Source organism: Pseudomonas sp. S3_E10 (genome assembly GCF_054667615.1).
This window is the reverse complement of record NZ_CP162743.1, coordinates 5,028,056-5,950,801: the sequence shown is the minus strand read 5'-3', so window position 1 is coordinate 5,950,801 and position 922,746 is coordinate 5,028,056. Positions and strand designations below refer to the sequence as shown.

Sequence of the window (922,746 nt, the reverse complement as noted above, 5' to 3'; positions counted from 1 at the left end):
AGCCACGCCAGGAATGCTGGCGAGACTCATGACACCAGACCTGATATGAGGCGTCCCCATGACCTATATATCTGCGGTACCGCCAGCTTCATCAGTGTTACCGACTTCAGAAAACAAGAAGCGGGCAACGACCCATAGTGCAGATTTCCAATCCCAATTGCAGGCTCAGTCCAGATCACCTGTGCAGGAGCCGGATACAACCCGCGCTCATCTGTTATCGGAATCGACCACAAACCTGTCATGCCGGCCGGAGATGCGAGCGCTGCTTCAATTGTTGCCATGGCGAAGGAACGCCGACGGTTCTTTCAGCAGACCGGGCCGATCAGTGCCAGGTACGCGAGCCAGTGGCTTGGATATTGCGGACTTCAACTTCCCTGATCGAAACATTCTGGATAGCAGTGAGATTATCAAACACACCTGCGGAAATGAGGAGGGTAGACGGCCCTACTCAAAGTCCTTTGATGAGCGAATCGTGTGTACTTTCAATGGCGAGGAAAGCGAATTCTCTTCTGATGTGATCTGCAAAGAGGGATTGAATGCGTTCGCTACCGCAGTGGCTCTTTCCCCGATAACCCTCACCTGGTTACCGATTGAGATTGTTAGAGCACCGCTACGGTCGCCTGGCGTACGGATTTTTCGCCGTCGCAAGTCCTCTTCAGTCGAGAGCCACCTTCTCGACAAGTCAATTTCAGAGTAAGGGCGTTAAACGGGCGGATCTCGATAGCTCTTTCGCCGCGGGGCTAGTATTTCTATCGAGAAAGCAGCTACGCCAATGCGCGTCTTTATTTATTAGTGGTCTGTCGTTCGCTTACTGGCCGGGGTTTCTAGAGTGGCGAATGCGGTTTTATGAGGCTGAGTCCCAGTGACCCGATTGGACGCCGTTCTGGCACGTGAGTTAGCTTTCGTATCCGTTTATATTTTGGGCTCCACAACCATGACTGATCGTCAGATCATTGTTCCAGATGGCATGAGATTGCTCTGCGAGCATGCTGGTTATGCACCAGCTGTAAAGGTAGGAAAGACTCTTTACTGCGCTGGTCAGGTAGGCCGGACGCCGGAATTATCAGTTATCGAAGACCCAGAGCAGCAGTTTTTGGCAGCTTGGGACAATCTCCGGCTCGTCTTGGAAGCCGGCGGGTGCGAATTTGAAGATGTCGTCGAAATGACAACTTATCACGTCGATATGCACCGCCACATGCCAATTTTTAGACGCGTGAAGGATAAAGTCTTTCCTCGGAGTACTTGTGCATGGACATGCATAGGTGTCGGTGAACTGGCTCGCCCCGGCCTTCTCGTGGAGATCAAATGCATCGCCGTAGAGCGATAGCTTTTCTGATAGGCCCCTGAATATACAAATCCTGGATGGGTGTTTATCTATGCGGCAGCAGATGTGACACTTCACTCGCCCGTTGTGTCGGCAGGCACGCCATCCGCACGTTCCCACGCCTACTGGCGACGGGCAAGACAGGATTGTTTGAAACTCAGTGTGATGACACGAAGGGCGACGGGGTTGTCGGTGCCGGCAACGTATAAGCCTGCTTCATCCGCGCCACCTCCGCTATTGGCGTGCGTCCGAAGAGGCGCTTGAAATCGCGGCTAAATTGCGAAGCACTTTCATAACCCACCAGAAATGCCGACTTGGCCGCTGTCAGGTCGTTACGCAGCATCAGTAATCGCGCTTGATGCAACCGCGTCGACTTGAGGTACTGCATAGGCGAGGAATCGGTCACCTTGCGAAAATGCAGATGAAAGTTAGGCACGCTCATCTGCGCTTCCTGGGCGAGGATTTCTACATCCAGATGCTCGTGGTAACAGCGGTGGATTTTGTGAATGGCGCGCGTCACCTTGCCGAACTGACCCTGCTGGGCGATAGCCGCGCGTAGGGTACCGCCTTGTTCGCCAGTGAGAATGCGGTAGTAGAGTTCGCGCAACATCGCTGGTCCGAGGATTTGCGCGTCGGTGCAGTCGCCCATGACTTCCAGAAAACGCAGGGTCGACTGGCGCAGCGGTTCGTCCATGGGCGAGGCGTACATACCCATAGGCTGAGCCACGCGGATGTTCCATACCTCATCTACCTGCTGAATCAGCTCGCCGGCCAGATTGAAATCCAGACGTATGTACACCGCCAGCATTGGCTCCGCCTCGCTAGCGTCGGTCTCCATTGTAAAAGGCACTGGCACTGACACCACCAGATAATGCTGGGCGTCATAGATGTAAATTTCATCACCCAGATAGCCGCGTTTCTGCCCCTGACAGAGGATGACGATGCCCGGCTCATATAGAACCGGGGTGCGCTTCAGCGGCCGGTTGGAACGCAGAAAACGCACATCATCCAGCGGACTCAGGTTGTAACCCTCCAGCGGTGCAAGCTGGCCCATCAACTGCACCATACGCGCAGTGCTCGGGTCCTTGGATTTCGGCATCGATTGTACGTTCTCCACTTTTATGCTCAGCCGTCCGTGGAACAGCTCAGCGCTTCCCATTGCTCAATACTCTCCGCCGTCCGCTGCAGCTTGTCACGCACCAGAGCCAGGGCGTCGCTGCCCAGCAGCAGTTGAGCCGGCGGATTAGGGCTGGTGATAATAGTCATCATGGCGCGTGCGGCTTTCTGCGGGTCGCCCAGTTGAAGGCCGCTTTTTTCCTCACGGGCTTTTCGCACCGGGTCGAAAGTCGCATCGTAGTCACTGATACTGCGCGGCGTACGCTGCATCGAACGACCTGCCCAGTCCGTTCGGAAAGACCCCGGCGCCACGGCCGTTACAAAAATATTGAAGGGCGCAAGCTCTTTGTTCAACGTATCAGAGATGCCCTCCAGGGCAAATTTGCTGCCGCAGTAGTAAGCAATACCTGGCATGGTGATATAGCCACCCATGGACGTGATATTGAGGATACGTCCCGCCCGCCGCTGGCGAAAAAAGGGCACAAACGCCTTGGTCATCGCCACCGCGCCGAATACATTGACGTCGAACTGACGGCGCATTTCCTCCAGCGACGACTCCTCGAAAACCCCTTCGTGGCCATAACCCGCGTTGTTAACCAGCACGTCCACCGGGCCATACTGACCCTCAATAGCGGCGACGACGGCGTCGATGGCATTAAAGTGGGTAACGTCCAGCACCACGCCATGGGCTCTCTCAGGCAAGAGCGCCTGGAACGTTGCCAGAGAGGATTCGCTGCGAACAGTGCCGATCACTCGATGGCCCTGAGCGAGAGCTTCCTTAGCCAGGGCCTGGCCAAAGCCGCTACTAACGCCCGTGATAAAAATGGTTTTTTCTGCACGCATGGGGCGCACTCCTGAATATATAAGGTCAGGCTATGCTAGGGCGGAGAGTGGCTGGGAACTATGCCTGATTCGATTTTAGTATTGCCTGATTCTATCGGAGTGCTCGGTGAGCAACCTGAAATCTGCTGGCAAAAAACGAGGCCAAAGGAAGAAAAACGACGGGCTTATTTACCTGCTCTAATGTCTGCTTCGTGTCGCAAGTTGTTTTTCGGTAACGCTGATGTGCATGCGGTCTGGCCGAAGGTGTCGCACCTGCGCTCCAAGGTTTTCGCATTGGCAGTAAAGGCTGCGCGCGCAGTTAATCGCCGAACAGATCGAACATCAGGTGCCTGAACCATTTATTGACGGGGCGCGGTTGTATTTGCTGGGCCAGAATAAATTGATGGCGACTTCGGTGAGGCAACGGGACTGGCGGGCTTGCAAATGAATGGATCTCCATGCCCATGAAAAGCCAGAAATGCTCAGCTAAACAGCCTGCCAGACGAAGCCTAAAGGCTCTCAGGGGCGCCGAAGAACATTTTGACTAGGCTCTAGGACGATATTTTCAGGCAGAAAAATATCAAATATGCCCCCAATTTTGCCCCCAGTTGCATGCGATGCACTCGCAATTGCGAGTGCACGCCCTGGCGGTGATGCTACGTGGGGCTTGATGGCTTTCGGTGGCGCAGCCCTTTTGAAATTGGCTGGTTCGCTCGCCTTACACATGCTCACTGGCTGCGAGTCTGCCGGTATCTACTGATGCATCTCCGTCACGGACATGGTGAACACCAACTTGGATCTGCCAGCGTTGGAATAGGAATGAGGTACATCGGTTTTCGCCACTGCCGAACTCCCCGCAGGGATGACCAACTCTGTTTCCCCTACCACGCATTTCAGCGTGCCTTTCTCCACATGAAACAGTTCAAGCGTGCCCTGAGGATGCCCCTGTGAAGCGAAAGATTCGCCTGGATGCATTTCCCAACGCCACAGCTCGATCATATTAGGGCCGGACGTTCCCGCCAGGAGGCGCGCCGTTCCTCCCAGGTCACCGGTCCAGAGCGTGGGGATGTCTTGGCTGTCGATGATATGGGCGGATGGGGCTTCGGTCACATTGACGATGTCTGCAACAGACAGTCCAAGCGCGGCGGCGATTTTGCAAAGGATGCCGATACTGGGGTTCGCCGTACATTTCTCTATTTCGACAACCATTCCTTTGCTCACGCCAGCACGGCGGGAAAGTTCATCCAGCGTGATCTTCTGTGTTTTGCGTGCCTGTTTAAGTGTGCGCGCAACGGCCAGGCTGACGGCATGAGCATCAGCGCCAGGGGTAGTCGACAGGCTGGTATTGGTGGTCATTGATGAAGGTCATGAGAAAAATGTGCTGGGATTCTCGGCCTTTATAAGTAGCTCCGTCAATCGGCTCAGCCGTTATATTAGATGATAATGGTCATTATATTGACTTTATTGGTCGTCGCTGACTAGCATGAAATGACATTTAGGTTCCTGGAGGTTTTTGATGCTGTCCGTACTGCCGTTAATCGATCAAGCCGTTGCCGAGCTGGCGCCGGAGTTCAGGGCCCTGAGTATCGTGGTGGAAGCTGCACCACTGGCTCATCCTGAGGTGGCCCAGGCTGCGCTGGACCGTGCTTGCAAGGCTGTGCAGGAAGGTGGGCCAAGCTGGGGAGAAGGCCATCTGGCTGCATGGGCTGAGACCTTTCGAAAGTTTGGGGCCAAGCCGCAGCGCACACCTTGTTCAGCTGAAGCGCTGCGTAAACGAGTTTTACGTGACGGCAGCTTGCCTAGCCTGGATCCCATCGTCGATCTCTACAACGCAATCAGCATTGAGTACGCCATCCCGGTTGGCGGGGAAAACATTGAAGCCTATGTGGGCTCCCCACGGCTCGTAGTCGCTGATGGCACTGAGGCTTTTGACACGATGAAAGAGGGGGCTGCTGCCTTCGAGTATCCGGATGCCGGCGAGGTTGTCTGGCGCGATGACAAAGGCGTGACCTGCCGTCGCTGGAATTGGCGGCAAGGTGTCAGGACCCGTCTCGGTGCTGACGCGAGGAGCATGTGGTTCATTCTGGAGAGTCTGCCGGCGATGCCGCTTGAAGCCCTGACGGAAGCGGGGGACAAACTCATCGAAGGGTTGCAGCAAATGATGCCAGGCGTCCAGATCGAAAGCTCACTGATTGGTCCTGGGGCCAAATAGTCCATAGACCACTGCAAGGAGTGATGACGATGTTTACCGGTCTTAGTGCATTTCCTCTGACCCCTATGGATGAGCAGGGTGTGGACGAAAATGCTTTTACTTGTCTTGTGCAGCAATTGGTGGCAGCTAAAGTAGATTCCATCGGGGCTCTAGGATCCACCGGAAGCTATGCGTATCTTTCTCGAGCCGAACGTTCTCGAGTTGCTCAGTTGGCAGTAGAGGCCGCGGAGGACGTGCCTGTGATGGTGAGCATCGGCGCGCTGCGTACACGCGACGTTTTGCTGCTGGCTGAGGATGCGCAAGCCGTGGGGGTCAAAGCCTTGCTGCTGCCACCCGTGTCATATCAAAAACTGACTCAGGACGATGTGTTCTCGATGTACGAAATGGTTTCGGCCAACGTCTCAATCCCGCTATGTGTCTATGACAATCCTGGTACCACTCATTTCGAATTTACCGATGAGTTACACGGGCGTATTGCAGAGCTACCCAATGTCAGCTCAATCAAAATCCCTGGCGTCCCCGAGGCGCCACATCTGGCCAGGGAGCGTGTGGAGCGCCTGCGGAAATTGATTCCGAGTCACGTGACTATTGGAATAAGCGGCGATGCGTTTGCCGCTGTTGGAATGAATGCCGGCTGCGATGCCTGGTATTCGGTCATGGGCGGTTTGTTCCCCAATACAGCGCTCGCCATCACACGAGCAGCATTGTCAGGTGACGCCTTTGAGGCTATGCGCCTCTCCGAATCCTTGAAGCCGCTTTGGGCATTGTTCAGCCAATTTGGCGGTAGCTTTCGCGTGATAGCCACTGCAGCGGAGCTACGCGGCATTACTCACTCTCCGAGCGTGCCTTTGCCGCTTAGAACCATCGAAGGGGAAGGACGCAAGCAAATTGCAGCGGTGATAGACGCGCTCGAATTGAGCTGAGCACTGCGGTGAACACTCTGCCTCATCATGGTTGAGGAGGCAGAAATCCAACTGCCTACAGTTTCAAAAACGTTGTGAAATGATCTTGGTGTCCCTCCAGGATTTCCCTGGGTAGGATCGTGCTAACACTTCCTCGATGCTGCAGGCCATGAGAAAGCACATGAGCAAGGATTTGTTCTTTGGTCATGTTGCCGGGTTTGCCATCCTTGAAAATAAATTCCACCGGTTCAGACAGCTCCTTTGCAGTGACTGATTTCGTGTAATCGACAAACCATTGATTTGCCGCTGTGAAAGCCTCTTCCAACTGACGAATGTCTTGCCGCTGCTCAGTGACGACGTCGTCAAATTCCTCCGGTTTTCCCTGCAGTCTGGCGATGAATAGTTGGTCCACAATATTGATGTGCCTGAGCCAATAACAGGCCTTCTCCATTTCCACAGGAAACGACTGCGAAATGGGCGCTTTCAAGCACCTGAATAACACATCCTCAGACCATGCCTTGTACTGATAAAGCGAGTGCAGCAGATTCTTGGCACACATGGTGTTCTCCCATTTCTAAGCATTGTCGGCCCTCGCACATCCCATGGGCTTGGACAAAAGGGGGGTTCGTGTAACGGGAACGGAATACCGTTAGCGAGATATAATAGTCGATATATTGACTTTTATGGTCATTGGTATGAAGCTGGATCAAAGGCGATTAACGCTACCGCATTGAATTCCGCAGAAGCCCCAGCTTGCAGGCGGCCGGCTCGGAAATGGCTTGAGGGTGTCTTGGATCATGAAATACGTCAGCACACGGACCCCTGGTAGAACGTACGAATTCAGCGAGGTGCTGATGGGGGCGTACGCGCCTGACGGTGGTTTGTACGTGCCGCACAAGGTTCCCCGCTTCAAAAAGGAGGAGCTCTCAAAGCTCGAATGGTTGCCCTTCCATGAATTGGCTCGCTACGTAATCGAGCCCTTTCTGGGGGGATGGATCGAGCAGGATCTGTTGTCTCGGATGCTTGACGAGATTTTTGATTGTTTTAAAAGCAACGCAGTGACACCGCTGTACCAGACCGCAAGTAACGAGTGGATACTCGAATTGTTTCATGGGCCGTCAGGCGTCTACCAAGACGTTGGCCTTCAGTTGATGTCTCGCTTTATCGATCATGATTTACTCAGGTCTGGTAAGAAGGCGCTGATTATAGGTTGTACAGGTGGAGATACTGGCGCCGCAGCAATAAAAGCATTTTCGGGAATGAAGGGCGTTACGTTGTTGGTATTGCATCCTTCCATGGGGTTAACGGCGGAGGATCGCATACGCTTACTGAGTACGCACGAAGATAATGTTGTGAATGTTGCGGTCGACGGAGACTATTCTGATTGTCATCGTTTGTGTGAGCAGTTCCTGAAACAAAGTAATAATGCACGGCAGCATCTTATTTCGTTCAACTCAGTGCATTGGGTTCGCGTACTTGCGCACCTCTCCTTCTATTTCTATTCTGCTCTTCAGCTCGGTGCGCCTAAAAGAGAGATTGCTTTCAGTGTCCCGACTGGAAATTTTGGCGCCCTGTACGCTGGTTATATTGCCAAGCAAATGGGACTGCCGATTCGACAGCTTATCGTTGCCACGAATACTAACGCCGGACTGCATAACTTTCTCCAATCAAATCTGTACAGTCGAAATGAAATTCGTGCTACCAAAATTCCCACGATGAATGTTTCATTAGCCTCTAATTTTGAGCGCCTACAGTGGAGCATTTTAAATCGATGCGGAGAAAAAGTAGCTCGTAATATGCAGTTGCTAGAAGGCGAGGGAACTATTCAGTTAGCGCAGGATGAATGGTTGGAGGCACGCCAACTGTTTGACTCACTGGCTGTGGACGATGCAGACGCATTCAGTTGTATTCATGAGGTCTTTGCAGAGAGTGGATATCTGGTCAGTCCCAATACCGCCATCGGCTTGCGCGCTGCACGTGTAAGCAGACGCAGCTTGATGATCCCCATGATTTGCCTGGCAACCACACATCCGTCGAAAGTTGGCACTGCAACCCAAAAGTCAGAGATTGTTGGCCACCTAAATACAATTGGTGTTCCTGTAGTTGCTGAACAAGACTGTACTTCAATTCCCAACGACGTCAGGTCGCTGATCTCACTGGTCAGGGCATTATCAAAAGACACGGAGTCTCACTCGTTATAAGTCCGGAGCCAGAGATGAAACGTGTTTTAGATAAAGTTGATGAAAAGATTTTGGAGGAGCTAACTCGCAATGCACGGTTGGCCCACAACGATATTGCCCTAAAAGTCAATTTGTCCAGGAACGCAGTCAGGCTGCGGATTGAGCGATTGGAGCGCGATGGGTATGTCCGAGGCTACACAATTATTAAAGGTATGCCTTCAGCTGATGCAGGACCCATTAATGCATTAATCTTCGTTTATCGTAAGGATCGTATGCGAGATTCAGAAGTTGTTCGTTCCGTTGGTGCAATGCCTGAAGTTATTTCCTGCAATGTGATGAGTGGCGACCTCGATATTGTACTGACGGTTCAGGCGATGAATGCAGATCGTATCCACAGGGTATGGAGTGAGATCTCGACGCTGCCGGGAGTCCTGAATACCGTAACGTCTTTTGTTCTGTCGAGCACAAAATAGCAAGTTGCGCTGTTGTACGAGCATTTTGCTCGCAACAACGTTCTGTTTGCCATATTCGTAAAGTTAAGTTGGCGGCTTACTATCTCAGCACCACAACATAACAATGAGAACCCTGTCGTGACTGAATACAAAATTGCGTTGCTTGGATTTGGTGGCGTTAACCGCGCGCTGACCCAGCTTATTGCCGATAAGAATTCGCGTTGGGCCGATGAATTAGGTTTTACCTTGAAGATTGTCGGTGTCAGTGACCTTTACCTCGGTTCGATCATTAACAAAGACGGCCTGGACGCTCGTGAATTGGCAGCAGTGCCTGCTGCTAAAGGCAGTTTCAGGACCCTGGCCGGCGGGACTGCTGAGCCGGCAAACGAAACCGTTATCCGCTTCTCTGGCGCCGATATTGTCGCTGAGGCAACGTTCACCAATCCTGTGGATGGTGAACCGGCTACGACCTTCTGCCGCTGGGCTCTGGAAAAGGGCGTCAGTGTCGTGACCACCAACAAAGGGCCCGTGGCGCTGCATGCACAAAGCTTGAAGACGCTGGCCGATAGCACCGGCGCCTGCTTTGAATTTGAAGGTTCTGTCATGAGTGGGACCCCGGTTATCCGTTTGGCCAAGGAGTCACTGGCAGGCTCGGAAATCACCGGCTTCAAGGGGATTCTCAACGGTACTTCAAACTTTGTCCTCTCCAGCATGGAGACGGGGTTGGACTTCTCCAGTGCTGTCGCAAAAGCGCAGGAACTGGGGTATGCCGAAGCTGACCCAACAGCGGATGTAGAAGGGCACGATGTGCGCTTGAAGGTTGTCATCCTCGCCAATGAACTGCTAGGCGCAAAACTCAAACCAAGCGACGTCCTGTGCAAAGGGATTTCTGAAATCACGGCCAAGGATATTGCCGAGGCGACGAAAGCAAATGCCCGCTGGAAGCTGATTGGCAGCGCAGAGAAACGGAGCGATGGTTCGATTTCAGCATCAGTGAGTCCGAAGCTCTTGCCGGCGAGCGACGCGCTCTCAGCCGTGAGCGGAGCCACCAACGCAATTACCTTCAACACGGCCATTCTCGGTCCCGTCACTGTAGTGGGTGCGGGGGCAGGTCGTTTTGAAACCGCATTTGCCTTGCTCGCCGACATCGTAAGCATCCACAACCACAAAACCACGTCAGGTAAGTAATCATGAATAGCTTGAGTCTCTCGCTCGCTGCTGATTATAAGGCCATTACGGTGCTCAGCCCGTTTGACGGCAGCAAAGTGGGTGAAGTGGCAGACATACCCGCATCATCCGCTACCACGATAGTTGACACCGCCATTTTAGGTGCCTTGATTGCCAAGGATCTGCCGCGCCATGAGCGTGCGCGTATCTTGGAAAAGGCCGCAAGCTCAGTCGAGCGTGACAAGGACTCCTTTGCCAAACTGATCGTCGCGGAGTCAGGAAAAACGCTGAAGCAGGCGCGAAAGGAGGTGTTGCGATGCGTCAATACCTTGAAGTTGTCTGCCGAAGAAGCCAAGCGCAATGCCGGTGAAGTCATTCCTTTTGACGCCTATGTCGGGTCTGAATCCCGTCAGGGCTGGTTCACCCGTGAACCGTTGGGCGTCATCGTTGCCATCACCCCTTACAACGACCCGCTTAACCTGGTCGCGCATAAATTGGGGCCTGCCATTGCAGGAGGAAATGCAGTTGTTCTAAAGCCGTCTGAGCTCACACCGCTATCAGCGATCAAGCTGGTGGAGTGCTTGATCGACGCGGGTCTGCCTCCGGTTGTTGCCACCGTCGCAACAGGCGGCGCCGCCCTGGGCAAGGCTCTTGTGGCCCACCGTGCGGTGCGCATGGTGTCTTTCACTGGCGGCTTTGTCACGGGTGAGCAGATCGCTCGTACAGCTGGCCTCAAGAAGCTAGCGATGGACCTTGGCGGTAATGCGCCGGTCATCGTGATGGCTGATTGTGATTTGGATGAAACCGTTGATTCATGCGTGTCGGGGGCTTTCTGGGCGGCCGGACAAAACTGCATCGGTACCCAACGGATCCTCATCGAGGCCTCACTCTATGAAACCTTCAAAACGCGCTTTGTTGAACAGACCTCTAAGTTGATCGTCGGTAACCCTGCAGATGAGCAGACGGACGTAGGGCCGATGATTACCGAGGCGTCAGCCAAGCGTACCGAGGAAGTGGTCAATGACGCCATTGCCAAAGGCGCCACGTTGTTGTTTGGCAACACATGTAACGGCTCGCTCTATTCACCTACCGTGCTGGAAGGCGTCGACCGCCAATGCAAGTTGTGGTGCGAAGAAGTGTTCAGCCCGGTGGTCATCCTCCAGAGCGTCGCCTCCCTGGATGAAGCGTTAGCGCTGGCTAACGAGCCTGAATACAGCCTGCATGCTGGGATCTTCACCAGCAATCTAAAGGTTGCAATGACCGCCGCTAAACGACTGGAGGCGGGCGGGGTGATGATCAACGACTCTTCCGACTACCGCTTTGATGCAATGCCTTTCGGCGGTTTCAAGTACGGGAGCATGGGCCGCGAGGGCGTACGTTTTGCTTACGAAGATATGACGCAGCCCAAGGTCATTTGCATCAACGGTGTGAGTGGAAGCTAAACAATTCGCTCAACTCAAGAATGAATTACACAACAATAACGAGGAATCGACATGCGCCCCGATAAGCACAACCTTTCGACATTATCTGCAGCGACACTTGCTGTTCATGGCGGCAATGTCGCGGATGTCACCAGTGGCGCCGTCCGTACGCCATTGGTTATGGCGAACTCCTATCTCTTGCCGGAAGACCCCGCGACCATGGACTGGTCGAGCCCGGACGGGCTCGTGTACACACGCAATCAAGGCCACAACCAGGTTTGCCTTGAGAAAAAACTCGCAGCCCTTGAGGGTTGTGAAGACGCGGTGGTATTCGCGACCGGTGTTGCTGCCTTGCACTCGGTATTTTTTTCATTCTTGAAAAGTGGTGATCACGTCATCGTCAGTGACATCACCTACCAGGCAGTCTGGCGGCTTTTCGCCGAACTACTGCCTGAACGTTACGGCATTGAGGCAACCTTCGTAGACGTAGGTGACCTGGAATCGGTACGTAACGCCATTCGCCCCAATACCAAGCTGATCCACACTGAAACGATCGCCAACCCCACCACGAAAGTTGCAGACATTGCGGCATTGGCTGAGATTGCACACGCTCATGGCGCGCTGATCTCTGTGGATGCCACATTCACGCCGCCTCCATTTTTTCGTGCAAGTCAACACGGTGTCGACTTCGTCATTCACTCATTGACCAAGTACATCAATGGCCATGGTGATGCCATGGGCGGGGTAGTGATCGGCTCCAACCAGTTGATCAACAAGATCAAGAATGATGCCTTGGTTGACCTCGGCGCGACCATTTCGCCGTTCAACGCGTGGATGATCATGCGCGGCTCGGTCACGTTGCCTCTGCGCTTGAAGCAATTATTGAACTCGGCCGAAAAGTTGGCTCAGTTTCTGGATAGCGATGATCGGATTGCCTACGTCTACTACCCCGGTTTGCCCTCCCACCCGCAGCATGAGTTGGCGCGCCGGCAATTTGCGGGCAAGGGCTATGGTGCTGTGATGGCGTTTGCCGTAGAGGGTGATCCTGATACCCAGAATCGCTTTGTCTCGAACCTGCGCATCATCACGTCGGCCGTTTCATTAGGGCATGACGAATCACTGATCGTGCACGTAGGTGCAGAGGGTCGAGGCGGCTTTGACAAGTACCCCGAAGAGTTCCGCCAGTACGGTCATTTGCGGTTTTCTGTAGGGCTGGAAGACCCAGAAGACTTGATCAAGGATATTGCGTTCGCGCTGGACGCAACATTCAAGTGATTTGAATACGGGCGCTATGTAACCAGGGTTTGGTCAACCCGTCTTTACCCCCGTCCTCGCGGGGGTCTTTTTTAATAACGTTGACGTGTTAATTGCGCCTGGCGCAAACAGTCTTGGTGTTTTTTATTGATTGGGAGTTGCTCATGGCTTGGGTGAGTTTGATAGTTGCGGGGATATTTGAAGTTGTGTGGGCTTTTTCGATGAAGCAATCTGAAGGGTTTACGCGATTAGTGCCCACGGTCATTACATTTGTAACCGTGATTGCCAGTTTTGCGCTGTTGTCCTTCTCGATGAAGAGCTTGCCGCTGGGTACGGCATACACCATCTGGACGGGGATCGGCGCTGTGGGAGCTTTTGCTGCAGGTATTTTCTTCATGGGTGAACCCGCCACGCTGTTGCGTATCGTGGCCGCCGTATTGATTGTCAGTGGACTGTTAATGATGAAATTGGTGTCTGCTTGAAAGGCGAGCATTTTGCTCGTGATAACGTTCAATTTGCCATATTCGTAAAGTCGCCGTACTCAGGTAACGTTCAAGTCCAGACGCAGGTCTCGCTAAATAATAACGAGCGTCATGGTTAATGCTGTCGGATGTTTACTGCCCTTAATCCAACTACAATATCTAGGGATGTAATTATGATTTCGCTAAAGAAGCTATGTTTAGTAATGGGCTTGGCGTTGTGCACAAGTGCAGTGTCTGCCAAAGAATACTCCACCTTGCGTTTCGGCGTAGATGCCAATTACGCGCCGTTTGAGTCCAAGGCCGCCGATGGCAGCCTCAAGGGATTTGATATTGACTTGGGCAACGCGATTTGCGCCAAGCTTTCAGTCAAATGCATCTGGGTGGAAAGCGATTTTGATGGCCTGATTCCAGGCCTCAGGGCCGGCAAGTTCGACGGTATCCTGTCATCCATGACCGTGACGGCCACTCGTGAAAAAGCCATTGATTTTTCAAGCGAGCTTTTCTCCGGATTCACGTCCTATGTGTTCAAGAAGGGGTCGGACCTGAGCACGGATGTGGCATCACTCAAAGGCAAAACGGTTGGCTATTTTCAAGGCAGTATCCAGGAAGCTTACGCCAAGGCCGTGCTGGACAAAGCCGGGATAAAAATCCAGTCCTATCAGAACCAGGATCAGGTGTATTACGACCTGGTAGCGGGGCGGCTGGATGCATCCCTTCAGGATGCGCTTCAAGCCCAACTGGGTTTTATCAACTCCCCCCAGGGCGCTGACTACGAAATGAGCCCGTCGGTCGAGAGCCCTTATCTTCCCTCCAAAACAGCCATCGGCATCGCCAAGGGCAATACAGAGCTCAAGGCCTTGCTGGATAAAGCGATCCAGGCTCTTCACGACGATGGCACCTATGATTCGATCCAGAAGCAGCATTTTGGCGATCTGAATCTTTACAGCGGCAAATAACCACCCGGCGCTCGTCCGCTGGATGGGCGTTTTCGCTATAGGTTGTTGATCATGTTTGAACCATTATTAGGCGCATTGGGGCTCTCTGCATTCAGCTTGCAAGGCTTCGGCCCGCTGCTGCTCGAAGGCACCTGGATGACCGTCAAGCTGTCCCTGTGCTCTCTTTTGCTTAGCGTATTGCTCGGGTTGATGGGCGCCAGCGCTAAACTGTCCAGTCTCAAGCTGCTGCGTATGCCCGCGCAGCTCTACACCACACTGATTCGTGGGGTGCCGGATCTGGTGCTGATGCTGTTGATTTTCTACAGTCTGCAAACCTGGCTGACGGTCATCACAGTGGCATTGGGCTGGCAGTACATCGAAATCAATCCCTTCGTCGCAGGAATCATCACCCTTGGTTTTATCTACGGCGCCTATTTCACCGAAACTTTCCGCGGCGCCATGCTGGCCGTACCCCGTGGACAGGTCGAAGCCGCTACTGCCTATGGGTTAAGTCGCGCCCAGCGTTTTCGCTTTGTGGTATTCCCGCAAATGATGCGGTTTGCCCTCCCGGGGCTGGGTAATAACTGGATGGTAATTCTTAAAGCCACCGCATTGGTGTCGATCATCGGCCTGGCTGATTTGGTAAAGGCTGCCCAGGACGCAGGAAAAAGTACCTATCAATTGTTCTTTTTCCTGGTACTGGCTGCACTGACCTATCTGATCATCACCAGCATCTCCAACTTCGTCCTGCGCTGTCTGGAAAAACACTACGCCGCGGGTTTACGGGAGGCAGTGCGATGATCGAACTACTGCAGGAGTACTGGAGGTCATTCGTCTACAGCGATGGCCAGCAAATCACTGGTCTGGCCATGACACTATGGTTGCTCAGCGCATCGCTTTTCATCGGCTTTATCGTATCTATTCCATTGTCCATCGCACGCGTGTCCCCCAGGTTTTACGTGCGCTGGCCAGTGCAGTTTTATACCTACCTGTTCAGGGGGACACCGCTCTACATCCAACTGCTGATCTGCTACACCGGAATCTACAGCCTCGCCGCAATACGCGCTCAGCCTGTGTTGGACGCATTCTTTCGCGATGCAATGAACTGCACCATTCTTGCCTTCGCTCTGAACACGTGCGCTTACACCACCGAGATATTTGCCGGGGCCATTCGCAACATCGCTCATGGCGAAGTCGAGGCGGCAAAAGCGTATGGCCTCTCGGGATGGAAACTCTATGCGTTTGTGATCATGCCGTCAGCCTTGCGTCGCTCGCTGCCGTATTACAGCAACGAAGTGATCTTGATGCTGCACTCAACCACGGTGGCATTCACCGCCACGGTGCCGGACATTCTCAAAGTTGCCCGTGACGCGAACTCAGCGACCTTTTTAACCTTTCAATCGTTTGGGATTGCGGCACTGATTTACCTGGCGGTCACCTTTGCGTTGGTCGGAGTGTTCCGAATTGCCGAACGTCATTGGCTGGCCTTTTTAGGGCCGACTCACTGAGCCCTGTATCTGACAGGGCCGCTCCCAACCCGCTTAGAGGATGATTGCGAACATGTACAAATTGACGGTTGACGGACTACACAAGAGTTACGGTACCCATGAAGTACTCAAGGGTGTTTCCCTGCAGGCCAAAACGGGCGATGTCATTAGCCTGATCGGCGCGAGCGGTTCGGGAAAGAGTACGTTCCTGCGCTGTATCAATTTTCTCGAAACACCCAACGACGGTGCCATGAGTTTGGATGGCAAACCAATTTGCATGGTTAAAAATCATGCTGGATTACGTGTGGCGGATGACCGCGAGCTGCAACGACTGCGTACCCGCTTGGCCATGGTCTTCCAGCATTTCAACCTGTGGGGACACATGACCGTGTTGGAAAACATCACCATTGCCCCGCGTCGGGTGCTAGGCATCAGCAAAAAAGACGCAGAAGACCGTGCGCGGCGATACTTGGATAAAGTCGGCTTGCCTGCCCGTGTTGCCGATCAGTTCCCTGCATTTCTTTCCGGTGGTCAACAGCAGCGGGTAGCGATCGCCCGCGCCCTCGCCATGGAGCCCGAAGTCATGCTGTTCGACGAACCCACCTCGGCGCTTGACCCTGAGGTGGTGGGCGAGGTGCTCAAAGTCATCCAGGGGCTTGCTGAAGAGGGGCGCACCATGATCATGGTGACCCATGAAATGGGGTTTGCACGCAAAGTGTCGAACCAACTGCTGTTCCTTCATCAAGGACTGGTTGAAGAGCAGGGCGGACCTGAAATTCTGGATAACCCCAGAAGCGAGCGCCTGCAGCAGTTTCTGTCCAACGGGCTTAAGTGAAATGCTTTGGCTATGACCAGCGGAACAAAGAACCACGCGGCCCATGAGGGTTTGGGACGCATCGACGCGGCCATCGTCGACGTATTGCGCCGCAATGGGCGCATCACCTATAAAAAACTCGCCTCACTGGTGCACTTGAGCGAGAGCCCTTGTCAGCAACGCGTTCGCAAGCTGGAGAGGCTGGGCGTCATCCGCGGTTACGGGGCATTTATTGACGAGCGCAAGCTATTACCCGGTTTATCACTGGTGGTTCTAGTGACACTGGATGAGGGCAGGAGATGCAGCACGCAAAAGGTATTTGAGGCGCTTGTCAGTGCTTGCCCGCAAGTCATTGAGTGTCACTTGGTGAGTGGTGCGCTTGATTACTGCCTCCGAATACGCTGCCGGGATATGGAGCATTTCCGATCAATCACTGAATCATGGCTGGAGAGCACTGAACTGCACCTCGAGAAACTAGTGGCCTATCCACAGCTGGCCGTCATCAAGCCTTCATCGACGCACCTTGGTATCGAATAACAATTACAACACTTCACGCCTAGAGATAAACCATGATGATTGCGAACCTGAAGTTCAGTCATAAGGTATTGCTTGCAGCATCATTCGTTGTTGTCGCAGCGTTTTCGCTTTTTACGCTTTACAACGACTCGATTCAGCGCAAAACCATTCGCTCGAACCTTGAAAACCACCTAGAGGAAATGAGCAAGATCACGGCTGCAAGCGTTCAGTTCTGGCTCTCTGGGCGGGTACTTCTAATAGATCATGTTGCCCAGGAGGTTGCCAATGATCCCGCGTCGCAAAACATCACGCGGCTGCTGGAGCAGAGGTCGTTGCTATCGACGTTTACCTTCACTTATCTAGGCAGTCGTAACGGTAGTTTCGTCATCCGGCCAAAGGACGATCTACCTGCTGATTACGATCCTCGCACCCGGCCTTGGTATACCGACGCAATGGCTGCAGGAGGGACAACGCTGACTGAGCCTTACCTCGATGTGACGACAGGGCAACTGATGATGACCATTGCAACGCCGGTCAGTCAGGACGGCCAGCCGCTTGGAGTGGTAGGCGGGGATCTTACACTGGAGACGCTGGCGACCATTGTCAGCTCGCTCGACCTAGGTGGAATTGGCTATGCCTTTCTGGTCAACGCAGATGGCAGGGTGTTGGTTCATCCAGAAAAAGAACGGGTGATGAAGCAATTGAGCGATATTTACCCCCTGAACACGCCATCACTTAGCTCCCATATCAGCGAGACGGAGCAGGACGGAAAACCTCAAATTTTGATGTTCTCGCCGATCAAGGGACTGCCTTCGGTGAACTGGTATATCGGTTTGTCCATCGACAAAAGCAAAGCTTATGCGGCACTTGATGACTTTCGCACTTCCGCCATTTTGTCGATGGTTATTGCCGTTGCGACCACGCTGCTTTTGCTGGGCTTGCTTATTCGCGTACTGATGCGGCCCCTGAGGTTGATAGGTACAACCATGCGGGATATCGCCCAGGGAGAGGGCGACCTTACCCGCCGCTTGAGTGCGCATTCGAAAGATGAGTTCGGAGAACTGGCCGCAGACTTCAACCTTTTCGTGGAACGTATTCAGCACTCAATACGTGAAGTGTCTTCTGCTACCGAGCATGTCAATGAAGTGGCCAGGCGTGTAACGCAGACCTCTAGTGCGTCAATGTCGAACTCGGACGACCAGGCCAATCGCACCAACAGTATTGCGGCCGCGATTAACGAACTCGGCGCGGCGGCCCAGGAAATCGCGCGTAACGCAGGTGACGCTTCCCTTCAGGCGTCGGATGCCCGGTGCCAGGCTGAAGATGGCCGCGAGGTGGTGACCCAAACGATAAATGCCATGGGCGCGCTCTCTGGGAAAATCCGCACGTCATGCAGCAACATAGAGGCGCTGAATGGTAAGACCGAAAATATCGGTCGAATTCTTGAAGTCATCAAGGGCATTTCCGAACAGACCAACCTGCTGGCACTCAATGCCGCGATCGAGGCCGCGCGGGCGGGTGAAGCCGGGCGTGGGTTTGCTGTTGTAGCTGACGAAGTTCGCAGCCTGGCTTACCGCACGCAGACGTCAGCCCAAGAGATCCATACAATGATTGCAGAGCTTCAGATGGGCGCACGTGAGGCGGTACTCACCATGAACGAAAGCGAGCGCTACAGTAAGGACGGCGTGATTATCGCCAACCAGGCCGGTGAGCGGCTGGGCAGCGTCAGTCAGCGCATCGGCGAGATTGACGGAATCAACCAGTCGGTGGCGACAGCAACTGAAGAGCAAACTTCGGTCATCGGTTCACTGAACATCGACATCACCGAGATCAAAAACCTCAACCAGGAAGGGGTGGAAAACCTGCAGGCCACACTGCTTGCTTGTGACGATCTTGAACGACAAGCCACACGACTCAAGCAGCTGGTGGATGGCTTTCGAACTTAGGCCATCCCTACAAGAGCAGGCATTGAATCACGCGCGCGAGAACAGCAGCTTAAAACCTGCTGCGCCAAAGACCAACGCAAGGGTGCCTTCAATCCATCGGCGCGCCCTGCGATAACCCCGAATCATCGGTGCCGTGGAGAAAACGATCGCATAACCGCAGAAAATAGAAATGCTCAACACGGCACAGCCAGCCAGGATGATCATAACTGTTACAGGTGTCGCTTGTGGTCCCAGGCCGAGCGTCATCGTGGCGATCCAACCCAGTAATGCCTTTGGGTTGGTCAGGTGCATAAGCAAGCCCCGCCGGTAGAGGCCAAAACCCGAGATAGGCGGTGCTGCGCCCAGCGCTTTCTCAATTTTCTCGTCAGGTGTCAGGGCAGAACGTCCCGCTTTCAGGGCTAGGAACAGCAAGTATGCTCCGCCGACGATCTTGAGCACGAAGAGTGCCTCTGCGAACTGAAGCAGAATGGCCGAGACGCCTGTGGCGGCCATCGATCCCCAAAAAAAAGAACCACTGATCACTCCGGCTGCAAGCATCAGCGCAGGTTTTCTGCCTTGGTGCATGGCAACGCCCATGATCCGCATATTGCTGGGCCCCGGGCTTGCCGCTCCAACAATGTAGGCGGTAAAAACGAGTAGAAGGTGGTGGAAATCAAATGACATCAGTCGACCCTCGAGCTGCTTGTAATAGCTCGCAGCTTAAGTGTTCATAAGCTATTCGTCATTGGGTTCTTTAGCTGAATTTTCTGGCTTATTTGATTCTCATCTCGTGGGACTGGATCGCGCTCAATGGGATGTTTTCCATCGCCAACTTCCTGTAGTCCTACGCCGAGTTTGCCCCTGCCAATCCCGTCATCAGCGTGTGATTTTTCGAGATTTGGGCTGCTAGACCTTAGACTGGGGGCATCCTTTTCGAACCATCCAAAGCATGCCCTCAGATATGCCCCCAATGTAGCAATGCACTGGAGGTGGATGGATCTCCATGGTCCTTGAAAAGGCAGAAGTGATCGGATAAACAGCCCGCCATCCGGCCCCTAGAGACTCTCAGGGTCGCCAAAAAACATTTTGACTTGGCTCTAGGGCGGTAGTTACAGCCTGAAAAAAACGAATTATGCCCCCAGTTACGCCCCCATTCACACCGGGCGTACGAGCGATCGCGAACGGCGATTGCCGACACGGACCTGGGTGGCCGTGGCTGGTATTCAGTGCGCCTCCATATACTGGATGAGCAACCCGAATGGGGCAAATCCGTGGTCGCTCGGAAGAGGATTATGGGTTGTGAGTTGATATCCCTAAGCGGACTTTTCGGGTCTGTCTCTCTTCATCTATCCAGAAATTGGCTCGCGAGATGCTCATGCTCTGCGCGATGTGCAATGCGCGGTTGCCAGGGGGATCGATCCGCGTGTCCATCGACTCCAGTCGCCTAGACACGGAATCAGCATTGAGACGGGGCCGCTGATCTCGGATAGTTCGGAGGCGCTTTTACAGGCTGCTGTGGAGAGCGCAGGGATCATTCTGACGCCTGATTGGCTGGCCGGTGCGGCGGTGCGTGGTGGCACGCTTGTACAAATATTGAGGCAATGGGAAGGAGCGGCAACGGGTGGTATCTATGCCGTGATGCCCCCGGGGCGGTGGGTTCCGACGAAGACAAGGGTGTTTGTCGATAAAATTACCCATGCGATTCAGGGGGGCTGGGAGCAGTAAAAAGAGATTGCCGATTAACAAAATAAAATTGTGCTTTTGAAAAATTTATATTGATTTTTTTTAAGTTGGTTCGGCTTTAGCATAAATCCACCTTCAAAAAGCCGTCGGGCAGCGACCACGGTGTCCGGCACCACAAACCAATAAAAAATTGTTATCGGAGTCCTGATGAGTCTTTCTCCTTTCCACCTCGCAATCCCTGTGTATGACCTGGCCGCCACACGTCACTTCTACGGTGAGGTATTCGGTCTTTCCGAAGGTCGCTCCAGCGACCAATGGGTAGACTTCGATTTCTACGGCCATCAACTGGTCATCCATGAGCACCCTAAGACTGCTTCGCAGGAAAGCGTGCACAGCAACCCGGTAGACGGCCACGACGTGCCGGTTCCGCACTTCGGCATCATCCTGGAGTGGGCACAATGGGAAGCCCTGGCCGAGCGCTTGAAAGCGCGCGCAACCAAGTTTGTGATCGAACCCTACATTCGCTTTAAAGGCCAGGTCGGCGAGCAAGCCACCATGTTCCTGTTCGACCCGTGCGGCAACGCGCTGGAGTTCAAGGCGTTCAAGGATATGAGCCAGCTCTTCTCTAAATAATAAAAACCTGGCGCACGCCAAAGAGTGCGTCAGGAAAATATAAATGAGCTGGAAGCTCATGAATCTAGCTACTGCCGTCACGCAGTCCTTTCATTCCAACAAAAAGGCTAGACATGAAACGTATCCCCTTAGTTTGGCAAATCGTTGCCGGGCTGTTGCTTGGCGTGCTCGTGGGTTGGTATTTCAATACCCACCCGGAAAATCAAGTTTGGGTCAGTACCGAAATCCTTAAACCGCTCGGTGATATCTTCATCAAGATGATGAAAATGGTCGTCGTGCCGATTGTTTTCTGCTGCATGATCCTCGGCATTGCTGGGGGCGGTGATAACAAATCGTTCGGTCGTATGGGCGCAAAGTCGTTGATCTACTTCTTTGCAATCACCAGTCTCGCCATCGTGCTTGGCTTGTGCTTCGCCAACATGTTCGAGCCGGGTAAAGGCACCGAAATCGCGGGCATCGCGCACAACGCAGCAGCCGTGCATATGGAGCCGTCGAAAGGCGCGCTGATCATCCTGCAGAACATCGTGCCCGATAACGTGATTGTCGCGATGTCGGAAGGGAAGTTGCTGTCGGTGCTGTTCTTTGCGGTGCTGCTGGGCATGGCGTTGAACACGTTGCCCAAAGCCAAAAGTGCGCCGGTTGTAGCGGTTGTGCAGGGCTTCTCCGACGCCATGTTCAAGGTGGTGTCGTTTGTCATGGCCTACGCACCGATCGGTGTATTCGGCATGATCGGCGCCACTGTAGCGACCTTCGGATTTGCCTCGTTGCTGCCGTTGCTCAAGTTGATCGGTGTGGTGTACCTGGCGCTGATTACCTTCGCCCTGGTGATGCTCGGCGGTATCTGCTACCTGATCGGCGAAAACGTCTTCAAGTTGATCAAGTACTTCCGCGATGAGCTGATCCTGGCCTTCTCCAGTGCAGCTTCTGCGGCTGTCATGCCGCAGTTGATGACCAAGCTGGAAGCCTACGGCGTGCCTCGGCGAATCGTCAGCTTCGTGGTGCCGGTGGGTTATGCGTTCAACCTGGACGGTGCTTCGATCTTCCTGGGTGTGGCGACGATCTTCATTGCCCAACTCTATGGCATCGATCTTTCGTTGACTCAGCAAATTCTGCTGGTGGTCACGATGGTGCTGACGTCAAAGGGCGCTGCGGGTGTACCTGGGTTCGCCATCATCATTCTGTCGGCTACTTTGGCGTCTGCCGGGCTGCCGCTGGAAGGGGTCGCGTTGATTGCCGGGATCTTCCGGATCATCGACAGCGGCACTACCACCTTGAACGTGCTGGGTAATGCAATCGCACCCCTGGTTATCGCCAAGTGGGAGAAAGCCCCCCTGGAGCGAAAAAGCTCAGTAGGGGTCGAGCAGAACGCTTAATCAGCAACACACAAGAGCCTTCCACGTTAACCGCGTCGAGGGCTCTTTTTTTGGCTGACAAACCAATAAGAAGTTGTTGCGTGTTGATTCTTTTCAGGCGCCCGTGTGCTCGGTTCAGATAAATAATCGTGCCCTGTTAGTTGCCACTGTGCTGCCATTATTTATAAAAAAAACAGGTGGTCTATGTGCAAGAAATCAGTGTTCTATCGGACGCGTCGCTGCGTCGCACTATGGATGGTGTTGCTATTTATGGGAACTTATCAACTGGCGGTCGCCAGCCCACGCACGGCGTTGACGCACTCTGCGGTGGCCGTACCTGACCAATTTGCTGCGGACACCGCCAACGCAATCTTTGCCAAAGGCGGGAATGCCGTGGATGCGGCTGTCGCCGTTGCCTTTTCCCTGGCCGTGACCTACCCCGAAGCCGGGAACATCGGCGGAGGCGGTTTCATGACCGTCTACTTCAAGGGCAAACCCTACTTTCTCGATTACCGCGAGCGTGCGCCGCTGAAAGCGACGCGAGACATGTTCGTCGACAGCTCGGGTAAAAAAGTGATTGCTGCCGACCAACCGCAAGGCAGTGTGATCGGCCACCGGTCGGTGGGTGTGCCGGGGACGGTCGCCGGTCTGTGGGAAGCGCACAAACGTTTTGGCAAGCTCAAATGGACGCAGCTGATCGAACCGGCCATTCACTATGCGCGCCATGGTTTCGTCGTCGATGAAGCACTGGCCAGTATCGCTACGAGCGAAAACGAAAAACGCTTCGCCGGTAAAACCAACTTCGCTGAACATTTCGGCAAGCTGCAGGCCGGTACCACCTTTAAGCAGCCCGAACTTGAGGCGGTACTCCGACGCATCGCCGCGCAAGGTCCTAAAGGATTCTACGCCGGTAAAACCGCTGCGTTGATCGTGACCGATATGAGTGCCAATGGCGGGCTGATCAGCACGCAGGACCTGGCCGACTACAAAGCCGTGTGGCGAGATCCCATACAAGCCAACTGGAATGGCTTCCAGATTGTCACCGCTCCACCGCCCAGCTCCGGCGGGGTCGCGCTGGTGCAACTGTTGAAGATGAAAGAGATGCGCCGCGAGGATTTCCAGGGCGTGCCGCTCAATTCCGCGCGCTATATGCACCTGGTGGCGGAGATCGAGAAGCGGGTGTTTGCCGATCGGGCGCAGTACCTGGGCGATCCGGATTTTTACACGGTGCCGGTGCATGAGTTGATCGACGAGCACTACCTGGCGGGCCGGGCGTCGCAGATCAATTTGTCGGTCCCTTCGGACACCAATAAGGTCGTCGCCGGCCTGAATATTGAATCGCCGGAAAAACCCCAGACCACGCACTTCTCAATCGTCGATAAATGGGGCAATGCCGTTTCCAACACCTACACGCTCAATGGCTTTTTCGGCTCCGGTGTGGTCGCAGAAAAAACCGGTATTTTGCTAAATGATGAGATGGATGACTTTTCGGCACTGGCGGGGGTGCCCAATCAGATGGGCGTCGTGGGCACTGATACCAATGCTATCGAACCCGGAAAGCGGCCATTGTCTTCGATGACTCCGACGATTTTCCTGAAGGACGGCAAGGTCGCCCTGGTCATTGGTACACCGGGTGGCTCGCGGATTTTCACGTCGATCTTTCAGGTTGTCAGTAACGTGTATGACTTCCACCTAGGGCTAAAAGACGCGGTGGGTACGATGCGCTTTCACCACCAGTTGCTGCCTGCCAACACGATCTTCTGGGAGCCCTACGCGCCGATTTCCGGGCAACTGGCGGCGGACCTTGACGTCGCTGGCTACTACCTGGCTAACCAGGGCTTCAACGGTGATATTCAGGCAATCCGCGTTGAGCACGGCGTGCCTGAACCCGTATCTGATCCCAGGGGGAGGGGCGTCACGTCCATCGCCAAGTAGCGGGTCAATCCGCTCGTCTGGCTTACGAGCATTTGGCCAGAAGCACTCGGTAAGGGGGTGGTCATCCAGGTGGATCGAGATCCACCAGAGCCCACGCCCCAGTGCTAGTTCTTTATCCTGCGCTGAGGCGTTCGCCTGCCTGACAAGAATCTAAAGTTAGGCGAGCGACTCAAATGAATTTGCATCAATCTCAGCGCGCCTGAATGCCAGGATTGCATGCTCATGCACCGCTCCCCACTCCCGCATCGCGCTGATCAGTGGGGCAAGCGTGTTGCCTAATGCTGTTAGGGAATACTCGACCTTGGGCGGGACCTCTCGATAGATTTCGCGATGGATAACCTTATCTGTCTCCAGCTCTCTGAGTTGTAGTGTGAGCATTCTCTGGGTCACATCTGGCATCAGCCGACGCAATTCGTTGAACCGCTTCGTTCCTGACATCAGATGGAACAGTATGAGCGATTTCCATTTGCCGCCGATGACATCCACCGTAAAGGCGACAGGACAGGCAAACGCTTCAACTTCACTCTGTGGGGTGCATTTCTTCAAAGGGATCTCCTAGGTATAAAAAATGTACCTACAGCACAAAAATGTGCGTACTTACGCGAATCGGATGCGCACGTTAACATTATTCCATATCGATCACTATGGAATTAGTTAGATGAGTTTGCTGCTGTCTCCTCATGAAATCAAAGGCCTTAAACTGAAAAACCGCGTCGTTATGTCGCCGATGTGCATGCACATGGCTGCCGATGACGGCTTTGTCACTGAGTGGCACCGAGTGCATTACGGTGCTCGCGCCTTGGGGCAGGCGGGGCTGATTTTCCCGGAAACGCTGGCAGTCCACGCCGACGGTCGTATCGGGGCCGGTGACCTCGGTATCTGGAGTGACGCACACATCGTCGGCTTGAAAGCGCTGACCGAACTGCTTCACAGCTTTGGTGCCAAAGCCGGTGCTCAGATCGGCCATGCGGGGCGCAACGCTGACCTGCCCAATCTCATTCACATCGCGCCATCGGCTATCCCGTTCACGGAAACCAGCCCTGTGCCTCGCGCACTCGCGGCTGACGAAATTCCGGGTTTGGTGAAACTCTATGGCGATGCCGCACGACGTGCCAGTGACGCGGGCTTTGATGTGCTTGAGATTCATGCCGCGCATGGCTATTTGCTGAATGAGTTCCTCTCCCCACTCGCCAATACCCGCGACGACGAATATGGCGGTGATGCCAAGCGTCGCTATCGCTTCCTGCGCGAAGTGCTGGAGGAAGTCAAAACCCATTGGGGCGATCGTCCTCTGTTTGTCCGTATCTCCAGCTCTGATTACGCCGAAGGCGGGAATACCCCCGAGTCGTTCCTTGAATACGGTCGCTGGATGAAAGAGCAGGGCGTCGATCTGATCGACTGCAGCTCCGGCGGGATCAAGATGATCAAGGTTCAGACCTATCCTGGTTACCAAGTCCCGGCCGCTGAGTTGCTGCGCAAAGAATTGCATATTGCGACGGGTGCGGTGGGTGTCATCCAGAGTGGGCGTCAGGCCGAAGACATCCTGCAAAACGGCCGAGCTGACTTGGTGTTTGTCGGCCGGCAAATGCTGCGTGATCCGTTCTGGGTGCGCACTGCAGCAGATGATTTGAAAGAAATCATTGAGATTCCTGCTGCCTACACGCGTTACGGCTCTGTATGGCTTGATACCCAAGCCTGAACTTGTCCACGTCGAACGCGCGCCGCTGCGGCGCGCTAATCCTCAATCCTATGAAGCAGGAGTTAACCATGAGCAAACCTACTTACGTACACGAATACCACGCCATCACCGAGGTGCTGAACCAGTACATCGAGGGCTGCAAGCAAGCAAAAAGCAGCCTCATGAAGCCTGCTTTCAATGAGCAAGCGACCATGTTTAGCGTCGATGGCGACGGTAAGCTGGCCGGTGGCGCAATTCCAATCCTGTTCAAGGGGATTGATGAGGGTTTTCGCCCCTCTCCAGATGCACCGGCAGCTATCGTCCGCATTGAGATTGTCGGTACGGCGGCTAGCGCGCGCATCGACGCCAACGACACGTCAGGCATTTCTTTCACCGACTTTTTCCATCTGCTGAAAGTCGATGGCAAGTGGACGGTCGTCAGCAAGATCTTTCACACCCACGTCGCGCCTTGAACCTCTGTCGTCCTTGAGTCTGCTGTAGCTGATTGCTTCCCGGCACTCAGCCATACAAATGGAACCGTCATGAAAACCCTTACCTCCGCTCTCGCTTTTACGGTCGTTACTCTTGCGCCGGGTAGTGCCTCCGCCACCACATACCCGGGAGTTGAGCACAACACGGCGAAACTCTTGCAATCGCTTGAAGGTGTGCCGACGCTCGATTCCATGAAGCCGGTCGATGCCCGTGCCGCGCTGGCGGGCGCCCAGGCTGCCCCTCAAGTGGCCTTGCCGGCAGCTGATGTCAGTGAGAAGACGATCCGCGTCAACGGCAGCGATCTGAAGTTGACCATCGTGCGCCCGGTCGGTAGCCAACAGAAGACGCTGCCCGCGTTCATGTATTTCCATGGCGGCGGCTGGGTGTTGGGCGACTTCCCGACCCACGAACGACTGGTGCGTGACCTGGTGGTAGGCTCGGGTGCGGTGGCGGTCTTCGTCAACTACAGCCTCTCGCCAGAGGCGGCATATGGCGTCGCCACCGAGCAAGCCTATGCCGCGACAAAATGGGTCGCCGAACATGGCGAAGATATCAAGGTAGACGGCACTCGCCTCGCCGTAGCCGGCAATAGTGCTGGCGGGAACATTGCCGCCGTAGTTGCCCTGATGGCGAACGAGAAGGGTGGACCTGCACTGCGCTCGCAAGTGTTGCTGTGCCCAGTGACAGATTCCAATTTTGACACGCCGTCGTACAAGGAGTTTGCCAACGGCTATTTCCTGACGAAGGACATGATGGCGTGGTTTTGGGACTATTACGCACCCGACGCCGAGACACGCAAACAGATTTACGCTTCTCCACTGCAGGCCACGCCCGAACAGTTGAAGGGCTTACCGCCGACGCTGATCCAGACAGCCGAATTCGATGTCCTGCGCGATGAAGCTGAAGCTTACGGCCGCAAGCTCGACGCTGCGGGTGTGCCTGTGAAGACGGTTCGCTACAACGGCATGATTCACGATTTCGGTCTGTCGAATGGCTTCAGCCATCTGCCGACGCCGCGCAGCGCGATTGCGCAGGCTTCTCAGGAACTCAAGATCAACCTGAGCAAGTAATTTCAAAAACAAAGAACCCGTAGGTCACGGTGAAACTGCGGGCTTCGTCATTGAAAACACCTCGTCATCTCATTGCGAAGCTGCTTGCGCACAGTCGAATTCCGGAGTTTCTGCTGCGTTTGTGCGGTTGAGCATGTTTCAATAATTGCACTCATTATGAAGAGCGACTAAATGAAAGTTATATCTATTAAGCAGTTGTTTATTTGGGTCTTGATTTCGACCTTTGGCGCGATGGCTCAAGCGGAAAACGCACCAGGTGGCCCACAAGTTCTCAGCAGTAAAACAGTCAGCAAAGCTACGTATGTAGAAGACTATCAAGCTATTACAGAGGTGCTTAACAAGTATATTGAGGGTTGCAAGCAGGCCAAGAGCAGTATTATGAAACCCGCTTTCAATGAACATGCGACGATGTACAGCGTCGGTGCCGATGGCAAGTTGGACGGCGGCGCGATTCCAATCCTGTTCGAGGGAATTGACAAGAATTTCCGTCCATCTCCCGACGCGCAGGCCGCGATTACTCGTATTGAAATCGTCGGTAATGCCGCGAGTGCTCGTATCGACGCCAACGGCATGTCAGGCCTCTCTTTCACCGACTTCTTCCAGTTGCTGAAAGTAGAAGGCAAGTGGACGGTCGTTAGCAAAATTTTCCAAACCCATGAAGCGCCTTAACTAGTTAGGGCAGCGCTGAAAATTGAGTTCGAAATCGAAGATGAGTTTCACGAAGTACTCGTCAGCACTTATCTAATGCTTCTTCACTGCATGCTCGGTAATCAGTTGAGCCAGTAGTTTTACTGGCTCAGTTAGACTGCGACGTGCACGGTGCACCAAACCAATATCGCGATGGAATGTACGTTGTTTCAGGTCGATTGCACGTACCTCGGCAGGCCATTCTTCACGGGTGGCCGTTTCTGGCACCAAGGCGACTCCAACGCCGTTTGCAACCAGTTTGACGATTGCATCCAGTTCATCGAGCTCGCAGACTTCGTGCAATGAAAAATGGGTTTGTCGCAGAAACCTATCCACTTGGCGTCCGCCGAAGGATGATCGGTCATAGCGTATAAAGGGTTGGCTCGATACCAATTCAGCCCAATCGTCTCCCGGCATATCGGCGGGGACGATCAGCCGGTAAGGTTCTCGCGCCAAGGTTGTCCAGCGCAGATCACTGTGAAGCGAGAAGGGCGGGCGGATTATCGCGGCCATATCGATTTCGCCTGAATCGACTTGGTTCACCAACTCCATCGACAAGCCGGGGAGCACTCGCGTCCTGCATTGCGCAGATCGTTGATGAAATTCAGCCAGGGCGTCTGGCAAGAAGGAGCGCTGAACCGAGGCAATCGCTCCAATGGTGACCAAAACGTTTGCAGGAAGACCCACCGATGTCGAGCCCAGATCTTTAAATTGGCGTACCAGTTCCTGACCCTGCGCCAAAACCTGGTGACCCATTCGATTTAGCTGAGCCGAGCGTCCCTTACGGTCGAATAGCTGTACCCCTAGCTCCGCCTCAAGGCGTTGCATCTGGGCGCTGACGGCGGCTTGGGTGAGGCCGATTTTGCTGCCGGCAGCCGCAAATGTGCCTTCTCTCGCCACAGCGATAAGTGTTTTCAGTTCTTTGATCATGCTCAAATAATAATTATGTTTTGCTTCGAAATATATTTATATTTTTGTCGCTGAAGCGCTACGTAAAATTGCTTCCGATACAGGTGAACAAACGTCAGGCGCTCTAACGGGCGCCTGACGCTAGATCATTTTTTTGCTAGCATGCGCGGCATTATGAAGAAACCCGCCCATGACATGCGCCAGCACATCATCGATGTCGCCAGGTCGCTGATGACCCAGAAAGGTTACACCGCCGTCGGCCTTACCGAGCTGCTCGCGGCAGCGGGTGTACCTAAAGGGTCGTTCTATCACTACTTTCGATCAAAGGACGAGTTCGGCCAAGCGCTGCTCGAAGAGTACTTTGACGAGTACCTCACGCGTGTCGATGTGCAGTTGGCCAGTGAGGGCTCCGGCGCCGAACGTCTGCTGAGCTATCTACGCTATTGGGCCGAGACACAGGCGTTTGATCACACCGATCAAAAATGCCTGGTGGTCAAATTGGGGGCGGAAGTGTGTGACCTGTCCGAAAACATGCGCGGTGTGCTTGAGAAGGGTACTGCCCTGATTATTGAGCGGATGGTTCGTTGTGTTGAGCAGGGTAAAGCGGATGGCTCCATAAGTGCGTCGATTGACTCAGCAATATTGGCTGAAGCGCTCTACCAGATGTGGCTGGGCGCCTCGTTGTTGGTCAAGGTCAACAGAACACGCGAGCCTTTTGATGCTGCGCTTGATATGAGCCGACGCTTGTTGGCTTAGTTTCGATCGGCAGGCTTGGTCATGCTGCTCGATGGCACCACATGAATGCCAGGCTCCTGACTGATCGCGGCTTCAAGCAATGCCCGCGCAATCAGCGCCGGGGGATTGAGACGCCAGCGTTCAGGTAACAGCGGCGATGCAAGTTTGAGCATCCGGATCAGTGCACGCTCGGCATGGCGCACCTCCTCACGCTTGCCTCCGATGACACCCGGCCGCACGTACGTCAGCGATTCAAACCCCACCCTCGCCAGATCCTGTTCCAGGCGGCCTTTGACCTGGTTATAGAAAAACGAAGATCCCGCATCTGCGCCGATAGCCGAATTGAGCACGTAGGTCGGCGTTCCATGCGCGCGTGCGAGCCTGGCCACTGCCAATGGATAGGTGTGGTCGACTCGCTCGAAGGCTGCTCTGGAGCCAGCTGTTTTAAGCGTGGTACCCAGCGTGCAGATCACAGCATCTGCTTGCCAGCGATCAGCCTGTTCGTCCAAGTGATCAAAATCGATGGGCGTGGCGATGAGTTTAGGGTGCGCCGCCAAAGTCTTGCGTGTTGGCGCGTAGACCTTGCCGACGCGCGGATCCGACAGGGCCAGATCCAGTACATGGCTGCCAACCAGCCCGCTTGCGCCGACCAGTAGCAGCTTGAATGTTGTGGGTTCGTTCATGCTTGAGTGCTATCCGGCACAAAACTCTGGATAGCCTCGTTGACCGGTGTGCTGCCTTGGGTCAGTTCGATAATGACGCGACTGACGCCGGGCTGTTCGATGATCTGCAACAAGGCTGCGGCGACATCGTCGCGCGGCACGTCGCCATAGGGGATAGCCAGGCCAGCGTGGACCTTGCCACTGCCGGGTGAGTCCAGCAAGGTGCCGGGGCGCAGAATGACCCAATCTAGATCGCTTGCGGCCAAGTGCACATCGGCGCGCTTTTTCACGGACATGTAGTTTTCGAACGTCTCGGAAACTGATTTTCCACGCGATGCCTCTGGAAACGCCGACACAAGAATAAAGCGCTGAATGCCCGCCAACTCAGCCGCGGCTACGGACAGCTCAAGGCCGTGACCGTCGATGGCATCCGTCATCTGCTCGCCGCCTTTGCCGCCGGCACCCGCCGCGAATACCACGGTATCACTGCCCGCCATCAGCTTGGCCAGAGCCTCTGTGTCGAGGTCAAGCAAGTTACCCGCCACGGGATGGCGCCGAGTGCTTCGAGTCCCTCGGCCTGTTCCGCATGACGGTATAACGAATGTGGTTCATGGCCTCGGTCTGCCAGTTGTCGAGCAAGGCTTCGGGCCACTTTACCCGAACCACCGACGATAAAAACTGAGTGCATAGTTCCTCCAGATCAGGCGATGTTTCAAAAATGTCCCCCTCAAGCGAACCTGCAAACGCGCTCGGCGAATGCACGCTGAGGGTTATTCTATATTGGTCACTACAGAAACTGTCAAGCGCCTGGGAGATTTGGCCCCGGGCACGTGCCTTGTCTTCAATCGGCGCAAGAGGCCAAAAAAATCAGCCCGGAATAAACAAATAAAATTGATTTTTTGCATCCATATATATTGTTTTAATTGTCTGCTGGAGGCCGCTAGCATTGATGCACTATCAACAAAAGCTCAAAGAGTGGCCCCATGCAATTGCTCGGAAATTTGCTGAAAGCGGTTAAACCCTCGCCAACGCTGGTAATCACGCGCAAGGCGGCAGAGTTACGCCGCAATGGGGCCGATATCATCAGCCTGTCAACCGGCGAGCCGGACTTTCCAACCCCCGATCACATCAATGCGGCTGCCAAGGCGGCGATTGATGCAGGCCAGACCCGCTACACCGATGTAGACGGCACTCCAGAACTCAAAGCGGCGATCGTTCGAAAATTTCAGCGTGAAAACGGCATCACCTACGCGACAGACGAAATCAGCGTCGGCACCGGCGGTAAGCAAGTGCTGATCAATGCGCTGCAGGCCACCCTTAACCTCGGGGATGAAGTCATCATTCCTGCGCCTTACTGGGTGTCCTATCCGGACATGGTGCGCCTGGCGGGGGGCACGCCCGTGGAAATCCGCTGCGCGGCCCATCAGCATTTCAAGATCACCGCCGAGCAACTCCAGCAAGCCATCACGCCGCGTACCAAGTGGCTGATTTTGAATTCGCCAAGCAACCCGACGGGTGCGGGTTATAGCGCGGCAGAGCTTGATCGGTTGGGCGCCGTATTGTTGGAGCATCCGCAGGTCTACGTGCTGACGGATGATATGTACGAGCACCTGAGTTACGACGGTTGGGTGTTTTCCACGCTGGCTTCGCAGGTGCCGGCGTTACATGGTCGCGTGCTGACCGTGAATGGCGTTTCAAAGGCGTATTCAATGACGGGCTGGCGCATTGGTTATGCGGGCGGTCCTAAACCGTTGATCGCCGCCATGGCCACCATTCAATCGCAGACCACGAGCAACCCCTGCGCAATATCCCAGGCGGCTGCCGTGGCAGCGCTGGACGGGCCTATCGATTTTCTGGCTGAGCGCAATGAAGTGTTTCGTCAGCGCAGGGATCTTTGCCTGGACGCTTTTAACACCACTCCCGGCCTGGTATGTCGCCGTCCGGAGGGCGCTTTTTATCTCTTCCCTTCATGCTCGGGGCTGTACGGGCGCAAAACGCCTGCAGGAGCGGTGCTGACTAATGACGTGGATGTCTGCCAGTACCTGCTCGAAGCCGCACAGGTGGCGGTGGTACCGGGGAGTGCGTTTGGGTTGGAGGGTTATTTCCGCATCTCCTTTGCGACCTCCACGGTGCTGCTGGAGCAGGCATGCGCGCGCATCAAGGCTGCGTGTGAACAGCTTGCTTGAATGCAGCGCGTGGTTTGGCGGAGTTGGTTCCAGTCAAGCTGACAGGGAAGGGCTCAGCATCGCTACGGCTGTTGCGCCGATGCCTTGCAGATCTTCCCTGCTGGCAGCGTCATGTGCCTGCAGGGACATGCCTTCGAGCAATGTATTCAAGGCAGCGGCGAGCAGGCGAGTGTTGGTTTCCGGTTTGAGCTGACCTTGTTCCACTGCGCGATCCAAGCGCTGCTGTAAGTAGTCACGGCCTTCCTGGCGCAAGGCCTTTAGGGTCGCGGTGACTTCACCGGCATCGTCGGAGACATTGACTGCCGCGAGGACGACCATACAGCCGCAGGGCGCCTCGGGTTCGGTCAAGATCGACGCGGAGGTGTGGAAGAACTCGCTGATGGCAAGCACGATGTCGGGCTCGGTGTCCATGCGCTCCCACGTGGCATCCCAGAACGTCGCTTCGTAGTAGGCAACCGCTTCGAGAAACAACTTGGCTTTGTTGCCGAACGCCGCATACAGGCTGGGAGGGCTGACGCCCATGGCTGAACACAATTCCGCCACAGAGGCCGGCTCGTAGCCACGCCTCCAAAACACTGCCAGCGCCTGCAGCAGAGCCTGGTCTCGATCAAACGCGCGCGGGCGTCCTTTTGCGCGTGGAACAGAGATTGGGGTGGAGTTGGTCATTGAGTGCAGCACCTTGGGGGCGTATCGCCAGACGAGCATGCCTGGAAGAAAGTTCTGCCCAATGATACACAAAATGAAATTTTCGGTTGCGTAGCGTAATTCTGAGCTTTCAGTTCGGCCGTGACGGGTGCCCAAGGGCCGGTACGTTGTATCGCTCAAGCACGTGGCCAATACCGCTCAATAGCGGTATCACATGCTTCGCAATATCATCGGCGACTGCGGTGGGCACCATCTCTGCGTTTCGGCGAAAAAACAGTGGGTCCTGAAAAACCAGCCTGAGTTTGGACAGGCTGTTGCTGACCGCAGGTTGCCCAATGTTCAACCGCTCGGACGCCCTGGTGACACTTTTTTCCTGATACAGCGCAGCGAAGATCACCAGGCAATTGAGGTTGAATTGCGCAAGGCACTCGGTGTTGAACGTTGACGTGGGGGGAAGGGTGTTCATGAGCTTGACCCTGTCATTTGTCTTCGTTCGCCGTTGGTCGTAGAACATGAGGCTATTCTAAAATTTACTAGACGACCGGTCTAGTTTTAATTAGGATGGCTGCATTATGAAAAAGCATCATTCTGAAACACGCCAACACATCCTGGATGTCGCCAGGACGTTGATGACTCACAAAGGCTACACCAGCGTAGGGTTAGCTGAGGTGGTAGCGGCTGCGAGCGTGCCTAAAGGTTCGTTCTACCACTACTTCAAATCCAAGGAAGAATTTGGTCAGGCATTGCTTGAGCAGTATTTTTCCGACTACCTCGCAACAGTCGACACGCTGTTGATGGGTTCTGCACCCGCCGCGCAAAGGCTGCTGAGTTACTTCCAGTATTGGGCGCAAACCCAGTGCTCTGATTTGCCTACCGACAAGTGCCTGGTGGTCAAGTTGGGCGCCGAGGTCTGTGACCTCTCGGAGGGCATGCGCCTGGTGCTCGACCGAGGCACGCAGGCTATCCACGCAAAGCTTGAGCGCTGTATTGAGCAGGGGCTTGTCGATGGCTCGATCACGTCCACAGCGCCAAGCGCGACGCTTGCGCAATCGCTCTATCAGGTTTGGCTCGGCGCTTCGTTGATGATGAAGATCGGCAAGCGCGACGACGCCTTTGAAACATCCCTGACTCTGGCAAAGCGACTTTTGTCGTAGTTATTTTTTACCAACTTACTAGACGACCGGTCTATTTAATTGAGGTCTTTCATGACAGACAACGCCACTCGTACCGACTTATTCACCCCCATCAACCTGGGCGCGATGAAACTCGCCAACCGTATTTTGATGGCGCCTGTAACCCGTAGCCGCTATGCCGAAGATGGCATCCCCAACGAGCTGCACGCTGAGTATTACGCTCAACGCGCCACCGCGGGCTTGATCGTCGCCGAGGCCACCAATATTTCCGCGCAAGGCCGCGGTTACGCGGCCACCCCCGGCATCTGGAGCGAGGAGCAGGTTGCGGGCTGGAAGAAAGTCACGGACGCCGTGCATGCCGCCGGCGGGAAGATCGTCAGCCAGCTGTGGCATGTGGGGCGGTTCTCCAGTGTCGAGTTGCAACCTGACGGTGCCTCACCAGTCGCACCTTCCGCGATCAAGGCTGAAGGCGACACCTATACCACCAACGGCTTCGTTCCGGTGTCGATGCCACGGGCGCTTGAAACCGATGAGATCCCGGGGATCATCGAGCAGTACAAGCGTGCTGCCGAGAATGCCAAGCGTGCCGGTTTTGATGGTGTAGAGGTTCACTCAGCTAACAGCTACCTGCTGGACCAGTTCCTGCGGGACTCGACCAACCATCGCACCGACCAGTACGGCGGCTCCATCGAGAACCGTGCGCGTCTGACCCTGGAAGTGACCGAAGCAATCGTCAAAATCTGGGGCAACGACCGTGTTGGCATTCGTTTGTCGCCGGTGACGCCTGATGCCGGCAACACGCCGCCCGACAGCAATGTCATGGCGATGTATGGCTACCTGATCCAGCAACTCAATGCATTCGATCTGGCTTACCTGCACTTCGTTGAAGGCGCTACCGCCACCTCGCGTGAAGTACCGGAAGGCGTGGACATGGACGCATTGAGCGCGCAGTTCAACGGGCCCTTCATCGGCAACAACAACTACGACCTGGACATGGCTATTGAGCGCCGCGCCCAAGGCAAGATCGACGCGGTAGCGTTTGGCCGCCTGTTTATCTCGAACCCGGACCTGGTCGAGCGCTTGCGTCGTGGGGCCGAACTGACCATCGCACCGCGCGAGTCGTATTACGGCGGCGGCGCCAAAGGCTACACCGACTGGCCTGTCGGCAACTACTGATCCGCTTATATCCGCGATAACCCCAAAAACTGCCCGCACAGACGGGCAGTCACCAACGAGAGGAACGCCCATGAACTATCTGCAGAATAAAACCGCGATCATCACTGGCGCATCGTCCGGCCTGGGTGCTGCATCGGCACGTGCCTTGTCCGAGAAAGGCGTTCGAATTGTCGCAGCAGCCCTGGACCAGCAAGGCCTGGACGCCATCGTCAGCGAACTGAAAGGCAAGGGCGGTGAAGCGGTAGGTCGCGTCAGCGACGTTACCAACCCTGAGGATATGAAAGCGCTCGCGCAATTCGCCCAGGACTCTTTCGGTTCGGTGGATATCCTGATCAACAACGCAGGCTTGATGCTGTTTTCCAACTGGGTCGACCTGGCCACCGATGATTGGGAAAAGATGATCAACGTGAACATCAAAGGCTACCTGCATGGTATCGCGGCGGTGTTGCCGTTCATGCTGAAACAGAAGTCGGGCCAGATCCTGAATATGGATTCGGTCGCCGGTCACCAGGTCGGACCTGCTGCAGGTATCTACAGCGCCACTAAGTTCTTCGTGCAGGCCATGACTGAGTCGATGCGCAAAGAGCTGGGCGTGCAGCACGGCATCCGTGTCAACACGGTCAGCCCGGGTGTGATCAACACCGGTTGGGCCGATAAAGTCACCGACCCGGCAGGCCGTAAAGCGGCTCAAGAGCTGAATAAAATCGCTATCTCGCCGGACGACATTGGTCGCGCAGTGCTGTATGCACTGAATCAGCCTGAAAACGTCACCGTCAACGACCTGATAATTTCGCCGACCCGCCAGGATTGGTAAGTCATAAGCGTTGAAATCACCCAGCCCAGGCACCGGCGCAACGCCGTGTGCCTGGGCGCTACAGGATCCGTCCTGTGCTCCCGAGTAAAAGCACTGAGACCCTTCAATGAAATTCGTATTTTGATTGTCGACGGTGGCGCTGGCGAAGAGCCTGCGTGACGCTGGAAGGATGGTTGGCGCGGGCGTTCTATGCATCGCTGTACCGCATACCGCAAGTCGCGCGCTATGGCCTGGTACCCTATGCATTACTGATGTCGGGTAACCATCTGGGGCCAGGCACCGAGCCTCGGTTGAGACTGCATTAGATCACTGATGGAGTTAGCGCTTCTCCGATCGCATAAAAGTGGCCGCCTGCGATGTAGTGCAGGCTACGAAAATCCGGGTGCGCACGCTCAAAGAGCCAATGACCGTCGCTGAATACCCGTGTGTCGGCCCAGGCAGCGACGACTTCACCGATAAACAGGTCGTAGGTCAACTGGTTGTGCGGTTCGGGCAATAGTTTGCACGCAAGCCAGGCCGAGCAGCCGGCCACGAATGGCACGTCATGGCCGCTGGTACTGAATAGCTCCACGCCGCTATGAGCCAGCTTCTGTGGATCTTCCTGCAGGCTGACGCTGCCGACATCGCGGGTCAATTGCAGCTGTGCCACGGTGGGAACCTGAATCACAAAGAGGCCGCTACGCTCTACCAGTTCGCGGGTTTTGGCGATCTTGTCCAGCACCACAGTGACTTTGGGTGGTGAGAAATCCAATGCACAGGCCCATGCCGCGGCCATCACATTTCGAGTCTCCTCGTGTTGAGCAGATACCAGCACGGTGGGGCCGTGATTGATCAGCCGGTAGGCCTTTTCAAGCGGCACTTCGGCAATGTGGTCGTGCATCGTAACTCCAGAAAAAATTAAACCCCGCATCCATTGCTGGAGCGGGGTAGGGCACATTCACGCGGTGGCGGTTTGGTTCAGGTAAACCTGGAGGCTTTCATGCCCGCCGACAATGAGCGACTCGATGGTCGAGGTCCATTGCCCCTGGGGATCAGGCTCGCGCGTGTCGAAGGTCGAAGACCACAGAATCACGGTTTTCTGCTCGCCGGTCAGCGGGATCAGTCGCACGGTCAACACGTAGTTGTCGACGGGCAGTGGCGCTTCAACGAAGCGGTAGGAGAACTGCAGATTCACCGCGTCTACCGACAATAACTGCTCGCGCAGAATGGCGCCGTCCTGCAACGTCAGCCTACGGATGCAACCGACCAGACCGTCCGGCTGACCGTCTTCGATGACGCTCTGCGGGATCGCCGGGTGCCACTGGCTGATTTTCCCGAAGCGCTTGAGTACATCCCAAACGCGCTCGGCGCCGCCATCTACGACGGCACTGTATTCAACTTTTGCCATGATTCATCACCTTAAGAAACAGCATTACGTTCAGGCTGCTCGGGTCAGCCTTCAAACTGGTGATAAACCTTAGCGATCACCTTCCAGGTGCCGTCGATTTTGATCAGTGTCAGGTAATCGTTGTAGTCGGCACCGATCGCGTCCTTTTCCATGTCCACCCGTACCACGGCGGTGGTTGGGGTGATCGCCAGCACGTCCAGGCGAGTGCTGATATCCGGGGCCGTGCCATTAGTGCGGACGAAGTCGAACAGGTTGCTGATCGGGCCGCCCAACAGTTTGCCGTTGGTGAAGCCGTACATCACCGCTTCCTTGTGGAAGGCCTGCTCCAGCACCTCCGGGCTGCCGGCACGCAGGCCGTCTGCGTATTGCTGGGCCACGGCGACAACGGCGTTGTAGTCCTGGGTGGGTACAGCTTTGATGTTTTTGCTCATGGTCAAACCCCTTTGCATGGTTTTGGCGCCAACAGGGCGCGGTTCAAACGGCTGGGTTAAGGAGCAACGTGGGTGTGGTAGATCTTGCTGATGACAGTCCACTTTCCGTCAACCTTCAGCAAGTTGAAGAAATCGGTGAAGCAGAAGCCGGAGATGTCGTTGGTATCGATACGTGCGCTGGCAGCGGTGCCTACGATATCGACGTTGACGATGGCGCCTTTGGCTTCCGGTGAGGGACGGAAGGCGCTGTCGATGATGTCGAACAGACCCTGGATCGGGCCTCCGGTCAGCTTGCCTTCGCCATCTACACCAAAGATGGTGGCCTGCTCGCTGAAGGCAGGTTTCATGAGGCTGCTTTTGGCTTGCTTGCCACCTTCGTTGTAGTGGTTCAGCACCGTGACGATGGCGTTGTAGTCTTCGACGTAAGTTGGGTTGCTCATGGTGTAACTCCTAGTTTGAAGAGGGTTGAAGAAGGGCTTGGTTGATCGCTTTGCGTGCATATCTGGCGACGGTCAGTAAGGCTATCAATGCAACGACCAGACCCGTCCAAGTCATCATTTGAGTCGATCGATTGGTCGTTACCTCGCCACTGATTATCTGTGCGACATCAGCCGCCAGAGAGCCCAAGTACGCATACAGAAATGTTCCAGGAAACAGGCCGATCCAAGTCGCCAGGAGGAAATCTCGACGGGCGATTCGGCTGGCTCCGAGTCCATAGCTCAGCGGAGCGAACGGCACGATGGACGCTAGGCGTAAGAGAAAAACAATTCGAAAACCTCCTGACTCGATTGCGTGGTCGACCGCCGCTGATGTGGGGCTGTTCGCCAGGCGTCGTTTGACCCAAGGGCGCAGAAGCGATCTGCCCAAGGCAAATGCGACCGCTGCAGACAGCAAGCCAGCGGGCGAGATGAGCAGCGTTCCCCCCATCGGGCCGTACAAAAAACCGGCGAGCGCCGTAAGCATCGAGGCGGGTACGAAGGCGACAGTGCCCACCACAAATATCGCGGCATACAGCGCAATCCCGACGACTGCGAGCGAGCGAATAATCTCGGTCCACTGGGCGACGCTGTGTACGGCCAGGTCTATCACGTTGCCTACCCGATTCATTCAGTTTGTGGGAATGCTTCCCGTCCAGCGCATCACTGAAAGCCACTTAATTAGCGATCGCTACATATTGCGTGCAATTTATAGTGATCACTACAGTTAGTGTCAAGACATTTGCTTTCGGTGTTGGTGGGGGCGAAGTGGGCGTTCGACGGTGCTTTGCAACCAATTCCTGATGCCCTGCGGGAGAACACCATGACGCCAAGGTTTTACGCACAGGACACCTGTTTCTACAGCTCCATGGGCACCTACAGTTTTGAGGACAGGTGCGAGATGACTAAGGCGGTGGGTTATGACGCCACCTATCTTTCAATCTGCGATGGACGCAACTGGGCAGCTGTCCAGCAATTGAACAGCGTCAAGGAGCGTCACGACATTGAGGTAGCGGGCATCTATGTGGTGCTCAACCTGCGCCTTGGCGCAGAGGCGGAGCAGAACGCGGGCATTTATCAGATGCTGAAAGTGGCACCTCCACGCTCCACCGTCGAATTGGTGATTAAAACCGCGGGGGATTTCGCGCGTTCGGACCCAGGTGGGCGATGAGCCTGTGGTGCGTTTGTTGGCCGAAGCCTTGTCTATCGCACAGCAGAGCAATATAGGCATCCTGATCTACTCGCATTTGCTGCACTGGAGCGAAAAGCACGACGACGCCCTGCGCATTTCTGAGCGACTCAATCACCCCAACCTGGGCCGCTGATTCACGCCAGTGTCAATATGATCACCTTCGGCCACGCGGAGTTTGCCCAGCTAATCCTGGAGGTGTTTGCCCTTTTGCAAGACCGGGCTTTGCTGCGCGGCCTCAGCCGCAAGAAACTCATCGTGAACGCGCGCAGCGCCGGGATAATCATCTCACTGGAGCCGGTCTACGCCATGGCCTACGCGTGGTGGTGGCTCCATGGAGCGCCGTCATATCGGATGTTGACAGGAGCGGTGTTGACAGGAGCGGTGTTGATTGTGCTGTCGATTGTGTTGTCGGCACAGAGTGCGGGGGAATCGCGTAGGACCAATAGCGGAGCGGCTACTTTACTCACCTATGGTGATCTCGCCACGTCTTGTGATAATCAGGGTAGGGCAGATCACAGGTGCTTCCTGTTTTTCAAAAAACTCTCAGGATTCCCACAGATATGTTGAAAGCCTCAGGCCGGTCTATCGATTTGCAGAGACTCCGATCGGAACTGCCCTTATCAATAGCCTGTTTGGCCTTAGGCTGGGGGCATCCTTTTCGAAGCATCCAATGCATGCCCTCAAATGTGCCCCCAATGTAGCAATCCACTGGAAGTGAATGGAGCTCCATGGTTGGTGGAAAGGCAGAAATGATCAGCCGAACAGCCTGCCAGCCGACGCCTAAAGACTCTCAGGATCGCCAAAAAACATCTGAATCCGCGACCTCAACCACCGCTCCCCCGGATCATTGTCCTGCGAGCCGCGCCACGCCATGTGCAGTTCAAAGCTGCGCACCGGCAATGGCGGGTCTTCGGCGCGCAAGCCGCCTGCCGAGGTCAGTGCTTCAGCGGCGTAGTCCGGCACGGTGGCCAGGATGTCCGTGCCTGCGAGCAGCGTGCCCAACCCATTGAACTGCGGTACGGCCAGTACCACGTGGCGTTTGCGATCGAGTTTTTCCAGCTCTTCGTCGATAAAGCCGCTCAAGTCACCGGCAAACGACACCAGGGCATGAGGGCGGGCACAGAAGTCGTCCAGGCTCAAGGAGCCGGGCACGCTGTCGGCGCGCAGCAGTTTGGGCAGGCTGCGGCGCAGTACTTTGCGCTTGGCGTTGGCCGGCAGGTCGGCGGTGTAGCTGACGCCGATGGAGATTTCGCCGGAGGCCAGCAGGCCCGGCATCAGGATGTAGTTGACGCGGCGCACCACCAGCACAATGCCGGGGGCTTCCGCGCGCAGGCGTTTGAGCAGTTGAGGCAGCAGGGCGAATTCAACGTCATCGGACAGGCCAATGCGAAACACCGCAGTGCTGGTAGCAGGGTCGAACTCGGCGGCGCGGCTGACGGCGGTGGAGATCGAGTCCAGGGCCGGGGAGAGCAGGGCGAAGATCTCTACGGCGCGGGCCGACGGTTCCATGCTGCGGCCGGTGCGCACAAACAGCGGGTCATCGAACAACCCGCGCAGGCGTGACAGCGCCGCGCTGATGGCCGGCTGACCGAGGAAGAGTTTCTCGGCGGCGCGGGTCACGCTGCGCTCGTGCATCAAGGTTTCGAATACGATCAAGAGGTTAAGGTCGACACGACGCAGGTCGTTACGGTTCATCTTGTGTCCTGGAAGAGTCAGCGAACTTGACGAGAGCGGTCATATAGGAACAATGCCCGGCGTGAATCTTACGGGGAAAGGCTGGTACTCTGCACCGGCTAATTGAGTTTTCCTACAGGTCAATGGAGTTTTCCCACGACGCCTGAGGTCTATTCCTCACATGCGGAATCAATGACAGACATGTCGACTATTAACGGCGACCGGTGGCCTTACCTGGAAAGCCCAGATAGAGTTCATGGCATTAGAGGTTACTTTGGCGAGGTTTGCGATGTCCCGCACGATTCGTTTTCACAAGTTTGGTCCGGCCGAGGTGCTCAAGTGCGAAGAGCATGCAGCCGCACAGCCCGCGCCGGGCGAAGTGCAGGTGCGTGTCGAAGCGATTGGCATCAGCTGGTATGACATTTTGTGGCGCCAGAACCTGGCGTCTTCCCATGCACGTCTTCCTTCTGGCTTGGGCCATGAAATGGCCGGGGTCGTGGTAGCCCTGGGTGACGGCGTGGATGATCTGGCCGTGGGCGATAAAGTGGCCAGTTTTCCGGCCGAGAGCCCCAACGATTACCCGGTGTATGGCGAACAGATCGTCCTGCCCCGTTCGGCCCTGACCCGCTACCCGGACGTCTTGAGTCCGATTCAAGCGAGTGTGCATTACACACCGCTGTTGATTGCCTACTTTGCTTATATGGACTTGGCCCGGGTCAAACCGGGGCAATTTGCGCTGGTCACCGACGCCAGTCATTGCGCCGGTCCTTCGTTCGTACAACTGGGCAAAGCCCTGGGTGTGCGGGTGATCGCGGCGACCAAAAACAGTGACGAGCGTGAATACCTGCTGTCTCTCGGTGCGGAGAAGGTCATCGTCACCGAAGAACAGGACCTGCTGATGCAAATCAACAAGTTCACCGACAACCGCGGCGTTGATGTGGTGTTCGATGGCTTGGGTGGCCCGCAGATGTCGCTGCTCGGCGATGTGCTGGCTCCGCGCGGCAGCCTGGTGCTGTATGGCCTGCAGGGCGGTAACCAGACACCCTTCCCGGCGTGCGCGGCGTTCCAGAAGAATATTCAGTTCTTTGTGCACTGCATCGGTAATTTCACCGGAAAACCGGAACTGGGCATCATCCAGGACCAGGTTGCACTGCAACGTGCGTTGCGTGATATCAACCAGTTGACCGCTGACCGTGTGCTTGTGCCGCTGAAAACTACCGTGTTTCCGTTCAGCCAATTCGTCGAAGCGCACCGCTATATGGACGAATGCCCGTGCCGCGAGCGTGTGGCATTGCAGGTTGAAGCTGTTTGAGCTGTAGGAGTATTCGCAAATGAATGCTCCAGTCTCTCAACGAATGGGGCAAATGCGCCATTTGTCAGGGCTTAACCTGCGGGCGCCATAAGGTACCGTTCGGCGCATTAGCCCCCTGAATCCTGCTCTTGGTCCCTGACGCCGCGCTGAATCACAGCGCGGCGTTGTTGTGTGTGCGCTTTTTATGCAGCCACGCCTGTTCATCTGCACTGGTTTTTGGCCAAGTTCTGTATCTATTAATCATTATTCCAGCACTGATAATTACGCCTTCACTTTCATCTCAAGGATTGAGCAATGATTGATTCAATGACGCGGTCACCGCTAGTTATTCGAACTCTAGGCAGGGCTTCTGCGTGCGCAGCGCATAGGTGTTTCTATAAAAAGTCGCTAGCCCCTATATCGAAAAGTTGTTTTTAATGCTTTGTCGGAAGCTTCTTTAAAACGCTGGCTAAAACACTGTAGGAAACTGTAGGAATGGTCTTAAGGGTATTGGGAGTATTAAATTATTTCATAAATATCAGCAGCTTGTGTGCGTGTGCTGGCTACTGGATGCTGGCCAAAGCCCCAGGGATTTGGCAACAGGCTGCTAGTGTTTATTTATCGACGCACGAGGCAATGCGCGATTTTCCCACACGCAAAATAAGTCGAGCACGCACTGTCCAGCAGTTGCTTGAAACTGATCTTTCAACTCAGGTAGTAGAACTATGAGCACTATTCACGAGCAGGCGATGAACCATGTTTACCAACAAGTTCTGCAGCGTTTGATTGGGCACTTCAGTCGCTCCGGGCGAACGGCACTCCAGTTATTGGTACAGCGCATCGTTGTGGCGGCAGGGGGCATGGAGCAGGTGGGGGATTTCAAAATACTGTTGGCCCATGGCGGGGGTGAAGTCAGCAGCTACACCCTGGCGCTGTTGCGCGCCGCCCAGTTGACCATTGCCGGGCGTGCGCCCCGTACCTTTCACCTGCGGGTCGCAACGCTGCGTCATACGGGCATCACGGAAAGCCAATTGGACACCCTCAATCGGGGCTATGGCCGTTTGTTCCTCCACGACGACCCGCGCGTGGAGTTGTTAATGGTGGAAAACCACGAGGTACAACCCTTCAATCACCTGCGCCCGGCCTCACCAGTGGCCCGAGACATCAGCCGGCGCGCCAGGTTGTTGATCGGGCACCTGAGTTCCGGCGACTGCCGCGCCATGCTGTGCAACGACACATACCTGGCCCTTGGAGACTTCTATCAGCGTGTCACCACCTGCAATGGCGGCGTTCATGCGCTGGTCAGCGGTGACTCCCCGCGCAAGCAAGGCCAGTTTCTCGCCTGGCTCAAGAAAGCCGCCGTGGGCGCCGGTATGCCGATAGCCAAAGGCCGCGCGCTATCGCTCAACGCATTGTTCGCCCGAATGGAGGAGTGGAGCAGCGGTTATTACCGTGATGCATTCGGCGACCACTATGTCGCCCATGACGATCCCAGCAAGGCCAGCCACCGCCACCTCGCCTACATCGGTGTGGCAGACCTGCTGGAGGACGTCGACCTGGGCTCATCGTCCTTGTTGACTGAGTTCATGGCCTACACCCCCGACCCGCTGGGTTTTCACTTCACGCACCCGGCTTATTCCAACCCGCTGTTGATGGCCCATTTGCGCGGGCTGCAGGCTGAGTGCCTGCGGGATCTGGACTACGCCGAGGGCGTCGAAGATTTTATCCAGCAGGCAACGCCGTACATGCTTGGCCTGCATATGCCCCAAGAACTGCTCGCCCAGGCCGGCACGGCTGAAGGGCGCTTGCTCTCAAGCACTTTTGCCGAGTCATTCTTCGGCCTGGATGAAACCCAACTGATCTGCCTGTTGTTTTCGCCGTTCATTCATCATGGTGAGCGCCTGGAAAGCTATTTGCGCCAGTGCCATCCGGGCATGCTGGTGGCGCTGCCGGAACTGCACAAGGTGCTTCAGGGCAAGCCGTCTGCCGATATGCTGCAACAGTGGGTCACGGACACCAGCGGCGTGCCCTTGCCGTTGTTGCAGCACCTGTATCGCAAACGTCCCCTTGTCGACGTCCATGGCGCACGGCGTGCCCCTGCAACCCACGGCGCCGTCCTGGCCGTGCATTCGTCCGGGCAATGACCCTGCGCGGCGAGCGTCAGGCGGACTTCGCGTATCAGGCGGTCTACCGCTACATGATTACCCTGATCAACGAGGTCAGTACTGATACCCGCGTAAAGCTGCCGTCATTGCGGCAGTTGGCCGGGCGCCTGAACGTGTCGATCTCGACGATCCAGTACGCCTATGCGTTGCTGGAAAAAGAAGGCCGTGTGTATTCGGTGGCCAAGTCCGGTTATTACGCCTGGCCCATGTCTGCCAACCCCTCGGCGTGGGCGGGTGGGGATTTGCTCGACCGCCTCTACGCGGCAGCCCGACGCCCCGGCATGGCCGTGCTCAGTGGCGATGAGCCCGCGTTGCTGGCCTCACTGGACACAGCCCTGCTGCGCCTGGAACGCGAACTGGTGCGCCAGTACCCGAAAAACTTGCAGCCCTGGTCCCAGCCGTACGGGGTCTGGGAATTACGGGCCGCATTGGCCGCACGTTACACCTCGTCGCCCACCCACTGCTGGCACGCCGACAATGTGTACATCGGTGCCGACCTGCGCGGCGTGCTGGACATCCTGATTGAAGTGCTGGGCCTGCGGGGCAGCACGGTCATCGTGGAGTCACCTTGTGACTGGCTCATCCTGCGCCTGTTCCAGGACGCAGGGGTGCGCATCCTTGAGTTGCCCTGGACACCCGAGGGTAGCCTGGACCGCCCGACCCTGGAGCGGCTGCTGCGCGACGAAGCGGTGCACCTGGTGATGTTCTCTTCCACGGTCAGCTTGCCTTCGGGGGTGACGATGTCGCTCTACGAGCGGCTGGAAGTGGCGCGGCTGCTGAGCCAACACGATTGCTGGCTGCTGGAAAACGACACCTTCGGCCGGCTGAGTTTCGATACGTCCCACACGGCGTTGCGCGATCTGGTGAACCCTGACCGGGTGATCGTGTTCTCTTCATTCGAAAAACTGCTCGGCTCGGAAGCCCCCTATGGTTTTTTGCTGGCGCGGCGCCTGGGCGTTGAGTTGCAGCGTCAATTCCTGTTGCGCTCATTTCGCTTGTCGTCGATTCGCCAACGTGCCATCGCCCGCTTACATCAAAGCGGGCGTTTCGATCAGCACCTGCGCACGCTGCGCCAACAGCTCGGCGAACAAGCGGTGCGGATGAGCCTGCGCCTGGAGCAACAGTTGGGAGGGCAGGTGAGTTTTCGAATGCCGGCGGCTGGGGCGGCGTTCTGGCTGGCCTCCACGCGTGCCGTGGATATGCGCCAGGTATTCCAGCGTTTGCTGGTACAGCAAGTGGTGGTTGCACCCGGTGAGCTGTTCAGCGTCAGCGGCTTGCATCACCAGAACCTGCGCGTGAGCCACACCTTCCATGGGCACCCTAATCTGGACATTGCCCTGGCGGCATTGAGCGACGCCTTGCGCCAGGCGCAGACTGGGTGAAATTTCTATTTGTGTTGTAGGATCGATACCGTCGCGCAGTAGTCCAACTCTCAGTAAACTGCCATTTTTCCACATCCTTCTTTCCGAGGTTTATGCATGACAATCAGTCCTTTTGCGGGCAAACCGGCGCCGGCCCAGTTGCTGGTGGATATCCCGCGACTGGTCACGGCCTACTACACCGGCCAGCCTGATGCAGCGATCTCCACCCAGCGCGTGGCCTTCGGTACGTCCGGGCACCGTGGCAGCTCGTTCGAGCTGAGCTTCAACGAATGGCACGTGCTGGCCATCAGCCAGGCGATCTGCCTGTATCGCGAAGCCCAAGGCATCAACGGGCCGCTGTTTGTCGGCCTGGACACCCACGCACTGTCAACGCCGGCCGGCGCCAGCGCCCTGGAAGTCCTGGCAGCCAACGGTGTGCATGTGATGCTCGCCGAAGGTGATGAATACACGCCGACCCCGGCAATTTCCCACGCCATTATTTGCTACAACCGTGGCCGTACCAGCGGCCTGGCCGACGGCATTGTCATCACGCCGTCCCACAACCCGCCGCAAAGTGGCGGCTACAAGTACAACCCGCCCAACGGCGGCCCGGCCGATACCCATGTGACCAAGTGGATCGAGGCCAAGGCCAACGAGCTGCTCGCCAACAAGCTGGCCGGGGTGAAGCGCATCTCCCATGCCCAGGCGCTCAAGGCCGACACAACCCACCGTCACGACTACCTCAATACCTACGTGGCGGACCTGGTCAACGTGATCGATATGGACGCGATCCGCAGCGCCGATCTGCGCCTGGGCGTCGACCCATTGGGCGGAGCAGGGGTGCGCTACTGGTCGGCGATTGCCGAGCATTACCGCCTGAACCTGGAGGTGGTGAATACCGAAGTCGATGCCACCTTCCGCTTTATGAGCGTTGACTGGGACGGTCAGATCCGCATGGACCCGTCCTCCAGCTATGCCATGCAGGGGTTGATCGGCCTCAAGGAGCGCTTCGACGTCGCCTTCGCCTGCGATCCGGACCACGACCGCCACGGCATTGTCACCCCGTCCGGCGGCCTGTTGGCGCCGAACAATTACTTGGCGGTGTCCATCGACTACCTGTTCCAGAACCGTCCTGACTGGCGCGCCGATGCGGCCGTGGGCAAGACCGTGGTCAGCAGCGGCCTGATCGATCGGGTGGCGGCCCGCATCGGCCGCCGTCTGTATGAAGTGCCGGTGGGCTTCAAGTGGTTTGCCGACGGCTTGTTCGAAGGTTCGTTGGGTTTCGGTGGGGAAGAAAGCGCCGGCGCGTCGTTCCTGCGTAAAGACGGCAGCGTGTGGAGCACCGACAAGGACGGCTTGATCCCGGCGCTGCTGGCGGCGGAAATGACCTCGCGCAAAGGCCAGGACCCAAGCCAGATCTACCGTGGCCTGACCGACGCCCTGGGCGAACCGTTCGCCATTCGTGTGGACGCCAAGGCCACGCCCGCGCAGAAAGCCTTGCTGGGTAAACTGTCGCCGGAGCAGGTGACCTCCACCGAACTCGCCGGGGAAGGCATCCAGCAGATCCTCAGCCACGCGCCGGGCAATAACCAGGCGATTGGCGGTTTGAAGGTGATGACCGAAAACGGCTGGTTTGCCGCACGGCCATCGGGCACCGAGGATATCTACAAGATCTACGCCGAAAGCTTTATTGGCGAAGATCACCTCAAGCAATTGGTGCAAGAGGCGCAAGTGCTGGTAGATGGCGCAATCAGCTCCAACTGACACAGTTGTAAAAAATGTGGGAGGGGCTTGCTCCCGATAGCGGTGCGACAGTTATTCAATCAGCTGACTGACACACCGCTATCGGGAGCAGGTCGCACCGTCCCTCCCACCTTTCGATCAGGCCAGATCGACCAATACGATCTCGCTGTCCTCAAGCGCCGTCACCCGCAACACCTGCTCATCCTCGACCGCCACGCCGTCTCGCGCCTGCGCACGCACGCCATTGACGTCAATCACACCCGTGGCCGGTACCAGATAGGCACGGCGGCCGCTGTCGAGTCGGTACTCAGCACTTTCGCCCGCCTTCAAATTGGCCGCCACCAGGCGCGCATCAGCACGAATGCGCAGGCTTTCGCTGTCACCGACCTTGCCGCTGGCCAGGGTCACAAAGCCCTCGCGCTCACCTTTGGGAAACGGCTTGGCTCCCCATGACGGCGGCAGCCCGGCTTCGTTGGGAATAATCCAGATCTGGAAAATCTTGGTCGGCGTGGCTTCCAGGTTGTATTCACTGTGGGCGATCCCGGTACCCGCGCTCATCACCTGCACATCACCGGCTTCGGTACGGCCTTTATTGCCCAGGTTGTCGGCGTGGCTGATCGCGCCTTCGCGCACATAGGTGATGATCTCCATGTCACGGTGCGGGTGCTGTGGAAAGCCGGTGCCTGGCGCGATGATGTCGTCGTTCCACACACGCAGGTTGCCCCAGTGCATGCGCTTGGGGTCGTGGTATTCGGCGAACGAGAAGTGATGATGAGCGTCAAGCCAGCCATGATGGGCGCCGCCCAGGGATTTGAAAGGTCGAAGTTCGAGCATGATTGCCTCCTGTTGATGACGGCATCATCCGTCAGCCCAACATCGATAAAAAGCGTAAAAAATGCCTGATTCCTATCAGCTAAATTGATTGGTTTGCGCTGCTTTGACTTTCAGTTCATCGCCTAACTGCATGACGCCACAGCAATTGGCTGGAACTGCGCGGCGTTTCCGGCGACCATGGCGCACCTGTCAAACCCAGCTCATCGCAGGAGTCCGCGTGCCGCAACACAAGCCTGATCTGCCCCCTGAACTGCGCCCACTGGCACAAATGCCGCTGTTGAAACGCCTCGCCGCCCGTTTGTTTGGCCACGGCCTGACCCGCTTGCGCGCACAGCACCGGTTTTCGTGGTTGCACGGGCAAGCCGATGGGTTTCGCAGTGGTCACGAAGCCGGCGTGGAGTATGGCTATCGCGAAGGCAAGGCCGATGGCATCGAAGAGGGCCGACAAGTCCTGTTGATTCGTGATTTCCGCCCGGATGAGCACCGAGCCCCCGGCATCGACGACAGCCTGTTCGACGATTGGCGGTTGCCCCTGACCGCCGACCTGAAAAAACGTCTCAAGGCCGACGTGGCGCGGTTGCTGCCGGCCCATGCCCAGCCCAGCGCGGCGCAATGGAAGATGATTTTCAGCGATACGCCTTCGACATCCGTCATTGCCGGGGCCGGGGCCGGTAAATCAACCTCGCTGGTACTGCGCATTTTGCTGCTCACCCATTATCTGGGCTTCGAGCTGAGCTCAATGACGGTGGTGACCTTTACCCGCGAGTCACGCAAGGACTTCATCCACAAGCTCATGCAAATGATGAGCTTGTGGGGCCAACCGCTTGATATGAAAGATGCCCAGGCGGTGGTGCGTACCTTTCACTCGCGCATCCTGCCGATGGTGCGCAGCCTGCCGGGCTTTGAGCGCCTGCAAGCGTTCGAAAACCTCAGTTCCGGCTTCGAAGACGCCGACAGCAACCCCTTCGACCTGCGCATCAATGACGCCCAGCGTCAGCAGATGAACGCCTGTTATCACCGGTTGCAGGGCGAGCACCCGCGTTTCCGCGAGCTGATCGCACCGCTGGCTCGTCAGGGCCTGCAGCTCAAGGAGCTGGAGCGTGACCATCCGGATGTACAGAAACGTGCGGCGGTCACCGAACTGGCGGCCAAGCGCGATGAAGAGCTGTGCGATGTGATCGAGGACCTGTGGTTCCGCGCCGGCGCCTGGCCGATCAAGGGGATTGAGCCCAACCGTCAGACCGTGGAGGTCAATGGCGCACAGTTTCACTGCCACGGCTATATCCCCGAATTGGATGCCTGGGTGGTGCTGGGCTTTGATCCACGGGAAAACCCTCAGCTCAGCCGACCGAATGCCAAGCTGTCGGTACGCGCGGAATGGGCGGTAAAGCGCACCCTGTTTCAAGCTTTCTGTCGTAAGCCGCTGATTTGGTTCGAGAGTTATGAATCATCCGGCCGTCTTGCGAGCGGCCTGGCGGGAGATGCCAGCGCCGGGCCGGGCTTTGATTACAAGGTCAAAGGTGAGTTGGCCAGCGCACCGTTGCTCGACAGCTTTGTCATGGCGGCCGGCTTCATTGAGAACCTCGGCCTGGACGTGCCCACCGCCGTGGGCCGGATGAGCTTTGCCAAAGACGATCCGGACCGCTTCTTCTTCGAGGCCCTGAGCATTTTCTGGAAGGCCCTGGAAGATCACTTGCTCGACCAATCGCCGCCGATCATGACGTATAACCGCATGTTCTCGTTATTTGGCGAAAACACCCCGGAAAACCTCAAGTTGCTCAGCGATCCGTTGCTGCGCCCCTTGTCGCACCTGATGATCGACGAGTTCCAGGACGTGTCGCCGCAGATCGTCTCGTGGCTGCGGGCCAGCTTGCGCGAAATCCGTAGCCGGGGCCCGGCGATGCACGTGGGGCGTGGCGCACAGCATTCTTCGCTGCTGTGCGTCGGGGATGACTGGCAGTCGATCTATGGCTGGCGCGGCAGTTCGCCGAAATACTTCATGCAATTCAACACAGAATTCCCCGCACCGAGTACCACCCGCGTAATGCTCGGCGAGAACTACCGCAGCCATCAGCATATCATTGATGCAGCCGAGCATATTGTGCGGGCCGCCCCGGCGATTCCCGGCAAGAAGGCCAAGGCCAGCGGCACGCCCAAGGCGCTGGAGCCGGTCAAAGTGTTTGCGCGTGATGACGCAGCGCTGGGCCGTCGATTGCTGGAGCACTACCAAAAGGGTGATTCGATATTAATGCTGTATCGAAAAAGCAGCGATAAGCTGTTGATTCAAGAGCATATTCAGTCGGTAGTTAATGTGGATTCCAGCTTGCCGTCTCAAGCGCGCAGGCTCAAGCAATTGACCTACCACAGCGCCAAGGGGCTGCAGGCCGATGCGGTCTTTCTGCTTGGGGATTGCCAGCACGTGACCCGTTCGCCCTACAAGAATCAGGTGTATCGCATGGCGGGTCTGGGCAAGGACGGCGACAGCGAGCCGTATGACACGGCGCAACAGGACGAGGTGCTGCGCCTGGCCTACGTCGGCATTACCCGGGCCGTCAGCCAGTGCTACTGGTATGTGGAAAAGCCCGAAGGCCAGGCTGTGAATGTGCCCAGGGCTTCGGAACGGGTCGATGGAAAAAAGGCATTTTTCGATGACCAGCGCGGCTGAAAGCCGCACCGGCTCTACTGTGGGAGCAACTGTCCGGATGAGGTGTGGGCGTTCCCGCCTTCACCTCACGCCCGCAACGACAACGGCGGTACAAAGGACGCCAGCTCGTCTTCCACCGCTTCAATGATGCGCTCCACATCGGCGGCATTCATCACCGTGGCACAGGGGATGCCGGCGATGGCAATCAGGGTTTCGCCGCTGGCGCGGTCGAACAGGCGGGCGACCATACTGCCGGGCGCGTCCATGCTGCCCTCGAAGCCCATCGGATGGAAATGCCAGCGCATCAACTGGCAGGCGTTGGGGAACGTCACTTTGTTCATGTTGCCCACCTTGTTCATTGAGCGCTTCCTTTAGCTCGCGGCAGGGAGCCATGACCGTCAGTGGTCGTGGCGTCGGAGCTTTAAAAATAGCATTCGTTCGCAAACGCGAGTCGAGTTTTTTTGCCCCGTTCGGCGGTTGTTTTGCATAAGGTTGATGCAGGTCAAGCCCTGCTCAGGATTGGGCACAGTGCCATTACTCTGCGGTCGCAATTGGCCGTTGTCGGCACTGTGGAATTTCGGCAAGCTCCACGGTTTACCCAGCGCAGAACCGCCCATGCCCGACATCGCCGCCGCCGATGATTGCCAGCACACCCACGCCACGCGTGAGCTGGTGTTGCGCCACCATCTGTGTTGGCGCCACCGCGACTTGGACGGGGTAATGTCCTACTACCACCCGGACATCCAGTACCACGACTTTTTCCAGAACCGTGTCATTGGTTACGCCGACCTGCGTGAGTACCTGCACGCCAGCATGCCCCGTGAGGCCGATGAGGCCATTGAGCACACCGATCGCATCCGTGCCGAGGGCGACACCGCCTTCATCCAGTACCGCATCACGTTGCGGGGCGGCCAGGGGCTGGTGTCGTTTCGTACCAGCGAAGCCATTACCGTGCGCGACGGGTTGATCTGGCGGGTCAATGAATACGCGTCACTGGTGCATGAGCAGCCCACCCAGGCCTTGCGCCCCACGGTCAGCCGCCTGGGCCTGTCGCCCCAGCAATTGGGGCACATGGCCAAGGACCTGCAGCAGTACTTCGAGCGCAGGCAACCCTACCTGGACCCCGAATTGGATTTGCAGCGCGTCGCCAAGGAGTGTGGCTACAGCCGAAACCAGATTTCCTATCTGCTCAACCAAGTGCTGGGGCAAAGCTTTTACCGCTACGTCAACCAGGCCCGGCTCCAGCACTTGCTGGCAGCGCTGGATGACGCCACACCGCCGATAAAGGTCGACGACCTGGCCTTCGCCGCCGGTTTCAATTCGTTGTCGGCGTTCTACAGCGCCTTCCGCCAGCACACCGGGCAGTCGCCCAAAGCCTACGTCAAGCAAATTTCCCTGCGTGCACGCGCGCAAGACAGCGAATAACCCCGCGCTCTAGGATCCCCTCTATCGAAATGAGGTAGGGGAGCCTGGCATGCCGCAATGGCGCAACATCAGTTTATGGATGGATCAACTGGACGACCCGCTGGTGGCTCGGCCGTGCCTTGAGCATGACTTGGACGTCAACGTGGCCATTATCGGCGCCGGTTACACCGGGCTATGGACCGCCTACTACCTCAAGCGCCAGGCGCCTGAGTTGACCATCGCGATTATCGAGGCGCAAACCGCCGGTTTTGGTGCCTCGGGGCGCAACGGTGGCTGGCTGATGGGTAACCTGCTCGGCGAAGATCGGCTGCTGGCCGGCTTGCACGCCGAAGCGCGCCGCGCCTCGTTCGATCTGCTGCACGGCATCCCCGACGAAGTGGCGCAGGTACTGGCCCGCGAAGGCATCGACTGCGACTACCGCAAGGGGGGCGCCCTGTACTGTGCCGCGCGCTACCCCGAGCAAGAAGCCAGCCTGCGCGCCTATCTGCACAAGCTCTATTGCCAGGGCCTCACCGACGCCGACTACCGCTGGCTGAGCCCGCAGCAGTTGGCCGAACAGCTCCGCATCGCCAGGCCCTATGGCGGTATCTATGCACCCCATGTCGCCACGATTCAGCCGGCCAAGCTGGTGCGCGGCCTGGCGCGGGTGGTGGAACGCATGGGCGTGAAGATTTATGAAAACAGTCCGGTAACCCAGTGGCAGTCCGGCGGCCTGCGCACGGCGAAGGCCAGTGCGCGCGCGGTGTGGGTGGTACCGGCCGTCGAGGGCTATGCCAACACGTTGCCGCCCTTGGGCCGCTACCAATTGCCGGTGCAAAGCCTGATCGTCGCCACCGAGCCGTTGCCGGCCAGCACCTGGGACGAGATTGGCCTGAGCCACGGCCAGGCCTTCGGCGAAAGCAGCCGCCAGGTCACTTATGGCCAGCGCACGGCGGACAACCGCCTGGTATTCGGCGCCCGTGGCGGCTATCAGTTCGCCGGACAGTTGCGCCACAACTTCGATCTGACCGACAGCGAAGTCGAGCTGCGTCGCTACCTGTTCAGTGAGCTGTTCCCACAGTTGAAAAACGCACGGATCAGCCATTCGTGGGGCGGCAATCTCGGCATGTCGCGCCAATTCCGGCCGCACATGCTCTGTGATCAACAGTCCGGCATCGCACTGGCTGGCGGGTATGGCGGGGAGGGCGTCGGCGCTGCCAACCTCGGCGGTCGCACCCTGGCGGACTTGATCCTCGGGCGCGATACAGCGCTGACCAAACAGCCCTGGGTCATTCGCGAACGTGGTCTCGACGCGCTCAAGGCCTGGGAACCCGAGCCCTGCCGCTGGCTGGGCTACAACGCGATCATTCGCAGTTTTGTCCATGAAGACCAGGTGCTGGCCAACCCCAACTCCGCCCCGTGGCGTCGCAAATGGGCGACCGGCGTGGCCGGGTTCATGGAAGGTTTCATGCACTGAGCCGTTTCACTCACACGAGAACACCCATGAGCATATACAAGCCGGCGATGCACTGATGTTGCCGGCCAACAGCACGGGCGTGTGGGATATCCAGGAAACCGTGCGCAAGACCTACGTATTGATTCTGTAACGCTTTGATCCTTGATCGCCTGCCATAAAAACAGCCCTAAAACCGCCAGGAAATCGAACCATGAAAGCCATTGCCCTGTTGCCCTTGATGTTGCTGGCCTCTGTCAGCCAGGCCGCCGAGACGGTGAAAATCTATAACTGGTCCAGCTACATCGCCCCGGATACCACGAAGAACTTCCAGAAACAGACCGGGATCGGTTTCAGCTACGACGTGTATGACAGCAACGAAACCCTCGACGGCAAGCTGATGACCGGTAACTCCGGCTATGACGTGGTGTTTCCTTCCAACCACTTCATGGCCCGGCAGATTCAGGGTGGCGCGCTGAAAAAGCTCGACAAGAGCCAGTTGCCCAACTGGAAAAACCTCAACCCGGTGCTGCTCAAGGCCTTGGAGAACAATGACCCGGGCAATGCCCACGGTTTCCCGTACCTGTGGGGCAGTACCGGCATCGGTTACAACATCGACAAGGTCAAGGCGGTGCTTGGGGACGATGCCCCCGTGAATTCCTGGGACCTGATTTTCAAGCCCGAATACATGCAAAAGCTCAGCAAGTGTGGCGTGGCCATCCTCGATAACGGCCCGGAATTGTTGCCCATCGCCCTCAATTACCTGGGCCTTGAGCACCACAGCAAGAACCCCGAGGACTACAAAAAGGCCGAAGCCCTGCTGATGAAAGTGCGGCCGTATGTGGCGTACTTCCACTCCTCGAAATACACCGGTGACCTGGCCAATGGCGATATCTGCGTGGCTGTCGGCTTCTCCGGCGACGTGCTGCAGGCCCAGAGCCGCGCCACCGAAGCCAACAATGGCGTGAAGATCGGTTATCAGATCCCCAAGGAAGGCGCCGCGATCTGGTTCGACATGGTGGCCATGCCCGCCGACGCGCCGGATGCAAAGGCCGGCTACGCCTTTATGGATTACCTGCTGGAGCCCCAGGTCATGGCGGAGATCACCAACGCCGTGCACTACGCCAACGGCAATAGCGCGGCGGACAGCCTGGTCAACCCTGAAATCAAAGGCGACACCAAGGTCTACCCCAGCGCGGACATGATGGGTAAGTTGTTTGCCCTGCAAGCCATGCCGCTGAATATCGACCGGATTCGCACGCGAGTCTGGAACACCATTCGCATGGGGCGCTGAAAAACCATCTGTCTTGATGGGTTTGATCGTTCCCCCGCCTGGCGGGGGAACGATCTCAGGGGTTTTCCAAGTCATGCCCCAGCGACTGGATAAACAACGAAAACAACTCCGGTTGTGACGATATGTCCAGCTTCGCGTACAGGTGCCTACGGTGCACTTTTACCGTGTCCGGCGAGATATTCAGGCGCTCGGCCATGGCTTTGGAAGAAAACCCGCGCAGTACCAGCCGGGCGATTTCCAGTTCGCGCTCCGACAGCACACCGCTGCCGAACTGGCTCAATGCATCCCTGATCTGGCTGTCCATGGCCGGCACCCGTTGAGTGCTCTGTTGCCAATGCTGTTGCATCAGCGGCAGCACCCAGGCCGCAAGCGTAGTCAGCAAGCCTGCCTCTTCGCCGCTGAAGCGCCGCTGCATGCCCAGCGACAGTGACAGCGTGCCGGTACCCGGCAGTTGCAGGATGAACTGCACCTCGTCTTCCAGCACGTTGTCGTGAAAGTAGTTGAGGAAGTACTCACTCTGGCGAAAATGATCCGGCGCCACTTCTTCCAAGCGATACACGCCGCTGGCATTGCCTTCACGGCACGCCTGGTAGAAGGGGTCGAGCAGGTACAGGCCATTGAGGTACACCAGCATCGAAGCGGGTTTGCTGGTGGGCTGGGCGTCGTACTCTTCCAGGGCCCGGGGTGGGCCATCCAGGGGGTAGAAGATCGCCAGGGCGTTATCGAAGGGCACGCACTGGTGCAGCAACAACACCAACGGTTTCCAGAAACGCTCGGTGCCGATATGCGAGACGGTGCGGCCCAGGCCGGCGTGCATGCCGACTTCGCGAAACAGGCTCATATGACAGGCTCCCGCCACCCAAAGATCGGCCCAGGGTTCGGCTTTTGCCGCAGGCCGTCAAGGGGAGTACGCCAATAGGGGAATTGGCTGACATAAACGCAGCGTTTAATTTCACCATTATTCAGCGGGAAACATATCCCGCCAACACATCATTTTTCGTTTCTGCCTCACACCAAGAACAACGACAGAGGATAACGATATGAGCACTTCCCCCACGCTTGACGGCGTGCTGAAACCCACCCTGAGCGTCTTCGATGTGGTGACCATCACGGTTTCCGCCGTGACACCCGCCAGTTCGGTCTTCGTGATCGCACCGTTCGCCATCCAGCAGGCCGGCAGCGGGGTGTTCCTGGCGTTTGTGATGGCCGGTTTGCTCGCACTGATGTTCGCCTTTTGCTACGCCGAACTGGGCCGCGCCCATAACAGCGCCGGTGGTGAGTATGTGTATGCCAAGCGCGTGTTCGGCGGCATGGCCGGCTATGCGACCTTCCTCACCGTGCTGGTGATGCTGCTGTTTATCCCGCCGGTATTGGCCACTGGCGCCGCGACCTACCTCAACAACGCCTTGGGCACCCGCTTTGATTCACAAACCGTCGCCCTGGTGATCGTGGCATGCAGCTACGCCTTGGGCGTTCTCAATATCAAGCTCAATGCGTGGATCACCGGCACGTGCCTGCTGCTGGAAGTGGCGGCGTTGCTGGTCATCGTGTTTATCGGCTTCGGCAACCCGGTGCAGCCCGCGAGTGTGTTGTTCCAGCCGCAGATCGTCGAGAACGGCGTACTGCACCTGGCGCCCTGGGCCCTGGTAATCGGTGCGGTGGGCATCGGCCTGTTTTCCTACAACGGTTACGGCACCGCAGTGTTGCTGGCCGAAGACATGAAATGCGCCGGCAAAGGCGTACACAAGGCGGTGCTGTGGTCCCTGGGGCTGGTGGTGATCATCGAACTGGTACCGATCACCGCGCTGTTGATCGGCGCGCCCTCCCTGAGCGCGATGATCAGCAGCCCCGACCCTATCGGCTACCTGCTCACCAGCCACGGCAATGAAACCCTGTCGCGGCTGGTCAGCGCGGGGATCTTCCTGTCGGTGTTCAACGCCATCGTCGCCATCGTCATCCAGATCGGCCGCGTGGTGTTCAGCAGCGGGCGCGATGCGCTCTGGACACCCAGCATCAACACCCTGTTCACGCGGATCCACCCGCGCTGGGATTCGCCCTGGCTGGCTACGCTGTTCCTGGCGATCCCCTCGGCGCTGCTCAGTTTCAGCTCGAATTTGGCCGACCTCACGTCGTTCAGCGTGTTGCTGATCATATTGGTGTACCTGGTGGTGGCGCTGAGCGCACTGATGAGCCGTGCGCTGCTGCGCGACCGCGAGCATCCCTATCGCATGCCGCTGTGGCCGTTGCCCGCGTTGCTGGCGGTACTGGGCGCGGGGTACCTGTTGATCACGTTGGTCATGGCGGCCTCGGTGCGCGACATCATGGTCATCCTCGGCTTGCTGGCCGTGTCGGTGATTTTCTATTGCATCAGCGGCCGGTCGAGTCCGGTCTTCCAGAAACTGTAAGGAGTGGGTATGCGCGCACGTCAATTGGGCATCACGTTGGGGCTGGGTACGCCCGGTGAGTTGAATGCAATCACCGATGTGCCGGGCGTCCGGGTCGGCCACAGCACACTCAAGACGCGTATCAACGGCAAACACGTGCGCACCGGCGTCAGCGTGGTCCAGCCGCGCGCCGGCGAGGCGCGGCAACAACCGTGTTTCGCCGGTTACCACGTGCTCAACGGTAATGGCGATGCCACCGGCCTTGAATGGATCCGCGAAGCCGGGCTGTTGACCACGCCGCTGGCCATCACCAACACCCACAGCCTGGGCATTGTGCGCGACACCCTGATCGCCCTGGAGCGCGAACGCCTGGCGGACCCGGCGGTGTACTGGTGCATGCCGGTGGTGATGGAGACTTACGACGGCCTGCTCAACGATATCTGGGGTCAACACGTCAAGCCTGAGCACGTGCGCCAGGCGCTGCACAACGCCGAGACCGGCCCCGTGCAGGAAGGCGCGGTGGGTGGCGGTACCGGGATGATCTGCCATGAGTTCAAGGGCGGTATTGGCACCGCGTCGCGACGTTTACCGGCGGAGCAGGGCGGTTGGACCGTTGGCGTGCTGGTGCAGGCCAACCATGGCAAGCGCCAGGAGCTGCGGGTCGACGGCTACCCGGTGGGGCGCCAACTGATGGGCATTGCCTCGCCCTTCGCCGAACGCGGCACGCCGGGCATGGGCTCGATCGTGGTGGTCATTGCCACTGACGCGCCCCTGTTGCCGCACCAGTGCCAGCGCCTGGCACAACGCGCATCCATTGGCATCGCCCGCACCGGCGGCGGTACCGAGGACTCCAGCGGCGACCTGTTCCTGGCCTTCGCCACCGGCAACAGGGACCTGCCGCCGGCGGATTACGCGCGTGCAGGCCTGCCGTTCAGCAGCACGTTGCAGATGCTCAACAACGACCATATTTCGCCGCTGTTCAGCGCGGCGGCCGAGGCGGTGGAGGAGGCGATCATCAACGCCATTCTGGCCGGGGAGGACATGACCACCGATGACGGCGTACGGGTGCCGGGCCTCACGGGCGACACGCTGTTGCAGGCATTAAAAAACAGCGGTTGGAGTGTGCCCCGGTAATGACGAACAACCTGATCGTTAGTTGAAGGAGTGGCTGTTTAATATTGCCAATGCCACCGTGGCAATAGAGTGGATCCCATTATTCGTGACGTCGCTGAAGTTACGCGGCGTTAGCGATATTTAATATTTAAATACGAGCCCGGTGTTTTTTGTTGGACAAAATCCGAGTGCCCCAATAAATACGGCACCCGACTTCCCTAAGTTGTCGGATGGCGCGTTTTTAACCTTGGAAATAGAGGTGGACGAAAGATTTCAAGTTGTGTCAGTTTCGTGACGCCTTCAAAAGAGGCGAGTGATAGGACGATCTCGCCAGCGGGGTTCCTATCGATCAAAGACTGATGCACTTGCACACAAGGAAGTACGTTTATGTCAAAAGTAAAAGACAAGGCTATCGTGTCGGCGGCGCAAGCCAGCACCGCTTACGCGCAAATCGATAGCTTCAGCCATCTGTATGACCGTGGCGGCAACCTCACGATCAATGGCAAACCCTCCTACACCGTCGACCAGGCAGCCACCCAGCTGCTGCGCGACGGTGCCGCGTACCGGGACTTCGACGGCAACGGCAAGATCGACCTGACCTACACGTTCCTCACCTCGGCCTCCTCGAGCACCCTGAACAAACACGGCATTTCGGGCTTCAGCCAGTTCAGCGCGCAGCAGAAGGCCCAGGCCGTGCTGGCCATGCAATCCTGGGCAGACGTGGCCAACGTCGCGTTCACCGAGAAAGCCAGCGGCGGTGACGGCCACATGACCTTCGGCAACTACAGCAGTGGCCAGGACGGCGCGGCGGCCTTCGCCTACCTGCCCGGCACCGGCGCGGGCTACGACGGCACCTCGTGGTACCTGACCAACAACAGCTACACGCCGAACAAAACCCCGGACCTGAACAACTATGGCCGGCAGACGCTCACCCACGAAATCGGCCACACCCTGGGCCTGGCTCACCCCGGCGACTACAACGCCGGCGAAGGCGCGCCCACCTACAACGACGCGACCTATGGACAGGACACGCGCGGCTACAGCCTGATGAGTTACTGGAGCGAGAGCAACACTAACCAGAACTTCAGCAAAGGCGGGGTCGAGGCCTATGCCTCGGGGCCGTTGATCGACGATATCGCGGCGATCCAGAAGCTCTACGGCGCCAACTACAACACCCGTGCCGGTGACACCACCTACGGTTTCAACTCCAATACCGGGCGTGATTTTCTCAGCGCCAGCTCCAACGCCGACAAGCTGGTGTTCTCGGTGTGGGACGGTGGCGGCAATGACACCCTGGACTTCTCCGGGTTCACCCAGAACCAGAAGATCAACCTCAATGAAACCGCGTTCTCCGACGTCGGCGGCCTGGTGGGCAACGTGTCCATCGCCAAGGGCGTCACCGTGGAGAACGCCTTCGGCGGCGCGGGCAACGACCTGATCATCGGCAACAACGCGGCCAACGTGATCAAAGGCGGGGCCGGCAATGACCTGATTTATGGCGGGGGTGGTGCCGACCAATTGTGGGGCGGCGCGGGCAGCGACACCTTTGTGTTCGGCGCCAGTTCCGATTCCAAGCCAGGGGCTGCAGACAAGCTCTTCGACTTCACCTCGGGCTCGGACAAGATCGACCTCAGCGGCATCACCAAAGGCGCCGGCCTGAGCTTCGTCAATGCGTTTACCGGGCATGCCGGCGACGCGGTCCTGACCTATGCGGCAGGCAGCAACCTGGGTACCTTGGCGGTGGACTTCTCCGGGCACGGCGTGGCGGACTTCCTCGTCACCACCGTCGGCCAGGCGGCAGTCAGCGACATCGTCGCGTGATACAAGGGCGCGGCGCTTGCGCGTCGCGCCTTCACGAGGGAGCGTGCGGATGCAGCGTTTTTTCAATTGGATCGCCTGCGGGTTGCAGGTGATGTTCGTGTCGGCAGGAGCCCACGCAATGGCGAGCAGTCTTGTTTTACCCACCACGGCCCAGTTGGCCGGGCATTGGCAGTTGCACCAGCAGGGCCAGGTGTGCGCCCTGGACCTGCTCGAACAGGCGAATGCGCTGGGCGGTGACGTCGCCTGCGCCGAACAGTGGCTGGGAGAAAAACCCCTGACCTGGTCACCTACGCCGGACGGCATCTGGCTGTTCAACGCCGTGGGCAGCGGCATCGCACACTTGAATCGCCAGAAGGGCGGTAGTTATCAGGCGCGTAATAAAACCGGCGACGTTATTGAACTAAAACGAATGCCTTAGTTATCGCTATACGCGTATTACTCGATTTTATTAGTTGCTCGGCCTGTATCTGGGGCTCGGGCAGCTTATGCGTGCAATCCGGTTCAAGGAAGATCAACACCTATGGCCAAGCCCCCTGTTGCTGCTCCTTTATTCAAGGCGCTGGGTGAATATAAAAGCATCTTGATCAGTATTGGCTGCTTCACCGCCTTGATTAACCTATTGATGCTGGTGCCGTCGATTTACATGCTGCAAGTGTATGACCGCGTGCTGTCCTCCCAGAACGAAACCACCCTGGTGATGTTGACGCTGATGGTCGTGGGCTTTTTTGCATTTATTGGCACACTTGAAGTGATCCGCAGTTTTATCGTGATCCGCATCGGCAGCCAGTTAGAGCGGCGTTTCAACCTGCACGTGTACAAGGCCGCGTTCGAACGCAACCTGCAACGCGGCCAGGGGCATGCCGGGCAATCCTTGGGCGACCTGACCCATATCCGTCAATTCATCACCGGGCCGGCGCTGTTCGCGTTCTTCGATGCCCCGTGGTTTCCCCTCTACCTGTTGGTGATTTTCCTGTTCAACGTATGGCTCGGCGTACTGGCCACCGCCGGTGCGCTGCTGCTGATCGGCCTGGCCTGCCTGAACGAATACCTGACCAAAAAGCCTTTGGGCGAGGCCAGTGGTTTTTCCCAGCAATCCACCCAGCTGGCCACCAGCCACTTGCACAACGCCGAGACCATCCAGGCCATGGGCATGCTCGGCGCGCTGCGCCAGCGCTGGTTTGCCGTGCATGCGCAGTTCCTGGGGTTGCAGAACCGTGCCAGTGACACCGGTTCTGTGATCAGCTCGCTGAGCAAGTCCCTGCGCCTGTGCCTGCAATCGCTGGTGCTGGGCCTGGGTGCGCTGTTGGTGATCCGTGGCGACATGACCGCCGGGATGATGATCGCCGGTTCGATCCTGATGGGCCGGGTACTCAGCCCCATCGACCAGTTGATCGCGGTGTGGAAGCAATGGAGCTCGGCCAAGCTGGCCTACCAGCGGCTGGACGAACTGCTGCGCGAATTCCCGCCGCACGTGGAGCACATGGCGTTGCCGGCGCCGAACGGGCAGATAAGTGTCGAACACGTCAGCGCGGGCCCACCGGGGCATCGTTTGGCCAGCTTGCATCAGGTCAGCTTCAACCTCGGCGCCGGCGAAGTGCTCGGTGTCTTGGGCGCTTCCGGTTCCGGCAAATCCACCCTGGCCCGCGTGCTGGTGGGTGTGTGGCCAACGCTGGCGGGCACCGTGCGCCTGGACCGCGCGGACATCCATCGCTGGAACCGCGACGACCTCGGCCCGCATATCGGCTATCTGCCCCAGGACATTGAGTTGTTCAGCGGCAGCATCGCCGACAATATTGCGCGTTTTCGCGAGGCTGACCCTGAGTGTGTGGTGAAGGCGGCACAACAAGCCGGCGTGCATGAACTGATCCTGCGCTTGCCCCAGGGTTACGACACGGTGCTGGGCGACAACGGCGGCGGCCTGTCCGGCGGCCAGAAGCAGCGCGTGGCCCTGGCGCGCGCGCTGTACGGCGGGCCGCGCTTGATTGTGCTGGATGAGCCCAACTCCAACCTCGACACCGTCGGCGAGGCCGCGCTGGCCAGCGCCATCGTACAGATGAAGGCCCAGGGCAGCAGCGTGGTGCTGGTGACCCATCGCTCCTCGGCGCTGGCCCAGGCCGACAAATTGCTGGTGCTCAACGAAGGGCGCCTACAGGCGTTCGGGCCGAGCCAGGAGGTGCTGCGTGCCTTGTCCGGCCAGCAGGAAGCGCCAAAAGACAAGCCCGGCGTCAGTTTCAGTCGTCAGTACTCAGCCGCAAGGAAGCCCGGCGCATGAACAGCCTCACTGTTGAACCCCCTTTCAAAGAACGCGATGCCGGTTTTTTTGCCCGGATGGGCTGGCTGCTGACCGTGGTCGGCGCTGGCGGGTTTTTCCTCTGGGCCAGCCTCGCGCCGCTCGATCAAGGCATCCCGGTGCAGGGCACGGTGGTGGTGTCGGGCAAGCGCAAGGCCGTGCAAACCCTCAGCCCCGGCGTGGTCAGCCGTATTCTGGTGCGCGAGGGCGAATGGGTGAAGCAAGGCCAGCCGCTGTTTCGCCTCGACCAGACCCAGAGCCAGGCCGATGTGCACTCGCTGCAAGCCCAATACCGCATGGGCTGGGCGAGCGTGGCGCGTTGGCAGAGCGAACGGGACAACAGCGCCGGCATCCGCTTTCCCGCCGAACTGAGCAGTAACCCCGACCCCGCATTGGCGTTGGTGCTGGAAGGCCAGCGCCAACTGTTCAGCAGCCGCCGTGAAGCCTTCGCCCGTGAACAGGCGGGTATTCGCGCCAATATCGACGGCGCCACCGCGCAACTCAATGGCATGCGCCGTGCCCGCAGCGACCTGACCGCCCAGGCGCAATCGCTGCGTGACCAACTGAGTAATCTGCAACCATTGGCCGACAACGGCTACATCCCGCGTAACCGCTTGATGGAATACCAGCGCCAGTTGTCCCAAGTGCAACAGGACCTGGCGCAGAACACCGGTGAAAGCGGTCGGGTGGAGCAGGGCATCCTCGAATCGCGCCTCAAGTTGCAGCAGCACAGCGAGGAGTACCAGAAGGAGGTACGCAGCCAATTGGCCGACGCGCAACTGCGCAGCCTGACCCTGGAGCAGCAACTCACCTCGGCCGGGTTCGACTTGCAGCACAGCCAAATCAATGCGCCCGCCGATGGGGTTGCGGTCAACCTCGGCGTGCACACCGAAGGCGCCGTGGTGCGGGCCGGCGAAACCCTGCTGGAAATCGTGCCCCAGGGCACGCGCCTGGAAGTGGAGGGGCACTTACCGGTGCATCTGGTGGACAAGGTCGGTACACACTTGCCGGTCGACATTCTCTTCACGGCCTTCAACCAGAGCCGTACCCCGAGGGTGCCGGGGGAGGTCAGCCTGGTTTCCGCCGACCAGATGCTCGATGAAAAAACCGGCGCGCCCTATTACGTGTTGCGCACCACCGTCAGCGAGGCCGCACTGGAGAAACTTCAGGGCCTGGTGATCAAGCCCGGCATGCCGGCCGAGATGTTCGTGCGCACCGGCGAACGCTCGCTGCTCAATTACCTGTTCAAGCCGCTGCTCGACCGCGCCGGCTCCGCGTTGACCGAGGAATGAACATGAAACCGGTGTTTATCGCCTTGTTGTTGACCTGCACCAGCGCCCAGGCCGCCATGGGCCCGTTCGATGTGTACGAGCAAGCCTTGCGCAACGACCCAGTGTTCCTCGGCGCCATCAAGGAGCGCGACGCGGGCCTGGAGAACCGCACCATCGGCCGCGCCGGCCTGCTGCCCAAGCTGTCTTATAACTACAACAAGGGCCGCAACAACTCCGAGGCGCATTTGCCGGACGGGCGCGGCGGCAGCTACCGCGACGACCGTAACTACAACAGCTACGGCTCCACCTTCAGCTTGCAACAGCCATTGTTCGACTACGAAGCCTACGCCAACTATCGCAAGGGCGTGGCCCAGGCGCTGTTCGCCGACGAGAGTTTTCGCGACAAGAGCCAGGCGTTGCTGGTGCGGGTACTGACCTATTACACCCAGGCGCTGTTTGCCCAGGACCAGATCGACATCGCCCGCGCCAAGAAGAAAGCCTTCGAGCAGCAGTTCCAGCAGAACCAGCACCTGTTCCAGCAGGGCGAGGGCACCCGCACCGATATCCTCGAAGCCGAGTCGCGCTATGAGCTGGCCACCGCCGAAGAGATCCAGGCGCTGGATGAACAGGACGCCTCGTTACGAGAATTGGGCGCGCTGATCGGCGTGCAGAGCGTCAACATCCACGACCTGGCGCCGCTCAACCAAGGCTTTGCAGCGTTTACGTTAACCCCGGCCAACTACGACAGTTGGCATGCCCTGGCGATCGGCAATAACCCCACGCTGGCGTCCCAGCGCCAGGCCCTGGAAGTGGCGCGCTATGAAGTGGAACGCAACCGCGCCGGGCACCTGCCCAAGGTCACGGCGTATGCCAGCTCGCGCCAGCAGGAATCCGACAGCGGCAACACCTACAACCAGCGCTACGACACCAACACGATAGGCGTCGAAGTGAGCCTGCCGCTGTATGCCGGTGGCGGCATCTCGGCGTCCACCCGCCAGGCCAGTCGCGCCATGGAGCAGGCCGAGTACGAGTTGGAGGGCAAGACCCGCGAAACCCTGATCGAACTGCGTCGCCAGTTCAGCGCCTGCTTGTCCGGCGTGAGCAAACTGCGCGCCTATCAAAAGGCCCTGGCGTCTGCCGAAGCGCTGGTGGTGTCGACCCGGCAAAGCATCCTCGGCGGCGAGCGGGTCAACCTCGATGCGCTCAATGCCGAACAACAGCTGTACAGCACCCGACGCGACCTGGCCCAGGCGCGTTACGACTACCTCATGGCCTGGACCAAATTGCATTACTACGCCGGCAACCTGCGCGACACCGACTTGGCCAAGGTGGATGAAGCCTTCGGGCCGGCACCGCGTTAAGGGGCGTTCTCGACAATTGCAACAACAAAAGAGGCAATACCATGGGTGTGTTTGACTATAAGAGCCTCGGAGCCGAGGGTTCCAAAGCGTTGTTCGCCGATGCCATGGCGATCACGCTGTACACCTACCACAACCTGGATAACGGCTTTGCCGTGGGCTACCAGCACAACGGGCTGGGCTTGGGCTTGCCGGCCACATTGGTCGGTGCGTTGCTGGGCAGCAGTGATTCCCAGGGCGTGATCCCCGGCGTGCCGTGGAACCCGGACTCGGAAAAGCCGCGCTGCAGGCGGTGCAACAAGCCGGTTGGACGCCGATCAGCGCCGGCACGCTGGGGTATACCGGTAAAACCGACGCCCGGGGCACCTTTTTTGGCGAAAAGGCCGGCTACACCACGGCCCAGGCCGAAGTGCTGGGCAAGTACGATGACGCCGGTAAATTGCTCGAAATCGGCATCGGCTTTCGCGGCACCTCCGGTCCCAGGGAAAGCCTGATCAGCGATTCCATCGGCGACCTGGTCAGTGACGTGCTGGCCGCGTTGGGCCCCAGGGATTACGCAAAAAACTACGCGGGCGAGGCCTTTGGCGGTTTGCTCAAGAACGTTGCCGATTACGCCACCGCCCATGGCCTGGGCGGTCACGACGTGGTGGTCAGCGGCCACAGCCTGGGCGGCCTGGCGGTCAACAGCATGGCCGACCTGAGCGCGGGCAGATGGGCCGGGTTCTACCAGGACGCCAACTATGTGGCCTATGCCTCGCCGACCCAGAGCGCCGGTGACAAGGTGCTCAATGTCGGCTACGAAAACGACCCGGTATTCCGTGCGCTGGACGGCTCATCCTTCAGCGGGTCATCGCTGGGCGTGCATGACCAGCCCCATGCGTCGACCACCGACAACATCGTCAGCTTCAACGACCATTACGCCTCGACACTGTGGAACGCGCTGCCGTTTTCCATCATCAACCTGCCGACCTGGATCTCGCACTTGCCCACCGGGTATGGCGACGGCATGACGCGCATCCTGGACTCCGGGTTCTATGCGCAGATGAGCCGCGATTCGACGATTATCGTCGCCAACCTGTCCGCCCCGGCGCGCGCTACCACCTGGGTGCAAGACCTCAACCGCAACGCGCAGCCGCACACGGGCGACACGTTCATCATCGGCAGCGCCGGCAATGACCTGATCCAGGGCGGTAAAGGCGCGGACTTTATCGAAGGCGGCAAAGGCAATGACACGATCCGCGACAGCAGCGGGCATAACACCTTCCTGTTCAGCGGGCCGTTTGGCCACGACCGGATCATCGGTTACCAACCAACAGACAAACTGGTGTTTACGCAGGTAGAGGGCAGTGCGGACTATCGTGATCACGCCAAGACAGTGGGTGGGGACACGGTGATCAGTTTTGGCGGGGATTCGGTGACATTGGTGGGCGTGAGCGGGTTGTCGGGGGAGGGGATCGTGATCATCTGAAACTGCCTGTTGTGGTGAGGGCGCTGCTTGCTCACCCCAACAGCCCCACTCCCACATTTGATCAGTGTGGCTTGAAGGAAATCAGTTTTCCTTGCGCACCGTAGCCACGTCATCGGCCTTGACGCGTACACGCTTGCCGGCGATATCGGTGAATTCGTAGAAACCGTCGGCGGTCTTGGCGTTTGGCGTGTCTTTGGTCAAATACTGCGTGCCGTTTTGCAGGGTTACGACGGTTTGCGTCGCGCAACCGGCCAATACCAGAAAAGTGAGTGCAACCAGCGGCAGCCCCAAATTCTTCATGTTCATTATCCTTACCTTCAACTCGGAAAAGTCCCGCGCCAAGGGCTGCGGGCCGTAAATGTTACGCCATCGACCCCCCATCTGATCACTTTTATACAAAAAGTTGCGTACGCCATTTATCTATTACCGATTGCAACACAGCATCGGCGGCGGCACTCTGTATGCATAACCAGTATTTGATCAGCGCGCACCATGGCCAATCCGCTCGACGACCCACTCTATTACCTGCATAACTTCCGCCAGGTCCTGCATTGGCTGGGGCAACGCTATGCCGATCTGCTTGATCCTGACGAAGAGCATTTCATTCAGCAATTTGACAGGTTGCCGCAGGCCTCCCAGGCGCTGTTGGTGCGCATGGTGATGCGCAAAGGCGTGCATTTTCGCGCGGGCAAGCTCAACTACGGGGAGGTGGGTTGCACCCACGCCGCCGCAGTGCCGTTGTTGGCACTGGGTTGGGTGGATGACCAGCACCCGCTGGGCTTTGCCGAACTGTTCGCGCTGCTGCAAAAGGCTGAAATCCTGAGTGCCTTCGCCCCCTGGATCGATCAGCCCAAGGGCAAGAAGGCCGACTGGCTGGAGGGGTTGGCGGCGCAGTTCAGCCAAACCCGCAGCTTTGCCCAGTGGTGCCCCGAGTTGGCCGATTCGTTGTACAGCCTCACCGTGATGGACCTGTGCGACCGGTTGCGCCTGATGTTCTTTGGCAACCTGCACCAGGACTGGTCCGAATTCGTACTGGCGGACCTGGGCATTTACACCTATGAAAAAGTCGAGTTCTGCGCCGAGTCCCGTGGGCTGCGCACGCGTGCCGACGTACAGGGTTTTCTGTTTTTGCACCACTGCCAGCAAGCCTTTGAAAACGCTGAAGCCTTGGACGAGGTGCTGCACCGGGTCGCGACCCTGAGCACCGACAACCCCTGGCTGGAAAAACGGCGCGCCAAGCTGTTGTTCCAGATCGGGCAGTTCTGTGAACGCAGTGCGCAATTGGCCCTGGCCGAGCAGATCTACCGGGCCTGCGCGTATCCCGATGCGCGTTCACGGTTGATCCGTGTGCTGGAGCGCCAGCAGGACTACGTGCAGGCCATGGCCCTGGCAACCCTTGCGCAACAGGCGCCGCAAAGTGCCGCCGAGCAGCAACACCTGCAGCGCGTCATGCCGCGTCTTCGGCGCAAATTGGGTGGGCCGGTCGCGCCCAGGTCCAAGCCTCGCGAGGTCACGCGCCTGGACCTCGAACTGGCGCTGCCGGACCCGCTGATGTCGGTGGAATACTGCGTGCAGGCTCACCTCAGCGAACCCGATGCACCGGTGCATTACGTAGAAAACGGCCTGATCAACTCGTTGTTCGGCCTGCTGTGTTGGGACGCGATCTTCGCTCCGTTGCCGGGCTCGTTTTTTCACCCGTTCCAGCGCGGGCCGGCGGACCTGCACAGCGAAGACTTCCATCAACGCCGTGCGCCGCTGTTCGACGCGTGTTTCGAACGACTGCAGGACGAGCGCTACAAAACCGTGATTCGCCAGCGCTACGTGGACAAATGGGGGCTTCAGTCGCCCTTCGTGTTCTGGAACCTGCTCAGTGAAACGCTGCTGGAACAGGCATTGGCATGCTTGTCCGCCGCGCACCTGCGCCACTGGTTCGAACGCCTGCTGCTGGACATTCGCGCCAACCGCAGCGGCATGCCGGACCTGATCCAGTTCTGGCCGGCGCAAAAAACCTACCGCATGATCGAAGTCAAAGGCCCCGGCGACCGCCTGCAAGACAATCAATTGCGCTGGCTGGAATTCTGTGGCGACCACCAGATGCCGGTCACGGTCTGCTACGTGCGCTGGGCGGAGCACGTCGCTTGAGCTACAGCGTGGCCGTGCGGGCGCTGTGTGAGTTCACCGCCAAGGTCGGCGACCTGGACCTGCGCTTTACCCCATCGCCCAGCGCCCAGGAGGGTATCGTCGGGCACCGCACCGTGGCTTCGCGACGCAGCGCGCACTACCAGAATGAGGTCGCCCTCGAAGGCACCTACCAGCAACTCACCGTGCGGGGCCGGGCCGACGGCTACGACCCGAACGCCAACCGCCTGGAAGAGGTGAAAACCTATCGCGGCGACCTTGACGCCCAGCCCGCTAACCACCGGCAACTGCATTGGGCTCAGGTCAAAGTGTATGGCTGGCTGATGTGCCAGAAGCTCGGGTTGACGCAGATCGAGTTGGCGCTGGTGTACTTCGATATTGTCGGCGAGGGCGAAACCCTGCTCAGTCAACGCTTCCAGTCCGCCGAACTACAAGCGTTCTTCAACACCCAATGCGCGCTGTTCCTTGGCTGGGCCAGGCGCGAAATGGCCCACCGTGAAGCGCGCAACCGCGCGGCCCAGGCCTTGAGTTTCCCGCATGCCGGGTTTCGCCCCGGCCAACGCGCGTTGGCCGAGTCGGTGTACAAGGCCGTCAGCACCGGCCGCTGCCTGATGGCCCAGGCGCCCACTGGCATCGGCAAGACCCTTGGCACGCTATTCCCGCTGCTCAAGGCGCTGGCGCCGCAGCAACTGGACAAGGTGTTCTTTCTGACCGCCAAGACTCCCGGCCGAAAATTGGCCCTTGATGCCGCGCAAGTACTGCATGCCGCCAGCCCCGACCTGGCCTTGCGCGTGCTGGAGCTGGTGGCGCGGGACAAGGCCTGCGAACACTTGGATAAAGCCTGTCACGGCGATTCCTGCCCGTTGGCCCAGGGTTTCTACGACCGTCTGCCCGCCGCCCGTATCGCCGCTTCCAACGTACGCCTGTTGGACCAGCGCAACCTGCGCGACGTCGCCCTGGCCCACAACGTGTGCCCCTATTATCTGAGCCAGGAAATGGCGCGCTGGGCCGACCTGGTCGTTGCCGACTACAACTACTATTTCGACTTCGGCGCCATGCTCTTCGGCCTGGCCCAGCTCAACGGATGGCGTGCTGCGGTGCTGGTCGACGAAGCCCATAACCTGGTGGACCGCGCGCGCGCGATGTACAGCGCGAGTCTTGATCAATACCGCCTCAAGACCCTTCGCGACACGGCGCCCGAACCGCTGAAAAAAACCTTGCAGCGCCTGAACCGTGAATGGAACGCCCTGCACAAGGAACAAGTCGCGCCGTATCAGGCCTATGCCGCCAAACCGGAAAAACTCTTGCAGGCCCTGAGCCTGTGCGCCAGCGCCATGGGCGACTACTTCAACGACCATCCCGACTCCCTCAGCGGCGAGCTGCAAGCCTTTTACTTCGAAGCCCTGCAGTTCTCCAAGGTCGCCGAGCTGTTCAACGAACACTTCATTTTCGATATCAGTAAGCGTCAGCTCAACGCCAAGCGCAGCAGTTCTACCCTGTGCCTGCGCAACGTGGTGCCCGCCGAGTTCATCCGCCCACGGCTGACGGCCGCCCGCAGCAGCGTGCTGTTTTCCGCCACGCTGAGCCCCCGGCACTATTACGCCGACCTGCTCGGCCTGCCCAAGGACACGGTGTGGATCGACGTGGAGTCGCCGTTCAAGGCCGAGCAATTGCGCGTGCGCATCGTTGATCGAGTGTCTACGCGGTTCGTGCATCGCCAGGCATCCCTGCAGCCGATCGTCGAGCTGATTGCCCGACAATTCGCACAGCGGCCGGGCAATTACCTGGCGTTTTTCTCAAGTTTTGATTACCTGCAACAAGTGGCGCAGTTGCTGGCCGAACAACACCCGCAAATCACCTTGTGGCAGCAATCGCGCGGCATGACCGAAGCCGAGCGCCAGGCGTTTCTCGATCAGTTCACCGAGCACAGCCAGGGCATCGGTTTTGCCGTGCTCGGCGGCGCGTTCGGCGAGGGTATCGACTTGCCTGGCGCACGCTTGATCGGTGCGTTTGTCGCGACGTTGGGCTTGCCGCAACTGAACCCGGTCAACGAGCAGATGAAGGCGCGCATGGGCGCGATCTTCGGTGCGGGTTATGACTACACCTATTTGTATCCCGGTATTCAGAAAGTGGTGCAGGCGGCGGGCAGGGTGATTCGTAGCGAGCAGGACGAGGGCGTGGTGATATTGATCGATGACCGGTTTGGCGAGGCGCGGGTGCGGCAACTGTTTCCGAAGTGGTGGTCAATCGATAGCTGATGGGGACGGCACTCCCCATGTGGGAGGGAGCAAGCCCCCTCCCACAGTTTTATCGGTGGTGTGGCTAGACCACTTCCAGATAGGAGCTTTGTATCGCCCGCGCCAACTCGCGCACGGTGTCGATAAAGTCGGTCAAGCGAGTGTGCAGCCCATCTTCCAGGATCTCATCGATGCCGGTGTACCTCAGCCGTGCCTCAAACTCCGCCGCCAGGCGCTGCGCCGTGCGCCCGTAGCTGCCGGGCAGGTCGGCGAGGATATGGCTCAATTCCTCGACACAGGCATGCAACGAACGCGGCACATCACTGCGCAACAACAACAGTTCCGACACCGACCGCGCATTCAGCGCATTCGGGTACAGCTCGGTATAGGCCTCGAATGACGACAACGCCCGGAGCAGGGCGCTCCACTGGTAGTAGCCGCGTGCCGAGAGGTCGCTGACCTCTTCCGACTCCTCGCCGAACATCTCGTAGCGCGCATCCAGCAGGCGCAAGGTGTTGTCCGCGCGCTCGACAAAGGTGCCCAGGCGAATGAACCGGTAGGCGTCATTGCGCATGATGGTGCCCGAGGTCGCGCCGCGAAACAGGTGCGAGCGCTGTTTGACCCAGTCACAGAAGTGGCTGATGCCATGCCGAGCCAGGCCGCCGGCGGCGATGCTGCGCATTTCCAGCCAGGTGGCGTTGAGGTTTTCCCACATGTCGGCGGTGATCCGCCCGCGCACCGCGTGGGCATTGCCGCGCGCGGCGCGCAGGCAGTTGTAGATGCTGGCGGGGTTTTCTTCGTCGAGGGCGAAAAAGTGCAACATGCGCTCGGCGTCCAGCGTTTGGTGGCGTTCGAGGTAGCTGTCCAGGGTGCCGCTGCTGAGCAACGACATGGCCAGTTCGTCCAGGCCATCGGTGTGCCCGGCCTGGGGCATCAACGACAGCGAATAACTGACTTCCAGCATGCGCGCCAGGTTCTCGGCGCGTTCCAGGTAACGGGACATCCAGTACAGATCTGCGGCGGTTCTACTCAACATGGTTCAATCCTCCACCACCCAGGTGTCCTTGGTTCCACCGCCTTGCGACGAGTTGACGATCAACGAGCCTTCACGCAGGGCCACCCGTGTGAGGCCACCGGGCACCAGGCGGGTTTCCTTGCCCGACAGTACAAAGGGGCGCAAGTCGATGTGCCGGGGAGCGATGCCGTTTTCGACAAAGGTGGGGCAGGTGGACAGGCTCAGGGTCGGCTGGGCGATGTAGGCATGCGGGCGCGCCTTGATGCGTTGGCGGAAGTCCTCGATCTCGGCGGCGCTGGCGGCAGGGCCCACGAGCATGCCGTAGCCGCCGGAGCCCTGGGTTTCCTTGACCACCAGTTCGGGCAGGTGGGTCAGCACGTGGGACAGTTCATCCGGCTTGCGACACTGGAACGTCGGTACGTTCTGCAGCACCGGCTCTTCGTCCAGGTAGAAACGGATCATTTCCGGCACATAGGGGTAGATCGACTTGTCATCCGCCACGCCGGTGCCGATGGCATTGGCCAGCACCACGTTGCCCGCGCAGTACGCCGCGACCAGGCCCGGCACGCCGAGCATCGACTCGGGGTTGAACGCCTGCGGGTCGAGGAAGGCATCGTCGATACGGCGGTAGATCACGTCCACGGCCTTGGGGCCATCGGTGGTGCGCATGAATACCTTGAGGTCGTGTACGAACAGATCCGCGCCCTCCACCAGTTCAACGCCCATCTCGCGGGCCAGGAACGCGTGTTCGAAGAACGCGCTGTTGAAGCGGCCCGGGGTCAGTACCACCACGTTGGGGTTGTCCAGGCGGCTGGAGCTTTTCAGGGTCTTGAGCAGCAGGTTGGGGTAGTGGTCCACCGGCGCGATGCGCTGCCTGGCGAACACTTCGGGAAACAGGCGCATCATCATCTTGCGGTCTTCGAGCATGTAGCTCACGCCGCTGGGGGTGCGCAGGTTGTCTTCCAGTACGTAGTAGGTGCCGTCGCCGTCGCGCACCAGGTCGACGCCGGAGATATGCGAATAGATGCCGCGATGCAGGTCCAGGCCGACCATCGCCTTCTGGTAACCCTCGTTGCCCAGCACCTGATCGGCGGGAATGATCCCGGCCTTGATGATGCGTTGGTCGTGATAGATATCGGCAAGAAACATGTTCAGCGCGTTGACCCGCTGGATACAGCCGCGTTCGATCACGCGCCATTCACTGGCGGGGATACTGCGGGGGATGATGTCGAAGGGGATCAGGCGCTCGGTGTCCTGCTCGTCGCCGTACAGGGTGAAGGTGATTCCCGCGCGGTGGAACAGCAAATCGGCTTCGCGGCGACGCTGGGCCAGCAGTTCCGGCGGCGTATTGGCCAGCCAGCGGGAGAAGTCTTGATAGTGCGCACGGCATACGCCGTTTGCGTCATTCATTTCATCAAAGAAAGATCGAGCCATTCCAGTACCTTGTCAGTGCCCAGCATTGCAGGGGAGGCACTGCCGCTTAAAAAAACGCATGTTTTTATGAGCCCGTGGCGCAGGGTGCCAACAGGCCTGGTCCTTACTTTCTTATGGGGTCGGCTCTGGGTCGGGGGGTAACGAATGTTCCTGTATTGGGGCAGATGAATGGTTTAAGCAATGCGTGTGCCTAAACCGCAGCGGCGTGTCGATTACCCGGTGATCAGCAGGCTTTGTAGGGATAACCGGGCTATGGGGTAGCAGGTGGACGCCCACTACAGGGGCTGTTGCTTGTCCCCACAATAAAGCAAGGCGCGCCCCGCTTTGGTGCGCAACAAACTTGAACTTCGCCCACCCGTGATTCTTCTAACGGGTTTCGCAACAGTGTGGAGCATCGTCGTGCCCAGAATCATCGCCCCCGACACCCCCGAAGCGGCCCTGACCGACCACAATGAACACAACGCGAAGATGTTCGGTTCACCCAAGGATCGCCTGGACTTTTATCGCCGCGAGATCCAGTACGAAACCTCGATCCTCGCCAACCGCACCGACGCCTACCTGACGGCGCAGTCGTTCCTGGTGATCGCTTTTGTCTCGGGCATGGGTAACCTGAACCCCGAGTGGGGCAAATTATTCACGCTGGTGGTACCGGTATTTCTGGTGGCGCTGGGCATTCTCAGTTCCCTCAACGCCTGGCCCGGCATTCGCGCGGCCTACGAAATCATCGATCACTGGCACTACAAGCAAAGTGAACTGCTGCGCAGCGAGCCGGTGATGGGCTTGGCCTATGACGAGTCGCCGTTGTTCTCGGAAGTGGAGTCATCCCACAAGGGTTATCGCAAGTCGCTGCTGTTCTCGATGCGCGCCCCTTGGTTGTTCATGGTGTTCTGGCTGTTGCTGGGGATGTACGCGTTCTATATCCAGATCGATAATCCGATCCGATGAGCAATCCCATGGAACTTCACGCCCCGCCGCAGCGCCTTAACGTTATCCGGCACAGGCAGAGGTGAAGCATGAGCACAGACAACGACCCACAGATGAGCAACCGTAACGACCCGGCCATCGACGTCGGGCAGCCGACGCCCGGCACCGCCGCCGATGCACCGAAAGACCCCAGGCCCGCCAGTGACCCTGCGGCCAGGGACAACGACTACAGCCCTGACTTCAAGCCCGAGCGCGAGCCCAAGCCTGAAACCGATGCCGATATCGATACCCAGGGCGGCTAGAGGAACCGGTCATGGCAAAAGAACTGGACGAAGAACCCAACGACCCAGGCAACGAAGACCCCGGCTCGCTGATGGACGATGCGCAAGTGCCGCTCCTGGATCCGGATGAAGCGGGCGAGCCGGGCAATACCGACGCAGCCATAGGTTGATCGGCTTCGGCGGCGTCTAACGCGTTGCGCTCAGGCGGGTTGCACCGTTTGCCGCTCCCGCAGGGGCGCTTGCGCCTGCAACCACTCGCGCGGGCTGGTGCCGATTTTGCGGCGGAACGCCCGGGCCAGCGCGGACGGGCTTTCGTAACCCACCTCATCGGCGATCAACGCCATGGGCCGGCCGTCGCGCAGACGCTTCTGCGCCAGGCTCACGCGCCAGCTCAGTACATAATCGGCCGGGGTTTGCCCGACGACCTTGTGAAAATGCGCGGCAAAACTGGCCCGCGACATATTTGACTCCACAGCCATTTCATTCACGGTCCACGGCCGTTGCGGATGGTTGTGCACCAGGGTCATGGCCCGTGCCAGGCGCAGGTCGGCCAGGCCCGACATCATGCCGGTGGTCATGCTGTGGTAGGCCATCATATGGCGCAGAAACTGGATGACCATCAGCTCGAACAGCCGGTTCATCACCGCCTCGCGGCCGCAGTGTTCGGCGAAGGCCTCACTGAACAGCCAGTCCAGCGTGCCGGCGATCATGGGGATCTGCGCCAGCGGCATGACGATGGAATCGGTGAGCGCCACCGCCAGCGGGTTGTCCAGGCCACCGTCAAAGCGCAGCGAGGCCGCCACTACCAGGGCGTTATCCGCCTTGCCGGCCACCAGTCGATGGGGCAGGGGGCGCGGCACTACGATCAGGCTGGGTTCGCAGATGCGCAGCGTGCCCTCTGGCATCTCCAGGCCGGCCTGGCCCTCCTTGAGCAAATAGACGCGCCCTCGTTGCTGTAAGTCGTGGGTGTCGAGGGCGCCGTGCAGCGGCCCGCTGTGAAAGGTATCGGCACCAATGCCAAAGTGCACCAGCAGCGTGGATAAACGATCCATGGTTCACCAGAGGGTAGATAAACGATTTGTTAGACGATATGTCGCATATCCTCGACTATTAGACTCCATTTGTAAAATGCGCTTCGGCATTATGGCTCCACGTTCAACGCCTTGAACGGCCACTCTAAACGGAGCAACCACCATGAAAGCCCTGAAGATCTCCCGCCTCGCTGCCCTCTTGATGACGGGCGCGCTCGCCCTCGGTACAGCCACCGCGACCTTCGCCGCGCCACAAAAAACCACGGTAGTGCTGGTACATGGCGCCTTCGCCGACGCCTCCAGCTGGAACGGTGTGATCGCCGGCCTCAAGGCCCAGGGCTACCCGGTGATCGCCGTGGCCAACCCGCTGCGCAGCGTCAAGACCGACTCGGACTACGTCGCTGATATCGTCGAACACACCCCGGGCCCGGTGATTTTGGTGGGGCACTCTTACGGCGGTGCGGTGATCTCCAACGCGGTGCATGGCAACGACAAAGTCAAGGCGCTGGTGTATGTCGCCGCGTTTGCCCCGGAACAAGGTGAAACGGCGTTTGAACTGTCCGGTCGTTACCCCGGCGGCACACTGGGCCCGACCCTGGATAAACCGGTAGTGTCCAAGGACGGTGTGACTGACCTGTACATCCAGCAGGACAAGTTCAACAGCCAGTTCGCCGCCGATGTGGCCGTGAAAGACGCGCAACTGATGGCCGCCGGGCAGCGCCCGATCACAGAAGCCGCGTTGAAGGAACCGTCGGGAGCACCGGCCTGGAAAACCGTGCCGTCCTATTTCATCTACGGTTCGGCGGACAAGAACATTCCCGAAGCCGCGCTCAAATTCATGGCCGACCGTGCGGGTTCCAAGCAAACCGTAGACATCAAAGGGGCGTCCCACGTGGTGATGGTCTCCAACCCGGCGCGGGTGGTGGCGATCATCAACGATGCGGCCAAAGCCAACGCTCAATAACCCGGCCAGCCCAACGGGAGCAAGCTTGCTCCCGTTGGGCTGCGCAGCAACGTGAGTGCCTCACTGCTGGCGCAACAGCCGCTCCAGGCTCTCCACCGGCAGCGGCCGGCTGAAAAGATACCCTTGAATCTGGTCACACCCGGCTTCCTTCAGGAACGCCATCTGGTCTTGGGTTTCCACGCCTTCGGCAACCACGCGCAGTTTCAGGTTGTGGGCCAGTTCGATAATCGTGCGGGTAATGGCCGCGTCCTGCGGGTTGGTGGTGACTTCGCGGATAAACGCGATATCGATCTTCAGGGTGTCGATGGGAAAGCGGCGCAGGTACGCCAGGCTTGAATAGCCGGTGCCAAAGTCGTCGATGGCGATCTTCACACCCTTGGCACGCAGGCGTTGCAGGCTGGCGATGGTGTGCTGGGTATTGTCCATCAGCGAACCTTCGGTCAGTTCCACCTCCAGCCAATGGGCCTGAACGCCGGTCTGCTCGAGAATAAGCCCGATATCGGCAATCAGGTCACCCTCGATCAATTGATGGCCGGAGACGTTCACCGCGACTTCAACCGCGCCAATATCCTCACGTTGCCAGGTGGCGATCTGTCGGCAGACCGTCTCGATCACCCAGCGTCCCACGGGCACGATCAGGCCCAGGCTTTCCAGCACCGGCACAAACACTGCGGGCGATACCGCGCCATAACCCGGGCGGTCCCAGCGCAACAAGGCTTCCAGGGCGCAGATGCGTCCGCTGGCCACATCAACCTTGGGCTGGTAGTGCAGGGTGAATTCATCCCGTTCAACGGCATCGCGCAAGGCCGCTTCCAAGTCCTGGCGGGCCAGGTCATGCACGTTCATGCGGGTGCTGTCCTCGCTGTGGCGTTGCAGTTGCTGTTCCAGCATCGCGCTGTGCTGTTTCAACTGGTCGCCATGGGCTTTGAGCCGCAGCAGGTTCCGTACGCGCAGCCACAGTTCGATGTGTTCCACCGGCTTGCTGATGAATTCCTCGGCCCCGGTGTGCAGGCCGCTGACCCGTGCGCCGGGTTCGTTCAGGGCCGAGAGCATGATGATCGGGATGTTCGCCGTGGCCGGGTTGGCCTTGAGCCGGCTGGCCACCTCAAAGCCGTCCATGCCCGGCATCATGACGTCCAGCAGGATCAGATCGGGGGGCTGCTGTGCCACCGATGCCAAGGCTTCTTCCCCGCAACTTGCACTGCGTGTCTGGTAGCCCTCGTGTTGCAGCAGGGTTTCCAACAGTTTGCGAACCTGGGGTTCGTCATCAGCGATCAACAGTGTTGCGGGTGAGCTGGCCATGAAGAGGACTCATACAGGAGGTGTGAGGGTTGGGTTCAGCAGGGTATCGATCACCTGGTACAGCTCCTTGTAGCGCAGGGGTTTGATCACATACGCATCACAACCGGCGAGCCGGGTCTTTTCGCGGTCTTCCTTCATCGCCATGGCAGTAAGGGCGATCACCGGGATGTGTGCGGTGCTCAGGTCTTGCTTGAGTAAGCGGGTCGCGGCCAGGCCGTCCATGCCCGGCAGCTGGATGTCCATGAGGATCAAGGCCGGTTTCTGCTCACGGGCCATGGCCAGCCCGGTTTCGGCATCGGCGGCCCACAGCACGCTATGCCCGGCGTTGATCAGCAGCAGGCGCGCCAGGCGCATATTGGCTTCGTTGTCCTCGACGATCAGGATTGTGGCCATGCTGCCTCCGTAGCTTTGGCGCGGTGCAGCGGCAGCCACACCACAAAACGGGCACCCAGGCCCTCACGGCTGGCCACGGCGACACTGCCGCCGTGCAGGTCGGTAAGTTGCTTGACCATCGCCAGGCCCAGGCCGGTGCCTTCGAATTGGCGTGCCAGGCTGCTGTCGATCTGGCTGAACGCCTTGAACAGCTTGCCCATGTCAGCGGCGGCAATACCGATGCCGGTGTCGCTTACGCTCAATTCGAGAAAGCGTTGGTGCACGCTGGGCTGCAGGGCAAAGCCGTGCACGGGCCAATCGCCCGGCACCTGCCCGACTTGATCACGACTGACCTCGCGCACCACCAGGTTCACAAAGCCTGCGTGCGCGCTGAACTTCACCGCGTTGGCCAGCAGGTTGTAGACGATCTGTTTGGTCTTGCGCTGATCAAGCATCAGAGTGCCCAGGTCGCCCTGGCTGTCGAGCTTCAACTGGATACGCTGCTGGGCGGCCTTTTCCCGCACGATCAGCAGGCTGTTGGCAAGCAAACCGGTCAGTTCCACCGGTTCAAGCTCCAGGTCCATCATCCCGGCCTCGACTTTGGACAGGTCGAGAATGTCGTTGATCAGCGACAGCAGGTGCTGGCCGCTGGTGAAGATGTCGCCGATATATTCACGCTGGGTATCGCTCATATCGCCCACCAGCCCGTCCTTTAACGCCTCGGAAAAACCGATCACCGCGTTTAACGGCGTGCGCAGTTCATGGGACATGGTGGCGAGGAATTCGGACTTCATGCGGCTGGCGTGTTCCAGCTCCAGGTTTTTTTCTTCCAGCGCGCGCTCAAAACGTTTGCGCTGGGCCTCTTCCTGTTTGCGCGCGGTGTTGTCGGTGCCGATCAGCAGGTAGCCAATGATCGTGTCGCTGCGGTTGCGCAATGCGGTCACCGAGACCATGGCCGACAGGCGACTGCCGTCCTTACGGATGTAGGTCAGCTCGTAGATGTCCTCGATGCCGCGCGAGGCTTTGAATACCAGGGCTTCAAAGCCTGGCGTGATGGGCGTGTCGAGTTCCAGGCTGAGGGCGGCGGCGCGGGTGATCAGCTCGGCGGGGTCGGAGATATCGGCAGGGGTGATGCGGTTGACCACGTCGGCGGCGGCGTAACCAAGCATGCGTTCGGCGCCGACATTGAAGATCTGAATCACGCCTTTTTCGTCGGTGGCGATGCTGGAAAAGTACGCACTGTTAAAGATGGCGTCTTGCAGCGCACCGGTCTTGAGCAGGGTTTTCTGCCGTTTGAACTCGACGATTTTTTCCGCGCGTGACTGCGGCGGTAAGGGCGGGGGAGTGTCCATCGCTTGTGCGTTCCATGGGGTTCAGGCCCGCCGTCGTCGTCAGGCGAGGGCGCAGAGCATGCTCACACAAAGTCGCTCGAAGGCGACGGGGAGGACATGAAGTGCCCTGACAATAGCAGATACCACGCACGGCGCGGTGTCGCTGCACTCAATTGGATGGGCAGAAATTCAATAGGGCGGCAGAGCGCCGCCCTTGACAGGTGCGTCAGGTACTCAATCGATAACTTCGGGGGAGACCATCCAGACGCTGCACGGCATCTTGTACAGCAGCGATTCGGCGGTGCTGCCCAGCAGGCGATCGAGGCCGTGATGGCCGACGCGGCCCATGACGATAACGTCGACATTGTAAGCATCGGCATAGCTGGACAGCACACGGGCCGGGCTGCCGAGGATCATGTAACGCTGTTCGGGCGGGATGCCGTTGCGCGCCGCGAGGTCGTCGAAAGTCTTGCCTTGCTCGTCGAACAGCAGCTTGGCGGCCTGTGAAGAGAAAAACCCCGCACCACTGCCAAAGCCATACTCCTGGGCGCTCAGGTCGGACAAGTCGTGGGCATACACCACTTCTACCTCGGCATCGCACGCGATGGCCAGTTTTGTCGCTTCATGCAGGATACGGTCGTTCAACCCCTCGTAGCGGCCGTCGCGATGAAACGGGTCGACCGCCGCGACGATTTTGCGCGGCAACGCATGTTTGACCTGACGCACAAAATGCAGCGGCACCGGGCATTCGCGCAACAGGTGCACGTCCAGCGGCGTAAATACCAGGCGCGACAGCCACGATTCCTGCTCCAGGGCCTTGATCACCAGGTCCATGGGTTCTTCCTTGAGGCGCAGCAGCAACTCCTTGAGCGGGTGTTCGACCCACGCGACTTCGGTGGTGACCGTCAGCCCGAGCTTGCGCAACGGCCTGGCCTGGTCCTCCAGCCATTGGTGGTGGCGCTCCACGTACCCCAGGCGCATCTGCTCCAATGCCTGCTCGTTCACCAGGCCCGCGGTTGCCAGGCCATCGAGGTAGTCGAAGGCCAGGATATGCAGCGCGGCGCCTTCGGCTTTCGCCAGGGCGGCGGCTCTTTCCAGGGCGGGGCTGTGTTCCATCAACGGTGAAACCAATAAAAGGAAACGTGCTTGAGCAGACATGCTGATCTCCCGTGGCAACGAAGGGGTTTGGGCCGTGACGCCTCTGGTTGATCATCGCCCCAGGCGCCTTGCCTGAATTGACCTGCATCAAGGGGCGCGCAGGGGGGAGCGGCCGGGCGACGGTCGGTCGAGCGGTGCGGCGCGTCGTTGACCATGATCAACACGTATCGTGCCGTTGCGGTGCAGTCTGGTAACCCACCGCACACTTGCGTGTAATAGGGGCACAGCATGACGCAAACCCTGGGCATTGCCGGCGCCGCCGCGGCGCTGGGCATCGGCATGCTGGTGGGGCTGGAGCGTGAGCGCCATAAAGGCGAGGGCGAACACCGCGCGTTTGCCGGTTTGCGTACCTATTCCATCACCGGTTTGCTGGGCTATGTCACCCAACAAGTCGGCGGTGCGCTGTTGCTTGGGCTGATCGCGCTGTGCCTGGCCGTGCTGGTGAGTACGGCTTACTGGAAGCGTCAGGACAAAGACCCAGGCATCACCAGTGAAGTCGCCTTGTTGACTGTCCTGGTGCTGGGCGCTCTGTGTGCCGCGTCGCCTGCGCTGGCGACGGCGATTGGCGTGGTGATGGCCGGTTTGCTGGTCTACCGCCAGAAACTGCACGATTTCGCCCGCAGCCAATTGACCGATGCAGAAATGCGCGACGGCCTGTTGCTGCTGGTTGTGGCGTTGGTGGTGCTGCCATTGGCACCGGATCGATTTATCGGCCCTTACGAGGCGGTGAACCCGCGCACCATCTGCACGTTGACGGTGATGTTGATGGCAGTAGGCGCGGTGGGGCACGTGGCGGAACGCATTCTGGGCCCCCGTTACGGGTATGCCATCGGGGCCATCGCTTCGGGGTTTGCGTCCAGTACCGTGACCATCGCCGCCATGGGGCATAGGGCGCTCAAAGAGCCGGACCACCTGCGAACCCTGGCGGCAGCCGCCATTCTGTCGAACCTGGCAACGATGACCCAGGCCGCTTTGATTCTGGGCGCCGTGGAGCCTGCATTACTGCGCCAATTGGCCTGGCCGCTGCTGGCGGGCCTGGCTGCCACCGCACTGTATGCGCTGGGTGTGATGCTGCGAGCGCGCACCGCGCCCACCGGCCAGCCGGTTCAGGTTGGCGGCGCGTTCGACCTCAAGTTGGCCTTGATCATGGTGTTGACACTGACGGGCATTGGCGTTGTGTCGTCAGTGATGCTCTATCACTTCGGCCAAATGGGGGTCATTGTCAGCGCCACCCTGGCTGGCTTCGCCGATGCCCATGCCTCGACCGCCTCGATTGCAGCACTGGCCAGCAGCGGCCAGTTGACGCTGGTTGCCGCGTCCACCCCCGTGTTGCTGGCCATCAGTTGCAACGCGTTGAGCAAATGTTTGGTGGCCTGGGTCACCGGCGGCCGGCGTTTTGCGGCCTACGTGATTCCTGGGCAGTTGCTGCTGACCGGGGCGATGTGGCTGGGAACCGTGGCCGCGTGACGGCTGCGCCTACGGCGCATCACCGGGGATCTCCAGGATGGCTCTGCAGCCTCCGGATGCCTGATTTTCCAGGTGTATCCGGCCCCCCAGACGTTGGGCGATGGTTTGCACGATGGTCAGGCCCAGGCCGGCGCCCTGGGCATTGCCGCGGCTGTAGAACCGTTCGAACAGCCGGTCGCGCTCGTTCTCGTCAATGCCGGGCCCCTGGTCGTCCACGGTCAGCGCGAAGCGGTTGGCGTGTTTGCGCAAGCCCACCGTGATTACGCCGTGCTCCGGTGAAAAGTTGGCCGCGTTGGTCACAAGGTTAGTCAGGGCGATATTGATCGCCACCGCATCGGTACTCGCGGCATAGGCGGCGGCGTCCACGTCGAACACCAGTTCAAGGCCTTTGCTCAGCAGCCAGGGTGTCAGTTGAATCAGCGTTTCGCGCACTGCCGCCGCCAGGTCGATGGCCTGCACAGGCAGATGCTCGTCGCTGGGCTCCAGGCGCGCCATGGTCAGCAACTGATTAACCAGGCGACTGGTGCGGTCGACGCCGCTGATCAAAAAGGCCAGGGATTCACGCCGTTCGGTCTCGGTACCGGCTTCCAGCAGGTTTTGCGCATGCACCCGCAGCACCGCCAGGGGCGTGCGCATTTCATGGGCGGCGTCGGCGATAAAGCGCCGTTCACGGCCGACCATGTCCTGGATTTGCGCCAGCATGCGGTTCAACGCCGCCTGCATCGGCTCCAGCTCCGTGGGCAGGGGTGTGAGTTGCATCGGCTCCAGGGAGCCGGAATGGCGGGCGCGCAGGGTGGCGGCCATATCGGCCAGAGGCTTGAGGCCCCAGCCGATGGCCAGCCACACCAATGCGGCCAGGATCAGGCTGCCCAACACGTTGGGCCACAGGGTATGGCGCACGATGCGGCCCACCAGGTCCGAGCGCACGTCGTCACGTTCACCCACCCAGATACGCAGGCCATTGTCCTTGTCCTTGAGCACGAAACCGCGCCATTGGCGACCGCTGACATCCTCGACGTTGCCGAACCCGGCAGTCTCGGGAGGCGCCGCAAGCGCTGGCGCGCTGCTGGTAAACACCAGGCGCTCGCCCTGGGGGTTCCATACCTGGAAGGCGATTTTGCTTTCGTAAGGATGCCCGTCCAGCTTAGGCACGGCGTTGCCCAAGGCCTTGTTAAACGCGCGATACAGCTCGGCCTGGTCTTTGCCGCCCAGCGGCATGCTCATCACGCCCTGCAACAGCCGCGCGTTCTGCGCCAATTGCGCGTCGTAGACTTCGGCGATTTCGTGGTTGCTGTCGTGCAGGTTGAGCCAACTGATCACCAGCAGGCCGGTCAGCATCAGGCCGATGATCAGGGTCAGGGTGCGCCGCCGGATCGAGGTCATCCACGCTCCTCCACCAGGTAGCCCACCCCGCGCACGGTGCGGATCAACTCGCTGGAAAATTTCTTGCGCAGGTGGTGAATATGCACCTCCAGGGTGTTGCTTTCCGCCTCTTCGTTCCAGCCGTAAAGCAACTGCATCAACTGATCGCGGGTCATCACGCGGCCGGGCGGGGAGAGCAGTTCGTGCAGCAACTGGTATTCCTTAGGGGTCAGCACCACCGGTTGGTTGTGGTAGGTGACCTGTTGCGTGCTGGGGTCCAGGCAGATGCCGGCGTGTTCGATCAGCACCCGCGCGCGCCCGGCACTGCGCCGCAGCAGCGCGCGCAGGCGGGCTTTGAGTTCCGACAGGTCGAAGGGTTTGATCAGGTAATCGTCGGCGCCGGCATCCAGCCCGGCGATGCGGTCTTCGGTGGCGTCCCGTGCAGTGAGGATCAACACCGGCACAACGGCGCCGCTGTCGCGCAGGCGGCGCAATACCTCCAGTCCGTCCATGCGTGGCAGGCCCAGGTCGAGCACCACCACATCGAAGGTTTCGCTGAGCAAGGCGTGCAAGGCACTGCCGCCGTCCTGCAGCCAGTCGACGGTGTAGCCCTCACGCACCAGCGCCTGCTGGATGCCTTCCCCCAGCGCCACATCATCCTCGATCAGTAATAGGCGCACATGGACTCCTGTCAGTTGAGTTTTTGATTGACCTGGGCCAACAGGTCGGTGATCTCTTTGCGGCGCCCGGCATCGGCAGTTTCGCGCCCCGGCCGTGGTGCGGCGAGCAGGGCCTTTTGCAGGGCGTCACGCGCTTCGGCGTAGCGCTTTTGCCGGTACAGGTGATCGCCCCAGAAGTACAGACTATCAATGCCCGTCGGGTTGAGTTGCAAGGCCTGTTTGAGCAACGCATCGGCCTTGTCCGCATCGCCAAAGCCGATGGGCCAGCCGGGCACGCGGTCGTACAGCGCCGCCAGGCTGGTATACGCCGAACCCTGCAGGGCCTTGGGATCCAGGGCCAGCGCTGTTTCGAGGTCGGCCTTGGCCGCCTTGACCTTGCTCAATGCCCCAAGCCCGCCCTGGGCGCCGGCCCAACTGCTGGTGACGATACCGGACCAGATCCACGCTTCGGCGGCCTGGGGGCGCTGCGTGGTAAGCGCCGTGGTCTGGCTGGCGAGCTGTTCGAAGGCTTTGGAACGTTGTTCCTCAGGCAGGTTGTATTGGATGTGTGCCCAACGGGTCTGGATTTCGGTAAGGCGTTGCTGGTCGGCGGCGTCCATTGCCCAGGTCAGAGGGCTCAACAGGGTGAACAGCAGGGCGGCAAAAAGTCGTTTCATGGGATGGGGTCCTTATCGATAGGTGTGTGACTCAAGCGCCGAATCAGTGGCAGTTGTTTGCTCAAACTACGGTCCACCAGGTTTGGCAGCAGGCTGTTGAGGCGCACAAAGAAGCGCTCCGGCCAGCCCAGGTAGAGGTCGCGACGATCCTTGAGGATGGCCTGGATCACCGCCGAGGCGACGGTGTGCGGGTCGTCGACGTTGGACTTGAGCGCGTCGTTCAATGCCTGCGCCGCCGGGCTGTTCATGCGCGTACGCGTCGCCCGTGGCGCTACGTACAACACGCCCACGCGGGTGTCGGCCAGCTCGCGGCGCAGGGCTTCGGAAAACCCGCGCAGTGCAAACTTGGTGGCACAGTAGGTGGCGTAGCCGGGGTAACCGATGGAGCCGTAGGTGGAGCCCACATTGACCACCATGGCGCTCGGCGCGAGCTTGAGTTGCGGCAGCAACAGCTTGGTCAGGCAGATCGGCGCGGTGATGTTCAACGCCAGCATGCCGCTGATTTCGCTGTCGTCCAGTTGCTCAAGCATCGCGAAGTGGTTGATCCCGGCGGTGTTGATCAGCAGGTTGACGCCACCGATGGCATCGGCCGCCGCCAGCACCTTGCGCCGGTCGGCGAGGAAGGTCAGGTCGGCACTCACCCAGCACAGCTGCTGCGGATACTGCGCGAGCAACACCTCCAAAGGGGCGCGATGACGTGCCACCGCCAGCACCTGGGCGCCACTGGCACACAGCACGGCGGCAATCGCCAGGCCGATCCCGCCACTGGCGCCGGTCAGCACCACGCGCGCGTCAGACAGGCGCATGTTGCGTCTCCGTGATGCGCGGCAGGGTGCGGAACATGTCGGTGTAGAGCGCATAGACCACCCTTGACGCGTGGATCACGGCGGCCTGGTCGGCCGGGTCATCCAGTCGGTTCATCAAGCCGCGGTAGGTCTGCATATGGCCAATGTCCAGCGAACCGTGGGAGCTAAGGTAGCTGAACGCCGTTTCCGGCAGATGCAGGCGCTCGCGAATGCTCCCGGCCGCATGGGTGGCGAGGGCGATGCTGGTGCCTTCCAGCACATTGACCATGCCGAACAGACCGACCGGATTGTCACGGGAGATCAGGTCATACAGGTAGCTGACCATCAGCTCGATGGGCAAACCGGGGCGGCCCTCACGCACCGCGTGGGCGTCGCCACCGCAGGCGGCAATGTCATTGAGCACCCACTGCTCGTGGCCGTACTCCTCCTCAATGTATTCGCAGACCGCCTTGCGCAGCCACTCCAGGCGCGACGGCAGGCGAGCGCCGCAGGCCATCATCAGGGGCACGGTATGGCGAACGTGGTAATAGGCCTGGGCCAGGAAGGCGCGGTAGCTTTCCAGGCTGACCTTGCCCTCCAGCGCATCGCGGATGATGGGCAGGCTGAACAGGGCCTGGCGTTCGTGCTGGGTGGCATCTTGGAGCGTATCGAAAAAGTTCACGATGACATTTCCTCGTTCAAGGCAGGGGCAAGCAGGGTTTGGTAGCGGGCGACTATGGCGTCGCGCCGTGGGCGGCCATTGGCGGTGAGCAAGCCGTTGGCGGCGCTGAACGGTTGATCCAGACGCGTCCACCGGTGCACGTGCGCGTAGTCGGGCAGGCCGCTGTTGGCCGCGTCCACGGCCGCCTGCAGCTGTGCCTCGGTGCAATCGGCGCGCAGTGGCCAAAGCAGGGCGTGGTTGTGCGGCTGGGCCTCGCCGTAGACAAAGGCCTGCGCAATCACGCCGCTCTGGGTCAGTTCGGCTTCGATCCAGTCCGGGTTGACGTTGCGCCCGTAACTGGTGACGAATTGATGCTTTTTGCGGCCCTTGAGGTAAAGAAACCCATCGGCATCAAAGGCGCCGAGGTCGCCGCTGGGCCACCACTCTCCGGGCGCTTCGGCCTGACCCAGGTAGCCGAGCAGGGTTGAGCCCTTGATCAGCACTTCACCGTCCTCGGCCAGGCGGATCTCAACGTGGGGCAAGGGTTTGCCGACGCTGCCCGGGCGCTGCGCCTCGGGACGATTGAGGCTCACCACCGAAGCGCATTCCGACAGCCCGTAGCCTTCGTAGACCGGCAAGCCGAGTTGTCCGGCGCGGTGCAGCAACGCCTTGGACACCCGCGCGCCGCCAACCGCAGCAAAGCGCAGGCCGTGGGGGCTGAACGCCTTCTGTTCGGCGGCAATCACCAGCATCAGCAGCAATTGCGGGACCAGAATCAGGCTGTGGGGCTGGCGCAGCGCCAGGCAACCGAGCAACTGTGCAGCGTCCACCGCACTGGCGCCCTGGATGCCCAGGCTTTTTTGACTCGGCACACTCAAGGTGGCACCGGCATACAGCGCGGCGTAGCACCCCAGGTTTTCCAGGAGGATGGCGATGGGCAGCAGCGCCAGGTGATGGCGTGGATCACTGGCATGACTGGCCTGGTGCAACTCACGCGCGACCCGCAGCACGCTGTCGGCGCTCAGGCACACCCCTTTGGGCGTGCCGGTGGTGCCGGAGGTAAAGGTCAGCTTGGCGGTGCCAGACGGCATTGACGGCCGACCTTCAAACGCGCGGCACCAGAACTCGCCGGTTTTGCGATACCCGCCAGCGTGTAACTCAGCGTCCAAATGAGGCTCGGCGATCACCCGCTCGGCGTGGCTTTGTTCCAGGCAATGGTCACGCTGGGCAGGGCTGAAGAACGGTGGCAAGGTCAGGCAGGTCAGGCCTTCAAACAAAATCGCCAAGTCCCACAAGATGGCGTCGACGCCGTTGTCCAGGGCCAGGGCCACCACCTTGACCCCCTCATCGCGAAGGCGTTCCTGGCGGTAGGTAACTTCGGCAAACAGCGCGGTGTAATTGATTTTCAGCGTGTCGCCCCACAGGGCGACAGCGCCGTCGTTGCGTTCGGCATAGCCACGCAGTACAGCATGGAAACGACGGGTTTCAGGCGACATGGCTAGTGTCCTCTAGAAGCGTGGGCAACCCCAGGCGTGAAAACAGGCCCACGTTGCGCAAATGAACGAAGCCGGCGCGGATATTGCCGACGTGCACCCAGGGCTGGCTCTCGTAATAACTGCCCCAGTGATGGCGCTCGTCGCCCAGGCGCTGCGGGTCGGCGGCGCACAGGGTGACGGGCTTCAAACCCAGACGGTGGAAGCTATTGACCAGACCGACGTTGCCGGTGAACGCCACCCACTCCAGGCCCGCCATGGCCAGCAGCCAGGTAATGGCGATGATGCTCAGGCGCGCGCTGCCGGTATCGCTGGCCGCCAGATTGCCCACTTCGGCAATGGCGCTGCGCTCCACCGCGCGTTCGGCGGCAGCGCTGATCAGTGGCTCGATCGAATGATCCAGGTAGCGCTCCAAAAACAGCGGTTCGGCCCCCGCCAGGCGGACCCCGGCGACGGCGCACAGCTCGCCGCCGACCTGGCTGACGCCGAACAATTGCGGCATGAAGTGCCGGATATCGGCGCCGTGGGCCAGGCGAAAACGTTGCTGGATAAACGCCTCGAAGGCCGCACGTTCACGGTCATGGGGCAGGGCGCGGGCAAGTTGCAGGGTGGTGCTGTCGGGCTGGCCGAACAGCAGCGGCAAGGGGATGTTCCAATCGATCCGGGGCATGGGTGGTGTGCCTCCCAAGTGAAGTTGGGAGGAGTATCAGCGGCGTTTCTTAACGAAGTCTGAAGGTGGGAAAAGTCAGCGGTATTGTCGATCTTCAGACTGCCTTAAGACTGTGCAGGCAGGTTGGCGCCGACTTTCCCAGGCCGGACACGGCCTCTACTTCCGCACAAGGTTGCCCTTTCATGAGCGAACATCTGCTGACCCAGCGCTACACACGTCTGTCGATGACCCTGCACTGGCTGATGCTGGCGCTGTTTGTCGGCGTCTACGCCTGTATCGAACTCAAGGGCCTGTTGCCTCGAGGGCACGCGCTCAAGGGGCTGTTGCTGGGCGGCCATGCGCTGTTTGGTCTCGGCATCTTCGCGCTGGTATGGCTGCGTCTGCTGGGCCGCCTCGCGCCGCGCCCGGCCATTTTGCCGCGCCCACCGGCCTGGCAGACCGTCGTGGCGCACCTGATGCACCTGGCGCTGTACGCACTGATGATCGGCACGCCGTTGCTGGCATGGCTGATGCTCAACGCCGCGGGCAAGCCGGTGCCGTATTTCGAATGGGCGCTGCCGTCGCTGGTGGCTGTAGACCCGGACCACGCCAAGCAACTCAAGCACTGGCATGAGTGGCTGGGCAGTACCGGCTACTGGCTGATTGGCCTGCACGCGGCCGCTGGGTTGTTCCACCATTACTGGGTGCGGGATAACACCCTGACGCGAATGCTGCCAAAACGTTAGAAATGCGAAAGTTACGCTTATAGCGCTGGGTGAAACGTTTCTTCTAGCGACAAACGGGCGACGCAAGCGCTTGCGTAAGCAAATGTATCTGAATTAGAGTCGGTGGCAATCGGCTCTGATTCAAAGGGAGCCGACCTACAAAAATAATAAATCCAGGAGCTCACCCATGAGCCTTGAACCCTTGCTCGAGATGCAGGGCATCAGCAAAACCTTCAATGGGTTGCGCGTGCTTAAAAGCGTCGGCCTGAAGGTCTACCCCGGCGAAATCCACGCCTTGATGGGGGAGAACGGCGCCGGCAAATCGACGCTGATGAAAATCCTCTCCGGGGCCTACCAGGCCGATCCCGGCGGCGAAATCCGCATCGGTGGCCAAGCCATCGCCACCTATAACCCCGCCACCGCCAAAGCCCTCGGCATCGCCGTGATCTATCAGGAATTGAGCCTGTGCCCGAACCTGAGCGTGGCCGAGAATATCTACCTGGGCCGTGAACTGCGGCGCGGCTGGACCATCGACCGCAAGGGCATGCAGGACGGTTGCAAGGAGGTGCTGCAACGCTTGGGCGCGGAATTCACCGCGGCGACCAAAGTCAGCAGCCTGTCGATTGCCGAGCGTCAGTTGGTGGAAATCGCCCGCGCCCTGCATGCCCACGCCAGGATCCTGGTGATGGACGAACCCACCACACCGCTGTCGTCCCGCGAGACCGACCGGCTGTTTGCGCTGATCAAACAACTGCGCGGCCAGGGCCTGGCGATTATCTATATCAGCCACCGCATGGCCGAGATCTATGAGTTGTCCGACCGGGTTTCGGTGCTGCGTGACGGCCAGTACATCGGCGAGTTGACCCGCGACGCGTTGTCGGCCGAGGTGCTGGTGAAAATGATGGTGGGCCGCGACCTGTCCGGTTTCTATAAAAAGGAACACGCCGCCTACAACCCCGGCAACGTAGTGATGCGTGTGCGGGACATGGCCGACGGCAAGCGCGTGCGCAACTGCAGCTTTGATTTGCACGGCGGTGAAGTGCTGGGCATCGCCGGCCTGGTGGGGGCAGGGCGCACGGAGTTGGCGCGGCTGATCTTCGCCGCCGACCCGCGTACCAGCGGCACCCTGGAAGTGGTGGGCAAGACCGTCACCCAACTGCGCACCCCGGCCGATGCGATCCGCGCCGGCGTGGTGTACCTCACCGAAGACCGCAAAGCCCAGGGCCTGTTTTTGGACATGAGCGTGGCCGACAACATCAACGTCTGCGCCTGTGTGCCGGATGCGCGTGCCGGCGGCGTGCTCGACCTTGGCCACGCGGCGCAACGCGCGAATGAGGCGATCAAATCGCTGTCGATCCGCGTGGCGTCGGGCAAGGTCAATGTGGGCGCGTTGTCCGGCGGCAACCAGCAGAAGGTGTTGCTGGCGCGGCTGCTGGAGGTCAAGCCGCATGTGCTGATCCTCGACGAACCCACGCGGGGCGTGGACATCGGCTCCAAGTCCGAGATCTACCGCATCATCAATCAACTGGCCCAGGCCGGTGTCGGCATTGTGGTGATCTCCAGCGAGCTGCCGGAGATCATCGGCACCTGCGACCGGGTGCTGATCATGCGCGAAGGCCAATTGGTGGCCGAAGTGGGCGGGGCCTCGGGCCACGCTATTTCCCAGGAACGTATTATTGACCTCGCCACCGGTGGCGATCAGGTGGTTGCCAATGGCTGATTCGATGATTGCAACAAAACAAACAATAGGCAGGGCAGAGCGCGCACGTGAACTGATGCGCACCGTGGGCATGTTGCCGGTGCTGGTGTTGTTGCTGGTGGGCTTTGCCCTGGCCAGCGAAAACTTCCTGACCATGCAGAACCTGTCGATCATCACCCAGCAGGCCTCGGTCAACGTGGTGTTGGCGGCGGGCATGACCTTTGTGATTCTCACGGCGGGCATCGACCTGTCGGTGGGGGCGATTCTGGCGGCGTCGGCGGTCGTGGCGTTGCAGGCCTCTATGTCGCCGCAATTCGGTATGTTCGGGATCGCCGCCGGGATTGGTTTTGGCCTGTTGCTGGGCTTGGTCAACGGCGGGTTGATCGCCTTTATGCGGCTGCCGCCGTTTATCGTCACCCTCGGCGCCCTTACCGCCATGCGTGGCTTGGCGCGCCTGTTGGCCGACGACAAGACCGTGTTCAACCCTGACCTGCCGTTCGCCTTTATCGGCAACGACTCGATTCTGGGGGTGCCGTGGCTGGTGGTGATCGCCGTGGCGGTGGTGGCGCTGTCGTGGTTCATCCTGCGGCGCACGGTGATGGGCGTGCAGATCTATTCGGTGGGCGGCAACCCGGAAGCGGCGCGGCTGTCGGGCATCAAGGTGTGGAAGGTGCTGTTGTTCGTCTACGCCATGTCCGGTGCATTGGCCGGGCTCGGCGCGGTGATGAGCGCCTCGCGCCTGTTCGCCGCCAATGGCCTGCAATTGGGACAATCCTATGAGCTGGATGCGATTGCCGCGGTGATCCTCGGCGGCACCAGCTTTACCGGCGGCGTCGGCACCATCGGCGGCACGCTGATCGGCGCGCTGATTATCGCGGTGCTCACCAATGGCCTGGTGCTGCTGGGGGTGTCGGATATCTGGCAATACATCATCAAGGGCATCGTGATCATTGGCGCGGTGGCGCTGGATCGTTATCGCCAGTCTGGTGCGCGTACCTGATTTCACTCATACAACAATCACAAGAGAGACCCGCATGAACTTCAAACGCATATTTCCCGTTGTTGCTTTGGCTGCCCTGATGTCCCAAGCCGTCGAAGCGCGTGAACTCAAGGCCCTTGGCATCAGCATGGGCTCGCTCGGCAACCCGTATTTCGTGACGCTGGCCGACGGTGCAACCGCTCGCGCCAAAGAGCTGAATCCCAACGTCAAGGTCACTTCAGTGTCCGCCGACTATGACTTGAGCAAGCAGTTTTCGCAGATCGACAACTTCATCTCGTCCAAGGTCGACCTGATCCTGATCAATGCCGTCGACCCGTCCGCGATGGCCTCGGCGATCAAGAAAGCGCGGGACGCCGGTATCGTGGTGGTGGCCGTGGATGTGGACGCCAAGGGGGTGAACGCCACGGTGCAGACCGACAACGTGGAAGCCGGCAAGCTGGCCTGCCAGTTCCTGGTGGACAAACTCTCGGGCAAAGGCAATGTGATTATCCAGAATGGCCCGCAGGTGACCGCCGTGACCGACCGTGTCAAAGGCTGTAAAGCCGCGCTGGCCGGGGCGCCGGAGATCAAGGTGCTGTCCGACGACCAGGACGGCAAGGGCTCGCGTGAAGGCGGCTTGAACGTGATGCAGGGTTACCTCACGCGCTTCCCGAAAATCGACGGCCTGTTCGCGATCAACGACCCGCAGGCCATCGGCAGCGACCTGGCGGCCAAGCAGCTCAAGCGCAGCGGCATCATCATTACCTCAGTAGACGGTGCGCCGGATATCGAGAACGCCCTGAAGACCGATACGCAGATCCAGGCCTCCGCCAGCCAGGACCCGTGGGCCATGGCCCAGACCGCAGTGAGCGTGGGCAACGACCTGCTCAACGACAAAGCCCCAGCCGAAGCGGTGACCCTGCTGACGCCAAAACTGATCACCCGCGACAACGTCGGCACGTACAGCGGCTGGTCGAGCAAGCATTGATCCCGCTGCGTTGACAGAGAGGAGCAGCGCCATGGTCACCATGGACGACGTGGCAAGCCGGGCAGGGGTGTCGACGTCGACCGTGTCCCATGTGCTGAACGGCACCCGCAAAGTCAGCCCGGCTACGGTGCTGGCGGTGCAGCAGGCGATCCAGGCGTTGGGGTACATTCCCAATACCCTGGCGCGCTCGCTGGCCCGTTCCAGCACCAACACCATCGGCGTGGCGATCTCGGCGCTGTCCAACCACTACTTCAGCGAAACCGTGCACGCGATTGAAACCGAGTGCGCCAAACACGGTTACATGATGCTGTTTGTCGACACCCATGACGACCCGGAGCAAGAGCTGAGGGTGGTCACGGCGCTGCATCATCGGCGGGTCGACGGCATTGTGCTGGCGCCGTCGAACGGCTCATTGGCCTTGGAATATCTGCGGGCCAACGAGATTCCGGCGGTGTTGGTGGATCGGATGATGAGCGAGCAGTTCGATCAGGTCGGGGTGGAGAATATCCAGCCCACCCAGGCCCTGATTGAGCACCTGATTGCTCACGGGCATCGACGTATCGGGTTTATCGCCGGGCGCGGCGGGTTCAGCACCACCGATGAGCGGGTGGCCGGTTATCGTGCGGCGTTGCAGGCGCAGGGGCTGGCGTTCGACGCGCAGTTGCTGGTCAACGGCGGCTCCAATACCGAGCCGGCACGCCAGGCCACGGTGCAACTGTTGGGGCTGGCATCGCCACCCACCGCGATCATGGCCGGTAATAACCTGATGACACTCGGCGCGATGCATGCCCTGCGAGACGCGCACATTGAGGTGCCGGGGCAGATGGCCCTGGTGGGGTTTGATGATTTTGAATGGGCCGATTTCTTCGTGCCGCGCCTCAGCCTGATCGCACAGCCGGTCAAGGCGCTGGGGGCGCGCGCCGTCGACCTGTTGCTGCACCGCATGGCATCGCCCGACGCCCCGCCGCAAAGCGTGCGCCTGGCACCGACCCTGCAATTACGTAACTCCTGTGGCTGTTCGAAATTGGAATAACACGTCTATGAACTGTCCTGTTTCCCTTGGCATTGACCTGGGTACCTCCGAACTCAAAGCCATCCTCATGGGCCTGGATGGAACCGTGCTGGCGCACACCGGCGTGCGCTTGAGCGTGTCGCGGCGCCATAGCGGCTGGTCCGAGCAGGCACCGGAGGACTGGTGGCAGGCCTGTCTGCAGGCGCTGGAGCAATTGCGCGGCCATGAAGCGTTTGCCCGCGTGGCGTGTATCGGCCTGTCCGGGCAAATGCACGGTGCGGTGTTATTGGGCGCTGACGACCGCGTGCTGTACCCGGCGATTCTGTGGGACGACTCGCGCGCCGTCGCCGAGGCCGAACAGTTGGGGCCTGAATTGGCCGAAGTGACCGGCAGCCTGCCCATGGCCGGGCTCACCGCGCCCAAGCTGCTGTGGCTGCAACGCCATGAGCCGGAGGTGTTCAACGCCCTCGACTGCGTGCTCTCGCCCAAGGATTACCTGCGCTTGCGGCTGTGTGGCGAACGCATCAGCGAGATGTCGGACGCCGCCGGCACGCTGTGGCTGGATGTGGCGCGGCGCGACTGGTTCACGCCCATGGTGCGCGCTACCGGCCTTGAACCCGCGCAGTTGCCCAGGTTGGTGGAGGGCGGTGCGGCGAGTGCCGAGGTTACCCTGAACGGGTTGGGTTTACCCGCCAAAGTGGTGATTGCCGGCGGTGGCGGTGACAACCCGGTGGCCGCCGTGGGCATCGGTGCAATCAATGCCGGTGATGGTTTCATTACCCTGGGCACCAGCGCGGCGATTGTGGCGATTACCGACCACGCCGCCGGCAACCCGGCGAGTGCGGTGCACAGCTTCTGCCATGCGTTGCCCGACCGCTGGTACACCATGGGGGCCATGCTCGCCGGTGCCAGTTGCCTGCGTTGGGTCACACGGCTCACGGGCACGGCCGATGAACAGGCGCTGCTGGAGCAGGTGCAGGCGCAGTTGCCGATCGGCCAACCCGTGTCGCTGGGCACACCGCTGTTCTTGCCCTACCTGGCCGGGGAGCGCACGCCGCATAACGATCCCCTGTTGCGGGGCGGCTTTATGAACCTGGGGCATGACTGCACCCCGGCGATGCTCGGGTATGCGGTGATGGAAGGCGTGGGTTTCGGCCTGCTGGATGCACTGCGCGCGGTGCAATCGGCCGGTGCCGACGTGACAGCCTGCGCCCTGGTAGGCGGCGGTGCCCGCAGCGGGTACTGGGCGCAGTTGTTGGCCAATATCCTCCAGCGAGACATTTTTACCTTGCACGGCAGCGAATTGAGCGCGTGCATCGGCGCGGCGAAGCTGGGGTTTATGGCGATTGGGCAAGGCGCGGAGTTGCTGGCGGCGGGCATGCCGGTCAAGGCGCGGTATAAGCCAGACCTGACGCAGCAGCCGGTGTTGGCGGCGCGCTATCGCAAGTTCCAGGGGTTGCTGAGCGCCGCAAAGAGCCTTCACGACTAACCACCGGTGGTAGCCTCAATGCCGCTCAGCTAAACGCAAGCCCCCTCCCACAGAAGCCGGTTTGTTCCCGTTCAGTCGCTGGCCAGCGGCGGCAATCGCCGTTTTACCGGGGTTTTCTTGACGATGGCGGTGTTGGTTTCGGCGTAGGCATTGAGCCGGTCGAGCAGGCTGTCGAGGTGGTCCATGGTGCGCACATGCAAACGCGCGATGAAGCAGTCGTCGCCCGTCACCTTGTCGCATTCAGTGAACTCGGGAATCGCCTGGATCTGGCGTTCCACTTCCTGCAATTTTCCCGGCAGGGGGCGGATGCGCACGATGGCTTGCAGCAGGTAGCCGAAGTGACTGGGGTCGATATCGACGGTGTAGTGGGTCAACACGCCGCGTTCTTCCAGGCGGCGCAGGCGCTCGCCCACGCTGGGCGAAGACAGCCCGGTGATCCCCGCAAGCGCCTTGAGGGACAAACGTGAGTCGTCCATCAAGGCGGCGATCAGTTGTTGGTCGATGGTGTCGATCATGGGATTGGCCTAATAAGAAAAGGTGATTTAAACGTTTTGCCTTTTTTAGTCGCTGGAGCCGCTGCCGAACAGATTGCCATAATTGAGCCTCACTTGAGGAGCATCAATCATGGATTCATCCATCCGTCGCGGTTCGTGGGAAATGGTCGCCGCCATGCTGATTTCCGGCACCATTGGCTGGTGTGTGCTGGTGTCGGGCGTGTCGGTGATCGAGGTGGTTTTCTGGCGCTGCGTGATCGGTGGGCTGACGCTGCTGATCGTGTGCGCGTTGCTGGGCTACCTGCGCCTGGATTTGCTCAGTTGGGCCAAGCTTGGGTTGGCGATGCTCAGTGGCGTGGCCATTGTCGGCAACTGGTTGCTGTTGTTTGAATCGTACTCGCGCGCGTCCATCGCCATCAGCACGGCGGTGTATAACGTGCAGCCGTTCATATTGGTGATGCTGGCGGCGCTGTTGCTGGGTGAAAAAATCACCGTGCAGAAGCTGGCGTGGCTGAGTGTGGCGTTTCTCGGGATGCTGGCGATTGTCACCGCCCATGGCGAGCAGCAGAGCGGGGGCGGGGATTACCTGACGGGGATTGCGCTGGCCTTGGGGGCGGCGTTTCTGTATGCGCTGGCGGCGCTGATCATCAAGCGCTTGAAGGAAGTACCGCCGCACTTGATGGCGCTGATCCAGGTGGTCACCGGCGCGTTGCTGCTGGCGCCGCTGGTGCCGTGGAACAGCCTGCCGGCGGCGGGCAATGCCTGGGCGGCATTGGTCACGCTGGGGGTGGTGCATACCGGTTTGATGTATGTGTTGCTGTACGGCGCGATCCAGAAACTGCCGACGGCCATCACCGGCGCGCTGTCGTTCATCTACCCGATTGCCGCGATCCTGGTGGACTGGGTTGCCTTCGGCCATCGCCTGGGCTGGCTGCAATGGCTGGGGGTGGCGGCGATTCTGCTGGCGGCGGCGGGGTTGCAGCGGGGCTGGTGGTGGCCCCGCTCGAACGTCAGTGCGTACCCTGGAAGATGATGTTTTGCGGGTTGAAGTGCTCCACGGCGCTGCCCGGCTGCGGCAACCCAAGGATATGCCCCTTGATCTTGCCCACCACGTGCATCTCGCACGGTTTGCAATCGAACTTCAGCGTCAGTACCTCGTCGCCGTGGATCAACTGCATCGGTGCCACCTTGGTCTTCACCCCGGTCACACCCTTGGCCTGTTTAGGGCACAGGTTGAACGAGAAACGCAGGCAGTGCTTGGTGATCATCACCGGCACTTCGCCGGTTTCTTCATGGGCTTCGAACGCCGCGTCGATCAGCTTGACGCCGTGACGATAGTAGAAGTCGCGGGCCTTCTGGTTGTAGACGTTGGCCAGGAACGACAGATGCGCTTCCGGGTACACCGGCGGCGGCGTGGTCTCGGCCTTGCGCCCGCCACGCGGATGCGCTTTGACGCGGGCGGCGGTCAACGCTTCGATCACTTCGCGACGCAGCGCCTTGAGCTGCGAGTTGGGAATGAAGAACGCCTGTGGCGCATCCAGCTCGGTGCGGGTGGCGTGGTACTCGGTGGTGCCGAGCTGGCCAAGCAGATCACGCAGGGTATCCAGCGCCTGTTCAGGCTTGTTGGCCACGCCGAACGGGCCGGGCAGGGCGACGCTGGCACTGATGCCTTCTTCGCTGGTCGCCGTGATTTCCAGCTGGTCTTCACGCAGGCGCGCTACCCACGCCAGGCCGATGCGGCGCTCGGCGGAGGTCTTGAGCAGCGCCTGTTGCCAGTTGTGATCCAGGTTGCGGTTGAGCGGGTGATGCGGGCGCAGTTGGTGCAGGCCTGCGGGCATTTCGTTCGGCTCGACGCGGTAGCGGTAGCGCTTCTGGCCGTCTTCTTCGAATTCACCTTTGGCTTGTGCAATGTTGGCGCGAAAACCCACGACTTCACGCTTGACCAGCACGTTCAAGCCATCGCCGTTGGACAGCGGCTCATGGGTGACCACTTGCAGGTCGCGCTTGCCGGCTTTTTCCACGGTACCCACCGGCAGGCCGGTAAAGGTCGGGGTGTCGAACGCGCCGATGTCGATCTTGCGGTCGGTGACGAAGTAGTCGGTGCTGCCCCGGTGGAAGGTTTTTTCCGGATCGGGCAGGAAGAAATGCGCGGTACGGCCGCTGGACGCACGGGCCAGGTCCGGGCGGTCTTCGAGGACGTCGTCGAGGCGCTGGCGGTAATAGGCGGTGATGTTTTTCACATAGCCCATGTCCTTGTAGCGGCCTTCGATCTTGAACGAACGCACGCCGGCTTCGACCAAGGCGCGGATGTTGGCGCTCTGGTTGTTGTCCTTCATCGACAGCAAGTGTTTTTCAAAGGCCACGACGCGGCCCTGGTCGTCTTTCAAGGTGTATGGCAGGCGGCAGGCCTGGGAGCAGTCGCCACGGTTGGCGCTGCGGCCGTTTTGCGCGTGGGAGATGTTGCACTGCCCGGAGAACGCCACGCACAGGGCGCCGTGGATAAAGAATTCGATGGCGGCATCGGTCTCGTCGGCGATGGCGCGGATCTCTTGCAGGTTCAGCTCACGGGCCAACACCAGCTGGGAGAAGCCGGCCTGATCGAGGAACTTGGCCCGGCCCAGGGTACGAATGTCGGTCTGGGTGCTGGCGTGTAGCTCGATGGGCGGAATATCCAACTCCATGACACCGAGGTCTTGCACGATCAACGCGTCGACACCGGCGTCGTAGAGCTGATGGATCAGCTTGCGCGCGGCTTCCAGTTCGTTGTCATGCAGGATGGTGTTGATGGTGGTGAATACGCGCGCATGGTAACGACGCGCGAATTCGACCAGTTGGGCGATGTCGCTCACCTCGTTACAGGCGTTATGGCGCGCGCCGAAGCTCGGGCCGCCAATGTAGATGGCATCGGCGCCATGCAGGATGGCCTCGCGGGCGATGGCGACATCGCGGGCAGGGCTGAGCAGTTCCAGGTGATGCTTGGGCAAGGACATAGTTTTTAGTCAGGCTTGTCACGGTTGAGGCGCGCATTGTAGCTGTGAAATGCCTGACCGGCATCCACTCAGGCCTTGGCCGCCATCGCGGTGACTTCCACCCGCATGCCTTCCACCGCCAGCGCCGCCACGCCAACCGCCGCACGCACGGGCCAGGGCTTGGCGAAGAAGCGTTTGTAGACTTCATTGAAGGCGGCGCGATCAGCCATGTCGGTCAGATAAATGGTCAGGTGCATGACCCGGTCCATGGTGCTGCCGGCCTTTTCCAAGGCAACTTTGAGCGCTTGCAGGGTGCATTCGCTTTGCAGGGTGATATCGCCCAGCTCCAGGCTGCCGTCGGCGCGGGTCGGGATCTGGGTGGAGACCAGGATGCCGTTGAAGCCGATCACGTCGCTGGAAATGGAGTCGGCATCAGGATCGGGGGTGTAGGACAGGTCGTGGTTGGCCATGGGCGCCTCTCATTGGCAGGAACGGAAAGGCGCCATGGTCCCCGAAAATAACCGCAGGGGCAAACCGCGGCTTATGCCCAGCAGCGGCTGGCGTCGCTTGCGCAGCCGCAGAAATCGCCTTGAACACCCACTTCAATCACGGTTATTTGACGCCAGAAAATAAACCGTAAAATCCCGTAAAGTCCCGTATTCCGACGCCGATAGCCCTATAAGAAATAGGTTCTTTGCGCGGCTGAGGGTACGTCATGTTCAACACAACACTCAAAACAGAACTGGCGGCCAGGACGGCCGAAGTCACCGAATACAAAGGACTGATATCGGCACTCGGACGCTCCATGGCCGTGGTCGAATTTGACCTCAATGGCAAGGTGCTGAGCGCCAACGACAACTTCCTGAAAACACTGGGCTACAGCCGCGACCAGTTGGCCGGCAAGTCCCACCGTGACTTCTGTTTGCCGGCGCTGACCAGCAGCCCGGCCTACGGTCAGTTCTGGAGTGAGCTGAAGGCCGGCAAGTTTGTGTCGGGTACGTTCAAGCGCGTCGATTCCCATGGCCGCACGGTGTGGCTGGAAGCCAGCTACAACCCGGTGCTGGATGAACGAGGCCAGGTGTTGAAGGTGGTCAAGTACGCCCTCGACGTCACCGCCAAAGTCGAGCAGGAAGCCGCAACCCGCAGCAAGTTGACCGCGCTTGACCGCGCCATGGCGGTAATTGAATTCGACTTGAACGGCCAAGTGTTGGATGCCAATGACAACTTCCTGAACGTGATGGGCTATTCGCTGGCCGAGCTCAAAGGCAAACATCACCGCATGTTTTGCGAGCCGGCGCTGATCAACAGCAGTGAGTATTCGGACTTCTGGCGCCGCTTGAACAACGGCGAATTTTTCACCGGGCAATTCAAGCGCATCGGTAAACATGCGCGCGTGGTGTGGCTGGAAGCCAGTTACAACCCGGTCTATGACGGCGACGGCAAGCTGCTCAAAGTGGTCAAGTTCGCCAGCGACATCACCGAACGCGTGGAAAAATTCGAGGAAGACTCACGCGGCGCCTCGCGGGCCTACCATATTTCATCCGAAACCGAGCGTTTCGCCGAGCACGGTACCCAGGTGATCCATGAAACCGCCACGGAAATGCGCCGCATTGCCGAGAATATCGGCGCCTCGGCGCGTCTGGTTGGCCAGTTGGGTGATCGCTCCGAACAGATCACGGCCATCGTCAACACCATTCGTGGCATCGCCGACCAGACCAACCTGTTGGCGCTCAACGCGGCCATCGAGGCGGCGCGGGCGGGTGACCAGGGGCGTGGTTTTGCGGTGGTCGCCGATGAAGTGCGGCAACTGGCCGGGCGCACCAGCCGTTCTACCGCGGAAATTGCCGAGATGATCGGCATGATCCTCTCGGAAACCCGCGACGCGGTCGCCAGCATGAGCGCCACCCAGGAGGGCGCGCAGCGCGGTGTCAACCTTGCGGATCAGGCGGGATCGGTGATCCTGCAGATCCGCACCAGCACCAGCGACGCGGTGCAGGCGGTGAGCATGTTCGCGTCGAAGCTCGATGAGTCCGAGGTTATTCCCAAGACGGCGGTCGGTTGGGTTGGCTAAGCCGGCAAGCCAAGCGGCTTGAGGAAGAGGGGCAGAGTGATTCTGCCCTCGCTTCACGCAGGGTTTACTCTTTTACATCCATGAACTCTTCGGCCCAGGCCACATAGCTTTCCGGCAAGGTGTAGGTGTGGGTCAGCTCGGTAGCGCTCAGGTTCGAAGTGCTATGGGTCAACTGACGCTGGGCACGCAGGCTGTCATAGGTGGCCTTGATCGCCGCGAAGTAAGCGCCATGGCCCGCGACCACCACGCGTACGCCCAGGTCTGCCAGGCGCTGGGCGTCATGGAGTTTGGGGTTGCCATAGGTCACCAGCATCAGCGGCACGGTGAGCTTTTCTGCGATCTTCTCCAGATGCTCGAAATCGCTGACACCCACCATGCAAATCCCATCGGCGCCAGCTTGCTGATACGCCAAGGTGCGCTCGATCACCGCCTCGGTCGGCAGCACGCCTGCGTGAGTACGGGCAATGATCGACAGCTCTGAATCGACGCGGGCTTCCAAGGCCGCCCGGACTTTGCCGATGCCTTCCTCAACCGAAATCAAGTCGGTGGATTTGCGCCCGAATTGCGCCGGCAGCAAGGTGTCTTCAATCGTCAGCGCGGCCACACCGGCACGTTCCAGCTCTTCGACGGTGCGCATCACGTTGAGGGCGTTGCCGTAGCCGTGGTCGGCGTCGGCGATAAAGGGCAGTTGCGCCACACGACCGATTCGGGTGGCCTGCTCAACGAACTCACTCAGTGTGATCAGCGCAAAATCGGGCGCCGCCAATACCTGCAACGAGGCAACAGAGCCACCCAGGATGCCCACCTCGAAACCCAGGTCGGCGGCGATACGCGCGGACATCGGGTCGAATACGGAGGCGGTTTCAACGCACGCAGGCGTTGCAAGCAGTTCACGGAAGTTGCGGCGCAACGCTGAGTGAGATTTTTTGGACATGTTCTTTCCTGGCTCTGGTCATCGTCGAGTGACGATCAATGTCTATTCGTGGTGGCGCGAGATTACCACGCAGGCGAACCGGGGATTATGACGTTTGAGCATGAGGCATGCGGCTGGCACATGGAACCGACGGGGCTAAAAATACGCTTATGACATTATTATAGAATTACGTTATGCATTATCAGTATTTTACATGCCCGACGCCCGGCCCCATCGTATGAGGCTGACTACCCCTTTGAACAGTGCCGAGACCGTACGCGCGGATCGACTTGAACTGCCTGACAAGGCATCTGGAGACGAGCGTGCGTTACCTGACAAAACTCGCGGCCGGGTTGGCCGGCCTGCTGCTGTGCCTGAGCGCGACCGCGCAAACACTGGTGGTGGGCGATCAAAGCTACAACGCCCAGGCCGTGATGGAAGCCGCAGGCGTACTGGACGATCTGCCTTATACCCTTGAATGGAAGCAATTCACCGCAGGCTCGCCGGTGGCCGAGGCACTCAACGTCGGCAGCCTCGACATCGGCTTGCTGGGGGATGCGCCGGTGCTGTTTTTGGGGGCTTTAGGTGCACCGATCAAGGTGATCGCCGTCAGCCGGCAAAACCTCGACGGCGTGGCCATCCTGGTAAAAAAGGACTCGTCGATCCACAGCCTCGCGGACCTTGCAGGCAAGCGTGCGGCGATCTGGAAAGGCTCCTGGAGCCAGCAGTTGTTGCTGACCGCGCTGGATAAGGCGGGCGTGCGCCCAGACGCGTTGGAACTGCGCTATCTCAGCGCGCTGGATGCCTCCCATGCATTGGAAGGTGGGTCGGTGGACGTGATCGCGACGTGGGAGCCTTACGTCACCCAACAGGAACGCCAAGGCGCGCGGGTTCTCGCGACGGCTGAAGGGCTGATTCCCGCCCAGAGTTTCATTGCGGCCAACGCCAAGGCCATCGACACCAAACGTGCGCCCATCAGCGATTTTCTTCAGCGCCTGAAGAAAGCGCGCGACTGGGCTCGCCAGCATCCCGCCAACACAGACGCTTATGCCGATGCCTGGGCCAAACGCACCCGGGCGGATGCCGACATTGCACGTGTCTGGTTTGCCCGGGCACGCACAACGGTCGAGCCGCTGACAGCCCAGTCTCCTGTAGAGGCACAAAAAACCGTGGACTTTTTTGCCGGCCAAGGGCTGGTCAAGCCTTATGCGGCGGCCAGTTTATTCGACGATTCATTCGCCGCGTCCTTGCAACCCGTCGTCGCCAAGACCCAGCCCTGAACACCGAGGAATGCCCCCACATGATGAAAAGACAACTGAAACTCGGGGCCTTGACGATGGGCTGCGGCGGGCCAGGCCGCCACAATCTGTGGCTTGACCCTCAACTGCCGGCCGATGCCAGCGTTAACGTTGACTGGTATATCGACATCGCGCGCCAGGCCGAAGCGGCATTGTTCGACCTGGTGTTTATTGTCGACAGCCAGTTCATCACGCCGGGATCGCCGTCGCACTACCTGAACCGGCTCGAACCGCTGACACTGTTGTCCGCGCTGGCGGTCAGCACCCGCCATATAGGCTTGGTCGGTACGCTGACCACCTCGTATAACTCGCCGTATAACGTCGCGCGGCGTCTGGCCTCTCTGGATCTGATCAGCAAGGGCCGCGCCGGCTGGAACGTGGTGACCAGCGGAGATGCGGGCACGGCGGGCAATTACAGCCGCGACGAGCATTATGATTACGACACGCGCTACGGCCGTGCCGCCGAACACGTTCAGGTGGTGCAAGGGTTATGGAACTCTTATGAGGACGATGCGTTCGTGCGCGACCGTGCCACGGGGCAGTTTTTCGACCCGAGCAAGCTGCATAGCCTGAACCACCGGGGCGAGCACTTTTCGGTGGTGGGCCCGCTGAATATCCAGCGCTCACCCCAAGGCCAGCCGGTGATATTCCAGGCCGGTGATTCAGCGCAAGGTCGCGACCTGGGCGCCGCCACGGCCGATGTGATCTTCACCCACGCCGCCAGCATCGAGCAGGGCCAGGCTTTCTACCGGGAGGTAAAGGGCAGGGCAGTGCAGCTTGGTCGCGACCCGGAACAACTGCTGGTTATGCCGGGCGCGGAAATCTACGTCGGCGACACGGACGAGCATGCGCGGGAAATCGAGCAGCATTACCATCAGGCCGATCACAGCTTTGAACTGGCGCTGAAGGAGTTCGGGCGTAATTTCGGCTGGCATGACTTCAGCCAGTACGACCTCGACGCAGCGTTTCCCCAGCAGAGCCTGGAGGCCGCCCGCAGCAGCTTTTTTACCGCCGCCAAGCGCATTGCAGACCAGGCTCGCGAGAAAGGCTTCACGTTGCGCCAGGCGGTTGAATTCGGTCGACAACTGCGTCCGGGCGCCTTCGTGGGGTCGGCGGACACGGTCGCGCAGAAAATGGCGGATTGGTTCGAGGCGCGGGCGGTGGATGGCTTCAATGTTTACATTGGGCACCCGGAACAATTCAATCGCTTTACTGAACAGGTCATACCGTTGTTACAAGCGCGTGGCGTGTATCGCACGGCGTATGAAGGAACGACGTTGCGCGAGAGCTTGGGGCTGGACATTCCCAGGTTCAAGCGCAACGGGTTGCCGAATTGAGCCGGTTACCCCAGCCACTTTTTTTGCCGCCTGACGGGAGCGCTAATGGGCAAAAGCACATCGGTTGGCCGAAAGCGCGCGATGCCACAGGCGGCGGCGATGCGCTGGCGTTGCAGGCCATGGGCAAGCGCTTGCTTGAAACCGCTTTCGCTTTGAGGCAACCCCACTATGTAGCCGACGCCTGCCTGGAATTCGCCTCCATGGGCCTGCCACCAGCGGCTGATTGACTGCGGGTCGGGCCAGGGCAGGTTCTCATCGGGGTCCATGACGACATTGGGGTCCTCGGCGTTGTCGTTCGGCCCCGCGTCGAAATCCGGCAGTTGCTGCAGCTCCAGATTGAGCAGCGCCAGGTCCGCGCCGGTCATCAGGCTGAAGGCTTCGCCGGCGACACGGGCATACAGCGGGTCGCTCATCTGCTGTATCAGCCACGGCACGCCGACGGGATCGCCCAGCAGCCCAATGGCCTGGATGCCGATGCGGCGCTGGGCAGGGTTCTGTAGCAACTGGTGTATCCAGGCGACGCTGTGCTCCCGATGTTGCCAGGCCAACAGGACGCAGAGCGCACGGTACTGGAACGCACCCGGTTGCTCGGCGAAGGGGCGCAGTGGCTCCAGGGCGTATTCATCGCCCAGCTGTGCGGTGGCCCAATTGACCCAGAAGCGCGTTGCTGCATCTTGATGTAGACGGTGCGAACGAAGGGTCGGCATCAGGTCATGCCGGCGCAGTTCGCCGGCGGTACGGGCCGCGCGTGCCAGCACGCCGGGGTCGGCTTGCGAAAGCTCCGCGAGCAGCGCTGCGCCGGGATCGCGACGATGCATACCACAGGCAGCAAGGCCGAGGCGACGGAACAGGGGCTTTGGGGAGGCGAGCATGCGGTCGATCCAGGGCGCGACCCATTCCCAGTCGAGCCACCCCAGGGCCATCAGATAACCACGCTCGGTTTCCACCGCGTTTCTCACGTGTTCGCTGAGCTGCGACAACCCATCGGTGTGGTGTGTCTCGAAGGCCAGGACCACGCCGGCAAACAGCTCGCCAACCGTGTGGGGGCCGAGTTGGGCCAGCACGGTTTCCAGGCCTGCGGGGCCGGCGATACGCAGGCCATCGAGATGAGCGTCGATACGGTCTTCCAGTTTGCCGAGGTCGTCCAGGTCGTAATGTGGCGCGCGTAACGCGTAATCACGCAGGACAGCGAGGAAGCTGGCTTCTTCGGCATGCAGGTCAAGGACGACGGGCAGTGTGTTCATCAGTCCCGGGCCCCGATGCAACAAGGGCAGGGCAGGCGCGTCGGGTTAGTCAATTTGCAGGCACCGTGTCCAGTTTGAACCGTCGAACTGCATGACATCCTTGGGCCCGATGGACCACATGATGCCGTCGGCCGCGCTCAGGTGATAACAGGTTCGCGGCACGTCGTCGCCGAAGTCGACGGGCTTGAGTTTGTCGCCTTCGAGCCGGTAGACGAAATGGGTGGACGACACATAAACCTGCCCATCGAACACTTCCATGCCCCAGAGGTCTTCGTCGGTGCTGTCATGTTCGATCATTTCCCATTGTTCATTGCACCCCCGAAGCAAGGTGCCGAGTTGGCCGCAGGCGTAGACGTAGCCATCCGGCGCGCAGCGGACCTTGTAGAGCGCAAGGTTGGTGGGGCTGTTCTGCTGGGTGAAGAGGTCGCCGTCGTACCGCCAGATTTCGCCTTCCCAGCCGACGGTATAGATTTCCTGCTCGCTGAAACCATCGATGGATTCGAAGCTGGTGTCGGTGATCGGGGTGTCACCGACCTGGGCGCTCTGGTCGATGCAACGCCATTGGTCTTCGCCCTCGCGAACATAGGCTTGTCGGCAGGCGCCTACGGCGTAGGCTCGGCCTTTGGCGATGCCACGGATTTCACGCAGGGGGCCGCGTTTTTTGGGGTCTGTGCCGCAGCTGGCGATGGAGGATTCTTCCTTTATCGAGCCGCCACCACTGGCCCGCACTGATCCATCGGTGCCAAGGACCAAGTAACGTTCGGCAGGTTTATGGCAGACCGTTCCGGAGCAGGCAAGCCATGGTACTGTGCCGGCGCCCCAGGTTCCTCGATCAAGACCAAACAGTATCGAACCTGTATAGCCCTCACTGATCGAGATGTCGTTTGTGGTAATCAAATAGCTCAGGTCTGAGTAGCGAACAACACCAGTGCCAATACTAAGTCCACGGAATCGCGGGTCTCGAGGGTCCATCTTAGTCTCCTGATAGGGGTAAATTAGCGGCTAGGCTCGCTAGGGTACATTTCGGCCTGAGCCTTATTGCGCTCGTCTTGATTGCTGGTCATGGACGCACAGGCATTGATCGGTTTTTCCTCGCCTGGGTCCTTTGCTTTGTCGTGATAGGTGTTCAACTGAGCTTCCAGGCATTCCTGACTACAGTTGGAGTCCGGAAAGGTTTTCTTCGCCGCCCTGGCCCCCGTCTGCGTAGCCTTGGACCTTGGCCATTCACCGTTTGCATCAGCTTCATGCAAGGCCACCACCCCACGTCGGGTATGCATCTGGCCGTGGGTGGCGGTGGTCTGATTGGGCCCCTCCGCGCACATCACCGGGGCTCTGTCGGTCTGGTATTTGCTCCAGCCGGCTTTGGTCGGGTGCTTGCTTCTGGGTTGGCCGGGAAAGGCCGGCCCGTCGGTGAAGGATGCCGAATCGATTAGGTGGTCACCGGTTTGTCCGGGGCAGCATCGGTTGGGTTTGAACGGCGCGAGAAAGCAGCGCATCGCCTTTTGGCAAGGGTCGCTGTTGATGGTTTTGGCCAGGGACGCATACTCGCCCTGGACGTCGGCGTGCGTGCCCAGATAGGCCGCGTTGTCTTTAAACCCGTCGCCCGCCGCGTCTTTAGCGGCTTTGCGGGCTTTGGTCGCGGCCTGTAGCGGGCTGATGTCCGGGCAGATCATTTTCTGCTCAAGGTCCCCGCAAGCGTCTTTTGCCCGGCCTCGTTCGCCCTCGCATTGGGCCAGATCCTTGGCCAGTGCCATTCGGTCCGTATAGGTCCAGGGCATGGTATTGCCCGGTTGGGAGGCATGGTTGTGGGTGGTCAGGTCCATGTGCCGAACAACGTTTTTCCCTTCGTACTTCACGTCCATCGACCAGGAGGTGAAATACACCTTGCCCTTGATCTTGTTGGTGACGATGCCCTTTTTAGGGGCGTTTCCAGCCTCATCCCCATAGCTGGTTTTGAAATAGCTCTGGTCCTTGAGCATGATTTCCTTACCCGTGATCTTTACCGTCCGACTGCCCTTGGTCGTGTCCTTGGCCATGCCGGTGTTGGGGTAGGGGATGGGCACGCCCAGCGGGGTAGGCGGGGCCACGGGTGGGGTGAAGCACACGTCCGGAAAACACGCGATCGACTTGCCGTCGGCCGACTTGCAGGAGACTTCCATGTTGTTGGCAAATACTTGGTTGGCCATCAGGCAGCCCTCACGGTCTGGTAGCTGAGCAGCGCGACGGCGCGTTGGCCGGCGTCGTTGCCCAGGTGGCAAAAAATATTCGGCCCTTCGCCATAACCCTTGCGGCTGGCGGCCAGCGCCACGGCGAGCATCGCCGGGCCAATGGCGGCGCCGACTTCACCGATGCAGTCGGCCGGATGCCAGAGATGGAAGAACTCCTTGCGTACCCGCAGGCTGCGGCTCAGGGCCAGGGAAGCTTCCTTGAAGTAATACTGTTCGCCAGAGATGTCCGTCAGGCGGTAATCCATCTGTTCCAACCCGCAACCGGCTTCGCCCAGGGCTGCACGCACGGCCTGGGTCAGGCCTTCGGCGCGTAGCGGGATGTCTTCGGATTCCACCGTGGCCTGTTCCGTGCCGAACCCCAGCCCGATGCAGGCCAATTGCGGCGTGTCACTCGCGACGGGGGCGGCCAGCACCACGGCGGCAGCCCCTTCGCCGGGGATAAAACCGTTGGAATTCTGGCTGGTGAGCAAGCGCTCGCGTTGCTCGAAGGCAGCCAGCGTTGGCCCGTTGAGGAAGGAGTCGACGCCGGCAATCAGCACGTGGCGATGGCCACCGCCATAAATGAGGGTGCGTGCATCAAGCAGCGCCACGGCGGCGCTGACCCGGCCATGGGCGAGGATGCTGGAGGCGGGGTGAAAGTGCAGGCCCAGTTCGGCTTCAATGGCCTGCAGCAATCCTTTATCGAGACCTTCTAGACGGCCGGGGCGCTCGAGCTCTGCCAGCCCCAGCAGCAGCGGGGTTTTTTCCGGTTCGACGTTGGGCGTGCTGTGCAGGGCCTCGGCAATGGCGCGCGCGGCCATCTTGACCAGCTTGGTGCGGCCGCGCCAGGGCTGTTCCAACGGCACGCTGGCGGCAATCAGCCATTCGCCGCCCCGATCGATAAAGCGGGTTTCCTGGAAGTTGTCGATGGCGCAGCGGATCGCCGCGCAACTGGCCGGTGCGCTGAGGCCGACAGCGCTGACCATGCCGGAGCCGATAATGCTCAAAGCACGCATCAGTGCGTTTGCTCCCGGGTGCGTTTGGCGTTTACCAGGGGGCGCAGCGATGGGTAGTAGTCTTTACCCAATGCCCGGGCGCGCCACCAGCCGATGGACAGCGTGCCGACCAGCACCTGGGCAATCTCGAACATGTTGCGCCGCAGCGGACGGGAGGTACGCCAGGTCAACTGCACCTGGCGGGCGTCTGTGTCGATCAGCAGGGTGTCGATCACCGCTGACACCGTTTCATGGCCGCCTTTTTTCAGGAAAAAGGTCACCGGCACTTCCATCTCAGGGATGCGAAAACCTGCGCGCTCCTGGGCAGTGAGGTTCAGCAGTAGTACCTCCTCGCCTGCGCGCAGGTAATCAACCTGCTGATCGTCGGGTGCGGCCTGATAGTAGCGGGTGTCGAAGTCCGCCGGCAGAAACGGAAAACAGTCGGCTTTCCAGGCCTCGTCGTAGGTACCGGCGAAGCGGGCGCGTTGCGGCCAGCTACGAGCGATGGGGCCGAGGGCCACGGGGCGAAAGTTGCCAAAAGGGTTTTCGATCGGTTTGCCCAGCTCTTCGGTGTTGGGCATTGGCCTGCCGACGATGTAGGCGTTATCAAGGCCGCGCGGGTACCAGCCGCAACCGCTTGGGTTGTCCAGGTAACCGTCACGCATATCGGGGGCATTCACCATAGGATGGGAGCCACCGTAGGCCTGGGCATAGGAGATGTTCTGTTCGGTAAAAGGCTGCGGCGAGCCGGGAGAGAGGCCCAACAGCCCCAGTTGCCATTGCCTCGGGCCAACGACGGAAAAAGCCTTGCTCATCCGACCCACGCGAATACCCGCGGTCAACTGCGTCACGGGCCGCCCGCCGGGCGCGTAGGCCTTGCCGCACACCAGCACATCGCAGAAGGGCTTGACCGGCGCAAAGTCCATTTCCTGCAGCGGGGCGCTCAGGCCTGGTTCGCCGAGAAAGGTGTCGGCCATCAGCAGCGGTTGCTGGCTGTCGGCGAGCGTCAAGGCGCGACCGTCCAGCGGTAGATCAAACGTGCCTTTGGCCACCACGACCAGGGATTCGCGACCATCACGGTCCATACCCAGGGTATAGGCCGCCGTCAGTCTGCTGGCATTGAGCAATTCCATGGGCCGATTACCTGTCTAGTTGATTTGCACCGAGCCGCCCTTGATGCGGTTGACTCCGCTGGAACGGCTGGACAGGTAGGCGCCCTGGATGATCACTTTGCCGGCGCGGGTCAGGGTGATGCTGGCTTTGCCGCAACGCAGCACAATCTCGCGTTCTGCGCTCAATTCCAGGCACTGCTCATCCAGTCGCACACTGGCGACGGGAGCGACGGCGGCCTGGGCGTCAAGCAGAAGGCCGATCAGCAGTGGGCGGATCGGGTCGCCGTCCTCGAACATCAGCGCCACCGGGCTGCCGATATCCGCCGGGCTTAGCCGCGCGGTGCAGCGAGCGACGAGGCCGCTGCTGTCCGGGCAACCGGGGTAGGTGACCGTGGGCGCGCCGGCATGGGGCAGGGCGAGCAGGCTGCCGATGATGACCCCATCGATACGGGCCTGGGTGGGGAGCGGGTACTGAACCGTCATATATATACCTCCATGTCCTAGTTCTGCAGGATCTTCTGCCCTTTGATCACCACGTTCTTGTTGGCCTTGATGTTGATGGCGCCGGAACCGTCGATGATGATGTTCTTGCCGCGAATCGTGATGGAGCCGTCCTTCTTCATGGTGAGGCTGGATGCGCCCGTGGTCAGGGTAATGGAGTCGCCGGCGGTGAGGGCAAAGTGCTTGCCGACGTCCAGGCTGTCGTTCTGCCCGATGCTGGTGGTTCGGTTGCGATCGACGTCACGGGATTCGTCCTGGCCGATCTGGGTACGCTGGTTACCGTTGATCTCGATCCCTTCGTTGCCCTTGACCGTTTCGTTACGGTTGCCCGTGATGTCGATGGTCTCGTTGCCGCCTACGTCTTCGGTACGGTTGCTGACGATGGTGATTTTTTCGTTGGCGCCGACCTTTTCCGTGCGGTTTGCACCGATAGTGATGGTCTCGTTGCTGCCCACGTGCTCGGTGCGATTGACACCGATGGTAATTTTTTCGTTATTGCCCACGTCCTCGGTACGGTCTACGCCGATGGTGATGGTCTCGTTGTTGTCCACCGTTTCTGTGCGGTCGTGTTTGACGTGAACGGTTTCGTCGTTGTCGATGGTCTTGCTGCGGTCATGGCCGACCCAGTGGGTCTCGTCGTTCTCGACCTCGATGTCCTGGTTTTTTTCGGCGTGGATAAACAGCTGCTCCGCGCCTTTTTTGTCTTCCATGCGGATTTCATTGAAATTGGCGGGTGAGCCGTCTTTGCTTGAACGGCTTTTCACTCCGCTCTGGGTGGCATTGGCCGGCAACTTGTAGGGGACTGTCTGTTCGGCGTTGTAGACACGACCGGTGATGATCGGCCGATCCGGATCGCCTTCGAGGAAGCTGACGATTACTTCCTGACCGATCCGCGGGATCTGCATGGCGCCCCAGTTCTTGCCGGCCCAGGCCTGGGACACGCGAATCCAGCAGGAGCTGTTTTCGTTGGATTGGTCGTGGCGGTCCCAGTGGAAGTGCACTTTGACCCGGCCATACTGGTCGGTCCAGATATCCTCGCCACTGGGGCCGACCACCACGGCGGTCTGCGGCCCGCGGACGATGGTCATGGGGGTCAGGGGGAGGGGACGGAACGCCTGGCTGGCGTCCATGCAGTCCAGCTCGCTGACGAACTGCTCGGACAATTCCGACTGCCCGCTTTCGTAGAGTTCCTGGCGGATCTGGTAGCGTGCGACTACCACCAGGTATTCGCGGTTCTGGTCCTCACGGCTGTATCCAGTCAGCCTGAACACATGGCCGGAGCCCAGACCACGGGGGCAACCACGCAACTGCACGCGCTCGAACTGGCTTTGAATGGCTTCGATGCGGGTACGCGCATAGTGCTCGCCATCGTTACTCTGGACGTATTCACCGGGATAGTCGTAAAGCGGGTAGTCGCCGTTGCTGTGGTCGCGCGGCACACTGGAGCGCACATCGAGGCTGGCGCGGGGGCGCTGGAAGTCATAGTCGTTCAGCGCCAGCGAACCGGATTGCACCTCCCGCGCCAGTTGCCAATCGTAGAAATGATCGCGCTCGCGCATTTGCCGATCAGGTGGAAAGAAGGGCACCGACGCATAGCCTGCCGCAGTGGAATGAGCGCCGTAGGCGTCGGCCAATACCAATACGTGGCGCGCCTTTTCATGGCGAAAGTAGTAATAGATGCCTTCCTGTTCCATCAACCGGCTGACGAAGTCGAAGCTGGTTTCGCGGTACTGCACGCAATATTCCCACTCGTGATAGCTGCCGCTCAGGCTGTCTTCGAAGTCGGAGAAACCGAGGTCGCGGAACACCTGTTTGATGATGTCCGGCACGGTCTTGTTCTGGAAAATGCGGCAATCGGAGGTGCGCGTGAGCAGCCAGAACCAAGGCCTCAGGCTGACGCGATAGCCCGCGAACTGACCATGGCCGGTCAGTTGCCGGCAACTGCTGATAATGCCGTGAAAGTAGCGACGGCCACCCTCGAACAGTTCCAGGGACAGACCCATCGGTTTACCCAGCAACTGATCGAACTTGATCGCTTGATCTTCGGAAGTGAGGTCCAATTCGTAGTGAAACAAACGCCCCAGCTCTTCACTGCCGGCCATGCTCTGCAACAACAGGACATCGCCGCCGAGGGGGCTGTCAACCTGCACCCAACGGGTGTTTTGTGTTATTGCCATAAATTGCCTTCCAAGTTGGCGTAGCCCGTAGAGTGTTAGCGTATCTGGCCGCAGAATCAATGCCCGGTTACGATTCAACGTCAAAGGCGGGACGAGGGGAAAGCAAATGCGCCTCAAGGTTCAGCAAGACCGAGGTGATTGAGGTGGGCTTGGTGACAAGTCAGACACATGATTTAACAAGTGGGCGATGTCAGATGTTCATAAGTCTACAAAAGGGCTGTCAGAGCTAGCTAAGCGGTCGATGAGTAGAAAGATGTGTTCATCGATGTGTGTTCATGATTGTTGAGCGGACACTGTGAGCGAGCTGTTTCCGAGTGTTCGCTCCTGCATTCTGATCTCCCGTTGTTTGGCGTTGGGAGGACAGTAAGCGAACGCAAGAGAGGGGATTAGACGGGTAAATCGGAAAGAGTTTATGCGAGGAAACCGATCAATTCCCGGCACTGGTAGATGACTTGGCCGGACGCATACGCTGCTATGAAACGTCAATCCACTGGACGCCTGTAGCCAACCTGGACAAGCTCGGTGTTTGCTTGCGGCGATTGTCTGCAGTGGGCTACCCGTTGGCAACGGGCATCAAGACGCTAGTTCAAGTCGAGACCTTCCTCGAGTATGGACTTTTGCACGGCTTCACGGCTCTTCACACGCTCGTACCAAGCTTGCAGGTGATGAAGACTGTCAAGATGAAGTGGCGTATCCTCGTAGGACTTAAGCCAGGACGCCTTAGCCCATCCAGTCACCGCAAACAGGTAGGTGTCAGCGACCGTGAATTTTTCACCCATAAGAAATTGTTTGTCTGAGAGATGCTGATTGATCCAAGCGTAGCGTTTCTCGAGCTTCGGTCTTGCGATCTCAATGTAGTCTCCTGCCGGAGCAGCATAAAAGAGCGGAATAAAGCCCTTATGGATTTCCGTTGAGAGGAAGGCGAGCATTTCCTGAAGCTTGTATCTTTCAAACGTTCCGTTGGCTGGAGCTAGGCCTATTTCGGGGTGCTGGTCCGCAAGATATTGAATGATTACAACTCCCTCCAAGAGCATTTCACCATTATCAAGCTCAAGCGCTAGAATGTAGCCGTGCGGGTTGACCTTGTAAAAGTTCTTCCCCTGTTCTGTTACATGATCTTTGAGGTCGACCTTGATGAATTCGACATTGAGGCCAAGTTCGTTTGCAACGATGTGTGGCGAAAGGGAGCAGGCGCCAGGCTTGTAGTAGAGCTTCATTCTGTGATCTCCATGGAATTAATTGTCGTGCTTTAAAATGTGAAGTCTATGTTAGTGCGCTTTGTAAGCGACTCGCTCGCTACGTTTTGCACCGTTTGCATGGATGAGCTACCCATGTGCCACGTTCCCCACAGCCAGAGACAGCGAATCACCAAGAATGCGCCATAAAGCGGTAAGGCGCCGCCGGTAGGTACCTTCACTGCAGTAAATCAACTCGACATGAAGGCTGTCGATAACCGCGATATAAGCATCCTGAAACATCGAAATCTCGTTCGCCGACAGTGCTGGATACCTGTTCTCAAGGCTTACGCCGAAGCGTTCACGAAGACGGTCCAGATAGGCTTCAAAGCCACTTGTAACCGATGCCTTTAACTCCGAAGGCGGAAAGAATGCCGTGCGCAGCAGGAAACGCAGAGCAGCGGAAGACTCGTAGCGGTTTGAAAGATTGTCCGTGTACAGCTTGCCGGGCAAGTCATCATTCGCCGGGACCCTTGCAAACATCTCTTCGATATAGTGCCTCTCCGTCGCCAGCGCCAGATTCAGCACGGCGTTGAACAAATCATCCTTGCTCTTGAAGTGCGCGTATAACGAGGGCTTGCGCATACCTGCCACGACAGCGATTTCATTGAGCGACGAGGCGTCGTATCCCCGCTCAGCGAAATGCACCAGAGCGATATCACAGATTCTGCTTGCCGAAGGGCTCAGCACTTTCATCGGGATGACCTTTTATTCAGTGATTTAACGCGGTGATGTGCTCGGCCCTGCCTTCGCGCACACTGACCCAGGTCAGCGCACCCACCATAACAGCGCAGACTATCAGGAATGCGCACCAGGCAATGGCGCCATGGCTGCTCGCCCAACCGGTCAACGGTGTGGCGAAGGCCGAGATGCCAAGCTGAAACGCGCCGAGCAATGCAGCCGTTGAACCCAGGGCAGTGGTTTGCGAAGACATCACCAGCGTCATCAGTGAGGTTTCTGCAATCCCCAAGCCAAGCAGTGCTATCGCGACACCTGCAGCCAGCCAGTACAAACTAGAACCAGATACTGCTGCGCCGTAGGCCATGACAGAGCCTGCAAAGATGCAAAAAGCTCCAGCCGTTGCCATGCGGGCCAAACCGTACTTGCCCACCAGTCTGGTAGCCACGACGGCCCCTATGAGAATCGCGATGCCGGTTGCGCCAAACAGCGTACCGAACTGGGCAGCAGGCAGTCCGTATTCCTTCTGATAAACAAATGTAGCGCCGCCCACATAGGCAAAGAGAAAGAAGAACACGGCTGACAGCGCTAAAGCTGGCCTTAGAAAACGACCGTCTTTTGCGAGGCGCGCATACGTGCGTATCGCAAGGCTCATATTCAATGGCTCGCGCTTTTGCATTGGTAGTGTTTCAGGCAAAACAGCCATCGAATTCACCGCCACCAGCGCACCGAGAACAGCCAGTACCAGCATGACGGCCCGCCATCCGAAATGCGCCTCAATGTAACCACCCAACCCCGGGGCGATGATGGGAGCAACACCTTGAATGGTCAGCAGCAGGCCAAAAAGTTTTGCTGCCTGAACGCCCTGAGTGACGTCACGCACCATGCTCATGATGACCACCAACGTCAAAGCACTGCCTATCCCTTGGGCAAATCGTGCCACGAGTAGCCACTCAAGGGTTGGTGCCGCTCCTGCAGCCAGCGCACTCAAACTGAACAGCAACAAGCCTGCTATCAGTGGACGTCGACGGCCCAAGGCGTCGACTACCGGCCCGAACAGCAATTGTCCAAGCCCCATTGCCAATAAAAAGACCGTGAGCGTCAGCTGAATGCTGGCAACACTGGTCGAATAATCAACCGCCATTTCGGGCAGGCTTGGCAAATACATATCGACGGCTGAGGGCCCCAGTGCGGCGATGGCCCCCAAGGCAATGGCAAACTTCAGTGAAGGATTGCCGAAATGACTCTTTTCCATAACAAACTCATGATTGGCTTCCTACCGGAAGGTAGGAAAGTGGCGTGAAGTTAACGAGAACCGAGAGGCAAGGTCAAGCCGTTATTTTCTTAGTGGCCAGGCAGCACCTGCCAGCGCTCCGCGCAATGCATGCGCACGAAAGTGTTTTAGGCTTCAGTTCAAAGTGTTTTTTCAAGAAGCGGCTGAAATGAGCGGAATTTGTGAAACATCATTTTTAAGCGATCGAGGTAAGCGACTCAGTGCGCAGCAACGGGTTGGCTAAATCGATCACGCTGCGTTCGAGCCTGGCCCGCTGGATGTATCGACAGACGCCGTCACCTTCCGCACCAGCGATGGGGCGGAGAGGGTGGCCATCTCGTTGTAGTCGGGGCAATTTGGAGGCAACACAGAGGACCACCTGGCGCCGTTATCCAGCGCCACGGTTGGCCCACACGCCAACGGGACACTTAGCGCCAATGGCCGTAACTTTGTGGGCGGATCAGGGTTCAAATTGAACTCTATGGGAGCCAGACTTGCCTGCGAACTAGGCGCCTTGGTGTATCAGGCAGACCTATTCATCGCACGCGCGGGCAAGCCCCGCTCCAACAGATGGCCTCCGATACCTCTTACAAGCGAAACCTCGACACCATGCTGTTCAGGTCAACCGCCAGGCGGGTCAACTCGCCGCTGGCGGCGCTGGTCTGGGCGGCGCCGTTGGAAGATTGCGTCGACAGGTCCCGGATGTTGACCAAGTTGCGGTCCACTTCACGGGCGACTGCAGCCTGTTCTTCCGCAGCGGCGGCGATGACCAGGTTACGCTCGTTGATCTCGATCACTGCGGTGTTGATGGTTTCCAGCGCCAGGCCTGCGCCTTTCGCGATGCTCAGGGTAGATTCAGCACGGTCAGTGCTGTTACGCATTGAACTGACCGCTTTTTGGGTGCCGCCTTGAATGCTGCCAACCATACGTTCAATTTCGCTTGTGGACTGTTGGGTGCGATGGGCCAAAGCGCGTACTTCATCGGCGACAACCGCAAAACCGCGACCGGCTTCACCGGCCCGGGCGGCTTCGATAGCTGCGTTCAGCGCCAGCAGGTTGGTCTGATCCGCCAAGCCACGAATCACGTCCAGAACCTTGCCGATGTCGCGGGACTCTTCCGCAAGATTACCAATCAGATCGGCGGTGCTTTGCACATCCCCGCTCATGCGTTCGATAGCGTTGACGGTCTCGTGAACTAGATCCCGGCCATCGCCTGCTGACGCCGTCGCGTTTTTTGACGCCTCTGAAGTGCTCACTGCGTTACGCGCCACTTCTTCGACGGCGCTGGTCATTTCGTTGACTGCAGTGGCGGCTTGTTCTATTTCGTTGTCCTGCTGCGCAAGGCCGCGGGCGCTTTCATCGGTAACTGCGTTCAGCTCCTCGGCAGCGGAAGCCAGTTGTGTTGCGGATCCGGAAATACGCATCAAGGTATCGCGCAGTTTCTCCTGCATTTTTTGCATGGCGAGCAGCAACCGGCCCGCTTCGTCAGTGCCATCAACCTTTATCGGTCGGGTCAGATTACCTTCGGCTATGGTTTCAGCCGCTTCAAGTGCCAACGCTATAGGTTGGGTGATGCTCTTGGTCAGCAGCCAGGCAAACAGCATGGTCAGCAGCGAGGCAATAATGAGGAGGCCGACAACCCAGTTGAACGCAGAGCTGTACTGGTCAGCAGCGGATTGATTGATGATAGCCAGCTGGGCGTTATTGAAGTCAGTAAGCTTACCCAAAGCCACGTTTATCTGCTCAGCGTTAGCCGCAGACTCGGCGTTCAGCACGCGCGTTAGCTCCTGCAGATCGCCAGCCCGACTGAGGGTAACAAGGCGCGTTTCAATCTTGCGATATTCACCCATCAGCCGCATATAGTCGTTGTAGTCGGATTGCTCTACAGGGGATGAAATCAGTTTGGCGTATGCTGCCTGCGACTGGTTAAGTTGTTGGTTTTGTTCCCCAAGTAATTCGATGGTCCTGTTCTGAATATTCGGTTCGCGATCAGTTAACAGCCGATGCGATAAAACCCGCATGCGGACGCCCGTCACCGTGAGAGCATTCAGGGTCTGAAAGCTAGGGACGCCATTTATCGCGATGTCGTCGCCAGCTGCTCGGATCTTGCTCATCTGAGACAGGGCGAAGAGGCCGAGAATCAGCATGAGCGCGCCTATCAGGGAGAACCCCAGAAATGCGCGCGGAGCAATGTTCATTGTTCTTATTGTCATGGTTTTCCCAAAGCGTGGAATGTGCTCCCCGCAAGCAGCGGCGGATGGCCCAGCGCATAAGTTTTTATCGGTCGCCTGATGGCACACTTGAGCGAAAACAGCTGTGTGCCGCATAGTAAAACTGCTATTGCCCACTCACCAACTTGCAGACATCGACTGATGTTGGCCCGATGCAGCCCGATGGCGACAATCTTCAACCGAAACGACCTGGACGCGACGTTCGTTCAGTTGGTAGAGACGCGCTAACAAGGTTGCATATTTCTCTTGCAGAATCAGCTCTAGAGGCTGCGGCAGCGTGCCAGAAGATGCTGTGCATAATGGTGCTCAAGGATAGGGCATGTTCGGTTCGATGCCGGCGAACACCGCGCCAGCGCCGTCATAAGTCGCTTCGCCGAGGAAAGCGTGCTGTGTCACTACCATGGAGTCGCGTACGATCCATTGCAGACGATTGTCATTGAAGATGGCTGCAGTCCCCGCCAGTCGATAAGCCTTCATGACCACGTCCGCTCCGGTATGAGCGGCATGGGTGGCGCTGAGGCGTAATAAGTTAGTCTGCTGCAGGGTCACCGCATTACCGGCGATGAGCGAAGCCCATACAGCTTCGGCGGATTCGTAGAAAAACGCCTGGGCGCTTCGCAGCATCGCCTCTGCCTTACCCAGTTCGCTGCGGTAATAAGCTCGATCACCCAAGCGCGGGGCACCGGTGACAGTCTTGGTGCTGCCCGACATTGCGATCACCAAGTCCAGTGCTGCGCGTGCCAGCCCAAGGTTAACGGCGGCGTGAACTTGCGCCTGGTAGGAAACGGACGGGTAATGATAGAGGGGCTCGTCAATTGTGGAGGCACTGCCCCGCACGAAAGTCCACTCGCGTTGGATGTTCTTTTGGTGCAATTTGAGGTCATGGCTCCCCGTCCCTTGCATCCCGACAACATTCCAGTTGTCGACGATCTGCACTTCGCTTGCCGGGAACACAGCGGTCAGCGGTTTGCCTGCCGTCGGTCCTCCACCGTTGGCCGATGTGCCACCGATGCCTACACCAATCCAGTTGGCGCCTTTGCACCCACTAGCAAACCGCCAGTGCCCGCTGACTTCCCAGCCATTTTCAGTCTCTTTGGCGGGTTGTAGAGGGTAAAGGCCGCCAGCATAGACCTGGTCCGGCCCGTTGGCATAAATCAACGCTTGGGTTGCCGGGGGGAGTGCCGCCAGGTAGATGTTGGCTGAGCCGAACGCGGTCACCCAACCGACCGAACCGTCGGCTTCGGAAACCCGCTCTACGATGCGTAGGAACTCGGCTGGAGGCAGCGCATCGCCACCGAAACATTTGGGAGTACTGGCGCGGAAGATACCCACTGCTTTCATTTTTTCGATCATGTCTAAAGGGACATGGGAGCGTTGGTTAAACTCGCTGCGACGCTCGGCAATCTCCGCAATCACATCATCCAGGGAAATCGCCTTGATGCTGATTGGAGCGCCTTTACGTGTGTCACGATCATCGAAATTGTTTTTGCTGTTCATGTTTATTGTTCTCTGGCTAGGGTGATTGCATACACGTTCAGAATGCGTGGGCTGATAAGAAAAAATCAAATTCGGAATATGAATAAGCTAAATAATCCGTGCGAATTAACTGTCGTGCCATGCGCCTCTAAAGGGGAGGGCGTTTAAGGGCGATGGCTATTCCTGCTGTCAATAGTGCGTATGAGTAAAGCGAATTTGACCGAATGAACAATCCCTCTCAACATGGATTCACCAAGTCAATAATTAAAAGGTGAAGGTTATGGTTAGCGATCAATCAAAACAACATTTTCGGCAAGCGCTGTCATTATTGTCTGCGGCGGTGAATATCATTACTACCGATGGCCCCCATGGTCGCTTCGGATTAACTGCGAGTGCGGTCTGTTCGGTCACTGATACGCCCCCAACATTATTGGTTTGCATCAACCGTAACAGTTCAATTCATGAAGCGTTGCTGGGCAACAGGGCGTTGTGCGTAAATATACTGACCGGTGATCTGGAGGGTGTTGCGCGACAGTTTGCTGGTATGACCGACCTGCCGCCTGCTGAACGTTTTGCCGGCCAGGATTGGCGGACAGGCTCCTCGGGCCTACCGGTGTTGAACGACGCCCTAGCAAGCCTCGAAGGAAACATAGTAGATATCAAGGAAGTCGGATCGCATTCGGTATTATTTGTACAAATTAACCAAATTCAGGTCCGTGAAGAGGGGGAGAGTCTGATTTACTTTGGGAGAAACTTTCACCGTCTGGGGCGGGCTGCAGCCGTCAACGTACAGACCTCGGCATCCTGAATAATTGCAGTTCCCCATTCGTGGGTTACGGGGTTTATAAAGAATGATCGCACGCCTCATTTGATATGAACTCCAGTATGGCTGCCGGAGGCAAACAGACTAATGATTAACCCGCGCAGCCAGGTTATCCCGGCATCCGATAGGAAACGGCTATGGCAATAAAGTCCCACCGAGATGGCTGGCAATTCGATGGGCAGACTCAGCAGCCGATAGCGCTGGTCGTGGTTTAGCTGCATGGCAATGGCACGCGGCAGAATCAATGCCAGATCAGTGTTGGCAACGATTTTCGGGGCAATCGTGAAGTTAGGCACTTTCAGAGCGATTTCGCGCGCAATGCCAGCCTTTCCGAATGCTGCATCGGCGGTTACGCCATGGCCGGTAATATTGCTCGAAACGTCAACATAGCGCAGGGCGAGTATGTCCTCAACGCTCAATTCATCTTCCTGAAAAGGATGGCCGTCGCGCAACAGACAAATGAATTCGTCGTCTAGCAAGTTTTCGTGGATGCACTCTTCACCAAGTTCTACCAGATAGCCTATCGCGATATCTACATCACCTTTGCGCAATGCCATAGCCAGTTGCTCTATAGGCATTTGACGCACATCCAGGCGTACTTTCGGCGCCTCCCGCGCTAGCACTTCCATCACCGTCGGTAGCACATAAAGTTGCGACATATCCGACATGGAGATGCGAAAAGTACGATCCGCTGTTTTCGGTTCAAAGTTCGAAAACATCATTAATGCGCTTTGAATAATAATCAGCGCATGTTCAATGGGTCCGTGCAGGCGAATAGCTGCGTCAGTCGGCTCCATCGACGTTGCTGTTCGTACGAACAGCGGATCGTCAAACACATCGCGTAGTCGACGCAGTGCGTGACTGACGGCGGGCTGGCTGAGGTGTAGGCGTTCGGCCGCGATTGTCAGGCTGCGGTGTTCCCAAATAGCCACAAAAGTCCTGAGAAGATTCAGATCGATCGTGGCCATGTTGATGTGCGTCATTTATTTACCACGAGCCTTACGCGTGATGCTGGAAAAGACGCCGTCGCGGTATATCCAAGCATGTATCAGCGCTGCGCAAAGATGTCCTAACACAAGCAGAAACAGAACCCAGGCGAATAACCCATGTGCTGCCCGAAACCAAGCGTAAAGCGCGGAGCTGACAGGAGCAATGGGTGGAAGGTTCCAGCCCGCGAACATGGTGACAGGCCAATTTCCGGCAGAGAGCGTCGCCCAACCGAGCAGTGGCAGGCAGAGCATCAGCATGTAGAGCAATAGATGCGAAACATGCGCCGCCATTGCCTGCCAGTACGGTACGTTGGCAGGCAATGGCGGCGTGGCGCTTAAAAGCCGATTGCCTAGCCGCAGGATAGCCAAAAGAAGAATGGCGATTCCCAGAGGCCTATGAAGATCAATGAGCCAGGGACGCAGGCTCAGAGAAGACATCATGCCTACACCTATAAATAGCATAGCCAGGATAAGGACAGCCATGAGCCAATGGAGAAGCCGTGCCGCGAAGTTGAAACTTTGCACACCGGTGTGCTTCTGCTGGGTATGCATTATTTGATTTCCTTTTTGCCAACCGCGTCAGTGGCTTTACCAAAACCGATTTCTCGTAATCGGGCGTTATAGGACTGGGAGTAAATACCCGCACGGGCTGCAAGCACCGGATCGTCTGAAAGCGCTATTCCTGAAGGTACAAGCGTCGGGTCAAAGTTAATGTCACGACATGCCCCATGAGTTTGCTCTACCACCTGGTTGACCTCTAACGTCCCAGCGATTACCTCCTTGCGGTTGCTCGGCCATGGTTGAGAAGGGTCGTTCACCGGATCTCCCGCCTCGGCCAGTTGGAATACCAGATCCCAGTACAAGGGTGCTACACCCACACGCTGAGTTATTTCATCAAACAGGAAGTCATGACTGGCTTGCGCATGAGCCTCTTTGCTCAACATCTCTACCGCCGCATGAGGGCGCATGGACCAGCGCACAGGTTGACGTTTTCCATCCGATGCAATGAGTACGAAGGCGTTGATGGAATTATATTCGGTTCCTGCAAAACTGGCCGGCCAAGTCGCGTTCGCCTCTCGCTCTACAGACTTGCGAGCCTCTGGATATTTTTGAAAAAACGCGGCCACCTTGTCCGGGGCTGGTTGTCCAGTGGCAGCCACCGGTTCAAAGGCCTCGATCTGCGCCAGGAAACCCTCGGCATCCCGAGTCGCGAAGTAGGGTTCGTTGTTGAGCTTCATTCGCCACTGTGACTTGTCGTCGCCTACCAGCATGAGTGCCATGCTGACGGTCGCCGTCGAATTGTCCGCCGCATGCGGGTCCACGGTGCCGATTGAAAAACGCCCGACGGCGGGGATGTTGGCCGGTAGAAAAATACGTGAGGTCGACAGAGGGACGGCCTCGCCGCTCGCATGAAAAGTCCCACTGAAACACATACCCTTACCGTGGGCCCGTCGATAGCCTGGTGGAAAATTATCCAGGGAGTCACCCAGAAACTCTTTTGTGGTAACGCCGGTGCCTAAGAATCCTCCTGCCCAGGCAAAAGCCAGCACAAGAGCAGTCGCGATACTGAATATGCCCAACAACGGCACTCGATATTTCCATAAACCCTGAAGGTTATTCTTAAGCATAAAATTCTCAGCTGCACGTTGTCAGGCAGCGCTGGATTGAAACTGCCGAATGGCTAGCGCCAACACTAACCGGCGCAAAGCAGTAGTCATGTGTAAGACAGGGGGATTTGAACCGCCGATACGGCAAGAAAAAATCCCGGTGGGCTCAATGGGTTTGCTTGAGCGGCAACGCATGACAATCCCTGCGCCATAGCCTGTGCGTCATTACATTGCTGAGGACGGCCAAGGCAAATGACGCCGGCGATGCACCGCTTTTGACGTTAAATGTCCAGCACCAATCGTGGAGATTTTGATCGTGAACAGCATACCAATATCGTATCGTTCGCCGCTTTTTCATCAGCAGTGAGATACACATCGCGATGGTCTGGTTCACCCTCTAAAACATCACAGAGGCATGTGCCACAAACACCCTGCTCGCAGGAAATTTCGATATCAATACCTACTTCAGCCAGTGCTTGATAAATGGTCTGCCCGGTCATGACATTGACGGTTTTACCGCTGCGCGCCGCCACAACCTCAAAACCAGACCCATTGGTATCAATGTCGGCCTGAAAGTATTCGCGGTGAATGTGTGCATCAGGGTAGCCGAGTTCGAGAGCATTATTGATAACCCACTTCATAAAACCTCCCGGTCCACATGTATAGATGTGAGCCGTGTCCTGGCTGCCTCCTAATACGCGTTTGAGGTCCAGTTGGCTTTCAGGTTCATCGTCGAAGTGCAGCTGGACAGCTTGGGAAAATCCGGAGAGCTCCAACTCTTCAAGAAACGCACTTCGGCTACGTGAGCGTGCGCAATAATGCATCTCAAACGCCTTACCCCTGGCTTCAAGCGCATAGGCCATGGCCAGCATCGGTGTGATGCCAATACCCCCTCCGAGCAGGATTGAACGTTCGGCATTCAAGTCCAGCGGGAAATGGTTACGAGGCAGGCTTATGTTTACCTTTACGCCTTCAAGTAATTCCTGATGGACTGCAATGGACCCACCCCTGGATTGAGGATCTCTCAATACCCCAAGGCGATAAATGCCTGCGTCAGCGGGATCGCCGCACAACGAATATTGGCGGATCACATTTGAGGGTAGGTGCACATCAATATGGGCACCGGCCTCAAAGGTCGGTAAATTGCCGCGGTCTGCCCGCGCCAGCTCGATGACGACCACATCATCACCTTGCAGCACTCGTTTAAGCACGACTACGTTTAGGAGTTCATTCATCGGGTAATACCTGTACGCACGCGGGAAGACAATTCATATTGATGGTTTAAAAAAGCTCGCCAATCTTCATTCAGACTGATCAAAAACACGCATAACACCGGCCTTGAGTGACGTGTGGGCGAGTAAGCCTTCTTCACCCAATTCATGACCTGCGCCTGAATCCTTCATGCCGCCGAAGGGGAGACTGAGATCCAGCACATTGTGGTTATTGATCCAGATAGTGCCTGCCTTCACGCCGCCGAAGAAGCTCGTGATCCGATCAACGTTTTTGGTCCAGATACTGGCCCCCAAACCAAATGAGGTCGCATTGGCGCGCTGGATAACCTCACGGTCGTCCTTGAAGGAAAAGGCTGTTAGCACCGGCCCAAAAATTTCCTTTTGGGATGTGATGCTGTTGTTTGTAAGGTCGGTCAAAATGGTAGGCTGAATATAAGCGCCAGGGCTGTTGATCGTTTCGCCCCCACACAGTAATTCTGCACCGGACTCAAGGCCCTGGTGGATCATGCTCATCACCTTGTCGCGGTGGGCGTGATGAACGAGTGGACCCATCTGCGAACTTAAATCCAGACCCGGGCCAATTTTGATGGTCCGTGCGATTTCAGCGACTCCCGCAGTGACTTCGGCGTAGTGGCGTTTGTGGACGTACAGCCGAGAACCTGCGCAGCAGTTTTGACCATGATTGCCGAAAATAGCCCAGGCAGCGCCGGGAATAGCGATGTTCAGATCGGCATCCTCGGCGATGACGACCGGTGACTTACCGCCGAGTTCAAGCGTGTATTTTTTCATCAGGGGCGCTGCTATTGCGGCGATTCGTTTCCCTGTCTCAGTCGAGCCTGTAAAACTTATCTTGTCCACGCCAGGGTGCTCGACAAGCGCCGCACCCACTTCATGACCTAGGCCGGTAATGACATTGACAACTCCAGGTGGAATACCAGCTTCATTACACAGCTCCGCCAGGCGCAAAGTAGTGAACGGGGTTTGCTCAGCGGGCTTGAGAACAACAGTGCACCCCGTTGCAAGAACAGGTGCCAATTTCCAGACCGCTTGGCAAAGCGGCACGTTCCACGGGGTAATTGCTGCTACTACACCCAGTGGCGATCGTTTTGTGAAACCAAAAAATTTTTGATCCGGCAGGTAAGGAACGGACAAATCCAGGGTTTTTCCAGAGATTTTGGTGGACCACCCGGCCATATAACGCAGCGTATAAACCGACAGGTCGGCATCGAATGCGCGAGTGTTTCGAATAAGGCGGCCACTGCTGAGCGTCTCTAGTTCAGAAAGCTCCTGAGCATTTTCCGCAATCAAATCAGCGAGCCGGAGCATCAAAGCTTCACGTTGACAGGGTCTCATTCTGGACCAGGCACTGTCTTCAAATGCCTTGCGTGCAGCGGCCACTGCCAGGTCGACGTCAAATTGGTCTGCCTGTGCGATTTGACCTAATTCAAGACCGTTACTAGGATCGGCGATAGAAAAGTATTTTTCTGAATGCGGGTCCCTGAACTCACCATTAATGAAGATTTGAGTACGTCTGCCGATCCTGGATTTAGCCCCGGCGGTGAGGTGTTCGTAGTTATTTGCCAATGTCATGATCGAATGCCCATTGTTATTGTTTCAGGGGCCGCTATCGTACTAGCGGAATATAATGGAAATTAATATCCCGCACCGTCAAGAGTTGGACAATGACAGCAGAGGTACCTATTGTTGCCCTTGCTGCAACAAAGGCGAATCATCCAGGTGGTGCGTCCAATGTCTCACCTGGGGGTAGGGCGGATTGGTTTTCGCTGATCGTGCCCTAGGTCCTGGACCACGACTGCACCAAGCTGAGACGATGACGATATCGGTTAAAAAGTAGTGCATCTAACCGGCCAGGTATATCTGGCGTGTATGGAATGCAAACAAGTGTAGGCTTTAAGGCGAATTAAGAGTGCTGTATAATATGTTGGATTTTTTAGGTAAAAAGGAAATTCTCAATGAGGGTTGCTAAAAACAATCAAAAGACTGAAGAGAGGCGTACGGCTATTTTGGTCGAGGCAAGGATGGTATTTCTCGACTCAGGAAATGCTGGATTCAGCATGAGAAGCGTGGCTAAAAAAGTCGATATGTCGCTGAGTCATCTTCAATATTTTTTTCCGACCAAAGATCAACTGTTTTTGGAGATAGTCAGGTATACCGTAAATGACTATCTGAGAAATTATAAACTCATAATGATGGAGCCCTATAATAGTCCCGAACAACAGATGCGTGCTGTGTTGGATTATTTGTTTAGCGATCTCATGCGACTGGATGTTACAGCTATCTTCGTCGAGCTCTGGGGGATCGCACTCCGGGATTTAGAGGCTCGCCTTTTTCAGCGTAAATTGTACAGAGTCAATAGGCGAAAATTTTCTACAATCCTTGCCAGGGTTTACCCTGATGCATCGCGTGAGACCATCAAACGGGTCGCAACCCAAGTGCTATTACATATCGATGGCATTATGGTGCTTTACATGGTGGATTGGCCGGATGCAGAGAATTATGAACGAATAGTTCAAGACGCTAAATCAATCATATGGAGAATCATGGAAAATATCGCTCAAAAAAAAGAGGCTAGTCAACTGCCGTAGCTATGGCATTTTTCCGAACCAAGAAAATCTTATTGGGATTTCTGCTATTGCAATCACGAATGCGCCGAATCTGTGCGTTTATCGCCATTGCCAAGTAATGCACCAAATCACGCGAAAGAGGGGACAGCTTCCTAGATTGGCGCGAAATAATTTGTACTTGTGTTACATTCAATGCGTGATAATCGATAGGAATAGCTTTTAATGTGCCGTTGCATAACTCATCAATGACGGGAAAGTCACTGAGTATTGTCGAGGCTATGCCATTGCGCGAGAGGTCCAACATTATCTTCAGTGAGTTTGAAGTAATGTAAGGCTGGAAGTGAGCGCTGCTTTCACTTTGCAACTGATCAATAATTCCTCTAATCCGGTACTCAGGCGGGGGTAGAACAATATCTTCGTCAGCCAGGTCTTGAAGACTGAGTATCGATCTGCCCGCCAGCGGATGGTCGGGGTGGACAATAGCTCTCATGGGTTGATCGAAAGAATGGAGCCTATTGATGTTGGTGGTCTTGGTAGGGGAAAACACCAATCCTATGTCTGCTTCGTCTTCAGCGACCATTCGCTCAACTTCGTGAGAGGGCGCAATCAACAGCTCAGTGTGCGATTGTCGGTTAGCTTTGAAAAATTGATAAAGCTCACCTATTGCCTGAGTACTAAGTAGTCCTTCGCCCACCGCAATGCTGGTTCTATTTAAATATCCTTCTTTGAGTTGGCCGAGTTTTTTCAAAAGTTGATTGTGATGACCCATACGCTCAACATAATAATCAACTGCAGCCTGACCAGCGGCGGTCAGGCAGATCCTGTGTGTACCTTCTTGTATGAGCTGAATACCTAGATCGGACTCCAGTTTCGCAATCTGGCGACTGATGGAGGAGACGGCGAGCTCCAGCTCTTCGGCCGCCGCGCGCATGGTTCCCAGTCTGGAGCTCAAATACAGATACTTGAAGCGTTGATCTTGAAGCTCAGTTTGGGAATTCATCATGGGTGCCTCGCACGGTTCGCATCATCAAGTTTTTATTATGCTGACGAATCTATGCTAGTGAATGCCGGGAAGCAATACTGCGGGCTAGTTTTTTTGGTCAGTGACCTACAATATTTTTATAGCTTTTTGATCTAAGAGGGCGTTTCTGTCTGCGCCGAAATTTGCGGTTCCAGGTTCCAGGTTCCAGGTTCCAGGTTGCACGTTTAACGTTCTATGGAGCTCTTGATTGCTGAGGTACCCCTGATTTCCTGGCTTGATCAGCTGTGCTGGCGCTTGAGGTGATACGGTGCGGGATTAACTATGGGTGTGTCGCCAGTGACGAGATCAGCGACCAGTTGTCCGGCTGCTGGAGAGGTGCCAAAACCATGCCCTGAGAATCCGGAAGCAAGCGTCAAGCCCGGGATTTTATCCACGGGGGATATCACTGGGAGGCCGTCCGGCGTTACATCGATCATGCCAGCCCATTCGAGCTCTATGGTGGCTTTTTTAAAAGCGGGCCAAGCTTCAGTGAGATTGCGTAATGCAGCCCGATTCAGTCCGTGATTGACCTTTGGGTCTATTGTCCGTCTCTGCTCGAAAGCAGAGGTACCTTGGTCAGAATTGCGTCGCGACAGGGCCAGTTCTGTCATGAACTCTCGTCCCAGGGAAAGATTCATGTTTTTCCATTGGGAACGCAGTGTGGAAAAGTAGTGATGCCCGATCAGCAAGCTGTCAGGTACGATCGGCACCATGAAAGCTCCCCGGTTCGTGATGATGTATCCGCCGTCCTGGTGTTTGCGAAAAGAGATATCTGGAGTGCCTACTGCGACTTCAGTCATGCCCTCTATCGTCAGAGGAGCCGTTCGAAGGACTGAGGCGACTACCGGTAACGTCAAGAGGGGAACACCGCAGGTAGCCAGGAAGCGTCTCGACCACATGCCGCCGGAAAGGATTACGTTATCGCAACGCACTTCCCCCCGCTCGGTTACAACACCGCTTACTCTGCCTGCCGACATGGATAGCGTTCGCACCGCGCAGTTCTCCACGATGATAACGCCTTTAGCGATAGCCGCCCGTGCGATGGCACTGCTGGCAAGAGTAGGTTCTGCACGGCCATCAGAGGCTGTATAAATTCCGCCTGCCCAATCGACGGTGCACCCTGGAGAAAGATCAGCGATTTCTCTCGCCGTGACCAGGCGTGAGTCGAGCGAGGCATCAGCGACTGAGTTCAACCATTCTTGATGTGAAGCCATTTCCCCGGCTGAGCTGGCGGTATACAAAATACCGGTCTGTCTGTAGCCAACATCGGCATTGAGCCGTTGTGCCATGGTGCCCCATAGTTTTTCTGCGGCGATTGAAAGAGGGAGGTCCAGTTTGGCCCGCCCCATTTTCCTGATCCACCCCAGATTTCGCGAGGATTGTTCGCCAGCAATTCGGCCCTTTTCAAGTACTGTGACGGGGATGCCACGTTCTGCCAGCGACAATGCCGCAGTGAGTCCGATAATGCCCCCTCCGATCACCACCACTGTCGTGGCGGCAGGAAGAACGACAGAAGTCTGAACGGGAGAGATAGAGGGGGCCAAGTTTCTTGTCCTTGATACTGTATACGTTATCGAAAGTGCACTGAATCGCTACGCCCTGAGGCTGCTAAGTGTCACGTATTGTTATGAGTAATCGTGATTTCTTTGACATTGGCCTTTGAGACACCGCGATAGGCGGTGACTTCAATTTCAACTTTGTATATCTCAGATCCCAGAGGAGGGCTGGTCAGCGTCAGGGTTGGATTAATACCGCGCATTTTTTCTGCGTAGGTGGCCATTACGATATCTATGTCCTTCGCAAACGGTATGAACACGCGCGCGGCAACGATATCGCCAAGCGAAGCGTCAACGGCCGAAAGGGCATGTTCTATATTGGCCAAGACTTGAAGGGTCTGCTCAGCCGGGTCTTCGGGCATTTCCTTTGTGGCGGGATTGCGGCCGGCGGTATTGGATACGAAAATCAGATCGCCGACGGCGATGAGGCGCGAATAGCTACCCAGCTCCTCAAACTTGGATCCGGTTTTAACTTTAATAACGTCGATAACTTCTTTCATGTGGAGTGTCCGATATTCAATGAAAACTCAGAAGGCGCGGTGGCCGTGCGGGATCAACTTAGCGTTGGGGTTTCCCAGAGATTAAGTTTGACGCCTATGCCTTTTTCGCAGGCGTTGCGATAAATCACGGTGCCCCACGCAACGTCTTCTACCGGCATACCGCCGACCGACATGATGATGATCTCATCGTCGTTTTTGCGGCCAAGTGCTTCACCGACAACAATCTTGCCCAGATCCTCGAGCTGGTCAGGTGACATTTTTCCTTCGTCTATCAGATCCAGGAATTGGATGCCCACTACTGGCACGATGTTGTGCACTGGCTTGGGATTTTCTTCATGCCATGCCTGGTAGAGAGAAGGATTGTCCAGAACCTTGCGGATGTCGGGTGACTGCATGCCTTCATCGATACTCGTCAAGGCGGGCATGGACAGAAACGTACCAGGGCTTACCCATTCACGCTTCACCACAGGATAGGCAGAGGCATCACCAATTGCTCCGGAATTGCAGAATGTGACGATGTCACAGTCGCGTACCACAGCTTCGTTGGTGTCAACCACATGAATGTTGACAATCTGCGGAAAAGTCTCACGAACCCACGATGTAAACGCATCGATATTTTTTTGGCCGCGTCCCTTGACTTTAACTGTGTCAATCTCAGGACATTCGGCAACGAATGCCGAAAGTGAGGTCTTCGCCATCACACCTGGACCCAGGATGCCAACCACCTTCGAATTCTTTTTGGCCAGATGGCGGGCGCCTACGCCAGGCACGGCGCCTGTTCGATAAGCAGAAAGAAGATTCGCTGACATGATTGCCAGAGGAGCGCCCGTATCGGCATCGTTGAGTACGAACAGAAGGATGGAGCGGGGGAGGCCCTTCTCTCTATTCGCGATGTTGGATCCGTACCATTTCATCCCGGCTGTTCGAAATTGACCGCCAAGGTACGCAGGCATCGCCATGAAGCGTCGATCGGGGGTAGGTTTGGGCATGTCCGGAAAAGGTGAGTCTTCGGGAAATACCACCACAGATCCGTGGGAATTGTTATTGGGACCTGCCATCCGGTAGTCGCCGTGGTACATCAGGGAAAACATTTCTTCCATCGTGTCAACGCAGGCTGCCATATTGGTGACGCCCGCCTGAATCATGTCCGGTTCGGAGAGGTAAATGAAATCAATATTTGGTAAGTTGTGCATAGTCGTTGATGCTCATTTTGAAATACTGCTCTTGCCGCTGATACGAACCTTTCTCAGCGGGGACGTGATCTGACCGGTTGGGCTCTAACCTTCAACGCCGTTGTCATTCTGAATCGAACGGTCCAAATCGCAGGGCCTTCGAATAATCGGGTGAGCCATGACGGTTATGCGCTTTTTTCGGCGCTTAACTGCTCCAAATCCGCCTTGGAGCATTCGGCATGAGTTCTGGCGCTCAAGCTAAACTAGGTAACAGACCACGCTTATCCTACAGTTCGTTTTTTTGAACTCGATGACATTCGAGGCGACACTTGTTGTGGTAATGACAACGCTTGCGCTAGCAGGGTATAGCGGCTATTCCGGTCAAGCACCGATCAACATCATTGCCTAAAAAGCAACATGATCCCTGGTTGCTGTGATTGTGGCCCGATTTCTATGTCAGTAATTTCCTTGTCTTGTTTTTGCAGATTCGACAGGAGCCTTTTCATGATTTCCCCCATTTCTGACATTTCCCTGCTGGAAGAGCGTATTCGGGTACTTGAGGCCGAATCTGCGGTTCGCCATTTACTGAATCGGTATATGTATTTGTGCGACGTTCCCGGGCCTGAAACACGTGAAAGCGAGCTGGGCCAATTGTTCTGCCAGGACGCAGTTTGGCAGGGGGTCGGATCTCGGTATGCCCTTAAGTTTGGTCGTGTACGCGGACGCAAAGCGATAGTGGAGATGCTCATGAGTTACCTGCCACCGGCTCCGCACTTTCTGTCAAATATGCACTTTCTTTCCGGTGAGCAGATATCTGTCGATGGTTTTCAAGCCAAAGGCCGATGGGTAATGCAGCAACTCAGTCGCTACGAGTCTGGCCAATCAGGATCAATTGTCGCCGCCCTCAGCGTGGAATTTCTCTGGGAGGCAGACGCCTGGCGCATCTCCTCTTTTTCAACTGAACGCGTTGATGCCTTTCGTCTCGAGAATGTCCAGGGGGCGTCACTGTGATCCCGCTGGTCATTGAAGGTTGCATCGGGGGGCCAGGTCGGACGGTCGCCATCAAGGATTCTTTGGATGTGGCAGGTTGGCCAACACGGTGTGGGAGTCGTGCTTTCGAACACGCCCCGCCAGCCCAAAACCATGCAACTGTTGTGAAGGCGCTTCTCGACGATGGTTGGCAAATCATTGGCAAGACTGTGCTGCATGAGCTGGCTTTCGGTGTGACCGGTATCAACGAGTGGGCTGGAACGCCAATTAATCCACAGGCACCGGATCGGATACCTGGTGGCTCTTCCAGTGGCTCAGCGGTCATCGTTGCTCAGGGAAATGTGGATGTGGCATTGGGTACTGATACAGGAGGTTCTGTGCGCATGCCGGCTGCCTGCTGTGGGGTCTTGGGTCTCAAGCCATCGTTCGGTCGTTTGAGTCGTCACGGTGTGTATCCGGCTTCCAGTTCTCTTGATGTTGTAGGACCCATGGCTCGTGATCTCGAGACGCTCGTGGCTGCGATGACTTCAATGGACTCAACTTTCTCGGCGCATAAGCCTCTCGGGAAATTCCGGGTAGGTTTAGTCAATGTCTCTTGCGATCCTGCGATTGAGCAAGCCATACGGGACGAGATGAATCGTCGCGGCTGGGCCTGGGAAGTCGTCACGCTGCCGCTTCTTGATCGGGCATTCGAAGCTGCATTGACCGTCATTAATGCTGAAACGTGGGCTGCCTATGGTCATTACACCGGCCAGGCTTTACTGGGTGCCGATATTGAGGCGAGGTTACTGCGTGCGGCCAACACTGATGCCGTAGCCGTACAAGCTGCGCATGCGGTGCGCATGGCATTCAGCGAACAAGTAGACCATTTGCTGGAACGCTTCGATACACTCGTCCTTCCGAGTTTGCCTCGTCTGCCACCGCTATTGGTTGATGTATGCAAGGGTGAATCGGTGATCGATCTGACGCGCTTCCTCAGGCCGTTCAACTTGAGCGGGCACCCGGCATTGAGTGTGCCAATTCCCTATCCGGGTTCCTCCATTAAAACCAGCCTGCAACTCATCGGAGCAAAGGGTGACGACGCACGTCTATGTGCCATTGCTGGCGCGTTCCTTTGAATAAATCAGCGTTCGTCATCGAGCGCAGCAAGCACGCGGGTCAGACGGAGCAATTAAAAAGTGACTCAGTTCCTTCTCGGGCGACGAAGGACCTGATCAGGGATGTCACCCATAAGGTTGCAGCGTTGCAATCTGTACAACGAATGTCGCTTACGGTGTCATCGTTTTCGCGACGAAGTACTGCAAGGATACCGGAAGGCCGTACACCCATATGAGCCCGGCTACATGTGATGCGCAATCTACATCGCGTCGAAGATTAGAAGGATACGCTTGAATCAGATTCAATCCGATTGCCAAGGCCAGGAATATACACTTCACATCGATGCCTCGTTGAATAGAGGTCATGAATCGAAGACAAGTGATTGGTTTGAGTTCCTGAGTAATCGTCCTTTGGCGCGGTAAGAGTTTGATGAACTTGGCAACGAGTGAAGAGCGATGTAAAGAATAGCCAGGCTGCGGTTTTCAGGGGCAGCGGGCAGGTTTCGCTTGCGCTTGAGGAGCGCTCGCGTTGGTCCGCAAGGATGCTGCTGCATCGATTTATTTCCGTTATTCATAAAATAATTAGAGTGGAGAATTGGGATGACAGAGCTATCCGAGCCCCTATCTGCAGATGTGCCTGCAGGCGGCCAGCAATTAGAAGGTAATCTAAGTGCTTATAAAATCGCGTTATTGGTGATTGCAGCCGCAGGACCGTTAGGGGCAGTTCTCACCGCGGCCCCCATCGCTTTTGAGCACGGTAATGGCGCTGGCCTTGCCGGAGCATTCCTGCTGGCGGGAATTCTGATGATTTTTTTCTCGATAGGCTATGGCGAATTAATCCGGGCAATCCCGGGGGCCGGCGCATTTTACAAGTACCTCACGGTGATCTTTGGGCGGGGCGTAGGAGCGGGGGCGGCATGGGTTGCCTTAGCCTCTTATCTGGCGATTACCACGGCGATTGCAGTGGCGTCCGGGTATTACACGAATATGACCATGCAAGGATTTGGTATTGATATCGGCTGGGCAGCATGGACCGTGTTATACGTGGGGGCGATCTGTTACCTGGGGCGGGCGAATATTGATTTTGCCGCAAAGATCCTGGTGCCTTTGGTGCTCGCAGAGTTCTTTGTGCTTTTTCTACTGGGTATTTCCATATTCTTGGATAAAGGTCTTAGCGCCTTCCCGGTTCAAGCGATATCGGTAGACGCAATAATGTTGCCGGGGCTGGGGGTTGGGCTCATGGTGGCGCTGGCATCATTCCTCGGTGTCGAGTCCGCCGCGCTTTATGCGATGGAAGCCAGGAAGCCAGCAAAAACCATTCCGCATGCCACTCGTTTGGCGGTCGTTTTGGTAGGCGTCGCCTACCTGATCATTATCTGGCTGATCATCGGTGAGGTTGGATTTGACTCCATCAAGGACGAGGCAGCAATAGCGAAGGGCGGGTTGGTCATTAATTTGTTCACGACTCGTTTGGGTAGCACGATGGCGACAATTGTTTCCCTCATGCTGTGCACCAGCAACTTTTGCTGTTTGTTGTCACTGCATAATGCTGCGACGCGGTATGTTCAAGTCTTGGCCAAAGACAGGCACTTACCGAATGTTCTTTCACATATTCATGAAACGAAAAAATCTCCAGCCAATGCAAGTCTGCTTGTGACAGTGCTTGTTGCACTGACCATTATCGTCTCGTCCTCACTGGGCTATGATGCCTTTGTATTTTTGTTTCCCGTAACGGTGGCATTGTCGACGCTTGGATTGATAGGACTTCAGACATTTGTCACGTTGGGGGTCGTCGTTCACTTCAAAAAAGCCAACGATAAACGGTATTTTAAAACGTTAGTCAGCCCACTCCTCGCACTGGCTGGGCTTAGTACTGCCGTTTATCTCATCTACGATAATTACGGCATGCTAACGGGCAGTGAGTCAGCCTGGGTCAATGGCACTCCATTACTTCTGGTTGTCTTGTTTCTCTACGGGATAATCAAGGCGCGCTTCAGGAAAGCTGACTCGTCCGGGATCAAATGATATAGGCCATGCCTACACCGCCGTTAAGCCTGATCCAGGCGGGCTGACGCTTGTTGTCTTTAAAACAATAAACCTCTCGCGGTCGGCGGTTGATGAGCTGTGGGTGCGGGCTTAAGGTTATTTCAAAATAACTCTCGTCACATTGCGATAGAAAGGTAATTAATTGTGAGCGATTTAATTAACGTTGTCGGGCTTGATATGGAGCCCGCAAGCTTGATCAAGCACGACCGTGTGCACACGTCGTTGTACACCGACGCCAAGCTGTTTGACTTGGAACTGGAAAAGATTTTCTACAGTACCTGGGTCTGGGTCGCGCACGTCAGCGAGATCCCGGAGGTGGGCAGCTACAAAAGCACCTACATCGGCAAGCAGCCGGTGATCGTGGTGCGCGACCGCAAGAAACAGGTCCATGTGCACCTCAACCGCTGCCGCCATCGCGGCGCTACGGTATGCGAACACAAGAAGGGCAAGACCAACAGCTTTGTCTGCCCATATCACGGCTGGAGTTACGCGCTGGATGGTTCACTGCGTGGCGTGCCGAGCCCTGAAAGCTACGGTGATTGCCTGGATAAGGGCGAGTTGCCTCTGGTCAGCCTGCGTGTTGAAGAATATGCGGGCATGCTGTTTGCCACTCTCAAGGATGACATCGAACCACTGGTCGACTTCCTCGGGCCTGCCAAGAAATGGATCGACCTGTTCATGAAACAGGGCGCCGGTTACCCGATCAAGGTCCCAGGCGAGCACCGTTTTCGCTTTCCGGGCAACTGGAAAATCCAGCTGGAAAATACCACAGACGCTTACCACTTCCCGCTGGTGCACAAGTCATTCCTGGCATCGGTTGATGAGCAAACCCTCAAACTGTTCGACTTCGTTGAAGGGCCGGGTTACGTCGAAGACCTTGGTAACGGGCACAGCGTAATGGTGATGATCCCCGACCTGGTGGATCTTGAAGCCGATCTCGACAAACCGATTCCGGAGCGCTTCGAGGAGCTTGCTGCGCAATTGCGCGAAGACGGTATCGAAGAGCAGCAAGTGCGCCGTATTGTTCGTGCTGTCGGTGGCTCGGGTTTCAATCTTAACCTGTTCCCCAACGTTGCCTGTTCCATGGCGTTTTTCCGCGCGCTGCAACCGATATCGGTGACAGAGACAGAAATTCATCACTCGGTAATCACCATGGACGGCGGCCCTGCTATAGCCAACCGCTACCGCCTGCGTTTGCATGAGCACTTCCAGGGGCCGATGGGCTTTGGTACTCCGGACGATTCCGAAGCATGGGAGCGTGTGCAGAAAGGCGCCAGTGCTGGCGAAGACCTGTGGATCATGTTGAACCGTGGCCTGCCGGGTGAGAAACCGACCGAAGACGGGCTGGTCAGCGACGTAAGCGCCGAGACCGGCATGCGCGCTGCTTACCAGCAGTGGAAAAAGATGATGACGGTAGAGACTAAGTAAATGAACCTGCGATTACTGAATCAAGTCACCGCTTTTATATGGGCTGAAGGCGACATGCTCGACCATGGCGAATTCGACAGCTGGTTGAGCCTGTGGAACGAAAAGGGTACTTACATTATCCCGATCAATCCCAAGGAAGAAGACTTCGAAAACACCCTCAACTACGCCTATGACGATCATCACATGCGTCAGTTACGAATCCAGCGTCTGACCGGAGGTGAGTCGATTTCCACCAGCCCGCAGCCGCGTACCGTGCGTACCCTGTCACGTTTTCGTGTGCTGTTCGAAAGCGATGAAAAAGTGACAGTCCGTTGCGCGCAAAACTTGCGCGAATTCCGTAAGGACTCGCTCAAACATTACAGCGCGGACCTCGTCTACGAGCTTGATCGCGTCAGTGACACTTTCAAGATTCAGCGTAAGTTGATTCGTTTGATCAACGCTGACGACGCGCTCGCTGGGATAGGTTATATACTTTAAGTTAAAAGTTCGGGTGCCGGAGACGAGTAGTGCCCGCACTGTGTCTGCCGACTATAACAGTGGTGCCTTCTGACACTCGCCAAGCGTTTTGATCGGAAGGCTTCTTGTAGGGACTGAACAGTTAAGGGTTCAAGGCATTGTGTTGGGTAGTGGTTGAGAGCGTGAGTGCTCACGCATAACAAGCAATCCTTTCTCTATTATCGAGCTGACGGTCGCAAAGTCTGCTGGGGGTGTCGGTTATAGATTTAAATATCAGTCTCTGCAGAGAAACGTATTTTATGTTGAGTCAGCACAGTTAAGATTTTAGCGCTTCTTATACTTGGCAAACTCCCTACAAAAACCACGTCAGACTCAGGCGATTGCTGTACAGATAATAATTTTCATATCAGCCCTAGCAGAGATTTATTCAAGCAAGCTATCGCAAGGAGGTGAAACTTAGAAAAACGTAACAGATGCTTAAAAAATAGACTGTGCAACTATTAATCAGTAGTTCGCATTGACTACCCCAACGACTGCAGAATCCTGGCGGCATTTAAATGCAGGTGAGGAATAGCCCATTTAATGTATCGCTCAACCCAATAAAAAAAATGGAAATGCAACCATGCGTCTATATTCCCTGCTTCAATTTTTTACGCTCGCTGCACTATTCAATACAACAAATCCCGCGGGCGCTTACGAGCTTTTTTCCCGAGATGACACCCATCTCAATGCTAACCTGGATGCGGTTTTTGGCGTTTTCCACAGTCGTGAAAGTTATCCAGCCTCTGGCCGGTTAACACAGGGGTCGTCCTCATGGAGAGAGGGCTACATCAAGTATGGCGTGAGCGGCGATCAGGGATTGCGAGGCGCAGGGACGGCCTATGGTGCCTTCTCACTCGTCAGTTCGGCCACCTGGGGGGACGGCGACGCTGCAGGCTACACAGATGGATCTGAACGCACCACCAAGATTGAAGATGCTTATCTGGGATGGCGTTCGGGCAACCTGTTTGAAGCTCTTGGCAAAGACGGCATCGACTTTTCATTCGGTCGACAGAATATTGCAGTGGGCGACGGCTTCCTTATTCAGGGCGACGCCTTCAGTGCGGGTCGCGGCCTCGGCGACGGACAGTACAATCGTGGAGGTGCTTTCTACGTGGCTGCCCGTAAAGCATTCGATAAGACAGCCGTGTTACGCATTGGCGGTAAAGAGGGCTGGCGTGGCGATCTGATGTGGCTTAAATCCGATAACCCCTCTCAGGCCAATACCGAGATGTACGTCGGTACGCTGGAACACGTGGCTGCAGCCGGTACGGTTGGCCTGACGTACGTCAACACCACTAAAATTGCTGAACAGTACGCATCGCCCCTGCAGCTTGAGCGTGACGGCATGAAGACCTACAGCGTGCGCGCAGTGGGTAATGCGGGCGTGGAAAACCTGTTTTTGTCGGGTGAATACGCCAGGCAAAACAAACCGAATGCGGCGAATGAGGACGCTTGGTATCTGGAAGCAGGGTGGACCTTTGCTGATGCTATGTGGAAGCCGAGCGCCAGCTATCGCTACAGCCGCTTTTCAGAGGGTTACGACACCTTGTTTTATGGAACGGGTCGTGGCTACGGCACATGGTTCCAGGGTGAAGTGGCAAGTAACTATGCTGGCCCCTTCAATAATAATGCTCGTATCCAGAACGTCACGTTCAAGGTCTCTCCTTTGGAAAGCCTGACCCTTGGAGCCATGTACTTCAATTACGACACTATCGATCGTAACATGCGTAACACCGATGGGCATGAATTCGACTTGTATGCCGAATGGCGCGCTAATCAGCACTTGACCGTTTTGCCGTTGTTAGGCATCTACCAGCCAGACAAGAGCACAGAGCAGGGGGGGACGCAGTTGGGTAACAACGATACAAATGTGTACACCCAGTTGGTGTTTGCTACCACATTTTGATCTCTTGCGGGTGACTAAACTCACCCGTTTTCGACCCTGACCCTTTAGGTTCTGTACGAAATCCTTTGAAACCGCGGTCACCGCACCTGAACACTGATATTCGGTAAAGTTCGCGCCCATCGAAGGCATGAGGCCACGATGGTGAAACGGTACGAAATTCCCGATGCAGCCTGGGAGCTAGTTGCTGACCTCTTTGAACAACCCCGGCGCAATGGTCGGCCGAGAGCCGATGATCGTTTGATGCTCAATGGCGTGCTCTGGGTGCTTTGCTCAGGCGCCGCATGGCGCGACATGCCCGAGCGCTTCGGGCCCTGGTCAACGGTCTATCAACGGTTTCGGGATTGGCGTAACCAAGGAACGTTCGACCTGATGCTCAGGCGGCTGCACATTAAGCTGAACGAGCAAGGGTTGATCGACCCGGAAACATGGATGATCGATTCCACAGCTATACGCGCAACCCGAGCTTCATCAGGCGCCGGGAAAAAAGGGGGCCTGATGAACCTTCAGACCATGCGCTAGGCCGCAGTCGCGGAGGCCTGACGACCAAGATTCATATGCTTTGCGACGCCAACGGCATACCGCTGCGTTTTCTACTTTCGGGCGGACAAGCGAGTGATATCTCGTATGCCCAGCCATTGCTCGATGAAGCCTATATCCCCAGTTTGCGCGGTCGTCCTCGCAAACGATGTCGCTGGCTTTTGGCCGACAAAGGCTACGATGCTGAGGCTCTGCGTCGCTACTGTGACCGTTACCGGATGCAGCCGGTAATCCCTCTGCGATCCATGAAACGCAAACCCAAGCCCGGTTTGCCTCGTTTGTTTGATCGGCCAAAATACCGGCAGCGCAACATCATCGAGCGCATGTTCGGCTGGCTGAAAGAAAACCGCCGCATCGTCACACGCTTCGACAAGCTCGCGAAAAGTTATGCAGCGATGGTCTCGTTAGCTTGTGCTATGCGGTGTTTGCGACATTACTTTTCGTACAGTGCCTAGACAAGGTATGTGCCCATAAACGCGATAGCCCATGGGTTTGATCGCCGGGTTCGGCTTGGAAAAATTTCTGGGCATCTTTGGCGCCATAGCTTGACCAGAGAAAAGCATGAAATAAGTAACCAACTGGGAATATGAGACTTCAGCAAAAACGGGTTTTTACAGAACCCGACCGCCTGAGGTTGTCGTAATAGGCCGTAAAGCTGATGGTCATGAGTAAAACGCAGTCAGTGATCGGAACCAGTCAATCGCTTTAAGTCATTCAGCCGGGTGGAGGCTGGAATAGTTTCACTTCGCTCCTTGGTGGAGGTGCCCTCATTCTTGAGGGCACTATTTTTTAGACAGTCGCCCTTGATGACTTGGCATTCAAGCATTAATTCAGGCTTGCGAGCCTCTAGCGCTGGTGTTTGATTGCCGCGGTCCGCCGAGGCCAAGGTCCTCCTCGCTGAACCAAACTTTGACATCAGTCGTCACGAGCAATCTGTGCAGCCCTTTGGCAGGCCCCTGACGTCGCCCACGCATGTCACAGGAAGACGTCACGAATATCTGGGTGCGCGCTGCTCGCGTTTCAACGGTTTCGCGGATTAGCGCCAGCCCAGGCCGAGGAAAAACTTAACGTCGTGTCCGGGATTAGTTGACCACTACAGAGGGACACAGAGACCCTGGCGCCGATCTGGAAGATTTGGTCTCGTTTCTCGATCCCAAGGAAGCCTATGTCGCCTTCAGTCGCATGCTGATCCATAAGCACATGAGCAAGTACATCGCAGACCTCAATCTACCCGTTTGAGAGGCTTGCTGGGCACCAAGTCAAAAAGGTGCCGCTCGGAGTTGTGAAGTTGCGTCCGTCGCATCTCGGATGAGCCTGTCGCGCAGAGGACAGACTCTGCGCAGGCGGCTACATTGAAGCGATTTACCGCGTCGTCACAGTCACCTGGGCGGCGTCAGCCCTGAGGCCTTCGATAGTGCCTCACTTTGAGGCTGGAAAATGTCTACAGGGGCCGGGGCAGTCCAAAAATCGCGTCACCGCCTACAGGCATTGGCTGTGGTGGTCATGCAATAGAATGGATATAGCCCGGCCTACTCGCGCAGACTGGACGGCGTGAAGGTTGCCAACACATGGCTTACCTCGCCCTAGACTGTGCGCAGAACGGGGTGAATGAGCACGAGTTCGAACAATCTTGCGCCTCAGTATATAAGATGTGAAATCCAGCCCGGGAGTGGAGCCTAGACACATGGAGAAGTACACGTTTATTGATCGGTATTTTCACAGCCAGCGCGAACTGTTGGACATCAGGCATTCTGAAGAGCGGGACATCAACACGCTGTTTACCTACCTGAATAACCTCCACTCTACGGCTGATAAGCTGCTTGAGCTATTCAACTGCAGCATCAAAACCACTCCAGAATTCAAAATGCTCAGGATTGTCAGAAACTATTTTCACCATGTCGGCGACGTCGACGAAGTTCGTCTCCATGTCAAGGTCGAGGAAAATGTTCTCGTTAGCCATTCGCAACACCTTCTAATACCACTAGAAGTGCTCGCAAAAAGCGTGAAATCATTTATCGATAACACGATACCTGACGAAAAAAACAAAAATTACAAAGCCAAGTTGCGATTCGTGCAGAGGGAAATGAGTTATATCGCTGAGATCTTCGACTACGCCGCAAATCTCATGAAAGACCTCGAAATGTTCTGCCAAAAGCCTAGCCTAAGACTTGACGGAAGGGTCTACGAACTCGGATTCGATATGTACAAATTCGTTTTCAACATTACGAATACTATTGCAGACAAATGCCGAGAAATCCCAGAGCTTCGCGAAAAGAAGGTAATCCAGGAGCTCGACTGGTCTTATCGCTCTGAAAACAACATTGGCAAACACGACGTTTTTTGCAGCCCGTCCAACGTACCCATCACCACCACCGAAGGCTTCGTATACGCCAAGGACATTGATCTGGTTCGTTAACTTGCTTGCTGTGAACCGCCTGCTTTCATAGCCCGAGGAAGCAAACAGACAAGGAGCAGCACATTGTCAGCTGAAAACCAACCAACAGAACCTGAAAACCAAAACAACCAAAACGACTCAATCAAGCCTAAAAAGGCCTTCGTGCTCACCGATGAGATGAGCTGGCGGATAGCGGAATCGGAAAAAGAGCACCGTCGTTACAAGCGTCGGGAGAAGCGGTTTGAGTTCAGCTGGATTTCCTGGTTTTGCGATGAATTCCCGAATGAAGAGGTCTACAGGCCCGCCCTGGCTGAGCGACGCAACACGCGCCAGGAAATGGCGTATCACCGGTTTCGGCAAATGACGAGTTGGTCGTTTTGGTCGCGGATGAAGTCAGGCGCCGGTATCAAGCTCGCAGCGGTGGGGGGCTTGGTCGCCGCATTCATTCAGGCAGCTCCGCCATTGAAGGGCGCAGAAGCCGCGGTCGGGCCTTTGAGCTGGTTGCTGGTGGGCGGGGGCTTTTACTTGTTAGCGGTTATCTGGTTCGAGTGGAAATGCCCGGTTCTGCTAAAGCGCACGCTTGCTGGGAAGGAGGAGTACCTTGGCATTGAGGGACGGCGCTGGCTGCTCGCGCTTGTTGAGGATGAGCTACGACGCTGGTGGAGCGTTAAACCTTATGACCTGGATGTGGGCGGGATTGAACCAGAGTCCTATAAAGACCAGCTTGCGCTTGACATCACTCGGCATGGTGAAATCCCAGCCTACGGCGGCTTTGGTGAATTCGCATCCGCACGGATCGAGTATGCACTTGATGAGTACGCCAGACTGACATCGACAGCGATCTGGCGAGAAGAATTCAAACCGAACGAATTCCAAAAATTCATGCCGGGACATCGAATGTGCCCACGTAATACGCCTCTGCGTAACCTCCACTTGAGCGTCATGAATGAGAGCGAGGCGGAAATGGCTAAGGTAGGCAAGGAGGGCGACTTGGTAGTGCGCTGGTTCGACAACTCACTGGATTTTCAATCGCGGTTATCAACCCCTCGAAATTTGGTAGTATCGGCGTATGCAGAAGGTTTCATCTACCTGTTCCGCACCGATGCTTCAGCGCTGACATTCACTCGTATTGTGGCCCAGTGGCAAAACACTATGCGCCCCTTATGTCGGCTCACTCTTATTGGCCTGTTCTTGGCCAGTGGTGGTTGCTTCGTGTGGTTTGTCTTCCTGCAGCTGAAGATTCTCCTGCCGAACCTGCTTTGAGTTGCTGACTGGCGAAGTCTCGGAGGCAGGAAGCGAGCCGCCGCATTAAACTCCCAAGCAAGAACCTAATTCAGGCTTGAGGGGAGGTTGGAGTGGAAGGTTTGGCAGGCTCCGTCTCACCAGCCCGAGTCTGTCCACTCCGAGTTTTATCAATGCCCCACACCGCCTTCGCGACCTCCTCAATTTTTGCCACAAACTTGTCGACGTTGAAGCCAGCTATAAAGGCCAGTGCGAAAAATCCAATTTCGCTTGCTCCGGCGTTCGCGGTCGACTCCAGTACCAGCAAGCCTGCCTTCAAGAAGAGGTAGCTCACCGCTCCGGCGATTGTGCTGGTGATGGGGCGGATGAAATACCAGACGTGCCAGTCCGGATCCCAGCGCTTGTGGACGCACTTGTTGAGGTAGATCGCACGGAAGCAGTACAGGGCTCCGCCAACGTAGGCGATTGCGCCGCACATCAACGGCACTCTCAGAGGCCTATAGGGCTCAGAAAGCCAACCCAGAGCCATCGCACCGATGGAGTAGGTCGCGAAGACCAGAAGTGCCAGCAGATAGATGATGATGACGATCGTCAGATCTGTCTTTGGCTTGGCTGGAGTGGTTTCACTCATCTGCTGCTGACTCCTTGTGAGCATTCTCAATCCGAAGCATCACAATTTGCTGATGCTCACTGACCGGGTCGCCTGGCTTCACGTTCAGGTTCAGCCGGCGGTTTAGGTAATACAACTGTGGCTTGCGAGCCCTAAGTCGAGCTTCGCCATTCACCATCTGGTAATCGTGCTCGATCGCCGTTTGCTTTTGTGGTGGGTAGCTCGGATTCGGGCCGATCACCACATCGATGAAGGTCTCCCATTCAACGTCCTCTGGCACCTCTGAAGGAGGGGCGAACGAAGCCTTCAGGGCATTGATGCGACCCAAAACGAAATCCTTGAATATCCCTGACTTGAAGCAGAAGGCGCGGGTGTGCCAACGAAAGCCGTCATGGGCGAACGATGTGGGGAAGATCGTCCGAACAGCTGGCTCGTCGAAATTGGTCATTGACCGATAGTCGACATCCACTGCCTCGCCTGCCTGGAGCGCCCTGATCAGCTTGATCAGGATCTGTTGATCAACCTGCCTCATGGGGGACGGTAGGCTCGCCACTGGGGGCGCCCAACCGATGAAACTATCTGTTGGGGCGATATTGCCAATGCCACGCTGCTGTAGCTCATTTAGATAGTGCGCTGGATCCGGGTTGGTCAGGACGGGTTTGAAGTCAGGGCCTGCCACGTACGCTTTCAGCGTTCGGTCGTAGGCCATGTTGTCAGGGGCGAGTTCCTGATAGGTCGCGAAATCCAATGACGCTTGAGGAACAGAAATCCCAAAAAAAATGGTCAGGTCTGAGCGATTGAGTTTTCGCTCCCACAGCAGCCGAAAATCGATAAATTCAAGGCGGCGTTCCTGGCCCCAGCGTCCGGTACGAGTAGCGGTAGCAGTCATCTGAAATCAGCCTGGTCGGTAATGGGTATAAAAAATATTCGCATAGTATCTAGACGGGTTGAGTTTCTATACGTATCTTACCGTATCTGTAGCGTTTCTCAAAGATGGCCCAGTGCCCGGGGAGGGATATATGGCTGCCAAGGTGACGTTTTTCCAAGTGGGTACCGGTGACATGACGTTGATTCGGTTGGCCGATACGTTGGTCACCACCATTCTGATTGACTCGCGGATCCGCCAGGCCGCGGACAACCCGGACGATGACACTCCTGACGTGGGCAGGGCATTGCGAGAGCGGCTGCAGTGGGATGCCAAAGACCGCCCATTCGTCAACGCCTTCCTCCTGAGTCATCCCGACCAAGACCATTGTGCTGGCCTGAGAAATCACTTCTGGCTTGGCGATCCTGCGGACTACCCTGACGACGGCAAGGATCGTTGGGAGAGGCGGATTTTGATCCGTGAAATGTGGTCGTCGCCTCTGGTATTCCGCCGGAGTTCGAAGAACCACATCCTCTGTGACGACGCGAAAGCTTTCGATAAAGAAGCGCGGCGGCGAGTGACCTACTGGCGCAATTATCGCATTGCAGGTGATGGGAACCGAATTCGCATCATGGGCGAAGACAACCAGGGGAAGACTGACGACCTTGGCCCAATCTTGGTTAAAGCCGGCCAGACTTTCAGCCAGATCGCGGGTGAAAACCTTCCGCAGTTTTTCACCTCGCACCTGCTTGCACCGGCACCGCATGAAGATGATGCGGATCTTGAAGAAGACCTGACGAAAAACGAATCGAGCGTGATCATGAATATTCAGATCTCGCCGTCGGCTTACTCGCAAACCAAAACCAAATTCCTTGTTGGCGGTGACGCTGAGGTATTGATCTGGGAGCGGATGTGGAGTCATTACGAGTCCACGCCCGAGGTGCTTGAATATGATCTGCTCCTGGCTCCGCACCACTGTTCCTGGCACACGCTTTCTTGGGACAGCTGGTCGGGCAAGGGCGAGAACGCCAAGGTAAGGTGGGATGCCCGCCACGCCCTGAGCCAGGCGCGCAATGGCGCAACGATCGTTTCCAGCAGTGTTGAGATTCTCGACGATTATTGCGATCCGCCCTGCATCCGGGCGAAGCGTGAGTATCAGGACATCCTGGACGAAGTTGATGGTTGGTTCTCTTGCACTGGGGATCTCGGTGATAAGGCTTGCATGGACTTCGAGGTTCGGTCGGATGGTAAGGTCAAACTGCTGGCCGTTGCTGCAGCGCTTGCTGGAGCGGTACCGAGTTCCGTAGCGGCGTCGATTCCGCCACGCGCTGGCAAGTTCAAATGATCGATTACTACGAGCTCGGTGAGGTTTTGGACGGTGCAGAGGAGGATCACCTCTATCCCCAGACCCAGGCACTCCTCAAAGCTTTACGGGCTTGTCCCTACACCGACGTTCGAGAAATCAGGAAGGACAAACCAGGGACGATAATCAGCGAATACATTGTCATCGATGCCGGCGACGGTACAGTGGATTCGGGCAATCTCGGAGGAGTCAGGCGACGCGAGCGATTGGCGGTCGGTGTAAACCCCGACTTCCGCGTGCCTGTAGTGGTTTACACACTGCGCAAAGACTTCCCTGTGCTGTCGCACCAGCATCCACCTTCCCCTGGCGGGGCTAGGGTGCTTTGTCTGTACGACAGCAATTGGTCGACGGTCGAGCGAACCTGGACGCCGGAGCGTTTCATCGCTCGAATGTTCTGGTGGCTGCGAGAGTCTGCACTGTTGAAACTGCACCGAAGTGATCAGCCGGTTGAGCAGCTTTTTTACATGAGCCCTTACCAGCTTATCCTGCCTTCTAACTATACCGATTACGCAAAATCGGGTAGCAACACGTTGACCATTTGCAAAGTGGATGTCGGTGACTCGATCATCTTGAGGGCCGATCCCACTCGGCCAGGCGACCAATCGAAGCTGGTCAGGATGGTCTCAATGGTGGTCAATCCTGTGGGATCGCCAACGTTGGCTCGCTATCCAGAGACCTTGGGTGATCTGCATGATCAACTCGTAAGCTGGGGCAGCGACCTCTATCAGTCGCTTCATGCGACCGTTTACGACGCCATTGAAGGCGGTGTTTCTGCTGCTCCCGCCCAAGGCCAAGGTGTCCTCATTACTGTCTGGATTCCGCGCGTACGCGACGGCGAGGCTGAACGCTTTGACGTAGCTGGGTACATGCTGGATGTCTCTCTGTTTGACCTCGCAACGGCCCTGGATATGTTGGGGCCACCCGATTCGAAAGGGTTGAGTCACCGTAGCGTAGTCCTCGGTGGAGTTGGCGGTATTGCCTGGCGATTGATCCCGCTCATGTCGGTAGAAGTTCGAAGGGCTCTCACAGCCAAAGCCGCTCGTGATCTATCGGGCACCCCTGAGGAAAACAGTGACATCCAAGGCGTCCTGGCCGGAGTGGGAGCCTTAGGTAGCGTATTGGCTGATCTATGGACTCGCCAAGGCTGGGGGCGGTGGACGTTCATAGACCCTGATCGGGTGTTGCCTCACAATTTATGCCGCCATATAGCGTTCGATTTATACGTTGGCCGGCCAAAGGTCAACGTCGTGAGGGATCTGGCTTTAGAGATCTTTCCGAATTGGGATCCACCCAAGGCAATTGCCAAAAGCATACTTGAGGATACCGAGGAGATCGCCTTGTCGTTGAGCGTTGCGCAAATCGTGGTGGATGTGACGACCACGTTGGAGGCACCACGTGAGCTCGCCCGTAGACCGGAAGTTCCCCGCACCGTGAGCTTGTTCGTTACACCTTCAGGTCTCTCAAGCGTGATGATTCTCGAAGATCAGGACAGGCTTCAGCGCATCGATGGTCTGGAGGGGCAGTACTACCGAGCGATACTGGAAAACGAGTGGGGTCATGAGCACTTGGCCCAGCCTCTGGGGGATCGCTGGGTGGGTGGTGGCTGTCGTGACATTTCTGTAAGGATGTCGGGTGAATCTATTCATGGTCATGCCGGAATTCTTTCCAGGCAGCTTCGGCAGTCGGTCGCCAAGTCACAGGCAAGGATTTGTGTCTGGGAATCAGATGACCGATCCGGATCGGTTACCGCGCATGAGATCGACACCGCGCAAGTGCATACTGCGCAATCATCTGGCTGGACGGTGAAGTACGACGAGTCACTGGTTCAGAAATTGTACACCGCTCGACAGAAGGCCCTTCCGAACGAAACGGGTGGCGCAATCCTCGGCGTCACGGATCTCAAAACGAAGACGATTGTCATTGTTGACGTTTTGCCGGCACCGCCGGATAGCGAGGCCAGTCCGAGCCATTTCATCAGAGGGCAAGAGGGCCAGGCAGAAGCGCTGGAGGTAGTACACAAGCGTACTGCTGGCATGGTGGATTATGTGGGCGAATGGCATTCGCATCCCGACGGGTGTCCGGCTCGCCCGAGTGAGCTCGACGAGAATTTGCTGAGTACCCTGCATAGGCAGATGAGCGTTGAAGGATTGCCAGCGCTGATGGTGATCGCAGCCAAAGGTGCTGTAGGGATCTTTGTGTATTGATTCACCAAGCACCCAGGACCACTGTTCATCAGTAGCCATGAGATGAACCTTTTGGCTAATAGAGGAGGCAGTGGGATGATGCCTCCCGCCGTTCACGTCGCGCGCGAGGCCCTGCGCCAGGCAGCAGCTGAAGTGGAAAAGCTCGCAGAATGGATGAGTACCATCAAATTTTAGGAGCTGGATGTTCTGATCCTGCTCGTCAAACTGGAGGCTACAGAGACCGGTTTCGGGGAGTTCGAGCTCGACGCATTGCGCCCAGTCTTCAGCAAGCCCTGCCGCGACTGAGAAGACTTGCTCTTATCCCATGAGCATCAGCTATGTAGCTCACGGGGTAGAAATCGTATTTTTCTCTATCGGGCGAACTCTGGTGGCGGAATGCGTTGACGGCGTGATCCAGCAGGTTTTCTCATCACCTCTTTCAAGCGCTCAGCAGGACCTTCTAACTCGGACGGCGACGCAAGGCTGACAGCAAGCATTAACGCATCACGGCGTTTCTGTTTACCTTCCAAGATTTCAGAGAGACTATTTTCCGGCTGATCTGGGTGCTTCATCGCAGCTGACCTCGATCTATGGATCAAATTGGATGCTAGCACAAGCTGTATAACCCCTAGCCTTCCGTTGATCCCTTTTGCTCGTGGAACATAATCCGTCAGATGTTCACTTCATCTCGCTTGGCAGTTCCGTTAGAACTCGGGAAAACAGTTCGTCTAACGAAGTCTTATTGTCCTGAAGCAGATAACAGCCTACGAGTATGGTCAGCGGATGAACGTCCATTACAGTTGCCAGCTCGTCGACCTTCTCGATCGTAGGGCTCTTCAGACCGCGCTCTAGGGTGCTGAGATAGGTACGACTACTGACGTCGGAGAAATCTTCCTGGGAAAGCTTCCTCTCCGATCTCAGCTTTTTCAGGGCCGCACCAAATGCCTGTTTCAGTTCCATATTGCCGACCTCGCAAAAGGAACGATGAAGCCTTCTCGAGCTCTATAGGGCTACAATCTATAGTGTTCACTTTTGGGATGGCGTTATGTTCATCACTCACAAACCAACAGAGATTTTCCTCGGCGCGTACCTGGGTGAGGGCATCATCCAGTACTGGCAGTACGTTGAGCAGACCACTCATTGCCCCTGGTTTTACGTCAAAGTAGGTAGACAGCAAGGCACTGAAACGTTGAATAGCATGGTTTTGATTCCCAGCATTTCAGCATTTCAGCAGTTACTGAATGAACATGGAGCAGACATCTGGCTGTTGGATGTTCAGTTGGTTTCCCCGGCTTATCTGAACGGAAGTGAAGGGTGGAAGATGGAGAGGCTGTTAGAGGTGCGCGAGACGGTGGATGACCTCAGTGAGGAGGCGGTCTATGTGTATAGCTTGGAGGGAGGGCATATCTACACTGAAGTCTTGGGATCCTGCAGATCCAATTTGCAAAGTCCTCATATAATTTTTTCGGCCACACCGGCAACTCGGTGAGCGTGAGCGCAACACGTTTGAACGATTAACGGCAGCTTCTATGCGCTAGCGGTTAGGAAATCTTGCCTGTCCGCGGCGTCAGTCATCGGCGTTGGCAACCTTTCTGCCACTTACCGACGTCGCAATGGAGTCAATATGTTTTCGACATCCAATCCTTTTAGCAGACAATTCTGTACAATTGCCGACAATGCTTCATAAAGCTGATCTCGCTGCTTTATCAAGCTAGCATTCTCTGCCTGCAGATTAGCAATACGTTCCTCGAGGCTTCTTCGGCGGCGGGCCCCGTCTGGATCTTTTCCACTCTCCTTGAGCTGTGCGATACGGGCAGACTCGATTCGTCTCCCACGGTCACCTACTAAGGTCGCTCGGCTCGTCAGGCCTAATCGACGCTGCACTTCGGGGCGTGAAATAGGCGCGAGCTCCAATCCTAAGCTAATCATTTGTGCGAGGAGGGCGTCGATCGCCTCGTCCAAGGTGCCGCCCCTCAAGATCTGTCGTTGCGCCATGGTCGCCTCTAATCATCCGAAACCGAACTGTGCCGCTTATCCGTGTCCGCAACGGTCATTGGATGCCCATTGGGAAACACGCGTTGCACACCTACATTGGTATCGCGCGCGAGCACGGATTTTAGATTGTTGAGCTTGCCTTCCTGGTCCGCCAGCCATACATCGCTGCCTGCCTCTCCAGCGCCGGCATCGCGCATGATGGTGATTGCCATCGTCAGATTCTCGGCTTGTTTCTCAAGGTTGGCCCGCTCCGATGGAGTGCCCATCAGATGGAGATGCGAGCAGCCATTCCAGCACTGAAGATGCTTAGGGCAGGGCGCTTGGGAGAAATCGTGAACGCAGCCCCCGAAGGGTGTCACATGCAGCGCGGTGGCGTGTACGGTGAGGAATGCTTCTGCAGTGGTCGAGCCTTTATCTGCCAGCAACGTATGGTAACTGTCGGTCAAAGCGCCCTGAATGCGTTTATCTCTGATGCCTGTATGTAGAAAGTCGATGCGTTCGTTATGGCTATTGAACGCCAAAAATTCGTGATGCGCAGCAGTGTTTTCCTCAATGCTCGTATGCTGGTAGTAGACATTTTGGTCAAGGCGTTTTCGCCCTAAGGCCAATGCTTGCTGAACATCACTCATGCCGGTCAGATGGTAGATAGTGTTTCGCCAATGTCGAGGTTGGTGACTGGTTAACCGAATCGGATTTCCATCGGGCTCAACGAATGACCGGCGGGAGAAGATTGATGGATATGCTGGGTCAGCACCAAGCGCCCGATTGATATCCTCCAAAGTAACTCGGCGCGGAACTGCGCGAAAAACATTCGCCTCACGGCCGCCGCAGCGAAATTGGCCGTCGAAGGCAATGGCCAATGTTTCGCTAGTCCTAAGTATCACTTTTTGCCCAAGGCTTTCAGCTTCTGCTAGTGCCACATGATTCCTGAGTTTTGGCACAATGAGTGATTCAATCTCTCCGGCGGAATAACAGCAATATTCTTCATCACCTTCATCCGACCAACCCACGGGATGCACTCCGTTGCGATTCAAGTAAAGTCCCAGGTTTCTGAAGTTGAGAAAGCCTAACCACTTCATCACTTCATTTTCTGGCAAAATTGTATTTGGCAAGTGCTCCCAAATACGACCTGGATTTTTTTCTTGCCACAGCGCTATCTGGCGTTGGTCGATAGTTAAGGCTTTTAAGCGTTCAACAGCGCGCCTCGCCAATGGAATGTCAGTTTCAGCGAGCCAATGAACACGGGATTGAAATTGCTTTTCCGCAAAGTACCTAATTCCGCATTCGACCAGAGGTTTACCGTTGGCATCTACAACGGCTTCTCCTGTGCTCCCTTTGATCGGCCTCTCGACCCAACAATCATAAGGGATGACTGCTACTTCGTTACCTCGTTGTCCAGTCGCAATCAATAAATCAATCACACGCAGCAAAATTTCTTCGCCGTCGCTGAGCGGGTTATTCGAACATAGGGCATATGCTTCCATCGCCTCACGAGAGGGCAATCTAAGATCTGATTTACGCTGTTTTACCGTACGATCAGGATCGTGCAATGAGATGTACTCGTTGCGGCTACTTTCTGGTTTTACATCATGTACAAAGTGGATTGCGGTCTCGGTTAATTGCAGTTTATCGATCGTATCCGCTATCACCTGAAGATGAGAGATCGCGTCGTAAAGGTTCTTGTAGCCACTTTCGCGAAGAAATCCTACGACGCGGTCAAAATCCCCCCGCGTCAACTGTGTAGGGTCGGATACGCGTCGTTCAAACAACGGATTATAAAGCCGGCGTATTGCAATATTGTAGGCCGCGACCATCGAAAACTTCAGGCTCCGGGTGCGTTGCAGATATACGATTAATGCCTTGCAAAAATCCTGGAAATCCAAGGGGAGGGCATCTTTAGGAGGAACAGAATAGCCATTCTTTTCAAGCGATTGTCGGTGAGTTTCAAAGGTTATGGACTGTTGCTTCACGCGTTGAGGCAACCAGCGCTCGACCGACCATAGCGTTGACCCCCACGACGTTGTAATTGGCAATGAATGAAAAAACGCTTGTTCCTGGTTAATGAAGCTTTTGAGACTCTGCCTTGCCTTAAAGGGCGTCATCTGCCGCATCCTCCGTGTGCTGCCGGCAGCGCTCGATCGTAGCGCTTACCGCCAGGATGGTCATCTGATGCTGGGCGAGGGGCCGGTTGTGAGTGAGGTCACCGACTTGTTCTGCCATATCAATGAACCGTTGCGCTTCCCGTTGCAACGCCTCTTTCACCTGCTCATGGCGACCGTCAGCAAAGGGGTGAAATTTCTTGCAGGTGTAGCAGGCGAAGACGGGATTGTAGGGGCAGTGCGTGTGAACCGGCAGTGCACAGGCACCAATGTCTCCTATGTACTGCGTATCGACGACGCCGCGTATGGCCCTTTCCGGCACAGTATCGCGGCGTTGGACGATTTCGCCAGTTAATAAGCTGCGCATGATGCGTTGATAGGCCGGGCTCTTTCCCAGTGCTTTCGCTTTGATCCGGGCAATATTGGGGGTTGCCGTTACGTAGGCACGCGCAGCAACAGTGCTATTGTGGCCGAGCAATTCGGCAATCATGTCTGCTGGCGTTCCTTGGTCCGCCAGGCCTTGGCCGAGGTGATGACGCAGCAGCATGGTTACCTGGTTTGGTTTATCTATTCCTGCTTCACGGAGCTCCTGTTTAAGGCCCGCAATTATTTCGGACACCGAGAGGCGCCTTCCTTTGAGGTTTACAAATAATGGTTTACAGCCCCTGCCAAAGCGTTGTTGAACTATAGAAATATGCTCTGAAATTTTTTCACCCAGTCTCGTGGTTAGTTTACGAGGTCGTCGTTCAGGTCTGCGTTGACTGACCTTTTTGGCCATGGGTAGCCAGAGGGTGTAGTACTTCTCATAATCAGCGCTTTCAATGAACTCAAAATCTTCAATGTCGAGCGAGTGGAGTTGGATCGAGCGAGGGCCCAGCTCGAAACATAAGTTAAGCATTATGTTTAGCTGGAATTCATTCCAGCTTTGCACTTGAATATCCCGCTCAATTCGCTTAAGTAATCGAACCTCTTCATCAAGGTCTAATCCGGACTGAGACAAAAATATACGCTCATAAGGATCAAGTCGACTGGTCTTGATTTCTTTAAGAGCTAGATATGTTGCATTGTCAAAGCCCAGTATTCCTCGATTGAGGGCCCAGCGATAAAACGTTCTGAAGAAAATAGTGCTCTCACGAAATTTCGTCCAAGTACTTATGGTCGTAACCACCTCTTGTCGCGTCCAAGGAAATTTGGCTGAAATGTCGCTCTCAGCTAATCGCTCGAACACTCCGGACGCTTTGAATGCAGTTACTGGAGCATACTTTTCCAAGGCATAGGCTACGAACGCTTTGGCGATCTGTATGAGATGGGGATTCAGATGTAGGGCGTCCCAGTCAATTTTCATAGCTTTTCCGCCGTCGTACCATACCCAGACATTCAATCGGGTATCGACGTAGCGGGGCTGGTCATCAGTGCGAGTTCGAATAGCAACCTGAGCCGGCCCCTCGAACACATAGTCCGGAAAAGAGGAGGGGGGTAACGCGTGTTCTTGATCGGCTGATTTGGTCATGGCGAACCTCCCTAACTGTCAAGCCGGCTCCAGGCTGCCGAGGCACGCTGGGCATTGTGGAGATTGGCCGACTCGGCTAGATAACGACTTGCATAACGGCGAGGCATCGTCGACGTATCAGACCAGCCGCAGACTCGTCGGAGTTCGTCCGTGGCCCGCTCGAGGTCATGCCCACGCCTCTCGACCAGGTAAGCCAAAAAGCGGTCGGCAAAGGTGTGGCGAAAGTCATGGGCGGAAAGTGTAGGCAACAACCCCGGATGAGCCAGTTCAATGGTCAGAAACAGCCGATCAATGACGTTTGACAACGCGCGGATCGACAGCGGACGGCCTCGATCCGAGATGAACAAATAGCGGTACAGCAATTTCATTGGTTTGCCGTTACGCAGGGGGCGTCGCTCTCCTTGGATATAATGCTCGTAAACCTCATACAACTGCGCGGAAATACCTACTGTCCGTCCGTGTGTTTTCAGCGCTGGCTCTTCAGTTCGTGGGTCGCCGGGATCATGTTCGCGATCATTGATACTGACATAGGCATGCTGAGATCCCTGATTGATATCCGTGGTGTAGAGCTTCAGAAGCTCTCCGCGACGGATACCCGTCTCCAGCAGTAATTCAATCATTAGCCAATTGCGCAACTGCAGTCGCTCCAGAAACGGATTCTCCGCAGCGCCCGGGCGAATCAGTGTGCGAATGATCTGGAGTTGTGCATCTGTCAGGCTGCGGTAACGAGCGTGGTCGGGACGAACATTGATGATATGGCTCTCAAAGCGTCGTTCAATGACGTCGGCGACATCTGCCAATACCACCTCGATGTTAGCCTGGGTGGTTGAGTTTTGACGAGCACGCGGGATGTATCGGGTGACACACCAGGACAGGTAGTGCTTTAACAGCCGCAGGTACTGGTCACGGGTGCGCGGATCGATCTGAAGAAAAGGTACGGTTTCGGCTCTGCCGATTCGGGCAACCAGGTTGACGGCTTGACGGCCGCTTTGGAGCCAGATGGCGTAACCGTCGAGTAAAGCCAGAATCGACTCAAAGTGGCAGGCCAAGATGGCGTCATCAATATTGATGTCACGGCTTTTGGCATAAGTGTAGAAAGCCTGGATCGCGCGCAGGTGCGCCGCAGCCGTGTTGTAAGCGCGGTGCCTGAGTTTGAGTTGGACGTAGATGAACGGAATGAGTATGGGCAACGGAGCTGCATGACCAGCTTGCACGAGCAGCGGCACACGCTGACCTGAAGAGAAACGGCACTGAATCAGCTTCATCGGCAGCCACCTCATACAAGGACTCGCCATGAACACGGAGGACATGGCCCGTTGAGAGATTGGACGTCAGAAGCGGGTTTGTCGAATCAGTACCTTATGAGCCTCATGAACATTTTTAACATGGCATATGTTTTAACATAATATACATTATGCGTAATACCATGTTACGCAATCAGCGGCAGTGCCCACCAGATTTCAACGCACCAAACCCCTGTCAACGCCAACCCTGGGCAAAGCCACCAGCCACGAACATTTCGCTGCTGGTTTTGACCCGGCGGCAACTGCGTGATCCTGTCTTCAAGGTCTGTGTGTTTCTGGTCGGTGCCGGCACCAACCTCTGTGTCGAGATCGGCCAGATGAACATCCGTCGATCAGCATACCGGCACCTTTCCAATCCAGCGCCCAACGCTTGGCCAATGACGCAGCACGGCCCTTGTGGCGCTATACGTATTGAGATTGATCCGATGGGCTGGAATTCGCCAAGGCCCGCACCGGCAAACAGCCGTGTGTTCGGCGGCATAACCGATAAAGTGCGGATCCAACCCCTTGAGCAGCCGGAACGCGATGATGCGCATCGATCTTGAAGAAATTCCCCAAAGGCCGACGGGCTATCCCTCGTGAGCGCCGAAAGGCCATGCGTATGGAGAGACGGCCTGGCGCATCAGCACTGTCCTCGCCCATGCTTGATACCTAAACATGAATCTAACTCAACTAAATGAGTATTTAGTTGAGTTATATTAATACAGGGCTGTGCTTGCCAGCAAAATCGCCGTCAGTAACCGCTCGCCGCGGTCATGGCGCCGCCCACGATTGCGATCCCTGAGCTGCTGCCCAGGCGTGTCGCCCCAGCTTCAATCATCTTCACTGCCGTCGGATAATCGCGTACGCCGCCGGAGGCCTTCACTCCAACCCCAGTGCCTACGGTTTTGCGCATCAGGGCCACGTCTTCGACCGTAGCGCCGCTGCGGCTGAAGCCGGTGGATGTCTTGACGAAGGCCACGCCCAGTTCCCGGCAGATTTCACACGCCTGGACCTTCTGCCTGTCGTCAAGCAGGCAGGTTTCCAGAATGACCTTCAACGGTACGGCGCCACAGGCCTGTTGGACCAAGGCGATGTCATCGCGCACGGCGTCCAGCAAGCCGTCTTTCAACCATCCGATGTTGAGCACCATATCGATCTCCCCTGCCCCGGCGGCAATGGCGCGTTGGGCTTCGAAGGCCTTGGTGTCACTCAGGCCGGCGCCCAGTGGAAAGCCCACCACGGCGCAAATCACCACGGTTTTGTCGGCCAGGCAGGTCGCGGCATAAGGCACTTGCCCCGAGTTCAGACACACCGAATAAAAACCGTGTGCCTGGGCTTCTTCGCATAAGGTGCGGATATGTTCCCGGGAAGCGTCCGGCGCCAGCAAGGTGTGATCGATATATTTGGCCAATGCGGTGGGTGGAAGACTGTTCATTTAACGGGTCCTTGCCTGTATGTTGCCAATGATGATGCGGCGCTTGTCACAATACTCACGCCAGTGCGTTACAATACTAACAATTAATGTTACTTAATTAACACTAACAATCAAGCCCTGGAATACCCGTGGACAGTAGAAAAGCCGAGCGACTGAAGCTTATCCAACAAGCCCTTAAGGACCAGAACGCCATTCACCTGAGGGAAATGGCCGCCCTGCTGGACGTTTCCGAGATGACCCTGCGCCGTGATCTCAGCCATTTCAGCGATCACCTGCGGTTGTTGGGTGGCTACATCACCCGCGTCGGTAATGACGTCGGCGATTACCGGGTGGCCGAACAAGACACGCGCCACGTAGAAGAAAAGCGCCGTATCGGCAAACTCGCCGCGCAGTTGATCCAGGCCGGTGACACGGTATTTTTCGACTGCGGTACGACCTCGCCTTTTGTGGTCGATTTCATCCCTGATGCACTGGAGTTCACCGCGGTGTGCAGTTCGTTGAACGTGCTGCTCAAGCTGCAGAACAAGCCCAATTGCCACATTGTGTTGTGCGGCGGCACCTTTCACCGCAAGAACCAGGTCTTTGAAAGCAGCGCCGAAAGCAGCATCCTCGACAGCGTGCGCCTGACCTGGGCTTTCGTGACCGCCGCCGGCGTCAGCCAGGCGTTCGGCGTAACGTGCTTTAACTTCAATGAAGTCGAGGTCAAGCAAAAGGTCATGCGCCAGGCCCAGCAACGCGTGTTGCTCGCCGATTTCAGCAAGTTCGACACGGTGCGCACCGCTCACTTCGCCACCCTTGAAGACTTTCAATACGTGGTCAGCGACAAGAAAATCCCCCGAACGTATCAGGACGCTATTCGGGCCGGCGGTGCGCAATTGCTGGTTTAACCCAACAATCGTTGGCGCTCCTGCGCATTCAAATAACCGGTGGTGACACTGAACGATGCGCAGGCCCCGGCGGCCAGCTGACGCACGTGACCTTTGGTTTTCTCGGCGTTATAACCCTCGGGCTCGCAGGTGGACGGCAGCACGAACGCTGCCACTTGTTGATCCGGTGTGTGCAGGATCCAGCGTGCGGCGTGCTCGAATTGCCCGGGACGGTAGCGGGTGTAGAACGCCGTACCGTCGGGATGGTCCAGCAGAAAGTGTGCCTGGCCCAGGGTGTCCGTACCCACGCCGTCGAAGAAGAACACGATCTCGGGATCGTACAGCGATGGCTGTTCGAGGCAGCCCAGTTGAGTGGGACACTCAGCCAATTGCGCCATATAGGCACTCCAGGCCGGCGTCGGCTTGACGTGGTCCGGCACACTGGTGCGCAGGCGCTGGCGCTGCACGCCCAATGGCTCGACGAAACGCGCGCCGTCCACATAGGCATAGTTCATATGGGCCATGTACATCAGGTCCATGGGCTTGCCGGCCAGGTTTGTCACCTGCATGTCGATATCGAACACGGCCGAATCGGCGTGCAGTGTCACGCTGGGGCACGCCCGGTAGCGATCGCCGAAGCCCTTGGCGTACTCATACGAACCGCCCAGGCGCACAAAGCCCTCGCCCACCTCCAGCCAGGCCGAGTCGAGGGGCGCGCAGGGCATTTCGCCGTGCAAGGCATGGGTGTCATCGGCGGCCGGGCAACCGTTGCGCAACAGGCCACTGTGAAACATGAAGCAGCCGTAGGTGTCGATAATCGTCGGGCTGGGCCGGGGCTGCTCGAACAGGTTGCTCATGGTCAGGTCGCAACCGTCGAACACGGCCGACCAGATCATCTGCCCCTGGTAAGGCAATACCACCAATCGCCCACGACTGTTCTCCAGGCTCAGGGCCAACACGCCGGACGGATAGACCCAGGCACTGACCTTGAAGGCCGGCGATTGCAGGAGGATTTTCTCCTGCTCGCCGAACACCGTTGGGTACAACGGGATACGTGTATTCATGAGGCCACCGCTCCGGTCGCACCCACCGGCAAAGTGCCGGGTTGACGCATGCACTTGAGCGCATACATCACGATCACGATAAAGCACAGCAACGGCACGCTATAGGCCAGCTGCATGTTGCCGCCGCTGGCGTCGGACAACAGCCCCTGGAAGATCGGGATCACCCCGCCGCCGACGATGCTCATCACCAGCAGTGAACCGCCGACGCCGGTGTCTTCGCCCAGGCCATCAATGGTCAGGCCGTAGATGGTTGGCCAGCAAGGCCCCAGGAAAATACTCACGCCGACCGCCGCGTACACCGCCGAAATGTTCGGCACCAGAATGGTATAGGCCAGCAGCACGATGCACAGCACGCCGTAGATCGCCAGCACCTTGGCCGGATGCAGACGGCGCATCAACAGGTTGGCGATCAACTTGCCGACAAAGTAGGCGGCAAAGGTGGTCAACAGGAACCATGAAGCGCTGCGCTCATTCATACCGCCCATTTGCATGGCCAGGCGAATGGTGAAACTCCATACGCCCACCTGCGCGCCCACATACAGAAACTGCGCCAAGACGCCAAAGGTGAAGCGCGGGTTGCGCCACAGCCGGCCCAGGCTTTGACGCAAGCTGCCAGGCTTGCTGCCGGCGGGCGTGTTGCCTTTGCACGCAGGGAACCGGGTCATGGCGACCAGGATAAATATCAGCACCAGCACCGCAATCATCCACTGGTAAGGCAACAGCGTGGACTGGATCATTTGCAACTGCTGCACCGCCGCCTCGGAGGCGCTCATCTGCGTCAGTTGCTCTGTGGTGGCGTCGGTGTCCTTGAACATCACGAAGCTGCCCACGTACACCCCGGCCATGGCGCCGAACGGGTGAAAGGTCTGCGAAATATTCAATCGCCGCGTCCCGGTTTCCCGAGGGCCCATCAGCGTCGAGTAGGTGTTGCAGGCCGTCTCCAGAAACGACAGGCCGGCGGCAATCACAAACAGCGCCAGCAGGAACATGCCGTATTTGGCGGTGGAGGCTGCCGGAAAAAACAGCAGGCAGCCGAACATATACAACAGCAGGCCGATCAGGATGGTGCTTTTGTAGCTGAAACGACGAACCACCATCGCCGCCGGAATCGCCACGAAAAAGTAGCCCAGGTAAAACGCCGACTGCACAAAGGCGGTCTGGAAATCGCTGAGCAAAAACGCTTTTTTGAAGTGGGCGATCAGCACATCGTTCATGCTCGCCGCCGCGGCCCACAGCGCAAAAATGCTGCACAGCAGGATAAAGGCGAACCAAGGTGTGCGGTTCAGGTAGAAACCATCGGGTGTCTGTTGCAGCGCAGGTTTGTTCATTATTGTTCTCCGGGCTGGGTTGAGAGTGTTACGGCTGTTGCTGAAAGCGCTTGAACGTTTCGCGGTCGGGGTAGGACGTCTGTGTACCCAGGCCCATGACCGAGCAGGCGGAATAGGCCACCGCCTGTTCCATGGCCTGACGAATATGGCCGTCGCGGTTCCAGTGGTGAATGAAGCAACCGATAAACGCATCCCCGGCGCCAGTGGTGTCACGGGCCTCGACCCGCACCCCCGGTACCTGGAACTCGCCCTCCTCCCCCACGTACAACGCGCCGTGTTCGCCGAGGGTGACGATCACGTGGCGAATGCCACCGGCCAACAGGCTGCGGGCGGCGGCATGCGCCGATTCCGGCGAGTCGACCACGTGCCCGCTGAGCAATGCCAGTTCCGACTCGTTGGGGATCAGGAAGTCCAGGTGCGCCAAGTGTTCAGCGCTGAGCCCGGACAGGGCCGGCGCGGGGTTGAGCAGGACGGGAATGGCGTGCCGGTGCGCGAATTCGATGGCGTAGTACACGGTTTCCACCGCGATCTCCAACTGCAGCACGATCAGCCCGCACTGCCGCAGGTCCTCGGCCGCCGCCTCGATATCCGCCGGCGACAAATGCGCATTGGCACCCTTGACGATCAAAATGCTGTTATGGGAGTCGGCCCGCACAAAAATCGGCGCCACCCCGCTGGAAACGCCCGGCACTCGCTGTACATAACGAGTGTCGATACCAAAGCGCTGGAAATTGGCCACCGTGTTGTCGGCAAACATGTCGTCGCCGACCTTGCTCAGCATCAGCACATCGGCCCCAAGCTTGGCTGCCGCCACCGCCTGGTTGGCCCCTTTGCCGCCGCACCCGAGGGCAAAACCCGGCGCTTCCAGGGTTTCGCCCCGGGCCGGCATGCGGTCGATGTAGGTAATCAAGTCCACCATGTTGCTGCCGATGACTGCGATCTTGCTCATTGCGATTCCACCTTGTTACGGCACGACCAGGCAGGTCGTGTCGCTCTTGTTTTGTTATTTAAATAACATTAGGTGTGAATATTCAATCTTTATTTTGCACGAGCAAAAAAAACCGGCCCACAGGGGCCGGCTGAAAATGTGCCTTCGTTACAAGCTGAACCGATCTACCGACTGGGACAATTTGCCGGCCAGGCCGGCCAGCTCATCGGTGGTCGAAGCCGTTTCACCGATAACGCGGCTGTTGTTCTCCGACATGCCGGCGATCATTTCCACCTGATGGGAGATTTCGTTGCTGGCCAGGCTCTGTTCCCCAATGGTGCGTGAAATATCGTTGACCAGCTCGGTGGTATTCAGGGTGGCCTGCAGAATCTCGCGAATCGCCCGCTCGACCTCAGCGGTCACGGCCATGCCTTTGTCGACCTGGGAAACCCCCTCCTCCATGCTAGTTACCGCCTCGCGGGTGTTTTGCTGGATACGCGCGACCATGCTCGCGATTTCCTGGGTCGAGGCACTGGTGCGTCCCGCCAGGCTGCGCACTTCGTCGGCCACCACGGCAAACCCACGGCCCTGTTCGCCCGCGCGCGCGGCTTCAATCGCAGCGTTCAGGGCCAGCAGGTTGGTCTGGTCAGCGATGCCTTTAATCACTTGGATAATGCTGTAGATCGCCTCGGACTCTTTATCCAGCGTGCGGATGACCTGGGCCGATTGCTGGGCCGAACGGGCGATGCCGTCCATGTCCTTGACCACCTGGTGAATCACGCGCCCGCCATCCTTGGCCAGGGCTTCAGCCTGGTTGGCCATATCCAGGGCGCGCCCGGCATGCCGGGTGATTTCTTCAATACTGGCGGTCATTTCACTCGCCGCCGCCGCCATGGTGCTGGCGGCGCTGCTTTGTTGCTGGCTGCTGCCGGCCACTTCATGGCAGCCCTGGCTCAATCGCTCGCTCATGCCGTTGACACCCTGGGCGTTGCTGCGCACCACCTCGATCATGCCGCGCAGGTCGCGCTGCATGGTGGCGAGGCTGCGAATCAACGAGCTGGCCTCGTCCTTGCGACGCGGTTCGACAATCGGCTCGCTCAAATTACCCCGAGCGATGCTGGCGGCAATGCGGCTGGCGGTTTGCAGCGGGCCCATGATGCTGAGGATGACCCAACGGCCCTGGGCCAGCAGCAGCAACAGGCTGGCAATCAATACCGCGCCGAGGGTGAAATTGGCGTTGCTCAGGGATTGGTGCGTGCCCTCGCTGGTTTTCAGGGTATGGCTTTCGATCAGTTCGCTCAGGGCGGCCATCTGATCTTCCAACTGGCTGAAGGCGGTATTGAAGGCGTCCAGCTCCCCGCGCGCGGCCTCGGGGTTAACCAGGGCCAGCGCGACGATGCGTTCGCCGGCGCTGATGTAGGTATCCAGGCTGGGTTTGATTTTCTCCAGGCTGGTCTTGATCGTGTCTACCACCGGCAGCTTGAGATTCTCCCCCAGTACCTGGCGAAAATTGTCGGCATGCTCCTTCAGCGAGCTATTGACCTCCTCCTTGGTGCTGGTGCTCTTCCCCAAGCCCACCAACATGGCCGACAACACATCGGCGCGCAGGGCGTCATGCATCATGTCGGCTTCCATGTGGTTACGCAGCACGGTCATGCCGACCTCGTTGTCCTGCACGGCGTTGCCCATCCGGGTATTGCCCAAGTAGCCGGTCAGGCTCATGACCAGGGCCGTCAGCAACCCGGTCGCAATCAACAACATCAAGCGTAATTTGATCGTCATGCTGGTATCCCCGTACTTGGACTGCCGGCTGGCAACCCAACCGCTCGTGCATTGCTACTGGTGTTATCGGCACCAGTTGCCTGTTAGTGAAGCCTAAGTTTGCGGATTTGCGCGTTTCCCTTAAGCTGACCGGCCTCTGCACTGCCCGGAACCGCCTCATGTCACGAAGTATCGCCCACCTGGCCCTGCTGCTGGGGTTGATCACCGCCGTCGGCCCGTTCGCTATCGACAGCTACCTGCCCGCCTTGCCCACCCTGGGCGCGAGCCTGAATGCCTCGCCGGCGGCGGTGCAAATGAGCCTGACGGTGTTCTTCATGATCATCGGCGTGTGCCAACTGTTTTACGGGCCGATCAGCGATGTATTCGGGCGCAAGCCACCGATTTATGCCGGGCTGGTGATCTTTGCCGTGGGCAGTGTCGGCTGCGCCCTGGCCCCGAGCATTGAAGTGCTGATCGGTTTTCGCGCGGTGCAGGCATTCGGCGCCTGTGCCGGTATGGTCGTGCCCAGGGCCATAGTGCGTGACCTGTACACCGGCCATGAAGCCGCGCGGCTGATGGCCTTGCTGATGCTGGTGATGAGTGTTTCGCCGATCCTCGCACCACTGGCCGGCAGCGTGGTGATCGCCCTGTGGAGCTGGCGCGAAGTGTTTGCGGTGTTGGCGGTGGTAGCCGTGGCATGCCTGGTGATGACGATCCTGCAACTGCCCGAAACGCACCCGGCCGAACGCCGCTTGGGTAAGACCCTGGGCAACGCGTTCAGCAGCTATGGGGCACTGCTGCGCGATCCGGTGTTTATCGGGCTGTCGGTCGTCTGCGGGTTTGGCCTGGCGACGTTCTTTGTGTTCATCGGCAGCGCGCCCTTCGTGTACATCGAGCATTTCGGCCTCACGCCGACGCAATTCAGCCTGTGTTTCGCACTCAATGCCGCATCATTTTTTGCCATGAGCCAACTGACGGCACGCTTGAGCGCGCGTTTTGGCCTGGCGCCGGTGATTCGCTGGTCGGTGACGGCGGTGGCGGTGGTCATGGTCCTGTTGGCGATGACCACGCTTTGGATCGATAGCCTGGCGTTGATGATGACCCTGCTGTTTACGGGCTTCGGGTTCCTGGGCCTGCTGTTGCCGGCCGCCGGTGTGTTATCCCTTGAAGAGCATGGCGCAGTGGCCGGCTCCGCCTCGGCCCTGCTGGGCGCCATCCAGATGATTACCGCTGCGCTGTGCATGACCCTGGTGGGCGTGTTCGCCAACCACACGCCTGCGCCCATGTTGATCGGCATTGCGTTGTGCGCTGTCGCCGCGATGCTCACGGTGATGTGGACCCTGCGCCGTTTGCCGGCGCATTTGGCAAGCGCACCGCCCTCGCCCTGACCTCGTCACAGATCAAACCGGTCCACTGCCCGCCGCCGCTCATTGTCGTCACGTACGTCATAGCTGGCGGTGGTCTGGATATTGCTGTGATGCGCCAGTTTTTGCGCAATCGACAGGTCATGCTCCTCGATCACGCGCGTAATGAACGAGCGGCGAAAGTCATGGGGCATGATCTTCACCCCCACCTGCGCTCCGCGTTGGCGGGCAATGTAATAGATCGCGTGCTTGGTGATGCGCTCACGGGTGATATGACTGCCCCGGCGGATACGATTAAACAGGAAGTGATCGTCCTGCTCGCCCTCCTTGAGCTGCTCGCGCCGAAACGCCAGCCACGCCTGCAACTTGGCAAACGCCCAGTCCGGCGCGTATTTGACCAACTCTTTATTGCCCTTGCCGATCACCCGCAAGCTGCGCTCGTCGAAGTTGATCTGCGCCAGGTCGAGGTTGACCGACTCGGACTTGCGCATACCCGAGCCGTACAAAATCCCAATCACCGCCGCGTCGCGCAGGCCCTGCGGGCGTGGGTCGGCGGCGCAGGCTTGCATCATTTCGCGAATCAGCGTGCGCCGCAGGTTGCGGCCCTGGCCCAGGCGAGTGCCGGGCGCGGCCTTGACCGTGCGCATCTTCAACAGGTGTTCCTGGCTGATCAGGCTCATGCGCCAGGCTTCATTCATCACGCCGCGTACGGCGTTCACGTACAGCGACGAGGTGTTGGGCGCGTAACCGTCCTCACGCAGGGCTGCCACCAGCGCGATGACATGTTCGGGTTGCAACAAGTGCCAGTCGATGTCTTCAAGGTTGATGTCCTCGAAGCCCAGGCGGTCGGCGGCATCTTGCAACACGTAACGCATGGTCAGTTGGCTGGAGGGTGCCAGACGGGTCAGGTAGAGGGTCAGAGGGTTGCGAATGGACTCAGTCAAAATAGATCAGCCTTTGGATTAAATACCTTGAACAAACCTTTGTTTAACCTAGGTATTTATGGAATTGGCGAGGGCCGAGTCTAGCGCAGGAGCCGCCCTCGTACCAAATCACGGGGCCGTATCGTCTTCTTCGGTGGGTTGCGACGGCTGGGCCTGGGCCTGGCTCCATTCAGCGTCTTGCTTTTGCATCAGGGCGAACCAGTGCTGGCGCATGAACGCCAGGTACGCCTCGGGCGCCTTGGCAAAATCCTTCTCATCGCCATAGCAACCCGGCAACGGCAACTCAGTGCCCTGCTCCTTGTATTGGCTGACCAAGGCCTGCTGCCCGGCCACGCTGCAATCCGTGGGCAGCGGCATGCCGCGCAGCGCGCCGGCCTCTTCGTCCCACCAGGCGGCGCCATAGCGGTCGACGCCACGCAGGCGATACTTCTGCGACTTGCCCACGTGCATGATCAATTTGAACTCATTGGGGCTGACATCGCTGGTGCAGGTGCGCGAATAGCCCACGGTGGCCTGGGTGATGCCGTCGCCGGTGAGGTCGGTGACCTTGGTTGCGCCCCGATCAAAGCGCAGCGCTGCGTCGAACTCGCAACGCTGCACGTCGTCATAGAGCATCCACACGCGTTTGGGGCGGCTGCCGTCGATCAGGTACTGGGCGGCGTACACGAACGCCGACTGGGTGCCATCGTCTTCGCGTTCGCTGACTTGCTCGGCGAGCACCAGCAGGTTCTTGCCCTGGCGGTCGTCCCAGGTATAGGCCGCGACCTGCTTGCCACGCACTTCCACACCGTCCGGCACCTGGTCGATGCTGGTCAGCGCCACGCCGTCATCGGCCCGCACGCTGGTGACACACGCCACGCCCACCAACAACCCCATCAACACTGGCCGCAACCGGCCGCGTAAAAGCTGCACGCTATTCATCCCATTACCCTGGCAAGAGAGCGCTTACTTTACCGGCACTTGGGCGCCATTGCAGAGAAGATTCTTGAATAAAGTTCAGCGGCCAAGCCTGCTCGCCCAGCCTGAACCAAACCGCTCAAAAAGCGTTCTGATTCGCCCACCCACAAACGGCGGCAACGCCTTGGTTCACTAGCTGAACCCTAGCTGTCTGCCTGTCAAATAAACGAGTTTTTCATCTGCCTTTCATATCGGTTCCACATTTTTACGCTTAATCTTTGTTGCAGCACTTCATGGCAATCCGCGTTTTAGTGACTAACCTATTGATTCTGCTTCGCCTTTAATGCCGCCTTGTTTATCTGCGGGCTGCCTGCTCAGCCAATGAATGCTGCTGTTTTCAACGCGCCAAGTTGCTCTAACCCCGAGGTCCTGAATCTTTGAAACCCTACCCTATTCATTGTGTGTCGATCGTTATTCCGGTCTACAACGAACAAGACAGCCTGCCTGAACTGCTGCGTCGCACCACAGCCGCCTGCAAGCAGTTGGCCTACGAATACGAAATTATCCTGGTGGATGACGGTAGCCGCGACAACTCCGCGCAGATGCTCGAAGACGCCGCCTGCGAGGATGGCAGTAATGTGGTTGCGGTGATCCTCAACCGCAACTACGGCCAGCACGCGGCGATCATGGCCGGTTTTGAACAGTGCCGGGGCGACGTGGTGATCACCCTCGACGCCGACCTGCAGAACCCGCCGGAAGAAATCCCGCGCTTGGTGGAACAAGCTGCCCTGGGTTACGACGTGGTTGCCACCGTGCGCAACAACCGCCAGGACTCGGCCTTTCGCCGCTGGCCGTCGCGCCTGATCAACCTGGCCGTGCAACGCTCCACCGGCGTGGCCATGAGCGACTACGGCTGCATGCTGCGCGCATACCGCCGCACCATCGTCGACGCGATGCTCGCCTGCCGCGAGCGCAGCACCTTCATCCCGATCCTCGCCAACGGCTTTGCCCGCCACACCACTGAAATCCTGGTGCACCACGCCGAGCGTGAACACGGCGAGTCCAAATACAGCGCCATGCGCCTGATCAGCCTGATGTTCGACCTGCTCACCTGCATGACCACCACGCCGCTGCGCCTGCTGTCCATCGTCGGCTTCAGCCTGGCGGCCGTGGGCGTTCTGTTTGCATTTGCGCTGATCGTGCTGCGCCTGGCCTTTGGTGCCCAATGGGCGGGCGATGGCATGTTCGTGCTGTTCGCGGTGCTGTTCGTCTTTACGGGTGGCCAGTTCATCGGCATGGGCCTTTTGGGCGAATACCTGGGCCGCATGTACAGCGATGTCCGCGCCCGCCCACGCTTCTTTATTGAAAAGGTGCTGCGCAACACCCCGGCGGCACCGGCTCCAGTCGTCGTGGTTGACGGCCTGGCGACTTCCCATACCTCTACTTCTCCTTCCGATCAGGTTTCGTCATGAATTCAAACGCTGTTGTCTTCGCTTACCACGATATTGGCTGTGCAGGCATTGAAGCCCTGCTGGCGGCCGGCTACGACATTGCTGCCGTATTCACCCATGCCGATGACCCCAAGGAAAACACCTTCTACGGTTCCGTCGCCCAGCTCTGCGCGCGCAACGGCATCCCCGTGCATGCCCCGGAAGACGCCAACCACCCGCTGTGGATCGAGCGCATCGCCAAGCTGAACCCGGATTACATCTTCTCGTTCTACTACCGCAACCTGCTGAGCGAGCCGCTGCTGGCCACCGCCCGCCAAGGTGCGTTCAACCTGCACGGCTCGTTGCTGCCCAAATACCGTGGCCGCGCGCCGGCCAACTGGGTGTTGGTCAATGGCGAAACCGAAACCGGCGTGACCTTGCACCGCATGGTCAAGCGTGCCGATGCCGGCGCGATCCTTGCCCAGCACAAAGTCAGCATCGAACGCAGCGATACCGGCCTGACCCTGCACGCCAAGCTGCGTGATGCCGCCACCAGCCTGCTGCGTGATGCCTTGCCGCAACTGGCCCAGGGCAAGTTGAGCGAGACCGCCCAGGACGAAAGCCTGGCAACGTACTTCGGCCGCCGCACCGCCGCCGACGGCAAGCTGGACTGGAAAAAACCGGCTGAAGAACTGTTCAACCTGGTTCGTGCCGTGACCCAACCGTATCCGGGGGCCTTCTGCGCCGTTGGTGAGCACAAACTGATCGTGTGGCAGGCCGAGGTGGTCAAGGGCAACGAAGGCTTGGCGCCGGGCCGGGTGATCAGCGTCAACCCGCTGCGAATTGCCTGCGGTGAAGACTCCCTGGTGGTCAAGTTCGGCCAGCGCAACGATAACGGCCTGTACCTGGCCGGCCCTTCGCTTGCCAATGAGCTGGGCCTGGTCGACGGCTCCGTACTGCGCGGTGCCGAATCCGGGCGCAAGCCACGCCGCACCCGCGTACTGATCCTGGGCGTGAACGGCTTTATCGGTAACCACCTGTCCGAGCGCTTGCTGCGTGACGACCGTTACGAAGTCTACGGCCTGGATATCGGCTCCGACGCCATCGAGCGCCTGCGCAGCCATCCCAATTTCCATTACGTGGAAGGCGACATCAGCATCCACACCGAGTGGATCGAGTACCACATCAAGAAGTGCGACGTGGTGCTGCCGCTGGTGGCCATCGCCACGCCGATCGAATACACCCGCAACCCGCTGCGCGTATTCGAACTGGACTTCGAAGAAAACCTCAAGCTGGTGCGTTACTGCGTCAAATACAACAAGCGCGTGATCTTCCCGTCGACGTCTGAAGTGTATGGCATGTGCCAGGACCAGTATTTCGACGAAGACACCTCCAACCTGGTGGTCGGCCCGGTCAATAAACAACGCTGGATCTACTCGGTCTCCAAGCAACTGCTGGACCGCGTGATCTGGGCCTACGGCGCCAAGGGCCTGAATTTCACGCTGTTCCGTCCGTTCAACTGGATGGGCCCGCGCCTGGACCGCCTGGATTCCGCCCGTATCGGCAGCTCCCGTGCGATCACCCAACTGATCCTCAACCTGGTGGAAGGTACGCCGATTCGCCTGTTCGACGGTGGCGAGCAGAAACGCTGCTTTACCGACATCGCCGACGGTATCGAAGCCCTGGCGCGCATCATCGATAACGACAACGATGCCTGCAACGGCCAGATCATCAACATCGGCAACCCGGAAAACGAAGCCAGTATCCGCCAGTTGGGCGAAGAACTGCTGCGCCAGTTCGAAGCGCACCCGCTGCGCGGCAATTTCCCGCCGTTCGCCGGGTTCCGCGATGTGGAGAGCAAGGCGTTCTACGGCACCGGTTACCAGGACGTGGCGCACCGCAAGCCAAGCATCGAAAACGCCAAGCGCCTGCTGAACTGGGAGCCGACCGTGGCGATGAGCGAAACCATCGGCAACACGCTGGACTTCTTCCTGCGCGAAGCCATGCTCGAAATCGCGGATAAGCACTGATGAAGGCAGGCTTGCGCATCGACGTCGACACCTACCGAGGCACCCGTGAAGGTGTGCCACGGCTGCTCGACACCCTCGATGAAGCGGGGGTGAAAGCGACGTTCTTCTTCAGTGTCGGGCCGGACAACATGGGGCGCCACTTGTGGCGCCTGATCCGCCCGCAGTTCCTGTGGAAGATGCTGCGCTCCAACGCCGCCGGCCTGTACGGCTGGGACATCCTGCTGGCCGGCACCGCCTGGCCGGGCAAGCCGATTGGCCGCGATCTGGGGCATTTGATGCGCCAGGCCAAGGCCGCCGGGCACGAAGTCGGCCTGCACGCCTGGGACCACCACGGCTGGCAGGCCAACACCGGGCGTTGGAGCGATGCGCAATTGCTCGAGCAGATCCGCCGTGGCGTCGACACCTTGAGCGACATCCTCGGCGAACGCGTCGACTGTTCAGCGGCCGCCGGTTGGCGTGCCGATGAGCGCGTGGTGCAAGCCAAGCAAGGTTTCAACTTTCGCTACAACAGTGATTGCCGGGGCACCAGCCTGTTTCGACCGACCCTGGCCGACGGCAGCGCGGGCACCCCACAAATTCCGGTGGACCTGCCGACCTTCGACGAAGTCGTCGGGCCGGTGGTGGCCGCCAAGGATTTCAACCGCTTCATTCTTGACCGGTTCACCGAGTCGAAGCTCAACGTCTACACGATCCACGCAGAAGTAGAAGGGATTCTGATGGCCCACGATTTTCGCCAGTTGCTCGCCCAGGCCGGGCAGCGCGGCATCCACTTCCAACCGCTGGGCGACCTGCTGCCGGCGGACCTCTCCACCCTGCCCCGGCAACAGCTGGTACGCGGCGCCTTGAGCGGCCGCGAGGGCTGGCTCGGCGTGCAACAGGCATGATCCGACGTTGGGCGCTGCCCCTGCTCCTGCTGGCGTTCGGCGCATTCTATTTGCTGCCGCTGGCCACCCATGGCTTGTGGATTCCGGATGAAACCCGCTACGCGCAGATCAGCCAGGAAATGCTGCTGACCGGCAAGTGGGCGTCGCCGCACTTCATGGGCATTCGCTACTTCGAAAAACCGGCGGGCGGCTATTGGATGATCGCGCTGGGCCAGGCGATCTTCGGCCAGAACCTGTTTGGCGTGCGTTTCGCCTCGGCATTGAGTACCGGCTTGAGCATCCTGCTGGTGGCGCTGGTGTCGCGTCGGCTATGGAACGACCCGCAGAAAACCCTGATCAGTACCGTGCTGTACATGAGTTTTGTCAGCGTCGCGGCGCTGGGCGGGTATGCCAACCTTGATCCGCAGTTCACCTTCTGGGTCAACCTGACCGGCGTGGCCTTGTGGTTCTGTTTTGACAGCACCCGCCGCAATGGCCGTTTGGGCGCCTGGGCATTGCTCGGTTTTGCCTGTGGCATGGGCTTTATGACCAAGGGCTTCCTGGCGTGGCTACTGCCGGTGCTGATCGCCCTGCCCTATGCCATCTGGCAAAAACGCTTTCGCGAACTCCTGGCGTATGGCGTGGTGGCCGTGGTGGTGGCAATCGTCGTCAGCCTGCCGTGGGCATTGGCGGTGCATCTGCAGGAACCGGACTACTGGAACTTCTTCTTCTGGCACGAACACATCCAGCGCTTTGCCGGTGACGATGCCCAGCATGCCGAGCCGTTCTGGTACTACCTGCCGCTGCTGGTCGCGTTTTGCCTGCCGTGGGTGGCGCTGCTGCCATCAACGCTCAAGCAGGCGTGGCTGGACAAACGCAGCGCCGGCAGCGGTTTTGTGTTGCTGTGGCTGCTGATGCCGCTGGCGTTCTTCAGCCTGGCCAAGGGCAAGTTGCCTTCCTACATCATGCCGTGCCTGCTGCCCCTGGCCTTGCTGATGGGCAATACCCTGGCCGCCAAACTGGCCGCCGGCCGTGGCCGCGTATTGCGCATCAATGGCTGGCTCAACCTGGTGATCGGCGTCGTGGGGTTGCTGGCGCTGACCTGGTTTCAACTGAAAAAACCGGTGTATGAGCACGGCCAGGAAACCCTCAGCCTGGTGCTGGTGTTCGCCTTCCTGTTCGCCTGGATCATCGTCAACCTGCTGCAGGCTGCACGGCCTTTGCATCTGTGGGCCGCGCCGGTACTCGGCAGTTGGCTGATGGTTGCGCTGCTGCCGGCCGCGCTGCCGCACTCGGTGGTCTACAACAAGACCCCGGATCAATTCATCATCGACCACCTGCAGGAACTGCAACCGGCCAGCGCGTTGCTCAGCAATGACCTCGGCGCGGCGTCGGCCCTGTCCTGGCGCCTGCAACGCCCGGACGTGACCCTCTACAACACGATTGGCGAAGTGAAATACGGCCTCGCCTACCCGGATGCCGGCCATCACCAGGTCGACACAAGCCATGTCCGGCAATGGATGAGCGACGCGCGCAAAAAAGGGGCTGTCGGCGTGGTGATGCGGGTCAAGGGCGACGATGAGGTCGCCGAACTGAACCTGCTGCCTCAGGACGGCAAACGTTATGAGCAAGGCAATATTGTGATTCTGATCTTCGCGCAGGTTGCACCGTGACGACCTTGCTGCTGTTGCTCGCCGCATGCCTGCTGACCTGCATGGGCCAGGTGGCGCAAAAATTCGCCGTGGAAGGTTGGCGCACCCAGCCCGACGGCTGGGCGCTGAAACTGCGCTCGCCGTGGCTGTGGGCCGCGTTGATCTGCCTGGGCCTGGGCTTGCTGGTGTGGCTGCTGGTGCTACAGCGCCTGGAAGTGGGCATCGCCTACCCCATGCTCAGCCTAAATTTTGTATTGGTCACGCTGGTGGCACGGTTTGTCTTCCATGAACCCATCGACCGCCGCCACTGGCTGGGCGTGTTGCTGGTGATTGCCGGTGTCGTGCTGCTGGGGCGCCAGGTATGAGCCGGGTTCAAGGCTTTGCCCTGGCGCTGGGTAGCGTCGGCCTGGTGAGCGTTGCCCAACTGGGCATGCGCTGGAGCATGACGCGTCTACCGCTGCCCCACGAATGGCTGACGGCCCGGATCGACCTCGACGCCCTTGGCGTGGTGATGCTGGCGATCTGCGCCTACGCCCTGTCGATGCTCTGCTGGCTCGGCGCGCTCAAGCACCTGCCGTTGGGGCGTGCCTACTCGCTGCTGAGCATCAGCTATGCGCTGGTGTACCTGCTGGCCGCCAGCCTGCCGGTGTTCAACGAACATTTTTCGCTTTCCAAAACCCTGGGGGTGGCGCTTGTCATCCTCGGTGTGCTGATCATCAACTCTCGTCGTGCTAGTGCCACAAGTCCCAGGAATGCCCCATGAAAATCAGTGTATTTGGTAGTGGTTACGTCGGCCTGGTGCAGGCCACCGTATTGGCCGAAGTCGGTCACGATGTCATCTGCATGGACGTCGATCAGAACAAGGTCAAGCTGTTGCAGCAAGGCCATGTGAGCATCTTCGAGCCGGGGTTGGCCGCCATGGTCAAGGAGAACCTGGAAAGCGGGCGCCTGCGCTTTACCTTTGATGAAAAACTCGCGGTCGAACACGGCGAAGTGCTGTTCATCGCGGTGGGCACGCCTTCGGATGAAGACGGCTCGGCCGACTTGAAATACGTACTGTCGGTGGGCGACGCGGTGGCTCGCCACCGTATGGAACCGGTGATCCTGGTAGAAAAATCCACCGTGCCCGTGGGCACCGGCGACACCCTGCGTGCGTATATCGAAAAAGCCCTGCACGTGGCCGGTCGGCACTTGGACTTCGATATCGTCTCCAACCCGGAATTCCTCAAGGAAGGCTCGGCGGTGGCCGACTGCCGGCGTCCGGACCGCATCATCATCGGCTGCGAGCGCGAAGAAGTGCGCGACGTGATGCGCGATCTGTACGCACCGTTCAACCGCAACCATGACCGCATCATCTTCATGGACCTGCGCAGCGCCGAGCTGACCAAGTACGCCGCCAACTGCATGCTGGCCACCAAGATCAGCTTTATCAACCAGATCGCCGAGCTGGCCGAGCACCTGGGCGCCGACATCGAAGCCGTGCGCCTGGGCATCGGCGCCGACTCGCGCATCGGCTACCACTTTATCTACCCCGGTTGCGGCTACGGCGGCTCGTGTTTCCCCAAGGACATGCGCGCCTTGATCCACAGCGCCAAGCAGGCCAACTGCTCCAGCGATCTGTTGGAAGCCGTGGAAGCCATCAACCAACGCCAGAAGAGCAAGTTGTTCGAGCGCGTCAACGCGTTCTTCAAAGGTAACCTGCGTGGCAAGACCTTTGCCCTGTGGGGCCTGGCGTTCAAACCGAACACCGACGACATGCGCGACGCCCCCAGCCGTGTGCTGATGGAAGCGCTGTGGGCCGCCGGTGCCGATGTGCGTGCATTCGACCCGGAAGCCATGCAGGAAACCCAGCGTATCTACGGCGACAAAGCGCGCCTGATGCTGATGGGCACGCCGGAATCGACCTTGAACGGTGCCGATGCATTGATCGTCTGCACCGAATGGCAACAGTTCAAGGCCCCGGACTTCGACCTGATCCACCAGCGCCTGAAAACCCCGGTGATCTTCGATGGCCGCAACCTGTACGACGGCGAGCGCCTGTCGCGCAAGGGCTTCCAGTATTTCCCGATCGGCCGTGGCGACTCGTGCCAATTGCCGATTCCGCAGCAACAGTGGGTGCCGCAGGTCGTGGAAGCCTGATACGTGAACAACGTCCAAACGCCCCTGCTCACTGCAACGATCCGCCGCCAATCCCTCGGGTTGGGATTGCTGGCGTTGTTGCTGTTTATCGCAGGCAGCTGGCACCAGGCGATTATCGGCTTCGACTCACGCTTCGTGCTCTTTGCCCAAGAAATGCTGCGCCATGGCCCGGGATTTTTCCCGACCACCTACGGCCAGCCGTACGCCGATTACCTGGCCACTTCAACGCTGCTGACCTGGCTGCTGTCGCTGCCCCTGGGCCAGGTCACCAGCCTTACGGCCTGGTTGCCGACGGCCATTGCCTCGGCGCTGATCGTGGTCCTGGTGTATCGCCTTACGGCGCCCTACTCCCGGCGCTGGGGGCTGCTGAGCATCGCGCTGATGCTGTTGAGCAGTACCTTTATCAGCGAAACCCGCGCCGTGTCCCTGGACCAAATGCTCGCGGCCATTACCTTGACGGTGTTCTACCTGGGTTACGCCCATGATCACTTCGGCGCGGGTAAGCGGCTGCATTGGCTGTACCTGCTATTGATCCTGGGGTTTGCGGTTCGCGGGCCGATTGGCCTTGTCGTGCCGACCGGCGTGCTGTGCAGCTATTACCTGATCAACCGGCAGTGGCGCCAGTTGTTCAGTTTTGGTCTGTTGGCCCTGGCGTTGCTAGTCGCTTGCGTCGGCCTGTTGTTGCTGATGGCCAAGCTCAGCGGTGGCGAAAGCTTCATGCAAGACGTGATTCGCATGCAGTTCCTGGGGCGCATGGATGGCAGCGAAGGTTCAAGCAGCGCGCTGTATTACTTCACCAGTTCAATGGGCAACTACGCGCTGGCCTATCCATTGGCGCTGCTGGTGTTGCTGGCCGTGGCGCTGGGTGGACGGCACTCGCCGCAGCCCGCAGAGAAACTGCTGTTGTACTGCGCGGCCGCCGGTGTGCTGGTGATGCTGGGCCTGTCGATTCCCCAGGCGAAAAAGGCGCGGTATGTGCTGGCGATGTTGCCGATGGCGGCGATCATTGCCGCGTACCCGTTCCAAGTGGCGCAGGGCCGCATGTTTGCCTGGCTGCGCGGGCTGATGCTGACCCTCTGGGCCCTGTTGCCGGCCTTGCTGATCAGCGCGCTGCTGTTTGCGCGGTCACGCTACCCCGAACAGTTGAGCCATCTGACGTGGGTGTTTGGCCTGCTTGGCCTGTTGCAGGCCCTTTCACTGCTGGCGTTGTTCAAGCCGCGCTTGCGGCCAGTGGGCCCGGCATTCGCGGCGGTGCTGGCGGTGTGGGCCACCTATATTCTGGTGGTCGAGCCGCTGGAGCGCGTGCTCTACGACACCCGCACGTTTACCCTGCGCGTGCATGAACAAGTGATGCAGCAGCGGGCGCCGGTGGTATTGCATGGCCTGGGCAAAGACGCCAAGGCCATCAAATACATGGTCAACCTCGACTGCGACCAGGTGCCGTTGTTCACCCAGCAGGCTTCCGACCTCACGCCCCTGCAAGGCCCCGCTTGGCTGGTGATGAGCCAGGCGGATTTCGAGGCGCTGAAAGACCCGCGTTTTGCCTCGATCAAACCGACCCTGATGGGGGAATTCGATAAAAACCCCTATGTGCTGCTGCACTTGGCCAAAAGCTCGCAACCTTGAACCTGGGGCGCAGAAGACTCCTACATAGCTATGCGTAACGGCCGATGTCATTTCACTGTTCGGCGCGCGGATCCCAACTGTAAACTCCATGGCCACGTGCGGTAAGCCTTTACCGCCACGGGCCATGGATAACAACAAGGACGCTATAGGCCGCCGCCCAACGGGGCCTACTTCGTGAGAGGACGACGCCGTGCCGAATGATGTTTCGCTGGATCCCCCGGTTTCCCTGGCCCGCGATGAGGTCCATATCGGCTATCTGCCGATTGCGCCGCTGGATCGGCTGATGACGTTGCGCAACGCCCTGGTCGCGCTCAAAGGGCCGCTCGCCGGCGAGCCGGGGATGCAGGAAACGCTACGGCGCCATGTATTCCGCGAAGAGACCGATACCGACCTCGTTTGAGCTCACTATTTTTGTATTTAACCTGCATTAATATGCATTGGCGCAGCCTTACCAGCCACGGCACACTGCGCAGGTTCCTCCCCCAAATGCAGGAACTTTCAAGAGGCTTTTCCGGGCAACCAGACAAGCCTTTTTTTTGCCCGTCGTTTATGGATCCTTTTCAATGCGTGCTCGCTGGTTCCCCGCTGCTATCAACACCCGTCCCACCGAATGGAGCCGTGCCGCGATCGGCATGGCCCTGGGCACTTTGTTCAGTGTCTGGCTCTGCGCCCAGGTTTTCGGCATGCCGGTGGCTCTGCACCTGCTGGGCCCGCTGGGCGCCTCTGCGGTATTGCTGTTTGCCGTGTCATCCGGTGCGCTGGCGCAACCCTGGTCGATCATCGGCAGTTACCTGTGCGCAGGCGTCGTGGCGCTGCTGGTGGCACGCGTGCTCGGGCGCACATTGGGCGGTGCCTGCCTGGCGGCCGGCATGGCCGTGATACTGATGTGTTGGCTGCGGTGCCTGCACCCGCCAGCCGGTGGCCTGGCCATGACCCTGGTACTGGCCGACCCGGCCTCCGCCGCCCTCGGCTGGCATGAATTGGGCGCAGTGTTGCTGGGGGCTGGCGCCCTGCTCGCCTGTGCCTTGGCCTATAACAACGCCACGCGCACTCGCTACCCCAAGGGGGCCGTTGAGCCCGCGACGCCGATGTTGAGTCACCACGAGGCCGCTCGGGACCCGGCGGTGACCGCCGCCGACCTGAAGCTGGCATTGGCCGAAATGGAGCAGTTCTACGACGTGGCGCCCACGGAACTCGAGCAACTGATTCACGCCGCCGAGACGCACGCGCGCCGACGCAGCATCGGCGAAGTCCTGGCAAGCCGCGTGCCCTGACGCCGCGCTGCGTCCTGCATAAATGCAAAAACGACCTGCATGATTCCGGGTTGTACGGGGCAAATTTGCACTGGTACGATCACGAGAAGGTTCGCTCGCGAACATCTTGATAAAGAACAATAAAAGCAGGGAGTTATAGATGACTGCTCAGGTTCCATCCGAAGCAAGCCGTGCCGAGTTACCCCAGGAAGAGGTACTGGCCGACGTTCGTAACCATATCGGTCACCTCACCCTCAATCGCCCGGCCGGCTTGAACGCCATTACCCTGAACATGGTCCGCCGCCTCACCCAACAACTGCAGGCCTGGGCCGATGACCCCAGCGTCTATGCCGTGGTCCTGCGCGGGGCTGGCGAAAAGGCCTTCTGCGCCGGCGGCGACATCCGCTCCCTCTACGACAGTTTCAAAAACGGCGACACCTTGCACGAAGACTTCTTCGTCGAGGAATACGCCCTCGACCTGGCCATCCATCATTACCGCAAACCGGTCCTGGCCCTGATGGACGGGTTTGTGCTGGGCGGAGGCATGGGCCTGGTGCAAGGCGCGGATTTGCGCGTGGTGACCGAACGCAGCCGCCTGGCCATGCCGGAAGTGGCCATCGGTTACTTTCCCGATGTGGGCGGTAGTTACTTTCTGCCGCGCATTCCGGGTGAACTGGGGATTTACCTTGGCGTCACCGGCGTGCAAATACGCGCCGCCGACGCGTTGTATTGCGGCCTCGCGGACTGGTACCTGGACAGCGCCAGGCTGGCTGAGCTGGACCAGAAGCTCAATGAGCTGAAATGGCAGCACGACGCTGCGCTAAAAGACCTGCAAGGCCTGTTGGCCAAGCTGGCCGTGCAACAACTGCCCGATGCGCCGCTGGCTGCGCTGCGCCCGGCGATCGACCACTTTTTCGCCCAGCCGGACATCCCGAGCATCGTCGAGCAATTGCAGGCCGTGACCGTCGCCGACAGCCATGAGTGGGCGCTCAGCACCGCCCACCTGATGCAGACCCGCTCGCCGCTGGCGATGGCCGTGACCCTGCAAATGCTGCGCCGTGGCCGGCGCCTGCCGTTGGAGCAGTGTTTTGCCCTGGAGCTGCACCTGGACCGCCAATGGTTCGAGCGCGGCGACCTGATCGAAGGCGTGCGCGCCCTGATCATCGACAAGGACAAGACCCCTCGCTGGAACCCGCCCACCCTGCACGGGTTGGCTGTCGCCCATGTAGAAAGCTTCTTCCAACACTTCGAGCAGGTTGCGAGATAAGTCATGCAAGATATTGAATACACAGAAGAACAAGTAATGATTCGCGACATGGCGCGCGACTTCGCCCGTGGTGAAATCGCCCCTCACGCCCAAGCCTGGGAAAAAGCCGGCTGGATCGACGACGCCCTGGTGGCGAAGATGGGCGAGCTCGGCCTGCTAGGCATGGTGGTGCCTGAAGAATGGGGCGGCACCTACGTCGATTACGTGGCCTACGCCCTGGCGGTGGAGGAAATTTCCGCCGGTGATGGCGCCACTGGCGCACTGATGAGTATCCATAATTCAGTGGGTTGCGGGCCAATCCTCAACTACGGCACAGCTGAGCAGAAGCAAACCTGGCTGGCCGAGCTTGCCAGCGGCCAGGCGATCGGCTGCTTTTGCCTCACCGAACCCCAGGCCGGGTCCGAAGCGCATAACCTGCGCACCCGTGCAGAACTGCGCGATGGCCAGTGGGTGATCAATGGTGCCAAGCAATTTGTCAGCAACGGCAAACGCGCCAAGCTGGCCATTGTGTTTGCCGTGACCGACCCGCAATTGGGCAAGAAAGGTATTTCGGCGTTCCTCGTCCCCACCCAGACCCCAGGGTTTGTGGTGGACCGCACCGAACACAAGATGGGCATTCGCGCCTCCGACACCTGCGCCGTCACCCTCAACCAGTGCACCGTGCCCGAGGCCAACCTGCTGGGCGAACGCGGCAAGGGCCTGGCGATTGCGCTGTCCAACCTTGAAGGTGGCCGCATCGGCATTGCCGCCCAAGCCCTGGGGATCGCCCGCGCCGCATTTGAAGCGGCGCTGGCCTATGCCCGCGACCGTGTGCAGTTCGACAAAGCGATCATTGAACATCAGAGCGTGGCCAACCTGCTGGCCGACATGCAAACCCGCCTGAACGCGGCACGTTTGTTGATCCTGCACGCCGCGCGCCTGCGCAGTGCCGGCAAGCCATGCCTGTCGGAAGCGTCCCAGGCCAAGCTGTTCGCCTCGGAGATGGCTGAGAAGGTCTGCTCCCAAGCCATGCAGATTCATGGCGGGTATGGCTACCTGGAGGACTACCCGGTGGAGCGCTACTACCGGGATGCGCGGATCACGCAGATTTACGAAGGGACCAGCGAGATTCAACGCCTGGTGATTGCCAGAGAGCTGAAGAACTACCAGCTCTGAGTGAGACACCACAAAAACCTAGGTGGGAGGGAGCAACCCCGTCCCACCTAGGGTCAGCGGCGTTCTTGGGAGCGTGTTACTTGTCCTTGAACTCCGGCGCCCGTTTGGCCACGAATGCCGCCATGCCTTCCTTCTGATCCAGCGTCGCAAACGCCGCATGGAACACCCGGCGCTCAAACCGCACGCCTTCGGACAGGCTCACTTCAAACGCACGGTTCACACTTTCCTTGACCATCATGCTGATCGGCACCGATTTGCCGGCAATCAGCGTGGCGACCTTCAGCGCCTCGTCCAACAGGTCATCGGCCGGCACGATACGCGCGACAATCCCACAGCGTTCGGCCTCCACGGCGTCGATAAAGCGCCCGGTCAGGCACATTTCCATGGCCTTGGCCTTGCCCACCGCACGGGTCAGGCGCTGAGTGCCACCCATGCCCGGCAGCACGCCGAGGTTGATCTCCGGCTGACCGAACTTGGCGCCATCACCGGCCAGGATAAAGTCGCACATCAGCGCCAGCTCACAGCCGCCGCCCAGGGCAAAACCATTCACGGCGGCAATGATCGGCTTGCGGCGGTTGGCCACGCGGTCGCTGTCACTGAACAGATCGTCCAGGTAGATCTGCGGGTAGGTCAGCTCGGCCATTTCCTTGATATCGGCGCCGGCGGCGAAGGCTTTTTTCGAGCCGGTCAGTACGATACAACCGATTTGCGGGTCGGCTTCCAGGCCGTCCAGCGCCTGGTTCAGCTCGCTGACCAATTGCGCGTTGAGCGCATTGAGGGCTTGGGGGCGATTGAGGGTAATCAGCCCGACACGGCCCTGGACGTCGAGCAAAATCGTTTCGTAACTCATGTATCGGCTCCTTAAAGATTGCGTGAGATGACCATGCGTTGAATATCGCTGGTGCCTTCGTAAATCTGGCAGACCCGCACATCGCGGTAGATCCGCTCCAGGGGGAAGTCGCTCAGGTAACCGTAACCGCCCAGGGTTTGCAAGGCGGCCGAACAGACTTTTTCGGCCATTTCAGAGGCAAACAGCTTGGCCATCGATGCTTCCACCAGGGCCGGCTTGCCGCTGTCACGCAGGGCCGCGGCGTAGTGCACCATTTGCCGGGCCACGGCGATTTGCGTCGCCATGTCGGCCAGGCGAAACGCCACGGCCTGGTGTTCGACCAGCGCCTTGCCGAAGCTCTCGCGTTCACGGGCGTAATCACGCGCCGCCTCAAACGCGGCGCGGGCCATGCCCACGGCCTGCGAGGCGATGCCGACGCGACCGCCTTCAAGGTTGGCCAGGGCGATTTTGTAGCCTTCGCCCTCCTCACCCAAGCGGTTGGCCACCGGCACTTTCACGTCCTCAAACAGGATCTGGCAGGTGTCCGACGCATGCTGGCCAAGTTTGTCTTCAACCCGCGCCACGCTGTAGCCCGGCGAATCGGTGGGCACGATAAACGCGCTGATGCCACGCTTGCCAGCAGCCGGGTCGGTGACCGCGAACACAATCACAACGCCCGCGTTTTGCCCGGAGGTAATGAACTGCTTGCAGCCGTTGAGCACATAGTGGTCGCCGTTGAGGCGCGCACGGGTCTTCAGGCTGCTGGCGTCGGAGCCGGCCTGGGGTTCGGTCAGCGCGAAAGCACCGAGCATGGCGCCGCTGGCCAGGGGCGTAAGAAATTGCGCTTTCTGTTGCTCGTTGCCGAACGTCAGGATCGGCACGCACCCTACCGAGTTGTGCACGCTCATGATGGTCGAGCAGGCGCCGTCACCGGCGGCGATTTCTTCCAGGGCCATGGCGTAGGCCAGGTAACCGGTGTCGCAACCGCCCCACTGTTCCGGCACCAGCATGCCGAAAAAGCCCAGTTCGGCCATCTCGCCGATGGCTTCCCTGGGAAAGCGGTGTTCACGGTCCCAGTCGGCGGCGAAGGGTTTCAGGCGCTCCTGGGCAAACTGCCGGGCCGCGTCGCTGATTTGCAGTTGTTCGTCATTGGGCAGCATGGTGCAGAGTCCTTAATACAGGCATTCGACGGCCATGGCCGTGGCTTCGCCACCGCCGATGCAGATGGCGGCAACACCTCGTGTGAGGCCTTTCTGGCGCAGGGCCGAGAGCAGGGTCACGAGGATGCGCGCACCGGAGGCCCCGATCGGATGCCCCAGCGCGCAGGCGCCACCGTGGACATTGACCTTGGCGTGGGGGATATCCAGTTTGCTCATGGTCACCAGGCTGACCACGGCGAAAGCTTCGTTGATCTCGAACAGGTCGACCTCGGCCAAGTCCCAGCCGGTCTTACTCATCAGCGTGCGGATCGCCCCCACTGGCGCCACCGGAAACAGCCCCGGCTCGTCGGCGAACGCCGCATGGCCGCGGATCACCGCCAATGGTTTGAGCCCACGCTTGAACGCTTCGGACTCACGCATCAGCAGCAACGCGGCCGCACCGTCGGAAATCGAGCTGGAATTGGCCGCCGTCACCGTGCCGCCTTCGCGGAAAGCCGGTTTCAGGCTGCTGATCTTGTCCAACTTGGCCTTGGGGGGCTGTTCGTCGTGGAGGATGGTTTTCTGCTCCTTGCCCACGGTGACCTGTACCGGGACGATCTCGGCGGCGAAGTTGCCATGGGTGATCGCATCCTGGGCACGGGTCAGGGAGGCGATGGCAAATGCGTCCTGGGCCTCGCGGCTGAAACCGTTATGCAGGGCGCAGTCTTCGGCGAAGGTGCCCATCAGGCGGCCTTTGTCGTAGGCGTCTTCCAGGCCGTCGAGGAACATATGGTCCAGCACGCGGCCATGGCCCATGCGGTAACCGCTGCGGGCGCGGTCCAGCAGATACGGCGCGTTGGACATGCTCTCCATGCCGCCGGCAATCACTACCTCGACGCTGCCGGCCAGCAGCGAATCATGGGCCAGGATCGCCGCCTCCATGCCCGAGCCGCACATTTTGTTGAGGGTGGTGCAACGGGTCGACTTGTCCAGGCCCGCGCCCAACGCCGCTTGGCGTGCGGGCGCCTGACCCAGGCCGGCGGGCAATACGCAGCCGAACAGCACTTCATCCACGGCATCCGGGGCGATACCGGCGCGCTCGACCGCCGCACGAATCGCGGCAGAACCCAACTGCGGCGCGGTCAGGCCTTTGAGGTCGCCCTGAAAGCCGCCCATGGGCGTGCGCACTGCACTGACAATAACAATGGGATCACTCATGAGTACCGCTCCTTACTTGGCCGCCATGCGCAAGGCGCCGTCGAGACGGATCACCTCGCCATTGAGCATGCTGTTTTCAATAATGTGCCGCACCAGCGCGGCGTATTCAGCCGGTTTGCCCAGGCGTGGCGGGAATGGCACGCCGGCGGCCAGGGAGTCGCGCACTTGCTCGGTCATGCCGGCCATCATCGGCGTTTCGAAGATGCCGGGCGCAATGGTCATCACCCGAATACCCACGCGCGCGAGTTCCCGGGCCGCCGGCAATGTGAGGCTGGCAATCGCACCTTTGGACGCGGCGTACGCCGCCTGCCCGATCTGGCCGTCGAACGCCGCCACGGAGGCGGTGTTGATGATCACCCCGCGTTCGCCATCGGCATTCGCCTCGGTTTCGGCGATAGCCGCCGCCGCCAGGCGCAGCAGGTTGAAGCTGCCGATCAGGTTGACGTTGATCACCTGGGCAAAACTCGCCAGCCCATGGGGGCCGTTCTTGCCGAGGATTTTTTCGCCGCGCACCACACCCGCGCAGTTGACCAGCCCGTGCAGGCCACCAAAGGCCGCAACAGCGGCCTGCACGGCGGCTTCGCAAGCGGTCTCCTGGCTGATATCGGCTACCGCGCTGCGGGCGTTATCGCCCAACTGCCTGGCCTTGGCCGCCACTGCGTCGGCGTTCAGGTCCACCAGCATTACCTTGGCACCGGCGGCTACCAGAATTTCAGCGGTGGCTGCGCCGAGGCCCGAAGCGCCGCCGCTGACCAGAAAAACCTTGTTTTCAATCTGCATCATTGTTTCCTTGAACGATGGACCGGGTAACGAGCGTATGGGCCGAATAGTCGCTTCAGCGCCGTTGAGCAGCAATGGTCAAAGCCTTCAACATGGCTGACTGCTTTGGCCAATGCTCCTGGAGCATAGACCCCGCCGGCTCAACGTCCTGGGGGCACCGGTCCTTGATCCAGTGGCGTACGTACTCCGTTGATGCGGGTTTGACACCTGCCTTGGTCTGACAGAAGCTGACGACTTTTCCCTCGCTGTTCGAGCTTTTGGACGCCTGCATGTCAAAGTCACGCCGTTACGCCATCGTTGGCCTGTGCGCCCTATTCTTTATCGTGCTGATCACCTGGTATTTGTCCCGTTCCACCCCGGTGGCGGTGGCGCCTGCCATTGCCCATGGTTACTCCAAGGCCCTGAAACAGGCCCGTAACGGCGAGCCGGGGGCCGCCCGTGTGCTGTATCAGCAATTGGGGCGGCCGGACCTGTCTGAAGAGCGTCGTGCCGCATTGCACGCCGAGTTGCCCAACTACCCCAGCCCCCAAGCCTTGAAGCTGGCGGACAAAGACCTGGCCAGCGACTCGCCACGGGTGCGCGAAGCGGCGATCCACAGCATTGTGGGCCTGGTGCCCAGCGGGCAGCGCACGCTGTTGCTCGGCCCGCTGCTCGATGACCCGGAGCAAAGCGTGCGCTTTGCTGCCGCCAATGCCCTGCTCGGCTTGTCGCCGGACACCCTGGGCCTGTATTTCGGGCCGTTGCAGCAAGTGCTGGATGAATTCGTGAAATACCTCAAGGCCCAGCCCGAAACCGCCGATGGCTGGATTCAACTGGCGCGCCTTTACATCCACAGCGCGCTGCTGCCCGATGCACAAAATGCCCTGGAGCAAGCGATGCGCCTGGAGCCGGACAACCTCCAGGCCGTGGTGGCGCAAATCGAGTTGCTGGATAAACAAGGCAAGACCGAAGAGTCGCGGCAACTATTAGCGCGCCAATTGGCGGCACACCCCGAGTCGGCGTACCTGCAACACGCCCTGGGTATGTGGCTGCTGCACCATGGCGAGCGGCCTTATGCGTTGCTCGGCCTGTCCAAGGCGGTGGAACTGGAGCCGGACCATCAGGATTACCGCTACGACCTGGCCACCACCCTGCACGACCAACAGGAACTGGAAGCCGCGCAGCGCCAGCTGGAGGAGATCGTGCAGCGCCACCCCGCCAACCGCAAGGCGCGGGTGTTGCTGGTCAACTACTGGAAAGAGAGCGGCCAATTGCAGAATGTGCAGGTGTTACTGGCTCAACTGGAACAGCAGAACCCCGATGATCCGGCGCTGCAACAAGGCCTGTAGACCCGCCAAAACGGGTTGTACAGCGGCCTCTTACAGCGACAAATTGCAGCAATTGTGGAACGGCTGCAAAGTGCCATGGTCAAGTGAACATGGCATGTCGTGACGGGCATGCCCCTCTACTTGTACCTGAATCGAGGGCACTTCTTGTCTACATCCAAAGCGCTGTTCAGTGAAAAGGCGGCCACCGGCATCGAAGGTCTTGATGACATTCTTTCCGGGGGGCTCTCACGTAGCCACCTGTTCCTGCTCGAAGGCGAACCTGGCACTGGCAAGACCACCGTGGCGCTGCATTTCCTCCAGGCCGGAGCGAAAAACGGCGAGCGATCTTTGTATATCACCCTCTCGGAGACTGAGCGCGAGCTGCGCCAGGGCGCCAAATCCCACGGGTGGGACCTGGATGACAACATCCACATTTTTGAACTGACCCCACCCGAAAGCCTGCTCAACGCCGAGCACCAGCAAAGCCTGCTGTATTCCTCGGACCTTGAACTGGGCGAAGCCACCCGGCAGATCTTCGAAGTGGTGGAGCGGGTCAAGCCGGCCCGCGTGGTGATCGACAGCCTTTCGGAAATCCGCCTGTTGGCGCAAAGCTCATTGCGCTATCGCCGGCAGATCCTGGCGATCAAACATTACTTCGTGCGTTACGACGCCACCGTACTGCTGCTGGATGACCTGACCACCGAATCCCTGGATAAAACCGTACACAGCGTGGCCCACGGGGTGATTCGCCTGGAAGAACTGACGCCCAGCTACGGTGCCGAGCGCCGTCGCGTGCGGATCGTGAAGTACCGCGGCCAGAAATACCGTGGCGGCTTTCATGATTTCACGATCATGCAAGACGGCATCCACGTGTTCCCGCGCCTGGTGGCGGCGGAACACCGTGGTGGCTACGTGCGGCAGACCCTGAGCAGCGGCATTCTGGAAATGGATGCGCTGATGGGCGGTGGCGTCGAGACCGGCTCCAGCAGCCTGATCCTGGGCCCGGCCGGTACCGGTAAATCGCTGATTTCGATGATCTTCGCCGCTGCCGCCGTGGCACGCGGGGAAAAAGCCGCGCTGTTCATCTTTGATGAAGAGCTGGGGTTGTTGTTCGAGCGCATGAAAAACATGGGCATCGACCTCGCCGCCCTGCAGGCCACCGGCAACCTTTTGATTGAACAAGTGGACGCCGCCGAGCTGTCTCCCGGCGAGTTCTCCCACCGGGTGCGCCGTTGCGTCGACGAGCGCGGGATCAAGACCGTGGTGATCGACAGCATCAACGGCTACCAGGCGGCAATGCCGGAAGAGAACGCGTTGATCCTGCATATGCACGAGTTGCTGCTGTACCTCAACCGTCGCGGCGCGGCCACCTTCATGACTGTCGCCCAGCACGGGCTGGTCGGCGACATGCAGACACCGGTCGACATCACTTATTTGGCCGACACCGTGATTCTGCTGCGTTACTTCGAGGCACTGGGCAAAGTGCGTCGCGCCATTTCGATCATCAAGAAACGCACCGGCTCCCACGAATCGACGATTCGCGAATACCGCATCAGCAGCCGAGGCTTGACCGTCGGCGAGCCCTTGGACAACTTCCAGGGCGTACTGCGCGGCATCCCCACCTACATGGGGGCCGGCTCCCCTCTGCTCAAGGAAGAGGGATAGTGCCGACTCTACCCGGTGTGTCCGAACGCGCAATCATCCTGGCGCCATTGGGTCGCGACAGCGCACTGGCCCTGCAAATGCTCAACGAGGCGGGTTACAGCGGCATCGTCGCCACGCACCTGCCAATGTTGTGCGAGGCCCTGGAACAGGGCGCCGGCCTGCTGATCATCGCCGCCGAAGCCTTGCGTGGCGTCGATCTGGAGCCGCTGCTGGAGTACCTGCATCAACAGCCGCCATGGTCGGACATGCCCATCGTGCTGATGACCCATCACGGTGGCGGCGAGCAGAACGGCTCGTCGCACCTCAGCGGCCTGCTGGGCAACGTGACATTCCTGGAGCGGCCCTTCCATCCCGTCACGCTGATCAGCCTGGTCAGCACGGCGCTGCGCGGTCGGCGCCGCCAATATGAAGCCCGCGACCGCCTGATCGACCTGGGCGAGAGCGAACTGCGCCTGCAACGCACCCTGGAAACCCTTGAGCAGCAAGTCGAGGAACGCACCGCGCAATTGCGCAACAACGAGGAAGCCCTGCGTCAATCGCAGAAAATGGAGGCCGTGGGCCAACTCACCGGCGGCATTGCCCACGACTTCAACAATATGCTCACCGGGATTATCGGCAGCCTGGAGCTGCTGCGAAGGCGCGTGGCACGCGGCAAACTCGACGACCTCGATAGCCTGATCGACCTGGGCGTCACGTCCGCCAACCGTGCCGCCGGCCTGACTCACCGCCTGCTGGCGTTTTCCCGCCGCCAATCGCTGGATTCCAAGCCGGTCAATATCAACCAGTTGGTCAGTTCCATGGGCGAACTGCTGCAACGCAGCATCAATGAAAGCATCCATCTGGAGATGCGCTTCACCGAGCAATTGTGGACCGCTGAAGCCGACCCCAACCAACTGGAAAGCGCCCTGCTCAACCTGGTGCTCAATGCCCGCGATGCCATGCCCAATGGTGGCAACCTGCGGGTGGAGACCACCAATCGCCACCTGGACAACGTCTTTACCGCCGCCTACGGCACCCTCACCCCGGGTGACTACGTCGAGCTGAGCATCAGCGACAACGGCTGCGGTATACCCGAAAGCGTTATCGGCCGGGTGTTCGACCCCTTCTTTACCACCAAACCCATCGGCCAGGGCACTGGCCTGGGGTTGTCAATGATCTACGGGTTCGCCCGCCAGTCCCACGGCCACGTCACCATTCACAGCGAGGTGGGCAAAGGCACCACTGTCAGCCTGTTCCTGCCGCGTTTTATCGGCGAAATGCACGCTGTCCCGTTGGTCGACCCGGCGTTGCTGCCTTTTGCCAATGCCGGGGAAACCGTGCTGCTCGTCGAGGACGACCCGGCGGTGCGCGTACTGGTCTGCGCCGTGCTCAAGGAGTTGGGTTACGGCTATGTGGTTGCCGGAGATGCCGACACGGCGCTGCCGATCATTGAATCCGAGCAGCGTATCGACTTGCTGATCAGCGACGTCGGTTTGCCCGGCATGAACGGCCGGCAGATGGCGGAAATCGGCCGCCAGCTGCGGCCGGAACTCAAGGTGCTGTTCATCACCGGGTACGCCGAACATGCGGCGGTGCGTGGAGGTTTTCTCGACCCTGGGATGCAGTTGATCACCAAGCCGTTCACCTTCGACCTGTTAACGGCGAAGGTGAGGGAAATGATTAAGACATAAGGCAAGCGAGGCAATATCGCGCAACGAATCGTTCCTGCAAGGAAGGAATCGCTTCAGGGGGCCAGGGTACACAGTTGCCATCGCAGCGTCGTATATGCCGCTGGGGTGAAACTGAATCCACCTAGGAACCCATCCAGCCATGATCGCTTCGCGCCTCGTTCATCCAACGCTTCAGATTCCCTCGAATACACCGGCCGACAGCGCCGCGCGCCGTCCACGCGCGGTGACGCCCCAAGAGGCTCCCCGGCATGTGCCTGAAACCGCCGCGCAGAGTGCGCGCGACATAGCCGACAGTGAGCTGGCATTGCGTGTGGCGCAAACACAGCGCCTTGCGGCCAGGACCGGCGAGCTTCGTTATATAGAGAACATCCCTCCCGCCTCCTCGTTCGGCCAATGGTGGTCACACCTGAACAATTTGATGGCGAGCCCGCACTTTGTTGTGTGGGCAAGCCGCAACGGCATTGATCGTTCGAAACCTATCGAGATCAGCCCCGCGAGCAATTACATCGTTGCCGTCGTCGACGGTAAGCCAAAGACGTTTTCGGGCTTCGCGCAAGGCTATTTGTGGACGTCGATGATGGCGCCGATCATGCAGGCCGCAAGCGCTCTCACTTCCAGTTCCGCCTATATTTACTCCCCGGTCAACAGAACCACCGCCGACTACCGCGAAGTCGCCGATTTTTATGGTGAGGCCATCACCGGGCAAACCCGTGAGGCGCTGGGCATTCGCGCCGCAGAGCTTGAGCAGTCAAAAGCCTTCGGTCCGGCACGATTGGCGCCTGAGCGATCCGAACAGGTACTGCGCGACGAACAGGCCAAACTGGCGGAGCTACACAACCAAAGGACGGCGGCCTTTAAGTTGATTCCTATCATCATTGAGGCGCAAAAGCTCGCTGACGCCCCGGCAACTCCAAGGCGGCGGCCAGCCTCCGAGCGGTTGCCGTCGTTCATTCGCGATGAATTAGCCCGCACGACGTTCAGGCTGCATGGCGACTCGCTCAACAAAGGCTTGGATGACGCCCTTACGGTCAGCCTCGAAAAATACCTCAGCGATAAAGGCTGGAAGCTGCCCGACAGCATCGACGAGTTGATAAATGTGGGCGAGGCACTGGATACCCCGCCACTTGCAGGGGCGTCTCACGGTAACTTCGGCGGCGCATTGGCCTGGCCGATTCCGCTGAGTGATGCTGACAGGTCCAGCATGAGGCGTAGCCTCAGGCAAAACACGCTGGGCATCAGTGGTTTGCAGAATTACCAATCGAGCCAAGGTTTGCTGGGCTATCTGACGCGCAACGAAATTTATTCAACCTCCGAGCTGAGTAACCCGACGCAGTTCATTCAAACCCTTCTGGCGACGCCCAAGGCCCAGGCGCTGGGCGTGGCGCTGCAGCAGAGATATGAGGGGGTATCGACGCCCGATAGCATCAACGACTGGACCCTGGGCGCCCTCGGCGCGACCCTGGACGAAGAATCCGAAGCGGGCAACACGTCGAGCCCCGTCAGAACCGGCGTCGCCGGTTTTGACCTGGCCAACTATGCGCATTGGGGCCGGCACCCTTCAGCCGTAGTCGCCGGGCTGACCAGTCACCTGGTTGCCAAGGGACGTGCCAGTGTGGAGATGGCGCCGATTGCGGCCCACTTGTTGTTGTCACGCCGCGCACCGGCGTTTTTGGTCCAGAACATCCCCGACAACGTGACATGCGGTTCCCACAGTTGGGTCAGCTTCAGTGTCGCCGTGGCACGCCTTGAGCATCAGGCGCCGGGCGCAACCGCGCACATGAGCTATGCCGACGTCATGAAGCGGGCCGACCTGGCCCCCGTCACGGAGCAGGAGCAAGAGGTGGAACAGCAGGCCCAGTGGGCTGCGCTTAAAGATTGGGGGGTAGCCAATGGGGTTCTGCAACTGAACACCTCGGATGACTACAGCGCCGACCAGATGAGTCGCGTCACTCGGGCGTTCAATGACCAGATTGCACAGCTGAGCGAAGCCTCAAGCGCCCTCTCCACCCCCATGCCTGAACGCAAGAAAATGGCGCTTGATGAGCTCAAGCGGGTTTACGGCGACCGGATACCATTCGAGAAAAAATGCATCACATCCGTCCCGGAACAACGTGATTTTCCGGGGCCTTATTCGGTGCTGGATCTTTACCTGCACGGCACTATCAGCACGCCTCCAGCCTCCCATTGGTCAGCAGGTAATCAATTCGACTTCCGGACTATCTCCGGTAAGGCTGACCAACTGGCTGACATCAATGCACGCTTCGCAAGCGAGCTTCCCCAGTACTGTTCCTCCGCTGAAAAGGCGATTGGCACGCAAGTCAAGCACCTTATTGCGACCCTTGCGCTCGAAGACAGAAAAAAGATCGAGTGCGCACAGATCACTACGCTCCAAGAGTTCCGCGTCTCCCACACGGGTTTCAGTCAAACGCTGAACGAAACGAAAGTACCCGGTGCATTACTGATTAAAGCGGTGCTCGGCGGTGACACTACCGTGTATGAAATAAATCTGAACGACAATACGATTCGCCAACGTGCTGAGCTAAAGGATTATCCGCTGGGGCCGCAACTGTACAGCGATGGTCACACCCATAAGAGCCCGATGCTCAAGGCAATCACACCTTCCGGCACTTATTCGGCAAGCGTTACCGATGCAAAACGCCAGAGCGGCACGCCCAACAGCTTTGCAAGCGAGAGAACCCGGTACATTGCCGACACCCTGGTAAAACATATCGGCATCCGTGAACTGGCGGATGAGGCCAAGGGCGTGACGACGTTCGACACCGAGGTTCCGTTCTACCAAAAAGCCCGCGAATTTCTGCTCAACCTGATCCCCTTACGGTCCGCTATTCAGAATTTTCGGGCAGGTAACGTGCGTGACGGCGTGATTGATCTGGTATTCGATGCCTTCGGCTTTGCCCTGGCGTTGGGCGCGGCGGCTAAAGGCGCCAAAGCGCTGCATGCCGGTGCGTCCGCTGCAAGTAAAGTCGCTCACGGTACAAAGATTATCGGGCGCGCGGCGCTGGGCACGCTTAACCCGCTGGACGGTGTCACCGATATCGGGCGCGGCCTGATTGCCGGCGGTAAAAAAGTGTGGTCATCCAGCGCTGGTGAACTGCGGCAATTACGCGGGCTGGCTCATACGTCAAACGGCTATGACCTGATATCGGCAAGCAAACGCTACGATTCATCTTCCTTTGGCACCTACCGAATCAACCATCAAATTGTCGAGGCGCCGGCGGTTATGCGGCACGGCAAGTGGTACGCCTACAACCCCGCCAATGGACAACCCTACGGGACGCCCTTACAGGATTTCCTGCCCTCGGCCCATATTGATACGCAGGGGCTGGGCAATTGGGCAACGGCAGCCACGGCGCGCAAGCCGCTGGATGAGCGTGTTGTCGGCGACTGGAAAAAAACTGTCGCGACTCACCGAAATGGGCCGGATAAGGAAGCCTTCGAGCAGGGTTATCGGTATGGCGATCTGCAAACGATCAGCGGAGCACGCAATAACATGACGATTGCGCAGGTTATGACCCTGGCCGGCAACAAGGACCTCACGACGGAGCAAGTCGGGATGTTGGTGCGAAAATATGATGACATCGCCTACGAGCCCGGGCGAAGTGGCTCCGCCCGGTTTATCGATCGCATCGAACCGAGATTCGGTGAGGTAACGGCCATGCCGCAGGTTATTTACCTCACTCAGACCGCACAACTGGCCGAAGGGCAATGTGCAGCGCTCGCACGCGCCATGGCCAGCGCGATGGCGGAGGGAAAGCAAGACGTACTGATCAAGAACATGTACACCGCCGCAGCCTTTCCCAGGGACCCGGCGTCCAGGGATTTCATCGACAAATTAAACAGGCTTCAAACTCAGGTGGGGTCCCAGGCTGCGTTCCACGCAGGGCAGCCCATTCGGCAGGTCGCCTATCAAGACATGATCAAGGAACTGGCGCAGGCGCACGCCTCGAAATCAGTCATGATTGATTCGCCAGGCCATGCAATGGCGGCAGGCGTAAAAATAAACGGCGCCGACAAGACTTACTACTTTTACGACCCCAACCATGGCCTTGCCACGTTTCCAAGCGCCGAAGCCATGCGAGGCGGGCTTGATAAGGTGTTCAACGACAAGAAGCTGGCCAAGGGCTATAAAACCCACGGTACTGAGCGCAATAAACTCGAATTCAAGGTCTTTGATCATGATGATGCGTGGCAACAAAAAAACAGCGTATTCACGCCAGACCTCAAAGCCCTCTACGACACGCCCATCACACCTTCCCAAGGGCCACGCAGCCTCTCGAACGCTGAATTGAAGCACCATTGGGAGACGTTGCACGCGCATCCGGACAATCAGGGCCTGATCTGCTACGAAGCGTCGATACGCATAGGGCAAGCTGAAAAGACCCTCTCGCCCAGCGTATTGGAGACGGTGAAAGCGGCCACCAACCGCACAGGCGGTTCCAATTACTCCGCAGGCTATCTTGAGTTGATGGGCATCAAGCCGGACAGCCTGAAAACCACCTTCAATCCGGCGCAGATCACGGAGTCAGGGCTCTTGAACTTCAGGCACGCGTATGAGGGCGGGGAATTTGCCCACACCGTCTACATTCAGAAGACCCATCACAACGAGCTGTTCCTGTTCAACACCAACAGCCCGGACTTGGACCTGGCCATGATCAGCAGTGGGAATACCGGGCAGATCAGCGGTGGAGTGACCGTCTACAAGCTCGGCAACGGCGAAGGTCTTCAGCGCTTTTTGAACGGCTTTAATGGAAAAGTCGGATGGGAATTTGCCTACACACCCGCCAGCACGCTCAATGCCAATGCGCGCGCGTTACAGCCTTGAATCTCTGAGCCAAACGGCGCCTGGATGCTCAGGCGCCGCCAGTCTCAGGCAAGCAACCGCTGGATATGTTCTTGCAGCGTATCCAGGTCAAACGGCTTGGCCAGGATCGGCGCGTTGCGCGTGATCGGACTGTTACAGTCGAGAATTTCCTGCGGGTAACCGCTGATGAAGATGACCTTCAGTTCCGGCCGCACTTTAAGCGCCGGCTCGGCGATCTGCACGCCGGAGATACCGCCCGGCAGGCGGTAATCCGTCACCATCAGGTCCAGGTGCGGCTTGGTCGCCAGAATCTCAAAGGCTTCCTTACCGTTTACCGCCTTCAAGACCCGATACCCCAGGCCCGCCAGGTATTCACCCAGCACAAACATAATGGATTCGTCGTCTTCGACGATCAGTACGACATCTTGCGCATCTTCACTCATGGGAAGCCTTTGTCCGGTCAGTTGCTGCACGTACGACCATGGGGTCACGCAGAGGTTGCGTCAAGGTGACGATTGATTTCATGCCGACGAATCCAGGGGCAGGCACACCCGAAACAGGGCGCCCTCGCCTATCCGGCTCTCGACCTCGATGGTGCCGCCATGGGCCGCAACGATCTGCTCGGAGATAAACAGCCCCAGGCCCAGCCCCGCCGACACCTGGCTGGCGGATACGCGCTCGAACTGCTGGAAGATACGCTTCTGGTTTTCTTCGCTGATGCCGATGCCACGGTCGCGCACTTCCACCCGCGCTTCACCGTGTTCGGTGTACACCCGCACATCCACCGGGCTCTTGGCCCCATAGCGCAGCGCATTCGTGAGCAGGTTGGTGATTACTTGCTCGATACGGAACTCATCCCAGTTACCTTCGACCGGCCCTTGCGTCTGCAACTGCATCGACGAATCTGCGGCGGCCACTTGCGGCGCGAAATTTTCTACCAGGTTGCTGACCAGTTGCGCCAGGTCGAAGCGCGCCGGGCGGATCGACAGCTTGCCGGTGCGAATGCGCGACACGTCAAGCATGTCTTCGATCAGGCGGATCAGGCTTTTGATCTGGCGCTCATCGCGGTCGACCATGGCGTGCATCTTGTCCAGGGTGAATGCCGCCGCGTTATCCCGGGCCAGGTGCATCTTGCGCAATTGGGTTTCAAGGATCAGCCCGTTCAATGGCGTACGCACCTCATGGGCGACGATCGACATAAAGTCGTCGCGCATGCGCACGGCCTGTTCCAACTCGGCCTGGGTGGCCTGCAGGCGCGTGAGCAGCAACTCCTGCTCACGACGGCTGCGCTCCAGGGCTTCGACCTGTTGCTTCATGGCCTTGCTCTGGCGGTACAGGTCGACGAACACGTTGACCTTGCTCTTCACCGCATGGATATCCAGCGGCTTGTGCAAAAAGTCCACCGCGCCGCTTTCATAGCCTTTGAACGCGTAATTGAGTTCACGCCCGGCGGCGCTGACGAAGACGATCGGGATGTTCTTGGTCTTTTCGGTGCCGCGCATCAGTTCGGCCAGCTCAAAACCGTTCATGCCGGGCATCTGCACGTCGAGAATCGCCATGGCGAATTCGTGTTCCAGCAACAGGGACAAGGCCTCGTCGGCGCTCAATGCCTTGAACACCTGGCGGTCCTCGCGCTTGATCAGCGCTTCGAGGGCCAGCAGATTTTCCGGCAGATCGTCGACGATCAGCAGTTTGGCCTGGACAGTACTTAGCATGGTGAGGGTTCCAGGGAAGCCAGCAACGCGGCAATGCGGCTCAAGGTCAGAATATGGTCGGGGGTGTGCAGGGCCAGGGCGGCCTGGGGCATCACGGCAATCCGCGCTTCATTTGGGTCTTGCACGATGGTGGTGCCGCCCGCTTGCTTGACATGGGCCAGCCCGCGCGCGCCGTCCTGGTTGGCACCGGTCAGCAAAATTCCCAACAGGCCTTTGCCATAGGCATCGCCTGCCGAGGTAAACAGATAGTCGATGGCCGGCCGGGAATGATGCACGCGGTCTTCCTGGCTCAGCGACAGGCTACGGTCCTGCTCCACCGATAGGTGGTACCCAGGCCCGGCAAAATACAACCGGCCCGCTTCGATCAGCTCTTTGTCGCGAGCTTCCTGCACCGGGATGCGCAGGCGCCGCGCAAAGACTTCCGCCAGTTGGCTGCGGCGTTCATCGGGCAGGTGCAGCACGGCAATGATCGGCAGGCCGAAGCCGTCGGGCAGCTCGGCAAAAATGCTCAGCAACGCCTCGACGCCGCCGGCGGACGCGCCGACGACGATGGCTTCAATCCCGCGAATCGGGCTGGCTACAGCATCGTTCATGATTTTCGGTAGATCCGTTCCTGCTTGACCAAGGGTTCGAATTGCTTGCCGTAGGCAGAGAAATCCAGGGTTTCCTTGCTGCCCAACACCAGGAAACCACGATGGCACAGCGACTCATGGAACAACCCGAATGCGCGATCTTGCAATTTTTTATTGAAGTAAATCAATACATTGCGGCACGAAATTAATTGAGTTTCTGAAAACACGCTGTCGGTCGCCAGGCTGTGGTCGGCGAACGTCACGTTTTCGCGCAGCGTCTTGTCGAAGATCGCGTAATCGTAAGCCGCTGTGTAGTAGTCGGCAAATGAACGTTGCCCGCCCGCTTGCTGATAGTTGGCGGTGTAGGCCCGCACATTCTCCAGGGAGAAGATGCCCTGCTTGGCTTTGTCCAGGGACGCCGGGTTGATGTCGGTGGCGTAGATGATCGTGCGCTCCAGCAGCCCTTCTTCACGCAGCAGGATGGCCATCGAATAGACCTCCTCGCCCGTGCTGCAGCCGGCGATCCAGATCTTGATCGAGGGGTAGGTCTTGAGCAGCGGCACCACTTCCTGGCGGATCGCCAGGAAGTGCGAAGGGTCGCGAAACATCTCGCTCACTGGAATCGTCAAAAACTGCAGCAACTGCATGAACGCCGCCGGGTCGTGTAGCACCCGTTCCTGCAATGCCGAGATGGTCGCGCAGTCGAACTGGCGCAAGGCATGGGCCACGCGGCGCTTGACCGACGCCCCGGAATAGTCGCGAAAGTCATAGCTGTACTTGAGGTAAATCGCCTCAATCAGCAGACGCAGCTCGATGTCGCTGCTTTTTTCCAAAAACAGTGCTCCACTTAAATACGTTCCATCTTCGGTAGCCATACGCGAATGAGTGAGAACAAACGGTCCAGATCAATCGGCTTGGCCAGGTAATCGTTGGAACCGGCCGCCAGGCAACGCTCCTGATCGTCCTTCATCGCCTTGGCCGTGACCGCAATAATCGGCAGTTTTTTCCAACGCGGGTCCTGGCGGATCAAGGCGGTAGCCTCGTAACCGTCCATTTCCGGCATCATCACGTCCATCAACACCAAGTCGATGTCTTCGACTTCATTGAGCTTGTCGATGGCTTCGCGGCCATTACGGCCGATCACGACCACGGCGCCTTTGTGCTCCAGGGCGCTGGTCAGGGCGAAGATATTGCGCACATCGTCGTCCACCAGCAGGATCTTGCGCCCTTCAAAGACTTTGTCGCGGCTGCGGGCGGTCTTGAGCATCTTCTGGCGTTCATGGGACAGCTGGGATTCGACTTTGTGCAGAAAGAGTGTGACCTCATCCAGCAGGCGCTCCGGCGAGCGTGCGCCCTTGATGATGATCGAGCGCGAATATTTGCGCAGCTCGGCCTCTTCGTCGCGGGTCAGGTTGCGCCCGGTGTAGACGATGACCGGCGGGAATGAGCAGATGTCCTCGGTGGCCATGCGCTTGAGCAGCTCATTGCCGAGCATGTCCGGCAGTTTGAGGTCGATGATCATGCAGTCGTAAACGTTGCCGCGCAGCAGGTCGAGGGCTTCCTGGGCAAAGCCGACGGCGGTGATCTCGATATCATCGTCGCCGATCAGGCGGGCAATGCTGTCACGTTGCAGGTCATCGTCTTCAACCAGCAGCACGCGCTTGACCTTCTGGGTCAGCTTGGCTTCCAGGCGCGCGAACACGTCCTTGAGTTCTTCGCGGGTGGTGGGTTTCACCGCATAACCGATGGCGCCCATGTGCATGGCGGCTTCGACGCGGTCCTCCACGGAAATCACGTGCACCGGGATATGACGGGTCTCGGCGTGTTCCTTCAGACGTTGCAGCACGGTCAAGCCGGAATGGTCCGGCAGGCGCATGTCCAGCAGGATCGCGTCGGGGATGTATTCCTCGGCCAGGCTGTAGCCCTCGTCCGCACCGTGCGCCACCAGGCAGTGGTAGCCCAGCTCATGGGCCAGGTCGAACAGGATGCGCGCAAAGTTGGGTTCGTCTTCCACCACCAGGATGCAGCGGCTGGTGAACGGGGCCTTGTCGCGGTCGTCGGCAAAGCGTGGGATCAGGTCCGCATCGGCCACCGGTAATGGCGACACCTTGACCGGGGCCGGTGCAGGCGCCACCACGACCTGGCGCGGCTGCTCGATTGGCGGCGCGTCGGCCTCGCGTTCTACGTACTGCTCCGGCAATACCAGGGTAAACACGCTGCCCTTGCCGGGTTCGCTGGTCACGCTGATGTAACCGCCGAGCAAGGTGGCCAGGTCGCGGGAAATCGACAAGCCCAGGCCGGTGCCGCCATAGCGGCGGTTGGTGGTGCCGTCGGCCTGGCGGAAGGCTTCGAAGATGCTCTCCTGCTGGTCCGGCGCAATGCCGATGCCCGAATCGCGCACGGTAAAGGCAATGCCCTGCCCCGGCGCGCGCGACACCGACAGGCTGACCTCGCCCTGTTCGGTGAACTTGATCGCGTTGGACAGCAGGTTCTTGAGGATCTGCTCCAGACGCTGGCGATCGGTGAACAGCATGCCGGGCGCATCAGCCTGCACGTCAACCTCAAAGCCCAGTTTGCGATCCGCCGCCAGAGGTTCGAACATCCCGCGCAAGCCCTCGATCAGCCGCGTCACGCTGGAGTTTTCCGGGCGCACTTCGAGCTTGCCGGCCTCCACCTTGGAAATATCCAGGATGTCGTTGATCAGGTTGAGCAGGTCATTGCCGGCCGAATAGATCGACTCGGCGAACTTGACCTGTTCGGCGCTGAGGTTCTCCTGGGGGTTCTCGGCGAGCAACTTGGCCAGGATCAGCGAGCTGTTGAGCGGCGTGCGCAGCTCGTGGGACATGTTGGCGAGGAACTCGGACTTGTACTTGCTCGAGCGCTGCAGTTCTTCGGCACGGTCTTGCAATTCGAGCTGGGCCTGGTTGAGTTCACCGTTCTTGCGGTCCATGGCGTCGCGCTGCTCGGCCAGGGTCTGGGTCTGCTCGGCCAATTGCTCGTTGGTTTGCTCAAGCTCGGCCTGCTGGGTTTCCAGGTGGGCCTGGGACTCCTTGAGGATGCGCGACTGCTCCTCCAGCTCTTCGTTGGCGGTCTTGAGTTCTTCCTGCTGCACTTGCAACTCTTCGTTGAGCTGCTGGGTCTCGGCCAGCACTTCCTGCAGGCGCTGACGATAGCGTGCGGCTTCAATGGAGGTGCCGATATTGCCGGCGATCAGCTCCAGCAGTTCAACATCACGCTCATCCAGCGGCCGCAGGAAACCCAGCTCGATCACGCCATTGACCCGATCGTCATCGCTGGTGGGCACCACCAGCACGCTGCGGGTCGCGCCTTCGCCCAGGCCCGAGCTGACCTTGAAATAATCCACCGGCACGTCGTCCAGGCGAATCAGGCGATCCAACTGCGCGGCTTGCCCGACAATGCCTTCGTCGCTGTAGATCGACTGTTCGAGCTGTTCCTGCTCGCGGGAGAAACCATAGGTGGCCACCCGCTTGAGGCCGCCGTGTTCTTCGCGCACATACAGCGCCGCGACCGCCGACCCCATGTACTGAGCGAAGAACTGCAGGATATTGCGCCCAAGCATGTTCAGGCTGAGCTGGCCCAGCACCTGCTCGGCCAGTTCGGTCTGGCCGTTGCGCAGCCAGGCCTGGCGTTCCAGGCGCCGTGCGATCTTCTGTTGTGAAGCGATGTTTGCGCTGTAACTCTCGGATAATTCGAGCAAGTTCCGTCGGCCGGCATACGCCAGAAAACCACTCAAGCCGAGCACGAATACCAGATACAAGGTCACGCTGATCACGGTGGTACGGGTGACTTCGGTATTGCGGGCGATACGAAACTGCTGCTCCATCGCCACGGCATCGTCGTATTCCTTGCGGATCTCATCGGTCAGGCGCTTGCCGCGCCCCGCCTTCACGGCGCCGCGAAAGTCGCCGCTCTGGCGCTGCATATCAATCATCGACTGGGCGTATTTGTTCCACTCCAGCTGCAAGGCTTCCAGGCGCTTGAGGCGATCAACCTGCTGCGGGTTGTCCGCCACCAGCTCCTGCAGGTTGCGCAGGTCGGCGAGGATCCGCGGCTTGGCCACTTCGTACGGGTCGAGAAAATGTTCGTCGCCGGTAATCAAGTACCCGCGCATGCCGGTTTCCAGGTCGACCGTCAGCTTTGAGGTTTCATTGAGATTGTTGATCACCCGGTCGGTGTGCTCCACCCACTGGACCACCGACAGCAAATACGTGATCAGCACCACGAAAAACACCGCGCTGAGCACGCCCACGCCCAGGGGCAAGGCCACGTTTCGGCTCAGGAGGGTACGAAAGCTCTTTTCATCGACGGTCGACGCGGGAGTCATGGGCATGCCTTGGCCAGGTGCGGAAAAACCGGGAGTTTGCCCCAGATTGGGGTTGGAGGGCTACGTTTGTGATGCTTTTCGCGGAGCATGCCTACACATATCAGACACGCATGCGGGCTGTGGCATCGGGACTTGCACACGAATTCTGACAACCGTAACGGAATGTACGCAGGACGACTGCACACACACAGGGAGTGGCCGAGGGTTCAGGGAAGCACTTTTCGGCGCGGTACCTTCCCAAATTACGACAGGTAAATGTAATGACTTCGATCACTAGCCTCCCGGCCCCCGCCATCGTCAATCTTCCCCGTGCGGAAACGCCCCACGCCTCCGCGAGCGCAATTGAACCCGCCATCGCTCCAGGGCCAGCGGCTCCGGCCGGCGTTTCCGGACTTCAAGCCGCATTAGCCAACCAACGCAACTGGGAGGTGTTGGCGGCCAAATTGAGCGCCGTGCATCAGGACCTCACCGCACGCGTCCCTGCCGACAACTCACTGACGAGCGCCGAGGTGACGAGCCGACTGGCCCCCGAGAGCCAAGTCAGCCTTGAGTCGTTCTTACTGCAAAATGGCTTGAAGGTACCGACCTCATTGGACGCGCTGGGTGAGCTGGTCAAAACCCTGAACCAGAAGGCCGCGTTGCACCCGCTGGGCAATCTGGGGGGTGGGCTTTCCTGGCCGGTGCCCATGACAACAGAGGGCCGGCAGAGCATCGCCGACTTCCTGCAGTCCAATAACACTTCATTGGCAGGCTTACCATTGGCGGATGCGAGTAAAGGCGCATTGGCTTATTTGCTGAGCGGCAGCCCAACAACCGCGGCCGACCTTCAGGCGCCACGTACAGCGCTTCAACAATTGCTGGACACGCCCAAGGCCCAGGCGCTGGGCCAAGCCCTGCAGACGCACTTGAAGGGCGCTTCATCAGGTACCAGCATTTATGACTATCTATTAACGGCCATTCAGGTGGGGCTTGATCCGGAGTCGCTCACTGGCCCGGTCCGTAATGCTGTGGCTGGTTTTCAGTTGGACGCACAGGCGCAATGGGGGCAACACGCTTCTGTCATTGTGGACCGGCTGAGTCAACACTTGATCGACAGTGGCCGGGCGACCACTCAAACCGCCAAATTCGCCGCTCATCTCCTGCTTTCACGCACCGCACCGCAGTATCTGGTCAAAGACCTTCCCGCCAGCGTGACGTATGGCAGCATTGCCTGGTCTCAACTAACGATTGAAGTGGCCAAGCTGGAGGCGCAGGCACCGGGCAGCGTACAAAACATGTCCTATGCCCAGGTATTGCTCGCAGCTGAAGGCATGGCGCTCGCTGATGATCGGGTTCAGCGTGAAGTCTTGAGGGATTGGGCCGTCGTCAACGGTGTGTTGGAGAGCGCCGAACAAGTGCCGGGCGATGCGCAAATCGAACGCATCAGAATCCACTACAACAGTAAGTTAGAGGCGCTGACCCACGTCTCCACCCAGCTCCAGACGCCCTTTCCCAGCCGCAAGGCAATTGCCCTGTACTGCCTGAAGCAGGAATTCCCCGACCACGACCCCCAGATATTTGAGCAAAAGGTGCTGCAAAAGCGCTTTGGGAACACGCGTCGGGGCGATCCGACCTTGCGTTCGATGCTCGACATCGCGATGGAGGGTGACAAACTCCAGTCCGGCTTCCGTTGGGAAAGCAGTCGCAGTCTCGTGCCGATGACGGCATTCAATGCGTACTGCAGGTCTGAGCGTTTCCACGTCGTTGATGTGTTTAATACCCAGTACAAAGAAGCGCTGGAATCTCAAAGCGAAGGCCATGCGGGGATGGTCAAATACCTGCTTTCCAAGCTACCGCTGGAGGATCGAAAAAACCTTGAGTTTGGCAAGATAGAGTTCCTGCACACCAATGATTACAAGGTAGCGATGGATATACTTTCGCCGCTCACCTTGGAAAAACGCGGGCATACACTGCACGTAAAAACCACGCGAAACGGCGAAGTCAATATTTATGAGATTGACACCCATAAGGCGAGCATCGAAAAACAGAACTACCTAAGCAATAAGTTCAGCGAGCCCTACAGCCGCGAAAAGTTGGATACGCGCACGGCGAACATTATTTCCCGAACCGAGCTCTTTGATCCCTACAACGGCGAGCGTGCCAATCAAACCGGAGGATGGGTAGGTGCTGATCACACCGCAGAGTGGACCGGTGCTGATTACACGCCGTATAGCTACGGTGGCTCTCGAACAAAGTTGATTGCTGACGCCTTCGTCAAATCCCTGGATCTCGGCAATGAAGACTTATTGAATTACGCCAAGGGCGTCACCTCTTACGATAAGGCTCGACAGGTGAATGCGGCAATAGGTGAGTTTTTTCTGAACCTCATCCCTTTTCGATCCGCCATCGTCAACTTCAAAAACGGCCAGGTAGGCGACGGCTTGTTTGATCTGGGGGTGGACATCATCGGCTTGGTAACGTTGGGCGCAGGCAAGGCGGCTCAGGCCTCAAAAGCTCTGGCCAAGGGCGCTCAAAGTATCAGCGCCGCAGGCAAGGCGGCCAAAGTTGCCAAATTCATTGGCGTTACCGCGCTTGAGGCGCTCAACCCGGTCGGCGGGGCGGGCGATGCATTGATGGGCGCGACAAAGCTGGCGGGCAAAGGGCTTGCCAAAACCGGCGAATGGCTTAACAAGTTCAAGGGCGCGAGCGGTAGTTATGACTTGTTGAAAGCGGCCAGTAAAACGTATGACGTCGCCGCGCTGGGCACCTTCAAAATAGCCGAGCAGACCGTCGGCGGCAGCGCTGTATTCAGGGAGGGAAAATGGTATGGCTATGACGCCATCAACCATCGCCCGTATGGCCCGGCGCTCAAAGACTTTACGCCGAAAGTGGCTGCGCTCGAAGGCGAAATAAAAGCGTTTGCCGACAGCTGGTTTGGCAAGATGATCGCTTCGGTATTGGCGCCACCTGCGAATAACCCTAACTATCGCCGTGACTTCATGGCCGCTGTGGCCAACGCCAAAACCGAGGACAAGGCAGCCTACATACTGGGCCAGAACAACGTTAAACCAGACGCTATCTATGGCTATTCCACAGCACTGAGTATTGAGGATTTGAAACGTCTTGCCGTTGCCGAACGCCGTACGCCAGCAGAGCTTGGTAGCCTGGTAAAACGCATAGATGAACTTGAAGCGCTGCCCGAGCGTTTTAAATCCGCACGTGAAGCTGCGCAAATCGTCGACGCAGACATGTTTAAGAAAGGCTACGACTCGGGGAACCCAGAACGCATCCGCGAGTTTTCAGACACACTGACTAACTACCAGCTCGCAGAACTTGCCATTGCCCCCGGGCGTACATCAGAAGAGTTTGGACAGCTGGTCAAGTATTTGGAAAATCGACGAATCAAAGTCAGCCAGGAGAACTTCAAGGAATTCGCCGCTGAAATCACTGCCGCCGGTGGCAAGGCAACGCCGATTCCCCAAGGGTATTACCTCAGTCAAGTCTCCCCGCTCTCGGGCGGCGAGTGCGCGGCGCTTTCCAATGTCATGGCCGCCGCCGTGAAGCATCGCAAGCAGGATACGTTTATCAAGAACCTGTATGTCGCGATGGTGCCTACGCTTAGCCCCGGCGACATTGCCCAATTGCGCAAAACCGACCCCGTCAACGCCGGAATCCAAGAGCTCAAGGCATCGAAAGTTGCCAAGTTCAACGACCAGATAAGTCAGCTGCAGGAAATACTGGGCGGTCAATTCCATCATGGTATGCAGGCGAGGCAGGTTCCTTACACGCAGATCATTTCAGAGCTGGCCGGTGCCCGCACTTCAAAAACCCTTTTAATCAATGGCCCCGATCACGGCTTCACCGCCGGCGTGGTTATTTCCAATGGCAAGAAGGAATGGTTTTATTTCGACCCTAACTATGGGAAGGCGACCTTTTCCACGGAGGCGCAAATGAGCGCCGCGCTGGAAAGCACATTAAAATCCGGCAGGACTAAATACCTGTTGGCACATTTCGGCCAGAACCCCCAGGTGCCTGAGTACAAGATTTCGGTATTCGAGGAACCCGCGTTGAATAGCGTGACCGCCACCGTGCCAGGTAGCGTGCAGGACTTGTTTTTGACTGATCTGTAAGCCATGCCCCAGGCCCAAAAGTGCAGGTGCGACGGTCGATTTGCCAGGCGACCGTCAACCTGACGCTTTTGCGCCTGCATGCGGGCAAGTCCTTTCCCGGCGGGCATTTCACCTCGTCACAAGACATCAAGGCCTATTGCCTGCACAATAGCCTTCTTTTGTCGGGAACTTGCCGGGGCGCAGACAACTCAGTAGAGGATGGTCTTCGGACTGAGCAAGCCCCCGCCCTCCCATCTTCAGGACGCCTCTTTATGCCCTCCACCTCCACCATCCTTGTCGTCGAAGACGACGACATCGTGCGCATGTTGATCGTCGATGTATTGGAGGAGTTGGCGTTCCGTGTGCTGGAAGCCGCCGACGCTGGACGTGCGTTGGAACACGTGCAAAACCATGACCAGAACATCCACCTGATGATGACGGACGTCGGCCTGCCGGACATGGACGGCAAGCAGTTGGCCCACAAGGTGCGTGAATTGCACCCCGCCCTGCCGATCCTGTTTGCCAGCGGCTATGCCGAAAACATCGATGTGCCCGCAGGCATGCACGTGATAGGCAAACCGTTTTCCATCGACCAGTTGCGCGACAAGGTCAGGTCTATCCTCGGCACTGAATGATGTCGGCTTGCCAGTGCCGCCTTCCGGGGCGGCATTTTTGTGTCCGGCCCGCACAGATTTACGTGACCTGCGGCGAATAAAAACGGAAACTCAGCGCGCTCGTGCGCCATTCAACACATTTCTTCAAAAGCACTCACGAAGGATGCAACAACATGATTGCAAAACCCACGCGCCTGCTGCTGGCGAGCCTCTCTTTATTGCTGAGCGGCGGTGCCTTGGCCGACTTCACGGCAACCCCGAGCGAAGCGCGGGCCATTGCAAAGGAAGCCTACCTTTACGGCTTCCCCGTGGTGCAGATGTACAAGACGCTCTACGCCCAGGCTGTCGACAAGGGCGGCGTTGAATTCAAGGCGCCGTTCAACCGTATCGGTACCACCGCACCGGTGACCAGCCCCAAAGACACCGCCTTGACGACCCCGAATGCCGACATGGCGTATTCCTTCGTGTGGATGGACCTGCGCAGCGAGCCTTTGGTGCTGACGCTGCCGAAAATCGAGGACGACCGTTACTACGCCGTGCAACTGGTTGACCTGTACACGCAAAACATCGCCTACCTGGGCACGCGCAGCACCGGCAACAACGGTGGTCATTACATGATCGCCGGTCCCGACTGGAAGGGGCAGCAACCCGTGGACGTGGACCGCGTGGTCTACAGCGAAAGCAACGTCGCCTATGCGCTGTATCGCACCCAGTTGTTTGATGACAAAGACCTGAACAAGGTCAAGCAGATCCAGAATGGCTACAAGGTGCAGTCACTGAGCAGCTACGTGAAGCAGGCCGCACCGGCCAAGGCGCCGAAACTCGCCTGGCCCAAGCCCATGGCGACCATGACCGAAGGCCCACAGCTGTTTCGTTACCTGAACTTCATGTTGGCCTTCGCCGCCCCCCAGGACAGTGAAAAAGAGCTGCTGGCGCGTTTTGCCAAGATCGGTGTGGCGCCTGGCGCGCCGTTCAAGGCCAACCAATTGACCGCTGAACAGCGCAAGGCGCTGGAGGACGGCATTTCCGATGCTCGCGCCGAATTCGCGGCCTTCAAAAAAGACAAGATCGACACTCATCAGGTCGCCCGCAGCGACCTGTACGGCAGCCGTGACCGTCTGCAAAACAATTACCTGTACCGCTACGCCGGTGCCGACCTGGGGATTTTCGGCAACTCCGCCGACGAAGCCGTGTCATTCACCTACCGTGACGACAGCGAAGGCAAACCGGCCAACGGCGCGCGTCATAGCTATACCGTGCATTTCAGCAAGGACCAACTGCCGCCGGCCGATGCGTTCTGGTCACTGACCCTGTACGACGCCAAGACCCACCAACTGGTGCCGAACCATAAAAAGCGTTACCTGATCAACTCGCGCATGCTGCCGGGCCTGAAGCTGGACGCCGACGGTGGCCTGACCCTGGCATTGCAGCATCACGAGCCACCCAAGGCGGAACAGGCCAACTGGCTGCCCGCCCCGCCGGCGCCGTTCTATGCGGTACTGCGCGTGTACCTGCCCAAGCCCGAAGCCAGCAATGGCCAGTGGAAATTGCCACCGTTGACGCCACTCAAATAACCGCACGCCGGGCCGTTGTCAGGGAGCTGCATCGCAAATGAATTGCTGGAACATCCTCGGCCTGGCGCCGGATGCCGATAGCCGCACGATCAAGCGCCACTACGCGGCCTTGTTGAAAAAGACGCGTCCGGACGACGACCCACAGGGCTTCCAGCGCCTGCGCGAAGCCTATGAAGCCGCGTTGGCCTGGCGTGAGAACGAGCAGGAGCCCGAGGCCGAGGTGCTTGTCGAAGCCCTCGGCGAAACCCTTGCCCAGCGCTATGAAGCGGCAATGGCCGATGGCACGGCGTTGTTCCTTGAGATCCATCTGTTGCAGCGCTGCATCGAAGGCGAGCTGAATGCCGAGGACACGCGGTGGGCCTTCGAAACCTTCAACTGGCTGACTGCCTGGCAACGGCTCGAATTGCCCAGCGCATTGATCGACACCCTGGAGCGACAGCAGCGCGACCAATTGCAGCGCCCGCTGTATGAGGCGCTTGGGCAGCACGACGACGCCGCGTTCCTGGCGGCCTACGCCGCACGTCATGAGCATGCCTGGGTGAACAATCATCCCCATGCCGAGTGGTTCAATGAATGGTTGGCCAGGCTGCTTGCCCATCATCATTACTGGTCAAGCACGCTGTTCAACGCCGTGTGTGCCGGGCAGCGCTGGCACGGTGGCGCAGATCATGCCTGCCCGGCCGACGAGTGGGCGCTCTTGTTGAAACGCCAGCAAGGGCCGGCCTTTCTCGCACGCCAACGCGCATTGGCCGCCGAACCGCCCTACAGCCCGGAACAGCGCGCCGCGCGTTTACTGCTCGCGCCGATGAGCCTGGGCCAGCGCCGCGCCTTCGCGCAACGCCTGGACGAGCACGACTGGAAGGCCTGCCAGCAGCTCAGCGCCGATCTTTACGCCGACCACATCAGCGTTGCCGAAGCGATGCCCGGCGGCACCGTGTATTTCTGGCAAGGCTGGGATTCGGCCCTGGACACCTGGCCGTGGATCGTCGCGCTGGTGCTCAGTTGCCTGGTGGGCATGCTGGTACAGGTTGAAAGCCTGGCCGGGAAGATCATCCCGACCCTGGGCCAGGGCATTGTGTGGGCGATAGGCGCCGTGGTCTGCGCGGGCGTAGCCTGGCAGGGCTGGCGACCATGGGCTCACCACTATCGCGTGCTGGATGAACGGCTCAGCCAGCGATTGCCGTGCTGGATCAGCGCCAGCCACTTGCCGTTGCTGCCGATACGCGATCTGCTGCCGGGGCTCGTTGTGGCGGGAGCACTGGGGTATGTGTTCAACCCGCTGGCCAGCTTGACCCTGGTCGTGGTGCTGGCACTGGTCGGCTTGATCAGGCGCCCCTTCACCAACCACCACACCCCCTGGTCCGCCCGCCACCCGCGCTGGGCCGTGCTGGGCGGCGCGTTGGGTCTCGTCGGCGCAGTTGTGCTGTACGCCGGTTTGAAGGTGCTCGATAACAGCCATCTGATCACCCGTAACCAGGGCCTGCAACAGTGGACCGAGCGCCTGTGCAGCCGCATGCCGCGCAGCGCGACCGAATGCCAGGCACCCGCCACGCACACGCAGTGGTACGGCCAGGAGGCCAAGCGATGAATCCGAAATGGCTGGTGCCCATAAGCCTGGTGTTGGGCCTGGGGCTGCTCGGTGTCGCCGGCGCGACCAAACCCTTGCAATACGCGCAATTGTGGCTGGACCAGCGTGACAGCCCGTCCACGGCAACAGCCAGTGCGCTGGCCCCCCTCATTGACTGCGTGAACCGTATTGATCGGGACACCCGTTTGGCGTACTACCGCCTGCATGCCGCGTCGCCACAAGCGCCCGAGCACGACAACTTCGGCGACAGAAACGAGCCCGAACCGCGGATTATCCAAGCATCGGTGTGCTCGTCCTTGTACACCCTGAAACTGGAGCGCCAGCAACCCGGCAGCCCATTGATCGGCCTGGCCAGTGTGTACGCCTACCGGCTGCAGAAACTCACCTCGCTGACGGACAAAATCACGGCAATGCCGCCGCCCGATGGCGTGCCTCAAGGTGTTCAGCAAATGGTCGCTGAGGCCATGAACAAACCACTGCTCGCCCAACTGGTCGACGTCGGCGAAGACTACCTGGCGGTCTCAACCGGCCTGCGCAACCAACTGGAACGTGAAGACCTGAGCGTACGCCCCGCGCAGTTGGCGCGTATCGAAGCCCGTATGGGCCGCGACCTTCACTGGCACGTACTCAATTACATGATCGCCGCGCGCCATGCCGTTGACCGGATTGAACGTGACATGCGCGATGCCAGCCTGACACCGCAGACCGTCGCCGACCTGGCCGCGGCCGTGCAGGCGGCGGCGGATAACGGCAACGCGTACAAACGCCTGCACCCCGGCAACCCTCGGGATGAAGAGGCCAGTAACCTCTGGTATACGATCAGCCCGGCGGCAGAGGCATACCTTGCGGCGTTGACCACCCTTCGCCAAGACTGGCTCGCACACGCCGCGCCACCGCAACTGAGTGAGGACTACTACCTCGTCACGCGTCGCTACGACGCCCTCCTGAGCTACTACAACCGCCTTGCGCGCAATGCGTTCTAGTGTTTTTTGAGCTTCACATAGGACTGATGCAGATCTGACGCCCAACCATCGATCACCTCTTTCACGTCATCGGCCTTCATCACCTGCGAGTCATTTGACAGCGGCTTGCCGGTGCCTTTGCGCACCACCTGGGCGAGGACCTTGCCGTTGGCGCCATCCAGAAACTGCGCCTCGGTGCCCAAGGTGGTCTCCTGGTCGCGAATACCCGCGCCGGTACTCACCGCTGCCGCCACCAACGCTACCGGGATGAATTCATAGGGCTTGAGGCCTTCGGTCTTACTGCTGACGGCAGTGATTGCGGCACGGACCACAATCACGCCAGGGCCCGGGCCGTTCGCCAAGGGCAATGACTTGGCCAGCTCACGCTTGAGCGCCTGGTTGAAATAGCTGTTGATGCCGCTGAGGGTGCTCTGCGGGATTTTTGCGCTGGCCTGTGGCGTGGGATAGAACTGAGTGGGCTCGATGTACACCGCCGTGTAGCGGCTCAAGTCCAGCGTGGGATCGACCCAGCGCATCACTTCAGCGCCCGAGGGTGACGTGGCTTTCTTCAGTTGGCTGTAGTTGGAGAGGAACCCTGAATACTCGTCCGGTTGCGTGACCTTGCTGGCGCAGCCCGCCATGCCGATCGAGGCGACGCACAGCGCGCTGATCATTAGCCTTAGCTTCATCATTGAACTCCCTGGCGATCATCATCGTAAGAATGAGCTGTAGGTATAGCCAATCCTGGGGAATACACCTCATTGACGGCGCCTGGCATGCGCGCTCAGACCAAACTGCACCGCTCATTTGCGCGGTAACTGCGTATGACTATTGCCCTGCCAGTGAGTAAGGTGAAACCACATCCATTGTCAGGAACATCACATGCGCACCATCGGCCTTATCGGCGGCATGAGCTGGGAGTCCAGCGCCGAGTATTACCGCATCATCAACCAGTGCGTGCGCGACCAACTCGGCCCGCTGCGCTCGGCACAAGTGTTGATGTACAGCGTGGACTTCGGCCCGGTGGAGCAAGCCCAGCATGCCGGACGCTGGGACGACAACGCGCTGATCCTCGAAGATGCCGCCCGCCGCTTGCAGGCGGGTGGCGCCGAATGCGTGGTGCTGTGTACCAACACCATGCACAAGCTGGCGCCGCGAATCGAAGCGGCAGTGTCGATTCCGTTCCTGCATATCGCCGATGCCGCCGCGTTGGCCGCCGTGGAAGCCGGGACGTTGACGGTTGGTTTGCTCGGCACGGCCTTCACCATGGAGCAGGACTTTCTTACGTCCCGACTGACCGGCCACGGCCTGACCGTGCTGTTACCGGACGCGGATGAACGCAAGGAGGTGCATCGCGTTATCTATGAGGAGCTGTGCGTCGGCGTGATCAGCGACACTTCACGCCGGACTTACCAACGGGTCATCCAGTCCCTGGCCGCGCGCGGCGCTCAGGCGGTGATCCTCGGTTGCACGGAAATCGGCCTGTTGATCAAGCCCGAACACAGCGAGTTGCCGCTGCTGGACACCACCGCGCTGCATGCGCAGGCGGCGGTGGCGTTTGCCTTGCAGGACTAAGCGCGCGTGCGCAGGCGCGCCATGCTGACGGTGTCGACAAACACCCCATCACGCAGGGCGCTGTCACGCAGCACACCTTCTACCTCGAAGCCGAATTTACGGTACAGGCGTTGCGCCGCTTCGTTGTCGACGTACACCGTCAGCTCCACACGATGCAGGTTCATCCAGTTGTCGGCCACGTCCAGCGCGGCCGTCAACAGGCGCGAGCCCACGCCTTTGCCTTGCCAGGCCGTGGCCACGCCCATGCCGAACGAACCGACATGGGCCTGGCGCACGCGCAGGTACTGTTGCAGGCCGAGTTGGCCAATGACCTCGCCGCCATGCACGGCCACCAGTTGCAGGCGCCGCTCATCGTCCATCACCAGTTTTTTGCGCCACGCCTCCACCGATTGGAAAGGCATCTGCAGCACCTGACGGCACACGGCAGGTTCGTTATAGAGCGCCGCAACGCCTTCAAGATGGGCCTCGGTAAAGCGCTGGATGACGATATGAGGTTCAGGCGTGTGCATGGTGCTTCATCCTTTGAATAACACATGGCCGGCCAGTGTAGAGGCCCTCCCCGCTTGATGGCTAGGGCGCAGGTGCGGTCGACCACAAAGACGGCCAATCCCCGTAGGCCACCCCGGTGCAACGCGGCATCATTTTGAATTCGCTGAGCTGGAAGCCCTTGCCGTCAAACACCCACACCCCCCCGCCGCCACAATCGCCGATCCCGCGTTGTTTGTAGAAGTAGCTCAAGGTGCCCGTGGCCGGGTCATAGCCGACCGAGCCTTGCAGCGCCGCGTCCTCCAGTGGCAAAGACTCAAGCTGCAGGGTTGTTTCGGCATATGGCGCCTGGCGCTGGCGGCTGACCACGTCGTACTCGCAGTTGTAGGCCGCGCAGTCATAACGCACCACGGTCATTGCTTGCTGCGCCGTCAGCGCACCGGCGCTGGCCTCCGGTTCGCCGCCCGTGCCGTTGACCTCAGGCGTGATGGGGCGCAGCGCAGCCGCTACCAGGCCGGCCTGCTCCTGTGCGGTCAACGCGGGTGCCCCCGGGAATTTGCGCAATACCGGGGTCGGCAAACGCGCCGGCACGGCACTGGCCGCGCCTTTACCCGGCCGGGCCAGCGCGGTGAGGTTATCCACCCGCCCCTGCACCGCATCTATCAACAGCAGCGAAGCGCTCAGCCCGCTCAACGACACATGGGCGTCCTTGTCATCCGGTAGCTCCAGACGCTTGCCATCGCGCAAGGCCTGCAACCAACGGCGGGCCGCGGCCTCCTCGATCACACCGTAGGACCGCACCTCGGGATCGCCGCCCTGATCGTCCAGTTCGACGTGCAAATCCCGAGTCAACTCCAGGCCCAGCGGCTGACCGTCCAATCGCAAGGTGGCCAGGTCCAGCGCTTCGCCACGATGGTCGAAGCGCAAGCGCAGGTAGCCCTCGGCCCCGGCCTGATGCCAGATGTGCAACGTCAACGAGCTGTAGTCCTCTTCGTCGACCCCACTGGGCGCGCTGAGGGCATGGCAATTGCGCAGGTTGTCGCAACCGATCACCCACTCCTTGATTTCCCGCAGCAGCGGTACGGTTTCGGGTTTGGCTTGAGCAAGGGTGGCAGTGCCGCTCAGCAGCAGGGCCAGAAGTACGGGGCGCAGCATGGGACTCTCCGTGTCGAAAAGGCGCGGATTGTCCCATGTTCTGACGGGTGCGTCAGCGCTTGGCAGCCACCCGCCACACCCGCGCAATATCCGCCGCCCGCTCACTCAACAAACGCGGTGCTTCAGCGCACGCCTGTTCCAGGCTGGTGGGCCCTGAAGGCAACGCGAATGCGGCGTCGACGCCATGGGCGTACATCTGCTCGTAACCATCGCCCAGGGTGCCGGCGATGACGATCACCGGCACGCCGTGTTGCCGGGCGATGTGCGCCACACCGAAGGGCGTTTTGCCGCGCAGGGTCTGGGCGTCGAAACGGCCTTCGCCGGTAATCACAAGGTCGGCGCCGCGCACGGCTTGATCAAGGCCGACCAACTCAGCCACGACCTCCACACCCGCACGGAACTGCGCCCCCAGGAAGGCTTTGGCGGCGAAGCCCAGGCCACCCGCCGCGCCGCTGCCGGGTTCGTCGCGTACATCCCTGGGCAACACGCGGGCACAATGGTCGGCGAAATGGCCGAGCGCAGCATCAAGTTGCCTGACGTGCTCGGGGGTGGCACCTTTCTGCGGGCCGAAAATCGCCGAGGCACCCTGGGGGCCGCACAGTGGGTTATTTACGTCGGCGGCGATTTCAAAGCGCACCTCGGCCAAGCGTGGGTCGAGGTGTTCAAGACTCATACGGGCCAGGCGCGATAAGGCCAGGCCGCCAGGTGCCAGCGCTTGCTCCTGGGCGTCGAACACTTGCAGACCCAGCGCTTGCATCGCTCCGGCACCGCCATCGTTGGTGGCACTGCCGCCAATCGCCAGGATGATGCGCTGGGCACCGGCATCCAGGGCCGCGCGGATCAGTTCTCCGGTGCCGAAGGTGCTGGTGATGCACGCATCGCGCTGGCCGGGCGGCACCCGTTGCAGACCGCTGGCTTCGGCCATTTCGATGATCGCCGTGCGGCTGTCGGCCAACCAGCCCCAACGCGCGTCGACCGCCGCGCCCAGCGGCCCGCGCACCGTTTGGTGGCGCAGTTCGCCGTTGCAGGCGGCGAGCACCGAATCCACCGTGCCTTCACCGCCGTCCGCCATCGGGCATTGGATCAACTGTGCGTCCGGCCAGACCTGGGCCAGCCCATGGGCGATAGCCTGGGCGACGCCTTCAGCACTCAGGCTGTCCTTGAACGAGTCGGGGGCGATGATGATTTTCATGGGCTTTCTCCGGTTTTTATAACGCCCATGCTGCCAGCTGGCACCGGGATTGACGCCGGTCAGATGCACAAGTGCGGGTGAGCTTTGTTGTTCATTCCGACAAAGACTGGGGCAGCAACTGCACGCCGAGGTACAAGGCAAGCATGCCGTCCAGGGTCAACGGGTCGACGCCGCTGAGTTCCGCGATGCGCTCCATGCGATAACGCAGGCTATTGCGGTGAATGCCCAGCGCATCGGCGCAGGCCTGGCTCTGGCCGTCGTGCTCGCACCAGCTGCGCAGCGTGGCCAGCAGTTGGCCGTTGCTGTCCTTGGCCAGCACGTTGCGCAGAGGGTTGAGCAGTTCGTCGAGGGCATCATCGTTGCGATGGCGCCAGAGCATCACCGGCAGGCGATAACGGCTGAGCGTCAGCAGCCGCGAGTGCGGCAGCACATCGCGACCGTACGCCAGCAGGTCACCGACGCGTCGGTAGCAACGCCGCAGGCCGGGCAAACCATTGGCTTGCCCGCCCACGGCCACCCGCAGGATCGTCCAACCTTGAGCGTCGAGCTTCTCCAGCAGGCGCAGGTTGTCCACCTGAACGGCCGCCGGCCGGCACCACAACAGCGAAAACTGCGCTGAGCTGACGCACCAACTGTCCGGGTAACGCGAGGTCAGCCAGGTGCTCAAGGCTTCCGCCGATTGGCCAGGGCCCAGCTCGAACAGGTAAGGCGTGCGCGCCAGTTGCGGTTTGAGCCCCAGTTGCTGGGCTTCATCGACCAGGCGCGGTGAGTCGCCGGTGTCGGCCAGCAGCAATGCCAGCAGGTCATCGCAACGCTGGCGCCGCCAGTGCTGCTCGGCTTGCTGGTGACGATGGCTGACCAGCATTTCGGCGGTCATGCGCACCAGTTCGGCATACGTGCGCAGCAACTCCGGCTCGCCGGTGATGCCCAGCACGCCGATCAGGCGCTGATCGTGCATCAGCGGCAGGTTGATACCCGGCTGCACGCCCTTGAGGTGCTTGGCGGTCTGGCCGTCGATTTCCACCACGCGCCCATTGGCCAGCACCAGTTGCGCCCCCTCATGGCGGGTGTTGATGCGCTCGGCTTCACCGCTGCCCAGGATCAGCCCCTGGCTGTCCATGACGTTGACGTTGTAGGGCAAAATCGCCATGGTCCGATCGACGATATCCTGCGCCAGGTCATGATCCAGCTCGAACACGGGGGCCATCTCCTCGAAAAAGTCCTGCACGGCAGGGTTGTTCATCGGCACAGCGCAAAGCCGGCTTGTCTGTGCGCGAGCACAAAGACAGCACCCCGCCGCGTGGCCGAGACTCGTTGGGCGATCAACGTTACCCGCGCATCGCGCAAAATCATAATAAATAGAGAGAACGCCATGTCACAGAGCGCCGCTGCCCCACTGACCACCGATGACGATAAAAACGCCATCTATAAGCGCATTACCCTGCGCCTGATCCCGTTCATTTTCATCTGCTATCTGTTCAACTACCTCGACCGGGTCAACGTTGGCTTTGCCAAGTTGCAGATGCTCGATGCACTGAAGTTCAGCGAAACCGTGTACGGCCTGGGAGCCGGGATCTTCTTTATCGGCTACGTGCTGTGCGGCGTGCCGAGCAACCTGGCGCTGACCCGGTTCGGTCCACGTCGCTGGATTGCCTTGATGATGATCGTGTGGGGCACCCTGTCCACCTGCCTGTTGTTCGTGACCACGCCGACGCATTTCTACACCCTGCGCCTGTTTACCGGTGCCGCCGAAGCCGGGTTCTTCCCCGGTGTGGTGCTGTACCTTGCGCAGTGGTTCCCGACGTTCCGTCGTGGGCGGATCATGGCCCTGTTCATGTCGGCGATCCCGGTGTCGGGGTTGCTCGGCAGCCCGTTTTCCGGCTGGATTCTCAACCACTTCGCCGCCGGCCAAGGTGGCTTGGCCGGCTGGCAGTGGATGTTTCTGCTGCAAGGCATCCCGACCGTGATCCTCGGCGCCCTCGCCTACTTCCTGCTCAGTGACAGCTTCGCCAACGCCAAGTGGCTCACGCCGCACGAGCGCGCGGTGCTGGAAACCGACCAGGCCACCGACCAGGCAAACAAACCCAAGGCCACCACCGACTCGCTGGGGCAAGTATTCAAGAACCCGGCCATCTGGGCCTTCGGGCTGATCTACTTCTGCATCCAGAGCGGTGTGTACGCGATCAACTTCTGGTTGCCGTCGATCATCAAGAACCTGGGGTTCAGCGATAACCTGGTGATTGGCTGGCTCAGTGCGGTCCCTTACCTGCTGGCGGCGGTATTCATGTTGCTGGTGGGGCGTTCCGCCGACTTGCGCAAAGAGCGTCGCTGGCACTTGGTGGTGCCGATGTTGATGGGCGCCATTGGCTTGGTGATCGCGGTGAATTTCGCCACTACGCCGGCGCTCGCCATCCTCGGGCTGACTATCGCCACCATGGGCGCCCTCACCGGCCTGCCGATGTTCTGGCCGGTGCCTACCGCTATGCTCAGCGCGGGCGCGGCGGCCGGTGGGTTGGCGCTGATCAACTCCATGGGCCAGATGGCCGGCTTCCTCAGCCCGTATATCGTCGGTTTCGTGAAGGATGCCACCGGGTCCACGGATATGGCGCTTTACCTGCTGGCCGCAGTGATTGTGGCCGGCAGTGTGTTGGCATTGCGGATGACGCGCAGCCTCAACGCCTGATGCGGTCAGTGCGGGAGGGCTTTGCGCCCTCCCACCTTGGAGGCGGTGTTACAGCAAGCCACCGCCGTCAATGTCGATTACGGCGCCGGTCATGTAACCGTTTTCCATGGCCAGCACATAGCCCGCCGCCACTTCTTCCGCCTGGCCTACCCGGCCAACCGGCAATGCGTTACCGGCCTTGGCAAACATCGCCAGGCGCGATTCCTCGGCCAACCCCGCGTACGCCGGCGTATCAATGACCCCCGGGCTGATCACATTGACCCGACGCGGTGCGAGTTCCTTGGCCAACTGTTTGCCCAGTGCCTCGGTCGCGGCATTGATGCCGACCTTTATAAACTGGCCCGGCACTAATTTACGCCCCAGTTGCCCGGAGGTCAGGCTGATGCTGCCGCGCTCATCCAGAAAGGGCAGCGCCCGTTGAATAGCGCGCAATCCGCCCCAGAGTTTCACATTGAAATTGTCCTGGGCCTGCTCCAAGTCTGTCTCGCTCAAGGGGTTGGCGCGTACCGAAGGGCCAGACGTATACACCAGATGATCAAAATGCCCCACGCGTTCGAACAACCGTTGCAGGGATGCCGGGTCGGTGACGTCCACCGGTTCGCTGCGTACGCCATCGTCGGTAGTGGACGACAAGCGCCGCCCGGCCAGTATCACGTGTGCGCCACGCACCATGGCCGCCTCGGCCACCGCCGCGCCAATACCGCTGCTGCCGCCGATCACAATCACGGTTTTGCCGTTGAGGGGGGATGTCATGGGAAAGGTCCTTGGGGTCGAAAGTGAGCGTTCATCTTCCCAGCTTGGCAATCGCCGAAAAATCCCGGTAAAACGACAGGATCTTTAAAGGATTTTTATAAATGAGCTCGATCCTCGACCTTGAAGTCTTTGTGCGCACGGCCGACACCGGCAGCCTGTCCGCCGCCGCCCGCGGCCTGGGTTTGACCCCAGCGGCGGCCAGCATTGCGCTCAAACGCCTGGAGACCCGCCTGGGCATTCGCCTGCTCGCGCGTTCCACCCGCAGCATGCGCCTGACCGAAGAAGGCAAGCGCTACCTCGACAGCGTGCGCGAGGCCCTGGCGGCGCTGGCCGAAGGCGAGCAGGCGCTCAAGCAGCAGAGCCAAGGGCTGACCGGCCTGCTGCAATTGGCTGCACCGTCGGATTTCGGGCGCAACGTAGTGCTTGGCTGGCTGGACGAGTTCAAGCTGGAACACCCGAATATCCGCCTGCAACTGCTGCTTAACGACAGCAATGCCGACCTGTTCCGCGACACCGTCGACATCGCCCTGCGCTTCGGCGTGCCGAGGGACTCGAGCCTGGTGGCGCTGCCGGTGGTGCCGGGCCACCGGCGCATAGCCTGCGCCAGCCCCGATTACCTCGCGCGCCATGGCACACCCACCACGCCGGAGCAGTTGGCGCAGCACAATACGCTGCGCTACATGCGCCAGGGCCGGGCCAGCAGCACCTGGTTCTTTCGCCAGGGCGACGACCTGCAGGAAGTTGAAGTGACCGGCGACTACTTGAGCGATGACGGTGAAATCGTGCGGCGCTGGGCCTTGGCCGGCCACGGTATTGCGTATAAGGCCAACCTGGATATCGCCCGGGACCTCAAGGCCGGCCGCCTGGTGCAACTGCTGCCGGACTGGCAAGGCGAACCCACACCATTCAACCTGATGTGCCCGCACCGCCTGCAAGTGTCGGAGCGGGTAAAAGTGCTGCACCGATTTCTACAAGTGCGCTGCCAGGCGTTGCTGCGCACGTGAAGAAATGCGCACGGGGCTTGTTCCAGAGCCTTTGAGTCTGGTATTGCATGACGCTCACGTTTCCCAGACTTGAGGAGCTTTGCATGATTTACCGCACATTGGGCCAGTCCGGGTTGAAGGTCAGCGCCCTGACCCTGGGCACCATGATGTTTGGCGAACAGACCAACACCGAGGACTCGCTGCGCATCATCGACAAGGCCTGGGACCAAGGCATCAATTTTATCGACACGGCCGACGTATACACCGGCGGCCGCTCCGAAGAACTGGTCGGCGAAGCCATTGCCCGCCAGCGCCAGGATTGGGTGGTGGCGTCCAAAGTCGGCTTCGGCCCGCCCGACGGCTTACCCAACCGCAGCGGTTTGAGCCGCAAGCGCATTTTCAATGCCATTGAAGCCAGCCTGACCCGGCTCGACACCGACTACCTGGACATCTATTACCTGCATCGCGAAGACCACGCCACGCCGCTGGAGGTCACTGTATCGGCCATCGGCGACCTGATTCGCCAGGGCAAGATCCGCTATTGGGGCCTGTCCAACTATCGCGGCTGGCGCATCGCCGAGGTCATCCGCGTGGCCGAGCGCCTGGGCGTGGATAAACCGGTGATCAGCCAGCCGCTGTACAACATCGTCAATCGCCAGGCCGAGGTGGAACAGATCACCGCTGCGGCGGCGTATGGCCTGGGGGTGGTGCCCTATAGCCCGCTGGCCCGGGGCGTGCTCAGCGGCAAATATGCGCCGGATGTGACCCCGCAAGCGGGCAGCCGCGCCGCGCGCCAGGACAAACGCATCCTTGAAACCGAATGGCGTGTGGAGTCGTTGCGCATTGCCCAGCAGATTCAGGAGTACGCCCAAGCGCGCGGCGTGGGGGTTGTGGAATTCGCGATCGCCTGGGTACTGAACAACGCGGCGGTGAGTTCGGCGATCGTCGGGCCGCGCACCGAGGCGCAGTGGGACGCCTACACGGGGGCGCTGGGCGTGAAGATTACGGCGCAGGATGAAGCGTTTATCGATTCGTTGGTCACGCCGGGGCATTCGTCCACGCCGGGGTTCAATGATGTGAGCCACTTTGTCTCGGGCCGGGCGGCGTACGCCTAGCCAGCCTCTCGGGCGTACTGGAAATATGTGGGGGTCGACAGCCCCCACATTCGATCTGGGTAAACCGACCTTTTTTGGTCATTTTCCGTCTCCCGCCCCAAAACAGCGCACCCTTTGCCGCTGAAAGCACCATAATCCGCTCTCGATTCTCCCTGTTTATTTCCAATCGGCTTTCGCGAGGGCAGCGTGTCTAAAGGTGTTGTGTTATCGGTATCGGCCTCGGTGTTGTTTGCCGTCATGTATTACTTCACGTCGCTTCTCACGCCGTTGAGCGGCCTGGAGATTTTCGGCTGGCGCATGTTGCTGACCGTGCCGTGCATGACGGTGTTCATGATCGTCAGCGGCGAATGGCGGCGGGTGCGCGAGTTGCTCTACGTACTGGTGGCCAAGCCTCGATGGATTGCCGGGGTAGTGCTGTCTTCGGCGCTGCTTGGCGTGCAGTTGTGGCTGTTCATGTGGGCGCCGCTGAACGGGCGCAGCCTGGATGTGTCGGTGGGTTACTTCCTGCTGCCGCTGACCATGGTGTTGACCGGGCGTCTGGTATGGGGCGAACAGCTGTCCTACCTGCAAAAAATCGCTGTGTTTTGCGCTGCCCTCGGGGTGCTTAACGAGCTGTACCAGGCCGGCGGTTTTTCCTGGGCGACGCTGGTGGTGATCATCGGCTACCCGCTGTATTTCATCCTGCGCAAATACCTCAAGACCGATCACCTTGGCGGGCTGTGGCTGGATATGGCGTTGATGCTGCCGGTGGCCTGGTGGTTTGTGCAAAGCGGCGAACAAGGCTTTGCGGTGATGGATGCGCACCCCAAGCTGTATGCGTTGATCCCCTTGCTGGGCCTGATCAGTGCCTCGGCCTTGGTCAGCTATATCATCGCCAGCCGTTTGTTGGCGTTCAGCCTGTTCGGGCTGCTCAGTTACGTCGAACCGGTGTTGCTGCTGGTAGTGGCCCTGTTGCTGGGTGAAGGGGTCAAGCCGGGGCAATGGCTGACCTATATTTCGATCTGGGTCGCCGTGATGGTACTGGTGTTCGAAGGGTTCAAGCACTTGGTGCGCCAGCAGCGGGCCTGATGCCCTGGCAATAGAAAGCCCGGCCGAGGTTGCCCTCGGCCGGGCTTTTTGCACTTACTCGGCGGTCAAGACGCCGCGACGTACCTGGTCCCGCTCGATGGACTCGAACAACGCTTTGAAGTTGCCTTCGCCAAACCCATCATCGCCCTTGCGCTGGATGAACTCGAAAAACACCGGGCCCATCAAGGTTTCCGAGAAGATTTGCAGCAACAGACGCTTATCACCTTCGATGGACGAGCCATCCAGCAGGATGCCACGCGCCTGCAATTGATCCACCGGCTCGCCATGGTTCGGCAGGCGGCCTTCGAGCATTTCATAGTAGGTGTCCGGCGGCGCGGTCATGAAGCGCATGCCGATCTTCTTCAGCGCGTCCCAGGTCTTGATCAGGTCGTCGGTGAGGAATGCCACGTGCTGGATGCCTTCACCGTTGAACTGCATCAGGAACTCTTCGATCTGCCCGGCGCCCTTGGACGACTCTTCGTTCAGCGGGATACGGATTCTGCCGTCCGGCGCGCTCATGGCCTTGGACGTCAGGCCGGTGTACTCGCCCTTGATATCGAAGTAACGCGCTTCACGGAAGTTGAACAGTTTCTCGTAGAAGTTGGCCCAATAAGCCATGCGCCCGCGATAGACGTTGTGGGTCAGGTGGTCGATGACCTTCAGGCCGGCGCCTTGCGGGTTGCGGTCCACGCCGTCGAGGAACACGAAGTCGATGTCATAGATCGAGCTGCCTTCGCCAAAACGGTCGATCAGGTACAACGGCGCGCCGCCGATGCCTTTGATCGCCGGCAGGTTCAGCTCCATCGGGCCGGTTTCGATGTGGATCGGCTGGGCGCCCAGTTCCAGGGCACGGTTATAGGCGTGCTGCGAGTCCTTGACGCGGAACGCCATGCCGCACACCGATGGGCCATGCTCAGCGGCAAAGTACGAAGCGATGCTGTTGGGCTCGTTGTTGAGGATCAGGTTGATCTCGCCCTGGCGGTACAGGTGCACGTTTTTGGAACGGTGGGTCGCGACTTTGCTGAAGCCCATGATCTCGAAGATCGGCTCCAAGGTGCCCGGGGTTGGCGATGCGAACTCGATGAATTCAAAGCCCATCAGGCCCATTGGGTTTTCGTATTGGTCGGCCATTTCGGCGCCTCATTCTTGTGATTAACGGATGTCAATTGCCAGCAAGGATGAGGCGAACAGGTGGCGCGCAGGACAGGCCTCGCACGCTGCGGGCGAGGAAGTCACCAAAGATGAGGGGGGAACCGTGTCGCTTCATGGTGTCATCAGTCTCTGACGGCCGAGGCTTGCGTGAGCGCAAGTCCATATTCTTGTATGCGTAAATCGATTCTACACAGCGTAACAGGGTTTGTCCGTACTCTTATCAAATCCCCATTACCCGCGCCCGTGCAAGGGGTTTGTTGCACAGGTAGATGCCCAGCAGAATGACTGCCCCGCCCAGCAACATGGGGACGGTCAATTGCTCGCCCAGCAGCAACGCGCCGCAGATGACGGCGGTCAGCGGGTTGAGTGCGATAAATACGCCGGAGCGTGTCGCGCCGATACGCCGGAGACCGTCGTAGTAGCCGATATAGGCCAGCGCCGAACCCAATACGCCCAGATACACCAGACTCAGCAGTTGTGGCAGGTCGATACGGGCAACCGCTTCAAGCGTGATACCGCCGCTCAGTGCGGTTGTGGCGGTCAGCATCAACGTGCCCAGCAGCACTGACCAGGTGACGGTCTGCAACGGGCCCAGGGTGGCGTTCAACCCGCGGGAAAACAACGAATAAACGCCCCAAGCCAACACACAGCCGAAGATCAGCAGATCCCCGAGCCAACTCTGGGGGGCGACCTGCATCAGTTGCGGGTTGCGGCTGACAATCACCGTGGCGGCACCGCCCAGGCACAGCGCGATGCCCATGACTTTACTGCGCCCCGAGCGCTCTTTGAACAGCAGCCAGGAGGCCAGCCCAATCACGGCCGGGTTCAACGCCACGATCAACGACGCCCGCGACGCATTGATGTAGTGCAACCCATAGAAGAAGCACAGGTTGTAGAAAAAAATCCCAAAGAACCCCAGCACCGCCAACAGCGCCAATTGCTGAAGGCTTGGACGAACCAGGGGAATGCGGGCCACGCCCATGAACAGTAACAAGGCCAGGCTCGCCAGGAGAAAACGCAGGCTGGCGGCCAATAGCGGGTCGACCTGATTCGCCAGGTATCGCCCGGCGACAAAGGTGCCGCCCCAAATCATGGTGACGGCGGCGAGTTTGCAGTAAGTGAGGCGATCAGAGGTGGCGCGCATGAAGTGGGCTCGAAGAACAGGAGAATGGGCGTATTCTTCAGCTAATAAGCCATCATCGTAAAATGAGCATTTACTCATGACCCTCACGCAACTGGAAATATTCTCCCTGGTGGCCGAGCTGCAAGGTTTCACCAGCGCGGCGCACCGGCTGGGCATCAGCCAATCGGCGGTGTCCCACGCCATCAAGGCGCTGGAGCAGGAACTGGGCGTGGCGCTGTTTCGGCGCCATCAAACCCTGGTAGAAACCAGCGATATCGGCCAGCAATTACTCGGTCGCGCCCGTGCCATGCTCGGCCTCGCCAACACGCTGCAGCAGGAAGCCGCCGATGCCCGGGGCATGAAGCGCGGGACCTTGCGCATTGGATCGTTTGGGCCGACCTCTTCCACCTATTTGCTGCCGAGGATTCTCAGTCGATTCCGCCAGGCGCATCCCGGTATCGAAGTACACGTGGACGAAGGGCCGGACCGACAAGTCATCCACTGGCTGGACGAGCGCAGAGTCGATATCGGCTTCGTCGTGCTCGAACAGGAGCGCTTGGATACCTACCCATTGTTCGAAGACCAGATGGTCGCGCTGCTGCCCACCGATCATCCGTTGGCCGACCGTGAGCAGGTAACGCTCAAGGACTTGTGCGGCGCCCCCTTTGCGCTGACGGAGGCAGGCTCGTCGGAACTGGTGACGCGGCTGTTCAGTGACGCTCGCTTAGTGCCCAATGTGCGTTACCGCTGCTCCCAATTACTGAGCACCTTGGAGACAGTGAGCCGGGGCGATGCCGTGAGCCTGGTGGCGCAGGCGTCCTTGCCCGCCACGCCAGACCCGCGTTATGTACAGCGGCCATTGTTGCCCGCCGTGCCGCGCAAGGTCGGCCTGGCCGTGCTGGACCGGCGCCAGTCTTCCCCGGCGACCCTGGCGTTTATCCGTATCGCCCAGAGCCTGGCGCTATGACCCCACCGCCCTGGACTGCGAGCTTATTGGCGGCGAGCCATCTATCATCAGCGCATCCCGATTGCTGCTACAGGCCGTTCTGCCCATGCCCCTGACCGCCAACGGCCCGCGAAACCGCGCCACTCGCACCTTCATGACCATGCTGGGTGGCTTGCTGCCGATTGCGCTGGGCATCGTCATTTTGCATTGGCAAGCCGAACGCTCGCTGCAACAGAGTACCGTCCGCACCGCCCAGGAAGCCGTGCGCCAGTTTGACCTGATGCTTGATAACACCGCCCTCGCCGCCCAGGCCTTGCTGCCCCTGGCGGGCCAACCCTGCGATGACGCGGCCCAACTGGCGCTGCGCGAGCAGGTCACGCGGCGACCGTTTGTGCGTGCAACCACGTTGTCCTGGCAAAAGAACATCTATTGCAGCTCACTGTTCGGCGGCGACCATGAGTCCAGCGTCAACCCGGCTGACTATGTCGACGGCGCGTTATGGTTGATGACGGGCAACCCGGTTACGCCGGATACCGCGCTCCTGGTGCATCGACTGGTTGACGGCGACAAAGCCGCCTTTGCCTCTATCGACGGCTACCACCTGACCAACGCCCTGCGCTTGATCAGCCGTTACGCGGACCTGACCCTGCAGGTGGGCCCGCACTGGCTCGGTGCCGACGGCAAGGTGCATGACGTGCCGGTGCCTGGCTTTGCCGTGGCTCATCAACACCTGGCGTCCGCGCGCTATCCGTACAGTGTCGACGCCGGCATGCCCGCCGGTGAAGTGTGGCGCTATATGCGCGAGCGTTACCCGGCGTCGTTCAGCCTAGTGGTGTTTTTTGGCGTTCTGGCCGGTGTGCTTGTGCGTGGGCTGCAAAAGCGCTCTTCGACGCCCACCCATGAATTGCAACGAGCGCTGGAAGCGAATGAGTTCGTCCCTTACTTTCAGCCGGTGGTGCGCGGCGACACGCGCGAATGGGCGGGTTGTGAAGTGTTGATGCGCTGGCGCCACCCCAAGGAAGGTTTGGTGCGCCCAGACCTGTTTATTCCTTTGGCCGAACATTGCGGCCTGATCGTGCCGATGACCCGCGCCCTGCTGCGTCAGACCGCTGCGCAACTGGCGCCCTATGCGGCGCGTATCAGCCCGGGCTTCCATATTGGGGTGAATATCACCGCACGCCATTGCCTTGACCTGGAGTTGGTGGATGACTGTCGCGAATTTCTGGCCGCTTTCCCGGCAGGCCAGGTGACGCTGGTGCTGGAGTTGACCGAGCGCGAGCTGATCGAACCCACCGCTATCACGCGACAGCTGTTCGATGCCCTGCATCAACTGGGCGTGATGATCGCCCTCGATGACTTTGGCACCGGGCACTCCAGCCTGGCTTACTTGCGTAATTTCAATGTGGATTATTTGAAGATAGACCAGAGTTTTGTCGCCATGATCGGCGCAGATGTACTATCAAGTCATATCCTCGACAGCATCATAGAGTTGTCCAGCAAGCTCGACCTGGGCATCGTTGCAGAGGGCGTCGAAACAGCCGAGCAGTGTGAATACCTGGCGGCGCACGGTGTGGATTTCCTGCAGGGTTACCTGTTTGGCAGACCGTTACCCGGTGATGAATTCATTCAAACCTTGATCAGTCATTGAATAGCCATACACTCAGCGCGTTGAAATATTCTTAGTTGAGACAAAAGACGTGATTTACTCGTAGCGGATTAACTACTACAATTTTTCCTGCCTGTGCAGAGCTCGCAGGACGACGTATTTTTTGAGTCGTTTAAAGCGCTTGGCTTATAGCTTTGTCTGCAGTTGATATCAGCCAACTACACTATTGGAGTACAGATTTTGTCCAGACTCGCCGAATTTCGCGCAGCAGAAAAAGCCCTTCAAGAGCAGCTTGCCCAGCTGGAATCCCTGAAGAACGACGCAGGCTTGAAGAAAGAGATCGAATTCGAAGAAAAGCTTCAGGCATTGATGAAAACCTACGGCAAAGGCCTGCGTGACATCATCCTGATCCTTGATCCAAACCCGGGCAAGTCCAGTGCCGCCGCGGCTCCCAAACAGCGTCGCGCGCGCGTGGTCAAGGTCTACCAGAACCCGCACACTGGCGAGCTGATCGAAACCAAGGGTGGCAACCACCGTGGCCTCAAGGCCTGGAAAGAACAATACGGCGCCGAGACGGTAGATTCCTGGCTTCGCGGTTGATCGCATTGCTCTAATAAAAAAGCCCCGCTTAAGCGGGGCTTTTTTTATTCACGCGTTCGAACCTGAACTTAAATAACATTTCATTTTGTTCCATGGCAATCGGCCGAACGTGCTTAAAGTTTGAGACTGTCGCGCACTGAACTGACTTCATCCTTGCTCGCCTCGTATGCTTGCGCTTGGCCAGCGTATGAAAAAACATACGCCTTATCGGTATCAACCGCCGCCACCAATGTTTGTGACAATACGTGCCGGCCGTTCTCGGTAATCACGCAAGTAGTTTCCAGCGCTTCAAGACGGCTCAATGTTGCAGCGTGCATTTTGGTGCACACGCTTTGGTAGCCACCTTGGGCAAACCCTTTCTGGATGGACTTACGCATTTCCAGCAAAACGCCCTGAAGATTAACTTTATGCCCACTTTCGACCGGCGTGCCCGTTAACTCCATGACCATCAACGTGTTGCCGTTTTCATCATTCTTGATCGCACGCTGCCGGGAGACCGGTTGCGGTTTTGCCGGTACCTCGCCATCGGCAATCACTTCTTCGGCTTGCCAGCCGCTGGGCCAATGAATTTCCGGATCGGCCGCCAACACAACAGAACTGGCCAACAGCAAACACCCAGCGCTCAATAGCCGTTTACGAACGTCGAACATGCGAAAAACACCCTAGAACCAAGCACCAAAGTGTGAGCCCCTGCGCCCATCGGTCGCAAGGCCTGCGTCAGCTTTTTCATTTGGCGCGGCAGGCGAGCCTTGCGTATCATGGCTGCGCTGCACAGATGCCAGCCGCAAGCCAAGGGAACGCTCCTCTCACCAGGAGCTGCGTTTGCCCCATTTTTTTCTGGAGGGCCCATGAGCCTGCACGAACTGAACACCTTCCCGGGCGTCACCGCCCAACCTGACACCGCCACGTCGAACTTCGTGTTCAACCACACCATGCTGCGGGTCAAGGACATCACCAAGTCGCTGGATTTCTATACCCGCGTCCTGGGTTTCTCCCTGGTTGAAAAGCGCGATTTCCCGGAAGCCGAATTCAGCCTGTACTTCCTGGCCCTGGTGGACAAATCCCAGATCCCTGCCGACGCCGCCGCGCGCACCCAGTGGATGAAGTCGATCCCGGGCATCCTTGAACTGACCCACAACCACGGCACCGAAAACGATGCCGACTTCGCTTATCACAACGGCAATACCGACCCGCGTGGCTTTGGCCATATCTGCATCTCGGTGCCGGATATCGTTGCAGCGTGCGAACGCTTTGAAGCGCTGGGGTGTGATTTCCAGAAACGCCTGAGCGATGGCCGCATGAAAAGCCTGGCATTCATCAAGGACCCCGATGCGTATTGGGTCGAGATCATTCAACCCGCGCCGCTGTAACGAAAAAACCCCATGATCACTCATGGGGTTTTTCATTTTCAGGCCCTGCGTTACGCCGGCGCAGACGTACGGATCAGGTGATCAAACGCACTCAGCGACGCCTTGGCGCCCTCGCCTACCGCAATCACGATCTGCTTGTACGGCACCGTCGTCACGTCACCGGCGGCAAACACGCCAGGCAGTGACGTTTCGCCACGGGCATCCACAATGATCTCGCCGCGCGGGGTCAGCTCAACCGTGCCCTTGAGCCAATCGGTGTTGGGCAGCAAACCGATCTGCACGAAGATACCTTCCAGGTCGATGGTCTTGAACTCGCCACTGTCGCGATCCTTATACGCCAGGCCGGTAACTTTCTGGCCATCGCCTTTGACTTCGCTGGTCAGCGCGCTGGTGATCACATCAACGTTCGGCAGGCTGTGCAGCTTGCGTTGCAACACCGCGTCGGCGCGCAGCTTGTTGTCGAACTCGAGCAGGGTCACGTGACTCACGATGCCGGCCAGGTCGATGGCCGCTTCAACGCCGGAGTTACCGCCGCCAATCACCGCCACGCGCTTGCCTTTGAACAACGGCCCGTCGCAGTGCGGGCAGAAGCAAACGCCTTTGGCCTTGTATTGCTGCTCACCCGGCACCCCCATTTCACGCCAGCGGGCGCCGGTGGCCAGGATCACCGTCTTGGACTTGAGGGTCGCGCCGCTTTCGAAACGAATTTCATGCAGGTCACCCGCGTTTTTCGCCGGGATCAAGGCACTGGCGCGCTGCAGGTTCATGATGTCCACGTCGTATTGACGCACATGGGCTTCCAACGCGCTGGCCAGCTTCGGCCCTTCGGTTTCCTGTACCGAGATAAAGTTCTCGATGGACATGGTGTCCAGCACCTGGCCGCCAAAACGCTCGGCGGCAACACCGGTGCGAATACCTTTACGCGCCGCATAAATGGCTGCCGAAGAACCGGCAGGCCCACCGCCGACAACGAGGACGTCAAAGGCATCTTTGGCACTGATTTTCTCGGCGGCCTTCTCAATGCCGCTGGTATCGAGCTTGGCGAGGATCTCTTCCAGGCCCATGCGGCCCTGGCCAAAGTTCACACCGTTGAGGTACACGCTGGGCACCGCCATGATCTGGCGTTCATCGACTTCAGCCTGGAACAGCGCGCCGTCGATGGCAACGTGGCGGATGTTCGGGTTGAGCACCGCCATCAGGTTCAGCGCCTGGACCACGTCCGGGCAGTTCTGGCAGGAGAGCGAGAAATAAGTCTCGAAGCTGAACTCGCCTTTGAGGGCGCGGATCTGTTCGATCACTTCGACACTGGCCTTCGACGGGTGGCCACCGACTTGCAGCAGGGCCAGCACCAGCGAAGTGAATTCATGGCCCATGGGGATGCCGGCGAAACGCAGGCTGATATCGGCACCCGGGCGGTTGATGGAGAACGAGGGCTTGCGCGCATCATTGCCATCGGTTTTCAGGGTAATCAGCGTGGTGAGGCTGACGACGTCCTGTAAAAGAGCGAGCATTTCCTGGGATTTCGCGCCGTCATCAAGGGAGGCGACGATCTCGATCGGCTGGGTGACCCGTTCCAGGTATGACTTCAACTGAGCTTTAAGATTGGCGTCCAACATACGGGCGATTTCCTGTTAATTCGGTTTATTGCAGACAAAAAAACGCCCGAGCGAATCTCGCCCGGGCGTTCAGAGGGCGGATGCAGCTTACTTAAGTGCGGAATACCGCCCTTGAGACTTCACAGACTTAGATCTTGCCGACCAGGTCCAGGGACGGAGCCAGAGTGGCCTCGCCTTCTTTCCACTTGGCTGGGCAGACTTCGCCTGGGTGGGCAGCAACGTACTGGGCGGCTTTGATTTTGCGCAGCAGCTCAGAAGCGTCACGACCGACACCACCGTCGTTCAATTCAACGATCTTGATCTGACCTTCTGGGTTGATCACGAACGTGCCGCGGTCTGCCAGGCCAGCTTCTTCGATCAGTACGTCGAAGTTGCGGGAGATGGTCAGGGTTGGGTCGCCGATCATGGTGTACTGGATCTTGCCGATGGCTGGCGAAGTGTTATGCCAGGCAGCGTGGGCAAAGTGGGTGTCGGTGGACACGCTGTAGATCTCGACGCCCAGTTTCTGGAATTCGGCGTAGTTGTCAGCCAGGTCTTCCAGCTCGGTTGGGCAAACGAAGGTGAAGTCGGCCGGGTAGAAGAACACTACGGACCATTTGCCTTTCAGGTCAGCGTCGGTCACATCTACGAAGCTGCCGTTTTTGAATGCGGTGGCTTTGAACGGTTTTACTTGGCTGTTGATGATAGGCATCGTTGACTCTCCGTCAGGGGTTAAGAAGTTGATGAAGTGAATCCTACCCACTCTCTTGACTGATGGCTCATTGGCAAACCTGATGCTGACGATTGGTTTTCGCTATCAGACGACTGTATTAATAGAAGAAAACTCAAAGCAGCGGCTGGGTCGCCAACGTCATACCGAGAAAAGGTGTGGATTCAACATAGCGCATGGCGGATTTCATGTCGCTCCAGCCGACGTAACTCATCAACGACTTCAAATCCCAGCCGCTGCGATGCGCCCATGTGGCGAAGCCCCGGCGCAAGGAATGGCTGGTGTATTGCTCGGCGGCGATGCCCGCACGCTCAAGCGCCTGGCGCAATAACGGGATCAGGCTGTTGGGGTGCAGGCCCTCCTCCCCCAGGTTGCCCCAGCGATCAATGCCCCGAAACACCGGGCCACGCACCAACCCCGACGCGCTGAGCCACTCGGTATAGGCTTGCACCGGGCACAAGCGCAGCAGCGCCGGGGTGTGATACGTCTTGCCGAGGTTGTCGCGGTCGCTTTTGCTGCGCGGCAGGTACAGGCTGATACCGGCGCCGGGCGTGGCCTGAACGTGTTCGATACTCAGTCGGCACAACTCATCGCTGCGAAAGCCGCGCCAAAAGCCCAGCAGAATTAACGCGTTATCACGCTTGGCGCGCAGCAGCCGAGGTTGATCCTGAGCCTCGCCCGCTTCGCGCGCTTCGCTATCAAGGGACGCCACCACCTGCTCCAGATGCTTGAGCTGCAACGGCTCGGCTTGTTTCTCCTGAGCTGGGTGCACGGCCCGAATCCCTTTGAGCACCTTGCGCACCACCGGTGTTTTTGTCGGGTCGGCAAAACCCTGGCTGGTGTGCCATTGCGCCAACGCCGAAAGCCGCAGCTTCAAGGTGTTGACCGCCAACACGCCTGCATGGGCCACCAGGTAGCGCGCCACACTGTCACTGGTGGCCGGCAGGAAACCACCCCAACTCACCTCGAAGTGCTCGATGGCAGCGCGATAGCTACGCCGGGTGTTATCGCGGGTGGCGGCATTGAGGTAACGATCCAGATCGCTCATGGGAGGCCTATTCGTACTATTTGGGGGCTGCATAGCGCCCTAACGGTTTTTGACACGGGATAATACGCCAATATCCCATCTGTGAATCGGCCGAATTTGAACGAGCTTTGGATAGTGTTATAGTATGTAACTACATACTACATATTACAGTACCAAATCGACGGAGACCCCATGGCACGCGGCGGAATAAACAAAGCAGTGGTTCAAGCGGCACGCCTGGCGATCCTCGCTCGCGGCGAAAACCCCAGCATTGATGCTGTACGCATCGAGATGGGCAATACCGGCTCGAAAACAACGATCCACCGCTACTTGAAAGAGCTGGACGACAGCGAAACCCGCCTGACCATCGCTCAAGCCCCGATTGACGATGAGCTGGCTGAGTTGGTCGCGCGTCTGTCCCAGCGCCTGAAAGAGAAGGCCCAAGAGCCGATTGACCTAGCTCTGTCGCAGTTCGAACAACAAAAAACCGCCCTGCTCGCCCAGCTGAAATCGCTTGAAGAGACCCACGGCCAGCTGCAGCAACAATTCGATATCCAGGGTGCGGCGCTTGCGGAAGAAAGTGCCGCTCTGCAAACCGCCAGAACCAGCCTGCAGATCGAACAAACCCGTAACGCCGGGCTAAGCCAGGCGTGCAGCGATTACGAATTGCGCATTAATGACAAGGACGAACAGATCCGTTCGCTGGAAGACAAGCACCTGCACGCCCGCGAAGCGCTTGAACACTATCGCAACGCAATCAAGGAACAGCGCGAGCAGGAGCAGCGGCGCCACGAAGGCCAGTTGCAGCAGATACAGGCAGAACTGCGCCAAGCCCAGCAAAGCGCAATGGTGCGCCAGGATGAGATCACCCAGTTGCATCGCGACAACGAGCGACTGCTGATCGAGCACCGGGTAACCACCAAGGAGTTGGCGACGCTGCAAGAGCAAGTGCGCAAGGACCAGGCCCAGCAACTTAAGCTGAGCGAACAGGTAAGCAAGATCGACGGCGAACGCACCCTGCTGCAGGAGCGCCTGCGGGTTGCAACCATGCAAAGCGAGTCACGCCAGCACGCGCTGAGTGAGCTTCAGCAGGCCAACAAAGGGCTGGAGCTAGACCTTATCAAGGCCCAGGCCAGTATCGAGGCATTGCGCCTGGCGGCCGTCGTTGCAACGGCGCCAGAGGCAACACCTGAAACCTGATCAGTGCGCCACAGGTGTGCGCATGGTGACAAACTCTTCCGCCGCCGTGGGGTGCACGCCGATGGTGTCATCGAAATGCTGCTTGGTCGCGCCCGCCTTGAGCGCGATCGCCAGGCCCTGGACGATCTCACCGGCATCCGGGCCGACCATATGGCAGCCCAGCACTTTGTCGGTGTCGGCATCGACCACCAGTTTCATCAAGGTCTTTTCCTGGCAGTCCGTGAGGGTCAGTTTCATCGGCCGGAAACGGCTCTCGAAGATCTGCACCTTGTGGCCCTTCTCTTTCGCCTCTTCTTCAGTCAGGCCCACCGTACCAATATTGGGCAGGCTGAACACCGCCGTGGGGATCATCGTGTAATCCACCGGGCGATACTGCTCTGGCTTGAACAAACGACGCGCCACAGCCATGCCTTCAGCCAGGGCAACCGGCGTTAACTGCACGCGACCGATCACATCGCCGATAGCCAGGATGGACGACTCGGCGGTCTGGTACAGGTCGTCCACTTCGACGAAGCCACGCTTGTCGAGTTTCACGCCCGTGCTCTCCAGCCCAAGGTTGTCCAGCATCGGGCGACGGCCAGTGGCATAGAACACACAATCGGCCTCCAGCACGCGACCGTCTTTGAGCGTGGCCTTGAGGCTGCCATCCGTTTGCTTGTCGATGCGCTCGATGTCGGCATTGAATTGCAGGTCCAGGCCACGCTTGGTCAGCTCTTCTTTTAGATGGGTGCGCACCGAACCGTCGAAGCCACGCAGGAACAGGTCGCCGCGATACAGCAATGAAGTCTGGGCGCCCAACCCGTGGAAAATACCGGCAAACTCGACAGCGATGTAACCACCACCAACTACCAACACGCGCTTAGGCAGCGTTTTGAGGAAAAATGCCTCATTGGAGCCGATGGCATGTTCACGCCCTGGAATCTCCGGAATCTGCGGCCAGCCGCCGGTGGCGATCAGAATATGCTTGGCGGTAAAGCGTTCGCCATTGACCTCAACTTGATGCGCATCAACAAGCCGTGCATGCCCTTCATGCAGCGTCACGCCACTGTTAACCAGCAGGTTGCGGTAGATCCCATTCAGGCGATTGATTTCGCGATCCTTGTTGGCAATCAGCGTAGCCCAGTCAAAATTCGCCTCGCCCAGCGACCAACCGAAGCCGCTGGCTTGCTCGAAATCTTCGGCAAAATGCGCGCCGTACACCAACAGCTTTTTCGGCACGCAGCCGACGTTGACGCAAGTACCGCCCAGGTAGCGGCTTTCGGCCACAGCCACCTTGGCACCAAAGCCGGCGGCAAAGCGCGCCGCGCGAACACCGCCGGAACCGGCGCCAATTACATACAAGTCAAAATCGTAGGCCATTTCACTCTCCTCGGCAGGCCGTCAGCATACCGACTTACATGGGGCTGAAAAACGAAAAAGCCACCCGAAGGTGGCTTTCTCTTACAAACGCATGGGCAAGCGTGAATCAATAAGCCTTGCCAGTCTTGTAGAAGTGCTCGTAGCAGAAGTTGGTGGCTTCGATGTAGCCTTCAGCGCCGCCGCAGTCGAAACGCTGGCCCTTGAACTTGTAGGCAATCACGCAGCCGTCTTTGGCTTGCTTCAACAGGGCGTCGGTGATCTGGATCTCGCCGCCTTTGCCTGGCTCGGTTTCTTCGATCAGCTTGAAAATGTCCGGAGTCAGGATGTAACGACCAATGATCGCCAGGTTTGACGGAGCATCTTCGGGCGCAGGTTTTTCAACCATGTCACGCACGCGGATCAGGCCATCACCAATGTCGTCACCGGCGATAACGCCGTATTTGTTGGTTTCGGTCGGGTTCACTTCCATGACCGCAACGATGGTGCAGCGGTATTTCTGATACAGCTTGACCATCTGGGTCAGTACGCCATCACCTTCCAGGTTAACGCACAGGTCATCCGCCAAGACCACAGCGAACGGTTCGTCACCGATCAGCGGTCGGCCGGTAAGAATCGCATGGCCAAGGCCTTTCATCTGGGTCTGACGGGTGTAGGAGAACGAGCACTCGTCGAGCAGCTTACGGATGCCGACCAGGTATTTTTCCTTGTCGGTGCCCTTGATCTGGTTTTCCAGCTCGTAGCTGATGTCGAAGTGGTCTTCCAGCGCGCGCTTACCACGGCCGGTGACGATGGAAATTTCGTTCAGACCGGCATCCAGAGCTTCTTCCACGCCGTACTGAATCAGTGGCTTGTTCACCACCGGCAGCATTTCTTTGGGCATGGCCTTGGTCGCTGGCAAGAAGCGAGTGCCGTAACCGGCTGCTGGGAACAAGCATTTCTTGATCATATGGGTCCTTACAAAGGGCTGTGCGTACGAAATTCGGCGCAGTCTAATCAGGCCGCAGCCACCTTACAATGGCAGCTGCTGGCGTTGCGATGTCATCATAGAGAAAAAATGTCAGCGTAAGTTCCACTTATCTTACAAAGACCTTCCTACCGCCTTGGCAAAAATTGCCGGTCACGCATCATTTCCATGGTAAGCCGTCTTTTTAGCACGCTTTTTCAGCCGGAACACTGACTTGGAATAACTTACGCGGCTTCGTGAGATTTGGCGCTATCATTAGGCCCTTGAATCAGACCAGACGAGATTGTTAATAGATGTCAGAACCAAAAGGCGTGAACGGCTACCTGATCACCAAGCGAGCGGACGGCTGGCACCTGATCAACTTTCACGGAGACAGCGTCGCTGGCGTTTTCGAGACAGAAAGCATGGCGATAGCGGTAGCCGAAGTGTTCGTGGATGAAGCCGGCCACGCGTCGAGCAAGCGACCGAAGGGCAAATAAGTCTTCAGCCCCCGCGCAACAAGCCCCGTTTGACGGGGCTTTTTTTGTATCACTCTGTACCTTGATGGCAGTTCGCTATAACCTGCCGAAAACGCCCCACGATAGTGTCAGCGCCTTCCCACACCCTCGACGACGAACACCTATGAACAAACTCCTGGCACTGACAGCGGTTCTGGCACTCGCCGGCTGCACCACCACTTCCGATGTTTACCTGAAAAACGGCGAGCAAGGCCTGACCATCGATTGCTCCGGCGAAGCCAATTCCTGGGCCAGTTGCTACGAAAAAGCCGATGCCTCTTGCGCCGGCACCGGCTATCGCATTGTCGGCACCGAGGGCACGCCATCGCTTAAAGAAAGCGACAAGACCCTGGGCCAGGATGTGGGCAACTACAAAAGTCGCAGTGTGGTGGTGGTCTGCAAGTAACCCTCGCCTACAAGTGAATCTCGGCAAATTTGATACCCAGCTCCCGAAGTAGCTCGGTCAGCTCGTCAAGGCTGGCAAAAGACTCGACTTCGTCTTGCTCGTCCACCAGGAAAAAGCTGCGCCCGCCACTTTTCTTGAAGAACACGATCCACTCACCGAGGTGGGCAGGGTTCTGGATGACATGGGTAGCCGAGATTTCACCCTCGGCATGGCGGGCTTTGACGTGTTCACGCTTCATATCTGGTTTTTCCACGACGGCATCAGCCGGAAATGCACTCTTCCCCGGCTTTTTTCACATCGCCCGGGCGGATCGGCACGTTGGACATGCTCTCGTAAAGCTTGATACTGCTGCCACTGGAGCGCTCGTCAATCTCGAAAATGGCCGAAGGGTCGGCCGAAAATTTCTGCGGCACGATCACGCGCACACCTTCTTTGTGCGGTTCGATCTGCGGCGGACGGCGGGTAGCCGATAATTTCTGTATCACACACGCGGCGTATTCCTGGGGCTTCTTCCCGGAAATGACGGCCAACGTCGGCGGGGTCTGCTTGATATCTGCAACCGAAGCACACCCACCTATCGCCAAGGCCAGCACCAACACACTCCACTTCATACAAAACCTCCAATAAAGACCCTACGACAGCGGGGATGGTAATTTTCTCCCGCACACGTAGGATTTATCCCTGATAACTCGGTAAATAACTGTTTTAAATTGTCGACGTCATTGCAGACGGGCCGATAATAAACGCGCTGGGGCTGATAAACTCCATCTTAACCTACGTATCGTTCTGATTTTTCAGAAAAAGCCCTTCTGGAGACACCCTCATGAAATTCATCCACCAGCGCGAGCACCTCAACGAGGGAGATATCGTCGTCATCGAATGCTCGCAAACCTGCAATATCCGCCTGATGAGCGATGCGAACTTTCGCAGCTTCAAGAATGGCGGTCGCCACACTTACCACGGCGGTGCGTTCGACAAGTTTCCCGCCAAGATCACCGCGCCCAGCACCGGGTTCTGGAATATCACTCTGGACGTGGTCACGCGTCGGGCGATCAGCGTCACCCGCAAGCCTGCGTTGTCCCACAAGATTCGTATCGTTCGTCGTACCAGCACCAAGCTGAGCTGATCCGAACGCGCCATAGGAAATAGCCGTGACTGCCACTACCAAATATGTAATCAAGTACAAACTCAACGGCGAACGCCGTTTTGAGTTCGCCCAACTGACGAGCAATAGCCTGGAAGAAGCCAAGCAAGCCTTGGCGAAAATCCACGATGCCAGCGATGAAATCACTGACATCACCGTGAGTAAGGCGTTGTAAGGCATGCCCGGCCCCACTGCCGATCTGTTCCCCGACGACGCCCTGCAACAACCCGCCGGGCGCGAGCAAATCGGCGAACAGTCCTACGTGCTACGGGCTTACGCCCTGCCCTGGGTTGAGCGGCTTCTACCTGAGCTACGCCGCGTGCTGGCTCAATCCCCGTTTCGGCAAATGGTCACTCCGGGCGGCTTTACCATGTCGGCTGCGTTGAGTAGCTGTGGAGAACTGGGCTGGACCACCGATACCAGAGGCTACCGCTACAGCCCGCTGGACCCGCGCAGCCAGCAACCCTGGCCGGCCCTGCCCGACGCATTGCGCGAACTGGCGGTGCTGGCGGCAGCCGACGCCGGCTTCAACGATTTCGCCCCGGATGCCTGCTTGATCAACCGCTATGTCCCCGGCGCGAAAATGTCCCTGCACCAGGACAAGAACGAACGAGACTACAGCGCGCCAGTCGTGTCGGTGTCCCTCGGGCTGCCGGCAGTTTTTCTGTTTGGCGGCCATGCGCGTAGTGACAAGCCGCAAAAGATTTCGTTGTTTCATGGCGATGTGGTGGTGTGGGGCGGGGTTGATCGCCTGCGTTTTCATGGCGTAATGCCCATCAAGGAGGGCGTGCACCCCCGCATGGGACGGCAACGCATCAACCTCACCTTGCGCACCGCCGGCTGATTTGAGCGCAAGCTTCGGAGTGCCAGGTTTTTACGAGGCGGCTAATCTGCCCAGGACCTGTAACGAGTGCCTGCCATGACTACCGAACAAGATCCACGCTGGGCTGCGATCCTCACCCGCGACCCCAAGGCCGATACGCTGTTCGTCTACGGTGTGAAAACCACCGGCGTGTACTGTCGCCCCAGCAGTGCTTCGCGTTTGCCGCGCCCGGAAAATATCGAGTTTTTCGACACTCCCGCCCAAGCCGAAGCGGCAGGCTATCGGCCCAGTAAGCGTGCCGTCGGCGACCAGACCCAGCGGGCAGCGCAGCATGCGCAACGGGTGGCCATGGCCTGCCGCCATATCGAGCAGGCCGACACCCCGCTCAGCCTTGATGCCCTGGCCAAGTTGGCGGGCCTGAGCCCGTTTCACTTCCACCGTGTATTCAAGGCCGTCACGGGGCTGACGCCCAAGGCTTACGCCAGCGCACACCGCTCACGCAAAGTGCGCGCCGGGCTCAAGGGCCAACATACGGTGACCGATGCGCTGTATGACGCAGGCTTCAATTCCAACAGTCGTTTTTATGCCTCGGCCGATCAGTTGCTGGGCATGAAACCCAGCGATTACAGGGCCGGCGGCGCCCACAACGAGATTCTGTTCGCGGTGGGCCAATGTTCGCTGGGGGCGATCCTGGTGGCACAGAGCGCCCGCGGCGTGTGTGCGATCCTGCTGGGAGATGACCCCGAGCAACTGGTGCGCGAACTGCAGGACCAATTCCCCAAGGCCGACCTGGTGGGCGCCGACCGCCGCTTCGAACAGTTGATCGCGCAGGTGGTGGGTTTTATCGAAGCGCCCGCCCTGGGCCTGGACCTGCCGCTGGATGTGCGCGGCACCGCGTTTCAGGAGCGGGTATGGCAAGCCTTGCGCGAAATTCCGCTGGGCAGCACGGCCAGCTATGCGCAAATCGCCGAAAAGATCGGCGCACCCACGTCGTTTCGTGCGGTGGCCCAGGCCTGCGGAGCCAACCGCCTGGCAGTGGCAATCCCGTGTCATCGCGTGGTGCGCAGCAACGGTGATGTGTCGGGCTACCGCTGGGGGGTGGAACGCAAGCGCCAATTGCTGGAGCGCGAACGCGGCGATTGAACCGCACGAAAAACCTGCGTCGTCCAGTGAATAAAACAGACTGGCCGCGCAGCGATGGCCCTGCTAAAACAGCGAAGAAACCGACTAACGCTGGAGACGCATAACATGGGCACCTGGCCAGACACGCGCATTCTCGACCTGCTGGGTATCGAGGTCCCTATCATCCAGGCCCCCATGGCCGTTGGCACCACCCCCGCCATGGTAATCGCCGCCAACCGTGCTGGCGCGCTGGGTTCCATGCCGGCTGCCGCGCTGAGTATTGAACAACTGCGTGACGCGCTGACCACCATCCGCCAGGCCAGCGATCGACCGATCAACGTCAATTTTTTCTGCCATCAACCGCCTTCCGTTGACGACGCGCGGGACCAACGCTGGAAAGCGCTGCTGGAACCGTACTACCGCGAATTGGGCGCCGATTTTGATGCGCCAACGCCGGTGTCCAACCGCGCGCCGTTCAACGATGCCGCCTGCCAGGTCGTCGAAGAGTTTCGCCCTGAGGTCGTCAGCTTTCACTTTGGCCTGCCGGAAAAATCCCTGCTGGAGCGGGTAAAAGCCACGGGCGCCAAGGTGCTGTCCTCTGCCACCACTGTGGAAGAGGCGGTCTGGCTGCAAGCCCATGGCTGCGACGCAATCATCGCCATGGGCATCGAAGCGGGCGGGCATCGCGGCTTGTTTCTCAGCGACGATCTCAATACGCAGATCGGCTTGTTCGCCCTGCTACCCCAGGTTGTGGACGCCGTGAGCGTACCGGTGATCGCCGCCGGCGGTATCGGCGATGCACGCGGGATCGTCGCGGCGTTCGCCCTGGGTGCTTCGGCCGTGCAGATCGGCACTGCATACCTGTTCACCCCCGAAGCGAATGTAACCGCCGCCCATCACCATGCGTTGCGCCACGCCCAGGCCAGCGAAACTGCACTCACCAACCTGTTCACTGGCCGCCCGGCGCGGGGCATCGTCAACCGGCTGATGCGTGAATTGGGTGCGATCAATCCGGCGGCGCCGGCATTTCCCAAGGCCGGCGGAGCGTTGATGCCGCTCAAGGCCAAGGATGAAGCGGGTTTCAGCAACCTCTGGTCGGGCCAGGCACTGCGCCTGGGCAAGGACCTGGCCACCTATGAGCTGACCCGCGAGTTGGCCGAACAAGCCCTGGCCAAACTCACGTAACCCAGCCACCTGCGGCAACATTGCGCTGTACCGGCAAAGACCAACCGCTATATATTCGCGTACATAGCGGTTAGCCCTTCTACCCACCTGCCGTACATCCCAAGGAGCTGCTCCATGATGATTCACGCCTCACGCCTGGCCGTGCTGGTCGCCGCGTTCGCGGCCGGCTCGGCCAGCGCCGATGAAGTCCAGGTGGCCGTGGCCGCCAACTTCACCGCGCCGATCCAGGCGATTGCCGCCGACTTCCAGAAGGACACCGGCCACACGCTGGTCGCGGCCTATGGTGCTACCGGGCAGTTTTACACGCAGATCAAAAACGGCGCGCCGTTCGAGGTGTTCCTGAGCGCCGACGACGCCACCCCGAAAAAACTCGAAGACGAAGGCGCCACCGTCAAGGGCTCGCGCTTTACTTATGCCGTGGGCACGTTGGCGCTGTGGTCGGCTAAAGAAGGCTATGTAGACGCCAACGGTGAGGTCTTGAAGAAAAATGACTTCAAGCACCTGTCCATCGCCAACCCGAAAGCCGCGCCGTACGGCCTGGCCGCGACCCAAGTTGTGGCCAAAGAAGGCCTGACCGAGCAGGTCAAGGCCAAGCTGGTTGAAGGCCAGAACATCACCCAGGCCTATCAGTTCGTGTCTACCGGTAACGCCGAGTTGGGGTTCGTGGCCTTGTCGCAGATCTACAAAGACGGCAAAGTCAGCCGCGGCTCTGCATGGATCGTCCCCGCCTCCATGCACGACCCGATCAAACAGGACGCGGTGATCCTCAACAAAGGCAAAGACAGCGCCGCTGCCAAAGCGCTGGTTGAATACCTCAAAGGTCCCAAAGCCGCGGCGGTTATCAAATCCTACGGTTACGAGTTATAAATGCCGCTATCGAGTGCCGATTTTTCCGCCATCTGGTTGACCATCAAACTGGCTTCGCTGACCACAGTGATCCTCTTGGTCATCGGCACTCCGATTGCCCTGTGGCTGTCGCGCACCCGCTCGTGGTGGCGTGGCCCCATCGGCGCGATCGTCGCCCTGCCACTGGTGCTGCCACCTACGGTGATTGGCTTTTATCTGCTGCTGACCATGGGCCCAAACGGTTACGTCGGCCAGTTCACTCAGTGGCTGGGGCTGGGCACCCTCACCTTCAGCTTCACCGGTTTGGTGATCGGCTCAGTGATCTATTCGATGCCGTTTGTGGTGCAGCCGTTGCAAAACGCCTTCAGCGCCATCGGCACTCGCCCGTTGGAAGTGGCCGCGACCTTGCGCGCCAATCCCTGGGACACCTTCTTTACCGTCATTTTGCCACTGGCACGCCCAGGGTTTATCACCGCGGCCATCCTCGGGTTCGCCCATACGGTCGGTGAGTTCGGCGTGGTATTGATGATCGGCGGCAATATTCCGGACAGGACCCGCGTGGTCTCGGTGCAGATCTACGACCATGTCGAAGCCATGGAATATGCCCAGGCTCATTGGCTTGCCGGGGCCATGCTGGTGTTTGCGTTTCTTGTGTTGCTGGCGCTGTACTCCAGCCGTAAAACCAGGATGGGCTGGAACTGATGTCGACGATTGACGTACGCCTGCAACTCAAATACCCCGACTTCGCCCTAGAGGTCGACCTGCATCTGCCGGGGCGCGGCGTGACGGCGTTGTACGGGCACTCCGGCTCCGGCAAAACCACCTGCCTGCGCTGCATCGCCGGGCTTGCGCGTGCGCACGACGGTTTTATCCAGGTCAACGATGAGGTCTGGCAGGACAGCCGCACCGGGTTATTCGTGGCCCCGCATAAACGCGCCCTGGGCTACGTGTTCCAGGAAGCCAGCCTGTTCCCGCATCTGTCGGTGCGCGCCAACCTGGAATTCGGCCTCAAGCGCATCCCCCGCCAGCAGCGCCGCGTGGACATGGCCCAAGCCACCGAGCTCTTGGGCATCGGCCATCTGCTGGAGCGCAACCCCTTGTTCCTCTCCGGCGGTGAACGCCAGCGCGTCGGTATCGCCCGGGCTTTGCTCACCAGCCCAACACTGCTGCTGATGGATGAACCGCTGGCCGCCCTCGACAGCCAGCGCAAGGGCGAGATCCTGCCATATCTGGAGCGCCTGCACGATGAACTGGATATTCCCGTGCTGTACGTCAGCCACGCCCAGGATGAAGTGGCGCGCCTGGCCGATCACATCGTGCTGCTCAGCGCCGGCAAGGCCCTGGCCAGCGGCCCCATCGGCGAGACCCTGGCGCGGCTCGACCTGCCGCTGGCACGGGGCGACGACGCCGGTGTGATGATCAACGGCACCGTCAGCGCCTATGACGCGCATTATCAACTGCTGACGCTGCAACTGCCTGGCAGCGCCCTGCCAATGCGCATCGCTCATGCGCCACTGGCCGTCGGCAAAGCGTTGCGGGTCAAGGTGCAGGCGCGGGACGTGAGCCTGAGCCTGCAGGCCGAAGAACACAGCAGCATCCTCAACCGCCTGCCGGTGACGGTGACCGACGAAATAGCCGCGGACAACAGCGCCCATGTGCTGGTACGCCTGGAGGCTGCCGGCACGCCATTGCTGGCACGTATCACGCGCTTCTCCCGCGATCAGTTGCAACTGCACCCGGGCCAGGCGTTGTGGGCGCAAATCAAGGCGGTCGCCGTGCTCGCATAACTATTTGGCACGACCGCACAGGGCTGCGGTCAATCAGACATACCGGCCTGATGTGTTGCCAAGGAACCCGCCCATGCCCGACTCTGCGTTGCCCGCCGATCTACCCCGCGATTTGCATTACGTTGACGACACCCAGCCCGGTATCCGCCGCAAGAAAGTACGCGGCAAGTTCCAGTATTTCGATGCCAAGGGTGAGCGCATCAACGACGCTGACCAAATCAAGCGTCTCAACGCCCTGGCCGTGCCCCCCGCCTACACCGATGTGTGGATCTGCGCCGACCCGCGCGGCCATCTGCAAGCCACCGGCCGCGACGCGCGTGGGCGTAAGCAATACCGCTATCACCCGCGCTGGCGTGAAGTGCGCGACAGCGATAAGTACTCGCGCCTGCAGGCGTTCGGCAAGGCGCTGCCCCCATTGCGCAAGCGGTTGCAAGCGCAACTGGCGGAACCCGGCTTTACCCGCGAGAAAGTCCTGGCCACGGTGGTGATGCTGCTGGACGCCACGTTGATCCGCGTCGGCAACACCCAGTACGCGCGCGACAACAAGTCCTACGGGTTGACCACCCTGCGCAACCGCCATGTGGGTATCAAGGGCAGCGAAATCAAGTTCCAGTTCCGTGGCAAGAGTGGCGTGGAGCATCAGGTCAGCGTCAGGGATCGGCGCCTGGCCACGGTGGTCCGGCGCTGCATGGAATTGCCGGGGCAGAACCTGTTCCAGTACCTGGATGAAGAGGGAGAGCGTCACACCGTCAGTTCCCACGATGTAAACGCCTACCTGCACAGCCTGACCGGCGCCGACTTCACCGCCAAGGATTACCGCACCTGGGCCGGTACCGCCATGGCGCTGGCGGTACTGCGCGAACTGCAATGGCAGCCCGAATCCGAAGCCAAGCGGCACGTGGTGGCGATGGTTAAGGACGTCGCCAGGCAACTGGGCAATACACCGGCGGTGTGCCGCAAGTGTTATATCCACCCCGCCGTGCTAGAGCATTTCAGCCTGGGCGAGCTGTCGAAACTGCCCAAGCCGCGCAAGCGCAAGGGGCTCAAGGCCGAGGAAGTCGCGCTGGCCATGTTCCTTGAGCAGCTCGCCAAGGGACGTTAGGCGGTGCAACTTAAAGCTGTCTGAGATCATTGCGCACGTCAGCAAAGCGTCCTACCGTAGTGGCCGGATAATCTCACTTGAGGAGCACGGCCCATGCTGCCTTCGTCCCACAAGCCGTTCGCCAATGCCGCGCTTGCTCATCAACAGCGCTGGCGCGGTCGGGTCGGCTTGATGCTGGTGGCCAGCCTCTCGGTGCTGGCCGGCATGACCGACGCCATTGGCTTTATGGCCAGCGGTGACTTCGTGTCGTTCATGAGCGGTAACACCACGCGCCTGGCGGTGGCGATCAGCGCCGGTGATCTCGGTTTGACAGGACGCCTGCTGCTGCTGGTTGCCACCTTCGTTGTCGGCAATGCGTTGGGGGTGGTGGTCAGCCGCTTCGGGCGGCGGCATGCACTGCCATTGCTGCTGTGCATCGCCACATTGCTGTGCGCGGGCGCGCTGTGGCCGTTCGAGGATGCCTTGCCCGCTTTGCTGGCGGCAATCACGGCGATGGGTATGCTCAACGCGGCGGTGGAAGAGGTGAATGGTTTACCGGTGGGGCTGACCTACGTCACGGGGGCACTGTCGCGCTTTGGTCGTGGCCTGGGCCGCTGGATGCTGGGGGAGCGCCGCAACGGGTGGCGGGTGCAACTGATCCCGTGGGGCGGCATGTTTGTGGGCGCGGTGATCGGTGCGCTGTTGGAGCAGCAGATGGGCCTGAAGGCGTTGCTGGTCAGTGGCGTGTTGGCCGGGGCACTGGGGGTCTTGACACTGAAGATCCCTCGGCGTTGGCATTTGGGGTTTATGCCGCGCTAGAAGAAGGATGCTCGCCCGACGTGCTGGCCTCGACGTCCGTGTACTGGTAAAGAGCCATTACCTCGGGCGAGCGGTGTGAATAATAAGCGAATGTCCGGCGGCTGTCGTGCCGGGCATTTCCGAATATGCCTAAGGCACGGGATTACAGGCAGGTCGCCAATGCGGCCAAACGACGCTTGGCGGGCATGCCGTCGGCAGCGGCGTAATACTTGACGGACGATCCGCTACCGGCGCTTTGCACGTCCACGAAGTAATCGCCGCCCGTGGTGTACACGGTAAAACCGCCCGCCCCGCTCGGCTCCTTGAAACCACCGGCGTCCACGCCAAACACGCTTTCATCCTGCCAGCCAAACTGAACGCACTCGGCAACCACCAGGGTGGTTTTATCCGACGCCAGGGTTTTGTAGGGCGTGCCCGCGCGCGCGTCTTTCATCTTCGAACCCGCGCAACCGGCCAGTGCTGCCAGTACCAATGCGCCCATGACCACCTTTCGCATGCCATCGCTTCCTTGAAAAAACGCGACTGTACCATTGCAATGGCGTTGACTGCCGCCTGCATGAACTTTGTTTCACTGTGAAGGAAGAACTCACTACCTATAGTGGCCAGGCTCATTTTTAGAAGTCTTCCTTCTGCCCGCCCTCCCGCGGGCTTTTTTACGCCTGCGCGTCAGACCCACCAGCGAAACAGATAAAACAACGCCATGCTCAGCAGCACGGTAATCAACACACTGCGCGTCCAGTACATCAGGCCTATCGCGCAGATACCCGCCAGTAAATACGGATTGGCCGGGCTCAGGTTGAGCTGGTGATCGGGCAAAAAAATGATCGGTCCGCAGATCGCCGTGAGCATGCCCGGTACCGCAAACCCCAGAAACTCGCGCGCGCCGCGGTTGAGGCGCACCGGCAGGCGCGGCTCGATAAACAGGTAACGATTAAAAAACACCACCAGGCCCATGGCCACGATCATCAGATAAATCATGGCTGCCCGACTCCCAGTCGCTTGCAGGCAAACCCTGCGCTCATGCCCAGCACGCCGGACACCACCACCGCCGACTCCCAATGCAGATAACTCAGCCACACCGAACACAGCAGGGCCACGGCCACGCAGACCACCGTCGGCACATCGCGCACCACGGGCGTGATCAAGGCAATAAAGGTCGCGGCAATCGAGAACTCCAGGCCCAACTGGTCAAGCCCCGGAATGCTTTTACCCAGCACGATGCCGGCGAGGGTGAACAGGTTCCAGATGATATAGAACGTCAGGCCCACGCCCAATGCATACCAGCGGTTGAAGGTCTGGCGGTCAAAATGACTGACCAGCGCGAAGAATTCATCGGTGAGCAAAAAGCCCAGGCTCATGCGCCACCGGGTCTTGAGCGGCGAAAGAACCGGACGCAGGTGCATGCCGTAGAGCAAATGCTGGGAGGTCAGCAACAAGGTGGTGAGCACGATGGAAATCAGGCTGGCGCCGCTCTTGACCATGCCGATGGCTACCAACTGCGCCGCACCGGCAAACACGATGGCGGACAAGCCTTGGGCCTGCAGCGGGGTAAATTGCGCATCGATGGCCATGGAACCGGCGAGCAACCCCCAGGGCGCGCAGGCCAGGGACAGGGGGATAGCGGCGATGGCGCCGCGAGCGAAGCCGTAATGAGGTATGGCAGCAGGCATGGAAAACGACTCATCAACGAACAGTCGACGAGCATGCCAGCGCAAATAAAAGATGTCTTGAACGATCTTGCTCAGGCGAGTTTTACCGACACCTGCTCCACCGAATCACGCGCCTCACGCAGTTCATAGGCGTCCTGGTTGAGCCGGTGAATGGTATTGAGCAGGCGTTGACGCAACACTTCATCGGCGAGTTTCTCCACGGCGCGCATCAGGTCGAACGCCGCGGTTTCGTTATTTTCCGCGACGGAATCCAGGGTTTTGCGCAGGTTGCGAGTGGCTCGGGTCACGCGGGTCTTCCTTCATCAGCAATGGGCAGGCACTTTAGGACATTCATGTTTCAGTTTAATTTCAATCACTTGTGGTTGATTCGACGACCTTTGATCCACGTCAACGCAAAACAGGATTTGACCTACATATACGCAATTCCATATATTCGCCCCCCTCTATACCGACGTTGAACATGTCCGACTTCTTTTCCCCGCCCGCCCTGTTCAAATGCCTGGCGGACGCCACTCGCGCCCGGATCACCCTGCTGATTCTGCGTGAAGGCGAACTTTGCGTGTGCGAGTTGATCCATGCTCTGGACGACAGCCAGCCAAAAATCTCCCGCCACCTGGCGCAACTGCGCAAAGGCGGGTTATTGCTGGACCGTCGCCAAGGGCAATGGATCTACTACCGCATCAATCCGGCACTGCCTGACTGGGTCACCCAACTGCTGGACACCACCCTGCAAGCCAACCAGCCATGGTTGCATAACGACGCCCAGCGTCTGGATGCAATGGGCGACAGACCACAACGGGCCAGCACCTGCTGCTGAGCCATCGGAGCGTTTATTCATGCTTGTCGCGATCGCGATTTTTATCGTCACCATCATTCTGGTCATCTGGCAGCCCAAGGGCCTGGGTGTTGGCTGGAGCGCCACACTGGGCGCGATCCTGGCCTTGGCCTGCGGCGTGATCAGCCTGGCGGATATCCCGGTGGTATGGCACATCATCTGGAACGCCACCGGTACGTTTGTCGCGCTGATCATCATCAGCCTGCTGCTCGATGAGGCCGGTTTTTTTGCCTGGGCCGCCCTGCATGTGGCGCGTTGGGGCCGTGGGCGCGGTCGCCGTTTGTTTGCCTATATGGTTTTGCTCGGCGCGCTGGTGTCGGCGCTGTTCGCCAATGACGGGGCGGCGCTGATCCTCACGCCCATCGTGATGTCGATGTTGCTGGCCCTGCGCTTTTCCCCGGCGGCAACGTTGGCGTTCGTGATGGGCGCGGGCTTTATCGCCGACACGGCGAGCCTGCCGCTGGTGGTGTCGAACCTGGTGAATATTGTCTCGGCGGATTACTTCAAGATCGGCTTCAACGAATACGCGTCCGTGATGGTGCCGGTCAACTTCGTGAGTGTGGCCGCCACCCTGGCCGTGCTGCTGGGGTACTTTCGCCGCGACGTCCCCCACACCTACGACCCCGCCGACCTCGCCGATCCCGCCAGTGCGATCCACGACCGCGCCACCTTCCTGGCCGGCTGGTGGGTGCTGGGCATTCTGTTGATAGGCTGCTTTGCCCTGGAACCACTGGGCATTCCCATCAGCGCGATTTCCGCCGTGTGCGCCGTCCTGCTGCTGGTGATCGCCGCCAAGGGCCACAAAATATCCACGCGCAAGGTCTTGAAGGACGCACCGTGGCAGATCGTGATCTTTTCCCTGGGCATGTACCTGGTGGTCTACGGATTGCGCAATGCCGGCCTCACCACCTATCTCGCGACCTGGCTGGATACCTTCGCCACTTATGGCGTGTGGGGCGCGGCCATGGGCACCGGCGTGCTGACGGCCTTGCTGTCTTCGGCCATGAATAACCTGCCGACCGTGTTGATCGGCGCGCTGTCCATCGAGTCCAGCCACGCCGTGGGCGTGGTCAAGGACGCCATGATCTACGCCAACGTGATCGGCAGCGACCTGGGCCCCAAAATCACCCCGATCGGCAGTCTCGCCACGTTGCTGTGGCTGCATATCCTGGCGCGTAAAGGCATTACCATCACCTGGGGTTACTACTTCAAGGTCGGGATAGTGCTGACCGTGCCGGTGTTGCTGATCACCCTCGCCGCCCTCGCCTTGCGCCTGAGTATCTAAGATGAAAGTCCTGTTCATGTGTACCGCCAACAGCTGCCGCAGTATTTTGTCCGAGGCCCTGTTCAATCACCTCGCGCCGGAGGGTTTCCAGGCCTTCAGCTGCGGCAGCTTCCCCAAGGGCCAGGTACTGCCGCGCAGCCTGAGCGCGCTGCAAGCTGTGGGTATCAGCACCGAGGGGTTGTACAGCAAAGGCAATGACGCTTTTAAAGACAACCCGCCTGACATTCTGATCACCGTGTGCGACAGAGCTGCCGGTGAAGCTTGCCCGGTGTATTTCGGGCCTGCGGTAAAGGCGCATTGGGGGTTGGAGGACCCGTCTGACGTCAAGGGCGATGACGCCATTGTGGAAGCCGCGTTCGAGGCGACACTCAATACCATCGAAACCCGCTGCCGAGCGCTTTTCGACCTGCCTCTGTCCAGCCTGACCCCGGCGCAACTGAAGATTGAACTTGAGCGTATCGCCGCGTTGTAACAACGTTGCCAGGCTCAAACAACGGTCGATTTGAGCGCCCTTGCTGACGTATGCTCTGCCACTTTCTCGAAAGGAAGCGGGCATGCTGACGATCTTTTTTTACGCGCTGGTATTCGGTTTTGTGTTTTGCCTTTCGCCCGGCGCGGTGCTGGCGGAGACCCTGCGACGTGGCTTATTGCAGGGCTTCACGCCTGCCCTGTTGGTGCAGATCGGCTCGCTGGTGGGCGACGCAGTGTGGGCGGTGATCGGCCTGACCGGCATCGCCCTGCTCATCCAGCATGACGCCGTGCGCGTGCCGCTGACGGTGATCTGCGCGCTGTACCTGGCTTGGCTTGGTATACGCAGCTTGATTGACGCCTGGCACCTGCCAAAAATGGACGACGCAGCGGCCACTTCCGGGAAAAACGCACTGGCGGTGGGCGCCGCGATTTCCCTGGCCAACCCGAAGAACATTGTTTACTGGGGCGCGTTGGGGAGCGCCTTGTCCGGCATCGTGGGCGCCACGCCCAGCCATGGTCAGACGTTGATGTTTTTTGCAGGTTTTATGCTGGCCTCGGTGTTGTCATGCTTTTTGATCGCTACCCTGGTCAACCTCTTGCGCAAAAATGCTTCGCCACTGTGGCAGCGCGTCAGTTATGCCGCCTGCGGCGTGGTGCTGATCTATCTGGCGATTCTGGCCGCTCAGGGCATTTAAACCACATGAACCGTATCGAACAGATCGTGCTGATGGCAGCGTACAACCGGTGGATGAACCGCAAGGTCTATGCCGCCGCCGCCCAGCTTTCAGAGGCGCAATTACGCATGGACCGCGAGGCCTTTTTCGGCTCGATCCTCGGCACGCTCAACCATCTGGCGCTGGGCGACACGGTGTGGCTCAAGCGCTTCGCCCAACACCCGACAGGCTTTTCGGCACTGGCCCCGCTGGAAGCCATCGCCATGCCCCGCGACCTCAAGCACTTGGCCTTCGCGGACCTGGAGCAACTGGCGACCCGTCGCGGTTGGCTCGACCAACTGATCATCGACTGGGTCGAGACCTTGCGTGAGCCCGACCTCGACCAGCGCCTGCATTACCGCAACATGCGTGGCGTCGCGAGCGATAAGCCGTTTTCGAGCCTGCTGCTGCACTTCTTCAATCACCAGACCCACCACCGCGGCCAGGTCACAACGCTTTTGACCCAGGCGGGCGTGGATGTCGGCGACACTGATTTGCTGGCACTGATCGACTGAACTCAGCCCTTACCGAACGCGGCATAGGCTTGCATCAAGCGCGGGAAGTCGTGGGGTTCGGGCAGTTTCGCGAAACTTTCGACCGCTGGAGTATTTGCCCAGGGCAGCTTTTCGCAGGTCCAGGTTTCCATGAACGGCCTGTACGCCCTGAAATTATCCAGCAGGCTCGCGCGCACATTGACGAACTCGTCGATGCCATGGGGCCGGGTAAACAGCCAACTCATGCAGCGAGGGCAAAAGTAGTGACGGTCGACGCCGTGCAGGCCACCAATGACCGGGCAGCCCTGGGTCACCGTGAAAGCACCGGCGGCATACAACGCACTGAGGGAAAACGCGCTGGAGGTCATCTTCTGGCAACCGGTGCAATGGCAGGCCATGGTGATCACCGGGGGCTCGCTCAGGCTAAAGCGCACCTCGTTACAGCGGCAGCTGCCTACTTGAAGCAGGGTTTCGGCGCTCATCATCGTGTCCTTTTTGTGATGGAAAGCGTGGCAGGGTAGCGCCCGCGGCTGGGGTTGAACAGGCCAGCAAACGATACCGAACCCTGCATCAGCGCCGGGGCAGTACGCCATACGCAAAAGCCCCGGCGGAACCGGGGCTTTCACGTGTCCTCACGCATCATTGGCTACCGGCCTGCCGCGCGCCTTGTACGCCGGCAGCGTGGCGGCGTACGCCAGTGCCTGTTCACGGGAATTGAAGGACGCCAACCGGTCGCTATGCGTACACACTCGCCAGGGGCCGTAATTGACCTGCACGATATGGTATCCATTCAGATGCAGCTTCTTCAGCATTGGAACGCTCATAGTCACCTCGCTTTCCTGAGATTTCCACGGGTTGCACGGCCTACCTTACACCCGCATCCGCCAGGAAGGCTGACCACATGTCGCGGGCTTCAAAGGCTCTTCTGTCATTTATAGACAGTACCCCCCGACTCGACCCCAGTACCGAATCGCCCCTCAAAACCGCGTAGCTCACTGATCTTCCGAGCTTTTTCATCCATTCCCGCGCACAAGAAAGCTAGCGTGCGACCTTGCACATACGCGCCTGGATCTATATATTCCCAACCCTGCTTAACCGCGCTACCGCCCGAATGGCGAAACTGGTAGACGCATGGGACTTAAAATCCCCCGCTCGTAAGGGCGTCCCGGTTCGATTCCGGGTTCGGGCACCATCTCCAGTTCCACTGACGGCCAGTAAAGTCCGTGGAACCCTTTAAAACCCGCCTCTTGGCGGGTTTTTTCGTTTATGGCATGCCGTCGGTTTCTATCGAGTTCCGGGCTTTTTAAGTATAGATTTAGAGATATCAGTCGGTTCGATATCGGGTTGTATACTTATGTCGCGCACTACTACTCCACTCTCAGATGCTGAGTGCCGCACAGCCAAGCCTAAAAGCCGTCCCTATGGGCTCTTCGATGGAGAGGGGCTTTTTCTGCTAGTCCAACCCACGGGTCGAAAGGGATGGCGCTTTCGCTATAGCAAACCCAACGGCAAACAAGGTCTAACGTCGTTTGGCAATTACCCCGTTGTCGGCCTTGCTGATGCCCGTGCCAAGCGTCTGGAGGCTAAGCGATTGCTGATGCAAGGTATCGACCCTGTCGAAAATAAGCGTAACGTTAAAATCGAAGCTGAAATAAGAGGTCGAACCTTTGAAGATGTTGCTCTGAACTGGCACAAGGACATGTCTATAAGGTGGACCCCGGGTCATGCCAAAAACGTATTGCGACGTCTCCAAACCTATGTATTCCCATGCATTGGCGCGCGATCTATCCTCGACCTGGATACCCACGATCTACTGCAACCTCTGGAAGCAATCAAGAAAAAGGGATCGATCGATGTTGCGTTGAGGGTAAAAAACTACCTGATGAACATCATGCGCGAAGCCAAACGCGCTCGGCTGATCAGTGTAAATCCTGCCTACGATCTTGAAGGTTCAATCAAACCTCAGCGCACGGCACACCGGCCGGCCCTCCCCTTATCGCGCCTGCCGGAACTGCAGGAACGTATCGCCAACTACAAAGGCCGCTTACTGACACGATTAACCGTGATGCTCTCACTGCATCTGTTCGTTCGCTCCAGCGAACTGCGTTTCGCCCGTTGGTGCGAGTTCGACCTGGAGCGTGCCGTTTGGGAAATACCTGATACACGCGCAGCTCTAGAAGGCGTCGCCTTTTCTACGCGGGGTACAAAAATGGATGGCGACGTCCATCTAGTACCCTTATCACCCCAAGCGATTGCACTCCTCAAACAAATCCAAGCCCTGACAGGCGGGTTCGAACTGGTTTTCGCGGGCGATGCCAATCCGCGCAAGCCGCTGTCAGAAAACACTGTCAATAAAGCGCTGCGAACGATGGGCTACGACACCCGGTCAGACATTTGCGGGCACGGGTTTCGTACTATGGCTTGCAGTGCCCTGGTGGAGTCAGGGCTTTGGTCAGAAACCGCGATTGAACGGCAAATGAGCCATAGAGAACGCAACAGCATTCGCGCGGCGTATATTCACAAAGCTGAGTTTATTGAGCAGCGCAGACTGCTCATGCAATGGTGGAGCAACTATTTAGAGGCAAACCGAGTGGAGCACGTTACTCCACATGAATACGCCAATGGCCGAGAGTGAAGGCAGCGTGACTCGAAGCGCGCGAGTTACTAATTCGACGGCTCGCGGCCCGACACGAGGCATCGAACCTTATACGCCAAGTTTATTTACATACTATAGATTCAAATCGAATCTCACAAAAAAAAGCGCATATTCAACCATCAAAACAGGACGTGCGCTGCTATACAGGCAAGCGCCATACCGAGATAAGACAGCTTAACTTAATTCAGTACAGACGACGGTAAACCACCGCCCACATCAGGCATCACCCCGAATCCAAAATAAAAAGGGACCTGATCATGTACGTCGAAGGCAGCTGTGAGCTTTCTTACAAGCCGTTCTACCACCCGATTGAAGCGGCAATCAGGTGGTGCGGCTTACTGGAATATGAAGCAGAAATTCTGCACGCCTTTGCCCTGGCACCTCACACATTAAGTACTGCCTTCCCGCAGTGGCCATGTCTCTATCTGAATCTGGAAAAACTGCACGATGCGGTCGCAAACGGAGAACTGCGCTTCGGTTCGCTGGGCGTCCCGGTAGAACCGGGTATTCATGTCCCACCGGAGCTACTCACTGTGCGCTACATCGACCTGAAAGAGTGGATGACGCAACACTTCCCCGATCAAAAGCCTGCTTTTCTATTCGATCAAATCGAACGCGCTGTTCACCCCGCCATCAGCACTGATTCATTCCAAGTTTTGCAGGCTGACCGGGATGCACTACGGGTACAACTCAACGCCCTGGAAACAATCCAGCAAACCGAGCGTGAGGCTCACGCAGAAGTCGTGACGCAACGAGATCGACTGCTGCGAGCCATCGGCGATGGCTCGACATTAAACGAGCGCAGTTTACGGGGACACGAGTGTGTGCTCGGTGCAGTCTTGCAGGTGGTCTTGGGGCGCTCACCCGCCGGCAAGCCCTACTCGGTGTTCAACAGCCAGGAAGCCTTGGTGAGTGCAATTGTCGCCCATAGCGGCAGCGTTACAGGTATCAGCAAGCACAGCCTCGATCTGAAATTCGCCGCCGCAAAACGCCGCTTGAAGGACGCTTGAGTCAATTGCATCGAAGATTGGATAATTTTTACTGCAATGACACCCGGACCACCCTGCCCTTCACTGCTCCTACCTGGCCCTGACCCTCGGCTAAAAAGGAGTACACACCATGCTTAACGAACCCACCACCACCGACCGCCGCATCCTGCGCCGCGACGAAGTCGAGCGCATCACCGGTTTCAAGCGCTCGCATCTCTATAACCTGATGAAGGAAGGCCGCTTCCCCGCAGCCAAACGCATCGGTTTACGCGCAGTCGGTTGGGACTCCCATGAAATCAACTGCTGGATCAGCGAGCGCCTCGCTGAGCACCGGTGACCGCCATGCACGTATTGGTGATTGGCTGTACCAAGGGCGGCGTGGGCAAAACCACTGTCGTTGCCAACCTCGGTGGGATCGCGGCCGATGCAGGGCTGCGGGTGGTGATGTTGGATCTGGATATCCAACCGACGCTTTCAAGCTACTTCAAGCTGGAGTGGCGAGCGCCCTGCGGCATCTATGAATTGCTGGCATTCAACGAGTCTCGACTTGATGAATTGATTTGCCACACCCGTATCCGGCACCTGGACTTGGTGCTGTCCAACGATGACCAAAACCAACTCAATACCTTGTTGCTGCATGCCCCAGACGGTCGCTTGCGCCTGCGCAATCTGCTCTCGGTGTTCATCCCCCACTACGACCTGATGCTGATAGACACCCAGGGTGCTCGCAATGTAATGCTGGAGATGGCCATCCTCGCGGCTGATGAAGTGCTGTCGCCGGTGACACCGGAAATCCTTGCTGCGCGTGAACTACAGCGCGGCACATTGAAGTTGTTGAGGGACCTTGCGCCCTATCAATACCTGGGTGTTCCGAACCCGCCGCTGCATATCTTGATCAATCGGGTCCACCCGGTCTCGGCCAACGCTCGGCTGATTCAGCAATCCCTACGGGAAATCTTCAACAAGCAACCGGACATTCAGGTCCTCAACACCGTTGTGCCGGCCCTTGAAGCTTACCCACGTGCGGCTATGCAGTGGCAGGCGGTGCATCGCGTGGAGACTTGGCGTCCGGCGGGAAGATTGGCGCCTGCGGCCCTGGAAACCATGCGCTCACTTGCCTGCGAACTCTTCCCACAGTGGCAGCACCGATTCGAGAACGTCTGCGGAAAAAAGCTCGAGCGCAACGGCCATGCCGACCGTTGAGGAGATTCAGGCCATGGTTGAGCAATTACAGGTGCCTGGTTTTGCGCGTAGCGATGCGTCGCAGGCGGCGATGAGCGACCCGATTGCGGATACGCCGATGATCGTGACACTGGATCAACTGCGCCCATATTCGCTGGACCCGAGGGTCACACGAAACCCGCGCTACGAGCTGCTTAAAGCCTCTATTCAGGAGCGTGGGCTGGATACGCCGCCATCGATTACACGACGCCCCGGTGACACCTTTTTTATGATCCGTTCTGGCGGCAATACACGCCTGGCCATTCTGGGGGAGCTATGGGAAGAGACTCAGAATGAGCGCTTTTTTCGAATTCCCTGCCTGTTCAGACCCTGGCCAACCCGAGGCGAAATAATCGCGCTGACTGGGCATCTGGCCGAGAGTGAATTGCACAGTCGTTTGACCTTTATTGAACGCGCATTGGGCGTTGAAAAGTCCCGGGAGTTATACGAGCAAGAGCTGGATCGGAGCTTGTCCCAGTCCGAACTGGCAAGGCTTCTGTGTGCCGATGGCTATCCGATTCAGCAGTCGCATATCAGCCGTATGCAGGATGCCGTGCACTTTCTGTTACCGGCGATTCCCAAGGTGCTGTACGGCGGGCTCGGCCGCCATCAGGTGGAGCGGCTGGCCACTATGCGCCGAGCCGCCGAGCGTACCTGGGAGCAATACACTCAGGCGCAGAGCTTTTCGACGTTATTTCAAGATGTGCTAGCCGCCTTTGACAATGAGCCGGGGCAATTCCTGCTTTCACGTGTCCAGGATGAGCTAGTCGGGCAGATGGCCGAGCAGTTGGCGGTGGACTATGACGCGCTCAATCTGGATATCTCTATCGCGGGGAATCGTCAGTCGGCGTTGGCGCTTGAGCCACAGGCACCAGAGCCATTGCCTGTAGCGACATCGCCTACCAGTGCTACAACCACGCCGCCCCCAATCACCGAGCCACGGAAAGAAGCACCGCCGCCAGTCCTCACTGAGCGCCTTGCCGCGATCCAGACGCTGGTTGAAGCAGAAAACACAACTGACGCGGAAGAACCCTCACTGCCCATTCACACCGATAGCCTCTACCCTATCAACGATATTTGGCGCATAGAGCCCAGTCTTGACACACCGCATCGTCTGCGGATTCATATCGCCCAATTTGCCCGTGAGATCGCCAACGCAGCGGGCTATGAAAATAGCCTGCAAACGGTTGAGGGCGGTTACGGTTTTCTGTGCAGCGATGACACACCGTCGACCTGTTCCAATGACACGCTCGCCTTGTTGAACGCCATCATCACACCGAGCTGTCCGGTCGAACCCCATGAGTTACTGGCGCAAGCGGGCCTGGACGATGATAGCCTGATCAAGCTATTCCGCATGATCCGCTTGGCACGCCGCCTGCACCAACTCGTCGCAGATGATGACTCTGGGAGGACACCGTGCTGATCCCCCACCCACTCAACCAGGCCGTAATCGTTCAAGCCCTGCACGACCTGCGCAACGGCCAACTGCGCCGCTGTAAAGCCATGGGCTTCAGCGACAGCGACTTGGCAGCCCTCAAACAACCCGCCCTGGTCAGCCTGTTGCTAAACTCCCAGGCGCCCTGGTGCACCGTCACGGTCAACCATGCCGTGATTGAACGCATCCTGCGCCAGGCCGACAACACCGCCCAGGAAGTCGCCGCCGTCGACCGTATGCTGCGCCTCGGCGCCAGCACCGAGATGGTCTGCGACTTTTACGGCCTCACCCATCAGGAAATTGCCCTACGCCGCGATATCCTTGGTCTGCCCAAACGCAAAGGCCGCCACCCAGTGCTGACCGAAACCGAGGAAATCGAGCTGTGGCATCAGTGGAAACCCCAAGTCGATGCCCGAGCCATTGCGCTCAATGATGAGCTGGGTCTACTTGACTTGGCGCTCGACCTGGCTGAACGCCTTGGCCATCCTGCCTCGGTCATTTGGGCCGCCGGCCGCAGCTGGATCGAACAACAGTTGGTGTAAAACATGTGCCCTCGTGAACCACAGAGCCCAGGTACCTCAGCGGGCGATGGGTTTCTATTCAGCGGTAACCGCCATGAAACCGTGCCCCGCGCGCTGTTCCTGGATATCCGCCTCACGCCCTTGGAACGTAATGCCTGGCAGATCATTCGCCTGCAGTTGCTCGATAACACCACCACCGTTTTCCCCTCTTACGAACAGTTGCGCCCGTTCCTCGCGTCCATGCCCTGTGGCGCCAAGGCCTCCCACGAAACCATCGCCAAAGCCCTGACCATGCTGCGACTGTCACGCTGGTTGAGCCTGGTGCAACGACGTCGCGACGCCGAGACGGGTCGCTTGCAGGGCAACCTCTACGTCCTGCACGACGAGCCGCTAACACCATTTGAAACTCTGCAACTGGACCCGGAATATCTGGAATTGGTGAGCCATGCGCTGGACCATCTCAGCAAGGCCGTGCAATGCGTGGCGATTCAGGTGTTAAAGGAAATCAGCGATGACCCATTGCTCCAAGGCAAGCTATTGCCGACCCGCGTGCAGTTGCTGATGCAACGGTTGGATCGCCAATCCGAAGTGGGGCAAGCCGCCCTTATTCGGAATCAGCTATCCCCTGCTTCGGAATCCGAAGTAGGCGGCAAACCCACGACCCACCACTCTCTTCGAATTCCGAAGCAGGACAGTACTGTAAGTACAAAAGCAAAGAAAAAACTACGTACTGAAACGGTGCCCCTCCGCTGGCCCAACAGCTTCACTGCCCTCAAACCCGCGCAACAATCCGCTGCGCGCCTGGCGCTGGGCCAAGTGGATAGCACGTTGCAGCAAGCCGTACTGGATGAGTGGAGCGCGCGTTGTCGCCAGCAGCACGTGCATAACCCCGCCGGCTACCTGTTTGGGATCGTTCAAAAAGCACTCAAGGGTGAGTTCACGCCCTGGGCCGCACCCGCTGGGCCGATGCAGTCCTCTGTGCCTGACGCGCAGGAGCCCAATCCCCGCGACCCCGAGATAGCTGAGGCCCATATGGCCGAATTGCGCGCCTTGTTGCACTTACGCAACCACTGACTTGAGATCAATTATCCCCGGGGGATAGCACCAGCAAGCGCCACTGTGTTCCACCCTTTAAACCGGTTACTTTGCTACGCCCATTGATCACTGACAGCCTTCTGCGCTCTTCCCAAGCTGCCCGCTCCTATTCAACGCGAGCGACGGCAACCATGGACAACGACCAGCCCCCCGTACTCGGCGCACTGCGCAGCAGCATGGAGTTGACCCTGCACACCCATCGCGCCTCCAGCATCTGGCGAGGTAGAGCGCCCACCGAAGGCCGTGCGGGAATCATCGGTCTGAACGGCTTCATCGCCATCATGAACAAAATGAAACGGGGCGCCGAACTGGACGACCCGTATTCAGATGCCTGGATGCTGCGCATCGAAGACAAACTGCAAGACACCCATGCCCGGCTGCACGCCCTCAGAGAACAAGTCGAGCAGACCCTTACCGACATACCGCCAGAACTTCACCTGGGCGAAAACTGCAACCTGCACCCGATCAACTTGCCACTGCTGATCAACGCGCAACTCGGTTTCAAGGCCGTCTATCTGCTGGCCGACTACGACAACCTGGCCCGCAGCCTTATCCTCGCCTACCACACCGCCTTGATCGACCGAAGCACCCTCGCACGCGCACTCAACGAAGGCACCCACGCTCTGCGCAGCCTGTTTGGCCTGGCCCAGCAATACCGCTACTCCGGGTGCCGCCGCAGCGACTTGGCCGCCGACAATGCCATCGCCCGCGCTGCACGGGAGAGGTTTGGCGAACTGCCACCAGACGTCCTCGACGGCAACCGCCGCTCGAGGTTCGCACCCCCTATCGTCCGCCCTACTGAATCCACTGATCAGGAGCACCACTCATGATCCCGGTTTACTTCAAAGCACTGGAACCGGTGGACTACCACCCCCTGGCACAGACCGCCTACCTAAAAGGCCTTTTACAGCCTTTTAAAGGTAAGGGGAGCCTGGAGATCTGGGCCACCGACTGCGCACAACTGCGGGATGAATTGATCGCACTCGCTTCCCGAAAAATCCTGATGCAAGCGGCCGCCTATCCCTTCAACCGCTTGCCCATTCAACTGGCCCAACAGGTCACCAGCGCCGGTACGACCTTTCTGCGCTGGCGCAACCTGGACCGCAGCGCAATGGGCGTCGCCCTCTGGGAACAGTTGATCAACAGCGAAGCCACCCCCGGAGTTCTGATCGACGACCTTTACGCGCTGGAACTGCAACGCATCGTCCTCAACATGCAGATCAGTCTCAGCCACACCCTGTCCCGCCAAGCGCTCGACTGCGCGCAGAAAATGGCACGGGCCGAAGCGGCGTACCTGCATCGTACCAATCGACCCATTGAATCGGAGGAGTAACCCATGAGCACGCATTTTTTTGGTGAAGGCAATATTGGTTCTGCGCCGGAGTATCGGGAGTTTTCCCACGGAAATGATGAGCCGCGACGATTGCTGCGTCTGAATATCTATTTTGATAACCCGGTTCCCGTCAAGGATGGTTATGAAGACCGTGGCGGCTTTTGGGCACCGGTGGAGATCTGGCATCGCGATGCTGAGCATTGGGGAGCGATTTACCAGAAGGGGATGCGGGTGTTGGTAGAGGGCCGCACGGTGCGGGATGCCTGGGAGGATCAGGATGAGAATGAGCGGGTGACGTTTAAGATTGAGGCTCGGCGGGTGGGGATATTGCCGTATCGGGTGGAGGCGGTCGTCTTGGGGGGCAAAACTGCGAAGCAAGAAGATGCTGAAGGCAGTGAGTAAACCCATCTCCTATTGCAGGAAGTTGAGTTCACTAAACCCCGAAATATTCACTTTCCGGGGCGCGAGCTTGAAAGCTTAACCTTCGGCTCGACTCCTCTCAAAGGTCCAGACGTTCAGAGGGTTTGGTCAATTCGGTAATACACGCAGTGTACTCGTTGTGGATTCTGATGAGGTCAGTGTAGGGAATTGGTCTGGGTTCAGCCTTCGCTAGGTTTACAAGTATCCCCACCGAATACTTTTGTGCGTCTGTTTTATCAGCCAATGAGCTTGACCTGAGAGCCGCGGAAGCCTTGATTTGGTCAATCAGCTCTTTGGATGGCAATGAGGTGCCTGCGATTTTTTTCGTTGCGGCTTCAATATCAAACGCGAGTGTGTTCAGAGTTGCAGCTACGTAATTTTGAATGACTCTGAGGTTTGTATTTGTTAGTCGGTGTGCATTGCGTACTAGCTTGAGTGCTTGTTTTTTATTTTCAGCGTCTTGCTTAGCATTTTTAGTGAGGATGAAAACGTCAGAAATCAAGCTGGGAGTTCCGAGTTCAACGATCATTTTCTGCGCTTCAATGTTATAGCTCAACGCTTCCAGGGTTGCCGCAAACTCGTCTGCTTGCCGCTCTAGCTGAGTAACGTCAGCCAATTCGCTTTTGTAATTATTAACTATTATTAACAGATCACTTAGTGAGTCACCCATGCACTGAGCAGAAATGGCAGCCTTGCCGTAGGTAGCCATTTGGACCTTAGGATTTACATACAGTTTGCTGCCTAGAGACAGGCCGGCGAGCGCTCCAAATGCCTTAATAAAATCAGAGTGCGTGCTAGTTAAAGCGCCAAAACCTGCACCTGCGATCAAGCCCAAAGTTGTCTGATCCGATATTGCTCCGAAGTTTTTGGCTGAGTCGATATAACCGGCGTACTCACAGCCTCGGGTATATGCTTTTCGGGCTGCACCATCAATAAGGCTAGCTTGGCTCATTCCGGCCGAAATTTCCGGCCCCGTAACTGCGCAGGGTTCTTCGTCGTCCGTTTCATAAGGCGAAGGCGGGCGATAATCGGTTTGTGAATTCGGAAGAGTGAGAGGCGGGGTTGTACATCCCAGCATCGCTAGTAACAGTATTGGCATTACTGCTTTGTACATGAGCCTCTCCTTAACGTCCATGAGCACATGGCACGATGCCATCCATCGTTAAAGTAGTCTGTATCTCGCTACTTTCAAGGCAAAAACTGAATATCAGAAAAAGATAGTTACTGCTCAAATGCAGATGTGAGGTGGTGAAATCCGGACCAGCCAAAAAACCCCTTTCAAAACGACAGCAACTCCGGACCAGCCCACTCTCCCCCCCGTGTCCGCTGACGCCCCTCAGCAACATGCCCAGGTAGCCCCGGTCTTCAAGGCTACGACGCCGTCCCCAAGGCGCTGACCTCGCCAGTTCGCTCGCCGCATCCCCAGCGCGAACGCTCATCACCTTGTGATGATGGATGCACTCTCTTCCACCCGGATCCCACGATCCATAACCCCAACGGGACTCACCTCCCTTAGGGGCTCGGTGTGCCTCGTTTTTTGCTCATCTTCTGGAGGCATGAAATGACCACTGAAACCACTCAACCCAGCTACTTCGATTTGCATATCTCTGGCCTTGGTTACTTGAACCGTATTCGAGAAATCACTCCGAAAAAAGGCCAACCCTTTCTCGCCTGTGACATTGCGGCGTTGACTGGGCCTAGCACTGATGTGGAGTACCGCCGTTTCGATGTGCGGGTCTCGGGCGCTGAGGCTCAGGAGTTGATTCGCCGTTGCGCGGCAGCCGTGTCGGCTGAACGCAAAGTGCTGATCGGTTTTCGCCTGGGCGATTTATGGGCGGATGTTTTTACCTATGCCAAGGGCAAGTATGCCGGGAAGCACGGCGTGAGCCTGAAGGCCCGGTTGTTGTTTGTGAGCTGGATCAAGATCGATGGCGTCGAGGTTTACAAGGCCGAGCCGAAGATTCGGGACGATGTCGTTGATGAGTCCTTGGACAGCCGCGCAAACGCGTCTCCTCCTGATGCCGGCGAGGCATCGTTCTGATGATCCATGTCCTAGCCAGCAGGGTCTTGAATGGCCCTTGGGAGTTCTATCATGTCGTTGATCAATCTGTTGCAGGATGATCCAAACTTCTCATTTGGCATCGTAGGGATGACTGCCGGTGTCCAAGCGTTAGTGCAAAACGATGAACTGGACCCACTGGAGTACCTGATGCGTCACCTTCAAGGTGACTGGGGTGACCTCAGTGACGAGGATCAGCAGGCCAATGCTGACGCCTTGGTGCATGGCAATCGCGTGCTGTCCTCGTACAAGGTCTCGGAAGATCAGTGGTTGTGGATCATTACCGAAGCCGATCGCAGCATCACGACACTTCTGTTGCCAGAAGAATACTGATGCAGGTAACTCTCAGCAGACGGCCTCTTCGGAGGCCGTTTTGCTGTTTGCGTAAAGAGGTCAGCAACGGCAGCGGTTTATGAGCGGCTCAATCGGCCTGTGATCGGCATGCTGGGCGCAACTTCTAAGACGGGGCTTTCACCATGACGCGATCCTCTTCCCTGGCCGCCGTGCTGCTGAGTTGCGCCGTGATCAGTGGATGCACAACCCCTACGCCGGAACGTGTAGATGTGCCAGTGACCGTAGTGGCGCAAGCGCAGCCTGCGACTCCGGTGATTCGCTCCGGCCGCTACACCTTGGTAGAAATCCGGCCTGAGCAGGCTCAACAGGTCTTGCTGGAGCAGGTCGTCGATATCACGCTGCCGTCTGGCTGGGACCTGACGGTCGGCGATGCCGTGCGCTACGTGCTGCGCTTTTCCGGCTATCAACTGGGCGAGCATTGCCCTAAGTCGTCGGTGCTGTATGAATTGCCGTTGCCGGCCGCGCATTTTCGACTTCGCCCAATGTCGCTGCAGGATGCGTTAAAGACATTGGCTGGACCGACATGGAGATTGCAGCCTGACCACACTCAACGCCGTATCTGCTTTACGCCCGCTACAGAGCAGGAGCCGACGCCATGACCCAATTAATGGAGCGTCGGCAACTGCTTGGCGCCGCGGGTATCGTTTGGAGCCTGGTGGTCAGCGCTGCACTGATCTCCCAGTATGTTGCCCAAAACCAATCGGCATCACAGTTCGACGTCCAGGCACTTCAAGAACGTTTGGCTCAGTTGGAAACCCCGGTCACCCTACCCCCGGCAGCCAGCCCTGCGGACCTGAGAGCGCTGCAACAAACACTCGAGGCGCGAGTCGCCGTCATCGCTAAAACCGTTGAGCAGCGCGCGCCCTGGCAAGCGCTGCGTGATCTGGAGCAACAAGTGCAGCGTCTTGAATCACTGCCGCCTGCCCCAGTTGCCGCAGTCGTTGAAGCCAAACCTCAATCCGCACCCAAACCGTTACCACGTAAGCCAATCCCGCCACCGTTTCAAATCATCGGTGTGGAGTTGCGCGGTGGAGAACGTTTTCTCGCAGTGACGCCGCGCAACGCCAAGACGCTTGAGCAAACCCAGTTACTCCGCGTCGGTGAGACCCGGCAAGGCTGGATACTTGAAACGCTGGAAGCGTCCAGCGCGGTATTCCGGGTGGATCGTACGGTCCGCCGCCTGCCGTTGCCTTAGGAGGTATGCATGTCGCGCCCTCTGCTCACACTCCTGCTGATCGCAGTGGCAGCCAATGCGGACGCACAAGATCTGCGCACAGCCGATAGTCCCATCAAGCTGTCTTCCATTACGCTGCTAAACGAAGCGCAACTCGCACAAGCCTGGCTGCTCACCCCAGGGGAATGGGAGCGCTATCGTCAGCTGATGCAGGGCCCACTTGGCATCTACTCGCCCAACCTTGATCCGCTGAGTGCTTTGGGTATCGAGGCTCGCTCAGTGGAAGAACGTCAACGCTATGCCCGCTTGCAGGTGGACGCAGAAGCAGCGCGCGTGGAGAAACTGCTGACGTATCAACGCGCCTATGACGAGGCCTGGGCGCAAGCGTTTCCAGGACAGCTGCGAGTGGACCTACCTAGCACGCATCTGCCATCAACGGAGCGCCTGGCGGTATTTGTCAGGGCCGATTGCTCACAGTGCGCGCAGAAAATCCAGCAATTGCAAGCGGCGAACAGCGGGTTTGACCTATATCTGGTGGACAGCCAGCAGGACGATAGCCGCCTACGCCAATGGGCGTTGCGCACGGGCGTTGATCCCAACAAAGTGCGTGACCAACACATCACGCTCAACCACGACAACGGGCGATGGCAGTCGCTGGGCATCTCCGGCGATTTACCTGCCGTGGTTCGTCGGATGGACGGCCGATGGGTGCGTCAGTGAAGACGGCTATAGGTTTGCTGACAAGCATATGGATGTTATCTGCCACGGCGCAGACGCCGCCATCGGCCTATCAGCTCGCTGCACGCTCGGCGGCTGTTCCGGCGGTGGTGCTCTACGCCATGGCCCAGCAGGAAAGCGGTATTCGCTTACGTGGCCAGACCATTCCCTGGCCCTGGACACTCAATATTGCCGGGGGGCCGTATTACTACCCGAACCGCGCCCAGGCCTGCAGCGCCTTAAAAGCCGCTCTCCAGAAAAACCTGACAACCCGCATTGATGTAGGCCTGGCTCAACTCAACCTGGGTTATCAAAAACGCCATTATCGCCGACCCTGCGAGCTGCTCGATCCCTACCGCAATCTGGCCATCGCGGCCGCCATCCTGCGAGATAACCACCGCCCCGGAGAAAACTGGCTAACCGCCGCCGGCCGCTACCACCGCCCTGCCGGCGGCGAGCTCGCTACACGTTACCGCAACCGTATCAGTCTGCATTTGGCCAAGCTGATCGGTGAAGGGAAAACCCCACCATGATTAGATCAACAGCCTTACTGTTATTCGCTCTTTGCAATATCACTTGGGCGTCTGACCTCGAACCGTTCAGCGAAGCCGATATGCTGCCGGTTCGCTCAGCCCTGCTCAGCCCAGGCGACGTCAGCTCCCGCAGCCTGGATGCGCCAGGCTTGCCGCCGCTGTTTCTGATTGGCGATGACCCGCGCTCGCGCACTTGGCTGCAACAACGCTACGCAACCTTGCGTGATCTCAACGCCATAGGCCTGGTGGTGAATGTCGACTCACCCACGGCCCTCGAGCAATTACGCCAAGCCGCGCCCGACCTCACGCTGTCGCCGGTCGCCGCCGATGACCTGGCCCAACGCCTCAATCTTCAGCACTACCCGGTATTGATTACCGCAGACGCCGTCGAGCAGTAAGGTGCGCCAGGTACATCCGGTTGAAGTGCTGCTGCGCCCGGCCGTAGAGCTGTACAGCGTGGCCGCCTGCACGGCTGCAGCCACACTGAGTCTCACCGCTCCATGGTCATTGGCCTTAACGCCCGAATTGGGGGCAGGTGCGGCGCTGGCCTTTGCCGCGCTGGGTGCTGTGCGTCTCAGGCAGGCCCAGGTGGTGCTGAGGTATCGCCGACAATTACGTCGGCTGCCGCGCTATGTGATGACCACCCGAGAAATCCCAGTCAGTCACCAGCGGCTGTTCCTCGGTCGTGGCTTTCGTTGGGACCAACGCCACACCCACCGGTTGCAGCAAACCTACCGTCCCGAGTTTCGCCGGTACGTTGAACCGCCCATGCTGTATCAACTTACGCGGCGGTTGGAAGCACGCCTGGAGTTTGCCCGCTTTCCGCTCAATCAGCTGCCACGTCTGACCGGCTGGGACAGCCCCTTCAATCCCATCCGTCCGCTGCCGCCGGTGGGCGGTCTGCCACGCCTGCATGGGGTGGAATTGCATGAAGTCGACGTCACCCTGCCCTTGGCCGAGCGCGTCGGCCATACCCTGGTACTCGGCACTACGCGCGTGGGCAAAACCCGCCTGGCTGAGCTGTTGATCACCCAGGACATTCGTCGCGGCGAGGTCTGCATCGTGTTTGACCCCAAGGGCGATGCCGAACTGCTCAAGCGCATGTACGTGGAGGCCAGCCGTGCGGGACGTGAGTTCTACGTATTCCATCTGGGGCATCCCGAAATCTCGGCGCGCTATAACGCCATCGGCCGTTTTGGGCGGATCACTGAGGTTGCTTCACGTATCGCCGGGCAACTGTCGGGCGAAGGCAATTCAGCGGCGTTTCGCGAGTTTGCCTGGCGTTTCGTCAATATCATCGCCCGCGCCTTGGTTGCGTTGGGGCAACGTCCGGACTATCAATTGATTCAACGGCATGTGATCAATATCGACGCATTGTTTATCGAGTACGCCGCGCAGTTCTTTGACAAACACGACCCCAATGCCTGGGACGCCATCGTGCAGTTGGAAGCCAGGCTAAATGAGCGCAATACGCCGCGCCATATGCTGGGGCGGGAACGGCGCGTGGTGGCCATCGAGCAATACCTGTCCCAGGCACGGCTGTACGACCCGGTGATGGACGGCTTGCGTTCAGCGGTGCGCTACGACCGCACTTACTTCGACAAAATCGTAGCCTCATTGCTGCCGCTGCTGGAGAAGCTCACCACTGGCAATATCGCGCAGTTATTGGCACCTGACTACACGGACCTTAAAGACCCACGACCGATCTTTGATTGGCTGCAGATCATCCGCAAACGCGCGGTGGTGTATGTGGGCCTGGATGCGTTGTCTGACGCGGAGGTGGCGGCCGCGGTGGGCAACTCAATGTTCTCTGACCTGGTCTCGGTGGCCGGCCATCTCTATAAATTCGGCGTGGACGATGGCCTGCCCGGCGCTTCGGCCAACAACAAGATCCCCGTCAATGTGCATGCCGATGAGTTCAGCGAACTGATGGGCGATGAGTTTATTCCCATGGTCAACAAGGGTGGCGGCGCGGGCATTCAGGTCACGGCCTACACCCAGACCCTGAGTGATATCGAGGCGCGCCTGGGCAATCGCGCCAAAGCCGGTCAGGTGATCGGCAATTTCAATAACCTGGTGATGCTGCGGGTGCGCGGGATGGCCACCGCAGAGTTGCTGACCAAGCAGCTTCCCAAAGTGGAGGTCTACAGCGCGCAGGTCATGAGCGGCACCACCGACAGCTCCGATCCCCATAGCCAGACGGCGTTTACCTCCAATACCCATGATCGCATTACCGCCACCAGCGTGCCGTTGATTGAGCCTACCCATGTGGTGGCGCTGCCCAAAGGTCAGGCGTTTGCGGTGTTGGAGGGAGGCCAGTTGTGGAAAGTCCGCATGCCGTTGCCGATCCCGGATCGCGATGAGCAGATGCCGGAAAATTTACAGGTATTGGCGGGCTATATGCGTGAACGTTACGCCCCTGCGACGGAGTGGTGGGTGCCGCAAGCAGGGCTCACACCGGATGCACCAGACTTATGAACGAGCCAAATGCCAGGGCCCAGCGCCAGCCCGCGCCTCCGAAAAGCCTGATCTGGCGCCTGATCACGCTGCCGTTCCATATTTTCGGCGTGCTACTGGGTTCATTGCTTTTAAGCCTGTTGATCGAGTGCATGGGCATGACGCTGTTCTGGCCACAGCAAGGCTGGCGCCATGCCCAGGATATGCTGACGTTTGAAGTGGACCAGCTTTCTACGAACTTCAGCCACAGCGTGCTGATGTCAGAACCAGGACAAACCAGTGCGCGCTGGGCGGCATTCGGATACCAACGCCTGCTGGTCGATACCGGGTTGGCGGAACAGGAGCACTCCGCTCAGGCGCAGCCTCGGCGTTATCAATCGGATATGCGCAACTACCTGGACCGACTTTCCGCACAACTCAAACACTATCTGATCGCTTTGATCTACACGGTACTGGTGTTTGGCGTACGCCTGATCGTGCTGTGCCTGTGCCTGCCATTCTGCGTGGTCGCGGTGCTGGTGGGCGTGATCGATGGTCTGGTTCGCCGGGATCTGCGGCGGTTTGGTGCAGGCCGAGAGTCGGGGTTTATCTATCACCGTGCCAAGTCCTGCCTGATACCGCTGACGGCCCTGCCGTGGACGGTTTACCTGGCCTCCCCCGTGAGCATCAGCCCCTTGTTGCTGATCGTCCCCACAACGGCGCTGCTGGCAATCATGACCAGCATCACCGTGGCCAATTTCAAGAAGCACCTGTAACGGCACCAATCCGGAGTGATGTATTTCCCATTCGACACAGTTGATAGCTCCCTCGCCGCGCACAATCTGCCAACACATTGGTTGGAACACTAGGATGGCCACGCTCTGTTTTCGACGCGTACTGCAACGCTAAGCCTTAGGCTGGGCACTGCTCGCCCCGTTAACCGCGCTCGCGGCGGATGACTCCACCCAACTCGCGCTGGTACTGCGCCAGCTGGATGCCATTGAGCGCACGGCCCAACGCAGCAGCGTGCAAACGCACACCTCAGCGTTGCGTTACCACTTCGACTACCAGCGCCTGCACCAGGATATTCAGCGGGTTCGTGTGGGCATCCAGCACTTCCTGAGCCCGCAGCGCGCGCAACCACGTGACTCGGTGGCGTTGATCGGTGATTACCGCGACCCGCAGGAGCCCGCCCCATGAGCGCCGCACAACTTACCGCCTTCCAGGCCGGCGCTGGATTTTCGCCCTCCGAGTTGTCCTGGTTACTGCTTGCCGGGCTATTTGCCCTGGTGTTGCTGTGGGGTGTCTGGGCGCTGAACACTGCGTACACCGGCTGGGCTGAGCAGCGTCTCAGCCAACGCCAGTTCTTCGGCGTAGCAGTGCGGGTGTTCGTGCTGTACCTGTTTCTGACGTTTTTCCTGCTCGCGTGAGCAAAGGATGGAGGCCATGGGTTACACAAATCGCCCCCTCTGGATAGCTATTGCCACACTGCCCCCGCTGACCGTACGGGCCGGCTTGCCCACCATGGAAGAGCCTTCACGCGGCCAGGGCAGCGGGATTATCGAAACCATGCAGAACTATGGCTACGACATCATCGCGCTGGTCGCGCTGTTAGTGGTGGCGTCGATGTTTGTGGGCGTGTGCTACCACGCCTATACGCGCTACTCGGAAATCCATTCCGGGCGAGCAACTTGGGGCCAGTTCGGCTTGTCGGTGGCGGTTGGTGCGATGTTGCTGGTGATTGGTATCTGGTTACTGACCACCGCTACCGGCATCTTGTGAGGCACGATCATGAATCCGCATAGCGTCAAGTCCAGCGATGGCACAGTTGTATTCCTGCCCCATCGTTTAAACCGGCAACCGGTCGTAGTGCGCGGTTTGACCGCTGATGAACTGTGGCTGTGCACCACGTTATGCGCAGCGCTTGGACTAGTCGCCGGTGTGCCGCTAGCCTGGCTTACCCGTAGCCTGGCGATGGTCCCGACGATCATGGTACTGGTCATCGCGCTGGGCATCGCTGTCGGCGGCGGCGTGTTACGCCGTCAAAAGCGCGGGCGACCTGAAACCTGGTTGTACCGCCAATTGCAGTGGCAATGCGCACGGCGCTGGCCAACCTTTTACAGGCTACTGGGCGATGACCCGCTGATCATCCGTAGCGGTCACTGGAGCGTGCGTCGAGGTGGCCGATGAGTCAGTTCAAAAACGAAGTGATTCAGTTACAGGCACATATCAAAACCCTGCGCTCGGGCTGCACGGCCTTGGTGGTGATCGCGCTGATGTTAGGCGTGGGCTGGTGGCAGGCACCACGCAATCTGACCCTGCATATCCCGCCGGACCTGCGCGCCGGCAGTTCGCGGCCATGGTGGCAAGTGCCGCCCGAATCAGTGTACGCCTTCACCTTCTACATCTTTCAGCAACTGAACCGCTGGCCCACCGACGGCGAGGTGGATTACTCGCGCAATCTGCAGGCCTTGGCCGCCTACCTCACGCCAGGCTGTCGGGCGTTTCTGCAGCAGGACTATGAGTCTAGACGCAGCTCCGGTGAATTACGCCAACGCGAGCGTGGGCTGTATGAGATCCCTGGCCGTGGTTATGGCGACGACCCGCTGCTGCGGGTGAAAACCGTCTCCAACCAGGACTGGATCGTGACCCTGGATCTAAGCGTTGACGAGTATTACGGCACCGAACAAGTCAAACGTGCGTTGGTGCGTTACCCCATCAAGGTGTTGCGCTTGGATATCGACGCGGAACGCAATCCGTTCGGCTTGGCATTGGACTGCTACGACGGCACACCGCAACGGCTCAGTCCTGCAACGGGAGACGTGCCATGACATACCGATGGGTGGCTTATTTGCTGTTGATCGCGATGCCCACCAGCTTTGCCGTGGAAATCATGCGTTGGGAGCGGCTGCCGTTAACTGTGCCCTTACAGGTGGGCGCTGAACGCATCGTGTTTGTAGACCGCAATGTACACGTGGGCGTGCCGACGTCACTCAACACTCGCCTGCGCGTGCAAAGCGCGGCGGGTGCCGTGTACTTGCTCGCCACCGCCCCCATCGAAACCACTCGCCTGCAGTTGCAGGACGCCGCCAACGGTGAACTGATCCTGCTGGATATCTTCACCGACGACGCCAGTGACCAAGTGCTGGAGCCGATCCGGATTGTTGAAAACAGCACCTCGGCGCCTGAATCGCCTGAGCGCGACTCGCCTGCCACCACGCCGATCCCTGTCGTCCTGACCCGCTACGCCGCGCAAAGCCTGTACGCGCCCCTGCGCACCGTTGAAGCACTGCCCGGCGTACGGCAGATCACCCTGCAGTCGGACCTGCCGCTGGAGACGCTGTTGCCCACATTGCCGTTACGGGCAAAAGCGCTGGCCAGTTGGCGCCTGGATGCCTATCACGTCACGGCCATTCGCCTGACCAACAGCTCCGATCAATGGCTCACGCTGGACCCGCGCCAGTTGCAAGGCAACCTGGTCAGCGCCACGTTCCAGCATGCCGACCTAGGCCCTCGCGGAGCATCGTCGGACACCACCACGGCGTACCTGATCACCCGTGGCCATGGGTTGAAGCAAGCACTTTCACCTGCACTCAGTGCGATTGATGCCGCGCTGAACCTTCAGGAGGGCCAGGGTGAAAAGTAATGGTTTGCTCAAGTGGCTGGTGATCTTGCTGCTCGGACTGGTGGTGGTTGCTGCCATAAAACTGCGTGGCACCAACGACACGCGGATCGACGAGTCGCAACGTAGCGCCGCATTGACGGCCGAAGAAATCAAGGCGCTGGGCATTGAGGGCGATACACCTCGGGACACCGTGGCCACCTTGGTCGGCCAGGTCAAACAACTGCGCCAGGAACTGAAGGTTTCGCTGACCGACAGCCTGTCCCAGAAAAGCGAAAACGATCGCCTGCGACAACGGGAAACCGCTATCGAACAGCGTATCGAAGGCCTGTTGGAGACCGAGCGCAAGCGTGAGGAACAAGTCCGCAACAGTGAACGCCAACAGACTCAGGGCCTGCTTAAGGATCTGCAAGAACAGTTGCAGGCGTTGGGCCCAAAAGATCCTGGGTTGGAGTTACCGATTGGTTTGGGGTTACAAGCGGGTGATGCGCCGCCGCTCGGCAAAGACTCGCTGCGCTGGATTGAACCGGACGATGCGCGCCTGCCCAGCACTCCACGCGGCAAGGACAAAACACCCACGTTCCCAACCCGTTTTGGCCCTGCGCAGCAACCCTTGAAGCAACTCGCTGAATCCGCCACCAACCGCCGTGCCACAACCGTCACTAGCGCCAAACCGGTCTACAGCGTGCCGGCCAACGCAACCTTGATGGGTTCAATCGCCATGACCGCTCTGATTGGCCGTGTGCCCATCGACGGAACAGTGAATGATCCCTACCCCTTCAAAGTACTGATCGGCCCCGACAACCTGACCGCCAATGGCATTGACCTGCCAGACGTCGCAGGCGCGGTGGTCAGCGGGACCGCCTCGGGCGACTGGACCTTGTCCTGCGTACGCGGACAGGTGCGCTCCATCACCTTTGTGTTCCAGGACGGCACCATTCGCACGGTGCCCGCGCGCCAGGCCAATGCGCAGAACGAACGAGCCTCCCAGGACGGCCTGGGCTGGATCAGCGATCCCTATGGGATCCCCTGCGTCGGCGGTGAGCGGCGCAGCAACGCCCAGCAATACTTGGGTTCTCAAGCCCTGATTACCGCCGCGGGTGCGGGAGCAGCTTCGCTGATCAAGAACAATGGCAGCGCCACCTACATGAGCCCGGGCAATGGCTCACTTGGCACGGTGGGCATCACCGGCAATGAAGCCATGGGCCGGGTATTGGCCAATGGCGTGCAGGAGATGTCGCAGTGGGTCAACAAGCTGTATGGGCAGGCGTTTGCGGCGGTGTATGTGGCACCGGGCGCCAAGGTCGCGGTGCATATTCAACAGGCCTTGGATATCGATTACGACGTCCAAGGCCGTAAGGTCGACCATACACGGGGAGGTGCTGATGATACGCAGACGTTGGATTAAGGTGCTGGGAGTCGCCGGGCTGGGCGTAGGGTTGGGCGGCTGTTCCACCAGTAGCGAAGAACTGCTCACCCACAACGGCAGCAGCATGCTTGAGGTGTGGAACCAGCAAGCCAATCAATCAGCCAGGCAGTTGAGTGAAGCACGCAGGGCATTGCGTCGGCCACTGATTCCGAGCGAGGCTTCAAGCACGTCCTATACCCGTACAGCCCAAACCGAAATCTACCAACAGTTCAAACGCCTGCCCAATCCTGATCTGGTGATGTTTGTCTTTCCTCACCTGGCCGGCAATGACCCGGTACCCGTGCCAGGGTACAGCACGGTATTTCCGTTTTATCAGCGCGTGCAATACGCCTTGCCCGGCGAGCGTGTGGAGGATTACTGATGAGCCGATGGCGAAGCAGCAGAGCCACCAGGCCTGCAACCCTGGCGGATGAACAGGCTCTGTATGACGTCGCGCCCTCTTTCGTTGAGCTGTTGCCCTGGGTTGAATACCTGGCCGAAACCCGTTGCCTGTTGCTGGACGACGGCCGCTCCGTCGCCGCTTTTTTCGAGCTAACGCCATTGGGCACCGAAGGCCGCGAAACCGAGTGGCTCTTACAAGCACGTGACGCCCTGGAAAACGCCCTGCAAGACAGCTTGGATGAGCTGGATGATCACCCGTGGGTGGTGCAGTTCTACGCCCAGGATGAAACCCATTGGCAGAGTTATCTCGACACGCTGACGGCCTACGTGCGTCCACGCGCCCGCGACTCGGTCTTCACGCGGTTCTACCTGAAGTCCTTCGAACATCATCTGAATGCCATCACCAAACCGGGCGGGCTGTTTGAGGACACAACCCTCACCCACCTGCCCTGGCGCGGGCACACCCGCCGGGTGCGGATGGTGGTGTATCGATACCTGCCCGTTGCCTATGAACCGTCTGCCGAAATCGCGCTGAATGCTGTGTGCGAGCGCCTGAGTGCAGGCCTTGCCAATGCCGCTGTGAAATCCCGGCGCTTGGAGGCGGAGCAGATTCATAGCTGGTTGCTGCGCTGGTTTAATCCCAATACCACCCTTGATCAAAAACAGCTCTATCCGTTGGCCAACCCTCCAGAAGCACCTGCGGCCAACGACCTTCCCCTCGCCAGCGGTACCGACTTCGCCCAACGGCTGTTCCTCAACCCACCGCGCTCAAACGTCAAACACGGTGTCTGGTATTTCGATGAGACACCCCACCGCGTCATCCTGGTAGACCGCCTGCGCAGCCCACCCACCATCGGCCACCTGACTGGCGAACGCCGTAAGGGGGATGCCATCAACAGCCTGTTTGAGCAACTGCCCGAAGACACCGTGCTGTGCCTGACCCTGGTTGCCACGCCCCAAGACACGCTGGAAGCGCACCTGGACCATCTGAGCAAAAAATCCGTCGGCGACACCCTGGCCTCAGAACAAACCCGTCAAGATGTGCAGCAGGCGCGCTCGATGATCGGCAGTGCCCACAAACTCTACCGCGGCTCAACGGCCTTCTACCTGCGCGGCAAGGACCTGGCAGAACTGGACGCCCGTGGCGTGCAACTGACCAACGCCCTGCTCAACGCCGGCGTGCAACCGGTGCGCGAAGCCGATGAAGTGGCGCCACTGAACAGCTACCTGCGCCACCTGCCCTGCGTCTTCGATCCCGCCAAAGACAAACGCCAGTGGTACACCCAACTGATGTTCGCCCAACACGCCGCTCACCTTGCCCCTGTCTGGGGCCGCAGCCAAGGCACGGGCCACCCCGGCATCACCTTCTTCAACCGTGGCGGCGGCACCCTGACCTTCGACCCACTGAATCGCCTTGACCGGCAGATGAACGCCCACCTGTTTTTATTCGGCCCCACCGGCTCGGGTAAGTCCGCCACTCTCAACAACATCCTCAACCAAATCACCGCTATCTACCGGCCCCGCCTGTTTATCGTAGAAGCCGGCAATTCCTTTGGCCTGTTTGGCGAGTTTGCCAAGCGCCTGGACCTCAGCGTGCACCGCGTCACCCTGGCTCCCGATGCAGGCGTCAGTCTGGCGCCCTTCGCCGATGCCCGGCGATTGGTAGAAACGCCCCATCAGGTCTACACCCTGGACGCCGACCGACTCGATGACCTTGGCAACGACGAACAGCGCGACATCCTCGGCGAACTGGAAATCACCGCCCGCCTGATGATCACCGGCGGCGAAGACAAAGAAGAAGCCCGCCTCACCCGCGCCGATCGCAGCCTGATCCGCCAAAGCATTCTCCAAGCGGCCCAAACCTGTGTGGCGGCCGACTGCACAGTGCTCACCGAAGATATCTGCAACGCCCTGCGCGAGCGCAGCAAAGACCCCGCACTTCCCGACATGCGCCGCCACCGCCTACAAGAAATGGCCGAAGCCATGGCCCTGTTCTGCCATGGCCTGGACGGCGAACTGTTCAACCGCCCCGGCACACCCTGGCCCGAAGCCGACATCACCATCGTCGACCTAGCCACCCTCGCCCGCGAAGGCTACAACGCCCAACTGTCCATCGCGTACCTGTCACTGCTCAACACCGTCAACAACCTCGCCGAACGCGACCAATACCTCGGCCGTCCCATCATCAACGTCACCGATGAAGGCCACATCATCACCAAAAACCCGCTGCTGGCGCCTTATGTGGTCAAGATCATCAAAATGTGGCGCAAACTCGGCGCCTGGTACTGGCTGGCCACACAAAACCTGGACGACCTACCCAAAGCCGCAGAGCCAATGCTGAACATGATTGAGTGGTGGATCTGCCTGAGCATGCCGCCGGACGAAGTGGAAAAGGTGGCGCGCTTTCGAGAACTGAACCCAGCGCAGAAAGCGTTGATGCTGTCAGCGCGTAAGGAGGCTGGGAAATATTGCGAAGGGGTGATTTTGTCGAAATCGATGGAGGTGCTGTTTCGGGCCGTACCGCCGAGCTTGCATCTGGCGTTGGCGATGACGGAGCCGGAAGAAAAGGCAGCTCGGTTTGAGTTGATGCGGAAGCTTAGAATTGGGGAGCTGGAGGCGGCGATGCATATAGCGCAAGAGATGAATCGCTCTCGCGGGATTGAGCCTTTAATCGAGGACCTACTTACATAATTTGCACTGTAATTTTTTGTTACCCACATAAACGGAAAACACTGGCTGGCTTAACAAAGACGTCGGGACTTGGACAGAGGCGCGAATCTAACACGCCCGACACCATTAACAGTTGCTTAAGTGTCGACTTTACTTTGCTAAATCAGGTGCTTAGGAGGCCAGCTATTAATAAATTTCTACATGCGCTCGCCTTATCGAAAAATGCTCTTATCTGCAGTGCAAGAGTCCCCTTCGAGCTGCCTCACTTACAAACAAGCTAAACAATCCGGAGACCACAGATTTCGGATTGAATACCAATATCTTCTTTTCCTAGCCCGAAGATCTACAGCGTACCGTACTGCCAGGCGACCCGGGTTCACAAGGCCGCCGCGCAGCCCTGCTGCGTCAACCCACTCGTTCGCCACGTGTCCAACCTGCGAACAGCCATCGCCATAGCGAAGGCGGACGCCAACCTTCCTCCCTTGGGGTTCCCACCCTCACGGGCTGGGAGCCTCCTTTTTTATCCAAGGAGCTTCCCATGTCCACAACCCAACTCATGGACGTCATGCCGGCCGTGACATCTCTCGCGTACACCGAAGATGAAGCGTTTTTGATTCAACAAGCCCTCGATATTCTGGAGCGCCATGTTTTGCAACCTAGCTCGCCCATAGAGTGCCCCGATGAGGTTCGTCATTTTCTGCGTTTGAAAATGGGCCGCGAGGATCATGAAGTGTTTGCAGTGCTGTTTCTTGATACCCATCACCGGCTGCTCGCGTTCGAGGTACTGTTCCATGGCACGATCAACGCCTTGCATGTGCACCCCAGACGCATTTTGCAGCGCGCGCTGGAACACAATTGTGCGGCGGTCATTCTGGTTCACAACCATCCTTCAGGGGTGACGACGCCCAGTTGGGAAGATCAACAACTGACGACCAACATGAAACGCCTGTTGGCTGAGCTGGATGTTCAGCTGTTGGATCAGTTTATTGTGGGGCAGCGTGATATCTATTCGTTTGCTGAGCATGGCCTGCTTTGAACCGCTTTCCTTATCTCATTCAAGCCTGAGGCGGCGCAGCAAGAAAACTCTTCTGCGCCGCACCTCCCTTTTGACATTGTTGGCTAACCGGGCGTCGGTCATCCCGGTTTTCCAGATGTTTGCTTCCCAGGCGTTTGCTCAACTGAAGCTTCCATTTTTCAGGTGCAAACGATGCAAGCCTTAAGCCATAAATCTGACCCTCGTCGTTCTCTTGTAGCCGTTCTGCTCAGTGTCTGCTCATTCAATGCCTTGGCTCTCAACAGCGCGACCATTGCAACCTCTGCGGTCTCACCTGACTGCCTGGCCTATCGCATCGTCGGCGTGTGTTACTGGCTGCGTTGCACTACCTTTGGTTGCTCAGTGCGAACCTCCCCCAAAGTTCGCCACTACGTACCCGACGCGGTGGTGTCCAGCTACAGCAACACGGGGCAAAACCCTTGGTTGGAACTGCGGCCGCTTAGCGTGCCGACCCCAAGCGCGCAAGGCGGCGGAGATGGCACAAATGCCACCAGCCAGGAAAACAACCTGAGCATATTTAAAAACGCCGATGTGATTGGCCACCCTGCCGGAGCATTGTTCAACGACTTTGTCGGCCAGTCCGGCTATGCGTGTGCCGGTGCTGGCAAACCGCTGATGCCCTACCTGCTCAGTACCTTGGACACGATCGCCTGGCGCTACAACATCCCCGAAGCCGTCTTTCCCGAAGCGTTGATTCCTGGACTGCGGGAAGTGGGTAGCCGACTTGGCTTCAACCTGTGGGGTTCGATCTATCCGCGCGGGGGCTTTTTGCATCAAGTGGATGACCGCAAAGCAGCGGCCGTAGTAGCGCAACGGGCAGGCGATATCGTCACGCGTCCAGGGCAGCTACATGTGTATCAACCGCTGCTGGCTGCGCCGCGTGCAGGTTATTGGCCGGCCGGGGCGCTGCTGGAGGGTGACAGCAGCACTGGCAAGTGGCAGGCGCTAGCGCCAAATCTGTCTGCCAGTTGTGCCGTGTTTCCTAACACCCAGCCCAATATCCAGGCCAAGGACGGCGGCTACGTCTGGACGTTATGGCGGCCTTACAGTTGCTGCAAGCGCCAGGGGCAGACCTTTCTCGGCAGCACCGATTTTGCGCGAGACGCGCTATGAAGACCTATCAATCCTTTACCAGGTTCAGTGCCCTGCTCTTTTGCATCAATTGTGCGTTGGCGAACACCGACACACTCGTCAACTACAGCGGCAGCGTGATTGGTGACGACGTGCTCTACAGCATCGGCGGTGGCAGCGCGGTGTCGATGGGCGGCGCGGCGAATATGAAGAGCATCGCCGTCGGGGCCGGCTGGAACAGCAACCTGATTTGCGGCGATATGAGCTTGGAAACGACCCTGCAAAACCAACTGAACGGCATCACCAAGGGTTTTCAGTCGATCATGAGCAATGTGATTCAGAACGCCACCAGCGCGGTCGCCTCCCTTCCAGCGTTGATTATCCAACGGGCAGATCCGGGGCTGTACAACCTGCTTACCAACGGCATTCTCCAGGCACGCCTGGATTTTGATCGTTCAAAGTCCACCTGCCGGGCGCTGGCCAATCGCATGGCGGATATGGCTGGCGGGCAGTTGGGGTGGGGGCAGATCGCCGAGGGCATGGCGCTGACCCAATCGGTCGCCAGCAAAGATGCAGTGGCCGCCGTGGATCAAGCCGAGCAGGACCGGGGCAATCGCGGCGTGCCTTGGGTCGGTGGGCAGGCCGCCGGGGGCGTCAGTCAGGCGCCGATCCTGGTGATCGCCGATGTGACCCGCGCGGGTTATAACCTGGTGAATGGGCGCGACGTGGATGATCGCTCTTCGATTCCCATCAGCACCTGCGCCGATCAACTGAGCTGCCAGACCTGGCTGTCACCGCAAGCTGCCACTGAATGGGCCACTCGTGTACTGGGCGAGCGCGAGCAACGCACTTGCGACAGTTGCACCAAAACCCAAACTACACCGGGGGTCGGCCTGACGCCGTTGATCCAGGAGGAATACGAGACAAAGTTGCAGGCGCTGCAAGCGCTGATCACTGGCAGTCAGCCCACCACCTTTGTCAATTTGCAGGCCGCCGGCAGCCAATCACTGCCCATTACCCGCGGCGTGATCGAGGCGTTGCGGGATGAGCCCGATCAGGATCTGTTGGCGCGTCGTCTGGCTTCCGACGTTGCCCTGTCCAGCGTTCTGGAGAAGGCGCTGTTGCTGCAGCGCACGCTTTTGACTGGGCGCAAAGAGCCCAACGTCGCCGCCAACCAGCTGGCCCAGGAAGCCATCCTCGCTGAAAGCGACACGTTGACCCAGGAGATCAACAACCTCAAAACCGAGCTGGAATTGCGTCGCACGTTGGCGAGCAATGCGCCGATGGTGCTGATACAGCGTCACAGTTCACGCGGTGAAGGGTCTCGGGGTATTTATCAGGGTGACCCGCTGCGTAATCGCCTGGATGAGATCCAGAAACCACCCGTGATAAGGGGTCAGCCATGAAGTGGATTCAGCCGTTCGCGCTGTGGACGCTGATGCTCCTGGGCGGCGCCTTTTTAGTCAACGTGCTTGGCGTTGGATTTGCCGGAAATATTGATGCCTGGCGCCAATGGCTCGACCAGTCCGCCGGCTACTTTCGTTGGTGGCGGATGGGTCTGTATGCCGTACTGGGCTACGGCGCTTATTACCTGTATCGCAGCAGTCATCAGCAACAGCACTTGCGTCGCACAGGGATTGCGGCAGTGTTGGTGCTGAGCCTGCTGGAGCTCCACAGCCTCAACCTGCTGCGCTGAGGTCCGGGACCATGACGCTCTATACCGATGACTACCTTGAGTACTACCTGACTCTGGTAGCATGGATCGTCAATAACGGGATCTGGGAACTGCTGATCACCAGCGGCGTTATCGCCTTGCCGTTCTTTGCCATCGTGCTGCAGGAATGGCTGCGGGCCCGCACTGAGGGTGCGGATGAGGGCAATAAAGGCGCGCTGTCGACCTTGCGCGTGGAGAACCGCGTGTGGGTGGCCATCGTGGTGGTGATGTTTGCCGGCATCCCGTTTATACCGGTGGATTTGAGCACGTTAGCGTATGACAACAGCCGCTCCAGCCAATGCCAGATCAAGGTCGCCACGCCGCAGGAAACCCGCTGGTCGTATGCCTTCACCGTGCTGAATGACCAGAGCGCATATGTGCCGGTGTGGTGGTTCTTTATGCATGCGCTGTCCAAAGCCATCACCGGTGCTGCCGTGGCGGCGATCCCGTGCGGCACCGACCTGCGGCAGATGCGTATAGAGATCGATGCCACGCGTATCGATGATCCGGTGTTGGCGCAGGAAGTCGCGGACTTTAGCCATGACTGCTACGGGCCAGCGCGGGCGAAGTTGTTTATGAACCGTCCGGATTTGAGTGAAGCGCAGATGGACGATATCAATTGGATTGGCTCGAATTTCTTCCTGGGAAGCAGCGGCTACTACGACAGCTATCGCGCCAAAACGCCACGCAGTGCCTGGCCGTATGACGCTAATCGAGATGCCGGGTTAGCCCAGGTGCCCAGTGGCGGCGGATATCCGACCTGTCGGCAATGGTGGTCGGACAATGAGGATGGGCTGCGCCCGCGTTTGTTAGCCCAGGTGGACCCGGAGTTATCGCTTAGCCTTGGCCGCTGGGCCGGCTTTATCAGCAAGGCACAAGTCGATGATGCGCTGATTCGCGCGATCGCAGCCCCTCGGCAGCAGACGCTGAACCAGGGCCAGGTGTACACCGATTACGGCGGGCAGGTGGATATGAAGGTCTCCAATATTGCCGCACGCGGGGCCGCGGATCTGGGGCTGACGGTGGGCTCGCTGGGCTTTTTTCCGGCCATGGATGTGGTGCGTCAGGCGCTGCCGATGGTGTTGTCGTTCTTGAAGATGGCGCTGACTATCTGCATCCCGCTGGTGCTGGTGATTGGCACGTTTGAGCTGAAGGCACTGGTGACCATCAGCTGTGTGCAGTTTGCACTTTTTTTTGTGGATTTCTGGTTTCAGTTGGCGCGGTGGATCGATAGCACGATTCTGGAGGCGTTGTATGGGTGGAGTTCGCCGCAGAGTAATTTCAATCCGTTGATGGGGTTGAACAATTCGTTTGGGGATATGTTGCTTAACTTTGTGATGGCGATGATGTTCATCATCCTTCCGGCCTTTTGGATGGCTGCGCTGACGTGGACTGGGTTGCGCGTCGGCAACGTTGCTCAGATGCTGAATACCGGTGTCGATGATGCCAAGGCCGCAGGTAGTAAAGGGGGCACGTCTGGAATGAAGATAATCCATTAACTACTAATCATCGGGGGAGCCTGGGTCGATACGAATTCCACCCCGATACAGGCCGTAGCCACTGAGACCGTTCTTCCATTCCGGCCGAACTTCGTAAGAATCAAAGCCTGCTTTCAGTACCCACCTCACAGCCAGGGTAACGGCAAAACAGATCACAGCTATCCAGAACGTCATATACAAAAATATGCCTAACACGCTCAGCGTCATGACCCAGCCGCAGGCCTTGATGAGCCATCTCGGCAGCCCCTTCTCGCCCAGAAGCTGCAATACCCGACGTTCGAACAATAGATAGTCTCGGCATAACCGTCCAAGCCATGTCCCCAGCCGCATTGACGCCGAATTTTGACGATATTGTCCCATCACCATTGCTCCAAACTGCCCGCCTCTAAAAGGTAAGCAGCCCAAATGGAAAAGACCAAGGGAAGGGTCATCAAGAGGAAAGGTCCTACCCAAAAAAGGGAAAAGGCTCTCCAGTTAATCCAGCCGCGGAGTCGAAATCATGCTCACCTTGTTCCGACGCACGAAGAAGCCCCCTCCTGCAGATACTGGAACCTGTGCTCCCTCTCACGCCAAGGACCTGACCCTCCCGCAATCGGCCCAAACTCTGCTCGCCATTCCTCGCCGGCAACACCTGCTGGACCAGATCTGGCAACGCACATCGCTCTCGCGCAACCAATTCAAAATGCTGTACCTGTCACCCATTGAGCGCTACGCCGCCCTGGTCCAGTTGCTCCCCGCCTCCGAGAGCCATCACCACGCCTACCCCGGCGGCATGCTGGACCATGGCCTGGAAGTCGTCGCCTGCGCCCTTAAACTGCGCCAATCCCTTCTCCTTCCCTGCGGCGCCGCACCCGAAACCCAAGCCGCTCAATCAGATGCCTGGACAGCCGCAGTGGCCTACGCCGCCTTGCTGCACGACCTCGGAAAAATCGCCGTCGACATGCATGTCGAATACGCCGATGGCCACCTCTGGCACCCGTGGCACGGTCCCCTGGCTAAACCTTATCGCCTACGGTATCGCCAGGGCCGTCAATATCGCTTGCATGGCCCTGCCTCCGCCCTGCTCTATCACCAAGTGCTTGATCCTGCTCTGTTCGATTGGCTCAGCGGCTTCCCGGAACTCTGGAGTACCTTGCTGTACCTGCTGGCCGGCCACCACGAGTACGCCGGCGAACTCGGCGAGCTGGTGATCCGCGCCGATCAAGCTTCCGTGGCCCAGGCCCTAGGCGGTGATCCGAGCAAAGCCCTCAACGCCCCAAAACACGCCTTGCAGCGCAAACTGCTGGACGGCCTGCGCTACCTGATCGGCGAAGAACTTAAGCTCAACCAACCCCAGGCCTCCGACGGCTGGCTCACCGAAGACGCCCTCTGGCTGGTGAGCAAAACCGTGTGCGATAAACTGCGGGCGCACTTGCTGGCACAGGGTTTCGACGGCATACCGCAAAGCAACATCGCGGTGTTCAATGTCCTACAGGAACACGGCATCGCCCAGCCTAATCCTGAGGGCAAAGCTATCTGGGCAGCGACCGTCACAGGTGGTAACGGATGGTCTCATCGATTCACTTTTCTCAAGTTGCCGCCTGCACTGATCTGGGAGGTAGGCGCACGGCCAACGGTGTTTGTCGGGACTGTCAGCGTTGATCCCTCCATACCCATGACACCAGATGACCTAATCCCACCAACTGAGCCGGACGTTGAGCCTTACGACGATGCGACACCGCCGCGTAAGGACGAGCCCGAAGAAGATATAACCTCGCCCGGCCAGCACTTTATGGACTGGCTGGCCCAAGGCATTCGCAACCAGACCCTACGCATCAATGACGCGAAAGCCTTGGTTCACACCGTCAACAATACCCTGTTTCTAGTCACTCCAGGGCTGTTCCAACGCTATGCCCAGGCACACCCGCACCTCGCTCGCCGGGCTAAGCAGGACAAGGTCCCTGACTGGGAATGGGTACAAAAGCACTTTGAACAGTTGAGGCAACACCGCAAACAACCCAACGACCTGAATATCTGGACCTGCACCGTGCAAGGCCCGCGCAAAACCAGCCAACTGCACGGCTACCTGCTGATTGAACCGGAGGCGTTATTGGGCGAACTGGCACTGAACAACCCCTACCTGCACCTCATAACAGACTCGCCCGAGTAGGAATTTACACACAGCACTTACGGAATAATCCGTCGACATGCAGTGTCGCCTTCTGAATTGACCGAGTGCTCTATCACATTACATTTGCGGATGTATCTGGCTGACCTGTTCAGCCACTTGCCAGCAGCCAGGATCTTCAGGCTGCGTGCGGTTCGCCGCAGAGATCCAGCCCATGATCGCCGTGCTTCCAGTAACGCGATCAGTCGACTCCGGTCGATGGAAGCCGTTTATCTCCCCACCCCCTACGGGCCTTCCCGTATGGGGTCGGCCTTTGATACTTTGGAGGTCATATGAAACTCGAAATTGCTCTTTACCAGGCGTTGACGTCAATCAACGTCCCCGAGCAAAAGATCAATGCGGTAATCGAAGCGATGGAGTCCGACTTGAATACGTATCTCGCTACCAAAGTTGATATCGCAAACCTGCACAATCAGTTGCAGTCGGAAATCTCGCGACTCGAAATCAAGCTGACGATGCGGATGGGTGTGATGCTGTCAGCCGCCGTAGGTATTCTGATGGCGTTCATGAAACTGATGCAGTAACTCATCACAGCGTTTCTTCTCTGCGGGGAGCCATCCACGATGGATGGTTTCCTCGCGCTCTACCCTCTACAGTCAGTCAGCCTAATCACAATATCTACCGCCTAACATCCCTCGGCCGCACTAAGCGCAACCGCCAATGCCTCTTATCCGTCCTCTCGACGATGCAGACTCAGGAGCGTGCCCTATGACTATCGGATCCACCTACGACTACCCCTGCCTTCGCCAAGGGACTAGAGACTAGGGCAGTAGATCGTAGGTCAGGAAGGCCACCGACCGTCAATGTCGTCGAAGGTTACCTGTCTATCGAGTCAGCCCATACCCTCTGTCAGGAATCGCCACTCGCGATCGCTCGTGAACCTGATGCTACTGGGGGCGAAATTGGGGGCATATTTGAAATTTCCTACCTGAAAATATTGTTCTAGAGCTCAGTGAAATGTTTTTGGGGGATGGCCCGTAACGAGGTTCATGTTGCGCTGTAATTGTTTCCCCATCAGCGGAAGGCGTAGCGCTACGTTTGCTTGCAGCGGCCGAAGCGGCGTGCAAAACGCCCTAGCTGTTTGTGTAGACTAATGCGTGGAACATCGCTTCACAGGCACACATTACAAAGGCGGGGCTTGTATCAAGCGGGCAGATCGCGAACATTGATGAACACGATCCTGAATGGGGGTATGTGAAATTCGTACGATAATCACTACCTGCCCCGAACAGAGGTTGTTGGTTTGACCAGTCCTAAAACGTGCTTATCGCTGCCGTGTCCCCGGCGTTCTGCCGACCGAATATCAAATCAGAATCCTCTGCAACACGTCGAAAAGGCGAGTGACGACAAAATCTAAATTGCTGTATATATATACAGTTTCACTCATAATGACCGCTGACGGTGTATTCGATCCGGATTAAAGGAAGCACCACTACGCTGCAGTACAAATGGCTGTATGACGGCGGTCATACGCCTCGGGTTATTTCGACCCGCACTCAAGCACGAACCTTACTTAAGGATGAGTATTATGAACGACGATTTGAAGCAGTCAGGCTCTACCACTACCTCGCAGAGCACCACCTCCCTGGAGCAGGTCAAAACTGGACGGGTCTTGGATTTCACTTGGGCACCTAACGCCAATACTACGACCACCATCGTCTCGGCAGACTTTCTCGACTACCGGGTCGATACCTCCCAAGGCAACACTACGGGAGACTGCCACTCAATAGCACGGTTAACCTATGCCCAGGGCAAAGGTGGCGGCCAGATCAGCGCGTTGTTTCTTGAAGAGATGCGTGCAGGTGTACGCGACAACACCCAGATCGGGCTGATGGTCGGACGCAAATGGGTTCTAGACCCTAGCGCAGAGGTCTCCGGTAGCATCGGCACCTATGTTGTTGAGCAATTCGATGACATGCGAACCAGTGTCAATTATGTCGGCGCCTTCGCCCGTGTCTTTGCCGACCCTAGGATGGTCAGCTACCACGCCGGTGGCCACGTGCACACGAATGTTTCGATCACTGGCAGCAGAGCCCTGACCATGGCGGATTCAGGTAAGTCGATTCTGGTTATCAGCAACACTGACGTCACACTTACGTTAAGTGACGATGTGACTGAAGGATTCAAGGCCACTCTCATTCAAGCGGCCGCCGGCAAGATCAACATCTCAGCATCGAGCAGCCACACGATCTACAGCAACGCTGGGAACCGTACACGCACGCTTAACCCGCTGGATGAGCTGGAAATCAGTACATTCCCGGGCGGCCCGCTATTCCTTGCCTTCCGGGTCAGACCTACCGCCTGACGATCTGCAGCGCGCTGGCTAAGGATCCACTTAAGGCCAGCGCCACATTGATGTTCACCACCGCACCCCGCCCATGAAATGCTCATGACTTTGCCGCACACGCTTCAACGCTTGAGCATGCAACTGTGAAATCCGCCCTTTCGAAAGGCCCATCAACTCACTGATCTCCGTGAAGCTCAAATGTTGATAGTAATGAGCGACGATCACCCGCTGCTCGTTGGGCGGCAGCTGTTTCACACACTCATTAAGGTGGTCATGATTTTGCTCCACTTCATACACATTCAAAGGGTTACTGGCCTCAGGCTCATGATCAATGATGCCTGACTCCAAGAACAGTCCAAACGCTAATCCTATCGCTACGTTGGCAACGTGCTCCAGATCGCTCGCGCCTTCGTCCTCGCTGCCAGACAGGCTCACAAGACGGTCCTGGTACATTTTTCGGCTATCGCGTACGTAACACGCCAAGCCTTTGAGTACGTTGCCTTTCACATAGGGTTCGGCATAGGCCTGAAAACGGGTGTTCAACGCCGGATTAAATCGGTCGATGGCTTGCAGCAAGCCGATAGACGCCAGATTCACGTAGTCGTGCCATTCGGCGAGTGGGTGGGGATAACGCACGTAAAGCAAGCGCGTAATCATGCGCAACCACTGCCCGTAAAAGAAAAACAGATGGCTGTGGGCATCGCTGGATTTTTCGCTCAGCCAAGCCTGCCAGAGCGAAAGCTCATCGGTTTTGTCAGCGTCTTTTTCCGGTTCCATGGAATGGGTCGACTCTGGCTAGCCCAAACCACGCATCAATGTCTGGGCGATCAATCCCCAACCATCGATGAGCAGGAACAACATGATTTTCAACGGCAGTGAAATGGTGATGGGCGGCACCATGATCATCCCCAGGGACATCAAGATTGAGGCCACCACCAGGTCAATGATCAAAAATGGAAGGAAAATCATGAAGCCAATCTGGAAGGCAACCTTCAACTCGCTCAGCATGAAGGCTGGCACCAATTTGACTGGAGAGAGGCCGTCCGGGCTTAAGGGTAGCGGCGCCTTGGCAAGCTCGTAGATCAGCCGCAGATCAGACTCATGAGTTTGACGAACCATAAAGTCGCGAATCGGCACCCATCCTTGCTGGGCGGCCCCCTCTAAACCGACCTTGCTGGCAAGAAACGGGCGGACACCAATGTCGTAGGTTTTTTCCAGGGTAGGCGCCATGGCAAACAAGGTCAGAAACATCGACAGCACGATCAACACGATATTCGGTGGCGTTTGCTGCAAGCCAAGCGCCTGGCGCGTCAGTGAAAGCACCACAATATTTCGGGTGAAGGTGGTGAGGGCGATCATCATAAAGGGCACAAACGACAGTGCTGTCAGCAGCACCACAATGCTGACGGGCGACTGGATCTGATTGATGTGCAGGCTGCCCCACTCAGAGAAGTCGTCGGCGGCCAATGCCGTCAGAGGCAGTAACCCCAGGAGCAAAAGCGCAAGGCCTCGGATCATCACGATTGAAGATCCGGAGCGGGCGCAGAGGCAGATTGGCTGAGCACAGTCACCGTCGCACCGTTGGATGATTCCGTGACCAATACATGCACCCCATCCGCGCGCACCAGATAGACTTTGGTTTTAGTCGATAGCCTGAGCGCTCGAGTACAGTTCAACTCCGTAGTCGGAATACTTGCACTACCAGTTGCCTGACGCTTGGCGTACCAACGCATGACCAAGTACACAATGGCCAGCAATAAAGCCGTGACCAATAGCACCTTGATCATGAGTACAAACGACACCGGGTCGTCCTGGCGAAGCGGCAAGCCCAAGGGCTGGGAAGTAATGTCCGTGGTCACAATATTTCCGTCAACTGAATGCCAAAGTTGTCGTCGACGGCAACCAGGTTGCCACGCGCCACGGCCTTGCCATCCAGGCACAGCGACGCGGGTTCGTGGACTTGCTGCAAGAGCTTGACGATGTCCCCGCTCTTGAGCGCAAACAGTTCGTCGACACTCATCGACGCGTTGCCTAGCTCAACCACCAGTTCCACGACCACATGTTTGATCAGGTTCATGTCCCGCTTGATCAGCGCCGGCATGCTTTCATTGGCGACGTTTTTTGCCTCTTCCAACTCGATTGAATCGACTGTAGCTGTCACGCTAAAACTCCTTTGGCGATTGACCGGAAATCAGTTGTACGGCGAGATTGTCCTGCTGCCGGGCGAGGTATCCCGACGCGACTACACTCGTGCCGACCCGCAATTTCAGGGTTTGGGAAAGCAGTGCCTGAGCGCGCAAGGTGTCCCCCGGGTGCAGGTCGTTCATCTCGCCAATGGACAGGCTGGCGAGTGGCAATTGCAGCGACAGCTTGACCTTGGCCTTGCCCAGGGCATTTTCACGCGGGAACAGCGGCGGCTTGACCTCGTGTGGTCCCAGCGCGTTGTTCAACAACGCAGCGTCCAGCACGACATAGACCCGAAAAGACTCAACGCTGACGCGCAGTAGAATGTCGGTACTCATCGGTTTGCCGAGTGCTCTTGGCGTTGCCGCCAGCAATTCTGCCGCTGGCGCCTGGCCGATTGACGCCAAGACACCATTGACCAGTGCTCGCTGGGCGCCCTGAAGCAAATACTCCGCGGTTTCGTCTGCAGGCAACTCCTGGGCGAATGCGCCAAACACCAGTGCCGTCCAGTCCCCCGCCACATACACCGCAGCACCTGCACTATCGGCCTTGAGCCACGTCAGAGGGTACGCGCGCTCCTGGTCAGCGGCATCAACACGCTCCAGGCACTCAATCTGCCAAGGTTTTCCCATCTGGCTGAAGCACCATTGCTCACGCCAAGCTTCCACCGCCGGTGGCAGTTTTTCTGTGGCTGCGCTCCAGCGGCTCTTGCCAATAAACCCCAACGCTCTCATCAATTACCCACCCCGAGTGCCGTTGTAGAGTTGCTCCAGCATTTCGTTGGAGACCGTCATAACCCGGGAGCTGGCCTGATAACCGCGCTGGATGATGAGGATGTCGCCGAACTCCTGCGCCAGGTCGACATTGGACAACTCAAGGTAACCGCCTTGGATACGACCGAACTGAGCCTCACCTGCCCTGCCAAATTCGGCACTCAGGGTGGAGGGCGTCCTGTACTGCGAATTCGCGCCAGCAATCAGCGCTGTCTCGTCAGCAAAGTCGGCCAGGGCCAACTGGCTCCCGGTGCGTTTTTCGCCGTTGGCATAGGTAAATTGCAGAACGCCTTTCTCATCGAAGGCGTAACTGCTCAACCCCGCAATCGCACTGCCGTCGACCACACGAGCGCCCAAGGTGTGGCTCGGACCACTGGCCACCTGTGAGGCCAGGTTGAAACTGCCTGGCGTACCGAAATCCAACTGAATGCTCTGTGCGGCGCCGTTGGCAGTCAGGGTGAAGTTCAGCGTATTGGAGCCTGCCACGGGACTGCCGTCAGGACCAAAGGCAATGGTGCCGCTTTGCAGCAATGCGCCGCTGGCATCTGAAACACTGACTTTCCAGCTGTTGGGCGGTGTGGTTTGCTGCTCAAACTTGACACTCAACGTGTGGCTGGCGCCCGTCGCGTCAAACACCTGGATCGAGTTGATTTGGTGGGTGGAATCCGTAGGGCCGCTACGCGCCAAAGCACCTATCATCTCGATGCGGGTGGTGGCCTTGGGTGGCAACGTCCGCTGGCCCTTGATATTGATGTCGCGCAAGTTGCCCGCAGAGTCGATACCTGCCACTTTCAATTGGGTCACGGTGTCCACCAGATACCCGTCCTGGTCCACCTGGAACTGCCCGGCCCGTGTGTAAGACAGCTCACCGCGTGCATCGCGCAGCACGAAGTAACCTGAACCGTTGACGGCAACGTTGGTGTTGTTGCCGGTCTGACGGTTTTCGCCGGGTTTGATCCGCACCTCGGTACCGGCGATGCCGGCGCCAAAGCTTTGTCCATTCTGGCCGTTGACGCTGCGGTAAAACGTGTCGCTACCGCGGTACCCAGGGGTGTTCATATTGGAAACGTTATTGGAAACGTTGTCCAAGCCCTTGGAAAAGGAAAACAGGCCACTCATTCCGTTATAGAAAGCTTGCAGCATCACGCCCCCTGTCTGACCAGTTTGATTTGCGAGAGACGCACGTCCGTAAGCACGGAGCCGTCGGCTTTTTTGATAGAGAGCACTGGTCCAGTCGAGGAAAACGCAATGGCTGATACCGAACCGATCACGCTACCTCCCGTTGTCATATTGATCTCCACCTGACGCCCCAGGAGCCCGAGAGACTGCGACGTCGCGCTCATCGACACCAAGTTATTGGTGTTTTCATTAGTGACGCGGGTCTGCTCAAGGTTGGCGAACTGCGCCATCTGGGCCAAAAACTCACGGTTATTGATGGGTTCCAGGGGGTCCTGGAACGTCAACTCGGTGAGGAACAACTTGATAAAGTCCTCCTGCCCCAAGCGGCTTTGCGCCAGCTCCGAGGTGGTGGTACTCAGTTCGTTGCCTATCGCTTCAATGGCCATGGGAGTCGCCTGTTGAATGACGTGAGAGAGACGGGGCCTGCCACGCTGGCTGGCCATTGATCCAGATGCTTTCAGGGCGTACAGCCTGATGTATCAGGTCTTGCACCAGGGCCCGCTGTTCTTCCGGTGCCAGGTGGTAGTCGCGAATGATCACTTCGATGCCTTTACCCCGTGGCAAAACCTGTACATGACGTTCTGGCCACTTTCTTACCAAGTAGGCCAGGGCCGGACTTGCGCCAGGCAATTCATGGCCGGCATCCGCCAAGTCATCGCCGGCAAGGTGAATGGCTTTCTGCTCAAAGGCGCTGTTGTATTCAATTGAGGGTAATGGCCTTTGAAGCGGGAGGCCGTCCCAGGCTTGATAGAACGCACGTTCGTTATCAGCCGCAGCAACTCCGCGTTCAACGTGTGTCGTCTGCTCAAATAATTGCGGCACATACGAAAGGTGTTTTCCGGCGCGAAGCCCGAGGCTATAGAGTTCCAACACGCCCCTCTCGGGAGTTTTCAAACTCGACTGAAGCAGGCGCTGAATATTGAGCAAACCAGCCTCCTGGGCCAGATGATCATCGGTTGGCGGCAACAATTGATCCGCCTTTGCCAGCAACGGCTCAACCCCCGCTCTCTGCGCAAATGTCGGCCCTTGGCGCTTGTTGTTACTTAGCGCTGGCGCCTGCGCGTCCGGCGGCGTAACCCATAGAGACACCCCGACGTTAAGCCCCATGACTCGCCCCTCGCGCCTGCTGCGCGTCAAAGATATCGATGGATTCCTGATCCCTCAGGTAGCACTGCAGGTCATGCAATACCGTATTGAAGGCCTTTTGCGTCACCTGCACCTCGAGCGTGCGGCGCCCCAACAGCGTCCTGCATGCGCTTTCCTCGTCCTGTACCTCGCCCAAGGCCTGTACCCGAGACTTCAACGCAGCAAAACTCTGCGATTGGGCCAGTAGACGCTGCTCGTACTGCGCCGGGTCCAACGCCACGCCTACGCGACCTTGCTGCTCAAACGACGATTGGAGTTGCGCATACCGCTCGTGCTCTTCCTCCAGCAGGCGTTCGGCGGTGCGCACACCGCGTAAACAGGCAGCGTGACTCAATGCAGCTTTTTCCCGTTGCAATGCTCGCAAGCGGGTCGCGGCCGCCAGCTGCCTGAGCTTGCGCTGTTCATCCTGCATGGACGGCTCCTGCGGTCAGTTGTTGCGACAAGCGCCGCACGGTCTTCCAGGCGTCAGCCGTCAGTACATGTTCGTTCGAGCGCTGTTTGAGCAGTTCATCGAACTGTGGCTTAAGCGTGATCATGCTATCCAGCAATGGGCTGGTGCCCTTCTCATAGGCTCCCAACTCAATCAGGTCCGCGCTGCTCTGGTAAGCACCCATCCCAGCACGAAGATGATCGACCTGGGCTTTTTGCTCGTCGCTGCGCAACGCATTGGCAAGGCGGCTGACACTGTGCAGCACATCGATCGCAGGCCAATGACCCCGCGCGGCGATGGTCCGGCTCAGGACGATGTGCCCGTCGAGAATGGCGCGCATATGATCCGCTACCGGCTCATTCATATCGTCACCTTCCACCAGGACGGTATAAACGCCGGTGATCGAGCCTTGATCATTGAGGCCGCCGGCACGCTCCATTAGCGGTGGCAGGAGCGCAAACACCGAAGGGGTGTAGCCCCGGCTGCCCATTGGCTCCCCGGTAGACAAACCAATTTCACGCTGCGCCAGGGCAAAACGGGTGATCGAATCCATGATCAATAGCACATGCTGACCCTGGGCACGAAACCACTCAGCGATGGTGGTCGCCGTGTAGGCCGCCTGGCGCCGCAGCACCGCAGGTTGCTCAGCAGCAGCGGCGATGACTACGGCCCTTTTCAAGCCCTCGGGGCCCAGGCTTTCACGAATGAAATCGCCGACTTCCCGGCCGCGCTCACCAATCAGGGCGATGACAATCACATCAGCGTCCGCGTACTGACTCATCATCCCCAGCAGTGTGCTTTTGCCCACGCCGCTGCCCGCAAAAATCCCCACACGCTGCCCACGCCCCAACGGCATAAATACGTCAACGGCCTTCACCCCGGTGACCAACACCTGGCTGATAGGTGAGCGATGCAACGGATTGATGGGGGCAACAAAACGCGGCATCAGTATTAGACCCGTTGGCGCAGGTTTATCGTCCAAAGGCTGGCAAGTGGCGTCCAGCACACGGCCCAACAGCCCCTTCCCCACTGGCACCCGATAAGCCTCGCCACGGGCAATCACCTCACTGGCCAGGCACAGCCCGTCTACCGGACCATAAGGCATGAGCAATACGCACTCACGGCGTAAACCGACCACTTCGGCGACGAGCGCGTCGCCCCCAGCCGCCGGAACAATGTCCACTAATTCGCCCAACTTCACATCCAGCCCGGTCGCCTGCAGTATCAGGCCCTGGATTGAAATCAAACGTCCCAGACGCCGACACAGCTTCGCCCGTGCCAGCTCTGCTATCCGCTGATCTTCATACACCTGCCACATTGGCATCCCCCCTTTTATCGGGAGCTAATAGCGCGTTAAGGGCCGCAAGCTGTGTGTCCAAACCAGCGTCCAGTTGGCCAATGCCGTGGTCGATCAGGCAACTGCCCGGTATCGCTGCCGCGTCCGGCTGAAACAACGCCAGTAACGGATCGTCCTGCATGCAGGCCTGTAGCGTGGCGAAATCCAAAGCGGCGATGCGGATGCGCAGCGGTGCCTGCAATTGATACTCTTCAATCGCCTGCCGGGCCATATCGGCCACCAACGATCGACCGGGAGCATGCTGCCCCAGCAACCGCACGACCACTGCCAACGCCAACCGGCCAACCGCCGGTGTCATCGAGGCAATCATCTGCGAGCCTTGTTTCTCCAACTGGCTGGCCAGCTCGACCAGTTGCAATCGTTGAGACTCCAACGCTTCGCGCAACGCCGCTTCTTTCTTCTGCCAGGCCTGCTGCTGTTGAGCCAGCTCCGTGGCTGCCTGTTTGGCAAATTCAGTGCGAGCCTGACCCAGGCCTGCGGCATGGGATTGCTGGTGCAAATCGGCCAGTTCCTGCGCAAACGTCGCGCGCAGGACCTCCAGTGCAGGGGACGGAGTGACAACAGGATCGACGCTACCCGGCGATCCCATAACCGGCAGGCGCCGCCCACCGGCCCCCTGCCCTGGCTGACGCAGCACGGTTTGCTGACCCGGCACCTTAGCGCTCATCCTGGCCTCCTGAGCGCGCCAGATACTCTCGCAGGCTGCTGACCAGTGCGGGCGGCATTGTGTGCTTTGCGAAAGCCGTGTCCCAACGTCTTATCGACGCACTGTTGGCCAGTGTGCTCAACGCTTCACGCCGTTGTACGGGCGTTTCCAACTGCAAGACCAAGCCGGCCCAGAATGGGTGGCCGGCCTTGAGCAACCGTTCGTGGATAACATGGCTATGAGCACTTGCCTGGACCTGAGGCTGTGCCGCCAGTTCATTCATCAACCCAGCCATCACCGACGGTTCGCTGGCCAGCCCCAATTCGTTGATTTCGCTCAACAACGCGTCTATTTTTCGGCGTTCATCAACGGCTAAATTGGCCAGGATCCATTGACGATCATCAGCGTGCAGGCAGGCTAGGCGGATTGCAGCCTTGCGCAGTGGCGAAAATTCCATGGTTCAGCGGCCCTCCACCAGCCAGCGACGCAAGTCGCCCAGCAGTTGTTCACGCTCCATGGAAGACAGGCGGGGCAGGCTATTGGCGATGCGGGACTCACGCTTGCGGGTTGCCGTCCATAGCATCAACAGAATGATCGACAGTGCAGCAGCCAGTGCTGCAATCCCCCAACGCATCCATGGCACCGCAACGCCTGGTGGTGCCTGCGGATCGCCAGAGGACACCACCGGCGAGGTGGCGACATTGGTGGCGGCGGGCTTCGCGGCAGTCGTGGCGGGCATGGGCGGGATATACGCGATCACCAGACGGTCGCCCCGTGCGGGATCAAGTCCCAAGGCCGCTTCCAGCAAGCCCTGGATTTCCTTGAGTTGAGCATTCGCTGACGGCGTGCTGAGTACGATGCCTACTGTGATCCGCTCGATCTTCCCCGTGGCATGTTCAGTTTCGGCGCGCTCTTTACCCACCTCGTAGTCCACTTCACGGTTATTTTGCGAGCGTTTTGAATTGCTTTCGCCTGTCGAGTTATCGGTGGACGCCGTGGTTTTTTCTCGGCGAATGGAGCGTTTGTCGGCAAGGGGTTGTTCGCTGATGGATTTGACCCGGTCAAAATTCATCTGCACCCGCACGGAGATGTCGGCGCCATTGCTACCCAATGGGCGCAATAGCAACTGCTCGGCCTTTTGCTTCAGGGCCTGTTCAACCTGGGCTGTCAATTGCTGATGCTCGGGCGCCCCTGCTGCCCCGTCTGAACTGCTCAAAACCAGGCCGTCTTCATTCAGCACGGCGACGCGTTCCAGGGACATGCCCTCCACAGCAGAGGCCACTACTTGTTGAATGCCGCGTACGCGCTGAGGATTCAAGGCGCCTTGCAACCGTGGTCGGACAATCACCGAGGCCTTGGGCGGCTCTTCGGCTTGCTGGTAAAGGCTGGTTTTCTTGAACGTCAGGTGAACTCGGGCGTATTCAACTTCGGACATGCTCATGATTGAGCGCGCCAATTCACCTTCCATCGCCCGTTGATAGTTAATCTTCTGGCTGAACTCCGACATGCCGTAGTCGGCCTTGTCGAACAGCTCGAAGCCCGTGCTGCTACGGCTCGGTATTCCCGCTTGCGCAAGGTACATGCGGGCAGTGGCTGCCTCTTCTGCTGCAACCTCGATCACACCTTCCTTGGTGTTGATGCGATACGGCACCTGACGCTGGCTGAGAATTGCCAGGATTTCGGCTTGTGAGGCTTCGCTGGCGTCCTTGTACAGCGCCACATAGCTGGGCCGAAATACCCACCAGATGGATAACGCCAACAGCGCGATGATCAGCACCACGCCACCGAGGAATACGCTGGAACGACCGGTAAAAAGCTTCGACACGGGTTTATCTTCCATGGGTTAAATCTGCAACCGCGCCAATTCCTGGTAGGCATCTACCAGACGATTACGTACCTCGACCGCCAATTGAAGCGACAGTTTTGCCTGCTCCATCGCCATGACCAAGTCATGGGGCGCAACGTTTTCACCCACGGCATACGACGACAGCAAGGCAGTTGCCTGGTCGGTCTGCTCGTTCAGTTGTACGGCGCCCGATTTCAACTGGCCAAGAAAGTCAGCACCACTGACGTTATGCGTCTCAAAGGCCATCTCGTTTGCCGACGACAGCGCTGAGGTCAGTCCGATGGGGGTAATTGCTGCGCTCATGTCATTTCCCGATTTCTAAGGCTTTGAGCGTCATGGCTCGCAAGCTGTTGTAGGAGCGGATATTCGCCTCGTAAGCGCGGGTCGCCGAGACCAGGGTGGCCATCTCTCGGGCGGCTTCGATGTTGGGGTAGTGCACCATGCCGTTATGGTCGGCCATGGGGTGGCCGGGGTCCTGTACGACACGGGTTTCGTTACCCTGATAGGCTTGAACCCGAGGAGCATGCAACCCCACCTGACTGGCAAAACTGCCGGGCGGCGCTACCCGCAACAAGGGTGAATCCTGCCCCGGGCTGAGTGCCACATTGGCAATCGCCAGGTTGTAGCTGGCGACTTCAACCCGAGTGCGTTCATAGGCCATGCTGCCGCGAATCACTTCGCTGATATTGTCCAACGGCATGCTCAGCGCCCTCCCTTGATCGCCAATTGCATCAGGCCGAACTGGCGAGAAACGCCATCGGCCAACGCTTGATAGCGACCGCTCGCAGCCGACAACTCGGCTACCTCGGCGTCAGGAGAGAGCGGCGTGATCGACGTGTAGTGCTGCAGGTAAGGCGCCAATTCGCTGTCCTGCATCGCTCGCAGCGACTGCGCGAATAATTGGGCGTCACCCTGGGCGCCCCGCAAGGCCGTCAGTGGCTCATGGCTGTTGAGCCGCATGACCTGGCCACCGGGAACGCTGGCCATGGCGATATTGTGCGCCGCGACCTTGGCCCGCAGATGCTCCAAGCTCATGGCGAAACGTACGGTCTCTACCGCTAGACTCATATCCGCAGACATCACCGCTCCTTATTGAACAATCAGTTCGGCGTGCAAGGCGCCGGCTTGTTTGATGGCTTGCAATACTGTGATCACTTCACGGGTACTCAGACGCACCTTATTGAGCGCCTGCACCAGATCGCCAACCGTAGCGCCCTCTGCCAGCTTGACCGGGCCATGCTGCTCCTCGGTCACATTCAGCTCGGTGTCCGGCACAACGACCGTGCCCACACTTGGCCCGGTACGACCAATCCAGGACGGCTGGGACACCTGGTACTTGGTGCTGATCACCACACTGAGTGAGCCCTGGGAAATGCTCACCTCACCCAAGCGCACATGCGCACCCGCCACGACCGTTCCCGTGCGCTCGTTGACCACCACGCGGGCGGCATAGTCAGGCGCCACGGATACGTTCTCGATGCGGGAAATCAATCGGGGCAAACCAGCCGCACTGCTCAGCGGAACTTCAACCTTCGCCGCATGTACGACTCGCACGCCGGGCAATCCCAGCTCACGTGTCAATGCGTCGGCAATACGCTGCGCAGTGGTGTAGTCAGGCTCGTTGAGTACCAGTACCAGATTGCGCGCAGCGGCATCATTTTCGGTAAAGGCCGAGCGTTCAACGCTGGCACCTCGTGGAATGCGGCCTACCGTGGGGTGGTTTTTCTGCACCGAGTTCTGGTTGGCTTCAAAGACATACCCCCCCACCGACATGGGGCCCTGAGCCAGGGCGTAGAGTTTTTCATCGGGCCCATACAACGGCGTCATCAGCAAGGTGCCACCCAACAAGCTACGCGCATCGCCCAGGGAGGAAACCTCGACATCCACCTTGTCACCCGTCTCACTGAATGAACGCAGGTTGCCGGTGACCATCACCGCCGCCGTGTTGCGCGCATTGAGATCCGAGTCCGCCACGTTCACATTGAAATTTTTCAGGGTATTGACCAGCGACTGGCGCGTGGCACGGTTGCGGTCGGTATCCCCCGTACCGGCCAAGCCCACCACCAGGCCGTAGCCGATAATTGCGTAATCACGCACGCCCTGGATGCGTGTCAGTTCCTTGATCCGTACATCGGCCCACCCCGCCGGCAGCCAAAGGCTGAGCAACAGGCCCAATAACCCCATCGTCAGCTGTTTCATAGGATTCGCAGCCACTTGAGGGTTCGGAAAACGATGCTTTGCTTCTGCGCATCGGTGATCACCCCATCGCCGACAATGTCAATTTGTGCATCGGCCAGGCGGTAGGACAACACGGTGTTGTTGTAGGCAATATCATCGGGGCGCACCAAACCGCTGATACGCACTTGCTGCTTCTCATCATTGACGGTCACCAATTGCTCACCGCTGACCCGCAGCAAGCCTTCGGGCAGTTGGTCAATGATTCGCACCGACACATTGGTGCGGATCTGCCCGCTACGATTGGTCTGGCCTTTGCCGCTAGAGTCGCCTTGCAGGCCGAGGCGACCTTGATGGTTGTTGTTGTCCCATCCCAGGCGCGCAGATATATCGGTACTGCTATCGGCCCCTGTCCCGGCGGCGCTTTGCGCCGAGGTCGATTCCACCACCAGAATCGTCAGAGTGTCCCCAACGTGGTAGCCACGGCGGTCGCCAGTGAGAGAGCGATAGCCATCGGGATTGATCAGGCTTTGCGCGCTGGCGCAAATCGGTAGCAGCATAACCAGCCAAAACGCCTTAGCGTTGAACATGGACTTCCCCTTTGCCGGCCACCACTGCCAACAGGCTCGCCTGCGCACCGTTGACTAACACGGGGATAGGCTCACCCAGCACGCCGGGGCGCATCGCCTTGCCCTCGGTGCGCAGCATCAGGCCTGGGCCATAGACCACGACAGTGACGGTTGCATCACGTAGCACCAGCGGTTCGGCTTTCAAGTGCCGATTGAGAATCGGCATGCCGGCGTTGACCATTTGCCCCAACCACGCCCCCTCCAGGTTACTGGCCAAATCGTCGGGGGATACTTGCGCGGCAACCACGTCCAGCCGCTCACGGCGTGGCTGGGTATCGCTCAGCGCCTGATCCGTGCGCCCATTGCGGCCATAAACCCAGGCCTGACCCCACGCCTGGACCTTGAACCAAATTGTCACTTGGCTGGCATGCGTCTGCCCGCATACCGTGCCTTTAAGTTCAACCGCAACGCGGCTGCGCAGGTGCGTCGACAACAACCGCACCCGGGGCGATGCCATAACCGGCAAGTCACCGATGGGCGTCAGTTGGATATCCAGTTGCTCGTTGGAGAATGCCGGGCGCACGCGCTCAGTGATGTACTGTGCCATCTGGCTGGGCGTTTGCCCTATTGCACACTCCAACGCGTTTGCCTGGGCACCCCAAAGGCAACCAACGACGATAGCGACGCACGTAATCTTCATACTCATCAGCGACGCAGGTTATTGATGGTTTCAAGTATCTGATCGCCGGCTTGAAGCAAGCGCGCGTTCATTTGGTAGGCACGTTGCGCCAGTACCAGGCTGCTCATCTCATCAATCAGGTTGACGTTGGACATCTCGACATACCCCTGCAACAGCACACCCTGACCATCCCGGCCGGGTTCGGCGTAGATCGCTTCACCGCTGACTTGAGAGGGTCGGTACAGGCCATCGCTGAGCTTTTTCAGCCCCTCGGCACTGGCAAACTTCGCCAACTGCACTTGGCCGACGGTGATCACCTCACCCGTCTCGACAACCGTCGCCTGCACCGAACCGTCCTGTTTGATCACCAGGTTGCGCGCATCAGGCGGCACTCGAAGGTCCGCTGTCAGGACCTGGCCGGTGTTCATCGCCAACTGTCCGTCGGTGTTCAAATGAAAGCGACCGGCACGGCTATAGGCCAATTCACCCGTTGGCAATTCGACTTCAAAAAAACCATCGCCCTGGATGGCCAGATCCAACTCGTTACCGGTCTGGCGCACTGCGCCCGGACTGAACACCTGAGTGGGCTCCGACGCCTGGATGCCTGCACCGGACAGCAGGTTTTCAGTCATGCCGCCGCCGTCATCCCGCGTGCCGACGTCACGCACCATGTCATGGAAATTGACCTGGCTACGCTTGTAACCAATCGTCTGCATGTTGGCCACGTTATTGGAAATACTGTCGATCCAGGCCTGGTTCGCGGATAAGCCGGAACTGGCAATACTCAATGCATCAATCACACCCGCACTCCCTGGTCAGTCCTTGCCCAATTGATTGATCCCGCTGTTAAGCAAACCGTCGTAGGCCGACAAGGCGCGCTGCAGGGTTTCGACGTGTCGCGATACTTCCATCATTTTCACCATGTCGGTGCCCATGGCAGCGTTGGAGCGTTCTAAAAGGCCTTGATGCACCACGTACTGCGTGGCTGGCGTCCAGGCTACGTCTGCCGAGTAGAGCCCTGCGCCCCGGGAGACTAAATCGCTGGCATGTTCGATACGCACCAGATTGAGTTGCCCCACCGGCGTATCGTCCACGCTCACTTCACCTTGGCTGCTCACCTTCAGCACACCGCCAGCCACCTGAATAGGCCCACCCTGACCGAGCACCGGATGCCCTGCGTTACTCACCAGGAAACCCTGATTGTCGACTTTAAAACGGCCATCACGGGTCAATGCCGCACCGTTGGGGGTATTCACGGCAAACCAGGCGTCACCAGACAACGCCAGATCAGTCACCCGCCCCGTGTATTGCAGAGCACCGCCATCGGTATTGATTGAGGTCTGGGTTTCCAGCCCATCGAGCCCGGCTGTGACGCCCGAGGCGGGTGCGCCCAAAGCCTGAACGCTGAATGCACGCCCGGCCTTGTAGCCGGTGGTGTTGGCATTGGCGACGTTCTGCGATACCTCCTTCAAGGTATCGATATCCCGCTGGATCACCCCGGCCAGTTGCATGATCATGTCGCTCATGCCGACTCCAGGCTGGGGAACCCAGGCAAATCAATCATTCCGGCGGATGTCACGCGAGCATGCTGGCCGACTTCGTTGACCGACAGCACAGCCATATGCGGCACCGCCCGCGACATGAATGCGCGCAATACCCGCCTTAGTGGCGCGGCACACAACAATACTGGCTGCTTGTTATCACCCAGCTGACGCTCGGCTTCACGAGCCACCGTGGTGACGAACCTTTCCAATTCCTGAACCGGCAGCAATGCGCTTTGCTGGCCCTCACGCGGTCGGGATGCGGCAAGCATGTAGCCTTCCAGTTGAGGGGCGATGGTCAGCACGTTGAGGTCACCGTTTTTATCTACCAGACGCTCATACAGCGCAGCACCCAGTCGTTCACGTACACGCTCGGCCAGGTCCTCCGCACTTTTGTTCGTACGCCCGGCATCCACCAATACTTCAAGGATGGTTTCCAGGTTGCGCACCGGAACTTGTTCACGCAGGAGCAATTGCAAGACGCGCTGAATATCGGAATAACTGAGGACTTGTGGGATCAGCTCATCCACCAGGCTACCCAGCGCGGCACGCTTGCTTTCCACCAGGCGCTCGGTCTCCGCGCGGGTGAGAAAATCAGGAGCGTAGCGGCGGGCAAGTTCGGAGAGGTGGGTCAACAGCACTGTGTCCGGCTCAACCAGCGTATAGCCGCTCATTCGCGCCTGGTTGCGTAACGCTTGGTCTATCCAAAGGGCCTTGAGGCCATACGTAGGCTCCTTGGTTTCGCGCCCTTCCAGCGTCGCAGCCGCACCACCTGGGTTGATGGCCAGTAACTTGTCGAACTCCAACTCGCCGTTGGCCACCACCGCGCCCTGGACGCAGACCTGATAGGTGCCTGGCGGCAGTTTCTTCTCTGCGTGCACACTCAGTTGCGGCAGGGCAAAACCGTAATCCCGGGCGAACTGTTTGCGAAGGTTGTCGATACGCAAGCTGAGGGTACTGGTGGCCGCCAAAACCTGTGCCGCAAGGTCATTGCTCAGGCGCAGTTCAAAGGCATCGCTGCTCATCAGCGCGTAGATATCATCCGAGGCTGTATCGGCCTGCGTCTGCGTCTCCTCTGACGCCGACTCGCCCTTGGCCTTGCGCTGCAACTGGCGGAATGAATAGCCAGCCGCCACGGCAAATGCCAGAAACAGCATCAGCAACGGCACCAACGGCAGGCCCGGCATCATCGCCAGCAACAACGTGACGATCGCCACCACCACCAGTGTCTTGGGGTAGGCCGAGACCTGTCGACCCAGTTCCGGCCCCAGGCGTGCGTCGGTAGCGGCACGGGTAATGATGATGCCGGCGGCCACCGCAATGATCAGCGACGGAATCTGCGTGACAATACCGTCACCGACCGTCAACAGAGTGTAGTGGTGCAGTGCATCGCCCCAGCTCTGTCCCTTTTGCAAAATGCCCACCGACAGGCCGCCGATGATGTTGATCGCAATGATGACAATCCCGGCGATAGCATCGCCTTTGACAAATTTGGATGCGCCATCCATTGCGCCGTAGAAATTCGACTCGCGCTCCAACTGGCTGCGGCGCCGCTTGGCCTCATCCTGGTCGATGATGCCCATGTTCAGGTCGGCATCGATGCTCATCTGTTTGCCTGGCAGCGAGTCGAGAGTAAAGCGCGCGGCCACCTCCGCGACCCGTTGTGCGCCACTGGTGACCACTACGTATTGCACCACCACCAGAATCAGGAACACCACGAAGCCGATCACGTAATTGCCACCGACCACGTGGGTGCCGATCGCGGCAATGACCTGGCCGGCATCACCGTCCGCGAGAATCAGCCGCGTCGCAGAGATGTTCAGCGCTAGGCGAAACAAGGTGGTCATCAGTAGCAGCGAAGGAAATGTCGAGAAGCTCAAGGGCTTGTCGATGTCGAAGGTCACCAGCAACACCAACAATGCGACAGCGAAGTTGGTCAGCAGCAACAGGTCGAGCAACCAGGTAGGAATCGGTGTGAACAGCACCAGCAAAATGCCGATGACGGCGACTGCTAACAGCAGGTCGCTGCTTTCCGACAGTGCGCGTGTCCAGAATGGTTTCATGGGCTCAGCACCTTATTGCCCGGCAGAGCAATCACCCAGCGATAGACGCGTGCCACGTCGGTCTGGGTGATATCCGGAATCGCTGAATCGACCCGCGCCAGTGCATGCAGGGTGCGCGCCAGCGGCGGACGGCGCAGGATCGGCACCTGGTGCTTGCGTGCCATCTGGCAGATACGCAAGGCATGAAAGCCACGCCCGATAGCCAGGACCCTGGGCGCAAGCATCGTTGCCGGACGGTATTGCAGGGCCACGGCGTAGTGAGTTGGGTTGGTGATGATGACATCGGCATCTTTGACCTGCCCCAGCGCGGAGGCTTTTTTCAGCAGGTCCTGCTGGATGCCTTTACGCTTGGAGCGAACCTCGGGATCGCCTTCGCGGCGCTTGTGTTCATCCTTGGTCTCGCGCTTGCTCATGCGCATTTGCCGGCCAAACTCACGGCGCGAGTACCACACATCAAACAGCGCGGCGGCGGCCATGATCGACAACACGGTAAAGCCCAATTGCATCAGTAATTGCTTGCCGGCCAGGGGCAGTTCCATCGGAGAGACCGTCGCCATGCCCAACAGACGCGGCAAAAGACTTTGGAACAGGTAATACAGCACCAGCGCAAACAGCCCGCCCTTGACCAGGACCTTGAGCAGCTCGACAAACATACGCCGCGAGAAAATGCGCTTGAGCCCCTGGATGGGGTTAAGCCGCTTGAAGTCGGGCTTGATCAAAAAGGCCGAAAACACCGGCCCGCTGAACAACAGATTGGTCAATACGGCCACCAATACCAAGGCACCGATCAGTGGCAGAAAGGCATACACCACCTGCTTCACGCTGTAGGCGCCCTGCTCGCCCAGATAGCCAAAGCTGGCCCCGAGCTGTCCTGCATTGGCTAACCACCAATGGGTGTGGGCAGCGATCACACTGGCAAGCGGCGCGGCGATGGCCGAGAACACCATCAGGAACGTAAGGATCATGGCGAACGACAACAGGTCCGGGCTACGCGGCACCTGGCCTTTCTTACGAGCCTCTTCGAGTTTGTAGGGGGTAGCCTCTTCACTCTTGTCCTGTTGATCGGTCATGGTGCACCTGCCGGGGACAGTGCGAAGCGCAACGCGTTTTCGATCAGCAGCGGCACGCGCTGAACAATGATCGGCAAGGTGAGGATCAGGATAAAAATGCCGACGCCAAGTTTGATCGGCAGCGACAGGAAATACACATTCGCCTGTGGCATCGACCGAGAGAGCAGCGCAAAGGCAGTGTCGATCAACCACATTCCAAGGATAACGGGCACAACGATCATGAACGCCAACAGAAATTGCTGGGTCAGAATGCCCATGACCGGCCCGGAGAAATTCATCAGGGAAACGCTGCCGGGAGGCACCGCGACCAGTAGCAGACTGAAGACGCGCAGCAAGTCGTGATGCAGGTTCAACGTCACGAACAGGATGCCCAGGGTCCACACCAGCACTTCGGCGACCAGGCCGGTCATATTGGAAGTGCCCGGGTCGAACACCCCGGCGGCATTCAGGCCGATCTGGGTGTCGATGAGCTTACCTGCCATGTCCAGGCCGGCATGGGCGGCGTGAAACCCGAAGGCCATCAACGCCCCCAGCATCAACTCGCCGAGTACCGACGATAGGCTCAATGCAGGCATGCCAGTCACATTCAAAGAACTGGCCAGGACGGCCGATAAGACCAGCGCCAGCAACACCCGAACGGTCATGGGCAATCGCGAGAAAAATACAATAGGGGCGACAACGAGAAGTGGCGCCAGCCTCATGGAGATGAGGAGCAGATTGGCCAGGTAGGGCGTCAACACGGCTAGAAGCCAGCAGCCTGAGTGAGTGCACTCAGCGCAAACTGCTTGAGGATCGTCAGCATCCAACCACCCAAAACCAACAGCATCACGACGGTGATGATCAGTTTAGGGATGAACGTGAGGGTCATTTCCTGGATCTGCGTGGCCACCTGAAGAATACTGACCAACAGGCCGACGATCAGGATAGCCAATAGCAAAGGGGCGGCAACCAGGGCTGCAGTTAGCAGCGCTTCCTTGAGCGCGTACAGCATGAAATCCTGTGTCATCCATGTCCCCAGGTAGTGCGTTTTGATCCGGAGACATCACATGCCATCCAGAGTTCCATGGCTAGTAGCCATTATTTTGGTGGCTGATCATAGCCATTCCTGAAGTCGCGAAACAAGAGGGGACGGAGGAAAAATAAAAAGAGTTTTTTAACGTTTCTTTTGAATAGAGCGGCACGCAAAACACCATCCAAAAGCGGTATGCCTTGGCACCATGCTATCTCCAATCGACAGAGAAAATGCTTGGCTTTGTAGCTATGACAGACGCTCATGCCATCTACCCAAGGCCTGAAGAACGCACCATAGCTATCGTCAATAGTCAAAAGCGTTGTTCTACGTCACAATTTGGCCCGTGCTTTTAGGAAACTCAGATAGTGTGAACTCTCATTCGCAAAAATCTCTTGCCCCGCCCCCATATAAGCCCGCATCAGCTCGTCTGCCGCACTGTCCTCTTGTCCCTCATCGAGATAAACCTGCCCAAGCCGCAAGTGCAAAAATGGGTTACCGATGCCACCAGGACAAGTCATTGCATACTGCAATGCATCACGCGCAGAAGATTTGTAACCAGATAGAAAACACGCATCTGCTATTGCGGCCAGAATCCAGGTAGAGGCTTCCCAACTATTTTTAGGTTCGGGAACTGATCGCCAGGCGCGGTTGTACTCGGCTATTGCCTCCCCATGGTTTCCTTGCTCAGCCAGCATGTCACCGGAACGGCAATATTCTTTTATTTTTTCATGCAGAACGACATCAAGCTCAGCACTCATATTCACATCCATTTAAGCCACATGAAGCCGCTCGAAAAACGCCAAACAACCAAGGCCAAACCCCACTACCATCGCCAAAGATGAACGCTGGATCCGGAGTAATCGAGATATTTCAGAATAGCCCCCAGTCTATAATCAACAACGAGCCCATTATCCAACCCACCGCCTTCCGATTCATAACCATTGACATAAAACGCGTCCACTGCCCGCTGGCGATAAAGATCGTCCGCCGTGTCAACCTCACCCACACCTTCATACTTCAAAATATTAAAGTAGAGTTGGTAGGTTTTTGCAGCGAGAGCAGATCTTTTCACTTTTGACAACCTGATTAATTCACCAGCAACGGCATCACTGAAAGAGCTAATCGACTCCCCCGCCAAAATCGCCGCCAAGATACAGTCCAACTTCCGATCTGGAGGTTCAATCGACTTACAATCTTTTTCTACTTCTATTTCCCTATCAATAAGAAATGCAAGAATCTGTAACTTTTCGATAGGAAACGCATTTTTTAAGTTAGCTTCAGGATCTAGCTCAAGCAGAGCCTTCACACTTTCCAAGCCTCGCTCCACACCCTGCTCAATGAATGATCGAGGATTTTCTCCACTCCGCCATGTAATCAACACCTGCATTAGCTGGCTCAAAAAAATCTGACGACTGTTAAGCGAAAGCAAATGATAATTTTCATGGTTTTTGGCGTATAAAAATCCCTCTTCAAAAGTACTGACTTGTTTTGCGTAAAATCGAATGCTTTCTACAGACGACATGTTCAATTCCTACCAATACTCACAACCTCTTCAGATCTAAAATTGAAGCCCACCACGCCATCTTTAGATACGTAACCAGCCAAATACTTGTCAAGCACCCCGTCAGCCCGCTTCAACAAATGGCAATCATCAAACTCACCATTCTTGATGTGGTACACCTTATGATCACAGCGTGCCTCATCGAGAAACAAGGCATCTCCACTCTCAGTAAGCAGCCAGCAATTTAATCGTTTCGATCCTACTAATTCTTCCAAAGCTCTCATGTCCGCCTTCTTACCCCCCACATGAACCCTGTATTGCTCAAGCGTCAAGCGTGATGCGTAATCAAAGGGTGCATTTAACCACCCAGTAGGTTGTACCGACGAATCAGTTACAACAAACGAGTCAAAAAGTCGATAGAGCTCGCGCCATTTTAAAGGGAGCATGGCATGTTCAAGATCATACTGCTGACCTGACGTGGCCTCATTCACAAATGTCAAATTAAAAAACAGGTTTTTTTCATGCCCCTGACACACCAAAGAAGGCAACCACAAACGAACTCCTTTTTTGAAAGCTGCAACGGGAGGCAGCCATTGGTCATCAATTGCACTCGCAGTTAAGGGAAAGGCCGCAGAAAAATCTTTGAACATGACGCTGGCAGGAGCCCCAAGTGCGGCTTTAATCTCTGGCTTTATGCGATCGACGACTGATGAGTCTAATTCTTCAGCAACCGAACAAATAAAATCATATTTTTTTATATCCAGCATTATTTTCCACCTAGTCTATTGGACAACTGATAGGCACGAATTTGATCCTGAATCAGATCTCTCATTTCTAGCTGAGTCGCTTTAAGACTCTCAATATATGCATCATTAAAATTAATCTTCCCGTACGTTTTCCAGTCAGTCAAAGCCCCTTTTGACGCATTAAATCCTTTGGGCAACGGCTGCAAATTACCAAGCCCCATTGTGTCTTGAACAATAGCAGTCATTTGTGATTTGTTAAGAGTATCGAAACCCGGCATGCGGACAATTTTACTGACCGGGAAGATATGGTCTACCTCCATCGCAGATCCCAAAGGAGCGTGGGTTATCCGGTTGGTGAAGGGATCTAGATACCCCATGCCCTGGAAACGCTCACTCATTGCCCGACTTACAGTGGTGATCCGTGTGAAATTAACACCGGGAACGACTATCCCGCCATAGAATGTGCCGCCACGCGGGCTGAAAACGATCTGAGAGTTCTTGACAAAATTGAGCCCCGATTTTCCAGCCATCGCAGCAGCTTTCCCGCCCCCGGCAGTGGCAATAAATCCGGCGGCGAATGTCAGCGTATCCTCAGCTATTTGCTGCGCACTGTGGCTTGAGTAATAACCACTGGCGGCATCAGAAACAGCCTCAACAGCATCACCAGGATTATTCCATACATAACTGACGCCACTTTCAAGCGCGGCATACGTCTGAGACCGTACGTTACTTTCTGTGGCCAGCCCCACCAACCCTGTAACGCCTTCCGCAATGTCCCAACCTGCCGCATTGAGTGCCCTGCCCACAGAGCCAAGAACCGCTCCAGATGTACCCTCGGCTGTATTCACAATGTCTGAATAATAAGCACGATCATATTGGCGCCCGTCGCTTGCCCAACTGCGCATCCGCTCGTAAAGCGAGAGTTCAGAATTAACACTTGCTGCTGAGCTTTCGATTGGCACACCTACCAAGAAACTTTCTTCAGCGGGAGCACTTATCGATATCGCACCACTATCGTAGAAATAACCAGTTCGTCCATCATCAGTTGAGCCGATCGCTTCGATTTCTACTGGGGGTAGATATCCCGATTGCAGCAAATTGCGGATCTGCGCAGGAGTGTAACCTTGAGCGGTCATACGCCGCGCAGCATCAGCTTTCACGTCTTCAGCCTGGGCATACCCGCCCTGAGAGGCATCAGAGCCCTTGATACTACGCACGGTATAGTCGGCCAACGTATTCCCAAAAGCATCGGCTGCCACCTGCCCGAAATCAGGTCGAGCCCCCCCAAACCACTTGTCTTTCAAAACCGCAGAAGCATAAGCACTGATCTGCCCGCGCACCGTTGAACTCACTAACCCAGGGCCATTCCCACCTACATACCCGGCAATAGTGGCCCCTACTGCAGATGCCGCAACATTGCGCCAACTGAACGAGTTATCCAGCCCCACCACCCGGCTGGCGATCTGGCTGTTGGCATAGTTGAATGTCCCCAGTGCCGCGTAGCCGGTGCCGTAAGTACCTCCGCTTTTCATGGCTTCTGCAGCAGTGCCCGCCCATGAGCCCAGCGCTCCGGTCTGTGCCAAAGTGCCAAACCCTGAGGTGAGACCGGCCGTCAGACCACCGACAGCCACTTGTTTCCAGGAAAAACTATCCACGACCCCCATTGCCCGGCCGGCCAACTGCGATGCTGCACCGCCTACAGCGCCAGCTAGCATCGCTACACCGAAGGTGCCCCATCCCGCCCCGGCGATGGTGCCTGTCATCACGGCAGCCCCCGTCGCAACCAGACCACCTGTGGTTGCAGTGGCTCCCACTGCAAGCGGCGCAGCGGCACCAGCAGTTAGAACGGTAGCCACCACAGCAACTACCACCATGACAACACTGGCGAGACCGCTGCTTTTCTTTTTCTTTGGTTTGGGTGGCGGTGGTAAAGTCGGACTAGGGGTGGTATTACCGACTACATCATCGGCGCTATACACCTTAAAAGTAGTTGAATTATTGCGAGTACCACTTACGACATTTGGTATTCTAATGCTTTCGCCAACCAACAATGTTTTACTGGGATTAAGGCTATTCGCATCTGCTATTAAATACCACATCCCCGAATCGCCCCAGACTGCTTGGGCTATACGTTCAAGTGTGTCCCCCTGATTAACGATGTACATCGATGGATTGAGCCCAGGGTATTCAGAAGAGATAGGCGCAAAAGTATCGCTTAACTCCGCAACGCTTGCAGTGCCGACATTAGCAAGCGCCTTACCCTCATAGTAGTAATAGTTTTGCGCAATCCCGTTACTTTCATACCCGGCTTCATACCTTGCGATTAATTTTCCGTCGCGATCGGATGAAAAGGCACGATAGCCAACACCATTAAAAATAGAATCCAGGCTTCCTCTTGCAGTGTAATTAAACGAACTAGTCCCGGGACTACCCCCCAAGCTCCAAGTCGCTACAGTCTCTCGCTCCTTGTAGGAGTCCATTAGGTAGTAAGTTTTACTATAACCTCCCGTATAGCTAACACCCGTGCCATTGCTATTATAAACCACATATCGATAGGATTTTTGGTTTCCTACCGCATCAACCATACCGCTCTCACCATAATAAGTAGCTTGAGAAACCTTTTGCGCACCACCTGCCATCTTATAACTTAGCTGAGAAACTATTTTGCCATCTCCCCGATAACTATAGTTACTTACAGTCGTGATCAGCCCACCACTATATCCAAGCTGACCTATGCGATTGCCGCGCCCATCATAACTATTCGAAAAATCAAGGGATACTGAGCTAACCGATACTATTTCTTGTAAACCATTAGCACCCAAAGCACGATTAATGTTCTGGCCTCCCGAACTTGAAACTTGTCCAGTATCATTGTAAGAGTAGTTATTGCGGACATAAACGTCGTTCGCCCCCACGGTGTTCCGCCACTGCTCTGAAGACGCGCGACGACCGGCCATATCGTAACTGATGGAATACCCTTTTGTTTTATCTCCAACCTTGCCCGAAACAATCAAACCGGCAGATACGTAACCATCACCAACTAGAATTCTATCTTCAAGATCAAATTTGTTCCAGTTTTCGATAACTGTCCGCGCCCCAGCTTGATTTGTTGCATCCATCAGAGTACGACGACGATTCCCATACTCATCAAAATCGTATTTAAGTGAGTCTATTCGTGCACTGTATGCCAAAGACTTCAAGACGCCGTATGTAGTGGTTCCCGCCGGAGCCTTTGTTTCTTTCAGTCTGGCCCGCTCGTCAATCTGATATCGTGTCTCCATACTGGAAAAAATATCTTCTGCCAGCACGATTGTAGTTCTGTATCTATGCGAATCAACCGAGCGAACCTTGTCACCCGTCAAATTATAATAATAAGTAGACGTCTGCGAGTCGATTTCACCTGGCCCCCATTCTGACGCTGCATCCTCTACCGACTTCAATGCACCATTCGAATAATAAACATAATTAACCAAAGATGTTATATCTACATCTTGAAACACCCCTGGACTAATCTCTATCCTCCAAGGCATTATACTTTTTAGAACCTGGCCAAATGCATTGTACGAATAGGTATAATTATTTCCGCCCAAATCTTTACGACTTGCTAACCGCCCATAATCAGCCTCATTATAACCCCATACACTTGTATTAGCTAAGCCATCAACTTCCCTAATTTTTTTATTACCCTCACTAAACTCATATGAGTTTTCAACGCGAGACTCATTGCGCGTTCTAACAATATTCCCCCGCTCATCAAACAACGTATACCGCACATTCCCCGCCACCCCAGTCATAACCCCCGACCCACTGGCGCTGGCCAACGTCTCCTCTACCGCACTACTCCCACTGATCTCCCCAACCAACCGACCCGCCTGGTCGTACTGATTGGTCGACAACGTCACCGCAACGCCATTGCGTACGATCCCGTGCGTCAACTGCCGATCCATCGCGTCGTAGCTGTCAACCAATACGGTCCCGAGCGCATCCTGGGTGGCAACCCGATTGCCGTGGCTATCTATCAGGTAATTGCGCGAATACCCCAAAGCACCGATATCACGCAGCAACTCACCCACCTGGTTGTAGACATGCTGTCGCGTACGCAAGGCGGTGCTGGTAGGCATGCCTACATAAGGCCCCACCAGATCCACCTCCTGGATCAACTGCCCCAGCACGTCATAACGCTTTTCATGGATCAGGCTGGCACGGTAGCTGGTGCCGTTTTCCCGCAGGATGTCGGTGACCGGCAAGGTTTCGGTGAGTTGCTTGTTGTTGTGATCGTAGGTGTAGGTGGTGATGTAGCCGCGAGCATCGGTGCGGGTCAGCAGGTTGCCCCAGCGGTCGTAGCTCTGGCGAATGATCGGCGTGGCCAGGGTCAGGTTGATGTTGTTCAGCGTGTCGGCGTTGATGTTGGCTTCAAACGCGGGCAGATGCTGCTCAAGGGCTCGGCCGAGAACGTCGTAGCGGGTGTAGGTAATACGATCATCTGCGGCGGTGTTGGCGTCGCCGATCTGGTTACTGCGACTGGCCTTCGCATTGAGGTCGTAATCGACGCGGGTAATGCCTTGAGCGTTTTGCTGCTGGGTAACCCGCCCGGCCTGGTCATAGACATAACCAGCTTGCAGGTAGCCATTCAACAACTGGCTGGTCACTTCGCCGAAACGGTTGTACACCGCTGAGTTGATGGTGGTTTTCTGGGTGTTGTCGGCGGCCGTGTACCAGTCGGTGGTGGACAGCTGTTGGCCCATCACATCGTAGGTGTAGCCACGACGGATGGTCTGGGTGCGAGTGAGCGCAGCGCCGCCCACCGTCCAGCCACTCAGGGTCACGTTGATCTGGCGACTTTCTTCCAAGCGCCGACCGGCCGCGTCGACCTTGTAGGACTGCGCCGAACCACTGGCGTCGATGCTTTGAACTTCGTAACCCGCTGCATCAAAACGGGATCGGGTGACACGGGTTACGCCGGCCTGTTGATTGCCTGCCGAATCGACCCCGGCACTTTCGGTTTCGCTCAACACCTGGCCGAAGGCATTGAGTGCGTAGGTGGTAGTGGGTGATGCAAAGACAAAACCGGCCGCAAAAGGATCGACTGCGCCTTTTTTCGCCGTGGCTCGGGCCGGCTCGACAAGCCGCACTGTCTGCCCCAGGGCATTGTATTCGGTTGAGGTGACATTACCGGCAGCGTCCACCACTGCCCGCACATTGCCCACGCCGTCGTAAAACATCTGGCTGACCAGATGGTTGCCGACTACCGCCACCGCAGAGACCGTACCTGACTGACCATTGATAGTCTGTTGCCAGTAACGCACGCCTTCCTGGGTCACTTGGCTCAAGCGCCCCATGGCGTCGTATTCGAAACGTGTGCTGCGATCGTTGACGCTGGCCACCGGCAGGCTCGGCGGAGTGCTGTCGTCCCAGCCGCTCAGGCCGTTGGCGTACTCGACCTGGCGACTGACCTTGCCCAGCACGTTGTACTCCATGCGGGTGTAGTTGCCCTGCCCATCGACGCTGCCGATGCGTTGCCCGGCCAGGTCGTAGTAGTACACATTGCTGGCGCCGCTCTGCACGGTCACGCCGCTGGCGTTTCGCGCGATCAGGGTTTCACGCACCAATTGGCCTAAGGCGTTGTAACTGTAAACCGTAGTCGGCGAGGCGGTGATCAAGGTCGACGTGGCAACGTTGCCAGTGAAGGTGTAGACACTGACGGCGTCCTGTTGCACTGCGGTCTTGCGTCCCAAGGCGTCGTAGGTGGTGATCAGTGTTCGGTCTTGTGAGGCATTGGGTATCAGCGTTGAGCTGTTCAGGTCGCTGGCCGTGTAATAACCAGCTGTCGGCGCGGGTGCCGTCAAGGCATTGGCATACCGCTTGGTGGTCAGGCGGTTGCCTTGGGCATCATAGGTGTAGGCCGTCACTCCTTTAAGGGGATCAATGTCATGGGTCAGTCGGCCGAGGGTGTCGTAGACCTTGTAGCTGTCGACGAAGTCAGTCCCCGGCGCGCCAGTGTTGTTGACTCGGACACGATTGCGCAGCGCATTCCCGAGTCCATCGTAGGTGACGTCCGTGGTCACCTGCAGCGTATTGGCCGTTCCGTCCGAGGCCTGCTGATAAGCACCGGTGACCTTGTTGTACCAGCCCGGCGCGGTGATCTGCACTTGATGGCCGACAGCGTCGTAGGAGTACGCGGTGGTCCTTGCCTGGCTCAGGTCATCGCCAGCCGGATCAGCTGCCAATGCGCTGCGCAAGCGTCCCGCCGTTCGGCTGGTGACGTTACTCAACGCATCGTAGGTAATGCGGGTGACTTGCAGTACCGAGCGAGTACTGACCACCCCATTGATATCAATGCTCGACACGGCAACCGCAGGGGTGATTTCTTCTACCAGCCGGTTCACGTTGTCGTAGCGGTAGTTCCACACCGAACCGTTTTTGTTGGTTAAGGTGGTCCGATTGCCCACGGCATCGTACGTGTAGGATTCGGTCTTGCCGGCGGCGTCGGTGACACTGCTGAGCTGCCCGGCGGCGTCGTATACCGAGCGCGTGGTGTACGTCAGCGCGCCCAGGTTAGTCAGCGCGGCAGTCACGCCCTCAAAGGTGCGCGGTGTGCCCGCCGGCATTGCCTTGTCGTAAAGGCGGCTTTCAGTGATACGTCCCTGTTGGTCATACAGCGTTTCTGTAACCTGGTTCAGTGCATCGATGGTCACCCGCACTCGACCCATCTGATCGTAGAGATAGGTGGTGACCTGGTCCTTGGCGCTGGCGCCTGCCGCAACGCTGGCCGGCGCGTTGCCCAAGGCGGCCAGCGCGCTGGCACTCAGGGCGGTGGCGAAACGAGTAGTGCTGGCCAGGCGACCATCCGGATCATAGGTACTGCGGGTGACACCGCCGAGAGCATCCACTGTGTCAGTCACGCGCCCGGCATTGTCATAGACGTACCAGGTACTGTTGCCACCTGGATCCAGCTTGCGAGTCACCTGGTCATTGGCGTTGTAGAAATATTGCGTCGTGAGGTTGTACCCGTTGGGATCAAGTCGTTCGGCGGTGCGACGGCCCAGGTTATCGAATACATACAGAACGATCTGCTGATTCGGATTGGCGGTGGTGCCGCGTGCCACCTGGACCTGTCGACCAAAGCCGTCATAGGTGTAGGTGGTCGTCAGCTTGAGGCCGTTCGGGTCTTGCACCACCGTCAGCAATTGACCCTTGCGGTCGTAGGCATAGTCAGTGATGCGTTGACCCGCCTCGGTCATGCGTACTTTGCGCCCCTGCCCATCAAACGCATATTGGGTCACAACCCCGGCAGCGTCGGTACGACTGATCATGCGATTCGCAGCATCGTAGCCATAGGACGTCACCCGGCCCAATGCATCAGTCACGTTCAGCAAGTGTCCGGCGACATCGTAAGTATTCGTGGTGGTACGAGCGAGACCATCGGTACTGGCGATCTGTTGGCCGTTTTTGTCATAGCTGAAGGCCTGGGTGCGGCCTTTGCTGTCGGTGATTGTCAGCGTTTCACCGTGACGATTACGCACGGTAGTCATGGCCAGGCCATCCGGCGTGGTCACCACCAACGTGCGCGTGCTGTCGTTGTAGCTATAGGTCGTGAACAGCCCACGCGCGTCCATCTGGCGCAAGACACGGCCAAAGGCGTCGTATTCACGGCCCTGGGTCTGGCTGAGGGGATTGCTTTCAACGATCACGCGACCATTGTCCAGGTAGCTGGTGCTGTTGATCTGCCCTCGCCCATCGATCCTGTTGATCACCCGTCCGAAGGCGTCATAGGAGACTCCGGAGGTGCGCGATAAACCGCCGACGTCCTCTGCCTTGCCAATCAGTTCACCACGCCGGTTATAAGCCAGGCTTTCGCGAATCGTGGTGCCACTGGGGCCGGTACGCAGGCTGCCAACCTGCTCGCCAAACAGGTTGTAGGCATAGCCAACGGTATTGCCCAGCGCATCGGAACTGCCGGCCAGCGTGCCGGAGGTGGTGTAGGCGTAGAAGCTGCGGTTATCGGTGTTGGCATCACGAATCGCCTGAACCAGTGCATTGACCTGCACCGTCAACAAACCGCCCGACAACGTGGCGGTGTTGGCCGTACTGAGTCGGTTTGTCAGGGGCGCGCGCTCGCTGGCATCACCGAAGGCGGTATAGCGGGTTTCACTGACTTCACCCAGGGCGTTAATTACATGGGTCAAACGTCCTGCCGCATCGTAGTAGGACAGTGTCCGGTTGCCCAATGCATCGCTGGCGCTGGCGACGCGGCCGGCGGCGTCGTAACGATAGGTCAGACCATATTGCGCATAAACGGCGGCCACTTGGGCGTCGGTCATGCCGACCGTAATGCGACCCGACGCCTCGCCCAGCAGTTTGCCGATGGTTTGTCCGAAGGCGTCATAACGGGTGAGTACACTGCGAGCCTCGGGTGTACCTTGAGCCCGGGTTTCGCGCACCAAGCGTCCTGCCGCGTCATATTCATAGGCGGTCACCGTACCGTCGGTAGCCGTACGCTGGGCCACTCGCCCCTGGCCGTCAAAAGCAGTGGTACTGGTTTGCCGCGCACTGCCGGACACCGCGGCCTTGAGCGTGGCGAACCCGGTATTGCTGTTGACCGCGGCGGTATAGGCTGCTGCGTATCGGACGGTTTGCTGGGTGTTGGTGGCTTCGTCGAACACAGTCTCAGTGACAAACTGCTGCTCATCGAGGCTGCCGACCTGCCTGCCGGCCGCATCATAGAAATACCAGGTCGACAGGCTGCCACCTTCACTTGGCCTCAGTTGATCAAGTGTGCCTGATTCGCGGTTGGCGGCGGCGGTCACTGCGGCATAACGAAGGGTCTGGACCAGTCGGCCAGTGGCGTCATAACGGTTTTCCCGCAGGTAGCCTTCAGCATCCAACTGCCCGGTCTGATGTCCACTGGCATCGTAGAAAAACCGCGTGATGCGGTCCCCACCCTGCTGCCGCACCAACTGCCCAAGGCCGTCGTAGCTGAGGGTCGTCACCAACCCCGCGGGTGTGGTGGTGGTACTCAGGCGTCCCGCAGAATCGTAGGTGAAAGAAGTGACGCGATCATCAGCGCTGGTTGGGGGCCGAATCTGCGACACCAGGGTGAACGTCACCGTCGTACCGTCGTAGCCGCCGGAAGTGTCGATCAAAGTCGCATAGCGCTTTTCCTGGTTCCGCTGCCCGACTTTGTTGTAGGCAAACTCAGTAACGGCCCCCAGGCCATTGATCTGAGCGCTAACCCGCCCGGCTTCGTCGTACAGCACATAGGAGCGCACGCCCGTGGCGTCCTGGACCATGGTTTGCCGGCCAGCCGCGTCATACACATACAGCGTCGAGCGCGGTGTGGTGTTGGCGGCGGTTTCGCTTTGGGTAATCAACCGGCCCAAGGTGTCGTAGGACTGGCTGATGGTCAGCCCTGCGCTGTTGGTCGTAGTGACTGTACGACTGAGGCCGTTATAGACCGTAGTTCGGGTACCGGATGCATCGGTCTGACTGAGTACTCGGCCCATGCCGTCATACACAATGGAGGTGAGCACAGCCTTCGCGTTTCTATCCGCCCCACGCACAGCCAGCGTTTGCAACAACTGGCCGTGTTCGCTGTAAATAAATTCGGTAACGTTCGCGGCACTGTCCAGCAGACCCGCGCCATTGGCATCGACAGCGGCATACACCACACGACGGCTCAGGTTGCCGCGATAGTCATAGCTCAGTTCGGTCAGCGTCGAGCGTGTCTTGTCTCGTGCAGCCACCCAGGTAATCAACGACGACACGGACAACACGTCGGCGGGCGCCAGCCCTGACACCGCAAACTGCGCATCCGCATAGCTGACTTCCTGGGCGCGCAGGCCATTGGCGTTATAGCGGTATTCCACCACTTGGCCCGCGCTATCCACGGTGAATCGCAGGCGGTTGCCGCTGCCATAGGCGTAACGCGTGACCTGGGCGCTGCTCTCGGGAGGTTCGGTCCAGCCGGTGCCATTGCGGGTCGCAGGCACGCGATAACGAACCTCATTGAGCAATTGGTTATCGGCGTTGTAGCTGCGGGTGATGGTATTACCTGCGCTGTCACGCTCCAAGATCCGATTGCCATTGGCATCGTAGCCATAGCTCACCGAGTTGCCGCGACCGTCGACGACCTCGATGACATTACCGTCGGCGTCGTAGCTGTAGCGCGTGGACAGACGCTGGCCGTTGACTGCCGGCGTGCGTACCTCGATCAGTTGATCCTGAGTGTCGTAGTAGTAACTCCACTGCTGCCCAAGCCCGTTGAGCACATCGGTGCGACGGTTGGCTGTGTCATAGCTAAAGCGTGTAATTCCAGACGCGTCACTGACGATGCTGACACGGTAATCGGCCCCCACTTGTTCGTAGCCGAAATTCACGGTGGTGCCATCGCTCTGCGTGACGCTGGCAATGTAGAAACTCGACTCCACGTACGTATAGGACGTGGTGTAGACCTTACCATCGGCGATGCTGTTGTCTTGCGGGCTCAGGTCAGTGCTGACGCTGGTCAGGCGGCCCAGGCCGTCATAGGTGTAATACACCTGGCGCGTCAGTGCCTCACCTGCCGAACGCCGCGTGTCCAGGCGCTCCAGCTTGCCGGTGGCGTTATAGTTAAGCACCAGCTCCTGACCCGAACTGTCCTTGACGCTGCTCAAACGCCCCTGGACGTCATAGCTGTAGCTGATCTGGGTGCCATTGGCATCGGTAGTGGATACCAGTTGGCCGTTCCAGTTGTAACGTTCAGTGGTGCGTCGTGAACCATCGGTCCATACCACTTGCCCTGCGAGGTCGTCCCACGTGAGGGTGTCATGCGCGCCATCACCTTCGGTGGACTGATAGCGCGTTCCGTCCCAGCGATAGACCGCTTTGTGACCATCGCCGGTGATGCGGACCATCTGGCTGCCGGCAGTATTCAAGGTGCCCACCAACGTCAGGCTGCGCTCGGCATCCCAGCGCCAGCCATCGGCGTCTCCGTCGCTGAAATCACCTCGGGTGTTGTAGGTCCGGGTATGCAGAAGATCCTGGCCAAGACCGGACAATTGCTCATCGGTAAAACGCAGGACCAGGTTGCCATTGCTGATATTGACCAACGCTTGGCCGCCAGCCTGGCCGAGGTTGCCCTGGCCGGGCGAACCGCTGCCACCCAGCGAATTGAGCGAGGTGTTGAACAGACCCAATCCATTGCCAGCAACGATCGCTACCATTTCCTTGACTCCCCCGCCCCAACTGAACCGGCCTTGCGGTTCAAGACAATTGGGCTGTCCGCGAGCGCGGTAAATCAGCCCCTCTGTCAGTCCTTATGCGTCGATTTCGAGGATTGTTTAGGGCGGGTGGGAATTTTTTTATTTCGCCAGGAAATTGCGCGGTTCCCCATGACAGCGAGCCAGTGACGAGGCAATAATTCAGCCCACCGTTACCCATGCCCCAGGGAAGGATTGATCGATGAGCACTGATGGCATCCTCGCCGAACAACAGCGCCTGGCAAGGCTACTGACATTTCTTGACCACGACCCAGGCAACCTGACACTGATTTGCGACGCTATGGGCAAGGCGATCGCGCTGGGTGACCTGGCTATCGGTCAACAATTGATCGAGCATGTAAAGATCCACGGTATCGAGGATCCCAGGGTGTTCGCCAACGGCACTCACTTGCTGCTACAGGCGGGCGACTACTCGGCAGCCGCCGCCTTTGGAGACAAGGCAATCGCGGCTGGCCTCAATGATCCTGCCGTCGTCTTCAACACCGCGCTGGGGCATTTCCACAGTGCCGATTTCAGCGCTGCCGACACCCTACTTGCCCATCTGACCCCGCACGCCGATTGCCCCGCCGCGACCTTGCTGATGCATGCCCGTGCCCTGCATCAACTGGAAGAAACCGAAGCGGCCGAAGCCCTGGTGCTTCGAGCACAACAACTTGAGCCCCACAACGTCGACATTCGCGGCTTGCTGGCACTCCTGTTGTACGAAAACGACAATCTTGCCCAGGCGCTCAGCACTGCTCATGAAACCCTGGCCACTGACCCGGACCAACGCGACGCATTGATCGCATGCGCCACGGTGCAATTCGAGCAACACAACGTAGCAGCGTCTCGCAAGGCGTGGCTGCATACCCTCAAGGCCTATCCGGACTGTGGCCGAGCCTGGTCGGGGCTAGGCCTGTTGGAATTCGGTGAACTTGAGTTCGACCTGGCAGAAAGTCACCTCAAGAGCGCCGTCCAGTTCATGCCTCACCATATCGGCACCTGGCACCTGCTGGCCTGGATTTACATCCTGCGCAACGACAACGCTAAAGCACGCGCGGCGCTGGAGCAGTCCTACGCACTGGACCGCAGCTTTGGAGATACCCACGGCGGGCTGGCGGTGGTTGATATCCTCGAAGGCCACTCGGAAAGAGCACGCATAGGCATCCGCAAAGCGCTACGTCTCAAGCCCGACAGCCTGGCGGCCCACTACGCACAGGCACTCCTTCTGCAGCAGGCCGGCCAAACAGATGAAGCCAGGCAACTGATCGATGGTCTCTTGGAGAAAAACCGCCCAGACAGTGAAATCACTGGCCGTACGTTGGTCAACCAATGGCTGCAACGTCACCAGCAAGGCACAACGCCGCCCAATCCCGGCCAACACTGAAGTCATCCCTCATGGAGCCCCAACTATGCTGGACGCAACCGAATACCTGCACCTAGCCATTCACGCCAGCGAGGACGGCAATCACCACGCAGCCCTGAACTATCTCAACACCGCACTGGAACAACAGCCAGATAATGCTGCCGTGCGCTATTTCCTGGCGGCCGAACACGCGGAGCTCGGGCTGCTGGATCGTGCGCACGCCGGCATGACCCAAGCCCTGGAACTTGATCCCCATATGGATATCACTCGCTTCCAACTCGGCCTGCTGAACCTGCAACTGCAACAGGTCGAACAGGCCCGTACAGCCTTTGACTATCTGCAACTCCACACACAAGACATCAGCCTGAAATGGTTCGCCAGCGCCTATCTGGATATGCTCAATGAGCAGCCAGGGAACGCCGTCGAGAAGCTGAAAAGCGGCATTGCCGACTGTACCAACCCCGCATTGAAAGCGGACATGACGCGTGTACTGTCCAGCCTCGCAGATACCGCCGTTGCCCCCAAAAACGATACACTCGCCCCGCCAGGCGTGTTCCTTGGCGCTTACCGTGACAACCTCGAGACCCCGTGACAATGAGCAAGATCGACCCCACTCGACTTTCCCGCGTCCTGGCCGCCCTGGCTAGACCCAAGGAACCGGTAACGTCGAGCGCTTTCACCCAGGCTGCTCCCGGCAAAAGCCAGAATGCCGGCAAGAGCCTGGAGACGCTGAAAACACGCTTGCATGGCCGCATCAAGGCCTTACAGCAAGATGCGGAAGGTTTTCGTGATGCCGCACCGGTCGTCACGATTCAGGAAATTTTATGCTGGGAGTTTGGTGATGGGATTCTTGAGCACAGTGATTTCAAGCAGATCGCGCAACAGGTGACGCAAACCATGATGGGCGAACCAAAACTGGAGAAAACGATCCGCACGATTATTGATGAGGCCCTGTCGGGAAAATAAGACCGGGCATTTCGGCAAGTCATTCACCTCCCCATACCGCCATAAAAACTACGTGCGCGCAGCCAGCAGAACACCCATTGTCTTGCTCATAAACTCTGGGCTTCTTTCATTTATCTTACTTGCAATATAGGCCACAGCGTCCTTGGTTGGCTTATCTGACTCGCGCAACGCTTTCACAATGATTTCCCGCGCGGCATCACTATTCAGCACGCGCAGCAAAACAATGGATGCCCACTCGGGATTACTGGCCACGATCGTGGGATAGACAGCCAGCAAGTCTGCAACATACGCATCCAACGGTGCCGCTTCTGCCGCGTGGATAATGGAAAACATGCATTCATGATGTGGGCAGCCGTCATCTAAAAGCGGAAGAAGGAATTTTGCCGCTGAGGGTTCGCCGAGTTGGCTTAATTCAAACACCCCCTCATCCACTACTTTCGCCATATCAGCGGGCCTGTTTGAAATCACCTCGCTCAGTCGATCAATTATGTTTACAAAGGAGTTCGACGGCATCAATCCGGCCTCTTGAATATTTCTGGAAATTTGACCTTGTTCTGCTTTATCAGATCCTGCAGCTGATCCCTTATAAAACCGTCATATAGTCCGTCTTTTTTATAAATTTGTCTAGCATCCCATACGCCCTCGGCCAGTGCCTTACGCGGCGTCATATTACTATCAGCCGTGTTGCCATAGGTAAATGTTTCCCTGTGCCGCCCGCCGACGCCTGGATGAGGCTGTTCCATATTAATAGCGATGCCCTCATCTCGCGGAACGTCATGTTCTGCCATGTGTTTGGCCGAAGGTATATGGTGCGGCGTAATATTGTCCCCCACCGACCCTGCATTGATAAGCGCGCCATAACTCGCCACGTCTCCTTCGGTGGGAAGCAGCGTCTTATCATTGCTATATGTTTTTCTTTGAACACTCTTGATATAGGTCGCGTTTGCCGCACCAATACCTTCCTTGACCTTACCCATAATCATATTGGCCGAAAAGAACGTACCTTCCGCTGCAATCGAGGCAGCATCAGGCCTTAGTCCTTTTGACTGGTAGAAATCACTCAACCAACGCTGCGCCAGTTCCTGGCCTTGCTCCAGGTACTCTCCAATTGTATGGGAGACCACAATATCAAGTGTCGCCTTCGCCGGCCCCGCCATGCCATACATAATCGCCTGGGCAGCAAACCCGACGACCTTACTTGCAAGTTCGTGCTGTTGTGCAAACTCGCCAAGTGCCAACTCTGCGTTATGAATAGGCGGAAACGCTCTGTTCGCAAAATTGACCAGCGAACTTGAACTCTCACCCACACCATCAACCACGAGTAATGGCTTACCCACATCCGCCGTAGTAATAATGACGCCACTCTCGAGATGAAATGACATCTGGTCATTCTCAAGAACTTCCTGCTTGGTCAAGGCTGCACCACGCACACCACTATTAAGGATCAACGCTATTTCTTCGCTTGTCGCCCCGGAACTTACCAGCCCCCTGATAACATTCAACGTGTGCGGTGATGCGGTTTGAATATTCCCACTGGCATCTATCGTATAGTCAATTTTTGCCGCGCTCATCGCTTCTTGCATTATTGCCTTGACGCCCGACTCTCCGATTTTGTGCGCCACATAGTTGGCGAATGAATTGCCAAACGCATCAACGGCTACTTGCCCATAGTTGGGTTTATCGCCACCAAACCATTTATCGGTGATGACCGCCGAGGATAAAGCGCCCGCTTGAGCCCTGAAAACAGCATCGGAAAAATCATTGCCGCCGCCAACACTCCCCCCGATGACAGAGCCTACCGCTGAGGCGGCTACGCTTTTCCAATTGAATGATGCGTCCAACCCCACGACTCTGTTAGCCGCATAGTTGCTGGCATAACTAAACACACCTTGTGCCGCATAACCGACGACCAGATTACTGGTGCTCGCACCCGTTTGCCCTATCGCGTTCACACCATTTGCGAGGGTTGGACCAAAAGCCCCCTGACCAGCTGCGTAACCAAGGCCACCCGTGGCAGCTGTCGTGAGTGCGCCCGCGGCAACCTTCCCCCAGGAAAATTTATCCACCGCGCCCATGCTCTTGCCGACCACCTGGCTGAGCGTGCTACCGACCGCCCCCGCCACCAGCAACGTACCCGTGATCGCCGTAAAGCTGGCAGTGGAGGCCGCTACTGCAGCGGTCAGTCCGCCAACGCTCAGAGCCGCGACGCCGGCTGAACCGGCGGCGGCCATGCTCGCACCGCCGAGCAGCGCCAATCCCGCACCTGCGGTAAATATGCTCGCCACGACGGCAACGACCACCATCACGATGCTTGCAATGCCGCTGCTCTTTTTGCTTTTCGGTTTTGGTGGCGGCGGAAGCGTTGGCGATGGCGTGGTATCGCCAATCACCTCGTTGGCGTTATAGGGTTTAAAGGTCGTCGCACTGTTGCGATCACTGCTCACCACATTCGGAATAATGATGCTTTCGCCGGCGACCAACAGCCGCTCTGCATCCAGGCCGTTGGCGTCCGCAATCAAGTACCACATACTCGCGTCACCCCAGACGGTCTGGGCAATGCGTGTGAGTGTGTCGCCGTCGTTTACGATGTAGCTGCCGGGCACCCGGCCAGGATATTCCGAAGAGATGGGCTGCAACGTATCGGTAATTTCCGGCACGCTGGCATTACCGAGGGTTGCCACCTCATTGCCGTTGAAATAAACATAACTTTGGACCGCACCGCTGTTCTCTCGGCGAGCGATAACCTGGCCTTCGCGATTGGATGAAAACTTGCGAACCGAATTACTCGCGCCACTCATCCTGTAGTGTAGAAGCTCGCCCCGATCGGAATATTTCAACGCAGTAACCCCGGCGTTACCGCCATAACTCCACGTCGCGACAATGGTGCTTTCCTTATAGCCTTCGTACATCGCGTAGGTTTTCGAATAAGCCCCGGTATAACTCAAGGATGCGCCATCGGGCTTGTAGACTGCGTAACGGTAGGCACGTTGGTTTCCGGCGGCATCGATCATTCCCGCCTCGCCAAAGTAACTGGCTTGCGACAACTTCTGCACGCCCCCAGACACATTATAGGAAAGCTGGGAAATCAACTGATTGTCGCCGCGATAACTATAACCGGACGCGCCGCTGGCCACCCCGTTCGTATAGCTGGTTTGGCTTACCTTGTTGCCACGTTCGTTATAGGCGTTGGTAAACAGCAGCGAGGACGCCCCGACCGTCTGTACCTGTTGGCTGGTGTCGCCTCCCAGCCCTCTTGTTATCTTGCTGTCCGTGGAGCTGAGCACCTGCCCCAAATCGTTATAGACATAGTTGCTTCGATTGTAGACTTCTGACGTCGCGGTGCTTGAAGCCCATTTTTCGAGGCTCTGCCGCCTGCCCGAAGCGTCATAACTCACCAGATAACCTTTCCCGGAACTGCCGGACTTGCCTGCAACAACCTGCCCGTTGGCGATATAGCCTTCGGCGACGAGCACCCTGCCCTCGCTGTCGTACTTGTACCAGTTATCAATCACCGTGCGCACCCGCGATTGATTGGTTGTGTCCATGTGAACAAGTCGACGATTACCCAATTCGTCATATTCATACTTCAACGATTCAAGCCCCGCCAGGGCCGAAATGTCATAGTTCATCCATCGTTCAATACCAATAATCCTGGCTGAAACGATAGGTGTAATGTTGAGATCTTCCGTAAACCCATCAAACACGGCGCCGGAGTGGGTATAGATAATAGAATGCGCATTCAGCGCACCCGACAACACATTGCCAGGCAATGATTTTATTTCTTTTAACTGGCCAGTTTCATTCAGCCCGGTACGTGTCTCACTTAACGACGCAATATTATTCCCAGGCACCATATACTCAAACGAGCCATATGGATTTTCCGGATCATCGAACAGCAAGATGGCTTCGGTATTCACAAATTGCGCGACGTTTATTTCACGCACTTTAGCGCCTGACAAATTATACGAATACTGTGACGCTTTTACATCCGTGATCGTGGTCTCGCGCACCAGATCCATGCCGCTAAAGCGGTCTGTTATTGCACTGACCAGGCCATTCTTATAGTAGGTATAGGAGCGAAACGCGCCGAGCCCGCCCACAGACTTGCCCGGTACAGCAGGAACAACGACTGCTTCCCTGGCGACCTGGCCAAACTTGTTGTATTCGTAAGTAAAGACGCGCCCACCCAGGTCCTTATGACTCGACAACTTGCCAAAGTCCACCTCATTGAATGTCCACGTCAGGGTATTGTTCAACCCGTCAACTTCCTTGGTCTTGCGATTGTATTCGTTGTATTCATAGCCCCTTTCGTATTTGGATTCGTTGCGTGTGCGGACAATATTTCCGCGCTCATCAAACAGCGTGTATTTGGTATTGCCGATCCCCCCCGTATTGATGCTGGAAGCGTTCGCCTGCCCGCTGCTGGTCAGCGTTTCTTCGACTGCCACACTGCCTGTGGTCTCGCCCACCAGCCTCCCTGCCTGGTCGTACTGGTTGGTCAGCAACGTGACGGCGGCGCCATTTCGGATGACGCCATGGGTGAGTTGGCGATCCAGCGCGTCATAGGTGTCGACCAGTACGACTCCCGTTGCGTCCTGGATGGCGACCCGATTGCCATTCGAATCCACTCGATAGTTGCGCGAATAGCCCAACGCATCGACATCACGCATCAACTCGCCGGCAGCGTTGTAAATGTGCTGACGGCTGCGCAACTCAGTGCTGGTGGCCACACCCGCGTAAGGTCCCACCAGATCCACTTCCTGGATCAGCAAACCTGACGCGTCATAGCGTTTTTCGTGAATGAGACTGGCGCGATAGCGAGTACCGTTCTCTCGCAGGATATCGGTCACCGGCAAGGTTTCGGTCAGTTGTTTGTTGTTGTGATCGTAGCTGTAGGTGGTGACGTAGCCCCGGGCATCGGTGCGACTGAGTACGTTGCCCCAACGGTCGTAGGACTGTTGGATAATCGGGGTAGTTAGGGTAAGTGTGACGTTATTCAGGGTATCCGCATTGATGTTAGCTTCGAAGGCTGGCAGGTGCTGCTCAAGGGCACGGCCTAGCACGTCGAAGAGTGTATAGGTGATGCGATCATCCGTGGTAATGGCAGCGTCGCCAATCTGATTGCTGCGCGAAGCGTTGCCCCCCAGATCGTAGTCAACCTGGGTGAGGCCCTGGGCATTTTGCTGCAGGACTGCACGGCCGACCTGGTTGTAGCTATAGCTGGCTCTTACCGCACCGTTGAGCAGTTGGCTGGCGACTTCACCAAAGCGGTTGTAGAGCACACTGTTGACGGTGCTTTTTTGTGAGTTGTCGGCAGCGGTGAACCAATCCGTCGTCGATATCTGCTCACCCAGCAGGTTGTAGCCGTAAGTGCGACGAAGGGTCTGACTGCGCGTCACGGCGCTCCCATTGACGGTCCAAGCACTGAGCACGACGCTGGTCTGACGGCTTTCTTCGGCAATACGGCCGGCGACATCGACTTTGTAGTTCATCGCAGAGTTACCGGCGTCAATGCTCTTGATCGTATAACCTGCGGCGTCGTATTGGGTCCGGCTGGTCTGCGTCAGCCCGGATTGGCTGAGGTTGCCGGCACTCTTGCCCGCTTCGCGGGTTTCGCTAATGACTTGGCCGAATGCGTTCACCATAAAGGTCGTGATTGGCGAAGCGACAACCATGGCAGTCGAAAATGGATCAACCGCACCGGCCTGGGCGGCAGATCGCGCAGGCTCGATGATTTTGCTGACATGGCCAACGGCGTTGTAAGCCTTGGTGGTGACATTGCCACCGGCGTCTTTCTGGGTCAGCAGGTTGCCGACGCCGTCATAGGTAGCCTGGCTAATCACCAAGCTGCCGGTAACCTGGCTAGCCAATACCCCATTGGATTGGGCATTGATGCTTTGTTGCCAGTAGCGCACGCCTTCCTGAGTCACGCTGCTCAGGCGACCCATGGCGTCATACGTAAACACGTTACGGCGATCGTTGCTGTTGCTGGAAGGTGGTGTCGGCAGGATGCCTTCGCTCCAGTTCACCAATCGGGTCGCGTACTCAACCTGACGACTGAGCTTGCCCAGCGCGTTGTACTCCATACCGGTGTAGTGCCCCAAGCCGTCCACTGCAGCGATGCGGTTCCCGCCCAGATCGTAGTAGTAAAAGGTGTTGGCACCGGTAAGCAACGTTGCCCCGCTGTTGTTTCGGGCAATCTGGGTTTCGCGAACCAGTTGGCCAAGTGCGTTGTAGGTGTAGACGGTGGTGGGTGCGGCGGTGATCAGCGATGAGGTGGCAACAACGCCTATGAAGGTATATAGGCTCACCGGATCCTGCTGTACGGCAGTTTTGCGCCCCAGCGCGTCGTAGGTGCTGACCAGGGTGCGGTCTTGCGTCGGGTTGGCAACCAACGTGGTGGGAGTGATTTCCCCGCTCTTGTAGTAGCCGGCGGCCGGCACCGTAGCGGACAGTGCATTGGCATAGCGCTTGGTTGTAAGGATGTTGCCCTGGGCATCGTAGGTGTAGGCCGTCACGCCCTTCAGGGCATCAATGTCGTGGCTCAAGCGGCCAAGCAGGTCATAGACCTTGTAGCTGTCAGCGTAATCGTTAGCCGCCGTCCCGGTATTATTGACGCGTATGCGATTGCGTACAGCATTACCCAACGCGTCGTAAGTGACTTCCGTAGTGACCTGGAAGGTATTGGCTGGGATCGAAGCGTCAGCGCTTTGCTGAAAGGCACCGGCGGATTTGTTGTACCAGCCAGGCGATGTAATCCTCACCTGATGCCCCACCGCGTCGTACTCGTAGCGAGTAGTCCGAGACTGGCTCAAGTCATCCAGCAGGGCACTGTCGTTGACGTTGCCGCGCAGCCGCCCTTCGGTACGCGAAAGCACGTGGCCGAGGGCATCGTAGTTGACGGTGGTAACCAGGGCACGCACCTGGGTACTGACGACGCCCGTAGCGGAAATACTGGCAACGGTGATCGCCGGGCTGATCTCTTCCACCAGGCGGTTCAGGTTGTCATAGTTGTAGCGCCACACCGCGCCATTTTTGTTGGTCAGCGTTTTGCGGTTCCCCACCGCATCGTAGGTGTAGGACTCCGTCTTGTCGGCAGCATCGATCACACTCGTAAGCTGACCGATCTCGTTGTAAATGTACGAGGTCGTGACCGGCTGTGCGCCTGAAGAGGCCAACGTGGCTGCAGTAGCTGCCAGGGTTTGTGGTGTGGCGGTCGGGATGACTTGGTTGTAGCGAATGCTTTTAGCCATCTTGCCAGTGAGGCTATAGACCGTTTCGGTCACACCACCTCTTGCATCGATGCTGTAGCGCACTCGACCCATGTCGTCATGGACATAGCGGGTGGACTGATCTGCCGCGCCGTTCACACTTGGGGAAACGCTGGCTGGCGCATCACCCAAAGTATTGACCACACTGCCCGCAATAGCCGTCGCAAAACGCGTAGTGCGGGTGATGCGGCCGCTGCTGTCATAAGTGTTGCGGATCACCCCACCCAAGGCGTCGATGCTATCCGTAAGACGACCTGCGTTGTCGTACACGTACCAAGTGCTCACACCCGCTGGGTCGATCTTGCGCGTAACCTGATCATTGCCGTTGTAGCGGTAAGCAGTGGTCAGGTTGATGCCGTTGGGATCCAGGCGCTCCGAAGTTCGGCGGCCCAGTTTGTCGAAGGCATACAGGACTATTTGCTGGTTCGGGCTGGCACTAGTCCCCCGCGCCATCTGAACCTGTTGGCCAGCACCGTCATAGGTGTACGTAGTCGTAAGCTTCAGCCCATCCGGATCCTGTGTAACGATCAACACCTGGCCATTACGGTCATAGGCGTAATCGGTAACGAGTTGTTCAGGCAGGCCCTGCGCTTCAATGACGCGGACTTGGCGGCCCTGGCCGTCGAACGTGTATCGGGTGACTGCACCATTGGCAGCGGTACGGCTGACCACTCGGTTACTGGCGTCGTAGGTGTAACGGGTCAAACGCCCCAAGGCATCGGTAACGCTGAGCAAACGCCCAGCGTTGTCATACGCATTCGTAGAGCCCTGGCTCAGCGCATTCAGAGTAGTCAGCAACTGACCCGTCTTGTCGTAGCTGTAGGTCGTGAGCTTGCCCGCGCCATCGGTCAAGGTCAGCGTCTGGCCATGGCCGTTCTTGACCGTGTTGACACTGACGCCGTCCGGCGTGGTCACGGTCATGGAGCGAGTGGCGTCGTTATAGGTGTAAGTGGTGGTTTTGCCCAGGGCGTCGGTACTGACCAAGACCCGCCCAAACGCGTCGTAGTCGGTGGTCTCTGACTGGCCCAGCGCGTTGGAGTGGTGAATGCGGCGACCGCTACCGGAGTAGATGACATTGCTCGTCAGGCCACGGCCATCAACACGGCTGATCACTCGGCCGAAGGCGTCGTAACCCGTTGCAGTCGTACGAGCCAGGCCGCCGACATCTTCAACGCTGGCAATCGCTTCACCACGCTTGTTGTAACTAACACTGTCGGTGACCGTTGAGCCGCTCGCCAGGGTACGGGTCACCGAGATCTGTTCACCAAAACCGTTGTAGCCATAGCGGGTCAAAAAACCCAGGGCATCGGTGCTGGAGATCAACAGGCCGCGGGTATCGTAGCCATAGGTACGACGGTTATCCGACGCTGCATTACGAATGGCCTGCACCAGGGTCTTGACCGGCAGCGTTAGCAGGCCACCCGTGAGGGCTGCGGTATCGGTAGTGCTCAAACGAGCGGTCAGGCTGGTTTTTTCACTGGCCTCGCCAAAAGCGTTGTACACCGTCTCGCTGACCTCGCCCAACGCATTGACTACATGGGTCAAGCGCCCCGTGGCGTCGTAGTAAGAGACACTGCGGTTGCCCTGCGCATCCCGCACGCTGGCGGCACGCCCGGCGGCATCGTAGCTATAGGTCAGCCCGTACTGAGCGTAGATGGCTGCAACCTGGTCATCGGTCATCCCTGTGATGACGCGCGTGGACGCTTCCCCAAGCAGCTTGCCGATGGCTTGCCCAAACGCGTCGTAACGCGTACGGGTGCTGCGCTCGTCATTGGTGCCTTGCGCGGCGGTCTCACGCATCAGACGGCCGGCGGTGTCATATTCATAGGCAGTTACGCTGCCATCCGTAGCGGTACGCAGACTGACGCGGCCCATTGCGTCATAGGCAAGCGTCGTGGTGTGTATGACCGCACTCGTCTGCACGCCAGCCTTGACGGACGCGAAGCGCGTACCTGCCGTGATCTCGGCCGCGTAGGCGGTGCCATAACGAATGGTTTTCTGTTGGTGGGTTGCTTCGTCGTACACCACTTCGGTGACGAACTGTTGCTCGTCAATGCTGCCTGTCTGGCGGCCTGCCGAGTCGTAAAAGAACCAGGCCCGCAGGTTGTCACCGGTTGCAGGGCGCAACTCTGCAAGGGTGCCACCCGCGCGACTGGCCAGCGCCGTAGCCATGGCATAACGGATTACCTGTTGTCGGCGACCGCTCGCATCAAAGACGTTTTCGCTCAGGTAGCCTTCGGCGTCCAGTTGCGCCACCTGCCGGCCACTGGCGTCGAAGAAATAGCGGGTGGTACGGTCGCCAGTCTGCTCCCTCACCAACTGGCCAAGGCCATCGTAGATCTTGGTAGTTACAGTGCCAACTGCGTCGGTGCTTGTACTCAGCCGCCCGCGCGCATCATAGGTGTAGCGTGTTGAGCGATCCGCTGCTGTTGCGGCCGGGCGAATATCACTGACTAGGGTTTTGATGACAGCGGTGCCGTTGTACCAGCTACCGGTCAACACCAAGGTGGCGTAACGTCTTTCCTCGGTGCGCTGACCCGCTGCGTTGTAGACATACTCCACCACAGCGCCAATACCATCAACCTGAGCGCTGACCCGGCCGGCTTCGTCATAAAAGGTGTACGTGCGCACGCCCGTCATGTCTTGCACCATGGTCTGCCGCCCCATAGTGTCGTAAACATATTGCGTCGTGCGTGTGGCCACGCCTGCAGCCGTTTGCGTCAGGCTGATCAGGCGGCCTGCGGCGTCGAAGGACTGGGTGAGCGTTTGCCCGACGGTGTTGGTTGTCGAGACGGTCCGACTGGTGCTGTTATAGGTTGTAGTACGTGTGCCGCTGGCATCGACCTGACTGATCAGGCGTCCCATCCCGTCGTACACCGTGGAGACCAGGGTGGTCTTCTCGGTACGCCCTGCACCGCGCGTAACAATGGTTTGCAGCAATTGGCTAGCTTGGTCGTGGACATACTCAGTGATGACGGTTGACGCGTCCATCACCCCTACACCGGATGAATTTACCGTGCCGTATGCCTTGCGTTGGCTGAGATTGCCACGGTAGTCATACGTCAGATCAACCAGCGTAGAGCGCGTTGCATCGCGTGCGGCCACCCAGGCGTTGAGCGAGACGGAGGAAAGTACCTGGGTTGGGGTCAGTGCGCTGAGGTCATAGGTCGCGTCGCCATAACTGATCTCCCGCACCAGCAATCCCCACACGCTATATAGATAGCGAGTGACGTTGCCATCGGCACTGATCATGGCGCTCGGACGATTATTCCCATCGTAGAGGTAACGCGTCACCTGTGCGCTCGATGCCGGCGGATCGGTCCAGGTGGCCGAGTTGCTGTTCCAGGTCGCCGGCAGCGTGTAGCGAATTTCGTTGAGCAACTGGTTGGCGGTGTCATAGGTCCGCGTAACGGTAGTGCCGGAGCTGTCGCGCTCCAGAATGCGGTTGCCATTGGCGTCGTACTGATACGACACCACGTTGCCCAGGCCATCGGTTATCCGGATAACATTGCCATCCACGTCATAGGCGTAGTACGTCGACAGCCGCTGGCCACTGACCGCCGGCGTTTGCACTTGAATCAGTTGGCCCCCAGCGTCGTAGTAGTAGCTCCACTGTTGATTGAGGCCATTGGTGACGTCGGTGCGACGGCTGCCGGTGTTGTAAGCAAAGGTCGTGGTGCCTGATGCATCGTTTACCGTCTGAACACGGTACTCACCGTCCACCAGCACATAGGTAAAGCTCGCAGCGCTGCCATCGCTCTGGCTAACTCTCGCGACGCGGAAACTGTTTGCGTCGTAGGCGTAGGTGCTGGTGTAGACGTTGCCATCCGCAATGCTGTTGTCGGCCGGCGTCAAGTCGGTGCTCACACTGGTCAATCGACCCAGCGTGTCATAGCCGTAATACACCTGCTGCGTGAGCGCGCCGCCTTGCACGGTGCGGGTATCCAAACGCGCAAGCCTTCCGGCACCGTTGTATATCAACACCAGCTCTTGCCCCGAGGCGTTGTCCTTGACCGCTGCCAGGCGACCATTGGTGTCGTAGCTATAGCTTGTCATAACAGCCGAGCGATCAGTCATCGATGCAATCCGACCGGTTGCGCCGTCGTAACGCTCGACCATATGTGTGGAGCCTTCACTCCACAGCCACTGACCGTTGGCTGCATCCCAAGCCAGCGAGTCATGAGCGCCATCGCCTTCATTGGACTTATAGGCGCTACCGTTCCAGGCATAGCGTGTCTCATGACCGTCGCCAGTGGTACGCACCACACTGCTACCGGTGGTATTGCGCGTGCCACTCAACACCACCTTGCGCTCGCCATCCCAGCGCCAACCATCGGCATCGCCGTCCGTCAAAGCGCCCTGAGCGTTGTACGTACGGGTATGAAACAGGTCCTGTCCCATTGCCGACAGCTGCTCGTCAGTAAACCGCAGCACCAAGTTACCGTTGCTCGCATTGACCGTTGCCTGGCCACCTGCCTGGCCCAGACCACCCTGGCCAAATCCCCCTACGCCCCCCAACGAGTTCAGCGACGCATTGAACAGACCTAATCCATTGCCGGCAACGACCGCAACCATGCTGCTTCCCCTAACACACCCAAAGATCGGAAATTCGTCGCAGCTCGCGCACAGCTGAGCAGCGCCTACGATCAGACTTGTTCCGCTATTGCAGGATTTGTTTAGGGTAAATAAGAAATATTATTGATAATAGACGATGCCCAGGTACCTGCGCCAAAGAGATATATGTTCGATGAAGATATCGACGACCTTGAAGCACCTGCAGAGAGCGCTTCTCAGGAGGCATAGGTATCCGGTGCTTTAGCTAACCGCGTTGGTATGGCTGCGAGGCACACCCGGCGCGCGTTGCGGGCAAAAATGGGGGCATAGCAGTTCTTTTTTGAGCAAAAACCACCTTCCTAGAGCCCAGTCAAAATGTTCTTTGGAAGCGTGAAAATGGCTTGAACATCTGGACTTGCCAAATCGAAGGTCCGCGGAAGAGAGCGACACTCAAAGGTTATTTACTTGAAGAATCTAAACTGCTGTTCGAATCGATACCATCCGATAATCCCTTTCTTAAAATCGAAAAACTTCCAATGACATAGCGCCAAATAAGCAGGCACATAGTTCGGTGGGGCACCGCGACTTACCTGGGCACGGACGGGGCCGTCACATACATCGTCTTACTAAGCTCATGGTTGGCGAAGGACAGTGGCAGCTACATTGACAGCATTAAGTCTTTTAGCCACTAATACAAATAGATGGAAATCATCAATGGCCACCGGCTCTGCGATCAAGAAGATCACAAGGGAACCCACATGACATCGCTTACCAAGGTAAAGGCCCCCAAGGGTTCACTTAAGACCCTACTGGAGCAATGGACGGCGATGGTGGAGCGTTACGCGGCGATCCATAAGTATGTCGATAACTGCTGGTGGTACAACGAGCGTGCCACTCTTAGTTCGCTGGCCGGCGCCGCCTGGTCCATGGAAAACTGGGTGGCCTTGGAGGAGTTCTCCACGGGCAAGCGCCACAAAGTTAAAGCCGATGGCGTGGAATCGGGCGACCTGCGCCCGGGACGGTGTGATCTCTATGTCACCAATCGCAAGGTTTGCTTCGGTTTCGAGGCCAAGCAAGCTTGGCAACGGGTCGGGCCACGCTCCAACCCGACACGCAATGTGCACAAGGGCTTGCAGGCTGCCTGGGAGGACAGCGGGCATCTGGCTAACGATACAGACCACCGTTTCGCCGCCACCTTCAGCGTGCCTTCGCTGCCACTAAACGCCGTCACCGACGAATTAGGGAATGTGGACCCGGAACAAGTCATGGCGCTGCTAAATACCTGGCTAGAGGGGCAGCGGGGATTTGTACGCCCCGGAGGCAAAGAAACCAGTTATGCCTACACCTTTCCACACCTCGGTCATGAAGGCTTCATTTCCGGTCCCAGGTATTACCCCGGTGTGGTGCTGGTGCTCGAAGAGAGGTTCAGGGCGGCTAAGTTGTTGGATGGGGAGAACTGAGTTTCGGTGCAATGCAACGTTACCGGATTAGCACCTTTGGCACGGGATCGCCTGACACCATGACCTGCCTTGCTCACTCGATACATACGCCTTGATCAGCGCCCAAACATTACTCCACCTCAGTATCTAATTGTATCGACACGACCAACGCTCGACGATAATGTAAAGGCGATGCATGAAAATCAACGACCAGCACGTGAGGTGCAACGGACACCAATGTCTTTATCCGTTCCACAGGAACTGAGACGTAGACCGAGAGCAATCGACCATTTGCGCTCATCGAGCCAATACTTGGAGTAACAGATTCTTTGGGGATGAAGGCAAACCCTTCCACCAATTGAATCTCTATCTCTGGATACTTAAATTCCTCCGGATAAACCACAGTACCTTTGAAAGTGAGGACAGCGAATTCTTGGATAGCGTCCTCCCCAGACGATACTTCGCGTCGGGTAGCCATTCGAAATGACCACGAAAAGTCCCAAGAAGTAATCTTCGCCTGGTACCATTTAAGAGAATATGGTGAAAGAGTCTGAGCACGTCTAGCACTTTTACCTCGACCCTTGTTAGGTTTGACCATATCCACCTCCCTACAGGGCCGAGCTAGGCAAGAAAATCAACCACCAAACTCGACAATGAAAGGCTAGACCTATCCAGTGAACTACACACTGCGCATAGTTCTGCTTTCTTTACACGAGAGTGGTTATACCTCCGGCCCTCTATAAATACATCCACTTGTACATGTCTCGTGAATACGTATTGCGGATAGCTCTGGAAGCAATGGCTTTAGTTCCTGCCAAACCCAAACGGCTAAAACCTCGCTCGTCGGATTTTCCAGTCCGGGAATTTCATTAAGATAATTGTGATCTAAGCGTTCATACAGAGGCGCGAAAATTTCCTTTATCTCGGAAAAATCCCTGACCCAACCCGACGTTCTATCGACAGGGCCATCAATATAAATTGCAATACGAAAGGAGTGACCATGCAGACGCCCACATTTGTGCCCTTCTGGAACATTGGGCAGTCGATGAGCGGCCTCAAAAACGAACTCTTTAAAAATCTCCACTGATTCCTCCCGTATCTCACGCGACAAAAAACCAAACAGCTAGACTAAACCTTCCAAGACTCAAGATCGACGCATAACGTTTCAAACAAAAACTCTACAACTTTGGCTCGCCCCTCACCCAGCGCTGATGCAATGGTGATCACGGAAACCAAAATGGAGTTAACAGTGTGCAAATCGGTTACATCACTCAAACAATTCAATATTTCTTCGAATTTCCCCAACATAGCAGTTTGGGAAAAATCTAATGCCTGCACCACATGGGTAGATGGCGTCAGGTAGAGAATATTCGCACGCGTCCGCAAACCGTAAGCTTCAGTCAGCATGCCATACCCTTCCGAAGGGAAAGCTTCGTCCTGCCCTGCAAGCCTTCTCAATGCCTCCTGAAAAGCCATGGACAGATGAAGAATGACTTCAGAGAACTCTTTTACACTGGCGTCACTGGCCAGGGCTGGAGACAGATCCGAGGAAACCAAAGTAGTCATAATGCCTCCTAAATATTAGTAATGAGCACCAGTTAGCTAGGTACGAGTTCCGAACTTCGAACCACCCTGGTCAAATGATCAGTCAAAAGATGAATATCACCATGTAAATTCTGAACTCCATTCCATGGCCGGTTGCCTGTTTTAAAGGACCACTCTCCCGAATCGAGCGTCCAAGCTGTATATCCTTGTAGCTTTCTAAGGCCTAACTTGAATACTGGGGCCAGTGGCGCTCCTGTAGCACACAACTGCTCCATGACGAACCCCATGGAAATAATCCCCGCGCTATGGACGAGACGAGAGCTTTTAGGTGTGTGACCATGCCAAGCATTTCCGAACACCTCCTGGACCGCCTGGAAAAACTCACTGATGGCCAAGAAACACCGATCCTCACCTCCCGACAACTCAATCACCTCCCGACAGTAACCGTCAGATAAGGAATTCATTACCAGTTTCTGGAGCGACGTATCGCCGATGACCCCTGAGGGGTTGGTATGCTGCTTAATCTGTCCTTGCAAAGAAGATCGATCGTCATAATTCAGCATTTCCACGATGCGGGCTGCACGGGCGCGGGAAGTCATTCTGAATGGAAGGCCGCTGACAGACGGGAGCAGTTCATATACCAGCGACTTCGGTAATGGACTGGTGTTGTTGACGAGAATGAATTGCCGGCGAAGCTCTTCCTGATTTTCACACACAAGAGCAGACACCAGTAACTGGAACGAACTCCCCTCGAGCCCAGCTAACGCAGATAGGCGCTGCTGACCATCCACAACGAACCCAGGAGGGCCGGATGAAATATCCACCTCAATTTCTGCATAGGCTCCATTTCCTTCCACCACCCGAACCCCACTGGTAAACGCTAACACCACAGCATTGGGCATTACCGCATCGGGACGGGAGAGGTAGTCGCGAATCTCTCGTATGTGCTTGGACACCTGTGGCCGCTGAAAGCCATGAAGGGCGCCACGATCGTCACGCTTGACTCGGTCGATGCTAGCGATCGCCAAAATCTGCTCAACGGTAGCCGCAAACGATACCACTTGGTGGGTGGGGCTCTGTAACGCCTTGATTGCGCTGAACTTAAGCAATGAGTCTCTTCCTTCATCGAACGCCCCCCCAGAAAGAGGGGTAGCAGCAGTATTGAGGCTCTTATACCAACCCTTCCGCATAAAAACTAGCCTAAGCGCATTGGCGCATACAGTTATTAAATGGTAAATTGTCAGCCTCAGATAAATGCAACACCCGTCAAAACAGGCCTACAGTTTTCCCATGAGAACCGTCATCATCACCAACTGCACCAATCGAAAACGTCTCGACGGCCTGCCGCCGGTGGTGCTGAACGACGAGTGTTATTCATCGATTGCAGCCATGGCAAAGGCGTGGAAGGGGCAAATAGACGAACGCCCCACCACTCTGATGGCATCTTCACTTTATGTGGGCAGAAGCGTTTCTGACGCGAGGCGCGTAGCAACGAAGTTGGACGCGAAGCTAATGTTTGCGTCGACCGGCTTAGGGTTGATTGAAGGCGATCAGAGATGTCCACCGTACAACCTGACGGTGGCTCAGGATCCGAATTCTATCATCCCACGTCTCGAAAAATTGGGTGTGCGCGCATCAGATTGGTGGGAAGCCGTGAATGTCACCCAATCAAAGGGAAGCGCCCTAGCGGACCTCGTCAGCCAACCCGACATCGACTTGGTGCTCATTGCCCTCTCTTCAAACTATGTCCAGTTGATAGGCGAAGACCTTGGAAAAATCAGGGACACGCAGATCGACAAGCTCAGAATATTCACTTCGCGCCCAGGCATCGAGATGCTTCCCAGCCATTTACGACGCATCGCGATGCCCTACGACGAACGCCTTGAAACCTCAACATTACCCGGCACTCGCAACGATTTCCCTCAGAGAGCCCTACGTCATTTCATTGAGATTCTTGAACTGTCGAGTGCTCCTGCTGAGATCGCTCGAAAGAGCGTCAGCGCGGCGATGGATCTTTTATCCCTAGCAAAAACGACCATCCGGCGGCGCGCATCGGACAGTGAAATTGCCTACATGCTTGAGTGTGTGTGGGCTGACTACCAAGGCAGTTCCACCCGATTGTTACGCTACTTAAGGGACGACGCCCTGGTGTCGTGCGAGCAATCGCGCTTTCGGAGGATCTGGCAGGACATCAAAGGTCAAGACAGCATAGAGAGCAAAGCATGACGAGCGAAGATGCGATTGTGGTGCGTGCACTACGCACCACCCAAGGCGACAACCTTGATGTGTATGCATTATTCATCAGGGGATCTGACCTGGTCCGAATTGCCGACATCAGCCGCCTGTCGCGCGAAGACAGCAGCCCCCTCAAGGGTTTTCAGCGCCCCGAGATTAAGAGTCATGTCAAAGGGATCACTGAGTACCTCAATCAGGGAAATGTACTTTTTCCCAATGCAATTATCTTAGCGCTGTCTCCTGACCTGCGTTTTGTTGCAGCACGCGGAAGCAAGCCGACAGGCGACGCGGGGCTTTCGCAAGCGGGTACGCTGACGATCCCTATTAGGGAGGAAGGAATGAGGTCTGCCTGGATCGTGGACGGGCAACAACGCTCATTGGCGTTGGCGAAAGCGGCCAATTCGGATCTTCCTGTGCCAGTGATCGGTTTTGTATCCGACAGCCTGACCACCCAGCGCGAGCAATTTATTTTGGTCAACAAGGCCAAACCCTTGCCCACTCGACTGATCAACGAACTACTGCCGGAGACAGGCAGCATCCTTTTGCCCCGCGAACTGAGTGCTCGCAAGGCACCAGCTGAGTTGTGCGGGCTTCTTAGCCGCGATCCCAACTCCCCTTTCCACAAACTCATAAAGCGGTCGTCCGAGCAAAATAGCAAAGCAGTGATCACTGACACCGCTGTAATAACGATGATCCGCAATAGCATCAGTAATCCGTTGGGGGCGTTGGCTCCCTACACCTCCAGCACCGACGGTGCGGCGAACGTTGAGTCCATGTACAACCTACTGACGACCTTCTGGCGGGCAGTGCGTGATACGTTTCCAGAGGCGTGGGCACTTGAATCCAAGAGCAGTCGACTCATGCACTCAGCGGGGATCATCGCCATGGGCGTGCTTATGGATCGGATCTACGCCAAAATCGGTGGTCAGCGCGAAACCTACGAAGCCGTGCTACAAGAACTGGCCAGAGTAGCCCCTTACTGCGCATGGACAACAGGTCAGTGGCCGATGATTAATGTCCAGTGGAATGAAATCCAAAGCACCCCTCAAGATATCAAGGCGCTGCAAGAAACCTTGATCCGCCTCTATATGACCAGCGCTCACCAATGAAATTTTTATACGCCGACACCCAAGACTACGTAGACCCGGACTACGATTTCATCAACGATCGAAATGCGCCGGGCCGGAAGAGATACTGGGATGACCAGTATGCGCACGAAATGATGACCCCCGTCCCTTATGATGGGCTCTTGGTCTCGATGAGCGCAGTGCGACCTGCAAATGGCGTCGCTAATTCAAAGGTTCGGTACTCGACTTCCGAGCAGCAGCGCTTCCTCAGAGAAGGCGCGCGCAAATTTCTACGACTCGATGGCATCCAGTTCAAAGATACGATGGTCCTAGGTGACTGCGGGGCTTTCGCCTATGTAGAGCACCCTACCCCTGCGTATAGCCCAAGCGAAGTAGTAGAGTTCTACTCAGACGCGGGATTCACCCACGGTTGCTCGCCGGACCACATCATATTCAACTGCGACTCCAGCAATCCTCCAGCATTGAGCCAGTCGGAAGATGTGCTGTTTCGGTACGAAATCACGCTCAAAAATGCGCAAGAGTTTCTGCGTTTAGTGAAGGAGGCGGAATGGCCTTTCGAACCTCTTGGAGCGGTACAGGGTTGGTCTCCTCAAAGCATGGCGAACGCTGCAAAACAACTCGAAGACATGGGTTATCGCTACTTGGCGATCGGAGGTCTAGTACCTTTGAAAGTCGATCAAATCCATGAGGTTCTGAAAGAGCTTCGAGCGGTCCTTAAGCCCGAGACAAATATTCATCTGCTGGGATTTGCTAAAGCCGAGAACATCCATGAATTCACCGGATATGGCATTACCAGTTTTGACTCAACCTCCCCCCTTATACGCGCATTTAAAGATGCGAAGTGTAATTACTACATGGGCAACAATACAAGCAAACTGGACTACTACACAGCTATCCGCATTCCTCAGGCGATTGAAAATCCACGCCTGATGCAAGGAATAAAAAAAGGCACTCTGAGCGCAGAAGAGTTACAAATCAAAGAAAAAGCGGCGTTGCTAGCGATCCGCGACTACGATAAAAACCTGCTTGACTTTGATTCAACTTTAGCCGTGCTAGTAGACTATCTCCGACTGACTCTTTCCGGATCGATATCATCATCAATAGAGATGGAAAAAGAAATCGCCAAGCATGTCCGACTAATCTCACCCACGCTGAGAGATAAACCGTGGCAAAAATGCCAATGTTCGATTTGTCAGTCAGCGGGTATTGAAACTATTATCTTTCGAGCCAGCAATCGAAACAAAAGACGCGGATTTCACAACTTAGGCGTGTACCACCGCCACCTTCAGAAAACTCTGGAACTTTCGAAACAATGATCTATCGATTTAAGGGTGTGCGCGCCCAACAAGCCTCCGGGCATGATGTATTTTCGTTTGCGGCCACTCCAAATGAAATTTTAGAGTTCTCTGAAATTGAGAGAGTCGGCCGCGATGAAGAAGGCCACCTCAAAGGCTTTCAGCGCCATCAAGTCGCGTCGCACATCAGAGATATTCGTGACTATCTTCAGCGTGACGATGCATTGCTTCCTAACGCAATTATCTTGGCATTCCTGGATGGGGTAACGATTAAAGACCTCGGCGAGGGTATTGTAGAAATCGTTATTGATACTGCCGAATCCAAGCCAGGCTTCGTGGTCGATGGACAACAACGACTCAGCGCCCTTGCGACGATGGAAAAACCTGGATTCCAGGTATTTGTATCTGCATTGATTTGTAAAGACTACAACGAACTGCGACAGCAGTTTGTGCTCGTCAACAATACGCGACCGCTGCCAAAATCGCTGATCTATGAACTTTTACCGACTGTTGACGGCCTGCCAGAACGATTCACCAGTCGTAAATTTGCTGCTCGCATTATTGATTTGTTGAATTTTCTGCCTAACTCCTCTCTATTTGGCGAGATCAAACAACACACGAATCCTAGAGGAGTACTAAGCGACATGGCGATGCAGAAGTTCGTGATGAACTCTGCGAATGATGGCGCGATTCGTAGCTTCATGAAGTTTGATGACTTTGAGGGGCGCAGCATCGAACTTATCAATAACTTCTTCCATGCGGTGCGTGTAGTTTTCAAATCGGAATGGGAAGGACTAGCGCCCAGAAATTCACGTTTGAAACACGGGGCGGGCCTGGTGTCTTTGAGCTTCGTTATGGAGTTGCTTTACTCCGATCAAGGCACAACCAGCAAGGAAGGCTTTATCAAAGGTCTAAAACTTTTGAAACCTCATACAGCATGGACAAGTGGTGATTGGCACATTTCTGAAACCGACCGCCGCCCCTGGAATGGTATCCAGAACACGCCCACTGATATCGGATTGCTCACTAAGTATCTGACCGAAAAACTCAAGCAAGAACTGAAACGCCGCTAAATCAGACCCAGTTCCGAGGAGAGCAGTATGCACACCAAAGCCTTAGTTCTTTTTTCAGGCGGACAAGATTCAACCACCTGCCTTGCCTGGGCGCTGGAACGTTACGAGCACGTCGAGACCATTGGCTTTGATTATGGCCAGAGGCATCGAATCGAACTCGAATGTCGGCTGAATATCTTGCAGGAGGTACGTAACAGATTTCCGAACTGGGCCCAGCGTCTCGGTGAGGATCACGTTCTTGACCTCAAATTACTCGGCCAGATCAGCGATACCGCGATGACCGCTGAGAAAACCATTGAGTTTGAAAAGAATGGACTTCCCAATACGTTTGTACCCGGTAGGAATCTGCTGTTTTTGACGTTCGCAGCCACTATTGCCTACCGACGGGGCCTCACAGTGCTGGTCGGGGGAATGTGCGAAACCGACTACTCAGGCTACCCAGACTGCCGGGACAACACCCTTAAAGCCACCCAGGTGGCCTTGAGTCTCGGAATGGACGCTCCCGTGATCATTGAAACCCCCTTGATGTGGCTCGACAAAGCTCAGACCTGGCGTTTGGCTGAAAACCTAGGCGGTCAAGATTTTGTTAACCTGATTCAAGAAGAGTCCCACACCTGCTACCTCGGGACTCGGCAGCAGAAACATGAATGGGGCTACGGGTGTGGAACGTGCCCAGCTTGCGAACTGCGCAAAACTGGATATGAGCAGTATATTTAAGAACGAGATTAATGATGGTTCAGAGGTGGCGGATCAAAGAACTCGCCACTCATCTGAATCAGGTGAGTAAACCAAATGACTTACAGTATCAAAGAAATATTTTACACCCTTCAGGGGGAAGGTAACCAAGCGGGTCGACCCGCAGTGTTCTGCCGATTCGCTGGCTGTAACCTCTGGTCGGGACGGGAACAAGACAGGGCTAGCGCGATCTGTACTTTCTGCGACACGGACTTTGTGGGAACGGACGGATTGGGTGGTGGAAAGTTCAAGGATGCGAATGGCCTTGCCCTCGCAATAAATTCATTATGGCCTATCTCACATCAAGGTCAAAAGTATGTGGTATTGACGGGAGGAGAACCGCTGCTGCAGGTAGATGATGCTTTAGTAGAAGCACTGCACAAACATAATTTTACTGTGGCTGTGGAAACGAACGGCACAATAATACCGCCAAGCGGGATTGACTGGATTTGCGTCAGTCCTAAATCCACAGCCGAATTAAAGATTACTCAAGGCGATGAATTAAAATTAGTTTTTCCACAAACTGAAGCACAACCAGAAAAATTTGAACACCTCACCTTCAACCATTTCTATCTCCAGCCGATGGATGGACCAGAGGCCCACCTAAACACTAAGCTGACCATAAAATATTGCAAGACTCATCCAAAGTGGAAACTCGGCGTGCAAATGCACAAAGTATTGATGATCCCTTAGAACAAGTTTGACTGATATATCAGTTCACACCAACACCTAAATAGCCTTCCGCTTTAACCCTTCTATAAACTCACGAACTATGCTTGAAGCACCTTTACCATACGGATAGATAATATCCCTTCTTACATTTATCACCGGATAGAATGCCTGATGCTTTGAACTACGAGAAGAGAACACAAAATAATCGGCCGTTTTGGCCAGATGGCACAAGGCTGGAGTAGCGGTATGATCACTGTTGATCTCTACCGTGAGTCCAGTGAAAATTATTTCTAGTACGTCCCGTGCGCGGCGAGCGGCACCTTCTGTGAGAGTGTAAATACCCAACAATTTTCCTTGTAAATTAGGGGTTAATTCTATCACTGAATCGCTATCTGATTCAGAATCCTTGTTATTGCTAAAGTCTGGGATTGGCTCACCAACCTCAAGAATTTCCTGCATTAATACAAAGGTCAGTTCGCGTATCGCTGGATTTTTAATTTGTCTCCAGTGCTTTGTCGCGAAATCCTGTAGTGATTGCCAAACTTGACGACGCAATGGCTCAGTCGGGCAAGGTGCGTCCAACAACACATCCATCAACTCGAGCATGCCGGTATACGCTTCAGGCCCCTTATTGACCTCCCAGAGCATCAATATAGAGTCGACCAACCGCGTATACTGATCGACTGCGAACGGTTGCTCCAACATCAACTGCGTCAATTGTGCAGCCAGCGACAGCAGTGCTGGATTGACTATAGAATCAAGAGCAAGCAATTCCAACAATTCTAACCAAACAACTCCTTGGCAAACCACATCGCGCTCTTCCAACCAATCTAGCAACAACGGTAGCGTGTTACGAAGAATCGTCTGCCCCACAGGAGACCCAGACTTAATGCACTTAAGCAATATGTCTGAATTAAAGGACTCAACTGTCCAACTTTCGCAATACTCTTGTGCATCTCTCTCCAGTGCACCAGTCGGTAACTCGATATCAAGCAAGCGCTGAAACCAACTATCCCAACCACCCAACTGCTCTCTAGAATAGCGTTTTTGCAAATCTTGCAAAATCGCAGTCATCATAGGCAATGATTTCAACGGCTCAAACCACGACGCAGGCATAGCCTGTAATTGCTGCCACAATTGCTGCAACTCAACTAATGGTACATCCAACGAGCGTTGCAGTAACGCTTGCACCGCCCCTGGCCCCTCCTTCTGATCTTTTGACTCACAAACAACCGATTCTATTTCAGCTTCAATTTGATTTACCGCAATCAAATCCGCCCAATGCAGCAATTTTCGAAACCAATCTGAGTCGATAAATTCAGGTAACTGCTGCTGAATCTGTGCAAACCTTAAAGTAACAGCACCGGCAACCCACAACTGCCAATCTTGTTTAAAGCTTTCGTGATATTCAAACAACGGAACAGTCATAAAAAGTGGGCTTAATGGGCGGCACAAATCGGCCAATTCGTCCCTCGACTCCTCACCTATGGCCTCAGTAATTAGCAGTCGATTAAGTCCCAACTTCCCAAGTGCTCGAAGCAATACGCGAACTAATCGTAAAGGAATGCGGCCACCGAGCAGACTGGGCAACCGCGGATGATTAACGATGTCCTGCCAACGATCCGCTGAAGCTAAGGCCTGCAACTCCAAGGACAGCAGATTAGGTGGAGTGAAACCTCCCGAGTTCTTGAGTTCTCCGTAAAAACGCCAAGCATCCTCACCATCATGTAATCGGTAGGCCAGCATAAAATCACGCAGCACTCGACCTATTGGTCGTTTGGCTAACGAGGTAAGCGCAGGACGTTGTTGATACAACTTCAGCACGTTAGCTAGTACTGTAAAAACCCGATTTTTTTGCTGCTCATTCACCTCTCCAAGTAAATCAATACGCAATAGTCCTGCTGGGGCATGCGCTAGCAATGCTCTCTGCCCCTCAGTACTTGGAGTGATGATCAACCCATAATCAAAACAAGTATCCGCTGTCCCCAAAAACGCCGCCAACACCTGGCGTAACTCCTCCAGAGCGCGGCCATCCTCCGCAGTTGCGTAGAACCATAATTCCGGCGGGCGACTGTATGGCAACAGTAAAGGCCACTGCCCCGCACAGGCACTTAGCACCAAAGGCTCCAACAAATTCTGATACGGCTGCGGGTATTTCCCGGCAAGCACTTTGCCCGGATCGATCTGGTTATCGACCGCAAAAAAAGGATGCAACCATGTCGGTATAGTGTTCATGAATGTGCCTCGAAGCGGTAATGCTCTTCAAACTCTAGTAATGCTTCAGAAATTATCTGAGAATTACTAGTCAGCATGACATGTTCGTCATTACGATTTGTTCCACTCCAGGTGTAATTCATTGAGCCCTTCAAAAAACAACTGCTGGTAAGTAGGCCTTTAGTATGAACTTGTTCACTGAACTGGCAAGAAAAATCATGACCGGCAATTAGGCGACCGCTCAATTGCTGAACAAACCGACGACTGTACGTATCGTCACGGGTCACTACCCGTAAACGGCACCCGCCATTAACTGCCTTCGCTAGCACTTCATTAAAACCAACCTCTCTACTGCCCCAACCTGGTTCTAATGTGTCCCACTGCCCTGAACAGTTGTCCAATAGGGGGAAGTCGCTCAGCCAGGGCGATACCAACCAGATAGGCTCAGGGTTAAGCAATAATCCGGACATCAGCCCACCAAGTACTTCGCGAAATTGTCGACGACCTAGGGGGCCGTGTAGAAAAATTTGCCGCTGTTCATTCATAGCAAAAACTCTTATTGAATGGCCTCGGCCAGTTCGATCCTCAATACCATGCTATCTTGTAACCGCCTCATAGCCCCAATGCGGGGATATAACCATAACCCGGAGTGATCAACAGGATTTAGCTGAATCTCGGCTATTAGTTTTGAGATTGAGGCGATATGGGTACGCGGTATTAAAAGATCCACTCGTCCTATTCGTTTTAACACGTGATGTAATTCAGCCAAATAATCAACTGTTAGCTGGACATAAAACTCTTGCTCAGCAAAGAGGAGGCTACCTAGCAGCCGTTCAGTTGTGGCGACGCCCGTTTGGAAAGGGTTATAGTAGTTCATTTCAGACTGACGGATGGCGTTACCACGCGGCCACAATAACCCCTGATTACGACAAAGTCCCTGGAACACTTCAACAGCAGACGCCTGAGCACCAAGATTTTTGGCGGATAAGGCATGGGCGGCGATATTTAATCCCCACTCCAAGCCACTAAAGCTTTCTAAATTTCGCCACTGCTCCAGCAAGTTAAGAAGGTACTTATCGGTGCTGGTATTGCTACCTGGCCTGAGGGCCCTTGAATGCAAAACACTTAAAAAACTGTGGCTAAGGGCAAAGCCTTCACGGAGCAGAACACGGTGCAACTCTTCGTTGGCATCACGCCGTTGTTGTAAATCACTGCAGCCACGCACCTCAGCAAGCGAGCCAGCTAAATCCCCCCTTTCACTACCAGGCCAAGCAACTGGAAGAGATCAAAGTCGATTTGCTCATAGTCACTTGGCTGCAGGCTGCGTGCGAAGACATTAAGTACGCGCAACGGATCCTGAAAATATGCCTGTTCTAAACGAGTGATGATGCCATTACCTCCCGCCTCGGCCTCACTCAACCAGATCTCTAAGTAGCCCTCACTCCACAACGCATCAGCCAACACAACCCGTTCGTCAACATCGGGCAGCAACACACACATGGATTGCTGGGCTGCCGCGGCGAGAGTATTGGCCAACAAGGCGCGCGCCCATTGGCCCAATTCCGGTAATACGTGCACATCAGACCAGAGGGCATTTGCGCACACTTTTAGACTGCAAAGTAAATCATCTCGATCTAGTAACTCCCGTAGATCCACCTGTAACTTCTGCTCTTGCACTGAATCAAGTTGTTCATCAGGCTGAAATAGACTCTGTGGAATGCTGCGCAATCGCTCAATACCCGCACTCGAGTGCAACCGAATCAACGCACTGATTAGTGGTTGCGGATCGTTTGGATTCAAATCTAGCAGTTCACCCGCGACTGCAGCCAGATAGCACTCTGCGATCCAATTAGCTTTAAATTGGTCACCACCAAAGATATCCAGTTGATCCACAAGATGCCGGAAGTAGATCGGGCGCAATCCTCGTAATACCTGTGGATTTGCTAACATATCAGCTATTACCTGATCATTGATAGCAAAGCGTAATCGCATGCCATCAACCCATTGGCGGGCACCAACGGCAACGGGTTCGCCATTACGCTGCCAATCAAATCGAATTTTAGTAGTTGCTCCCTTGCTAAATCTTAAAGTGGCATCTGCGGCGGTACTAAAACGCAGCACCTCCAGAGGAGTCATTTGCTGATGCAAACAGAAAGTTACATCGACCAAATTCTGCCCCCAACTGCCAACTGGGGGTTTGTGCAATTCAGTTAGTGCTGGAACGCGAAATTCAGACTGCCATATCAATCGCGCGTTACTTTTCTCAGATAGGCCTAACTTTGGATCTAAACGCCGGGTATATATGGAGTTAGGGCGCAGTACCGTTAAAGTTTTATCCGCATCACCAGCAACCAAGCCTTCATCTCGTAACTGCTCGCCAAAAGCCTCACAGACTTCAAACCCGCGCTGCTGAATGGTTTCCTGTTCAGGTACAAAATCTACGGGCACTAACCAGTCTGAATCGAGGTTGCTGTCAATCGCATATCGCTTAGAAATTCGCCCTGGGGCAAACTCTCGCAGGGCTTGAAAAATTGGTAGATCCGTCCACTCGATATGCTCCTCCGCCCCCCGCACCAAAGCAACAAACACACTCGGCAAACTAAGTTCGGCAAATAGCGCCTCAGGAATGAACTCCGAGAGCGGTGAACTTCCTCTTACCACATCCGCCCAAGGTTGGCCGTTGGCACTCCAATCTGTCACCAGTTTGCGCTGCAACGTAGGCAACACTTCAAGCATCACCGAACGCGGCGGCGCCCAGAGAATACGCTTCAGCGTATCGTCATCGACCTGCAGTGCATCTTTCAAATAGGTTTTGAAGTGCTCTTGCTGACTACCTGGTCGTAGCAACTGATCGACTAAAATGAGCAGTTTCTTGCAACTGCTCTTATTGATTTTCGGTTTGCGTAGAATCGTCCACACGGAACCACTACCTAACTGCGCACTGAGCCAGTCAAGCAGTGCCATAGTTGCTTGCATTTTTTGAATATGGCTGTTGTGCAGTGGCAGACCTTGCCGCTTAATTTCGGGGCTAAGCAACTCTTCATAGCGTTGAAATGCGACTCGATCACGACCGAACTCTGAGAGAACTACAAGCATCCACGGACGCATGGTGCGTGAGCGACCGGCACGGCCCTTGCGCTGCAAATAGGATGCAACATCACGCGGCGCCTTGTGTTGCAGCACAGCCCCCACTGCCGGATCATTGAAGCCCACCTCAAGAGACGCTGTGGCAACAACAATCTCTGCGTCAGCATCCACCCCGACATCCTGGCTTGAGGTGCGCCCAATTACCGCACGATCATCCTCATCCAGCGAATGGCCTATATCGGTAGCCGCTCGCCAATCTTGGCCCAGACGTATACGTTCGAGCGGATTGACTGTGTCTTGCCCGCCATCATCCCGCCCGTCCCTTGGACCACGCAGACTAGCAAGCGAGGGATGATGAGGCTTAAGCCCCCATTTACTAGTGCGCCAACCTTCTGCATCTGCTAATTGATGATAAAGACGATTATTGGCATCCAAATCGTCGGTAAAAACAAAGGTTTTACTACCCCAAGTGCCTTGTGAGCGGCTCTTGCGGACATCCAGAATACGCCTAGTTAGCATGCAGGCTTGAATGGTGGTCGACAGCAACGCAGTCTGGGAAACTGGGTCGCCGCGAAGCACCAGTAGGTACTCCGCACCCTCGTCAATCATTTCATCAGGCAGCGCTTCGACCAATTCAACATGCTCTTGGCGTGCGCCGACCAACTCGCCAAAAAAACGCTCAGCATCTGTCAGGGTTGCAGACAGCCCTACAAAGTGCGGACGGCATTGAGCGCGCTTCATCCAGCGCCTAAGTAAGTAAGCAACTTGAGCTCCGCTGCTACCACCGTACGTGTGCACTTCATCGAGTAGCACCAACATCGGACCTGCCTGCTGGCCTACACCAAATAGGTGGTTACAACTGAAGTCACCAAGTCTACGATTGAGCATCTCGGTGGTGGTAAACAGAATATCCGGAGGTAAGTCCGTCTGACAACTACGGGTCAGCGCCACCTCATCATCCGTAACACGGTGTCCACAGCGACTGCACTTAACCTCTTTAAGATTAGAATTCCACTCCATCTGACCAGTACAACTGTCGGTGGTGCAGCGTAGTAGGTCAAACTCAGCTTTTTGTTTCCCCGTTTTATAGTCCTTCCCGGCCATACCCCAGTTGTAAGGTGTATCACCATACAGAGCACCAATGCGAATTTTTCGACCGACCCCTGACTGCATCAGTCCATCGAGTTTTCGGCACTGCCCCCAAGCCTCCATGAACTGATCTTTGAGCAGTTCATTACGCGGGTAGATTGCAAGAATTCGTACTCGAGGAGAGGGATTAAGTAATAGATCCGCTGCTAGTGAAGCGAGTCCCGGCAAATAAAACGACAGTGTTTTGCCGCTGCCTGTTCCGGCGCAGACAATGGTGCCAGAGGCGTGGCTACTACCGCAGCGCTGCTCGCTGTAGGCCTGTAAGATGCGCAATGTTGCTCGCGCCTGAAAACCAGCTAAATGCAGGTTACTGTTTGGGTCAAGCAATAATTCAATTGCCGTTTTCAACTGCTGAGCATTACTAAGTTTCGGTACTTGTAACCACTGAGGCAGTAACTTTCCTATAAACTGATCACGCATAGGGTAACTGCGTGGGCGTCGAATAAAGCGAAAGTCTGATACGAGTGTACGAGACCGATCCAGCGATTGGCCTAAGAACCATTGACGCAAATTACGGTACAGGTACGCCGACTCGCCCATCCGTGTGCGATACACATTTGTCAGTCCTTCAGGGTGCGGCGCCTCTATGAGCATTGCATGCCTGGTTAATTCCATCAGTACATCGTAAGGATCATGATCGGGAAGCACACCTTCCAAGATTGTGATCACCTCATCTGAACTAAAAAATCCGCCAGTATCACCCCAAACCAGCAACTTTGTTTCTTGCTCTTCTAACCTATCTAAACAAGCATGCAAATGCGCCAATGTAATGATCATCAGGTAATTTTCCGGCTAATAATATATTGTCCAAGCTGATCATTTTCTTGTAGCCACTGAAAAGCACTCAAAGTCATCATCGACAACGGTGCCTTACCTTGATTGCCAGGGTGATTAAGCTGCTTAAAGAAACGGGTAACATCTGCTGGCAGGTCGAAAACCATTTGATCACGCACTTGCTGCATACTCGCAGCCAATTTCTCTAATCCTTGTATTACCCAAACATTTTCCGGCAATTGTTTCGTTCCAGCCAAAAACTGTTTACGTAGAGCGACATACTCCGTATAGAATTGATCAACAACTGGAATACCACGCTGTGTATCCAGCATTACCTGTTCGACTCGGCAAGAATTGTCCAGTTGCGCAGTCCAGGATCTCCAACATGATTCCACTTTCGCCTCTAATTGAGTTGCCAGATCCCGAAGTGCCACGTGTGCATTATCAAGTGCGTCATCTTGGAGGGCAGCCGATTTTTTCTGCTGCCAAATACTAGTAAACGTTTTCAGACTTACAATTGCTTTACTGCACTGCTGCTGTATTTCAGAACTCAACTGCATCGACTCAGGCGCATCTTCCGGTAGTGCTTTTAGCACATCCGCACTGGCCTCCATAGCCTTTAGGTTCTTGACGATAGCTTGGAAGCGTTCATAAATATGTTCACAGTCCTTAATAGCCTCGCGAGCCTGCCCAGCAGACTGACTTAGTAGTTGCTCACTTCGAAGAGTTTCGATCTGCTGTTCAAGCGGACTCATTGCTAGCCTCCAGCAGGTCATCCACCGTCATGGTGAGTTCATCAAGTAGACGGGTCACACTATTTTGAGATTGCTTCAAAATATCTCCCCCCCAGCGCTTATTTTCCGATTCTAAGCGCGGCTTCACGTATTGGTAAAGGCCATCCCAATCCATCAGCACCTTTATAAGTGTCTCGAGGCGAGGACCATCGATGAGGTTAAACTGTTGCAGTCGCTTAACCACATCAGTTTCACCATCCAGTGATAATAGGCGTTTGATCAGCGACCAGTTTTCGCTGTCAGACCTCAATTCAAGCAAAGAACTCTCCATTTTTTTTGCACTTGGAAAGTTTGATTGTGCTGGATAATGTAGCCCACCCACACTAATATCTCGCACTAAATCAGCCATATTCTTCAGCAAATTAAAAAATTCATCTTGCAGAGAACAACCTTCTAGAACAGCAATAACTTTTATCGCTGGCTGCAAAGCATTAGTTACAACGTTGGCCAACCGCACCACTGCCAGATCAGGATTAACTCTTACCCCTTTAAGTCCTTTAGCGGCAATATCGCCATCCATCCCATGCTCATTTACAGAAACCAATTTCAACCAAGCTTCACGCTCAGCATCCCAACCTTTAAGCACTAATTCGCGCGCCTGCTTTAACTCTGGAACAATTGCGGCTATTTCAAGTTCGCGAATACTCTCAGCGGGCCGGAGCAATTCATTTAAGCGCTGTCGATCATTATTAGCACCTACCATCAATCCAAGTATAATCGCCGATTGAACTTGCTTACCGAGCAAATCTGACAAGCTTTCCCGGGACTGCGCAGCTAATGTCCTCAAAGCATCAGGCACCCAATCCGCAGCAAAGTTTTGATATATTAGATAGTCTTCAAAACCACCGGCATAACCCCAACCAACATCATCAGTAAATTTTGGATTAAAATACTCATAGCGAAGCAGTGCGAGGGCTACGCCTTGTAGAAAAGCTGCCCTCTGCGTATTTTTGAAGTCCTTCTCTAAACAAAAAGACACTTTATTTACGGTACGATTACCGACAGCATAAGGAAGCTCTATATTTACAAAAACGCCACTCTTCAGCGAAGGCTTTTCACCAAGACCGAACCAATCTACGTGCGCATACTGCTCATACATATAAAGAAGACCCGCCCGCAAAGCGCGACTCTCCTCCTGCCCAAGTTCTATTTTACGTTGAAACCATAATGTTACCGCTTCTTCCAACTTCTGCAATTTATCCTGACGAGAATCAGTTGCTGCCTCATTATCTCCTTCAGAAGTTTGAGTTTTGGTTTGCACTGTAATTACGCGTGCGTCCGGCGTGGCGACCACCCCATCCTTGAGCATCGCTGCTAGCCCACCTAAACCAAAGGCAATGGCAACTCCTCTATCCAAATTACTTTGAATATCCTCTATTTTACGACCACCGTACCCCCAGATTGCCGCAACAGTTTTACTTCGCTCCGGATTTTCAAGCCTCTGCAAAACCCCCTGCAATCCTGACCAAACACTTATCCCCGCAAACCCTGCGGGCGGGAACTCGTGTACCTCGAACGTTTTTCTATAATCACGGAGTGTGCGCAATAAAATTTCATTCAATATTTGACGCGGATTAAATTTAAGCTCTTCGTCGCCCTTACGACAAAAATGATCTGCAAGAGCTGTAATAGCATTTCGATTAAAAGGGAATAAAGGGGCGCCAGAGGGCGAATAACCAAATGCCCTAATTTCTTCTCCATCATTGGGATCAGACCAAGTCTGCGGCCACCCTCCTTCACCTCGAGACAACCATGAGGTTTTCAACGCCGCACTGCCATATCGGGCGGCATTTAAATAGCGACCACAAAAATCGATAATTCGCTCTAAGGTTTGCACGCGGTCCAAGCCATAGTCACGAATGTTCCACTCGTATTGTGCGCGGGTTTTAATCGTATCCTGGCGACGCAAATAACCTTGATAACCGTCAGTCACAGCAATAGCCGAGCGCAGAGTGCATAGCTCCTGCTCACCATCGCGCACCGACTCTTCCAACAAACTGTCAATCAGTACATCTTCGATGGCGGAAATAGCCGCCATATCTTCGACTAACACCACCAGAGTACGTCTTTCCACCTTCAACGAGCGACGAATACTCTTAAATAGATCTTGAAAACTGCCGCCATTAAACTGAAACAAATGCCGAAAAACCGTACGGGTTGACTCTCCAAGCACTTCGTTCAACACCCGTGCCGCACCCTCTCTAGCATCTAATTCAGTGGCCAATCGAGTCTTGCTAACACAGTGACGCGCGCTGAGCGATAAATCGTCCAAATTAAAGCTAAAATCAAGATCCTTGGCTTTAATTTCGTAATTGTTATCCCCCAACTCATCATCACTTGCACCCTGCGTCAACCGACTCGCAGATTGATAAATGCAATGCTCTGGACTAAGCAAGTTTCTCTTAAAGTTAGGATCAGTGATTAATTCAGAAAGCCCTTGACCGGGAAGCGTGTATTTTTGAATATCTCGCAAACGTTCTTTCTGAAAATCAGTCAACTGAGCACGAAGTTCGGGACGCTCACGAAGTTCATCCATTGTTAGAGACGCGCTTTGGTACATGCGTTGGAGTTGCTGTGACATAAATGTCAATAATAAATCCGCAACCTCCTCAGTTTTTAACTGTTCACCTACGGAGTGAATCCGCTTACGCGCTTCGTCAAAGTCATCACCTTGAAGCCCGTCTAACAATATTTCAAGTGCCTGACGCAAACTGGAATTTTTCGGTATCCTCACTACGTGCCATTTGGCGTAATCCGCGTGCAATTTTAATTTGGCGTCCATCCAACGAATAAGATGAGACTTACCAACTCCAGACTTTCCGATTATGGGAATCGGCCTTTCTACAGATAGAAAGTGTTCAAGCAAATCTTCTTCACTGCACCACTGGTCTTCGCCAGCACCTACACGCAGCAACTGCATAGGTTCGTGGACTGCCAACAGGACATGCTCTGCAAGTTCCTCTGCCTCGGTACGTATGCACTCGTTTATATATTCAGGTCGAGGCCAATAATTAATCAAACTCACGACTTCACCTCCGAAACATAAAAAACTTCGCCCACATAACTAATCTTTTTATTCGGCAACTGTAACTGCATACTGTCTTTGTCATCGGAGGCTTTATCAAAGCGTAAGCGAAAGGCACTTTCCAATCGAACAAGCGCATGGCTTAGAGCCGGACTGACCTGGTTATTCTCACGAGGATACCAACCCAATTCCTGCATTAGTGGTTCGAGCAAAACACGAAAACGCCCGCCATCTAATAGGGGGACTTTCTCGGACAACTTTTCAATAAATACTTTTAGTGACAACTTTACTTCATCAGCAAACAAACCTTCCAAATAAGGTTCGATCGATCGCGTCGGATCGACAATATAACCAGCACCAAAGGGCTCAAGAAACCCTAAAAACTCCCCAAACTGTAGGAAAGTAGTTAACTCGTTAGTTAAGTTAAGCCCTCGATCCCCTGGCAACCACTTATTGACCGCCTCTTCCGCGTTACCGTTCTTACCGGGTTCTACTGGACTACCACCCATAAATGTATAAGTTTGCTGCGATAACAGGCAGGTCATCGCACGAAGAAAAGGCTCTACCCGCGTATCATCCAGAATGGATTGATCAGTAGTTTCCTCTGCATTAGCGATTATTAACGCTAAAACTCTATGCGGTAGATTTTTCTCCGTAGATCCTTCAGAGACCGAAATCATTCCACTTTCATCTTGCGTCCACAATCCTTCCTTTATCCAAAAATCTAAATTCCCCTCAAAACGCCATTTCGCACCGTCTGATTTCGGTAACCAATCAGGTCTTAAAAGCTCAAAAATCTCAGTACGCGATATAGGCTTCCCCTTCCGCAGGAGCACCCTATCAATTAGGTTCAGTAAACTCAAACTGCTACCGGCATGCGCATTATTTACCATCGACATTACTGAAATCCCCTTACAAAACTTTCCAATTCCCTACTGCCCGGGCGGGTCTCCCACCAATTGCGATTAGGCATAAGTGGATCTGGCACTCCCTCCGAAGCGACTATTACCCGGGGAGGCGCATCGAATTCCGGCACAGGCAAATGAGTATCCCCAGGCATTAGCAGCACCAACTCAAGCCAACTTCCAGCCCTATCTTTTGGTTCTAGTGAGCACCAGAACGGCAGGGCTTTTAGTGCCTCGTTTTGGAACATCTCATCTAGTACTGCCTGGCTAGCGCGCACAGCCTGAACCTGTCTAGCACGCAGCAAACTTTGTAACCAATAACGCCACTCATGTAGCATTGCCTTGACCGTAACTCTAGGGTACAACTCGGGCTTATATCGAACACGCAACAACTGCGAAGAAGGCATCCAGCTAGGCACTTGAGGTAGTTCAACTCCACGTAATTCGAAAGATGCTCCAAGAGTCGGCTTAAAAGCCGTACGCCCTAGATTACGACAACCTGGACAACCACCACAACTGTATTCAGGTACAACTCCACTAGGCCGATAGAACTCGCTCAATAGCAAACACAATCGTTGCTCCGGATTCTTTAACCATCCGATTAAACGAGCAAAACCCGCGGTTCTTGCTTGTTTTTCCTGATCGCGCCTTTGCTCTACTTGCTGCCACGCTTCAATTGACAGATGGGTGCTAATCAGGATCTGAACGCCGAGTCGATCGTAATACTCCTCAAAATACTCTGTCTGGAGTTGCTCATCCTCAGGCAATAAATCGCCTTCGAATTGCGGCGGTTCGGGTGGTACAAAAAATAGACGAATCAACCCTGCCCGCTGCATCAATTGTAGGGTTTGCAAATTCCATTTTTCGTTGCTCTCGCTATGCCGGTGCACACCACGACGAAGAGCCGAAAGTGAAACCGTTAACAAATCGCCGCTAATTTTTTTGGTTTGCAATAACGTCTTCCAACGCTCCAAGCCAAGACCTGCAGAAATTAATTTCTCCAGCGATAGGCCTTTCGCTAGGTGCAACTGACCAGGGTGATAAATCATCCAAGACCAGCATGCGTTACCATCACGCCCCCCCGACCTGCCTCCTGATAAAACCGATCCAAACTTTCGGGCACTGATGCATGCAACACCGAACGCACTCCGGCCTTGTCCATACCCACACCGAAAGCAGAAGTCGCAACCATGATATCCAGTTCGTCATCACCCCATTGTCGGATCAGGTCGTCACGTTGATTCGCAGGGGTTCCGCCATGGAACAAACCGACTCTTACAAACCCTTGGGCGAGTAGCAAATCCCTCCATAACTCTGCTTCTTTTTGCTTAGTTGTATACAAAATCAACGGTCTAGGTAGACGCATAATCGCTTCCAACACCGCGACTTGATGCTCCTCAGAATCAACAGTTTTAAGCAGGTTAAAATTCAGTTCCGGGCGTAAAAAACTTCCGTGAACTTCAATCGCCTGTTCTCCTTCAAGAAGAAACGAATCCTTCAACAATTGCAGGGTCGACTCGCTGAATGTTGCCGACATCAGCACAGTTCTTATGCTTTTTTTCGAATGCTCCTTGAGCGAGCGAAACAGTGGTGCCAACAATTGAAATTCTGGGCGAAACTCAGATCCCCATTGATCGATAATATGTGCTTCATCGACAATCAAAGCCTCTAACCGCCCTTGTTCTGCTAGCCGGAAAAGGGCCGGGCGCAACTTGCCGATCGCTGATTCTGGTGAACAAAACAAAATACGCTGGCTACCCTCTTTCAACCGATCAAGAACTTGCTGAGTCTCAGTTTCAGACTGGCCGCTATACAAAGCATAACTGCCACCATGGCAACATCCAGCACGGTCAAGCACTTCAGCAGCACGGCTTGCTTGTTCCAGCGCCAATCCCACCGTTGGCACAATGACTAGCACCAGCTTATTCTTGCCGGCGAACAGGCTCAACGCATGAATAACCAGGGTCTTTCCACTACCGGTTGGCAGATTAATGATCAACGTGCTGTCCGTAGGGGACGTTAAAACAGTGCGTATGGCGGCTTGCTGCCCAAGCCCTTGATATGAAGTGAATTTCTCATTTTTAAGCCTTTGTCGCAGAGACACATCCATTGGCACGGGCATTAGATGTCGACGAGCGTGATGTCCGTAGACAGCAAGTGCCTCTTCATTCAGAACATCCTCCATGCGCACGTATTTAGTCATGACATTCCGGGCAAGCCCCGTGGGTGAAAGATACCTATCGCCCACTAAACCTTCAGGTAGCAGTAATACAGGATCGTTAATTTTGTTTGCCAGTGCACACCCCAAGGCATCCCGACACACGGCCGCGCGATCAGCCGAGCCTGATCTTGGGTCGCGAAAAACCGTGAGTAACCGAACAAAAAATGACTCAGTCAGGGCCCCAACCTCGCAAAGAAGATTGGGTGTCAATAATGCAGTTTTTAGTGCATTCCACTGCGCTTGCATCAGGCCTCCTTTAGCATCTTTTCGGTGCACACAATTACCGCATGCATGGATAGCAAATGCAGTTGGGGAGCAGATAACAAAAGCTGAGTCCGGGGAGAGTCAGTTAGAATCCTCTCTCGACTCTTTGATGCGATCGTCAAAACCATTTGTTTCCACTCGGCCGCTGGTAGAAATGACTCCAACTCAGGCCAAACGTTATTACGCAGATTGATATCTTGAAAGGCGGGATTAGGTTTATTGTAAGGCCACTCCATTGACTTCAACGTGTTCTCAGAAACCACCAAACTGCCATCCTGAGCCAGCCAATGGCTGAGTACTGAAGGCAACATCAACTCATCGCCCCTGAGTTGCTCTAGGCGCCCAGACCCCAACTTTGTAGCGGTCACCAACCAGGTGAGACGGAAGAATATTTTTGGCTCCCTTAGGTCGCTTTTTTTTAGCACGCGCAGAAAGGCACTGGTTGCTCCGCGCGAATCAACCGTAATCAAGTTATAAATTGAGTCTACAAACGGCTGACCATAGCGAAATGGGTACACCCCGGACTGACCAGCCACCTGGGCTCTCGAAACACTCATTGGTGCAGTTGCCGGGGGATTACCACTTTCGGGATCGATACCGGTTAAACAGTTAGAAACAAAGGTTTGGACGTCCACTAACGTCTTACTACCCTCACGTGACCCCTCTACCGCGAACCGGAGTCGAAATGGACTCTGCAAATCACCCTCAAAATTGAAGGACAGCCCCTTAGTCATCCATGCGCACATCCGCTTGGCTTGCTCTTCAGCTGAGTCGTCAGCGTCGGCGATTTGTTCGGCGAAGTCCTTAGCCTCGCTAACCTCATCATCTAGTGCCAACAATTCTTCCTGCACCTTCACGCGACGTCGCTCACGCACAAGTAAGCCATCATCGCCACTCAAGCCTGCGGCGCTCCGGAGCAACGCCTCATCACCCGACGAGGCCACTGTGTTCCAGCTGCTCTCAAGATGCTCCTCCAGTACATATTGCAGGCTGGCTATCGTGTTGTTAAACAAGCCTACTGACAGATCCAGCACATCAATCCAGCGGCGGATTAATCCGTCATGCGCAGGAAGTAGTGCCAAACTTTCTACTGGTCGCACCCCCACCAGGTTGGCGCTGTAACGATTAAGTCGACCAAGTCGCTGCTCAATACGGCTGAATGAGCGCGGTAAACTGTAGTGCACAGCAATTCGCTGACCACCGTGCAAGTTAAGGCCGTCCTCACCATGCTGGTCACACACCAACACCCTGATAGAACTCATGGGACGTATGAATCGCAACTCTCGCCCGGGGATATAACGTTCGATTGCCACATCCAACTCGCAAGCCAGCAAAGTGAATATATGTTGTGCCACCTCATCAACACTACAAAATACCACTGCCTTACCATTTTTATGTTCAGCAAGCCAATTGCGCAGGTTGTCAACTAAGCAAATGTCTTTTTCTATCTGTTCATGAATAGCTTGCTGAGAGATATTATCAAGTAACTCCTGTTCAGCTTGCTTCAGTGAACCAGACAGACGTTGAATGGCCTGATTAGCACGCCGTCCGACTAGCAAGGGGCTGACCAATAGATCATCTACCCATCGTAAATACACTTCTGCGCTCATCGCTTGGAAATCATCAGGGTCGCGACTTGCTTGACTGCGATATTCCTCCAGCAACAAATCCAAAGACGGCATTTGCTTCGTCAATGGCCAATAACTGCGCTTCAAGCCAGCGAGACCAGGGAACAGCCATGCCAATTGCTGTGACTCGCGACGGTTACGCAACATGCGTTGGTGCAGTCGGTAATGTTCGCCGATATAACGCCTTAAGGTTTGGACTGCCTGCATTCTCAGTTCACCACTTTGCTCAGCAAAAAAATCTACTAGCGGAAGGGTCTTATCAACTAAAGAATGCAAAGACTGATCATCAGGGAATTTACTCACCAGATTTTGAAGTATTTCCTCCAAAGCTGCGTTGGAGTTGCTTGGCGTTAGAGCGCTGTACCAACCGCCGACTAATTCTCGCTCAGCGATCTGGGTAGTAAAGCGACGTACACCCTCCTCTGACAATTCATAGGACTCAGGGCTAAGGCAGTGCAGCATTGCCAAAAAATTTTTCTCATTACCGTTTAGGGGAGTACCAGAAAGAAGCAGTACAACCGAGGCCACCTGACAGCCTGCTGCCAAGGCTTGAAAACGCTCACGCACATCAGACTGTAGATCCCATGCCCAAGGTGCAATTTGGTGAGCCTCATCGACCACCAACAAGGTAGGTAACCACCCCTTAAGGACACTATTTACGTGTTCATGTGAGCAGATTCGAATCAATCGTTGTGGCTCTGATTGACTTGCCAACAATTCACTAAGGTGAAAGCGCCCGGACAACTCATCTCGCCATTGCTCGATTAGTGCCGCAGGCACGGTGATTAGCACTCTTGAGTCGTGTTTTTTCTCTAGCACATGCTCACGAATGATCATGCCCGCCTCAATCGTTTTGCCGAGGCCTACTTCATCTGCCAAGAGGTATTTAGGTATTGGATCTCGCAAAACCCGACGCACTACAGCAATCTGATGCGGCTCCAACTCAACACTACTGCTGGGAATTGATGAAATTGAACGACAGGCGGCGCGCTGCTCGATATAAGCATTTAAAAAATCATGCCGTAAGGAGCAAAAAAAAGGTGCGTCATTTGACCGTGCAGCCAAAAACGCCGCCGGGTCCAGCAGTTCTCCCGGCCCTATATTCAGGCAGTTAAGTTGATCAATGTCGACCTCTTGTTGATCTCCATCAGCCCGAAATATCACTAGATGCCTGTTGCCAGGGCGAGGACCAGCGTACCTACCCCTCCTCCAAATACCGCTTGCACGATCCTGACAATACACAATCGACTCTTCGTACAACTGCGCGCTCTCAAGCAAAGCAACATCTACGGCTTTCAGTCGACACTCAGAACTAATGGGCGACTCAAAGAATCCCACCACACCCTCATTGCTCTTGTGATCCACGCTCAGTAATTTTCCGATACCGGAAAAGCCACTGGAACACACGAGATCGCCAACCATCAATCCACTCATTCCATTCCCTAAATGTTCGTCATGTAGCGATATTCGGGTGCAACAAAACTACAACCACTATGGGCACGGATAAATAGCAACAAAGAGAGATGATCCAGATCAGGCATGTCGATTATTTTGAACCGCTTCTGGAGGGCGATCCTTGGAGAACCGTGACCTGCCTTGCATGAGCTAAACGGTACATTACCCACGTCACCAACAGGTGGTAAAGCAAACCAGGTAAGCCAACAGTAATTTTTCGTATTGCTAGTCAACTTATCCATCCCACTACCCATCCTTGTCTTCGTAGCAATCCGCATCGCCACAATCCTGACCCCAACTGCCTTCATTATCGAGATCACGATCTGTGCCGCTTTTTTTCTGGCCCGCATTGGCTATCGTTACCCAGATCGCATTCAGGTGCCATCTCATTGTAGTCCCACTGACCATCGTTGTTCAGGTCACTTTTCTCAGTATGAATGCTGACTTATGCCGGCAGGACTAGCGAAGTCAAAATAAAGCTTCAGAGCCGCAAGGCAATTCCTTTGCCTTGGTTTAAATTCTGTATTGATTGCATCGAGGCCTTCTCTCACCACTCAAAAACTCACTGCCACGCCAGCCAGGTAATCGGTGAGCAAGCCTTGGATCAACACCACTTTGCGCTGCAACTGCTCGACATGCGCACGCTCCGCTCGTAGTGCCGAGTACACCTTCCGATTTTCTTGCGCCAGTTTCTTGTTGACTGCCTGTTGGTGAGTCAGGGCGTCGGCCAGTTGCGCGTGAGCCCCCTGTATAGCACTTAGGTGCAACGCTTGAATCAATAACGCAATCATCAACGTGATGATGACCAAGCTTGAGCCTCCCAAAATTGCCCACACCAACTCCATACATTCCATCTCTTTCCCCCGACACTCGCGACCAATCTTGAACCGCAATCGCAGAGTATGTAACCTTTGACGACAGGTCTATGATGTAGGCATATACAGGTAAAGTTTCTGCACAGATGGAGACGTCGTGAAACGCAAGCAGTCGGTTGAGCAAGTACGCTGGGATCTAGCCTTACGCTATCGCCTGATCGAGACCATTGTCTGGTGGGAGGGCCGCCTGACCACAGGGCACCTGATGCAGAGCTTTGGCATCAGTCGGCAGCAGGCATCGAAGGATATTAACGGTTACATCAATGAACATGCGCCTAAAAACCTTACATATAGCAAATCGCTGAAGGGCTATGTGCCGAGCAATACATTCAAGCCACTGTTCATCGATGACAGTGCCAGCGCCTATCTACATCTGCTCAACCAGAATCACGAACGCGCGCCGCACATCGACGGCCTAGCTCTGGCCTATGCCCATACTGAAGTACTGCATGTACCGGACCGCTCGATCCGCCCAGAGGTGCTGCGACCGCTACTTAAGGCCTGCCGTGAAGGCCTCCGACTGGAAACCGAGTACGTATCATTTACCACGCCGATTTCAGAAATCCGACTGATTGCTCCGCACACGCTCATCTACACCGGCATGCGCTGGCATGCACGCGCTTACTGCGAGAAGAATGGAGCGTACCGCGACTTCGTTCTCAGTCGCTTGCGGGGTGAACCGGAAGTATTGGACACCTCGGCATTTAGCCGCGAGGCAGATACAGCTTGGAACACCCTGGTTGATGTAATCATCGAACCTGACCAACGCCTGACACCCGAACAAAAGAACATCATTGAGATCGACTACGGCATGCAAAACGGCCAACTCATCCTCCCTAGCCGCGGAGCTCTGGTGCAGTACGTATTGCAGCGTTTTCAAATTGACGCGAACAAAGTGGAATCCAAGGCCAGCGCACAGCAAATCGTGGTAACAAATCTCGACGCGCTACAGTCCTGGCTGTATCACTGAGGACAGGAGACGGCGACATATACGGGTGAGCGGTGGCTGCGGCGGCGTAAGCTGCTTCGATTCTCCTGGCGACCATAGGCTGAAACAACTGCCAGCTGCATCCGTTTGTGGCTGCCAAGCAGCGCTATTTGCAACCCCCCTGAGTTCCCCCGAGCAGTACATATACGATGATGGCGAGTACCAGATACGTTGTTCTGAAGGCTGGCGATTACCTGCGGCACAGCACCGACCTATTCGCATCCGGATTGGGGGGGGCGCAGAGATATGTTCAGTCGAGCTTACACAACGAAGATCGATGAGTTTCAGAGTGGTAGTTGCCTAATAGATCCTGTCAGAGAGTGACGAAAATCGATCGTTTGCAGACGCTGACTGACCGAAAACGGCTAGTTTACAGTAAGGTGCGAGGGGGATTCTTAACACTAAAGACCCTGCAAAACTCGCTAGTCAGAAGCATTCTTGCCAGCACCAAATATCTCGCGCGCTTACAACGAGGCAGCATCACGACAAATGGTCGAAAATTCTGTGGGGGTAAATGTGGGGGTATTTTTTCGGGCATGAAAAAGCCCAACCTGCAAAGATTGGGCTAGCTCATTGAAAAGTATGGTCGGGACGGAGTGATTCGAACACTCGACCCCTAGCATCCCATACATTGGGTAGCCGGATATTGGCGCTCACATCGGCGATGGTCAAATGGGCGGTAAAGGTCGCTGTCGGATGCTAATCCGGTCCTGGCCGCCCCCCCCGACGCGGCGTCGACGCCAAAGACCAGGTCTGCGCAGAAGCCTGCTGCGAGCACGAAGACATCGTAGTCATCGACCGCCACTAGCGAGTCGTTGCCGGTACCGCCAGTGATGGTGTTGATCAACGGGTTGTCGGCACCGGTGAAACTGCTGCCGGTGTAGGTGAGTTCCTAGACGTTGTTGCCGAGCAGGTAGCAGACCAGGCTGGTCTGCAACAGGTCGATACCCCCGCCTGCGGCTTCGTTGACCCCATCGCCGAGATTATCGACCACGAAGGTGCCGTTGCCGGGACCGCCTTTCAGCGGGGCTTCGCTGAGCCCGCCATTGAGGCGGGCTTTGCCGCCCAGCCCAAGCAGGACATTGTTGCCCTCCGTGCCCCTAACATCCCCGGGCGAGTCAAGACTGTCTCAGCCGACCAGGCCCACCCTGGACTTCGTCGCCGGCTATACCGTCGGCGAAAGCCAGTCGCTGTCGGAGTTGAACCAGCGCAACTACTACAGTTCGACCGGCCTGGATACCAACATCCCGCTGTACCGCGTTGCTGGAGTCAGCGTCCTCAGCCGCCATGCAAGCGCCAACAACCCAAAGTCCCAGGACAAACTCAACTCCACCTGTCAGGAAGTCATCACCGGCACCACTCGCGAGTATCGCGGCGTGCAAATCGGCGCCCTGGAAAGGCCGTGGCCTCCAACAAACGCTCGCTGCTGTCGAATCGCAATGACTTCGTGAGGCATGCACAAAAGGGCGGCTCATGGCCATCATTCACCATTCGCGGTAGGATTGCCGCCCTTTCAGGGGATGCCCAGCGCAAGGATTCGCCAACGATGATCAGGAACAAAGCTGTGAAGGTCAGAGTTACCCATTTCGAGGCGCTGCTTGCCTCGCAACAGATGCCACTAGCACTGGACAACTACCAGCGTCCCTACGTCTGGGGCAAGGAAAAGGTTCAACAGTTGCTCAAGGACCTGCACGAGTTCAAGTTGGAGATGGCGAACGGACTCGACTACTACATGGGTGCGTTGCTCATTCACCAGGACCGCGCAAAGAACAGGCAATTCGTCATTGACGGACAGCAGCGCCTTACAACGCTGTGCATTCTCTACCATGTGCTGCATGGCACGCTGCCAACCGGGGCCGACTTTGCCTACCGGTCACCGGAGTCGGTCAACAATATCCAACAGGCCCAGCGGATCATCGAAGCCGAGGGGTTAACGAATGACTGCAAGGCCCTATTCCGGCGCATCATGTTCAGCGTGATAACGGTACCCAACGAAGACCTGGCGTTCACCTTCTTCGATAACCAGAACAGCCGCGGCGTGCCGCTGGGCGCCGCGGACCTGCTCAAGGCTTTCCACCTGCGAGCCATCGAGGGCGAGCACCGGGAGAAACTGCAGGCACGGTTCGCCGGGCGCTGGGAGCATTGGCAGAAACATGACCACTGCCAAGGTATCGCGGGTGACTTCGATGAGTTGCTGTTCGGCAAATTGCTCTGGCGCGGCCGGCGCTGGCGTGGTCAGAAGGCACTTCAGGAAGAATCCCGGGACGGCGTGATCAATGAGTTCCAGGCAAATACCCTGCGCCCTGACCAAGGGAACCGGCTGGACATCTCGCCCGCGCCGCTCGCCTATGCTTCGGCGCAGTTGCTGGTCTCCCGGGCGGGCAATCTCAGGTTGAGCCGCGGCGCCTTGCCCGAGCCGGACGACATCGCTGCCCTGCCCTTTTCCCTGCGCCAGCCGATCCAGCGCGGGCTCGGTTTCTTCCTGTATGTCGAAAAGTACGCCGCCCTGGTCAACCAGCTTTTCGGCATCTCGACGCAGGAGCGGGCATTCCGGCAGTTCTACAGCGCGGTGACCCTACGCCTCTCGCCGTATCTGCGCGAGCTCTTCTGCCTGGCGGTGGTGATGTTTGTCGATCGTTTCGGTACCCGCGACCTGCTGCGCTTCGCTCTCAGCCTGGACTTTGTCATCGGCGCCATCCGCATCGAAAAGAGCTACATCTTCGCTGCAGCGGTCACCGTCTACCTGCGCGACGCGTCGCTGAACCTGCTGGATGTCATCGCCCAAGCCTATACCCCGGACGAAGTCATCGGTTTCCTGATGTCCGACCCACGCGCCGCGGCCATCTATGCGGCCGAAGAAATCCAAACAGACTCGACGGTACGCGGACGCTACAAGGCCGCGGTGTTGGCGTTCTATGGCAAGGAAGGCAAGCTGGCCGGGCGTGAGGCCTGGATCAAGGAGCAATGCGCATGACCATACAATCGCACGCCATCACGTTGCGGCAGATCGCCGAGCAGGGCATGTTCTTCCGGATCCCGGTGTTCCAGCGCCTATATGTCTGGAGCGATGAACAGGTACGCACCTTGCTGGAGGACCTGTGGGCCGCGTATGAAGAGCGACGCCCCATCGTCTACTTGGGCGGCATCCTCGTGATGCCCCGGCACCAGAAAGGCTCGACCGTCGAATACGACCTGATCGATGGCCAGCAACGCTTCACCACCTTGTGGTTGTTGGCGCTGACCTTGGGCCAGAACCTCAGGCCGTTCCTCGCAGGCGAACACGAAGGCGGGCTTCGCCCGCGCCTGGGTTTTCCCATCCGGCCGGACATCGACAAAGCGTTCAGGGCCATCTGCGCCTCCGGCCAGGCACCATCTGTAGAACATGACAAGATCGACAACGCGCTTGGGATCATCGAGGAGTTCAGGAACAGGCATGAGAACGCCGAGTTGGCTGCGTTCAGCGAATATGTGTTGAACAGCTTGACCGTGGTCATGACCCAGTTCCCGGCGACGATGGACCTCAACAAGGTGTTCGAGGTGGTTAACAACCGAGGCGCGCAGTTGCAGCACCATGAGATTCTTAAAGCCAGGTTGCTCCAGCACATCGATAATAGCGCCGAGCGAGAGCGGCATGCCGCGCTGTGGGAGGCTTGCGCCTACATGGACGACTATGTGGAGCGCAATCTGCACCGGATCACTCGGCTCGATGCGCACCACCTGTTCTCGAATGCAGATGCAAAGCGCGATGACGAGCAACTGGCCTGGTCGTCCCGCGTTCTGCAAGCTCTGCGCGATGAGTTCTCCGCCACCCGCGCCGCGCCCCCGCTGGCCCTGAGCGAGATCCTGGCCGGCAAGGCGGCTGCGCCCCCCAAGCTCGGTGGCGAGCACCTCGAAATATTCCAGGGCACGCGCAAGGTGCGCAGCATCATCAGCTTCTCGATGCTGCTACAGCACGCGTTGCGCATATGGCTGCACGAGCAGGGTGAAGCGGACATTCCCAGGATCAGCGACAAGGACCTGCTGTCCCTGTTCGACACACATTTCCTCAAGCCGTCCTGCGCGGGCTCCAAGGTCCGAAAGTTCATCGCCCTGGTGTGGGAAGTGCGCTACTGCTTCGACAAACATGTCATCAAATGGGTGGAGGTCGATGGCGATGAACACCACCTCATCCACAACATGCACAAGCGGCAAAGTCCAGCCGCTTCGGGCAAGGTCTACACGACGTTGTTCCGGGAAGAAAGCAGCGATCATGAATTCGCCTTGCTGCAAAGCATGCTCTACCACTCGCAGCAGATCACTACTCACTACTGGCTCACTCCTCTGCTGGCGTACATACGTGCAAATCGAACGGGCCGGGCCAGCTACCTGCGGCAACTCAAGCACCTGGATAACCACTTACTGTGCACTAGCGACAGCCGGCCATTGATCGAACGCAGCCATGTCTTGCTCAACGATGACGTGGCAACCTTGCCGTTACTCGACCCCGATATGGTTTTGGGCGCAGCCTTGGGCCTGAAGTTCGCGCATTACTGGTTCTACAAGCTGGAGTTCGTCCTCTGGAGCACCAATGCCGCACAGTTGAATAACCAGCAGCGCGTCCAATTTAGGATGACGGCGAAGAGCTCGATCGAGCATATTTCGCCGCAGACGGCACAGGACGTCGACCTCGATACCGTCTCGGACCAGGTACTGGACACCTTCGGCAACCTGGCTCTGGTTTCGCGGGGCATCAACTCCGAATACGGCAACAAGCCGTTCAACGAGAAGCGCCAGCACTTCCACAACCGGAACAGGGAACGCGTCGACTCGCTGAAAATGAAGCTGATCTACGCCCACAAGCAATGGGGTGACGCGCAGGCCGCGCAACATCAACAGAACATGATCGATGTGCTGGCCGGTTATCTTGCTAGTCAAACCGCTCGCCGATGACAAGCTGCCGGGTATGTTCACCAGAACCGTTTGATTGAGCCACCGGAACGCAGTGGACCGGGGCGCATTTCAGCCGTGCTTTTTCTTGACCTGCGATGCGAGTGGGAGCAATGCAAAATTTTTAGGAACTGAAAGCACCGCATTAGAGCCAAGGCAAAATGTTCTTCGCAGATCCGGATAGCCTATGAGGGCATCGAAAAATACTCCTAAGCCTCCACTGGCCCCTTTGGGACGGGCGCCAGCCAGCCAATACTGACAACCTGGCATCCGTGCTCGGTCCGCAGAGGCCCCCTGAGTCGAGACGCCGAGCACCGGCATTGAGGCTTACACGCCGCTTTCGAAAGACGCCAAAAGACTTTGGTCTTATGCCCCACAGGTAGATGGCATATTGCCCGTAAAATGAGTAGCATCGACGCAAACTTGATGTTTGTCAGTTGAGATGTAGAACAAGGAAGTCTCATGTCCCAAGCGAAAATTACTCTGCCCAGACTGTTCGCGTTGTCACGCCTGATCCCCACCTCAACGCATCCAGTTCCGTACCCACTCGCCAATAGCGATATCCAGGATCAGGCCTGAGGATTCCCTGTGGACATCCCTCAGTGACGCGCACCATTTTCATCTCACCGGGCGTCATGCGATGTAGGACGCATCGACATGGATGCTATGCCCATCCATTTCATAATTCTCAAGGAGTCTTGCCATGAGCAACACCCCATTCGACCCGTCGAAATTCACGGTGCCGAAGGCCAAGCCGCTCCCGGTCATTCTTCTGCTCGATGTCAGCGCCAGCATGAGCGGAGATAAGATCCGCAATCTGAATGATGCAGTGCGCGACATGCTGCATACGTTCCGTGGCACTGAATCCAGTGAGACTGAAATCTGGGTCTCGATCATCACCTTCGGATCGCAAGTCAATCTGCATCAATCCCTGGCCAGTGCCGGCGACATCCAATGGCAAGCACTTTCCGCCAGTGGCACCACGCCGCTCGGCGTAGCGCTCGACATGGCGAAAGCGATGATCGAAGACAAAGATGTCGTGCCATCACGTGCCTACCGTCCCACCGTTGTGCTTGTCTCCGATGGGCAGCCGGACAGCGGCTGGAAGGAGCCGCTGAACAGGTTCGTCAGCGATGGCCGTTCCGCGAAATGCGATCGCATGGCGATTGCCATCGGTGTTGACGCTGACAAGGCGGTACTCGGCCAATTTATCGAAGGCACGCAGAACGATCTCTTCTATGCGGAGAACGCCAAACAGCTACGGGACAGATTCAAGTTCGTCACCATGTCGGTGGTGATTCGTACGAAGTCGCAGACGCCTAATACCCTGCCGGCCGCGAGCGAGATCGAGGATCGTCAGGCATCGCTGGAACCACAGCCACAGAACACTTCAGACGACGATGGGGGCTACTGGTAATGGCACAAGCAATCGGAGACCCGGACGAACTGGAGCGATTCGCGTATGCGTTGCAACAATTCATCGACTCGCTCAACGACTCAGTAGGCACACTGGACGGTGCATTCGCGTCGCTTGGTGATAGTTGGCAAGACGAGAAGCGCTTGCAGTTCGAGGAGGATTACCAGTCGCTCGTTCAGCAATTGCATCAGTTCAGTGCACATGCAACGGAACAGGTGCCGTATCTGGCCGCACTTGCTTCGCGTCTGCGCGACTATCTGCAGAGCTAGGGAGCAGGGGTCGCGATGGCACAAGTTTCAATCGGCAAAGTGGAGAATCTGGAAGACCTCGTGCGCGATTTGCAGTCAGTACGCGAGGCGCTGGAGTTCTCCTGCCACGCCCAAATTGCGGCGGTGGAACACCAATGCGAAGACACTCGCAACGAGTCGCAGTGCAGCGAAAACCTGCTGGAAAGTGCTATCCAGCAGGAGCAAGCGGCCCATCAGGCGCTTGAAAGCGCTCAGCAGGCCCTGGATAGCAGCCAATCGTGGATCGGTTCTGCCGAGTCCTCGCTGTCGGCCTGTCTTGCTCAGCCGGATGCCAACGACGACGGGGCAGGCCCGGACTGCTCGTGGGAGTACGCTTGCGTTGACGAAGCGCAAGCGGATACAGACCAGGCCCAGAGCATGCTGGAGTTGGCACAGGCCGATTTCGAACGGGCCACAGAGAACCGTCAGGCCATGGAGCGACGGGTAGATCTGACAAAGCAGGCTCTGGCGATGGCGAGCCAGGCGTTGGCTCAGGCGTTGCTGGAATGCAATGCACGACTCCTGTCCGTGACGCAGGCCATCGATATCGGCATCGCTCGTTTGGCGGCTGCGCAACAGGCACTGGATGCCTACCTCGCGACGAATCCCAGCGCTGCTGACTTCCATGCCTGGCTGAAATGGGACCCGACGCAACACGGTGGCCCTATCACGCCGGATGTACTGCGAGACCGGATGAACCTGTCGGCAGAGCACCGACACTTGCTGCAGGAATATCTCTACCAGCGTAATCCTGATTACCGCAGGCTGATTGACAAGTATCGCGGCCAGTGGGTCACCGCCAATGGCGACGTAGAGCGCAACATCGTCGCACGTCGGGCACGGATACACCTGTGTGGCGAGTTCGGCGAGCAAATCGTTCGACACGCACTTGCTCCACTGGGAGGACGGATCGAAACGCAAGGCCGGACGTTCGTTGGCGACAACGGGCGATACACCAAAACCGACCTGCTGATAACGGACTTGCGAGTGCCGGTGATTCTGGGGCGTGGCGAGGGTATGGGCGCGCCGGTGGGCGGTTCGATGGCATTCGAAGTGAAATGCGGCAAGGCGCAGTACCTGTATGCGCAGAAGGACCACATGGTTTTTCAAGCCGAGGGCCACAAGCAGGCGGATGCGCAATGCACGCTTTGCTCGCGAGACGTCCAGGACCTCTCACCGCAGAAGCAGAAAGAGCTTCGCGACGCCTTGCGGCAGGCCGGTTCGCCGATGGTGGGGATGCTGCCGAGGAAAAACGACATAGATCAGTCCTGCCTGGATTTCATTCGCCAAAGCGAGGAGGAACGGCCATGAAAGTACGATTTGCCATTGTTGACCCCGACATCCTCACGCCGGTCCGGGATGCCGTTGACCTGCTTAAACATGCGGTCAACAACGGCCACATGGATGACATTGACGCGGCCACGGCGCAACTCCTGGCATTGACAGCCGATTGCCAATCGATCGACTTGTCCGAAGAGGATTGGCGAGCGTTCCTGAATGGGATCTGGAAAGGCAATCCCCGGATCAAATCCAGTTATCTATTGCCGGGCGCGGTATGTGTATCGCTGTTTCCGACAATCGCCGCGGATGCTCAGGTTCTGGAGTTGCCCATGGATGATGAGATGGGAGACGCAAATGTTTGACGATGTCATGGGGCTGATGAAGGTTTGCACTGGCAGGTTCACCGAAGGAGCTACGGATGCATTTGCCAGCTCTATTGTCGCCGAGGTGCTGACCCCGATACTCAAGGATATCGATTCACTGCGCAGTTTCAGCGAGGGCTACCAACGGCAGGTGCTGATCATCGATGGCATCCTGGAAGAAGCGCAAATTCTCCAGGCGAGATCAGAGGGACCAGAGACATGAACGGTTCCCTGAACACCCCCGACCACACCATGACCAGGATCACCGAAGCCCTCGCTGATTACCGCGAAGGACTGGCGCGCATCAATCGCGAATTCGATGCCGCCGCGCGGACGAAAGATCGAGCTATCCTCGATCTGCAAAAAGACATGGCGAAACACCGGCCCCCCTTGGATGAAGACACGGTGTACCGCCTCATGGCCGAAAGAAAGTATGAGGACGCCAGCCGGGATCAGCGCAAATCGAGTTGGCGATCAACGCTCACCCGCAAATGGGAAAGCATTGCGGCCGAAGCCGTACACTTGAATGTACGACTTCGCCGACACCAGCCCGCGCTGATGGATTTAGCGCCGACTGCTTCGTTGGCAGCGACAGAAATACCCACGAACATTTCATTCGGCGCGTATCGAGTAGGATTCGAGGACCTTGCCTGCTTTGTCCCTCACGTCCTTCCCTTCCCGTTCCCCCATGCCCTCGCCCTGTCGGAAGACAACCCGGCACACAAAAAGTGGGCACATCAGCTGCTCTTGCGATTGCTCTCGGCTTTGCCACCAGGACAACTGGAGTTAACACTCGTCGACCCGCTGCGCCTCGGGCAATCGCTCGAGCCGTTTTTGTCTCTGCTCAAAGTCGAACAATTGGTACCGGAACAACGAGTGCTCACGCGCTCGGACGAAATCGAGGCCGCGCTTGGCAAATTGCAGGATGAAGTCGAGCAACTGATTCAACATCGCTTCAATGACCTGTCGTCCAACTGGTCGGAACATAACGCAAACAACGCCGACAACCCCCTTCCTTACAAGGTGCTGGTGTTGTTCAACGTGCCGGAACAGCTCTCGGACAAGAGCCTGTGGTTCCTCCAGCGGATTTGCGAGAGCGGTCCGCGTTGCGGGGTCTTGCCCATCATCGCGATTGACGGCGCACGCCTTCAAGACCCGCGCTACGAGAAATTTCGGGCGACGATAAACGCTTCTACCACGGCATTCGACACACTGTTCAACGCCGGGAACAGCGAGCATTGCGGACTTTCATTGACGTACCAGCCCGAGCAATGGCCTCGGCAAGACTCGCTGGGTAGCTATTTCTCTGCGCTCGCCGATCTGTATGCCGCGAAAGCGCGGTTAAGCAAATCGATGCCTGATCTCTGGACGGATTTTGCCAAAGGTGCGACGACCTGCGGCGGCTTCGACATCCCCATCGGCTGGACCAGCGCCGGAGGTCCCACGCCTCTGATCCTCGGTGCAACAACCTCCGAGCACCATGCACTGCTCGCCGGTAAAACCGGGTCCGGAAAATCCAACCTGCTGCATGTGCTGATCCACACGCTATGTGAAAGATACTCACCGGCAGAAGTTGATCTTTACCTGCTGGATTACAAGGAATCAACAGAGTTCAACATCTACGCGGACCCGCCGCTTCCCCATGCCCGGCTGGTCGCTACGGAGAGCGATCCCGAATACGGAGTGACGGTGCTCCAACATCTCGTGGGCGAACTGGAAAAGCGGGCATCCATGTTCAAGACTGTAAAAGTCCGCGACTTCGTCGAATATCGCGAAGCCACCAAGGCTCCGTTGCCGCGAATTCTTCTGGTCATAGACGAATTTCAGGTTCTCTTTGCAGGTAATCGCCCGGTCGCGGAGGCAGCAGAGCACCGGCTCTCGCAATTGTTGAAGCAGGGTCGCTCATTCGGCATTCATATTCTTCTCGCGACGCAGACCCTTAAAGGCATCAATGCCCTGTCGCTGGGAAGCATCATTACCCAACTGGGTTGTCGCATAGCACTGGCCTGTGGCCAGGAAGACTCCGCAATGATCCTCGGAGCGAACAACTGGGCGGCAACCGAGTTGCGTAGCCCACCAGAGGGAATCATCAATAACGCCAACGGTGCCAAGTCCGGCAATTTGAAGTTTTCGATTCCACTGGCAGAAAGCAGCTTCTGCCGAACACACATCAGAAGGCTGGCGGATTACGCGACAGCGCGTGGCATGTCGGGCAAAACGAAAGTGTTCAGTGGCTCCCATATGCCCGAACCACCAGTCGCGATCGACTATCAGACGGCTTGCGCAAAACAAGAGGTGCTGCTTCTGGGGGAGCGGTTGACATTTGATGCCGACAAACTCACGGTCCCACTTGTCCACCGCTCGGCATTCAATGTGCTGTTCAGTGGCTACAACGACCCTATCCATGACGGCTTGCTCACCACCACCCTTTCCAGCCTGGCTGCGCTCGACAGTTTCGATGAGATCATTTATTTCAACGGCCGTGGCGTCACTTCCGACGGCGGATTCCTCAACGCTACGCGGGCACTCGGCACACGCTTGAGAGTGTTCGACAACGTCGCTGAGTTACCGCTGCAAGCGATCGCGGACGGCATCGGCACTCGCCGTGTCGCATTGATCATCGATGGCCTTGATTCCGAGAAACAACTGTATCCATCCGCCTCGTACAAACCGGTGAAAGCAGGCGAACCGCCCTCTCCTGGCGATCTCCTCAAGCGCATTGCCGAAGATGGACCGCGCAAAGGCGTGTTCGTTTTCGCCTTCGTAGAGCGATGGCAACGCTGCGCTGCCCTTTGCAAGGATCTCTTCGCCTTTTTTGAGCTGCGCGTAGCGTATTGCATGAACGAAGACGACGCCGGATCTCTGCTTGCCAGTGGAGGCATTGGCAAGTTCAAAGGTATCGAAAAATCCAATCGCGCCGTTCTGATGAACAGAATGACCAATGAGACTTCATGGTTCCGGCCCTACGTTCAGAAGAGTTCCCTATGAAGAAATTCCTGCTTACCTGGTATGGCCTCACGGATTTCCGCGCCTCACTGGGGTTCGAAAACACCATCGGTCCGATCGCCGGAGCCCTCGAGGCGGAGGACTACTGTGAAGTCGTTATCCTTTGCTATACACGGACGGATGACGAAATCGACAAGCACGCCGGGAGTCAGGGCGACCTGGCAGAAAAGCTAGCGTTGATCCACGACTCGAACCAACAAAATGAATACAGCGTCACCAGCGAGTTTGTGTCGACTTTTGCCAACACTCCTGCGGCACATGAACACTATGCCCTCTGGCTGAAAGATAAGCTGCAGACTCTCGGCAAGCGTACAGACATCTCGCTCAAGAGCGAGATGCTGCGCGAGCTCAACGATAGCGAGGGCATCTACGCTTGCGCCATGCGTGCCTTGGATTCTGTTGAGAAGACAGCCGGAGACAAACTAGTCACCCTCTATTTGAGCCCGGGCACACCGGTGATGGCCTTCATCTGGGCCTTGACGGCACTCGCACATCCAACTCTTAAAAAGCGCCTGATCGTTTCGCCTGTCATTGGCAAACCACCCGAAGCCATCAGCTTGCCTGCGGAATGGCTCGAACGACATGGTGTCAGCCAGAGTGCGGCAAGCAAAACCCATGACGGCTTTGATGTGACCTTTCACCTCTTTGGCGAGCAACGCATGCCCTCTCTACTCGGCATCCGTCAGTTTGCATCGAGCCAGCATGTTTTCGTCAACTCGAAGGACTTTCCGGCGGCCTGCATGCGGGCATTCATTCACGACGCAAACTTTGCCGAACTTGCCGTCGATCCCTGGGATGCTCACGACGTTCAGGAAAAAATCATCGGCCATGCGAGGACTTTGCCGGCAGGCGCGCGCATCGGCGTCAACCTGACGGGCGGAACGAAACTGATGTTCGCCGGGGCGCTTTCCGCAGCCCGTGCGCTGGGAGCCATCCCGTTCTACTTCGACAGTCGCAACCAGCGCGTGACGTATGTCGACAGCCTTCGCCGCGAAACCATCAGACCGATTGACTCGGTCGAAACGTTTTTGCTGCTCAATGCCGATGGACTGAAGTTGTCCTCCGTTGCACCGTTGCGGGAGCTATCGTCAGACCGCCGCCGTCTGACCGAAAAACTCTGGAAGCACCGTAGCGCCCTCTCAAAAGACTACAAACAACTGTGCAGCTACAGCAGCCAACACGAAAGAGAGCAGCAAAGAAATGCGCCACTCACGCCCTTCGTTATCGAAAACAGTGGTTTCGTTTTCAGCTTTGCCAAAGGCAACGTCGCCTCCGTCGTGGGCAACGGGCTGGATTTGCATTTCAACGACTGGGCCGACTTCCCGAAATACCTGTCCGGCGGCTGGTTCGAGGAATACGTCTATCTGCGCTGCAAGCCGTACGAAGACAGCGGGATCATCAAGGACCTGCGCATCAATCTGACGCTGCAACTGAATCGGTCGAGTGCCAAATCATTCAATGACAACGTTCCACATAATGAACTCGATGTTACGTTCACCGATGGTCGTTCGCTCTACATAGTGGAATGCAAGGCGGGCTACGTAAGCCAGGAACAAGTGATGAAATTGCAGAACCTGGTGCGCTACTACGGTGGCGTCGAGGGGCGTGGAATCATTGCCTGCTGTTTTCCTCCCCGGTCGGAGTCGGTGCGTAAAAAGATCGACGACGCACGCTTGACACCCTGGTGTGGAGACACCTTTTCAGCGCAACTCGACGCGCTGATGACCGCGATTGCGCAACGTACCAAGTCAATGAGAGCGTCTGTATGACGCTCTTCGTGGTGTGTGACATCTCCGGCAGCATGGCTGATCTGGCAAAGCCATTCATCATGCGAACAACCGTCATGACGATTGCGCAGTGGATACGCTTGGGTTATGGCCGCACACCAATCAGATTGTGTGCCTGGGCCGGCGAAGCGTACTTCCCCGATTGGTCCGAGAATCAGGAGTATCCGGCGCAACTGCTTGCTTGCCGTGGAACGTCTAGCGTTGCAGCCCTGATTCAGTTGCTCGGAACGCAACCTGAAGGGAAAATCCTGCTGCTTTCCGATGGGTTCTGGTCTCACGCCGATACGAAACTACTGAAGCAATGGTCCGCGAGCCTGCCGCCCGACACGCTACGCATTATCAAAACAGGCGCAGATGCGAATCCACGACTCAAAGGCCCCGATGTGTTTGTGACTGATGAGCTCTTCGCCGCGCTCGACGGCTGGCTGGAAGACTGTTCAGCATGATGCTCTGGAAAAGTTTTGGTGCAAGCGTTCGAGGCCCGGCACATATAGCCTTGCGGACTCCCAACCAGGATGCCTGGGCATCGTTCCATCATAACTGGGGGGATGGCATCGTTGTTTGCGACGGGCTCGGCTCCAAGCCGTTGTCCAATGTTGGCAGCGCGGCTGCCTGTGTTGCAGTGGAACGCGCGGCACACGCCTGCCGTGGACAAAGCGAAATAACCCCTCGATTCCTGTCGCAATGTATCCAGTCCAACTGGTTATCACTTATTGCGCCGCTTGAACCCCGCGATTGTGCAGCCACCTGCCTGTTCGCATTCCGGCTTGGAAATGGCGTCATCCACTTAGGAATGCTGGGCGATGGCTTGCTCGCCGCCGTCAGGTTCGACGGCTCGATGTTGGCGCTTAGCGAGGACAAGTCACAGAGCTTTTCAAACATCACGGCCGCACTGTCATCGAGCGACTCCGGGAGGGACTGGCAGATTACATCGCTGCCAGAACAAGACTGCCTGGGCATCTTGCTCTGCACCGACGGTGTCGCAGACGACCTGGACGATGTCGACGGCTTCGTGACCGGCGTAATGGAGGCACATCGTTCTCTCGCCACGATGACTGCCAACCAGCGTTTGCAAGAGATGCTCGAAAACTGGCCAACACCAAAGCACAGCGACGACAAGACTATCGCCTGCCTCTGCTGTGAGGAGATCAGCCATGGATAAGCCCGCACGAACCGCTCACACAAAACCACTCTGCGATGACTACGGCAATCAGCATTACCTCACTGAAGAACTTGCCAGAGGTGGCCAGGGCGTCGTGTACCGTACGCGAGATGCTGATCTGGCGATCAAGCAACCACTCGACACCTCGGGTGAGCCGGACACAAAAGCCGACCTGCGCCGTCGCTTCCAGAACATCCGTCTGTTGCCAATTCCGTCGCGCATTCCTGTTTCTCTGCCTCTGGCCATTCTGCGAGATGAGCCTGGCTATGTAATGCGGCTATTGAACGGCATGAAACCCTTCAATTTTTTCGATCTCGACGGCGATGCGAAAAAAGCGCTCGAATCTCAGAACCCTGCACTTCCTCGGTGGCTGGCAGCCGTTCCTGATCGGGAGTTGGCATTGCGTCTGTGGCATTACGCCAACACAGGCTCAACCCGGCGCCGCCTGTTTGCGTTGGCGGAATGTGCATCAATCCTCGCCCGTTTGCACAGCGCGGGATTGGTGTACGGCGACATCTCCGCGGACAATGCGTTCATTGCCGAGCACGCAAGCGATGTCTGGCTTATTGATGCCGACAATATGCGTCTGGAAATGCCTGGTGAAGGCACTTCCGTCTATACGCCGGGTTATGGTGCTCCGGAAGTTGTTCGGGCAACCGATTCTTCGCGCCCGCGATCGGACTGCTGGGCATTTGCCGTGATGGCATTCAAGACACTCGCACTCTGCCATCCATTCATCGGCAAGAAAGTGCTGGAGCCCGAGGATGAAGACAGCGGTTGGGACGCCGAGCCGACGACAGACGAGCGCCCTGCCGATCTGCAGGACCAGGCCTATGCCGGGTATTTCCCTTTTATCGATGACGAGGACGACGATTCGAACGAGGGTGATACCGGTTTGCCCCGCGAACTGGTCGCGACGGCTGGGCTGCGGCGGCTTTTCCACGAAACCTTCGGCGCCGGGAGAAATCAGCCGCATCGCCGTCCGACGATTGCGTTCTGGGCGCTGGAATTGAAGAAAGCCTTCGACCTTTCGCTGCAATGCCATGCCTGCGCCATGAGTTACTTTGCCGATAACCATACGCAATGTCCTTTTTGCCGTGCCCCCCGACCGCCCTTTGCCCGCGCCATAACGCCACGTGGGGAAATCGTGATCCCGGCCGACGCAAAAGAGTTTTCCTTGCCGCACCGTTTGTTTCACCCATTTTCATTCGAGCATAACAACGCGCAAGCGTACGAGGCCGTTCTCGACTTCGACGACAAGACTGCACACCCCGTGCGAGGGACGAAAACCTTTCCCGACACCCTGGTTTTCAAATTCGCAGGAGCAGAGAAATGAAGTTCGACGACATTCCGGCCGAGATCCTTACGATCCGCGTCAAGCAGCCTGACAGCGCGGTGGAAGGCTTGCAGGGTCGCGCAGTCCTTTCGATTGAGACCAATGCGGCGCGTCCCGACGATTTCGATCTGCGTCTCAAAGACTCACTCCTCTGCGTGCGGACCGTCGCGGCCATCGACACCCGTCGCCTCAATGCGGAACTCGCCAGCGGACGCGCAATGCTGGCGCGATTGGTCAATCCTGCCGCCGATGGCAGCATGGAGTTGCAAATCGCATTCTTCTCAGGTGGGTGCCTGGAGATGGGTGAAGTCGACATTGGGGTGGACGAATATGTGGAAACCAAGATCAACGAAATCACCGGGCGCAAGGGTCAAACCAAAGGTGAACGTCTTTACAGAGTGCTTGATGAGCATTGCTGTTTCCGACAAGACGGCAGCTCATTCTTTTTCTTGATCGCTGGCCCCGCAATTGATGAAGCGTTGAAGCCGGAGCCTGCCGTGAACAAGACGAGCAGCGACAGTGACGCTCACTTGGAGCAAGACCCGGAAACCGCAGATGAGGACGATATCGCGATTGGCCACACAGCCCTCAGCCAGGACAAACAGCCGACCCGCAGCAATTCCTTCTGTGTTACTGGCGATGGCATTCGCTTTGTTGCGACACAAACCTCGCTGCCGGAGGGTAAATCGATCTTTTTGACCACGCGCATGACCAAGGCCCGAGGCAGGACGGATCGCGCACTGCGCCTGGTCAAAGGCTCGCTGCGCTTTACTGATTGGTCACAGACAGGTCAGATCAGCGTTTTCGCCAAGGCGCAGTTGACCGAACTGACGCAGGACGATGTCAGCTATCTGAAAAAATGGGATGAATTCGGTGATCTCGAAGGCGAATTGCTGCTCAAGCGAGCACGGACAGTCGGCGCCTTGCAATTTTCCGACATGGCCGAGAAACGGGACGGAACGGTCTCTGTTCGCATTTCGCAAGCCTACGAGACTGCTTTGAAAGCTTTGGAGCAAGGCCTTGTGCCCGAAGTCAAATTGATTGAAGAACTCCCGGATTACCTGAGAGACGGATCACTGCGCTTCAAGGATTTCGCGAGCGGAATCGAGCGAACCGTAGAAAAAGAAAAGCTTCTTCAACAAGAAGAGCGGAAAAAGGCAAACACCCATTTCAAGGTGATCGCTTTCGACAAGGAATCGAAAACACTCACGCTCAAGACTGAAACCTTGCCAGCGCGATCGGGCCTTTTCATCCTCTCGCTGGCGGGAGAAATCACCCAGATCAAGCGACGGTTATCGGCCCGCCACTCGATCAGTGAGGGGCGCGCAGCCAACCCGCAACTCGGATTGCTGATCGAGGAAAAAGGGGAAATCGCACCGGCCCGCAAGCCACCGTCAATTGCACCGCTGTCGGCATTTGTTCGCCGCAAGGTGTTCAAGGAAGCCCCCACCCCGAAGCAACTGGAGGCAATCAGTTGCGCATTGGAAACGCCCGACATTGCACTGATTCAAGGGCCACCCGGGACCGGCAAAACCACCGTCATCGCCGCAATCCTCGAACGGCTGAACGAGATGGCCGACAAACGCGGCGCGAGTATAAAAGGCCAAGTGCTGCTGACCGGTTTCCAGCATGACGCTGTCGAAAACATGATCGAGCGAATGTCGCTCAATGGTCTTCCCGTTCCCAAGTTCGGCACGCGCTCCAATACACCGCTAGAAGAATTAAGCATTTTCGAAAAGAGGATGGACGAATGGTGCGCAAAACTTGCAACTGAACTGCGCGAGCGAAATCCGCAAATTGCCGAAATCGAGCAGGAAACGGAAATCAAGCTTCTGTGCCTGCACTATATCCAAACGCCTACGCGTGCATTGGGTGCAGATCTCGCCGAAAAAATTGCTTCGCTAGGCATTCGGGTTCTCGGCGAGCACGCTGCACGCCAAGCCGTGAATCTGCTGAACAGGATGCGTCAGGAAGAAAAGCTGAATGACAGTTCTGGCCAATGGCTGGATGTCGTGCGCCGTATTCGCTGCCGCTCCGAGAGTTTCGCAGACGATGGACCAGAACGAGCCGCTGACGCATTGGACGACTTGCGCGACATGCTTGAACAGGCCGATCAGGATTTACTGGACAATGCCAGCCTGTGGCGCGCCGAAGATGGACCGCCGGCATTTCTCGAGGCGCTGGCAAACCTGAAGAGAAGACTGCTTGTGCGCTTCACCACCCCTCCCGTCTTTCGCGTAGAAAAGCGCAATGACGCCGTCGTTGCGCTGGCAGAGTTGGCAATCAAACGTATCAAGGCCGTGGGACATACTGCCAGGGACAAGCGCTCTGCCGCGTTGGCCGAGTTCCTCGCTGAACTCGACAGCAACCCTTACGCCATGCTGGAGGCAGTGTCTGATTACAGTTTCGCGTTCGCGGCCACCTGTCAGCAGAGCGTGAATGGAAAAATGCAAAAACAGAAAGGCATCAAGGGCGATGATGGCAACGACAACCAGCAGAGACTGGAATACGAGTATGTGATCGTCGACGAAGCCGCACGAGTCTCGCCGCGTGACCTAATGGTGCCGATGGCACAGGGCAAGCGCATCATTCTCGTCGGCGACCACCGCCAACTGCCCCATATCATCGACGAAGAAGTGGCCGGCCAGATGGAAACCGGCGAAACAGGACCGTCGGAATCCGAATGGCTCAAGAGATCGATGTTCCAGTACCTGTTCTCAGAGCGCCTGAAAACACTGGAGGACAACGACAAGATCACGCGGCGAGTCACGCTGAACAAACAATATCGCATGCACCCGACCCTCGGCGACTTCATCAGCCGTAACTTCTATGAGCATTTCGATCCATCCGAAAAGTTCGAGTCCGGCCGACCTCCCAGCGATTTCGTCCATGCCCTTCCAGACACCGACGGCAAACCCGCGGTCTGGCTGGAGGTTCCCGTGGAAAAAGGCAAGCATCTGCGCCGCGACACCAGTTGGATACGTCCGGCGGAAGCCACTGTCATCTCACGCCAATTAAGGACGTGGATGGATTGCGACGCTGGCAAGGATCTGACTTTTGGAGTGATCTCGTTCTATAAGGCGCAATCGGAACTCATCAGGGATCAACTCGGTGCGTTTGCGGAAAACGAGAAGAGGCTCCGTATCGGCACGGTGGACTCGTTTCAGGGCATGGAATTCGATGTCGTGTTTCTGTCGACCGTGAGAACCCTACCTAGAGACTGGAAAACCTCCCAACAGAGTCAAGAGAAGCAGGCACGGTCTCTATTCGGTCACCTCTGCCTCTATAACCGCCTCAATGTCTCGATGAGCCGCCAGAAAAAACTGCTAGTAGTGGTTGGCGACTCAGGTCTGCTGCACGGAAAACTGGCCGCCGAGCATATCCCGGGACTGGTGGATTTCCATCGTCTCTGCCAGGAACAGGGAGTCATTCTGCAATGTTGAAACTCCTGGACTACGGCACACCAAAGCCGTTCGGTGCTGCCATTGGCGGGCAACGCGATCTGATGTGGCCAGTGAACACTTATCGCGTGACCCTGCCAAAACCCATTGCAGATGGCGAGCGCCTCAACGCCTTCGAACAACTCATTCTCAAGCTCCTCGCGGTATCCGGTGCGATGGACGCTCAGGCACTGGCGGAGGAAACCCGCATTCCACTCGACCTGATCGAAAGCATCCTTCTGCGCTTGCAGGACAAGGCACTGATTGATCCATTCAACGGTATTGTCGAAAAGGAAGATGTCGATGCTAACGACGATGAGCAAGTGCCGGTTTTTGCCACCGCGCTGGTGTTTCGCGAACTCGTCACCGGACAGATGCTGCCATTCATGCACTGGTTGGACGACAACAATCCATTGCAGAAACAGGAAGAGAACAAGCGCTATAGGCGCATCCCGCTGAATGACGCCCACACGCATAGCCCTCCCACTCAGCGCGATATCATCAGCTTAGTACGCGTGATACAGAGAAGATCCGCGGCTTCGGGACGGGAGGAGAATATTCCGCCGATTCAGAAAATCATGATCATCGATAAAGCAGAACGGCATTTCCTCCACTGTCCGATTGCAATCCAGAAAAGCGATGGTGAATTCCGTATCGCCGACCCGTTCGGCAATGGTTTCTCATTGATCCTTGAACGGGCATTTGAACATCTGCTTGAACAAAATGAAGCGCAGGCCAACTGGTTGAAAAACTGGAAAGCCTCACTGAGCAACACGAAGGCGCACAACCAGGACGAAAAGCCGAAGGAGGCATTCGAGACCGAAGACAATTGGCTGCGCTTTCCAAAACTTCTTCACACTCTGCGCCTACGGCCCAATGCCCCCTTTCACTCTATCGCTCAGATCTACTCGGCTCTGGAATGGGCCCTGTTTTACGCATGCATCAAGTCTCCCTATGAAAGTAAGTTGGAAGGGCTCAAGTTCACAGAGCCTAAAGAGCATTGCGCCTTGCTCGCGCAGGCCGCGACCAAGATCGGCCTGACTGCGCCGCGATCGGGCTTCAGACCCATAAGAGAAGGCAAACTCATCGATTTTCAGAACGGCAAGGCGGAACTGGAGACCCTCCTCGCCATCGCCATCCTGCAAGCAGAAGACGATGAGTCCAATCCCTTGCGGCGCCTCGCGAAACAGCAACCAGAGCTCATAAACCAGCTTCTTCACATCAAAAAGCAGCGCGATGAAAAGGGCCACGGCAAAGGCAAGGCTGACGCCCCGGAGATGGAACTGTCGGACGCAACGTTGATGCGTGAAATCATCGAGACATTGCTAGTGCAGATCAAGTTTTCACAGACTCTCGCGTCTACCTCTCCTTCCGACACAGACAGCGATTTTCGCGCAGACTCGTTGCTGGATTCCCGCGCCAGCCTGCAGAGCGAGTTCGGCTACAAGACATTCAACCGCTTCGGGGCCAATCTGCAAGACCGGCTCGTTCATGCCGAGCGCGCCTTTCTGTCTTTCAAGGACGGGGACGATGCACTCGCATTCGTTCGCGATCTCTACGCAGCTTTGCAGTCCGTCTTCGAGGTGTCGCTGATCTATTGGTTACCCCCTGAGGCCGACGATGCGCAGCTTATCGCTGTCGCCGGAACCAGAGCTATCAATGCCGGCCTCTGCAGCAAATTGCCTGAAGGTCTGCGCACGGTCAGGCCTTCGGCGGTGCGTCAAACCTTGCAGGGTGTCGGACAGTCCCTGGGGGCCTGCGTGATCGCCCTTCTACTGATGGCTGATGAGGACGTATTGAAGTCAATTGCCAGTACTGCCCCGTCTTTCGTGGACGATATGACAGCTGTGATTACCAAGCGGGGCCACGGCAATGAACCGCTGCCAATGCTAAAAGAGCAAGTCGCGCAACTTCGCAAAGCATCTTACAAAATAATCAAGACACTGATAGAGGTATAGGGTATGGAGCACTCTGGCAAATTGGAAGATGCCGCGAAGCAGGATGCCGCTGAGCTGATCCGAGAAACCGAAATAGCTGCCCGTGAACAGGCGCTTGCCAAGCGTCAACAATCCTTTGATGAAGAGAAACAGCGCACGATTGCCAAAGTGAATCATAAGGTGGCCGAGCTCAATGAGCTCGAGCAAAAACTCAAGGCTGATGAACAAAAACACGAGGCCGGATTTGCCAACGACCGCGCTGCGCTGGCAACTGAGTTGCGCGACAAGCGCACCGAACTGGAAGTCGAACTGCGCGACAAACGTGCCGCGTTCGAAGATGAATTGCACGATAAACGTGCCGAACTGCAAGTTGAGCTGCACAATAAACGTATCGGGCTGGAAGTTGAACTTCGCAATAAACGTACTGGCCTGAGCGATGAGTTACGCACTCTGCGTGCCGACGCCGAACGAAAGATTGCCGAAAACCGTGAACAGCAAATTTCCTCCCTCGAAGAAGAGATCACCAAGCTGAGGGCCAAACGCCTGTCCGAAGTTTGCGATGCCGAAAACGTTGAGCGCGACCGCATCCGCACCGACATCGCCAAAGAACGCGAAGCCTGGGCGAAGCATCACGAAGACGCCCGCGCATTGCTGGACAAGGAATATTCGGAGCTAGCGAAACAGAAAGCCGCGCTGTCTGCCCTGCAAGGCGACATCCATGGCAGAAAAATGGAGCTGGAAATTTCCGAGCGGAATCTGGAGCGCAGAGAGCAGCGGCAGGAGCAACAATGGATCAGACGGAACGACTTACTAGCTGAGGAACTTGCTGCGAATCTGGAGGAAGCACACAAATCACTGAACAAGCACAAACAATCCTATGTCGAGGATAACCAGCGCCTGCGGGACAGCCTCGCTACACAAACCGACCTACTGGGCGTATTTGAGCAGTTGAAACGTAAGCTTGGCGGTCACGACCCGGCCGAGGTCCTTCGAGAGTTGAACAGCCAGACCGATGAACTCAAGCGTCTGCGGGAAGATCTCGCCACAAGGCCCACCGAAGAAATGCGTCTGAGGACCCAGGCGCTCGAATCGGAGTACAAAACTCAGAAGGCCCGAGCAGACGAACTGTCCCGACAGCTCGAGAGCAACAGCGCCGATGTTGCGGAGGTCGGCGAGTTGCGCCGCAAAAACGCCGAGTTCCATGCGCAAAACGTGTCCCTGTCGCATAGGGCTTCTATCTTCGAAGGTTCGGCAAACGAAGCGCAAGCCGAACTCAACCGCCTTCGCGCTGCTTACGAACGCCCTGCGGAAGTCGAGGCGCGTCACAAGGAAATCGAGATTCCGCATATCGCTGCAGAAAAAGTCGTGCAGCCTGCGCAGCGCGAAATCAATGAAATGAAATGGCTCACGGACATTGGCAACGCATGCACCGCCTACGGGTTGAATTTCAATCCGCGCATCCTGAAAGCCTTCCATACAGCGCTGAAAACGTCCGAATGGTCTCCGGTTACCGTACTCTCAGGCGTTTCCGGCACCGGTAAATCCGAACTGCCGCGCCTCTACTCGCACTTTGGCGGCATTTACTTCGAGCCGCTGTCGGTCCAGCCAAACTGGGATTCGCAGGAGTCGATGCTTGGCTTCTTCAATTCGATTGACAACAAGTTCGACGCCCAGCCGGTTCTGCATTTGCTCGCGCAAAGCCAGAAGCAATGGAGTGAAGAATATCCGGGGTTGTCTGACTCCGTCTGCCTGGTACTGCTTGATGAAATGAACCTTGCTCACCCTGAACTCTACTTTGCCGAGTTCTTGAGCAAGCTTGAACTGCGGCGTGGCAAGAAAGGCAAGGATGTACCGTTTCTGCCGGTAAAAATCGGCGCGGGAATGGAGCCTTACAAACTTCCGCTAGGCCGTAACGTCCTGTGGGCGGGAACAATGAATCAGGATGAAACCACCAAATCACTTTCTGACAAGGTGATTGACCGCTCGATTATCATCAACTTCCCGCGTCCGACCGAGCTTAAACGTCGCCTGAAACTCAAGCCTCTTAATGAGAGTAATCGTGGCAACACGCTACACAGAAAGACTTGGGATGACTGGCTGACCAGAGAAAGCATCTTCTCGGAAGAACAAATCAACCCCTTCATGCAGTTCATCGAGAAACTGAATGAGGCGTTGTCTGTGTCCGGCCGGGCGCTTGGCCACCGGGTCTGGCAGTCCATCGAATATTACATGGCCAACTACCCGGACGTCCGGGCGGCTCAAGACGCTAAGGACGAAACCCTGCTGGCCGAGGCCATGCACACCGCCTTCGAAGATCAACTTGTGCAGAAGGTCATGCCCAAGCTTCGCGGGATAGACACTCGCGGCAAGAGCCAGACTGACTGCCTCGATAAAATCCGCAACCAGCTCAATACGGGGGTTTTTATCGGTAAACCATTCAATCTTCGCGAAGACTTCGACCTCGCCTGCGAACTGGGCTACGGCCAGTTCATTTGGCAATCGGCAAACTATCTGAATACGCCAGTCTCGCAATCGCCGACAGAGGACAACAAACGAGTCGCGAGTTCGACCACGGCCGCTGAAGAAACCCCTCCAACCTTGTACATGAAAGACGAGGTCGATCAGAACAAGCGCCACAAGATGTGGAACGGGAGGTCTGCTGAAAAACGCGATGAGTTGCGCAGACAACTGGAGGAAAGCGTAAAGGCCGGGAGAATCGTCGGCAATGATATCTGACCTTTCATCACCGGCGGACATCTCGCTGTCCGGGCTTTACGCCGATAACCGAGGCACGCAAAAGGACAGCGACGTCATCCGCACGTTGCTCGATCAGTCAGACTGGTTTTGCCATGCCGTCGAATTCGACCCGAGAAGCGGACAAGCGCTGCCTCAATCGCTGTCATCGGTGCTGGCAAGAATGTCCGGGTATTCGCCGCCTTCTGCAGGGCGTCCGGTTCGCGACCGCCTCTGGCGCATCGTTGAACACAGCCGCCACTCGGTTGAGCGCCTTTTCCGTGGGCTTAACGAAGCGCCTCGTCGCGAACAGGCGCTGCTGCCGGTTCATGCCGTACGCGAACTCGATGCCAACAGTTTCATCAAGCTCAGCAACCGCCCAGGGCGCAATATCCGAGAAAAACTGGCAGGTAACCCTTACCTGCAGGGCGTTCGTCGGTTTCAATCGATCAACTTGCCAGAAAACCGCCTGCTAAAAGCCTTTGTCGAGCACCTCGCGCAGCTACTGGAGCTGCGCCGGGATATTCTCGGACACGAAGATGAGCTGCTCTTGCAAATCCTGACCTGGCTACGTTCCGGCGAGGCCCGCGACATCGGTCGCTGGGAGAACCTGCCGCCGAACAACACGCTCCTGTCGCACCGCGACTACCGCCGTGTATGGGATGCCTGGCGCTTGCTGCAGTCGTTGGAGGATGACCTCTCTGCCGATCATTCGAGGCTGCCGGAACGTATCCGGACCAAACGCTTGTGGAACACCTATGCCCAGATGTGGCGGGACGGTAGTCACCGCTTCGCGGACGTGCCGGTATTTTTCGATTACGACCGCTTCGAAATTCGACCGTGGTTCTCAAAAGTCCTCGCTCAGCGAGTACCGGAGACAATCAACCGCAACGTCAGTGTTGAAGATATCCGTACCCCGGTTTGCGTCGATTTCGCCACCCTGCGCCCTCGTTATGCCACGGGCACAACCGTCAGATCTCTGCCCGATGCGTTTCTCTGGCAAAAATGGCGCGATGCGAATACCGCGGTGGCACTCGACCTTTTCACGTCCGATGCAATTTATGCTCATGCGCAGGCGACTACCCTGTCTTCAGCAGATCTTTTTTTTCCAGAACCGATCCCGAGCAACTGGACCCTGCCGCCCGCGCATTTGCCTCAAGATTACACAGCGTGTTCAGGCACGAGACGCTGATCTGGCTGGTTCCCGACGCCCTCAACGATTTCGAGCTTGACGTTGCCCGCCGCAATGTCAACGCCCGGTTCCAGAATGCGATCCCACTGCCCCGCAGCATCGCCGCGGCCTTTCTGCGAGCTGATTACTCGAAAGTCAGAAATGACTCCGCGATTGTGGTTATCGATAGTGTCGGCGGAAAAACTTGCGTCACCAAATTGATTGCCAGGTTCGACCCGGAGCTCAAGAAAGTCTTGCCCGAAACGAACGGGTTTTATTGGGAGCGCCATCCTCCAGTCATCATCTCGAACGCGTCGCCAGAGATGCATGAAGAAAAAAAATACGAGATCCCCACACTCGACGATCAAGGGCAATGGCGTGAAGCACCTCGCGCAACAAAGCCCGCCGTCGTCGACGCCGCGACCCTGAGAAACGACCCGCGCATCGGGCAATTCGCTTTCGCGATCAACTTGACGAACAGTCCGGTGACGGGAGGCATACGTCTTCATTCGCTGCAACAACGTGCAGGGGGTATCGCACTGTGGCGCGACCAGATTCCCGAACTCTCGATCAAGGCTGTCAGGGACGGACTCCATCGGCGCTTCCACCTTGTTTCCCGTGGTACGACCGTCAAACCGCTGCGTGGCAGGCCGGTCGCTGTTGAGGTTGGTGAAGATTTCACGCTCCCCGCTGGAAGAACTTTTTATCAGTTTCCTTTGTTTTTGGGTGACAGTACCGAAGACCTCGGTTATTCGGCCCGTTTGGAATCTCCGGCGTTTCCACTCGAGAAAGACGTTGTATGCAAACTCCATCTGACCTTTGAATATGGTGCGGACGATCCTTACAAACTGATTTTCAAACCGCGAAATGGATCGTTCCAACAGGTAAACGCAACATGGTGCCGCACTGCAGACGTCATCATTACCGACGCCCCTGCTCCGCAGTACCCTGCCCCGATGACATGGGCGGATCTTCACCACGTGCCAAAGGATGGTGGCGATGAAACCTCTGACCTGCTTGATTGGATAACCGACGCGATCGTACTTCTGGATCAGGATATAGATATACGGCCCCGAGATAGGACAACCGGTGTCATCAGTACGAGATGGCGCCAGGACAAGCACGAAGGGTATTTCACTTTTGCCAACACCGACCTGTCTGCAAAAAAAGTCTTCATTCATCAAAAAAGCTTCATTGATGGCATAAGCCACGCGGACTTTGTTGAAGGCAGCAGGATTTCATTTGAAGTCGTCGAGAACGCTGGAAAGTGCTCCGGCCGAAATATTGCGGGTGAACATCATCAGAAAATAGAGCGCCTCAAGGTTTTCGATGACGGGTCAATCAATGCGCAGGTCATCAAAATGCGCCAAGCCCTTTATTACCCTGTGATTCAGACCTGGCGTGATGGACGTTCGATTGACGATGCAGAATGCCCCCAGGCTTTTGCCGACGCTACCCGAACCAACATCCACTACCTCGCGTCCCTGTTGCACGAAAGTCAGCTTCCGAAACAGATCAAAGACGAAATCCGTTTTTTAATGTGCTGCATGCACAGCGATGCTCCCGATGAATGCGTTCAGTGGATAACCGAGCAGGTCAGCAAGGACAGAATTGACAACCCACGGGCCATCGGCTTTGCGCTCGGTCGTGTTGTCGAGCCATGGCAGCAATCCATCTTATCCGGATTTATGGAACGTCCGACGGAGAGCGCCCTTCGTGTGTTTGCTTACGCCATCTGGCGAGACAGGCACTTTGTTGAACGATTTGATGTGGAACAGATGACGGCCATTCTTGATTCGCTGAACACTGTCCTGGGTCAAATCAAGCCGTGCCCGCCCAGAAAGAAAATTAATGACAAAAGGACGACCCTCAACTGGCTCCAATCTACCACCGAACCGCTTGAGCTTTTGCTGGGATTGCTTCGAGCACGTAACTCCCCGCACGCTCAGATCAGGATGCTTCTTCAGCCCCATCAGAAAATCACCAAGGAGTTGGCCAATCAAGTCGAACGTGTGACGGAGTTTGTTGCACAGTCGAATGGTTCCCTTTATTCCCGTGTACAGATCAACATCGAGAAGCCCCAGGGCGACCAAACCCCTGAATTGCTTTTCGCCCTGCGGCTGTATCTGACTGGCGACGATGGCGCAAACGCGATCCATATAACCAGCGTTTCCGATAAAAATGACGAATGAGCAACAGAAACCCGATATCAGATTTCATAAGAGTCCGGCCAGACCACTCAACGTGTACGAAGTCGTGTGTAATCCGTATTCATTTTCGGTGAGGCGCCGATCGCGATCACACTTGCCGCGCGAATGAGCTTGCATGGTGTCTAGAGAATCCGGGGCAATTCAAGGTGCTGAGAAACAGATCCGACATCTCCGCTTGAAGATATCGACTCATTACCCATTTCCTCTTCCGAACGAGCAAGGATTTGCCAGATAAGGGCTGCTCATCCAGTATACGGAGGCGCACTGAATACCAGTCACTGCCATATTGGAGTTGCTCAGAAATCGCCATTCGCGATCGCTCGCGCACCCGGTGCGAATGGGGGAAAAATTGGGGGCACAATTAGTTTTTTTCGGGCTATGAACACCGTCCTAGAGCCATGTCAAAATGTTTTTTGGGGGGATGGCTCATAAAAACACGAAGAAAGGCCATTGCATTTCCGGCCGGAAACCGCGCGAGCCCATGCACGCCGAATGTTGTTCCTAATAGGATATTTTTAGGGATAATTCTTTGGCAGCCATGAAATTTTATTGAATTTTTTCAACATGTTATACCATCGTTCGATTCCGGGTTCGGGCACCATCTCCAGTTCCACTGACAACCAGTAAAGTCCGTGGAGCCCTTTAAAACCCGCCTTTCGGCGGGTTTTTTCGTTTGTGGCGTTCCGTCGTTTTCCGGGGGATTCCAAGCTTTTTAGGGAAGCCATGGCCTTGTTGTGCCAAGGCCTGGATGTCGAACTGTTCAATCGCCCTGGCCACCCTCGCCCGCAAAGGCTACAACGCCCAACTGTCCATCGCGTACCTGTCACCGCTCAACACCGTCAATAACCTCGCCGAACGCGACTAGTTCATGAACATTGCCGACTGGGTGGCTGAAGTGCTCGGCGGTCGTACTGCATAGCGGGCGTGAGGTCGCTCCTGAACGCCCAGCTTTTTTGAGCATGGGCGTGTTTTGTTTGTCCAACCCTTCGATTGCAGGCGCTATTTCGGAGGGCATGATGAAAACTGTTAAAGCCGGTAGTTTGCAAATCGCCTACCTGGAACTCGGCCCGGTAGACGGCCCCCCCATAGTGTTGCTCCACGGCTTCCCCTATGACGTGCATGCCTACGATGAAGTCGCCAAGATCCTGGCCTCGACTGGAAAGCGATGCTTCACTCCGTACCTTCGTGGTTTTGGTCCCACCCGGTTTTTAGATGGGCAAGCAATGCGCTCTGGCGAGCAGGCGGCCATAGGCGCCGACTTGTTGGCTTTTCTTGACGCCCTGAAGATCGAAAAAGCTGTGCTTGCGGGCTATGACTGGGGTGGAAGAGCGGCTTGCGTTGTCGCCGCGCTATGGCCGGAACGGGTAAGCGGTTTGGTTAGCTGTGGCGGCTACAGCATCCAGAATATCGCTAAGGAGCACGCGCCCGTTTCACCCGAAGCTGAGCATCTTCTCTGGTACCAATACTATCTTCACGGTAGCCGTGGGCGCGCTGGGTTGACCGCGAACCGCAAGGCGTTCTGCCATTTGCTATGGCGCCTGTGGTCCCCAACCTGGCGGTTCACCGAGGCGGCGTTTGAGACGACTGCCGCCGCGTTTGAGAACGACGACTTTGTGGAGGTGGTCATACACTCGTACCGCCATCGTTTCGGATTGGTTGACGGCGATCCAGCCTATCGCCATATAGAATCCCGACTTGCCGCGCAACCAACGATCACCGTGCCTTCACTGGTTCTGGAGGGTGCGGCCGATGCGGTCGACCCCCCGGCCAAGGACGACCCATTCGTGGGCTATTTTACCGGGCCGTATCGGCGCCAGCGCCTGGAAGGCATTGGGCACAACGTACCCCAAGAGGCACCGGAAAAATTTGCCGACGGTATTTTGAGCCTCAGTGGTTGAGTTCATGGCGAAATAGCCGTACCTGACTATTGGCCGCCAGCACCAATCAGTGAACGTTGGATCTGGACGCCGGGCATCATTTGCTGCAGCCCCTCGATCAGCTTGTCCCCCGCTTCCGTTAAGGCTTCAAGCGGCATCGCCGGCAAACTCTCCAGAATGAACCACATGCTCTTTGCGTCGGCACCCAGACGGGTCCTGACACCTTGTCGCCAGTTCCAACGGCGGCAGGTCACGCCTTGGTCATCGCGCCAGATAACCTCGCCGGCGTCTGGATACTCGACAGCAGGAGCCCCCTCTTTCAAGGTGTCAAACGGTTCGGTGCCATCTGCAACTACGAGCCGTGGAGAGCCTACGTAGGCTTCAATGTTTTCCCCACCCACCGGGATGGCGTACTCAAGACTGATTGCGTTGTAGAGGTCAACGATGGGATCCAGGCTCGGCAAGCCGCCGTCACGTAAAACCCGTTTACGCAGTGCCTCAGCCGAACAAGGCGTGCGCTGCGGCTTGGCGCCAAATTTTCGGAACGTGTGCGCCCACTCGGCCAGATGGGCTTCACCCCAGCTCGGCCCACCTTCCTGCACAACCTTGCAAGCGCGGTCCAGCGCAGCCTGGGCCACCTCAGGGTTGGCCAGTGGCGCCGCTTGCACCACGATGCTCAGGGCCCGGAACTGTGGCGCCAGCTCGGCAACGGCTTGATCGATCAACGGCAGTACGGACAGCATCAAAAACCTCCAGGTACCTAAATGTCATTTCATGCTAGTCAGCGACGACCAGCAAAGTCAATATAATGACCATTATCAGCCACTATAGCGGGCGCGCCGATTGACGGAGCGACTGATAAGGGCCGAGAATCCCCGCACATTTTTCCTCATGACCCTCATCAATGGCCACGAAGCCCACCCTGTCGACTACCCCTGGCGCTGATGCTCAAGCCGTCAGCCTGGCCGTCGCGCGCACGCTCAAACAGGCGCGCAAAGCCCAGAAAATCACATTGGATGAGCTTTCCCGTCGCGCAGGGGTGAGCAAGGGGATGGTCGTCGAAATAGAGAAATGTACGGCGAACCCCAGTATCGGCATCCTTTGCAAAATCGCCGCCGCGCTGGGCCTGTCCGTAGCAGACATCGTCAACGTGACCGAAGCTCCATCCGCCCACATCATCCACAGCCAAGACATCCCCACACTGTGGACCGGGGACCTGGGCGGAACGGCACGCCTTCTGGCAGGAACGTCGGGCCCCGACATGATCGAGCTGTGGCGTTGGGAAATGCACCCAGGCGAATCTTTCGCTTCACAGGGGCACCCTCAGGGCACGCTGGAACTGTTTCATGTGGAGAAAGGCACGCTGAAATGCGTGGTAGGGGAAACAGAGTTGGTCATCCCTGCGGGGAGTTCGGCAGTGGCCAAAACTGACGTCCCCCATTCCTATTCCAACGCTGGCCGATCCAAATTGGTATTCACGATGTCTGTGACGGAGATGCATCAGTAAATACCTGCAGGCTGGCAGCCGGTGAGAGCATCGTGCTTCAGATTTGTGCCAGGCCGCCGTCAGGAGCGACCTCGCTGGCGGTCATGAAGCTGCTCGGTCGCAGCTTGGCCGAGGCGATCATCCCGCTGTGTACGTGGGGCGCTGAAAATGCGGCGCAAATGGCAAACATCTCGCTAAACGCGACGCTTTGCTCTAGCAGGACGCGACCAACTTTATTGCTGGTCGGCATAATGGCGCACGTCATAGATAAATATTGACGAGAGGTCGCCAACGGTTAGGCTATGCGCGCTTCGCAGCGAGCCCCGGAGGTCTCTTGAGCATGACGTCACTAAGACTTGAACAACAAATACAGGCGGCATCGACCCAAACGCCACTCCAATACCGACGCGATATCGATGGGCTTCGAGCGGTAGCCGTGATGTCTGTTGTTATATTTCACGCATTCCCATCAGCACTTACCGGTGGTTTTATCGGGGTTGACATATTCTTCGTCATTTCCGGATTTTTGATATCGTCCATTCTCATCCAAGCGCTGCGCGAGGATAAGTTTTCACTCTCTGGATTTTACGCCCGGCGTGCCGCCAGAATATTCCCAGCACTTATAGTCGTGCTGGTGTCATGCCTGTCATTCGGTTGGCTCGCGATGTTGGCAGATGAGTACCTGTCACTTGCCAAACATTCGATTGCAGGCGCCGCATTTGTCTCAAATCTATTGCTGTGGAGCGAGACCAGTTACTTTGATGTAGCCGCGAACACAAAACCGCTTCTACATCTGTGGAGCCTGGGTATTGAAGAGCAGTTCTACTTCGTATGGCCGCTGCTGTTACTCGCGTTCTGGCGTCTGCGCACGAACCTGCCGATTGCTATAGGGCTGCTCATCGCAGTGTCATTTGGCCTGAATCTGTATCAGGCATCCCACAATCCAACGGCAGATTTTTATTCTCCGCAAACACGATTCTGGGAACTGCTGGCGGGCGCGTTACTGTCTTGCCTGGCACTTCGAGCGGCACCGTCAGCCATTTGGGCAAACGTTATGTCCTTGGCCGGGACTGCCATGATTGGATACGGCCTGCTCACTATCACCAGCGCTGCCGCATTCCCCGGAATGCTTGCCCTGGTGCCTGTCGCGGGTGCCGTTTTGATCATCGCAGCGGGCCCTGAGGGGATGGTTAATCGCTTCGTTCTTTCCAATCGCCTGATGGTCGGTATCGGGCTCATCAGTTACCCACTCTACCTGTGGCATTGGCCGCTGCTGGTCTTCCCGAGGATCATCCAGAGCGCAACGCCTTCGCCAGAAATAAGAGCCACGGCCATTGTGGCAGCCTTGGTGCTTGCATGGGCGACGTACCGCTTCATCGAATCGCCTATTCGTACCCAGCGCATAGACCGCAACACGGCCATCAAGGGCTTGTGCGGCGCGATGGTCGTCACGACAGTTACCGCGCTCGGCATTCAGGTGGGTGACGGCCTTCCATTTCGCGAGGCAGCGAAGCCAGTTGCGCGCTACGCCGAAGATCTTGGCAGGTATCCGTACATCACGTACATGAGCAAAAACTTCTACAAATGCTCGGACGAAGCACTGAGGAATTTGTCATTCAAAGACCTTGAGTTCGGATATCGCTGCTTTCAGTCAAAACAAACTGGATCGATTGATATTTTGCTATTGGGCGATAGCCATGCAGAGCACTTGCTCGCAGGGTTTGCAGATGAATTCAACAGCAGCAATGTCGCCTCTTTCTCTCAAAAACAATTGCCCGCACTTGACAGCCCAGTCATGCGTGAAGCTATAGAAAGAGTCGCGGCAGACCCAGCCATCAAAAAGGTTTTCATCTCCGCGCTTTGGGAACAAAAGATCCAACCCAGCACTGAAGATCCGGCCGGCCAGCTTGAAAGAACCTTCAAACTCTTCACCGACAACCATAAATCCGTCACCCTACTTGATGATGTTCCAACCTTCTTGTTTGACCCTGAGGCATGCAAATACGGGCGCAGGTTCAGCGCAGACGGCCCAACCTGCACCGGGCCTTTTGATCAACAGATGAAAAATAAGGCCCTGTACCATAAAGCGCTGGCTGAAGCTGTTGAGAAATCGCCGAATGTGAAATACGTTCCGGTGCTCCAGTACTTCTGCAACACCAACGATTGCTCGATGGTGAGCGGCGGCAAACTGCTATTCAGGGATCCGAACCACCTGACCATTGAAGGCTCTCGATACCTGGCCAAGAAGCTCAAACAAAGCGGGCATCTCTGAGTGACTGAGCGACAGCAATGCAAACTCCGGTATGACGCTGCTTTTTAAGTAATCGACATGCCGCAACACCGCAGCGAGCGTTGTTACTTGCCCAGGTTTTGATTCATTAAGTTATCCAAAACAGAGAATTCGCTGGCGGCCGTCCATTGATGTAAATGCTCGCAACCTTCAGCGTTAACTTCGGCGAGGTTGCTGCGCGGGTCGCATATTGCCGACCACTTTTGTCGCAGGGAGGGATATTTTATAAAGTCTTCCCTGGCCGGCGGTTGGCCGGCGGACAATCGCAGCGCGGACAAAACCAACAGTGCACAAGCGCCAAGGCCGATAGAACATTTTTGATAATTCATAGATCGCGTTCCCGTAGGGTAGGAGCACTCAGCGAACAGCGCTGAGTGCTCAAGATACGGCGCGACTATAGGAACGAAATGGTTCGGTAAAAAGATCCACTTTTGTAGCATTTCATAGAACCATTCAAGCCAGCGAGTGGCCTGCAAGACTCAGCCCGCGCCTCCCCCGGCTATCGACTGACTTCCCAGGCATCGCCGGCGGGTGCGGTGCCACGGTCATAGGGTTTGCCCAGCCACATGTAGAGCAGGCCCAGGCCAATCACGATGGCCGTGCTGAGAACCATCGCGTAGTTGATGTACCAGGCCGCATCCGGTGTGCGCGGCCAGGCCATGTTGATGATTGCACCGACGCCATAGATCAGCGCGCCGATATTCACCGGCAGGCCCCAGGCCCCCAACGCGAATTTGCCGCTGGGTTTCCAGCCCCGGGCGCGAGCGTAGAGGGCCGCAAGCACGATCATCTGGAAGGCCAGGTAGATACCGATGGCCGCAAAGCTGACGATGGTCGCCACCGCGTCCTGAAGGAAGAAACCGAGGGTGATGATCAGGGTCGGCAGCACACCGGAGACGAACAGCGCTGCCACCGGCACCTGAGTGGTCGGCGAAATCCGCTTGAGCAGGCGGCTGCCGATGACCATCTCATCGCGGGCGTAGGAATACAGCAGTCGACTGGCGGCGGCCTGCAGGCTGATGACGCAGGAGATGAAGGAGATCATCACCACGCCCATGACCACCTTCGAACCGACGCTGCCAAAGGCATTGTTGAGGATGGTAGTCACCGGGTCCTTATCGGTGCCGTTGATCACCGCTTGCATGTCCGGCACGGCGAGGATCAGCGCCAGGCAGGCGAACATCGCGGCCACACCGCCGATATATATGGTCATGCGCATGGCCACCGGGATTTGTTTACTCGGGTTGGGGGTTTCCTCGGCCACGTCGCCGCAGGCCTCAAAGCCGTAGTAAAGGAACATGCCCGCCAGCGATGCAGTGAGGAACGCCGGCAAGTAGGAACCGTCGATACGGATATCAAACGTGTTGAACAGCACGCTGATGGGCTGATGACGTTCAAATACCAACAGGTACACACCGACGATTACCGCGCCGACCAGCTCACACAGAAAGCCGAACATGGCGATGCGGGCCAGCACCTTGGTGCCGCTGAGATTGACCAGGGTGGCGAACAGCGTCAGCACCACCGCGATGATGATATTGGTGTTGTTACTCGCCTCGAAACCGAGCATCGCCGCGAGGTAAGGCCCGGCTCCGACCGCGACGGCGGCAATGGTGACGCACAGCGCGATGGAGTAGATCCAGCCGACCATCCATGCCCAGCGCTTACCCACCAGGCGTCGGGCCCAAGGGTAGACGCCGCCCGAAATCGGGAATTGCGAAACCACTTCGCCGAAGATCAGGCACACCAGCAATTGCCCGCAGCCCACCAGCAGGTAGGCCCAGAACATCGGCGGCCCGCCGGCGGCAAGGCACAGGCCGAACAGGGTGTAGACACCCACCACCGGCGACAGGTAGGTAAAGCCCAGGGCGAAGTTTTCCCATAGGCTCATGCTGCGATTGAAGTTCGAGGTGTAACCCAGTTTGCGCAATTGTTCGGCGTCGCTATCGGCGTCTACGCCGGTTTGGGGACGTGCACTCATGGCGGTGTGGCTCCAGAAAATCGGCAGATTTTGGCTGTCCGAAGCCGTGGCCAAACCCTCAAGGTTCGTCCCGGCTCGGTATTCTTGTAATGGGTGTGGGGGGTTGCCTGGGCATCCACTGGCGGGCGCGGTTTTCGCAGGCGCGCACGTCTTTTGGCGAGTGCTCTGTTCGTGTGGCTATTGCAGCAGCCTCCTGAAGTCCGGCGCTTCGTTGGAGGCTTGGAAAGAGGCTAATAGCCGCGGCAGAGTCCGGCAAATATTAAATACTGAACGCCGCGTTCGATTAAATAGATAGCTGGGTAACGCCATGATCCCAAGACGTCCTCACGCACCTGCTGCGCCGAACTACAACGGAAATTGCGCCCTGATCAAGGTGCCGCCCTGGGCACGATTGCTGGCAGCGATAGTGCCGCCATGGGCCTGGCAGATCGCACGGGCGATGGACAAGCCCAGCCCGCTGCCCCCCGAATAACGCGCCCTGGAGCGCTCCGCCCGCCAGAAGCGGTCAAACACGCTGTCCAGGTGTTGTGCTTCGATGCCCGGCCCTCGGTCACCCATCTCAATCACGACGCGGTCTTCGACCTGGCGCGCCATGATGTTCAATTCGCCGCCCGCCGCCGCATAGCGCAGCAGGTTGTCGATCAGGATATTCAGCACCTGACCCAGGCGATCCCGATCGGCATGGATACGAACCCCGTCCTCGATACTGACCCGTGCCTGCACACCGGCCTCGTCCAATTGCGGCTGGAACCAGGCCAGTCGTTCGCTCACCAACGCCGCCAGGGGAAAATCGCTGCGTTCCAGCACCAGTTGCCCTGCCCTGGCCATCGACAGCAGGTGCAGGTCGTCCACCAATTTACGCAGTTGATCGAGCTGGCGCTTGACCATGCCCAACTGCGTGGCATCGCTGGGGAATACCTCGTCGAGCATGCCCTGCACGCGCCCCATCGCGGCATTCAACGGTGTGCGCAGTTCGTGGGCGATGACCGCGCTGGACTCACGCACATCGCGCTCATAACGTTCCAGTTGGGTGGTCATGCTGTTGAAGTCGCTGATCAGGCGTTGCAGCTCGTCGGGTGCGTCGTGGTGAACCGGCAGGCGCGTCAGGAAATCACCGCCGGCGACCCGCCGTGCGCCCTGGGCAATCGCCGAGAACTGGCTGGACAAGGGCCGCGAAAACCACAAACCGCAGAGAATGATGATCGGGATAGCGGCCAGCACCAGGCAAGCCAGGATCAGCCAGTCACGGTTGGCCATATCCGGCTGGAAGAACTCCACCGGATAGTACTCGGCCACCAGTTGGCGCAAGCGTGTCTCATTGAGCTGCGGCTCGGCGCGCAACTGCAGCAACTCCTCGCGCGCCGCCGGCGGCAGGCGCTGCAAAAAATACTGGTCCGACAGCCTGAAGTTGATCCACATGCAAACGGCGATCACCACCACCGCGCCGATGGCCAACAGGCTCATACGCATGCCGACCCAGCGCCACAGAGGTTTATCGTTGGCCCGTGATTTTTCCAGCATGTTGCTCACCTGAACCGATAGCCAATGGAGCGCACCGTCACCAGTACTCCGGCGATACCATGGGTTTCGAGCTTGCGCCGCAGGTTGTGCACGTGGGCATCGACGACGCGGGCCAGGGCCTCGCTTTCCGGCAGGCAGATTTCCAGCAATTCATCGCGGGTGAAGGCTTTGGACGGGGTCTTGAGCAACGTCGCCAGCAACTTGAATTCGGTCGGTGTCAGTTCCAGCCACTGCGGTGGCGCATCGCGGTGCTCAATGGCGGCGGTGAACGCGAGCAGGTCGACTCGCAGGTTTTCATAGCGCAGCACCTGTTCCACCGGTTGGCTGCCCGCGCTACGCCGCAACACCGCATGTACCCGCGCCACCACCTCGCGCGGGCTGTAGGGCTTGACCACATAGTCGTCGGCGCCATAGCGCAAGGCACCGAGTTTTTCCGGCTCGTCACCCATGGCCGTCACCATGATCACCGGCGTGTCACTGCCGCGACGCACGGCGGACAACACCTCGGTGCCACTCAGGCGCGGCAGCATCACGTCGAGCAGGATCAGGTCGGGCCGCCAACTTTTGTGCAGGTCCAGACCGCGTTGGCCGTCTTCGGCCAGGGCCACCTCGAAGCCGTCCCGGCGCAGATACGCTTCGAGAATGTTGGCGCTGTCGGCGTCGTCTTCGACGATGAGGATACGTTTTCCTGACACAAAGAAGCCTCTTGATGAAACCTTGATAATTCACGAACGGTTTATTGAAAGTCCGCTGCCAGTATTGCCCTACGCCGACTTTCGCGAACCGATCCTATGCCGACCACCGCATCGCTGTCCAAGCCTATCAAGCTGCCTGAACGCCACAGCGCGGTTTTGCTGTTGGTTGCCCTGTTGGCCGGCTGCTCACTGGCGCCTGAGTACCAGGCACCTGCGCTGCCCGTGCCGCAAACGCTGCTGGGCGACCCTGCGGTAGGCGCGCCCTCCTCCAAGGCCAACGACGCAGAGGCGCTTGCCGAGGACGAGAAACAGCTGCTGGCCGGTCTGGATTCATCGGCGCAGTTGCCGCATCGGGTGGAACAAGCCCTGACGTACAACCGCGACCTGCGCCTTGCATCGCTGCGTGTGGAGCAAGCTCGCGCCCAGTACGGCATTTCCCGCGCCGATCGCCTGCCCACCGTGGCGCTGGGGCTGCAACGCAACCGCCAGCACTTGCACGACAAGGCTGCCGACGAACGTTATGGACAGGACATCGCGGTGGCCTCCGTGGGTATCTCGGACTTCGAGCTGGATTTTTTCGGCCGGGTGCGCAGCCTCTCCGAAGCGGCGCAACATGACTACCTGGCCACGCGCTACGGTGCCCTGGCCGCGCGCAAGGCGCTGATCGTTGAAGTGGCGCGCCTGTATTTGCAGGAACGCTTACAAGCAGGCGTCCGGGTCGACACGCAGTCCATTCTTAACGACCAAAACCTGCTGCTGAGCGTACTCGACGGTCAGCAAAAAGAAGGCCTCGTCGCCCAGGACACGGTCGACACCCAGCGCATGGAGGTTCGGCGCGCCACCCAGCAATGGCAGGATGCAAGCGCCGACCACGCCAGCGCACAGCAGGCGCTGACATGGGTGACTGGCTATCAGGCCACGCCTTCGATCGCTGCCACGACAGACCCTGTAATTGATTTGGATACCCCGCCGTGGCTGATCGAACTCTCGTCCCAACGACTATTACAGCGCTTCGATGTGCGCCAGTGCGAACAAGCCCTGCGCGCCGCCAACGCCAACATCGGCGCCGCGCGGGCGGCGTTCTTCCCCTCTATCACCTTGAGCACCGGCGCGGGCATCGCCAGCCCGCGCTTGAGCAACCTGTTTTCATCCGGCAGCGGCGCCTGGCTGTTCACGCCGCAACTGAACCTGCCGCTGTTCGACGGCGGCCGCAACCGAGCCAATCTTGACCTGGCCACTGCGCGCCAACAGTCGGCTGTCGCCCAATACGAAAAGACCGTGCAGGACGCCTTCCGCGAAATCGCCGACCTGTTGAGCCAACGCCAACAAGCATTGGCCGACGCCACCATACACATCGACCTGGCCGCTTCGACGACGTTAAAGGCCAAGCGTGTCGACCAGCAGATTGCCGCCGGCGCGGCTGCGCGTTCGCAGCACCTGGCCGCTGCCATTCGCCTGACTGAATCGGCCATCGAGTTACGCAAGGCCAACTACCAGGTGTTGTTCAACCGCCTGGCGCTGTATCGCGCGCTGTCCGGCGCACCATTGTTTTCATCCAAAGAAAGGGTTTCACCATGACATTGAACACTGCCCCTACCCGTACCGTGCTCTGGGGCGCCGCCGCCCTGATGGCCTGCGCCCTCGTGCCCCAGGCGCAGGCCACCGACGCCAGCCCCGCAGCCGACAAGACCACCGCAACTTTGGGCCTTGGCATGGGCGTCGCGCCGCGCTACATGGGCGCCGACCGCTACCGCTCACTGGTGCTGCCGATGTTCAGCATCCAGCGTGGCGTGCTGTTCGCCGACACCACCCGTGGGGTGGGCCTGCAATTTCAATCCGACAGCGGCTTTAGCGCCAGCGCGGCAATCAACTACGACCTGGGCCGTAAGGAAAAGGACAGCACCAGCCGCCCCGGCGACCGCGAGCTCAAAGGCATGGGCGATATCGGCGGCGCCACCGTCGCCGACTTCACCCTCAGCCAGCAGCTGCTTGACTGGCTCTCGGTGAGCGGCGAAGCGGAACTGCGCATGGCCGGCGAGCACCGTGGCAACCGCTACCGCTTTGGCCTCGAAGGCGTGCTGTTTCACACAGACAGCGACACCCTGGCCCTGGACATCGACGCCCATGCCGGCGATGGCCGCTACAACCAGACCTTCTTCGGCGTCACACAGGCACAGAGCCAGCGTTCGCTCTACGGCAGATACAACGCCGATGCCGGGATCTACGCCTATTCCGCCGCCTTGAACTGGCAGCACAGCCTGGACGCGCACTGGTCGACGCTGGCCAGCCTGACGCTGACCCAGTACGCCGACCAGGCCCGTAACAGCCCACTGGTCAAGCGTGAAGGCGCCGGCCTGGGCATGTTCGCCATCAACTACACCTTCTGATAACGAGGCGCCAGGCATGCAGGGTTTTGCTCAGTTGTTCCGTTCTTGGGGCCGCCCCCTGGTGCTCGGCGTTGCCTGCCTGATGGTGGTGGCCTGTTCGCACGAGGAGGCGGCGCCGGAGCCGGCCATAAGGTCGGTGAAAGTCGCCAGCGTGCGCGCCTACGGCGCCGACGCCGCGCCGTTGACCGGTGTGGTGCGCCAACGCCAGCGCGCGGTCTTGGCCTTCGAAGGCGCGGGCCGATTGGTGGCGTTGAATGTCGACATCGGCGATAGCGTAAAACAAGGCCAGGTGCTGGCGAGCCTCGATACGGCGGCCGTGCGGTTGCGCCTGAAACAAGCGCAGGCGGCCTTGTTCGCCAGCGTGGCGCAAACCGCCGAGCGCAAGCGTAACAAGGTGCGCCAGCAACTGCTGTATGCCCAGGGCAGCGTCGCGGCCAGCGCGGTGGAGCAAGCCGAAGCCGCGTGGCAGGCCGCCGTAGCGCAGCAGGCCGCCGATGAAGCGGCCCTGGACCTGGTGCGACGCGACCAACGCCAGGGCCAGTTGATCGCGCCGTTTGACGGTCGCGTCGTGGCACGACCCGCGCAGTTGTACAGCGAGTTATCGCCCGGCCAAGTGGTGATGGAATTGGAAGCCAGCGGCGCGTTGCAGGTCATCGTGCAAGTCCCGGTGGAACAGGCCGCCGGCCTCAAGCCTGGCGACCACGCCGTCGCCAACGACCCGGCCGCGCCCGGATCGACCCTGCCGCTGGTGCTGGAGGGCCTGTCGACACGCGCGCAGAACGGCATGTTGCAAAGCGCGCGTTTTCGCCTGGACGCCCGCGACCTGGCGCTGCCCAGCGGCGTGAACCTCAACGTGCGATTGGCGACCCCTGCCGCGCTCGCGCTGTCGATTCCGACCCAGGCGCTGCGCATGGGCGGCGACGCCAGCCAGGTGCAGGTGTTCGTCTATGACCCGACCCAGGGCAAGGTCGCCCTGCGTGAGGTCAGGATCGGCCTGATCGACCAGGGCCGTGTCGCCCTCGATAGCGGCCTCAAGGATGGCGAACAAGTCGTCGTCACCGGCGTGGCGTTCCTCACCGACGGCCAGCCCGTCAACCTGCTTGCACCCTCCAGCCGTTTGAGCGCGCCCGAATGATCAACCTGACCCGTCACGCATTGGGCGCGAGCCGCCTGACGTTATTCACCGCCCTGCTAATCCTGCTCGCGGGCGTGGCGACGTTCCTGAGTTTCCCGACCCAGGAAGAACCCTCGGTGACCATCCGCGATGCGCTGGTGAGCATCGAGTTTCCCGGCCTGCCCAGCGAACGCGCCGAAGAGTTGCTGGCCCGGCCCACCGAAGAAAAGCTGCGCGAGCTGTCGCAGATCAAAAACATCGTGACTACCGTCCACCCCGGCAGCGTGATTATCCAGGTGACGGCCCGCGATGAAATCAAGGACCTGGGCGTGCTGTGGCAGCAGGTACGCAATAAAGTCGCCGAGGCCGGCGCCGGATTTCCACCTGGCACCCAAGGGCCTTTTGTCGATGATAATTTCGGACGCGTCGCCGTCGCCTCCATTGCGGTCACCGCGCCCGGCTACAGCATGAGCGAAATGCGCGGGCCGTTGAAACGCCTGCGCGACCAATTGGGCGGGTTGCCCGGCATCGGCCAGGTAACGTTGCACGGCGTGCAGGACCAGCAACTCTCGATCGATTTCAACCCGCAACGCCTGGCGGGGCTGGGTTTGTCCCCGCAGCAGCTGTTCCAGCAAGTGCAGCAACAGAACGTGTTGGCGCCCGGCGGTATTGCCGATATTGGCGGGCAGATCACCACCCTCACCGTGACCGGCGAAGTGCTCAGCGTGGAGCAACTGCGCCAATTGCCGATCCAACTGCCCGGCGCCAACGGCACCGCGCAATCGGTGGCCCTCGGCGCCATCGCGCAGATCTCGGTGATGGCTGCCGACCCGCCCCAGAGCGCCGCGATCTATCAAGGCCAGGACGCGGTGGTGCTGGCGGTGTCCATGGCGCCAGGACAGAACGTGCACCAATTCGGCGTGGCCTTGCGCAAGCGCTTGGCCGAGCTGGAACAGCAGCTGCCGTTGGGTTTCACGGCCCATATGGTGACGTTCCAGGCCGATGTGGTCGACCAGCAGATGGCCAAGATGAAACACGTGATGATCGAGACGGTGGTCATCGTCATGGCCGTAGTCATGCTGTTTCTGGGCTGGCGCACCGGGCTGGTGGTCGGCGCGATTGTGCCGCTGACCATCCTCGGCACGCTGCTTGCGATGCGCATGCTCGGGGTCGAGCTGCAAACCGTGTCGATTGCCGCGATTATCCTCGCGCTCGGCTTGCTGGTGGACAACGGCATCGTGATCGCCGAGGACATCGAGCGCCGGCTGCATGCCGGCGAGGACCGACGCCAGGCCTGCGAGGACGCCGGGCGCACCCTGGCGATTCCGCTGCTGACCTCGTCGCTGGTGATCGTGCTGGCGTTCTCGCCGTTCTTCCTCGGCCAGACCAGCACCAATGAATACCTGCGTTCACTGGCGGTCGTACTGGCGTTGACGCTGCTCGGCTCGTGGCTGTTGAGTATCACCGTCACGCCGCTGCTGTGCCTGTATTTCGCCAAGGCTGCGCGCCACGAGGCGTCGGAAGACAGTTACGACAGCGGTTTTTACCGAGGCTACCGCGCGGTCATCGGCCGCGTGTTGCAACACAAAGCACTGTTTCTGATGGCGATGCTGGTGTTACTCGCCGCCGCGATCTTCGAACTGATGCGCGTGCCCTATGACTTTCTGCCTCAATCGGACCGCTTGCAGTTCCAGGTACCCATCAGCCTGGAACCCGGCAGCGGCTCGCGCAAGACCTTGCAAAGCGTGCGCGAGATCAGCCTGTGGCTGAGCAAGGAGCCCCAGGTAGCCGACAGCATCGGCTATGTCGGCGACGGCGGGCCACGAATCGTGCTGGGCCTCAACCCGCCTTTGCCCGCACCGGAAACCGCGTACTTCACCGTCAGCGTCAAGCCCGGTACGGATATCGATGCGGTGATCGCCAATACCCGCCGCTATCTGCTCAAGCAACACCCGGAACTGCGCGCCGAGCCCAAGCGTTTTTCCCTGGGCACCACTGAGGCCGGTGTGGCGATCTATCGTGTGCTGGGCCCGGACGAACAGGTACTGCGCAGCCTGGCCGGCCAGATCGAAAAGGCCCTGCGTGAAGTGCCGGGCACGCTGGATGTGCGCAACGACTGGAGCATTCGCCTGACGCGTTATACCGTCGAGGTCGATCAGCAGAGTGCGCGCCGCGCCGGTGTCGACACCCAAGCCATCGGCCAGGCCTTGCAACTGCACTTCGGCGGCATTCAGGTTTCGGCATTGCAGGATAAACAAACCCGCGTCCCGCTGGTGGTGCGCGAGCCTGCGACGACAACCGAGGCCTCCCCCGATCTGCGCGGCATCCTGGTCTACCCGGCCGACGGCTCGCCCCCCGTGCCGTTGGCGGCCGTTGCCCGCATCGTCGCGGCCAGCGAACCCTCGACGCTGATGCGGCGCAATCAGGAACGCGCCATTACCGTGGTCGGGCATAACCCGTCGTTGACGGCGACGTCCATCGTCGAGCAACTCGCGCCGCAGGTGGCGGCACTGGCGCTGCCGCCGGGCTATCGCATTGAACTGGGCGGCGAGATCGAGGACTCGGCGGACGCCAACCAGGCGTTGCTGCAATACCTGCCCCACGCGCTGGTCGCCATGCTGTTGCTGTTTGTCTGGCAATTCAATTCGTTTCGCAAGTTGCTGATTGTGGTTTCCGCCATCCCCTTCGTCCTGATCGGCGTGGCAGTTGCGCTGCTGATCACTGGTTACCCGTTCGGGTTCATGGCCACGTTCGGCCTGCTGTCACTGGCAGGGATTATCGTGAACAACGCCGTGCTGTTGCTGGAACGTATCGAGGCCGAACTCCACGAGGGCCTGCCGGTTTACGAGGCGGTGGTGAACGCCGCCGTAAAGCGCCTGCGCCCCATCGTCATGACCAAACTGACCTGCATCATCGGGCTGGTGCCGCTGATGCTGTTTGCCGGGCCGCTGTGGGAAGGCATGGCGATCACCCTGATGGGCGGCCTGGCGCTCGGCACATTGGTCACGCTGGGGCTGATCCCGGTGCTGTACGTATTGCTGTTTACACCGCGTAAACACTCACATATCAAGGCGAGCACAGCATGATTTTTTCGTTGAAGGCAACGCGCAACCTCAAGCGCACAACCCGCGGGGCCGTGCTGCTCGGCGCGCTTTCGCTGAGTCTCGGTGCTCAAGCCTCCGCGTTCGTCCACCCAGGCCTGTTGCAGACCCAGCAAGACTTCCTGCGCATCCGCGAAAAACTGGCCAACCATAACCAGCCGTGGCTGGCCGGCTGGCAAAAATTGATCGCCAACCGGCATGCATCGCTGGCCTGGAACCCGAGCCCCGTCGCGGTGGTGTACCGGGGCGCGGATGGCCAACATCCGGAGAACTACGCCAGGTTATTCAACGACGCAGCCGCCGCGTACGCCTTGGCCCTGCGCTGGCAGCTGTCGGGCGACCCTGCGTATGCCGACAAAGCCGTCGCTTTGTTGAACCAGTGGTCCACCACCCTCACCGCCATTGAGGGCACTTCGGACCGATTTCTCGCCGCCGGTTTGTACGGATACCAGCTCGCCAATGCCGCCGAAATACTGCGCGGTTATCCAAAGTGGAAGGCGGCGGACTTACAGCAGTTCCAGCGCATGATGCTCACGGTCTTCTACCCGATGAACCATGATTTCCTGGCGCATCACAATAACGCGTTGGTCGACCACTATTGGGCCAACTGGGACCTGGCCAATATGAACGCGATGCTGGCCATCGGCGTACTGACCGACCGTCGCGATATCTATGATGAAGCGGTCAATTATTTCAAACATGGCGCCGGCAACGGTTCCATTGAACACGTGGTCTGGAAGCTCTACGGCAATGGCCTGGGCCAGGTCCAGGAAAGCGGGCGCGACCAGGCGCACACACTGCTCGACATCGCCTTGCTCGGTAGCTTCTGCCAAATGGCCTGGAACCAGGGCGATGACCTGTTCGGTTACCAGAACAACCGCGTGCTGCAAGGCGCCGAATACGTGGCCAAATACAACCTGGGCCAGGATGTGCCATTCACCACCTTCACCAACAGCGCGTTCAAGCAGACGACCATCTCGGCCGAGCATCGAGGCGAAATCCGTCCGATCTGGGAGCTGCTCTACAACCACTACGGGGTGCTTGAAGGCCTCAGCGCACCGAACGTGAAGGCCTTCGCGAACAGAGCCCAGGTGGAAGGCGGTGGCGGGGATTATGGTCCCAACAGCGGTGGCTACGACCAACTGGGGTACGGGACCTTGCTCTATTCGCTGGGGGAGTACGGCCTGTCAAACGCTGAACTGGTGCCGTAGCGATGCATCAACTGCCCCATGCGTCGGCTAAGGCCCCGTTCCCACCGTTGGAAGGCGGTGACTATCAGATCGGCGAATTGCTCACCACCCGCAACGCCAGCCCTTCATAGGCATCCAGCGTGATAGTGAATTCCCCCTGCGCAGTCAGGTCCCCTTCCACCCGCTCGTTGATAATGTCCACCACCATCCCCGCTGCAATATCCGGCAGGTTCACGGTTTCGGTGATCGGCGTGGCGCCGAAATTCAGCGCGGTGATTTGCGTGCCTCTGCCGGCCGGCAGTTCATGGACCATGATCAACAGGGCGGGGTTTTGCACATCCGGCACCAGCACCTGGCGGCTGGCGGCGATGTCGTAAGCGCGGCGCACCGCGAGGATTTTTTGCAATTGCGCGGCAAACGACTCGGGGTCCTGCAACTGGCTGTTCAGGCTGCCGTACAGGCTTTTGGCGCGTGGCATCTGCCCGGCGGATAAGTGTGCGTCGGGGTTAAGGTCCACCAGGTCATAGGCGCCGCGATGAATCCAGCGGGTGTCGCCGTCCTGCATCAAATGCGCAACGTCCGCCGCCGCCAGTGGCAATGCCCCCACCAGGTCCCAGCCGGACAAGGCAAACACCCCCGGCTGCATGGCGTTGTACATCACCAGCAGCAGGTGGATCTGGCGGATCTGTTGAATGTCCGCCGGGGTAATCGCCTCCAGGTCGCGAATACCCAGCGCCGCGGTGATGATGCTGGCCGTGGTGCAGGACACGCCGTTGGTCACGAACTTGAGGTTGTACGGCGCATGTTCGCCGGTCAGGCGTTCATACATCTGCTCGCGGATGTGCTCGCGCAGAATGTTGCCGGGGAAGGTCTGCCCCTGGTACAGGAAGCTGTCATGGGCGTGCAGTGTCCAAAAGTGCACCAGTTCCAGGGTCAGTTCATCGTGGTTCTGCAACGCATGGATCAGCGAGCCGGGGTCGATACCCTGGCGATGCATCTCGCGCAGCATCAAGCGCAGGAACTCCGCATCACCCATCAGCAGCGCATGTTGGTAGGCAGGCCGGGTGATGAAGTCATAGGACAGGTCGGCACCGCCATGGGACATCGAGGCGATGTCATCCACCGTGAGGTTCAACTCCTGGAAGCTGAAGCCGCCCGCCTTGCGAATAGCCCCGCCGAGCAACTGGTTACCGGTGATCGACAATGGATGGCTCTCTGACCAGGCCGTGCCATCGAGCTTGCGCTCCACGCCGAGAAACCCGTTGGCATCCAGGCGCAGGATCTTCGCACCCATCACGTCGATGGCGTGCAGTGCGTCGCCGATGATCATTTGCTGCGCGGCAAACGTGGGGTCCAGCCAATTGAGCGACGGCTGGCCTTCCTTGAAGTAATGCAGATACACCCAGCGTCGCGGTTTTCCATCCACGCCGATCACCACCTGGGTTGCGCTCCAATCGGTTTCCTTGACGCCCGGCTCGAAGAAGATCACCCGCTGCAACTGGCCGACGATGTAGTGCTTGTCGCGCAGCGCGTCCACCTGCAAGGGGCTGAGGTTCTGCGCGTCGCGGCCTTCGGCCACGTCGGGCAGCAGGTGCCAGTCTTCCTCACGGATTTCTACCATATGGTAAAGACCGGGGTAGTCTTCGTACGCCATCTCGGCCAGGCGGAAGTCCGCGCCCTTACCGGTATGGGACGGGATCACATCGTCAATGATCACCGCGTTGTGCGCCGCCGCCATGCGCGTCAGCGCCTGCAACTGCGCCTCGGTGCCCAGTTGCGGGTCGATCTCGAAGCTGATGCGGTCGAAATTGCCGTCGATGGTCGGCGTATGCAGTGTGCCGTTGAGGCCACCGGACTTTTTCAGCGGGCCGTTATGAATGCCCTGGATACCGATTTTCGACAGGGTGTGCCACAGCGTTTCGTCCCCCAGCGCCTCCAGCACCGTGCCGCCCTCGCGGGTCACAATCGACGCCGGGTACGCGGTAAACCACACCGAGGACAACGCCGAAGCGTCGCGCGGTCGCGTCTGCGCAAAGGGCTGTTGCCACAACCTGCCTTGCCCGGAGTAGAGCTTGGCGCGCTGGCGGGCTGCGTGCAGCATCGATTGTTCCACCAGCCAGTTCACATGGTTGTTGTCAGCCGCGGTCATAAGCTTGGTCCCTGTCGTTGTAAAAAATCGCTCGTAGACATATGAGGGGTACGCGGGCCATTCGTTGCATTGTTATGGCTCAGCTAAGCCAACCCCTGCGTCGCGTGGCGATACTGACGCGGAGTAAACCCGGTCGAGGCCTTGAACTGCCGGGTAAACGCGCTGTGGTCGGTATACCCGCACTGCAGCGCCACCTCGGTGATCGGCAGGTCGCCGTGCAGCAAGCGATGGGCATGGTCCAGCCGGACCTTCTGGATCATTTGCCGGGGGGTGAGGTGGAACACGCGCTTGCAGTAACGCTCCAGTTGCGCCACTGAAATACCGGCGATGCGCGTCAGTTCGCCGAGGGTGACGCGACGGTTGAAATGCATGCGGATGTGCTCGTCCACCGCCGCCAGGCGTTGATACGCGGGGTGGGTTTCGCTGGCCGATTGCAGGTCTACGGAAATCCCGGCCAAGCCGATGATGTGGCCTTGGTGGTTGTATAACGGCCATTTGCGGGTCAGGCACCAGCCGGGTTCCCGTGTGCCGTAGAGGTGCAGTTCCAACTGGTCTTCGAGCACCAAACCTTGCTGCAGCACGCGCCGGTCCTGCTCGGTATAACCCGGGCCCAGCGGCGCCGGGAACACGTCGGCGCTGGTCTTGCCCAGCAGCGGCTGCAACTGCTTGAGGCCGCAGCGTTGCACCAGGGTGCGGTTGGCGAGGACGTAACGCGCGTGTGTGTCCTTGATGAAAATGGCGGCGTTGGGGATCGCATCCAGCATCGGCAGCAACTGCGCCACGCCGGCCACCAACTGCTGGATGTCGTGCGGGCGGCTCGTCTCGCTGCCTTGGCAAAGGCTGGCAAATGCGCTGTGCATCATCACTGTGTAGCCCCTGCTGATCGCCTAGACGCGTAGCAGATTGCCCGATGCATGGCGTTGCTGTCGAGCGATGCGCACTGTGCTGAATTCGTCATCGATGTCGGCAAAAAACATCAATCGCGCCACCGCCCGCGCGTTCAGGATAGGACCACTGCCGCCTGGCCAGCGTCCCGCTACCCACCGTCTGGAGCCCGTTATGAAGCGACTGCATGTGATCGACTCCCACACCGGCGGCGAGCCCACGCGCCTGGTGATGGACGGTTTCCCCGCGCTCAGGGGCGCCACCCTCGCCGAGCAGCTCGACAACCTGCGCACCGAACACGACCAATGGCGCCGCGCCTGCCTGCTCGAACCGCGTGGCAACGAGGTACTGGTCGGCGCGTTGTACTGCGCGCCGGTGACGCCGGAGGCAACCTGTGGGGTGATTTTCTTCAACAACGCCGGTTACCTCGGCATGTGCGGCCACGGCACTATCGGCCTGATCGCGTCGTTGCACCACCTGGGACGCATCCAGCCGGGCGTACACGGCATCGACACCCCGGTGGGCCCGGTGGCGGCCACTTTGCACGAAGATGGCAGCGTGACCCTGCGCAATGTGCCCGCCTATCGCTATCGCCAACAGGTGCCGGTGCGGGTGCCGGGGCATGGCACGGTCCATGGCGATATCGCCTGGGGCGGGAACTGGTTCTTCCTGGTGTCCGAGCACGGCAAGGCGCTGGAGATGAGCAACGTCGACGCCCTCACCGACTACACCTGGGCGATGCTCAAGGCCCTGGAAGATCAGGGCATCGGTGGCGCGGACGGCGCGCTGATCGACCATATCGAACTGTTCGCCGACGACGCCCGCGCCGACAGCCGCAACTTCGTGATGTGCCCCGGCAAAGCCTACGACCGCTCGCCGTGCGGCACCGGCACCAGCGCCAAACTGGCGTGCCTGGCCGCCGACGGCAAGCTCGTCGAAGGGCAGACCTGGAGACAGGCCAGCATCACCGGCAGCCAATTCGAAGGCCGGTTTGAGTGGGCGGGCGAGCGCGTCATTCCCCTGATTACCGGCCGCGCCTACATGACCGCCGACAGCACCCTGCTGATCGACGAGCAAGACCCTTTTGCCTGGGGCATCTGAGCCCCCTCCTTTGATTGAACGGAGCTGGAACCATGAGCGATAACATCTTCACCGGTTGTATCCCCGCGCTGATGACCCCGTGCACCACCGCGCGCCAACCGGACTTCGACGCACTGGTCGCCAAGGGCCGCGAGTTGGTCGATATCGGCATGAACGCCGTGGTGTATTGCGGTTCCATGGGCGACTGGCCGTTGCTCACCGAGGCCCAGCGCCAGGAAGGCGTGGCGCGTCTGGTGGCGGCCGGGGTGCCGACCATCGTCGGCACCGGCGCGGTGAACAGCCGTGAAGCGCAGGCCCATGCGGCCCACGCCGCCAAGGTTGGCGCACACGGCCTGATGGTGATTCCGCGCGTGCTGTCCCGGGGCGCCTCTGCAACCGCGCAAAAGGCCCACTTCTCGGCGATCCTCAAAGCCGCGCCCAAGCTGCCGGCCGTGATCTACAACAGCCCGTACTACGGCTTCGCCACCCGCGCCGATCTGTTCTTCGAGCTGCGTCGCGAACACCCCAACCTGATCGGCTTCAAAGAGTTCGGCGGCGGCGCCGACCTGCGATACGCCGCCGAACACATCACCTCCCAGGACGATAACGTGACCCTGATGGTCGGCGTCGACACCCAGGTGGTACACGGCTTCGTCAACTGCAACGCCACCGGCGCAATCACCGGCATCGGCAACGCGCTGCCACGGGAAGTGCTGCAACTGGTGGCCCTGAGCAAACAGGCGGCCAGGGGCGATGCCACGGCCCGGCGCCAGGCGCATGAGCTGGAGGCCGCGTTGGCGGTCTTGTCGTCCTTCGATGAAGGCGGTGACCTGGTGCTGTATTACAAGCACTTGATGGTGCTCAACGGCGACACCGGCTACGACTTGCATTTCAATGCAACCGACGTGCTCAGCGACGCCCAGCGCCGCTATGCCGAAACCCAGTACGCGCTGTTCCGCCAGTGGTACGCCAACTGGTCGGCCGAACAGAACGTCGGCTGATTGTTTAGGCGCCGCTGTGCTGTTCACAGCGGCCAACTGTGTTTTTCCAGGACGCTCTCATGACTTTGACAGGCACGCTGTTGAGCGGTCGGCACTTGCTCTGCGGCCATCGCGACGGCCAGAGAGAGGTATAGGCCATGGCCGAAGATTTCGTCGTGGTCGGCGCCGGTATTATCGGGGTTGCCTGCGCCTTGCAGCTGGCGCGCCAAGGTCGGCGGGTGAAGGTGCTTGACGCGCAGGCGCCCGGCAGGGGCGCCTCCTATGGCAACGCCGGCCACCTGGCGACGGAACAGGTGTTTCCCATCGCCGACCTGTCGATCCTCAAGCGCTTGCCCGCCATGCTCACCGACCCCATGGGCCCTTTGCGCCTGGACTGGAAATACCTGCCTCGCGCCCTGCCCTGGTTTGTGCGGCTGTTGCTGAACCTGCGTGCGACGCAATACCAGCGCACCGTGGTGGGTATTCGCGCGTTGAACGAAGGCAGCCTCGGCGCCTGGCAGCGTTTGCTGGCCAGCATCCATCGTTCTGAACTGTTGCGCGAAGAGGGCTCGCTGCTGGTGTACGAACGGGCCGACTCGCGTCCCGCCCTCGACGCCTTGCAACAGCGGATGCGCCAACAACATGTGGCGGTGGATTTCTGGCCCGCCGAGGCCATTCGCAAGGCCGTGCCGCAGTTAAGCGAGCAGGTCCTGGGCGGGCTGTTTTTTCCCGCGACGGGGCATTTTGTCGACCCTTACCACGTGCTATGCGAACTGGTGGAAGCGGCCAAGGCCAGCGGCGTGCAATTCGTCACGCGTCAGGTGCGCGATGCACGGGTTGACGCTGATGGCGTGGTGTTGACGACCGACCAGGGCACTCTCACCGCACGCCAGGTACTCATCGCCTGCGGCGCCCACTCGGCCCGACTCACCGCCTGCCTCACCGGCAAAAAAATCCCGCTGGACACCGAGCGCGGCTATCACTTGATGCTGCCCCACGAGCACCAGCGCCTGCCGTTTGCCGTCACCTCGCTGGAACGCAAATTCATCATGACCCCCATGACCGGCGGCCTGCGCCTGGCCGGCACGGTGGAATTCGCCGGCCTGGAGCGCCCGGCGAACATGGCCCGCGCCTGGCAGTTGCATCGGTTGAGCCAGGGGCTGTTTCGTGAGGAATTGAATGTGCGGGACGCAACGCCATGGATGGGGTTTCGGCCATCCCTGCCGGACTCGCTGCCGGTCATTGACCGGGTGTGTGACGCAAAAGTACTGCTCGCATTCGGTCATCAGCACTTGGGGTTGACGCAGGCGGCGGTGACGGCAGAAAGGATAGGGCAACTGGCGTGTGCCGGCGTTGGGCAAACAGATGTGCCGGCGCCAGGGCCGTATCGGCTGGATCGGTTTTGAAAGAGGTGGGCCTGCGCGCGACGCCTTAAAGCGTGGGCGCTTGCCCAGGGTGCGCGGACGCGCTCAATAGCGCGTCAGCAATGCCCTCGATTTCATCCTGCAGCCACAGTTTGTTTGTCCAATCAGCAGGGATAGCTTGAGCACCGTAGTAAGCGCCCGCCAATTGCCCCACGATTGCCGCAGTGGTATCGGCGTCATCCCCAAGGTTTGCCGCAGCGAGCACTGCCTCGGCAAAACTGTCAGTGTGGTGGAAACACCACAACGCTGCCTCCAAGGACGCGACTGCATACCCTGTTCCATTGATCTCGGTTGTCGACTTGCTGCGATATTCGCCATGCGCTATGGCGATGACTTTGGGCGCGGACAATCCTGCGCTGGATAAGCGCAACACGTCATCCTTCGGCTCGCCGCGCAGCGCGTTGCTGATCGCCTGCGCAAGTACCAGGCAGCACTCAAGCGCCTCTTGCGCCGCGTGGGTAGTTCGCGAACTCTGGAGGGTGTAGGCACGAATATTTTCCGGGTCTGGAAAGTAAAACAACACGACGGGGGCCAGACGCATCATCGAACCATTACCGGCCGAACGCGGGTCCGTTGAGCCTGCAAACGGGTCGCCGGTGGTCTCAAATGTCGCCAGCGCCTGGCGAACCGTCATGCCGATATCAAAGCAATCGCCGGTGGAACTCAGGTATCCCCACTTCCACCAGTTCAGGTAGCGGCCCATCTGGTCCCGCGGGTCAAAACCTTTTTTGTGCAGCAGACTTTCCGCCAGGCACAGCGCCATCGAGGTGTCGTCCGTCCACTGGCCGGGCTTGAGGTTGAACGGCCCTCCTCCGACCATATCGGTAAGCGGAGTGAATGTGCCACGAGGCATGAACTCGACGGTGGTACCGACGGCATCGCCGCAGGCCAGGCCCAGCAGGCAGCCGCGATAACGATCCGAAAGCGTAAGAGACATGTGTCTTCCTTGAAAAGGCCATGCTGGAGTGCATGGATCAACCAGCACTTTACTTGACCAACCGCTTCTCTTTGGAGGGGCGATATCCGAAGTACGAGCTATAGCACTTGCTGAAATGACTCGGCGACACGAACCCGCACGCCACCAGCACTTCCACCTGCGAGAGCTCGGTGTGCTGCAACAACCGGCGGGCCTCGGTGACGCGTAACTCCATGTAGTAGCGCTGCGGCGTGGTGCCCAATTGCTCCTTGAACAAGCGCTCCAACTGGCGGCGCGAGCGACCGGCGTAGACGGCCAGTTGGTCCAGCTCCAGGGGTTCCTCAAGGTTGGAATCCATCAATTTCACCACTTCACGCAGGGGCGCGCTGACACTGACGTTTTCGGTGGGTTTGATGCGCCGGTAGCGCGATTCTTCGAAGGCCAGGATGTCTTCGATGCCTTCGACGAGGGCTTTACCGTGCAGACCCTTGATCCAGTCCAGCGCCATATGGAACGCACCGGAAGGGCTTGAAGCGGTCAGGCGGTCGCGGTCGATCACGTAAGGTTCGCTGGTCACATGGGTGGCCTTGGACACTTCGGCCAGTGCCGGACGGTGTTCCGGGTGGATGGCGCAGCGGTAATCCTGCAACAGCCCGGCGCGGCCGAGGAACCAGGCGCCGTTCCACAACCCCGCCAGGTGGATACCCTGTTCGGCAGCGCTGCGCAGCAGTTGGATGAAGCCTTCGCCGGCCTTGAGTTCGGTGCGGAACCCGCCGCAGATCACCAGCAAGTCCACTTCATGCAGCGCATCGGCATCCAGGCGTGCATCGGGGCGAATGACCAGGCCCAGGTCGCTGATCACTTCACCCTCGTCGCAACCGTAGGTGCGCGAGGCGAACAGCTCGGGGCGCAGCAGGTTGGCGGTGACCAGCGTGTCGAGGGTCTGGGTAAAGGCCGGCAGGGAAAAGTGTTCGAGCAACAGGAAGCCCACGCGGCTGACCGACGCCGGCTGCGAGGTTTCATTGAGGTAGCGCAGGTTCTTGCCCTTCATGCCACCGCTGAATTGACGTCTTTCCATCGAGGGTTGGCCCACTTTTATTGTTGATGCGATGGGCGTCATCTTAGGGGCAAATGCATTGGCTGTCTCACGCCCTGATCTCGACAAACGCACAACCGGCCAAAGCCCGCAGCAGAACGGTGGGAAGCGCATCTGATATGGTTTTTTAGTTGTTATCTGCGCCTGTATCGAAATGCCGCGCGGGTGGACAATGGCCACATCCCCCCTTCCTTCCCCTTCGGAGGCCGTATGACCAAGATGGCAATATTCCTGTTCGGCTTTTTGGTGTTGACCATCGGCATCGGCTTGCTGGCGACCATCTCGCCGGTCTGACCGTTAGTTGGCAAACACCATCGGATACAGCGACAACACCAGCAACCCGGCCATCGCCCCATTGAACACCCTTAGCCGGCGCGGTTCGCTCAGCACATTGCGCAAGCCGCTGCCACAGCCTGCCCACACGCACACACTGGGCAGGTTCACCACGGCAAAGACCAGGGCGATAACCAGCACGTTGGTGACATAGCCCTCAGCGGGCGTATAGGTGGTAATCGCTCCCAACGCCATGATCCAGGCCTTGGGGTTCACCCACTGGAACGCAGCCGCGCCCAGGAACGTCATGGGTTTTGCGTGTTCATCGTGGCTGTCGGACAGCGCCCCCGCCGTGGCGATCTTCCACGCCAGGTAAAGCAGATACGCCGCGCCGACGTAGCGCAATAGCGTATAGGCCCAAGGGAACACCTTGAACACTTCTCCCAACCCCAGGCCGACCGAAATCACCAGCAGCATGAACCCGATACTGATCCCCAGCGCATGAGGCATCGAGCGGCGGAACCCGAAGTTGACCCCCGAAGCCAACAGCATGGTGTTATTGGGGCCGGGCGTGATCGAAGACACGAAGGCGAACAGCACGAAGGCTGAGAGCAGGCTGGTAGACATGAACATGAGGCGGCACCCAAACGCTGTGAGAGGCCTGCGACAGTAGTGGGTTAAGCCGCCCGATGCCCCGTACAGCCAGGGTCGAATCCAGCCATACACTTCTCGCTCAAATAATTGCGAGGCTTTCACGAAGCTTTCACAGACGAGCGCCTAGGGTGAACCCAGCTCCTAGTGAACATCCCCTTTAGCCCGCGCTCCCCAACGCGGGCTTTTCTTTGCCCGGATTAATCGCAGGCTAAAAGCACGCACCGCCGTGCCCCTCCCCAGCGGCCAATGGCCTGAACATCCCCAGCGGAGCCGTAGATGAAAAAGTTGATACAAGGCCTCGACGGCCCCAGAACCGCGCAACAGGCGTTGTTTTACGATCTGGAAGATGCGGCGGCGATTGTCGGATGGGCGGTGGTAGAGCTGACAGCCATGCCGACTGCGGGCAGCCCGCCGTCAACGGCAGCGACCCTGGCGAAGATATGTGCGCTGCTGACGGCTCAACAGGAAAAGCTTGATCGGTACGCGGCTGAAGCCAAATCTCAGCGCATCATCCGGTCTGAGGGGGATGGTTGATCCATGACCGGCCATTTTCGATGAGCCATAAAAAGACCCGTAGAGGTTAATCTACGGGGTGGATCTGGTTCCCAGCCCAGTTGTTGTCAATGGGGACGGCGCCGTTATCGAGGTGGCGGGACAGCGCTGGCCAGTGTTTCAAGCTATTATCGAGCGCCCTGCTGATAACCGAACCTTCGGGCACGGCATCACGCTGGGCGATCATCCAGGCATGCGACCTATCCATTACCGGCACGGCTTTTCTTGCTGGACAATAGGACCGGACGAGCCGGCAACGTGGAACTGTGTTTGCGCGTTTTCGGTTCGCTCAGCTGGGATCTACGAACTGCAAGATTACTGATCGGAAAAAAGACCAATGCTAGGGAAAGTCAGCAGTAAACATCTCGTCTGGGGCGCGGTCGCGCTCTGCGCAACCCTTCTGTCCGGGTGCGCTACATCACGCTACGACGGTAAGCACGCACCGGACCCGAGTAAGGCGATCATCATGGGTGCGATTGGTGAGAGCTTTCCGATGATGCAGCCCCATGGGCTGGTGGTTGAAATCGACCAACAGGGAGCACCCGGTACCGCAATACGGCTGACGACGCTGGGCAATGAAGATGATCAGCCATCACCCTCTGTGCTGGGCCATTACTTCATGTATGAAGTGCCGCCTGGTGAGTATGAGTACACGCAGTGGCATTACGTGTATTACGCCGGAAAATCGATGCCGCGCCCTGTGCCTGCGGTTTTCTCGGTGAAGGCCGGGGAAACCCTCTATATCGGCGATCTGCGCGCCGATGCCCTGCGCTTTTGCCTGTCCAACGTGAACAACGCCGAGGACACGGTGCAGGCGCTCAAGCGCAAGTACCCGATGCTCAAGGACCGCAACATCGTGAATCTGACGCCGAAGAGCGGTTTTGCGCCTTGGCCGAGTTCTGATGCCACTGACTTCGGTAAAGGGCTGTGCAAGATCTGAATCCGGTAACGGTGACAGTCATCGAACCCGACGCCCATTGATCCACGTTCAAGGAATTTCATGCCATGAAGCGCTGTACGCTACTCTGGGTCGGCCTGTTCGCCGCCCTGGCCTCACTGACCGGCTGCATCGGCGGTCCGGACCTCAAAGGCCAACCGTTCTTCACATCACCGGCTGAACCCCGTGCGGATGAGGCCACGGTGTACTTCTATCGCACCTCGGCCAGCATCGGTAATGGGGTGGCCCCGACCATTCAGGTCGATGGCCGCGCCATCGGCAGCTTGCCTTCCGGTAGTTTTTTCAAGGCCGGCATTCCCGCCGGCAAGCACAGCGTCGCCTCCACCTCGCCCCCCATCATCAGCGGTATGGTTAACAAGCGTTTCGATATCACCGTCGAAAATGGAAAGGTGTATTACATCGCCGATCAACTCAGCACCGTCGACTTCACGGATGGGCAGACCTTGGGTGAAGTCGACGGCCGTCGTTTCAGTGGAGCAATGTTTTACTCGCGCTACGCGCTTGTGCCTGCCGAGGAAGCGTTGCGTTCCATCAAGTGGTGCCAGGAGTTGCCGGGAACTGCACCGTAACTACGACTTTTTCAACAGAATCGGACGTTAGTGGATGCTCAAGCCCCTTACTCTTGAGCACAATGCTACGTCCAATCGAGGGGCGCCATTCCGATAAAGGCGTCCCAAATTTCCAAACAAAAAAGACAGGGTTGCGAAAGCGATGACCAAATCCCAGACAATAAAAAACCCCGTAGACGTTAATCTACGGGGTTTCTAAGAGTGGAGGCCGAGGTCGGAATCGAACCGGCGTAGGCGGATTTGCAGTCCGTTAACCGGCCCCTATTTCATTGGGCCTTTAGACTCAAGTACCCGTATTTACTGGCTTTGTGCAACTCATGCTGTATATCCATGCAGGGATATATGGGACATCCAGTGTCCCAGGATTGTCCCCACCCTTCCCGGCGTCCTGCCGACGTACACCTTCCCGTCAAAACTTGAAGTAGATGAATGGATTGAATCCGCGCTCCACCACTGAAATACACGATAGTACATAAAGCACGAACACATAGAGGCCTGCTGTGACAGGCATCTTGAAGCTGCGCCCACGCAAACGATAAAACAGCTTGTCGCCAACAAGGCAGATCACAAAGGAAAGCGTGAGCAGGAAAATTACCTTGATATCAGCAAGCCCCATATCGGCCGCCGACCAGAAAGGAATGGTGGAATCCAGACCTGTCATAGCTCGCCAGAACGACCCCATCTGAGACACGCTTTCCGCTCTGAACGGCACCCACAGCAGAGTCGCGAAGATGAACACGGGCAGGCTGGCCATCTTCCACTTGTGAGTTTTCAAGGCTCCAGCGCGCTCCAGGGCGATCAGGAGCCCATGCCCGAAGCCCCATATGAGAAACGTGTAGGCAGCACCGTGCCAAAGCGCACACAGGCCAAACACAATGAACAGGTTGCGGTACGTCTTGAATGAGGTGGTGCGGCTCCCGCCCAGCGGGATGTAGACATAGTCGCGGAACCAACGTGACAGCGTCATGTGCCAGCGCTGCCAGAACTCGGTGACGCTGTGAGCGGCGTAAGGGCGGTTGAAGTTTCGAGGGAAGCGGAACCCCATCATTCTGGCCATGCCTATGGCCATGTCTGTGTATCCGGAAAAGTCGAAGTAGATCTGGAAGGAATAGCAGAATGCACTCAGCCATGCCGAGTACGTGGTAAGCACATGCCCTGGCGCATGCACGGCATCAACAACAGAGCCTAACGGATCGGCAATCAGAATCTTCTTTGCAAGGCCGATAACAAAAATCACCATACCCCAAAAGATGTCGCTGCTTACCAGGGCCCGGCGTTTTACGTCTAGTTGCTGTTTGACCTCGGAGAATCGAACCACGGGACCGGCGATAAGGTGGGGGAACAGGAATATGTAAATAGCGAACTTTTGCAGGCTTCTTTCAGGGGAAATTTGCCGACGGTAAACATCAGCGAGGTATGAAATAAAGTGGAACGTGTAAAAGGATATCCCAAGCGGCAGAGCAATATTCCAGCCGCCCACTACGGATAGCGCAGAAATACCGGTCGCATCGCTTACTACCTGCGCGAAGAATATTAAATATTTAAAGAATATTAGAGGCGCAAGGTTCGCGACAACTGCAAGAACAAACAACAGCCTTGCGGCGCGCGCCTTATTATCTGAATCAAGCAGCCGAGATAACGCCCCCGCCACCATCCAGTTAAGAAGCAGCAATAGCATCGCTACCAGCGTAAGGGCTCCAGCTCCAAGCGCATAGAATGCGAAGCTAGCGACAAGCACCAGGCCATTCCTAAGCGACTTAGGCGTTAGAAAGTACAGCCCATAAAACAAAGGGAAAAATATAAACAGAAATGCTGGTGATGAGAAAACCATAATACGAATGCTCTTTGTGATTTCTTGTGTTGGCTGGAGCGCTACTTTTTGTAAGACATCCAGTAGCCAGTAGAGATATCCAGCATCTGGACGACCAAATACTTACACCTGCCAACAACTAGATTAGGCATATCAGATAATGGCCTGCCTCGATCAATCTTCGTAAACTTCTGGAAATACTCAGAAATACCCGACTGAATCATCCCATCACTAAAGCTATTCCCATACAAACAAGTAGCGGGCAGCAGCCCACTATCAGTCAAGTCATCCGTCTCAAATTCAAAGCCCGTGGCTTTAGGGTCGAGCTGTATTTTTTTATGAACCACGGGCCAATCAGTAACGATAAATGGCTCTGTGACTGTGCGCGAAGAATCGAGGCGAGCCGAAAATCTTGCATCAGAGCCGACGTAGGGCTTCTCTTCAATCTTTATGGCGTGATCCCATTTATCGCCAGCACCCTCAAGCGCGGCGATTCGGTTGACCACTTCTTTAGAGACCGAGAGCGCAGAAGCCTCAGTCCAGTGGAAGTCCTGCGAATAAAATATTTTATAGTCGTCTTTGATCGCACTCAAAATGCCGTAGACATCCACCATGTGCAACCGAGGATCAGCCATCAGATCCTTGTAAAGCTTCATGAAGTTAGTTTTCACCGGTAGAGCGGGCGCAAAAAAAGGAAGACGGCCACTATAGAAATACGGCTTCTGCATCGGAGTCACAACCAACACAGTAACGCCTAGAGCCTTCATTCCATCGGAAAACTCTACGATCCCATGATGAATAATATCTCTGTTTTCCTGGGTTCTTAACATCGTCTCCATTGCTGGAATTTGTCGATCAATAAGATTTCTACCGTAGATCTCATTGTGCTTACCGAAATACACTCTCGACGACGATCTAAATAGCTGATAGTCCAGTTCGTTTTTTCCACGAATCATTAAATCCCGAAGGCCCAGGTTATCGGAATACCACTTCTCAAATTTCGCATAGTTCTTGTCAACATCAATAGGACTACCAATCCACATATCAGGGAAAGCCTCAAGCTTTCGAAGTTCCTGAACAGGCTCAACTTTCACTGATGGCCATGGGAATATAGTTAGAAGCGTTGGAACAAGGCTAATTGCAAAAATAGCGAAAACAATAACTATCGGAGATTTATACCGCCAACGCTTGGAACTTACTGAAGTTGTCTTCCGCTGACTCATATCCATAGGCACCTTCGATTTTCTGAATAGCTTTTCCGAGAGGGCCGAAATTTACAGTATTTGCTTGTAACATTCCATGCTTGCTACGCCGCGCGCATTGGGCTGCCCGCCTACCCAAAATGGAAAGCGGGCGCCCGACTTCGTCATGCTGCTCTGAATGAGATCCCATCAAGCGACACGTAGACAGGGCTACCAACCTGCGGCGTCAGGCTCCCACCTGGCGTAATGGCCACAAACCCAAATGAGTTGTTGGACACGCAAGCGTGGTAGGAAGTGCTGGCAGGCCGGAATCCTGGCGGCAGGACGAACGCAATGCTTGGCACGGTCCCTGACTTGATCGCGCCACGAAGGTGAACAATCCCGTCTGTATCCTTGTAGTAGGAAACGGCGCCAAACGTACCGCCGCCATAATCTACCCAGGAATTTTGATAAGGCGTAACAAGAATCCAGTCGTATTGCGCTGCAGTCTGTCGGTCCGTGCAGTTATAGACGTTGGGGCCAAGGTTGTTTGGGCACGGAGTGTTGGCAAACATGATGCCAGTCAGGCCACCGGCCTGCTCGGCATAGCCAGCTACCTGGGTCGTGAATCGCGGTACTCGGCAAGGTCAGATGACCGTAGCTCGGCCAGCGACTTACCGCCATACCTCCCCTCGGACCACGTTTTTATCCGGGTCAGCTCCTGGCGAGCCCCCTTCTTCTGCGCAGATACTTCCCGCGCATAGCGCTCAAAAGCCTTCGCAACAGTAGTGGTCTCGGCCTCCCTGGTATCGACGAAGCGCTTGCGCGACATATCCCCCTCGATTTCAGAAGCCCACCGCTGTGCCTCCGCCTTCATGTCGAACGAAGCCGAAAGTGCCGGGTATCCTTTTTTGCGGATCTTGGTCCGCCATGTCCCATTGGGACGCTGTTCGATAGTCGCCATGCAGCGGATTTTGCCGATCAGCCTTGGGACATGCAAACGGTGTCGGTGTCCCAGGATTGTCCCAATCCACACGCCGAACAAAATCCGCAGGCATAAAAAAAGCCCCGCAAGCTCAATGGCTGCGGGGCTTTAAGAGTGGAGGCCGAGGTCGGAATCGAACCGGCGTAGGCGGATTTGCAATCCGCTGCATAACCATTTTGCTACTCGGCCTCAAACGATCAATGCCTTTACCACTGGCACTCACCGCATAAAAACTTGAGTGGGCCCAAAAGCCCTACCTCTACTCTAACTCATTGAATACATTGAAGTTTTTAATACTTCGTTGCGTTCGATGGGCGCCATTATGTACTCATTTGCCAATGCCTGCAACCCCTTGATTTCAAAAATATTTCGCAGCGGCATCAAGGGTTTGCGTGCATGGCCTACTCCTGGATGCGCTGTAATTGATAGTGCGGGTCGGCCTTGATCTGGGCTTCGGTGAAGGGCAACGAACGCAGTTTTTTCTCGGAGAACGCTTGGGTCTGGTCCTTGGCATAGTTCGACGCGGGGTTACTGGACAGGGAGAACGTCAGTACGCCCTGGGCCTGGGGGCCCTTGTCGTCGAAGGTGACGATTTGCAGGTAGCTGCTGCCGCTGACGACTTCGCGCTTGCCGTCGGCGCGGGGCACGGTTTGCATCGCGTTATAGACGCCCAGTTCCTGCGGGCCACCGTGGATCGGGGTTTGCCCGGAGCGTTGCACATCGCCCCAGTGGCTCTGCGCGCCAAGGCCTCGTTTGGCGACGTCGGCCGTGGAAGCCAGCATGGCTTCGCGCAAGGCGTTGGCCACGGGTTCGCGGTCGATGGCCAGGCCGCGAGGCGTGGTCAGGGGCTGCGCCGGGTCGAAGGTTACGCGCCAGGCGTCGGGGAGTTGCTGCAGGTGTTCCATCAAGTTGATGAAGTGCACCAGGCCGATGCCGCTGTCGAGGTTGGCGTGCCGGTCCCAGGTTTGGAGGCTGGCACACAACGGCTTCAACGCCTGCGCATCGGTGCCCAGTTGTCTGGCGCAGAACTGCAGCAGGTCGGGCATGACCTGGCCGGCCAGGTACACCTCGTTGTCCATCACCATGTGTTGCAGGTCCGCAACGGTGATCGGCTGCTTGGCCAGGGATTGCAGGCGTTGCAGGGCAAACCGCGCGCGCGGGCCAAGGCTGATGTTGTCCTGGCTGATCACCGCAGAGAACCCGGCAAGCGGCGCCTGGGGGTTGACCATCCAGGCGGAATCATTGGAATGCTGCACATAGTCGGTGCGTTCCAGTTGCGGCAATTGTTCGGCTGGGAAGATGCCGGGCTGGGCGGCGCGCGGGTCAATGTCCCAGGCACAGGCGCTGCGAGCGCCGTCGAGCATGATCAGTTGCACGCCGGCGCGTGGGTCGCTGCATTGCGCGAGTTTGGCCGCGTTGACGTTGGGCACCACCGACTGGTTCATGTACAGGCTCTGGCCCTGGTCGTCGGCGGCCAGGGTGTTGACCCACGGGATGCCTTGCACGGTGTGCACCGAGTTTTGCAACGCCTTGAGGCTGGCCGCGCGGTTCATTGCGTACCACTGTTGCAGCACGCGGTCATTGCCGAGGTTGGCGTCGCGCAGGCTGAAAGCCGTGTGACGGTCCCAATCGAGCTTGCCGGGCCATTGCACAACGGGGCCGAACAGTGAGCTGTAGACCGTGTGGTTCACCGCTTTAACGCTGCCGTCGGGTTGTTTGACCTGCACGTTCACCGAAGTTTTATCCATTGCAACGGACTTGCCATCCAGCATGTAGCGCGTGGAATCCTTGGGGTCCAGGGTCAATCGGTACAGGGTGAAATGCTTGGACGTGTCTACCGTATGGGTCCACGCCACGTGTTGGTTAAAGCCGATGTTCACCACCGGCAAGCCCGGCAACGCGGCGCCCATCACATCCAGTTGCCCGGGAATGGTCAGGTGCATTTCATAAAACCGCATGCCGCCTACCCAGGGAAAATGCGGGTTGGCCAGCAGCATGCCGCGCTCGTTGAACGAGCGATCACGCCCCACCGCCACCGCGTTACTGCCGCGGTCCAGGCTGAAGCGTTGTTGATTGGCCGCGGCCAGTTCAAAGGCCTTGGCACCGGTGTGCACGGCGGCGGTGGCGTGAGGTGGCGTGGCGCCGACCAGGGCTTCGGCGAACTGGCCGACACCGCCTTCGACCAACAGCCTGCGGGTCAGCTTGACCAGATCCTCGGCAACCAGTGGCCGCACCCACGTCGCCTGGCACTGCGCGGGTGCGCCCTGCTCTTTCAGGTAGCGGTTGTAACCGGCGACGTAGCCTTCGATACGCTGTTGGATCTGCGGGCTCTGCGCCTTCCAGAACGCGGCAACCGCACCCGGCGAATTCAGCCAGGTAAAAAACACATCACTGGCCAGGTTGTTGCGCTCTTCGAGGGTCGCCTGTTCGGGGCCGAAGTACCTGGCCCGCTCGCCGTTCACCGTGACCACCTCATTGGCCAGCAGGCACAGGTTGTCCTGGGCATAGGCGTAACCGATGCCGAAGCCCAGGCCCCGCTCATCGTCAGCGCGGATGTGCGGCACGCCGAAACTGGTGCGCCGGATATCCGCCGACGCCTGCGCCACCTGCTCCCGCGCCGATGCGGCCAGGCTCAGCCCCAGCAACACACCCGTCACACATACCCTGGACACCCGATTGGAAATAATCACGCAGACTCCACCGTCAAATTGAACACCCTCACAAGGGGCAACCACCCCACCGTAAGAACGCAATCAACCGGGAAGAATTTAGCGCCAGCGCGGTTTATTCAGGGCGATGGCTGTGTGACAAAACCGATACCGACAAAATTTCTACATCCTTCACTTCATGATTTCGCTCGCTCGTTCGTCTTAGTTACTAAGAGCGCCATCATTTTCCTGATCAGGCTCTGATAAGGAGTTTTTGCATGTACAACCCGACAGTGCCCACGGAAGGACATTCAACGGCCGCCGATGCCAATTTCGGCAGCGGCGCGCAAGCGTTCGGTAAAACGCCCGAACAGCAAGGCAACCAGCGTATCCGCCATTTGCTCAAATGTTTTGGTTTGCGTACCAGCCTGATTCGGCTGAAGGTCATCGATGCCCTGCTCACCGCCGCCAGCAACCAGCGCACCCTTGGGGTGCGCGGCGTGCACAGCCATTTGCTCGAGCTGGGCATTCCATTGTCGTTTCTCAGTGTGCGCGAGGTGCTCAAGCGCCTGTGCAGCGAGGGCGTGATCACCCTCAACACCGACAAGAGCTACAGCCTCCATGAAGAGGCCGCCAAAGTGCTCGAAGGCCGCGCCTGACTCAGAGGTTAGGCTTGACCTTGCGACGCATCACGCCGTTGATCACCACCACCACCACGGCAATCGCAATGGCGATGTACTGGAAGGTTTTTTCGCTGATAGCCCCGGTGTTCTGCAGGTAGGACAGGCCGAACATCGATCCCAGTACCACCAGGGAAATCAGAATCGAGTATTTCAAGCGTTGCTTTTGGGTCATGACGGGGTCCTGAAGCTGAAAGTGTATGCACTGAATGATCGCCGAACATGCGAGGCATCGGGTCGGCAAATTCGTATCTTACAGACGATAAAACGCTTTGGCTCGTCCGACAGACGCAACGTCCAGACCAGTATCGGCAGGCGGGTCATCGGCCGCGCACCAGACCCCACCCAGCCGATCGCCGCCGACAGCGTTCCGGGCGACCTGCAGATTTACGTCAAACCGCAAACCTGAGCCATGTGCCCAACGACAGCTCACCCGCGTGTGCAAGCTGTGGTTGGGCTGCCGTTCAAGCCGCCGGTATCGCGCCTTAACGTTGCAACCCGGTACCCCGCGTGGCGCACAGCTCAACCAGCCAATCCACAAACACCCGCACCCGCTGTGATAACTGGCGATGCGGCGGGTACAGCGCGGTCAGCGCCATTTTCGGCACGGCCACCTGCGGCAGTACTTCCACCAGCGCGCCCAGGGCCAAGCGTTGCACGGCGTGATAGTACGGGGCCTGGATCAACCCGTACCCGGCCTCGCAGGCGCAAAAGTAGCCATCCGCACCGTTGACCGCGACCACCTTGGGCAGGTTGACCGCGCGCAGTTCGCCGCCCACTTCAAACTCCAAGCCAAACCGTTTGCCGCTGGCGCTGGAAACGTACTCGACCATCTGGTGCCGGGCCAGGTCGTCCAGGGTCTCGGGCACGCCCATGCGCGCCAGGTAGGCGGGGCTGGCCAAGGTGATTTGATCCATCATCGCCAAGGGCCGCGCCACCAGCGATTCGTCCAGGGCCAGGCCGCCGCGCAACACGCAATCCACGCCCTCGCGAATCAGGTCCACCGGGCGGTCGTTGAGGCCGATTTCCAAGGCGATGTGCGGGTAACGCGCGGTAAACGTCGGCAGCGCCGGGATGACCAGGTAGCGGCCGATGCCCGCCGGCATATCAATGCTCAACGTGCCGCGCGGGTTCTGGCGCTGGGTGGAAAACACCGCCTCGGTTTCTTCCAGGTCGGTGAGCAACTGCACGCAGCGCTGGTAATACGCCGCGCCGTCGAGGGTCGGGCTGACTTGGCGCGTGGTGCGCTGCAACAGCTGCACGCCCAGGTGCGCTTCCAATTGTTTGATCAGGATCGTCACCGAGGCGCGAGGCAGTTGCAGGCTGTCGGCGGCCTTGGCGAACCCGCCCAGCTCGACGATCCGGGTAAACACGCGCATCGCATTAAAACGGTCCAACGGCGGCACCCCGGCTTATTGTTTAGATATTACGAATAGTGATAGTGCTTTTAGCCTGTTTATCCCGATTCTGTCGAGCGTAACAATGACGCCTTCATCCCAAGGAGCTGCACCCATGCACACTCGTCAACTCGGTAAAAACGGCCCACGTGTTTCCGCCATCGGCCTCGGCTGTATGGGCATGAGCGATTTCTACACGCCCGGCAGCGACAGCACCGAAGCCATCGCCACCTTGCACCGCGCGCTGGAGCTGGGCGTGAACTTCCTCGACACCGCCGACATGTACGGCCCTCACACCAACGAGCAACTGATCGGCAAAGCCATTGCCGGCAAGCGCGACCAGGTGTTCCTGGCGAGCAAATTCGGCATCCTGCGCGACCCGGCCAACCCGGCCCTGCGCGGTGTGAATGGCCGCCCCGAGTACATCCGCGAGTCCATCAACGGCACCTTGCAACGGCTTGGCGTCGACACCTTGGACTTGTACTACCAACACCGCATCGACCCTGAAGTGGCCATCGAAGAAACCATCGGCGCCATGGCCGAGCTGGTGCAACAGGGCAAGGTGCGTTACCTCGGCTTGAGCGAAGCGTCCGCCGCGACCCTGGAACGGGCGCACAAGGTGCACCCCATCAGCGCCCTGCAAAGCGAATACTCACTGTGGAGCCGTGACCAGGAGCACAACGGCTGCCTCGCCACGTGCCAACGCCTGGGCATCGCGTTTGTGCCCTACAGCCCGTTGGGGCGTGGTTTTCTCACCGGCGCGCTGAAAAGCCCGGACGATTTCGGTGCCGATGACTACCGCCGCTTCAACCCGCGCTTTCAGGGGGAGAATTTCACCAAAAACCTGCAACTGGTGAAACAGGTACAAACCCTTGCGGCGGACAAAGGCGTAACGGCCGGGCAACTGGCGCTGGCCTGGGTATTGGCGCAAGGCGACTTCATCATCCCGATCCCGGGGACCAAGCAGCGCAAGTACCTGGAAGAGAACGTCGCGGCCGTGTCGATCAGCCTCAGCCCGGCCGAGCTGGGGGCGCTGCAAGCGATCTTCCCCGCCGACGCCACCGCAGGCCTGCGCTACCCCGAAGAAGTCATGGCGATGCTGGATATCTGAGGAGCGCAGCGCTCCGACTTTCTTGTACGCACGTACCTAAAGCTCCCGTGCGCCGGGCCGATAGCCTTACGAAGCTCTAATAAAGCCGCGTCGACAATAACGCTTCGTAAGGACGGCCCCATGCCCCCACTGCGCTCTATCCAAGCCCGCTACACCCTGTTTCTGGTGCTGTTCGTCCTGGTGCTGTTCGTATTGACCGTCGTCGGCATCGGCCAGTTGGTCGCGCCGACGCTGCGCCACACCGAAGAACAGGTGGTGCTCAACCGCGTCGCCGAGGTGGCCGAACGGATCAAGGGCGAGCTCAACAAGGTTCAGGCCCAGCAACGCACCATCACGCAGACCGTGCCCCTGCTCGACAGCGACGCCATCGACAAGGTCCTGCCCGGCCTGGTGGACCAGTACGGTGAGCTCAAAGTGTTTGGCGGCGGCATCTGGCCGTTGCCCAACCAACGCACACCGGGGCGTAACAAGCACAGTACGTTCTGGCACCGCGACGCGTCGGGCAAGCTGATGGTGAACACCTTCTGGAACAGTGACCCGGCGCCCAACTATTACGACCAGAGCTGGTACAAAGGCGGCCTCGCCGCACCGCGCGGGCAATGCGCCTGGGCCGCCGCCTACAAGGACGACGCCAGCCAGGAGCCGCGCACCAACTGCGCCATGGCGATCCAGCGCGACGGCGCCGCGTATGGCGTAGCGACTATCGATGTGACCTTGGGTTTCTTCAACGACCTGGTGGCCAGCAAGGAAAAGGACATCGGCGGGCAAATGCTGATCGTCGAAGGCGACGGCAAGATCATCAGCAACAGCTCGCGCCTGAGCAGCCCGGTAGTGCTCAAGAACATCAGCGAATTGACCGGCACATCAGCCTTTGCCGCCCAGGTCAGCAAAGCCCTGGCGCATCGCGACCAGGCCTTGCAACGCAGCGAATTCGACAATGGCGGCGTCGCCAGCACTTTTTATATGCGCCCCATCGAAGGCACGCCGTGGTTCCTCGCCACCGCCCTGCCCACCTCACTGATCACCGCACAGCGTGACGACGTGCTCGGCAGCCTGGCCCTGTTGCAAATCCCCATGGTGGTGCTGCTGGTGCTGCTGGCGCTGTATGCGATCCGCCAATTGGTGCAGCGCATGAAGACTCTCAAAACCAACATCGACGCCCTGTCCACGGGCGACGCCGACCTGACCCGACGCATCACCATCCGCGCCGAAGACGAACTGGGCGCGATTGGTCACTCGGTGAACCGTTTTATCGTGTACCTGCAAAACATGATCGGCGAAGTGACCCAGGCCACTGGCGCCATGTCGTCGGGCCTTGAGCAATTGCAACGCACCTCGGCGCACACCAACCAGATCCTGGTGCGCCACGCCTCGGAAACCGATCAGACCGTCACCGCGATTACCGAGATGAGTTCCACCGCCGACACCGTCGCGCAAAATGCCGCCGAAACGGCCGCCTTCACCCAACGCGCCAACGAGCATGCCGACCGCTCCCGCGTGGTGGTGGGGGAAGCGTCGAGCAGCGTCGGCGCCTTGATCGGCGAAGTGTCCAGCGCCACCCAAAGCGTGGAAAACATGCGCCAGGACGCCGCGCGCATCACCGAGACCCTGGGTGTGATCGGTGCGATTGCCGGGCAGACCAACCTGCTGGCGCTCAACGCCGCCATTGAGGCCGCACGGGCGGGTGAGCAAGGCCGAGGCTTTGCGGTGGTGGCCGACGAAGTGCGCGCCCTGGCCGCGCGCACCCAGGCCAGCACGTCGCAGATCAATGAAATGCTGGCGCGGCTGACCAGCGGCGTGAGTTCGTCGGTGGCGGCCATGGAAAACACCCAGGCCAGTTGCCAATCGGCGGCGGACGCCACGGCGCGGGTTAACACCGGGTTGGATGAAATGGCTGGCTCCGTGAGCCATATCAACAACCTCAGCACCCAGATCGCCACGGCCGCCGAGCAGCAAAGCGCGGTGACCGAGGAGATCAACCGCAGCATGGTGCAGATCAGGCATATGGTCGAAGAACTGGTGGAAAGCGGCCATGCCACTGAAACCAATACGCAAAGTCTGCTCGACGCGAATGGCCGGGTGATCAGCCTGATGAGCCGCTTCAAAGTGCGCTGATCAATGGCATCCAGACTCCCGTGCAAAGCACGGGAGTAGGGCTATTCTGACAGCTCATAGTTGCGACACAGGAGGTGTGCCATGCGCGCTGTCGAGCAGTCGGTCCGCTTGGAGCGGATCAGTCAGGAACGCATTATCAACGCCCCCATCGATACCGTTTATGACTATGTGACTCAACCGGATCGCTGGCACGAATGGCACCCCTCCTCCCTCAGTGCCGACACCGGCACCACCGGCTCCCTCTGCGCCGGTGCGCGGTTTACCGAAATGATCGACCTGTTGGGTATCCGCGTACCCATGAGCTATCGCGTACAAATCGCCCGCCGCCCCGATGAGTTCAAGACGGTGTTTACCTCCATGGCCGTCGACGGTTCGATCCAGTATGTCCTGCAACCCTGCGCTGACGGCACGCTGTTCAAGCGCGTGCTGACCTATGGAACCGAGTTGCAGTTGGCCAGCCTGCATGAGCGCATGCTCAACCTGTCGAGCACCGCCCTGGACCGGCTCAAGCATCGTCTGGAACACCCGCCTTTTGTATAATCTTGAAACATTACCCTGACGTCACACCGATAAAAGCAGGGAGAATGCCCGCCTTACTGCCTGGAAATCGGACGACACCACGATGAAAACCCCACTGCGTTTGGCCCTGCTTTGTGCACTGTTCACCACCAACCTGGCCCAGGCCGCGGAGCTGATCCCTATCGACGTGCACCGTGACGCCAATTGCGGTTGCTGCAAAAAGTGGATCAGCCACCTGCAAAGCAACGGTTTCAAGGTCAATGACCATGTCGAGGCCGACATGAGCGCCGTCAAGCAACGCCTGGGCGTGGTCCCGCGCCTGGGCTCCTGCCATACCGCCGTGATCGACGGCAAGTTCGTTGAAGGCCATGTGCCAGCCGACCAGGTGCTGGCGTTGCGCAAACGTGACGATCTGCTCGGCATCGCGGCACCCGGCATGCCGATGGGTTCGCCCGGCATGGAAGTGGATGGGCGCAGCGAGGCCTATCAAGTCATCGGGTTGACGCGCGACGGTAACGATGTGGTGGTGGCCGATTACCCGGCGCGCTGATCGGTGCTGATGGGTTACCTCGGGCTGTTCCTGGCCGCGTTTGGCGCGGCGACCCTGCTGCCGTTGCAATCGGAAGCGGTGCTGGTCGGCCTGCTGGTCAGCGGGCATTACAGCCTGTGGTGGCTGTTGGGTATCGCCACGCTGGGCAACGTACTCGGCTCGCTGGTCAACTGGCTGCTGGGGCGCTGGGTGGAACACTTCAAGCAACGGCGCTGGTTTCCGGTCAGCGACACGCAACTTGCAAAAGCACGTGTTCATTACCAGCGTTGGGGGCATTGGACGCTGCTGCTCAGTTGGCTGCCGATCATCGGCGACCCGCTGACCCTGGTGGCCGGTGTGATGCGTGAACCGCTGTGGCGTTTTTTGCTGCTGGTGACGCTGGCCAAAAGCCTGCGCTACGCAGTGCTCGCCGCCGTGACCTTGCACTGGGTGTTAATCCCCCGTTAATCGCCTCGCAACAGCATCCGAAGACCCTTTTTTCGGAGCCCTCGCCCATGTCTTTACGCCGCACCTTTTGTGCCATCGGCCTGCTCACAACCAGCGTCACGCCCGTATTTGCGGCCACCTACGGCCCTGAACTGCAAGGTTTCAAATACCCCTACCCCTTGAAACATTTCAACTTCCAATCCCAGGGCCAATCCCTGCAAATGGGCTACATGGACGTGCCTGCCAAAGGCAACCCCAATGGCCGCAGCGTGGTGCTGATGCACGGCAAGAATTTCTGCGGCGCTACCTGGGAAAGTTCGATCAAAGCCCTGAGCGACGCCGGTTACCGGGTGATCGCGCCGGACCAGATTGGCTTTTGCACCTCCAGCAAGCCCGCCTATTACCAGTACAGTTTCCAGCAACTGGCCAGCAACACCCATCAATTACTGGAAAAGCTCGGCGTTCAAAAGGCCACCCTCCTGGGGCACTCCACCGGCGGCATGCTCGCGACGCGTTACGCGCTGATGTACCCCGAGCAGACCGAGCAGTTGGCAATGGTCAACCCCATCGGCCTGGAAGACTGGAAAGCCCTGGGCGTGCCCTACCTCACCGTGGACCAGTGGTACGCGCGTGAACTCAACGTCAGCGCCGAGGGGATTCGCAACTACCAACTCAACACCTATTACGTGGGGCGCTGGAAGCCCGAGTACGAGCGCTGGGTGGACATGTACGCCGGCCTCGCCACGGGCCCCGGGCGCAAGCGGGTTGCATGGAACTCGGCGCTGATTTACGACATGATCCTCAACCAGCCGGTGTACTACGAGTTCAAAAACCTGCAGATGCCCACCCTGCTGCTGATCGGCACTTCCGACACCACGGCGATCAATAAAGATATTGCATCGCCACAGGTCAAGGCCCGCATCGGTCACTACGACAGGCTGGGCAAACAGGTGGCCAAGCTGATTCCCCGCGCCACCCTGGTGGAATTCACCGGCCTGGGGCACGCACCGCAGATGGAAGCGCCGGAAAAATTCCACACGGCGCTGTTGCAAGGTTTGAACGCGCTTTAATCCAACCTTTGTGAGGCAAGGGCAATGTCGGTACAGATCGCAGTCATTGATGATTGGCAGAACGTGGCCAGTGGCGTGGTGGATTGGTCGGCGCTCAAGGCCGTGGGCCAGGTGCATTTTCTGCACGATTACCCGGCGGACACCGCCGTGATGATCGAGCGCTTGCACAGGTTCCAGGTGATTTGCGTCATGCGCGAACGCACCACCTTCGACTCGGCGCTGTTGCAGGGCCTGCCCAACCTCAAGCTGCTGGTGACCGGCGGCATGCGCAACGCGGCCCTCGACATTCCCGCCGCCAAGCGCCTGGGCATTCAGGTTTGCGGCACCGACAGCTATAAACACGCGGCGCCGGAACTGACGTGGGCGTTGATCATGGCCAGTAGCCGTAACCTGCTCGCCGAGGCCAATTCCCTGCGGGCCGGCCACTGGCAGGTGGGCCTGGGCGGCGACCTGCATGGCAAGACCCTGGGCATCCTGGGGCTGGGCAGCATTGGCCAGAAGGTCGCGCGCTTTGCCCAAGTGTTCGGCATGCGCGTGATTGCCTGGAGTGAAAACCTCACGCCCGCGCGCGCGGCCGAGGCGGGCGTGACCTGGGTCAGCAAAAAAACGCTGTTCGAAGAGGCCGATATCCTCACCATCCACCTGGTGCTCAGCGAGCGCAGCCGTGGCCTGGTGGATGCCGAGGCGTTGGGGTGGATGAAGCCCGGCGCGCGTTTGGTGAATACCGCGCGTGGGCCGATCGTGGATGAACCGGCGCTGGTGCAGGCGTTGCAGAGCGGCCGTCTGGCAGGGGCTGCGCTGGACGTTTATGGCGAAGAGCCATTGCCGTCGGACCACCCCTTCCGCCAGTTGCCGAATGTACTGGCCACGCCTCATGTGGGCTATGTGAGCGAGCAGAACTACCGGCAGTTCTATGGGCAGATGATTGAGAATATCCAGGCGTGGGCCCAAGGGTCGCCGATTCGCCTGCTCGGCTGATGCACCTTTTAAGTGCGCGCGCGCTGCTGTTGCCCTGCACACAGTGCCTCTCCACCGGCGTGACGGCCCCGAATTGGGGCCGCTTCACGACCCGGCGCAACAGAGCTGCCTCGTCTCGGATGCAGGTCGTTTTATAAAGCTGCATAAGGTTACAAGTTTTTTGTCCTACAAAAACCTTCCAGAAACCCTACAGGCTCTGGGATCTGTCCTAGACTCATGACCGATGGGTCCGTTTCAAAACAAAAACCCCGCAAAAAAACTAAACTTTTCAACTCGGCCCTTGGTCAAGTTTTAAGGCAAGGCGAGCACACCGCGATTCACGCTACATGCCCGTCCATCCAATCTTTTTAAGCTAACCGTGCAGCTGGCATACGCCTTGCCAGTTCGTAATGCGCTTGTGCGCCTGGCCGCAGGATGCGGTCATCGGAGCTAATGGCAGCGGGCCATTAGCCGACCAACACGTGGAGAGAATTATGATCAGTGCCGCAGCAAGTATTCAGGGAGAACGTGTTAGTCAGCCAGTTGGCGGGTCGACCCCTTTAGTCGACCTCAACACGGTGCGGCCGGTGTCCAGTCATAACCCCAATCGAAAGAAAGTGCTGTTTGTAACGTCTGAATTTGCCGACCTGGTGAAGACCGGCGGCCTGGGCGACGTATCGGCCGCCCTGCCCCGCGCCATGGCGCATCTGCATGATGTGCGCGTGCTGATCCCCGGTTACCCGCAGGTGATGGAAAGCGACAACCCGATCCATATCATCGGCGAGCTGGGTGGCCACGCCGCGCTGCCGCCGTGCAAGATCGGGCGCATGGACCTCAAGGACGGCCTGGTCATTTATGTGCTGATCTGCCCCGAGCTCTACGAGCGCGAAGGCACGCCCTACGGCGCCAACAACGGCCGCGACTGGCCCGACAACCATATTCGCTTCGCCCGCCTGGGCCTGGCCGCCGCCGACATGGCCGCCAACCTGGCGCAGATCCACTGGTGCCCGGACCTGGTGCACGCCCACGACTGGCCCGCCGGCCTGGCCCCGGCGTATATGCACTGGCGTGGGTCACGCACGCCCACCCTGTTCACCATTCACAACCTGGCCTACCAAGGCGTGGTCAGCCTGGCCTCCACGCCGGAGCTGGGCATTCCGCCTCACGCCCTGCAACAGGAAGGCATGGAGTTCTACGGCAAAATGTCGTTCCTCAAGGCCGGCATGGCGTACTCCAGCCATATCACCACGGTGAGCGCCACCTACGCCCAGGAAATCACCACCCCGGAATTCGGCTGCGGGCTCGACGGTTTCCTCGCCGCCAAGACCCAGCAAGGCCTGCTCAGCGGGATCCCCAACGGTATCGATGAAAGCTGGGAAACCTCCACCGACGAGCATCTGGTCCACAACTTCAATATCGGCGACTGGGAAGGCAAGGCGATTAACGCCGCCCATGTACGCGAGTTGTTCGGCCTGCATGACTCCACCGGCCCGCTGTTTGCCGTGGTCTCGCGCCTGGTCTACCAAAAAGGCCTGGACCTGACCGAAGCGGTCGCCGACTTCATCGTCGAAAACGGCGGCCAGATCGCGATTATCGGCCGTGGCGAGCCGGAAGAAGAACAGGCCATGCGCGAACTGGCGCTGCGCTTCCCCGGCCAGGTCGGTGTGCGCATCGGCTTCAATGAGACCGACGCACGCCGCATGTTCGCCGGCAGCGACTTCCTGCTGATGCCCTCGCGCTACGAGCCCTGCGGCTTGAGCCAGATGTACGCCCAGCGCTTCGGCTCACTGCCGGTAGCGCGCAATACCGGCGGGCTGGCCGACACCATCGAGGATGGCGTAACCGGGTTCCTGTTCAATGAATCCACGGTACAAAGCTACGAAGAAGCGCTCAGTCGCGCCTTCAAGGTGTTTGCCTTCCCCGGCCTGCTCAATGCCATGCGCTGCCGGGCCATGACTCAACCCTTCAATTGGTGCCAGGCGGTGGAACCCTACGCCGAACTGTATGAACAACTGGTCGCTAAAGCGCTGGGGAAACAAACCAAGTAATCAAGGGAGGTCTCTATAGATGCCATTACGGAATATGGAAACCTGGCCCCACGGCGCAATCATGCTGGACGCGCAACACACGCGTTTTGCTTTGTGGGCGCCAGACGCGTTTTATGTCAGCGTTGAATTGGAAGACGGCAACTCCATCGCCATGCTGCCCCAGGCCGATGGTTGGTTTGAAGTTGAAATAAAGTGCCCGGCGGGCACGCGCTACCGCTACAACATCGACGGCGAACGGGATGTGCCAGACCCGGCGTCCCGGGCCCAGGCTTCAGACGTACATGGCTGGAGCCTGGTGGTCGACCCCCTTGCCTATACCTGGCAACACGCCAACTGGCATGGCCGGCCGTGGCACGAAGCGGTGATTTACGAACTGCACGTCGGCGCGCTGGGCGGCTACGCCGAGGTCGAGAAACACCTGCCACGACTGGCCGAGCTGGGCGTTACCGCGATTGAACTGATGCCATTGGCGCAGTTCCCCGGCGAGCGCAATTGGGGTTACGACGGCGTACTGCCCTACGCACCGCAATCGTCCTACGGCACACCCGAGCAACTCAAACACCTGATCGACAGCGCCCATGGGCACGGCCTCGCCGTGATCCTCGACGTGGTCTACAACCACTTCGGCCCCGACGGCAATTACCTGGGCCAGTACGCCAAAGGCTTCTTCCAGGAGGACATCCACACGCCGTGGGGCGCGGGTATCGACTTCAACCGCCGCGAAGTGCGCGATTTCTTTCTCGACAACGCCTTGATGTGGTTGCTCGAATACCGCTTCGACGGCCTGCGGCTGGACGCCGTGCACGCGATCGACAACCCCGGCTTCCTGCAGGAACTGGCACACCGCGTGCGAGAGCAGGTCGACATCGGTCGACATGTGTGGCTGGTCCTGGAAAACGAGCTGAACCAGGCCAGCCTGTTGCAGCAGGACTTTGACGCGCAGTGGAACGACGACTTCCACAACGTGCTGCATGTGCTGCTCACGGACGAAACCGATGCGTATTACAGCGACTTCGCCACAGACGCTACCGCCAAATTGGCGCGTTGCCTGGGCGAAGGGTTTATCTATCAGGGCCAGGCCACCCGACATGGCCACGCTCGCGGCGAGCCCAGCGCGTCATTGCCGCCCACTGCCTTCGTGGCGTTTTTGCAGAACCACGACCAAATCGGCAACCGCGCCCTCGGCGAACGGCTGCATCAACTCTGCTCGCCCGACGCGCTCAAGGCCGCAACCGCATTGCTGTTGATGTCGCCGATGATCCCGTTGATGTTCATGGGCGATGAGAGCAACGCCCGCGAGCCCTTTCTGTTTTTCACCGACCACCACGGCGATCTCGCCGCAGCGGTACGTGAAGGCCGACGCAATGAATTCGCCGATTTCGCCGCGTTCCACGACCCCGAGCGCCGTGCGCGCATCCCCGACCCGAACGCCCTGTCCACCTTTGCGCAATCAGCCCCGGCGTTGGCCGATAACGCACACACCGAGTTCTACCGCCATCTGCTCGGCCTGCGCCGCGAACACCTCGTGCCGCACCTGCCCGGCAGCGTCGCACTGGGCGCGCAGGTGCTGGCAAACGCTGCCGTGACCGCGCGCTGGCGCCTGGGCAACGGCCGCCTGCTGCAAATCGACATCAACCTGAGTGCAGCGGCGGTGGCTCACACCACAACGCAGCCGATCATTTTTGCGACGCCTGCCGACCAAGGCGCGCAACTGCCGCCGTACAGCGCACGCGTCAGCCTTTCCCCTGTTGGAGAACACCCTTGAGCGAAGCGAAACTGGAAACTCTCGCCAGCCGCGCGGGCCTGGCCGTCGATTGGATCGACGCCAACGGCCGCCCGCAACGTGTGCAACCCGACGCCCTGCGCGCCGTCCTCAAAGGCCTCGGCCACCCGGCCGATACCGATGCCGAGATCGACGCGAGCCTGCATGAACTGGAACAGGCTCAACAGGCCAAACAGCTGCCACCTTTACTGACCGTGGACAGCGGCCACGGCCTTGACCTGGCGCACTATTTCGAACCCGACACCCTGTGCCGCGTCAGCCTGGAAAACGGTGAAACCCTGGAGCTGAGGCTCGACAGCAACGCGGTGCTGCCCGGCGTGATCGCCCTGGGTTATCACCAGGTGCATGTCAACGATCAGACCTTCACCCTGGCGGTTGCGCCCAGCCACTGCTACAGCGTGGCCGAAGCGGTCGACAGCCAACCCGCGCGTGCCTGGGGCCTGAGCGCGCAGCTGTATTCACTGCGTCGCCTGGGCGATGGTGGCTTCGGCGATACCCTGGCCCTGGAACACCTGGTGCGCGCAGCCGCCGAACGCGGTGCCGATGCCCTGGCGATCAGCCCGATGCACGCGATGTTCAGCGCCGACACCTCGCGCTACAGCCCCTACTCGCCATCGAGCCGCTTGTTTCTCAACAGCCTGTATGCCTCGCCGGCGTGCATCCTTGGCGAACGCGAAGTGCGCAACGCCATCGAGGCCATCGGCCTGGTGGAGGCGTTGCACACGCTGGAACAGGGCAGCCTGATCGACTGGGCCGCCGCCGCCAATGCCAAGCAACGCCTGTTGCGGGCACTGTATGAAGACTTCCGCCACGGCCAGCACCCGCAACATGCCGACTTCCTGAGCTTCCGCCAGGCCGGCGGTGAAGCCCTGGAAAACCACTGTCGCTTCGAAGCCGTGCAAGCGGCCCGTGCAGCCGCAGGCGAAGACCTCGACTGGCGCCACTGGCCCGAGGCGTGGCGCACCCCGCAAAGCCCGGCGCTGGCGAAGTTCGCCGAGGAAAACCGTGACGAAATCGGTTACTTCGCGTTCACCCAATGGCTGATCGCCCGCTGCCTGCAACGCGCCCAGCAAGCGGCCAAAGGCAGCGGCATGGGCGTCGGTTTGATCGCCGACCTCGCCGTGGGGGCCGACGGCGGCGGCAGCCAGGCCTGGAGCCGCCAGGATGAGCTGCTGGCCGACCTGACCGTGGGCGCGCCACCCGACATCCTCAACCGCGCCGGTCAGGGCTGGGGCATTTCCGCGTTCTCCCCCGAAGGCCTCAAGCGCAATGGCTTTCGCGCGTTTATCGAGATGCTGCGCGCCAACTTCGCCCATGCCGGCGGCTTGCGCATCGACCACGTGATGGGCCTGCAACGCCTGTGGGTGATCCCCATGGACGCCTCGCCACGCGAAGGTGCCTACCTGTATTACCCGGTGGACGACATGCTGCGGCTGCTGGCGCTGGAATCCCATCGCCACCAGGCCATCGTGCTCGGTGAAGACCTGGGCACGGTACCCGATGGCCTGCGCGAAAAACTCATCGGCCGCTCGATTCTGGGCATGCGCGTGCTGCTGTTCGAACAAGACCACGACGGCCGGTTCAAACCTATCCTCGACTGGCCGGACAACGCCCTGGCCACCACCAGCACCCACGATCTGCCCACGCTCAACGGCTGGTGGCACAGCCGCGATATCGACTGGAACATCCAGCTCGGCCTGATCGATGCGCCCACCGTGGAGCAATGGAGCGAACACCGCCTGCGCGAACGCCAGGCGCTGCGCCAGGCCTTGAGCCAGGACCCGCAGAATTTCGTGGAAGAGATCCGCAACGAAACCGACCACATGATCGACGCCAGCGTGCGCTACCTCGGCCACACCCGCGCGCCGCTGGTGGTGCTGCCGCTGGAGGATGCGCTGGGCGTGGAAGAACAAGCCAACCTGCCCGGCACCACTGACACCCATCCCAACTGGCGCCGGCGCCTGGCGGGTGAAGCCTCGAGCCTGCTCGACAATGCCGGTGCCGCGCGCCGTCTCGAACTGCTGGCCGTCGCGCGCAACCAGGCCTATGAGCGTGACCGATGAACACACTCGAACTGCGCGCAACCCAGCGCCTGCAATTTCATAAGGGGTTTACCCTAGACGACGCGGTACCGTTGGTGCCGTATTTTGCCCGGTTGGGCATCAGCCACCTGTATGCGTCGCCGCTGCTCAGTGCGCGCGCCGGCTCCATGCACGGCTACGATGTGGTCGACCCCACGCGGGTCAACCACGAGTTGGGCGGTGAAGCGGCGTTGCGCCGTCTGGTCGCCGCGTTACGCGAACACGACATGGGCTTGATCCTCGACATTGTTTCCAACCACATGGCCGTTGGCGGTGCCGATAACCCGTGGTGGCTGGACCTGCTCGAGTGGGGCCGCTTGAGCCCCTACAGCGAATTTTTCGATATCCAGTGGCACTCGCCCGACCCCTTGCTCAAGGGCCAACTGCTGATGCCGTTTCTGGGCAGCGATTATGGCGAAGCCTTGCAGGCCGGCACGCTGACGCTGCAGTTCGATGCCGAACACGGAGCGTTTTATGCGCAGCACTACGAACACCGCTTCCCGATCTGCCCACGCGATTACGCGCTGATTCTGGGCAGCGATGAACCGCTCAAACCGCTGGCTGAGCAATTCGCCGCCCTGGCCTATCAAAACGATGCGTATGCGCAGGCGGCCGTGCTCAAGCAGGCCTTGGCCGAGCACGCCAGCGACGTACTGCCGGCCATCCAACAACGGTTGGCGCGCTTCGACGGGCGCGAACAGGAAGGCTTCGAGCGCCTGCATCATCTGCTCGAACAGCAAAGCTACCGCCTGGCCAGTTGGCGCACGGCGGCGGACGATATCAACTGGCGCCGCTTCTTCGACGTCAATGAACTGGGCGGCCTGCGCGTTGAACGCGCGCAGGTATTCGAGGCCACCCACGGCAAGATCTTCGAGCTGATCAGCGAAGGCCTGGTGGATGGCCTGCGCATCGACCATATCGACGGCCTGGCCGACCCGCGCGGTTACTGCCGCAAGCTGCGGCGCCGGGTGGATGCACTGGCGCCTGGGCGGCACTTGCCGATTTTCGTCGAGAAGATTCTTGGCGACGGTGAAACCCTGCGCGAAGACTGGTGCGTGGACGGCACCACCGGCTACGAATTCATGAACCAACTGTCGCTGTTGCAGCACCACCCGGACGGCTTCGAACCCCTGGCCGACGTGTGGACGCGCCACAGCGAGCGGCCCTCGGCGTTTATCGAAGAAGCCTGGCTGGCGCGCCAGCAGATCCTCAACGGCTCCCTGGGCGGCGACTTTGAAAGCGTGGCCCAGGCCCTGCTGCAAGTGGCCCGCGATGACGTGATGACCCGCGACCTGACCCTGGGTGCGATTCGCCGCGCGTTGCAGGAACTGATCGTGCACTTCCCGGTGTACCGCACCTATATCAGCGCCCGTGGCCGGAGCGCCGCCGACGACCAGGTTTTCCAGCAAGCCCTGGAAGGCGCGCGCGGCACCTTGAGCGAAGGCGACTGGCCGGTGCTCGACCACCTGGAAAAATGGCTCGGCGGCCAGCCCTGGCGTGAGCGCCCGGTGGGCCGTGAGCGCAAGATCCTCAAGCATGCCTGCGTGCGCTTCCAGCAACTGACGTCGCCGGCGGCGGCAAAGGCCGTGGAAGACACCGCGTTCTACCGCTCTGCGGTGCTGCTGTCGCGTAACGACGTGGGCTTTTGCACCGAGCGGTTCAGCGCGCCGTTGGCCGAGTTCCACGCGGTCAACCAGCAGCGCTTGCACGCCTTCCCGGACAACTTGCTCGCCACCGCCACCCACGACCATAAACGCGGCGAAGACACCCGCGCGCGCCTGGCGGTACTCAGTGAGTGCGCCGCCTGGTACGCCGAACAGGTCGAGCAATGGCGCGCCCTTGCACAGCCTTTGCGCAGCGACGCGGCCAGCCCGTCGGCGGGCGATGAGTTGATCCTGTACCAGGTGTTGCTGGGCAGTTGGCCGCTGGACCTCACCGATGACGTTGCGGGTTACCAGCAGCGCCTGTGGCAATGGCAACAAAAGGCCCTGCGCGAAGCCAAGTTGCACAGCAGTTGGAGCGCCCCCAACGAGGCCTACGAGCACGGTGTCGAAGCGTTCCTGTCGCGCCTGTTGCTCAGTGACGCAGGCCGCCCCTTGCGCACCGCGATCGGCGCGGCGGCCCAGGCGATTGCCCCGGCGGGCGCGCTCAATGGGCTGGCGCAATCCTTGCTTCGCATCACGGTGCCGGGGGTGCCGGACCTGTACCAGGGCGCCGAGTTCTGGGACTTCAGCCTGGTGGACCCGGACAACCGTCGCCCGGTGGATTTCAAGGCGCGGCAACACGCCCTGAATACCCCACCGGATATCGGCGAACTGTTGTTCAACTGGCGTGACGGGCGTATCAAACAGGCGTTGATCGCCCAGGTACTGGCCTTGCGCAAGGCCCATCCGCTGCTGTTTCGCCAGGGCCACTACACGCCGCTGGAGGTGGTTGGGCAACACGCCGAACGGGTGATCGCATTCTGCCGCGAACATCAGGGCAAACGCCTGCTGGTGGTGGTGCCGCGCTGGCCCCATTCACTGCTGGAAAATGGTGTGCGTCCACAGATCAATGCGCAGGTTTGGGGCGATACCCGGCTGAAATTACCGTTCGCCGCGCCAACTCAAAACTGGAAGGGACTTTTTCATACAGGTGCAGTCACACCAGACAAGGAGCTGTTGATCAGCACTGCCCTGGGGGATTTCCCGGTCAATGTCTTTATCAATCCTGATGATCAAGAAAGCTGAAAATTTTCTGTGAGGAGCATTGCGATGAGTACCGAAGACAAACGCATACGCGAACTGGCGCATCAGATCTGGGAGTCTGAAGGCAAACCCCATGGCCAGGACGCGCGCCACTGGGAGATGGCGCGCAAGTTGGCCGAATCCGAAGCGCTGACACCGAGCAAGCCAAAACCGGCCGCCAAACCGAAGACGGCGCCCAAGCCCGCCGCAGCGAAAGCCAAACCGGCGGCGGCCAGCAAACCGGCCCCGCCGCCAGCGAAAAAACCGGCTGCGCCGAAAAAGCCCAAACCCTGACCCTTATAGCGCCATAACCCTCCTCCCGACGCAGTCGGCAGGAGGTGACCCCACGTTTCAGATTTCTCAACTGACCCCTGGTCAGCACGGCCGCGTTCGGCCCGGAAAAAGACCCTTGCAGGAGCAACACTCAATGAGCAAACCCCATAAAACCCCATCGACGCCGGGCAGCGAGCCGTCGCGGATTCGTGAAGGTTTGCCCTTCCCCCTTGGCGCCACCTGGGACGGCCTGGGCGTCAACTTTGCATTGTTCTCGGCCAATGCCACCAAGGTCGAACTGTGCCTGTTCGACGACACCGGTGAAGTTGAACTGGAGCGTATCGAACTGCCCGAATACACCGACGAGATCTTCCACGGTTACTTGCCCGACGCCCACCCAGGGCTGATTTACGGCTACCGCGTGTACGGTCCGTATGACCCGGCCAACGGGCATCGTTTCAACCACAACAAACTGCTGATCGACCCCTACGCCAAGCAATTGGTGGGTGAGTTGAAATGGTCGCAGGCGCTGTTCGGCTACACCATCGGCCATCCCGACGACGACCTCAGCTTCGACGAACGCGACAGCGCGCCCTTCGTGCCCAAGTGCAAGGTCATCGACCCGGCGCACACCTGGGGCAACGACCAGCCGGTGCGGGTGCCATGGGACCGCACGATCATTTACGAAACCCACCTGCGCGGCATCAGCATGCGCCACCCTTCGGTGGGCGAATCGGTGCGGGGCACCTGCGCCGGCCTGATGGAAGACGACGTGCTCAAGCACATCCGCCAGTTGGGTATTTCATCGGTGGAACTGTTGCCGGTCCACGCTTTCGTCAACGACCAGCACCTGCTGGAAAAAGGCATGACGAACTATTGGGGCTACAACAGCATCGCGTTTTTCGCCCCCGACCCACGCTACCTGGCCAGCGGCAAGATCGCCGAGTTCAAGGAAATGGTCGCGCACCTGCATGAGCAGAAGCTCGAACTGATCCTCGACGTGGTCTACAACCACACCGCTGAAGGCAACGAACGTGGCCCGACCCTGTCCATGCGCGGTATCGACAACGCCTCGTACTATCGCTTGATGCCCGACGACAAGCGCTTCTACATCAACGATTCAGGCACCGGCAACACCCTGGACCTGAGCCACCCCTGCGTGCTGCAGATGGTGACAGACTCACTGCGCTACTGGGCCACCGAGATGCATGTGGACGGCTTTCGCTTCGACTTGGCGACCATCCTCGGCCGCTACCGCGACGGCTTCGACGAGCGCCATAGCTTCCTCGTCGCCTGCCGCCAGGACCCGATACTGCGCCAGCTCAAACTCATTGCCGAGCCTTGGGACTGCGGCCCCGGCGGCTATCAGGTGGGCAACTTCCCGCCGGGCTGGGCGGAATGGAACGACCGCTTCCGCGACACCGTGCGCGCGTTCTGGAAAGGCGACGACGGCCAACTGGCGGACTTCGCCGGGCGCATGACCGCCTCGGGCGAGATGTTCAACCATCGAGGGCGGCGTCCGTACAGTTCGGTGAATTTCATCACCGCCCACGACGGTTTCACCCTGCACGACCTGGTGTCGTACAACGACAAGCACAACGAGGACAACGACGAAAACAACCAGGACGGCAGCAACAACAACCTGTCCTGGAACCATGGCGTCGAAGGCCCCACCGACGACCCGCACATCAACGCGCTGCGCCTGCGCCAGATGCGCAATTTCTTCGCCACGCTGCTGCTGGCCCAGGGCACCCCGATGATCGTCGCCGGTGATGAGTTCGCCCGTACCCAGCACGGCAACAACAACGCCTATTGCCAGGACAGCGAGATCGGCTGGGTCAACTGGGACCTGGACGATGACGGCAAGTCGTTGCTCAAGTTTGTGAAGCGCTTGATCAAACTGCGCCTGGCATATCCGATCTTGCGTCGCGGGCGCTTCCTGGTGGGTGACTACAACGAAGACATCGGTGTGAAGGACGTGACCTGGCTTGCGCCCGATGGCAGCGAAATGACCACCGAACAATGGCAGGACAGCCAGGGCCGCTGCCTGGGCATGCTGATGGATGGCCGCGCCCAGGAAACCGGGATCCGCCGTGCCGGCGCCGATGCCACCTTGTTGCTGGTGGTGAATGCGCACCACGACATGGTCAACTTCCGCCTGCCGCCGGTGCCCGAAGGTGAAAGCTGGAGCTGCATGCTCGACACCAATGACCCGGCCGTGCGCGGCCAGGAACGTTTTGAATTCGATCACGAATATGCCGTGACCGGGCGCTCGCTGTTGCTGTTTGAGCTGCAGCGCGAAGACGAGGTGTGAGACAGGCGTGCACAGATGCCTTAAATACCAGGGCTACTCGGACACGCAAGCCCTCGGCCGGGCGCTGGAGGCCCTTCAGGCAGAGGGCCTGGATCGGTTGCCATTGCCCGGCAGTGGCCAGACGTTGGAGCGTTTCAGACGCCTGGCCGAGGTGGCCGCGCATGATGTGCGCCTGTGCAAGTTGTTCGAAGGCCATACCGACGCGCTGGCGATCATGGCCGAACTCGACAGCCCCCTCCCCCGCCAGGCACTACGTGGGGAATGTGGGCCGCCGAGCCGCCAACGGCCAAGGTGCGGGTGTACCGTGAGGGTGAGCATTTGCGGGTACTGGGGCGCAAAGCCTGGTGTTCCGGTGCGGCGGTGGTGAGCCATGGGTTATTGACCGCCTGGGATGAAACGGACCGTCAGCAATTGGTGGCGGTTGCGATGCAACAGCCAGGCGTTACGGTGACGGATGAAGGCTGGTGCGCGGTGGGCATGGCGGCGACGGGCAGTGTCGAGATTGTCTTCGATGAGGCCGCAGGCCTTGCTGTAGGTGGACCAGGCGATTACCTCGCCCGCCCTGGTTTCTGGCACGGCGGGATCGGCGTCGCCGCGTGCTGGTACGGCGCGGCGCAACAGCTTGCAGAGGCATTGCGCGCGCATTGCAGCCAACGCCCTGAACCCCACGCGCTTGCACATCTGGGCGCCGTCGACAGGGCACTGCACAGCGCCGCGTGCGTGTTGCGCGCAAGCGCTGCGCGCATCGACCGTGCGCCCATCGCCGATGCCCGGCAACTGGCTCAGCAAGCGCGGGCGTGCATCGAAGACAGCGTGGAGCAAGTGATTCACCATGTCGGCCGCGCGCTCGGTGCCGGGCCGTATTGCAAGGACCCGCACTTTGCCCAGTTGATGGCGGACTTGCCGGTGTACATGCGCCAAAGCCATGCCGAACGTGATCTTGCCGGCCTCGGTGAGCAGGTAGCCGGCGCGCCCTCAGGGAGGTGGCAGCTATGAAACCCAACCCGATTGTCGGCCAAGGTACGCCGCTGCATCGTTGGCAAACCTCGCCGCGCATGGCCGAGCTTGCGCTGATCAGCGTCGAACAGTTGGTGCCCGAGGGCCATCGCGCGGTGATCATCGCCCCCCATCCAGACGATGAGGTGCTCGGCTGCGGTGGCCTGTTGCAGGGGCTGGCCGCACTGGGGAGGCCCATCCAACTGATTTCGGTGACCGACGGCAGCGCCAGCCACCCAGGCTCCCGACGTTGGCCGGCGGAGCGCCTGAGCGTGGTGCGACCGCAGGAGTCGGCGCAGGCGCTGCACCGCCTGGGGCTGCCCTTGCACAGTTTGAAGTGGCTGCGCGCAGGCTTTGCCGACAGCAACGTCGCCGCACGCGAAGACGAGTTGATGAGGTTTATCCAGCGCTACCTAAAACCCACCGATGTGGTGTTCACCACGTGGCGCGAAGACGGCCATTGCGACCACGAAGCCGTGGGGCGGGCCAGTGCCGCGGCCGCCCAGGCAGTGGGCGCCACGCTGTACGAGCTGCCGGTGTGGACCTGGCACTGGGCGACCCCCGAAGACCGCCTGGTGCCCTGGCACCGCGCACGCAAAATCCCCCTGACCTGCGAAGCCGTGGCCCGTAAGCGCCACGCTATCCATGCCTTCGCCAGCCAGTTAGAAGGTGACCCGCAGATCGGCCTTGCGCCGGTGCTGGCGCCTTATGTGGTGGAGCGTTTGCTGCAACCCTTTGAAGTGGTATTCGTATGAGTGTGGCCACCCCATATTTCGACCGGCTGTTTGCCGAAAACGATGACCCCTGGGCATTCCGCCAACGCTGGTATGAGCGCCGCAAGCGTGCCCTGACCCTGGCGATGCTGACGCGCCCGCGCTACGCCGCGATCTTCGAGCCGGGTTGCGCCAATGGCGAACTGAGCGTTGAACTGGCCGCGCGTTGCGACCAACTGTTGTGTTGCGACACCGCCACGGCGGCAGTCAACCTGGCGCGCAACCGCCTGCTGGGTGTGCCCCACGCGCAGGTGCGGCAGGCTCGCTTGCCCGAGCAGTGGCCTGCGGGGCAATTTGAGCTGATCGTGCTCAGCGAGTTGTGTTACTACCTCGATGCCGACGACCTGTGCCGCGTGATAGAACGCGCCCTCGCCTCTTTAAGCGACGACGGCCAATTGCTCGCCTGCCATTGGCGCCCACCTATCGAGGGGTGCCCGCAGACTGCCGAGCAGGTACATGCCCTGCTTGAGCAACGGCTGGGCATGCCACGAGTCGCCAGCCATCACGAACACGACTTTCTCCTCGACCTGTGGTGCCGCGACGGTACTTCGGTCGCCAGCCTTGAGGGCCTGCGATGATCGGCATTCTGATCCCGGTACACAACGAAGAAGCATTGTTGGCCGAGTGCCTGGACGCCGCGATGATCGCGGCGCGCCATCCAGGCTTGCTGGGCGAAACGGTACAGATCCTGGTAGTGCTCGACAGTTGCAGCGACGCCAGTGCGGTCATTGCCCAGGCGTACCCGGTACACAGGCTGGAAGTACAAGCACGCAATGTCGGCCAGGTACGCGGCATCGGTGCGCAGTATTTGCTGGACCGAGGTGCGCGCTGGATTTCCTGCACCGACGCCGACAGCCGGGTCGCGCCGGACTGGCTGGTGGCACAACTCGCGCTTGAGGCCGACGCGGTCTGCGGCACGGTGACGGTACAAGCCTGGGATGAAGATTTCGACCCCGCCGCGCAGATCCGCTATCACCAGAACTACCAGGCACGCGACGGGCATCGGCACATCCACGGCGCCAACCTGGGGGTGAGCGCGGATGCGTATATACGTGCGGGTGGCTTCGAACCCTTGGCGTGCCATGAAGATGCTCAACTGGTGCGCGATCTGGAACGCTGCGGTGCCTCCATCGCCTGGAGCCATGCCCCCCAAGTGACCACCAGCGCACGCCTGGAGTCCCGTGCCCAGGGTGGCTTTGGTGATTATTTGAAGAGCTTGATGCAGGCGCCCTGAAAAAAACCAGTGTGCTGAAGGTCAAGCCCTGGATACTTGACTATGCTGATGACGCCTTGCTGGTCATTCAGGACTGAATGGCCATGCGCCCACCACGGCGGAGTCTGTGGTGAATAAAAGAGTGTCGTCCCGTCAACGGGGCACGACCCGGCATCAATCGACAAGGATGTAACACCATGAAGCCTGCCTACTTAAGCGAAGGCCGTCGCGGCCCCGCACAAATCTGGAACAGCGCGCCGCAACTGGCGCAAATCCCGCCGATCGCCACTGCCTCGCTGGTGCCCGCCGGCGCACGCGTGGTGGTCATCGCGCCTCACCCCGGTGATGAAGTGCTGGCCTGCGGCGGTCTGCTGCAATTGCTCAGCACCCTGGAACACCCCTTGAAGTTGATCTCCATCACCGATGGCAGCGCCAGCCACCCTGGTTCCCAGGTGTGGCCGGCCAGCCGTTTGAGCGTGGTGCGCCCCCAGGAAAGCGCCGAAGCGCTGCGCCGCCTGGGCATGCCGTTGCACAGCTTGAAGTGGATACGTGGCGGTTTTTGTGACAACGCCCTGGCGGCCCGCGAAGCGCAACTGAGCCCGTTTATCGCGCGTTACCTGCAACCGGGCGACGTGGTGTTTACCACCTGGCGCGATGACGGCAACGCCGACCACGATGCCGTTGGCCGCGCCAGTGCCCAGGCGTGCAGCCAGGTGGGCGCGCAGCTCTATGAATTACCGATCCGGGCCTGGCATTGGCCCGCCCGCGAAAGCGCGGCGATCCCCTGGCACCGTGCACGCAAAGTGCGCTTGAACAGCTGGGCCGTGGCACGCAAGCTCCACGCCGCCCACGCCTACGCCAGCCAACTGATGGGCGACCCCGAGATCGGCCTGCCGCCGATATTGGCGCAGGTGCTGCTTGAGCGCATGCGCGAGCCCTATGAGATCGTGTTTTTGTAGACGGTAGGCGGGAGTTCCCCGAGCGGCTCCCGTCAGCCCGCCACTCGTCTAGACCTGTAAGTTCTGACAGTAGCCCGCTGCTTGATGTGTGGCTAAGGTGCAAAAAGTGCTGCACAGGTAAGGTGCAGTCGAGAAAGCCATGCCAACCCCTTGCATTGGCCGGTGTTTTCGAAAGGTAACCCGCAGTCCCTGTTCCGTATCGCGCGTGACGTTGTCATGGTCTGGCCCGCACCTGCCTTTGCAGGCGCTGGGGCACTATTCACCTCGATTGAGGACGGATCATGCGCACACGGACACTTTCGTTGTACCTGGGTATTGCGTTGACGCTTGCATTGGCGACGTGGCCATTAGCCTCGCGGGGGGCGTGCAGCGTCAACAACACCGCCGGCGATGACATATCCAACTGCGACAGCGCCACGGCGCCGGGCTTTACCGATACCGGCGGCAACAACACCTTGACGCTCACCGCGACGGGTCGGATCGCCGGCAACGTGAGCTATGGCGACGGCAACGACAGGGTCAACGTGAACGGCCCGAATGCGGGCATCGATGGCAACCTCGACCAGGGCCACGGCAACAATTTCTTTCGGCTGGACCTGGGCAGCATCACGGGGGAGGTGCATCAGGGCGACGGCAAAGACGTGATAGAGGTGAGCGGCGGCAAGGCCGGCGCGATGGTCCAGGGTTCGGGCCAGGACCGTTTTGTCATGACTGACGGCACCATCGCCTCACTCGCCCAGGGAGACGGCCTGGACGAATTTGAGATCAGCGGCGGCACCATCACCGGGGCTTTTGAAGACGGTGACCATGGGACTATGACCGGGGGCACCATCGGGCGGGTTGATATGAAGCTCGATGACAACGTGTTCAAGATGAGCGCAGGCACCATTGTCGGCAACCTGGTGACCGGGTTCGGCAAAGACACCATCGAGGTGTCGGGCACCAGCGTTATTGGCGGCAATATCAGCGTCAGCGGCGGCGACGACCGTGTGACCGTCTCCGGGGGTGAGGTCAAGGGCCAAGTGTTGCTCAGCTTCGGCAATGACCGGTTCACCTGGACGGGTGGCAACCTCCACGCCCCGGTGATGGCAGGGCCGGGTGACGACACCGCGTCGTTGCACAACCTGACGCGTGCCCAACTGGCTGCGGCACAGTGGGTTGACGGCGGCCTGGGCAATGACACGCTGACCCTGGACAACACCCAAGCCGGCGACCCGGCCGTGTTGCCCAACTGGGAAACCATTGACATGCGCAACGGCGCGCAACTGTCTCTGGGCGGCACGCTCAAGCTGGGCGATAGCGCGTCCGGCACCGGTACGCTGAACCTCGACAGTACGAGTGAGCTGCAGGCCGCTACCGGCGTAATCGAAGCGTTTACACCCGGCCAGCGGGTTAACGTCAACAACAGTGGCCTTATCAACATGGCTGCCGCCAATGCGGGCACTGGCGATACCCTGACGATCAACGGAAATTACACCGGCAATGGCGGGCGGCTCGCGCTCAACAGCCGGCTCGACGGCGACGGCTCGCCCAGCGATAGATTGGTGGTGAGCCAGGGCAGCCTCGACGGCACCACCCGCCTGAATGTGATCAACGCAGGCGGCGCCGGCGCCGCCACGTTGCAGGATGGCATCCAGGTGGTGCAGGCGCTCAACGGTGCCACCAGCAGCGCCACGGCCTTCAGCCTTGCGGCACCCTTGTCGGCCGGTGCGTATGAATATCATCTGTTCCAGGGCGGCGTAACGCCCGGCACCGCCGATAACTTCTACCTGCGTTCGACCCTGCCGGCGGCCCCGCAAGTCGTCCCCGCGCCAGGCACCCCGCCGCTGCCGGCCAGCACGGGGGGCGCGCCGACGCCGTTTTACCGGCCGGAAGTGTCGATTTACGCCGCCCTGTTCCCCGCCACCGAGCAGATGGTGCGTGGCATGCTCGGCACCTTCCACGAACGCATGGGCGACCAGAGCCAACAACGGCAAAGTGGTGCATTCCAGGCCGGTTGGGGGCGGGTCTATGACAGCAGCGCGCGCCAGAGCTTTGCCGGCACGGTCAGCCCGACGCTCGACCGTTCGCTGTTCGGCTTCCAAGTGGGCAGTGATCTGTATGCCGGCACCACTGCAAACGGTCATGTGCAACGCAGCGGGTTCTTCGTTGGCCACAGCACGCTCAAAGGCAATGTCAAAGGCTTCAACGGTGGCTGGCAGGACAAGGACGCCGGCAAGACCACCTTGCGCGGCGACAGCCTGGGGGTTTATTGGACGTTGATCGGCGCCAACCAGGCTTACCTCGACCTGGTGTTGATGGGGACGCGCTTCAACGGCAACAACGAGTCGAACCGTGGGGTGAAGATGAAAACCCGCGGTCATAACCTCACGGCGTCCGCTGAAATTGGCTGGCCGTTGCCGGTGACCCGCCAGTGGGTGGTGGAGCCTCAGGCACAAGTGATCGTCGGCAAAACCCGCCTCGACAGCCAGAACGACGGCATTTCGCGCGTGTCGTACGAGGCCGACACCACGCTCACGACACGCCTTGGCGTACGCCTGCGTGGCGACTATCAATGGCGTAGCCTGCCGTTTCAGCCGTACGCGCGGGCGAATGTGTGGCACAGCCGCGCCGGGCAAAACACCGCCACGTTTGAGGGGCACACCGCTATTGATACAGAACAGCAGGCCAGCACCCTCGATGTGAGTGTCGGTGCCACATTGAAGGTCGCTGAACACCTGAGCATTTATGGCGAAGCCGGGTACAGGCGCAACCTCGACAGCCAAGCCGACAATGGCCGCCAAGGCACCCTCGGCTTGCGCATGGCGTTCTGATCAGCAAACGCCCGCGCCCTTCGCCACGCCAGTCACTGACGCCCATCACCGGTGACCGGGGTTGGCCACGCCGACAGCCTTGAACCGTGAAAACTGGAAGGCAATCGCCAGCCAGGCAAACCACACCGGCATCACGCACAGCGCCAGGCGCGTATCCGGGCGCAACGCCAGCAGGCAGAGCACAAAGGCGAGGAATGCCAGGCTGAACCAGGCCATCGGCACACCGCCGGGCATTTTGTAGACGGAGCTGGCATGCAGGTCCGGGCGTTTTTTGCGGTAAGCGATGTAGGACGCCAGGATGGTCGACCAGGTAAAAATCACCAGGATCGCCGACACCGTCGACACGATAGTGAAGGCGGTCATCACCTCCGGCACCACGAACAGCAACACCAGGCCGAGCACCATCAACAGGGTGGTAAACGCCAGGCTGATAAACGGCACGCTGCTGCGCGACAGGCGCCGGAAAATCCCCGGTGCATCCCCCAAGTCGGCCAGGCCGAACAGCATGCGGCTGGCGGAAAACACCCCGCTGTTGGCCGACGATGCCGCCGAGGTCAGCACCACGAAATTGACGATGCCCGCCGCGGCCGGGAACCCTGCCACCAGAAACAACTCCACGAACGGGCTTTTGCTCGGCGACACCTGCTGCCACGACGTCACCGCGATGATGCACGCCAAGGCCAGCACGTAGAACAGAATGATGCGCAACGGGATCGAGTTGATCGCCTTGGGCAAGGTCTTCTCGGGCGCACGGGTTTCGGCGGCGGCGGTGCCGATCAGCTCGGTGCCGGCGAACGAGAATATCGCCATCTGGAACCCGGCGAAAAACCCGAACAGGCCGTTGGGGAACGCTGCCTGTTTGTCCAGCAAGTGAGCCAGGGACGCGGTGACACCGGTGGGCGAAACAAACGAGCTGGCGATCAGCACTGCACTCACGCTGATCAGAGTTACCACGGCCACGATCTTGATGATCGCGAACCAGAACTCCACCTCACCGAACAACCGGACCGTCAGCACGTTCAATGCGAACAGCGTCAGCAACATGCCCATGGCGGGCATCCAGGCCGGCACGTCGGGAAACCAGTACTGGAAAAACCCGCCCACCACCACCGCATCCCCCACCACTGCCACACTCCAGCTCAGCCAATACGACCAGCCGAGGAAGAACGCCGCACGCGGCCCCAGGTAGGCGCCGGCAAAGTCGGCGAAACTCTTGAAATTCAGGTTGGAGAGCAGCAGCTCACCCATGGCGCGCATCACGAAGTACACGAACAGCCCGATGATCATGTAGATCAGGATGATCGAAGTACCCGACAGCGCGATGATCTTGCCGGAGCCCATGAACAGGCCGGTGCCGATCGCACCGCCCATGGCCATCAGTTGGATATGGCGGTTGCTCAGGGTGCGTTGCAACGCAGGCTTTTCGCAAAGCCCGGGCGTGGTTGTTTTCATCACAAAACCTCTTGTTATGTTTTTGAGTTTTGGCAGAAAAAAGGCGGTGGAGCGTTTGTTGTTATCCGGCGGTTTTACTTTCGAAACCGTGCAGCACGTTGACGGCGTTGATGCCGATCTCATCGACCATGTAGCCGCCTTCCATTACAAACAGCGTCGGCACACCCACACCGGCGATGATCTGGCCCATGCCGATGAAGTCCTCGCTGTCGAGCAGGAAGTGGCTGATGGGGTCGTCCTTGAAGGTGTCCACGCCCAGGGAGATCACCAGCACTTCAGGGGCAAAGGCGATTAATTGCCGGCACGCATCGGCCAGGGCGGTTTGGTAGTGGCCCCAGGCGGTGTTTTTGGGTAGCGGATAATTCAGGTTGAAACCCTCCCCGGCTCCGCTGCCGCGCTCAGCGCGTGCGCCAGAAAAATAGGGGTAGGACACCGACGGGTCGCCATGCAGGGAGATGAACAGCACGTCCGGGCGGTCGTAGAAAATGTTCTGCGTGCCGTTGCCGTGGTGGAAATCCACATCCAGTACCGCGACGCGCCGGGCGCCCTGGGTAATGGCCTGTTGCGCGGCAATCGCGGCGTTGTTGAGGTAGCAATAACCACCCATGTATTCGCGCGCCGCATGGTGGCCGGGCGGGCGGCACAGGGCGAAGGCGCTGTGGTGGCCTTCGTCGATCAGGGCCAGGCCGGTGAGCGCGATGTCTGCGCTGGTCTTGACCGCATTCCAGGTGGTGGCGGTGATCGGTGAACCGGCATCCATGGCAAAGAAGCCCAATTTGCCGTCGATGAAATCCGGCACGTGTTGGTTGGCCAGGTCGCGTACCGGCCATACCAGCGGCAGCGCGTCATGGCTGCGGCCGATGGCCGTCCACTCGGCCCACGCGGTTTCAAGGAACGCCACATAGCGTTCGCTGTGGGCATTGACGTAACAGGCGCGGTCAAACGTGCGCGGCACGATGATGTCGCCCAACCCCACATGCCGCACGCGGTCACGAACAGTGTCGGCGCGGCTCGGTTGTTCGAACGAAGGCTTGAGCACGCCATCTTTCAATTCGGTGCCATGGTGCAAACGGTGGGCATCGCTAAAAACAGTCAGCATGTGTGTACATCCGCCAGTAAAAGACAGGCTCCATTTTGTTCTGGGGATGCGGGGCTTTCTTTGCTTTTACTTCCGGCGCTGGTAGTTTTATCGGGTGTTTTTACCCTTATGACAGCCATTTATGAAAAATAAAACCAAACAGGTCGCTCTTGACGACACCGATCTCGCCATCCTCGCCCTGTTGCAGGAGGATGCGAGTATTTCCAACGCCCAACTGAGCGAGCGCCTGGCCCTGAGCCTCACGCCCTGCTGGCGTCGGCGCAAACGCCTGGAGGAAGAAGGCGTGATCAAGGACTACCAGGCCAACCTGGACCGCAAGATGCTCGGGCTGGACATCATGGCGTTTGTGCATGTGCGCTTTGCCATCCACACCGATCACGCGCCGGATGCCTTTGAAGCCGTGGTCCGGGACCTGCCCCAGGTGCTGTCGTGCCACAAGATCACCGGCGATGCGGATTACCTGTTGCAAGTGCTGGCCGAGGACCTGGACAGCTACAGCGAGTTTGTCGAGAGCGTGCTGAGGCGCCAGTTGGGGATTGCGTCGATCCAGTCGAGCCTGGCGTTGCGCGAGGTGAAAGCGACGAGTCGGGTGGCGATTCCACAGCGCGATTGAAGCGGCCAATTTCGGCAGGTAGTGGCAAAAAGCCTGCCGAATGGGCGTGAAAAATTTAACTATTCCAATGGTCCTGGCCGCCAGTCCTATACCGCACGCGGTTTCGACATCGACAACCTCATGTATGACGGCATCCCCAGCGGTTACAAAGGCGCATCGGTCGGCGCCCAGCCGAACCTGGCGATGTTCGATCGCGTCGAAGTCGTGCGCGGCGCAACCGGCTTGGTGACCGGCGCGGGCAACCCTTCGGCGGCCATCAACCTGATCCGCAAACGCCCGCTGGATGAACAGAAAGTCACCCTAACCGGGGCCGCCGGCAGCTGGGACGACTACCGTGGCGAACTCGACGCCTCCAGCCCGCTCAATGACAGCGGCACCTGGCGTGGCCGGGTTGTCACCTCGTACCGCGACGCCAACAGCTTTATCGATCACGCCGAGGAGTATCACGGCCTGTTCTACGCCGTCACCGAGGCCGACTTGAGCGAGGACACCACCCTGACCCTCGGCTATTCGAACCAAAAGGACAAAACCAACTATTTCTGGGGCGCCTCCATGATCGGTCGGGACGGCCATCATTTAGACCTGCCGCGCGCCTACAACCCAGGCACCGATTGGGAGAACAAAGACCAGGAAATCAACACCGTCTTCGCCGAACTGCGCCAGCAACTGGCCAATGACTGGAAGCTGCAAATCAACGCCAACTACGCCGAACAGAATGCGCTGTTCTCCGGCTCTTACCAATCGCGCTGGGCCGCCGACAAGACGCTGGCGCGCACGGTCTACCAGGCCGCCTACGATGAAAACCAGGCCGGCGTCGATGCCTTTGCCAGCGGCCCGTTCCAGGCGTTCGGGCGCACCCATGAACTGGTGGTGGGCGCCAGCCGGCGCATCTACGACATGACCACCCATGACTACAGCCCGTATGACAGCTACTGGCCGCTGACAGCCGGCAAACCGGACTTTCTCCATACCACCGACACCCGTGAAATCACCACCCAGGACGGTTTCTACCTCACCACGCGCCTGAGCCTGGCCGACCCGCTGAAGCTGATCCTCGGCGGGCGCCTGGACTGGTATGACTACGACGCCCATGGCAGCAACGCCAGCGACTACAAGGTCACCCGCAACCTCACGCGCTACGCGGGCCTGATCTACGAGCTGGACGACCAACATTCGGTGTACGTCAGCTACAGCGATATCTTTACCCCGCAGAGTGCCAAGGACACCGCCGGTACGCCGGTCAAGCCGATTGTCGGCAAGAACTACGAGGTCGGCATCAAAGGCGAATACCTCGGTGGCGCGCTGAATGCGAGCGTGGCGCTGTTCCGTGTCGACCAGCAAAACCGCGCCACCAAAGTGACCGTGCAAAACTGCCCACAGACCGAGTGCTACGAAGCCTCCGGCGAGATCCGCAGCCAGGGTATCGACTTCGAACTGCAAGGCGCGCTGACCGACAACTGGCAGGTCGGCGGTGGCTACACCTACGCGCGAACCCATACCATCAAAGATGACGCCAACCCGCAAAAGGTTAACCAGCAGTTCGACACCGACACACCGGAGCACCTGTTCAAACTGACCACCCGCTACAACCTTCAGGGCCCGCTGGAAAAATTCCGCGTGGGCGGCAACATCTCCTGGCAGAGCCGCATGTACAACGACATCGCACTGGCGAATGGCAGCAGCTACCGCCTGCAACAGGGCGCCTATGCCGTCACCGACCTGATGGCCGGCTACAAGGTCAACGAACACATAGACCTGCAACTCAACGCCAACAACATTTTCGACCGCCGCTACTACTCCACCATCGCCAACTCCGCGGACTACGGCGGCGACGCCTACGGCAACCCACGCAACATGATGCTGACGGCCAAGTACACGTTCTGACCGATAGGCATAGGTATCTACCCAACTTTCGCTGAGCGAAAAATCCAGGGGCCAATAGGCTGTTGGGGTGAGCGGGCGTGTCCCGCGCGGGGCTGCACAGCCCCGCTGAACCTCGACAGCTTCGCCCGTGAGTAGCCGGCGGCGAACCTGGAGCGCGCTACGGTAAAGATACTTAGGCAGCGGTCGATTAGGGACTAGACTACCGGAGCAAGTTGAAAAGCAGTTTGACGGCGATAGACATTCACAAAAACGTTTTGATTCGAGCGCAATGGGCAGCCGTTGTGAACCATGCTAATTGGCAAATACCAGGCTGCGCAGGAGCGTATCGAACTCAGTCATTTAGCATGCAAGCACTTTTTCTATGAACGGACGCAGAGGAAATTTTGCTATGACTGATACACGTCTCACGTATTTGGGTCGCGACCTTGTTGAACCATGTGATATCAGGTCCGCCAGAGACATATTGTTATCCAGTGATATATTCAAGCACTCCCCACGTATGAGTCGCTTGCTGACTTACCTGGTTGAACAGGCGATTCGGGAGTCCGTGCGGGATACCAGTGAATACGCCATTGGCATCGGTGTATTTGACCGAAACCCGGTTTCGTACAGCACGGGGGACGACCCGGTGGTTCGCGTTCAAGTGGGCCGCTTAAGGGCGAAATTGAAGAATTACTATGCCACTTACGGTGCAGACGCGAAGTTGAGAATAGTGATTCCCCTGGGGTGTTACATGCCGACTTTCCAGCGCTGCTCGATCAATCTCGACGGCGCTCAAACCGCCAGTGTGTTTTGTATCTGCCCCTTCAAATGTCTTTCTTCAAACGCAGGCTGGCTCTGTTTTACCGAAGGGCTGCACGAAGAATTGACCCACCACTTATACAAAAACCTGGGACGAAAAATAATCGTCGATTATGCAGGCACTCGCACCCTTTACGCGCCCGATAAAACCATTGCCGCGTTTGCGCATGAGGGCATTGGTCACCGCCTGGAAGGCAGCGTTCATGTTGATTCAGAGCGCGTTAGAACGTCCGTGCGTTTGATCGACGTGACAACCGGCTATGTGGCCTGGTCGGAACAATTCAATCGCGCGGCCTACACCGCGATCGCCCATCAACAGGAACTGGCGTCGTCAATCTGTCATGCCCTCCAGGGTTTTCTTGCGGTAGACGGCGGTGTAACACCAGGGCGCGCCGTGGCCACTTAACGGCGACGCATTGTTACGGTAACGATACTTACCCTTGCTGACACCTCTCCCTAACCTGCGAATTGAATCACCGGGATGCGCAAAACAGTCCGGTGATTCAACTAAACAGTCGCGCGGATCAAGCGGCTGACAAACTTTAATGCGTTAGGGATTAACGGTGAAAAAATGACGACGTTCACGATAGAGTTTGACTTCAACTCAGCCGATCAAAAGGCCGTACTCAAGGAGTTGCAGACCCAGGGTTACAACCTGTTGGCCTATAAGGGCGCAGTAGGTCCTAACCAACTCACCACGGGTGTACCGACGTGGTTCGCTGTACCGTTCGGCACTATGTTCGGGTTAGTCGATATCGACTACCAGCCTATGTACAAGCTGTACGTCACCACCCAAGGTAACATCGCGGCCGATACGACGATTCAAATGCAGTCGATCTCCACCGCGTTGCCACTTGGCAGTGCGCAAACCTTCAATCAGGACGGCACCTTCGTTTCTGGCGGCGTCGCCAGCGTGCCCGCCGACAGCCTGGGGCTGTTCAATAATCGCCCTTCGGGTACCCCGCCCCTGACGGTGGGCCTTGCGGGCCTCGTGACCACTCCCTCGGGCACCCAATACCTGCCGTTCTGTGCCTTCACGTTGAACCCTCAGGGCTCGATCGTGATGAAACCACTGGAAAACATCCTGCTGGTAGCCGCACAGCAAAACCTGCAGTCGGGTAACGTACAGGCCGTAGTCTCGGCGCCGGGCTGCACCTTCTCTTTTTCCGCCAGTACCATCGAATACGATCTGCAAGTGTTGGCGAGCACTTACACCATTACCAACCTGGCCGGGACGCCGTCGGTGTCTCCGGTCAGCTCAGGGTCGACCATTGGCACCATTATTAACTCGGGCGGCTGATCGGGATTAATGACTGGGTATCGCCCGTTTGCGTTTCAGCGCAAACGGGTTTTTTATTCCTGTAGAGGTGTCCCGTGGCTCGATACAAGCCGTGGCTTCGGTTATGCGCAGGCGTTGCAGCAGGCTTGTTTGCCCTCATTAGCCAGGCGGGGACATTACAGCTCACCCTCTACCTGGATACCGATGCGAGGAGGTTTTTGAATGCCAATAATCAATCGATTGTCATCGCCGTGCCCAACCCGGCCTCCGAGGCGAATAACACCGTCATTGCGATCACTTTACCGCCCCCCATCGGCGACTCGATGAACCTGGTGATTGAACAGGACGCCAACCTTTATATAGCCAATGGCACCGTCGCCTCTGTCGAGGTGATTAATATGGGCATGACAAGCCCCGTCGCCTATGGCAACAGCTATGTCTTCAACGGCGTGCAAATTAATGGAAACGGCAAAGGCAAGGACGGCAGTATCGGTATCTACTACGATGCTCCCCCCGACTCGCAGGCGTTGATCACGGGGTTGGCGCTCTATATTTACGACAGCGCATCCGGCAAACCCGACACGCCGTCAGCGCTCAACCTCTTCACGCTGAACCGCTTTCAGACTCGCTATATTTCACAGCCAACAGCGGTTGTATGGGCGTTGGTAGGCAGCGATATCAGTAGCGGCAGTGTGTTGCCGACCAGCGTATTCACCCCTCTATTCGCTTACTCATCGTATTCCTACGCCTCGGTTGGCGTGAGCTCAACGTTCCAACTCAGTCGATACCTGCAAGTACCGTTCGATGCACAGAATCAGGCTGGCATTCACTTTGATACGTCCATCAATGCGTTCTCCCCGGGCCCTTATCCCAAGTAGCGTTACGGTAACGATACTTACCGACATTCGACCGCCCGTCATAGCCTGCAACGGTGGGTTCGGCACTGGGCCCCGCTTCTTAATAACGCAAAAGGGATGGATACCACTATGACGCAAGTGTATAGCTCAGCGACCAACACAGTCGTTGCCAACGGCGGGCCTTACGTAAGTGCAGGCACGCTTCTTTGGGATGTTCCAAACTGCCTTCCCCTGACCGGGCCTACGGTGAATGATCGTTACCTCCTCAGAGACGGGAATCGACCACAGATCTCGGTCATCTGCATTGCCCAGGGCGCACCCGGAATCCAGATGGCGAGGTTCAAGGAGGTCTAGCCACGCGGTAAGAGCCAGTTCTTGAAGTCGTACGACCTCTAGGACAGAACTGGCTCAGCCTTATCTATCCCCGCCAAACAAACCACGCATAAAACCCAGCAAAAAAAGCCGAAAATGCCCAGCATTAAGGCCGCACTCTAAAATTCCTCCTTGCCCCTGCCCTCCAAACGCGCTAAAAAAGCCCCTCAAGTCGTACGACAACCTAACAATAAATAGCCATTCTCGACAATGGCGCCATTGCCCGAGTTCTGATCATGACACCCCCTGCCCCCGCTCTCTTCTCCCGACCTATCGCGGTATTGATTCTGCTCTGCATGGGCTGCGCCTTCGCCGGCAATCATGTCGCTGCGCGCGTTGCCTTTGACGATGGCGCCGGTGTGCTGCTGGCGATTTTGCTGCGCTCCGGCGGCACGTTGTTGGTGCTGGCCGGGTGGGTGCTGTGGCAACGCCAAAGTCTGCGCCTGCCGCCGGGTGCCTGGCGTTGGCAAGTGCTGTTGGGCCTGCTCATCGCCACTCAAAGCCTGTGCCTGTATTCCGCCGTAGCCCGTATACCGGTCGCGCTGGCGTTGCTGGTAGCCAACGTGTTTCCGATGTTGCTGGCACTGCTTACCTGGGCATTGGGTGGCCCGCGCCCCACTGCTCGCACTGCGTTGCTGATGGGGTTGATCCTGGTGGGGCTGGTGTTTGTACTGGACGTGCCCGGGCGCCTGTCGAGCGAGGCCGGCAATGGCCCGCAATGGCTGGTCGGCGTCGCCCTGGCCTTCTGCGCCGCCTGGGTATTTGCCTGCGCGCTGTGGATCACCGACCACAAGTTGTCCCAGGTACGCGGTTCCGTGCGCAGCCTGCTGACGATCTTCATCGTGTTCGCCAGCGTCAACTTTGCGGGCCTGAGTGGCGCCCTGCCCGGCGGCCTCGACACGCCGGCAACCGCGACCGGCTGGCTGGCGCTGGCCACGTTGGTGGTGCTGTATGGCACCGCCTTTATCGTGTTGTTCATGTCGGTACCTCGCCTGGATATGCCGCGAAACGCGCCGGTCATGAACATTGAGCCGCTGGCGACGCTGCTGATGGGCTGGATCGTGCTCGACCAACTGCTCAGCGTCGGGCAGATGCTGGGGGGTGTCATTGTGGTGACGGCCATCGTGCTGCTGACTTATCGCACGTCGCCCCGCCCGCCCGTCAAGGCGCAGGTCTTGCCTGGATCGAGCCCATCAGGTCGCTGCTGACTATGCAGAGGCCTCTTTTGAACGTCGCCACCTGAGCGCCGCCTCGGATAATCAGCGCTCTATTGGCGCATCCCGAGGCGTTCCCCCATGACGAGCCCTTCCACCGAACAGGTCAGCCCCCAAACCTTGCGAAAGGTGATCATCGCCGCCGGCATCGGTAACTTCGTCGAATGGTTTGACTTCGCCGTCTACGGTTTCCTCGCCACCACCATCGCCCAGCAGTTCTTCCCCAGCGGCGATGCCAGCGCGGCGCTGCTCAAGACCTTCGCGGTATTTGCCGTGGCCTTCGCCTTTCGACCCCTGGGCGGGATTTTTTTCGGCATGCTCGGCGACCGCATTGGCCGCAAGCGCACCCTGGCCATGACGATCCTGCTGATGGCCGGCGCCACAACCTTGATCGGCCTGCTCCCCACCTACGCTGCCATCGGTGTCACGGCGCCGATTCTGTTGTCGCTGATCCGCTGCGCTCAGGGCTTCTCGGCCGGGGGCGAATACGCCGGGGCCTGTGCCTATCTGATGGAGCACGCGCCCAGCGACAAACGCGCCTGGTACGGCAGCTTCGTGCCGGTGTCGACGTTCTCGGCCTTCGCCGCCGCAGCAGTGGTGGCGTATGCCCTTGAAGCGTCATTGTCTGGCGAAGCGATGGGCAGTTGGGGCTGGCGCCTGCCGTTCCTGATCGCCGCACCGTTGGGTCTGGTGGGGCTTTACCTGCGTTGGAAACTGGATGAGACGCCCGCCTTCCAGGCCGTGAAACAGGAACACGCGGTCGCCCATTCGCCGCTCAAGGACACCCTGCGTCACCATGCTGCGGCGATCTGCTGCCTGGGCGCTTTTGTATCGCTGACGGCGCTGTCGTTTTATATGTTCACCACCTACTTCGCGACGTACCTGCAAGTGGCGGGCGGGCTGAGTCGGGCGGTTGCGTTGCTGGTGTCGCTGATTGCCCTGATTTTCGCAGCGGCCATTTGCCCGCTGGCCGGGCTGTATTCGGACCGAGTGGGGCGTCGGGTCACGGTGATGACAGCGTGTCTATTGTTGATGGTGGTGGTGTACCCCTCGTTCTTGATGGCCAGTTCCGGTTCGTTCGCGGCGTCGGTCGTCGGCGTGATGTTGCTGGCGGTGGGTGCGGTGTTATGTGGGGTGGTCACGGCGGCGTTGCTGTCGGAAACTTTCCCCACCCGTACGCGATATACCGCCTCGGCGATCACCTACAACATGGCCTATACGATCTTCGGCGGCACCGCGCCGCTGATGGCGACCTGGTTGATCAGCACCACGGGCAGCAACCTGTCACCGGCGTTTTATCTGATCGCGGTGGCGTTGCTGGCGCTGGCCGGCGGGTTGGCGTTGCCGGAGACGTCGAGAATTTCCCTGCATGACGTGGGCTCGGAGGAAAAAGGCGCAGCGCCGTTGCCCTCGCGTTAGGTTCGCGCGTTGCCGCTCAACGATGTCGAACACCGGCGAGACTGCGCGACCTACCCCTGGTTTCATCCTGCCTGGTAATCGGCGACCAGCTTGTCCAAAAACACAAACAGCTTCTGGTTCATTTCAGCGTAATCGTTATCTCGCAACTCGGCGGGCTGCTGAACAAAGCGGTGGTCGGTGAGCGTTCGCAATTGCGCTTCAGAGGCCTGGATCAACAATTCCACGACGTCTCTGGTGAGTTCCATATGGCATTGAAAGCCATACACCAAAGGCGTGTATTCGACGATCTGACGCGGGCAACCCTCGCTGTGGGCAATGACTTTGGCATCCGGGGTAAGCCCTGGCATGTCGTTGTGCCAATGGCCGACGTCCAAGGTGCTTCCAAAGTGCGAAAACTTTGGATTAGCCAACCCCTCAGCGGTCAGGGAAATCGCAAATTTGCCGATTTCCTTCTCGGGGCTGTGGTCGAAAGCGGCCCCCAATGCCTCGCCTATCAATTGCGACCCCAGGCAAACCCCAACCACAGCGCGTCGCGACAAAATGGCGGTGTGAATGAGCTGACACTCGGCCGCGGCGTCGAAATGCGCGCATTGTGCGGGCGTAGTCGCCGGGTCTTGTGGGCCACCCAGCACCACCAACAGGTCGAATGAGCCCGCATCGGCCGGCAGCGCTTCATTCAGGTAGACGCGCGAATACGTCGCTTGATAACCGCGAGCGGTTACCCAGCCTTCAAATGCACCGGGGGCTTCGTAAGACTCATGCACCAGAAAATGGACGTTCAATTCTTCACCTTTAAAATGAGCGCAGGCCGCACGGCTACCAGGGGTCAATGCCTTATCCGACCAGCCCGGAAAGACACAAGGCGCATACTAATGACACATTGTGTCATTTACAAGCTCAAAGCGATTGCAACGGCACGTAAATATCGGTCTGCCACTGATCCTGCGGTGTCTCGGGGAAAACACTCAGGTAATCGAAGAACAGCGGGTGGTCGCGAAGCTCCTCGCCACTGCCGGGTAGCCAATCGCGATAGATCGGATAAATCGATTCTGCGATGTGATCCGGCGAGCCCGTATGCCGCACCACGACGCAACGCCCGCCGGGGATAACGCGCTCAGTCACGCCAAACTCATTCGCGCTTACCGCCTCGCGCACTTCGCCGCAGATCGCAAACCGGAACTCATCGGCCGGGGTCGTATCAGGGTTACCGAACGCAATACCAAAACTGCGACTGGATGCCACCGGCGACTGTCCACTGTGCAGGCGCCACTGGATAAATTGACCCACGCTTTCACTCACCCGCGCTGGCGCACCGCAGTGCTCGAGGACGGCAACCCTGACGGCTTGAAACTCTACAATTCTTACCTGCATGACAACGCTCCTGGAAAAATGAGGGATGGCGAATACCGCGTTCCACACGTGCCAATCCGGTCGTTTTCGAAAGGCGCTCGGCGCCATACCGAACGCCCGCCTGAATGCTCTGGAAAACGCTTCGGGGCTTTCGAAGCCCGCCCCAACGGCGGCGTCCAGCACCGAATAATCAGCCCTGGAAGACAAGCCGTGCGCCGCGCGCCGTAGTCGCATCAGTTGCACATAACGTGAAACCGGCACGCCCACGAACGCGGTGAATTGCCGGTGAAAGTGAAACGTCGAAAAATTCGCCACACGGCTCAACGTCTTCACGCACAGGTCGCCTTCAAGGTTCGCTTCGATAAAGGCGAGTACCGCATCGAAACGTTTGCTGTAGGCGGCATTGCTCGGCAAGTCAGACACTGGATAAAGGCTCCTGGATATACGCCAGGCACTAGCTTGGGCGATTGCATCGACCCGCGCCTAGCTGTGTTTGCTCAAATGGACGCCCGGCATTTACGCGGGGTTATGCCTGTGGTTTCAACGCGAAGTCGCTTGCAGAGCCAACGCGCGCATTGTCCAGCCGCCTCACGCCACTTGATGCCACGAAGGACCTGAAAAAAACTAGACTCCTGGGACCACTCACTCCGTGGAGAGCCAACATGACTGCTAAAAACACCCTCTGCCTCTGGTACAACGGCACCGCCGAGGAGGCTGCCAACTTTTACGCCAAGACCTTCCCCGACAGCGCGGTGAACGCCGTACGCCGGGCGCCGAGTGATTTCCCGTCCGGCAAACGAGGCGACGTACTGACCGTCGAATTCACCGTACTGGGCATCCCTTGCATCGGCTTGAACGGCGGCCCGATGTTTACCCATAGCGAGGCGTTCTCGTTCCAGATCGCCACCGATGATCAGGCCGAAACGGATCGATACTGGAACGCCATTATCGACAACGGCGGCCAGCCCAGCGCTTGCGGCTGGTGCAAGGACAAGTGGGGGTTGTCGTGGCAAATCACGCCTCGCGTGTTGACGGATGCGGTGGCACACACCGATCCGCAAATAGCTCGGCGTGCGTTTGAAGCGATGATGACCATGACAAAAATCGACATTGCCGCCATCGAAGCCGCCGTGGCTGGGCATTCAGCAGGTCATACTTGACACATTTGCTGACATCCCCTGAAGATGGAGCCCTTCTTCAGGGTGTGTCAGCTTATGTCCGCAACCACGTGGGTTAACCTTTACGTCATTGGCTCGGTTGCCAAGGCGCAAGGTTGCGTGGCGCACGCCCTCAAATCGAAGAAACAGTCGCTCATGTGACCGGGGCGCGCTGTCCCGTCAGATGAGCTGACAGGACATTGAGCGCGGACTCCCTCCCCCCTTGCACAATTGCCCCTGCCCTTCTGACGGTGACTTGACTGGTCCATCCTCAGGAGAAAATGCATGTCATCGTTTCAAGGTATCTGGGTTCCCGTAGTCACACCGTTCAATCACGGCGCCATCGACTTCATCGGCCTGCGCCGGCTGGTCGGCCATCTGCTGGAAAAGCACGTGGCCGGGATCATGGTGTGCACCACCACCGGCGAAGCTGCCGCGCTCAGCCGAGAGGAACAACTGGCGGTGCTGGATGCGGTGTTGCAAGTGGCGCCCGCGCACCGTGTGGTGATGGGCCTGGCAGGCAATAACCAGATTGAGTTGTTGGGGTTTCAGAGCGAAATCCTCAAGCGCCCGGTGGCGGGCTTGCTGGTGCCGGCGCCAAGTTACATCCGCCCGTCCCAGGCCGGCCTTGCGGCGTTCTTTCGCACCGTGGCGGATGCGTCCAGCGTGCCGATCATTCTCTACGATATTCCCTACCGCACCGGCGCGACCTTTGAGCAGGCCACCTTGCTGAGCATCGTCGCCCATGAGCGCATCGTGGCGATCAAGGACTGTGGCGGCAACCTGGGTAATACCTTGGCGCTGTTGGCCAGTAGTGAAGTGGACGTGTTGTGCGGCGAGGATGTGCAGATCTTCAACGCCCTGTGCCTGGGTGCCACGGGGGCGATTGCGGCGTCGGCCCATGTGCGCACCGAAGAGTTCGTGGCGCTGTGCCAGCAAGTACGGGATAACCAATGGGTCGAAGCGCGGGCCACGTTCTTCGCATTGTTGCCGCTGATCAACACCTTGTTCATTGAACCCAACCCGGCCCCCGTGAAGGCCGCCCTGGCGTTACAGGGCTTGATCGGCAGCGAGTTGCGGGCTCCGCTGCAAAGCGCCAGCGACGCGACCCGGACTCAACTGAACAGCCTGCTCAGCTAGCCCCGCGAGCAACCAAGAACCCATGTGGGAGGGGTTTGCGCCCTCCCACATTGTTGAAACGCCTACATCAGCCTGCCGAGGTGACGCGAGCCCGCGCGCTGTGCAGCTTTTTGTAGCTCTCGATCAAACGCAGATGCCGGTCCAGCCCTTCCAGCTTGATGCTGGTCGGCGTCAAGCCGTAGAACCGCACGCTGCCGTCCACCGACCCCATCACTGCGTCCATGCGCTCATCGCCGAACATGCGGCGCAAGTTGACCGCGTAATCCGCCCGTTCCAGGTCGTCGTCCAGTTCTATCTCCAGCACCGCGTTCATCGCCTGATAGAACAGCCCACGTTCGGCGGTATTGTCGTTGTACTGCAGGAACATCTCTACGCATTCCTTGGCTTCTTCATACTGCTTCAAGGCCAGGAAAATCAGCAGCTTCAACTCCAGGATGGTCAGTTGGCCCCACGCCGTGTTGTCGTCGAACTCGATGCCGATCAGCGTGGTGATGTCGGTGTAGTCGTCCAGCTCGCTTTCGATCAGGCGCTCGACCAACGCTTGCAGCTCATCCTCGTCAAGGCTGTGCAGGTTGAGGATATCGGCGCGGAAGAACAGCGCTTTGTTGGTGTTGTCCCAGATCAGATCGTCCACCGGGTAGATTTCCGAGTAATCCGGTACCAGGATGCGGCAGGCGGTGGCGCCGAGGTGTTCGTACACCGCCATATAGGTTTCTTTGCCCATGCCTTCGAGAATGCCGAACAAGGTCGCGGCCTCTTGGGCGTTGGAGTCTTCGCCCTCGCCCGAGAAGTCCCATTCGACAAATTCATATTCCGACTGCGCGCTGAAAAAACGCCACGACACCACGCCGCTGGAATCGATGAAGTGTTCGACGAAGTTGTTCGGCTCAGTCACGGCCTGGGCTTCGAAGGTCGGCTGCGGCAAGTCGTTCAAGCCTTCGAAACTGCGGCCTTGCAGCAGTTCGGTAAGGCTGCGCTCCAGCGCCACTTCCAGGCTTGGGTGAGCGCCGAACGAGGCAAACACGCCGCCGGTGCGCGGGTTCATCAAGGTCACGCACATCACCGGGAATTCACCGCCCAGCGACGCGTCCTTGACCAGTACCGGGAAGCCCTGGGCCTGCAAGCCCTCAATGCCCGCCACAATGCCTGGGTACTTGGCCAGCACCTCGGCCGGCACGTCCGGCAGGGCAAATTCGCCTTCGATGATTTCGCGCTTGACCGCCCGCTCGAAGATCTCCGACAGGCATTGCACCTGGGCTTCGGCCAAGGTGTTGCCCGCGCTCATACCGTTGCTCAGGTAAAGGTTTTCGATCAGGTTGGACGGGAAGTACACCACCTCGCCATCCGACTGGCGCACGAACGGCAGCGAAACAATGCCACGCGCTTCGTTGCCCGAGTTGGTGTCGAACAGGTGCGAGCCGCGCAACTCGCCTTCGCGGTCGTAGACCTTGCGGCAGTAGGCGTCGAGGATTTCGCTGGGCAATTCGTCGTTGGGTCCCGGTTGGAACCAGCGCTCATCCGGGTAGTGAACGAACGGCGCGTTGGCCAGTTCCTCACCCCAGAACTGGTCGTTATAGAAGAAGTTGCAATTGAGCCGCTCGATAAACTCGCCCAGCGCCGACGCCAAGGCGCCCTCTTTGGTCGCGCCCTTGCCGTTGGTGAAGCACATCGGCGAGTGCGCATCGCGAATATGCAGCGACCACACGTTAGGCACGATATTGCGCCACGAGGCGATCTCGATCTTCATCCCCAGGCCGGCGAGGATCCCCGACATATTGGCGATGGTCTGCTCCAGCGGCAGGTCCTTGCCGGCAATGTACGTGCCCCCTTGCGAGGTACTGCCGGGCATCAACAAGGCCTGGGCATCGGCGTCGAGGTTTTCCACTTCCTCGATCACAAACTCCGGCCCGGCCTGCACCACTTTCTTCACGGTGCAACGGTCGATGGAGCGCAGGATGCCCTGGCGGTCCTTATCGGAAATATCCGCCGGCAACTCCACCTGGATTTTGAAGATCTGGTTATAGCGGTTTTCCGGGTCGACGATATTGTTCTGCGACAGGCGAATATTGTCGGTGGGGATATTGCGGGTCTGGCAGTACAACTTCACAAAGTACGCCGCGCACAACGCCGACGAAGCGAGGAAATAGTCGAATGGCCCCGGCGCCGAACCATCGCCCTTGTAGCGAATGGGTTGGTCGGCAATCACCGTGAAGTCATCGAACTTGGCTTCAAGCCGGAGGTTGTCGAGAAAGTTGACCTTGATTTCCATGGGGGCACACCAGAATACGGGCTAAACAAAAATGGCGGCCATTATGAGGTTTTTCGTCGACTGATTTCAGGCTTTTGACCAATGGCGGGCGAAATAGCCCATGTGCATTAATCTTCTGCCGGTTAGTGCCGATGCACTGGGTGCAACCAGGGAGTAGTCGGAATGCGCAATAACCAGCCCGTAACACAACGCGAAATTTCACTCGCACCATCGCAAAAACTTATCTCTGCCACCGATACGCAGGGTGGCATCACCTACTGTAACGATGCTTTTGTCGAGATCAGTGGCTTTGAACGAGCCGACCTGATCGGCGCCCCGCAGAACATCGTGCGTCACCCCGACGTACCCCCGGCCGTCTTTGCGCACATGTGGAGTGCGCTGAAAAAAGGCCTGCCGTGGATGGGGATCGTCAAGAACCGCTCGAAAAACGGCGACCATTACTGGGTCAACGCGTACGTTACGCCGATCTTCGAAGGCAGCCGGGTGGTGGGTTTCGAGTCGGTGCGGGTCAAGCCCAGCGCCGACGAAATCCGTCGCGCCCAGGCGCTGTATCGACGCCTGGGCCAAGGCAAATCCGGCGTTTCGCTGCAGGATGCCTGGCTGCCGGCGCTTTTAGGCTGCGCGCCCTATGCCGTCACCGGTGTTGCCGGCGCCCTCGGCGGGCTGTTCCTCAGCGCACCGGCCGCCATCGCCGTGGCGGTGGCCGTCGCGGTACCGGTGGGCATGCTCTGCGCACGCTGGCGCCAAGGCAGCACCTTGCGTTTGTTGGAGGGGGTCGAACCCTCGACGTCGGATGCCTTGATCGCCCAGATGTACAGCGACGCACGCGGCCCTCAAGCGCGGCTGGAAACAGCATTCCTCAGCCAGCATGCACGCCTGAAAACCTGCCTCACGCGCCTACAGGACAGTGCCGAACAACTCAGCGCGCTGGCCGGGCAATCCGATCAATTGGCGACCGCCAGTTCCAGGGGCCTTGACCGTCAGCGCGTCGAAACCGAACAGGTCTCGGCGGCGGTCAACCAGATGGCGGCCACCACCCAGGAAGTCGCGAGCCATGTGCAACGTACCGCCGACGCCACCCAGCAAGCCAATGTGCTGACCGGCCGCGGCCGCGAAGTGGCGCGCGATACCCGCGAGGCCATCGAGCGATTGTCTACCGTGGTCGGCGAGACGGGCGCCACCGTGGCGCAACTGGCCCGCGACAGCGATGAAATCGGCAGCGTGGTGGACGTGATCAAAGGCATCGCCGATCAGACCAACCTGCTGGCGCTCAACGCCGCCATCGAAGCCGCCCGCGCGGGCGAACAAGGCCGTGGCTTTGCCGTGGTGGCCGATGAAGTGCGCCAACTGGCACAGCGCACCTCGCAGTCCACGACGCAGATCCACGCCCTGATCACCCAATTGCAAGCGTCTTCCAACAATGCCGTGCTCAGCATGGAAAACGGCCAACGCCAGGCCCAGGAAGGCGTGGCCTGGGTGCTGGAAGCGGATCAGGCGTTGGTGGGCATCAGCGAAGCGGTGTCGCACATTACGGAGATGACCACCCAGATCGCCGCCGCCACCGAAGAACAAAGTGCCGTCGCCGAGGAGATCAGCCGCAACATCACCACCATCGCCGAGTTGGCCGACCAGACCTCGCTGCAAGCCCATCAATCCACCGGGTTGAGCAAAGAGCTGACCAACACCGCCGCCACTCAATATGCGCTGGTAGAACGTTTCAATCGCTGAGTAAAACGCGGCGGGGCTTGAGCGCGTTGACCAGACGCGCTCAACCGCGAGACTGCACGAACAACCGGGCTTTACGCGTCAACTGATCCAGGTGCCGATCCCGCTGTTTCTCAGCGTCCACCATGGCGCGCTTGCCGTGTTTCTGCAGCAGGTAGGTGTGGATCTGGCGCACCTCCAGCGAGCTGTAGATCGGCGCGACATCCAGCACGCCCATCAAGCCATCGGTGGCGTAGTCGCGGGTGTTCATCAGCACTTGGGTGCCGCGCGCAGCGCGTACTTGAAAACCCATGGCTTCGAAGGCCGCGACCTTTTCCACCGCACAGGGCCAGTTCGGCATGGGGGTAGCGCGCGAGCACGTCCTGCATCATGCCCCGCGCCACGCCCTGTCGGCGGCAACCGGCCTGCACCGCCATAAAGGCAATGCCGCACGCCTGGGGATCATCCTTGACCGGCAAGCACAACAAAAAGCCGAGAACCCGCTCGGCATCCTGCGCATCGGTGGCGACGATCAGTTCCACTGCAATGCCCTTGTCGCCCTTCAGCGCCTCCAGGTACAGGTGCACTTCAAAGCCAATCGCATACTGGTAGATGTTGTAGAGCAGGTTGCTCGGCGGCAGCGCCACGCTACTGATGTCGGTGAGGTTGTCCACCACCAGTTGCAGGATCTGGCCATTGATGGTCTCGGGGCACGGCGTGGTGTAGCGGGTAAGGCTGAACATGCAAATTCCTGGGTTTCGCGTCAAGGCGGCGGCGATTGTACCTGTTGCGCAGGGGTTATTGCCCACACACCTCACGCAAGCAGCCACGCAGCCAACGATGGGCGAGGTCCGCGTCCAGCCGTGGGTGCCAGAGCATCGCCACGGTGAAGGTCGGCAAGCTGACCGGCAGTGCAAAGCAGAACAGGTCGTGGCGGTGGGCGGTGTAGCGCTCGGGCACGCTGGCGATCAAGTCGCTGTCGCGTGCCAGGGCCATGGCCGTGGAGAAGCCGGCGACGATGCTGGTGATCTGTCGCGTGAAGCCCAAGCGCTCGAGCGCAGCGTCGATCTGGCCACGGTCCTGCCCGCGACGCGAGACGTAGACGTGCCGGCCCTCGGCAAAACGCTGTGCGCTGATGGCGCCCCGGCTAAGGGGATGGCCCTTGCGCACCACGCCGATCAAGCGGTCGCGAAACAGCGCCTGGGTCAACACTTCGGGGCTGGCGGCGGGGTCGACCACACCCGTTTCCAGATCCACCCGGCCATCGCGCAGCAAGGCGCTGTCCTTGTCGGTCTTGTTGACGAAGCGCAGGCGCACCCCAGGCGCCTCTTGGGCGATACGCGCGAGCAACGCCGGGCCCACGTGCTCGACGAACTCTTCACTGGTGCGCAGGGTGAAGGTGCGCTCTACCTGATGCATATCCAGGCTCAACGTCGGGCGCAACACGGCGTGTGCGTCCTGCACCAGACGGCTGACCTGTTCGCGCAACTCCAGCGCTCGCGGGGTTGGCACCAGGCCACGACCGGCACGCACCAGCAGCGGGTCGCCGGTGGTGTCGCGCAGACGCGCCAGCGCACGGCTCATGGCCGAGGCACTCAGGCCCAGGCGCTTGGCTGCGCCGGCAACGCTGCCTTCGGCAAGCAGCACATCCAGGGTGATCAGCAGATTCAGATCGGGCATCAGCGCTCCTTGGCAGGCGTCATATGCAGGTATTGAGTGCAAACCATGCGCCTTCCGCCATGTTAGGCCACGCCGTAGAGTTGTGACAGTTGCAGTCACTCAAGGAATCTCCCATGCCCTCCTCCCCACGCGGCGGTCTCGTCAGCCTGTCGTTGTCCATGTTGCTGGCGTCCCTCGGCACCAGCATCGCCAATGTCGGCCTTCCCAGCCTCGCGCTGGCGTTCGATGCGTCGTTTCACGCGGTGCAGTGGGTGGTGTTGGCCTACCTGCTGGCGATCACGGCCGTCATCGTCAATGCCGGCCGCCTGGGTGATCGCCTCGGGCGCCGCCGCCTGCTGCTGGGCGGGTTGCTGTTGTTTACTTTCGCCTGCGGCGTATGCGCCGTGGCGCCGTCGCTGAATGCGTTGATCGCCGCGCGGGTCCTGCAAGGGCTGGGCGCGGCGAGCATGATGGCGATGGCCCTGGGCATGGTCGGCGATACCGTCACCAAAGAGCGCACCGGCCGGGCGATGGGCTTGCTCGGCACCGTGTCGGCCGTGGGCACCGCCATGGGGCCCAGCGTGGGTGGGATGCTGCTCAGCCTGTGGAGCTGGCGCGCGTTATTCCTGGCGGGCATGCCCCTGGGGCTGCTGGCGGTGGCGCTGGCGTGGCGCTGCCTGCCGCCGGATCGGCACGGCACGCAGTCAGCCGCGCGGTTGAGCCTCTGGGCGCCGCTCAACGATGCAGCGCTGCGCACAGGCCTGGCAATGAGCACGTTGATCGCCGCCGTGATCATGGCCACCTTTGTGGTCGGGCCGTTTTACCTGTCCCGCGGCCTGGGCCTGGGCCCTGAGTGGATGGGCCTGGCGCTGGCCGTCGGGCCGTGCGTCGCGGCGCTCACCGGCGTACCCGCCGGCCGCCTCACCGACCGCCTCGGCAGCCAGCGCATGACACGCGCCGGGCTGGGCATTCTGCTGTGTGGCGCGCTGCTGCTGTCGTTGACTTCGGGGTTGATTGCCTACCTGGCCGCGCTGATGATCCTGACCACGGGTTACAGCCTGTTCCAGGCCGCCAATAACACAGGCGTCATGAGCGATGTGGAGGCCGCACGCCGGGGGACAATCTCCGGTTTGCTCAACCTGTCGCGCAATCTGGGCCTGATTGTCGGCACCTCGGCCCTGGGCGCGGTGTTCGCCTGGGTCACCCCCAACGTCACCCGCGCCGCGCCGCAGGCGGTGACGCATGGCTTGCACGCCACCTTCGCCGTGGCCGTCGGCTTGATCCTGGTCGCCATGGCGATGGCATGGGGCCACAGCCGTGCGGCGAACGGCGTGCAGAACACCCGTTGAGGCAAAAAAACAAAAAAGGCGTTGCGCCAGACCGGGTTACATCGCGCATCATGGGCACTTTCAAGCTCAAGGGTAACGTCCATGCGCGTTCTGTCATTGATGATGGGCCTCACGACGCTGGCCGCCAGTACGGTGTTCTGCGCCAGCGCGATGGCGAATGAAGAAAGTCAGTTGGTACAACAGATCAACCAATACCGCAGCCAGGTGCAGCGCTGCGGTGACCAGGGTTCCCAGGAACTGCCACCGTTGGCCAGCGACACGCGGCTGGTGCTCCCGGCCAACAACGTCGGCGATTTGCAGCAGGCCCTGGCCCGCGCCGCTTACCCGATGGTGAATGTGCAGGCCATCAGCCTGTCCGGCCCCAAGGATGCCCAGGCCGCCATGAAGGCCGTGCGCGAAAGCTTCTGCCGGGTGGTGCTGGACCCGCAATTCGTCGACATCGGCGTGAGCAACAGCGGCCAGGACTGGCGCATCGTGCTGGCCCGCCCGCTGCTATCGAGCGGCCTGGGCGACTGGCAAACCGAAGGCAGGAAACTGCTGGAGCTGATCAACACCGCCCGCGCCCAACCCCGCCAATGCGGCGCCCAGGCATTCAGCGCCACCACGCCGCTGTCGTGGAACGACACCCTGGCCAGCGCCGCCAACAGCCATACCCGAAACATGGCCAACGGCAACTTCTTCGACCACCTGGACCACGACGGCCGCACCCCTGGCGACCGCGCCGAACTGGCCGGGTACATCGCGAAGAACATCGGCGAAAATATTGCCGCCGGCCTGGATACCCCACGCAAAGTCGTCGATGGCTGGCTCGCCAGCCCCGGTCACTGCGCCAACCTGATGAACCCGCAATTTCGTGAACTGGGCGCCGCGTATGCGATGGACCCCAAGAGCGATGCGGGCATCTACTGGACCGGTCTGTTCGGCACGCAATAACGGGCTGGGCCAACACCCGGCGGGCGGCCCGGCCTGCTCAAACGCATAGAGCAGCCAGCCGCCCGCTCGCGGATATTCGCGCTGAACTGACAGCGTCGGCACGGGTCTGTAGCTTTGCGCCGGGCATTCAAGCGCGCTGTGGATTCTGGTTAAAGGTGTTCTCCCAATGATGAATTGGCTGCAAAGCAGCAGCGAAATGGCTGAACGCGTGCGTCAGCATGATTGGGCCGGTACGCCCCTGGGGCCGCTGGAGCAGTGGCCGGATGTGCTCAAAACCACCGTGGCACTGTGTTTCGCTTCGAGCTTTCCCCAGGCGATTGTCTGGGGGCCGCAGTTGATCACGCTGTACAACGACGCCTTTACGCCAATCCTCGGTAACAAACCCTACGCACTCGGGCGCCCCTTCAGCGAAGTGTGGAGCGAGGCATGGGCTGAGATCAGCCCCATTTGCGACGCTGCCTTCCAAGGCCACGCCACGTATATCGAGAATTTCCCGCTGGTGATCGAACGCGGCCAGGCGCAGGAGCAGGCGTACTTCACCTTCTGCTACAGCCCGATCCGCGACCCACAGGGCGCCGTGGTGGGCATGCTTGATACGGTGACCGAAACCACCGCCACCGTATTCCTCACCCGGCGCCTGGCGGTGCTCGATGCCATCGGTCACGCCGTGGTCAATGCCGCCGATGCCGAAGCCATCATGGCCAGCACCACCCGTCTGCTGGCCGAACACCTGCGCGTGAGCAACTGCGCCTACGCCGACATGGACGCCGACGAGGACGGCTTCACCATCCGCGACAATTGGGCCGCCCCAGGTTCGCCGAACATCGTTGGGCGCTACAGCCTGGCAGCGTTCGGGGAACGCGCCGTGACCAGCCTGAAGGCCGGCGAACCGCTGGTGATCCAGGACAACCTGCGCGAATTGCCTGCCGCGGAATCTGCCAGCTTCCGGGCCCTGGGCGTCAGCGCCACCCTCTGCATGCCGCTGATCAAAAACGGCCGCCTGACCGCCTTGATGGCTGTACACAACCACTCACCTCGGACCTGGTCACCTTACGACCTGGCCTTGCTGCGCGAGGTCACCGAGCGTTCCTGGGCGCATATCGAGCGGGTGCGCGCTGACGCCGACGTGCGCCAAGGCCTGGCCGCCTTTGCCGAACTGAACAGGACCCTGGAACAGCGCGTGCAAGAGCGCACCGTTGCGTTGGCCCAGGCCGAAGCCGCGTTGCGCCAGTCGCAGAAACTTGAAGCCATCGGTCAATTGACCGGTGGCGTGGCCCATGACTTCAACAACCTGCTGACAATCATTCGCTCATCGGTGGACTTTTTGCGCCAGCCGGGCCTGCCCGAAGATCGGCGCCAACGCTACATGAGTGCGGTGTCCGACACGGTGGAGCGGGCCAGTAAATTGACCAGCCAACTGCTCGCCTTTGCCCGCCGCCAACCGCTCAACCCGGAAGTCTTCGACGTGGGCCAGCAGGTGCGGAATATCGGCGAGATGCTCGAAAGCGTCACCGGGGCGCGCATTCACGTACAGGTCGAGCTGCCCTCGCATGCCTGCTTCGCACGGGTCGATTCCAGCCAATTTGAAACCGCGCTGATCAACATGGCCCTCAATGCCCGCGATGCCATGGGCGGCCAGGGCACGCTGACGTTGCGGGTCGTCGGCGGGCAGCCGCTGCCGAGCATCCGTGGCGATGCGGGGGCCGGCCAGCCGTATATCGCCGTCTCGCTGGCCGATACCGGCCAAGGCATTGCGCCGCAAACCATCGAGCGCATATTCGAGCCGTTCTTTACCACCAAGGCCGTGGGCAAAGGTACCGGGCTGGGCCTGTCCCAGGTGTTCGGCTTTGCCAAGCAGTCCGGCGGCAATATCGACGTGGCCAGCACTCTCGGCGAAGGCAGCGTGTTCACGTTGTACCTGCCGCAGGTAGAAGCGCTGGCATCGCGGCATGCCATCCCGCAGGAACCCCCGGCGCCCGCCCACAATACCGCCCAGTGCCGCGTGTTGATCGTGGAGGACAACCTCGAAGTCGGGCGGTTTGCCACCCAGATTCTGCAAGACCTGGGCTACCAGACCACCTGGGCCACCGATGGCGAGCAGGCGCTGACCCTCGCGGGCCAGGATGCCATGGCGTTCGATGTGGTCTTCTCGGATGTGGTAATGCCCGGCATCACCGGCGTGGCCATGGCCAAACTGCTGCGCCGGCGCCGTGCCGACCTGCCCGTGGTGCTCACCTCGGGCTACAGCGAAGAGCTGGCCGACAGCGGCTACGAAGGGTTCGAGTTTCTCGCCAAACCGTACTCCGCCGAGCAGGTCTCGCGGGTGTTGACCAAGGCCATCTGCAAGGACTGAACGGCGCCCTACTCCGCCAGTGCCACTTGGTTGCGGCCTTGGGCCTTGGCCCGGTACAGCGCCTTGTCCGCCGTATTCATCAAGCCGTGCAGGTCTTGATCCAACGCATTGGCGAAGGCCACTCCCAAACTGGCGCTGAGCCCATGCACCGGGTCGCAGGCCAGGCCGGAGATGGCCTTGACCAGTTGTTCGGCAATCTCCCGCGCGGTTTCCAAGGTGGTGTTGGGCAACAGCACGGCAAACTCTTCGCCCCCCAGGCGGCCGTACACATCGGCCTTGCGGAACGATGCGCTGATCACCCCGCCAATCTGGCGCAGCACCTGGTCACCGGCCTGGTGCCCGTAGGTATCGTTGATCTGCTTGAAATGGTCCATGTCCATCATCAACGCACACAAGGGTTGCTGGTGATGGCGGCACTGTGCGTACAACAGGTGCGCATGTTCGAAAAACGCGCGGCGATTCATCAAGCCGGTCAGCTCGTCGGTTTGGGCCGCACGCGTGGAAATATTGTGGGCACGCTCCATTTGCCGGGTCAGGCGAAAGGCTTTTTCCAGGGCATCGGAGAGTTTGCGTGTAGCGCTGACCACAAACGTGCTGAACACCAACACCGCGATCGCTACCCCCACCTGCATCGAGGACGGCTGGAACAGCAGCCACACCGTACAGGGCAGCAGCACCAGCGCAATCGACAACAGCGTCATGTTGCGATAGGCCGAATAGCACGAGACCGCGCTCACCGACATGCCCACGGTGAACAGCATCACCAGCACTTGGGACAAACGGTCATCGGCGGGCATCACCGCAAACGCGCCGGCGCCCCAGATACTGGCCGAGAGCGTCAGGGTGATCCAGTAGCGGCGCTCCCAGCGGTCCGGCGTGCGTTCGCTGTTGGGGCAGCGAAACCAGTCCATGAACATCTTGATCCGCAGCATCGACGAGGCCGTCAGCAGCACCAACCAGCCCAGCATGACGGTGTGGTCGAAGCGATCCCAGCACAGCCAGCAGAGCATCGCTGCCGCCAGATAACTGCCGAAAATGGCCGCAAATGACTGCCGAAACAGTTGGTGCAGACGGTCGGTGCGCACCTGCTCTTCTATAAAGCAATCCTGGTCCTGCTCACGCCCAAGGCCATTCATGAAATTCGCCTGATTCGACTGCCGCGACAAAGGTGCCATTGTGGCACCCTGCCAGCACCGCGGACAACCGAATCCCTCACAGCAGAGCCTTCAACGCGCTTCAGGCCGCAGAATCAATACCCCCAGCGGCGGCAAGTTCAGCGACAACGACACCGGCTGACCATGGCGCGGCTCGTCCTGGGTGAACACTTCGCCACCGTTGCCGAAATTGGAGCCGGCGTAGGTGTCCGCATCACTGTTGATCACCTCGCTCCAGCGCCCGGCAAACGGCACACCCACGGCGTAGGCTTCGCGCGGCACCGGGGTGAAGTTGGCCACCACCAGTACCGGCTTGCCGTCCTTGCTCCAGCGCAGCCAGGCATAGACGCTGTTGATCGCGTCATCGCCGATCAGCCACTGGAAGCCCTGGGGCGCATCGTCCTGTTCGTGCAACGCAGGCTCCTCGCGGTACAGGCGGTTCAAGTCACCCACCAGTTTTTGCACGCCCTGGTGTTCCTGGTACTGCAACAGGTACCAATCCAGCTGCTGGTCGTGGTTCCACTCACGCCACTGGCCGAACTCGCAGCCCATGAACAGCAGCTTCTTGCCGGGGTGCATCCACATGAACGCCAGGTAGGCACGCAGGTTGGCAAACTTCTGCCAGCGGTCGCCCGGCATCTTGTCGATCAGCGAGTGCTTGCCGTGCACCACTTCATCGTGGGAGATCGGCAGGATAAAGCGCTCGGACCAGGCATAGACCAGGCCGAAGCTCAGCTCGTTATGGTGATGGGCGCGGTACACCGGGTCTTGCTGGATGTAATGCAGGGAGTCGTGCATCCAGCCCATGTTCCATTTGTAATTGAACCCCAGGCCGCCCTGTTGGGTGGGCTGGCTCACGCCGGGCCAGGCCGTGGACTCCTCGGCGATCACCAGCGCACCGGGGGCCTCCAGCGCCACGACGTCGTTCAAGTGCCGCAGAAAATCGATGGCTTCCAGATTCTCGCGCCCGCCATGACGGTTGGGCACCCATTCGCCGGCCTTGCGCGAATAGTCGCGATACAGCATCGAGGCCACCGCATCAACGCGCAGGCCGTCGACGTGGAAATGCTTGAGCCAGTGCAACGCCGAAGCCAGCATAAAGCCGTGCACCTCGGTGCGGCCCAGGTTGTAGATCAGCGTGTCCCAGTCCTGGTGAAAGCCTTCCAGCGGGTTGGCGTATTCGTACAGCGCGGTGCCGTCGAACTGCGCCAGGCCGTGGGTATCGGTAGGGAAATGCGCCGGCACCCAGTCGAGGATCACGCCGATATCGGCCTGGTGCAGCGCGTTGACGAAATACGCGAAATCTTCCGGCGAGCCAAAACGCGCGCTCGGGGCAAACTGCGACAACGCTTGATAGCCCCACGAGCCGCCAAACGGGTGCTCCATGATCGGCATCAGTTCGATATGGGTGAAGCCCAGTTGCTGCACATAGGGAACAAGCCGTTCGGCCAGCTCGCGCCAGCCATATTGCCGGGCCACTTCACCGGCCTCATCCAGCTCGCACTGCCAGGAACCGACGTGCAATTCATAGATCGACAGCGGCGCCGTGGACTTCTGTTTTTCGCCGCGTGACTGCATCCATTCGTGGTCTTGCCAGTCCACCCGCAAAGGCGGCGCGACTTTCGACGCGGTGTCCGGCGGCAGCTGGGTGGCCAGCGCCATGGGGTCGGCCTTGAGCGGCAGGATGCCGTTGGCGCCGAGGATCTCGTATTTGTAAGCCGCACCCGGTTGCAGGCGCGGGATAAAGATTTCCCACACGCCGGAGGGATGGCGCAGGCGCATCGGGTGGCGGCGACCGTCCCAGATATTGAAGTCGCCCACCACCGACACGCGCCGCGCATTCGGTGCCCACACGGCAAAACGCACCCCGTCCACACCATCGACGTTAGCCACCTGGGCGCCCAGGCAACTGCTGAGGTCGCGATGGTTGCCTTCGGCAAACAGGTACAGGTCCATCTCGCCCAGCAGCAACTGACTGAAACTGTACGGGTCTTCGGTGATCTGCTCGCCACCGGCCCACTGGATCTTCAGCAGGTACGCCTGGCGATGGTTGAAGTGCCCGACAAACAAACCCGGCACCTGGGTGGCATCCAGGCTGCCGATCGGCTCACCACTGTCGCGCGCCAGTACGTGAACGCTCAGGGCCTCCGGCAGGAACGCGCGGATAAATTGCCCGCCCTGCTCATCATCGTGTGGCCCGAGAATAGAGAACGGGTCATGGTGCTCGGCGCGCACCAGCGCATCGACGTCCCTGGACGCCGGCATTGCCGTCAGCTTGGGCTGCAGCGGTTCTTTATATGTAAAACTCATGACGTCTCCCCACCGCGTGCATGCTTGGATTTAGGTAACAACTCGCTCAACAGGTTATGCAGGCCCTGTAACGGCACCGGCAACCAGGTCGGGCGATTTTCCGCCTCGTAGGCCACTTCGTACGCGGCCTTCTCCAGGCCAAACAACGTCAGCGCGGCGTCCTGGCCTTTGGCATCCTGCCAGTCATGCGCCAGTGTAGACGTAGCCGCCTGATAAGCCTGGATAAATGCCAGGCGTGCTTCTTTCAGGTAGCGATCAGTCACGCGCTTGCGTGCCTGGTCGGCCTGTTCGGAGTGATCCGCGCCCTGCTCATTGAGGGCCATGGCCGCCGCGTAATCGAACGAGCGCAGTACACCGCTCACGTCTTTGTACGGGCTGTGCTTGCCGCGACGCTCATGCAGCGGCCTGGCCGGCTCGCCTTCGAAGTCGATCAGGTAAGCATCACCCTTCACCACCAACACCTGGCCCAGATGCAAATCACCGTGGACGCGAATACGCAGCCCGCCCAAGGTGGCCTTGGCCAACGCCTGGACGTGCTCGCGGACGGCTTTTTTGTGCGCCAACAAATCAGTGACCAACGCCTGATCCGCCGGGTTCAATTGGTTTTGCTGCAGCTTGAGCAGATGCAGGGCGCGGTCGATCTGGGCACCGACATCCTTGCTCCAGGCTTGGGTGTCCTTGGCGGTCGTGACCTCAGGCTGGAAGTCCTTGTTGGCGGTTTTCGCCCCGAGCACCAGGTGCATCTCGCCCAGGCGCCGGCCGAGCAGGCCGGCAAAGTCCGCCAGTTCGCCCAGCGCGTTGTAGTGCTGTTCCTGCTCGGAAATGGCCTCGGCCAGTTCGTCGCGAATCGCGCGTTCGAGGTTGTTCTGGGTCCAGCTCCAGGCGTCGCCCTGGTTGCTCAGGTAGCCCTGGGCGATCATCAGCAGGTTGTCTTCGCCATTGGCATCGCGACGGATCACGGCGCCCATCAGCGGCGAGATATTCGGGTAATCGGCGGCGGTCAGGTAGGCGCTCATCTCCAGCTCCGGGTGTACGCCGGCACTGACCTTGCGGATCAACTTGAGTACCAGGCACTCCCCCACCACCACCGAGCTGTTGGACTGCTCGGCCGACAAATAGCGCACCGGCGTTTCGTCGCTCAGTGGCAGCTCGGCCAAGTGGGGCGTGGCCTCAAAGCGCAGGTCGCCGTCGCTGGAATTCAACACCGTGCCGGCTTGCAGGCCCTGGATCACCGCGCGCACAAAGTGCTCCAGGCTGAAGGCGTCGGTCACCAGCCCTACCTGGCGCGTACGCCGCACGCGGGCCAGGGCCAGTTGTTGGGGCAAGGCGCTGGTGAACTGGTCTTCAGCCAGGAAACCGAACGGCAACTGGTAACGACTGACCTGCCCGGCGGCGCTCACCTCCAGCTCGCTGAGCAACACCGGATGCTGCGGGTCGCCAAACCGTACGCCGTAGACAATGCGGACGCTGTCGATGGCCACGTCCTTGCCGGCAAACCAACGCCGCTTGGGCAGCCAGGCCGGCAACGACGTTTGCTCAAGGGTGGTGCGGCCAGGTTCTTCAAGCAGTTCTTCCATGCGTTTTTTCAATACCAGGGTGGTGAAATCGGGAATGCTTTGCGCCGGCTCCACATGCCAGCTGGGCATACGGTTTTCCGCCGCCAGTACAAACCAGTAGAAGCCGTACGGCGCCAGGGTCAGCAGGAAATTCAGTTGGCCGATCGGTGGGAAGGCATTACCGCCGAGCATCTCCACCGGCACCATGCCGGCGAACGCCGACAGGTCCAACTCAGCCGCCTGGGCACTGCGGGACACGTTGGCCACGCACAGGATGATCTCGGTGTGCCCATCCTCGCCGGTGTACTCACGGGTATACGCCAGGATGCGGCGGTTGGTCGGCGAGAGCATTTTCAAGCTGCCACGGCCGAATGCCTTGGATTGCTTGCGCACCGCCAGCATGCGTCGGTTCCAGTTGAGCAGCGAATGTGGGTCTTGGGTCTGGGTCTCGACGTTGACCGACAGGTAGCCGTAGAGCGGGTCCATGATCGGCGGCAGCACCAGGCTGGCCGGGTCGGCGCGGGAGAACCCGCCGTTGCGGTCGATGGACCACTGCATGGGCGTGCGCACGCCATCACGGTCGCCCAGGTAGATATTGTCGCCCATGCCGATTTCATCGCCGTAATACAGGGTCGGCGTGCCCGGCATCGACAGCAGCAGGCTGTTGAGCAACTCCACGCGGCGGCGGTCGCGCTCCAGCAAGGGCGCCAGGCGCCGGCGAATCCCCAGGTTGATCCGCGCGCGGCGGTCGGCGGCGTAGTAATTCCACAGGTAATCGCGCTCTTTGTCGGTGACCATTTCCAGGGTCAGTTCATCGTGGTTGCGCAGGAAAATCGCCCATTGACAGTTAGCGGGGATCTCCGGCGTTTGCCGCAGGATATCGGTGATCGGGAAGCGATCTTCCTGGGCCAGCGCCATGTACATGCGCGGCATCAGCGGGAAGTGGAAGGCCATGTGGCATTCGTCGCCGTCGTCGCCCTTGCGATCGCCGAAATACAGCTGTGTGTCTTCGGGCCACTGGTTGGCTTCGGCGAGCAGCATGCGGTCCGGGTAATTGGCGTCGATCTCGGCACGGATCTGCTTGAGCACGTCGTGGGTTTCGGCCAGGTTTTCGTTGTTGGTGCCGTCGCGCTCGATCAGGTACGGAATGGCGTCCAGGCGCAGGCCGTCAATGCCCATGTCCAACCAGTAGCGCATCACCGACAGCACGGCCTTCATGACTTGCGGGTTATCGAAATTGAGGTCGGGCTGGTGGGAATAGAAACGGTGCCAGAAGTACTGGCCGGCGACCGGGTCCCAGGTCCAGTTGGACTTTTCGGTATCGAGGAAGATGATGCGGGTGCCGTCGTATTTCTGGTCGTCATCGGACCACACGTAGAAGTCCCGCGCGGCCGAGCCGGGCTTGGCCTTGCGCGCGCGCTGGAACCAGGGGTGCTGGTCGGACGTGTGGTTGATCACCAGCTCGGTGATCACCCGCAGCCCGCGTTTGTGGGCTTCGGCAATAAAGCGCTTGGCATCGGCGAGGGTCCCGTAGTCGCTGTGCACGCCGCGATATTCGGCAATGTCGTAGCCGTCATCGCGACGGGGCGAGGGGTAGAACGGCAGCAGCCAGATGGTGTTCACGCCCAGGTCGGCGATGTAGTCGAGCTTGGCGATCAGGCCGGGAAAGTCGCCGATGCCGTCGTTGTTGGAGTCGAAATAGGATTTGACGTGAACCTGGTAGATCACCGCGTCCTTGTACCAGAGCGGGTCTTTGATAAAGGTGGCAGCCTTGGGTTTCTTCGCCATTGGAAACTCCTGAAATTCAGCAGGCAGAATGCAGTCAATGTGGGAAGGGGCTTGCTCCCGCCCACATGTGATGTGCGCAAGACTCAGGAAGCAGTGATGCGCCAAACCCCAAACGGCATTTGCGGCTCCAGCCGCGTCCACTGGGTCTTGCCATACCACGTCCAGCGATGGCCGTTCATCAGGTCCTCGCCCTGGGTGTGGGCATCGTCCGGCAGGCCCATCTCCCACAGCGGCAATTCAAAATGCGCCTCCTGGGCATTGAACGGGTCCAGGTTGACCGCCACCAGGATGAAGTTGCTGCCGTCCTCGCTGCGCTTGCCGAAGTACAGGATGTTGTCGTTCCACGCGTTGTACAGCTTGAGCCCCAGGTGCGTGTGCAATGCCGGGTTCTGCCGGCGGATGCGGTTGAGCTGGGCGATTTCGGCAATGATGTTGCCCGGCGCGGCGAAGTCCCGTGGGCGGATCTCGTATTTCTCCGAGTCCAGGTATTCCTCTTTGCCCGGTACCGGCGCGGCTTCGCACAATTCGAACCCTGAATACATGCCCCACAGGCCCGAGCCCAGGGTGGCCAGCGCGGCGCGGATCAAAAAGCCCGCGCGCCCGGACTCGTGCAGGAAGCCGGGGTTGATATCCGGTGTATTGACGAAGAAGTTCGGGCGGTAGCACTCACGCCACGGCGACTGGTTCAACTGGGTGAAATACTCGCTCAACTCAGCCTTGGTGTTGCGCCAGGTGAAATAGGTGTAGCTCTGGGAATAACCGACCTTGCCCAGACGCGCCATCATCGCCGGGGTGGTGAAGGCCTCGGCGAGGAAGATCACCTCCGGGTGCTTGGCGCGCACGTCGCTGATCAACCATTGCCAGAACGGCAGCGGCTTGGTGTGAGGGTTGTCGACGCGAAAGGTCTTCACGCCCTCTTCCACCCAGCCCACTACGATGTCGCGCAGTTCTGTCCATAAGCCCGGAATGGCATCGGCCGCGTAGAAATCGACGTTGACGATGTCCTGATACTTCTTGGGTGGGTTTTCCGCGTATTTGATCGTGCCGTCCGGACGCCAGTTGAACCAGCCCGGGTGCTGCTTGAGCCATGGATGGTCCTGGGAGCACTGGATGGCGAAGTCCAGGGCGATTTCCAGGCCATGCTCGGCGGCGGCTTTGACCAGTCGACGGAAGTCATCGCGGCTGCCCAGTTGCGGGTGGATGGCCTCGTGGCCGCCCTCCTCGCTGCCAATCGCGTAAGGGCTGCCGGGATCGTCGGGGCCTGCGGTCAGCGCGTTGTTCTTGCCCTTGCGATGGCTGCGGCCGATGGGGTGGATCGGCGGGAAGTACAGCACGTCAAAGCCCATGTCGTGGATCATCGGCAGGCGCGCATGCACATCGTTGAAGGTGCCGTGGCGCGCGGGATCGTCGGTGATCGAGCGCGGAAACAGCTCGTACCAGCTGGCGAATTGCGCGCGTTCGCGCTCCACATCCACCGGGTACAGGGTGCTGACACTCAAGTAAGCGCGGTGGTCGGCCTGGGTCATCAGGTGTGCACTGTCTTCGTGCAGGAACAGCGCGACCTGCTCGGTTTCCAGCAGGCCGGAGAGTTCATGGTGCAGCAACATCAGGCGGTCGCGCAGTTCATTGTCACTGCGCTCGGCGGCCTGCAATACCAGGCTGCGGCCTTCCTGCAACTCCAGGCTGACCGGCACGCCGGCCTCATGCTTTTTGCGCAGTTCATAGCAAAAGCTGGCGAAGGTATCGATCCAGGCTTCGATGCAATACTCGTGCGGCCCAACGGCGGTGACGGTAAACGCACCCTCCCAGCCATTGTTACCCACGTCAGTCATCACCACGCTGTGCCAGCTCTCGTCCTTGAGCGCACGCCAGCGGACCAGTACGGCGAGCTTGTCGTGGCCGTCGGCGAACACCTTGCTGGTGACGTTGACCCGTTGGCCAACCACGGCCTTGACGGCAAATTCGCCGCCGTCGATCACCGGCATGGTGCTTTCGATTGCGATCCTGGGCAGCAACAGCGCCTGGGACAGCGGTAACAAGGCGTCGTCTGGAACCTGTGTTTCAGCAGTCATCGAGCATCTTCCCCTTACGCCCTATGGACGCTCTTTGCTTGATCCGAATTGTTCAACCGGCCGCGTTTTCCCTGAACGGGCCGCTATAGGTCCGAGCGCGAGCGCCAGTCAAAAGTTCAGGTGAATGTGCCGCCACTGAGCGGGAATCAAACCTGCCCCGTGGTTGTCCACCGCTAGAGCAAAGCACAAAGGAGGCCACACCGATGAATATCCCGATCCCGGCTGAGACGCCTGACCCGAATATCGATAACCCGACACTGCCGCCCACCGAACCCGAGCCGATCCCCGAGAAAGAACCTCCGGAAAACCCGCCGCCACCGGTGCAAGAGCCGCCGACGACCATGCCGCCAGTGATCGTCAGTCCTTGTCCAGCCGCTTGACGATCATCGGCATCACGCTGAACACCGCAAGCGCCAACAAGGTGCTGAGCACCGCCGTCGATTCACGGCCCAACCCCGCCGCCACACCAATGGCGGCGGTCATCCATAAGCCGGCGGCAGTGGTCAGCCCCTTTACGTGTTGACCTTCTTCATCTTCCTTGCCTTTAAGAATGGTGCCGGCGCCCAGAAAGCCGATCCCGGCAATCACCCCCTGTACGACTCGGCTCATGGCATCCGCCTGGTTGCCCGACATCTGCGGCACCATCACAAACAATGCGGCGCCCATTGCCACCAGCATATGGGTGCGCACGCCGGCGGCCTTGCCCTTGTGCTCGCGTTCAAAGCCAAGAATGCCACCCAGCAAGGCGGCGATCAGCAAGCGTACGGTGATTTGCGTGAGCTGCCGGGCGTCGCCAAGGTCGGCAAATTCGGCCTGCAGCGTCAGCCACACTTCATGCCACCAAGCGTCCATCAGCATCGTCCTTTGTCATTGTTGGTAAAGCATGGACAACCGCGACCGCCAGTCAGTTGCCTGGAACACCCGGCCCTGGGCGGGGGCCTAAGCATCACCACCCCATGAAAAGGAGATCACCATGCCCGTACGTATCGAAAATCAAACGTGCTATTTCACGGTCAACGACGACGGCCAGGAACAGCGCCTGCCGGCGACCGCGGTGACGGTGAATACGGACATCGCCAAGGCCATGTCCTATGTCGACGTGAACGGTGACAAGGTTTACATCACTGAGCAGCAAGCCGATGCCCTGACAGTGGCCGGTGCCACCGATGGGCGCCGGCATAAGAAAGCCACCGAGCCTGGTTCGGCGATTTAGCTGACCTGTATCAGCCTATGTTCACTATTGCTGTACCGCAGGCGGCCTGGGGTGCAGCAAGTTGTCACAGAGGGTGCCCACCGGCGCATCTGATCCGCTTTTAATCGCCATACCTGAGTCTGTTCTGCAAACAGACCGGCGCTCATAGTTGATTGGCCTGATGGAGGCTGATGAGCGAACGACCATGAGCGAACGAATCCCAACCGTGGAAACCTTTGAGCCCCTGCACCCAAAGAAGGTGAAGGCCAAACCCGGCGACAACTTGATCCATACCCGCAGCTTCACCGGCCTGTTCCGCACCTTGCGCGTGGCGGGTGCGGGCCTGCTGTTCCTGGCGTTTTTCGGCACCGTGTGGCTGAACTGGGGGGGACGCCAGGCCGTGCTGTGGGACTTGGCCGAGAGTAAATTCCACATTTTTGGGGCCACGTTCTGGCCCCAGGATTTCATCCTGCTGTCGGCGCTGCTGATCATCTGCGCGTTCGGCCTGTTTGCGATCACGGTGTTTGCCGGCCGTGTCTGGTGCGGCTACACCTGCCCGCAAAGCTCGTTCACCTGGCTGTTCATGTGGTGCGAGAAAGTCACCGAAGGCGAACGCAACCAACGCATCAAACTGCACGCCGCGCCCTGGAGCCTGAACAAGCTGGCGCGGCGCTCGGCCAAACACATCTTATGGCTGGGCATCAGCGTGCTGACCGGGCTGACGTTCGTCGGCTACTTCACACCGATTCGCCCGCTGGCGGGCGAATTGCTGACCTGGCAGTTGGGCGGCGTCAGCTTGTTTTGGGTGCTGTTTTTTACCGCGGCCACCTACATCAATGCCGGCTGGCTGCGTGAAGCGGTGTGCATGCACATGTGCCCGTATGCGCGGTTCCAGAGCGTGATGTTCGATAAAGACACCCTCACCATCTCCTACGACAGCGCCCGAGGCGAGCGCCGTGGCCCGCGCAAACGTGAAGTGATGCCGTCCGAGGTCGGCCTGGGTGATTGCATCGACTGCCAATTGTGCGTACAGGTGTGCCCCACCGGCATCGACATCCGCGACGGCCTGCAAATGGAATGCATCGGTTGCGCGGCGTGCATCGATGCCTGTGATTCGATCATGGACAAAATGGGCTACGCCCGCGGCCTGGTGAGCTATACCAGCGAGCATCAGTTGCAAGGGGGCAAGACCCAACTGCTGCGACCGCGCCTGATCGGCTACAGTGCCGTGCTGCTGGTGATGATTGCCGCGCTGGTCGTGGCGTTGGTGGAGCGGCCGATGGTGTCGCTGGACGTGACCAAGGACCGGGGTCTGTTCCGGGAGAACGCCCAGGGCCTGATCGAGAACATCTACAGCCTCAAGGTCATCAACAAGACCCAACAACGCCAGGACTACCGCTTGGCGCTGGTGGAGGCCGAGGGGTTCCAACTGCAAGGCAACACCCGGATCAGCCTGGCGCCGGGGGAAATTGTGGATGTGCCGGTGTCGGTGGCGTTGCTGGCGGATACACCGGCGAGCAGTTCGCAGACTCTGCGGTTCAAGGTGACGGATGTGGATGAACCGTGGATCCATACGGCAGCCGAAAGCCGGTTTGTCGCACCGCTGAACCGCTGAAATTTATCTGGAGAAAGGCAGACTCATATGGGAGGGGGCTTGCTCCCGATAGCGGTGGGTCAGCACCGATTCTGCTGACGGTTACACCCTATCGGGAGCAAGCCCACTCCCACACTTTACCCTGTGTACCGACTGAAAAATCTGTTCAAGGCCACTCATGAAACGCTACGAAAAATTCGCCGACGACATCGCAGAACTGATCCGCTCCGGCGTCCTCGGGCCCGGCCAGCGCGTGCCGTCGGTGCGTTATGCCAGCCAGACCTACGGCGTCAGCCCGTCCACGGTGTTCCAGGCGTATTACCTGCTGGAGCGCCGAGGCCTGATCCGTGCGCGGCCGCGTTCCGGCTACTTCGTCAACACCCATGCGCCAAGCCCGTTTTCCGAGCCGGTGGTGAGCGAGCAGGTGCATGAGTCCACCGAGGTGGATGTGAGCGAGTTGGTGTTCTCGGTACTCGACTCGATCAAAGACCCCAACACCGTGCCGTTCGGCTCGGCGTTTCCCAGCCCTATGCTGTTCCCGCTGCCACGCCTGGCCCGCTCCCTGGCCAGCGCGAGCCGTGAAATGGACCCACGGCTGGTGGTCACCGACATGTCGCCCGGCAACCCGCAGCTGCGTCGGCAAATTGCCCTGCGCTATATGGTCGGTGGCCTGATGCTGCCGATGGAAGAACTGCTGATCACCAACGGTGCCCTGGAAGCGCTGAACCTGTGCCTGCAAGCCGTCACCGAACCCGGCGACCTGGTGGCCATCGAAGCCCCGGCGTTCTACGCCTGCCTGCAAGTACTGGAACGCTTGAAGCTCAAGGCGGTGGAGATCCCCGTGCACCCGCGCGACGGCATCGACCTTAACGCCTTGGCACAAACCCTGGAACGCTACCCGATCAAGGCCTGCTGGACCATGACCAGTTTCCAGAACCCCATGGGCGCCACCTTGCCGGAAGCCAAGAAACAGGCATTGGTGGAACTGCTGCGCAGCCATCAGGTACCGCTGATCGAGGACGATGTGTACGCCGAGCTGTATTACGGGCAACAGGCACCCAAGCCGGCCAAGGCCTTTGATACCGAGGGCCTGGTGATGCACTGCGGCTCGTTTGCCAAGAGCCTCGCGCCGGGTTATCGCGTCGGCTGGGTGGCGGCCGGGCGTTACGCGCAAAAGGTCGAGCGCCTGAAGTTGATGACCTCGTTATGCCCCTCGATGCCGGCCCAGGCCGCGATCGCCGACTACCTGCAACATGGCGGCTATGACCGGCACTTGCGCAAACTGCGCTATGCCCTGGAAGAACAACAAAGCGCCATGCTCGCCGCCATCGCCCGGTACTTCCCGGCGCAGACCCGCGTCAGCCAACCGGCCGGCGGCTATTTCCTATGGTTGGAATTGCCGGAACAGACCGACTCGCTGAAGTTATTCCAGATGGCCCTGGCCCAAGGCATCAGCATTGCGCCGGGCCCGATCTTTTCGGCGACCCGGCGCTTTCGCAATTGCATTCGTTTGAACTATGGCAGCCCATGGACCGAGGCGTCGGAGAAGGCGATGGAGACGCTGGGACGGATTGTGCGTTCGTTCTAATGGCCACCGGTGCAGGGCAAAAGCCAGGCGGCATGCCCTTGCACAGCGTTGGCTATCGACTCAACGGCCGCCGCCCAGGTCCAGAAAAGTACCGGTGGCATAAGAAGCCTTGTCCGACAACAACCAGATAATCGCCTCCGCCACTTCATCCGGTCGCCCGCCACGGGCCATGGGGATACCGGACTCCAGTTTGCTGACGCGGTCGGGGTCACCGCTCAGGGCATGGAAGTCGGTAAAGATATAGCCGGGGCGCACCGCATTCACGCGAATGCCCTCGCCCGCGACTTCCTTGGACAAACCGATGGTGAAGGTATCGAGTGCGCCCTTGGAGGCCGCATAGTCGACGTATTCACCCGGCGAACCGAGGCGCGCCGCCACCGAAGACACGTTGACAATGCTACCGCCCTGCCCGCCATGCCTGGGCGACATGCGCAGTACCGCGTGCTTGGCACACAGGATCGGCCCCAGCACGTTGGTCTTCATGATTTTAAGGATGCGGAATTCAGACATCTCATCGACCCGCGATTTGTGGCCCACGGTGCCGGCATTGTTGACCAGTGCCGTGACGCGGCCCAATTCGGCGTCGACACGATGGAACAACGCAATCACTTCATCCTCGATGCTCACATCGGCGCGCACGGCAATCGCCTGGGCGCCAAGCGCACGAACCTGTTCGAGCACACGATGGGCGGCGTCTTCGTCCGATTGGAAGTTGATACAGATGCGATAGCCTTGGCGAGCGGCCAGTAACGCCGTCTCGGCGCCAATCCCCCGACTGCCCCCGGTGATGATGACGACTTTGTCCATGCGTGCGATCTCCTGATTCAACCTGATGTGTATAGGATCGGATCCAAGAATACCCGTCATGTATCGCGTTTGTCAGGCTCCTGCGTCGCTTCGGCGCGCCGAATATCCGCCATGAAGCCTTCGGCCGGCAACGGGTGGCCCAACAGGTAACCTTGCAGCGAGTTACACCCCAGGCGCGTAAGGAAACGCTGCTGCATATCGGTTTCCACCCCCTCGGCAACAATGCGTAGCCCAAGGGCCTGGCCGAGGGCGACGATGGCCGAGACGATTGCCGCGTCGTCGCTGTCGTGCTCCAGGTCACGCACAAAACCACGGTCGATCTTCAGTTCATTGGCCGGCAGGCGCTTGAGGTACATCAGGCTGGAATAACCGGTGCCGAAATCATCGATGGACAGGTCGACGCCCATGTCCGAGAGCTGTTGCAACACCATCATGCTTGCATCGGCATCGCTCATGGCGGTGGTCTCGGTGATCTCCAGCGTCAGGTTGTTGGCCGGTAACCGGTGGCGACCCAAGGCCGTGGCCACGCTGTTGACCAGCTCGGCGTGACAAAACTGCAGCGCCGACAAGTTCACGGCGATGCGCCAGTTTTCATAGCCCTGGGCGTACCACAGGCTCATTTGGCGACAGGCTTCATTGAGCACCCATTCACCGATGGGAATGATCAAACCGGTCTTTTCCGCCAGCTCGATAAATACCGCTGGCAACAACAGGCCTTGCAGCGGGTGCTCCCAACGCAGCAACGCTTCGGCCCCCACCGGGAGACCGCTGACTGCGTCGAACTTGGGTTGGTAGTACAGGCGAAACTGTTGCTGCTCAACCGCCGTGCGCAGGTCCTGCAACAACTGCAATTGCTTGCGCGCGTTAGTGTTCATCGAGACATCGAAGAAGCTGTAGCCGTTTTTGCCCATGCCCTTGGCGTGGTACATCGCGGCGTCGGCGTTCATCAGCAGTTCCTGCGGGCTATTACCGTTGCCCGGGAACATCGCGATGCCGACGCTCGCGGAGATTTTCAACTCATGCTCAGCCACCTGGAACACCCGGTTGATCAACACCACCTGACGCTCGGCAAGACCCAGGGCATCGTCCGGCTGCGTGAGTTGCACCAGCAGCACAAACTCATCACCGCCGATACGGGCCAGTGTGTCGTGGCTGCGCAGGTCTTCGCGCAGGCGCAGGCCGACTTCGCGCAGCAACTGGTCGCCCAAATGGTGACCAAAGGCATCGTTGACCGGTTTGAAGCCGTCCAGGTCGATGAACATCAGCGCAAAGCAACCGCCCTGCTCCTTGACCGCCTGTATGGCCTGTTGAATTCGGTCGGCGAGCAAGGTGCGGTTGGGCAGGCCGGTGAGCATGTCGTGCAGCGCCAAGTGGGTCAGTTCCTGGTTGGCTTGGCTCAGGGAGTCGGCGAGCACTGCGGTGCGGGCCTCCAGGCGTGCGTCGAGCAGCGATGTCAACAAGGCAATGGCGAGCACCGCCAGGGTCGTCACCAGCACCAGGTTATCCAGGCCCTTGCCGGTCAAGCCATCCAGCGCGGCGGCGCAATAGCTTTCATCGGCAAAGCGTGCCGCCGCCATACCGGTGTAATGCATGCCGACGATGGCAAACCCCATCACCACCGCCGCCCCGCCGCGCGCCAGGCGCACATAGGGCGTGTTGCGGCGCAGGTTGAACGCGATCAACAACGCGGCACCCGACGCCACCACCGCGATTAGCAACGAGGCGCCAAACAAGGTGGGGTCGTAGTCGATGCCCGGCGTCATGCGCATCGCGGCCATGCCGGTGTAGTGCATGCTGGCGATGCCGGTGCCCATGATCAAGGCGCCAAGTGCCAACTGCCAGGCCGGCAAGCGTGGCTGGCTGACCAGCCAGAGTGCAAAGCCGCAGGAAATCACCGCGATCAACAACGACAGCGCGGTTATCCCCATGTCAAAGCCCAGGGCAAACGGCAGGCGCAGCGCCAACATGCCGATGAAATGCATGGACCACACGCCAACCCCCATCGCCAACGCGCCGCCGGCCATCCACAGGTAAACGGCACGGCCCGTGGCGGTCGCGATGCGCCCGGCGAGGTCCAGCGCGGTATAGGACGCCAGGATCGCGACGAACAGGGAGATCACGACGAGGGAGGTTGAATAGCTGCCGATAAGCATGGGACTCTCGCGGGCAACGGGCTTGAAAACACCCGTGCCAAGTGGAAAAGCCGCGGATTGTAGCGAGAATAATTCTTCGACAGTTGATTAATTATCAGAGGGCCATCACCGGTGTCTTGACGTCAATCCACTGGCTTCAAAAGCCGCGTGCAGGCGGCTGGACAGGGTCAAGGGAGTCGCTGTCCGCCCCCGCTAATCTTCTTTGGCGCTGACCTGGGTTTGCCCGTCCCAGCCGCCGCCCAATGCGGCGATCAGTTGCACGCTGGCCACCAACCGCGACTGCAGCAAGGTCAATACGGTGCGTTCATTACTCAGCGCGGTCGCCTGCACGGTCACCACATCCAGGTAGGCGATCAACCCGGCCTTGTACTGGTTCTGGGTCAAGCGCAGCGATTCACGCGCCGCTTCCAGCGCTTGGTTGCTGACCACCGCCTCGTCTTCCAGCACCTTGAGCTGCACCATGTAGTTTTCCACTTCGCGAAAGCCATCCAGCACGGTCTGGCGATACTTGGCCACTGTCTCGTCATAGCTGGCAACGGTGCGGTCGACCTCCGCCGACCGCTGGCCGCCGTCGAACAGGGTCATCGCCAGTTTCGGCCCTACCGACCAGAACCGATTCGGCAGGCTGATCCAATCGGCATAGGTGCTGCTGGAATAACCCCCGGCCAGACTCAGGCTCAGGTCCGGGTAATACGCAGCCTTGGCCACGCCAATATTGGCGTTGGCGGCGATCACCGAGCGCTCGGCCGAGGCGATGTCCGGGCGGCGCTCCAGCAGTTGCGACGGCAGGCTCACCGGGATCTGCGGCAACGCCGGAATGTCCTTGCTGACGGCCAGGTTGAAGTTGGCCGGCGCCTCGCCGATCAGCACGGCGATGGCGTTTTCGAGTTGGGCGCGCTGCCAGATCAGGTCGATCAGGCTGGCCTGGGTGGTCTTGAGCTGGGTTTGCGCCTGGGCTACCGCGTCCTTGCCGGAGACACCGGCACGGTACTGGTTTTCGGTCATTTGCAGGGAGCGCTGATAAGTGTCCAGCGTGGCTTGCAACAGACGGGTCTGCTCGTCCATCACCCGCAATTGCAGGTAGCTTTGCACCAGCTCCGACTGCTGGCTCAGGCGCATGGCCGCGAGGTCCGCCGAGCTGGCTTCGGCGCTGGCCTCGTTGGCTTCCAGGCCGCGGCGCAATTTACCCCAGATATCGGCCTCCCAGCTCACACCCAACTGCGCGTTGAGGGTGTCACGGATGCCGCTGCTGGAACTGCTCAAGCTGGCGCTGCTGCTGCCGGTGCCCTGGCTGGCGCGGGTTTTTCCGGCGCTCGGGTCGACGGTGGGGTAGAACGCCCCGCGCGAGCTGCGCACCAATGCCTGGGCCTGGCGAAAACGCGCTTCGGCCTGGGCCACGGTTTGGTTGGCGTTGTTCAGGCGCACCACCAGGTCATTGAGCTGACGGTCGCCGTACAACTCCCACCAGGCGCCACGGGCCAGGGAATCACTCGGCGTGGCCTGGCGCCACCCCTGGGCCTCCTTGAATTGCGCCGGTTCGACAACGTCGGGGCGCTTGTAGTCGGGGCCGACAGCGCAGGCGCTGAGTAACACGCCGCAGAACAGCAGGCTCGCCATGCGAGAACCACGAGACATGGCCAATCGAGCAAAGGTTGAATCGGTCATAGCGCAGTGTCCAGGGCAGCGTCGGTACGCACACCGCGCCAGGCGTTGAAGCGATGGCGCGCGCGGTCGAGATAAAGGTAAACCACCGGGGTGGTGTAAAGCGTCAGGACCTGGCTGAACACCAGGCCACCAATGATAGTCAGGCCGAGGGGGCGACGCATTTCCGCGCCGTCGCCAGCGCCGAGCAGCAAGGGCAAGGCGCCGAGGATGGCCGCCAAGGTGGTCATCAGGATCGGTCGCAACCGCAGCAGGCACGCGCTGCGAATCGACTCCAAGGGGCCGAGGCCGTCATTGCGTTCCAGTTGCAAGGCCAGGTCGATCATCAGGATCGCGTTCTTCTTTACCACGCCGATCAACAGGAACAGGCCCAGCAGGGAGATCAGGCTGAACTCGCCGCCGGTCAGGTAGATGGCAAGCATGGCGCCGACACCGGCCGAAGGCAGGGTCGAAAGGATCGTCAGCGGGTGAATGTAGCTCTCATACAGAATGCCCAACACCAGATACACCGCCACCAGCGCGCCGAGGATCATGAACGGCTGGCCTTTCTGCGTGGCGGCGAAGGCATCGGCGGTGCCGGCCATCTTGGCGATCACGTCTTCGGGCAAGCCGACCTTGGCAATTGCCCGCTCGATGGCGGCGGTGCCCTGCTCTACGGTTACGCCCGGCGCCATGTCGAAGGCGATGTTTTCCGAGGCGAACTGGCCTTCATGGCTGACCCGGTCATCGGCCAGGCTGTTCTCATAGTGGGCAATGGTCGACAACGGCACCCGCGCGCCATCGGCGGTGATGACCTGCATCTGGTTGAGGGTGATCGGGTCCTGGGCGTACCTGGGGTTGACCTCCATCACCACTTGGTACTGATTGAGGCTGTCGTAGATCGTCGAAATCTGCCGCTGGCTGTAGGCGTTGTTGAGCACCGCCGTGACCATGTCCATGTCGATGCCCAGGCGCTTGGCCTGGTCGCGGTCGACAATCAAGGTCACCTGGGCCGCACCGTGACCTTCGCGGGCGTCGATGGCGGTGAGTTCCGGCAGCTCGCGCAGGGCAGCCACCACCTTGGGGTACCACAGGCGCAGCGCGGCCAAGTCACCGCTTTGCAGGATGTAGGAATATTGCGCGCTGGTCTGGTCTCGGCCGCCACCAAATTGCAGGTCCTGGTCGGCCATCAGGAACAGGCGCCCGCCCGGCACCAGTGGCACGTCCTTGCGCAGCCGCTCGATCACCGCCTGGGCCGAGACCTTGCGTTCACTGATGGGTTTGAGGCGTACCAGCATCACCGCATTGTTGGTGCCGTTGTTGCCGCCGATAAAACCGGCCACGCTGAGCACCGCGGGGTCCTTGAGCACAGCCTTGCGAAACGTCTCCATCTTCGGCTGCATCACGCTGAACGACAGGCCATCGTCACCGCGCACAAAGCCGATCAACTGGCCGGTGTCCTGCTGGGGCATAAAGGTCTTGGGCACCACCACGTACAACGCCACGTTCATGCCGATGGTCAGCAACAGGCTGAGCAAGGTCAGGCGCTTATGGCGCAGTACCCAGTCCAGGCTGGTGGCGTAGCCCGCGACCATGCGGTCGTTGATCTTCTGGCTCCAGCGCTGCAAACCGGTCATGCGCCCTTTGACATGGGGCTTGAGCCAACGGGCGCAGAGCATCGGCGTCAAGGTCAGCGAGACGATCAACGACACAATGATCGCGGCCGACAAGGTGATGGAAAATTCGCGGAACAGGCTGGTGACGATGCCGCCCATGAACAGGATGGACAGGAACACCGCCACCAGCGACACGTTCATCGACAACAAGGTGAAGCCGACTTCCTGCGCCCCCAGGTACGCGGCCTTCATCGGCGGCACGCCCTCGTCGATGTGCCGGGAAATGTTCTCCAGCACCACAATGGCATCATCCACCACCAGGCCGGTGGCCAGGATCAGCGCCATCAGCGAGAAGTTGTTCAACGAAAACCCGTACAGGTACATCACGGCAAACGTGCCCACCAGTGACACTGGCACCGCCAGGGTGGGAATCAACGAGGCGCGAAAGTTGCCGAGGAACAGGTAGACCACCAGGACCACCAACCCTACCGCGATCAACAGCGTCATCTCGGCTTCATGCAAGGTCGCGGTGATCACGGGCGAACGGTCCATGGCCAGGCTCAGCTTGACGCTGGACGGCAACACCGCCTGCAACGCCGGCAGCTGGGCCTTGATCTGCCGGACGGTCTCGATGATGTTGGCGCCGGACTGGCGGTTGATCACCAACAGGACCGCCGAATCGTTGTTGAAAAAACCGCTGTTGTAGCGGTCTTCGACACCATCGCTGATCTTCGCCACATCCGACAGGCGCAGGGCCGCGCCATTCTGGTAGCGAATCAGCAACGGCTCGTAGTCCTTGGCTTTTTCCAGCTGGTCGTTGGCCTGGATCTGCCAGTTGCGCTCGCCGTCTTCCAGCGAGCCCTTGGGCCGGCGCTGGTTGGCATTGGCGATGGTGTTGCGCACATCGTCCAGGGCCACGCCGTACTGGTCGAGGGCCTTGGGTTGCAGCTCGATACGCACCGCCGGCAGCGAGCTGCCGCCGATCTGCACCTCGCCGACACCAGGCACCTGGGACAGGCTTTGCGAAAGGATGGTGGAGGCCAGGTCGTAGAGCTGGCCCTTTGGCAACACGTCCGAGGTCAGCGACAGCACCATGATCGGCGCCTGGGACGGGTTGATCTTCTTGTAGGTGGGCATGCTGCGCATGCCGCTGGGCAACAGGCTGCGCGAAGCGTTGATGGCCGCTTGTACTTCCCGCGCCGCGCCGTTGATATCACGGTCGGCGTCGAACGCCAGGATCACTCGGGTGGAGCCCTGGCTCGACGAACTGCTCATGGTGGTGATGCCGGCAATCGAGCCGAAGGAACGCTCCAGCGGCGTGGCCACCGTCGAGGCCATTACCTCAGGGCTCGCTCCCGGTAAATTCGCCGAGACCACGATCACCGGGAAGTCGATCTGCGGCAATGGCGACACCGGCAGCAGGTTGAAGCTGACCCCGCCCAGCAACATGATCGCCAGACTCAACAGCAGCGTGGCGACCGGCCGGCGAATGAAAGGTCCGGACAGGTTCATGACTCAAGCGGCTCCAGGCGTTGCGGCTCTTTGCGCCAGCGGCGGCCAAGGCGATCGAAGTACAGGTAGATCACCGGGGTGGTGAACAGGGTCAACACCTGGCTCACCAGCAGGCCACCGACCATTACCAGGCCCAGGGGCTGACGCAATTCCGCGCCGGAGCCGGTGGCCAGCATCAACGGCACCGCGCCGAACAAGGCCGCCAGGGTGGTCATGAGGATCGGCCGGAAACGCAGCAACGCCGCCTGGTAGATCGCGGTCTGCGGGTCGAGGCCCTGGTTGCGTTCGGCGTCCAGGGCGAAGTCGATCATCATGATCGCGTTCTTTTTCACGATGCCGATCAGCAGGATGATGCCGATGATCGCGATCATGCCCAGGTCATTGCCGCTGAGCAGCAACGCCAGCAGGGCGCCCACCGCCGCCGACGGCAATGTCGACAGAATGGTGATCGGGTGGATATAGCTCTCGTACAGCACACCCAGCACGATATACATGGTGACCACCGCCGCCAGGATCAACAGCAAGGTACTCGACAGCGAGGCTTCGAACGCTTGGGCCGCGCCCTGGAACTGGGTCTGCACGCCCAGCGGCATGCCGATGTCTTTCTGCGCCTGGTTGATCAGTTCCACGCCTTTGCCCAGCGCCACGCCGGGGGCCAGGTTGAACGACATCATCACCGCCGGGAACTGGCCGATATGCGCGACGGCCAACTGCGCCTGGCGTTGCTCGACACGGGCCAGACTCGACAGGCGCACCTGGCCGCCATCGGTGGTTTTCACATGGATCTGGTTCAGGGCCTGGGGCCCAAGGGTTTCGCCGGACTGGGCCTGCAACACCACGCGGTATTGGCTGGCCTGGGTGTAGATCGTCGAGATCTGGCGCTGGCCGAACGCGTCGTACAGCGCATCGGTGATGGTCGACACGCTGACGCCCAGGCGCGAGGCCGCATCGCGGTCGATCACCAGGTACACCTGCAGGCCCTTGTCCTGCAAGTCGCTGGCGACGTCGGTAAGCTCCGGCACCTGGCTCAGGGTGTGCACCAGCTTTTCGCTCCACAGCGCCAGCAGCTCGGCGTCCGGTGACGACATGCTGAACTGGTACTGGGTGCGGCTCACGCGGTCTTCGATGGTCAGGTCCTGCACCGGCTGCATGAACAGGCGGATACCCACCAGCCTGTCGATTTGCGGCTGCAAGCGGGTAATCACCTGGGCCGCGCTCAAGTCGCGCTGGCCGTGGGGCTTGAGGTTGATCAGCAAGCGGCCACTGTTGAGGGTGGCGTTGTCGCCGTCCACGCCGATGTAGGACGACAGGCTCTCCACCGCCGGGTCGGCCAGGATGATTGTGGCCAGTTCCTGCTGGCGCTGGCTCATGGCGGCAAACGAAATCGACTGCGGCGCTTCGGAAATGCCCTGGATCACCCCGGTGTCCTGCACCGGGAAAAACCCCTTGGGCACCACCAGGTACAACACCACCGTAAGGCCCAGGGTGGCGATGGCCACCAGCAGGGTCAGCGGCTGATGCTTGAGCACCCACTGCAACTTGCGCCCATAGGCTTCGATCATCCAGTCGATCCAGGCGCCGCTGGCCTTGTAAAAGCGGCTTTGTTGTTCTTCCTTGGGTTCACGCTTGAGCAACCGCGCGCACATCATCGGCGTCAGCGTCAGGGATACCACCAGGGAAATCAGGATCGCCACCGCCAGGGTGATGGCGAACTCGCGGAACAGACGCCCCACCACATCAGCCATGAACAGCAGCGGGATCAATACCGCGATCAGCGACAGGGTCAGGGAAACCAGGGTAAAGCCGATCTGCTTGGCGCCCTTGAGGGCAGCGGCCAGCGGCGTCTCGCCTTCTTCGATATAGCGGGAGATGTTCTCCAGCATCACGATGGCATCGTCCACCACGAAGCCGGTGGCGATGGTCAAGGCCATCAACGTCAGGTTGTTGATGGAAAACCCGGCCAGGTACATCACGCCAAAGGTGCCCACCAGCGACAGCGGCACGGCAATCGACGGAATGATCGTGGCGCTGACCCGGCGCAGGAACAGGAAAGTGACCATCACCACCAGGGCAATGGCGATCAGCAATTCGTGCTGCACGTCTTTCACCGAGGCGCGGATGGTCTGGGTACGGTCGGTCAGCACGGTGACATCGAGGCCGGCCGGCAGGTTGTCGGTGATGCTCGGCAGCAGCGCCTTGATGCGGTCCACCACCTCGATCACGTTGGCGCCCGGCTGGCGCTGGATATTGAGCAGCACGGCCTGGTTTTCGTTGGCCCAGGCGGCAAGGCGTTCGTTTTCGGCGCCGTCGACGATTTGCGCGACATCCTTGAGGCGCAAAGGCGCGCCGTTGTTGTAGGCGAGGATCAGTTCGGCATATTGCTGGGGCGAGACCAACTGGTCGTTGGCATCGAGCATCGACACCCGGGTGGGGCCGTCGAAGTTGCCCTTGGGCTGGTTGACGTTGGAGGCGGCGATCAGGGTGCGCACATCCGACAGGTTCAAGCCGTTGGCCGCCAGGGCCTCGGGGTTGACCTTGATACGCACGGCCTGGCGCTGGCCACCGGCGATGCTGACCATGCCGACCCCGCTGATCTGGGCAATTTTTTGCGCCATGCGCGTGTCCACCAAGTCATTGAGCTTGGGCAGCAGCATGGTCTTGGAGGTGATGGCCAGGGTCAGCACCGGGGTATCCGCGGGGTTGACCTTGTTGTACACCGGCGGCGCCGGCAAATCCTTGGGCAACAGGTTGGTGGCGGCGTTGATCGCGGCCTGCACCTGTTGCTCGGCGACATCCATGTTGATGTCGAGGTTGAACCGCAGGGTCAACACCGACGCCCCGCCGGAGCTGGTGGACGCCATCTGGGTGAGGCCGGGCATTTGCCCGAACTGGCGCTCAAGAGGTGCGGTGACCGCGCTGGTCATTACGTCGGGGCTGGCGCCGGGGTACAGGGTCATCACCCGGATGGTCGGGTAATCCACCTGGGGCAAGGCCGACACCGGCAACAGGCGGTACGCGATGATCCCGGCCAGCACGATGGCCAGCATGCTCAGCGTGGTGGCGACCGGACGAAGAATAAACAGCCGCGACAGGTTCATGAACCGACCTTTTGCGCCTTGCCGGCGCTGGCGCCGGTCTCCCCTTTAGCGGCGGGCTTGCCTTGCAAGTGTTCGGTCGGGGTAGTCGGGACTTCGCTGCTGTCGTTGACCACTTCGATTTCACTGCCGTCTTTGAGGCGGTCGGTACCTTCGAGTACGACGCGGTCGCCGGCGACCAGGCCTTCCTTGATCACGGTGTTGTCGCCATCGGTGTCGCCGACGACCAGGGGCTGGACCTTGACCTTCTTGTCACCGTCGAGTTTGTAGACAAAGGTGCCGGCGTTGCCGAACTGGATCGCGGCGGACGGCACCAGCACCACGTTGTGCAGGGTGTCGGCCAGCAGATGCACGTTGACGAACTGGTTGGGGAACAGCGCCTGATCCTTGTTATCGAAGCGTGCCTTGAATTTCAGGGTGCCGGTGGTGACGTCGATCTGGTTGTCGAGGCTTTGCAATACGCCAACCGCCTGTTTCTTCACGTCGCCACGGTCCCAGGCTTCGACGGGCAACTTGTTGCCGGCCCGATAACGGGCAAGCACGGTGTCCAGGGTGTTTTCCGGCAGGGTAAAGGCCACGCTGATGGGTTGGGTCTGGGTGATAACGGCAAGGAAGGTGGTGTCGTTGGCCGCCACCAGGTTGCCCACGTCGACCTGACGCAGGCCTACGCGGCCGCTGATGGGCGCGCGGATCCTGGTGAATTCAAGGTTGAGCTTGGCGTCGTCCACGGCGCCCTGGTTGGTCTTGACCGTGCCCTGGTATTGCAAAACCAGTGCTTCGGCGGTGTCCAGGGTTTGCTTGGCGATGCTGTCCTGGGCGTAGAGGCCACGATAGCGCTCGACGTCGACCTGGGCGTTTTTCAGCTGGGCCTGGTTCTGCAACAAGGTGCCCTGGGCCTGGAGCAAGGCGTTCTGGTAGCTGCGCGGGTCGATCTCCGCCAACAGGTCGCCGGCCTTGACCATCTGCCCTTCTTCAAAGGCGATCTTCACCAGCTCGCCGCCCACCCGGCTGCGCACATTGATGGTGTTCAGTGCAGTGACCGTCCCCAACGCCTTGTAGTACACCGCAAACTCGCCGAGTACCGCAGGGGCTACGCGCACGGGCACCGGGCCGGTCGAGCCGCCAAACCCTGGGCGCGCCATGCCGGTCTTGCTGGCATGGCCGGCCGGTGCGTCTTTGTGGGCCGCGCCGCTTGGCCAGAATTTCCAGCACAGGCCGGCGATAACCAGCAGCACAAGCAGGCCGAACAGCCAGCGACGGGAGTTGCGGGGGGAGGATTGCATGGAGTGATCAACCATTGGGCGCGAAAGCTTCTACTTGGGGAGGCTGAAAGATAAGCACTGGAGCGCATTAAGAAAAGCGCCTTTACCGGCTATTTACCTTGGGCTTACAACTTTTAACCGCGGCGGCTTAGTCCACCGGCTATTTCGCTAAGCATTTGAGCTGTAAATGAAAACGGCCTGGACTAGGCCAGGCCGCAATCATGTATCACGCGTGTTACTGCAAAACGACAGTAATGCGCCGAAACAGTTACTTCAGAACAGCCAGGGCCGCTGCGTAGTTCGGCTCTTCGGCGATTTCCTTGACCAACTCGCTGTGCAGCACGTTGTCGTTTTCGTCCAGCACTACAACGGCACGAGCAGTCAGGCCTTTGAGCGCGCCGTCGGCGATCGCCACACCGTAATCAACGGCGAAATCCGAATCACGGAAGTCCGACAGGTTCTTCACGTTTTCCAGGCCTTCGGAGCCGCAGAAACGCGCCTGAGCGAATGGCAGGTCGGTGGAGATGCACAGCACCACGGTGTTTTCCACATCGTTGGCCTGGGCGTTGAACTTGCGCACCGAAGTCGCGCAGGTTGGGGTGTCGACGCTTGGGAAGATGTTCAGCACTTTGCGCTTGCCGGCGAAAGTGGCCAGGGTGGCGTTGGACAGATCGCCGGCGGTCAGGGTGAAGTCTGCAGCTTTGTCGCCGACTTTCGGCAATTGGCCTTCAACCTGGACAGGGTTGCCTTTAAGAGTGACTTGAGCCATGAACGGAATCCTTATGCTGGGTTTTGGTTAAACGAATTCGAGAGGCGGAAGTTAACCACAAACCAAGGGAGCTACCTACCGCCGGACGCAAATTGTCATGCCGGCCGGTTGTGGTTTAATTGCGCGCTTTTCGCCTCTCCTTAAAGGAAGCCATTGTTGATGAAGCCGCGCGCCACCAAAGTCCTGGTCATTGGTTACGTCTGGCCGGAACCCCGTTCCTCGGCGGCGGGCGGGCATATGATACAAATCCTTGAGACCTTTCTCACGCAAGGCTGGGACATTACCTTCAGCAGCCCCGCCGCACTCGGCGAGCACAAGGCTGACCTGCTCAGCCTGGGTATCGCCGAATGCGCCATCGAACTCAATAACAGCAGTTTCGACGATTTTATCCGTGAACTCGCCCCGGATATTGTGTTGTTCGACCGTTTCATGATGGAAGAGCAATTCGGCTGGCGCGTGGAAAAGCACTGCCCCGATGCCCTGCGCGTGCTGGAAACCAGCGACCTGCAAAGCCTGCGCGACGCACGCCATCAACGCCTCAAGGACCACGTCAAGGCACACCCGGGCAGCGACGACTTCGGCACGCTGTTCGCGCCCGCCCTGGAGCAAGAGTTCCAGTTGATGGCCGAGACCGACCTGGCCAAGCGCGAAATCGCCGCGATTTACCGCTGCGACATCAGCCTGATGATCTCCGACGTGGAAATCCGCCTGCTCACTGAGCAGTTCAAGGTGCCGGCCGCCCTGCTCCACTGGTGCCCTTTGATGATGGTGCCGCCGACCACGGCGTTCGCGCCTTATGAAGACCGCGCGCACTTTCTCAGTATCGGTAATTTCCGCCATGCGCCCAACTGGGATGCGGTGCTATGGATGAAAAGCAGCCTGTGGCCGCTGATTCGCCAGCAACTGCCGGGCGCGCAGTTGCATGTCTATGGCGCCTACACCCCACCCAAAGCCACCGCCCTACACAACCCGGCCCAGGGTTTTCACGTGATGAATTGGGCCGAAGACGCGCTGCAGGTGATGACGGCCGCCCGTATCTGCCTCGCACCCCTGCGCTTTGGTGCCGGCATCAAGGGCAAGCTGGCGGACGCGATGCTGTGTGGCACGCCCAACATCACCACACCGATTGGCGCCGAAGCCATGGGCGATGCACAGCCATGGCCGGGCGCAATCGAACAGAGTGCCCCTGCCCTGGCGGCGGCTGCGGTGGCCTTGTACCAGGATCGCGAACGCTGGAACCAGGCCCAGGAACACGGGCGCCACTTGCTTGCCCGACGCTACGACCAGTCGGCCCACGGCCCGGCCCTGCTGGCGTGCCTGGAGCACTGCTGGCGCAACCTTGCCGCCCATCGACGTACCAACTTCACCGGCAGCATGCTGCGCCACCATGCCCATAAAAGTACCCAGTACATGTCACAGTGGATCGAAGCCAAAAACCGCACCCTCTGAACACCGAGGCTGGCAGGGCCGCCCGCAAGGGGGCATTATTCGGGGCGCAACCAACAATAAAGCGACGGCAGCATGACCCGAGCAACGCGAATCACCGACCCTTCCTACGAGCTGATGGACGATCACAACGGTCTGTCCATCATCTATCGCCAGCACGGCTTCCCCTGCCCCCTGGTGCGCTGGCATTTCCACAAGGAATACGAACTGCACCTGATCGTCGCCAGTTCCGGCAAGGTGTTCATCGGCGACTACATCGGCAACTTCTACCCCGAAAGCCTGTTTCTCACCGGCCCCAACCTGCCCCATAACTGGATCAGCCAGGTGGAGGAGGACGAAGTGGTGCCCAAGCGCGACATGTTGGTGAACTTCACCGAGGAACTGCTCGAAGGTGGCAGCCAGATCTTCACCGAACTCAAAAGCCTGGCGCCGTTGCTTGAACGCGCGCCATACGGCATCGAATTTCGCTGTAAAAAAACCATCGCCCAGGCCATGACCTTGATGCAACGCATCGAGGACGCCCAAGGCATGGCGCGCCTGGGGCACTTTTTTATCCTGCTGGAGGTGCTCAGTGCCTGCGAGGATTACCAACTGTTGTCCGGCGTGACGACGCCGCAACTGGCCGATGAACACAGCATCGACCGCACCAACCGCGCGGTCGATTACATTTTTGCCCACTATGCGCGGGAGCTTTCGCTGGAAGAAGTGGCCGAGCACCTGGGCATGAAGCCGACGTACTTTTCGCGGGTGTTCAAACAGGCCACCGGGCGCACGTTTATCGAGTTCGTCAATCGGCTGCGCATCAGCAAGTCCTGCGAGTTGCTCGCCGATGGCGATAAGGCCGTGACGGACGTGTGCTTTGAGTCGGGCTTCAATAACATCTCCAACTTCAACCGACGCTTCCAGCAGCTCAAAGGCATGACGCCTTCGCACTACCGACGCCTGGCGGTACAGCGGCTCACTGAGCAGAACCTGGCTTAACGCTTCCAGCGCCCCAGTGACCGAGTGCAAAAAAGTATCAGTCCAAGTGTTCCCAAGGATTTGTCACCCGGTCTGTAGAAGGCTGTAATCAACGCACACTCTTCCTGACTCTCTGTAGGAAGACACAACAACAATAACTGTCCTTCTGTAGCCCCCTGGGCGCGGAAATGGAGTGCGCGATGAAGTTCACAGCAAAAGCACTGCTTGTCTCCACCTGCATGACTACCTGCATGACCCTCAGCGCCGTCAGCTTTGGCGCGCAAACACTGACCATTGCCACCGTCAACAACAGCGACATGATCCGCATGCAAAAGCTCTCGAAAACCTTCGAGGCCGAGCACCCGGAGATCAAGTTGAATTGGGTGGTGCTCGAAGAAAACGTGCTGCGCCAGCGCCTGACCACCGACATCGCCACCCAGGGCGGGCAGTTCGATGTGTTGACCATCGGCATGTACGAAGCCGCACTCTGGGGTGCCAAGGGCTGGCTGGAGCCAATGAAGGACCTGCCGGCGTCCTACGACCTCGATGATGTGTTCCCTTCGGTACGTGATGGTTTGTCGGTCAAGGGTTCGCTGTATGCCCTCCCGTTCTACGCCGAAAGCTCGATCACTTACTACCGCACCGACCTGTTCAAAAACGCCGGGCTGAGCATGCCCGAGCACCCGACCTGGAGCCAGATCGGCGAATTCGCCGGCAAACTCACCGACAAGTCCAAAGAGCAATACGGCCTGTGCCTGCGTGGCAAAGCCGGTTGGGGCGAGAACATGGCGCTGATCACTACCCTGGCCAACGGCTACGGAGCGCGCTGGTTCGATGAGAAATGGCAGCCGCAATTCAACGGCCCTGAGTGGAAGGATGCGCTGAACTTCTACGTCGACAACATGAAAAAATCCGGCCCGCCGGGTGCTTCCAGCAACGGTTTCAACGAAAACCTGGCGCTGTTCAACAGCGGCAAATGCGCGATCTGGGTGGATGCCAGCGTGGCGGGCTCCTTCGTCACCGACAAGACCCAAAGCAAGGTAGCGGACCACGTCGGCTTTACGTTTGCACCGCACGAGAAAACCGACAAGGGCACCTCATGGCTGTACTCCTGGAGCCTGGCGATCCCGACCAGCTCCAAGGCCAAGGACGCCGCCAAGGTGTTCACCACCTGGGCGACTTCCAAGGAATACGGCGCCCTGGTCGCCAAGACCGACGGCATCGCCAACGTACCGCCGGGCACCCGCACCTCGACCTACAGCGACGACTACATGAAAGCCGCGCCGTTCGCCAAGGTGACCCTGGAATCGCTGAAAGTCGCCGACCCGACCAAACCGACGCTTGAGCCAGTGCCGTATATCGGTATCCAGCTGGTGACCATTCCTGAATTCCAGGCGATCGGCACCCAGGTCGGCAAGTTCTTCTCCGGTGCGCTAACCGGCCAGCAGACGGTCGATGCGGCATTGACGGCGGCGCAGACCACCACCGAGCGGGAAATGAAGCGGGCCGGTTACCCCAAATAACCGGGGCCTCACCGCAGTTCAATGTGGGAGGGGGCTTGCCCCCTCCCACATTGACCCCACTCCGATCCTTGCTCCGCACTGGCCTTGATTATCATGAATAAGCCCCGCAAAAACCGCCTGGCCAACCCCGGCTGGTTCCTTGTCACGCCCTCGGTCGCCATGCTGCTGGTCTGGATGATCGTGCCGCTGGGCATGACCCTGTACTTTTCGCTTATCCGCTACAACCTGCTCTACCCCGGCGAAAACCAATTCGTGGGGCTGGAGAACTTCACCTATTTCATCACCGACTCGGGCTTCCTGCCCGGCGCCACCAATACCCTGTTGCTGGTGGGCAGCGTGCTGCTGATCAGCGTGGTGTTCGGCGTGTTGATCAGTGCCCTGCTGGAGGCCAGTGAGTTTTTGGGTCGCGGCATCGTGCGGGTGTTGTTGATTTCACCGTTCTTCATCATGCCCACCGTGGGCGCGCTGATCTGGAAGAACCTGATCTTCCACCCGGTGTCGGGGATTCTCGCCGCCGTGTGGAAGCTGTTCGGCGCCGAGCCGGTGGACTGGCTGGCGCACTACCCGTTGCTGTCGATCATCATCATCGTGTCATGGCAGTGGCTGCCCTTCGCGATCCTGTTGCTGATGACCGCCATGCAGTCCCTGGACCAGGAACAAAAGGAAGCCGCGCGCCTGGACGGTGCCGGCGCCATCGCGATTTTCTGGCACCTGACCCTGCCCCACCTGGCCCGCCCGATTGCCGTGGTGGTGATGATCGAAACGATCTTTTTGCTCTCGGTGTTCGCCGAAATCTTCACCACCACCAACGGTGGCCCCGGCTACGCCTCGACCAACCTCGCCTACCTGATCTACAACCAGGCACTGGTGCAGTTCGACGTGGGCATGGCCTCGGCCGGCGGCTTGATTGCCGTGGTCATCGCCAATATCGCGGCGATCATCCTGGTGCGGATGATCGGCAAAAACCTGACTGACAAGCCTTGAGGGCCGCGCCATGACGCTTCAACAATCCCGCCGCCTGCAGAGCCTGTTGCTCGGCACACTGGCCTGGGCCATCGCGATCCTGATCTTCTTCCCGATCTTCTGGATGGTGCTGACCAGCTTCAAGACCGAAATCGATGCGTTCGCCACGCCGCCGCAGTTCATCTTCACGCCGACGCTGGAGAACTACCTGCACATCAACGAACGCAGCAACTACTTTGCCTATGCGTGGAACTCGGTGCTGATTTCGTTCAGCGCCACCGCGCTGTGCCTGCTGATCTCGGTGCCGGCCGCCTACTCCATGGCGTTCTACGAAACCCAGCGCACCAAGGGCACGCTGCTGTGGATGCTGTCCACCAAGATGCTGCCGCCGGTGGGCGTGCTGATGCCGATCTACCTGCTGGCCAAGAGCTTTGGCCTGCTGGATACGCGCATTGCGCTGATCATCATCTACACGCTGATCAACCTGCCGATCGTGGTCTGGATGGTTTACACCTACTTCAAGGACATCCCCAAGGACATCCTCGAAGCCGCGCGCCTGGACGGCGCCACCCTGTGGCAGGAAATGGTCCGCGTGCTGCTGCCGATCGCCAAGGGCGGCCTGGCCTCCACGGTGTTGCTGTCGCTGATCCTGTGCTGGAACGAGGCGTTCTGGTCGTTGAACCTGACCTCGTCCGCCGCCGCGCCGCTCACCGCGCTGATCGCCTCTTACTCCAGCCCCGAAGGCTTGTTCTGGGCCAAATTGTCCGCCGTCTCGACCCTGGCCTGCGCGCCGATCCTGATCTTTGGCTGGATCAGCCAGAAACAGTTGGTGCGCGGGTTGTCCTTCGGCGCCGTTAAATAAAAATTCCTAGCGGAGGGCCCATCATGGCCAACCTGAAAATCAAGAATCTGCAAAAAGGCTTCGAAGGTTTCTCGATCATCAAGGGCATCGACCTGGAGGTGAACGACAAAGAGTTCGTGGTGTTTGTCGGCCCGTCGGGCTGCGGCAAATCCACCCTGCTGCGCCTGATCGCCGGCCTGGAGGAAGTCAGCGACGGCACGATCGAACTCGATGGCCGCGACATCACCGAAGTCACCCCAGCCAAGCGCGACCTGGCGATGGTGTTCCAGACCTACGCGCTGTACCCGCACATGAGCGTGCGCAAGAACATGTCGTTTGCCCTGGACCTGGCCGGGGTCGATAAAAAGCTGGTGGACAGCAAAGTCAGCGAAGCCGCGCGCATCCTGGAGCTGGGCCCGTTGCTGGAGCGCAAGCCCAAGCAACTCTCCGGCGGCCAGCGCCAGCGCGTGGCGATCGGCCGGGCGATTGTGCGCAACCCGAAGATCTTCCTGTTCGACGAACCACTGTCCAACCTCGACGCCGCCCTGCGCGTGCAGATGCGCCTGGAACTGGCGCGCCTGCACAAGGAACTGCAGGCGACCATGATCTACGTCACCCATGACCAGGTCGAAGCCATGACCCTGGCCGACAAAGTCGTGGTGCTCAACAGCGGCCGCATCGAACAGGTCGGCTCACCACTGGAGCTGTACCATCAGCCGGCCAACCTGTTTGTCGCGGGCTTCCTCGGCACGCCAAAAATGGGTTTCCTCAAGGGCAAGGTCACACGGGTCGAGTCACAGAGCTGCGACGTGCAACTGGACGCCGGTACCTTGATCAACCTGCCGCTCAGTGGCCCGACCTTGAGCGCGGGCAGCGCCGTGACCCTGGGCATTCGCCCGGAACACCTGGAAATCGCCACGCCCGGCCAGACCACCCTGACCGTGACCGCCGACGTCGGCGAACGCCTGGGCAGCGACACCTTCTGCCACGTCACCACCCGCAACGGCGAGCCGTTGACCCTGCGTATCCGTGGCGACATGGCCAGCCAATACGGCGAAACGCTGCATCTGCACCTGGACCCGGCGCACTGCCATCTGTTCGACACCGACGGCGTGGCCGTAGCCCGCCCACTGCGCGCTGCCGCCTGATTTCGCGAGTACTACGTTATGAAGCTCACTGCACAGAACCTGACCCAACTGGCGCCGCTGGTAAAAATCCCGGCCTACACCCTTGCCAGCACCTCCCAGGGCATCGCCCATATCGGCGTCGGTGGTTTCCACCGCGCGCACCAGGCGTATTACACCGATGCCTTGATGAACACCGGCGAAGGCCTGGATTGGAGCATCTGCGGCGTCGGCCTGCGCGCCGAGGACCGCAAGGCCCGCGACGACCTGGCCGGCCAGGACTACCTGTTCACCCTGTATGAACTGGGAGACACCGATGACACCGAAGTGCGTGTGATCGGCGCGATCAGCGACATGCTGCTGGCCGAGGACGGCGCCCAGGCGCTGATCGATAAACTGGCTGACCCGGCGATTCGCATCGTCTCGCTGACCATCACCGAAGGCGGCTACTGCATCGACGACAGTAACGGCGAGTTCATGGCCCACCTGCCGCAGATCCAGCACGACCTGGCGCACCCCGGCGCGCCGAAAACCGTGTTCGGGTTTATCTGCGCCGCCCTCACCAGGCGCCGCGCCGCCGGCACTCCGGCGTTCACCGTGATGTCCTGCGATAACCTGCCGCACAATGGCGCCGTCACGCGCAAGGCCCTGCTGGCGTTCGCCGCCCTGCACGACGCTGGGCTGCACGATTGGATCAAGGCCAACGTGAGTTTCCCGAATGCCATGGTCGACCGCATCACGCCAATGACCAGCACCGCGCACCGCCTGCAACTGCACGACCAGCACGGCATCGATGATGCCTGGCCGGTGGTGTGCGAGCCCTTCGTGCAGTGGGTGCTGGAAGACAAATTCGTCAACGGCCGCCCGGCCTGGGAAAAGGTCGGCGTGCAATTCACCGACGACGTGACGCCCTACGAAGAGATGAAAATCGGGTTGCTCAACGGCAGCCATCTGGCGCTGACCTACCTGGGGTTTCTCAAGGGTTACCGGTTTGTGCACGAGACCATGAACGATCCGGTCTTCGTCGCCTATATGCGTGCCTACATGGACCTGGACGTCACGCCGAACCTGGCGCCGGTACCCGGCATCGACCTGACGACGTACAAGCAGACGCTGGTGGAGCGCTTCTCCAACCAGGCGATTGCCGACCAGTTGGAGCGCGTGTGTTCGGATGGCTCGTCGAAGTTTCCCAAATTCACCGTACCGACCATTAACCGCTTGATTGCGGATGGGCGTGAGACTGAGCGCGCGGCGTTGGTGGTGGCTGCCTGGGCGTTGTACCTCAAGGGTGTGGATGAGAATGGCGTGACCTACACGATTCCCGACCCGCGTGCCGAGTTCTGCCAGGGGCTGGTGAGCGATGATGCGTTGATCAGCAAACGCCTGTTGGGCGTGGAAGAGATTTTCGGCACGGCTATTCCCAACTCGCCTGCGTTTGTGGCAGCTTTCGAGCGGTGTTTTGTGAGCTTGCGTGATAGCGGGGTCACAGCGACCCTGCAAAACCTCCTGAAGAAACCGGTTTAGAAATGTGGGAGGGGCGGGTTGCCAATCCTAAAAATAATTCTGCTGAGCAAATCATCATGACCCAGCAAAACCTGTTCCTCGGCATCGACTGCGGCACCCAGGGCACCAAGGCCATCGTCCTCGATGCTTCCAGCGGCAAGGTCCTTGGCCTGGGCGCCGCCGCGCATACATTGATCAGCGGCGCCAATGGGCGGCGTGAACAGCATGCCCATGAGTGGCTGGACGCGTTCACCGAGGCCACCCATCGCGCCCTGCAACAGGCCGGCGTGGATGGCCAGGATATTCTCGGCATCGGCGTTTCCGGCCAGCAGCACGGGCTGGTTCTGCTTGATGAGCAGGGCCAGGTGCTGCGCCCGGCCAAACTGTGGTGCGACACCGAAACCACGCCCGAGAACGAGCGGCTGCTGCAACACCTGGGCGGCGAAAGCGGTTCCCTGGAGCGCCTCGGCGTGGCCATCGCGCCGGGCTACACCGTGTCCAAACTGCTGTGGACCCGCGAACAGCACCCGGACCTCTTCGCGCGCATCGCCCATGTGCTGCTGCCCCACGACTACCTCAACTATTGGCTGACCGGCCGCGCTGTCGCCGAATACGGCGATGCGTCGGGCACCGGCTATTTCAATGTGCGCAGCCGTGAATGGGATGTGGCGTTGCTCCGGCACATCGACCCGAGCGGTCGCCTGGAGGCGGCGTTACCCGAGCTGATCGAAGCCGATCAGGCCGTGGGTACCATCCTACCGGCCATCGCCGAACGCCTGGGCATCAACCCCAACGCCAGGGTCGCCAGCGGCGGCGGCGACAACATGATGGGCGCCATCGGCACCGGCAATATCGCGCCGGGCGTGATCACCATGAGCCTGGGGTCGTCCGGCACGGTCTACGCGTTCGCCGACCAACCCAACGTGAGCCCCCAGGCGTCGGTGGCGACGTTCTGCTCCTCCAGCGGCGGTTGGTTGCCGTTGATCTGCACCATGAACCTGACCAATGCCACCAGCGTTATCCGCGAGTTGTTCGAACTCGACCTGAACACCTTCAACGCTTTGGTCGAGCAAGCGCCGATTGGCGCAGACGGCGTCAGCATGCTGCCGTTTCTCAACGGCGAGCGCGTACCCGCCCTGCCCCACGCCACCGGCAGCCTGCATGGCCTGACCATGACCAACCTGACCCGCGCCAACCTGTGCCGCGCCGTGGTCGAAGGCACCACGTTCGGCCTGCGCTACGGCCTCGACCTGCTGCGCCAGACCGGCCTGCAAAGCCTGCGCATCCGCCTGATCGGCGGCGGCTCGAAAAGCCCGGTATGGCGGCAGATGGTCGCCGATATCATGAACACCGAAGTGATCTGCACCGAACAAAGCGAAGCCGCCGCCCTGGGCGCGGCGATCCAGGCGGCGTGGAGCCAGTCCGGCGAGCCCCTGAGCAGCCTGTGCGACAAATGCGTGAGCGTGGACCCCACCAGCCGCACCCTGCCGGTGGCGGCCAATGTCAGCGCCTATCAACAGGCTTACGAACGTTATCAACAGCTAGTGGCAACCCTTTAAGAGCGAACGACTATGTATCTGGTGTGTGGTGAAGCGCTGTTTGATTTCTTCAGCGAGGAGGACGCCAGCGGGCTGGCATCCAAGCTCAATTACAAGGCGATTGCCGGCGGCTCGCCGTTCAACGTGGCGGTGGGCCTGCGCCGCCTGGGCATCGAGGCCGGATTTTTCGCCGGTATCTCCAACGATTACCTGGGGCGTCGGCTGTTGCAGGTGCTCAAGGACGAAGGGGTGAGCGAGCAGTTCCTGGTGGAGTTCGTCGCGCCGACCACCCTGGCGATGGTCGCCGTGGGCGCCAATGGTTCGCCGCAATACAGCTTTCGCGGCGAAGGCTGCGCCGACCGGCAACTGCAAGTGGCGCATCTGCCCACGCTGGGCGATGACGTTCGCGGTGTGCATATCGGCTCGTTCTCGCTGGTGGTGCAGCCGATCGGCGATACGCTGCTCAACCTGGTCAAGCGTGAAAGCGGCAAGCGCCTGATCAGCCTCGACCCCAATGTGCGGCTCAACCCGCAACCGGACATCCAGCGGTGGCGCGACCGCGTCGCGGAACTGGTCCAGCATGCCGACCTGATCAAAGTCAGCGACGAAGACTTGCACCTGCTCTACCCCGGCCAGGCGCCGGAAAGCGTGCTGCAAGGCTGGCTGCAGCACCGTTGCCAATTGGTGTTCCTGACCCGTGGCGGCGATGGCGCCAGCGTGTTCAGCCGCCAGCATGGCAACTGGTCCGCACCGGCGGTCAAGGTGCAGATGGCGGATACGGTGGGCGCCGGGGATACCTTCCAGGCCGCGTTGATTGCCTGGCTGACCGAGCAACGGTTGGATTCGGTAGAGGGTCTGCAACAGCTCACGCGCGCGCAGATCGACGCCATGCTGGGCTTCGCCATCCGTGCCGCGGCCTTGACCTGCACCAAGACCGGGCCGGACTTGCCGTACCGCCGACAGTTGGGCTGAACGCCGCGTTTGATGAAGGTTTTGTCAGGCTCGCCATCATTAATCGATGGTTAATCGCGCAAGTCGACAGTGAAGTCGAACCCACTTGCGGAGCACTGCCATGAAATTGCGCACTTTGATGCTCGCCGGCGCCCTGGCGCTGGCGGCAACCTGCGGCCTGGCCCAGGCCGACGATCAGAAACCGGTGCCGTACCAGTACGGCATGCCGATGAATATCAAGCATGTAATTGCCATGAACGAAACGCCGACAGACGAATGCAAGGTCATCGATGCCGATATCAAGTTCGTGGACAAGGCCGGGAAAATCGAAGATGTGGGTTATCGAAAACTGTCCGAGGCGTGCAGCTTGCAGAATTGAGAGCTCGTGCAAAACACTGGGCCCGGCATATGCCAGGCCCATCGGGTCGCACGGTCAACTCACGAGTAGTAAGCGCGCCCTCCTGCTCGTTGCAGGACTGGCGTGTGCGTTTGTTTAAGGTCTTCACGCAACCCGGTAATCAGGTTGCAAATGGCTCGACTGCTGTCGAGTTTGTCCGCGTTGATACCCTTGACTTCCAAATCCACCCGGTCACGGTCGCGGTCGTCATAAACTTTGATCGTCAGCGAAGCATCTTCGGCTTTGGTGCATTCGCACCGTTTGGGCAGGAAACTTCCTTCAATAATGCTGCGTAGTTCCAGTTCCGAAAGCATGGTCAACCTCTCCTTTTTTTGAGACTGCCAACAGATTTTCATGTGCCTGACAGGCGCGTGCCTGCGCCGTCTTACCGACCTTGGAAGACACCTTCAACACCCAAGCGTACTCGGCAAAACCGCCTTGTGTTGTAACTTTTCCTCATAAGCAACCCAGTGTTTTATAGACACTAAATTTGAACTTAACAGCGCCGTTTAAAACATCGGCGAACGGCGGCGATTAAACGTTTAATCCAGCGCTTGCGGTTAAACAGCTGCGCGGGCCGCCACTCTTTCAGCAACATGTCGCAAACTATCGAAGTTGATATTCGCCCCGGAATTAACCGCCACCAGGGTCTGTTCGCGCACGCCGCGTTCAGCCACATATTTGCGGATGCCCGCCACCGCCAGTGCACCGGAAGGTTCGGTGATGGAGCGGGTATCGTCGTAGATCAGCTTGATGGCGCTGCACAGTTCGTCGTTGCTCACGGTGATGACCTCATCCACCCAGTGCCGGCAGATCTCAAAGCCATGGGCGCCGATCTGCGCGACCGCCGTGCCATCGGCAAAACCGTCGACACCGGGCAACACCACGCGCTCCCCGGCGCGCAGCGCAGCCAGCAGGCAACTGGAGCCTTCGGATTCGACGCCGACGATGCGCACTTCAGGGCGCAGGTATTTGACATACGCCGCAATCCCGGCGATCAGGCCGCCCCCGCCCACCGGCACGAAGATCGCGTCCAGCGCACCTTGCTGCTGGCGCAGGATTTCCATGGCCACGGTGCCTTGGCCGGCGATGACGTCCGGGTCGTCGAACGGCGAAACGAAGGTGCAGCCCGATGTATCGGCCAACTGCAGCGCATGGGCCAAGGCAAACGGAAAGCTCTCGCCATGCAACACCGCGTCGGCCCCTCGGGAGCGCACGCCCAGCACTTTGAGTTCCGGCGTGCTGCACGGCATGACGATGCGCGCGCGAATCCCCAACTCTCGCGCCGCCAGCGCCACGCCTTGCGCATGATTACCCGCCGACGCCGTTACCACGCCCCGGGCCTTTTGCTCGGCGGTGAGTTGCATCAACTTGTTGTAGGCGCCACGGATCTTGAAGGAGAACGTCGGTTGCAGGTCTTCGCGCTTGAGCAGCACCTTGTTACCAAGCAACACCGACAACGCCGGTGCCGCTTGCAGCGGCGTGCGCACCGCCAGGTCGTAGACCGGGGCGGCGAGGATCTTTTTTACGTAATGTTCAAGCAGTCCCGTGTCGTGGGGTTGGGCGCTCATCGGTGTCTCCTGGCTGTGTACAGAGCCCTGGAGACGGAAAAACAAAACCCGCCTCTAGGGCGGGTTTGGGTACAGCCGAGCGCTATCCCGCCAAATAAGGAATGGCGGTAATAATGCTCGGCTGGCTGCGGAAGGCTTGAAATGTCATGTCACGAAATTAACCGGCGGCGACGCGGCAAGTCAATGGCAAACCGCCATTTAGCGGCGCGGGGTTTACGGAGAGCATACGAAACATATACGCTTTGTATATTCCATTATCACAGTGAACCCCATGGGCATCGTCAAGATCACCGACCAATTACACGAACAACTGCGCCTGGCCAGCGCCGCGATGGACCGTTCCATCAACGCCCAGGCCGAGTTCTGGATCAAGATCGGCCTGCTCGCCGAACTCAATCCCCACCTGCCCTACAACGAACTGATCAACAAACTGTTGCTCGATAAACCCGACTTGATCCGGGGGCGCAGTTGATGATCAAGACGCCCGCACAACTGGCAATCATGCGCGAATCCGGGCGCCTGCTGGCCCAGGTCTTTACGATGCTCGACGGTTTTGTCGCCGCCGGCCGTTCCACCCTTGAGCTGGACGCTGCTGTCGAAGCCTTTATCCGCAACGAGTTGAAAGCCCGCCCGGCCAGCCTCGGGCAATATGACTACCCGTTCTGCATCAACACTTCGATCAACGAGGTGGTGTGCCACGGCATGCCCAGCGCCAAGGACATCCTCAAGGACGGCGACATCATCAACATCGACATCACCCTGGAAAAAGGCGGCTACATCGCCGACTCCAGCAAGATGTACATGGTCGGCAATGTCGCCCCCAAGGCCAGGCGCCTGGTCGAGATGACGTTTGAAGCGATGTGGGCCGGTATCCGCCAGGTCAAGCCCGGCGCGCGGTTGGGCGACATCGGCCACGCGATCCAGAGCCACGCCCAGGCCAACGGCTACAGCGTGGTGCGTGAATACTGCGGCCATGGCATCGGCAAACAGATGCATGAAGAGCCGCAGGTCCTGCACTTCGGCCGCCCCGGCACCGGGCTCGTACTGCGCGAAGGCATGGTGTTTACCGTAGAGCCCATGCTCAACCAGGGCGGGGCCAAAACACGCAGCCTCAAGGACGGCTGGACGGTGGTGACCCAGGACAACAGCCTGTCGGCGCAGTGGGAACATACCGTGGCGGTGACGGCAGACGGGTTTGAGGTGTTGACCCTGCAACGGGGCTGACGCATGCCCGGCGCCCCGCCCCGGCATCACCAGGTCGGGGCACCGTCAAGCGTGTGGAGTCAGCCTTTTTCGAGGTGACGCAGGCGGTCCTGACGCTTGATACGCTCGGTGGTTACCCGCTCCGGGTAACAGCGCATGAACATATTGGTAAAGTGCGTGCCGTAATGAATGCGCTCACCGTTGAGCGGATCCAACAAGGGCCGGGCCGAAGCGTTGAAAGCGGGCTCGTGAAAATAGGCCATGGCGAAGCGTTCGCGGGTGTTGAGCGTTACCTTGTGCGGCGTCGATAGCAGATAACCGTGGGTCATGAACTGCAAAATATCACCGGGAAATACGGTGAATACGCGTGGCACCGGTTTGACGAATGTCCAGGGTTCGTCATTTTCGAATAACCCCGCGGTACTTTCGCCAGGCAGCCAGTTGCGCTTGCGCTGCTCGCCTTCGACCGGGGGGCGAATGTATAAACCACCCACCTCATCCTGTGTCGCAATGACCAACATGCCATAGTCGGTATGGGCGCCAATCCCACGGTGGGTATGTGCCGAGCTGGCAGGGAAGCGCAGCACGCGCATATGATGCCAGCCATCCCGACTCAGGGCTGTTAACGCGTTTATCTCCAATTCCAGGCCCAGCGCCACCAACTTGAGCAACTTCTCGCCGGTCACATCCAGTTCCGCCAGTAACGCTTTCATGCTGTCGCGGTACTCGTCGTTGGGCCACGGCACAGGACCGTGGCACGGCCAGCCGTCCTTGACGCGTTGATCATCCAGCGGCAGGTCTTTGCAGAGGGTGAAGATTTCCGATTGATCCTGCTCACCGGCGGTGACCTCTTCGCCAGAGGCGACATACCCGGCATAGGTCAGTTCGCTGACCCAGCGCGACTTGTCTTGTCTGGGCTGCTTGAAAAAAGCCTTGCTGGCGGCCATGGCCCTCTGGACCTTCTGGTCCTGTTCGTCATGGGTGCCGACCTGGAAAATACCGTCAGTGCGCCATGCCTCAATGAGCTTGCGGCCCAGTTGGTGATCGGCGTGGCTGCCGGTTACGGCTTCAGGCAGGGTGAAGGTGGTTAACTCAGTCATGTCGTGTCTCCTTAAATCCATTAAAGAGACGTGCATTCACGGATGTGACGCTGAACTGCTCCATCAACGGAACTGCTCCAGGCCCGGCATTGCAGGCCTGGATCATGTACGTCGTGTATGTTCCCGTGCGGGAACAGTCCTTATAGACCCCGGCAGCGGGCCTGAAAATAACCAGCTGTCGACTTTACTCGGGGCGCGTCAATGGCCCGATAACTGGGGACAGCGGCAGGCCTCCCTGCCCACACGATGATTTGAACCAGGCGCTGCGGGGCGGCAACCGATGGATCAGGCCACTTGCCTGATCCCCGCCTTGGCCTCCAACTCACGCACCAGCGGCAGCACGCGCTTGCCGAAGTACTCCACTTCTTCCTGAAAATGCAGGAACCCCGCCAGCACCAAGTCCACGCCCACCGCCTTGAGCGCAACGATGCGTTCGGCGATCTGCTGCGGGGTGCCGATCAGGTTGGTCTTGAAGCCGTCGTTGTACTGCACCAGGTCTTCAAAGCTCGATTTGGCCCAATTGCCCTCGCCTTCAGGTGAAGCCTTGCCGGCCTGTTTAGCCGCGTCGCCAAAGGCGTTGACCGCTTCCGGGTCGGCCTTGTCGATGATCTCGGCCAGCACGGCGCGGGCTTCTTCTTCGGTGTCGCGGGCGATCACAAAGGCATTCACGCCGACTTTGACCGAATGGTTATTCGCCGCCGCCTTGGCGCGAATATCGTCGACCTGGGCCTTGATGCCCTCCGGCGTGTTGCCGTTGGTGAAGTACCAGTCCGAAACGCGTGCCGCCATGTCCCGCGCGGCCCGTGAGCTGCCGCCCTGGAACACTTCCGGCCGGCCCAGGGGTTTGGGCTTGAGGGTGTAGTTGTTGAAGCGGTAGAAGTCGCCCTTGAAGGTGAAATCGTCCTGGGTCCAGATGCCTTTGAGGGCGCGGATGAATTCTTCGGAGCGGCGATACCGCTCATCGTGTTCCAACCAGTGTTCGCCGATGGCCTGGAATTCGCCCTTGAACCAGCCGCTGACGATATTCACGGCGATGCGGCCGTTGGTGAGCTGGTCGATGGTCGCCAGTTGCTTGGCCGCCAGCGCCGGTTGCCAGGGGCCCGGCAGGATCGCGGCGATCACTTTAAGCGTGGTGGTCGCGGCCAGCAGCGCGTGACTGAACGCCACCGACTCATGCTGGTTGTCGGCACCGTAGCCGGCGGTGAACCGGATCTGGGTCAGGCCATATTCAAAGCCGGCGGCTTCGGCCAGTTGCGCCAGTTTGCGGTTGTAGTCGATGCCCCAGTGGGTGCGTTGCTCGATCTTGCTGACCACCAGCCCACCGCTGACGTTGGGCACCCAATAGGCAAATTTCACGGCTTGCTGACTCATCGAACGCTACCTCATGTACAGGGATGTACCCAGCACTTGAGCAGCAAGCGTGCCAGCCATGGGCAAACGCCCGTGCCATGGGCGCTGCGGCGAAAAAACCGCCCCTGGCGCAGGTAAAGGTCAATGTCAGGGATCGGGCCGGTTTGTCGAATCGCTGTTGCTGCAGCAACAGCAAGCGCATTGAACCCCCTGTAAACATTGGCCCTGGTACCCGGCACGGACTGTGCAACCCCCCCTGTACATTCACCCTTGCCCCCGGAGCCTTGCCCATGACCGAACACCACGTCATCAACCCGCTGTCCATCGGCGTCGACTACCCCACGCTGGCCGCGCGTTTCCGGCCGATCTTCCAGCGCATCGCCGACGGCGCGGTGCAGCGCGAACTCAGCCGCACCCTGCCCCATGAGCCGATCCAATGGCTCAAGCAAGCCGGTTTCGGCGCGGTGCGCGTGCCGGTGGAATACGGCGGCGGCGGCGCGTCCCTGCCGCAACTGTTCCAGTTGCTGATCGAACTGGCCGAGGCCGACTCCAACGTGCCCCAGGCCCTGCGCGGGCATTTTGCTTTTGCCGAGGACCGCCTGAATGCACCGCCGAGCGCCGGGCGTGACCTGTGGTTCAAGCGCTTTGTCGAGGGCGACATCGTCGGCTGCGCCTGGACCGAAATCGGCAACGTGGCCATCGGCGACGTGGTGACTCAGGTCAGCCCCGACGGCGATCAGTGGAAGCTCAACGGTGAAAAGTTCTACAGCACCGGCAGCATTTTCGCCGATTGGATCGACGTGTACGCCCAACGCAGCGACACCGGCGCCGACGTGATTGCCGCCACCCGCGCGCGTCAGCCTGGGGTGGTACACAGCGACGACTGGGACGGGTTTGGCCAGCGCACCACCGGCAGCGGCACGTCGCGCTTTACCGATGCGGTGGTAGAGGCGGATAACGTGATCGATTTTGCCACCCGCTTCAAATACCAGACCGCGTTTTACCAGTTGGTGCTGCTGGCCAGCCTGGCCGGCATCGGCCGCGCGGCGTTGCGCGATGTGGCCCATCAAGTGCGCAGCCGCAAGCGCATCTACAGCCACGGCAATGCGCCGCATGTAAGCCAGGATGCACAGGTGCAACAGGTGGTGGGCGAAGTGGCGGCGCTGGTGTACGCCGCCGAGGCCAGTGCGTTGCGGGCGACGCTACCGGCCCAACAGGCCTACGTGGCGCGGTTTGGCGGCGACGATGCCGCAGAGCGCGAAGCCAATGTGGCGGCCGAGATTGAATCGGCGACGGCGCAGGGGGTGGTGTCGGACTTGATCCAGCGCGCCACCAGCCAGTTGTTCAATGCGCTGGGGGCGTCGGATGTCCGCCAGGGCAAGGCGCTCGACCGGCATTGGCGCAACGCGCGTACCGTGTCGTCGCACAACCCGGTGATCTACAAGGCGCGCATTGTCGGCGATTGGGTGATCAATGGGACCGAGCCGCCGTTTGTATGGCAGATCGGCAATGGCCCGGGCAAAGACTGAACAGGTGGGGCTTGCTCCCTCCCACATTGGCGGTATTTCAAGGCTGGGATTTCAGGTTTGGACCGCGAACGGCTCAAAACGCGAGTTTGTACCCGACCGCCATCAACATGACCGCCAGGCACGGGCGCAATACGCCGTCCGGGATTTTGCCGGTCATGTGGCTGCCGATGTAGATGCCCGGCAGCGAGCCCATCAACAGAAAGCCCAACAGTTGCCAGTCCATATTGCCCATGCCCGCATGGCCAAGGCCCGCCACCAGGGTCAAGGGCACGGCGTGGGCGATTTCGGTGCCCACCAGGCGGCGCGTGGCCAGGAACGGATAGAGGATAAACAGCGCCACGGTGCCGAGGGCGCCGGCGCCGATGGAGGTCAGGGCGACCATGGTGCCGAGGATGGCGCCGGTGAGCACCGTCAGCGCGTTCAGGTTGCGCGGGTTCATATGGTAGCTGTCGCCCGCATGCCGCTGGGCAAAGGCCAACAGGGTTTTCTTGAACAGGATCGCCAGGGCGGTCAACAGCAGCACCACGCCGAGGGCCTGCTTGATCACCGCGTTCATCGCGCTGGGGTCGGTATGCAGGCTGGCGAGGAACCACAGGGTCAGCAGCACCGCAGGCACACTGCCGAGGGTCAGCCAGCCGGTGATGGTCCAGTCGATGTTCTTGTTCTTGCTATGCACCAGCACGCCACCGGACTTGGTGATCGCGGCGTACAACAGGTCGGTGCCCACGGCGGTGGCCGGGTTGATGCCGAACCACAGCAGAATCGGGGTCATCAGCGAGCCCCCGCCGACACCGGTCATGCCGACGATAAAACCTACGATCAGGCCGGCGATCACAAAACCAAAATTACCCACTTCCATTAACGCTACCCGCGGCCTTATAAAATTCTGGCGGCAGGATAGCGATTTTTCTTATAACGACTTATACCAATATGATCTGACTTTATGCCTTTTACGTCAGTCGATGGCAGCACTAGGCTTGAGTCTGGTAGGGAAAAGCCGCTTTGGACGTAAGTGCCGGCCTGAGCGGATGCGTGCATAGCGGTCATGGCCAATCTCTCTTCGGACAAAACGGGGGCACAGTGCGCGCCTTCGCGCAGCGGTTTTCTAATCGGCTGCCGTCGGCAACCACACCCGGAACCGTGCACCGCCCAGCGGTGACGCCAGCGCGGTCAAGGTCCCGCCCTGGGCTTGCAGGGCACGGCGGCTGATGGCCAGGCCCAGGCCAAACCCGCCGGTGCTGCGGTCGCGACTGCGGTCGAGACGGTAGAACGGTTCGAAGATACGCTCGCGCTGGTCCAGCGGAATGCCGATACCATCGTCATCCACCCAGATCTCACAGCCCTGCGGGCATACCTTGACCCCCACCTGGATACGCGCGTCACAGTAACGCGTGGCGTTGCGCAACAGGTTCTGCAAGGCGCGGGCGGTGAGACGTGGGTCGAGATTGAAGCGCTCCACGGCGCAATCGAGCACCACATCAATGACGATTTCGGGGTTTTCCAGTTCATCGTCGACGCTGCCCAGCACGCTGTCGATAAACTCGCTGAGCACCACATCGACCCGTTCCGGCAGTTGCGCCGGATTTTGCAGGCGGCTGTAAGACAGCAGTTCCAGCACCAGCTCATCCAGCTCACGGATGTGCGCCACCAGACCGTGCAGGCGCTCGCGGCTGGCCTCGGGCAAGTCTTCGGACAGCGCCAGGGCCAGGCCAAAATCCAGGCGTGTCAGCGGGGTGCGCAGTTCGTGGGAAACCGCATTGAGCAAGTCGCGCTGTTGGTTGAGCAGGTGCTCGATGTCGTCGGCCATGGTGTCGAATACCGAGGCCAGGCTGCCGATGCTGGAGTTGGCGGGAATATGCGTGCGTTCAGCCAGGTTGCCCCGGCCCAGTTGCCCGGCGGTGCTTTTCAAGCGTTCCAGGTCTCGCCAGTGCGGGCGCAGCCAAACCAGCAAGCAAGCCAGCAGCGCCGCGCCGATCAGCACGTTGATGGCCCAGTAGAGTACGTTCATGTCCATCGGGTCGGGCGGTATCGTCAGCTTGACCACGAACTGGTCGTTGATCGGCGAGCTGATTTCCTCCATCCAGCCCCACTCCCCCAGGCGCACCACGGGCTTGCCTTGCTCCAGCAGGTGTTCTTCTTCAGGGGTGAAGCTGGCGTCCTGGCGCAACAGCAATTGCACCTTTTGCGGCGCAAACTCGCGGCCCAGTTGTTCGGTGACCTGGGACCAACGCTCCACCGGTGCCCGCAGGTATTGCTTGACGATGAGCGTTTGCTGGCCGCGGGACTGCTCGACGTTGTAGTTCAGGTAACGGTGTTCGAACAGCTGGATCACCAGCTTGGGAATCAGATAGATCGCCGCGCTGTAGGTGACGATGGTGATCAGGTAGAGACGCAGCAGCACTCGAAACATGGCTCAGCATTCCCACTCGGAACGGCTGAACAGGTAGCCCTTGCCCCACACGGTCTTGATTTTGCGCGCCTCGCCCGCATGGTCGTCGAACTTGCGGCGCAGCTTGGAGATGGCCACGTCCACCGAGCGATCGGTACCGTTGAACTCGATGCCACGCAAGCGTTGCAGGATCTGGTCGCGGCTGAGCACTTCACCGGCGTGACGCGCCAGTACCACCAGCAGGTTGTATTCACCGCTGGACAGCTCCACCGCCTGGTCGCGCCAGGTCACGGTGCGTTCCGACAGGTCGATGCACAGGTTGCCCATGATGATCTGGTCGTTGGCCACCTGCGGCTCGGACAGACTGCTGCGGCGCAGCAAGGTACGGACGCGGGCAAGCAGTACACGGGGCTCGCAGGGTTTGGTCACGTAGTCGTCGGCGCCCATCTCCAGGCCCAGCACCTGGTCGTGGCTGTCATCGCGGGCGGTGAGCATCAGGATCGGCAGGCCGGCCGAATCGTCGCGCAACAGACGGCACACTTGCAGGCCGTCCAGTCCCGGCAGCATCAGGTCGAGGATCACCAGGTCCGGCGGGTTGAGGCGGGCACGTTCACGTACCTGGTCACCCCGACTGAGCACACTGACGTGGTAGCCATTGCGCTCCAGGTAGCTGGCAATCAGCTCGGAGAGTGCGGCGTCGTCTTCCACCAGGAGGATGTTGGGCATTAAGGTGTTCCATGAAATACAGTTATGAGTAGTGCATAAACCCCCTCCCACAGGGGGTCTTTGGTGTTTACGCGATTTTGTAAGGATATACGTCCCGGGCGGACGATAGGTGCCGCCTTACATTTCTTCACACACGAGCTACACAGCTTCACAGCACCACGGCGCAGGTGCCCTTAGGATGCGCCAGTCATTATTGGGATAAGAGCATGTCGAAGAATCTGTTGGCGCCGTTTGGCCTGTTGGCCCTCACGCTGGCGCTGAGCGCGTGTGGCCCGTCCACCGAGCAAACGCCGCAAGTGCCCCTGGCCAAGGTGCGGGTCGAGACCCTGCAAGCCAAACCGCTGTCCATCACCAGTGAACTGAGTGGGCGCATCGCCGCGCCGCGCATCGCCGAAGTGCGCGCACGGGTGGCCGGGGTGGTGATGCAACGGGTGTTCAAGGAAGGCCACGATGTGAAACAGGGCGACGTGCTGTTTCGCATTGACCCGGCGCCCTTCAAGGCGGACCTGGACAGCGCGCTGGCCAACCTGAGCAAGGCCCAGGCCAATGCATTCCAGGCGCGCCTGCAGGAGCAGCGCTACAGCCAGTTGGTGGAAGGCAACGCGATCAGCGGCCAGGACTACGACAACGCGCGCGCCAACCTGCGCCAGACCAACGCCGAAGTCGCCGCCAATAAAGCCGCCGTCGAGCGCGCCAGGTTGAACCTGGGCTACGCCACGGTCACCGCGCCGATTTCCGGGCGCATCGGCCGCGCGCTGGTGACCGAAGGCGCGCTGGTCGGACAGAACGAAGCCACACCGTTGGCGATCATCCAGCAACTGGACCCGATCCACGCCGACCTCACCCAGTCCACCCGCGAGCTGAATGACCTGCGCCGCGCCTTCCGTGCCGGCAGCTTGAAGCAGGTGGGCCAGGATCAGGCCAAGGCCACCTTGATCCAGGACGATGGCAGCCTGTATCCATTGCCGGGCAAATTGCTGTTCGCCGAGATCAGCGTCGACCCCGGCACCGGGCAGATCATCCTGCGCAGCGAGTTCCCCAACCCGGACCTGGACCTGTTGCCCGGCAGTTTCGTGCGCGTGCGCCTGGAGCAAGCGGTCGACAAGCAAGGCCTCAGCGTGCCGCAACGTGCCATTACGCGTGACAGCGCCGGCATCCCGATGGTGCTGCTACTGGACGCCGAGCAGACCGTCAGCCTGCAACCGGTCGAACTGGGCCCGGTGATCAATGATCGCTGGGTGGTCAGCCATGGCCTCAAGGCCGGTGACCGCATCGTCGTCGAAGGCCTGCAACACGCGCGCCCCGGTGACAAAGTCGAAGTGGACGACAGCCCCGCCTCCGGCCAGCCCGTAAAGGAATAACCCGCCATGCCGCAGTTCTTTATTGACCGCCCGGTCTTCGCCTGGGTGGTTGCCCTGTTTATCCTGCTGGCCGGCTTCCTCGCCATTCCGCAGTTGCCTGTGGCGCAATACCCCGACGTCGCGCCGCCGAAAGTGGAAGTTTACGCGGTGTACCCCGGCGCGTCGGCGCAGACCCTGGATGAAAGCGTGGTGAGTCTGATCGAGCAGGAGCTCAACGGTGCCGATCACTTGCTGTATTTCGAGTCCCAGAGCAGCCTCGGCTCGGCCACCATCACCGCGACGTTCCAGCCGGGCACTGACCCGGAAATGGCCCAGGTGGACGTGCAAAACCGCCTCAAAGCGGTGGAGCCGCGCCTGCCCCAGGCCGTGACCCAGCAAGGCTTGCAGGTGGAAAAAGTCTCCGCCGGTTTCCTGCTGCTGGTGACCCTCACCTCCAACGACGGCAAGCTCGACGACGTGGCGCTCAGCGATTACCTGGCGCGTAACGTGATGAACGAACTCAAGCGCCTGGACGGTGTGGGCAAGGCCCAGTTGTATGGCGCCGAACGTGCCATGCGCATCTGGATCGACCCGCAGAAACTGATCGGTTTCAACCTGACCCCGGCCGATGTCAACGCCGCGATCAGTGCGCAAAACGCCCAGGTGTCGGCGGGCAGCATCGGTGACTTGCCGGGCCCCCAGACCCAGGAAATCACCGCCGCGATCCTGGTCAAGGGGCAACTGTCGACGCCGGCGGAATTCGCCGACATCGTACTCAAGGCCAACCCGGACGGCTCCACGGTGCGTATCGGCGATGTGGCGCGGGTGGAAATCGGCAGCCAGGAATACCAGTTCTCCACGCGCCTGAACGGCAAGCCGTCCACCGCCGTCAGCGTACAACTGGCGCCGGGGGCCAACGCGCTGAACACGGCGACCCTGGTGCGCGCGAAGATGGATGAGCTGTCGCGCTATTTCCCGGCCAATGTGGAATACAAGATCCCGTACGACACCTCGCCGTTCGTCAAAGTCTCGATCACCAAGGTGGTCTACACCTTGCTTGAGGCCATGGCGCTGGTGTTTGCGGTGATGTTCCTGTTCCTGCAGAACGTGCGCTACACCTTGATCCCCACCCTGGTGGTGCCGATTGCGCTGATGGGCACCTTCGCCACCCTGCTGTTGCTGGGCTTCTCGATCAACGTGCTGACCATGTTCGGCATGGTGCTGGCCATCGGCATTCTGGTGGACGATGCGATTGTGGTGGTAGAGAACGTCGAGCGCATCATGGCGACCGAGGGCCTGTCGCCCAAGGACGCCACGCGCAAAGCCATGGGCCAGATCACCGGCGCCATCATCGGGATTACCCTGGTGCTGGTGGCGGTGTTTTTGCCGATGGCGTTCATGCCGGGTTCGGTGGGGGTGATCTACCAGCAGTTCTCACTGTCGATGGCTACCTCGATCCTGTTCTCGGCGTTCCTCGCCCTGACCCTCACGCCGGCCCTGTGCGCCACCTTGCTCAAGCCCATCGCCCAGGGCGAGCACCATGCCAAGGGCGGTTTCTTCGGCTGGTTCAACCAGCGCTTCGAGCAACTGACCAACCGTTACGAAGGCTGGGTGGCCTATGCGCTCAAACGCAGCGGCCGTTACCTGCTGATCTATCTGGTGCTGCTGGCAGGGCTGGGCTGGTTGTTCACGCGCCTGCCCGCCTCGTTCCTGCCGGTGGAAGACCAGGGCTACACCATCACCGATATCCAGTTGCCGCCGGGCGCGAGCAAGAACCGCACGGTGCAGGTCGCCGAGCAGATCGAAGCGCACAACGCGGGTGAGCCGGGGGTGGGCGATACCACCATGATCATGGGCTTCAGTTTCTCCGGCTCGGGGCAAAACGCCGCGCTGGCGTTTACCACGCTCAAGGACTGGTCGCAACGCGGCAGCGACGATTCCGCGGCGGCCATTGCCGAGCGCGCCAACATGGCCTTCAGCGAACTCAAGGACGCGATGGCCTACGCGGTGCTGCCGCCGCCGGTGGACGGCCTGGGCACCTCCAGCGGGTTTGAATTTCGCCTGCAGGATCGCGGCGGCGTCGGCCATGCGGCCTTGATGGCGGCGCGTACCGAGTTACTAGCAGCCGCCGCGAAGAGCCCAGTGCTGGCCAATGTGCGCGAAAGCGCGCTGGCCGAAGCGCCGCAGGTGCAGCTGGAAGTGGACCGCAAGCAAGCCAACGCACTGGGTGTGTCGTTCGCAGACGTGGGCAGCGTGCTGTCTTCGGCGGTTGGCTCGGCCTATGTCAATGACTTCCCCAACCAGGGTCGCATGCAGCGCGTGGTGGTGCAGGCCGAAGGCGATCAGCGCAGCCAGGTGGCGGACTTGATGAAGATCAACGTGCGCAACAAGGCCGGCAACATGGTGCCGCTGTCGGCGTTCGTCAAAGCCAAATGGACCCAGGGCCCGGCGCAGTTGACCCGTTACAACGGTTACCCGGCGATTGCCATCAGTGGTGAAGCCGCCCCCGGACACAGCACCGGTGAGGCGATGGAAGAGATTCAGCGCCTGGTCGGCCAACTGCCGGCCGGCCTGGGCCAGGAATGGACCGGCCTGTCGCTGCAGGAGCGTTTGTCGGGTGCTCAGGCGCCGTTGCTGCTGGGGCTGTCGCTACTGATTGTGTTCCTGTGCCTGGCCGCGCTGTATGAAAGCTGGTCGATCCCGACCTCGGTGCTGCTGGTGGTACCCCTGGGCGTGCTTGGCGCGGTGTTGGCCGTGAGCTTGCGCGGCATGCCCAACGATGTGTTCTTCAAGGTGGGCTTGATTACCATCATCGGGCTGTCGGCCAAGAACGCGATCCTGATCATCGAGTTCGCCAAGGACCTGTATGACCAGGGCGAAGACCTGATCGACGCCACCTTGAAAGCGGCGCGGTTGCGCCTGCGGCCGATCATCATGACCTCACTGGCGTTTATCCTCGGCGTGGTGCCGTTGGCGATTGCCACCGGGGCCAGCTCGGCCAGCCAGCAGGCGATCGGCACCGGCGTGATCGGCGGGATGATCACCGCGACACTGGCGGTGGTGTTTGTGCCGGTGTTCTTTGTGGTGGTGATGAAGCTGGTGCGCAAGCGTCACAAGACAGGCTGACCCGGCGGAACACGATGCAGTTGTGGCGAGGGAGCAAGCGCCCTCGCCACGCGTTATCGGTCACCTTCATCATTGGGTACAACCGTATAAGCTATGGTGCTCTGAACTACCCAGTCGTGAACCACCATGCCCTTGCTCGCCCGCACCCACCCTCGCCTTTCGACCGCCGCCGTGCTCGGCCTTGCCGTGGGTATCCTGGCCCCAGCCGATACGCTGATCAGCAAAATCCTCATCGGCTGGAATGCCGGCGTCTGGACCTACCTGCTGCTGATGTTGTGGCTCACCAGCCGCTCGCGCGCCGACGATGTAAAGCGCATCGCCGAGATCGAGGATGAGAACGCCGGCCTGGTGTTGTTCATGGTGTGCATCGCGGCGATCGCCAGCCTGGCGGCCATCACGCTCAACCTGATAGGCATCAAAGACCTCGACCGCTCCGCACGCCTGCTTCACTACGGTTTCACCGCACTGACGGTAATCGGTTCTTGGCTGCTGATCGGGGTGATCTTCAGCGTGCACTATGCCCGCCTGTTCTACACCTGGGACGGTGACGAACCTGCGCTGCGTTTTGCCGAAGGGTTGCGCACCCCCAACTATTGGGACTTCCTGTACTTCTCGTTCACCATCGGCGTGGCGGTGCAAACGGCCGATGTGGGGGTGGCCACGCGCAGTATGCGCAAGGTAGTGCTGGGGCAGTCGCTGATTGGCTTTTTGTTCAATACGGCGATCCTGGGTTTCTCGATCAATATAGCCGCCGGGCTGTTCAGTTAAAGCTGCATGTTGTTTCGCCGGCAGCGGGCGAACATCATCTTATAAGCAGGGAAACTGTTGAACAGCGCCTACAAAAAAAGCCCTGATCTTTCGATCAGAGCTTTTTGTACAACTTGTTTATTTAGAAGGCATAACGCAGGCCAACGTTCACTGCCGCTTTCTGCTTGATTTTGTCACTGGTACTGGTTTCAACGTCGGCGTGCATTTGCAGATCCTGCGTAAACTTCACCGCCACACCGGCACCATACTTGGTACGCGAGCCCGACAAATCATTGTTAAACGCCTGATTATTGATCAGGACCTTGTTGTTGTCGGCAAACTCGTGGACCACGGCCATACGCAAGTAAGGTTTAATAAGTGTGCCGTCGTCGAGCTGGAACTCATGCCCAACGGTCGCACCGGCCTCGGCTGTCCTTGAGCGGGTACGCTCACCTTCCACTTGCAAACCATTTTTCAGGCTGTATGTTCCGCCCTGAACCACGATGGTCGACAGTCGGCCGTAAGGTTCAATATAGGAACTTTCCCCGAGTGTGATATGACGGCCGAACTCCGCCGACAGACCACCGCCCACATTGCTGTAGTTGCCCTTGGTGGAGGTGTTATCACTGAGGGTTGCCTTGACTTCATTCTGGAACCGGTTGGCTTTGGCAACCGCATCAAAGTAGAAACCGCTTTCTTCATCCATCCAGGTTGCATAAGTACCCAGGAAGTAACTCTTGACCGTACCGGAGGAGCCGCGAACCGGGTTCACGTCGGAATTACTGTGACCACCAAATACACCTACCTTCCATTGGCTATCGCCCAGCGGCATATCGGCACCCAGGGAGAAACCTTGCAAGTTCTGCGTGTAGCCGGTCCCTGAGCTCTGGGATACCTCATATTTGCTGCCGAAACCACGGATCCACAGGCCTGTGCTCTTCGGGGAGTAGCGCAATTCGCCCATCCGCGCGCGCAACGAGCCCTCTTCCGCGGTCATGATGGTCACCGGGGTGTTGAACAATGCCGTCACCACGCGGGCGCTGCGGCTCATGACTCGGGTTTGGGTATCCAGGAACCAGTCATTGCCTTCCTTTTTCAGGTTGTAGGCATAGGCGCCCATGTCAACCGGACCGTCCTTGAGGGCAAAGGCCGCATCACCGCCACCGGTGTGCACAACCTGGGTTTTGACCAATTCGGCACCACTGGCCGACAGCGCCAGGCTGTGATTGCCCGTAGCTTGGCCGGTCACATTGATGAAGTCCGTCTTGCCTTGGTCAAAGTCGGTGCCCATGACGAACGTGCCGTCGCCGGACAGTGTCGAGAGGTTCAGTTGATAAAACTCATTCGGCGCGCCCATGGTCACGGTGCCACCGGCCATGTTAAGCGCACCCACCTGACTGTCACCGGTCATGTTCCAGTTGGAAGCGGCGCCCACGTTCAAGCTGGAGACATTCTGCAATTGGCCTGTCAGCTCGGCGTTGTTCTGCAGGCTCAAATGGACAGTGCTGGTGGCGTCGGCAACCACATTGCCGACCAGATTCCGGCTGTTATCCACATTCATCGTCGCCGTGGCACCGCCAGAAACGCTCAGCAGATTGCCATTGCCGCCCTTCAATGTGGAGCCATTCAACACATCGATGGCTACCACCGGAACTCGGTTTGGCGTACCCCTGACGGAGATAGCCGAACCAATAGCTCCCTCGACCATGGAGTTGTCCAGAACCAGTTTGCCATCTGTTGTATCTGCACGACCGCGGGTGAACGATACCCCATGACCGGCGCCGAGAATGGTGCTTTGGCTGGCTGTCGCCGTGCCCCCGGACAGGGCGAGCCCGAATGCCCCGGTTCCCGTACCCTGCACCACAGTGCCCCGTTCGAAGTGCAACTCGCTGCCGCTGCTGGCTTCCGCGCCGCCAATAGCTCCGCTGATCGTACTGTTGGCGACCTGAACCGATGAACCATTTGACGTACCCAACACACCAAACGCCTGCAAGGCTACGCCGCGACTATTGGTAATCGTACTGTCGTTGATAAAAGCGTTACTGCTTTCAAGACGCACGGCGCCCAGAATAGGGTCGCTCGAAGAAACCTGTGCTGAGTTGATATTGACGGTAGAACCGCGTTCAGCACGAATACTGTTCGCCACGCTGCCACTGTTCATGTTTAACGTGGAGGTTGTCAGGCCAATGTCTGTTGCTGTCGCGCGATTCATATTCAGCGTCGACTGGCCCGACAATTGCCAATCCGTTGACTGCGTAGTGTCATCAATGGTTCTTTGCTCACCGTTACCCACCTGCACCGCCTGTGCCTGACCCTGCAGCGCGGCAAACAAACAGAATGTAACGGTGGGGATTTTCATCATCGCACTCAATGGCTTGAGCTCGAACGTATTCAGTGCCGACATGGTCAATCACTCTTAATATGAGGCCAACAAAATCGGTTCGGCTCGCTACCTGCGAATAGGGCCTTACCTCTGCGGCGCCAGAATAAAAATTAAACGTTTTCTTTTATGTAGGAAAAATCTGCACTCCCACGGTTAAACCGCTGTGAGCGGAGTGATCTATCAAATGCAATATGATCAGAATGTTCCCCCTCCCACGAAAGAAAGGGGGAACCTGCCGCTATCTGACTAACAAGCCCTAAGGACCGACAACTGGAGACAAGTCGCAATAACTCGTCGACAGCGTCGTACGTATGTTGACGGCGGCCTCACCGCGCCCGGTAGTGCCGTCGTCCAACGCCACCGTGACAACCGCCTCCGCGCGCCCGAGGCGAGCTTCTTTAAGAAAACTGAACGGTATATTGAAGGTATGACCGTTGTCCTTGATGACTCTTGTGACAGTCACGCTGTAAGTCTGCTTGCGGTCGTCAATCGGAGTGCCGGTACGAGGTCGGAACAACCGCAGCTCCAGCTTCAATTGTTGACCCTCGGCCATCCTCGTATCCGCCGGCACAAAGATCTGTCCTACAAACGTGTTTGGCGTCGTCAACGGAAGGACCCTTAACGAATCGCAGTTCCATTGTTCAGTTAGCCCTGTTCCCCGGACCCCCAAATATCGAGGCGCTACCAGCGTAGACGTCACGGCGTCTATAACCTCGACCGGTGTATCCGGCGAACGATTGCGGTTATCGGCCGCCGTTGGGACAGGCGTTGATGCAATGAAATAATGGACATTTTTAATGCCGTTCCCTGCCGCAGCTACATAGCTCCAAGGGAATTCCCACCTGACGATTGCGCCTTCTGCTTGAGTGGTAATTTCAAAGGGAGGAGCCACTAAACTGCCGTCGCTCCATACCAGGTGAATCCACATGCCAGGTGCCGGCACGTCAGCGCCGACCCATAACTCAACCTCAGCAGTGACAGGGTTGCCTGCGTGCGCAAATCTCAGCGTGTTGAGCTCAGTCGACCCCTGACCAAAAATCTTCACAGGGAGCAGTCTGGTGTTCGGGCTGCCGGGTGTTCCGGGGTTGTCCGGCCCTGTGACACTGAAATCCACATTGATCGTTGTGGTCGGGCCGTCGATAACCTCACCGTCTCGGCGCAGGTTATATTTCACAGCGGTCGGTTTCGGCCCTTTTGTCGTCCCGTAGTCAGCCAGGGCCAGTGGGGTCAGGAGGGCTTGATTGAGCGTGATGGGGAACTGGGTAACAGGGAACCACTGGCTCGCTGGCTGCCCGCCCCATATGATCTGATATTGGTCTTTGGTCAGGTCGAAGTTTGTGTAGGCTGCAAGGCTTCCCGTAGGGCCTGGGGTAAGGTCGGCAATATTGAGCAAGTTATCAATAAGGTCCGGGGCCTGGTCAATAATGATCGGCTGTAGATTCTCTGGTGCCGGCGCCAACGCTACGGTGAAAGGCCTGGAAGCCACTGATGGCAAGCCGGGCCGGTCCATCCGGTCACTGATTGTATAAATAAGCTTGTATTCACCACTTTGGGTGATAGCACTTGCAGGCAATGTAAAGACGTTACCGGTTTGCAGCATCGGCCGTGGTGGAACGAGCCCTCCGACTTCTTCCGCGTCCAGCGCCGTATCGCCTTTGGTCCAGTAAAAGCGGATGACATCGCCCGGATGCCACTTCCCGCTTTCAATCGCATAAGCGTTGTCGGGAATGCTAAATGGCAGACCGCCTGCCGTGGCGAGGTGAGCAGCCGTAACCGGAGCACCCGCCGGCAATGACCCCGTGTATTGCGGTGCGGGTGGCCGCACCTTATTGCCGACGCTTTCATAGGCAGTATATTGGTCGAACTCCACCTTCACTTCTGGCGAGTACTCCCCCACGTCAGAGGGTCTGTCCACGCTGCCTGGAATGCTCGGGTCCGCAAAGTCGTTAACAAACAATTGATGACGGAGCCGTCTTTTACCATGCGGAAATCCGCCCGAGCCTGCCGGTGCATCAATCACTACAGAAATATTGCCGCCTGCGGTCGCACCGAAAAACTGTTTGGGACCAAATATTCTGGTCCAGGCGTCGGGTAGTGAACTGTCCGGGTCTCGCGAGAAAATTTCGATCCAATCACCGTCCTCTGAAAAGTCGCCGGAAGGGCATAACAGCCTCAGGCTGCTAGTCGCCGCCGCCCTTGAAACAAGGCCTATGGCAGTATCAATTACATCTTGGACCTCGATAACTTCCAAGGTAGGCGAGCCGCCAATAATTACCGCCTTTGTAGAAATTTTATCTATCATTTCATGTTCTCCATTATCACCGGCATGCTCTGCTCATCGAGCAAATACATACATTCAAAGAGAGTTCGGTTTTTTCATACAAACTACTTGTCAACGCATTTACATACGACACGCATAACACACACAACTCCGGTTACCGCCCGGACGTTCAATACACCGAGGAATACTTTTATTCAGACCCGGTACCCGATGGCCCACAAAAGCCCCCTGCTCCATTCTTGCGGTCAATTGGCACATATTTGGTATCTGAATACCCTATCTCAACACCATTTCGCACCACAGAGTATTTTGCCGACCCTGCGGAATAATCACGTAACGGCTTGATCAGGTTTTCATAGTCCGTTATCTGGAACGTATGAGATGTTTCACCTGCTTGCCATACATGACTCATGGTATGAGCCGTCGAGAGAATGGCATCTTCATTTAGATATCTCCGAAACCCCTGCCATGTCAGCACCACCAGATCCCCTGGCGCCAATACATTCGGCGCCGGATTGACCACCACGTTCACCACCTGCCAAATAGGTGGTTGAGTTTCACAATTAAGAAATCTGCTTGGGTGTGGAAACGACTGAGGAAAACTCGGTTTTGAGTAAACAACAGGCGTAATAAGGTTGACCGCAACTATTTGGTCAGGCGACGACTGTTGATTGACGCCATTATCTGTTTGGTAATACACCAACGTTGTCGAATTGCTGCCGGCGGCTTGGATCACCGGCCAGGGAATCGGATTATCAAATTCAACAACCGCCCCTGCTTGATCATTGAGCTTCACGGTATAAGTCGCAACGGGTGCCGCCTGGCCTGGCCAGAAAAGATTTACTTTCTGACCCTCAACCGGTTTATCGAACAACGTGAAGTAAGCTCTCACCGGCCCAACGGAATCGCGGCTATCCAGGACATTGGGAACGTTGGAAACCTGGCCCTGTATGTTAACCAAGGCCAATTGACTGTTCAGCAATGCGGGCGCCAGCGGGTTTTCCTGGCCTGCGATCGTCATGTCCACCGTCACCTGTTTAGGTCGGGAACGCACGCCTTGGCCCGTATCCCCTGCACGGCGAATGTAGTAACGCACCGGTAAGTCAATGATCCGGCGCAGGTTCGCGCCCTTGGCAATTAATACACTCCACGGCACGGGAACCGTGAGAGGCAACGTGTTGACAGGCACGGCAGGAAGCAAGCTACCGTCCCACTCAACCACACACTGGTCATCAGGCATGGCGTTGTCATACTGACGCACCCTGACCGAAACAACAGCGCGTGCATCTGCCCGATTAACCAGCAGATCCGAGTCATACGCCGGCACCTCAGGCATCGACAAATTGGCTGGCGGCGCGGTCAAATCAATTGGTACATAGCCAACTAGCGAATTGCCAGAAGTATTACCGGCGCGGTCCCGTAACTTATAAAATAAATAAAGTATGGGGAAGCCGGCAAACTTCCGAATCTCCGCTACTGGAATATTCACAATCATTGGCCCACTGATGGGGGCAAAGGCTTGCCTGTGAATGTCCAGTCCTGTGGGTGGCGTGTCACTGCCTCTCAAAAAACATAACACGGTGTCTCCCGTCTTGCGATCTAGGTAATCGCCCGGCACTTCCACTTCCACCGACAGTTGGTTGCTTAAGGCGGACTCGGTAATCGGATTAATCAGAAACTTTGCGGGATTCAGGACCTGACCAGCACCCGGTGGATTTTTATCGATAATGATAGTGCGGGTAAATGAAGTCTCGTACACTTGGCTGTCTGAAAACTCGTTTCTGATACGATAAAAAATCTCAACTGTCGCGCTAGTTTGAAAGTAATCTGAAGAAATGAATATTGAGTAAGGAAAATCAGCGTCCGTAATCGGCCCCTTCAACTCCACGGTTAGAAATTCATCACCGGCGGCTCCCTTAACGTCCCAAACGAACGTAATCCAATCACTCGTACCACTAGGAGGCAGCTGCGACCAAGGAGTCGTTATTTGAATCTCCAAGTCCGAAAACAAATATTTTACGGGAAGCAATCCGTCTGGCTGCAAGTTGACAACTTCAAGTGCCGGAAGCGTCGGTGTGTCGTTAGTGTTAATCGCATTACCCGTTGAAGTCGTGTCCATGATTTTCCCGCCGCGTCGGTGAGTCACTATTACGAACTGCGTTAAAACAGAGTGAATACCCAATGCCGCTCTACCGATACTGTCAAAGTTGACAGGTGACGCTGCCGTTCGTCGGGCGAGGGCACCGGCGATTTCCACGTTTTCACGCAAATACACTTGACGTTTTCAGGTTGTTGCGGTTTCCTGAAACCGGTTTCAACGCTTCACAACTTCCAATAAGAAAGGCCTGCCAACGTGACCACTTTTTCTGCCGCCCAGCGCAGCCGTGTGACGATGCTTGATGTGGCCGAGCGCGCCGGCGTATCCAAGGCCAGCGTGTCGCGCTTCATCGGGGATGACCGTGCATTGCTCTCTGACGCCATCGCCCTGCGCATCGAACAGGCCATCAGCGAACTTGGCTACCGCCCCAACCAGATGGCCCGTGGTTTGAAACGCGGGCGCACCCGCCTGATCGGCATGCTCGTGGCCGACATCCGCAACCCCTATTCCATTGCCGTGATGCACGGCGTCGAAACCGCCTGCCGCCAACACGGCTACAGCCTGGTGGTGTGCAACACCGACCGCGATGACGCGCAGGAGTCCCAGCACCTCGCCGCGCTGCGGTCGTACAACATCGAAGGGCTGATCGTGAACACGCTCGGCCACCACCTCGACCAATTGCTGGAACTGCAACGGGAAATGCCGCTGGTGCTGGTGGACCGCAAGGTCGAGCCGCTGCACAGCGACCTGGTGGGGCTGGACAACCCGGCGGCGGTGCGCATGGCGGTGGAACATCTTGAGCAACAAGGTTATCGCGAGGTGTTACTGGTGAGCGAAGCCACCGATGGCACCAGCTCACGCCTGGAGCGCCTGGCCAGCTTCAAGGCTGAAATCGCCGCGCGCCAAGGCTTGAGCGGCGCGGTGTTGGAACTGGATGACGCGCTGCCTATTCATCTGCAGGCTTTTCTCGCAAAACCCGGCGCCAAGGCGTTGTTCTGCGCCAACGGCGTCGCCGCCCTGGCCTGCACCCGCGCGCTCAAAGCCTTGGGCGTTGAGCTGTTTGCCGACGTCGGCCTGATCGCCCTGGATGACCTGGATTGGTACCCGCTGGTGGGCACCGGCATCACCGCCCTCGCCCAGCCCACCGAGGCGATTGGCGCCAGCGCCTTCGCCTGCCTGCTCAAGCGCTTGCGCGGCGACACTGCGCCGACACGCACCCTGGATTTTTTACCGGAGCTGATGATTCGCGGCTCGACTCAGCCCATTTAAATTTTTTGCACAAAAATGAAACCGGTTTCAGAGGTAAACAACAATGCACAAATACCCCGTCTCCATCAGCCTTTCCAGCTACGGCGCCGAGTTGGTTCGCCAGCAAGGCCAGTTGAGTTTTGTCCCGTTGCTCGCCAGCGCCGGTGCCCAGCGCATCGAATGGCGTGAGGAGCTATTGACCGTCGAGCAACCCACTGAGCTGGCCCAGGCTGCGGCCGATCAGGGCCTGGAAGCCGTGTTCTCATCACCGCTGGAGCTGTGGGTGGCCGGCCGTGCCCAGCCGAACGCCGAGCTCGCCGCCACCCTGGATCGCGCCGGGGCCTTCGGCGCGCGCTGGCTGAAAGTCTCCCTGGGTTACTTCACCGACACCAACGACCTGGGCAGCCTGCACGCGTTGCTCAACCGCCACCCGGTGCAGTTGCTGGTGGAAAACGACCAGACCCTGCACGGCGGGCGCATCGAACCGATGCAGCGTTTCTTCAGCGAAGTCGAACGCCTGGGCCTGCCGGTAAAAATGACCTTCGATATCGGCAACTGGCAGTGGCAGGACCAGTCCGCCATCACCGCTGCGCGCCTGTTGGGCCGGCATGTCGACTACCTGCATTGCAAGGCCGTGGCGCGCCGCCCGGACGGCAAGCTGGTGGCGCTGCCGCCCGGCGCCACCGACCTGCATCTGTGGGAACAACTGCTCAAGCACATGGCCCAAGGAATTACCCGCGCGGTGGAATTCCCACTGCAAGGCGACGACCTGGTCGACGTCACCGCGCGACAGGTCGCCACCCTCGCCCGCCTTGGCCAACCCCATGGGGAGAATGCCCATGTCTGAGATCGATATCCTTTCGTTTGGCGAAACCATGGCGATGTTCGTGGCCGAGCAGACCGGCGACCTGGCCCACGTGGCGCAGTTTGATAAACGCATTGCCGGCGCCGACAGCAACGTTGCGATTGGTTTGTCGCGCCTGGGTTTCAAGGTCGCCTGGCTGAGCCGGGTGGGCAATGATTCCCTGGGGCGCTTTGTGGTCGATACGCTCACGCAAGAAGGGCTGGATTGTCGCCACGTGGCCGTCGACCCGCTGCACCCCACGGGTTTTCAGCTCAAGTCCCGCGAAGACGCCGGCGCCGACCCGCAAGTGGAGTACTTTCGCAAAGGCTCCGCCGCCAGCCATTTGTCTGTCGCGGCCATCAGCCCTGCACTGCTGCAAGCGCGCCACCTGCACGCCACCGGCATTCCGCCAGCCTTGTCCGCCGCCACCCAGGAGCTGTCCCGCGAGCTGATGACGCAGATGCGCAAGGCCGGGCGCAGCGTCTCGTTCGACCCCAACCTGCGCCCTTCGCTGTGGGCCAACGAGCAGCAGATGATCCGCGAAATCAACGCCCTCGCCGGCCTGGCCGACTGGGTATTGCCGGGCCTGGGCGAAGGCCGTTTGCTCACGGGTTTTGACGACCCGGCCGACATCGCCGCGTTCTACCTTGACCAGGGCGCCGAAGCCGTGGCCATCAAGCTCGGCGCCGACGGCGCCTACTACCGCACTCACCTCGACCAGGGCTTCGTCGCCGCCGTGCGCGTAGACAAGGTGGTGGACACCGTCGGCGCCGGCGATGGGTTTGCCGTGGGCATGATCAGCGCCCTGCTGGAAAACTCAAGCTTCCCCGAGGCGGTGCGGCGCGGCAATTGGATCGGCAGCCGCGCCGTGCAAAGCCGTGGCGATATGGAAGGCCTGCCGACCCGCGCCGAACTGACCACCCGATCCGTCGCATAACCGATTCCCTGTTGCCACAACTACAACAAGCTCAGGAGCACTCTTATGGAAACCGTGAAACTCGCCACCCGCCGCTGGTGGTACATCATGCCCATCGTGTTTATCACTTACAGCCTGGCGTACCTGGACCGTGCCAACTACGGGTTTGCCGCCGCCTCCGGGATGGCCGAAGACCTGATGATCACGCCGGGCATGTCCTCGTTGCTCGGCGCGCTGTTCTTTCTCGGCTACTTTTTCTTCCAGGTGCCGGGGGCGATCTACGCGCAAAAGCGCAGCGTCAAAAAGCTGATTTTCGTCAGCCTGATCCTCTGGGGCAGCCTGGCCACCCTGACCGGCGTGGTGTCCAACGCCTACATGCTGATCGCCATTCGCTTCATGCTCGGGGTGGTCGAGGCGGCGGTGATGCCGGCGATGCTGGTGTACCTGTGCCACTGGTTCACCCGTGCCGAACGTTCGCGCGCCAACACCTTCCTGATCCTCGGCAACCCGGTGACCATGCTGTGGATGTCGGTGGTGTCGGGCTACCTGGTGCAGCATTACAGCTGGCGCTGGATGTTTATCATCGAAGGTTTGCCGGCGGTGTTGTGGGCGTTTATCTGGTGGCGCCTGGCCGATGAGCGGCCAAAAGACGCCAAATGGCTGAGCGACGCCGAGAAACAGTCACTGGAAACCGCCCTCGCCGCCGAACAGGTAGGCATCAAGGCAGTCAAGAACTATGGCGAAGCGTTCCGCTCGCCCAAGGTGATCATCCTGGCCTTGCAATTTTTCTGCTGGAGCATCGGCGTGTACGGCTTTGTATTGTGGCTGCCGTCGATTCTCAAGGCCGGCTTGAAGATGGACATGGTCGAAGCCGGCTGGCTCTCGGCGCTGCCTTACCTGGCGGCCGTGATCGGCATGCTGGTGGTGAGCTGGGGTTCGGACAAGCTGCAAAAGCGCAAACGCTTTGTGTGGCCGCCGCTGCTGATCGCCTCGATTGCGTTCTACGCGTCCTACGTGCTCGGTGCAGAACATTTCTGGTGGTCCTACACCCTGCTGGTGATTGCCGGGGCGTGCATGTACGCGCCTTATGGGCCGTTCTTCGCCATCGTGCCGGAAATCCTGCCGGCCAACGTCGCCGGTGGCGCCATGGCGCTGATCAACAGCATGGGCGCGCTCGGCTCGTTCGGCGGCTCGTACCTGGTGGGTTACCTCAACAGCAGCACCGGCTCACCCGGCGCTTCGTACCTGCTGATGAGCGGCGCGTTGATGCTGTCGGTGGTGCTGACGATGTTCCTCAAGCCCGGCGCCAGCGACCGCTCGCCGGCCCCCACTCTGGAGTTGAAGGTAAAGACCTCATGAAAAAGTCTGTGGTGTTGTACAAAACGCTCTCCGCGCCGCTGATGGCCCGCCTGCACGAACACGCCGAGGTCACGCTGATCGAGGCACTCGATGCCGGCGGCCTGGCCAAACTGCGCGACGCCCTGCCCGGCGCCCATGGTTTGTTGGGCGCCAGCCTGCGCCTGGATGCGCAATTACTTGACCTGGCGCCGCAGTTGGAAGCGGTGGCCAGCGTGTCCGTGGGCGTCGACAACTACGACATCGACTACCTGACCGGGCGCGGCATCCTGCTGAGCAATACCCCGGACGTGCTCACCGAAACCACCGCCGACACCGGTTTTGCGCTGATCCTGGCCACCGCTCGACGCGTGGTCGAGCTGGCCGACATGGTGCGCGCCGGCCAATGGAACAAGAACATCGGCCCGGCGCACTTCGGCAGCGATGTGCATGGCAAGACCCTGGGCATCATCGGCATGGGCCGCATCGGCGAAGCCCTGGCCCAGCGCGGGCACTTTGGCTTCGGCATGCCGGTGATCTACCACAGCCATTCGCCCAAGCCACAGGTAGAACAACGCTTTGGCGCGCAGTACCGCAGCTTGCAGGCATTGCTTGAAGAAGCCGATTTTGTCTGCCTGACCCTGCCGCTCACCGCTGAAACCGAGAAGCTGATTGGCGCCGAGGAATTCGCGCGGATGGGCCCGGAGACGATCTTTATCAATATCTCGCGCGGCAAAGTGGTGGATGAAGCCGCGCTGGTCGAGGCGTTGCAACACCGCGTAATTCGCGCAGCGGGGCTGGATGTGTTCGAGAAGGAACCGCTGGATCACGGCTCGCCGTTGCTGCGTTTGAACAACGTGGTGGCGACGCCGCATATCGGTTCGGCGACCCATGAGACCCGAGAGGCGATGGCCCGGTGCGCGGTGGATAATCTGCTGGCGGCGTTAGCCGGCGAAAAACCGAAAAACCTGGTGAACCTCGCAGCCTGGAAACCGTAATACCTGAACCACCACAATGTGGGAGGGGTTTGCCCCTCCCACCTTTGGCTGCATTGCAAAGGGTCAGATCACAAACCTGGCCACCATCGCATTCAAGTCCACCGCGAGGCGCGACAGCTCATGGCTGGCCGCGCTGGTCTGGTTGGCGCCCGCCGCCGACTGCGTGGCCAGGTCGCGGATGTTGACCAGGTTGCGGTCCACTTCGCGAGACACCTGGGCCTGTTCTTCCGAAGCGCTGGCGATCACCAGGTTGCGTTCGTTGATCAGGCTGATCGACTGGGTGATCTGCTCCAGCGCCACGCCAGCGGCGCGGGCCATTTCCAGGGTGTTCTGGGTGCGCTGGTTGCTCTGCTGCATCGATTGCACGGCTTCACCGGTGCCGTTCTGAATGCCGGCGACCATTTTTTCGATCTCCTGGGTCGACTGCGCGGTACGGTGGGCCAGGGCGCGTACTTCGTCCGCCACCACCGCGAAACCGCGTCCGGCCTCACCGGCGCGGGCCGCTTCGATGGCGGCGTTAAGGGCCAGCAGGTTGGTCTGCTCGGCAATCGCGCGGATCACATCCAGCACCTTGCCGATGTCACGACCTTGCGTGGCCAGGCCCTCGATCATCGCGGCGGTATTTTGCACATCCTGGGTCATGGTCTGGATCGCGCCGACCGTTTCCACCACCCGATCACGGCCTTCGCGCGCCGCCAGGTTCGATTGGCCCGACGCCTCGGAGGTGGACACCGCATTGCGCGCCACTTCTTCCACCGCCGCGGTCATCTCGTTGACCGCCGTGGCGGCCTGGTCGATTTCATTGTTCTGCTGCTGCAAGCCTTTGGAGGCTTCTTCGGTGACCGCGCTCAGCTCTTCGGCGGCAGAGGCCAGTTGCGTGGCCGAACCGGCGATGTGCCGGATGGTCTGGCGCAGGTTGGCCTGCATCGCGGCCAAGGCACCGATCAAGCGCGCGGGCTCATCCTTGCCATCATCTTCAATGACGTTGCTGAGGTTGCCGGCGGCGATAGTTTCAGCCACTGCCACCGCTTTGCGCAACGGCGTGACGATGCTGCGGGTCAGCAACCAGGCCAGCAACACGGTGAGCAACGCGGCAGCCACCGATACGATGATTACGCCGGTGATCGCGACGTCGTACCCATGGCCGGCATCGGCGTCGGCTGCCTTGGCGCCGGCAGCGTTGATGGCGATCAGCTTGTTCAATTGCTCGCCCATCTGGTCGGTGCCTTCCTTGATGCGGCTGTTGATCAGCGCACGCATCTCATCGACCTTGCCTTGCCTGGACAGGGCGAGCATCTCACTCTGAGCCTTCAAATAGTTCTCCAGCGTGACGCCAAAGACCTTGAACAGCGCCGCTTCTTCCGGCCCGGCAGGCAGCGCGGAGTACGCGGCCTGGGCGGTCTTCACCTTGTCAGTCAGCACGCCTATGCGGGTTTCAGCCTCCTGCAACCCGGCCGGTTCGCGGTTGACCAGTACGCGAAACGACAGGATGCGCATGCGCAGCACGTTCTCCATCATCGTGCCCAGGTTCGTCACGCTGGGCAGTTGGTTGGCGCTCATCGCCATCGACGCCTCGCGAATCAACGTCATGCGGTTGACCGCAAACACCCCCAGCACCACCACTAACAACGCAATAAATGCGAAACCGAGAGAAGCGCGCGGAGCAATATTCAGATGGCGAAGTGACATAAGAGAATTCTCAAAAGTAATGTTTGCGTGCATCCCTGCCGCGAAACGATCAATCGGTGTCAACGCACCGCTCAGACCTTGGTCACCACTGTGATTGCTGATCGGTGGGCCTGTAAGAGCTATCGGCTGGCTCAGGGGTTTTATGCAGGGCATTCATAAATATTTTTTTACACTTCTGACGATAGGCGGTTTCTGGCATCCTGCGCCTCCCTTTTCTGACCCGAGCCCTCACCTTGTCTGACGCTCAAGCCCCGCGCCCCCGCTATAAATCCGAGCTGATCTACGGCCTTGAAGACCGCCCGCACTTCAGCGCGGCGATCTTTGCCGCGTTGCAGCATGTGCTGGCCAGTTTCGTCGGGATCATCACGCCTACCCTGATTGTCGGCGGCGTACTTGGCCTGCAAAGCGAAGTGCCGTACCTGGTGAGCATGGCGCTGTTCGTGTCGGGGCTCGGTACCTTTGTGCAGGCGCGCAAATTCGGCCCGATCGGCTCGGGATTGCTGTGCCTGCAGGGCACCAGTTTTTCGTTTATCAGCGTGATCCTCAGCGCCGGCTTCATGGTCAAGGCCCGGGGCGGCGGTACCGATGAGATCCTCTCGACGATATTCGGCATCTGCTTTTTCGCGGCGTTTATCGAAGTGGTGCTCAGCCAGTTCATTGGCAAGCTGCGCAAACTGATCACCCCGGTGGTGACCGGCACCATCATTACCCTGATGGGTTTGTCGCTGATCAAGGTAGCGGTCACCGACATGGCCGGCGGCTTTGGCGCCAGCGACCTCGGCGCAGCCGGCAACATGGGCCTGGCGGGCCTGGTGCTGCTGACCATCGTGGTGCTCAACCGCTTCAACAACCCGTTCCTGCGCCTGGGTTCGATCGTAATCGGCCTGACCCTGGGCTTTGTGGTGGCCTGGCTGTTGGGGCGCGTGGACCTGGCGGCATTGCCGCAGGTACCGCTGATCAGCGTGCCGGTGCCGTTCAAGTACGGTTTTTCGTTCGACTGGGTGGCGTTTGTGCCGGTGGCGGTGATCTTCCTGATTTCACCCTTGGAAGCGGCCGGTGATCTGACCGCCAACTCGATGATTTCCCAACAGCCGGTCAAGGGCCCGTTGTACATCAAGCGCATCAAATCCGGGCTGCTGGCCGACGGCCTCAACTCGGCGATGGCCGCCACGTTCAACAGCCTGCCGATGGTGACCTTCGCCCAGAACAACGGCGTGATCCAGTTGACCGGCGTGGCCAGCCGCTATGTGGCGTACTTTATCGCCGGGCTCCTGGTGTTGCTGGGCCTGTTCCCGATGATCGGCGCGGTGCTGCAACTGATGCCCAAGCCGGTGCTGGGCGGCGCGACGCTGATCATGTTCGGCACGGTGGCCGTGGCCGGCATCAAGATCCTCGCCGAAGCCGGGCTGCACCGGCGCAATGTGCTGATTGTGGCGATTTCCCTTGGCATGGGCCTGGGCGTTGCCGCCGTGCCCGAAGTGCTGCGTGAATTGCCCAAGGCGCTGCACAACATCTTCGAGTCGCCGATCACCGTGGGCGCGTTCTGTGCAATCTTGCTGAACATTTTCCTGCCGGAGGCGTTCATAGAGCTGGAGGAAGATGAATTTGATCCGGAGTCCTCTACCCTCAAAGTCATGCAAGACCCGGACGTCACGAAATAGGAGCACCTTGTGTATGCGCACGCTCATGGTTCTATCGCTGTTGCTGCTGACCTTGAGCAGCTGCGCGCTGTTCCCCAACCGTGACCCGGTCAACATCAACGTGGTCGGCATCGAGCCGCTGCAAAGCCAGGACCTGGAAGTGCGCTTCGCGGTGAAACTGCGGATACAGAACCCGAATGAAACGGCGATCGACTACAACGGCGTGGCTCTGGACCTGGAGGTCAACGGCCGGCCGTTGGCGGCGGGCGTGAGCGACCAGGCCGGAAGCATCCCGCGCTTTTCCGAGACCGTGCTGGTGGTACCGGTCAGCGTTTCGGCGTTTTCGGTGTTGCGCCAAACCCTGGGCCTGAGCCAGACCCAGAGCTTGAACAACCTGCCCTATGTGCTGCGGGGCAAACTGGCGGGCGGCCTGTTCGGCACGATGCGCTTTGTCGACCGTGGCACGTTGGACCTGCCGAACACTGCAACCTGGTGAGCACCTTGTTCACACTACGGCGAATGCTGCGCCTTTAGAGCGCGTGCGGTCAGTCAGTGATGAAGCGCACACCGGGCTTCTCGCGCTCGTCCACCACCAACTCAAACACATCCGGCCGGGCATAGTGGCCCACCACGTCGTAGTCATACCTGGCCCGTACCAGGTCATCGGTATTGATCCGCGCGGTCAGCAACCCCGCTTCCCCCAGCAGCGGCCCGGCGAGGATGTCGCCCATGGGCCCGACAATCACGCTGCCGCCGGCGATCAATGGGCGGTCTGAAGGCCAATTGGCAATCGCCAAACCCAACGCCTCGGGCGAGGCCTGTACCTGGCAGGCACTCACCACAAAACAGCGCCCCTCGTGGGCCACATGGCGCATGCTCACTTGCCACATTTCGCGCTCGTCCACGGTAGGTGCGCACCACACCTCGACGCCTTTGGCATACAGGGCGGTGCGCAGCAGCGGCATCATGTTTTCCCAGCACACGGCGCCGCCGATACGCCCCACCGCCGCGTCGATCACCGGCAAGGTGGAACCGTCGCCCTTGCCCCAGATCAGCCGCTCGGTGCCGGTAGGCATCAGTTTGCGGTGTTTGGCGACCAGGCCGCCCGCCGGCTCGAAATACAACACAGTGCAGTACAAGGTGCTGCCACTGCGCTCGATCACACCGAGCACCAGGCTGGCCCCGGTGCGCGCCGACAGGCCGGCCAACGCCTCGGTCTCGGTGCCCGGCACGTCGATGGCATTGGCGAAGTAACGGGCAAAGGCTTCACGGCCTTCCGGCAGGCGGTAGCCCAGCTGCGTGCCGAACGCTTCACCTTTGGGATAGCCGCCGAGCAACGCTTCAGGCATGACCACCAATTGCGCGCCACTGCGCTTGATGTCGTCCTCATAGCCGAGGATTTGCGCCAAAGTCTCAGCCTTGCCGCCCGGCAATGCGCCAATTTGCAACGCCGCCACAGTAGAAACAGGCATCACGATCACTCCGAGTAAGGGGGGTTGCCCATTCTCGCGCCAGCCCGGATCATGAATAAAGCCCACCTCAGTACTGAATGATATGAACCCAATGAATATCGCCCAGGTCGACCTGAACCTGCTGAAAACCTTCGAAGCCCTGCATGACGAGTCCAGCGCCAGCCGCGCGGCAGTGCGCCTGGGCGTCACCCAATCGGCCATCAGCGCGGGCTTGCGACGTTTGCGCCAGGTGTATGGCGACCCGTTGTTCGTGCGCACCGGCCGAGGCCTGGCGCCGACGTTGCGGGCCAATCAGTTGAAGCCGGTGATCAGTGAAGCGCTGGAGCGCTGCCGCCAGAGCCTGGCCATGGTCAACCCCGATCACCCGGATTATCAGGGGCGCTCCGTGGTGGTGGGGCTGTCCGATGATTTTGAAATTGCCTATGGCCGCCGGCTGATGCTCGAAATCGCACAGCGCTTGCCGAAACTGCGGGTGATTTTCCGCCAGACCCACAGCCAGATCGTGGCGGGCGCCCTGCTCGACCGCACGCTGGACCTGGCGATTACCGCCGGGGGCTTTGCACAGAGCCGCTTGAGTCGACAGGTGCTGGCCGAAGGCGATTACCGCTGCCTGGTAGACCCCGCCAGCCTGGCCCCGGATCAGCACGGCATCAGCCTGCAAGAATTCGTCGCCCGCGAGCATGTACTGGTGTCATCCGGCGGTTTTATCGGGATTACCGACGAAGGTTTGGCGGCCCAAGGGCTGAGCCGGCAGGTGTGCGCCTCGACCAGCCATTTTGCCGCCCTGCCTTTTTTGCTCACGGGCAGCCAGGCAGTGGCGACCATTCCCGGGCACGCGGCGCAGGCCATCGCGCACATGACCGGCCTGCGTGTATTGGCTTGTCCGCTGGCGCTGCCGCGTTACCCGGTCGAGCTGGGTTGGCGCACCCAGGCCCAGTTGGACCCGATGTTGCTCAAAGTGCGCGAGGCGATTGTGGCGAGCTTTACTTCGCCGCCGCCATCAGTTTGTTGACTTCGCTGCGCACCATGTTGGAAAACTCCGGCGGCGACATGCCGTCGAGTTCAGCGCGAACCCATTCGGCCCACTTGCCCTTGCGCTTGGCGCGCTCACCGAACAACCGGGCAGCTTCGCCCTTGGCCTTGCCCAGGTTGGTTTGCCACAGGTCGTAGAGGCGCGACTTTTCATCTTCCAGCTCGGCGCGTTCGGCGAGGGTCTTGTTGGCGAGATTGAAGCTCATGGTTGAATTACCTGCTGCACAAATAGGCGACATCTTACACTGTAGGTCGAAATTTCCAGATTCGGATTTGGCTCAAGGCCACGCTTGCGCAAAAAAACTGCAACTTTTGCGCACGCCCGATACTCCATTGTTCACTGCCACATTCACCCGCAAGGAGTCACACAATGGCCCGCAAAACCGCTGCCCAAGCCGTCGAAGAACAAATCAAGGATCAAGCCTTCAGCGAACTCACGGCGTTGATCGAAGAATCAGACAAATTGCTCAAGAGCAGTGCTTCCCTGGTCGGTGAAGAAGGCGAAACCCTGCGCGAGCAGGTGGCGATCAAACTCAAGCAAGCCCTGGACTCGGTGTCCAATGTGCGCGAGCGCAGCAAGCCGGTGGTGGATGCCACCGAAACCTATATCGGCGGTCATCCGTGGCAGACGGTGGCGATTTCCGCAGGCTTCGGCCTGGTGGTCGGCTTGTTGCTGGGCCGCCGCAACTGATCGACAGCGGTGGGGGCTCAGAGCGCCCAGTCGCGTAACTGCGCCAGCGCTTGCGCCTCCACCGTGATCCCCTCCTCCAACGACTTCGCCCGCGTGCGATGACGTCGATCCCCCGGCAAGCGCCGTAAACCCGCCGCATGCATCTGCCGCACCAGCTCCTGGCTGCGCTCGGCAAAGCTTTGCCCGGCGGTTTTGCTCGGGTCGATCACGATCAGCAACTGCCCGGTCCAGGGCGTACGCGCTCCCGGATGGTCGGCCCAGTTGAACTCGAAGGAAAAGTTGCCCCCGGTCAGGGCCGCCGCCAGCAACTCCACCATCATCGACAACGCCGAACCCTTGTGGCCGCCGAACGGCAGCAACGCACCGCCCTCCAACACGGCTTTCGGGTCGGTGGTGGGTTGGCCGAGGCTGTCGACGCCCATCCCCGGCGGCAACCGCTCGCCCTTGCGCGCGGCGATCTGCACGTCGCCATGGGCAATGGCGCTGGTGGCCAGGTCAAATACGATCGGTGCGCCATCGGCACGCGGCGCGGCGAAGGCGATGGGGTTGGTCCCGAACAAGGGGCGGTCGGCGCCGTGGGGCACTACGCAGGTCATGCTATTGACCACGCTCAGCGCCACCAGCCCTTCTTCGGCGAAGGGTTCGACGTCGGGCCACAGGGCGGCAAAGTGATGGGAGTTATGAATGGCCAGCAGCGCAATGCCGGCGCTGCGTGCCTTTTCAATCAGCAGTGCCCGCGCCGCCGCCAATGCCGGTTGAGCAAAACCGTTGCATGCATCTACCCGCACGAAGCCCGATGCCACATCCGTGACAACCGGCGTGGCGTTGCCGTCAACCCAGCCGCTGGCCAGCGTGCTGAGGTAACCAGGAATGCGGAAGATGCCGTGGCTATGGGCGCCGTCGCGCTCGGCGCTGGCGCAATTGTGCGCCAGGATCGCCGCCGCCTCCGGGGATGTTCCGTGCTTTACAAACACCGCGTGCAGCAGTCCCACCAGTTCGTCGAAACCAATAAGCGCCGTTGCGTGGTCAATGAGGGAAGACTGGGCAGACATCTGTAGCTCCGATTTTGTAATTGGAAGAGACAACAAGCATCCAGACCGCTGATTAAACAATGCTTCACCTGCCACCTGTCAACGCCCGCTTCAGTTATCTACCGCCTTGCGCGCGGTGTTGCTTCGATTGGGGACGAGCGCCGCTGGCTCGACTCCAAACCGCGGGGCCGAGTTGGCTTCACTGCGCCGCGAACTGCAACAACCCTTTCCACAAGCCCGGCCCGACAAAATGCCGGTTTCATTGGAGCAATGGCTCAAGCCGCGCCAGCCGGCCACTATCACGCTGGCTGAGCTGGACCTGACGGCGCCTGAACGCACGCAACTGCACATCTTCGAAACCACGAGGTTGCCCTGAACGACCTGGAGCACAGCACGCTGAGTCATATTTACCGGGACAAGAGCGGCGCCCAGAACGTTGTGCCCTTGGCGGGCAAGGTGTACGCGGTAAAAAAACCGGTGAGCACTGGCGCCTGAGCAAAGGTAAGCAGCACGGCCCCTATCTGCTGCGCAATGCGCAGGGCCAATGGACGCTGGACCTCGACACGCATCACCCGCGCTACGGCAAAATCTTGAGTCGCTATATGGGTCAGGTGTCTACGTGGCTTGATGAAAGAGACGCCATCAATGTAGAGGCGGTGGGCATGCGCGCAATTACCGCGATGTCGAGTTGGAAAGCCCAATGTATCAATGAAGCACTCAATGTCGCGACGTACTATGCGGTGACCGCCAAACGCAATCTTGAAAACTTTGCGACACTGCGCGGGCCAGACAGTCGCCTGGGGCGCTTTTTCAGCGAACTCTTCGGCGTTATCGCACTGACGCCCGAGCAGGTACAACGAGTCGAGCGGCGGGTGGACGAAGTGCTGGATGAGTTGATCAACCACACGCTGGTCGGGCCTGACTCAATGCGTTTTGTCAGCGGCACCGCTCGCGAAACCCAACAGGACACCATTGCGTTCATCCTGCTCAAGGATGCAGAGCATAAAATCTACCTGCTGGACCGTTTTTTCGCCCCCTCCGATAGACATCTATCAAAACTGCTTGAAAAAGCGCGTTGTCGCTCTCTACCCCGGCGAGCATGCTGTTCAGAACGTGGGACTCGTTCACTCAGGAATGGGAGGATTTCGGCTCCGACAGTTCAACCTCAACGCAGAAAAAACAGTGCTGACGACCACCGGTGCCAAGACCCTGGAGGATGCCCGCGCGCTCTTCATGAGCAACAGCGACAAGCGCATCGACACCCTCCTGGCCAATGCCGATTCGGTGGCCTACATGATTAGCCAAGCGGGTCGCGCGCTGGACCCGTGAGCCTGAGCCGCGCGCTGGTGGCTCAGGGCAACCGGGGGTTTCCGCAGATTTTTCGCATGCCATGGCGCGAATGTGCTGAAACTTCAAGGCGCGTCCAAACGAGAATAGCTTCCAATTGATGTGCAATCGCCATGACGGCTGTTCTCGTCGTAGTCCTGTGGGGGTTAGAATGTGCGAAATCAGGATGAGTCAATGAGCGAAAAGCCCCTTTTAGAAGCCGAATATGACGCCATCACCGACGCCGCCGCGCATTGGTGCATGCGCTTGCATGCGAGTGACTGCACCCGCGATGAACGTTTGGCTTTTGAGCAATGGCACGACTCGCATCCGCTGCACGCCTTTGAATACGCGGCCATGCTGGAAATCTGGGACGTCGCCGACCACCTGCCACGCACTGCACCTGTGGCGGTGGTGGTGCCGTTCAAACCCCGCAGCCGGCTGCGCACTTACGCCGTAGCGGCGGCGATCTGCCTCGCTGCGTTGCCGTTGGCCGCCTTTACCGGCTGGGAAGCGGGCTGGCTCCCGAGTTCCTATCAGCGCTTCGAAGCGACCACCGGTTTGCGCCAGGTGACGTTGGGTGATGGCAGCCAGGTGGAACTCAACCTGGGCACGCAGTTGGTCTATAGCAATTACAAGGACCAACGCCGCGTCACGCTGAAAAAAGGCGAAGCCTTTTTCAACGTCAGTCATGACAGCGCGCATCCGTTTATCGTGCGTGCCGGCGAAGGCCAGGTACGGGTCACCGGCACGCAATTCAACGTCTGGAAATATGGCGACCAAGTGCGGGTGACGTTGCTAGAAGGCTCGGTGCAAATTGCCAGCGACCCCGTACACGGCAGTGTGCCCCTGACCCCCGGCATGCAGGCCAGCTATCAATTGGGCGACGCCACGCCACGGGTAAAAACGATCAACCCCAATGACAGCGCGCTGGCCTGGCGCCAGGGCAAGCTGATCCTCGACAACCTGGCCCTGGCCGATGCGTTGCCATTGATCAACCGCTACCTGAGCAAACCGGTGATGCTGGCGGACGCCACCACCGGGGCCATTCGGATTGGCGGCATCTACAACACCCATGAGGTCAACAACCTCATCCCCTCCCTGCCCAAGGTTCTGCCGGTGTACCTGACCCAGAACCAGGACGGCAACCCCGTACTCAACTCCATCCCGCGTAAAACCCCAAAAGGCTGAGCCTTGCCCGCAGGCCGGGGTTTACGCGTGCCTGTTGTGTCCATTTTTGAAACACCTCCCCGCCCTGAACCGCACGCCGTGAGCGGATTCATCGTTTTGTCATGTGCAGTGTTACAGCGCTGATACAGACGGGTGAATCGTTTGGGGTGTGACGGTATAAGCGCGCCTGAACGACAAGCTGTATCAGCCATGAAACAGCCGCAACATCACGCGCTACGCAAAAAATCACAAGCCTTTGAATAACAACAATAAATAAAAAACGGCACGGCTTCTGCTCTGTCCCTTACAGCGCTGTTTAGGGTCAGCGCGAACAATAAGGAATGCCGCCGTGACCACACTCACTCAAGGTTCGATGAACGTACTGCTGATCAGCTGTGTACTCAGCGTCGGCATCAGTGCGCCGAGCGTTGCCGGTGACGGCGTGATCGTGACCGGCCGCAACGTGCAGGCGCATATGTACGGCCGCGCCGCCTTTGGCAAGGACCCCTACCCCACCACCGCCAACGCCAATCCCAGCCAAGAAATCATGGCCGCCACCGGCGAACTCAGTGACCGCGATATCGGCGGTGTCAGCAGCGGCTCGAGCATCGTGCGCGCCATACAGACCAGCGGCAGCCTGACCGGCCCGCATGCCACCCAAAGCAGCCTGTCGACCCTGGGGGCCGGCTCAGCCGCCGGTCATGGCAGCGGCAGCAATATGGGCGGGCAGATCAGCGACTCGATCCAACGCGGCATGGCGCCCCTGAATAACATCGGCAGCATGATGGGGGGCAAGTAATGAATCGCTCCCTGCTCATCCTCGCCTTGCTGGCCGGCGCCCCCGCATTCGCCGACGACAGCGCCGTGATCAACAACAGCGGCACACAGTACGGCGGTGTTCTGTCGATCAACCAGGCCGCCGGCAACCAGAACCAAACGTCCAACAGTCGCGCCATTGCCGTTGGTGGCCAGGCCACCAACGTGAACATCCAGCGTATGGACGGCAGCGTCGACCCGTCCCTGAACGCCAAGGCGGCGATCCAGGGCCACGCCTTTACCAGCGGCAACGGTGTACTGGGCATCAACCAGTCGGCCGGGGCCAATAACCAATCCATCAACGCCGTGCGGATCAGCATCAACCCTGGCCCGCAAAGCATCGATGACAGCGTCCTGTTGCAACAGAACACGACGCAGTTGACCGACTCAGGGCTCACCCCCACCACTGGCAGCCGCCTTGTCGTTACCAGCGACCAGGCCTTCACAGGCAGCCGAGGAGTGATTCAGGTGAACCAGAGTGCCGGGGTGGGGAACCGAGTGGCTAACACCCTGGGTATCACTATCAAGTAATCGCTTGGTAGCACTGGCTGGACCGTACCAACACTTAACTCACTAATTAGAAGCAAGGAGAAACACCATGAAACCTCAAATGGCTCTGAAACCACTGGTTTTCGCTCTCGCCGCACTCATGGCTGCCGCAGCTCAAGCAGGTGGCTGGCACCCTGCGCCTCAACCTACCGGCACCATCGCCGCTGTCGTGACGGATGTACAAAACAGCGCGATCAACAAGTTTGACGACACCAAAACCGAAAACAACGCCTCGGCCGATGGTTCGGTAAACGGCAACAGCGGTAACGTTGGGGTCAACGTCCAGTCAGGCAGTGGCAACCAGGCAGACAACTCAGCCGCCATCTCCAGCGCCAAAGGTGATGCCGCCACCGTCTTCGGCGTGGTCGATGTGAACCAAAACAGCGCGGCGAACAGCTTCGTCAACAAAGGCACCCAAAACAACGCTTCGCTGGATAACTCGGTTAACGGTAACTCCGGCAACCTGGGTTACAACGGCCAGGCCGGTCAAGGCAACCAGGGTAAAAACAACCTGGCAATCGTGACCGCCGACGGCAAAAACATCGCCGCGGCCGCCAACACCGAGCAAAACTCGCTCGCCAACAGCTACCTCAACACGACCGCTACCAGCCACGGCTATGGCCATGGCGGCAAGGCCCAATACGTGTCCAACAACTCCAGCCTCGACAACTCGGTTAACCGCAACTCCGGCAACGTGGGTGTGAACCTGCAATCGGGCTCGGGCAACCAAGGCAGCAACAGCCTGTCGATCGGTCAAGGTTGCACCGTCTGCGCCAGCGGCGTGCGCTTCTGATCCAACGGGGCCTTGGCGACAAGGCCCTTTTTTATTCCCGTGTCCAGCAGGTCATACGATCATGCGCCTCGCGACCCTCACCCTCCTGATGTTGCTCACCGGCCCCACGTGGGCAGGCACCATGGCGATCTCCGCCATGCCTGGCGGTGCAGTGATTTTCAAGAAGGTCGAGAGTATTCGTGAACGCCGGTTCGCCAACCTGGTGGAACAGAAAACCGATTTCAGCTGCGGTGCCGCGGCACTCGCCACCATCCTGCGCCAAGCCTACTGGCTGGACGTCGACGAAGATCACATCATCAAAGGCATGCTGGTCACCGCCGACCAGAACCTGGTGCGTACCCAGGGTTTTTCCATGCTGGACATGAAGCGCTACCTCGAAAGTATCGGCATGCGTGCCCGGGGCTACAAAATTGCGCCAGACACTCTGGTTACCGTGAAGATCCCCGTGGTGGTGCTGCTGGAAATTCGTGGCTACAAGCACTTCGTGGTGCTGCAGCGAGCCGACAAGGACTGGGTCTATATCGGCGACCCGGTGCTGGGCCATAAGCGCTATTCCCACGATGATTTCGTCAAGGGCTGGAATGGCATCGTCTTCGCCGTGCTGGGTGAGGGTTACGACAAGGCCAATGTCTTGCTCGACCCACCTGCGCCGCTGACCGCCAAGAACCAGTTGAATGAGTTCAGGCCCGTAGGCGATGCCGAGCTGATGGATTTCGGTTTCATACAGAGCGACTTCTTTTAAGAAGCGCAATAAGGGGCAGGACGCTCCAGGAGCAGAAGATGAACACTTCCCGTTGGCTGACGGTCATGTGTCTGGCAGCCTCGATGCCCGCTTATGCTTCATCGGCATTCAAACCGATCGAACTCAAGGATTCGGAAATGGCCGACCTGCGCGGCCGTTATGTCATGCCGGGGCGCATCATCAGTTTCGGCATTGTCATGAGCAGCACCTGGACCAATGCCGTGGGCGACAGCATCACCGGCAAGGCGAGCATGCAGGTCGACTCGTCCACCCTCACTCCGCAATTTTATGTGCAAACCACCGGTTCGACCGGCAACGGTACGAACCCGAACACCGGTACCGGCACTGTCACCGGCGGCGCCGGCCTGGGCAGCGGCCAGGGGGTGACGCAAAGCGTGCGCACCGCCGGCGACGGCAACACCGCCTACAACAACGTGGGGATCACCGTCGAGAACGGCCTTGCCCCCGCCAACCTCGCGCGATCGGGGCAGGTGCTGGTGGCCGGCGGTACGGTGACCGGCGACAGCGCGGCTGGCCGTGTAAGCGTGTCGGCCAATAACGGCGGGTTACAGATGGCGATCCAGGCCAACCATAACCAGGGCAACAGCCTGCAACAGATCGGCGGTGGAAACGTGCTGCAAGGCACGGTTTTGACCGGCAACACCAACTTCGTCAACAACATGACCCAACTCAACGTGGTAATGAACAATAACGGTTTGAACAACGGCGCATTGAACTGCAATTTGGATCAACTCAAAGGCCTACGCACCCTCGGTTATTGAACTACGCTGACCCTCGACACTTACGCATTAGAAAAGGACGGCTTATTTCATGCATCGATCGTTATCGCTCCGTGCGGTGGTCTGTTTAAGTACGCTCTTGCCCGCATCCGTTTTGTATGCCGCGCCGGATGCCGATATCGAAACCCTCAAACAGGAACTCCTGGAACTCAAGCAGCGGTACGAAGTGCAGCAAAAAGCCCTGGCCGTGCTGGAACAACGGGTGCGTCAAGTCGAAGACCAGCCGGCGACTCCCGCGCCACGGCGCCTGGCCAAATCCCCGGCAGACTTTCAAAAAGCCAACGGCACCACGGTGGCGGGCACAGGCGCCGCGGCGGCATCCGGCGGCGCCGGTGGCGGCAGTTCCTATGGCCAGTCCCTCAAGGACGATTCGGCCCCCGCGCAAAGTGTGAGCAACTTGTATAACGAAGCCAGCGGCTTTTTCGGCAACGGCAAGTTCAGCTTTGAAACCGGCATCACCTACGCCCGCTACGACGCTCGCCAGTTGACGCTCAACGGTTTCCTGGCGCTGGACTCGATCTTCCTCGGCAATATCAACCTGGACCGCATCAAGTCCGACAACTGGACCCTGGACCTCACCGGCCGCTACAACGTCGATAACCGCTGGCAGTTCGACGTGAACGTGCCGGTGGTCTACCGCGACTCTACCTACCAGTCTGCCGGCGCGGGTAACAACGGCACCGCCACCTCCGAACAGTCGGTCACCCGCGACCCGACCATTGGCGACGTCAACTTCGGCGTGGCCTACAAGTTCCTCGACGAAACCCCTACCCTGCCCGATGCCGTGGTGTCGGTGCGGGTCAAGGCGCCCACAGGTAAAGAGCCGTTTGGCATCAAGCTGGTCAACAAGCCGGGCAACGACAACCTGTTCGTGCCGGAAAGCCTGCCCACGGGCAACGGCGTCTGGTCGGTCACCCCGGGGATCTCGCTGGTCAAGACCTTCGACCCGGCGGTGTTGTTTGGTTCGGTGTCCTACACCCACAACTTCGAAGACTCGTTCGATGACATCAGCAGTGACGTCAACCAGAAAGTCGGCGGCAAAGTCAGGCTGGGCGACAGCTTCCAGTTCGGCGTCGGCGTAGCCTTTGCCCTCAACGAGAAGATGAGTATGTCGTTCTCGGTGTCCGACCTGGTGCAGCGCAAAAGCAAACTCAAGCCCGATGGCGGCGACTGGCAGTCGGTGGTATCCAGCGATGCCAACGCCGGGTATTTCAACGTGGGGATGACGATTGCGGCCTCGGATAACCTGACGATCGTGCCGAACCTGGCGATCGGCATGACCGACGATGCGCCGGACTTTACGTTCAGCCTGAAATTCCCTTACTACTTCTAACTGAGGTTCACACAAGGAAAAGCCCCGCAACGATAAGGGTCGTTGCGGGGCTTTTCGGTTTACCCGCCCTAGCGGATCTGGTGTTTGTGCAGCAACCGGTAGAACGTGGGCCGGGAAATTCCCAGCACGCGGGCCGCGACACTCAGGTTGTCGCTGTGCCGGTTGAGTACATCGCACAGCGCCTGGCGTTCGGCGCGGTGCTTGTAGTCTTCCAGTGTAGCCATCGGGGGTGAAATTGCCTGCTCGCCTTGCAAGCCCAGATCAACGGCTTCTATCTGGCGCCCTTCGGCGAGTACCAAGCCACGGCGCACACGGTTGGCCAGCTCACGCACATTGCCGGGCCACGGGTGCTGCCCCATGGCCACCAGCGCGGTTTCGCTGAAGCTGCGGGGCCGACGGCCGGTTTCCTGACTGTAGAAACGTGAAAAGTGGTTGGCCAGCATCGCCACGTCACCATGGCGCTCCCGCAAGGGCGCAGTGACCACTTGCAACACGTTGAGCCGGTAATACAAGTCTTCGCGGAATCGGCCCTTGGCCACCGCAGCCTCAAGGTCGACGTGGGTGGCCGCCAGCACGCGCACATCCACCGGAATGGGTTGGCTGCCGCCCACGCGCTCGATGTGTTTTTCCTGCAGGAAACGCAGCAGGTTGGCTTGCAGTTCCATCGGCAGATCGCCGATCTCATCGAGGAATAAGGTACCGCCGTGGGCCGCTTCGATACGCCCGACCTTGCGCTGGTGGGCACCGGTAAACGCGCCCTTTTCATGGCCGAACAATTCCGATTGGATCAAATGTTCAGGGATCGCCCCGCAGTTGATCGCCACAAAGGGCTTGGCGTGACGCTGGGATTGGCGATGCAGGGTCTTGGCCACCAATTCCTTGCCGGTACCGCTGTCACCCCGGATCAACACGGGGGACTCCGTCGGTGCCAGCTTGGACAACAACTTGCGCAGTTCGCGGATGGGCCGGCTGTCACCCAGTAGTTCATGGCCCTCGTCCACCGGGGTATGGCCCTTGCCGCGCAGGCGCGCCATGCCGAAAGCGCGGCCCAGGGTGACCTGCACGCGGGCAACGTCGAAGGGCAAGGTATGGAAGTCGAAAAACCATTCGCACACAAAGTCACCGACGTTTTGCAAGCGCAGCACATCCTGGCTGAGCACGGCGATCCACTCGGTGCCGCTGCGGCTAATCAGTTCCTTGACGGCTTCGGGTCGTTCCAGGTGATAGGGCTGCAGGCGCAGCAGGCCGATATCGCAGGATCGGTCACCTACCGCTTCCAACGCACAGCTATCGACTTCCCAGCCGGCGGTGCGCAAGCCGGGCAATAAGCCATGGCAATCGTCGCAGGGGTCGACCACGAGCAAACGGCGTTGGACGGCGGGCACACCCATGACTGTTCCTTGGCGTCAAAATTGTTAAAAGTATTTAGAAACAACGGTTTGTGATGCCTGGCGCTAACACTAGCAAGCTATTGACGCGGGGCTTGTACCGTTTTGCTATAAGAGTTGGCAAAAAGCCACTTGCGCAGACTGCAGACAAAAAAGTTGCAGGCCTTGGAAACTTTCATTCAGCTTCTAAAACAGCCGCTTACCTGACGCCAATCACAGAAAGTTGAAAATTGTGGCGCTAACATGTGACCCGTACCCCGCCATCGTGCATCAGTACAAGTAACCCACCGCACGGTCCGCCCAACCGCCGGTACTCACTTGAATGGGCATTTAGAGAGAGACCCACATGAACGCCCCGCTCCGCATCAACGAAGCTCTTTTGATCGCAGACCGTGCTTTCCAACCCTTTCAGTGCGTGGCCTGGCACGATGGCAACGGCGCCCTCAGCCTGAGCGTCATCGACCGTACCAATACCCGTATCGGGCGCAAACAACTGTCGTCGCATACTTATAGCGACCCGGCGCAATTGGAAAACTTGCTGTTGCAAGCCCGCGCCGAGCTCGACAAAGATGGCCACCAGTTGCAGTCCTGGGCAATGCCCAAGTAAGTCAACGTGCACACTTTCGATCACTGCAAAACAGTGATCGAAAGTTGCGTCGTATCACTTATGGTGCTCGTCGCGCCGCCAGAATAAACCGTTCAATCGCCTCGGCCGCGCCATCGTCGACATTACTGCCGGTGACCACGCGTGCTTGGCGCTTGACCGTTTCTTCGGCCTGCCCCATGGCAATCGACAACCCGGCCACGTGAAACATCGCCGGGTCATTGCCGCCATCGCCGATCGCCGCCGTTTGCTCCAGTGGTACGCCAAGATGGTGTGCCAAGGTCTTCAAGGCTTCGCCCTTGTTGGCCAACATGGCGGTGACATCCAGATACACCGGTTGCGAACGCGACACCTGGGCCAGCCCCTGCACCTTGGGCTGCAGCCGTGCTTCGAGCTCCACCAGCAATTGGGCGTTGTTGCTGGCCGCGACAATTTTGTCGACCCGGTCCAGGTAGGGCTCGAAACTCTCCACCACCACCGGCCCGTACCCCAGGCCGTCGGCTTCGCGCTGCACCATCGGCCCCGGTGGATCACGGCGCAACCAGTCACCGTCAGCAAACACCCAGACTTCCACCTCCGGCTCGGCCGAAAACAGCGCCAGCGTAATCAGCGCCGCCTCGGCCGGCAGATGGTGGGCAACCAGGATGCTGCCATCCGGGTTGATCAGTGTGCCGCCATTGAAGCCCGCCACCGGAATATCGATGCCGAACGCCTCGACCAAGTGCAGCATGGCCTTGGGCGGGCGCCCGCTGGCCAGGCTGAAAAACACCCCAGCCTCGCGCAGCTGGTGTACCGCATCCAACGTACGTGGGCTGAAGCGGTGATCGGGATGCAGCAAAGTGCCGTCCACGTCACTCAGGATAAAACGGATGGGATGGATCGCGGCGTCACTCATCCGAGCGTGTGCCAGGTACGGCCATCGCGGGCCAGCAACGCATCGGCCGCCGCCGGGCCATCTTCACCGGCCTTGTAGGCCTGGATCCCATCGTCTTGCTTCCACGCATCCAGGAACGGCTGCACCGCACGCCAGCCGTTCTCGATGTTGTCGGCGCGCTGAAACAAGGTCTGGTCACCGGTCATGCAGTCGTAAATCAGGGTTTCGTACCCGGTCGAAGGCTGCATCTGGAAGAAGTCCTTATAGGCGAACCCCAGTTGGATGTTGGCCATGTCCAGGGTCGGCCCGGGCTTTTTCGCCAACAGGTCGAACCACATGCCTTCATTGGGCTGGATCTGGATCTTCAGGTAGGTAGGCTTGAGCTCATCGACTTCGGTGTCGCGAAACTGCGCATACGGTGCCGGTTTAAAGCAGATCACGATCTCGGTGTCGCGCACGCTCATGCGCTTGCCGGTGCGCAGGTAAAACGGCACGCCAACCCAGCGCCAGTTGTCGATCATCACCTTGAGCGCCACGAAGGTCTCGGTGCTGCTGTCAGGCGCGACGTTGGCCTCTTCGCGATAGCCCGGCAAGGGCTTGCCGGCGATTTCACCCGCAGTGTACTGGCCCCGTACCGAGTTGGCCCGCGCATCCTCCAGCGACCAGGGGCGTACCGCGCCGATGACCTTGGCCTTTTCACCCCGCACCGCATCGGCGCCAAACGCCGCCGGCGGTTCCATGGCCACCATCGCCAGCAACTGGAACAGGTGGTTAGGCACCATGTCGCGCAGGGTGCCGGTTTTTTCGAAGAAATTGCCCCGGGTCTCCACGCCGACGGTTTCGGCGGCGGTGATTTGCACGTGGTCGATGTAGTGGTTGTTCCAGAACGCCTCGAACAGCACGTTGGAGAAACGGCTGATGAGGATGTTCTGCACCGTTTCCTTGCCCAGGTAATGGTCGATGCGATAGATCTGCTTCTCGCTCATTACCTTGAGCAGGCAGGCGTTCAAGGCTTCAGCGGTGGCCAAGTCTGAACCGAACGGTTTTTCGATGACCACGCGACGGAAACTGTCATCGGTCTCGGTCAACAGGCCCGCACTGCCCAGGCGCTGCACCACGTCACTGAAGAAACGCGGTGCGGTGGCCAGGTAGAACACCGCGTTGCCGGTGCCGCTTTGGGCGATCTTGTTGCCGATGTCGGCATAGGTGCGGTCGTCGAGGAAGTCACCCTCGACATAGCTGATGCCCTTTGCCAGTTGCGCCCACAACGCCGGGTCAAGGGCGTTATCGGCATTGCCCTTGACCTTGCTCGCGGCCTCGGTGCGGATAAACGCCTCGAGCTTGGCGGCGAAGTCGGCATCGCTGATCGCGTTGTGATCGACGCCGACAATACGCAGGCCATCGCCCAGCAAACCGTCACGACTGAGGTTGTACAGCGCCGGCATGAGCAGGCGCTTGACCAGGTCGCCATGGGCGCCAAACAGAAACAAGGTGGTGGGTGGAGCAGGTTCGGCCTTGGGTTTCTTGCCGTTGGCGGTCATTTTTTGGAGGTCTCCACATGACCACCAAAGCCGAAGCGCATGGCAGACAGCATCTTGTCACCGTACGTGCTCTGCTGGCGCGAGCGGAAACGCGCGAACAACGACGTGGACAACACCGGCACCGGCACGGCCTGCTCCATCGCAGCCTCGATGGTCCAGCGGCCTTCGCCACTGTCGGCCACGGAACCGGAGTAGCCGTCCAGTTTAGGGTCGGTGGCCAAGGCGTCGGCGGTCAGGTCCAGCAGCCAGGACGAGACCACGCTGCCACGGCGCCAGACTTCGGCAATGTCGGCAACGTTCAGGTCAAAGCGTTGATCTTCCGGCAGGTTTTCCGAGTTCTTGGTCTTGAGGATGTCAAAGCCTTCGGCAAACGCCTGCATCATCCCGTACTCGATGCCGTTATGGATCATCTTGACGAAATGCCCTGAGCCTGCAGGGCCGGCGTGGATGTAGCCCTGCTCGGCACGCGGGTCGGCAGCGGCCGAACGGTCTTTGGTACGCGGGATGCTGCCCAGGCCAGGGGCCAGGCTTTTGAAGATCGGGTCCAGGCGTTGCACGGTCTCGGTGTCGCCACCGATCATCATGCAGTAGCCACGCTCCAGGCCCCAGACGCCGCCGGAGGTGCCGACATCCACGTAATGCAGGCCCTTCTCGGCGAGTGCTTTTCCGCGACGCACGTCGTCCTTGTAGTTGGTGTTGCCGCCGTCGATGATCACGTCACCGTGCTCCAGCAGCTCACTCAGTTCATTAATGGTGCTTTCGGTGGGGTCGCCTGCCGGCAACATCACCCAGACGGCGCGAGGCTTTTGCAGCCCGGCAACCAGGGCCTGCAAGTTGGCGACGCCGGTGGCGCCCTCCTCGCTCAAGCCTTTGACAAATGCTTCGTTACGGTCGTAGACAACGGTGGTATGCCCATTGAGCATCAGGCGCCGTGCAATATTCCCGCCCATGCGGCCTAGTCCGATAATCCCCAGTTGCATGTGCTGATGCTCCTAACTACTAAAAAATGTGTGACATAGTTTATAGCGCAATGAGGCTAATGAGGGTTAGTCAGGGCCAGATCCGTGTAGTTTCATGGCAAAAAAGTTGCCATCGTTTCACCATCACTGCCACCAAAGTCACACGACCGCCAAAAATAAAAAAGTTCCATTGCCGCGAAAAAGAATTCAGAATTGCTTCCGACTGTTGCCGAGAACCTCGACTCAAGCGTTCTGGCACGCCGCGACACACCGCCTATTTGCGAGGCAAGCAATGAGCACAGCACAGATGACCCGCCCCCCACAGACTCTCTACGTCTCTATCCGTCGCGATGAGTTGCGCCAGTTGAAAGACGAACGCGATCACCTGCAGCAGGAAATCCTGCGCCTGCGCGCGCATATCATCCAGGCCCAACTGGACCAGCCCGCCGGTGTGCAGCCAGCGCTCTGCTGAGTCCCGTCATCACTTTGTAAGATAACGGCTACAAAAATCTCACAAAGTTTTCACACGCTGTTCTCGATACTCCCGCCCCCAAGGGCCATCCCACGCAGGATGGCCTCTGTTGCGTGCACACCTGCGCGTCAACTGACAAATTATCGGGTTGGAGCGCTGGATGGCGATGTTCGAACGCAGCACCACGTCTGCGAAAGGCTTTGATTGGGCCGGTCTTGGCTGGCTATTCCTGTTTTTCTGGTATTTCTCGGGTATCACCCAACTGCTGATCCAGCTCAGCGGCACTTCCGGCTTCAGTGGCTTTCGCCAAGCCTTCTTCATGAGCGCACTTTGGCTCGCCCCCATGTTGCTGTTCCCGCGCCGCACGCGCTTGCTCGCGGCACTGATCGGCGTAGTCCTGTGGGCCTGCTCAATGGCCAGCCTGGGTTATTTCTTCATCTACCAGCAGGAATTTTCGCAAAGCGTCATTTTCATCATGTTCGAGTCGAACATCTCTGAAGCCGGTGAATACGCCACCCAGTACTTCGCCTGGTGGATCGTATTGGCCTTTATTGCCCACACCGCCATGGCGATTTTCCTGTGGACCCGCCTGCGCCCGGTGTACTTGCCCCGTGGCCAGGCCATGCTGGCAGCGGCGGCAATCGTGCTCGCGGTGGTCGGTTACCCGCTGGTCAAGCAGATCGCCACCAACGACAACCTGGAACACGCCATCGACGGTTTCGAAACCCGTATCGAGCCCGCCGTGCCTTGGCAGATGATCGTTGCGTATCGCCGCTACACCGAGCAACTGGACAACATGCAGGGCATGCTCGACAGCGCCAGCCAGATCCCGCCTTTGACTGGTTTTAAAGACAGCATGGCAGACCAGCCTTCGACCCTGGTGTTGGTGATCGGCGAGTCCACCAATCGCCAGCGCATGAGCCTCTACGGTTACCCGCGCAACACCACGCCGGAACTGGACAAACTGCGCGACCAACTGGCGGTGTTCGACAACGTCATCACCCCGCGCCCCTACACCATCGAAGCGCTGCAACAGGTACTGACGTTCGCCGACGAGGAGAACCCGGACCTGTACCTCAAAACGCCGTCGATTGTCAGCGTAATGAAGCAGGCCGGCTACAAGACGTACTGGATCACCAACCAGCAGACCATGACCAAGCGCAACACCATGCTCACCACGTTCTCCGAACAAGCCGATGAGCAGGTGTACCTGAACAACAACCGCAACCAGAACGCCCGCCAATACGATGGCGACGTGCTCGCACCGTTTGCCAAGGCCCTGGCCGATCCGGCTGAGCGCAAGTTCATCGTGGTGCATCTGCTGGGCACCCACATGAGCTACCAGTACCGCTACCCGCCGACCTTCGACACGTTCACCGACCGCCAAGGCGTACCGGCCGGGATCAGCGACGATCAACTGCCGGTCTACAACAGCTACGACAATGCGGTGCTATACAACGACTTCGTGGTGTCAAGCCTGATCAAGGACTACGCCAAGACTGACCCCAACGGTTTTCTTCTGTACCTGTCGGACCACGGCGAAGACGTATTCGACTCGGCCGGTCATACCACGCTGGGCCGTAACGAAGGCAAACCGACGGCACCGATGTACACCATTCCGTTCATGGCCTATGCCTCGCCCAAATGGCGCGAAAGCCACAGTTGGAATTTTGCCGGCGACCTGCAGCGCCCCTACAGCAGCTCGCAACTGATACACACCTGGGCCGACCTGGCCGGGCTGAGTTTCAACGAACTGGACCGTAGCAAAAGCCTGGTAAGTGACAGCTTCAAGCCACGCCCGCTGCTGATCGGCGACCCTTACCAGCGTCAGCAGAAAGCCTTGATTGATTTCAGCCTGATCAAGCCGAAAAAGCCCAATCCGACTGATGTGGTGCTCCAGGAAAAACCCGCTCCGTAACACAAAGATAACAATCATTCTCGTTTAAGCCTAAAGTTCCACCACTCCTTTCGTCTTTGAACCATGGCCTTTCCCTACCGGGAAGGCCGCAAAGACGACAAGGAGTCTCCCGCGATGTTCGTGCCTTCCACCCGTACCATGCGCTTCACACTTGGCCTCTTCAGCGTAGCCCTGAGCCCGGTTCTGCTGGCTGAAGCCACCACCAAAGCCCTTGAACTCGATGCCACCAGCATCACCGCCGAAGGGTTGGGCGCCACCACCGAGCACACCGGGGCATACACCACCGGCTCGATGAGCACCGCCACGCGCTTGAACCTGTCCGTCAAGGAAACCCCACAATCGATCTCGGTGATCACTCGCCAGCAGATGGATGATTTCAACCTCAATACCCTGACCGACGTGCTGCGCCAGACCACCGGCGTGACCGTGCAACATATGGATTCGGACCGCGCGGGTTATTCCGCCCGAGGTTATTCAATCAATAACTTCCAGGTCGACGGCATGCTCAATACGTTCGGGCGCATGAAGTCCGACTCCGACACCATTATTTACGACCGTATCGAGGTGGTGCGTGGGGCCACGGGCTTGACCACCGGCGCGGGCGATCCATCCGCCACGGTCAACATGATCCGCAAACGCCCCACCTCACAGTGGCAGGCCAAGGCCGGCGTCAGCGGCGCCAGCCATGACAATTACTACAGCTACCTGGATGTGGGCGGCCCCCTGGCCTTTGACGGACGCCTGCGCGGGCGCACGGTGTTCGCCTACCGCGACAGCCAGTCCTACCGCGACAATTACGCACAACAACGCGAGGTGGGTTACGGCATTCTTGAAGCCGACATGACGGACGATACCGTGGTGGCCGTCGGCTTCGATTACCAGAACAAGCACGTCCAGGGCTCCTCCTGGGGCACGCTACCGTACTGGAACAGTGACGGCAGCAAGGCTCGGCTATCGCGCTCGGCGAACCTGGCGACAACGTGGAGTTCCTGGCCGCTGAAAGACCAAACCACCTTCGCCTCGATTGACCACAAACTCACCGCGAACTGGCGCCTCAAAGCGGCCTATACCCACCGACAAAGCGACAGCGACGGCAAGGTGTATTACGGCGGCTCGGGGTTTCCAAACGCGGACGGCAGCGGCATGACCGCCTGGACCAGCCAGATGGTCGGCACCTCTAAAATGGATGCGCTCGATTTCAACCTTGCCGGCGCCTATTCATTGTTGGGGCGCGAGCACGAGTTAATGGTGGGTTATGGTGAGTCCGCGCAACGGGACTCGTCGCCCTTCCAGCGTTTTTCGACGCCGGCAGGCTATGAAACAATTCAAGACTGGAAACACATGGGCGGCATCGGCAAATTTGCCGATCGCACCACCGGCCTCAAGGGCGAACACAGCAGCAAAAAACAGAAGGCAGGCTACCTGGCCACACGCCTGAGCCTTACAGACAAACTGCACGCGGTGCTGGGCAGCCGATATGGCAGTTGGGAGATCCAAAGCACTTCCCCGGACTACAACCTCGCAAACCAACTGACCTCCTCCAGCAAAACCAGCCAGACCCACAATGATATGTGGACCCCTTATGCGGGTGTGCTCTACGACCTGACGCCCGAATACACGGTGTACGCCAGCTACACCGACATCTTCAACCCGCAGGACGAACGCGACGCCGGCAAGAAATACCTGGAACCGGTGGTGGGCAGCAATTACGAAATAGGCCTTAAGGGCAGCCTGCTGAACGAGCGCTTGAACCTGGCCACCGCGTTTTTCTGGAGCACCCAGGATAACGTGGCGGAACTCGACAACACCGCCCCGCCGGATCCCAAAACCGGCGAGCAGTTCTATAAAACCGGCGGCAAGGGCAACAAGGTGCAGGGTTTTGAAATGGAGATATCCGGCGAGGTCATGCCGGACTGGAACCTCACGGCGGGTTACACCTATACCCATTCACTCAACGGCGAGAAGCAACGCAACAACACCAACTTGCCCCTGAATATGCTGAAGGCCTCGACCACCTATCGCCTGCCGGGTACATGGCGCGGGTTGACGGTGGGTGGCGGCGTGAATTGGCAGAGCGATTTCTTTGAATTTGCCCAACGCCCTACCGGTGGGCGAGACGCCGACGGCAATCTGAACACGCAATCGACAAAGATCACTCAACAGGCTTATACGGTGGTCAACCTGATGTCCCGCTACCAATTCGACGAGCATCTTTCCACTTCGCTGACTATTAATAATCTACTGGATAAAAAATATTACGAGCGTGTCGGTTTTTATAACGGCGTTTATTGGGGAGCACCGCGCACCCTCACGCTCGCGTTGGACTGGACACTGTAAACACGCTCGGCACCGCTAACAAAATAGTTAACGTCGGGTCATCCCGGGGTTAACTCCCACTTAATAAGATAGCCCCATAGTCGCGCCATGAATCTGATCACGACGTGACCGGATACCTATCACTCTTAATGGGAACATTGCTATGAAACTGTCGACCTTGATGCTTGCCAGCCTGATCACCCTGACCTCTGCCGCAGCGTTTGCCGAGGGCGGCTCGGAGCGTTCCAAGGCGTTCTATAACGACTTCGCCTTCGTCCAGCAAGAACTTCATGGCACCGCCGAACAAACGGCATCCGCCGACGGCAAAACACTGAAGAGCGACACCGCTGATCAGGCACAACCGAAAAGTTAATTTAATACTTAGTTAATCCGCACTCCCCTTTGCCATTCCGCTCCTTTGGCATCGGTACCTCTGGGCGCCATTAAGTGGCGCCCTTTTTTTGCCGGTTATTTATAAAAGCGATTTATTCCAGAACAACATACGCCCGTACGCCGGATCAAATCTTGAATCATCAAAACCAAACTTTTTGTACGCAGACTGAGCCACAGCGTTACCTTCAAGTACTTCCAGAGTGATCTTGCAGCAGCCGCGCTGGCGAGCAATCTCTTCGACTTTCTGCAACATCTTCTGGCTCAAGCCCAGGCCACGAAACTCATCCATTACCGCCACATCGTGGATATTGACCAACGGCCGACAGGCGAACGTGGAAAACCCTTCGAAGCAATTCACCAGCCCCGCCGGCTCACCACCCACAAACGCCAGGACACTGAAGGCATGGGGGCGCTTGGCCAGTTCGCCGGGCAGTTGCGCCAATAAATCAGCGGGCAGGCTATGGCCACCGCCCATCGGGTCTTCAGCGTAGTTATTGAGCACGCGGCCAATCGCCTCGGCATGCACAGGGTTGGTGTAGCTGGCTTGCAGCACCAGGATATCTGGGGTTTCCATTGCCTTCCTCGATCACAACAAGGGAATCGTCTCCCTTTGGGGCCTCGATTGTAAGCGCGGAGTCGGCAGCGGATGAAGGAGATTAACTACAAATGTCGGCCCGAAAGCACGAAAGATACGCCGATAAAAACGCGCCGGCTGCACACGCCCGGTGTTTTTCGCACAGCACTCAGCCGAAACGCTGTAGCTGCATTTCCTGCAAGCGGCTCAGGGTGCGTCGGAAAGGAAACGCCAGGTAGCCCTCGGTATAGAGGCGCTCCAACGGTACCCGCGCTTCGATAAACAAGGGCACCTTGCGGTCGTAGCACTCATCCACCAGGGCAATGAACCGGCGCACACTGTCATCGTGCACCGACAATTGCGGCAATTCGCGGTCGCCCGCCGCTACACGCTGAACGCCATCTTCGGTACCACGGGCAATTCGGCCCGGGCGCTGTTGCGCACTCAGGTCGGGCACTTCACCCAGCAAAATCGCCTTGAAGCGATCACACAGCAGCATAAAGTCCATCGCCGCCAAGGGCTGCTCGCACAGGTCGGCATAGCGGCACCACAGCACGCTGTCACTGGCGTGCACGGCAGTGATGCAACGATGGCCGACGACCACCGGCCCGCTGCCGCCCCCCTGCCCTGCGGCCAATTGCTTGAATACGCCGGCCAGCGCGTCAGGCTGATTCACCCAATAGCGCTGCAGGCCGATGCCTGGATGCAACCGGTGGTCTTCAGCTCCATCCACCGCCACCACCTGCATGTGCCGCGTGATCGCCGCGATACCCGGCAAAAACCGCTCACGGTTGAAACCTCCGGCGTACAGCTGGTCCGGCGGCTGGTTGGACGTGCAGACCATCACCACGCCTTGCGCGAACATCTCCTGGAACAGGCGACCAAGGATGATCGCGTCGCCAATGTCATTGACGAACAATTCGTCAAAACACAGCACACGCACAGCCTGGCTCAGTTCACGCGCCAGGGCCTGCAACGGGTCGGGGGTACCGGTCAGTTGGAACGAGCGCTGATGCACCCACGCCATGAAGTGGTGGAAGTGTTGACGACGCGCGGGTACCCGCAGGCTTTGGTAGAACTGGTCCATCAACCAGGTTTTGCCGCGCCCCACCGGCCCCCACAGGTAAACGCCGGTGATCGGCGCATGACCTTGATGCAGGGCCTGATGACAGCTTTGCAGGGCGTCCACCGCCCGGCGCTGGGCAGCGTCGGCGACGAAGCCCTGTTGGGCGATGGCGTGTTGATAGGCGGCGAGGGGCGAGTCGAAAGTCATGCCCGCGATTATGACCTACAGCGAGATATCCAGCCGTGAAATCTTGCCCTGCTCGTTGAGACGGAAGGTGTAGCGCAGCTCCAAAGGGCTGCCGGGGAAATTGCCGGAGACCACGTTGCTGACCAACACCTTGCCGGTGCGATGCTGCACTTTGAGCACCTCCACCCGGGGCTGGTAGCGCCGCGCGGTGTCTTCCATCCAGCGCGCAATGGCGGCGGTTCCGACCTGGTGCTGGCCTTCATCGAACACATTGGCGTCGTCGGCGAAACACTGGGCGACGGCCGAGGTGTCATGGGTATTGGTCGCCACGAGATAGGCCGCGATGGCGGGGGCCAATTCGGGAAGGGACATGGCACAACTCCTTGTTGGTGATTTATAGCGCCATGCTATGCCAAGGGTGTGTCAGTTTTTGTCAGGAGTGAACGGCGCGGATTCGTTCTGCTCCATCAGCTTGCGCCAGGCTCGCAACCAGTCGCTACGCCGCCCCGGATAACGCTCGCCCTGAACCTGCGCACTCGCCACACGGTCGGTGCGAAAGGTGCGATAAGCGCCGCGCAACTCACACCACGCCACGATCACCCGCACTTCATTGAGAAAGCCCAGGGCCAGCGGCCAGATCAGTCGCTGGCTCTGGGTCTGGCTGGCGTCCGCATAATCGATATGCAGCTTGGCCTGAGTGCGAATGGCCTCGCGAAACACATTGAGCGGCACGCGGTTTTCCGGGTAACCAAACCCCGGCGGGCCGGGCAACAGCGTCGGGTTGCGCAAGGCCTCCTGGGCGGCGGGGTCAAGTACATCGGCAATCTTGGCCAACGCGTTGGCAGCCGCGCGACTGAGCACCTCGTCCCCACGTTGGTCCACATAACGCAAGCCCAGCACCACGGCTTCGGTTTCCTCGGCATTGAGCATCAGCGGCGGTAAAAACAGGCCATTGCGCAACACATAACCCACGCCGGCCTCCCCGAAGATAGGCGCTCCCAGGGCGGTCAACTCGGCGATATCGCGGTACAGCGTACGTTCGGACACCTCCAACTGCGCCGCCAGCGCGGCGGCGGTGACAGGACGTTTCTTACCCCGCAGGGCCTGCAGCAAGGTCAGTAAGCGAGCGGTACGCGACACGTTGATCCCACCGAAAAAGCCAAAAGTGCCGCAGCTTAGCAGAGCGCCCTGACAGAAAGTGTCAGCAGCAAGGTAGGCCTTTCGGTTAAAGAACAAAACGGCCTGTCATGACCGTTTTTTCAATGGCTACGCTCATGCAAGCATGGGTATCTACGTATCTCAGGTGCCAGGTTGAGCCTGTGGCGAGGGCACTTGCTCCCGTGACGAGTTGACTGGCGCCCCGGTACTGACCTGATGCACCGCTCCCACATTTGAACCGCTTACTTGTCTTGCAACTTGATCGCCTGCCCGGCCGTCACGCGAGCAAGCGCCCTCACCACAAGTTCAAGTGCATTTACCCATGCTTACGCAAGGCTCTTGCTGACCACTTCGAACACATCACTCGACAGCTCGCCCGAAGCACGAATGCGCTCCAACTCGGCCTTCATCAGCGCCTGGCGCGCGCTGTCGTATTTGCGCCAGCGGGTCAGTGGCGCCAATTGGCGCGATGCGATCTGCGGATTGAAGCCGTTCAGTTGGATAACCAGGTCGGCCAGGAAGCGATAGCCCGAACCATCGGCCGCATGGAAGTTGATCAGGTTCTGCCCGGCAAACGCGCCGATCAATGCGCGCACTTTGTTCGGGTTCTTGAGGGTGAACGCCGGGTGCTCCATCAACGCCTGCACCCGCGCCAAGCCGCCCGGCAGGGTGCTGGCGGCCTGCACGCTGAACCATTGGTCCATGACCAGCGGGTTGTCCTTAAAGTTCTCGGCGAATACCGCCAGTGCCTTGGCCTTTTCCGCTTCGAACGGCGAGTTCACCAACACCGCCAGCGCGGTCAGGCGTTCGGTCATGTTGTCGCTGGTGTCGAACTGGTCCAGGGTGGCCGCCAACACTTCAGGCTTGCCGCTGAGCATCAGGTACGACAGCGCGATGTTCTGCAACGCGCGCCGGGCAAAGTGTTCGGCCGCTGCGACATAAGGCGTCTGCTTGGACAGTTCACGATTGGCTTGATAACGCAGCCACAGCGCTTCGAACAGGTGCTCTGCCAGTTGCTGGCGGGCAAACTCGCGGGCGGCGTGGATGGCGTCGACATCCGCCACTTCGCTGATTTCCGTCAGGTAGGCTTCGCCGGGCAACGACAGCATTTCCGCGACCATCGCCTGATCCAGGCGCTCATCGCTCAACACCGTGCACAGCGCGTCGATCAAGCGTTGGTCAAGCTTCAGCGGCTGGCCGGCCTGATGCTGGCCAATCAACTCCTGCAACACCTGCACCGCCAGTTGCTGGCCGGCATCCCAGCGGTTGAAGCCATCGCTGTCGTGCTGCATCAGGAACATCAGTTGATCGCGGCTGTACGCAAAGCTCAGTTTCACAGGTGCCGAGAAACCGCGCAGCAGCGAAGGCAGCGGCTGTTCAGCGATATCGACAAAGGTGAAGGTCTGCTCGGCTTCGGTCACCGAAAGCACCCGCGAGGTGCCAGCGGCGGCGGCTTCACCGGCCAGGCGCAAGGCAATGCCCGCGCCCTTCCCGTCCAGCAGGCCCAATTCCACCGGGATCACGAACGGCAGTTTTTCCACCTTGTCCGGGGTTGCCGGGCAGCTCTGGCGGAAGGTCAGGCTGTAGGTCTTGGCCACGGCGTCGTAGGACTCGCTCACCGCCAAGCGTGGGGTGCCGGCCTGGCTGTACCAGCGCTTGAACTGGCTCAGGTCAGCGCCGTTGGCATCTTCCATGGCCTTGATGAAATCGTCGCAGGTCACGGCCTGGCCGTCGTGGCGCTCGAAGTACAGGTCGCTGCCTTTACGGAAGCCTTCGGCACCGAGCAAGGTGTGGATCATGCCGACCACTTCCGAGCCCTTTTCGTACACGGTGAGGGTGTAGAAGTTGGAGATTTCGATAAAGCTGTCCGGGCGCACGGCGTGGGCCATGGGGCCGGCGTCTTCGGCGAACTGGTGGGTACGCAGGTACGCCACATCCTGGATGCGCTTGACCGTCGCTGAGTTCATATCGGCCGAGAAGCCCGAATCACGGAACACGGTAAAGCCTTCCTTGAGCGACAGCTGGAACCAGTCGCGGCAGGTCACGCGGTTGCCCGACCAGTTATGGAAGTATTCGTGGGCAACAATCGCCTCGACGCGCTGGTGCGCGGCATCGGTGGCGGTTTCGGCGCGGGCCAGCACGGCGCTGGAGTTGAAGATATTGAGGCCCTTGTTCTCCATGGCGCCCATGTTGAAGTCATTGACCGCGACGATCATGAAGATGTCGAGGTCGTACTCGCGGCCGTAGGTTTCTTCGTCCCAGCGCATGGATTTTTTCAGGCTGGTCATGGCGTGCTGGCACTTGTCGATGTTTTCCGGCTCGACGTAGATGCGCAGCGCCACCTCACGATTGGTCATGGTGGTGAAGCTGTCTTCGACGCACCACAGGTCACCGGCGACCAGCGCGAACAGGTAGGCCGGCTTCTTGAACGGGTCTTCCCAGGTCGCCCAGTGGCGGCCGTCTTCGCCGGGGCCGCTGGCGATCGGGTTGCCGTTGGACAGCAGCACCGGATAGCGGTGCTGTTCGGCGATCACCGTGGTGGTGAAGGTGCTCATCACGTCCGGGCGGTCGAGGTAATAGGTGATCTTGCGAAAGCCTTCGGCCTCGCACTGGGTGCAGAACATGCTGCCGGACTTGTACAGGCCTTCCAGTGCGGTGTTGCTTTCCGGGTGGATCTTGACCGTGGTGTCGAGGGTAAACGTGGCGCTTTTTGGGTGCACGGTCAGGTGGCTGTCGGTCAACTGATAGTCAGCGTCGGTCAATTCCAGATCGGCCAAATTGACGCTCAACAGCTCCAGTTGCTGACCGTCCAGCACCAGCGGCGGCAAACCGGCGCCGCGCTCGGGGTTACGGCGCATCACCAACTGCGCGTGGACCAGGCTGTGGTCCTCGAACAACTCGAAGGTCAGGTGCGTCTCGTCGATCAGGTAGTCCGGCGCCTGATAGTCCTTCAGGTAAATCATCTTCGGTTGTTCGGTGCGCATGGGTGGCATCCTTTTACTGATGCACGGCGAGCTGGTAGGCCGTGTACTTACGAATATTGATTACGCCGGTGTCGAAGATCAGGTATTGGCCCTTGATCCCCAGCAGCGTGCCTTCGGCAATCGGGTTCTTGTCCAGGTTGAAGCTGACGATCTTGGCCGGATACTGCTCCACCGGGTAGCGGATTTCCAGCGGCTCGATGTCGGTAACCGGTTGGATGGCCTGCAGGCCAAAGCGTTCCTGCAATTGCAACAGGCCATCGGCACAGGACGCGAACAGTTCATCGCGCACCTGTTTGAGGTCCACCGTCGCGGCATCGCCCTTGAGCAGTGCGCGCCAGTTGGTCTTGTCGGCCACCTGGCTGCGCAGCACGTCTTCGACGAAGCCCGATTGCTGGCGCGTGGCCACACGCATGATCGGCAACGCCTGGCTCGCGCCCTGGTCCAGCCAGCGCGTGGGCAACTGGGTGGCGCGGGTGATACCGACTTTGATGCCTGACGAGTTGGCCAGGTACACCACGTGGTCGGTCATGCAAAATTGCTCGCCCCAGCCTGGATCGCGGCAGGTGCCAGCGTCGTAATGGCAACGCTCGGGGCTCATGATGCATAGGTCGCACTGGGCCAGCTTGGTCATGCACGGGTAGCAATAACCCTGGCTGAAGCTGGTCTTGGTCTTGCGGCCGCAATGGCTGCAATGGATGGCACCGAGGTACTCCAGGCGTATATGGGTACCGATCAGCGGGTTGACCGGCACCTCGGTATCGCCCAGACGAAACGCGTATTGAACGGTCGGCTCACCGAGTTGCGCCGACATTTTGCTGACTGCACCGCGACCAATCTCAATCAATGGATCGCATCCGACTTGAACAGGATGTTCGGCACGGTGGTCGATTTGGACTGGCACTCCTGCGGGCCCATGTAGCCGGTGCGCTGGTCTTCCGGCAGGTTCTGGATTTCCCAGGCGATCACCGCTTGCAGCGACAGCTCGCGCTGTTCGGCGGTGAGCTTGCGCCCATCGGACCACTTGCCGATTTCCACGGCGAGCTTGAGGCTCTCATAGATGTCGGGCGTGATGTTTTCGATCATTTCAGCAAAAGAGGACATGCGGCTCTTCCTTATCAAATAGACGACTTGCGACGGTTGTACACACCGCCGAGCAAACCGGTCAGGCAACCGATAGCCAAGCCGCCCACATGGGCCGCGTTGGCGATTTCACCGAAGCCGATCATCGAGACCAGCCCCGACAGGCACAGCACCAGCCACACCAGCATCATCACCAGCACCCCACGGGGCAGGCGGTAAGCCGGGTTGGGCGACAACCATTGAAAAATCCAGCAATGCCCGAGCAGGCCATACAACACGCCGGACAAACCGCCGAACAGGCCAGGGCCGCCATAGGCGTATTGAGCGTAGTTGGAGACCAGACTGAACAACAGCGTCAGGCCCAGCAGGTTGATACCACCCTGGCGACTTTCGATGCGCCGGCCCAATTCCCAGTACCACATGCCGTTCATGGCCAGGTGCAGGATGCCGAAGTGGATCAGCATCGGCGTGACCAACCGCCACCACTGCCCCGACGCCAACATGTCGGCGAACGGCGTGAACTGGATGTACTCCCCCATCACCCGGAATGGCAGGAACGTCAGCCAGGCCATGGCTTGCAGGTTCTCGCCGAGCAGGGTCACCGCGCCGACGATAAGGCTGGCCAGCAGCACCAGCGCCGTCACCGGGCTGTGCCGCACCTGTTGGGCAAAGCCGGGTCGAGTCGACGGCGCCTGTTCGGGAATGTCCAATTGCCGGTCCGGATCACCGGCGGGAAACCGCTGGTACAACACGCGCACGTCATCGCTGATGCTCTCGGGCACCCACAACACTTGTTCCCCCGCCTCCTCACTGACGCGGTGGGGCACTTGCATGCGTTGCAGCAGGCTGACGAAACCACCCAGGTCAACGCTCAGGGGCAAGCGCAATACAGCCACGGTGCTCATTTAATGACCTCAGGCCGCTCAACGTCGACCCATACGAATTTACGCGGGTCCAGGCGGGTTTCCTGGTCCAGTCGATACGCCACCAGCTTGCCGTACAGCACCGCGCTGTAATCCAGGCAGGCCAGGTTCGGGCGGATCGGCGCCGGTGTGCCGCTGCGCCAGTAGTGGCCGACGAACAACAAGGGCTCGTCGACGCCGTAGCGCAGCAGGGAATTTTTTTGCGTCGATGACAACGGCGTACGCGCCACCGGCTCCGGCAATGCATCGGGCTGGAACACAATGTCGCCGTAGGTTTTCGGGTCGTCTTCCCAGAACTTGGTGCGAAAAAACGAACGCGTCAGGCCATCGCCGCCGGTGAGTGTGAGCCCATCGGGCAGGCGCATATCCGTGCCGCGCAGCAGGCGGTCGAATGCGTTACAGGCAAAACTGCCCGGCACGGCGGCGGCTTGCAGGAAGTGCTGGTCGATGCAGCCATCCGGGAAGGTCGCGCGCAGCGGCTGGATGAAGCCCTCATCCCAGCACGCGTGCACCACGCGAAAACGCCCGGCGTCGACAAACAGCGGCATGTCGTAGAACCAGCCAAGGAAGTCATGCCAGTCAGTCGGGTGGTGCTCGAACTGCGTCAGGGTCTCGTGGATCAACCGTTCATGCCGCGGCGTGTGCTCACGCACGAACTGGCGGCCGCTGCCGGGCGGTGCGGGTGTGACCCAGCCCAGGGCGTTGAACTCGTGGTTACCCATGATGCACAGCGCCTGGCCGGCTTCGGCCATGTCATGCACGATGTGCAGCGCCTCGCGGATGCGCGGGCCACGGTCGATGATATCGCCGAGGAACACCGCCATGCGCGACGGATGGCGCCAGGTGCCGCCCTGCTTGTGATAACCCATCTGGTCGAGCAGGTGCTCAAGGGTATGGGCGCATCCGTGCACGTCACCAATCAGGTCGTAGCTACGCGCGGGATCGAGCATCAGTCGCCTCCACCCCCAAGCGGCTGCCCCAGCCAAGCTTGGTGCGGCACACTTCGTAGTAGTTGTGATCCAGTGGGTGGATCAACCGCAGTTTCTGCGCTTTTTTGCTCACGGTGATGGTGTCACCGGGGGCGCAGGTGAAATGGTTTTGCCCGTCGCAGGAGACTTGCGGGTAGATTTGCATGTCTTTGGACACCACGATTTTCAGCTCACTGTTGCCGTCGACCACAATTGGCCGGCTGGACAACATATGGGGATACATCGGCACAATCACAATGGCATCGAGCTTGGGATGCATGATCGGGCCACCGGCCGACAGCGCATAGGCAGTCGACCCGGTGGGCGTGGCGACGATCAGGCCATCGGCCTTCTGGCTGCACACGAACTGGCCGTCGATATACAGCTCGAACTCGATCATGCGCGTGGATTTACCGGGGTGCAGCACCACGTCATTGAGCGCATCGCCCTGGCCGATGGCTTCACCATGACGGCGCACTTCGGCCTGCAACAGGAAGCGGTTTTCCACCAGGTAATGGCCGTCAAGCACCTTGGCCACTTCCACTTCCAGCTCATCGGGGCGGATATCGGTCAGAAACCCCAGGCTACCCCGGTTGATCCCCAGCACCGGCACGTTATGCCGCGCCAACGCCCGCGCCGCGCCGAGCAGGCTGCCGTCACCGCCCACCACGATGACCATGTCACAGACTTCACCGAGCATCTTGCGCGACGAGGTTTGCAGGCCGTGGCCGGGGAGAATCTCGGCGATGGTGTCTTCGAGGATCACATGCAGGTGGCGTTCCAGCAGGAATTTTTTCAGCCGGCGGACGGTGTCCAGCACCTGGGTACTGCCCAGGCGACCGATAATGCCGATATTGCGAAATTGCTCCATGGGGCTCCTGCGGGATGTGGGGTGTGGCAAAAAAGAAACGATTATGGGCGAAAGGCCGCTTGAGGCAAAATCCTTTGTCGCCGTGAAGCCTTGATGACAATGGTTCTCAGGGGTTCTGCGGCCTCCGCTCCCGGCTTGAAAGGCTATGCTCGGACCATGACTCTATTCCCCGATCTGCACACCTTGCCCCGCCAATTGCGCCACCCCGAAGTGCGCGACCTGGCGTGGGTGATGCTCGCCCCGCCGATGCTCGCGCACACGCCCTGGCCGCAGCGCCACCCGCTGGCCGGCAGCGACTGGGTGCAGGCGCCCGACCGGCTCGAGCACTGGCTGCGACAATTGGACCAGGACAGCCGCGCCTTGCAGCAGTGGCTGAGCCTGTCACGCACGCGCCGCCTGGGCCTGTATTACGAGCGTTTGTGGCAGTTCGCGGTGCAGCATGCGCCGGGTGTGGAGTTGCTGGCCGCCAACCTGCCGATCCGCCGCGCCGGGCACACCCTGGGCGAGTTGGACATGCTGCTGCGGGACCGTGATGGCGTGCACCACCTGGAACTGGCGATCAAACTCTACCTCGGGCCGCAGAACGGCGACGGCCTGGACACCGCCCAGTGGCTGGGCCCCGGCTGCCATGACCGGCTCGACCGTAAACTGGCGCACCTGGCGCAGCACCAACTGCCGATTTCGGCCCGCCCGGAGAGCCGCGAAGTGCTGGCGGCGCTGGATATCCAGCAGTTCGATGCGCACTTGTGGCTGGGCGGGTATTTGCTCTACCCCTGGCCGGGCCTTGCCACCTCGCCTCACGGCGCCCACCCGCAGCATTTGCGCGGGCGCTGGTTGCATCAACGGGACTGGAAGGCCTTTGTCAGTGCCAGCCCGCCCGGGCGCTGGCAACCCCTGCCCCGGCATGCATGGCTGGCGCCGGCGCATTACCTGGCGGATGAGGTGTGGAGCGAAGAGCGCATGCAGGCATGGCTGACCGATCTCGACCCGATGGCACCCGCGCAGTTGCTGGTACGGATGGTGCGCACCGGCGAGGATTGGCAGGAAGCGGAGCGCTTGTTCCTGGTAGCGGATCTTTGGCCGAATGTGCCGGGGGCGGGCTGATGGTCTTGCAGTGCTTGCCCCGATGGCGGCGGTACAGGCACTACATCTCATCGATATGCCGATAATCCAACTGCAACCCCGCCGCCAACGCCTGGGCCCGCCCCAACCTGATCGGCCCACGCTCGATATCCACCAGCACCCCCGCACACGCCAGCGACGGCAACCCGCTGATGTCCTTGAGTCGCCCGTCGGTAATCACCAACAGCTGTTGCTGCTCGGTGGGATAGCGCTTGCGCCGCGCCGCCAACCACTGCTGCGCCTCGCTCAACGCCGCCAGCAACGGCGTACCGCCGCCGGCACCCAGCTGATCCAGCCAGCCGGTCAAGCTTTTCGCGGCTTTGAGCCCCTGCACCTGCCATTTCGGCGACGGCCCGCTGGCCGTCAGCAACGCCATGCGCGCGCGTTGGCGGTAGGCATCATCAAACAGTTGGGCCAACAAGCCCTTGGCATCGGTCAATGCGCGGTGCCGGCGAGTCGAGGCCGACGCATCGACAATCACCAGCCACAACGCCTGGGCCGAACGACTGCGCAGGTGAAACAACAGGTCTTCACGGGCCTGCGGCCGACCGCCAAGCAAGGTGCCTGGCCAGTTGACCGCCCCCTCTTGTGCGCTGCGGGCCTTGCCCTGCCTGCCAGCATTCAAGCGCCCCGCCTTGGGACGGGCATCCGCCCCCGTGTCAGGCCGGGGGCGGATGCCTAGGGCTTTTTTGGCCAGGTGGGCACATTGCGGCGGGCGCCGGTGGGCAAGGCCGGTGCGGGCATATCGCCCCATTGGCCCTGGCCGGGAGAGGTGTCCGACGGCTTGGGTGATTGCCCTTGTTCTGGCGGGCTGGCCGGTGGCGAGTGCTCCTGGCGGCGATGGCGCAGGGCAAATTCGGCCACGGCCTCGATATCCTCTTCGCCAATTTCATCTGCGCCACGCCATGCCGCGTGAGCCCTGGCGCCGCGCAACCAGACCAGGTCGGCGCGCAACCCATCGACACCGGCGGCAAAGCAGCGCTCGGTAATCCGCGCCAGGGCCTGGTCGTCCATCGCGATGCCGCCCAAGCGTGCCCGCGCGGCCGTGCACCGTTCACGCAAGGCTGCCTGCGGCGCGGCCCACTGCGCGCAGAACGCCACCGGGTCGCTGTCGAAATCCAGGCGACGGCGGATAATTTGCCCGCGCTCGGCCGGCAACGTCTGCCCGCCCAGCGCCACATTGAAACCGAAGCGGTCGAGCAGTTGCGGGCGCAACTCACCCTCCTCCGGGTTCATGGTGCCGATCAGCACAAAGCGCGCCGCGTGCCGGTGGGAAATACCGTCACGCTCGATCAGGTTGGTGCCGCTGGCAGCGACATCCAGCAGCAGGTCGACCAGGTGATCAGCCAGCAAGTTGACCTCATCGACATACAACACGCCGCCATCGGCCTTGGCCAATACACCGGGGGAAAACTGTGCGCGGCCTTCGCCGAGTGCCGCGTCGAGATCAAGGGTGCCCACCAGGCGCTCCTCGGTGGCGCCCAAGGGCAATGTCACGAACTGGCCGCTGGCCAACAGGTCGGCCAGCCCACGGGCCAGGGTCGACTTGGCCATGCCGCGCGGTCCTTCGATCAGCACACCGCCGATCTTCGGGTCGATGGCAGTCAGGCACAGCGCCAGCTTCAGGTCATCGGCGCCGACCACGGCGGACAGCGGAAAATGGGGAATGTCAGTCATCAGCTGTCTTCTTCTATATCCAGCAACAGGTTTTCCAAGGCCTCACGGTACGCCCCCGGCTCCTGCCACAGGCCGCGCTGCTGGGCTTCGAGCATGCGTTCGGTCATGTCGCGCAGTGCCGCAGGGTTGTGCTGTTGCACAAACGCCCGGGTATCCGGGTCGAGCAGGTAGGCGTCGGCGAGCAAGGCGTATTGATGATCGTCGATCAGCGCGGTAGTGGCATCGAAGGCGAACAGGTTGTCCACCGTCGCCGCCATCTCGAAGGCGCCTTTATAACCATGGCGCTTCACGCCGTCGATCCACTTGGGGTTCGCCGCGCGGGAACGGATCACCCGGTTCAGCTCTTCCTTCAAGGTGCGGATCTTCGGCAGGTCCGGCTGGCTATGGTCGCCATGGTAGCTGGCGGCCTTGTCGCCGCTCAGGGTCTCCACGGCGGCGAGCATGCCGCCCTGGAATTGGTAGTAATCGTTGGAGTCGAGCAGGTCATGCTCGCGGTTGTCCTGATTTTGCAGCACAGCCTGCACCTGGCTCAGGCGTTGGGCAAATTGCCCACGGGCGGCGGTGCCCTCATCGGAACCACCGTAAGCGTAACCGCCCCAGTTCAGATAGACCTCGGCCAGATCCTCGCGGCTTTGCCACAGGCGGCCGTCAATCGCCCCTTGCACGCCCGCGCCATAGGCACCGGGCTTGGCGCCGAAAATACGCCAGCCGGCCTGTTTCGCGGCCGCGTCTTCGTCCAGGCCCGACAAACGCAAGGCTTCGCGCTCGCTGCGCACCTTGGCGGCCAACGGGTTCATGTCATCTGGTTCATCCAGGGCAGCCACCGCTTGCACCGCCGCATCGAACAGGCGGATCAGGTTGGCGAACGCATCGCGGAAAAACCCGGACACGCGCAGCGTCACATCGACACGCGGGCGGTCGAGCAGGCTGATCGGCAGGATTTCAAAGTCGTCCACTCGCTGGCTGCCCGTGGCCCAGACCGGACGCACGCCCATCAGCGCCATGGCCTGAGCGATATCGTCGCCGCCGGTACGCATGGTGGCTGTGCCCCACACCGACAGGCCGAGTTGGCGCAGGTGGTCGCCGTGATCCTGCAAGTGCCGCTCAAGAACCAGGTTGGCCGACTGAAAACCGATACGCCATGCCGTGGTGGTGGGCAGGTTGCGCACGTCGACCGTGAAAAAATTGCGCCCCGTGGGCAGTACATCCAGGCGCCCGCGACTCGGCGCGCCGCTCGGCCCCGCGGGTACGAAACGACCACCCAGGGCGTCCAGCAGGCCGCGCATTTCGGCGGGGCCGCAGGCATCCAGGCGCGGGGCCACGACGCTGCGCAGGCTTTCGATCACCGCGTTCACATCCTCCCAACCGGGCGCTTGCAACTGCTCCACCGGGCCTTCCAGCGCCTGTTCGATCAAGCGCGCGGCGTACAACTCCAGGCGCTCGCGAGTATCACCGGCGGTACGCCACAGTTGCGTATCGATCTTTTGCAACACGCCCGGGCGGCGTCCGGTCCAGGGCTCGGCCAGGGCGCAGTCCAGCGGGTCGAAGCCCAGCTCGAACGCCTTGGCCAACACCCGCAGCACGCTCGATTGCGGGCCACGGCCATCCCCACGGGGAATACGCAGCAAGGCCAGCAAGGTATCAATGCGCAGACGGCCTTGGGGCGACTCGCCAAAGATATGCAGGCCGTCGCGGATCTGCGACTCCTTCAAGTCACACAGGTAGGTGTCCAGGCGCGGCAGCCAGATGGCGGCATCGGCATCGGCGTCGCCGTCCAGTTCAAGCTCCTGGTCGATACGGGTTTCGCGCACCAGCTTGAGAATGTCTTTTTGCAGCTCACGGGCGCGGCGCGGGTCGAGCAATTGAGCTTCGTAGTACTCGTCCGCCAACAGCTCCAGGTTACGCAGCGGGCCATAGGTTTCGGCGCGGGTCAGCGGCGGCATCAGGTGGTCGATGATCACCGCCTGGGTGCGCCGCTTGGCCTGGGCGCCCTCGCCCGGATCGTTGACGATAAACGGGTAGATATTCGGCAGCGGCCCCAGCAGCACGTCGGGCCAGCAGTTTTCCGACAAGCCCACGCCCTTGCCCGGCAGCCACTCGAGGTTACCGTGCTTGCCCACGTGAATCACGCCATGGGCGCCGTAGGTGTGGCGCAACCAAAAATAGAACGCCAGGTAACCATGCGGCGGCACCAGGTCCGGGTCGTGGTACACCGCACTGGCATCCACCTGGTAACCCCGCGCCGGTTGAATGCCGACAAAAGTCAGGCCCAGGCGCAGCCCGGCAATCATCAGGCGGCCATCCCGAAACATCGGGTCGTTGTGGGGCGTACCCCAGCGCTCCAGCACGGCCTGGCGATTGGCCTCGGGCAAGCGCAGGAACATCGCCTCGTAGTCATCCAGGCCCAGGCTTTGATGGCAAGGGCGCAGGTCAAGGCTGTCCAGATCATTGGTGACGCCACCGAGCAGCTCATGGATCAATGCCGTGCCGCTGTCCGGCAATGCATCCGGCAGCGAATACCCTTCGGCTTGCAGCGCCCGCAGGATATTCAGCGCCGCCGCCGGGGTGTCCAGGCCCACACCGTTGCCGATGCGCCCGTCGCGGGTCGGGTAATTGGCAAGGATCAGCGCGATGCGCTTGTCTGCATTCGGTACCCGCGCCAACTCGACCCAGCGCCGTGCCAGTTCGGCGACAAAATCCATGCGCTCGGGCGCTGCGCGGTAGCACACCACGTCAGACTGGCTGCGCTCGCTGCGCCAGGCCAGGTCTTTGAAGCTGATGGGGCGGCTGATGATGCGCCCATCCAGCTCCGGCAAAGCGATGTGCATGGCCAAATCGCGCGGGCCCAGGCCCTGTTCGCTGGCCTGCCAGCCGGGCCTGTTGTCTTGGGCGCAAATGGCCTGGATCACCGGGATATTGCGGCGAAACGGGCGCAGGTGCGGAGCTTCGGGGCTTGATTGAGCAAAGCCGGTGGTATTGAGAATCAGCGCCGCGCCGACCTCGTCCAGCAGGTCCTCGACCACCGTCAGGCAACCGGGCTCTTTCAGGCTGGCCACCGCCATCGGCAACGGGTTCAGGCCCGCCACCTGCAAGCGTTGGCAGAACACGTCGATAAAACCGGTATTCGCCGCCTGCAAATGCGAACGGTAGAACAACACCGCGACCACGGGCCGTTCGGCATGCCAATCGGCCTGCCAGTCATTGAGCCGGGCGTTGGCTTTACGCGGGTGATAGATCGCGGTGCGCGCCAGGGGTTGCGGCTCGGCCCACGGGTAATCACGGCCCAGATAACCGCTGGCCAGGCAGCGATAGAAATCCAGCGCATTGCCCAAGCCGCCCTGACGCAGAAATTGCCACAGGCGCTCGCGTTGCTCGGCGTTGACCGTGCTGAGACCACTGAGTTCGGGGTCGGGACGATCATCGCCCGGCACCAGGATCAGCGTGACGCCGCGCTCGGCCAACGCCACCAGACGTTCGATGCCGTAACGCCAATAAGCGATGCCGCCATGCAACGAAATCAGGATGACCTTGGCGTGGCGCAGCACTTCGTCAACGTAGAGGTCGACCGAGGCGTGGTTCTGCACCTGCATCGGGTTGGCCAGGCGCAGGCTGGGGTAATCCTCGGGCAGTTGCTGCGCCGCTTCGGCCAGCAGCGCCAGGCTCGAATCGCCGCTACACAGGATCACCAGTTCGGCGGGGGTTTGACCAAGGTCGGCAATATTGTCGTCCGCGACGAAACCACCGGGCTGAGTCCTGAGCAGGTGCATGGGTTAAGCGCTGAGCGCGGCGCGCAATTGCGCTTCAAGGGCGGCGGCATCCAGCTCCTGGCCGATCAGCACCAGGCGCGTAATGCGCGCTTCGTCTGCGCCCCAGGCGCGGTCGAAATGCTTGTCAAAACGCGTGCCCACGCCCTGGATCAGCAGGCGCATCGGCTTGTTGGGGATCGCGGCGAACCCTTTGATGCGCAGGATGCCGTGTTGCACCACCAGTTGGGTCAGGGCGTCGAGCAGCAGCGCTTCGTCGGCTTGCGGCAGGTCGATGGAGATCGAATCAAACGCATCGTGGTCGTGATCGTCTTCGCCTTCATGGTGGTGATCGTGATGGCTGTGGCGACCATCGATGTGCTCCTCGGAGCCGGCACCCAGGCCGATCAGCACGTCGAGCGGCAGGCGACCGCTGCTCGCTTCAATGACCTTGACGGCCGGCGGCAGCTCTTCGGCGACTTCCAGGCGCACGCGGGCCAGGTCTTCAGGGCTGATCAGGTCGCACTTGTTGAGGATGACCAAGTCGGCGCTGGCCAGTTGGTCGGCGAACAGCTCGTGCAGCGGCGACTCGTGGTCCAGGTTCGGGTCGAGTTTGCGCTGGGCGTCGACCTGGTCCGGGAACGCGGCAAAGGTGCCGGCGGCCACGGCCGGGCTGTCGACCACGGTGATCACCGCGTCAACCGTGCAGGCGCTGCGGATTTCCGGCCACTGGAACGCTTGCACCAGCGGTTTTGGCAGGGCCAGGCCCGAGGTTTCGATGAGGATATGGTCGAGGTCGCCACGACGGGCCACCAGTTCGCGCATCACCGGGAAGAACTCTTCCTGCACCGTGCAGCACAGGCAGCCGTTGGCCAATTCGTAGACACGGCCGTTGGCTTCTTCTTCGGTGCAACCGATGGAGCACTGCTTGAGGATTTCACCGTCGATACCCAGCTCGCCGAATTCGTTGACGATCACCGCGATACGACGGCCCTGGGCGTTGTCGAGCATATGGCGCAGCAAGGTGGTTTTGCCCGAGCCGAGGAAGCCGGTAACGATGGTGACGGGAAGTTTGGCCAGTGTTTTCATCGGATGCCCTTTTGGGGCGGGCATACGGGACGATTGGCCCTGCGACAGCGCGCAGCAGCGGATTTCGTCACCGGATCACCCCGCCCGGTTGAATTGGAAAATCGGTTGCGAGGCAGGTCTCCTGGCTTGGGGCTTGCGGGCCGTACGACCGGCGCCGGCTGCGCCTTCCCGCCTGATCGGCAGTGGCATGGCAGTCGGTAAACCCTTCACAGTTGCGGGGGCAGCCGCGGCTTGAACCGCGTTCCCTTCTTAGCTTCGGCCTGGGCCGAAGAACCTCGAAGGGTGCAAGGCTACAGGGGCTCGGTCAATTTGACTACCGCCGCTCTGCATGCTTTCCTACAAGCCTTGTTTCGGGTGCCCTTCACAGGGTGAAACGGGAAACCGGTACTTCATATCCGTATGGCAAGTCCGGTGCTGCCCCCGCAACGGTAAGCGAGCGAAGCGTCAGATCCACTGTGCCTGTACGGCATGGGAAGGCGATGCTTTATAGACCCAGTGTCCCTCGCAAGCCCGGAGACCGGCCCGAAAACTTCAGATAACAAACCCGCGGTGGGCGGGCGCTGTTCAGAACCCTGTGGGCCTGGCTCGCGGGGTTTTCATGCGCTCGTTTCACCCTGACACCTGAAAGGGACGCGCCATGTCGATCATCAGCAGCACCTCGCACACCGCCAGCAGCACCTCCACCCTGAGCCAACGCCTGAGCGCCGCTATCGGCGCGTCGATCCTCGGTGCGTGCCTGGTGTATTTCGCCGGTTTCTCGCACATTGAGGCGGTGCACAACGCTGCCCACGATACCCGCCACAGCGCCGCGTTCCCGTGCCATTGAGACCTGCCGACATGATCAAGCGTATTGCGCAAACCGCAGGGTTCAGCGGCCTGTTGGCCGCCCTGCTGCTGACCCTGCTGCAAAGCTTCTGGGTTGCCCCGCTGATTCTGCAGGCGGAAACCTTTGAAAAAGCCCCGGCCGCCACAGAGGTTGTGCATGAGCACGCCGCCGGCGCTGCCGCGCACACCCATGACGCCGAAGCCTGGGAGCCGGAAGACGGCTGGCAGCGCGTGCTCTCGACCACGGGCGCCAACCTGGTGGTAGCCGTCGGTTTTGCGCTGATGCTGGCTGGCCTTTACACCTTGCGCACGCCGACTCGCACCGCCCAAGGCCTGCTGTGGGGCTTGGCGGGTTACGCGACCTTTGTGCTGGCGCCAACCCTCGGCCTGCCACCGGAGTTGCCGGGCACTGCCGCCGCTGACTTGGCGCTACGCCAGGCATGGTGGATCGGCACCGCCGCCTCCACCGCCGCCGGTATTGCGCTGATCGTTTTCGGCCGCAATGGGCTGCTCAAAGTGCTGGGCGCAGCCATCCTCGCGGTGCCGCACATACTCGGCGCGCCGCAGCCGCTAGTGCATTCAATGCTCGCGCCGCAAGCCCTGGAGGCGCAGTTCAAGATCGCCTCGCAGCTGACCAATATGGCGTTCTGGCTGGCCCTGGGCCTGATCAGCGCCTGGCTGTTCCGTCGCAACCGCGATGATCGCTACTCGGCATGACCTACGTGGTCGGCCTGGGCTGCCAGCGCGGTTGTGATGCAGCCACCCTGTTGGGCCTGTTTGATGCGGCCCTCGCCGAGGGCGGCGTCGAGCGTCACCGTGTCATGGCACTGGCCAGCATCGACCGTAAACAAAACGAGCCGGGGCTACTCGCCCTGGCCCGATGGCTCGACCTGCCCTTGCGGTGCTTCAGCGCCGGGCAACTGGCCGTTTATGAAGCGCGGCTGAGCCATAAATCCGCAGTTGCCTTCGCCCATACCGGCTGTTACGGCATCGCCGAAAGCGCCGCCCTGGCCCTGGCCGAACAGCTCTGCGGCGGCCCTGCCCGCTTGTTGATCACCCGCCGGAAAACCGCCCAGGCCACCTTTGCGTTGGCCTGCGCCGGCTAAAATCCCGATAATCGCGCTTTCCGATCATGAGCATCCTTCATGCTCGCCCGTTTTTCGACAGGAACTCTCCATGACCGTCTACTTCATCGGCGCCGGCCCCGGCGACCCGGAATTGATTACCATCAAGGGCCAACGGTTGATCCGCAGTTGCCCGGTGATCATTTACGCCGGCTCCCTGGTGCCCGCAGCGGTATTGGACGGCCATCAGGCGGAACAGGTGGTCAACAGCGCCGAATTGCACCTGGAGCAAATCATCGACCTGATCAAGGCCGCCCATGCCAAAGGCCAGGACGTGGCACGTGTGCATTCCGGCGACCCGAGCCTGTACGGCGCGATTGGCGAGCAAATCCGCCAGTTGCGCGAATGGGACATTCCCTTCCAGATCATCCCCGGCGTCACCGCAGTGGCGGCCTGCGCTGCGTTGCTGGAGGCCGAATTGACCCTGCCGGACATCGCCCAAAGCGTGATCCTGACGCGCTACGCCGATAAAACCAGCATGCCGGTCGGCGAAGACTTCGACAGCCTGGCCCGCCACGGCACGACCATGGCGATTCACCTGGGGGTCAATCATCTGGAAAAGATCGTCACCGAGCTGTTGCCGCATTACGGCGCGGATTGCCCGATTGCCGTGGTGCACCGCGCGACGTGGCCGGACCAGGATTGGGCGGTCGGCACGCTCGCTGATATCGCCGGCAAAGTCGCCGCCAAGGGCTTTCGGCGCACGGCGCTGATTGTGGTGGGTCGGGTGCTGGCCAATGACAGTTTCAGCGAGTCATCGCTGTATCGGGCTGGGCATGCGCATCTTTATCGACCTTAGCTTTTTTACCAGATGCGTGTATCAGCCAGCGGTCGAGGCGACTGAGGCACCGCTATCGGAAGCAAGCCCCACACCTAATCTTCCGTCTGAGATAAACAACGTAACCCACTGAATTAAAAGTATAAAAAACGGCGCTCACGGGGCGCCGTTTTTTATTTTCGCAGTGAACGCCTTACTCAGTAGTAGGCGTTTTCTTTCTGCGTATGGTCGGTCACGTCACGTACACCCTTGAGCTCCGGAATACGCTCGAGCAAGGTGCGCTCGATGCCTTCACGCAAGGTCACGTCGGCCTGGCCGCAGCCTTGGCAGCCGCCGCCGAACTTGAGGACAGCGATGCCGTCTTCGACGACGTCGATCAAGCTGACCTGGCCGCCGTGGCTGGCAAGCCCCGGGTTGATCTCGGTCTGCAGGTAGTAGTTGATGCGCTCGTTGACCGGGCTGTCGGCGTTGACATTCGGCACCTTGGCGTTGGGCGCCTTGATGGTCAACTGGCCGCCCATACGGTCGGTGGCGTAGTCGACCACGGCGTCATCAAGGAAGGCTTCGCTGAAGCTGTCGATGTACGCGGTGAAGCTTTTCAGCCCCAGGGCGGTGTCTTCAGGCTTCTCTTCACCAGGCTTGCAGTAGGCAATGCAGGTCTCGGCGTACTGGGTGCCGGGCTGGGTGATGAAGACGCGGATACCGATTCCTGGGGTGTTCTGCTTGGACAGCAGGTCGGCCAGATAATCGTGGGCGGCGTCGGTAATGGTTATGGCAGTCATGGAAACTCCTCACAGGCTTGCCGGCAGTTTACGCCAAAATATTACGCAGGTACAAAGTCCGAGTATTTTTGTCGGAAAAGCGTCGACCTGCCTGTCAGAGGTTTTCATAACGATTCATGTCCAACACCCCCTCTTCCACAGGCGTTGTCTCGCGGATGTACTGCGACAAATCATGGAAATACTGCCAGAACAGCGGATGGCTGCGGCGCACGCCCCAACGATCAACGATGGCTTCGAACTGCTTGGCGTCCTTGGCCTGTTCCATCTGCGCAACGAATGCAGGCACTTCCCGGGCCGGGATATTGAACATGAAGTTGGGGTAGCTGCTGAGCACGCCCGGGTAAACGGTCAAGGTATCCAGGCCCGACTGATAGCGATAGGCCTCACCCAGCAGGAACGCCACGTTACTGTGGGCACGGTTGCGCAGCAGGCTGTAGACCATGCGCTGGCCGCTGGCGGTCTCGATACGCAACATCGTCGCTTCGGGCAATTGATCGATCACCTTGAGCCCCGCCGCCGGGCGCGAGGTCAGGCGACTGAGGGCCTGTTCCACATCCTGCAACGTCGCGGAGATACCGTTGCGTGAGCAATAGGCGCCCGCGCAACGGTTGATCGGGTCCGGGCTGGCATTCAAATCGCCGTAACGGGTGAGCAACTGGTTGGCAAAGTCGCGCTTGGGGTCTTTTTCATCCAGGTGCAGACCGCTCGGCTTGTCGTCGTCGATGGCTTCGTAGTCCAGCCAGAGTTTGATCTTGCCGCTGTTCTGGTACCAGTCGTCCATAAACCCGTCGCGGGTGTCGGCAGGCATCAGGCGCAGGAAGTTCTGCTCCGCGCCGTTGCGGATCAGGTCGAAGTACAGGCGGGTCTGGGCCTGGTGCGAGACGTTGCCGAACACATCGAAATTCACCGCCAACTGATAATAGGTGCGCTCCAACAGGGGGTAATCGAATAACCACATCGTCTGCGGCACTTCGCCGATCAGGCCCTTGGTCACCGACGCGCTGTCAAAGTGACGGAAGATGCTCAGCAAGGCACTGTCGTTACCCGCCCACAGGCTTGACCAACTCGGCGGTGGCAAATCGGCGTAACTGTCGCGGCGCAGCGCTTCATATTCGTTGCGCTTGTCGCGGTAGGCCAGCCACAGGCTCAGCACGCTGCCCACGTCGTCGTTTTGCCCCGGCATGGCCAACAACGGCGTCGCCTGGCCGCGATACCGCGCATCGGTGATATACAAATCATGGTCAGGGTCTTGGAACAGCGCCCAGAAATTGTCGCGGATCACGTCCGTGGCGATCTGCCCCCGGCACACCGGCCCGCGAATGAAGGTGCGCACGAAATATTCGGCGTTATCCAGCATGAACTGGTAACGGGCCTTGGCCGGGATAGCTTCGAACGTGTCGAACGGGTTGGCCCGACGCCCCGGCCCATAGCCCGGCAAGGCGCTGACCTGCCAGTTGCCGGCGTAGAACAGCGCCTTGATGCGCGCCATCTTCTGCGCACTGAACGGGTAAGTGATGTGGGTTTTATGCACGATCACGCCCTGCACCGGCCACAGGCGGTAATACACGCGGGTGCCGGGGTCGTCATTCGGACGGCGGGTATTGATCAAGTCGATCGGCTGCCCGCTTGGCGTACGCGAGCGCACCCACTGGAAGAAATGCCCCGGCTCGCCGCCCTCAAAGTAGAGATGGGCGAGAAACAAATGCTCGTACAGCCAGCGCGCCACCAGGCTTTCACGGGCGCCTGGCTGGTTGAACAGGTTTTCCCACTGCTGCACTTGCAAGGCTTCGCTGGCACTCGGCGCCAGGCCCTGTTCATCGATGGGCGCGCCGGAGGCCAGCCAGCGTTGCAGGGTTTGATATTGCTGGTCAGTCAGGCCGGTGACCGCCAACGGCATGCCTTCTTTGGGATGGCTGCCGGCGTAGGCGTTGAACTCGGCGGGCATGGCGCACGTGTTTTCGCGATTCAAGCCCAGCACGATGTCTTCGGGCAGCTTGGCGTTGGGTTGCAACGGCGCGTTATGGCCCAACTCCAGCATGCGCGCCATCAGCGCGGCCTGGCTGCCCTGGGCGTCGAGCACCGAATAAAAGCCCTTCTGCCGCCACGCCTGTTTGCCGAAGGCGTCATAGAACAAACGGGTAGTCGGCGTGGCCTGGCTACGCTCGCCGTCGTACACCGGGACTTTGCTCGCGCCGCGCGCCGCCCCTTCGGCGCTGCCCAGGTTGAGCTGGCAGGCGGAGTCGTAGCAGGCGTGACAGGCCACGCACTTTTCGGTGAAGATCGGTTGGATATCGCGGGTGTAGGAGATCGCCGGCGCGGGACCTTCAGCCTGGGCAGCGCTGGCAATCAAGGCCAGGAAGGCGCTGACGATAAGACGAAGTGACATGTATCCGGTCCCGATCAATACGTGCGGTAAAAAAGTGGCGGTGATTCTACCGGGCCATGACTCCGCCCAACATGAGCGATATTCATGCAAAACCCGCACATGCCGCAAATCCGCACAGGTTTGCTATGATCCACCCCCTCCGTAATGCCTGACCAGAGTAGTCCCATGTCCGATCGTAGCGCTCGTCTGCAAGCCCTTCACCACGCCCTCAAGGAACGCATCCTGATCCTCGACGGCGGCATGGGCACGATGATCCAGAGCTATAAACTGGAAGAGCACGATTACCGTGGCAAACGCTTCGCCGACTGGCCGAGCGACGTCAAGGGTAACAACGACCTGCTGGTGATCACCCGTCCGGACGTGATCGGCGGCATCGAGAAGGCTTATCTGGATGCCGGCGCCGACATCCTCGAAACCAACACCTTCAATGCCACGCGCATTTCCATGGCCGACTACGGCATGGAAGAGCTGGCCTACGAGCTGAACGTCGAAGGCGCACGCCTGGCACGCAAGATCGCCGACGCCAAGACCGCCGAGAACCCGGCCAAGCCACGCTTCGTCGCCGGCGTGCTCGGCCCGACCAGCCGTACCTGCTCGCTGTCGCCGGATGTGAACAACCCCGGCTACCGCAACGTGACCTTCGATGAGCTGGTGGAAAACTACACCGAAGCCACCAAAGGCCTGATCGAAGGCGGCGCCGACCTGATCCTGATCGAGACCATCTTCGACACCCTCAATGCCAAGGCTGCGATCTTCGCCGTGCAAGGGGTGTTTGAAGCACTGGGCATCGAACTGCCGATCATGATCTCCGGCACCATCACCGACGCCTCCGGCCGTACGCTGTCGGGCCAGACCACCGAAGCGTTCTGGAACTCCGTGGCCCACGCCAAGCCGATCTCGGTCGGTTTGAACTGCGCACTCGGCGCCAGCGAACTGCGCCCTTATCTGGAAGAGCTGTCCAACAAGGCCAACACTCACGTCTCGGCGCACCCCAACGCCGGCCTGCCCAACGAATTCGGCGAGTACGACGAACTGCCGTCGCAAACCGCCAAGGTCATCGAAGAGTTCGCCCAGAGCGGCTTCCTGAACATTGTCGGCGGCTGCTGCGGCACCACCCCAGGCCACATCGAAGCCATCGCCAAGGCCGTGGCCGGTTATGCCCCGCGCCCGATCCCGGACATTCCCAAGGCCTGCCGCCTGTCGGGCCTGGAGCCGTTCACCATCGATCGCAGCTCGCTGTTCGTCAACGTCGGCGAGCGCACCAACATCACCGGTTCCGCCAAGTTCGCCCGCCTGATTCGCGAGGACAACTACACCGAAGCCCTGGAAGTCGCGCTGCAGCAGGTTGAAGCCGGCGCCCAGGTGATCGACATCAACATGGACGAGGGCATGCTCGATTCGAAGAAGGCCATGGTGACCTTCCTCAATCTGATCGCCGGCGAGCCGGATATCTCCCGCGTGCCGATCATGATCGACTCCTCCAAGTGGGACGTGATCGAAGCCGGCCTCAAGTGCATCCAGGGCAAGGGCATCGTCAACTCCATCAGCATGAAGGAAGGCGTGGAGCAGTTCATTCACCATGCCAAGCTATGCAAGCGCTACGGCGCCGCGGTGGTGGTGATGGCCTTCGACGAAGCCGGCCAGGCCGACACCGAAGCACGCAAGAAAGAGATCTGCAAACGCTCCTACGACATCCTGGTGAATGAAGTCGGCTTCCCGCCGGAAGACATCATCTTCGACCCGAACATCTTTGCGGTCGCCACAGGCATCGAGGAGCACAACAACTACGCCGTCGACTTCATCAACGCTTGCGCCTATATCCGTGACGAACTGCCGTACGCGCTGACCTCGGGCGGCGTGTCCAACGTGTCGTTCTCGTTCCGCGGCAACAACCCGGTGCGCGAGGCGATCCACTCGGTGTTCCTGCTGTACGCCATTCGCAACGGCCTGACCATGGGCATCGTCAACGCCGGCCAGCTGGAGATCTACGACCAGATCCCGGCCGAGCTGCGCGACGCGGTGGAAGACGTGGTGCTCAACCGCACCCCGGACGGCACCGACGCCCTGCTCGCCATCGCCGACAAGTACAAGGGCGACGGCAGCGTCAAGGAAGCCGAAACCGAAGAATGGCGTGGCTGGCCGGTGAACAAGCGCCTGGAACACGCGCTGGTCAAGGGCATCACCACGCATATCGTCGAGGACACCGAGGAGTCGCGGCTGTCGTTCGCGCGCCCGATCGAAGTGATCGAAGGTCCGCTGATGTCCGGCATGAACATCGTCGGCGACCTGTTCGGCGCCGGCAAAATGTTCCTGCCGCAGGTGGTCAAATCCGCCCGTGTCATGAAACAGGCCGTGGCCCATCTGATCCCGTTCATCGAACTGGAAAAAGGCGACAAGCCGCAGGCCAAGGGCAAAATCCTGATGGCCACGGTAAAGGGTGACGTACACGACATCGGCAAGAACATCGTCGGCGTGGTGCTCGGTTGCAACGGTTATGACATCGTCGATTTGGGCGTGATGGTACCGGCGGAGAAGATCCTGCAAGTCGCCAAAGAGCAGAAGTGCGACATTATCGGCCTGTCCGGGCTGATTACGCCGTCCCTGGACGAGATGGTGCACGTGGCCCGTGAGATGCAGCGCCAGGATTTCCACCTGCCGCTGATGATCGGCGGCGCGACCACCTCCAAGGCGCACACGGCGGTGAAGATCGAGCCCAAGTACAGCAACGATGCGGTGATCTACGTCACCGACGCCTCGCGCGCAGTGGGCGTGGCCACGCAGTTGCTGTCCAAGGAACTGAAGGCCGGCTTCGTCGAGAAAACCCGCCTGGAATACATCGACGTACGCGAGCGCACCTCCAACCGCAGCGCCCGCACCGAACGCCTGAGTTACCCGGCGGCCATCGCCAAAAAGCCGCAGTTCGACTGGAGCAGCTATACCCCGGTTGTGCCGACGTTTACCGGCGCCAAGGTGCTGGACAACATCGACCTCAACGTTCTGGCCGAGTACATCGACTGGACACCGTTCTTTATCTCCTGGGACCTGGCCGGTAAATTCCCGCGCATCCTCACTGACGAAGTGGTGGGTGAAGCCGCCACCGCGCTGTATGCCGACGCCCGCGAAATGCTGCGCAAGCTGATCGATGAAAAGCTGATCAGCGCACGTGCCGTGTTCGGTTTCTGGCCGACCAACCAGGTGCGGGACGATGACCTGGAAGTCTACGGTGACGACGGCCAGCCGATTGCCAGGCTGCACCACCTGCGCCAACAGATCATCAAGACCGACGGCAAACCGAACTTCTCCCTGGCCGACTTCGTCGCGCCCAAGGACAGCGGCATCACCGACTACATCGGTGGTTTCATTACCACCGCCGGCATCGGCGCCGAGGCAGTGGCCAAGGCTTACCAGGACGCGGGCGACGACTACAACTCGATCATGGTCAAGGCCCTCGCCGACCGCCTGGCCGAAGCCTGCGCCGAATGGTTGCACCAGCAAGTGCGTAAAGATTACTGGGGCTACGCCAAAGACGAGCAGCTGGATAACGAGGCGCTGATCAAAGAGCAATACAGCGGCATCCGCCCTGCCCCCGGTTACCCGGCGTGTCCGGATCACACCGAGAAGGCCCAGCTGTTCCAATTGCTCGACCCCGAGGCCCGCGAAATGCAGGCCGGTCGCAGCGGTGTGTTCCTGACCGAACACTACGCGATGTTCCCGGCGGCGGCGGTGAGCGGCTGGTACTTCGCCCACCCGCAGGCGCAGTACTTTGCGGTGGGTAAAGTCGACAAAGACCAAGTCACGAGCTACACCGCGCGCAAAGGCCAGGACCTGGCCGTGACCGAGCGCTGGCTGGCGCCCAACCTGGGCTACGACAACTAAGCCCGCCAGGATTGTCTATGCTGTCCCTCACACACCGGGTGTCGAGGGACTTATGGACGATCCAGTCAATAACAAACCGCCTTCCTTCTGGCAGATGCTGCACAGCGTGGTGGCCGCCGCCTTCGGCGTGCAAAGCGGCAAGAACCGCGCCCGCGACTTTACCCACGGCAAGCCCAGCCACTTTGTGATGCTGGGCATTCTATTCACGGGGGTGTTTGCCCTGACGCTATTCGGTATCGTCAAACTGGTGCTGCACCTGGCCGGGGTTTAAGGCACACAGGCGCACGCTTAACGCATCAACAATTCCAAGCCGAACGGGTAACGATAACCCTCGGGCTTGGCCTGCGCCGAAAGCGCCTTGAAGTTCACGCGATAGTGGTGTTTGGCCTGGAGTTCAAGCAGCTGTCGCGCCTGGGCCGGGTCTATCAGTTCGAACAGCGCCACCTGCGGTTCGTGGTCCCGATGACGGCGGATATCTATGCCCTTGGCATCATCGTTGATCAGCACCATGGCCCACCCGCCCAGGGTGAAATGCCCGGCGACCAGGCTCGACAAGCGCCCGTCCAGGCGCGCCTGCAGGATCTGCGGCGAGCTGTTGACCGCGCTGAACAGGACGTCCTTGCCCGGCGATCGCCCGCTGTCCTCAAGCGCTTGCATGGCACCCAGCGCCATCTGGTCATTGGCAGACCACACCAGCGTGGTCTGCGGATAGCGCTTGAACAGCTGCGTGGCCTGCTCAAAGGCGCGTTCGCGGGTCCACTCGCCGTAAACCAACTGGCGCAGTCGCACCTGGGGATGTTCGGCCAGCGCCCGGCGCAAGCCCTGCTCGCGCAGCTGCGCGCCCGGCGTGGTCTTGACCCCGGAAAACGCCAACAGGTCGAGGGATTCGCCCGGTGCAATGGGGCCGTGCTGACGCAACAGGTCAACGAGCATCAGGTAGCCGGCCCGTTCGTCATCGGCGACCAGGCTGCCGATCACATCAATGCCGCTTTGGGCGCCCAACAGGTGCGCCTGGTCGGCCGTCAGCGTGCTGTTGACCATCAGCAACTTCACCCCGCTGCCCTGCGCCATGCGCAGGACCTGGGGCGCCACGTATTGCTCATTGACCAGCACCAGGTAATCGGGCCGCCGGCCGCCTTGAAGAGCTTCACGCGCCTGGCTCAAGGTGTTCTGGTTATCGCGCTCGGCATAACGCACACGCAAATCCAGGCCGAGGTCCTTGGCCGCGGCCTGCATGAACTGCGTGTAGCCGACCCAGAAGGTTTCCGTCGACGTGCCTGGGTTGAGAAACACCACCGATGTCGCATGGGCCATCAACCCGAAGGTCGCTCCCCACAACCCCACAGACGCAATCAGAACCTTCAACATGCTGGCTTGAACCTTCAAAAGAAGCCGCCATGATAGTGGCAATGCGGCTGTCAATCGAGGTTCAGGCAACCCTGCTTATTGATGGCTGACCCAGAACACAGCGGTTCCCACTACCAGGATGATCAAGAACAGGATGGCCCAGGCGTCCACGGTACTGTCGGGTTTACGGGCTTTAGTCGGATTGCTCATCGCATCGCCTCTTGTCGGTTTTATAGGTGATTGCACTAAGACACGAGCACAGTAAAGTCCAGGATTGCCCGCATGACAAATGTGGGTATCGCGATAAACCTTCTCATTAGTCATTTTGGTTATGTGCATATACTCAAACATCACTTTTGCGCATAAACGCAAACTGGTATCGTGCGCCGGCTCCGTTGGGAGTGCGCGGCCGTGCGCGCAGATTTGCCGAGAACAGGACCTATATGTACGTATACGACGAATACGATCAGCGCATCATCGAGGACCGCGTCAAGCAGTTCCGTGATCAGACCCGACGCTATCTGGCAGGTGAACTGAGCGAAGAAGAGTTCCGCCCTCTGCGCCTGCAAAATGGCCTTTATGTGCAGCGCTTTGCGCCGATGCTGCGGGTGGCCGTGCCCTACGGCCAGTTGACTTCGCGCCAGACACGCATGATGGCCAAGATTGCCCGCGACTTCGACAAAGGCTACGCCCACATCAGTACCCGCCAGAACGTGCAGTTCAACTGGCCGGCACTGGAAGATGTGCCGGACATCCTGGCTGAGCTGGCGACCGTGCAGATGCACGCCATTCAGACCAGCGGCAACTGCCTGCGTAACGTGACCACCGACCAATTCGCCGGCGTTGCCGCCGACGAACTGATCGACCCGCGCCCGTGGTGCGAAATCGTCCGTCAATGGACCACCTTCCACCCGGAATTCGCCTACCTGCCGCGCAAGTTCAAGATCGCCATCAACGGCTCGACCTCGGACCGTGCGGCCATCGAAGTCCACGACATCGGCCTGGAGCCGGTGTACAACGCCGCAGGCGAACTGGGCTTCCGTGTGCTGGTGGGTGGCGGCCTGGGCCGTACGCCAGTGGTCGGCGCGTTCATCAACGAGTTTCTGCCATGGCCGGACCTGTTGAGCTACCTCGACGCGATCCTGCGGGTCTACAACCGCTACGGCCGTCGCGACAACAAATACAAGGCCCGGATCAAGATCCTGGTCAAGGCGCTGACCCCCGAGGTGTTCGCCCAGAAGGTAGACGCCGAGATGGAACACCTGCGCGGCGGCCAGACCACCCTGACCGAAGCCGAAGTGCATCGCGTCGCCAAGCATTTCGTCGACCCCGAGTACAAGGCCCTGAGCAACCAGGACGCCGAACTCGCCGCGCTCGACCAACAGCACCCAGGCTTTGCCCGCTGGCGTGTGCGCAACACCCTGGCGCACAAAAAGCCGGGCTATGTGGCCGTGACCCTGTCGCTCAAGCCCACCGGCGTCGCCCCTGGCGATATCACCGACAAGCAACTGGACGCCGTGGCCGACCTGGCCGAACGCTACAGCTTCGGCCAACTGCGCACCTCCCACGAGCAGAACATCATCCTGGCAGACGTTGAGCAGAGCCAACTGTTCACCCTGTGGGGCGAACTGCGTGAAGGCGGCTTCGCCACGCCGAACATCGGCCTGCTGACCGACATCATCTGCTGCCCGGGGGGTGATTTCTGCTCCCTGGCCAACGCCAAGTCGATCCCGATCGCCGAATCGATCCAACGCCGTTTCGACGACTTGGACTACCTGTTCGACATCGGCGAGCTGGACCTGAACATCTCCGGTTGCATGAACGCCTGTGGTCACCACCACGTCGGCCACATCGGCATCCTGGGCGTGGACAAGAAAGGCGAAGAATTCTACCAAGTGTCCCTGGGTGGCAGCGCCAGCCGCGACGCGAGCCTGGGCAAGATCCTCGGCCCGTCCTTCGCCCAGGAAGCCATGCCCGAGGTGATCGGCAAACTGATCGATGTGTACATCGAACAGCGCACCGAAGATGAGCGTTTCATCGATACCTACCAGCGCATCGGCATTGACCTGTTCAAGGAGCGCGTCTATGCAGCGAATCATTAAGAACAACGAAGTCGTCGACGAAACCTGGCACCTGCTGCCCAAGGACGCGAGCTTCGACGGTATTTCCAACTGCGACGACCTGATCGTGCCGTTGGCGCTGTGGCGCGAACACGGCCACGCCCTCAAGGCCCGTGACGGTGGCCTGGGTGTGTGGCTGGACGCGGATGAAGAAGCCGAAGAAATCGGTGATGACGTGCAGCGCTTCCAAGTCATCGCCCTGAACTTCCCGGCCTTTACCGATGGGCGCAACTACTCCAACGCACGCCTGCTGCGTGACCGCTACGGTTACAAAGGCGAGCTGCGTGCGATTGGCGATGTGCTGCGCGACCAACTGTTTTACCTGCGCCGCTGCGGGTTCGATGCCTTCGCCCTGCGCGCCGACAAAGACCCGTACGAAGCGCTGGAAAGCCTCAAGGACTTCTCGGTGACCTATCAGGCCGCAACGGACGAACCGCTGCCACTCTTTCGCCGACGCTGAGTAACAAATGTGCGAGGGGGCTTGCTCCCGATAGCGGTGGTTCAGCTACTTATCCGGTAACTGAAACTCCGTCATCGGGAGCAAGCCCCCTCTCACAGTGCAAACTCCTCACGTTCAGGATGGCGGGTTGATCTTGATCGACGCCAGCACCTGTTTCTGCCCCATGGAGCACGGCACGCCTTCCGGCTGCGCCCGTACCGCTTCGATCACGCCCAGCAATTGCGCCTTGTTGTGCGCCAACTGCGCCTGCATCACTTCGATCTGCGCCACCTTGCGCTCCAATGCCTCAATCAATTCCTCGCGCTTGTGCTCGCCGGGAGCCGGCATCAACGCCTTGAGTTCCTGCAAGGTGAACCCGGCCTGTTGCGCGCTCTGGATCAATTGCAGCGTCTGCAAGGCTTCGGGCGCATAGCGCCGATAACCGTTGGCCTGGCGGCCCACCTGGCTGATCAGCCCTTCGGCTTCATAAAAGCGGATACGCGATGCTGCCAGGCCGCTCTGTTTTGCCAGCTCACCAATATTCATCACAACACCTGCTTGACATTAAAGTTAACTTTAAGCTTAGCCTGGGGCCTCCCCCGCTAAGGAGTCAACCCATGTCACCCTTTGAAGCGCTGCAACTGCCCAATGGCCAAATCATTTCAAACCGCATCGCCAAGGCGGCGATGGAAGAAAACATGGCCGATATCAATCAGGCACCGTCCCGCGAATTGAAGCAGTTGTACAAGACCTGGGCGGACGGCGAACCCGGCCTGCTGATCACCGGCAACGTGATGATCGACCGGCGTGCGATGACCGGCCCCGGCGGCGTTGCGCTGGAAAACGAACAACACTTGGACAGCTTTCGCGAATGGGCCGACGTGGCCAGGGCCAAGGGCGTGCACTTCTGGGTACAGCTGAGCCACCCAGGGCGCCAGACCATGGCCAACCTGGGTCAACAAGCCCTCGCGCCATCGGCCCTCGCCCTTGACCTGGGCAGTTTTTCCAAGATGTTCGCCACACCCAAGGCCATGAGCGAAGACGAGATCCAGGACGTGATCCAGCGCTTCGCCACCAGTGCGCGCCTGGCCGAGAAAGCCGGGTTCAGCGGGGTGCAGATCCACGGGGCGCACGGCTACTTGCTGAGCCAGTTCCTCTCCCCGCTGAGCAACCACCGCACCGACTGCTGGGGCGGCACGCTGGAGAACCGCGCGCGGCTGTTGCTGGAAGTGATCCACGCCGTGCGCGCTAGCGTCAGCCCGGCGTTTTGCGTGTCGGTAAAACTCAATTCAGCGGATTTCCAACGCGGCGGCTTCGATGAGGCCGATGCGCGCGCGGTGGTAGAGATGCTCAATCCATTGCCCATCGATTTATTGGAATTGTCCGGCGGCAGCTATGAAGCGCCGGCCATGCAAGGCGAAGCGCGGGACGGCCGCACGCTGGCCCGAGAAGCGTACTTCCTCGAATTTGCCGCGCAAATGGCCAGTGTCGCTCGCATGCCGCTGATGGTCACCGGCGGCATCCGACGCCTACCAATCGTGCAGCAAGTACTCGATAGCGGCATCGCCATGGCCGGGATCGCCACCGCCCTGACCCTGGAACCGCAGTTGATCAAACAGTGGCGCGCAGGTCGCGACCTCGACCCGCAACTCAAGCCTATCGACTGGAAGCGCAAGCCCCTCGCCTCACTCGCCACCCTGGCCGTGGTGCGTGACCAGATGCGCCGCTTGAGCCGTGGCCGCCGCCCCAACCCCAACGTCGCCCCTTGGCTGGCCCTGGCGTGCGACCAGTGGTTTACCGCGCGCCGCACCCGGCAATATCGCGCGGCCATGAAGCAATCTTCACATTAAAGGCGCAGCATTCGCCGTGATCGAACTGTCCCCTATTGATCAGCTGTTCTTAACCTCACTGACGATTGGAGTGCCTCATGGCGAAAATCAACCTGGCCCAGCAACTGGCGACCACCCTTGAACAGGCGGGTATCAAGCGCATCTGGGGCCTGACCGGCGACAGCCTCAATGGCCTCACCGATGCGTTGCGCAGCATGGACAGCATCGAATGGATGCACGTGCGCCACGAAGAAGTCGCCGCGTTCGCCGCCGGTGCCGAGGCCGCGGCCACCGGTGAGCTGACGGTATGCGCCGGCAGTTGTGGGCCGGGCAACCTGCACCTGATCAATGGCCTGTTCGACTGTCATCGCAACCATGTGCCGGTGCTGGCGATTGCCGCGCAGATCCCCTCCTCAGAGATTGGTCTCAACTATTTCCAGGAAACCCATCCCCAGGAATTGTTCAAGGAGTGCAGCCACTTTATCGAACTGGTGACCAACCCCGAACAGATGCCCCACGTGCTGCACCGTGCCATGCGCTCGGCGATCCTCAATCGCGGCGTGGCGGTGGTGGTGATTCCGGGGGACGTGTCGTTGCTGGAAGTCGAAGACACGCTCAAGCCTTGGCCGGTACTGAACGCGCCGCGCACGTTGCCGGCCGAAGCCGACCTGGTGCAATTGAGCGAAATCCTCAAGGGCAGTGACAAAGTCACGTTGCTGTGCGGCAGCGGTTGCGCCGGCGCCCATGCACAAGTGGTGGCGCTGGCCGATACGCTGGGCGCCCCGGTGGTGCATGCCCTGCGCGGCAAGGAGCATGTGGAATGGGACAACCCGTTCGACGTGGGCATGACCGGCCTGATCGGCTTCAGCTCGGGCTATCACGCCATGCTCAATTGCGACACGCTGATCATGCTCGGCACTGACTTCCCCTATCGCCAGTTCTACCCCACCGCCGCGAAAATCATCCAGGTCGACCGCAACCCGCAGGCCCTCGGCCGTCGCGCCACGCTGGACCTAGGGATCGCCGCCGATGTAGGTGAAACCCTCGACGCCCTGTTGCCGCGCCTGACCCGCAAGACGGATCGCCGCTTTCTCGACACCTCCTTGAAGCACTATGAAAAAGCCCGCCAGGGCTTGGATGACCTGGCCCAACCGTCCAAGGCCAATCGGCCGATTCATCCGCAATATGTGGCGCGGTTGCTCAGCGAACTGGCGGACGAGGATGCAATCTTCACCGCCGACGTCGGTTCGCCCACGGTGTGGGCGGCGCGCTATCTGAAAATGAACGGCAAGCGCCGCCTGATCGGCTCGTTCAACCATGGGTCCATGGCCAACGCCATGCCCCAGGCCATTGGCGCGCAGGCTGCGTTCCCGGGCCGGCAGGTGATTTCGATGTCGGGCGACGGCGGTTTCGCCATGTTGATGGGCGACTTCATCTCACTGGCGCAGTTGAAATTGCCGGTAAAAGTCATCGTGTTCGATAACTCATCCCTGGGTTTTGTCGCCATGGAAATGAAGGCCGCCGGTTATCTGGAGGCCGGCACCGAGCTGAAAAACCCGGATTTTGCGGCCATGTCCAACGCCATGGGCATTCTCGGTATCCGCGTGGAGCAATCCGAAGAGCTGGAACCGGCCTTGCGCCGCGCCCTGGCCCATGACGGCCCGGTGCTGGTGGACGTGGTGACCGCCACCCAGGAACTGGTGATGCCGCCGAGCATCAAGCTGGAACAGGCCAAGGGGTTCAGCCTGTATATGCTCAAGGCGGTGATGAGTGGGCGCGGGGATGAAGTGATCGAGCTGGCACGCACCAACTGGCTGCGCTGACTCAAAGCTGATTCAAATGTGGGAGGCCCCTCCCACATTTGGCGCCTGCGTCTGTCAGCCCTTGTGTTTTTCCACCCACTGGCCGTAGGCATCGATGAACGCCTGCAAAAACGGCTTGGTCTTTTCCGATACCTTGCCCGACTCATCAAACACACTGCCCGCGCCACCCAGGTAGGCTTCGGGCTGCTGCATGCACCACACGTCCAGGAATACCAGGGACTGGCGCAGGTGATGGTTGGCGCCGAAACCGCCAATCGCACCCGGCGACACGCTGATGATAGCGCCCGGCTTGCCGCTCCAGGCACTTTGCCCGTAAGGGCGCGAGCCTACATCGATTGCGTTTTTCAACGGGGCCGGTACCGAACGGTTGTATTCCGGGGTCACGAACAGCACCGCGTCGGATGAGCTCACTTGCTGGCGGAAAGTACTGTAGGCTGCCGGCGGTGAATCACCGTCGATGTCCTCGTTGTAGAGCGGCAAATCGCCAATTTCCACAATATTCAATTTCAGATTGGCAGGGGCCAGTTCGGCCAATGCCAGGGCGACCTTGCGGTTGATCGACTGTTTTCTCAAGCTGCCAACCAGGACGGCAATCGTGTAGACCTTGCTCATTGGGGGTTCCCGACGTCTGATTAAAGGAGCTTGTAGTTATAGAGGCTTCGTGGCGTGATCACCAGCAGGTTTTGAGAACCTTTCAGACGTTTGGCTCAGGCTATGCCCTGTAGGAAACGTCCAAAAACCTCAACGAATAGTATTTTTTTTCCGTAGGCAAACTACGCCTCTTTATGACGGTCTACACAACCATATATCGAGTGTTTTATCTCCAGAGGTTCTAAACAGATGGCAGCAGTACTTGTCGGACAGTTCCATGCCAGAGACGCGGAAGGCCGCGTGTATTCCGTGCATGAATTCCAGGAATCCAACCCGGCGCAAGGCGACCTGGCTGGCTCGGCGCCCACCACTACCTACAAGCTGGCCATTGGCGATCGTGTAGAAAAACTGGAAGGCGATGAATTCAAACTGATTCAGTCGGGCACGATTCTTGTCCGCGAGTCGCAAACCACCCTCGCGTCATAAGATCTCGCCTTAACGACCTGCTCAGTCCTGGCCATTGATGGCATTGACTGGGCTGGCGTGATCAGGGATTGCGGATCTGCGTGAGTTCAATGCCCTGCTCATCCTGCTTGAGCGTCACCGTCAAATGCCCCCGCTCCCCTTCCACGGCGTACATCGAACGCGTGTAGCCCGACGTGTTGTACGCGGGGTACGCCTGCACCTGCCTGAGCAGCGTGAGCCCCAACACTGTCCCCACCTGCTCGCTCACCTGTTCCTGGGAACGGATAAACGCTTCAAGCGCGAGGTTTTCCGGCGGGGTGTCGTCTTGATTACGCAAGAGATAAGCAGCCACGCATCCCACGGTCACCAGGACCATCAGTTGCTTGGCCGTTACCCCGAAGAACGTCGAGGGAATCAGCATATGAGACCAGACCTGTTTTTGTTGTATGTGCCGGTACCCGGCATTGGTCGTTGATGATCAGACCCGCCATTTTAGTGGGGTCGCGACCGAACGCCATAGGCTTGAGCGACCCACACCGTCTTTTTTACGCACACTTTTTTTCACAGGCGGGTTCGCGCCATTGAATACCCACCGCGCTGCACATAGACTCCGGCCATGCGTTTACGTCATATCGAAGTGATTCAGGCCATCTTGCAGACCGGACACCTCGGCACGGCCGCCGAATGGTTGCAACTCTCCGTGGGCGATGTGGACGCAGCGCTCAAGGAGGCTGAGCTGCAATTGGGCTTCATGTTGTTCGCCAGCGTGCGCGGACGTTTGCAGGCGACCCGGGAAACCCTGGAGCTGCAGGCAGAAATCGCCCATGTGTACGAAGCGCTGGAGCCGGTGCAACGCCTGGCCGGCCGCCTCAAACACCATCACGCCCCCACCTTGCGCGCCCTGTGCACCCCGCCGCTGGCCAATCAACTGCTACCGCAAAGCATCGCCGTGCTGCGCCGGCGTTTCCAGGACACTCCGTGCAACCTGTCGAGCCAGCCGACCCGGGAAATCGTCAGAAGCCTGTTGTTGCACGAAGCCGATGTGGGCCTGGGCCTGCATGATCCGGAACATCCACAAATCCACAGCACGGTGCTGGCCCAGGGCAAACTGCAATTGCTGGCGCCCCATGGCTGGCTCAAACCCAAACAGAAGTACATTGCGCTGCCGGACCTGGCCGGGCAGTCGATGATCGGGCTGGAGGGCCACGACCCGCTGAGCCGCCTGCTGGATGCCAAGCTGCAAGCCTTGCGACCGTTGCCGGTGGTGCAGACACGGGTACAGACCTACCAGATGATGCGCAGCATGGTGGAGGCGGGAGAAGGCTTGGCGATTGTCGACCCGTTTACGGCCTTTGGCGCGCGCGAGGCCGGGCTGGACGCGTGCCCCGTGTCGCCGCCGATCATGGTCAGCCTGTATGCGTTGACGCTCAAGGAGGGCGTAGCCTCACCCGCCTTGAATGCGCTGCTGGAGATCGTCACCCAGAAGGCCGAAAGCCTGCTGGTGAGCTAACCCCGGTCGGCTTCGGTCTTGAACAGGCGATACCAGAAAATCGCCACTTCACGGGTTTGCGGGTCGATGCCGCGATAGCGCAAGTGGTCGATGCCGCCCATCACATAGCCACAACGTTCATACAGACGGCAGGCGCCAAGGTTGTTGTTCTGGGTTTCGAGCATCATGCCCGGCAGGTTTTTCTTGCGGCTCCAGAACTGCGCCACGTCCAGCAATGCCTTGGCGACGCCGTGGCGACGCGCGGGCAAGGCCACGGCCAGTTCATCGACATGGGCAAAACCGTTCCAATTGGTGCTGACCACGATATGCCCCACCGGGCAGTCGTCCAGGAAGGCCATGAAGATGGCACTGTCTGGGGCGTCGCGAAAGCTGGCGAATTCCTCCGGGTCAATCCCATAGCACTTGCGGTACGGCACAATGCGTTCCACTGGCCACTTATCGACGCGCGCGCCCATCTGCGGCACTCCATAGGCGCTGACCTCGAAACTGAAATCATTGCCCCACACATAGGCGTCGAAGCCTTCATCGGCGACCCGCACACTGAGCCCTGGATACTTCGGGTTCATTACAGCTTGCATAAACATCCTTAACCCTTGATGCAATCGACGGTGTAACAACGACCACTGCCGTCATCTTCGTGTTGTAGCCCGTGAACGTCTGCGACAAAACCGGGAAAACTGTTATCGAACGTGCGCGCAAACGCCAGGTAGTCGATGATCGAGCGCGTCGACTCGGTAAAGCGCTCGCCCGGCATGATCAACGGGATGCCCGGCGGATAGGGCACCAGCATCACGGCTGCGATGCGCCCTGGCAAGGCATCAATGGACACTGCCTCCACTTCGCCCCTGACCAATTGGTCGTAGGCGTCGGCCGGTTTCATCGCAATGTCCGGCAATACCGTGTACATGCGCTTGAGGTGTTTGGCGGTGGCGTTACTGCGATAACAGCTGTGCAGCTGGTCGCAGAGGTCGCGCAACCCCAGGCCCTGGTAGCGTGTCGAGCCCTGGGCAAACACCGAAGGCAAACAACTGGCCAGGCTGACATTTGCGTCGTAACTGCGCTTGAATTCCAGCAACTCGGTGAGCAAGGTACTCCATTTACCTTTGGTGATACCCATGGAAAACAGCACGAGGAAGGAATACAGCCCGGTCTTTTCCACCACCAGCCCGCGTTCCCAAAGGAATTTACTGACCACCGCCGCGGGAATCCCGCAATCGCTCAAGGCACCACCGGCATTCAGGCCGGGCATCACCAGGGTGACCTTGATCGGATCGAGCAGCACATAGTCTTCGACCACATCCCCAAAGCCATGCCAATCATCCTGCGGCTGCAACAGCCAGTCCGCCGTAATAACGCGGTCGACACCCGCCACCGAGGGCGGCTGCCAGATGGAAAACCACCAGTCCTCGGCGGCGATATGCTGACGCAGGTTAGCCAGGGCGCGGCGAAAGCTCAGGGCTTCGTCGAACATTTCCTGCAGCAACGAACGGCCGGCCGGGCCCTCCATCATCGCCGAGGCCACGTCCAGCGAGGCGATGATGCTGTATTGGGGCGAGGTGGAAATATGCATCATGAAGGCTTCGTTGAAACGGTCACGGTCCAGCTGGCGCGCGCCGCCGTCCTGCACGTGGATCATCGAAGCCTGGCTGAACGCCGCCAGCAGCTTGTGCGTGGAATGGGTGGTGAACACCAGCGGGCTCTCCGGGGTACGCGAAGTGCCCATGCCGTAGCGCCCGGCGAAAAATTCGTGAAACGCCGCATAGGCGTACCAGGCTTCGTCAAAGTGTAATACCTCGACACTGTTGCCCAGTTGCTGCTTGATCAGCTCGGCGTTATAGCACAGGCCGTCGTAGGTGGAGTTGGTGACCACGGCCAGCTTCACTTTCGACGAACGGCCACGGGCCAGGGGGCTGGCGTCGATCTTGGCGCGGATCGACTCAGGGCTGAATTCGCTCAAGGGGATGGGGCCGATGATGCCCAATTCGTTACGCTCAGGGCATAGGTACAGCGGTATGGCGCCGGTCATGATGATCGAGTGCAACACCGATTTGTGACAGTTGCGGTCGACCAGCACCAGATCATCGCGGCCGACCATGGAGTGCCAGACGATCTTGTTGGCGGTCGATGTGCCATTGATCACGAAGAAGGTGTGGTCGGCGCCGAAGTTGCGTGCGGCACGCGCCTCGGCTTCGGCCAGAGGCCCGGTGTGGTCCAACAGCGACCCCAGTTCGGGCACTGATACGGATAAGTCCGAACGCAGGGTGTTTTCCCCAAAAAACTGGTGGAACGCCTGCCCTACCGGGCTTTTGCGATAAGCCACGCCGCCGCCATGGCCGGGGGTGTGCCAGGAATAATTGGAGTCGGCGGTGTGCTGCACCAAGGCCTTGAAGAATGGCGGCAGCAGGCCATCAAGGTAGGTGCGTGCGGCGCGGGCCACTTGCCGGGCTAGAAACGGCACGGTGTCTTCGAACAAATAGAGAATACCGCGCAACTGGTTGAGCTCGCTCATGGCATCGGCCGGAGCGTTTTCCAGGGTGACTTGCTCGCCGAGGGCAAAGATCGGCAGGTTCGGCGCCCGCACCCGCGCAAGGCGGATCAGCTCAACCATGTTTTGCAGCAGGTGGGTATTTTCGCCGGCGCCTTCGGCGGCGATCAGCATGCAGGCCAAACCATGATGGGTGGACGCCACCAGCCGGCCTTCGGCGTAGTCCACGGCGGAAAAAATACTGAAGCCCTCTTGTTCCAACTCGCGGGCGATGCCTCGAACCCGGTCGCCGGCAACGGTGTCGGCCTTGATGTCGCGATGCACAATAAGAACAGGGAACTTCAGGTCTTTGTACATGAGGGCGTGGAGTCCTGAGGGCTATGCACTCAAGGGTAGAAGCTAGGCGCGGATGTGGCGAATGAAGATTTCATCGGCAAGGGAGATCGACTGTGGGAGCAAGCAAGCTCCCTCCCACCGTCTTGACCTCACTCTCAGTGTTGGGTCAGTTGAGTCCAGAGCGCCGGCGCACCCGCCGACTTTGCAATCGCTTCCAACCGTGCCGCGTGCTCGGCCAGGTCCTGCTCACTGGCACGAATGATGGGCGTCGGCTTGCGATCGGCCGGCAAGCGACGGATTTCCGAAGGACGGTTGCCCGAGCCTTCCGCCGAACCCGCGCCGTCGGAGGCATTACCGGCCAGGGACAGGCTGGTCTGCCCGCCGGTCATGGTCAGGTAAACGTCGGCGAGAATCTCGGAGTCGAGCAAGGCGCCGTGGAGTTCACGGCCGGAGTTGTCGACGCCATAACGCTTGCACAAGGCATCGAGGCTGTTGCGTTGGCCTGGGTGACGTTCACGGGCCATCATCAAGGTATCGAGGATCGAGCAGTGCTTGGAGATATCCGCGCGATCGGTCTGCCCCATCAGGGCAAATTCGTTATTGATGAAGCCGACGTCGAACGCCGCGTTATGGATGATCAACTGGGCGCCGTTGATGAATTCGAAGAACTCATCGGCCACTTCGGCAAAACGCGGCTTGCCCTTGAGGAATTCGTCGGTGATGCCGTGGACGCCGATCGCGCCTTCGTCACTGTCGCGGTCCGGTTGCAGGTAAACGTGGAAATGGCGCCCGGTGAGGCGCCGACCCATGAGTTCAACACAGCCGATTTCAATGATCCGGTGGCCGTCGGTCACCGGCATGCCGGTGGTTTCGGTATCGAGTACAACAGATCGGATGGCCATCAGGGTTCAGCTCTCAACGGTGTGGTGTGCAGTGTGGTGTGCGTCAAAGGGCGCGATGTTAACACGTCAGCCGACGTCAGCTCTGCTTGTAGCCCCGCACTTCGTCCACGCCACGGTTGGCGAGTTGGTCGGCGCGTTCGTTGCCGGGATGGCCGATGTGGCCGCGCACCCACTTCCAGGTGATGTCATGGCGATTACATTGTTCATCGAGCAACTGCCACAGGTCGGCATTTTTGACCGGTTCCTTGGCTGCGGTTTTCCAGCCGCGCTTCTTCCAATTGACCATCCACTCGTTGATGCCCTTCATCACATATTGCGAGTCGGTCACCAGCAGTACGCTACAGCGACGCTTGAGTTCTTCCAGGCCGCGAATGGCGCCCATCAGCTCCATGCGGTTGTTGGTGGTATTGGCTTCGCCGCCCCACAGTTCCTTCTCGACGCCCTTGCATACCAGCAAGGCGCCCCAGCCGCCAGGGCCGGGGTTGCCCTTGCAGGCGCCGTCGGTGAAGAGTTCAACGCTATCGGTCATCGGTTACATCCATCAAAGCAGGCAGGTCTGAAATCAGAAAGAGGTTTACGGTTGGCTTTGCTTGCGGTTGACCTTGGCCATCGGCATCGGCACCAGCTTGCCCATGGGCTGGCGCGCGACCTGGCGCACCGGCCGCAGCCCGACCACGATCTTGCGCGCCACCAACAGATAGAAGCCGCCGCCCGACAGCTGCCAGGCGCCAGCGCGGCGTTCCCAGCCGGCCAGGCGGCCCTGCCACGTGGTCGAGGCAAGCGGCGGACGATAGCACCCGAAGCGGCGTTTCTCCAGCGCGAAGCCCAGCAGGTTCAACCAGTCCGCTACCCGCGACGGCGCGATGCAGCGCGCCCGACGCAAGCCATCATGGGCGAACACGCGGCGCAGGCCCCAGGAACTCCAGGGGTTGATGCCAACAATCAGCAAATGGCCACCCGGCCGGACGCTGCTCGCCGCTTCGCGCAGCAAACCGTGGGGCGACAAGCAGAAGTCCAGGCCATGCTGCAACACCACCACGTCGGCCGCATGCTCGCTCAAAGGCCAGGCCTGTTCTTCACAGACGATCTCCACCCCCGGCAATGGCGCGCCCAGGCGCACATTGCGTTGCACCTGCGGCGCAGAGGGCGGCGTTTGCGCGGAAGGGCCGTAATGCACCAGGTAACCGCCAAAGAAACGCTCCAGCTCGTCTTCGAGCATGCGGCGTTCTTCGTCCAACAGAAATTGCCCGACAGGCCCGGACAGCCATTCACGGGCCGCACCGATGAGGGCCAGCCACTCAGGATCGGCCTGGGCGAACGCTTTATCAGTCATTGCATTCTCCAACTCGCCTAGACGTTCTAAGATGCACCAATGTGTTCAGCTTGGCGAATCGAAGAATGATACAGATCAGTGCCCTGCCCGCCTTCACCGATAACTACATCTGGTTGTTACGCAACCCTGCCACCCAACGCTGCGCCGTGGTCGACCCCGGCGATGCCGCGCCGGTGCTTGCCTGGCTGAAACAAAACCCCGAGTGGGCTCTCAGCGACATCCTGATCACTCACCACCACCATGACCACGTCGGCGGTGTCGAACAGCTGAAAAAGGCCTCCGGCGCCACGGTCTACGGCCCGGCCAACGAACAGATCCCGGCGCGGGACGTCGCCCTGCAGGACAACGATCGCCTCTCGGTGCTCGGCTGGAACTTCGACGTATATAGCGTGCCCGGACACACCCTCGGTCATATCGCCTTCTATCACCAGGGCGTGCTGTTTTGCGGCGACACCCTGTTCGCCGCCGGCTGCGGCCGCCTGTTCGAGGGCACGCCGCAGCAGATGCACACCTCCCTTGAGCGTCTGGCCGCGCTGCCCGCCGACACGTTGGTGTACTGCACCCACGAATACACACAAAGTAACCTCAAGTTTGCCCAAGCGGTGGAACCGCACAATGCCGATATCGCCGAGCGCGTCGAAAACGTGCGCCAATTAAGGGCTCGCGGCGAAATGACGCTGCCCTCCACACTGGCCCTGGAATTGCGCACCAACCCCTTTTTACGTACCACCGAAACATCTGTTAAACAAAAAGCGGACGAACGGAATGGGCGCGACAACCGCGCTGGGGCCGAGGTGTTTGCTAGCTTGAGGGCATGGAAAGATACGTTCTAACGGGACGCAATCTGATACGTAATTTCTGAATGGTTGACCGGAACCGAAGCGCTTTCTAGAATCGCCCGACATTTTTGCCCGGAACTTACTTCCAGCCAATGTCGTCATCTATTCGTAAATCCAACCATTCAGACGCATTGACCCGCCTGGCTCAAGCTGTGGCGGTGGGCGTCTGCGCAACGCTGGCGGGCTGCCAATCGACAAATTTCGCCGCACAATCCACCGTGCAACCCAAACCGAATCTTGCCGCCAAGATCAAGCAAAAACCCATCTGGCTCTCAGAGAAGCCTACCCCCGAAGTGCCCCAGGATGTCTGGGAACGCATGCGCCGGGGTTTTCAATTGCAGGACAACCTCGGCGTCAACCCACGCATCGAGCAACAGCGCCTGTGGTTCGCCAGCAACCCGTCGTTCCTGGAAAACGCAGGGGAACGCGGCAGTCTCTACATCCATTACATCGTCGAACGCCTTGAAGAACGCAACATGCCCCTGGAGCTGGCACTGCTGCCGGTGATCGAAAGTGCCTACAACCCAATGGCCTATTCGCGCAGCGATGCGGTCGGCCTGTGGCAGTTCATCCCGTCCACCGGGCGCTACTTCAACCTGCGCCAGACCCGCGCCTACGACGGCCGCCGCGATATCACCGCCTCCACCACCGCCGCCCTGGACTATCTGACCCGTCTGCACGATATGTTCAACGGTGACTGGCTACTGGCGCTGGCTGCCTATAACGCTGGCGAGGGTACGGTGAGCCGGGCCATCGAGCGCAACGAAAAGCTCGGCCTGCCTACCGACTACTGGAACCTGCCCCTGCCCCAGGAAACCAAGGACTACGTGCCCAAGTTCCTGGCGCTGTCCCAAGTGGTGTTGGCGCCCGAGGCCTACGGCGTCAACCTGAACCCGATTGCCAACACGCCGTACTTCGAAGTGGTTGAAGTCAAGCAAAGCATGGACTTGTCCAGGGTCGCCGCGCTGGCGGAAATCGATGAGGACGAACTGTTCCAGCTCAACCCGGCCCTGAAACAACGCACCACCCTGGATGGCCCGCAGCATCTGTTGGTACCCAGTTCCAAGGCACAATTGCTCACCAGCACGCTGTCGACGATGAAGCCGGAAGAATTGCTGGCCATGCGCCCGAAAAAACAGGTGTTCGACGAAGTCGAGAACGCACGTGTGGCCGGGCGTACCCGTAGCTACAAAGTGCGCAACGGCGACAACCTCACGCTGATCGCCAAGGCCAACAAGGTCGACGTGCATGACCTGCAACGCTGGAACCAGCTCAACGGCCAGGCACTCAAGGTCGGCCAGACCCTGGTGATGCAGGACACGCGCCGCGCCGCGGCCAGCAGCAAGAAACCGGTGCAGTACAAGGTCAAGAAAGGCGATTCACTGTACATCGTCGCCAAGCGCTTCAACGTCGAGATGCAACATCTCAAGCGTTGGAACCCGCGTACCGGCCAGGCATTGAAGCCGGGCCAGATGCTGGTGGTTTCCGGGCCGCGCTAAGACTTCGAGAACACTGGCGAGCTAATGTGGGAGGGGGCACCCCGATAGCGGTGTATCAGCCAGCGAATCTGGTGACTGACAAACTGCTATCGGGAGCAAGCCCCTCCCACATTGGACCTACATCGTCCCACCGGCTTTTTCCAACCGGAACAAGCTGTTACTGTACCGATCACAAAGCCCAAGCCGCCTGGATCGGATCTCTGACTTGAAGCGTCCCCTCCTTCTACTAATAAGTCTGGCCTTGAGCTTTTGCGCGAACGCGACGATTACCGAGAGCCACGGTTATACGCAGTTCGGCGTGCTCAAGTACCCGGCCAAATTCACCCACTTCGATTGGGTTAACCCTGCGGCGCCGAAAGGCGGGACTTTGCGGGTCATGGCATTTGGCACCTTCGATACGCTCAACCCTTACACATTCAAGGGCTCCAGCCCGGTTTCCACGCCCAATTTCCTGCAATACGGCGTGAATGAGCTGAACGAACCGCTGATGGTCGGCACCGGCCAATACGCGCCCTCGGGCGATGAGCCGACGTCCAGTTACGGGCTGATCGCGCAGTCGGTGGAATACAGCGAAGACCGCAGTTGGGTGGTGTTCAACCTGCGCCCGCAAGCACGCTTTCACGACGGCAAGCCGATCACCGCCGATGACGTGGCATTTTCCTATCGCACCTTGCTCACCGAAGGCCATCCGCAGTACCGCACCAACCTTCAGGAAGTGGCGCGGGTGGATGTGCTCAACCGTCACCGTATCCGCTTTGTGTTCAAGCGCGCCGGCAACCCGCTGCTGATCCTGCGCCTGGGCGAGTTGCCGGTACTACCCCAGCACTACTGGAAAAACCGCGACTTCAAGGCCACCACCTTTGAGCCACCGCTGGGCAGCGGGCCGTACCGCATCAGCAAAGTCACCCCCGGCCGGCAGCTGGTGTTCGAACGGGTCAAGGATTATTGGGGCAAGGACCTGCCAGTCAACCAGGGCTTCTACAATTACGACAAGGTCGAAGTCGAGTTCTACCGCGACAGCGACGTGGCCTTCGAAGCCTTCAAGGCCGGTGAGTTCGACATTTACATTGAGCACCAGGCCAAAAACTGGGCCAACGGCTACAACTTCCCTGCGGTCAACCGTGGCGAAGTGATCAAGGCGCAGATCGCGCACCAGATCCCCACCCAGAGCCAGGGCCTGTTCATGAACACCCGGCGGCCCACCTTCAGCCAGACCCAGGTGCGCGAAGCCCTGGGCATGATGTTCGACTTCGAGTGGACCAACCGCACCCTGTTCAGCAATGCCTACAAACGCACGTTGAGCTACTACCCCAACAGCGAGTTCTCGGCGACTGGCGTGCCGGTGGGCCATGAATGGCTGATGCTCTCGCCCTACCGCGAGCAACTGCCGGCCAACCTGTTCACCCAGCCGTTCAGCCTGCCCCAGACCGATGGGCGCGGCATTCCTCGCGAAACCATGCGCCGTGCCCTGGCCCTACTGGGCGACGCAGGCTGGAAGCTGTCGGGCCAGCGCCTGGTCAATAAAGAAGGCCAGCCGCTGCGCTTCGAAATATTACTGGTCAACCCGAACCTGGAGCGCATCCTGCAGCCCTACGTCGAGAACCTGATCAGCATCGGCATCGACGCGCGCTTGCGCACCGTCGACCGTGCGCAGTACAAACAACGCCTGGATCAGTTCGACTTCGACATGATCCTGATCACCCTCAACCAAACCTTGAGCCCCGGCCTTGAGCAGTGGCAGTACTTCCACTCCAGCCAGGCCACGATCAAAGGCAGCAAGAACTACGCAGGCATCGCCAACCCCATCGTCGATCACCTGCTGGAACAACTGCTGGCGGCGCAGACCCGCGAAGAACAACTGGCCGCCGGGCGCGCCCTGGACCGGGTGCTGCTGTGGCAGCACTACAGCATTCCCAATTGGTACCTCAACTATCATCGCCTGGCGTACCGCAACCGGTTCGCCTTTGTCACCACGCCGCCCTACAGCCTGGGCCTGAGCGCGTGGTGGCTGAAAGCTTCGGAGAAAGCCCAATGATGTATGTGCGCAACGCTCTGATCAGCACCCTCTTGCTGTGCGGCGCGGCCCAAGCGGCCCCGCAGCATGCGCTGACCCTATACAACGAACCGCCCAAATACCCGGCCAATTTCAAGCACACCGATTACGTCAACCCAGACGCCCCCAAGGGCGGTACGTTTCGCGAATCGAGCCTGGCCGGCTTCGACAGCTTCAACCCGTTTATCAGCAAAGGCGTGCCTGCCGACAATATCAGCCTGATCTACGACACCCTGGCCACCCAGAGCCTGGATGAACCCTTCACCGAATACGGCCTGGTGGCCGGCAAAATCGAAAAAGCCCCGGACAACAGCTGGGTGCGCTTTTACCTGCGCCCCGAGGCGCGCTTCCATGACGGCCACCCCATACGCGCCGACGACGTGGTGTTCAGCTTCCAGACCTTGATCAAAGATGGCACCCCGCTGTACCGCACCTATTACGCCGATGTCGACGAAGTGGTCGCCGAGGACCCGTTGCGTGTGCTGTTCAAGTTCAAGCGCACCAACAACCGCGAATTGCCGCTGATCCTCGGCCAACTGCCGGTACTGCCCAAACATTGGTGGGCCACGCGCGACTTCACCAAGGGCAACCTGGAGTTCCCCCTCGGCAGCGGCCCTTATAAAGTGGCGCAGGTCCATGCCGGGCGCTCGGTGCGCTACGAACGGGTCAAGGATTACTGGGGCAAAGACCTGCCGATCAATAAAGGCCTGTACAACTTCGACCAGCGCATCACCGACTACTATCGCGATGCGACCGTGGCCCTGGAAGCGCTCAAGGCCGGGCAGTTCGATTACTGGGCGGAATTCAGCGCGAAGAACTGGGCGAATGCCTACAACGTGCCCGCCGTGACGCAGGGCCGCCTGATCAAGGAAGAGATCCCCAACGGCAACCCCACCGGCATGCAGGGCTTCGTGTTCAACATGCGCAAGCCAATGTTCCAGGATGTGCGCGTGCGCAAGGCCATCAGCCTGTTGCTGGACTTCGAATGGAGCAACAAGCAGCTGTTCAACGGCGCCTACACTCGCACTCGCAGCTATTTTGAAAACTCGGACATGGCCGCCACGGGCTTGCCCGGCCCCGACGAGCTGAAGATTCTCGAACCGCTGCGCGACAAAATCCCGCCGCAGGTGTTCACCGAAGCGTTCGAACCGGCCAAGACCGACGGCAGCGGCATGATCCGCGCCCAGCAGCGCGAGGCGTACCAGTTGTTGCAAGAGGCCGGCTGGAAGATCGTCGATGACAAGATGGTCGACACCACCGGCAAACCGGTCACCATCGAGTTCCTGCTGGCCCAGACCGAGTTCGAGCGCATCCTGCTGCCGTTCAAGCGCAACCTGGCGGACCTGGGCATCGACCTGGTGATCCGCCGGGTGGACGTGTCGCAATTCGTCACACGCCTGCGGTCGCGGGATTTCGACATGCTCGTGGGCAGCTTTCCGCAGTCTTCGTCGCCGGGTAACGAACAGCGCGAATTCTGGACATCCACCAGCGCCGACAAACCCGGCAGCCGCAATTACATGGGCCTCAAAGACCCGGCGGTCGATCAACTGGTGGAACAATTGATCGATTCCGACACCCGCGCCAGCCTGATTGCCCACGCCAAGTCTCTGGACCGCGTGCTGCAATTTGGCTACTACGTGATCCCCAACTGGCACATCAAGACCTTCCGCGTGGCCTATTGGAACAACCTCGGTCATCCAAAAGTGTCACCGCTGTACGACGTTGGCATCTCCACGTGGTGGAGCAAGCCCGACGTGCCCCCCGCAGTGGCCCCAGAACCCCAGACGAGCGCCGACACGGCGAGCGGAGGCGATTAAATGCTGGCCTATATTATTCGCCGCCTGTTGCTGATCATCCCTACGCTGTTCGGGATCCTGTTGATCAACTTTGTGATCATCCAGGCCGCCCCCGGCGGGCCGGTGGAACAGATGATCGCCAAGCTCGAAGGCTTTGACGGCGCCACCAGCCGCATCGCCGGAGGCGGTGCCGAAGTGGCGGTGGCCGGTTCCAGCTACCGCGGCGCCCAGGGCCTGGACCCGGCGCTGATCAAGGAAATCGAAAAAATGTACGGCTTCGACAAATCGGCGCCGGAACGTTTATGGATCATGGTCAAGAATTACGCCCGGCTGGATTTTGGCGACAGCTTCTTTCGTGACGCCAAGGTGATCGACCTGATCAAGGAAAAGATGCCGGTGTCCATCTCCCTCGGGTTATGGAGCACGCTGATCATGTACCTGGTGTCGATCCCCCTGGGCATCGCCAAGGCCACGCGCCATGGCAGCCATTTCGATGTGTGGACCAGTTCGGCGATCATCGTCGGCTATGCGATCCCGGCGTTCCTGTTCGCTATCCTGCTGATCGTGGTGTTTGCCGGCGGCAGTTACTTCGACTGGTTCCCGCTGCGCGGGCTCACGTCCAACAACTTCGACGAACTGAGTTGGGGCGCCAAGATCCTCGACTACTTCTGGCACCTGGCCTTGCCCATCACGGCGCTGGTGATCGGCAATTTCGCAACCATGACGTTGCTCACCAAAAACAGCTTTCTCGACGAGATCAACAAGCAGTACGTGGTCACTGCCAAGGCCAAAGGCCTGACCAACCACCGCGTGCTGTACGGCCATGTATTCCGTAACGCGATGCTGCTGGTGATCGCCGGTTTCCCCTCGGCCTTTATCGGTATTTTCTTCACCGGTTCCTTGCTGGTGGAAGTGATCTTTTCCCTCGACGGCCTGGGCCTGATGAGCTTTGAAGCGGCGATCAACCGCGACTACCCGGTGGTGTTCGGCACGCTGTTTATCTTCACCCTGCTGGGGTTGATCGTGAAACTGATCGGCGACCTCACCTACACCCTGGTCGATCCGCGCATCGACTTCGCCAGCCGGGAGCATTGAGATGAACCTGTCCCCCCTCAATCGCCGCCGCTTCGAACGTTTCAAAGCCAACAAGCGTGGCTGGTGGTCGCTGTGGCTGTTCCTGACGCTGTTCGTACTTAGCCTGGGCGCGGAGCTGATCGCCAACGACAAACCGCTGGTGGTGCACTACGACGGCGGCTGGTATTTCCCGGCGCTCAAGCGCTACCCAGAGACCACTTTCGGCGGCGAATTCCCGTTGGAGGCCAACTATAAGAGCCCGTATATCCGCGAACTGCTCAAGGCCAAGGACGCCTGGACCCTGTGGGCGCCGATCCCGTTCAGCTACCAGAGCATCAACTACGACTTGCGCGTGCCGGCCCCGGCGCCACCTTCTTCGGTGAACCTTCTGGGCACCGATGACCAAGGCCGCGACGTGCTGGCTCGGGTCATCTACGGCTTTCGCGTGTCGGTGTTGTTTGCCCTGACCTTGACCGTGCTCAGCTCGATCATCGGCGTGATCGCCGGGGCCTTGCAGGGCTTTTACGGCGGCTGGGTCGACCTCGCCGGGCAGCGCTTCCTGGAGATCTGGTCCGGCTTGCCGGTGTTGTACCTGCTGATCATCCTCGCCAGTTTTGTGCAGCCCAACTTCTGGTGGCTGCTGGGGATCATGCTGCTGTTCTCATGGATGAGCCTGGTGGACGTGGTGCGCGCCGAGTTCCTGCGCGGGCGCAACCTGGAATACGTGCGCGCGGCACGGGCGCTGGGCATGCAGAACGGCGCGATCATGTTCCGCCATATCCTGCCCAACGCCATGGTCTCGACCATGACCTTCATGCCGTTCATTCTCACCGGCGCCATCGGCACCCTCACCGCCCTGGACTTCTTAGGCTTTGGCTTGCCCGCCGGTTCACCGTCACTGGGCGAACTGGTGGCTCAGGGCAAATCCAACCTGCAAGCGCCGTGGCTGGGCATGAGTGCCTTTGCCGTACTGGCGATCATGTTGAGTTTGCTGGTGTTTATCGGCGAGTCCGCTCGCGATGCGTTCGACCCGAGGAAATGAGATGAATCAGGACAATCTGATCGAAATCCGCGACCTCAGCGTCGAGTTCGTCACCGGCGAGCACGTCCACCGGGTCGTCAATAACGTCAGCTTCGATATCAAGCGCGGCGAAACCCTGGCCCTGGTCGGCGAAAGCGGCTCGGGCAAGTCGGTGACCGCGCATTCGATCCTGCGCCTGCTGCCCTACCCGCTGGCCCGCCACCCCAGCGGCACCCTCTCATACGCTGGGCAAGACCTGCTGACGCTCAAGGAAAAGACCCTGCGGCATATTCGCGGTAACCGCATCGCGATGATCTTCCAGGAGCCGATGACCTCGCTGAACCCGCTGCACTCCATCGAAAAGCAGATCAACGAAGTGCTCGGCCTGCATAAGGGGCTCACCGGCAAAGTCGCGACCCTGCGCACCCTGGAACTGCTGGAACTGGTGGGTATTCCCGAACCGCACAAACGTCTCAAGGCCCTGCCCCATGAGCTTTCCGGTGGCCAGCGCCAGCGAGTGATGATTGCCATGGCGCTGGCCAACGAGCCGGAGCTGCTGATCGCCGACGAGCCGACCACCGCCCTCGACGTGACCGTACAACTGAAGATCCTGGAGCTGCTCAAGGAGTTGCAGGCGCGGCTGGGCATGGCGTTGCTGCTGATCAGTCATGACTTGAACCTGGTACGGCGCGTTGCCCATCGAGTGTGCGTGATGCAACAGGGCTGCATCGTCGAGCAGGCCGACTGCGAGACGTTGTTCCAGTCGCCGCAACACCCTTACACCCAGGAACTGCTGGCGGCCGAACCCAGCGGCGGCCCAGCCGATACCCAGATCGGGCCGCCGGTGCTGGAGGTCGATGACCTGAAAGTCTGGTTCCCGATCAAGAAGGGCTTTTTGCGCAGTACCGTCGACTACGTCAAGGCGGTGGACGGCATCAACTTCAGCCTGCCCCAGGGGCAGACCCTGGGCATCGTCGGCGAGAGTGGCTCGGGCAAATCTACTCTGGGCCTGGCGATCTTGCGCCTGATCGGCAGTAAAGGCGGGATCCGCTTCGAAGGTCAGCAACTGGACCGCCTGACCCAGCAACAGGTACGCCCCCTGCGCCGGGAAATGCAGGTGGTGTTCCAGGACCCGTTCGGCAGCCTCAGCCCGCGCATGTGCGTCAGCGAGATCGTCGGCGAGGGCCTGCGCATTCACCAGATGGGCACCCCGGCCGAACAGGAAGCGGCGATCATTGCCGCGCTCAAGGAAGTGGGCCTGGACCCGCAATCCCGGCACCGTTACCCGCATGAATTTTCCGGCGGCCAGCGCCAGCGCATCGCCATCGCCCGCGCGTTGGTGCTCAAGCCGCGCCTGATCCTGCTCGACGAGCCCACCTCGGCGCTGGACCGCACGGTACAACGCCAGGTGGTCGAATTGCTGCGCAGCCTGCAGGTCAAGTACAACCTGACCTATCTGTTTATCAGCCACGATCTGGCGGTGGTGAAGGCGCTGAGTCACCAGTTGATGGTGGTCAAGCATGGGCAGGTGGTGGAGCAAGGCGACGCGCGGACCATTTTTGCTGACCCACAGCATGCGTATACGCGGCAATTGCTGGAGGCGGCGTTTCTGGCACCCACCGGATGAAACGGCGGGAGGAGCCTGGCCCTGGCTGCCTCCTGCCGAGTTGACTGACACAAGCCACGCCATTGCAGGAACCACCTGCTACTGACGCACCGGCATCTCGCGGGATCATCGGGGTTTCCTCAACACGGAACCCCCTCATGGATGACTTTCAGCCCCTCGCCCTGGCGTGGGACGTCTCAAGCAAGGCGCGCAGCTGGTGCAGACGCTTATGGATGAAAACGACCCCGAGTCTTCAAACACACCGGCAACCGGGTATTTCGACCATCAACTGAAGGTCATCTATGTCATGGCGCCCGACTACGCATACCGGCGCAAAACCCTCATGCCTGTCGCCTCCGATACGCGCTGGTCGCGGCTGGCGCTGCTCGGCGAACACCTGGCGCTCGACATCTACGCCGATCAAAGCCTCAGCGTGTTGAGTGCATTGCAGGCCTACGCCATCAAGCGCCCGCGCAGCCAGATGCAGATCCGCGCGCTGGTCAAACGCCTGCGCCAATGGCCAGCTCCGGCGACGCCTGTCGTGCTGCCCACCGCGCGTTCGTTTAAAGAGCTGTACCGCTATCGACAGCATGTCGGTTATGGCCGGCGAACTGGATGCCACCTCCAAACACTGGCACTCCTCGGACAGGGCTATCAAATACCGGGAAATGGCCAAGCGGTTTCATTTGTTGGGGCAGATCAATACGCTGTTTTCCAACGCGTTCAATCAGAAACTCGAACAGTTGAAAGCCGCTTACAGGGAATACCTCTGTCAGGGCATGTCTCACCTGCCCCTGCGTTGGCGTGAAGCGCTGGAATACGGTTACGTGCAGTTTTTCCGCTTGAAAATGCGCGGCTCGGGGCCCGGCGATCCCTCCACTGTGGGCCGATATGGCGTGCTGGTGTACGTCTCGTATTACAGCGACAGCGCCTTCTATGAGTTCTTCCCCAGACGCCTATTGATCCGCAAACGAGCCGACCTCGACTACACACAACTCCTGCACGCCGTCGACACCGTCACCAACCAACCGTGGATGCGCTTCGACTGGCCAGCCTATGCCGGCTCCGAGCCGGCCGAATGGGCGCAGACTTCAGCGATAACCGATCTGTTGATCGACAACCTTGGCCACGAACTGGATGAAATCGCCGACCCGCCACCCCTGGATGCCGCAGGGCGACGCGTGCCACGGACCTTTGACTCCCCGCGCTCCCATGCCCTGGCGAATGTCATCTTGGAGCAGCATATGTTGCTCGACAGCCTGGCCTTACAAGCAAAAGCCAAGCAACCGCTCACCCTGCAAGAAGCGGTCAGCGGCAGTGACCCCTGGGCCGATTACCTGCGCAACGCAGCGCTCGAGCCCGACTGATACTTGAACAATCACGGTTTTTATATAAGGCTGGCTGTCCGCTCATCGCCTGGACGCCCCGCTCATGACCGCCGCCACCGCACCGCTTTTCTGGCGTGACCCTGCGCTGGCTTTTGTCGAAGCACGGACCATTGCCGACGGGCGCAACGTGACTTACACCCGGCATGCCCATGAGCATTTTTCCATCGGGGCAATCACTCGGGGGCGCAGCTATTACCACCATGGCACCCAGACGTTCGAGATCAGCGCCGGCACGCTGGTATTGATGAACCCAGGCGATGTGCATGCCTGCAACCCCATCGAAAACGAGCATTGGTCCTACCACATGCTCTATCTCGACACGGCCTGGCTGACCGACCTGCAATACCAACTGGGTTTCAGCACCGAGCAGGGCTACCGCCCGTTCAACACCCCCCATACCCGCGACCCGCTGTTGTACAACGGCTTGCTGGAGCTCTATCGGATGCTGGTGGATGAGCAGGCTGAACTCCTGCAAAAACAGAGCGCGCTGGTGAGTTATTTCAGCGAGCTCCAGGAGCGTCTGAACCCGTCGCCTGCGCCCGTGCGGGAGGTCAACCACAAGCTGGAGCGGGCCGCCTGTTACATCCGCGAGCACTGCACTCAGGCGCTGAAACTGGAGGACATCTGCCTGGCGGCCGAGCTGTCGCCGTCTTACCTGATCCGCGCCTTCAAACAGTATTACGGGCTTACACCCCATGCTTTCCTGGTGAACCAGCGTATCCAGTTTGCCCGCAGCCAACTGCGCCAGGGCGAGTTGATCGCCGAGGTGGCGCTGGCCGCCGGCTTTGCCGACCAGGCGCACTTCCAGCGCACCTTCAAACAACACGTCGCCGCCACGCCGGGGCAATATCGCGACCGGCTCAAGCCATCAGCAAATACCCCACACTGGCCACCAGCAACGCGGCCATTGAACGGTTGAACAACCGCACGCCCTTCGGGTTGCTCAGGTAACGACGCAGAAAGGTCCCGGCGTAGGCCCAGCACGCCACCGACCAGTAGCAGATCACCAGGTAGAGGCCAGCAAACAACCAGACTTGTGCCGCATCGCCATCGGCGACAAACAAGCCCATCCCCGCCACACACGCCAGCCACGCCTTGGGGTTGAGCCACTGCATGATCGCGCCATAGAGCATCGACGGCGCGGTGGCGCTGCCATCGGCATCCAACTGGCCATTGTCCGCGGCCAGTTTCCAGGCCATGTACAGCAAAAAGGCGACCCCGCCCCACTGGATCAATTGGGTCAGGAGGGGCCAGCGCACCAGCACTTCATGCAGGCCCAGGCCGATCAACACCAGCAGCAGGGTAAAGCCGACGGCGGCGCCGAATACGTGTTTTTGGCTGGCGACAAAACCGAAGCGGGCGCCGGAACTCAGCGCCACCACATTGACCGGTCCCGGGGTGATGGAGGTGGCCAGTGCGAAGGCGGCCATGGAGATGATCAAGCTCATTGGGGTTACCTTTTTTTATGAGGAGCGTAAAGAGGTCACCACGGTATAGGGCTAGGCTGGAAGGGTATTGAACAAAATTGCCCTGGGTTAGGTTGACGAGTCTGTCGACGGAGTACGGGGCGTTTTTCGAGCAAGAGAGCTTTTTGCTTGGCGGCCTTAGAGCCGACCTGACCGTTGAGGCGTACGCGGTGCCGCTTCTACTTCCTCAGCCGCTGACGAAGTCAGCAATCTTTTGATCTGGCTTTTGCTTTTGCTTTTGATCTTAGGCGCCCCGTTAAACACGCTGGCCGAACGCAGGCTTGAATCCGTGGGTAACCCGGCAGGACGCCGGGTTAGCCGCCCCGCGCCATGGATGGCGCGTGGCGGCGGCCCACGGACTCAAGCCGGAGTGAGGGCACACCGAGCCTAAGCGAGGTGCCGAGTGTTGGGGCAAGAGCCCTTTTGGTTACTTTTGGGGCTCTTTTCCAAAAGTGACCCGCCGTAAGGGCGGAACCCATAGCCGCCGCGACCGCAGCAACGGATATGTACTCAGACCAAGGCTGATCCGCCGCCATTGATCGACCACCGACGCCCCCACCCCACTTCGCCTAACTCACCCTGTTGAAGCACCTGAACACAATGACACTGGCGCAATTGGCCAAAGATTTTAATGAGCACTATCGCCTGGCGATGCTGCCCTAACGCTGCGCAGGAATGCGGATATCACCCTCACGGCATTGGGTTTTCACACTGCGCGGGCACCCAGCAAAGGCCAGGTCCTTGGTCAGACACACCCGCACTTCCGACAACACCTTGCCTTTGCAAATCACCGCCAGCCCATGGTTGCCCATACGCGGGTTGCTCTGGCGAAACAGCGCCTCGATCTCACGGGCCGGCAACGCAGGCGGTGTATTGAATGGCTGCAATTGCGGCGGAATGACCACCGCCCCCAGTGCCGCGTCGGTTTTTTCCAGGTACGCCAGCGGTTCAAGCCCACTGCAGGTGCCGTGCTTGGCCCATTCGTGCTTGAGCAGCGAACGCGTGGGGAACAGCGTGGCGCCCTTGTCTATCGCCTCACCCGACAAGCGCGACTGCGAATCACAGGAGGCCGGCCACCCGCCCCGTGCGTATTGCGGCCATAACCCGTGCAGTACGAAACCGTAACCCTTGCCTGAACACTGTTCGTTGTCGGGGTGCGTCAGGCAGAACGTCGGCGACCATGACAACGACAACACATAAAAATCAAACTCCCCAGGCGCACCCTGGTTGCGCGGGGCAGCCATTGCGCTGGTGGCAACTACGAGCCACAACGCGATCCAATATTTCATCCGTCCAATTCCTTGAAAAAAAACCAGCCAACCACGACTACCCAGGCAAATAGGGGTTACGTTGCAGCACCTTGTCCAGGATCCGGTCGGTCTTCAGCGCTTCGATCGCCAGCGACGGATGCTCGGCTTCACCGCGAATATGCGCGTTCATGGCCACCACATGGTGCCACTGGATATGGGCGTGGCATGGCACTTCCAGCACTTCGTGGGTCTCGCCTTCCAGGTGCAGCGGTTGGTCTTCGAACACCGAAAAGCGGATACGCCCGCGACTGCCGACCAACTCGACCCAATCCTCACGGCGATCCGCGACAAAGTTCCAGCAGCCCATGCCCAACGCGCCGGAGCTGAACGTCCAGCACGCCGTCACCGCGTCTTCGGCGGCATAGCGTCCGGCCTGGCGCGCGGTAAAGCCCGAGACTTCAATGATGTCTCCGGCCAGGTACTGGAACAGGTCAAAGCCATGGCTGGCCAGGTCGGCAAAGTAGCCACCCCCGGCAATCAGCGGGTCGGTGCGCCAGTTGGCGGCGCTGGCATCCTCGGCAGCCGGCGGTTTGCATAAGGTCCAGGTGAGGTGGCGCAACTCGCCGATGCGCCCTTTGCGCAGCCACTCGCGCACTTGCTGGAAACGTGGAAGCGAGCGGCGATAGTAAGACACAAACAGGTGCAGGCCGGCGCGCTCAAAGGTGCGTTGCATCAATGCGCTCTGTTCGGCATTCAGCGCCATCGGCTTCTCGACGCAGCAATGTTTGCCGGCGGCCGCCACCATCAAGCTGTATTCCAGGTGGCTGTCAGGCGGCGTGGCGATGTACACCGCGTCCACTTGAGGGTCGTTGATCAGTGCCTGAGCGTCGGTATAGAAACGGGCAATGCCATGGCGTGCAGCATAATCGCGCACTGCGGCCTCACGGCGCCCCATCACCGCTACCAGGGCCGAACCTGGCGCTTTGTAGAAAGCGGGTCCACTCTTTACCTCAGTGACACTGCCACAGCCGATCATGCCCCAGCGTACGGTGCTCATCAGTTTTCCTCGTGCGTTTTGGTCCGTCGGGCAGTATCCACATACAGGCGCCCGCGCGCCATAACCACTTAGCATGACAATTGCATTACACTTTTGTGACACTCATCCCGCTGCGGGGGCACAGACGATGAAAATCAGGGCAACGGTTATTTGCGAAAACGAGGGGCATATCCTCTTCGTGCGCAAGGCCAGATCGAAATGGGCCTTGCCCGGCGGCAAGGTCGAACGCGACGAACGCCCGGTGGGCGCCGCCGAGCGCGAGTTGGAAGAAGAAACCGGGCTGAACGTTGACGGGTTGCTGTACTTGCAAGAGCTGAAGGCGCGCGACACGCTGCACCATGTGTTTGAAGCCTCGGTAATCAATATCGACGAAGCGCGGCCTTGCAACGAAATCGTCGACTGCCAGTGGCATGCCTATAACGCCCTGGAGCAACTGGACACCACCGACGCCACCCGGCACATCGTCAAATCCTTTCTACGACGCCTGTAGTTCAGCGCTCTGCCCGCTGCCCAGCAACCCTCGTTTCACCTCACCGTTGGCTTTTTGCCGTTCGACAAAGGAATTGACGAACGCGGCAGCCGCCGCATGAGCCACCGGTACCGCCATGGCTTGGCGGATGGTCATGAAGTCATCCTCCAGTAGGCGCCATTGCTCCGAAACCCGGGTACGCAAGAAATCCCGCACACCGGCTGCCGCCTCCAGGCGCTGTTCGATAAACCAGTCCACCGCAGCCGCGGACGTCGGCGCACGCACCAGTTCGGCGTGTTGCAGCGTACGGTTCAGGTACAAATCGTAGGCGGCCCCCTGGCCCACGGCGATACGCGTGCCCGGTGCGTCCAACTGCGCAGCGTGGGTCAGCGGCGAATTGGCCGGCACCAGGCAGGTTCCCTTGATCGCTACGTACGGCGTGCTGAAGGCGATCTCCCGTTCACGCACCGGCTCGATGGCGAGGAACGCCACGCGCCACACATCATCGGCCAACGCGGCGAAGACCTTGCCCGCCGCCTCGAAGGTGATCAATTCCAGCGTGACACCCAGCGCCTCGGCCAGTGCATTGGCGAGCACCACGCTGACGCCCTGGGGCTCGCCATGTGGACCGCGTTGGGCGAGTACCGGGTTACCGAAATTGATGGCGGCACGCAGCACGCCATTGGGGGCCAGTTGGTGTAGGACTTGGGGATCAATCATCGGGGCTTCCTTGTCAGGTTCGTGGCGCGGCATTGGGTGATCGGGCCGATTATGCCCTGCAACGCAGCGTCTACCCAGCCGATCAAACCGCCACGCCTCGCCCAGCCCTTTCCAACCCCCGCCACAGCCAGCCGGGCAGCACGTCGGGGTCCAGACTATCAATCAGGTTCTTCAACCCCAGCCCCAGCTCCGTGTCGCCTTCGATCACCAAGCGTCGCCGAAAAAACAACGTATCCGGATCCTCCTGCCGGCTGGCCAGCAACAAAAACTCGCGCCAGTTGCCACGGATAGTCACCTGCGCCTCAGCCTGTTGCGCGATGCGCAGCCCGTCACGCCCGAGGGTCAGGTACCAGCACAACCCCAGGTCCGGAATGCGTAAACACAGCCAGCGCCCACGTAGCAGGTCGAAGCCGCCCTCGCGCAACGGCTCGGCCAGGCAGCGGTTGAGGGCCTGTTGCAAGGCCAGCCGCTGCATGCCGAACGGCACACGGCGGATCAGCGGCAACACGCGGTCCGCCCCCTTGAGCAGCCATTGTTTGCGACTTAGCACAGCCCCACCTCCTCGACCCGCAGCATGCCGGCCTGGCCATGCCAGTAGCCGTTGCAGCCCTCGACAAACAATGGCGGCGTGGCGCCCTGGCGCACCTGGTCGAAGGCACGTACCACCTCGATCATGCCTTCGGCCCGCGGGCTCAGGCGCAGCAGGTCGGCGCCGCAATGCACCAACGCGGGATAATCAGCCAGCAAGTTGGTGACGTCGGCGGACAGGGTCTGTATGCCGTTCAGGGTAAACAACGGCTGCCCCTCCTGACTGGTCAGGGCCATGCCGTCGGGGTAGTTGAGGCAGCAGAACTGGCAATCGTCCTTGGGGCGGTTTTCGGCACGGGCGGTAAAGCAGCGCGCCGAGTAGGCCAGGGGTAGATGGCCGTAGGCGAAGATTTCCACCTCGGGCAACGGCCGGCCCAATTCGCGCACTTGCGCCAGCACATCGGCGATCAGGCCTTGGGAACATTCCACCGGCGGCACCCAGCGCTGCATGCCGGCATCGAGCAGTTGCACCAGGGCGTGGCCGTTGTAGAGGTTGAGCGCCGGGCCACCGACAAAGGGCAGGTTGCGTTCGATCAGCAATTGCACCGCGCCCATGTCGTTGGCCTCCACCAACAATTGGCCGTTGTCGCACAGGCGGCGCAGGCTGGAGAGTTCCGAGGCGGCTTCGATCAGGGTCAGGCTCGACAGCACGATTTGCGCCGAGCTGCACGCCTGCAGCTCACGGCCCAGGCCCAGCCAATGGTCCAGGGAAAACGCACGGCGCTTGGAGCACACGGTTTCGCCCAGGTAGATCACGTCCAGGGGCAAGCCGGCCATGTCGGCATAAAAGCGCCCCAGGTGGTCCTTATCCCAATAAAACAGCACCGGTCCGAGGCTGAGTTTCATCGATTTTTCCTCATTGCCATGCACGGTGGTAAGCCCCCAGAGTGGTCTGGCTGCCTTCGGAAAGCCCGGCGAGCGCGCGTCGCCACGGCTCCTGCACCACAAAGTTGGCCGGGGCGCCGCGGTACGCGTCGAGCGCCGCGCGCCACACGCGGGTGACTTGCTCCACATAGGCCGGGCTGCGTTGGCGGCCCTCGATTTTTATCGCTGCCACGCCAATCGCACTGAGCTCGGGCAACAGGTCCAGAGTGTCGAGGCTGGTGGGTTCTTCCAAGGCATGAAAGCGCTTGCCGCCAACCAGGAAGCGGCCCTTGCACAGGGTCGGGTAGCCGGCGGGTTCGGTGGGGGTGTAGCGGTCGATCAGCACTTCGCTCAGACGTGCGCTGAGGCCCTCGGCGTCGTCGCTCCAGCGCACCGCCTTGGCCGGCGAGCATACGCCGCACAGGTTGGGCGACTCGCCGGTGATGTAAGAAGACAGGTGGCAACGCCCTTCCGCCATGATGCACAGGCTGCCAAAGCCGAAGACTTCGATGGGCACCGTGCTGCTGGCCGCCACTTGCTTGACCTGCGCCAGCGACAGCACCCGTGGCAACACCGCGCGGCGAATACCGTAGCGCTCGGCGTAGAATTTGAGCGCCGCCGCATGGGTGGCCGAACCCTGCACCGACAGGTGCAACGCCATCTGCGGATGGCGCTCGGCCGCGTAGCCGAGCACGCCGGGGTCGGCGGCGATCAGCGCATCCACGCCATGGTCGGCGGCGCGGTCCACCGCACGTTGCCAGCGCGGCCAGATCTTCGGTTGCGGGTAAGTGTTGACCGCCACGTAGAGCTTGCGCTGGTGTTGGCGGATATGCGCGACGGCGGCGTCGAACTGCTTGTCGTCCATGTTCAACCCGGCAAAATGTCGGGCATTGGTGTCATCGCGAAACCCCACGTACACCGCGTCGGCACCTTGGCGCACAGCGGCTTTGAGGGCGGGCAGGTTGCCTGCCGGGCAGACCAGTTGCATCACAGCTCCTTATTCAAAATCGGCAAACGACACGAACGCGACCGGCGCGCCCTTGAGCACTTGTTGCTCGCACTCGATTATCACCAGGCCATCGGCCCAACACGCCGCCGTGAGCATCGCCGAGCTTTGCTGGGGGTGAAGGATGGCGCGCAATTGCCCATCCACGCCTGGTTTCAAGCGGGCACGCAGGTATTGGCGACGCTTGTTGGGCTTAAGCCACTCAAAGCCGGCCATCACGTTGACCGGCACCGGCAGCACCCGCTCCGCGCCTTGGGCGCGCAGCAAAAACGGACGCACCACCACCAGCGCGGTAACCAGCGCGGCGGTGGGGTTGCCGGGCAGGCCGATCCAGGGTTTGCCGGCCACGCGGCCAAAGGCCAGGGGCTTGCCGGGCTGGATCGCCAGGCGCCAGAAATCCACATTGCCCAATGCCTGAATCGCCTGTTTGAGATGGTCCTCCTCGCCCACCGACACGCCGCCCGTGGTCAGCAGCAGGTCGCACTCGGACGACGCCAGCACCAAGGCGTCGCGGCTGGCCGCCAGGGCGTCGGCCATCACGCCGTAGTCATGCACCTCCACGCCCCAACCGCGCAGTAACGCAGCGACCAGGTGACGGTTGCTGTTGTAAATCTGCCCCGGCGCCAGCGGCTGGCCAGGTTCGCGTAGTTCATCGCCGCTGCTGAGCAGGCACACCCGCAGCGGCCGGTAGACCTTGACCCGCCCGATGCCCGCCGCCGCCAACAAGCCGATTTCCTGGGCGCGCAGGCGCCTGCCGGCACTCAACACGCGCTGGCCGCGTTGCAGTTCTTCGCCACGCTTGCGCACGTGTTCACCCAGGCGCAACGGCGGGCACCAGATGCGCTGGCCATACACACGGCAACGCTCTTGGGGCACGACACTGTCAGCACCAGGCGGCAGTGGCGCACCGGTAAAGATCCGCACGGTTTGCCCGGCTTGCAACGGCACATCGCTGCTGTGACCGGCGGCGATCCGCCCGGCCAGCATCAGGTAACCGCCCTGCTCCGGCACATCAAAGGCACGCAGGGCGTAGCCGTCCATGGCGCTGTTGTCCCAGCCCGGCAGGTCCAGAGGCGAGAACACCTCTTCGGCGGTCACCCGGCCAAGGGCCTGGCCCAACGCAATGACTTCGGTGGACGGTGGCGGCGGCGCCTGGGCCAGCAACTGCTCGATGGCGGCGTCCACCGCCAGCAAGTCGCCGCTGTCGCACACGCTCATGACCGCGCCTCGCAGACGCCGAGTACTTGAGCGGCCTGCGGTTTAAGGTGCGGCACGAAATTGCACGGGCCGGTGCGACTGTCCAGTTGGCTGAGCAGGATCTGGTCCCACGCGGTGCGACAGGCGCCAGGCGAACCGGGCAGGCAACACACCAACACGCCGTTGCTCATGCCGGCCAGGGCACGCGATTGCAGGGTCGACATGCCGATCTCGGCCAGCGACACCTGGCGGAACAGCTCGCCAAAGCCGTCGACCTGTTTATCCAATAACGCCAGTACCGCTTGAGGCGTGTTGTCGCGCGCCGTGAAGCCGGTGCCGCCGGTCATCAGCACCACTTGCACCTCAGGGTCGGCGATCCACAGGGAGACCTGCGCGCGGATCTGGTAGATATCGTCCGTCACCAAACCACGGTCCACCAACACATGCCCGGCGCCCAGCAAGCGGTCCACCAGGGTCTGGCCGGAGGTATCCGTGTCGAGGGTGCGGGTGTCGCTGATGGTCAGTACGGCGATGTTCAGGGGGACGAAATGCCGTTGTTTCAAATGGGCCATGATGGAGGCTCCAAACGTCAGAAAAGTAGTCGTCAGCCTGCACCGCAATGGGCGCAGGGCCTATTCCTCGGAGGAGGTATGCCGTTAGGGGGCGAGGCGTGTGCGCTGCCATGCGCCATCGTGCAGGCGATAGTCGAGACGGTCATGCAGGCGGTCGGGGCGGCCTTGCCAGAACTCGATGCGCCGCGGTTGCAGGCAGTAGCCACCCCAATGCTCGGGCCGTGGCGGGCGATGGCCGGCGAAACGCTCGGTGACCTCGCGCAAGCGGCTTTCCAGTTCGCTGCGATGGCCAAGCGGCTGGCTTTGCGGCGAGGCCCAGGCGCCCAACTGGCTGGCGGCGGGACGGGCGTCGAAATAGTCGTCCGACAGCTGCGCATCCGCCCGTACCACCGGGCCTTCGACGCGCACCTGGCGCTCAAGCCCCGGCCAGAAAAACGTCATGGCGGCGTGGGGATTGCTCGCCAGCTCCTGGCCCTTGGCGCTCTGATAATGGCCAAAGAAGAAAAAACCGTCAGCGCGAAAGCCCTTAAGCAACAGGATGCGGCAATGGGCATGCCCGTCACGGTCGACCGTGGCCAGGGCCATGCTGTTGGCCTCGGCCGGGGGCACTTCGGTCTTGCGCGCCTGATCGAGCCACTGGCCAAACAGTGCCACGGGATCGTCCTGTACCAGGTCGTCCCTCAAGCCATACAGGGTGTAGTTGCGGCGCAGTTGTGCAAGAGACAGGGGCATGGCGCGGTCCTCCAGAAAGTTCGCCACAGTGTGGGAACTGCCGCTGCGTTATCCCTTGATCGCGATCAACATTCGTGCGCGGCATGACGCCGCACAACCGCTACCACAACGACTTGGCCAGGATCACGATCAACACCATATGCAGCAGGATGCTGCGCCGGATCCACACCGCGCGCCGGGGGCTCAGGCGTTGGTGGGTCAGCCAGTACGCCAGCAACACGTAATGGCCGATGATGCTCAGGGCCAGGGTGATTTTCAGGCTCAACAGCAGCGCAAAACGTCCGGTCCACGGCATGCCCCAATAGTGCCAGGCCAAACCGATGCCCGCGCCGTACAGCAGCACCACCACGCCATGCAGTACCTGGCGTGAACGCCGGGCAATTGCCTGCTCGGCGGTGAACTGCGCCGACCAGGCCAGTTCTTGCCGGGCGCTGTGCCAAATCACCACTTCAAAAAACAGCGTGCCGATAAAGGCGACGGCCGCCAGCAGATGCACAATCAACAGCCACGAATACAGCATGGGGTTCTCCTAACCGGGGTGCCCGTCGACGCGCGCCTGCCACAACATCGGCCCATAACGCCACAGGTACAACCCCAGGCCGACGGACCAGCACAGGCCGGCCAACCACAACGCCGCCACCGGCCACACCGGCACCATCAACACCCGGCAGACACACGCCAGGTTCAGCAGCACAAAGGCCAGGGTCATTCCGCTTGGCGGCTGCAAGGGCCGGCCGGTGTGGCCCAGGCTGACCCGCGCGATCATCGCCAGGATCAAACCGCCCATGGCGCCTACGGTCAGCGCATGCACCGCCAGGCTCGGGTTGAGCGGCGCCCCCAAGTGCCACAGCGCCATGCCCAGGCACGCCAGTGCCAGCCAGGCATACGCCAGGTGCAACGACCACAGCAGCGGCACGCGCCACAGGCCACGATCATGCCAACGCGCCAGGCGCAACAGATGGCCAAGGCCCAGGGCGGCGAACAAGCCGCCAAGCCACACTCCGGGCGCAGCCGCCAGACCTGCGGCATAGGCCAGCGCCACCAGGATCGCGCCGCCCAATAACAGGCGATCAAGCCAGGGCCAGGGTTTTACCGCCTCGACCCGGCCCAGCCCGCGCTGGGTAAAAAACGGAATCACGCGGCCGCCGATCAGGCCCATCATCGCCGCCACCAGCCATAACCCGGTGAGCACCGACTGGCGCTGCCAGCCATCGTCCTGACGCAACAGCCCGTACAGCGAAATCCCATCCGCCACGGCCAGCAGCACCAGCACCAGCACAATCGGGTAGTTACGCTTCTGCCGTACCTGCCACAGTGTCCACCCCATCACCCCGGCCACGGCCAGCGGGAAACTCAGTTCCAGCAGCGCCAGCAACGGCCATGGCAGGTTCAGCAACCAGCCCAGCCGCGCCGCCAGCCACAGCCCGGCCAGCGCCGCCAACGGCCCGCCGCTGAGGCCGGGGCGACCGGTCCAGGTCTGCACGGCCGTGAGCAGGAACCCGGCGATCGTTGCCACGCCAAAGCCAAACAGCAACTCATGCCGATGCCACGCCAGCCAGCCGCCGGCCGGCTGCCAACCGCCGGTGGCGCCACCCAGGGCCAGCAACCACAAGGGAATCGCCAGCGCCGCCAACAGGCACGCGCCGAGGAAAAATGGCCGGAAGGCCAAGCGAAACAACGGGGTAATCGACATTGCCTTGCGCCGATCCAGTACGTGCATGCCACGGCTCCTCCACTCATCATTGCGCGAATTTTGCGCCGGTGCGCGGGCGTTGCCCTTGTCGCAGATCAAGCTGCGCCAAGGCGCCCTGGATTAACCTTGAGCCCCTTCCCCCCCTTGTGTACCGAGGTAATGATGGTGCTCCATCGTGTCCATCACCAGATCCTGCGCAGCCATCACCTGTTCGAGCCCATGGACGAGGCCCAACTCAATGAGCTGATGAGCAGCAGCCAATTGCTCAGCGTCGACAAAGGCGAGCCGTTGTTTCGCCAGGGCGAGCCCGCCGACGCGTTCTATTTTGTGATTGCCGGCGCGGTGAAGATCTACCGTCTGACCCCGGACGGCCAGGAGAAAGTGTTCGAGGTCATCGGCGAGCGCCAGACCTTCGCCGAAGCGATGATGCTGATGGACACCCCCAACTACGTGGCGTGTGCCGAAGCGGTGTGCCCCACCCAGCTGTATCGCCTGTCCAACGCCACGTACATGCGCCTGCTGCAGAGCAACAGCCGCCTCACGTTTGCCCTGCTGGCCAAGTTGTCCGTGCGCCTGCATCAGCGGGTCAATGAGATCGAAACCCTGTCGCTGAAAAATGCCACCCACCGCGTGGTGCGCTACCTGTTGACCCAACTGATGCACCTGCACGCCGACGCGACGCGCTTCGAGTTGCCCATGGCCAAGCAATTGATCGCCGGGCACTTGTCGATCCAGCCGGAAACGTTCTCACGGATTATCCGACGCTTGATCGACGAACGGATCATCACTCAGGACGGTCGCCACATCGCCATACTCGACCGCCCGCGCCTGGAGCAATTTGAGTGAAAAAGTGCCTGTATTGCCAACAGCGCAATGCCGAGCAGCGCGACACCTGCGAACGCTGCGCGATGCCCCTGCCCGCCTCCGAAGCCGTCACCCAGGCGCGACGGCTGAGTCGCTTCCAATGGTTTTGCCTGGGCCTCACGCTGTTTTGCATCGCCATGTTCTTTTGGCTGCCGCGCAGTTTCTACTGACGCTCGGTGAGTTGGCGGTACAGCTGCGGCAAGCGCTGCGGTAACTGTTCGGGCTGGCGGATCAAGGTAAAACCGTGGGCGCCGAACATGTACGGCACATAGTCGCCGGCCTGTTTGTCGATGGTGATGCAAAACGGCACCAAGCCTTGGCGCCGCGCCTCCAGCACCGCCTGGCGGGTGTCTTCCACGCCATAGCGGCCTTCGTACAGGTCCAGGTCATTGGGTTTTCCGTCGGTGAGCAGCAACAGCAATTTGCGCCGCTGCCGGCATGCGCCCAGCAGGTTCGTGGCCTGGCGAATCGCCGCGCCCATGCGGGTGTAATAACCCGGTTTCAGCCCTTGGATCGCCCCGCGTATTTGATCATCGTAAGGCTGCTGGAATGCCTTGAGCGCCTGCAGGCGCACCTGGTGCCGGCGCAATGATGAGAAGCCGTACAGCGCAAACCGATCCCCCGCCCCCGCCAGGCTTTCAGCGAACAGCAGCAGGCTGTCGCGAATCACGTCGATGACCTTTTGCGTATCGTTCAAGTGCGCATCGGTGGACATCGACAGATCCGCCAGCAGCAGGCATGCCAGGTCGCGGTGGGTGTGGCGCTGCTCCATGAACAGGCCGCGCTCGGCACAGGCACCGTGCTGACGCTGCACGTGAAAATCCAGCCAGGCTTGCACGTCGAGCTCTGTGCCCTGGGGTTGCTGGCGTTGCCACTGGCGGTCAGTGCGCAAGTGCTGGAATTGCCGGCGCAGCCGCCGGGCCTGGGCAACCAGACGCTGCGGCAACGGCTGGGGTTGCGCGTCGCGCGGTTGCATCAGTTGCAGGTTGACGAAGCCGTCTTGCAGGCGTTGTTGACGGTAGTCCCATTCGGGCAATTTGATGCCCTCGCCCAGAGGGATATCGTCGACGTCGGCCGGTGGCAGGTCCAGGTGCAGTTTCAGGCCGCCACTCTTGCGCACGCGCTGGCGCGACAGGCTCAACTGGTCGAGGTCTTCGGCGACGCGTGCGGCGTCCGGGTCCTGGCTGTCGTCGGACCAGCGATCAAGGTCGATGTGCTCGGTCCAACTGAACAGGTTTTCCAGGCGCACCACCAATAGGCCGCCGTCGCGGCTGTTGTCGTCCAGGCGCGTGGCGCGCTTGGGGGCGCCGGTTTGTTGGCCTGGCGGGGTCGCCAGGTCTTCGCCGTCGTCATCCAGGGCGCCGCCCTGGGGCGTGTCCAGTTGCAAGGGCGGGTACAACCACAGGGGCAACGGCCAGGCGGCCCGCTCGCTGCGCGGCACATGGCGCACGCTGCCGGGCTCGCGCAGGGCCTTGCGCAAGGCTTTTTCCACGGCCGCTTCGTCGGGAGGCAAGCTGGCGGGTTCAGGGCGCAGGGCAATGTGCGCGTCCACCAGGCGCCGGTAGCTGGGCCGCAGTGCCGGGTAACGCTGCAACAGCAGCCAGGTCCAGCGCTGGTTGTCGCGTGCCCAATGTGTCATCGGCCCCGACTGCGCCGCCAGCAGCGCCAGCCACCGGTAGAGTTCGCGGTTCAGCGCGGCCTGGGGGAACACCGCGAGGCTCGCCGGCAGGCGCAGACGACTGCCGTCACAGCTGGCCAACGGTGCTTGCTTGCAGGTGCCGGCGATGCGCATCAGCACATTGCGCCGCAGCAGCAGATCGCGCTCGGCGGCGGCTTCCAGGGTGATACCGGCGGCACCGCCGAGGGCGCGAAACAGCAGGGCGAGGCTGCGCTGGTGGTCGGCCAATTGAACCTGCGCTTCGGGGAAGGCCACACTGGCGCGGCGCGTGATGAAGCGGTGCCAGGCGCTGCCGACCCACTCTTCCAGTTCCAGGGTAAAGGCCATTGGGTGTGCTCCGATTGTTGGGAGGGGTTGCGTGGCGGCCTTAGGGCCGACCAGGTTCTTGGTTGGGGCGAGTACATATCCGTTGCTGCGGTAATGGCGGCTATGGGTTCCGCTCTTACAGCGGGTCACTTTTGGAAAAGAGCCCCAAAAGTAACCAAAAGGGCTCTTGCCCCAACACTCGGCACCTCGCTTAGGCTCGGTGTGCCCGAACGCAGGCTTGAATCCGTGGGCCGCCGCCACGCGCCATCCATGGCGCGGGGCGGCTAACCCGGCGTCCTGCCGGGTTACCCACGGATTCAAGCCTGCGTTCGGCCAGCGTGTTTAACGGGGCGCCTAAGATCAAAAGCAAAAGCAAAAGCCAGATCAAAAGATTGCTGACTTCGTCAGCAGTTAAGGAAGTAGAAGCTGCACCGCGTACGCTTCACTGATCAGGTCGGCTCTAAGGCCGCCTCGCTTTGTTTTTGATCTGGAGCGCCCCGTTAACCACGCTGGCCGGAATTCGATAGTGATTTGGGGGGTAAACCGGCAGGGATGCCGGTTTAGCCGCCCCGCGCCATGGATGGCGCGTGGCGGCGGCCCCCCAAATCACTGTCGGATTACGGGCACACCGAGCCTAGGCGAGGTGCCGAGTGGTGGGGCGAAGCGTTTTTGGTTACTTTTGGCTGGTCCGGCATTCCGGCTTTTCCAAAAGTGACCCGCTGTAAGAGCGGAACCCATAGCCGCCGTGACCGCAGCAACGGATATGTACCCGCCCCAACCCAAGAACCTGGTCGGCCCTAAGGCCGCCACGCCCCCCTCAACCCCATCTGAATCGCAGCACCCTCAGTAAACGATCCGCACCGCTGCTTCAGCCACCCGACCACGCTGCCGAAAGCTATACAGGTAACAAAGCAACCCCACCAAAAACACCACACCACTGCCCAACCGCGCCCAAAACAACACCTTCAGATGATCCATCGTGGCCATAAACGGCAGCGCCACACCGTCCACCGGCCAGCGTTGCAACCACACCTGCACGGCACCCGCGGCGGTGAGGAACAGGGTAATCATCACCATCGACAACACCATCATCCAGAAGCCCCACACCTCAAGCGTCTGCGCACGCGCATCCGGCGCTTCACCCAGCCCCCGCAGACGCGGCATGGCGTAGCTGATCAGGGTCATCACGATCATCGCGTAGGCACCGAAGAACGCCAGATGCCCGTGAGCCGCCGTAAGTTGGGTGCCGTGGGTGTAAAAGTTGACCGGTGCCAAGGTATGCAGAAAGCCCCAAACCCCCGCGCCGAAGAATGCCGTGACGGTGGTGCCCTTGGCCCACAACGTGGCCGCACGGTTGGGGTGCTGGCGCCGGCGGCGTTTGACCATAGTGAAGGCGAACATCACCATCGCCAGGAACGGCAATGGTTCGAGGGCCGAGAAGATCGAACCGACCCACAGCCACACCTGCGGTGCACCGATCCAGAAGAAGTGGTGGCCGGTGCCGATGATGCCGGTGATCAAGGCCATGGCGATGATCACGTACAGCCATTTCTCCACCACCTCGCGGTCGACGCCGGTGACCTTGATCAACACGAACGCCAGCATCGAACCCATGATCAATTCCCACACACCTTCCACCCACAGGTGCACCACCCACCACCAGTAGAACTTGTCCCGCGCCAGGTTGCCGGGGTTGTAGAAGGAGAACAGGAAGAACACCGCGAGGCCGATCAGCCCGGTCATCATCACCATGCTCACGGTGGTCTTGCGGCCTTTGAGCAGGGTCATGCCGATGTTGTACAAAAAGCCCAGGCACACCACCACAATGCCCATCTTGGTGAGCGTCGGCTGCTCCAGGAACTCACGCCCCATGGTCGGCAGCAGTTCGTTGTGGGTCAGCTTGGCCAGCGCCGCATAGGGCACCAGCAGGTAGCCGAGGATGGTCAATACGCCCGCCACCGCAAATACCCAGAACAACAGGATCGCCAGTTTGGGGCTATGCAGTTCGCGGTCGGCCTCTTCAGGCACCAGGTAATAAGCCGCGCCCATGAAGCCAAACAACAGCCACACGATCAGCAGGTTGGTATGAACCATCCGCGCCACGTTGAAGGGGATCAGCGGGAACAGGAAGTCACCCACGACGTATTGCAGGCCCATGATCAGGCCGAACAGCACTTGGCCGACAAACAGCATCAAGGCAAACACAAAATAGGGTTTGGCCACGGCCTGGGATTGGAATTTCAGATAGGGATTGGCGCTGCGCATGGCTCAGCCCTCCTTGTTCGGTGGCCAGTTATTGGTATCGATCTTCGAGCTCCACTTGAGGAACTCCGCCATGTCGTCCACCTCCTGGTCGCTGAGGTTGAATTGCGGCATGGCCCGGCGTCCTGGCACACCCAGAGGCTGCATCTTCATCCAGGCATGCAGGAACGGTTTGAAGCCCTCTTCACCGCCCCGGCGCTTGAACACATTGCCCAGCTCCGGCGCAAAGTACGCGCCTTCGCCCAGTAAGGTGTGGCAGCCGACGCAGTTGTTGCGCTCCCATACGCCTTTGCCGCGCACCACCGCGTCGGTCAGTTGGTCAACGTTGCTGCGGGCGGGAAAGGTTTGTTCGGTGTGATAGGTCAGGGCCAGGAAAATCAGGAAGAAGAACACGCTTCCTCCAAAGTAAATATTCCTGGCCATGCCTTTGGTGAAGGTCTCTGACATGCTCGCTTCCTCATGGCTTGGCGGTGGCCATGATAGGAAGGTGGGGAGGCAAAGCTGCTTGATGGCGATCAAGAATTGTTGATCGAAGCGCTGGGATATTTTCGCCGCTCAATGCACCGCTTCAAGCGCTTGCTGCGCCTTGCCTTTGGCCTGCCCGCGCAGATACAACGCCTCCACCAGCTTTTGCCGCTCATCCTGAGGCAACCCGCTGGCAAACTGCGCCAACGTCGTGTCCACCAACGCCCTGAGCGCCGCATCCGCCTCGCGCGCCTTGGCCAGTTCGGCCACCAGTACGTCGCGGTCCAGGGTCGGCGCCTGCAGTTGCCTGATCACGCCCATGCGCGCCTCACGCCCGGCCATGACCAGCGGCTGGCTGTCGGCACGGTTGTGCCGCAGCAGTTGACGCAATTCCTTGCGGCGCTGCGGCGGCAACTTGAACATGGCCTGGCGCAACCCATGTTGGTTGACCATCGCTTCAGCCGGCTCGGCAACGGTCATCCAGTGATAAAGGCCGCCCCCTACCCCACCGATCAAAAACACGTTGAGCAACACCGACACGAACAACCAAGGCTTAAGGGATCTGGCTGTCATTGTTCGGCTTCCTGCGCGTTGACGTTGAAGACGACCTGCGCATCGCCCTGATCAAAGACACTGGGCAATATCTCGGCTGGCAGGCTGGGCAACGGCATGCTCAAGGACGCCACCAACATCCCGGTGACGACACCGGCGATGCCCGCGCCAACAAGGCTCGCGGGCGAGAGCCAATCGGCATAGCGCGACCAGAAAGAGCGGCGTACGGTTGCCGACTGACGAATCCGCCGGGCCAGCGCCGGGTCGGCGCATGCCGGTTGATGGCTGTCCAGTTGCCGATCCAGCCAACCCGCCGTCGCCAGGGTCTGGCGCGCGTGAAGGTTGCCGCTGTCCAGCAGGGCTTGGGCCGCGTCCTGTTCAGCGGCAGGCCAGCGCCGCAGATCGGCGCCGTAGGCATCGGCCAGGTAGGCAAAGCGTTCAAGTGTCATGTGGTTCCCCTTCCTGGGCGGGCAAGCCCGGGTGTGTCGGCAAGTTGGCTGCGCAACTGGCGGCGGGCCCGCGACAGCAGGCTTTCCAGTGCCTCGACGCTGATATTCATCAGGGCTGCGGCGTCAATGTTCGACAGCTCCTGGTAGTACTGCAACACAATGGCTTCGCGCTGGCGCTCGGGCAACGCGGCCAAGGCGGCAGCCATGCGCGCGCTGCGCTCGGCGGTTTCGAGTTGCTCATCGGCCGATGGCGCACTGTCCGGCAGCTCAAGCACGTCTTTATCGTGCAGAGCTCGCTCTTTGCGCCGACGCAAACGGTCGTGGCACAGGTTGAGCGCCACCCTGTGCAACCACGTATCGAAACGCGCCTCGCCGCTGCGCCAACCGGCGGCGTGCCGCCAGATGCGCAGGAAACTTTCCTGGGCCACGTCCTTGGCCTCGTCGGCATCCCCCAGCAACCGGCTGGCGAGCGCCAGCAAACGCGGGAGCTTGCGCGTGACCATCTCGTTGACGGCGGCAGGTTCGTTGTTGCCGATACGCGCCAGCAGCTCAACGTCCGGATCAATGTCTTTCAATCGGGCAGTTCCAAAAAATCAGCGGACCCAATGCCCTTCACGCCAATACCAATTGGGGCCATGGGCTTCCCAGTGGCCAGGCTCCCAGCGTGCGTTTCGCATCACCGGCTGCCAGTGGCCCGGCACCCACGCATACCCCTGCCCTTCCCAGCGCCAGTGCCCCCGGTCCCAGGCGTAACCGGGTCGCTCGACCGGGACCACTTCCACACGCTGCGGTGGCGGTGCCTGGCGAATGATGATCTCGGTCTGGGCAAAGGCCGGCGTGCTGACAAACGCGGCAAAGGCCAGTGGAGCAAGCAAGGCATAGCGCAATAGCGTCAGGACTTTCATGGCAACTCCTTCATCGACGTGTACCCGTACACGCCTCTGTAGGGTTGAACGGCGGGTAGCGAAAAATCCGTCGCGGCGGCATGGATTTTTCTTCGGGCAGGGGGTCGAGGGCAGTATTGCCTGGGTGTTGGCGGGACTTGATGAAATATTTGAAAGGATCGCGACGGATTTTCCCCCGTGGCGGCGTTCAAGGAATAACGCTGCGCACACCAAGAGGAAATACCATGTCCCGTCGTCTATCCATGCTGGTTGCCGCCCTGTTGATCGTCAGCCTCAGCGGCTGCGTGATCGTGCCCGAGCATCGCCATTGCTGCTGGCGTTACTACGGCGCAACCGATGCCCCCACCAGCACCGTCAACGGCTAGCTCAGCACCGCAAACCCGTGGCGCCCGGCCTTGATCTCGGTGCGCAGTTCGCCAATGAGGTTCGATATGGCATGGATGCCGTCCAACCCCTCGGGGGCTGCATGGTCAGCAGCGGCAAAAGTGCCGGAGCGCAAATCGCAGGCAAAAAAAATCCCAAGTAGCTGATGGAAACTTGGGATTTAAAAATGCATAAACCGTGGGAGGTGAACGCCGGGCTATAGTAACCACTGCAATAACGTGTAACAAGATTATTTTGATCCTTTCGTCGGATTCTAAACGCTGTAAGTCCTTCAATAACCACATGTTTTTTAAGGTAGTGAAACCTATTTATGCCACTTTTTGGTGCAACTACCGCCTATATACCCGCTTACATATGAGGGTTATTAACTCAATAACCAGGCGCTATTTACGCGCCACTTTGTAGCGCACGCAGTCTTGATAGAAGCTCTGGCGGATCGCTTCGGGCTTGAGTCTTGAACGGCTGTCGTACGTCTGCTCGGTGATGCCCATGGCCATCATGCGCATCCACGATTTATTGAACTTAAGGGTCTGGATCTTCTGCCGGGCGGCGTACAGCGACACCCCCGACAGCTTGAGTTCCTGGGCCCTGGCGGCGGTGCCGGCGCCCCAACTGCACATGTACTTGTCGCCCTCGCGCAGCTCCCTTGCCTGCACACCGGCCGCGCCGCCGGCCAGGGAGCAGGCGATCAGCATGATTCCAACATTACGCATTTGCATCCCCACCTAACCACCTGAAAATGAACGCGATTCTGGCGAGGATTTTGTTACAAAGGGGCCATTAAATTGCCTTATCGGCGCGTCATTACCATTGGTAGGTCGCGCTCGCCTGCACCGTGCGCTGGGAGCCATACCAGCACCACGAGTACGAGTAACACGACGCGACGTACTCTTTATTCGCCAGGTTGCTGGCATTGAGCGCCAGGCGCAGGTTGTCCTTGAAGTTGAGGAGGTGCTTGATGTCGTAGTGCACCGCGGCATCGAACAAGGTGTAACCCGGTACTTTCAAGGTATTGGCCGTGTCGCCCCACGAGGAGCCGATATAACGCGCACCGGCGCCCATGCCGAAGCCCTTGAGGTTGCCGTCATGGAAGGTGTAATCCGCCCACGCCGAGGCCGTGTGGCGTGGCACCGCGTAAGTGGTGGTGCCCTCGGCATTGATCGCCGGGCCTACGCCGATGTCGCTGATGGGCGCATAGCTCACGGTACTGTTGGATTGGCTGATGCGGTTATCGAGGTAAGCGTACGCCGCGGTGATATCCAGGTTGTCGTTGAGGCTGGCCTTGCCTTCCAGCTCAAAGCCACGCGATTGCACCTCGCCGTCCTGGCTCTGGCAGCGCCCGGTGCCGCACAGGTGGGTGGGGTCCGGGTCGGTGGTGAGCACGTTGGTCTGGCGCAGGTCGAAGATCGCGGCAGTAATAAAGCTATTGCTGCCCGGCGGCTGGTACTTGATACCGACCTCATACTGCTTGCCTTCGGTCGGTTTGAATACCGAACCGCCATACCCCGTACCCGACTGCGGGTTGAACGACTCCGAGTAGCTGGCATAAGGCGCCAGGCCGTTATCGAACAGATAGACCAGACCGACCCGGCCGGTAAAGGCCTTGCTGTCCAGGGAGGACTGGCTCTTGGCCCCGGTGCGCAGGGTCTTGGTGCTGCTATCGGTGCTGGCCCAGTCATAACGCCCTCCCAGCAGCAGCACCCATTTGTCCCATTTGAGCTGTTCTTGCAGGTACACGCCGGTCTGTTCGCTGCGCGACGTGCCGTCGGTGGTGTACGCCGGTACCGCAACGGCCGCGCCGTAGACCGGGTTGAAAATATCCAGGGTCGGCCCGGCGGTGTAAGTGCCTGAGCCCGACAGGGTGTCGGTGCGGGTGTTCTGATAATCGAGCCCCATCAACACAGTGTGCTGCAGCGGGCCGGTGTCGAATGTGGCCTGCACCTGGTTGTCGAGGGTGTAGGCGTCCATGTCCACGTCGGTGGCGATGGTCGAGCGGCGGATGGTCCGATAATCCGCCATCAGGTAGTTGTTGTAGAGGCTGCGGTACTGGCCTTCGCTGCGCAGGTAACGCGCATTCTGGCGCACCGTCCAGACCTCATCGAAGTGATGTTCGAAGGCATAGCCCAGGGAGTAATACTCGCGGTCACTCTTCTCGAAGCTCTTTTCGCCGTCGTAAAAGTCCACATCGATGCTGCGCCCCGTCGGGCTGCGCAATACCGAGCCCCAGGCCGGCACCGAACCGTAGGACGCACCCTTGGGGTCTTTTTGGAAATGCCCGAGCAAGGTCAGCGAGGTGGCGTCATCAGGGCGCCAAGTGAAAGCGGTGGACAGCGACTGGCGGCGGGTCTGCGTGTGCTCGACCTGGCCGTCCGCATCATCGAAAAGCCCGGCAACCCGGTAGGAATAAACACCCTGATCGTCAATCGGCCCACTCAAATCGAAGGTGGTGCGCTTTTTGTCAAAGGTGCCGTATTCGACGCCCACTTCATGAAACGGCGTGTCCAACGGGCGCTTGGTGACCATGTTGATCACCCCGCTCGGCGTGCCCTGCCCGTACAGCACCGACGCCGGGCCGCGCAGGACTTCAACGCGCTCCAGGTCGAAGGCGTCTTTTTGCGGCAACGCGTCACGGCTCGATGGCATGCGCAGGCCATCGAGGTAGGTGGCCGGGGAGAAACCACGGATGGTCAGTTGGTCCAGGCGCGAAGCCGTCGCGCCACGGGTTTCCGGGACCACGGCAGCGCTGTAGCGCAGGATCTGGTTGAGGCTCTCGGCGTTCTGCGCGCGCATCTGGTCTTTGGTGACAATAGAGATCGACTGCGGGGTTTCGATCAACGCGGTGTCGGTCTTGGTACCCGACAGGCTGCGCGTCGCCACATAACCGGACACCGGCCCAGTGGGGCTTTCGGCCTGGTAGGCGCCGCTGATGGTAGTGGCCTGCAACTCCATGGCGCCGCCGTTATCCGCAATGGCCTCCAGGCGATAGCGGTCGGCGGAGATCTTCAAAGCCTGCAGGCCACTGCCGGCCAGCAACTGGTTCAGGGCCACATCAATGGCGTATTCCCCGCTCAGGCCATCGCTGCGTTTGCCTCGGGTCAAACGTGCATCAAATGCCAACACCAACCCCGCCTGCTCGGCCAGGCTATTGAGCGCCTGGCTCAAGTCACCGGCCGGGACCTGAAAGCTGTGCACAGCCTGGGTGCTTTCTTCGGCGACGGAAGTCTGAACAGTCAGCAACGGCACAACAGCAAAAGCCATCGCCACTGACAGGGCCAGTGGATGCAAGGGACGAGCGAGGCGCGACATGGGAAATCCTGCGTAAGGGAGGTTCTATTAACCATGACGGCCAGGTCGGAAAATCGGGTAAGGATGAGAGCGATTTTTATTTGAGAGTGTTTTTTCAGCCCTTGCTGCAATCAGTCGGGTCGTTTTTTCGTGTAGCTCGTTGAGGCGGGTTCAGGCGTTTTTTCCCCGTCGTCGGTCAGCTCATTCTGATTTTTCCAACCGTTCATCCAGCCGCTTTTTGCTGCGGCAGACTCCGACGCCTTGCCTTCTGCCGAGACGTCACGGATGACACACGCCTCCCACATTGCCTCTATCGAACATGAGCTGGATGGCTTTCATCAGAGCCTGGTGATTTATCGCCAGCAGATGGGTGCCTGGTATTCGCGGGCGCTGGATTCGGTGAGCCACGCCGCAGATATACCGTCCTTGTTGGGGATGGATCGGGTGGTGCGGGTCGGGGATTCGCAGCGTTCGGTAAGTATTTCCGATGCGGATTTTTCCACCGTCGCCCGCTGCCCCGCGGGCGGCGAGCTGAAGATCGAGAGCAAATTCGAGTCGCTGTATGACGTGCCGATTGGCGGGATTGCGGTCGAGGTGGTCGGGCTGGATGACGGCAGCTCCACGCCAGTCATGCTGGATGAGCACGGCAAGGGCTCGCACCACTGCGCTGCCGGTGGGCGCTATCAAGTGCGGGTGCAGGGCGGCGTGTCGGCAGAACAGGTCGATGCACTGTTTACCTCCTATGCCGGGCTGACAGCGGACCTGGAGCAGTGGCTTCGCGAGCAGTGGCGAACCTTCAAGCCCTATTGGGAACAGTCCACCGCGAGTGCGATTGGCAGCGGCGTGCTGGCGGGCAGTTGGGCCGCGATCATGGACGTGTGGGACAGCGTCAAGCGGGTGCAGGCGGTTCTTGAAGACCCGCTTAAATACGTCGAAGAGCTCGGTGATCAGGCCGCCAAATTGGCGCAGATCGCCACCGACGCGCCCAAGGTCATGGAACAGGCGATGTTGCTCGCCAGTGACGAGGCGGCGCTGTTTCTGCTGGTGCGCACAGCGATGATCTGGCTGGACGCATTGCCGCCCAGTGAGATTGCGCAAGTGGCCGCTGGGTTTGTGGTGTCGCTGCTGATTGACCTTGTGATTGGCGCGGTGCTGACCATCGCATTGCCGGCGGCGGCTGTGGCGTATCTGAGCCTGCGGCTGGCCAGGTACGGCGCGCAGATTGTGAAGGCGGCCGTTGGTTTTGTTCAGAGCGTGCTGGCGATTCTTGCGAAGTTCATGCAAGCGGTGGATCGCTACAAAGCGGTGGCGGTGCGCGGGGTCGTCGGTGGGGTGAAGCAAGGCACGCTGCAGATGCGCTGGCGGGCGCGGCAGAACGCGGTGCTGAAGCAAAAGGAGCATGTCGACGATGTGCCTGTTTCGGGGAAAACCCCGAACGGAGATGCGGCGGCTTCGGCGGACAAGACCGTCACCAATGGCTGCCCGGTGTCGATGGTCACCGGGGAGGAATTGCTCACCCTCACCGATGGTGTTTTAGACGGGATATTGCCGTTTGAGTGGACCCGTTTGTACCGCACCAGCGCGGTGGAAGTGGATGTTGGGCTGGGGTTTGGCTGGAGTCATTCGCTGGCGCAGCGGCTTTCTGTTTCGGGCGATTCGGTGGTGTGGACCGACCATGAAAACCGCGCTGTTTCGTTTCCACTGCCGACTTCTGCTCGGCCGGCGATCACCAATAGCCTGGCCGAAGCGGCGATCTATTTAGGTGCTTTGCCGGACGAACTGGTGCTGGCCCAGGCGTCGCGCTTTTATCACTTTCGCGACGGTGTGCTGGTCTCGATCAGTGATGCGTATGACAACCGGCTGCGGATTGCGCGGGATGTGTTGGGCCGCATCGAGCGCCTGGATACCGGCGCCGGCCGCTCGTTGTGCTTGCGTTATGAACGGGACCGCATCGTCGCGGTGGACTACCAGATTCAGCGCAGCAAAGACCGCCAGCCCTACGAATGGATCACCGAACAAAACGTTGTTTCCTACGCCTATGACGAGTTAGGACGACTGGTCTCGGCGACCAGTGCCGTCGGCGAAAGCGAGGTTTATCGGTACGACGAACAGCATGTGATTCTTGAGCGGGGCTTGGCCGGTGGCGCGAGCTTCTTTTGGGAATGGGAGCGCGCTGGCAAGGCGGCGCGATGCGTGCGGCACTGGGCCAGCTTTTCGCAGATGGACACGCGTTATGTCTGGGGGGATGACGGCCGTGTCACGGTGCATAACGCCGATGGCAGCCAGGAAGTATATGTCCACGATGACCGCGCACGGCTGGTGCAACGCACCGATCCGGACGGCGCCCAGCACTTCAAATCCTACGACGCCAAGGGGCGACTGACGGTCGAGCAGGACCCGCTCGGGGCGGTGACGGCGTATCAGTACGACGATGCCGGACGCTTGGTGGCGGTGTTTCCCGGCGATGACGAGCCGACATCCTACGAGCATGACAACGGTTTCGTACGGGTGGTGCGGCGTGGCGAGGCGGTTTGGAAATATGAGCGTAACGATCAGGGCGACGTGACGCGCAGGACCGATCCCGATGGTGAGGTGACGGACTACAGCTACAACAAATACGGCCAACTGACGGGCGTTTGGTATCCCGATCACAGCTGTCATCGGCTGGTGTGGAATGAACGCGGCCAGCTCATTGAACAACAACTGCCCAATGGCGGGATCAAGCGTTACCGCTACGACGATCTGGGCCGCGAAATTGCCCGCGAAGATGAACAGGGCGCGCTGACCGGGTATCAATGGGACAGCGTTGGTCGGTTAACGCGTGTTGTACTGCCGGGCGGCGCAACCCGCGAATACAGCTACAACCCCTACGGAAAAATCACCGCCGAACGCGACGAACGCGGCCACGTCACCCGCTACGAATACGCCGATGGCCTGCACCTGATCAGCCGCCGCATCAACGCCGACGGCACCCAGGTCAACTACCGCTACGACAATGCGCGGTTATTGCTGACCGAAATCGAAAACGAAATCGGCGAAATCTACCGACTGGACTACCACCCCAACGGCCTGATCCAGCAGGAAATCGGCTTCGACGGCCAGCGCACCGCCTACGTCTACGACCTCAACGGCAACCTGCAGGAAAAAACCGAACACGGCGACGATGGCCGTCAGCTAGTTACCGTTTACCAGCGCGATCACGCCGGCCGCCTTGTACGAAAAACCTTACCCGACGGCAGCACGGTCGATTACGCCTACGACCGCCAAGGCAAACTCCTCAGCCACTACCACTACGACGACCAACACCGCCTGCACGCCCACACCATCACCCAACAGGAAAACCACCTCTACCAACGCCACTACGATTACGACAAATCCGGCAACCTCACCCGCCTGAACGACACCCGCAAGGGCGAACACCACTACCGCTACGACCCGCTAGCCCGCCTCACCCGCGCAGACCATTCGCAAGACCTGCAAGAACGCTTCGGCCACACCCCTGCCGGTAACCTGCTGATGCACGACCGCCCCGGCCCGGACATCGTCGCCGGCAATCGGTTGATGATCCAGGGCGACCGGCACTACGACTATGACGCCTTCGGCAACCTGATCCGTGAACGGCGCGGCAAGGGCCATCAACTCGTTACCGAGTACCGCTACGACTGCCAGCATCGATTGATCGGCCTCACCCAGCCCAACGGCCAAACCGCGAGTTACCGCTACGACCCGTTTGGGCGACGCATCAGCAAAACCGTCGATGGCATAACGACCGAGTTTTTCTGGCAAGGCGACAAACTGATCGCCGAACACCATGCGGATCGGCATCGCAGCTACCTCTACGAACCCGATAGTTTTAGGCCGCTCGCCCTGCTGGAAGGCTTCGGCCCACAAGACACCAAGCCCTACCACTACCAACTCGACCACCTCGGCACGCCCCAGGAACTCACCACTCCAGACGGCGAAATCGTCTGGTCCGCCCACTACCGCGCCTACGGCCAAATCAGCCGTCTCGACGTAAAAAAAGTCGACAACCCGCTGCGCTTCCAAGGCCAATACTTCGATCCGGAAAGCGGACTGCACTACAACCGCCATCGCTACTACAATCCGGACATTGGTCGCTACCTGACGCCGGATCCGGTGAAGCTGGCGGGTGGGATCAACGCATACCAGTACGTGCCTAACCCTACGGGGTGGGTGGATCCGCTAGGGCTAAGCAAATGTCCTGGCAACTGTGATCCGGCTAAAAGCTCTGAGAGTTTTTCGAGCAGCGCGAAAGCGAATGAAGGTCAACCACCGCTCCCTTCTCCTGAAGATATTGAATGGACGGCCCATGGCTATAAGCACAGTCCTTCAAAGAAAATACCTTGGAAAGATATTTTGGCAACGACAAAATCTGGTCCGGCAAAATACAGGCCAGGGATAGATATTGAAAGCCTAGAGAGGGAAGCCTATAAAAACGGCAGGATGACTACGAATGGCAAACCTTGGAAGGTCATGGAGTACGCTGAAAGCATCGGCGCAAGCGAGGGGGCTCCAAGTCGCTGGATCCGGGTAGAACTAAGCTCGAAAACGATTCACGGCCACCCCATTTCAGAGCAAGAATTCCGGAGATTAATCAAGTGATTTCATTAGACTTCATACAAGGCAACATCACCTACGATGATCTTTCTTTGCTGGAAGACTCCGCGATTGAAGATCAAGTACACAACTTGAAGGAGGATATGCTTCAGGTGGTGTACCCAGACGGACTATTACTTGACGTAGGCTGGTTTCCTTCATTCGATGTAAAAGGACACTTTCAAATAAAAGTCGTCAAAAACCATGACTGGGACTCCCCTGTTTTAAAGTTTACCGCGCAATCAATTAGGGCTCTGATTAAGCAGCTTCTGCTCACACAATCTCAATTAATGCAGCGCTAAAAAAACGCCAAAATTATAGCCCACGCTCCCCTTAAACTACCCTGAGGAGACCTGAACACCAGAGCTTAAAAGCACCACGATGATGGCTGTAAAGGCAGGTTTTGTTGAGATAAGCCCAATAAGAATCCAGCTCTATCCCACACATATGTGAACGCCACTCAAGTCAGTGCAAACAACAACCACCCACTCAAGGGCTGCTTCGCAGCCCCACACAGCGCAAACCCGCTCTCCACAAGCCAACAACCCGATCAACCGAATTTGCCGATTCACCACCCCTCTTTCAACATCCGCAACTCCAAATGCTGCAACAACATAATCGTCTTCCCATCCACAATCTCCCCGCTCTGCACCATGCCCAGCGCCTGCTCAAACCCCAGCTCCAACACTTCGATATCCTCGCCCTCTTCTTCCAGCCCACCACCGCTGCCAACTCGATCCGCCGGCTGATACTCGCCGATAAAAAAATGAATTCGCTCAGTCACCGAGCCCGGGCTCATGAACGCGGCATAGATTTTTTCCACATGCCCCACGCGGTAGCCCGTTTCTTCTTCCGCCTCCAGGCGAATACGTTCCTCGGGGCTGGCATTGTCCAGCAACCCGGCCGCTGTCTCGATCAGGTAGCCGGGGTAGTCATTGACGAACGTGGGCATGCGGAATTGGCGAATCAGCAACACCGTACGCTGCTCGCGGTTGTACAACAGGATGGTCGCGCCATTGCCACGGTCGTAGACCTCACGGGTCTGGGCCTGCCAGCTGCCGTCGCGGCGGCGCAGGTCGAAGCTGTATTTCTTGAGGAGGTACCAGTTGTCCGAGAGGGTTTGTTCGGCGGTGATGCGAACGGGGCTGTTGTCCATGGTCAGGCCTTTTGTTCAAAGTGGGGAGCATTGTCAACGCTGTAACACTTTGCAAGCAATCACCCTCAACGGCTGTCGAATTTATACCTGTGGGTGTAGGCCATCTGGTAAAACCCCTGCTTCACCTTCACCTGGGTACCTTCATGTCTTCTCGTTTTCTGCCGCGCCTGCGCCTGCGCTGGCTGCCCTTGCTGTGCATGGCGTTGTTGATCGTCGGCCTGCCGGTGGGTTGCAGCGTGTTGCAACAAAAGGAGCGTGAGCTGGTGTTCCGCATCGAGCCGGGCACCGCCAGTTGGTACAGCGGTTTGCCCAAGGCCGTGCAGGAATTCGAACTCAAGCCCGCCAGTTTCAAGTCGGGGCAGAACATTCACGGCTGGTGGTACCCGGCGGGCAACAAAGATGCACCGGCAGTGCTCTATCTGCACGGCGTGCGTTGGAACCTTACCGGGCAGTTGTTTCGCATCGAGCAATTGCATGCACTCGGCTATTCGGTGCTGGCCATCGATTATCGCGGCTTTGGCCAAAGCCAAGGTGACCTGCCTTCGGAAACGACGGTATACGAAGACGCGCGCATCGCTTGGGAACGCTTCAAGCTGCTGCAGCCGGACCCGAGCAAGCGCCTGATCTACGGGCACTCGCTGGGTGGCGCGGTGGCCATCGACCTGGCCGTTGAACTGGGCCAGCAGACGCCGCTGCCGGTGCGCGGGCTGGTGATCGAATCCACCTTCACGTCCCTGGCGGATGTGGCCACGGCGGTGGCCAACACCTCGTTGCCGGTCCGTTGGCTGCTGTCGCAGAAATTCGACTCCATCGACAAGATTGCCGACATCCATATGCCGTTGTTGGTGGTACACGGTCTTGATGACCGCTATGTGCCGCCGCGTTTCAGCCAGCAATTGTTTGAAGCCGCCGAGGAACCCAAGCGGTTGTTATTGGTGCCCGGCGCCAGCCATAACAACAGCATGAGCCTGGCCGGTCGCAGCTATCGCCAGGCACTCGACCACCTGATGCAGGCCAGGATGCCGGCGCAGGTTGTCACGCACTCCACAGGCCGTAAAGGCGACTCATAAAGTGCTTTTCGGCACTGGCTTCGCGCTTGGCTGTCAAGCGCAAACCCTGCCCATGCTGGCCCAAATCGAAAGTTGATCAAATATTAACCGTAGGTTAAATCGCCAAGCCAGCCGGGCGTTCGCAAAGTTATCCACAGAGATACCCACGGTTTTCGTGGACAACTCTTTTTATTTTTTTACGATTTTTTTGCTCATCCGTTGCTTTCTGGATATGTCCCCGGCAACAAAATCTGGCGATTCACATCGCGTATATCGTTATACCCACAGAGCGCCATCGACACGTCCAACTCCCGAGCGATGATCTCCAGGGTCTTCGTCACGCCCGCCTCGCCCAAGGCACCCAAACCGTACAAATGCGGCCGACCGATCATGGTGCCCTTGGCCCCCAAGGCCATCGCCTTGAGCACGTCCTGGCCGGAGCGGATGCCACCGTCAAGCCACACTTCAATACGCTCGCCCACCGCGTCGACAATCGCCGGCAACTGGCTGATGCTCGACGGCGCGCCATCCAGCTGACGGCCACCGTGGTTGCTCACCACCAACGCATCCGCGCCGCAATTGGCGGCCAGGCGCGCGTCTTCCACATCAAGGATGCCCTTGATGATCAGCTTGCCGCCCCAGCATTTTTTGATCCATTCCACATCGTCCCAGCTCAGGCGCGGGTCGAATTGCTGGGCGGTCCACGCCGACAGCGAACTCATGTCCGCAACGCCCTTCACATGCCCGACGATATTGCCGAAACCACGGCGTCGGGTACCGAGCATGCCCATCACCCAGCGCGGTTTGGTCGCCATGTTGAGGATGTTCGGCAGGGTCAGTCTGGGCGGTGCCGACAGGCCGTTGATCAAGTCCTTGTGCCGTTGCCCGAGGATCTGCAAATCCAGGGTCAGCACCAAGGCATCCACGCCTGCGGCCTTGGCCCGTTCGATCAACTGTTCGATAAACGCGCGGTCGCGCATCACGTACAACTGGAACCAGAACGGCTGGCCGACGTGTTCGGCAATGTCTTCAAGCGAGCAAATGCTCATGGTCGACAAGGTGTAGCGCAGGCCAAACGCGGCGGCGGCGCGGGCGGTGAGAATCTCGCCGTCGGCATGCTGCATGCCCGCAAGGCCGGTGGGCGCCAGCGCCACCGGCATGGCCATGTCCTGGCCGAGCATGCTGGCGCGGATCGAGCGTTCATCAATATTGCGCGCCACCCGCTGGCGGAATTTGATCGCGGCAAAATCGCTTTCATTCGCCCGGTAGGTACTCTCAGTCCAGGAACCGGAATCGGCGTAATCGTAGAACATCCTTGGAACACGTTTTTGCGCCAGCCTGCGTAAGTCTTCGATGGTTGTGATCAACGACATCTAGGTCACCTCTCCCTGAACTGAGCCCAGAGAGTAACCGGCCAACGGTCGCCCAACCAGCCATTGCGTTTATAGCGACGGCAGACTAACCTCGCACAAACCCGCAAAATAGCGCATAAACATGCACAACTCCCATCAAGCCATTGACCTGCCTTCCCTGCGCAAACAGAAGATCCTATTGCTGCTGGAACGCGACGGCAAAGTCACCGCTGCACAATTGGTCGAGCACTTTGCCGTGTCCCAGGACACCATCCGCCGTGACCTTGGCGAGCTTGCCGCCGCCGGCCTGTTGCAACGGGTCCACGGGGGCGCTTTGCCTCGGCCCAAAGATACCGGCAAGGACTTCTTCACCCGCGTCGGCGAGACCAACGCTGCCAAGCGCCACCTCGCGCAACTGGCGGCAAACCGAGTCGAAGACGGCCAGATTGTGCTGTTCGATTCCGGTTCCACTACGCTGCAGATCGCCCAGTCACTGCCGCACTCCATACGCCTGACCGTGGTCACCGCTTCGCCGATGATCGCCATCGCCCTGGCTGATCATCGTGACGTGAAGGTGATTCTGGCTGGCGGCCAACTCAACCCGGCCACCCTCTCCACCGGCGGCCATGACGCCATACGCCTGATCCAGAGCATCAAGGCCGACCTGCTGTTTACCGGCGTGTGCGCGCTGCACCCGCAGGTAGGCATGAGCTCGCTGCATTTTGATGAAGTGGCGGTCAAGCAAGCTTTGCTCGATAGCGCCTCCCACGTGGTGGCGGTAACCATGGCGGACAAACTCGGCGCGGTAGAGCCGTTTGTGGTGGCGCCGTGCAGCCGTATTCACACGTTGATTACCGAGTGGCATGTGCCGAACGTGCAGGCGTATGAGCAGTTGGGGCTGGAAGTGCTGCGGGTTGAGGTCGAGTAGCTAGACGTGGCGGTGGCGCCGATCCCCCTCAGTGGCCCAGCTTGCGCTCAGCCTTGGCGGCTTGCTCTTTGATCGCACCGGCCTGGCGCTCAGCGTCCTTGATCGACGTGGGCGTCAGCACCTTGTCGACGCTTTCCGTGTTCGGATCTGGACGCTCCAGCGCCTGGTCCTTGTCGGGGGTGCCGGCGCCTTTCTGGGCTTGTTCCGAGCTGATGGGGTTGGATGTTTTGTCGGCAGTTCTGTGATCGGTCACGAAGTCTCTCCAGGCAATGAGGCGCAAAAAAACATGCGCCGTTGTGCAGCAGAGCCCTGGGGTATTTCGATAGTTCAAGGAAATTGCAGCCGCGAAATCAACGCAAAAAAAATTTAAACCTTTTGCCCAGGCATCCGCTCAACAGTCAGGTAACGGCATCCCACCACGTTCAAGGAGAACCACCATGACTACTCTGCTGATCAAACAGATGGGCCTGACCTTCGCACTGGTCGCCGGCGCAATGTCCACCGCCATGGCCGCCACCTCCAACGACTTCGTCGACAACGCGGCCGAAGGTGGCATCACCGAAATCGAGGCCGGCAAACTGGCCCTGGAAAAAAGCAGCGCTGGCGACGTGAAGACCTTCGCCCAACACATGGTCACCGACCACACCAAGGCCAATCAGGAACTGATGACACTGGCGAAAAAGCTCGATATCCAAGTGCCGGATGATGCCGCCCTGACCGACAAGGCCAAGAAAGCCATCCTGGAAATGCGCGACGAGTCGTTCGATAAGGCTTACGCCAACAACCAGGTGGCGGCTCATGAAAAAACCGTCGAGCTGTTCAAGAAAGAAGCCGCTTCCTCGGATAACGCCGAGCTGAAAGCATTCGCCACCAAGACCCTGCCCACCCTTGAAGCCCATCTGAAAATGGCCAAGGAGCTGCAGGCCAAATACGACCATTAATCCCCGACCAGGAGACCCTCGACCATGAGCTCGCAACTCAACGGTAAGAAAATCCTCATCATCACCTCCAACACCGGCATCGAGCGCGATGAGCTGGTCAAGCCGCTGCAAGCACTGCGCGAGTTTGGCGCGACCGTGACCCACGGTTCGAGCAAGGGCGGTACCACCCAGACCTTTGTCGGTGATACCGAAAAAGACAAGACCGTGGAATCCGACGTGCAACTGTCGGATGTGCTGAGCAGCGATTTTGACGCGCTGGTCATTCCCGGCGGTACCGTCAACGCCGACACACTGCGCCAGGACGCTGCGGCGCTGCGCTTGATCAAAGAGTTCGCCGACGCCGGCAAGACCATCGCGGCCATCTGTCACGGCCCCTGGACATTGATCGACGCGGGCGTGGTCCAGGGCAAGACGCTGACCTCGTATAAAAGCGTGCGCATCGACCTGGAAAACGCCGGCGCCGCCGGTTGGGTCGACGCTCAGGTCAAGGAATGCAAAGCCAATGGCTGGACCTTGATCACCTCGCGCACGCCGGATGATCTGCCTGCGTTCAACACGGCGATTGCCCAGGCGCTGGCCGGCTGATTGCGGCGCCCCTGAACGCAAACAGGCGCCCCATGGGGCGCCTGTTTGCCAAAGGCTTCAACCCTCAGCTTTTACGCTGTTGCGCCATCTCGCGCTTGGGCCCGAACATCGCCCAGGCGATCAGCCCCAACAACGGCACGAAAATCAGAATCACCAACCATAAGCCTTTGGTCTCCCAGCCGCCGGTGCTGCGCAACACCACATTGATCGCCCACAATTCCAACAGCAGCAGAATCACCGCCAACCCGATCCAGACATATTCTATTTGCATGCTTCACCTCCTGAGGTCTATGGGTTAAGTCAAGCATCTGCGCCAAGGGTTCCATCGGATTTACCAAGGGGCGTGGTGGCTGCCCACCGAGGGCATCAAGCGCTCAGGGTGTAATGCAATCCGCTGCGGCCACGACCATGCAAGCTGCACGATCCCAACCCGCGCAGAACCTACTTAACCAATTGATAAACATACGATTTATGTAATCGCTCAAGTTGGTACAGCTGATGCAATCTTCTACCAGACGAGGCGCGCACTTCGACGCGCCCGAACCCAGTCTGTGAGGTTTCATCATGAATGCCATCGACCTTCTCAAAGCCGACCACGAACGTGTAAAAGCGCTGCTGACCCAACTGAGCGAGTCCACCGAGCGCGGTGTGAAAAAGCGCACCGAGCTGCTGGCCAAGCTGGAGATGGAAATCACCCTGCACACCAAGCTTGAAGAAGAGATTCTCTACCCCGCCTTCCGTAAAGCCGGCGGCAAGGAACAGGACATCATGTACCACGAAGCCAAGGAAGAGCACCGCACCGTCGACACCCTGGTACTGCCTGACCTTAAACAAACCGAACCGTCCACCACCGAGTTTTCCGGCCGAGTCAAGGTGGTCAAGGAGTTACTGGAACATCACATCGAAGAAGAGGAAACCGAGATGTTCCCTCAAGCGAAAAAACTGCTGGGCAAAGCGCAACTCGAAGAGCTCGGCGCAGAAATGGAAGCCATGAAAGCCGCGTTTAAAAAATCCATGACTGCCAAGCCGATGGCGGCCTGACGCGCGTTCGTCGTCTCGCTCCGGCACCGGGGCCCATTGTGCGAAGGGCTCCGGTTGTGCAATGAATCAAGAGGACGGAATCATGAACCACATGCAAAGGATCCTGCTTGTTGCGTGCCTGGCAGCCCTGTCCGGCCCTGCCGCCCTTGCCGCGTTTGGCGACAATGCCACGCCCGCGGCCAACACCTTGGCCGGCGACAGCGCTGCCGGTTCTGCCCTGCCGCCGGGGACTTACCCGAGCAGCCCTTCCGACAGCGACAAAAAAACCCAGGACACCGACAAACAACAGGAAAAGACCTCCAAACCTGCCGATTCCGATAAAGAACCCCAGAAAAAACCGCGCTCAGGCAGCTGACGGCTCATCCGCACTCGGCGGCTCGGGCGCCAGCCCCCAGTCGCCGTGTTCGTACCAGTCGTCGCCGAGCATCTCGGCCGGGTGCATGGTGCGGTCGGCGCCATTGCCGCACGCCAGGTCGGCGGCGCCGCAGTAGCGATCACAGCCCCAGCAGATGCGTTCGGGGTGTTTGGGGTGCAGCGGAAAAGGCTTGGCCATTGCAGTGCTCCTTACCGAAGGGCGACCTCACCACCCTAGCCCTGATACCCGCCCCCAGCCTTGACCGATATCAAGCCTGGCACGCATGAAATATCGTGCGAACTTGACAAGAATCATTATTGTTTACGCCAGACCTTCCTAGACTCGGGCTCTCTTTACTTACCCGTCTGGAAGCCCCTATGCGTACCCTCCCCCTGCTCCCCATCGCCCTGCTGTTATCCACCTCTGCGGCGCTCGCCAAGGAGTACCCCATCGGCGAACCGCAACAGTGCCCCGGCCTGGAAATCGGCGCGGTGTACCTGCAACCGATTGAAATGGCCCCGGCCGGCATGATGCGCGCCACCGCCGACTCCGACGTGCACCTGGAAGCCGATGTGCGGGCCACGGCGGACAATGCCCAGGGCTTTCAGGAAGGCAGTTTCGTGCCCTATCTGAACCTGTCGTTCTCGCTGAAAAAACAGGGCAGCGATACGCCAATCAGCGGTGACTTTCACGCCATGGTCGCCAACGATGGGCCGCACTATGGCGATAACGTCAAGCTGCAAGGCCCCGGCAAATACACCCTTACCTTCAGCGTGCGGCCGCCCACCGGTCACCACGCCCTGGGCCGTCATACCGACAAGGAAACCGGCGTGGCGCCCTGGTTCGAACGCTGCGAGGTGCATTACGAATTCGTCTATGCCGGTATCGGTAAAAAAGGCGGCTACTGATGCGCCGCGCCCTGCTGTTGGGCGGCTTTTTGCTGAACGGCGCGGCGTGGGCGGCAGCGCTGCCCACCTATGAGCTGAGCCTGCAAGACGGTCATTTCACCCCGCCGCAATTGGTGGTCAAGGCCGGCGAGCGCTTCAAGATCGTGCTCAAGAACACGGGCCTTGGGCCTGCCGAATTCGAGAGCACACCGCTGCGCGTGGAGAAAGTGCTGTCACCCGGCGTGACCACGTTTGTGGTGATCCATCCCCTGCAACCCGGCGTGTACCCGTTTTTCGATGAATTCAACCCACAACTGCCCGAAGGCAGCATCCGCGCCGATTAGGAGCCGTTGATGAATCAAGCGATGTTTATTGTGTGGCGCGAAAGCGTCGAAGCGCTGTTGGTGATCGGCATTTTGCAGGCCTGGATCAGCCGCCAGAGCGGCCATTCGCGCCTGGCCCGTTTCCTTTGGGCCGGGGTGTTGGCGGGGTTGCTGGGTTCGGCGGGCCTGGCCGGGTTGATGCTGTGGGCCGGCGACACCATGACCGGCGCCGAGGGTGAATGGCTGCAAGCGCTGATGACGCTGCTGGCCAGCGGGTTGATGGTGCAGATGGTGTTCTGGATGCACCGCCACGCGCCCACGCTCAAGCACAGCCTGCTACGCGAAGCCGACCAGCGCCTGGCCCATCAGGGCGGTTGGGGGCTGATGCTGCTGGCGCTGTTGGCGGTGAGCCGCGAAGGCAGCGAAACCGTGGTGTTCCTGTACGGTGCCGGCGCACGGCTGCACGATACGGCGCTGGGCTTGTTCGCCATCGGCGGCGTGCTGGGCCTGGTGTTGGCCGGTCTCACGGTGGTGTTGTTGCGCAGCAGTCGGCGTTTTATCTCGTGGTCGCACTTTTTTGCCCTCAGCGAAGCGCTGTTGCTGCTGTTGGGCGGTGCCTTGCTGGTCGCCGCCGTGGACCGCATCAGCGGGCAACTGCTGGCCATGGACATGCCCGACTGGGTCTACAGCGCTGTCGGCGAAAGCCGCTGGGACAGCAGCGCCCTGCTCAGTGACAGCCATGGCCTGGGCGCGCTGCTCGCCGACTTTGCCGGCTACCGCGCCGCACCCAGCCTGATCACCTTGCTGGTGCTGCTGGGCTACTGGTTGGCGGTGGGCAACGGCTTGCGCCGGTCACGGCCATGAACTGGCTGCAGCCCCTGGGCGATGGTATGCGCCGCCATGCCCGGTTGATCCGCGCCGTGCAATGGGTGGTGGTGCTGGCCTACGCCGTGCTGTTGGTGGTGCCCGCCCTGCTGCCGCTACCGGACAGCCAGGCGCGCCTGCTGGACAACCTGACGCGGCTCGCACAATTTCTGTTCTGGGGTGTCTGGTGGCCGTTCGTATTGCTGTCGATGGTGTTATTCGGGCGCCTGTGGTGCGGCGTGCTCTGCCCGGAAGGCTCATTGAGCGAATGGGCCAGCCGGCATGGCCGTGGCCTGGGCATTCCACACTGGCTGCGCTGGGGTGGCTGGCCCACCGTAGGTTTTGGTCTGACCACCCTCTACGGCCAGTTGATCAGCGTGTATGACTACGCTCAGGCTGCGTTGCTGATCCTCGGTGGCTCGACCGTGGCGGCGGTGATCGTCGGCCTGCTGTTCGTACGCGGCAAACGCGTGTGGTGCCGCTACCTGTGCCCGGTCAGCGGCGTATTCGCCCTGCTCGCCCGCCTGGCGCCCGTGCACTTTGCGGTGGATGAACAACGCTGGAAAGCCAATAGCGCCCCGCGCCTGCCATTACCCAACTGCGCGCCACTGCTGGACATCCGCCGCCTGCAAGGCGCCAGCGAGTGCCACGCGTGCGGGCGCTGCAGCGGGCAACGGGGGGCGGTCCAACTGATCGCGCGCTCGTGCAACCAGGAAATCCTCCAGGCACCGCGCCAACCCGGCTCGGTGTGGGATGCACGGCTGCTGCTGTTTGGCGTGATCGGCTTGGCCATGGGCGCGTTCCACTGGACCATCAGCCCGTGGTTCATCGCCCTCAAGCAGGGCCTGGCCGAATGGCTGGTGAGCCATGATTGGCTATGGCCGCTGCAAGACAATGCACCGTGGTGGCTGCTGACCCATTATCCGCAGCTCAATGACAGTTTCAGTTGGCTCGACGGTGTTTGCATCGTGCTGTATCTGGCGGGCAGCTCGTTGCTGCTCGGTGGCGGATGCTGGCTGCTGCTGCGCCTGGCCGCGCGCGTAGCGGGTGATCGCGCACTGTTTCGGCCCCTGGCCCTGACCTTGACGCCCTTGGGTGGTGCGGGGTTGTTCCTGGGCTTGTCGGCGACCACGGTGAAGTTGTTGCGCTATGAGGGGTGGGTGTTGGGCTGGGTGCAGCCGGTTCGCGCGGCGATTTTGCTCGGCGCGATGGGCTGGTGTTTGTGGTTGGGGTGGCGGCAGCTGGGTGGGGTGCAATCGCGGTGGGCGGCTTGGTTGTGTGTTCTGGTGAGTAACGGGGTGGTGGGATTTGGAGGGTGGTTGCAGTTTTGGGGATGAGTACCCATCCGTCGTTTGGGTAACGGCTCGCGTTTGAACGGCGCAACAGACTGAGGTCCACCCGATGTAGGCAGATCCACCTGTGGGAGGGGCGGTGCGACGATTCGACTTGCTCCCGATGGCAGTGGGTCAGCAAACGATGCACTCACTGACACTCCCCCATCGGGAGCAAGCCCCCTCCCACAGTGGAACTGTGATCGACGAACAATACCGGTCGGTTACTAGACCTTGAACCGCGCCACCATCTGATGCAGCGCCCCCGCCATCCCCGCCAAGTCGTGCCCTGCCGTCTCTGTATGCAATGCGCCCTGCAATACCTGCTGGGACAAACTACGAATCCCCACCAGGTTACGATCCACCTCCCGCGCCACCAGCGCCTGCTCTTCGGTGGCGCTGGCAATCAGCATGTTGCGCTCGTTGATCTGCGAAATAGACCGAGTGATCTCCTCCAACGCCTCCCCCGAACGCTGCGCCACGCCCAAGGTGGTCTGCACCCGCTCACTGCTGCTGTGCATCGCCGCCACCGCGTGTTCGGTGTCATGGCGAATATTGCCGATCATCTGCTCGATCTCCTGGGTCGAGGTTTGAGTGCGATGGGCCAGCGCACGTACCTCATCGGCGACCACGGCAAAACCGCGCCCGGCGTCCCCGGCGCGGGCCGCTTCGATGGCGGCGTTGAGGGCCAGCAGGTTGGTCTGGTCGGCAATGCTGCGGATCACCTCCAGCACGCCGCTGATGTCCTGCACGCGCACGGCCAGTTGCTGGATGCGTTCGCAGGTTTCCACCACGCCGTTGGCCAGGGTGTTGATCGACGCCACGGTTTGCTGCACCTGGGCCTGGCCGCGCTGGGCGGTCTGCTCGGACAGACGCGAGGCCTCGCTGGTGCTCACGGCATTGCGCGCCACTTCATCGACCGCGGCGGTCATTTGATTCACCGCCGTGGCGGCCTGTTCGATCTCTTGGCCCTGGGCCTGCAAGCTGCTGCTGGTCTGGCCGCTGACCGCGCTCAACTCCTCGGAGGAGCTGGCCACGCCGTCCACCGACGCCGCGATGTGCCGCACCATCTGGTTCAGGTTCTGCTGCATCCGGTGCAGGTTGCGCATCACGCTGCCCTCGGCACTGTTGCCCACGGGCACCACGATGGTCAGGTCGCCCTCGGCGATATGGTTCAACACCCGCGCCGCTTCAGACGGCTCGCCGCCCAAGGGCCGGAGCACGCTGCGGGTAACCATCACCGCAGCCGTTATCACCAGCGCCAGGCACAGCACGAACAGCCCGAGCATGTTGCGCCGCGCCTCGTCATACAGGCTCTGCGCCGCCTGCCGGCGCTCGGCGAACACCTGGCCCTGCAGGGTCATCAGGGCATCCAGGCTCTTGAACACTTCCAGTTCGGCCGGCATCACCTGTTGCTTGAGCTGCGCCAGCCCCTGCTCGCGGGCGCCCTGTCTGATCAGCGCCTGCACCTGGGTAAACGCGGCCACGTAGGCTTCACGATGGGTTTTCAAGGTGGCATACGCGGCCTTGCCCTCGGCGGTATCGAGCAGCGGTTCGAGGGCGCCGAAAGCGTCGGTGATGCGCTGGCGCGTAGTGCCGATGGCGGCCTGGGCCTGTGGGTTGTCCTGGTCGATCAGCAGGTCGCGGGTGTTGCGCCCGTTATCGCGCACACCGGTGGCAATCACCATGATCGGCGCGATTTTCGGCCAGTCCTGTTGCACGATCTGTTCCGATTGCTGCTTGAGGGTTGCCAGGTCGTGCAGGGCGTAAAACACCAAGCCGACCAGGGCCAACGGCGCAATCGCGAAACCGATGACAATGCGTTGAGCCGTGGTTAATTGCTTCATTCTGATATCCCTGATGAAAGCCTGCCCAACATGGGCAGCATCTATAAAAATCCTGTTGAGGGCGTGCATCACCCTCGCAGTACAAACGCGGGGAATAACGCCCGCAGTCGGCCCCATAGCTCGGGCAGTGCCGCCTGTACCGGCGCGCACGCCAAGTGCGGGTCGAGCATGCTGGCCGTGCGCACCAGCTGCACGGCGAAACGCGTTACGCCACTGGCTTGCAAACGCTGGGCCAGCAGTAGCAGGCGGGCGGGGTCGATCAGGTGCCAGTGCACCGTGGTGCGGCATTCGTAGTCCACGCCACTGGCCAGCAAGGCCTCCAGGCTGCGCCAGTTGGCGGCGCCGCTGCCCTTGACCTGGGTGATCGAGCGGCAGTCTTCGGCCAGCGCCTTCACATCAAAACCGACCCAATCGGCATGGCGCAGCGCGTTGGCAAAACCGGTCGGTTTGATCCCCGCGCTGTGCAGGCCGACCCGAAACCCCATCGCGCGCACTTCATCCATGGCCGCCGGCAAGCCTTCCTGCAAGGTCGGTTCGCCGCCGCTGAACACCACGGCGTCGAGCAAATCCTGACGCCGTTGCAAAAACAGCAACACCCGGCGCCAATCCACCTCAGTGCTTGCGCGTGGCGGGATCAGGTCCGGGTTGTGGCAGTAACGGCAGCGCCAGGCACAGCCCTGGCAAAACAGCACGCAGGCAAGCATGCCGGGATAGTCGAGGGTGGTCAGGGGCACCAGGCCCCCGACCCGTAGCGCTCGACTCATTGGCGCCCGGCCACGGCGGCCGCTTCAGTGAAATGCACACGCTCCTTGTGCTCGGACTGTTTGCCGGGGTTGAAGGCCGACACCGGCCGGTGGTAACCCATCACCCGGGTCCAGACTTCGCAGCGCTGACGTTGTGGCTGGGATGTTTGCATGGTGTAGCTCCTTGAGGGTTGAAAAACGCTTTATCGCGCAGCGGCCAGGGCGAGCACTTCGTCGCACTTGGGGCAGAACTCATGTTCACCGGCCAGGTAGCCGTGCACCGGGCAGATCGAGAACGTCGGGGTGATCGTCAGGTACGGCAGGCGGAAACGTCCCAGGGCTTTGCGCACCAACTGCTTGCACGCCTGGGTCGAGGAAATCCGCTCGGCCATGTACAGGTGCAATACGGTGCCGCCGGTGTATTTGCATTGCAGTTCATCTTGCAGCTCCAGCGCTTCGAATGGGTCCTGGGTGAAGCCCACCGGCAATTGCGAGGAGTTGGTGTAATACGGCGCGACATCGCTGCCGGCCTGCAGGATGTCGGGGTAGCGCTTGCGGTCTTCCTTGGCGAAGCGGTAAGTGGTGCCCTCGGCCGGGGTGGCTTCGAGGTTGTAGAGGTGGCCGGTTTCTTCCTGGAAACGCAGCAGCGTGGCGCGTACATGGTCGAGCAATTTGAGCGCGAAGGCGCGGCCCTGCTCGGTGTGCATGCCCTGCTCGTCACCGCTGAAATTGCGCAGCATCTCGTGCATGCCGTTGAGGCCGATGGTGGAGAAGTGATTGCGCAGGGTGCCCAGGTACCGCTTGGTGTAGGGGTAGAGGCCGGCGTCCATATGGTGCTGGATCACCTTGCGCTTGACCTCAAGGCTTTCCATGGCCATGTCCATCAGGCTGTCCAGGCGCTGCAGCAGGCCCGAGGTGTCCCCCTTGAACAGATAGCCCAGGCGCGCGCAGTTGATCGTCACCACCCCCAGACTGCCGGTCTGCTCCGCCGACCCGAACAGCCCGCCGCCGCGCTTGAGCAACTCACGCACATCCAGTTGCAGGCGACAGCACATCGAGCGCACCTGGTTGGGCTGCATATCGGAATTGAGGAAGTTCTGGAAATACGGCAAGCCATAGCGCGCGGTCATCTCGAACAGGCGGTCGGCGTTGTCGCTGTCCCAGGGGAAATCGTGGGTGATGTTGTAGGTGGGAATCGGAAAGGTGAATACCCGGCCCCTGGCGTCGCCCGCCTGCATCACTTCGATATAGGCGCGGTTGATCAGCTCCATTTCGGCCTGCAGGTCGCCGTAGGCAAACGGCATTTCCTCACCACCGATCACCGGGATTTGCTCACGCAGATCCTCCGGGCAGACCCAGTCAAAGGTCAGGTTGGTAAACGGCGTTTGGGTGCCCCAGCGCGACGGCACGTTGAGGTTGTAGATGAACTCCTGCACCGCCTGACGCACCTGGGCGTAGCTCAGTTGGTCCTTGCGCACATAGGGCGCCAGGTAAGTGTCGAACGAACTGAACGCCTGGGCGCCGGCCCATTCGTTTTGCAGGGTGCCGAGGAAGTTGACCATCTGCCCCAGGGCGCTGCTCAGATGCTTGGGCGGCCCCGCTTCGACGCGCCCGGCAACGCCATTGAGGCCCTCGTGCAACAACGAACGCAGCGACCAGCCGGCGCAGTAACCGGCGAGCATGTCGAGGTCGTGAATATGCAAATCCGCCTCACGGTGCGCGCGGCCGATCTGCTGGCTGTAGACCTCATCGAGCCAATAATTGGCGGTGACCTTGCCCGACACATTGAGCACCAACCCGCCGAGGGAATAGCTCTGGTTGGCATTGGCCTGTACGCGCCAGTCTTCTCGGTCGAGGTATTCGTTCATCGAGGTGGCGACTTCCACCAGGGTCTTGCGGTCGCGACGCAGGCGCCCGTGTTGTTCGCGGTAGACGATGTAGGCGCGCATGGAGAGGAAGTAGCCGGCGTCCATCAGTACGCGTTCGACGCTGTCCTGGATCTGTTCGACGTCCAACTGCTCGATGCCCTTAAGGCGCGCGAGGACGGCGCCCAGCAGCAGGTCGACATCGGCGGGTTGATATTCGCCGGTGGCGGTGCCGGCGGCGATCAGCGCCTGGCGGATTTTTTCCGGGTTGAAGGGGGCGAGGCTGCCGTCGCGCTTGTGTAGGCGAGTGCTGAACAGCGGGGTGAGCGTGGGTTGCATTTTCAGGGCTCCAGGCACCACATATAGTGATTTATTAATGAGTAGACACAAGATGCAGTGAGATTACGGAAAACGGGGTGAGCGCCCCTTGATTGGGGTCAAGGTTTTTTGATTGGGGTATATCCGTTATTTAGGTAACGGCCGCCTATGGTTCCGCCCTTACGGCGGCTCACTTTTGAACAGCGCAAAAGTAAGCAAAACGCTCTTGCCCCAACACTCGGCACCTCGCTTAGGCTCGGTGTGCCCGAACGCAGGCTTGAATCCGTGGGCCGCCGCCACGCGCCATCCATGGCGCGGGGCGGCTAACCCGGCGTCCTGCCGGGTTACCCACGGATTCAAGCCTGCGTTCGGCCAGCGTGTTTAATGGGGCGCCTGAGATCACGATCAAAAGCCAGATCAAAAACCAAAGCAGACTGAGGCCTATCTGATGTATGGAGATCAAAAATGTGGAAGGGGGCTTGCTCCCGATGGCAGTGGGTCAGCAACCGATGCATCAACTGACACGCCCTCATCGGGAGCAAGCCCCCTCCCACATTGAGGCACCGCCCTACCCCCCACTCATGTTCATAAACCGCACCACCTGCACCTCCCCCGCCCCGGTAAAGTCATGCCGCAACGGCTTGCCCTTCAACCCACGAACCAACGCCTCGACCAACGGCCCATCGTCCAGCGGATAGCGGCGCAACAACCCCCGAAAATCCACCGCCTGCTCCTGCCCCAGACACAACAACAACTGCCCCTCCACCGTCATGCGCACGCGGTTGCAACTGCCGCAGAAGTTGTGGGAGTTGGGCGAAATAAACCCGATGCGCGTTGCCGGATGCCTTGCCAAGCGCACATACCGCGCCGGTCCGCCGCTGTTCTCGGTGCTGTCCACAAAACCATGTTCACGGGCAATCACCGCGCGCACTTCATCGCTGGAACAAAACGTCTCCCCGCGCGAGCGCCCCACATCGCCCAAGGGCATTTCCTCGATAAAGCTGATGTCGATACCTTGATCGATGGCATACCGCACCAACCCCGGCACCTCATCAAAATTGCGCCCCTTCATCACCACGCAGTTGAGCTTGACCCGTTCGAACCCCGCCTCCCGGGCCGCCTCGATACCGGCCAGCACCTGGCGCAGATCACCGTTGCGGGTGATCGCGCGAAAGCGTGAGGCGTCCAGGCTGTCGAGGCTGATATTCATGCGCTTGACCCCCGCCTCCACCAACGGCCGGGCCAATCGCGCCAACTGCGAGCCATTGCTGGTCATCACCAGTTCACGCAGCCCCGGCAACGCGGCGATGTTGCGGCACAAGCCGACAATGCCCGGGCGGATCAGCGGTTCGCCGCCGGTAAGGCGGATCTTGCGCACGCCCTGGCCGACGAACAACGCAGCCAGGCGCTGCAGCTCTTCCAGCGTCAACACCTGCTGGCGCGGCAGGAAGGTCATGTTTTTCGCCATGCAGTACACACAGCGAAAATCACAGCGGTCGGTCACCGACAAGCGCAGGTAATCGATGGAGCGACCCACACCATCCACCAGGCTCATGTCACTGCACCAACGGCGAGTCGGCACCCTGCAACGCGATGCCGCGAATGTCCGCCGCGCCGATCAGGGTTTGCAGGTACTGCACCAACGCCTTCTGCCAGACACCCTGTTGCAGTTGGGTGCGAATGGCCACCGCCACCGCTTCGTACGGCAGCGGCTGGCCTTCGACGCGCTGGTCGACGTTGATCACGTGCCAGCCATAACGGCTCTCCAAAGGCTTGGCGGCCAGGCCCGGTGCCAGGGTGAACAACTGGCGCTCCAGCTCCGGCACAGTCTGGCCTTTGCTCACCTGGCCCAACGAACCACCCTGGGCCTTGGACGGGCACGCCGAGTATTTGAGGGCCAACTCGGCAAACTGGCCCGGCTGCTCTTCCAGGCTCAGCAGCAAGACTTCTGCCTGGCTGTGCGCCAGATCGCGCGCCTCGCTATCGTCCGGCGCGCATTCGAGCAGGATGTGCCGCACCGCCAACAACGGCGCACTGTGAAAGCGCCCACGGTTGTTATCGAAGTAACGCAAGCAGGTGGCCTCGTCGCACTCGGGCACCGTGACCTCGCGCTCCAGCAACAAACGCGTGGCCGCTTCTTCTTGGTTTTCGCCGGGGGCAATGTCCCCTGCCAGGCCCAGCTCGGCAATCCGCTGCTGCAACAGCTCGCGGATCACCAGCGCACGGGCGGCCAGGTACACCGCCGCCTCGCGGCTTTCGGCCGGGTGATACTGCAACTCCAGGGCCATCGCCTCGGGCGTGACCGGCACGCCGTTGACGCTGATGATCGGCCATTCCTGCTCACTGCTGGCGATCAACTCAGGCTCAAGCGGCACTGCGACTTCAACCACCGCCTCTTTGGCCGACGAACCGCAACCGCCGCTGCCGCCATTGCCGCCACCACATCCGCATCCACTGCTCATGCTGTTCTCCTCACTTTTGCCGCACGATTTGATAACGACGCCCCAGGTACCAGATCGGTGCGCTGACCATGTGCACCAGGCGGGTAAACGGGAACAGCACGAACAGGGTCAGGCCCAGCGCCACATGGGCCTTGTAGATCAGCGACACCGGCGCGATCGACTCGGCCGCCTGCACCGGCCGCAACAGCGCCACGTTCTGTGCCCAGTCGGCGAGCATCACCATCACCGAGCCCTCCATATGGCCGGTGGAGGCCACGATGGTCAGCAAGCCCAGCAGCAATTGCGCCAGCAGCACCAGCAGGATCAGGATGTCCGACGGGCTCGACGTCGCGCGCACCCGTGGGTCGCTCAGGCGCCGCTTGACCAGCATCAGCAAGCCCACCAGGCACAGCAGGCCGAAGAAGCCGCCGGAAACCATCGCGAGCAGTTGCTTGTTTTCGGTACTGATCACATGGTGGTAGACCGACGCCGGGGTGAGCAGGCCGACAAAATGCCCGGCCAGTACGAACAGCACGCCGATGTGGAAGAAGTTGCTCGCCACGCGCATGCCACGGTTGTTGAGCATCTGGCTGGAGCCGGCCTTCCAGGTGTACTGCGACAGGTCGAACCGCGCCCAACTGCCCAACAAACAAATGGCCAGGGCCACATACGGATACACCCCGAATACCAGCAAATTCCACTTAGACATTACCCACCTCCCCGGCCGGCACGCTGGCCTGGCCTTCTCGCTGAAAATCCACCCAATGCAACGGCACCGCGCTTTCTTCGCGGGCCTTGCCCGGCGCGCTCGGTAGCGAACTGCAGCGGTCCTGCTGTTCGGCCTGCATAAAGTCCACCGCTTCCTCTTCCCAGATTTTGTCCAGGGCTTCGAGGGAGTCGTCGCGCGGTTCGGCGGCGACCTGGGCGCGCACTTCAGCCACGGCCTGGTGCGGCTCGGCACCGGCGATCTGCAACAGCGCACGCAAGCAACCGGCATAAGCGCTCTCACGCTCTTCCAGACGCGCGGCGAGCAATGCCAGCAGGTGCGCCACATCCGCCAGGCCCTCGCGGGCCTCGATGTCTTCGCGGGTGGACAAAAACTCCAGATACAGCGGGATATAGTCCGGCAGCTCCTTGACGCCGATGGCAAAGCCGGCCGCTTCGTACTGGGCCATCATGTCGACCATGGCCTGGCCACGATCGCGGGACTCACCGTGCACGTGTTCGAACAACAACAGCGACAACGAACGCCCCCGGCCAAACAGCGCGCCGTAGTGTTCCTGGCCGTCCATCAGGTCGTTGGCGCAGATCAGCTCCAGCAGCTCAAACAACGCGCCGCGCTGCTTGGGGCTGATTTCCCGCGATTCGATGATCGCCTGTTCCAATTCGTCGCGGCCGTTCACCAGGGTCTCGGTGGGGTAATCCAGCAGCAGCGAAATCACTTTGAGAATGCGCATGGCTCAGTCCTCCCAGATCTGTACGGTTTTGAGCACGTCGCGGCGGTTGGCCTTCTTGGCGCCGAACATGTTGGTGTCGGAGCTGCCGCTGCAACCGCTGCCGAAGCTGAACCCACAACCGGAGCGCTCGGCGAACGCGTCGCTCATGGCGTCTTCACGGTGGGCGCTGGGCACCACAAAACGGTCTTCGTAGTTGGCGATGGCCAGGTAGCGGTACATCTCTTCCACCTGTTCTACACTCAGGCCGACGTCTTCGAGCACTTGCAGGTCTTCGACGCCGTCCACTTGCTGGGAGCGCTTGAAGGCCCGCATCGCCAGCAGGCGCTTGAGCGCTCGCTTGACCGGTTTTTCATCGCCGGCGGTGAGCATGTTCGCCAGGTAACGCAGCGGAATGCGCAGGCTGTCGACATCCGGGATTACCCCGTTCATGCCCACGGTGCCGGCGGCCGCAGCGTTCTGGATCGGCGAAAGCGGCGGCACGTACCAGACCATCGGCAAGGTGCGGTATTCCGGGTGCAACGGCAGTGCGAGTTTCCAGTCCACCGCCATCTTGTAGACGGGCGAACGCTGGGCCGAGTCGATCACCGACTGCGGTACGCCATCGGCCAGGGCCTGGCGGATCACCGCCGGGTCGTTCGGGTCGAGGAAGATTTCCAGCTGTTTCTCGTACAGATCCTGCTCACTGGCGGTACTCGCCACCTCGCTGATGCGGTCGGCGTCGTACAGCAACACGCCCAGATAACGAATACGCCCCACGCAGGTTTCGGCGCACACGGTAGGCATGCCGGCTTCGATGCGCGGGTAGCAGAAGATGCACTTCTCGGACTTGCCGCTTTTCCAGTTGAAGTAGATTTTCTTGTACGGGCAGCCGCTGATGCACATGCGCCAGCCACGGCATTTTTCCTGGTCGATCAGCACGATGCCGTCTTCTTCGCGCTTGTAGATCGCGCCACTGGGGCACGAGGCCGCGCACGCCGGGTTCAGGCAGTGCTCGCACAGGCGTGGCAGGTACATCATGAAGGTGTTTTCGTACTCGCCGTAAATGTCGGCCTGGATCTGGTCGAAGTTCTTGTCCTTGCGCCGCTTGGCGAACTCGGTGCCGAGGATTTCTTCCCAGTTGGGGCCCCATTCGATTTTCTGCATGCGCTTGCCCGACACCACCGAACGCGGGCGGGCGGTGGGCTGGTGCTCGCCCAGGGGCGCGGTGTGCAGGTGCTGGTAGTCGAAGTCGAACGGCTCATAGTAGTCGTCCAGGCTCGGCAGGTCGGGGTTGGCGAAGATGTTCGCCAACACGCGGAATTTGCCGCCGATGCGCGGGTTGATCGAGCCGTTGGCGTTGCGCACCCAGCCGCCCTTCCACTTGTCCTGGTTTTCCCACTCTTTGGGGTAGCCGATGCCCGGCTTGGACTCGACGTTGTTGAACCAGGCGTATTCCATGCCTTCGCGGCTGGTCCACACGTTTTTGCAGGTGATCGAGCAGGTGTGGCAGCCGATGCATTTGTCCAGGTTCAGCACCATGCCGATCTGTGAGCGAATCTTCATCTCAGTTCTCCTCGATATCGGTCGGCAATGGGCGCGGCAAGTCATCGCCGCTGGAGCCATCGAGCCAGTCGACCTTGGCCATCTTGCGCACCACGACGAATTCGTCGCGGTTGCAACCGACCGTGCCGTAGTAGTTGAAGCCGTAGGCCTGCTGGGCGTAGCCACCGATCATGTGGGTGGGCTTGAGCACCACGCGGGTCACCGAGTTGTGGTGGCCGCCACGGGTCTTGGTGGTTTCCGAACCGGGTACGTTCACGATGCGTTCCTGGGCGTGGTACATCATCACCATGCCTTCCTTGACACGCTGGCTGACCACCGCACGGGCGGTGAGCGCGCCGTTGACGTTGAAGCATTCGATCCAGTCGTTGTCCTCGATGCCGGCGCGCTTGGCGTCGATTTCCGAGAGCCACACAATCGGCCCGCCACGGCTCAAGGTGAGCATCAACAGGTTGTCGCTGTAGGTGCTGTGGATGCCCCACTTCTGGTGCGGGGTGATCCAGTTCAGCACGATCTCGGTCTCGCCATTGCTGCGTTTGCCCTTCACGCCTTCGATGGTGCGGGTGTTGACCGGTGGCCGGTAGCTCATCAACTGCTCGCCGAACGCCTGCATCCACGGGTGGTCCTGGTAGAACTGCTGGCGGCCGGTGATGGTGCGCCACGGGATATTTTCATGAACGTTGGTGTAGCCGGCGTTGTAGCTCACGTGGTCGTCTTCCAGGCCCGACCAGGTGGGGCTGGAAATGATCTTGCGCGGCTGCGCCTGGATGTCGCGAAAACGAATCGCCTCGTGGGCCTTGGGCAGCGCCAGGTGGCTGTGGTCGATACCGGTGAATTCCGACAACGCCGCCCACGCCTTGACCGCCACGTGGCCGTTGGTTTCCGGCGCCAGGGACAGGATCACCTCGGCCGCATCGATGGCCGTGTCGATTTTCGGCCGGCCGTGGCTGATACCGGCGTCGCCTTCGTGGTGGTTCAGTTCGCCGAGGAACTGCACCTCATCGTCGGTGTTCCAGTTGATGCCCTTGCCGCCATTGCCGAGTTTTTCCAGCATCGGGCCCAGCGAGGTGAATTTCTTGTAGATGTTCGGGTAGTCGCGCTCCACCACTGCCATGTTCGGCGCGTTCTTGCCCGGCACCGGCGCCACACCGGCGCTTTTCCAGTCGGTGCCGCCGAACGGCTGGGCCAGTTCGCCGACGCTGTCGTGCATCAACGGTACGGTGACCAGGTCTTGCTCCACGCCCAGGTGGCCGACCGACATGGCCGAGAACGCCTTGGCGATGCCCTTGTAGATTTCCCAGTCCGAACGCGACTCCCACGCCGGGTCGATGGCCGCCGACAACGGGTGGATGAATGGGTGCATGTCCGAGGTATTCATGTCGTCTTTTTCGTACCAGGTGGCGGTCGGCAAGACGATGTCGGAATACACGCAGGTGGAGGACATGCGGAAGTCCAGGGTAGTCACCAGGTCGAGCTTGCCGATGGCGCCGTCGTCGACCCATTCGGCTTCGGTGGGCTTGCTTTCGCCGCCAAAGCCGATGTCTTCGTTCATCACCCCGTTCTTGGTGCCCAGCAGGTACTTGAGCATGTACTCGTGGCCCTTGCCCGAGGAGCCAAGCAGGTTGGAGCGCCAGATAAACATGTTGCGCGGGAAGTTCACCGGGCTGTCCGGCTGTTCGCAGGCGAAACGCAGGCTGCCGTCCTGCCACGACTTGACCACGTAGTCTTTGGGGTCCATGCCCGCCGCTGCCGCATCACGGCAGATATGCAGCGGGTTGGTGTTGAGTTGCGGCGCGCTGGGCAACCAGCCGGCGCGTTCGGCGCGGATGTTGTAGTCCAGGGCATGGGTGGGGAACTGCGACTTGTCGGCCAGGGGCGAGAGCACGTCGTGCATGTTCATCTTCTCGTGGCGCCACTGGGAGCTGTGGCCGTAGAAGAAGCTGGTGCCGTTCATCTGGCGGGGTGGGCGGCTCCAGTCCAGGCCGAAGGCCAGGGGCAGCCAGCCGCATTGCGGGCGCAGTTTCTCCTGGCCGACGTAGTGGGCCCAGCCGCCGCCGGTCTGGCCCACGCAACCGCAGAGCATGAGCATGTTGATCAGCCCACGGTAGTTCATGTCCATGTGGTACCAGTGGTTCATCGCCGCGCCGACGATGATCATCGAACGGCCACGGGTTTTGTCGGCGTTGTCGGCGAACTCACGGGCGATCTGGATGGCTTTTTCGCGGCTGACGCCGGTGATCGCTTCCTGCCACGCCGGGGTACCCGGCACGCTGGCATCGTCGTAGTCTCTGGCCACGTTGCTGCCGCCCAGGCCACGGTCGATGGCCAGGTTCGCGGCAGACAAGTCGAACACCGTGGCGACCTTGGCCACCGTGCCGTCGGCCAGGGTCACGCTGTGTACCGGCACGCGGCGGAACTGCACCGCATCGCCGGCCACATGCTGGAAATGCTCGTGGGCTTCACCGGCAAAATACGGGAAGGCCACTTCGGCGACGTCATCACCGATCAGGCTGAGTTTGAGGTCGATGGCGCGGCCTTCACCGCCCTCCTTGGCGAGGATGTTCCACTTGCCCTTCTCGCCCCAGCGGTAGCCGATGGAGCCTTGTGGCGAGACCAACGCGCCGCTCTCATCGAGGGCGATGGTTTTCCATTCCGGGTTGTTGTCCTGGCCGAGGTTGCCGGTGAGGTCCGAGGCGCGCAGGAAGCGGTCGGGCTGGAAACCGGCGCCCGGTGCGAAGCCGCTCATGGGCTTGAGCATCACCAGCACCGGCAGGTCGGTGAAGCGCTTGGCGTAATCGGTGAAATACGCGCTCGGTTTATCCAGGTGAAACTCTTTGAAGATCACATGGTTGAAGGCCTGGGCCAACGCGGCGTCGGTGCCCTGCTTGGGGTTGAGCCACAGGTCGGTGAGCTTGGCCACTTCCGAATAGTCGGGGGTGATGGCCACGGTCTTGGTGCCCTTGTAGCGCACCTCGGTGAAGAAGTGTGCGTCGGGGGTGCGGGTCTGCGGGACGTTGGAGCCCCAGGCGATGATGTAGTTGGAGTTGTACCAGTCGGCCGATTCCGGCACGTCGGTCTGCTCGCCCCACACCATCGGCGAGGCCGGTGGCAGGTCGCAGTACCAGTCGTAGAAGCTCAGGCACACACCGCCCAGCAGCGACAGGTAACGCGAGCCCGCCGCGTAGCTGACCATGGACATGGCCGGGATCGGCGAGAAGCCGACGATGCGGTCCGGGCCGTATTGCTTGATGGTGTAGACATTGGAGGCGGCAATGATCTCATTGACCTCCTCCCAGTTGGAGCGGATGAAGCCGCCCATGCCGCGCTTGCTCTTGTACGACTCAGCCTTGACCTTGTCCTCGACAATGCTCGCCCACGCTTCCACCGGCGGCAGGGTCAGGCGCGCTTCACGCCACAACTTGAGCAGCGGTTTGCGGATCTTGGGGTACTTGAGCCGGTTGGCGCTGTAGATGTACCAGCTGTAGCTGGCGCCGCGCGGGCAGCCACGGGGCTCGTGGTTGGGCAGGTCGTTGCGGGTGCGCGGGTAGTCGGTCTGCTGGGTCTCCCAGGTGATCAGGCCGTTTTTCACGTAGATCTTCCACGAGCACGAGCCGGTGCAGTTCACGCCGTGGGTGGAGCGCACGATCTTGTCGTACTGCCAGCGCGAACGGTAGACATTTTCCCAGTCGCGGGACTCTTTGCGGGTCTCGCCGTGACCGTCGGAGAATTCATTTTGCTTGCGGTTGAAGAACCGCAGTTGATCCAGTAAGTGACTCATGGTGCTTTCCTCATCAGGCGTGCCGTGGGGTGCGTTGCCCCGCGAATTCGTGGTCGATCAGCAGGGTGTGGCGCAGCCTTTGCGGGCGTACCACCACCAGGTCACGACAATGCAGCTCAGGTAGAAACCGACAAACATGTAGAACGCCATGGCCGGGCTGCCGGTGGCGGCCATGGACGTGCCGAAGGACTTGGGAATGAAGAACGCGCCGAACGCGCCCATGGCCGAGCTGAAACCCAGCACGGCGGCCGATTCCTTGCCGGCGTCTTTCAGGGCTTGCTCGCGCACCGCCGCAGGTTTGCCGGCGCTGGCTTGTTCATGCTGGGTACGGAAGATCACCGGGATCATGCGAAAGGTCGAACCGTTGCCCACCCCGGTGGTGATGAACAGCAGCATGAACATGCCGAGAAAGCCGTAGAAGCTGCCGCCCTGCCCGTTCTGCGGCAGAAAGTGCAGCACGCCGAACACCATCACGATCATCAGCACGAAGTTCCACAAGGTCACCCGCGCACCGCCCAGTTTGTCTGCCAGCCAGCCGCCCAGCGGGCGTACCAGCGCACCGACCAGCGGGCCGAGGAAGGCGAACTTGAGTGCTACCACATCCGGGAACGAGGTTTTGATCAGCAGCGGAAACGCCGCCGAGAAGCCGATGAACGAACCGAAGGTCGCCAGGTATAGCCAGCACATCAGCCAGTTGTGTTTGCGCTTGAAGATCACCGCCTGTTCGCTGAACGAGGCACGCGCACTGGACAGGTCGTTCATGCCGAACCAGGCCGCCACGGTAACGGCGAGAATGAACGGCACCCAGATAAACCCGGCGTTCTGCAACCACAACTGGCTGCCATCGGCCAGCGTCTGCGGTTGCCCGCCCATCAAGCCGAACACGCCGAACGTGATCACCAGCGGCACGCAGAACTGCATCACGGACACGCCCAGGTTACCCAGGCCGGCATTCAGGCCCAGCGCGGTGCCCTGTTGGGCCTTGGGGTAAAAAAAGCTGATGTTGGACATGCTCGAAGCGAAGTTGCCGCCACCGAAACCGCACAACAAGGCGATGAGCACGAACACGCTGTACGGGGTGTTGGGGTCTTGCACCGCGAAGCCCATCCACAGCGACGGCAGCAGCAAGGAGGCGGTGCTCAGCGCGGTCCAGCGACGCCCGCCGAAGATCGGCACCATGAACGAGTAGAACACTCGCAAGGTCGCGCCGGACAAACCCGGCAGCGCGGCCAGCCAGAACAGTTGGTCGGTGGTGAAGCTGAAGCCGATGGCGTTGAGACGCACGATCACCGTGCTCCAGACCATCCACACGGAGAAGGCCAGCAGCAGCGCGGGAATCGAAATCCACAGGTTGCGGGTCGCGGTCTTTTTACCGCTGGCACCCCAGAACGCCGGGTCTTCAGGGCGCCAGTCGTGGATCACCGGGCCCGAGTCGGGCTTTTGCGCGATGGACATGTTCATTCTCCTTGGAGAGGTTGGGCGGTCTTGCCCATAAGCGGTTGCTTGCGAACTTCGCTGAAGTACATCCAGGCCAGGGACACCCAGACCACGCCGTACATCAACATGAAGCAGGAAGAGCGCACGCCGGTGAGGTCCACCAGGGCGCCGAACAGGATCGGCAGCACAAAGCCGCCCAGGCCACCGGCCAGGCCGACGATGCCGGACACCGCGCCCATGTTTTGCGGGTAGTCATTGGCGATGTACTTGAACACCGAGGCCTTGCCGAACGCGAAGGCGATGCCCATCACAAACAGCAGCACGGTGAACAGCGTGGCGTTGAGGCCGATATGAAAATCGAGGGGGCCGTTGACCGTCATGACCTGCAGTTGGGTCTGCGGGTAGCTGAGCAGGAACAGGCAGATCCAGCTCACCCATAGCACCCACCAGGTCACGCTCTGGGCGCCCCAACGGTCGGACATCCAGCCGCCTACCGCGCGCAATACGCCGCCGGGCAGGGAGAAACAGGCGGCCAGCAGCGCGGCGCTTTGCAGGCTGAAGCCGTATTCCTGCACGTAGTACTTGGTCATCCACAGCGCCAGGGCCACATAGCCGCCGAACACAATCGAGTAGTACTGGCAGTAGCGCCACACCGCCGGGTCCTTGAGGCACAGCAACTGCTGGCGCAGGGTGGCCCCGCCGGCGCTGCGGTGGGTTTTGTCTTCGCTGGTGAGAAACCAGAACAACAACGCGGTGATAAACAGGATCGCGCCAAACACCTTGGGCACCAGGTGCCAGGTGCCCAGGGCGATCAGCGCCGGGGCCAGAAACTTGGTCACCGCGGCCCCGGCATTGCCGGCGCCGAACACGCCCATGGCAAAGCCCTGGTTCTCTTTGTCGAACCACTTGGCGACGTAGGCGATGCCCACCGAAAACGAGCCGCCGGCCAGGCCGACAAACAACCCCAGCACCAGGAACTGCCAATAAGCGGTGGCGTAGGTGATCAGGTACAGCGGCAGCACGCAGGCGAGCATCAGCAAAAAGAACACGATGCGCCCGCCGAAGCGGTCGGTGAGCAGGCCCAGGGGCAGGCGCACCAGTGAGCCGGTCAGCACCGGCGTGGCGGCCAGCAGGCCGAACTGGGTTTCGTTCAGTTGCAAGAGTTCTTTGATCGGCACGCCCAGCACGGCGAACATCATCCACACCATAAAGCAGACGGTGAACGCCAGGGTGCTCATGCCCAGCACCAGGCCCTGTCTCATACGGGGTTGAGTCACGGTATGCGCTCCAGAAAGTGATTCCATGAGCGCAGGTTAGGGGCGACACCCCCGTGGAACTTGACCCAGATCAACGTCGACCCAGGGGGTATGGAGCTATGCTGGCCCCGTCTACCTCCAAGGAGGTAGCCGCAACAACAAGAGAAAGCCTTTATTTATCAATGGATTGGTCTCTTGTGCCGGCTTTTATCCGTGGGAGGGTGCGCCGGCAACTCTTTAGAGGTAGGACGCCAGGGAAGGCCGTGTTCAGCCCTTTTTCCCATGCCCGGTACAACCATGCTGCTCGCCTGCCCCCTTCGATTACGCCGCCATGCTTGACTGGCTGCGCAGCTCCCTGCCGGCCCGCGCCGGCCTGGCCGTTATTCTGATCGCCGTCCTCGCCCTGGCCAGTTCCCTGAGCGCCGGCCTGATCGCGTGGTTCAGCCAGGGCGACGCGGCCGCGATCAACACCGCAGGTTCGGTGCGCATGGAGACCTACCACCTCAGTTGGAAACTCGCCGCCGGCGCACCGCCCGGAGAAATCGAGACCATCACCCAGAGCCTGCAAGGGCGCCTGGACAGCCAGTCCCTCAAGGCGGTGCTTGAAGACGGCCCGCGCAATGCCCTGTTGCAGAGCTACCAGCAGATCCAGCAACGCTGGCACGACGATCTGCGCCCTGCCTTGGCAAGCGGTAACCGTGAGCTGTTCCAGGCCAATGCACCGGCCTTCGTCGAACAGCTCAACCGGTTCGTCAGCCTGTTGCAGCAACACAGCGAACAAAAGCAAAGCTGGCAGCAAGGCATCCAGGGCCTGGCGCTGTTCAGCACCTTGATCATCCTGCTGCTGGGCCTGTACGAATTGCAGTACGGCGTAGTCAACCCCCTGGAAGAACTGGTGCACGCCACCCGGCGCTTCCGTGACGGCGACCTCAAGACCCGGGTCAACCACCGCTCCGAAGATGAGCTGGGGCAGTTGGCACTGAGCTTCAATGCCATGGCCGAGACCATCGAGGCGTCCCACCGCACCCTGGAAAGCCAGGTGCAACTCAAGACCCTCAACCTGCAACAAGCCAACGCCGCCCTCGAATTGCTCTACCAGAGCAGCAGCAGCCTGGCCACGCGCCTGGCCAACGCCGAAGGCCTGGATGAACTGATCCGGCGCTTCCAGACACGCCTGCCGGGCCTGCGCCTGTCGCTGTGCCTGCAAGGCCACTTCCTGGCACCGGCGCAGCAGATGCTCGCCCTGCACGGCGAGCACAGCCGCAATATCTGCGCGATTGGCGATTGCGCGACGTGCGAGCGTCACCACGTTGCGCCGCCGCAGGTGTTCAGCATCAGCAACCAGGGCGCCGAACTGGGCGAACTCAAGGCGCACTTCCTCGACGGCCACGCGCCCCAGGATTGGGAACAACAGTTGATCCAGGCCCTGGCCAACCTGATCGGCACCTCGCTGTCGCTCAAGCGCCAACGCGAGCAGGATCACCGCCTGCTGCTGCTCGACGAACGCACCATCATTGCTCGCGAGCTGCATGACTCCCTGGCCCAGGCGCTGTCGTACATGAAGCTGCAAGTGAGCCGCATGCAAACCCTGATCCGCCGTGGCGAACCGGTGGAGACCCTGGCCACCGTCACCGGCGAACTGCGCGATGGCCTGAACAATGCCTATCGCCAACTGCGCGAATTGCTCACCACGTTCCGTCTGCAGATTCACGACGCCGGGCTGGTACACGAGCTGTCGGACACCGCCGAAGAGTTCTCCCGACGCGGCGAATTCCAGGTGCACTTGCACGTGGAGGCGCTGGCCTTCCAGCTGTCGGCCAGCGAACAGATCCATGTGTTGCAGATCACCCGCGAGGCCTTGTCCAACTGCCTGCGCCATGCCCATGCGCAGAACGCCTGGCTGCAACTGCGCCAGGTCGGCGAAACCGTGAGCCTTTGCATCGAAGACGATGGTCGCGGCTTCTGCGGCGACGTCGACCGCCGCGAACACCACGGCTTGACCATCATGGACGAACGCGCGCGCAGCCTGCACGGCGACCTCGAGATCAACCCACGAGCGCCCCAGGGCACTCGCGTGCAATTGCGTTTCCAGCCGGAATTTCTCGGCCACTCCTTACAAGGCACCGCCCCATGAACACCGCCCCGCGCCACCGTATCCTGCTGGTCGATGATCACCCGATGATGCGCCACGGCATGCGCCAGATCCTCGAACTGGAAGACGACCTTCAGGTCGTCGGCGAAGCCGGCAACGGCCAGGAAGCCCTGGACCGGATCGACGCCCTGCAACCGGACCTGGTACTGCTGGACAACAACATGCCGCACATGAACGGCCTGGAAACCCTGCGCCGCCTGCGCGCCATGCACTATGGCGGCAAGGTGCTGCTCTTTACCGTCTCCGATGCCGAGGACGACATCCGTGATGCGCTGCGCCTGGATGCCAACGGTTACCTGCTCAAGGACATGGAGCCCGAGTTGGTGGTGGAGTTTATCCGTGATGCGCTGCACGGCGCCCTGGTGATCAGCCCAGGGCTGACCCGCGTACTGGCGCAGGCCCTGCGTTCGCCGCAACCCCATGCGGCGGTGGAATTGACGGAGCGCGAGCGCCAGGTGTTACGCACGATCGCCAGTGGGTACAGCAATAAGGTGATCGGGCATAAGCTGGGCATTACCGAGGGCACCGTGAAGGTGCATGTGAAGAACCTGCTGCACAAGCTGGGGTTGCGCTCGCGGGTGGAAGCGGCGGTTTGGGCGATGGAGCATTTGCGGCAGGTGGGGTGAGGCTTTTTGCAAATTTCACTGGGGTTATGCGGTGTTTGAACTGGCCCTATCGGGAGCAAGCCCCCTCCCACATTTGCCTGTATTCACACATCAAAGTGTGGGAGGGGGCTTGCTCCCGATAAGGCCCTTGCTGTCACAGACGACTGACTGCGCCGGCCATATGCTCGGAAATCCGCGCCCGTAACCAGCGCTCCGCCGGGTCGTTGTCATGCACCCCGCTCCACACCATCGACAACTCCGCCGCATCAATTGCAAACGGCGGGTCCTCGGCACGCAACGCCGTGCCCTCGGTCAAGGCACACGCCGCGTAATCCGGCACCGTCGCGATGATCTGCGTGCCGGCCAGCAGCGCCCGCAACCCGCTGAACTGCGGCACGGCCAGCACCACGCGCCGCGCACGGCCGATGCGCGCCAAGTCGAGGTCGATATTGCCGCTCAAATCGCCCGAGAACGACACCATCGCGTGGGGCCTCGCGCAGTAATCGTCCAGGCTCAGCGGTTCGAGGCCGTCATCGCCACGCAGGACCTTGCACGGGATGTCCCGCAGCTTCTTGCGCTTGGCATTCGCCGGCAGCTCAGTGGTGTAGCTCACCCCCACCGAGATCTCGCCGCTGGCCAGCAACGCCGACATCAGCAGGTAGTTGGCGCGGCGCACCACCACGACGATCCCCGGTGCTTCTTCGCGCAGTTGGCTGAGCAACGGCGGGAACAGACCGAATTCGGCGTCATCGGACAGGCCGATGCGAAATACCGCACAGCTGGTAGAAGGGTCGAAATCCTTGGCGCGGCTGACCGCGCCTGAAATGGTGTCCATCGCCGGCTGCAACTCCTTGAGTATCGCCACGGCACGCGGCGTGGGCTCCATGCCCCGCCCGTTGCGCAACAGCAACGGGTCGTCGAACAGATCGCGCAGGCGCCCCAGCGCCGCACTCACCGCCGGTTGGCCCATGAACAGCTTTTCGGCGACCCGGGTCAGGTTCTTCTCGAACATCAAGGCTTCGAAAATCACCAACAGGTTCATGTCGACGCGGCGCAGGTCGTTGCGGTTCATGGCGGTATCCAAACGGTTATCAAGCCGCCAGATAAGCACGCATGACGCGGCGGCGATTGCACGCCTGTGCTGTCTTTTCCTGCACCGCACCTGGCGAAATTAACAACGATTAACTCGTCAGCCGGACGGTCGGGCAACAAGATAAGCACGCTCTACACTGGATCCATTCACCGGGAACGCTCCCATCGACTGCGGATATCTGTCATGGCCCGACTTGAGTACTGTGCCCCCCGTTTGCCCACCACCGGCGGGCTGTGCCCCCGACGCGAACGCATTGCCAAGCAATTGATCCTGGCCAACCTCGGCGAAAGCCTGGCCATTGCCGACTTGGCCCAAGCCTGCGCGCTGTCGCGCAGCCATTTTTCCCGCGCGTTCAAGTGCACCACCGGGCTGTCGCCCCAAGAGTGGATTCGCCAGCAGCGTATCCAGCGGGCCAAGGAGCTGATTACCGGTTCCGAACTGAGCCTGACGCAAATCAGCCTGGAGTGCGGATTCTGCGACCAGGCGCACTTTTGCCACATGTTCACCCGCAGCGAAGGCGTCAACCCGATGACCTGGCGAAATCACCAATTACGCAACAAGCCCCAAGTGATCGCCGCCTAGTGGTCTGCATGCGCCTGGCATATGCTGGCCGCCTACTGTCCCCGGAGCATGGCCACCCATGAGTGACCTCAGCGACCAAGCCGTGCATTTCGGCCCCTACCGCGTGCATCCGCGCCAGCGCCTGGTGCTGGAGGCCGGGCGCCCGTTGCGCCTGGGGCGGCGGGCGGTGGATATCCTGCTGGTCCTGCTGGAACAGGCCGGCAATGTGGTGAGCAAGCAGGACCTGATCGCCCGAGTCTGGCCCAGAAGCGTGGTGGAAGACGGCAACCTGCGCGTGCACATGGCGGCGCTGCGCAAGGCATTGGGCGATGGCCAGGCCGGGCAGCGCTATATCGTCACGGTGGCCCAGCGCGGCTACAGTTTTGTTGCACCACTGAGCATCGAACCGATGACGCTACCCACCGAAGGCGTGCCGCAACGCCCGAGCCATAACCTGCCGTTGCGGCGCACCCGCATGATCGGCCGCCAGGCCCTGATCGACAGCCTGGTGCAGCAGTTGCCCGCGCAACGCTTCATTACCCTGACCGGCGCCGGCGGCATCGGCAAGACCACCGTCGCATTGCGCGTGGCGGAATTGCTGATCGGCAATTACCGCGATGGTATTCGCCTGTTGGACCTGGCGCCACTGAGCACGCCGTCGATGATCCTGCCCAACCTCGCCAGCCTGCTCGACCTGACCCACACCGAACACGCACCGCTGGTGTCCTTTGCCCGCAGCCTGCACGAGCGCCAGTTGCTGCTGGTGATCGACAACTGCGAGCACCTGCTGGACGACATTGCGCTGATCTGCGAAACCCTGCTGCGGCATGCGCCCAGCGTGCATATCCTGACCACCAGCCGCGAAGCATTGCGGGCCGAAGGCGAATACGTGCAGCGCCTGGAACCGCTGGCCTGCCCGCCCACCACCGGCAACCGCGCCCAGGCCCTGGGTTACCCGGCCCTGCAATTGCTGATCGAACGGGCGATGTCCCATCAGGACAGTTTCGCCCTCGGCGAAGCCGAACTGCCCCTGGCGATTGACATCTGCCAGCGCCTGGACGGCATACCCCTGGCGATCGAACTGGTGGCGGCGCAGATCGAACGTTTCGGCCTGCCCGGGCTGCTGGTGCAGATGGAAGACAATTTCCGCCTGCTGACGCGGGGCCGACGCAGCGCCCTGCCCCGCCACCAGACCTTGCGCGCCACGCTGGATTGGAGCTTCGACCTGCTCACCGGCTGCGAGCAGGTCTGCCTGCGCCGCCTGGCGGTGTTTCGCGGCGGGTTCAGCCTGGCCAGCGCCGCGGCGGTGATCGCCGGCGAGCAGATCGCGCCCGCCGAGGTACTCGGCTCGATCACCCAACTGGTGGCCAAGTCCTTGCTTAATGTGGAGGCCGCCGATGACGACATGGTGTACCGCCTGCTGGACATCACCCGCACCTACGCCCTGGAAAAACTCAGCGTTGCCGATGAGCTGGACGCCACCCGCGAGCGCCACGCGGCGCGCTGCCTGGCGTTGATGGAGCAAGCCCAGGAGGATTGGCACCAGACCGCCACCCAAGCCTGGATCGACCGCTATGCCCCGTTACGCGAAGACGTGCGCGCCGCGCTCGACTGGGGCCTCGCCGAAGGTGGCGAGCACCTGTTGGCGATCCGCCTGACCGTCAGCGCAATGCCTTTGTGGCAAGAACTGTCATTGCTCAGGGAGCACGGGTTGTATGTGGGCAAGGCGCTGGCACTGCTAGGCACGGTGATCGCGCCGTGCCCGCGCTTGAACATGCAACTGCAGTTGGCGCTGGGCAGCCTGTCTTATCACGCCGTGGGTGGCGCGGCGCAGACCATCGCGGCGTTTGTCGACGCCCGGCGCCTGGCCGATGAGCGCCAGGATCTTTCCGGACAATTGCGCGCAGTCTCCGGGCACATGGCGGTGAACCTGTGTGCCGGCCTCTATCGCCAGGCGCTGGAACAGAGCCTGCAATTCGATCACCTCGACCCGCGCACCGATCCGCTGCTGGACCTGAGCGCCCAGCGCCTGCGCGTACTGGCCCAGCACTTCACCGGCAATCAGACGCTGGCCCGGCAGAACGCCGAGCAGGTGATCCAGCGCATGGCCCAGAGCGGCCACCTCAACCGGTTTGGCCACAGCATCGGCGTGCAATACGACCAGAGCGTGGCTTCGCTGACAGTGCTGGCGCGGATCCTGTGGCTGCAAGGCTTTCCCGAACAGGCTTCGCGCACCGCCAACCAGGCGCTGGAGCTGGCGCTGCAAATCAATCACGGCACGTCCATCTGCTACACCCTGGCCCTGGCCGGCGTGGTCATCGCGCGCCACAACGACGACGCCAACACTGCCCACACCTTGCAAGCGCTGCTGCTCGAACATGCCCACAAACATTCGGTGCAGTTGTTCCAGACGTGGGCGGGGCATTACGCAGGCATCCTCGGCCACCGCGATTTGCAGGGCATGGGGATTGTCCAGGACATCCTGATCACGTTGGGCGTGCATGAAGTTGACATGGCCGGGGTCGAACGCGCTCGCCAGGGTGACGCCGGCTGGTGCGCCCCGGAAGTCCTGCGGGTGTATGCCGAACACGCTCTGGCGGACGACCCCAGCGGCGCGCAGGCACTGCTGCTCGAAGCGCTGGACCTGGCACGCCAGCAAGGCGCGCTGGCCTGGGAGCTGCGCTGCGCGGACTCATTGGCAAGGCTATGGCAAACCCAGGGTCGCGTGCAGGCGGCGCGCGATCTGCTGAGTGCGGTGTATGCGCGATACACCGAGGGTTTTGCCACGCGCGATCTAGTCCGCGTACGCGGCCTGCTCGATGAGCTGCAGGACAAACGGCCGGCCTGAAAACGGCCCCGGGTAATGCCCGTCGCCCTGCTGCAGGCGCGCCACTTGCCGGGGGTCACGCAGTTGCGCCAGGGCGTAGCTGCGCATGCAATGCAGCAAGCGATAACGTTCGGGGCCAAGGCCAGGCTCCACCGCCAGCAACGACATGTCGACCAGCCGCCCGAGCACATGCGCCAAGTCGGCATGCTCAAGCTCGGTGCCCGCCACCAGTTGGCTCAAGGTGGGCAACGTCACCGCCATCTTGAACAAGCCCAGTTGCAGGAACAGCCAGCGCTGCGGCAGGCTCAGGCGCTCGTAGCTCCAATCCAGCGCCGCCGTGAACGATTGATGACGCTCCACCGCCGTGCGCCGCCCCCTCGTCAACACTTGCAGGCCTCGGCGCAGTTGTGCCTGCAAACCATGCACGCCCAAGGCGTGAACTTGGGCGGCCGCCAGCTCAAGGGCCAAGGGGATGCCATCCAGCCGTCGACAGATATCGCGCAACGGCGCCAGCTCCTGGGGCCGCAACACAAAGCCCTGCTGCCCGGCACGCGCCCGCGCCACGAAAAGTTGCACGGACGGGCACGCCAGCGCGTGCTCGACGCTGCCCAACGCCGACGGTGCCGGTACTGCCAAACGCGGTACGCGTTGCACCCATTCGCCAGGCGCATGCAAGATTTCGCGGCTACTGAGCAACACCGTGACCTGGGGGGCGTTTTCGCGCAGCACGCGCAGCAGATGCCGGCAGGCCGCGAGCAGCAGGTCGGCACCGTCGAGTATCAACAACAGTTGGCGCGGGGCCAATTGGCGGCACAGTTCGGTGGCGTCGGTGCATGGCGCCAACTGCAGCGCGCTTGCAACGTGCCGCAACATCGCAATCGGCGCATGTACGGTGGCCAGATCGACCCACCACACACCGTCGCGATAACGCGGCAATACGCGCTCGGCCAGCGCCTGGGCCAGGCTGCTCTTGCCCACGCCGGCGCAACCGGTAAGCGTCATCAGCCGTTGCCCGGACAGACGCCGTACCAGCACGCCCAGCAGCTCGTCGCGGCCGAGCACCGGGCTGAGGCGCGCGGTCAGATTGTGTGGCGGTATCACGACCGGCACCTGCCCGTGTACGGATGCGGCGAAGCAATACCCTCGCTGGGGGTCGTTGATGATGAAGCGTTGCCCGCCAAGGGCACGGCGCAAGGCGGCAATGTGCACGCGCAGATTGCCTTCCTCCACCACGCTGCACGGCCAAACCCGTTCGATCAGGGTGGCCTTGCCGACAAATTGTCCCGGTGCTTCGAGCAGCACCGCCAGGATATCCAACGCCCGTCCCCCCAAGGGCACCGGCCAGCCCGCCTTGCTGACCAGCCGTTGTTGGCGGTGAAAGGCATACGCCCCGAAACGCAGCGTGCCTTCAGCGTCAGTTGCCTGGGGGTTGTTCATGGCTGCAATCGCGCTGAAACACCCGGTCTTGGGCGTCCGCGCATCCTTTTCCGTGGGCTCGCCGTTATCTTGCCAGTTACCAAAGACAGGGCAATGCTGGCACGGGGAGCGACACGGACAATCGAGTGCGCGAGACGGACATCCTGTCGCTAACTGAACTGTTGTCGGTATTGAGTGGGGTTCAGGCCGAGCTTTTCACTGAACAGGGCACGCATATACCGCACGCTGCCGAAGCCGGCATGGAAGGCCACTGTCTTGAGCGGCAGGTCGGTGCTTTCCAGCAATTGCCGCGCGCGGTCGATACGCGCGCCTTGCAAAAAGGCCATGGGCGTCATCCGCACCTCGCGGGCGAACAACCGGGCGAAATGGCGTGCGCTCATGCCGGCAAGTTCAGCCATGGACTCGATGGTGAACGACTGTTCCAGATGGGCCAGCACATGGGTCTGTACGCGGGTGATCGGGGTTTCCTGGGGCGCCACCGCCGCAGTCATCGGGCTGAACTGGGCCTGGCCGCCCTGGCGCTTCATCACCACCAGCAGCACCTTGGCCACGTCCACCGCGACTTGCTTGCCGTGGTCCTGGGCCACGACGGACAACGCCAGATCGATACCGGCAGTGACCCCGCCCGAGGTGATCAAGCGCCCGTCCTGCAAGTAGATGCGATCGGTCTCGACGTTGGCCTTGGGGAACGCCTTGATCAGCCGCTCGGTGTAGTGCCAATGGGTGGTGACGCGGTGATCGTCAAGCAACCCGGCATGCCCCAGCACAAACGCCCCGGTACAGATCGAACCGAAGCGCCGCGCGCGCGGGGCGGCCGCTTTGAGCCAGGGCAGCAGATCGGGGTGGCACTCGTTATAGGCCCCCGGGCCGCCAGGCACCAGCAGCAGGTCATAGGCGCCGTCGGCCTGTTCCAGCAGCAGGTCGGCCTGCACCAGTACGCCATTGGATGCGCGCAGTGGGCCGGGCTCGGTGCCGATGATGAGGATCTGGTAATGCGCCGCAGCCGGCAGGTAGCGGTTGGCAATGGAAAACACTTCGAGCGGCCCGGCCATGTCGAGCAGCAGGAAGTCCGGAAACAGCGCCATGGCCACGGTTTTCATAGCGGGAAGTCCATCGGAAGGAAGAAGGCGGCGGGCAGTATGACACGTCCAGCACTGTCAACTTCAAGGAGACAGTTATTCAAATTCCAACTTCTTAATGAATACCCCGATAACCAGTAACCTTCTTCTCAACGCAAGCGCCCTGCATTTCGCAGCCCACGCTCACTTGAGGACACCACCATGCTGACCCTTCGCAAAGCTTCCGAACGCGGCGCCGCCAATCACGGTTGGTTGAAGTCGTTCCACACCTTCTCGTTCGCCAACTACTGGAACCCTGCCGAACAGGGCTTTTCCGACCTGCTGGTGATCAACGATGACCGCGTCGCCGCCGGCAAAGGCTTCGGCCAGCACCCGCACCGCGACATGGAGATTTTCTCCTACGTGCTGGAAGGCGCGCTGGAACACAAGGACACCCTGGGCACCGGCTCGGTGATCCGCCCAGGTGACGTGCAACTGATGAGTGCCGGCAGCGGCGTGGCCCACAGCGAGTTCAACCACAGCCAAAGCCGTGGCGTGCACTTCCTGCAAATCTGGATCGTGCCCGCCGTGGCCGGCGCCGAGCCGCGCTATCAACAGGAGCACTTCAGCGAGGCGCAAAAACGCGGGCGCCTGCAATTGATCATCTCGCCGGACGGTGCCGACGGTTCCTTGAGCGTGCGCCAGGACGCTCGGGTGTATGCCGGGCTGTTCAACGGTGACGAGGCCGCCACGCTCGACCTGCCGCCCAATCGCCATGTGTACCTGCATGTGGCCCGGGGCAGCGTGGAAGTCAACGGCCAACGCTTGCAGGAAGGCGACGGTGCGCGCATTCGCGATGAACAACAGGTCCGCCTCAGCCACGGCGACGATGCCGAGGTGCTGGTGTTCGACCTGCGCCCTCAAGAACTGCCGCAGATGCCATGAAGTGCGCCGCGATGGCCCCGCGAAATGGGCCATCGCTGACGTCGATAGTCACCATCAGCGCAATGAAGTTCTCTTAAAAAATGCAACGCGTAACATCAAACCCATACCCGGCAACACCTACTTAAAACACTTGGAGCACACCCTCATGAAACGCCAAATCTTGCTTAGCCTTGCTTTCTCGGTACTCGCTGCCAACGCATTTGCCCACCCTGTCGTTGCAGAAGGTGGCGCGGATCGCCTGATCGAAAGTCGTGTTGCCGAAGGCGGGGCTGATCGCCTGCAAGGCAACCGTATAGCTGAAGGCGGTGCGGATCGTCTGCAAGAACGTGGCCTGGCTGAAGGCGGCGCGGATCGCTTGCAGGAACGTGGCCTGGCTGAAGGCGGCGCGGATCGCTTGCAGGAACGTGGTCTGGCTGAAGGTGGCGCGGATCGCCTGCAGGAACGTGGCCTGGCTGAAGGCGGCGCGGATCGCTTGCAGGAACGTGGCCTGGCTGAAGGCGGTGCGGATCGTCTGTTGGACAACCACGCATAACCCGCCCTGTTCGCGGGGCACCCCAAACCGGCCTGATCAGCCGGTTTTTTTTCGTCTCGGATTTAATGCAGGTCGCGGTCCAGCCGCACCACCGCCTTGCCGATCTGTTGTCGCGCTTCGATGCGCGCATGCACCTGTTGCACGGCGTCCAGGGTGTAGTGCTCCTGCGTATCCACCACCAATGCCCCTTCCAGCATCGCGGCAAAGACTGCATTGGCACGTCGCTGCACCGTCGGGCCGTCAGCCATATGATCCGCCAGGCGCGGCCGGGTGAGGAACAATGAGCCGGCCTCCCCCAATTCAATCGGGTCAAGGTCGGTCAGCGAGCCCGAGACATTGCCATAGTTGACGATCAAGCCGCGCTGACGACAGGCACGAAAGCTGTCACGCAAGGTGCTTTTGCCGAGCGAATCAAACACCACGTCCACCCCCTGCCCGGCGGTAGCCTCCAGCACGCGGTCGGCAAACCGGCCGTCGTCGTACACCCAGGCCTGATGAGCGCCACGCTCACGGGCAATCGCACATTTTTGCGCTGAACTGCCGGTGGCCAATACCGTGGCGCCGATGTGCCTGGCCATCTGTACCAACAGTTGGCCGATGCTGCCGGACGCAGCGTGGACCAGGCAGGTGCTACCCGCCTGCAACCGCGCCACATCTTCAATCAAGTAATGCGCGGTGCAGCCCTGGAACATCGCCGCAGCGGCTTGATCGAAGGCGATGGCATTGGGAATCTGCGCAACCTTGTCGGCGGGCACCGAGGCATATTCAGCGTAAGCGCCCCACGCGATGCACCAGGCCACGCGATCGCCGACGGCCAAATGGCTGACCCCCGCCCCCACCTCCACCACCACGCCTGCGCCTTCCATGCCCAAGGTACAGGGCAAGCGTACCGGGTAGGTGGCCGAATGGGCGTACTTGCCCTGGCGGGTATGCACATCCATGAAGTTGATGCCGGCGCAGGCGACTTTGATCAACACGTGACCCGCCGTGACCTGAGGCGTGGGAACGTCATGGCGCACGTGGACCACTTCAGGGCCGCCGTAGGTTTGCAGCGTGATGGCTTTCATCGAGGGAACAACTCCGTTTGCACTGGGAAGCGGCCATGGTAAAAGCATGGGCTCAGTAGGAAAATTCCCCAATACTTCACACCCTCCGCGCGGAAATAACCCGATGTTCGATTGGCAGGATCTGTATTACTTCACCGTACTGGCCCGTACCCAATCCCTGTCGGCCGCCGCCCGCGAGCTGCAGGTGGAACACGCCACGGTAGGCCGGCGCGTAGATGCCCTGGAAAAAGCCCTCGGCGTAAAGCTGGTGGACCGTCTGCCGCGCAGCCGCCCGCTGACCGCCCAAGGCCTGGCACTGGCCGAATTGGCGGCGGGCATGGGTGATATGGCCACGCAGGTGATGCGCCTGTCGCGCGTGGCCTGCATTGAAATGGCGGGCACGGTGCGCATCAGTTGCCCGCCGTCCATCGCCAACTATTGCGTGGCGCCCCAAGTGGCACGCCTGCGCGCCCGGTTCCCGCAGGTGAACCTGGTGCTGCTGCCCTCCACTCAACTGGCGGCGCTGGACAAAGGCGAGGCCGACATTGCCCTGCGCACCGTACGCCCCGACGATGAAGCGCTGGTGCGCCGCAAAGTCGGCGTCGTGCGCTTTGGGCTGTATGGCCCGGCAACGTTCCTGCACCTGCCCGCCGAACAGTGGGCCTTCATTGCCTACGACAGCAGCCGCGATCACTTGCCCCAGCAGGCCTGGATGCATCAGGTGCGCGGCCATCGAGAAATTGCATTCGCCGCCAGTGACTTGAGCACCCAGCAAATGGCGGCGCGGTCGGCCATGGGCGCGGTGGTGCTGCCGACCCTGGTGGGCGATCACGACCCGCTGCTGGTGCGGCTCCCCACCGCCACCGAAGGCCCTTTGCGCGATATCTGGCTGACGGTGTACCCCGACATGCGCCGCTCGCCATTGGTCAAGGTGGTGATGGAGTTTCTAGTCGACTGCCTTGAGAGCCAGGCGCAGTTACGCCGCTGACTCAACTGGACGTGGCGAGGAAGCGCTTGCGATACGCCGCCGGCAGCAGCCCCACCCGCTGCTGGAACAGGCGGCGGAACGAGTTGCTGTCTTCATAGCCCACCGCATACGTGATGCTCTCCAACGTCATGCGGGTGGACTCAAGCAGGTGTTTGGCCCGTTCCAGGCGCAGGGTTTGCAGATAACCGATTGGCGTGCAGTCGGTCGCCTCCTTGAAACGGCGCTTGAAGTTGCGCACGCCAAAACCAAAACGCCGGGCTACGTCGTCGATCACCAGTGACTGGGCAAAGTGCTGCTCCAGCCAGTACTGCACCCGCAGTATCTCGCCGTCGCCGTGATGCCTGGGCAATGACCACATGGCATACACCGACTGCTCGCTGCGCACGCCGTCGACCAACAGGTATTTGCCACAGGTATGGGCCAGTTCGGCTGAGCCAAAGCGGCGAATCAGGTGCAGCATCAAATCCATCGCCGCGCTGGCGCCCCCGCAGGTGATCACGCGGTTTTCCTCGCAGAGTATCTGCGCGTCGTCCAGGTGAACCTGCGCATAACGTCGGCGAAACAGGTCGGCAAACGCCCAGTGGGTGGTGGCGCGCAGGCCTTGCAACACCCCGGTTTCGGCCAGCAGGAAGGCGGCGGTGCACATCGACGCCAGCACCGCGCCGCGCCCATGTTGCTCGCGCAGCCAGGGGCCGTAGGCGGGAAACGCCGGCAATGCGTCTTTGAGCGTAAAAAGAAAGCCGGGGATGAGCACCAGGTCGGTCTGCGCGATCTGCGTGACTGCGCAGTCCACTTGCAGGCGCTGCCCGCCCCAGGTCACCACTGCTTGGCCGTCCAGGGAGGCGAGCACGATTTCGAACGGCGGGCGCTCGGCAAACTGGTTGGCCGCGCTGAGCATTTCCACCGCCAGGGTGGCGCTGGCGGCAGAACATTGATCAGCCAGAAGCAACGTGATGTGCATGAAAGGAACCCGATTGCGCTTTTCGCATGAAATAAGTCATTTGCGCACCTACCTTAGCGGATTCCCGGTCCTTACAGTGCTGCCATTCATCATCCATTTGGCGCTCCCCTTATGAACCTCTGGTTTCGTCTGCTTTCTATGCTGTGCCGTCGCCCATGGCGCACACCCGCCCATGGCCTGGCCACCACCGTGGTGCGCATGCGGGTCTGGCCCCTGGACCTGGACATCAACCGGCATGTCACCAATGGCCGCTATTTTTCCCTGGCCGATGTCGCACGGATGGATTTCGTCTTGCGTACCGGGGCCTTTCGCGTTGCGCTACGCCACAAGGCACTGCCCATCGTCGGCGACACCTGGGGCAAGTTCCGTCGGGAATTGAAGCTGTTCGAAGCGTTCGAAGTACACACCCGCATGCTCGGCTGGGATGCCAAGTGGAGCCTGATGGAACACCGTTTTGTCAGTCGCGGCCGCGTCGTCGGCGTCGTCGTGATGCGCGGGCTGTTCCGCTCGGCCAAGGGCACCCTGCCCCCTGCTGAGTTTGTACGGGAACTGGGCTTGGACCCGACGTCACCGCCGATGCCGCAGTGGCTCAAGGACTGGGCGCAAAGTTGCGAGGACATGAGTGCGCACTTACGCAAAGAGGAGCAGACCTGAGAGCGCCACCACCCTCGCGTCGATCATCACGCCCTTCCCATTCCTGCACCGCGATGAGGCAAGGCTTTAAACCTTGCCCCAATGCCAAAAAAATCGTTGGGGCTAAAATACTTACCGAGCCTTACGAATTTGCACTAGCCTATGTCTAAGTTCAGCTAAAGAACCTCGCAACATCCCCCAACTCCCCCGCCGCGCCCTCAAAAATAACGTGACGAATGTTAAAATTTGTCACGTTTTACCGTATTCAATTCGATTAGTATCTAAATGCTAGCAGCGATTGAACTGGTGGCCTTGCATGCCAGAAAAGGGAGTAGGTTATGCATTTTTCCAATGTGCTTGCTATTGCACGGACTCAATCGAAATCGGAGGACTTTCGGGCGCTGATAGTTCGCACTGTACCGAATGATTTAAAAGTCGATACACGTTGCTACGGGCAACTAATCGAGGCTCATGAAAATCACGCACACTACCGTGCCGTTATTATAGAAATTGATACGCCCTCTGCGATAAATCAAACGCTGGACATTATAAGAAAGACCCGGAGCGACAACCCGGCCTGCACAATATTCGTTGTTGTGACGTTTGCCTCCACCCTGAGCAAGACAAAATACTACCTGGCCGGTGCTGATTATTGCGTCAAGGTGGTAGAAACCTCCCCCGACAAAAAACTAAGCCTGTTTGATGCGTTCCTAAGCGAAAGCGCGCGCCTGAATTGCTGCGGTTTGATGCTCGACCAAGATCGTATGTGCCTGTATGGCGCCGGCAAAAAGCTGGAAATATCCTTCGTTGAAATGAAAGTACTCGAAGCGCTGATCCAGAACAGACTCCTGAGTCACAATGAAATTGCCGAAGTCATGGGCCTTAATACCAAGTATTACGACTCCCGGGCGCTGGAAAAGTCTATCAGTCGCCTGCGCAGTAAGATCAAGGCGCACTACGGCGATAACATCATTCAGAACATTCGTGGCTATGGCTACAAACTCAGCCGAGGGTTTATTCACGCCAACCATTGCCACGCCATCGAGGAGAGTTCGAACCGTGAATAGTGAACAACTATCCGCCGCCGACGTTATGGAACTCACGATGACCCGGCAGGCCATCGTCGAACGCAGTCAAGCCCTGTGGGGCAGTGAAATCAGCGTGGTGGGCAGCGGTGATCGCGAGCAACTTGACTGGGCCTACGGCGAAGCGCTGCGTCGCACTTTACCGCGCCGTAAAACACTTCAGGTGATCGCTCACAGGTTTGTCAAAGTCGATCAGGCTGCGTTAATGAACGATACCCTCATTCAAAACATCGTTCAGGTGGCGCACGCACTGGAAAAACAAGGCCACACCTTAACGCTCAGCATTGATAACCCGCTCGACGCGCTGCCAGGTCCCGTAGAGCGCAGGGCCATGGTGCGCCAGCTGTATAAACTCAAAGACCAGAGCGGTATCAAGTTGGCCTACAACCACTACACACTTGATACAAAACCCGGCGACCTGTTAATCGACCTGAAACTCTACGACTACATCAAGATGCCCTTCCCGGACTCAGCCCTGCGCCTGAGCCTGAATACGCGCTCCGGTCTGTTCGATCGGCTCTACGAGCGCATGCTGGAATTGATCAATGCCGCCCGAGTGCGCTTCATTGCCGAAAATATCGAGTTTTCCGATAGCGCAATGTTGGCTAAAAACTTGCCATTCGAATACTTTCAGGGCGGCTATTACTCACCTGCCGACCGTTTATAAAACCCTGCCTCTTCCCTGATATCGGTGGACACTATGAGCTCCCTTAAAAAACACGCCTTCACCCCGGCGCCTCCCGCTATTGCCCTGCATGACTTCACGCCCAATGCAGAGCTGTTCCACTACGACTTGAACGCACTGGCCACTCACGTGCTCACCTTTTCGCAGCCGTTTAACAGTGCGCGCCAGGAATCAAGAATGCCTTCGCCCAAGATCGCTGATAGCCCGCCGCATAACCACACTCGCCCTACGGATAACCAACTCGAAACACCCCACCCGTCTGCCCAGGACGTCTGGCTGCTGACCCAACATGATCGAATACTGGTCAAAGGTGATCTGCGTATTTCACTGACCAGTATTGAGTCGGCGTTAATACAAAAAATGCTGCACCACGAAGAACGCGTGGTCAGTAAGGAAGAGTTGATCCGTAATATAGGCCGCGAGCCTGACCACTACCGTGGCCTGGAAATGTGCCTCAGTCGTTTGCAGGAAAAGTTCAAGCGCGCCAATGAGGGCGAACGCTTGTTCCGTGCCGTCAGAAACCGTGGTTATTGCCTCACGCAGAAAATCAAGAAGCCGTTAGAGCTGACCCCCGCGCGTCGTTAATATAATAATAAGCTCCAGGCCTTATCACACACCCTGCCTATTACCAGCCTTTTATACCTGCCCTTTTATAACATCACCCTAACAACATCGCCGACACCTTGTTATAAGTCGTCAGCCAATGCCCCCGGCCGTTCATTACTATCCATGGGTACGCGCTTGCGCGTGCCTGTCGTTTAGTGCGGCTTATACCGCGACTTGATTAAAGCCTGCCACTACGTGCGTGGTCGCCACCGGGAGCAGAACTATGCTGAACAATACTAGAATGCATCGCAACCTGACCCCCAAGGGTCTAACGTTCTGGGGCCAATGGACGCTGGCGTCAAGTTTGGTCGTTGCCGTGTTGTTTATGTTGGTATTTTTAAAAACGGGCCAACTTGAGCATACCTATCGAGTGCTCGCCGCTTTTACCATACTGGCCTCTCTTCCGGCGTATAGCCTGTGCGATGTCTACAGTAAGAAAGATGATTATGCCGTGGGCTTGGGACGGCTGTTCATGGGCTGGCTGTTAACGGTGGGCATATTGTTTGCCGTGGGGGTGGTGTGTGACGCCGGCGCACTGTTCCCGTTGGAAACGTTATTACTATGGGCAGCGTTGAGTTATCCATTATTGGCACTGTGTTATATCCCCCTGCACAGCCTGTCCCGCTATTACCATCGCCAACTCCATGAACGGCAAAGGTCATTAATCGTGGGTACCGGCAAACTCGCCGTGGACTTGGCCCGAACACTCTCGCGCCAGAAACGCTCGCCATTGGTGGGGTTGGTCGGCAGCCGCGCCGAAGCGGTCGAAGGCGCGCAACCGCAGATACTCGGCGAGCTGCCGCACTTGCCGCAATTGATCCGGCAACACGGCATTCGTCGGCTCTATATCACCCACTCGCTGCAGGAAGCCACGCACATCGAAGCGTTGTACCTCAACCTGCTCGACATCAGCGTGGATGTGATCTGGGTACCCGACCTCAATAACATGCTGCTACTCAACCATTGCGTGGCCGAAGTGGATGGGCTGCCGGCGATTTTCCTCAATGAAAGCCCGTTGACCAGCCGCCCCACCGCCGCCCTGAGCAAGTCGCTGCTGGACAAGAGCATCGCCTTGCTGGCGATCATCGTGCTGAGCCCGGTGCTGTTGCTGTTCGCCCTGCTGATCAAGCTCACCTCGCCAGGCCCTGTGATTTTCAAGCAGGAACGTCATGGCTGGAATGGGGAGGTGATCAAGGTGTGGAAGTTTCGCTCGATGCGCGTGCATGACGACCATGAAGTGCGCCAGGCCAGCCGCAATGACTCGCGGATCACCCCGGTAGGCCGGTTTATCCGCCGCACCTCCATTGATGAGCTGCCGCAGTTGTTCAACGTGCTGCAGGGGCATATGGCGCTGGTCGGCCCACGGCCCCACGCTATTGCGCACAACGACTACTACTCGGGGAAAATTCTTGCCTACATGGCCCGCCATCGGATCAAGCCCGGCATCACCGGCCTGGCCCAGGTCAATGGCTGCCGGGGCGAAACCGAGACCCTGGAGAAGATGCAGCGGCGCGTCGACATCGACCTGCACTACATCAACAACTGGTCGCTATGGCTGGATATCAAGATCCTGGTGAAGACGCCGTTTACGCTGCTTTCAAAAGACATCTACTGATAACGGCCAAAGGTGGGAGGGAGCGTGCTCCCTCCCACCTTTTTTTATCCGCGTTATCCGCGCGGCAGGCTTGCTCGCTTCAGCCTGTCTACTCGGTGATCTTCTCGAAGTTGTTGTAGAACCGCCCGCTGTCACGCCCCTCTGTCATCGTGTGCAATGAGTAGGCACGGTTGAGGCGTGCCCCGCCATCGCGGGTCAGCGGTGACCAGACTATATTGGCGCGACGCATCGTCGAGGTACTCATGAATTCGTCGAACGGGATGGAAATATAGATCCCTTTGTCGAAACTGCCCTCGCCGTAGTCCGCCTTCGAGGCGGTCGTGAGTGTGACCCATGCGCCAAACCTCACGCCGTTCTTGAACTCGCGCGACAGATCCACGGTGGAACCCCAATCGCGCGCCAGATAACGCCCGACACTGACTGCCGCCTGCACATCACCCGGCAGCTCGGTGTAGCTGGTGACATGGCCGGTCACCGTTTGATAGTCACGCAACCCGAACCCCTGGTTGAAGTCACGCTGGCGCACGACGTTCACGTCGGCGCCCACTGACCAGCCTTGCCCCACGGGCCGATAAAGCACTTCGCCGCCGACCCCGGCGAACATGGATTCCAGGTAACCGCCGTAGACCATGCCATACAGGTTCTGATCCAACTGCACGGCATGGTTGAGCTGGAACGTCGGCATCGTTACGTCGGAGGTGGTCAGGTACTTACGCAGGTCGGTGCGCACGCGCGGCAACCCGCTCGGCGCATCGTAGGTGAACTTGTCATAGTTGTTGTACAGGTTCGCGCTGAGCATGCCGCTCCACCAGATATCGCGGGTAAAACGGTACTGCGCGTCGGCATCGGCGCTGAACTGATAGAGCAGCCCGTCAGGGCCGCCGATGTTCTGTTTGTAGCCCAGGCCAACGCCATAAGTGAACGGGTCCAGGGCCTGGGTATAGAGGGTGGTCTCCCGATGGGCGAGCGCCGGATTGACTTCAGTTGCGCGGTGCAGATCCTGCAGCGGCCGATCATTCTTGAGCACCGCGCGGAAGGTGCCACGCGGCACACTGGTCTCTTCTATCGACATGTCGTAACGCTGATCGACCAGGGTGAACCATTCGACGTCCTGGTTAACGCTGTTGTCGAGAATTCGGCTAGCCCGCCCTACCGTCTTGGCCGGGTTGAAGTAACGGGACTGTTCGCCATACACCAACAACTCCGGACCACGCTGGGCAATGCGCTTGACCTGGTAGCCGGCGTTTTGCTGCAACCGGCTGGACACATTCGCCCAGTTCACCTGGTCCAACGGGGTCGACGGCACCTGCGGCGGCAGCGGTTCGGCAGGAGGGTCATAAGTTTTGACGGGGGCCTTGCGGCTGACAAAGTTGGTGTGCAACGTAATGCCGAACATCGCAGTATTGCCGCGTTCCCAAGCAGCGCTCAGGTCGACGCTGTCGGCCAACTTGTAGACGACGCCGACGTTGATCGGCAGGTCTTGCTTGATCGGGTTATCCAGCGGCTCATTCTTGTAATCATTGCCTTCGTATTCGAGCTTCAGGCTCAGCGGCTCCCAGGGGGTCTGATAGGCAATCCCGCCAAACAACGAGGGGTGGCCCCTGAAGTAAGCGTTGGTGTTCACTTCGCCCGCCCTGGCCACATCCGCATCGCTTTGCGGCCGGTCGTTGAATTGGCTGCCCACTATCGCCAGCGGGTTGCTCAAATCGCCCCGGTTGCCCAAGTAACCCCAGGCAAGACCCAGGCTGAAATCAAGGTCGCCGTAACGCTTGTTGGCGACGAAATATTCGCTGGAGAACAAGCCTGTCCCGCCGATGTCACGGGCGCCGATTGCGACTTGCGGAGCCCAGTGGCTCTCATCCCAAAGCCGCGCTTTCACATCGATGGCCTTGTCCTTGAAGCTTTGATTGCCGCTCAACGCCTCCGGGCCGTACTGCCGGTTAGTGATCGCGGTATAGCGGAACGAACCCTCCAGCCAATCAAAGGGCTGGAAGGAAAAACTGTAGCGCGAATAGGGGTCTGTACGACTGGCGGTAGCGCTTAATTCCCCGACAGGCGCCATGCGCGCGGTGGGTGTCTGCAACAGACCGACACCGCCAAAGTCATTTTGGGTGTAGCGCGGTTCGCCATGAACCAGCCCACACGGCAAGAGCAATGCAGCAGCAAAACGTAGCTTCAAGGGGCCACCTCAGCCAAGGGTTGAGTGGCGAGAAACTCGGCCAACTGTTCATTGAGTTCAGGTGTCGGCGATTGCAGATCATCACTTCGGATGGGCACCAGGATCCGGCTGCCGGGGGCAGGCATAACACCTTGCTCATGGTTCCATGGCGCCACGCCCAGGCGCCTCACGTGGCCATCGGGCTGAATCAACCACACATAATCGCTTTGGGCGTCGCTGAGAATCGCGCAGCGCCGGGCGTACACCCAGGCTTCTTGCGCTGCGGCATAGGGCACCTGACAGGTCTGCTCCACCGCTCCCAACACTTCGACGGTGGACGGCCGGGCCGGATAGATCAGGCGGTCGCCCTCATCGAGCGGGCTATCAAGCGCAAACCCTACCTCCAGGGCGATCGGATCAAGCACCGCAACCTGGCGCCCGGTAACCGGCAACCGCTCCACTTGCTTATACAAACGCGCGCTCAATGCAGCGCGAGTGTCACGCCCCTCCAGCAAGGCGACTTGCTGCAGCAATTTCAGATCGAACAACACCCCGGCCTTCAAGCGGGCCTGCGGGCCTTCCAGGGAACGGTGCAGCCACGCGGCGCCCAACCAGTAACTTTCGGCGTTGGGCTGGGTTGCAAGGATCACGTCCCGCAGACGTGTGCCGGGTTGGATGGCGAGGTTGCCGGGGCTTCGGACATCGCCGCTGACGGTGATGTCGGCCTGGCTTAGCCCCGTGGCGAACATGCACGCGCCGAGCAATAAAAGGCTTGGATACTTCACCGGACAGCCTCCCGATCAGGGCGCAATTGCACTATTTTCAGAAAAATCTGCGGCGTCAGGTGCTGCTCGCTTTGCATGATGAAACCGTCCTGGGGGTCCACCCAGTAACGATTGGTCGCGCGAAAATCCAGATCGGGTATCGCCACCTGCTCGTCGATTCGCAGCAAGGCGTAGTCCCTGTTCAGAATCCGGATAGGTTCGATGTCGTGCCTGCTGAAACGGCTATTGACGCTAAGGCCGACGCGGTAGCCTTGGTAGATATCGATCCAGCGCGTGCTGGTATGCCCGTCGTGCAGATGCTGCAGACCGCGCTTGAACGGCGACTCTCCATCAAAGCGCGTGCCATCGAGCGACACCCCCAGCCCGACCGTGCGCACCACCAGGCCGTCGCGCATCAGCAACACCTGGTTGCCGGATGCGAGCCAGAACTGCAGGTCGCCACGTCGACGCGCCATGGCCATCACGCCCTCGCTGGTAACGGTCGTCACCAGAATTTGCGGATACGGCACGGCCGCTACCTGGGCCGGAGTCAACTCCAGCGAGGCAGGCCCCTGGGCGGACGCTTTGAACGTGTCCCATGAAGCCTTCATCAAGGGGTTGCACCCACACAGCAGTAGCGCCGTCGTCAGAACGGCACCGGTATGCAAAGTTTTCACGGATTGACTAAGCCTTATCTGCTGTTGGCTTCACTGAGATTGTTGACCGAGCTGGCCCCGGTCCCGAGGACACTGGCCGTAGGCAGAAGCTGGCTGATCAGGCGGTTCCAGCGGGTCACGCCGGCCGGGCCGACATACACGATATCTTGCGGTTGCAGGTCGAAACGAGTGGCCAATACCAGGGCGGACGGCGACTCGGCATTCAGTTGGAACACCTGGGCCGGCTCGGTTTCCAGATTGCCCGCGCCTCGGATCACGTACACCGCGTTGCCATTGGAGGTGGTCTGGTTCAAACCGCCCACGGTGCCCAACGCATCAGACAAGTTCATCGACTTGCTCTTGAAGCTCAACGCCCGGGGTTGGTTGACCTCCCCCATCACGTAGATCCGTTTGAGGTCGTTGTAAGGCAAGTACAACTGGTCACCGCCTTTGAGGTAGACCTTATGCAGTGGCGAGTCCCGGCGGTTGAGGGTGTCCAGGTCCAGCGTGTACTCGCGACCATCGCGCGTCAGCGTCAGCCCCGAAAGGTCAGCATTCATCGGGTCTACCCCAGCGGCGCCGATAGCTTCCACCACGCTCAGCGCATTGGTAGTGATCGACTGTTGACCCGCTTTTGCCACGGCACCGGAAACCACCACTACCTGGCTGGCAAAGCGCAAGACACTGACATCCACCTGAGGGCTTTCTACAAACTGTGACAGTCGCTCGGCGATATACGCCCGTAGTTCTTCGATGGTTTTACCGGCGGCCGGGACATTGCCGATATAGGGGTAAAACAGCGTGCCATCCGGCCGCACCAGACGGCCGTTGGCATCCAGTTGTTGTTGCGGGCCGGAAGGCGCCGTCAACTCGGGGTGATCCCACACCGTAATAAACAACAAGTCATTGGCGCCGACGCGATAACCGCCCGGAATATACGACAGCAGTTCGGGGGCAACCGTCTCGCGAACATGCAGGGCGGCATCCATGGCAATCAGCTTCGGCGTGATGGGTATAAGCTCCACCCGGCTACTCTCGGGAGAGCCGTCACGTGTCAATTGACTGGTGTCCATATGTTGGCCAGGGGAAAACATACAGCCGTGCAAGGTAATACTTGCCAGCGTCACAGCAAAAAGCCTTCGGGTCATAATGGCACTACACTAGTCGGGGACAAGTCCAAACAAGATCACCCAGAAGGTTCTGAGTGATCTTGAACAACACACTTCGCAGGGGGTTCAACGGGTACCCGTAGTTCCGGTGGTGCCCGAGGTCCCTGTGGTTCCGCCATTGGAGCTTCCTCCGGAGCTTGATGCCGCCGCCACGGCGCCGGCGACCACCACCGCCGCCACCACGGTCTCACCGACCGTGACAGCGCCTACCACCGGGGTGCTCAAGCTTAGGGGCTCTTCAGCCGCCCATACGGTGGTGCTCATTAAAACCAGCAAGCTGGCGGTAAACAGTTTCTTCATAGCAGACTCCTCCTCAACATCAACAAGTTGATATTAAGAGACGGTGATGGAACAGCAGGTATATAGACTTAGGCGTATCAGCCGAACACACTCGGCTAAGCGCCAGTCTCGTTTGGAGCATGTCATTTATAAGTGCTGCATGCCATACAACAGCACTTTCCATGTGTCACGCACAGGCCGCAAAACTCGTTGCGAACATTGAACACGTTTAAGGATATTTGCGGACATTAAGCGCCATAACAGCGATGTTACGCACAATGTTGCAGCCGCCAGCGTCCGAGCCAACCGCCCCACTGTTATTATTCGTCAGCCTTACCGAAACGGCGTTCTGTTAAATAATGATATTCACGCGTACCGCGACAGAAAATAACATTCGCCCGTGAAAACCCAGTATTAACAGGCGCAAGTATCACTGCCCTGACCGGGCAGTTTAGATAACGAGTGATGCACTTCCCAGTTGTTGCAATACCTGTTGCAGCTCTACCTTCCAACTGCGCGTCGACACCCCATAATCCTGTTCGAGGGTCTGGCAATCCAGCACGGACCAGCCCGGACGTTTGGCTTGCGTCGGGAACTCGGCGGAGGTAATCGCCTTCAACCGAGGTTTCTTTTCAAGCAGCGCCTCGGACCGCGCCTGGTTGAAAATCTCATCGGCAAAGTCATACCAGGTGCAAGCAGGCGCACCGCTGTAGTGGTACACGCCCCATTTGAGCATGCCGTCGCGGCGAAAAATCGTCGCCAGCGCCCACAGGGTGTCGGCAATACTGCCGGCGGAAGTCGGGCAACCACGCTGGTCCGCGACGACGGCCAGCTCATCGCGTTCACGCCCAAGGCGAAGCATGGTTTTAACAAAGTTGTTGCCATGCGCGCCGAACACCCAACTCGTTCGCAAAATCACATGGCGCGAACAATGCTGCTGCAGCTGCTGCTCACCCGCCAGCTTGCTGGAACCATAAACACCTGAAGGTGCGGTGACGTCACCCGGTGTATAGGGGAGCGTGTGGTTGCCATCGAATACGTAATCGGTAGAAATATGCAGCACGGCAATACCCTGTGCCTGCGCTGCGCGCGCCAGGTGCGCAACGCCATCGCGGTTCACCGCATAAGCCCGCTCGATATCGCTCTCAGCCTTGTCTACAGCGGTATAAGCCGCCGCATTGATCAACAGTTGCGGCTTGATCCGCGCCAGGACCTCCTCGACCTGAACCGAGTCACTGATATCCAGCTCACCCGAACCATAGCCAATCACGTTGAACCCGGACGGTGCCCTGAGCAGCAGCTCGCGCCCGACCTGCCCCTGTGCTCCGGTGACGATTACACGCATGGTCATTCTCCGCTCAGCAAGGCGCGCAAGCGCGGGTGGCGCTGATCTTTTTCCGATAACAACGGCGAACCCAGAGGCCAGGCGATGCCCAGGTCCGGGTCATTCCAAAGAAGCCCACCCTCGTCTTTCGGGTCATACAGATCGGTGCATTTGTATTGAAAGTCGGCGGTATCGCTCAACACGCAGAAACCGTGGGCATACCCCGGCGGTACCCACAATTGGAGATGGTCCTCGGCGGTCAATTCAACCGCCACGTGTTCACCACAGGTCGCAGACGCCGGGTCGATGTCTACGACCACATCGTAGACCGCGCCTCGGGTCACCCGCACTAACTTGCCTTGAGGACGGCTGCGTTGGAAATGCAGCCCACGTAACACGCCCTGTGCGGAGCGCGAGTGGTTATCTTGCACGAACGGCTGTTCAATCCCAATGTCGCGATAACGCTGCTGCTGGTAACTCTCCAGGAAGAACCCGCGGGCATCACCATAAACGCGGGGTTCGATAATCAGCACACCGGGCAACCTGGTTTTGATGACATTCATTTCGCAGGCTCCGAAGCGAGTACCTGTGCCAGGTATTGGCCATAACCGGTTTTGCGTAAATCCGTGGCTTGTCTATCCAGTTGCGCCGCCGACAACCAGCCCTGGCGGTAGCCCACTTCCTCAAGGCAAGCCACTTTCAGCCCTTGGCGTGCTTCCACGGTCTGAACGAAATGCCCGGCCTCCATCAAGGAGTCATGGGTGCCGGTGTCGAGCCACGCGAACCCACGCCCCAGCACGCTGACGTGCAAATCCCCACGCTGCATGTAAGCGTTGTTCACGTCGGTGATTTCCAGCTCGCCACGCGTTGAGGGCTTGACCTGCCTGGCAATGTTCACCACGTCGTTATCGTAAAAGTACAGGCCCGTGACCGCGTAATTGGACTTGGGACGCTCAGGCTTCTCTTCGATGCTGATCGCCTTGCCGTGGCTGTCGAAGTCGACCACGCCAAAACGCTCGGGGTCGCTGACACGGTAGCCAAAGACGGTAGCGCCGCTCTTGCGCTGGGACGCTTCATGCAGCAACGCGCTGAAGCCGTAGCCATAGAAAATATTGTCGCCCAATATCAGCGCAACATTGCTGTCGCCGATAAAGTCTTCGCCGATGATAAACGCTTGCGCCAAACCATCCGGGGACGGCTGTTCGGCATAACTGAGCTCAATGCCGAAAGAAGAACCATCGCCCAGCAGGCTTCGAAAACTGGGTAAGTCTTGCGGCGTCGAGATAATTAATATCTCGCGGATACCGGCCAGCATTAAAACCGACAACGGGTAATAGATCATCGGCTTATCGTAGATGGGCAGCAGCTGTTTGGAGACGCCGCGGGTAATGGGATGCAAGCGCGTGCCGGAACCGCCCGCCAGAACAATGCCTTTCATGGAGTGCTTCCTTTTTGAGAATGTCGATGGGTGAGGCAGTGTTTAACCAGTTCAAGCGTTCTGACCCAGGCGCTCCGGCCGGTACTGACCATTGAGTACGCGTTGCCACCACGTCTTGTTTTGCAAATACCACTCAACAGTTTTGCGTATACCGCTTTCAAACGTTTCGTGAGGCTGCCATCCCAGCTCACGCGCAATCTTGCCGGCATCGATGGCGTAACGAAGATCATGACCTGGCCGATCTTTAACAAAAGTGATCAAGTCACGATAACGTTCCACGCCGGCCGGTTTGTCGGGCGCCAACTCTTCGAGCAGCGCGCAAAGTGTTTCCACGACTTCAATATTGGTTTTCTCGTTGTGGCCGCCAATATTGTAGGTTTCGCCGACCGCGCCCCGGCACAGGACTTCACACAGCGCACGCGCATGATCTTCAACAAACAGCCAGTCCCGCACCTGCAAACCATCGCCATATACCGGCAGCGGCCGGCCATGAATGGCATTCAGAATCACATGGGGGATCAACTTTTCGGGGAAGTGATAAGGACCGTAGTTATTTGAACAATTGGTCACCAGCACGGGTAAGCCATACGTACGCTGCCAGGCCCGAACCAAATGATCCGAACTGGCCTTGGACGCTGAATAGGGCGAGCTGGGCGCATAAGGCGTAGTTTCCGTGAACAGGCTATCGGGGCCGTCCAGGTCGCCATAGACCTCGTCTGTCGAAACGTGGTGGAAGCGAAACCGGTTTTTTGCGTCAGGCGCCAACGCACTCCAGTAGCGCCGGGCCGCTTCAAGCAACGTATATGTCCCGACAATGTTGGTCCGGATAAAGTCAGCGGGGCCATCGATAGAACGATCGACATGGGATTCCGCCGCCAGATGCATTACCGCATCCGGGCGAAATGTCATGAAAATCTGGTCCAGCGCCGGGCCGTCCCCTATATCGGTTTTAAAGAACTGATAGCGCGACGAGTTTTCGACACTGGCGAGTGAATCGGTATTGCCCGCATAGGTCAGTAAGTCGAGGTTCGCGACGCTATGGTTTTCATTTATCAGGTGGCGGACCACGGCTGATCCAATGAAACCGGCGCCACCGGTAACGAGGATTTTTTTAAACATGAGTGAAGATCCTGAGGGTGGAATAAAACTCGATCGAGCCCCGTTATTGATCAGCGGATCGCCGGCGCTCACGCTCGGCCATATTTATCTTCAAAGCGCACGATGTCGTTCTCACCCAGATAGGAACCGGACTGTACTTCGATCAGTTCAAGCGGGATCACGCCCGGGTTTTCAAGCGCATGCACCTGACCGATAGGGATGTAAGTGGACTGGTTTTCAGTGACCAAGTAGGTCTTCTCTCCATTGGTCACCTTGGCCGTACCGCTCACGACGATCCAATGTTCCGCCCGGTGATGATGCATCTGTACCGAAAGCTTGGCGCCGGGTTGCACAGTGATACGTTTGACTTGGTAGCGGTGGCCTTTGTCTATCGAGTCATACATGCCCCAGGGGCGATAGACCTCGCGGTGATTGACGTACTCGTGCCGGGCGGATTGCTTGAGCCGCTCGACTATTTTCTTTACGTCCTGTACCTGGTCTTTGTGTGCGACCAGGATCGCGTCATTGGTTTCGACAATGACCAAGTTCTCGACACCGACCGTTGCAATCAGGCGGCTGTTGGCGTGAACGTAGGTGTTGAACGTGTTCTGGGCAACGACATCGCCCTTCAATACGTTGCCTTCGGCATCTTTGACGAATGTATCGGCGAGCGCGGACCACGAGCCGATATCGCTCCAACCGGCGTTCATCACGACCATGACCGCGTCTGCGGTGCGCTCCATCACCGCGTAGTCAATGGAGTCTTCGGGGCAAGTAGCAAACACATCACGGTCAACTCGGGTGAAGCTCGAATCCCTGGAACCGTTGTTCAGCGCCTCACTGCAAACAGAAAGGATCTGCGGGCAGAATTTCTGCAACTCCTCCAGATAACGGCTGGCACGAAACAGAAACATGCCGCTGTTCCAGAAGAATGTTTTGGCCAACAGGTACTGTTGAGCCAGATCCAAGTCCGGCTTTTCGACAAAACGGTTCACGCGAAAGCCGCACTCGCCGACAGGTTCGCCCTTCTCGATATAGCCGTAGCCGGTTTCCGCATACGTCGGAACAACGCCGAAGGTGACTAACTTACCGTCCAAGGCCAATGGGAGGGCGCAGTTGATACTTGCTTGAAACGCTTGCACATCCTTGATGGTGTGGTCCGCCGGCAAGATCAACAGCAAGGGGTCCTCCCCATCGGCAGTGGCCTGCAATGCCGCCAATGCCAGCGCCGGCGCCGTATTACGGCCGACGGGTTCAAGCAATATATTCGCGTCTTCCAGCCCCAACTTGCGCAGTTGTTCAGCGGCCAGAAAGCGATGTTCTTCGTTGCAAACAAGCCTGGGTGTCCGTACATCCAGCCCCTTCAACCTCTGGATAGTGGCCTGAAGAAGAGAGATGTCAGTGTCCACCAACGATAAAAATTGCTTGGGGTTTAATTGACGCGACAACGGCCACAGGCGCGAACCCGTGCCTCCAGATAAAATCACCGGAATCATGTGACACCTCATCGAAAAGTAAACGTCAGGATCAGCTTGAAATGATCAACGGCTCAGGCGGGATACCATTCAATTAACAGCTGTTCATAGGCACTCAACACCTGCTCCCACTTGAAGCATTCGGCAAACCTGGCCGCACCGGCTTGTTTCAATGCCAGGGTGCGTTGTGGGTCTTCCAATAGTTCATCGAGTAATCGAGAAAGCGCCTGGCTATCGGAAAAATACGCAGCGCCCCCACCCACTACCCAGCGGTTGAAGGGGTTGTCGTGCGCAATGATTGCGCAACCGGCGCCCAACGCCTCGACCAGAGAGGGGTTGGTTCCGCCGACACGATGACCGTGCAGATAAAAACGGCTGAAATACCTCAGCGCCTGGACGACTTTGGCGTCGTAGATAGCCCCTGGAAAGACCACTTCAACGCTGGCCGCTTCCATCACTTTCTTATGGTATTCGTTGGTACTCGGCGTGAAGTTTCCAAGCACCACCAGTTTGTGCTGCCTGACGCTCGCACTGAATGCCTGGACCATCTCATAAAAAGAATTTTCCGGTTCGGGCCTGGCGATAATAATCGAGAAGTGATTTGGCTCCAGCGCAAACGTACTTAACACCTCAGCCGCCGCCGACGTCACTTCATCTCCTCCGTAGGGAATCATGGTGATCTTGTCGGCACTGACCCGCGTCGCAAGATGTTCCTTAATCCTTGGGTGGTCGGCCACCAAGTGGTTACCGATCCAGCAACCGGCTCTTTCGTTCAACCAGAACCACGCCTTGGCTATCTTCCCCCACTTCTGCCGATGCCACTCGATACCGTCCATATTAATAATATTCACTTGGCCTTTGAGCCGCTGAAGGCTATTGAAAACAGCGGTGTTATAGCCCAGCGTCAGAAACAGGCCGCGCTCACCCAGCGCGTGCCAAACAGCCTTCAAGTCGAATATAACCGTGCCCAACGCACCCTCCCGAGACACCGGGATATGAACACGGCGGATACCGTTCCATTCTGTTTCAGTGACGCTGCCCGTGCCGCTTTCCTGGCAGTAAACCGTGATGCGCCAACCTTTAGCCTGCAAATACACCGCTAACTTTTCGGCAAATGTCTCGAAGCCGCCGTGCTGCGCCGGGATACCTCTTATTCCAAGAACCAGCAAATGCCTACTCATAGTTTTCGAACACCTTAATATGCTGACGCGCGACCAGTGACCAATCATGTTTTTCAACCATCGTGGTGCGAGCGCGCTGCGAAATGTGCCGCGCAGTGCTGGAACCCAGCGCGTTGATTATTTGTTGCGCCAAATCGTGCGGGTTATCCGTTTCAAACAGAAACCCGTTTTCATTTTCGTCGACAACCTCGACCATCGGCGGTAACCGTGAAGACACCGTAATACAGCCATACGACATGGCCATCAGCAGTACGCCACTTTGATAAATCTTCTTATAGGGAAGGACCACAATATCGGCGGCAGAATAATAAAAGTCGACCTCCTCATCCTTGATGTATCGAATATGCGGAATAACCACGTCAGAGATGTTGTTCGATTTTATTAAACTCTCATAACCCTGGAATGAATCCTTCCACACCTTGCCGGCAATCAATAGCACCGCCTGGGGCTCACGCTTGGCGACGATCTGCATCGCGTTCAACAGTACATCCAACCCCTTTACTTTTTTTATCTGGCCAAAAAAAAGTATGATTTTCTTATCTTCAGGCAGCGCCAGACGCCGACGCGAAATGACGCCCTCGCGCCGTTTCACGAAGGGCAGATAATTACCATGGGGAATGACGGTGATGTTCGTCTTCAGACCTTGAGCAGCCAGCACGCCCTGCAACTCGCGCCGCGAGAATTCGTTATGCACAATAAATTCCCGCGGGGCCCGCAGAATGGCCGCATGGGTGCGGGTCAGAGACGCGCCTGCAAAAGACTCGACATCATGAATGGTTGCAATGATTTTTATCCGGCTCAAGCGCAATAACCTGCAGGTGATCAACTCCAGTAGCGCATATTGAAAAAAATGCAGGTGGCAGGTTTTTCCACCCTTTTTCTTGATATCCACGATCGACCTGAGCAAGGCAACGAGGAAGCGAGCGAACCTCAGGAATTTATTGGACTGACCATACACACCCTTGAAAAACTTATTGATCGTGAAATTGTTCGAACTCTGCTCCTGCGACTCGGGACACGTATACAGATTGACGCAGGCGTCATTCCAAACCAGCCCTTGTCCGAGGCCGGTATTGTAGTAATTCATTCCGCCATGCCCGCCAACCGGTTCAATGATGAAATAAGCCAATTGCCCCATGAGAAAATCCTTATCCGCTTAATTTAACAACCGATATATTTCGCTGATCGTCGACTGCGCCCGTTGCCTCTGCGTAGTGGCAACCGCACTGACACCCACCGTGTAAGTCGGCATAAATTCGTCTATCGCACCGCGCTCAATCAAACACGTCTCGGTCTGAGTCTCTGCGGTAAATTTCTTATTTTTGTCTGAGTAGTTGTATAGGGAAAACGGCGTACCTAACGAATACGCAACCACGGCGGGATGCAGCCGCGCCGTCAGTATGTGCCGCGCCCCTTTTATATACGCCATGGAGCGGTCGATATCCGAACCGGCGATGTTGAAAACCGTAAAGCCACGGTCTTTCAACTCGCTTTGTGCGTACCGCGACACACCGGTATCAACCTCTGCATCCGCATTGAATATGCCGATCCGGTTAATACGCAACCGCCAGCAAATCCTGATGGATACGTCTAGCAATTGGCTATAAATGTCGCCGCTGGATTGCTCGCCATACCCTTGCAGATCGCGCAGACACACAATGATGTAGTCCCCTGCACTCTCCAGTTCGCCCCCTGCGCCGGCGTCGTCAGTACCCAGCGCGTAGGCCAGGTCCACGGATTGTTTGATTTTTTCACGGCGGGCCCAAGGGTTGATTTTCCTCACCGCCAGCAGCGAGGCTGAATCGCGAATATAAAAGGCTGTGGCCATGACGGTCGCAAAAAATAAAATCAAACGGGTTTTCAGCTTTTTATGATTGTCGACGCCAATACCTGCGTAGATGACATGAGCACCGAACAGGCGAGCCAATGCCATGTATTTGACCCCTCCGGTGCCGCCCTCATCCATGAAACATGTTCCGCCACCCCACACGATGGCAGAACACTTAATCACTGTTTTGTAGGCAAGCCAGCGGTTGGCCTTGTTGAGTTCCACCACAGTAATCGCGCCTTGGCGAATGAAACCCTGTTGTTTAAGTGCTTCGCCATCGCCGTAGGTCAATACCGTATACACCACACCCGCACGTCGCTCAGACAACAGCGACTTGAGCATGAGCAGATCACCAAAGTTATTGCCATAGTAGCCAATGATCACAATGTTCATGCACGCATGCTCTTTTTATAAAGAATGTAATACGAGACGGCAATAAAGCATTCGCTGGCCACAATACTTGCGCCAATACCGTTCGCCTCAAAGGGCATCAACACAACAAACAAGCCCACTTGCAACGCCACGCCAACACTGGCGACCATTATTTTTTTGCTGACCCACTCTTCGCTCAATAACGCCGCCCCTAAAGGTGTTGCGAAAAACCTGAAGCCAATGGACAGCGCGGCGATTTGCAACACCTGCGCGGCATACACATAGTCGCCACCAAATACCAGGTGCACGAGGTCATGGGAATACACACTCAGGCCAATGCCAACCAGCGCCCCCGCGCCCAATGAATACCGCGCATGCTGTAGCGGCAGGTTTTTTTCAGCGCCCGAAAGTGCGTGGTACTTTTTTATAAGGTAGGTGTTAAAAATCGTATTGGGTGCGATATACAGCGCCGTGAGCAGCGTATTACAAATGGCTAAATACCCGGAATACGTCGACCCATAGATAAGCCCCAGCAACGAAATGGGGATTTGCAACTGGGCTATATTCAGCGCGCCATTCAACGAATATTTAACGGAGTCTTTCAGGAAGCTTCGCACCTTCAAAGCCGCCTGTTTGCCGTGCCGTGTCATCAGCATCAAACACAACATCGCACATGAAACGTTGGCAACCCCCAGGGCCATGGCGGTGTTCGCGAGGCTCGGAGTCAGCGCATAAAAAACCCCTGCAACCGCTATGATCCGGAATACCGGTACCAGCACTTGCCCCACGGAAATCCGCAGCGGGCTGCTCCTGAGCTGGCCTTGAGTGATGACGATCGCCTGCGCCGCCAATGCCGCCACACCCGTCGCCAGTGCAACGGCCACGAATCCATCCATTCCCGAACCACATAACAGCAACACACTGACTGCAAAGGCCGCTAGCGTATTGATCGACAGGCAAACATAAGCAACCCGCATCGACGACGCATATTCGCCAGGTGCTCGGCTGACACGCCTCAACAGCAAACTGTTCACACCGCTGAACGCCAAAGCGCCGAGCGTGATGGTAATAGCGTTGGCATATGAGACCAGACCAAAGCTGGCAGCATCCAAGGCTCTACTGAGGATGACCTGAAGCAAGAACGTTGCGCCCGCAGCGCCAAACGATGAGATCAATAATTGAATCGCCTTCAAGGAAAAACTCCTGCACGCCCTCAGTCGGAGCTCTGAAATCGATCGTTCAATTTGAAATAGCGCTTCAACAGCACATATTTTTTAGAGGCTGAATCGGGGGCCAAGCCGGTGTTTGTCAGGGTAACCTGAGGGTTCCAGATATCCGCTTCTTTATAAGCGTGATAAAACCAACTCCAACGCTTTTGCTCGAACAGATCGATTAATGTCTGCATATACAACCCCGCATCGTCCACCGGGCTGTAATTCGATACGCTGAACTCCCCAACGATCACTGGTCCCGGATGTTTCAGCACCTGGGACAGTGTCTTCTTGAAGTACATACTCAAACCGCCCTCGCCTCTCAGTAAGAAGGGCAACCGTTGATCCGCCGGAAAACCACGCACGCCCTGATGGGTAAAGTTGCCAGGGTCGTAATAGTGCAGGCTTCCTATTATTGAGTGGTCGTCTATCAACGGCGTGATTTCACTCCAATTGGACCGTTGCCCATTGGGAATACCATTGGGTTGGACCGTAATACGCGGCTGGATAAGCACAACCTTGTCCGGCGAGATCTGCAACAGGGTTGCGCTGACCTTCTTTATAAAATCCAGATAAACGCCGCGCTCGATGGGCGCCGGTTCGTTGACGATGTCATAGCCGATAACCATGCTTTCATGTTTGTAGCGCTGCGCCAGTTGCGCATAGCTGGCAATCAGGTTTCCCATGAGTTCGGCGTCACGCCAATATGCGTCTTCAGTTGACCCTGAATATTTCTTGACGTTGCCGGGAAAGGTATGAACATCGACCAGAAGTAAAATATTGTACTGCTTCGCGTAGCGCACATAGGTATCAAGCACCTTGACCGCGACATCATCAAGCCCGCCCCTGTCGTCAAACAGTGGGTGGGAGGCAAACGCCACGCGCACGGCGTTCACGTTCAAGCCGTCCAACTGTTTGAAATCCTCTTCGTTCAAATTCAAATCGATATTGAAACCGCGTAACTGCTTGCCCGCGTTATAGGTGTCGGCCTGTTGGGTAGAGGCCTGGGCAACGAAACTGATCGCCAACAGACAGAGGCACAGGAAGTATCGTCTACACATGCTGTTTTGCCCTATCGTTGAGGCCGCAGATGATGCCGAAATTTATCCAGATAATCGCTTGTATACTGTCCGCTCGAAATGACCAGCCCTGAATACCGGTTATCAATATCGCGATGATCGAAACCAGCGCCGCCGCGGAAGCATTGTTAATCGACACACCGACATGCCTTTTTATCGTATTTTTGTGCAGCTTGTAGACACTCCATATAAGCAGTAAATAGCTCACAATGCCCAGCAACCCCGTCTCGGACATGACCAGCAGGTACATATTATGGGCGGGGTACCTGAAGCTCTGCGAGGCGCCGAACTCATCGTATTTATCCATCACATCAACAAAATTATTCCACCCCACGCCAATAATCGGATGGGCGACAAACATATTCAGGGCAATCTTGGCCAAAATCAGCCTGGAGGTGGTACTCGACTCTGGCGCATCGAAAAATCGGGCGTAGAGATTTTCCAAGTTATAAATGGCACCGGCCATGATGACCAGGGCAAACACCAGCGAGGTATAGATGATCTTTTTGTTTCTTAAAATAGAACGTCCATTGGGCCGCTTGAAGTAGAACAGGCACAGCCCGACCACAAAAAAATACAACACAATTTGAGTTCTGGAGTAGGTCAGGCAAATCACCACAAAACCCGCCGCGATGGCGCTTATATACAGCAACCTGCCGCGCCCATTCACTGCGCCATACACGCAAAATGGCAACAACAGTACCGTGAACAACGATAACAAGGCGGGGTGTCGTAACGTACCGGTCACTCGGGTAATGCCGTTCTCCACGAACAGTTCTTTGACCTGTTGAGCATCCTCGGTCACATCTCCGGTTGCCAACTGATAAGCCGCATACAGCGTCTCAAACAGAATTAACAGCGCCGCCACCCGGGTGAATTTATCCATCGATTTCGCATCATGGAAAACCGACCGCACCACCAGAAACAAAACAATGATTTTCCAATGGCGAACGATTTCGTACAGCGTGAAACTCACCGCTTGCGAATTAATGATCGACACAGAAGACAGCACCACAAAAAAAATCGCCAGGGTGGTGATTCTGTCGATCTTGATTTTCTCCAGATTGATTTTTTTACTGAAAAAAACAATGGATACCAAAATCAGCAAAAGAAAAATATCGTAAGGCGCAACCGACAGTTCTGCGCCACCCAGGTGTATCTCCGCCCCGGTCAGCCGATACCGCAAGTTAAATGCCGTAGCCACCAAGAGCAGCGGAAACAAAAAATAATTTATCAGCGCGGTTACTCGCATTTCAATGCTCGCGAATAAACGGACCCGGACAATCTTTTACCTATCTCAATACACGGCACTTCAAGCCATTTATGAACCGCCCATGAAACACCATACGTCAGCCCTATCGAGAGCAGGATCAACACCCCCACCCGATCATTACTGAGATAACCGCATTTCCTCGCCACTATCAGCACCCCATCGATAATCAGAATATGCATCAGATAGGTGGGGTATGACATCCCGCCCAACCTGAGCAACACAGGGTTCCTCAACGGCATTTTAAACAGTGCCAACCACCGGCCGAGCAATGGCGGGTTAAGTTTGCCATTCAACTTGAACGCTATCGCTACTATTGCCCATAACGCAATCGAGGCAAAACTGGCGAACGAACGGGTAATCAGACCCACCGACACTACAATGCCCATGATCAACATCGCGTTACGCCATTCGCCCTCATCGCGACGAAACAGATCGTGGGTCAACATGCCGATCATGAAAACCGGTAACTTGATTAATATGAAACTGCCATAAGAGAAGGTCAGGCCGGAATATGCCAGCAGTAAAAACGCCAACACCGCCACCGTCACCAGCAGTTCCTTGGCGCGCCCAAATGCAAAAGCGGCGACCAACACAGGGGCGATCAGATAAAACTGCCATTCGAGGGTGAGGCTCCAGGCCGGCGCCAAAAACGCATCACCTGCGTGGGGCAGCCATTGATCCGGGATCACGCCCTGAAGCAGCACCAGACAAGGCAGCAGGTACGCCGTGATATTACCCGCGATACTTGCCCAATACTGTTCAACTGCCGCTGCTTGGGCTGGCGTGTTCCACGGCAGGTCCATGCGGACACTCATCCGTTCATTGAATAGCAGCGCGGCAAACGCGATGGCCAATAGATAAATCGGGATGATCCTGAACGCACGTCGAATAATATAAGAACGGTAGCCGTTGCTTTTGCCGCTCAACGCCATCGCGATAAAAAAACCGCTCAAACAAATAAAGATATCTACCGGGATAGCGGTCGCCAATAGAACCTTATCAATCAACGCAGGAACGTGCCCCATGGCGGGACGAAAGCAAGAGTAGAGGTGCCCAAATACAACCCACCACGCCATCACCCCACGAATGGACTCGAGTTCTACGTAGAAGCCCTGTTTATTTGCTATGGCCATCTTTCTCTCAACTATCAATCGGATAAAAACTACCTGTATTCAACAAAACACAGGCCTGTCTCTCTTCCGTGGCCAGGTTCCAGGCGCAGACAGTGCGTCATACAAACTTGAAAAACCCACGCTACCGCCCCAGGGTTTAGCGTCATTCCCTGAGAACCCCATATTCATGACGGCGTGTATTTATATCAGCCCGCCCCACAGGCCTTAATTAACATCCGACTTATATTCATACGTATAGTAACCATACGCACCGTACCCGTATTTCGCCGAGGCTCTTTTTTCAATACCGTTCAAGATAGCGCCTTTCAAGTTAACCCCATTCTGGGCGAACCGACGCATGGTGAGTTCTATTTCCCGGGCGGGGTTAAAACCGAACCGCGCCACAATCAAGTTCGTTCCTGACTGGCGCCCTACAATCGCCGCATCGGTGACCGCCAACAATGGAGGGGTATCCAGGATGACCAAGTCATACTGTTCACTGACCTGCGATAGCAGTTCCGTGAAGTTTCGATGCATGAGCAATTCCGACGGGTTAGGCGGTATTTGCCCACGGCTGATAAAGTCAAAATGTTCGATCGCAGTTTTATGAATGGCCGTTGTCAGATCGCAGCGCTTGGTGAGCACATCGGAAAGCCCATTGGCGCTGGAGGTTTTCATGACTTTATGGATGTAGCCTTTTCGCATATCAACATCGATGACCAACACGCGCAGGCCTGTCTGAGCGATCACGGCTGCCAGATTGACCGACACGAAGGTCTTGCCCACTTGTGGGCTCGGACCGGAGATCATCAGGCGATTGTTGCTGGCTTCGTGCATCGCAAAATGCAGGCTGGTGCGCAAGCTGCGCAGCGCTTCAATCGCCAGGTCCGTGGGATGGTTGATGGCCAACAACCCGCCACTGCGAGCAGGGCGTTTTTGCGTAGCGGTAGGTTGTTCTTCCAGGTCTTTTTGAAGCGTGCTGTAGGGTATGGAGGCATAGACCGCAAGCCCCAGTTTCTCAATAGCCTCCGGGCTTTCTATGCCTCTGTTCAAGGCTTTGCGCAACAGCACCAGCACCACCGCCAGGAATAAGCCCAGGAACGTTGCGACCAGAACAATCAACACTTTCTTGGGTTTGACCGGTTTGATGAGGTTCACATCCGCCGCATCGATCAAACGCACATTACCCACCGTGCCCGCTCGCATCACGTCGAGTTCCTGGGACTTGTTGAGCAGCTGCGTATAGATCGCCGTGCCGACCTCGACATCGCGGTTCAGGCTGAGCAGTTCTTGCTGTGTCGAAGGAAGGTCCTGGACCTTCTCGGACAGCCTCTGTTGCTTGCTGCTCAACTCACCGATCTGCGCGAGCAATGCACGATAGGCCGGATGCTGGCGGGTGAATTTGCGGTCCATCTCGGCTTGCTGGAGTTTCAACTGAGAGATGGCCGTATCCAGCGACACAATCTGGTCCAGGATCGCTTTGGTTTCCAGGCTGATGTCCACCGACTTTGTGCGCGTCTGGTAGGCGTTGAGCGCATTGCCGGCCTTTTCCAGGTCACTTTTGACCTGAGGTAATTGCTCTTTCAAAAACTCCAGGCTTTGCGCCGCCTCAGCCGAAGTACGTTGCACATTCTGTTCGACATAGAGCGCAGAAATCTTGTTGAGGATTTTTACCGCGAGTTCCGGCTCGGTACTCTCTAACGCCAACCCGATAATGCCCGATTCTTTTCCGCGCTCAGTGACATCCAGCGCCTCCTGATAATCCAGAATGCTGGTCAATCGAGGTTTGCGCACGATGCTGAACCGAGTCCCCGGATTGGCCTGTAGCGCTTCAACGAAGAGCGCAACGCCATGCTGCTCGACAGCCTCGCCCACCTGCCCTTGCGCCAGAAGTTCATCATCGTCATCGAGCAATGTGAACGCCCCGCCCTCACCCGTAATGAAGGTCAGTTTTTTGGCGAGCAAGTTGGGCGGCAGGTCCAGGTGGGTTATTTTCAGCAGCTCGCCTCCCCACGCGTAACGGGTCAGGCCCAACCATGGGCTGGAGACTTCACCCGGGTTGGTATTTTTAAAACGCCGCGCAAGAAAACCGCCGATCACGGGAAAGTACTCAGGCTCGATCAGGATGGCGAGTTTGAGTTCGTCCACGGTCTTGCCGATCACTGCACGTGACTTGATCAGTTCAATTTCGGTCGCGGACGGCGACTCTTTTCCGAGCATGCTGCTGACGTCGGAGAAACCCAGCAAATCGTTCTTTTTGGCCTCGACCTGCAACAACGCATTCGCTTGGAAAACCGGCGTCGCCAGCACCGCATAGGCCCCCCCCGTCAGCATAAACGCGCCCGTAATCGCTGCAATCAACCCTTTATGGTCGATCAGTGTTCCAAACAGACCAAGGAGATCAATCTCGTCGGCGTCGTCTTCTCGTAGGGTGGCTACTGGCACTTGCTGCATAAGTCGGATTCTTTGCCTTAATACGATTCAAGAAAGGGGGGTTGTCACTTTGCTAGACGCAGCGCCCACGCGTTTACCGCTTCTTCGATCAACGCATACGCGTGTACAAAGGCAGGTTTACCTTGACGGTAGGGGTCTCTGATCTCTCGGTCGCTTTGCCACTTCCCCAGCATCAACACCTTGCCTCGCGCTTCGGGGGCCATGCCGAGCACGCCGCGGATGTGCTTTTGTTCCATCACCAGAATCAGATCAGCCTCGGTGATCGCCTGGGGCGCGAGTTGAGTCGCCTGGTGCACGTTGGGCGTATGACCATGCGCCGCCAGCACCGCAAGCGCCGTCGATTCGATGGGCTCGCCAACCAATGCGGACAGGCCGGCGGAACTCACTTCGATATCGGAACGAGTGAGCGCCTCACGCAACAGATGCTCCGCCATGGGGCTGCGACAAATATTGCCGACACAGACAATCAACACTCTTTTAAGCAAGATAATTTCCCCGTCTTTTCAACTTTGGCGGTGACGTCGCACTTGCCGAACATAAGAGTTTTTAACCACGTACAAGCCTGCCATCGACAGGCACAGAAACAGCAAAGCCCGCTTTACAACTTCAACGCGGTACTTATTTATCACGCCCCTTGGGCGGCACCCAAGTTTTTAAACGGACAAAAAATAACACGGCGCCTGCTCGGACACTTATTTGTTATTAATACCCGCCACCGACAATTTCTAACATTCACGCACTGCCGGCGTTAGTTCGATCAACATGACACGACGAACAGTCAATAACTAACGCAACGCGTGGCATCCGAGTGCCGGCTGAACAGGCTCACCGCCATAAGGACATCCCATGACCGCAACGATAGAATTCGCCGCCAAAGCCTGGTATCTGGTTCAGTGTAAAGCCAGGCAGGATGAACGCGCCGAAGCGCATCTGCAGCGCCAGGGCTACACCTGCTTTCGCTCCATCTGCACACGTGAGCGCCTGTTAAAAGGCGAGCGTCGGGTCATGACTGAATCGCTGTTCCCCGGTTATCTGTTTATTCAGTTGAGCTCGCAGGACAGTTGGAGCCCTCTGCGCTCCACGCGTGGGGTTTCGCGCATCGTCGCATTTGGTGGCGATCCACTGCCGGTGGGCGATGAACTGGTCGACGAATTGCAGCGACGCAATCACCAGCCCCTTGTGACACCGCTGTTGGCTCCTGGGGAGAACGTGCGTATAAATGAAGGGCCATTTGCTGAACTCGAGGGCGTATTCCTGGGTATGACAGGCGAGGAACGCGCGATTGTGCTGATCAATCTCCTGCACCGCGAGCACCGGGTCGGCTTGCCGCTCAACGCAGTCAAAAGCCTTGACTGAACGCCCACCATCAGCCATTTACAAGCACACTTCGTCAACTTCAAGCGTGTGTCGTACACGTCGAAAACAACCCGAGTCGGCCTAGCCGACTAAAAATAACATTCCAGTACTTTTTTACCCTCGCATAATAAAGTGCCTCCTGAATGCAACAGCAAGGGGACGGCCATGAACACATCAAAGTTACTGGTAGAGCGTATTGGCCTATTCCCTTCTTCGGGAAATATTCATGTCGAGGTCAATAACTCGACGCATGTCGTTGAACGCATGCACGTGTTATATGCCGACAACTCCCTGGACAGCGATGAGTCGTGCACGGGCTTGTCCATGGTTTTTGCCGACTGGCGTTTCAAGTTGCAGGTCAGTGACGCCCTGTCTGTATGCCTGTGCGTGGAAAGTCGCGGCGACAGCCACTACCTGCAGGTCAAGACCGCAGAGTTGCTGGCCCACATATCCGACACCCGGGAGCGCACATGAGCGTCCAGGGTGGGCGACACCCTTGCCGGCATACACGCTAAATGCATTTATCTGATCAAATGGCGCCTACATGATTCTATTTTTTAATAATGAGGATAGAACCAAACGGCATTTTACACAGCCACTCGCTGCCCCTACCTTGAACGATCATGACCGACCCCCTACCCGGCGGAGGTGTTGATCACCCTACTCGACAAGGACAGACCATGAGCATCGAATTCATCGGCTATATCGGCGGCCACCATGCGTCCGAGATCCACCCGCGCAGCGGCCCTACCCTGCAACCGGATTACGTGGAAACCGTGGCCCGCGCCCACGAAGAGGCCGGTTTCGACCGCGCGCTGGTGGCCTTTCATTCCAACAGCCCGGACAGCACGTTGATCGCCGCCCACGCCGCCAGCGTGACGAAAAAACTGCAATTTCTCATCGCTCACCGTCCGGGTTTCGTCCAGCCGACCCTGGCGGCGCGCCAGTTCGCCACGTTCGATGTGTTCAACGGCGGGCGTACCGCCGTGCACATCATCACCGGGGGCGATGACCGCGAACTGCGTGCCGATGGCAGCCATATCGGCAAGGACGAACGCTACGCGCGAACCGACGAATACCTGAGCGTGGTGCGTCAGGAATGGACCGCCGAGCAGCCCTTCGATTTTGCCGGCACTTACTACCAGGTCGAAGGCGCGCACTCCACGGTGAAGTCGCCGCAGCAGCCGCATATTCCGTTGTATTTCGGTGGTTCTTCCACTGCCGCGATTGAGGTGGCCGGCAAGCATGCCGATGTGTACGCGCTGTGGGGCGAGACCTATGAGCAGGTGCGCGAGGTGGTGACCCAGGTGCGTGCCGAAGCGGCCAGGCATGGGCGCACGATTCGCTTCAGTTTGTCGCTGCGCCCGATCCTGGCCGAGACCGAAGAATTGGCGTGGGCGCGCGCCGAGAACATCCTGCAACGGGCCACCGCGCTGGCCGAGCAGAATGGCTTTGTACGCCGCGAACCACCGAATGAAGGCTCGCGCCGTTTGCTCGCGGCGGCGGCACAAGGCGCGCGGTTGGATAAGCGTTTGTGGACCGGCATTGCCGGGCTGCTCGGGGCGCAAGGTAACTCCACCTCACTGGTGGGCACGGCCGAGCAAGTCGCTGAGGCGCTGGTGGATTACTACGACTTGGGAATTACCACGTTCCTGATCCGTGGGTTCGATCCGCTCAATGATGCGATTGAGTACGGCAAGCAATTGATCCCCCTCACCCGCCAGCTGATTGCACAACGCGAACAGGCCAGGCAAGTCGCGTAAGCAAGAACACTACAAACCAATGTGGGAGGGGCAAGTCGAATCGTCGCACCGCCCCTCCCACTTTTTAACTGCATTTCAAGGTTGGGATTTGAGGAAGGTGGCGATCAGTTGATTGACCCGCTCTGCCGCTTCCAACTGCACCATATGCCCCTGCCCCGGCACGATCTCCACCTGGGCCGCCAGCCCCTCGGCATGCCCGGCCGGGATGATTGCATCGTCACTGCCCCAGATCACCAGGCTCGGTTGTCGGGCCACCACGGCGCGCAGATCCAGGCGCTGCCGCCCACCCTCAAACAGCTGGGAATTGAGCTGCTGCAACGCCTGATCCACCCCTTCCAACCGTTTGAATTTGAGCATGTCCTCCAGCATCTGCCGGGTGACCAGCGCCGGGTCGCTGAACAGTTGGGTCAGTTGCGGCTTGAGCGCATTGCGGTTATTCGCCGCGGTAAAACCTTGCAGGTAATCGCCATTGATATCCGCGCCAAGCCCGGCGCTGGCGATCAGGATCAAGGAAGCAACCCGTTGCGGCGCCTGGCTGGCCAGCGTCAGGCTGACCAGCCCACCCATGGAGTGCCCGGCCAGGTGCACGCGGTCGAGCTTGAGGTGATCAAGCAACGCCAGCACCGCCTGGCTCAGTTCTTCGGCATCACCCGTTTGCAACTGCTTACCCGACTCGCCATGCCCCGGCAGGTCCAGGGCGATCACCCGGCGCTCGGCGGCCAGGGCCGGTTGGTTGAACAGCCAGTTGTTCAAGTCGCCACCAAACCCGTGTACCAGCACCAACGGCGTATCGCCTTCGCCCAGGTCCAGATAGCGCAGCAAGCGCCCGCCTATCTCGACCTTCTGCGCGCTCGGGCCGCTGGCTTCGGATTCGGCGGCGGTGGAGACGAACCCCGCGTTGAAACTGTCGATCACCGCATCAATCTCGGCGTCCGTGGCCTCGCCCTCCACCACGATCCCGAGCAAGGCGCCCACCGGCAGGGTTTCATCGCTCAAGGCCAACACCCGGCGCAACACGCCACTGAACGGCGCCTCGACGCTGCTGGAAATCTTGTCGGTTTCCACGTCCAGCACTTCTTCGCCCTTCTCTACCCGATCACCGGGTTGCTTGAGCCAGACGTCGATGCGACCTTCGGTCATCGACAGCCCCCACTTGGGCATGGTCAAGGTGTGGATCATGCGGCAGTCCTCTTGTCGGCGATTTTCAGCACGGCGGCTTCGATCTTCGCGGCATTGGGGATGTACAGGTCTTCCAGGGCATCGGAGAACGGCACCGGCGTGTGCGGCGCGGTGACCATCTCGATCGGCGCCCGCAGGAATGCAAAGCCTTGCTGCGCCACCAGCGCACTGATGTCGGTGGCGATGGAGCAGCGCGGGTTGGACTCGTCGATCACCACCAGGCGCCCGGTTTTCTCCACACTTTCCAGAATGCTGTCTTCGTCCAGCGGGCTGGTGGTGCGCAGGTCCAGCACTTCGCAGTCGATGCCTTGGCGCGCTAGGTTGGCGGCGGCTTCCAGGGCGATATGCACCATGCGCCCGTAAGTCACCAAGGTCACGTCGCGGCCTTCGCGCACAAAGTTGGCTTCGCCGAACGGCACGGTATACAGCTCTTGCGGCACCTCGCCTTGCAGACTGTAGAGCATCTTGTGTTCGAGGAAGATCACCGGGTCGTTATCGCGGATCGCCTGGATCAACATGCCCTTGGCGTCATAGGGCGTGGACGGGCACACCACCTTGAGGCCGGGAATGTGCGTCCACATCGACGTGAGCATCTGCGAATGCTGGGCGGCGGCGCGCAGGCCGGCACCGTACATGGCGCGGATCACCAGCGGCGTGGTGGTCTTGCCGCCGAACATGTAGCGGAACTTGGCGGCCTGGTTGAGCAACTGGTCGAGGCAGCAGCCGATAAAGTCGACGAACATCAATTCGCACACCGGGCGCATGCCACGGGTGGCGGCGCCGACGGCCATGCCCACGTAGCCGACCTCGGACAACGGTGCATCGAGCACGCGCTCGGGAAACTCCGGGTACAGGCCCTTGGTCACCCCGAGCACACCGCCCCAGGCGTCCTGCTCGCCGGGGGAACCGGTGCCGCCGGACACGTCCTGGCCGATGATGAACACGCTCTGGTCGCGGCGCATTTCCTGGGCCAGGGCTTCGTTGATTGCCTGCTGATAGCTGATTTTGCGAGCCATGAAATTCTCTCCGAAATTTATTGTTATTAGCGGTAGGCGACGTAGACGTCACTGAGCAGGTCGGCGGCCTGGGGCTTGGGATCGGACTTGGCCAGGCGCACCGCGTCTTCGATCAACTGGGCGACCTCGCCGTCGATGCGCTCGAACTGCCCGGCGTCAAGCCAACCTTCGGCCTGGCAACGCGTGCGAAACAGCACCAGGCAATCCTGGGATTCACGCAGTTTTTTCACTTCGTCCACGCCGCGATAAGTTTGCGCATCGCCTTCGAAGTGGCCGTAGAAGCGGCTCAACTTGACCTCCACCAGCGTCGGCCCCTCGCCGTTGCGCGCACGTTCTACCGCAACGCCCAAGGCTTGGTGCACGGCAAAAAAGTCATTGCCGTCGACGATGACGCCGGGCATGCCAAACCCCACGGCGCGCTCGGCGATGTCCTTGCACGCCACCGACCAGCCGGAGCCGGTCGCTTCGGCATAGCCGTTGTTCTCGGCGACGAACAGGCACGGCAGTTTCATGATCGCGGCCAGGTTCATCGCCTCGAACACCGCACCTTCGTTGGAGCCGCCGTCGCCGAAAAACGCCACGGCCACGCCCTGGCTGCCCTTGAGCTTGGAGGCCAGCGCTGCACCGGCGGCCAACGGCGCACCGGCACCGACAATGCCGTTGGCGCCGAGCATGCCCTTCTCCTGATCGGCGATGTGCATGGAGCCGCCCTTGCCGCCGCACACCCCGGTTTTCTTGCCATAGATTTCGGCCATCATGCCGAACACGTCCACGCCCTTGGCGATGCAATGGCCATGGCCACGGTGGTTGGAGGCGATACAGTCGTCATCGTTGAGGTGGGCCATGACCCCGGCGGCACTGGCTTCCTGGCCGGCATACAAGTGCACGAAACCGGGGATCTCGCCGGTGGCGAACTCCACGTGCAGGCGCTCTTCAAAATCACGGATGGTGCGCATCACGGTGTAGGCATGCAGCAATTGATCGGTGGACAGGTGAGTGGACATCTTGTTGTTCTCCGGTTGTCTCGACACACAGAAGGCTGGCTGCGGCCAGCTGTAAGCCCCTCAGCACAGCCTGTGCCAAATCATCAAAAAACCTGGCAAAGCCTTGATCCAGAGCAGTGCCGCGCGGTTGTGCGCAGGCTGCGCCACAGCACAGAATGAGACCGGCCATTGCAGCGTGCAGGCTGTGTCTCAGCGCGCGTGAGACGCAGCGTCTCACCCCGAGCCCTTGGTCAGGGCGCTCTTGTTCCGCTGTGCCCGTGGGCGCTTAATGGCGGGCATAACAACAAAGATCGAGAACCGGAGGCCTTATGCTCGCCGTGAACTCCAGAGAGCACGTCGACTGCGTCAGTCGCGTGGTCCGCAATGCCGAACGCCTGCCCCAGGCGCCGGTGCCGTCGTTGATTTTCGATTCATGGCGCCGCTCCATGGAACAACACCATCTGGACCCTGGCTCGCTGCAAGGGCCGCGCATCCTCACCGAACCCCTGCTCAAGGAATGCCGCGAACGCGCCGAGCTGTTCATGCGCATTGCAAGCGAAGCCGTCGGCCAATTGCACCACCGCGTGCGCCAGGCCGATTACTGCGTGATGCTCACCGACGCCCAGGGCCAGACCATCGACCACCGCGTGGACACGGCGATTCGCAGCGACTGCCGCAAGGCCGGCCTGTACCTGGGCACCTGCTGGTCGGAAGCCGAAGAAGGCACCTGCGGCGTGGCCACGGTACTCACCAGCAAAGCCGCCGTGACCGTGCACAAGCGCGACCACTTTCGCGCGGCGTTCATCGGCCTCACCTGCTCCGCCGCGCCGATCTTCGACCCCCAGGGCAACCTGTTGGGCGTGATGGACGCCTCGGCGCTCAAGTCCCCGGATGACCGGCGCAGCCAGCACCTGGTGCGGCAGATGGTGGCGCAGAGTGCCCAGGCCATCGAGAACGCCTTCTTCATGCACAGCGCCCGCCAGCACTGGGTGTTGCAGGCGCACAGCACGCCGGGCTATGTGGACAGCCAGCCCGACCTGCTGCTGGCATGGGACCAGGACGGGCGCCTGCAGGCCTTGAACAGCAAGGCGCGCCAGGCCCTGCGCCTGCGCTTTGGGCAGGTGCCGGAGCATATCGGCGAGGTGTTCGACCTGGATGCGTTGCGCGCGGTCACCGACCAATCGACCCAGCAACTGCGCTGGCTGGGCGAGTCGCAAGCCCTGCACGTACGGGTCAACACGCCACGACGCGCACCGGCGCGAGCGATATCCCACAGCCAGGTCGACCCGCGCGTGGAAGAGCATCTGCGCCTGGCCGTGCGGGTCAAGGACCGTAACCTGCCGGTGCTGGTGCAGGGGGAAACCGGCGCGGGCAAGGAAGTCTTCGCCCGCCAACTGCATGAGCGCAGCGCCCGGCGGGACGGCCCTTTTGTGGCGGTGAACTGCGCGGCGATTCCCGAAAACCTGATCGAAAGCGAGCTGTTCGGCTACGTGGCCGGGGCCTTTACCGGCGCGTCCAGCAAAGGCATGCCGGGCCTGTTGGTGCAGGCCGATGGCGGCACATTGTTCCTGGATGAAATCGGTGACATGCCCCTGGCCTTGCAAACGCGCTTGCTGCGGGTGATGGCCGAGGGTGAAGTGGCGCCGCTGGGCGGGGCCAAGACCCGTACCGTGGATATCCAGGTGATCTGCGCCAGCCACCGCGACCTGGCGGCGCTGGTCAACGAGGGGCGCTTTCGCGAAGACCTGTACTTTCGCCTCGGCTGCGCGAGGTTCTGCCTGCCGCCCTTGCGCGAGCGCACCGACAAACTGGCGTTGATCAACCGGCTGCTGGAGCAGGAGGCGCGTACCAGCGGCGTGTCGCCGGGCATCAGCCAGGCCGCGCTGGAACGACTGCTGGGTTATGCCTGGCCGGGCAATGTGCGGCAACTGCGCCATGTGTTGGCGTATGCCTGCGCGGTGTGTGAGGGCGGTACACTGCAACTGTCAGACTTGCCGATGGAGGTGCGGGGCGAGTTGGTCGAGGCGCCGGCAGAACCGAGCGTCAGCCCGGAACGCCAGGTGGTGCTGGATGCGTTGATTCGGCATCGTTGGAAGCCGTTGCCGACGGCACAGGCGTTGGGGATTTCACGTGCAACGCTTTACAGACGGGTGAACCAACTGGGCATCGACATGCCTGGCAAGACCACCTGACACAACGCGGTCAACCCTGTGGGAGGGGCGGTGCGACGATTCGACTTGCCCCCGATAGCCATAGGTATCTACACAACTCCCGATGAGCGAAAAATCTATAGCCAAGATGCTGTTGTGGTGAGCGGGCTTGTCCCGCGCTGGGCTGCGCAGCAGCCCCAACAAGGACGCTACCGAATGTCAGGATTAACCGAGGCGCAGGTTTTAGGGTAGCTACGCAACCCAGCGCGGGACAAGCCCGCTCACCACAGAGAGGTTTTTCAGCTTTTAAAAGTTGTGTAAATACCTATGCCCGATAGTGGTGGGTCAGTCGATGTATCCCGTACCGACACACCGCGATCGGGGGCAGCCCCGTCCCACAGTGCCCCAGGGAACTTGTAAAAGTGCACGCGAATGCCTAGCTTATGCGCCCCCTGCCCCTGCGCTTTAAGGCACTGCTCCCATGGTTTTGCGTTTTCGTCCTGTCGTCACGTCACGTTTGGCCCTCGGCCTGCTGCTCAGCGGTGGGATCGGCAACAGCCTCGCGGAAAGCCTCGAACTGCCGGCGGTGAACGTCCAGGGCCAGGATGAATCGGGTTATCGCGTGGACACCGCCTCCGTCGGCGGCTTCAATGAGGCGCCACTGCTGGATACCCCGGCGTCGATCACCGTGCTCAACGCCACCCTGATCAAGGACCAGCAGGCGCGCCTGCTCAGCGAAGTGCTGCGCAACGACGCGTCGGTGGGCGACAGCTACGCGCCGATTGGCTACTACGAGAACTTCGTGGTGCGCGGGTTCTCGCTGAACGCGGCCAGCAGCTACAAGATCAACGGGCGCACCATCACTGGCGAGCAGAACGTCGCCCTGGAAAACAAGCAGCAAGTCGAAGTGCTCAAGGGCCTGGCGGGCCTGCAAAGCGGGATTTCAGAGCCCAGCGGCGTGATCAACTACGTGACCAAGCGCCCGGAATATGTGCGCTCGGTGACGGTCTCCAGCGATGATCGTGGCAGCGGCTATATCGCCACCGACGTTGGCGGCTGGTTTGGCAGCGAGCAGCAATTGGGCTTGCGCGCCAACGTGGCCCATGAGGACCTCAATTCCTACGTGGAACACGCCAACGGCCAGCGCGACTTTGTGTCCCTGGCCTTCGACTGGAACATCAGCCCGGACGCCGTGCTGAAACTCGACGCCGAATACCAGAACAAGCAGCAACGCTCGGTGCCGGGTTACCAATTGCTCGGTGGCACCGAAGTGCCCCATGACGCCTCACCGAAGAAGCTGCTGGGCCATCAGAGCGGGTCCAAACAGGTCGGCATCGACTCGCTGAACCTCAACGGCAGTTTCGAGTACCGCTTCAGCGATCAGTGGAAAGGCAGTGTCAGCGCGGCGCGCAGCAAGGTGGTGATTGATGATTACAGTGCGTTTGCGTGGGGCGGTGACACCAGCGGTGTCGGCAATACCTTCACCCCGCAGGGCAATTACGACATCTACGACTACCGCAGCCCCGACGACACCCGCCGCGACGATGAAGTCCAGGCCGCCATGACCGGCCTGTTCGACACCGCCGGGCTGGGCCATGAACTGACCTTCGGCACCAGCGCATTTCGCCGGGTGATCGACAAGCGCAAGGCCGTCAACGAGTGGCTCGGCAGCGGCAACATCGACGCCGACGCGCCGACGTTTGCGCCCGCCGACGTCCTGCTGAACCCAAGCCACCGCAGCCTCGACAGCCGCCAGTACGGCCTGTTCGTCACCGACCGCATTCGCTTCAACGAGCAATGGCAAACCCTGCTCGGCGGCCGCGAAGTGCGCCTGGATGAACAGGCCTTCGACAGCACCGGCGACGAGACCCGCCATACCCGGCAATACGTGTTCCTGCCCCAGGCGTCGTTGATCTACAAGCCGATTGAGAGCATCTCGCTCTACACCAGCTACAGCAAGGGCCTGTCCCTGGGCGGTACCGCGCCGTGGTTCGCCAGCAACGCGGACGACACCCTGGCGCCGACCACCTCACGGCAGATCGAAGCCGGGGTCAAATACGACTGGCGCCGCATCAGCTTCGCCGCTGCCGTGTTCCAGACGCGCCAGGCTTACCAGTACGCCAAGCCGGATGGCGCCGGCAACTTCACCTATGTGCAACAGGGCGAACAGAAAAACACCGGGCTGGAACTGTCGGCCAACGGCTGGGCCACCGAGCGTCTGCAGATCGCCACCAGCGTGGCGGCGATTCGCGCCCGCGTGAGCGGCAGCGGCACGCCGGCCTATGAAGGACACCAGGCGATCAACGTACCCAAGCTGCGCGCCAGTGTGTACGCCGACTATGCCCTGCCGTGGTTCAACGGCTTGGCCGTGCTGGGCGGCGTGCAATACAGCGCCAAGAAGTACGCCAACCGCAGCGGCAATGTGGAGGTGGGGGATTATGCCGTGGTGAATGTCGGCAGCCGCTACACCAGCCGCGTCGAGGGGTATGAGACGGTATTTCGCCTGAGCGTCGATAATCTGTTCGACAAGCGCTACTGGCGCGACGCGGGCGAATACATGGGCGATGATTACCTGTTCCAGGGCGCGCCGCTGACGGCGCGCCTGAGTGCCTCGGTCAACTTCTGAACACACGCGGCGTTGCCAGGCACAGCGCCGTCATTGCGCATACCAGCAAGCTCCAACCCAGATCTTGCGCCCATGCCACCAGGGTCAGCCCGCCGCCAATCGCCAGGTAATACAACAAACCGAACACCGCTGCCGCCGTGCCCAAACGGTCGCGATAGGCCATCAACGCGGCCCCGAGCACGTTGGGGATCGCCATGCCGAACGCCAACACCACCAGCAGCATCGGCAATACGAATAACCCTGTGTGTTGCAGCGTCAGCACCAATAGGCTGCCCAATACGGCGATACCGGCCGCGGTCAGTACCAACTGATCGCCGTTCATCCCCCGCTTGAGCAACGCTTTGTTCAACCACGCCCCCAGCCCCGACCCCAAGGCCAACAGCACCCCGCTGTAGCCGAACTCGGCGGAGGACAACCCCTGTTGCGCGAAGATGAACGGCGCCACGCTGTAATAAGCGAACACGGCAATATTGAATACCGCCACCAGCCCGACCGAACACCATATGCCCAAGTCCTTGAACATCAGGCCCACGGTTTTGTGCATTGAGGTGGCGGGCAGCGACGCCGGGCGCGTTTCCGGCAGGGCCCATACGCACCAGCCCCACAGGAGCAACACAAGTACCAACAAACCGCAGAGCATGCCGCGATAACCGAATAACTGCACCAAAACCGCGCCGCTGAACAAACCAATCGCCGGGCTGGCGGCCATGGCAATGCCCACCACGGAAAACACCTGGGCCAGTTCCGGCCCATGGAAGCGGTCGCGCAACACCGTTTGCGTGACCACCGACGCCACCGCAGCGCCAAAAGCCGCCAACGCCTGGGCCAAGAGCAGGCCTGTGAAGGTGCTGACGCTCAAGGCCAACACCGACGCGCACGCGTATAGCGTCAGCCCGGCCAGCATGACCGGGCGGCGCCCAAGGTGATCACACGCCCGCCCCCACACCACAACACCCAGGGCAAAGGCCAGGAAATAGACCGACAGCGTCTGCCCCGCACGCTCGGGCCCCACCGCAAAGGCCTGGCCAATATCGCCGAGGGCGGGGCTGTAGAGGGTTTGGGCCAGTTGCGGAAACATCAGCAACGCCACCGCCAGGACCAGTAGATTTTTGAGGGTCATCGACGCGTCCTTCCAGGAAAATAGTGGAAAAATTTTAAACAGCGTCGAATGCACTATTATCCGGACTTCGACATTTTATCGATGAAATCGGACAACTTATGGCCTGGCTCGCCGCCGACGCATCTTTCGATCCCGACCACCTGGCTGCGCCGGTTATCGGGATCGCTGCCCTCTTGGGTGATCACGATTCCGGGTTGCACCAACACCAGCGTGGGCAGCTGCTGTTCACCCGTGAGGGCTGCACGCGCATCACCCTGGACAACCAGCTGTGCCTGCTGCCACCCACCCGTGCAGCCTGGATCCCCTGCGGGTTGCCGCACCGTGCGGTGATGCAGCGGACCGTGGATTATCGTTCGGTGTACTTGAGCCCTGCATTGGCGCGGCAGTTGCCGTCCCAGGTTCGGGTGATCGAGGTCAGCCCATTGCTGCGGGCGGTGTTGGAGCCGATAGCGATGGCGGCGTTCGATACCGATTGGTCCCGCGGCCGATATGCCCATCTGCTGGCGCTGTGCCTGAGCGAGATCTGCGACGCCGCCGAGCAACCGATGCTGCTGCCCCTGCCCCAGGACAAACGCCTGGCCCCATTGATGAGCAGCCTCGACACCTTGCCGCCCTCGTTGCAGGCCCTGGAACAGCAAGTAGGCGCCAGCGCCAAGACCATCGGCCGGATTTTCCAACGGGAAACCGGCCTGGGGTACCAGCAATGGCGTCAGCAGTGGCGACTGATGCGGGTCATCGAGCTGCTCGCCACCGGGCGCAGTATCAGCTACTGCGCCTTTGAGCTGGGCTTTACCAGCGACAGCGCGTTGATCGCTTTTTTCAAGCACATGACCGGCACCACGCCACGGGGTTATTTCAAAGCCCGTTGATGGCTTACTTGGGCATTTTGCGAAACCCCACCGCCAAGCGGTTCCAGCTGTTGATAGTGGCGATGGCCACGCTCAGGTCGATCTGCTCCTGGGCGTTGAACTCGGCGGCCAGTGCATTGAAATCTTCGTCCGGTGCATGGGTGTGGCTGATCAGCGTCAGGCTCTCGGCCCAGGCCAGTGCAGCGCGTTCACGTGGGGTGAAAAACGGCGTCTCCCGCCAGGCTGACAAGGTGTACAGGCGGCGCTCGGTTTCCCCGCCCTTGCGCGCATCGGCGGTGTGCATGTCCAGGCAGAAGGCACAGCCGTTGATCTGGGAGACCCGCAGGCGGATCAGTTCCAACAGAGGCAGCTCGATGGACAGTTTGCCGACGGCGGCTTCCAGGGCGAGCATGGCTTTCATGGCGTCGGGCGAAGCGGTGTAGAAGTCGGTACGGGGTTGCATGGTGATACTCCTCAAGGGTGATAACTGGGGGCTAGGTTAGCCAGCGGTGAGGGCGCGAGAAATAGCCAATTCCAGCGAAGATGAGGTGACCAATGGCGCCGGTTTTTTCGCGGCCATATCGGTTTGTGTGCCTAACGCGCGCGCCGTAAGAGGTACCCCCACAGAGGCATATCCCCACGCGCGGGTCGCGCTCTACCATGCCGACCACGGAGGCTCCCATGCTTACTCATCCCAACATCGTCCTGACCCTGCGCCGTCATCATCTGTTCAGCCAGCTCCCGGAAAAAACCTTCCAGGATGTGTGTACGCTGGCCAATCTCAAGCGCCTGCCCAACCACACCCCGCTGATGCACCAGGGCGACCCGGCCGAGCGGTTCTTCCTGCTGGTCAGCGGCCAGATCAAACTGCACCGCGTCACCGGCGAAGGCCAGGAGCACCTGGTGGAAGTCATCCATCCCGGCCAGACGTTCGCCGAAGCCCTGCTGTTCACCCAGGCCAAGACCTATCCGGTCAGCGCCACCGCGCTCAAGGACTGCGTGCTGGTGAGTATCGAGGGCCAGCACTACCGACGCGCCCTGGAAGACCAACCGAAAATCTGCCTGGCGATCCTGGCGAGCATGAGCATTCATTTGCACCAACGCCTCAAGGACATTGACACCCTGACCCTGGCCAATGCCAGCCGCCGAGTGATCAATTTCATGTTCCAGGAGCGCGACAACTTCAGCGGCGACGTGGTGTTGCAAGTGCCCAAGCGCCTGGTGGCATCGAAGCTGGGCATCCAGCCGGAGACGTTATCGCGGATCCTGCACCGGCTGGTGGACAGTGGCCTGATCGAAGTACAGCGGCGCACCATCCGCATCCTCAGCGAGGACGGGTTAATGGCCTATCAAGCCAACTGATATCCCCACCAGCAATACCAGCAGCCAACCCCAGCCCAACAGCAGCGCACGCCACCGCCGAGGCGCATGCCGCAGTTCCATGAAACCGTCGACAATCACCCACGCCTTGACCACCGCCAGCAGCAAGACGGCCCACCCGCCGCCGGAAGCACCCGCCAGGACCGTGCCCACGCTCAACCCGACCAACCCCAGCCAACACGCCACCAACCCCCAAAAAGCCGTCATCGCGCCCTCACCCCATCACATACACCACGGGAAACAACACCACCCACACCAGATCGACCATGTGCCAATACAACACGCCGGACTCCACGCCACCGACCGAGAGGCCCCCACGCCAACAGCCCAGCGCCAGCCACCCCAGAATCAGCATTCCCAGCAGCACATGCAGGAAATGAAAGCCGGTGAGTACCCAGTACAAGGTAAAAAACCGGCTGTGCTCCATCCCCAACCCGGCAGCGGCCAGGTGGCCGTACTCGGCCAGTTTGATCAGCGCATACAGCAACGCCGCCAACAACGCCGCCACGAATAAGCCGGCGCCGCGCCTTGGGCAGCCCTGGCGTACCTGCTGCAGCGCCAATGCCGCGAGCAACCCGGCGGTCAGCAGGCTCAGGGTCATCGCCAGCCCGGTAGAGGTGTCCAACTGCGCATGGCCTTCGGCAAAGACCTGGGGGGCCAACAGCCGGGCGGTGGCAAACGCGAGGATCAGCAGCGCAAATACAGTCAGTTCGGCGAGGATGAACAACCACATCGCCAGGTCCCCAGGCAAGCGTCGGGGCTCAGGCAAAGTGCACATCCACCACGTCCATCAGCGCCGCGACGGTGTGAGGGTCATCACTCAGGGCTTGGGCCAGGCACGCCAGGCAGGCGTCGCGCGGCGGCATGCCCGCAGCGATCAGGCGGGCGGTGAAGATCAGCAGGCGTGTGGAGGCAACCTCCTCCAGGTCGTGTTGGTCGAGACGGCGCAAGGCCCGGCCCAACCGCACGACCTCACCCGCCAGCGCGGTGTCCACCTGGGCCTCACGGGCCACGATGTGCGTTTCCAGTTCCGCCGCCGGGTAGTCGAAACGCATGGCCACAAAGCGTTGGCGGGTGCTGGGTTTCATGCCCTTGAGCAGGTTCTGGTAACCGGGGTTATAGGACACCACCAGCATGAACGACGGCGGTGCCTTGACCACCTCACCGGTGCGTTCCAGGTACAACTCGCGGCGATCATCGGCCACCGGGTGCAGCACCACGGCGGTGTCCTGGCGCGCTTCCACCACTTCGTCCAGGTAGCAGATGCCGCCTTCGCGCACGGCGCGGGTCAGTGGGCCGTCCTGCCACCAGGTGCCCTGGGTGCCGATGAGATGGCGACCCACCAGGTCGGCGGCGCTCAAGTCGTCGTGGCAGGCCACGGTGTACAGCGCCAGGTTGAGACGGTGCGCCATGTGCTGCACGAAACGGGTTTTGCCGCAGCCGGTGGGGCCCTTGATCAGCACCGGCATACGGTGGTGCCAGGCGTGTTCAAACAGCTGCTGTTCGTTGGCCAGCGGTTGATAGAAAGGCTCAGTCATTAGCGTTTTCCAAAGCGGGTTTGACCGCCACGCTAAGGGCGCCTGCGACAACCTGGCAAGCGCTACCCGAGGCAAACTTGATCGCCGTCAAGCGAGCATTGCAACGCTGCGCCATAGTCTGGCCGGGCACTAAGAACCTGCGCCCCGCACCCTGTTGTGCGGCATCGCAAAGGTCTTGCCTGAGGAGTAAATGGAATGCTGACTCGCAACCGAACCACCTTCATCCCGAGCCTCGCCGCACTGAGTTGCGCGCTGGCCCTGGCACTGCCCTTGACCGCCCATGGCAACACACAACCCGCGCTGATAAAGACGGCGGGCGCGCCGGATATGAGCCAGGCCGATTTCGATACGTCCAAGCAGATTTATTTCGAACGCTGCGCCGGTTGCCACGGTGTGCTGCGCAAAGGCGCCACCGGTAAACCGCTGACGCCGGACATCACCCAGGCCCGTGGCCAGGCCTACCTGGAAGCGCTGATCACCTACGGTTCCCCCGCCGGCATGCCGAACTGGGGCACCTCCAACGCGCTGACCAAAGCACAGATCACCAGCATGGCCACCTTCATCCAGCACACCGCGCCCACGCCGCCGGAATGGGGCATGGCCGAGACCCTGAAGACCTGGAAGGTGCTGGTCAAACCCGCCGACCGACCGAAGAAACAGCTGAACATGCTCAACCTGGAAAACCTGTTTTCCGTGACCCTGCGCGACGACGGCAAGATCGCCCTGGTCGATGGCGACACCAAGCAGATCGTCAAGCTCATCGACACCGGCTACGCCGTGCACATCTCGCGGATCTCGGCGTCGGGGCGCTACCTGCTGGTGATCGGCCGCGACGCCAAGATCGACATGATCGACCTGTGGCCAGCCGAGCCGACCAAGGTCGCCGAAATCAAGGTGGGCATCGAAGCGCGCTCGGTAGAGACGTCCAAGTTCAAAGGCTATGAAGACACGTATGCGATTGCCGGTTCCTATTGGCCGCCGCAGTTCACCATCATGGACGGCGAAACCCTGGAGCCCAAACAGATCGTCTCGACCCGCGGCATGACCGTGGACAAGCAGGAGTACCACCCCGAACCGCGCGTGGCGGCGATCATTGCCTCCCATGAATGGCCGGAATTTATCGTCAACATCAAGGAAACCGGCAAGGTGATGCTGGTTAATTACCAGGACATCAAGAACCTCACCATCACCACCATCGACGCCGCGCCGTTCCTGCATGACGGCGGTTGGGACAGCACCCATCGCTACTTCATGACCGCTGCGAACAATTCCAACAAGGTCGCGGTGATCGACTCCAGGGAGCGCAAGCTCACCGCCCTGGTGGACGTGGGCAAGACCCCACACCCAGGGCGTGGCGCCAATTTTATCCACCCCACCTATGGGCCGGTGTGGGCCACCAGCCACCTGGGCGACGGCGGCATTTCGGTGATCGGTACCGACCCGGTCAAGCACGCGCAGTACGCCTGGAAACAGGTCGAATCGCTCAAGGGCCAAGGCGGTGGTTCGCTGTTTATCAAGACCCATCCCAACTCCCATCACCTGTACGTCGACACCACCCTGAACCCCGACACCAAGCTGAGCCAATCGGTGGCGGTGTTCGACATAAACCAGTTGGACAAGGGCTACAGCGTACTGCCGATCGCCGAGTATTCGGGGATCAAGCAAGGCGCGCTGCGCGTGGTGCAACCTGAATACAACAAGGCCGGTGACGAGGTGTGGTTCTCGGTGTGGAACGGCCAGACCGAAGAGTCGGCGCTGGTGGTGATCGACGACAAGACCTTGAAGCTCAAGCAGGTGATCAGGGACAAGCGCCTGATCACGCCCACCGGAAAATTCAATGTCTACAACACCCAACACGACATTTATTGAGCCCCATCAACACGAGGTCTCCCCATGAAAAATAGGCTCCTGGCACTGCTGGTATCCGCCGCCGCGCTCAGCCTGCAACCGGCGCTGGCGCAAGACGGCCTGGCATTGTTCAACAGCAAACCCTGCGCCGCCTGCCACAGCGTCGACAGCAAGCGGGTCGGCCCGGCGTTGAAAGACGTCGCGCAAAAGAACACCGGTGTGAAGGACGCCGCCACCACCCTGGCCAGCCATATCAAGAACGGCACCCAGGGCAATTGGGGGCCTATCCCGATGCCGCCGAACCCGGTGACGGACGACGAAGCCAAGGTGTTGGCCGAGTGGATCCTGAGCCTGAAATAAGCACGAGGAGCGCGCCATGCAAGCATCAATAATCGGTACCGCCATGGCGCTGCTCCTGCTGATTGCCACACGGGCAGCCGCGACACCCGACGCTGCCCGCCTTGAGCACCTGCTGACCCAGGACTGTGGCGCCTGCCACGGCCTCTACCTCACCGGCGGCCTGGGCCCGGCGCTGACGCCCCAGGCCTTGGCCGGGCAAAGCCGCGACAGCTTGATCGCCACCGTCACTGACGGCCGCCCCACCCGCGCGATGCCGGGCTGGGCGCCATTGCTCAGCACGGACGACATCGCCTGGCTGGTCGACCGCCTCTTGCAAGGAAGCCCGGCACCATGATCCGCCCTACGCTCTTAACCTTCTGCCTGCTGCTCGGCGCCTGCACCCAGCCACCGCTGCGCGGCAGCGGCGACCTGGGCCTGGTGATCGAACGCGCCAACGCCAGCGCGCAAATCATTGAAACCAGCGGCATGACCACGCTGGCGCGCATTGAGGGCCTGGGCGATCTGTCCCATGCCTCGGTGGTGTTTTCCCGCGACCAGCGCATGGCCTATATTTTTGGCCGTGACGGCGGGCTGAGCAAAGTCGATCTGCTCCGCCTGCGCATTGAAAAACGCATCCTCCAGGGCGGCAACAGTATCGGCGGCGCCATCAGCCAGGATGGGCGCCTGATTGCCGTCTCCAACTATCAGCCCGGCGGCGTCAAGGTGTTCGATGCCGCCACCCTGGCGCTGGTCGCCGATATCCCCGCCAGCCAGTTGCCCGACGGTAAACGCTCGCGGGTGGTGGGCCTGGTGGATGCGCCCGGTCAACGTTTCGTGTTCAGCCTGTTCGACAGCGGCGAAATCTGGAGCGCCGATTTCAGCCAGGGCGACACGCCGCACATCACCCGCTTCACCGGTATCGGCGAGCAACCCTACGACGCCTTGATCACCGCCGATGGCCGTTACTACATGGCCGGGCTGTTCGGTGAAGACGGCATGGCGCAACTCGACCTGTGGCACCCGGAAAAAGGCGTCAAGCGCGTGCTGGCCGACTATGGCCGCGGCCAGGCCAGGCTGCCGGTCTACAAGATGCCCCACCTGGAAGGCTGGGCCGTGGCCGACAACCAGGCGTTCGTGCCGGCGGTGGGCCGCCACCAGGTGCTGGTAATGGACGCGCGCAGCTGGCGACAGAGCGCCGCGATTGCCGTGGCCGGCCAGCCGATCTTCGTCACCGCGCGGCCGGATGGGCGCCAGCTGTGGGTCAACTTCGCCTACCCGGACAACGACCGCGTCCAGGTGATCGACAGTGAAACCCATCAGATCGTCGCCGACCTGCGCCCCGGCCCCGGCGTGCTGCACATGGAGTTCACCGGGCGTGGCGAACAGCTGTGGCTGTCGGTGCGCGACGGCGAACAGGTGCAGGTCTGGGACCCGTATCGCCTGACGTTGCTCAAGACCTTGCCGGCCTTGAGTCCCAGCGGAATTTTCTTCAGCAGCCGCGCACAAAAAATGGGGTATTGAGATGGACCTTGACCTGCTCAGCCAACAGTTGATCGAGCGTTACCAGCACGGCATGCCGCTGTGCGCCGAACCGTACCGGGAAATGGCCCAGGTGCTGGGCTGCGGCGAGGCCGAGTTGATGGCCTGCCTGCAACGCCTGGAACTGGCCGGCGCCCTCTCGCGCATTGGCCCGGTGTTCGAACACACCCGCGCCGGCGCCAGCACCCTGGCCGCGCTCGCGGTGCCGGTCGAGCGCCTGGAACACGTGGCACGGCGCGTAAGCCAGTACCCGGAGGTCAACCACAACTATGCCCGCGAGCACCACTACAACCTGTGGTTTGTATTGACCGGCCCGCATCGCCAACACCTGCAGCAAATACTCGATGAGTTGGAAAAAGACACCGGCCTTACCCCGCTGGATTTGCCGATGCTCACCGCCTACCGCATCGACCTGGGCTTTTCCCTGGGGGCACACCCGTGATCACGCCCTTGAGCCAGGAACAAATGCTCGAACTGCGCCAATGCCTGGAACGCGGCCTGCCCCTGGTGAAACGGCCCTACGACGGCCTGGCCGAGCAGATCGGCGCCCATCACGACCAGGTTTTACAGCAGATGCGCCAATGGCACGAGCAAGGCCTGTTCCGCCGCGTCGGCCTGGTGCTCAATCATCGCGCCCTGGGCTTCGTGGCCAATGCCATGCTGGTGCTCGATGTGCCGGATGCGCTGGTCAATGAAGTCGGTACACGCCTGGGCCGCGCCAACGGGGTCAACCTGTGTTACCAGCGGCCACGGCGCTTGCCGCAGTGGCGCTACAACCTGTTCTGCATGGTGCATGGCCGCGAGCGCGAGGCCGTCACCGTGCATATCCACGCGTTGCTGCACCAGCAACAACTCAGCGACCTGCCCTACCAACTGCTGTTCAGCACCCAGGCGTTCAAACAATGCGGCGGGCGATTTGCGCCGCCGCCTTCACAGGTATGGGCCCATGGATGATCTCGACCGCCGCTTGATCAACCGCCTGCAACGCGGCTTGCCGCTGGTGCGCCAACCCTGGCGGCAACTGGCCGAGGAACTGCACAGCCACCCCGGTGAGTTGCTCGACCGCCTGCATGCGTTGCTGGAGGACGACGTGCTGACCCGCTTCGGGCCGATGTTCGATATTGAGCAGCTTGGCGGTGCCTTCACCCTGGCCGCGCTGGCGGTGCCCGAGCCACGTTTCTACGCGGTGGCCGCGCAGCTCAACGCACTGGCGCAGGTGGCCCACAACTACCGCCGCGATCACCGTTGGAACATGTGGTTTGTGCTGGCCTGCGCCAGCGAGGCGGAACTGGCCGCCACCCTGTCTCGCATCGAGGCCCTGACGGGGCTGGCGGTGCTCAACCTGCCGAAGGAGCAAACGTACCATGTCGGTGTGTATTTCCCAGTCTGAAACCCCGCTGGCCCTGCGCCTGATCGCCCTGACCCAAAGCGGCCTGCCGCTGGTGGAAGACCCCTGGGCGTGGCTGGCCGAGCAGTTGGGCCTGGGCGTCGAGTCGACCCTTGACCTGCTCAAGCGCCTGCAGGCCGAAGGCGCGATCCGGCGCATTGCCGCGGTGCCCAACCACTACCGCCTGGGCTATCGCCATAACGGCATGACCGTCTGGGACGTGGCCGATGAGCAGATGCCGCGCCTGGGCGAATTGATCGGTGCGCAGCCGTTCGTGAGCCATTGCTACCGCCGCCCACGGCGCGTGGATTGGCCGTACAACCTGTTCGCCATGGTGCACGGGCGCAGCCGCGAAGAAATCGACAGCTACCGCGAGCACCTGCGGTTTTTGCTGGGGGATGCCTGCCGCACCGACGAGATGTTGGTGAGCAGCCGCATCCTGAAAAAACCGGCTTGCGCCTGCCCCCCTCGCACTAGAAGGAATGCCCCATGCTGCGGATCAGTCAGTACCTGCGCACCCTCGCCGGCCAATGCGCGCCACCCCGCACCCCGGCTCCCGGCAGCCCGCGCGCACCGGTGGTGATCTGGAACCTGTTGCGCCGCTGTAACCTCACCTGCAAGCACTGCTACGCCACCAGCGCCGACAGCGTGTTTCGCGATGAGCTGGACACCCCGGCGGCGTTGCGGGTGATCGATGACTTGCACGCGGCCGGCGTGCGCGTGTTGATCCTCTCGGGTGGCGAGCCGCTGCTGCGCGAAGACCTTTTTGAACTCAGTGCCTATGCGCGAAAGCTGAAGTTTTTCGTGGCGCTGTCGAGCAACGGCACGTTGATCGACGAGGGCAATATCCAGCAGATCGCCGACGCCCGCTTCGACTATGTGGGCATCAGCATCGACGGCCTGGAAGCGACCCACGATGCCTTCCGCCAGATGCCCGGCAGTTTCCAGCGTTCGATGCATGCCATTGGCCTGTGCCGCGAGGCCGGGATTCGTGTGGGTCTGCGCACCACCCTGACCCAGGCCAACCATGCGCAGTTGCCGCAATTGCTGGCATTGATGCGCAGCCACGACGTGCAAAAATTCTACCTGTCGCACCTCAACTACAGCGGCCGCGGCAAACGCAGCCGCCAGCTGGATGCGCACCGTCAGATGAGCCGCGACGCCATGGCACTGATTTTTCGCCAGGCCTGGAGCGACATTGAAAACGGTGTGTACAGCGACTTTGTCAGCGGCAACAACGACGCCGACGCCATCCTGTTGCTGCAATGGGTGCACCAGCATTTGCCCGAGCATTACCCGCAGCTCGAACACCTGCTGCATGGCTGGGGCGGCAATGCGTCGGGCAGCGGCATCGCCAATATCGACAACACCGGCGAAGTGCACCCGGACACCTACTGGTGGCAGCACTCGGTAGGCAATGTGCGCCACACGCCGTTCCGCCAGCTCTGGCTGGAGCAGCCCGACCCCTTGCTGCTGCGCCTGCGCGAACACCCGCGCGCCATCGGCGGGCGCTGCACCGATTGCCGCTGGCTGGCGATCTGCAACGGCAATACGCGCACCCGCGCCTGGGCCGATGGCGACCTCTGGGGCGCGGACCCCGGTTGCTACTTCACCGATGCCGAAATCGCCCGCCAGCCGGCCAACCTGATCCCTTGCTCGACCACCCAGTGACACAACCGGGGGCCGCCCAACCTGATGATGAACCAAGGATGTCTCATGCCCACGCCCACACCCTTACCCGCCAGTTTGCACAGCCCCTTCCACCCCGGCGAAGTCGCCCTGGTCGGCGCCGGGCCCGGTGACCCACGCCTGTTGACCCTGCGCGCCTGGAGCCTGTTGATGCAGGCCGACGCGGTGGTATTCGACCGGCTGATCAGCGCCGAGCTGCTGGCCCTGATCCCCTTGAGCTGCGCCCGCCACTACGTGGGCAAGGCCAGCGGTTACCACAGCCTGCCCCAGGCTCAACTCAACGAACTGCTGGCCGAGCTGGCAGACGAGGGCCAACGCGTGGTGCGGCTCAAGGGCGGCGACCCGTTTATTTTCGGGCGCGGCGCCGAAGAGCTGGAGTACCTGCTGGCGCGGGACATTCCCTGCCAGGTGGTGCCGGGCATCACCGCCGCGGCCGGTTGCAGCGCCTATGCCGGTATCCCGTTGACGCACCGCGACCTGGTCAACTCCTGCCGTTTTGTCACCGGCCATTTGCAACGCGATGGCGCGTTGAAACTGCCCTGGGCCAGCCTCGCCGAGCCGAGCCAGACCCTGGTGTTCTACATGGGCTTGTCGAACCTGGCGCTGATCGCCGAACACCTGGTGGCCGCCGGTTTGCCGGGCGACACGCCGGCGGCGTTGATCAGCAATGGCGCGCGCGCCGACCAGCACGTGGCCCGGGGCACCTTGCGCCAGTTGCCCACCCTGGCCGCCGACTGTGAGCCGGGCGTACCCACCCTCACGGTGATCGGCCAGGTGGTCAACCTGTTTGCCGACGCCGCGCTGCACTACCCGGCCAGCCTGGCGGCGCCGCGCCGACCGGTGACGGTATGAAACGCCTGCTGCTGGTGCCGCTGCTGTGGGCCGGCGCCGCCCACGGCACACCCGCCGAGGACTACCAGCGCTATTGCGAAGGCTGCCACGGGCTCAACCGCATCGGCGCCACCGGCCCGGCGTTGCTTCCAGAAAGCCTGGGGCGAATCAAGCCGGACGAGGTCCGCAAGGTCATCGCGCAAGGCCGCCCGGCCAGTCAGATGGCGGCTTTTTCACCCCAACTGAGCGCATCACAGATCGACGGCCTGGCGAGTTTTCTGCAACAGCCGCCCGTCACGCCGGCGACCTGGAACGAGCCGGACATCCGCGGCAGCCATCGCCTGCTGGCCGACCTGAGCCAACTACCGACCACGCCGCAACACCCGGCCGACCCGCTCAACCTGTTTGTGGTGGTGGAATCGGGCGACCATCACATCGACATTCTCGACGGCGACCGCTTTACCGTCCTCGACCGCTTTGCCAGCCATTTCGCGGTACACGGCGGGCCCAAGTTTTCCCCGGACGGGCGCTTTGTGTACTTCGCCTCGCGGGACGGCTGGATCAGCCTGTACGACCTGCACAACCTCAAGCTGATCGCCGAAATCCGTGCCGGGCTCAACACCCGCAACCTGGCGGTGAGCAAGGACGGCCGCTGGGTGCTGGTGGGCAACTACCTGCCGGGTAACCTGGTGGTGCTCGATGCCCGCGACTTGTCACTGGTCAAGACCCTGCCCACCGGCTCACGGGTCAGCGCGGTGTACACAGCGCCGCCGCGCGACAGTTTTATCGTGGCGCTCAAGGACGTGAATGAAGTCTGGGAATTACCCTACGCCGCCGCGCAGCCGAGCTTCGAACCCCGGCGCATTGCCGCCCGCGATGTGCTCGATGACTTCTCGTTCACCCCGGATTACCGCCAGTTGCTGGCCACGTCGCGCAAGGCCGGTGGCGGCCAGGTAATCGACCTGGACTCCGGCGTGGTGGTCCGCGATATCCCCCTGGCGGGCATGCCGCACCTGGGCTCCGGCACCTATTGGCAACGCGATGGGAAGTGGGTGTTCGCCACCCCGAATATCAGCCAGGGGCAAATCAGCGTGCTCGACGTGGCGACCTGGAAGCCGATCAAGCAGATCCCCACCCTGGGCCCCGGCTTTTTCATGCGCAGCCATGTGCGCTCGCGCTATGTGTGGAGCGATGTGTTTTTCGGGCCGGATAACGATGCGATCCACCTGATCGACAAGCAGACCCTGGAGATCGCCCACACCTTGCGCCCGGTACCGGGCAAGACCGCCGCACATGTGGAATTCACCCGCGATGGGCGTTATGTGCTGCTGAGTATCTGGGCCACCGACGGTGCGCTGATCGTGTATGACAGCCAGACCCTCAAGGAGATCAAGCGCCTGCCCATGAACAAGCCATCGGGCAAATACAACGTGGGCAACAAGATTGAATTTGCCGAGGGGACGTCTCACTGAGGGCGTCAGGCGGGGCACCGAGTGTTGGGACGCTATCGGGAGCAAGCCCCCTCCCACAGTGGGATCGCGGGGTCTAGGGGGCGGCGAATGCCGCACACAGCTCATCCACTTGCCGGCGCCCGGCCGGCAGCACGCAGAGGAACTGCGCCGACAATTCGATCAAGCCGTCACGGTCCCACTGCTCCAGCAGCGGCCAGATCGCCGAGAAATACCGGCTGAAGATCAGCCCGTAACGTCGCTCGATCGCCTGGATATCCAGCTCCAGGTCACAGGCCAGGCGCTCGCTCACCTGCTCACGCAGCGCATCGCCGGTTTCGCGCCGCCAGCCTTGGCAAGTCGGCAGTTGGCCGTTGCCCAGGGCCTGGGCGTAGGCGTGTTCGGCGCTGCTGTTTTGCGCACACAAGGTGTCGATCTGGCTGATGGCGCCCAGGCCCAGCCCGATGTGATCGCAATAGCCATGCAGGCTGAAGCCTTCGCAGGTGCGGCTGAGCCGACCGCGCTCCTGGGCCTGGGTGAGGTCGTCGTCGCCACGGGCAAATTGGCCGAGGCCGATGTAGTGGTAGCCGGCTGCGTCGAGACGTTCGAAGGCCAGTTGACGCATGGCGGTTTTATCCGCCTCGCCGCAAGCGGCCTGGTGCGGCTGCGCACGGTAACGGCTGGGCGGTTGGACGTAGTCGAACAGGTGCAGGCGGTCCGGCTCCAGGGCGATCAGGCTGGCCAGTTTCAGCTCGAAACTGGCAAGGGTCTGCCAGGCGCTGCCGTAGCCGAGGTCGACACTCACCGAGCGAAAATCAAACGTGCGCGCCGCGTCGATCAACGACTGGATGGGTGCCGGGTCGCGGTAATCGGCCTGGGGATCTTCGACACGCGCATCGGGCACGCCAATGCAAACGCGGTTAAACCCCAACTCGCGCAGCAGGCCCACAGTGGCCCAGTCGGTGCGGCGCGGGTCGAGGTCGATGCCGTAGTCGCCACGGCCATGCTCAAGCACGTTGAAACGCTCGCGCAGGGCGGTCATCAGGGCCTGCACATCCTCAATCGGCGCCGCCCCGCGCCACTGCAAATAGTCCACCGGTTGGCGCCGGCCCAGGTGGCAGCCGACCAACTGGATTTCCTGGGCCAGGCTGCGGCGGTAAGCATCGCTTGGCGGGCTCGCCGGCCAGTGCAGGTTAAGCGCCAGTGGGCGTTGACACTGGCGGCTGCCGCGCAAGGCGCGCAACACGTCGAGGGAACCAACACCGGCGTGGAACCTGCGTCTGTCGGCCTGCCCATTCAGGTCCAGCACGCCTTGGGCCTGGGGTGCGCGAGCGAGTGGAATGACAGTGTGCATGACGGACTCCGGATCAGGCGACGGTGAGCCATTGTCCGGTGCGACGCCACGGCGCACCTTGATATGCATCAAGGGCGCTACCAGGTGAGGTAGAACATGCTCTTGGCCAGTAGCACGATGGCGACCATATGGCCGAACAGGCTCAGGTGCACCAGACGGATATAGCGCGCGCTGACGCTGCCCCAGCGCATGCGCGCCATGGTCAGCAAAAAATGCGCGAGCACGCTGGCGGCCAGGACCAGCTTGAGCGTCAACAAGGTGCCGAATGAGGAGGCCCAGGGGGCGGCGAGCACGGGCCGGTAACGCAACCAGACCATGCCGAGCCCCGCGCCGAACAGCACCAGCAATACCCAAGGCATCAGCGCCCGGGCGCGCCGACCGACACCCTGCTCCACCAACACCATCACGCGGGCCGGCAACAGCCGGTGCAAATGCCCCAGGATCAGCACCTCGAAAAACACCGTGCCGATAAAAATCAGCGCAGCAAACAGGTGGGCCAGAAGAAACAACAGATAAAGCATGATGGCCTCGCAGGTCGCGCCGGGCCTCCAGTGTGAGGGCCGGCGTCAGCGTGCGCCTTGATGCCGGTCAAGGCACCGGCAGCCAACCGCTGAAACCACCGCGCGCCGCCAGCGGGCACCAGGCGAAGTCCCCCTCCGAGGGCGGCAAAGGCCGTTGTTCGGCGTGGGGGGGCGGGGCGTTTTTCCAATCGAACACCTTTAGCCCTTTCCAGGCGAGCACCACGCCATGGGCCGGGCTGTCATCGGTGTTGGCCCAGCACGCAGCGGCGGCGGCCATGAAGGCTTCGATCGGTTCGTCGTCGACCTGCATGCGATACGACGAGCCGAGCAGCCAGCGGCAGACGTTCAGGTGGTAGGTCCAATCCCGCGCCGGCCGGTTGCGATAGGCCCAGGTCATGAAGCTGCGAAACAGGTTCAAGCCGTCGGGCGGGTCGAGCTTGAGCAAGGCCGGGCAGATGTCGAACAGGCTGTGCCAGTACGGCAACAGGCGTGCATCCAGGTGCACGAAGCTACGGGCATTGCTTGGGTATTCCGCCCGCGCCGGTTCCGCGCGCGGGCGACGGGATGCCTTGCTCACCAAGTGACGGGCACCTGCAGGCAATTGAGGGTTCATAACATGCACTCACAGTCGTGACGATAGAACGCCGCCTGATCACAGGAGGCACAGGGCACACGTCAGAATGCGGGTGAAGCGCGGGGGTTGGCCGAGGGCCAGGCGTAACGCGGCGGCGCCTTGTTGCGTTGGGCACAGGCACGGCGTGGGGTTTGCCCCAGGCCCAGCAGCCAGGCCAGGCCGATCAGGAACACCAGGGCGACGGTCAAGGCGGCGCACACCGGGCAGGCAAAGTAGTTCGAGATGTTGCTGGAGGCTGCGTCGTTTAACCCTTTGTCGGAAAGTGGCGCCTGTTTACCGCTCACCGAACAGAACGCCCCACCGATCCCGTTGAGCTCCTGGCCCATCATCCGGCCATGGCCCAAACCGCACGCGAACAGGTTCATCAGCACGCAGAAGTACAGGGTCCAGGCGATCAGTGAACGGTCGGGGTGGCTTGAATTCATGGCGGCGACTCTACCACCGAAGCCGCAAAGGGACGAAACGCAGCGCGCCCCTGTGGCAGAACGTCGCAGATTACGCACGCAGGCCTGGGTTGGTAGACTGGGCGCCCTCCTCGTTTACTCCTTTTCAAAGCCTGATGTGTAGATCCAGAGCAATGCAGGCGTTTCACAGGACGCACAGTTGATGAGTACGTTATTCACCCGCCGCAAGGTCCTCACCGGCATGAGCCTGCTGGGTCTGGGCCTGCTGGCCGGTTGTGACAACAGCCCCCGATTGAACTTCAAGTACGGCAAGGACTTGAGCGACAAGATCATGGGCCGCACCTTCAAGCTCAAGAACACCGAGGGCGACACCGTCACCCTCAGTTCCTACCGTGGCCTGATGCCGGTGGTGTTCTTCGGTTTCACCCAGTGCCCGGCCGTGTGCCCCACCACACTGGCTCGCGCCGCCCAGGCCAAGAAGCTGATGGGCCGTGACGGCGAGATCATGCAGGTGATTTTCATCACCCTGGACCCGGAGCGCGACACACCGGAAATTCTCGACAAGTACGTCAAGGCCTTCGACCCCAGCTTCGAAGCGCTCTACGGCACCCCGGAAGAAATCGCCGTGGCCGCCAAGGAGTTCGGGATCTTTTATGAAAAAATCCCCGCCGGCGACACCTACACCCTGTCGCACACCGCCACCAGTTTTGTCTTCGACACCCGTGGCAACCTGCGCCTGGGCCTGCAGGCGTCCCTTACCGCTAAAGAGTGCGCAGAAGACCTGCTCACCGTCATGGAGGTCTGCTAATGACTGCCGTTCAACACCTCAAGCGCTTGACCTTAAGCCTCGCCCTGCTGGGTTTCGCCGCACACGCCAGCGCCCAGGTGCAAGTGACCGACGCCTGGGTACGCGCCTCGGTGCCGGGCCAGCCATCCAGCGGCGCGTTCATGACCATCACCGCCGACAGCGACAGCAAATTGCTGCGTGTGGCCTCGCCGGTGGCCAAAGACGTACAGATCCATGAAATGAGCATGCGCGACGACGTAATGCGCATGGGCCCGGTGGACTCGGTTGCGCTGCCGGCCGGCAAAGCGGTCAAGCTCGACCCGAACGGTTATCACGTGATGCTGATGGGCCTGACCGGGCAGATCAAGGAAGGCGACCAGGTGCCACTGACCTTGACCGTGGAAAACGCCAAGGGGGAAAAACAGACGGTTGACGTGACTGCAACCGCGCGTGGGTTGGATGGCATGGACCATAGCCAGATGCACTGACACACAACGGTTCAACTGTGGGAGGGGGCTTGCTCCCTACCACAGGTATCCAGGCCCTCAATCCACGATAAATAGCTTCGCCCCAACGCTCGTCGAAGAGCGATGCGCCTCCATGTCATTGCCCACCTGGTAACTCATCCCGGCCGTCAGCGTGAACCGGCGACCGTCTTGCAACTCCGTGTGCAACTCGCCTTCCAGGCACAACAGCACATGCCCACGCGTACACCAATGATCGGCCAGGTAGCCTGGGGTGTATTCCACTGTGCGTACGCGGGTGGTGCCGAAATGGCGGGTACGCCATAGCGCGCTGCCCGTGACGCCGGGATGAACGACGGGGTCGACGGTGGACCAGTCGGTGGTACCAAAGGGGACAGCGGTGAGGTCCATGGGTGCTCGGTCGTCAGTTAGCGTGGTGTGAGGCTAGTCGCCCCGAGCGATGGGCGATAGGCACAGATGGCAGGGTTTTTTGGGATACAGGCGGTGGGGACTTTTCGGAGTTTGCGCCGACAAGGATCTAGGCGCCTCGCGTGATCTATCCATGTGTAGTTACAAGTCTTTCTGGCAGCTCTTCGATGACTGGGAAGCCAGCCAGCTCTATCGAAATGTGTTTCGCAAACACGGGGCAAACGACTGGGAAGTCCCGTTCAGACACAAATTGGAAACCGAACTAACCACCAAGGATTTAATGCTGTTAATGGGCACCCTCCATCGTTTTCCGGGACAGTGGCTGATTGTCAGCCTGATTTATCCGCCTAGGCGACCGACAGCAGGCGATCAGCAAATGGCTCTGTTCTGAGAGGTAGATGCTGGGTTTGCAGCGAACTGTCCAGCCCCTGGGCTGCTTCAGCGATCAGGCTGCGATGACAAAAAGCAGCGTCCGCCTCATAACAGACCATGCAGATCCGCTGGTCAGCCGTGCTGCACACTAACGCTTTGAGCACCGTGCCTTGAGTGCGGATATACGCTCGAAAGCCGCAAGCATACGCAGCCCAGTCTCCGTCCTCCTTGTATTGCTTGCGTATCGGTTTAGGGCAACCCAGCGCACGACTATGTTCGTAGGCGATGCCTTCAGCGGCCAGACACTGGGCAAAGGCATTGTTGGAGAAGCCCTTTTTGCGCGATAGCGGGTATTCACGCACATCCAGCACCTTGTCGATCCCGGCCTGCTTCAGGCGCGCGATGAAGGCATTGAGACTGAGGCCCTCATAGCCTGCGGTGTAAAGGTTTATGCAGATTCTCCTGGAGTCTCCCGGCGCGATTAAGGGTAAAAAACGCCGGGACTATATCATCGGTGACAATGGGTCAGGCTTTGAGAATGACGGGCGCAGCAGAAGGTTTACGGTCAAGTGTGCGGACGGACGCGGTTCGCCAGTAGCATGGTTACATCCTCTTGATTGCACCTCGACGGAGGGCACTTTTTGTTCGCCCCGTCGCCGATTTTGGTCAGCGACGGGGTTTCGCAGCACTACACACTAGAATCAACCTGCACAGTCATCAGACCCGCAGGCGGAGCCCGCCTGCGTCTCGATTTATGGCTACTATGCGTGGGAGACCTTCCGGTCTGCCGGGGGTGATTCTTCCTGGTCTGCAAACCCGCGCACAGCTGCCACCCAGACTGTATCGCAGCGGCAAGGTGGTCGTCCTTTTTGTAGCGCCTCCATCGCGGCCTCGCCAAAGCTCGAGCGCTCACACCGATGGGCTCCTGCGTCGTTGAAAGAGTGCCTTACGCACTTAGTCGCTTAGCCATCGGGATACACGCCAACGTCAACCCCGAGGGCGAATGGTAAATAGCCTGCCGCTCGCCCACATATCCACACGCCCGATAGAAGCTCGCGGCATTCAATGTCGCATCCAGCACCACTTCCTTTATCTCCAATGCCCGCGCAACGTCTTCAAGGTGGTCAAGCATCGCCTTGCCGTACCCGCGCCCGATGAATTGCGGCAGCACAAACAACGCGCCCACTTCGTTGTTGGCAAGGTCGAGCATGCCGGTGGCAACAGGCTCATCGTCTATCCAGCCCAGGTAGAACGGTTTATCCATCAACGCGCTGTAGCCATCCTCGGCCCGGCCTCGGGTCCAGAGCGCCATTTGCTCAGCGGTGTAGGCGCCGATGCATTGGCCGCGTATGGCTTCGCGGCGGATGTTGAAAGCGGCATCGGCATCCTCGGGTGTGGCGCGTTTTATTTTCAGCAAGGGGTCCTTCCTTTATCTGTTTTTGGTGCCCTGTCGGTTTGTATTTATCATATGGCCTTTCCCTCCCCCCAGGAACCCGCATGCCCGCCCTCACCCTGCGCAACGCCCTCCCCGCCGACGCCGCCCGCTGCTTCGAGATTGAAACCAGCGCCTATGAAGGCGACGAAGCCGCGACCCTGGAAAAAATCGCCACGCGCATTGCGCAGTACCCGCAAGGCTTTCTGATTCTGGAAGCCAACGGCGAGGTGGTGGGGTTTATCAACAGTGGTTGCGCCCACGAAGTGGTGATGTCCGACGAGGCGTTCAAGGAGTTGGTGGGGCATGCGCCCGAGGCGCCGAATGTGGTGATCATGTCGGTGGTGGTCGACCCCGCGCATCAGCGCAACGGCTACGCCCAGCGGCTGATGAGCGAGTTTGTGCGGCGCGTGCAGGCGCTGGGCAAGCGCACGATTCACTTGATGTGCAAGGCGCGGCATGTGCCGTTGTACGAACATATGGGCTACACCTATGTGCGGCCTTCACCCTCGGATCATGGCGGCATGGCGTGGCATGAGATGGTGATGGCGCTCTAACAGACGGAGAGTTCGTAATGACCGCACCGATTATTGAAATCAGCGACCACGCCAACCCCGACGCCGAGCGCGTGCTGGGCAGTGGCTTGGCCGCGTTCAACGAAGGTGTCACCGGCTACAACGACCGCCTGCCGCTCACCGTGTTGATCAAGGACCCCGAGACCCGGCAGGTCATCGGCGGCATCACGGGTAAAACCACGCTGGGCATGGCCTTTCTCGACCTGTTCCACGTGCCCGCCACCCTGCGCGGCACAGGCCTGGGCAGCCGTTTGCTGCAAGCCTTTGAGGACGAAGCCCGGCGCCGAGGCTGCCTGAATGCCGTGCTGTACACCATCAGCTTCCAGGCGCCGGGGTTTTACGAGAAGAACGGCTGGGTGCGGTTCGGCGAAATACCCTGTGCGCCAGAGGGCAGCAGCCGGGTGTTTATGTCCAAGCGGCTGTAACGGCGAGCGGAAAAGCGCGTTACTACCAGCTCCCCGAAGCCCCGCCGCCGCCGCTGGAACCGCCACCACCAGAAGAGCTGTTGGAACTGCTGGAGCTCGAGCTGGAATCCGAGCTTGAGCTAGAGCTTGAGCTTGAATCCGAATCCGAACTCGACCCCGACCCGCCGCTGGTCTTGATGAAGATGAACAGCGCCGCAAACGAGGCGATGGGGAATGCAAACAGCCAGCTGTTGCGCCCTAGGTCCATCAGCGTTCCCGCCCCTACATACACCGCCACCGCCGCCAGCAACCGCGCGATAAAACCCGCGCGGCTTTGCTTCCAGGCCGCCCGCATGACCGCGAACAGCACCAGGTACAGCCCCAGCACCACCAACACACCCAGCGGATACGCCAGCCAATGGCTGAAATTGACCTCGGCGAACTGATGATTCACCACAACCAGGCCCAGGATGTAGGCCAGCAACCCGATGACGCCATAAAACACCGCGCGCGCCAGCCACAACGCGCCGAACGTCGCGCCGCCGATCAGCATGACCAGCGGCATCACCAGCAGGCACAAAAGCCATTCGCTACCACCGCCAAAAATCGCCAGCAACAGCGTAACCGCCACTGCGGCAATCAAGGCGCGGCGCCAATGCAGCTTGCCGGCGGCGAGCAGTACACCGCCGACGGCGCCCGCGATAAATGCCAGCAGCATCGCGATGATCTGGGGGTTTACCCCAGGTTTGGCGACCTCGGGCAAGTCGCCGCCGTCCACCAGCATGACCAGGTCATCGACGCCCTGGCTGATGCCGCCCGCATAGTCGCCCTGACGAAACGCCGGCTTGATGCGTTCTTCAATGATGCGGTGGGACAACAGGTCCGTGACGGTGCCTTCCAGGCCATAGCCCACTTCGATGCGCACCTTGCGATCATCCTTGATCACCAGCAGCAGAATGCCGTCGTCGACGTCCTTGCGCCCCAGTTTCCAGGCGCGGAACAGTTGGTTGGTGTACTCCTCGAGGTTCGCGTCGCCGAGGGTGGGCACCAGCAACACGGCCACTTGCGCGCCTTTGCGCTGCTCAAGGGCGGCGAGTTGGTCTGCCAGACGGGTGGTGGTGTCGGCATCCAGCGTGTTGGTCAGGTCAATCACCCGCTGGTCGAGCGCCACGCCAATGGGCGAAGAGCCAGCCTGGACGGTGCTAAACAGGCTGGCGCACGCCAGCACCAGCAGACTCAAGACAGATTGCCGCAACCACCGCATCATGTTTGTTACCTGAAGTGTCTTCCTGAAGGCGCCGACTGTAACCTATCAGCGCTATAACGCGTGACCCAAAGCGGTCGGCTATCTAAACTGCGCCACATCCAGCAATACGCCAATACGTCGAGATCACCATGGACTTACGCCACCGCAACAACGTCAACGTGATGGGCAACGGGACCTCGACCCTGGTGTTTTCCCATGGCTTTGGCTGCAACCAGGCCATGTGGAATTACCTGGCGCCCTCGTTCAAAGAGCGTTTTCGCGTGGTGATGTACGACTTGGTAGGCGCCGGTCTTTCCGACCTCAAGGCCTTCGATAAAACCAAGTACGGCGCGCTGGACGGTTATGCCCGCGACCTTAACGAGATCATCGACGCCTATGCCGAAGGCCCGGTGATTCTGGTGGGGCACTCGGTCAGCGCGATGATCGGTGCCCTTGCCGACCGCCTGGTGCCGGGACGTATCGCGGCGCATGTGATGATCGGCCCGTCGCCGCGCTATATCAATGCAGACGGCTACGTGGGCGGTTTCAAGCGCAGCGACATCGACGAACTGCTCGACACCCTCGACGGTAATTACCTCGGCTGGTCCAGCGCCATGGCCCCGGTGATCATGGGCGCGCCTGACCAGCCCGCGCTGGGCGTGCAGTTGACCGACAGCTTCTGCCGCACCGAACCGGACATCGCCAAGCAATTCGCGCGGGTGACCTTCCTGTCGGACAACCGCCAGGACGTGATCGGCCTGACCACGCCGGTGCTGATCCTGCAATCGAGCGACGACCTGATCGCCCCCATCGCCGTGGGTGAATACCTGCACAGCGTGTTGCCCAACAGCACCTATTGCCTGGTGGACAACGTCGGCCATTGCCCGCACATGAGCGCGCCGCAAGCCTGTGCGGCCGCCATGGCCGCTTTCCTCGCGCCCTGGATGGCCGCGCGTGTCGGCTGAAGTGTTCGACAGCGCCGCCTGCGCCCTGGCCGTCACCGCCGAGGACGGCACCATCCTGCAAGCCAATGCGCGCTTCAGCGATTGGCTGGGGTTCAGCCTCAGCGAGCTGTGCAGCCGGCGCTTCCAGGACCTGCTGACCATGGGCGGGCGGATTTTCCACCAGACCCACTTGGCGCCCATGCTGCGCATGCACGGCAGCGTGACCGAAGTGAAGCTGGACATGCTGCACCGCGACGGGCACAAGGTGACCGTGCTGCTCAACGGTAACAAGCGTGAACAGGCCGACGCCGTGGTGTACGACCTGGCGCTGTTCGGCACCACCGACCGCGACAAGTACGAGCGCGAACTGCTCAACGCACGCAACCTGGCCGAAGCCCTGCTGCAGGAAAAAACCGCCACCGAAGCTGCGCTGCATCAGGCCCAGGCCGAGCTGAAAGAGGCCTATGCCATCTCCCAGCGCCGCGCGCTGTTTGCCGAGCAGATGGTGGCGATTGTCAGCCATGACTTGAAGAACCCCCTCACGGCCATCCGCCTGGCCTCGGACTTTCTCAGCCGTGGCGAGCGCACCGCCAAGGAGCGCCAGTTGCTTGGGCAAATCGGCCTATCGTCCGAACGCGCCCAGCGCATGATCGCCGACCTGCTGGACTTCACCCAGGCCAGGGTCGGCCACGGCATCACCATCAAGGCGGCACCGTTGGCGCTGCATCAGGTGATTGCCCACGCGGTGGACGAACTGCGCGTGGCATTCCCCAAGGCGACGCTGGTGCATCACGCCGAAGGCCAGGGCGACGCCTGCCTGGACGCCGACCGCGTGCAGCAGATCATCGGCAACCTGGTGGCCAACAGCGTGGCCTATGGCGACCTGCAACGGCCGATCACCATCACCTCGCGGCTGGGTGGTGGCGCATGCGAGGTGGCCGTGCACAACGACGGCGCGGTGATTCCCGAAGCGCTGCTGGCGGTGCTGTTCGAGCCCATGACCCGGGGCACCGACCAGGGCAGTGAGGTGCGCAGTGTGGGGCTGGGCCTGTATATCGTGCGCGAATTGGCCAAGGTGCACGGCGGTGACGTGGCGGTACGCTCCTGTGCCACGGGCGGCACCACATTTACGGTGACGTTTCAGTACAAATAGGCGCTGCCCTGCATGATCGGTTCCACACTGCCGGTCAACACCACGCCGCCCTGCCCGTCCCACTGCACCGTGAGCGTGCCGCCGTCGCATAGCACCTGCACCGTGGCATCCAACAAGCCTCGGCGGATGCCATTGACCACCGCCGCGCAGCAACATGAGCCGGAACCCAGCGGCACACCGCCGCCTCGTTCCCAGATGCGCAGGCGGATCTGCCCACGGTCAAGCACCTGCACAAAATGCACGTTGGTCCTGGCCGGGAACAACGGGTGAGTTTCCAGGGCCGGGCCCGCGACTGCCACATCGACGGCGGCCATGTCGTGCACAAAATACGTGCAATGCGGGTTGCCCATGCTGCACGCCGCCGGGTCGCCTGCGATCGCCAAAGTGCGCGTGTCCATGGCCCCGGCCAGCGGCACGCTCGCCCAATCCAGTGAAGGTTCCCCCATGTTCACCGACACCCGGCGGCCCGACTCGCGCACGCAGGTCAGCAAGCCACGGTCGGTGCGCAGCACAATCGAATGGCTGCCGGTTTCATGCATCAAGCGCTCGGCCACGCCGCGGGTGGCGCTGCCACAGGCGGCCAGCGGTGTGCCGTCGGCGTTCCAGAATTTGACGCGCGCGGCGGCGTCTTCGCAGTCGAGCACCACCGCTAACTGATTGAAACCGATGCCGGTGTGGCGGTTGCCCAGGCGGCGGGCGATTGGCGCGGTGATCGGGTCGTCCTGGCCACGACGGTCGACGATGATGAAGTCGTCGCCATGGGCATGCATTTTTACGAACGGCAAGGGCATGGGCTGTCCTGGGATCGACCGGTGGGGAATGGGAGGATACCCTGAAGCCGCCCACTGACCTATCGAAGGATCGCAGCATGCTTATCGTCTTCAGCGGCCTGCCCGGCACCGGCAAAACCACGATTGCCCGCGAGTTGGCGTGCCGGATCGGTGCGGTTTACCTGCGCATCGATGTGATCGAACAAGCGCTGCGCGATGCCGGTATGTTGCCGGGCGCCAGCGGCTATGGGGTGGCGAATGCGCTGGCGCTGAGTAACTTGACGGTGGGGCATACCGTGATTGCCGACTGCGTGAACCCCGTGCGCGAAAGCCGCGCAGCCTTCACGGCAAGCGCAGCAGCGGCAGGCGTTGCGTTGCTCGATATCCAAGTGGTTTGCTCAGACGTCCAGGAACACCAACGCCGTGTCGAAACCCGGGTGAGCGACATTCCAGGGCACACGCCACCCACCTGGCAATCGGTAGTGGCCCATGAGTACGAGGACTGGGACGAGGCGCCAATGACCATCGACACCGCACACATCACATCAGCGCACGCCGTGGAAACCATCACCCGGCATTTGTCTTGTACTCAGAGCACACTCCCCATCGCCTTCATCAACACCAGGTCCCGCGCATAGATATCCGGCGCATACACCAGCCCACCCTCGCGGTCGACTTCGACCGTCCAATATCCCAACAACACCGGCACCGGCGTGGCCAGCCTGAATTCGTGGGTCACGCCGGTGGCCAGCAGTTCATCGGTGCGCGCGCGTTCGGCCGGGCTGACCAGCAGGTCGCGCAGCAGCAACGGTTGCTCGACCCGCACACAGCCGGAGCTGAACGCACGTGGGCCTTTGGTGAACAGGGGCTGGCTGGGGGTGTCGTGCAGGTACACCGAGTACGGGTTGGGGAAACGCATCACGATCTTGCCCAATGGGTTGCGCGGGCCGGCTTCCTGGCGCAGCAGGATATTGCCGGGGCGCGCCCAGTCGATCAACTCGGGCGCCAGCGGGTGGCCTTCGGCGTCGAGTACTTGCAGGTTTTGCTGGCGCAGGTATTCGGGGTTGAGGCGGATGGCCGGGAGTTTGTCCTCGCGCATGATGGTGGGCGGGATAGTCCAGGTAGGGTTGAGGGTCAGCCGGGTAATGCGCGATTTGAGCAACGGCGTCTGGCGTTCTGCTCGCCCCACCTGCAGACGGGTTTGCCACACGGGGATACCGCTCTGGTACACGCTCAGTTGCGCGGCGGCAACGTTGACCAACACGCCTTCGGGCTCCAGGTCCTGTGCCAGCCAGCGAAAACGTTCAAGGTTGATGCGCAGTTGTTCGCGGCGAATCGCCGGGCTGATATTGAGTTCTGCCACGGTGCCGGCACCGATCACGCCGTCCGATTGCAGCGAGTGGCTGAGCTGGAAAGCCTTGACCGCCGCGACCAGTTCGGCGCGGTATTGCCTGTCGCCGCCCTTGGGTTCGCTGGGCAAATAGCCGCCGCTGTAAAGCCGGCGCGCCAGTTCCGGTACGCGCGGGTCTTCCATGCCGGGGCGCAGTAACGGCCCGCTGCCGACCGGGTCCCAATGCGGCAGCGGTTGCTGGCGCACGCTGGCATAGGCGTTGCGCAGGCTGCGGTAAAGATCGGCGCTGGGGCGCGCCTGGTCGAAGGCTTGCGCCATGTCGTGCAGGCCGACGGCGGCAAGGGCCAGCACAGCGGCGTTGGGGTCGCCGGCGGGCGGCTGCGAATGCCACAGCGGTTCGAAGCGCGATTGCTGCAGGCGCCCGAAGTGCAAATCCTGCAGGGCCTGCAGGTAGTGCTGGCTGCTGCCGATATCGCTGCACAGCACGTTTTGCGTGGCGTGTGGCGCAGGCAGGCTATAGTGGGTGGGGTCCAGGCCATCATCGGCGAGCATCAGCAATTGCGTGTGCAGCGCTTGGCGGCGCGTCTCGTCTGACCACAACGGGACATCGCCTTGCTGCTGGTACAGGGCTTGCAAGCGTGCAAGCGCTGGCGCATCGAGATGCTGCGCCAGATCGGGACACACGCTGGGCAACTGCGCCAGGGCCTGTTGCACTGGCGCCAGGTCCAACGGCGCCGGCGTGCTGACCGGCAACGGCTGCACCGGCAGCGCTTCGGCTGTGGCGACCAATGGTGCAACGAGCAAGCAAATGCTCAAGTAACATGCGTGTTTTTTGAACAATGACTTTGCTCCAATCCACAGTGGGGAGTTGTACTGTAGATGCTGACTTTTATGTGCCGCCTCGGCGCGGTCGTCGTACTGGCTATATTGAGCAACTCTGCGCTCGCCGCCAACGGCAATCCTCCGTCCTTGTATAACAGCCTGGCGCGCTCGGCTCCAGAACTCAATCCCACTGTACTCAAAAGCGCCCTGAACGCCATGCAGTGCGCGGTCAGCAATGGTGAGGAACGCTCCGAGCGCCTGGCCGTGATTGATTACTCCCAGCCCTCGACCGCCCGTCGCCTATGGATCTTCGACCTGCGCAAGAAAACCCTCGTGCTGCGTGACCTGGTGGCCCACGGCGCCAAGTCCGGGGAAAACTTCGCCACCCAGTTCTCCAACCTCGAAGGCAGCCACCAATCCAGCCTGGGTTTGTTCCGCACCCAGGAAAGCTACCTGGGCACCCATGGTTATTCGCTGCGCATGGACGGCCTGGAGCCGGGGTTCAATGACCTGGCCCGCGACCGCGCCATCGTGATCCATGCCGCCGACTACGTAAGCCCGTTGTGGAGCAAGCGCGAAGGCCGTATCGGCCGCAGCCAGGGTTGCCCGGCGGTACGTCCGCAGGTGGCGCGCCAAGTGGTGGACAAACTCAAGGATGGGCAGTTCATGTTTTCGTGGTACCCCGACCAGCGCTGGTTGAAGTCCTCGACGTACCTCAATTGCAAACCCCAACAGGTGGCCAGTAGTCGTACAATCCGTGGCGGTTAGCCTGTCCCCACAGATAAAAGAGAGCTTCGAATGCTTCTACATCAATCGACCTGGATCGAGATCGGGCAATTCCTGGAGCGCAGCCGCACGGTGGTGATCCCCATTGGCTCCAACGAGCAGCACGGCCCCACCGGCCTGCTGGGCACCGACTGGATGTGCCCGGAAATCATCGCCCATGAGGCGCAAAAAAACGCCGACATCCTGATCGGCCCCACCTTCAATATCGGCATGGCCCAGCACCACCTGGGGTTTCCCGGCACCATCTCCCTGCGCCCGTCCACCTTTATTGCCGCGATTGGCGACTGGGTGCGCTCGCTGGCCGGGCATGGTTTCGACAAGATCCTGTTCCTCAACGGCCACGGCGGCAACATCGCGACGATTGAAGCGGCCTTTTCCGAGCTGTACGCCGAAGCCAGCTTCGCCCGCCGCCCGGCCGGGTTCGCATTGAAGTTGGTGAACTGGTGGGACCTGGACGGCGTCAACGAGTTGGCGCACCGCCAGTTCCCGGTGGGCCATGGCAGCCATGCCACGCCATCGGAAATTGCCGTGACGCAATGGGCCTACCCGGAGGCGATCAAGTCGGCCGACTATTCGCCACAAATCGCCAATACCGGGCCGATCCGCGAAGCCCTGGACTTCCGGGCGCGCTTCCCGGACGGGCGCATGGGCTCGGACCCGGCGCTGGCGACGGTGGAGAAAGGCGGTGAATTGGTGGCGTTGGCGGCCGGCGGCCTGGTCAAAGTAGTCGAAAACTTCAGCAACGAAGCACGACCTTAAGTCATACAAAAATCCACTGTGGGAGGGGGCTTGCTCCCTCCCACAGGATGGGTGTGTTACTTACAGTCCTGTGCGGCCAGTTCAAGCCGCGACGGCGTAATGGTCGATGCCAGCGGTTTGCGCTCATACAAAAACACCTTGGCGCCCTCTCCGGCCTTGTAGGCCTCCAGCACATCGTCGGCGGCGATCTTGCTGGTCAGCACCACCCTGGCATGACGCGAATTCTGCGTCACGGTGGAGGTGATGCCGTGTTTTTCCAGCTTGGGCAGCACGCACTGCATATAGGCTTCGGGGGCCTTGCTGGTTTGCAAGGTCAAGGTTGGCGTATTGGGGGCGGACACACAGCCGGTCATCAACAAGGCCGCAGCCGGTACGAAAAAAGCGCGCATGAACAAATCCTGGGTCGAAAAGATAAAGGCCAAAAAAATAAAAGCTCACATCAACTTGCGCGAACCAGCGCCTTGAGCGACGCATCGAACTGCTTCAAGGCATCGAGCTGCACATCGCGCTGCTGCTCGATCTGCGCGGCAATCTCCGGCGCGGCCTTGTCGCGTACCCACACCGACGCCACCTGCTTGTGCACCGAGCCTTCGGCCTTGGCGATGTATTGCAGATCGGCGTCATAGAACCGCGCAATAAACCGCGCCTCGACCTCGTCGTTACGCTGGGTCAGTAATTGGTTATAGGTATCGAGCATCACCACCACGTCAGGATGAGCTTGCACAAGAGCATCCAGCGTGTCGTAGACAGTGACGGACGCAAAGGTTCCCTGCAGCGAGTTCATTAACCAATCAATCGCCAGTTCCGGGTCGGAGCTGTTGATGAATGCCTGGCGGATACGCCCGTCGAGGGCATCCTTGGCGCCATTCATAGCCATGGCGTGGTAGCGTTCGAGGTAGCTGAGGTTGTCGCGCGTATTGTCGCTCAACAACACACCCACCGATTGCGCGTGCTGCAAGGAGTTTACGCCAGTGCCGATAGGTAGCAAATGGCCTGTACGCAGATCACCGGCCATGGCCGCGTTGTTCAGCGCCACAGTGCCCAGCATCAGGGCCATCAAAGCCCATTGAATAATCGTCCTCATCGCGCATTTCCTTGAACAGCGTTTCGATGGGGCGATTTTGCGCTTTTCCGGCAAAAACAGAACTTGCGTTACGTGATGGTGACTATTATCTGAAGCGATAGTGTCACGACAAAACCTATAAGGACTTGCCATGAAGCCCCACCAGAAAACCTTCGACCGCATCCGCGAAGCCGTCTTGCCGGAGTACCGTGACCGCGTCGCCGATTACCTGATCGAGTACGAACAGGTGCTGCTGGACGCAGCGGCAGACGCGGACCAGGTCAACGCCAACGCCCAGCAACTGCGCGGTTACCTGCGCGGCTTGAACACCACGCGGGTGCTGGGCATGGCCGATTGGGAAGACCTGGACCGGCGGGTGGAGCACATCACCGCAAAGGCTACAGCGCCGGACGTGGCTGATTGACCCACTCTTGTACCGAGGGCCGCTGCCATTGCCGCTCGGCGTATTTCACCAGCTCAGGCGGCACCTCGTCGCCATTGAGGATCAGGCGGTTGAGCATCACGGCCAGGTCCACATCGGCAATCGACCACGCGCCAAACAGGTACGGCGGGTTGCCCGCCAACAATGCCTGCGCCGCATTGATCAACTTGCGCGCGGCCGCTTGAGTCTCAGCCGACAGCGGCGGTTTCTTCTGCCCGCAGAACACCACCAGCGTGGAGCGTTCCTGGCGGATCGGCAGCAGATCGCTGCGCAACCACGCCTGCACCTGGCGCGCCCTCGCCCGTTGCTTGGGGTCGGCCGGGTACACCGCTGTTTCCGGGTAGACCGCTTCCAGGTACTCGGTGATCGCCGAAGACTCCGACAACGCGAAGTCGCCTTCTATCAGGGTCGGGACGCGCTGGGTCACAGACAGTCGGGCGTAGTCGGGGGTCTGGTTTTGCGCAGCGTCCAGGTCCAGGGTGACCAGATCGAAGGCCAGGCCCTTTTCCCGCAGGGTGACGAACACTGACATCGCGTAAGGGCTGGTAAACAACGAATCCACATAAAGGCGCAACGGGCTCTGGCTCATGGGCAATCTCCTTGAATGAGCCCTCACGCTACGAGATGTTCGCGGATAAAGACAATGCAGGGTTTTTATGGGGGCATTCCTGCTGGGAATAGCGCACTAGCCGGCAAACCCGCCTGCCGCGAGAAAGGCCTGCTCCGCGGGGGTGGAGACCCTGGCCAAGACCTCGTTGCGATGAGGAAACCGTGCGAAGCGCTCAATGATGTTGGCGTGCTCCTTGGCCCAGTGATACGTGTTTTTATCCAGATGCCGGTTCAGTTCCAGCGAACGCTGCTGGTCGCTGGGAGATTCCGAGTGTTCGAACGGCAAATAACAGAACGCGCGTAAAGACGGTTCGATCTGTTGATCCAGGCCGGCTCCCACCATGCGATGGGCATATAGCCGCGCCAGCGGGTCGGTGGCGAACATATGCGCCGTGCCGCGAAACGCATTGCGCGGGTACTGGTCGAGCAGGATCAACAAGGCCAACGCGCCTTCGGCTGAGCCCAACCAGCTTTCCAGCTCACGCCGGGCGGCTTGCAGGTGAGTGGCGTAGAAGGTATCGCGAAAGCTGGCGTCGAAGGCATCGTCCTTGGCGAACCAGCGTTTGGGGCCGGCGTTTTTCCAGAAATCGATGACGGATTGCACAGTCTGCATGCTAGGTCCTCTGACAGCGGATGGGCTGACGGTAGCAGAATCCTGGCCGGGCGAAAGCCAAATGGCGACACCTCGCGCCGATTAATGTTATAGGATAACGCCCTCTTTCCGCCCTGCCCTGCGACCTTTTCCATGACTGACGCTGCCCCTCTGCGCCAACGCCTGCTCAGCATCGACGCCCTGCGCGGCCTGGTGATCCTGTTCATGCTGCTCGACCACGTGCGCGAAACCTTCCTGCTGCACCGCCAGGTCGGCGACCCCATGAGCATCGACACCACCGAACCCGCGCTGTTTATCAGCCGCACCCTTGCCCACCTGTGCGCGCCGGTGTTCGTGCTGCTCACCGGGCTGTCGGCGTTTTTATACGGCCAGAAATACCAGGGCCGGCGCGACGTGTCGGCGTTCCTGTTCAAGCGCGGGTTGTTTCTGGTGGTGCTGGAATTCACCTTGGTCAACTTCGCCTGGACCTTCCAACTGCCGCCCAGCGTGGTCTACATGCAGGTGATCTGGGCGATCGGCGTGAGCATGCTCGCCCTCGCCGCCTTGGTCTGGTTGCCGCGCCCGCTCTTGATCGCGCTGGCGCTGGTGATCATCGGCGGGCACAACCTGTTGGATGGGCTGCACTTCACGCCCGGTTCGCCGGCGCAAACGTTGTGGTCGATCCTGCATGAACGCAGTTGGATTCAAGCGTCCGATACCCTGCGCCTGCGCATTACCTACCCGGTGCTGCCGTGGATCGGGGTGATCGCCCTGGGCTATGGCATCGGCCCTTGGTTTGCCAACGGCATGCCGCCGGCGTTGCGCCAGCGCTACCTGTTAGTGGGTGGGGTGAGCGCGCTGGTGGGCTTTGTGCTGGTGCGCGCGGCGAACGGGTATGGCGAGAAACCTTGGCAGGCCTACGAAAGCGGCGTGCAGACGTTGATGAGCTTTTTCAATGTAACCAAGTACCCGCCTTCGCTACTGTTTCTGGCATTGACGCTGGGGGTTGGGTTGTTGCTGTTGCTGGCGTTGGAACGCGCGGGGCATCGACGTTGGATCGGCGTGTTGGCGGTGTTTGGTTCCGTACCGATGTTCTTTTACCTGCTGCATCTTTATGTGCTCAAAGTGCTGTATATCGCCTGCGTTGCGTTGTTTGGGCTTAACCACGGCAACTACTTTGGGTTTGATGGCATGGGCGCCGTGTGGCTCGCGGCGTTGCTGCTGCCGCTGGCACTGTACGCGCCCGTGCGTTGGTTCGCCGGGCTGAAAGCACGGCGACGGGACCTGGCCTGGCTCAAATACCTCTGACGCGATAGGGACTGAATGTGGGAGGGGGCTTGCCCCCTCCCACATTTGGATTGCATTCGACTCGCCAATCAAGCCAGTTCAGCTCGCAGTTGCCGGGCGGCCGCCACCATATGAATCAACGCCGCCTCCGTCTCCGGCCAAGCCCGTGTCTTCAACCCGCAATCGGGGTTAACCCACAACCGCTCGGCCGGAATGCGTTTGGCTGCCTTGCGCAGCAGGCCGGCCATTTGCGAGGCATCCGGTACCCGTGGCGAGTGGATGTCATAGACGCCCGGGCCGATGTCATTCGGGTAAGCGAAGGCTTCGAACGCGTCCAGCAGTTCCATGTCCGAGCGCGAGGTTTCGAGGGTGATCACGTCGGCATCCATCGCCGCGATGGACTCGATCACATCGTTGAACTCGCTGTAGCACATGTGCGTGTGGATCTGGGTTTCATCACGCACACCGCAGGCGCACAGGCGGAACACTTCGGTGGCCCAGTCCAGGTAATGCCGCCACTGCGCCTGGCGCAACGGCAGGCCTTCGCGGAATGCGGCCTCGTCGATCTGTACGATCTTGATACCCGCCGCTTCCAGGTCCAGCACTTCGTCGCCAATGGCCAAGGCCAACTGGCGAGCCTGCACTTCGAGGCTCACGTCTTCACGTGCGAAGGACCACATCAGCATGGTCACCGGGCCGGTCAGCATGCCTTTCATCACCTTGCTGGTCAGGCCTTGGGCATAACGGATCCACTCCACAGTCATGGCCTTCGGGCGGCTCAAGTCGCCGACAATCACCGCCGGTTTCACGCAGCGCGAACCGTAGCTTTGCACCCAGCCGAAGCGCGTGAACACGTAGCCCTCCAGTTGCTCGGCGAAGTACTCGACCATGTCGTTACGTTCGGCCTCACCGTGCACCAGCACATCCAGCCCGAGGTTTTCCTGCACCTGTACGGCGTGCTTGATCTCGCTGTGCATGGCTTCGACGTAGTCGGCTTCACTCAACTTGCCGGCCTTGTAAGACTGACGCGCCAGACGGATCGATGCGGTTTGCGGGAACGAACCGATGGTGGTGGTCGGGAACAGTGGCAAGTTGAGGCCGGCGCGCTGTTTGTCGATACGCTGGGCAAACAGCGACTGGCGTTGGCTGTGCTTGGCGCTGATGGCTGCAACACGCGCTTGTACGGCGGGTTTGTGAATACGCGGTGATGCGGCGCGGGCGGCGTGCACGGCGCGGCTGTCAGCCAGGGCCGCGCGTACGTCGGGGGCTTCGGGCCGGCTGACCGCCTGGGCCAGCACCGCCACTTCGGCGCACTTTTGCACGGCGAAGGCCAGCCAGCTTTTCAACTCGTCGTCCAACTGGTCTTCACGGCCCAGGTCCACCGGGCTGTGCAGCAGCGAACAAGACGGCGCCACCCACAGGCGCTCGCCGAGTTTTTCATGAGCATGCTGCAAGGTCGCCAGGGCCTGTTCCAAGTCGCAACGCCACACGTTACGACCATTGACCACCCCCAGGGACAACACCTTGTAAGCAGGCAGACGATCAAGAATGGTCGGGTATTGATCCGCGGCGCGCACCAGGTCGATATGCAGGCCATCGACCGGCAGGTTGGCGGCCAGGCCGAGGTTTTCTTCCAGCCCACCGAAATAGGTGGCCACCAGTTTTTTCAGCGGGTCGCGCTGGATCAGGTTGTAGGCGCGCTCAAAGGCGTTTTTCCATGCCTGCGGCAGGTCGAGTACCAGGATCGGCTCGTCGATCTGCACCCATTCCACACCCAGCTCGGCCAGGCGCTGGAAGATCTGGCCGTATAGCGGCAGCAGGCGCTCCAGCAGGTCGAGTTTGTCGAAGTCGGCGCCCTTGGCCTTGCCCAACCACAGGTACGTCAGCGGGCCGATGATCACCGGCTTGACGCTGTGGCCCAGCTCACGGGCTTCCTGCACTTCCTCGAAGAGTTGGTCCCAACCCAGGTGGAACTGCTGGTCGGCGCTGAATTCCGGCACCAGATAGTGATAGTTGGTATCGAACCACTTGGTCATTTCCTGGGCGTGGGCACCACCGCAGCAACTGTCGCTGACGCCACGCGCCATGCCGAACAGCGTGTGCAAGGTGACATGGCCGTCAGCCGGGCGGAAACGCTCGGGGATCACGCCAAACATCAGCGAATGCGTGAGTACCTGGTCGTACCAGGCGAAGTCACCGGCGGGCAACAGCTCAATACCGGCCTGCTTCTGCAGATCCCAATGGGCCTTGCGCAAGTCACGGCCCACGGCGCGCAGGCCGGCTTCGTCAAGTTCGCCCTTCCAAAACGCTTCCTGCGCTTTTTTCAGTTCACGATCGCGTCCAATACGCGGAAATCCAAGGGAATGAGCGACTGCCATGACTGATAACTCCACTGCCAATATTCAATGGCAGCCATTGTCGGCGGGCGACGATAGTGAGACAAACTCATTTTATTTTAGATCATCACGAGTTTTGCTCATGTACGCAGACAAGCCTGTTTGGCCGGAAAGCGTGCTCCCACTGGATCGCGCAGCAGCTCAAAATCACTTACTCACTGACTGAAACCTGTGTAAAGCCTCAGTCAATCAAGCCATGCGCGTCATAAAACGGATACGGGCCCGGGTAGTCCCCGAACACGCCGTTGTGGCTGATCAGCCCCTGTTGCGCGTCCCAGCGATGCAACAGATACCCCGCCGGTTCCAGGTTGAAATGCGCGGGTGCCGCTGCCTGCAAATCCAGCACGATCTGATGGGACGTGCCGGGGCACACACAGCTGAGGCTGCCACCGAAGCGTCGCTGCATCGGTCGGTGCAGGTGCCCGCATAACAGGCGTTCTACTTGGGGGTGCCGGGCGACGACGGCTTCCAGGGCGGTGGCATTGATAAAGGGTTCGCGGTCCATATGGCCGATGCCGCTGATAAAGGGCGGATGGTGCAGGATCAGCAAGGTCGGCACATCAGGGCGCAACGCCAACTGTGCGTCGAGCCACTGCACTTGGCTGTCGAGTAACTGGCCACCATGGCCGCCGGGAATGGTGGAATCCAAACCGATCAGCCGCAGCGGGTGCGCGTCCACCACCCAATCCAACGGGCCGTCGGCCGAACGCGGCAAATAGGCGTGGTCACTGAATGCATCCAACAGCGGCCCACGGCTGTCATGGTTGCCCGGCACCAGGTAGCACGGCATGTGCAGGCGCGCGAGTTGCGGGTGCAGTACGGCGTATTCATCGGCGCGGCCGAAGTCCACCAGGTCGCCGCTGACCACCACGATATCCGGCCGCGGCCGGCTGGCGTTCAGATGGTCGATGGCGCGGCGCAGGGCGCCCAGGGTATCCACAACCCCATAGGTGAGGCGCTGGCCGGCTTTAAGGTGCAGGTCACTGATGTGGGCGACTAGAAACGGACGATTCACAGGCAAATTCTCACGCATTGAGGGTGAACAATGTATGCGGCGCAATTGCCAGGGCCATCGGCGCGCCGACGCTGTACAGGTGGTTGTCGCTGCTGTCGACCAGCAGCGGTTGTGGGCCGCCGACGTCGACCAGCAAACGGCTGTGCGCGCCCTGGAAAAACTGCGCGAGCAGATGCCCGTGCAGATGCCCTTCGTGTTCCATCACCCGCAGGTGTTCGGGGCGGCAGTACACGGTACTGGGCACATGAGCCTTGTGCCACGGCAACTCGCCGCCGCAGACTTTCAAACCGTGAACGGAGGGTTCGATGACTTCAAAGGCGTTCAGGTTGCCGACGAAACCGGCGACGAAGGCATTCGCCGGTTGCTGGTAGATCTCCCGTGGGCTGGCCAGTTGCGCGATGCGGCCGTGCTCCATCACCAGGATGCGATCACCGAGGGCCATGGCTTCGCCCTGGTCATGGGTGACAAATACCGACGTGATGCCGAGGCCGCGCAGCAGTTCATTCAGCTCACTGCGCAGGCGCTCACGCAGTTGCGCATCGAGGGCGGCCAGCGGTTCATCCAGCAACAGCACTTTGGGGCGCGGCGCCAGGGCGCGGGCGAGTGCCACGCGTTGGCGCTGGCCGCCGGACAACTCGTGGATGCTGCGCGCGCCGTGGTCCTGCAGCCCCACCAGTTCCAGCAACTCGTCGCAGCGCTTGTTGCGCTCCAGCGGCGACATACCGCGAACCTTCAAGCCATAAACGATATTCCCCGCCACATCCAGGTTGGGAAACAACGCGTAGTTCTGGAACACCATGCCCACGTCGCGACGCTCGATGGGCAGGCGCGTCACATCCCGGTCACCGAACAGCACCTGGCCAACGTCCGGGCGCTCCAGACCGGCGATCAGGCGCAAGGTGGTGGTTTTGCCACAGCCGGACGGGCCGAGAATCGCCAGGGTTTCGCCGCCTTCGACGGTCAAATTCATGGCATGCACGGCCACGGTGCCGTCGGCGAATGCCTTGCGACAGCCCTGCAGGCGAATAGTGATAGCGGTCATCGACGCTCTCCACGGGATAAACGGGCACTGATGGCCTGCAATGCAATCAGCAGCGGCACGATCATCAGCAAAAAGATCAGGGTGTAGGCACTGGCGATTTCCAGGCGTGCCGAGGCATAGCTGTCGGCCAGGCCGACCGGCAGGGTTTTGGTCATCGGTGTGTGCAACATCCAGGTCAGGTTGAATTCACCCAGGGACAGGGTGACCACCATCAGCACCCCCGCCAGAATCCCCGCCCGGCAGTTGGGCACCACCACGCTGAAAAAGCGCTTGATAGGGCCGGCGCCAAGGCTGGCCGCCGCCTCTTCCAGCACCGGCAGTTGCTGGCGCTGCATCACCGCCATTACCGGGCGTACCAAAAATGGCAGGGTGAACAGCACATGACCGACCAGGATGAACAGCCAACTGCTGCGAAACGCGCCGAACTGGCCGTAGGTGAGCAGCAAGGCCAGCGCACTGGCCAGGCCCGGCATCGCCACCGGCAGCACCATCAGTTCCTCGAAGGCGCGGCTGAAGCGGTTGTTCATGCGCACCAGGGCGTAAGCCGCCGGTACGCCGACCACACACACGCACACTGCGCAGGCCACGGCCAGTTGCAGCGACAGCCACACGGTTGGCGAATAGGCCTGCCATACCTGCACCAGCCAATCGAACGTGAGGCCACTGGACAGGCCGACAAAGAAGTTGCGTGTAAGCCCCGCCAGCAACGACATCAACACCGGCACCAACATGAAAGCGCACACCAGCAAGGTAAACAGCAGTTGCACAACAAACAGTGATGAGCGCTTCACAGGACCGTCCCCGCGTTTTTCACCAGGCGCCGCGTGAGCAGCAACACCGCCCAGGTCACCGCGCCCAGTACCACCGACAACGCAGCGGCGACGGCAAAGTTGGCGTAATTGGTGAATACGTTGTAGATCGCCACGGGAGTGACGTTCAGCCGCGTGCCCAAGGTAAAGGCCGTGCCGAAGGCGCCCATCGACGTGGCAAAACAGATCGCCCCGCACGACGCCAGCGCCGGCGCCAGGCCGGGTACGATCACGTCGCACACCACGCGCCAGTGCCCGGCGCCCAACGAATGCGCGGCTTCTTCCAGGCTGCGGTCAAGGCTTTCGCAGGCGGCCATTACCGTGAGAATCACCCGTGGGATCGAGAAGTACAGATAACCCACGAACAACCCGGCCAACGAGTAGGCGAAGATCCACCGCTCACCGGCCAGGTGCAGGCCCAGAGACGCCAGCAGGCCCTGGCGCCCCGCCAACAGAATCACCAGAAAGCCCACCACCACGCCGGGAAACGCCAGCGGAAACGTGAGCAACGCCACCAGCGCCGAACGCCCGAAAAACCGCTGCCGCGCGAGGAACACCCCACTGATACCGCCCACCAGCAAGGCCGCGCCCGTGACGACCATCGCCAGCACGCAGGTTTGCACCAGGCTGCCCACGTACTGTGCGCTGCTGAGCACTTGCCAATAGCCGCTGCCATTGCTGTCACGGCTTTCGCTGCCCAGCACGATCAAGTGCGCAAGCGGCAACAGCCAGAACGCCAACAGCACCGCAAACGCCGGGGCCAGGGCCCAGGCGGCGTGTCGTGCGGATGTGGCCACTTACTTGACCTCGTTCAGGTAACGGGCGGCGAAGGCTTCCTGCACGGCGGCCATTTTCTGGTAGTCCACCACGCCGGCGCGGGCGTAGTCGCTGTCCGGCAGGAATTGCGCGGCGACTTCGGCTGGTATCGGCACCGGGCGTACCGGTCGCAGGTACGCCTTGGCCCACAATGCCTGGCCGGCGTCGGACAACACAAAGTCCAGTACCTTCTCGCCATTGGCGCGGTGCGGCGCGTTGGCAACCAGGCTCATGACATACGGCACGCTGATGCTGCCTTCCCTGGGGATCACGAAGTCGACGTGAGCGTTGTCTTTGTAGCGTGCGCGGTAGGCGTTGAAGTCGTAGTCCACCAGAATCGGCAACTCACCGGACAGCACCCGCGCATAGGCGGTTTGCTTGGGCACGATGGGGGCGTTTTGCGCCAGTTTCTGGAAGTAGTCGATGGCCGGGGTGAAGTTGTCCAGGTCGCCGCCCAGGGCGCGGTTGATCGCCACCGCCGACACGTAGCCGACGAACGCGCTGGACGGGTCGAGGTAACCGACCATGCCTTTGTATTCGGGCTTGAGCAGGTCAGCCCAGCTTTGCGGTACGGGCAAGCCGCCCAGGGCATCGACGTTGACCATGATGCCCAAGGTGCCGGAGTGGATCGCAAACCACTGCCCCGCCGGGTCTTTCAAACCGGAGGGGATCTGCTCCCAGCCTTTGGGTGTGTAGCCATCGACCACGCCGGCTTTTTGCGCCTGCAGGCCGAAGGTCACGCCGTAGTACACCACGTCGGCCACCGGCGCGGCTTTTTCCGCCACCAGTTGCGCCAGGGACTGGCCGGAGTTCTTGTTGTCCAGCGGCACTTGCACGCCGGTATCGGCGGCAATGGCCTTGAGTTGGGTGCCCCAGTCGGCCCAGTCCGGCGGGCAGTTGTAGCAAATCGCGGTGTCGGCGGCCTGGGCCAGGCTGGCCATGCCACACAGCAGCACGGCGGCCAGGGTTTTACGGAATGCGCGCATCAAGGGACTCCTCATGGGGTTGGCTGCTTTCGCCCGGCCGGATATGGCAAGGCAGACAATGGGAAATCGGGGCGTTGCCGGCGATCTGCGCCAGCAATTGGTCAATCACTGTGCTGGCGAGCAGCGCGATGGGCTGCACCACGCTGCACAGGGTCGGGTGCGTCTGGGTGCCGAGGGATATGCCGTCAAAGCCCATCACCGACAGTTGCTGGGGCACGTGCCAGGCGTTGCGACGCAACTCGGCGATCAGGCTGATGGCCAGGAAATCGTTGGAGCACAGCAGCGCGGTGGGCGCCTCGGGGCCTTCGAGGTACGGCTGGATGGCGACGAATTCAGCCTGAGTGTGGGCCGGCATTTCGATCACCGGGCGGCTCTTGAGGCCGAACGCTTGCATGGCGTCGCAATACCCGGCGTAACGCAGGCGCGCACGGTCGGACTGCAACGCGGGGCCGGCGACCATGCTGACGCGCCGGTGCCCTGCTTCCAGCAGATACCGCGTGGCCATGGCCATGCCGGCGCGGTTGTCCACCGACACGGCGCTGTAGTTGGGGTTGCTCGGTTGGTGATAGGCCAGCACGAACGGGGTTTTCTCGGTATTGAGGCTGCTGAGCACGCTGTTGCTCTCGGCATCGGTGACGGTCAGCACCAGGCCGTCGACGCGCTGGCGTAGCAGTTCTTCGACCACGCTGCACTCGCGCTCGGCGCTGTAGTCGGTGGTCGCCAACACCAGGCTGTAGCCGCGCAACCGCGCCGCGCGCTCCATGGCCTGGAACTGTTCGGCGAACACTGGGTTGAGCAGGTTTGGGACGACCACGCCGATCAGGTTGGTGGTTTGCAGGCGCAGCTGGCGGCCCAGCAGGTTGGGACGAAAACCCAGCTCACGGGCGGCGGCAAACACCTGTTCACGGGTGCTCATGCGCACCTGCTCAGGGGAGGCAAAGGTACGCGCGGCGGTGGCGCGGGATACCCCAGCCAGGCGTGCAACGTCTTTCAGGTCAGTCATTGTCACTCGCTTGAGATCGATCTCATTGGCCAGGACAGTAACGGGGCAATATGGCAGGACGGTGGTAGAGAGATGACGGTTTGATGTCAATGTAACTGATGCACAGAGAATCAATTGTGGGAGGGGGCTTGCTCCCTCCCACACTGGACCGGTGTACATCCATGGATAGTCATACTCGAGGACTATGCTGGGAGACCGGGTGCGCAAAATCCGCCGGCTAACCTTTCGATCCTGACCAAGTGCGGGCACAATGCGTGTCCTTTTTTGGCAGGCACCGCCGCAGGCTCTCAAAAATGATCAAAACGCCGTACTACCTCATCGATAAACAGAAGCTTCTGGTCAACATGCAGAAGATTGCTTACGTGCGCGAACAGTCCGGCGCCAAGGCTCTGCTGGCGCTCAAGTGCTTTGCCACCTGGTCGGTGTTCGACCTGATGCAGCAATACATGGACGGCACCACGTCGTCGTCGCTGTATGAGCTCAAGCTCGGTCGCCAGAAATTCGAAGGCGAGGCCCACGCCTACAGCGTGGCCTGGGCCGACGATGAAATCGAAGAGATGCTGGAGAACTGCGACAAGATCATCTTCAACTCGATCAGCCAGTTGCAGCGTTTCGCCGAACGCAGCGAAGGCAAGACCCGTGGCCTGCGTGTGAACCCGCAGGTGAGCAGTTCCGATTACCTGCTGGCCGACCCGGCGCGCCCATTCAGCCGCCTGGGCGAATGGGACCCGGTGAAGATCGAAGGCGTGATCGAACAGATCTCCGGCTTCATGTTCCATAACAACTGCGAGAACGGCGATTTCAGCCTGTTCGACAAGATGCTCGGCACCATCGAGGAACGCTTCGGTGAACTGCTGCACAAGGTCAAGTGGGTCAGCCTCGGCGGCGGCATCCACTTCACCGGCGAAGGCTACGCGCTGGACGCGTTCTGCGCGCGCTTGAAGGCGTTCTCCGAAAAGTACGGCGTGCAGGTCTACCTGGAACCCGGCGAAGCGGCGATCACCAACAGCGCCTCGCTGGAAGTCACCGTGCTCGACACGCTCTACAACGGCAAAAACCTCGCCGTGGTCGACAGCTCCATCGAGGCCCACCTGTTGGACCTGCTGATCTACCGCCTCAACGCCAAGCTGGCACCCAGCGCGGGTGAACACACCGTCATGGTGTGCGGCAAATCGTGCCTGGCCGGGGACATCTTCGGCGAATATCAATTTGATCGTCCGCTGGCCATCGGCGATCGGCTGTCGTTCATCGACACCGCGGGCTATACCATGGTCAAGAAAAACTGGTTCAACGGCCTGAAAATGCCGTCCATCGTAGTGAAACAACTCGACGGTACAGTCGAAGTGGTTCGTGAATTTGGTTACGACGACTACCTGTCCAGCCTTTCGTAAGCTGGCGGATATTAGGAGAGTAAAAGCAATTGAAAAAGAACGTTCTTATCATTGGTGCAGGAGGTGTCGCCAAGGTGGTGGCCCACAAGTGCGCGCAGCACAACGACGAACTCGGTCGTATTGCTATCGCGTCGCGCAACATCTCCAAATGCCAGGCCATCATCGACAGCGTCAAGGCCAAGGGTAGCCTCAAGGTGCCCGCCGATATCCAAGCCTTCGCGCTGAACGCCCTGGACGTGGAAGCGACCAAGGCTCTGATCCGCGAGACCGAATCGCAGATCGTCATCAACGTAGGTTCCGCGTTCCTGAACATGTCGGTCCTGCGTGCCTGCATCGACACCGGCGTTGCGTACCTCGACACCGCCATCCACGAAGAGCCAGGCAAGGTCTGCGAGACCCCGCCGTGGTACGGCAACTACGAATGGAACCACCTGGAAGAATGCAAACAGAAGAACATCACCGCCATCCTCGGCGTGGGCTTCGACCCGGGTGTCGTCAACGCGTATGCCGCGCTGGCGCAGCAACAGCATTTCGACCGCATTGATTCGATCGACATTCTCGACGTCAATGCCGGCTCCCATGGCAAATACTTCGCCACCAATTTCGATCCGGAAATCAACTTCCGCGAATTCACCGGGCAGGTGTGGAGCTGGCAGAACAGCCAGTGGACCAGCAACACCATGTTCGAAGTCAAACGCACCGACGACCTGCCGGTCGTCGGTCCGCAGAACCTCTACCTCACCGGCCATGACGAAGTGCACTCGCTGTCGAAAAACCTCGACGTGCCGAACGTGCGCTTCTGGATGAGCTTCGGCGAACACTACATCAACGTGTTCACCGTACTGAAAAACCTCGGCCTGCTCTCCGAAAAGCCGGTCAAGACCGCCGAAGGCCTGGAAGTGGTGCCGCTGAAAGTGGTCAAGGCCGTGCTGCCCGACCCGTCGTCGCTCGCCCCTGGCTACACCGGCAAAACCTGCATCGGCGACCTGGTCAAAGGCACCAAGGATGGCCAGCCACGTGAGTTGTTTATCTACAACGTGGCCTGCCATGAAGAAGCCTTTGCCGAGACCGACAGCCAGGGCATCTCCTACACCGCCGGCGTTCCACCGGTGGCCGCAGCGCTGCTGGTTGCCCGTGGAGAGTGGGATGTGAAACACATGGCCAACGTCGAGGAACTGCCGGCTGAGCCGTTCCTGAAGGCGCTGGACGTGATGGGCTTGCCGACTCGCATCAAGGACGAGAAAGGTGATCGGGCCTGGGATGCGATTGCCTGATAGGCGATAGCTGACCGAACAAAAGAATGCGCCCGAAGGGGCGCATTTTTTGTTTGGGCTCACATAAATCCCAAAGAACAATGAAAATCCAAATGTGGGAGGGGGCTTGCTCCCGATAGCAGTGTGTCAGTCAATACATTTGTCACTGATCCACAGCTATCGGGAGCAAGCCCCCTCCCACAGGGATAGCACTTCGCCCCGAACTCTCAGAGTTTTCCCACGACTGTTTCAGGTTGCCGCCCGGAACTTCGCTGACTAACCTCTTCCCCCGTCGCTGCCAATTCAGCGACCGGATTTGACCGTCCGGCCTTGTTAACGAACTGCTACGCCCTGCACCTATCCCAGGCGTTTTTTTTGTGCCTGAGGTATCGTGTCGCGGCAGTTGTGCGCGGGATACCTTCGGGTATGCCGGGTTCGTTGACAACCGGTCGGTCAACCCGCGTACAGCTGCCACCCTCTTCGTTTGACCGCGAACGCTGGCGGCTCCACTTGTCGACGGAGTTCCACCATGATTAAAGACACCCCAAATCCCCCAGATAAACTCTTCACCGTACGCCCTAACTTGGGCACCGAAACCCTGCTGGTCAACGCATCCCAGGATCTATCCTCCATCACCGACATCGCCACCCACCTGGCCTTTGAAATCGAGGGTGCACAACGCAATGTGGCGCTGGGCATCTGCCGTATGCTGGAAGGTGTGCAACTGCTGGTGGACAAAGCACTGGATGACGCCCATCCAGCCGCATGACACCCGATGATCGTTCCCACGCTCTGCGTGGGAACGATCTCAACCCACTCAAAACACCGACCACCCAATCCGCTCACTCAACAATTCCAACGCCCTGATCCCCGCCAGCGAGTTCCCCGCCGCGTTCAGCTCCGGCGACCACACGCACACGGTGAATTGCCCCGGCACCACCGCGACAATCCCGCCGCCCACGCCGCTCTTGCCCGGCAACCCTACGCGATAGGCAAAATTGCCCGCCTCGTCGTACAGCCCGCTGGTGGCCATGATCGAGTTGACTTGCTTGGTCTGGCGCGCGGTCAAGATCTGTTCTCCGCTGTGGGCGCTGGTGCCTTCGTTGGCGAGGAAGCTGAACGCCTTGGCCAGGTCCAGGCAGCTCATCTGCAGCGCGCAGTAGTTGAAGTAGCTGTGCAGCACCGCGTCGACGTCGTTGTGGAAGTTACCGAAGGACTTCATCAAATACGCCATGGCCGCGTTGCGCGCGCCATGTTGGGCTTCGGAGTCGGCGACCACGCTATTGACCAGGATCTGCGGGTTGCCGGACAGGCGCCTTACAAAGTCGCGCATCGACAGAATCGGCACGGCGAAGCGCGATTGATTGATGTCGCAGATCACCAGCGCACCGGCGTTGATGAACGGGTTGCGCGGGCGGCCGCGTTCGAATTCCAGCTGCACCAGGGAGTTGAACGGTTGCCCCGACGGTTCATGCCCCAGGCGCTCCCAAATGGTTTCGCCGCCATGGTCGATGGCCTGCACCAGGCTGAACACCTTGGAAATGCTCTGCACCGAGAACAGCGTATCGGCATCACCGGCGCGGAAGGCCGAGCCGTCGTTGCCGTACACGGCGATGCCGAGTTGGTTGGCGGGCACGTCGGCCAGTGCGGGAATGTAGTCGGCGACTTTACCGAGGCCGATCAGTGGGCGCACTTCGTCGAGGATCGACTCCAGCAGCGCCTGCATGTCTTGTCCTGTCATCTGTCTTTGAGTCAGTGGAAAGCGGGGCGCGCAGGATACTTCAATGGGCGTGCAAGCCCCACACAATCTAAGCTGCATTCTCGGATCGTTTGCCAGCAGGGCCGCCGATGGTGGTGTGCGCCTTCAAAAATGCGCCACATCCGACACCCGCTCATCCAGCACATCCCGCGCCAGCGCCCACGCCTGGTCTTTGGACTCCACCACCAGCAACGGATACCCCCAGGCCTTGCCGACCATCACCGCAAACGGTTTGAGCGCCAGGCGCTTGGCCGCGCTGGGTTCCACCTGGATCATGCCCTTGACGAACGTGCGCAGCGCCTCGCGGTGTTTCTTCATCCAGATCGAGGCTTGCTTGCGCTGCTCATGGGAATGTTCGTGATTGCTTTCGTCCACGGCTTTTTCATGCAGCAGCAGGAAGGATTGCCGCCGTGCCAGCAGGGTTTCAAAGAGTCGGAAGGCATCCTCCGGCCCGTCTTGGCTCGGCGCATCGAAGACGATTTTCACCACCGGGAACGTTGTACTGTCTAGTCGCATGGCACAGCTCCTTAATGAGAGTAGATCTCAATATTAAGGCCGCAACCACTGGACGGCATTGCACAGAATAGCCAGACTGTTTCGCAATCCGGCCAGCCTGCGAGCCCCACCATGAAGCACCGCCGTCTCGACCTGCTCGACCCGCTGATGGCCAAGGACGCCGACCTGCTCCCCCGAGCCGTGGTGGCCGTGGGCGCCACCAGCACGTCGGACTCCTGGGAACATGCCCAGCACACCCACCGCAAGGGCCAGTTGATGTATACCCTGCGTGGGGTCATCCACTGTGAAATCGAAGCGGGAATCTGGATCGTGCCGCCCCAGTGCGCACTGTGGATTCCCGGCGGCACGCCCCATTCGGCGCGCGGCTCAGGCGAAGCGCACGTGTATTGCCTGCTGATCGAGCCCAGCGCCGCCCAGGCCCTCGCTCCGCGCTGCTGCACCCTGGCGGTATCGAGCCTGCTGCATGAATTGATCAGCAAGGCCGTGAGCTTCCCGCAGTTGTATGACGAGGCCGGCCCCCAAGGTCGCCTGATCAATACGTTGCTGGATGAACTGGCCGCCGCGCCGGTCGAAGCCCTGCACCTGCCCATGCCCCAGGACGCACGCTTGCGCCGCCTGGCAAACAGCCTGCTGGCCGATCCCACCGACAAAGCCACCCTGGGCCAGTGGGCCGTGCGCATCGGCATGAGCGAACGCAGCATGACACGCCTGTTGCTGGAGGAGCTGGGCCTGAGTGTCGGCCGTTGGCGCCGGCAGCTGCATGTGATCCTGTCCCTGCAACGGCTGGCCAAGGGTGAGAGTGTGCAGCGGGTGGCGCTGGACCTGGGTTATGAAAACGCCAGCGGCTTCATCACCATGTTCCGCAAGGCGGTGGGCCAGCCGCCGGCGCGCTACCTGGCGGAACGTGCGGGGGTGCTCAGCGCGAGCGTCCAGACCATTGCGCTGAAAGACGCCCACTGACTTCATCGAAATGCGCAAAAAAGCGACCTAAGCTCAGGCCTAAAGATTATTTATCTAAAGGTTTTTAGAACCTTATGCTTGGCCAAATTTCGTTGAACATCGAGCGTGCCATGTCCATACCTCGTCCCCTCGCTGCTGTCTTCGGGTTGCTGGCCTTGTCTGTCGCCGTGAGCGCGCAGGCCCAGGAAACCCTGCGCATCGGCTATCAAAAATCCTCCACCCTCATCACTCTGCTGAAAACCCAGGGCACCCTGGAAAAAGCCCTCAAGGCCGACAACATTGACGTGAGTTGGCACGAATTCCCCAGTGGCCTGCCGCTGCTCGAAGCGCTGAACGTGGGCAACGTGGACATCAGCGCCGACGTGGCCGACACCGTGCCGATTTTCGCCCAGGCCGCCCAGGCCAAGCTCACCTACTTTGCCCAGGAAGCGCCCTCGCCTTCGGCCCAGGCCATCGTGGTGCGCAAAGACTCGCCGATCGAGCAATTGGCGGATTTGAAAGGCAAGAAAATCGCAGTGACCAAGGCGGCCGGCACCCACTACCTGCTCATCGCCGCGCTGAATAAAGCCGGGCTGGCCTTCGCGGATATCGAACCGGCGTACCTGTCTCCCGCCGACGGCCGCGCTGCCTTCGAAAACAACAAGGTCGACGCCTGGGTCACCTGGGAGCCCTTCCTCACCAGCGTTCAGCGGCAACTGCCCACGCGCACCCTGGCCGATGGCGCGGGGCTGGCGAGTTACAAGCGCTATTACCTCACGGGCACGCCTTACGCCACGGCGCATCCGCAGGTATTGAAGGTGGTGTATGCGCAGCTGGAGCAGGCCGGGCAATGGGTTAAAACCCATCCCCAGGAGGCGGCGAAAGTGCTGGGGCCGTTGTGGGGCAACCTGGATGTGGCCACGGTGGAAGCGGCGAACACGCACCGCAGTTATCAGGTGCAGCCGGTGACGGTGGACCAGTTGGGGGAACAGCAGAAGATTGCCGATGCGTTCTTCAGGGCGGGGTTGTTGCCCAGAGCCGTGGATGCCAAGGATGTGCAGACGTGGAAGCCTTGAGACCGAACGCGGTTAGAAAATGTGGGAGGGAGCCCCCTCCCACAGTTGACCTCCACCGGTCTTTAGAGAAGCGTGCGGGCCAGGGCCTTTTTCCATTCTAAATAACGCCCTGCCATCGCCGGGTCATCCTGCGGCTCAAAGCGCTCGCGCTGGCGTTCCAACTGCCTCAGCGCTTGATCATCAGCCCACAGCCCCAACGCCCGCCCGGCCAGATGCGCCGCGCCCAGCGCCGAGACTTCCGGTGACAGGCTACGCACCACAGGGCGTTGCAGCAGGTTGGCCAAAAACTGCATCAGCCAGCTATTTCGCGTGGCGCCGCCGTCTACCCACAGTTCTTTCAACGGGCTGCCGATGTCCTGCTGCATCGCGTCGAACACGTCGCGAATCTGATAGCCGATGGACTCCAGCGACGCGCGCAGGATATGCGCGCCGGACGTGGCCTCGGTCAGCCCGCACATCAACCCTCGCGCATCGGCTTGCCAATGCGGCGCGCCCAGCCCGGACAGTGCCGGCACAAAGTACACACCGCCGTTATCCGGCAGTTGCGCGGCTTGCTCGGTCAAGGCGTCCAGGGAACCGCCGGCCACCAGGCGCGCGGCCCATTGCACGGCGGCGCCGGTGTGGACGATATTGCCCTCCATACCGAACGTGGGTTTCACGCCGTCATGCCAGGCCAGGGTGGTCGACAGCCCATGGGTGGAGGCAATCGCGCCGCTCATGGGGGTCATCAAGGAGGAGCCGGTACCCAGGGTGGCCTTGACCAATCCCGGCGCAAAACCGCCCTGCCCGTACAGCGCGGCGTGGGAGTCGCCAACCATCGACATGATCGGGATCCCGGCGGGCAAGCCGCCCAGCGCGACGGTTTCGGCGAAGAACCCCGCGCTGGGCTGGATCGGCGCCAGCGCTGCCAGGGGAATCGCAAACAGGTCCAACAGCACCGGGTCCCAGGCGCAGGTGTGCAGGTTGAACAGCTGCGTGCGCGCCGCGTTGGAATAGTCAGTGGCAAACACCTGGCCGCCGCTGAGTTGCCAGAGCAGCCAGCTGTCGACGGTGCCCAGGCAAATCTCACCGGCAGCGGCGCGGGCGTGGCCGTTGTCCAGGTGGTCGAGGATCCAGCGAAATTTACCGGCCGAGAACATGGGGTCCAGGGCCAACCCGGTGCGTTCCAGGATGAGGGCTTCGTGCCCTTGCTGATGCAACTGGGCGCACAACACGGTGGAGCGTCGGCATTGCCAACTGATGCATGGCGACAGCGGCTCGCCGGTACGGCTGTCCCAAGCCACCACCGATTCGCGCTGGTTGCTGATCGCCAGCGCGGTGATCGGGCGATCCACCTGGGCCAGGCAGTCTTCCATCGCGGCCAGGGTGCTGTGCCAGATAAACAGCGGGTCCTGTTCGGAAAAACCGGCCTGGGGGTGGCTGACGCTCAATGGCCGCGAACCGCGGGCGATCACCTGCCCCTGTTCGTTGACCAGCACCGCCTTGGCATTGCTGGTGCCTTCGTCTATCGCCAGGATCAGCGGAGTGTGGTTATTCATGGGGTCACCGCAACCGAGTGGCAGCCGCCACAATCCCAGCCGCGTCGATGTTATGCAAGGCGCGCGTCGGTTCGCGCGCACCGGCGGCGGCGTATTCGCCATCGCCGATGCCCAGGCGCACCAACGCAATGCCCAGCCCGGCTTCGGCCAACACTTCGGCGACCAGGCTGCCGACGCCGCCGTTGATGTTGTGTTCTTCCACGCTGATCACGGCGCGGGTGCCACTCAATGCGCTGAGCAACACATCGCGCTGCAACGGCCGGATCGACGACAGGTTGATCACCTGCGCCTGGATGCCCTGCTCGGCCAGCAAATTTGCGGCGTCCACCGCTTCATGCACCACCGAACCGAGCGCCACGATGCTCACGTCGGCCCCCTGGCGCAGGATATCCACCTGGCCGGGCGTGAATTTATAGTTCGCGTCGTGCAGGTCGGGCAACGCTTTGCCGTCGAGGCGGATATACACCGGCCCGTGGTAGCGCAACGCGTAATCGACGATCTGCCGACACTCTGCGGCATCGGCCGGGGCGAAGATGTGCACATTGCCAAAGCCCCGCATCACCGAAATATCGTCGAGGCTGTGGTGGGTGCTGGCCAGCGGGCCGTAGCTGGCCCCGGCGTTGAGGCCGAACATCTTCACGTTGGCCTGGTTGTAGCAGACGTCGACCTTGATCTGCTCATTGGCGCGCGAGATCAGAAACGGCGCGGCGTTGCAGGTGGCAGCAATCTTGCCACCCAGGGCCAGCCCCGCCGCGACGCTGACCAGCGACTGCTCGGCGATGCCAACGTTGATCAAGCGCTCGGGAAAACGCTGGGCAAACGGGCCGATCTTGGCCGTCGATGTGGAGTCGCTGACCACCGGCACCAGGTCCAACCCGGCGTCGACCGCGTCAATAAAGGCCTGCACCATGACGCTCGCCAAATGTTCACTCGCCATGGTTCAACTCCTCCAGTGCTGCATTGATTTCATCACCCTTGGGCACGCGATGGTGCCATTCGGGGCGGGCTTCGATAAACGACACGCCCTTGCCTTTGACGGTGTGGGCGATCAGCACCTGAGGCGCGCCGGTGCGGGTTTGCATGCGCTCCAGGGTTTCGATCAACTGGCCCACATCGTTGCCGTCGCATTCGCTGACCGTAAAGCCAAAGGCGGCCCATTTCACATCCAGCGGGTCGAGCGGCATGATGTCGGCGGTCAATCCGGCCAACTGCAGCTTGTTTTTGTCGACGATCACAAACAGGTTATCCAGGCCGTACTTGGCCGCCGCCATCGCAGCCTCCCAGTTGGAGCCTTCGGCCAGCTCGCCGTCGCCGGTCAGCACGTAGATACGTTTTTTACTGCCGGACATCTTCGCCGCCAAGGCCAGCCCTACCGCTACCGGCAAGCCGTGGCCGAGGGCACCGGTATTGAGCTCGATGCCGGGGGTTTTCTGGCGCACCGGGTGGCCGGGCAAGTGCGAATTGAAGTGCTGATACGTCGACAACCACGCCTCGGGGATGTAGCCCGCCTGCGCCAGGCAGCAGTACAAACCACCCACACCGTGGCCTTTGCTTTGGATATACATATCGCGCTCGGGGTCTTCGGTGCGTTCCGGGCCGGTATCGAGGATGCGGAAATACAGCGTGGCAAGGATGTCGGTTTCCGACAGGTCGGCCCCGGTGTGACCACCTGCCGGGGAATCGGCGTTCAGACGGATCACATGGCGGCGGATCAGGCGGGCCTGTTCCTTGATCTGGTGGGCGTTGTACTGGAAGGCATTCATGCAGCGGCTCCTGTGGGGCTGACCACGTGAGTTGGAAGTGCCGAAAGCTGTGTTTGAATATTTATTCAGCAATGACAATATATTTCTATTTAGACGCTGATCCTCTACGCGGTCAAGGGAGCGATCGCTGTAAAAATGAAAAAACTGAAGAAATATCACTCGGACAAACGGGCAAAATCCCACACGGGCCGGTCTACCCCGTGGCTTTGCGTGCCGTTAAACCGGCGTTTTAGAGGCATACCCGAAAAATTAAGCGCTTGACTTTGCCACGGTGTCACTGGAATCTGAATTAACAGTCAGGCGCGCATAAATATTCAAGCAACCTGAAAGCACTCCAAAAACAACAACTCAGGAGAACACTGTGGACGCCAAAGCGATTGTCCAGCACCCGGACGAACTCAAGCCGCCACCCCGCCCCCGCCTGGTGAAACTGCTGCCCAGCAATATCGGCGGCCCACTGATAGGGCTTGTGCTGCTGGTGCTGGTTTTCTCCTTCAGCTCCGAATTCTTTTTCTCTTTGCGCAATGGCCTGAACATTCTTGATCAGGTCACGGTGCTGGGCATCCTGGCGATCGGCATGACGGCGGTGATCGTGATCGGCGGCATCGATCTGTCGGTCGGCTCGGTACTGGCCTTCTCGATGATGATGCTCGGCTGGCTGTATCAGGACCAGGCGGTGCCGCTGGGCTTTGCGATTGCGATCTCGATTGCCACCGGCATGCTCGCCGGTCTGGTGTCCGGCGGGTTGATCACCTACGCCAAGTTACCGCCGTTCATTGCCACGCTGACCATGATGTCGGTGGCCCGCGGCCTGGCGAACATCCTCACCGAAGGCCGGCAGATCGTCGGTTACCCGGAGTGGTTCACCAGCCTGGCCACGGTGCGGCATTTCGGCTTTTTATCCGCCACTGTCGGGCTGTTCCTGGTGATGTTGCTGGTGGCCTGGGTGTTCCTGCGCTTTCGCGCCGGTGGCCGCAACCTCTACGCCATGGGCGGCAGCCCGGAAGTGGCGCGCCTGTCGGGCATCAAGGTGCGTGCGATTACCCTGTGGGTGTACGCCATCAGCGGCGCTCTCGCCGGCATCGCCGCGGTCACCCTGGCCGCGCGCCTCGACTCCTCGCAACCGAGCGCCGGCCTGAGCCTGGAACTGGACGCCATCGCCGCCGTAGTGATCGGCGGCGCCAGCCTCAGCGGTGGCGTGGGCAGCATCGGCGGCACCCTGGTGGGCGTGCTGATCATTGGCGTGTTGCGCAATGGCCTCAACCTGCTGGGCGTTTCGCCCTTTATTCAACAAGTGGTGATCGGCGTGGTCATCGCCCTCGCCGTCACCATCGACACCCTGCGACGCCGCTCCAGCACTGCCCGTTAAACCTGTTCGACAGTTGACACCCTCCAACAATAAAACCAGGAGTCACCGACATGTTCAGCCCCAAAAAATTGCTGTTGGCCACCGCCTTGGCAGCCGCCACCCTCACCGCCGCAGGCACCACCTGGGCCAAGGACCTGACCATCGGCCTGGCCGTGGCCAACCTGCAGGCCGACTTCTTCAACCAGATCAAGCAATCGGTGGAAGCCGAGGGCAAGGCCAAGGGAATCAAGGTGATCACCGTGGACGCCCAGGGCAACTCCTCCACCCAGGTCAGCCAGATTGAAGACCTGATCACCCGCCAGATCGACGTGCTGATCTACATCCCGGCCGGCGCCACCGCCGCCGGTGTACCGGTCAAGGCCGCAAAAGCCGCCGGCATCCCGGTGATCGCCGTAGACCGCAACGCCCCCGACGCACCGGGCGATACCTTTATCGCCAGCGACAGCGTGGCCGGCGCCAAGACCCTGGCCGAGTACGTGGGCAAGGTTACCGAAGGCAAGGGCCGCATCGCGATCCTGCAAGGCCAGATCGGCACCACCCCCGAGAACGATCGTGCCAAGGGTTTTGCCGAGGGCCTCAAAGCCTTCCCCGGCCTCAATGTCGTGGCCCAGCAACCCGCCGAATGGGCGCAGGATAAAGGCTTCGCCGTGGCCCAGGACCTGCTCCAGCGTGACCCCAACATCACCGTATTCTTCGGCCGCGCCGACGCCATGGCGCTGGGCGCCGCGCAAGCGGTGAAGGTCGGTAATCTCGATCACAAGGTGGTAATCGTCGGCTTCGACGGCGACGTCGCCGGGCTCAAGGCCGTGGAAAGCGGCGTGCTCAATGCGACCATGACCCAGCAGACCCAGAAAATGGGCCGTCTGGCGGTGGCGTCGGCGATTGATCTGAAAGCCGGCAAAACCCTGCCCAAAGAGCAACTGCTGCCCACCGTGCTGACCACCAAAGAAAACGTCGCGCCGTTCCTGCAACAGCACCCGTAACCCTGGGAGGTCGTCATGCACGCAGCAGCTCTGGACACAGCCGCCGACGCGGTGCTGTGCCTGCACAACATCAGCAAGGCCTATGGCCCGGTGCAGGTGTTGTCGCAAGTGAATGTGGATATTCGCCCCGGTGAAGTCCTGGCCTTGCTCGGCGAGAATGGCGCGGGCAAATCGACCTTGTCCTCGATCATTGCCGGGCTGGTGCAGCCGGAGGCCGGGGGCAGCATGACCTGGCTTGGCGCGCCCTACGCGCCCGCCTCGCCGGGTGCGGCGTTGGGCGCCGGTATCGGCCTGATCCACCAGGAGATCCGCCTGCTGCCGCAATTGTCGATCGCCGAGAACATCTTCGTCGGTCGCCTGCCCATGCGTCACGGGCGGGTGGACCGTGCCTACATCGAGGCCCAGGCGCAGATCCAGCTGGAGCGCCTGGGCCTCAAGGTACCGGCGTCGCGCAAGGTCGAAGGGCTGAGCGTGGCGGCCCAGCAACTGGTGGAAATCGCCAAGGCGCTGACCCTCAAGGCACGCCTGTTGATCCTGGATGAACCCACCGCCGCGTTGGGCGGCGAGGAAACCGAGCTGCTGTTCCAGCAAGTGGAGCGGCTCAAGGCCGAGGGCGTGTCATTTATCTATATCAGCCATCGCCTGGAAGAAATCGCGCGCATTGCCGACCGTGTATTGGTGCTGCGCGACGGCCGTCAGATCGCCTTGCATGCCACTGCGCAAGTGCCGGTGCGGGAACTGGTGGAGCAGATGGTCGGGCGCAGCCTGGAGCGGATTTTCCCCGCCCTGCAACCCCCGCAGGACAAGGTGATGTTGCAGGTCAAGGATGTGAGTTGCCGCGAGTTTGCCCTGCACGGCATCGACTTCAGTGTGCGTGCTGGCGAGGTGTTCGGCATTGCCGGCGTGGTCGGCGCCGGGCGGACCGAACTGGTGCGCACCCTGGCCGGTGCGGCCCAGGACATCCAGGGGCATCTGTTGCTGGATGGCGAAGTGCGCCAGTTGCGTTCGCCGTTCGAGGCGATCCAGGCCGGTGTGGTGTTGGTGCCCGAAGACCGCAAGCAGCAAGGCGTGGTGGTGGAGCATCGCATCGAAGACAACCTGATCTACGGCAACACCGACCTGCTGGATAAGCGCGGCTGGGTGTTCCCTGCCCCGCTGCGTGAATTCGCGCGCACGGCGGTGGCTCGTCTGGGTGTGAAAGGTGCGCCGCAGTCGCGTATTTCCAGTTTGTCCGGGGGTAACCAGCAAAAGGTGATCATTGCCAAGTGGCTGGCGCGTAATCCCAAGGTGTTCATCCTCGACGAGCCGACACGCGGCATCGACGTGGGCGCGCGGGCGGCGATTTATGAAGTCATCGCCGACCTCGCGGCCAAGGGCATGGCGGTGATTGTGGTGAGTTCGGACCTGGATGAGGTGCTCGGGCTGTCCCATCGGGTAATGGTGATGAGCCGGGGGCGGCAGATGGGGATTCTGGAACGGGGCGAGGCGACACCGGTTTCCGTAATGGAAATGGCCACTGCCTGACCAAAGATCACCGCTATCCGATGTGGGAGGGGGCTTGCTCCCGATGGCGGTGGATCAGCCAGCTGATTTATCAACTGACAGATTGCCATCGGGAGCAAGCCCCCTCCCACAGGGGATCTGCTGTGAATTCAAGAATGGAGTAATTGCATGCAGCTTTTCAGTCTTCAGGGCCAAGTCGCCTTTGTTACCGGTGCCGGCAGCGGCATCGGCCAGGCCATCGCCGTCGGCCTCGCGCAAGCCGGCGCCGATGTGGCCTGCTTTGATCTAGCCGTTAGCCCCGGCATCGCCAGCACCGTCGAGCGTATCCAGGCCCTGGGCCGTCGCGCCCTGGCCTTGAGCGGCACGGTCACCGAGCGCGCCGCGCTGGATGCCGCCGTGGCACGCACCGAACGCGAACTGGGCGAACTCAGCGTCGCGGTCAACTGCGCCGGCATCGCCAACGCCCAGGCCGCCGAGGACCTGGAGCTGCAACGCTGGCAAACCATGCTGGACATCAACCTCACCGGCATCTTCCTCAGTTGCCAGGCCCAGGCCGCCGTGATGTTGCCGCGTGGCAAAGGCGCCATCGTCAACATCGCGTCCATGTCCGGCAGCATCGTCAACCGTGGCCTGTTGCAAGCGCACTACAACACCTCCAAGGCCGGGGTGATCCACCTGAGCAAGAGCCTGGCGATGGAATGGGCCGACAAGGGCCTGCGCGTCAATTGCATCAGCCCCGGCTACACCGCGACGCCGATGAATTCGCGCCCGGAAGTCGCCGAGCAGGTGAAGATCTTTGAACAGACCACGCCCATGGGCCGCATGGCCGGCGTGGAAGAAATGGTCGGCCCGGCGATCTTTCTGGTCAGCCAGGCCTCGTCGTTCTGTACCGGTGTCGACCTGTTGGTCGATGGCGGTTTTGTGTGCTGGTAGGAGCCTGTCATGTCGCAACGATTCAGCGGTAAAACCATCGTTATCACCGGCGCCTGCCGAGGCATCGGCGCCGGCATCGCCGAGCGCTTCGCCAGTGAAGGCGCCCACCTGGTGCTGGCCTCCAACGACCTGGAGCGCGTAACCTTCACCGCCGACCAGTTGGCCCGTGAATATGGCGTGAGCACCCTCGCCCTCGGCATCGACGTGACCAACGAAAGCGATATCGAACGCCTCTACCGCGAAGGCCACGCGCGGTTTGGCAGTATCGACGTGTCGGTGCAGAACGCCGGCATCATCACCATCGACCACTACGACACCATGCCCCGCGCCGACTTCGACAAGGTGCTGCAGGTGAACACTACCGGCGTGTGGCTGGGTTGCCGGGAGGCGGCCAAGTACATGGTCAAGCAAGGCAGCGGACGCCTGATCAACACCTCGTCCGGCCAGGGCCGCCAGGGCTTCATCTACACGCCGCACTACGCCGCGAGCAAGATGGGCGTGATCGGCATCACCCAGAGCCTGGCCCTGGAGCTGGCGCGGCATAACATCACGGTGAATGCGTTCTGCCCCGGCATCATCGAAAGCGAGATGTGGGACTACAACGACCGCGTATGGGGCGAGATCCTCAGCACCGACGAAAAACGCTACGCCAAGGGTGAGTTGATGGCCGAATGGGTCAAGAACATCCCCCTGCGCCGCGCCGGCAAGCCCTCGGATGTCGCCGGGCTGGTGGCGTTCCTGGCGTCGGACGACGCAGCCTACCTGACCGGCCAGGCGATCAATATTGATGGCGGCCTGATCATGTCGTGAGGGTTTGGTATCCTCACGGCCATTGAGTCAACCACTGAGGCTTTCATGAGCCAGATCGAAGAACAGCGCCTGATCACCAAGATTGCGAGCCTCTATTACGAAGAAGGGCTCAAGCAGTCCGAAATTTCCACGCAACTGGACCTGTCCCAGTCCTTTATCAGCCGCGCCCTGCGCCGGGCGTTGCAGGAAGGCGTGGTGAAGATCAGCGTGATGCGCTTGCAAGGCCTGCATCTGGAGTTGGAGAACCAATTGCAACGCCGTTACGGCGTGCGCCGGGTGATCGTGGTGGAAGCCACCGAGCCCGGCAATGATGAAAGCATCAAGCAAGCCATCGGCTCAGCCGCCGCGCACTATCTTGAAACCAGCCTGTCGCCCCAGGACCGCATCGGCATTTCGTCGTGGAGCAGCACCATTCGCGCGATGGTCGGCCACCTGCATGCGCAACCGGGCAAGCAAGGCGCCGAGGAAGTCGTGCAATTGCTCGGCGGCGTCGGCAACAAAGGCGCGTTCGAAGCCACCCTGCTCACCCAGCGCCTGGCCACCCTGCTCAACTGCCCGGCGTATTTGCTGCCGTCGCAAAGTATCGAGCAATCGGTGCAGAGCAAGCAGCGCATCGTGCAGATGGAAGAGGTCAAGGAGGTGCTGCAACGCTTTGACAGCATCACCCTGGCGATTGTCGGCATCGGCGACCTGGAGCCCTCGCAACTGCTGCGCAACAGCGGCAATTACTACACTGAAGACATGCTGCGCCTGCTGGCCGAGCGCGGCGCGGTGGGCGATATCTGCCTGCGCTACTTCGACGCCCAGGGCAAGCCGGTGCTGGAGGAAGATGAAGAGTTCGTGGTGTCGGTGGCGCTGCCCAAGTTGCGCAACATCCACCGCGTGCTCGGCCTGGCCGGCGGGCTGAACAAGGTCCAGGCGATTCGTGGCGCGCTCACCGGCGGCTACCTCGACATCCTGGTCACCGACCTCGACACCGCCCAGGCCCTCAACCGCTAACCTTATTTGGAGACCGCCGCTCATGACGTCCAAACTCGAACAACTCAAGCAATTCACTACCGTGGTCTGCGACACCGGCGACCTGCAAGCCATCAGCCGCCTGCGCCCGGTGGACGCCACCACCAACCCTTCGCTGCTGCTCAAGGCCGCCGCCATCCCGGCATACGCCGAGTTGCTGCGCAATGCTGTCAGCGCGTCCAAGGGCGATGTCGACCTGGCCTGCGATCGTTTTGCGGTGGCGGTGGGCTGCGGCATCCTCAAGGTGATTCCGGGGCGTATCTCCACCGAAGTCGACGCGCGCCTGTCCTTCGATGAAGACGCGTTATGGGCCAAGGCCAACCAATTGATCGCCTTGTACGACCAGGCCGGTGTCAGCCGCGACCGCGTGCTGATCAAACTGGCCTCCACCTGGGAAGGTATCCGCACCGCCGAACGCCTGGAAAAAGCCGGCATCCAGACCAACCTGACCCTGCTGTTCTCCTTCGCCCAGGCCCAGGCCTGCGCCGATGCGGGGGTATTTTTGATCTCGCCGTTCGTGGGTCGCATCTACGACTGGTACCGCAAGCACACCGGCCTGGACTACACCGGCGCCGAAGACCCGGGCGTACAGTCGGTGACGCGCATCTACAACTACTACAAGGCCAACGCCATCCCGACCGTGGTCATGGGCGCAAGCTTTCGCACCCTCAGCCAGATCGAAGAACTGGCCGGTTGCGACCGCCTGACCATCAGCCCGGACCTGCTGCAAACGCTCGCTGACGACCATGGCCCGCTGGCGCGCAAACTGGTGCCGGGCACCGAGGGCGAGGCCCGTCAACCGCTGAGCGAAGCGCAGTTCCGCTGGGCCTCGAATGAAGACGCGATGGCCACCGAGAAACTGGCGGAAGGGATTCGCCAGTTTGCGCGGGACCAGGAGAAATTGGAGAAGGTGTTGGCTGGGCGTTAAGAAGCCGTTACCGAAGTGGGTTCGCCCACTTCTACAATCGCTTCCCCCTGCGCGACGTAGCAGAAGCCCGCAGCCTCCCAGTCGCGCCAGTCGGGTATCACCCCGGGGAGCCAGCATGAGTGAATGGGTTTAAGAGGGACCACTCGCCTGCCCTTTTTACCTCCAAGCTCGTACTTGAATTCTATATACCAACAAGCCTCCACTTTCCCGTCCTGCTCGACCGCCAGCGGGAGGTAAACCCGATCGGGGCATTGCTTGAAAGGCTCAAGCTGCCAGTCGGGCAGCATTTTTGCCCGGATATCGGCAAGCCGCTGGGTTTGCAGCGCAAGCAATACGTCGGGAAGCTGATCAAAACTGCACGAGCGAACACCTGCACCCTCTCCAACAAACGTGGAAAACCCCACCGACTCATGCGTGCCCGCGAGCGCGTCCATTTCACGACCGGTTCGGACGTGAAAAACCACCGCGCCCAAATCGAGCTTACCGTCCTTGATCACCGCGTCATCGGCCATATGGGCGAGGACGTAGAAGTGTGCTGGAAACACGGTCTGCTTGAGGTTTTTGTCCTCGATACAGTTCCAGCGACTGGTTTTCTTGATCCGCCAGCTGTTTGGCGACGCCGTGCTTTTAATCTCCAGCGTAACGCCCCATGTCAGTTGCAGATCAAACACATCGCCATGGGGCTGCTGCCGGTAGAATCGCTCGATACTCTTGGTCAAATCACCGGGGCCAGGCGTTTCGGTAGTGAGTGACCTTACCGTGTCCCCAACGATTGCGTCGTTGTGGGCGATCAGGTGGCGGGCCACTAGGTATTCGATCAACACACCTCGTAGAACAGGGACCTCCATGTTGGAAAAGGCCCACGTCCAAAAATCCTTTGCCGTATAGGCAGTCCCTACATCCGCAAACGAAAAGCGGGTCTGCGCCTCAAGAAAACGCTTAAGTTCTTGTTCCTGCCTATCCATATCCACCACGCTCTCTCTAAAAATCCATGACTCGCTTTCGCATCCTATTGTCGGGGCCTATCCGCGAGTGCCGCACTCAAGCAGCGGCCACCCCCGTCCCAAACCGGCGAATCGCCAGGCAATACCCACCTAACGCCACCGCCGCCAGCAGCCCACCCGCCGCGCCGATCCAGGCGAAGCCGAAGTGGCTGCCGACCCAGCTGCCCATCAGGGCGCCGCCGCCGATGCCGATGTTGTAGATGCCGGAGAACATTGCCATGGCTACGTCGGTGGCGTCCGGTGCCAGCACCAGCACTTTGGACTGCATGGCCAGGCCGAAGCCCATGATCGCCATGCCCCAGAACATGCTCAGGATCACCAGGTAGGATTCGGCGCCGCTCAAGGGCAGCAACAGCGCCAGGCACGCCGCCAGGATAAACACCGCGCCCACCACGAACAGGTGGGGGTTGAAGCGGTGCACCAGGCTGAACAGTAGCGAGCCGATAATGCCCGCGCCGCCAAATACCAACAGGATCAAGGTGACCGCACTGCCCCCCAGGCCAGCGACGCCTTCGACGAAAGGTTCGATGTAGCTGTAGGCGGTGAATTGCGCGGTCACGGTCATCGCGGTGAGCACGTAGAGCGCCACCAGCGCCGGGCGCTTGAACAGCAGCGGCAGGCTGCGCAGCGAGCCGGAGTTCTGGCTCGGCAGTAGCGGCAAGGTGCGCGCCAGCCAGAACACCAGCCCGCCCGCAAACGCGGCGATCACCAGAAAGGTGGTGCGCCAGCCCATGGCCTCGCCCAGCAAGCGGCCGAGGGGAATGCCCAGGACCATCGCCAATGACGTGCCGGTAGCCAGCAGCCCCAGGGCTTGTACCTGTTTGCCCGCCGGCGCCAGGCGCACCGCGAGCGACGCCGTGATCGACCAGAACAGCGCATGGGACAACGCAATGCCGACGCGACTGACCATCAGCAGGCCAAAGCTGGTGGCCACGCTGGAGAGGATATGACTGGCGATAAACAGGCCGAACAGCACGATCAGCAACTTGCGGCGCTCGACGTTGCGGGTCAGCAACATCACCGGCAGCGAGGTCAGGGACACGATCCAGGCATAAATAGTCAGCATCAGGCCGACGCTGGACACCTGCATGTCGAAGCTGGCGCCGATGGCGCTGAGCAGCCCGACCGGCACGAATTCAGTGGTATTGAAGACGAACGCGGCCAGCGCGAGGGCGATGACCGGTTGCCAATTGGCTTGGGGAGTTGCGGCAGAAATGCTCATTGACGGGCGTCGTACTCAGTTCCTGCGCTGATCAATCCGGCCCAATGCCAGCCCTTGAGCAGCGCAGAAAAATAGTAACACGACGCTTCAAGGATCGACCTGCCCCATCAGCTCCGAAATCGCTTCCGGTCGCTGGGCATACCGCTGCGCCAACGCCGCACAGACCATCAACTGGATCTGGTGAAACAGCATCAACGGCAGGATCAATACGCCCATGGTTGCACCGGCAAACAGCACCTGGGCCATCGGTACGCCGGTGGCGAGACTCTTCTTCGAGCCGCAAAACAGGATGGTGATGCGATCTTCCTGGCTAAAGCCCAAAGCCTTGCCCAGCAAGGCGGACGCCATCAGCACCAGGGCCAGCAACACGCAACAGGCCACCACCAGGCCGCCCAGTTCCCACAGCGGGATCTGGTGCCAGATACCTTCATTGACCGCTTCGCTGAAGGCGCCGTAGACCACCAGCAGGATCGAGCCCTGGTCGACGAATTTGAGCCACGCTTTATTGCGGCCTACCCACTCGCCAATCCAACGACGAGCGATTTGCCCTGCGACAAATGGAAGCAGCAATTGCACGCTGATTTTCACAATGGCATCGAGGGTGTTGCCGCCGTCACCGTGCACATTCAGCAACAGCGTCACCAGCAACGGCGTGAGGAAGATACCAAACAGGCTCGACGCCGCCGCGCTGCAAATCGCCGCCGGGATATTGCCGCGCGCCAGCGAGGTGAAGGCAATCGCCGATTGCACCGTGGCCGGCAAGGCGCAGAGGTAGAGCATGCCCATGTACAGGTCGTTGCCGATCAGCGGCGACAGCACCGGCTTGAGCGCCAGGCCCAACAGCGGGAACAGCACAAAGGTCAGGCTGAACACCAGCAAGTGCAGGCGCCAGTGGCCGGCCCCGGCGACGATGGCCTGGCGTGACAGCTTGGCGCCATGCAGGAAAAACAGCAGCGCAATAGCCAGGTTGGTCACCCAGCCGAACGCCACGGCGGTCTGGCCGCTGGCGGGTAGCAGGGAGGCCAGGATCACCGTGGCGATCAGCGTCAGGGTGAAGTTGTCGGGCAGGAAACGGGGGCGAGTCATGAGCGAATCTTCCAGGGGTTGCCAAGAGCGTCACCGCGACTCTAACGTAACCGCTTGTTACCGACTAACGCCAATGAGCCAGTAAATGCCGCCCAAAGGACATGACAAGACCGTGCGCCGCAGCATTCCCGGGCTGTCCAGCCTGCCACGCCCGGTGTATGGGCGTACCGAATCGCTGCCCAACCGCGCGTTGACCCGTCGCCACAGCCATCCGTGGGTGCAATTGTCCTACGCGATTAGCGGGGTGCTGGAGATCCAGACCAGCGCCGGGCGCTTTGTCGCGCCGCCGCAACGCGCGGTATGGATTCCAGCGGGCATGCCGCACCGCGTCTACAGCGCGCCCCATACCGAGATGCGCAGCCTGTATCTGGATTGCAGCGTGACCGCCTGGGCGGTCGAGCAGTGTCATGTGCTGGAGGTGAGCAGCCTGTTGCGCGAGCTGATCCGCAGCTTCAGCGAACTGCCGGTGGAGTATGCCGAGGACGGCCCGGACGGGCGCCTGGCCCAGGTGATCCTCGACCAACTCGCCGCCGCGCCCCAGGTGGACCTGATGCTACCCCTGCCCCACGACGCCCGTTTACGGCAGATCTACCGCAGCCTCAACCTGCGCCCCGAGCAGCAGACCACCTTGGGGCAATGGAGCGAAAAACTGGGGCTCAGCGAAAAGACCCTCAGCCGCTTGTTTTTGAAAGACACCGGCCTGACCTTCCGCGCCTGGCGCCAGCGCTTGCGCCTGCTCAGCGCCCTGCCCGCCCTGGAACAAGGCGAACGGGTGACAGATGTGGCGCTGAACTGTGGGTATGAATCGACGTCGGCGTTTATCAATGCATTTCGCCAGCAGTTTGAGGCGACGCCGGGGGAGTTCTTTCGCTGACCTTACAGACGATGACGCCCCCCTGTGGGAGGGGGCTTGCTCCCGATAGCGGTGGGTCAGTTGAAAATAAGCCGACTGACCCACCGCCGGCGTCTCAATGGTTATGCAAATAATCCCCAAACCCGCGCGTGGCTGGTATTGTGCCGCGCTTAGAAAAACTGCGGTAAACCTGCGAGGAAATGGACGTTGAACACTGACGAAAAAATGACCGGGGACCTGTTCGAGGTGGATAAGCGCCTGTCACTCAAGCCCGTGATGGACTTCAACGCCTACCTACGCAGCGCTTTCGGCGACGGCACCTGCACCTGCATCCGCTGCACCGCCGGCGGCGGTGATGAAAGCGGCTATGAGTTCCAGCACACGTTCAACTTCGACGGCAAACCCACCCACCGCCGCTTTGCCTCCACGGCGGGCAGTGATGTGCTGCTGGCGTTGAAGAAGGCGTGGTTGTCATACACCAAGGCCGAGCTGCCGCTCAGTGGCGTTCTGGTGCTGGAGACGGTGAAGGAATTCGTCGAGCCGCAACTGCACAAACGCCTGGCGCCGTTGTTCCTGGCCAGCGGGTTGGTCAAGGACGTGGACGGTGAGCTGCGCCTGCAGCCGCAAGCGACGGCCTGACACCAGGCCCCGATGTGGGAGCAGGCCCTCCCACATTCAGAGGTATTTGGCCTAGAAACCGGGTACGCCTTGTACGCGAAGGCCGGGGGTCGGTTCCGGCTCCAGCGGCTCGGTCAGCGGCCGATCCTCCATGCCCGGCACCAGAATCACCTTGCGGCACTGCTCCTCGCCTTTATCAAATACCTCGTAACCCCGTGCCGCCTGTTCCAGAGACAGCCGGTGGGTGACGATCGCCTCCGGGTTCAGCCGCCCCAATTCGATATGCTCCAGCAACTGCGGTAGAAAGCGCTGCACGTGGGTCTGGCCCATCTTGAAGGTCAGGCCTTTGTCGAAGGCGTCGCCAAACATGAACCCGTGGATAAAGCCGGCATACACCCCCGCCACACTGACCACTCCACCCCGGCGCACGGCGGCGATGCACTGGCGCAACGCTTTGCCGCTGCTGCCTTCGATCTTGAGGGTGGTGAGCAGGGTTTCGGTGGTGCTGCCCTTGGCTTCGAAACCCACCGCATCCACCACGCCGTCGACGCCGCGCATGCCTGCGGTCTGGCGGATGATCGTGTCGGCGGGGTCATCGTCGTCTTCGAAGTTGATCGGGATCACGCCGTACATCTGCTGCGCATACGCCAGCCGATACGGGTGATCGTCGACCATGAAGATTTGCTCGGCGCCCAACATTTGCGCGCACGCCGCACTCAGCAACCCGACCGGCCCGGCGCCATAGATCGCCACGCTGGAGCCTTGGCCGATGCCGGCGTTGGTCACAGCCTGCCAGGCGGTGGGCAGGATGTCGGAGAGAAACAGTACTTTTTCATCCGCCAGCACGCCGGGCACTTTGAACGGCCCGCTGTTGGCCTTGGGCACCCGCACCAGTTCGGCCTGGCCACCCGGAACGCCGCCATACAGGCGGCTGTAGCCGAACAGCGCGGCGCCCGGTGGGATCGCCTTTTTATTCAGAATCGCACCGCGTCCGTCGTTGGTGGTTTCACAGGCCGCGAATTGTTGCAGTTGGCAAAAGAAACACTCGCCACAGGCAATCACGAACGGGATTACCACGCGGTCACCACGTTGCACCGCCGTCACCCCTGGCCCGGTCTCTTCGACGATGCCCATGAATTCATGGCCGAAGATATCGCCATGCTCCACGGTGGGGATCTTGCCGCGGTACAGGTGCAGGTCCGAACCGCAGATAGCGGTGGCGGTGACCCGCAGAATGATGTCGTCGGGTTGCTCGATGATGGGGTCGGGAACGGTGTCCACCTGCACCTTATGGGCGCCTTGATAGGTCATGGCTCGCATGGGCTGCACTCCGGTTGTTGAGTAGCGTCATTCATTAGGGGCAGCGCTCATGGCGAGTGTTCCGTTGGCGTTCGCGGGCAGCCGATCAAAGGTCGCCACGGCTCTGGGCGAGCAAGCGGTCGACGACCTCTTGCAGGCCGGCATGCGCATCCGCGCCTTTGGCCGAGGCGTCTGCAAAACACCGCAGTTGATCGACCGCGCTGCTGCCCCGACGCAACAGCGCCAGGGCGTGGTCGAACACGGCGGGTTCACCCATGTTGGCGGCGGTCGTTCGAAACCGTCGCGAGGCCCGCTCCAACCATTGCTCGGCAGTGCCGGTGGCGCCCTCGTCGTCCAGCGCGAAGGCGCCCTGCGCGCCATAGCGCTTGGCCTGCCAACGGTTTTCCTGGAGCAGCCAACGCGTCTGCGCGGTAAACGTGGCGCCGGGCCGAGCCATGCCGCAGGCATGGGTGACCATCACACGAAACAGCGTGGCCAGGGTGAGCGCATCCTCCAGCCGGGGGCATGCATCCGTCATGCGCAACTCAAGGGTGGGATAACGCGCCGCCGGGCGAATGCCCCACCAGCCGTTGCCGTCGGCCTTGATCACACCCATGCGCCGCAGCAATCCCAAATACCGCTGGTAGGCCGCCCAGTCCTCGAAATGCTCCGGTACCCCCATGCGCGGCCACTCATCGCAAGCGGCCTGGCGGTAACTCATGAAGCCACTGGGCGCCCCCTCCCAGAACGGCGACGAGCAACTGAGCAACAATAACAACGGCAGCCACGGCGAGACCTCGTTCATCACCGCAATGCGATCGAGCTGCTCCGGCACCTGCACATGCACATGCAAACCGCACAACACGCTGCGGCGCGCCACCTGCTGAACGTCCTCGAACAACTGCTCGAAATGCGCGTGCACCGTGGGCGTCTGCTCGCGCCAGGCGGCCAGCGGATGGCTGCCGGCGCAGACGATGCCCAGGCCGAAGTCGCCGAGCGATTGCGCCAGGTTATGCCGCACGGTCGCCAGGTAATCGGCGGCGTCGCGGCTGGCCTTGAACACCGGCGACGCCACTTCGATCTGCCCCTGGAACATTTCGAAGGCAAACCCCGCGCCTATCGCCCGCTGACAGGCCGTCAACACCGCTGCCGGCGGCTCGCTGAGCATTCGGCGGCTGTGCAGGTCGGTGATGAAGTATTCCTCTTCGATGCCGAAGGTGAGCATGGGCCGTCAACGCAACCGGGTGACGGTGAGCGCGACCACGGCGATCCGTTCGACGCGCTCATAGCCAGGTTTATCGAGTTCTTCGCCGAAGACGTCAGGGTCCAGTTCGCGGTAGGTCCAGCCGTAGGCGTCGCTGGCCAGCAAGGGCCTGACCGCCTCCAGGAACGGATCCTCGCCCGCGACCATCGCCACGCCGGTATACAGCACCAGGCTGCCACCCAGGGCCAGGCGCCCGAGGGATTCACTGACGATGCGCACCGACAGTTGCTCCCCCAATGCACCGCCGCCATGCCGGTAGGCGCGCTGCCGATCGTCGTTCATGTAGGGCGGGTTGGCGACGATCAAGTCGAATGAACCTTGCAGGCTCGCCAGCAGGTCGCTCTGGTACACACTGACGTTGCCCAGGCCGGCCAACTCGGCGTTCACCGCCGTCATACGCAGGGCGCGCGGGTTGATGTCCACCGCCACCACCTGCGCATCAGGCCGTGCATGGGCAATGACCAGCGCGCCCACGCCCGCGCCGCAGCCGATGTCGACCGCGCATTTGAGCGGCTCGAAACGCTGTTGCAGATGGGCTTCGATCACCTGCGCAAAACGATAGCTGTCAGGCCCGAAAAACACCGCGTCCGCTTGAGTGGTGGGGTACGGCGAATGGGCGAACAGCAGGTCCCCAAGGCTCGACCAGCGCACGTTACTGCGCCACAGCGCGTCGTGTTTTTCGATCACATCCGCTTGCTGCAACTCATCGCGAAACGCGGCGGGCAGCAGGTCATTGTCAAACGGCATCGACCAGCCGAACACATCGCGCACGTTCATCGCCAGCGGTGTCCCCAGGCGCCGGTACACCCGCTCGTGGGTCAAAGGGGTGGGGGTGATGAACCGGTAGCCACTTTCTTTCAAGCCCCTGCCCAGGTTCAGTAAGGCGCGGTCGGCGAGTTGTTGTGCGGACATGGGGTCGCTCCTTAGCGTAGACGCGTGCGCAGCTGGATAAAACGGCGGGTGGCGTACAGACCGGCCGGGGTGCAATGACGGCGGGCGGACAGCCACGGGATCAGCGCCTGCAGCTGCTGCTCGTCGGTCAGGTTGTACAGCGCGTTCACCAAGGCCTGGGTGTCCGGGTCGGTGGGGCGCTGTTGCTCGCGGGAAAACGGGCTGCCGCGTCCAGGCCTGGCGGGTGGCACGCGTTGGTCGCTGGCCCACTCCCCGGCAATCCAATCGTGCAGCAGTTGTTTTTCATAGCCGCTGAACACGCCGAACATCGCCGCGCCGGCGCCCTCGATCAACTGCCAGAAACGGCTGTCGGCGGGGTCCTGGTTCAGTCGGATCCAGCCCTTGTCTTGCAGGGCCTGGAGAAACCCGGGGATTTGCCCCGGCGTGGTCAGCCACTGATTGACGGTCTTGCCTTCGAAGCGGCAATAGTCCGAATGCATGTGCTGGCCGAAAGTGCGCTTGCGTTCGAGCATCGCCACCACTTCGTCGTGCAGGTTGAAACGCTCGATCACGGCCGTGGTGCCCGGCCCGAGATCGTTGAGACGGTAGCCCTGGGCCACACGCTGATAGAACTGCGCCCTGCCCTCGCCCAGCGGCAGCAGGTTCAGCACCGACTGCGCCGCCTTGCAGGCGTGGCCGCTGCTGGCATTGTCGATGGTCACGTGAAGCGTGAAGTAATAAGGGTCGATGCCCAACTCACTCAGTTCATACGCGCTGATCAACAGGTGCAGCGGCAGCTGTTCGTAGCCCAGGTTGTAGCCGATCACCTCCGGCAAGAACTCTTCGGCGCACAGGCCCAAGGCCATTTGCAGGGCGCCTTGCACATAGTGCTCATCCTCAAGGCCGGCATCGCTGTCAGCATCGTGTTCGCTGAGCAACTTGCGGTAGATCACCACATGATTCTGCGCGGCCTCACCGTCGCCCAACTCTTCGAGATAGGTGGTGATCAGGCCGTCGAAACGCTGGTCTTGCCAGTGGTGCAGTAAACCGTACAGCCAGGCGCCATCCACCTGTTTGGTCGGGGCCACGCGTTGCAGCACATACAGCGCATGGGCTTTGTTGCGAAAGTAACGACGTGGTCGGCCTTGCTGGCGTTGTTCAAGGTACTCGGCGTAGGCCTGGGCGACGACGGCGCAGCGCTGTTCGACCCAGGCACACAAATGCTGCGGTTCGTCGGGCAGCTCGTTGGCCGCGTGCCGAACCTGCGCCAACTGCGCTTGCAGAAACTCGCGCGCCAGCGCGCCGGCGTCCGGCACTTCGTCATACAGCTGTTGATAGACTCGCTGATACTCACCGTAGCCCGAGTGATGCACAGAGGCCGGCTGGCCCGACAGCGCCGTTAGTAGCGTCATGATGGCAGTTCCCGCAATGTCCTATACAACCCGGCCTTCTTGCATGAAGGCCCCGCAAGAGCGCTCGCCGTGCGGCGCTTCTATAGGAAAGAGCATGGGCAGGTGGGGAAAATTCAATTGGGTTTGGGAGGGTGGGGATAGGCGGTCAATGGGTGAAGCGCGCAGGGGACTGTTTGCTGTTGCTTTGGCTGTTGCTTTTGATTGTGATCTCAGGCGCCCCGTCAAACACGCTGGCCGTAATTCGACATTGATTTGGGGTAAACCGGCAGGGATGCCGGTTTAGCCGCCCCGCGCCATGAATGGCGCGTGGTGGCGGCCCCTCAAATCAATGTCGGATTACGGGCACACCGAGCCTGGGCGAGGTGCCGAGTGTTGGGGCAAGAGCGTTTTGTTTACTTTTGCGCTTTTCAAAAGTGAGCCGCTGTAAAAGCGGAACCCATATCAGCCGTTACCGCAGCAACGGATATGTACTCGGTCAGATCCAAAAAATAGGCGCCTGACAAGCAGCCATCGGGAGCAAGTGGGTTTGGCTATGTTTTCCTATTCACCAGGCATTGATGTTTCCAAGGACAGCCTTGAAGCTCGAGTTCATCAGGTTGACGTTGGGGTAAATTGCGCTAACGGTAAGCGGGTGGTGAATACGCCTTGACGAGGCCTTAAACGCGTCTGTTTGTCTGTTTGGTTGTCGGTTAACATCGCGCTACGAAATCCATTAATACTCTCAGCGCGCTAGCTCCCAGACAAGCTTTTACGTGACTGCGCCCCCAAGCTAATGTAAGCATAAAGTCACGAAATAGTGACAAGGACTCCAAAGGCGATGCTTGAAATTCTACAAGGTACCCCCCTCTGGGTTTTCGGCGTTTTTCTACTGATCTGTTATTACGGATTCAAAGCTCTACGGCCTACCCGAGAGAGCCCGACCTTTCTGCTTATTACACCTTGTATCTTTGTATTTTGGTCACTTTTTTCACTTAACTACAGCGGTCATCTCACGACGACGTTAAGCGCGTGGTTAACAGGTATAGCTGTAGGGAGCGCCACTGCATTATTGTTGTTCCCTACGCGTTGCCTAACTCTTGACGATGCCGGAAGGCGACTTGTCGTGCCGGGGACTTGGAAAATTCTCGCGATATACCTGCTTTTCTTTGCCGTGAGATATTTTATTGGCTATCAAGCAGCCGTTCATCCCGAGCGCTCGAATGATGTCCAAATCCTCTTAATCGCCTGCACTGTATCGGGATTTACCGTAGGTCTTTTTTGCGGTCGTGCTACAAGCTTTTACCGTAAATGGTTAGAGCTTCGTGTTATCTAATAGCTCGGCCTCAATCACCGCGATATCAGTATCGATCAGGTCAAGCAGGCCGGCCTGATCAGGACTCATCTGCTCACTGCGCTTGGCAAACTTCAAACGCTTGAGCTATGCGGCTTGCAGGATGGCGCTTGAACCAAGGTTAGTTTCATTGGCCAGGCGTCCATCGTGGGACGGAGGTCGAACTCGACCCCGAACAACTGCGCACACTGGCTGCGCAGTTGATGCCCAAGGTCGACACCCAAGGAGCTTTACAAAAGACGCGCTGAGGAGTCTTTGTGTCTGCGTATATTCTGACTAGCAACTAACTCAACAGGAGTTCGTTCTGTTGAGTCATCTGCAAAGCAGTTTTTTCCAAATGCAGTAAAAACTCTTTCCGGGGCTGTCCTCCGCCATATCCGGCGAGTGCACCATTTGTCGCTATGACACGGTGACAGGGGACGACAATGGATAAGCGATTGTGTCCATTTGCATTGCCCACTGCTTGGCTTGCACCTGGCTTACCGATGCCCCTAGCGATGGCACCGTAGCTTGAAATAGTTCCATAGTCGATTTTTAGAAGCTCTGCCCACACAAGCCTGTCAAAAGAGCTGCCTGGCATATGGAGCGGTACTGAAAACCTTTTTAGCTTTCCATCAAAATAAAGTTTTAATTGAACTTCGATCTGCTTGATGTAGACATGCTCACCCGGTGCGATTGAATACCCATGACGCCCACGCAGTTCGTTTAATTCAGCGGTTAGGGCCGGGCGGTCAAGAAATTCGAGGAGTACCAAACCTCGCTCCTCTGCCATGGCGATCATTGGGCCCAACGGTGTAGTCAAATGGCGATATAGCAGGAGCGACGTTTCAGCTGCCTTACCAGGGGGCATCTGAAATGTTTTTTTGAAAGCATCTCTAAAGCCACTCAATGACTCGTACCCTAAGTCAAATGCGGTGTTATCCAGCGTTTCGCCCGAAGAAATCCGGCCTAGGGCAACACCGAGCCTTCTAGAACGGATCCATGCATGAAAAGTCATGCCAAAATTTTGTTTGAACCACCTGCGTAGGCGTAACGGATCGATACCACGCGTAGTTAGGTCAGCATCACTCCAGCGAGCGTCAGGTGATGCAGATACAGAGGCCAGTAGCGCCTTGACCCAATCTGGCGCGCAAGCTGCGAGATCCAATGGCTTGCATCGTAAGCAAGGCCGATAACCTGCTGCCATCGCTTCGTTAGCCTGCGAAAAAAACTCTACATTCTCGGGCTTTGGCTTACGTGCACTACATGTAGGGCGGCAAAAAATACCTGTAGTTTTGACAGCAGTGAAAAAAACGCCCTCATAGGCGGTATCACTGCATAGCATCGCATTCACCATCTCGCTTCTGGGCGGAAGAGCGTGATTGTAAGATCTCATAGACCGTAGCCTCGTCATCGAATGGGGGTAAAAATCGCTTTCGAGATGCGGGAAACAGCGGCGAGGTCGTCGCAATAGCCCCCTTCGACATCGACCGTGAGGGGAACTGTAAGCACTCGAACCATTGACTCAACTGTAGTAGTCAGCAGTTTTAGGGGAAGTTGATTGCCATCTTGGTATCCATGCGCCCAAGCAACGGCGGCGCTGCTGGTCGCGATTGCCTTACTCCCAACACTTTCGACCATACGTGCGCTGCCAGCATCGCTCACGTTGGCGAGTACCAACAAATTAGCTGGGTGAAGTTTGCGGAAAACCGCACTTAGTGGCGTCATTCAGTGGTACCCCGGTGAGAGAAGACAGGTGCAGATCGCGCTATCGTAAGCTGACTGCAGCGACGTCTCCACCGAGAAATCGACAGTGATTTAAGAGCTAGCGAATATAGTTTTTGCGGGTTAGGGAGGGGTGAATACCTAAGCAAAAGCGTGCTGAAAGACGTTGCCGTACACATCCAGTCATCGCAGGGATCGGATAGATGACTTCCCCGGACGCTTACCTTCGCTCAGCAGAGGGACGATAACAAAAGGCGCCTGAAAACAGCCTCCTGCGGCGAAGTAACCGGCTTTGCAGAGCCATATCGACTACTTGAGCAAGGCTGTGAACGCGATAGAGCAGCTGATTCGCGAAAGCGTCAACAGGCTAGACCGCGAAAAGGTCGAACGCCTGCTCAGTTAAGGGCATCGGGCTCATTTACGGCGGCTAGCCTAAATCGGCAGCGATGTGTGGTTGAAGGTCACACGGCTTGAGAGCTGTGGGAGCTTGGCTGTCTTAAAAAGCGATGCCAACGTTAGGGTCATCCAGACAGTTGCTCCCACATTTAGATTTCTGCCAGCTTCTCCAAGCCAGCAACTTGGCCTGAACGGCACGCTAGCGTGCCATTCAGGCCTTTCCCGCCGCGTTTACTTACGCGCCGCCTCCCACGATTTGAGCAGGTCGCTGTAGGTCACCGTCTCGCCTTTAGGCTTCTCGTTGGCCAGTTTCGGCTTCGGCGCACCCGGTTGGTCGAACCAGTATTGCGCGTCACGCTCGGGGTTCATTTTCGGGCCACACACCGGTTGCACCTTGGAGCGTTCCAGGCGCGTCATGATCGCGTCCTGTTCCTTGGCCAGGTTGTCCAGCGCCTGTTGCGGGGTTTTTTCGCCGCTGGCGGCGGCGGCGATATTGCTCCACCACAGTTGCGCCAGGCGCGGGTAGTCCGGCACGTTGGTGCCGGTCGGGGTCCATTCCACCCGTGCCGGGCTGCGGTAGAACTCCACCAGGCCGCCGAGTTTGGGCGCCATGTCGGTCATGGCTTGGGAATTGATGTCGGACTCACGAATCGGCGTCAGGCCGACGATGGTTTTCTTCAGCGACACGGTTTTGGAGGTCACGAACTGCGCATACAGCCAAGCCGCGAGTTTCTGTTTTTCCGGCGTCGACTTGAGGAAGGTCCAGGAGCCTACGTCCTGATAGCCCTTCTTCATGCCCTTTTCCCAGTAAGGTCCGACAGGCGATGGTGCCATGCGCCATTTCGGCGTGCCGTCGGCGTTCACCACCGGCAGGCCTGCTTTGGTCATGTCGGCGGTAAACGCGGTGTACCAGAAGATCTGCTGGGCGATATTGCCCTGGGACGGCACCGGGCCGGATTCGGAGAAGGTCATGCCCGCCGCTTCCGGTGGCGCGTAGGCTTTCATCCAATCCACGTATTTTTGCGTGGCAAATACAGCGGCCGGGCCGTTGGTGTCGCCGCCGCGGGTGACGCTGGAGCCCACCGGGTGGCAGTCCTCCACGCGGATGCCCCACTCGTCCACCGGCAGGCCGTTGGGCAACCCCTTGTCGCCGCCACCGGCCATGGAGAACCACGCATCGGTGAAGCGCCAGCCCAGGGACGGGTCTTTCTTGCCGTAGTCCATGTGCCCGTAGATACGCTTGCCGTCGATTTCCTTGACGTCTTCGGTGAAGAACTTGGCGATGTCTTCATAGGCCGACCAGTTCACCGGCACGCCGAGGTCGTAGCCGTACTTTGCCTTGAACTTGGCTTTGAGCTCCGGACGCTCGAACCAGTCGGCGCGAAACCAGTAGAGGTTGGCGAACTGCTGGTCGGGCAACTGGTAGATCTTGCCGTCCGGCGCGGTGGTGAACGACAGGCCGATAAAGTCCTTGAGGTCGAGGGTCGGCGAGGTGAAGTCTTTGCCTTCGTTAGCCATCAGGTCGGTGATGGATTCGGTCTTGCCGTAGCGAAAGTGCGTGCCGATCAGGTCCGAGTCGTTGACCCAGCCGTCATAGATATTTTTGTCGGACTGCATTTGGGTTTGCAGCTTTTCCACCACGTCGCCTTCCTGCAGCAGGTCGTGGGTCAGCTTGATCCCGGTGATTTCCGTGAAGGCCTTGGCCAGCACCTTGGATTCGTACTCGTGGGTGGTGAGGGTTTCCGACACCACGTTGATCTTCATCCCACGGAACGGTTCCGACGCTTTGATAAACCATTTCAACTCTTCGAGCTGTTGGGCTTCGGTGAGAGTGGACGGTTTGAACTCGCTGCCGATCCATTTTTTCGCGGCATCTTCATACGCATCGGCCCACGCCGTGGCGCTCAAACCGCTGAGGGCCAGTACGGCGGCCAATGAAATGCTATGTCGCAGCTTATTGTTTTTATTCAACATAGAGACCTCCTGGGGGTTTATTCATAAGGGCATTAGCCCCAACGCATCACGCTCAACAGCCATACCAGGGACAGCGCGGACGCCACCCAGATGCTCCAGTCGGTAACGCCGATAACCAGCAAATGCAGGTAGGCGCTGCCGAGAAGACCGATAAACAGGCGATCACCACGGGTGGTGCTGATCGGTAGAAACCCACGCCGAGGGATGCTCGGCGAACGCAGTTCCCAGGTGGTCATGCCCGCCAGAATCAGCGCGATGCCGCCAAAGAACAGTGCAGTGGGGGTGGTCCAGGCCATCCATTCCATCATCGACTCCTCAGACCCGGCCCAGGGCAAAGCCCTTGGCCACGTGGTTGCGAACAAACCAGATCACCAGCATGCCGGGCAGGATGGTCAACACCCCCGCCGCCGCCAGCACGCCCCAATCGATCCCCGATGCCGACACCGTGCGCGTCATGACCGCCGCGATGGGCTTGGCGTTGACCGAGGTCAGCGTGCGCGCCAGCAGCAGCTCGACCCAGGAAAACATGAAGCAGAAAAACGCGGTGACGCCGATGCCGGAGCCGATCAACGGGATGAAAATCTTCACGAAAAACTTGGGAAACGAGTAGCCGTCAATGTAGGCGGTTTCGTCGATTTCCTTGGGCACGCCAGACATGAAACCTTCCAGAATCCACACCGCCAACGGCACATTGAACAGGCAATGCGCCAGGGCCACCGCGATATGGGTATCGAACAGGCCGATGGACGAATACAACTGGAAGAACGGCAGCAAGAACACCGCCGGCGGCGCCATGCGGTTGGTCAGCAGCCAGAAGAACAGGTGCTTGTCGCCCAGGAAGCGGTAGCGCGAGAAGGCATAGGCTGCCGGCAGCGCCACGGTCAGGGAGATCACCGTGTTCAGGCTCACGTAGTACAGCGAGTTGAGGTAGCCGGTGTACCAGCTCGGGTCGGTGAAGATCACCTTGTAGTTGGCCAGGGTGAAATCCTGCGGAAACAGTGTCAGCCCGCCGAGGATTTCGGTGTTGCTCTTGAAGGACATGTTCAGCAGCCAGTAGATCGGCACCAGCAGGAACAGGATGTAGATCAGCAGCGGTATGACTTTGCGCTTGCTCATGTTGGCGGCCTCAGCGGTTGGCGTCGGAATGGGTCATGGCGGTGTAGAACAGCCAGGACACCAACAGGATGATCAGGAAGTACACCAGGGAAAACGCCGCCGCCGGGCCCAGGTCGAATTGGCCTACGGCCATCTGGGTCAATGTCTGGCTCAGGAACGTAGTGGCGTTCCCCGGCCCGCCGCCGGTAAGGACGAACGGCTCGGTGTAGATCATGAAGCTGTCCATAAAGCGCAGCATCACCGCGATCAGCAACACGCTCTTCATCTTCGGCAGTTGGATATGTCGGAACACCGCCCAGGCGGAGGCCCGATCAATCCGCGCGGCCTGGTAGTACACGTCCGGAATGGCGCGCAAGCCCGAGTAGCAGAGCAGCGCCACCAATGAGGTCCAGTGCCACACGTCCATCACCAGCACGGTGACCCAGGCGTCCATGGTGTTGGCCGCATAGTTGTAGCTGATGCCCAGGGCGTTGAGGCTGTAACCCAGCAGGCCGATATCGGCACGGCCGAAGATCTGCCAGATGGTGCCCACCACGTTCCACGGGATCAGCAGCGGAATTGCCAGCACGATCAGCACCAACGACGACCAGCGGCCCTTGGTGGGCATGGTCAGGGCGATGGCGATGCCCAGCGGTATTTCGATCAACAGCACGCACGCCGAGTAGATGAACTGGCGCAGCAGCGAGTCATGCAGGCGCGGGTCGAGCAGCACCTGTTTGTACCAGTCGGCACCGACGAAGTAGCGGCTGGACTGGTCGAAGATGTCCTGCACCGAGTAGTTGACCACGGTCATCATCGGGATCACCGCGCTGAATGCCACCAGCAGGAATACCGGCAATACCAGCCACCAGGCCTTGTTGTTCTGCACCTTGTTCATGGCTGCACCTCCAGCAGGTAGTCGTCGGCATACAGCATCAGCCATTGCGCGGGAAAACTGATGGAGGCCTGGCTCTCGGGCACCGGTTTGTCTTCGGCCAGGCGCACTTTGAGCGTTGCGCCGTCGAGGTCGAGGGTCATGATCTTGTAGGTGCCAAGGTCTTCCAGGTGCGTGACGTTGGCCTGCATGGCGTCGGGGTTATGCTCGTCCCACACGTGGATAAATTCCGGGCGGATGCCCACCTGCAGCTTGGTGTAGTCCGTCGCTGCAATGCGTCGCTGCAACGCCTCGGGCAACGGCAGATGGGTACCGGCAAATTGCACCCCGCCCGCCTCGGCCCGCACTTCGATCAGATTCATCCCAGGGCTGCCGATGAAATAACCGACAAAGGTGTGGCTGGGTCGCTCGAACAGTTCCCGTGGCGTGCCGAACTGCACGATCTGCCCGCCGTACATCACCGCGATCTTGTCGGCGAAGGTGGAAGCCTCAAGCTGATCGTGGGTGACGTAGACCATGGTGATATTGAACTGCTCGTGAATCTGCTTGAGCTTGCGCCGCAGCTTCCACTTCAGGTGCGGGTCGATCACCGTCAGCGGCTCGTCAAACAGGATCGCCGATACGTCGTCGCGCACCAGGCCGCGGCCCATGGAGACTTTTTGTTTTTCATCGGCGGTGAGGTTGCGGGCTTTTTTGGTCAGCAGGTTTTGCAGGTCGAGGACTTCGGCGATTTCCTGCACTTTGCTGTGGATTTTCGCCTCGGCCATGCCCTGGTTACGCAGCGGGAAGGCCAGGTTGTCGAACACCGTCATGGTGTCGTACACCACCGGGAACTGGAACACCTGGGCGATATTGCGTTTCTCCGGCGTGAGGTCGTTGACCACTTGGGTGTCAAACAGCACCTGGCCCTCGGACGGGCTGAGCAGGCCGGAGATGATATTGAGCAGGGTCGACTTGCCGCAGCCGGACGGGCCGAGCAATGCGTAGGCGCCGCCCTGCTCCCACACGTGGTTCATTTCCCGAATGGCGTAGTCCTCCGGACCATTCGGCGTAGGGCTGTAGCTGTGCGCCAGGTTCTGCAAGTGGATCTCGGCCATCAGGCAACCCTCGCGACACGGCGTCCGGGGGCCTGGACCAAACGGCCCTGACCATCGAACACAAACAGTTTATGGGTGGGGATATACACGCGGATCGGCGCGTCGACGTCGTATTCGTGCACCCCCGGCAAGTGCAGCACCAGCAGGAAGTGCTCGCTGCGCACATGCAGGAAGGTTTCCGAGCCGCTGATCTCGGCGACTTCCACGGTGACTGCCAACTCCAGGTCGTCGTCGTTACTCGGCACCAGGCTGATGTGGCTGGGGCGCACACCGAAGCGGAATTCGCCTTCGCCGATGGGGCGCAGGTCGACATTCAGCGGGAAGTGCACAAAGTTGGCGAAGCTCACCTCGTTGCCGCTGATACGTCCCGGCATCAGGTTGATCGGCGGTTCGGAAAACAGTTCGGCCGCCAGCACCGTCTGCGGCTGGTGGTACACCTCGGCGGCCTTGCCGCTCTGGATCACCCGGCCTTCGTGAAGGATGGTGGTGGTGCCGCCCAATGCCAGGGCCTCGTTGGGTTCGGTGGTGGCATAGATGGCGATGGTGTGGCGGGCCTGGAACAGCTCACGCATTTCCTGACGCAGCTCTTCGCGCAGTTTGTAGTCCAGGTTTACCAGAGGCTCGTCGAACAGGATCAGCTCGGCATCCTTGACCAGTGCGCGAGCCATGGCCGTGCGCTGCTGCTGGCCACCGGACAATTCCAGCGGGTGGCGCTGGAGAAATTTCTCGATGCGCAGCATCCTGGCGGTTTCCTGCACCTTGCTCTGGATGATCTCGTTGGACACACCGGCCTGGCGCAACGGCGAGGCGATGTTTTCAAACACGGTCATGGTCGGGTAGTTGATGAACTGCTGATACACCATCGAGACGTTGCGCAGGCGCACCGGTTTGTGGGTGACATCAACGCCGTTCATCAGAATGCGGCCGCTGTCGGGCTTGTCCAAGCCGGCCATCAGGCGCATCAGGCTGGTCTTGCCGGACAGGGTGCGGCCAAGCAATACGTTGAAGGAGCCGGGCTCGAAACGCAGGGTGGCGTCGTCGATCCAGGTTTGGCCGGAGACGACGCGGGAGACATGTTCCAGGGTCAATGACATGACACGACCTTTTTATTATTGGAATGAAACTGGCCAGTCGTCAGAGCGAATTTCATGCCAAAAACGGCAGGTGCTTGATCCGTAAGGAAATGGGGTAAAAGCGGTGTTCGAGAGTGAACAATCTGGCTGAACAACTGAACAGGTTGGGGGTTGACAATGAACACTTCTGAACAACACTTTATGGGCACTGGAGCACAACTGGGAGGGGCAAGCCCCGGATCCAACCAGTAGATCGTGCAAGCCCCCATAACAATAAAAAGAAGGTCACTATGGCCGAACCGCTGCCCCACGACATCATCATTCAGGACTCCTGGCGCCGTTGCCGCGCGTTTGGCCTGGACCACCAGAGCACGCCCAGCTTCGACCAGTTGCCGGCCGAGGGCATCAGCCAATTGCTGGAAAGCCAGCACTCCCTGGTGCAGACCACCCACCAGGAGGTGCTGCCCTACTACGAGAACATCCTCAGTAATTCCAATTGCCTGATCATGCTGGCCGACAATCAGGGCCAGGTGTTGACGTCGTGGGGCACTCAACGCTTTATCGAGCCCAAACTGGCCCGTGGCTTCAGCGCCGGCGCCAGCTGGAAGGAGCGCTGCAGCGGCACCAACGCGATCGGCACCGCACTGGCCTGCGCCCAGGCGGTGCATATCGAACACGACGAACACTTCCTCAAGGCCAACCGCTTCATGACCGGCTCGGCGGCGCCGATCTTCGATGCGCAACGTGAAATCATTGCGGTGCTGGATGTGTCCAGCGACAGCTACCTGCCGCCCTCCCACACCCTGGGCATGGTCAAGATGATGAGCCAGACCGTGGAAAACCGGCTGATCCTCAACCTGTTTCGCGACGAGCATTTTCAACTGACCTTCAACACCGGCTTGAGCAACCTCGACAGCCAGTGGGCCGGCCTGTTGATCTTCGATGAAAGCGGCCAGGTGCTGTCGGCCAACCGGCGCGCCGACAACCTGCTGGGCATCAGTCTGTCGCGGGTGATGATCGACAGTTTGTTCAAGGTGTCATTGCTGGAATTGCTCAACCAGCCGGAAGGCTTGCCGTTTTCGTTGCAGGCGGCGGGACGCAATCGGTTCCAGTGCGTGTTGAAACGCCCCCAGCAAATGCCGGTGCAGGCGCGGGTGTTCAGCGAGCCTGCTGCGCCAAAACCAGCGGCGATTGGCCTCAAGACTCTGCATTTCGGCGATGTTCGCGTGGAAAAAGCCGTGCGTCAGGCCGAGCGCCTGCTGGAAAAAGACATCCCGCTGCTGATCCACGGCGAAACCGGCGTGGGCAAAGAGGTGTTCGTCAAAGCCCTGCACCAAGCCAGTTCCCGCAGCCGGCAGGCCTTTATCGCGGTGAACTGTGCGGCGATTCCCGCAGAACTGGTGGAATCGGAACTGTTCGGCTATGAAAAAGGTGCGTTCACCGGTGCCAACCAAAAAGGCAGCATCGGCCTGATCCGCAAGGCCGACAAGGGCACATTGTTTCTCGACGAGATCGGCGATATGCCGCTGCCGACCCAGGCCCGCTTGCTGCGCGTATTGCAGGAGCGTTGCGTGCAACCGGTGGGGAGCAGCGAGTTGTTTGCGGTGGACCTGCGCATTATTTCGGCCACCAACCGCGCCCTGCGCGAATGGGTGCAAGCCGGGCGCTTCCGTGAAGACTTGTACTACCGCATCGGCGGCCTGACGCTGGAGTTGCCGCCCTTGCGCGAGCGCAGCGACAAGCAGGCGCTGTTTCAGCAACTGTGGCAGCAACACCGCGAACCGACCCAATGGGCCGGCCTGAGCAGCGAGGTGCTGGCGCTTTTCGAACAGCATCCATGGCCGGGGAATTTGCGCCAGGTCAGCAGCGTGCTGCAGGTGGCGCTGGCAATGGCCGAGGAACAACCGATCCGCCCGGAGCATCTGCCGGATGATTTTTTTGTGGACTTGAATGTGGCCCCGCCGCCAACTGCCAGTGAATACCTGGATGACAGCATCGACCTGAACGAGCGCCTGAAGGCGGCGGGCGGGAATATCTCCCACCTGGCGCGCGAGTTGGGGGTGAGTCGCAACACCTTGTACAAGCGGTTGCGCCAAGGTTAGCGCGGCTTGACCACCACCAGCAGGTCGGTGAAGTACTCCACCTGGATCGGCAGGTTATCCGCCAGGGCCGCCAGCGCCGCCGCCGTGTCGTCCAGCTTGAACACGCCGGACACACGCAGATCGCCCAAGGCCTGGGAGTCGAAGCGCACCACCCCGTGACGGTAGCTGGCCAGCGTCTGCAAGACCTCGCTCAGGGGCTGGTCGTTGACCTTGAGCAGGCCACGGGTCCAGGCGTCCGGGTCGGCATTGCCGGTGTTTTGCGCGGGCATGGCGTGGCCATCCTTGAGCACGGCGCGCTGGCCGGCGGTGACCTTGACTGCGTCCTGCGCTTGACCTTTGACCGCCACGGTGGACTCGATCACCGTGACCACCGTGGTGCCGTCTGCCGCGCGCTTGACCAGATAACGCGTACCCAGCGCGGTCGCCGTGCCCTGGTCGGTGCGAACCACGAACGGCCGCTGGGCATCCTTGGCCACGTCCACCCAGAGTTCGCCTTGCAGCAATTGGAGGACCCGTTGGTGGCCGTCGAATTGCACATCCACCGCAGAGTTGCTGTTGAGCTGCAATTGGCTGCCGTCTTCGAGGGCGATCTGCCGACGCTCGCCGACGCCGGTACGCTGGTCGGCCATCCACACCGGCAGGTGCTCCAGGCCCCACCAACCGCACAGCAACACGCCAAGCAAGCCCAACACTTGGGCACTGCGTGGGCGTTGCGCGCTAAACGCGCGATTCAGGGCCACGCGCGTCGGCTGCGCGGGCAAGGTATCGAGGCTGCACCAAAGGCCGCGCATGCGTTCAATTGCCACGGCGTGGCGCGGATCGGCCTGGCACCAGGTGTTGAAGGCCTGGCGCTCGGCTTCCGTGACGTCTTCGTCGTGCAGGCGTGTCAGCCAATTCGCCGCTTGCTCAATGATCTGTTCGGAACTCATCACAGCGGGTCGGCCGCATGCAGGCTGTGGTAACAGTGCACCAGGGCGCTGGAAATATAGTTTTTGACGGTGCCGGAGGACACGCCCAGGCGGCTGGCGATTTCGCTGTAGGTCAGCCCGTCGAGGCGACTTAACAGGAAGGCCTCGCGGGCCTTGGCTGGCAAACCGGCGAGCATTTCCGCGATACGCTCCAACGCTTGCAGCGCCACATGGATCGCGGCCGGGTCGGGCATGCCGGCGTCTTCACACTGGATGGCCAGCGCTTGCATGTAGGCTTTTTCGATACGGCGTCGACGCGCGCCATCGATCAACAGGCGCCCCGCCGTGGTGGCCAGGAAGGCCCGAGGTTCCTGGATGTGTTGTGGCTCGGCCAGCATCAGCACACGAATGAACGCATCGTGCGCCAGGTCGGCGGCGTGCTGGGAACACCCGAGTTTTCTGCGCAGCCAGCCATGCAACCAGCCGTGGTGCTCGCGGTACATCGCCGTAAGGGTCTGCTGGCGCACGGAGTCGCCCAGCGCGGCCGGAATGTCATGCATGCGCAAAAATTTCTCAAATGGGAAATGTTACCAATTGCGCAAACAATGCCAGTAAAACGATGACGGGGCAAGGGCCGGATTAACGCCAACTCCACGACACGCCGGTGTAGATGCCACGACCTTCCGCGGGTGTAGAACGGGCTAAATCCGCGCCCTTGTCGTCGTAAGCCGGTGTAACGGTGTTGGCGTAGCGGCGGTTGGCAAGGTTGCGCAGGTCGACCCAGGCTTGCCAGGCCTGTTGGGGCGCGTCGTAACCGAACGTCGCACCATAAACGGTGTAGGGCGCCGCGTAGTAGGAGTTGGCGTAGTCCACCGCCACCCGTGAAGCATGCTCGGTATTGAGGCTGGTGTAGAAGCCCGTCGGGTGGTCGTAGCGCAGTTGCGCCTGGTAGTAGTGCTTGGGGATACCGGGCAAGGCGTTGCCGCCGAAACGGTCGTCGTCGCGGTAGTGGAAGTCGCTGTAGGTGTAGGCCTGGCGCAGGTTGAGTATGCCGCGGTGGCCGCCGTCCCACAGCGGGCTGAGCAGGCCCAGTTCAACGCCCTGGTGCACGGTGGGGCTGGCGTTGGATTCGGCGATGATTGCATTGCTGGTTGGGGTCTGGGGCTGGGTTTCCACGCTGAGCAGTTCGTGACGTACTTCGGAGCGGTACAGCGCCAGGTCCCATTGGCCAGGCCATGCCTCTCCTCGCCCGCCGATTTCCAGGGTGGTGGCGGTCTGGTTTTTCAAACTGACACCTTCTCGCGCCAACCCCGTGGCCGCACCGCCGGCGAAGTATTTGTTGGAACCCCAGATCATCGACCACGCATGCGGCGGCTCGACCGAGCGGCTCACGTTGCCGTACACCTGCAATTGCGGGTTGACGTCATACCGCAGGCCGATGCGCGGCGCGTAGTCCCAATCATGCTGGCTGAGCGGCGCCTGGCCTTGAGGGTACGTGACCTGGGTTTCGCGGCGGGTGTAGATCGCGGCCAGGCCGGTGGTCAGCCAGAGGTCCGGCACCAGTTCCAGCTCGTTGCCGATGTGCAGCACGGTGTCGGAGCCCAGGTAGCTGTAGTCGCGGGTCTTGGTGCCGGGGGCGTAGTACTTTTTGGGATCAGTAGAAGGTACGCGCACATATTCCGACGCGCCATTGTTGGGCATCGCCTGGGTGGTGCGCAGGCCAACGGTGGTTTTGCTGTCGTGGCCGAACAACATGTCCTGGCGGATGTAATTGAGGGTGCCGCTGAGGTCGGTGTAGGCGACTTTAAGGCGGTTGGTGCCTTCGCGCAGGTCCATCGGGTAATCGTGATAGGCCAGGCCGACTTCAAGGCGCGAGTTGTCGTCCAGTTGCAGGGTGGTTTTATTGGCGATCCAGGTCGATCCCGGTTGCAGGCGCTTGGAGTCACGGCTGGCGTTAAGGCTGTTGGCTGCGCGCGGGTCGTGGCTGATCTGGCTGCGGGTGAGTTTGCCGGGGGTGTCGTTGGTCGTCTCGCGGTAACGGAAATAGAAGCGGGTTTCCAGATTCGGATTGAAGCGGTAGCCGAAGTTGGCGGCCACGCCCTTGCCGGTGGCGGCGCTCTGGTGCTGATAACCGTCGGATTCCGAGTCGGTCAGGCTGATGTAGTAATCGGCATCCCCCAGTACCTGGCCCGAGCTGATTTCGCGTTGGGCGTAACCACGGCTGCCGGCCTCATAGCGCACTTGCAGCTTGGGCGCGTCGTAACCCGTGCGGGTCACGTAGTTGACCGCGCCGCCCAGGGCCAGCGCGCCCTGATCAAAACCGTTGGCGCCACGCAGCACTTCGACGCGGCTCTGCCACAGTGGGTCCTTGAGTTCGTAGGGTGTGCCGCCAGGCCCGGTCAGGGGCAGGCCGTCGAACATCTCATAGAGCCCGGAAGCATGCGCGCCGGGGCTGCGGTTCAGGCCCGAACCGCGAATGGACAACTTCACCCCTTCGTTATTCGCCGCCTTGGCGTACACCCCGGGCTGGTACTTGAACACATCTTCGTTGGTGCTCACCCGCCCCTGCTGCACGCTGCTCATGTCGATGTAATTGGTGGCGCCGGGCACGTTCTTCAGCTGCGCCTGGGCCACTTCGCCGGCACTGGCCTCGGCCGTGGTGACTTCGAGCGGCGCCAGTTGCACGTCTTCGGCATGCACCAGCGAACTTAAGGTCAGGGCGGCAAACAGCAACGGAGGTTGGCGCAACAGCATGGGCAGGTCCTTGGGAGTCGGGGGCATGAAGGGCCTGGCCCACCACGCGAACAGTGATGGGAAGCCAACGCGGCCCACCAAGTCACGCTTTGTTAACGGACCCGCTTCTTTCTACACCAACGCCAAGCTGCTTTTTTATTAAGTCCTACATCGAGTCCGCGCATGCACACTCAATATCTGACGAAATAAACAGTGCCCCTACTGTGAAGCCCCCCTTTAGCAAACAAACGATCTAACCCAGCACGTTATTGCAGTTCATTGGCAAAGCGCCCGACCGCGCTCACCACCTGTTTGGCGCCCCCCTGGATCTCGGTGATCACCGCGCCGGCCTGGTTGGCCAGGGTCAAGCCTTGCTCTGCCTGCTCGCGGCTGCTGAACATCTCGGTAATAGCTTCGTCGGCGAGACGCTGGTTTTGCTGGACCACGCTGACAATCTCTTCGGTTGCCGTACTGGTTCGGCTAGCCAACTGCCTGACCTCATCGGCCACGACCGCAAAGCCCCGCCCCTGTTCACCGGCGCGGGCGGCCTCGATGGCCGCATTGAGCGCCAACAGGTTGGTCTGGGCGGCGATACCCCCGATGGTCTGCACAATCGCGCTGATCAGCAATGACTGCTTACCCAGTGCTTCGATGCTGCCGGTAGCCGATTGCATCTGCACGGCAATGTTTTGCATGGTTTGTACCGTGTTCTGTACAACGGCCGCGCCGCGCTCGGCCGTGACATCGGTTTGCAGCGACACTTCGTAAGCCACCCCGGCCGCGGCCTTGACCTCGGACTCGCGCAACACCTGGCCGGTGACCACACTGGCAAACTTCACCACTTTGCACAGATTGCCTTCTGCGTCGTGCACCGGGTTGTAAGTGGCTTCGAGCCATACATCGTTACCGCGGCTGTCCACCCGCTTGAAGCGGCTGGCGACAAACTCTCCACGATTGAGGGTCTGCCAGAAATCAACGTAGCCGCTCGATGCCGCCTCTTGCGGGCTGCAGAACATGCTGTGTTTTTTGCCGACAATCTGATCCAGGCTATACCCCATGGCGTCGAGGAACTGAGTATTGGCGGTGACCACCGTCCCATCCAGTTTGAACTGGATAACGGCAGTCGAGCGGATCAACGCGTTGATGAACGCCTCGTTTTCCTTGGATTGCTCAATGGCACGGCTCACATCGGCACCGTAGCCCTGGATATGCGACAGCCGACCGTCACGCCCTTTGATCGGGCACCAGGTCAGGTTGAGCCAGGCCAGGCTGGCATCGCTGCGCAAATAGCGGTAGTCGTCAGTCACCGGTTCAAAGCGCTCAACCGCTGCGTGAAAATTGCGAAAGCAGGGCAAGTCCTTGACGTAAGGGGGAACGACTTCACCCAGCAAGCGACCTTGCAAGTGCTCTGGGGGATAACCAAGCACCCGCGCGAATGCGTCATTGACCGCCGTAATGCGGTACTCCGCATCCAGGGCGATGGAAAGCCTGCCACGGTCAAATTGCGCAACGAGCTGTCGCAAATGAAAAAGCTCGTCGTCCTGGTCCTGTAAATTTTTCTTCAAGAGGCGATTGAACATGGTGGCGTCCCTGCTGTGGTCATCACTGCATCGGCCATGTGGCCGGCAAGCTGAGCATAGACGACGAACAGTCACGCCGGCGCCACTGACCCCAAGCAAGTGATTGACCTAACCGGGCAGCTCCAGCCCCTGCATCAGCTCATGCGCCTCCGAGCCCGCGGGAAACCGGAAACCATACATCTCATCTGCCGCGAGTATCTGCCCAAGTGCCTCAAGCAACTGCGGCTCGCTTGGCGAGGCGCGCAGCAGCTTGTGTGCAGGCAATAACAATTCGGCAGCAACGCCTTCGGCACTGGCGGTCTCGATTACCGCGAAGAGAATAAAGCGCAGGCGTATTTCGCGATCCGTAGGCCACACCGTTTTTTGCTTACTCAAGGGTAGGGCCTCATTTTTCAGAAAAGTCCGAGGCTATTGCCGACGCCGGGGCGATTCAAGCAAGGGAAGGCAAGATAGGCCACTTCCTACAGAGGAAAACGAAACGCTGTACCTGTACGGATAGCTGTGCTGCCGCTTTGCGTTGCCAATAGCGCTCACTGCACCGGAAGGAAATTCATCAGCAACAGACTTTGCGCATAATTGAGACCAATGCGCCGGTAGCGCTCGTCAAGCATCTGCGTCAACAGGTCGAGCCGCGCGACAATCTTGCCGAACTCCACCGCAAAACTGAGGTTACTGCCCTCCTCCGATATCTCGTTGGAAAACAACAGCAGCACCCCATTGGCATCCTGACGCTTGCTGAGCAACCACGTGGCCTTCTCGATATTGCGCGCGGCGTTGCTGACGAATTGCGGGTTGATCGAGTCGGTCATATAGAACTCGGTGCGCCCACCGTGGGCGGTCACCAGCATGCTGCCGATCGCGTAGATAAACGCCCCGACCCGATCGCCCTGGAATTCCGGGCTCAAGGAATAGCTCAAGGCCACCAGGTCGCGACGTTCACCCAAGGCTGGCAGCGGCCGGCGCTGCTCGATCGCCTGGCGAATTTCCCGCTCGGCACTCGCCGCATCCGGGTAACCCGACTGCCGCCATTGGCTGGGGTTACGCAGGTAAAGCTTGCTCATCAGCACGTACAGGCTTTGCAGGTTGTCGCGCATGCCCAGCGTGGCCATGCGATCGACACTGGTTTGAAAGAACTCGTCGGGCTTGCCATTGGTGAACTGCTTGGCAATATCGCGGCCTTGTTGCTGAGTGCAGCCGGTAGCAAAAAACACTAATGCAGCGGCCAGGAGCAACAGCTGGCGCCTGGCGCGAACTCGGAAAAAAGGAAACGTGCGATCCATCGGCACCCGATCTTGTTCTTCTGCCCACGCGGGAAATCGGTGGGGCTGGGACAGAAATAGAGCGGATAAATCTAAAAAAGTGCGAAAGACAGCAGCAGATAGTTGTAAGAGGTGCCTGCCAGAGCGCCGCGTGACGAATTCGTTTCAGCGCCTATACTTCAGTTGCGTGCGTTGTTGGCGAGCCAGGATGGCATTTTCACTTTTACGTGGCCTTGCGGGTGGTTCGCAGCGCCCGCGGCACTATCAGCAGCCGCTGTAAATGAGGTGACGGCAATGAAACATCCAATTCGAGCACAAATGTTTGTCCAGGTGATTTGCCTGCTTTCGGTGGCTCAGCTTTTTTGCTGATCCGGAGGGGAAACTGCCTTTGAAAGGGCTGCGGGCGTGGCGGGGCCCGTCTTCATTTGTCCAGGTTCAGCAGTTCCTGCATACGTTCGCCTATCATTCCTCGCAACCATGCGGCATGAAACTCGATGTCTGCCAGAGAAGTCCCGTCACCCATTTGATATCCCAACACCTTGCCCTTGGGGCCCTTATACGTCACGTAAAAATGGCCATCGTGGTCAAACAGGGCGACCGCGTAGGGGCGGATGGAAAGAATGTGGTCGAAAGGCACACGCACTTCCATGGGTTTGCGGCCACGACGCGTGACCGTGAGGGTGAGCAGTTGCTGGTTTTCGTCGAACGTGAACGCCTGCACTTGAGGCTCAGACGTCACCCACGCAAACATCGCGGCAATGAACACTGCAGCACCCAGCATGAGCAGCATGAACGACGACTCGCTGAGCTTCGATCCAGCGCTGGGGGGCTCACCGTGTATATCGCCCATCCCCACAAGCAACATCGCCAACCCATAGCCCGGTAAAAGCAAAAGCAGCCCTAGGAAGAATCCAAAAACTGCGTAGCCATTGCCGCCAATGATCGGGATACTCGGGCCGTAATGCCAAACAGGTGGGTGGGTAGCAACGGTTTCGGTGCTTGGCGCGGCTAAAGGCGTTGCGACAAGACGAGGTGGGCGTTGACGATCCATCTGACGGGCTCCGGGGTTTGCAGCGCAGACAGTACCACTGATGGATCGCGGGTATCGGCAGCCGTTGATGATTTACGCTTGAGGGGCGGCCTTGGCGACTGTGGCTCTTTCACATTCTTTTCACAGCCGGGCGCTTATGGTCATTTCCAGCTCCTAGTGAACATCCCTTTAAGCCCGCTCCCCCCCATCGCGGGCTTTTCTTTGTCCGCGATTTTCTATGGCATCAGGCCAATACCTATTCCCAGCTGTGTCAGGCTCAAGGCGCACCGTTTGCACTGACAGCATTGAGCCGGGACGATGATATCTAAGCGTTGAGCGGCAAAGTGATGGCCAATTGGCACTTTTTCAACCGCCGCCTGTCAATCGCACATCACGGCCGAAGTAGTACGTCATCATGCACAGCTGGAAGAAAATCTCGCTGACCGAAGATCTGCAGCGGAGCCTGCCGGGGCATCAGGTCGATTGCATCCTGATCAACGGCTGGAACGCTACCGTCTTCGTCCGACAGCTCGAACATGACTCAATGTTTTGCACGACGGGAATCAACCTGGCCCAACTGACAGACAATTCAAGCATTCAGAAGCTTGCTGACGAATTGGTTTTCGAGATTGATATGTCCAAGGGAGGGAGAGTTGGGTAGCGTTCCCTTTACCTGAGTTGCGCGCGTGTTTTGGACACGAGAAACGCAAAAGCCCCGCTTTCGTTGGGCTTTCGTTTGAATCTTGGCGGGGAGCCAGGGAACGCTATTAACAGTCCCACTTAGCGGATAGTGATGTCCCTACCGAAGTATTGCTCGGCGTCATACTTTCCGATCACTTGCTCCAAGGTCTCGTGGTTATTGTCCATTACCAATTTGTGTGAGATTGCGCTGAGCGCAATTAAGATATCCTTACATTCAATACGTGCTTGCATGACTGAACTTGAGGCGGTTGTGAGAACTTGAGAAAGCAATTCATGATTCTTTTCAATCAGGCACACAATAAAATTGTATGTTACCTTATAGCACAAATCCATATCTTCGATTTCTTTCGGCCTAACAACCTTTTCTAAAAAATCCTTTTCTTTACCCGCAGGGACAAATTCTTGAACCCAATAAAAATAGGATTCATCGAAGATAATGGATTTGATGGCGTTTAATATTTTTCCATTGGTAGCTATTTTATTAAATATAACGGCTGCGAACTCATCAGACACGTCAATCAATTCATCGCCGTATTCATTATTAAGCAAGGTGATCATTGCGTGAAGCTCTTTGAGCAGGGATACATTGCCAGAGCCCATTTCATTATATGCTTCGCCAACCTCATCAATATTACGTTTGAATACGCCAATATATTTATCACCCTCTTTAATAGCATCAAGGAGAGGAATCAAGCTGTAGCGTCTAACCTGTATCAGCTCATAAAACTGGCCCAGCTCTTCACGAATATCTTGCAAGCGCTCCACCGACGCTGCTAAAAAATTACTGTCATCTCTTATCGCTTTATTCAAGCGAGTGAAGTCCAATACATCGTTAGACCAGAGCACGCGCAGGTCGATACTTTTTTCAAAGGCTTGTGTCTTGCTAACCAGTATCGAATACTTATCTTCTATTTCAAAAAGCACATCTTGAACTTTTTGAAGACCTGTTGATCTTGCGTGCTGATTGATTCCACGAATCTTTTCAGCTTCGGCTTGTTTCTTTTGACGAACACTCCAAGTAATTGCCGCACCTACAATTGTCAAGCTTGTCGCCATATCAAAGCCAAGCTGGATATTACTGAACCATGTGCTCATTTCATTCCCTTAAATATCATTTTTCTAGCCGTACACGTCGTAACAACTGATTTAAAATCAATTTTCACGCCGTAGAAACAGTGTTGACATGCTTTTTTGGATCGTACCCTGGCTCCGCCTGGGCACACCTCCGGTAAGTCGCTACGTCATGTATCACGTAGATCAACCGCAATCAACTGCGCGCCCCCCTTGAATCGGCCTACTACTCACCAGAAACCCTACGAGAGTGAATCGACAGAAGCCCGCCTGATGCCGTGATCAGTCCTGACCAAGCTTAAAGAAGACGCAAAAAACAGATTCAATCGCTCCGCCTTTTTGTAGATGCCGGATGGCTGCTTCCCTCCGTCGAGTACTTCGAGAATGGGTCCGCTCATTGCGAAGTTGTCCAATGTAAGCCTGGCCGGTTCTGTGCCGACAGTCAGAAAGTGGATCTACTGTTTCAGCAGCATCAGCCAAGCGCAGATTTCAGCGATCTAACAGGCGATAGAGCGCTTGAGCATGGGATGTCGCGAACCCGAGTCGTGGCTCGATACGACGTTCCTTGATGGCACATGCGAGCTGCAGGTGCGTCCAACCCCTTAGAGGCTCCAGTCGCGTCTCCCCCACCAAAGCGTACTGTTCCAAAGTCGAGGCCTTTCCCATAAGAGGCGTTACGGTCGAATATTGCGCTGATCCCTAGCACCACTTTATGTGCCGCATAGCCTGTATCAGACGGCGTAGTAGTTCATTTGTCCATATTCAGTAGTTCCTGCATCCGCACGCCAATGATTCCTCGCAACCAAGCGGCATGAAACTCCATGTCTTCCAGAGAAGTTCCCTCAGCCAATCGATATACGAACTCCTTGTCCCTCGGCCCCTGACAAACAACGCTAAAATAGCCATCACGGTCATAACTGGCTAACACGTAAGGACAAATACAAATAATGTCGTCAAATGGCACCTGCACTTCGGTTGGTTTACGGCCGCGACGGGTGACAGTGAGGGTAAGCAGTTGTTGGTTTTCATCGAATGTGAAGGCCAGCACTCTAGCCGCAGAGAAAACCCACGCGAAGACCAGCCCCATGAGCACAACACAACCAATCAGCCCCAGAATGAGCGTCGACATTGTGAGACCCGACTCATCGCTGCTCGGTTCGCCTTGCATCGCTTCGAACCCGAGAAGGAGCAAAATCATCAGTACTAAGCCCGGCAACAACCCAAGCACCACAAAGCAGAAACCCAGAATGGCCGCACCCGTGCTGCCAAAGGTCAGTAAGTCCGGGCCGCGATGCCAAATAGGGGGATGGGCGGCGGGGCTGCCATTGCTTGATGCGACTAGAGACGCTGCGGCGCGGTGAGGTGAACGTTGACGATTCATCTAGCAGGCTCCAGGGGGGGCTGCGTAGACAGTACCACTACCGCCAGACATTCGGACCAAGAGGCATTGGGCCTTCTCATATATTTAGGAGTAACCGTCGTGCTCCACCCAAACCCCAGATACACAAAAGCCCCGCATTGCGGGGCTTTCGTTTGAATCTTGGCGGGAAACCAGGGATTCGAACCCTGGGAACGCTATTAACGTTCGCCGGTTTTCAAGACCGGTGCATTCAACCACTCTGCCAATTTCCCTTGTGCATTGCAGGATTATTGTAGGCCATCCTGTCTCAGCGGGCGCCATAATACCCGAATGAAACACACTGTCAAACTCTCGCCATAGCTTGTTACAGAGCGTCTGTTATGATCTTTGCGACTGAACGTTTCAAAACCGAAGGAGTGTCGCCATGCGCGAACAGAATTACGCAGTGAATGGTAACGCGCAGGCTGAGCAGCTTGAAGTCAGCCGCGTATTGCGCAACACCTATGGCCTGCTCGCCCTTACCCTCGCTTTCAGCGGAGTAATGGCGTTCGTGGCGCAGCAGATGCGCGTCGGCTACCCGAACATCTTTGTGGTGCTGATCGGCTTCTATGGTCTGTTCTTCCTGACCAACAAGCTGCGTGACTCGGCCTGGGGCCTGGTATCGGCGTTTGCCTTGACCGGTTTCATGGGCTTTATCCTCGGCCCTATCCTCAACCGTTACCTCGGCATGGCCGGCGGCGCGCAAGTGGTGAGTTCGGCATTTGCCATGACGGCCCTGGTGTTTGGTGGTTTGTCGGCCTATGTGCTGATCACCCGTAAGGACATGAGCTTCCTGGGCGGTTTCATCACCGCGGGCTTCTTCGTATTGCTGGCGGCGGTGGTTGCAGGCATGTTCTTCCAGATCAGCGGCCTGCAACTGGCGATCAGCGCGGGTTTTGTGCTGTTCTCCTCCGTGTGCATCCTGTTCCAGACCAGCGCCATCATCCACGGCGGTGAGCGCAACTACATCATGGCGACCATCAGCCTGTATGTGTCGATCTACAACCTGTTTATCAGCCTGTTGCAGATCTTCGGCATCATGAGCCGCGACGACTGATTGCCAGCCACATAAAAATGCCCCGTATCGAAAGATGCGGGGCATTTTTTTATCAAAGAGCAGGACGTCAGTACTGGTTGGGTTCCATTTCCAGCTCGACCTCAAAACGCTCAGAGATGTCACGCTGGATGCACCGGGCCAGGTTGGCAATGTCTTGCCCCGTGGCGCCGCCATAATTGACCAGTACCAGCGCCTGTAATTTGTGTACGCCCGCATCGCCGTCACGAAAGCCCTTCCAACCGGCCTTGTCGATCAGCCAGCCTGCGGCAAGCTTCATTTGCCCGTCAGCCTGAGGGTAGGCCACCAGATCCGGGTACCGCGCCCGCAGCTTTTCGGCCAGGGCCTCGGGTACCAACGGGTTCTTGAAGAAGCTGCCGGCATTGCCCAGCACGGCCGGGTCCGGCAGTTTTTCGCTGCGGATGCTGCAAATCGCGCGGCTGACATCGCTCGGCGTCGCCTCGGTAATCCCCTGCCCGGCCAGGCGTTGTTGCACCGGGCCGTAGTCTAGCTTGAGGTGGCTGGCGCGGCTCAGGGCAAAGCGCACGCGCAGGATCAGCCAACGCCCGGTCTCGTGTTTGAACAGGCTGTCACGGTAGGCAAAGTTACACTCTTGCAGGGTGAACTCCCGCAGCTCGCCGGTTTGGCGATCCAGCGCAGTGAGGCCCGCGAATACGTCCTTGATCTCCACACCGTAGGCGCCGATGTTCTGCATCGGGGCTGCGCCGACGGTGCCGGGAATCAGGCTGAGGTTTTCCAGACCGCAGAAGCCCTGCGCCAGCGTCCACAGCACGAACGGGTGCCATGCCTCGCCCGCTTCGGCCTCGACCACCACATGCACGCCATCATCGTGCAGCACGCGAATGCCCTGAGTGGCCATGCGCAAAACCAGCGCTGAAATATCCTGAGTCAGCAGCAGGTTGCTACCACCGCCAATCACCAGCAGCGGCAGCGCCTGCGCGGCGGCGCAGGCCAGGGCTTCGCGCACATCCGCGTCGCTATGGGCCTCGGCGAACAGCCGGGCGCGCACGTCGATACCGAAGCTGTTGAATGGCTTGAGCGATACCTGCGCACGTACTTGCAAGGTCATAACCGCCCCTTCAATTCGATCACCAATAAATCACAGGCTCGTTCGATCAGGTCCAAGACCCGCTCGAAACCTTGCTCGCCTTCGTAATAAGGGTCTGGCACCTCGTCCACTTCCGAGTCGTAGCGGCGCAGGAACAAATCCAGCTCAGCCTTGCCTTGCCCCGGTTGCAGCGCCTTGAGGTTGCGCAGGTTGCTGTTGTCCATGGCCAGGATCAGGTCATAGCGCGCAAAATCGGCGCGGGAGACCTGCTGCGCACGTTGGGCCGACAAATCGTAACCGCGCTCCAGCGCCGCACGCTGGCTGCGCTGGTCCGGCGGGTTGCCGATATGCCATTCGCCGGTACCGGCGGATGCCACCTCGATCCGGCCGGCCAGCCCCGCTTCGCGTAACTTGTGCCGCAGCACACCTTCAGCAGTGGGCGAGCGGCAGATATTGCCCAGACAGACAAACAGAACCTCCATCAAGCCCCCAGCAGGCGACGAACGCGATCAAGGTCTTCCTGGGTGTCGACACCCGCCGGCGGCGCTTCCAGGGCATCGCCCACGTGGATGCGCACGCCATGCCACAAGGCACGCAGTTGCTCCAGGGATTCGGTGTTTTCCAGCCAGCATGGGCCCCAACTGACGAAGTCATGCAGGAAACCGGCGCGGTAGGCGTAGATGCCGATATGGCGGCGATAAGGCACGCCTGCCGGTAGCACATCACGTTTTTTGGCGAAGGCGTCACGCGCCCAAGGCAAGGTCGCGCGACTGAAGGTGAGCGCTAGGCCGTTGATATCGCTGACCACTTTGACCACGTTCGGGTTGAACAGCGTTTCAATGTCTTCAATCGGCTCCGCCAGGGTCGCCATGCGCGCTTCACCATGGGCCGCCAGGTTGGCGGCCACCTGGTCGATCACGCTTGGCGGAATCAGCGGCTCGTCACCTTGCACATTGACCACAATGGCGTCAGGCGCCAGGCCAAGCTGAGTGGCGACTTCGGCCAGGCGGTCGGTGCCGGAGTTATGGTCTTCGCGGGTCAGTACCGCCTCGGCACCAAAACCTTTGCAGGCTTCGATAATACGCGGGTCATCGGTGGCCACCACCACGCGCTCTGCGCTGCTTTTGCAGGCCTGTTCCCACACCAGTTGGATCATCGGCTTGCTGCCGATCAGTTGCAGCGGCTTGCCCGGCAGGCGGGTCGATGCGTAGCGTGAGGGAATGACAACAGTAAAGGCAGTGGTCATTTATCCAGACGCTCGTCGGTGGTCAGGGTGCGTGCTTCGCTTTCAAGCATCACCGGGATACCGTCACGGATCGGGTACGCCAGGCCGGCGCCTTTGCTGATCAGCTCGGTTTTGTCGGCGCTGAGCTTGAGCGGGCCTTTGCAGATCGGGCAAGCGAGGATGTCGAGCAGTTTGGTGTCCATGAGTGTTTCCTGGAAAGAAGCGTTTTAAGGCAAGAGTCGGTCAGGCAGCAGGCGCATCAGTTGCGTGTCGAACCAGGCGACGAACGCCGGCGACGGCAACGCATCCACCGCAAGGTACCACCAGTCGGGCCGGGCAAAGGCGCGGCACTTGACCGCGTCTTTTTCGGTCATGACCAGCGGCAGCGACGGCGTAAAATTCAGGACCTCGGCGCTGTACGGCGCATGGTCGGCAAACGCATGGGGGATGGGTTGCCAGTGTAGCGTTTCAAGGGTGTTGAAGAAACGTTGCGGGTTGCCGATACCGGCGACCGCATGCACCCGCTGGCCCGGAGCGAAGTGCTCGACGCAGCGGCGCTCGCCGGTCTGCAGGTTGATCAGCGCGCTGGGCTGCAGGCGAAAGGCAAAACCATCGTCGCGATCTGAGCCGGCGCCGTTATAAAGCAGCGCATCCACACTCTGCAAACGCTCCACCGGCTCGCGCAATGGCCCGGCCGGCAGGCAATGGCGGTTGCCCAGGCCACGGGCGGCATCGATCAGCACCAACTCCAGGTCGCGAGCCAGACGGTAGTGCTGTAGGCCGTCATCAGAGAGGATCAGGTCGAGAGGTTCGCTGGCCAGCAGTGCCTTGACCGCGCGACTGCGGTCGGGGTCGATCATCAAGGGCACGCCGCAACGCTGTACGATCAGCAAAGGTTCATCCCCCGCCACCTCGGCGCTGTGGCTGGCCTCGACGCGCCACGGCAAGCGCGGCGGCTTGGCACCATACCCACGGCTCACCACGCCCACGCGTACGCCGCTGCGCCGGCAGTGTTCGATCAACCACAGGATCAACGGCGTCTTGCCGGTGCCCCCCACGGTAATGTTACCGACCACCACCACCGGCACCGGCGACTGATAAATATCGCCCTCGCCCGCCACGAACCGCGCGCGCTTGCGCGCCACAATACGGCGATACAGTGACTCCAGCGGCCGCAACAGGGTGAGCGCCGGATGCCCCTCGTACCAGGCCTTGAGCAAACGATCGGACATGGCCATCAGGGTTGGCTCGCCGCCTCGACGGTGCTCATGCGCAGGTGGCTGAAACCCAGCTTGCCGGCGGCATCCATCGCGGTGATCACGGCCTGATGCTGGGTCTTGCCATCGGCACTGATGGACAACGGCATCTTGGTATCGCCCCCGGACTCTTTTTCCAAGGCGACCATCAGGCTGGCGAGGTCGTTTTTCTCCAGCACCTGGTTATTCACCGAGAACACGCCGTCGGCGCTGATGGCGATGTCAATCTGCTTGACCTCCTGGTCTTCGGCCGGCGAACCGCTCACCGCTTCCGGCAAGTCGACACGCAGCTCGGTCTGCCGGGTGAAGGTGGTGGTGACGACAAAAAACAGCAGCAGGATAAACACCACGTCGATCAGCGACGCGAGGTTGATATCAACGTTTTCCCGTTGCTTGCGGCGAAATTTCACGCTGTGCCCCCGACGAGGTCCACGTCACGGTCGCCCTGAACCACTTCCACCAACTTGATGGCTTCCTGCTCCATGCCGACCACCAGTTCATCGATGCGCCGTTGCAGGAAACGATGGAAAAACACCGAAGGAATACCGACCATCAGGCCCGCCGCCGTGGTGATCAGCGCCTTGGAAATACCACCGGCCAGCACAGCGGCGTTGGTACTCATGCCCGAACCCATGAACGAGCTGAAAATATCGATCATGCCCAGTACCGTACCCAGCAAACCGAGCAGCGGGGCCATGGCGGCGATGGTGCCGAGGGCGTTGATGTAGCGCTCCAGCTCATGGATAACCCGGGCGGCGGCCTCTTCGATGCATTCCTTCATGATCTCGCGGCCATGCTTGGAGTTGGCCAGGCCCGCTGCGAGGATTTCACCCAGCGGCGAGTCGGCGCGCAGGGCCTTGAGTTTTTCCTTGTCCAACTGCTTGTTCTTGATCCAGCCCCAGACCTGCCCCAGCAGATGCTCGGGGGTGACGCGGCTGGCGCGCAGAGTCCACAGGCGTTCGGCAACGATGCCGAGTGCGGCGACGGAGCTCAAGATGATCGGCAACATCATCCAGCCGCCGGATTTGACCAATTCCCACACAGTGAATGTCCCCTCGAAAAAGTGCGCCACTTTACCATATAGGTTTGGCAGCGGGGTCTGTCGGCCATGGCGCCGCCTGTCGCAGGCTCCAGCGCCGGTTAACGCTGGATCAGGGTAACGCTTCACGCCAGAAACGGCGTTGACCGCGCGCAACAACCGGGGGTGCGAAGGCCCCCAATTGCAGGCGCACGGCCCCCTGTTCGGCGCTGTCGTATACCCGACTGCCCAAGGCCTTATAGCGCTGCATGACCTGCTGGTGAGGATGACCGAACGCGTTGCCACGCCCCCGGGAAATCAACACCGACCCAGGCGCCAGCCGCTGAAGAAAAGGCCACGACGATGAACTGCGGCTGCCATGGTGAGGGGCTTGCAGCCAATCGGTGCGCAGCGCCAAGGGAGAGTCGAGAAACGCCCGCTCAGCGGCACGATCGATATCCCCCGTCAGCAGTAACCGCTCACCATTGGCCTGCACCTGCAACACGCAGGATTTGGGGTTTCCGGCAGTGGCATCAGGCCATTGCCAAAGTTCGAAGATCACGCCGTCCCAGGTCCACTGCTCGCCGCTGCTACAGGGTTGGGTGTCGAGCAATGCCGGTAGCCCCCCGGTTTCGCCGCCCACGACACGCTTGACCGGCAGTGCGCGGGCCACGGCCGCCGCGCCACCGGCGTGGTCGGCATCGGCATGACTGAGCAGCATCATGTCCAACGCACCTACACCAAGCTTTTTCAATGCCGGCACCACCACGCGCGCGCCCAGGTCCATCGCCCCCGAGCGCGGGCCCGCATCGTAGAGCAAGGTGTGATGGCGCGTGCGCAGGATCAACGCCTGCCCCTGCCCCACATCCAACTGCAACACGTCCACCCGTCCATGGGGTACCTGCTCGCGCGGGGGAAATACCGCCAACAGCAGCATCGGCCAACCCAACACCCGAAACGGTACGCCCTTGGGCAGCAGCAACAGCACCGCGCCCGCCAGGCTCACCCACCAACAAACCAGGGGCACCTCAGCCGGTATCCACGCAGGCACGTGCCCCGCAAGCCATGCCAAACCTCTGAACAACCCATCCAGCGCCCCACCCGCCAGCCACAGCAGCCACTCTCCTGCAAGGGGCACTCCTAACAGCACGCTCCCCAGCAACGCCAGAGGCAACACCACCAGGCTGATCCACGGCACAGCCACCAAATTGGCCAGCGGCGCACTGACGCTGATCGGCAACCCCAACACCAGCAGCGCCGGAAACAAACCGATGGCAATCAACCATTGCGGTCGCGTCCAGGCCTGCCAGACACTCCAAGGCCCCAGGCGGCCCCCGAATGCCAGCACCAGCACAGCGACGGCCGCAAAGGACAACCAGAACCCGGCTTGCAGGCTGGCCAATGGTTCAAGGATCAGCACCGCGACCAGCGCCAGCAACAGCGGCCACCAGAACCCCAGATGACGAAAGCGCAAACGCCACAACAACACCAACCCCACCATGACGCAGGCCCGCTGCACCGGCACGCCGAACCCCGCCAACACGCCATAGCCCAGTGCCGCCGCAAATGCCAGGCCGCACGCCCACGGCAGCCATGGCCAGGCGCGGGGCCAGCAACCGTAGCGCGCAAGCAGCGCGACCAGCCCGTAGATCAACCCTGCCAGCAAGCCGATGTGTTGGCCGGAAATCACCAGCAAATGCACCGTGCCGGTATCCTGCAACACCTGCCAGTCCTTGGCCTCCAGCCCGGAACCATCTCCCAGCACCAACGCCGCCAGACCGGCTTCGCGCCCCTGGGCATCCACCGCCAGCAGGCGTTGGCGCACCGTGTCGCGCCAGGCATGGCGCGCCGGCGTCAGGCGTTCGCCGTCCTTGACCGACCCGGTGGCACCGATGCGTTGGGCCAGCAGCCAGGCTTCATGATCAAACCCGTGAAAATTAAGCAGCCCCGACGGTCGCCTGAGTGTCACCGCCAGGCGCCAGCGCTCCCCGCTGCGCACCGCTGGCCCGCCGTGCCAGGATACCCGGATACGCGAAGGTAGCCGCGCATTGCGCGACCGGCTGTCGGCCAAGTCGAAACGCACTCCCGTAGCGGTCTGCTGCGGCAAGCCGATCACACGCCCTTCGAGCCAACGCGTCTGACCATCGAGCGCAGGCTGCAGGCGATCATTCAATGCCCACTGCGCGCTGATGCACGCCCAGCTCAGCCCCAGCAGGAAAAACGCCAGTGCAAAGGTGCGAAAAGGCAGCAACATCAACGCCAACACCAACATGGCTATAAGCCACCCCACTGACGGCAGCGCCGGCAGGAAACGTAAGGCAAGTAGCCCCAGCGCCAACGTAAACATCCCTGTTTTCATGGATCATCCTTTTCAAGTGACCCATTCAGTCATAGCGGGGGGTTCAGCGCGCCCAATGATGTTTTGTCACAAAGTCTGAATTTTCTGTTTATAGAATGCGCGCATACTTGCCCCTCGAACTGACCTGGACCCCTTATGCCCCGGCGCTTATTCAAACGGTACATGCCCGACCCCACCAGTATCAGGGAACACAAGTCATTACAGTTTCTGGGTACGTTGCTGCATGACCCTAACCTCTGGCACCTGAACCGGCACTCAGTGGCGCGCGCCATGGCAGTGGGGCTGTTCGCGGCGTTTATCCCGATTCCGTTGCAGATGTTACTGGCGGCAATATTGGCGATTACGGTACGTGGCAATATGCCCATCGCGATCAGCCTGGTCTGGCTGACCAACCCGATCACCATGCCGGTAGTGTTTATCTGCACCTATATGACCGGCGCCTGGCTGATGAATGTACCGCCGCGCAGCCTGCCCGATGACCTGACCTGGGAATGGATCAGCGGCCAGTTGAGTACGTTGTGGCAGCCCTTCCTCCTCGGCTCCGTGGTATTGGGGCTGGTGCTGGGCGCACTGGCCTACTGCCTGACCATGGGTTACTGGCGCTGGTGGGTCGCGCACCAGTGGAAGAAACGCAAGCAGCGTCGCGGTTGACGCCTAGCGTGCCGGTAACCGCAGGTGCACCCGCAGGCCTTGGCCGGTATTTTCCGCCCATAGGCTGCCGTCCTGACGCTGCACCGCGTTGCGTGCAATGCTCAGCCCCAACCCAAACCCTCCGTCGCCGGGCCGCGAGCCATCCAAGCGAGTAAACGGCGCAAAGATCCGCTCAAGATCCCGCTCATCGATCCCTGCACCCTGGTCTTCCAGCCACAGGTGCCAATACGCGCCATCGCGCCGTCCATCCAGGCACACAACGCCGCCGTCCGGGGAATGGCGGATAGCGTTGCGCAGGATATTTTCCAGGGCCTGGGCCAGGGCATTCAGGTTGCCCCGCACCCAACAGTCAGTGGCCAATAGGCACGGCAGGCGTGACGCAGGCCAATCACTTTCGTAACAAGCGTTCTCGCGCAGCATGTCCCACAGGGCCTGTAGTTGAATATCCTCCTTGGGCAGCGGTGCCCGCTCGGCATCCAGCCAAGCCAGTTGCAGGCTGTCTTCCACCAGGCGTTGCATGGCGTCTATCTCCCGCCCCAGCCGGTCGCGCAGTTGCGTCAGGTCCTGCTCACTGTCACACGCCACGCGCAGGCGGCTCAATGGCGTGCGCAGTTCATGGGACATGTCGCGCAGCAACTGCTGCTGCAAAACCATCGTCCCCTGCAAGCGCTCGGACATATGGTCAAAGGCCCGACCAAGCTCACCCAATTCATCCTGGCGACTGGTCGCGTCATGGGACAGCCGCGTGTTCAACTGATCGGCACGCCAGGCATTGGCCTGCTCGCGCAACTGATTGAGGGGCATGATCAGCAACCGATACAAGCCAATGCACAGCAGCAAGGTAAACAGGCCGGGAATCACGCCGTTGGTTACGACGCGCCAGAACACTTGGTAACGCCCGGGCATAAAGCGCTGCGGCAATTCGATCACAAGCGAGCCGACACCTGGGTCGACCGCAAATGGGATCTTCAACCACGGCAAGCCCTTTATGTGACGACTCACCGGCCAATCCAGGCCGCGCAGGAATGTCAGGCGCTGGCTTTCGGTGTCGCTCAGTGGATAGCTGCTCAACGACTGCAAGTCATTGCCGATCACGCCCACCCAGGTGCTTTCACGCTGGCGCATCGCCTGCAACCACGCGTCAACGCCGGCGTTGCCGTCACGGTTCCAGGCCTGTTCGGCGCCGACGGCATAACCACTCAAAGTGACCCTCGCCTCGTCGGACAGGTACGCGTTCTGTTGCTCCATGTACCGGCCCCAGGACCAACTGAGCCAAATCATCAGCAAACAGAAGGCGATCAACAGGCAGGCCAGCTTCCAGAATAACGAGTGCTTGCCCGGCAGCCGTTTGAGCGAAGCCTTAAAGCCCGTCGTCATGACCGCTCAACACATAGCCCTTGCCCCACACCGTGCGCACTTCGCGCTCGCTATAGCCGATGGCCTTGAGCTTGCGACGGATCTGGCTGACATGCATGTCGAGGCTGCGGTCATGGGGTGCATAACCACGTTGCAGCACCTGTTGATAAAGAAAAGCCTTGCTGAGGACTTCTTCGGCATTGCGATGCAGGGTTTCCAGCAGACGATATTCGCTGCGGGTCAGGCCGGCCCAGCGCTCCTGATAAAACACATCCCACTGTTCATCGTCCAAACGCAGGCTGTGCGCATCCTCACGTAGCGGTGCCAGGGTCGGCGCGGGGCGGCGATCCAGGGCCACCCGACGCAGGATGGCCTCGATGCGCACGCGCAGCTCGACCATGCTGAAGGGTTTGGGCAGGTAATCATCGGCCCCCAGGCGAAAACCGCTGATGCGGTCGGCCTCGGCGCCCAGGGCCGACATAAGGATCACCGGGATCGAATGACTGCGGCGCAAATGGGTGAGGACCGACAAGCCATCCAGCCCCGGCAGCAGGATATCCATCAACACCACGTCGAAAGCCTGCGCGCGTGCCATCTCCAGGCCTTGTTGGCCGTTTTGGCACCACGTCACCTGAAAGCCGCAGCGCCCAAGGTGCTCGTGCACATACGCGCCCAGCACAGGGTCATCTTCAATGGTCAGGATACTGGGTAGGCCAACGGCTGCGGGATTCATTAGCGTCTGCAAGTCATTCTCAATCGCTGATTATTCAAGATTACCCCGCCGCAGGCAATCGCTGCCGGGCACCGAGTGCCCGAAGATTGCGCTCGGTCGTTAATTTGCAAGATTCCACCCCGTGCAAATGGCTACACTGCGCAGGTGGCGCGGGCCGGATGCCGGCGCGGAAGATTGATATCAGTGTCGTAGCAGGAGAGTGGCGTGCTTAGAAGAATGGGGATAAAAGGCCGCGTACTGTTGCTGACCTTATTACCGACCAGCCTGATGGCCTTGCTGTTGGGCGGGTATTTCACCTGGATGCAGCTCTCGGAGTTGCAGACCCAACTGCTGCAACGTGGCGAAATGATCGCCGAGCAATTGGCGCCCCTGGTGGCGCCTGCCTTGAGCAGCAAAAACACCGACCTGCTGGAGCGCATCGCCACCCAATCGCTGGAACAACCGGACGTACGCGCCGTGTCCTTCCTTGCGCCAGACCGCGCGCCCCTCGCCCACGCCGGCCCGACCATGCTCAACCAGCCGCCGGTCGGCAACAGTGCGCATCTGTTGCAGCGCACCGGCAACGACGCCACTCGCTATCTCATGCCGGTATTTGGCCGCCACCGCAACCTGGCGGGCGACTGGATTCCCGATGAGGCCGACCGCCTGCTGGGCTGGGTCGAGGTGGAGCTGTCCCATAACGGCATGTTGCTGCGCGGCTATCGCAGCCTGTTCGCCAGCCTGTTGCTGATTGCCATCGGCCTGATTTTTACCGCGGCCCTGGCGTTGCGTATCAGCCGCACCATCAACTCGCCGCTTGGCTTGATCAAACAAGCCGTGGCTCAACTCAAGGACGGCAACCTGGAAACCCGCTTGCCCGCCTTGGGCAGCCAGGAGCTGGATCAACTCGCTTCGGGCATCAACCGCATGGCCGAAACCCTGCAAAACGCCCGGGAAGAACTGCAACACAGCGTCGACCAGGCCACCGAAGACGTGCGCCAGAACCTGGAAACCATCGAAATCCAAAACATCGAGCTGGACCTGGCACGCAAGGAGGCCCTGGAGGCCAGCCGTATCAAATCGGAGTTCCTGGCCAATATGAGCCACGAAATCCGCACACCGCTCAACGGCATCCTGGGCTTTACCCACTTGCTGCAAAAAAGCGAACTCACACCGCGCCAACTCGACTACCTGGGCACCATCGAAAAATCCGCCGATAACCTGCTAGGCATCATCAACGAGATCCTCGACTTCTCGAAGATCGAGGCCGGCAAGCTGGTGCTCGACAGCATCCCGTTCAACCTGCGCGATTTGTTGCAAGACACCCTGACCATCCTCGCCCCCGCCGCGCACGCCAAGCAGTTGGAACTGGTGAGCCTGGTCTACCGCGACACGCCGCTGGCCTTGGTGGGCGACCCGCTGCGGCTCAAGCAGATCCTCACCAACCTGATCAGCAATGCGATCAAGTTCACCCGCGAGGGCACTATCGTGGCCCGCGCGATGATCGAGGACCAACAGGAAGACAGCGTACAACTGCGCATCAGCGTGCAGGACACGGGCATCGGCCTGTCCAGCCAGGACGTGCGCGCGCTGTTCCAGGCATTCAGCCAGGCCGACAACTCGCTGTCGCGCCAGCCGGGCGGCACCGGGCTGGGCCTGGTGATTTCCAAGCGTTTGATCGAACAGATGGGCGGTGAAATCGGCGTCGACAGTACGCCGGGCGAAGGCTCGGAGTTCTGGATCAGCCTGAGCCTGCCCAAGACCCGCGATGATGTCGAAGACCTGCCTTGCGCGCCGCTGCTGGGCCATCGCGTGGCCGTGCTGGAAAACCATGAGCTGGCACGCCAGGCCTTACAGCATCAGTTGGAAGACTGCGGCCTTGAAGTCACGCCGTTCAATACCCTGGAAAGCCTGACCAACGGCATCACCAGCGCCCATCAGACCGAGCAGGCCATTGACCTGGCAGTGCTCGGCGTGACCGCCAACGACATTCCGCCCGAGCGCCTCAACCAACATCTGTGGGACTTGGAGCACCTGGGCTGCAAAGTGCTGATCCTGTGCCCGACCACCGAACAGATGCTGTTCAACCAATCGGTGCCCAACCCCAATAGCCAGTTGCAGGCCAAGCCGGCGTGCACCCGCAAGCTGCGCCGGGCGCTGGCCGACCTGATCAGCCCGCGCCCGTCGCGCAACGAACCGGGCGAGCCGCTGGCCAGCCGTGCGCCGCGCGTGCTGTGTGTGGACGACAACCCGGCGAACTTGCTGCTGGTGCAAACACTGCTTGAAGACATGGGCGCGAAGGTGCGCGCGGTAGAAAGCGGCTATGCAGCGGTCGACGCGGTAAAACAGGACACCTACGACCTGGTGTTGATGGACGTGCAAATGCCCGGCATGGACGGACGCCAAAGCACCGAGGCGATTCGCCAGTGGGAAAGCGAACGCCACGGCACGCCATTACCGGTAGTCGCCTTGACGGCCCACGCCATGGCCAATGAAAAACGGGCCTTGCTGCAAAGCGGCATGGACGATTACCTGACCAAACCCATCAGCGAACGGCAACTGGCGCAGGTGGTGCTGAAATGGACGGGCCTGGCCCTGCGTAATCAAGGGCCGGAGCGCGCCACGGAAGGCCTCGGCCCGGGCGTGCAACTGCCGGTGCTGGACCATGAGGAAGGGTTGCGCCTGGCCGCCGGCAAGGCTGACCTGGCGGCGGATATGCTCGCCATGTTGCTGGCCTCGCTGGAAGCCGATCGCGAGGCCATCAACGTCGCCCGCGACGCCAGTGACAACCTTGCCCTGATCGAACGCGTCCACCGCCTGCACGGCGCCACCCGCTACTGTGGCGTGCCGCAACTGCGCGCCGCCTGCCAACGTGCCGAAACCCTGCTCAAACAGGACGATGCCAAGGCCATGAGCGCGCTGGACGAATTGGAAATGGCCATCGCCCGGCTGGCCAGTGAAGCGCGGATCAGCGCCTGAACTTATCAATAAGGACGCCTTTGATGCGCGTGATTCTTTTCAGCAGCCAAACCTACGACCGCGACAGTTTTCTCGGCGAACCCTTGCCGGCGGGCCTGGAACTGCAATTCCAGCCGGCCCGGCTCAACCTCGACACCGTGGCCCTGGCCGAACACCACGAAGTGGTCTGCGCCTTTATCAACGACGACCTCAGCGCGCCGGTGCTGGAGCACCTGGCCCGGGGCGGCACCGGGCTCATCGCGCTGCGCTCGGCGGGCTATAACCATGTCGATCTGGCCGCCGCCAAACGCCTGGGCCTGACCATCGTGCGCGTACCGGCCTACTCGCCCCACGCCGTGGCCGAACACGCGGTGGCGCTGATCCTCGCCCTGAACCGCCGCCTGCACCGCGCCTACAACCGCACCCGCGACGGCGACTTCAGCCTGCACGGCCTGACCGGTTTCGACCTGGTGGGCAAGACCGTCGGCGTGGTCGGCACCGGCCAGATCGGCGCGACCTTCGCCAAGATCATGGCCGGGTTCGGCTGCACATTGCTGGCCTACGACCCCTTCCCCAACCCACAGGTCCAAGCCCTGGGCGCGCGCTATGTCAGCCTGCCCGAGCTGATGACCGAGGCCCAAATCATCAGCCTGCATTGCCCTCTGACCGCCGACAGCAAACACCTGATCAACGCAGGTTCGCTGGCGCAGATGCAGCCCGGCGCCATGCTGATCAACACCGGCCGCGGTGGGCTGGTGGACACCCCGGCGCTGGTCGACGCGCTCAAGGACGGCCAACTCGGCTACCTGGGGCTGGATGTCTACGAAGAAGAAGCCCAGTTGTTTTTCGAGGATCGCTCCGACCTGCCCTTGCAAGATGACGTGCTCGCGCGCCTGCTCACCTTCCCCAACGTGATCATCACCGCGCACCAGGCGTTCCTTACCCGCGAAGCGCTGGCGGCGATTGCCGGCACCACGCTGAGCAACATTGCCGCATGGGCCGGCGGCAAGGTACAAAACCGCGTGGAGGGATGATCAGCGGTCACATACCAGGCTCATGATAGGCCGGCACCCGTGATAGGATGCCGCGCCTATTTGGAGGATCCATGGCCGAACACGATTTCCGCTTCAGCTTGCTGAGCCCGCAACACACCCTGATCGAATGCCGCGCCCTGGTGCCGGGCCGTTACCAAGTCACCGGCAACGGTGGTTCGATCAAGCATGGCGACGTACTGATCGTCACCCTGCGCGGCAGTAAAACCCTGTCGATGCGCCTGACCGTCGAAGGCGATGCGCGCTACTCCATCCGCCCGGCCGGCCAATGGGTCGCCATGGCTCAGGGGCCCAAATTCGGCGAATTGGAAATTCACACCTGGAAGGTCAACTGCGACAGCTGCGACAGCGTGCTGGAGTTTGAATTCGCGGTGGAAACCAAGCTGACCAAAGAGCCGCTGCAACCCGCCGCCAACGCGCGTATCAAAGAACTGGGCTGGACCAGCGAAGGCGACAAGCACCGCTGCCCGAAATGCCAGCAGGCTGCGCAATGAAACGCTTGCTGCTGCTCGCCGCCATCGGGGCGGCCCTGAATGGCTGCGCCGGTGACGGGGTAAGACTCAAGCAAGACCACAGCTACGTGGTGGAGTGGATCGGTGAGCGGCCATTGATGGATTACGCGCACCTGACCGTGACCCTAGGCGCCGATGGTCGCGCCTATGGCAATGGCGGTTGCAACCACTGGTTTGCACCGTACACCCTGGACGGCAACACGCTCACCTTCGGCACGCTGGGCAGCACCCGCAAGCTGTGCGGCGAAGCCTTGATGGAGCAGGAAAACCGCTTCTTCCAGGCCCTGCGGGGCGTGCAGCGCTGGGACATCTCGCCGATCGAACAGACACGGTTCTGGCCGGCCGAGGGCAAGCCGATTCGCTTGTGGCTTGAAGAAGGCTGATCCTGACTCCGACTGGATCGAGATCCAAATGTGGGAGGGGCTTGCTCCTCCCACATTTGATTTGAGGTGTTGCTTTAACCGCGCAAGGCCTTGAGCTTGGCCAGTACGCCCTGCGCCGTCTGCTCACCCATCAGCTGCTCACGCACCTTGCCTTTGTCATCGATGATGTAGGTGACCGGCAGTGCTTCGCTGCGCGGAATATCAAAGATCCCTTCCGGGTTCTGCGCCAGCACGGTGAACTTGATGCCCAGTTTGTCGCTGGCCGCCTTCAGCTCTTCCCCCTGCACATTGTCGAAGTTGACCCCGAACACCCCCACGTTCTGCGCCTTGAGCTGTTCGGCCAGGGCGTTGAGTTCAGGGATTTCCGTGCGGCACGGGCCACACCACTCCGCCCAGTAGTTGACCACCAGCCATTGCTTGTCCAAACGTTGGGCCGCGACTTTCTGACCGTACTGGTCAACACCGTAGTCATTCCCGCAGCCGCTGAGCAGCAGGGTTGTAATGATCGCCAATGCACCGATCAGTCGACTTGTCATGGGGTAATCCTTCGCAAAAATGAACGTTGGCTGCGAGCTATCGCCTCTTACGGTTTAAGGACGGGGCGCCGCGCGGGTAGAATACTCGCCACCTTACGCAAGATGCGACCCGCACATGACCGATCTGACGCTTTATCACAACCCGCGCTGCTCGAAATCCCGCGGTGCGCTCGAACTGCTCGAAGCGCGCGGCCTCACTCCCACCGTCGTGCGCTACCTGGAAACCCCACTGAACGCCGCGCAAATCAAGGCCCTGCTCGCCAAGCTCGGGCTCAACGCGCGCCAATTGCTGCGCACTGGCGAAGACGAATACAAAAGCCTCAACCTGGCCGACGCCAGCCTCAGCGAAGCGCAACTGATCGCCGCTATCGCCGCGCACCCCAAGTTGATGGAACGCCCGATCCTGGAAACCGCCGACAAGGCCGTCATTGGCCGCCCACCGGAAAACCTGCTGGAGATTCTGCCGTGACCACTGCGTACGTGCTGGTGTTGTATTACAGCCGCAACGGCTCGGTCAGTGAAATGGCCCGGCAAATCGCCCGGGGCATCGAGCAAGGCGGGATGGAAGCGCGCTTGCGTACCGTGCCGGCGATCTCCACCGAGTGTGAAGCCGTGGCGCCGAGCATTCCGGACGAAGGCGCGTTGTATGCGAGCCTCGACGACCTCAAGCACTGCTCGGGCCTGGCCCTGGGCAGCCCGACACGTTTCGGCAACATGGCCGCGCCGCTCAAGTACTTCCTCGACGGCACCAGCAACCTGTGGCTCACCGGCGCGCTGGTCGGCAAGCCGGCCGGGGTGTTTACGTCCACCGCCAGCCTGCACGGCGGCCAGGAAACCACACTGATGTCGATGCTGTTGCCGTTGTTGCACCACGGCATGCTGATTACCGGCCTGCCCTACAGCGAACAAGCCTTGCTCGACACCCAAGGCGGCGGCACGCCGTATGGCGCCAGCCACCATTCCGGGCCAGACGGCAAGCGCCTGCTCGATCAACATGAAATCGCGCTGTGCCGGGCCTTGGGCCTGCGCCTGGCCACCACCGCCACGCTGCTGGAGAACGGCCGTGGCCAGAAAACCTAAGGTTCTGCCGCCCCAGGCGTGGCTGGAGCCGCGTGTCAAGGTTGCTCGGGCGCTGAGCCTGCTGGCGTTCTTCGCCCTGGTGGGGTTGTTGTGCGTGTATTACCTGTTTGTGGCCGACCTGCATGGCGCACGGCCGTGGGTGATCCTGCTGATCGAACTGGTGCCACTGCTGGTGCTGGCGCCGGGGATCTTGGTCGGCAGCGCACGAGGGCATTCGTGGATGTGCTTTGTGGTGAACCTGTATTTCATCAAGGGCGCGCTGGCGGCCTATGACCCGAACCGGCAGGGGTTCGGGGTGCTGGAGATGCTGGCGAGTCTGGCGGTGTTTTGTACGGCGCTGCTGTACGTACGCTGGCGGCATCAGTTGAACCGGCGGCTGGCGGCAGCCTCACCTGAGCCTCAGTGATTCACCGTATACGCCAGCATCATCGACAACTGGCACATCGGCCGCCCACTCTCGGCGTGCCACTGGTTGAACGCGCCCTGCACCGCTGCCAAATCGCGCAGACTGGTGGGGGCCTTGTCGACGATTTTCTGTGCGTTCAGGGCCGCCACTACGTCATAGCTCGGCACGAACGTGTCCTTGCCGACCATGCGCAAGAAACGCGGCGCCGACAGCCCGCCCAGTTGATGGCCGTGTTTGCTCAGGTACTTCCACAACCCGACGATGTCGGTCACCGGCCAGTCGGCGATAAACGCACCGAAGCTGCCCTTCTCCTGCTCAATGTCGAGGATCATCTGCGCGTTGCGCGGTACGCTCTTGAGCTTGCCCAGGTGCCGGATGATCCGCGTGTCCTGCATCAGGCGCTCAAGGTGCTCGGCGCCCATCAGCACGACTTTTTCCGGGTCGAAACCGAAAAACACCTGCTCGAACGCCGGCCATTTGGCGTCCACCACGCTGTGCTTCAAGCCCGCACGGAATACCCGCAAAGCCAGGGTAGACAGATAGCGGTCATCACTGATCCTGCGCAATTGCGCAGGGGTCTTGGGTACAGGCAGATGGGCGTCCAACTCGGCCGCTGAACCAAAGCGGTTCAGACAATATTCGTGCAGCCACTTGTAATCGCGCATGCCCTCTCCTGGGGATAGAAAATGAAAACGGCGCCTGTGAGCGCCGTCTTTCAGAGCGTTGAAAAACGTTAGAGGTTCACAACATTGACGAAACGCGACGCTGCGGTCTCATCAATTTTCAGGCTGGTGAAGTCGAACAGGTTGCGGTCGGCCAACTGCGACGGGATCACGTTCTGCAGGCTGCGAAAGATACTGTCGGTACGGCCTGGCGTCTTGCTTTCCCAATCCAGCAGCATCTCCTTGACCACCTGGCGCTGCAGGTTTTCCTGGGAGCCACACAGGTTGCACGGGATGATCGGGAACTGCTTGAGGTCGGAGTAGGCCTGGATGTCCTTCTCGTTGCAATACGCCAGTGGGCGAATCACCACATTGCGTCCGTCGTCGGCACGCAGCTTGGGCGGCATGGCCTTGAGCGAGCCGTTGAAGAACATATTCAGAAAGAAGGTCTCGACGATATCGTCACGGTGATGACCCAGGGCCATCTTGGTCGCGCCGATTTCGTCGGCAAACGTATAGAGCGTGCCACGGCGCAGGCGCGAGCACAGCGAGCAGGTGGTCTTGCCTTCCGGAATAAGCTCCTTGACCACCGAATACGTGTCTTTTTCGACGATGTGGTACTCGATGCCCAGTGCTTTCAGATAGGCCGGCAGCACATGCTCGGGAAAGCCCGGTTGTTTCTGGTCCATGTTGACGGCGACGATCTCGAACTTGATCGGCGCGACCTTTTGCAGGTGCAACAGCACGTCGAGCATGGTGTAGCTGTCTTTACCGCCAGAGAGGCAAACCATGACCTTGTCGCCATCCTCGATCATATTAAAATCGGCGACTGCTTCACCGGCCAGGCGGCGCAGGCGTTTTTGCAGTTTGTTCTGGTTGACCGTGAGAGTGCCCATTGCGCTTGGATCCGCTAAAGGTGTGTGACGAAAAGCGCAGCATTTTACCTTCATGAACGACCGAGTTCCATGGTGGGCGGGGGTTTGCTCCCGACGCGTTATATCGGGCGCCTGTTTATTAACCGACCCACTGCCATCGGGAGCAAGCTACCTCCCCCATTAAAATGCATGCCTGCCACAGACCTCGGCGCGATTACGCCCGGTATTTACAGCGCGATTTGCTCTAAAGGCCCTACAGTCATTCCGGTCATACCTTCCTATACTGCGACATGAGGTCGCACACATATCCAGACCTTTCAGGCCATTTGGCCCGTGGGCGCTCCGATGGGGGGCGATGGTAATAACGACAGGAGTGACTGGCATGATCCATCACGTCGTGGGGCTGTTTACCCATCCCGACCAGGAATGGCGGGAAATCCGTGGCGATAAAGAAGAAAGCATCGGCCACATGTACTTCACTCACACCCTGATTCTCGCGGCGATCCCCGCGATTTCAGCGTTTATCGGCACCACCCAGGTCGGCTGGGTCATCGGCAACCGCGCGCCGGTGATGCTGACCCAGGAAAGCGCGTTATGGATGACCATCATGTCGTACGCGGCCATGCTCGGCGGCGTGGCGGTGATGGGCGCCTTCATTCATTGGATGGCGCGCACCTATGATGCCAGCCCCAGCATGGCGCGCTGCGTGGCCTTTGCCACCTACACCGCCACGCCACTGTTTATCGGCGGGCTGGCCGCGCTGTACCCGCATATGTGGCTGGGCATGGTCGTGGGCACGGCGGCGATCTGCTACACGGTGTACCTGCTGTATGTAGGGTTGCCGACCTTCATGAACATCGATCCGGACGAAGGCTTTCTGTTTTCCAGCTCGGTGCTGGCTGTAGGCCTTGTGGTGCTGGTAGCGATCATGGCGTTCACCGTGATCGTCTGGGGCCTGGGCGTAGGCCCGATTTATACCAACTGACCCGACAACCCCCAAGGCAAAGCCACCGCAAGGTGGCTTTGTGCGTGATGCACGACCATTCGGCGCCTGACAGATTCGGAAACACACGGTTGTGCGGCATACTGGGCCTCTCTGGAGATAGGTACAGCATGCCCGAGCAACTCAATACCCGCGTCGAAGAGTGTTTCCTGCAAGCCGAATTCTTTTTCAAACGAAGCTTCAAACGCCCCCAGGTCAGCCTCAAGCTGCGGGGCCAAAAAGCCGGTGTCGCGCATTTGCACGAGAACCTGCTGCGCTTCAACCCACAGCTGTACCGTGAAAACAGCCAACATTTCCTGAAGCAGACCGTAGCCCACGAAGTGGCGCACCTGATCGCTCACCAATTATTCGGCGAACGCATCCAGCCCCATGGCGAGGAATGGCAATTGATCATGCGTGGGGTCTACGAACTGCCGCCGGACCGTTGTCACACCTATGCCGTGAAACGCCGCCAGGTGACGCGCTACATCTACCGTTGCCCGTGTGCCGACAGCGACTTTCCATTTTCGCCGCAGCGCCATGGAATGGTGGGCCAGGGGCGGCGGTATTTGTGCAGGCGGTGTCGGCAGACCCTGGTGTTTACCGGGGAAACCCGGGTGGAATAGGGACCTTATCGGGAGCAAGCCCCCGATAGCGCCAGATCAGTCACCCAACCACCTTGGCGTGCCGCAGTTCGGCTATGCGCTGAGCACTCAGCCCCAACTGCGCCAACACCTCATCACTGTGCGCACCCACCGCGACACCCATATGCCGAGGCGCCGGCAACCCCTCGGAAAACTTCAGCGGGCAGGCCAGTTGCGCCTGTGTCGAGCCATCGCCCCGGGGTACTTGGCTCACCAGTTCGCGCGCTTTCAATTGGGGATGTTCCGCCGCCTCGGCGAAACTCAACACGGGCTCCACACACGCATCCAGCTCGGCAAACAGCACACACAGTTCGTCAAAACTGCGCGTCTCGAATTCCACCTGCAACGCCTGTTTCAGCGCCGGTTGTCGCTCCGGGTCCAGGCCCCACGCAGCCAACTCGGGCCGCCCTAACGCCATGCATAACTGCTGCATAAACGCCGGCTCCAGGCTGCCGACCGACATCCAGCGGCCATCGCGGGATCGGTAGTAATCGTAGAAGCTGCCCCCATTGAGCGCGTGTTTTTCCCACCCAGGCTCTACTCCGCACGCCAGGTAACCCGCACCCGCCATAGCGTTGAGGCTGAATGAGCAGTCGGTCATGCTCACATCCAGGTATTGCCCCACCCCGCTCTGCTGTCGGGCGATCACCGCCGCCAACAACCCCACCACCGCGTGCAAAGAACCGCCGCCCACGTCCGCCAGTTGCACGCCCAACGGCAACGGCCCGCTGCCCTGGCGCCCGGTGTGGCTGGCCAGCCCCGCCAGGGCCAGGTAGTTGATATCGTGGCCGGCACGATCCTTATAGGGGCCGGTCTGGCCATAGCCGGTGATCGACACATAGATCAACCTTGGGTTGATCGCCTTCAACGCCTCATACCCCAGGCCCAGGCGCTCCATCACGCCGGGGCGAAACTGTTCCAGCACGATGTCGTAGCCTGTGACCAGCGCGCGCACGATCTCCAGCGCTTCGGGCTGCTTGAGGTCCAGCGCCAGGCTGCGCTTATTGCGGTTGAGGTAGGCATGGCCCGCCGACGTGCCCCGGTCATGGGGCGGCAGCACACGCAACAGGTCCATACGCGTGGGCGATTCGATACGCAGCACCTCGGCGCCCATGTCCGCGAGCATCAACGATGCGAACGGGCCGGGCAGCAAGGTAGAAAAATCCAACACTTTGAGGGACGCCAAGGGACCTGACATACGAACTCCATTTGCGATTCGACTGACCACAGACTAGGCAGCCTTGGCCCTACCGGCAATCGCCGGAACAGTCACCGGCAGTGACCGTTTTGATCACGGCGGGCTTTTTCGCGGCGGCGGCTTTATCATTGGCTCACGTTTGCTTGCCGAGTGTTCCATGAAGTTTGCGATTGCCTTGTATTCCGCGGCCCACGCACCCTCCTCGCGCCGCGCCTTGCTGTTCGCCCAGGCGGCGCTGGCCGGCGGCCACGAGATTGTGCGGCTGTTTTTTTATCAGGATGGCGTGTACAGCGCATCCAACACCATCGTTGCGCCCCAGGATGAGCAAGACATTGCCCGACAATGGCGTGAGTTCGTCAGCCAACACCAGCTCGACGGCGTGGTGTGCATCGCCGCCGCGTTGCGCCGTGGCGTGCTCAACAGCGAAGAGGCCACGCGCTATCAACGCAGCGCGATCAACCTGGACGCGCCGTGGGCGCTGTCGGGCCTGGGGCAGTTGCATGATGCGATCCAGGCTGCCGACCGCCTGATCTGTTTTGGAGGGCCGTGACATGTCCAAATCCTTATTGGTGATCAGTCGCCAGGCGCCGTGGTCCGGGCCGAGCGCGCGCGAGGCGCTGGATATCGTGTTGGCCGGTGGCGCGTTTGATCTGCCCATCGGCCTGCTGTTTATGGACGATGGCGTGTTCCAGTTGGCACCGCACCAGAACGCCAAGGCCGTGCAGCAAAAAGACTTGAGTGCCAATCTGCAGGCGCTGGAGCTGTTTGGCGTCGAAGAAGTGTTCGCCTGCCGCCACAGCTTGGCCGAACGCGGGCTCGCCCCGCCCGCCAGCGCCCAGCCGCTGGACAGCGACGCTATCTCCAAGCTGATTGACCGTTACGACCAGGTGATTACCCTCTGATGTCGACTTTACATGTGCTGTCTCATTCCCCGTTTACCGATAGCCGCCTCGACAGTTGCCTGCGTGTGTGCGGCAACAGGGACGCGATCCTGCTCTGCGGCGATGGCGCCTATGCGCTGCACAGTGCGGCCCTGCAAACCCAGGGCGTGAAGGTGTTCGTGCTGAGCGAAGACATGCAGGCGCGCAATCTGCCGCTGCCGGACTGGGCCGACAGCGTGGACTTCCCAGGTTTCGTGCAACTGTCGATCGACTACGACAAGGTCAACACCTGGCTATGAACACCCTGACCCTGGGCGGGCGCCGCCTCGAACTGGACAAGGACGGCTATCTCGTCGACCTGAACGATTGGTCTCACGAGGTGGCCCATGCCCTGGCCGCCGCCGAACACCTGGAACTGACCCCGGCCCACTGGGAAATCCTTGAACTGCTGCGCGGGTTTTATGCCGAGTACCAGCTGTCCCCGGCCACCCGCCCGCTGATCAAGTACACCGCCCTGAAGCTGGGCCCGGAAAAGGGCAACAGCCTGCATCTCAACAAACTGTTCAATGGCACTCCCGCCAAACTCGCCGCCAAGCTGGCGGGCCTGCCCCGGCCGACGAATTGCTTATGACCGACTTTGCCCCACTCACTCTTGAAACACCGGCCGAGCACCCGTTTGCGCAGTTCGTGCGCATCCTGGGCAAAGGCAAGCGCGGCGCGCGCAACCTCACCCGCGAGGAAGCTCGCGAAGCCATGGGCATGCTGCTCGACGAAAAAGTCGAAGACACCCAGCTCGGCGCCTTCCTCATGCTGCTGCGCCACAAGGAAGAAAGCCCGGAAGAGCTCGCCGGTTTCACCGAAGCCGTGCGCGAACGCTTGAACGCACCCGCGCTGAATGTGGCTATCGACTGGCCGACCTACGCCGGTAAAAAACGCCATCTGCCGTGGTTCCTGCTGGCGGCCAAATGCCTGGCACACAACGGCGTGCGCATTCTCATGCACGGCGGCGGCGCTCATACGGCCGGCCGGTTGTACACCGAGCAATTGCTGCACACCCTGCAGATCCCGCTGTGCCGCAATTGGCAGCAGGTCGAAAGTGCCTACGAGCAAGGCAACCTGGCATTTATCCCGCTGGGCGACTGGGCGCCGCAGTTGCAACGCATGATCGACCTGCGCAACACCCTGGGCCTGCGCTCGCCGATCCACTCCCTGGCGCGCCTGCTCAACCCGCTGAATGCGCGCTGCGGCCTGCAAAGTATTTTCCATCCGGGTTATCAGGGCGTTCACCGCGATGCCAGCGGCCTGCTTGGCGACAACGTGATTGTGGTGAAGGGTGACGGCGGCGAAATCGAGATCAACCCGGACACGGCCAGCCACCTCTACGGCACCACCGGCGGCGCAAGCTGGGATGAAGAATGGCCCGCCCTCTCCGCCCAGCGCCACGTCAAACCGGCGACCCTGGAACCCGAGCATCTAAAAGCGCTGTGGCGTGGCGACGTCGAGGACAGCTACCCGCAACTGGCGCTGATCGCCACCATGGCCCTGGCCTTGCGTGGCCTGGGGCAATCACGGGAACAGGCGTTCGAATTGGCCCGGCAGTACTGGGATGCACGGGACAGATCGATTTAATCGATTATTCACCCGCAGTCTTTGCGCTTTTAGTTCGAACTCATCCCTTTAGACTGGGCTCCAACGCTTATTAGTTGAGGAGCCAATCATGGGTTTGCTGATCGAAGGACACTGGAAAGACCAGTGGTACGAAAGTAGCGCGGACGGCGCCTTCCAGCGCGAACAGGCCCAGCGCCGCCACTGGGTGACCGCCGATGGCCAGCCTGGCCCGAGCGGCGAAGGTGGCTTCAAGGCCGAGGCCGGTCGCTATCACCTCTACGTGTCCTTGGCGTGCCCTTGGGCCCACCGCACGCTGATCATGCGCAAGCTCAAGGGCCTGGAAAGCTTGATCGACGTGTCCGTGGTCAGCTGGCTAATGCTGGAAAACGGCTGGACGTTCGATAAGGCTCACGGTTCCACCGGCGATGCCCTCGACGACTTTACCTATATGCACCAGCGCTACACCGCCGACACGGCCGACTACACCGGCCGCGTCACCGTGCCCGTGCTGTGGGACAAGCAGCTCAAGCGCATTGTGAGCAATGAATCCGCCGAGATCATTCGCATGTTCAACAGCGCGTTCAACGGGCTGACCGGCAACACGCTGGATTTCTACCCCCAGCCGCTGCGCGCAACCATCGATTCGTTGAACGAACGCATCTACCCGGCCGTAAACAACGGCGTATATCGCGCAGGCTTCGCCACATCACAGCAAGCGTATGAAAGCGCGTTTGATGATGTGTTTGCCGAGTTGGATCATCTGGAACGGCACCTGGACGACCATCGTTACCTGGCCGGCGAACACCTGACCGAGGCTGACGTGCGCTTGTTTACCACGCTGATTCGCTTTGATGCGGTGTATTACAGCCACTTCAAATGCAATCTGCGGCGGATCGCGGACTATTCGAACCTGTCCAATTGGCTGCGGGAGATGTACCAGTGGCCTGGCGTGGCCGAGACCGTGGATTTCGAGCACATCAAGGGGCATTACTACGCCAGCCATCGGACGATCAATCCGACGGCAATTGTGCCGAAAGGGCCGTTGCAGCGGTTTGAGGGCAAGCATGATCGGGCGCGGCTGGTGGGTTCAGGGGTTTGGAGCTGATCCAAAAGATAGGGTGTGATGGATGGCCGCATCGGGAGCAAGCCACCTCCCACACCTGGAATGCGTTCCAAAGGTGGGAGGTGGCTTGCTCCCGATGCTTTTAAGCCTCACACCTGGGACTGAGCGCCTTCAAACCACTTCAGTTTCTCGCGCAATACCACCACCTCACCCACGATCACCAGTGTCGGCGCATGCACTTCATGCTCCGCCACCATGCGAGGCAAGTCCGCCAGGGTGCCGGTGAACACGCGCTGGTTGGACGTGGTGCCCTGCTGGATCAACGCCGCCGGGGTATCGGCGGCGCGTCCATGCTTGATCAACTGCTCACAGATGATCGGCAAGCCAATCAAGCCCATGTAGAACACCAGCGTTTGTGAGGGCCCGACCAGGTCCTGCCAAGGCAGATCCGAAGTACCGTTCTTCAGGTGACCGGTGATAAAGCGTACCGACTGCGCATAGTCACGGTGGGTCAGCGGAATCCCGGCATACGCCGCGCAGCCGCTGGCGGCCGTAATGCCCGGCACCACCTGGAACGGGATGCCGTGGGCCGCCAGTTCCTCGATCTCTTCGCCACCGCGCCCAAAAATAAACGGGTCGCCGCCCTTGAGGCGCAGCACGCGCTTGCCCTGCCTGGCCAAATCCACCAGTTGCTGGTTGATCTGGTCCTGCGGCACGGCATGGTCCGCGCGACGCTTGCCGACGTACACACGCTCGGCATCACGTCGGCATAGCTCAAGAATCGCCGGGGCCACCAGACGGTCGTACAGCACCACATCAGCCTGCTGCATCAGGCGCAGCGCACGGAAGGTCAGCAGGTCCGGATCACCGGGGCCCGCGCCCACCAGGTAGACTTCACCCGGCGCGTGCGGCGGTGCGCCGTTGACTTTGTCGATCAATAGGCGCTCGGCCTCGTCGCCCTGCCCGGCCAACTGGCGGTCGGCAATCGGGCCCTGGAACACTTCTTCCCAGAACGCACGGCGCTGCTGCACGTCCGGATACAGCCCCTTGACCTGGGCTCGAAAACGCGCCGCCAACCCGGCCAATTGGCCGTAAGTGGACGGAATCCAGGTTTCCAGTTTGGCGCGGATCAAGCGTGCCAGCACCGGCGCATCGCCGCCGCTGGACACTGCAATCACCAACGGCGAGCGGTCGACGATCGCCGGGAAAATCACGCTGCACAGGGCCGGCGCGTCCACCACATTGACCGGTACGCAACGACGCTTGGCCTCGCTGGAGACTTGCGCATTCAGGGGCTCGTCGTCGGTCGCGGCGATGATCAGGGTGCAACCGTCGAGGTCGGCCTCCTGATAACCGCGCAAAATCAGTTCCCCGCCACTGCCCAGCACCAGCTCACGCAACTGGTCTTCGATCTGGGGAGCAACCACTCGCAGCACGGCACCGGCGTCGGCCAGCAGCCGGGATTTGCGCAAGGCAATCTCCCCACCACCGACCACCAGCACGCGACTGCCGCGCAGGTTATGAAACAGCGGCAGAAATTCCATTTAGCGGATGACCTCGACGCCCGCCATGTAAGGCTTGAGCACCTGCGGCACACGGATCGAACCGTCCGCCTGCTGGTAGTTTTCCAGCACGGCGACCAGCGTACGGCCTACTGCCAGACCGGAGCCGTTAAGGGTGTGTACCAGTTCCGGCTTGCCGGTTTCCGGGTTGCGGAAACGCGCCTGCATGCGACGGGCCTGGAAATCACCGCAGTTGGAGCACGACGAGATCTCGCGATACTTGTCCTGGCTCGGCACCCATACTTCGAGGTCGTAGGTCTTCACGGCGCTGAAGCCCATGTCGCCGGTGCACAGCGCCAGGACGCGGTACGGCAGCTCCAGCAGTTGCAGCACGCGTTCGGCGTTGGCGGTCAGGCCTTCCAGGGCTTGCATGGAGGTCGACGGTTCAACCACCTGGACCATCTCGACTTTGTCGAACTGGTGCTGACGGATCATGCCGCGCGTGTCACGCCCCGACGCACCGGCTTCACTGCGAAAGCACGGGCTGTGGGCGACGAACTTGATCGGCAGTTGCTTGGCGTCGAGGATCTCGCCGGCCACGATATTGGTCAGCGACACTTCGGCCGTCGGGATCAGGTACAGATCGGCTTCGCCATCGCGGCTGATCTTGAACAGGTCCTCTTCGAACTTCGGCAACTGGCTGGTGCCCATCAGTGCGGGCGCCTGAACCAGGTAAGGCGTGTAGGCCTCTTCGTAGCCATGTTCGCCGGTGTGCAGGTTGATCATGAACTGCGCCAGGGCACGGTGCATGCGCGCAATCGGGCCGCGCAGCAGCGCAAAGCGCGCACCAGACATTTTGGCGGCGGTCTCAAAGTCCAGGCCACCGGTCAATTCGCCCAGGGCGACGTGGTCCTTGATCTCGAAATCAAAGGCTTTTGGCGTGCCCCAGCGGCGCACTTCGACGTTGCCGTCTTCGTCTTCGCCAATCGGCACGGACTCGTGCGGCAGGTTAGGGATGCCCAGCAGGATCGAATCCAGCTCGGACTGAATGCCCTCCAGCTCGACCTTGCCGTCGGACAGCTCGGTGCCCATGCGCTCGACGTCCGCCATCAACGGCGCGATGTCTTCGCCGCGCTGCTTGGCCTGACCGATGGACTTGGAACGCGCATTACGCTCAGCCTGCAGTGCTTCGGTGCGGGTCTGGACGGTCTTGCGCTGTTCTTCCAGCGCTTCGATGCGCGCAACATCCAAGGCAAAGCCACGGGATGCCAGGCGGTCCGCTACGTCCTGAAGGTTGCTACGTAACAGTTTGGAATCGAGCATGTCGGTCTCTCGTTTATCAAAGTTTGGTCAAGGACAGGCCGGCCCAGGTGGCGAGCAGCCCGCCGAATACACTGATGGCAGCGTAGCCAATCGCCAGCGGCACTTGCCCGCTTTCCAGCAGGCGTACGGTATCCAGTGAAAAGGATGAAAAGGTCGTCAGGCCGCCAAGAAAGCCAACCATCAGCCCGGCGCGCACCTCAATCGGTACTTCGGGGCGCACCAGGAACAGGCCATATAAAACGCCGATCAACAGGCAGCCCACGATATTAACGGCCAGCGTCGCGGTATAGAAGTGCTTGGGCCAATTCGCGCTGATCCAATTACCCGTCGCAAAGCGCAGCAGTGTACCCGCGATACCGCCCGCCGAGACGGCGACCACCAAGGGAATCATGATTTTCTCCGCTGCCTGGGACTTAAACGATCGAGTGCGGCCAGATGATTGAGCTTCTCACCGATCTTCAACTCCAGGCCACGGGGCACCGGCTGGTAGAGCGGCAAGGGCTCAAGCTCATCGGGGAAGTAGTCTTCACCGGCGGCATAGGCGTCCGGTTCATCGTGGGCGTAGCGGTATTCATCACCGTAGCCCAGTTGCTTCATCAACTTGGTCGGCGCATTGCGCAGGTGCATCGGCACTTCGAGGGAGCCGTGTTCGGCCGCCGCACGCAGGGCCGACTTGAAGCCCATGTACACCGCGTTGCTTTTTGGCGCGCAGGCCAGATAAGTGATGGCCTGCGCTACCGCCAACTCGCCTTCCGGGCTGCCGAGGCGTTCCTGCACGTCCCACGCGGCCAGGCACAGGCTCAGTGCGCGGGGGTCGGCGTTGCCGATGTCTTCGCTGGCCATGCGTACCACGCGGCGGGCCAGGTACAACGGGTCGCAGCCGCCGTCGATCATCCGCGCAAACCAGTACAGCGCACCGTCCGGGTTGGAGCCGCGTACGGATTTATGCAGCGCCGAGATCTGGTCGTAGAAGGCTTCGCCGCCCTTATCGAAACGACGACGGGTGTCACCGAGCAGGCTCTGCAACAGGTCGACGCCAATTTCGCTGCCATCTTCGGCGAGGTCGGAGGCGTTCTCCAGCAGGTTGAGAAAACGTCGGCCGTCGCCATCGGCGGCGGTGAGCAGGATCTTGAAGCCTTCGTCGCTGACGCTCAGTTGGCGCTTGCCCAGGCCTTTGTCTTCGCTCAAGGCACGCTGCAGCAGCTTTTGCATCGCCCCTTCATCCAGGCTCTTGAGCACATAGACCCGCGCTCGCGAGAGCAAGGCATTGTTCAGTTCGAACGAGGGGTTTTCGGTGGTGGCGCCGATAAAGATCAGCGTGCCGTCCTCAACATAGGGCAGGAACGCATCCTGCTGCGACTTGTTGAAGCGGTGCACTTCGTCGACAAACAGAATCGTGCGCTTGCCGTACTGCCCAGCCTGCTGTTTGGCGACCTCCACCGCCTGGCGGATCTCCTTGACCCCGGCCAGCACCGCCGAGACTGTTTCAAAGTGCGCATCCGAGACTTTCGCCAGCAGCCGTGCCAGGGTGGTTTTACCCACCCCCGGCGGCCCCCAGAAAATCATCGAATGCAGCGCACCCTGCTCCAGGGCTTCGCGCAAAGGCTTGCCGCGAGCGAGCAGGTGTTCCTGACCGACGTACTCATCCAGGTTGGTCGAGCGCAAGCGTGCGGCCAGGGGCTGGGCAATCGGGTCACTTCGAAACAGGTCCATGGGCAGCGTTTGAAACCTCTGGGCAGTTTATTCCTGGATCACGTCGGCACCCTTGGGGATGTCGAACTTGAACTTGGACGCAGGTACCGGCTGGTTGGCCTTGACCCCGCTGAACAGGATATCGGTGCGCTGGCCCACACTGTCGACCAGGCGCATGTTGTTGATCACGCCGTTGCCGAACGACAGGGACAGCGTGTCAAACAGCGTGTCCTTGGATTTGGGCTTGAGGGTGAACTCGATGACGTTGCTGGTTTGCTTGGAGGTGATGTCAAAGCTGTCGTTGATTTTCGACACATCACCCGACAGCAGCAGCGCTGGAGTCTGGTTCAGGCGTGGGTCCAGCTTCTTGATGGTGGCCTGCTCCAGGTCCGGGTCCCACAGGGTAACCTTCTGGCCATCGGAAACGATGGTCTGCTCGGCCTTGCCCTCGGTGTGCCAGTAGAACAGCCCTGGGCGCTGCACGGCCATCTCCCCCGCGGTTTCCTGCAACTGGGTGCCACCGGCATCCAGGGTCAGCTGGGAGAAGCGCGCGGTCAGGGTCTGGGATTTGTCCAGCAGGTTCTTCAGGCTGGCCACCGAAGCCGGGTCAGCGTGAGCCGAAACAGCGGTCAGGGCCAGGGCCGGCAACAACAGCATGCGGATAAAGCGCATGGGAGTCCTCATTGAGTAGTCAGGACGTGCCGCGTATTGCCACGCGGCACGGGATCAGTCGCGCATCTGCCCGGGGGCGATGATTTCACGCGAGCCGTTGGTGTTCATTGCGGTGACGACGCCGGCGTGTTCCATGGCTTCGATCATGCGGGCAGCGCGGTTATAGCCGATCTTCAGCTTGCGCTGCACGGCGGAAATCGAGGCCCGGCGGCTTTCCAGCACGAATGCCACGGCTTCGTCGTACAGCGCGTCGGTCTCGGCGTCATCGTCGCCACCGCCGCTGCCGCCGTCGAAGCCACTGCCGGCCTCTTCGACACCCGCCAGGATATCGTCGTTGTATTCCGGGGCGCCGCGCAGCTTCCAGGCTTCCACCACGCGGTGAACCTCATCGTCGGAGACAAAGGCGCCGTGCACGCGGATCGGCAGGCTGGTGCCTGGCGGCATGTAGAGCATGTCACCATGGCCCAGCAATTGCTCGGCGCCGCCCTGGTCGATGATGGTGCGCGAGTCGATCTTGCTTGATACCTGGAACGCCATGCGCGTCGGGATGTTGGCCTTGATCAGACCGGTGATCACATCCACCGATGGGCGCTGGGTGGCGAGGATCAAGTGGATACCGGCCGCTCGCGCCTTCTGGGCGATACGGGCGATCAGTTCTTCAACCTTCTTGCCGACGATCATCATCATGTCGGCGAATTCATCGACCACGACCACGATGGTCGGCAGCTTGCTCAACAATGGCGCTTCGTCGTGGATGCTTTCGCGCTTGTACAGCGGGTCGGTCAACGGCGTGCCGGCGTCCTGGGCTTCCTTGACCTTGGCGTTGAAGCCCGACAGGTTGCGCACGCCCATCTTCGCCATCAGCTTGTAGCGGCGTTCCATCTCGGCAACGCTCCAGCGCAGGGCGTTGGCGGCGTCCTTCATGTCGGTGACCACCGGGCAGAGCAGGTGCGGAATGCCTTCGTAGATCGACAGTTCCAGCATCTTCGGGTCGATCATGATCAGCTTGGCGTCATCCGGGCCGGACTTGAACAGAATCGACAGGATCATCGCGTTCACGCCCACCGACTTACCGGAACCGGTGGTACCGGCCACCAACAAGTGAGGCATTTTTGCAAGGTCAGTGATCACCGGCTTGCCGCCGATATCGTGACCCAGCGCCAGGGTGACCGGCGATTTGAAGTTGTCGTATTCCGGCGTCGACAGCACCTCTGAGAAGCGCACGATCTGGCGGTCTTCGTTAGGGATCTCGATACCCACAGTGGTCTTGCCGGGAATCACCTCCACCACACGCACGCTGGTCACGGCCAGGGAGCGGGCCAGGTCCTTGGCCAGGTTGGAGATGCGGCTGACTTTCACACCGGCGGCCGGCTGGATTTCGTAACGGGTGATCACCGGGCCGGGGTGGATTGAGTCAACCGAGACCTCGACGCCGAATTCCTTGAGCTTGATTTCCAGCAGGTGGCCGACGGCCGCCAGGGATTCCGGGGAATAATTGAGTTGTTTCTTTTCAGCCGGGTCAAGAATCGAGATGGGCGGCAAGGTGCCTTCAACCGCGCTGTCGACAAACAGTGGCGCCTGCTTCTCTTTCTGCACGCGATGGCTCGGCTCGGGGGCCTTGGGCGGCGCGGGAGCGATCACCGGCGGCACCTGCTTCTCGCGGTCCGACATGTGCTTGCTCAGGGCCTGCTCGCGTTCGATCAGGCGTTCCTTGACCTTGGCCTGCTCGCGGCGGTCCGGCGTACTTGGGGCCACCACCTCGTTGACGCGGGTGTCGACTTCACGCAGTTGCGCGACCATGCGCTTGCGCTCGACACGGGCCGCCCACCAGCGATTGGCGGCGCCCTGGAACAGCTCCAGCAGGTCAAGGGTGATCTTGCCGGTCACGTCCATCACCTTGAACCACGACAGGTCAGTGAACACCGTAAGGCCGAACAGGAACAACGCGATGAACATCAAGGTGCTGCCCTGGATATTCAGGGTCTTGCGCGCCAGGTCGCCAAGGCTTTCGCCCAGCGCCCCGCCCGCGCCCGCCGGCAGGCCGGTAGGCGCATGGAAATGAATATGCGCCAGCGCCGCGCCGGAGAGCACCAGGAACACCAGGCCGATCAGGCGCCAGGAAAACAGCCAGCCGCTCCATTGCCACGGCTCGTGGCGCTGGCGGAAGATCTGCCAGGTCTTGATCGCCAGCAGCAAGGGAAAGATGTAAGCGAAGTAACCGAGCACCATGAACAGGATATCGGCGCTGTAGGAGCCCACCGGCCCGCCGAAGTTCTGCACATCGTCGATCTTGCTGTTGTGGCTCCAGCCCGGATCGTCCTTGCCATAGGTGAGCAACGCCATGATCAGGAACAGGCACAACGCGCCGATCGCGATCAGCGCACCTTCCTTGAGGCGATAATGCAGGTGCTGGCGCCAGGCCGGCACGACTGTCTTGGGTGCTGCGGTGGATTTCTTCAAAACGGGTCTATTCCTGCGCCTTTAGCGCGTCCATCTGTTAAATGACGATACATACTGCCCAATCCGAGCAGCTGAAAAATGAACGATCTACTTTTAACACTGCGCGATTGATTCACGAAACGGCGATAACGCCACAATGGCCGCATTGTACGGGTTTGTGTCTCCGATGCCACGCCCTGCCACTCAGCCGGCAGCCCAGTCAATTGGCGTGTCATAAGGTGCTCAATTTGAGCATGCATTGTCTTTGCTGACAAAGGCTTATGAGCTGTTTTTACCAATCCAGGCCAGCTTGGCAAATGGCCTGCATGGCTCAGACCCGATTACGACCACGCCTCAGGCATAGAGTTGCAGAAACACCCGCTCACGCTAATCCACCTTCATGGCTGATTCGGGCTGGCCCGATGGCGCTGCGTCGACAATAATCAACACGTTTGGGGCAGGCGCCATCCCTGCCACTCCCCTCCCCTTCCGTAAGCCTGGATACCATGCTGACTTGGTTACAACGCGACTCCCTGACCTTCCCACCGCTGGCCAAAGCCATGCGCGAACCCAACGGCCTGCTGGCCGCGGGCGGCGACCTGTCGGCCGAGCGGCTGGTGCAAGCCTACCGCCACGGCTGCTTTCCGTGGTTCTCACAGGGTCAGCCGATCCTCTGGTGGTCGCCGGACCCACGCACGGTGATCTTTCCGGACGAACTGCATGTATCGCGCAGCCTGGGTAAACTGTTGCGCCAGCAGCGTTACCGCGTGACCTTCGACCAGGACTTCGCCGCCGTTATCCAGGCCTGCGCCGCGCCGCGCGCGTATGCCGATGGCACCTGGATCACCGAAGGCATACAAGCTGCCTACCTGGAACTGCACCAACGCGGCTACGCGCATTCGGTGGAGGTGTGGGACGACGGCAAGCTGGTGGGCGGCCTGTATGGTTTGGCGATGGGCCAGTTGTTTTTCGGGGAGTCGATGTTCAGCCGCGCCGACAACGCCTCCAAATTCGGCTTTGCCACGCTCGTCGGGCAACTGAAGGCCTGGGGTTTTGTGCTGATCGACTGCCAGATGCCCAATGATCACCTGCACAGCCTGGGCGCTCGCGCCATATCGCGCAGCGACTTCGCCGGCTTTCTGCGCAACCATCTGGACCAACCCAGCTCTGGGCCGTGGGTTTCGTAGGCGACATTCGCCCACCTGGCTTACACTTATTTCAAAGCTTACCCCGAGGGTTGATCATGACCGAGTTGGCGCGTTTGAAGTTCTATGCCACTCAACCCCACTCTTGCAGCTATCTGCCCGACGAGCAGGCCACCACGCTGTTCCTCGACCCCAGCCAGCCTATGGACGTGCACGTGTACGCCGATCTCTCGGAAATGGGGTTTCGGCGCAGTGGCGATCATCTGTACCGGCCCCATTGCCAGAACTGCAATGCCTGCGTGCCGGCTCGCATTCCCGTGGCTCAGTTTCTGCCGGACCGCAACCAGAAGCGCATTCTCAAGCGCAACGCCGACCTGACAGTGACGTCGAGCAAGCCACGCTTTACCGAAGAGTATTTCGATCTTTACCAACGCTATATCGAGCAACGGCACGCCGACGGCGATATGTTCCCGCCCAGCCGCGACCAGTTTTCAACGTTTCTGGTGCGCGACCTGCCCTTTTCGCGGTTCTACGAGTTTCGTGCGGACGGCCGCCTGGTGGCCGTGGCGGTGACCGATTTGCTGCCGAACGGCCTTTCGGCGGTCTATACCTTCTACGAGCCGGCCGAGGAGCGCCGTAGCCTCGGGCGCTTTGCGATCCTGTGGCAAATCGGCGAGGCGCTGCGCCTGGAACTGGAGGCGGTGTACCTCGGATATTGGATAAAAAACTGCAAAAAGATGAACTACAAGACCCAATATCGGCCCATTGAGCTACTGATTAATCAAAGATGGGTCACGCTTAACTAGAACCCCTTGGCTTAAACACCCTTTTTCGGGCACAATGCACGCCGCTTTTGCCTGGCGCAGTTGCACCGGGCCATTCACTGGATACCGAGGGCTTTACTGCATGTCGAAAGAAGACAGCTTCGAAATGGAAGGCACTGTCGTCGACACCCTGCCCAACACCATGTTTCGTGTGGAGTTGGAAAATGGGCACGTCGTAACCGCGCATATCTCCGGCAAGATGCGCAAGAACTACATTCGTATTCTTACCGGTGACAAAGTGCGCGTCGAGCTGACGCCCTATGACTTGAGCAAAGGGCGCATCACTTACCGCGCTCGCTAAGCAAGTCAATACAAAACGCCCGGTTATGCCGGGCGTTTTTGTGTGCATAGGATTTCTCAAGCACTGAGCAATTCTGTGGGAGGGGGCAAGCCCCTCCCACATTTGATATGTAATTGTTTTGATGACCGTATTCCAAGGCAGCAAAAAGGCGCCTTTCGGCGCCTTTTGCTTTGTTGCAACCCGCTATCAGGCCATTTCAGCCGTGGTTTCGAACTCGAAGGTCAGCTCGCCATCCTTCAGGTCGATATGCACCACGCCACCATGGTCGGACAGTTCGCCAAACAGGATCTCTTCGGCCAATGGCCGCTTGATCTTGTCCTGGATCAGACGTGCCATTGGGCGCGCGCCCATTGCCGCGTCGTAACCACCCTCCGCCAGCCAGTTGCGCGCCGCGTCGGTTACATCCAACTGCACGCGCTTGTCTTCCAACTGCGCCTGAAGCTCGGTAAGGAACTTGTCCACCACGCTCTTGATAACCTCATGGCTGAGGCGACCAAACTGGATAATGGTGTCCAGACGGTTACGGAACTCCGGCGTGAAGCTCTTCTTGATCACTTCCATCGCATCGGAGGAGTGATCCTGATGCGTAAAGCCGATCGAAGCCCGCGCAGCCGTTTCGGCACCGGCGTTAGTGGTCATGATCACGATCACGTTGCGAAAGTCCGCCTTGCGCCCGTTATTGTCGGTCAGGGTCCCGTGATCCATGACCTGCAACAGCAGGTTGAAGACTTCCGGGTGGGCCTTTTCGATTTCATCGAGCAACAATACGCAATGGGGTTGCTTGGTGATTGCCTCGGTCAACAGACCGCCCTGGTCGAAGCCGACATAGCCCGGAGGCGCACCGATCAGGCGCGACACAGTGTGGCGCTCCATGTACTCGGACATGTCGAACCGCACCAGCTCAATGCCCATGGCCTTGGCCAACTGCCGCGCCGCCTCGGTCTTGCCGACACCGGTAGGACCGGCGAACAGGAACGAACCAACAGGCTTGTCCGGCGATTTGAGGCCCGCACGCGACAACTTGATCGCGGTAGACAGCGAGTCGATAGCCGCATCCTGGCCGAACACGGTCAGCTTGAGGTCGCGCTCCAGGTTACGCAGCAACTCCTTGTCGGAGCTGGTGACGTGTTTTGGCGGAATCCGCGCGATCTTCGCCACGATATCCTCGACCTGAGGTACATCGATGCGCTTCACCCGCTTCTCGACCGACTGCAAGCGCTGATAGGCACCCGCTTCATCGATCACGTCAATAGCCTTGTCCGGCATGTGACGGTCGTTGATGTAGCGCGACGCAAGCTCCGCAGCGGCACGTAGCGCCTCATCGGTGTACTCGATGCCATGGTGCGCCTCAAAACGCCCCTTGAGCCCGCGCAGGATGCCGATGGTGTCTTCGACCGAAGGCTCGGAGACGTCGACTTTCTGGAAGCGACGCGCCAGGGCACGGTCTTTTTCGAAGATCCCACGGAATTCCTGGAACGTGGTCGAGCCGATGCAGCGGATATCACCCGACGACAGCAATGGCTTGAGCAGGTTGGAGGCGTCCATCACGCCACCGGATGCCGCACCGGCACCAATGATCGTATGGATCTCATCGATAAACAGGATCGCCTGTGGGCGTTTTTTCAGTTCACCGAGCAGCGCCTTGAAGCGCTTCTCGAAATCGCCGCGATATTTGGTCCCGGCGAGCAACGCACCCAGATCAAGGGAGTAGACGACACTGTTGGCCAGCAGGTCCGGGACCTGGTTGTCGACAATACGCTTGGCGAGACCTTCGGCAATCGCGGTTTTACCCACACCCGCCTCGCCCACCAGCAATGGGTTGTTCTTGCGACGACGCGCCAGGATCTGCGCTACACGCTCAACCTCAAGCTCACGCCCCACCAGCGGATCGATCCGCCCCTGACGCGCCAGCTCGTTGAGGTTGCTGGCATAGGCATCCAGCGGGTTGCTTGAAGAAGAAGACTCACCGCCCTCGTCGTCCTGCATATCCTGCTCACCCTCGGAATGATCGCCGTGCCCAGGCACCTTGGAGATACCGTGGGCGATGTAGTTGACGACATCGATGCGGGCAACGCTCTGCTGCTTGAGCAGGAACACTGCTTGGCTTTCCTGTTCGCTGAAGATCGCCACAAGCACATTGGCGCCAGTGACTTCACGCTTACCGGAGCTCTGTACGTGGAACACAGCGCGCTGCAATACCCGCTGGAAGCCCAGGGTCGGCTGGGTTTCGCGGTCCTCGTCATGCACGGAGATCAGTGGCGTGGTGGAGTCGATAAACTCCTGCAGGTCATGCTTGAGTTTGTCGAGGTTGGCGCCGCACGCACGCAACACGGTGGCGGCAGCTTCATTGTCCAAAAGTGCCAGCAAAAGGTGTTCGACGGTCATGAATTCATGACGCTTCGAACGAGCCTCCTTGAAGGCAAGATTGAGGGTGACTTCGAGCTCGCGGTTTAACATAGCTTCACCTCATACCCAAGTGGTCGGCGTTAACCGTCCTTCTCGATTTCACAGAGTAGCGGATGCTGGCTTTCCCTGGCGTACTGGTTGACCTGCATGGCCTTTGTCTCGGCGATGTCACGGGTAAACACTCCACATACTGCCCGTCCTTCTGTGTGAACGGCCAGCATTACCTTGGTCGCCAACTCGCGGTTCAGGTTAAAAAACACCTCGAGCACTTCGACGACGAAATCCATCGGTGTGTAGTCATCATTGAACAAAACCACCTTGTACATCGGCGGCGCCTGTAAAGCAGGCTTGGCCTCTTTGACAGCAATGCCCGCAGAACCGTCGTCATCGTGTTCGTGATCCGGTCGATCCTGATTGAATGTTAGTCGAATCTGGCTGATTGCATGCATGGAAAGAAAGGTTCGTCAGTGGTTCAAATACAGTGGTGGGGGCGAGCTGTCAGAAATTCAACTCTGACCGACTGGTCGCCTTGACTATCGGCAAATCGGTGTTACAACCAATAGAACCCACAGTGGGTAAAAAAGGTCCGCGCAGTCAACCTTATTTATTCGGGTTAGGACGGATAAACTGGATGATACTCCAGTGATGGAGTCTGGTGCAGAAGGAAATGGGTATGTCTGGCGTCAAGATCAATGGCAAGGTCAAGTGGTTCAACAACGCCAAAGGATATGGCTTTGTGAATGAAGAAGGAAAAACTGAGGATCTTTTTGCGCATTACTCAGCGATCATTATGGATGGTTACAAAACGCTGAAAGCTGGCCAGGTGGTGAGCTTTGAAATCATTCAAGGACCGAAAGGGCTGCACGCAGTGAACATCGATGCAGTGAAAGTCGAATCAACGGAAAAAACCGTACCCTCCCACGCTCATAAAGAAAAGAAGCAAACGGCCTGATCCACCGTCGAGCGCGTAGCTCGCGAAAAAAAACGGCCGCCCCCAATCAATGTGGGGCGGCCGTTTTTTATGGCTTGAGCCTTACATATGCGAAATCAGCGCATCACCAAAGCCCGACGACGACACCAACTTGGCGCCCTCCATCAACCGCTCGAAGTCATAGGTCACGGTCTTGGCCGAAATCGCACCATTGGTACCCTTGATGATCAGGTCGGCCGCCTCGACCCACCCCATGTGGCGCAACATCATTTCCGCCGACAAAATCAACGACCCCGGGTTGACCTGGTCCTTGCCCGCGTATTTTGGCGCAGTGCCGTGGGTGGCTTCGAACATTGCCACGGTATCGGACAGGTTCGCCCCCGGCGCAATACCGATACCGCCCACCTCCGCCGCCAGGGCGTCGGACAGGTAGTCACCATTGAGGTTGAGGGTAGCAATCACGTCATATTCGGCCGGACGCAACAGGATCTGCTGGAGCATGGCGTCGGCAATCGCATCCTTGACCACCACATTCTTGCCGGTCTTCGGGTTCTTGAACTGCATCCACGGCCCGCCATCAAGCAGGGTCGCGCCAAATTCCTCAGCGGCCACCTCGTAGGCCCATTCCTTGAAGGCCCCTTCGGTGAACTTCATGATGTTGCCTTTGTGCACGATGGTCAGCGAATCGCGATCATTATCCACTACGTATTGAAGGGCCTTACGCGCCAGGCGCTTGGTACCTTCCTTGGAAACCGGCTTGACGCCAATCCCGCAATCCTGGTCAAAACGGATCTTGGTGACGCCCATTTCCTCCTTGAGGAACTTGATCACCTTGATCGCTTCCGGCGAGCCGGCCTTCCACTCGATCCCGGCATAAATATCTTCGGAGTTTTCGCGGAAGATGGTCATGTCCACGTCGCCAGGCTTCTTGACCGGGCTGGGCACGCCTTCAAACCAGCGCACCGGGCGCAGGCACACATAGAGGTCAAGTTGCTGGCGCAGCGCCACGTTCAACGACCGGATCCCGCCACCGACCGGTGTGGTCAGCGGGCCCTTGATGGACACCACATAATCCTTGACCGCATCGAGGGTTTCCTGGGGCAGCCAGGTGTCCTGATCGTAGACCTGGGTCGCCTTCTCGCCGGCGTACACCTCCATCCACGAAATCTTGCGCTTGCCGCCGTAGGCCTTTTCAACAGCTGCGTCGACCACCTTGATCATCACCGGGCTGATGTCGACGCCAATACCGTCACCTTCGATATAAGGGATGATCGGTTGGTCAGGAACATTGAGAGAATGGTCTGCGTTGACGGTGATTTTGTCGCCGACTGCCGGAACCTGAATCTTCTTGTATCCCATGCTGAACTCCATCTATGGATTGAACATCTGGCTGCGTTCGAGCCTACTCCAGATAAATGGCGACTGAAACCTCGCGCCATGCTCATTTGCATCGAAAACAGCATAAATTGCCACCTACAAGCCTGAAAGCAAAGGGAAAAACGCCAATCTTGAGCACATCGTGCGACTTTAGGCGCAACCCGGTACCTGCGACCTTTAGACCAATGGACGACACACCTTTTGTATGAAGGCTCGGCGTAAGCATAGCGACCTATGTATAATGCCGCCGCTGACCAAAGAGTCACGACGGCGGACCGCTCCAGTTTCTGCAAATAAAGAGCGGCGCCTTCCGCCAAAAGCAGGACTAATACAATAGTCCACCCGCTTGACGCTCGACTGATGCAACCCAACATCACCGCGAAGAAACCTCGACCTTTCGCTCATGGATGACTTTGAACGAACGCGCTCCACCCGGCGCATCTCGAGTTTCTGCGCACGCTTTCAGCAAAGAAGAGAGTTAATCCGAATATGCCCACCCGCTCGAAGATCATCTACACCTTCACCGACGAAGCCCCAGCCCTCGCCACCTATTCACTGCTGCCTATCGTAGAGGCCTTCACCGCTTCCGCTGATATTGCCGTGGAAACCCGCGATATTTCCCTCGCCGGGCGCATCCTCGCAAGCTTCCCCGAGCAACTGGGCACCAAGGCTGTACCGGACCACCTCGCCGAACTGGGCGCCCTGGCCGTTACCCCCGAAGCCAACATCATCAAGCTGCCTAACATCAGTGCTTCGACCCCGCAGCTGCAAGCCGCGATCAAAGAACTGCAGGCCCAGGGCTACGCCCTGCCGGACTACCCGGAAACCGTAACCACCGACGCGGAAAAAGAAACCCGCGCACGTTACGACAAGGTCAAGGGTAGCGCCGTGAACCCGGTACTGCGCGAAGGCAACTCCGACCGCCGCGCACCGCTGTCGGTCAAGAACTATGCGCGCAAGCACCCGCACAAAATGGGTGCCTGGGCTGCCGACTCCAAATCCCACGTTGCCCACATGAGCAGCGGCGACTTCTACGGCAGCGAAAAAGCCGTACAGATCGAAGCGGCCGATGCTGTCAAAATCGAGCTGGTCGGCAAGGATGGCGCCACCACCGTCCTCAAAGAAAAGACCACCGCCCAGGCCGGCGAAATCCTCGACAGCGCCGTGCTGAGCAAAAACGCCCTGCGTTCGTTCATCGCCGCTGAAATCGAAGACGCCAAGAAACAAGGCGTATTGCTGTCGGTGCACCTCAAAGCCACCATGATGAAGGTCTCCGACCCAATCATGTTCGGCCAGATCGTTGCCGAGTTCTATAAAGATGCCCTGACCAAGCACGCCACCGTGCTGGAACAGATCGGCTTCAACCTGAACAACGGCATCGGCGACCTGTACGCACGCATCAAGGCGCTGCCGGCCGACCAGCAAGCGCAGATCGAAGCGGACATCCAGGCGGTCTACGCCGCTCGCCCTTCCCTGGCGATGGTCAACTCCGACAAAGGCATCACCAACCTGCACGTGCCGAGCGACGTGATCGTCGACGCCTCGATGCCGGCCATGATCCGTGACTCCGGCAAAATGTGGGGCACCGACGGCCAACTGCACGACACCAAGGCCGTGATTCCAGACCGCTGCTACGCCACCATCTACCAAGCCGTCATCGAAGACTGCAAGGCCAATGGCGCCTTCGACCCAACCACCATGGGCAGCGTGCCGAACGTTGGCCTGATGGCTAAAAAAGCCGAAGAGTACGGCTCCCACGACAAGACCTTCCAGATCAAGGCCGACGGCGTAGTCCGCGTCACCGACAGCAAGGGCAACCTGCTGATGGAACAGAACGTCGAAGCCGGCGACATCTTCCGCATGTGCCAGACCAAGGACGCGCCGATCCAGGACTGGGTCAAGCTGGCCGTCAACCGTGCCCGCGCCAGCAACACCCCGGCCATCTTCTGGCTGGACCCCAAGCGTGCGCACGACGGCGTCGTGGTCGAGAAAGTTCAGGCTTACCTGAAAGACCACAACACCGAAGGCCTGGACATCCGCATCATGTCGCCGGTCGACGCCATGAAGTTCACCTTGGAACGCACCCGCAAGGGCCTGGACACCATCTCGGTAACCGGCAACGTACTGCGCGACTACCTGACCGACCTGTTCCCGATCATGGAACTGGGCACCAGCGCCAAGATGCTGTCGATCGTGCCACTGATGAATGGCGGTGGCCTGTTCGAAACCGGCGCCGGCGGTTCGGCACCCAAGCACGTGCAGCAATTGCTGGAAGAAAACTTCCTGCGTTGGGACTCCCTGGGCGAGTTCCTGGCCCTGGCCGCCTCCCTTGAGCATTTGGGTGTGACCTACAACAACCCGAAAGCCTTGGTACTGTCCAAGACCCTGGACCAGGCCACCGGCCAGTTCCTGGACAACAACAAGTCGCCATCGCGCAAAGTCGGCAACATCGACAACCGCGGCAGCCACTTCTACCTGGCGCTGTACTGGGCCCAAGCCCTGGCCGCCCAGACCGAAGACACTGCACTGCAAGCGCAGTTCGGCGAACTGGCCAAGACCCTGGCGGAGAACGAAGCAACCATCGTTGCCGAACTCAACGCCGTACAGGGCAAGCCAGTGGACATCGGCGGCTACTACGCGCCGAACCCAGAGCTGACCAGCAAGGCCATGCGCCCAAGCAACACCCTCAACGCGGCGATTGCCAAGTTGAAGTAAGGTTGTAACGATGCAAAAGAAGCCCCGGCCTTGTGCCGGGGTTTCTGTTTCCAGCAAATAAACCGGATTCAAATGTGGGAGGGAGCTTGCTCCCGATGGCAGAACAATCGCGAAAAACTCTAATGAACTGTAAGTTCTAACAGGTGCCCCCCAGCCCCCTGAGGGCCATCCTTATCCCGTGACGACTGAGCCGAGACCGGGAGACCATCAAATGTTGCGCACCTACTATTTATTGCCACTGGGCGCTTTCTTACTTGCGCTGCTGCCCCTGGCAAACGCTGGCCAAAACGTCCAGATGACATACTTCCTCAACGCGAGCTTTACCTGCCAGAACGGCGTCACAACGCAAGGATATAGCGTTTATGTGGTTGGCTCGCACCCAGAAGTCGGAAAATGGGACCCCGCCAACGCCGTTTTACTCAGCCCATCCAACTACCCGACATGGACCGGCCAGGTGCGTTTTTCGGGCGTCCAGCTCGATGAAAAGGTGGAATGGAAGTGCATTATTCGCAACGAAAAGAACCCGCAGGATGTACAGAAATGGCAGGCTGGGCCGAATAACGAAGTGATATTGACGTTCTCCCCGCAAGCCCAGGCCACCGCTACGTTTTGAGCAGCCCAGCCATGTCCGGCGTATCATGCAGGATGATTTAGCCCCCACCTGCATTCGAGAGCCATTCATGACCTGGCAACCCCACATCACCGTCGCCACCATCGTCGAAGACAACGGCAAGTTCCTGATGGTCGAAGAACTCAAGGGCGGCCGCGCCGTGCTCAACCAGCCCGCCGGCCACCTCGACCCGCACGAAACCCTGACGGAAGCCGCCGTGCGTGAAACCCTCGAAGAAACCGGCTGGGACGTCGAAGCCACCGGCATCGTCGGCATCTACCTGTACACCGCACCGAGCAACGGCGTGACCTATCAGCGCGTGTGCTTTATCGCCAAGGCCCTGCAACACCACCCGGGCTATCAACTCGACGAAGGCATCGTCCGCGCCCGCTGGCTCACCCGTGACGAACTGATGGCCCTGCGCGACGACTGGCGCAGCGAGCTGATCATCCGCTGTATCGATGATTATCTGGCCGGCCAGCGCCACAGCCTGGAATTGATCCGCCCTTCTCTTTAGCCTTGCGGGCCCAGGCCTGTTAGAATCGCGTCCTTTTTCAAGACACCCGTTGAAACCCTATGCGTGATCCAGCCCCTTCTGCCACACAAAAGAAGCGCGTCATCGTCGGCATGTCCGGCGGCGTGGACTCTTCCGTTTCCGCCGTTCTGCTCATGGAGCAGGGTTATGAGGTGGAAGGCCTGTTCATGAAGAACTGGGAAGAAGACGATGGAACGGAATATTGCACCGCCATGGACGACCTGGCGGATGCGCAGGCCGTGTGCGACAAGATCGGTATCAAGCTGCACACCGCCAATTTCGCCGCCGAGTACTGGGACAACGTGTTCGAGCACTTCCTGGCCGAATACAAGGCCGGTCGCACGCCGAACCCGGACATCCTGTGTAACCGCGAGATCAAGTTCAAGGCGTTCCTCGACTACGCCATGATGCTCGGCGCCGACCTGATCGCCACCGGCCACTACGTGCGTCGCCGCGATATCGACGGCCGCACCGAACTGCTCAAGGGCCTGGACCCGAACAAGGACCAGAGCTACTTCCTGCATGCCGTCGGCGGCGAACAGATCGCCAAGACCCTGTTCCCGGTCGGCGAACTGGAAAAGCCCGAGGTCCGCAAGATCGCCGAGCAACATGGCCTGGCCACCGCCAAGAAGAAAGATTCCACCGGGATCTGCTTTATCGGTGAGCGCCGCTTCAGCGACTTCCTCAAGCAATACCTGCCGGCACAACCGGGCGACATCAAAACCACCGATGGTGAAGTGATCGGTCGCCACCACGGCCTTATGTACCACACCATCGGCCAACGCCAGGGTCTGGGCATAGGCGGCCTCAAAGACGCCGGTGAAGAGCCGTGGTACGTGCTGGTCAAGGACCTGGAAAACAACGTACTGATCGTCGGCCAGGGCAACGAACACCCTTTGCTGTTCTCCGGCGCCCTGCTCGCTTCGGAAATCTATTGGGTCAACCCGATCGACCTGAGCACGCCGCGCCGCCTGACCGCCAAAGTGCGTTATCGCCAGAGCGACCAACCCTGCACCCTGGAAAAAACCGCTTCGGGCTACCGCGCCACCTTCGATGACCCGCAGCGCGCGGTCACGCCTGGCCAATCCGTGGTGTTCTATGACGGTGAAATCTGCCTGGGCGGCGGCGTGATTGAAGTCGCGCAGGCCTGGAGCAACCCGGCATGAGCCCGACCCAGGAGCAATTGACCGCACTGGGCGGCGTATTTCTGTCTGCCGTGCTGGTGGACAAGATCGCCAAGACCGGCCAGGTCACCGAAGCGGGCCTGACCTGCATGCTCGGCAGCCTGCTGATCCGCGACCCCAAGGACACCCTCGAAGTCTACGGCGGCGACGACCTCGCGCTGCGTGAAGGCTACCGCGCGCTGATCGGCGCCTTGGAGCGCGACCCGAGCACCTTGCAGCGCGAGCCGCTGCGCTATGCCCTGTCGATGCTCGGCCTCGAGCGGCAACTGGCCAAGCGCGACGACATGCTGGAAACCATCGGCAAACGCCTGCCGCAGATCCAATCCCAGGTCGAGCACTTCGGCACGGCTCACGAAAACGTGATCGCCGCCTGCGGCGCGCTGTACCAGGATACTTTGAGTACCTTGCGCCAACGGATCCAGGTGCACGGCGACATGCGCAACCTGCAACAACCGAACAACGCCTCGAAAATCCGTGCGCTGCTGCTGGCCGGTATTCGTTCGGCGCGGTTGTGGCGCCAGTTGGGCGGTCATCGTTGGCAACTAGTGATCAGCCGGCGCAAATTGCTCAAAGAGCTTTACCCGTTGATGCGCAACGAATAAGTCGCACCAGCACGCTATTTTCAAGCCGTTACGCGTAATACGCCGGTCAGTTGGCAACGGACTGGCGGATTTTTTCATGTATGATACGCGCCCCATTTCGTTGCCCGACTGTCCGAGAACACCCCATGCAGCTCTCTTCGCTCACTGCGGTTTCCCCTGTTGACGGCCGCTACGCCGGCAAAACCCAGGCCCTGCGCCCTATTTTCAGCGAATACGGCTTGATCCGTGCTCGTGTACTGGTTGAAGTGCGCTGGCTCCAGCGCCTGGCCAGTCACCGCGCCATCAGCGAAGTGCCGGCGTTTTCCGCCGAGGCCAACGCTGTATTGAACACCCTGGCGGAAAACTTCTCTCTGGAGCACGCCGAGCGTGTCAAAGAGATCGAGCGCACCACCAACCACGACGTCAAAGCCATTGAGTACCTACTCAAGGAGCAAGCGGCCAAGCTGCCGGAACTGGCCCAGGTCAGTGAATTCATCCACTTTGCCTGCACCAGCGAGGACATCAACAACCTGTCCCACGCCCTGATGCTGCGCGAAGGCCGTGATGACGTGATGCTGCCGCTGATGCGCCAGACCGCCGAAGCCATCCGCGAACTGGCGATCCGCTTCGCTGCTGTGCCGATGCTGTCGCGCACCCACGGTCAACCCGCCTCCCCGACCACCCTGGGCAAAGAACTGGCCAACGTGGTGTACCGCCTGGAGCGTCAAATCGCTCAAGTCGCTGCCGTTCCGCTGCTGGGCAAGATCAACGGCGCTGTCGGCAACTACAATGCCCACCTGTCGGCTTACCCTGAGATCGACTGGGAAGCCAACGCCCGCGCCTTCATCGAAGACGAACTGGGCCTGGGCTTCAACCCGTACACCACGCAGATCGAACCGCACGACTATATTGCCGAGCTGTTCGACGCGATTGCGCGTTTCAACACCATCCTGATCGACTTCGATCGCGATATCTGGGGCTACATCTCCCTGGGCTACTTCAAGCAGCGCACCATTGCCGGTGAAATCGGTTCGTCGACCATGCCGCACAAGGTCAACCCGATCGACTTCGAAAACTCCGAAGGCAACCTCGGCATCGCCAACGCGTTGTTCCAGCACCTGGCCAGCAAGTTGCCGATCTCCCGCTGGCAGCGCGACCTGACCGACTCCACTGTACTGCGCAACCTCGGCGTGGGTTTTGCCCACAGCGTGATCGCGTACGAAGCCAGCCTCAAAGGCATCAGCAAGCTGGAGCTCAACGAGCAGAAAATCGCCGCCGACCTGGACGCGTGCTGGGAAGTACTGGCCGAGCCGATCCAGACCGTGATGCGTCGCTACAACATCGAAAACCCCTACGAGAAGCTCAAAGAGTTGACCCGTGGCAAGGGCATCAGCCCGCAAGCGCTGCAAACTTTCATCGACGGCCTGGACATGCCGGACGCTGCCAAGGCCGAGCTGAAATTGCTCACCCCGGCCAACTACATCGGCAACGCCGTGGCCCAAGCCAAGCGCATCTGATCATCGCAAGACCCTTGAGACGCCCGGCCGCGCCGGGCGTTTTTATTTCAGTCTAAAAAGTGCTTTTTTTCAATAGGTTACACATGAATCCTGATATCCCTCTTCAACTTTTGGGCGGCATCACGGCACGGGAATTCCTGCGCGATTACTGGCAGAAAAAACCGCTGCTGATCCGTCAGGCCATCCCTGACTTCGAAAGCCCGATAGACGCCGACGAACTGGCCGGCCTGGCCCTGGAAGAAGAAGTCGAATCGCGCCTGGTGATCGAACACGGCGAGCGCCCATGGGAACTGCGCCGCGGCCCGTTCGCCGAAGACGCCTTCAGCACCCTGCCGGAACGCGAGTGGACCCTGCTGGTACAAGCGGTCGACCAGTTCGTACCGGAAGTGGCCGAGTTGCTGGAGCAGTTCCGCTTCCTGCCTAGCTGGCGCATCGATGACGTGATGATCAGCTTCGCCGCGCCAGGCGGCAGCGTAGGCCCGCACTTCGACAACTACGACGTGTTCCTGCTGCAAGCCCAAGGCAAGCGCAACTGGAAGATCGGCCAGATGTGCAGCTCCGAAAGCCCACTGCTGCAACACGCCGACCTGCGCATCCTCGCCGAATTCGAAGAAAGTGCCGAATGGGTGCTGGAACCGGGCGACATGCTCTACCTGCCGCCGCGCCTGGCACACTACGGCATCGCTGAAGATGACTGCATGACCTACTCGGTCGGCTTCCGCGCCCCAAGCGCCGCCGAAGTACTGACCCACTTCACCGACTTCCTCGCCCAGTACCTGACGGACGAAGAGCGCTACACCGACGCCGACGCCCAGCCCGTCAGCGACCCGCATCAGATCCAGAGCGACGCCCTTGATCGCCTCAAGAGCCTGCTGGCCGAGCACATGAGCGACGAGCGCATGTTGCTGACCTGGTTCGGCCAGTTCATGACCGAGCCACGCTACCCGGAACTGGTAGCGGGCGAAGACGTGGGCGAAGAAGACTTCCTCGGCAGCCTGCAGGACGGCGCGATCCTGGTGCGCAACCCTAGCGCGCGCATGGCCTGGTCCGAAGTGGATGATGATGTACTGCTGTTCGCCAGCGGCCAGAGCCGTTACCTGCCAGGCAAACTGCGCGAGCTGTTGAAACTGGTGTGCTCGGCCGATGCGCTGCACAGCGAAAACCTCGGCGAGTGGCTCGCCGACGAAGACGGTCGCGACCTGCTGTGCGAATTGGTCAAGCAAGGGAGCTTGGGGTTTGCCGATGAATAAGATTCACGTAAGTGTCGCGGACTGGCGAAAGGATATCGACGAGATTCGGCGCATTCGTGAAGCGGTATTTATCGCTGAGCAATCGGTTCCACCGGAGCTGGAATGGGACGCGGACGACGCGGACGCCATGCATTTCCTCGCATTCGAAGGCGACTTTGCGATTGGCACCGCGCGCCTGCTGCCCAGCGGCGAGATCGGCCGCGTGTCGGTGCTCAAGGACTGGCGCGGGCTGAAGGTGGGCGACAAGCTGATGGAGGCCGTGATCGAAGCAGCTGAAAAACGCGGCCAGACCAAGCAGTTTCTCAGCGCTCAGGTGTATGCCGCACCGTTTTATGAGCGGCTGGGCTTCGAGATCGTCAGTGACGAGTTTCTTGAAGTCGGGATTCCGCACGTCGATATGGTGCGCGGGGGCTGACTCAAGACCGAGTCGCCGCCATCGGGGGCAAGCCCCCTCCCACATTGGCCGCATTCCAAAGGATGTACTCGGTCAAGTGTGGGAGGGGGCTTGCTCCCGATAGCTATCTCAGCAACACCCCAAAATGCCCTGCCAGCCAGGGCATTTTGCCGTCTACGATTCAATATGCGACCCGCCAGGCCGACAAACTGGCACTATCAAGCCCAAATGACTCGCAGAGATAACGGACATGTCCCTACGCACCCTGCTCACCGCACTCCTGCTGACCGCCAGCGTCTCGGCCATGGCCGACACCCAAGTCGTCAACCTGAGCAACCGCACCAGCGCCGACCTGCTGCCTGTAGCACAGAACTTCATCGGCAAGGACGGCACCGTCAGCGCTTACGGCAACCAGCTTATTGTCAAAGCCGAGCCCGGCAAGATCGAAGAGCTGCGCGCCCTGCTCGCCCAACTCGACACGCCGGCCAAGCGCCTGCTGATCACCGTCGACACCAACGAAACCAACCAGCAAAACAGCGGCGACAGCCAGACCCGCATCATCAGCTATGGCACCGCCAGTCGCGACGGCGGCATCCAGCAGATCCAGGCCAGTGAAGGCGTGCCGGCCCTGATCCAGGTAGGCCAGAGCGTCCCGCTGACCACCACCCAACCCGACGCGTACGGGCGCCCGCAAAACCAGACCCAATATCGCAATGTCACCCAGGGCTTTTATGTGACCGCCAGCGTCACTGGCGAGACCGTACACCTGGCGATCAGTACCAACCGTGACCGCATGAGCCAGGAACGTCCCGATGTAGTGAACGTGCAAAGTACCGACACAACCGTCAGCGGGCGCTTGGGCGAATGGATATCCCTGGCCGGCGTCAATCGTGAAACCCAGGCCGATAAATCCTCCACAACCCGCAGCTACGCTACCCAGGGGCGCGACGACCTGACTTTACGGGTCAAGGTCGACACCCTGAACTGAAGCACCAAAAACTGACTGATGAGTCGTATTAGACTAAAGATGTAGTGCTTCAAAAAAAGCACTACAAAACATTTGACGATCCAAAAAAGCATGGGCATGATGGCCTCGCTCCCGCTAATCAGAGGCCCTGGCAAGGGTCTTCGGATCGCCGCTCTAAGTTACCCACCTGAGCCGATTCGTGTCTGTACCGCCCACAAGGTGTGTTTGACGTTGGTTGCGACTGGAACGAAGTTGTCCCGAGGGACGGAAGCTAACCAGGTAACCCGGCAACACACTGCAGAATGTCCAACGGCCCACGACGCCCAAAGACTGTTCTCGGTTCGCCCCTACCTGCTCACTTTCTCCCTTGAGCCCTTCGTTCACCCCGTCGCCTCCCCCGTCGAACCTGGCTTGACCGCCTATGCCTCTGGTCAGCGAGCCGCCCTACCGCGCAACGATTGCGTGGCAGGCAAAAGGACTTTTCCACCTAGACCTATGCGACGAGGTTTTTCCCCATGGCACTGACACGCGAACAGCAAATTGCAGCCCTTGAAAAAGATTGGGCTGAAAACCCACGCTGGAAAGGCGTAACCCGCGCTTATTCCGCTGCTGACGTCGTCCGCCTGCGTGGCTCGGTTCAACCCGAGCACACCTTTGCAAAACTCGGCGCCGAGAAGCTGTGGAACCTGGTCACCCAAGGTGCCAAGCCTTCCTTCCGCCCCGACAAAGATTTCGTCAACTGCATGGGCGCCCTCACTGGCGGCCAGGCAGTCCAACAGGTGAAAGCCGGTATCCAGGCGATCTACCTGTCCGGCTGGCAAGTGGCGGCGGACAACAACTCCGCCGAGTCCATGTACCCCGACCAATCGCTGTACCCGGTGGACTCCGTGCCGACCGTGGTCAAGCGCATCAACAACTCGTTCCGTCGTGCCGACCAGATCCAGTGGAAAGCCGGCAAGAACCCAGGTGACGAAGGCTACATCGACTACTTCGCACCGATCGTGGCTGACGCCGAGGCCGGTTTCGGCGGCGTACTGAACGCTTACGAGCTGATGAAGAGCATGATCGAAGCAGGCGCTGCCGGCGTTCACTTCGAAGACCAACTGGCTTCCGTGAAAAAATGCGGCCACATGGGCGGCAAGGTACTGGTTCCGACCCAGGAAGCCGTACAGAAGCTGACCGCTGCGCGTTTGGCCGCTGACGTTGCCGGGACGCCGACCATCATCCTGGCGCGTACCGATGCCAACGCCGCTGACCTGCTGACGTCGGACTGCGACCCGTACGACCAGCCGTTCGTGACCGGCGAACGTACCCAGGAAGGCTTCTACAAAGTACGCGCCGGCCTGGACCAGGCTATCGCTCGCGGCCTGGCCTACGCGCCGTACGCCGACCTGATCTGGTGCGAAACCGCCAAGCCGGATCTGGACGAAGCCCGTCGCTTTGCTGAAGCGATCAAAAAGGAATACCCGGACCAACTGCTGTCCTACAACTGCTCGCCTTCTTTCAACTGGAAGAAGAACCTGGACGACGCGACCATCGCCAAGTTCCAGCGCGAACTGTCCGCCATGGGCTACAAGCACCAGTTCATCACCCTGGCCGGCATTCACAACATGTGGCACAGCATGTTCAACCTGGCGCACGACTACGCCCGCAACGACATGACCGCCTACGTGAAGCTGCAGGAGCAGGAATTCGCTGACGCCGCCAAGGGCTACACCTTCGTGGCGCACCAGCAGGAAGTGGGCACCGGCTACTTCGACGACATGACCACCGTGATCCAGGGCGGCACCTCGTCCGTGACCGCGCTGACCGGCTCGACCGAAGAAGAACAGTTTCACTGATTGATCGGGTACACGGCCACGGCGGCCCCAGGGAAGACCTAACCGCCGTGCCGCACAACAATCACGCCCCGACTGGTTCGGGGCGTTTTTTTTGCCTGGACTGAGCCCCCTCCCACATGGGGAAATGTGATCTGCCTGAAAATTTTGCGCAAATCTTGATCCAGAGCGGTATTCGCTGCAGATAAATCGGTTAAAAGATCCACTCCAACACTCGCGACATTCAAGCAAGTAACGGCAACTTCCCGCGCCACACGAGAAACACTCGCTTAAACCTCCGCGCAAACAATATTCATTATCATTTGGCACTTAAAAGCTTCGTTACCGGTTAAACAAAACAGATTTGATTAAATGCCCGCTAATGCCCACCCTGTAAGGGTTACAGCCCCATTGAGGTGCACTATGTCCTTATTCCAACGAATAATTTCGCTATCGCAATTTTACTTGCCCGGTGTTTAGCCATAAAATCACCGCGGTTGACTGCGCTGCGACATATCGTCACTGCATCATTACTTTTTCGAGCTCAGAGACCTTTGCTCTCTGTTAAGGATTTCCAGCATGACCGAAGCGACAGGACTCATGGCCCACAACTGGGGCTTTGCCATTTTCCTCCTCGGTGTTGTCGGCCTCTGTGCCTTCATGCTCGGCGTCTCCAGCCTCCTTGGGTCAAAAGCCTGGGGCCGCAGCAAAAACGAACCGTTCGAGTCGGGCATGCTACCTACAGGTGGCGCCCGCTTGCGGCTCTCAGCCAAATTCTATCTGGTCGCGATGCTCTTCGTGATCTTCGATATCGAAGCCCTTTTTCTCTTTGCCTGGTCTGTGTCCGTCCGCGAAAGCGGCTGGACCGGATTCGTCGAAGCCCTCGTTTTCATAGCAATTCTGTTGGCAGGCCTTGTCTACCTATTTCGAGTGGGCGCCCTTGATTGGGCTCCGGAAGCTCGTCGTAAGCGGCAAGCGAAGCTGAAACAATGAGGCTTTGGCGATGCAATACAATCTCACCAGGATCGACCCGGATGCTCCTAACGAGCAATACCCCATCGGCGAACGGGAAACCGTTTCCGACCCGTTAGAAGACCAAGTCCACAAAAACATCTACATGGGCAAGCTGGAGGACGTGCTGAGTGGCGCGGTCAACTGGGGGCGTAAAAACTCCCTGTGGCCGTACAACTTCGGCCTTTCGTGCTGCTACGTGGAAATGACCACCGCCTTCACGGCGCCCCACGACATCGCGCGCTTTGGCGCCGAAGTTATCCGGGCCTCGCCGCGCCAGGCGGATTTCATGGTTATCGCCGGTACCTGCTTCATCAAGATGGCGCCGATCATCCAGCGTCTCTATGAGCAAATGCTCGAGCCGAAGTGGGTTATCTCCATGGGTTCGTGCGCCAACTCCGGTGGCATGTACGACATCTACTCGGTCGTTCAAGGGGTGGACAAGTTCCTGCCCGTGGACGTCTATGTGCCTGGCTGCCCGCCCCGCCCCGAAGCATTTCTGCAAGGCTTGATGCTGTTGCAGGAATCGATTGGCAAGGAGCGTCGCCCGCTGTCCTGGGTCGTCGGCGATCAAGGCGTGTATCGCGCCGAGATGCCTTCGCAAAAGGATGCGCGCCGCGAACAGCGAATCGCAGTCACCAATCTGCGCAGCCCCGACGAAGTCTGATCCAGCCCGCTTCTTTTATAGAACGAAAACCTGGCCTCATTCTTTACGTTGACCGAAAGCGATAAAAAACCATGACTACAGGCAGTGCTCTGTATATCCCGCCTTATAAGGCAGACGACCAGGATGTGGTCGTCGAACTCAATAACCGTTTCGGCCCTGACGCCTTCACCGCCCAGGCCACACGCACCGGTATGCCGGTGCTGTGGGTGGCGCGCGCCAAGCTCGTCGAGGTCCTGACCTTCCTGCGCAACCTGCCCAAGCCGTACGTCATGCTCTATGACCTGCATGGCGTGGACGAGCGTCTGCGCACCAAGCGCCAGGGGCTGCCGAGCGGCGCCGATTTCACCGTGTTCTACCACTTGATGTCGCTGGAGCGTAACAGCGACGTGATGATCAAGGTCGCGCTGAGCGAAAGCGACCTGAGCGTCCCGACCGTGACCGGTATCTGGCCGAACGCCAGCTGGTACGAGCGTGAAGTCTGGGACATGTTCGGTATCGACTTCCCTGGCCACCCGCACCTGACGCGCATCATGATGCCGCCGACCTGGGAAGGTCACCCGCTGCGCAAGGACTTCCCTGCCCGCGCCACCGAATTCGACCCGTTCAGCCTCAACCTGGCCAAGCAACAGCTGGAAGAAGAAGCCGCGCGCTTCCGTCCGGAAGACTGGGGCATGAAGCGCTCCGGCACCAACGAGGACTACATGTTCCTCAACCTGGGCCCGAACCACCCTTCGGCTCACGGTGCCTTCCGTATCATCCTGCAACTGGATGGCGAAGAAATCGTCGACTGCGTACCGGACATCGGCTACCACCACCGTGGTGCCGAGAAGATGGCCGAGCGCCAGTCCTGGCACAGCTTCATCCCGTACACCGACCGTATCGACTACCTCGGCGGCGTGATGAACAACCTGCCGTACGTGCTCTCGGTCGAGAAGCTGGCCGGCATTAAAGTGCCAGACCGCGTCGACACCATCCGCATCATGATGGCCGAGTTCTTCCGCATCACCAGCCACCTGCTGTTCCTGGGTACCTATATCCAGGACGTCGGCGCCATGACCCCGGTGTTCTTCACCTTCACCGACCGTCAGCGTGCCTACAAGGTCATCGAGGCCATCACCGGCTTCCGTCTGCACCCGGCCTGGTACCGCATCGGCGGCGTGGCCCACGACCTGCCCAATGGTTGGGAGCGCCTGGTCAAGGAATTCGTCGAGTGGATGCCCAAGCGTCTGGACGAATACCAGAAAGCCGCCCTGGACAACAGCATCCTCAAGGGCCGCACCATCGGCGTCGCGCAGTACAACACCAAAGAAGCCCTGGAATGGGGCGTCACCGGTGCCGGCCTGCGTTCCACCGGTTGCGACTTCGACCTGCGTAAAGCACGCCCGTATTCCGGCTACGAGAACTTCGAGTTCGAAGTACCCTTGGCGGCCAATGGCGATGCCTACGACCGTTGCATCGTGCGCGTCGAAGAAATGCGCCAGAGCCTGAAGATCATCGAGCAGTGCATGCGCAACATGCCGGCCGGCCCGTACAAAGCGGATCACCCGCTGACCACGCCGCCGCCCAAAGAGCGCACGCTGCAGCACATCGAAACCCTGATCACGCACTTCCTGCAGGTTTCGTGGGGCCCGGTCATGCCGGCCAACGAATCCTTCCAGATGATCGAAGCGACCAAGGGTATCAACAGTTATTACCTGACGAGCGATGGCGGCACCATGAGCTACCGCACCCGGATTCGCACCCCAAGCTTCCCGCACTTGCAGCAGATCCCTTCGGTGATCAAAGGCGAGATGGTCGCGGACTTGATTGCGTACCTGGGTAGTATCGATTTCGTTATGGCCGACGTGGACCGCTAAGCATGAACAGCACGCTTATCCAGACAGACCGTTTCACCTTGAGTGAAACCGAGCGCTCGGCCATCGAGCACGAGCTGCATCACTACGAAGACCCGCGCGCGGCGTCGATCGAAGCCTTGAAGATCGTCCAGAAGGAACGTGGCTGGGTGCCTGACGGCGCGCTCTACGCCATCGGCGAGATCCTCGGCATCCCCGCCAGCGACGTTGAAGGCGTGGCGACGTTCTACAGCCAGATCTTCCGCCAGCCGGTCGGCCGCCACATCATTCGCGTGTGCGACAGCATGGTCTGCTATATCGGGGGTCACGAGTCGGTGGTCAGCGAGATCCAGAACAAGCTGGGCATCGGCCTCGGCCAGACCACACCGGACGGGCGCTTCACGCTGCTGCCGGTGTGCTGCCTGGGCAACTGCGACAAGGCGCCGGCGTTGATGATCGACGACGACACATTCGGTGACGTGCAGCCTGCTGGCGTGACCCAATTGCTCGAGGGCTACCCATGACCCTGACTTCTTTCGGCCCGGCCAACCTGATCAAGCGTTCGGCCGAGACCCACCCGCTGACCTGGCGCCTGCGTGATGATGCCGAGCCGGTATGGCTCGACGAATACCAGGCCAAGAACGGTTACGCCGCCGCGCGCAAAGCCTTCGCCGACATGGCCCAGGACGATATCGTCCAGACGGTCAAGGACGCCGGCCTCAAGGGCCGCGGCGGTGCAGGCTTCCCCACGGGCGTGAAGTGGGGCCTGATGCCCAAGGACGAGTCCATCAACATCCGCTACCTGCTGTGCAACGCGGATGAAATGGAGCCCAACACCTGGAAAGACCGCATGCTGATGGAGCAACTGCCCCATCTGCTGATCGAAGGCATGCTGATCAGTGCCCGCGCCCTCAAGACCTACCGTGGCTACATCTTCCTGCGTGGCGAATACACCACCGCCGCCAAGCACCTCAACCGTGCCGTGGCCGAAGCCAAGGCAGCGGGCCTGCTGGGCAAGAACATCCTCGGTTCGGGTTTTGACTTCGAACTGTTCGTGCACACCGGCGCCGGGCGTTACATCTGCGGTGAAGAAACCGCGCTGATCAACTCCCTCGAAGGCCGCCGCGCCAACCCGCGTTCCAAGCCGCCCTTCCCTGCCGCCGTGGGCGTGTGGGGCAAGCCGACCTGCGTGAACAACGTCGAGACCCTGTGCAACGTGCCGGCGATCATCGCCGACGGCGTGGACTGGTACAAATCGTTGGCCCGCGAAGGCAGCGAAGACATGGGCACCAAGCTCATGGGCTTCTCCGGCAAGGTCAAGAACCCTGGCCTGTGGGAACTGCCATTCGGCGTGACCGCGCGCGAGCTGTTCGAGGACTACGCCGGTGGCATGCGCGACGGCTACACCTTGAAAGCCTGGCAGCCAGGCGGCGCCGGTACCGGTTTCCTGCTCCCTGAGCACCTCGACGCACAAATGTACGCCGGCGGCATCGGCAAGGTGGGCACCCGGATGGGTACCGGCCTGGCGATGGCGGTGGACAACACGGTGAACATGGTCTCGCTGCTGCGCAACATGGAGCAGTTCTTTGCCCGCGAGTCCTGCGGCTTCTGCACCCCATGCCGCGACGGTTTGCCGTGGAGCGTGAAGCTGCTGATGGCGCTGGAAAACGGCGAAGGCCGCGAGGGTGACATCGAAACCCTGCTGGGCCTGGTCGGTTTCCTCGGCCCCGGCAAGACTTTCTGTGCTCACGCACCGGGCGCCGTGGAGCCACTGGGCAGCGCAATCAAATACTTCCGCTCGGAGTTCGAAGCCGGCATCGCGCCTACCAGCGCCGCCGTGCCGCCTCTGGCGAAGCCGATCGTAGTCGGCGCGTAACGCTTAAACAGGCGAAGGGTCCGTGCCCTTCGCCTGCTCATGTGCTGACGCCGTAACGGCTGTGTAGATGCACATGAATAACAAGATTCCATTAGCCACGCCCGCTGACAACGGGCCAACGAAGAACTTTGAACCATGGCCACTATCCACGTAGACGGCAAAGCGCTCGAAGTCGATGGGGCGGACAACCTGTTACAGGCATGTCTGTCACTAGGCCTCGACATCCCGTATTTCTGCTGGCACCCCGCGCTTGGTAGCGTCGGTGCCTGTCGCCAGTGTGCGGTCAAGCAATACACCGACGAGAACGACACCCGTGGTCGTATCGTCATGTCCTGCATGACCCCAGCCACCGACAACACCTGGATCTCCATCGACGATGAAGAATCCAAGGCGTTCCGCGCCAGCGTTGTCGAATGGCTGATGACCAACCACCCCCACGACTGCCCGGTCTGTGAGGAAGGCGGTCACTGCCACCTGCAAGACATGACGGTGATGACCGGCCACAACGAGCGCCGCTATCGCTTCACCAAGCGTACCCACCAGAACCAGGACCTCGGCCCGTTCATCTCCCACGAGATGAACCGCTGCATTGCCTGCTACCGCTGCGTGCGCTTCTATAAAGACTATGCCGGCGGCACCGACCTGGGCGTCTTTGGCGCACACGACAACGTGTACTTCGGTCGCGTTGAAGACGGCGTGCTCGAGAGCGAGTTCTCCGGCAACCTCACCGAGGTCTGCCCGACCGGTGTGTTCACCGACAAAACCCACTCCGAGCGCTACAACCGTAAGTGGGACATGCAATTCGCGCCGAGCATCTGCCATGGCTGCTCCAGCGGTTGCAACATCTCCCCGGGCGAGCGCTACGGTGAACTGCGTCGTATCGAAAACCGCTTCAACGGTTCGGTCAACCAGTACTTCCTGTGCGACCGTGGCCGTTTCGGCTACGGCTATGTCAACCGCGAAGACCGCCCACGCCAGCCGTTGCTGGCCGATGGCGCCAAGCTGAGCCTGGACGAAGCGCTGGATAAAGCCGCCGACCTGCTGCGCGGCCGCAACATCGTCGGTATCGGTTCGCCGCGCGCCAGCCTCGAAAGCAACTACGCGTTGCGCGAGCTGGTAGGCGCCGAGCACTTCTACAGCGGCATCGAAGACGGTGAGCTGGAGCGTATCCGTCTGGTGCTGCAAGTGCTGAACGACAGCCCGCTGCCCGTGCCGAACATGCGCGACATCGAAGACCACGACGCGATCTTCGTGCTCGGTGAAGACCTGACCCAGACCGCCGCGCGCATAGCGCTGTCGTTGCGCCAGTCGGTCAAAGGCAAAGCCGAAGAAATGGCCGACGCCATGCGCGTACAGCCGTGGCTCGACGCCGCCGTGAAGAACATCGGCCAGCACGCGCTGAACCCACTGTTTATCGCAAGCCTGGCTGAAACCAAGCTCGACGACATCGCCGAAGAATGCGTCCACGCAGCACCGGACGACCTGGCCCGCATCGGTTTCGCCGTGGCCCACGCCCTTGACGCCGGCGCGCCTGCCGTCGACGGCCTGGACGCTGAAGCCGTGGCGCTGGCCCAGCGTATCGCCGACGCCCTGCTGGCGGCCAAGCGCCCGCTGATCATTGCCGGTACCTCGTTGGGTTCCAAAGCGCTGATCGAAGCCGCCGCCAACATCGCCAAGGCCCTCAAGCTGCGCGACAAGAACGGTTCCATCAGCCTGGTCGTGCCGGAAGCCAACAGCCTCGGCCTGGCCATGCTCGGTGGCGAGTCCGTTGACGCTGCGCTGCAAGCGGTGACCGACGGCCGTGCCGATGCCATCGTGGTACTGGAAAACGACCTGTACACCCGCACCGATGCCGCCAAGGTTGACGCCGCACTCAGCGCCGCCAAAGTGCTGATCGTGGCCGACCACCAGAAGACCGCCACCAGCGACCGTGCCCATCTGGTGCTGCCGGCCGCCACCTTCGCCGAAGGCGACGGTACCCTGGTCAGCCAGGAAGGCCGCGCCCAGCGCTTCTTCCAGGTGTTCGATCCGAAGTACATGGACGCCAGCATCCTGGTTCACGAAGGCTGGCGCTGGCTGCATGCCCTGCGCGCGACCCTGCTGAACCAGCCGATCGACTGGACCCAGCTCGACCACGTCACCGCTGCCGTGGCCTCCAGTGCACCGCAACTGGCGCGTATCGTCGATGCCGCGCCGTCCGCCGCGTTCCGCATCAAGGGCTTGAAACTCGCCCGTGAACCGCTGCGTTACTCCGGTCGTACCGCCATGCGCGCCGACATCAGCGTGCACGAACCGCGTACCCCGCAAGACAACGACACCGCGTTCGCCTTCTCGATGGAAGGTTACTCGGGTTCGGCCGAACCGCGTCAGCAGGTGCCGTTCGCCTGGTCGCCGGGCTGGAACTCGCCGCAGGCCTGGAACAAGTTCCAGGACGAAGTCGGTGGGCATATCCGTGCCGGTGACCCGGGCACCCGCCTGATCGAAAGCAGCGGTGACTCGCTGAACTGGTTCGCCGCGGTCCCGCGTCCGTTCAACCCGGCGCCGGGTACCTGGCAGGTCGTGCCGTTCTTCCACCTGTTCGGCAGCGAAGAGAACTCTTCCAAGGCCGCGCCGGTGCAAGAGCGCATTCCAGCCGCCTACGTGTCGCTGGCCAAGTCCGAAGCCGACCGCCTGGGCGTCAACGACGGCGCTTTGCTCAGCCTGAACGTGGCCGGCCAGGCCCTGCGCCTGCCGCTGCGCATCAACGAAGAGCTGGGTGCCGGCCTGGTTGCGCTGCCAAAAGGCATCGCCGGGATCCCGCCCGCCATTTTCGGCAAAACCGTTGACGGTCTGCAGGAGGCAGCGCAATGACTTGGTTCACGCCGGAAGTAATTGACGTGATCATCTCGGTGGTCAAGGCCATCGTGATCCTGTTGGCCGTGGTCGTCGCGGGCGCCCTGCTCAGCTTCGTCGAACGTCGCCTGCTGGGCTGGTGGCAGGACCGTTACGGTCCGAACCGCGTTGGCCCGTTCGGTATGTTCCAGATCGCCGCCGACATGCTGAAAATGTTCTTCAAGGAAGACTGGACCCCGCCGTTTGCCGACAAGGTGATCTTCACCCTGGCACCCGTCGTGGCCATGAGCGCCTTGCTGATTGCGTTTGCGATCATCCCGATCACCCCGACCTGGGGCGTGGCGGACCTGAACATCGGTTTGCTGTTCTTCTTCGCCATGGCCGGTTTGTCGGTCTACGCGGTGCTGTTCGCCGGTTGGTCGAGCAACAACAAGTTCGCCCTGCTGGGCAGCTTGCGTGCCTCGGCGCAAACCGTATCCTATGAAGTGTTCATGGGGTTGGCACTGATGGGCATCGTGGTGCAGGTTGGCTCGTTCAACATGCGCGACATCGTCGAGTACCAGGCGCAGAACCTGTGGTTCATCATTCCGCAGTTCTTTGGCTTCTGTACGTTCTTCATCGCTGGCGTGGCCGTGACTCACCGTCACCCCTTCGACCAGCCGGAAGCGGAACAGGAACTGGCCGACGGTTACCACATTGAATATGCCGGCATGAAGTGGGGCATGTTCTTCGTCGGTGAGTACATCGGCATCATCTTGATCTCGGCCCTGCTGGTCACGCTGTTCTTCGGCGGCTGGCACGGTCCGTTCGGCATCCTGCCGCAGTTGGCCTTCTTCTGGTTCTTCCTGAAGACTGCGTTCTTCATCATGCTGTTCATCCTGCTGCGCGCCTCGATTCCGCGCCCGCGCTATGACCAGGTGATGGATTTCAGCTGGAGATTCTGCCTGCCGCTGACCCTGATCAATTTGCTGGTGACGGCTGCCGTCGTGTTGTTGAACACGCCAGCCGGCGCGGTTCAGTGAGGATTTGACCCATGTTCAAATATATTGGCGACATCGTTAAGGGTACCGGTACCCAGTTGCGAAGCCTGGTGATGGTGTTCGGTCACGGCTTTCGCAAACGCGACACCCTGCAATATCCGGAAGAAGCGGTGTACCTGCCGCCGCGCTATCGCGGCCGCATCGTACTCACCCGCGACCCCGATGGCGAAGAGCGTTGCGTAGCCTGCAACCTGTGCGCCGTGGCGTGCCCGGTGGGTTGCATCTCCCTGCAGAAAGCTGAAACCGAAGACGGTCGCTGGTACCCGGACTTCTTCCGCATCAACTTCTCGCGCTGCATTTTCTGCGGCCTCTGCGAGGAAGCTTGCCCGACCACCGCGATCCAGCTCACACCGGATTTCGAGATGGCCGAGTTCAAACGTCAGGACCTGGTGTACGAGAAAGAAGATCTGTTGATTTCCGGTCCCGGTAAAAACCCTGATTACAACTTCTATCGTGTTGCAGGTATGGCCGTTGCCGGTAAGCCCAAAGGCGCCGCACAAAACGAAGCCGAGCCGATCAACGTGAAGAGCTTGCTGCCTTAAGGAAGAAAGATGGAATTCGCTTTCTATTTCGCATCGGGTATTGCAGTGGTGTCCACGCTTCGCGTGATCACCAACACCAACCCCGTGCACGCCCTGCTCTACCTGATCATTTCGCTGATCGCCGTGGCCATGACCTTTTTCAGCCTCGGCGCACCGTTCGCCGGTGTGCTGGAAGTGATCGCCTACGCCGGCGCCATCATGGTGCTGTTCGTGTTCGTGGTGATGATGCTCAACCTGGGGCCGGCTTCGGTCGCCCAGGAGCGCGTCTGGCTCAAGCCCGGCATCTGGCTCGGCCCGGTTGTCCTCGCAGCGCTGCTGCTGGGTGAACTGCTGTATGTGCTGTTCGCCCACCAGAGCGGCCAGGCCATCGGCCACACCACCGTGGACGCGAAAGCCGTGGGCGTCAGCCTGTTCGGCCCGTACCTGCTGGTGGTCGAACTGGCGTCGATGCTGCTGCTCGCCGCAGCCATCACTGCCTTCCACTTGGGCCGCAACGAAGCCAAGGAGCAATGACGATGCCTGCTATCCCTTTGGAGCATGGTCTGGCGGTCGCCGGCATCCTGTTCTGCCTTGGCCTGGTCGGCCTGATGGTTCGCCGTAACATTCTGTTCGTGTTGATGAGCCTGGAAATCATGATGAACGCCGCGGCATTGGCGTTCATCGTGGCGGGCGCACGTTGGGGCCAGCCGGATGGACAAGTCATGTTCATCCTGGTGATCAGCCTGGCAGCCGCCGAAGCCAGTATTGGCCTGGCGATCCTGCTGCAGCTGTACCGTCGCTTCCACACGCTTGATATCGACGCTGCCAGTGAGATGCGCGGATGAACATGATCTTTCTGACTTTCGTATTTCCCCTGATCGGTTTCCTGCTGCTGTCGTTCTCCCGTGGACGCTGGTCGGAAAACCTGTCTGCCCTGGTGGGCGTGGGTTCGATCGGCCTGTCGGCCATCGTCGCCGCTTACGTCATCTGGCAATTCAACGTGGCACCGCCCGAAGGCGGCCATTACACCCTGGTGCTGTGGCAGTGGATGTCGGTGGAGGGCTTCAAGCCCAACTTCGCCCTCTACGTCGACGGCCTGTCGATCACCATGCTCGGCGTGGTGGTGGGTGTGGGCTTCCTGATCCACCTGTTCGCGTCCTGGTACATGCGCGGTGAAGCGGGCTACTCGCGCTTCTTCTCGTACACCAACCTGTTTATCGCCAGCATGCTGTTCCTGGTGCTGGGCGATAACCTGTTGTTCCTGTACTTCGGTTGGGAAGGCGTGGGCCTGTGCTCGTACCTGTTGATCGGTTTCTACTACAGCAACCGCAACAACGGTAACGCGGCGCTCAAGGCGTTTATCGTCACCCGCATCGGCGACGTGTTCATGGCGATCGGCCTGTTCATCCTGTTCCAACAGGTGGGCACGCTGAATATCCAGGAACTGCTGGTGCTGGCACCGCAAAAATTCCAGGTCGGCGACTTCTGGATCACCCTGGCGACCCTGATGCTGCTGGGCGGCGCCGTGGGTAAATCCGCGCAACTGCCGCTGCAAACCTGGCTGGCGGACGCCATGGCCGGCCCTACCCCGGTATCGGCACTGATCCACGCCGCCACCATGGTAACCGCCGGTGTCTACCTGATCGCCCGTACCCACGGCCTGTTCACCCTGGCGCCGGACATCCTGCACCTTGTAGGCATCGTTGGCGGCGTGACCCTGGTACTGGCCGGCTTCGCCGCGCTGGTGCAGACCGACATCAAGCGTATCCTCGCCTACTCGACCATGAGCCAGATCGGCTACATGTTCCTGGCCCTGGGCGTCGGAGCCTGGGACGCGGCGATTTTCCACCTGATGACCCACGCCTTCTTCAAGGCCCTGCTGTTCCTCGCTTCCGGTGCGGTGATCGTTGCCTGCCACCACGAGCAGAACATCTTCAAGATGGGCGGTCTGTGGAAGAAACTGCCGTTGGCCTACGCCAGCTTCATCGTCGGTGGTGCCGCCCTGGCCGCCCTGCCGCTGGTGACCGCCGGTTTCTATTCCAAGGACGAAATTCTCTGGGAAGCCTTCGCCAGCGGTAACCGGAACCTGCTGTACGCAGGCCTGGTAGGTGCGTTCATGACCTCGCTGTACACCTTCCGCCTGATCTTCATCACCTTCCACGGTGAAGCCAAGACCGAAGCGCACGCAGGCCACGGCATCTCCCACTGGTTGCCATTGTCGGTGCTGATCATCCTGTCGACCTTCGTCGGCGCGATGATCACCCCGCCTCTGCACGGTGTGTTGCCACAGAGCGTCGGCCATGCCGGCGGCGAAGCTCAGCACAGCCTGGAAATCGCCTCGGGCGCCATTGCCATTGCCGGTATCCTGCTGGCGGCCCTGCTGTTCCTCGGCAAGCGTCGCTTCGTGACGGCCGTGGCCAACAGTGGCATCGGCCGCTTCCTGTCGGCCTGGTGGTTCGCCGCGTGGGGCTTCGACTGGATCTACGACAAACTGTTCGTCAAGCCTTACCTCGCTATCAGCCACGTACTGCGCAAAGACCCGCTCGACCAGACCATCGGTCTGATCCCGCGCGCCGCGAAAGGCGGTCACACCGCCCTGAGCCGAAGCGAGACGGGCCAATTGCGTTGGTATGCAGCTTCCATGGCGGCCGGTGCCGTGCTGGTGATCGGCGCCATCGTAGTGGTAGCGGTCTGATATGAACTTTGCGAACTTGCGAAAGGAAACGAGCCTGTCATGATTCTGCCCTGGCTAATCCTGATCCCCTTTATCGGCGGCCTGCTCTGCTGGATGGGTGAACGCTTCGGCGCCACCCTCCCCCGCTGGATTGCGTTGCTGACCATGTCCCTGGAACTCGCGCTCGGCCTTTGGCTGTGGGCCCATGGTGACTACTCATTCGCTCCGGCACCGGGCGTCGATCCGACCTTCGCGCTTGAATTCAAGCACGTATGGATCCAGCGTTTCGGCATCAACGTGCACCTGGCCCTCGACGGCCTGTCGCTGTTGATGATCCTGCTGACCGGCCTGCTGGGTATCCTCTCGGTACTCTGCTCCTGGAAAGAAATTCAGCGTCACGTGGGCTTCTTCCACCTGAACCTGATGTGGATTCTGGGCGGTGTTGTCGGCGTATTCCTCGCCCTCGACCTGTTCATGTTCTTCTTCTTCTGGGAAATGATGCTGGTGCCGATGTACTTCCTCATCGCGCTTTGGGGTCACAGTTCTTCGGACGGCAAGAAAACCCGGATCTACGCGGCGACCAAGTTCTTCATCTTCACCCAGGCTTCCGGCCTGATCATGTTGGTGGCGATCCTGGGTCTGGTACTGGTCAACTTCAACAGCACAGGCGTGATTACCTTCAACTACGCCGACCTGTTGAAAACCAAGATGTCCCTGACCACCGAGTACATCCTCATGCTGGGCTTCTTCATCGCCTTCGCGGTGAAGCTGCCGGTGGTGCCGTTCCACTCCTGGCTGCCTGACGCTCACGCCCAGGCACCGACCGCCGGTTCCGTCGACCTCGCCGGTATCCTGCTCAAAACCGCCGCTTATGGCCTGCTGCGCTTCGCATTGCCGTTGTTCCCGAACGCCTCGGCCGAGTTCGCGCCGATCGCCATGACCCTGGGTCTGATCGGGATCTTCTACGGTGCGTTCCTGGCCTTCGCCCAAACCGACATCAAGCGCCTGATCGCCTTCTCGTCCGTTTCCCACATGGGTTTCGTACTGATCGGCATCTACTCCGGCAGCCAGCTGGCGTTGCAGGGCGCGGTGATCCAGATGTTGGCCCACGGTGTCTCGGCGGCTGCGCTGTTTATCCTCAGCGGCCAGTTGTACGAGCGCCTGCACACCCGTGACATGCGTGAAATGGGTGGCGTGTGGTCACGCATCGCTTACCTGCCGGCGATCAGCCTGTTCTTTGCCGCGGCATCCCTGGGCTTGCCGGGTACCGGTAACTTCATCGGCGAGTTCCTGATCCTGATGGGAGCCTTCGTGCAGACGCCGTGGATCAGCGCCATCGCTACCTCGGGCCTGGTGTTCGGTTCGGTTTACTCGCTGATCATGATCCACCGTGCCTACTTCGGCCCGGCCAAGTCCGACACTGTCCTGAAGGGGATGGATGCTCGCGAACTGATCATGGTGCTCGGCCTCGCGGTACTGCTGATCTACATCGGCGTATACCCGCAGCCGTTCCTGGACACTTCTGCCGCAACGATGCATGGCGTGCAGCAGTGGTTCGGCACCGCCTTCTCTCAACTCGCTTCGGCCCGGTAAGAGCGCTATGGAATTCACGATCCAACACTTTATCGCGCTTGCGCCGCTGCTGATCACCAGCCTCACCATCGTGGTGGTGATGCTGGCGATCGCCTGGCGCCGCAATCACTCGCAAACGTTCCTGCTGTCTTGTGCCGGTTTGAACCTGGCCCTGCTGTCGATCATCCCGGCCCTCAAGGTCGCGCCACTGGCGGTCACCCCGCTGATGATGGTCGATGACTTCGCGCTGCTGTACATCGCGCTGATCCTGGTCGCGACCCTGGCCTGCGTCACCCTCGCCCACGCCTACCTCGGCGAAGGCGGCACCGGCTACCCCGGCAACCGCGAAGAGCTGTACCTGCTGATCCTGCTGGCTGCGGCCGGCGGTATCGTGCTGGTCAGCGCGCAGCACCTGGCCGGCCTGTTCATCGGCCTGGAACTGCTGTCGATCCCGACCTACGGCCTGGTGGCCTATGCCTTCTTCAACAAACGCTCCCTGGAAGCCGGCATCAAGTACATGGTGCTGTCGGCCGCCGGTTCCGCGTTCCTGTTGTTCGGTATGGCCCTGCTCTACGCCGAAGCCGGCAGCCTGAGCTTCACCGGTATCGGCCACGCCCTGGCGACCACCAACAGCCCTGCGCCCATCGCCCAACTGGGCCTGGCGATGATGCTGATCGGTCTGGCGTTCAAGCTGTCGCTGGTACCGTTCCACCTGTGGACCCCGGACGTGTACGAAGGCGCCCCGGCGCCGGTGGCCGCGTTCCTGGCCACGGCGTCCAAGGTTGCAGTGTTTGCGGTGATGGTGCGTCTGTTCCAGATCTCGCCCGCGGCCAACACCGGTGTGCTGAGCAACGTGCTGACCGTGATCGCGATTGCATCGATCCTGTTCGGTAACCTGCTGGCCCTGACCCAGAACAACCTCAAGCGTCTGCTGGGTTACTCGTCCATCGCCCACTTCGGCTACCTGCTGATCGCCCTGGTGGCGAGCAAAGGCCTGGCCGTGGAAGCCATCGGCGTGTATCTGGTCACCTACGTGATCACCAGCCTGGGTGCGTTCGGCGTGATCACCTTGATGTCTTCGCCTTACAAAGGCCGTGACGCCGACGCCTTGTACGAATACCGCGGCCTGTTCTGGCGCCGTCCGTACCTGACCGCCGTACTCACCGTGATGATGCTGTCCCTGGCCGGCATTCCGCTGACCGCTGGCTTTATCGGCAAGTTCTACATCGTGGCAACCGGTGTCGAAGCCCACGAATGGTGGCTGGTTGCATCCCTGGTACTGGGCAGCGCCATCGGCGTGTTCTATTACCTGCGTGTGATGGTCACCCTGTACCTGATCGAGCCGAACCTGCGCCGTGTGGACGCCGAGTTGCACTGGGAACAGAAAGCCGGTGGCGTGATGCTGCTGGCCATCGCCCTGCTCGCGTTCTTCCTGGGCGTGTACCCGCAACCGTTGCTCACCTTGGTGCAGCACGCGGTATTGGGTGTGTGATCGTACCGCTGATGCAGTAAAAAAAACGGCGCCCTCGGGCGCCGTTTTTACATTCTGAAGACCACCGCCCCCTCTGTGGCGAGGGAGCTGCTTAGAACGCAATACCTACCTTGACGCCATACTCGTCACGCTTGAGCTTGGTGTTATCGGCGACTTCGGAGTCGGCATCCAGCTTGTACTCGGTGCGGGCGTAATACAGGCCCGCCGTCACCGGCAGATCACCCTTCTGGTTCATCAGCAGGCTGACTTCGGCATAGGGGTTGGTGCGGTCCTTGAGGTCCACGGTGTCGCTGCCCAGACCGTCGACCTTGATTCGCGTGCGGCCATCCAGGGTGCGACGGGCACCGGCTTCGACGCGCAGGGTCATGTCATCGAACTGGTGGTTGTAACCCAGGGCGGCCTTGGCGAATGGCGATTTGTTGGTGAGTTCCAGATCGTTGTCGTTGGACTCCAACTCGTAACGGGTCCAGCTGTAGCCACCGCCCACGACCACGTCTACAAAGTTGCGCGCATCGAGCGCGGCACGCCAGCCGAGGTCGAGGTCGGCCTGGCCTTCCTTGAGTTTGTTGTCGCTCTTCTTGCCGTACTTGGCTTCGATACCGGCCTGGTAAATAAAGCCGGATTCGGCAGTGAGCTTGTTACCGAAGTTATAGAACAGGCCCGCCTGCGGCATATGGTCTTTATCGCTTTCGCTACCGCCCTCCAGTTTGAAGTCGTTGTAGCTGCCCAGGATCCCGAAGGTCGAAATCGGGTCGGTGGACGGGGCGGCGAACACCACGGCCGGCGCGGCAACCAGCGCCAGCAATGAAGAATTCTTGAGGAATGTTCCGAATAGCCTTGACATCGTTTTACATCTCCTTGTTGGTTGCAAATTATTCAGGAACCGGTTCGAGCGCAGGTTGACGCAAAAGGTTCGAAAAAAAATGCACCCAGTTGGAGATAAAACGGTTCAGCGACGCCTCTAGCTCAAGGCTCCCGGCGATCAGCCGCGATCCTTGTGCACGAGGCGAATGGGCCACTATGCCGCCGCCGTGTGCAGGTTGTCATTTTGAATGAACCTTCTTGAACGCATTTGCCTCCATTTAAAACGAGACAGGGAGGCAACATGAGTAGCGCAAAAATCTACACCGTCCACTACCAATTGCACGGTAAACCGAAGTCTTTTGTGGTGCGCGCCGAAGTGATGAATAACGCCGAAGCCTGGCACTGGGCGGCGGTGGATGCCGATATTGCGCACGTCAGCCGCATCGGCCGTGTGGGCCACGAGCAGGTCAAAAAAACCACCCGGCCCTGGGCGGAAAAGTACGGGATCAGCGACGTCACCTGGGTAGCGCCCAAATAAACGAAGGCCCCGCTCGACGGCGGGGCCTGCGTCACTTCTTCAGGTCGCCCAACGGGTCATAGGGCGTTTTTTTTTCGGATGGCTGCTTCTTGTCTTTGTCCAACGGCGCGATCGCCGGGCCGATGGGGTCGACCTGCGGGTCGGCAACGTCCGGCGAGTCCGGGTCGAAGCCCAGTTCGTCCTTGCCGCTGGCGTGCTCGCTGGAACGCGGGCCTTTCGGAGGATTCGTCATGGCAGTCTCTTCTGTCAAAGCGGGCGGGCTTTGTCGTGGAGGTTTTCCAGGTCTTCTTCGACCCGCTCCACGTCGTCATTTTGGTCACGCTCAGCCGGGTCATTGGGGCGCAACGCATCGTTGTCACGCTCTTCTTCTCCGGGTGTGCGGTCCGGGTTGGGTGTACCCGGTGGTGGCTGCTTGTATTCGGGCATGATGGTTCACCTCATGAACATTGGTGGCCTGGCTGAATTTAGAGAACGCCGCCGCCGGCATCGTTCAACTTGTTTGCCCAGGCGTGCGATGATGCCACCCCGCCACCCTCTGGAGACCTTACCCGCATGTTCGAACTCAAAGCCTGCGACCCCGTCACCTACCGCCAACAGACCCGCCGCAGCACGTTGATCGTCGCCATGCTATTCCTGGCCTTGGCCATGCTGCTGTCGAGCGCCGCGGTGATGCTGTTCGGCGAGCCCGGCGCAGACAACTTTCGCTTCAATGTCGGCGGTGTATTCGCCGGCGTGCTGATCACCGTTGCCCTGGTACGCGGCCCGTTCTGGAGCCAGCCATGGCTGGCGCCGGCGGTGTATGGCTGGCAGCTCAAGCGCAGCCTGATGCGGGTGACCAACGTGATGCACAAGGTCACCGAGGGTGTGCAGGCCAACGACCCGACGGCGATGAAGGTGTTGCGTTTCTATCACCTGGGACTGACGCAGATGCACGCGCTGGACGCCAATTCCAGTGCCCAGGCGCAACTGGTCGGCGAGATGCAGGCCCATCAAGCCAAGCTGCAGGCGCTGGGCATCGACACCGCACAAAACCGCTTCGATCCCGCCTGGCTGGAACGCCTGAAGAGCGCCTGAGTCAGTTCGCCGACGGGCCGGCCCGCCAGCAGAACAGCGCGCTCACGGCAATCGCCGCCCCGGCCACGCCAAATACCAGGGGCGCCGAGGCCACCGGCAACAGCAGGCCCGCCAGCAGCGGGCCAAGGCCTGCGCCGATGTCCCGCCACACCGCATTGGAGGCCAGGGCCGACACGCGCATCGCGCCGGGGTTGCGCTCGGCCACCAACGTCGTCACCAGCGGCAGTTGCAGTGCGCGCAGCACCAGCACCGCGGCCGCGCCGACTATCACCCAATAGCTGCCGAACGCGCTCAGGGCCAGGGCACTCAGGAACGAAAACAGCAGCAACATCGAGGTGGCGCCAAACCGTTGCGCCGCGCGACCGCCCAGCGGGCTCAGGAGCATTTCCGAGACATAGCGCAGCGCCATCAAGCCACCGGCAATCAGCACCGCATCGCCCCCCAGCAGCTTTTGCGCCTGGATCGACAGGCCAAAGATGAACAACCCATCCAACGCCACGCCTTCGATAAACGACCACATCGCCACGCTGTCGGGAAACTTGAAGCGCCGCCCCGAGCTGTTGTGCAAGTCATGGGCGGCGCCCGGCAATCCCCGCGCCGCCCACACACCCAGCAAGCAGCAGATGGCGAGAATCAGAAAGATCGGTCGCGGCCCCACCCATAAGGTCAGCCAGCCGCCGAACGGCAACGCCAGCATCGGCCCCCAGGCGATCAACGCGCGTGAACGCCCGGCCCGGCGTGCGGCGCCGACGGGCTCGGAGGTCGCCAGCACTTGGGTCGACAGGTTCAACGCCGCGAAACACAAGCCCCACACCAGCCGCAGCCCTAACAACGCGGCAAAACCCGACAGCACCGAGTTGCCCACGGCGCACAGCGCAGCCGCACCGGCGGCGATCATGCAGGTCAGGCGATCGCCGTTGCGCGCGTAGAAGTTGAGTACATGCCGATAGCCGAAAATCCGCACCAGGCGGTTGGCCGCCAGCAACACCCCGGCCTGGGCCAAGGTGATGCCGAACGCCTGGGATTCCATGGGCAGCAACAGGTAGAGCAACACGTCGCTGGGTAAACACAAAGCCAGGGTCAGCGCGGCGCGGCGGGAGGTGGTGTCGGCAGTGCGTTGAGCCTGGCTGGACATAAATCTGAAACATCCCGAAATATTCAGGCCGCCACGGTAGCCTTCCCGAACGCTGTTTTACAACGCCCCATCAGGGTTTTTTCCCGTAGGGCAACAAACGCAAACCGCTGGCCACACTGCCCACCAACGCAAACGCGCAGCCCAGCCACAGCGCGTAGTAAGGACCGCTGCCCAAGGACAAGTGGAAACACAAAGCCACCAAGGAAGCCCCCAGCGTTTGCCCAAGCAAACGTGAAATCGCCACGATGCCACTGGCCCCACCGCTGCGCGCCAACGGCGCACTGGTCATCAACGCCTTGAGGTTGGGCGACTGAAAGAAGCCGAAACCGGCGCCGCACAAGGCCATGCGCCAAGCGATATCGAAGGCGGACGCGCCATTGCCCAACGTCGCCATCGCCGCCATGCCCGCGCTCAACATCAACAGGCCGATACCGCACAACAAGCCCAGAGACACGCGGTCGGCCAAGCGCCCGGCAACCAGTGCCATCACCGCAACCACCGCCGGCCAGGGCGTCATCAGAAAACCGGTTTCCACCTGGCTATGGCCAAGCACCGCCTGCAACAGAAAGGGCAGCGAAACAAAGGCCAGGCCCTGGGCGCTGAAGGCGCAGATCGCCGTGAGCGAGGACAGGGCAAACACCGGGCGCTTGAACAGGTCCAGCGCCAGCATCGGTGCCGGATGCCCCGCCTGACGACGCAACAACACCCCACCGCACACCAGCGCCACGGCAACCAGCCCCAGGGTCAACGCGCACTGGGCACCGTGTACCGCCGTGCCCAGGCCCAGCACCAACAAGGCGAACAGCCCGGCACACAACAGCGCCGCCAGACGATCAAACGCATGCCCGGTCATCGGCAACGTCGGCAAGGAACGCAGGCCCAAGCCCAAGGCGAGCAACCCCAGCGGCACGTTGATCAGGTACAACCAGTGCCAACTGGCCACCGACAGAATCGCCGACGCCGCGGTCGGCCCCAAGGTGAAGGCCAGCCCCACCACCAGCGAGTTATAGCCCAGGCCACGCCCGAGCATGGTTGACGGGTAAATGTGCCGCAGCAGCGCGGTGTTCACACTCATGATCGCCGCCGCTCCCAGGCCCTGCGCTACCCGTGCGGCCGTGAGCGTGACCAGCGAACCGGCCAACCCGCACAACAACGACGAGACGATAAACAGCAGCAGCCCACCGAGGTACACCCGTCGGTGCCCGAGCACATCGCTCAACGAGGCAAATGGCAGGACCGTGGCGATAATCGCCAACTGGTAGGCATTGACCACCCAGATCACCGAGGCCGAATCGGTGCCGATGCCCTGCGCCAGCGTCGGCAATGCGGTGTTGACGATGGCCGTATCGAGCGTCGCCATGCCGATCCCCAGGGAAATCGCGATGACCGCCGGCAGGCGTTTATTAAGGGGCAGGCCATCGGCAACAGAAGACATGAACGAACCCACGCGGTGATAAGGCCGCCAGATTAAGGGCGGCGCAGATTTTTTTCAGCCGCCGATCAACCGCCTATCGACAATTTCATGTTCGCCAGCACGCTGAGGTCCAGGTGCCCGCCGATGATCGGCGGGCACCAGTAGTAACCACCGGTCAACGGCGTGCTGATGCGGTACAGGCCATCGACGATCCCGTCTTCCAGCCCGCTCATACGGCGCAGTTGCGCTTCGAATGCGTCGAAGGAATGGCCGAAGGCAAGGAACATCAAGCCGGCCTGGCCGTTCTCGGCCCATGGCATGGAGCGGCGCACCACGAAGGCTTCGGGGGTGAAGCTCTCCTGGGCGGTACGTTTGGTGTGGGCAGACTCGGGGGCGTCTTCCAGTTCTTCGTTATCGCCATGGCGGCGGCCGATGATGTGGTCGCGCTCCTGGGCGGGCAACGTGGCGAAGCCATCCAGGTCGTGCTGCCATTGCTGGATGGCGGCGAAGCTGGCGCCACTGTCGGTCAAGGCGGCTTCGACGGCGGCGTCGTCATGGGGGTTTTCGGTGCCGTCCTCGTAGTCCGTAAGGTCAAAACCGGTCTTGTAGCGGAACCCTTCGGTTGACTGCACCAGGCCAAACGCGGGGGCCAGGGCCTTTTCGAACGCCCGGCTGCGCAGCAACAACTCACCGCGATCCACGCCGTGCAACCACACCCACAGTGCGTGCTGGGTAGACGGGTTATGCGCGCCCGGACCACTGACGGCCGGGAAGGCGCGCAGGCCATCAATGTGTACGCCCAATGCCTGTACCAGCGGCTCACCGAAACCGACCACTGCCGACGAATCCGCAAGCTGTACCAACGCGTCCAGCGCAGCGGGTACGGCTACCGGCGTTTGCACGGCAAAGAACAGATGGCGTGCCTGCAAAGGCACCGGTGCGGCAAGAATGCCCGGCTGGTACTGGCTCATGTGAACTCCTTCAAGAAAGGCGCGCAGTTTACCCGGCGCACGCCATCGTGCGTAGGAGAAAGCGCGCAAGCCTTGCCATAGCGCACTGGGATGGGTGACTCTCTAGTCATGTTTTGCAACTATTCCAGGGGTAGCGACATGACCACCAGCAACCTGATCGCCCAACTGTTCCCGACCTCCGCCGCCGATATTCCCGAGCCCTTTCGCCTGGGAGCGCCCATTGAACAGCGTGAGTTCCTGGTGGACGGCCAATTGCACATATGGAACGGCCCGCTGGCCCGCGTGCAAAGCCCGGTGCAATTGGGCGACGAGCGCGTGCATATCGGCAGCACGCCGCTGCTGGACGCAGGCACCGCCCTCACCGCCCTCGACGCCGCCGTGCGCGCTTATGACCGTGGCCAGGGCGCATGGCCGACGATGCGCGTGGTCGAGCGCATCCAGCACGTCGAAGCGTTCTTACGACGCATGCGTGAACAGCGCGACGCGGTGGTCAAGCTGCTGATGTGGGAGATCGGCAAGAACCTCAAAGACTCGCAGAAAGAATTCGACCGCACCTGCGACTACATCACCGACACCATTAACGCCCTCAAGGACCTCGACCGCCGCAGCAGCCGCTTCGAGCTGGAACAGGACACCCTCGGGCAAATCCGCCGCGTGCCGCTGGGCGTGGCGCTGTGCATGGGCCCCTACAACTACCCGCTCAACGAAACGTTTACCACGCTGATCCCGGCGCTGATCATGGGCAACACCGTGGTGTTCAAACCGGCCAAGCTCGGCGTGCTGCTGATTCGCCCGTTGCTGGAAGCCTTCCGCGACAGCTTCCCGGCCGGGGTGATCAACGTGATCTACGGCAGTGGCCGCGAAACCGTGAGTGCGCTGATGGCCAGCGGCAAGATCGACATCTTTGCGTTTATCGGCACCAACAAGGCCGCCAGCGACCTGAAAAAACTGCACCCCAAACCGCACCGCTTGCGCGCCGCCCTGGGCCTGGATGCGAAAAACCCCGGCATCGTGTTGCCCGAGGTCGACCTGGACAACGCCGTCAGCGAAGCGCTCACCGGTTCGCTGTCGTTCAATGGCCAGCGCTGCACCGCGTTGAAAATCCTGTTTGTGCACCAGGACGTGGTCGACAGTTTCATCGAAAAATTCAACGCCAGGCTGGCAACGCTCAAACCCGGCATGCCCTGGGAGGACGGCGTGGCACTGACGCCGTTGCCGGAAGCGGGCAAGGTGGATTACCTCAACGGGCTGGTCGCCGATGCCGTGCAACACGGCGCCAACGTGGTCAATAGCGAGGGTGGGGTCAGTCGCGGTTCGTTCTTTTACCCGGCGGTGCTGTACCCGGTGAACCCGCAGATGCGCGTGTACCACGAAGAACAGTTCGGCCCGGTGGTGCCGATCGTGCCCTACCGTGACCTGCAAACGGTGATCGACTACGTGCTCGACGCCGACTTTGGCCAACAACTGAGTATTTTCGGCACCGATGCCGCCCAGGTCGGGCGCCTGGTGGACACCTTCGCCAACCAGGTCGGGCGCATCAATATCAACGCCCAATGCCAGCGCGGCCCGGACACCTTCCCGTTCAACGGGCGCAAAAACTCCGCCGAAGGCACGCTGTCGGTTCATGACGCCTTGCGCGTGTTCTCGATCCGCACGTTGGTGGCGACCAAATTCCAGGAGAGCAACAAGGCGCTGGTCAGCGACATCCTGCGCAACCGCGATTCAAGCTTTCTGACCACCGATTACATCTTCTAACATCTGCACGACTCACTGTGTGGGAGGGGTACATCTCCTGAACCGAGGCCACTTTAGTACTGATGAACCTGCCACTCTTCGCCCGGCGCCTGTTGCGCCCGTTGCTCGACCCCTACCGGCGCTATCGCCATGCCAAGCTGATCCACGCCGCGCGCGTGTCCATCGGCTTGCTGGCGACGATCCTGCTGACCACCGGCATCAACCTACCCCATGGCGAATGGGCATCGGTGACCATGTTGATCGTCATCGGCGGCTTGCAGCACCACGGCAACATCGGCAAAAAGGCCGTGGAGCGCGCCTACGGCACCTTGATCGGCGCCAGCGTCGGCCTGCTGCTGGTGGTGCAACAGGCCTACTTTGGCCTGCCGCTGTTGACCTACCTGCTGATGTCGGTGGTGTGCGGGTTCTTCTCCTACCATGCCATCGGCAAGGGCGGCTACATCGCGCTGTTGTCGGCGATCACCGTGTTTATCGTCGCCGGCCACGGGGACAATCCCTTGTCGGACGGGTTGTGGCGTACCGTCGATATTCTTATCGGCATCGTGCTGGCCCTGGCGTTCTCCTTCGCCCTGCCGCTGTATGCGGTGTATTCGTGGCGCTACAACCTGGCCGGCGCCCTGCGCGACTGCGCCGCCATTTACAGCCGCATCGTCAATGGCCAATCGGTCACCGACGACGAACACCTCAAGCTGCTCAACCGCCTCAACGCGGCCATGGTGCAACTGCGTTCGCTGATGCCCTCGGTGTCCAAGGAAGTACGCATCTCCATGACCGAACTGGACGCCATCCAGCGCCACCTCCGCATGTGCATCAGCACGCTGGAGATTCTCGGCAATACCCGGCCGGACCCGCGTGACGAGCAGGCAATGGCAAGAATGCAAGTGATGTTGAAGGCCGAGCACCGGCAGATTCGGGTGCAGTTGGTGGGGATGGCGCGGGCGTTGAAGTCGGGTGCGGGAGAGCGGTTGGAGCGACCAGGCCAGCTCAGTGGCGTTGAGCCTGCACCGAATTCACAGGGTGATACTGCGCTCAATGGCTATCGGTTGGTAACCATGCAATTGGCAGACAATGTGGACGCAATGCGCGGCCGGTTGGTGAAGCATTTACCACACTGGAGCGTTTGAGCACTGCGTTGAGCCTGCAGGGTTATATAAAGGTCTATCCGTGGCACCACCGCCTGTTAAAAAGGCAGATTCATTGATTAAATAAATCTGCCCTGTTTCACTGCCTTACTTATATTTTTTCGATTCTCAGCCAAGCAATTTCAAAGTCATTTCCGCTCCACGTAGGCTCATCGCTGTGCACAGCGAAATGATCCTCGCCATTATTTACCGCCGTATGAGAGTACTCTTGCCAATTACCAGACGACACCGCAAAGGTGGGTGTCGTACTGTATCCAACAGTGAGCCTTAACTTGGGTGTCGTGGTACCCACATTCAACTGCCGGACCGCAAAACTAAGTCTATAGCGATGCCCTGGTAGAGGGGTGATCCTTTTTATCAGCACGTACCCTTGATACTGACTCAAGCCCGAACCGGTGGTTTGCGTCCAGACTCTACTTCCGGGCGCCCCGGTTATCGCCCCCCTTCTCCTGCAGTTCCAAGTTCCCAACCATTTAACGTCCCATCTTGAAAGTTAGTAAAGTCAGGTAAATTGAGCATTTGGTAGGTCGTCGTCAAAAATGGCGTGGCTCTTGCCATGTCTGTACTGCCATCAAACCCCACCGATAACTTTACCGTGATGGGGGTGTTATGTATTACCCTCTGTAACCAAGAACGCAATACGGGCTTGTTCACAATGCCGTTGGTCAATTCCTGCATAGTGACGACATAGCCACCCAGCACCTTTAACTCACGCCCTCCTGACAAAAGGCTCAGATATACCTTTTGCCCGGCTTTAATAAGCGGCCACGCGGGGACGGAGGCTTTAGCGTCGCCTGAAAAGGTATTCATAGTCAACGCAGCGCCGGAGGCCAGCCCGTTAATCAATGCTCCCAGCAACCTGGCCGTTGCAATTGTGCCAACGGTTACCGTTTGAACTTGAGAAACAAGCGTTTTGCCACTACGCACAATCGAGTACCTTAATTGCACGACACTATTCACGCTATCGTGTATAACTTCACGCGCTGTAAAGTCAAAAACTACCGATCCGCCTGCCATGCCATTGAGCGTTAATGTAACTTTAGTCCCATTCCAGTGAATCCATTCCGCGGTAATACTGTCCGTCGCGAGCATACCTAGGTATTTAACCGTTACCTGGGTGCTGTCTTTAAACATCAAGGGGTCGACCGTCACCGTTTGCCCGATACTCGGAGCGCCGTTAAGGGTTGGAAAAGGCAGCTCAGTCGGCAGTAGCTGTACAACGTAATTGGCAACCTCAAAGGCGATCGCTACTTGCTTGATGGGGATTTCTGGGAAACTTACCCAAACGCGAATCTTGAAGACCGAATTATCCTGAAGCGCGCGCACTATACTTGTCGAGAGCGGCAAGGAAATCCCGTTGGTCAGATCGCCTACGGTGAGTGGCTTGGCGATGGCGAGGTCGGCGGTGTACTCAATACCCGTTGCCAAGGTACCTTCCACCGTCACCCAATAGAGTTGGCCTTCACTGATAAACTCCCACGGCGCGACCTTGATAGTGGCCTCGGCAGGCAGCTCACTCACCGGCAACACTGTCTGGTTTTCAAACCCAACGATATAAGGCGTCGGGAATACCTTTAGGGGCAGCAGACGCACATTCAACGGCTGAAATTTGTAGCTCAGTTGCCCACGCGTTACTTCACACTCCACCGTGATGGCGTTGCCGCTTGGGTGCACGCCCTTGGCAATGACGTTGGCCGGAATAACCACATCAATGCTGTCGGTTGCCGGATTGGGTGCCGCGACAGCTTTAAACTGGCTGTAGCCATATTCACCTCGCCATGTGTACATAATTACATCGCCCGGCAGCCTTGATTTGTAGCTGATGCGCAGGGTTGCGCCGTCTTTCACCGTTATCGGCCGGATACTGCCCGTAGTCGGATCAGCCTCAAGAATTTTGAGCAACCCCAGCTCCACCGCCGCACCGACGGTGGGGTTGAGCACCATCGAGCTCTCAGTCGTTTTTGGCGGGCCGGCGTGTACAACGCTATAGCTGATACGGATGCTGCGGTTGTTGTTCTCGACAAGGAAAGAGGTATCTATCGGAATTTCCAGGGTTGTCAACTGAACTCCTTCAAGCGAGGACGTGATGTCGATGGTACCTGCCACCGTACTTTTGCCACTCACGGTCCAATACACTTTGTCACCGACGACAGTGCCTGCGTAGGGAATGTACATCAGCCAGTTCGCACCCGGCACCGTGGCCGGGTCGATGTTGTTGTCCAGGATGGCGGGAACCGTCATGGGCGGCAGGGTTGGAACGCGAACACCAATTTCGAAGTTCCGCTTTTCCGATTGCCGAATAGAGCCAGGCGTACCTTTATTATCATCGGTTTCGTAGAAAGCCTGGCAGACACCCTTGCCCTCAAATACCTTCAGGGCCTCCATGAGTATCAGCCGTGTGCCGCCCTGCGCGCCAGCCTGTTGACGGGAGATCACGAGCACACCGCCGCCGTTCGCATCTATATGCTGAAGCTTCACGGTTTCCGTGTATGAAGGGTCGTGGGGTTGATAAGGCGGTAGTACCAACTCCATATGTGTATTGAGTGGAAACAGCCCTGCTTCCAAAAGTGTGATGATGGGTGCTGGCATCAGGCTTGGTGTACCTACTACACCAATCGACGTACTGTTCGAACGCCTCAGGAATACCCCGTCGCTCTTAATCTGCTCGTACCATACGCGAAAGCTCCCCCCGGCCAATTGCTTGAACGTTGCCATCCATTCGGCCGGCAGGGGGATGATTTGAAACCTGCGATTGTTGTCGTCTACCTGGTGAGTCAAGGTTTCGGTCGCGCCGTATTTATCGGTCGTTTCTACATGAACCTTTACCTTATTCGGAGGCTTGGGCAGCACGGTACTGGGCTTCAACTCAACCTCCACCTCCAGTGTTGCTCCGCTCTGGGTGTCGAGATCAAGCTCGCTGATATACTGGCCATCCACCATCACATAGGGTGGCGCCAACGGATACGTGTACATCTCACTGTTCAATACGATAGGTTGGGAGTACGGAAATCGACCAAAAGGTTCATTATTCACCACGTCGAGCACGGTGAAGTACACCTTAACCTCCCCTGATGGGTTGAGATTGCGCAAGACCTCCACGGGCACAGTCACGACAATCGGCTGCGTCGGTGGCTGTTTCGCCTGTTCACCGTCGACGGTGTGCACATAAACAGTCCCGCCCACGCGAACGATGATCTTGTCGTTCTTGCGGATGTTCTCATACGGCATGATCAAACACTGCAAGCCGTCTGCGGTGTTGGTCGGCGTCAGAATAGCGCCTGGCTTGAAGTTCCCAAGCTCCATCGCCAAACCGCTGTGCCATTGCTTCGTATCGTCGTCGTCGTAGCCGCCCGGGATGGTCGTCTTGAACAGAATGGACTGAACTTCCGAATCAACCTCATTCCCGCTGAGCGCACGGCGAACTCTGGCAAAATACGTGCAGTCACCCTCGGGTACCTTTTCGGCAGGGACTTCCAAGAGATAATGAGAGTTTTCGCCGCGCGTGACGTTGGCCCCGACGAACGCCTGATTATTGATCCACAAACTCAGATAGTCGCCATCTACGACGTCCCAACGCAAAACGCTAAATATGGCGCCCTTGTCTGTGTCATCGATGCCAAATAGGGCATATATGCCATTTCTGCCAAGGCCTATCTTGGATGTTTCAGCGTATTTGGCCTTCGTCAGGTCTACGGGGGGGTATATCGGAGAAGGGTTAAGTTCGGGTACAGGAAAATTTGTGGACATCGCCATCACCTTGCATGGTCAGGGCCGCGCTGAAATGGCGCGACGGGCAAGGTGACTAAACGCCTGGGGAGACAATCAAATCTACTGTCAGAATTGACAGTGACGACGAATGGCTAGGACGCAATGCCTAACCGACGTGCTCGCAACCGAGTATGAATCTCTTAACATCCACACTTTTTCTTACGCTTTTTTCACGATTTATTCACATGCACAGACGTAGGGTGAAGCCTCATCCGTTACAAACGTTGCACATCAAGCCCGCCGCCCCAGCGGGCTTTTTTTTGCCTGGGGTTTGGCCTCAGCGTGCGGCGTTGGCAACAGGCGCCGTTTGTTCGCGAATAGCCCGCTGGGTGTCCAGCACCTTGGCCAAGGCGGTTTGCGCTTCGGGGCTTTGTTGCGGCACGCGGATCGCCGCCGAGACCAGGGTGATCAGCTTGGCCATGACTTCGGCGTCGGTGGCCGGGCGGCCCAGGCTCATGGAGTTCATCAGCAGGCGCAGCTCGGTGCCGGCCATTACCCCGGAAATCGCCTTGAGGGCAAATTGCAGGCGCACCCCCAGCTCGTTGCGCGGCAGGTCCGGCAAGGCCAGGGCGAAGGCTTCGAAGAAGCGCTGGAACACCGGCTGGTAATGCACCTTGAGGTATTCCTGGATAAACGGCGACGTGTCGCTGTATACCCGGCCCAAAAAGCGGATGAACGAGCGCCCTTCCCCGCTTGACGGGTCGCTGCGCTCCAGGCCCATGGCCGGGGCGAACAGCACGCCCAGCAGCGTGTCGCAATCAAGCGGGCCGTCGGATTCGGCTTCGCAGCGCGCCAGCAGTTCCAGGCGCTGCTCGTTGAGCGGCTCCAGACGTTGCATCAGCAGGGTTTTCATCAGGGAATCCTTGTCCCCGAAGTGGTAGTTCACGGCGGCCAGGTTGACTTGGGCACGCTCGGTAATCTGCCGTAACAGCACCGCGTCATACCCGTATTTGATAAACAGAGCTTCTGTCGCATCCAGCAAGCGGGTCTTGGTAACGTTTGGAGCGCTGAGTTTCTTCGCGACCATAAGGGTTCCACGGCGGAAATATTGTTTTAAAAAATAATTTGATTTTTATACCGATGCAGCCCGTCGAAAGCAAGTAGTGACACTCCGCCATATCATCGAAAGCCTCGGCATACGGCGGTTTCGGGGATCGTCCGGGAGTTTTCCAGAGCGCCTTCAGCGCCATCAAAGAATCATTTCAAAGGGTAAAAACGCTCTACATCCATGGCTGGCGAAGCGCCGGGAACGCGGTTAGTATTCAAACAATATTTTAAAAACAAGAAATAAAACCAGTCCGAGACGCGTACCAGACAGCTCCCGAACTTGTTACAAGGCTTTACCGGGGGTATGACGGCAGCGTCGAGACTGCAGGCGTAGTCATGATGACCGATACCCGCGCGCACCCAGGCTTGATCTCCCTGCAAGGCATCGGCAAGCGCTATCAGCTCGCCGGGCAGGAATTGACCATTCTCAAGGATGTGTGCCTGTCCATCGCCAGCGGTGACAGCTGCGGCATCCTCGGCGCCTCCGGTTCCGGCAAAAGTACCCTGCTCAATATCCTCGGTTTGCTGGACCTGCCCAACGACGGCCACTACCACTTTGCCGGCCACGATATTTTCAACGCCAGCGCCGATGAACTGGCCGCCATTCGCAACCAGCAGATCGGTTTCGTGTTCCAGAGCTTCAACCTGCTGCCGCGCCTCAGCGCGCTGGATAACGTCGCCCTGCCCTTGAGCTATCGCGGCGTGTCGCGCCATGAGTCCGTGGAGCGGGCCCTGCGCATGCTCGAACAGGTCGGCCTGGCCGACCGCGCTCACCATCGCCCTGCCGACCTCTCCGGCGGCCAGCGCCAACGGGTGGCGATTGCCCGCGCCTTGGTCGGCAACCCCTCGGTGATCCTCGCCGACGAACCCACCGGCAACCTCGACAGCACCACCGCCCAAGACATCATGGACCTGTTGCTGGCCCTGAACCGCGAGCAACAGGTCACGCTGATTATCGTCACCCATGACCCGCACATCGCCGAACGCCTGGCGCGCAAGATCCTGGTGCGCAATGGCGTGGTGCACGAGGCGCATCGCCCATGAGCCTGCGGGTCGAACAAAGCCTCAGCCAACTGCTGCATGAAGCCTTTATCAGCCTGCGCACCTTGGGCAAGCGCTCGGTCCTGGCGTTGCTCGGCATCGTGATCGGCAGCTCCTCGGTGGTGGCGTTGATCAATATCGGGCACAACGCGGCGGTGGATGCCGCGATGATTTTCAAGGACATGGGCACCGACACGCTCATCGTCCAGTTCCCCCCCAAAGGCGGCGCCAACGTGCCGATGCGCAGCCGTCTCGACCTGCATGCGGTGCGCCAGGCGGTAGCGGGCATCGCGCATATCGGCGCCCTGACGCTGTTCAGCGGGCCCATCGTGTTCCATGGCCGCAGCGTCAATGCCAACTTTGTCGGCAGTACGCCCGACATCCAGCCAGCGATGCGCCTGGTGGTGCAACAGGGCCGCTTCCTGTCGAGCTTCGACACCCACGAAACCTATGGCGTGATCGGCGACCAGATCGCCCAGGCCCTCGGCGCACCGGGCGACCCAGTGCAACTGGGCGACCGCGTGCGCATCAACGATTACCTGTTCCTGATCGTGGGCATCCTGCACAACCAGCCCCGGGCGATGTTAATGCCGGTGCAGGCCAACGAGTCGCTGTTCATCCCCGCCGAAGGCATGCGCCGCATCTACGCCACCCCGCAGATCAGCAACGTGATCATTCGCGCCGCGCCCGGCCAAGACATGGAACGCATTGCCAAAGCCGCCGCCGCGGCCTTGCAACGCCAACTCACCGACCACGATGTCGACATCCAGGTGCCTCAGCAAATGATCGATGGCATGACCCGGCAAAGCCGCACGTTCGCCTATTTGCTGCTGGCCCTGGGCGCGATCTCGCTGGTGGGCGGCGGCGTGGGCGTGATGAACGTGATGCTGATGAACGTTTCGCAGCGGCGCCGCGAAATCGGCATCCGTATGGCCCTGGGCGCGCGTCGACGGGATATCCGCAACCTGTTCCTGATCGAAGCGGTGACCCTCACCGCCGTCGGCGCGTTGTGCGGCGCGGTACTCGGTATGACGGCGGCGTGGTTCTACGCCTGGCTGTCAGGCTGGGAATTCGCGCTGGCCGCGGCGGCCCTGCCCCTGGGAGTGGGCAGTACGTTGTGGGTGGGTTTGTTCTTCGGCATCTACCCCGCGGTCTCGGCCTCGCGGTTGCAACCGGTGGAGGCCCTGCGCGATGAATAAATGGCTGCTATTGCTGACGCTGATCAGCCTGCCCGGCATGGCCGCCGACGTGGTCATCCGGCCGTCGGCGCCCACTACCCCGCGCAGCGTATCGCTGAATGCGCAGGTCACCACCCTGACCCTGGGTGATGCGGTGTATCTGGGCCTGCGCAACAACCCGGCGATCCGCAGCGCGTACCTGCAACGGGTCGCGCAGAAGTTCGACCTGCGCGTGGCCGAAGACGTGTTCAACCCCAAGCTCACCCTCAACAGCTATTACCGCGGCACTCGCGGCTCCCAGGACAGCGCACGCAACGCCAACCTGGCGCCGTCCAGCAGTCTGCTCGGTGAGTACGGCACGCGCCTGAGCATGGCCTGGACCCAGCAGTTGAACAACGCCGACCGCGCCGGCCGCTATCGCAGCGACGGCCTGGACCTGGCAATTATCCAACCGCTGCTGCGCGGCGCTGGCTGGGACGCCACCACCGCGCCGCTGCGCCTGTCGCGCCTGTCGGAGCAGGCCAACCGCCTGAACCTCAAGGCCACGGTGGCGCAGACCATCAGCCAGATCATCGCCACCTATCGCGAATTGCTGCGCGCCCAGGAGCAACTGAGCATCGTGCAAGACGCCCTCGCGCGCTCCGGCACCCTGCTGGAAGTGAACCAGGCGCTGATCAGTGCCGGGCGCATGGCCGAGTTCGAAATCGTGCAGACCGAAGCCGACATCGCCACCCAGCAACTGGGCGTGGAGGAAGCCCAGAACCAACTGGACACCAATCGCCTGGCCCTGCTGCGCCTGCTGGCGCTGGACCTGTCCACGCCGATTCGCGCCACCGAAGCCCTGGAGGCCAAGCCCATGCAGATCGACAAGCGCCAAGCCTTCAACCTGGCGCAAACCCAGCAACCGGAATACCTCGCCGCCCTGCTCGGCAGCCAGCAGGCCGACCTCAACCTGGTGATCGCCAAGGACTCCGGGCGCTGGCAAGTCGACCTCGTCGCCGGCGCGAACCAGATTCGCGACGCCTACAACAACGACGCCGGCAGCAGTAACAACCGCACCTGGGACAGCTACGCCGGGGTGCAAGTGCAGATCCCCATCGGCGACATCAGCACCCGCCAGGCCGAAGTGCGTGCGCGGGTCAACGTCGAGGACCAGCAGATCCGCATCACCGATGCGCGCCAAGAGCTGGAGCGCAGCGTCAACGATGTGGTGCGCGACCTCGGCACGCGCTGGCGCCAGTATGAAATCTCCCAGCGCGCGGTGGAGTTGTCGCGCCGCAAAATCGAGATCGAACGGGAAAAACTCAGCGCCGGGCGCTCCACCAACTTCCAGGTGCTGAGTTTCGAGACCGACCTGCGCAACGCCGAAAATGCCCGGCTCAATGCCCTGATCGCTTATTTGAACGCCCAGACCCAGCTCGACCTGATGCTGGGCATGACGTTGGAAAGTTGGGAAATCGCCCTCAATGACTACTGATAAAAAACGCCTGTTGGGCGCTGTGCTGATCCTGCTGGTGGCCGGCGCGGCGCTGGCCCTGCGCAGCCCCGCGCAAGACCCGGCCGGCACCGCCGAGCAGTGGCTGGCAGTCAAGCCCGACGCGCTGGTGCACCAGATCGGCCTGGTGGGCAAGATCGAGCCCGACACCACTCTGGTCCTCACCGCGCCATTCGACGGCAATGTGCAGGCCAACCTGGTGGAGCAAGGTCAGCGGGTCGAAGCCGGCCAGGTGCTGCTGCGCATGGACCCTGCCACCCTGCAAATGCAACTGCGCGACGCCCTCGCCGCCCAGCTCAAGGCTCGGCGCACCGTGCAGGAAATGCAGGATTGGGACAGCAGCCCCGCCGTCAGCCGCGCCCGACGCAGCTTGCGCACCGCCGAAATGAGCGCCGGCAACACCCAGCGCAAGCTCACCGAAAGCGACAACCTGTTCAAGCGCGGCATCATCCCGCGCAATGAACTGGACGACCTCAAGCAACAGGCCCAACAGCAACAGCTGGACCTCGCCTCCGCACGCAGTGAACTGCAACAGGCCCTGGACCAGGGCAAGGGCGAATACCGCCAGATCGCCGACATGGAACTGACCAACGCCACGGTGAAATACGAGGCGCTGCGCACGTTGCTCGAAGGCCAGGACGTCAAGGCGCCGTTCTCCGGCATCGTGGTGCCCGCGCCCGGTAATAATTCAGCCCAGGGGGGCAACATTAACAACGCGCCCATCCAGGCCGGCAGTAAGGTCAGCCAGGGCCAGGTACTGTTTGGCCTGGCAAATATCGAACGGCTCAAAATCGTCGCCAAGGTCTCGGAACTGGACATCAACCAATTGCATCAGGGCCAGGCGGTGGAAGTGATGGGTGATGGTTTTGACGGCGAACGGCTGAGCGGTTCGGTGAGTGTGGTCAGTGGATTGGCGATGGCCAGTGACAGCCAGGGCAGCGCCCAGTTTCCGGTGACCCTGACGATCCCCCGGCTCACGCCCCAGCAGTTGCAGCGGGTGCGGCTGGGCATGAGCGCACGGTTGACCATCGTCACCTACAACAATGCCCAGGCGCTCGTCGTGCCGAGCCAGGCGATCCAAACGGGCATGACCGTGGAATATCGCGAGGCGATGGATAAACCGGTGGAACGGGTGAACGTGACGACAGGCCAATCGACGGCGCAAGGGGTCGAGGTATTCGGCCTCAAGCCCGGCCTGGTGAAAATCTTAAAATAAATGGAGTTCCGCTCTTCTGTGGGAGGGGGCTTGCTCCCTCCCACACTCAGTTTTCCGCCAGCCTCGAAGCCAGGGCTTTGGCCTGAAGCGCCACGTCCGTCACCGCGGTGCTCTCCCACCACATCCCGCGCAACGGCGGGCCCATGGCGAACAGTCTTTGGCTGGCCTGCCCCTGGGCGTCCAGCACCGCGCCCGACACGTGCGCCGCAATCCCCAACGCCAACGGCCCAGGCTGGATCAGGCCGCGCTTGAGCAATTGCCGGGGCAACGGCCGCGCCACGCGGCGCCAGTCGTATTCGATGCCGCTGGAGTTGATCAGCGCCGCGCCCGACACCTGGGTCAGCGCTGGCTCACCGCGATAGCGCAAACGGATCGTCACGCCCTCATCCGCAGGCGCCAGGCCCTTGAACGACGCCGCGCGAATGCGTAACCGCCCCTCGTCGTGCAACCGCGCCACCAACTGCGCACTCAACGGCGGCGAGCGGTGGTGATGGCTCTCCCACCACGGCCGCACATGCCGCACGAATTGGCGTTTCTCACGCTCGCCGGCCTGGCTCCACAGCCGGCCGATATGCGCGCGTACCGTGTCCAGCGGCGCCTGCCAGTCAATGCCTTGCGCCACTGCAATCCGGCATTGGCGCCGCACCTCTCGCAGCAACTGCCGAGGGCTGCGCAGGCTGTGGTCCTCGCCGAGAAAGTCCACCCAACTCGGCGGTTGGCGGCGCACATGGGGCAGCAGGCCATGGCGCGAAAACACCTCGATGGGCCCACGATGACCGGCCTGTTCCAGGGACACCACGGCATCGACCATGGTCAGCCCCGAGCCAATGATCAGCACCGTCGATTGCGGGTCGAGCTGGGCCATGGCCTGCACGTCCCAAGGGTCCACCGCCGCCGCGTTCAAACCGCTGGACTCGGTTTGTGGCGTGCGCGCCGCCGGGAACATGCCGGTGGCCAACACCGCAACGGCGCCGCGCAGTGACTGGCCGTTATCGAGGGTCAGCCGGGTTGAACCCGCGTCCACTTGCAGGTCGACCACTTCGGCCCTTACATGCGCCACCGTGGACGCCGACAGCGCCTTGGCCTCGGCCAGCCGCTGCTGCGCGTACAAGCCGAACAGCCCGCGCGGCGGGAACAGTTCGCTGATCGGTACGTGCTGTTGGTCCGACTCCGGCCAGCCACCGGCGCCGATGTGCTCGGTGAGCCACTGCGTCAGGTCGTCGGCATTGTCGGGGTCGACGCTCATGCGCGCCGCGTTGCCGTTCAGCGTGTGGCCCAGCTCGACCGCGCTGTAGGCCTCGCCCCGCCCCAATTCGGCACGCGGCTCGATCACCAGGATCCGACGCCGGCCAGGCAAGCGCAGCAGTTGCACGGCGAGCATCGTGCCGCTCAGGCCGCCGCCGATGATCAGCACATCAGCGTCGCGGGTGGATTCACTCATGCAGGTTCGCCCTTACTGTTTACCCAGATAAATATCATGCAAATCACCCCGTGCCAGCAGCTCAGCGGCGCTGCCGCTCAAGGCCACGCGCCCAGTATCCAGCACGTAACCGTGGGACGCATAGGTCAGCGCGACGTTGATGTTCTGCTCGGCGATCAGGAAGCTCACCTGCTGTTCACGGTTGAGCTGCGCGATGATCGCGAAGATCTCCTGCACGATCATAGGCGCCAAACCCATGGACGGCTCGTCGAGCAGTACCAAAGTAGGACGCGTCATCAACGCCCGGCCGATGGCGACCATCTGCTGCTCGCCGCCGGAGGTGAGCCCGGCGCGGGTGTGGCGCTTGGTCTTGAGCCTTGGGAACCAGGTGTAGATGCGCTCCAAGTCGTGCTCCATGTCCTTGCGGCTCAGGCGGCGCACAAAGCCGCCGCTGCGCAGGTTGTCTTCCACGCTCAGTTGGCCGAACACATGCCGCCCCTCCAGCACATGCACCATGCCCTCGCGCACGCGCTGGCTGGGGTCGATACCGGCCAGGTCGCGCCCGGCGTATTCAATCACACCCCGGCTGACCTCGGCGCGCTCGGCACGCACCAGCCCGGAGATGGCCTTGAGGGTAGTGCTCTTGCCGGCGCCGTTGGCACCGAGCAAGGCAACAATGGCGCCCTTGGGCACACTCAGCGACACCCCGGCCACCGCCAGGATTGCGCCGTCGTAAATCACTTCAATGTCGTTGACCGTCAGCAGCGACGGGCGCGCAGGCTCGGTGGCAGGCTGGCTCATGATTTATTCATCCCCAGTGCAGGTGCGTGGCGTCAGGCCTTTTTCCTTGGCGAACGCGGCCGACTTTTCATCGATCAACGGGCGCAGCAGTGCGCGGTCGGCGGCGATCCAGTCGCTGATCAGCGTCCACTGGGCGCCGTCCCACTGCTGCACCCGCGCCGAGCCGCCGCCTTCGTGGTCGCGGCACGACAGCTTGAGGTTCTGCATCAGGCCCAGGTAGCCCATGGCTTTAAGGCGTGCGTCGTCGATGTTCAGGTGTTCCAGGCCCCAGCGGCCTTCTTCGCCATTGAGTGGGCGCTTACCGAATTTGGCCTGCGCGGTGCGAATCGCCTCTACCGCTACGGCGGCATTCACCAGGCCGGAGTTGTAGTAGACACTGCCGAAGTTTTTCAGGTCCTTGAGGTCGCTGTGGCCCTTGTCGAGGATGGCTTGCTTGAGGCGCTGATGGATCTCGAAGTCGGCCCCGGCCGGGTACGGCGTGAGCGCCAGGTACCCCTTGGCGGCGGCACCGGCCGGCAGCACGTCCTCGCTGGAACTGGCCCAGATGTCGCCGATGATGTGGTCCACGGGGAAGCCGAAGCGCGCGGCGGTCTTCACCGCTACCGGCGTGGACACGCCCCAGGTACGCAGGAACACCCAGTCCGGGTTGGCCTGGCGGACCTGGCGCCATTGCGCCGATTGTTCGTTGCCGGGGTCGGCCACCGGGATCTGGATGTTCTCAAAGCCATACTTTTCGGCGAGCAATTTCAGTGGCCCGAGGGTTTCGCGACCGTAGGCCGAGTCGTGATAGACCGTGGCGATCTTCTTGCCCTTGAGCTTGTCGAAGCCGCCTTCGCGCTCGGCGATGTAATTGACCAGGCTCGACGCCTCGCTGTAGAAGGTCAGCATCACCGGGAAGTTGTAGGGGAACACCGTGCCGTCAGTGGCCTCGGTGCGCCCGTAGCCGAGGGTGATCAGCGGGATCTTGTCGACTTCGGCGCGCTCGCTCAGGGCATACGCCGCCGGCGCGCCGTTGGGTTGGTACACCGCGACCGGCGCGCCATCCAGGCCGTGCTTGAAGCGCTCATAGCATTCGATACCCTTCTCGGCCGTCCATTCGGTCTCGCATTCCTGCCACACCAGCTTGACGCCGTTGATGCCGCCTTCGACCTCGTTGATGTAGCGCAGGTAGTCGATCATCCCGGCCCATACCTGCACGCCACTGGAGGCATAGGCGCCCACGCGATAGGTGGCCAGGGGAATGAATTGCTGGTCCGGCGTCGCCATGGCCTGGGGCACGGCGCCGGCCAATGCGGCCAACGCAAAGGCGGCGCCGACCAGGGAACGTTTCAAGGATGCACGCATGGAAGTTCTCTTCTACAGGGGTTAGAAACGTAGCGGCCACTGCCGCAGCCGATCGCGAAGGGTATGCAACAGGCGAATCAAGCCCTCGGGCTCCTTGATCAGGAACACGATGATCAACACGCCAAAGATAATTTTCTGCAGGTTCTGCAACTGCCCCGCGTCCACCGAACCGCCGAACAATGCCTGCCCGGCGTGGCTGAGAAAGATCGGCAGCAAACTGATGAAGGCCGCGCCGACGAAGTTGCCGGCGATGCTGCCCATGCCGCCGATAATGATGATGAACAGGATCTGGAACGAGCGGTTGATATCGAAGCTGCCGGCACTGGCGGTGCCCAGGTAGGCGAAGGCCCACAGCGCGCCGGCGATGCCCAAGTAGAACGAACTGACCGCAAACGCCAGGCGCTTGTAGCGCACCACCGCAATGCCGACCACGGCGGCGGCGGTGTCCATGTCGCGGATCGCCATCCAGTTGCGCCCCACTTGGCTGCGCACCAGGTTGGTCGCGGTCCAGGTCAACAGCAGCACCGTGACCAGCGTCAGCAGGTAACGGCCCAGCGGCGTGTTGAGGTCATGGCCGAACAGCGCAAGCTTGGGCGCCGAAATCGTGCCGGACGAACCGTAGTTGTAGAACCAGGGGAATTTGACGAACAGCCACTCCAGGAAAAACTGCGCGGCCAGGGTGGTGACCATCAGGTAGAAGCCCTTGATCCGCGAACTGGGCAGGCCGAACAGCAAGCCCACCCCTGCGCTGATAATCCCACCGCCCAGCAGCGCCACCGGCAGGCCCAGCTCGGGCAGGCGCAGCAGAAAGCCGTAGGTGGCAAATGCGCCAACCGCCATGAAGCCGGCGGCGCCCACCGAGGTCTGCCCGGTGTAGCCGGTCAGCAGGTTCAAGCCCAACCCGGCCAGGGACAGCACCAGAAACGGAATCAGGATCGCATTGAGCCAATAGTCATTGCCCCACAGCGGCACCACGCCAAAAGCCAGGGCCAGCAGGCCGAGCAGGCCCCAGGGCAGGCGTCGTTGCATCAGCAGTAACGGCGCGGTGTCTTGCGCAACAGGAATCGACATGGTTTCAGACTCGCTCGATGGCGCGCTCGCCGAACAGGCCGGCGGGACGCATATACAGGAAGGCCAGCGCCAATACATAGGCGAACCACGGCGTGATGCCGCCGCCGATCAGCGGGCCGATATACACCTCGGCGAGGTTCTCGGCGGCGCCGACGATCAGCCCGCCGACCATCGCCCCGCCAATCGAGGTAAAGCCGCCGATGATCAACACCGGCAACGCCTTGAGCACCACCAGCGACAGCGAGAACTGCACGCCCTGGCGCGCGCCCCATAGCAGCCCCGCCACCAGGCCGACGACGCCGGCCACTGCCCAGACGATCTGCCAGATGCGGTTGAGGTTGATGCCGATGGACAGCGCCGCCGTGGTGTCATCGGCTACCGCCCGCAACGACACGCCGATGCGGGTCTTGTTGAACAGCAACGCCAGCACCGTCACCAGCACCACGGCGGTGGCGGCGGCGATCAGGTCAAACTGGCTGAGCATCAGCGGCCCGACAAACAGCGGCACGTCGTCGATGCCCAGGTCCAGTGCGCGCACTTGGGAGCCCATCAAGCCCTGGGCCAGGCCCTCGATGATGAACGACAGGCCCAGGGTCGCCATGAACAGGGTGATCTGCGAACGGTTCACCAGCGGGCGCAGCACCAGGCGCTCGATGAGCAACGCGCCGACGATCATCACCAGCACCGTCAGCAGCAGCGCCACGGCGAACGGAACGCCCTGCTCGTGCAGGCTGACGAAGGTCAGCGCGGCAAACAGCAACATCGCGCCCTGGGCGAAATTGAACACGCCGCTGGCCTTGTAGATCAGCACGAAGCCGATGGCGACCAGCGAGTACAGGGTGCCGGCCAGCAAACCGCCGAGCAGGGTTTCGAAGAAGAACGACATCAGCGCACCGCTCCCAGATACGCCGCGATCACCTCGGGGTGCGCCTGCACCTCGGCCGGCGTGCCGTCGCCGACCTTGCGCCCATAGTCGAGCACCACCACATGGTCAGACAGGCCCATCACCACGCCCATGTCGTGTTCGATCAACACCACCGTGGTGCCCAGGTCTCGGTTCACGTCGGCGACGAAGCGTGCCATGTCCTGTTTCTCTTCGGCGTTCATGCCGGCCATGGGTTCGTCAAGCAGCAACAGGCTGGGCCCGGCAATCAGTGCGCGGCCCAACTCCACGCGCTTTTGCAGGCCGTAGGACAGGTTGCCCACCAGCACATCGCGATGGGCTTGCAGCTCAAGAAATTCCAGGATGTGTTGGCCGCGCCGGCGAAATGCTTCGGCTTCGCGGCGTGCACGGGGCAAGCCCAGGGCCTGTTCGAGAAAGCCGGCGCGCATATGCCGCGACAGCCCGGTAAGGAGGTTGTCGAGCACGCTCATCTTCTTGAACAGTGCGTTGTTCTGGAAGGTGCGCCCAATGCCTCGGCGGGCGGCGCCCAAGGGGTCGATGCGATGGAAGTGTTGTTGCTCAAAGACGATCTCGCCGGCATCGAAACGGTACACGCCGTTGAGCACATTGAGCAGCGAGCTTTTGCCCGCGCCGTTAGGGCCGATCAACGCGCAGATCTCGCCGCGTTGTACCTCGAACGACAGCGCATTGATGGCCTTGACCCCTTTGAACGACAGCGAAATGTCCCGCACCTGGAGAATGGCCTGGCTCATGCGATGTCCCGTTTGAATTCGGCCAGCCACGTCGGCTCATTACCGGCTTTGAGGGGTTGCCAGATAGAGGCCAGGCGTTGAAAGCCCAGCAGTGTGCGCACGCGGTTTTTCAGCAACCGGCGCAGGCCGCCTTGCGGGTGGGCGATGGCCCAGTCGCAGAGGCGGCGCCGCCAACTGCCGACGGGAGCCAGGCGGCTTTCGATCTCATCGGCCAGGTGCTGCAAACGCTCGGGCGACAGCACCAGGCCGGTGGGCGCCACTTCGCTGCGATCGCGTCGCGCCGAGGCCAGGTTTTCCGGAAACGCCAGGCCATGACCGCTGTGCAGCCATTGCTCCAGCACCACGCCAAGGCCGTCTGGCCAGCCGGTGCCTTCTTCGCTCCACAGCACGGTTTCGCCCGTTGGTTGCCACCAACGCTGCAGGTGTTGCGCCGGATCGACCGGGCCGAGCAACTGAGCGAAGTCCAAGCGCTGGGTGAATGCCCAATCGCGCAGGCGACCTTGAACGTAGGCATGACTGGGGTGAATACGCCACAGTTGCTGCTCCAGGGCCTGCGGCTCGAGGTTATCGGCCAGCGTCAGCACCTGCGCGCCGACGGACTGGGCCGCCAATGCCAGCAACAGCAGGTTCGGCTCAAAGGCGCCACTGAGCACCAGGCGTGAGTGTTGATCGAAACCGTGCTGGCGCAAACCATCGGCCAGGCGTTCGACGTCGCGCAAGGCGTCGATCCAGCGCCAGGCGTACCACTGGCCCTGGCGCTTGTGGCGCAGGGCGATGTGCAACGGCGTAAGTTGCGCCCAGCGGCGCAGGTGCTCCAGAAGGGCCTTGGGGTCGTGCACGCTCATAGGGGGTGGTTCCTATTGGGGTGGTCAAGCGTGCGGTGGTCCGCTGGCTGGGATATTTGGATCGACACGGGACAAATGTGGGAGGGGGCTTGCCCCCGATGGCAGTGTGTCAGACACCTATCAATTGCTGACCCACTGCTATCGGGGGCAAGCCCCCTCCCACATTGGAATTTCGTGCACCAGACAGATCGCGGTAGCTGGCGCCGGGGTGGTTTGGACCCAACCTTGCGCCCTCGCCGAACAACTTCTCGCGCAGGGTGCCCTGGGCGTATTCGGTCTTGTATACGCCACGCTTTTGCAACTCCGGCACCAGCCACTCCACGGCGTCGATAAAGGTCTCGTGGGTCAGTGCATAGGCCAAGTTGAAGCCGTCCACGTCGGTGTCTTCCACCCATTCCTGCAACAGGTCGGCGACGGTTTGCGGGCCGCCGACAAACAAGGGCCCAAACCCGCCGATGCCCACCCAGTCAGCCAGTTCATTGGGCGTCCAGACCTTGTTCGGATCAGCCGTGGAGAACGCCTCCACCGCCGATTGAATCGCGTTGGTGTGGACATGTTTGAGCGGCTCGTCGGGCTTGAACTGGCTGAAGTCGATACCGGTCCAGCCGGAAATCAGCGCCATCGCGCCTTCGTAGCTGACGTAGGATTTGTACTCGTCGAACTTGGCTTTGGCCTTGGCATCCGTTTCGTCGACGATCACCGTCTGCAGGTTGAAGATCAGGATCTTCTTCGGATCGCGCCCCGCTTGAGCGGCACGGCAACGAATATCGGCCACGGTTTTTTTCAGCAATACCTTCGACGGCGCGGCAACGAACACGCATTCGGCCTGCTCGGCGGCGAACTGTTTGCCACGGCTGGAGGCGCCGGCCTGGTACAGCACCGGCGTGCGCTGCGGCGACGGCTCGCACAGGTGAATGCCGGGCACCTGGAAGTGTTTGCCGACGTGGCGGATCTCATGGATTTTGCTCGGGTCGCTGAAGATCCGACGCTCCCGATCACGCAGCACCGCGCCCTCCTCCCAACTGCCTTCCCAGAGCTTGTAGCAAACCTCGAGGTATTCCTCGGCGTAGTCATAACGTGCATCGTGTTCGGTCTGGGCCTTCTGGCCGAGGTTCTTGGCGCCGCTTTCCAGGTAGGAGGTGACGATGTTCCAGCCGATGCGGCCCTTGGTCAGGTGATCGAGCGTCGACAGCCGGCGCGCGAAGGGGTACGGATGCTCGAAGGACAGCGACGCGGTGAGGCCAAAACCCAGGTGCTGGGTGACCAGCGCCATCGGTGCGATCAGCGACAGCGGGTCGTTGACCGGCACTTGGGTGGCCTGGCGAATCGCCGCGTCACCGTTGCCGTGGTACACGTCGTAAATGCCCAGCACGTCGGCGATAAACAGGCCATCGAACTTGCCACGCTCGAGGATTTTCGCCAGATCGGTCCAGTACTCCAGGTCCTTGTACTGCCACGAGCGGTCACGCGGATGCGCCCACAGGCCTGGCGACTGGTGGCCGACGCAGTTCATGTCGAAGGCGTTCAAGCGGATTTGGCGGGCCATCAAAGCACTCCGTTGAGGTGGTAGTTGCCGACGATCTGGTATTTGCGCCGCAAGGGGTCATCCAGGGTCGACGGCAGCGCGGTGCGTTGGCCGGTCAATTCGAATTCGGCGTTGCTGGCGGCAATCAGGGCCTCGGCCGCGGCGATCTGCGCTTCGGTGGCGGCCACCGGGCTGGGGTGGCTGTCGGCGCGCTCAAGCAAGGCGGCGGCCACGTCGACACGGATCTGCAAGTCGCCGAAGCGGCTGATCACGTAGGGGTCGTCACTTTTTTGGACGTGAAGACGGGTGCTGTCGAGCAGTTGGCGGGCGAGTGTCAGTGCGGTCATGGGGCAGGCTCCTCAATTCCAGGCGTGGCGCGCAGGCTTCACGCCGTTGAGCACGAAGTTACCGATCAGGTGGTATTTCCAGCGGGCCGGATCATGCAGGGTGTGGGTGCGCGCGTTGCGCCAGAAGCGGTCGAGGTTGTGCTTGGCGGTCACCGAGCGGGTGCCGGCCAGTTCGAAGAGTTTGCTGCTGGCGAGCAAGGCGGTTTCGGCCGACAGCACCTTGGCCTGGGCCACCACCAGAGAGGCGTGGGCCACGCTGTCTTCATTCGGCTCGGCCAGCGCCTGGTCGACCGCGATGCCGGCCTTGGCGAGGATGGCTTCGGTGCCGTGAACGCGCCATTGCAGGTCGCCGATGGCGGCGATTGTGAATGGGTCCTGCCAGCCGTGGTCCAGCTGGCTGTCGATCCAGGGCCGGGCCTGGCGGGCATGGATCTTGGCCTGTTCCAGCGCGCCAAGGGCGATGCCGGTATCGACGGCGGCCTGGATGATTTGTGAAATCGGGCCGTCGGCGGTGGGTTTATCGAACGCTAGATGCGCAGGGATCACCGCGCTCAACGGTACGTTCACGCCATCGAGGGTCACGCCACCACTGGCGGTGGTGCGCTGGCCGAAGCCGTCCCAGTTGTCGATCACGCTCAGCCCCGGCGCGTCGCGTTCGACGAAACCAATAAACGCCTGGCCCTGCTCGTTATTGCCTGCGGTGGGCACGATATGGGCGAACAGCGCGCCGGTGCAGTAAAACTTTTCACCATTGATTTGCGCGGTGTCGCCGTTGAACCGGATCTGCGTGTCGAAGGTACCGGCGTTTTTGCTCTTGGCTTCGGAGAACGCATTGCCGAAGCGGTAACCCGCCAAGACCTTGCCGAAGTAATAGCGCTTTTGTTCCTCGGTACCGGTTTGCAGCAGGAGGTCCACCACCCCCAGATGGTTCTGCGGGATTTGCCCCAGGGACGGGTCGGCCGCGGAAATCCGTTTGATCACCTCGGCCACCGTCACATAGGACACCCCGGCACCGCCGTAGGCCTTGGGCACCGTGATACCCCACAGGCCGCTGCCGGAAAATTCGTCAAGTTCGGCCACCGGCAGGCGCCGGTCGCGGTCGCGCGCGCTGGCTTCGACGGCAAAGCGTTCGGCCAGGCGCGTGGCGACTTCAATGGCCTCCGCGTCCGAGCGGATGATATGGGCAGGGTGTTGAGGGTGGGCTGACATGGGCCGACTCCAGGCTCCGAGGGAATACCGGAGTGATTGCAGGAGTCGTGCCTGAACTTAATCTTCAATAAAATCAGCAGGTTGCTGGCAAATCGGCGCCGCAGAGCGCGACTCAAACCAGCAAATTGCACATCCACTGTTGCCTGGCGGACAGTTAGATCACCACGTTGCGAACGAAGCTCACGGCCACGTCGCCGTCATTGCGATAGCCATGGACCTGGCGGCTGGCAAACATGAAAAACTCACCGGCAGCGACCTGTTTGTCTTCTTCGCCAACGCGCAAGGTCAGGCAGCCTTCAAACACAAACACCTGCACGCTCCAGCCTTCGGGGTCGGGTTCGGGGCTGTAGCGATCGCCGGGCTCCAGGCGCATCTCCCATAGCTCGACTTCGCGCCGCGCAGTGGCCTTGGCCAGTAATACGGCTTTGCTGCCGGGAATGTCGCCGGCCCAGGCGAGTTCGTTGATGCGGCTGTGGTCGCCCGCATCCGGGGCCTGGATCAGGTCGCTGAAGGCCACTTCCAGTGCTTCGGCCACGCGGTCGAGGGTGGACAGGCTGACGTTCTTCTCGCCGGCCTCGATGGCCACCAGCATGCGCCGGCTGACCCCGGACTTTTCCGACAGCGCGGTCTGGCTGAGGTCGGCGGCGTGGCGCAGACGACGGACGTTCTGGCTGACGTGTTGCAGGACCGAGGCCCGGTGTGGATTTTCTTTGTGCACTATATTGCTCAATGGGTGGGTGTGCGCAGTATACTGCCCAGCGTGCGGCGCATTGTGCGGTCCGTGCCTTTCCCTTGCAAGACCAGAGCCGCCATGACCGCCCCGACCTCCCCTTCGCGTTTCAATCGTTTCAGCAAAGCCGAATGCATCCTGGTGTTTATCACCATGATCTGGGGCGGCACCTTTTTGCTGGTGCAGCACGCCATGACCGTCAGCGGGCCGATGTTCTTCGTGGGCCTGCGCTTTGCGGCGGCGGCGATTGTGGTGGGCTTCTTTTCCCTGCGCACCCTGCGTGACCTGAGCCTGTTCGAACTGAAGGCCGGGGTGTTTATCGGCGTGGCGATCATGTTCGGCTACGGCCTGCAGACCATCGGCCTGCAAACCATTTTGAGCAGCCAGTCGGCGTTCATCACCGCGCTGTACGTGCCGTTCGTGCCGTTGCTGCAATGGCTGGTGCTGGGGCGTCGTCCGGGCTTGATGCCCAGTATCGGCATCATGCTGGCGTTTGCCGGGTTGATGCTGTTGACCGGCCCGGCGGGGGCGTCGCTGAATTTCAGCGCGGGTGAGATCGCGACCTTGATCGGCGCCATCGCGATTGCCGCGGAAATCATCCTGATCAGCGCATTTGCCGGGCAGGTGGATGTACGTCGCGTCACCGTGGTGCAACTGGCCACGGCATCGCTGCTGTCGTTCCTGATGGTCGTGCCGATGGGCGAGGTATTGCCGGGGTTCTCCTGGTTGCTGCTGTTCAGCGCGGTGGGCCTGGGCTTGACCAGCGCGGTGATCCAGGTCGCGATGAACTGGGCGCAGCAGAGCGTTTCGCCCACGCGAGCCACGTTGATTTATGCCGGTGAGCCGGTATGGGCCGGCGTGATCGGGCGGCTCGCCGGCGAGCGCTTCCCGCCGATAGCGATGCTGGGGGCGGTGTTGATTGTGCTGGCGGTAATTGTGAGTGAGATGAAGACGCGCGGGCAGAAGGCGGTTGAACTTCAAGCGGAGGTAGAACACGAACAACAAGGATAAGACCCGGCCTTCACCACAGGTAACGGTGCGGGGCTGAAACAATGCTTATTCGGAATTTTCGATCTACCTTGTAGGATCCTGCCACATCTTGCCGTTTGGTGATCACGAAAGCGGCACGTATGATGCATCCCAAACTCCCGCAGATTAGAAGCCTATGTCCCTGATAGTTCTACTGCTTCTGCCTTTTATCGGCAGCTGTCTGGCGGCCTTGCTGCCGCACAACGCACGTAACACCGAATCCCTGTTGGCCGGCCTGGTGGCCTTGGTCGGGACTGTTCAAGTTGCCCTGCTCTACCCCCAGGTCGCCTATGGCGGCGTGATCCGCGAAGAATTCATGTGGTTGCCCAGCCTGGGGCTGAACATCGTGCTGCGCATGGATGGCTTCGCCTGGTTGTTCTCGATGCTGGTGCTGGGCATCGGCACGCTGGTGTCGCTGTATGCGCGCTACTACATGTCGCCGGAAGACCCGGTGCCGCGGTTCTTCGCGTTCTTCCTGGCGTTTATGGGCGCCATGCTCGGGCTGGTGATCTCCGGCAATCTGGTGCAGATCGTGTTCTTTTGGGAACTGACCAGCCTGTTCTCGTTCCTGCTGATCGGCTACTGGCACCACCGCGCCGATGCACGACGCGGCGCCTATATGGCGTTGATGGTCACCGGCGCGGGCGGCTTGTGCCTGTTGGCGGGGGTGATGCTGCTGGGGCATATCGTCGGCAGCTATGACCTGGACCAGGTGCTGGCGGCGGGCGATCAGATTCGCGCGCACTCGCTGTACCCGGTGATGCTGACCCTGGTGCTGATCGGCGCGTTGAGCAAGAGCGCGCAGTTCCCGTTCCACTTCTGGCTGCCCCACGCCATGGCGGCGCCGACACCGGTTTCCGCTTACCTGCATTCGGCGACGATGGTGAAGGCCGGCGTGTTCCTGCTGGCCCGCCTGTGGCCATCGCTGTCGGGCAGCGAAGAATGGTTCTGGATCGTCGGCGGTGCCGGCGCCCTCACCCTCCTCCTCGGCGCTTACTGCGCCATGTTTCAAAACGATCTCAAAGGCCTGCTGGCCTACTCCACCATCAGCCACCTCGGGCTGATCACCTTGCTGCTGGGGCTCAACAGCCCGCTGGCCGCCGTCGCGGCAGTGTTCCATATCCTCAACCACGCCACCTTCAAGGCCTCGCTGTTCATGGCGGCGGGCATCATCGACCACGAAAGCGGCACGCGGGACATCCGCAAGCTCAGCGGCCTGGTGCGGCTGATCCCGTTTACCGCGACCCTGGCGATGGTGGCCAGCGCCTCCATGGCCGGCGTGCCGTTGCTCAATGGTTTCCTGTCCAAAGAGATGTTCTTCGCCGAAACGGTGTTTATCTCGGCGACAAAATGGGTGGAAATCGCCCTGCCGGTGATTGCGACCATCGCCGGCACATTCAGCGTGGCCTATGCCCTGCGCTTTACCGTCGATGTGTTCTTCGGCCCGCCCGCCACCGATTTGCCGCACACGCCCCACGAACCACCACGCTGGATGCGCGCGCCGGTTGAGCTGCTGGTATTGACCTGCCTGTTGGTGGGGATCTTCCCGGCCCAGATGGTCGGTTCGATCCTCGCCGCCGCCGCGTTGCCGGTGGTGGGCAGTGTGCTGCCGCAGTACAGCCTGGCGATCTGGCATGGCTGGAACGCGCCGATGATCATGAGCCTGGTGGCCATGACCGGCGGCGTGGTGCTCTACCTGATGCTGCGCAAGCAACTCAAGCGCGGTCGCTTCAAATACCCGCCGGTCATCAGCTACTTCAACGGCAAGCGCGGTTTCGAACGCTGCCTGGTGGTGATGATGCGCGGGGTACGCAAGATCGAAAAACGCATCAGCACCAAGCGCCTGCAAACGCAGTTGTTCCTGCTGGTGATCGTCGCGGTGATAGGCGCCATGATCCCGCTGCTGCACAGTGGCCTCACCTGGGGCGAGCGGCCGAAGATCCCCGGTTCCGTCGTGTTCGTAACCTTGTGGCTGCTGGCGATTGCCTGTGCCCTGGGCGCCGCCTGGCAAGCCAAGTATCACCGGCTCGCGGCCCTGACCATGGTCAGCGTGTGCGGCCTGATGACCTGCGTGACCTTCGTGTGGTTCTCGGCGCCGGACCTGGCGCTGACCCAATTGGTCGTCGAAGTCGTCACCACGGTGCTGATCCTGCTCGGCCTGCGCTGGTTGCCACGGCGGATCGAAGATGTCTCGCCACTGCCCAGTTCGTTGCGCAAGGCCCGTGTCCGTCGCCTGCGTGACTTCTTGTTGTCCACCGTGGTCGGTGGCGGCATGGCGCTGCTGTCCTACGCGATGCTGACGCGCCAGACGCCCAACGACATTTCCTCGTTCTACTTGAGCCGTGCCCTGCCCGAAGGCGGCGGCAGCAATGTAGTGAACGTGATGCTGGTGGACTTCCGGGGCTTCGACACCCTGGGCGAAATCACCGTGCTCGGCGCCGTGGCGCTGACCGTCTACGCGCTGCTGCGCCGCTTCCGCCCTTCGAAGGAAAGCATGCAACTGCCCGCGCAACAGCGCCAACTGGCGCCGGACGTGGCCACCGACCTGGTCAACCCGCGCCAGGCCAGCGACACCGCCCTGGGCTTCATGATGGTGCCGGCGGTATTGGTGCGCCTGCTGCTGCCGATTGCGCTGGTGGTGTCGTTCTACCTGTTCATGCGCGGCCACAACCAACCGGGCGGCGGATTCGTCGCAGGCTTGGTGATGTCGGTGGCGTTCATTCTGCAATACATGGTCGCCGGTACGCAGTGGGTCGAAGCGCAGATGCGCCTGCGGCCGATGCGCTGGATGGGCTTCGGGCTGCTGTCGGCGACCCTCACCGGGCTCGGCGCGCTGTTTGTCGGCTACCCGTTCCTCACCACCCATACCTGGCATGTGAGCCTGCCGCTGCTGGGCGATATCCATGTGGCCAGTGCGTTGTTTTTCGACGTTGGGGTGTACGCCATGGTGGTTGGTTCCACCCTGCTGATGCTCACCGCCCTCGGCCACCAATCGGTGCGCGCGCACAAACCGAGCAACCAGCCCCAACCCGTTGCCGCAACAGAAGGAGCCGCCTGATGGAAGAAGTCATCGCGATTGCCATTGGGGTCCTGGCGGCCTCCGGTGTGTGGTTGATCCTGCGCCCGCGAACGTTCCAGGTGGTGATGGGCCTGTGCCTGTTGTCGTATGGGGTCAACCTGTTCATTTTCAGCATGGGCAGCCTGTTTATCGGCAAGGAGCCGATCATCAAGGACGGTGTGCCGCAGGACCTGCTCAACTACACCGATCCGCTGCCTCAGGCACTGGTACTCACGGCCATCGTCATCAGCTTCGCCATGACCGCATTGTTCCTGGTGGTGCTGCTGGCCTCCCGAGGCCTGACCGGCACCGACCACGTGGATGGCCGGGAGCCCAAGGAATGAATGGGGTCAATCAACTGATCGTCGCGCCGATCCTGCTGCCGTTGCTGACCGCCGGGCTGATGCTGATGCTCGGCGAGAAGCGCCGCCCGCTCAAGGCGCGCATCAATCTGTTCTCCAGCCTGATCGGCCTGGGCATTGCCGTGTTGCTGCTGTACTGGACGCAACAAGACGGCCCCGGCTCGATTGGCGTGTACCTGCCGGGCAACTGGCAAGTGCCGTTCGGCATCGTGCTGGTGGTGGACCCGCTGTCGGCGCTGATGCTGGTGCTCACCGGGATCATCGGCGTGAGCGCGCTGCTGTTCGCCATGGCCCGCTGGGACCGTGCCGGCACCAGCTTCCATGCCCTGTTCCAGGTTCAGATGATGGGCCTGTATGGCGCCTTTCTCACCGCCGACCTGTTCAACCTGTTCGTGTTCTTCGAAGTGCTGCTGGCGGCGTCCTACGGTTTGATGCTGCACGGTTCCGGCCGCGCGCGCGTATCGGCGGGGCTGCATTACATCGCGATCAACCTGCTGGCGTCGTCATTGTTCCTGATTGGCGCGGCGATGATCTACGGCGTGACCGGCACGCTGAACTTCGCCGACCTGGCGCTGAAGATTCCGTTGGTGCCCGAAGCTGACCGTGGCCTGCTGCATGCGGGTGCGGCGATCCTGGCGACGGCGTTCCTGGCCAAGGCCGGCATGTGGCCGCTGAATTTCTGGCTGGCGCCCGCCTACTCCTCGGCCAGCGCGCCGGTGGCGGCGATGTTTGCGATCATGACCAAGGTCGGCGTGTACACCGTGCTGCGTTTGTGGACCCTGCTGTTTTCCGGCCAGGCCGGCGCATCGGCGCTGTTTGGCGGCGACTGGCTGGTGTATGGCGGCATGGCGACCATCGTCTGCGCGGCGCTGGCCATGCTGGCGGCGCAGCGGCTGGAACGCATGGCGAGCCTGAGCATTCTGGTATCGGCCGGGATCCTGCTGTCGTCGGTGGGCTTTGCCCAGCCGAGCCTCACCGCCGGGGCGCTGTTCTATCTGGTCAGCTCCACCTTGGCGCTGAGCGCACTGTTCCTGCTGGCGGAATTGATCGAGCGGTCGCGCTCGGCCAATGACCTGCCGCTGGATGAAGAAATCGATGCGCTGCCCAAGGCCATGGAGTCGCTGCATCCACGGCCAGGCGTGAATCTGGATGACGAACAGAAAGCCGTGGTCGGCCAGGTCATTCCCTGGACCATGGCCTTCCTGGGCTTGAGTTTTATCGCCTGTGCGCTGCTGATCATCGGCATGCCGCCGTTGTCCGGGTTTATCGGCAAGCTCAGCCTCTTAAGTGCGCTGGTCAACCCGCTGGGCCTGGGCAATGCCGTGGATGAGCCGATTCGCCCGGCGGCCTGGGGCCTGGTGGCGCTGCTGATTCTGTCCGGGCTGGCTTCATTGATCGCCTTTGCGCGCTTGGGCATCCAACGCTTCTGGACCCCCGAAGAGCGCCCTTCGCCGCTGTTGCGGCGCTATGAGTGCCTGCCGATCTTCCTGCTGCTGGGCCTGAGCATTGCGCTGACCTTCAAGGCTGAACCCCTGCTGCACTACACGTTGGCCACCGCCCAGAGCTTGAACAACCCGGAGCGCTACGTGATGGCCGTGATGGCCACGCGCCCGGTGCCTAGCCCTGAAGCCAAGGCCGCCGCACGGGAGGTACAGCCATGAAACGCCTGCTCCCTGCCCCGTGGTTATCGCTGGCCTTGTGCATACTGTGGCTGCTGCTGAACCTGTCGGTCAGCCCCGGCAACCTGCTATTGGGCGCACTGCTGGGCGTTCTTGCGCCGTGGATGATGGCACCGCTGCGCCCGCAACCGATAAGCCTGCGCCGTCCCGGCGTGATCCTGCGCCTGTTTCTGCTGGTGGGCCGCGACGTGATTGTCTCCAACCTGCAAGTGGCGTGGCGCGTCCTGACCTGCGGCTCACGCCCGCCACACTCGCGCTTCATCAAGATCCCCCTGGATCTGCGCAGCCCCAACGGCCTCGCCGCGCTGTCGATGATCACCACGGTGATTCCCGGCACCATCTGGTCGGAGCTGGCCCTGGACCGCAGCCTCCTGCTGTTGCATGTCTTCGACCTGCACGATGAAGCGCCGTTTATCGAACACTTCAAAGCCACCTATGAACGGCCCCTGATGGAGATCTTCGAATGAGCGCCCTGCTCGCCAATGCGATCCTGTTCAGCCTGTTTTTGTTCTCGCTGGCCATGGTGCTGACCCTGGTGCGCCTGTTCAAAGGCCCCTCGGCCCAGGACCGGGTCCTGGCGCTGGACTACCTGTATATCCTGGCGATGCTGATGATGCTGGTGCTGGGCATCCGGTACGCCAGTGATACCTACTTTGAAGCGGCGCTGTTGATCGCGCTGTTCGGCTTCGTCGGCTCGTTTGCCCTGGCCAAATTCCTGCTGCGTGGGGAGGTGATTGAATGATGCCGTTATGGGTGGAAATCCTCGTGGCTGTGCTGCTGGTATTAAGCAGTGTGTTCGCGCTGATCGGAGCAATTGGCTTGCTGCGCATGAAGGACTTCTTCCAGCGCATGCACCCGCCGGCGCTGGCCTCGACGCTGGGTGCATGGTGTGTGGCGTTGGCGTCGATCATCTATTTTTCGGTACTCAAGTCCGGGCCGGTGTTGCACGGTTGGTTGATCCCGATTCTGCTGTCGATCACCGTGCCGGTGACTACCCTTTTGCTGGCGCGTACGGCGCTGTTTCGCAAACGCATGGCCGGTGACGATGTGCCCGCCGAGGTCAGCAGTCGCCGAGCTGAACGCTCCAAATCAGCCTAGCGACGCCATCAGCCCGTGGGTGCTAAGGGTGTGTTGGGACAAAACCCTGGAGGGGCGAGCCGAACGGTAAACCGCTGTGGGGATTGATCGCATACCATTGCCCCCCTGCCTGGATCGCCTGCAACTCCACTTGGTTAACCGTGCCCTGCAGGGGAGTCACCTGCTGGGCATTCGCCTTATTGAGCATGTCGACGACCGTGGGAGTGGTGTCACGGGTGAAGCGAAGCTTTGCAAAAATATCAACCGGTGCATACACGCCCATCCCGATTCTGACGGGGACACCCTTGCTCGAACGTCTTAAAAAGTTGGTGAGTCGACCCGGCAGGCTCGGCAGGTTGGATAAGCCATCCGCCGGGTTGAAAATGCCACGCAGCAATGCCGTGCCTTCCTTAAGAGCAGAAATGCCAAATGCCTGCTTGTTCAGGCGCGAGGCAAACTTGACCGCCTTCCAGGCTTTGCGGGCGCCCTGAAGTCCTCCCGCGCCAATCAGCAGCAATGCATCGATTGCCAGATTCTTTAAGCCGTCTTTGACGTTGCCCTCATAGATATCCACCAATGGGCCGATGAACGAAATCATCGACACCAGTGCGCGACCGTTCTCCCCACTCGTCAGACGATTGACGTAGCCTCGAACAGTGTCTTCGCTGGGCAGCATGGCATTGGCATGGTCAATGAGTTCCTGGCGATGCCCGCTGAAATTGCCCAGGTAATTACCCGTCAGGACAGTGTCGACAATCGCCTGGCTTTTAGCCGAGGCAAAGGTGTCGGGCACCCAGTCATTACGGTTGTCGCCGGCGCCTTTGGCCGTTGACCCCGCCAGGGAAGCACCGACTTTGGAAATGATGACCTTAGACCAGGTGTTCTCGCGAGGGGCTTCCCCGGTGAGGTAGGCGTTGAAATCAAAAGGCTGCCTTGTGCCCCGCAGATACCAGTGGGTCTTCTCGCCACTTCTCCATCTGGGCACGGTCTCTTTTTCAAGGACGCCCCCCTTCAGGTTCAATGACTTGTTCCCCGCCAGACTGGCCGTGCGATCAATGATCGTCCCGGACGTGGGAAAAAATTCGAGGTAGCGGTATTTACCGTTGTATTTGCTGCGCAGCAGTACCCCGTGCCACCCACGGTTCCGGGCTACCTTATTGCCCTTGGCAGCGTCATCCTTCTGCGTTTCACCGGTTTCCCGACGCAGCCTGTAGACGTCGACCTCCCCCCATTCAAGCGCCTGCCGAACGTCAAGCGGCAGGTTTGCAAGGCTCATCTTCATCAGCGAGGGCATCGCACCTTTGACATCACTCAGGTACTCATCGACTGCACCTGCGACCTGATCGGCAATACGCGGAAGTGTCTGTATTCGGGCTTCAAATTGCGCTTGGGTCATTCGAGGGTGGCTGAATTTGAACCAATGCTCATGCAGATCGCCCGTTGCATACGCCTCGACCAAGGTCGGCCACTTCGTATTAATGCCCACACCCGATAGGCTGTGTTTCGTCGCGGGCTTGGTCAACGTGAGCGTTTCGATCTCGCGCTCGGTCAGCTCGGGAAATGCCTGTTTCAGTGCCTTGATCGCCAGACTGCTACGCGTGGGCGGCGCCGTCCCCAGTGTGACGACGGACTGCTCGAGCGCCTCGCTGCGACGGGCTATGGCGCTAGACGCCAACTGGTAATCCTCTGGCGTATAGCGGTTGTCGCTGCGCCGCGGCACGGCCCCCGTCATGACCCCTGCATCCAGCACCAACTTGGCACCCAGCCCTATGGCCAGGACCTGTTGTTGCGGCTGCACGGCTTGCAGGGTGGTCAATGCGCCAAGCTCGGTGAGGCTCATGCCGCGACTGGCGCCGGCACCGCCCCACACTTCAGCCAATGCGGTGCCCAGGCTGAGCGTCATCCACGCCGGGCTGCCGATACGTATTTTGCCTGGCGCCTGGCGTAGCGGCCCGGGGAGCGCTGCAGACTCCTGCTGGTCCGGTTTCACCAAAAACTCCGGGGCGGCATGTGCCAGGAACAGATGAGCCACCAACGGTGCAGCCCGTACGCTCACGCCTTTCTTCTCGATCAGGTGCTTTTCAAAGTCTTTGCGTACGGCCCCCATCTCACGGCCCATGTTGGCCGGCGTATAAAACGGGTAACCCGCGGCGCTTCCCGGGACGCCGGGAACATCTGGGTCGACACTGAGCAGGATGGCGCTGGTCAGCAGGTTTTTGTGTTGCGCGGCATCACTGTCGGCGTTCCCCGTATACCAATTCAACGCCTGGGCGAGCTCCAGCCCCCACTGCCGGGCCTGCGGGGTGTTGAGTATGTCGTCCCAGATCTGGTCTGCCTTGGCGGCTGTTTCCTGCGGGTCGACGTGTGTCACCGCGTGCAGGCCCAAGGCGAACCCTATCGTATTGGCGCCATACTTCTGATCCGTCGCCAACGCGATCAACTTGGTTTTGTCACCCGCCGACAAGGCGCCCGCAGCCCAATGCTGAGGCAGTAATGTCGCGTAATTACCGACAGGCGTCGTCGGCGCGAAGTAGGTGCGCAGCCATTTGGCAGCGGCGCGAGCCTGGCCGGCGGTATCGAGCGCCCCCAGGCCCATCGACCTGGCGACCTGGCGCAGATCGTGGCTATCGTCTGAATAGAGCGCGTTACCGAACGGTTCGCTCGACACGACGACCGCCGCCAATGCGTCTTTCAGCGGCTGGCTCCAACGGTCACTGACAGGTACCTCCAACCATTGATTCAGCGTGGGTTGCAGCACTTGCAGACGGCCTTCGCTGATACGCACCGGCCGGTCCGGCAATGTTTGCCCAAGGTCCGCCAAAACACCCTGCATCTCGGGGCGTGCAATCAGCTCGGCCAGGCGTGTGCGAGCCTCGTGATCGCTCTTTAACGGGTGTGTTCGAGACACCTCGAACGCGGTAGCCGATAACGCTATCGGCTTATCGTCTTCAAGGCCCTGCGCCACTCGCTGCAAGGCGTCCGCCAGGTTGTGTCGGTCGTCCATTTCAGCGATACCGCGCTTGGCCCATTCGAGCCTGAGTTGGCGGTTACGTGTCTGGGCTGTGGAGAGCGCGGGCCAACCCGCCTCCAGCGTCGCGGCCAATGCGCTCGCTTGCTCCGGGGTGTGAGGCGGCTGAACGCCATAAAACAGGCTCGCCACGTTGCGAGAAATGTGCGAGCTGGCGGCAGAGACGTAAGGCACGCCGTGGTGTGAGGGGTCCAGTGCTTCGAGCGCACGCATCACTCGACCGGATATTTGCCACCAGCCGCAGGTGTCTTGCAACGCATAGGTTTGGCGGGTGACCACACCATCGCGGGTGACCAGGCCCGTTACGCCGTTGTGGCCAATAACGACCGAGTCCAGTGAAAACCCCTTGCTCCTCAACCAGGCCAGTACTTCGGGCTGATTCACCACTTGCTTGTAGATCTCGAACGGTCGCGAGATCAGGGCGTTCGCGGGTACGCTCACCGACGAGTCAGACACGCTTGCCATTTTCCCGGTCAATTGTGTTTGCAGGGTTTTATCTGCTTCGACGGAGGCAGACGCCGGGCCATCCAGCATGCCCAGGGTGTGACGCGTGGCGCTGGAGGGCACGTTCAAAAGCGAGCGTTTTTCGCGCCGTGCAGCGGTTTCCTCGAACGCTGATGTACCAAAGGGAAGCGGCGCCACGTGCCCGCCCGGCGCTCGCAATAACCCGTTGCCTGGAGGCGAGCCGGGCTGCGCAGTGTTCTCAGACGAAACGGCGATGCGCGGGCCCTCAGGCTCAGGCGATGGGTGGGAGGGGTACAGACTGTTGCGTGCGTGGAGATTGATCATGGAGACCGGCATATTCAACCCTCTTGAAAGAGACTTTTGAAAATGTCCTCGTCCTAAGAACAGGTGCTGTCAAACGCATTACCTATGCATCAGCGGGTAGAGGTTATGTGAACCTGTCATCGCTGATCGGCAGGCCAGAGAGGCCTCTTATTCGCTAAGTGGGGAAGTGGCGGCGGGCGGTTCCATTTCAT

General features: G+C 59.7%; 824 protein-coding genes, 3 tRNA genes, 23 pseudogenes and 2 riboswitches. Of the genes and pseudogenes, 448 read left to right on the top strand and 402 right to left on the bottom strand.

Annotated features, from left to right (window positions below; genetic code table 11):
• The first annotated feature begins 934 nt into the window (after positions 1-934).
• Positions 935-1,327, top strand: a complete 393-nt coding sequence (locus AB4N98_RS27315; protein WP_056860328.1) for a RidA family protein — start codon at positions 935-937, stop codon at positions 1,325-1,327.
• Positions 1,328-1,481: 154 nt separating this feature from the next.
• Here AB4N98_RS27315 and AB4N98_RS27310 read toward each other — a convergent pair whose 3' ends face one another.
• From AB4N98_RS27310 to AB4N98_RS27300, 3 genes are all read right to left on the bottom strand, one after another.
• Positions 1,482-2,423 carry an AraC family transcriptional regulator gene (locus AB4N98_RS27310; protein WP_056859947.1) on the bottom strand — a complete coding sequence of 314 codons (942 nt, stop codon included), beginning with the start codon at positions 2,421-2,423 and terminating at the stop codon, positions 1,482-1,484.
• Positions 2,424-2,449: 26 nt separating this feature from the next.
• Entirely contained in the window at positions 2,450-3,283 is an 834-nt protein-coding gene (locus AB4N98_RS27305; RefSeq protein WP_058426034.1) for an oxidoreductase, read from the bottom strand.
• Positions 3,284-4,015: 732 nt separating this feature from the next.
• Entirely contained in the window at positions 4,016-4,618 is a 603-nt protein-coding gene (locus tag AB4N98_RS27300; RefSeq protein ID WP_027616434.1) for an XRE family transcriptional regulator, read from the bottom strand.
• Between the two features lie 160 nt (positions 4,619-4,778).
• Between AB4N98_RS27300 and AB4N98_RS27295 the strand changes: the two genes are divergently transcribed.
• Both AB4N98_RS27295 and AB4N98_RS27290 read left to right on the top strand, forming a co-directional pair.
• Positions 4,779-5,474: a B3/B4 domain-containing protein gene (locus AB4N98_RS27295; protein WP_027616435.1), complete on the top strand. Its 696-nt coding sequence runs from the start codon at positions 4,779-4,781 to the stop codon at positions 5,472-5,474.
• Positions 5,475-5,503: 29 nt separating this feature from the next.
• Positions 5,504-6,397 carry a dihydrodipicolinate synthase family protein gene (locus AB4N98_RS27290; RefSeq protein WP_027616436.1) on the top strand — a complete coding sequence of 298 codons (894 nt, stop codon included), beginning with the start codon at positions 5,504-5,506 and terminating at the stop codon, positions 6,395-6,397.
• Between the two features lie 55 nt (positions 6,398-6,452).
• On the opposite strand, the gene AB4N98_RS27285 is transcribed toward AB4N98_RS27290, so the two are convergent.
• Positions 6,453-6,935 carry a DinB family protein gene (locus AB4N98_RS27285; protein WP_027616437.1) on the bottom strand — a complete coding sequence of 161 codons (483 nt, stop codon included), beginning with the start codon at positions 6,933-6,935 and terminating at the stop codon, positions 6,453-6,455.
• Positions 6,936-7,173: 238 nt separating this feature from the next.
• On the opposite strand from AB4N98_RS27285, the gene thrC reads away from it, so the two are divergent.
• The 13 genes and pseudogenes from thrC (at position 7,174) to AB4N98_RS27220 (ending at position 19,030) form a co-directional block, all read left to right on the top strand.
• Positions 7,174-8,577, top strand: a complete 1,404-nt coding sequence (gene thrC, locus AB4N98_RS27280) for a threonine synthase (protein ID WP_135196280.1) — start codon at positions 7,174-7,176, stop codon at positions 8,575-8,577.
• A 14-nt stretch (positions 8,578-8,591) separates the two neighbouring features.
• Positions 8,592-9,029, top strand: a complete 438-nt coding sequence (locus tag AB4N98_RS27275; RefSeq protein WP_027606629.1) for an Lrp/AsnC family transcriptional regulator — start codon at positions 8,592-8,594, stop codon at positions 9,027-9,029.
• A gap of 117 nt (positions 9,030-9,146) precedes the next feature.
• Positions 9,147-10,196 (top strand): homoserine dehydrogenase, encoded by a 1,050-nt coding sequence (locus AB4N98_RS27270; protein WP_122675015.1) that lies wholly within the window; start codon positions 9,147-9,149, stop codon positions 10,194-10,196.
• 2 nt (positions 10,197-10,198) lie between these two features.
• Entirely contained in the window at positions 10,199-11,617 is a 1,419-nt protein-coding gene (locus AB4N98_RS27265; RefSeq protein WP_122675014.1) for an aldehyde dehydrogenase family protein, read from the top strand.
• Positions 11,618-11,668: 51 nt separating this feature from the next.
• Positions 11,669-12,871 (top strand): trans-sulfuration enzyme family protein, encoded by a 1,203-nt coding sequence (locus tag AB4N98_RS27260; RefSeq protein WP_139645610.1) that lies wholly within the window; start codon positions 11,669-11,671, stop codon positions 12,869-12,871.
• A gap of 143 nt (positions 12,872-13,014) precedes the next feature.
• Positions 13,015-13,332, top strand: coding sequence for a DMT family transporter (locus AB4N98_RS27255; protein ID WP_122675166.1), 318 nt, complete (start codon positions 13,015-13,017; stop codon positions 13,330-13,332).
• Between the two features lie 173 nt (positions 13,333-13,505).
• Positions 13,506-14,288 (top strand): transporter substrate-binding domain-containing protein, encoded by a 783-nt coding sequence (locus AB4N98_RS27250; protein WP_027616443.1) that lies wholly within the window; start codon positions 13,506-13,508, stop codon positions 14,286-14,288.
• Between the two features lie 51 nt (positions 14,289-14,339).
• Positions 14,340-15,068: an ABC transporter permease gene (locus tag AB4N98_RS27245; RefSeq protein ID WP_027616444.1), complete on the top strand. Its 729-nt coding sequence runs from the start codon at positions 14,340-14,342 to the stop codon at positions 15,066-15,068.
• Positions 15,065-15,775, top strand: a complete 711-nt coding sequence (locus AB4N98_RS27240) for an ABC transporter permease (RefSeq protein ID WP_027616445.1) — start codon at positions 15,065-15,067, stop codon at positions 15,773-15,775. Before AB4N98_RS27245 ends, AB4N98_RS27240 begins: the two co-directional genes overlap by 4 nt.
• 52 nt (positions 15,776-15,827) lie before the next feature.
• On the top strand, positions 15,828-16,589 hold the full coding sequence (locus AB4N98_RS27235) for an ABC transporter ATP-binding protein (RefSeq protein WP_027616446.1): 762 nt from the start codon (positions 15,828-15,830) through the stop codon (positions 16,587-16,589).
• Positions 16,590-16,601: 12 nt separating this feature from the next.
• Positions 16,602-17,105 carry an Lrp/AsnC family transcriptional regulator gene (locus tag AB4N98_RS27230; protein WP_051550466.1) on the top strand — a complete coding sequence of 168 codons (504 nt, stop codon included), beginning with the start codon at positions 16,602-16,604 and terminating at the stop codon, positions 17,103-17,105.
• Between the two features lie 32 nt (positions 17,106-17,137).
• A pseudogene (locus AB4N98_RS27225) lies at positions 17,138-18,124 on the top strand (cache domain-containing protein); the annotation flags it as partial.
• A 141-nt stretch (positions 18,125-18,265) separates the two neighbouring features.
• The gene (locus AB4N98_RS27220) at positions 18,266-19,030 is read left to right on the top strand and encodes a methyl-accepting chemotaxis protein (RefSeq protein WP_373682479.1); all 765 of its coding nucleotides are present in this window, start codon (positions 18,266-18,268) and stop codon (positions 19,028-19,030) included.
• A 27-nt stretch (positions 19,031-19,057) separates the two neighbouring features.
• On the opposite strand, the gene AB4N98_RS27215 is transcribed toward AB4N98_RS27220, so the two are convergent.
• On the bottom strand, positions 19,058-19,693 hold the full coding sequence (locus AB4N98_RS27215) for a LysE family translocator (RefSeq protein WP_027616449.1): 636 nt from the start codon (positions 19,691-19,693) through the stop codon (positions 19,058-19,060).
• Between the two features lie 705 nt (positions 19,694-20,398).
• On the opposite strand from AB4N98_RS27215, the gene AB4N98_RS27210 reads away from it, so the two are divergent.
• The 4 genes from AB4N98_RS27210 to ggt all read left to right on the top strand — a co-directional run bounded on the left by AB4N98_RS27210 (position 20,399) and on the right by ggt (position 24,612).
• Positions 20,399-20,734: a LysR substrate-binding domain-containing protein gene (locus tag AB4N98_RS27210; RefSeq protein WP_223271416.1), complete on the top strand. Its 336-nt coding sequence runs from the start codon at positions 20,399-20,401 to the stop codon at positions 20,732-20,734.
• Between the two features lie 165 nt (positions 20,735-20,899).
• Positions 20,900-21,325 (top strand): VOC family protein, encoded by a 426-nt coding sequence (locus AB4N98_RS27205; protein ID WP_135196279.1) that lies wholly within the window; start codon positions 20,900-20,902, stop codon positions 21,323-21,325.
• A gap of 113 nt (positions 21,326-21,438) precedes the next feature.
• Positions 21,439-22,698, top strand: coding sequence for a cation:dicarboxylate symporter family transporter (locus AB4N98_RS27200; protein ID WP_099491990.1), 1,260 nt, complete (start codon positions 21,439-21,441; stop codon positions 22,696-22,698).
• 183 nt (positions 22,699-22,881) lie between these two features.
• On the top strand, positions 22,882-24,612 hold the full coding sequence (ggt, locus tag AB4N98_RS27195; RefSeq protein WP_460149115.1) for a gamma-glutamyltransferase: 1,731 nt from the start codon (positions 22,882-22,884) through the stop codon (positions 24,610-24,612).
• Between the two features lie 156 nt (positions 24,613-24,768).
• Here ggt and AB4N98_RS27190 read toward each other — a convergent pair whose 3' ends face one another.
• Positions 24,769-25,158, bottom strand: coding sequence for a winged helix-turn-helix transcriptional regulator (locus tag AB4N98_RS27190; protein WP_012724350.1), 390 nt, complete (start codon positions 25,156-25,158; stop codon positions 24,769-24,771).
• Positions 25,159-25,270: 112 nt separating this feature from the next.
• Between AB4N98_RS27190 and namA the strand changes: the two genes are divergently transcribed.
• The 4 genes from namA (at position 25,271) to AB4N98_RS27170 (ending at position 28,521) form a co-directional block, all read left to right on the top strand.
• On the top strand, positions 25,271-26,311 hold the full coding sequence (gene namA, locus AB4N98_RS27185) for an NADPH dehydrogenase NamA (protein ID WP_099491992.1): 1,041 nt from the start codon (positions 25,271-25,273) through the stop codon (positions 26,309-26,311).
• Between the two features lie 68 nt (positions 26,312-26,379).
• Positions 26,380-26,763 (top strand): nuclear transport factor 2 family protein, encoded by a 384-nt coding sequence (locus AB4N98_RS27180; RefSeq protein ID WP_460149114.1) that lies wholly within the window; start codon positions 26,380-26,382, stop codon positions 26,761-26,763.
• A 69-nt stretch (positions 26,764-26,832) separates the two neighbouring features.
• The gene (locus AB4N98_RS27175) at positions 26,833-27,852 is read left to right on the top strand and encodes an alpha/beta hydrolase (RefSeq protein ID WP_135196277.1); all 1,020 of its coding nucleotides are present in this window, start codon (positions 26,833-26,835) and stop codon (positions 27,850-27,852) included.
• Positions 27,853-28,083: 231 nt separating this feature from the next.
• Complete coding sequence (locus AB4N98_RS27170; RefSeq protein ID WP_046036384.1) at positions 28,084-28,521, top strand: nuclear transport factor 2 family protein; 438 nt, start codon at positions 28,084-28,086, stop codon at positions 28,519-28,521.
• 72 nt (positions 28,522-28,593) lie between these two features.
• Here the strand turns inward: AB4N98_RS27170 and AB4N98_RS27165 are convergent, their stop codons facing one another.
• Complete coding sequence (locus AB4N98_RS27165) at positions 28,594-29,469, bottom strand: LysR family transcriptional regulator (protein WP_046036268.1); 876 nt, start codon at positions 29,467-29,469, stop codon at positions 28,594-28,596.
• 153 nt (positions 29,470-29,622) lie between these two features.
• Here AB4N98_RS27165 and AB4N98_RS27160 point away from each other — a divergent pair, with 153 nt between their 5' ends.
• Positions 29,623-30,204 (top strand): TetR/AcrR family transcriptional regulator, encoded by a 582-nt coding sequence (locus AB4N98_RS27160; RefSeq protein ID WP_169985955.1) that lies wholly within the window; start codon positions 29,623-29,625, stop codon positions 30,202-30,204.
• Here the strand turns inward: AB4N98_RS27160 and AB4N98_RS27155 are convergent.
• Complete coding sequence (locus AB4N98_RS27155) at positions 30,201-30,866, bottom strand: NAD-dependent epimerase/dehydratase family protein (RefSeq protein ID WP_099549806.1); 666 nt, start codon at positions 30,864-30,866, stop codon at positions 30,201-30,203. The two genes, AB4N98_RS27160 and AB4N98_RS27155, sit on opposite strands and share 4 nt — an antisense overlap.
• Positions 30,863-31,533 (bottom strand): annotated as a pseudogene (locus tag AB4N98_RS27150) (NAD(P)-binding oxidoreductase). The gene AB4N98_RS27155 and the pseudogene AB4N98_RS27150 overlap by 4 nt, the downstream one beginning before the upstream one ends.
• Positions 31,534-31,828: 295 nt before the next feature.
• Between AB4N98_RS27150 and AB4N98_RS27145 the strand changes: the two are divergent.
• A complete protein-coding gene (locus AB4N98_RS27145; RefSeq protein ID WP_267863837.1) occupies positions 31,829-33,031 on the top strand; it encodes a pyridoxal phosphate-dependent aminotransferase in 1,203 nt (400 codons plus the stop codon).
• 33 nt (positions 33,032-33,064) lie between these two features.
• Here AB4N98_RS27145 and AB4N98_RS27140 read toward each other — a convergent pair whose 3' ends face one another.
• Together AB4N98_RS27140 and AB4N98_RS27135 are read right to left on the bottom strand one after the other, a co-directional pair.
• Positions 33,065-33,697 (bottom strand): TetR/AcrR family transcriptional regulator, encoded by a 633-nt coding sequence (locus AB4N98_RS27140; protein ID WP_010656563.1) that lies wholly within the window; start codon positions 33,695-33,697, stop codon positions 33,065-33,067.
• 109 nt (positions 33,698-33,806) lie between these two features.
• Complete coding sequence (locus AB4N98_RS27135) at positions 33,807-34,190, bottom strand: helix-turn-helix domain-containing protein (RefSeq protein WP_223271414.1); 384 nt, start codon at positions 34,188-34,190, stop codon at positions 33,807-33,809.
• A 58-nt stretch (positions 34,191-34,248) separates the two neighbouring features.
• On the opposite strand from AB4N98_RS27135, the gene AB4N98_RS27130 reads away from it, so the two are divergent.
• From AB4N98_RS27130 to AB4N98_RS27115, 4 genes and pseudogenes are all read left to right on the top strand, one after another.
• Positions 34,249-34,830: a TetR/AcrR family transcriptional regulator gene (locus tag AB4N98_RS27130; RefSeq protein WP_010656561.1), complete on the top strand. Its 582-nt coding sequence runs from the start codon at positions 34,249-34,251 to the stop codon at positions 34,828-34,830.
• 51 nt (positions 34,831-34,881) lie between these two features.
• Positions 34,882-35,985: an alkene reductase gene (locus AB4N98_RS27125; protein WP_135196274.1), complete on the top strand. Its 1,104-nt coding sequence runs from the start codon at positions 34,882-34,884 to the stop codon at positions 35,983-35,985.
• Between the two features lie 70 nt (positions 35,986-36,055).
• Positions 36,056-36,799 carry an SDR family oxidoreductase gene (locus tag AB4N98_RS27120; RefSeq protein WP_135196273.1) on the top strand — a complete coding sequence of 248 codons (744 nt, stop codon included), beginning with the start codon at positions 36,056-36,058 and terminating at the stop codon, positions 36,797-36,799.
• Between the two features lie 155 nt (positions 36,800-36,954).
• A pseudogene (locus AB4N98_RS27115) lies at positions 36,955-37,104 on the top strand (FAD-dependent oxidoreductase); the annotation flags it as partial.
• Here AB4N98_RS27115 and AB4N98_RS27110 read toward each other — a convergent pair.
• From AB4N98_RS27110 to AB4N98_RS27090, 5 genes are read right to left on the bottom strand one after another with little or no spacing between them, the layout of a single operon-like run.
• Positions 37,101-37,679, bottom strand: coding sequence for a flavin reductase family protein (locus AB4N98_RS27110; protein WP_135196272.1), 579 nt, complete (start codon positions 37,677-37,679; stop codon positions 37,101-37,103). The pseudogene AB4N98_RS27115 and the gene AB4N98_RS27110 sit on opposite strands and share 4 nt — an antisense overlap.
• A 57-nt stretch (positions 37,680-37,736) precedes the next feature.
• Complete coding sequence (locus AB4N98_RS27105) at positions 37,737-38,186, bottom strand: SRPBCC family protein (RefSeq protein WP_135196271.1); 450 nt, start codon at positions 38,184-38,186, stop codon at positions 37,737-37,739.
• A gap of 44 nt (positions 38,187-38,230) precedes the next feature.
• On the bottom strand, positions 38,231-38,617 hold the full coding sequence (locus AB4N98_RS27100) for a nuclear transport factor 2 family protein (protein WP_032885487.1): 387 nt from the start codon (positions 38,615-38,617) through the stop codon (positions 38,231-38,233).
• Between the two features lie 56 nt (positions 38,618-38,673).
• A complete protein-coding gene (locus AB4N98_RS27095; protein ID WP_010656555.1) occupies positions 38,674-39,057 on the bottom strand; it encodes a nuclear transport factor 2 family protein in 384 nt (127 codons plus the stop codon).
• A gap of 10 nt (positions 39,058-39,067) precedes the next feature.
• Positions 39,068-39,706 carry a TVP38/TMEM64 family protein gene (locus tag AB4N98_RS27090; RefSeq protein ID WP_135196270.1) on the bottom strand — a complete coding sequence of 213 codons (639 nt, stop codon included), beginning with the start codon at positions 39,704-39,706 and terminating at the stop codon, positions 39,068-39,070.
• A gap of 210 nt (positions 39,707-39,916) precedes the next feature.
• On the opposite strand from AB4N98_RS27090, the gene AB4N98_RS27085 reads away from it, so the two are divergent.
• From AB4N98_RS27085 to AB4N98_RS27075, 3 genes are read left to right on the top strand one after another with little or no spacing between them, the layout of a single operon-like run.
• Positions 39,917-40,264, top strand: coding sequence for a hypothetical protein (locus AB4N98_RS27085; protein WP_189654367.1), 348 nt, complete (start codon positions 39,917-39,919; stop codon positions 40,262-40,264).
• 7 nt (positions 40,265-40,271) lie between these two features.
• Entirely contained in the window at positions 40,272-40,418 is a 147-nt protein-coding gene (locus tag AB4N98_RS27080; protein ID WP_189654366.1) for a hypothetical protein, read from the top strand.
• A 17-nt stretch (positions 40,419-40,435) separates the two neighbouring features.
• Positions 40,436-40,852 carry a hypothetical protein gene (locus AB4N98_RS27075; RefSeq protein ID WP_189654365.1) on the top strand — a complete coding sequence of 139 codons (417 nt, stop codon included), beginning with the start codon at positions 40,436-40,438 and terminating at the stop codon, positions 40,850-40,852.
• A 213-nt stretch (positions 40,853-41,065) separates the two neighbouring features.
• Here AB4N98_RS27075 and AB4N98_RS27070 read toward each other — a convergent pair whose 3' ends face one another.
• Entirely contained in the window at positions 41,066-41,980 is a 915-nt protein-coding gene (locus tag AB4N98_RS27070) for a LysR family transcriptional regulator (protein ID WP_010210548.1), read from the bottom strand.
• A 268-nt stretch (positions 41,981-42,248) separates the two neighbouring features.
• Between AB4N98_RS27070 and AB4N98_RS27065 the strand changes: the two genes are divergently transcribed.
• The 4 genes from AB4N98_RS27065 to pgm all read left to right on the top strand — a co-directional run bounded on the left by AB4N98_RS27065 (position 42,249) and on the right by pgm (position 48,540).
• A complete protein-coding gene (locus AB4N98_RS27065) occupies positions 42,249-43,271 on the top strand; it encodes a zinc-dependent alcohol dehydrogenase family protein (protein WP_017530621.1) in 1,023 nt (340 codons plus the stop codon).
• Positions 43,272-43,975: 704 nt separating this feature from the next.
• Positions 43,976-45,394, top strand: a complete 1,419-nt coding sequence (locus AB4N98_RS27060; RefSeq protein WP_065879109.1) for a hypothetical protein — start codon at positions 43,976-43,978, stop codon at positions 45,392-45,394.
• The gene (locus AB4N98_RS27055) at positions 45,391-46,797 is read left to right on the top strand and encodes an aminotransferase-like domain-containing protein (protein WP_017530623.1); all 1,407 of its coding nucleotides are present in this window, start codon (positions 45,391-45,393) and stop codon (positions 46,795-46,797) included. The genes AB4N98_RS27060 and AB4N98_RS27055 overlap by 4 nt, the downstream gene beginning before the upstream one ends.
• Positions 46,798-46,893: 96 nt before the next feature.
• The gene (gene pgm / locus AB4N98_RS27050) at positions 46,894-48,540 is read left to right on the top strand and encodes a phosphoglucomutase (alpha-D-glucose-1,6-bisphosphate-dependent) (protein WP_065879108.1); all 1,647 of its coding nucleotides are present in this window, start codon (positions 46,894-46,896) and stop codon (positions 48,538-48,540) included.
• Positions 48,541-48,657: 117 nt separating this feature from the next.
• Here the strand turns inward: pgm and AB4N98_RS27045 are convergent, their stop codons facing one another.
• On the bottom strand, positions 48,658-49,353 hold the full coding sequence (locus tag AB4N98_RS27045) for a pirin family protein (RefSeq protein WP_017530625.1): 696 nt from the start codon (positions 49,351-49,353) through the stop codon (positions 48,658-48,660).
• 217 nt (positions 49,354-49,570) lie between these two features.
• Between AB4N98_RS27045 and AB4N98_RS27040 the strand changes: the two genes are divergently transcribed.
• Entirely contained in the window at positions 49,571-52,018 is a 2,448-nt protein-coding gene (locus AB4N98_RS27040; protein ID WP_460149113.1) for a UvrD-helicase domain-containing protein, read from the top strand.
• Positions 52,019-52,083: 65 nt separating this feature from the next.
• Here AB4N98_RS27040 and AB4N98_RS27035 read toward each other — a convergent pair whose 3' ends face one another.
• Positions 52,084-52,356 carry a DUF1652 domain-containing protein gene (locus AB4N98_RS27035; RefSeq protein WP_003174017.1) on the bottom strand — a complete coding sequence of 91 codons (273 nt, stop codon included), beginning with the start codon at positions 52,354-52,356 and terminating at the stop codon, positions 52,084-52,086.
• 256 nt (positions 52,357-52,612) lie between these two features.
• On the opposite strand from AB4N98_RS27035, the gene AB4N98_RS27030 reads away from it, so the two are divergent.
• The 4 genes and pseudogenes from AB4N98_RS27030 to AB4N98_RS27015 all read left to right on the top strand — a co-directional run bounded on the left by AB4N98_RS27030 (position 52,613) and on the right by AB4N98_RS27015 (position 56,148).
• The gene (locus AB4N98_RS27030; protein WP_017530627.1) at positions 52,613-53,422 is read left to right on the top strand and encodes a helix-turn-helix transcriptional regulator; all 810 of its coding nucleotides are present in this window, start codon (positions 52,613-52,615) and stop codon (positions 53,420-53,422) included.
• A 49-nt stretch (positions 53,423-53,471) separates the two neighbouring features.
• Positions 53,472-54,878, top strand: coding sequence for an NAD(P)/FAD-dependent oxidoreductase (locus AB4N98_RS27025; protein WP_068931828.1), 1,407 nt, complete (start codon positions 53,472-53,474; stop codon positions 54,876-54,878).
• Between the two features lie 34 nt (positions 54,879-54,912).
• Positions 54,913-55,008, top strand: a pseudogene (locus tag AB4N98_RS27020) (cupin domain-containing protein); the annotation flags it as partial.
• Between the two features lie 60 nt (positions 55,009-55,068).
• The gene (locus tag AB4N98_RS27015) at positions 55,069-56,148 is read left to right on the top strand and encodes a polyamine ABC transporter substrate-binding protein (protein WP_065879104.1); all 1,080 of its coding nucleotides are present in this window, start codon (positions 55,069-55,071) and stop codon (positions 56,146-56,148) included.
• Positions 56,149-56,203: 55 nt separating this feature from the next.
• Here AB4N98_RS27015 and AB4N98_RS27010 read toward each other — a convergent pair whose 3' ends face one another.
• Positions 56,204-56,989, bottom strand: a complete 786-nt coding sequence (locus AB4N98_RS27010) for a helix-turn-helix transcriptional regulator (RefSeq protein WP_017530630.1) — start codon at positions 56,987-56,989, stop codon at positions 56,204-56,206.
• 199 nt (positions 56,990-57,188) lie between these two features.
• Here AB4N98_RS27010 and AB4N98_RS27005 point away from each other — a divergent pair, with 199 nt between their 5' ends.
• The 8 genes and pseudogenes from AB4N98_RS27005 (at position 57,189) to AB4N98_RS26970 (ending at position 67,853) form a co-directional block, all read left to right on the top strand.
• Positions 57,189-58,553 (top strand): APC family permease, encoded by a 1,365-nt coding sequence (locus tag AB4N98_RS27005; protein WP_017530631.1) that lies wholly within the window; start codon positions 57,189-57,191, stop codon positions 58,551-58,553.
• A 9-nt stretch (positions 58,554-58,562) separates the two neighbouring features.
• Positions 58,563-59,666, top strand: coding sequence for a DmpA family aminopeptidase (locus AB4N98_RS27000; RefSeq protein ID WP_065879103.1), 1,104 nt, complete (start codon positions 58,563-58,565; stop codon positions 59,664-59,666).
• Between the two features lie 366 nt (positions 59,667-60,032).
• Entirely contained in the window at positions 60,033-61,466 is a 1,434-nt protein-coding gene (locus AB4N98_RS26995) for a serralysin family metalloprotease (RefSeq protein WP_017530633.1), read from the top strand.
• 49 nt (positions 61,467-61,515) lie between these two features.
• Positions 61,516-61,884, top strand: a complete 369-nt coding sequence (locus AB4N98_RS26990; protein WP_065879102.1) for an AprI/Inh family metalloprotease inhibitor — start codon at positions 61,516-61,518, stop codon at positions 61,882-61,884.
• 102 nt (positions 61,885-61,986) lie between these two features.
• On the top strand, positions 61,987-63,738 hold the full coding sequence (locus AB4N98_RS26985; protein ID WP_068931830.1) for a type I secretion system permease/ATPase: 1,752 nt from the start codon (positions 61,987-61,989) through the stop codon (positions 63,736-63,738).
• Entirely contained in the window at positions 63,735-65,048 is a 1,314-nt protein-coding gene (locus AB4N98_RS26980; protein ID WP_460149112.1) for an HlyD family type I secretion periplasmic adaptor subunit, read from the top strand. Before AB4N98_RS26985 ends, AB4N98_RS26980 begins: the two co-directional genes overlap by 4 nt.
• A 2-nt stretch (positions 65,049-65,050) precedes the next feature.
• The gene (locus AB4N98_RS26975; protein WP_017530637.1) at positions 65,051-66,388 is read left to right on the top strand and encodes a TolC family outer membrane protein; all 1,338 of its coding nucleotides are present in this window, start codon (positions 65,051-65,053) and stop codon (positions 66,386-66,388) included.
• A 41-nt stretch (positions 66,389-66,429) separates the two neighbouring features.
• A pseudogene (locus AB4N98_RS26970) lies at positions 66,430-67,853 on the top strand (polyurethane esterase).
• A gap of 81 nt (positions 67,854-67,934) precedes the next feature.
• Here the strand turns inward: AB4N98_RS26970 and AB4N98_RS26965 are convergent.
• On the bottom strand, positions 67,935-68,159 hold the full coding sequence (locus tag AB4N98_RS26965; RefSeq protein ID WP_017530639.1) for a YgdI/YgdR family lipoprotein: 225 nt from the start codon (positions 68,157-68,159) through the stop codon (positions 67,935-67,937).
• Positions 68,160-68,345: 186 nt separating this feature from the next.
• Between AB4N98_RS26965 and AB4N98_RS26960 the strand changes: the two genes are divergently transcribed.
• Entirely contained in the window at positions 68,346-69,995 is a 1,650-nt protein-coding gene (locus AB4N98_RS26960; protein ID WP_460149111.1) for a VRR-NUC domain-containing protein, read from the top strand.
• Positions 69,992-72,250 (top strand): ATP-dependent DNA helicase, encoded by a 2,259-nt coding sequence (locus AB4N98_RS26955; RefSeq protein ID WP_460149110.1) that lies wholly within the window; start codon positions 69,992-69,994, stop codon positions 72,248-72,250. Before AB4N98_RS26960 ends, AB4N98_RS26955 begins: the two co-directional genes overlap by 4 nt.
• Before the next feature lie 64 nt (positions 72,251-72,314).
• Here the strand turns inward: AB4N98_RS26955 and AB4N98_RS26950 are convergent, their stop codons facing one another.
• Together AB4N98_RS26950 and AB4N98_RS26945 are read right to left on the bottom strand one after the other, a co-directional pair.
• Complete coding sequence (locus AB4N98_RS26950) at positions 72,315-73,265, bottom strand: alpha-E domain-containing protein (protein ID WP_017530642.1); 951 nt, start codon at positions 73,263-73,265, stop codon at positions 72,315-72,317.
• A 3-nt stretch (positions 73,266-73,268) separates the two neighbouring features.
• The gene (locus tag AB4N98_RS26945; RefSeq protein ID WP_017530643.1) at positions 73,269-74,678 is read right to left on the bottom strand and encodes a circularly permuted type 2 ATP-grasp protein; all 1,410 of its coding nucleotides are present in this window, start codon (positions 74,676-74,678) and stop codon (positions 73,269-73,271) included.
• A 399-nt stretch (positions 74,679-75,077) separates the two neighbouring features.
• On the opposite strand from AB4N98_RS26945, the gene AB4N98_RS26940 reads away from it, so the two are divergent.
• The 3 genes from AB4N98_RS26940 (at position 75,078) to AB4N98_RS26930 (ending at position 76,053) form a co-directional block, all read left to right on the top strand.
• The gene (locus AB4N98_RS26940; RefSeq protein WP_017530644.1) at positions 75,078-75,623 is read left to right on the top strand and encodes a hypothetical protein; all 546 of its coding nucleotides are present in this window, start codon (positions 75,078-75,080) and stop codon (positions 75,621-75,623) included.
• Positions 75,624-75,691: 68 nt separating this feature from the next.
• Positions 75,692-75,904: a hypothetical protein gene (locus AB4N98_RS26935; RefSeq protein ID WP_017530645.1), complete on the top strand. Its 213-nt coding sequence runs from the start codon at positions 75,692-75,694 to the stop codon at positions 75,902-75,904.
• Positions 75,905-75,915: 11 nt separating this feature from the next.
• Positions 75,916-76,053, top strand: coding sequence for a hypothetical protein (locus tag AB4N98_RS26930; RefSeq protein WP_175404216.1), 138 nt, complete (start codon positions 75,916-75,918; stop codon positions 76,051-76,053).
• A gap of 30 nt (positions 76,054-76,083) precedes the next feature.
• Here the strand turns inward: AB4N98_RS26930 and AB4N98_RS26925 are convergent, their stop codons facing one another.
• Entirely contained in the window at positions 76,084-76,935 is an 852-nt protein-coding gene (locus AB4N98_RS26925) for an AraC family transcriptional regulator (protein ID WP_017530647.1), read from the bottom strand.
• A gap of 142 nt (positions 76,936-77,077) precedes the next feature.
• Between AB4N98_RS26925 and AB4N98_RS26920 the strand changes: the two genes are divergently transcribed.
• Positions 77,078-77,878 carry an alpha/beta fold hydrolase gene (locus AB4N98_RS26920; RefSeq protein ID WP_065879097.1) on the top strand — a complete coding sequence of 267 codons (801 nt, stop codon included), beginning with the start codon at positions 77,078-77,080 and terminating at the stop codon, positions 77,876-77,878.
• 60 nt (positions 77,879-77,938) lie between these two features.
• Here the strand turns inward: AB4N98_RS26920 and AB4N98_RS26915 are convergent, their stop codons facing one another.
• From AB4N98_RS26915 to AB4N98_RS26900, 4 genes are all read right to left on the bottom strand, one after another.
• Positions 77,939-79,180: an EAL domain-containing response regulator gene (locus AB4N98_RS26915; protein WP_460149109.1), complete on the bottom strand. Its 1,242-nt coding sequence runs from the start codon at positions 79,178-79,180 to the stop codon at positions 77,939-77,941.
• Positions 79,181-79,189: 9 nt separating this feature from the next.
• A complete protein-coding gene (locus tag AB4N98_RS26910; protein WP_017530650.1) occupies positions 79,190-79,573 on the bottom strand; it encodes a response regulator in 384 nt (127 codons plus the stop codon).
• Complete coding sequence (locus AB4N98_RS26905) at positions 79,558-80,904, bottom strand: sensor histidine kinase (protein ID WP_065879095.1); 1,347 nt, start codon at positions 80,902-80,904, stop codon at positions 79,558-79,560. Before AB4N98_RS26905 ends, AB4N98_RS26910 begins: the two co-directional genes overlap by 16 nt.
• A 213-nt stretch (positions 80,905-81,117) precedes the next feature.
• Complete coding sequence (locus AB4N98_RS26900; protein ID WP_460149108.1) at positions 81,118-82,041, bottom strand: universal stress protein; 924 nt, start codon at positions 82,039-82,041, stop codon at positions 81,118-81,120.
• 228 nt (positions 82,042-82,269) lie between these two features.
• Here AB4N98_RS26900 and AB4N98_RS26895 point away from each other — a divergent pair, with 228 nt between their 5' ends.
• A complete protein-coding gene (locus AB4N98_RS26895; RefSeq protein WP_017530653.1) occupies positions 82,270-83,508 on the top strand; it encodes an MgtC/SapB family protein in 1,239 nt (412 codons plus the stop codon).
• Positions 83,509-83,517: 9 nt separating this feature from the next.
• On the opposite strand, the gene AB4N98_RS26890 is transcribed toward AB4N98_RS26895, so the two are convergent.
• The 7 genes from AB4N98_RS26890 to AB4N98_RS26860 are packed head-to-tail and all read right to left on the bottom strand — an operon-like array spanning position 83,518 to position 89,815.
• Positions 83,518-84,891 (bottom strand): sensor histidine kinase, encoded by a 1,374-nt coding sequence (locus AB4N98_RS26890; protein ID WP_017530654.1) that lies wholly within the window; start codon positions 84,889-84,891, stop codon positions 83,518-83,520.
• Positions 84,888-85,550 (bottom strand): response regulator, encoded by a 663-nt coding sequence (locus AB4N98_RS26885; protein WP_017530655.1) that lies wholly within the window; start codon positions 85,548-85,550, stop codon positions 84,888-84,890. Before AB4N98_RS26885 ends, AB4N98_RS26890 begins: the two co-directional genes overlap by 4 nt.
• Before the next feature lie 11 nt (positions 85,551-85,561).
• Positions 85,562-86,206 (bottom strand): tetratricopeptide repeat protein, encoded by a 645-nt coding sequence (locus AB4N98_RS26880; protein WP_017530656.1) that lies wholly within the window; start codon positions 86,204-86,206, stop codon positions 85,562-85,564.
• Positions 86,203-87,012 carry an SDR family oxidoreductase gene (locus AB4N98_RS26875; protein WP_065879094.1) on the bottom strand — a complete coding sequence of 270 codons (810 nt, stop codon included), beginning with the start codon at positions 87,010-87,012 and terminating at the stop codon, positions 86,203-86,205. Before AB4N98_RS26875 ends, AB4N98_RS26880 begins: the two co-directional genes overlap by 4 nt.
• Positions 86,999-87,673 carry a TenA family transcriptional regulator gene (locus tag AB4N98_RS26870; RefSeq protein WP_017530658.1) on the bottom strand — a complete coding sequence of 225 codons (675 nt, stop codon included), beginning with the start codon at positions 87,671-87,673 and terminating at the stop codon, positions 86,999-87,001. Before AB4N98_RS26870 ends, AB4N98_RS26875 begins: the two co-directional genes overlap by 14 nt.
• A complete protein-coding gene (locus AB4N98_RS26865; protein WP_065879093.1) occupies positions 87,670-89,148 on the bottom strand; it encodes an AMP-binding protein in 1,479 nt (492 codons plus the stop codon). The genes AB4N98_RS26870 and AB4N98_RS26865 overlap by 4 nt, the downstream gene beginning before the upstream one ends.
• Positions 89,138-89,815, bottom strand: coding sequence for a thermostable hemolysin (locus AB4N98_RS26860; RefSeq protein ID WP_017530660.1), 678 nt, complete (start codon positions 89,813-89,815; stop codon positions 89,138-89,140). Before AB4N98_RS26860 ends, AB4N98_RS26865 begins: the two co-directional genes overlap by 11 nt.
• Before the next feature lie 182 nt (positions 89,816-89,997).
• On the opposite strand from AB4N98_RS26860, the gene AB4N98_RS26855 reads away from it, so the two are divergent.
• From AB4N98_RS26855 to xylB (AB4N98_RS26830), 6 genes are all read left to right on the top strand, one after another.
• Positions 89,998-90,540, top strand: a complete 543-nt coding sequence (locus AB4N98_RS26855) for a cytochrome b (protein WP_065879092.1) — start codon at positions 89,998-90,000, stop codon at positions 90,538-90,540.
• Positions 90,541-90,706: 166 nt separating this feature from the next.
• Positions 90,707-92,239, top strand: a complete 1,533-nt coding sequence (locus AB4N98_RS26850) for a sugar ABC transporter ATP-binding protein (RefSeq protein ID WP_017530662.1) — start codon at positions 90,707-90,709, stop codon at positions 92,237-92,239.
• Entirely contained in the window at positions 92,232-93,218 is a 987-nt protein-coding gene (locus tag AB4N98_RS26845) for an ABC transporter permease subunit (RefSeq protein WP_026067484.1), read from the top strand. The genes AB4N98_RS26850 and AB4N98_RS26845 overlap by 8 nt, the downstream gene beginning before the upstream one ends.
• A gap of 34 nt (positions 93,219-93,252) precedes the next feature.
• Positions 93,253-94,185 (top strand): ABC transporter substrate-binding protein, encoded by a 933-nt coding sequence (locus AB4N98_RS26840; protein ID WP_065879090.1) that lies wholly within the window; start codon positions 93,253-93,255, stop codon positions 94,183-94,185.
• Positions 94,186-94,216: 31 nt separating this feature from the next.
• Entirely contained in the window at positions 94,217-95,218 is a 1,002-nt protein-coding gene (locus AB4N98_RS26835) for a LacI family DNA-binding transcriptional regulator (protein WP_065879089.1), read from the top strand.
• A gap of 7 nt (positions 95,219-95,225) precedes the next feature.
• Entirely contained in the window at positions 95,226-96,686 is a 1,461-nt protein-coding gene (xylB, locus tag AB4N98_RS26830) for a xylulokinase (RefSeq protein WP_460149106.1), read from the top strand.
• Positions 96,687-96,757: 71 nt separating this feature from the next.
• On the opposite strand, the gene AB4N98_RS26825 is transcribed toward xylB (AB4N98_RS26830), so the two are convergent.
• Positions 96,758-97,201, bottom strand: coding sequence for an Lrp/AsnC family transcriptional regulator (locus AB4N98_RS26825; RefSeq protein ID WP_017530667.1), 444 nt, complete (start codon positions 97,199-97,201; stop codon positions 96,758-96,760).
• 109 nt (positions 97,202-97,310) lie between these two features.
• Between AB4N98_RS26825 and AB4N98_RS26820 the strand changes: the two genes are divergently transcribed.
• Positions 97,311-98,213 (top strand): DMT family transporter, encoded by a 903-nt coding sequence (locus tag AB4N98_RS26820; protein WP_065879086.1) that lies wholly within the window; start codon positions 97,311-97,313, stop codon positions 98,211-98,213.
• Here AB4N98_RS26820 and AB4N98_RS26815 read toward each other — a convergent pair.
• A complete protein-coding gene (locus AB4N98_RS26815; protein ID WP_017530669.1) occupies positions 98,191-100,170 on the bottom strand; it encodes a peptidase U32 family protein in 1,980 nt (659 codons plus the stop codon). The two genes, AB4N98_RS26820 and AB4N98_RS26815, sit on opposite strands and share 23 nt — an antisense overlap.
• Before the next feature lie 68 nt (positions 100,171-100,238).
• Positions 100,239-100,619 carry a RidA family protein gene (locus AB4N98_RS26810; protein WP_017530670.1) on the bottom strand — a complete coding sequence of 127 codons (381 nt, stop codon included), beginning with the start codon at positions 100,617-100,619 and terminating at the stop codon, positions 100,239-100,241.
• Between the two features lie 245 nt (positions 100,620-100,864).
• Between AB4N98_RS26810 and AB4N98_RS26805 the strand changes: the two are divergent.
• Positions 100,865-101,584 (top strand): annotated as a pseudogene (locus AB4N98_RS26805) (PAS domain-containing protein); the annotation flags it as partial.
• An 18-nt stretch (positions 101,585-101,602) separates the two neighbouring features.
• Positions 101,603-102,220, top strand: coding sequence for a methyl-accepting chemotaxis protein (locus tag AB4N98_RS26800; RefSeq protein WP_460063983.1), 618 nt, complete (start codon positions 101,603-101,605; stop codon positions 102,218-102,220).
• Positions 102,221-102,284: 64 nt separating this feature from the next.
• Here AB4N98_RS26800 and AB4N98_RS26795 read toward each other — a convergent pair whose 3' ends face one another.
• Positions 102,285-103,154, bottom strand: coding sequence for an isocitrate lyase/PEP mutase family protein (locus AB4N98_RS26795; RefSeq protein WP_017530672.1), 870 nt, complete (start codon positions 103,152-103,154; stop codon positions 102,285-102,287).
• A 302-nt stretch (positions 103,155-103,456) separates the two neighbouring features.
• Between AB4N98_RS26795 and AB4N98_RS26790 the strand changes: the two genes are divergently transcribed.
• Both AB4N98_RS26790 and AB4N98_RS26785 read left to right on the top strand, forming a co-directional pair.
• Positions 103,457-104,413 carry an ABC transporter substrate-binding protein gene (locus AB4N98_RS26790; RefSeq protein ID WP_065879085.1) on the top strand — a complete coding sequence of 319 codons (957 nt, stop codon included), beginning with the start codon at positions 103,457-103,459 and terminating at the stop codon, positions 104,411-104,413.
• Between the two features lie 20 nt (positions 104,414-104,433).
• Positions 104,434-105,768 (top strand): LLM class flavin-dependent oxidoreductase, encoded by a 1,335-nt coding sequence (locus tag AB4N98_RS26785; protein ID WP_065879084.1) that lies wholly within the window; start codon positions 104,434-104,436, stop codon positions 105,766-105,768.
• A 5-nt stretch (positions 105,769-105,773) separates the two neighbouring features.
• Here the strand turns inward: AB4N98_RS26785 and AB4N98_RS26780 are convergent, their stop codons facing one another.
• From AB4N98_RS26780 to AB4N98_RS26715, 14 genes and pseudogenes are all read right to left on the bottom strand, one after another.
• Positions 105,774-107,012, bottom strand: coding sequence for a TIGR02270 family protein (locus AB4N98_RS26780; protein WP_068931839.1), 1,239 nt, complete (start codon positions 107,010-107,012; stop codon positions 105,774-105,776).
• Between the two features lie 45 nt (positions 107,013-107,057).
• The gene (locus tag AB4N98_RS26775; protein WP_223271456.1) at positions 107,058-107,741 is read right to left on the bottom strand and encodes a hypothetical protein; all 684 of its coding nucleotides are present in this window, start codon (positions 107,739-107,741) and stop codon (positions 107,058-107,060) included.
• Positions 107,742-108,007: 266 nt separating this feature from the next.
• Positions 108,008-109,198 (bottom strand): PAAR-like domain-containing protein, encoded by a 1,191-nt coding sequence (locus AB4N98_RS26770; protein ID WP_065879081.1) that lies wholly within the window; start codon positions 109,196-109,198, stop codon positions 108,008-108,010.
• Positions 109,198-110,238 carry a hypothetical protein gene (locus AB4N98_RS26765; protein WP_460149555.1) on the bottom strand — a complete coding sequence of 347 codons (1,041 nt, stop codon included), beginning with the start codon at positions 110,236-110,238 and terminating at the stop codon, positions 109,198-109,200. The genes AB4N98_RS26770 and AB4N98_RS26765 overlap by 1 nt, the downstream gene beginning before the upstream one ends.
• A complete protein-coding gene (locus AB4N98_RS26760) occupies positions 110,235-111,347 on the bottom strand; it encodes a DUF2169 family type VI secretion system accessory protein (RefSeq protein ID WP_460149105.1) in 1,113 nt (370 codons plus the stop codon). The genes AB4N98_RS26765 and AB4N98_RS26760 overlap by 4 nt, the downstream gene beginning before the upstream one ends.
• A gap of 15 nt (positions 111,348-111,362) precedes the next feature.
• A complete protein-coding gene (locus tag AB4N98_RS26755) occupies positions 111,363-111,809 on the bottom strand; it encodes a DUF6484 domain-containing protein (RefSeq protein ID WP_267864050.1) in 447 nt (148 codons plus the stop codon).
• Positions 111,810-111,826: 17 nt separating this feature from the next.
• The gene (locus AB4N98_RS26750; protein WP_460149104.1) at positions 111,827-114,004 is read right to left on the bottom strand and encodes a type VI secretion system Vgr family protein; all 2,178 of its coding nucleotides are present in this window, start codon (positions 114,002-114,004) and stop codon (positions 111,827-111,829) included.
• A 581-nt stretch (positions 114,005-114,585) separates the two neighbouring features.
• The gene (gene gstA / locus AB4N98_RS26745; protein ID WP_460149103.1) at positions 114,586-115,221 is read right to left on the bottom strand and encodes a glutathione transferase GstA; all 636 of its coding nucleotides are present in this window, start codon (positions 115,219-115,221) and stop codon (positions 114,586-114,588) included.
• A 108-nt stretch (positions 115,222-115,329) separates the two neighbouring features.
• Positions 115,330-115,935: a TetR/AcrR family transcriptional regulator gene (locus AB4N98_RS26740; protein WP_460149102.1), complete on the bottom strand. Its 606-nt coding sequence runs from the start codon at positions 115,933-115,935 to the stop codon at positions 115,330-115,332.
• Positions 115,936-115,951: 16 nt separating this feature from the next.
• Positions 115,952-117,172, bottom strand: a complete 1,221-nt coding sequence (locus AB4N98_RS26735) for a multidrug effflux MFS transporter (protein ID WP_460149101.1) — start codon at positions 117,170-117,172, stop codon at positions 115,952-115,954.
• Between the two features lie 73 nt (positions 117,173-117,245).
• Positions 117,246-117,494 (bottom strand): annotated as a pseudogene (locus AB4N98_RS26730) (hypothetical protein); the annotation flags it as partial.
• Positions 117,495-117,777: 283 nt separating this feature from the next.
• Positions 117,778-118,872, bottom strand: a pseudogene (locus tag AB4N98_RS26725) (methyl-accepting chemotaxis protein); the annotation flags it as partial.
• 42 nt (positions 118,873-118,914) lie between these two features.
• Positions 118,915-119,337, bottom strand: a pseudogene (locus AB4N98_RS26720) (MCP four helix bundle domain-containing protein); the annotation flags it as partial.
• Between the two features lie 390 nt (positions 119,338-119,727).
• Positions 119,728-120,918 carry an acyl-CoA dehydrogenase family protein gene (locus AB4N98_RS26715; protein ID WP_460149100.1) on the bottom strand — a complete coding sequence of 397 codons (1,191 nt, stop codon included), beginning with the start codon at positions 120,916-120,918 and terminating at the stop codon, positions 119,728-119,730.
• A gap of 259 nt (positions 120,919-121,177) precedes the next feature.
• Here AB4N98_RS26715 and AB4N98_RS26710 point away from each other — a divergent pair, with 259 nt between their 5' ends.
• Positions 121,178-121,705 (top strand): flavin reductase, encoded by a 528-nt coding sequence (locus AB4N98_RS26710; protein ID WP_460149099.1) that lies wholly within the window; start codon positions 121,178-121,180, stop codon positions 121,703-121,705.
• Positions 121,706-121,761: 56 nt separating this feature from the next.
• On the opposite strand, the gene AB4N98_RS26705 is transcribed toward AB4N98_RS26710, so the two are convergent.
• From AB4N98_RS26705 to AB4N98_RS26685, 5 genes are all read right to left on the bottom strand, one after another.
• Positions 121,762-122,703, bottom strand: a complete 942-nt coding sequence (locus AB4N98_RS26705) for a LysR family transcriptional regulator (protein ID WP_460149098.1) — start codon at positions 122,701-122,703, stop codon at positions 121,762-121,764.
• Positions 122,704-123,261: a cytochrome b gene (locus tag AB4N98_RS26700; protein WP_460149097.1), complete on the bottom strand. Its 558-nt coding sequence runs from the start codon at positions 123,259-123,261 to the stop codon at positions 122,704-122,706.
• Complete coding sequence (locus tag AB4N98_RS26695; RefSeq protein ID WP_460149096.1) at positions 123,261-124,337, bottom strand: catalase family peroxidase; 1,077 nt, start codon at positions 124,335-124,337, stop codon at positions 123,261-123,263. The genes AB4N98_RS26700 and AB4N98_RS26695 overlap by 1 nt, the downstream gene beginning before the upstream one ends.
• A 260-nt stretch (positions 124,338-124,597) precedes the next feature.
• Entirely contained in the window at positions 124,598-125,551 is a 954-nt protein-coding gene (locus AB4N98_RS26690; protein WP_015372132.1) for a PDR/VanB family oxidoreductase, read from the bottom strand.
• Positions 125,552-125,617: 66 nt separating this feature from the next.
• Positions 125,618-127,138, bottom strand: a complete 1,521-nt coding sequence (locus AB4N98_RS26685; protein ID WP_460149095.1) for an aldehyde dehydrogenase family protein — start codon at positions 127,136-127,138, stop codon at positions 125,618-125,620.
• A gap of 383 nt (positions 127,139-127,521) precedes the next feature.
• Between AB4N98_RS26685 and AB4N98_RS26680 the strand changes: the two genes are divergently transcribed.
• Positions 127,522-128,154, top strand: a complete 633-nt coding sequence (locus AB4N98_RS26680) for a TetR/AcrR family transcriptional regulator (protein ID WP_460149094.1) — start codon at positions 127,522-127,524, stop codon at positions 128,152-128,154.
• On the opposite strand, the gene AB4N98_RS26675 is transcribed toward AB4N98_RS26680, so the two are convergent.
• From AB4N98_RS26675 to AB4N98_RS26660, 4 genes are all read right to left on the bottom strand, one after another.
• Positions 128,138-129,136 (bottom strand): LysR family transcriptional regulator, encoded by a 999-nt coding sequence (locus tag AB4N98_RS26675; protein WP_460149093.1) that lies wholly within the window; start codon positions 129,134-129,136, stop codon positions 128,138-128,140. The genes AB4N98_RS26680 and AB4N98_RS26675 overlap by 17 nt on opposite strands.
• Before the next feature lie 257 nt (positions 129,137-129,393).
• Positions 129,394-130,698, bottom strand: coding sequence for an NAD(P)/FAD-dependent oxidoreductase (locus AB4N98_RS26670; protein ID WP_460149092.1), 1,305 nt, complete (start codon positions 130,696-130,698; stop codon positions 129,394-129,396).
• Between the two features lie 71 nt (positions 130,699-130,769).
• The gene (locus AB4N98_RS26665) at positions 130,770-131,210 is read right to left on the bottom strand and encodes a Rid family hydrolase (RefSeq protein WP_003232737.1); all 441 of its coding nucleotides are present in this window, start codon (positions 131,208-131,210) and stop codon (positions 130,770-130,772) included.
• A 53-nt stretch (positions 131,211-131,263) separates the two neighbouring features.
• Entirely contained in the window at positions 131,264-132,403 is a 1,140-nt protein-coding gene (locus AB4N98_RS26660) for a tyramine oxidase subunit B (RefSeq protein WP_460149091.1), read from the bottom strand.
• Between the two features lie 483 nt (positions 132,404-132,886).
• On the opposite strand from AB4N98_RS26660, the gene AB4N98_RS26655 reads away from it, so the two are divergent.
• The 9 genes from AB4N98_RS26655 (at position 132,887) to AB4N98_RS26615 (ending at position 144,542) form a co-directional block, all read left to right on the top strand.
• Positions 132,887-133,393 carry a nuclear transport factor 2 family protein gene (locus tag AB4N98_RS26655; protein ID WP_460149090.1) on the top strand — a complete coding sequence of 169 codons (507 nt, stop codon included), beginning with the start codon at positions 132,887-132,889 and terminating at the stop codon, positions 133,391-133,393.
• The gene (locus AB4N98_RS26650) at positions 133,390-134,490 is read left to right on the top strand and encodes an amidase (protein ID WP_460149089.1); all 1,101 of its coding nucleotides are present in this window, start codon (positions 133,390-133,392) and stop codon (positions 134,488-134,490) included. The genes AB4N98_RS26655 and AB4N98_RS26650 overlap by 4 nt, the downstream gene beginning before the upstream one ends.
• Positions 134,491-135,069: 579 nt before the next feature.
• Complete coding sequence (locus tag AB4N98_RS26645) at positions 135,070-136,494, top strand: APC family permease (protein WP_460149088.1); 1,425 nt, start codon at positions 135,070-135,072, stop codon at positions 136,492-136,494.
• A 165-nt stretch (positions 136,495-136,659) separates the two neighbouring features.
• Positions 136,660-137,943: an aromatic ring-hydroxylating oxygenase subunit alpha gene (locus AB4N98_RS26640; RefSeq protein ID WP_460149086.1), complete on the top strand. Its 1,284-nt coding sequence runs from the start codon at positions 136,660-136,662 to the stop codon at positions 137,941-137,943.
• A complete protein-coding gene (locus tag AB4N98_RS26635) occupies positions 137,944-138,420 on the top strand; it encodes an aromatic-ring-hydroxylating dioxygenase subunit beta (protein WP_460149085.1) in 477 nt (158 codons plus the stop codon).
• Between the two features lie 601 nt (positions 138,421-139,021).
• Positions 139,022-140,347 (top strand): alginate export family protein, encoded by a 1,326-nt coding sequence (locus AB4N98_RS26630; RefSeq protein ID WP_460149084.1) that lies wholly within the window; start codon positions 139,022-139,024, stop codon positions 140,345-140,347.
• A gap of 138 nt (positions 140,348-140,485) precedes the next feature.
• Positions 140,486-141,339 (top strand): IS5 family transposase gene (locus AB4N98_RS26625; RefSeq protein ID WP_460149083.1). Its coding sequence is split into 2 segments (ribosomal slippage): positions 140,486-140,827 and positions 140,830-141,339, totalling 852 coding nucleotides; the frame shifts between segments, so codons are not numbered across the junction.
• A gap of 1,229 nt (positions 141,340-142,568) precedes the next feature.
• On the top strand, positions 142,569-143,300 hold the full coding sequence (locus AB4N98_RS26620; RefSeq protein ID WP_460149082.1) for a hypothetical protein: 732 nt from the start codon (positions 142,569-142,571) through the stop codon (positions 143,298-143,300).
• A 63-nt stretch (positions 143,301-143,363) separates the two neighbouring features.
• A complete protein-coding gene (locus AB4N98_RS26615; RefSeq protein ID WP_460149081.1) occupies positions 143,364-144,542 on the top strand; it encodes a hypothetical protein in 1,179 nt (392 codons plus the stop codon).
• Positions 144,543-144,612: 70 nt separating this feature from the next.
• Here the strand turns inward: AB4N98_RS26615 and AB4N98_RS26610 are convergent, their stop codons facing one another.
• Together AB4N98_RS26610 and AB4N98_RS26605 are read right to left on the bottom strand one after the other, a co-directional pair.
• The gene (locus AB4N98_RS26610) at positions 144,613-145,152 is read right to left on the bottom strand and encodes a hypothetical protein (protein ID WP_214510402.1); all 540 of its coding nucleotides are present in this window, start codon (positions 145,150-145,152) and stop codon (positions 144,613-144,615) included.
• Entirely contained in the window at positions 145,145-146,020 is an 876-nt protein-coding gene (locus AB4N98_RS26605) for a WYL domain-containing protein (protein ID WP_460149080.1), read from the bottom strand. The genes AB4N98_RS26610 and AB4N98_RS26605 overlap by 8 nt, the downstream gene beginning before the upstream one ends.
• Positions 146,021-146,150: 130 nt before the next feature.
• Here AB4N98_RS26605 and AB4N98_RS26600 point away from each other — a divergent pair, with 130 nt between their 5' ends.
• Both AB4N98_RS26600 and AB4N98_RS26595 read left to right on the top strand, forming a co-directional pair.
• On the top strand, positions 146,151-147,341 hold the full coding sequence (locus tag AB4N98_RS26600; protein WP_460149079.1) for a ComEC/Rec2 family competence protein: 1,191 nt from the start codon (positions 146,151-146,153) through the stop codon (positions 147,339-147,341).
• The gene (locus AB4N98_RS26595) at positions 147,338-149,563 is read left to right on the top strand and encodes a Mov34/MPN/PAD-1 family protein (protein WP_460149078.1); all 2,226 of its coding nucleotides are present in this window, start codon (positions 147,338-147,340) and stop codon (positions 149,561-149,563) included. Before AB4N98_RS26600 ends, AB4N98_RS26595 begins: the two co-directional genes overlap by 4 nt.
• 350 nt (positions 149,564-149,913) lie before the next feature.
• Here the strand turns inward: AB4N98_RS26595 and AB4N98_RS26590 are convergent, their stop codons facing one another.
• The gene (locus tag AB4N98_RS26590) at positions 149,914-150,114 is read right to left on the bottom strand and encodes a hypothetical protein (RefSeq protein ID WP_460149077.1); all 201 of its coding nucleotides are present in this window, start codon (positions 150,112-150,114) and stop codon (positions 149,914-149,916) included.
• A 106-nt stretch (positions 150,115-150,220) separates the two neighbouring features.
• Positions 150,221-150,502 (bottom strand): helix-turn-helix domain-containing protein, encoded by a 282-nt coding sequence (locus AB4N98_RS26585; RefSeq protein WP_460149075.1) that lies wholly within the window; start codon positions 150,500-150,502, stop codon positions 150,221-150,223.
• A gap of 85 nt (positions 150,503-150,587) precedes the next feature.
• Here AB4N98_RS26585 and AB4N98_RS26580 point away from each other — a divergent pair, with 85 nt between their 5' ends.
• Positions 150,588-151,031, top strand: a complete 444-nt coding sequence (locus AB4N98_RS26580) for a hypothetical protein (protein WP_460149074.1) — start codon at positions 150,588-150,590, stop codon at positions 151,029-151,031.
• Between the two features lie 514 nt (positions 151,032-151,545).
• Here AB4N98_RS26580 and AB4N98_RS26575 read toward each other — a convergent pair.
• From AB4N98_RS26575 to AB4N98_RS26565, 3 genes are read right to left on the bottom strand one after another with little or no spacing between them, the layout of a single operon-like run.
• Positions 151,546-153,639, bottom strand: a complete 2,094-nt coding sequence (locus AB4N98_RS26575) for a hypothetical protein (RefSeq protein WP_460149073.1) — start codon at positions 153,637-153,639, stop codon at positions 151,546-151,548.
• Complete coding sequence (locus tag AB4N98_RS26570; protein WP_460149072.1) at positions 153,626-155,146, bottom strand: tyrosine-type recombinase/integrase; 1,521 nt, start codon at positions 155,144-155,146, stop codon at positions 153,626-153,628. The genes AB4N98_RS26575 and AB4N98_RS26570 overlap by 14 nt, the downstream gene beginning before the upstream one ends.
• An 11-nt stretch (positions 155,147-155,157) precedes the next feature.
• Complete coding sequence (locus AB4N98_RS26565) at positions 155,158-156,411, bottom strand: tyrosine-type recombinase/integrase (RefSeq protein WP_460149071.1); 1,254 nt, start codon at positions 156,409-156,411, stop codon at positions 155,158-155,160.
• Between the two features lie 161 nt (positions 156,412-156,572).
• Between AB4N98_RS26565 and AB4N98_RS26560 the strand changes: the two genes are divergently transcribed.
• Complete coding sequence (locus AB4N98_RS26560; protein ID WP_139113510.1) at positions 156,573-156,995, top strand: hypothetical protein; 423 nt, start codon at positions 156,573-156,575, stop codon at positions 156,993-156,995.
• 188 nt (positions 156,996-157,183) lie between these two features.
• Here the strand turns inward: AB4N98_RS26560 and deoC are convergent, their stop codons facing one another.
• Complete coding sequence (deoC, locus tag AB4N98_RS26555) at positions 157,184-157,867, bottom strand: deoxyribose-phosphate aldolase (RefSeq protein ID WP_116078794.1); 684 nt, start codon at positions 157,865-157,867, stop codon at positions 157,184-157,186.
• A gap of 128 nt (positions 157,868-157,995) precedes the next feature.
• Here deoC and deoR point away from each other — a divergent pair, with 128 nt between their 5' ends.
• Positions 157,996-158,754, top strand: a complete 759-nt coding sequence (deoR, locus tag AB4N98_RS26550; protein WP_065879078.1) for a DNA-binding transcriptional repressor DeoR — start codon at positions 157,996-157,998, stop codon at positions 158,752-158,754.
• Here deoR and AB4N98_RS26545 read toward each other — a convergent pair.
• The 5 genes and pseudogenes from AB4N98_RS26545 to AB4N98_RS26525 all read right to left on the bottom strand — a co-directional run.
• Positions 158,751-159,797, bottom strand: a complete 1,047-nt coding sequence (locus AB4N98_RS26545; RefSeq protein WP_460149070.1) for an aldose 1-epimerase family protein — start codon at positions 159,795-159,797, stop codon at positions 158,751-158,753. The genes deoR and AB4N98_RS26545 overlap by 4 nt on opposite strands.
• The gene (gene fucP, locus AB4N98_RS26540; RefSeq protein ID WP_017528022.1) at positions 159,794-161,125 is read right to left on the bottom strand and encodes an L-fucose:H+ symporter permease; all 1,332 of its coding nucleotides are present in this window, start codon (positions 161,123-161,125) and stop codon (positions 159,794-159,796) included. Before fucP ends, AB4N98_RS26545 begins: the two co-directional genes overlap by 4 nt.
• A gap of 28 nt (positions 161,126-161,153) precedes the next feature.
• The gene (rbsK, locus tag AB4N98_RS26535) at positions 161,154-162,074 is read right to left on the bottom strand and encodes a ribokinase (protein WP_460149069.1); all 921 of its coding nucleotides are present in this window, start codon (positions 162,072-162,074) and stop codon (positions 161,154-161,156) included.
• Between the two features lie 147 nt (positions 162,075-162,221).
• Positions 162,222-162,926 carry a methyl-accepting chemotaxis protein gene (locus AB4N98_RS26530; RefSeq protein ID WP_460063979.1) on the bottom strand — a complete coding sequence of 235 codons (705 nt, stop codon included), beginning with the start codon at positions 162,924-162,926 and terminating at the stop codon, positions 162,222-162,224.
• A gap of 201 nt (positions 162,927-163,127) precedes the next feature.
• Positions 163,128-163,208, bottom strand: a pseudogene (locus AB4N98_RS26525) (hypothetical protein); the annotation flags it as partial.
• Positions 163,209-163,993: 785 nt separating this feature from the next.
• Between AB4N98_RS26525 and AB4N98_RS26520 the strand changes: the two are divergent.
• A complete protein-coding gene (locus AB4N98_RS26520) occupies positions 163,994-165,202 on the top strand; it encodes a multidrug effflux MFS transporter (RefSeq protein ID WP_017528025.1) in 1,209 nt (402 codons plus the stop codon).
• Positions 165,203-165,207: 5 nt separating this feature from the next.
• Here AB4N98_RS26520 and AB4N98_RS26515 read toward each other — a convergent pair whose 3' ends face one another.
• On the bottom strand, positions 165,208-166,122 hold the full coding sequence (locus AB4N98_RS26515; RefSeq protein ID WP_017528026.1) for a site-specific integrase: 915 nt from the start codon (positions 166,120-166,122) through the stop codon (positions 165,208-165,210).
• Between the two features lie 108 nt (positions 166,123-166,230).
• Positions 166,231-167,043 carry a M949_RS01915 family surface polysaccharide biosynthesis protein gene (locus tag AB4N98_RS26510; protein WP_017528027.1) on the bottom strand — a complete coding sequence of 271 codons (813 nt, stop codon included), beginning with the start codon at positions 167,041-167,043 and terminating at the stop codon, positions 166,231-166,233.
• A gap of 413 nt (positions 167,044-167,456) precedes the next feature.
• On the opposite strand from AB4N98_RS26510, the gene arnC reads away from it, so the two are divergent.
• From arnC to AB4N98_RS26450, 12 genes are all read left to right on the top strand, one after another.
• The gene (gene arnC, locus AB4N98_RS26505; RefSeq protein ID WP_137220104.1) at positions 167,457-168,491 is read left to right on the top strand and encodes an undecaprenyl-phosphate 4-deoxy-4-formamido-L-arabinose transferase; all 1,035 of its coding nucleotides are present in this window, start codon (positions 167,457-167,459) and stop codon (positions 168,489-168,491) included.
• Positions 168,488-170,479 (top strand): bifunctional UDP-4-amino-4-deoxy-L-arabinose formyltransferase/UDP-glucuronic acid oxidase ArnA, encoded by a 1,992-nt coding sequence (gene arnA, locus AB4N98_RS26500; protein ID WP_017528029.1) that lies wholly within the window; start codon positions 168,488-168,490, stop codon positions 170,477-170,479. Before arnC ends, arnA begins: the two co-directional genes overlap by 4 nt.
• On the top strand, positions 170,479-171,363 hold the full coding sequence (gene arnD / locus AB4N98_RS26495) for a 4-deoxy-4-formamido-L-arabinose-phosphoundecaprenol deformylase (protein ID WP_017528030.1): 885 nt from the start codon (positions 170,479-170,481) through the stop codon (positions 171,361-171,363). The genes arnA and arnD overlap by 1 nt, the downstream gene beginning before the upstream one ends.
• A complete protein-coding gene (arnT, locus tag AB4N98_RS26490) occupies positions 171,360-173,015 on the top strand; it encodes a lipid IV(A) 4-amino-4-deoxy-L-arabinosyltransferase (protein WP_065879073.1) in 1,656 nt (551 codons plus the stop codon). Before arnD ends, arnT begins: the two co-directional genes overlap by 4 nt.
• Positions 173,012-173,359: a 4-amino-4-deoxy-L-arabinose-phosphoundecaprenol flippase subunit ArnE gene (gene arnE / locus AB4N98_RS26485; protein ID WP_017528032.1), complete on the top strand. Its 348-nt coding sequence runs from the start codon at positions 173,012-173,014 to the stop codon at positions 173,357-173,359. The genes arnT and arnE overlap by 4 nt, the downstream gene beginning before the upstream one ends.
• Positions 173,356-173,757: a 4-amino-4-deoxy-L-arabinose-phosphoundecaprenol flippase subunit ArnF gene (gene arnF, locus AB4N98_RS26480; protein ID WP_065879072.1), complete on the top strand. Its 402-nt coding sequence runs from the start codon at positions 173,356-173,358 to the stop codon at positions 173,755-173,757. The genes arnE and arnF overlap by 4 nt, the downstream gene beginning before the upstream one ends.
• A complete protein-coding gene (locus AB4N98_RS26475; protein WP_460149067.1) occupies positions 173,754-175,133 on the top strand; it encodes a UDP-glucose dehydrogenase family protein in 1,380 nt (459 codons plus the stop codon). Before arnF ends, AB4N98_RS26475 begins: the two co-directional genes overlap by 4 nt.
• Before the next feature lie 3 nt (positions 175,134-175,136).
• A complete protein-coding gene (locus tag AB4N98_RS26470) occupies positions 175,137-176,759 on the top strand; it encodes an ArnT family glycosyltransferase (protein WP_137220105.1) in 1,623 nt (540 codons plus the stop codon).
• Positions 176,760-176,949: 190 nt separating this feature from the next.
• Positions 176,950-177,159 carry a type VI secretion system contractile sheath small subunit gene (locus AB4N98_RS26465; RefSeq protein WP_017528036.1) on the top strand — a complete coding sequence of 70 codons (210 nt, stop codon included), beginning with the start codon at positions 176,950-176,952 and terminating at the stop codon, positions 177,157-177,159.
• 163 nt (positions 177,160-177,322) lie between these two features.
• On the top strand, positions 177,323-178,033 hold the full coding sequence (locus AB4N98_RS26460) for an HPP family protein (protein WP_017528037.1): 711 nt from the start codon (positions 177,323-177,325) through the stop codon (positions 178,031-178,033).
• A gap of 139 nt (positions 178,034-178,172) precedes the next feature.
• The gene (locus AB4N98_RS26455; protein ID WP_017528038.1) at positions 178,173-179,279 is read left to right on the top strand and encodes an enoyl-CoA hydratase/isomerase family protein; all 1,107 of its coding nucleotides are present in this window, start codon (positions 178,173-178,175) and stop codon (positions 179,277-179,279) included.
• Positions 179,280-179,282: 3 nt separating this feature from the next.
• A complete protein-coding gene (locus tag AB4N98_RS26450) occupies positions 179,283-180,434 on the top strand; it encodes an acyl-CoA dehydrogenase family protein (RefSeq protein WP_017528039.1) in 1,152 nt (383 codons plus the stop codon).
• Positions 180,435-180,510: 76 nt separating this feature from the next.
• Here AB4N98_RS26450 and AB4N98_RS26445 read toward each other — a convergent pair whose 3' ends face one another.
• From AB4N98_RS26445 to AB4N98_RS26430, 4 genes are read right to left on the bottom strand one after another with little or no spacing between them, the layout of a single operon-like run.
• A complete protein-coding gene (locus AB4N98_RS26445) occupies positions 180,511-181,284 on the bottom strand; it encodes an enoyl-CoA hydratase (protein ID WP_068931849.1) in 774 nt (257 codons plus the stop codon).
• 11 nt (positions 181,285-181,295) lie between these two features.
• Positions 181,296-182,423 carry an acyl-CoA dehydrogenase gene (locus AB4N98_RS26440; protein WP_017528041.1) on the bottom strand — a complete coding sequence of 376 codons (1,128 nt, stop codon included), beginning with the start codon at positions 182,421-182,423 and terminating at the stop codon, positions 181,296-181,298.
• 12 nt (positions 182,424-182,435) lie between these two features.
• A complete protein-coding gene (locus AB4N98_RS26435) occupies positions 182,436-183,620 on the bottom strand; it encodes an acetyl-CoA C-acyltransferase (RefSeq protein WP_068931850.1) in 1,185 nt (394 codons plus the stop codon).
• Between the two features lie 12 nt (positions 183,621-183,632).
• Entirely contained in the window at positions 183,633-184,400 is a 768-nt protein-coding gene (locus AB4N98_RS26430) for an SDR family NAD(P)-dependent oxidoreductase (protein WP_460149066.1), read from the bottom strand.
• A 269-nt stretch (positions 184,401-184,669) separates the two neighbouring features.
• On the opposite strand from AB4N98_RS26430, the gene AB4N98_RS26425 reads away from it, so the two are divergent.
• The 4 genes from AB4N98_RS26425 (at position 184,670) to AB4N98_RS26410 (ending at position 193,885) form a co-directional block, all read left to right on the top strand.
• Entirely contained in the window at positions 184,670-185,728 is a 1,059-nt protein-coding gene (locus AB4N98_RS26425) for a tetratricopeptide repeat protein (RefSeq protein ID WP_017528045.1), read from the top strand.
• 144 nt (positions 185,729-185,872) lie between these two features.
• Positions 185,873-187,372 (top strand): ATPase domain-containing protein, encoded by a 1,500-nt coding sequence (locus AB4N98_RS26420; RefSeq protein WP_026067273.1) that lies wholly within the window; start codon positions 185,873-185,875, stop codon positions 187,370-187,372.
• On the top strand, positions 187,372-189,042 hold the full coding sequence (locus AB4N98_RS26415) for an ATP-binding protein (RefSeq protein ID WP_065879066.1): 1,671 nt from the start codon (positions 187,372-187,374) through the stop codon (positions 189,040-189,042). The genes AB4N98_RS26420 and AB4N98_RS26415 overlap by 1 nt, the downstream gene beginning before the upstream one ends.
• 139 nt (positions 189,043-189,181) lie before the next feature.
• Positions 189,182-193,885 (top strand): hypothetical protein, encoded by a 4,704-nt coding sequence (locus AB4N98_RS26410; RefSeq protein WP_460149065.1) that lies wholly within the window; start codon positions 189,182-189,184, stop codon positions 193,883-193,885.
• A gap of 44 nt (positions 193,886-193,929) precedes the next feature.
• On the opposite strand, the gene AB4N98_RS26405 is transcribed toward AB4N98_RS26410, so the two are convergent.
• The 5 genes from AB4N98_RS26405 to AB4N98_RS26385 form a co-directional block, all read right to left on the bottom strand.
• Entirely contained in the window at positions 193,930-194,307 is a 378-nt protein-coding gene (locus tag AB4N98_RS26405; RefSeq protein ID WP_017528049.1) for a response regulator, read from the bottom strand.
• 78 nt (positions 194,308-194,385) lie between these two features.
• Positions 194,386-195,579 carry a hybrid sensor histidine kinase/response regulator gene (locus AB4N98_RS26400; RefSeq protein ID WP_017528050.1) on the bottom strand — a complete coding sequence of 398 codons (1,194 nt, stop codon included), beginning with the start codon at positions 195,577-195,579 and terminating at the stop codon, positions 194,386-194,388.
• On the bottom strand, positions 195,573-196,172 hold the full coding sequence (locus AB4N98_RS26395; protein WP_017528051.1) for a chemotaxis protein CheB: 600 nt from the start codon (positions 196,170-196,172) through the stop codon (positions 195,573-195,575). Before AB4N98_RS26395 ends, AB4N98_RS26400 begins: the two co-directional genes overlap by 7 nt.
• The gene (locus tag AB4N98_RS26390; RefSeq protein ID WP_460149064.1) at positions 196,169-197,026 is read right to left on the bottom strand and encodes a CheR family methyltransferase; all 858 of its coding nucleotides are present in this window, start codon (positions 197,024-197,026) and stop codon (positions 196,169-196,171) included. The genes AB4N98_RS26395 and AB4N98_RS26390 overlap by 4 nt, the downstream gene beginning before the upstream one ends.
• Entirely contained in the window at positions 196,999-200,496 is a 3,498-nt protein-coding gene (locus AB4N98_RS26385; protein ID WP_065879064.1) for a response regulator, read from the bottom strand. The genes AB4N98_RS26390 and AB4N98_RS26385 overlap by 28 nt, the downstream gene beginning before the upstream one ends.
• A gap of 260 nt (positions 200,497-200,756) precedes the next feature.
• On the opposite strand from AB4N98_RS26385, the gene AB4N98_RS26380 reads away from it, so the two are divergent.
• The 5 genes from AB4N98_RS26380 (at position 200,757) to AB4N98_RS26360 (ending at position 209,343) form a co-directional block, all read left to right on the top strand.
• Positions 200,757-204,605, top strand: a complete 3,849-nt coding sequence (locus AB4N98_RS26380; RefSeq protein ID WP_460149063.1) for a hypothetical protein — start codon at positions 200,757-200,759, stop codon at positions 204,603-204,605.
• Between the two features lie 251 nt (positions 204,606-204,856).
• A complete protein-coding gene (locus AB4N98_RS26375; RefSeq protein ID WP_065879063.1) occupies positions 204,857-205,219 on the top strand; it encodes a response regulator in 363 nt (120 codons plus the stop codon).
• A gap of 152 nt (positions 205,220-205,371) precedes the next feature.
• The gene (locus tag AB4N98_RS26370; RefSeq protein WP_065879062.1) at positions 205,372-206,772 is read left to right on the top strand and encodes a DUF1254 domain-containing protein; all 1,401 of its coding nucleotides are present in this window, start codon (positions 205,372-205,374) and stop codon (positions 206,770-206,772) included.
• 37 nt (positions 206,773-206,809) lie between these two features.
• On the top strand, positions 206,810-208,360 hold the full coding sequence (locus tag AB4N98_RS26365; RefSeq protein WP_065879061.1) for a J domain-containing protein: 1,551 nt from the start codon (positions 206,810-206,812) through the stop codon (positions 208,358-208,360).
• A complete protein-coding gene (locus AB4N98_RS26360; RefSeq protein ID WP_065879060.1) occupies positions 208,357-209,343 on the top strand; it encodes a DUF3829 domain-containing protein in 987 nt (328 codons plus the stop codon). Before AB4N98_RS26365 ends, AB4N98_RS26360 begins: the two co-directional genes overlap by 4 nt.
• Here AB4N98_RS26360 and AB4N98_RS26355 read toward each other — a convergent pair.
• Positions 209,340-210,011, bottom strand: coding sequence for a DUF3313 domain-containing protein (locus tag AB4N98_RS26355; protein ID WP_017528059.1), 672 nt, complete (start codon positions 210,009-210,011; stop codon positions 209,340-209,342). The two genes, AB4N98_RS26360 and AB4N98_RS26355, sit on opposite strands and share 4 nt — an antisense overlap.
• 193 nt (positions 210,012-210,204) lie before the next feature.
• Here AB4N98_RS26355 and AB4N98_RS26350 point away from each other — a divergent pair, with 193 nt between their 5' ends.
• Positions 210,205-210,897, top strand: coding sequence for an aspartate/glutamate racemase family protein (locus AB4N98_RS26350; RefSeq protein WP_460149062.1), 693 nt, complete (start codon positions 210,205-210,207; stop codon positions 210,895-210,897).
• On the opposite strand, the gene AB4N98_RS26345 is transcribed toward AB4N98_RS26350, so the two are convergent.
• From AB4N98_RS26345 to AB4N98_RS26330, 4 genes are all read right to left on the bottom strand, one after another.
• Complete coding sequence (locus AB4N98_RS26345; protein ID WP_065879058.1) at positions 210,894-211,406, bottom strand: GNAT family N-acetyltransferase; 513 nt, start codon at positions 211,404-211,406, stop codon at positions 210,894-210,896. The two genes, AB4N98_RS26350 and AB4N98_RS26345, sit on opposite strands and share 4 nt — an antisense overlap.
• Positions 211,407-211,467: 61 nt before the next feature.
• Positions 211,468-212,538, bottom strand: a complete 1,071-nt coding sequence (locus AB4N98_RS26340) for a DUF1176 domain-containing protein (protein ID WP_065879057.1) — start codon at positions 212,536-212,538, stop codon at positions 211,468-211,470.
• A gap of 52 nt (positions 212,539-212,590) precedes the next feature.
• Entirely contained in the window at positions 212,591-213,730 is a 1,140-nt protein-coding gene (locus tag AB4N98_RS26335; protein WP_065879056.1) for a glycerate kinase, read from the bottom strand.
• Between the two features lie 91 nt (positions 213,731-213,821).
• On the bottom strand, positions 213,822-214,928 hold the full coding sequence (locus AB4N98_RS26330) for a sugar diacid recognition domain-containing protein (RefSeq protein ID WP_065879145.1): 1,107 nt from the start codon (positions 214,926-214,928) through the stop codon (positions 213,822-213,824).
• Positions 214,929-215,102: 174 nt separating this feature from the next.
• Here AB4N98_RS26330 and AB4N98_RS26325 point away from each other — a divergent pair, with 174 nt between their 5' ends.
• Positions 215,103-216,413 carry an MFS transporter gene (locus tag AB4N98_RS26325; protein ID WP_065879055.1) on the top strand — a complete coding sequence of 437 codons (1,311 nt, stop codon included), beginning with the start codon at positions 215,103-215,105 and terminating at the stop codon, positions 216,411-216,413.
• Between the two features lie 48 nt (positions 216,414-216,461).
• Here the strand turns inward: AB4N98_RS26325 and AB4N98_RS26320 are convergent, their stop codons facing one another.
• Positions 216,462-217,166, bottom strand: a complete 705-nt coding sequence (locus tag AB4N98_RS26320; protein ID WP_460149060.1) for an SDR family oxidoreductase — start codon at positions 217,164-217,166, stop codon at positions 216,462-216,464.
• 101 nt (positions 217,167-217,267) lie between these two features.
• On the opposite strand from AB4N98_RS26320, the gene AB4N98_RS26315 reads away from it, so the two are divergent.
• The 3 genes from AB4N98_RS26315 (at position 217,268) to rarD (ending at position 220,332) form a co-directional block, all read left to right on the top strand.
• Positions 217,268-218,170, top strand: coding sequence for a LysR family transcriptional regulator (locus AB4N98_RS26315; protein WP_135196671.1), 903 nt, complete (start codon positions 217,268-217,270; stop codon positions 218,168-218,170).
• An 83-nt stretch (positions 218,171-218,253) separates the two neighbouring features.
• Positions 218,254-219,264, top strand: a complete 1,011-nt coding sequence (locus AB4N98_RS26310; protein WP_065879053.1) for an aldo/keto reductase — start codon at positions 218,254-218,256, stop codon at positions 219,262-219,264.
• A 186-nt stretch (positions 219,265-219,450) separates the two neighbouring features.
• On the top strand, positions 219,451-220,332 hold the full coding sequence (gene rarD / locus AB4N98_RS26305) for an EamA family transporter RarD (RefSeq protein WP_017528069.1): 882 nt from the start codon (positions 219,451-219,453) through the stop codon (positions 220,330-220,332).
• Positions 220,333-220,386: 54 nt separating this feature from the next.
• Here rarD and hppD read toward each other — a convergent pair whose 3' ends face one another.
• Entirely contained in the window at positions 220,387-221,463 is a 1,077-nt protein-coding gene (gene hppD / locus AB4N98_RS26300; protein ID WP_017528070.1) for a 4-hydroxyphenylpyruvate dioxygenase, read from the bottom strand.
• A gap of 241 nt (positions 221,464-221,704) precedes the next feature.
• Positions 221,705-222,628 (bottom strand): DMT family transporter, encoded by a 924-nt coding sequence (locus AB4N98_RS26295; protein WP_065879052.1) that lies wholly within the window; start codon positions 222,626-222,628, stop codon positions 221,705-221,707.
• A 76-nt stretch (positions 222,629-222,704) separates the two neighbouring features.
• On the opposite strand from AB4N98_RS26295, the gene AB4N98_RS26290 reads away from it, so the two are divergent.
• The 3 genes from AB4N98_RS26290 (at position 222,705) to AB4N98_RS26280 (ending at position 225,759) form a co-directional block, all read left to right on the top strand.
• Positions 222,705-223,574: a LysR family transcriptional regulator gene (locus AB4N98_RS26290; protein ID WP_065879051.1), complete on the top strand. Its 870-nt coding sequence runs from the start codon at positions 222,705-222,707 to the stop codon at positions 223,572-223,574.
• Between the two features lie 85 nt (positions 223,575-223,659).
• Positions 223,660-225,201, top strand: coding sequence for an EAL domain-containing protein (locus AB4N98_RS26285; protein WP_068931859.1), 1,542 nt, complete (start codon positions 223,660-223,662; stop codon positions 225,199-225,201).
• A 198-nt stretch (positions 225,202-225,399) separates the two neighbouring features.
• Positions 225,400-225,759 (top strand): histone-like nucleoid-structuring protein, MvaT/MvaU family, encoded by a 360-nt coding sequence (locus AB4N98_RS26280; RefSeq protein ID WP_017528074.1) that lies wholly within the window; start codon positions 225,400-225,402, stop codon positions 225,757-225,759.
• A 113-nt stretch (positions 225,760-225,872) separates the two neighbouring features.
• Here the strand turns inward: AB4N98_RS26280 and AB4N98_RS26275 are convergent, their stop codons facing one another.
• Entirely contained in the window at positions 225,873-226,409 is a 537-nt protein-coding gene (locus tag AB4N98_RS26275) for a DUF4946 domain-containing protein (RefSeq protein WP_017528075.1), read from the bottom strand.
• A 198-nt stretch (positions 226,410-226,607) separates the two neighbouring features.
• On the opposite strand from AB4N98_RS26275, the gene gloA reads away from it, so the two are divergent.
• Positions 226,608-227,129 (top strand): lactoylglutathione lyase, encoded by a 522-nt coding sequence (gloA, locus tag AB4N98_RS26270; RefSeq protein WP_017528076.1) that lies wholly within the window; start codon positions 226,608-226,610, stop codon positions 227,127-227,129.
• Between the two features lie 50 nt (positions 227,130-227,179).
• On the opposite strand, the gene ahpF is transcribed toward gloA, so the two are convergent.
• The 3 genes from ahpF to AB4N98_RS26255 all read right to left on the bottom strand — a co-directional run bounded on the left by ahpF (position 227,180) and on the right by AB4N98_RS26255 (position 230,502).
• Positions 227,180-228,745, bottom strand: coding sequence for an alkyl hydroperoxide reductase subunit F (gene ahpF, locus AB4N98_RS26265; RefSeq protein ID WP_068931860.1), 1,566 nt, complete (start codon positions 228,743-228,745; stop codon positions 227,180-227,182).
• A 127-nt stretch (positions 228,746-228,872) separates the two neighbouring features.
• Positions 228,873-229,436 carry an alkyl hydroperoxide reductase subunit C gene (gene ahpC, locus AB4N98_RS26260; RefSeq protein WP_003191303.1) on the bottom strand — a complete coding sequence of 188 codons (564 nt, stop codon included), beginning with the start codon at positions 229,434-229,436 and terminating at the stop codon, positions 228,873-228,875.
• Positions 229,437-229,569: 133 nt separating this feature from the next.
• Positions 229,570-230,502 (bottom strand): site-specific integrase, encoded by a 933-nt coding sequence (locus AB4N98_RS26255; protein ID WP_137220111.1) that lies wholly within the window; start codon positions 230,500-230,502, stop codon positions 229,570-229,572.
• Positions 230,503-230,673: 171 nt separating this feature from the next.
• Here AB4N98_RS26255 and AB4N98_RS26250 point away from each other — a divergent pair, with 171 nt between their 5' ends.
• A complete protein-coding gene (locus AB4N98_RS26250) occupies positions 230,674-231,681 on the top strand; it encodes a DNA-binding protein (protein ID WP_068931862.1) in 1,008 nt (335 codons plus the stop codon).
• Here the strand turns inward: AB4N98_RS26250 and gorA are convergent, their stop codons facing one another.
• Together gorA and galU are read right to left on the bottom strand one after the other, a co-directional pair.
• Entirely contained in the window at positions 231,682-233,040 is a 1,359-nt protein-coding gene (gorA, locus tag AB4N98_RS26245) for a glutathione-disulfide reductase (protein ID WP_065879044.1), read from the bottom strand.
• 106 nt (positions 233,041-233,146) lie between these two features.
• Positions 233,147-233,986, bottom strand: a complete 840-nt coding sequence (gene galU / locus AB4N98_RS26240) for a UTP--glucose-1-phosphate uridylyltransferase GalU (RefSeq protein WP_003173830.1) — start codon at positions 233,984-233,986, stop codon at positions 233,147-233,149.
• A gap of 311 nt (positions 233,987-234,297) precedes the next feature.
• Here galU and AB4N98_RS26235 point away from each other — a divergent pair, with 311 nt between their 5' ends.
• Together AB4N98_RS26235 and AB4N98_RS26230 are read left to right on the top strand one after the other, a co-directional pair.
• Positions 234,298-234,483: a hypothetical protein gene (locus tag AB4N98_RS26235; protein ID WP_017528082.1), complete on the top strand. Its 186-nt coding sequence runs from the start codon at positions 234,298-234,300 to the stop codon at positions 234,481-234,483.
• A gap of 142 nt (positions 234,484-234,625) precedes the next feature.
• A complete protein-coding gene (locus tag AB4N98_RS26230) occupies positions 234,626-234,907 on the top strand; it encodes a hypothetical protein (protein WP_017528083.1) in 282 nt (93 codons plus the stop codon).
• A 7-nt stretch (positions 234,908-234,914) separates the two neighbouring features.
• On the opposite strand, the gene AB4N98_RS26225 is transcribed toward AB4N98_RS26230, so the two are convergent.
• Positions 234,915-235,145: a hypothetical protein gene (locus AB4N98_RS26225; protein ID WP_017528084.1), complete on the bottom strand. Its 231-nt coding sequence runs from the start codon at positions 235,143-235,145 to the stop codon at positions 234,915-234,917.
• Positions 235,146-235,167: 22 nt separating this feature from the next.
• Positions 235,168-235,518, bottom strand: coding sequence for a hypothetical protein (locus tag AB4N98_RS26220; RefSeq protein WP_017528085.1), 351 nt, complete (start codon positions 235,516-235,518; stop codon positions 235,168-235,170).
• Positions 235,519-235,730: 212 nt separating this feature from the next.
• Between AB4N98_RS26220 and AB4N98_RS26215 the strand changes: the two genes are divergently transcribed.
• The 10 genes from AB4N98_RS26215 to AB4N98_RS26170 all read left to right on the top strand — a co-directional run bounded on the left by AB4N98_RS26215 (position 235,731) and on the right by AB4N98_RS26170 (position 243,714).
• Positions 235,731-236,033 carry a DUF1883 domain-containing protein gene (locus AB4N98_RS26215; protein ID WP_003173824.1) on the top strand — a complete coding sequence of 101 codons (303 nt, stop codon included), beginning with the start codon at positions 235,731-235,733 and terminating at the stop codon, positions 236,031-236,033.
• A gap of 25 nt (positions 236,034-236,058) precedes the next feature.
• Positions 236,059-236,226 (top strand): hypothetical protein, encoded by a 168-nt coding sequence (locus tag AB4N98_RS26210; RefSeq protein ID WP_017528086.1) that lies wholly within the window; start codon positions 236,059-236,061, stop codon positions 236,224-236,226.
• 3 nt (positions 236,227-236,229) lie between these two features.
• Positions 236,230-236,895 (top strand): DNA oxidative demethylase AlkB, encoded by a 666-nt coding sequence (gene alkB / locus AB4N98_RS26205; RefSeq protein ID WP_460149059.1) that lies wholly within the window; start codon positions 236,230-236,232, stop codon positions 236,893-236,895.
• 75 nt (positions 236,896-236,970) lie between these two features.
• On the top strand, positions 236,971-238,017 hold the full coding sequence (gene ada / locus AB4N98_RS26200; RefSeq protein WP_017528088.1) for a bifunctional DNA-binding transcriptional regulator/O6-methylguanine-DNA methyltransferase Ada: 1,047 nt from the start codon (positions 236,971-236,973) through the stop codon (positions 238,015-238,017).
• Positions 238,018-238,122: 105 nt separating this feature from the next.
• Positions 238,123-239,181, top strand: a complete 1,059-nt coding sequence (locus tag AB4N98_RS26195) for an NAD(P)H-dependent flavin oxidoreductase (RefSeq protein ID WP_017528089.1) — start codon at positions 238,123-238,125, stop codon at positions 239,179-239,181.
• A 114-nt stretch (positions 239,182-239,295) separates the two neighbouring features.
• Entirely contained in the window at positions 239,296-240,048 is a 753-nt protein-coding gene (modA, locus tag AB4N98_RS26190) for a molybdate ABC transporter substrate-binding protein (protein WP_065879042.1), read from the top strand.
• Complete coding sequence (modB, locus tag AB4N98_RS26185) at positions 240,049-240,729, top strand: molybdate ABC transporter permease subunit (RefSeq protein ID WP_065879041.1); 681 nt, start codon at positions 240,049-240,051, stop codon at positions 240,727-240,729. It abuts the gene before it with no gap.
• Positions 240,729-241,814 carry a molybdenum ABC transporter ATP-binding protein gene (gene modC, locus AB4N98_RS26180; protein ID WP_065879040.1) on the top strand — a complete coding sequence of 362 codons (1,086 nt, stop codon included), beginning with the start codon at positions 240,729-240,731 and terminating at the stop codon, positions 241,812-241,814. Before modB ends, modC begins: the two co-directional genes overlap by 1 nt.
• 73 nt (positions 241,815-241,887) lie before the next feature.
• Positions 241,888-242,916: a DNA topoisomerase IB gene (locus AB4N98_RS26175; protein WP_065879039.1), complete on the top strand. Its 1,029-nt coding sequence runs from the start codon at positions 241,888-241,890 to the stop codon at positions 242,914-242,916.
• 93 nt (positions 242,917-243,009) lie between these two features.
• Complete coding sequence (locus tag AB4N98_RS26170; protein WP_017528094.1) at positions 243,010-243,714, top strand: YoaK family protein; 705 nt, start codon at positions 243,010-243,012, stop codon at positions 243,712-243,714.
• A 142-nt stretch (positions 243,715-243,856) separates the two neighbouring features.
• Here AB4N98_RS26170 and AB4N98_RS26165 read toward each other — a convergent pair whose 3' ends face one another.
• The 4 genes from AB4N98_RS26165 to AB4N98_RS26150 all read right to left on the bottom strand — a co-directional run bounded on the left by AB4N98_RS26165 (position 243,857) and on the right by AB4N98_RS26150 (position 245,671).
• A complete protein-coding gene (locus AB4N98_RS26165) occupies positions 243,857-244,210 on the bottom strand; it encodes a hypothetical protein (RefSeq protein ID WP_026067277.1) in 354 nt (117 codons plus the stop codon).
• 170 nt (positions 244,211-244,380) lie between these two features.
• Complete coding sequence (locus tag AB4N98_RS26160; RefSeq protein ID WP_065879038.1) at positions 244,381-244,692, bottom strand: AzlD domain-containing protein; 312 nt, start codon at positions 244,690-244,692, stop codon at positions 244,381-244,383.
• Positions 244,689-245,384 carry an AzlC family ABC transporter permease gene (locus AB4N98_RS26155; protein WP_065879037.1) on the bottom strand — a complete coding sequence of 232 codons (696 nt, stop codon included), beginning with the start codon at positions 245,382-245,384 and terminating at the stop codon, positions 244,689-244,691. Before AB4N98_RS26155 ends, AB4N98_RS26160 begins: the two co-directional genes overlap by 4 nt.
• 71 nt (positions 245,385-245,455) lie before the next feature.
• Entirely contained in the window at positions 245,456-245,671 is a 216-nt protein-coding gene (locus AB4N98_RS26150) for a hypothetical protein (protein ID WP_017528098.1), read from the bottom strand.
• Between the two features lie 173 nt (positions 245,672-245,844).
• On the opposite strand from AB4N98_RS26150, the gene AB4N98_RS26145 reads away from it, so the two are divergent.
• From AB4N98_RS26145 to AB4N98_RS26125, 5 genes are all read left to right on the top strand, one after another.
• Entirely contained in the window at positions 245,845-246,201 is a 357-nt protein-coding gene (locus AB4N98_RS26145) for a metalloregulator ArsR/SmtB family transcription factor (RefSeq protein WP_116078745.1), read from the top strand.
• A 19-nt stretch (positions 246,202-246,220) separates the two neighbouring features.
• Positions 246,221-247,504: an arsenic transporter gene (locus AB4N98_RS26140; RefSeq protein WP_017528100.1), complete on the top strand. Its 1,284-nt coding sequence runs from the start codon at positions 246,221-246,223 to the stop codon at positions 247,502-247,504.
• A 1-nt stretch (position 247,505) separates the two neighbouring features.
• Entirely contained in the window at positions 247,506-247,976 is a 471-nt protein-coding gene (locus AB4N98_RS26135) for an arsenate reductase ArsC (RefSeq protein ID WP_017528101.1), read from the top strand.
• Positions 247,977-248,058: 82 nt separating this feature from the next.
• Positions 248,059-248,670, top strand: a complete 612-nt coding sequence (locus AB4N98_RS26130) for a LysE family transporter (RefSeq protein ID WP_017528102.1) — start codon at positions 248,059-248,061, stop codon at positions 248,668-248,670.
• A 5-nt stretch (positions 248,671-248,675) separates the two neighbouring features.
• Positions 248,676-249,203: a DinB family protein gene (locus AB4N98_RS26125; RefSeq protein WP_065879036.1), complete on the top strand. Its 528-nt coding sequence runs from the start codon at positions 248,676-248,678 to the stop codon at positions 249,201-249,203.
• Between the two features lie 2 nt (positions 249,204-249,205).
• Here the strand turns inward: AB4N98_RS26125 and AB4N98_RS26120 are convergent, their stop codons facing one another.
• Positions 249,206-249,664 (bottom strand): GFA family protein, encoded by a 459-nt coding sequence (locus AB4N98_RS26120; RefSeq protein ID WP_017528104.1) that lies wholly within the window; start codon positions 249,662-249,664, stop codon positions 249,206-249,208.
• 150 nt (positions 249,665-249,814) lie between these two features.
• A complete protein-coding gene (locus AB4N98_RS26115; RefSeq protein ID WP_083221580.1) occupies positions 249,815-250,006 on the bottom strand; it encodes a DUF2188 domain-containing protein in 192 nt (63 codons plus the stop codon).
• 281 nt (positions 250,007-250,287) lie between these two features.
• Between AB4N98_RS26115 and AB4N98_RS26110 the strand changes: the two genes are divergently transcribed.
• The 11 genes and pseudogenes from AB4N98_RS26110 (at position 250,288) to AB4N98_RS26060 (ending at position 258,834) form a co-directional block, all read left to right on the top strand.
• A tRNA-Leu gene (locus AB4N98_RS26110) sits at positions 250,288-250,374 on the top strand.
• Between the two features lie 162 nt (positions 250,375-250,536).
• Positions 250,537-251,817 (top strand): tyrosine-type recombinase/integrase, encoded by a 1,281-nt coding sequence (locus tag AB4N98_RS26105; RefSeq protein WP_460149057.1) that lies wholly within the window; start codon positions 250,537-250,539, stop codon positions 251,815-251,817.
• Positions 251,818-252,095: 278 nt separating this feature from the next.
• Entirely contained in the window at positions 252,096-252,848 is a 753-nt protein-coding gene (locus AB4N98_RS26100) for a hypothetical protein (RefSeq protein ID WP_460149056.1), read from the top strand.
• A gap of 109 nt (positions 252,849-252,957) precedes the next feature.
• Positions 252,958-253,164 carry a helix-turn-helix transcriptional regulator gene (locus AB4N98_RS26095; protein WP_150675550.1) on the top strand — a complete coding sequence of 69 codons (207 nt, stop codon included), beginning with the start codon at positions 252,958-252,960 and terminating at the stop codon, positions 253,162-253,164.
• 5 nt (positions 253,165-253,169) lie between these two features.
• Positions 253,170-254,030: a ParA family protein gene (locus tag AB4N98_RS26090; RefSeq protein WP_460149055.1), complete on the top strand. Its 861-nt coding sequence runs from the start codon at positions 253,170-253,172 to the stop codon at positions 254,028-254,030.
• 13 nt (positions 254,031-254,043) lie between these two features.
• Positions 254,044-255,471, top strand: coding sequence for a ParB family protein (locus AB4N98_RS26085; RefSeq protein WP_460149054.1), 1,428 nt, complete (start codon positions 254,044-254,046; stop codon positions 255,469-255,471).
• Positions 255,465-256,025, top strand: a complete 561-nt coding sequence (locus tag AB4N98_RS26080; protein WP_150675547.1) for a DUF2857 domain-containing protein — start codon at positions 255,465-255,467, stop codon at positions 256,023-256,025. Before AB4N98_RS26085 ends, AB4N98_RS26080 begins: the two co-directional genes overlap by 7 nt.
• Positions 256,026-256,028: 3 nt before the next feature.
• The gene (locus tag AB4N98_RS26075) at positions 256,029-257,078 is read left to right on the top strand and encodes an STY4528 family pathogenicity island replication protein (protein ID WP_150675546.1); all 1,050 of its coding nucleotides are present in this window, start codon (positions 256,029-256,031) and stop codon (positions 257,076-257,078) included.
• A gap of 152 nt (positions 257,079-257,230) precedes the next feature.
• A pseudogene (locus AB4N98_RS26070) lies at positions 257,231-257,899 on the top strand (PFL_4669 family integrating conjugative element protein); the annotation flags it as partial.
• Positions 257,900-257,925: 26 nt separating this feature from the next.
• Positions 257,926-258,432: a DUF3158 family protein gene (locus tag AB4N98_RS26065; protein ID WP_150675544.1), complete on the top strand. Its 507-nt coding sequence runs from the start codon at positions 257,926-257,928 to the stop codon at positions 258,430-258,432.
• Between the two features lie 3 nt (positions 258,433-258,435).
• A complete protein-coding gene (locus tag AB4N98_RS26060; RefSeq protein WP_150675543.1) occupies positions 258,436-258,834 on the top strand; it encodes a single-stranded DNA-binding protein in 399 nt (132 codons plus the stop codon).
• Positions 258,835-258,931: 97 nt separating this feature from the next.
• Here the strand turns inward: AB4N98_RS26060 and AB4N98_RS26055 are convergent, their stop codons facing one another.
• The gene (locus AB4N98_RS26055) at positions 258,932-259,966 is read right to left on the bottom strand and encodes a hypothetical protein (RefSeq protein WP_150675542.1); all 1,035 of its coding nucleotides are present in this window, start codon (positions 259,964-259,966) and stop codon (positions 258,932-258,934) included.
• A 447-nt stretch (positions 259,967-260,413) separates the two neighbouring features.
• On the opposite strand from AB4N98_RS26055, the gene AB4N98_RS26050 reads away from it, so the two are divergent.
• The 23 genes and pseudogenes from AB4N98_RS26050 to AB4N98_RS25940 all read left to right on the top strand — a co-directional run bounded on the left by AB4N98_RS26050 (position 260,414) and on the right by AB4N98_RS25940 (position 279,565).
• The gene (locus tag AB4N98_RS26050; protein ID WP_460149053.1) at positions 260,414-260,893 is read left to right on the top strand and encodes an STY4534 family ICE replication protein; all 480 of its coding nucleotides are present in this window, start codon (positions 260,414-260,416) and stop codon (positions 260,891-260,893) included.
• Between the two features lie 51 nt (positions 260,894-260,944).
• The gene (locus AB4N98_RS26045; RefSeq protein ID WP_460149052.1) at positions 260,945-261,244 is read left to right on the top strand and encodes a hypothetical protein; all 300 of its coding nucleotides are present in this window, start codon (positions 260,945-260,947) and stop codon (positions 261,242-261,244) included.
• Between the two features lie 143 nt (positions 261,245-261,387).
• Positions 261,388-261,864, top strand: a complete 477-nt coding sequence (pilL2, locus tag AB4N98_RS26040; RefSeq protein ID WP_460149051.1) for a PFGI-1 class ICE element type IV pilus protein PilL2 — start codon at positions 261,388-261,390, stop codon at positions 261,862-261,864.
• Positions 261,861-262,460, top strand: coding sequence for a hypothetical protein (locus tag AB4N98_RS26035; protein WP_460149050.1), 600 nt, complete (start codon positions 261,861-261,863; stop codon positions 262,458-262,460). Before pilL2 ends, AB4N98_RS26035 begins: the two co-directional genes overlap by 4 nt.
• A 9-nt stretch (positions 262,461-262,469) precedes the next feature.
• Entirely contained in the window at positions 262,470-263,159 is a 690-nt protein-coding gene (locus tag AB4N98_RS26030) for a TIGR03759 family integrating conjugative element protein (protein WP_460149049.1), read from the top strand.
• 32 nt (positions 263,160-263,191) lie between these two features.
• Complete coding sequence (locus AB4N98_RS26025) at positions 263,192-263,689, top strand: transglycosylase SLT domain-containing protein (protein ID WP_460149048.1); 498 nt, start codon at positions 263,192-263,194, stop codon at positions 263,687-263,689.
• 68 nt (positions 263,690-263,757) lie between these two features.
• A pseudogene (locus AB4N98_RS26020) lies at positions 263,758-264,087 on the top strand (integrating conjugative element protein); the annotation flags it as partial.
• 1 nt (position 264,088) lies between these two features.
• Positions 264,089-266,167: a type IV conjugative transfer system coupling protein TraD gene (gene traD / locus AB4N98_RS26015; RefSeq protein ID WP_460149047.1), complete on the top strand. Its 2,079-nt coding sequence runs from the start codon at positions 264,089-264,091 to the stop codon at positions 266,165-266,167.
• Positions 266,164-266,901 carry a TIGR03747 family integrating conjugative element membrane protein gene (locus AB4N98_RS26010; RefSeq protein WP_460149046.1) on the top strand — a complete coding sequence of 246 codons (738 nt, stop codon included), beginning with the start codon at positions 266,164-266,166 and terminating at the stop codon, positions 266,899-266,901. Before traD ends, AB4N98_RS26010 begins: the two co-directional genes overlap by 4 nt.
• Positions 266,902-267,115: 214 nt before the next feature.
• A complete protein-coding gene (locus AB4N98_RS26005; RefSeq protein WP_460149554.1) occupies positions 267,116-267,325 on the top strand; it encodes an integrative conjugative element protein, RAQPRD family in 210 nt (69 codons plus the stop codon).
• Positions 267,322-267,555 carry a TIGR03758 family integrating conjugative element protein gene (locus AB4N98_RS26000; RefSeq protein ID WP_460149045.1) on the top strand — a complete coding sequence of 78 codons (234 nt, stop codon included), beginning with the start codon at positions 267,322-267,324 and terminating at the stop codon, positions 267,553-267,555. Before AB4N98_RS26005 ends, AB4N98_RS26000 begins: the two co-directional genes overlap by 4 nt.
• Before the next feature lie 16 nt (positions 267,556-267,571).
• Positions 267,572-267,907 carry a TIGR03745 family integrating conjugative element membrane protein gene (locus tag AB4N98_RS25995; RefSeq protein ID WP_263596850.1) on the top strand — a complete coding sequence of 112 codons (336 nt, stop codon included), beginning with the start codon at positions 267,572-267,574 and terminating at the stop codon, positions 267,905-267,907.
• 9 nt (positions 267,908-267,916) lie between these two features.
• A complete protein-coding gene (locus AB4N98_RS25990) occupies positions 267,917-268,315 on the top strand; it encodes a TIGR03750 family conjugal transfer protein (RefSeq protein ID WP_460149044.1) in 399 nt (132 codons plus the stop codon).
• Positions 268,312-268,956: a PFL_4703 family integrating conjugative element protein gene (locus AB4N98_RS25985; protein ID WP_460149043.1), complete on the top strand. Its 645-nt coding sequence runs from the start codon at positions 268,312-268,314 to the stop codon at positions 268,954-268,956. The genes AB4N98_RS25990 and AB4N98_RS25985 overlap by 4 nt, the downstream gene beginning before the upstream one ends.
• A complete protein-coding gene (locus tag AB4N98_RS25980) occupies positions 268,953-269,771 on the top strand; it encodes a TIGR03749 family integrating conjugative element protein (RefSeq protein ID WP_460149042.1) in 819 nt (272 codons plus the stop codon). The genes AB4N98_RS25985 and AB4N98_RS25980 overlap by 4 nt, the downstream gene beginning before the upstream one ends.
• Positions 269,761-271,155 carry a TIGR03752 family integrating conjugative element protein gene (locus AB4N98_RS25975; protein ID WP_460149041.1) on the top strand — a complete coding sequence of 465 codons (1,395 nt, stop codon included), beginning with the start codon at positions 269,761-269,763 and terminating at the stop codon, positions 271,153-271,155. Before AB4N98_RS25980 ends, AB4N98_RS25975 begins: the two co-directional genes overlap by 11 nt.
• The gene (locus AB4N98_RS25970) at positions 271,136-271,537 is read left to right on the top strand and encodes a TIGR03751 family conjugal transfer lipoprotein (protein WP_460149553.1); all 402 of its coding nucleotides are present in this window, start codon (positions 271,136-271,138) and stop codon (positions 271,535-271,537) included. Before AB4N98_RS25975 ends, AB4N98_RS25970 begins: the two co-directional genes overlap by 20 nt.
• On the top strand, positions 271,537-274,248 hold the full coding sequence (locus tag AB4N98_RS25965) for a conjugative transfer ATPase (RefSeq protein WP_460149040.1): 2,712 nt from the start codon (positions 271,537-271,539) through the stop codon (positions 274,246-274,248). The genes AB4N98_RS25970 and AB4N98_RS25965 overlap by 1 nt, the downstream gene beginning before the upstream one ends.
• Positions 274,249-274,765: 517 nt before the next feature.
• Positions 274,766-275,263 carry a JAB domain-containing protein gene (locus AB4N98_RS25960; RefSeq protein WP_460149039.1) on the top strand — a complete coding sequence of 166 codons (498 nt, stop codon included), beginning with the start codon at positions 274,766-274,768 and terminating at the stop codon, positions 275,261-275,263.
• Between the two features lie 171 nt (positions 275,264-275,434).
• The gene (locus AB4N98_RS25955; RefSeq protein WP_460149038.1) at positions 275,435-276,394 is read left to right on the top strand and encodes a TIGR03756 family integrating conjugative element protein; all 960 of its coding nucleotides are present in this window, start codon (positions 275,435-275,437) and stop codon (positions 276,392-276,394) included.
• The gene (locus AB4N98_RS25950; RefSeq protein ID WP_460149037.1) at positions 276,391-277,758 is read left to right on the top strand and encodes an integrating conjugative element protein; all 1,368 of its coding nucleotides are present in this window, start codon (positions 276,391-276,393) and stop codon (positions 277,756-277,758) included. Before AB4N98_RS25955 ends, AB4N98_RS25950 begins: the two co-directional genes overlap by 4 nt.
• Positions 277,755-278,048, top strand: coding sequence for a hypothetical protein (locus tag AB4N98_RS25945; protein WP_460149036.1), 294 nt, complete (start codon positions 277,755-277,757; stop codon positions 278,046-278,048). Before AB4N98_RS25950 ends, AB4N98_RS25945 begins: the two co-directional genes overlap by 4 nt.
• 11 nt (positions 278,049-278,059) lie before the next feature.
• Entirely contained in the window at positions 278,060-279,565 is a 1,506-nt protein-coding gene (locus tag AB4N98_RS25940) for a conjugal transfer protein TraG N-terminal domain-containing protein (protein ID WP_460149035.1), read from the top strand.
• Positions 279,566-279,568: 3 nt separating this feature from the next.
• Here AB4N98_RS25940 and AB4N98_RS25935 read toward each other — a convergent pair whose 3' ends face one another.
• On the bottom strand, positions 279,569-279,925 hold the full coding sequence (locus tag AB4N98_RS25935) for a DUF3742 family protein (protein WP_460149034.1): 357 nt from the start codon (positions 279,923-279,925) through the stop codon (positions 279,569-279,571).
• A gap of 139 nt (positions 279,926-280,064) precedes the next feature.
• Here AB4N98_RS25935 and mobH point away from each other — a divergent pair, with 139 nt between their 5' ends.
• From mobH to AB4N98_RS25920, 3 genes are all read left to right on the top strand, one after another.
• A complete protein-coding gene (mobH, locus tag AB4N98_RS25930; RefSeq protein ID WP_460149033.1) occupies positions 280,065-281,714 on the top strand; it encodes a MobH family relaxase in 1,650 nt (549 codons plus the stop codon).
• Between the two features lie 290 nt (positions 281,715-282,004).
• Entirely contained in the window at positions 282,005-282,256 is a 252-nt protein-coding gene (locus AB4N98_RS25925; RefSeq protein ID WP_150675517.1) for a hypothetical protein, read from the top strand.
• A 1,004-nt stretch (positions 282,257-283,260) separates the two neighbouring features.
• The gene (locus AB4N98_RS25920) at positions 283,261-284,037 is read left to right on the top strand and encodes a hypothetical protein (protein ID WP_460149032.1); all 777 of its coding nucleotides are present in this window, start codon (positions 283,261-283,263) and stop codon (positions 284,035-284,037) included.
• 54 nt (positions 284,038-284,091) lie between these two features.
• On the opposite strand, the gene AB4N98_RS25915 is transcribed toward AB4N98_RS25920, so the two are convergent.
• The 29 genes from AB4N98_RS25915 to AB4N98_RS25775 all read right to left on the bottom strand — a co-directional run bounded on the left by AB4N98_RS25915 (position 284,092) and on the right by AB4N98_RS25775 (position 316,137).
• Positions 284,092-284,796 (bottom strand): sigma-70 family RNA polymerase sigma factor, encoded by a 705-nt coding sequence (locus AB4N98_RS25915; RefSeq protein ID WP_460149031.1) that lies wholly within the window; start codon positions 284,794-284,796, stop codon positions 284,092-284,094.
• Positions 284,797-284,814: 18 nt separating this feature from the next.
• Positions 284,815-285,537, bottom strand: coding sequence for a flagellar type III secretion system pore protein FliP (fliP, locus tag AB4N98_RS25910; RefSeq protein WP_460149552.1), 723 nt, complete (start codon positions 285,535-285,537; stop codon positions 284,815-284,817).
• Entirely contained in the window at positions 285,537-285,878 is a 342-nt protein-coding gene (locus tag AB4N98_RS25905) for a hypothetical protein (protein WP_150675514.1), read from the bottom strand. Before AB4N98_RS25905 ends, fliP begins: the two co-directional genes overlap by 1 nt.
• Positions 285,875-286,180 (bottom strand): FliM/FliN family flagellar motor switch protein, encoded by a 306-nt coding sequence (locus tag AB4N98_RS25900; RefSeq protein WP_150675513.1) that lies wholly within the window; start codon positions 286,178-286,180, stop codon positions 285,875-285,877. The genes AB4N98_RS25905 and AB4N98_RS25900 overlap by 4 nt, the downstream gene beginning before the upstream one ends.
• Before the next feature lies 1 nt (position 286,181).
• On the bottom strand, positions 286,182-286,937 hold the full coding sequence (locus tag AB4N98_RS25895) for a FliM/FliN family flagellar motor C-terminal domain-containing protein (RefSeq protein ID WP_460149030.1): 756 nt from the start codon (positions 286,935-286,937) through the stop codon (positions 286,182-286,184).
• A gap of 3 nt (positions 286,938-286,940) precedes the next feature.
• Positions 286,941-288,119: a flagellar basal-body rod protein FlgF gene (gene flgF / locus AB4N98_RS25890; protein WP_460149029.1), complete on the bottom strand. Its 1,179-nt coding sequence runs from the start codon at positions 288,117-288,119 to the stop codon at positions 286,941-286,943.
• Positions 288,119-288,541: a flagellar hook assembly protein FlgD gene (locus AB4N98_RS25885; protein WP_150675510.1), complete on the bottom strand. Its 423-nt coding sequence runs from the start codon at positions 288,539-288,541 to the stop codon at positions 288,119-288,121. The genes flgF and AB4N98_RS25885 overlap by 1 nt, the downstream gene beginning before the upstream one ends.
• Positions 288,531-289,262: a hypothetical protein gene (locus AB4N98_RS25880; protein ID WP_460149028.1), complete on the bottom strand. Its 732-nt coding sequence runs from the start codon at positions 289,260-289,262 to the stop codon at positions 288,531-288,533. Before AB4N98_RS25880 ends, AB4N98_RS25885 begins: the two co-directional genes overlap by 11 nt.
• Positions 289,252-289,713: a hypothetical protein gene (locus tag AB4N98_RS25875; protein ID WP_460149027.1), complete on the bottom strand. Its 462-nt coding sequence runs from the start codon at positions 289,711-289,713 to the stop codon at positions 289,252-289,254. The genes AB4N98_RS25880 and AB4N98_RS25875 overlap by 11 nt, the downstream gene beginning before the upstream one ends.
• Positions 289,703-291,049: a FliI/YscN family ATPase gene (locus AB4N98_RS25870; RefSeq protein ID WP_460149026.1), complete on the bottom strand. Its 1,347-nt coding sequence runs from the start codon at positions 291,047-291,049 to the stop codon at positions 289,703-289,705. The genes AB4N98_RS25875 and AB4N98_RS25870 overlap by 11 nt, the downstream gene beginning before the upstream one ends.
• Positions 291,033-291,755 (bottom strand): FliH/SctL family protein, encoded by a 723-nt coding sequence (locus AB4N98_RS25865; protein WP_460149025.1) that lies wholly within the window; start codon positions 291,753-291,755, stop codon positions 291,033-291,035. The genes AB4N98_RS25870 and AB4N98_RS25865 overlap by 17 nt, the downstream gene beginning before the upstream one ends.
• Positions 291,745-292,191 carry a hypothetical protein gene (locus tag AB4N98_RS25860; RefSeq protein WP_460149024.1) on the bottom strand — a complete coding sequence of 149 codons (447 nt, stop codon included), beginning with the start codon at positions 292,189-292,191 and terminating at the stop codon, positions 291,745-291,747. Before AB4N98_RS25860 ends, AB4N98_RS25865 begins: the two co-directional genes overlap by 11 nt.
• 3 nt (positions 292,192-292,194) lie before the next feature.
• Positions 292,195-293,559 carry a flagellar basal-body MS-ring/collar protein FliF gene (gene fliF, locus AB4N98_RS25855; RefSeq protein ID WP_460149023.1) on the bottom strand — a complete coding sequence of 455 codons (1,365 nt, stop codon included), beginning with the start codon at positions 293,557-293,559 and terminating at the stop codon, positions 292,195-292,197.
• An 18-nt stretch (positions 293,560-293,577) separates the two neighbouring features.
• A complete protein-coding gene (gene fliE / locus AB4N98_RS25850; protein WP_460149022.1) occupies positions 293,578-293,883 on the bottom strand; it encodes a flagellar hook-basal body complex protein FliE in 306 nt (101 codons plus the stop codon).
• Position 293,884: 1 nt separating this feature from the next.
• Positions 293,885-294,280: a flagellar basal body rod protein FlgC gene (locus tag AB4N98_RS25845; protein ID WP_353631288.1), complete on the bottom strand. Its 396-nt coding sequence runs from the start codon at positions 294,278-294,280 to the stop codon at positions 293,885-293,887.
• Between the two features lie 2 nt (positions 294,281-294,282).
• Positions 294,283-294,660: a hypothetical protein gene (locus AB4N98_RS25840; protein ID WP_353631289.1), complete on the bottom strand. Its 378-nt coding sequence runs from the start codon at positions 294,658-294,660 to the stop codon at positions 294,283-294,285.
• A gap of 9 nt (positions 294,661-294,669) precedes the next feature.
• Positions 294,670-295,779: a flagellar basal body P-ring protein FlgI gene (locus tag AB4N98_RS25835; protein WP_191629727.1), complete on the bottom strand. Its 1,110-nt coding sequence runs from the start codon at positions 295,777-295,779 to the stop codon at positions 294,670-294,672.
• Positions 295,776-296,345, bottom strand: coding sequence for a flagellar basal body L-ring protein FlgH (locus tag AB4N98_RS25830; RefSeq protein WP_150675499.1), 570 nt, complete (start codon positions 296,343-296,345; stop codon positions 295,776-295,778). Before AB4N98_RS25830 ends, AB4N98_RS25835 begins: the two co-directional genes overlap by 4 nt.
• The gene (gene flgA / locus AB4N98_RS25825) at positions 296,332-296,931 is read right to left on the bottom strand and encodes a flagellar basal body P-ring formation chaperone FlgA (protein WP_460149021.1); all 600 of its coding nucleotides are present in this window, start codon (positions 296,929-296,931) and stop codon (positions 296,332-296,334) included. The genes AB4N98_RS25830 and flgA overlap by 14 nt, the downstream gene beginning before the upstream one ends.
• Before the next feature lie 98 nt (positions 296,932-297,029).
• On the bottom strand, positions 297,030-297,803 hold the full coding sequence (locus AB4N98_RS25820; RefSeq protein ID WP_281112258.1) for a flagellar hook-basal body protein: 774 nt from the start codon (positions 297,801-297,803) through the stop codon (positions 297,030-297,032).
• Positions 297,804-297,818: 15 nt separating this feature from the next.
• On the bottom strand, positions 297,819-298,529 hold the full coding sequence (locus AB4N98_RS25815; RefSeq protein ID WP_281112257.1) for a flagellar hook-basal body protein: 711 nt from the start codon (positions 298,527-298,529) through the stop codon (positions 297,819-297,821).
• Entirely contained in the window at positions 298,526-300,607 is a 2,082-nt protein-coding gene (locus AB4N98_RS25810; RefSeq protein ID WP_460149020.1) for a flagellar biosynthesis protein FlhA, read from the bottom strand. The genes AB4N98_RS25815 and AB4N98_RS25810 overlap by 4 nt, the downstream gene beginning before the upstream one ends.
• Complete coding sequence (locus tag AB4N98_RS25805; protein WP_460149019.1) at positions 300,604-301,677, bottom strand: EscU/YscU/HrcU family type III secretion system export apparatus switch protein; 1,074 nt, start codon at positions 301,675-301,677, stop codon at positions 300,604-300,606. Before AB4N98_RS25805 ends, AB4N98_RS25810 begins: the two co-directional genes overlap by 4 nt.
• Complete coding sequence (locus AB4N98_RS25800) at positions 301,674-302,378, bottom strand: flagellar biosynthetic protein FliR (RefSeq protein WP_460149551.1); 705 nt, start codon at positions 302,376-302,378, stop codon at positions 301,674-301,676. The genes AB4N98_RS25805 and AB4N98_RS25800 overlap by 4 nt, the downstream gene beginning before the upstream one ends.
• Before the next feature lie 41 nt (positions 302,379-302,419).
• The gene (locus AB4N98_RS25795; protein ID WP_150675492.1) at positions 302,420-302,683 is read right to left on the bottom strand and encodes a flagellar biosynthetic protein FliQ; all 264 of its coding nucleotides are present in this window, start codon (positions 302,681-302,683) and stop codon (positions 302,420-302,422) included.
• A gap of 335 nt (positions 302,684-303,018) precedes the next feature.
• On the bottom strand, positions 303,019-303,447 hold the full coding sequence (locus AB4N98_RS25790) for a tetratricopeptide repeat protein (protein ID WP_460149018.1): 429 nt from the start codon (positions 303,445-303,447) through the stop codon (positions 303,019-303,021).
• 65 nt (positions 303,448-303,512) lie between these two features.
• Positions 303,513-304,211 (bottom strand): hypothetical protein, encoded by a 699-nt coding sequence (locus AB4N98_RS25785; protein ID WP_460149016.1) that lies wholly within the window; start codon positions 304,209-304,211, stop codon positions 303,513-303,515.
• 2 nt (positions 304,212-304,213) lie between these two features.
• Positions 304,214-304,957: a hypothetical protein gene (locus tag AB4N98_RS25780; RefSeq protein ID WP_460149015.1), complete on the bottom strand. Its 744-nt coding sequence runs from the start codon at positions 304,955-304,957 to the stop codon at positions 304,214-304,216.
• Positions 304,957-316,137 carry a LysM peptidoglycan-binding domain-containing protein gene (locus AB4N98_RS25775; RefSeq protein WP_460149014.1) on the bottom strand — a complete coding sequence of 3,727 codons (11,181 nt, stop codon included), beginning with the start codon at positions 316,135-316,137 and terminating at the stop codon, positions 304,957-304,959. The genes AB4N98_RS25780 and AB4N98_RS25775 overlap by 1 nt, the downstream gene beginning before the upstream one ends.
• 238 nt (positions 316,138-316,375) lie before the next feature.
• On the opposite strand from AB4N98_RS25775, the gene AB4N98_RS25770 reads away from it, so the two are divergent.
• From AB4N98_RS25770 to AB4N98_RS25760, 3 genes are read left to right on the top strand one after another with little or no spacing between them, the layout of a single operon-like run.
• The gene (locus tag AB4N98_RS25770; RefSeq protein ID WP_460149013.1) at positions 316,376-317,560 is read left to right on the top strand and encodes a tetratricopeptide repeat protein; all 1,185 of its coding nucleotides are present in this window, start codon (positions 316,376-316,378) and stop codon (positions 317,558-317,560) included.
• A 25-nt stretch (positions 317,561-317,585) separates the two neighbouring features.
• Entirely contained in the window at positions 317,586-318,131 is a 546-nt protein-coding gene (locus tag AB4N98_RS25765) for a tetratricopeptide repeat protein (RefSeq protein WP_460149012.1), read from the top strand.
• 2 nt (positions 318,132-318,133) lie between these two features.
• A complete protein-coding gene (locus AB4N98_RS25760; protein ID WP_460149011.1) occupies positions 318,134-318,505 on the top strand; it encodes a hypothetical protein in 372 nt (123 codons plus the stop codon).
• Positions 318,506-318,553: 48 nt separating this feature from the next.
• On the opposite strand, the gene AB4N98_RS25755 is transcribed toward AB4N98_RS25760, so the two are convergent.
• Positions 318,554-319,018: an Imm30 family immunity protein gene (locus AB4N98_RS25755; protein WP_281112245.1), complete on the bottom strand. Its 465-nt coding sequence runs from the start codon at positions 319,016-319,018 to the stop codon at positions 318,554-318,556.
• Positions 319,018-330,351, bottom strand: coding sequence for a hypothetical protein (locus AB4N98_RS25750; RefSeq protein WP_460149010.1), 11,334 nt, complete (start codon positions 330,349-330,351; stop codon positions 319,018-319,020). Before AB4N98_RS25750 ends, AB4N98_RS25755 begins: the two co-directional genes overlap by 1 nt.
• A 365-nt stretch (positions 330,352-330,716) precedes the next feature.
• Between AB4N98_RS25750 and AB4N98_RS25745 the strand changes: the two are divergent.
• Together AB4N98_RS25745 and AB4N98_RS25740 are read left to right on the top strand one after the other, a co-directional pair.
• Positions 330,717-330,875, top strand: a pseudogene (locus tag AB4N98_RS25745) (conjugal transfer nickase/helicase domain-containing protein); the annotation flags it as partial.
• A 156-nt stretch (positions 330,876-331,031) separates the two neighbouring features.
• Positions 331,032-331,790 (top strand): hypothetical protein, encoded by a 759-nt coding sequence (locus AB4N98_RS25740; RefSeq protein ID WP_460149009.1) that lies wholly within the window; start codon positions 331,032-331,034, stop codon positions 331,788-331,790.
• Positions 331,791-331,899: 109 nt separating this feature from the next.
• Here AB4N98_RS25740 and AB4N98_RS25735 read toward each other — a convergent pair whose 3' ends face one another.
• The 4 genes from AB4N98_RS25735 to dbpB (AB4N98_RS25720) form a co-directional block, all read right to left on the bottom strand.
• Positions 331,900-332,367, bottom strand: coding sequence for a hypothetical protein (locus AB4N98_RS25735; RefSeq protein ID WP_460149008.1), 468 nt, complete (start codon positions 332,365-332,367; stop codon positions 331,900-331,902).
• A gap of 123 nt (positions 332,368-332,490) precedes the next feature.
• Positions 332,491-332,853: a 6-carboxytetrahydropterin synthase QueD gene (gene queD, locus AB4N98_RS25730; RefSeq protein WP_169900424.1), complete on the bottom strand. Its 363-nt coding sequence runs from the start codon at positions 332,851-332,853 to the stop codon at positions 332,491-332,493.
• A gap of 44 nt (positions 332,854-332,897) precedes the next feature.
• On the bottom strand, positions 332,898-333,335 hold the full coding sequence (locus AB4N98_RS25725; protein ID WP_169873260.1) for a hypothetical protein: 438 nt from the start codon (positions 333,333-333,335) through the stop codon (positions 332,898-332,900).
• A gap of 32 nt (positions 333,336-333,367) precedes the next feature.
• Positions 333,368-334,423, bottom strand: a complete 1,056-nt coding sequence (gene dbpB, locus AB4N98_RS25720; RefSeq protein WP_095974524.1) for a DGQHR domain-containing protein DpdB — start codon at positions 334,421-334,423, stop codon at positions 333,368-333,370.
• 181 nt (positions 334,424-334,604) lie between these two features.
• Here dbpB (AB4N98_RS25720) and AB4N98_RS25715 point away from each other — a divergent pair, with 181 nt between their 5' ends.
• The 6 genes from AB4N98_RS25715 (at position 334,605) to queE (ending at position 340,433) form a co-directional block, all read left to right on the top strand.
• Positions 334,605-335,540, top strand: coding sequence for a hypothetical protein (locus tag AB4N98_RS25715; protein ID WP_029290756.1), 936 nt, complete (start codon positions 334,605-334,607; stop codon positions 335,538-335,540).
• A complete protein-coding gene (gene dbpB, locus AB4N98_RS25710; RefSeq protein WP_029290753.1) occupies positions 335,537-336,658 on the top strand; it encodes a DGQHR domain-containing protein DpdB in 1,122 nt (373 codons plus the stop codon). The genes AB4N98_RS25715 and dbpB (AB4N98_RS25710) overlap by 4 nt, the downstream gene beginning before the upstream one ends.
• On the top strand, positions 336,655-337,953 hold the full coding sequence (gene dpdA, locus AB4N98_RS25705) for a tRNA-guanine transglycosylase DpdA (protein WP_102623977.1): 1,299 nt from the start codon (positions 336,655-336,657) through the stop codon (positions 337,951-337,953). Before dbpB (AB4N98_RS25710) ends, dpdA begins: the two co-directional genes overlap by 4 nt.
• On the top strand, positions 337,950-339,005 hold the full coding sequence (dbpB, locus tag AB4N98_RS25700; protein WP_460149007.1) for a DGQHR domain-containing protein DpdB: 1,056 nt from the start codon (positions 337,950-337,952) through the stop codon (positions 339,003-339,005). The genes dpdA and dbpB (AB4N98_RS25700) overlap by 4 nt, the downstream gene beginning before the upstream one ends.
• Before the next feature lie 27 nt (positions 339,006-339,032).
• Positions 339,033-339,722: a 7-cyano-7-deazaguanine synthase QueC gene (queC, locus tag AB4N98_RS25695; protein WP_460149006.1), complete on the top strand. Its 690-nt coding sequence runs from the start codon at positions 339,033-339,035 to the stop codon at positions 339,720-339,722.
• Between the two features lie 75 nt (positions 339,723-339,797).
• Positions 339,798-340,433, top strand: coding sequence for a 7-carboxy-7-deazaguanine synthase (gene queE / locus AB4N98_RS25690; RefSeq protein WP_460149005.1), 636 nt, complete (start codon positions 339,798-339,800; stop codon positions 340,431-340,433).
• A gap of 36 nt (positions 340,434-340,469) precedes the next feature.
• Here queE and dpdD read toward each other — a convergent pair whose 3' ends face one another.
• From dpdD to AB4N98_RS25635, 11 genes are all read right to left on the bottom strand, one after another.
• Complete coding sequence (gene dpdD, locus AB4N98_RS25685; RefSeq protein WP_460149004.1) at positions 340,470-342,647, bottom strand: protein DpdD; 2,178 nt, start codon at positions 342,645-342,647, stop codon at positions 340,470-340,472.
• Entirely contained in the window at positions 342,644-343,171 is a 528-nt protein-coding gene (gene dpdK, locus AB4N98_RS25680) for a phospholipase D-like domain-containing protein DpdK (RefSeq protein ID WP_460149003.1), read from the bottom strand. The genes dpdD and dpdK overlap by 4 nt, the downstream gene beginning before the upstream one ends.
• Positions 343,172-343,182: 11 nt before the next feature.
• On the bottom strand, positions 343,183-343,851 hold the full coding sequence (locus tag AB4N98_RS25675; protein WP_460149002.1) for a hypothetical protein: 669 nt from the start codon (positions 343,849-343,851) through the stop codon (positions 343,183-343,185).
• Between the two features lie 17 nt (positions 343,852-343,868).
• Entirely contained in the window at positions 343,869-347,639 is a 3,771-nt protein-coding gene (dpdJ, locus tag AB4N98_RS25670) for a protein DpdJ (protein WP_460149001.1), read from the bottom strand.
• Positions 347,639-348,391 carry a hypothetical protein gene (locus tag AB4N98_RS25665; RefSeq protein WP_460149000.1) on the bottom strand — a complete coding sequence of 251 codons (753 nt, stop codon included), beginning with the start codon at positions 348,389-348,391 and terminating at the stop codon, positions 347,639-347,641. The genes dpdJ and AB4N98_RS25665 overlap by 1 nt, the downstream gene beginning before the upstream one ends.
• Positions 348,378-351,455, bottom strand: coding sequence for a protein DpdH (gene dpdH, locus AB4N98_RS25660; RefSeq protein ID WP_460148999.1), 3,078 nt, complete (start codon positions 351,453-351,455; stop codon positions 348,378-348,380). Before dpdH ends, AB4N98_RS25665 begins: the two co-directional genes overlap by 14 nt.
• Positions 351,452-352,354, bottom strand: coding sequence for a protein DpdG (gene dpdG, locus AB4N98_RS25655; protein ID WP_460148998.1), 903 nt, complete (start codon positions 352,352-352,354; stop codon positions 351,452-351,454). The genes dpdH and dpdG overlap by 4 nt, the downstream gene beginning before the upstream one ends.
• A complete protein-coding gene (locus AB4N98_RS25650; RefSeq protein ID WP_460148997.1) occupies positions 352,354-353,409 on the bottom strand; it encodes a hypothetical protein in 1,056 nt (351 codons plus the stop codon). Before AB4N98_RS25650 ends, dpdG begins: the two co-directional genes overlap by 1 nt.
• Complete coding sequence (locus AB4N98_RS25645) at positions 353,406-354,827, bottom strand: DEAD/DEAH box helicase (RefSeq protein WP_460148996.1); 1,422 nt, start codon at positions 354,825-354,827, stop codon at positions 353,406-353,408. The genes AB4N98_RS25650 and AB4N98_RS25645 overlap by 4 nt, the downstream gene beginning before the upstream one ends.
• Positions 354,827-357,895, bottom strand: coding sequence for a protein DpdE (gene dpdE, locus AB4N98_RS25640; protein ID WP_460148995.1), 3,069 nt, complete (start codon positions 357,893-357,895; stop codon positions 354,827-354,829). The genes AB4N98_RS25645 and dpdE overlap by 1 nt, the downstream gene beginning before the upstream one ends.
• Positions 357,896-358,482: 587 nt before the next feature.
• A complete protein-coding gene (locus AB4N98_RS25635; protein WP_460148994.1) occupies positions 358,483-358,773 on the bottom strand; it encodes a hypothetical protein in 291 nt (96 codons plus the stop codon).
• A gap of 127 nt (positions 358,774-358,900) precedes the next feature.
• Here AB4N98_RS25635 and AB4N98_RS25630 point away from each other — a divergent pair, with 127 nt between their 5' ends.
• The 20 genes from AB4N98_RS25630 to AB4N98_RS25535 all read left to right on the top strand — a co-directional run bounded on the left by AB4N98_RS25630 (position 358,901) and on the right by AB4N98_RS25535 (position 388,744).
• Positions 358,901-359,773, top strand: coding sequence for a WYL domain-containing protein (locus AB4N98_RS25630; protein ID WP_460148993.1), 873 nt, complete (start codon positions 358,901-358,903; stop codon positions 359,771-359,773).
• A 1,112-nt stretch (positions 359,774-360,885) separates the two neighbouring features.
• Positions 360,886-361,242, top strand: a complete 357-nt coding sequence (locus AB4N98_RS25625; protein WP_169873136.1) for a hypothetical protein — start codon at positions 360,886-360,888, stop codon at positions 361,240-361,242.
• Positions 361,194-362,765: a DUF262 domain-containing protein gene (locus AB4N98_RS25620; protein WP_460148992.1), complete on the top strand. Its 1,572-nt coding sequence runs from the start codon at positions 361,194-361,196 to the stop codon at positions 362,763-362,765. Before AB4N98_RS25625 ends, AB4N98_RS25620 begins: the two co-directional genes overlap by 49 nt.
• Positions 362,762-364,720 (top strand): DUF262 domain-containing protein, encoded by a 1,959-nt coding sequence (locus tag AB4N98_RS25615; protein ID WP_460148991.1) that lies wholly within the window; start codon positions 362,762-362,764, stop codon positions 364,718-364,720. Before AB4N98_RS25620 ends, AB4N98_RS25615 begins: the two co-directional genes overlap by 4 nt.
• 700 nt (positions 364,721-365,420) lie before the next feature.
• Positions 365,421-366,134, top strand: a complete 714-nt coding sequence (locus AB4N98_RS25610) for a vWA domain-containing protein (protein WP_153437852.1) — start codon at positions 365,421-365,423, stop codon at positions 366,132-366,134.
• A complete protein-coding gene (locus tag AB4N98_RS25605) occupies positions 366,134-366,403 on the top strand; it encodes a WXG100 family type VII secretion target (protein WP_088235354.1) in 270 nt (89 codons plus the stop codon). Before AB4N98_RS25610 ends, AB4N98_RS25605 begins: the two co-directional genes overlap by 1 nt.
• A gap of 15 nt (positions 366,404-366,418) precedes the next feature.
• Entirely contained in the window at positions 366,419-367,732 is a 1,314-nt protein-coding gene (locus tag AB4N98_RS25600) for a hypothetical protein (protein ID WP_460148990.1), read from the top strand.
• Entirely contained in the window at positions 367,729-368,064 is a 336-nt protein-coding gene (locus AB4N98_RS25595) for a hypothetical protein (RefSeq protein WP_181115997.1), read from the top strand. Before AB4N98_RS25600 ends, AB4N98_RS25595 begins: the two co-directional genes overlap by 4 nt.
• A complete protein-coding gene (locus tag AB4N98_RS25590) occupies positions 368,057-368,287 on the top strand; it encodes a hypothetical protein (RefSeq protein WP_096767012.1) in 231 nt (76 codons plus the stop codon). Before AB4N98_RS25595 ends, AB4N98_RS25590 begins: the two co-directional genes overlap by 8 nt.
• Positions 368,284-371,052: an FtsK/SpoIIIE domain-containing protein gene (locus AB4N98_RS25585; RefSeq protein ID WP_460148989.1), complete on the top strand. Its 2,769-nt coding sequence runs from the start codon at positions 368,284-368,286 to the stop codon at positions 371,050-371,052. The genes AB4N98_RS25590 and AB4N98_RS25585 overlap by 4 nt, the downstream gene beginning before the upstream one ends.
• Entirely contained in the window at positions 371,049-372,839 is a 1,791-nt protein-coding gene (locus AB4N98_RS25580; RefSeq protein ID WP_460148988.1) for a Card1-like endonuclease domain-containing protein, read from the top strand. Before AB4N98_RS25585 ends, AB4N98_RS25580 begins: the two co-directional genes overlap by 4 nt.
• Positions 372,836-373,303, top strand: a complete 468-nt coding sequence (locus AB4N98_RS25575; RefSeq protein ID WP_460148987.1) for a hypothetical protein — start codon at positions 372,836-372,838, stop codon at positions 373,301-373,303. The genes AB4N98_RS25580 and AB4N98_RS25575 overlap by 4 nt, the downstream gene beginning before the upstream one ends.
• Complete coding sequence (locus tag AB4N98_RS25570; RefSeq protein ID WP_460148986.1) at positions 373,300-374,019, top strand: PP2C family serine/threonine-protein phosphatase; 720 nt, start codon at positions 373,300-373,302, stop codon at positions 374,017-374,019. Before AB4N98_RS25575 ends, AB4N98_RS25570 begins: the two co-directional genes overlap by 4 nt.
• Positions 374,012-375,355, top strand: coding sequence for a protein kinase domain-containing protein (locus tag AB4N98_RS25565; protein ID WP_460148985.1), 1,344 nt, complete (start codon positions 374,012-374,014; stop codon positions 375,353-375,355). The genes AB4N98_RS25570 and AB4N98_RS25565 overlap by 8 nt, the downstream gene beginning before the upstream one ends.
• Positions 375,352-378,798, top strand: coding sequence for a DEAD/DEAH box helicase (locus AB4N98_RS25560; RefSeq protein WP_460148984.1), 3,447 nt, complete (start codon positions 375,352-375,354; stop codon positions 378,796-378,798). The genes AB4N98_RS25565 and AB4N98_RS25560 overlap by 4 nt, the downstream gene beginning before the upstream one ends.
• A complete protein-coding gene (locus tag AB4N98_RS25555; RefSeq protein ID WP_273879477.1) occupies positions 378,792-380,753 on the top strand; it encodes a hypothetical protein in 1,962 nt (653 codons plus the stop codon). The genes AB4N98_RS25560 and AB4N98_RS25555 overlap by 7 nt, the downstream gene beginning before the upstream one ends.
• A gap of 3 nt (positions 380,754-380,756) precedes the next feature.
• On the top strand, positions 380,757-383,468 hold the full coding sequence (locus tag AB4N98_RS25550) for a chromosome partitioning protein ParA (RefSeq protein WP_460148983.1): 2,712 nt from the start codon (positions 380,757-380,759) through the stop codon (positions 383,466-383,468).
• Positions 383,458-384,657: a hypothetical protein gene (locus tag AB4N98_RS25545; protein ID WP_460148982.1), complete on the top strand. Its 1,200-nt coding sequence runs from the start codon at positions 383,458-383,460 to the stop codon at positions 384,655-384,657. The genes AB4N98_RS25550 and AB4N98_RS25545 overlap by 11 nt, the downstream gene beginning before the upstream one ends.
• Positions 384,636-386,828 carry a hypothetical protein gene (locus tag AB4N98_RS25540; protein ID WP_460148981.1) on the top strand — a complete coding sequence of 731 codons (2,193 nt, stop codon included), beginning with the start codon at positions 384,636-384,638 and terminating at the stop codon, positions 386,826-386,828. Before AB4N98_RS25545 ends, AB4N98_RS25540 begins: the two co-directional genes overlap by 22 nt.
• 1,031 nt (positions 386,829-387,859) lie before the next feature.
• Positions 387,860-388,744, top strand: a complete 885-nt coding sequence (locus tag AB4N98_RS25535; RefSeq protein WP_217856487.1) for an alpha/beta fold hydrolase — start codon at positions 387,860-387,862, stop codon at positions 388,742-388,744.
• 26 nt (positions 388,745-388,770) lie between these two features.
• Here AB4N98_RS25535 and AB4N98_RS25530 read toward each other — a convergent pair whose 3' ends face one another.
• The gene (locus AB4N98_RS25530; RefSeq protein ID WP_068931940.1) at positions 388,771-389,466 is read right to left on the bottom strand and encodes a B3/B4 domain-containing protein; all 696 of its coding nucleotides are present in this window, start codon (positions 389,464-389,466) and stop codon (positions 388,771-388,773) included.
• 161 nt (positions 389,467-389,627) lie between these two features.
• Here AB4N98_RS25530 and AB4N98_RS25525 point away from each other — a divergent pair, with 161 nt between their 5' ends.
• Complete coding sequence (locus tag AB4N98_RS25525; RefSeq protein WP_460148980.1) at positions 389,628-390,230, top strand: cupin domain-containing protein; 603 nt, start codon at positions 389,628-389,630, stop codon at positions 390,228-390,230.
• Between the two features lie 37 nt (positions 390,231-390,267).
• Here the strand turns inward: AB4N98_RS25525 and AB4N98_RS25520 are convergent, their stop codons facing one another.
• Entirely contained in the window at positions 390,268-390,459 is a 192-nt protein-coding gene (locus AB4N98_RS25520; RefSeq protein WP_065879031.1) for a hypothetical protein, read from the bottom strand.
• Between the two features lie 90 nt (positions 390,460-390,549).
• On the opposite strand from AB4N98_RS25520, the gene AB4N98_RS25515 reads away from it, so the two are divergent.
• Positions 390,550-392,481 (top strand): acyltransferase family protein, encoded by a 1,932-nt coding sequence (locus AB4N98_RS25515; RefSeq protein ID WP_068931941.1) that lies wholly within the window; start codon positions 390,550-390,552, stop codon positions 392,479-392,481.
• An 83-nt stretch (positions 392,482-392,564) separates the two neighbouring features.
• Here the strand turns inward: AB4N98_RS25515 and AB4N98_RS25510 are convergent, their stop codons facing one another.
• The 4 genes from AB4N98_RS25510 to AB4N98_RS25495 form a co-directional block, all read right to left on the bottom strand.
• Positions 392,565-392,828 (bottom strand): hypothetical protein, encoded by a 264-nt coding sequence (locus AB4N98_RS25510; protein WP_080598193.1) that lies wholly within the window; start codon positions 392,826-392,828, stop codon positions 392,565-392,567.
• A 170-nt stretch (positions 392,829-392,998) separates the two neighbouring features.
• Positions 392,999-394,480 (bottom strand): APC family permease, encoded by a 1,482-nt coding sequence (locus AB4N98_RS25505; protein ID WP_017530531.1) that lies wholly within the window; start codon positions 394,478-394,480, stop codon positions 392,999-393,001.
• Between the two features lie 345 nt (positions 394,481-394,825).
• Positions 394,826-396,001 carry a sensor histidine kinase gene (locus AB4N98_RS25500; RefSeq protein ID WP_017530532.1) on the bottom strand — a complete coding sequence of 392 codons (1,176 nt, stop codon included), beginning with the start codon at positions 395,999-396,001 and terminating at the stop codon, positions 394,826-394,828.
• A 5-nt stretch (positions 396,002-396,006) separates the two neighbouring features.
• Positions 396,007-396,696, bottom strand: a complete 690-nt coding sequence (locus AB4N98_RS25495) for a response regulator (RefSeq protein WP_017530533.1) — start codon at positions 396,694-396,696, stop codon at positions 396,007-396,009.
• A 96-nt stretch (positions 396,697-396,792) separates the two neighbouring features.
• Between AB4N98_RS25495 and AB4N98_RS25490 the strand changes: the two genes are divergently transcribed.
• Genes AB4N98_RS25490 through AB4N98_RS25470 form a run of 5 tightly spaced genes read left to right on the top strand, consistent with a single transcriptional unit; the run spans position 396,793 to position 404,509 of the window.
• On the top strand, positions 396,793-398,274 hold the full coding sequence (locus AB4N98_RS25490; protein WP_460148979.1) for an efflux transporter outer membrane subunit: 1,482 nt from the start codon (positions 396,793-396,795) through the stop codon (positions 398,272-398,274).
• Positions 398,271-399,083, top strand: coding sequence for a MipA/OmpV family protein (locus tag AB4N98_RS25485; RefSeq protein ID WP_017530535.1), 813 nt, complete (start codon positions 398,271-398,273; stop codon positions 399,081-399,083). Before AB4N98_RS25490 ends, AB4N98_RS25485 begins: the two co-directional genes overlap by 4 nt.
• Before the next feature lie 16 nt (positions 399,084-399,099).
• The gene (locus tag AB4N98_RS25480) at positions 399,100-400,218 is read left to right on the top strand and encodes an efflux RND transporter periplasmic adaptor subunit (protein ID WP_137220116.1); all 1,119 of its coding nucleotides are present in this window, start codon (positions 399,100-399,102) and stop codon (positions 400,216-400,218) included.
• Positions 400,215-403,283: an efflux RND transporter permease subunit gene (locus tag AB4N98_RS25475; RefSeq protein WP_460148978.1), complete on the top strand. Its 3,069-nt coding sequence runs from the start codon at positions 400,215-400,217 to the stop codon at positions 403,281-403,283. The genes AB4N98_RS25480 and AB4N98_RS25475 overlap by 4 nt, the downstream gene beginning before the upstream one ends.
• Positions 403,280-404,509, top strand: a complete 1,230-nt coding sequence (locus AB4N98_RS25470) for an alginate lyase family protein (protein WP_223495787.1) — start codon at positions 403,280-403,282, stop codon at positions 404,507-404,509. The genes AB4N98_RS25475 and AB4N98_RS25470 overlap by 4 nt, the downstream gene beginning before the upstream one ends.
• A 64-nt stretch (positions 404,510-404,573) precedes the next feature.
• Here AB4N98_RS25470 and treS (AB4N98_RS25465) read toward each other — a convergent pair whose 3' ends face one another.
• Positions 404,574-406,637: a maltose alpha-D-glucosyltransferase gene (treS, locus tag AB4N98_RS25465; RefSeq protein WP_065879020.1), complete on the bottom strand. Its 2,064-nt coding sequence runs from the start codon at positions 406,635-406,637 to the stop codon at positions 404,574-404,576.
• Between the two features lie 83 nt (positions 406,638-406,720).
• Entirely contained in the window at positions 406,721-407,500 is a 780-nt protein-coding gene (locus AB4N98_RS25460) for a helix-turn-helix domain-containing protein (protein WP_460148977.1), read from the bottom strand.
• Between the two features lie 196 nt (positions 407,501-407,696).
• On the opposite strand from AB4N98_RS25460, the gene AB4N98_RS25455 reads away from it, so the two are divergent.
• The 3 genes from AB4N98_RS25455 to AB4N98_RS25445 all read left to right on the top strand — a co-directional run bounded on the left by AB4N98_RS25455 (position 407,697) and on the right by AB4N98_RS25445 (position 410,988).
• On the top strand, positions 407,697-408,623 hold the full coding sequence (locus AB4N98_RS25455) for a 4-hydroxyproline epimerase (RefSeq protein ID WP_017530541.1): 927 nt from the start codon (positions 407,697-407,699) through the stop codon (positions 408,621-408,623).
• Between the two features lie 32 nt (positions 408,624-408,655).
• On the top strand, positions 408,656-409,603 hold the full coding sequence (locus tag AB4N98_RS25450; protein WP_017530542.1) for a dihydrodipicolinate synthase family protein: 948 nt from the start codon (positions 408,656-408,658) through the stop codon (positions 409,601-409,603).
• 137 nt (positions 409,604-409,740) lie between these two features.
• Positions 409,741-410,988 carry an NAD(P)/FAD-dependent oxidoreductase gene (locus tag AB4N98_RS25445; RefSeq protein ID WP_460148976.1) on the top strand — a complete coding sequence of 416 codons (1,248 nt, stop codon included), beginning with the start codon at positions 409,741-409,743 and terminating at the stop codon, positions 410,986-410,988.
• A gap of 25 nt (positions 410,989-411,013) precedes the next feature.
• On the opposite strand, the gene AB4N98_RS25440 is transcribed toward AB4N98_RS25445, so the two are convergent.
• From AB4N98_RS25440 to AB4N98_RS25430, 3 genes are all read right to left on the bottom strand, one after another.
• Positions 411,014-411,943, bottom strand: coding sequence for an ADP-ribosylglycohydrolase family protein (locus AB4N98_RS25440; RefSeq protein ID WP_223495784.1), 930 nt, complete (start codon positions 411,941-411,943; stop codon positions 411,014-411,016).
• A gap of 49 nt (positions 411,944-411,992) precedes the next feature.
• Positions 411,993-412,973, bottom strand: coding sequence for a GlxA family transcriptional regulator (locus tag AB4N98_RS25435; protein ID WP_032883602.1), 981 nt, complete (start codon positions 412,971-412,973; stop codon positions 411,993-411,995).
• A gap of 342 nt (positions 412,974-413,315) precedes the next feature.
• Positions 413,316-413,924, bottom strand: a complete 609-nt coding sequence (locus AB4N98_RS25430) for a LysE family translocator (protein WP_026067474.1) — start codon at positions 413,922-413,924, stop codon at positions 413,316-413,318.
• 297 nt (positions 413,925-414,221) lie between these two features.
• Between AB4N98_RS25430 and AB4N98_RS25425 the strand changes: the two genes are divergently transcribed.
• Positions 414,222-414,479: a hypothetical protein gene (locus AB4N98_RS25425; protein ID WP_017530547.1), complete on the top strand. Its 258-nt coding sequence runs from the start codon at positions 414,222-414,224 to the stop codon at positions 414,477-414,479.
• A gap of 55 nt (positions 414,480-414,534) precedes the next feature.
• Here AB4N98_RS25425 and AB4N98_RS25420 read toward each other — a convergent pair.
• Positions 414,535-414,720: pseudogene (locus AB4N98_RS25420) on the bottom strand (IS66 family transposase); the annotation flags it as partial.
• Between the two features lie 243 nt (positions 414,721-414,963).
• Between AB4N98_RS25420 and AB4N98_RS25415 the strand changes: the two are divergent.
• Both AB4N98_RS25415 and AB4N98_RS25410 read left to right on the top strand, forming a co-directional pair.
• Positions 414,964-415,437, top strand: coding sequence for a hypothetical protein (locus AB4N98_RS25415; RefSeq protein ID WP_017530549.1), 474 nt, complete (start codon positions 414,964-414,966; stop codon positions 415,435-415,437).
• Positions 415,438-415,502: 65 nt separating this feature from the next.
• The gene (locus AB4N98_RS25410; RefSeq protein WP_017530550.1) at positions 415,503-416,024 is read left to right on the top strand and encodes a DUF2846 domain-containing protein; all 522 of its coding nucleotides are present in this window, start codon (positions 415,503-415,505) and stop codon (positions 416,022-416,024) included.
• 409 nt (positions 416,025-416,433) lie between these two features.
• Here the strand turns inward: AB4N98_RS25410 and AB4N98_RS25405 are convergent, their stop codons facing one another.
• The 5 genes and pseudogenes from AB4N98_RS25405 to pvdQ all read right to left on the bottom strand — a co-directional run bounded on the left by AB4N98_RS25405 (position 416,434) and on the right by pvdQ (position 422,690).
• Positions 416,434-417,762 carry an MBOAT family O-acyltransferase gene (locus tag AB4N98_RS25405; RefSeq protein WP_368949569.1) on the bottom strand — a complete coding sequence of 443 codons (1,329 nt, stop codon included), beginning with the start codon at positions 417,760-417,762 and terminating at the stop codon, positions 416,434-416,436.
• Between the two features lie 134 nt (positions 417,763-417,896).
• Positions 417,897-419,063: an alginate O-acetyltransferase AlgX-related protein gene (locus tag AB4N98_RS25400; RefSeq protein ID WP_368949570.1), complete on the bottom strand. Its 1,167-nt coding sequence runs from the start codon at positions 419,061-419,063 to the stop codon at positions 417,897-417,899.
• A gap of 574 nt (positions 419,064-419,637) precedes the next feature.
• Positions 419,638-419,979 (bottom strand): annotated as a pseudogene (locus AB4N98_RS25395) (site-specific integrase); the annotation flags it as partial.
• A gap of 136 nt (positions 419,980-420,115) precedes the next feature.
• Positions 420,116-420,189: transfer RNA gene (locus AB4N98_RS25390), tRNA-Cys, on the bottom strand.
• A 212-nt stretch (positions 420,190-420,401) separates the two neighbouring features.
• Positions 420,402-422,690: a bifunctional acylase PvdQ gene (gene pvdQ, locus AB4N98_RS25385; RefSeq protein WP_460148975.1), complete on the bottom strand. Its 2,289-nt coding sequence runs from the start codon at positions 422,688-422,690 to the stop codon at positions 420,402-420,404.
• Between the two features lie 236 nt (positions 422,691-422,926).
• Here pvdQ and AB4N98_RS25380 point away from each other — a divergent pair, with 236 nt between their 5' ends.
• Positions 422,927-423,307, top strand: a complete 381-nt coding sequence (locus tag AB4N98_RS25380; protein ID WP_017530555.1) for a hypothetical protein — start codon at positions 422,927-422,929, stop codon at positions 423,305-423,307.
• A gap of 1 nt (position 423,308) precedes the next feature.
• Here the strand turns inward: AB4N98_RS25380 and AB4N98_RS25375 are convergent, their stop codons facing one another.
• Both AB4N98_RS25375 and AB4N98_RS25370 read right to left on the bottom strand, forming a co-directional pair.
• Positions 423,309-423,503, bottom strand: a complete 195-nt coding sequence (locus tag AB4N98_RS25375) for a hypothetical protein (RefSeq protein WP_017530556.1) — start codon at positions 423,501-423,503, stop codon at positions 423,309-423,311.
• Between the two features lie 310 nt (positions 423,504-423,813).
• Complete coding sequence (locus tag AB4N98_RS25370; protein ID WP_065879144.1) at positions 423,814-424,725, bottom strand: LysR family transcriptional regulator; 912 nt, start codon at positions 424,723-424,725, stop codon at positions 423,814-423,816.
• A 115-nt stretch (positions 424,726-424,840) separates the two neighbouring features.
• Here AB4N98_RS25370 and AB4N98_RS25365 point away from each other — a divergent pair, with 115 nt between their 5' ends.
• From AB4N98_RS25365 to AB4N98_RS25270, 20 genes and pseudogenes are all read left to right on the top strand, one after another.
• Complete coding sequence (locus AB4N98_RS25365) at positions 424,841-425,836, top strand: aldo/keto reductase (RefSeq protein WP_065879003.1); 996 nt, start codon at positions 424,841-424,843, stop codon at positions 425,834-425,836.
• Between the two features lie 120 nt (positions 425,837-425,956).
• Positions 425,957-427,042, top strand: a pseudogene (locus AB4N98_RS25360) (cache domain-containing protein); the annotation flags it as partial.
• A 63-nt stretch (positions 427,043-427,105) separates the two neighbouring features.
• Complete coding sequence (locus tag AB4N98_RS25355; protein WP_371912027.1) at positions 427,106-427,951, top strand: methyl-accepting chemotaxis protein; 846 nt, start codon at positions 427,106-427,108, stop codon at positions 427,949-427,951.
• A gap of 81 nt (positions 427,952-428,032) precedes the next feature.
• Entirely contained in the window at positions 428,033-428,491 is a 459-nt protein-coding gene (locus AB4N98_RS25350) for an SRPBCC family protein (protein ID WP_065878998.1), read from the top strand.
• Between the two features lie 82 nt (positions 428,492-428,573).
• A complete protein-coding gene (locus AB4N98_RS25345; protein WP_017528430.1) occupies positions 428,574-429,020 on the top strand; it encodes a DUF411 domain-containing protein in 447 nt (148 codons plus the stop codon).
• Positions 429,021-429,023: 3 nt separating this feature from the next.
• A complete protein-coding gene (locus AB4N98_RS25340) occupies positions 429,024-429,467 on the top strand; it encodes a YqaA family protein (protein WP_175404215.1) in 444 nt (147 codons plus the stop codon).
• A 47-nt stretch (positions 429,468-429,514) separates the two neighbouring features.
• Entirely contained in the window at positions 429,515-430,516 is a 1,002-nt protein-coding gene (locus tag AB4N98_RS25335; protein WP_460148974.1) for an alpha/beta fold hydrolase, read from the top strand.
• 24 nt (positions 430,517-430,540) lie between these two features.
• Entirely contained in the window at positions 430,541-431,494 is a 954-nt protein-coding gene (locus AB4N98_RS25330; protein WP_017528433.1) for a D-2-hydroxyacid dehydrogenase family protein, read from the top strand.
• A 473-nt stretch (positions 431,495-431,967) separates the two neighbouring features.
• The gene (gene glgA / locus AB4N98_RS25325) at positions 431,968-433,521 is read left to right on the top strand and encodes a glycogen synthase GlgA (RefSeq protein WP_026067302.1); all 1,554 of its coding nucleotides are present in this window, start codon (positions 431,968-431,970) and stop codon (positions 433,519-433,521) included.
• 19 nt (positions 433,522-433,540) lie between these two features.
• Positions 433,541-435,286, top strand: a complete 1,746-nt coding sequence (gene treZ, locus AB4N98_RS25320) for a malto-oligosyltrehalose trehalohydrolase (RefSeq protein WP_137220121.1) — start codon at positions 433,541-433,543, stop codon at positions 435,284-435,286.
• Entirely contained in the window at positions 435,283-437,367 is a 2,085-nt protein-coding gene (gene malQ, locus AB4N98_RS25315) for a 4-alpha-glucanotransferase (protein WP_460148973.1), read from the top strand. Before treZ ends, malQ begins: the two co-directional genes overlap by 4 nt.
• A complete protein-coding gene (locus AB4N98_RS25310; protein ID WP_065878986.1) occupies positions 437,364-440,114 on the top strand; it encodes a malto-oligosyltrehalose synthase in 2,751 nt (916 codons plus the stop codon). Before malQ ends, AB4N98_RS25310 begins: the two co-directional genes overlap by 4 nt.
• A gap of 24 nt (positions 440,115-440,138) precedes the next feature.
• Complete coding sequence (locus AB4N98_RS25305) at positions 440,139-440,405, top strand: DUF2934 domain-containing protein (protein WP_017528438.1); 267 nt, start codon at positions 440,139-440,141, stop codon at positions 440,403-440,405.
• Positions 440,406-440,538: 133 nt separating this feature from the next.
• Complete coding sequence (glgX, locus tag AB4N98_RS25300; protein ID WP_065878983.1) at positions 440,539-442,698, top strand: glycogen debranching protein GlgX; 2,160 nt, start codon at positions 440,539-440,541, stop codon at positions 442,696-442,698.
• Positions 442,670-443,694, top strand: a pseudogene (locus AB4N98_RS25295) (acyl-CoA dehydrogenase). The gene glgX and the pseudogene AB4N98_RS25295 overlap by 29 nt, the downstream one beginning before the upstream one ends.
• On the top strand, positions 443,691-444,449 hold the full coding sequence (locus AB4N98_RS25290; protein WP_017528441.1) for a PIG-L deacetylase family protein: 759 nt from the start codon (positions 443,691-443,693) through the stop codon (positions 444,447-444,449). Before AB4N98_RS25295 ends, AB4N98_RS25290 begins: the two are co-directional and overlap by 4 nt.
• Complete coding sequence (locus AB4N98_RS25285) at positions 444,446-445,045, top strand: SAM-dependent methyltransferase (protein ID WP_267864185.1); 600 nt, start codon at positions 444,446-444,448, stop codon at positions 445,043-445,045. The genes AB4N98_RS25290 and AB4N98_RS25285 overlap by 4 nt, the downstream gene beginning before the upstream one ends.
• Positions 445,042-445,701 (top strand): glycosyltransferase family 2 protein, encoded by a 660-nt coding sequence (locus tag AB4N98_RS25280; RefSeq protein ID WP_068931958.1) that lies wholly within the window; start codon positions 445,042-445,044, stop codon positions 445,699-445,701. The genes AB4N98_RS25285 and AB4N98_RS25280 overlap by 4 nt, the downstream gene beginning before the upstream one ends.
• Positions 445,702-445,877: 176 nt before the next feature.
• Positions 445,878-446,639: a PIG-L deacetylase family protein gene (locus AB4N98_RS25275; RefSeq protein ID WP_017528444.1), complete on the top strand. Its 762-nt coding sequence runs from the start codon at positions 445,878-445,880 to the stop codon at positions 446,637-446,639.
• A 281-nt stretch (positions 446,640-446,920) separates the two neighbouring features.
• The gene (locus AB4N98_RS25270; protein ID WP_460148972.1) at positions 446,921-449,452 is read left to right on the top strand and encodes an autotransporter family protein; all 2,532 of its coding nucleotides are present in this window, start codon (positions 446,921-446,923) and stop codon (positions 449,450-449,452) included.
• A 45-nt stretch (positions 449,453-449,497) separates the two neighbouring features.
• On the opposite strand, the gene AB4N98_RS25265 is transcribed toward AB4N98_RS25270, so the two are convergent.
• Together AB4N98_RS25265 and AB4N98_RS25260 are read right to left on the bottom strand one after the other, a co-directional pair.
• On the bottom strand, positions 449,498-450,904 hold the full coding sequence (locus AB4N98_RS25265) for an amino acid permease (RefSeq protein ID WP_065878971.1): 1,407 nt from the start codon (positions 450,902-450,904) through the stop codon (positions 449,498-449,500).
• A gap of 61 nt (positions 450,905-450,965) precedes the next feature.
• Positions 450,966-452,003, bottom strand: a complete 1,038-nt coding sequence (locus AB4N98_RS25260) for a histone deacetylase family protein (protein WP_460060062.1) — start codon at positions 452,001-452,003, stop codon at positions 450,966-450,968.
• Positions 452,004-452,124: 121 nt separating this feature from the next.
• Here AB4N98_RS25260 and AB4N98_RS25255 point away from each other — a divergent pair, with 121 nt between their 5' ends.
• The 7 genes from AB4N98_RS25255 (at position 452,125) to AB4N98_RS25225 (ending at position 460,442) form a co-directional block, all read left to right on the top strand.
• A complete protein-coding gene (locus AB4N98_RS25255; protein ID WP_017528448.1) occupies positions 452,125-452,616 on the top strand; it encodes an Lrp/AsnC family transcriptional regulator in 492 nt (163 codons plus the stop codon).
• Between the two features lie 21 nt (positions 452,617-452,637).
• On the top strand, positions 452,638-454,500 hold the full coding sequence (locus AB4N98_RS25250; RefSeq protein ID WP_065878969.1) for a TonB-dependent siderophore receptor: 1,863 nt from the start codon (positions 452,638-452,640) through the stop codon (positions 454,498-454,500).
• 499 nt (positions 454,501-454,999) lie between these two features.
• Positions 455,000-455,707: a hypothetical protein gene (locus AB4N98_RS25245; RefSeq protein ID WP_223271464.1), complete on the top strand. Its 708-nt coding sequence runs from the start codon at positions 455,000-455,002 to the stop codon at positions 455,705-455,707.
• A 165-nt stretch (positions 455,708-455,872) separates the two neighbouring features.
• The gene (locus AB4N98_RS25240) at positions 455,873-456,601 is read left to right on the top strand and encodes a hypothetical protein (protein WP_017528451.1); all 729 of its coding nucleotides are present in this window, start codon (positions 455,873-455,875) and stop codon (positions 456,599-456,601) included.
• Positions 456,602-456,675: 74 nt separating this feature from the next.
• Positions 456,676-457,458: a hypothetical protein gene (locus AB4N98_RS25235; protein WP_223495731.1), complete on the top strand. Its 783-nt coding sequence runs from the start codon at positions 456,676-456,678 to the stop codon at positions 457,456-457,458.
• 587 nt (positions 457,459-458,045) lie between these two features.
• Positions 458,046-459,017: an EamA family transporter gene (locus tag AB4N98_RS25230; protein WP_032883464.1), complete on the top strand. Its 972-nt coding sequence runs from the start codon at positions 458,046-458,048 to the stop codon at positions 459,015-459,017.
• Positions 459,018-459,104: 87 nt separating this feature from the next.
• Positions 459,105-460,442, top strand: coding sequence for an MFS transporter (locus tag AB4N98_RS25225; RefSeq protein WP_017528455.1), 1,338 nt, complete (start codon positions 459,105-459,107; stop codon positions 460,440-460,442).
• 62 nt (positions 460,443-460,504) lie between these two features.
• Here AB4N98_RS25225 and AB4N98_RS25220 read toward each other — a convergent pair whose 3' ends face one another.
• Together AB4N98_RS25220 and AB4N98_RS25215 are read right to left on the bottom strand one after the other, a co-directional pair.
• Positions 460,505-461,224, bottom strand: coding sequence for a type 1 glutamine amidotransferase (locus AB4N98_RS25220; RefSeq protein ID WP_017528457.1), 720 nt, complete (start codon positions 461,222-461,224; stop codon positions 460,505-460,507).
• Positions 461,225-461,339: 115 nt separating this feature from the next.
• A complete protein-coding gene (locus AB4N98_RS25215) occupies positions 461,340-462,215 on the bottom strand; it encodes an AraC family transcriptional regulator (protein ID WP_017528458.1) in 876 nt (291 codons plus the stop codon).
• Between the two features lie 239 nt (positions 462,216-462,454).
• Here AB4N98_RS25215 and AB4N98_RS25210 point away from each other — a divergent pair, with 239 nt between their 5' ends.
• Together AB4N98_RS25210 and dapA are read left to right on the top strand one after the other, a co-directional pair.
• Entirely contained in the window at positions 462,455-462,952 is a 498-nt protein-coding gene (locus AB4N98_RS25210; protein WP_017528459.1) for a VOC family protein, read from the top strand.
• A gap of 282 nt (positions 462,953-463,234) precedes the next feature.
• Positions 463,235-464,089 carry a 4-hydroxy-tetrahydrodipicolinate synthase gene (gene dapA / locus AB4N98_RS25205; protein ID WP_267864189.1) on the top strand — a complete coding sequence of 285 codons (855 nt, stop codon included), beginning with the start codon at positions 463,235-463,237 and terminating at the stop codon, positions 464,087-464,089.
• 67 nt (positions 464,090-464,156) lie between these two features.
• Here dapA and AB4N98_RS25200 read toward each other — a convergent pair whose 3' ends face one another.
• Complete coding sequence (locus AB4N98_RS25200) at positions 464,157-466,358, bottom strand: OsmC domain/YcaO domain-containing protein (protein ID WP_065878960.1); 2,202 nt, start codon at positions 466,356-466,358, stop codon at positions 464,157-464,159.
• Positions 466,359-466,520: 162 nt separating this feature from the next.
• On the opposite strand from AB4N98_RS25200, the pseudogene AB4N98_RS25195 reads away from it, so the two are divergent.
• Positions 466,521-466,793, top strand: a pseudogene (locus tag AB4N98_RS25195) (PAS domain-containing protein); the annotation flags it as partial.
• Positions 466,794-467,051: 258 nt separating this feature from the next.
• The gene (locus AB4N98_RS25190) at positions 467,052-468,086 is read left to right on the top strand and encodes a methyl-accepting chemotaxis protein (RefSeq protein WP_411736591.1); all 1,035 of its coding nucleotides are present in this window, start codon (positions 467,052-467,054) and stop codon (positions 468,084-468,086) included.
• A gap of 40 nt (positions 468,087-468,126) precedes the next feature.
• Here the strand turns inward: AB4N98_RS25190 and AB4N98_RS25185 are convergent.
• Positions 468,127-468,805 (bottom strand): annotated as a pseudogene (locus tag AB4N98_RS25185) (GNAT family N-acetyltransferase).
• A 55-nt stretch (positions 468,806-468,860) separates the two neighbouring features.
• The gene (locus AB4N98_RS25180) at positions 468,861-469,742 is read right to left on the bottom strand and encodes a LysR family transcriptional regulator (protein WP_017528465.1); all 882 of its coding nucleotides are present in this window, start codon (positions 469,740-469,742) and stop codon (positions 468,861-468,863) included.
• A 113-nt stretch (positions 469,743-469,855) separates the two neighbouring features.
• Here AB4N98_RS25180 and AB4N98_RS25175 point away from each other — a divergent pair, with 113 nt between their 5' ends.
• From AB4N98_RS25175 to AB4N98_RS25165, 3 genes are all read left to right on the top strand, one after another.
• On the top strand, positions 469,856-471,070 hold the full coding sequence (locus AB4N98_RS25175) for an MFS transporter (RefSeq protein WP_068936577.1): 1,215 nt from the start codon (positions 469,856-469,858) through the stop codon (positions 471,068-471,070).
• Positions 471,071-471,151: 81 nt separating this feature from the next.
• Positions 471,152-472,003 (top strand): CAP domain-containing protein, encoded by an 852-nt coding sequence (locus tag AB4N98_RS25170; protein WP_135196796.1) that lies wholly within the window; start codon positions 471,152-471,154, stop codon positions 472,001-472,003.
• Positions 472,004-472,169: 166 nt separating this feature from the next.
• Positions 472,170-474,356 (top strand): GAF domain-containing protein, encoded by a 2,187-nt coding sequence (locus AB4N98_RS25165; RefSeq protein ID WP_135196797.1) that lies wholly within the window; start codon positions 472,170-472,172, stop codon positions 474,354-474,356.
• A gap of 8 nt (positions 474,357-474,364) precedes the next feature.
• Here AB4N98_RS25165 and AB4N98_RS25160 read toward each other — a convergent pair whose 3' ends face one another.
• The 4 genes from AB4N98_RS25160 to AB4N98_RS25145 form a co-directional block, all read right to left on the bottom strand.
• On the bottom strand, positions 474,365-475,531 hold the full coding sequence (locus AB4N98_RS25160; protein WP_017528468.1) for a GGDEF domain-containing protein: 1,167 nt from the start codon (positions 475,529-475,531) through the stop codon (positions 474,365-474,367).
• Between the two features lie 51 nt (positions 475,532-475,582).
• Entirely contained in the window at positions 475,583-477,820 is a 2,238-nt protein-coding gene (glgB, locus tag AB4N98_RS25155; RefSeq protein WP_017528469.1) for a 1,4-alpha-glucan branching protein GlgB, read from the bottom strand.
• Positions 477,817-481,164, bottom strand: coding sequence for a maltose alpha-D-glucosyltransferase (gene treS / locus AB4N98_RS25150; protein WP_460148971.1), 3,348 nt, complete (start codon positions 481,162-481,164; stop codon positions 477,817-477,819). The genes glgB and treS (AB4N98_RS25150) overlap by 4 nt, the downstream gene beginning before the upstream one ends.
• An 83-nt stretch (positions 481,165-481,247) precedes the next feature.
• On the bottom strand, positions 481,248-483,236 hold the full coding sequence (locus AB4N98_RS25145; RefSeq protein WP_460148970.1) for an alpha-1,4-glucan--maltose-1-phosphate maltosyltransferase: 1,989 nt from the start codon (positions 483,234-483,236) through the stop codon (positions 481,248-481,250).
• 203 nt (positions 483,237-483,439) lie between these two features.
• Between AB4N98_RS25145 and AB4N98_RS25140 the strand changes: the two genes are divergently transcribed.
• A complete protein-coding gene (locus AB4N98_RS25140) occupies positions 483,440-483,616 on the top strand; it encodes a hypothetical protein (RefSeq protein WP_177412870.1) in 177 nt (58 codons plus the stop codon).
• Here the strand turns inward: AB4N98_RS25140 and AB4N98_RS25135 are convergent.
• Positions 483,594-484,088 (bottom strand): MgtC/SapB family protein, encoded by a 495-nt coding sequence (locus AB4N98_RS25135; protein WP_017528472.1) that lies wholly within the window; start codon positions 484,086-484,088, stop codon positions 483,594-483,596. The genes AB4N98_RS25140 and AB4N98_RS25135 overlap by 23 nt on opposite strands.
• Before the next feature lie 121 nt (positions 484,089-484,209).
• Between AB4N98_RS25135 and AB4N98_RS25130 the strand changes: the two genes are divergently transcribed.
• From AB4N98_RS25130 to mapR, 3 genes are all read left to right on the top strand, one after another.
• On the top strand, positions 484,210-484,449 hold the full coding sequence (locus AB4N98_RS25130; RefSeq protein WP_017528473.1) for a DUF3203 family protein: 240 nt from the start codon (positions 484,210-484,212) through the stop codon (positions 484,447-484,449).
• Positions 484,450-484,633: 184 nt separating this feature from the next.
• Positions 484,634-486,043 carry a cytochrome c oxidase accessory protein CcoG gene (ccoG, locus tag AB4N98_RS25125; protein ID WP_068936585.1) on the top strand — a complete coding sequence of 470 codons (1,410 nt, stop codon included), beginning with the start codon at positions 484,634-484,636 and terminating at the stop codon, positions 486,041-486,043.
• A 157-nt stretch (positions 486,044-486,200) separates the two neighbouring features.
• Positions 486,201-487,610, top strand: coding sequence for a GntR family transcriptional regulator MpaR (mapR, locus tag AB4N98_RS25120; protein WP_017528474.1), 1,410 nt, complete (start codon positions 486,201-486,203; stop codon positions 487,608-487,610).
• A 60-nt stretch (positions 487,611-487,670) separates the two neighbouring features.
• Here mapR and AB4N98_RS25115 read toward each other — a convergent pair whose 3' ends face one another.
• From AB4N98_RS25115 to tpx, 7 genes are all read right to left on the bottom strand, one after another.
• Positions 487,671-488,417, bottom strand: coding sequence for an SDR family oxidoreductase (locus tag AB4N98_RS25115; protein ID WP_065878936.1), 747 nt, complete (start codon positions 488,415-488,417; stop codon positions 487,671-487,673).
• Between the two features lie 56 nt (positions 488,418-488,473).
• Positions 488,474-490,570, bottom strand: a complete 2,097-nt coding sequence (locus AB4N98_RS25110; protein ID WP_017528476.1) for a putative bifunctional diguanylate cyclase/phosphodiesterase — start codon at positions 490,568-490,570, stop codon at positions 488,474-488,476.
• Between the two features lie 192 nt (positions 490,571-490,762).
• Positions 490,763-492,235 carry an efflux transporter outer membrane subunit gene (locus AB4N98_RS25105; protein ID WP_460148969.1) on the bottom strand — a complete coding sequence of 491 codons (1,473 nt, stop codon included), beginning with the start codon at positions 492,233-492,235 and terminating at the stop codon, positions 490,763-490,765.
• Positions 492,232-495,339, bottom strand: coding sequence for an efflux RND transporter permease subunit (locus AB4N98_RS25100; RefSeq protein WP_017528478.1), 3,108 nt, complete (start codon positions 495,337-495,339; stop codon positions 492,232-492,234). Before AB4N98_RS25100 ends, AB4N98_RS25105 begins: the two co-directional genes overlap by 4 nt.
• Positions 495,336-498,437, bottom strand: a complete 3,102-nt coding sequence (locus AB4N98_RS25095; protein ID WP_017528479.1) for an MdtB/MuxB family multidrug efflux RND transporter permease subunit — start codon at positions 498,435-498,437, stop codon at positions 495,336-495,338. Before AB4N98_RS25095 ends, AB4N98_RS25100 begins: the two co-directional genes overlap by 4 nt.
• Positions 498,434-499,732 carry an MdtA/MuxA family multidrug efflux RND transporter periplasmic adaptor subunit gene (locus AB4N98_RS25090; RefSeq protein ID WP_065878934.1) on the bottom strand — a complete coding sequence of 433 codons (1,299 nt, stop codon included), beginning with the start codon at positions 499,730-499,732 and terminating at the stop codon, positions 498,434-498,436. Before AB4N98_RS25090 ends, AB4N98_RS25095 begins: the two co-directional genes overlap by 4 nt.
• Before the next feature lie 232 nt (positions 499,733-499,964).
• Positions 499,965-500,465 carry a thiol peroxidase gene (gene tpx / locus AB4N98_RS25085; protein ID WP_065878933.1) on the bottom strand — a complete coding sequence of 167 codons (501 nt, stop codon included), beginning with the start codon at positions 500,463-500,465 and terminating at the stop codon, positions 499,965-499,967.
• A gap of 159 nt (positions 500,466-500,624) precedes the next feature.
• Here tpx and AB4N98_RS25080 point away from each other — a divergent pair, with 159 nt between their 5' ends.
• From AB4N98_RS25080 to AB4N98_RS25035, 10 genes are all read left to right on the top strand, one after another.
• Complete coding sequence (locus AB4N98_RS25080; RefSeq protein ID WP_065878932.1) at positions 500,625-501,914, top strand: glycosyltransferase; 1,290 nt, start codon at positions 500,625-500,627, stop codon at positions 501,912-501,914.
• 72 nt (positions 501,915-501,986) lie between these two features.
• Positions 501,987-502,892: an AraC family transcriptional regulator gene (locus AB4N98_RS25075; protein WP_017528483.1), complete on the top strand. Its 906-nt coding sequence runs from the start codon at positions 501,987-501,989 to the stop codon at positions 502,890-502,892.
• Positions 502,893-503,110: 218 nt separating this feature from the next.
• On the top strand, positions 503,111-504,394 hold the full coding sequence (locus tag AB4N98_RS25070) for an ABC transporter substrate-binding protein (RefSeq protein WP_370737729.1): 1,284 nt from the start codon (positions 503,111-503,113) through the stop codon (positions 504,392-504,394).
• A 93-nt stretch (positions 504,395-504,487) separates the two neighbouring features.
• Entirely contained in the window at positions 504,488-505,378 is an 891-nt protein-coding gene (locus AB4N98_RS25065; RefSeq protein WP_065878930.1) for a carbohydrate ABC transporter permease, read from the top strand.
• A gap of 10 nt (positions 505,379-505,388) precedes the next feature.
• Entirely contained in the window at positions 505,389-506,219 is an 831-nt protein-coding gene (locus tag AB4N98_RS25060; RefSeq protein ID WP_017528486.1) for a carbohydrate ABC transporter permease, read from the top strand.
• 23 nt (positions 506,220-506,242) lie between these two features.
• Complete coding sequence (locus AB4N98_RS25055; RefSeq protein ID WP_068936589.1) at positions 506,243-507,346, top strand: ABC transporter ATP-binding protein; 1,104 nt, start codon at positions 506,243-506,245, stop codon at positions 507,344-507,346.
• A gap of 18 nt (positions 507,347-507,364) precedes the next feature.
• On the top strand, positions 507,365-508,846 hold the full coding sequence (locus tag AB4N98_RS25050; protein WP_135196800.1) for a mannitol dehydrogenase family protein: 1,482 nt from the start codon (positions 507,365-507,367) through the stop codon (positions 508,844-508,846).
• A 56-nt stretch (positions 508,847-508,902) separates the two neighbouring features.
• On the top strand, positions 508,903-510,384 hold the full coding sequence (xylB, locus tag AB4N98_RS25045) for a xylulokinase (protein WP_017528489.1): 1,482 nt from the start codon (positions 508,903-508,905) through the stop codon (positions 510,382-510,384).
• Positions 510,385-510,396: 12 nt separating this feature from the next.
• Complete coding sequence (locus tag AB4N98_RS25040; protein WP_065878928.1) at positions 510,397-511,335, top strand: carbohydrate kinase family protein; 939 nt, start codon at positions 510,397-510,399, stop codon at positions 511,333-511,335.
• A gap of 100 nt (positions 511,336-511,435) precedes the next feature.
• On the top strand, positions 511,436-511,693 hold the full coding sequence (locus tag AB4N98_RS25035; RefSeq protein ID WP_017528491.1) for a DUF2790 domain-containing protein: 258 nt from the start codon (positions 511,436-511,438) through the stop codon (positions 511,691-511,693).
• Positions 511,694-511,752: 59 nt separating this feature from the next.
• Here the strand turns inward: AB4N98_RS25035 and AB4N98_RS25030 are convergent, their stop codons facing one another.
• A complete protein-coding gene (locus tag AB4N98_RS25030) occupies positions 511,753-512,025 on the bottom strand; it encodes a DUF1652 domain-containing protein (protein ID WP_026067307.1) in 273 nt (90 codons plus the stop codon).
• Between the two features lie 246 nt (positions 512,026-512,271).
• Positions 512,272-513,282: a threonine ammonia-lyase, biosynthetic gene (ilvA, locus tag AB4N98_RS25025; RefSeq protein WP_017528493.1), complete on the bottom strand. Its 1,011-nt coding sequence runs from the start codon at positions 513,280-513,282 to the stop codon at positions 512,272-512,274.
• A gap of 271 nt (positions 513,283-513,553) precedes the next feature.
• Here ilvA and AB4N98_RS25020 point away from each other — a divergent pair, with 271 nt between their 5' ends.
• Complete coding sequence (locus AB4N98_RS25020) at positions 513,554-513,754, top strand: ParD-like family protein (RefSeq protein WP_003190946.1); 201 nt, start codon at positions 513,554-513,556, stop codon at positions 513,752-513,754.
• The gene (map, locus tag AB4N98_RS25015; RefSeq protein ID WP_017528494.1) at positions 513,754-514,506 is read left to right on the top strand and encodes a type I methionyl aminopeptidase; all 753 of its coding nucleotides are present in this window, start codon (positions 513,754-513,756) and stop codon (positions 514,504-514,506) included. The genes AB4N98_RS25020 and map overlap by 1 nt, the downstream gene beginning before the upstream one ends.
• A gap of 59 nt (positions 514,507-514,565) precedes the next feature.
• On the opposite strand, the gene AB4N98_RS25010 is transcribed toward map, so the two are convergent.
• Both AB4N98_RS25010 and sfnG read right to left on the bottom strand, forming a co-directional pair.
• Positions 514,566-515,585 carry a 2-oxoglutarate and iron-dependent oxygenase domain-containing protein gene (locus tag AB4N98_RS25010; RefSeq protein ID WP_017528495.1) on the bottom strand — a complete coding sequence of 340 codons (1,020 nt, stop codon included), beginning with the start codon at positions 515,583-515,585 and terminating at the stop codon, positions 514,566-514,568.
• A 285-nt stretch (positions 515,586-515,870) separates the two neighbouring features.
• The gene (gene sfnG / locus AB4N98_RS25005; RefSeq protein WP_017528496.1) at positions 515,871-516,956 is read right to left on the bottom strand and encodes a dimethylsulfone monooxygenase SfnG; all 1,086 of its coding nucleotides are present in this window, start codon (positions 516,954-516,956) and stop codon (positions 515,871-515,873) included.
• A 269-nt stretch (positions 516,957-517,225) separates the two neighbouring features.
• Between sfnG and AB4N98_RS25000 the strand changes: the two genes are divergently transcribed.
• On the top strand, positions 517,226-518,464 hold the full coding sequence (locus AB4N98_RS25000) for an acyl-CoA dehydrogenase family protein (RefSeq protein ID WP_017528497.1): 1,239 nt from the start codon (positions 517,226-517,228) through the stop codon (positions 518,462-518,464).
• Between the two features lie 73 nt (positions 518,465-518,537).
• Here the strand turns inward: AB4N98_RS25000 and AB4N98_RS24995 are convergent, their stop codons facing one another.
• From AB4N98_RS24995 to AB4N98_RS24985, 3 genes are all read right to left on the bottom strand, one after another.
• Positions 518,538-519,323 (bottom strand): sulfite exporter TauE/SafE family protein, encoded by a 786-nt coding sequence (locus AB4N98_RS24995; RefSeq protein ID WP_017528498.1) that lies wholly within the window; start codon positions 519,321-519,323, stop codon positions 518,538-518,540.
• A 246-nt stretch (positions 519,324-519,569) separates the two neighbouring features.
• Positions 519,570-520,874, bottom strand: a complete 1,305-nt coding sequence (locus AB4N98_RS24990) for an ATP-binding protein (RefSeq protein WP_065878926.1) — start codon at positions 520,872-520,874, stop codon at positions 519,570-519,572.
• Between the two features lie 3 nt (positions 520,875-520,877).
• Positions 520,878-521,579, bottom strand: coding sequence for a response regulator (locus AB4N98_RS24985; protein WP_017528500.1), 702 nt, complete (start codon positions 521,577-521,579; stop codon positions 520,878-520,880).
• A 206-nt stretch (positions 521,580-521,785) separates the two neighbouring features.
• Between AB4N98_RS24985 and AB4N98_RS24980 the strand changes: the two genes are divergently transcribed.
• The 3 genes from AB4N98_RS24980 (at position 521,786) to AB4N98_RS24970 (ending at position 526,813) form a co-directional block, all read left to right on the top strand.
• Positions 521,786-522,940: an efflux RND transporter periplasmic adaptor subunit gene (locus AB4N98_RS24980; RefSeq protein ID WP_017528501.1), complete on the top strand. Its 1,155-nt coding sequence runs from the start codon at positions 521,786-521,788 to the stop codon at positions 522,938-522,940.
• Positions 522,941-522,946: 6 nt separating this feature from the next.
• Entirely contained in the window at positions 522,947-526,045 is a 3,099-nt protein-coding gene (locus AB4N98_RS24975) for a multidrug efflux RND transporter permease subunit (RefSeq protein WP_460148968.1), read from the top strand.
• A gap of 126 nt (positions 526,046-526,171) precedes the next feature.
• Positions 526,172-526,813, top strand: coding sequence for a DUF1345 domain-containing protein (locus tag AB4N98_RS24970; protein WP_065878924.1), 642 nt, complete (start codon positions 526,172-526,174; stop codon positions 526,811-526,813).
• 121 nt (positions 526,814-526,934) lie between these two features.
• Here AB4N98_RS24970 and AB4N98_RS24965 read toward each other — a convergent pair whose 3' ends face one another.
• From AB4N98_RS24965 to AB4N98_RS24955, 3 genes are all read right to left on the bottom strand, one after another.
• Positions 526,935-529,196, bottom strand: coding sequence for an autotransporter outer membrane beta-barrel domain-containing protein (locus tag AB4N98_RS24965; protein WP_068936597.1), 2,262 nt, complete (start codon positions 529,194-529,196; stop codon positions 526,935-526,937).
• A gap of 235 nt (positions 529,197-529,431) precedes the next feature.
• On the bottom strand, positions 529,432-531,477 hold the full coding sequence (locus AB4N98_RS24960) for a hypothetical protein (protein WP_135196805.1): 2,046 nt from the start codon (positions 531,475-531,477) through the stop codon (positions 529,432-529,434).
• Between the two features lie 169 nt (positions 531,478-531,646).
• Positions 531,647-533,575 carry a hypothetical protein gene (locus AB4N98_RS24955; RefSeq protein ID WP_135196806.1) on the bottom strand — a complete coding sequence of 643 codons (1,929 nt, stop codon included), beginning with the start codon at positions 533,573-533,575 and terminating at the stop codon, positions 531,647-531,649.
• 234 nt (positions 533,576-533,809) lie between these two features.
• Here AB4N98_RS24955 and AB4N98_RS24950 point away from each other — a divergent pair, with 234 nt between their 5' ends.
• From AB4N98_RS24950 to AB4N98_RS24930, 5 genes are read left to right on the top strand one after another with little or no spacing between them, the layout of a single operon-like run.
• Entirely contained in the window at positions 533,810-534,823 is a 1,014-nt protein-coding gene (locus AB4N98_RS24950; RefSeq protein ID WP_068936601.1) for a LacI family DNA-binding transcriptional regulator, read from the top strand.
• A gap of 43 nt (positions 534,824-534,866) precedes the next feature.
• Complete coding sequence (locus AB4N98_RS24945; protein WP_217855087.1) at positions 534,867-535,649, top strand: sugar phosphate isomerase/epimerase family protein; 783 nt, start codon at positions 534,867-534,869, stop codon at positions 535,647-535,649.
• Positions 535,642-536,583 carry a sugar kinase gene (locus AB4N98_RS24940; RefSeq protein WP_017528509.1) on the top strand — a complete coding sequence of 314 codons (942 nt, stop codon included), beginning with the start codon at positions 535,642-535,644 and terminating at the stop codon, positions 536,581-536,583. The genes AB4N98_RS24945 and AB4N98_RS24940 overlap by 8 nt, the downstream gene beginning before the upstream one ends.
• A 45-nt stretch (positions 536,584-536,628) precedes the next feature.
• Positions 536,629-537,921, top strand: a complete 1,293-nt coding sequence (locus AB4N98_RS24935) for an MFS transporter (protein WP_017528510.1) — start codon at positions 536,629-536,631, stop codon at positions 537,919-537,921.
• Complete coding sequence (locus AB4N98_RS24930; protein ID WP_065878911.1) at positions 537,918-538,895, top strand: 2-hydroxyacid dehydrogenase; 978 nt, start codon at positions 537,918-537,920, stop codon at positions 538,893-538,895. Before AB4N98_RS24935 ends, AB4N98_RS24930 begins: the two co-directional genes overlap by 4 nt.
• A gap of 63 nt (positions 538,896-538,958) precedes the next feature.
• Here AB4N98_RS24930 and AB4N98_RS24925 read toward each other — a convergent pair whose 3' ends face one another.
• Positions 538,959-540,584 (bottom strand): methyl-accepting chemotaxis protein, encoded by a 1,626-nt coding sequence (locus AB4N98_RS24925; RefSeq protein WP_065878908.1) that lies wholly within the window; start codon positions 540,582-540,584, stop codon positions 538,959-538,961.
• A 233-nt stretch (positions 540,585-540,817) separates the two neighbouring features.
• On the opposite strand from AB4N98_RS24925, the gene AB4N98_RS24920 reads away from it, so the two are divergent.
• Positions 540,818-542,245: a nucleobase:cation symporter-2 family protein gene (locus AB4N98_RS24920; protein ID WP_065878905.1), complete on the top strand. Its 1,428-nt coding sequence runs from the start codon at positions 540,818-540,820 to the stop codon at positions 542,243-542,245.
• 13 nt (positions 542,246-542,258) lie between these two features.
• Complete coding sequence (locus AB4N98_RS24915) at positions 542,259-542,720, top strand: LEA/WHy family protein (protein ID WP_017528514.1); 462 nt, start codon at positions 542,259-542,261, stop codon at positions 542,718-542,720.
• A gap of 49 nt (positions 542,721-542,769) precedes the next feature.
• Here AB4N98_RS24915 and AB4N98_RS24910 read toward each other — a convergent pair whose 3' ends face one another.
• On the bottom strand, positions 542,770-543,696 hold the full coding sequence (locus tag AB4N98_RS24910) for a carbon-nitrogen hydrolase family protein (RefSeq protein WP_065878903.1): 927 nt from the start codon (positions 543,694-543,696) through the stop codon (positions 542,770-542,772).
• Between the two features lie 91 nt (positions 543,697-543,787).
• Between AB4N98_RS24910 and AB4N98_RS24905 the strand changes: the two genes are divergently transcribed.
• The gene (locus tag AB4N98_RS24905; protein ID WP_065878901.1) at positions 543,788-544,708 is read left to right on the top strand and encodes a LysR family transcriptional regulator; all 921 of its coding nucleotides are present in this window, start codon (positions 543,788-543,790) and stop codon (positions 544,706-544,708) included.
• Here the strand turns inward: AB4N98_RS24905 and AB4N98_RS24900 are convergent.
• Positions 544,680-544,934 carry a hypothetical protein gene (locus AB4N98_RS24900; protein WP_003190904.1) on the bottom strand — a complete coding sequence of 85 codons (255 nt, stop codon included), beginning with the start codon at positions 544,932-544,934 and terminating at the stop codon, positions 544,680-544,682. The two genes, AB4N98_RS24905 and AB4N98_RS24900, sit on opposite strands and share 29 nt — an antisense overlap.
• Before the next feature lie 164 nt (positions 544,935-545,098).
• Between AB4N98_RS24900 and AB4N98_RS24895 the strand changes: the two genes are divergently transcribed.
• Complete coding sequence (locus AB4N98_RS24895) at positions 545,099-545,419, top strand: ElaB/YgaM/YqjD family protein (protein ID WP_017528517.1); 321 nt, start codon at positions 545,099-545,101, stop codon at positions 545,417-545,419.
• 17 nt (positions 545,420-545,436) lie between these two features.
• Here the strand turns inward: AB4N98_RS24895 and AB4N98_RS24890 are convergent, their stop codons facing one another.
• Positions 545,437-546,471: an Ldh family oxidoreductase gene (locus AB4N98_RS24890; RefSeq protein ID WP_065878899.1), complete on the bottom strand. Its 1,035-nt coding sequence runs from the start codon at positions 546,469-546,471 to the stop codon at positions 545,437-545,439.
• Between the two features lie 172 nt (positions 546,472-546,643).
• Here AB4N98_RS24890 and AB4N98_RS24885 point away from each other — a divergent pair, with 172 nt between their 5' ends.
• Positions 546,644-546,826, top strand: coding sequence for a hypothetical protein (locus AB4N98_RS24885; protein WP_065878896.1), 183 nt, complete (start codon positions 546,644-546,646; stop codon positions 546,824-546,826).
• A 31-nt stretch (positions 546,827-546,857) separates the two neighbouring features.
• Here AB4N98_RS24885 and AB4N98_RS24880 read toward each other — a convergent pair whose 3' ends face one another.
• Complete coding sequence (locus tag AB4N98_RS24880; RefSeq protein ID WP_065878894.1) at positions 546,858-547,355, bottom strand: hypothetical protein; 498 nt, start codon at positions 547,353-547,355, stop codon at positions 546,858-546,860.
• Positions 547,356-547,512: 157 nt separating this feature from the next.
• Here AB4N98_RS24880 and AB4N98_RS24875 point away from each other — a divergent pair, with 157 nt between their 5' ends.
• The 8 genes from AB4N98_RS24875 (at position 547,513) to AB4N98_RS24840 (ending at position 553,979) form a co-directional block, all read left to right on the top strand.
• Positions 547,513-547,779 carry a hypothetical protein gene (locus AB4N98_RS24875; RefSeq protein WP_460148967.1) on the top strand — a complete coding sequence of 89 codons (267 nt, stop codon included), beginning with the start codon at positions 547,513-547,515 and terminating at the stop codon, positions 547,777-547,779.
• A 192-nt stretch (positions 547,780-547,971) separates the two neighbouring features.
• Entirely contained in the window at positions 547,972-548,967 is a 996-nt protein-coding gene (locus AB4N98_RS24870; RefSeq protein WP_017528523.1) for a FecR family protein, read from the top strand.
• 328 nt (positions 548,968-549,295) lie between these two features.
• Complete coding sequence (locus AB4N98_RS24865) at positions 549,296-549,745, top strand: hypothetical protein (RefSeq protein ID WP_026067309.1); 450 nt, start codon at positions 549,296-549,298, stop codon at positions 549,743-549,745.
• On the top strand, positions 549,745-550,293 hold the full coding sequence (locus AB4N98_RS24860; RefSeq protein ID WP_017528525.1) for a hypothetical protein: 549 nt from the start codon (positions 549,745-549,747) through the stop codon (positions 550,291-550,293). Before AB4N98_RS24865 ends, AB4N98_RS24860 begins: the two co-directional genes overlap by 1 nt.
• A gap of 67 nt (positions 550,294-550,360) precedes the next feature.
• Positions 550,361-551,104 carry a hypothetical protein gene (locus tag AB4N98_RS24855; protein ID WP_068936609.1) on the top strand — a complete coding sequence of 248 codons (744 nt, stop codon included), beginning with the start codon at positions 550,361-550,363 and terminating at the stop codon, positions 551,102-551,104.
• 61 nt (positions 551,105-551,165) lie between these two features.
• A complete protein-coding gene (locus AB4N98_RS24850; protein ID WP_017528527.1) occupies positions 551,166-551,846 on the top strand; it encodes a C39 family peptidase in 681 nt (226 codons plus the stop codon).
• A 38-nt stretch (positions 551,847-551,884) separates the two neighbouring features.
• Entirely contained in the window at positions 551,885-552,628 is a 744-nt protein-coding gene (locus tag AB4N98_RS24845) for a hypothetical protein (protein ID WP_135196810.1), read from the top strand.
• 49 nt (positions 552,629-552,677) lie between these two features.
• The gene (locus tag AB4N98_RS24840; protein WP_065878888.1) at positions 552,678-553,979 is read left to right on the top strand and encodes a coiled-coil domain-containing protein; all 1,302 of its coding nucleotides are present in this window, start codon (positions 552,678-552,680) and stop codon (positions 553,977-553,979) included.
• Between the two features lie 68 nt (positions 553,980-554,047).
• Here AB4N98_RS24840 and AB4N98_RS24835 read toward each other — a convergent pair whose 3' ends face one another.
• Positions 554,048-555,370: a sigma-54 dependent transcriptional regulator gene (locus AB4N98_RS24835; protein ID WP_068936615.1), complete on the bottom strand. Its 1,323-nt coding sequence runs from the start codon at positions 555,368-555,370 to the stop codon at positions 554,048-554,050.
• 343 nt (positions 555,371-555,713) lie between these two features.
• Here AB4N98_RS24835 and AB4N98_RS24830 point away from each other — a divergent pair, with 343 nt between their 5' ends.
• Complete coding sequence (locus tag AB4N98_RS24830; protein WP_017528531.1) at positions 555,714-555,974, top strand: hypothetical protein; 261 nt, start codon at positions 555,714-555,716, stop codon at positions 555,972-555,974.
• Between the two features lie 58 nt (positions 555,975-556,032).
• On the opposite strand, the gene AB4N98_RS24825 is transcribed toward AB4N98_RS24830, so the two are convergent.
• Genes AB4N98_RS24825 through gnd form a run of 3 tightly spaced genes read right to left on the bottom strand, consistent with a single transcriptional unit; the run spans position 556,033 to position 559,366 of the window.
• Positions 556,033-556,866, bottom strand: a complete 834-nt coding sequence (locus AB4N98_RS24825) for a Cof-type HAD-IIB family hydrolase (RefSeq protein ID WP_017528532.1) — start codon at positions 556,864-556,866, stop codon at positions 556,033-556,035.
• Complete coding sequence (gene zwf, locus AB4N98_RS24820) at positions 556,863-558,386, bottom strand: glucose-6-phosphate dehydrogenase (RefSeq protein WP_017528533.1); 1,524 nt, start codon at positions 558,384-558,386, stop codon at positions 556,863-556,865. Before zwf ends, AB4N98_RS24825 begins: the two co-directional genes overlap by 4 nt.
• The gene (gnd, locus tag AB4N98_RS24815) at positions 558,383-559,366 is read right to left on the bottom strand and encodes a phosphogluconate dehydrogenase (NAD(+)-dependent, decarboxylating) (RefSeq protein WP_135196812.1); all 984 of its coding nucleotides are present in this window, start codon (positions 559,364-559,366) and stop codon (positions 558,383-558,385) included. Before gnd ends, zwf begins: the two co-directional genes overlap by 4 nt.
• Positions 559,367-559,652: 286 nt before the next feature.
• Between gnd and AB4N98_RS24810 the strand changes: the two genes are divergently transcribed.
• The 4 genes from AB4N98_RS24810 (at position 559,653) to AB4N98_RS24795 (ending at position 564,424) form a co-directional block, all read left to right on the top strand.
• Positions 559,653-559,817 (top strand): DUF6026 family protein, encoded by a 165-nt coding sequence (locus tag AB4N98_RS24810; RefSeq protein WP_017528535.1) that lies wholly within the window; start codon positions 559,653-559,655, stop codon positions 559,815-559,817.
• 160 nt (positions 559,818-559,977) lie between these two features.
• Positions 559,978-561,735 (top strand): phosphoethanolamine transferase CptA, encoded by a 1,758-nt coding sequence (locus AB4N98_RS24805; protein ID WP_017528536.1) that lies wholly within the window; start codon positions 559,978-559,980, stop codon positions 561,733-561,735.
• Positions 561,736-561,849: 114 nt separating this feature from the next.
• Positions 561,850-564,072: a TonB-dependent siderophore receptor gene (locus AB4N98_RS24800; protein WP_017528537.1), complete on the top strand. Its 2,223-nt coding sequence runs from the start codon at positions 561,850-561,852 to the stop codon at positions 564,070-564,072.
• Positions 564,073-564,214: 142 nt separating this feature from the next.
• The gene (locus tag AB4N98_RS24795; protein ID WP_116078537.1) at positions 564,215-564,424 is read left to right on the top strand and encodes a hypothetical protein; all 210 of its coding nucleotides are present in this window, start codon (positions 564,215-564,217) and stop codon (positions 564,422-564,424) included.
• 99 nt (positions 564,425-564,523) lie between these two features.
• On the opposite strand, the gene AB4N98_RS24790 is transcribed toward AB4N98_RS24795, so the two are convergent.
• The 10 genes from AB4N98_RS24790 to AB4N98_RS24745 all read right to left on the bottom strand — a co-directional run bounded on the left by AB4N98_RS24790 (position 564,524) and on the right by AB4N98_RS24745 (position 574,254).
• Entirely contained in the window at positions 564,524-565,018 is a 495-nt protein-coding gene (locus AB4N98_RS24790) for a GNAT family N-acetyltransferase (RefSeq protein WP_017528539.1), read from the bottom strand.
• A 169-nt stretch (positions 565,019-565,187) separates the two neighbouring features.
• On the bottom strand, positions 565,188-566,291 hold the full coding sequence (zapE, locus tag AB4N98_RS24785; RefSeq protein WP_116078535.1) for a cell division protein ZapE: 1,104 nt from the start codon (positions 566,289-566,291) through the stop codon (positions 565,188-565,190).
• A gap of 15 nt (positions 566,292-566,306) precedes the next feature.
• Positions 566,307-566,642: a nuclear transport factor 2 family protein gene (locus AB4N98_RS24780; RefSeq protein ID WP_017528541.1), complete on the bottom strand. Its 336-nt coding sequence runs from the start codon at positions 566,640-566,642 to the stop codon at positions 566,307-566,309.
• Between the two features lie 51 nt (positions 566,643-566,693).
• Complete coding sequence (locus AB4N98_RS24775; protein WP_026067310.1) at positions 566,694-567,410, bottom strand: helix-turn-helix transcriptional regulator; 717 nt, start codon at positions 567,408-567,410, stop codon at positions 566,694-566,696.
• 344 nt (positions 567,411-567,754) lie between these two features.
• Entirely contained in the window at positions 567,755-570,412 is a 2,658-nt protein-coding gene (pepN, locus tag AB4N98_RS24770; protein ID WP_460148966.1) for an aminopeptidase N, read from the bottom strand.
• A gap of 13 nt (positions 570,413-570,425) precedes the next feature.
• Positions 570,426-571,256, bottom strand: a complete 831-nt coding sequence (locus AB4N98_RS24765; protein WP_017528544.1) for a DUF2797 domain-containing protein — start codon at positions 571,254-571,256, stop codon at positions 570,426-570,428.
• Positions 571,253-571,513 carry a YeaC family protein gene (locus tag AB4N98_RS24760; RefSeq protein ID WP_017528545.1) on the bottom strand — a complete coding sequence of 87 codons (261 nt, stop codon included), beginning with the start codon at positions 571,511-571,513 and terminating at the stop codon, positions 571,253-571,255. Before AB4N98_RS24760 ends, AB4N98_RS24765 begins: the two co-directional genes overlap by 4 nt.
• 14 nt (positions 571,514-571,527) lie before the next feature.
• Complete coding sequence (locus AB4N98_RS24755) at positions 571,528-572,397, bottom strand: rhomboid family intramembrane serine protease (protein ID WP_068936621.1); 870 nt, start codon at positions 572,395-572,397, stop codon at positions 571,528-571,530.
• Positions 572,394-573,368, bottom strand: coding sequence for a metallophosphoesterase (locus AB4N98_RS24750; RefSeq protein WP_161979896.1), 975 nt, complete (start codon positions 573,366-573,368; stop codon positions 572,394-572,396). The genes AB4N98_RS24755 and AB4N98_RS24750 overlap by 4 nt, the downstream gene beginning before the upstream one ends.
• Positions 573,346-574,254, bottom strand: a complete 909-nt coding sequence (locus tag AB4N98_RS24745; protein ID WP_016972754.1) for an NAD(+) kinase — start codon at positions 574,252-574,254, stop codon at positions 573,346-573,348. Before AB4N98_RS24745 ends, AB4N98_RS24750 begins: the two co-directional genes overlap by 23 nt.
• A 156-nt stretch (positions 574,255-574,410) precedes the next feature.
• On the opposite strand from AB4N98_RS24745, the gene AB4N98_RS24740 reads away from it, so the two are divergent.
• Complete coding sequence (locus AB4N98_RS24740; RefSeq protein WP_065878879.1) at positions 574,411-575,358, top strand: DUF1853 family protein; 948 nt, start codon at positions 574,411-574,413, stop codon at positions 575,356-575,358.
• A gap of 40 nt (positions 575,359-575,398) precedes the next feature.
• On the opposite strand, the gene AB4N98_RS24735 is transcribed toward AB4N98_RS24740, so the two are convergent.
• From AB4N98_RS24735 to cobW, 4 genes are read right to left on the bottom strand one after another with little or no spacing between them, the layout of a single operon-like run.
• On the bottom strand, positions 575,399-576,001 hold the full coding sequence (locus AB4N98_RS24735; RefSeq protein WP_068936623.1) for a vWA domain-containing protein: 603 nt from the start codon (positions 575,999-576,001) through the stop codon (positions 575,399-575,401).
• Positions 576,002-576,054: 53 nt separating this feature from the next.
• On the bottom strand, positions 576,055-577,053 hold the full coding sequence (locus AB4N98_RS24730) for an ATP-binding protein (protein WP_017528550.1): 999 nt from the start codon (positions 577,051-577,053) through the stop codon (positions 576,055-576,057).
• Positions 577,053-580,820, bottom strand: coding sequence for a cobaltochelatase subunit CobN (cobN, locus tag AB4N98_RS24725; protein ID WP_135196816.1), 3,768 nt, complete (start codon positions 580,818-580,820; stop codon positions 577,053-577,055). Before cobN ends, AB4N98_RS24730 begins: the two co-directional genes overlap by 1 nt.
• A 3-nt stretch (positions 580,821-580,823) precedes the next feature.
• Positions 580,824-581,885: a cobalamin biosynthesis protein CobW gene (gene cobW, locus AB4N98_RS24720; RefSeq protein ID WP_017528552.1), complete on the bottom strand. Its 1,062-nt coding sequence runs from the start codon at positions 581,883-581,885 to the stop codon at positions 580,824-580,826.
• Between the two features lie 94 nt (positions 581,886-581,979).
• Positions 581,980-582,178, bottom strand: a riboswitch (cobalamin riboswitch).
• Positions 582,179-582,220: 42 nt separating this feature from the next.
• Positions 582,221-582,425: riboswitch (cobalamin riboswitch) on the top strand.
• A gap of 97 nt (positions 582,426-582,522) precedes the next feature.
• On the opposite strand from cobW, the gene AB4N98_RS24715 reads away from it, so the two are divergent.
• The 4 genes from AB4N98_RS24715 to cobM all read left to right on the top strand — a co-directional run bounded on the left by AB4N98_RS24715 (position 582,523) and on the right by cobM (position 584,633).
• Positions 582,523-582,711, top strand: a complete 189-nt coding sequence (locus AB4N98_RS24715; RefSeq protein WP_017528553.1) for a CbtB domain-containing protein — start codon at positions 582,523-582,525, stop codon at positions 582,709-582,711.
• 11 nt (positions 582,712-582,722) lie between these two features.
• Positions 582,723-583,427, top strand: coding sequence for a CbtA family protein (locus AB4N98_RS24710; RefSeq protein WP_017528554.1), 705 nt, complete (start codon positions 582,723-582,725; stop codon positions 583,425-583,427).
• Complete coding sequence (locus AB4N98_RS24705; RefSeq protein ID WP_460148965.1) at positions 583,424-583,816, top strand: cobalamin biosynthesis protein; 393 nt, start codon at positions 583,424-583,426, stop codon at positions 583,814-583,816. The genes AB4N98_RS24710 and AB4N98_RS24705 overlap by 4 nt, the downstream gene beginning before the upstream one ends.
• Before the next feature lie 70 nt (positions 583,817-583,886).
• Positions 583,887-584,633, top strand: coding sequence for a precorrin-4 C(11)-methyltransferase (gene cobM, locus AB4N98_RS24700; protein WP_017528556.1), 747 nt, complete (start codon positions 583,887-583,889; stop codon positions 584,631-584,633).
• Positions 584,634-584,809: 176 nt separating this feature from the next.
• Here the strand turns inward: cobM and nfuA are convergent, their stop codons facing one another.
• Together nfuA and AB4N98_RS24690 are read right to left on the bottom strand one after the other, a co-directional pair.
• Positions 584,810-585,394, bottom strand: a complete 585-nt coding sequence (gene nfuA, locus AB4N98_RS24695) for a Fe-S biogenesis protein NfuA (RefSeq protein ID WP_017528557.1) — start codon at positions 585,392-585,394, stop codon at positions 584,810-584,812.
• Between the two features lie 94 nt (positions 585,395-585,488).
• Positions 585,489-587,780, bottom strand: a complete 2,292-nt coding sequence (locus tag AB4N98_RS24690; protein WP_068936627.1) for a fatty acid cis/trans isomerase — start codon at positions 587,778-587,780, stop codon at positions 585,489-585,491.
• A gap of 165 nt (positions 587,781-587,945) precedes the next feature.
• Between AB4N98_RS24690 and metH the strand changes: the two genes are divergently transcribed.
• Both metH and AB4N98_RS24680 read left to right on the top strand, forming a co-directional pair.
• Entirely contained in the window at positions 587,946-591,656 is a 3,711-nt protein-coding gene (metH, locus tag AB4N98_RS24685; protein ID WP_135196818.1) for a methionine synthase, read from the top strand.
• A gap of 52 nt (positions 591,657-591,708) precedes the next feature.
• On the top strand, positions 591,709-591,927 hold the full coding sequence (locus AB4N98_RS24680; RefSeq protein ID WP_065878864.1) for a DUF2970 domain-containing protein: 219 nt from the start codon (positions 591,709-591,711) through the stop codon (positions 591,925-591,927).
• A 17-nt stretch (positions 591,928-591,944) separates the two neighbouring features.
• Here the strand turns inward: AB4N98_RS24680 and AB4N98_RS24675 are convergent, their stop codons facing one another.
• The gene (locus tag AB4N98_RS24675; RefSeq protein ID WP_135196819.1) at positions 591,945-593,024 is read right to left on the bottom strand and encodes an ABC transporter substrate-binding protein; all 1,080 of its coding nucleotides are present in this window, start codon (positions 593,022-593,024) and stop codon (positions 591,945-591,947) included.
• A gap of 422 nt (positions 593,025-593,446) precedes the next feature.
• On the opposite strand from AB4N98_RS24675, the gene AB4N98_RS24670 reads away from it, so the two are divergent.
• Both AB4N98_RS24670 and AB4N98_RS24665 read left to right on the top strand, forming a co-directional pair.
• Complete coding sequence (locus AB4N98_RS24670) at positions 593,447-595,105, top strand: nitrite/sulfite reductase (RefSeq protein ID WP_065878862.1); 1,659 nt, start codon at positions 593,447-593,449, stop codon at positions 595,103-595,105.
• Entirely contained in the window at positions 595,089-595,583 is a 495-nt protein-coding gene (locus tag AB4N98_RS24665; RefSeq protein ID WP_460148964.1) for a DUF934 domain-containing protein, read from the top strand. The genes AB4N98_RS24670 and AB4N98_RS24665 overlap by 17 nt, the downstream gene beginning before the upstream one ends.
• 114 nt (positions 595,584-595,697) lie before the next feature.
• On the opposite strand, the gene AB4N98_RS24660 is transcribed toward AB4N98_RS24665, so the two are convergent.
• Positions 595,698-596,108 (bottom strand): MerR family transcriptional regulator, encoded by a 411-nt coding sequence (locus AB4N98_RS24660; protein WP_017528564.1) that lies wholly within the window; start codon positions 596,106-596,108, stop codon positions 595,698-595,700.
• A gap of 71 nt (positions 596,109-596,179) precedes the next feature.
• On the opposite strand from AB4N98_RS24660, the gene AB4N98_RS24655 reads away from it, so the two are divergent.
• Both AB4N98_RS24655 and poxB read left to right on the top strand, forming a co-directional pair.
• The gene (locus AB4N98_RS24655) at positions 596,180-597,412 is read left to right on the top strand and encodes an NADH:flavin oxidoreductase/NADH oxidase family protein (protein ID WP_065878860.1); all 1,233 of its coding nucleotides are present in this window, start codon (positions 596,180-596,182) and stop codon (positions 597,410-597,412) included.
• 77 nt (positions 597,413-597,489) lie between these two features.
• Entirely contained in the window at positions 597,490-599,214 is a 1,725-nt protein-coding gene (gene poxB / locus AB4N98_RS24650; protein ID WP_017528566.1) for a ubiquinone-dependent pyruvate dehydrogenase, read from the top strand.
• Positions 599,215-599,268: 54 nt separating this feature from the next.
• Here poxB and AB4N98_RS24645 read toward each other — a convergent pair whose 3' ends face one another.
• Positions 599,269-599,826 (bottom strand): NADPH-dependent FMN reductase, encoded by a 558-nt coding sequence (locus AB4N98_RS24645; protein WP_017528567.1) that lies wholly within the window; start codon positions 599,824-599,826, stop codon positions 599,269-599,271.
• Between the two features lie 228 nt (positions 599,827-600,054).
• Between AB4N98_RS24645 and AB4N98_RS24640 the strand changes: the two genes are divergently transcribed.
• Entirely contained in the window at positions 600,055-600,291 is a 237-nt protein-coding gene (locus AB4N98_RS24640; protein ID WP_016979714.1) for a hypothetical protein, read from the top strand.
• A 61-nt stretch (positions 600,292-600,352) separates the two neighbouring features.
• On the opposite strand, the gene AB4N98_RS24635 is transcribed toward AB4N98_RS24640, so the two are convergent.
• Positions 600,353-600,691: a hypothetical protein gene (locus tag AB4N98_RS24635; RefSeq protein WP_065878859.1), complete on the bottom strand. Its 339-nt coding sequence runs from the start codon at positions 600,689-600,691 to the stop codon at positions 600,353-600,355.
• Positions 600,692-600,886: 195 nt separating this feature from the next.
• On the opposite strand from AB4N98_RS24635, the gene AB4N98_RS24630 reads away from it, so the two are divergent.
• Entirely contained in the window at positions 600,887-601,780 is an 894-nt protein-coding gene (locus AB4N98_RS24630; RefSeq protein ID WP_017528569.1) for a LysR substrate-binding domain-containing protein, read from the top strand.
• On the opposite strand, the gene AB4N98_RS24625 is transcribed toward AB4N98_RS24630, so the two are convergent.
• From AB4N98_RS24625 to AB4N98_RS24605, 5 genes are all read right to left on the bottom strand, one after another.
• Positions 601,777-602,346, bottom strand: a complete 570-nt coding sequence (locus AB4N98_RS24625) for a GNAT family N-acetyltransferase (RefSeq protein ID WP_017528570.1) — start codon at positions 602,344-602,346, stop codon at positions 601,777-601,779. The genes AB4N98_RS24630 and AB4N98_RS24625 overlap by 4 nt on opposite strands.
• Positions 602,347-602,366: 20 nt before the next feature.
• On the bottom strand, positions 602,367-604,622 hold the full coding sequence (locus AB4N98_RS24620; RefSeq protein WP_223495628.1) for an Orn/Lys/Arg family decarboxylase: 2,256 nt from the start codon (positions 604,620-604,622) through the stop codon (positions 602,367-602,369).
• Between the two features lie 134 nt (positions 604,623-604,756).
• The gene (gene dnaQ / locus AB4N98_RS24615) at positions 604,757-605,497 is read right to left on the bottom strand and encodes a DNA polymerase III subunit epsilon (RefSeq protein ID WP_175404218.1); all 741 of its coding nucleotides are present in this window, start codon (positions 605,495-605,497) and stop codon (positions 604,757-604,759) included.
• Between the two features lie 82 nt (positions 605,498-605,579).
• Positions 605,580-606,032 (bottom strand): ribonuclease HI, encoded by a 453-nt coding sequence (rnhA, locus tag AB4N98_RS24610; protein ID WP_017528573.1) that lies wholly within the window; start codon positions 606,030-606,032, stop codon positions 605,580-605,582.
• 45 nt (positions 606,033-606,077) lie between these two features.
• A complete protein-coding gene (locus tag AB4N98_RS24605; RefSeq protein ID WP_017528574.1) occupies positions 606,078-606,836 on the bottom strand; it encodes a class I SAM-dependent methyltransferase in 759 nt (252 codons plus the stop codon).
• Positions 606,837-606,901: 65 nt separating this feature from the next.
• Here AB4N98_RS24605 and gloB point away from each other — a divergent pair, with 65 nt between their 5' ends.
• The 10 genes from gloB to AB4N98_RS24555 all read left to right on the top strand — a co-directional run bounded on the left by gloB (position 606,902) and on the right by AB4N98_RS24555 (position 619,031).
• A complete protein-coding gene (gene gloB / locus AB4N98_RS24600) occupies positions 606,902-607,669 on the top strand; it encodes a hydroxyacylglutathione hydrolase (RefSeq protein WP_017528575.1) in 768 nt (255 codons plus the stop codon).
• A 98-nt stretch (positions 607,670-607,767) separates the two neighbouring features.
• Positions 607,768-609,174: a lytic transglycosylase domain-containing protein gene (locus AB4N98_RS24595; protein ID WP_017528576.1), complete on the top strand. Its 1,407-nt coding sequence runs from the start codon at positions 607,768-607,770 to the stop codon at positions 609,172-609,174.
• A gap of 205 nt (positions 609,175-609,379) precedes the next feature.
• Positions 609,380-611,209, top strand: coding sequence for an extracellular solute-binding protein (locus AB4N98_RS24590; protein ID WP_065878851.1), 1,830 nt, complete (start codon positions 609,380-609,382; stop codon positions 611,207-611,209).
• Positions 611,206-613,044, top strand: coding sequence for an extracellular solute-binding protein (locus tag AB4N98_RS24585; RefSeq protein WP_065878849.1), 1,839 nt, complete (start codon positions 611,206-611,208; stop codon positions 613,042-613,044). Before AB4N98_RS24590 ends, AB4N98_RS24585 begins: the two co-directional genes overlap by 4 nt.
• Positions 613,045-614,118, top strand: coding sequence for a microcin C ABC transporter permease YejB (locus AB4N98_RS24580; RefSeq protein WP_017528579.1), 1,074 nt, complete (start codon positions 613,045-613,047; stop codon positions 614,116-614,118).
• 1 nt (position 614,119) lies between these two features.
• The gene (locus AB4N98_RS24575; RefSeq protein WP_065878847.1) at positions 614,120-615,139 is read left to right on the top strand and encodes an ABC transporter permease; all 1,020 of its coding nucleotides are present in this window, start codon (positions 614,120-614,122) and stop codon (positions 615,137-615,139) included.
• Position 615,140: 1 nt separating this feature from the next.
• Positions 615,141-616,745 carry an ABC transporter ATP-binding protein gene (locus tag AB4N98_RS24570; protein WP_017528581.1) on the top strand — a complete coding sequence of 535 codons (1,605 nt, stop codon included), beginning with the start codon at positions 615,141-615,143 and terminating at the stop codon, positions 616,743-616,745.
• A 208-nt stretch (positions 616,746-616,953) separates the two neighbouring features.
• A complete protein-coding gene (locus AB4N98_RS24565) occupies positions 616,954-617,532 on the top strand; it encodes a hypothetical protein (RefSeq protein ID WP_135196823.1) in 579 nt (192 codons plus the stop codon).
• The gene (locus AB4N98_RS24560) at positions 617,504-618,091 is read left to right on the top strand and encodes a hypothetical protein (protein ID WP_460148963.1); all 588 of its coding nucleotides are present in this window, start codon (positions 617,504-617,506) and stop codon (positions 618,089-618,091) included. Before AB4N98_RS24565 ends, AB4N98_RS24560 begins: the two co-directional genes overlap by 29 nt.
• A 64-nt stretch (positions 618,092-618,155) precedes the next feature.
• On the top strand, positions 618,156-619,031 hold the full coding sequence (locus tag AB4N98_RS24555; protein ID WP_065878841.1) for an AraC family transcriptional regulator: 876 nt from the start codon (positions 618,156-618,158) through the stop codon (positions 619,029-619,031).
• On the opposite strand, the gene AB4N98_RS24550 is transcribed toward AB4N98_RS24555, so the two are convergent.
• From AB4N98_RS24550 to AB4N98_RS24540, 3 genes are all read right to left on the bottom strand, one after another.
• Complete coding sequence (locus AB4N98_RS24550; protein ID WP_017528584.1) at positions 618,973-619,560, bottom strand: LysE family translocator; 588 nt, start codon at positions 619,558-619,560, stop codon at positions 618,973-618,975. The two genes, AB4N98_RS24555 and AB4N98_RS24550, sit on opposite strands and share 59 nt — an antisense overlap.
• A 677-nt stretch (positions 619,561-620,237) precedes the next feature.
• Positions 620,238-620,867, bottom strand: a complete 630-nt coding sequence (locus tag AB4N98_RS24545; RefSeq protein WP_017530685.1) for a ribonuclease T2 family protein — start codon at positions 620,865-620,867, stop codon at positions 620,238-620,240.
• Between the two features lie 37 nt (positions 620,868-620,904).
• Positions 620,905-621,885: a Gfo/Idh/MocA family protein gene (locus AB4N98_RS24540; RefSeq protein ID WP_017530686.1), complete on the bottom strand. Its 981-nt coding sequence runs from the start codon at positions 621,883-621,885 to the stop codon at positions 620,905-620,907.
• A gap of 127 nt (positions 621,886-622,012) precedes the next feature.
• Here AB4N98_RS24540 and AB4N98_RS24535 point away from each other — a divergent pair, with 127 nt between their 5' ends.
• Positions 622,013-622,375, top strand: a complete 363-nt coding sequence (locus AB4N98_RS24535) for an NUDIX hydrolase (protein WP_017530687.1) — start codon at positions 622,013-622,015, stop codon at positions 622,373-622,375.
• Here AB4N98_RS24535 and AB4N98_RS24530 read toward each other — a convergent pair.
• The 9 genes from AB4N98_RS24530 to AB4N98_RS24490 all read right to left on the bottom strand — a co-directional run bounded on the left by AB4N98_RS24530 (position 622,361) and on the right by AB4N98_RS24490 (position 629,753).
• Positions 622,361-623,074, bottom strand: a complete 714-nt coding sequence (locus AB4N98_RS24530; protein WP_065878839.1) for a transporter substrate-binding domain-containing protein — start codon at positions 623,072-623,074, stop codon at positions 622,361-622,363. The genes AB4N98_RS24535 and AB4N98_RS24530 overlap by 15 nt on opposite strands.
• A gap of 82 nt (positions 623,075-623,156) precedes the next feature.
• Positions 623,157-623,624 (bottom strand): ubiquinone anaerobic biosynthesis accessory factor UbiT, encoded by a 468-nt coding sequence (gene ubiT, locus AB4N98_RS24525; protein WP_017530689.1) that lies wholly within the window; start codon positions 623,622-623,624, stop codon positions 623,157-623,159.
• The gene (locus AB4N98_RS24520; RefSeq protein WP_017530690.1) at positions 623,618-624,508 is read right to left on the bottom strand and encodes a U32 family peptidase; all 891 of its coding nucleotides are present in this window, start codon (positions 624,506-624,508) and stop codon (positions 623,618-623,620) included. Before AB4N98_RS24520 ends, ubiT begins: the two co-directional genes overlap by 7 nt.
• Positions 624,509-624,518: 10 nt before the next feature.
• Positions 624,519-625,514 (bottom strand): ubiquinone anaerobic biosynthesis protein UbiU, encoded by a 996-nt coding sequence (ubiU, locus tag AB4N98_RS24515; protein WP_017530691.1) that lies wholly within the window; start codon positions 625,512-625,514, stop codon positions 624,519-624,521.
• A gap of 9 nt (positions 625,515-625,523) precedes the next feature.
• Complete coding sequence (locus AB4N98_RS24510) at positions 625,524-626,750, bottom strand: molybdopterin molybdotransferase MoeA (protein WP_017530692.1); 1,227 nt, start codon at positions 626,748-626,750, stop codon at positions 625,524-625,526.
• Positions 626,747-627,301, bottom strand: coding sequence for a molybdenum cofactor biosynthesis protein B (moaB, locus tag AB4N98_RS24505; RefSeq protein WP_017530693.1), 555 nt, complete (start codon positions 627,299-627,301; stop codon positions 626,747-626,749). The genes AB4N98_RS24510 and moaB overlap by 4 nt, the downstream gene beginning before the upstream one ends.
• A gap of 84 nt (positions 627,302-627,385) precedes the next feature.
• Positions 627,386-628,033 (bottom strand): pyridoxamine 5'-phosphate oxidase, encoded by a 648-nt coding sequence (gene pdxH / locus AB4N98_RS24500; protein ID WP_017530694.1) that lies wholly within the window; start codon positions 628,031-628,033, stop codon positions 627,386-627,388.
• A 100-nt stretch (positions 628,034-628,133) separates the two neighbouring features.
• Positions 628,134-628,553, bottom strand: coding sequence for a hypothetical protein (locus AB4N98_RS24495; RefSeq protein ID WP_068937263.1), 420 nt, complete (start codon positions 628,551-628,553; stop codon positions 628,134-628,136).
• A gap of 9 nt (positions 628,554-628,562) precedes the next feature.
• On the bottom strand, positions 628,563-629,753 hold the full coding sequence (locus AB4N98_RS24490) for an NnrS family protein (protein WP_065878837.1): 1,191 nt from the start codon (positions 629,751-629,753) through the stop codon (positions 628,563-628,565).
• Between the two features lie 135 nt (positions 629,754-629,888).
• Between AB4N98_RS24490 and AB4N98_RS24485 the strand changes: the two genes are divergently transcribed.
• Both AB4N98_RS24485 and AB4N98_RS24480 read left to right on the top strand, forming a co-directional pair.
• Positions 629,889-630,572, top strand: coding sequence for a Crp/Fnr family transcriptional regulator (locus tag AB4N98_RS24485; RefSeq protein ID WP_065879140.1), 684 nt, complete (start codon positions 629,889-629,891; stop codon positions 630,570-630,572).
• Entirely contained in the window at positions 630,569-630,760 is a 192-nt protein-coding gene (locus AB4N98_RS24480; RefSeq protein ID WP_017530698.1) for a hypothetical protein, read from the top strand. The genes AB4N98_RS24485 and AB4N98_RS24480 overlap by 4 nt, the downstream gene beginning before the upstream one ends.
• Here the strand turns inward: AB4N98_RS24480 and AB4N98_RS24475 are convergent.
• From AB4N98_RS24475 to AB4N98_RS24445, 7 genes are all read right to left on the bottom strand, one after another.
• On the bottom strand, positions 630,754-632,595 hold the full coding sequence (locus AB4N98_RS24475) for a nitric oxide reductase activation protein NorD (RefSeq protein WP_065878835.1): 1,842 nt from the start codon (positions 632,593-632,595) through the stop codon (positions 630,754-630,756). The two genes, AB4N98_RS24480 and AB4N98_RS24475, sit on opposite strands and share 7 nt — an antisense overlap.
• A gap of 822 nt (positions 632,596-633,417) precedes the next feature.
• Positions 633,418-634,839, bottom strand: coding sequence for a cbb3-type cytochrome c oxidase subunit I (locus AB4N98_RS24470; protein WP_017530586.1), 1,422 nt, complete (start codon positions 634,837-634,839; stop codon positions 633,418-633,420).
• 3 nt (positions 634,840-634,842) lie between these two features.
• Positions 634,843-635,283, bottom strand: a complete 441-nt coding sequence (locus tag AB4N98_RS24465) for a c-type cytochrome (RefSeq protein WP_017530585.1) — start codon at positions 635,281-635,283, stop codon at positions 634,843-634,845.
• Between the two features lie 108 nt (positions 635,284-635,391).
• Entirely contained in the window at positions 635,392-635,874 is a 483-nt protein-coding gene (locus tag AB4N98_RS24460) for a periplasmic heavy metal sensor (RefSeq protein ID WP_017530584.1), read from the bottom strand.
• Positions 635,871-636,302: a hypothetical protein gene (locus AB4N98_RS24455; protein WP_065878831.1), complete on the bottom strand. Its 432-nt coding sequence runs from the start codon at positions 636,300-636,302 to the stop codon at positions 635,871-635,873. Before AB4N98_RS24455 ends, AB4N98_RS24460 begins: the two co-directional genes overlap by 4 nt.
• The gene (locus AB4N98_RS24450; protein WP_135197023.1) at positions 636,299-636,877 is read right to left on the bottom strand and encodes an RNA polymerase sigma factor; all 579 of its coding nucleotides are present in this window, start codon (positions 636,875-636,877) and stop codon (positions 636,299-636,301) included. Before AB4N98_RS24450 ends, AB4N98_RS24455 begins: the two co-directional genes overlap by 4 nt.
• 18 nt (positions 636,878-636,895) lie before the next feature.
• Positions 636,896-637,207, bottom strand: coding sequence for a YXWGXW repeat-containing protein (locus AB4N98_RS24445; protein ID WP_017530581.1), 312 nt, complete (start codon positions 637,205-637,207; stop codon positions 636,896-636,898).
• Between the two features lie 224 nt (positions 637,208-637,431).
• Between AB4N98_RS24445 and AB4N98_RS24440 the strand changes: the two genes are divergently transcribed.
• The gene (locus AB4N98_RS24440; RefSeq protein ID WP_017530580.1) at positions 637,432-637,572 is read left to right on the top strand and encodes a hypothetical protein; all 141 of its coding nucleotides are present in this window, start codon (positions 637,432-637,434) and stop codon (positions 637,570-637,572) included.
• Here the strand turns inward: AB4N98_RS24440 and AB4N98_RS24435 are convergent.
• The 3 genes and pseudogenes from AB4N98_RS24435 to AB4N98_RS24425 form a co-directional block, all read right to left on the bottom strand.
• Positions 637,569-637,670: pseudogene (locus AB4N98_RS24435) on the bottom strand (DUF1652 domain-containing protein); the annotation flags it as partial. The gene AB4N98_RS24440 and the pseudogene AB4N98_RS24435 sit on opposite strands and share 4 nt — an antisense overlap.
• Before the next feature lie 304 nt (positions 637,671-637,974).
• Positions 637,975-638,304 (bottom strand): hypothetical protein, encoded by a 330-nt coding sequence (locus AB4N98_RS24430; protein WP_026067479.1) that lies wholly within the window; start codon positions 638,302-638,304, stop codon positions 637,975-637,977.
• 91 nt (positions 638,305-638,395) lie between these two features.
• Positions 638,396-640,897 (bottom strand): TonB-dependent siderophore receptor, encoded by a 2,502-nt coding sequence (locus tag AB4N98_RS24425; RefSeq protein WP_068937260.1) that lies wholly within the window; start codon positions 640,895-640,897, stop codon positions 638,396-638,398.
• Between the two features lie 264 nt (positions 640,898-641,161).
• Here AB4N98_RS24425 and AB4N98_RS24420 point away from each other — a divergent pair, with 264 nt between their 5' ends.
• Both AB4N98_RS24420 and AB4N98_RS24415 read left to right on the top strand, forming a co-directional pair.
• Positions 641,162-645,499: an RHS repeat-associated core domain-containing protein gene (locus AB4N98_RS24420; RefSeq protein WP_460148962.1), complete on the top strand. Its 4,338-nt coding sequence runs from the start codon at positions 641,162-641,164 to the stop codon at positions 645,497-645,499.
• On the top strand, positions 645,496-645,795 hold the full coding sequence (locus tag AB4N98_RS24415) for a hypothetical protein (RefSeq protein WP_017527390.1): 300 nt from the start codon (positions 645,496-645,498) through the stop codon (positions 645,793-645,795). Before AB4N98_RS24420 ends, AB4N98_RS24415 begins: the two co-directional genes overlap by 4 nt.
• Before the next feature lie 266 nt (positions 645,796-646,061).
• Here AB4N98_RS24415 and AB4N98_RS24410 read toward each other — a convergent pair whose 3' ends face one another.
• Positions 646,062-646,649 carry an NUDIX domain-containing protein gene (locus tag AB4N98_RS24410; RefSeq protein ID WP_017527389.1) on the bottom strand — a complete coding sequence of 196 codons (588 nt, stop codon included), beginning with the start codon at positions 646,647-646,649 and terminating at the stop codon, positions 646,062-646,064.
• Between the two features lie 143 nt (positions 646,650-646,792).
• Between AB4N98_RS24410 and AB4N98_RS24405 the strand changes: the two genes are divergently transcribed.
• Complete coding sequence (locus tag AB4N98_RS24405) at positions 646,793-647,719, top strand: alpha/beta hydrolase (RefSeq protein WP_017527388.1); 927 nt, start codon at positions 646,793-646,795, stop codon at positions 647,717-647,719.
• Positions 647,720-647,910: 191 nt separating this feature from the next.
• On the opposite strand, the gene AB4N98_RS24400 is transcribed toward AB4N98_RS24405, so the two are convergent.
• Positions 647,911-649,071, bottom strand: coding sequence for an alpha-hydroxy acid oxidase (locus AB4N98_RS24400; protein ID WP_460148961.1), 1,161 nt, complete (start codon positions 649,069-649,071; stop codon positions 647,911-647,913).
• Positions 649,072-649,192: 121 nt separating this feature from the next.
• On the opposite strand from AB4N98_RS24400, the gene AB4N98_RS24395 reads away from it, so the two are divergent.
• Complete coding sequence (locus tag AB4N98_RS24395) at positions 649,193-649,978, top strand: DeoR/GlpR family DNA-binding transcription regulator (RefSeq protein WP_017527386.1); 786 nt, start codon at positions 649,193-649,195, stop codon at positions 649,976-649,978.
• A 28-nt stretch (positions 649,979-650,006) separates the two neighbouring features.
• Here AB4N98_RS24395 and AB4N98_RS24390 read toward each other — a convergent pair whose 3' ends face one another.
• Complete coding sequence (locus AB4N98_RS24390) at positions 650,007-650,231, bottom strand: hypothetical protein (protein WP_065878822.1); 225 nt, start codon at positions 650,229-650,231, stop codon at positions 650,007-650,009.
• Positions 650,232-650,415: 184 nt separating this feature from the next.
• On the opposite strand from AB4N98_RS24390, the gene AB4N98_RS24385 reads away from it, so the two are divergent.
• Both AB4N98_RS24385 and AB4N98_RS24380 read left to right on the top strand, forming a co-directional pair.
• Positions 650,416-650,919 (top strand): DUF4142 domain-containing protein, encoded by a 504-nt coding sequence (locus tag AB4N98_RS24385; RefSeq protein ID WP_065878820.1) that lies wholly within the window; start codon positions 650,416-650,418, stop codon positions 650,917-650,919.
• Positions 650,920-650,943: 24 nt separating this feature from the next.
• Complete coding sequence (locus tag AB4N98_RS24380; RefSeq protein ID WP_017527383.1) at positions 650,944-651,504, top strand: type 1 glutamine amidotransferase domain-containing protein; 561 nt, start codon at positions 650,944-650,946, stop codon at positions 651,502-651,504.
• A 64-nt stretch (positions 651,505-651,568) separates the two neighbouring features.
• On the opposite strand, the gene AB4N98_RS24375 is transcribed toward AB4N98_RS24380, so the two are convergent.
• Positions 651,569-651,775 (bottom strand): PLDc N-terminal domain-containing protein, encoded by a 207-nt coding sequence (locus AB4N98_RS24375; protein ID WP_135196914.1) that lies wholly within the window; start codon positions 651,773-651,775, stop codon positions 651,569-651,571.
• Between the two features lie 293 nt (positions 651,776-652,068).
• Here AB4N98_RS24375 and AB4N98_RS24370 point away from each other — a divergent pair, with 293 nt between their 5' ends.
• Both AB4N98_RS24370 and AB4N98_RS24365 read left to right on the top strand, forming a co-directional pair.
• On the top strand, positions 652,069-652,545 hold the full coding sequence (locus AB4N98_RS24370; RefSeq protein ID WP_017527381.1) for a hemerythrin domain-containing protein: 477 nt from the start codon (positions 652,069-652,071) through the stop codon (positions 652,543-652,545).
• A gap of 82 nt (positions 652,546-652,627) precedes the next feature.
• Positions 652,628-652,900 carry a hypothetical protein gene (locus AB4N98_RS24365; RefSeq protein WP_460148960.1) on the top strand — a complete coding sequence of 91 codons (273 nt, stop codon included), beginning with the start codon at positions 652,628-652,630 and terminating at the stop codon, positions 652,898-652,900.
• On the opposite strand, the gene AB4N98_RS24360 is transcribed toward AB4N98_RS24365, so the two are convergent.
• The gene (locus AB4N98_RS24360) at positions 652,889-653,098 is read right to left on the bottom strand and encodes a DUF3079 domain-containing protein (RefSeq protein ID WP_065878814.1); all 210 of its coding nucleotides are present in this window, start codon (positions 653,096-653,098) and stop codon (positions 652,889-652,891) included. The two genes, AB4N98_RS24365 and AB4N98_RS24360, sit on opposite strands and share 12 nt — an antisense overlap.
• Positions 653,099-653,277: 179 nt before the next feature.
• Here AB4N98_RS24360 and AB4N98_RS24355 point away from each other — a divergent pair, with 179 nt between their 5' ends.
• From AB4N98_RS24355 to AB4N98_RS24340, 4 genes are read left to right on the top strand one after another with little or no spacing between them, the layout of a single operon-like run.
• Positions 653,278-653,808, top strand: coding sequence for an iron transporter (locus AB4N98_RS24355; RefSeq protein WP_065878813.1), 531 nt, complete (start codon positions 653,278-653,280; stop codon positions 653,806-653,808).
• The gene (locus tag AB4N98_RS24350; RefSeq protein WP_065878812.1) at positions 653,808-654,131 is read left to right on the top strand and encodes a cupredoxin domain-containing protein; all 324 of its coding nucleotides are present in this window, start codon (positions 653,808-653,810) and stop codon (positions 654,129-654,131) included. Before AB4N98_RS24355 ends, AB4N98_RS24350 begins: the two co-directional genes overlap by 1 nt.
• A gap of 9 nt (positions 654,132-654,140) precedes the next feature.
• On the top strand, positions 654,141-654,974 hold the full coding sequence (locus AB4N98_RS24345) for an FTR1 family iron permease (RefSeq protein ID WP_017527376.1): 834 nt from the start codon (positions 654,141-654,143) through the stop codon (positions 654,972-654,974).
• Positions 654,971-656,311, top strand: coding sequence for a 4Fe-4S binding protein (locus tag AB4N98_RS24340; RefSeq protein ID WP_217855108.1), 1,341 nt, complete (start codon positions 654,971-654,973; stop codon positions 656,309-656,311). The genes AB4N98_RS24345 and AB4N98_RS24340 overlap by 4 nt, the downstream gene beginning before the upstream one ends.
• 221 nt (positions 656,312-656,532) lie before the next feature.
• Here AB4N98_RS24340 and AB4N98_RS24335 read toward each other — a convergent pair whose 3' ends face one another.
• From AB4N98_RS24335 to AB4N98_RS24285, 11 genes and pseudogenes are all read right to left on the bottom strand, one after another.
• Positions 656,533-658,152: a methyl-accepting chemotaxis protein gene (locus AB4N98_RS24335; RefSeq protein ID WP_065878807.1), complete on the bottom strand. Its 1,620-nt coding sequence runs from the start codon at positions 658,150-658,152 to the stop codon at positions 656,533-656,535.
• A gap of 68 nt (positions 658,153-658,220) precedes the next feature.
• Positions 658,221-658,916 carry an anaerobic ribonucleoside-triphosphate reductase activating protein gene (locus AB4N98_RS24330; protein ID WP_032883412.1) on the bottom strand — a complete coding sequence of 232 codons (696 nt, stop codon included), beginning with the start codon at positions 658,914-658,916 and terminating at the stop codon, positions 658,221-658,223.
• A pseudogene (locus tag AB4N98_RS24325) lies at positions 658,916-661,099 on the bottom strand (ribonucleoside triphosphate reductase); the annotation flags it as partial. The pseudogene AB4N98_RS24325 and the gene AB4N98_RS24330, both read right to left, overlap by 1 nt.
• Before the next feature lie 547 nt (positions 661,100-661,646).
• Positions 661,647-662,633, bottom strand: a complete 987-nt coding sequence (gene moaA, locus AB4N98_RS24320) for a GTP 3',8-cyclase MoaA (protein ID WP_065878803.1) — start codon at positions 662,631-662,633, stop codon at positions 661,647-661,649.
• Position 662,634: 1 nt separating this feature from the next.
• Positions 662,635-663,540, bottom strand: coding sequence for a peptidylprolyl isomerase (locus tag AB4N98_RS24315; RefSeq protein ID WP_065878801.1), 906 nt, complete (start codon positions 663,538-663,540; stop codon positions 662,635-662,637).
• A 10-nt stretch (positions 663,541-663,550) separates the two neighbouring features.
• On the bottom strand, positions 663,551-664,228 hold the full coding sequence (gene narI / locus AB4N98_RS24310) for a respiratory nitrate reductase subunit gamma (protein ID WP_460148959.1): 678 nt from the start codon (positions 664,226-664,228) through the stop codon (positions 663,551-663,553).
• The gene (narJ, locus tag AB4N98_RS24305; RefSeq protein WP_065878797.1) at positions 664,221-664,976 is read right to left on the bottom strand and encodes a nitrate reductase molybdenum cofactor assembly chaperone; all 756 of its coding nucleotides are present in this window, start codon (positions 664,974-664,976) and stop codon (positions 664,221-664,223) included. Before narJ ends, narI begins: the two co-directional genes overlap by 8 nt.
• Positions 664,977-664,979: 3 nt before the next feature.
• Positions 664,980-666,518: a nitrate reductase subunit beta gene (gene narH, locus AB4N98_RS24300; protein WP_017527366.1), complete on the bottom strand. Its 1,539-nt coding sequence runs from the start codon at positions 666,516-666,518 to the stop codon at positions 664,980-664,982.
• Position 666,519: 1 nt separating this feature from the next.
• Complete coding sequence (locus AB4N98_RS24295; protein ID WP_017527365.1) at positions 666,520-670,293, bottom strand: nitrate reductase subunit alpha; 3,774 nt, start codon at positions 670,291-670,293, stop codon at positions 666,520-666,522.
• 57 nt (positions 670,294-670,350) lie between these two features.
• Positions 670,351-671,748 carry a NarK family nitrate/nitrite MFS transporter gene (locus AB4N98_RS24290; RefSeq protein WP_017527364.1) on the bottom strand — a complete coding sequence of 466 codons (1,398 nt, stop codon included), beginning with the start codon at positions 671,746-671,748 and terminating at the stop codon, positions 670,351-670,353.
• Positions 671,749-671,750: 2 nt separating this feature from the next.
• Positions 671,751-672,992 (bottom strand): MFS transporter, encoded by a 1,242-nt coding sequence (locus tag AB4N98_RS24285; protein WP_068935821.1) that lies wholly within the window; start codon positions 672,990-672,992, stop codon positions 671,751-671,753.
• A 325-nt stretch (positions 672,993-673,317) separates the two neighbouring features.
• On the opposite strand from AB4N98_RS24285, the gene AB4N98_RS24280 reads away from it, so the two are divergent.
• On the top strand, positions 673,318-675,120 hold the full coding sequence (locus AB4N98_RS24280; RefSeq protein ID WP_460059966.1) for a HAMP domain-containing protein: 1,803 nt from the start codon (positions 673,318-673,320) through the stop codon (positions 675,118-675,120).
• Complete coding sequence (narL, locus tag AB4N98_RS24275; protein WP_017527361.1) at positions 675,117-675,764, top strand: two-component system response regulator NarL; 648 nt, start codon at positions 675,117-675,119, stop codon at positions 675,762-675,764. Before AB4N98_RS24280 ends, narL begins: the two co-directional genes overlap by 4 nt.
• 133 nt (positions 675,765-675,897) lie before the next feature.
• Here narL and AB4N98_RS24270 read toward each other — a convergent pair whose 3' ends face one another.
• Positions 675,898-676,815, bottom strand: coding sequence for a LysR family transcriptional regulator (locus tag AB4N98_RS24270; RefSeq protein WP_017527360.1), 918 nt, complete (start codon positions 676,813-676,815; stop codon positions 675,898-675,900).
• Positions 676,816-677,019: 204 nt separating this feature from the next.
• Between AB4N98_RS24270 and AB4N98_RS24265 the strand changes: the two genes are divergently transcribed.
• Together AB4N98_RS24265 and AB4N98_RS24260 are read left to right on the top strand one after the other, a co-directional pair.
• Complete coding sequence (locus tag AB4N98_RS24265; RefSeq protein ID WP_065878795.1) at positions 677,020-677,418, top strand: helix-turn-helix domain-containing protein; 399 nt, start codon at positions 677,020-677,022, stop codon at positions 677,416-677,418.
• A gap of 58 nt (positions 677,419-677,476) precedes the next feature.
• A complete protein-coding gene (locus AB4N98_RS24260; RefSeq protein WP_267864399.1) occupies positions 677,477-680,245 on the top strand; it encodes an ATP-binding protein in 2,769 nt (922 codons plus the stop codon).
• Here AB4N98_RS24260 and AB4N98_RS24255 read toward each other — a convergent pair.
• Together AB4N98_RS24255 and AB4N98_RS24250 are read right to left on the bottom strand one after the other, a co-directional pair.
• On the bottom strand, positions 680,192-681,661 hold the full coding sequence (locus AB4N98_RS24255; protein ID WP_217855118.1) for a winged helix-turn-helix domain-containing protein: 1,470 nt from the start codon (positions 681,659-681,661) through the stop codon (positions 680,192-680,194). The two genes, AB4N98_RS24260 and AB4N98_RS24255, sit on opposite strands and share 54 nt — an antisense overlap.
• Before the next feature lie 149 nt (positions 681,662-681,810).
• Complete coding sequence (locus tag AB4N98_RS24250) at positions 681,811-682,761, bottom strand: GlxA family transcriptional regulator (RefSeq protein WP_065878791.1); 951 nt, start codon at positions 682,759-682,761, stop codon at positions 681,811-681,813.
• A gap of 180 nt (positions 682,762-682,941) precedes the next feature.
• On the opposite strand from AB4N98_RS24250, the gene AB4N98_RS24245 reads away from it, so the two are divergent.
• Entirely contained in the window at positions 682,942-683,664 is a 723-nt protein-coding gene (locus AB4N98_RS24245) for a pirin family protein (RefSeq protein ID WP_017527355.1), read from the top strand.
• Between the two features lie 145 nt (positions 683,665-683,809).
• Positions 683,810-684,196: a hypothetical protein gene (locus AB4N98_RS24240; protein ID WP_017527354.1), complete on the top strand. Its 387-nt coding sequence runs from the start codon at positions 683,810-683,812 to the stop codon at positions 684,194-684,196.
• 62 nt (positions 684,197-684,258) lie between these two features.
• Here AB4N98_RS24240 and AB4N98_RS24235 read toward each other — a convergent pair whose 3' ends face one another.
• A complete protein-coding gene (locus tag AB4N98_RS24235) occupies positions 684,259-685,263 on the bottom strand; it encodes a quinone oxidoreductase family protein (protein WP_135196920.1) in 1,005 nt (334 codons plus the stop codon).
• Positions 685,264-685,366: 103 nt separating this feature from the next.
• On the opposite strand from AB4N98_RS24235, the gene AB4N98_RS24230 reads away from it, so the two are divergent.
• Positions 685,367-686,230: a LysR family transcriptional regulator gene (locus AB4N98_RS24230; RefSeq protein WP_017527352.1), complete on the top strand. Its 864-nt coding sequence runs from the start codon at positions 685,367-685,369 to the stop codon at positions 686,228-686,230.
• A 1-nt stretch (position 686,231) separates the two neighbouring features.
• Here the strand turns inward: AB4N98_RS24230 and AB4N98_RS24225 are convergent, their stop codons facing one another.
• Complete coding sequence (locus tag AB4N98_RS24225; protein WP_017527351.1) at positions 686,232-687,191, bottom strand: GlxA family transcriptional regulator; 960 nt, start codon at positions 687,189-687,191, stop codon at positions 686,232-686,234.
• A 111-nt stretch (positions 687,192-687,302) separates the two neighbouring features.
• On the opposite strand from AB4N98_RS24225, the gene AB4N98_RS24220 reads away from it, so the two are divergent.
• From AB4N98_RS24220 to AB4N98_RS24200, 5 genes are all read left to right on the top strand, one after another.
• Complete coding sequence (locus AB4N98_RS24220; RefSeq protein WP_017527350.1) at positions 687,303-687,845, top strand: thioesterase family protein; 543 nt, start codon at positions 687,303-687,305, stop codon at positions 687,843-687,845.
• 317 nt (positions 687,846-688,162) lie between these two features.
• Entirely contained in the window at positions 688,163-688,891 is a 729-nt protein-coding gene (locus AB4N98_RS24215) for a winged helix-turn-helix domain-containing protein (RefSeq protein WP_026067229.1), read from the top strand.
• Positions 688,884-689,576: a YuxH family protein gene (locus AB4N98_RS24210; RefSeq protein ID WP_223271476.1), complete on the top strand. Its 693-nt coding sequence runs from the start codon at positions 688,884-688,886 to the stop codon at positions 689,574-689,576. Before AB4N98_RS24215 ends, AB4N98_RS24210 begins: the two co-directional genes overlap by 8 nt.
• A 33-nt stretch (positions 689,577-689,609) precedes the next feature.
• Positions 689,610-690,179: a winged helix-turn-helix domain-containing protein gene (locus AB4N98_RS24205; protein WP_065878786.1), complete on the top strand. Its 570-nt coding sequence runs from the start codon at positions 689,610-689,612 to the stop codon at positions 690,177-690,179.
• A gap of 244 nt (positions 690,180-690,423) precedes the next feature.
• Positions 690,424-691,815, top strand: coding sequence for an undecaprenyl-phosphate glucose phosphotransferase (locus tag AB4N98_RS24200; protein ID WP_065878784.1), 1,392 nt, complete (start codon positions 690,424-690,426; stop codon positions 691,813-691,815).
• 88 nt (positions 691,816-691,903) lie between these two features.
• On the opposite strand, the gene AB4N98_RS24195 is transcribed toward AB4N98_RS24200, so the two are convergent.
• From AB4N98_RS24195 to AB4N98_RS24105, 19 genes are all read right to left on the bottom strand, one after another.
• Positions 691,904-693,994, bottom strand: a complete 2,091-nt coding sequence (locus AB4N98_RS24195; RefSeq protein WP_460148958.1) for a YjbH domain-containing protein — start codon at positions 693,992-693,994, stop codon at positions 691,904-691,906.
• Positions 693,991-694,722: a capsule biosynthesis GfcC family protein gene (locus tag AB4N98_RS24190; protein WP_263290948.1), complete on the bottom strand. Its 732-nt coding sequence runs from the start codon at positions 694,720-694,722 to the stop codon at positions 693,991-693,993. The genes AB4N98_RS24195 and AB4N98_RS24190 overlap by 4 nt, the downstream gene beginning before the upstream one ends.
• 32 nt (positions 694,723-694,754) lie before the next feature.
• Entirely contained in the window at positions 694,755-695,414 is a 660-nt protein-coding gene (locus AB4N98_RS24185) for a YjbF family lipoprotein (protein WP_017527343.1), read from the bottom strand.
• A gap of 14 nt (positions 695,415-695,428) precedes the next feature.
• Positions 695,429-696,541: a polysaccharide biosynthesis/export family protein gene (locus tag AB4N98_RS24180; protein ID WP_017527342.1), complete on the bottom strand. Its 1,113-nt coding sequence runs from the start codon at positions 696,539-696,541 to the stop codon at positions 695,429-695,431.
• Between the two features lie 87 nt (positions 696,542-696,628).
• Positions 696,629-696,862, bottom strand: a complete 234-nt coding sequence (locus AB4N98_RS24175; RefSeq protein WP_042944548.1) for a hypothetical protein — start codon at positions 696,860-696,862, stop codon at positions 696,629-696,631.
• 430 nt (positions 696,863-697,292) lie between these two features.
• Positions 697,293-698,186, bottom strand: coding sequence for a dTDP-4-dehydrorhamnose reductase (rfbD, locus tag AB4N98_RS24170; RefSeq protein ID WP_026067226.1), 894 nt, complete (start codon positions 698,184-698,186; stop codon positions 697,293-697,295).
• A 2-nt stretch (positions 698,187-698,188) separates the two neighbouring features.
• Positions 698,189-698,728 (bottom strand): dTDP-4-dehydrorhamnose 3,5-epimerase, encoded by a 540-nt coding sequence (rfbC, locus tag AB4N98_RS24165; protein WP_003173486.1) that lies wholly within the window; start codon positions 698,726-698,728, stop codon positions 698,189-698,191.
• Positions 698,725-699,603 carry a glucose-1-phosphate thymidylyltransferase RfbA gene (rfbA, locus tag AB4N98_RS24160; RefSeq protein ID WP_065878778.1) on the bottom strand — a complete coding sequence of 293 codons (879 nt, stop codon included), beginning with the start codon at positions 699,601-699,603 and terminating at the stop codon, positions 698,725-698,727. The genes rfbC and rfbA overlap by 4 nt, the downstream gene beginning before the upstream one ends.
• A gap of 51 nt (positions 699,604-699,654) precedes the next feature.
• Positions 699,655-700,722, bottom strand: coding sequence for a dTDP-glucose 4,6-dehydratase (gene rfbB / locus AB4N98_RS24155; RefSeq protein WP_017527338.1), 1,068 nt, complete (start codon positions 700,720-700,722; stop codon positions 699,655-699,657).
• 68 nt (positions 700,723-700,790) lie between these two features.
• Entirely contained in the window at positions 700,791-702,197 is a 1,407-nt protein-coding gene (locus AB4N98_RS24150; protein ID WP_017527337.1) for a mannose-1-phosphate guanylyltransferase/mannose-6-phosphate isomerase, read from the bottom strand.
• Positions 702,198-702,250: 53 nt separating this feature from the next.
• A complete protein-coding gene (locus AB4N98_RS24145) occupies positions 702,251-703,357 on the bottom strand; it encodes a DUF1972 domain-containing protein (RefSeq protein ID WP_017527336.1) in 1,107 nt (368 codons plus the stop codon).
• On the bottom strand, positions 703,350-704,495 hold the full coding sequence (locus AB4N98_RS24140) for a glycosyltransferase family 4 protein (RefSeq protein WP_068935814.1): 1,146 nt from the start codon (positions 704,493-704,495) through the stop codon (positions 703,350-703,352). Before AB4N98_RS24140 ends, AB4N98_RS24145 begins: the two co-directional genes overlap by 8 nt.
• A gap of 18 nt (positions 704,496-704,513) precedes the next feature.
• Positions 704,514-705,578, bottom strand: coding sequence for a polysaccharide pyruvyl transferase family protein (locus AB4N98_RS24135; RefSeq protein ID WP_068935812.1), 1,065 nt, complete (start codon positions 705,576-705,578; stop codon positions 704,514-704,516).
• The gene (locus AB4N98_RS24130; protein WP_065878770.1) at positions 705,575-706,750 is read right to left on the bottom strand and encodes an MATE family efflux transporter; all 1,176 of its coding nucleotides are present in this window, start codon (positions 706,748-706,750) and stop codon (positions 705,575-705,577) included. The genes AB4N98_RS24135 and AB4N98_RS24130 overlap by 4 nt, the downstream gene beginning before the upstream one ends.
• A gap of 20 nt (positions 706,751-706,770) precedes the next feature.
• Positions 706,771-707,796, bottom strand: a complete 1,026-nt coding sequence (locus AB4N98_RS24125; RefSeq protein WP_017527332.1) for a glycoside hydrolase family 5 protein — start codon at positions 707,794-707,796, stop codon at positions 706,771-706,773.
• Between the two features lie 25 nt (positions 707,797-707,821).
• The gene (locus AB4N98_RS24120) at positions 707,822-709,099 is read right to left on the bottom strand and encodes an O-antigen ligase family protein (RefSeq protein ID WP_217855122.1); all 1,278 of its coding nucleotides are present in this window, start codon (positions 709,097-709,099) and stop codon (positions 707,822-707,824) included.
• Positions 709,090-710,253: an acyltransferase family protein gene (locus tag AB4N98_RS24115; RefSeq protein WP_460148957.1), complete on the bottom strand. Its 1,164-nt coding sequence runs from the start codon at positions 710,251-710,253 to the stop codon at positions 709,090-709,092. The genes AB4N98_RS24120 and AB4N98_RS24115 overlap by 10 nt, the downstream gene beginning before the upstream one ends.
• A 204-nt stretch (positions 710,254-710,457) precedes the next feature.
• Complete coding sequence (locus AB4N98_RS24110) at positions 710,458-712,686, bottom strand: polysaccharide biosynthesis tyrosine autokinase (protein WP_068935808.1); 2,229 nt, start codon at positions 712,684-712,686, stop codon at positions 710,458-710,460.
• A gap of 44 nt (positions 712,687-712,730) precedes the next feature.
• A complete protein-coding gene (locus AB4N98_RS24105; protein ID WP_116077919.1) occupies positions 712,731-713,171 on the bottom strand; it encodes a low molecular weight protein-tyrosine-phosphatase in 441 nt (146 codons plus the stop codon).
• A 361-nt stretch (positions 713,172-713,532) separates the two neighbouring features.
• Between AB4N98_RS24105 and rfaH the strand changes: the two genes are divergently transcribed.
• The 3 genes from rfaH to AB4N98_RS24090 all read left to right on the top strand — a co-directional run bounded on the left by rfaH (position 713,533) and on the right by AB4N98_RS24090 (position 715,805).
• The gene (rfaH, locus tag AB4N98_RS24100; protein ID WP_017527327.1) at positions 713,533-714,042 is read left to right on the top strand and encodes a transcription/translation regulatory transformer protein RfaH; all 510 of its coding nucleotides are present in this window, start codon (positions 713,533-713,535) and stop codon (positions 714,040-714,042) included.
• Positions 714,043-714,207: 165 nt separating this feature from the next.
• Entirely contained in the window at positions 714,208-714,516 is a 309-nt protein-coding gene (locus tag AB4N98_RS24095) for a phosphomannomutase (RefSeq protein WP_223271478.1), read from the top strand.
• Positions 714,517-714,722: 206 nt separating this feature from the next.
• Positions 714,723-715,805 (top strand): LLM class flavin-dependent oxidoreductase, encoded by a 1,083-nt coding sequence (locus tag AB4N98_RS24090; protein WP_065878761.1) that lies wholly within the window; start codon positions 714,723-714,725, stop codon positions 715,803-715,805.
• Positions 715,806-715,880: 75 nt separating this feature from the next.
• Here AB4N98_RS24090 and AB4N98_RS24085 read toward each other — a convergent pair whose 3' ends face one another.
• Genes AB4N98_RS24085 through AB4N98_RS24075 form a run of 3 tightly spaced genes read right to left on the bottom strand, consistent with a single transcriptional unit; the run spans position 715,881 to position 719,004 of the window.
• Positions 715,881-716,984 (bottom strand): acetoin dehydrogenase dihydrolipoyllysine-residue acetyltransferase subunit, encoded by a 1,104-nt coding sequence (locus AB4N98_RS24085; RefSeq protein WP_065878759.1) that lies wholly within the window; start codon positions 716,982-716,984, stop codon positions 715,881-715,883.
• On the bottom strand, positions 716,981-718,000 hold the full coding sequence (locus tag AB4N98_RS24080) for an alpha-ketoacid dehydrogenase subunit beta (protein WP_017527323.1): 1,020 nt from the start codon (positions 717,998-718,000) through the stop codon (positions 716,981-716,983). The genes AB4N98_RS24085 and AB4N98_RS24080 overlap by 4 nt, the downstream gene beginning before the upstream one ends.
• A 26-nt stretch (positions 718,001-718,026) precedes the next feature.
• Positions 718,027-719,004 (bottom strand): thiamine pyrophosphate-dependent dehydrogenase E1 component subunit alpha, encoded by a 978-nt coding sequence (locus AB4N98_RS24075; RefSeq protein WP_017527322.1) that lies wholly within the window; start codon positions 719,002-719,004, stop codon positions 718,027-718,029.
• A 308-nt stretch (positions 719,005-719,312) separates the two neighbouring features.
• Here AB4N98_RS24075 and AB4N98_RS24070 point away from each other — a divergent pair, with 308 nt between their 5' ends.
• On the top strand, positions 719,313-721,175 hold the full coding sequence (locus AB4N98_RS24070; protein ID WP_460148956.1) for a sigma-54-dependent Fis family transcriptional regulator: 1,863 nt from the start codon (positions 719,313-719,315) through the stop codon (positions 721,173-721,175).
• Between the two features lie 439 nt (positions 721,176-721,614).
• Complete coding sequence (locus AB4N98_RS24065; protein ID WP_460148955.1) at positions 721,615-723,759, top strand: TonB-dependent siderophore receptor; 2,145 nt, start codon at positions 721,615-721,617, stop codon at positions 723,757-723,759.
• Here the strand turns inward: AB4N98_RS24065 and AB4N98_RS24060 are convergent.
• Positions 723,749-724,879 (bottom strand): MFS transporter, encoded by a 1,131-nt coding sequence (locus tag AB4N98_RS24060; protein WP_065878753.1) that lies wholly within the window; start codon positions 724,877-724,879, stop codon positions 723,749-723,751. The two genes, AB4N98_RS24065 and AB4N98_RS24060, sit on opposite strands and share 11 nt — an antisense overlap.
• A gap of 98 nt (positions 724,880-724,977) precedes the next feature.
• Here AB4N98_RS24060 and AB4N98_RS24055 point away from each other — a divergent pair, with 98 nt between their 5' ends.
• Positions 724,978-725,748, top strand: coding sequence for an AraC family transcriptional regulator (locus AB4N98_RS24055; protein ID WP_065878751.1), 771 nt, complete (start codon positions 724,978-724,980; stop codon positions 725,746-725,748).
• Positions 725,749-725,752: 4 nt separating this feature from the next.
• On the opposite strand, the gene AB4N98_RS24050 is transcribed toward AB4N98_RS24055, so the two are convergent.
• The gene (locus AB4N98_RS24050; protein ID WP_068935799.1) at positions 725,753-726,190 is read right to left on the bottom strand and encodes a carboxymuconolactone decarboxylase family protein; all 438 of its coding nucleotides are present in this window, start codon (positions 726,188-726,190) and stop codon (positions 725,753-725,755) included.
• A 218-nt stretch (positions 726,191-726,408) separates the two neighbouring features.
• On the opposite strand from AB4N98_RS24050, the gene AB4N98_RS24045 reads away from it, so the two are divergent.
• Positions 726,409-727,089, top strand: coding sequence for a Crp/Fnr family transcriptional regulator (locus tag AB4N98_RS24045; RefSeq protein WP_017527317.1), 681 nt, complete (start codon positions 726,409-726,411; stop codon positions 727,087-727,089).
• On the opposite strand, the gene AB4N98_RS24040 is transcribed toward AB4N98_RS24045, so the two are convergent.
• Genes AB4N98_RS24040 through AB4N98_RS24030 form a run of 3 tightly spaced genes read right to left on the bottom strand, consistent with a single transcriptional unit; the run spans position 727,066 to position 728,645 of the window.
• Positions 727,066-727,314, bottom strand: coding sequence for a cytochrome C oxidase subunit IV family protein (locus tag AB4N98_RS24040; RefSeq protein WP_017527316.1), 249 nt, complete (start codon positions 727,312-727,314; stop codon positions 727,066-727,068). The genes AB4N98_RS24045 and AB4N98_RS24040 overlap by 24 nt on opposite strands.
• A 7-nt stretch (positions 727,315-727,321) precedes the next feature.
• Positions 727,322-727,885 carry a cytochrome c oxidase subunit 3 gene (locus AB4N98_RS24035; protein WP_026067224.1) on the bottom strand — a complete coding sequence of 188 codons (564 nt, stop codon included), beginning with the start codon at positions 727,883-727,885 and terminating at the stop codon, positions 727,322-727,324.
• The gene (locus AB4N98_RS24030) at positions 727,869-728,645 is read right to left on the bottom strand and encodes a CbbQ/NirQ/NorQ/GpvN family protein (protein ID WP_017527314.1); all 777 of its coding nucleotides are present in this window, start codon (positions 728,643-728,645) and stop codon (positions 727,869-727,871) included. The genes AB4N98_RS24035 and AB4N98_RS24030 overlap by 17 nt, the downstream gene beginning before the upstream one ends.
• Before the next feature lie 195 nt (positions 728,646-728,840).
• Here AB4N98_RS24030 and AB4N98_RS24025 point away from each other — a divergent pair, with 195 nt between their 5' ends.
• The 11 genes and pseudogenes from AB4N98_RS24025 to AB4N98_RS23975 all read left to right on the top strand — a co-directional run bounded on the left by AB4N98_RS24025 (position 728,841) and on the right by AB4N98_RS23975 (position 737,750).
• Positions 728,841-730,514: a cytochrome D1 domain-containing protein gene (locus tag AB4N98_RS24025; RefSeq protein WP_017527313.1), complete on the top strand. Its 1,674-nt coding sequence runs from the start codon at positions 728,841-728,843 to the stop codon at positions 730,512-730,514.
• A gap of 24 nt (positions 730,515-730,538) precedes the next feature.
• Positions 730,539-730,853 (top strand): c-type cytochrome, encoded by a 315-nt coding sequence (locus tag AB4N98_RS24020; protein WP_068935796.1) that lies wholly within the window; start codon positions 730,539-730,541, stop codon positions 730,851-730,853.
• Between the two features lie 16 nt (positions 730,854-730,869).
• The gene (locus AB4N98_RS24015; RefSeq protein WP_135196930.1) at positions 730,870-731,187 is read left to right on the top strand and encodes a c-type cytochrome; all 318 of its coding nucleotides are present in this window, start codon (positions 730,870-730,872) and stop codon (positions 731,185-731,187) included.
• The gene (locus AB4N98_RS24010; protein ID WP_065878742.1) at positions 731,184-732,353 is read left to right on the top strand and encodes a cytochrome D1 domain-containing protein; all 1,170 of its coding nucleotides are present in this window, start codon (positions 731,184-731,186) and stop codon (positions 732,351-732,353) included. Before AB4N98_RS24015 ends, AB4N98_RS24010 begins: the two co-directional genes overlap by 4 nt.
• Position 732,354: 1 nt before the next feature.
• Positions 732,355-732,813, top strand: coding sequence for an Lrp/AsnC family transcriptional regulator (locus AB4N98_RS24005; protein WP_017527309.1), 459 nt, complete (start codon positions 732,355-732,357; stop codon positions 732,811-732,813).
• 23 nt (positions 732,814-732,836) lie between these two features.
• On the top strand, positions 732,837-733,325 hold the full coding sequence (gene ahbB / locus AB4N98_RS24000; RefSeq protein ID WP_065878740.1) for a siroheme decarboxylase subunit beta: 489 nt from the start codon (positions 732,837-732,839) through the stop codon (positions 733,323-733,325).
• Positions 733,318-733,761 (top strand): Lrp/AsnC family transcriptional regulator, encoded by a 444-nt coding sequence (locus AB4N98_RS23995; RefSeq protein WP_017527307.1) that lies wholly within the window; start codon positions 733,318-733,320, stop codon positions 733,759-733,761. Before ahbB (AB4N98_RS24000) ends, AB4N98_RS23995 begins: the two co-directional genes overlap by 8 nt.
• Positions 733,736-734,235, top strand: a pseudogene (ahbB, locus tag AB4N98_RS23990) (siroheme decarboxylase subunit beta). The gene AB4N98_RS23995 and the pseudogene ahbB (AB4N98_RS23990) overlap by 26 nt, the downstream one beginning before the upstream one ends.
• 12 nt (positions 734,236-734,247) lie before the next feature.
• Complete coding sequence (gene nirJ, locus AB4N98_RS23985; RefSeq protein WP_065878738.1) at positions 734,248-735,429, top strand: heme d1 biosynthesis radical SAM protein NirJ; 1,182 nt, start codon at positions 734,248-734,250, stop codon at positions 735,427-735,429.
• A 45-nt stretch (positions 735,430-735,474) separates the two neighbouring features.
• Positions 735,475-736,299 carry a uroporphyrinogen-III C-methyltransferase gene (gene cobA / locus AB4N98_RS23980; RefSeq protein ID WP_017527304.1) on the top strand — a complete coding sequence of 275 codons (825 nt, stop codon included), beginning with the start codon at positions 735,475-735,477 and terminating at the stop codon, positions 736,297-736,299.
• Entirely contained in the window at positions 736,296-737,750 is a 1,455-nt protein-coding gene (locus tag AB4N98_RS23975) for a nitrite reductase (protein WP_065878736.1), read from the top strand. The genes cobA and AB4N98_RS23975 overlap by 4 nt, the downstream gene beginning before the upstream one ends.
• A 73-nt stretch (positions 737,751-737,823) precedes the next feature.
• On the opposite strand, the gene AB4N98_RS23970 is transcribed toward AB4N98_RS23975, so the two are convergent.
• The 4 genes from AB4N98_RS23970 to AB4N98_RS23955 all read right to left on the bottom strand — a co-directional run bounded on the left by AB4N98_RS23970 (position 737,824) and on the right by AB4N98_RS23955 (position 740,660).
• Entirely contained in the window at positions 737,824-739,080 is a 1,257-nt protein-coding gene (locus AB4N98_RS23970; protein WP_065878826.1) for an oxygen-independent coproporphyrinogen III oxidase, read from the bottom strand.
• Between the two features lie 77 nt (positions 739,081-739,157).
• Entirely contained in the window at positions 739,158-739,601 is a 444-nt protein-coding gene (locus AB4N98_RS23965) for a membrane protein (protein WP_017527301.1), read from the bottom strand.
• A 67-nt stretch (positions 739,602-739,668) separates the two neighbouring features.
• Entirely contained in the window at positions 739,669-740,214 is a 546-nt protein-coding gene (locus tag AB4N98_RS23960; RefSeq protein ID WP_065878735.1) for a putative natural product biosynthesis protein, read from the bottom strand.
• A 62-nt stretch (positions 740,215-740,276) separates the two neighbouring features.
• Complete coding sequence (locus AB4N98_RS23955; protein WP_017527299.1) at positions 740,277-740,660, bottom strand: DUF2946 domain-containing protein; 384 nt, start codon at positions 740,658-740,660, stop codon at positions 740,277-740,279.
• Between the two features lie 181 nt (positions 740,661-740,841).
• Here AB4N98_RS23955 and AB4N98_RS23950 point away from each other — a divergent pair, with 181 nt between their 5' ends.
• Complete coding sequence (locus AB4N98_RS23950) at positions 740,842-741,447, top strand: SCO family protein (protein WP_003174593.1); 606 nt, start codon at positions 740,842-740,844, stop codon at positions 741,445-741,447.
• Complete coding sequence (locus AB4N98_RS23945) at positions 741,447-741,914, top strand: copper chaperone PCu(A)C (protein WP_068935791.1); 468 nt, start codon at positions 741,447-741,449, stop codon at positions 741,912-741,914. The genes AB4N98_RS23950 and AB4N98_RS23945 overlap by 1 nt, the downstream gene beginning before the upstream one ends.
• 57 nt (positions 741,915-741,971) lie before the next feature.
• Here the strand turns inward: AB4N98_RS23945 and AB4N98_RS23940 are convergent, their stop codons facing one another.
• From AB4N98_RS23940 to AB4N98_RS23930, 3 genes are all read right to left on the bottom strand, one after another.
• Entirely contained in the window at positions 741,972-742,301 is a 330-nt protein-coding gene (locus tag AB4N98_RS23940; protein ID WP_017527297.1) for a DHCW motif cupin fold protein, read from the bottom strand.
• A gap of 365 nt (positions 742,302-742,666) precedes the next feature.
• Positions 742,667-743,053 carry a DUF488 domain-containing protein gene (locus AB4N98_RS23935; protein ID WP_241664990.1) on the bottom strand — a complete coding sequence of 129 codons (387 nt, stop codon included), beginning with the start codon at positions 743,051-743,053 and terminating at the stop codon, positions 742,667-742,669.
• 584 nt (positions 743,054-743,637) lie between these two features.
• The gene (locus AB4N98_RS23930; RefSeq protein ID WP_065878731.1) at positions 743,638-744,108 is read right to left on the bottom strand and encodes a GNAT family N-acetyltransferase; all 471 of its coding nucleotides are present in this window, start codon (positions 744,106-744,108) and stop codon (positions 743,638-743,640) included.
• A gap of 80 nt (positions 744,109-744,188) precedes the next feature.
• Here AB4N98_RS23930 and AB4N98_RS23925 point away from each other — a divergent pair, with 80 nt between their 5' ends.
• Together AB4N98_RS23925 and AB4N98_RS23920 are read left to right on the top strand one after the other, a co-directional pair.
• Complete coding sequence (locus tag AB4N98_RS23925; RefSeq protein ID WP_460148954.1) at positions 744,189-744,680, top strand: GNAT family N-acetyltransferase; 492 nt, start codon at positions 744,189-744,191, stop codon at positions 744,678-744,680.
• A gap of 17 nt (positions 744,681-744,697) precedes the next feature.
• Positions 744,698-745,123 carry a GNAT family N-acetyltransferase gene (locus AB4N98_RS23920; protein ID WP_017527293.1) on the top strand — a complete coding sequence of 142 codons (426 nt, stop codon included), beginning with the start codon at positions 744,698-744,700 and terminating at the stop codon, positions 745,121-745,123.
• A gap of 22 nt (positions 745,124-745,145) precedes the next feature.
• Here the strand turns inward: AB4N98_RS23920 and AB4N98_RS23915 are convergent, their stop codons facing one another.
• Positions 745,146-746,369: a TPM domain-containing protein gene (locus AB4N98_RS23915; protein WP_460148953.1), complete on the bottom strand. Its 1,224-nt coding sequence runs from the start codon at positions 746,367-746,369 to the stop codon at positions 745,146-745,148.
• Positions 746,370-746,497: 128 nt separating this feature from the next.
• Between AB4N98_RS23915 and AB4N98_RS23910 the strand changes: the two genes are divergently transcribed.
• Positions 746,498-747,313 carry an alpha/beta fold hydrolase gene (locus AB4N98_RS23910; RefSeq protein WP_065878727.1) on the top strand — a complete coding sequence of 272 codons (816 nt, stop codon included), beginning with the start codon at positions 746,498-746,500 and terminating at the stop codon, positions 747,311-747,313.
• Positions 747,303-748,445, top strand: a complete 1,143-nt coding sequence (locus tag AB4N98_RS23905; RefSeq protein WP_065878725.1) for a PAS domain-containing sensor histidine kinase — start codon at positions 747,303-747,305, stop codon at positions 748,443-748,445. The genes AB4N98_RS23910 and AB4N98_RS23905 overlap by 11 nt, the downstream gene beginning before the upstream one ends.
• Here the strand turns inward: AB4N98_RS23905 and dapF are convergent.
• Positions 748,433-749,236 (bottom strand): diaminopimelate epimerase, encoded by an 804-nt coding sequence (gene dapF, locus AB4N98_RS23900; protein WP_017527289.1) that lies wholly within the window; start codon positions 749,234-749,236, stop codon positions 748,433-748,435. The genes AB4N98_RS23905 and dapF overlap by 13 nt on opposite strands.
• A 77-nt stretch (positions 749,237-749,313) precedes the next feature.
• On the opposite strand from dapF, the gene AB4N98_RS23895 reads away from it, so the two are divergent.
• Positions 749,314-749,853 (top strand): P-loop nucleotide/nucleoside kinase family protein, encoded by a 540-nt coding sequence (locus tag AB4N98_RS23895; RefSeq protein ID WP_017527288.1) that lies wholly within the window; start codon positions 749,314-749,316, stop codon positions 749,851-749,853.
• Here the strand turns inward: AB4N98_RS23895 and AB4N98_RS23890 are convergent.
• Positions 749,805-751,406, bottom strand: a complete 1,602-nt coding sequence (locus AB4N98_RS23890; protein ID WP_065878724.1) for a L,D-transpeptidase family protein — start codon at positions 751,404-751,406, stop codon at positions 749,805-749,807. The two genes, AB4N98_RS23895 and AB4N98_RS23890, sit on opposite strands and share 49 nt — an antisense overlap.
• A gap of 39 nt (positions 751,407-751,445) precedes the next feature.
• Between AB4N98_RS23890 and AB4N98_RS23885 the strand changes: the two genes are divergently transcribed.
• Both AB4N98_RS23885 and AB4N98_RS23880 read left to right on the top strand, forming a co-directional pair.
• Positions 751,446-752,156 (top strand): murein L,D-transpeptidase catalytic domain family protein, encoded by a 711-nt coding sequence (locus AB4N98_RS23885; protein WP_017527286.1) that lies wholly within the window; start codon positions 751,446-751,448, stop codon positions 752,154-752,156.
• 30 nt (positions 752,157-752,186) lie between these two features.
• Positions 752,187-752,933 carry a creatininase family protein gene (locus tag AB4N98_RS23880; RefSeq protein ID WP_017527285.1) on the top strand — a complete coding sequence of 249 codons (747 nt, stop codon included), beginning with the start codon at positions 752,187-752,189 and terminating at the stop codon, positions 752,931-752,933.
• Between the two features lie 56 nt (positions 752,934-752,989).
• On the opposite strand, the gene AB4N98_RS23875 is transcribed toward AB4N98_RS23880, so the two are convergent.
• Positions 752,990-753,322 (bottom strand): hypothetical protein, encoded by a 333-nt coding sequence (locus AB4N98_RS23875; RefSeq protein ID WP_026067221.1) that lies wholly within the window; start codon positions 753,320-753,322, stop codon positions 752,990-752,992.
• 50 nt (positions 753,323-753,372) lie between these two features.
• Positions 753,373-754,017 carry an ATPase gene (locus tag AB4N98_RS23870; RefSeq protein WP_460148952.1) on the bottom strand — a complete coding sequence of 215 codons (645 nt, stop codon included), beginning with the start codon at positions 754,015-754,017 and terminating at the stop codon, positions 753,373-753,375.
• A 130-nt stretch (positions 754,018-754,147) separates the two neighbouring features.
• Here AB4N98_RS23870 and AB4N98_RS23865 point away from each other — a divergent pair, with 130 nt between their 5' ends.
• Positions 754,148-754,420 carry a hypothetical protein gene (locus tag AB4N98_RS23865; RefSeq protein WP_065878721.1) on the top strand — a complete coding sequence of 91 codons (273 nt, stop codon included), beginning with the start codon at positions 754,148-754,150 and terminating at the stop codon, positions 754,418-754,420.
• Here AB4N98_RS23865 and yfcF read toward each other — a convergent pair.
• Together yfcF and AB4N98_RS23855 are read right to left on the bottom strand one after the other, a co-directional pair.
• Positions 754,395-755,027 (bottom strand): glutathione transferase, encoded by a 633-nt coding sequence (yfcF, locus tag AB4N98_RS23860; RefSeq protein WP_068935785.1) that lies wholly within the window; start codon positions 755,025-755,027, stop codon positions 754,395-754,397. The two genes, AB4N98_RS23865 and yfcF, sit on opposite strands and share 26 nt — an antisense overlap.
• A gap of 96 nt (positions 755,028-755,123) precedes the next feature.
• Entirely contained in the window at positions 755,124-755,660 is a 537-nt protein-coding gene (locus AB4N98_RS23855; protein WP_065878717.1) for a DUF924 family protein, read from the bottom strand.
• A gap of 132 nt (positions 755,661-755,792) precedes the next feature.
• Here AB4N98_RS23855 and AB4N98_RS23850 point away from each other — a divergent pair, with 132 nt between their 5' ends.
• On the top strand, positions 755,793-756,947 hold the full coding sequence (locus AB4N98_RS23850; protein WP_065878714.1) for a DUF1624 domain-containing protein: 1,155 nt from the start codon (positions 755,793-755,795) through the stop codon (positions 756,945-756,947).
• Positions 756,948-757,015: 68 nt separating this feature from the next.
• Here AB4N98_RS23850 and metE read toward each other — a convergent pair whose 3' ends face one another.
• The 7 genes from metE to AB4N98_RS23815 form a co-directional block, all read right to left on the bottom strand.
• Positions 757,016-759,304 (bottom strand): 5-methyltetrahydropteroyltriglutamate--homocysteine S-methyltransferase, encoded by a 2,289-nt coding sequence (metE, locus tag AB4N98_RS23845; protein WP_137219749.1) that lies wholly within the window; start codon positions 759,302-759,304, stop codon positions 757,016-757,018.
• Between the two features lie 199 nt (positions 759,305-759,503).
• Complete coding sequence (locus AB4N98_RS23840) at positions 759,504-760,337, bottom strand: phosphodiesterase (RefSeq protein WP_026067220.1); 834 nt, start codon at positions 760,335-760,337, stop codon at positions 759,504-759,506.
• Between the two features lie 10 nt (positions 760,338-760,347).
• Entirely contained in the window at positions 760,348-761,379 is a 1,032-nt protein-coding gene (locus AB4N98_RS23835) for an ABC transporter ATP-binding protein (protein WP_017527276.1), read from the bottom strand.
• Positions 761,376-762,170, bottom strand: a complete 795-nt coding sequence (locus tag AB4N98_RS23830; protein ID WP_017527275.1) for an ABC transporter permease — start codon at positions 762,168-762,170, stop codon at positions 761,376-761,378. Before AB4N98_RS23830 ends, AB4N98_RS23835 begins: the two co-directional genes overlap by 4 nt.
• Entirely contained in the window at positions 762,167-762,985 is an 819-nt protein-coding gene (locus AB4N98_RS23825; RefSeq protein ID WP_065878707.1) for an ABC transporter permease, read from the bottom strand. Before AB4N98_RS23825 ends, AB4N98_RS23830 begins: the two co-directional genes overlap by 4 nt.
• Positions 762,986-763,990 carry an ABC transporter substrate-binding protein gene (locus tag AB4N98_RS23820; protein WP_017527273.1) on the bottom strand — a complete coding sequence of 335 codons (1,005 nt, stop codon included), beginning with the start codon at positions 763,988-763,990 and terminating at the stop codon, positions 762,986-762,988. It lies immediately after the preceding gene.
• Positions 763,974-764,993, bottom strand: coding sequence for a LacI family DNA-binding transcriptional regulator (locus tag AB4N98_RS23815; RefSeq protein WP_017527272.1), 1,020 nt, complete (start codon positions 764,991-764,993; stop codon positions 763,974-763,976). Before AB4N98_RS23815 ends, AB4N98_RS23820 begins: the two co-directional genes overlap by 17 nt.
• Positions 764,994-765,286: 293 nt before the next feature.
• Here AB4N98_RS23815 and AB4N98_RS23810 point away from each other — a divergent pair, with 293 nt between their 5' ends.
• The 3 genes from AB4N98_RS23810 (at position 765,287) to AB4N98_RS23800 (ending at position 768,406) form a co-directional block, all read left to right on the top strand.
• Positions 765,287-766,384, top strand: a complete 1,098-nt coding sequence (locus tag AB4N98_RS23810) for a carboxynorspermidine decarboxylase (protein WP_017527271.1) — start codon at positions 765,287-765,289, stop codon at positions 766,382-766,384.
• A 29-nt stretch (positions 766,385-766,413) separates the two neighbouring features.
• A complete protein-coding gene (locus AB4N98_RS23805) occupies positions 766,414-767,658 on the top strand; it encodes a saccharopine dehydrogenase family protein (protein WP_017527270.1) in 1,245 nt (414 codons plus the stop codon).
• 508 nt (positions 767,659-768,166) lie between these two features.
• Positions 768,167-768,406: a DUF6124 family protein gene (locus AB4N98_RS23800; protein ID WP_017527269.1), complete on the top strand. Its 240-nt coding sequence runs from the start codon at positions 768,167-768,169 to the stop codon at positions 768,404-768,406.
• A 48-nt stretch (positions 768,407-768,454) separates the two neighbouring features.
• On the opposite strand, the gene glsB is transcribed toward AB4N98_RS23800, so the two are convergent.
• Together glsB and AB4N98_RS23790 are read right to left on the bottom strand one after the other, a co-directional pair.
• Positions 768,455-769,363 carry a glutaminase B gene (glsB, locus tag AB4N98_RS23795; protein ID WP_017527268.1) on the bottom strand — a complete coding sequence of 303 codons (909 nt, stop codon included), beginning with the start codon at positions 769,361-769,363 and terminating at the stop codon, positions 768,455-768,457.
• Positions 769,364-769,501: 138 nt separating this feature from the next.
• Positions 769,502-769,912: a hypothetical protein gene (locus AB4N98_RS23790; RefSeq protein WP_065878705.1), complete on the bottom strand. Its 411-nt coding sequence runs from the start codon at positions 769,910-769,912 to the stop codon at positions 769,502-769,504.
• Positions 769,913-770,023: 111 nt separating this feature from the next.
• Here AB4N98_RS23790 and AB4N98_RS23785 point away from each other — a divergent pair, with 111 nt between their 5' ends.
• Together AB4N98_RS23785 and AB4N98_RS23780 are read left to right on the top strand one after the other, a co-directional pair.
• A complete protein-coding gene (locus AB4N98_RS23785) occupies positions 770,024-770,872 on the top strand; it encodes an AraC family transcriptional regulator (RefSeq protein ID WP_017527266.1) in 849 nt (282 codons plus the stop codon).
• A 110-nt stretch (positions 770,873-770,982) separates the two neighbouring features.
• On the top strand, positions 770,983-771,927 hold the full coding sequence (locus AB4N98_RS23780; protein WP_065878824.1) for an aliphatic sulfonate ABC transporter substrate-binding protein: 945 nt from the start codon (positions 770,983-770,985) through the stop codon (positions 771,925-771,927).
• Between the two features lie 62 nt (positions 771,928-771,989).
• Here AB4N98_RS23780 and AB4N98_RS23775 read toward each other — a convergent pair whose 3' ends face one another.
• From AB4N98_RS23775 to AB4N98_RS23765, 3 genes are read right to left on the bottom strand one after another with little or no spacing between them, the layout of a single operon-like run.
• Entirely contained in the window at positions 771,990-773,465 is a 1,476-nt protein-coding gene (locus AB4N98_RS23775) for an FGGY family carbohydrate kinase (RefSeq protein WP_017527265.1), read from the bottom strand.
• 4 nt (positions 773,466-773,469) lie between these two features.
• Positions 773,470-774,402 carry a transketolase family protein gene (locus AB4N98_RS23770; protein WP_017527264.1) on the bottom strand — a complete coding sequence of 311 codons (933 nt, stop codon included), beginning with the start codon at positions 774,400-774,402 and terminating at the stop codon, positions 773,470-773,472.
• Positions 774,392-775,228: a transketolase gene (locus AB4N98_RS23765; protein WP_017527263.1), complete on the bottom strand. Its 837-nt coding sequence runs from the start codon at positions 775,226-775,228 to the stop codon at positions 774,392-774,394. The genes AB4N98_RS23770 and AB4N98_RS23765 overlap by 11 nt, the downstream gene beginning before the upstream one ends.
• A 361-nt stretch (positions 775,229-775,589) precedes the next feature.
• Between AB4N98_RS23765 and AB4N98_RS23760 the strand changes: the two genes are divergently transcribed.
• From AB4N98_RS23760 to tal, 7 genes are all read left to right on the top strand, one after another.
• Entirely contained in the window at positions 775,590-776,597 is a 1,008-nt protein-coding gene (locus AB4N98_RS23760; RefSeq protein ID WP_017527262.1) for an ABC transporter permease, read from the top strand.
• A gap of 50 nt (positions 776,598-776,647) precedes the next feature.
• The gene (locus tag AB4N98_RS23755) at positions 776,648-777,580 is read left to right on the top strand and encodes a sugar ABC transporter substrate-binding protein (RefSeq protein WP_065878697.1); all 933 of its coding nucleotides are present in this window, start codon (positions 776,648-776,650) and stop codon (positions 777,578-777,580) included.
• Between the two features lie 15 nt (positions 777,581-777,595).
• The gene (locus AB4N98_RS23750; RefSeq protein WP_017527260.1) at positions 777,596-779,104 is read left to right on the top strand and encodes a sugar ABC transporter ATP-binding protein; all 1,509 of its coding nucleotides are present in this window, start codon (positions 777,596-777,598) and stop codon (positions 779,102-779,104) included.
• Between the two features lie 147 nt (positions 779,105-779,251).
• Positions 779,252-780,016: an SDR family oxidoreductase gene (locus AB4N98_RS23745; protein ID WP_460148951.1), complete on the top strand. Its 765-nt coding sequence runs from the start codon at positions 779,252-779,254 to the stop codon at positions 780,014-780,016.
• A 9-nt stretch (positions 780,017-780,025) separates the two neighbouring features.
• Positions 780,026-780,826, top strand: coding sequence for an SDR family oxidoreductase (locus AB4N98_RS23740; RefSeq protein WP_017527258.1), 801 nt, complete (start codon positions 780,026-780,028; stop codon positions 780,824-780,826).
• 45 nt (positions 780,827-780,871) lie between these two features.
• Positions 780,872-781,825, top strand: coding sequence for a sugar-binding transcriptional regulator (locus AB4N98_RS23735; RefSeq protein WP_017527257.1), 954 nt, complete (start codon positions 780,872-780,874; stop codon positions 781,823-781,825).
• Between the two features lie 22 nt (positions 781,826-781,847).
• A complete protein-coding gene (gene tal, locus AB4N98_RS23730) occupies positions 781,848-782,771 on the top strand; it encodes a transaldolase (RefSeq protein ID WP_017527256.1) in 924 nt (307 codons plus the stop codon).
• Here the strand turns inward: tal and AB4N98_RS23725 are convergent.
• The 3 genes from AB4N98_RS23725 to AB4N98_RS23715 form a co-directional block, all read right to left on the bottom strand.
• Positions 782,768-783,736: a hypothetical protein gene (locus AB4N98_RS23725; protein ID WP_460148950.1), complete on the bottom strand. Its 969-nt coding sequence runs from the start codon at positions 783,734-783,736 to the stop codon at positions 782,768-782,770. The two genes, tal and AB4N98_RS23725, sit on opposite strands and share 4 nt — an antisense overlap.
• 76 nt (positions 783,737-783,812) lie before the next feature.
• Positions 783,813-784,997, bottom strand: a complete 1,185-nt coding sequence (locus AB4N98_RS23720) for a sugar transporter (RefSeq protein ID WP_017527254.1) — start codon at positions 784,995-784,997, stop codon at positions 783,813-783,815.
• An 87-nt stretch (positions 784,998-785,084) separates the two neighbouring features.
• Positions 785,085-786,083 (bottom strand): bile acid:sodium symporter family protein, encoded by a 999-nt coding sequence (locus AB4N98_RS23715; protein ID WP_017527253.1) that lies wholly within the window; start codon positions 786,081-786,083, stop codon positions 785,085-785,087.
• An 85-nt stretch (positions 786,084-786,168) separates the two neighbouring features.
• On the opposite strand from AB4N98_RS23715, the gene AB4N98_RS23710 reads away from it, so the two are divergent.
• Both AB4N98_RS23710 and AB4N98_RS23705 read left to right on the top strand, forming a co-directional pair.
• The gene (locus tag AB4N98_RS23710; protein WP_017527252.1) at positions 786,169-786,957 is read left to right on the top strand and encodes an AraC family transcriptional regulator; all 789 of its coding nucleotides are present in this window, start codon (positions 786,169-786,171) and stop codon (positions 786,955-786,957) included.
• Positions 786,958-787,143: 186 nt separating this feature from the next.
• Positions 787,144-787,575 (top strand): hypothetical protein, encoded by a 432-nt coding sequence (locus tag AB4N98_RS23705; protein WP_017527251.1) that lies wholly within the window; start codon positions 787,144-787,146, stop codon positions 787,573-787,575.
• Positions 787,576-787,626: 51 nt separating this feature from the next.
• Here AB4N98_RS23705 and AB4N98_RS23700 read toward each other — a convergent pair whose 3' ends face one another.
• The 4 genes from AB4N98_RS23700 to AB4N98_RS23685 all read right to left on the bottom strand — a co-directional run bounded on the left by AB4N98_RS23700 (position 787,627) and on the right by AB4N98_RS23685 (position 792,420).
• Positions 787,627-788,874, bottom strand: coding sequence for a zinc-dependent alcohol dehydrogenase (locus AB4N98_RS23700; protein WP_017527250.1), 1,248 nt, complete (start codon positions 788,872-788,874; stop codon positions 787,627-787,629).
• 85 nt (positions 788,875-788,959) lie between these two features.
• A complete protein-coding gene (locus AB4N98_RS23695) occupies positions 788,960-790,078 on the bottom strand; it encodes a carboxylate-amine ligase (protein WP_068935779.1) in 1,119 nt (372 codons plus the stop codon).
• A 6-nt stretch (positions 790,079-790,084) separates the two neighbouring features.
• Positions 790,085-791,029: a methyltransferase gene (locus tag AB4N98_RS23690; protein ID WP_017527248.1), complete on the bottom strand. Its 945-nt coding sequence runs from the start codon at positions 791,027-791,029 to the stop codon at positions 790,085-790,087.
• An 11-nt stretch (positions 791,030-791,040) separates the two neighbouring features.
• On the bottom strand, positions 791,041-792,420 hold the full coding sequence (locus tag AB4N98_RS23685; RefSeq protein WP_017527247.1) for an iron-containing redox enzyme family protein: 1,380 nt from the start codon (positions 792,418-792,420) through the stop codon (positions 791,041-791,043).
• Positions 792,421-793,237: 817 nt separating this feature from the next.
• On the opposite strand from AB4N98_RS23685, the gene AB4N98_RS23680 reads away from it, so the two are divergent.
• Positions 793,238-793,732 (top strand): DUF6622 family protein, encoded by a 495-nt coding sequence (locus tag AB4N98_RS23680; protein ID WP_460148949.1) that lies wholly within the window; start codon positions 793,238-793,240, stop codon positions 793,730-793,732.
• A gap of 301 nt (positions 793,733-794,033) precedes the next feature.
• Here the strand turns inward: AB4N98_RS23680 and AB4N98_RS23675 are convergent, their stop codons facing one another.
• From AB4N98_RS23675 to AB4N98_RS23640, 8 genes and pseudogenes are all read right to left on the bottom strand, one after another.
• Positions 794,034-795,125 carry a bifunctional transcriptional activator/DNA repair enzyme AdaA gene (locus AB4N98_RS23675; RefSeq protein WP_026067219.1) on the bottom strand — a complete coding sequence of 364 codons (1,092 nt, stop codon included), beginning with the start codon at positions 795,123-795,125 and terminating at the stop codon, positions 794,034-794,036.
• 32 nt (positions 795,126-795,157) lie between these two features.
• A pseudogene (locus tag AB4N98_RS23670) lies at positions 795,158-795,457 on the bottom strand (isocitrate lyase/phosphoenolpyruvate mutase family protein); the annotation flags it as partial.
• A gap of 624 nt (positions 795,458-796,081) precedes the next feature.
• Positions 796,082-797,824, bottom strand: coding sequence for an ABC transporter substrate-binding protein (locus AB4N98_RS23665; RefSeq protein WP_065877374.1), 1,743 nt, complete (start codon positions 797,822-797,824; stop codon positions 796,082-796,084).
• Between the two features lie 32 nt (positions 797,825-797,856).
• The gene (locus AB4N98_RS23660) at positions 797,857-798,129 is read right to left on the bottom strand and encodes a DUF2160 domain-containing protein (protein ID WP_003232363.1); all 273 of its coding nucleotides are present in this window, start codon (positions 798,127-798,129) and stop codon (positions 797,857-797,859) included.
• Positions 798,130-798,139: 10 nt separating this feature from the next.
• Positions 798,140-798,940: a carbohydrate ABC transporter permease gene (locus tag AB4N98_RS23655; RefSeq protein WP_017735079.1), complete on the bottom strand. Its 801-nt coding sequence runs from the start codon at positions 798,938-798,940 to the stop codon at positions 798,140-798,142.
• Positions 798,941-798,950: 10 nt separating this feature from the next.
• Positions 798,951-799,817 carry a carbohydrate ABC transporter permease gene (locus tag AB4N98_RS23650; protein WP_017527241.1) on the bottom strand — a complete coding sequence of 289 codons (867 nt, stop codon included), beginning with the start codon at positions 799,815-799,817 and terminating at the stop codon, positions 798,951-798,953.
• A complete protein-coding gene (locus AB4N98_RS23645) occupies positions 799,814-800,911 on the bottom strand; it encodes an ABC transporter ATP-binding protein (RefSeq protein ID WP_460148948.1) in 1,098 nt (365 codons plus the stop codon). The genes AB4N98_RS23650 and AB4N98_RS23645 overlap by 4 nt, the downstream gene beginning before the upstream one ends.
• Positions 800,911-802,005: an ABC transporter ATP-binding protein gene (locus tag AB4N98_RS23640; protein ID WP_065877376.1), complete on the bottom strand. Its 1,095-nt coding sequence runs from the start codon at positions 802,003-802,005 to the stop codon at positions 800,911-800,913. The genes AB4N98_RS23645 and AB4N98_RS23640 overlap by 1 nt, the downstream gene beginning before the upstream one ends.
• Positions 802,006-802,274: 269 nt before the next feature.
• Here AB4N98_RS23640 and AB4N98_RS23635 point away from each other — a divergent pair, with 269 nt between their 5' ends.
• The gene (locus AB4N98_RS23635; RefSeq protein WP_017527238.1) at positions 802,275-804,086 is read left to right on the top strand and encodes a sigma-54-dependent Fis family transcriptional regulator; all 1,812 of its coding nucleotides are present in this window, start codon (positions 802,275-802,277) and stop codon (positions 804,084-804,086) included.
• Here AB4N98_RS23635 and AB4N98_RS23630 read toward each other — a convergent pair.
• The 7 genes from AB4N98_RS23630 to AB4N98_RS23600 form a co-directional block, all read right to left on the bottom strand.
• Positions 804,083-805,015 (bottom strand): FecR family protein, encoded by a 933-nt coding sequence (locus AB4N98_RS23630; RefSeq protein ID WP_460148947.1) that lies wholly within the window; start codon positions 805,013-805,015, stop codon positions 804,083-804,085. The two genes, AB4N98_RS23635 and AB4N98_RS23630, sit on opposite strands and share 4 nt — an antisense overlap.
• Complete coding sequence (locus tag AB4N98_RS23625) at positions 805,015-805,554, bottom strand: sigma-70 family RNA polymerase sigma factor (protein ID WP_017527236.1); 540 nt, start codon at positions 805,552-805,554, stop codon at positions 805,015-805,017. The genes AB4N98_RS23630 and AB4N98_RS23625 overlap by 1 nt, the downstream gene beginning before the upstream one ends.
• A gap of 79 nt (positions 805,555-805,633) precedes the next feature.
• Positions 805,634-807,748, bottom strand: a complete 2,115-nt coding sequence (locus AB4N98_RS23620; protein ID WP_460148946.1) for a TonB-dependent receptor family protein — start codon at positions 807,746-807,748, stop codon at positions 805,634-805,636.
• A 245-nt stretch (positions 807,749-807,993) separates the two neighbouring features.
• Positions 807,994-809,307, bottom strand: coding sequence for a methyl-accepting chemotaxis protein (locus AB4N98_RS23615; RefSeq protein ID WP_017527234.1), 1,314 nt, complete (start codon positions 809,305-809,307; stop codon positions 807,994-807,996).
• A gap of 108 nt (positions 809,308-809,415) precedes the next feature.
• Positions 809,416-809,682: a hypothetical protein gene (locus AB4N98_RS23610; RefSeq protein WP_116077878.1), complete on the bottom strand. Its 267-nt coding sequence runs from the start codon at positions 809,680-809,682 to the stop codon at positions 809,416-809,418.
• Positions 809,683-809,837: 155 nt separating this feature from the next.
• Complete coding sequence (locus AB4N98_RS23605; RefSeq protein ID WP_065877388.1) at positions 809,838-810,587, bottom strand: hypothetical protein; 750 nt, start codon at positions 810,585-810,587, stop codon at positions 809,838-809,840.
• Between the two features lie 400 nt (positions 810,588-810,987).
• Positions 810,988-811,617 (bottom strand): hypothetical protein, encoded by a 630-nt coding sequence (locus AB4N98_RS23600; protein ID WP_017527231.1) that lies wholly within the window; start codon positions 811,615-811,617, stop codon positions 810,988-810,990.
• Positions 811,618-812,011: 394 nt separating this feature from the next.
• On the opposite strand from AB4N98_RS23600, the gene AB4N98_RS23595 reads away from it, so the two are divergent.
• Positions 812,012-812,257, top strand: a complete 246-nt coding sequence (locus AB4N98_RS23595) for a hypothetical protein (protein WP_017527230.1) — start codon at positions 812,012-812,014, stop codon at positions 812,255-812,257.
• A 119-nt stretch (positions 812,258-812,376) separates the two neighbouring features.
• Here AB4N98_RS23595 and AB4N98_RS23590 read toward each other — a convergent pair whose 3' ends face one another.
• The 3 genes from AB4N98_RS23590 to AB4N98_RS23580 all read right to left on the bottom strand — a co-directional run bounded on the left by AB4N98_RS23590 (position 812,377) and on the right by AB4N98_RS23580 (position 815,001).
• Complete coding sequence (locus tag AB4N98_RS23590) at positions 812,377-813,393, bottom strand: hypothetical protein (RefSeq protein ID WP_460148945.1); 1,017 nt, start codon at positions 813,391-813,393, stop codon at positions 812,377-812,379.
• Positions 813,394-814,117: 724 nt separating this feature from the next.
• Complete coding sequence (locus AB4N98_RS23585; RefSeq protein ID WP_065877392.1) at positions 814,118-814,750, bottom strand: ABC transporter permease; 633 nt, start codon at positions 814,748-814,750, stop codon at positions 814,118-814,120.
• A gap of 160 nt (positions 814,751-814,910) precedes the next feature.
• Positions 814,911-815,001: transfer RNA gene (locus tag AB4N98_RS23580), tRNA-Ser, on the bottom strand.
• Positions 815,002-815,153: 152 nt separating this feature from the next.
• On the opposite strand from AB4N98_RS23580, the gene AB4N98_RS23575 reads away from it, so the two are divergent.
• Positions 815,154-815,825 (top strand): Bax inhibitor-1/YccA family protein, encoded by a 672-nt coding sequence (locus AB4N98_RS23575; protein ID WP_017527229.1) that lies wholly within the window; start codon positions 815,154-815,156, stop codon positions 815,823-815,825.
• Positions 815,826-815,892: 67 nt separating this feature from the next.
• On the opposite strand, the gene murB is transcribed toward AB4N98_RS23575, so the two are convergent.
• The 8 genes from murB to AB4N98_RS23535 form a co-directional block, all read right to left on the bottom strand.
• Positions 815,893-816,912, bottom strand: a complete 1,020-nt coding sequence (murB, locus tag AB4N98_RS23570; protein WP_065877393.1) for a UDP-N-acetylmuramate dehydrogenase — start codon at positions 816,910-816,912, stop codon at positions 815,893-815,895.
• On the bottom strand, positions 816,909-817,373 hold the full coding sequence (locus AB4N98_RS23565) for a low molecular weight protein-tyrosine-phosphatase (protein WP_017527227.1): 465 nt from the start codon (positions 817,371-817,373) through the stop codon (positions 816,909-816,911). Before AB4N98_RS23565 ends, murB begins: the two co-directional genes overlap by 4 nt.
• Positions 817,373-818,137, bottom strand: a complete 765-nt coding sequence (kdsB, locus tag AB4N98_RS23560) for a 3-deoxy-manno-octulosonate cytidylyltransferase (RefSeq protein WP_017527226.1) — start codon at positions 818,135-818,137, stop codon at positions 817,373-817,375. The genes AB4N98_RS23565 and kdsB overlap by 1 nt, the downstream gene beginning before the upstream one ends.
• A complete protein-coding gene (locus AB4N98_RS23555) occupies positions 818,134-818,319 on the bottom strand; it encodes a Trm112 family protein (RefSeq protein ID WP_003174668.1) in 186 nt (61 codons plus the stop codon). The genes kdsB and AB4N98_RS23555 overlap by 4 nt, the downstream gene beginning before the upstream one ends.
• A 24-nt stretch (positions 818,320-818,343) precedes the next feature.
• Positions 818,344-819,354, bottom strand: a complete 1,011-nt coding sequence (gene lpxK, locus AB4N98_RS23550; RefSeq protein ID WP_065877395.1) for a tetraacyldisaccharide 4'-kinase — start codon at positions 819,352-819,354, stop codon at positions 818,344-818,346.
• The gene (locus tag AB4N98_RS23545) at positions 819,354-819,782 is read right to left on the bottom strand and encodes an ExbD/TolR family protein (protein WP_017527224.1); all 429 of its coding nucleotides are present in this window, start codon (positions 819,780-819,782) and stop codon (positions 819,354-819,356) included. Before AB4N98_RS23545 ends, lpxK begins: the two co-directional genes overlap by 1 nt.
• Positions 819,779-820,414, bottom strand: coding sequence for a MotA/TolQ/ExbB proton channel family protein (locus AB4N98_RS23540; RefSeq protein ID WP_017527223.1), 636 nt, complete (start codon positions 820,412-820,414; stop codon positions 819,779-819,781). The genes AB4N98_RS23545 and AB4N98_RS23540 overlap by 4 nt, the downstream gene beginning before the upstream one ends.
• Before the next feature lie 109 nt (positions 820,415-820,523).
• Entirely contained in the window at positions 820,524-822,749 is a 2,226-nt protein-coding gene (locus AB4N98_RS23535; protein ID WP_267864423.1) for a DNA internalization-related competence protein ComEC/Rec2, read from the bottom strand.
• A 135-nt stretch (positions 822,750-822,884) separates the two neighbouring features.
• On the opposite strand from AB4N98_RS23535, the gene AB4N98_RS23530 reads away from it, so the two are divergent.
• Positions 822,885-823,400 carry a DUF2062 domain-containing protein gene (locus AB4N98_RS23530; RefSeq protein ID WP_017527221.1) on the top strand — a complete coding sequence of 172 codons (516 nt, stop codon included), beginning with the start codon at positions 822,885-822,887 and terminating at the stop codon, positions 823,398-823,400.
• 3 nt (positions 823,401-823,403) lie between these two features.
• Here AB4N98_RS23530 and AB4N98_RS23525 read toward each other — a convergent pair whose 3' ends face one another.
• A complete protein-coding gene (locus AB4N98_RS23525) occupies positions 823,404-824,777 on the bottom strand; it encodes a sensor histidine kinase (RefSeq protein WP_068937036.1) in 1,374 nt (457 codons plus the stop codon).
• Positions 824,761-825,489, bottom strand: coding sequence for a response regulator transcription factor (locus AB4N98_RS23520; protein WP_065877401.1), 729 nt, complete (start codon positions 825,487-825,489; stop codon positions 824,761-824,763). Before AB4N98_RS23520 ends, AB4N98_RS23525 begins: the two co-directional genes overlap by 17 nt.
• Positions 825,490-825,693: 204 nt before the next feature.
• Between AB4N98_RS23520 and AB4N98_RS23515 the strand changes: the two genes are divergently transcribed.
• The 4 genes from AB4N98_RS23515 (at position 825,694) to AB4N98_RS23500 (ending at position 830,373) form a co-directional block, all read left to right on the top strand.
• Positions 825,694-828,447 carry a response regulator gene (locus AB4N98_RS23515; RefSeq protein WP_065877403.1) on the top strand — a complete coding sequence of 918 codons (2,754 nt, stop codon included), beginning with the start codon at positions 825,694-825,696 and terminating at the stop codon, positions 828,445-828,447.
• 23 nt (positions 828,448-828,470) lie between these two features.
• A complete protein-coding gene (locus tag AB4N98_RS23510) occupies positions 828,471-829,460 on the top strand; it encodes a 2-hydroxyacid dehydrogenase (protein ID WP_065877405.1) in 990 nt (329 codons plus the stop codon).
• A gap of 71 nt (positions 829,461-829,531) precedes the next feature.
• Positions 829,532-829,972, top strand: a complete 441-nt coding sequence (locus tag AB4N98_RS23505; RefSeq protein WP_065877407.1) for a hypothetical protein — start codon at positions 829,532-829,534, stop codon at positions 829,970-829,972.
• Positions 829,969-830,373 carry an META domain-containing protein gene (locus AB4N98_RS23500; RefSeq protein WP_137219759.1) on the top strand — a complete coding sequence of 135 codons (405 nt, stop codon included), beginning with the start codon at positions 829,969-829,971 and terminating at the stop codon, positions 830,371-830,373. Before AB4N98_RS23505 ends, AB4N98_RS23500 begins: the two co-directional genes overlap by 4 nt.
• Before the next feature lie 74 nt (positions 830,374-830,447).
• Here AB4N98_RS23500 and AB4N98_RS23495 read toward each other — a convergent pair whose 3' ends face one another.
• The gene (locus AB4N98_RS23495) at positions 830,448-830,909 is read right to left on the bottom strand and encodes a TlpA family protein disulfide reductase (protein ID WP_017527214.1); all 462 of its coding nucleotides are present in this window, start codon (positions 830,907-830,909) and stop codon (positions 830,448-830,450) included.
• Between the two features lie 115 nt (positions 830,910-831,024).
• Between AB4N98_RS23495 and arsC the strand changes: the two genes are divergently transcribed.
• Genes arsC through AB4N98_RS23480 form a run of 3 tightly spaced genes read left to right on the top strand, consistent with a single transcriptional unit; the run spans position 831,025 to position 832,395 of the window.
• A complete protein-coding gene (gene arsC / locus AB4N98_RS23490) occupies positions 831,025-831,378 on the top strand; it encodes an arsenate reductase (glutaredoxin) (protein WP_017527213.1) in 354 nt (117 codons plus the stop codon).
• Between the two features lie 53 nt (positions 831,379-831,431).
• Complete coding sequence (gene wrbA / locus AB4N98_RS23485) at positions 831,432-831,989, top strand: NAD(P)H:quinone oxidoreductase (protein WP_460063957.1); 558 nt, start codon at positions 831,432-831,434, stop codon at positions 831,987-831,989.
• Positions 831,973-832,395 carry a DUF2069 domain-containing protein gene (locus AB4N98_RS23480; protein WP_017527211.1) on the top strand — a complete coding sequence of 141 codons (423 nt, stop codon included), beginning with the start codon at positions 831,973-831,975 and terminating at the stop codon, positions 832,393-832,395. Before wrbA ends, AB4N98_RS23480 begins: the two co-directional genes overlap by 17 nt.
• On the opposite strand, the gene AB4N98_RS23475 is transcribed toward AB4N98_RS23480, so the two are convergent.
• Positions 832,389-833,060: a DNA-3-methyladenine glycosylase I gene (locus tag AB4N98_RS23475; RefSeq protein WP_065877411.1), complete on the bottom strand. Its 672-nt coding sequence runs from the start codon at positions 833,058-833,060 to the stop codon at positions 832,389-832,391. The genes AB4N98_RS23480 and AB4N98_RS23475 overlap by 7 nt on opposite strands.
• Positions 833,061-833,128: 68 nt before the next feature.
• A complete protein-coding gene (ttcA, locus tag AB4N98_RS23470; protein WP_017527209.1) occupies positions 833,129-833,953 on the bottom strand; it encodes a tRNA 2-thiocytidine(32) synthetase TtcA in 825 nt (274 codons plus the stop codon).
• A 361-nt stretch (positions 833,954-834,314) separates the two neighbouring features.
• Here ttcA and AB4N98_RS23465 point away from each other — a divergent pair, with 361 nt between their 5' ends.
• Both AB4N98_RS23465 and AB4N98_RS23460 read left to right on the top strand, forming a co-directional pair.
• Positions 834,315-834,917 (top strand): Yip1 family protein, encoded by a 603-nt coding sequence (locus AB4N98_RS23465; RefSeq protein ID WP_017527208.1) that lies wholly within the window; start codon positions 834,315-834,317, stop codon positions 834,915-834,917.
• A gap of 128 nt (positions 834,918-835,045) precedes the next feature.
• On the top strand, positions 835,046-835,540 hold the full coding sequence (locus tag AB4N98_RS23460) for a SprT family zinc-dependent metalloprotease (protein ID WP_017527207.1): 495 nt from the start codon (positions 835,046-835,048) through the stop codon (positions 835,538-835,540).
• 40 nt (positions 835,541-835,580) lie between these two features.
• Here AB4N98_RS23460 and AB4N98_RS23455 read toward each other — a convergent pair whose 3' ends face one another.
• Positions 835,581-836,756, bottom strand: a complete 1,176-nt coding sequence (locus tag AB4N98_RS23455; RefSeq protein WP_065877413.1) for a CaiB/BaiF CoA transferase family protein — start codon at positions 836,754-836,756, stop codon at positions 835,581-835,583.
• A gap of 157 nt (positions 836,757-836,913) precedes the next feature.
• Here AB4N98_RS23455 and tusD point away from each other — a divergent pair, with 157 nt between their 5' ends.
• From tusD to AB4N98_RS23425, 6 genes are all read left to right on the top strand, one after another.
• Positions 836,914-837,306 carry a sulfurtransferase complex subunit TusD gene (gene tusD / locus AB4N98_RS23450; protein WP_065877414.1) on the top strand — a complete coding sequence of 131 codons (393 nt, stop codon included), beginning with the start codon at positions 836,914-836,916 and terminating at the stop codon, positions 837,304-837,306.
• Between the two features lies 1 nt (position 837,307).
• Complete coding sequence (gene tusC, locus AB4N98_RS23445; protein WP_068937037.1) at positions 837,308-837,658, top strand: sulfurtransferase complex subunit TusC; 351 nt, start codon at positions 837,308-837,310, stop codon at positions 837,656-837,658.
• A complete protein-coding gene (gene tusB, locus AB4N98_RS23440) occupies positions 837,658-837,936 on the top strand; it encodes a sulfurtransferase complex subunit TusB (protein ID WP_068937038.1) in 279 nt (92 codons plus the stop codon). Before tusC ends, tusB begins: the two co-directional genes overlap by 1 nt.
• A complete protein-coding gene (locus tag AB4N98_RS23435) occupies positions 837,933-838,268 on the top strand; it encodes a TusE/DsrC/DsvC family sulfur relay protein (RefSeq protein WP_068937039.1) in 336 nt (111 codons plus the stop codon). Before tusB ends, AB4N98_RS23435 begins: the two co-directional genes overlap by 4 nt.
• The gene (locus AB4N98_RS23430) at positions 838,265-839,266 is read left to right on the top strand and encodes a glycosyl transferase family protein (protein WP_135196787.1); all 1,002 of its coding nucleotides are present in this window, start codon (positions 838,265-838,267) and stop codon (positions 839,264-839,266) included. The genes AB4N98_RS23435 and AB4N98_RS23430 overlap by 4 nt, the downstream gene beginning before the upstream one ends.
• A gap of 88 nt (positions 839,267-839,354) precedes the next feature.
• Entirely contained in the window at positions 839,355-840,350 is a 996-nt protein-coding gene (locus AB4N98_RS23425; RefSeq protein ID WP_017527200.1) for a glutathione S-transferase family protein, read from the top strand.
• Between the two features lie 107 nt (positions 840,351-840,457).
• On the opposite strand, the gene cysG is transcribed toward AB4N98_RS23425, so the two are convergent.
• From cysG to ftsK, 6 genes are read right to left on the bottom strand one after another with little or no spacing between them, the layout of a single operon-like run.
• Positions 840,458-841,852 carry a siroheme synthase CysG gene (gene cysG, locus AB4N98_RS23420; protein ID WP_017527199.1) on the bottom strand — a complete coding sequence of 465 codons (1,395 nt, stop codon included), beginning with the start codon at positions 841,850-841,852 and terminating at the stop codon, positions 840,458-840,460.
• Positions 841,853-843,133 (bottom strand): serine--tRNA ligase, encoded by a 1,281-nt coding sequence (serS, locus tag AB4N98_RS23415; RefSeq protein WP_017527198.1) that lies wholly within the window; start codon positions 843,131-843,133, stop codon positions 841,853-841,855.
• A 16-nt stretch (positions 843,134-843,149) separates the two neighbouring features.
• Entirely contained in the window at positions 843,150-843,524 is a 375-nt protein-coding gene (gene crcB / locus AB4N98_RS23410; RefSeq protein WP_017527197.1) for a fluoride efflux transporter CrcB, read from the bottom strand.
• Positions 843,521-844,846 carry a replication-associated recombination protein A gene (locus tag AB4N98_RS23405; RefSeq protein WP_017527196.1) on the bottom strand — a complete coding sequence of 442 codons (1,326 nt, stop codon included), beginning with the start codon at positions 844,844-844,846 and terminating at the stop codon, positions 843,521-843,523. Before AB4N98_RS23405 ends, crcB begins: the two co-directional genes overlap by 4 nt.
• Positions 844,847-844,873: 27 nt before the next feature.
• Positions 844,874-845,497, bottom strand: coding sequence for an outer membrane lipoprotein chaperone LolA (gene lolA, locus AB4N98_RS23400; RefSeq protein WP_003174700.1), 624 nt, complete (start codon positions 845,495-845,497; stop codon positions 844,874-844,876).
• Positions 845,498-845,551: 54 nt separating this feature from the next.
• Positions 845,552-847,957 (bottom strand): DNA translocase FtsK, encoded by a 2,406-nt coding sequence (gene ftsK / locus AB4N98_RS23395; protein ID WP_017527195.1) that lies wholly within the window; start codon positions 847,955-847,957, stop codon positions 845,552-845,554.
• Between the two features lie 485 nt (positions 847,958-848,442).
• Here ftsK and aat point away from each other — a divergent pair, with 485 nt between their 5' ends.
• The 3 genes from aat (at position 848,443) to infA (ending at position 850,206) form a co-directional block, all read left to right on the top strand.
• Positions 848,443-849,123: a leucyl/phenylalanyl-tRNA--protein transferase gene (gene aat, locus AB4N98_RS23390; RefSeq protein WP_017527194.1), complete on the top strand. Its 681-nt coding sequence runs from the start codon at positions 848,443-848,445 to the stop codon at positions 849,121-849,123.
• 56 nt (positions 849,124-849,179) lie between these two features.
• Positions 849,180-849,887 carry an arginyltransferase gene (locus AB4N98_RS23385; protein ID WP_017527193.1) on the top strand — a complete coding sequence of 236 codons (708 nt, stop codon included), beginning with the start codon at positions 849,180-849,182 and terminating at the stop codon, positions 849,885-849,887.
• Positions 849,888-849,987: 100 nt separating this feature from the next.
• Positions 849,988-850,206, top strand: a complete 219-nt coding sequence (gene infA / locus AB4N98_RS23380; RefSeq protein WP_002553999.1) for a translation initiation factor IF-1 — start codon at positions 849,988-849,990, stop codon at positions 850,204-850,206.
• Between the two features lie 186 nt (positions 850,207-850,392).
• Here the strand turns inward: infA and clpA are convergent, their stop codons facing one another.
• Both clpA and clpS read right to left on the bottom strand, forming a co-directional pair.
• Positions 850,393-852,663 carry an ATP-dependent Clp protease ATP-binding subunit ClpA gene (gene clpA, locus AB4N98_RS23375; RefSeq protein ID WP_460148944.1) on the bottom strand — a complete coding sequence of 757 codons (2,271 nt, stop codon included), beginning with the start codon at positions 852,661-852,663 and terminating at the stop codon, positions 850,393-850,395.
• Positions 852,664-852,692: 29 nt separating this feature from the next.
• A complete protein-coding gene (gene clpS, locus AB4N98_RS23370; protein WP_065877424.1) occupies positions 852,693-853,061 on the bottom strand; it encodes an ATP-dependent Clp protease adapter ClpS in 369 nt (122 codons plus the stop codon).
• A 224-nt stretch (positions 853,062-853,285) separates the two neighbouring features.
• Between clpS and cspD the strand changes: the two genes are divergently transcribed.
• A complete protein-coding gene (gene cspD / locus AB4N98_RS23365; protein WP_065877426.1) occupies positions 853,286-853,564 on the top strand; it encodes a cold shock domain-containing protein CspD in 279 nt (92 codons plus the stop codon).
• A gap of 81 nt (positions 853,565-853,645) precedes the next feature.
• Here cspD and icd read toward each other — a convergent pair whose 3' ends face one another.
• Positions 853,646-854,902, bottom strand: a complete 1,257-nt coding sequence (icd, locus tag AB4N98_RS23360; protein WP_065877767.1) for an NADP-dependent isocitrate dehydrogenase — start codon at positions 854,900-854,902, stop codon at positions 853,646-853,648.
• Between the two features lie 507 nt (positions 854,903-855,409).
• Here icd and AB4N98_RS23355 point away from each other — a divergent pair.
• From AB4N98_RS23355 to nuoN, 23 genes are all read left to right on the top strand, one after another.
• The gene (locus AB4N98_RS23355) at positions 855,410-857,635 is read left to right on the top strand and encodes an NADP-dependent isocitrate dehydrogenase (RefSeq protein WP_017527189.1); all 2,226 of its coding nucleotides are present in this window, start codon (positions 855,410-855,412) and stop codon (positions 857,633-857,635) included.
• Positions 857,636-857,846: 211 nt separating this feature from the next.
• Positions 857,847-858,248, top strand: a complete 402-nt coding sequence (locus AB4N98_RS23350; protein WP_017527188.1) for a carbohydrate-binding module family 20 domain-containing protein — start codon at positions 857,847-857,849, stop codon at positions 858,246-858,248.
• A 67-nt stretch (positions 858,249-858,315) separates the two neighbouring features.
• Positions 858,316-858,762 (top strand): NUDIX hydrolase, encoded by a 447-nt coding sequence (locus tag AB4N98_RS23345; protein WP_017527187.1) that lies wholly within the window; start codon positions 858,316-858,318, stop codon positions 858,760-858,762.
• A gap of 59 nt (positions 858,763-858,821) precedes the next feature.
• Entirely contained in the window at positions 858,822-859,946 is a 1,125-nt protein-coding gene (gene mnmA / locus AB4N98_RS23340; RefSeq protein WP_017527186.1) for a tRNA 2-thiouridine(34) synthase MnmA, read from the top strand.
• Complete coding sequence (gene hflD / locus AB4N98_RS23335; RefSeq protein WP_065877428.1) at positions 859,943-860,566, top strand: high frequency lysogenization protein HflD; 624 nt, start codon at positions 859,943-859,945, stop codon at positions 860,564-860,566. Before mnmA ends, hflD begins: the two co-directional genes overlap by 4 nt.
• 125 nt (positions 860,567-860,691) lie before the next feature.
• Complete coding sequence (gene purB / locus AB4N98_RS23330; RefSeq protein ID WP_065877430.1) at positions 860,692-862,062, top strand: adenylosuccinate lyase; 1,371 nt, start codon at positions 860,692-860,694, stop codon at positions 862,060-862,062.
• Positions 862,063-862,145: 83 nt separating this feature from the next.
• The gene (locus AB4N98_RS23325; RefSeq protein ID WP_017527183.1) at positions 862,146-863,312 is read left to right on the top strand and encodes a ribosomal protein uL16 3-hydroxylase; all 1,167 of its coding nucleotides are present in this window, start codon (positions 862,146-862,148) and stop codon (positions 863,310-863,312) included.
• Positions 863,305-863,727, top strand: coding sequence for a GNAT family N-acetyltransferase (locus tag AB4N98_RS23320; RefSeq protein ID WP_017527182.1), 423 nt, complete (start codon positions 863,305-863,307; stop codon positions 863,725-863,727). The genes AB4N98_RS23325 and AB4N98_RS23320 overlap by 8 nt, the downstream gene beginning before the upstream one ends.
• A gap of 229 nt (positions 863,728-863,956) precedes the next feature.
• Complete coding sequence (locus AB4N98_RS23315; protein WP_017527181.1) at positions 863,957-864,694, top strand: secretin N-terminal domain-containing protein; 738 nt, start codon at positions 863,957-863,959, stop codon at positions 864,692-864,694.
• Between the two features lie 494 nt (positions 864,695-865,188).
• Positions 865,189-866,514: an isocitrate lyase gene (aceA, locus tag AB4N98_RS23310; RefSeq protein ID WP_003174717.1), complete on the top strand. Its 1,326-nt coding sequence runs from the start codon at positions 865,189-865,191 to the stop codon at positions 866,512-866,514.
• Positions 866,515-867,069: 555 nt separating this feature from the next.
• Complete coding sequence (locus tag AB4N98_RS23305) at positions 867,070-867,483, top strand: NADH-quinone oxidoreductase subunit A (RefSeq protein WP_003219575.1); 414 nt, start codon at positions 867,070-867,072, stop codon at positions 867,481-867,483.
• Between the two features lie 10 nt (positions 867,484-867,493).
• Positions 867,494-868,168, top strand: a complete 675-nt coding sequence (locus AB4N98_RS23300) for a NuoB/complex I 20 kDa subunit family protein (RefSeq protein WP_017527180.1) — start codon at positions 867,494-867,496, stop codon at positions 868,166-868,168.
• 71 nt (positions 868,169-868,239) lie between these two features.
• On the top strand, positions 868,240-870,024 hold the full coding sequence (gene nuoC, locus AB4N98_RS23295; protein WP_017527179.1) for an NADH-quinone oxidoreductase subunit C/D: 1,785 nt from the start codon (positions 868,240-868,242) through the stop codon (positions 870,022-870,024).
• A 2-nt stretch (positions 870,025-870,026) separates the two neighbouring features.
• Entirely contained in the window at positions 870,027-870,524 is a 498-nt protein-coding gene (gene nuoE, locus AB4N98_RS23290; protein ID WP_003174721.1) for an NADH-quinone oxidoreductase subunit NuoE, read from the top strand.
• Positions 870,521-871,876, top strand: coding sequence for an NADH-quinone oxidoreductase subunit NuoF (nuoF, locus tag AB4N98_RS23285; RefSeq protein WP_017527178.1), 1,356 nt, complete (start codon positions 870,521-870,523; stop codon positions 871,874-871,876). Before nuoE ends, nuoF begins: the two co-directional genes overlap by 4 nt.
• Before the next feature lie 135 nt (positions 871,877-872,011).
• Positions 872,012-874,726, top strand: a complete 2,715-nt coding sequence (gene nuoG, locus AB4N98_RS23280; protein WP_460148943.1) for an NADH-quinone oxidoreductase subunit NuoG — start codon at positions 872,012-872,014, stop codon at positions 874,724-874,726.
• A complete protein-coding gene (nuoH, locus tag AB4N98_RS23275; protein ID WP_017137518.1) occupies positions 874,723-875,730 on the top strand; it encodes an NADH-quinone oxidoreductase subunit NuoH in 1,008 nt (335 codons plus the stop codon). Before nuoG ends, nuoH begins: the two co-directional genes overlap by 4 nt.
• An 11-nt stretch (positions 875,731-875,741) precedes the next feature.
• Complete coding sequence (gene nuoI / locus AB4N98_RS23270; RefSeq protein ID WP_003174725.1) at positions 875,742-876,290, top strand: NADH-quinone oxidoreductase subunit NuoI; 549 nt, start codon at positions 875,742-875,744, stop codon at positions 876,288-876,290.
• 9 nt (positions 876,291-876,299) lie between these two features.
• Entirely contained in the window at positions 876,300-876,803 is a 504-nt protein-coding gene (gene nuoJ, locus AB4N98_RS23265; protein WP_017527176.1) for an NADH-quinone oxidoreductase subunit J, read from the top strand.
• Positions 876,804-876,805: 2 nt separating this feature from the next.
• On the top strand, positions 876,806-877,114 hold the full coding sequence (gene nuoK / locus AB4N98_RS23260) for an NADH-quinone oxidoreductase subunit NuoK (RefSeq protein WP_003174727.1): 309 nt from the start codon (positions 876,806-876,808) through the stop codon (positions 877,112-877,114).
• Positions 877,111-878,964, top strand: a complete 1,854-nt coding sequence (gene nuoL / locus AB4N98_RS23255; protein ID WP_068934710.1) for an NADH-quinone oxidoreductase subunit L — start codon at positions 877,111-877,113, stop codon at positions 878,962-878,964. The genes nuoK and nuoL overlap by 4 nt, the downstream gene beginning before the upstream one ends.
• A gap of 39 nt (positions 878,965-879,003) precedes the next feature.
• The gene (nuoM, locus tag AB4N98_RS23250; protein WP_017527174.1) at positions 879,004-880,536 is read left to right on the top strand and encodes an NADH-quinone oxidoreductase subunit M; all 1,533 of its coding nucleotides are present in this window, start codon (positions 879,004-879,006) and stop codon (positions 880,534-880,536) included.
• Between the two features lie 7 nt (positions 880,537-880,543).
• Positions 880,544-882,007, top strand: a complete 1,464-nt coding sequence (gene nuoN / locus AB4N98_RS23245) for an NADH-quinone oxidoreductase subunit NuoN (RefSeq protein ID WP_017527173.1) — start codon at positions 880,544-880,546, stop codon at positions 882,005-882,007.
• Positions 882,008-882,098: 91 nt separating this feature from the next.
• Here the strand turns inward: nuoN and AB4N98_RS23240 are convergent, their stop codons facing one another.
• Complete coding sequence (locus AB4N98_RS23240; RefSeq protein ID WP_065877432.1) at positions 882,099-882,851, bottom strand: outer membrane beta-barrel protein; 753 nt, start codon at positions 882,849-882,851, stop codon at positions 882,099-882,101.
• A 261-nt stretch (positions 882,852-883,112) separates the two neighbouring features.
• On the opposite strand from AB4N98_RS23240, the gene AB4N98_RS23235 reads away from it, so the two are divergent.
• A complete protein-coding gene (locus AB4N98_RS23235; protein ID WP_017527170.1) occupies positions 883,113-883,349 on the top strand; it encodes a DUF6555 family protein in 237 nt (78 codons plus the stop codon).
• A 31-nt stretch (positions 883,350-883,380) separates the two neighbouring features.
• Here the strand turns inward: AB4N98_RS23235 and AB4N98_RS23230 are convergent, their stop codons facing one another.
• The gene (locus tag AB4N98_RS23230) at positions 883,381-883,581 is read right to left on the bottom strand and encodes a DUF6021 family protein (RefSeq protein WP_460148942.1); all 201 of its coding nucleotides are present in this window, start codon (positions 883,579-883,581) and stop codon (positions 883,381-883,383) included.
• 14 nt (positions 883,582-883,595) lie between these two features.
• Positions 883,596-883,775 carry a hypothetical protein gene (locus AB4N98_RS23225; RefSeq protein WP_017527168.1) on the bottom strand — a complete coding sequence of 60 codons (180 nt, stop codon included), beginning with the start codon at positions 883,773-883,775 and terminating at the stop codon, positions 883,596-883,598.
• Between the two features lie 126 nt (positions 883,776-883,901).
• Here AB4N98_RS23225 and AB4N98_RS23220 point away from each other — a divergent pair, with 126 nt between their 5' ends.
• Positions 883,902-884,423, top strand: coding sequence for a DUF3087 family protein (locus AB4N98_RS23220; RefSeq protein WP_065877434.1), 522 nt, complete (start codon positions 883,902-883,904; stop codon positions 884,421-884,423).
• Position 884,424: 1 nt separating this feature from the next.
• Here the strand turns inward: AB4N98_RS23220 and AB4N98_RS23215 are convergent, their stop codons facing one another.
• The 3 genes from AB4N98_RS23215 to AB4N98_RS23205 form a co-directional block, all read right to left on the bottom strand.
• Complete coding sequence (locus AB4N98_RS23215) at positions 884,425-885,558, bottom strand: MFS transporter (protein ID WP_065877436.1); 1,134 nt, start codon at positions 885,556-885,558, stop codon at positions 884,425-884,427.
• Between the two features lie 70 nt (positions 885,559-885,628).
• A complete protein-coding gene (locus AB4N98_RS23210; RefSeq protein WP_068934708.1) occupies positions 885,629-886,993 on the bottom strand; it encodes an MFS transporter in 1,365 nt (454 codons plus the stop codon).
• Between the two features lie 65 nt (positions 886,994-887,058).
• Complete coding sequence (locus AB4N98_RS23205; protein WP_460148941.1) at positions 887,059-887,943, bottom strand: Dyp-type peroxidase; 885 nt, start codon at positions 887,941-887,943, stop codon at positions 887,059-887,061.
• Between the two features lie 138 nt (positions 887,944-888,081).
• On the opposite strand from AB4N98_RS23205, the gene AB4N98_RS23200 reads away from it, so the two are divergent.
• Together AB4N98_RS23200 and AB4N98_RS23195 are read left to right on the top strand one after the other, a co-directional pair.
• On the top strand, positions 888,082-889,698 hold the full coding sequence (locus tag AB4N98_RS23200) for an NADP-dependent glyceraldehyde-3-phosphate dehydrogenase (protein WP_137219762.1): 1,617 nt from the start codon (positions 888,082-888,084) through the stop codon (positions 889,696-889,698).
• A gap of 62 nt (positions 889,699-889,760) precedes the next feature.
• A complete protein-coding gene (locus AB4N98_RS23195; RefSeq protein ID WP_137219763.1) occupies positions 889,761-890,822 on the top strand; it encodes an FUSC family protein in 1,062 nt (353 codons plus the stop codon).
• A 450-nt stretch (positions 890,823-891,272) separates the two neighbouring features.
• Here the strand turns inward: AB4N98_RS23195 and AB4N98_RS23190 are convergent, their stop codons facing one another.
• Both AB4N98_RS23190 and AB4N98_RS23185 read right to left on the bottom strand, forming a co-directional pair.
• Positions 891,273-894,587, bottom strand: coding sequence for a hypothetical protein (locus AB4N98_RS23190; protein WP_460148940.1), 3,315 nt, complete (start codon positions 894,585-894,587; stop codon positions 891,273-891,275).
• A gap of 298 nt (positions 894,588-894,885) precedes the next feature.
• Positions 894,886-895,635, bottom strand: a complete 750-nt coding sequence (locus tag AB4N98_RS23185; protein WP_017527160.1) for a TetR/AcrR family transcriptional regulator — start codon at positions 895,633-895,635, stop codon at positions 894,886-894,888.
• Between the two features lie 356 nt (positions 895,636-895,991).
• Between AB4N98_RS23185 and AB4N98_RS23180 the strand changes: the two genes are divergently transcribed.
• The 4 genes from AB4N98_RS23180 to AB4N98_RS23165 are packed head-to-tail and all read left to right on the top strand — an operon-like array spanning position 895,992 to position 900,585.
• Entirely contained in the window at positions 895,992-896,699 is a 708-nt protein-coding gene (locus AB4N98_RS23180) for an ABC transporter ATP-binding protein (protein ID WP_017527159.1), read from the top strand.
• Positions 896,696-897,895 (top strand): ABC transporter permease, encoded by a 1,200-nt coding sequence (locus tag AB4N98_RS23175; RefSeq protein WP_017527158.1) that lies wholly within the window; start codon positions 896,696-896,698, stop codon positions 897,893-897,895. Before AB4N98_RS23180 ends, AB4N98_RS23175 begins: the two co-directional genes overlap by 4 nt.
• Positions 897,888-899,351 carry a TolC family protein gene (locus AB4N98_RS23170; RefSeq protein WP_460148939.1) on the top strand — a complete coding sequence of 488 codons (1,464 nt, stop codon included), beginning with the start codon at positions 897,888-897,890 and terminating at the stop codon, positions 899,349-899,351. The genes AB4N98_RS23175 and AB4N98_RS23170 overlap by 8 nt, the downstream gene beginning before the upstream one ends.
• Positions 899,341-900,585 (top strand): efflux RND transporter periplasmic adaptor subunit, encoded by a 1,245-nt coding sequence (locus tag AB4N98_RS23165; RefSeq protein WP_017527156.1) that lies wholly within the window; start codon positions 899,341-899,343, stop codon positions 900,583-900,585. Before AB4N98_RS23170 ends, AB4N98_RS23165 begins: the two co-directional genes overlap by 11 nt.
• Positions 900,586-900,631: 46 nt before the next feature.
• On the opposite strand, the gene AB4N98_RS23160 is transcribed toward AB4N98_RS23165, so the two are convergent.
• The 11 genes from AB4N98_RS23160 to AB4N98_RS23110 all read right to left on the bottom strand — a co-directional run bounded on the left by AB4N98_RS23160 (position 900,632) and on the right by AB4N98_RS23110 (position 911,521).
• Positions 900,632-902,026, bottom strand: a complete 1,395-nt coding sequence (locus AB4N98_RS23160; protein WP_017527155.1) for an FAD/NAD(P)-binding protein — start codon at positions 902,024-902,026, stop codon at positions 900,632-900,634.
• A gap of 12 nt (positions 902,027-902,038) precedes the next feature.
• Positions 902,039-902,806, bottom strand: a complete 768-nt coding sequence (locus AB4N98_RS23155; protein ID WP_017527154.1) for an ABC transporter ATP-binding protein — start codon at positions 902,804-902,806, stop codon at positions 902,039-902,041.
• A 3-nt stretch (positions 902,807-902,809) separates the two neighbouring features.
• A complete protein-coding gene (locus AB4N98_RS23150) occupies positions 902,810-904,150 on the bottom strand; it encodes an ABC transporter substrate-binding protein (protein WP_017527153.1) in 1,341 nt (446 codons plus the stop codon).
• Between the two features lie 21 nt (positions 904,151-904,171).
• Complete coding sequence (locus AB4N98_RS23145; protein ID WP_017527152.1) at positions 904,172-905,221, bottom strand: branched-chain amino acid ABC transporter permease; 1,050 nt, start codon at positions 905,219-905,221, stop codon at positions 904,172-904,174.
• Between the two features lie 4 nt (positions 905,222-905,225).
• A complete protein-coding gene (locus AB4N98_RS23140) occupies positions 905,226-906,107 on the bottom strand; it encodes a branched-chain amino acid ABC transporter permease (protein ID WP_017527151.1) in 882 nt (293 codons plus the stop codon).
• On the bottom strand, positions 906,107-906,877 hold the full coding sequence (locus AB4N98_RS23135) for an ABC transporter ATP-binding protein (protein WP_017527150.1): 771 nt from the start codon (positions 906,875-906,877) through the stop codon (positions 906,107-906,109). Before AB4N98_RS23135 ends, AB4N98_RS23140 begins: the two co-directional genes overlap by 1 nt.
• Positions 906,874-907,722 (bottom strand): AMP-binding protein, encoded by an 849-nt coding sequence (locus tag AB4N98_RS23130; protein WP_065877453.1) that lies wholly within the window; start codon positions 907,720-907,722, stop codon positions 906,874-906,876. Before AB4N98_RS23130 ends, AB4N98_RS23135 begins: the two co-directional genes overlap by 4 nt.
• A 109-nt stretch (positions 907,723-907,831) precedes the next feature.
• Complete coding sequence (locus AB4N98_RS23125; protein ID WP_460148938.1) at positions 907,832-909,268, bottom strand: LLM class flavin-dependent oxidoreductase; 1,437 nt, start codon at positions 909,266-909,268, stop codon at positions 907,832-907,834.
• Positions 909,268-909,594, bottom strand: coding sequence for an acyl-CoA dehydrogenase (locus AB4N98_RS23120; protein WP_065877455.1), 327 nt, complete (start codon positions 909,592-909,594; stop codon positions 909,268-909,270). Before AB4N98_RS23120 ends, AB4N98_RS23125 begins: the two co-directional genes overlap by 1 nt.
• A 12-nt stretch (positions 909,595-909,606) precedes the next feature.
• Positions 909,607-910,803, bottom strand: a complete 1,197-nt coding sequence (locus AB4N98_RS23115) for an SfnB family sulfur acquisition oxidoreductase (protein ID WP_065877456.1) — start codon at positions 910,801-910,803, stop codon at positions 909,607-909,609.
• A gap of 154 nt (positions 910,804-910,957) precedes the next feature.
• Positions 910,958-911,521, bottom strand: coding sequence for a helix-turn-helix domain-containing protein (locus AB4N98_RS23110; protein WP_460148937.1), 564 nt, complete (start codon positions 911,519-911,521; stop codon positions 910,958-910,960).
• A 93-nt stretch (positions 911,522-911,614) separates the two neighbouring features.
• On the opposite strand from AB4N98_RS23110, the gene AB4N98_RS23105 reads away from it, so the two are divergent.
• The 7 genes from AB4N98_RS23105 (at position 911,615) to AB4N98_RS23075 (ending at position 918,759) form a co-directional block, all read left to right on the top strand.
• Complete coding sequence (locus tag AB4N98_RS23105; protein WP_116077834.1) at positions 911,615-912,544, top strand: DMT family transporter; 930 nt, start codon at positions 911,615-911,617, stop codon at positions 912,542-912,544.
• Positions 912,545-912,698: 154 nt separating this feature from the next.
• Positions 912,699-915,620, top strand: coding sequence for a monovalent cation/H+ antiporter subunit A (locus AB4N98_RS23100; protein WP_368949358.1), 2,922 nt, complete (start codon positions 912,699-912,701; stop codon positions 915,618-915,620).
• Positions 915,620-915,964: a Na+/H+ antiporter subunit C gene (locus AB4N98_RS23095; RefSeq protein WP_003192163.1), complete on the top strand. Its 345-nt coding sequence runs from the start codon at positions 915,620-915,622 to the stop codon at positions 915,962-915,964. The genes AB4N98_RS23100 and AB4N98_RS23095 overlap by 1 nt, the downstream gene beginning before the upstream one ends.
• Positions 915,961-917,643, top strand: a complete 1,683-nt coding sequence (locus AB4N98_RS23090) for a monovalent cation/H+ antiporter subunit D (protein WP_065877461.1) — start codon at positions 915,961-915,963, stop codon at positions 917,641-917,643. Before AB4N98_RS23095 ends, AB4N98_RS23090 begins: the two co-directional genes overlap by 4 nt.
• The gene (locus AB4N98_RS23085; RefSeq protein WP_017527141.1) at positions 917,640-918,128 is read left to right on the top strand and encodes a Na+/H+ antiporter subunit E; all 489 of its coding nucleotides are present in this window, start codon (positions 917,640-917,642) and stop codon (positions 918,126-918,128) included. The genes AB4N98_RS23090 and AB4N98_RS23085 overlap by 4 nt, the downstream gene beginning before the upstream one ends.
• A complete protein-coding gene (locus AB4N98_RS23080) occupies positions 918,125-918,403 on the top strand; it encodes a K+/H+ antiporter subunit F (RefSeq protein ID WP_017527140.1) in 279 nt (92 codons plus the stop codon). Before AB4N98_RS23085 ends, AB4N98_RS23080 begins: the two co-directional genes overlap by 4 nt.
• Complete coding sequence (locus AB4N98_RS23075) at positions 918,400-918,759, top strand: Na+/H+ antiporter subunit G (RefSeq protein WP_017527139.1); 360 nt, start codon at positions 918,400-918,402, stop codon at positions 918,757-918,759. The genes AB4N98_RS23080 and AB4N98_RS23075 overlap by 4 nt, the downstream gene beginning before the upstream one ends.
• A 22-nt stretch (positions 918,760-918,781) precedes the next feature.
• Here the strand turns inward: AB4N98_RS23075 and AB4N98_RS23070 are convergent, their stop codons facing one another.
• Entirely contained in the window at positions 918,782-922,567 is a 3,786-nt protein-coding gene (locus tag AB4N98_RS23070) for a hypothetical protein (protein ID WP_460148936.1), read from the bottom strand.
• Positions 922,568-922,746 lie beyond the last annotated feature (179 nt).

Excerpts from the sequence above, each read along its gene's own strand:
- AB4N98_RS27315 (WP_056860328.1), top strand. The coding sequence starts at position 935 with ATGACTGATCGTCAGATCATTGTTCCAGATGGCATGAGATTGCTCTGC.
- AB4N98_RS27310 (WP_056859947.1), bottom strand. The coding sequence starts at position 2,423 with ATGCCGAAATCCAAGGACCCGAGCACTGCGCGTATGGTGCAGTTGATG.
- AB4N98_RS27305 (WP_058426034.1), bottom strand. The coding sequence starts at position 3,283 with ATGCGTGCAGAAAAAACCATTTTTATCACGGGCGTTAGTAGCGGCTTT.
- AB4N98_RS27300 (WP_027616434.1), bottom strand. The coding sequence starts at position 4,618 with ATGACCACCAATACCAGCCTGTCGACTACCCCTGGCGCTGATGCTCAT.
- AB4N98_RS27295 (WP_027616435.1), top strand. The coding sequence starts at position 4,779 with ATGCTGTCCGTACTGCCGTTAATCGATCAAGCCGTTGCCGAGCTGGCG.
- AB4N98_RS27290 (WP_027616436.1), top strand. The coding sequence starts at position 5,504 with ATGTTTACCGGTCTTAGTGCATTTCCTCTGACCCCTATGGATGAGCAG.
- AB4N98_RS27285 (WP_027616437.1), bottom strand. The coding sequence starts at position 6,935 with ATGTGTGCCAAGAATCTGCTGCACTCGCTTTATCAGTACAAGGCATGG.
- thrC (WP_135196280.1), top strand. The coding sequence starts at position 7,174 with ATGAAATACGTCAGCACACGGACCCCTGGTAGAACGTACGAATTCAGC.
- AB4N98_RS27275 (WP_027606629.1), top strand. The coding sequence starts at position 8,592 with ATGAAACGTGTTTTAGATAAAGTTGATGAAAAGATTTTGGAGGAGCTA.
- AB4N98_RS27265 (WP_122675014.1), top strand. The coding sequence starts at position 10,199 with ATGAATAGCTTGAGTCTCTCGCTCGCTGCTGATTATAAGGCCATTACG.
- AB4N98_RS27260 (WP_139645610.1), top strand. The coding sequence starts at position 11,669 with ATGCGCCCCGATAAGCACAACCTTTCGACATTATCTGCAGCGACACTT.
- AB4N98_RS27255 (WP_122675166.1), top strand. The coding sequence starts at position 13,015 with ATGGCTTGGGTGAGTTTGATAGTTGCGGGGATATTTGAAGTTGTGTGG.
- AB4N98_RS27250 (WP_027616443.1), top strand. The coding sequence starts at position 13,506 with ATGATTTCGCTAAAGAAGCTATGTTTAGTAATGGGCTTGGCGTTGTGC.
- AB4N98_RS27245 (WP_027616444.1), top strand. The coding sequence starts at position 14,340 with ATGTTTGAACCATTATTAGGCGCATTGGGGCTCTCTGCATTCAGCTTG.
- AB4N98_RS27240 (WP_027616445.1), top strand. The coding sequence starts at position 15,065 with ATGATCGAACTACTGCAGGAGTACTGGAGGTCATTCGTCTACAGCGAT.
- AB4N98_RS27235 (WP_027616446.1), top strand. The coding sequence starts at position 15,828 with ATGTACAAATTGACGGTTGACGGACTACACAAGAGTTACGGTACCCAT.
- AB4N98_RS27230 (WP_051550466.1), top strand. The coding sequence starts at position 16,602 with ATGACCAGCGGAACAAAGAACCACGCGGCCCATGAGGGTTTGGGACGC.
- AB4N98_RS27220 (WP_373682479.1), top strand. The coding sequence starts at position 18,266 with ATGTCGAACTCGGACGACCAGGCCAATCGCACCAACAGTATTGCGGCC.
- AB4N98_RS27215 (WP_027616449.1), bottom strand. The coding sequence starts at position 19,693 with ATGTCATTTGATTTCCACCACCTTCTACTCGTTTTTACCGCCTACATT.
- AB4N98_RS27205 (WP_135196279.1), top strand. The coding sequence starts at position 20,900 with ATGAGTCTTTCTCCTTTCCACCTCGCAATCCCTGTGTATGACCTGGCC.
- AB4N98_RS27200 (WP_099491990.1), top strand. The coding sequence starts at position 21,439 with ATGAAACGTATCCCCTTAGTTTGGCAAATCGTTGCCGGGCTGTTGCTT.
- ggt (WP_460149115.1), top strand. The coding sequence starts at position 22,882 with ATGTGCAAGAAATCAGTGTTCTATCGGACGCGTCGCTGCGTCGCACTA.
- namA (WP_099491992.1), top strand. The coding sequence starts at position 25,271 with ATGAGTTTGCTGCTGTCTCCTCATGAAATCAAAGGCCTTAAACTGAAA.
- AB4N98_RS27180 (WP_460149114.1), top strand. The coding sequence starts at position 26,380 with ATGAGCAAACCTACTTACGTACACGAATACCACGCCATCACCGAGGTG.
- AB4N98_RS27175 (WP_135196277.1), top strand. The coding sequence starts at position 26,833 with ATGAAAACCCTTACCTCCGCTCTCGCTTTTACGGTCGTTACTCTTGCG.
- AB4N98_RS27170 (WP_046036384.1), top strand. The coding sequence starts at position 28,084 with ATGGCTCAAGCGGAAAACGCACCAGGTGGCCCACAAGTTCTCAGCAGT.
- AB4N98_RS27165 (WP_046036268.1), bottom strand. The coding sequence starts at position 29,469 with ATGATCAAAGAACTGAAAACACTTATCGCTGTGGCGAGAGAAGGCACA.
- AB4N98_RS27160 (WP_169985955.1), top strand. The coding sequence starts at position 29,623 with ATGAAGAAACCCGCCCATGACATGCGCCAGCACATCATCGATGTCGCC.
- AB4N98_RS27155 (WP_099549806.1), bottom strand. The coding sequence starts at position 30,866 with ATGAACGAACCCACAACATTCAAGCTGCTACTGGTCGGCGCAAGCGGG.
- AB4N98_RS27145 (WP_267863837.1), top strand. The coding sequence starts at position 31,829 with ATGCAATTGCTCGGAAATTTGCTGAAAGCGGTTAAACCCTCGCCAACG.
- AB4N98_RS27140 (WP_010656563.1), bottom strand. The coding sequence starts at position 33,697 with ATGACCAACTCCACCCCAATCTCTGTTCCACGCGCAAAAGGACGCCCG.
- AB4N98_RS27135 (WP_223271414.1), bottom strand. The coding sequence starts at position 34,190 with ATGTTCTACGACCAACGGCGAACGAAGACAAATGACAGGGTCAAGCTC.
- AB4N98_RS27130 (WP_010656561.1), top strand. The coding sequence starts at position 34,249 with ATGAAAAAGCATCATTCTGAAACACGCCAACACATCCTGGATGTCGCC.
- AB4N98_RS27125 (WP_135196274.1), top strand. The coding sequence starts at position 34,882 with ATGACAGACAACGCCACTCGTACCGACTTATTCACCCCCATCAACCTG.
- AB4N98_RS27120 (WP_135196273.1), top strand. The coding sequence starts at position 36,056 with ATGAACTATCTGCAGAATAAAACCGCGATCATCACTGGCGCATCGTCC.
- AB4N98_RS27110 (WP_135196272.1), bottom strand. The coding sequence starts at position 37,679 with ATGCACGACCACATTGCCGAAGTGCCGCTTGAAAAGGCCTACCGGCTG.
- AB4N98_RS27105 (WP_135196271.1), bottom strand. The coding sequence starts at position 38,186 with ATGGCAAAAGTTGAATACAGTGCCGTCGTAGATGGCGGCGCCGAGCGC.
- AB4N98_RS27100 (WP_032885487.1), bottom strand. The coding sequence starts at position 38,617 with ATGAGCAAAAACATCAAAGCTGTACCCACCCAGGACTACAACGCCGTT.
- AB4N98_RS27095 (WP_010656555.1), bottom strand. The coding sequence starts at position 39,057 with ATGAGCAACCCAACTTACGTCGAAGACTACAACGCCATCGTCACGGTG.
- AB4N98_RS27085 (WP_189654367.1), top strand. The coding sequence starts at position 39,917 with ATGACGCCAAGGTTTTACGCACAGGACACCTGTTTCTACAGCTCCATG.
- AB4N98_RS27075 (WP_189654365.1), top strand. The coding sequence starts at position 40,436 with ATGATCACCTTCGGCCACGCGGAGTTTGCCCAGCTAATCCTGGAGGTG.
- AB4N98_RS27070 (WP_010210548.1), bottom strand. The coding sequence starts at position 41,980 with ATGAACCGTAACGACCTGCGTCGTGTCGACCTTAACCTCTTGATCGTA.
- AB4N98_RS27065 (WP_017530621.1), top strand. The coding sequence starts at position 42,249 with ATGTCCCGCACGATTCGTTTTCACAAGTTTGGTCCGGCCGAGGTGCTC.
- AB4N98_RS27060 (WP_065879109.1), top strand. The coding sequence starts at position 43,976 with ATGAGCACTATTCACGAGCAGGCGATGAACCATGTTTACCAACAAGTT.
- AB4N98_RS27055 (WP_017530623.1), top strand. The coding sequence starts at position 45,391 with ATGACCCTGCGCGGCGAGCGTCAGGCGGACTTCGCGTATCAGGCGGTC.
- pgm (WP_065879108.1), top strand. The coding sequence starts at position 46,894 with ATGACAATCAGTCCTTTTGCGGGCAAACCGGCGCCGGCCCAGTTGCTG.
- AB4N98_RS27045 (WP_017530625.1), bottom strand. The coding sequence starts at position 49,353 with ATGCTCGAACTTCGACCTTTCAAATCCCTGGGCGGCGCCCATCATGGC.
- AB4N98_RS27035 (WP_003174017.1), bottom strand. The coding sequence starts at position 52,356 with ATGAACAAGGTGGGCAACATGAACAAAGTGACGTTCCCCAACGCCTGC.
- AB4N98_RS27030 (WP_017530627.1), top strand. The coding sequence starts at position 52,613 with ATGCCCGACATCGCCGCCGCCGATGATTGCCAGCACACCCACGCCACG.
- AB4N98_RS27025 (WP_068931828.1), top strand. The coding sequence starts at position 53,472 with ATGCCGCAATGGCGCAACATCAGTTTATGGATGGATCAACTGGACGAC.
- AB4N98_RS27015 (WP_065879104.1), top strand. The coding sequence starts at position 55,069 with ATGAAAGCCATTGCCCTGTTGCCCTTGATGTTGCTGGCCTCTGTCAGC.
- AB4N98_RS27010 (WP_017530630.1), bottom strand. The coding sequence starts at position 56,989 with ATGAGCCTGTTTCGCGAAGTCGGCATGCACGCCGGCCTGGGCCGCACC.
- AB4N98_RS27005 (WP_017530631.1), top strand. The coding sequence starts at position 57,189 with ATGAGCACTTCCCCCACGCTTGACGGCGTGCTGAAACCCACCCTGAGC.
- AB4N98_RS27000 (WP_065879103.1), top strand. The coding sequence starts at position 58,563 with ATGCGCGCACGTCAATTGGGCATCACGTTGGGGCTGGGTACGCCCGGT.
- AB4N98_RS26995 (WP_017530633.1), top strand. The coding sequence starts at position 60,033 with ATGTCAAAAGTAAAAGACAAGGCTATCGTGTCGGCGGCGCAAGCCAGC.
- AB4N98_RS26990 (WP_065879102.1), top strand. The coding sequence starts at position 61,516 with ATGCAGCGTTTTTTCAATTGGATCGCCTGCGGGTTGCAGGTGATGTTC.
- AB4N98_RS26985 (WP_068931830.1), top strand. The coding sequence starts at position 61,987 with ATGGCCAAGCCCCCTGTTGCTGCTCCTTTATTCAAGGCGCTGGGTGAA.
- AB4N98_RS26980 (WP_460149112.1), top strand. The coding sequence starts at position 63,735 with ATGAACAGCCTCACTGTTGAACCCCCTTTCAAAGAACGCGATGCCGGT.
- AB4N98_RS26975 (WP_017530637.1), top strand. The coding sequence starts at position 65,051 with ATGAAACCGGTGTTTATCGCCTTGTTGTTGACCTGCACCAGCGCCCAG.
- AB4N98_RS26965 (WP_017530639.1), bottom strand. The coding sequence starts at position 68,159 with ATGAACATGAAGAATTTGGGGCTGCCGCTGGTTGCACTCACTTTTCTG.
- AB4N98_RS26960 (WP_460149111.1), top strand. The coding sequence starts at position 68,346 with ATGGCCAATCCGCTCGACGACCCACTCTATTACCTGCATAACTTCCGC.
- AB4N98_RS26950 (WP_017530642.1), bottom strand. The coding sequence starts at position 73,265 with ATGTTGAGTAGAACCGCCGCAGATCTGTACTGGATGTCCCGTTACCTG.
- AB4N98_RS26945 (WP_017530643.1), bottom strand. The coding sequence starts at position 74,678 with ATGGCTCGATCTTTCTTTGATGAAATGAATGACGCAAACGGCGTATGC.
- AB4N98_RS26935 (WP_017530645.1), top strand. The coding sequence starts at position 75,692 with ATGAGCACAGACAACGACCCACAGATGAGCAACCGTAACGACCCGGCC.
- AB4N98_RS26930 (WP_175404216.1), top strand. The coding sequence starts at position 75,916 with ATGGCAAAAGAACTGGACGAAGAACCCAACGACCCAGGCAACGAAGAC.
- AB4N98_RS26925 (WP_017530647.1), bottom strand. The coding sequence starts at position 76,935 with ATGGATCGTTTATCCACGCTGCTGGTGCACTTTGGCATTGGTGCCGAT.
- AB4N98_RS26920 (WP_065879097.1), top strand. The coding sequence starts at position 77,078 with ATGAAAGCCCTGAAGATCTCCCGCCTCGCTGCCCTCTTGATGACGGGC.
- AB4N98_RS26915 (WP_460149109.1), bottom strand. The coding sequence starts at position 79,180 with ATGGCCAGCTCACCCGCAACACTGTTGATCGCTGATGACGAACCCCAG.
- AB4N98_RS26910 (WP_017530650.1), bottom strand. The coding sequence starts at position 79,573 with ATGGCCACAATCCTGATCGTCGAGGACAACGAAGCCAATATGCGCCTG.
- AB4N98_RS26905 (WP_065879095.1), bottom strand. The coding sequence starts at position 80,904 with ATGGACACTCCCCCGCCCTTACCGCCGCAGTCACGCGCGGAAAAAATC.
- AB4N98_RS26900 (WP_460149108.1), bottom strand. The coding sequence starts at position 82,041 with ATGTCTGCTCAAGCACGTTTCCTTTTATTGGTTTCACCGTTGATGGAA.
- AB4N98_RS26895 (WP_017530653.1), top strand. The coding sequence starts at position 82,270 with ATGACGCAAACCCTGGGCATTGCCGGCGCCGCCGCGGCGCTGGGCATC.
- AB4N98_RS26890 (WP_017530654.1), bottom strand. The coding sequence starts at position 84,891 with ATGACCTCGATCCGGCGGCGCACCCTGACCCTGATCATCGGCCTGATG.
- AB4N98_RS26880 (WP_017530656.1), bottom strand. The coding sequence starts at position 86,206 with ATGAAACGACTTTTTGCCGCCCTGCTGTTCACCCTGTTGAGCCCTCTG.
- AB4N98_RS26875 (WP_065879094.1), bottom strand. The coding sequence starts at position 87,012 with ATGCGCCTGTCTGACGCGCGCGTGGTGCTGACCGGCGCCAGTGGCGGG.
- AB4N98_RS26865 (WP_065879093.1), bottom strand. The coding sequence starts at position 89,148 with ATGTCGCCTGAAACCCGTCGTTTCCATGCTGTACTGCGTGGCTATGCC.
- AB4N98_RS26860 (WP_017530660.1), bottom strand. The coding sequence starts at position 89,815 with ATGCCCCGGATCGATTGGAACATCCCCTTGCCGCTGCTGTTCGGCCAG.
- AB4N98_RS26855 (WP_065879092.1), top strand. The coding sequence starts at position 89,998 with ATGAGCGAACATCTGCTGACCCAGCGCTACACACGTCTGTCGATGACC.
- AB4N98_RS26850 (WP_017530662.1), top strand. The coding sequence starts at position 90,707 with ATGAGCCTTGAACCCTTGCTCGAGATGCAGGGCATCAGCAAAACCTTC.
- AB4N98_RS26845 (WP_026067484.1), top strand. The coding sequence starts at position 92,232 with ATGGCTGATTCGATGATTGCAACAAAACAAACAATAGGCAGGGCAGAG.
- AB4N98_RS26840 (WP_065879090.1), top strand. The coding sequence starts at position 93,253 with ATGAACTTCAAACGCATATTTCCCGTTGTTGCTTTGGCTGCCCTGATG.
- AB4N98_RS26835 (WP_065879089.1), top strand. The coding sequence starts at position 94,217 with ATGGTCACCATGGACGACGTGGCAAGCCGGGCAGGGGTGTCGACGTCG.
- xylB (WP_460149106.1), top strand. The coding sequence starts at position 95,226 with ATGAACTGTCCTGTTTCCCTTGGCATTGACCTGGGTACCTCCGAACTC.
- AB4N98_RS26825 (WP_017530667.1), bottom strand. The coding sequence starts at position 97,201 with ATGATCGACACCATCGACCAACAACTGATCGCCGCCTTGATGGACGAC.
- AB4N98_RS26820 (WP_065879086.1), top strand. The coding sequence starts at position 97,311 with ATGGATTCATCCATCCGTCGCGGTTCGTGGGAAATGGTCGCCGCCATG.
- AB4N98_RS26815 (WP_017530669.1), bottom strand. The coding sequence starts at position 100,170 with ATGTCCTTGCCCAAGCATCACCTGGAACTGCTCAGCCCTGCCCGCGAT.
- AB4N98_RS26810 (WP_017530670.1), bottom strand. The coding sequence starts at position 100,619 with ATGGCCAACCACGACCTGTCCTACACCCCCGATCCTGATGCCGACTCC.
- AB4N98_RS26795 (WP_017530672.1), bottom strand. The coding sequence starts at position 103,154 with ATGTCCAAAAAATCTCACTCAGCGTTGCGCCGCAACTTCCGTGAACTG.
- AB4N98_RS26785 (WP_065879084.1), top strand. The coding sequence starts at position 104,434 with ATGATGAAAAGACAACTGAAACTCGGGGCCTTGACGATGGGCTGCGGC.
- AB4N98_RS26780 (WP_068931839.1), bottom strand. The coding sequence starts at position 107,012 with ATGAACACACTGCCCGTCGTCCTTGACCTGCATGCCGAAGAAGCCAGC.
- AB4N98_RS26770 (WP_065879081.1), bottom strand. The coding sequence starts at position 109,198 with ATGGCCAACCAAGTATTTGCCAACAACATGGAAGTCTCCTGCAAGTCG.
- AB4N98_RS26760 (WP_460149105.1), bottom strand. The coding sequence starts at position 111,347 with ATGGAATTGCTCAATGCCAGCAGACTGACGGCGGCCTATACCCTGGGT.
- AB4N98_RS26755 (WP_267864050.1), bottom strand. The coding sequence starts at position 111,809 with ATGACGGTTCAGTACCCGCTCCCCACCCAGGCCCGTATCGATGGGGTC.
- AB4N98_RS26750 (WP_460149104.1), bottom strand. The coding sequence starts at position 114,004 with ATGGCAATAACACAAAACACCCGTTGGGTGCAGGTTGACAGCCCCCTC.
- gstA (WP_460149103.1), bottom strand. The coding sequence starts at position 115,221 with ATGAAGCTCTACTACAAGCCTGGCGCCTGCTCCCTTTCGCCACACATC.
- AB4N98_RS26740 (WP_460149102.1), bottom strand. The coding sequence starts at position 115,935 with ATGAAAGTGCTGAGCCCTTCGGCAAGCAGAATCTGTGATATCGCTCTG.
- AB4N98_RS26735 (WP_460149101.1), bottom strand. The coding sequence starts at position 117,172 with ATGGAAAAGAGTCATTTCGGCAATCCTTCACTGAAGTTTGCCATTGCC.
- AB4N98_RS26715 (WP_460149100.1), bottom strand. The coding sequence starts at position 120,918 with ATGAACAGCAAAAACAATTTCGATGATCGTGACACACGTAAAGGCGCT.
- AB4N98_RS26710 (WP_460149099.1), top strand. The coding sequence starts at position 121,178 with ATGGTTAGCGATCAATCAAAACAACATTTTCGGCAAGCGCTGTCATTA.
- AB4N98_RS26705 (WP_460149098.1), bottom strand. The coding sequence starts at position 122,703 with ATGACGCACATCAACATGGCCACGATCGATCTGAATCTTCTCAGGACT.
- AB4N98_RS26700 (WP_460149097.1), bottom strand. The coding sequence starts at position 123,261 with ATGCATACCCAGCAGAAGCACACCGGTGTGCAAAGTTTCAACTTCGCG.
- AB4N98_RS26695 (WP_460149096.1), bottom strand. The coding sequence starts at position 124,337 with ATGCTTAAGAATAACCTTCAGGGTTTATGGAAATATCGAGTGCCGTTG.
- AB4N98_RS26690 (WP_015372132.1), bottom strand. The coding sequence starts at position 125,551 with ATGAATGAACTCCTAAACGTAGTCGTGCTTAAACGAGTGCTGCAAGGT.
- AB4N98_RS26685 (WP_460149095.1), bottom strand. The coding sequence starts at position 127,138 with ATGACATTGGCAAATAACTACGAACACCTCACCGCCGGGGCTAAATCC.
- AB4N98_RS26680 (WP_460149094.1), top strand. The coding sequence starts at position 127,522 with ATGAGGGTTGCTAAAAACAATCAAAAGACTGAAGAGAGGCGTACGGCT.
- AB4N98_RS26675 (WP_460149093.1), bottom strand. The coding sequence starts at position 129,136 with ATGATGAATTCCCAAACTGAGCTTCAAGATCAACGCTTCAAGTATCTG.
- AB4N98_RS26665 (WP_003232737.1), bottom strand. The coding sequence starts at position 131,210 with ATGAAAGAAGTTATCGACGTTATTAAAGTTAAAACCGGATCCAAGTTT.
- AB4N98_RS26660 (WP_460149091.1), bottom strand. The coding sequence starts at position 132,403 with ATGCACAACTTACCAAATATTGATTTCATTTACCTCTCCGAACCGGAC.
- AB4N98_RS26655 (WP_460149090.1), top strand. The coding sequence starts at position 132,887 with ATGATTTCCCCCATTTCTGACATTTCCCTGCTGGAAGAGCGTATTCGG.
- AB4N98_RS26645 (WP_460149088.1), top strand. The coding sequence starts at position 135,070 with ATGACAGAGCTATCCGAGCCCCTATCTGCAGATGTGCCTGCAGGCGGC.
- AB4N98_RS26635 (WP_460149085.1), top strand. The coding sequence starts at position 137,944 with ATGAACCTGCGATTACTGAATCAAGTCACCGCTTTTATATGGGCTGAA.
- AB4N98_RS26630 (WP_460149084.1), top strand. The coding sequence starts at position 139,022 with ATGCGTCTATATTCCCTGCTTCAATTTTTTACGCTCGCTGCACTATTC.
- AB4N98_RS26620 (WP_460149082.1), top strand. The coding sequence starts at position 142,569 with ATGGAGAAGTACACGTTTATTGATCGGTATTTTCACAGCCAGCGCGAA.
- AB4N98_RS26610 (WP_214510402.1), bottom strand. The coding sequence starts at position 145,152 with ATGAGTGAAACCACTCCAGCCAAGCCAAAGACAGATCTGACGATCGTC.
- AB4N98_RS26605 (WP_460149080.1), bottom strand. The coding sequence starts at position 146,020 with ATGACTGCTACCGCTACTCGTACCGGACGCTGGGGCCAGGAACGCCGC.
- AB4N98_RS26600 (WP_460149079.1), top strand. The coding sequence starts at position 146,151 with ATGGCTGCCAAGGTGACGTTTTTCCAAGTGGGTACCGGTGACATGACG.
- AB4N98_RS26595 (WP_460149078.1), top strand. The coding sequence starts at position 147,338 with ATGATCGATTACTACGAGCTCGGTGAGGTTTTGGACGGTGCAGAGGAG.
- AB4N98_RS26590 (WP_460149077.1), bottom strand. The coding sequence starts at position 150,114 with ATGAAGCACCCAGATCAGCCGGAAAATAGTCTCTCTGAAATCTTGGAA.
- AB4N98_RS26585 (WP_460149075.1), bottom strand. The coding sequence starts at position 150,502 with ATGGAACTGAAACAGGCATTTGGTGCGGCCCTGAAAAAGCTGAGATCG.
- AB4N98_RS26580 (WP_460149074.1), top strand. The coding sequence starts at position 150,588 with ATGTTCATCACTCACAAACCAACAGAGATTTTCCTCGGCGCGTACCTG.
- AB4N98_RS26575 (WP_460149073.1), bottom strand. The coding sequence starts at position 153,639 with ATGACGCCCTTTAAGGCAAGGCAGAGTCTCAAAAGCTTCATTAACCAG.
- AB4N98_RS26570 (WP_460149072.1), bottom strand. The coding sequence starts at position 155,146 with ATGACCAAATCAGCCGATCAAGAACACGCGTTACCCCCCTCCTCTTTT.
- AB4N98_RS26565 (WP_460149071.1), bottom strand. The coding sequence starts at position 156,411 with ATGAAGCTGATTCAGTGCCGTTTCTCTTCAGGTCAGCGTGTGCCGCTG.
- AB4N98_RS26560 (WP_139113510.1), top strand. The coding sequence starts at position 156,573 with ATGTTACGCAATCAGCGGCAGTGCCCACCAGATTTCAACGCACCAAAC.
- deoC (WP_116078794.1), bottom strand. The coding sequence starts at position 157,867 with ATGAACAGTCTTCCACCCACCGCATTGGCCAAATATATCGATCACACC.
- AB4N98_RS26545 (WP_460149070.1), bottom strand. The coding sequence starts at position 159,797 with ATGAATACACGTATCCCGTTGTACCCAACGGTGTTCGGCGAGCAGGAG.
- fucP (WP_017528022.1), bottom strand. The coding sequence starts at position 161,125 with ATGAACAAACCTGCGCTGCAACAGACACCCGATGGTTTCTACCTGAAC.
- rbsK (WP_460149069.1), bottom strand. The coding sequence starts at position 162,074 with ATGAGCAAGATCGCAGTCATCGGCAGCAACATGGTGGACTTGATTACC.
- AB4N98_RS26530 (WP_460063979.1), bottom strand. The coding sequence starts at position 162,926 with ATGACCGCCAGTATTGAAGAAATCACCCGGCATGCCGGGCGCGCCCTG.
- AB4N98_RS26520 (WP_017528025.1), top strand. The coding sequence starts at position 163,994 with ATGTCACGAAGTATCGCCCACCTGGCCCTGCTGCTGGGGTTGATCACC.
- AB4N98_RS26510 (WP_017528027.1), bottom strand. The coding sequence starts at position 167,043 with ATGAATAGCGTGCAGCTTTTACGCGGCCGGTTGCGGCCAGTGTTGATG.
- arnA (WP_017528029.1), top strand. The coding sequence starts at position 168,488 with ATGAATTCAAACGCTGTTGTCTTCGCTTACCACGATATTGGCTGTGCA.
- arnD (WP_017528030.1), top strand. The coding sequence starts at position 170,479 with ATGAAGGCAGGCTTGCGCATCGACGTCGACACCTACCGAGGCACCCGT.
- arnT (WP_065879073.1), top strand. The coding sequence starts at position 171,360 with ATGATCCGACGTTGGGCGCTGCCCCTGCTCCTGCTGGCGTTCGGCGCA.
- arnF (WP_065879072.1), top strand. The coding sequence starts at position 173,356 with ATGAGCCGGGTTCAAGGCTTTGCCCTGGCGCTGGGTAGCGTCGGCCTG.
- AB4N98_RS26475 (WP_460149067.1), top strand. The coding sequence starts at position 173,754 with ATGAAAATCAGTGTATTTGGTAGTGGTTACGTCGGCCTGGTGCAGGCC.
- AB4N98_RS26460 (WP_017528037.1), top strand. The coding sequence starts at position 177,323 with ATGCGTGCTCGCTGGTTCCCCGCTGCTATCAACACCCGTCCCACCGAA.
- AB4N98_RS26455 (WP_017528038.1), top strand. The coding sequence starts at position 178,173 with ATGACTGCTCAGGTTCCATCCGAAGCAAGCCGTGCCGAGTTACCCCAG.
- AB4N98_RS26450 (WP_017528039.1), top strand. The coding sequence starts at position 179,283 with ATGCAAGATATTGAATACACAGAAGAACAAGTAATGATTCGCGACATG.
- AB4N98_RS26445 (WP_068931849.1), bottom strand. The coding sequence starts at position 181,284 with ATGAGTTACGAAACGATTTTGCTCGACGTCCAGGGCCGTGTCGGGCTG.
- AB4N98_RS26440 (WP_017528041.1), bottom strand. The coding sequence starts at position 182,423 with ATGCTGCCCAATGACGAACAACTGCAAATCAGCGACGCGGCCCGGCAG.
- AB4N98_RS26435 (WP_068931850.1), bottom strand. The coding sequence starts at position 183,620 with ATGAGTGATCCCATTGTTATTGTCAGTGCAGTGCGCACGCCCATGGGC.
- AB4N98_RS26430 (WP_460149066.1), bottom strand. The coding sequence starts at position 184,400 with ATGCAGATTGAAAACAAGGTTTTTCTGGTCAGCGGCGGCGCTTCGGGC.
- AB4N98_RS26425 (WP_017528045.1), top strand. The coding sequence starts at position 184,670 with ATGTCAAAGTCACGCCGTTACGCCATCGTTGGCCTGTGCGCCCTATTC.
- AB4N98_RS26410 (WP_460149065.1), top strand. The coding sequence starts at position 189,182 with ATGATCGCTTCGCGCCTCGTTCATCCAACGCTTCAGATTCCCTCGAAT.
- AB4N98_RS26405 (WP_017528049.1), bottom strand. The coding sequence starts at position 194,307 with ATGAGTGAAGATGCGCAAGATGTCGTACTGATCGTCGAAGACGACGAA.
- AB4N98_RS26400 (WP_017528050.1), bottom strand. The coding sequence starts at position 195,579 with ATGCTAAGTACTGTCCAGGCCAAACTGCTGATCGTCGACGATCTGCCG.
- AB4N98_RS26395 (WP_017528051.1), bottom strand. The coding sequence starts at position 196,172 with ATGAACGATGCTGTAGCCAGCCCGATTCGCGGGATTGAAGCCATCGTC.
- AB4N98_RS26390 (WP_460149064.1), bottom strand. The coding sequence starts at position 197,026 with ATGGCTACCGAAGATGGAACGTATTTAAGTGGAGCACTGTTTTTGGAA.
- AB4N98_RS26385 (WP_065879064.1), bottom strand. The coding sequence starts at position 200,496 with ATGACTCCCGCGTCGACCGTCGATGAAAAGAGCTTTCGTACCCTCCTG.
- AB4N98_RS26380 (WP_460149063.1), top strand. The coding sequence starts at position 200,757 with ATGACTTCGATCACTAGCCTCCCGGCCCCCGCCATCGTCAATCTTCCC.
- AB4N98_RS26375 (WP_065879063.1), top strand. The coding sequence starts at position 204,857 with ATGCCCTCCACCTCCACCATCCTTGTCGTCGAAGACGACGACATCGTG.
- AB4N98_RS26370 (WP_065879062.1), top strand. The coding sequence starts at position 205,372 with ATGATTGCAAAACCCACGCGCCTGCTGCTGGCGAGCCTCTCTTTATTG.
- AB4N98_RS26365 (WP_065879061.1), top strand. The coding sequence starts at position 206,810 with ATGAATTGCTGGAACATCCTCGGCCTGGCGCCGGATGCCGATAGCCGC.
- AB4N98_RS26360 (WP_065879060.1), top strand. The coding sequence starts at position 208,357 with ATGAATCCGAAATGGCTGGTGCCCATAAGCCTGGTGTTGGGCCTGGGG.
- AB4N98_RS26355 (WP_017528059.1), bottom strand. The coding sequence starts at position 210,011 with ATGAAGCTAAGGCTAATGATCAGCGCGCTGTGCGTCGCCTCGATCGGC.
- AB4N98_RS26350 (WP_460149062.1), top strand. The coding sequence starts at position 210,205 with ATGCGCACCATCGGCCTTATCGGCGGCATGAGCTGGGAGTCCAGCGCC.
- AB4N98_RS26345 (WP_065879058.1), bottom strand. The coding sequence starts at position 211,406 with ATGCACACGCCTGAACCTCATATCGTCATCCAGCGCTTTACCGAGGCC.
- AB4N98_RS26340 (WP_065879057.1), bottom strand. The coding sequence starts at position 212,538 with ATGCTGCGCCCCGTACTTCTGGCCCTGCTGCTGAGCGGCACTGCCACC.
- AB4N98_RS26335 (WP_065879056.1), bottom strand. The coding sequence starts at position 213,730 with ATGAAAATCATCATCGCCCCCGACTCGTTCAAGGACAGCCTGAGTGCT.
- AB4N98_RS26325 (WP_065879055.1), top strand. The coding sequence starts at position 215,103 with ATGTCACAGAGCGCCGCTGCCCCACTGACCACCGATGACGATAAAAAC.
- AB4N98_RS26320 (WP_460149060.1), bottom strand. The coding sequence starts at position 217,166 with ATGACATCCCCCCTCAACGGCAAAACCGTGATTGTGATCGGCGGCAGC.
- AB4N98_RS26315 (WP_135196671.1), top strand. The coding sequence starts at position 217,268 with ATGAGCTCGATCCTCGACCTTGAAGTCTTTGTGCGCACGGCCGACACC.
- AB4N98_RS26310 (WP_065879053.1), top strand. The coding sequence starts at position 218,254 with ATGATTTACCGCACATTGGGCCAGTCCGGGTTGAAGGTCAGCGCCCTG.
- hppD (WP_017528070.1), bottom strand. The coding sequence starts at position 221,463 with ATGGCCGACCAATACGAAAACCCAATGGGCCTGATGGGCTTTGAATTC.
- AB4N98_RS26295 (WP_065879052.1), bottom strand. The coding sequence starts at position 222,628 with ATGCGCGCCACCTCTGATCGCCTCACTTACTGCAAACTCGCCGCCGTC.
- AB4N98_RS26290 (WP_065879051.1), top strand. The coding sequence starts at position 222,705 with ATGACCCTCACGCAACTGGAAATATTCTCCCTGGTGGCCGAGCTGCAA.
- AB4N98_RS26285 (WP_068931859.1), top strand. The coding sequence starts at position 223,660 with ATGCCCCTGACCGCCAACGGCCCGCGAAACCGCGCCACTCGCACCTTC.
- AB4N98_RS26275 (WP_017528075.1), bottom strand. The coding sequence starts at position 226,409 with ATGTTCGACGTTCGTAAACGGCTATTGAGCGCTGGGTGTTTGCTGTTG.
- gloA (WP_017528076.1), top strand. The coding sequence starts at position 226,608 with ATGAGCCTGCACGAACTGAACACCTTCCCGGGCGTCACCGCCCAACCT.
- ahpF (WP_068931860.1), bottom strand. The coding sequence starts at position 228,745 with ATGTTGGACGCCAATCTTAAAGCTCAGTTGAAGTCATACCTGGAACGG.
- ahpC (WP_003191303.1), bottom strand. The coding sequence starts at position 229,436 with ATGCCTATCATCAACAGCCAAGTAAAACCGTTCAAAGCCACCGCATTC.
- AB4N98_RS26255 (WP_137220111.1), bottom strand. The coding sequence starts at position 230,502 with ATGAGCGATCTGGATCGTTACCTCAATGCCGCCACCCGCGATAACACC.
- AB4N98_RS26250 (WP_068931862.1), top strand. The coding sequence starts at position 230,674 with ATGGCACGCGGCGGAATAAACAAAGCAGTGGTTCAAGCGGCACGCCTG.
- gorA (WP_065879044.1), bottom strand. The coding sequence starts at position 233,040 with ATGGCCTACGATTTTGACTTGTATGTAATTGGCGCCGGTTCCGGCGGT.
- galU (WP_003173830.1), bottom strand. The coding sequence starts at position 233,986 with ATGATCAAGAAATGCTTGTTCCCAGCAGCCGGTTACGGCACTCGCTTC.
- AB4N98_RS26235 (WP_017528082.1), top strand. The coding sequence starts at position 234,298 with ATGTCAGAACCAAAAGGCGTGAACGGCTACCTGATCACCAAGCGAGCG.
- AB4N98_RS26230 (WP_017528083.1), top strand. The coding sequence starts at position 234,626 with ATGAACAAACTCCTGGCACTGACAGCGGTTCTGGCACTCGCCGGCTGC.
- AB4N98_RS26225 (WP_017528084.1), bottom strand. The coding sequence starts at position 235,145 with ATGAAGCGTGAACACGTCAAAGCCCGCCATGCCGAGGGTGAAATCTCG.
- AB4N98_RS26220 (WP_017528085.1), bottom strand. The coding sequence starts at position 235,518 with ATGAAGTGGAGTGTGTTGGTGCTGGCCTTGGCGATAGGTGGGTGTGCT.
- AB4N98_RS26215 (WP_003173824.1), top strand. The coding sequence starts at position 235,731 with ATGAAATTCATCCACCAGCGCGAGCACCTCAACGAGGGAGATATCGTC.
- alkB (WP_460149059.1), top strand. The coding sequence starts at position 236,230 with ATGCCCGGCCCCACTGCCGATCTGTTCCCCGACGACGCCCTGCAACAA.
- ada (WP_017528088.1), top strand. The coding sequence starts at position 236,971 with ATGACTACCGAACAAGATCCACGCTGGGCTGCGATCCTCACCCGCGAC.
- AB4N98_RS26195 (WP_017528089.1), top strand. The coding sequence starts at position 238,123 with ATGGGCACCTGGCCAGACACGCGCATTCTCGACCTGCTGGGTATCGAG.
- modA (WP_065879042.1), top strand. The coding sequence starts at position 239,296 with ATGATGATTCACGCCTCACGCCTGGCCGTGCTGGTCGCCGCGTTCGCG.
- modB (WP_065879041.1), top strand. The coding sequence starts at position 240,049 with ATGCCGCTATCGAGTGCCGATTTTTCCGCCATCTGGTTGACCATCAAA.
- modC (WP_065879040.1), top strand. The coding sequence starts at position 240,729 with ATGTCGACGATTGACGTACGCCTGCAACTCAAATACCCCGACTTCGCC.
- AB4N98_RS26175 (WP_065879039.1), top strand. The coding sequence starts at position 241,888 with ATGCCCGACTCTGCGTTGCCCGCCGATCTACCCCGCGATTTGCATTAC.
- AB4N98_RS26170 (WP_017528094.1), top strand. The coding sequence starts at position 243,010 with ATGCTGCCTTCGTCCCACAAGCCGTTCGCCAATGCCGCGCTTGCTCAT.
- AB4N98_RS26165 (WP_026067277.1), bottom strand. The coding sequence starts at position 244,210 with ATGCGAAAGGTGGTCATGGGCGCATTGGTACTGGCAGCACTGGCCGGT.
- AB4N98_RS26160 (WP_065879038.1), bottom strand. The coding sequence starts at position 244,692 with ATGATTTATCTGATGATCGTGGCCATGGGCCTGGTGGTGTTTTTTAAT.
- AB4N98_RS26155 (WP_065879037.1), bottom strand. The coding sequence starts at position 245,384 with ATGCCTGCTGCCATACCTCATTACGGCTTCGCTCGCGGCGCCATCGCC.
- AB4N98_RS26145 (WP_116078745.1), top strand. The coding sequence starts at position 245,845 with ATGTCCGACTTCTTTTCCCCGCCCGCCCTGTTCAAATGCCTGGCGGAC.
- AB4N98_RS26140 (WP_017528100.1), top strand. The coding sequence starts at position 246,221 with ATGCTTGTCGCGATCGCGATTTTTATCGTCACCATCATTCTGGTCATC.
- AB4N98_RS26135 (WP_017528101.1), top strand. The coding sequence starts at position 247,506 with ATGAAAGTCCTGTTCATGTGTACCGCCAACAGCTGCCGCAGTATTTTG.
- AB4N98_RS26130 (WP_017528102.1), top strand. The coding sequence starts at position 248,059 with ATGCTGACGATCTTTTTTTACGCGCTGGTATTCGGTTTTGTGTTTTGC.
- AB4N98_RS26125 (WP_065879036.1), top strand. The coding sequence starts at position 248,676 with ATGAACCGTATCGAACAGATCGTGCTGATGGCAGCGTACAACCGGTGG.
- AB4N98_RS26120 (WP_017528104.1), bottom strand. The coding sequence starts at position 249,664 with ATGAGCGCCGAAACCCTGCTTCAAGTAGGCAGCTGCCGCTGTAACGAG.
- AB4N98_RS26115 (WP_083221580.1), bottom strand. The coding sequence starts at position 250,006 with ATGAGCGTTCCAATGCTGAAGAAGCTGCATCTGAATGGATACCATATC.
- AB4N98_RS26105 (WP_460149057.1), top strand. The coding sequence starts at position 250,537 with ATGTCGCGCACTACTACTCCACTCTCAGATGCTGAGTGCCGCACAGCC.
- AB4N98_RS26100 (WP_460149056.1), top strand. The coding sequence starts at position 252,096 with ATGTACGTCGAAGGCAGCTGTGAGCTTTCTTACAAGCCGTTCTACCAC.
- AB4N98_RS26095 (WP_150675550.1), top strand. The coding sequence starts at position 252,958 with ATGCTTAACGAACCCACCACCACCGACCGCCGCATCCTGCGCCGCGAC.
- AB4N98_RS26090 (WP_460149055.1), top strand. The coding sequence starts at position 253,170 with ATGCACGTATTGGTGATTGGCTGTACCAAGGGCGGCGTGGGCAAAACC.
- AB4N98_RS26085 (WP_460149054.1), top strand. The coding sequence starts at position 254,044 with ATGGTTGAGCAATTACAGGTGCCTGGTTTTGCGCGTAGCGATGCGTCG.
- AB4N98_RS26075 (WP_150675546.1), top strand. The coding sequence starts at position 256,029 with ATGTGCCCTCGTGAACCACAGAGCCCAGGTACCTCAGCGGGCGATGGG.
- AB4N98_RS26065 (WP_150675544.1), top strand. The coding sequence starts at position 257,926 with ATGATCCCGGTTTACTTCAAAGCACTGGAACCGGTGGACTACCACCCC.
- AB4N98_RS26060 (WP_150675543.1), top strand. The coding sequence starts at position 258,436 with ATGAGCACGCATTTTTTTGGTGAAGGCAATATTGGTTCTGCGCCGGAG.
- AB4N98_RS26055 (WP_150675542.1), bottom strand. The coding sequence starts at position 259,966 with ATGTACAAAGCAGTAATGCCAATACTGTTACTAGCGATGCTGGGATGT.
- AB4N98_RS26050 (WP_460149053.1), top strand. The coding sequence starts at position 260,414 with ATGACCACTGAAACCACTCAACCCAGCTACTTCGATTTGCATATCTCT.
- AB4N98_RS26045 (WP_460149052.1), top strand. The coding sequence starts at position 260,945 with ATGTCGTTGATCAATCTGTTGCAGGATGATCCAAACTTCTCATTTGGC.
- pilL2 (WP_460149051.1), top strand. The coding sequence starts at position 261,388 with ATGACGCGATCCTCTTCCCTGGCCGCCGTGCTGCTGAGTTGCGCCGTG.
- AB4N98_RS26035 (WP_460149050.1), top strand. The coding sequence starts at position 261,861 with ATGACCCAATTAATGGAGCGTCGGCAACTGCTTGGCGCCGCGGGTATC.
- AB4N98_RS26030 (WP_460149049.1), top strand. The coding sequence starts at position 262,470 with ATGTCGCGCCCTCTGCTCACACTCCTGCTGATCGCAGTGGCAGCCAAT.
- AB4N98_RS26025 (WP_460149048.1), top strand. The coding sequence starts at position 263,192 with ATGTTATCTGCCACGGCGCAGACGCCGCCATCGGCCTATCAGCTCGCT.
- AB4N98_RS26010 (WP_460149046.1), top strand. The coding sequence starts at position 266,164 with ATGAACGAGCCAAATGCCAGGGCCCAGCGCCAGCCCGCGCCTCCGAAA.
- AB4N98_RS26000 (WP_460149045.1), top strand. The coding sequence starts at position 267,322 with ATGAGCGCCGCACAACTTACCGCCTTCCAGGCCGGCGCTGGATTTTCG.
- AB4N98_RS25995 (WP_263596850.1), top strand. The coding sequence starts at position 267,572 with ATGGGTTACACAAATCGCCCCCTCTGGATAGCTATTGCCACACTGCCC.
- AB4N98_RS25990 (WP_460149044.1), top strand. The coding sequence starts at position 267,917 with ATGAATCCGCATAGCGTCAAGTCCAGCGATGGCACAGTTGTATTCCTG.
- AB4N98_RS25985 (WP_460149043.1), top strand. The coding sequence starts at position 268,312 with ATGAGTCAGTTCAAAAACGAAGTGATTCAGTTACAGGCACATATCAAA.
- AB4N98_RS25980 (WP_460149042.1), top strand. The coding sequence starts at position 268,953 with ATGACATACCGATGGGTGGCTTATTTGCTGTTGATCGCGATGCCCACC.
- AB4N98_RS25965 (WP_460149040.1), top strand. The coding sequence starts at position 271,537 with ATGAGCCGATGGCGAAGCAGCAGAGCCACCAGGCCTGCAACCCTGGCG.
- AB4N98_RS25960 (WP_460149039.1), top strand. The coding sequence starts at position 274,766 with ATGTCCACAACCCAACTCATGGACGTCATGCCGGCCGTGACATCTCTC.
- AB4N98_RS25955 (WP_460149038.1), top strand. The coding sequence starts at position 275,435 with ATGCAAGCCTTAAGCCATAAATCTGACCCTCGTCGTTCTCTTGTAGCC.
- AB4N98_RS25950 (WP_460149037.1), top strand. The coding sequence starts at position 276,391 with ATGAAGACCTATCAATCCTTTACCAGGTTCAGTGCCCTGCTCTTTTGC.
- AB4N98_RS25945 (WP_460149036.1), top strand. The coding sequence starts at position 277,755 with ATGAAGTGGATTCAGCCGTTCGCGCTGTGGACGCTGATGCTCCTGGGC.
- AB4N98_RS25940 (WP_460149035.1), top strand. The coding sequence starts at position 278,060 with ATGACGCTCTATACCGATGACTACCTTGAGTACTACCTGACTCTGGTA.
- AB4N98_RS25935 (WP_460149034.1), bottom strand. The coding sequence starts at position 279,925 with ATGGGACAATATCGTCAAAATTCGGCGTCAATGCGGCTGGGGACATGG.
- mobH (WP_460149033.1), top strand. The coding sequence starts at position 280,065 with ATGCTCACCTTGTTCCGACGCACGAAGAAGCCCCCTCCTGCAGATACT.
- AB4N98_RS25925 (WP_150675517.1), top strand. The coding sequence starts at position 282,005 with ATGAAACTCGAAATTGCTCTTTACCAGGCGTTGACGTCAATCAACGTC.
- AB4N98_RS25920 (WP_460149032.1), top strand. The coding sequence starts at position 283,261 with ATGAACGACGATTTGAAGCAGTCAGGCTCTACCACTACCTCGCAGAGC.
- AB4N98_RS25915 (WP_460149031.1), bottom strand. The coding sequence starts at position 284,796 with ATGGAACCGGAAAAAGACGCTGACAAAACCGATGAGCTTTCGCTCTGG.
- fliP (WP_460149552.1), bottom strand. The coding sequence starts at position 285,537 with ATGATCCGAGGCCTTGCGCTTTTGCTCCTGGGGTTACTGCCTCTGACG.
- AB4N98_RS25895 (WP_460149030.1), bottom strand. The coding sequence starts at position 286,937 with ATGAGAGCGTTGGGGTTTATTGGCAAGAGCCGCTGGAGCGCAGCCACA.
- flgF (WP_460149029.1), bottom strand. The coding sequence starts at position 288,119 with ATGCTGCAAGCTTTCTATAACGGAATGAGTGGCCTGTTTTCCTTTTCC.
- AB4N98_RS25885 (WP_150675510.1), bottom strand. The coding sequence starts at position 288,541 with ATGGCCATTGAAGCGATAGGCAACGAACTGAGTACCACCACCTCGGAG.
- AB4N98_RS25880 (WP_460149028.1), bottom strand. The coding sequence starts at position 289,262 with ATGGGGCTTAACGTCGGGGTGTCTCTATGGGTTACGCCGCCGGACGCG.
- AB4N98_RS25875 (WP_460149027.1), bottom strand. The coding sequence starts at position 289,713 with ATGCAGGATGAACAGCGCAAGCTCAGGCAGCTGGCGGCCGCGACCCGC.
- AB4N98_RS25870 (WP_460149026.1), bottom strand. The coding sequence starts at position 291,049 with ATGTGGCAGGTGTATGAAGATCAGCGGATAGCAGAGCTGGCACGGGCG.
- AB4N98_RS25865 (WP_460149025.1), bottom strand. The coding sequence starts at position 291,755 with ATGAGCGCTAAGGTGCCGGGTCAGCAAACCGTGCTGCGTCAGCCAGGG.
- AB4N98_RS25860 (WP_460149024.1), bottom strand. The coding sequence starts at position 292,191 with ATGGAATTTTCGCCACTGCGCAAGGCTGCAATCCGCCTAGCCTGCCTG.
- fliE (WP_460149022.1), bottom strand. The coding sequence starts at position 293,883 with ATGAGCGCAGCAATTACCCCCATCGGACTGACCTCAGCGCTGTCGTCG.
- AB4N98_RS25845 (WP_353631288.1), bottom strand. The coding sequence starts at position 294,280 with ATGCCGTTGGACAATATCAGCGAAGTGATTCGCGGCAGCATGGCCTAT.
- AB4N98_RS25840 (WP_353631289.1), bottom strand. The coding sequence starts at position 294,660 with ATGTCTGCGGATATGAGTCTAGCGGTAGAGACCGTACGTTTCGCCATG.
- AB4N98_RS25835 (WP_191629727.1), bottom strand. The coding sequence starts at position 295,779 with ATGAAACAGCTGACGATGGGGTTATTGGGCCTGTTGCTCAGCCTTTGG.
- AB4N98_RS25830 (WP_150675499.1), bottom strand. The coding sequence starts at position 296,345 with ATGTTCAACGCTAAGGCGTTTTGGCTGGTTATGCTGCTACCGATTTGC.
- flgA (WP_460149021.1), bottom strand. The coding sequence starts at position 296,931 with ATGGCACAGTACATCACTGAGCGCGTGCGCCCGGCATTCTCCAACGAG.
- AB4N98_RS25815 (WP_281112257.1), bottom strand. The coding sequence starts at position 298,529 with ATGAGCGACATGATCATGCAACTGGCCGGGGTGATCCAGCGGGATATC.
- AB4N98_RS25810 (WP_460149020.1), bottom strand. The coding sequence starts at position 300,607 with ATGAAACCATTCTGGACACGCGCACTGTCGGAAAGCAGCGACCTGCTG.
- AB4N98_RS25805 (WP_460149019.1), bottom strand. The coding sequence starts at position 301,677 with ATGACCGATCAACAGGACAAGAGTGAAGAGGCTACCCCCTACAAACTC.
- AB4N98_RS25800 (WP_460149551.1), bottom strand. The coding sequence starts at position 302,378 with ATGAGGCTGGCGCCACTTCTCGTTGTCGCCCCTATTGTATTTTTCTCG.
- AB4N98_RS25795 (WP_150675492.1), bottom strand. The coding sequence starts at position 302,683 with ATGACACAGGATTTCATGCTGTACGCGCTCAAGGAAGCGCTGCTAACT.
- AB4N98_RS25790 (WP_460149018.1), bottom strand. The coding sequence starts at position 303,447 with ATGAGTGCTGAGCTTGATGTCGTTCTGCATGAAAAAATAAAAGAATAT.
- AB4N98_RS25785 (WP_460149016.1), bottom strand. The coding sequence starts at position 304,211 with ATGTCGTCTGTAGAAAGCATTCGATTTTACGCAAAACAAGTCAGTACT.
- AB4N98_RS25780 (WP_460149015.1), bottom strand. The coding sequence starts at position 304,957 with ATGCTGGATATAAAAAAATATGATTTTATTTGTTCGGTTGCTGAAGAA.
- AB4N98_RS25775 (WP_460149014.1), bottom strand. The coding sequence starts at position 316,137 with ATGGTAGCGATCGTTGCTGGCAATGGATTGGGTCTGTTCAACACCTCG.
- AB4N98_RS25770 (WP_460149013.1), top strand. The coding sequence starts at position 316,376 with ATGAGCACTGATGGCATCCTCGCCGAACAACAGCGCCTGGCAAGGCTA.
- AB4N98_RS25765 (WP_460149012.1), top strand. The coding sequence starts at position 317,586 with ATGCTGGACGCAACCGAATACCTGCACCTAGCCATTCACGCCAGCGAG.
- AB4N98_RS25760 (WP_460149011.1), top strand. The coding sequence starts at position 318,134 with ATGAGCAAGATCGACCCCACTCGACTTTCCCGCGTCCTGGCCGCCCTG.
- AB4N98_RS25755 (WP_281112245.1), bottom strand. The coding sequence starts at position 319,018 with ATGCCGTCGAACTCCTTTGTAAACATAATTGATCGACTGAGCGAGGTG.
- AB4N98_RS25750 (WP_460149010.1), bottom strand. The coding sequence starts at position 330,351 with ATGGTTGCGGTCGTTGCCGGCAATGGATTAGGTCTGTTCAATGCGTCG.
- AB4N98_RS25740 (WP_460149009.1), top strand. The coding sequence starts at position 331,032 with ATGGAAATCATCAATGGCCACCGGCTCTGCGATCAAGAAGATCACAAG.
- AB4N98_RS25735 (WP_460149008.1), bottom strand. The coding sequence starts at position 332,367 with ATGGTCAAACCTAACAAGGGTCGAGGTAAAAGTGCTAGACGTGCTCAG.
- AB4N98_RS25725 (WP_169873260.1), bottom strand. The coding sequence starts at position 333,335 with ATGACTACTTTGGTTTCCTCGGATCTGTCTCCAGCCCTGGCCAGTGAC.
- AB4N98_RS25715 (WP_029290756.1), top strand. The coding sequence starts at position 334,605 with ATGAGAACCGTCATCATCACCAACTGCACCAATCGAAAACGTCTCGAC.
- dbpB (WP_029290753.1), top strand. The coding sequence starts at position 335,537 with ATGACGAGCGAAGATGCGATTGTGGTGCGTGCACTACGCACCACCCAA.
- dpdA (WP_102623977.1), top strand. The coding sequence starts at position 336,655 with ATGAAATTTTTATACGCCGACACCCAAGACTACGTAGACCCGGACTAC.
- dbpB (WP_460149007.1), top strand. The coding sequence starts at position 337,950 with ATGATCTATCGATTTAAGGGTGTGCGCGCCCAACAAGCCTCCGGGCAT.
- queC (WP_460149006.1), top strand. The coding sequence starts at position 339,033 with ATGCACACCAAAGCCTTAGTTCTTTTTTCAGGCGGACAAGATTCAACC.
- queE (WP_460149005.1), top strand. The coding sequence starts at position 339,798 with ATGACTTACAGTATCAAAGAAATATTTTACACCCTTCAGGGGGAAGGT.
- dpdD (WP_460149004.1), bottom strand. The coding sequence starts at position 342,647 with ATGAACACTATACCGACATGGTTGCATCCTTTTTTTGCGGTCGATAAC.
- dpdK (WP_460149003.1), bottom strand. The coding sequence starts at position 343,171 with ATGAATGAACAGCGGCAAATTTTTCTACACGGCCCCCTAGGTCGTCGA.
- dpdJ (WP_460149001.1), bottom strand. The coding sequence starts at position 347,639 with ATGATCATTACATTGGCGCATTTGCATGCTTGTTTAGATAGGTTAGAA.
- AB4N98_RS25665 (WP_460149000.1), bottom strand. The coding sequence starts at position 348,391 with ATGAGTCCGCTTGAACAGCAGATCGAAACTCTTCGAAGTGAGCAACTA.
- dpdG (WP_460148998.1), bottom strand. The coding sequence starts at position 352,354 with ATGTCGATGGTAAATAATGCGCATGCCGGTAGCAGTTTGAGTTTACTG.
- AB4N98_RS25650 (WP_460148997.1), bottom strand. The coding sequence starts at position 353,409 with ATGATTTATCACCCTGGTCAGTTGCACCTAGCGAAAGGCCTATCGCTG.
- AB4N98_RS25645 (WP_460148996.1), bottom strand. The coding sequence starts at position 354,827 with ATGCAAGCGCAGTGGAATGCACTAAAAACTGCATTATTGACACCCAAT.
- dpdE (WP_460148995.1), bottom strand. The coding sequence starts at position 357,895 with ATGGTTGGCGATCTCGTGTGTTCCAGTGGCTTTTCCGGTATCGGAAAA.
- AB4N98_RS25635 (WP_460148994.1), bottom strand. The coding sequence starts at position 358,773 with ATGGAGTTGGTGTGGGCAATTTTGGGAGGCTCAAGCTTGGTCATCATC.
- AB4N98_RS25615 (WP_460148991.1), top strand. The coding sequence starts at position 362,762 with ATGACCATACAATCGCACGCCATCACGTTGCGGCAGATCGCCGAGCAG.
- AB4N98_RS25610 (WP_153437852.1), top strand. The coding sequence starts at position 365,421 with ATGAGCAACACCCCATTCGACCCGTCGAAATTCACGGTGCCGAAGGCC.
- AB4N98_RS25605 (WP_088235354.1), top strand. The coding sequence starts at position 366,134 with ATGGCACAAGCAATCGGAGACCCGGACGAACTGGAGCGATTCGCGTAT.
- AB4N98_RS25600 (WP_460148990.1), top strand. The coding sequence starts at position 366,419 with ATGGCACAAGTTTCAATCGGCAAAGTGGAGAATCTGGAAGACCTCGTG.
- AB4N98_RS25595 (WP_181115997.1), top strand. The coding sequence starts at position 367,729 with ATGAAAGTACGATTTGCCATTGTTGACCCCGACATCCTCACGCCGGTC.
- AB4N98_RS25590 (WP_096767012.1), top strand. The coding sequence starts at position 368,057 with ATGTTTGACGATGTCATGGGGCTGATGAAGGTTTGCACTGGCAGGTTC.
- AB4N98_RS25585 (WP_460148989.1), top strand. The coding sequence starts at position 368,284 with ATGAACGGTTCCCTGAACACCCCCGACCACACCATGACCAGGATCACC.
- AB4N98_RS25580 (WP_460148988.1), top strand. The coding sequence starts at position 371,049 with ATGAAGAAATTCCTGCTTACCTGGTATGGCCTCACGGATTTCCGCGCC.
- AB4N98_RS25575 (WP_460148987.1), top strand. The coding sequence starts at position 372,836 with ATGACGCTCTTCGTGGTGTGTGACATCTCCGGCAGCATGGCTGATCTG.
- AB4N98_RS25570 (WP_460148986.1), top strand. The coding sequence starts at position 373,300 with ATGATGCTCTGGAAAAGTTTTGGTGCAAGCGTTCGAGGCCCGGCACAT.
- AB4N98_RS25565 (WP_460148985.1), top strand. The coding sequence starts at position 374,012 with ATGGATAAGCCCGCACGAACCGCTCACACAAAACCACTCTGCGATGAC.
- AB4N98_RS25560 (WP_460148984.1), top strand. The coding sequence starts at position 375,352 with ATGAAGTTCGACGACATTCCGGCCGAGATCCTTACGATCCGCGTCAAG.
- AB4N98_RS25555 (WP_273879477.1), top strand. The coding sequence starts at position 378,792 with ATGTTGAAACTCCTGGACTACGGCACACCAAAGCCGTTCGGTGCTGCC.
- AB4N98_RS25550 (WP_460148983.1), top strand. The coding sequence starts at position 380,757 with ATGGAGCACTCTGGCAAATTGGAAGATGCCGCGAAGCAGGATGCCGCT.
- AB4N98_RS25545 (WP_460148982.1), top strand. The coding sequence starts at position 383,458 with ATGATATCTGACCTTTCATCACCGGCGGACATCTCGCTGTCCGGGCTT.
- AB4N98_RS25535 (WP_217856487.1), top strand. The coding sequence starts at position 387,860 with ATGATGAAAACTGTTAAAGCCGGTAGTTTGCAAATCGCCTACCTGGAA.
- AB4N98_RS25530 (WP_068931940.1), bottom strand. The coding sequence starts at position 389,466 with ATGCTGTCCGTACTGCCGTTGATCGATCAAGCCGTTGCCGAGCTGGCG.
- AB4N98_RS25525 (WP_460148980.1), top strand. The coding sequence starts at position 389,628 with ATGGCCACGAAGCCCACCCTGTCGACTACCCCTGGCGCTGATGCTCAA.
- AB4N98_RS25520 (WP_065879031.1), bottom strand. The coding sequence starts at position 390,459 with ATGCCGACCAGCAATAAAGTTGGTCGCGTCCTGCTAGAGCAAAGCGTC.
- AB4N98_RS25515 (WP_068931941.1), top strand. The coding sequence starts at position 390,550 with ATGACGTCACTAAGACTTGAACAACAAATACAGGCGGCATCGACCCAA.
- AB4N98_RS25510 (WP_080598193.1), bottom strand. The coding sequence starts at position 392,828 with ATGAATTATCAAAAATGTTCTATCGGCCTTGGCGCTTGTGCACTGTTG.
- AB4N98_RS25505 (WP_017530531.1), bottom strand. The coding sequence starts at position 394,480 with ATGAGTGCACGTCCCCAAACCGGCGTAGACGCCGATAGCGACGCCGAA.
- AB4N98_RS25500 (WP_017530532.1), bottom strand. The coding sequence starts at position 396,001 with ATGCTGGAAAAATCACGGGCCAACGATAAACCTCTGTGGCGCTGGGTC.
- AB4N98_RS25490 (WP_460148979.1), top strand. The coding sequence starts at position 396,793 with ATGCCGACCACCGCATCGCTGTCCAAGCCTATCAAGCTGCCTGAACGC.
- AB4N98_RS25485 (WP_017530535.1), top strand. The coding sequence starts at position 398,271 with ATGACATTGAACACTGCCCCTACCCGTACCGTGCTCTGGGGCGCCGCC.
- AB4N98_RS25480 (WP_137220116.1), top strand. The coding sequence starts at position 399,100 with ATGCAGGGTTTTGCTCAGTTGTTCCGTTCTTGGGGCCGCCCCCTGGTG.
- AB4N98_RS25475 (WP_460148978.1), top strand. The coding sequence starts at position 400,215 with ATGATCAACCTGACCCGTCACGCATTGGGCGCGAGCCGCCTGACGTTA.
- AB4N98_RS25470 (WP_223495787.1), top strand. The coding sequence starts at position 403,280 with ATGATTTTTTCGTTGAAGGCAACGCGCAACCTCAAGCGCACAACCCGC.
- treS (WP_065879020.1), bottom strand. The coding sequence starts at position 406,637 with ATGACCGCGGCTGACAACAACCATGTGAACTGGCTGGTGGAACAATCG.
- AB4N98_RS25460 (WP_460148977.1), bottom strand. The coding sequence starts at position 407,500 with ATGATGCACAGCGCATTTGCCAGCCTTTGCCAAGGCAGCGAGACGAGC.
- AB4N98_RS25455 (WP_017530541.1), top strand. The coding sequence starts at position 407,697 with ATGAAGCGACTGCATGTGATCGACTCCCACACCGGCGGCGAGCCCACG.
- AB4N98_RS25450 (WP_017530542.1), top strand. The coding sequence starts at position 408,656 with ATGAGCGATAACATCTTCACCGGTTGTATCCCCGCGCTGATGACCCCG.
- AB4N98_RS25445 (WP_460148976.1), top strand. The coding sequence starts at position 409,741 with ATGGCCGAAGATTTCGTCGTGGTCGGCGCCGGTATTATCGGGGTTGCC.
- AB4N98_RS25440 (WP_223495784.1), bottom strand. The coding sequence starts at position 411,943 with ATGTCTCTTACGCTTTCGGATCGTTATCGCGGCTGCCTGCTGGGCCTG.
- AB4N98_RS25435 (WP_032883602.1), bottom strand. The coding sequence starts at position 412,973 with ATGAAGGGCAAGAACCTGCGCTACCTCAATGAAACCTCGCAGCCGGCG.
- AB4N98_RS25430 (WP_026067474.1), bottom strand. The coding sequence starts at position 413,924 with ATGTTCATGTCTACCAGCCTGCTCTCAGCCTTCGTGCTGTTCGCCTTC.
- AB4N98_RS25425 (WP_017530547.1), top strand. The coding sequence starts at position 414,222 with ATGAAAAAGTTGATACAAGGCCTCGACGGCCCCAGAACCGCGCAACAG.
- AB4N98_RS25415 (WP_017530549.1), top strand. The coding sequence starts at position 414,964 with ATGGGTGCGATTGGTGAGAGCTTTCCGATGATGCAGCCCCATGGGCTG.
- AB4N98_RS25410 (WP_017530550.1), top strand. The coding sequence starts at position 415,503 with ATGAAGCGCTGTACGCTACTCTGGGTCGGCCTGTTCGCCGCCCTGGCC.
- AB4N98_RS25400 (WP_368949570.1), bottom strand. The coding sequence starts at position 419,063 with ATGGATATGAGTCAGCGGAAGACAACTTCAGTAAGTTCCAAGCGTTGG.
- AB4N98_RS25380 (WP_017530555.1), top strand. The coding sequence starts at position 422,927 with ATGTACAACCCGACAGTGCCCACGGAAGGACATTCAACGGCCGCCGAT.
- AB4N98_RS25375 (WP_017530556.1), bottom strand. The coding sequence starts at position 423,503 with ATGACCCAAAAGCAACGCTTGAAATACTCGATTCTGATTTCCCTGGTG.
- AB4N98_RS25365 (WP_065879003.1), top strand. The coding sequence starts at position 424,841 with ATGCACACTCGTCAACTCGGTAAAAACGGCCCACGTGTTTCCGCCATC.
- AB4N98_RS25355 (WP_371912027.1), top strand. The coding sequence starts at position 427,106 with ATGATCGGCGAAGTGACCCAGGCCACTGGCGCCATGTCGTCGGGCCTT.
- AB4N98_RS25350 (WP_065878998.1), top strand. The coding sequence starts at position 428,033 with ATGCGCGCTGTCGAGCAGTCGGTCCGCTTGGAGCGGATCAGTCAGGAA.
- AB4N98_RS25345 (WP_017528430.1), top strand. The coding sequence starts at position 428,574 with ATGAAAACCCCACTGCGTTTGGCCCTGCTTTGTGCACTGTTCACCACC.
- AB4N98_RS25335 (WP_460148974.1), top strand. The coding sequence starts at position 429,515 with ATGTCTTTACGCCGCACCTTTTGTGCCATCGGCCTGCTCACAACCAGC.
- AB4N98_RS25330 (WP_017528433.1), top strand. The coding sequence starts at position 430,541 with ATGTCGGTACAGATCGCAGTCATTGATGATTGGCAGAACGTGGCCAGT.
- glgA (WP_026067302.1), top strand. The coding sequence starts at position 431,968 with ATGATCAGTGCCGCAGCAAGTATTCAGGGAGAACGTGTTAGTCAGCCA.
- treZ (WP_137220121.1), top strand. The coding sequence starts at position 433,541 with ATGCCATTACGGAATATGGAAACCTGGCCCCACGGCGCAATCATGCTG.
- AB4N98_RS25310 (WP_065878986.1), top strand. The coding sequence starts at position 437,364 with ATGAACACACTCGAACTGCGCGCAACCCAGCGCCTGCAATTTCATAAG.
- AB4N98_RS25305 (WP_017528438.1), top strand. The coding sequence starts at position 440,139 with ATGAGTACCGAAGACAAACGCATACGCGAACTGGCGCATCAGATCTGG.
- glgX (WP_065878983.1), top strand. The coding sequence starts at position 440,539 with ATGAGCAAACCCCATAAAACCCCATCGACGCCGGGCAGCGAGCCGTCG.
- AB4N98_RS25290 (WP_017528441.1), top strand. The coding sequence starts at position 443,691 with ATGAAACCCAACCCGATTGTCGGCCAAGGTACGCCGCTGCATCGTTGG.
- AB4N98_RS25285 (WP_267864185.1), top strand. The coding sequence starts at position 444,446 with ATGAGTGTGGCCACCCCATATTTCGACCGGCTGTTTGCCGAAAACGAT.
- AB4N98_RS25280 (WP_068931958.1), top strand. The coding sequence starts at position 445,042 with ATGATCGGCATTCTGATCCCGGTACACAACGAAGAAGCATTGTTGGCC.
- AB4N98_RS25275 (WP_017528444.1), top strand. The coding sequence starts at position 445,878 with ATGAAGCCTGCCTACTTAAGCGAAGGCCGTCGCGGCCCCGCACAAATC.
- AB4N98_RS25270 (WP_460148972.1), top strand. The coding sequence starts at position 446,921 with ATGCGCACACGGACACTTTCGTTGTACCTGGGTATTGCGTTGACGCTT.
- AB4N98_RS25265 (WP_065878971.1), bottom strand. The coding sequence starts at position 450,904 with ATGAAAACAACCACGCCCGGGCTTTGCGAAAAGCCTGCGTTGCAACGC.
- AB4N98_RS25260 (WP_460060062.1), bottom strand. The coding sequence starts at position 452,003 with ATGCTGACTGTTTTTAGCGATGCCCACCGTTTGCACCATGGCACCGAA.
- AB4N98_RS25255 (WP_017528448.1), top strand. The coding sequence starts at position 452,125 with ATGAAAAATAAAACCAAACAGGTCGCTCTTGACGACACCGATCTCGCC.
- AB4N98_RS25245 (WP_223271464.1), top strand. The coding sequence starts at position 455,000 with ATGAGTCGCTTGCTGACTTACCTGGTTGAACAGGCGATTCGGGAGTCC.
- AB4N98_RS25240 (WP_017528451.1), top strand. The coding sequence starts at position 455,873 with ATGACGACGTTCACGATAGAGTTTGACTTCAACTCAGCCGATCAAAAG.
- AB4N98_RS25230 (WP_032883464.1), top strand. The coding sequence starts at position 458,046 with ATGACACCCCCTGCCCCCGCTCTCTTCTCCCGACCTATCGCGGTATTG.
- AB4N98_RS25225 (WP_017528455.1), top strand. The coding sequence starts at position 459,105 with ATGACGAGCCCTTCCACCGAACAGGTCAGCCCCCAAACCTTGCGAAAG.
- AB4N98_RS25210 (WP_017528459.1), top strand. The coding sequence starts at position 462,455 with ATGACTGCTAAAAACACCCTCTGCCTCTGGTACAACGGCACCGCCGAG.
- dapA (WP_267864189.1), top strand. The coding sequence starts at position 463,235 with ATGTCATCGTTTCAAGGTATCTGGGTTCCCGTAGTCACACCGTTCAAT.
- AB4N98_RS25200 (WP_065878960.1), bottom strand. The coding sequence starts at position 466,358 with ATGGAAATCAAGGTCAACTTTCTCGACAACCTCCGGCTTGAAGCCAAG.
- AB4N98_RS25180 (WP_017528465.1), bottom strand. The coding sequence starts at position 469,742 with ATGCCCGATCTGAATCTGCTGATCACCCTGGATGTGCTGCTTGCCGAA.
- AB4N98_RS25175 (WP_068936577.1), top strand. The coding sequence starts at position 469,856 with ATGCCCTCCTCCCCACGCGGCGGTCTCGTCAGCCTGTCGTTGTCCATG.
- AB4N98_RS25170 (WP_135196796.1), top strand. The coding sequence starts at position 471,152 with ATGCGCGTTCTGTCATTGATGATGGGCCTCACGACGCTGGCCGCCAGT.
- AB4N98_RS25165 (WP_135196797.1), top strand. The coding sequence starts at position 472,170 with ATGATGAATTGGCTGCAAAGCAGCAGCGAAATGGCTGAACGCGTGCGT.
- AB4N98_RS25160 (WP_017528468.1), bottom strand. The coding sequence starts at position 475,531 with ATGGCACCTTTGTCGCGGCAGTCGAATCAGGCGAATTTCATGAATGGC.
- glgB (WP_017528469.1), bottom strand. The coding sequence starts at position 477,820 with ATGAGTTTTACATATAAAGAACCGCTGCAGCCCAAGCTGACGGCAATG.
- treS (WP_460148971.1), bottom strand. The coding sequence starts at position 481,164 with ATGGCGAAGAAACCCAAGGCTGCCACCTTTATCAAAGACCCGCTCTGG.
- AB4N98_RS25145 (WP_460148970.1), bottom strand. The coding sequence starts at position 483,236 with ATGACTGCTGAAACACAGGTTCCAGACGACGCCTTGTTACCGCTGTCC.
- AB4N98_RS25140 (WP_177412870.1), top strand. The coding sequence starts at position 483,440 with ATGAATATCCCGATCCCGGCTGAGACGCCTGACCCGAATATCGATAAC.
- AB4N98_RS25135 (WP_017528472.1), bottom strand. The coding sequence starts at position 484,088 with ATGGACGCTTGGTGGCATGAAGTGTGGCTGACGCTGCAGGCCGAATTT.
- AB4N98_RS25130 (WP_017528473.1), top strand. The coding sequence starts at position 484,210 with ATGCCCGTACGTATCGAAAATCAAACGTGCTATTTCACGGTCAACGAC.
- ccoG (WP_068936585.1), top strand. The coding sequence starts at position 484,634 with ATGAGCGAACGAATCCCAACCGTGGAAACCTTTGAGCCCCTGCACCCA.
- mapR (WP_017528474.1), top strand. The coding sequence starts at position 486,201 with ATGAAACGCTACGAAAAATTCGCCGACGACATCGCAGAACTGATCCGC.
- AB4N98_RS25115 (WP_065878936.1), bottom strand. The coding sequence starts at position 488,417 with ATGGACAAAGTCGTCATCATCACCGGGGGCAGTCGGGGGATTGGCGCC.
- AB4N98_RS25110 (WP_017528476.1), bottom strand. The coding sequence starts at position 490,570 with ATGCTTATCGGCAGCTATTCAACCTCCCTCGTCGTGATCTCCCTGTTC.
- AB4N98_RS25105 (WP_460148969.1), bottom strand. The coding sequence starts at position 492,235 with ATGACCGATTCAACCTTTGCTCGATTGGCCATGTCTCGTGGTTCTCGC.
- AB4N98_RS25100 (WP_017528478.1), bottom strand. The coding sequence starts at position 495,339 with ATGAACCTGTCCGGACCTTTCATTCGCCGGCCGGTCGCCACGCTGCTG.
- AB4N98_RS25095 (WP_017528479.1), bottom strand. The coding sequence starts at position 498,437 with ATGAACCTGTCGCGGCTGTTTATTCTTCGTCCGGTCGCCACCACGCTG.
- AB4N98_RS25090 (WP_065878934.1), bottom strand. The coding sequence starts at position 499,732 with ATGGTTGATCACTCCATGCAATCCTCCCCCCGCAACTCCCGTCGCTGG.
- tpx (WP_065878933.1), bottom strand. The coding sequence starts at position 500,465 with ATGGCTCAAGTCACTCTTAAAGGCAACCCTGTCCAGGTTGAAGGCCAA.
- AB4N98_RS25080 (WP_065878932.1), top strand. The coding sequence starts at position 500,625 with ATGAAGCCGCGCGCCACCAAAGTCCTGGTCATTGGTTACGTCTGGCCG.
- AB4N98_RS25075 (WP_017528483.1), top strand. The coding sequence starts at position 501,987 with ATGACCCGAGCAACGCGAATCACCGACCCTTCCTACGAGCTGATGGAC.
- AB4N98_RS25070 (WP_370737729.1), top strand. The coding sequence starts at position 503,111 with ATGACTACCTGCATGACCCTCAGCGCCGTCAGCTTTGGCGCGCAAACA.
- AB4N98_RS25065 (WP_065878930.1), top strand. The coding sequence starts at position 504,488 with ATGAATAAGCCCCGCAAAAACCGCCTGGCCAACCCCGGCTGGTTCCTT.
- AB4N98_RS25060 (WP_017528486.1), top strand. The coding sequence starts at position 505,389 with ATGACGCTTCAACAATCCCGCCGCCTGCAGAGCCTGTTGCTCGGCACA.
- AB4N98_RS25055 (WP_068936589.1), top strand. The coding sequence starts at position 506,243 with ATGGCCAACCTGAAAATCAAGAATCTGCAAAAAGGCTTCGAAGGTTTC.
- AB4N98_RS25050 (WP_135196800.1), top strand. The coding sequence starts at position 507,365 with ATGAAGCTCACTGCACAGAACCTGACCCAACTGGCGCCGCTGGTAAAA.
- xylB (WP_017528489.1), top strand. The coding sequence starts at position 508,903 with ATGACCCAGCAAAACCTGTTCCTCGGCATCGACTGCGGCACCCAGGGC.
- AB4N98_RS25040 (WP_065878928.1), top strand. The coding sequence starts at position 510,397 with ATGTATCTGGTGTGTGGTGAAGCGCTGTTTGATTTCTTCAGCGAGGAG.
- AB4N98_RS25035 (WP_017528491.1), top strand. The coding sequence starts at position 511,436 with ATGAAATTGCGCACTTTGATGCTCGCCGGCGCCCTGGCGCTGGCGGCA.
- AB4N98_RS25030 (WP_026067307.1), bottom strand. The coding sequence starts at position 512,025 with ATGCTTTCGGAACTGGAACTACGCAGCATTATTGAAGGAAGTTTCCTG.
- ilvA (WP_017528493.1), bottom strand. The coding sequence starts at position 513,282 with ATGAGCGCCCAACCCCACGACACGGGACTGCTTGAACATTACGTAAAA.
- AB4N98_RS25020 (WP_003190946.1), top strand. The coding sequence starts at position 513,554 with ATGGGCATCGTCAAGATCACCGACCAATTACACGAACAACTGCGCCTG.
- map (WP_017528494.1), top strand. The coding sequence starts at position 513,754 with ATGATCAAGACGCCCGCACAACTGGCAATCATGCGCGAATCCGGGCGC.
- AB4N98_RS25010 (WP_017528495.1), bottom strand. The coding sequence starts at position 515,585 with ATGACTGAGTTAACCACCTTCACCCTGCCTGAAGCCGTAACCGGCAGC.
- sfnG (WP_017528496.1), bottom strand. The coding sequence starts at position 516,956 with ATGAGTCAGCAAGCCGTGAAATTTGCCTATTGGGTGCCCAACGTCAGC.
- AB4N98_RS25000 (WP_017528497.1), top strand. The coding sequence starts at position 517,226 with ATGACCGAACACCACGTCATCAACCCGCTGTCCATCGGCGTCGACTAC.
- AB4N98_RS24995 (WP_017528498.1), bottom strand. The coding sequence starts at position 519,323 with ATGGAAGTGGGTAATTTTGGTTTTGTGATCGCCGGCCTGATCGTAGGT.
- AB4N98_RS24990 (WP_065878926.1), bottom strand. The coding sequence starts at position 520,874 with ATGTTTCGAGTGCTGCTGCGTCTCTACCTGATCACCATCGTCACCTAC.
- AB4N98_RS24985 (WP_017528500.1), bottom strand. The coding sequence starts at position 521,579 with ATGCCCAACATCCTCCTGGTGGAAGACGACGCCGCACTCTCCGAGCTG.
- AB4N98_RS24980 (WP_017528501.1), top strand. The coding sequence starts at position 521,786 with ATGTCGAAGAATCTGTTGGCGCCGTTTGGCCTGTTGGCCCTCACGCTG.
- AB4N98_RS24975 (WP_460148968.1), top strand. The coding sequence starts at position 522,947 with ATGCCGCAGTTCTTTATTGACCGCCCGGTCTTCGCCTGGGTGGTTGCC.
- AB4N98_RS24970 (WP_065878924.1), top strand. The coding sequence starts at position 526,172 with ATGCCCTTGCTCGCCCGCACCCACCCTCGCCTTTCGACCGCCGCCGTG.
- AB4N98_RS24965 (WP_068936597.1), bottom strand. The coding sequence starts at position 529,196 with ATGTCGGCACTGAATACGTTCGAGCTCAAGCCATTGAGTGCGATGATG.
- AB4N98_RS24960 (WP_135196805.1), bottom strand. The coding sequence starts at position 531,477 with ATGATAGATAAAATTTCTACAAAGGCGGTAATTATTGGCGGCTCGCCT.
- AB4N98_RS24955 (WP_135196806.1), bottom strand. The coding sequence starts at position 533,575 with ATGGACACGACTTCAACGGGTAATGCGATTAACACTAACGACACACCG.
- AB4N98_RS24945 (WP_217855087.1), top strand. The coding sequence starts at position 534,867 with ATGCACAAATACCCCGTCTCCATCAGCCTTTCCAGCTACGGCGCCGAG.
- AB4N98_RS24940 (WP_017528509.1), top strand. The coding sequence starts at position 535,642 with ATGTCTGAGATCGATATCCTTTCGTTTGGCGAAACCATGGCGATGTTC.
- AB4N98_RS24935 (WP_017528510.1), top strand. The coding sequence starts at position 536,629 with ATGGAAACCGTGAAACTCGCCACCCGCCGCTGGTGGTACATCATGCCC.
- AB4N98_RS24930 (WP_065878911.1), top strand. The coding sequence starts at position 537,918 with ATGAAAAAGTCTGTGGTGTTGTACAAAACGCTCTCCGCGCCGCTGATG.
- AB4N98_RS24925 (WP_065878908.1), bottom strand. The coding sequence starts at position 540,584 with ATGTCACTTCGCCATCTGAATATTGCTCCGCGCGCTTCTCTCGGTTTC.
- AB4N98_RS24915 (WP_017528514.1), top strand. The coding sequence starts at position 542,259 with ATGCGCACGCTCATGGTTCTATCGCTGTTGCTGCTGACCTTGAGCAGC.
- AB4N98_RS24910 (WP_065878903.1), bottom strand. The coding sequence starts at position 543,696 with ATGCCTGTTTCTACTGTGGCGGCGTTGCAAATTGGCGCATTGCCGGGC.
- AB4N98_RS24905 (WP_065878901.1), top strand. The coding sequence starts at position 543,788 with ATGAATATCGCCCAGGTCGACCTGAACCTGCTGAAAACCTTCGAAGCC.
- AB4N98_RS24900 (WP_003190904.1), bottom strand. The coding sequence starts at position 544,934 with ATGAGCTTCAATCTCGCCAACAAGACCCTCGCCGAACGCGCCGAGCTG.
- AB4N98_RS24895 (WP_017528517.1), top strand. The coding sequence starts at position 545,099 with ATGGCCCGCAAAACCGCTGCCCAAGCCGTCGAAGAACAAATCAAGGAT.
- AB4N98_RS24890 (WP_065878899.1), bottom strand. The coding sequence starts at position 546,471 with ATGTCTGCCCAGTCTTCCCTCATTGACCACGCAACGGCGCTTATTGGT.
- AB4N98_RS24870 (WP_017528523.1), top strand. The coding sequence starts at position 547,972 with ATGAGCGAAAAGCCCCTTTTAGAAGCCGAATATGACGCCATCACCGAC.
- AB4N98_RS24860 (WP_017528525.1), top strand. The coding sequence starts at position 549,745 with ATGAATCGCTCCCTGCTCATCCTCGCCTTGCTGGCCGGCGCCCCCGCA.
- AB4N98_RS24855 (WP_068936609.1), top strand. The coding sequence starts at position 550,361 with ATGAAACCTCAAATGGCTCTGAAACCACTGGTTTTCGCTCTCGCCGCA.
- AB4N98_RS24850 (WP_017528527.1), top strand. The coding sequence starts at position 551,166 with ATGCGCCTCGCGACCCTCACCCTCCTGATGTTGCTCACCGGCCCCACG.
- AB4N98_RS24845 (WP_135196810.1), top strand. The coding sequence starts at position 551,885 with ATGAACACTTCCCGTTGGCTGACGGTCATGTGTCTGGCAGCCTCGATG.
- AB4N98_RS24840 (WP_065878888.1), top strand. The coding sequence starts at position 552,678 with ATGCATCGATCGTTATCGCTCCGTGCGGTGGTCTGTTTAAGTACGCTC.
- AB4N98_RS24835 (WP_068936615.1), bottom strand. The coding sequence starts at position 555,370 with ATGGGTGTGCCCGCCGTCCAACGCCGTTTGCTCGTGGTCGACCCCTGC.
- AB4N98_RS24830 (WP_017528531.1), top strand. The coding sequence starts at position 555,714 with ATGAACGCCCCGCTCCGCATCAACGAAGCTCTTTTGATCGCAGACCGT.
- AB4N98_RS24825 (WP_017528532.1), bottom strand. The coding sequence starts at position 556,866 with ATGAGTGACGCCGCGATCCATCCCATCCGTTTTATCCTGAGTGACGTG.
- zwf (WP_017528533.1), bottom strand. The coding sequence starts at position 558,386 with ATGACCGCCAACGGCAAGAAACCCAAGGCCGAACCTGCTCCACCCACC.
- gnd (WP_135196812.1), bottom strand. The coding sequence starts at position 559,366 with ATGCAACTGGGGATTATCGGACTAGGCCGCATGGGCGGGAATATTGCA.
- AB4N98_RS24810 (WP_017528535.1), top strand. The coding sequence starts at position 559,653 with ATGACCCGCCCCCCACAGACTCTCTACGTCTCTATCCGTCGCGATGAG.
- AB4N98_RS24805 (WP_017528536.1), top strand. The coding sequence starts at position 559,978 with ATGGCGATGTTCGAACGCAGCACCACGTCTGCGAAAGGCTTTGATTGG.
- AB4N98_RS24800 (WP_017528537.1), top strand. The coding sequence starts at position 561,850 with ATGTTCGTGCCTTCCACCCGTACCATGCGCTTCACACTTGGCCTCTTC.
- AB4N98_RS24795 (WP_116078537.1), top strand. The coding sequence starts at position 564,215 with ATGAAACTGTCGACCTTGATGCTTGCCAGCCTGATCACCCTGACCTCT.
- AB4N98_RS24790 (WP_017528539.1), bottom strand. The coding sequence starts at position 565,018 with ATGGAAACCCCAGATATCCTGGTGCTGCAAGCCAGCTACACCAACCCT.
- zapE (WP_116078535.1), bottom strand. The coding sequence starts at position 566,291 with ATGACTTTCGACTCGCCCCTCGCCGCCTATCAACACGCCATCGCCCAA.
- AB4N98_RS24780 (WP_017528541.1), bottom strand. The coding sequence starts at position 566,642 with ATGTCCCTTCCCGAATTGGCCCCCGCCATCGCGGCCTATCTCGTGGCG.
- pepN (WP_460148966.1), bottom strand. The coding sequence starts at position 570,412 with ATGCGCACCGAACAACCGAAGATGATTTACCTGAAGGACTATCAGGCG.
- AB4N98_RS24760 (WP_017528545.1), bottom strand. The coding sequence starts at position 571,513 with ATGTCCTCTTTTGCTGAAATGATCGAAAACATCACGCCCGACATCTAT.
- AB4N98_RS24755 (WP_068936621.1), bottom strand. The coding sequence starts at position 572,397 with ATGAGCACCGTGGCTGTATTGCGCTTGCCCCTGAGCGTTGACCTGGGT.
- AB4N98_RS24745 (WP_016972754.1), bottom strand. The coding sequence starts at position 574,254 with ATGGAGCAATTTCGCAATATCGGCATTATCGGTCGCCTGGGCAGTACC.
- AB4N98_RS24740 (WP_065878879.1), top strand. The coding sequence starts at position 574,411 with ATGACTCTATTCCCCGATCTGCACACCTTGCCCCGCCAATTGCGCCAC.
- AB4N98_RS24730 (WP_017528550.1), bottom strand. The coding sequence starts at position 577,053 with ATGACTGACATTCCCCATTTTCCGCTGTCCGCCGTGGTCGGCGCCGAT.
- cobN (WP_135196816.1), bottom strand. The coding sequence starts at position 580,820 with ATGCACCTGCTCAGGACTCAGCCCGGTGGTTTCGTCGCGGACGACAAT.
- cobW (WP_017528552.1), bottom strand. The coding sequence starts at position 581,885 with ATGAAAACACTGGCCAAACTTCCCGTCACCATCGTTACCGGCTTCCTC.
- AB4N98_RS24715 (WP_017528553.1), top strand. The coding sequence starts at position 582,523 with ATGTCGATCATCAGCAGCACCTCGCACACCGCCAGCAGCACCTCCACC.
- AB4N98_RS24710 (WP_017528554.1), top strand. The coding sequence starts at position 582,723 with ATGATCAAGCGTATTGCGCAAACCGCAGGGTTCAGCGGCCTGTTGGCC.
- AB4N98_RS24705 (WP_460148965.1), top strand. The coding sequence starts at position 583,424 with ATGACCTACGTGGTCGGCCTGGGCTGCCAGCGCGGTTGTGATGCAGCC.
- cobM (WP_017528556.1), top strand. The coding sequence starts at position 583,887 with ATGACCGTCTACTTCATCGGCGCCGGCCCCGGCGACCCGGAATTGATT.
- nfuA (WP_017528557.1), bottom strand. The coding sequence starts at position 585,394 with ATGACTGCCATAACCATTACCGACGCCGCCCACGATTATCTGGCCGAC.
- AB4N98_RS24690 (WP_068936627.1), bottom strand. The coding sequence starts at position 587,780 with ATGTCACTTCGTCTTATCGTCAGCGCCTTCCTGGCCTTGATTGCCAGC.
- metH (WP_135196818.1), top strand. The coding sequence starts at position 587,946 with ATGTCCGATCGTAGCGCTCGTCTGCAAGCCCTTCACCACGCCCTCAAG.
- AB4N98_RS24680 (WP_065878864.1), top strand. The coding sequence starts at position 591,709 with ATGGACGATCCAGTCAATAACAAACCGCCTTCCTTCTGGCAGATGCTG.
- AB4N98_RS24675 (WP_135196819.1), bottom strand. The coding sequence starts at position 593,024 with ATGTTGAAGGTTCTGATTGCGTCTGTGGGGTTGTGGGGAGCGACCTTC.
- AB4N98_RS24670 (WP_065878862.1), top strand. The coding sequence starts at position 593,447 with ATGTACGTATACGACGAATACGATCAGCGCATCATCGAGGACCGCGTC.
- AB4N98_RS24665 (WP_460148964.1), top strand. The coding sequence starts at position 595,089 with ATGCAGCGAATCATTAAGAACAACGAAGTCGTCGACGAAACCTGGCAC.
- AB4N98_RS24660 (WP_017528564.1), bottom strand. The coding sequence starts at position 596,108 with ATGAATATTGGTGAGCTGGCAAAACAGAGCGGCCTGGCAGCATCGCGT.
- AB4N98_RS24655 (WP_065878860.1), top strand. The coding sequence starts at position 596,180 with ATGTCACCCTTTGAAGCGCTGCAACTGCCCAATGGCCAAATCATTTCA.
- poxB (WP_017528566.1), top strand. The coding sequence starts at position 597,490 with ATGGCGAAAATCAACCTGGCCCAGCAACTGGCGACCACCCTTGAACAG.
- AB4N98_RS24645 (WP_017528567.1), bottom strand. The coding sequence starts at position 599,826 with ATGAGCAAGGTCTACACGATTGCCGTCCTGGTTGGCAGCTTGAGAAAA.
- AB4N98_RS24640 (WP_016979714.1), top strand. The coding sequence starts at position 600,055 with ATGGCAGCAGTACTTGTCGGACAGTTCCATGCCAGAGACGCGGAAGGC.
- AB4N98_RS24635 (WP_065878859.1), bottom strand. The coding sequence starts at position 600,691 with ATGCTGATTCCCTCGACGTTCTTCGGGGTAACGGCCAAGCAACTGATG.
- AB4N98_RS24630 (WP_017528569.1), top strand. The coding sequence starts at position 600,887 with ATGCGTTTACGTCATATCGAAGTGATTCAGGCCATCTTGCAGACCGGA.
- AB4N98_RS24625 (WP_017528570.1), bottom strand. The coding sequence starts at position 602,346 with ATGAACCCGAAGTATCCAGGGCTCAGTGTGCGGGTCGCCGATGAAGGC.
- AB4N98_RS24620 (WP_223495628.1), bottom strand. The coding sequence starts at position 604,622 with ATGTACAAAGACCTGAAGTTCCCTGTTCTTATTGTGCATCGCGACATC.
- rnhA (WP_017528573.1), bottom strand. The coding sequence starts at position 606,032 with ATGACCGATAGCGTTGAACTCTTCACCGACGGCGCCTGCAAGGGCAAC.
- AB4N98_RS24605 (WP_017528574.1), bottom strand. The coding sequence starts at position 606,836 with ATGACTGATAAAGCGTTCGCCCAGGCCGATCCTGAGTGGCTGGCCCTC.
- gloB (WP_017528575.1), top strand. The coding sequence starts at position 606,902 with ATGATACAGATCAGTGCCCTGCCCGCCTTCACCGATAACTACATCTGG.
- AB4N98_RS24595 (WP_017528576.1), top strand. The coding sequence starts at position 607,768 with ATGTCGTCATCTATTCGTAAATCCAACCATTCAGACGCATTGACCCGC.
- AB4N98_RS24585 (WP_065878849.1), top strand. The coding sequence starts at position 611,206 with ATGATGTATGTGCGCAACGCTCTGATCAGCACCCTCTTGCTGTGCGGC.
- AB4N98_RS24580 (WP_017528579.1), top strand. The coding sequence starts at position 613,045 with ATGCTGGCCTATATTATTCGCCGCCTGTTGCTGATCATCCCTACGCTG.
- AB4N98_RS24575 (WP_065878847.1), top strand. The coding sequence starts at position 614,120 with ATGAACCTGTCCCCCCTCAATCGCCGCCGCTTCGAACGTTTCAAAGCC.
- AB4N98_RS24570 (WP_017528581.1), top strand. The coding sequence starts at position 615,141 with ATGAATCAGGACAATCTGATCGAAATCCGCGACCTCAGCGTCGAGTTC.
- AB4N98_RS24565 (WP_135196823.1), top strand. The coding sequence starts at position 616,954 with ATGGATGAAAACGACCCCGAGTCTTCAAACACACCGGCAACCGGGTAT.
- AB4N98_RS24560 (WP_460148963.1), top strand. The coding sequence starts at position 617,504 with ATGTCTCACCTGCCCCTGCGTTGGCGTGAAGCGCTGGAATACGGTTAC.
- AB4N98_RS24555 (WP_065878841.1), top strand. The coding sequence starts at position 618,156 with ATGACCGCCGCCACCGCACCGCTTTTCTGGCGTGACCCTGCGCTGGCT.
- AB4N98_RS24550 (WP_017528584.1), bottom strand. The coding sequence starts at position 619,560 with ATGAGCTTGATCATCTCCATGGCCGCCTTCGCACTGGCCACCTCCATC.
- AB4N98_RS24545 (WP_017530685.1), bottom strand. The coding sequence starts at position 620,867 with ATGAAATATTGGATCGCGTTGTGGCTCGTAGTTGCCACCAGCGCAATG.
- AB4N98_RS24540 (WP_017530686.1), bottom strand. The coding sequence starts at position 621,885 with ATGAGCACCGTACGCTGGGGCATGATCGGCTGTGGCAGTGTCACTGAG.
- AB4N98_RS24535 (WP_017530687.1), top strand. The coding sequence starts at position 622,013 with ATGAAAATCAGGGCAACGGTTATTTGCGAAAACGAGGGGCATATCCTC.
- AB4N98_RS24530 (WP_065878839.1), bottom strand. The coding sequence starts at position 623,074 with ATGATTGATCCCCAAGTCCTACACCAACTGGCCCCCAATGGCGTGCTG.
- AB4N98_RS24520 (WP_017530690.1), bottom strand. The coding sequence starts at position 624,508 with ATGAAACTCAGCCTCGGACCGGTGCTGTTTTATTGGGATAAGGACCAC.
- ubiU (WP_017530691.1), bottom strand. The coding sequence starts at position 625,514 with ATGCAACTGGTCTGCCCGGCAGGCAACCTGCCCGCCCTCAAAGCCGCT.
- AB4N98_RS24510 (WP_017530692.1), bottom strand. The coding sequence starts at position 626,750 with ATGAGCGTGTGCGACAGCGGCGACTTGCTGGCGGTGGACGCCGCCATC.
- moaB (WP_017530693.1), bottom strand. The coding sequence starts at position 627,301 with ATGGCCCATTTGAAACAACGGCATTTCGTCCCCCTGAACATCGCCGTA.
- pdxH (WP_017530694.1), bottom strand. The coding sequence starts at position 628,033 with ATGCCCCTGTCTCTTGCACAACTGCGCCGCAACTACACCCTGTATGGC.
- AB4N98_RS24495 (WP_068937263.1), bottom strand. The coding sequence starts at position 628,553 with ATGCTGTATTCGTGGCTGTTGATTGTGCATCTGCTGGCGGCCGTCGCC.
- AB4N98_RS24490 (WP_065878837.1), bottom strand. The coding sequence starts at position 629,753 with ATGCACGTACTGGATCGGCGCAAGGCAATGTCGATTACCCCGTTGTTT.
- AB4N98_RS24485 (WP_065879140.1), top strand. The coding sequence starts at position 629,889 with ATGGTGCTCCATCGTGTCCATCACCAGATCCTGCGCAGCCATCACCTG.
- AB4N98_RS24475 (WP_065878835.1), bottom strand. The coding sequence starts at position 632,595 with ATGGCCTTTACCCTGGAACTGGAAGAGTGGGTCGGCAGCGCCTGGCAC.
- AB4N98_RS24470 (WP_017530586.1), bottom strand. The coding sequence starts at position 634,839 with ATGCGCAGCGCCAATCCCTATCTGAAATTCCAATCCCAGGCCGTGGCC.
- AB4N98_RS24465 (WP_017530585.1), bottom strand. The coding sequence starts at position 635,283 with ATGTCAGAGACCTTCACCAAAGGCATGGCCAGGAATATTTACTTTGGA.
- AB4N98_RS24460 (WP_017530584.1), bottom strand. The coding sequence starts at position 635,874 with ATGACAGCCAGATCCCTTAAGCCTTGGTTGTTCGTGTCGGTGTTGCTC.
- AB4N98_RS24455 (WP_065878831.1), bottom strand. The coding sequence starts at position 636,302 with ATGACACTTGAACGCTTTGCCTACCTGGCCGATGCCTACGGCGCCGAT.
- AB4N98_RS24445 (WP_017530581.1), bottom strand. The coding sequence starts at position 637,207 with ATGAAAGTCCTGACGCTATTGCGCTATGCCTTGCTTGCTCCACTGGCC.
- AB4N98_RS24440 (WP_017530580.1), top strand. The coding sequence starts at position 637,432 with ATGTCCCGTCGTCTATCCATGCTGGTTGCCGCCCTGTTGATCGTCAGC.
- AB4N98_RS24430 (WP_026067479.1), bottom strand. The coding sequence starts at position 638,304 with ATGCGTAATGTTGGAATCATGCTGATCGCCTGCTCCCTGGCCGGCGGC.
- AB4N98_RS24425 (WP_068937260.1), bottom strand. The coding sequence starts at position 640,897 with ATGTCGCGCCTCGCTCGTCCCTTGCATCCACTGGCCCTGTCAGTGGCG.
- AB4N98_RS24420 (WP_460148962.1), top strand. The coding sequence starts at position 641,162 with ATGACACACGCCTCCCACATTGCCTCTATCGAACATGAGCTGGATGGC.
- AB4N98_RS24410 (WP_017527389.1), bottom strand. The coding sequence starts at position 646,649 with ATGGACAACAGCCCCGTTCGCATCACCGCCGAACAAACCCTCTCGGAC.
- AB4N98_RS24405 (WP_017527388.1), top strand. The coding sequence starts at position 646,793 with ATGTCTTCTCGTTTTCTGCCGCGCCTGCGCCTGCGCTGGCTGCCCTTG.
- AB4N98_RS24400 (WP_460148961.1), bottom strand. The coding sequence starts at position 649,071 with ATGTCGTTGATCACAACCATCGAAGACTTACGCAGGCTGGCGCAAAAA.
- AB4N98_RS24395 (WP_017527386.1), top strand. The coding sequence starts at position 649,193 with ATGCACAACTCCCATCAAGCCATTGACCTGCCTTCCCTGCGCAAACAG.
- AB4N98_RS24385 (WP_065878820.1), top strand. The coding sequence starts at position 650,416 with ATGACTACTCTGCTGATCAAACAGATGGGCCTGACCTTCGCACTGGTC.
- AB4N98_RS24380 (WP_017527383.1), top strand. The coding sequence starts at position 650,944 with ATGAGCTCGCAACTCAACGGTAAGAAAATCCTCATCATCACCTCCAAC.
- AB4N98_RS24375 (WP_135196914.1), bottom strand. The coding sequence starts at position 651,775 with ATGCAAATAGAATATGTCTGGATCGGGTTGGCGGTGATTCTGCTGCTG.
- AB4N98_RS24370 (WP_017527381.1), top strand. The coding sequence starts at position 652,069 with ATGAATGCCATCGACCTTCTCAAAGCCGACCACGAACGTGTAAAAGCG.
- AB4N98_RS24365 (WP_460148960.1), top strand. The coding sequence starts at position 652,628 with ATGAACCACATGCAAAGGATCCTGCTTGTTGCGTGCCTGGCAGCCCTG.
- AB4N98_RS24360 (WP_065878814.1), bottom strand. The coding sequence starts at position 653,098 with ATGGCCAAGCCTTTTCCGCTGCACCCCAAACACCCCGAACGCATCTGC.
- AB4N98_RS24355 (WP_065878813.1), top strand. The coding sequence starts at position 653,278 with ATGCGTACCCTCCCCCTGCTCCCCATCGCCCTGCTGTTATCCACCTCT.
- AB4N98_RS24350 (WP_065878812.1), top strand. The coding sequence starts at position 653,808 with ATGCGCCGCGCCCTGCTGTTGGGCGGCTTTTTGCTGAACGGCGCGGCG.
- AB4N98_RS24345 (WP_017527376.1), top strand. The coding sequence starts at position 654,141 with ATGAATCAAGCGATGTTTATTGTGTGGCGCGAAAGCGTCGAAGCGCTG.
- AB4N98_RS24340 (WP_217855108.1), top strand. The coding sequence starts at position 654,971 with ATGAACTGGCTGCAGCCCCTGGGCGATGGTATGCGCCGCCATGCCCGG.
- AB4N98_RS24335 (WP_065878807.1), bottom strand. The coding sequence starts at position 658,152 with ATGAAGCAATTAACCACGGCTCAACGCATTGTCATCGGTTTCGCGATT.
- AB4N98_RS24330 (WP_032883412.1), bottom strand. The coding sequence starts at position 658,916 with ATGAGTCGAGCGCTACGGGTCGGGGGCCTGGTGCCCCTGACCACCCTC.
- moaA (WP_065878803.1), bottom strand. The coding sequence starts at position 662,633 with ATGAGCCTGGTGGATGGTGTGGGTCGCTCCATCGATTACCTGCGCTTG.
- AB4N98_RS24315 (WP_065878801.1), bottom strand. The coding sequence starts at position 663,540 with ATGAGCAGTGGATGCGGATGTGGTGGCGGCAATGGCGGCAGCGGCGGT.
- narI (WP_460148959.1), bottom strand. The coding sequence starts at position 664,228 with ATGTCTAAGTGGAATTTGCTGGTATTCGGGGTGTATCCGTATGTGGCC.
- narJ (WP_065878797.1), bottom strand. The coding sequence starts at position 664,976 with ATGCGCATTCTCAAAGTGATTTCGCTGCTGCTGGATTACCCCACCGAG.
- narH (WP_017527366.1), bottom strand. The coding sequence starts at position 666,518 with ATGAAGATTCGCTCACAGATCGGCATGGTGCTGAACCTGGACAAATGC.
- AB4N98_RS24295 (WP_017527365.1), bottom strand. The coding sequence starts at position 670,293 with ATGAGTCACTTACTGGATCAACTGCGGTTCTTCAACCGCAAGCAAAAT.
- AB4N98_RS24290 (WP_017527364.1), bottom strand. The coding sequence starts at position 671,748 with ATGTCCATCGCGCAAAAGCCCGACTCGGGCCCGGTGATCCACGACTGG.
- AB4N98_RS24285 (WP_068935821.1), bottom strand. The coding sequence starts at position 672,992 with ATGAGACAGGGCCTGGTGCTGGGCATGAGCACCCTGGCGTTCACCGTC.
- AB4N98_RS24280 (WP_460059966.1), top strand. The coding sequence starts at position 673,318 with ATGCTTGACTGGCTGCGCAGCTCCCTGCCGGCCCGCGCCGGCCTGGCC.
- narL (WP_017527361.1), top strand. The coding sequence starts at position 675,117 with ATGAACACCGCCCCGCGCCACCGTATCCTGCTGGTCGATGATCACCCG.
- AB4N98_RS24270 (WP_017527360.1), bottom strand. The coding sequence starts at position 676,815 with ATGAACCGCAACGACCTGCGCCGCGTCGACATGAACCTGTTGGTGATT.
- AB4N98_RS24265 (WP_065878795.1), top strand. The coding sequence starts at position 677,020 with ATGGCCCGACTTGAGTACTGTGCCCCCCGTTTGCCCACCACCGGCGGG.
- AB4N98_RS24260 (WP_267864399.1), top strand. The coding sequence starts at position 677,477 with ATGAGTGACCTCAGCGACCAAGCCGTGCATTTCGGCCCCTACCGCGTG.
- AB4N98_RS24255 (WP_217855118.1), bottom strand. The coding sequence starts at position 681,661 with ATGAACAACCCCCAGGCAACTGACGCTGAAGGCACGCTGCGTTTCGGG.
- AB4N98_RS24250 (WP_065878791.1), bottom strand. The coding sequence starts at position 682,761 with ATGAAAACCGTGGCCATGGCGCTGTTTCCGGACTTCCTGCTGCTCGAC.
- AB4N98_RS24245 (WP_017527355.1), top strand. The coding sequence starts at position 682,942 with ATGCTGACCCTTCGCAAAGCTTCCGAACGCGGCGCCGCCAATCACGGT.
- AB4N98_RS24240 (WP_017527354.1), top strand. The coding sequence starts at position 683,810 with ATGAAACGCCAAATCTTGCTTAGCCTTGCTTTCTCGGTACTCGCTGCC.
- AB4N98_RS24235 (WP_135196920.1), bottom strand. The coding sequence starts at position 685,263 with ATGAAAGCCATCACGCTGCAAACCTACGGCGGCCCTGAAGTGGTCCAC.
- AB4N98_RS24230 (WP_017527352.1), top strand. The coding sequence starts at position 685,367 with ATGTTCGATTGGCAGGATCTGTATTACTTCACCGTACTGGCCCGTACC.
- AB4N98_RS24225 (WP_017527351.1), bottom strand. The coding sequence starts at position 687,191 with ATGCACATCACGTTGCTTCTGGCTGATCAATGTTCTGCCGCCAGCGCC.
- AB4N98_RS24220 (WP_017527350.1), top strand. The coding sequence starts at position 687,303 with ATGAACCTCTGGTTTCGTCTGCTTTCTATGCTGTGCCGTCGCCCATGG.
- AB4N98_RS24215 (WP_026067229.1), top strand. The coding sequence starts at position 688,163 with ATGCATTTTTCCAATGTGCTTGCTATTGCACGGACTCAATCGAAATCG.
- AB4N98_RS24205 (WP_065878786.1), top strand. The coding sequence starts at position 689,610 with ATGAGCTCCCTTAAAAAACACGCCTTCACCCCGGCGCCTCCCGCTATT.
- AB4N98_RS24200 (WP_065878784.1), top strand. The coding sequence starts at position 690,424 with ATGCTGAACAATACTAGAATGCATCGCAACCTGACCCCCAAGGGTCTA.
- AB4N98_RS24190 (WP_263290948.1), bottom strand. The coding sequence starts at position 694,722 with ATGTTCGCCACGGGGCTAAGCCAGGCCGACATCACCGTCAGCGGCGAT.
- AB4N98_RS24180 (WP_017527342.1), bottom strand. The coding sequence starts at position 696,541 with ATGACCCGAAGGCTTTTTGCTGTGACGCTGGCAAGTATTACCTTGCAC.
- AB4N98_RS24175 (WP_042944548.1), bottom strand. The coding sequence starts at position 696,862 with ATGAAGAAACTGTTTACCGCCAGCTTGCTGGTTTTAATGAGCACCACC.
- rfbD (WP_026067226.1), bottom strand. The coding sequence starts at position 698,186 with ATGCGTGTAATCGTCACCGGAGCACAGGGGCAGGTCGGGCGCGAGCTG.
- rfbC (WP_003173486.1), bottom strand. The coding sequence starts at position 698,728 with ATGAATGTCATCAAAACCAGGTTGCCCGGTGTGCTGATTATCGAACCC.
- rfbA (WP_065878778.1), bottom strand. The coding sequence starts at position 699,603 with ATGAAAGGCATTGTTCTGGCGGGCGGTTCCGGCACGCGCTTGCATCCC.
- rfbB (WP_017527338.1), bottom strand. The coding sequence starts at position 700,722 with ATGTTTAAAAAAATCCTCGTTACCGGTGGCGCCGGTTTCATTGGATCA.
- AB4N98_RS24150 (WP_017527337.1), bottom strand. The coding sequence starts at position 702,197 with ATGATTCCGGTGATTTTATCTGGAGGCACGGGTTCGCGCCTGTGGCCG.
- AB4N98_RS24145 (WP_017527336.1), bottom strand. The coding sequence starts at position 703,357 with ATGAGTAGGCATTTGCTGGTTCTTGGAATAAGAGGTATCCCGGCGCAG.
- AB4N98_RS24140 (WP_068935814.1), bottom strand. The coding sequence starts at position 704,495 with ATGGGGCAATTGGCTTATTTCATCATTGAACCGGTTGGCGGGCATGGC.
- AB4N98_RS24135 (WP_068935812.1), bottom strand. The coding sequence starts at position 705,578 with ATGAACATTGTGATCATTGGCTACTATGGCAATAACTTTGGTGATCTG.
- AB4N98_RS24120 (WP_217855122.1), bottom strand. The coding sequence starts at position 709,099 with ATGCGAGTAACCGCGCTGATAAATTATTTTTTGTTTCCGCTGCTCTTG.
- AB4N98_RS24115 (WP_460148957.1), bottom strand. The coding sequence starts at position 710,253 with ATGGCCATAGCAAATAAACAGGGCTTCTACGTAGAACTCGAGTCCATT.
- AB4N98_RS24110 (WP_068935808.1), bottom strand. The coding sequence starts at position 712,686 with ATGCAGCAAGTGCCAGTAGCCACCCTACGAGAAGACGACGCCGACGAG.
- rfaH (WP_017527327.1), top strand. The coding sequence starts at position 713,533 with ATGACCGCAACGATAGAATTCGCCGCCAAAGCCTGGTATCTGGTTCAG.
- AB4N98_RS24095 (WP_223271478.1), top strand. The coding sequence starts at position 714,208 with ATGAACACATCAAAGTTACTGGTAGAGCGTATTGGCCTATTCCCTTCT.
- AB4N98_RS24090 (WP_065878761.1), top strand. The coding sequence starts at position 714,723 with ATGAGCATCGAATTCATCGGCTATATCGGCGGCCACCATGCGTCCGAG.
- AB4N98_RS24085 (WP_065878759.1), bottom strand. The coding sequence starts at position 716,984 with ATGATCCACACCTTGACCATGCCCAAGTGGGGGCTGTCGATGACCGAA.
- AB4N98_RS24080 (WP_017527323.1), bottom strand. The coding sequence starts at position 718,000 with ATGGCTCGCAAAATCAGCTATCAGCAGGCAATCAACGAAGCCCTGGCC.
- AB4N98_RS24075 (WP_017527322.1), bottom strand. The coding sequence starts at position 719,004 with ATGTCCACTCACCTGTCCACCGATCAATTGCTGCATGCCTACACCGTG.
- AB4N98_RS24070 (WP_460148956.1), top strand. The coding sequence starts at position 719,313 with ATGCTCGCCGTGAACTCCAGAGAGCACGTCGACTGCGTCAGTCGCGTG.
- AB4N98_RS24065 (WP_460148955.1), top strand. The coding sequence starts at position 721,615 with ATGGTTTTGCGTTTTCGTCCTGTCGTCACGTCACGTTTGGCCCTCGGC.
- AB4N98_RS24060 (WP_065878753.1), bottom strand. The coding sequence starts at position 724,879 with ATGACCCTCAAAAATCTACTGGTCCTGGCGGTGGCGTTGCTGATGTTT.
- AB4N98_RS24055 (WP_065878751.1), top strand. The coding sequence starts at position 724,978 with ATGGCCTGGCTCGCCGCCGACGCATCTTTCGATCCCGACCACCTGGCT.
- AB4N98_RS24050 (WP_068935799.1), bottom strand. The coding sequence starts at position 726,190 with ATGCAACCCCGTACCGACTTCTACACCGCTTCGCCCGACGCCATGAAA.
- AB4N98_RS24045 (WP_017527317.1), top strand. The coding sequence starts at position 726,409 with ATGCTTACTCATCCCAACATCGTCCTGACCCTGCGCCGTCATCATCTG.
- AB4N98_RS24040 (WP_017527316.1), bottom strand. The coding sequence starts at position 727,314 with ATGACGGCTTTTTGGGGGTTGGTGGCGTGTTGGCTGGGGTTGGTCGGG.
- AB4N98_RS24035 (WP_026067224.1), bottom strand. The coding sequence starts at position 727,885 with ATGTGCACTTTGCCTGAGCCCCGACGCTTGCCTGGGGACCTGGCGATG.
- AB4N98_RS24030 (WP_017527314.1), bottom strand. The coding sequence starts at position 728,645 with ATGACTGAGCCTTTCTATCAACCGCTGGCCAACGAACAGCAGCTGTTT.
- AB4N98_RS24025 (WP_017527313.1), top strand. The coding sequence starts at position 728,841 with ATGCTGACTCGCAACCGAACCACCTTCATCCCGAGCCTCGCCGCACTG.
- AB4N98_RS24020 (WP_068935796.1), top strand. The coding sequence starts at position 730,539 with ATGAAAAATAGGCTCCTGGCACTGCTGGTATCCGCCGCCGCGCTCAGC.
- AB4N98_RS24015 (WP_135196930.1), top strand. The coding sequence starts at position 730,870 with ATGCAAGCATCAATAATCGGTACCGCCATGGCGCTGCTCCTGCTGATT.
- AB4N98_RS24010 (WP_065878742.1), top strand. The coding sequence starts at position 731,184 with ATGATCCGCCCTACGCTCTTAACCTTCTGCCTGCTGCTCGGCGCCTGC.
- AB4N98_RS24005 (WP_017527309.1), top strand. The coding sequence starts at position 732,355 with ATGGACCTTGACCTGCTCAGCCAACAGTTGATCGAGCGTTACCAGCAC.
- ahbB (WP_065878740.1), top strand. The coding sequence starts at position 732,837 with ATGCTCGAACTGCGCCAATGCCTGGAACGCGGCCTGCCCCTGGTGAAA.
- AB4N98_RS23995 (WP_017527307.1), top strand. The coding sequence starts at position 733,318 with ATGGATGATCTCGACCGCCGCTTGATCAACCGCCTGCAACGCGGCTTG.
- nirJ (WP_065878738.1), top strand. The coding sequence starts at position 734,248 with ATGCTGCGGATCAGTCAGTACCTGCGCACCCTCGCCGGCCAATGCGCG.
- cobA (WP_017527304.1), top strand. The coding sequence starts at position 735,475 with ATGCCCACGCCCACACCCTTACCCGCCAGTTTGCACAGCCCCTTCCAC.
- AB4N98_RS23975 (WP_065878736.1), top strand. The coding sequence starts at position 736,296 with ATGAAACGCCTGCTGCTGGTGCCGCTGCTGTGGGCCGGCGCCGCCCAC.
- AB4N98_RS23970 (WP_065878826.1), bottom strand. The coding sequence starts at position 739,080 with ATGCACACTGTCATTCCACTCGCTCGCGCACCCCAGGCCCAAGGCGTG.
- AB4N98_RS23965 (WP_017527301.1), bottom strand. The coding sequence starts at position 739,601 with ATGCTTTATCTGTTGTTTCTTCTGGCCCACCTGTTTGCTGCGCTGATT.
- AB4N98_RS23960 (WP_065878735.1), bottom strand. The coding sequence starts at position 740,214 with ATGAACCCTCAATTGCCTGCAGGTGCCCGTCACTTGGTGAGCAAGGCA.
- AB4N98_RS23955 (WP_017527299.1), bottom strand. The coding sequence starts at position 740,660 with ATGAATTCAAGCCACCCCGACCGTTCACTGATCGCCTGGACCCTGTAC.
- AB4N98_RS23950 (WP_003174593.1), top strand. The coding sequence starts at position 740,842 with ATGAGTACGTTATTCACCCGCCGCAAGGTCCTCACCGGCATGAGCCTG.
- AB4N98_RS23945 (WP_068935791.1), top strand. The coding sequence starts at position 741,447 with ATGACTGCCGTTCAACACCTCAAGCGCTTGACCTTAAGCCTCGCCCTG.
- AB4N98_RS23940 (WP_017527297.1), bottom strand. The coding sequence starts at position 742,301 with ATGGACCTCACCGCTGTCCCCTTTGGTACCACCGACTGGTCCACCGTC.
- AB4N98_RS23925 (WP_460148954.1), top strand. The coding sequence starts at position 744,189 with ATGCCCGCCCTCACCCTGCGCAACGCCCTCCCCGCCGACGCCGCCCGC.
- AB4N98_RS23920 (WP_017527293.1), top strand. The coding sequence starts at position 744,698 with ATGACCGCACCGATTATTGAAATCAGCGACCACGCCAACCCCGACGCC.
- AB4N98_RS23915 (WP_460148953.1), bottom strand. The coding sequence starts at position 746,369 with ATGATGCGGTGGTTGCGGCAATCTGTCTTGAGTCTGCTGGTGCTGGCG.
- AB4N98_RS23910 (WP_065878727.1), top strand. The coding sequence starts at position 746,498 with ATGGACTTACGCCACCGCAACAACGTCAACGTGATGGGCAACGGGACC.
- dapF (WP_017527289.1), bottom strand. The coding sequence starts at position 749,236 with ATGCCCTTGCCGTTCGTAAAAATGCATGCCCATGGCGACGACTTCATC.
- AB4N98_RS23895 (WP_017527288.1), top strand. The coding sequence starts at position 749,314 with ATGCTTATCGTCTTCAGCGGCCTGCCCGGCACCGGCAAAACCACGATT.
- AB4N98_RS23885 (WP_017527286.1), top strand. The coding sequence starts at position 751,446 with ATGCTGACTTTTATGTGCCGCCTCGGCGCGGTCGTCGTACTGGCTATA.
- AB4N98_RS23880 (WP_017527285.1), top strand. The coding sequence starts at position 752,187 with ATGCTTCTACATCAATCGACCTGGATCGAGATCGGGCAATTCCTGGAG.
- AB4N98_RS23875 (WP_026067221.1), bottom strand. The coding sequence starts at position 753,322 with ATGCGCGCTTTTTTCGTACCGGCTGCGGCCTTGTTGATGACCGGCTGT.
- AB4N98_RS23870 (WP_460148952.1), bottom strand. The coding sequence starts at position 754,017 with ATGAGGACGATTATTCAATGGGCTTTGATGGCCCTGATGCTGGGCACT.
- AB4N98_RS23865 (WP_065878721.1), top strand. The coding sequence starts at position 754,148 with ATGAAGCCCCACCAGAAAACCTTCGACCGCATCCGCGAAGCCGTCTTG.
- yfcF (WP_068935785.1), bottom strand. The coding sequence starts at position 755,027 with ATGAGCCAGAGCCCGTTGCGCCTTTATGTGGATTCGTTGTTTACCAGC.
- AB4N98_RS23855 (WP_065878717.1), bottom strand. The coding sequence starts at position 755,660 with ATGCAGACTGTGCAATCCGTCATCGATTTCTGGAAAAACGCCGGCCCC.
- AB4N98_RS23850 (WP_065878714.1), top strand. The coding sequence starts at position 755,793 with ATGACTGACGCTGCCCCTCTGCGCCAACGCCTGCTCAGCATCGACGCC.
- metE (WP_137219749.1), bottom strand. The coding sequence starts at position 759,304 with ATGGCAGTCGCTCATTCCCTTGGATTTCCGCGTATTGGACGCGATCGT.
- AB4N98_RS23835 (WP_017527276.1), bottom strand. The coding sequence starts at position 761,379 with ATGACCGCTATCACTATTCGCCTGCAGGGCTGTCGCAAGGCATTCGCC.
- AB4N98_RS23820 (WP_017527273.1), bottom strand. The coding sequence starts at position 763,990 with ATGCGCGCATTCCGTAAAACCCTGGCCGCCGTGCTGCTGTGTGGCATG.
- AB4N98_RS23815 (WP_017527272.1), bottom strand. The coding sequence starts at position 764,993 with ATGACTGACCTGAAAGACGTTGCACGCCTGGCTGGGGTATCCCGCGCC.
- AB4N98_RS23810 (WP_017527271.1), top strand. The coding sequence starts at position 765,287 with ATGATCAAAACGCCGTACTACCTCATCGATAAACAGAAGCTTCTGGTC.
- AB4N98_RS23800 (WP_017527269.1), top strand. The coding sequence starts at position 768,167 with ATGATTAAAGACACCCCAAATCCCCCAGATAAACTCTTCACCGTACGC.
- glsB (WP_017527268.1), bottom strand. The coding sequence starts at position 769,363 with ATGCAGGCGCTGCTGGAGTCGATCCTCGACGAAGTGCGCCCACTGATC.
- AB4N98_RS23790 (WP_065878705.1), bottom strand. The coding sequence starts at position 769,912 with ATGCGACTAGACAGTACAACGTTCCCGGTGGTGAAAATCGTCTTCGAT.
- AB4N98_RS23785 (WP_017527266.1), top strand. The coding sequence starts at position 770,024 with ATGAAGCACCGCCGTCTCGACCTGCTCGACCCGCTGATGGCCAAGGAC.
- AB4N98_RS23780 (WP_065878824.1), top strand. The coding sequence starts at position 770,983 with ATGTCCATACCTCGTCCCCTCGCTGCTGTCTTCGGGTTGCTGGCCTTG.
- AB4N98_RS23775 (WP_017527265.1), bottom strand. The coding sequence starts at position 773,465 with ATGAATAACCACACTCCGCTGATCCTGGCGATAGACGAAGGCACCAGC.
- AB4N98_RS23770 (WP_017527264.1), bottom strand. The coding sequence starts at position 774,402 with ATGGCGAGTGAACATTTGGCGAGCGTCATGGTGCAGGCCTTTATTGAC.
- AB4N98_RS23765 (WP_017527263.1), bottom strand. The coding sequence starts at position 775,228 with ATGAATGCCTTCCAGTACAACGCCCACCAGATCAAGGAACAGGCCCGC.
- AB4N98_RS23755 (WP_065878697.1), top strand. The coding sequence starts at position 776,648 with ATGTTCAGCCCCAAAAAATTGCTGTTGGCCACCGCCTTGGCAGCCGCC.
- AB4N98_RS23750 (WP_017527260.1), top strand. The coding sequence starts at position 777,596 with ATGCACGCAGCAGCTCTGGACACAGCCGCCGACGCGGTGCTGTGCCTG.
- AB4N98_RS23745 (WP_460148951.1), top strand. The coding sequence starts at position 779,252 with ATGCAGCTTTTCAGTCTTCAGGGCCAAGTCGCCTTTGTTACCGGTGCC.
- AB4N98_RS23740 (WP_017527258.1), top strand. The coding sequence starts at position 780,026 with ATGTCGCAACGATTCAGCGGTAAAACCATCGTTATCACCGGCGCCTGC.
- AB4N98_RS23735 (WP_017527257.1), top strand. The coding sequence starts at position 780,872 with ATGAGCCAGATCGAAGAACAGCGCCTGATCACCAAGATTGCGAGCCTC.
- tal (WP_017527256.1), top strand. The coding sequence starts at position 781,848 with ATGACGTCCAAACTCGAACAACTCAAGCAATTCACTACCGTGGTCTGC.
- AB4N98_RS23725 (WP_460148950.1), bottom strand. The coding sequence starts at position 783,736 with ATGGATAGGCAGGAACAAGAACTTAAGCGTTTTCTTGAGGCGCAGACC.
- AB4N98_RS23720 (WP_017527254.1), bottom strand. The coding sequence starts at position 784,997 with ATGAGCATTTCTGCCGCAACTCCCCAAGCCAATTGGCAACCGGTCATC.
- AB4N98_RS23715 (WP_017527253.1), bottom strand. The coding sequence starts at position 786,083 with ATGACTCGCCCCCGTTTCCTGCCCGACAACTTCACCCTGACGCTGATC.
- AB4N98_RS23710 (WP_017527252.1), top strand. The coding sequence starts at position 786,169 with ATGCCGCCCAAAGGACATGACAAGACCGTGCGCCGCAGCATTCCCGGG.
- AB4N98_RS23700 (WP_017527250.1), bottom strand. The coding sequence starts at position 788,874 with ATGCGAGCCATGACCTATCAAGGCGCCCATAAGGTGCAGGTGGACACC.
- AB4N98_RS23695 (WP_068935779.1), bottom strand. The coding sequence starts at position 790,078 with ATGCTCACCTTCGGCATCGAAGAGGAATACTTCATCACCGACCTGCAC.
- AB4N98_RS23690 (WP_017527248.1), bottom strand. The coding sequence starts at position 791,029 with ATGTCCGCACAACAACTCGCCGACCGCGCCTTACTGAACCTGGGCAGG.
- AB4N98_RS23685 (WP_017527247.1), bottom strand. The coding sequence starts at position 792,420 with ATGACGCTACTAACGGCGCTGTCGGGCCAGCCGGCCTCTGTGCATCAC.
- AB4N98_RS23680 (WP_460148949.1), top strand. The coding sequence starts at position 793,238 with ATGCTTGAAATTCTACAAGGTACCCCCCTCTGGGTTTTCGGCGTTTTT.
- AB4N98_RS23675 (WP_026067219.1), bottom strand. The coding sequence starts at position 795,125 with ATGAGATCTTACAATCACGCTCTTCCGCCCAGAAGCGAGATGGTGAAT.
- AB4N98_RS23665 (WP_065877374.1), bottom strand. The coding sequence starts at position 797,824 with ATGTTGAATAAAAACAATAAGCTGCGACATAGCATTTCATTGGCCGCC.
- AB4N98_RS23660 (WP_003232363.1), bottom strand. The coding sequence starts at position 798,129 with ATGGAATGGATGGCCTGGACCACCCCCACTGCACTGTTCTTTGGCGGC.
- AB4N98_RS23655 (WP_017735079.1), bottom strand. The coding sequence starts at position 798,940 with ATGAGCAAGCGCAAAGTCATACCGCTGCTGATCTACATCCTGTTCCTG.
- AB4N98_RS23650 (WP_017527241.1), bottom strand. The coding sequence starts at position 799,817 with ATGAACAAGGTGCAGAACAACAAGGCCTGGTGGCTGGTATTGCCGGTA.
- AB4N98_RS23645 (WP_460148948.1), bottom strand. The coding sequence starts at position 800,911 with ATGGCCGAGATCCACTTGCAGAACCTGGCGCACAGCTACAGCCCTACG.
- AB4N98_RS23640 (WP_065877376.1), bottom strand. The coding sequence starts at position 802,005 with ATGTCATTGACCCTGGAACATGTCTCCCGCGTCGTCTCCGGCCAAACC.
- AB4N98_RS23635 (WP_017527238.1), top strand. The coding sequence starts at position 802,275 with ATGGCCGAACCGCTGCCCCACGACATCATCATTCAGGACTCCTGGCGC.
- AB4N98_RS23630 (WP_460148947.1), bottom strand. The coding sequence starts at position 805,015 with ATGAGTTCCGAACAGATCATTGAGCAAGCGGCGAATTGGCTGACACGC.
- AB4N98_RS23625 (WP_017527236.1), bottom strand. The coding sequence starts at position 805,554 with ATGCATGACATTCCGGCCGCGCTGGGCGACTCCGTGCGCCAGCAGACC.
- AB4N98_RS23620 (WP_460148946.1), bottom strand. The coding sequence starts at position 807,748 with ATGCTGTTGCGCCAACCTCCGTTGCTGTTTGCCGCCCTGACCTTAAGT.
- AB4N98_RS23615 (WP_017527234.1), bottom strand. The coding sequence starts at position 809,307 with ATGTTCAATCGCCTCTTGAAGAAAAATTTACAGGACCAGGACGACGAG.
- AB4N98_RS23605 (WP_065877388.1), bottom strand. The coding sequence starts at position 810,587 with ATGGATCGCACGTTTCCTTTTTTCCGAGTTCGCGCCAGGCGCCAGCTG.
- AB4N98_RS23600 (WP_017527231.1), bottom strand. The coding sequence starts at position 811,617 with ATGGATCGTCAACGCCCACCTCGTCTTGTCGCAACGCCTTTAGCCGCG.
- AB4N98_RS23595 (WP_017527230.1), top strand. The coding sequence starts at position 812,012 with ATGCACAGCTGGAAGAAAATCTCGCTGACCGAAGATCTGCAGCGGAGC.
- AB4N98_RS23590 (WP_460148945.1), bottom strand. The coding sequence starts at position 813,393 with ATGAGCACATGGTTCAGTAATATCCAGCTTGGCTTTGATATGGCGACA.
- AB4N98_RS23585 (WP_065877392.1), bottom strand. The coding sequence starts at position 814,750 with ATGAATCGTCAACGTTCACCTCACCGCGCCGCAGCGTCTCTAGTCGCA.
- AB4N98_RS23575 (WP_017527229.1), top strand. The coding sequence starts at position 815,154 with ATGCGCGAACAGAATTACGCAGTGAATGGTAACGCGCAGGCTGAGCAG.
- murB (WP_065877393.1), bottom strand. The coding sequence starts at position 816,912 with ATGACCTTGCAAGTACGTGCGCAGGTATCGCTCAAGCCATTCAACAGC.
- AB4N98_RS23565 (WP_017527227.1), bottom strand. The coding sequence starts at position 817,373 with ATGGAGGTTCTGTTTGTCTGTCTGGGCAATATCTGCCGCTCGCCCACT.
- kdsB (WP_017527226.1), bottom strand. The coding sequence starts at position 818,137 with ATGACCACTGCCTTTACTGTTGTCATTCCCTCACGCTACGCATCGACC.
- AB4N98_RS23555 (WP_003174668.1), bottom strand. The coding sequence starts at position 818,319 with ATGGACACCAAACTGCTCGACATCCTCGCTTGCCCGATCTGCAAAGGC.
- lpxK (WP_065877395.1), bottom strand. The coding sequence starts at position 819,354 with ATGGCCATGTCCGATCGTTTGCTCAAGGCCTGGTACGAGGGGCATCCG.
- AB4N98_RS23535 (WP_267864423.1), bottom strand. The coding sequence starts at position 822,749 with ATGAAAACAGGGATGTTTACGTTGGCGCTGGGGCTACTTGCCTTACGT.
- AB4N98_RS23530 (WP_017527221.1), top strand. The coding sequence starts at position 822,885 with ATGCCCCGGCGCTTATTCAAACGGTACATGCCCGACCCCACCAGTATC.
- AB4N98_RS23525 (WP_068937036.1), bottom strand. The coding sequence starts at position 824,777 with ATGACGACGGGCTTTAAGGCTTCGCTCAAACGGCTGCCGGGCAAGCAC.
- AB4N98_RS23520 (WP_065877401.1), bottom strand. The coding sequence starts at position 825,489 with ATGAATCCCGCAGCCGTTGGCCTACCCAGTATCCTGACCATTGAAGAT.
- AB4N98_RS23510 (WP_065877405.1), top strand. The coding sequence starts at position 828,471 with ATGCGCGTGATTCTTTTCAGCAGCCAAACCTACGACCGCGACAGTTTT.
- AB4N98_RS23505 (WP_065877407.1), top strand. The coding sequence starts at position 829,532 with ATGGCCGAACACGATTTCCGCTTCAGCTTGCTGAGCCCGCAACACACC.
- AB4N98_RS23500 (WP_137219759.1), top strand. The coding sequence starts at position 829,969 with ATGAAACGCTTGCTGCTGCTCGCCGCCATCGGGGCGGCCCTGAATGGC.
- AB4N98_RS23495 (WP_017527214.1), bottom strand. The coding sequence starts at position 830,909 with ATGACAAGTCGACTGATCGGTGCATTGGCGATCATTACAACCCTGCTG.
- arsC (WP_017527213.1), top strand. The coding sequence starts at position 831,025 with ATGACCGATCTGACGCTTTATCACAACCCGCGCTGCTCGAAATCCCGC.
- wrbA (WP_460063957.1), top strand. The coding sequence starts at position 831,432 with ATGGCCCGGCAAATCGCCCGGGGCATCGAGCAAGGCGGGATGGAAGCG.
- AB4N98_RS23475 (WP_065877411.1), bottom strand. The coding sequence starts at position 833,060 with ATGCGCGATTACAAGTGGCTGCACGAATATTGTCTGAACCGCTTTGGT.
- ttcA (WP_017527209.1), bottom strand. The coding sequence starts at position 833,953 with ATGGGCACTCTCACGGTCAACCAGAACAAACTGCAAAAACGCCTGCGC.
- AB4N98_RS23465 (WP_017527208.1), top strand. The coding sequence starts at position 834,315 with ATGATCCATCACGTCGTGGGGCTGTTTACCCATCCCGACCAGGAATGG.
- AB4N98_RS23460 (WP_017527207.1), top strand. The coding sequence starts at position 835,046 with ATGCCCGAGCAACTCAATACCCGCGTCGAAGAGTGTTTCCTGCAAGCC.
- AB4N98_RS23455 (WP_065877413.1), bottom strand. The coding sequence starts at position 836,756 with ATGTCAGGTCCCTTGGCGTCCCTCAAAGTGTTGGATTTTTCTACCTTG.
- tusD (WP_065877414.1), top strand. The coding sequence starts at position 836,914 with ATGAAGTTTGCGATTGCCTTGTATTCCGCGGCCCACGCACCCTCCTCG.
- tusC (WP_068937037.1), top strand. The coding sequence starts at position 837,308 with ATGTCCAAATCCTTATTGGTGATCAGTCGCCAGGCGCCGTGGTCCGGG.
- tusB (WP_068937038.1), top strand. The coding sequence starts at position 837,658 with ATGTCGACTTTACATGTGCTGTCTCATTCCCCGTTTACCGATAGCCGC.
- AB4N98_RS23435 (WP_068937039.1), top strand. The coding sequence starts at position 837,933 with ATGAACACCCTGACCCTGGGCGGGCGCCGCCTCGAACTGGACAAGGAC.
- AB4N98_RS23430 (WP_135196787.1), top strand. The coding sequence starts at position 838,265 with ATGACCGACTTTGCCCCACTCACTCTTGAAACACCGGCCGAGCACCCG.
- AB4N98_RS23425 (WP_017527200.1), top strand. The coding sequence starts at position 839,355 with ATGGGTTTGCTGATCGAAGGACACTGGAAAGACCAGTGGTACGAAAGT.
- cysG (WP_017527199.1), bottom strand. The coding sequence starts at position 841,852 with ATGGAATTTCTGCCGCTGTTTCATAACCTGCGCGGCAGTCGCGTGCTG.
- serS (WP_017527198.1), bottom strand. The coding sequence starts at position 843,133 with ATGCTCGATTCCAAACTGTTACGTAGCAACCTTCAGGACGTAGCGGAC.
- crcB (WP_017527197.1), bottom strand. The coding sequence starts at position 843,524 with ATGATTCCCTTGGTGGTCGCCGTCTCGGCGGGCGGTATCGCGGGTACA.
- AB4N98_RS23405 (WP_017527196.1), bottom strand. The coding sequence starts at position 844,846 with ATGGACCTGTTTCGAAGTGACCCGATTGCCCAGCCCCTGGCCGCACGC.
- lolA (WP_003174700.1), bottom strand. The coding sequence starts at position 845,497 with ATGCGCTTTATCCGCATGCTGTTGTTGCCGGCCCTGGCCCTGACCGCT.
- aat (WP_017527194.1), top strand. The coding sequence starts at position 848,443 with ATGCTGACTTGGTTACAACGCGACTCCCTGACCTTCCCACCGCTGGCC.
- AB4N98_RS23385 (WP_017527193.1), top strand. The coding sequence starts at position 849,180 with ATGACCGAGTTGGCGCGTTTGAAGTTCTATGCCACTCAACCCCACTCT.
- infA (WP_002553999.1), top strand. The coding sequence starts at position 849,988 with ATGTCGAAAGAAGACAGCTTCGAAATGGAAGGCACTGTCGTCGACACC.
- clpA (WP_460148944.1), bottom strand. The coding sequence starts at position 852,663 with ATGTTAAACCGCGAGCTCGAAGTCACCCTCAATCTTGCCTTCAAGGAG.
- clpS (WP_065877424.1), bottom strand. The coding sequence starts at position 853,061 with ATGCATGCAATCAGCCAGATTCGACTAACATTCAATCAGGATCGACCG.
- cspD (WP_065877426.1), top strand. The coding sequence starts at position 853,286 with ATGTCTGGCGTCAAGATCAATGGCAAGGTCAAGTGGTTCAACAACGCC.
- icd (WP_065877767.1), bottom strand. The coding sequence starts at position 854,902 with ATGGGATACAAGAAGATTCAGGTTCCGGCAGTCGGCGACAAAATCACC.
- AB4N98_RS23355 (WP_017527189.1), top strand. The coding sequence starts at position 855,410 with ATGCCCACCCGCTCGAAGATCATCTACACCTTCACCGACGAAGCCCCA.
- AB4N98_RS23350 (WP_017527188.1), top strand. The coding sequence starts at position 857,847 with ATGTTGCGCACCTACTATTTATTGCCACTGGGCGCTTTCTTACTTGCG.
- AB4N98_RS23345 (WP_017527187.1), top strand. The coding sequence starts at position 858,316 with ATGACCTGGCAACCCCACATCACCGTCGCCACCATCGTCGAAGACAAC.
- mnmA (WP_017527186.1), top strand. The coding sequence starts at position 858,822 with ATGCGTGATCCAGCCCCTTCTGCCACACAAAAGAAGCGCGTCATCGTC.
- hflD (WP_065877428.1), top strand. The coding sequence starts at position 859,943 with ATGAGCCCGACCCAGGAGCAATTGACCGCACTGGGCGGCGTATTTCTG.
- purB (WP_065877430.1), top strand. The coding sequence starts at position 860,692 with ATGCAGCTCTCTTCGCTCACTGCGGTTTCCCCTGTTGACGGCCGCTAC.
- AB4N98_RS23325 (WP_017527183.1), top strand. The coding sequence starts at position 862,146 with ATGAATCCTGATATCCCTCTTCAACTTTTGGGCGGCATCACGGCACGG.
- AB4N98_RS23320 (WP_017527182.1), top strand. The coding sequence starts at position 863,305 with ATGAATAAGATTCACGTAAGTGTCGCGGACTGGCGAAAGGATATCGAC.
- AB4N98_RS23315 (WP_017527181.1), top strand. The coding sequence starts at position 863,957 with ATGTCCCTACGCACCCTGCTCACCGCACTCCTGCTGACCGCCAGCGTC.
- aceA (WP_003174717.1), top strand. The coding sequence starts at position 865,189 with ATGGCACTGACACGCGAACAGCAAATTGCAGCCCTTGAAAAAGATTGG.
- AB4N98_RS23305 (WP_003219575.1), top strand. The coding sequence starts at position 867,070 with ATGACCGAAGCGACAGGACTCATGGCCCACAACTGGGGCTTTGCCATT.
- AB4N98_RS23300 (WP_017527180.1), top strand. The coding sequence starts at position 867,494 with ATGCAATACAATCTCACCAGGATCGACCCGGATGCTCCTAACGAGCAA.
- nuoC (WP_017527179.1), top strand. The coding sequence starts at position 868,240 with ATGACTACAGGCAGTGCTCTGTATATCCCGCCTTATAAGGCAGACGAC.
- nuoE (WP_003174721.1), top strand. The coding sequence starts at position 870,027 with ATGAACAGCACGCTTATCCAGACAGACCGTTTCACCTTGAGTGAAACC.
- nuoF (WP_017527178.1), top strand. The coding sequence starts at position 870,521 with ATGACCCTGACTTCTTTCGGCCCGGCCAACCTGATCAAGCGTTCGGCC.
- nuoG (WP_460148943.1), top strand. The coding sequence starts at position 872,012 with ATGGCCACTATCCACGTAGACGGCAAAGCGCTCGAAGTCGATGGGGCG.
- nuoH (WP_017137518.1), top strand. The coding sequence starts at position 874,723 with ATGACTTGGTTCACGCCGGAAGTAATTGACGTGATCATCTCGGTGGTC.
- nuoI (WP_003174725.1), top strand. The coding sequence starts at position 875,742 with ATGTTCAAATATATTGGCGACATCGTTAAGGGTACCGGTACCCAGTTG.
- nuoJ (WP_017527176.1), top strand. The coding sequence starts at position 876,300 with ATGGAATTCGCTTTCTATTTCGCATCGGGTATTGCAGTGGTGTCCACG.
- nuoK (WP_003174727.1), top strand. The coding sequence starts at position 876,806 with ATGCCTGCTATCCCTTTGGAGCATGGTCTGGCGGTCGCCGGCATCCTG.
- nuoL (WP_068934710.1), top strand. The coding sequence starts at position 877,111 with ATGAACATGATCTTTCTGACTTTCGTATTTCCCCTGATCGGTTTCCTG.
- nuoM (WP_017527174.1), top strand. The coding sequence starts at position 879,004 with ATGATTCTGCCCTGGCTAATCCTGATCCCCTTTATCGGCGGCCTGCTC.
- nuoN (WP_017527173.1), top strand. The coding sequence starts at position 880,544 with ATGGAATTCACGATCCAACACTTTATCGCGCTTGCGCCGCTGCTGATC.
- AB4N98_RS23240 (WP_065877432.1), bottom strand. The coding sequence starts at position 882,851 with ATGTCAAGGCTATTCGGAACATTCCTCAAGAATTCTTCATTGCTGGCG.
- AB4N98_RS23235 (WP_017527170.1), top strand. The coding sequence starts at position 883,113 with ATGAGTAGCGCAAAAATCTACACCGTCCACTACCAATTGCACGGTAAA.
- AB4N98_RS23230 (WP_460148942.1), bottom strand. The coding sequence starts at position 883,581 with ATGACGAATCCTCCGAAAGGCCCGCGTTCCAGCGAGCACGCCAGCGGC.
- AB4N98_RS23225 (WP_017527168.1), bottom strand. The coding sequence starts at position 883,775 with ATGCCCGAATACAAGCAGCCACCACCGGGTACACCCAACCCGGACCGC.
- AB4N98_RS23220 (WP_065877434.1), top strand. The coding sequence starts at position 883,902 with ATGTTCGAACTCAAAGCCTGCGACCCCGTCACCTACCGCCAACAGACC.
- AB4N98_RS23215 (WP_065877436.1), bottom strand. The coding sequence starts at position 885,558 with ATGTCCAGCCAGGCTCAACGCACTGCCGACACCACCTCCCGCCGCGCC.
- AB4N98_RS23210 (WP_068934708.1), bottom strand. The coding sequence starts at position 886,993 with ATGTCTTCTGTTGCCGATGGCCTGCCCCTTAATAAACGCCTGCCGGCG.
- AB4N98_RS23205 (WP_460148941.1), bottom strand. The coding sequence starts at position 887,943 with ATGAGCCAGTACCAGCCGGGCATTCTTGCCGCACCGGTGCCTTTGCAG.
- AB4N98_RS23200 (WP_137219762.1), top strand. The coding sequence starts at position 888,082 with ATGACCACCAGCAACCTGATCGCCCAACTGTTCCCGACCTCCGCCGCC.
- AB4N98_RS23195 (WP_137219763.1), top strand. The coding sequence starts at position 889,761 with ATGAACCTGCCACTCTTCGCCCGGCGCCTGTTGCGCCCGTTGCTCGAC.
- AB4N98_RS23190 (WP_460148940.1), bottom strand. The coding sequence starts at position 894,587 with ATGTCCACAAATTTTCCTGTACCCGAACTTAACCCTTCTCCGATATAC.
- AB4N98_RS23185 (WP_017527160.1), bottom strand. The coding sequence starts at position 895,635 with ATGGTCGCGAAGAAACTCAGCGCTCCAAACGTTACCAAGACCCGCTTG.
- AB4N98_RS23180 (WP_017527159.1), top strand. The coding sequence starts at position 895,992 with ATGATGACCGATACCCGCGCGCACCCAGGCTTGATCTCCCTGCAAGGC.
- AB4N98_RS23175 (WP_017527158.1), top strand. The coding sequence starts at position 896,696 with ATGAGCCTGCGGGTCGAACAAAGCCTCAGCCAACTGCTGCATGAAGCC.
- AB4N98_RS23170 (WP_460148939.1), top strand. The coding sequence starts at position 897,888 with ATGAATAAATGGCTGCTATTGCTGACGCTGATCAGCCTGCCCGGCATG.
- AB4N98_RS23165 (WP_017527156.1), top strand. The coding sequence starts at position 899,341 with ATGACTACTGATAAAAAACGCCTGTTGGGCGCTGTGCTGATCCTGCTG.
- AB4N98_RS23160 (WP_017527155.1), bottom strand. The coding sequence starts at position 902,026 with ATGAGTGAATCCACCCGCGACGCTGATGTGCTGATCATCGGCGGCGGC.
- AB4N98_RS23155 (WP_017527154.1), bottom strand. The coding sequence starts at position 902,806 with ATGAGCCAGCCTGCCACCGAGCCTGCGCGCCCGTCGCTGCTGACGGTC.
- AB4N98_RS23150 (WP_017527153.1), bottom strand. The coding sequence starts at position 904,150 with ATGCGTGCATCCTTGAAACGTTCCCTGGTCGGCGCCGCCTTTGCGTTG.
- AB4N98_RS23145 (WP_017527152.1), bottom strand. The coding sequence starts at position 905,221 with ATGTCGATTCCTGTTGCGCAAGACACCGCGCCGTTACTGCTGATGCAA.
- AB4N98_RS23140 (WP_017527151.1), bottom strand. The coding sequence starts at position 906,107 with ATGTCGTTCTTCTTCGAAACCCTGCTCGGCGGTTTGCTGGCCGGCACC.
- AB4N98_RS23135 (WP_017527150.1), bottom strand. The coding sequence starts at position 906,877 with ATGAGCCAGGCCATTCTCCAGGTGCGGGACATTTCGCTGTCGTTCAAA.
- AB4N98_RS23130 (WP_065877453.1), bottom strand. The coding sequence starts at position 907,722 with ATGAGCGTGCACGACCCCAAGGCCCTTCTGGAGCACCTGCGCCGCTGG.
- AB4N98_RS23125 (WP_460148938.1), bottom strand. The coding sequence starts at position 909,268 with ATGGCCCGCCAAATCCGCTTGAACGCCTTCGACATGAACTGCGTCGGC.
- AB4N98_RS23120 (WP_065877455.1), bottom strand. The coding sequence starts at position 909,594 with ATGACCGCACTGACACTCGCCCGCCAACTGCTCGACAGCACCCGTCTT.
- AB4N98_RS23115 (WP_065877456.1), bottom strand. The coding sequence starts at position 910,803 with ATGTCAGCCCACCCTCAACACCCTGCCCATATCATCCGCTCGGACGCG.
- AB4N98_RS23105 (WP_116077834.1), top strand. The coding sequence starts at position 911,615 with ATGACCGCCCCGACCTCCCCTTCGCGTTTCAATCGTTTCAGCAAAGCC.
- AB4N98_RS23100 (WP_368949358.1), top strand. The coding sequence starts at position 912,699 with ATGTCCCTGATAGTTCTACTGCTTCTGCCTTTTATCGGCAGCTGTCTG.
- AB4N98_RS23095 (WP_003192163.1), top strand. The coding sequence starts at position 915,620 with ATGGAAGAAGTCATCGCGATTGCCATTGGGGTCCTGGCGGCCTCCGGT.
- AB4N98_RS23090 (WP_065877461.1), top strand. The coding sequence starts at position 915,961 with ATGAATGGGGTCAATCAACTGATCGTCGCGCCGATCCTGCTGCCGTTG.
- AB4N98_RS23085 (WP_017527141.1), top strand. The coding sequence starts at position 917,640 with ATGAAACGCCTGCTCCCTGCCCCGTGGTTATCGCTGGCCTTGTGCATA.
- AB4N98_RS23080 (WP_017527140.1), top strand. The coding sequence starts at position 918,125 with ATGAGCGCCCTGCTCGCCAATGCGATCCTGTTCAGCCTGTTTTTGTTC.
- AB4N98_RS23075 (WP_017527139.1), top strand. The coding sequence starts at position 918,400 with ATGATGCCGTTATGGGTGGAAATCCTCGTGGCTGTGCTGCTGGTATTA.
- AB4N98_RS23070 (WP_460148936.1), bottom strand. The coding sequence starts at position 922,567 with ATGCCGGTCTCCATGATCAATCTCCACGCACGCAACAGTCTGTACCCC.